A 922,746-nucleotide genomic window follows, 5' to 3' on the forward strand; every position below is an offset into this window, starting at 1 on the left:
CTTGTCCTTGAGGACGACCTTCTGCTCTTTCACGAACGCCTTGGCTTCGTCTTCGTTACGGGGCTTCTTGAAATCCAGCATCAGGGTCTGGTTGTCACCGGCGGTGAAGTTGATCACCAGGGGCTCGGCGGTCACCAGCTTGATGTCGTTGCGGTTGGAGTAGTTGCCTTCGAAGGCTACCACCACCTGGTGCTTGCCGGCACTGATGGGGAAGCTGCTGGTCTTCTCCAGCAGTTTGGGATTGATGGACTCGCCATCGATCAGCTGTACCACATAGGGATTGTGTATTTCCAGTTGGCTATCAGCCAGGGCGCTACCTGCCCACAACAGACCAGCCAGAGCCGGCACCAGAACAGTCAGTTTCATTTCATCTCCTTGAACAGTCAGGCGATTGCCCACTGAAAAATAGGGGCTCATTTTTACAGGTTTGCCCCACAGCGGCAATAGCCGTTTGTGGCGCCGCCCGGCAGGCAGCTTGCTGACTTATCTGTCAAATAAACCCGGCATGGCTCACTCGATACGCCGGGTGAAGGGGGGCAGCGCGTCGAGCAAGCCCTTACCGTAGCGTTTGGTAAGAAGGCGCCGATCGAGAATGGTTACTCGGCCCCGATCGGCTTCCTTGCGGATCAGACGACCACAGGCCTGAATGAGTTTGCGGGACGCTTCTGGCACAGTCAGCTGCAGGAAGGGGTTGCCACCTCGTTTCTCGACCCACTCGGCGGTCGCCTCTTCCACCGGGGAGTTCGGCACCGCGAAGGGGAGCTTGGTGATCACCAGGTTGGTGAGGTAGTGGCCGGGCAGGTCCAGTCCCTCGGAGAAGCTGCCGGTGCCAAAGAGGATGCTGGCCTGGCCGCCATCGCACTTCTGTTTGTGCAAGGTCAGCAGGGCGTTGCGCGACGCCTCCCCCTGCACCAGCAGGGAGAGCCCCTTGGCCCGCAGCCCCACCGCCACCTCGTTCATCTGCCGATAGGAGGAGAAGAGCACCAGGCTCGCCTCCTTGCCTGCCAGCAGACGGGGCAGGGTATCGACCAGCTCCTGGGTAAAGCCGGGTGCGCTGGGTTCATGGGTCATTTTTGGCAGATAGAGCTCGGCCTTGTGGTACTCGAAAGGAGAGCGCAGCCGCAGATAACGGGTGCCGTCGTGCTCCTTGAGCCCCACCTGATGGCGGAAATAGCTGAAGGAGGAGAGGGCGGTGAGGGTGGCCGAGACCAGCACTGCGCCCAGACAGCGGGACCAGAGCCACTCTTCCAGCAGATAACCCACCTCTATGGGGGAGGCGTGCAGCCAGATGTCCCCATCCTCGCTCCTGGCCATCCAGCGGGCCAGCGGTGTCTTGCCCGTGGGCACGTGACGACTCAGCATCTCCCACAGGGCGCAGAAACTCTCCAGCCGCTGCAGGTGAAAACCGCTCTCCGCCAGCAGGGGCTCGGCCTCCTTGCGACGGATCTCGCCATCCTTGAGCGCCTCGCCGATGGCGCCTTGCATCCTGTCCAGCGCACGCAGCGCTTTCTTGCTCGCCTCCTTCAGGTTCTCCGCCAGCATGGGCAGGGGATCGGGCAGCACCCCTTCGGCAAATCTGTGGTGCTGCTCGGTGCCAAACAGCTGATCGTTGCCGGCGAGCCACTGCTCCAGCGCCTTGAGATCCGGTTGCAGGGAGGCCAGGGCATCCTGCAGCTTGAGCTGGGGGTCGAGCAAGCTCTCCTTGTTCAGCGCCCTGGCCAGCTTGCCGGCGCTCTGCACCAGTTTTTCCAGCCAGCGGCGGGACCCCTTGATACTGGCGGAGGCGGCGCCGTGATCCCGGGCTATGGTCGGCAGGTGGTGAGCCTCATCCAGCACATAGATACACTCGTCCGGTGGCGGCAGTATGATGCCGCCGCCCATGGTGAGGTCGGAGAGCAGCAGGGCATGATTGACTACCAGCACATCGGCGGCGTCCATGTCGTTCCTAGCACGGTGGAAGGGGCAGTGCTGATGGTGGCTCAGCGCCTTGTTGCAGCTGTGGCGATCGGCGGCGATGCGATCCCAGCACAGATCCGGAATGGGCTTGGGCCAATTGTCCCTGTCCCCGTCCCACTTCCCCTCGGTGTAGGCCTGCCACAGCGCCTGATAGCGCTCCTTGTCAGAATCTGACGGCTTGTGCTTGCTCAAGCTGCCGAAATCGAGTTCGAAATTGGCCATATCGGCGCCGCTTGCCGCTTGTTCAAGCAGATGTTCGCAGCAGTAACGCTGGCGGCCCTTGACCAGCATGAAGCGAAACGGCAGCTCGCTGTGGCGATGGTAAAAGGGCAGGTCCTTGTGGATCAGCTGCTCCTGCAGGGCGACGGTGGCGGTGGAGATCACCAGCTTCTTCTGGGTGAGCCGCGCCACTGGTATGGCGCCCTGGGCATAGGAGAGGGATTTGCCGATGCCGGTGCCCGCTTCGGCCACCAGGATACGGCGACTCTTTTCATACTCTCCGGTGAGGGTCTTGGCGATTTCGGCCACCAGAAAATTCTGCTCCTTGCGCGGCACAAAACCGGGTAAACCATCGGCAATCTGTCGATAGGTATTGCGAATGGTGGCTTTGAGGCGAGTCGATAGCATGAATGGGGCGTGACCGTGTCTGGGATGAATGGTCACAGGATACCCGCAACAGGCGGCCTGGGTCGAGGCAAGGCGAGGCAGGGGTTATGGGCCGGGATCCGCACTTATGTCATGGGGTGGATGACACGTGCAATAAACCACCAAAAAAGGGCGTTTCAGGCAGCGAGTATCGCTGTAAACGTTTTCCCTGGGAGGGCAAACAATATGGGATTCAGCTCACAATTTTTTCCCTATGACTATGGTTTTCTCAAAAAGTTCCAAGTTTTTTCGTTGCGGATCGTAAAACCCGGTGATAGTCTCGGCGGCATAGTGATGCAAAGAACATCGCTAACACAGGGAATAACAAGGACTTAGTGTTTAATTACAGTAGGCATTGGAAACAACTATGAAAAAGACAATTCTGGCTATCGCTATCCCGGCTCTGTTCGCATCTGCCGCTAACGCCGCAGTCGTTTATGACAAAGACGGTACCTCTTTTGATATCTACGGCCGTGTTCAGGCTAACTACTATGCAGACGCTGACGACGCCAGCCCCATCACTGCCAGCAACGCTGGTGATGCCGAGCTGATCGGTTCCTCCCGTCTGGGCTGGTCCGGTAAAGTCGCGCTGAACAACACCTGGTCCGGTATTGCCAAGACCGAGTGGCAGGTTTCCGCCGAAAACTCCGACAACAAGTTCAACTCCCGTCACATCTGGGTTGGCTTCGACGGTACCCAGTACGGCAAGATCATCTTCGGCCAGACCGACACCGCGTTCTACGACGTGCTGGAGCCGACCGATATCTTCAACGAGTGGGGTGATTACGGTAACTTCTACGACGGTCGTCAAGAAGGCCAGATCATCTACTCCAACACCTTCGGTGGTTTCAAGGGCAAAGTGTCCTACCAGACCAACGACGACGAAGCCGTCAAGGTTTCTGACATGGGTGGCCAAACCGTCACTACCGTATTCCCGGACCTGAAGCGTAACTACGGCTACGCAGCTGCCATCGGTTATGACTTCGACTTCGGTCTGGGCCTGAACGGCGGTTACGCTTACTCCGACCTGGAAAGCACCACCAGCACCAACACTGGTGACAAGTCCGAGTGGGCGCTGGGCGCACACTACGCCATCAACGGCTTCTACTTCGCCGGTGTCTACACCGAAGGCGACCTGAAGAACGACACCACCGGTTACAAGGGTGAAGGTCGTGGCTACGAACTGGCTGCTTCCTACAACGTTGATGCCTGGACCTTCCTGGCTGGCTACAACTTCAAGGAAGGCAAGGACAACTCTGCCGGTTCTTCCTACGAAGACATGGTTGACGAAACCCTGCTGGGCGTACAGTACAACTTCACTTCCAAGCTGAAGGCGTACACCGAGTACAAGATCCAGGGTATCGATGACATGGACGACGAGTTCACTGTTGCCCTGCAATACAACTTCTAATCCAGTCTTAGTACGGATTTAGTTGATAAACGGCCAAGCTTGCTTGGCCGTTTTGTTTTATCTGTTTTTCACCTTCCTCATTCCCCGCCGTTTGGCCCTGCGCCAGGTCACGTTGTCTCTTTTCCGCCCTTGGCTCCTTCGTCGTAAATCGCTAGATTATTCAATTCGTTGAAAGATGGTCTGCCGACAGGGAAGGATGAGTGTGATCGATTTCAGTCACCCCGAGTGGCGAGCGCTGGCTCAGCAGTTGCTGGACGAGGCGCCCCAGGTTATCCGCGGCCGCCAATGGCAGCCCCTCATCGGCATGCTCAGGGACAATCAGTTGCTGCTCCCCCTTGGCAATCACCGCTATGAGCTGACCCCGGCCGGACGGCGCTATCTCACCCGTGAGCTGATGCTGGCCGAGCTGGCCTGTGCTCCCCCCGAGCCCGAGGAGTGGCTCCATGCCCAGAGTTGGCAACTGGGGGAGCGGGTCAACGAGCGGGTGCTGGCTGCACTCTATCGTAAGGGGGAGGCGAGCTTCAGTCCGGTCGAGCAGATCAACTTTGAAGACAAGGGGATACGGCTGTGCAGCGATCTGCCGCTGCGCCTGCGGGCCGCCCGCCCGTTCAGCCTGTTCTTCAGCGGTGGCACCCTGCTCGATGCGGCCCCCTGGTTGCACACCCTGGGAGAGGTGGCGCTACCCGCCCGCACCCTGGCGGGCCTTGGCAAGATCCTCTGGGGCGAGGGGGAGATCCAGCGGGTGATCAGCACCGACTCCGTTGGCGTCTTCGCCGAGCTGAGTCTCCCGGACGACGCCTTGCTGGTCTGGCTGCCCGCCCAGGATCCCGGCGCCCTGCAACCCCTGATTGCCGCCTTACCGCCCCAGACCCTCTGGAGCCACCTCACCGCATTGGACCCGGCCGGTGTCGACAGGGTACTGGTATTGGCTCAGCGGCTGGGGCGCCCGGCTAGCTGGTGGCTGCCCCGGGAACTGGCTCCCATCAAGGAGGCCTATGCCGCCCCTCTGCAGGACGCTCGCCCCTGGGAGCCGAGCCGGATCCCCCGTCCATTGCGGGCTTTGTGCAGCGATCTGGTGGAATCCAACCGCGGCCTGTCGGCCGAGGTATGCGCCCTGGCATCGGGCTGGCATGCCATCGGCTGAGGGGGGCCGCCATCCCCCTTGAGAAAGCGGTTTTCCCCTATGGAAGGCAGTGGTATAAAGAGTTGACGGAGCGCTCGCCAAAGGGGCGCTTTTGTTTGCCAACCTACTTTGCCAGCCAACGAACTCAACGGAATACAGGGAATACCATGTTTGAAAAGGTTGTTGCCGCCCCAGCGGATCCGATCCTGGGCCTGACCGAAGCCTTCCGTGCCGACTCTCGCAGCCACAAGATCAATCTGGGGGTCGGGATCTACAAGGATGAGACCGGTGCCACTCCTATCCTTCATTGCGTCAAGAAAGCCGAGCAGAAGCTCTTGACCGACGAGAAGACCAAGAACTACCTCGGCATCGAGGGCAATATCGAATATGGTCGCATAGTGCAGCAACTGCTGTTCGGGCAGGACTCCGCTCTGGTCGCCAGCGGCCGCGCCAAGACAGCCCAGGCGCCGGGTGGTACCGGTGCCCTGCGCATCGCCGCCGAGTTCGTGGTGCGCAACGGTCTGGCCAAGACCATCTGGATCTCCGATCCCACCTGGGCCAACCACGTCAGCGTGTTCCAGGCCGCCGGCCTCACCGTCAAGTGGTACAAGTACTACGATGCGGCGACCAAGGGTCTCGACTTTGCCGCCATGCAGGCGTCGCTTTCCGAAGCGCAGGCCGGCGATCTGGTGCTGCTGCACGGCTGCTGCCACAACCCGACCGGCATAGACCCGACTGCTGATCAGTGGCGCGCCCTGGCCAAACAGAGCGCCGCCGCCGGCTGGCTGCCGCTGTTTGACTTCGCCTATCAGGGTTTTGCCCGTGGTATAGAGGAAGATGCCGAGGGGCTGCGCATCTTCGCCGAGTGCCATGACGAACTGCTGGTAGCGAGCTCCTTCTCCAAGAACTTCGGCCTCTACAACGAGCGGGTCGGTGCCTTCACCCTGGTCAGCGCGACCAAGGCGATTGCCGACGTGGCCTTCACCCAGGTCAAGACCGTCATCCGTGCCAACTACTCCAACCCGCCGTCACATGGCGCCGCCGTGGTGACCACCATCGTCAGCGATCCGGCCCTCTATGCACAGTGGGTGGAAGAGGTGGCGGCCATGCGGGTGCGCATTCGCGAGATGCGCGAACTGCTGGTAGAGAAGTTGGCTGCCCTCGGTGTGAGCCAGGACTTCAGCTTCATCCGCGAGCAGAACGGCATGTTCTCCTTCTCCGGTCTCTCCAAGGATCAGGTGGAGCGCCTCAAGAGCGAGTTTGCCATCTACATCGTCGGCTCCGGCCGGATCAGCGTGGCCGGGATCACCCGCGCCAACATAGATCCCCTGTGCGATGCCATCGCCAAGGTGCTGTAAGCACAACCATCGGCATCCGCTCAGTAAAAAGCCCGCCATGTCGGCGGGCTTTTTCATGCCTGTTTTTCGGCATCAGCGGCGCCGTTTGCTGCCCCCGAGCAGGGAGCCCAGCACTCCGCGCACCAGATGACGTCTCACCTCGTTGCCCAGGGTGCGGGCCACACTCTTGGCGGCGGTCTGCACCACGCCGTCATGCTGGCCACCGCGCGGGCCCGTGCGCCCGAACAGGATGCCGTTGAGAGCATCGAGCAATCCGCCCCCCTGCTCCGACGGGGTCTGGGGAGCATCATCGGAGGCAGCTGGTGCCCCGCCATTGAGGCGCTCGAAGGCGGATTCGCGATCCTCGCGGGTCTCGTATCTGCCGTGGAGCACAGACCCCTGGATCAGGGCCTGCCGCTCGGTGTCGCTCAGAGGACCTATGCGGCTGGCGGGCGGGGCGATGAAGGCGCGCTCCACCACGCTTGGACGCCCCTTCTCGTCGAGCAGGGAGACCAGGGCCTCGCCCACCCCGAGCTCGGTGATGACGCCGGCCGCGTCGAAGGCAGGGTTGGCCCTCAGGGTGTTGGCGGCGATACGCACCGCCTTCTGATCGCTCGGGGTAAAGGCGCGCAGGGCGTGCTGCACCCGGTTGCCGAGCTGCCCCAGCACGCTGTCGGGAATGTCGGCCGGGCTCTGGGTCACGAAATAGACGCCCACTCCTTTCGAGCGGATGAGGCGCACCACCAGCTCTATCTTCTCCAGCAGCGCCCTGGGGGCGTCGTTGAACAGCAGGTGGGCCTCGTCGAAGAAGAACACCAGCACCGGCTTGTCCGGATCCCCCACCTCGGGCAGTTGCTCGAACAGCTCGGACAACAGCCAGAGCAGGAAGCAGGCATAGAGGCGGCTGGACTGGGTGAGCTTGCCGGCCGCCAGCACGTTGATGTGGCCCTGGCTGGCCCCGTCGGTCTGCAGCAGATCCTGGATGTCCAGCATGGGCTCGCCGAAGAAGTGGTCTCCTCCGGCGCTCTCCAGGGTGAGCAGGTTGCGCAGTATGGCGCCGATGGAGGCGGTGGACACATTGCCATAGCGGGTGGTGAGGGATTTGGCGTTGTCCCCGGCAAACTGCACCATGGCGCGCAAGTCTTTCAGATCGAGCAGCAGCAAGCCTTCGTCGTCCGCCACCTTGAACACCAGCTCCAGCACCCCGCTCTGGGTGTCGTTGAGGCCGAGCAGGCGGGCCAGCAGCAGGGGGCCCATGTCGGAGACGGTGGCCCGCACCGGGTGCCCCTGCTCCGCAAACAGGTCCCAGAACAGGGTCGGGCTGGGGGCGAAGGCGGGGGCCGGGATGCCGAACTGGGCCAGCCGGGCATCCAGCTTGCTCGACGGGGTACCGGCGGCGCCGAGGCCGCTGAGATCCCCCTTCACATCCGCCAGGAAGACCGGCACCCCGAGGCGGGAGAACCCCTCTGCCAGCACCTGCAGGGTGACTGTCTTGCCGGTCCCCGTGGCGCCTGTGATGAGGCCATGGCGGTTGGCCATGGCGGGCAGCAGTGAGATGGGTTGGCCATTGGCATAGGCCAGCGTCAGGGGTTGGGCCATGGTGAACTCCTTGTCTTTGCAGGTAGCGGCAAGCCGAGGGCTACAAGGAGTGTGGTGGCAGAGCCAAACGATGGCAAGGCGGCGCGAATTGCGCCCTGTGGCGAAGCCGAAGGGCGGGGAGGGGGCTCAGCGGGAGCGGGTCAGCCTGCCCAGTTGCAGCATCAGCAGGGTGAGCAGGGCCCCGGTGGCGGCGGTCAGCAGCGCCAGCAGCAGGCTGCCGAGCAGGAAGGGGGGCACCAGGGTCGCCGCCTCGTGCTCCAGCCAGTGCAATGACCAGCTGAGGTGGAAGGGCTCAGGGGGCTGGTGCAGCACCAGGCAGCCGGTGCGATAGGCATAGAGGTACATGAAGGGCAACGTCAGCGGGTTGTTGAACCAGACCGCCAGCAGGGCCAGCGGCAGGTTGAGGCTGAACGCCAGCGCCAGCGCGACCGCGACCAGGGAGTGCATGGGGATGGGGATCCAGCTGGCGAAGAGGCCGGCGGCCACGGCGCCGCTGAGCGCCCGGGTGCCGCCCTGCCAGAGGGCGGGGGTCAGCAGGCGCTCACCAAAGAGGGCGAACCACTTCTGCTGGCGCAGGGTGTCCGGGTCTAGCTTGAAACGGGTCAGCCAGCGGCTCAGCATGCCCGCGCCTCCTTGCGCTTCTGCCACTGGCGTACCGTGTTGATGCGCCAGAAGGTGCGGATGAAGGCGTAACCCATCAAGGAACTCAGCAGCGCGAGCACCAGGGATCCCAGCAGCAGCGGCGGGGCCAGGGTTTCAAATACCGAGACAAGCCACTCCCAGGTGAACTGGATATCGATGTGCTGGGCGGGGTGCCCGAGCAGCTGGCAGCCCACCAGATAGGCGCCATAAAACAGCGGCGGCATGGTGAAGGGGTTGGAGAGCCAGACCAGGGCGACCGAGAGGGGCAGATTGACCCGAAAGAGGATGGCGCCACCGGCCGCCAGCAGCATCTGGCAGGGGAGCGGGATCCAGGCCATGAAGAGGCCGACCGCGAAGGCACCGGCGGCGGAGCGGCGGTTGAGGTGCCAGAGGTTGGCATCGAGCAGCAGCTTGCCGAACAGCCGCAAGTGCTTGTGTTCCTTGAGCTTGTCCTGATCGGGCAGCCAGCGTTTTATGAGTCGTTTGGGCATGTTTGAAACCTTGCTAAATACTTGCTCCATGGATCTGCGTCTGTTGTCGTTTGCCCTGGGGGCAAGCTCCTCACTGCTCTGGCCCTGGTTACCCTCTAGCGCATGGGGCGGCGCGCTGCTGGCCCTCGCCATCCTGCTCGCCCATGGCCGTCACTGGCGGCTCTTGTTTCTGGTGCTCGGCGTGCTCTGGATGCAGCTGAACCTGCAGTATCGGCTGGCCTGGCTGGACAAGCTGGAGACACAGACCAGCCACATCATAACCGCACGGGTGCAAAGTACGGAGTCCTCGGGCGATAAACCGCGAGATAAATTTGCCCGCCTGCTGCTGCGGGTGGAGACGCTGGACGAGCAGCCCCTCGCGATAGCCCCCCTCGTCAGGGTCAACGCCTATCAGGGACTGCCCCCTTTGCCGGCCGGCAGTCGCATCACCCTGGTGAGTTCCCTCAAGCCCGCCCATGGGCTGGCCAACGAGGCGGGCATGGATGGGCGGCGCCTGCTGCTTGGCAAGGGGATCACGGCGACCGGCAACCTGCGCCGGATCGTCGAGGTCCAGGGGGCGGCCCCTGGGATGCGCGAGCGCTGGCTGGCCATGGCCAGCAGCGCCTGGCAGGGGCTGGAGCAGGCCCCCTTGCTGGCGGCGCTCAGCTTCGGGGAGCAGGGGGGCATCACGGATGCCCAGTGGGATCTGTTTCGCGGCAGCGGCCTGACCCACATCATCGCCATCTCGGGCCAGCATATCGCCCTGGTAGCGGTGCTCGGCTGGTGGCTGGGGCGGCTGCTGGGGTTACGGGGGGCCATTCTGGTCTCCCTCTTGTTTGCCGCCGTCTACAGCTGGCTGGCGGGATTTGCGGTGGCGACCGAGCGGGCCCTCATCATGGTGCTGGTGTGGAGCCTGCTGCGCTGGTTGAAACGGGACTGGCCCAGCCACCGCATCTGGCTGTGGGCCTTCGTGGTGCTCGTGCTCTGTGATCCCTTCGCCCTCTACTCGGCCGGTTTCTGGCTCTCCTTCATGGCGGTGGCCCTGCTGTTGCTGGCGAGCCTGCTGCACGTGCGCCCCGGACTGGTGCGGCTGCAGATCCTGCTGCTACTGGGGCTGCTGCCCCTGCAACTGCTGCTGTTCGAGGGCATGGCCCCGCTGGCGCTCTTGCTCAATCTGCTGGCATTGCCGCTGTTCTGCCTCGGCATCATTCCGCTGGCGCTGATCGGCGTGCTGCTGGCACCGCTCTCCACCGCCCTGGCTCATGCCCTGTTCTGGTTGTCCGATCTGGGGTTGACCTGGGTGTTGTGGGGGCTCGGCTTGCTGGCGGACCATCTGCAGCTCTGGTGGCCTGTCCCCGACTGGCTGATGCCCGTCAGCGCCTTGCTGGTGCTGCTGTGGGGGGCCTGGCAGTTGCCGGGAGGGCGTGGCCTGCTGCTCCCGGTGGGGGCCGCCCTGCTGTTGGGTGCCTGGCCTGCCCCCACTCCCTGGCAGGTGCGGGTGCTGGATGTGGGGCAGGGCTTGTCGGTGCTCGTCACCCGGGGCGAGCGCGGCATCCTCTATGACACCGGGAATCGCTATCCCGGCGGCTACAACATGGCGGAGGCCGCCATACTGCCCGTGCTGAGCCGCCTCGATGTGCGGGTGCTCGATGCCCTCATCATCAGCCACAAGGACAGGGATCATGCGGGCAATCGACGCGCCATGCTGCAGGCGATGCCGGTGCGCCGCGAGCTCTCCTCGTTCGGCTTCTCCCACAGCACGGTGCTGTGTCGCCGCGGTCAGCGCTGGCACTGGCAGGGGCTGGAGGTGCGCGTGCTCTGGCCCGAGCGGCCGGGGGCGGGGCGCAACAACGACAGTTGCGTGGTGCAGATAAGCGACGGCCGGCATCGCATCCTGCTCAGCGGCGACATAGAGCAGGGGGCGGAGCGCCGCCTGCTGGCCCTGGAAGAGAAGGGAGAAGGAGAGGAGCTCGCCAGCACATTTTCCAGTGCTGACTTCAGCACCCTCTCCAGCACTGTGTTGGTGAGCCCTCACCATGGCAGCCGCACCTCCTCGACCCCGGGCTTCGTGGCGGCGGTGAACCCGGATGTCGTCATCCACAGCGCAGGCGACAGAAACCAGTGGCAGTTTCCCCGCCCCGAAGTGGTGGCTAGATACGAGGGGGCCCGTCAATGGGTGACGGGACAGGATGGCGCCATCCTGATCGAGGCGGGGGAGGGAGGGCTCGAGATCCGGGCCGAGCGCGAGCAGGGCCCCTGGTACAGGCGCAATGGCCACTGGTGGCAGCCCAGGTTATGGCGCTAGGGAGCCCAGGTTTCCCTGTAAAGAGAGGAAAAGAAGCCGGGAAGAGGTGAGGAGCGGATGGGGAACCCGGCTCTGGCACTGGAAGCCAGCCGTCATTTCTCTTTGGGATAGGGCCAGGCTATGGCAACGCTTGGTGTAATCCCGCGCTTTGGCTAGAATACCCCGTCATTTCCCTTATTAACGGCTATTCATGCAACAAGAAACCTCACAAGAGAGCTGGCCCGTCTTCAAACGCCTGCTCGGTTATGTCCGGGATCGCAAACTGGGGCTGGTGGGCGGCATCATCGGCATGCTGGGTTATGCGGCCGTGGATACCACCTTCGTCTACTCCATCAAGCCGCTCATCGATCAGGGCCTCAACGGCAACGACAGCAGCGTGCTCAAGTGGATGCCCTTCTTCGTGCTCGGCATCGTCGCCCTGCGCGGCTGCGCCGCCTTCCTCTCCAACTATTGCATGGCCTGGGTCGGCAACCATGTGGTGATGCGGCTGCAGCAGCAGGTGTTCAGCCACCTGATGGCCATGCCCATGAGCTTCTTCGACCGCCAGAATACCGGCAACCTGCTCTCCAAGGTGACCTATGACGCCGGTCAGGTCTCCTCTGCCGCGAGCTCGACCCTGGTCTCCCTGGTGCGGGAAGGGGCGACCGTCATCGGCCTGCTCGGCCTGATGTTCTGGCACTCCTGGCAGCTGTCGGTGATCTTCCTGGTGGTCGGCCCAGTGGTGGGTGTGCTCATCGGTCTCATCAGCCGTCGTTTTCGCAAGATCAGCCGTCACATCCAGCAGGCGGTGGGTGACATCACCACCTCCACCGAGCAGATGCTCAAGGGTCATAAAGAGGTGCTGATGTTCGGTGGCCAGCAGGTGGAGGACAAGCGCTTCTTCACCGTCAGCAACCGGATGCGCCAGCAGACCATGAAGATGGTGGCTGCCGACGCCATCGGCAGCCCCATAGTCCAGATGGTGGCCTCGGTCGCCCTGGCGGTCTTCCTCTACGTGGCGACCATAGACTCGGTCAAGGCGACCCTGACCGCGGGCACCTTCACCGTCATGGTCACCTCCATGATGATGCTGCTCAAGCCGCTGAAAAGTCTGACCGACGTGAACAACCAGTTCCAGCGCGGCATCACCGCCTGCCAGAGCCTGTTCGGTCTGCTGGACTCCACCCCGGAGCAGGACACCGGCACCCGCACCCTGGAGCGGGCCCGTGGCGAGATAGAGTTTCGCAACGTCACCTTCACCTACCCGACCAAGGAGACCCCGGCGCTGCACAACATCAGCTTCAAGGTGGAGGCGGGCAAGTCCGTGGCCCTGGTGGGTCGTTCCGGCTCCGGCAAGAGCACCATCGCCAGCCTCTTGACCCGCTTCTATGACATAGAGCAGGGGGAGATCCTGCTGGATGGCGTCAACATCCGTGAATATCGCTTAAGCGAGCTGCGCAAGCAGTACGCCCTGGTCTCCCAGCACGTGCACCTGTTCAACGACACCGTGGCCAACAACATCGCCTACGCGGCGGAAGAGCGCTACAGCCGGGAAGAGATCCAGCATGCGGCCCGCATCGCCCATGCCGACGAGTTCGTGCGCAAGATGCCGGAAGGCTATGACACCATCATCGGCGAGAACGGCGCCTCCCTGTCCGGTGGTCAGCGCCAGCGCATCGCCATCGCACGCGCCCTGTTGCGGGACTCCCCCGTGCTGCTGCTGGACGAGGCCACCTCGGCCCTGGATACAGAATCCGAGCGCCACATCCAGGCGGCCATCGACGAGCTGTGCAAGGCGCGCACCTCCCTGGTCATCGCCCACCGTCTCTCCACCATAGAGAAGGCGGACGAGATCCTGGTGATCGACGAGGGTCATATCGTCGAGCGCGGCAACCATGACGCCCTGATGGCCCAGCAGGGCACCTATGCCCAGTTGCGGGCCATTCAGTTTGGCAACGTCGCCGTGAGTAACAAGGGCTGATGCTGGAGCGTCTCTGGTACGGCAAGAGTGGCTGGCGCTGGGCGCTGGCCCCCTTGGCCCTGCTGTTTGCCCTGATCAGCGGCGGGCGCCGTTTCGCCTACCGCCGAGGCTGGCTCAAGGCTTATCGCGCCGGCCTGCCTGTCATCGTGGTCGGGAACATCTCGGTCGGTGGCAACGGCAAGACGCCAGTGGTGGTCTGGCTGGTGGAACAGCTGAAAGCCCGTGGCTGGCGCCCCGGTGTGGTCAGTCGGGGTTACGGTGGCAAGGCGCCGCACTATCCCTATCGGCTGGATGCCGCCAGCACCACCGCCCAGGCGGGGGATGAGCCCGTGCTCATTGCCCGGCGCTGCGGCTGCCCCCTGGTGGTGGCACCCAAGCGCGCCGATGCGGTGCGTCTGCTGGAGCAGAGCGGCGAGGTGGACATCATCATCACCGACGACGGCCTGCAGCACTACGCGCTGGCCCGGGACATAGAGCTGGTGGTGGTGGATGGGGCCCGGCGCTTCGGCAATGGCTGCCTGCTGCCCATGGGGCCGCTGCGGGAACCCATGACCCGCCTCAAGCGGGTCGATGCCATCATCTGCAACGGCGGGACCCCGGCCCAGGGGGAATACCCCATGGCGCTGGTGGCGGCCGCGCCGCGCCGCGTATGCGACGATGCCCCCCTCGAGGCTCCCCTCGCCGGACCTGTGGATGCATTGGCGGGCATAGGCCATCCCCCCCGTTTCTTTGCCACCCTGACCGGGCTCGGTTATGAGCTGGTACAGAGTGTCGGTTATGCGGATCATCAGGCCTTTGATCGGGATGAGCTGCTCGCCCGCTTTGGCGAGCGCCCCCTGCTGATGACGGAGAAGGATGCGGTCAAGTGCCGGGCCTTCGCGCCGGCGCACTGGTGGTATCTGCCGGTGAGCGCCGAGTTGCCCGTCTCACTGCTCGACGCCCTGCTGCAGCGGTTGACCCCGCCGCACGCGTCCGACCCTGACCATGCACATTGAATGGCACAAGATCATCGCCTGCACGGCATCATAGCCCGTGCGGCGCCGTTGCAAGGAGCCGGGTTCCGGCTCCGGCGATGGACCATTAAACTGCTCGGTAGCATAGCCCGCTCGAGAGCGTCGCTTGCTCGACATCGTTGAAGGAGTTTCGTTTTGGCACTGGATATCAAATTGCTCGACATCATCGCCTGCCCGGTTTGCAAGGGGAAGCTGCACTATCAACCGCAATCGGACAAGGCCGCCCATGAGCTCATCTGCCGCTTCGACAGACTGGCCTATCCGCTGGAGGAGGGGATCCCCGTCCTGCTGGAGAACCGGGCGCGTCATCTGCCCCTGGAAGAGCTGAAGCCATGAGTTTCGTCGTCGTCATTCCGGCCCGCTACGCCTCGACCCGCTTGCCGGGCAAGCCGCTGGCGGACATCCATGGCAAGCCCATGGTGCAGCACGTGGTGGATAAGGCCCTGCAATCGGGCGCCGATCGGGTGATAGTCGCCACCGACGACGAGCGGGTGCAGCAGGCGCTGCAGACCACTGGCGTCGAGGTGTGCATGACATCGCAGGATCACCAGTCCGGCACCGAGCGTCTGGCCGAGGTGTGCCGTCACTACGGCTTTGCCGCCGACACCATCATCGTCAACGTACAGGGGGATGAGCCCCTGATCCCGCCCGCCATCATCCGCCAGGTGGCGGACAATTTGGCCGCTGCCACGGCCCCCATGGCCACCCTGTCGGTGCCCATCCAGGACGCCGAAGAGGCGTTCAACCCCAATGCGGTCAAGGTGGTGACGGACAAGGATGGCTATGCCCTCTACTTCAGCCGGGCCAGCATTCCCTGGGACAGGGACCGCTTTGCCAAGAGCCGGGAGCAGATTGGCAGCCACTATCAGCGCCACATCGGCATCTATGCCTATCGCGCCGGCTTCATCCAGCGTTACGTGGACTGGGCGCCGAGCGCGCTCGAGCAGGTAGAGGCGCTGGAGCAGCTGCGGGTGCTCTGGTACGGGGAGAAGATCCACGTGGCCCAGGCCCTGGAGGCCCCCCCGGTGGGGGTGGATACCCAGCAGGACCTGGACAAGGTGCGTGCGCTGCTGGCCAACTGAGGCTGGCGGCACGAAAGTTAATCGACACGGCGCCTTCAGGCGCCGTTTTTTCGTTGATTCTTTATATAATAATTTGATTTAAAACGGTTTTTACGGGCACTTTCAAACTTTTCCCGGCCATGGTTTGCCAAATCATCGAGTTTGGTTATGATGCAAGACGCCGTGTTAACCCTAACTGGCATATAACGAGATAAAAACGGGGTGTTTGGGTGATTAATGTATTCCTGGTCGATGATCATGAGTTGGTGCGTACAGGGATAAGACGCATTTTGGAAGATGTCCGCGGGATCAAGGTGGTGGGCGAGGCACAGAGCGGGGAAACCGCCGTGGCCTTCTGTCGGCAACATCACCCCGACGTGATCCTGATGGACATGAACATGCCGGGCATCGGCGGTCTGGAAGCGACCCGCAAGATCCTGCGGCTGCGCCCCGATGTGCGCATCATAGTGCTGACCATTCATTCCGAGAATCCGTTCCCCACCAAAGTGATGCAGGCGGGCGCCGCCGGATACCTCACCAAGGGGGCCGCGCCGGATGAGATGATCCACGCCATTCGCCTGGTGCACTCCGGCCAGCGTTACATCTCCCCCGAGATCGCCCAGCAGATGGCCCTGAGCCAGTTTGCCTCGGCGGACGAGAATCCCTTCAAGTCCCTCTCCGAGCGCGAGCTGCAGATCATGATGATGATCACCAAGGGGCAGAAGGTGACCGACATCTCGGAACAGCTCAACCTGAGCCCGAAGACGGTCAACAGCTACCGCTACCGCCTGTTCAGCAAGCTGGGGATCAATGGCGACGTGGAGCTGACCCACCTGGCCATTCGCTATGGCATGCTGGATGCCGACACCCTGTAAGGGATGCCTGTGCCCATTCAAGGCGGCGAGTGCCGCCTTTTTGCTTTTCGCTGGCCCGGCGCAGTATGCTCTCTTGGTCCGTTTTCGCCCTTAGTGTTGAGTCGAGTCGCCGATGATCCCCTCTCCCGAACCTCTCTTCGACAGCCAGGCGTCGCCAAGCGCCGTCCCCTGCCATATGGATCTCTGCCGCTGGAGCCCGCATGACGACCTCTGAACCTCTCTTCGACAGCAAAGCCTTCCTCTGCACTGTGACTAACCAGAGCGGCGTCTACCGCATGTATGATGGCGGCGGCACCGTTATCTACGTGGGCAAGGCCAAGGATCTGAAGAAGCGGCTCGCCTCCTATTTCCGGACCAACGTCGACAGCATCAAGACCCGCACCCTGGTGCGCCAGATAGCCGACATCCAGGTCACTGTCACCCACACAGAGACAGAGGCGCTGATCCTCGAGCACAACTTCATCAAGCAGTACCAGCCGCGCTACAACGTGCTGCTGCGGGATGACAAGTCCTACCCCTGGATCATCATCACGGCGCACCAGCATCCCCGCATCGGCGTGCATCGCGGTGCCCGCAAGGTGAAGGGGGAGTACTTCGGCCCATACCCCTCCGGCGGCGCCGTGCGCGAGAGCCTGCACCTGATGCAGAAGATCTTCCCGGTGCGTCAGTGCGAGGATGCTGTCTATGCCAACCGCAGCCGTCCCTGCCTGCTCTATCAGCTCAAGCGCTGCGCCGGTCCTTGTGTCGCCGGTCTGGTGAGCGAGGCCGAGTATGCCCAGCAGGTGGAGCTGGCCAAGCTGTTCCTGGCGGGCAAGAACCAGCAGGTGATAGGAGAGCTGGTGGGCAAGATGGAGTCCGCCAGTGGCGATCTGCGCTTCGAGGAGGCGGCCCGCTACCGGGATCAGATCCAGGCCCTGCGCCGGGTCACCGAGCAGCAGTCGGTGAGTGGCAACGTGCTGGACGAGCTGGACGTGGTGGGGGTGGCCTTCGATCAGGGGGCGGCCTGCATCCACGTGCTCTTCATCCGTCAGGGCAAGGTGCTCGGCTCGCGCAGCTACTTCCCGAAAGTGCCGGCCGATACCCCCCTCGACGAGGTGGTGCAATCCTTCCTGCTGCAGTTCTACCTGTCGGGGCAGGGGGGCAGACAGATCCCGAGCGAGGTGCTGCTGGACGTGGCCCTCGAGGACGAGAGCGTCATCGCCGAGACCCTGAGCCAGACCGCCGGTTACAAGGTGCGGGTGGTGAGTCGCACTCGGAGTGAACGAGCGCGCTTTATCAAGCTCGCCTCCATCAACGCCCAGACGGCGCTGCGTTCGCGCCTGGCCCACAAGAGCACCATCACCGCCCGCTACGATCAGCTGGAGGAGCTGCTGGAGCTCGAGACCCCCATCGCCCGCATGGAGTGCTTCGACATCTCCCACACCATGGGGGAGCGCACCGTGGCCTCCTGCGTGGTGTTCAACCGGGAGGGGCCGCTCTCATCGGAATATCGCCGCTTCAATATCGACGGCATCACGGGGGGTGATGACTACGCCGCCATGGAGCAGGCGCTGGAGCGGCGCTTTGGCAAGCAGCAGGAGCCGGACAAGGTGCCTGACGTGCTCTTCATCGACGGTGGCCTCGGTCAGCTGCGCCGTGCCGAGGAGATCCTGGCTCGCCAGCTGGAGTTTCTCGGCGGCAAATACCCGCTGCTGGTGGGCATTGCCAAGGGGGTAACCCGCAAGGCCGGGCTGGAGACCCTGATCCTGGGAGATAGCCACGAAGAGCTGCACTTGCCGGCAGATATGCCCGCTTTGCACCTTATTCAGCACATTCGCGACGAATCTCACCGTTTTGCCATCACAGGCCACAGGGCACGCCGTGCCAAGGCCCGTACCACCAGTACCCTGGAGGACATTCCGGGGGTGGGGCCAAAACGGCGGCAGGCACTGCTCAAATACCTGGGCGGCCTGCAGGAGGTGAAGAAGGCGGGGGTGGACGAGCTCGCCAAGGTGCCCGGCATCAGCCAGGAGCTGGCTCAATCCATTCACGACGCCCTGCACTCGCTCTGACCCGGGATAAAGATTGTCGTCCAGGGGAGGCGATACCCAGAGGGGGGCTGACCCGGGCCACCCTGAGTGGGTGGCATTTGATGTGGATCCCGCAAACCGGCCCCGGCAGCACAAGAGCCGTGACGCAGGGGGCCCGCAAATGCCATAATGGCATGCATCCTGAGGTTATTGATGGATTCATAGACCAAGGCGGGCGCCTGTCCGGTTGCAACGGTGATCGGCTTGGGGCTACCATGTAGCGGCATACAAGAAGTGGCTGAAAATAATGACAAATATTCCTAACCTGCTGACGTTTTTTCGGATTTTGCTCATCCCCGTCTTCGTCATCCTGTTCTACCTTCCCTATCAGTGGTCCTACATGGCGGCTGCGCTTGTCTTCATCCTGGCGGCCGCGACCGACTGGTTTGATGGCTATCTTGCCCGCAAGCTGAACCAGTCCACCGCCTTCGGCGCCTTCCTCGATCCCGTTGCCGACAAGATCATGGTGGCGGCCGCCCTGGTGGTCATCGTCGAACACTACAACACCATCTGGGTCACCATACCGGCCATGACCATGATTGGCCGCGAGATCATCATCTCCGCTCTGCGGGAATGGATGGCGGAGCTCGGCAAGCGCTCCTCGGTGGCGGTCAGCTGGATTGGCAAGTGGAAGACCATGATCCAGATGGTGTCGCTCACCGGCCTCATCTGGCAATACGACATCTGGATGGTGTGGCTCGCCTACGTGCTGCTCTATGTCGCCACAGTGCTCACCTTCTGGTCCATGTTCCAGTACATGAAGGCCGCCTGGGGCGATCTGACCTACCACTCCCGCTTCTAGTCCGCCTATGGGCAAATGGCCGTTTCCTTGCCGTTGGGGCAGAGAAACGGCCATGAGTGGCAAAAGTGTGGGAAAGGGCAAAAAATGCCCGAACGATCAGAGTATTAAATGTTTTTGGTTGACTGGGCGAGGAACATCGCTAGAATGCGTTCTCGTAGTCAGGCAGTCAGCCAGACCGATGCGGGAATAGCTCAGTTGGTAGAGCACGACCTTGCCAAGGTCGGGGTCGCGAGTTCGAGTCTCGTTTCCCGCTCCAAATTCAGACAATAGAGAGCAAACTCTCTTTTGCATGGCGCGTTAGCAAAGCGGTTATGCAGCGGATTGCAAATCCGTTTAGTCCGGTTCGACTCCGGAACGTGCCTCCATATTGACAAGCCCGCGGCGCGGACTTGATACCGATTGCGGTGCCCGAGTGGTGAAATCGGTAGACACAAGGGATTTAAAATCCCTCGACGTTCGCGTCGTGCCGGTTCGATTCCGGCCTCGGGCACCATTAAAATCAAAGACTTACGAAGGCCACTAGCGATAGTGGCCTTTTTTGTTTTTCCTCAGTGTCCACATTTGATCCACACAGATTTATCCCGGCAGCTCTGCCAGCTTCACTTCCAGCTGAAGGCGGTTGGTGAAGCCCTGATTGGTGAGGTCGTGCACCACCTGGGTGAGCAGCCAGTCGGCTTCGTCAATCTGGGGCTTGAACCCTCTGACCGTGGTGGGTTGCTCTGGGTAGAGTTCGGGGCGCCCCATCGCCAGGGTGATCTGGAATTCGGCCACGCCGCGTTGCAGCTTCTCCCATTCAGCCCGGGCGGCCCGCATGGCATTTGCCTGGCTGGCATAGACATGCCGCAGCTCTTTGACGTTCTCGCTGCTACCGACCAGCAGCTCGTTCTCCTGCTTGTTGACCATGACCCCCGGGGGCAAGGGCCGTTCCGGCGATGGCTTGGTCTTCTTCTTGCGCTTCACCTCGACTCTCTTCTTTTCCGCCTCCTTGTTGTCTTGCCAGTAGGCGGTCACGCCGGTGTAGGCATCCCGGTCAGCCACTGAGAAGCGGTGCTGATCGCCATCTTGGCGGGTGATGGTGATGGCTGGTAGAGGCTGACCGCTGGCGGTGGTGCCCTGGCCAGCTTTGATAAACAGCAGGCGGCCATTCTTGACGGTGGCGATGCCATCGCACTGACCAGCCAGGCGGGTGAGGAAGGCGAGATCGCTCTCGTTGGCCTGGTCGATGTGGTCGATCAGCTGGCCCTTGAGTGAGTCACCCACGCAGGGCGTGAGCTGGTAGCGGGCGGCGACCTGATCGACGATGCTGCTTACTGTGGTCTGGTGCCAACTTTGCTCACGCAGTTTGTTCATGCCGCCGCGCAGGTCGGCTGACTTGCCCCGTATGGTGAGCACATCCGGGGCCCCGCCGTGCTCCACCTCGTCGATCTTGTAGGTGCCCTTGTCGACCAGGGCCTGGCCTTGCCAACCAATGAGGGCGCGCAGAGTGGCGCCCCGGCGTGGCATATCTAGCTGACCGTCGCTGTCATCGAGGGTGAGCTCGATGGTGTCGGCGGTGAAGCCCCGGTTGTCGGTGATGGTCATCGACATCAGGCGCGGCCTGATGGTGGCCGAGATGTCTTTGCCATCGACCAGCACCTGGTAAGCCGGTACCGGGTGGCCTTGGCGCAAGGCGTCGAGCGGATTGGTCAGCCCCAAATTCTCTGCCAATCGCGTGCCGAACTGGTCGAATGCCCCCATCAGAGAAGCCCCCCGAGCTTGTTGCCGACACTGCCGACCAGCTTGCCCAGACCCAGGCGGCCGAAGAGGTTGCCCGCGGTGCGTCCCAGCAGGGTCTGGCCAAGGGATCTGTCGTTGTCATCTACCCGCTTGAGCTTGATGGTGAACTCGATTTTGCGGGCGGTGCCATCGCTGAAAAACTCGCTGCGGGTGGTGCTGATACCCTCTATCACGAATGACCCACGCATGACGCCATCGCCCTGGATCAAGGGGAAGGCTTGGCCGCTGTCGCCCATCTGGTTGAGCATGTCGAGGGAGACAGGGCCGCCGGTCACCTCGGGCAGCAGCACCCCGCTCAGGGTGCTGGTTTCGTCATCCGGGCCGACAAACTGGTATGCCGGGCGAGCACCAATCCGGTTATTGCCCGGATGGCGCCATGCACGTTCGTCTTGTTGTGAGAGGGGGGCCACGGTCGAGCGCATAAACACGAACCAGCCCAGGGTCATCATCATGGTGGTTGCTCCTTAATTGCGGTCGGTCAGGGAGGCGCGGCCATTGGCAGCGGCCTGCCGTTCGCGTCGGTCCAGTTCACGGCGAACCTCTTGCGCCACATCCGCGCCGGATTGCCCGGGTTGCTGGACGATGTGGATAGGGGCGTTGATCTCGGTGGTGGTGCTGCCTCTGGCGATTGGGCGCGGCGGCGTCACGATGCGCGGACCGTAGCCGGATCCACCGGCCATTGCCGGGGTGTTGTAGTTTCCGGTGAGGTAGCCTGACGGGTTGACGTTGGCCGTGACCGAACCACCCCCTTTCGTCCAGTCCGGCAGCAGGTCGGTGAGGGCCTTTATCTTGGCTTTGAGGCTCTCCCACTTCGCAGTGATGCCACCAATCAGGCCGTCGATGATGGCCTTGCCCTTGTTGGCCGCCCCGGCTGGCAGGGTATCGAAGAAGGCCCAAATCTCGCCCCAGTGCATGATGAGCAGGCCGATAGGCGTCCATGAGAAGAGCTCTTTCAGGAGCTCCCAGAAGGCGAGCGCAGGGGCCTGGCACTGCGCCCACAATCCGCCGAACCATGCGGCGACGCCGTCCCAGTTCTTGTAGAGCAGGTAAGCCCCGGCGGCGATGGCCACAATGCCCATGATGAACCAGCCTATGGGGTTGGTGAGCATGGCAATGCCGAGTCTGACCATGCCCATGGTCAGCGCCTTGATGAAGGTCAGCAGGGGGCTCCCATAGACCAGCAGCATCGACATCCCCATCTTGATAGCCGCCAGCGGCCCCAGCAGGCCAGCCACGACCAGCAGTAGTGAACCGCCGGCGGCCGCCGCCACGGCTGTCACTGCCGCGATGCGGGTAAGGGTGGAGGTGAGTTCAGGGTTGGCCCGCATCCAGTTACCGGTGACCTGGATAATCTCGGTGACGCGCTGGATGATCCCGCGCATCGGGCCGTTCTCGGTCTCCATCATCTGGATGCCCACGTCATCCCACGCGGAGGTGAGGTTATCCAGGTCACCGATGGCGTTATCAGCCATGACCTTGGCGACCTTGCCAGCTTCCCCCTGGGTTTGCTTCAAGGTGGCGATGAGCTCCTGCAGCTTGCCGGATCCCGCCTGTTCGGTCAGTACGGCCAGGGCGGCGAAGGCTTCCTCACCGGCGATGGCCTTGAAGTAGCCCGAGCGGGTGGTGTCCCCCATCTTGCTGGTCTTCTTGTAGAGCTCGTCGAGAATATCGGGCAGGGCGCGCAGGTTACCGGCCGCATCGGCGGTCTTGACGTTCAGGGCGGCGAGCGCGTCGTGTGCGGCCTTGGGGGGCGCCGCGAGGCGGCCGAGAATGGCCCGCATGGCGGTACCGCCCATGCTGCCCTGGATACCAGCATCCCCCAGCTTGCCCGCCATGGCGGAGGCTGTTTCAAGGTCGACGCCAAGGCCTGCCGCCACCGGGCCCACGTACTTCATGGTTTCACCCAGCATCTGCAGGTCGACGTTGGCGCGGGTGAAGGTTCCGACCATCACATCCCCGAGCCGGTTCATCTGATTTGCTGGCAGCTTGAAGCCGGTCAGGATGTTGGAGCCGATATCCGCTGCGGCGGCAATCTCGACGCCGCCCGCTTTGGCTATGTCGAGCACCCCAGGCATGGCATCGCGGATCGCCTTGGGGGTAAAGCCAGCCATGGCGAGGAAGCCCTGGCCCTGCGCCGCTTCGCCCGCCGTGAAGGCGGTATTGGCGCCGAGCTCCCGCGCCTGAGCCCGCAAGGCGGCCAGTTCGCCGCTGCCTTTGTCCAGCCGGGTGATCGCCTGCACCTTGGACATATCGACATCAAAGCCTATGGCCTTGCTGGCGATGTTGGTGCCCTTGTAGATAGCCGCGGCACCGGTTGCCATGCCTGCGGCGCCATAGCCCGCCATGGTGCCGCGCATGGACATGGTCTTGTCATAGCTGGCCTTGACCTGGTTGAGGCGTTTTTGCTGGTCGGCCAGTTGGCCCAGCTTGGCGCGCTGCTGGTCGAGCTGGGTATTGGCGGAAGCCAGATCGGTCTTGAGGCGGCGCTGGTGTTCGCCGAGCTGCTTGGTGTTGATGCCTGCCTCGCCCAGGGCCCGTTTCAGGTTGCCGTGACGGGCGACCATTTCCCGCTCCTGTTGGGAGAGGTCGCGCACCTTCTGTTTGGCCTGCTCCATGGCGCGGGTCATGGCCTTGGTCGGTTGCTCGACCTTGGCAAACTGCTGGGCCATCTGCTGGGCATCGCGCTGGGCTGCTGTGAGTTGGGCGCGGGTGGCGCCAATCTGTTGGCCCAGGGTGCGATAGCCGTCAATCTGGCCGCTCTGGGTTTCCAGCTCCTTGATGCGTTTTTTCGTCTCGACCAGGTCTTTGGCGGTGATGCGGCTCTGGCCGCTGGCTGCCTTGAGGGGGGCGGTCAACTTGTCGACCGCCCCGAGCAGGATTTGAAGTTTGAGAGGGTTCATTGCTCTGTTGCCCCGTTGATGCGGTTGTGGGTCTCAACGAGGTTTTGGTGCCAGCCCATCAGCTCGCTGATCTCCATGGCCGCCATCTCGGACGGCGGCCAGTGGGCGATGATGGCCAGATCGGCCATCACCTCGTCTACGCAATGAGGTAGGCCATTCTCTTCGGTACCAAAAAAGCGCTTACCTCGCTGCCCAGTTGCATCAGGTCGGCCGGATCCATGTTGCCGATCTCGACCTCGGTCAACATGGGGGTTGTGATGCGGGGCAGCAGTTTGGTGAGGGCGTTGACGTCCATCTGCACCACATCGGTCATATTGAGGCCGCGCATTTCGCCCGCCTTGGGCTTGCGCAGTTGAACCTCGGTGATGGTGGTATCGCCGCGCTGGATGACTTGGTCGAGGGTAACGGTCTTGTTTTCCATGGTATTGGTTCCTAGATATGTGGTGAGGGCGGCTGTGGGCCGCCCGTTGGGTTGTTGGGTGGGTTAGAGGCCGATGGCCTTGCGGTGTTCGGCCATGCGGTCGACGCCATCGGGGCCGATCTCGATCATGTTGAGCAGGTCGATTTCGTGGATGACGGCCCCGTCAATGGTCACTTTGTAGTAGGTGTTGACCATGCTGACTTTGGCCTGGCTGTTATCGCCGACCTTGGCAGTGCCCCAGTCGATCTCTTTGAAACGACCTCGGGTGAACACTTCTACGGCCTGCACACCGACGACATCATCCCGCTGGATGGAACCGGCAAAGCGAAGGGCGATACCGTCGATCTTGCCATTGCCCATCTTGCCCAGGATCTCGGCGCTGTAGCCGCCCATGGTGAAGGAGGTATCGAGGGCGCTGTCATCGAGACCCATATCGATGTTGACGGCGCCGCCCATGCCGCCGCCGCGATAGGCCTCGAACTTGCGGGAGAGCTTGGCAAAGGTGAAATCTTCCGCTTCGCCAATCCAGTTGGTGCCATCTGTGAAGATGTTGAGCTGTTTGACTTTTTTCGGCAGTGCCATGGTGGCTCCTTATGCTGCGGCCGCGACGCGGGCGCCGAAGTCGATGAGGTAGGTATCGGTGATGCGCTGGATGAAGCCGAGGTCTTCGAGCGGCGGCACCGGGGTGTAGTTGTAATCGATGCGCAGCTTGCCTGCCTTGAGGGTGTCTTTGTCGTTGAGCTCCTCGTTGTACCAGCAGTCAAAGCCGAGCAGGTAACTGCCCGCCACCAGTTCGCGACCCTTGGCCTTGATGCCCTCGATGATGTCTTTCACCAGGGTGGGGGTGAGCGGCTTGTCGTTGGCCCACATGTGCGCCTCGGCCATGGTGTCGGCCAGGATCTGGGCGGTGCGGGTGTAGTTCTCGAACTGGAACAGGGGATCATCGGAACAGGTGCGGTTGCCCCAGTAGCGGAAGCCGTCCGCCCGGATGAGGGCGGTGATCTCGTTGGCGTTGAGCAGGCCGACCTCGGTATCGGGGTCTTGCAGATCCCAGAACAGGGCCTTGGTCATGCCGTCGACCCCGGTCACGCCGACGTTCGACAGGGTCTTGTGCCACCCGATTTCTTTGTCGATGAATGCCCGCATGGCGGCAGCCTTGAGGCAGGCATCCAGTTTGATACTGGCATTGGCGGTGGTGTCCCATGCGGTCCAGTCGCCGTGGATCGGCATCAGTTCGCGGCTGGAGAAGTTCTCGCGGTAGGCGAGTGCCGCCTCGACGGTGTCGGCAATGGTCGGCACATAGGCGAAGGCGCGCAGCTTCTTGGCTACGCCCGCCAGGGCGGTGGCGATGGGCAGGGTGCAGTTGTCCGGCACGCAGAGGATGCGGGGCTTGACGCCGGTGGCCGGAGCGGCCCGCTCCAGCGCCTTGAGGCCGGTATAGCTGCCATCCGGTAGTATGGTGCCGATGATGTTGCTGGTCAGCTCGGCGGCGTCGGCGCCATCGGCCACGCGCACGGCGATTACGATGGTGTTGACGGTGTCATAGATGGTTTGCAGCGAGCGTTTGAGGTTGCCGGTGCTGCCCGCCTTGGCGATGGCCGCCGGCAGGTTGGCAATCAGCACGGGTTTGTTGAGGGGGAAGTAAGCGGCATCCGCATCGCTGCCGGTGCAGATGATGCCGATCACCGCCGTGGCGACGGTGCGGATGGTGCGCGTGCCCTCGTTGACTTCCACGACGCGCACGCCGTGGTGAAATTGGTCCAGTGCCATAGGTTCTCCTGTTGTCCGGACGGAGCATTCTTTGCGTAGGTAATGCATGTGATGCGAGCAGGGTCAGGATGCAGGGGCAGGGGATGACAGGCGAGCGGCGGCCAGTGTGTGAGGGCCGTACACACTGGCGAGGCGGTGACAAGGTGACGGACGGCAGCAGTAACGAAACACCCCGCACAGGGCGGGGTGGTGGTCTGACTCAATGGTTATTCGGTGGCGGGATCGCCTGGGCGCAGCGGCCAGGCGGGTTGCTCAGGCCAGCCCGGCTGGCTGCGCACATCCGGCAGCTCGTAGCGATAGCGCTGCCATTGCGCCAGTAGCTCGATATCAACCGCCTTGGCATAACCTCCATCCACGGCAGGGCGGAGGCGTTCAATTTCGCCGGCGGCGGCGTAGTCGAGCTGGGCCAGCATCAGTTCTGCCGTCTGCTTCGCGGGCGGGGCAGGGCGTTCTTGCAGAACCGGGTAACCATCTACCATGGCGACTTCGTGTTGGTCACTCTGGCCGTTGACCAGCCGCTCATAGTCCCCCGGTCTGAGAGTGACCGCGGTATGGGGAATGTTGTCGCCATGAATTGCCGTCAGGTAGAACCCTTTTGATTCGGGATCGTATTTGTACATGAAGCCTCCTAGTAACCAATAACCAGCCAACGCAGGCCGAAATTGCTGCCAGCTGCCGCCTTGCCACCTAACTGAATTTGAGAGCTGGAGGCGATCCGGATTGCCAGCGTCGGGTAAGTCGTGCTGTCGGGGTAGTCATAGGTAGCCCACGCTTGCAGGCCTGCATTAGGGAACGTGATCGGCAAAGTCACATTGAGCGTGCCATTGATAGGAACCGTGTTGCTACCCCATTGCACTATCAGCCCACCCAGCCAACTCGGAAATTTGATGTACCCGATGCCGCTCAACTGTGCGACAAAGCCAAAGCGCAGTTTTTTCGGCGTTACTGCCACATCATCGGCTGTTCCTGCGTCGGTTTGCGCCTGCGTCGCCACCTTCATCAAGCCGAGCACGGACTCCCCGGCTTGCTTGACCCAGTTCATCAGCTTCAATGCCGTCACAAACTTGCTGTCATCCGCGCCAGCGTCGACCTCGGCCTGGGTGGCTATTTGCGCTTTGCCTAGAGCCGCTTCTGTTGCGGAGGGGATCACCACGACCCCGGTCTGGCCATCTACCGACTGCACTGCGTCGGTGGGGGTGAGCAGCTCTTGCCAGTTGGCCAGGGTCGAGGCGCCCGCCACCCGCAGGATGAAGCTCTTGTTCAGGTCGGTGCGCACCGCGACATCGCCGATTTCTGCGGTCAGGGCCAGCATGGCGGCCTGGGTGCCGACGACAAAAGTGTCGGTGATGGCGGTGGCCGGGATCTGGGCGACGGGCACCTTGCCGCCACTGTCCAGGGTGGCGACCCCGTTGGAGGCCCCCTTCTGGCTGCTGGGCACGGCATCGGTGATGCCATATCCCGACAGGGTGGTGGGGTTGCTGCCGGCGGTGACGTTGCCCTTGGCATCGACGGTGACGGCGCGATAGGTCCCCGCCACGACTCCCGAGTTTTTATAGGTGGCGGTGATGGAGATGTTGCCGCTGCCATCGAACGAGGCCTGACCGGTCACATCCCCGGCCACGGCAATGATGCGCGCCGTGGTGAGCTTGTTGGCCTTGCCGGCGGCAGTGGTGCCACCTTCCAGGTCATCCATGTGTTTTTTCAGGTAGGCGGTGCGGTTCGCCAGCGCCTGGGCCTGTTTGTTGGAGGTACCCCCCGGGCCGCCGAGCACCGGGTCGCTGGCTTCGAGCTGATAGACGCCAGCGTCCCAGCTCACCACCTCTTGTAAATTCGCCATATCAGGAGGCTCCGTGGTTGTAGTTGCCGTTGTAGGTTGCGGCGCCGTTGTAGGTGATGGGCGCCTGGGTGTAATCGAGGGCCGCCAGATGGCAGCGGGCCGGGGCCATCTCTGCCAGCAGGCGCCGGATGCGGTTCGCCTGCACGGTGGTGACCGGGCGGGCGAGGATGACGCGATAGACGGCCCACTGGGACGGATCCCCGTGGGGTTCGTTGCCGTTGTAGGCGAGGGTGCCATCATAGCGGCGGCCCGTGGCGCGTTCGATGATGGTGCTGTCGCCAAAGCCCAGCACGGCCAGCGCCTCCTTGATGGCCCAAGGGGTGCCCTTGCGCTGATGCAGGCGGAACGAGGCGCTGATGAGGGCTCGCTGCTGGTCTTCTGACTCGGCCAGCTCCCACCAATCCACGGACCTGGCCCAGGCGAGCCAGGGCAGCAGCGGGGCCGGGCAGGTGTCAGCAAAGCGGGTGGCGGTGATCACCTCCGGCGTCACTGTGCTGGCCAGAGTGGCAGCAGCAAGGTGCTCGAGCCGGGTGGCAGAGGGCGGCAGCAGATCCCGGGTGGTCGGCAATGGCAGGGGCAGGCGATGCACCTTGGCCGCGCCGAAGGTGCAGCCATCAAAGCCCCGTGTGGTCAGGCGCGTGGTGCTGGCAACCGGCGAGAGTGCCGAAGGCAGCAACGGGGCCGGGACCAGTGCGGCGGTGATGGCGGGCAGACCGGGGAGCGGTACCGCGGGGGCCAGCGGATAGAGGATCCGCGCGTACTTGGCGACGGGGCTCCCCACTGCGCCAGTGAAGGGGGTCGCGGCCTGCGCCAGCCGGGCATTGAGCCGGTGGGCGCCGCTCTGGCCGTCAGACAGGGCGCCGACAATCTGGCGCACTCGTGCCCGGTGGCTGCCCAGGGCGCCAAGATCGAAGCCGGCAGGAGCGAGGCGCTGCCCAATCGTCGGCACCTCGATGGCATCAGGCTGCACGCCGCCTGCCCCGAGTTTAGCCCTGACCGTGGCCACCCCCAGTGCGCCCGCACTGAGCCCCGCCAAGGTGATCTGGGTGGACATCTCGGGGGCTCCCATGGCGAGCAGGTCGCCCAGAGTCGCCACGCTGGCCCTGGCGGTGGTGTCCGGGGCGCCATTGGCGCCAGCCTCGATGGTGCTGGGCGCGGTGCGGTGGGTCAGCTTGCCCGTGCCTGCTGCGAACTGACTGATCCCGGTTGGTCTGGCGCGCTGTAATGCCGCCATGCCACCGATTTGCCCTGCTGCTATCCCGCCCGTTGACAGGCCGATACTGACCCCGGCAATGGCGACCGGCGCGGGGTCATCGTCACCCGGCAGGGTGCCCCGGTAGATCGCCGCCCCGTCGAATGACAGGGTGCCGTCGTGATAGGTCAGTGACCCGCGCCAGACGGGATAGAGGGTTGCCATCAGAGTTTGAAGATCTTATTGGCGCCGGGGTCCCAGGCGATGATGATGTCGCCGCCGTTGGTGCTGACCGGCAGACCCGCCGCCGAGTCAAACAGGGCGATCAGCGGGCTGGTCGCGGCGCTGCCGGTGTCTTTGTAGATGGCGCAATACTTCACCGCCGCCGTGGGTACGGCGCTGAAAGTGACGTCGGCGGCGTCCAGCACGCCGCCGGTGACCGTCTTGCTGGTCAGGGTCTGCGGGGTGCCGACCACGTGGGACGAGAGCGTGCTGAAAAACTCGTCGCTGCCCAGGGTGGGGGCGTAGGTGTCTTTGATCAACGCGCACTTGAGGGTGTCGGCACTGGCGTTGATGGCGCCGGTGAGAAACTTCTCGCGGCCTTTGTCATAGAGGGCGTTTGCCATGGTCTGGTCCTTAATCGAGGTGGAGGGTGGTGAGTTTGGCGGCCTGCTGCGCCGTGCAGGTGACATCTGCCAGCGGTGCGCGCAGGGTGACGCTGTCGATCCCCGGCTGGTGCAGGGCGGCATAGATGGCCGAGAGCGGGACAGTGGCCCCGACCCGGTAATAAGCGGCAGCGGTCTGGTTCATGGCAGCGGTGGCCGCTGCAATGGCCTGCTCCTTGCCAAGGCCGGTGGCGTTGAGGGTGGCATCGACGGCATAGGGCTTGATCTGGGCGGGCTCGACGGCCACCAGATCGCACAGTGGGCGCACATCATCGGCCGAGAGCGCCTGGCTGACCCGATTGAGGGTGTCGGCACTGGGTTGGCCGGCAGGGGAGAGCAGGGTCACCCGCACGGTACCCGGCGAGGGGCTGTCGACGGCCACATCCGCCACCTCGGCACTGGCCGACAGGGCGTGAAACTTGTAGGCATTGACTGGCCCGGCAGTGGTCAGCCCCTCAAAAGCCATCTGGCCGCGCAGGCGCAGGCGGTCATCTGATTCATAGACCGGATCGACAGGCGGATTGGCCGCCGGATCCCCCGGGGTGACCAGCAGGCGGGCGATGTTGTATTCACCAACCACGTGGTCGAGGGTGGTGCCGCTGGCAAAGGCGAGCAGCGTTTGCTTGGCTGCATCGTTGATGCGGGCCCGCAGCACCACCTCCCGATAGGCGTTCTCTTGCAGCAGCTTGTTGAGCGGCTCGGATTCGAGTTCCAGGGTGGCGGCGATGGCTGCTTGCTGGTCTGCCGGGTAGTAGCTCACCAGGGTGGCCTTGCGCTCGGCCAGGATGGTCTCGAAATCGAGAGGCTCCACCACCGAGGGCGGCGGGAGCTGGGTCAAATCCACGTTGCTCAATTGGCGGCTCCTGTGGGAATGGCGATAGAAGCAGACTCCGGCGCGCCGCCGTCCTTGCGCTGCCAGGTGAGTTCGACGGTGAGGGCGCCATCCATGCCGCCGCCCAGCACATCGACCCGGGTGATGGTGATGCGGGGTTCCCAGTTGATAAGGGCCTGCACGGTGGCGGCCATCAGGCGCAGGCGGGTGGCCTGATGCTGGGGCTGGTCGATGAGGTAAAACAGCTCGCTGCCGTAGTCGCGGCGCATGACCCGGGAACCCACCGGGGTGATCAGGATGTCGCGCACCGACTGGATAATGTGGTCGGTGGCGCTGATGGCGCGGCCGGTGGCAGCATTCATGCCGAGCCAGTTCATGCCGGGCCCCCTGTTTGGCCGCCGCCAGTGCTGACGCCGCTGTGTTTGTGGGTGGTGACTTCGACGTTGCCTATCTTGGCGGTGGGGGCGGTTATCTTGCCGCCCGCTTCAATGGTCGAACCGACCTTGAGGGCCTGAGTGCACTCCACCATGGGGGTGATGAGCTTGACGGTGACGGACGCCTCGATGTTGGCAGACTTGATGCCGGTGGCGTTGAGCGCGCCGGTGGTCGGGTTGTATTCGATGACGGCGCCATCGCTGTATTCGGTGCGGTCGAGATCCGGGTTGTCATCGTCCGCCATCGGTTCGGGGAAGGCGATGCAGTTGATGGGGCCGACGATGTAGGCATTGCGCAGATCGCCGCTGACCGACAGCAACAGCACTTGCTCGCCGATGGAGAGGCGATGACGGGTGCGATTCTTCCCGGCCCGCGCTGCTGCGTAGGGCCGCCAGTTGGTGATGAGGTCGCCGGTCTTGACGCGACATTCCCCGGATCGCACGGCGGTCACGGTGCCGATGCGGATCAGGTTGTCGATCTGGCGTTGGAGTTCAGTCGGGGTCGGTTGCATGGGGCCATTGTTTTGGGCAATGGCTGAGAAGGCGAGGGGAGGCCATTGTGTAACGGTGTTTCACAATGGCCAACAGAAAGTTAGGTTAGTTACCTTTCATTGTTTTGAATAGAGATGCCAGTTGTTCCACTCCATCAAAAGTCGCAGGGAGATCGCTGTCATTACTTACAAGCCCAGAGAAGATCACTGTTTCAAAACGGTCCAGTGTTATATCACTATTTTTCTTTATTTCAGCTGCGTGCTCTGCGTAATGCTGAATAAATCTGCACAGTGTCATCCTTAGTTCAATTTGCAAGACTTGAGCACAAACTGATTTGTAGTTAAAAAGAAGAACCCGGAAAAAATATAATAATATAGCCGCGAATGAAATTATTGGCAATAGGTTAAACAATTTAGTTGATATATTGCCTTCGTCATTTTTACTAGATGTCTCATTACTATCTTCATTAATCATTGAGTCTTTTTTATCTTCTTTTTTTAATAGGTTTACTTCTTTGTTAGCCGATGTTTTTTGTTTTTCTTCTATTGTTGGTTGGTGCTTTTCATTACCTTCAAGAGAGCTAGTAACAGGTGTGCTTGAGAAGTATATGTCGCACATTTTCGCTGCGAAAGGAGATATTGTCAAAATAGCTAGAAAAAACATCAATCCAATCAATCTATTCTTCTCTTCTACCTTTCTTTTGTGAAGCTGATCAAACCCTTGGTGTAGACCAACAAAATTGAATGCATCAGTATAGCCTTCAATAGATTTTTTTAGATTGTTAGCCTTCTCGATGTTTTCAGATAATTTATCATTCCACTCCTGTGTTAATGACTTAGCGCTAGACACTGTGCCTGAAATTTCTTTTAGAGCTTTAACCCCTGGACTGCTCATTAACTTTCTAAATAAATGGGTTGAGAGATTGCTCATGATGAAATCAATATATTCTCGCGCATTTTCACTAAAATTATTATTTTCATCCTTTGTTAATTTAATTACGTAATTATAGTCAGAAGATAGTTCGATGCCGCTCGCTAAATACCCCTCATAGAATAATCTAAGCGATGATATATAAAGTGCTTCAACTTTACCCCCGCCATCTGAAATGCCATTGTCAATTTTATTTAAGCGAGTAAGAAAGCTATCCCCAATGTCAGATATGCCGACTGAGCAGTGCTCATCCCAGAAGGCTGGTTCTTTGATAAACGCACTTAACATTATATAGATAGCATTAATTAACTTTCGTTCAAAATCTGGAATGTTACTGTTACTTATATTTCTTTCGCAATACTTGATAGTATTCTTGATGGTTAGTTCATTCTCTTTGCTTGAAAAAAACACAATGCAACCCTTCCCTCTAATTATTTTATACATCTGAATTATTTGATCTGTTTCAGAGCCTGATTATATGTTACTTACCCTTGTTACATCTGTGTCTGATAAGTCCTCTTATTTATGTTTTAGGTACCTATAGATTGGTCTTGGACTGTTCATTATAACTCTTGGTGTGAAGTATTTTACGCCTGAGATAAACCAAAGGCCCGTATGGGCCTTTGGTTTTGTGATTGTAGTATCAATGAATTACCAACCGATAGCCTTGGGTTCGCGGCGCAGGTGGGGGATCAGCTTGGGCCAGTCGCTGTCGCCGTGGGAGTTGGGTTGGATATGGCGGGTGCGGTCGGCCAGGATCTTGCGGGCCTGGTTCAGGGTGTAGGGGTACTCGTGGATGATTGAGTAGTAGCGGCCGGCGTCGCGGTGTTCGGCGACCTCGAGCAAGGGATAGATGCTGCGGGCGGCATCCATCATCCGGTCGGCGGCACGCCAGCACCAGGTCAGGGTAGAGAGTTCGTCATCGGTCATGCTGATTGCCGGTTGCGGGCGATGGGTGGCAGCGAGCTGTTCGTCCATCCAGTTGAAGGCGTTGATATAGGCCTCTTTGGTCGCTGCAGCCTTGGCGCCGGTGAAGCCCATCACCACAAAGATAAAGCCGTCTTTGGTCATCTCATACGCCGGTCGCGCTTCCCCTTTCCCATCCTTATAGGTAACGAGCGCAAAATTGCGCTCGTTGAAATCTTTGGAACAGTCGAGGGTGGCGATTTTGCGCAACACGTCTTTGTGCTGCTTGCCAAACACTTCGGCGACTTTCAGGGAAGTGGTGACAGGTTGACCTTGTTGAAGGCTGATGAGATCGGCAGGGGCAAAGGGAGTGATGTTGTTCATGGTGTGATTCCTCGGATGCGATGCAGTTGAATCGCCACCAATGAGGTCTCAATCTCGACTGGTGACGAGCTGAACAGGGTTGAGACTACCGGGCATCCAAGGAAACCGGCCAGCCGTGAGGCTGCCCTGCCCAGCCCGTCATAACTGAAATTGCGGGTGCTACTGGGCCGCACAAAAAAAACACGCATGGCGCGTGTTGTGCGCTTGGAATGCTACGGGGTCTCAATCCCGGCAACGGATTTTGCCGTTGCCTGCGCAGTATCGCGCAACCAACCGCAACCATCAACCACCAATCGGCACAACCCTGCCCGACCGCACACAACACAAGCAGCAGGGTAGCGATTTCCGTCAGGGCAGGGGATGTCTGTTTCAGCAGGGGGCAAACACAGGGCCACAGTGGTGCGGCCCTCTGCCGGGCTATCAGGACTTCTTGGGCTCTTTGGGGGGGAGGAATGTCTGCTCTACCTGGTCATGGCGCAGGATGAGAGTGCCAGCCTTGTTCCAATAGGCACAATGACTAGTGTTACAAGCAACGCGTAAATATGGGCCATCATTCAACAATGAAGATACGACTTTTATATTAGTAGGATCAGGTAAGTAGAGCTTCTTTTTTTGTCGCTGAGCGTCTGTGATTCCACTTTGTAATGAAAGAGCCAAAAGAAATACAATACAGAAGGTTGAAACAATTAAAATAATTAGCTGATCAATGATTGGTGAGAGTTTATTAACTCTATCGCTAGTTTTTTTAATTTTCTCCTCGGCCAACTCAAGTAACACACGACCATATTTTTTTCGACGGTATTTAGGGGGGGTATATATACTGGTCGTCTTAGTGCTTCTGATTGAAAGAGTGGAGTAGTATATGATTGTCAGAATGGAAAATGCTAAGAAAAACAAAGGAATCATTGGGTTTTCAACTGCTGATGAGCTAAGTAGCGAATGACCACCTCTAACTAAAATAAGGTCCGCAGGTTGCTGAAAATCATAAGGGCTCAGTCCAAATTCACTTAGGTAGCCAATATGATACATTAAACCGATCAGATAAATAGCTGCATAAATAACAGGTAAGAATAATAGTGTTTTTTGCCAAAATGGCATAGTTTGGTTAGTGCTCTCATTCGCTAGTAATGTGGGCTCCATTTTATTAAGGAGTTGTTGGTTTCGTTGTTCTCGTAGACTAAATGCCGCTTGCCTGTTCATTCCACCGTCCTAAGTTGATTTGTTAGTGGGGTCGTATAAGTCCCTGATTCTACAGGCCATGCTGAAGCGATGTCATGTGCTTAAATGGGCCAACAACAACTCCTCCAACTTTTCCACCTCCTGGTTGGTGATGCCCAGCAGCTCCCGCGCCGGGTAGCGGATCTCGCGGCCCTTGATGCGGTCTTTGAGGCCGTATTGGTGGATGGTGGCGAGCCGGTTGGCGGTGCCGACAAACTCCACTACCGCCTGTTGCTCACTGGCGCGGGCTTTGAGCCAGGTGGTGTTGCTGATCTTGAAGAACATCTTGCGGCGAAGGCGGCCCCGGCCATGCTTCAGCTTGGGTTGAGGCTTGCGCGGGGTCATGGGGCTGCCATCGGGCTGGAGGTTGGCGCGGATCCGCTGTGCTTGGCTGGCGCGCAAGGTGCGGGCCATCTCGCCCGCCAACTGACGACGGGCGGCGGGTTCCATGCTGACCAGCAGGCCATCGGCCCAACTGGTCAGGCGGCTCAGGTCGTCGGCGGCCATGGCTGAGGCTCCCCGTTGATGAAGAGTTCCCAGGTGATGCCGTCATAGGGGTCTTCCGGCGGCTCTGGCAGGTGCTCCCAGCCAATCCCCTGTTCGTTCTGCCAGACCCTGACCCGCTCGGTCAGCTTGACGGTGATGATGAGGTCCATCAGGTCGTTGGCTAAGTATTCCGCCTCGAAGGTGATGCCCTCCTTGCGCTGCTCGTCGTTGGTCATCAGCTCGGGCTGGTGTTGGCGCAGCCAGGCCAGCAGCGGCACCATGATCTGGTCCGGGTGGCCGGCAAAGTCCTCGATGCCGATGGTGAGGGGGTATTGCCACTCGAACGAGAGCGAGCGGGCGCCGGTGCTTTCAACGTTGCCCGGGGCGATGAAGATGTGCAGCTTGTCGGGGTTTGTCTTGAGGTGGGGCACGCAGCGGGTCAGTACCTCACGGATCTGTTTTGGCTTTTCCATGTTCCCTCCCGTTCTGGTGTCGTTGCTGGCAGGCGATGAGGCTGTCGACCTGGGCGGCGCAGGTGGCCCAGGCGGCCTCGGTCTGGGTCAATTGGTCGAGCAGATCGCCGTTATTGACCGGGCTGGCTGCCGGCAGTTGGCAGGGCGCCGGGGCTGGACAGGTGAGCCTGATAATCTGCGGCACCGGTGAGGGCGGGGCGCTGGAGCAGCCTGACAACAGGATCAGGCAGAGGGCGATCAGCCCACTCCTTGAGTTCGGCATTTTCACGTTTGAGCCTCTTGATGGTATCGGCCCGGTTGGCGGCCGTGATGGTCAGATCGCCAAGCTGGCGTTGCAGTGTGGCGGCGGCGGTTGCCTGGGCGTCCAGCTCGCCGGTGAGGGTATCGATGGCCCCGTCTTTGAGTTTCTCCCGCTGCTCGGCCTCTTTGGCCTTGTCGTTGGCGGCCTTGAGGTCGCTTTGCAGGGTGGAGACTTTGCCCTCAGCCTTGGCGGCAGAGCGGGCCGACCAGCCCCAGCCGGCCAAGGCGACGGCCAGCGCCAGCAGCAACCAGGTGAGGGGGGAGCGCAGCAGGTTAGGCCACATCCGCCACCTCCTTCACCGGGTAGACCTTGGCAAAGTGGTCGTATGCCTTGGCGAGCTTGGTGTCGTAGTCATTGTCTTTGTAGGCCGGGCCGTTGTAGCGGCGGGCGAAGTCGGCCCATTTACGGCCCTGCAGCGCCTTGTGCATGGCCTGGTCTTGCTGGATGAAGTGGCACAGGGCGGTGAGGTGGTCGACTTCGCTGCGCTGCATGGCGGCCTGCCAGCCGCTGGCCGAGGCAAAGCCCAGCGCCTGCCAGTGAAAGCCCATGATCTGGAACATCCCCCAACTTGCCGACTCGATGGCGGCCTCCCTGTGCAGGCTGATGGCGAGTCGCAGCCGCTCCCACTCGGCAGCCCCGCCCGTGTAACCACCGCGCTTGGGGTTGACCAGGTTGGGGTAACGGGCGGCCATCTGGTCGGCGGTGGCCTTGCCCAAGTGCTGGGTGAGCTGCTTGTAGAATACGTGCCGCTCAAACAACACCACGGGGCGCATGTCAGTGGTGAACCCCTCGCCGATGCTCTCGACCTGGGCGACGGTGGCCATGGTGGCCAGCGGCAGGCCCAGCAGGTCAGCGCCAGCCTGCATGTGGTAGATGGTCAGCTGGTTGCCGCGTTCGCTGCCGAGCAGGGCGGCCATGGTGCGGGGGCCTGCCTGGCCGATGGCGGTGATCATATGGTCCCGCTGGAAGGCGAGCAGGGCGCGCTCTGTGGCATCGCCAAACCAGCCATCCGGATCGAGCGGATAACCGGTTTTGGTCAGGCGACGCTGCAGATCGGCGACGGCGGCGCCGGTATCCCCTTTTTTCAGGCTCATGGTTGAAACCTCCCGTTCAGGTGGCTGGCGGAAGTCGGTTGCTGGCGCCGGCGCGGTAGCAGGCGCATGACTGATCCGCGAGAACCGATCAGGGCTGTCAGCACCACGGCGACCAGCAGCACGGCGGCTGGATCAGGGGCTGGCATGACGCCGAGCAGGGCGCGCAGCGGCACGGACCCGGCGGCGACCGTGATGACCCAAGCCAGCAGGGCTGGCAGGGAGCGATAGTCGCCCCCGTTGCGGTTGAAGGTGGCGATGCGCAGCGCGATGGCGGCGCAGATCATGGCGTAGAGGATGGTCAGCATGTCAGCCCCCGTTGAGGGCTTGGCGCTTGCGCCGAGCCCATTTGATGAACCGGATTAGCGCTCGCGTCAGTTCAATTACGAATGCGCAAGCTAATGCGCAAACGACCGACGTTACGAAGGAGTTCAGCGGGTTGAATGGTGCGTCTCTTAAAAATTCAACCAGCATCAACAACAAGCAGACCGCAGCCCATTGCCACGCTGATTTCTCAACAACTTTCAGGAGCCCCACAAGCCACAAGACCCTGGAGAAGGCTTTACTGTCCTGTTGGTGCATATCAGCCTCCTTTGCGGAGTTTGAGCAGGTCTTCCGGCGTTTTGCGCAGGATCCACTGCAACAGGTGGACGGCCAAGGCCGAGGCCAGCATTGCACCGACGGCCCTGGGGACCTCGACACTGAGTGGCAGCACGCTGGCCAGCATGGCCGCAACCAGCGGCGCCGCCAGTGCCCCCGCCACGAAGGCGGCAACGAACAGGCCCGCTTTGCGCAGGTTGCCCAGCTCGGCGGTGGTGGCGATGAACACCAGCGCCCCGGCGAATGCACCGAGCAGGACGCCGGGGTCAACGCCCGGGAAGAGGGACAGCAACGCCAAGGCGCTCAGGGTGCTGGTTGCTGCACTGGATGAAATCGGTTCTGGCATCGTGCTCTCCTATCGTTTGCTGCCGTAGTGGCGAGCGGTTTGAAATTCGTGGATGGTCTGGCACTCGGCGCAGCGTTCGCAGCCCCGGATCGCTTCACGGCGCGCCTGCGGGATGGGGTTTTCACAGTCGATGCAGTAGTGCGGGCCGGTGCCACTGATGCGGGCGGCGTGGATGCGGGCAGCGAGTTGCTGCTCGCTGATGTCGGCCAGTCGTTCGAGTTCGTCGTCGAGGCGGCTCATGGTCAGTCCCATAGCTGGATCAGCGGCTGCTCGGCCTGGGTGGGGGCCGCTGGCATTGTGATGAGGGTTCCGGTCGGGAGGATGGGGCCGAGCGCGGCCAAACCGGGGTTGAGTGCGAGCACCTGCTCGGTGATGCCTGCGGTGTAGCCGTAGTGCCGGAACAGGATGAGGTCGAGGGTGTCACCCTGCTGGCTGCGCAGCTCCATCAGATGAGCTCCACCGTGTTGTGGGTGGTGCCAAGGATGTCGCGAATGGCAAAACGGGCGTCGCGGTAGAGGTCGTCAGAGCTGATGATTTTGGCATCGGCCCCTTTGACGCCATCACCGGTGGCGCTGTAGTCGGCGTAACGCTCCAGCAGGTTGGCGCGGGTTATGGCGTAGACGGCGCGCCGATAGCTGTGCAGGTGCGCCGATTCGTTGTTGATGAGTTCGCTCGGTACGGCGGCCAGGGTGGCGACCCCTTCTGCCTCACGAGCGCGGCGCCAGTCAGCCAGATCCCGGTTGATGCTGGTGATGGCGTCGACCACGGCATGGGTGAGGCGGGCCGTGGTGACGGTGCCATCGAGCCGGACGGTTTCGCGCAGGTCAGGCAGCGAGATCACCGGCCAGAAGGGGCTGGAGGGTATATCCCCTTCGGCTGGCGACGTGGGTGCATTGGCAATGAATCCGTTGCTCATGTTGTTCCTTCTCCGCTTGTTGGGCGGTGGTCGGACCGTCTGGTATGCGAAACGCATTCGTCAGGCCCGAGCCGCCCAGGGTGCGGGGTTCGCTCGGTTAGCTGCCGCCGCTAGTGGCGTCGGGCTGCTGTTCTTTTTTCAGTTCACGCTCGAGCACTTCGAGCTCTTTCTTGATGCCCACCTTGTCGTGCAGTTCGAGAGCACGGCGGTAGTGCTGGGCGGCCTGCTCCTTGAACCCGTCGGCCAGGGCGGCGCGGCCCACGGCCTTGTGCAGCTTGGCGCGCACCTGGTCGAAGATGTCGCAGTGGGTCAGCAGCTCGAGGTAAGCGCACAGCAGGCCATAACTGGGGCCAGCACCTGCCTCTTGCAGCTTGATGCCGGTGTCGGCCACCTCTTCGGCGATCAGGGTGGCGGCGGTGCGCTCGTAGCGGTCCGGGGTGCTGAGGCCGTGGCGGATCACGTAGTCGGCCATGTTGAAGGCCCCTTCGAGATCGCCGGTGTCGAGGGTCCAGAGCATGACGGTGACGAGGACGTCATCTTGTCCGCCCCGGTCGGCGGCCAGCAGGCCATCAATCCACGGCTTGTAGACCGGCAGCATGGTGCGCTTGGCATCGATCTTGCGCTCGATGCTCTGGATGCCCTTGAGGGTGCGGCGGTGTTCGGCCAGTTGCATCAGCTGGAGCTCGTAGGCGTTGGCGCGGGCCTGGTCGAATTGGGGATTGGCCGCCCCTTGCAGGGCGGCCAGTGCTCTTTCGCGGTGGCGGCGGGCGGGAGTCATGCCACCCCCTTACTCGCCGGGGGCCGGGTTCGGCCCGATGACGATGTTTTCGACCAGGGCGGCGCAGTCGTAGTCCTCGACCACGTAAGCGTCGTTGGTGCTTTCGTAGTTGACGATGCGGTTGCGCTTGGGCTCGTCTTCGATGTGACGACGGCGGGCGCCGGTCTGCCAGTAGATGGAGAGGTTGCTGAGCTTGGTGATGAGCAGCTTGTCTTCGGGGAAGAAGGGGACGCGCACGGCCTTGAGGCCGCCGATCTGCTTCTGGCTCACCAGCACCTGACCAGCCAGTTTGTTCTGGTTGTCGCCCGCGTCGTTGATGATGGGGAAGTATTTGTCGGAGAGCATCTTGCGGCCACAGATGACCACCAGGTCGGTATCGTCCTGATACCAGGGTTTGATCAGCTCGCTCACAACGTCGAATACCAGGGCGTCGATGTTTTTATAATCGCCGTCGGTGGCATCGACGTAGATCTTGCCGCTGCCCTCGGAGCCCTCGCTCATGACCTGGGCCGGGGCGTCGGTGCGGATGTGTTGCAGCCAGCCGATGTTGACGTCTTGCAGCAGGGGGTGGGCGTTGCGATCGGTGTCGGCGGCGGCACTGGTGCCATGCCAGCCGATCATGATGCGGTCCAGCCCCTGACGGGTGAGGATGGCGTCACGGACACGGGTCTGGAAGTCGGGGAACTTGGCCCAGGCGTCGATCTGGCCGTAGCCGATCTGGGTGTCGAAGTTGGTCTGGGCGCATTCGTAGCTCTGGTCGTAGAGACCGTGCGGGCTGTTGGGCTGGCGGTCTTTGGTGTCGGTGTTGGTGCGACCGGCGATGGTGCTGGTGATGCCGATACCGACCTTTTGACCTTTCATCTCATCGACAGGGATGACGTTGATCATGCCGAGGAAGGCGACCGACTCCTGCATTTTGGTTTCCAGGGTCTGCTGGACGCTGGGCTGCACGTTGAATTGCACCATGGCGCTGGTGATGGCGTTGAGTTTGGCGACCTGGCCGGTGAACTCGTTGAACTTCTGGCGGGTTTCGTTACGCATTGGGCATGGTCCTTAGCAGTCGGTTTGAATGGAGGTGCCATCGCTACCAGTGGCGGGCGGGCGCTTGTGGCTGAGCTCTTCCTGGCCCTCCAGCTTGGCGGTGAGGTCGGCCAGCGCCTTTGCGGTGGCGTCCTGCTTGTTGGTCAGCTCGGTGATGGTCTGAGCCTGCTCGGTGAACTTCTTCTGCAGGTCAGCATCGAGGGTGGTGACCTCTTTCGCGACGGTCTCGACGGCCTGGTGCACATCGCTGAAATCGGCGGTGGATTGCTTCTTGTGGGTGGAGAACAGCGCAGCGATGCGCTCGGCAAGGGAGGGGCCTTTCTCCTGTTCACTTTCGAATTCGATGACGGTTTCCAGCGCTTCGGTGAACAGGCATTCCGGATGGTACTTGCGGTCGGCCAGCGGGTTGACGGTGGCCTTGCTGCAAAACTGCAGCATTTCGGTGCCAAGGCTGGCCGGGCTGTCGGTGACCGCAAGCCCCATCATGTAGGCGCCTTTATCGTTCAGGTTGGGGTGGATCTCGATGGAGGTGTAGACCTTCTGGCGCTTCTTGTTGAGCGCGATCAGCTCCGGGGTCGGATCAATCTGGACGAACAGGGCCAGGCGCTTCTCGCCCTCGATGGTGACCTCTTCGGTCTTGGCGGCGGTAATGTCGCCGTACATCTTGAACAGGCCGTTGGGGTCAATGCCCCGGATGTGCTCCATATTGACCCGGGCGCCGTAGGTGGACTGGTTGTAGCGCTGGGCCATCTGCTCAAGCCATTCGCGGGTGATAGCGCGGCCATCGGTCGTGCCCCCTTCTACGGCAACACGGAAAAATTTGGACTTTGCCATGGGCTGGGATCCCTTTGGTGATTGGGTGGTGATGTCGCGGTTATGGTCTGGGTGACAGGCGGGATCGTGCAATCGGCGGCCAGTGTGTACGGCGCTGGCACACTGGCGCGGTGGAGTTTGGAGCGGTAGCGGCTGGTTAGACTGGCGCCATGACGACAGCACCCTTACTTTTCCCCCATATCGAACCCCGCAGGCAGGCTATGCACCTGTACTTTCAGGGGTACAAGATCCGAGCTATCGCGGAGCTGCTGGCGACCCCGGAGGGGACGGTCGGCACCTGGAAATCCCGCGACGGCTGGGATGACATCAAACCCATTGACCGGGTCGACTTCGCCATCGAGGCGCGGATGTGCCAGCTGATCGCCAAGGAGGTGAAGAGCGGTGGCGACTTCAAGGAAATTGACCTGCTGGGCAGGCAGTTAGAGCGCATCGCCCGGGTCAACAAATACAGCAACGGCGGCAACGAGGTCGACCTCAACCCCAAGGTGGCTAACCGCAACAGGGGGCCGAAGAAGGCGCCCGAACGCAACGTGGTGGAGCCCGAACAGCAGGCGCGGCTGATCGAGCGCTTCGAGTCCACCATGTTCGATTACCAGCGCACCTGGTACGTGGCCGGCAATCAGTACCGTATCCGCGACCTGCTCAAGTCGCGCCAGATTGGGGCGACTTATTTCTTTGCCTTCGAGGCCTTCATCGACGCCCTAGTCACCGGGCGCAACCAGATATTCCTGTCGGCCAGCAAGGCGCAGGCCCATGTGTTCAAGCAGTACATCATCCAGTTTGCCAAGGATGAGGGGGTTGAGCTCAAGGGCGACCCCATGGTGCTGCCGAACGGAGCACACCTCTATTTTCTCGGTACCAACGCCCGCACCGCCCAGAGCTACCACGGCAATATCTACATGGACGAATACTTCTGGATCCATGGCTTTCTGGAGTTCCGCAAGGTGGCCTCCGGCATGGCGATGCACAAGAAGTGGCGCCAGACCTACATTTCCACCCCCTCCAGCCTTTCCCATCCCGCTTATTCGTTTTGGTCCGGCGCCAATTTCAACCGGGGCAAGCCCAAGGCCGACCGGGTCGAGATAGACCTGAGCCACGCCAATCTGTCTGGCGGCAAGCTCTGCGCCGATGGTCAATGGCGGCAGATTGTCACTGTCGAGGATGCGGTGCTCGGCGGCTGTGACCTGTTCGACTTGGATCAGCTGCGCGGCGAGTACTCCGAGGAGGAATACCGTAACCTGCTGATGTGCGAATTCATGGACGACACCTCGAGCGTCTTCCCGCTCGCCACCCTGCAGCGCTGCATGGTCGACAGTTGGGAGCTGTGGGACGACTACAAGCCCTTTGCCCTGCGCCCGCTGGGCAACCGCTCGGTGTGGATCGGCTATGACCCGGCCAAGGGCGGGCAGGGCGATAGCGCAGGCTGCTCCGTGCTGGCTCCGCCGGCAGTGCCGGGCGGCAAGTTCCGGGTACTGGAGCGCCACCGCTGGAGCGGGATGGACTTCGACGCCCAGGCGCGGGCCATCAAGGCCATGTGCGATCGCTACAACGTGGGCTACATCGGCATCGACACCACCGGGATCGGGGAGGGGGTTTACCAGTTGGTGAAGCAGTTCTACCCGGCAGTGACCGCCATCCAGTACAACCCGAGTGTGAAAATCCAGATGGTGATGAAGGCCCAGGATGTGATGAACAAGGGGCGGCTGGAATTCGACAGCGGGATGACCGATCTGGCGGCCGCCTTTATGAGCATCCGCCGTGCCGTGACCGCGGGCGGCAAGATGCCGACCTTTGAGGCGAGCCGCTCCGACGAAACCAGCCACGCCGACATTGCCTGGGCAACCATGCAAGCCCTGTTACATGAACCGCTGGCAGGTGCCACCGGTGCCAATACCAGCATGATGGAGATTTTCGCATGAGAAAGCGCCGCCCACAGCGCCATACCTCGCCGATGACGGCGACCCAGAAACCCGGCGAGGCCATCGAGGCGTTCAGCTTTGGCGAGCCGGTGCCCGTCTTATCGCAACGGGAAGTGTTCGACTACCTGGAGGCCATGCACAACGGCCGCTGGTACGAGCCGCCGCTATCCCTCAATGGGCTGTCCCGGGTCTATCGGGCCGGGGTGCACCATGCCTCGGCCATCCAGGTGAAGCGCAACATCCTGCGCTCCTGCTTCATCCCGCATCCGAAATTGAGCTTGGCCGCCTTCACCGGCTTGGTGCTGGACTACCTCATCTTCGGCAACGGCTATCTGCAGGCGGTGCAGAACAGGCTCGGCGGGGTGCTGCGCTATGACCACCTGCGCGCCAAGTACACTCGGCGCGCGCTGGATCTGAACCAGTATTGGTGGATTGCCCAACCCGGCCAGGAGCAGACGCTGCCCGCAGGCCGGGTGGGCCACGTGATGGAGGCCGACATCAACCAGGAGATCTACGGCATCCCCGACTACGTGGGCGGGCTGAACTCCACCCTGCTCAACGAGTCGGCCACCCTGTTCCGCCGCCGCTACTACGAGAACGGCAGCCACGCGGGCTTCATCATGCACATCACCGACGCGGTGCAGAACGAGGGGGACATCGCCAAGCTCAAAGAAGCCCTGCGCCAGAGCAAGGGCCCCGGCAACTTCCGCAACCTCTTGCTCTACACCCCGGGCGGCAGCAAGGACGGGGTCAAGCTGATCCCGGTGGCCGAGGTAGCAGCCAAGGATGACTTCCTCAGCATCAAGAACGTGAGCCGGGATGACCAGCTGGCCAGCCACCGGGTGCCGCCCCAGCTGATGGGGGTCATGCCCAACAGTACCGGCGGCTTTGGCGATGTGACCAAGGCCGCCCAGGTGTTCGACATCAACGAGATAGACAGCATCAAGGCCAGCTTGCTGGCGCTCAATGACTGGGCGGGGGATGAGATCATCCGGTTCAATCCCTACCGACTGTCAGATCTGACAGGGCAAGCGGCATAGGCGAGGCTAGAGTTACACCGAGCGCCTGGAGTTTGTGTGCGCCTTATGGCTTAAGAAAAGCCCCCTCATCTGAGGGGGCTTAGTTTTGTCTCTCATCTGACGGTCTGAGCGCTCCGTCACTGCATCGACCCGCTTACCACGCCCGACATATTCTCTGATCCTCGAGCACCAGCCCAGAGCAGCAGGCACCGCCTGCCGAGCCCTGCCAGCACCGCTGGCGCGCAATCGGGACCCCGCCTCGCCTGCCCGCTTTATGTGTCGATTTCCATGCGGGTGAACGACTGGGGGTGGGTGATTCTTCCCCGCGCCAGCGCTGGCCGCGCGCGGGATAGCGGATCCTTATTGCGATCCTTCACTTTCCGTCAGATCCTTTCACTCTCCGCGCGTGGGATGGCACTGTTCCACCTTGCTCTTTCAACTCACTGATAAGCGCACCTGGAAGCTTTGATATAAAAATCTGGCTTGCCTTGGAGTTGTTCAGGGTATTTGCTAGCCAACTGATGATGCCAGTAGGGGGCCATCATCTCTTGGTGAGGTGACTTGGGGCCCAGTGTCACATGTTTGACCGGGGCAAGGTGGTTGGTGCGGTGCAGTTCCAGATAGAGTCGGGGAGGGATGCTTTTTATCAAGTCAGGTGCTTGAATCTGAATTTCTTTGGCGCCGTATTCCAGATGGGTGACGATAACGCGGTGTTCTTTCTCTGCTTCATAATCCGCATCTTTGAGCAGATAGGGTAATGGTCCCAACAGCCACGACAGGTCCTGAAGTTTTTCTTTATCTGGGGTGGTACCCATAAAGTTGTTGACCTCGGTCTTTAGCTCATCGAACAACTGCTTGAGAGGCTCATCTTCATCTTCGCCATGAATCTCCATCTCACCTTTGATATACACGACTCGATAGAACGCCGCGCTCTCTTGAGGTGATTTTCCCGAATTTAGAAACGCTTGATTCTTGGCATCTTGGGGGGCATCACCTGGTTTTTTTGACAACAGGTCGAACTCAAAGAAGTTATCGGTATTAAAGGTAATGGCACAGCCGCAGGCATCTTCCTTTTGATGGTCTTTGCTGTAAAACCGCCACATATTCAGGCTGTCTTCCTCTGGTAGAAAGCATCCGACAAAGGCTGGTTTGCTCTCAACCGGTGTATGGCCAAGATAGTGCCAGAGCAGCTTACCTTCATTGGGGTCATTGAGCGCATTGATATGTCCCAGTCGTAGAGGGCTTTGCTCCAGTAACAGCGCATTGCCCACCTGCAGCGAGGTGTAGTGGGTCATGGTAAGCCCTGCTTTGACTTTCAGCTCGGCTAGGATGCGTTCCCGTATGTTGGTTATCTGGGGTGAACGTGCATGGCGCTTAGCTTGGTCTTGAAGTTCAATGGCTTGAAAACGGATCTGGGGTGGGGTATTTCGGGTAGCTTTGCGAAAAAGGGCTTGTGCCTTTGCATAGCTCTGAATAACACCATCTCCATTCATATACATCTGACCAAGATTGATGGTGCCCTGTCCATCTCCTCCCTTGCTAGCCTTGCGAAACCACTCAATCGCCGTGCGATAGTTTTGCTCTACCCCTCGACCCTCAGTGTATATAACCCCCATGTTACACTGGGCCCGTGCGTTCCCTTCTTCGGTGCCCTTGAGGTACATCTCGATCGCCTTGCTATAGCTCTGTTCTACCCCTCGGCCTTCATCGTACATCCATCCAAGATTACATTGGGCATCAGAATCCCCTTTTTCTGCGGCTTTGCGATAATACTCGAAAGCCTTGCTGTCGCTTTGTCCTACCCCACAGCCTTGTTCGTACATAAGTCCTATAATGAACTGGGCTTTAACATCCCCTTGTTCGGCGGCTTTGAGGTACCACTTGAAAGCCTTGATATCGCTTTGCTCTACGCCTATTCCCTTCCAGTACATTATTCCCAAATTATATTGTGCATCAGCGTCCCCTTGTTCGGCGGCTTTGAGATACCACTTGAAAGCCTTGATATCGCTTTGCTTGACGCCTTCTCCCTTCCGGCACATCGCCCCCATATTGAACTGGGCAGATGCGTGTCCTTGTTTGGCTGCTTTGTAATACCATTTGGCAGCAGTGTGAGCGCTTTTTGTGACCCCTTGGCCATCCTCGTACATAACTCCCAGATTGAACTGTGCATCTGAATGGCCTTGTTCAGCAGCCCTCTGATACCACAAAAGTGCTTGGCTATCATTCTGTTCAATGCCTTGTCCAAAATCGTATCGTTCGCCCAGGTGAAATTGTGCCACAGCATCTCCACCCTCGGCGGCTTTTCTCAATGCGGTGATAACTTTTGGTAGCTCAGACTTACCCATATTCCATTACCCATGCTTTGTTGTTATATCAACTCACACCGATTTTCATATGCGGAACTTTATCCGCAACCCATTGAAAATGACGTACTTATTCTAAGTGCTAATATCTTGCCCTATGCCTAATAAATTGTCGATTAAAGGGGGCCAGGGCCCCCAAGAATTTCACTGATGATGCTCACAATTACCAACTTTTTGCCATCGGCAGTCGGTGCAGGTGGGGGATCAACCTGTTCCAGTCGCGGTCGCCGTGGGGGGAGCTCTGAATATGGCGGGTCTTGTCGGCCAGGATGTGCTGGGCGGCGGCCAGGGTCATTGGGTATTCGTGAATGATGGAGTAGTAGGTGCCTGCTTCGCGGTGTTCGGCGATATCGAGCAGGGGGTAGATGGCCTTGGCGGCGATCATCATCCGGTCGGCGGCGCGCCAGAGCCACGCCAGTGAATGCAGCTCGTCATCGGTCAGGGTGGTGAGGGGCTGCGGGTGAGCGGCGGTCTCCCAGTCCAGCGCATCGAGCACCCAGAGGCGAAACTCTTTGGCGAGCGCCGTGCGGGAGAACATGGCGATCAGATGGGCGCCGCGCAGTGAGAAGATCCGAACCGGGATCGGCATAGGATTTCCCGGGACGGTCAAATTGATCGTCCCGGTCATGCAGGGGGTAAATTCGTCCGCATTACGGCGGTAGATGCGGCTCACGGCATCGTCGTTGGCATAGCCAAGGGCTGGGGCGATCTGGGTAGCGGTCAGCTAGGGTTGCCCGTGCAATATCGCGCAACACAGCACGACCAGCAACACCCAATCAGCCCAATAAGGCGGGGTAAGCCACAATCACCCCGCCCAGCAGCACAACACCGGCGGCAGGGTAACGGTTCTACGAAGGAAAGGGGACGTCTGTTTAACAGAGGAATAAATGTAGGTATTAGCGCGAGAAATTATGGTTAAAGTGCATTGGGTTGAAGGTAGGCACCTAACCCCATGAAAACAGCGACAGCAGCATTCTTGACCCAACGCAAATTCTTGGTTTTTCGTCTATGAATCATAGGCTTTTCCCCTTCATTTGGTGTTTTCTGAATAGTTGCTTTTGTTTCTCCCTTACGGGCAATTGTCAAAGTTTTAGGAAGCTTATCGCTCCCGGACAAACATGCTTCTGCGCTTAGATACGAGTTCTCGTACGTCAGGCAAATGCTGCTATCACCTTCATGCCAATGCACTCTAGCTCATCGACTCAATGTCAATTAAGTTTCGTATGGTGCCATAATTTTTGCTCAATTTCAACAACAGATGTTAGATAGATGAAGCGCTGATTCAGGTGCACAAGAATGTGGCGACGGAGCCAAACGCCGAACGGTGATCCTCTCTGAGCTGCTTGTTATACTGTGTTTTTATACAGCAAGCCGAGATGCCCACATGTTTGCTCAACCCACCCCAGATGCTCCCTTGCTGGAGCTGCCCCTGTTTCTCTCCCCGGTGGCCTGCGGCTTTCCGTCGCCGGCGCAGGACTACACCGAGCAGACCATCGACCTCAATCAGTTGTGCGTGGCGCACCCGGCGGCCACCTACTTTGTGCGGGCGGCCGGTGACAGCATGGTCGACCACGGGATCCGCGATGGCGACCTGCTGGTCGTCGACCGCAGCCGCAAGGCGCGCCACGGCAGCGTGGTGGTCGCCGCGGTGGATGGCGAGTTCACGGTGAAGAAACTGCAGCTTGAGCCCACCGTCGCCTTGCTCCCTGGCAACCGGTCCTATCGCCCCATCCATTTCAACGATGGGCAGGAGCTGGAAATCTTCGGTGTAGTGGCCTTTGTCGTGCATCAGGTGGATAGCCCATGAACAAACGTTGCGCCGTTGCCCTGGTCGACGTGAACAACTTCTACGCCAGTTGCGAGCGACTGTTTCGCCCCGACTTGAAGGGGCGACCTATCGTGGTGCTTTCCAACAACGATGGCTGCGTGGTGGCCCGTTCGGCCGAGGCGAAGGCGCTCGGCATCAAGATGGGGGGGCCTTACTTCCAGATCCGCCAGTTCTTCGAGGCCATGGGCGGGGTCTGGTTTTCCAGCAACTACGCGCTCTATGGCGACATGTCGAACCGGGTGATGACCATTCTGGAGGGGATGGCCCCAGCGGTGGAGGTCTACAGCATCGACGAGGCCTTCATCGAACTGAGCGAGTCCTGGGCGGGCGATCTGGTGGCCTATGGCCGCCAAGTCCGCGAGCGGGTGCAGCAGTGGACCGGGCTGACCGTGGGGGTCGGCATCGGCCCCACCAAGACGCTCGCGAAATTGGCGAACTACGCCGCCAAGAAGTGGCCCGCCACCGGTGGCGTGGTGGATCTGCGGGATGAAGGGCGGCGCGCTCGGCTCATGGCGATCACCCCGGTGGACGAGATATGGGGCATTGGCCGGCGGCTGTCGGCCAAGCTGGAGACCCAGGGCATCAAGACCGTGGCCGACCTGGTCGCCGCTGACCCCAAGGCCCTGCGGCGCCGCTATGGCGTGGTGGTCGAGCGCACGGTGCAGGAGCTGTGGGGGATCCCCTGCGCCGAGCTGGAACAGGAGGCCCAGGCTAAGCAGCAGATCATCTGCTCGCGCTCGTTTGGGGAGCGCATCACCCAGATCGGCCCCATGCACCAGGCGCTGGCCGGCTACATGGAACGGGCCGCCGAGAAGCTGCGGGGGGAGGGGATGTGCTGCCGGCATGTGACCCTGTTCATTCGCACCAGCCCGTTCAGCGATCGGGAGCCCTATTACGGCAACCAGGTGAGCACCAAGCTGGCCATGCCCACTAATGACACACGGGCCCTGTTGGCCTTGATCCCGGAACTCCTCCCCCGCATCTGGCGCGATGAGCAGCGATACCAGAAAGGGGGCGTCATGCTGGCCGACTTCACCCCCGCCAACATGCAGCAGGGCGACCTGTTCGCCGCACAGCAGCAATCCCCGCGCAGCGAGGCGCTGATGCAGGTCATCGACAAGATCAACCAAGGGCGGTTGGGGAAGGTCTACTTCGCGGCCCGTGGCCGCGACACCCGGGAGTGGATGATGAAGCGGGAGCAGTTAAGCCCCCGCTATACCACTGAGCTCAGCGAGCTGCCGGTGGCTGGAGCTGCCGGTGGCTGGAGCGGCCAAAAAGGCTAGATCAGTCTTGCGGAGCAGTAAGAGAGCAAACACTGATGGACTGGAATATGGGCCCTAAAGGCTCCAGAATAACTGTGCTGCGCAATTCAAATTTGATTGCTGAATTTAGATTTTGAAATTCCCGTTACTGACGTCATTCTCGATCGAACGTGCCATGTCTTTGAGGAAACCATCTTGAGAAACAGGTGCTTTGTTGTAGTCCGCAACTGTTTCATTATCCGCCTTGTAGGGAATGCCGACCATTTCCCCATTAGCGAATGCGGCTACAAAGTGCTCGGAACCATCATTGTAATATCGAACTTCGTGATCAACGCCATTATGTGTGAATCTATGTATAGTCGTCATATTAGTCCTCATACTAAGTGTTTATCTTAATGAAAAAGAAGTTTAAAAAGGGCTGCAACGATAGGCTCCTAGTGAGGCTTTCCTCCATATAATAAACCTCACCTTGTGATCTGAATCACGATTTTTGCTAACTCACCACCATTTGTCTTCATCCACTTTTTGCCAGATGGCGCGTTTGAACTCCGCATCGCTCAGATTACCTTGGCTCATCGGGGGTTCATCAATCCAGCGAGTCAACGCACTGAGCTCATCATAGGGAACCACAGGGGAGTGATGGGCACCCGGTGAGGTTTGGTGATGCTGTCTTTGGAGCAGGACTGCCGCATAGGCACGCTCACCAGGCGTGAGCATGTTAAGCCAGGTATCAATCTCATGTTGAGGCCAATACCGTTCCAGGATGAGCCTGCAGCGCTTCTCGATGGCTTCGCTGCCATGTAGCTGGGGTGTGTAGGACGTTTGCTTATTGCTCATCTGCTCTTTCCTCCATAGCCAGCGCCTTGATGTGTGGCTTCATACTGGGCAAGAAATCCCGAACCTCTTCGGATGAAGGGGGGTGGATGGCGGCATCCATTACCCAGTCGATTGATTTACGTAGTTCATCAAAGGCGATCTCGAAGTCAGCATCCGACAAATCGTTCCCGAATGCCAGACTCCCTCGGGTCAGTACCGCACTACGCACTCGCATTCTGAGCTGTTCTTGGCGCAGCGCTTCTGCATCAGCCAGCTTTTTCTCTATCTCGGCCTCCACCGGGGTGAGCATTCCCTTGCGACCAGTGCCCAACACACTGGCTGAACCCGGCGAGTTGCGGCTCACAATCAGCCGATCGCCGACCAGTCGCACATATTGGCCGTCGGCGTGGATGATGCTGCCGTGCAGCAGCAGGGCGGCGTTGCTCTCATCAAGCCCCATTCGGGCCAGCTCTTTAGCCAGAGCGGATCCTTCAACCCCCGATTTGGATCCTTTCGTACAGTTATTGACAGAACTCCGAGGGGGGCGGCTGCCGCCGCCTGACTGCAACTCGCTGCGCTCGCCCACTGCAGGCTCGCGCTGCTCGCCCAAACCCGACCCGGTGACGCCCTTGCGCACTATCTGCCAGCCCTCGGTGCGGGTGACGGCGGTGGTCATGCCGATGTCGGTGATCACCCCCATCAGCTTGAGGACGTCCTCGCCGTATTTGTTGGCAGCTTCATCAAGGCGCTTGGAGAGGCGGATCAGATGCTCTTTGCGGGGCAGGTCAATGCCGCCCATGGCGTCGATAAAGTCGCCCCAGCGGTTGTTGTCGGCGGCGGTGCGGGCGGCTTCGAGGATGCAATCCCACTCGATCACCTCGTCCCCCAGGCGGCGCAGCTCGCGCCACACACTCACGGCGGGGCCGCCAATCTGCTGAAACTGGCGGATACGCCAGCAGCTCGCCCAGGCCGCCACGGCGATGGTGGTGTGGTCGACCGGTGCCTCGGCCTCGTAGTCCATCCCTACCTTGTGGCCGTCGATGTTCTTGGCTATGTACTTGGCGATGTAGCCGGTGGCGCTGCCCTGGGTCGGGTCGATCACCTTCCAATTCACCCTGGGGTTAAGCGCTTTTATGGTGTCCTTGTCAGTGATGTCGAGCAGATCAAAAACATCTTCCCCCTTGTTGCGCTTGGCAGTTCTTGCCAGTTCATCCAGCTTGTCTCCGTTGGGCAATTTCAACTCTGCTCGATCAACGGCCGTAAAGTGGTATGCCAGTTGGGTCAGCAGAATTTGCTCATGCTCAGGATTGATAAATAAGAGGCAGTGCCAGTGCGGGGTACCGTCATGGTGTGGCTCCACCACCCGAAATCCGAAAGGGCGGATCCCCTCTCTGGCCAGTGCGGCGCGAACCCGCGCCCACTGTTTGCACAACAGGCGGTTGGTGTCGGTCGGGCAGGCGCCGTTGAACTTCTCGTTCTGGTAGGTCTTCGCCTTGTCTTTGCTGCCCTGGCGCCAGGCGTGATAGCTGGATGGGGCGGTCAGGGTTAGGAACAGGCCCAGCTTGCCCTGCTCCTGCGCCATGTCTTCAAAGCCCCGCATACGCACCATCAGCTCATGACGGCGGATCTCGGGGTTGGCGACCGAGCCCATCACCGCATCGACCAGGTCAATCTCTTGCCCCAGCTCTTCGTTGACCGCGCTCATGCCCGCCATCCAGGCTTGCTGGGCTGCTTTACGCTGGGTGAACTCGCGCACGGCGTGGGCACTGGCGTAGGGGCTGACCCCCTTGCGCACCTGGCCGGTGAGGATGGCGATCAGCTCGCAGTAGATGGCCCAGGCCCGGTTGATCTTGCGCTGCCACCATGACTCGTCGAGCAGGCGCACCAGCAAGCTGGCGGCGGCACCCTCGAACTTGTCCACCTCGTCAGCCAGATCGTCACGCTCTTCCTGGCTCAGAGAGCGACGCAGCAGGCGCTCCACCTTGGTGCGCGGGTGAATGGGCAGGGGAGGGCAGAAGTGCCACGCCTTGGCCTGGGCCCCGATATCCGCCAACAGCTCGGCGGCAGTGCAGTTGGTTCCAGCTCGTGCCAGCATCTGCTGGCAGCGGCGTGCCCACTCGGCGGCGACCAGCTCACGGCGTATGTCGTTGCGCAGGTCGATCACCGGCACCGGAAACCGGCTCTGGGCGGCGGCGCAGGCATCCACCATGCGGCGCAGCCAGATATTGGCGGTCTTGGGGTTGGCCGGGTAGCGGCGTAGGAAGGTTGTGGCCAGCGGCTTGGCGACATGCCACTCGATGCGGGCCAGTTGCTCGGCCGCCCCGACCATGTTGATGGCGTGGTGCCCGACCAGATAGTGCTGGGGCAGCTGGATCCCGTGCAGGTTGGTGATGGCGTCCATCATTTGCACACCCCGCACTTTTCGGTCACATACTCGTTGGGTTGCAGATAGCGGCCGCAGGTGGAGCAGGTCGGTACCATGTCCAGGGTGGCGAGCCGATCAGACCAGCAGGTGGCCTCGCAGAAAAACAGGCTGGTGAGCCGGTTGCCGACCAGGATGACCGGGTGCACATGGCCGAACTCGCCGCAACAACTGCAGCGCATCGAGGGGCGGGCGTTGGCCGGGACGGTCTTCACCACGGTTTCACTGGCGGCGCGGGCCAGCGGCCAGCAAGTTTCGACGCAGTAGGGGTAAGAACGGCGACCGTGTCGGCCCGCTACCGGCAGGCAAACCGCCATCTGGCGGCACTTGGTGCAGGGCTCAAGCGTCACGATATTGCTGTTTGCAGGGCGCACGACGCCCAAAGCCGGGGCAAGCCCGGCTGGTTTTTGGTGAGTCATTAGATGGCGCCTCCGTTGTATGACTGGCGCAGACGGGCGGCAGATTGGTGCTCGCAGCGGCGGGCCGCGCGCACCATGACCAGCAGGGTTTTGATATATCGATGGGGACGGCAGGGACGGCGACGGGCATCCAGTAACTCGAGTTGGTATTCCCGGCGGCGCGCGGCGTCGCTCAACATGGCATCTAGCCAGAAGTCGTGGATCATTTGATGGTCTCCCCCAATCCGTGGAGTGGCTCGCACTCGGCCCACCACTCGGCGATCTCTGTGGCCAGCGCGACTTCACCGCCACCCAGAGCCAGCCAATACACGGCGCGGATGGCGCCCAGGGCCAGCAGCTCCTGGGTGATGTTGCGGTTTCTACGGGCATCACTGCCCGAGGTGTTGAACTCCTCCTGCGCTGCTTCCCAGTGCTTGGTCAGTGGGCTGACCGGCGCCAGTGGCTGCATATGGGCGGGGCCAGATTCGGCGCCACCCAGCTCGTCGATTGGCGGCTCCAGTTCGAACAGGTCATCATGCATGTCGGCCCCCTTTGGTGTTCAGATTCAGCCAGAGCGAGCGCCAGGCATGTGCATTGGCGGCGTGGTGCTGTGCCGCGATATCGTCGGAGCGAGTCATATTGCGGCGCCGTGCCAGTCTGGCCAGATGCCAATGGCACTCCTTCACATTGCGTAGTGCGTTCGAAATCGCTACATTGCGCATATCAGTTACCTCAGTTGCTGATGGAAACCCCGCTGGTGCGCCAACACCGATAGCGGGGTTTTTTATTGGCCGTTTCCGGCCACCTTCTGCAAAACCGCTCTGCGGTTTTCCAATACGCTGGCCTGCTCGTTGAGCTCGGCCCGGCGCTTGTTCTCAAGCTCTGCCTGTTCCCGCTCGCTGCGGGTTGGTCCCTTGCTGCGGCCAGTGGGGCGGTGCCATTCACGGCGGTGCAGCACGCCGCCATCAAACTCGTGCAGGGAGGCGAGCAACTCCCCCAGGGCGAGGCGGATCGCCTCTTGCTGGTCAAAATCGAACTGGTCCAGTTCGCGGGTGCCATAGGTGGTTGATAACCCGGCGGCGTAGCAGAGCACGGCGCGGGCCGGGGTCGGCAGGCGTGACCAGCGGCTGGCCGCCCCATTGCGGCCGAACTGGGCGCGCATCTCGGCCAGCGCCACCTCTGCGGCGCTGGGTTGTTGAGTGAACTCGATTACCTTTGCGGTGTTCATGGGGTGGCCCTCCGGTTATGCCTGCAGCAGCCTGGTCAGCCAGTGCGGACGAGATTGGCGGCATGGTCGAAAGCGCAGCGCGCCACGGCGGCCGCGCTGGTCTTCCAGATAACTGCCGTCGAAACGGGTGGTGTTGCGCATCACCGGCTCGTCGCCGTTGGTGACGACAGTGGCGCGGGTGAACAGCAAAAATGGCAGCGGGATCAGGCCCGTCTGCTCGGCGCGAAGTCTGCTCATTGGGCCACCGCCTTCGCCCTGCGCGGGACCATGGGCAGCACAATGGCCGGGTTGGGCATTGCACTGGGGCTGATGGTCGCGATGATCTCGAACCCCGCCTTGAAGGTGTGGCCGCACTCCACGTTGCTGCACTGGTAAGTGGCAATGCCGCACAGTGGGCTCATCCGGGTGGAAGTGCGGGTGCTGGCGCGAGATCCGCAGTGGGGGCAAATCAATCTCATGTCTGGTCTCCTATGCGCCGAGGGCTGCGCGGGCCATGTCGGCAGCACACGCAAGACCAGGGACGGCGTGAAAGCGGTCTTCGACCTCGGTAGCCAGCAGCACCAGGTGCTCGATGCCAGCCCAGATGCCGGAGACGACGGTGTTTCGGTTGGATTTGGTGACGCGGTCACCGGCAAGCAGGGTGGTCGCCTGAGCGGTGACACCCAGGATCTGGGCCCCCGCATTGAGCGCCTGCTGGGCACGTGCTTCTGGTGCAGCGGTCGCCGCCGCCGGCAGGCGCACGGCCGTCAATTGGCAATCAAACAGCAGCCCGTCGAACAGGGTGTCGTCACCGGTGACGCGGTACAGGTCGATAAGGTCTGTCGCAGTCAACTTGTGCCGCGCCTGCGCCGGGTTGAACTTGTTGCGCAGCACATCGGCGCTCATGCCGATCTGCGCGGCCAGGTCGGCAAGGTTGTGCACCTGCTTGAAGCGGTCGCAGGCGCTGGCGAAATGGCGGTGTAGGTTTTGTTGGCAGTTAGACACTATCGGCTCCTGTTCGCAGTCGCTACTGTGGGATCAAGCCACAGAACGGGACGTGGGCTTCTTGGTCAGCGCACGGCTTGCCAGCCGCCGCCCGGAGTTCTCATTGACCAGCTTGAAATACTGCTCCGGCTCGCTGGCCATCTCGCGCCAGCGCACCAAATTGACCCAGGGCTGATCACCGGCGCGCAGCTTGGGAATGATGGGAATACGGCCATCGGCAATCATGTCCTGGGCGGTGCGCTTGGGGAGCTTGAACTTGTAGACGTCGAGCAGCATGTCCAAAAAGGCATCGAGCGGAATGGCCGGCAGGGCTTGCAAGGCCAGCCCTTGCTTGATGGCCGCCAGCTCACGCAGTACCTCGGTGATGGGCTCGACGGGATGACTTTCCATCGTCATGGCGATCTCCTTACTGCGCCGGGCGGGCAGAAGGTGCCGCGGGGTTGGCTTTTAACTGGCCGCCTGTCAGTAGCTCAATCTGGTAAGCGCGGCCTTGGGGGATGGTGTCACCCCACTGAGAAACAGACTGAGGCTTGATACCGAGGGCGGCAGCTAACTGAACAACGCCACCGTAGTGTTTTATGGCTTCATTCTTTTTCATTTTCTTACGTTCCCAGATGAGTTGACTTACCTAATGGAAGAGAATGTAAGCTCGCCTACTGGCAAAAGCAACAAAAACTTACCAAAAAAGGAAGTAAAAACTCCGGAGTCGTTCTGTAAGATAACTTACATGAACATACATTCGCGCATAAAATCACAACGACTAGTCCACGGCTTGACCCAAGAATCCTTGGCAAAAAAGCTGGGGATAAACCGTGTCTCTATAAGCCAATGGGAGCGGGGTGACACCTCACCCAAAGGTAACAACCTGGTCAGGCTTGCTGAAATTCTCGGCGTAAAGCCAGAATGGTTGCTCTTCGGGGGAGATGCAGTAGGGGGTTCCGGGACAAACCTAGCTGGTTATCACAACGTCGAGCCAGCGGTGATTCCCCAGGGGAACCGTATCCCGATCCTCAGTTATGTGCAGGCAGGGAACTGGCGCGAGATTTGTGAGCAGGCCACCACCTTTGATGGCAATGTCGAATATGTGACGGCCAGCGTCGATATCGGGCCCTGTGGCTTTGGCCTCTGGATCCGGGGTCATTCCATGACCCCGATGTTCAACGAAGGGGACCTGGTCATCATCGACCCCGATGAACAACCCCGGCCGGGCGACTATGTGGTCGCCAAGAACGGCAGCGAAGAGGCCACCTTCAAGAAGTACCGCCCCCGCGGCATCGACGAGAGCGGGCAAGAGGTCTTCGAACTGGTGCCCCTCAACGACGATTTCCCCACCATGCACTCCGACCGGCAGCACATCGAAATCATCGGCGTGATGGTAGAACACCGCATTTTCAGAAAACGATAGGGCGCTGATGCGCCCTTTTTATATCTTTATTTCTCGGAGGAGAGATGGATAGCAAGGTTAGTGATGCGGTGTTGAATCGGGAGGCGGTCAATGAGTTGACCAGATCAAATAACGCTTCGTCACGTATTGTCAGCGCGGCTGATGAGTCGAAGGCGAAAGAGTTGCTCAAGGCTCTCCATCAACGCGGTATCACACTCATGCCTGATATCATGCAACAACATGCGGAAGCTCTGGGATGGGAATCTCGATACGCCAAGATATTAGCCAAATTGGCAGTACAAATCGGCAACGGTGGCAGAGTTGTTATCAAGCAACCTCTCGGCTGGGGTGAGACAAGAGCTGCTGAGATTTTGGCAAAGTTCGGCCTCTAAAGGGGGCCACCGCTCACCACCCGTCGATCAAAGCGAGCGAGCATCTTGTTTTCCTCATGGTCGCACCATCTTTTGAGGATGAGCATAAGGTCGTGATGGTACTCATCGGGGGTCGCATTGTAGAGCGCGTTCCATTCGGGATGGTCGAGCGAACAGAAATAGTCCGAGGCGGCACTGAACAGTTTGTGGTTCAAACCGACTCTGCATTTCTCGGCCTGCTGATTACGTACGGTTTTGAGAGTGTGCATAGGTTACCCCATTACTTCTTTCGCTGGTCAGCATCACGCAGCGCATTGGGCAGTGACCAGCTCAAGGCTTCAGCTAGGTATGCCAGATTCAGGGTGGGAAGCGTGGTTTCCCAATAGGCTCGGGCGTTAATCCGATCCATTTCACCCTCGATCTGCATCCGAATCGTCCGGGCCAGGTTGTGAATGGTCTCGGCCTTTTCTTTGTTCTCTTGAAAGGGAGTTTTCATGGCAAGCACCAACATTGAACAGTTTGATTTGATGGTCGGTAAGACGTTCGCATACCTCTACAATCGCTTCCCGATGCCAGCCAACCTTAGTGTCGGCACACTTATAGGTGAAGAAAATGTGTATGTGGAAGACGGATTCACAGGAGTAGAGCTGACGTCAGAGGCTGAGCTCGCTTATGCCACCTATGCCTGGTTGCTTAATGCTGGCTACATCGATGGTAAGGCTATTTTCAATCAAGGCATCAGTGATGCCGTGCTGTCGACCAAAGGCCTGGAAACACTAAAAGCTGTTCCTGATAGCCTGCAAGGTAGCTTGGGTGAGCGTCTTCAAGAGGCAGCCAGCCATCATGGTGTTGATCTGGTGAAGTCACTGGCGTCCGAAGCTCTTTCGTTTGGGGTGAAACTACTGCTATAAACTAGCAACTACAGTTAGTCTCATAATAAATTTAAAACTATAACTTATGGATTGGAGCGGGCTATCATATGTCGGAAAGTGACAATAAAAAAGGTTGGTATTTCATTGTTTTTATTTTAGTGCTTGTGCTTGGGATGTGGTTTTCATATCCATTCTGGAGTTATTTTTATAAGGATTTTTTCTATAACGCAGAGCTTTCCGAAATGGGAGTGTTTGGTGATTCTTATGGCGCGTTAAATACTCTTTTTTCAGCGCTGGCCTTCACCGGAATTATTGCGTCAATCTACTTTCAACAAGAGGAGTTAAAGGCAACAAGAGAAGAGTTAGAGGCAACAAGAAATGAAATGAAAAATCAAGGCGTACAATTTGAAGCGCAAACCAAGGCATTAAACTTACAAGTTTTTGAGAATACATTTTTTAATATGTTGAAGCTGCACAATGACATTGTGGAATCAATGTCTATTCGGGCTGGTAATGGTGGGGAGATTAACGGTAGACGTGGTTTTCAGAGATTGTGCGATGAATATTATGGTTATCGACACAGCACAATGGATATAATTTTTTGCATACCTGGATACGAAGTTTTTTATATTCGGAATGAAACATATTTAGGACACTACTTTAGGGTTTTGTATCAAATTGTTAATCTGGTTGATAGTTCTATATTGCTCGAGGAGCAGAAGGGAAAGTATATAGATATACTTCGAGCTCAACTATCCACATATGAGTTGATTTTGCTGGCTGTACATGCTTTGAGTAAGCATGGAGGTGAAAGTCTTAAGGGGTTCGTCGAGAGGTATTGTCTTTTGGAGTATATATCAATAGATTCGTTGAGTAATACTTTGGGTGGGTTTGTATATACCAAGGAAATTTTGACGAGCTATGCAATTAGTGCATACGGGCAACCAAGGGAAGAACTTCTAAGGTTTTTTGAACCATATTAACCAACTATGGTTTGGTTGTAGGTTCGTATGTGATTGAGTGCCTGATAACAGCTAAATATGTAGGTAGGGGAAATGGAATGCCTGTATTAATTATTTTGTATGTTGTAATGAGTACATTTCTATCATTTTGGGATTTTGAAATTGACGGAGAAACGTCGTACTCAGTAAAAAGCTCATTCATTTGGCAGACATTTTATATGTCTGAGGAGCAGATGAAAGTGTACTTCTCTGATTTGGATATGCTGCCAGTGCGTTCAGATATGGCGCTTGATGGGTTGGAGGTTGGGGATATCCACGATATTGCCAATAGCGAGCGACGCAGAAGGGGGATGGATGAGGTGGATTACCCGTGGCAGGGGCCTTTTTCCTTCGCCTATACCACTTATATCAGACCAGGTATCTTACTGGCTGTTGACTCCAATGCCTTTGAGTTTGAAATGGGGAAAAGTCTGCTGAAAGAACAATTGGGACTATGACCGTCCGCAAACTCGATGACGACAAGCCGCTCCCCTGGCTAGCCGATGTGCGCCCGGGTGGCCGAGATGGCCCGCGTCGGCGCAAGCGGTTCGCCACCAAGGCGGAGGCCACCGCGTGGGAGACCTGGCAGCTTGAAGCGCATACTGCCAAGCCTTGGTTGGGGGAGGGGACGCCAGATGGCGAGGCGGCCGATACGCGCCGGCTGTCGGATCTGGTCGAACGTTGGTTTGGTCTGCATGGCCAGAGCCTGCGAGATGGGGAACAGCGCCGCTCCAAGCTGTTGCTGATCTGCGAGAGCCTGGATAATCCGTTGGCCTGCGAGTTTACCGCCAATGACTTTGCCAAGTACCGGGAAGCACGCCTCACCGGGGTCGTCAGCGATCGCCGCGCCGCCACTCATGTCAGCAAAGGGGTCAGTGTCTCGACGGTGAACCGGGACCATGCCTATCTGCGGGCAGTGTTCAACGAGCTGAAGCGATTGGGAGAGTGGCAGGGGGATAATCCGTTGGCCGGAATGCGGCTCTACCGGGTGACGGAGTCGGAACTGGCATTTCTCTACCCGGATGAAATCAAGTCGCTGCTTGCTGCCTGTGATGCATCCAGCAACCCCGACCTTGGGGCAGTGGTGCGCCTTTGCCTGGCCACTGGGGCGCGCTGGGGGGAGATCCAGAACATGACCCAGTCACAGGTGGCGCAGAACCGGCTGACCTTCACCCACACCAAGGGGGGAAAACGCCGGACTGTACCTATCAACCAGGAGCTGAAAGCGCTCATTCCGAAACGCAGGGGCAAGTTGTTCAGCGAGTGCTATCACCACTTTGAAACAGCAATAAGCCGGGCCGATATCGAGCTGCCGGAGGGGCAGAGTACCCACGTGCTACGGCATACTTTCGCCAGCCACTTTATGATGAATGGTGGCAATATTCTGGTGCTGCAGAAGATACTCGGTCACTCGACCATCACCATGACGATGCGCTACGCCCACTTCGCCCCCGACCATCTTGAGGATGTTCTGCGGCTCAATCCGCTGACGGTGAACAAGCTGCGGTAGTGTCCACTTTTGATCCACACAGCCCGCAGAACACCGCATTTTGCCACACTACACCGTGCGCATAAGTCATTGTTTTAAAATAAGTAATTGATTTCAAAGGGAAGCTCATGGCATTTAAAATCCCTCGACGTTCGCGTCGTGCCGGTTCGATTCCGGCCTCGGGCACCAGTTATTGAAGAAAGAAATCAAAGATTTATAAAGGCCACTAGCGATAGTGGCCTTTTTGTTTTTCTCCCAGTGTCCACATGCTTATTCCCCATTCCCCATTCCCCATTCCCCATTCCCCATTGTGCTGCTGTCATGTCCAGTGGTGCAGAGTGCCTGGGATCTGTTGGTTGGCGCACGGTGTCAGAGCTGCAAGCGGAAACTGTCTATCACGGCCCTCAGCGAGGCAGGCAATTGCCTGTGGCCGGGATAATAGAGGAAGAAGCCAGGATAGCTGACGGACCAGTCTGCCAGCACCCGGATCAAGCGGCCGCTGGCAACCAGCTCGTCATATTCCGGGGTATGTGCGGTGTAGATGAGTCCTATGCCGTCCAGGGCGATACGGGTCATCATGGTGATGCTGTCGACCGTCAGCGGGCCCTTGACCTGCACCGCGCTCTGCCTTCCCTCTTTCTCGAACTCCCAGCGATACAGGGTGCTGGCGCTGATTTCCCGGCGGCCGATGCACGCATGGTGCTGCAAGTCGGCTGGTGTCAGGGGGATGGGGTGCCGATCGAAGTATGAGGGGGAACCATAGACAGCCGAATGGAGATCGGGCGTCAGGCGAACGGCACTCATGTCCTGTTGCACGTCGCTGCGAATGCGTACGCCCGCATCAAAGCCTTCACCTATGATGTCCACGAAGCCGTCATTGGTCGCCAGCTCCAGCTGGATGTCTGGATATTGGCGGAAAAATGCGGACAACTTCGGCAAAAATATCATCTCGGCCGCGATCCTTGGCATGTTGATCCTGACCCTTCCCTGTGGGCTGTCCCTGAACGCATTCACGCTCTCGAGGGCGCCGGCAATGGTGCGAAAGGCCGGTGCTACCTCTGCCAGCAGGGCCTGGCCTGCCTGTGTCGGCGACACTGTGCGGGTGGTGCGGTTGAGCAGTCTCACACCGAGGCGCTCTTCCAGGGCGCGCAAGGCATGGCTCAGCGTGGAGGTGGTCAAATTCAACCGTGCCGCCGCTTTGCGAAAGCTCTTCTCTTCGGCGACGGCAACAAATGCTGTCAGTTCTCCCCATTCACTGGTGCGCATAATGTCTCTCATTGATGAATCTGGGCCAACAAATCATGGGATATAACCTGACTTATTCATAACAATAAATCGACCTATAGTCTGACCTCCATTGAATTCTGTCATTTAGGAGGTAACACATGTCTCACTCATTACGCCTGCAAGATCGTGTCGCACTGGTCACCGGAGGTGGAACCGGCATCGGCCGGGCCGCGGCGCTGGCGTTTGCCCGTGACGGTGCCAGGGTGGTGGTCGCCGGGCGGCGGGAGGCCGAATTGCTGGGCACGGTCGCATTGATCCGCCAGCAGGGGGGCGATGCGCTTGCCGTGCCCACGGATGTGTCGGACAGCGCCCAGGTTCAGGCGCTGGTGACGACCACGCTGGCCCATTTCGGGCGTCTTGATGCGGCGTTCAATAACGCCGGCGTGGAAGGGTTTGCCCCGATCGGTGAGATGAGCGAGGCCGACTTTGATCGGCTGATCGCCACCAATCTGAAAGGGGTGTGGCTCTCCATCAAGTACGAGCTGGCCGCGATGAGCAGGGCCGGCCAGGGGGGGGCTATCGTCAATACCTCCTCCTGGCTGGCCCAGGGGGCAAGCATGGGCTCGGCAGCATACTCTGCCAGCAAAGGGGGGTTGGACGCCATGGTCCGTGCCATGGCACTGGAGGCAGGCTCGCACCAAGTTCGCATCAACAACGTCAATCCCGGCATCATAGACACGCCGATGGCACAGCGGATGGGGGCCAACGACGAGACGCTCAAACCCTTCGTGCATCTGACACCGCTCGGACGGGTCGGGCAACCGGACGACGTCGGGGATGTGGTGGCCTGGTTGTGCAGCGATGAAGCCCGCTTCGTCACCGGGCAGAGCCTGCTGGTGGACGGCGGTTTCACCATTGCCGGATGGCGCTGATCGAGGGGTTACCCCTGGCACCAGAAGATACTCCTCGGAGTCACCTCTGATCCCGATGAAATGACGTTGCCCATCGATTGACTGCCGTGCGGGTTGTCGGTGATCAGGGCGTCACCGATTGGCGAGACGAAAAGCGCCGGCAGGTTACCGGCGCTTTCTGGTCTTGTCGTATTCGACGATGGGGCTTGGGTGAGCCTCGGTTTGCAGGGGCGATGGCCTGGCTAATAGGTCAGGTAGCTGCTGCCACCCCCGCTCTTGCCGCCGGCGTTGCTGCCGTCGTCCCCGGTCGGGGGAGGACCCGAGCCGTCGGAGGAGGCGCAGGCAACCAGCAAGAGCTGCGCTGCTATCAGGCAGATTTTCCATATTTTCATGATGTTGTCCTTTACTGCTTGGCCTGTCCCGCGGCCGCTCTGAAGGAGCCGGTCAAGCCGGACAAGCAAGCATGAGTTTAGCCCACCGCCTCTTTTTCATCTGTGGCTCACACCGCTCAGGCCATGCCCCAGGCGGCCCATGAGCCAGTCCCATGGGCCAACTGCAGTCATGGCTCTCCCCTTGACCGGCGCTCTCCCCTTGATGGAAGCTGGTGCCTGCTCATACAAGGACGAAGATATGGTACTGATACTGGGCAAGGCGTCGTCAATCAATGTGCGCAAGGTGTTGTGGGCCTGCGCCGAGCTGGATCTCCCTTTCGAGCGGGAGGAGTGGGGGAGCGGTTTTCAGTCCACCCGGAGCGCCGAGTTCCTGGCGTTGAATCCCAATGGGATGGTCCCGGTCATGAGAGATGGGGACTTCACCCTGTGGGAATCGAACAGCATCATCCGATATCTGGCGACGCGCTATGGTGACGGCGCGCTCTATCCCGCCGAGGCGCGGGCAAGGGCCAGGGTCGATCAATGGATGGATTGGCAGTCGTCGGACTTGAACCGCGCCTGGAGCTACGGCTTCATGTCGCTGGTCAGGCACTCCCCCGCCCATCAGGACAGCCAGGCGATGGAGGCGAGTTGTGCCGAGTGGTCCAGGTACATGCAGATCCTGGACAGGCAGCTCGAGGCTACCGGCGGCTATGTGGCCGGGAGCCGCTTCTCGCTGGCGGACATTCCCGTCGGCCTGTCGGTGAATCGCTGGTTCCATACCCCCTTCGAGCGCCCGCCACTCGCGGCGGTGAGCGATTACTACGAACGATTGAGCGAGCGCCACGGCTTCTGTCTGTATGGCAATAACGGGATCCCATAGGCGCAAGCACCAGATCTGCACCAGTGCCGCACCTGCCCACCTCGACAGGTCAGCGCCTCACGAGCCCCGGCGCCTGGCTGGGCGACTTTCCCTGCCAGCTACGCCGGGGCGAAAGGAGTTGTTCGCCCATAAAAAATCCGAAACCCAAGGTTTCGGATCCTGGCACGGGGGCATACACAGCGAGTGCTGACAGGGGCGGGCTCAGCGGCTCAGCTGCGGATCTTGTTGTAGAAAAACAGCACTATCAAGGCACCCACTGTGGCGATAAGGATGCTCGGCAGGTTGAAGCCGGTGACTGTCCCCATGCCCAGCAGGGTGCCGATGTAACCACCCACCATGGCGCCTATGACCCCCAGGATCACCGTCATGAAGAAACCACCCCCATCCTTGCCCGGCATTATCCACTTGGCCAGGATGCCGACGATCAATCCCAATACAACCCAGGTAAGAAATCCCATCATCTAGTCCTCATTTGTGTGCACAGACACAGAGTATATGCAGGGTTCGGCGTTGCATCCTGTTCGGGGCGGGGGTGGGACAGACGTTGTCATATGGGAATCCCTTATCCCCGAGGGGGACCCTCACTCGGGGAGGGGGCGACTCTCGAGCCGCTGGCCTTGCGGGGAGCAGCTCAGCACGGATCCTTGCTCGAACCAGTCTCCCAGCACTATGCGCCGCGCCGGCTTGCCGTCCAGCATGAAGTCATGGACGGCGGGCCTGTGGGTGTGTCCATGGATAAGCAGCTGGCAGCCATGCTGGCGCAGCAGCGCATCGACCGCCGCCGGGGTCACATCCATGATGATCTGTGGCTTGCCGGCATTCTCCATCTGGCTCTGGCCCCGCATCTTGCAGGCGATGGCCTGGCGGCGGGCCAGCGGCAGGCGCAGGAAGAGCCAGCGCAGCCACTTCTGCTGGGTGATGCGGCGAAACTTCTGATAGCCCTCATCCAGGGTGCAGAGCAGGTCCCCGTGGCTCAGCAGCACCCGCTCCCCGTAGAGATCGATGACGCAGGGGTCGCCAAGCAGCGTCATGCCCGCCCGTTTGGCGAAGGCCTTGCCCAGCAGGAAGTCGCGGTTGCCGTGGATGAAGTAGATGGGCACGTCCTGCCGGCTCAGGGCCAGGAAGGCCTCGGCCACCTGGTGGTGGAGCGGGTTGGGATCGTCGTCGCCAATCCAGAATTCGAACAGATCTCCCAGCACATAGAGGGCATCGGCCTTGGGGGCGTCGCGCTCGAGAAAACGCACCAGTGCGGCTGTCATGTCGGGCCGCTGGGCGCACAGGTGAATGTCACTGATAAAAAGGGTGCTCATGATGTGGGATGAGTGCTCTTGATGGGTTCCGGGCAAAGGGGGGCAGGGGAGCCTGCCGGGGTGGACGAGTCGCACTGGGATGGGGCCTGCCAGTGGAGCGCGGCAAGGTCGCGCCCCTCCAGGGTCAGCAGCGCGGCGTAAGGATCGCCGCCAAGGCCAAGCAGACGGCAGATGGCCGCCTCTCCCTTGAGCCCTGCCTCGAGGCGAAGGCGCAGCACGGCCTGATAGAAGTCGTGGCCAAAGTGCCCCAGCAGGGCGGCCATCAGGCTGAGGTGACGCCAGCCGTTGAGCGTCTCAAGCGGGGCTTGGGTGACATAGAGCTCCACCGGCCAGCGCGCCTGATCCGGGCCTGTCAGGGTCTGCTCCAGCAGCCACACCTGGTGCCCCTTGTCGCTGGCCGTCCAGCCCTGCTCACGCAAGAGGGCGGCGAGGCGCGCGGGATCAGGGTGCTGGCAGAGGATGTCGAGATCGCTCCCGGGCCGATCGAGCCCGATGGCGACGGTGCTCACCAGCGCCAGGTCCTGGCACAGGCGTTCAAGCGCGTCCCAGCATCCCGTCGTCAGCAGGGCATGGGCGGAGCGCTGGCGGGGATTGCCCTGGGCCAGATAGTCGAGGCGGCGCCAGTTGGCGGGGGTGGCCTGCGCAGATGGAAAAACTGCGGCCGGGGCCGCAGTTAGATCAGTGCCCAGAAGGCGACAATCACTCAGCAAGGGTCACCTTGGTGATGACGACGTCTTCGGTCGGCACGTCTTGATGCATGCGGCCGTAGTTGCCGGTCTTGACGCCCTTGATCTTGTTGACCACGTCCATGCCGGCGGTGACTTCACCGAACACGCAGTAGCCGAAGCCCTGGGTGGTGGGGGACTTGAAGTCCAGGAAGTCGTTGTTGTTCACGTTGATGAAGAACTGGGCGCTGGCGGAGTGCGGCTCGCTGGTGCGGGCCATGGCGATGGTGCCAATCTTGTTGGACAGGCCGTTGGCCGCCTCGTTCTTGATGGGGGCGCGGGTCTCTTTCTCTTCGAAGCCAGGGGCATAGCCGCCGCCCTGGATCATGAAGCCGTCGATGACGCGGTGGAAGATGGTGTTGTCGTAGTGACCGTCACGGCAGTATTGCAGGAAGTTGGCCACGGTCTCGGGGGCTTTTTCCGCGTTCAGGGTCAGGGTGATGTCGCCGTGGTTGGTGTGCAGAGTAACCATGATATGTCCTTTCAAATGTTGCGCGAGCACGAAGCCGGCTCGCGGCTGTTGCATGGGCTATGGCCTAAAGTGGTGGCAATTCTAGCCCATCAAGGGGCTGCGGCATAGATGGCATGGGGGATCCGGCGCTTTTTCTGCCTCGTTTTCTCCACCGGATGCGGTTAGAATGTCAGGCCATTTTACTCACAGGCAGTGGTCATAAGATGCTGAAGATATACAACACACTCACTCGTCAAAAAGAAGAATTCAAACCTATCCACCCGGGCAAGGTGGGCATGTATGTGTGTGGCGTCACCATCTACGATCACTGTCATATCGGCCACGGTCGCACCTTCGTCTCCTTCGATGTGGTGGCCCGTTACCTGCGTTACGCCGGTTACGATCTCACCTATGTGCGCAACATCACCGACGTGGATGACAAGATCATCAAGCGCGCTGCCGAGACCCGGGTGACCTGTGACGACCTCACCGAACGTCTGATCGGGGACATGCACCAGGACTTCGACGCCCTCGGCATGCTGCGCCCGGACATCGAGCCCCGCGCCACCCAGCACATTGGTGAAATCATCGCTCTGGTCGAAACTCTGCTGGAGAAAGAGCACGCCTACGTGGCGGACAACGGCGATGTGATGTTCATCGTCGAGTCGTTCGCCGACTACGGCAAGCTCTCTGGCCAGGATCTGGAGCAGCTGCAGGCTGGTGCCCGGGTCGACGTGGTCGAAGCCAAGCGCAACCCGCTCGACTTCGTGCTGTGGAAGATGTCCAAGCCCGGCGAGCCGACCTGGGACAGCCCCTGGGGCCCGGGTCGCCCCGGCTGGCACATAGAGTGCTCCGCCATGAACTCCAAGCACCTTGGCAACCACTTCGACATCCACGGTGGCGGCTCGGATCTGCAGTTCCCCCACCACGAGAACGAAATAGCCCAGTCCTGCTGCGCCCACGGTGGCGACTACGTCAACACCTGGATGCACAGCGGCATGGTGATGGTGGACAAGGAGAAGATGTCCAAGTCCCTTGGCAACTTCTTCACCATCCGCGACGTCCTGGCCCATTTTGACGCCGAAACCGTGCGCTACTTCCTGATGTCCGGCCACTACCGCAGCCAGCTCAACTACTCGGAAGACAACCTGAAGCAGGCCCGCGCCGCCCTGGAGCGGATGTACACCGCCCTGCGCGACCTGCCTGCGGCTGCCGCCGCCGGTGGTGACGAGCAGGTGGCCCGCTTCGTCGATGCCATGGACGACGACTTCAACACCCCGGAAGCCTACTCCGCCCTGTTCGATCTGGTGCGCGAGATCAACCGCCAGAAGGCCGAAGACATCGCTGTCGCCGCTGGCCTGGGTGCCCGCCTGCGCGAACTCGGCGCCGTGCTCGGCATTCTGCAACAGGATCCGGACGCCTTCTTGAAGGGCAACGAAGCGGACGACGAAGTGGCCGAGATCGAGCAACTGATCGCCCAGCGCAATCAGGCCCGCGCCGACAAGAACTGGGCCGCCGCCGACGCCGCTAGAGCCCGTCTCACCGAGATGGGCATAGTGCTGGAAGACAGCGCCGGCAAAACCAGCTGGCGTCGTGCCTGAGGCCCGCCGGTTGACGACCTGACGCAGAGCGCAGCCCTTGGGCTGCGCTTTTTTTTCAGGGCGCTCCGTCCATGCAATCGAACATAAGGAAGATGGCACCATGAAGATACCTGGCTGGCCCTTGCTGGCGTTTGCCTTGTCTGTTCCGGCCCATGCCGGCACCGCCATCAGCGGAGTGCTGGAACCGACGGCCAGTGCCCGTGCCAAGGTGGCCGAGTTTCTGGTCTGGGAGCGCAGCGTCAAACCGAGCGGCCTCTATCAGGCAGACCTGGGCGGTGCGTTGCCCAACATCGTCTCCCCCGAGCTGCTCTGCCTGCTCAATGCCGCCTCCAAAGCGCGGGAGATAGCCACTCGCGAGGCCCCGGACGAGAAGCCCCCCTTCGTCGAGGGCAACCCCTTCCTGCCTAATGCCTGGGATCACCTGCTGGGCTCGCAGATCCTCTCGTCCAGCCCGATCCCGGGCCATCAGGGGGAGAGCAAGGTCAAGGTGCGCTTCACCTTTGGCGAGCCGGGCACCCCGCTCGACGCCACCAGCGGCACCTACCGTTTTGTCAGCACCTATCTGGTGAAGGAGGGGCCGCAAGGCGCCCGCATCACCGACATCGACGCTGGCGGCAGCTGTGATTTCTGCCAATCCGGCAGCCTGCGCGCCGCCCTCGTTGATACGCTCACCGCCTATCCCGCCGCAGGGGCAGCGCAGTGCAAGGGGTTGGGGAAATAGGGCTTTGGCTTGGGTCAAAGCGTGTTTGGGGAATAGAAATAAAAACCGCAGCTCAAGGCTGCGGTTTTTATAGGCGGGCATGTAGTCTACTGTTATAACTAATTTTAGGGTGTTTCAAACTGACTAAATATATGATTAGGTTTGATGGTTATCAGTTATAAGGAATTTCCTTATTTCAAACTGAATAAATTCATTCTGTTTGTTTATGTATTGTAAGAATTCATCATTAGCAATAAGTCGACCAAAGTGGTCAATGATTAGGTTGCCCAATTGGTGGTCTTTTTCTAATTTACTTATTAGTAATCCACTTAAACCTAAACGACCGAGCTTTGACTTTTCCTTATTCTTGCTGCCATAAATGAAAAGGTTGTACTCATCTTCTGGTATTACTGACATCTCTAGTAGCAGTTTTACATACTCATTGAGGGTGAATGATACAAAATCGTTTTCAATTTTTATTTTGACTAAAGCGATGTTGACTAACTCTCGATATGTCTTTTGTGAAAGATCTATTCTATCTCTAATAAATGAATCCTGTTTTGCTATCTCACCAAAAGATGTGCCAATATAAAATGACTTGCCTATTGGTTTGTTTTTTATACTCAGATAATATAAAACACTTGCATCTATATGCTCTTTGAGAGATAGCGTATGTCGTTGATTTATAAAAAGTTTGTAAAAATTTCTAGCTGCCTCATGTTGAAGTCGTTTAAATGCGAAGTCTGATATTAATTCAGTCAGGCCATCAATAAAGACAGCATGTATCTTATCTATTGTATCAGTATCTGTCCATAGTGGGTTTTTAACTAATATAGCTGCTCTTTTTTTGATGGTTTCAAGTGCCTTTTGTGGGGCGGTATAAATAGAGTCTATACCTGATTCAATAAAAGCTATTTCAGCTTTGACTTTATCATTATTATCATTTTCTAGCAGAAAATTTTCTCTTTCATGAATTCTTTTTAATACGTCTTCTTTAGAACCCCAAAATTCATCTTTATCATCATCACTAGACTTTAAATCCTCTTGATGTAAGCCATCATAGTTAAAATTTATTAGCGTTGGATTTTTAACTTCATCCTTTATGACCATTTTTTTCAGTGCTTTTATTTTGTTCTCCATTTTACTGTTGATCTTAGAGTATTTTGTAGAGTTAACAAAATGAACATAAGGGAGTAATTTACTTAAAGATCCATCATCTTTATTAAAAACAGAGTCTAATCTATTCACTCGACCAATTAAGTTAATCAAGTCTTTGGCTTTCAGTCCGTGAGTGTTGAGTATGAACAAATTATCTATAGGGAAATTTACACCTTCCAATATGACACTGTTGGCGATGACTACATTAAGATTTGTTAAAGTTTTGAATTTATACTCAAGAAATTCTTTGGCAAGGTCTGGGAGTTTTCCGTGAAGATATATTATTCCCTTTTTAATACATTCGACGCAATAAAATTCAGCATGAATATTCTCCGATATTATCTTGGATAGTTCTAAAAGCTCTGGTGAATCCTTGCTTTCTAGTTCTCCATACATCTCCAATGCAAATGTTTCAACCATCTTGGGTCTTTTGAGATATAGGAAGTTTTTATTTTTAAGGTTGGACATTATATAGTGATTATAAGACTTGAAGGTTTTTGGTAAAGTATAAAACCTATCTACATAGCGATTATATTGTCGGTTTTCACCAGATTCTAAATATTCAAATATCTCTGGTTCCTTAATGTTGTGATGAATGGAAAAGCTATTTATATTCTGGTTTTTTTCAGTTTTCAAATTGTCAGCATTGCTGATTAGAGGAGATAGATAAAAGAACTTTGATGCATTGTTTCTTAATTTGTTTTTGCGTATGACGCGACTAAGTAGAATACTTCTTCCATTGAATTCAAACAGGTTATGTGCTTCATCTATGATAATCGTATCGAAATATACATCTGGCCTCTTCATTAACCTCAACGCTCTTTCTTGTGTGAAAACACAAATAAAACTGTCTTCGTCATCATACATCTCATCATGGAAAATTATATTTCTATCATGTATGTGATTAGATATAAGCCTATAGGTTTGTGCTAGCAATGATTTGGTAGGGACGATAATCGCAATTTTTTTGCTGTTTGAATTTTTTATTATCTCCACAATTAATGAACTTTTACCAAACGAAGTGGGCGCTATCAATGCATTATCAGCGTGATATGTTTCTGTTAGTGCAATGCGACTATTTTTTTGCTCTAACGTTTCAATGATCCCCTTGTATTCATAGTTTTTCAATTGATAATTAATGCCAAACATACTATTTATGTTGGAGTATAGTTCATTGTCAATGATGAATTTAGTGATCGGGAACAAACCAAAGTTAGCACTTATATCAAATAATGCTTGATAGTCATTGTAATTTACGCAATATTTCAACACTAAATAATAACCGAACTTAAAATGCTTAAGATTACGTTTGTCTTGACAGTAGTCTTTGATAAAAAGGATAGCGCATGACAGTATGACTTCTTTTTCTGAGTCACTCAGTTCAGCATTAATGGTTAATTTACCAATGGCATTTTCGAACACTGAATGATTTAATATCCATGAAAAGCTGGTCTCCATTAGGACTCCAAATAGCTAATGAATTGATTGAAAGTGTTTTTGGTTATTGATACAGCATGTATACTATTTGCGGATAAGCTACCTAAAGTGTTGGATAAATTATCATGGTAGCTTGATGATGAATTGTTGGGATTGTTTAAAATAAAAATGGTAGAGCATGGAATTATATTGAACTCAGAAATATCTTTAAATTCTTTGCGCTCATAAAGACGAGATAGTTTTTTAAATTTTTCTCTAACACTCTTTTCTGTGTTTATATCTATCTGTGATGCGTGATTATAAGCGTTACGCCAAGGATTGTTATTCCCTTTAGTTGTTTTTCCAGATACATAATCACGAATGTCATTGTATGCTTCTCTTAATTTAAGAGCGTGAGATATCTTCTGTGTACTAGATGAGCCTGATTTGCTTTCAACTATGAATTCTTGGTTGTTTTTAGTGAAAACGCCGTCAAACCCTTTTTTAATTGAGCCCTCTTCTAGATTGAAAAACATAAACTCTTGTCTATATCCCTCGCTTCTAAGATATAAGTGAACGAAGAATTCGGCTACTGAACCGTGCTTGGTTGTAGTGTTTTTTGTCGATAGGAAGTTTAGATATTGATGCTTTATATCATCAACCTCAGAGTCTGTGGCTCCTTCACAAATGCTTACGATATTCTCATCTATGTACTTTTTGAGGGGGGAAGTTATTTCAGTTATTGTTATTACACTTATTTTTTTGTCTTTAGATAATTGCTGAATTTGAATGTCAAACATATTTTCACCAACAGATATTTGAATCTTTTATTGCACAAGCCAATGACGGGCATAGTGCTGCAGGTTCGATCAGCGAAGCGTAATCGGACGTTAGAGTAATAAGATGGTTATCACTACGAAACACTCATTATCGGGCCTTCAATATAAAGCCGTTTTCCGATAGGGATATGTACTGCTTGTTGCTGTGCTCATATTAATTTTTGCCATGTCGATTGTGCTTGTTGCATAGGTGCGACAATTTGGTTTTGCCATACGGTAGGCGAGGGGCCGGATCAGAGATAACAACCCTCCCGATCTTTGTCCCGAATACATTGGGTTCGGTTAACTGGCCTCGGTGCTGCGGATTGGGTTGTTGCCCCCTGTTGTTCGCCGAGGTGAGCCTGTTTGTCCAGGCCGCGAGGCAGGACGCCGAGCGAGCGGCGCTGGGCCAGGGATGGCCCATCGGCGCATGCCGTGGGACAAACGGGGGAACCGAGGGCACCCGACGGCAGGAGGGCGAACAAGTGGGGGTGGCCTTTCTTTTGGTGACTTTTCTTTGGCCACGCAAAGAAAAGTCACTCGCCCAAGCCCGAAGGGCGGGCGAAACCCCGTCGAGGGCAGCGCCCTCGTGTCCTGCATGGCGAAGCCATGCCAATCAGGCTAGTGACCCCTCACCCTAACCCTCTCCCGCAAGGGGAGAGGGAATTGTTACCGTGGTGCAATGCGCTCCGCTTATTGCACCCTACGCCTCTCCCGCAAGGGGGGAGGGGATCGTTGCCGCGGACGATTACGCTTCGCTAATCGACCCTACTGGCGAAGCCATGCCAAAGAGGTTGGCGACCCCTCACCCTGACCCTCTCCCGCAAGGGGAGAGGGGAACTGTTACCGCGGACGATTACGCTGTGCCAATCGACCCTACGTGCATATTGCGCCCAACGCCTCTCTCGCAAGAGGGAAGGGGGACTGTTACCGCGGCCGATTACGCTTCGCTAATCGACCCTACTCGACCCGACTCGACCCTACTTGTCACGGGGCCGTCGGAAACCCCGTCGAGGGTGGAACCCTCGCACCTTGCCGAGGCGCGGGATGCCGGGCTGGCATCCGCCAACGACGCTACCGCCCCTGGCTCTCGCTACCACAATGCGCCGCTGACCCTGGCTTAGGAAAAGGGGCCAACGGGCACCCACTCCCATCCTACGGAGCCGACGGGGCCCGATCCACGGATATTGTTGACTCAAGTGTCAGAATCGACAGGTTTTTTGCGCTGGTTCAAAGTTACGGCCGCACGCCAGGGGTGGTGCGGGGCGTCAGGCCTTGGCGGGGGGCGCGCCAAAGTGTGAACGGGGTGGTATTTCCCCGGCCTACCCCTTTCTCGCACTTGTCTGGCGTGCCCCGAGTTGGCTAAGGTGGTCGCCCATCACATGCAGGTAGTGGAGAGCGGCATGGACAAGATATTGCAGACCCTGTCGGAGCGGGTCACCCAGGCGCGGGATCTGGAGAGCCTGACCCGGCCCCTGCTGGAAATGCTGGAGGCGGTGACCGGGCTGGAGTCGACCTATCTCACCCAGATTGATGTCGAGCAGGGCACCCAGAGCATCCGTTATGCCAAGAATGCCAACGGCTTGGCCGGGCTGCAGATCCCGGAGGGGATGACGGTGGACTGGAGCGATACCCTGTGTCGGCGCGCCATCGACGAGGGGCGCCTCTTTACCGACAACGTGGCCGAGTGCTGGGGCGATTCGGATGCGGCCAGGATCATGGGCATTCGCACCTATCTGAGCAGCCCGGTGCGCACCCCCTCGGGATCACTCTATGGCACCCTGTGTGGCGCCAGTGCCGAGCGAAAACCCCTGGTGGAGGGGGCTGAGCAGCTGATCGGCTTCTTCGCGCGGCTCATCGCCGAGCATGTGGAGCGGGAACAGTTGCTGCTGCAGTTGCAGCGGGCCAATGACGAGCTGTCGCGTCAGGCCCTCTGCGACCCCCTGACCGGGTTGCCGAACCGCCGGGCCCTGATGCAGGAGCTGACCCGGTTGTTCTCCCTGTCGGATCGGGTCGGGCACCCTGTGCTCATCGCCTTTATCGATCTCGATGGCTTCAAGCAGATCAACGATACCCACGGTCACGAGGCGGGGGATAGGCTGCTCACCACCATGGCGCGTCAACTGGGGTCGGCCCTGCGCAGTGGCGACATGCTGGCGCGGATGGGGGGCGATGAGTTCGTCGCCGTGGGCATGGGCCCGATCCCGGAGGAGGAGACGGTCGAGGCGGCGGTGCGGCGCTTGGGGCGTCGGCTGTTCGAGCACAGCGTGCTGCAGTTGCCGCTGCCATCCCGGGTGCTGCACTACCCCGGGGCCAGCGTGGGAGTGGTGGCGGTCGATCCGGCGCACACCAGCGTTGACGAGGCCCTGCGTCAGGCCGATGCGCGCATGTATGAAGTCAAGCGTCAGCGCCGCGCGCTGGGGTGACGGGGGGCGTCCGAGGTGCCCCTGCCCCTGGCAAGGGGGCCAGGGGCCGCGGCTTTGATGTTGCGCATTGTTGCCCCCGCGCCCGGGATGCTAGGATGCGTCTCCCTCAACACAGGCACTCTCTACCATGGCAAACCGCGTTATCGGCCAGCTCCGCGCCCTGGCGGCGAAAGTGACCCGCCTCTTTGCGGAGCTCTGTGAGTTTCAGCAGCGCATCTGGGTGGTCAGCATCATCAAGGATGCCTACACAGACACCTTCATCGTCAACGAAGGCAGCTTCGAGGAGCCCATGCAGTGGATGCACCGCAAGGGCTACAGCGCCGAGATGCTGGCCCGGGTCGATGCCATGGCCCGCTCCCAGGTTGTCCAGCTGGAGCTCGGTGGGCAGCGCCACCGCCTGATGCGGGTAAAATAAAGACCCTTTTGGCCCGAAGGGCCCGAACCACAAGGTTCGGGCCACTCACCCTGCCGCCTGATGGCAACCCCTGGCAGGGTTGCCCGGGTCATGACTTCTCGGTGGTGCGCTCCGGTTTCAATGCCCCCGAGTAGACGCAGATGGCGGAGTTGTAACTGTTGTAGGCGACGGCGTAATTGAAGTCGCAGAAATAGGCCGGGTGCTTGGTGGCCACAGTGTCACCCGCCTTGCATTTGTCCTGCATCCCCTCCACCAGAGAGTCATTGTTGGCGCCAAGACAGGCCTTGCCCGTGGTCTTGTCGCCGCCGCACGCCATCAACAGGGCGCAAACCGAGATACTCATCAACCACTTCACTGTGCCGTGCATGTTCAATCCTGATCTGTTCAAACGAGATGCCGGTGCCATGGGCTCCGGGGTGTAGGGAGATGGCGCCTGGGGGACGGGTGCCCGGCGGTTTGCCGTCGTGTGCGCCACCAGGGGCGTTGCCGCAACGGCTTGACCGCCATTGTGCGCCATCCCCTTGCCCGAAGAGAGGGCCAACAGACTCCCGGCGCCATTTTACGGACCCAGAGCGCCCCCTGTCACCCCTTGGGGTGGCCGGCGTCAGACATTCAATGGTGTTCTTGATGGGGGTCAAGGGATGTGCGGGGCTGAGTGAAGAGAGCGGTGCCCAGCAAGGAGAGCGGTGCCCGGAAAGCGAGAGGCCCATGGCGGGCCTCTCTGCCGGCATCGAAGGGCACTAGGGCGCCGGGAAGTACTTGTGCTGGATCCGCTGGAACTCGCTGCTGGCCAGCACCTGGGTCAGGCCGTGCTGGAACTCCTTGACCAGGGCATCGTCGACCGGATGGCTGAAGGCGAAGCAGAACTGCTCCGAACTCAGCACCCAGCGCACCTCGAACTGGGCGGGATCCAGCTGCTGGGCCTTGATGAGATCCATCAGGGTGGCCTTGTTGCTGGAGATGAGGTCGACCCGGCCCGAGGTGAGCATCCGCAGGGCCTGGGGGAGGCGGTTGGCTGTCATTATCTTCTGCTCGTCGAAGCCGCTGTTGAGCAGCAGCTGCTCCCCCACGTCGGCGCGCACGGCGCCTATGGTGTGCTGCTGGGCATCCTCCAGCCGGGCGATCCTGAGGGGATGGCTGGCCAGCCCCATCAGCACTATTTCGGCATAACCGATGGGGCAGGCCCACTTGAACAGGGGATCCCGCGCCTCGGTGCGGGCGGTGGCGAAGAGCACCACGTTGGGCTTCTGGGTCAGCAGGTAGTAGCCCCTGGCCCAGGGGAGAATGCTGATCTCCTGGGGCGGAGTGCCCGTCTTCTGCCACACCTGGTGCAGCAGCTCGATGGCAAAGCCGCTGGGGCTGCCATCTTCCCCGGTGAAGTTATAGGGTTTGTACTCTTCGGTGAGGTAGTGAAGCTTGCCAAGGGCCGGGCTGGCGCTGGCCTGCCCCATCTCCCCCGGCCCGCCCCAGAGTGTGGCTAAGAGTGTGGCCAAGAGGGCGGTTCTGTTCCTGATCCTTCCTATCCCTGCGCTCATCCTGACCGTCCTGCTGCCGAGTGCCCAGCTTCAAGTGTTACCAAGCCACGGGGTTTCGCCACCCGAAGGGGCGATCCATCGCCGTTGTCGTGCCAAGGTGCGGCGCAACAGGGGGGCGCAGCGCGCTCCCGGGACGGCCAATCACCAGGCCGGGCGGCTATGGCCTATGGGCTTGAGGGCCTGATCGCGCAGGCCGACCAGCAGGGTTGCGCCGTCCACCTGCAGCCGGAATTCGCCGTAGCGCGCCTGCTCGTACTGGGCGGCCGTCCCCTCTTCGAAGAAGAAGGCATCCGGCCCTATCCACCACTGGCCCTGCTGCCAGCGGGCCTGCAGCAGGCGCTGATCCGGGGCCAGGGCGTCGGGGGTTCCCCCCTCCACCCGCTGCGCCACCTGCTGCTCATCGAGGCGGATGACCAGGGTCTGGGTGGCTGCACCCTCCTGGTGCGGGCTCCCCAGCTGGCGGGCGAGGGCGTAGCTCAGGCGCATGTAATCCCCCTGCATCAGGGAACGAGGGTCGACCGGGGCCAGCTCAAGCAGCACTGTCTCACCGCTGCTCATGGCATGCTCGAAGCGCCAGACGGTGACATTGATGCCCACCAGGATGGCGAGGCCGGTCAGCAAGAAACCAAGGCGTCTCATGAGGGGAGCCTCCCATGCTGGTGTTTGAACTTCTGGTTGTCGCCGAATAACAGGGGACCGGAGCACGGCAATGTGGCGAGGCCGGTCAGCAAGAGGCCAGGATGTCTCATGAGGAGAGCCTCCCATGCTGGTGTTTGAACTTCTGGTTGTCGCCGAATAACAGGGGACCGGAGCCCGGCGGTGTGGCGAGGCGGGTCAAAGAGGCCAGGACGTCTCATGAGGCGATCTCCTTGCCGAGGATGTTCAACAACTGGCGGGCTCCGAGCAGCAGGGCCCCCGAGCCCAGCAGCAGCCAGGATTTGGTCATCAGGGTCAGCCCGAGATCGTAGTAGTAGAGGGAGCCAAAGCCGAGCAGCAACAGGCCGGCCAGGGTCATGAGCCCCAGGCTCCCGGCATAAAAGCCGAGCACCAGCACCAGGGCGCCGGCCCCCATGCCGGGGATGATGGCGCTGATCACCACCAGGGGCAGGCCGTAGAGCAACGGCAGTTTCAGTTTCACCATGACCCCGAGCAGCAGGGCGGCGCAGAGCAGGGGATTGAGCCAGAGCGGCAGGCGGGAGAGCCCGAGTTCATCGAGTGCGCTGGTGCCGCCGTCCCAGAGTGGGTGGTGCAACCGGCCCAGCACCAGCAGGGAGAGCGCCAGCCCCAGGGTGAGGGACTCATAGAGCGAATGGCGTTCTGGGTCGCGCTCGGCCTGCAGCCAGCAGAAGGTGAGGGCGGCCATCACCAGCGGCAGGGCCAGCAGTTGCAGGCCGAGGCAGGCGAGCCCCATGGTCAGCAAAATGGCGGCGGCGAAGCTGTGGAAGAGGCGAACCAGCCAGTGCTCGAACAGGGCGGCGATGGCCAGCGACAGCAGGGCCAGTCCCAGCCAGAGCGGGGCCGAGTGGGGATCAATCTGGTCGATGAGGCCATAGAGCAGCCAGGCATCGGCCGCGAGCGCCAGTGCCAGCACGAACTGATCCCAGAGATCGCTGCGCCGGGCCAGGCGGTTGAGGCCGAGGGCGGCGGCCATCAGCAGGGAGCCCATGAGGAGGGCGTGGTTTGCCTCGCGGATCAGGCTCTCGAAGGCCATGAACAGGAAGAACAGCAGGAAGAGGGCGGCCAGCCAGCCCACCATGCCGAGCAGGAAGCGGCTCGACCAGTGAGGCTGCTCGTCTTGAGGGGCGTCGCCCTCCACCAGATGGGCGGCCCGCAGCCTCTCCCAAGGACTCAGATCAGACATGCTGCCTCCGTTGTTGTTGCAGCCAGCCGTTGGTGAGGACCGAAAGACCGATGGCGACAGGGGCCTCGGCCAGCAGGGATTGCCAGGGGATCAGATCAGACATGCTGCCTCCGTTGCTGTTGCAGCCAGCGACTGGCCATCACAGAGAGGCCGATGGCAATCAGGCTCAGCAGCAGGAAGCCGTTTATGTCGGGCTCCATCCACTTGCCCAGCGCCGCGAGAATGACGGCGATAAGGCTCAGGCACCCCATGGCGAGCCCGGCGATGAACCTGTGGTGCCAGCGCAGGTAGGCGGCCCCAAGCCATGCGAGCCAGGCGGGCCAGACCCAGGGGGAGGCGGCATCGAACAGCGCCAGCAGGGCCAGCAGGGTGACCCCGAGCCCGGCGGCCAGCCCCGGGAGCCAGGAGGGCATGAGCCCGAGGCGCGCGGGGGTCAGGATGAGCGCCCCCCAGAGGGCGGCGTTGAGCAGGGTCAGGCACCAGCCGAGGGCTTCCTCATTGAAGGAGAAGAAGAGATCGATGAGGCCGAGCCGCCAGTAGAGCACCAGCGCCAGCTGGCCGAGCAGCCAGCAGAGCGTCCACAGCAGGGGACTCCTGCCGAGCGCCGCCAGGGGCAACAGCAGCAGGGCCCAGGTGGCGAAGAGCTGCCAGGGATCGGCACCAGTCTGATAGGTCTGACCCACCAGGGCCAGCAGGGCGCCTATGTTGAGAGCCACCGCCAGCAGCAGGGCCTGGCGCGGGGTGTCGGCCAGGGGCTTGCGCCAGAGCACCAGCAGCATGGCGAGCAGGGGCAGCTCCAGCAGGGCGAGGCGGGAGAGACGGCCCAGCGCCTGCCAGTTGAAGGCGACGAAGAACACCAGGCCCGCTCCCAGGCAGAGGCAGCCGAGCCAGAGCAGCAGGCGATCGAACAGCCACTGCCAGCGCACGGGGGTCGGGGGCAGATCGCAGAGGGCGAGGGCGGCGGGCAATGACTCCCGGGGGAGACGACCGCGTCTGACCCAGTCGAGCAGGGTCTGTCTTGAGGTGACGAGCATGGCGAGGCTCCTGGTGCCGTCGTGCCTGAATGGTAAGGCATTATGGCACGGCGCCGCGTCCCGGGGCAGACCCCGCTGGCGCTGATGCTACAAGGAGGCAGGATGCGGACGACAAAAAAGCCCCGACCGGGAGGAGGGGGCTCTGATGACGGGCTGAGGGGGATATGGCTGGGTGCTCACGCCCATCCCATCCCCTCGTTGCTGGCGCGTCAGACGAAGATCAGGGTGCTGGCGCCCAGACCCACGAAGAGGATGGCGCAGGCGATGCGGATCCCCTGGAGGGGCAGCTTGTCGGCCCCCAGCTTGCCAAGCAGCACCACTGGCACGTTGGCCAGCATCATGCCGAGGGTGGTGCCCGTGATGACCTGAGTGAGAGAGTCGTACTTGGCCGCCAGCAGCACTGTGGCTATCTGGGTCTTGTCGCCTATTTCGGCGATGAAGAACAGCACGAAGGTGGCCATGAAGGGGCCGTATTTGTCGAGGGAACTCTCTTCATCGTCCATCTTGTCCGGCACCAGGATCCAGACCGCCATGGCGATGAAGGCGCCGGCGACCAGCCAGGTCATCACCTTGGGATCCATCCAGCGACTGATGAATTCCCCTATCCAGGCGGCACCCGCATGGTTGAGCAGGGTGGCGACCAGCATGCCGGCGATGATGGGCCAGGGTTTGCGAAAACGACAGATGAGCAGCAACGCCAGGAGCTGGGTCTTGTCGCCGATCTCGGCGATGGCCACGCTCAGGGTTGAGGTTAACAAGGCTTCCATAAATATGACCGGGGGACGGAATTGTTATAAACCAAAGACAAGCCTGCGCCATCCGTCCCCGGTATTGGCACTGGCCCGTCAAAGGTCTTGTCAAATCCGGCATTGCCCGGATCACCCTGACCATGGTGAGTTGGCACCAAGTATGTTGATCAGGGTCGCGCACCGGGTTGGCACCCGTGGCGAGACTACTCCCCCTCGATGGGAGCCGGCATTCTAGGGAAAAACGTTCTCTGAAGCAAGGCGTGTGGCTGGGGGATCACCCGCCCACCAGTTTGACGCTGAAGCCGGCCTTCTCCAGCTCTGCCTTGATAAGGTCCCGTTTGTCCCCCTGGATCTCGATGATCCCCTCCTTGAGGCCGCCGCCGGTACCGCACTTCTTCTTGAGCAGGGTGGCGATGGTTTTCTGCTGGTCGGCCGGCACCCCGTGGATGCTGATGACACCGGCGCCCTTGCGCCCCTTGGTCTCGCGGCGGATGCGCACGACCCCGTCGGCGGGGAAGGGGGAGGCGCTCTGGGTGGGGGCGGATTCCTTGATCATGCCGCCGTCCGTGCTGTAGACCAGGCGGCTGTTGTTGTCGTGACTCATGGCAATACTTTGTCGGTTAGCTAAGCGGAGTTTGATTTTACGCAAATAAATGTTGAGGGCACAGCTTATAATCCTCCCCACTAAAAGCGAATTATTCTTGTTTAACTTCAGGAGCCCGTCATGGTACTCACAGAGTTGTCGCCGGGGCAGCGTGCTCGCATCAAGAACATGAACCAGCTTGGCCGTACCTTGCGACGCAAGCTGATGGTGATGGGGCTCCTGCCCCAGACCGAGATCCTCTATCTGCGGACGGCCCCCCTGGGGGACCCGCTCCAGATCCAGTGCCAGGGCATCTGCCTCTCCATGCAAAAGAGCCTGGCCCAGCAGATAGAGGTGGAGCCGGTATGAGTTCGTCGGGTTCAGCAGACAATAGAGGTAGCACGGCTATGAATTACGCATTGGTAACGGTCGGCAACCCCAACAGCGGCAAGACGTCGCTGTTCAACGCCCTGACCGGTGCCCGCCAGCAGGTGGGTAACTGGAGCGGGGTCACCGTCGACAAGAAGATGGGCGAGTTTTCCGCCAAGGGGCAGGATTACACCCTGGTGGACCTGCCCGGTATCTACTCCCTGGCCAATCAGGAGGCGAGCCTGGACGAGCAGATCGCCAGCCGCTTCGTGCAGGGCCAGCAGCCGGACCTGCTGCTCAACGTCATCGACGCCGCCAACCTGGAGCGCTCCCTCTATCTCACCCTGCAACTGCGGGAGCTGGGCCTGCCCATGGTGGTGGTGCTCAACAAGATGGATCTGCTGCAAAAGCGCCGCATCACCATAGACGAGGGGCTGCTCGGTCAGGCGCTCGGTTGCCCTGTGGTGTCCCTGTCGGCCCACAATCGCCAGCAGGTGGCGGCCTTCAAGGAGCAGATCCACAGGTTCATCGGCCAGCCCCAGCCCGCCCTGGTGCTCGATTACGGTCAGCCGCTGGAAGCCGACATCGCCGAGCTGGAGACCCTGCTCGCCCCCCACCACCTCAATGACCGCGGCCGTGCCCTGCGTCTGCTGGAGGAGGACGTTGTCATGCAGGAGACCCTGGCGGCGGGTCAGCAGGCGGCGGCCGACAACGTGGTGAGCCGCGCCCACCACGCCCAGGACATCGATCTGCAACTGGCTGACTTGCGCTACGGCCACATCCACCACTGGTGCCAGCAGGCGTGCCGCCATCAGGACAAGCTCACCGTCGCCCAGAGCGAGCGGCTGGACAGGGTGCTGCTCAACCGCTGGGTGGGAATCCCCTTCTTCCTGCTGGTGATGTACCTGATGTTCATGTTCGCCATCAAGGTGGGCAGTGCCTTCATCGACTTCTTCGACATCCTGGGGGGCGCCCTCTTCGTGGACGGGGTGCATCACCTGCTGGGGCTGCTGTCGGCACCCGACTGGCTGGGGGCCGTGCTGGCGGACGGCGTCGGCGCCGGCTTGCAGACAGTGGCGACCTTCATCCCCGTGGTGGGCTGCCTCTTCCTGTTCCTCGCCGTGCTGGAGAGCTCGGGCTACCTGGCCCGCGCCGCCTTCGTGGTGGATGCCCTGATGCGCCGCCTCGGCCTGCCCGGCAAGGCCTTCGTCCCCATGCTGATGGGCTTTGGCTGCACAGTGCCCGCTGTGATGGCGACCCGCACCCTGGGGTCGGAGCGCGAGCGGCTGATGACCTCGGCCATGGCGCCCTTCATGTCCTGCGGCGCCCGGCTGCCGGTCTACGCCCTCTTTGCGGTGGCCTTCTTCCCCGAGTCGGGCCAGAACCTGGTGTTCGGCCTCTACCTGCTCGGCATACTGGTGGCCGTGCTCACCGGCCTCTTCCTGCGCAGCACCCTGCTGCCGGGCAAGAGCGACTCCATGGTGATGGAGATGCCGGACTACGAGTGGCCCCGTCCGGTGGACGTGGGGCTGCGCACCTGGCAAAAACTCAAGGGCTTCATCTTCGGCGCGGGCAAGACCATAGTGCTGATGGTGGCGGTGCTGAGCGTGCTCAATTCCCTGGGCACCGACGGCAGCTTCGGCAACCAGGATCAGGAAGACTCGGTGCTGAGCAAGATCAGCCAGTCGGTGACCCCTGTGCTGCACCCCATCGGGATACGGGAGGAGAACTGGCAGGCCACGGTCGGCATCCTCACCGGCATCTTCGCCAAGGAGGCGGTGGTCGCCACCCTCAACAGCCTCTATGCCGGCAGCGCCGGTGACGAGGAGGAGAGTGAATACTCCCTGCTCGGTAGCCTGAAGGAGGCGCTGGCCACCATTCCCGCCAACCTGGCGGACATCGATCCCGCCGATCCCATGGGGCTCAAGGTCGGGGAGCTGGCAGATCAGCAGGCAGCCGCCGAGGCCCAGGAGGTGGACACCTCCACCTACGGCAACATGCAGACCCACTTCGACGGGGCGGCTGGTGCCTTCGCCTACCTGCTGTTCGTGCTGCTCTACATGCCCTGCGCCGCCGCCATGGGCGCCCTGGTGCGGGAGACCGGCCGCCAGTGGGCCCTGTTCACCGCCGCCTGGTGCAACTACATGGCCTTCATGTGCGCCAGCCTCTTCTACCAGCTGGCGACCTTTGCCGCTCACCCCGAGCAGAGCCTGCTCTGGACCCTGAGCTACGGGCTCTCCCTGCTGCTGCTGTGGTGGTTCGGTCGCCGCCACGGGGACATCGTCGCCCGCAAGGTGGTGACACTGTGAGGGCGCAGACGAGGGAATGGATCCATCAAGGGGAGGTCACGCCATGATATTGCGAGAGCTGGGTGATTATCTGGCGCAGCAGCAGAAGGTGAGCCGGCGGGATCTGGCCCGTCACTTCCACACCTCGGAGGATGCGGTGGAGGCCATGCTCGGCGTCTGGATGCGCAAGGGCCGCGTCACCAAGCGGGAGACCCGGGTGTGCGGCGGCAGTTGCTGCGGCAAGAGCGAGGAGGTGATGTTCGAGTGGTGCGAACCGGGTCGGATCGGCCTGGTACAGCAGCGCTGAACGGGCTGTCACCAGAGAGCCTCCTCTGACAACAAGAGACCCGCCAGTGGCGGGTCTCTTGTTTTGCGTCTGTTGCCGATAGGCGGGGCGGGCAGATGTGGCCATCACAGCCTGGCCAGCATCGCCTGGGTGACCAGCACTATGCCCTGCTCGGAGCGGTAGAAGCGGCGGGCATCCTCGCAGGCGTTTTCCCCCACCACCAGCCCTTCCGGCAACCGGCAGCCCTTGTCGATCACCACCCGGCGCAACCGGCAGCCGGCCCCTATCTCTACTCCGGGGAAGATCACCGCCTGATCCAGGGTGCAGAAGGAGTCGACCCGTACGTTGTTGAACAGCACAGAGCTCACGATGAAGGAGCCGCTGACGATGGTGCCGCCGGCGAACAGGGAGTTGATGGTCATGCCGTGCTGGCCGTTCTGATCCTGCACGAACTTGGCGGGGGCCGTCATCTTCTGGCTGGTCCAGATGGGCCAGTCCTGATCGTAGATGTCGAGCTCGGGCGTCACAGAGGCGAGATCCATGTTCGCCTCCCAGAAGGAGTCCACAGTGCCCACATCGCGCCAGTAGGGGCGCTTCTGCGGGCAGCAGCCGACGCAGGAGAGGCTGAACGGATGGGCATAGGCGGTGCCCTCCTTGACCACCCGCGGGATCACGTCCATGCCAAAGTCGTGGTGGGACTGCGCGTTGGCGAGATCCTCTTCCAGCAGCTGATAGAGGTAGTCGGCGTCGAAGATGTAGACCCCCATGGAGGCCAGTGCGGTGTCGGGTTTGCCCGGCATGGCGGGCGGGTCGGCGGGCTTCTCGACGAAGGCGTTGATCTTGCGGCTCTCATCCACCGCCATCACGCCAAAGGCGCTGGCCTCATAGCGCGGCACCTCTATGCAGGCCACCGTCACCCGGCTGCCCAGGTTGACGTGATCGAGCAGCATGGCGGCGTAATCCATCTTGTAGATGTGATCCCCCGCCAGCACCACCACATATTTGGGGCCGTGCTCGCGAATGATGTCCATGTTCTGGTAGACGGCATCGGCGGTGCCGCGATACCAGCTGACCTCGTCAATGCGCTGCTGGGCCGGCAGCAGCTCGATGAATTCGTTCATCTGGTAGCGCAGGAAGGACCAGCCCGACTGCAGGTGACGCAGCAGACTGTGGGACTTGTACTGGGTGACCACGCCGATCCGGCGGATCCCGGAGTTGATGCAATTGGAGAGGACGAAGTCGATGATGCGGAACTTGCCGCCAAAATGAACGGCCGGTTTTGCTCTGTTGTCCGTCAACTGCTGGAGCCGACTGCCTCGCCCCCCGGCTAACACCAACGCCATGGTCTCGTTCAATAACTGTCTGGACCTTGCTGTGTTGGCTGGTTGTAACAACATTGAATACCCCTTTATTGATATATCACCTCAATGGTGCCTCCTTTGAGGCCTACTTGAAAGGGCTTTCAACCCAGGTGGGGATTCAAACTGATTTTTTTGTCATTTATGTGAGCGAGCACCATTGCCAATCAGGAAGATGGCTCGGTTTGTGGTCGAATGATGGGCAGAGAGCAGAGGGCAGAGCGAAGGGAGGGGGATCAACCGTGCTCTTATAGAGCACCCGGCCGCGAGGGCGGCCGGGTGCTGGGCGGGGGAGGGGACGCCTGACTAGAAGAGATCGTTGTTATCATCCTTGGTGGGCTCCAGGCTCCAGCCGCTGGCCGCCGCACTGTTGCCTATCTGCCCCTTCTCCCGCCACAGCTTGATCTTGAGGCGCAGGTTGTTCTGGGAGTCTGCGTTCTTGACCGCCTCTTCTTCGTCTATCACCCCCTCCACCACCAGATCGAACAGGGTGCTGTCGAAGGTGACCATGCCAAGGGCCCTGGATTTCTCCATGATCTCCTTGAGGCCGCCAAACTCGCCGCGCTTGATGAGATCGCGCACAGTGTGGGTGCCGAGCATCACCTCCACCGCCGCCCGGCGCCCGCCGTCCGTGGTCTTCACCAGCCGCTGGGAGACGAAGGCCTTGAGGTTGTTGCCCAGATCGTTGAGCAGCTGGGGCCTGCGCTCCTCGGGGAAGAAGTTGATGATGCGATCCAGCGCCTGGTTGGCGTTGTTGGCGTGCAGGGTGGAGATGGCCAGATGCCCGGTCTCGGAGAAGGCCAGCGCATGCTCCATGGTCTCCCGGTCGCGAATTTCACCGATGAGGATGACGTCCGGCGCCTGGCGCAGGGTGTTCTTCAGGGCCGCGTGGAAGCTGCGGGTGTCCACCCCCACCTCCCGCTGGTTGATGATGCTCTTGCGGTGGCGATGGACGAACTCCACCGGATCCTCGATGGTGATGATGTGGCCACCGCTGTTGCGGTTGCGATGGTCGATGAGGGCCGCGAGCGACGTGGACTTGCCAGAGCCGGTGCCGCCGACGAAGAGCACCAGGCCGCGCTTCTCCATGATGGTGTCGAGCAGCACAGGGGGGAGTTTGAGATCCTCGAAGCGGGGGATCTCGGTCTTGATGTTGCGCGCCACCAGGGAGACCTCGTTGCGCTGCTTGAAGATGTTGACCCGAAAGCGCCCTATCTGGGGCAGGGAGATGGCGAGGTTCATCTCCAGCTCCTTCTCGAACTGCTGCTTCTGCTCCGAGTCCATGAGATCGGCGGCTATCCTGGCTACCTCCCCCGGCTCGAGCGGCACCTCGTCCAGGGGGCGCAGGGCGCCGTTGAACTTGGCGCAGGGGGGCGCCCCTGTGGAGAGATAGAGGTCTGAGCCATCCTGCTTGGCCAGGATCTGTAGCATGTCTCGCAATTCCATGTGTTGCCTCGTCACTCAAAGAGGTAGGGGGAGCAATGTGCTTGAGTGTACAGCCTCAGGCACCGGTCAGTTTCTCGCGAAACACAAAAAACACCGCGCCCAGGATGCACAGGCCGGCCCAGAGGTAGTCCCACTTCAGGTCTTCTTTCAGATAGAAGATGGAGAAGGGAACGAATACGGTGAGGGTGATCACCTCCTGCAGGATCTTGAGCTGACCGACCGAGAGCACCGTATGGCCGATGCGGTTGGCGGGCACCTGCAACAGGTACTCGAACAGGGCGATGCCCCAACTCACCAGGGCGGCGATGATCCAGGGTTTGTGGTTCATGCTCTTGAGATGGGCATACCAGGCGAAGGTCATGAAGACGTTGCTGCAGATCAGCAGACCGATACTGGTGACGATAGGGTTCATTAGGTTCTCCTTTGAAATCACTGCATTTTATCTCGACTCCATGGGTTTTCATAAGTGGCACATGAGGGTATTTTTAGCCCACAAGGATGTGACAACAGAAGGTTGAAACTGGATGGGCAAGACAAGCTGGGGAGTGCTTTGTCTGTTGTTTGCCTGTATGGCCCCCGTGACCTCTATGGCAAACGGTGTGCCAACCCTGACGGTGGTGACCGATGTCTGGCCCCCGTTTCGCATGCTCGCGCAGAACGACGAATTCCATGGTCTGGATATCGACATTCTGCGCCAGCTGCAGGCTCGCAGCGGCATAGCGCTCACCCTCAAGCGGGTGCCCTGGGGACGGGCACTCAAGCAGATGCAGACAGGTCAGGCGGATCTGATGATTGGGTTGGCCCACACCCCGGAGCGGGCGGCCTTCATCGATTACCTGCAACCTGCCTATTACCAGTGCCGGCCCGCCTTCTACGGCAAGGCGGCGGCGGTGGCCACCCTGAAAACCTACGAGGATCTGCGCGGCAGGGAGATAGGCTATGTGCTCAATTCCGCCTATTTCGCCCCCTTCGACGACGACGGCCAGCTCGACAAGCACGGGGTGCCCACCGAGGATCAGTTGCAGCGCATGGTGGAGCGGGGTCATCTGTCCCTGATGATAGGCACCGACTGCCAGGTGGATTACGCCCTGAGCCAGCGCAACGACGCCGGTCTCATCAAGGCGGACTACCGCCCGCCCCACCCTGTGGTGCTCTACCTGGGCATGAGCAAGCACTCACCCCACCAGGGTCTCGGGCCTGCACTGGCGCAGGCGTTGCAGACCATGGTGGAGAGCGGCGAGATAGAGGCGCTGGCACGGCCTTACCAGCCTTGACCTTGGGTGGTAACGCGCTGTTATCATGCAGCTTTCCTGCTGGCCCCCGGTTCGGGGGCGGCGCCTGTCTCATTTCGGGGATCCCGCTTGTATCTCGCTCTTATCCACCGCCAGCAGCGCTGGCAGCGCCACTGGCTGCTCGCCCTGTCGCTGCTGGTTCTGTCCCTCTTCCTGCTCTCCCTTGCGCTGGGGGAGTTCGTGCTGCTGCCCTGGCAGCCCATGGGGGAGCTGGAGCTGCGCATCTTGCTGGATCTGCGCCTGCCGCGCGCCCTGCTGGCCCTGCTGGCGGGGGCGGCGCTCGCCTGTGGCGGAGCCGTGCTGCAGGTGATGCTGCACAACCCTGTGGCCGAGCCCGGCCTGCTGGGTGTCTCTAGCGGGGCGGGATTGGCTGCCATGGTGGCGATGGCGGTAGCCAGGTCCCTCGGTGTCTATCTGCCGGGCTGGGGGTTGTCGCTTGCGGCCTTTGGCGGCGCCCTGGTGGTGACCATGCTGCTCATCCACCTGGCGCGGCGGGCCAGGCTCGGCCATACCCGGCTGCTGCTGTTCGGGGTGGCCATCGGCATCCTCACCAATGCGGCCATGACCTGGCTGATGTACTTCGCCGACGACGGCTCCCTGCGGGAATTCATGTTCTGGATGATGGGCAGCCTCTCCTACGGCAGCCAGCAGCTCGGCTGGTGGTGGCTGGTGCTGCCGCTCACCCTCGGCTGGCTCTGCTGGCAGGGCAGGGCGCTGCAACAACTGCTGCTGGGGGAGACCCAGGCCCGGCTGATGGGGATGAACGTGGACAGGATGCGGGTGCGGCTGGTGCTGGCGGTCTGCCTGCTCACCGGGGTCGCGGTGTCCCTGTGCGGTGTCATCGGTTTCGTCGGTCTGGTGGTGCCTCACCTGCTGCGGCTGTGCGGCGGCAGCGATCAGCGCTTCCTGCTGCCCGCCTCGGCACTGGGGGGCGGCGCCCTGCTGCTGGGTGCCGATCTGGTGGCGCGCTCGGCCCTTAGTGCCGGTGAGCTGCCCATCGGCGTCATCACCGCCTCGGTCGGGGCGCCGCTCTTTATCTACCTGCTGCTGAGGCAAGATGCCGATGTCTCCCGTTAACTCCTCCCCCGATCCCCTCTGGTTGCTGGAGGCGCGGGCCCTCGGGATCCCCGCGCGGCTTGCCCCCCTGGATCTCGCCTGGGCCGGGGGCCAGCTGGTCGCCCTGCTCGGCCCCAACGGCAGCGGCAAGTCGACCCTGCTCGGAGCCCTGGCGGGCATTCTGCCCGCCGAAGGCGCCGTGCTGCTGGGTGGTGAAGTGCTCACCGACCTGAGCTGGCCAGAGCTTGCCAGGCGCCGCGCCATGTTGCCCCAGCGTCAGCCCCAGCTGTTCCATATCCCGGTGTTCCAGGTGCTGAGCCTGGGACTGGAGGAGGGAGGGCTGCCGGAATCACAGGGTCGGGCGGTGGCCGAGATCTGCGCCGCGCTTGAGCTGGATGCCCTGTTGGCGCGGGACTTCAGCCGCCTCTCCGGCGGTGAGCAGCAGCGGGTGCTGATCGCCCGCACCCTGCTGCAACTGTGGCCCGGCCTCAACACTGATGGACGGGTGCTGCTGCTGGACGAGCCCCTGGCGGGGCTGGATTTGCACCATCAGCTGGCCCTGCTGCGGCTGCTCAAGCGCCTCTCCCGGCAAGGCCTGTTGGTGGTGATCGCCATCCACGACATCAACCTGGCCATCGACTGGGCGGATCGCATCCTCTGCCTGCAACAGGGTCGGGTGGTGAGCGAGGGGAGCGTCGATGTCATCGACGAAGCCTTGCTGGAGCGGGTGTTCCAGATCAAGACGGATCGCATCGAGGCGGCCGGCCGCATCTGGTTTATGCCGAGCCTGTAACGACGGGTCAAACCGTCTTGGGCGGCAGGTGCCTTGATGAGAATGCGAGGAAAAGAGAAAGGGGCCGGTATCAGTGATACCGGCCCCTTTGCATGGGGGATTGCTCAGGCTTTCTGCTTGTCCAACCGCACCTGGGCCGCGTCGGCCAGCATGGCCAGCAGGGTCTCGGTGTCTTCCCACGCACGATAGCCAGGCATCCGTGATGCTCTGGCCCAAGGAGGATGACGCAGCCGTTAACCCTGGCGGGTTTTCTCCAGCCGCACCTGGGCTGCCTCGGCCAGCATGGCCAGCAGGGTCTCGGTGTCGGCCCAGGACAGGCAGGCATCGGTGATGCTCTGACCGAAGGTGACGGCGCAGCCGTTCTCCACATCCTGACGCCCTTCCACCAGGAAGCTCTCGGCCATGATGCCGGCGATGCCGGTGCGGCCGCGGCGCAGCTGATCGCAGATATCCTGCGCCACCAGCAGCTGGCGACGGTGATCCTTCATGCTGTTGCCGTGGCTGAAATCCACCACCAGACGCTCCGGCAGGCCCACGTCGGCCAGGGCCTCACAGGCCTCGTCGATGCTGGCGGTGTCGTAGTTGGGCCTGTGGCCGCCACGGAGGATCACGTGGCCATAGGGGTTGCCGGCGGTACGGTAGATGGTCATCTTGCCGTCCTTGTCCGGGGAATAGAAGATGTGGCTGTGGCGGGCGGCGCGCACCGCATCGATGGCGATGCGGGTGTTGCCGTCGGTGCCGTTCTTGAAGCCCACCGGGCAGGAGAGGGCGGAGGCCATCTCGCGGTGCACCTGGGATTCTGTGGTGCGCGCCCCTATGGCGCCCCAGGTGATGAGGTCGCTGATGTACTGGCCGGTCACCATGTCGAGGAATTCGGTGGCGGTGGGCATGCCCATCTCGTTGATGTCCACCAGCAGCTGGCGGGCCAGCTTCAACCCTTCATTCACATCGAAACTGCCGTCGAGGCGCGGATCGTTGATCAGCCCCTTCCAGCCGACGATGGTGCGCGGCTTCTCGAAGTAGGTGCGCATTACTATGCACAGGCTCTCCTTGTATTGCTCGCGCAGGGTATTGAGGCGCTGGGCGTATTCGCGGGCGGCGGCGGGATCGTGGATGGAGCAGGGGCCGACGATGACCAGCAGGCGCTGATCCTCACCGGCCAGAATGGCTTCTACATCGTGGCGGGCATCCAGCAGATTCTGGGCGACGGTGTCGTTTAACGGGAAGGCGTGCGCCAGCTCGCTCGGAGTGATCAGAGACTCCAGGCGACGGGTGCGCAATTCATCGGTGTGAATGGACATACGACTCTATTCTCGAGTGAATAAGGGGGGCGGGATGCCAAAATGCAAGGGGATAAAATAAAGCAAAAATCCCCCGATGGAAACCTTGGGAGGCTCTGATAGGATGTGAGCCTAAAAGCCATTTCAAATGAGGTAGTTATCGTGGCAAAGCCAGGCGCGACCGGGGTCACCCGCATCATCAACGCAACAGGTTACAGCATGAAGGGTCTCAAGTCGGCCTGGATTAACGAGGCGGCCTTCCGTCAGGAGCTGGTGCTTGTCTTGGCTCTGATGCCGCTGGCCGGCTGGCTCGGCAACTCCCTCAACGAGATCCTGCTGCTCATCTGCATCAGCTGGCTGGTGGTGATCGTCGAGGTGCTCAACTCCGCCATAGAGGCGGTGGTGGATCGCATCGGCTCAGAGCATCACGAGCTGTCGGGACGTGCCAAGGATCTCGGCTCCGCCGCCGTCTTCATCGCCCTTGCCCTCAATGCCCTGGTGTGGGGCGCCTTGATTGGCCGCAATCTGCTGGGGTGGTGGTAGAGCACATATCTTGCGGGTGAGTTTGCACCCTCTCCCTCTGGGAGAGGGCAGGGTGAGGGTTGTATCTTCTCGCCCCTCATCCCCAACCCTTCTCCCGCGAGGGGAGAAGGGAGCGAACAGGATTTAGGTTCTGCAGCATAAAAAAGCCCGTCAGATGACGGGCTTTTTGCTGGCCGAGCGCCGGCTCAGGGCATCAGTGCAGGATCCGGGCACGGATGGTGCCGTTGATCTCCTTGAGACGGGAGAGCGCCTTCTCGCTGTGTTCCGTCTCCACGTCGATCACCACATAACCGATCTCGCTGCTGGTCTGCAGGTACTGACCGGCGATGTTGATCCCCTCGTCGGCGAAGATCTGGTTGATCTGGTTCATCACGCCCGGCTGGTTGCGGTGGATGTGCAGCAGACGGCTGGAGCCCTTGTGGCCCGGCAGTGAGACTTCCGGGAAGTTGACGGCGGAGAGGGTGGAGCCGTTGTCTGAGTATTTGACCAGCTTGTTGGCCACTTCCAGACCGATGTTTTCCTGGGCTTCCTGGGTGGAGCCGCCGATATGGGGGGTCAGGATGACGTTGTCCAGGCCGCGCAGCGGAGTCAGGAACTCCTCGTCGTTGGACTTGGGCTCGCTCGGGAAGACGTCGATGGCGGCGCCGGAGAGGTGACCGCTCTTGATGACGTCGGCCAAGGCATCGATGTCCACCACGGTACCGCGGGAGGCGTTGATGAAGATGGCGCCCGGTTTCATCATGCGCAGCTGCTCGGCGCCGATGAGATCCTTGGTGGAGGCGGTCTCCGGCACGTGCAGGCTGATGACGTCAGACATGTTGAGCAGCTCCACCAGGTTCGGCACCTGGATGGCGTTGCCCAGAGAGAGCTTGTTCTCGATGTCGTAGTAGTAGACCTTCATGCCGATCATCTCGGCGATGATGCCAAGCTGGGTGCCGATGTGGCCGTAGCCGATGATGCCGAGCTTCTTGCCGCGGGCTTCCACCGAGCGGTTGGCCAGCTTCTCCCAGACGCCGCGATGGCACTTGGCGTTCTTCTCGGGGATGCCGCGCAGCAGCAGCAGTATCTCCCCCAGCACCAGTTCGGCCACGGAGCGGGTGTTGGAGAAGGGTGCGTTGAAGACGGGGATGCCGCGTACGTGGGCGGCATCCAGGGAGACCTGGTTGGTGCCGATGCAGAAACAGCCGATGGCCACCAGCTTGCCGGCGGCATCCAGCACCTTCTCGGTGATCTGGGTGCGTGAACGCAGGCCCACGAAATGCACGTCACGAATGCGCTCGATCAGCTCCTCTTCCGACAGTGAGGTCTTCAGATACTCAACATTGGTGTAGCCGGCTGCCCGAAAGGTCTCTACCGTGTTGGGATGCACTCCCTCCAGCAGCAGTACTTTGATCTTATCCTTGTCCAGCGAAAACTTGGCTGTCATGACGTTCCCTCTATTGTTTGAAAAATGCGTTCAGGCTTGCGGTGTGAAGAAAACCGTAAAGTAGCAAAAACGTTTGGGAGAGGGAATATTTGTGACGAAAGTCAAATTCTTTGAAGTTATCAACGTTTTTTGCAGCCTGCCTGGTGCAACCCATTGAGCCATAAATAGAAACGGCGCCATCAGGCGCCGTTGTCCATTCAGGCTGTGATTATTGGGTCACAACCCCATCTGGGGTGCCGATCAACACCACATCGGCGCCGCGGTGGGCGAACAGGCCGTTGGTGACCACGCCGACGATGGCGTTGAGCTGCACTTCCAGCTCTTTGGCGTCTGTGATGGCCATGCCCTTGACGTCCAGAATGATGTTGCCGTTGTCGGTCACCACACCCTCACGCCAGACCGGGTTGCCACCCAGCTTCCTGATCTCGCGGGCCACGTATTCGCGGGCCATGGGGATCACTTCGACCGGCAGCGGGAACTGGCCCAGCACCTCGACGGTCTTGGTGTTGTCGATGATGCAGATGAACTGGTCGGCCACGGCCGCGACTATCTTCTCGCGGGTCAGGGCGGCGCCGCCCCCCTTGATCATGTCGCGGGTTCCGTTGATCTCGTCGGCACCATCCACGTAGACGGAGAGGGCATCGATGTCGTTGAGATCAAACACCGGGATGCCGAAACCCTTGAGGCGCTCGGTGGAGGCGATGGAGCTCGATACCGCGCCCTTGATCTCGTCCTTCATGGTCGCCAGTGCGTCGATGAAGTGATTGACGGTAGAGCCGGTGCCCACCCCGACGATGGTGCCGGGTACCACGTATTTGAGCGCAGCCCAACCGGCCGCCTTCTTCATTTCATCTTGAGTCATGATGGATCCTTATGGAAAAAGCGGGCGCATTATATCCAAGCATCCTCTCCAGAGCGACCATGGCGGTCACGTTCCGGGGCAAAAAGCCCCAAGATGTAAATCGTTTGCCTGTTTATTGAGCCAAGGGGCGGGGGAAGGGGAACCAGCCCCCGGCAGCAGGGCCGAGCTTGCTAGGAGAAGCGCCAGCAACGGGCGGGGGTGATGATCTGGGGCAGGGGCACGTCCCACTGCGCCTGGGGCACTGACTCCACCTGCTGGCAGTCGTGGGCGAGCCCCAGCGGTCTTGGGCCCAGCCCGTGTTCGTGCCAGCAGGCCAGGGTGCGATCGTAATAGCCGCCCCCCATGCCGAGCCGGTTGCCCTCGGCATCGAAGGCCACCAGCGGGGTGCAGATAAGATCCAGCATGCTGTGGGGCAGTACCTGCTGCACATCGAGTTCGGGCTCGGCGATGCCATAGCGGTTGCGGGTCATGGGGCTGGTGGCGGTGTAGCGCAAGAAGAGCAGGTGACCCGGGGTGAAGGGGTGCAGCACCGGCAGGAAGACCTCCTTGCGCTGGCTCCAGAGCCAGTGAATGGCGGGCAGGGGATCGAGCTCGCCGTCATTGGCCAGGTAGAGGGCGATGCGTCTGGCCGCCTGGATCTCGGGGTGTTCCTGAAAACGCGTGACCAGCTGCTGGGCCGCCGCCTGCTGCTCGGCCTGACTCAGGCTCTTTCTGCGTTGGCGGATCAGTTGGCGCAGGCTCTGCCGCTCGGGCTGGGTATCCGGCATGGGGGCTCCTGTGGTGGGGCTAAGGGACTGGGTTACCTTAACAAGGGGCCATCGGGATGAAAAGCGGGGAAGGGCAAGGTTGGCATCAGGCCGGACACGAGTGCCCGGCCTGATGAAGTTGTTTAGACCTGCGCCGATGGCTCGGCCGCCGTTCGCAACTGGTGCTTGACGAACACCGCCACTATGGCGGCTAGCCCCAGCTGATGATCAGGCGACCTGTCGGCTATCGGCGCCGCCGCGTACCTGGTGCTTGATAAAGACGGCGATGAGAGCGGCCAGCCCCAGGGCCATGGGATAGAAGCTCATGCTCACCACGGCCAGGGGGGAGAGGGCGAAGATGGAGCCCAGCAGCAGCGCCTGGGCGCCCCAGGGGATCAAGCCCTGCACCACGCAGGAGAAGATATCCAGCATGGAGGCGGCGCGGCGCGGGGTGACACCGTGATGCTCCGCCAGATCCCGGGCCACCTTGCTGGCGACTATGATGGCCACCGTATTGTTGGCGGTGCAGAGGTTGGTCAGCCCCACCACGCCGGCGATGCCGAGCTCGGCGGCCTTCTCGTTTTGCTCGCCGTCATGATGACGGGTGAAGCGCGCGATGAGGGCGGCGATGCGGGCGCTGATCCAGGCAAGGCCTCCCTGACGCTCCATCAGGGCGCCGAGGCCACCGATGAGCATGGAGAGCAGGAAGATCTCCTGCATGCTGGTGAAGCCCTGGTAGATGTCCTTGCTGAACTGGCCCAGGGGATAGCCTCCGATCATGCCTACGCCACCGGCGGCCAGGATGCCAAGGCCGAGCACCACGAAGACGTTCATGCCACCGAGTGCCAGCACCAGGATCAGCAGGTAGGGCATCACCTTGAGCAGATCCGCGCTGGCGGTGGCGGTGGGAGCCTCACCAGTGGAGCCCAGCAGCAGGTAGAGCAGGATCACCAGCACGGCGGCGGGGGCGGCAATCTTGACGTTCTCGCGGAACTTGTCCTTCATCTCGCAGCCCTGGCTGCGGGTCGCCGCTATGGTGGTGTCCGAGATGATGGAGAGGTTGTCGCCGAACATGGCACCGGAGAGAATGGTGCCCGCCATCAGCACGGGATCTATGCCGGTGGCCTGGGCGACGCCGAGGGCTACGGGGGCCACGGCCCCTATGGTGCCCATTGAGGTACCCATGGCGGTGGCAATGAAGGCGGAGATAAGGAAGAGTCCCGGCAGCAGGAACCAGCCCGGGATCAGGGAGAGGCCGAGGGCGACGGTGGCATCCACCCCGCCGGTGGCCTTGGCCACGGTGGCGAAGGCACCCGCCAGCAGATAGATGAGGCACATGGCCATGATGTTGCTGTCACCCACCCCCTTGAAGAAGGTCTCAAGGTTGCGGTTGAAGCCCTCTTTACCCAGCATCAGCGCCAGCATGACGGCGGGCAGGGCGGCCACGGGGGCGGGCAGCTGGTAGAAGGCGAACTCGACCCCCTGCAGGGTCAGCCAGGTGCCGGTACCGATGAAGAGAGCAAGAAAGACCAGAAGGGGCAGCAGGGCTCTGGCACTGGGTTGGGTCTGGATCATGTGTTCCTCGAAACTTGAACAATGACCTCCTGTCGCAGCCTGTGTTGGCCCGAGTATGCTCGGACACAGGGTAGGCATCCTGCCGCTATGGGGGGCTTACAGTAGTGAGTCGGGGACACCTGGTCAAGATAGACGTCCAGATGGATAAGTCTTTTTCTCTTGTGATTCTGATGTACTGATTAAATCCGTCAATTATTCGGATTTAATGGTAATTTGTTGTTGATGTGGCGGCGTTGCGCGAGCGGCTACGGAAGGCTTTTCAAAGCCGGCGCGGGCTGGTAAAACGGTCTCTTTCCATAATAAAGAGATGAGAGGGTGGAGATGGACAATCCGATCCGTGTGGCCGTGATGGGCTGTAATGGTCGTATGGGCAAGGTGCTGCTGGAGGCCATCACCAACGCCGAGGGCGTGGTGGTGGGTGCGGCGCTGGAGCGACCCGGCTCTGCCGTGATAGGCCTGGATGCGGGTGAACTCAATGGCCTGGGCCGACTTGGGGTCAACATCAGCGACAGCCTGGACAAGGTGCGCGATGAGTTCGATCTCATCATCGACTTCACCCGTCCCGAGGTGACCCTGGCCAACCTGACCTTCGCCCTGGCCCATGGCAAGCAGATGGTGATAGGCACCACCGGCTTTGACGAGGCAGGCAAGGCCGCGCTGCACGAGGCGGGCAAGCAGATCGGCATCGTCTTCGCGTCCAACTACTCGGTCGGCGTCAACCTGGTGTTCAAGCTGCTGGAGCAGGCCGCCAAGGTGATGGGGGATTACACCGACATCGAGATCATCGAGGGGCACCACAGGCACAAGGTGGATGCACCGTCCGGCACCGCGCTCTCCATGGGGGAAGTGGTGGCCAAGACCCTCGGACGTGACTTGAAAGAGTGCGCCGTCTATGGCCGCGAGGGGATCACCGGCGAGCGGGATCGCAACACCATCGGCTTTGCCACCATTCGCGCCGGGGATCTGGTGGGGGAGCACACCGTCATGTTTGCCGACATCGGCGAGCGGGTGGAGATCAGCCACAAGGCCTCGAGCCGCCTGACCTTTGCCAATGGCGCCGTGCGGGCGGGCAAGTGGCTCGGCCAGCAGGGCGCGGGTCTCTACGACATGCAGGACGTGCTCGACCTCAAATAGGGCACAGCGGGAGCCCGACAAGGGCTCTCCTCCCCCCGCTCTGGTTGTCAGACCCCGGCTCGCCGGGGTTTTGTTTATGGTTTTTGTAAAAACAAGCGTTAAGCACCGCTTTTGTGGTGAACCTGCCTAAATCTCCCACTTCTCACTCCTGTGCCACACTCCTGCGACAAAAATGTCATCAGAGGGTAACGGGATTGGGTCTCAACCTGCCCTGTAGCCCACTTTTTTCACATCCAACCAAACAGACTAAAAATGCAATCAAAGAAAAACGTTTTCTATTTTTCTTGGTCAGTTTTCTATCGCCAAATGGCACTTTTTGGCTTTCGTTGTTTGTTTTTTAAATTCATATTCATCTGTTTATTAACGATAAAATATCGATTTTTGTCTTCTGGGTAGTATGGGTGGGTGCTTTTGTTTCGGGTTTTGGCTTTTCTTTTGGGGGAGGGGGTTGCAAAGCGCCTTAGTGCATAGATAATGGGTAATGTTGCTTGTTTATTGAATTTAGATGCATTTCAAACGAGAAAAGACGTTGAAATGAGATCGTTTTTAAGTAGAATGCGCCCAATTTGCCAGAAATCTGCCGGGTTTGAGCCCTGTTTCAAACAGCGTCCGGACCCGCAACACCCAGGTAAATTGCTGAATTTAAAGCTAAATAACTGGAGGTTGTCTTGAATCACACTGCATTGCTAGTGCTGGAAGATGGAACTGTGTTCAAAGGCGTGTCGATAGGCGCCGAGGGATGTTCCGTTGGTGAAGTGGTTTTCAATACGTCGATGACGGGCTATCAGGAAATCCTCACCGATCCCTCTTATTCCCGTCAGATAGTCACCCTCACTTACCCCCATATAGGCAACACCGGCACCAACAGCGAAGATGAAGAGTCCAGTCAAATCCACGCGCAGGGATTGATCATCCGGGACCTTCCGATACTTGCCTCCAATTTCCGCAATCAGCAATCCCTCTCCGATTACCTCAAGTCTCACAACATCGTTGGCATCGCCGACATCGACACCCGCAAACTGACCCGTATCCTGAGGGAGAAGGGTGCCCAGGCCGGTTGCATCCTGGCCGGCAAGCAGCTCGATGAAGCCCATGCCCTGAGCCAGGCCCGCGCCTTCCCCGGCCTCAAGGGGATGGATCTGGCCAAGGAAGTGACGGTTAGCGAAGCCTACGCCTGGACCGAAGGCAGCTGGCAGCTTGGCAAGGGGCACGTTACCCCGGAGGCCGACGAGCTCAAGTACCACGTGGTGGCTTACGACTTTGGCGTCAAGCGCAACATCTTGCGCATGCTGGTGGACCGTGGCTGCCGCCTGACCGTGGTGCCGGCCAAGACCCCGGCCGCCGAGGTGCTGGCGATGAACCCCGATGGCATCTTCCTCTCCAACGGCCCCGGTGACCCCGAGCCGTGCGACTACGCCATCGAGGCCATCAAGACCTTCCTCGGGACCAACACCCCTGTGTTCGGCATCTGCCTGGGTCACCAGCTGCTGGGTCTGGCCTCCGGCGCCAAGACAGTCAAGATGAAGTTCGGTCACCACGGTGCCAACCACCCGGTGAAGAGCCTCGATGACAACACCGTCATGATCACCGCCCAGAACCACGGCTTTGCGGTGGACGAGAACAGCCTGCCGGAGTGCCTGCGTGCCACCCACGTCTCCCTGTTCGACGGCTCCCTGCAAGGCATACATCGCACCGATCGTCCGGCCTTCAGCTTCCAGGGTCACCCCGAAGCGAGCCCGGGCCCCCACGATTGTGCCGGTCTGTTCGACCACTTTATTGAATTGATTAAGCAGTATCGCGCCTAAGAGGATAAAGAGAGCCATGCCAAAACGTAACGACCTACAGAGCATCCTGATCCTCGGCGCCGGCCCCATCGTCATCGGTCAGGCCTGCGAATTCGACTACTCCGGCGCCCAGGCCTGCAAGGCCCTGCGCGAGGAGGGCTACCGCGTCATCCTGGTGAACTCCAACCCGGCCACCATCATGACCGACCCCGAGATGGCGGACGCCACCTACATCGAGCCCATCACCTGGGAAGTGGTGCGCGAGATCATCAAGAAAGAGCGTCCGGATGCCGTACTGCCCACCATGGGCGGCCAGACTGCGCTCAACTGCGCGCTGGATCTGGAGAAGCACGGCGTGCTGGCGGAGTTCGGTGTGGAGATGATAGGCGCCACCGCCGATGCCATTGACAAGGCGGAAGATCGTCGTCGCTTCGACATCGCCATGAAGAGCATTGGCCTGGAGTGCCCCCGTGCCGGCATCGCCCACAACATGGAAGAGGCGTGGAAGGTGCAGCAGATGGTCGGCTTCCCCTGCATCATCCGTCCCTCCTTCACCATGGGCGGCTCGGGTGGCGGCATCGCCTACAACACCGAAGAGTTCGTCGAGATCTGCGAGCGCGGCCTGGATCTCTCTCCGACCAAGGAGCTGCTCATCGATGAGTCCCTGATCGGCTGGAAAGAGTACGAGATGGAAGTGGTGCGGGATCGCAACGACAACTGCATCATCGTCTGCGCCATCGAAAACTTCGACCCCATGGGTATCCACACCGGTGACTCCATCACTGTCGCGCCAGCCCAGACGCTGACCGACAAGGAGTACCAGCTGATGCGCAACGCCTCCATGGCGGTGCTGCGCGAGATCGGTGTCGAGACCGGCGGCTCCAACGTCCAGTTCGGCATCAACCCGAAAGATGGCCGCATGGTCATCATCGAGATGAACCCGCGGGTCTCCCGCTCCTCCGCGCTGGCCTCCAAGGCGACCGGTTTCCCCATCGCCAAGATCGCCGCCAAGCTCGCCATCGGTTACACCCTGGACGAGCTGATGAACGACATCACCGGCGGTCGCACTCCGGCCTCCTTCGAGCCGGCCATCGACTATGTGGTCACCAAGATCCCGCGCTTCAACTTCGAGAAGTTTGCCGGTGCCAACGACCGTCTCACCACTCAGATGAAGTCCGTCGGTGAAGTGATGGCCATCGGCCGCAACTTCCAGGAGTCCCTGCACAAGGCGCTGCGCAGCCTCGAGACCGGCAAGACCGGCTTCGACCCCATGGTGGACCTCAATGCCCCCGACTCCCTGACCCGCATCCGCCACGAGCTGCAGGATGCCGGTTGCGACCGGATCTGGTACATCGCCGATGCGTTCCGCGCCGGCCTCTCCATGGACGGCATCTTCAAGCTGACCAAGATTGACCCCTGGTTCCTGGTGCAGATCGAAGAGCTGGTGAAGCTGGAAGAGCAGGTGAAAGAGCGCGGCATGGCTGGCCTTGACGCCGACTTCCTGCGCACCCTGAAGCGCAAGGGCTTCGCCGACGCTCGTCTGGCCAAGATCCTCGGCGTGGCCGAGGGCGAGGTGCGCAAAGCCCGTGCCCGCCACAACATCTTCCCGGTCTACAAGCGGGTCGATACCTGCGCCGCCGAGTTTGCCACCAACACCGCCTACATGTACTCCAGCTATGACGAGGAGTGCGAAGCGGCCCCGACCAATCGTGACAAGATCATGATCATCGGTGGCGGCCCGAACCGCATCGGTCAGGGCATCGAGTTTGACTACTGCTGCGTGCACGCGGCCCTGGCCCTGCGCGAAGACGGTTACGAGACCATCATGGTCAACTGCAACCCGGAAACCGTCTCCACCGACTACGACACCTCCGACCGTCTCTATTTCGAGCCGGTGACCCTGGAAGACGTGCTGGAAATCGTGCGGGTCGAGCAGCCCAAGGGCGTCATCGTCCAGTACGGCGGTCAGACCCCGCTCAAGCTTGCCCGTGCCCTGGAAGCGAACGGCGTGCCTGTCATCGGCACCAGCCCGGATGCCATCGACCGCGCCGAAGACCGCGAGCGTTTCCAGTCCGCCGTCGAGCGCCTCGGCCTCAAGCAGCCGGAAAACGGCACCGTCACCGCCCTGGAGCAGGCGGTACAGGTCGCCGCCCGCATCACCTACCCCCTGGTAGTGCGCCCCTCCTATGTACTGGGTGGCCGCGCCATGGAAATCGTCTATGACGAGCAGGATCTGCGCCGCTACTTCGCCGAAGCCGTGAGCGTCTCCAACGAGTCGCCGGTACTGCTGGATCGCTTCCTCGACGACGCCACCGAGGTGGATGTGGACGCCATCTGTGACGGCGTGGACGTGGTCATCGGCGGCATCATGGAGCACATCGAGCAGGCCGGTATCCACTCCGGTGACTCCGCCTGCTCCCTGCCGCCCTACACCCTGTCCAAGGCCATCCAGGACGAGATGCGCGAGCAGGTACGCAAGCTGGCGCTGGAACTCGGCGTGGTGGGCTTGATGAACGTGCAGTTCGCGGTGAAAGACAACGAGATCTACCTCATCGAGGTGAACCCGCGCGCCGCCCGGACAGTGCCATTCGTCTCCAAGGCCACCGGTGCCCCGCTGGCCAAGATTGCCGCCCGCGTCATGGCCGGTCAGAGCCTGCAGGATCAAGGTTTCACCACCGAGATCATCCCGCCCTACTACTCGGTCAAAGAGGTGGTGCTGCCCTTTGCGAAGTTCCCGGGGGTGGATCCGCTGCTGGGGCCAGAAATGCGCTCCACCGGCGAGGTGATGGGGGTGGGCAGCAGCTTCGCCGAGGCCTATGCCAAGGCTCAGCTGGGTGCCGGCCACCAGGTGCCGAGCGAAGGCCGCGCCCTGCTCTCGGTGCGCCACGGCGACAAGGAGCGGGTGGTGAACCTGGCTGCCAAGTTGCTGGAGCTGGGTTATGACCTCGACGCCACTCACGGCACCGCCGTGACCCTGGGGGAGGCGAGCATCAACCCCCGTCTGGTGAACAAGGTGCATGAAGGCCGTCCGCACATTCTGGATCGCATCAAGAATGGCGAGTACACCTACATCGTCAACACCGCCGAGGGTCGTCAGGCCATCCAGGACTCCAAGCAGCTGCGCCGCGGCGCCCTGCAGCACAAGGTGGCCTACACCACCACGCTGCACGCGGCCTTCGCCACCTGCATGGCCATCAGCGTCGATGCCACCGCCAACGTGAACTCGGTGCAGGAGCTGCACCACAAGGTCAAGCACCGCTAAGGTGCGCGCGGCCAGGGCCGGCTCTTCCGGCCCTGGATGCAAGCCTGACAACACCCCGCCAGCGATGGCGGGGTGTTTCTTTTGGTGGGGGCGGCGGATCCCGGGCGCATCGGGCCATCATGCACGGGGTGGCGTAAACAGCGACAATGAAGGGTGAAAAACGCCCTTTAATAGACTAAGTGAGAACATAAATTGCCTATATGATGCCATTGGCAACAACCTTCGCAATCACTCACCCCGAACGCCTCCCTATACTGGTTTCTCATCACATGCGTGAGCAAACAAGGTCGTCCGCGCCGGCAAGCATTCAGTGTCACAGGGTTGCGAGAGGATCAGGGCCAGCGGCTTATCCAGCCAGCCTGGCCGGCCCCTTCCACCGATAGGGGCCAATGGAAACCGGCTGTGGGGTAACCGCCGCACCGCCAGTCAGGGCCAGCGTTATCGCGCCAGCCCGCTCCCCCTCCTTGCCCCCTGTTACCTGCCCGGTCGCCTGGCACCTCAGCATATCTGCCAAGGGAATCTGAATATGAGCTTCGATCATCGCAAATACCGCCCAGCCCCCGTCATCGCACTGGCGGACAGACAGTGGCCCAACCGGGTGATGACGCGTGCGCCGCTCTGGTGCGCCGTGGACCTGCGGGACGGCAACCAGGCGCTGGTCGAGCCCATGACGGTGGCCCAGAAGCTGCAAATGTGGGCCCTGATGACCCATGTCGGCTTCAAGCATATCGAGGTGGGTTTCCCCGCCGCCTCCCAACCCGACTTTGACTTCGTGCGGGAACTCATCGAGCGCAACCTCATTCCGGACGATGTCACCATCCAGGTGCTGGTGCAGGCCCGCGAAGATCTCATCGCCCGCACCTTCGACTCCCTCAAGGGGGTGAAACGGGCCATCGTCCATGTCTACAACTCGGTCAACCCGACCCAGCGCAACTATGTGTTCAACTCAGGGAAGGAGGGGGTCAAGGCCATCGCCGTGCAGGGTGCGCGCTGGGTGCGGGAATACGCGGCCCGCAACCACGGCACCGAGTGGAGCTTCCAGTATTCCCCCGAGAGTTTCAGCAGCACAGAGGTGGAGTTCGCGGTGGAGGTGTGCGACGCCGTCATCGACGAGTGGCGCCCCGCCGCCCGTCCCATGATCCTCAACCTCCCCGCCACTGTCGAGGTGAGCACCCCCAACGTGTTTGCGGATCAGGTGGAGTGGTTCTGCCGCCACCTCAAGGCGCGCCCCGAGGTGAGCATCTCCATCCACACCCATAACGATAGGGGCTGCGGGGTGGCCGCCGCCGAGCTGGCGGTGCTGGCGGGGGCCGATCGTATCGAGGGCACCCTGCTTGGCAACGGCGAGCGCACCGGCAACATGGACATAGTCACCATGGCCATGAACCTCTACAGCCAGGGCATAGACCCCGAGCTGGACTTGTCGGACATGGATGCCATAGTGGCGACAGTGGGCGCCTGCACCCAGATTGCCCTGCACCCGCGCCACCCCTATGCCGGCGAGCTGGTCTACACGGCGTTTTCCGGCAGCCACCAGGACGCCATCCGCAAGTCCCTGGCGGCCGAGAAGCCCGACGCCTACTGGGACGTGGCCTACCTGCCCATCGATCCTTCCGATCTGGGCCGCAGCTACGAGGCGGTGATCCGCATCAACAGCCAGTCCGGCAAGGGGGGCGTCACCTATCTGCTGGAGCGCGATCTTGGCCTGCAACTGCCGCGCTGGCTGCAGATCGACTTCAGCCGCCGGGTCCAGGCCCAGGCTGAGGCTTGCAGCAGCGAAATCAGCCCGGAGCAGATCCGCGCCCTGTTCGAGCAGCACTACCTCGAGCCGCCGCACGGTTATCGCATCGGTCGCTTCCAGCTCGGCCACGACAGCCAGGAGACACTGCGCCTCGAGCTGCAGACCCCGGACGGCAGCCTGCAGCTCCGTGGTGAGGGGGAGGGGGCCATCACGGCCCTGGTCAACGGCTGGGAGCGCCAGACCGGCATGCACATCGACGTGCTGGACTACTCGGAACATGCGCTCTGCGCCGGAACCGAATCCCGCGCCGCCGCCTATGTGCTGCTGAGCGTCGACGGCCAGCGCATGTGCGGGGTGGCCATAGGTCGCGATGTGGTCAACGCCTCCTTGCAGGCGGTGATCAATGGCGCCGCCCAGATCCGCGCCCTGCGCCAGAGTGCGTGAGGGGCGGGCGTGCCTGGGATGAGGCCAGCCCCTTGAAGGGCGTCCTGTGCACCGCCCGTGCCAGGGGTTAGCCGGCGGCAACAGGGCGGCCCACAGCGCAAATTGGTACCTGGATCCCTTCACCCATGTGGTGAGGGGATTGTTTTTTATGGAAAAATCAGCTCACAATACGAGCGCCGTGCGGCCAGGATTGGCCTTGCGGTTCATTGGGTGCTGGCGGCTGGGTGCAGCCGCCTGGGATAGAGGAAGTGCAGGTTTGGAGCCATAACAATGATGAAGACTCCCCTCAGGTTATCCGTACACCCCGCCCGGTTCTTCTCGCTCTCCCCCGGTCGCCGCTTCGCCCTGCTGAGCCTGCTCTGCCTGTTGCTGCTGACGGGAGGGCTCTATGCCGCGAGTTTCGCGCGCTTGTCCGAGCATAACCTCTACACCATCGGTGCCCTAGCCGAGGCCATCAACGTGCTGACCCTGCTGTTCATGTTCTGGGTGGTGCAGTGTGCCCAGATCTCGAACCGGACCTACCTGTTTCTCAGTGCCGGTCTGGGGGGGTGGCTGGTGTCGGGGACCATAGATCTGATGGACGAGGCCTACTTCCAGCCCTGGTGGCTCTCCACCGTCGAGGACAGCCTGCGTACCCTCGGCATGCTGGCCACGGCCTGGGGCGTGCTGTTGATGGTGCAACAGATGTATGGCACCCAGTCTAGGCTGGCCTCGCTCGCCATGTCCGACGAACTGACGGGTCTCTCCAATCGCCGCGCGTTTCGCGCCGTGCTGGAAGCCCATGTGGATCAGGGGACGCCGTTGCTGCTGCTGGATCTCGATCACTTCAAGCAGATCAACGATCGCTACGGCCACGGCATAGGTGACAATGTGCTGCAGGAGTTCAGCGCCTTGCTGTGTCAGCACTGTCCGCCGGACGGTGTGGTGGCGCGCCTGGGGGGAGAGGAGTTCGCCATCTGGCTGCCCGGCATGCTGAGCGACAAGGCCCAGGTACTGGCGGAGCAGATAAGAGTGGCCACCGAGGCCCTGGTTGCCTGCGACGAGGTGAAGTTCACAGTTAGCATCGCCGTCGGCATCGGCCAGGCGGGGGAGACGGTCGAGACGCTGGTCAAACGCACCGATCTCGCGCTCTACCGGGCCAAGCACCTGGGGCGCAACCGGGTCGAGCTGGCGTGATGACGCCAGGGGATGCCGCAGCTCTGGGCCCGGGCCGCTCTACTGCCTTCAGATTGCCCGCACCATCCACTACAATGACCACCTGTTTGCATTCGGGGCCCGTCATCCGGGATGAGGGGCCCGTACCCGCACTTTATCGGAAGCCCTCATGATCCCCTCTCATCCTTTATCCTTCGCCCCCTGGCGCCTCTGCGCACTGCTGGTTGCCGCCATGCTGGCGGGCTGCGCCAGTGAACCGACCGCTCCTACCGTCGAGGAGGCCGCCGTCATCGCCAAACAACCCAAGGCGATGCAGCCGCGCAAGCCAGCGGACATGAAGAGCCGCATAGTGCGCTTCCTGCCGCGCCAGGTGCAGGACAAGCCGGGTTGGGCTAACGACGTGGTGACGGCGCTCAGCACCCAGGGGCTGACGGTGAGCGATCACAATGTCTGCTCGGTGCTGGCGGTGGCGGAGCAGGAGGCCACCTATCAGGCCGATCCCGTGGTGCCGGGGCTTGGCAAGATAGCCTGGAAGGAGATCAACGCCCGGGCCGCCAAGCTGCTGATCCCCGAGTTTGTGGTGCGCACCGCCCTCTCCATCACCTCTCCCACGGGCAAATCCTACGCCGCGCGCATCGATGCCCTTCGCACCGAGCGAGAGATGAGCGAGATCTTCGAGGACATGATAGGGGCCGTGCCCATGGGCAAGACGCTGTTTGGCAACCTCAATCCGGTGCGTACCGGGGGCCCCATGCAGGTGAGCGTGGCCTTTGCCGAGGCCAACGCCCGCGGTTATCCCTATCCGGTGAAGGAGTCCATCCGCCACGAAGTCTTCACCCGTCGCGGCGGCATCTGGTTTGGCACCAAACACATCTTCGGCTATCCCGCCGACTACCCGGACACCCTCTATCGCTTCGCCGACTTCAACGCCGGCTGGTATGCGAGCCGCAACGCCGCCTTCCAGGCTGCGGTGAGCCGGGTCAGCGGCAAGACCCTGGCCCTGGACGGGGATCTCGTTCGCTACGACTCCGACCTGCCCGGCAAGACGGAGCTCGCGGTGCACAGCATCGCCAGCCGCGTCAACATGAGCAAGCAGGCCATCCACCAGAGCCTGCTCAAGGGAGACAGCAGCGATTTTGCCCAGACCGACCTCTATCACAGGGTCTTTACCCTGGCCGACAAGCAGGCGGGCAAGCGACAGCCCCGCGCCGTGCTGCCTGGCATCCAGCTGAAAAGCCCCAAGATCACCCGCAACCTCACCACCGCCTGGTTCGCCAAGCGGGTGGATGACAGGGAGCAGGCCTGCGTCAGAAAGCTGGCGAGCATTCGCTGACAGTCAGAGACAACAAGGGCGGCCACTTGGCCGCCCTTGTTCATTGTGCTTTGACCACCTGGCTGGTCAGGGTTGGTAGGTGCCAGGTTCCCCCCAGGGCTATCATGCGGCAGCTGCCTGTGGTGCTTTTCTCGCGCTGCACGAAGGTTTTGCCGTCCCAGACCCAGCTTTCGAAAGAAAAACAATCTCCTATCCCTCTTCCTTTATGTGAGGCACTCAGTTCACCCATTCCATAACCATTTGCGTCAGTGTTGATGAGGGTCGCACTGCCGGTATCAAGGTTCGTATCAATCAGAATGAATGCCGAACCGTCGTTGTAAGCGGCGAGCCAGCAGGGTAGCTGGACCAAGGCTCGTTCTTGGTTCAGGGGATAGAGCATGCCACCTTCCGAATCTTCATAGGTTATGGGACAGGTGTCTTTATCGACTTGCTGTTTCAGCCACATACCTATGCTCTGTTGCTCCTGCTGGGTGAGCGGGCGGGAGAGGTTATCTGCGGTTACGGCGCCGGCGTGGATCACGGGGGCCGCCAAGGCAGGAGGTATGGATGTTGTGGGTAGCGAGCCCTGTTTGGTCAGGGCTGTACTGGTATTGAGACGGCCTTGGAACTCATCCATTTTGAGAAAAATGGCATAGGCACCGGCACCGGATAGCGGTTCCTGGTGCTTGCTCCATTCAAATACCACCTTGCCAGTTCCTTTAATTGCTCGAACTAGCGCTGCAGTTTGTAGCTGACTGAACGGAATCCGCTCTTTTACGGTGCCGAGTACCTCATTATTGATGCGCAGTGTGATCAAACCATCAGCGGGGGCCTCCGGGGTCTGTTCATCAACTTCTGCGATGGCAAGCTCGGCATGCAGTGTGCCCTTGGCGCCAGCCTCTCGGGTGAGTAGAACCGATAGTCCACCCAATTTTGCACTGTAACCAGCTGCTCGGCATGTGCGCGTGTTGTCGCAGGCCACTTCCCAGTCTTTGTGTTGAAAAGAGATCCCTTCAGTAAATGAGCCGAGTGCAGAGGTCAGCAGTGTTGTGATGAGCATGAAATGGTTCCTGAAGCATGGGAAAGGTCAGGATAGCATTCTGGACGGCTCACATTGAATCTTGTTGTGGGCTAACTTAACTGAGCCGAGGGACATAGCCCTTTGATCCGACTAGAAACTCATCGCCAGCCCGATGGAGTAGCCGCTGGTGTTGTGGCTGAACATATAGCGGGCCACCAGCCGGGTACGGGTGATGAAGATGTCGTATTTGCTGCTGTCGAGCTCGAGGCCAAGGCCCAGGGAGTTGAGGCTGTTGAAGCCGAGCAGGCCTCGCTGCTCTCCCAGGTACTCGGTTCTGGCGCCTTCCAGCACGTAGCGCAGCGGGCGATCCAGCAGGGTCCAGGTGAAGAGTGGCGCCCGGCGGCGCAGGTAGAGCCCGAGGTTCTCCGCCTCGGCCTGACCGGTGACGCTGTCGGCGGTGCCGGTGAAACTTTGCAGATGCTGATAGGAGTAGCGCAGCTCGGCGTCGATGTCCTGGGACTTGGAGAAGAGCTCATAGTCGAGCATGAGGGATCCCCCCAGTCCATAGACGTTGAGGTTGCCGCCATCGAGGAAGTCGAGGTTTCTGCCCGTCCTGTATTCGATCAGGGCGGCGCCGATGCGCAGATCGCTCGCCACCGTGCCCAGGGTGAAGTTGGCGATGGGGCGCAGCACCAGGTTGCCGCCAAAGCGGTCACGGTGCAGGCTGAAGTCCCAGCCGATGCCGCCGGTGGCGCTCAGGCTGTTCCATTTGGTGGGGATGGTGCGGGTCTCGTTGCCGTCGGTGAACACGAACTGGGGATCGTAGCGGCTGTATCCCAGGGTGCCCTCCAGATAGATGGGGAAGCCCTCGCTCATGGTGGCGCCGCCGCCGAGCTGGGTGATGGTCAGGGCCGAACTTTCGTTGGTGCCCCCCCCTATGTCCAGGTTGCTGGCGGTGATGTCCGGCACCACTGTGTAGCTCATCAGGGAGACCACCGCATTGGCTCGCTGTTGAACCAGGGACCCGTCATTGGCCTGGGCGGCCTGGCTGAAGAGTCCGAGCCCGCCCAGCAGAAGCATGCTTGCGTGAAGATAAGAAGAGGGGAGATGCGCCATACCTAGCTCCGTGGACCTCCTCGTCCACTGAGGAGTCCTTACACTGTAACGGTTTTTCTACCGCCATGGCAGCCCGCCTAGGCGCCAACTGACTATATTCTTTGCCATTTTACGGCGCAGGAGTGAGAGGGCTCTGGCCGCGAGATCACCTTGCCGCCGGTGCACCGGGTTGCCGGTGCCGGATGACGGAGTATCCACATAAATGGCAGACATTAATTTATTGTTCAGTTCCCCGGGTGTATAACGGGCCTCCCGCAGGAACTTATGGGGGTGGTACCAGGGAGGGGTGACCAGACCGGGCCTTAGGGCCGTCATGACGGATGCGCATTACGTTGATGGGAGTCATACCAGATGCAGGACATGCTGCTTGCCATATGGCATCAGGACTTTGAGCAATTAATACAACTGCAGGCAGTCGGTCTGCTCGTCACCTGTCTGGTGGTGATCCTCTTTCTCGAATCGAGCTTCGTCTTTTTGCCGCTGCCGGGGGACAGCCTGGTGCTGCTGGCCGGTGGTCTGGTGGGCATGGGAGTGCTCGGGCCCGAGGTGGTGTTCCTCTATCTGCCCCTGGCGGCCGGCGTCGGCAGCGTGATGGCGTACTGGCAGGGCCATGCGCTCCATGGTACCCGCTTCATGGGCCAGGTGGAGCGGGTGATCCCGGAAGGCAGCCTGCCCCGCGCCTCCCGGCTGCTCGAACGCTATGGCTTCTGGGCCATGTTCGTCTCCCGTTTCATCCCCTTCGTGCGGGTGCTGACGCCCATGCTGATGGGGATCTCCCGCCTGAACCTGCTGCGGGTGGCCATGAGCAGCTTTGCCAGCGCCTTCCTCTGGGCCCTGGTTCTCAGCATGGTCGGCAAGTTCATGATGGCGACGCCGCTCTTGGCCGATCATCACGAGCTGTTGACCAAGTGCCTGCTGGTGACCTCCTTCGCCCTCTTCGTCATCGCCGTGGCCGCCATCGGCATGCGGCTGCTCAAGCGCTCGACCAAGAGGGCGCGCTGAGCTGAGCAAGGGACGGGCCTGCCCCCCGTCCCTTGTCCCCGAGCCGCCTGCCTCAGGCGGCTCGCCCCGGTGGCGTAAAAATACAGGCCATTTGAGGCGGAAATCCTGATGCCTATCTGTTACACTTCGCGCCCGCCATTTTCCGGCTCATCTTCTGATGTGATGTCAGACCCAGCCGTCCTTGGCCCCAAGCCTCGCCGAGGCCGTGCCACATGCCGGCCCAGGCCACTTAAGCCAACTACAGCTCAGCTGGAACACAGGAACCCATTATGAGATTTGAATCGTTCGATTTTGCCCCCGAGATTTTGCGTGCCGTCTCAGAGTGCGGTTATCAGGAGATGACCCCTGTGCAGCAGCAGGCGATCCCGACCATTCGCCGTGGCAGCGACGTGCTGGCCAGCGCCCAGACTGGCACCGGCAAGACGGCGGCCTTTGCGCTGCCCATACTGCAACGTCTGGTGGATAACCCGGCCCCGGCCCAGCCGTCCAACGCCCGGGTGCTGATCCTGACCCCGACCCGCGAGCTGGCTGCCCAGGTGGCGAGCAACATCAACGACTTCGCCAAGTATCTGGACATCAGCGTGCTGACCCTGGTCGGTGGTGGCAAGCAGGACGTGCAGGCCCGCAAACTCAAGGCCGGTGCGCACATCATAGTGGCGACCCCGGGCCGCCTGCTCGAGCACCTGACCGCCTGCAACCTCAGCCTCTCCGGTGTCGAGACCCTGGTACTGGACGAAGCGGATCGCATCCTCGACATGGGCTTCAGCGCCGATGTGCAGCAGATCCTGCAGGCTGTGAACAAGACCCGTCAGAACCTGCTCTTCTCCGCCACCTTCTCCGACGCCGTGAAGAAGCTGGCCAACTTGATGCTGGACAGACCGCAGATCATCAGCGTCAACAAGCAGAACTCCACCGCCGATACCGTCAGCCACACCGTCTATCCGGTGGAGCAGAAGCGCAAGCGCGAGCTGCTCTCCGAGCTCATCGGCAAGCAGAACTGGCAACAGGTGCTGGTGTTCGCCAGTACTCGCGAGAGCTGTGACGTGCTGGTGGAAGAGCTGAACCTCGACGGCATCAAGTCCGCCGTGGTCCATGGCGAGAAGGCCCAGGGCAGCCGTCGCCGCGCCCTGCGCGAGTTCATGGAAGGCAAGGTACGGGTGCTGGTCGCCACCGAAGTGGCCGCCCGTGGTCTGGACATCCCGGATCTGCAGTACGTGGTCAACTACGATCTGCCCTTCCTGGCGGAAGATTACGTCCACCGCATCGGCCGCACCGGCCGCGCCGGCAAGAGTGGCATGGCCGTCTCCTTCGTCAGCCGCGAAGAGGAACGCACCCTGCTCGAGATCGAAGCGCTGATCGGCCAGAAGATCCGCCGCATCATGGTGCCGGGCTACGAGGTGAGCAGCCGCGACGAGCTGATCAAGCAGTTGCAGGAGCGCCGCCGTTTCGGCAAGCGCCCGCAGCGGGAAGACAACGCCGCCGCCCAGGTGATGGCCGAGGCCAAGCTGCAGGGCCAGCGTCTCAAGCGTCTGGCGGCCGCCAAGAAGCCCCGTCAGGGCAAGTAAGGGCCTCGAACCCTCTCTATTGAACCGCAAAGGCGCCCATGGCGCCTTTGCCATCTCTGTTCTCAACCCGAGGATCGCCCATGACCCTTAGCACCTATAACCAGGCCCTGCTCGACATGGCCACCCAGAGCCTGGCCGAGCTGGCCCGCACCGCAGAGCAGAAGGCAGGCAAGCGCACCCCGGCGCAAGAGAGCCACTTCCTCTGCACCTGGATGGCGGACTCCCTCAAGGAGAAGCGTTTCTCCCGTCTGGTGATGGAAGATTTGAAAGCCTGGGTACAGCTGGGTCGAACCCAGGGGGCCGGCGCCGATCTCAAGGGATTGCTTTCGCGCATCGTCTGCCAGTACGGCCGGGCCATGGCCGAGCCCGGGCAGTTGGGAGCCAGGCTTGCCACCCTGGTCGCCGAGCTGGAGAGCGCGGGTTGGCTGGTGTTTACCGACAGCGAACTGAGCGCCAGGCAGCGGCTGCTGAGCCAGGGTCAATCCAGCCTGGTCATCTCGGCCAGCGAGTATCAGGGCCATATCGAGGGGGGAGAGCTGGTGAAGCCTCTCACCCTCTATGTGCGCGGGGATGAAAAACAGCTGGCCGAGGCGGCCTTCAAGCAGGGGCTGCTGCTGAGCCAGGGTGACAAGAAGAGCACCCTGGTCAAGCACCACAAGGCCTACCGTCTGGTGCCGGGCAATGCCCAGCCCGCCCTGGCGCTGCTGGCCGAGGGCAGAGCCTGATCAGTGCCCTGGCGCTCATGCTTCTCTCATTACCCCGGCCCCGTGCCGGGGTTTTTGATGGCTGGCCGCCAGCGGGGATGGCGGCAGGGTGATCGCTGGGGAGGAAGGCCAGTACCGGCGTGCGCCCTGATGCCGCAGCCGGCCATTTTTGTCGCGTTTGAGGTGCCTGTTCGCCCGTCCCCCTCTGATGGGGGACGTCCCCCATATGGTGAGATGGTGGCGCAGCTATTCTGCTCTAGGGTGGATTGGCCCCAAAGAGGGCCATATGGAAGCAAACCGCCTGATGGCGCTACTCAATGAATGAGGAAACATGATGAAAGCAACTCCCCTTGCCCTGCTGCTGGCCAGCGTGCTGGCCTCTCCGCTCTGCGCCGCCGGGCTCGACGCCAGGCTCACCCTGGTGGATGGCAGCACCGATGATGTGCGCGTCAACCTGACCCTGACCAACACGGGTGACAAGCCCATCCGCTTGCTCAAGTGGCAGCTGCCGGGCAGCGAAGATGCCCCTCTGTTCCTGGTGGAGCGCGACGGCGAGAAGGTCAGCTATGAGGGGGCCCTGATCAAGCGAGCCGCACCGACCGACAAGGACTTCCAGTTGCTCAAGGCTGGTCAGAGCCTGACGGTGCAGGCGGAGGTCTCCGGTCTCTACGACATGAGCACCCAGGGTCAGTACAGCATCCGTTACCTGTTGCCGACCGTGGCGCAGGAGGCGAGAGCCGCCAAGGCCAGACAGGCCCAGGCGAGCGAGTCCAATGCCGTGACTCTGTGGGTAGAGGGGGTCAATGATGAGCGAGTGCAGGCCAAGGTGGCCGCCACCGAACCTGCGGCCCTGACCGCCTCGGTCAGCTTCAGCGGTCGCTGCAGCAACACCCAGAAGAGCGACATCCTGGCCGCGCTCGATGCCGCCAGCGGCATCAGCAACAACTCCAGCAGCTACCTGGCGGTGGACAAGCCGGATGGCCAGCGTTACCGCAGCTGGTTTGGCGCCTATGATGCCTCCCGCTGGAACCAGGCCGAGGCACAATTCAGCAAGATCAAGGATGCCATCGACAACAAGCCGCTCACCTTCGACTGCGGCTGCAAGCAGAGCTACTTCGCCTATGTCTATCCGGATCAGCCCTACAAGGTCTATCTGTGCAAGAGCTTCTGGACTGCCCCCGTCACCGGGACAGATTCCCGCGCCGGCACCATAGTCCACGAGCTGAGCCACTTCAACGTGGTGGCGGGTACCGATGATCTGGGTTACGGTCAGGCCAATGCCCGCAATCTGGCGAGCACGGATCCGGTCAAGGCGCTCAACAACGCCGACAACCACGAGTATTTCGCCGAGAATACCCCGAGCGAAAACTGAGTCGTAAGCAGGGGCCGGATGGCCCCTTTTTTGACGGAGGCACCATGATGACACTCTTGCTCACCACCCTGGCGCTGGCGCCCTTGCAGTGCGAGCTGTCGGTCAGCGCCGAGAGCGGGGTGAACGAGCCCCTGCCCCTGGTGATGACGTTGACCAACAAGGGGGAGGGGCCACTCGAGGTATTGACCTGGTTCACCCCCTTTGAGGGCTGGTTCGCCGACGCCATCGATCTCACCTTCGGCGAGCAGCTGGTGCCCTACAAGGGCCCCCTTGCCAAGCGTGGCGAGCCCGGTGCCGACGACTTCCTCCTGTTGGGGCCGGGGGAGCAGAGTCAGGCGGATGCGGATCTGACTCTGGTCTATGATCTGTCGCGTCCAGGAACCTATCGCCTGCGCTATCGCGCCCCCCTCTCTACCCTGACTCAGGGGGCGGCACCCAACTGCCCAGCCATCAGCTTTAACCGGGTTGCCTTGCCCTAGGGGCGCTAAGGATGAGAGGCCGCGCCCAGCAACCCCACAGCGCGGGCGGCGCTCGCCAGATAATGGGGTGAGCGGGCCTGCTCCCGCCAGCAGCAGTGCACCAGCTTGATCAGGTGATCGTCCAGGCTCTCGATCGCCAGCGGCAACACTTGTGCCCAATCCAGCCCAGCCGTATCCGGCCAGCGCTGGGCCTGCAGCTCTGGTGCCCCGACTGTGACATAGGCGGCGGCCACCGCCTGCCACATCAGGCGCTGCCAGGGCGCTTTCAGCTCATCCGGCAGGTGGCGGTCGACGATGGCGGCGGCCCGGCTGCCGGTCACCATATGCAAGACGGTGAAGTTGCCGGTCTGCCAGTAGAGGGGCAGGGCGGCCTCGGTCAGCTGTGCCAGCACATCTTGCCCGTCATCGAGGCTTTGCGGCAGCGACTCCGGCCAGCGGGGATCCGCCGCCACCTGCCGCAGGCGGGCGGTGATCCAGTCTCCCTCCCAGCGTGACCCCTCCCACTGGGCTGACAGCCCCGCCAGCAGGCGGGTGATGTCCCGGCTGGGGGCACCCATTCCTGCAGGCAGGATCAGGGCCTTGCACTGCCAGGCGGCCAGCGCCGCCGCCTGCTCCCCCAAGTGACCGTTTTCCAGCGCACAGGCGAAGCGAATAAGCGGATGAAAGGCGCCTCCCGCCGGGGAGAAACGCCGGGCCAGCAGCTCCTCGAAGCAAGGCAGCCAGCCCTCTTCGGCAAACCGGGTCCGCAGTTGCTGGCGCAGTGCCACGAACAGGGCCTCCTCCTCTTCACCCTGGTTGTCAACCCCGCTTGGCAGGGCTTGAGTGGTCTGCCAGTGGGTGAAGAAGCGCTGCAACTGCCGGGGGCTGGCTCCCATCTCGTGCAGGGCGTGCAGCGCCATGGGACAGTGGTTGGTGGTGCCGCGACCATTGAGGGCGAAGGCCTGGTTGGCATCGAGCAGAGCGTAGAGATGATCCATTAGCATTTGACTCCTTTTGTCAGGGGAGACAGGATTATGCAAGTTGAAGTTAACTTGAGATCAAGGATGAGATCGGATCGTAAGTGGCTGGCCATAGGCCAGATAGCCAAACGTGCCGGCGTGAACGCCAGCGCCCTGCGCTTCTACGAGCAGAAGGGGCTGATCCAGAGTCTGCGCAGCGAAGGCGGCCGACGTCTCTACCCGCAGGATGCGCTGCGGCGCATCGCCTTTATCCGGGTGGCGCAAGGGATGGGCCTCAGCCTCGACGAGATAGCCGGGGCCCTTCAGGGCCTGCCCGATGGCCGCACGCCGGATCGCCACGACTGGGAGCGGATCGCCGGTCAGTGGCAGTCGCTGCTGGACAGGCGCATAGACGCCCTGCAGCTGATGAAGCGCAAACTCAGCGCCTGTATCGGCTGTGGCTGCCTGTCGCTCGAGCATTGCGCCCTCTACAACCCGGAGGACAGGGCCGCAGGCCAGGGGAGCGGCCCTCGTTACTTGCTGGGGGAGCTGCCCCCCGTCGATGAATAGCAGGCGGGCGAGCCCCTGATCCAGAGGGCTCCCCGTGCCTTCGTCTTCTCTCTTCTCTCTTTGCTCTTTCTGGTTCCTCTTTTTCTGCCCCTTGCTCTACTCTTCAGCCCCTCTGCCGGCGCATCGCATCGCCACCTTGGTTGGCGTTATCCACTATTTCGCTAAATATCCTCGTATTTCATGGTTGGGCGATGAAACGCCCCGCGATATGTTTTGTCCATGCCGATAGTCAGCCGGTTCAATATTCGACATCGCAGTGAAGAATATTAATCAGTCCGCTACTGATTCAGGCTTTGAAAATAACTATTGCATGGCGCCAATCAATATTGTTTGGCAAGCGTTCCGGGTGTTTATAAATATAACGAGGTGGATCATGAATAAAGTACGCTCCCTGTTTTTGCTGGCGGCACTTCCGCTGGCCCTGATGACATCGGCCGAGGCCCAATCCAGCCTCGCCGCCATCCAGAGCGCCGGGGTGATCAAGATAGGGACCGAAGGGGCCTATCCTCCCTTCACCTACCACGACAAGAGCGGCAAGCTGGTGGGCTTTGATGTGGAGATTGGCGAGCTGATCGCAAGCGGTCTCGGTGTGAAGCCACAGTTCGTCGAAGGCAAGTGGGACGGGCTCATCGCCGGGGTGGATGCCAAGCGCTACGATCTGGTGCTCAACGAAGTGGCCATCACGCAGGAGCGACTGAAAAAGTATGATTTTTCAGATCCCTACATCACCTCCAAGGCGGTGATAGTGGTGCATAGCGACAACCACAGCATCAAGAGTTTCGCGGATCTGAAGGGCAAGAAGTCCTCCCAGTCCCTGACCAGCAACTTCGCCCAGCTGGCGAAGTCATCGGGCGCCGAGGTGGTGGCCACCGAGGGCTTCAACCAGTCCCTGGAGCTGGTGCTGACCGGGCGGGTGGATGCCACCATCAACGACAGCCTCTCCTTCCTTGACTTCAAGAAGCAGAAACCGGACGCCAGACTGAAGGTGGCGGCTACCGAGGCGAAGGGGGATCAATCCGCCGCCTTGCTGGCCAAGGGGCAGCCGGAATTGCTGGCCGCCATCAATCAGGCGCTGCGCACCGCCAAGCAGGATGGCAGCTATCAAAAAATATCGGTTAAATATTTTGGCACTGACGTCTCGCAATAATATTGCGGCAACATAATAACGACAGAGGTAATTAACGTGCCAACCTGGTTGCAGTTAATGATCGACTCTTTTTGGCCCCTGCTCAGTGCGGGGCTTATTTTCACCGTGCCGCTGACCCTGATCACCTTCGTGCTGGGAATATTGCTCGGTTTCCTGGTGGCGCTGGCAAGGTTGTATGGTCCCACACCGCTGGTGGCCCTGGTCCGTTTCTATGTCTGGCTTGTCCGAGGCACCCCGCTGCTGGTGCAGCTCTTTCTTATCTTCTACGGCTTGCCGAGCGCCGGCATAGTGCTGGATGCCTTCACCGCCGCCGTCATCGGTTTTACCCTCAACATCGGCGCCTACAGCTCGGAGATCATCCGTGCCACCCTGGCGGCCATCCCCAAGGGGCAGTGGGAGGCGGCGCACTCCATCGGCATGAGCTGGCCCCAGGCGATGTGGCGGGTGATATTGCCGCAGGCGGCGCGCATCGCAGTGCCGCCGCTCTCCAACACCTTCATCTCCCTGGTCAAGGACACCTCGCTGGCGGCGGCGGTGACAGTGCCTGAACTGTTTCAGGCGGCCCAGCGGCTCGCCTCCGTCACCTATGAGCCGCTCATCCTCTACATAGAGACGGCCCTCATCTACCTGCTGTTCAGCTCTGTGCTCTCCACCCTGCAAGACCGGCTGGAGCGCAGATTGACCCACAAAGAGACCCGGGAGGTCGCCTTATGATCCGGTTGAGCGGTATCGAGAAACACTTTGGTGGCAAGCCGGTGCTCAAGGGAATAGGGCTTGCGATGGCGGCGGGCAGCGTCACCGCCCTGATAGGCCCCTCTGGCAGCGGCAAGAGCACACTGCTTCGCTGTGTGAATCTGCTGGAGCGACCGGATGCGGGGCAGCTGGTGCTGGGGGGGAGCGAGCTCGACTTCTCCCATCATCTGTCACGGCAAAGCGTGCTGGCCCTGCGCCAGCAGACCGGCATGGTGTTTCAGAACTTCCAGCTGTTTCCGCACATGACGGTGCTGGAAAACGTGATGGAGGGGCTGGTGACAGTGCTGAAGTGGCCAAAGGAGAAGGCGAAGGCGCGCGGCCTGCAACTGCTCGACAAGGTGGGGCTCAGGCACAAGGCCGAGGCGGTGCCCGCTACCCTCTCAGGGGGCCAGCAGCAGAGAGTCGCCATAGCCCGGGCGCTGGCACCGGCGCCCAAGGTGCTGCTCTGTGACGAGCCCACCTCGGCGCTGGATCCCGAGCTCGCCCAGGAGGTGGTGGCGGTGCTGCGCCAGCTGGCACGCGAAGGCACTACCATGCTGATCGCCACCCATGATCTGCGCCTCGCGGCCCAGATAGCGCAACAGGTGATCTTTCTGGAAGCGGGGGAGGTGGTGGAGGCGGGCAGTGCGCGCCAGATGTTCACCACCCCCAAGCGGGCGCGCACCTTCGAATACATCTCCACCCTGACCGAGCGGTTGCCGGAGAGCTGGAGCATCTAGCCGGTTCTGGCTGTTCGAGAGTGATATAAAAAACAGCCCCGCATTGGCGGGGCTGTTTGCTTGGGGAGGCTTGGATGGCAGCTTACACGGCCAGGTAGTCCATGATCCCTTCGGCGGCCTTGCGGCCCTCATAGATGGCGGTCACCACCAGATCCGAGCCGCGCACCGCATCGCCACCGGCAAACACCTTGGGATTGCTGGTCTGGAAAGCATGTTCAGCCTTCTCGGGGGCCTTGATGCGATCCCGGCTGTCGAGCTCGATACCGTGATCACGCATCCAGGGCTGGGGGTTGGGCTGGAAGCCAAAGGCCATCACCACCGCATCGGCGGCCAGCACCTGCTCGGAGCCCTCGATAACCACCGGATTGCGGCGACCGTTGGCATCGGGTTCGCCGAGCTCGGTGCTCACTACCTTGATGCCGCAGGTGCGGCCCTGGGCGTCCAGCTCCACACCAACGGGCTGGAGGTTGAACATGAATTCCACCCCTTCCTCCTGGGCGTTCTTTACCTCCCGCTTGGAGCCAGGCATGTTCTCGGCATCGCGGCGGTAGGCGCAGATCACCCGATCGGCCCCCTGACGGATGGCGGTGCGCACGCAGTCCATGGCGGTATCGCCGCCACCCAGCACCACTACCTGCTTGCCGGCGAAGTCGATGTAATCGGCCTGCGCCTTCTCGAAGCCCAGCAGCCGGTTGGCGTTGGAGATGAGGTAGGGCAGGGCATCATAGACCCCCGGCGCAGTCTCGTTCTCGAACCCGCCCTTCATGTACTTGTAGGTGCCGACCCCGAGGAAGACCGCATCGAACTCGCCGAGCAAGTCGGCGAAGGTGACGTCACGACCCACTTCGGTCTCGAGACGGAACTCCACCCCCATGCCCTCGAAGATCTCGCGACGGCGCTGCATCACCTCTTTTTCCAGCTTGAAGGAGGGGATGCCGAAGGTCAGCAGGCCGCCGATCTCCGGGTACTTGTCGAACACCACAGGGGTGACGCCATTGCGCGCCAGGACGTCGGCACAGGCGAGGCCGGCGGGGCCGGCGCCGATGACGGCGACCCGCTTGCCGGTCTTCACCACCTTGGAGAGATCCGGGCGCCAGCCCATCTCGAATGCCTTGTCGGTGATGTATTTTTCGATGTTGCCGATGGTCACTGCACCGAAGCGATCGTTGAGGGTGCAGGCACCCTCACACAGCCTGTCTTGCGGGCAGACCCGGCCGCACACCTCCGGCAGGCTGTTGGTCTGGTGGGAGAGCTCCACCGCCTCCAGGATGCGCCCCTCGTTGGCCAGCTTCAGCCAGTTGGGGATGTAGTTGTGCACCGGGCACTTCCACTCGCAATAGGGGTTGCCGCAGTCGAGGCAACGATCCGCCTGCATGCCGACCTGGGCCTGGTTGAAGGGCTCGTAGATCTCCACGAACTGGATCTTGCGGATCTTGAGCGGCTTCTTGGGCGGGTCGACCCGCTGGACATCGATAAACTGGAATACGTTCTGGCTCATAGGGTTCCCTCCTTATTGCGCCTGGATTCTGAGTTCTGCACTAGAGCGGCTGGTGTGACCAAGCAGGGACTTGACGTCGCTGGACTTGGGTTTGATCAGCCTGAACTTGGGCACATAGGAGTCGAAATTGGCCAGTATCTCCTCGGCGCGCGAGCTGCCTGTCTCGTTGAGGTGCGCCGTGATGATGCCGCGCAGGTGCTCCTGATGGATGGCGAGATCCGCCACGTCCAGCAGTTCCACCAGCTCGGGGTTGGTGCGTTTGGCAAAGTTGCCGCACTCGTCCAGCACGTAGGCAAAGCCCCCTGTCATGCCCGCCGCGAAGTTGACCCCGGTGGTACCAAGGATGGTCACGATGCCGCCGGTCATATATTCACAGCCGTTGTCGCCAATCCCCTCGACCACCGCAAGGGCGCCGGAGTTGCGCACCGCGAAGCGCTCGCCCGCTGTGCCTGCGGCGTAGAGCTTGCCGCCGGTGGCGCCATAGAGGCAGGTGTTGCCGATGATGGCCGCCTCGTGGGACTTGAAGGCCACGCCGACATGGGGCTTGATCACCAGCTTGCCACCGGTCATCCCCTTGCCCACGTAGTCGTTGGCATCACCCGTGAGTATCATCTCGAGGCCACCGGCGTTCCAGACGCCGAAGCTCTGACCTGCGGTGCCGTTGAAGTGGACCCGCACCGGATCGGCGGCCATGCCCTGGTTGCCGTGACGCTTGACGATCTCGCCGGACAGGCGCGCCCCCACAGAGCGGTCGGTGTTGCGAATGTCGTAGCGGAACTCGCCACCACTCATGTTTTCTACCGCCTCCAGCAGGTCGTCCACCATCTTGAGGTTCAAAGGCCCCTTGTCGAAGGTGGGGTTGTGCTGCTGGCTGAACAGGCTGGAGCCTGCCGGTGCCACCGGGCTTGCCAGAATGCCGGACAAGTCCAGCTTGGCCTGACGGGCGGTGAGGCCGGGCAGGGCTTCCAGCAGGTCGGTGCGACCGATGAGGTCGGTCAGCTGGGTGACGCCGAGCTCTGCCATCAGCTCGCGGGTCTCTTCGGCGATGAACTTGAAGTAGTTCATCACCATCTCCGGCAGGCCGGTGAAGTGCTCGCGACGCAGCTTCTCATCCTGGGTGGCGACGCCGGTGGCGCAGTTGTTCAGGTGGCAGATGCGCAGGTATTTGCAGCCGAGCGCCACCATGGGGCCGGTGCCGAAGCCGAAGCTCTCGGCGCCGAGGATGGCCGCCTTGATGATGTCCAGGCCGGTCTTGAGACCGCCGTCCACCTGCAGCCGCACCTTGTGGCGCAGGCCGTTGGCGACCAGGGCCTGTTGGGTCTCGGCCAGTCCCAGCTCCCAGGGGGAACCGGCATACTTGACCGAGGTCAGCGGGCTGGCACCGGTGCCGCCGTCATAACCGGAGACGGTGATGAAGTCCGCATAGGCCTTGGCCACGCCGCAGGCGATGGTGCCGACGCCGGGCTCGGAGACCAGCTTGACCGACACCAGGCAGTCCGGGTTGATCTGCTTGATGTCGAAGATGAGCTGGGCCAAGTCCTCGATGGAGTAGATGTCGTGGTGCGGCGGCGGGGAGATCAGGGTCACACCGGGTACCGAATAGCGCAGCTTGGCTATCTGGGCAGTCACCTTGTCACCGGGCAGCTGGCCACCTTCGCCGGGCTTGGCGCCCTGGGCCACCTTGATCTGAACCACGTCCGCGTTCATCAGGTAGTGGGGGGTGACGCCAAAGCGCCCCGAGGCCACCTGCTTGATGCGCGAATTCTTCTCGGTGCCAAAGCGCTTGGGATCTTCACCGCCTTCGCCAGAGTTGCTCTGACCGCCGAGGCGGTTCATGGCCACCGCCAGTGCCTCGTGCGCCTCGGGGCCGAGCGCGCCGATGGACATGGCGGCGGAGTCGAAGCGGGGGAACAGCTTGGCCGCGGGCTCGACCTGTTCCAGCGCAACCGGCGTCGTTCCCTGCTTGAGGACGAGCAGATCGCGCAAGGTGGCGACGGGGCGCTCGTTCACCAGGCGGGCGTACTCCTTGTAATCGCTGTAGTTGCCGGAGCGCACCGCCACTTGCAGGGTCTGCACCACATCTGGGTTGTAGGTGTGGTACTCGCCGCCGTGGACGAATTTGAGCAGCCCGCCCTGGGTCAGCGGTTTGCGGCCGAGCCAGGCCTGGCGTGCCAGGTTGACCTGATCCTGCTGGATGTCGGTGAAGTCTGCCCCCTGAATGCGGCTCGATACACCGCGGAAGCAGAGCTCGACCACGGAGCTGGACAGACCCACGGCTTCGAACAGCTGGGAGCAGCGGTAGCTTGCCACAGTGCTGATGCCCATCTTGGACATCACCTTGTAGAGGCCCTTGTTGATGCCGTTGCGGTAGTTGAGCATGGCCTGGCGCAGGCTCATCTTCAGCACCCCTTCCTCGACCTGCTTGGCCAGGGTTTCGTAGGCGAGATAGGGGTAGATGGCGGTGGCGCCAAAGCCCAGCAGCACGGCGAAGTGGTGCGGGTCCCGCACGCTCGCGGTCTCTACCAGAATGTTGGCGTCGCAGCGCAGGTTGTTGTCCACCAGGGTACGCTGCACCGCTCCCACTGCCATGGCAGCCGGAATGGGCAGGGTGCCGGCACTGATGTCCCGGTCAGACAGCACCAGCAGCACGGTACCATTGCGCGCCTTGTCGGCCGCGTCCTGGCACAGGCGCTCAAGGGCGGCCTGCAGCCCCTCTTCGGGCAGGTAGTTGAGGCTCAGTACCGCGTGGCGGTAGTGCTCCCCTTCCAGTGCCAGCAGCTGGTGGAAGTCGGAGTAGAGCAGGATAGGCGACTGGAACAGCACCCGGTGGGCGTGGCCGAAGGTCTCGTTGAAGACGTTCTGCTCGCGACCGATACAGGTGGCCAGCGACATCACGTGGTTTTCCCGCAGCGGATCGATGGGCGGGTTGGTCACCTGGGCGAACATCTGGCGGAAGTAGTCGTACAGGGTACGCTGGCTGGAGGAGAGCACCGCCATCGGGGTGTCATCCCCCATGGAGCCCACCGCCTCCTGGCCGTTCTCGCCGAGCACGCGGATGATCTGATCCAGCTCCTCGTAGGAGTAGCCGAACAGCTTCTGATAGGTTTTCAGCTGATCGTCGGAGAATTCGCGGGCGCCGGTGCTGGCGTCATCCATCTGCTCGAACGGCACCAGTCGCTTGCAGTGCTTGTCCATCCACTGCTTGTAGGTGTGGCGGCTCTTGAGATCGTCATCGATCTCGAAGCTGGTCCAGATCTTGCCGTTGCTGGTATCCACCACGAACAGCTCCCCCGGGCCGACCCGGCCCTTCTCCAGCACTTCGTCCGGGGTGTAGTCCCAGGTACCGACCTCAGATGCGAGGGTGATGAACTTGTCCTTGGTGATGACGTAGCGGGCCGGTCGCAGGCCGTTGCGATCCAGCGCGCAGGTGGCGTAGCGGCCGTCGGTCATGACGATGCCGGCCGGGCCATCCCAGGGCTCCATGTGCATGGAGTTGAAGTCATAGAAGGCGCGCAGGTCGTCATCCATGTTCGGGTGCTTCTGCCACGCAGGCGGGATCAGCAGGCGCATGGCCCGGAACAGGTCCATGCCACCGGCCAGGAAGAGATCCAGCATGTTGTCGAGGCTGGAGGAGTCGGAGCCCGTGGTGTTGACGAAGGGGGCGGCCTCTTGCAGATCCGGGATCAGCGGGGTGGCGAACTTGTAGCTGCGGGCCTTGGCCCACTGGCGGTTGCCGGCGATGGTGTTGATCTCGCCGTTGTGGGCGAGGTAGCGGAATGGCTGTGCCAGCGGCCAGCGCGGGCTGGTGTTGGTGGAGAAACGCTGGTGGAACACGCAGATGGCGGCCTGCATGCGGATGTCGGCGAGATCCAGATAGAAGCGCGGCAAATCCACCGGCATGCACAGTCCTTTATAGACGGTGACCAGGTTGGAGAGGCTGACCACATAGAAGTAGTCGTCGCTGATGCGTTTCTCGATGCGGCGGCGGACTATATAAAGGCGGCGCTCGAGATCCTTGTCGACCCAGCCTGGGGGCGCGTTGACAAAGACCTGTTCAATGCTTGGCAGGGACGCCTTGGCGATGGGACCGAGCACATTGGTATCGATGGGCACCTTGCGCCAACCGACCAGACTCAGGGTCTCTCTTTCCAGCTCCTCGTCGATGATGTCGCGGGTGGCTTGGGCCAATACGGGGTCCGGGTTCAGGAACAGCATGCCCACCGCGTAGTTGCGGCCCAGGTGCCATCCCTTCTCTTCGGCGACAGCGCGATAGAAGCTGTCCGGTTTTTGCAACAGCAGACCACAGCCATCGCCGGTCTTGCCGTCGGCGGAGATGCCGCCGCGGTGCTGCATGCGAGCCAAGGCTGACATCGCGAGACGGACAAGCTTGTGGCTGGCTTCCCCTTCCATGTGGGCCAACAGGCCGAAGCCACAGTTATCCCTCTCCAGCTTTGGATCATATAGTGACATTGCATTTCTCCCTTGCTCGGCCTTCCATCGCAAACTGCATAAATTGCGATTGGCTCTTGTGGTTCCGTCCGCCTGAGGTGGCGAATCTCCAAACTAATGGGATTTTCGAGCAAGGTCAATTGGACATCCCGCTTGTTTGTAATGTTACACCGCCATAACAAAATGCGGGTTTTAGAGACTCAATCCGGTTTTAGCTATATAAAAACCTATTATTTTTATTTTTTTAAGTTGATTGGACTGGTAATGATGGATTTGGTGGTTGACTGCTTCGCATCACCCAACTGTAGTAATTTTACCAATCCATCCCGATGGGGGCGGGCGGGGATCACATTTCAGGATCCTGCGTCTTGCATTTATCCGGATGCGGGCTATGTGAGATTTTTGCAGTGCTAACAGCCGGTTAGAAGGGAAGAATTGATCCGGTTTTCCCTCTTTGTCGAAGGTCTGTGGTTTCCAAAAGTAACCTTAAAACCCTGTCTGTGGGTATTTATCGCACGCAATGTGAATATTTATATGTTTTTTGGGGGCAGGACGGCTTGATCCAGCTCAGCCTGGCGGGGGGCCTCTGCCAGTACAATGACAGCTCATCTTGGAGGTGTCATGCAGTTACACGAACTCATCAATACATTCGGCCAGGATCTCAAGCAGCGTCACGGCCAGAAGATCCACAAACTCTCCATCCACGGCGCCTTCACCTGCCCTAACCGGGACGGCACCCTGGGCCGCGGCGGCTGCACCTTCTGCAATGTTTCCTCTTTCGCCGACGAGTCGACCCAGCAGCTTTCTGTGGTGCAACAACTGCTGGCGCGCCGGGACGAAGTGACCCGTGCCAAGCGCTATCTCGCCTACTTTCAGGCCTATACCAGCACCTATGCCGAGGTGGAATACCTGCAGCGCATGTATGAGGAGGCGTTGTCGGTCAGCGACATGGTGGGGCTCTGTGTCGGGACCCGGCCCGACTGCGTGCCGGATGCGGTGCTGGATCTGCTGGCGGGCTATCAGGCCCGTGGCTACGAGGTATGGCTGGAGCTGGGGCTGCAGAGCGCCAATGACAAGACGCTGCAGCGCATCAACCGGGGCCACGGCTACGCCGCCTATGCCGATGCGGTCGAGCGGGCTCATCGACGGGGCATCAAGGTATGTGCCCATCTGATCGTCGGCCTGCCCGGCGAGGTGCCCATGGATAGCCTGGAGACACTGCATCGCATCGTTGCGACCGGGGTCGAGGGGATCAAGTTGCATCCGCTCCACGTGGTGGAGGGGAGCACCCTTGGCAAGGCGTGGCAGGCAGGGCGGCTGGAGGTGCTGACCCTGGAACAATATGTGGAGGCGGCGGTGGCCATGATCCAGCACACCCCCCCCGAGGTGGTCTATCACCGGATTTCGGCATCGGCCCGTCGTCCGACCCTGCTGGCCCCAGCTTGGTGTGAGAATCGCTGGACCGCCATGGCCGAGATTGCCGCTGAGCTGACTCGTTCAGGCCCCCAAGGGTATGCCCTGGGGCGACCCTTCTCGCTCGCTCCTTTTAATGAGTGACGACTCTAATTTCATTAAAAAAACAGAGGGTTATTAGATGAAATTCAGTCTTTGCAGTATAGTTTCGTTCAAGTCGCCTTGATAAGATGGTCGGCTTGAAAAAGACATTGTTATCAATAACTCTTTAGTAATTAATGGACCGGGCAGGATATCTCGCACTCCTTGCCGTCATCAGATGACGTGCGTGGCTCCTCTCTCCCCGGCTTGACGATGTGTGAGTCTGGCATGGCATTCGATGTCACTGCCCAGTGCGCTAATTGGGTTGTCGTTTCGCGATGATGGGATCTGCTCAGCATTCACAGGTCGCCACCAGGTTCCGGGTGATGATTTCCCTGCGACAACCGTCTGAATCATGTTTTGACAGGATGCTATGCAAGCAGAAACCAGCCATATAGATGAACTATTGGAATGCTTGGTCTTTTTGACCCGTTTTTATGGCGTACCCAATAGTCAGGATGCCCTCACCACGGGCTTGCCACTGGTCTCGGGCCGTCTGAGTACGGCACTCTTCAGTCGCGCTGCCGAGCGTGGCGGTTTGTCCGCCCGTGAGGTGATCCAGCCACTCGCAAACATCTCTCCCCTGCTGTTGCCCTGCGTCTTGCAGACGCGGCAGGGCGGCGCCTGCATCCTGCTGGAGTGGAACAAGGACAGGAGCCAAGCCAAGGTCATCTTCCCCCAGGCCGGTGATGCGGCGCAGTGGGTCAGCACAGCCCAGCTGGGCGACGAGTACAACGGCCGGCTGTTCTTCGTCAAGAAGCAGTTCAAGTTCGATGAACGCTCCCCCAAGGTGCTGGAGACCCGGGACGGTCACTGGTTCTGGAGCACGCTGTTTGAATCCCGCGGCATCTATCGCGATGTGCTGATTGCCTCCATCCTCATCAACCTCTTTGCGGTGGCCAGCCCCCTGTTCACCATGAATGTCTACGACAAGATAGTGCCCAACCTGGCGTTCGACTCCCTCTGGGTGCTGGCGGTAGGGGCCATGGTAGTGTTTACCTTCGATTTCGTGATGCGCCAGTTGCGCAGTTATTTCATCGACATTGCCGGCAAGAAATCGGACGTGCTGCTGTCGGCCAAGATCTTTGCCAAGGTGATGGGGATGAAGATGGAGTCTCGCCCGGCCTCGACGGGGGCGTTCGCCAAACATCTCCAGGAGTTTGAATCGGTGCGGGAGTTCTTCACCTCCGCCACCGTATCGACCCTGATTGATCTGCCGTTTGCGGTCTTCTTCCTCTTCATCATCTGGCTGTTTGCCGGCGTCATGGTGGTGGTGCCCATCGTCGCCATGCTGATCCTGGTGGCCTACAGCTTCTATATCCAGGCACCGCTCAAGCAGTCCATCGAGGAGGGCTCCCGCCTGGCCTCCCAGAAGAACGCCAACCTGATCGAAAGCATCTCAGGCCTTGAGACCGTCAAGATCTTCGGCGCCGAGAGCATGTTCCAGCACCGCTGGGAGCAGGCGGTGTCCCACATCTCGACCTGGGGCGTGCAGACCCGTCGCATCACCAACTCCATGTCCTCTCTGGCGAGCTACATCCAGCAGGTGGTGACGGTGGGGCTGGTCATCGTCGGGGTCTACCAGATCTCCGAAGGGCTGGTGACCATGGGGGGCATGATCGCCGCCGTCATGTTGTCCAGCCGGGCCATTGCGCCCATGGTGCAGCTCTCCGTGCTGTCGACCCGCTACAACCAGGCCAAGTCTGCCCTGGAGATCCTGGAGAAGATCATGATGACGCCGGGCGAGCAGGAGGAGGGCAAGCAGTACATCCATCACCCCATCATCCAGGGCCGCATCGAGTTCGAAAATGTCTCCTTCAAATACCCGGGCATGGAAAGCAGCACCCTGCATAACATCAACCTGCGCATCGAGCCGGGGGAGAAGGTGGCCATCATAGGGCGGATCGGGGCGGGCAAGACCACCCTTGAGAAGCTGCTGATGGGGCTCTACCGACCGACGGACGGCCTGGTGCGCCTCGATGGCTTCGAGCTGGATCAGTTGCCGCCGGCCGCCATCCGTCGCAACATCGGCTGTGTGCCACAGGATGTGACCCTCTTCTTTGGCTCGGTGCGAGACAACATCATGCTGGGCAACCCGCTGGTGGATGATGCCCGGGTCGTGCGCGCCGCCAAGCGGGCCGGCGTCACCAATTTCACCAATCGTGATCCCAATGGGCTGGACCGGCAGATTGGCGAAGGCGGGCGTCAGCTCTCAGGTGGTCAGCGACAGGCCATTTTGCTGGCCCGTGCCCTGCTCAACGATCCCCCTATCCTGGTGATGGATGAACCAACGTCCAACATGGACAACCAGTCAGAGATGCACGTGAAGCAGGAGCTGGCCAGGTTGGGGCCCGAAACCACGCTGATCCTCATCACCCACAAGACCTCCATGCTGGATGTGGCCTCCCGGGTCATCGTCGTGGAGCAGGGGAAGATAGTGGCTGACGGCCCCAAGGAGACGGTGCTGCAGCAACTGAAGGAAGGCAAGGTACGGGTGCAGGAGACTGCCAATGGCTAACAACTGGTTCAAGAAAACGGCACCAGACACAGTGTTGCCCGCCCCCGAGCACCTCGAGTATGTCGACGATGGTGCCGCAGCCGTCTTGCTGAGCACGCCAACCCGCGCCAAGGTGCTGCTCTGGGCCTGTTTCCTGTTCTTCATGAGTGCCATCATCTGGGCCGCCTGGGCCGAGCTTGACGAGGTCACCGTCGGTCAGGGCAAGGTCATTCCATCTCGCCAGCTGCAGGTGATCCAGAACCTAGAAGGGGGGATCGTCAAGGAGATCTTCGTCAAGGAGGGGGACATCGTCGAGGAGGGGCAGCCTCTGCTGCGCATAGACGATACCCGCTTCAAGTCGGATTTTCGCGAGCGTGAACAGGAGCTGGTGATCCTCAAGGGCGACATCGCCCGTCTGCGTGCCGAGATCCGCAGTGTGGTGGTCAAGAGAGAACCCAACCTCGGCTGGCGTGAGCAGGTGGTCATCGACAAGCAGCCCATCGTCTTCCCCGAAGGGTTCGAGAACGTCTTTGCCGAATACGTGGCCCGTGAAAAGTCGGTACAGGACGAGCGGCTCAACAACTTGAACAACCAGCTCTACATTCTTGGTCAGCAGATCGAGCAGAAGGAGCAGGAGACCATTGAGCTCAATGCCAAGATAAGGACGGTGAGTCGCAGCGTGGATCTGGCCCGCCAGGAGCTGAACATCAGCCGGCCTCTCGCAAAAGAGGGTATAGTTCCTCAAGTGGAGCTAATTAAACTGGAGCGGCAGGTCAACGAGATGCAGGGCGAGCTGGAAGCCAACCGCCTGCTCATCCCCAAACTCAACTCGGTGCTGCGGGAGACCATCTCCAAGCGCAATGACATCGCCTTGAAGTTCAGAGCGGATTCCCAGACCGAGCTCAATGAACGCCAGGGCAAGCTGAGCCAGTTGTCCGAAGGCCAGGTCGGTCTGCGGGACAGGGTCGATCGTACCAGCGTGATAGCGCCTCTCAAGGGCACCATCAAGAAGCTCAAGATCAATACCCTTGGAGGGGTCGTGCAGCCTGGCATGGATCTGATGGAGATAGTGCCGCTGGAGGATACCCTGCTGGTGGAAGCCAAGGTATCACCCAAGGACATAGCCTTCCTGCGACCCGGGTTGGAGGCCGTGGTCAAGATAACCGCTTATGATTTCACTGTTTATGGAGGTTTACATGGCAAGGTTGAGCAGATAAGCGCCGACTCGATCCAGGATGAGGAGGGCAACTCCTTCTATCTGGTTCGGGTGCGTACCGAGAAGAGTTATCTGGGCGATGAGCTTAACGCACTTCCCATCATCCCCGGTATGTTAGCCAGTGCAGATATTATTACTGGTAAAAAAAGTGTCCTAGACTACTTGCTCAAGCCCATCCTGCGGGCTAAGCAGTCGGCACTGAGAGAACGATAAGCCAACAATCTAAAAACAACATGACTGGAGATACCATGAAGAAGACGATTGTTGCCATGCTGGTTAGTGGCACCATACTGTTCCCGGGCCTGAGCCAGGCACAGACACTGGAACAGTCAGTGGCACAGTCACTGGCTACCCATCCGAAAATCAAGGAAGCTTTTGATCTCTATCAGGCACGACTGTACCAGCATGATGGAGCCAAGGGCGGCTACTATCCCACCATAGATCTGCGTGGCGGCGTTGGTTACGAGAAGACCGACAGCCCCTCGACCCGTGCGGCGCCCGCCAACTCCCAGACGATCGATGATTCCATGACTCGTAAGGAGGCCGGGATCAGCCTGCGCCAGATGCTGTTTGACGGCTTCGATGTCAGCAGCAACGTGGCCCGGACCGATGCCGCCGCCCAGGCCCAGCGTCTGGCCATGATCTCCGAGGCGGAGAACACGGCCCTGCGTGTGGCCGAGGTGTACCTCAACATGCTGCGTCAGCAGGAGATCCTGGAGCTGTCCAAGCAGAACCTGGAAACCCACGAGCAGATCCGCAGTGACATCCAGAAACGAACAGACTCAGGTCTGGGTTCGACCGCGGATCAGACCCAGATCGATGGTCGTGTGGCACGTGCCTACTCCAACCAGGCGGCTGCGGAGAACAACTATCGGGATGCTGAGAGCGAGTTCATCCGGGTCGTGAATGAGGTGCCCAAGGATCTGGTGCAGCCGGCCCCCAACAGCCAGCTGCTGCCCGCCACCCTGGAGGACGCGCTGAAGACGGCCACCGAGGTTCACCCGACCCTGCTGTCCTCCCTTCAAGACATCGAAGAGGCCAAGTATCAGCATGAAGGCTCCAAGTCCGGGTTCTACCCGAACGTGGCCTTCGAGGTGGATCAGAACTGGAATGAGGACATCGATGCGGTCAAGGGGCGCAACGACGATCTCACCGCCATGGTCCGGATGCGTTACAACCTGTTCCGTGGTGGCTCCGATCTGGCTGAAAGCAAGGCCACCTCGGCACTCTATTCCCAGGCCAAAGACATTCACCTGAATGCCTTCCGCCAGGTGGAAGAGGGGACCCGCCTCGCCTGGAATGCCAAGGAGTCGCTGGCCAAGCAGAAAGTCTTCCTGAAAGAGCACGTGGACGCCAGCTACGACACCGTACAGGCGTACAAGAAGCAGTTTGGTCTGGGGCAACGGACCTTGCTGGACGTGCTGAACACGGAAAACGAACTGTTCGAGGCTCGTCGCAGCTACATCACGGCCGAGTATGATTCCCTGCTGGCGGATTACCGTATCCTCAATGCCACCGGGGGACTGCTCAATGCCATGAATGTACAGCAGCCCGCTGATTGGCAGGCCAAAAACAACTGATGGTCATCGTGCTGATGCCATATCAGTCAAAAGAAATGGCTGCAGCTTGCTGCAGTCATTCTTTTATGCATTTGGCTTTCAAATGAAGATTGCAATGGCATGCAGCAGGGGAAACATGTGACATCGTGGTGCAAGGCAGGGAGCCGCGGGCTCTTCTGGCCAGCATGGCCCATCCGCCCCGTGCAGCGTTGGCGGCTCCAGCTGTTGTGGCTGGTGCTACTGTCGATCCCGCTGTTGCTCAGCGCCAGCCAGCCCCTGTCGTCGGAAGATCTGAAGCTGGTCAAGCGGGCGGAGGAGACCTATGGCCCTCGTGCAGGCAAGCGGGTCACCAGCTGGCGCACGCTGGCGATGCAGAACAGAGCTGCGGGTCTGACGGAGCGGCAGAAGCTGGAGAAGGTGAACCAGTTTTTCAATCAGATGCGGTTTATCGATGACATTAAGCTGTGGCGCAAGAAGGATTACTGGGCGACCCCGCTGGAGTTTCTGGGGGCGGCAGGCGGAGATTGTGAAGACTTCAGCATTTCCAAATACTTTACGCTGCTGGAGCTTGGCATTCCGGATGAAAAAATGCGGATGGTATATGTCAAGGCATTGGATTATAACCAGTTTCATATGGTTGTTGCCTATTATGAGACGCCCGCATCAGTGCCTCTCATTCTGGACAATCTCGTCGGCGCCATTCGCCCGGCCAGTCAGCGGGCGGACCTGGTGCCAATTTACAGCTTTAACGGTAGTCACTTGTGGTTGATGAAGGCGCGTGGTCAAGGGGAACTGGCCGGGCAATCATCCCGCTTGGGATTATGGACTGACTTACGCAATCGCATGACTTCAGGGCGATTGGCTCGGCCTGTGGTGAATTTGGATGATTAACCTATGACGCTCTACAGACAACTATTGGCAACCATGCTGTTACTGTTCGGATTGCTGTTTGCCGCCACCTACTGGGTACAGTTCAATTCGACCCGCAACTATCTGGCGCAACAGCAGGAGACCACAGTCATCAACACCTCCACCGCCCTGGGTCTGGCGTTGACGCCTTATCTGGAGAATGGGGACAAGGTGAGTGCCGAATCCGTCATGAAGGCCGTGTTCGACGGTGGCTACTATCGACTGGTCCGCCTCGATCTGCTGGCTTCCAAGGATGTCATCGAGCTGGAGAACAGCAGCAACATTCAGGGGGTGCCGCAGTGGTTCATCGGGTTGGGGCTCTTCCCTGAGGTATCCAACGAATCCATTCTGACCTCGGGCTGGTTGCAACTGGGCAAGCTGAAGATAGTGGGCCATCCAGGACAGGCCTACTACGAGCTCTGGAAGGGGATGAGCGAGCTGGCGACCTGGTTCCTGGTGGGCTTCCTGGTCACCACCATACTACTGATGCGGGCACTCAACTACCTGCTCAAACCGCTCAAGCTCATCTGCGAGCAGGCGGTCGAGATCGAGCTGCACCACTTCGGGCACGCCATTCCCGAGCCCAAGAGCCGTGAGTTGAAACAGGTGGTGCAGGCCATCAACACCCTCTCGAGCAAGCTGGCGGTGCAGTTCAAGGAGCAGGCCGATGAAGCCGAGAACCTGCGCGCCCGCGTCTATGTGGATGCGGTCTCCGGGCTCGGCAACCGCTCCTACTTCGTGGGACAGGTCAATGCCTGGATCGCCGAGGCGGGACAGGGGGGCGTCATGCTGGTGGCCGTCGACATGCTGGACGATCTCTATCGTGAGGAAGGCTATGCCGCACGGGACAACATGGTCAAGTCCATCGCCCAGGTGCTCAGGGAGCTGCTAGACGGCTGGGATGGTGCGGCGCTGGCCCGGATCTCGGCTACCGAGTATGCCCTGCTCTGTCCTACCGATGATCTGTCGCAGCTCAAGGATCTGGCGGAGCTTATCAATAGCCGTATCGCCGATCTGGTGGTCAATCCCATGGGTGAGAGCGGTGCGCTCTCGGTCGTCGGGATCGCTGGCCGTGATGGTGATGATGATCTCTCCGCCCTGCTGACCAAGGCGGACAATGCGCTGGGCAAGGCGCGCAACGAGCGGCGGGGTGCCGTCGTCATGGAAGGGGGATCGGATCAGGGGTTGATGGGGCGTCTGGCATGGCGTGATCTGGTACAGGATGCAATGGCCCGAAACCTGTGGCGCTTCAAGGCGCAGCCTGCCTGCCGCTTCGATGATGGCACGCGCCTGCATGCCGAGCTGTTTGCTTCCATCTCGCGCGATGGGACCGACTATTTCGCAGGCCAGTTCTTGCCCGCCATAGAGCAGTTCCAGATGGGAGCCGAGTTTGACAAGGCCGTACTGGAATCCTGCGTGCCCTTGTTCAGGCAGCAACCCGAGCTGGTGCTGGCGGTCAACATCACCGCCGGGTCGCTCTGCTCGGATGAGTTCCTGACCTGGCTGAGAGGCTATCTGGCCGTGAACGGCGAGTTGAAGGAGAGACTGCTGTTCGAGATCCCTGAGGCCGCCATCATGAAACACAAGCAGCATGTGACCAACCTGGTCGACGTACTGCGAGAGCAGGGCTTCCTGTGGGGGGTCGATCACTATGGTCGCCACTTCCAGTCTCTCGGGTATCTGGAGGAGCTGGCTCCTGCCTACGTCAAGGTGGATCATGGCTATACCAGCCAGGTCATGGAGCCGGGAGCCGATACCTCCTTCTTGGCTGCGGTCTGCCGGGCAGCCCACAATGCGGGTGTCACGACCATCGCCACCCGAGTGGAGGATCAGCAGCAGGTCGATGTGCTGGCCAACCTGCACATAGACGGTTACCAGGGCTTCGTTCATCCGGCATTCCCATTGCCGTGAATCACGCAATTATATTGAAAAGGGCCCCAATAAGGGCCCTTTTTTATATCCATTTAGAATATATGAAGGTGCTTTGCTGCGATGAAGATACAGAAAGCCTGAAAGGCGAGTTGTTAGTTTATTGATTTATCTGTGTAAAAAATATTCATTCGATTCGCTGCATCGGATGAAGCCAAACAGATTCAATGTTGTACATTTTTGCAACTGAAGCTCGATGGGCGCGCATCTAGAGTGTACGCATCAAGATCTGTCACCCTGGAGCAATGGATATGCGCACCCAAATCATCGACAAAACCGTCGTCGTCTCTTCCGTGGAAGGCAATGTTCAGATCCTGCTTGCCGATGGCAGCAGCCGTCCTCTCCAGCCTGGCGAGATATTGCAACCGGGCGCCAAGCTCAATATTGCCGACGATGCGAAATTGATGTTGGCACCCTACGATGACAACCCCGGGCAGGCCGCAGCTGCCCCCGCCGAGACAGATACACCGGCCGAAGGGCAACCCTCATCATCGGCCGAGAACAGCAACCTCCCTCCAGAAATTGCGGCCTTGCAAGAATCCATCCTGCAAGGGGTCGACCCGACCAAGGACTTTGAAGCCGCCGCCGCCGGCGGGGCGCCTGCCGCTGGTGGGGGTGGCGGCATCGGCGGGGTCGCGGGGGCCAGTGGCAACGGCGGCTTTGTCGTCATCGATCGTGTCGGTGATGCGACCATAGCCGAGGCCGGATTTGATACCAGTTATGACGCCTTGCTCGATCAGAATGTGCTGCAGGAAGACGATCTTCTGCCAGAAAATGAGCTCGATGATCTGGATGAATCTGAAGTCACCCAGGAAGACCAAGCCATCAGTGGCAACCTGCTGCTCAACAGCAGCAACTCGGATGGCCCTCAAGATACATCGATTGTTTCCTATAGCTGGGGCAGCAACATCGGCATTCTGGCCGGTGTCGAGAGTTCATTGGACGGGATAGGCACCCTCATCATCAATGCCGACGGCTCCTACACCTTTACTCCGGCACTCAATTACACAGGCCCAGTGCCGCCAGCCAACTACATAGTGACCGATGGCGACGATACCAATAACTCCACTCTGACCATTACCATTACCCCCACGGATGAGACAGTCTCCTTGGGGGGGTTGCAGGTCGAGGGGGGCGAGCTTGTTCTGAATGAAGCTGCATTGGCCGATGGCAGCAGCCCGGATGCTGCTGGCCTGACCAAGAGCGGCGCCTTCACCTTCAATGCGGCAGATGGCATCCAGAGCCTGACGCTGGGTGGCGTGGTACTCATCAGTAACGGTCAGGTCATCAGCAGTTTCCCGCAGGCGATCCCGAGCCCTCTGGGCAATCAGCTGTTGGTGACAGGCATCAGCTACAACCCGGTGACTGGCGCTGGCACTGTGACTTACAGCTACACCCTGAGCGATAACGAGGCTCACACCCAGCCTGCCAATGACACTGCCCTGACCGAGAGCTTCAACGTTGTGCTGACGGACAGCGACGGTGACAGCACCAGCGCCAGTCTGGATGTGGTGATACTGGATGACGTACCCAGCGTGCGCCTGCTCCCTGGGGCCGGGGAGCTGGGCGTGGTCAGCGTGGACGAGAGCTTGCCTGCCTTGGGTGGTGCAGACGGCGATGGCATAGGTAGTGCGACCCTGGCGGCAGCTGTGGTGCAAGCCCAGTTCAGCCATGCCTTCGGGGCGGATGGTGCCGGCAGCATCGGCTACAACCTGGCCCTCAATGGCAGCAATGTGGCGAGCGGCCTCTATGCGGTTGATCCGCTGGCCGCCAATGGCCAGGGCACCCAGATAGTGCTCAATCAAGTGGGCAATGTCATCACCGGCAGCGCCAACGGGGTGAGCTACTTCACCCTCACCATAGATACGGCCACGGGTGCCGTGACCCTGAACCTCTTGGACAACGTCTGGCACGGCAATACCGGCAGTCACGATGACAGCGTCAGCCTGACGCTGAACAGCGGTGTGCTGACCCTGGTGCAGACAGTGACCGATGCCGATGGCGACAACGCCAAGGCCAGCATCGATCTGGGAACCGGCGGCGTGTTCCGCTTCGAGGACGATGGTCCGACCGCAGGACTGGCCGGTGAGGCCCCGAGTCTGGGGTCGGTGAAGGTGGACGAAAGTCTGCCGGCGCTGGGCGGCGTGGGCGGCGACGGAATCGTCAGCGCGACCCTGGCGGCAGCTGTGGTGCAAGCCCAGTTCAGCCATGCCTTCGGGGCGGATGGTGCCGGCAGCATCGGCTACAACCTGGCCCTCAATGGCAGCAATGTGGCGAGCGGCCTCTATGCGGTTGATCCGCTGGCCGCCAATGGCCAGGGCACCCAGATCCTGCTCAACCAAGTGGGCAATGTCATCACCGGCAGCGCCAACGGGGTGAGCTACTTCACCCTCACCATAGATACGGCCACGGGTGCCGTGACCCTGAACCTCTTGGACAACGTCTGGCACGGCAATACCGGCAGTCACGATGACAGTGTCAGCCTGACCCTGAACAGCGGTGTGCTGACCCTGGTGCAGACAGTGACCGATGCCGATGGCGACAACGCCAAGGCCAGCATCGATCTGGGAACCGGCGGCGTGTTCCGCTTCGAGGACGATGGTCCGACCGCAGGACTGGCCGGTGAGGCCCCGAGTCTGGGGTCGGTGAAGGTGGACGAAAGTCTGCCGGCGCTGGGCGGCGTGGGCGGCGACGGAATCGTCAGCGCGACCCTGGCTGCCGCGACGGTGCAAGCCCAGTTCAGCCATGCCTTCGGTGCGGACGGAGCGGGCAATATCGGCTACAACCTGGCCCTCAATGGCAGCAATGTGGCGAGCGGCCTCTATGCGGTTGATCCGCTGGCCGCCAATGGCCAGGGCACCCAGATAGTGCTCAATCAAGTGGGCAATGTCATCACCGGCAGCGCCAACGGGGTGAGCTACTTCACCCTCACCATAGATCCGGCCACGGGTGCCGTGACCCTGAACCTCTTGGACAACGTCTGGCACGGCAATACCGGCAGTCACGATGACAGCGTCAGCCTGACGCTGAACAGCGGTGTGCTGACCCTGGTGCAGACAGTGACCGATGCCGATGGCGACAACGCCAAGGCCAGCATCGATCTGGGGACGGGTGGCGTGTTCCGCTTCGAGGACGATGGCCCGACCGCGGGGCTGGCAACCCAGGCCCCGAGTCTGGGGTCGGTGAAGGTGGACGAGAGTCTGCCGGCGCTGGGCGGCGTAGGCGGTGACGGTATCGTCAGTGCGACCCTGGCCGCCGCCACGGTGCAAGCCCAGTTCAGCCATGCCTTCGGTGCGGATGGTGCGGGCAGCATCGGCTACACCCTGGCCCTCAATGGCAGCAATGTGGCGAGCGGCCTCTATGCGGTTGATCCGCTGGCCGCCAATGGCCAGGGCACCCAGATCCTGCTCAACCAAGTGGGCAATGTCATCACCGGCAGCGCCAACGGGGTGAGCTACTTCACCCTCACCATAGATCCGGCCACGGGCGCCGTGACCCTGAACCTCTTGGACAACGTCTGGCACGGCAATACCGGCAGTCACGATGACAGCGTCAGCCTGACCCTGAACAGCGGTGTGCTGACCCTGGTGCAGACAGTGACCGATGCCGATGGCGACAACGCCAAGGCCAGCATCGATCTGGGCGTCAACGGGACGTTCCGCTTCGAAGACGATGGCCCGACGGCCGGACTGGCAACTCAGGCCCCGAGTCTGGGGTCGGTGAAGGTGGACGAGAGTCTGCCGGCGCTGGGCGGCGTAGGCGGTGACGGTATCGTCAGTGCGACCCTGGCCGCCGCGACGGTGCAAGCCCAGTTCAGCCATGCCTTCGGTGCGGATGGTGCGGGCAGCATCGGCTACACCCTGGCCCTCAATGGCAGCAATGTGGCGAGCGGCCTCTATGCGGTTGACCCGCTGGCCGTCAATGGCCAGGGCACCCAGATAGTGCTCAACCAAGTGGGCAATGTCATCACCGGCAGCGCCAACGGGGTGAGCTACTTCACCCTCACCATAGATCCGGTCACGGGTGCCGTGACCCTGAACCTCTTGGACAACGTCTGGCACGGCAATACCGGCAGTCACGATGACAGTGTCAGCCTGACCCTGAACAGCGGTGTGCTGACCCTGGTGCAGACCATCACCGATGCCGATGGCGACAACGCCAAGGCCAGCATCGATCTGGGCGTCAACGGGACGTTCCGCTTCGAGGACGATGGCCCCGTGCAGTCTGGCAACGGGCAAGGCCCCATTGTGCATGGTTCGGTACAGGAGGATGCTCTGACGCTGGCTGGCGGAGCTCCCCATGAGGGCAACCATGAAGGGCCCGGGCAGACCACCACGGTCAGCGATACCTCGGGCTCTCTGAATACCTTGGTGGAATTCGGGGCAGATGGCCCTGGCGTGTTCAGTCTGTCGAATAATGTCAGTTCACTGGTCTCACAAGGGCTGAGCAGCGGCGGTGTGGCGCTGAGTTATAGCGTGGCGGGCAATGTGCTGACAGCAACCGCAGGCGGGACAGTGATCTTCACCTTGACGGTGGCTGCTGACGGTGATTATTCCTTCACCCTGAAGGGACCGCTGGATCATCCTGTCAAGGAAGGGTTGCCGAATGGCGATAATGAGTTGCTGCCGGTACCTATTGACTTCTCGGGTGTCCTGGTTGCAACCGATGGGGATGGTGATCGGGTCCAGGGCTTCACGAAAGGGTCATTCGTCATCGATGTGCAGGATGATATTCCGGTGGCCCAAGATGACTACGCCACCGTGCTTGCCGGTCAGTCTCAGAACATCAATATGGTGTTTGTGCTCGACTTCAGCGGCAGTATCGATAATAACGAACTGAATGTCATGCTCGATGCAGTACGTACCGCAGGGCAGGCGCTGTTCAATACCTCTGGTGGCCAAGTCAAGATCCAGATTGTGGCGTTTTCCGGCGATTCCATTGCTTATCTGCCAACCGACAACATCGCCGCGTTTACGAATCTGGTGAACTCACTGAACCCGCAAGAGCCAGGCGGTGTTCGTCCATTCAATGGCAGCACCGACTTTACCGATGCCATCCAGGAGACCATTGCTTCCTATACCCCGATCTCGGGGTGGAACAATCAGGTGGTCTTTATCAGCGATGGTGACCCCAATGAGCAAACCGGCCCAGGTGGTGCTTCACTCACCAACACGGTGGCAACCAACTGGAACAATTTCGTCGATACCAACCTAGTCAATGTCACCACCATAGGCATTGGCAATGGGATCAATGATATCCGCCTGCAAGAAGTCGACCTGGATGCGGGTCCGAACAATACCCCGCTGCGAGTGAACAACTTCGGCGATCTGGTCGATACCCTGCTCAATCAGGTCATTGGTGGTCTGGTGCAAGGCAACGTACTCAACGGCTCCAACAACGTCGTGGGTGGTGGGGACGATGATGCCTATGGCGCTGATGGCCCGGGTTATATCCAGTCCATCAAGATTGGTGCGACTACCTACAGCTGGGACGGGGTGCTCGATGGCGATCAGCAGCTGACGGCCGTCACTACTCCCGCGGGTGGCAAGTTGAGCTTCAACTTCTCCACTGGGGCATGGAGTTACCAGGCCCCCGCCAATGTGAATGGCGATCTGACCGAGGACTTCCAATACACCCTCATCGACAAGGACGGCGATCCGGCCACGGCTACCCTGCATCTATATGTCGAAGATGTGGGCTCGGTGGAGGCTTATGTCGATGAGGATGAGTTGCCAACTGGCCTCACCGATAATGACAGCGTCACCAGTAGCGTCAGTGGCACTGTAGCCCCCTTGATTGTCGGTCCGGATAATTCCGCGACCATCAGCCTCAGCACTGATACCAGTGGTGTGACCCCGGCCAGTTCGGGTGGTGTGGCGCTGGTCTATACGGTAGTGGGCGATACCCTGACCGCCACGGCCAATGGGGCTACTGTGTTTACGCTCCAGGTTGGTTCAAATGGCAGCTATCAGTTCAACTTGGTCAAGTCACTGAATCATCCGCTGGGTAACGGTGATGACAACGAACTGCTGACCCTAGATTTCACCAGCATCCTGAAGGCCACCGGCGGCAGTGGCACTTTGGCTGGCAGCTTCCTGATCCATGTCGAAGACGACGTGCCAATGGCCAACAACGATGCGGACAGCGCCGTCGAAGGGGTGTTCACCCCGGTCACCGGCAACGTCATCACCGGGCTGGGTACCACGGGCGGCGCCGGTGGTGCGGGGGCGGACGTCAAGGGGGCGGACGACGCGGCGGTCAGCCAGGTCGTCGGCTTCAATGGCAGCACCGACAGCAACCCGTCGGGTGGCTTCACGGTCACGGGCCAGTACGGCAACCTGACCATGGGCCCGGATGGCGAGTACAGCTACACGCTGACCGCGGCCTCGGTGCCGGTCGGGGCAACGGACGTGTTCACCTACACACTCAAGGATGGTGACAACGACACGGACCCGGCGACCCTGACCATCAACATCGGCCAGGATACCCGCACACCAGTGCTTACCATCGGCAATGCGACGGTGGACGAAGAGGGTCTGCCGGTCCGTGGCAGCGAGCCAGCCGGTTCGGCTGCGGCAGGCAACTCCGAGATATTCACCGGCAGCTTCACCGTCAATACGCAAGGTGAAAACCTCACCGGGCTGACCATCGGGGGTCAGGTCTACAACTTGGTCAGCGGCGGCAGCCAGACGCTGGTAGACAACGCGCAGGGAACGCTGGTCGTGACCGGGGTGACCGGTCCGAGCGGGGGTCTGTACACGGTGAACTACACCTACACGCTCAAGGACAATGTGCTCACGCACAGCGTGCAGGGGGATGATGACACGGTCAATGGCCCGCTGTTCGTGGTGTCTGCCACGGATGCCACGGGGGATGTTGGTACCGGTAATCTCCAGGTGGTCATCAGCGATGATGCCCCGACGGCCAACAACGATGCGGACAGCGCCGTCGAAGGGGTGTTCACCCCGGTCACCGGCAACGTCATCACCGGGCTGGGTACCACGGGCGGCGCCGGTGGTGCGGGGGCGGACGTCAAGGGGGCGGACGACGCGGCGGTCAGCCAGGTTGTCGGCTTCAATGGCAGCACCGACAGCAACCCGTCGGGTGGCTTCACGGTCACGGGCCAGTACGGCAACCTGACCATGGGCCCGGACGGCGAGTACAGCTACACGCTGACCGCGGCCTCTGTGCCGGTCGGGGCAACGGACGTGTTCACCTACACACTCAAGGATGGTGACAACGACACGGACCCGGCCACCCTGACCATCAACATCGGCCAGGATACCCGCACACCGGTGCTTACCATCGGCAATGCGACGGTAGACGAAGAGGGTCTGCCGGTCCGTGGCAGCGAGCCGGCCGGTTCGGCTGCGGCAGGCAACTCCGAGATATTCACCGGCAGCTTCACCGTCAATACGCAAGGTGAAAACCTCACCGGGCTGACCATCGGGGGTCAGGTCTACAACCTGGTCAGCGGCGGCAGCCAGACGCTGGTAGACAACGCGCAGGGAACGCTGGTCGTGACCGGGGTGACCGGTCCGAGCGGTGGGCTGTACACGGTGAACTACACCTACACGCTCAAGGACAATGTGCTCACGCACAGCGTGCAAGGGGATGATGACACGGTCAACGGCCCGCTGTTCGTGGTGTCTGCCACGGATGCCACGGGGGATGTTGGTACCGGTAATCTCCAGGTGGTCATCAGCGATGATGCCCCGACGGCCAACAACGATGCGGACAGCGCCGTCGAAGGGGTGTTCACCCCGGTCACCGGCAACGTCATCACCGGGCTGGGTACCACGGGCGGCGCCGGTGGTGCGGGGGCGGACGTCAAGGGGGCGGACGACGCGGCGGTCAGCCAGGTCGTCGGCTTCAATGGCAGCACCGACAGCAACCCGTCGGGTGGCTTCACGGTCACGGGCCAGTACGGCAACCTGACCATGGGCCCGGATGGCGAGTACAGCTACACGCTGACCGCGGCCTCGGTGCCGGTCGGGGCAACGGACGTGTTCACCTACACACTCAAGGATGGTGACAACGACACGGACCCGGCGACCCTGACCATCAACATCGGCCAGGATACCCGCACACCAGTGCTTACCATCGGCAATGCGACGGTGGACGAAGAGGGTCTGCCGGTCCGTGGCAGCGAGCCAGCCGGTTCGGCTGCGGCAGGCAACTCCGAGATATTCACCGGCAGCTTCACCGTCAATACGCAAGGTGAAAACCTCACCGGGCTGACCATCGGGGGTCAGGTCTACAACTTGGTCAGCGGCGGCAGCCAGACGCTGGTAGACAACGCGCAGGGAACGCTGGTCGTGACCGGGGTGACCGGTCCGAGCGGGGGTCTGTACACGGTGAACTACACCTACACGCTCAAGGACAATGTGCTCACGCACAGCGTGCAGGGGGATGATGACACGGTCAATGGCCCGCTGTTCGTGGTGTCTGCCACGGATGCCACGGGGGATGTTGGTACCGGTAATCTCCAGGTGGTCATCAGCGATGATGCCCCGACGGCCAACAACGATGCGGACAGCGCCGTCGAAGGGGTGTTCACCCCGGTCACCGGCAACGTCATCACCGGGCTGGGTACCACGGGCGGCGCCGGTGGTGCGGGGGCGGACGTCAAGGGGGCGGACGATGCGGCGGTCAGCCAGGTCGTCGGCTTCAATGGCAGCACCGACAGCAACCCGTCGGGTGGCTTCACGGTCACGGGCCAGTACGGCAACCTGACCATGGGCCCGGACGGCGAGTACAGCTACACGCTGACCGCGGCCTCTGTGCCGGTCGGGGCAACGGACGTGTTCACCTACACACTCAAGGATGGTGACAACGACACTGACCCGGCCACCCTGACCATCAACATCGGCCAGGATACCCGCACACCGGTGCTTACCATCGGCAATGCGACGGTAGACGAAGAGGGTCTGCCGGTCCGTGGCAGCGAGCCGGCCGGTTCGGCTGCGGCAGGCAACTCCGAGATATTCACCGGCAGCTTCACCGTCAATACGCAAGGTGAAAACCTCACCGGGCTGACCATCGGGGGTCAGGTCTACAACCTGGTCAGCGGCGGCAGCCAGACGCTGGTAGACAACGCGCAGGGAACGCTGGTCGTGACCGGGGTGACCGGTCCGAGCGGTGGGCTGTACACGGTGAACTACACCTACACGCTCAAGGACAATGTGCTCACGCACAGCGTGCAGGGGGATGATGACACGGTCAATGGCCCGCTGTTCGTGGTGTCTGCCACGGATGCCACGGGGGATGTTGGTACCGGTAATCTCCAGGTGGTCATCAGCGATGATGCCCCGACGGCCAACAACGATGCGGACAGCGCCGTCGAAGGGGTGTTCACCCCGGTCACCGGCAACGTCATCACCGGGCTGGGTACCACGGGCGGCGCCGGTGGTGCGGGGGCGGACGTCAAGGGGGCGGACGATGCGGCGGTCAGCCAGGTTGTCGGCTTCAATGGCAGCACCGACAGCAACCCGTCGGGCGGCTTCACGGTCACGGGCCAGTACGGCAACCTGACCATGGGCCCGGATGGCGAGTACAGCTACACGCTGACCGCGGCCTCGGTGCCGGTCGGGGCAACGGACGTGTTCACCTACACACTCAAGGATGGTGACAACGACACGGACCCGGCGACCCTGACCATCAACATCGGCCAGGATACCCGCACACCAGTGCTTACCATCGGCAATGCGACGGTGGACGAAGAGGGTCTGCCGGTCCGTGGCAGCGAGCCAGCCGGTTCGGCTGCGGCAGGCAACTCCGAGATATTCACCGGCAGCTTCACCGTCAATACGCAAGGTGAAAACCTCACCGGGCTGACCATCGGGGGTCAGGTCTACAACTTGGTCAGCGGCGGCAGCCAGACGCTGGTAGACAACGCGCAGGGAACGCTGGTCGTGACCGGGGTGACCGGTCCGAGCGGGGGTCTGTACACGGTGAACTACACCTACACGCTCAAGGACAATGTGCTCACGCACAGCGTGCAGGGGGATGATGACACGGTCAATGGCCCGCTGTTCGTGGTGTCTGCCACGGATGCCACGGGGGATGTTGGTACCGGTAATCTCCAGGTGGTCATCAGCGATGATGCCCCGACGGCCAACAACGATGCGGACAGCGCCGTCGAAGGGGTGTTCACCCCGGTCACCGGCAACGTCATCACCGGGCTGGGTACCACGGGCGGCGCCGGTGGTGCGGGGGCGGACGTCAAGGGGGCGGACGACGCGGCGGTCAGCCAGGTTGTCGGCTTCAATGGCAGCACCGACAGCAACCCGTCGGGTGGCTTCACGGTCACGGGCCAGTACGGCAACCTGACCATGGGCCCGGATGGCGAGTACAGCTACACGCTGACCGCGGCCTCGGTGCCGGTCGGGGCAACGGACGTGTTCACCTACACACTCAAGGATGGTGACAACGACACGGACCCGGCGACCCTGACCATCAACATCGGCCAGGATACCCGCACACCGGTGCTTACCATCGGCAATGCGACGGTAGACGAAGAGGGTCTGCCGGTCCGTGGCAGCGAGCCGGCCGGTTCGGCTGCGGCAGGCAACTCCGAGATATTCACCGGCAGCTTCACCGTCAATACGCAAGGTGAAAACCTCACCGGGCTGACCATCGGGGGTCAGGTCTACAACCTGGTCAGCGGCGGCAGCCAGACGCTGGTAGACAACGCGCAGGGAACGCTGGTCGTGACCGGGGTGACCGGTCCGAGCGGTGGGCTGTACACGGTGAACTACACCTACACGCTCAAGGACAATGTGCTCACGCACAGCGTGCAAGGGGATGATGACACGGTCAACGGCCCGCTGTTCGTGGTGTCTGCCACGGATGCCACGGGGGATGTTGGCACCGGCAATCTCCAGGTGGTCATCAGCGATGATGCCCCGACAGCGAATGCAGTGACCAATGCCGGTCAGGCTACTCAGGTGCAAAACACCAACCTGATGCTGATCCTCGATATCTCCGGCAGTATGGATGAATCATCTGGGTATCAGGGCATGAGTCGGTTGCAGGTCATGCAGAAGTCGGCACTGGAGCTGCTAGATAAATACAGCGCTTATGGCAATGTGATGGTCAACATCATCACCTTTGCTACCTTGGCATCCAATCCCACAGGGACCTGGGTGAGCGTCGATGCGGCCAAGACGATCATTCTTGGCCTCTCGTCGACAGATTCGACAAACTACGATGATGCGCTGAACGATGCCATCAATGCCTTTGCGGCGAGCAACAAGATAGTCGGAGCGCAAAACGTCTCCTACTTCATGTCGGATGGTTTGCCCAACGCGAGCAACGTCAGCAACTCCGCAACTGTTCCCGATGGTTCAAACAGCTTCGGGGATGGTGATGGCATCAGTGCCGCCAACGAGAAAGACTGGACCGATTTCCTGACGGCGAACAACATCAACTCCTTTGCACTCGGGATGGGCTCTGGTGCAACCCAATCGGCACTCAATCCGATCGCCTACAACGGGGTCAGCGGAGCAAGCCCGGCGAACACCACAGCAGTGGTGGTGACGGACTTCAGCCAGCTGGCCGCCACTCTGCTCAGCACCGTTGTGGCGCCTCCTCTGTCCGGACAACTGATCGATGGTGTAACAGCGAGTACCGGGGCTGACGGTGGCTGGATCAATTCCATCACAGTTGCGGGCGTTACTTACAGCTATAACCAGAAGACTGATACTTCGGGCGTCTCGGGTGGGGCTTCAGCCGGTACCTTTAATACGACGACCAACGAATGGTCAATCACGGTCGCCGGGGGCATCCTCAAGGTTGACATGGACAACGGTGTATATACCTATACTCCGCCATCATCCATACCAGTTGGTGGTATCAATCAGAGCTTTGGCTACAGCGTGATCGATAACGATGGGGATACTGCGTCCAGCACCTTGTCCATCATCGTCAATCCGGCGGTCGGTCCTACCGTGGTGCGTGATGACTTCATCATCACCAATCAGGATCCGTCCACCATCCCGGATTGGGCCCTGCTGGTCAACGATACGGGGCCGCTGGCGGCTACCCAGACGATCATAGGGGTCTCGGGCGCGGTCAGTGGTACGGTAACCGACAATGTGGGCTCGGTGACCTTCGATGATACCTCGGGCAATATCACACCCAACACTTATCAGGGGTCCTTCAACTACACCAACAGCACGACCTCGGATACTGCCAAGGTCTTCGTGGATGTGCAGAGCGGGACGCTCACCGGGAGCTATCTCGACGAGATCCTGATTGGTGGATCTGGCGATGAGACGCTCAACGGCAATGCCGGCAACGACATCCTGCTCGGTGGTGGCGGCAACGATGGGTTGAACGGTGGAGATGGCAACGACATCCTCGTCGGCGGCGCAGGCAACGATACCTTGAACGGTGGTGCTGGCAACGACACTGCCAGTTACATCGACATCACGGGTGGCGTCGGAGTCACCGTGATAGTCAATGGCAACAACCAGGCTACCGGTGGCGCCGGCACCGATAGCCTGAGCAACATGGAGAACCTGGTCGGCTCGATGTTTGGTGACACTCTGACAGGTGATGGCAGTGCCAATATCCTCAGCGGCTTGGCCGGCAATGACTCCTTGATAGGAGGCGGTGGCGACGACCTGCTGATAGGTGGTATGGGCAGTGACACCCTGACAGGCAATGCTGGCAAGGATACCTTCAAGTGGCAGGCGGGAGATGCCGGTGGTACCGACATCATCAAGGACTTCACCACGGGGGCCAACGGGGATGTGCTGGACCTGAGTGAGTTGCTCAGTGGCGAGCATGCCAATGCAGCGTCCTTGGATCAGTACCTCAACTTTGCATCAGGTCCGGGGGTGAATAAATCGACCCTGACGATCGATCTGGATGGTTCGGGGAGTGGCACCACGACTCACAGCATCTTCTTTGACAATGTGGATCTGACGGCCAATTCGACACGGACCGACCTGCAGATCATTCAGGACTTGTTGGATCAAGGCAATCTCAAGGTTGATCCTTAATCAAACCATGGGGGCCGGGTTTGCCCGGCCCCTGTTATTTGATGAAGTGGACGGCTAAGATAGCGGCAGTATCAGGAGAGGGTCACCATGCAGTCATTCAACTGGATCGACATCGATGGCATTCGCTATAGCTGGGACGGACAGGACAACATCGTCTGTTCCGGCCGCTTTGGCTATCAGGCCACGATGACGGGTGACAAGCTCCACGGTCTGGAGCTGGAGAGTGAAGATGGCGACGTGGCGGGGCTGCTCAATGTGGACTTTGCCGCCTCCAGCATCAGCTTCACGCCGGCAGAGGATGCTCCCTTGCCTCACATGGTGGTGCTGGTTGGCCATGAGTGGGGGCAGCAGGAGTACTCACTGCAGAGCCTGAGCGACAGCTCCTTGCAGGGGCTGCTCAGCCATGGTGAAGAGCTTGACTGGAGTAGCCTGGCGGTGGTGACGGCTTCCGAGCCGAGCATGCCATCCCAGGGTCACGTTCTGTCGTGGGATTCATTCCATTTCGAGGATGAGTCTTTGCTCGGGGCCGAAGTTCCGTCGTCCGTGATCGCGAGCCATGGCAATCCGCTTGGAGGAGAGATCAGCATCAACATCGACATGACCAATCAGGTGCTGGAGCAGATCCCCCCATTGCACGATATATGAATCCCAATCGACGACGTGCATAATGACCTCCATCTAATCGATGGAGGTTTTTTCTATGTGGCGTCCCCTTCTTACCCTGTCTGCGCTCGTTGTCAGTGCTCCGCTGCTTGCCATCGAGGTGCCCCAGGCTCCCCATCTGGTGGTCAGCGGCTATGCGGAGCAGAAGGCAGAGCCCGATATGCTGACGCTCAACGTCGCCGTGACCGCCCTGGAGAAACAGGGCATCAAGGCCAAGCAGCAGGTGGATACCAAGGTTGCCGCCTTCTTTGGTCAACTGGAGAGCCTCGGCATCAAGCGCAGCGATGTGGAGGCCGGCAATCTGGTGATCTCCCCCGAGTATCAGTATCCGCAGAACAAGCAGCCCGAGATGGTGGGTTATCGTGCCCAGCGCCAGCTGGCGGTCAAACTCTACCAGCTCGACAAGCTGAGCCAGCTGATGGACACCGCACTCAAGGCGGGTCTGGAGTCCGTCTCCCAGATTGAGTACGGCCTCAAATCACCACAGGTCATCAAGGAGCAGGCGCGTCTTGGCGCTGTGACAGATGCCACCAGCAAGGCGGAATCCCTGGCCAAGGCCTTTGGCATGAAGCTTGGGAAGGTGTACAGCGTCGAGTACCGCAACAGCTCGCCCATGCCGGTCTATAGCCGTGCCATGAAGGCTGCCGCTGCCCCCGCCGCCGACATGGCGGAGAACAGCTACCAACAGCAGCAGATCAGCATTACGGACAACGTGGAAGCCGTCTTCCTGCTGGAATGATGAACCCTTCAACTTGTCCTGATCTCTCCAAACCCGAGGCTTCTGCCTCGGGTTTGTCGTTATGGAGGCCCTGATCATGGAAGCTGAATGGCAACGCCCAGAGGACGTTCTTATCTGGGCAGGCCCGGGGCAGGGGAGTGATGGACGGCTTCGCCCATGCCAGGGGAGCTGACGCATAAAAAATGCCGGTCACTGACCGGCATTTTCGCAAGAGGCGCGGGGAGGATTAGCCCAGATTGGTGGCGACCCGTTCCTGGCGCTTCTGCTTGAACAGATAGCCCAGACCCAGCACCAGTACCCAGGCCGGGATCAGCTCGACCGAGATGCGGGTGCCGTCGTTCATGTACATGATCACCAGGATGGCGGCCATGAAGGCGAGGCAGAGGTAGTTGCCAAAGGGGCTCCAGAGCGCCTTGAACTTGGTCGTCACCCCTTCGGCAGCCTTGACCTTGCGGAACTTGAGGTGCGCGAGGCTGATCATGGCCCAGTTGATGACCAGGGCGGAGACCACCAGGGACATCAAGAGGCCGAAAGCTTTGCCCGGGATCAGGTAGTTGATCAGCACGCACAGCAAGGTGGCCGCTGCCGATATGGTGATGGCGGTCAGGGGAACACCGCTCTTGTTGGTCTTGAGCAGGGCCTTGGGACCGTTGCCTTGCTTGGCTAGGCCAAACAGCATGCGGCTGTTGCAGTAGACACAGCTGTTGTAGACGGAGAGCGCGGCAGTCAGCACCACCAGGTTCAGCACGTTGGCCACCAGGTTGCTGTCGAGAGCATGGAAGATCATCACGAAGGGGCTACCGCCTTCGACCACCTTGCCCCAGGGGTAGAGGGAGAGCAGCACGGTCAGGGCGCCGATGTAGAAGATGAGGATGCGGTAGATCACCTGATTGGTGGCCTTGGGAATGCTCTTCTCGGGATTGTCCGCCTCTGCCGCCGTGATGCCGACCAGCTCCAGACCACCGAAGGAGAACATGATGAAGGCCATGGCCATTACCAGGCCGCCCACCCCGTTGGGGAAGAAGCCGCCCTGGGCCCACAGGTTGCTGACCGTGGCCTCGGGACCGCCGGTGCCGGAGAACAGCAGGTAACCACCGAAACCTATCATGCCGAGGATGGCCACGACCTTGATGATGGCGAACCAGAACTCCATCTCGCCGAACGCCTTGACGTTGGAGAGGTTGATGGCGTTGATCAGCACGAAGAAGAAGGCCGCCGACATCCAGGTCGGGATCTCGGGCCACCAGTACTGCACATAGATACCGACCGCCGTCAGCTCCGCCATGCTCACCAGCACATAGAGCACCCAGTAGTTCCAGCCGGAGGCGAAGCCGGCAAAGTCACCCCAATACTTGTAGGCGAAGTGGCTAAATGAACCGGCCACCGGCTCTTCCACCACCATCTCGCCGAGCTGGCGCATGATGAGGAAGGCGATAAAGCCGCCGATGGCGTAACCAAGCAGCACCGAGGGGCCTGCCATCTTGATGGTGTCGGCAATGCCGAGGAACAGGCCGGTACCTATGGCACCGCCCAGTGCGATGAGCTGGATGTGGCGGTTTTTCAGGCCGCGCTTGAGCTCTTCGCCGTCTTGTTGAAGATCCATTCTTCCTTCCTTACGTCGCTGAATTCACTCGTCTCGCGCCTCGTCTGCCATGGCACTTCCTGTGCCCGGCACGGCATCTTGTGCCGAAAACGTGACGAAATCCGTATTAATATCGTTACGGTTTGCCGCGCACTGTTTTTTGTAGCGGCTACCAACCCGAGCAGAATAGTGATAATCGACCGCTCGTGCACCTGTTTTCCTCATCATTGGTTTGCTTTGTGGCCAATGTTCAGGTTTTTCATGATCTGGGAAGGGGTTTTGGAAGTGATTGCTGGTTTTGTGATCAGTTGATTTTGGAGCTATTGACCTGGCGGTGGTTTGATGTGCTAGTAGCCCTTTTCAAGGAAGGACTCATATGATCGAAGGTATTGTCGGTGGCTTGCTGCTCGTCACGCTCTGGCTGGGGATCTGGCTCTCCCCTATGTTGTTGACCATGGCAGCGACCTGCTTGATGGTCTGGGGATGGCAGGGGGCGGATTATCTGGTGAACAACATCGCCATGGTGCTGACGCTCGCCGCCGGGCTTGGCCTGCTACCCGCCTGCTGGTTGAGTGAGCGGGTACGCAAACGCCACGGTTTGCTGCGTTTTCATGGCATCTTGATGAACAACCGGGAGCTCAACAAGCCCGGCTCCCGTCCTCGCCCCTGATCCTCATGACGCCGAGGGATCTGCCGGCGTCATTTCTCCCTGTCTTGCTGTCTTATTATCTTGCCACTCGCCAATCTGATAGTGCTTGATATGGCTATTTTCATGCGGGCTAGCAGAGTTGGCGGCGAAGGCCGGTTGCCTCCAGGATCTTGGCGCTGATCTCCTCCACCGAGTGGGAGCTGGTGTCGAGGAAGCGGATCGCCTCCTGGCGGAACAGCCGCTCCACGCTTGCCAGCTCCTGCTCGCACTGCTCGAGAGAGGAGTAGCGACTGTTGGCGCGGCGCTGGTTGCGGATCTCATGCAGCCGCTGGGGGGCTATGGTGAGGCCGAACAGCTTGTGGCGGTTGGCCTTGAGCGGGGCGGGCAGCTCCAGTGAGCCCATGTCCTGCTCGATGAAGGGGTAGTTGGCGGCACGAATGCCAAACTGCAGTGCCAGATAGAGGCTGGTCGGCGTCTTGCCGCAGCGGGAGACCCCGATGAGGATGATGTCAGCCTCGTCATACTCCTTGGTGGTGATGCCGTCGTCATTGCTGAGGGCGAAGTTGACTGCCTCGATGCGATCGTCATAGAGCTTGCGGTTCTCCATGCCGTGGGTGCGATGGAGCCTGGGCTCGGCCTTGATCCCGAGCTCCTGCTCGAGGGGGCTCACGAAGGTGTTGAGAAAGTCGTGGCTGCTGGCCTGGGCCTTGAGCACCTCTTCCCGCACCAGGGGGTCGACTATGGTGTGAAACAGTATGGGGCGCACCCCGGTCTGGCGAAATTGTTCATCGATGCGGGCCCGCACCTGGCGCGCCTTTTCCAGGGTCTCCACGAAGGGGATGGTGACCTGTTCGAAGACCAGTGGAAACTGGCTCAACACGGCATGACCGAACACCTCGGCGGTGATGGCGGTGCCGTCGGATACATAGAATACGGTGTGCACAGCGGACTCCTGTGGTGTGCTCCTGGGGGGTTGCGAGCAATCAGTATCTCTCGAAACCATATCTCTTTTGTCAACAGGTCTGCCATTCCCAAGTTGTGAACTCGCTTGCAAACCTGAGTCGTTACCTTTTTGTGTCGGTATTGTAGAATGCCTGTGTCAAACGGCCATCCCCAACTCTTGCTCGGGGATTTTTTTGACAATAAGTAGAAAACGTTTTCATGGTCGTTGGCAACAGACACTAACAAAAACACACGACTTGGCACAGCTGGTGCGTTGACACCCTGGCCCACCAACCTGGAGACATGCAAATGCAACAGTACGTACTTTGGTACGAACAGCTCGGTATGCAGGACGTAGAGCGCGTCGGCGGCAAGAATGCATCCCTTGGCGAGATGATCAGCAACCTCTCCGGTGCCGGCGTGTCCGTGCCGGGCGGCTTTGCCACCACCGCCTTTGCGTTTAACGAGTTTCTGGAGTTAAGCGGCCTCAACGGCAAGATCCACGACCTGCTCGACAGCCTGGATGTGGACGACATCGCCGCCCTCAACCGGGCCGGTCAGCAGATCCGTGACTGGGTGGTGGACGCCCCCTTCCAGCCTGCGCTGGAACAGGCGGTGCGCGAGGCCTATGACAAGCTGAGCGCTGGCCTCGAGGCTTCCTTTGCGGTGCGCTCCTCCGCCACCGCCGAAGACATGCCGGACGCCTCCTTCGCCGGTCAGCAGGAGACCTTCCTCAACGTGCGCGGCATAGACTCTGTCATGACCGCCATCAAGCATGTGTTTGCGTCGCTCTTCAACGATCGCGCCATCTCCTACCGGGTGCATCAGGGCTATGACCACAAGGGTGTGGCGCTCTCGGCCGGGGTGCAGCGCATGGTGCGCTCGGATCTCGCCGCCTCCGGCGTCATGTTCACCCTGGATACCGAATCCGGCTTCAACGACGTGGTCTTCATCACCGGCGCCCAGGGCCTGGGAGAGATGGTGGTGCAGGGGGCCGTCAACCCGGACGAGTTCTACGTCCACAAGCCGACCTTGAAGGGCGGCCGTCCCGCCGTGGTGCGCAAGACCCTCGGCTCGAAACTGATCAAGATGACCTACTCCGAGGATGCCGGCCACGGCCGTCAGGTGAAAATCGTCGACACCTCTGAGACCGAGCGCAGCCGCTTCTGCATCACGGATGACGAGGTGATGGCGCTGGCCAGGCAGGCCCTCATCATAGAGCAGCATTACGGTCGCCCGATGGACATCGAGTGGGCCAAGGATGGTCAGGATGGCAAGCTCTATATCGTCCAGGCCCGTCCGGAAACTGTACGCAGTCGCCAGGAGGCGAACACCCTCGAACGTTTTGCCCTCAAGCAATCCGGCAAGGTGCTGATCGAGGGGCGTGCCATCGGCCACAAGATTGGCTCTGGCCCGGCGCGGGTCATCTCCTCCATCAGCCAGATGGACGAGGTGCAGCCAGGCGATGTGCTGGTCACCGACATGACGGATCCGGACTGGGAGCCCATCATGAAGCGGGCCTCGGCCATCGTCACCAACCGGGGCGGCCGCACCTGCCACGCCGCCATCATAGCCCGTGAGCTCGGCATCCCGGCCGTGGTCGGCTGTGGCGACGCCACCGACCGCATCGAGGCGGGTCAGCTCATCACCGTCTCCTGCGCGGAAGGGGACACCGGCTTCATCTACGACGGCGAGCTCGACTTCGACGTGGCGGTGACCGAGGTGGGCAACATGCCGCGCCTGCCCATCAAGGTGATGATGAACGTCGGCAACCCAGACAGGGCCTTCGACTTCGCCCAGTTGCCCAATGCCGGCGTGGGTCTGGCCCGTCTCGAGTTCATCATCAACCGCATGATAGGGGTGCACCCCAAGGCGCTGCTGGAGTTTGACAAGCAGAGCCCGGAGCTGCAGGCCACCATAGCCAAGATGATCGCCGGTTACGACAGCCCCCGTGAATACTACGTGGCCAAGCTGAGTGAAGGGATCGCCACCCTGGCCGCCGCCTTCTGGCCGGAGCGGGTCATAGTGCGGATGTCGGACTTCAAGTCCAACGAATACGCCAACCTGGTGGGGGGTCGTGGCTACGAGCCCCACGAAGAGAACCCCATGATCGGCTTCCGGGGCGCGTCACGTTACATCGCCGACAGCTTCCGCCCCTGTTTCGCCCTCGAGTGTGAGGCGATGAAACGGGTGCGCGACGTCATGGGGCTGACCAACGTCGAGGTGATGATCCCCTTCGTGCGTACCGTGGGCGAGGCGGAGCAGGTGGTGGAGATCCTGGCGGAGAACGGCCTGCGTCGCGGCGAGCGGGGGCTGAAAGTCATCATGATGTGCGAGCTGCCCTCCAACGCCCTGTTGGCGGACAAGTTCCTCGAACACTTCGATGGCTTCTCCATCGGTTCCAACGACATGACCCAGTTGACCCTGGGGCTGGATCGGGATTCGGGCCTCATCGCCCACCTGTTCGATGAGCGCAACGAGGCGGTCAAGGCGCTGCTGGCGATGGCCATACAGGCCGCACGCAAGGCGGGCAAGTACGTAGGCATCTGCGGCCAGGGCCCGTCGGACCACCCGGACTTCGCCGCCTGGCTGGTCGAGCAGGGCATAGATTCTGTGTCGCTGAACCCCGATACCGTGGTCGACACCTGGCTCTATCTGGCCGAGCAGAATAAGGCAAACTGAGCCAGCACAGGCAGTACCCTACCATAATCCATGACGGCACCTTCTCGGTGCCGTTTTTTATTACCAATATGGTGCTGTGTTGATGATTCCTTCATGCAGATGAAACCGAAAGCCTTATTATGACTTGGCTCAAATAAGCACTGGCGGTCAACAGATCAAGCAGTGACCCCCTCTATTATCCATTTGCAATGGATAATAGAGGGGGCGTTCAAAAATAATACGGGTTCTTATCGGTGACGAAGGCCCGCAATTAGAGTCATGTCATATCTTGCTCGGGATCTCAGATTGGCTCATCCATAGCGATGGCCTATCTTCATGGCAGAACTTAAAATAATCCCTCTTCACATGAGCAGGGCGCTGTCATCATAAGGTCGCCCGATAGCCGAACTCCCAATCCAAAATACACTTCTAATCAGCTGATATAGCAATTTGTTTGGTCAGTGAAATATATAGAGTCATGGTGCTGCCTAGAGCGTTTGCACCACCATAAAACTCAACAAAATTAAAAAAACTAGTTTTTTATGCTTGGCATGTTGATTTTATGGTTGATTATATCGACTCATTAGGGGCTTTTTGTGATTTACCTCTTCATATGGGATTGAAATTAAACGGTTTTCATTATTTGTGGATAAATTATTTTATTATCATTAATTCACCTGCTGGTTCTGTGAGAATGATGTCATTCAGCCTAACCACAGTAATTGGGTTGGTAATGACAGTTCTCAGCGAGGGCGTAGAGTCATCAGTTACTGATTAACACGGAGGCTGCTCATGCTTGAGTTGGAAATGATGAGAGGGCGTGCGGTAACAACATGCCTAATCAATAAAGATAGAAACGTCATTGTAGATTTAGACAATGGCACATTCACATTCCTTTTTTTTGCCGGAACGGATCAGCTGCAAGTTATAAAAATGGGGACGCGAGAGGCAGGGGTTTTAAGGTACCTGGTCCGTAATAGTGGTTATCTGGTATCAAAAGATGAAATCCTTAATAGTGTCTGGCATGGGAGGATAGTATGTGAAAATACGGTGTCTGTGGCGCTATCAAATATCAGGAAATTATTAAGGAGAGTTGATCCAGACTGCCGCTGCCTGGTGACCGTTGCTCGCGCCGGGTACATATTTTATCCATATCGTTCAGGATTCACTATCGAGAATAGCAATGACATTTAAGACAGATAATAAAAACCATCAGTATATAAAGCACACATTGGAACCTATCGTTGAGCTCAATGCCGGCAACATACTGTCATTCGAGATGGTATCCTATACTGCCAACCGGATGGTATTGGATGAGCATTATTTCTGCAACGCAGAACGCCGGGCCCTGGTCTCTCTTTTCATACGTCAACTGGAGTTCTTCCAAAAACTGAACCGACATGACGAGCATCTCTATCACACGGTATTTATCAATGTAGAACCCGCGGCATTCAACGAGCTGATCTCATGGGAGGATTTTCTGCCATTCGTGCTGCAGTTCAACATCAACATTGAGTTTGATAATGAGGCCGTCAGCAACGGCATCCCTGACGAAACGATAAAAAATGTATCGCAACTCAGAGAGTTAGGAGTGAAATTCTGGATAAGAAACGCAGATGAGGCAGTGCGTAGCCTCGCAGATGAGCTGCAGAATGCTTTTGATGGCATCAAAATAAATAAGCGCTTCTTCTGGCAATGTTTTAATCGCAATGATACCACCTTTATCGAACATGTGGCCGCCATATGGGGTAGCGAAAGCGTCATTGTCGAGGGTGTCGAAAATAAACATCATCTCTCTTTTGTAAAAGCGCAGGGCCTTGTTCAGGGGCAGGGTTTTCATTGGCGAGCAAGGCTGTTACGCCATACCACCTGGCATTAATGAACTGACCACGCCGAACCAATAATAGAACCTAATCTCTTACTCTCTATATGGATGTATTATCGCCGGGTGGGAATTGGCGGATGAGGTTGCTGCGGCGGCGTAGCTAATGACGAGGGGGCCAATGGCCCCCTCGATGAGATGACGCTTTCAGTGCGAGGAGCGCTTCACCTGGGCTGCTGTTCGGCGCCAGCCAGTTCGATCTGCACCTTCACGCCTTCCTGCTTGAGCCGGGCGCTGATGGCGTTCAGATCGGTGCCGGGTTTGGCCTCCAGCAGGGCGATGCCGCCACTGCTCTGCTTGAAGCTCAGACCGTGGCGCGTGGCCAGTGCCCTGGCTTGAGGCTCGTCGGCTTCGATCAGCAGGGTACCGCTGACGGTGAGCTCGGGGCTGGCGACCCCTTGCAGCAAGACGTCACCGCTGCGCAGGCCAGGTTGTGCCGCCTTGCCATCCGGGCTGCGGGCGACGCGCCTCTTGCTGCCGTTGTCCGGCGTGAGGTAGGTCTGACCGTTCACCTCTATGGTGCTGTACTGCTTGCCCTCGATAACCACCGACTCTTCGGCCGTGGCCTGAGCGGAAACCGAAGCCAGCAGGCTTGCCAGGGCAAGGCTGAGTAAGCTGTGTTTCATGTTGTGACTCCTGTGCGATTAGAGGGAAGCTGCTTCATGGCCGATCACCCGCAGGGACCAGTTGAGCAGTTGACCCGGCTGGCTGTTGTTGCGCTCGGTCAGGGTTGTGCGGGCGTTGGTGCTGCGATTGAGCAGCGAGACCTGACGAGTGCCGCTGGCGACGTCGGTCACCGCCAGCTGCCACTCGCCCTGGGCCGATTCACCGTAGAACTTGTGAGAGAGCATGCGCATGTCGCGCAGCCCCTTGGTGCGCACATAACCCAACTGCTGCCGGTCGAGGGATTGCCCCACCAGGCTGCTGTTGGGGTTGAGCAGCACGCTGCGGGTGCCGGAGGGCGAGACGAGCTCGATCAGCAGATCGGGCAGTCGCTGGTGATCCAGACTGACCTGCACCTGTACCGCTTCCACCGTCAACGGCTGACTGACCCGGGTGCTGGAGGTGGTCGGGTTGCTGCCCAGATCCGGGATGGCGCCCGCGGCGCGATCCTGCACCGTCACCTTCTGCCACGGCAGCTGTACCAGCGCCGGCAAGGGGGTGTGCGTGGCGGCGCTCGCCAGAGCCTTGTTCACATCGATGAGGCCAAAGCCATAGGTCGGGTTGAACCAGATCCCGGCGGCGTTGCGCTCCCAGCCTTCCAGCCCTGTCACTCTGCGTTGCTGACCATTGACGGCTGTGTAGCTCAGTGTTACCGCTGCCTGGTTGGCATCGATGCGGGTGGCGTTGCGTGCCAGCAGATCCCGCAGATCCCGCACCGACAGGTCCGGATAGGCTGACATCAGCAGCGCCATGGCGCCAGCGGTATTCGGAGTGGCCGAAGAGGTGCCGTTCATGGTGCCGTTGTAGTCGCAGCTGGCATCCAGCGCCGGGTTGCCGTGCAGCCGGTTGGCGCTCTGACGATCGGTACGGTTGTAGCCCATGTCGCAGCCGGGCAGATCCGTGGTGACCATGGCCGGTGAGGCGGTGCCGTACTCGCCGCCCGGGGCCGTCAGGAAGACGTTGCTGCCGACGCTGGAGTAGGAGGAACGCACGCCGTCCGCGTTGCTTGCACTGACCACCAGGTTCCAGAAGTTACTGTTGGAAGGGTCTATGTTGCTGTTTTCAAACGGCAGTCTGAGCTCGCCGCCGATGCGGTTGAGCACATAGTTGCCGGCGGCAATGCGGCTGAAGCCGTTGCCCGCGGCCTTGATGTAAGCGGCCCCTTGCGCCTTCAGGGTCATCTGCTCGAACAGGCGATCCAGTTGCACCTGGTTGAGATCGCCGGCTCCCTGGGGGTCGACCAGGCTCATGCCGTAGCTCTGGTTGAAGACGCGGTTGTCGCGGCTGGCCTGGCTGTTGCCGAGGGCATAGAGCCAGTCTTGCTGCAACTGCTGGCTATTGTCGTCGAGCAGGTTGAAGCCTTGCAGCTGGGCACGGGGGGCCACGCCCCGGGTGCCGATGGCGTTGTCGACCGCGGCTATGATGCCGGAGACAGAGGTGCCGTGGGCACTGTCCGGATCGGTTGGCGTCGGATCGTCGCTGCCGGTTACCACGTTGCGCGAACCGGGCCGGACGTTGTCGGCGAGATCCGGGTGGGCTATGGCCAGGCCGTCGTCCACGACGGCCACATTGATCCCCTGGCCGAGCACCTCTGTGCGATGGGCCCACCAGAGGTTGAGGTCATTGCCCGCCACGCCGCCACGGGCACTGAAGGCATGCTGGCCACTGTTGAGCAGGTGCCACTGCTGGTCCTGCAAGGGGTTGATGCCGGGCAGACAGCGCTGTGCGCTGGTGCGGCCGGTATCCATGTCGACTTCTCTGCCGGTGAGGGGGGTACAACTCTCGGCAGCCTGAGCCGAGACGACAGGCAGGGCCGAGAGCAGGGCCGTGATTGCCAATGCTAACGATGTTTTTCTCATTGATAAACTCCATCTTAAGGGCGCACCGTCCGAGGTGCGACGGGCATCTATACATGAGAAAAGACGATTCATAAGGCTCTCATTTCGGAGTTGAGAGGGGGCTCAAAGAAATCTCATTTGAGCCCATATGGGGGTATCAATGGGGCTGATTACGTGTTTTATTGAGAGTAATTCGCATTCAATGCTAATGTTCTTTTTGTCGATAGGATGCCTGTTGTCAAGCGCCCCTCACCACCTGACATGGCTGCCGCTGGTCGCTATCCCTGTTAAGGTAAGGGCAAAACAGCACTCAGGACGGATCCATGACTCTTTTGCAGTGGCAATCAGCCAGCTTGGCTCTTCACGGCGACCAGACCCTCTTCATCCCCGATCTCACCCTGGCGCCTCAGGCATGCTGGGCCTTTGTCGGCAGCAACGGCAGCGGCAAGACGGCCCTGGCCTCTGCTTTGTGTGGCGAGCTGGCCGTCCGTGCAGGGGGGGTGACCGGCCGGGTGAGGGCCGAGCGCCTCTCGTTTGAGTCGCAGCAGCGGCTGGGGGAGCTGGACTGGCAGCGGCGCAACACCGACATGCTGGGGGAAGAGGAGGAGGCGGGCTATCGGGTGTCGACCCTGATGCTGGAGGAGGGGGGAGAGGAGGCGCAAGCCCGATCGCTGCTGGCGCGCTTCGGCATCGAGTCCCTGTGGGATCGCCCCTATCGCCATCTCTCGAGCGGGGAGGGGCGCAAGCTGCTGCTGGCCCGTGCCCTGCTGGGTCGGCCCGAGCTGCTGGTGCTGGACGAGCCGTTCGATGGCCTGGATCAGGGCTCGCGCAGGGATCTGATGTCGCTGCTGGCGCAATTGGTGGCGCAGGGGCAACGTCTGGTGGTGATCGTCAACCGCTTCGACGAGATCCCCCCCTTCGCCAGTCACCTCGGCCTGCTCGGGGAGCGTCGCCTGCTGCTGGCGGGGGAGCGTGACGCCGTGCTCGGCAGTCAGGAGGTGGCCCAGCTGGCACGGGCCGAGGGGCAGAGTCCGCAGCTGCCCCCTCCGCTCCAGGCACCCGCCCCCCTGCCCGTCGGCCCCCGGGTACAGATGCGCGCCCTGCGCGTCGCCTACGGGGACCAGGTCATCATCGACGGGCTCGACTGGACCATTGCCGAGGGGGAACACTGGCAACTGGTGGGGCCCAACGGCGCCGGCAAGTCGACCCTGCTCGCCCTTATCACAGGGGATCATCCGCAGGGGTACAGCAATGATCTGCGCCTGTTCGGGGTGCGGCGGGGCAGCGGCGAGAGCATCTGGGAGATCAAGCGCCACATCGGCCTGGTCAGCCCGGCCCTGCACCTGGACTATCGCGTCCATTGTTCGGTGCAGACGGTGATCCTCTCCGGCTTTTATGACTCCATCGGCCTCTATACCCGCCCGGGGGATCGCCAGCTGGCGCTCGCCAACCAGTGGCTGGCACTGCTGGGGCTAAAGGATCAGGGGGCGCTGCCCTTCCACGCCCTCTCCTTTGGTCAGCAGCGCCTGGTGCTGATTGCCCGAGCCCTGGTCAAGCATCCGCCACTGCTCATTTTGGATGAGCCCCTCCAGGGGCTGGATCCCTTGAACCGTCATCTGGTGCGGGAGATGGTGGTGCGCCTCATCGGCGAAGGCACCCAGTTGCTGTTCGTCTCCCACCACCCCGAGGATGCGCCCCCCGGCCTCACGCACCGCTTGAGCTTTGTACCCGACGGCGACGGTGGTTATGGCTATGTGCAGGAGAAGCTGGGGAAGGGGGAATCATCGTGATTGGCCCGGGTCTCGGTGCTCTTTATGGGGACGGCGTTGGCCACCCCTCGGGAAGGAGTGGAGGGTAGCCCAGGAGCAGCCAACAGAGTGCATAAAAGAGCATGGCACCAATCCATATCCAACCCAGATAGAGGCGGGTTGCCGCCATGCCGATGATGGTCACTACCAGTGCGACCAGGAAAGCGGCCACTCCGAACATAAAAGGCGCCATGTTATCCATCATGGCGCTTATCTCACCAGGGCCAGGATCTCCCGAAATGCCGGATGGCGGCAATCTCCCATCAGCTCGTAGAGGCACATCTCCACCGAGGTGAGGGATGCGCCCCGGGCCGCCAGCTGGCTGATGGCGAGATCCCGGTTGGCGGCGGTGCGGGATGACGTTGCGTCCACCACCAAAGAGACCCGGGCGCCGCTTGCCAGAAGCCCCAGCACGCTCTGGTAGACGCAGATATGGGCCTCGATGCCGCACACCAGCCAGTGACTGACCCCGGTTCCGGCGAGGGCATTGGCGACCGTCGGCTCCCCCAGGGCGCCGAAGCTGAATTTCGGCAGCACAAGGGCGCCTGCCTGCTGCGGCTGCAACTCGGGCACTGTGGCCCCGAGCTTGTCCGGGTTCTGCTCCAGCCAGACAACCGGCAGGTCCAGCGCCTTGGCTCCCTGCACCAGTCGGGCCGTGTTGGTGATGAGCGACTCGCTCCCCTCGACCAGACGGGCCAGCTTGCCCTGGATATCGACGACCAGCAGGCCGGTATCGCGGCGTTCAAGCATGATTTTCTCCTTTGTTTGTGGCGAGTTTCCTTGCACCGAGGTCAACGACGCCGGGCTTCTGCTGACAAGCTGCACGGCGCTTCTTCACGGGCTCGCCATGCCAGGGGGTTCAAGGCAGGCCAGTGCCTCTATGTTGTTGCCGTCCGGATCGCGCAGGAAGGCGGCGTAGTAATTGGGGGCATAGTGGGGGCGCAGCCCCGGCTGCCCGTTACAGGCAAAGCCGGCCCTGACGCCAGCCTGGTGAAACTCATCCACCTGCGCAGCGGTGCTTGCCGCGAAGGCGAGATGGCAGGGGGCACCCTGTTCGCCCCGCTCTATCAGGAAGCCCACCTTGTCGTGACCAACCAGGCCGAAACCTGCGGCGTCTTTGTCTGCCCATTTGAGTTCTATCAAGAGGGGCGCCAGCACTGTGCCGTAGAAGCGTCGGCAGTCGTCGAAGCACACCACCTTGATTTCAACATGATCGAACACTGTCACTCCTTGTGCTGTCTGGGTGCTGGGCAGGCTCTAGGCACCGTTAGCGGATCCCGTGATGATGGGTATCGAATGACCACAATAAGCCGGTTGTGTGTCAAGGGGGGAGAGTGCAAGCAGCATAACTGCGTGCTCTGTCAAAGATTTCTCATCAAGGGGCCGGATGGGCTTTGCCTCTCTTTGGCCAAGCTTGCCCGGTTTTGTTGCTTGGCGAAGGGGAAAAGCTCTGTTATGGTGTCCCTAGTTAGCCATTTGGATGGCTAGATGGTTGTGGTGTTCGCCTTCGACAGGTCACCCGACCCACCGTTTTGATCATGTCTACAGGGAGTTTCTATGCAGCGTCGTTCCTTCTTCACCCTCTCCGCCCTTGCGCTGCTCGCCAGCAGCCTGCCGCTGTCAGCCTTTGCCATCGATGAGGCGAAGAAAGAGATAGTGATAGGCACCACTGTCGGGGACTTTGCCGACATGGTGACCGACTCCATCAAGCCGCAGCTGGAGGCCAAGGGCTACAAGGTCAAACTGGTGGAGTTCACCGACTACGTGACCCCCAACATCGCCCTGGCGGACGGGTCGCTAGACGTCAACTGCTTCCAGCACAAGCCCTATCTGGACAGCTTCTCCAAAGACAGGGGCCTCTCCCTGGCCCCCATCACTCAGGTGCCGACCGGCCCAATGGGGCTCTATGCCGGCAAGCTGGGGGATCTCAAGGCCCTGAAAGAGGGGAGCACAGTCGCCATTCCCAACGACCCCACCAACCAGGCGCGGGCCCTGCTGATGCTGCAGGACCTGGGCTGGCTTACCCTCAAAGAGGGGATCAACCCCCTCAAGGCGAGCGAGTTTGACGTGGTGAGCAATCCCCACGACATCAAGCTGGTGCTGCTGGAGGCGGCGCAACTGCCTCGCTCCCGTGAAGATGTGGACTTCTCCGTCATCAATGGCAACTTCGCCGCCTCGAGCGGGATCCCCTTCAGCACAGGTCTCTTCCTCGAGCGCAGCTATGACTTCATCAACTGGGTGGTGGTCAAAGGGGCCGATGCGGACAAGCCGTTCGCCAAGGATGTGGCGGCCGCCTACAACTCCCCCGAGTTCAAGGCCTATGCCGCCAAGCGCTTCGTCGGCTACAAGTACCCCCAGGGCTGGCAGAGCCAAGGCTGAGGGCAGCACCTGCGATAAAAAAACGGGCACCAGGGTGCCCGTTTTTTATCTGGGAGAATCAGTAGTGGTGCAGCCACCAGCGGGCGGCGACGAGGGCGGTGAGGCTGCCAAGCAGGGCGCTCGCCAGCACGTCCAGGGGCCAGTGCATGCCGATCAGGGTGCGCGACAGGCCGATGCCGATGGCCCAGAGTGGCAGCAGCCAGACCCCGGCGGGGGCCCGGGCCAGCCAGATCAGCCCGAAGAACTGGGCCAGGCTCATGGCGGCTATGCTGTGGCCGGAGGGGAAGGCGTAGTTCACCTCCGTCTGCCAGTGGTGGCCTAGCCAGGCGGGCAGCGCCAGCAACTGGGTCGCGGCGTGGACCTGTTCACTGCGAAGTGTACTGCTGCCGGCATAGAACTGGCGGATGGCGGGGATAAGCTCCTGGCTCTCCAGCCAGAGCAGATAGGGTCTTGGCTCCTCGGTCAGCAGCTTGATGAGGCTCTTGATGATCCAGTCGCTCGCGAGCGCGGCAAAGAGGGCGCCCGCGAGGGCCAGCAGGGCGGTGTGGCCGAGCGTCAGCTTGTGTCGGGTCAGCAGCAAGAGGGCGGCGATGGTGATGGCAAGGCCGGGCAGGTCCACCATGCGGGTGAGGGCATAGGGCCACCAGAGCCAGTCCGATTGCAGGGCACTCGTCATGAAGGGCTGCCAGGGCAGGCAGACGAGCAGCAACAGCGGCAGCAGCAGTATGGCGTTGAAACCAAGTACCCGGCGGCGTGGCAACGAAGAGGCATGAGTCGGCATGAGAGGGCTCGTAACAGGTGCGCATGACAGGGGCGGATGATAAGGAGGCGTCATTGTGCCAGCCAGGCCCCCCTGGTCAAGCCGGGGGGCGCGAGGGCAACATGTTGTTACATATGAGTGCTGTACCTCATCCATGGATGCCCGGGAAGCCCCTTCGATGCCCTGGCGCTCTGTGCCCTTAAGAGAGCGGCGCACTCTTTGCCCATGGCAGCCCGAGAACAAGTCTCTGAAAATTCGGCCCGCTTGGGCTAGAATGGCGCGCCTGTGGCCGGTAGTGGATGAGAAGATAGCCGATGAAGATCGTCGTTGATGAAAATATGCCCCATGCCTGCGAGCTGTTTGCCGAATTTGGCGAGGTCGTCCCCCTGCCTGGGCGGCAGATAGGGGCGGCGGATCTGCAGGATGCCGACGTGCTGCTGGTGCGCTCGGTGACCCGGGTCGATGCCGGGCTGCTCGCCGACTGCCCGCGGCTCGGCTTCGTCGGCACCGCCACCATAGGCACGGATCACATAGACACCGCCCTCCTGGCCGAGCGGGGCATACCCTTCTTCAGCGCCCCCGGCTGCAACAAATATTCGGTCGGTGACTATGTGCTCTCGGCCCTGCTGGTGCTGGCGGAGCGCCATGAGCTCAGCCTCGATCAGATGAGCCTCGCCGTCATCGGCGCCGGCAACACAGGGGAGTGCGTGGCGGGCAAGGCAGAGGCGCTCGGCATGCGGGTGCTGCGCTGCGATCCGCCGCGGGCACGCCTGGAAGGCGCTGCCGGCTTCGTCGACTACCCCACGGCACTCTTGGCCGACATCGTCAGCTTCCATGTGCCCCTGACCCGCGAGGGGCAGGATGCCACCTTCCACCTGATGGGGGAGCGGGAGATCGTGGCGCTGCCAAAGGGGCAGTTCCTTATCAACGCCTCCCGGGGGGAGGTGTGGGACAACCAGGCCCTGCTTGCCCGTCAGTTGGGTGACGAGCCATTGCGGCTGGTGATGGATGTGTGGGAAGGGGAGCCTGAGCCGCTCGCCGCCCTGGTGCCCCATACCGAGATTGCGACCCCGCACATCGCCGGCTACAGCCTGGAGGGCAAGGCCCGCGGCACCTGGATGCTTTATCAGGCGCTCTGCCAGCAGCTTGGCCACATGTCACGCCAGGATCTGCAATCCCTGCTGCCCGCCCCCGAGGTGCGCGAGCTGACGCCCGGTCAGCCCGCCGATCAGGGGCTGATCAAGCAGCTGGTCCACCTCATCTATGACGTGCGCCGGGACGATGCCCGCTTTCGCAACCGGATTGGGGTGCCCGGCAGCTTCGATGGGCAGCGCAAGGACTACCCGGAGCGGCGCGAGCTCTCCTCCTTGCAGGTCAGCGGCCCCTTCGCCTGCGACAGGCTGGCCCGGCTGGGCTTTGCCATCTCGCAAAAATAAACCGGAATTCATGCGGGGGGCTTCGATCACCAGATCGGGGTCATCCGTCTCGGCCCGGCACCCTGCCGGCCGACCATCAGACAGATCACGCTTGCCACCCCTGATGCCGACCCGGTCGGCATCATCGGCGGGCAATATCACAGGAGAGAACATCAGTGAGTCAACAATTCAACGTAGCTGTACTGGGCGCGAGCGGCGCCGTGGGTCAGGCCATGATCGAGATCCTGGAGGAGCGTGCCTTCCCGGTCGCCACCCTCTATCCCCTGGCCTCCAGCCGCAGCGCCGGTGACACTGTGCGCTTTGGCGGCAAGAACATCGAGATCAAGGATGTCGAGGAGTTTGACTGGAGCCAGGTGCAGATCGCCCTCTTCTCTGCCGGGGCCGAGGTCTCTGCCAAGTGGGCGCCGATTGCCGCCGAGCAGGGCTGCATCGTCATCGACAACACCTCCTGCTTCCGTTACGACGAAGACATCCCCCTGGTGATCCCGGAAGTGAACCCGGATGCCCTGGCGGATTTTCGCAATCGCAACATCATCGCCAACCCCAACTGCTCCACCATACAGATGCTGGTCGCCCTCAAGCCCCTGCAGGACGAGGTGGGCATAGCCCGCATCAACGTGGCGACCTACCAGTCCGTCTCCGGCTCCGGCAAGGAAGGGGTGAGCGAGCTGGCCGGCCAGACCGCCCATCTGCTCAACGGCCGTCCGGTGGAGCCGACCCTCTACCCGCAGCAGATCGCCTTCAACCTGATCCCGCAGATCGACAGCTTCACCGACAACGGTTACACCCGTGAAGAGATGAAGATGGTGTGGGAGACCCAGAAGATCCTGGGGGATGCCAGCATAGCCGTGAACCCCACCTGCGTGCGGGTGCCTGTCTTCTACGGTCACGCCGAGGCGGTTCACGTCGAGCTGCACCAGCCGCTGGACGCCGAGCAGGTCAAGGAGCTGCTGCGCAATGCCCCGGGTGTCACCCTGTTCGAAGACGATGCCGACTACCCGACCCCGGTGCGCGACGGCACCGGCAAGGACGAGGTGCTGGTTGGTCGGGTGCGCCAGGATATTTCTCATCCGAGCGGTATCAATATGTGGATCGTGGCCGATAACGTTCGTAAGGGCGCGGCGACCAACAGCGTGCAGATCGCCGAACTGCTGGTGCGCGACTACCTCTGAGTCCGTTTTGCGGCCTGTGGCGGGGAGGGAACCCCGCCCGAGGAGGTGAGCCAGGGTCCCGGGGTGTGACCGGGGGCGCACTCTCCGGTTTTAAGAATGTCGCGTGATATCAGTGGACTAGGTTTTTTTCTACACTCGGGTTCAGGTCTGGGACTCATGTCTGGCCTGGATCGGGCTCGTGCCTGATAGGCGCCGGACGCGAAATATGTCGGATCGCTGGCTTGAGACCGGCGCCTGATTTATATTGAGCCGATTGTTTTGGGGTAACTATCCAGATTTTTCAATGTGATAGGGCCATCATACGAAGGAACGAATATGGGACATTCCCGCATAACGCTGGCAACGCTACTCGCATTGGGTCTTCTGGGCACGGCTCAGGCCGATGAGGCGGGGCGAGAGCCTTTCTTTGTCGAGCTCAAGGGTCCGGACGGTGCCGCGCCTCCTGTCGTTCAACCTCAGGCCCAGCCCGTGGCACCGGCCCAGCCGGTTCCCAGGGCTCAGCCCATAGTGCGTCAGGCGCCCAGCGCGTCGGCTGGCAGCTATGGCCCTGTCCGTTCTACCGATACCCTCTGGAGCCTGGCGAGCAAACATCGCCCCTCCAGCCGGGTGACCGTCTACCAGACCATGGTGGCGATCTATGACAAGAATCCCAAGAGCTTTGCCGACGGCAACATCAACCACATCCTGGTGGGATCCCGCATTCTGCTGCCCAGCGCCGCCGAGGCGGGGCGCATCACGGACGCCGAGGCCCGTCGCCGCTTCAACAGCGACAACGCCAGCTGGAAAGGGCTGAGCCCCAAATACCTGGCCGAGAAGCAGGCCCATCCGGTGGCGACCAAGCCGGCGGCCAGCGCGCCGGTCAAGGCCGTGGCCAAGGCGGCCCCCATTCCGACGGCCGCTCCCAAGGTGAGCGCACCCCAGGCGGCCACCGAGGTGACGGCGATCGCCAAGGCGGTCGAACCGGCCCCGGTGGCGAGTGCCGCCGCGTCAACCGCTGCCCCGGCCCCCTTGCCGGTCAGTGCCGCAACCCTGGTGGGCAAGCCCTCCACCGAGATGGCGCTGGCGCTGGAAGATGCCAACGCCCAGCTCGGTCAGGTCACAGAGATGAACCACAGGCTCAAGTTGCGCTTGCAGTCCCTGACCGAAGAGGTGGAGACCCTCAAGGCCCAGTTGCAGGATCAGACCGCGCTGCAAAAAGAGGTGGCGGAACTCAAGGCCAAGCCGGTGCCGCCCGTGGTGGCCCCCGAACCCAAGCAGAACTGGGTGATGGAGCTGCTCGCCTCGCCGCTGAACCTCGCCATGATCATTTTGCTGCCTGTGCTGCTGGTGCTGGCGCTGGTGACGCTCTGGCTGCGGGCCCGCGCCCGCCGCGAGCTGGAAGAACAGGAGAAGAGCCTGTCGGAGTCCACCTCCATGGTGATGGGGGAGGAGAGCAGCGAGTTTGACCAGCTGATGACGGTCGGCATCGCCGATGACGAGCCCATGCACCCCATGCCGGATCTCAATGGGCCGGGTGAAAATGGCAGTCAGGAGGGGGCCAAGTCCCCGACTGACGTCATCTTCAGCGATGATGAGATGGCCCTGTCCGCCTTCGATGTGGAGCCTGCGGTGACGACGGCCAACCGGGATCCGGATCTGGTGCCCGAGCTCGATCTGGCCCACGAGGGAGACTTCGGTCTGCCGCTGGCCCCTGAGCTGGATCTCTCCGGCGAGTCCGAGGCCAAGGCCCGGGCCAGCGACGAGATCATGAGCGAGGAGGAGCTGCAAGCGGCCCTGTTCGCCGAGCTGGATGCCGATCTCGAGGCCGATCTCAGCCAGGCGCAGGAGCAGGGCAGAAGCCAGCGCGATGCGGCGCTCGCCAACTTCGATCTCAGCGATCTCGAGACCGACTTCCACGAGCCTGCCACCGACACCTCTGCCCGGGGCGACGACGCCTATGGCAAGGATGATATCGATGACATGCTGGCCGAACTCGGGCTGGAGCCCACCAAGTCGGCGGCGCCGGCCTGGGATCCCAACGAGCTGGCCCTGGCCGACTTCGAGGATGCCTTCACCGAGGTGGAGCCCCATCAGGGCGATCTGAAACCCCGTGAGCAGGCGCAGGCGAACGACTACGTTGAGATAGACAAACTCCTGGCCGAGGCCAACGCCAGCAGCACCGAGCAGGAGCCCTACCAGGGCTTCTCCCTGGACGTGGGGCTGGATGGCTTCCCCGAGGTGTTGCCGGAGTCTAACGGGTTCGATGTGGATGCCGACGACGGCGGGGTGGGGGCCAAGCTGGATCTGGCCAGGGCCTACCTCGAGATCGACGACAAGGAGAGTGCCCGCGAGCTGCTGCAGGAGGCGGCGGCCCAGGGCAGCGAGCACCAGCGCAGCGAAGCCGAGAAGCTGCTCAAGCGCCTGGGGTGATCACCTTTGCCGGTGATGAACACAGAGGGCAGCCCGCGGGCTGCCCTCTTTCATTCTGGTCGCCGGTACGAACTGGGACTTTTCGGCCCAAGGGCGTATAATCCAGCCCGTTTCTTTCATCCTTTCCCCACAAGACAAGATTCATCCATGCGAATTGCCCTAGGTATTGAATACGACGGCAGCCGGTATTTCGGCTGGCAGCGTCAGCGCGAAGTGATCAGCGTGCAGGCCGAACTGGAAAAAGCCCTCAGCCGCATCGCCAACCACCCCGTCTCCATCCAGTGCGCCGGTCGTACCGATGCCGGGGTGCACGCCACCGGTCAGGTGATCCATTTCGATACCGAGGCGAACCGCGCCGAGGGTGCCTGGACCCTGGGGCTCAACTCCAACCTGCCACCTGACATCGCCGTGCGCTGGGTCAAGGAGGTGGACGAGCGCTTCCATGCCCGCTTCAGCGCCACCGCCCGTCGCTACCGTTATGTCATCTACAACCATAACTATCGCCCGGCCATTCTCGGCAGCGGCGTCAGCCACTACCACGAGACCATAGACGCCGACCTGATGCACCAGGCGGGCCAGAGCCTGCTCGGGGAGCACGACTTCAGCACCTTCCGCGCCATCGCCTGCCAGTCCAACACCCCCTGGCGCAATGTGACCCACCTGTGCGTCAGCCGCTCCGGCCCCTACATAGTGCTCGACATCAAGGCCAACGCCTTCCTGCACCATATGGTGCGCAACATCACCGGCTCCCTGCTGCTGGTGGGGCAGGGCCTCAAACCCGTGGAGTGGATAGCCGAGGTGCTGGCGGCCAGGGATCGCAATCTGGCGGGGCCGACCGCCAAGGCGGGAGGGCTCTATCTGGTGGACGTGGATTACCCGGCCGAGTTTGCCCTGCCGCAGTTGCCGCTCGGCCCGCTGTGGCTGCCGGACTCGGCACCGGGTACGACCAGTTTTTAGTAACTGGGCCCGAAAATTTGTGGTTTAATGATCCGTCATTTATTGCCATCGAGCCGTAAGTCATTGAACAATCAAGGCCCGATGCGTTTTGTCAGGCACAAAAGCATTAAGGAATTCCATGAGCTGGCTTGAGAAGATCCTTCCCAAGAGCAAGATCACTACACCGCGTCGTCACAACATTCCGGAAGGGGTGTGGACCAAGTGTACCGCTTGCGAACAGGTGCTCTACCGGGCAGAACTGGAGCGCAATCTCGAAGTGTGCCCCAAGTGTGATCATCATATGCGGATCAGCGCCCGCGCCCGCCTCGAGAGCTTCCTCGACGAGCAGGGCCGCACCGAAGTCGGTGCCGAGCTGGAACCGCAGGACATCTTGAAATTCAAGGATTCCAAGCGCTACAAGGATCGTTTGTCTGCCGCTCAGAAAGAGACGGGAGAAAAAGATGCGCTGGTGGTGATGAAGGGGACCCTCAAGGGGGTGCCGGTCGTCGCCTGTTCATTCGAGTTCTCCTTCATCGGTGGCTCCATGTCCTCCGTGGTCGGCGCCCGCTTCGTGCGCGCCGTCGAGGAGTGCATCAAGGAAGGCCGCGGTCTGGTCTGCTTCTCCACCTCAGGTGGGGCGCGGATGCAGGAAGCGCTCTTCTCCCTGATGCAGATGGCCAAGACCAGTGCGGCGCTCGATCGCCTCACCAAGGCGGGCCTGCCCTTCATCTCTGTGCTGACCGACCCCACCATGGGGGGCGTCTCCGCCAGTCTGGCCATGTTGGGTGACATCAACGTGGGCGAGCCCAAGGCGCTGATCGGCTTCGCCGGTCCCCGCGTCATCGAGCAGACAGTGCGCGAGAAGCTGCCGGAAGGCTTCCAGCGCTCCGAGTTCCTGCTGGAGAAGGGCGCCATCGATCTCATCATCGACAGGCGCGAAATGCGCAACCGTCTGGCCGGCCTGCTGGCCAAGCTGATGAACACTCAGGTCATCGAAGACTGAACATGAGTTCGCACATGCAACAATCTCAAAGCCGGTCGCTGGTCGACTGGCTTTCTTATTTGGAACAGATCCACCCGGTCAACATCGACATGGGGCTGGAGCGGGTCGGTGCCGTTGCCCGGCGCATGGGTCTCACCCAGTTGCCGTTCAAGGTGATCACGGTGGCGGGCACCAACGGCAAGGGTTCCTCCTGCGCCATGGCCGCCAGCATACTGATGGCCGCCGGTTACAAGGTAGGGGTCTACTCCTCGCCGCACCTGCTGCGCTTTACCGAGCGGGTGCGTATCGACGGTGCCGAGCTCTCTGACAGCGAGCACTGCGCCGCCTTTGCCGAGGTGGAAGCCGCTCGCGGCGAGATTGCTCTCACCTTCTTCGAGTTTGCCACCCTGGCGGGCCTGTGGCTCTTCTGCCGCGCCGCGCCCGATGTGCTGCTGCTGGAAGTGGGGCTGGGCGGCCGGCTCGACGCCACCAATGTGGTGGAGTCCGATGTGGCCATGATCACCTCCATCGCGCTCGATCACTGCGACTGGCTCGGGGATACCCGGGAAGCGGTAGCGGTGGAAAAAGCGGGTGTCTACCGCCCAGGCAAACCCGCCATCAGCGGCGAGCCCAACCCCCCTGCGACCATCGCCTCAGAGGCGCAGCGCCTCGGTGCCTGCCTTCGTCAGGTCGGCCGCGACTTCCACGGCGATGAGCACTCTACCGGTTGGGATTACCACGGCCTGAATCACTGGCTGGGGCTGCCCAAACCGGCCCTGCCGCTGATGAACGCGGTCACAGTGCTGGCGGCGCTGGAGTCCCTCGGCCTGCCATTGGCGGAGTCCGCCATCCGTGAAGGGCTGGCCAATGCCCGGCTGGCGGGGCGGATGCAGCGGCTGCAAAGCGAGCCGCTGGTCATCGTCGATGTGGCTCACAATCCCCATTCGGCGGCTTATCTGGCGAGCCAGCTGCGCCAGATCCCCGGCACAGGCAAGCGCCGCGCCGTGGTCGGCATGCTCAAAGACAAGGACATGGCGGGGTCGCTCGCCGAGCTCGATGGCCTCATCGACCAGTGGTTCCTGGCAAGTCTCACTGGTCCGCGCGCCGCCACTGCAGAGCAGCTTGCCGCCGCTCTCGGGGACGGGCAGGGCCCGGCGGCGACCTTTGACGGCGTGAGCGCGGCTTATCGGGCTGCCCTGGCCGCATCGAGTCCTGATGATATGGTCATCGTCTTTGGTTCGTTTTACACTGTCGCCGACGTGCTGGCGGCGAGCGCCTGAGCCGTTTCTGAGCATCATGGGGCCAGCGACACGGGCAGGGAGCTGCCTGGCGCTGAGGTTTCAAAACGGAATGGCGTGAGGGGCCGTTCATGGTTGATGCCAGCAAAATTGCAAAAATTCTAAGCAACATGGGTGGGAATTAACTTGGCTTCGAAGTTTCAAAACAGATTGGTGGGGACCGTCATCTTGGTCGCCCTGGTTGTCATTTTTCTGCCGGATCTGATGGACGGCAACAAGCTGGAGCAGAAGGAAGAGGCGTTTGCCAAGATCCCGCTGCGCCCTGAGCTGGAGCCCGCCAAGCCCGCCCTTCAGGTCTCGGCGGCGAGCACCCTGCCGGCCGATCACCTAGCGAGCCAGCAGCAGGCCTCTGCCGCCACCCAGTGGCAGGTAGAAGAGATTGGGGATACGGTGACCCTGGCCAATCAGGCTGGTACCAACCCGGCGGCGACCAACCAGGCGCCCGTCACCCAGCAGCAGCCGGTGCAGGCCGTGACGCAGCCGCAGCCCAAAGCCGTACCCAAGCCCGAGGTGGTGGCCAAGAAACCGGTGGAGCAACCCAAGCCCAAGCCGGTGCCCCCCAAGCCGGTCGAGGTGAAGAAGCCGGTGGAGAGCAAGCCGCAGGTGGGTCAGATCAAGTCCATGGATGATCTCATCGCGAGCAAGATGACGACCCAGGCGACTACCCCGGCACCCGCAGCGGCAGCCCCTGCCCAGGGCAGCTGGATCCTGCAGCTCGGCGCCTTCAAGAATGCTGACAGCGTCAATGCCCTGGTGGGCAAGCTGAGGGCGGCCGGCTACTCTGCCCAGACCGCGCCGAGAACCCCGGTGCAGGGGCAGATCAACCGGGTCTTTATCGGGCCGGATGTCTCCAAGGCCAAGCTGCAGGGCATGCAGAGCAGGATAAGCCAGATGACGGGGCTGAGCGGCTCAGTGGTGGCTTACAACCCCTGATGCGGGTTTGACGAACGCCGAACGAAAAATACCGCGCCTCATTTCACAGATGGGCGCGGTATTTTTTTTGGCCTCCGTTCGGGGGCGGGTAGCAAGACATCAAACCGGTGTTTAGATGCACTTCACCGGTTTGGGCAGGCCGGCAATCTTGGTGGCCTGCTTGGCAGGTCCCTCGGGGAACAGCTTGTAGAGGTAGCGGCTGTTGCCCTTCTCGGGGCCGTATTGTTTCTCCATCGCCTTGACCAGGGCGCGGATGGCGGGGGAGGTGTTGAACTCCAGATAGAAGGCCCGCACGAAGCGCACCACTTCCCAGTGCGGCTCCTCCAGCACTATGCCCTCCTGCTCGGCCAACACCAGCGCCAGCGCCTCGCTCCACTCTTCGCTGTGGCGCAGATAGCCCTTGGCATCGGTCTCGATGAGTTGGCCGTTGAAATGCAGCTGATGTTGTTCGGACGGGTGCTCTGACATGGAGGCTCCTCGGGCTGTCGGGATTGGGCGGGCATGGTAGCGCCTTGATCTTCGGTGAGCAACCAGCCAAGGCGCGCCAAGGCACAGAATTCACCGGGCAGGGCCGTCGTCCCGCCTGGTGAATGCTCTCTGGACTGCTGTCTTCCTTCAGCCGTCAGGCGTTGCCTTGCCGGGTGAGCAGATGGCCGTCGTTGGCCAGCATCAGCAGTTCATCCGCCAGCTGGCTGATGAGGGTGAGCTGCTGGGTCAGCATCAGCTGCTCCTCGCTGCTGTCCGGGGCGATGGCCGGGCATGAGCCCTCGAGCTGGGCCGGCATCTCCCCCGCCAGATGGCCGGCGGCCCGCTCCAGGGTATGGCTGATGTGGCGGCTGATCTCGTCAAGGCCTTCTATGGGCTCCAGCCTGTCACGGTGTGCCCCTAGGGCCGAGATGTAGGAGAGCAGGGCGTGGTTGCGCCAGGTGAGGGTGAAGCAGAGATCGAGGAAGCGGCGGCGCTTGCTCGGCTCCACCAGCATGCTCTGCCAGGCCATGGCCAGCTCGCTGTCGGCCAGGTGGGCACACTTGCGGGCCACCCGGTAGTCGAGGGACTCGTCGCGCTGGCGGTGCAGGCTGGCGAGCACAGCCGACAGGTAGCGGGCGTTGGCGGAGAGGGAGTTGGCAATCAGGGTCGGCAGCCGCTTGTATTGCCAGTCCGGCCAGAGCCAGGCCACCAGGGCGTAGGAGAGCAGGCAGCCGAGCAGGGTATCGAGCAGGCGCGGCCCCAGGATGGCGAAGCCGATGCCGTCCAGCAGGTTGAACGCCATCAGCACATAGAGGGTGATGAAGCAGACGGCGGCGCTGTAGTTGCTGCGCACCTGGGTGAAGAACAGGAAGGCGGCCAGCCCCATGATCCCCAGTTGCAGGTGCAATTCGGGGAAGAGCCAGAGCACGGGCACGCCTATCAAGATGCCAGCGAAGGTGCCGAGCATCCGCTGCACCAGGCGGCGGCGGGTGGCGCTGTAGCTCGGCTGACAGACGAAGAGCACCGTCAGCAGTATCCAGTAGCCCTTGTCCAGACTGAATGCCTGCAGGATGCCGTAACCCACCACCAGGCCCAGCGACAGTCGCAGGGCGTGGCGAAACACCATGGAGTTCGGGGTCAGGTGCTGCTTGAGCAGGGTCAGCAACGGCAAGGAGGCAGGCCTCGCCAGGGGCGGCAGGCTGGTGGGAGGCGAGGCGGGGTTTTGCAGCTCCTCGGCGCTGGCCAGCAGCTCGTTGATGCTGGCCAGGTTGCGGCGCAGGAACTTCATCGGCGTCAGCAGGGTCTTGGGATAGTGCTGCTTGAGATGGGTGAACTCCAGCTGGTCGCCAAGGGCCTCCAGGGTCCAGTGGATGCGCTTGTGATGGGCATAGGGCTTGTGCACCAGGATGGCGTAACCGAGCCGCTGGCACGCCTCAGAGAGCTGCAGGAACACTTCCTGGAAGCCGTCGAGCACTATGCCCTGCTTGAGCTCGGCCTCGAGCCGGCTGTAGGGGTAGTGGCTGGAGGTGGCCCGCTCCTGGATCTCCAGTGCAAGCAGGTAGAGCCGCAGCAGGCCGGCGAGCTCGGGTGCCGCCTGATGGCGGGTACTGAGGCGGGCATTGAGCGCCGTCTTGGTCAGATTCAGGGCATTGACCAGGTTGATGTTGAGCTGGGCCAGGTTGTGGCGAATGGCCTGGGCGCCGTGCTCGTCCGCCGGGAAGAAGCGGGACTTTTCCAGCAGGTAGCGGCCGAGGGCGAAATAGCTCTGGGCGAGCTGCTCGTGCAGCGTCTTGTAGGGCAGCAGCCAGAGCCAGACGAGAGAGACCAGGCCGTACCAGAGGGCGCCGGCACCGAGCGCCAGCGGCTGGTAGAAGAGATCCGGCGCCTTGGCGGCTCCCAGCATGGTGTAGATGGCGATGAGCAGGGAGCCGAAGCTGATGGTGGCGTAGCGCTGACCGAGCGCCCCCACCATCACGAAGATGAAGGTGGAGCCCGCGAGCCCCAGGGCAAACAGCCAGGGGGTGGGGAAGAGGTACTGCACGCACAGGGAGGCAAACAGGAAACAGACCAGCGTCATGGCGAGGTTCTTGACCCGGCCCCACAGGCTGTCATCTGTCTCGGCGATGGCCCCCGCCACTACCCCGAGGGAGAGCAGCACTGTGAGCTGGATGTCACCTGTGGCCAGGGCGAAGGCGAGCAGCCCCAGGATGGCCAGCAGCACCTTGAGGGCGAAGTAGATGTGGCTGTCGGTCAGCAGACGGCGCAACAGGCTTGAGAAATCCATGGGCATGGGATGAAGGCAACCCTTGAGCGAAACGAAAGTGACAGCATAACCCGTCGGCAACGAAGTGGCCCTGATTTGGATCAGGGCCACTTAGCTTCATATCCTTGATTTGCAACTTATCCTGACAGAAAGAGGTGCCAATAAAAACCCCGCCGAAGCGGGGTTTTTCATCAGTTGCGGTTGCCGCCAAGCAGGCTCAGCAGACTCAGGAAGATGTTGTAGATGGAGACATACAGGGTCACGGTGGCGGAGATGTAGTTGGTCTCGCCGCCGCGCACTATCTGCTGGGTGGTCAGCAGGATGGCGCCGGAGGAGAACAGCATGAACATGGCGGACAGGGCCAGGCTCAGGGCGCTCATCTGCAGGAAGATGTTGGCGACCATGGCCACCAGCAACACCCAGAAACCGACGAACAGCATGCCGCCGATGAAGGAGAGGTCACGCTTGGTGGTCAGGGCATAGGCCGACAGACCGAAGAAGGTGAGCGCCGTGCCGCCAAGGGCCGTCATCACTATCTCGCCGCCACCGTTGTTCATGTACATGTTGATGATGGGGCCCAGGCTGTAGCCGAGCAGACCGGTCAGGGCGAAGGTGAACACCAGCCCCATGCCGTTGTCACGATTCTTCTCGGTCAGGAACATCAGACCGTAGACACCGACGAGGAAGATGGCCCAGTGCAGGGGCGGCATATTCATGACGGTGGCAACCCCGGCAACCACGGCAGAGAAGCCAAGAGTGAGGGAGAGCAGCATATAGGTATTGCGAAGCACCTTGTTGGTGTCGCGCACGGCACCCTGGGTGCCAGTGTAGATAGAACGGGTATCCATCTTGATGTCCTCTTGATTTCCGGGGTGAGGCGGAAGATTCCGCTTCGTTAACGCATTGTATGCACTGAATGTGTGGATGACGAGCGCTGATTTCAAGCGCCCCCCAACTGTGTCGGCCTCTACTATTCCAGAGCAAAGATGTATTGCGCATGAACAAGAGGATGAGGCTGCACTGTCAGCCAGGCCTGGGTAGTGTGATTGTACCTGTCTTGCTGTGTCTGGAATCGTCACAGCGCCGCTCAGGGTGGCTGTCGGCCCAAGGGGATGGCTGGCACACTGCTGGTGTGCACGGGAGCTTGCCGGTGCGCGTAATCAGATCACGACAGGGAGTGGCCTATGGCTGTCATATGGAAGAGCGCGCTGTTGTCAGGGGGGCTGTTGCTGGGCTTGGTGTCGGGTTGCGCCCATTTAGCGCCGACCCCCATCAGCTATCTGAGCCAGGATCCCGCGCCGGGCAAGCTCCCTTATGGGCAGGTTGCCTATGTGGACGATGGCCAATGCCCGGATGGTCAGGTGAAGCGGCTGATCGGTGGCGATGCGAAGAAGAGCATACCGCGCCATGTGGAGTGCGTGGCGCGCCCGCAATAATGGGTGGATAAGCAGGGGAGTAGCCTTGCCTGAAAGCAGGGTAGATCAGCCCCCAATCCGAAGGGCACCACAAAAAGGCCCGGGCCTCTTCATTTTGGTGGTGTGCAGGCTTGTTGCGGGCTAGAAGGCATCCCCCGGCACCCGCACCCAGCCTTCCATCAGGATGCGGGCGGAGCGGGACATGACCGCCTTGGTGACCGTCCACTCGCCATTCACCTGCTGCGCCTCGGCGCCCACCCGCAAGGTGCCTGAAGGGTGGCCGAAGCGCACCGCCTCACGCTCGCCGCCACCGGCCGCCAGATTCACCAGGGTGCCGGGGATGGCCGCCGCTGTGCCTATGGCCACGGCGCAGGTGCCCATCATGGCGTGGTGCAGCTTGCCCATGGAGAGGGCCCGTACCAGCAGATCGATCTCGTTCGCCTGCACTTGCTTGCCGCTGGAGGTGCGGTACTCCCTGGCCGGCGCGATGAAGGCAATCTTGGGGGTGTGCTGGCGGGTGGCCGCCTCGGCGGGCGTCTTGATCAGCCCCATGCGCAGGGCGCCAGCAACCCGGATGGCCTCGAAGCGCGCCAGCGCCTCGGGGTCTGTGTTGATCGCTTCGCGCAGCTCGGTGCCCTGATAACCGATCTCCTCGGCGTTGACGAAGACGGTGGGGATGCCAGCGCTGATCAGGGTGGCCTTGATGTTGCCAAGGCCGGGCACCTCGAGATCGTCGATGAGGTTGCCGGTGGGGAAGAGGGCGCCGCCGTCCTCGCCATCGTCGGACGGGTCGAGAAACTCCAGCACGATTTCGGCGGCGGGGAAGCTGACCCCGTCCAGCTCGAAGTCACCGGTCTCCTGCACCTGACCGTTGGTCACCGGCACCTGGGCGATGATGGTCTTGCCGATATTGGCCTGCCAGATCCGCACCACGCAGATGCCGTTGTCCGGGATGCGGGCGGGATCCACCAGGCCGGCGTGGATGGCGAAGGCGCCGGCTCCGGTGGAGAGGTTGCCGCAGTTGCCGCTCCAGTCCACAAATGCCTTGTCGATGGCGATCTGGCCGTAGAGGTAGTCCACGTCGTGATCGGGCTGCTGGCTCCTGGAGAGGATCACGCACTTGGAGGTGGAGGAGGTGGCGCCCCCCATGCCGTCCATGTGGGCCGAGTAGGGGTCGGGGCTGCCGATGACGCGCATGAAGAGTGCGTCGCGGGCAGGGCCCGGCACCTGGCAGCGTTCTGGCAGATCGGTCAGGCGAAAGAAGACGCCCTTGCTGGTGCCGCCGCGCATATAGGTGGCCGGGATCCTGACTTGAGGTGTGTGAATCGAAGAGAGTGTGGCCATGAATCTTGTCCTGAAAAGGGGGACGGATCCTTCTTCCTCGGGGAGAAGGTGCCCTAAGGGGGGATGAGGGGAGATCCCCTCACCCCAACCCTCTCCCTTTGGGAGAGGGAGCACATCATGCCTCTCCCGGTGAAGGGGAGGGGAATACCATATATCAGCTGGCGGCCTTGTGGGTGGTCGCTTCCAGGAAGTCCTGGGCGAAGCGTTGCAGCACGCCGCCCGCCTCGTAGACCGAGACCTCCTCGGCGGTATCGAGACGGCAGGTCATGGGCACCTCGACCACTTCACCATTGCGACGAGTCACCACGAGCACGAGATCGGTGCGCGGGGTGCGGGTCCCTTTCACGTCATAGGTCTCGGTGCCATCCAGTCCCAGGGTGAGGCGGCTGGTGCCCGGTTTGAACTCCAGCGGCAGCACCCCCATGCCGATCAGGTTGGTGCGGTGAATGCGCTCGAAGCCTTCCGCTGCTATCACCTCCACCCCCGCCAGCCGCACCCCCTTGGCCGCCCAGTCACGGGACGAACCCTGGCCGTAGTCGGCGCCGGCGACGATGATCAGCGGCTGTTTGCGCGCCATGTAGGTCTCGATAGCTTCCCACATCCGCATGACCCGGCCCTCCGGCTCAACCCGGGCGAGGGAGCCTTTCTTCACTGCGCCGTTCACCACCGCCATCTCGTTCACCAGCTGGGGGTTGGCGAAGGTGGCGCGCTGGGCGGTCAGGTGATCGCCGCGGTGGGTGGCGTAGGAGTTGAAGTCCTCCTCCGGCAGGCCCATCTTGTGCAAATATTCCCCCGCCGCGCTGCTCATCATGATGGCGTTGGAGGGGGAGAGGTGATCCGTGGTGATGTTGTCCGGCAACAGCGCCAGCGGCCTCATGCCACTCAGGGTGCGCTCGCCCGCCAGGGCCCCTTCCCAATAGGGGGGGCGACGGATATAGGTACTCATGGGACGCCAGTCATACAGGGGCGCGACCTTGGGGCCATGGTCCTCCTCTATGGTGAACATGGGGATATAGACCTGGCGGAACTGCTCAGGCTTCACCGAGGCCCTTACCACGGCATCGATCTCGTCATCTGACGGCCAGATGTCTTTCAGGCGAATTTCCTTACCGTTCACCACTCCCAGCACATCCTTCTCGATGTCAAAACGCATGGTGCCCGCGATGGCGTAGGCCACCACCAGCGGCGGCGAGGCGAGGAAGGCCTGTTTGGCGTAGGGGTGGATGCGGCCATCGAAGTTGCGGTTGCCCGACAGCACCGCGGTGGCGTAGAGATCACGGTCGATGATCTCCTGCTGGATGGCGGGATCCAGGGCGCCGGACATGCCGTTGCAGGTGGTGCAGGCGAAGGCCACCACGCCGAACCCGAGCCGCTCCAGCTCGTGATCCAGTCCCGCCTCTTTCAAGTAAAGCGCGACCGTCTTGGAGCCGGGCGCCAGAGAGGACTTCACCCAGGGCTTGCGGGTCAGGCCGAGCTGGTTGGCGTTGCGCGCCAAGAGCCCCGCTGCAATCACGTTGCGCGGGTTGCTGGTGTTGGTGCAGCTGGTGATGGCGGCGATGATGACGGCCCCATCCGGCAGCAGGCCGTCGGCCTCCTGGGCGCGGGCCTTGTCCAGATCCACCGCTATGCCGCGGGTGGCAAGATCGGCCACCGGCAGGCGGCGGTGGGGGTTGGAGGGGCCCGCCAGGGTGCGTACCACGGTGGAGAGATCGAAGTGCAGCACGCGCTCGTACCGGGCGCTCGCCAGGGCGTCGGCCCAGAGGCCCGCCTCCTTGGCATAGGTCTCCACCAGCTTGACCTGTTCACTATCACGGCCGGTGAGGCGCAGGTAGTCGAGGGTCTGCTGGTCGATGAAGAACATGGCCGCGGTGGCGCCATATTCCGGTGCCATGTTGGAGATGGTGGCGCGATCGCCGAGGGTGAGGGCGGCGGCGCCCTCGCCACGGAACTCCAGGTAGGCGCCGACCACCTTCTGCTGACGCAGGAACTCGGTCAGCGACAGCACCAGATCTGTGGCGGTAATGCCGGCTTGCGGCTTGCCACTGAGCTCCACGCCGACGATCTCCGGCAGCCGCATCCAGGAGGCGCGCCCCAGCATGACGTTCTCCGCTTCCAGCCCGCCCACCCCCACCGCTATCACCCCGAGGGCGTCGACGTGGGGGGTGTGGCTGTCGGTGCCGACACAGGTGTCCGGGTAGGCGATGCCTCGGTCGTTGTGAATGACCGGCGACATCTTCTCCAGGTTGATCTGATGCATGATGCCGTTGCCCGGCGGGATCACCTCTATGTTCTTGAACGCCTGCTTGGTCCAGTTGATGAAGTGGAAGCGATCCTCGTTACGGCGATCCTCGATGGCGCGGTTCTTGGCAAAGGCATCCGGGTCGAAGCCGCCGCACTCCACGGCCAGGGAATGATCGACGATGAGCTGCACCGGCACCACCGGGTTGACCTGGGCAGGATCCCCCCCCTGATCGGCGATGGCATCGCGCAGGCCGGCCAGGTCCACCAGGGCGGTCTGGCCCAGGATGTCGTGGCACACCACCCGGGCCGGGAACCAGGGGAAGTCGCGATCGCGCTTGTTATGGACTATCTGGCCGAGGCACTCGCCGAGGATGGCCGGATCGCACTTTCGAACCAGGTTTTCGGCATAGACGCGGGCGGTATAGGAGAGTCTGTCCCAGGCGCCGGGGGCGATGGCGTTCACCGCCTCACGGGCGTCGAAGTAGTCCAGCACCGTGCCAGGCAGCGGCTTGCGGTATTGAGTGTTGGTCATCACTTGCGCTCCTTGAGCGGCACGAAGGTCAGATCCTCCGGGCCCACGTAGTTGGCGCTCGGGCGGATGATCTTGCCGTCGATGCGCTGCTCGATGACGTGGGCCGACCAGCCGGAGGTGCGGGCGATGACGAACAGCGGGGTGAACATGGCGGTGGGCACCCCCATCATGTGGTAGCTGACGGCGCTGAACCAGTCGAGGTTCGGGAACATCTTCTTGGCTTCCCACATGGTGGACTCCAGGCGCTCGGCGATGTCGAACATCTTGGTGTTGTGCTGCTCCTCGCTGAGTGAGCGTGCCACCTCTTTGATCACCTTGTTGCGGGGATCCGAGACGGTGTAGACGGGGTGACCAAAGCCGATGACCACCTCTTTCTTCTCGATGCGGGCGCGGATGTCGGCCTCGGCTTCATCGGGATTGTCATAACGCTTCTGGATCTCGAAGGCCACCTCGTTGGCGCCGCCGTGCTTGGGCCCGCGCAGGGCACCGATGGCGCCGGTGATGCAGGAGAACATGTCGGAGCCGGTGCCGGCGATGACGCGGCCGGTGAAGGTGGAGGCGTTGAACTCGTGCTCGGCGTAGAGGATGAGGGAGGTATGCATGGCGCGCACCCAGGAGTCACGCGGCTTCTCACCGTGCAGCAGGTGCAGGAAGTGGCCGCCGATGGAGTCGTCGTCGGTCTCCACCTCGATGCGCTTGCCGTTGTGGCTGAAGTGGTACCAGTAGAGCAGCACCGAGCCTAAGCAGGCCATCAGCTTGTCGGCGATGTCCCGGGCACCCGGGTGGTTGTGGTCGTCCTTCTCCGGCGACACGCAGCCCAGCACCGAGACGGCGCTGCGCATCACATCCATGGGATGGGCGGAGGGGGGCAGTTGCTCCAGTGCGGTCCTGACACCGGAGGGCAGGCCACGCAGGGCCTTGAGTTTTGCCTTGTAGGCGGCGAGCTCCGCCACATTGGGCAGATGACCATGCACCAGCAGGTGGGCTATTTCCTCGAATTCGCAGCTGGTGGCCACATCCAGAATGTCATAGCCACGGTAGTGCAGATCGTTGCCGGAGAGGCCCACTGTACAGAGGGCGGTATTGCCGGCGGCGGTGCCGGAAAGGGCGACGGATTTCTTCGGCTTGAAGCCGGGGGGGGTTTCCACAAGTGCGCTCATCACAGGTTTCCTCATTCAGTCCGTTGAAGCGCCGGCTGCCAGCATGAGGCGGCCGGTCGGCATGTTATTCCTTGGTAGACAGGTCCTTGGTGAACAGCCTGTCCAGGGTCTGCTCGTAGTGGTGGTAGCCGAGGAAGTCGTAGAGGGACTCTCGGGTCTGCATGGTGTCGACCACGGCACGCTGGTGGCCGTCGCGGCGAAGCTGCTGATAGACGTTGAGGGCGGCCTGGTTGGCGGCGCGGGCGGCGCTCAGGGGGTAGAGCACCATGTCGACGCCGTGGGCAGCGAGGGCCTCCTTGTCAAACAGCTCCGTCTTGCCGAATTCGGTCATGTTGGCGAGGATGGGGACGCCAGCCGCCTGCTTGAAGCTGTCGTACTGGTGAAGTTCGGTGACCGCCTCGGCGAAGATCATGTCGGCCCCGGCGGCGGCGTAGGCCGCGGCGCGCTCCAGGGCCGAGCCCAGCCCTTCCACCGCCAGGGCGTCGGTGCGGGCCATGATGACGAAGCTCTCGTCCTGGCGGGCATCCACCGCCGCCTTGATGCGATCCACCATCTCGGCCATGCTCACCACCGCCTTGTTGGGCCTGTGGCCGCAACGTTTCTGGGCAACCTGATCCTCCATGTGGACGGCGGCGACCCCGCCGCGCTCGAAGGCACGGACGGTGCGGGCTATGTTGAAGGCGCCGCCCCAGCCGGTGTCGATGTCCACCAGCAGTGGCACCTGGGTGGCGGCGGTGATGCGTTCGGCATCGATGAGCACGTCGTTCATGGAGGTCATGCCGAGATCCGGCAGGCCATAGGAGGCGTTGGCCACCCCGGCACCGGACAGATAGAGGGCCTTGAAGCCGCTGCGTTCGGCCATCAGCGCCATGTAGGCGTTGATGGTGCCGACGATCTGCAGGGGTTTCTCATTGGCCAGCGCGGTGCGAAAACGCGCCCCGGCCGAGGGGGACAAGTTAGACATAGTGACTCCTTTCATGCTGCTCATGTTTTGCTGTGAATAGAACCATCTCACACTACGTTGACGTTAACGTCAATTATGCTTAGGTCCAAGGCCCGTCACTGAGCGGGCACAGGCGGCTGCTTCCTGGATAAATCCCTGTAATTCAATTAAATACCTTCAGGCTCCAACACCTTGCCCGGCCATGTCGCCTCGCCGTCATGGGGGAACAGGGCCGATTCTGTCGTCTTCCCCGAGGGCGGGCAACGAATTCGAAGGGGGGTGTCATGAGATGAAAAGTGGCTGTCGCCCGATGAAAAGCGGCCATTCACCCAACCCCCTAGATTCAATCCGGACGATGCATTTCATTCACGAACGGATTGGAGAACAGAGATGGCCAACGCCATACGCTTTTATGAAACCGGGGGCCCGGACGTGCTGCGCTACGAAGAGGTGGCGGTGGGCGAGCCCGGTCCCGGCCAGGTGCGTCTGCGTCATGCCGCGGTCGGCCTGAACTATGCCGACACCTATTTTCGCAACGGCACCTACCCCATCCCCATGCCCAATGGCCTCGGTGTCGAGGCGGCCGGGGTGGTGGAGGCGGTGGGCGAGGGGGTCAGCAACGTGGCGGTGGGCGATCGCGTCACCTACACCGGCTTTATCAACACCCTAGGCGCTTATTCTACCGAGCGCCTGATCCCGGCCGCCCCCCTCATCAGACTGCCGGACAGCATCAGCTGCGAGACCGCCGCCGCCATGACAATGCGGGGCCTGACGTCTGCCTACCTGATGCGCCGCATCCATGACTTCAAGCCCGGTGACAGCATCTTGCTGCACGCGGCCGCGGGGGGCGTCGGCCTCATCGTCGCCCAGTGGGCCAAGCTGCTGGGGCTGACGGTGATAGGCACCGTCTCGAGCGACGCCAAGGCCGAGCTGGCCCGTGCCCACGGCTGCGACTTCACTATCGACTACAGCCGCGAAGATGTGGCCACCCGGGTGCGCGCCCTGACCGGCGGCGCCGGGGTCGAGGTGGTGTTTGACAGCGTCGGCAAGAGCACCTTCATGGGCTCGCTCGATTCCCTCAAGCGTCGCGGCCTCATGGTCTGCGTCGGCACCGCCTCCGGTCCCATCGAGGGCTTCAACCCGCAGCTGCTGGCCATGAAGGGCTCCCTCTACCTGACCCGTCCGGCGCTCGCCGACTACATTGCCGATCCCGCCGAGAAGGAGGCCCTGGCCGGCGAGCTGTTCGAACACGTGGCCAGCGGGCGGATCAAGATAGAGATCAACCAGCGTTACGCGCTGCAGGACGCAGCACAGGCTCACCGCGATCTCGAGTCGCGCCAGACCACGGGCTCCTCCGTGTTCATCATCTAGGCCAAGGATCCCAGGCCAGCCCGCACTGGAGGGCGGCGCCTGCAGCACTGACTTGTCATTCAGGGAGAGAGACATGCGTGTAGAACAACTGACCTGCCACATAGGCGCCGAACTGAGCGGCGTCAACCTGGCGGACGCCGTTCACGATGAGGGGCTGTTCGCCGAGATCCGTACCCTCTTGCTCAGGCACAGGGTGCTGTTCTTGCGCAAGCAGGATATCAGCCGCGCCGATCACGTGGCCTTCGCCCGCCGCTTCGGCGAGCTGGAGGATCACCCTGTGGCGGGCAGTGACCCGGAGAACCCCGGCCTGGTGCGCATCTACAAGTCCCCCGAGGTACCCAACGATCGCTACGAGAATGCCTGGCACACCGACGCCACCTGGCGCGCCCAACCGCCCATGGGGTGCGTGCTGCGCTGCGTGGAGTGTCCGCCCGTGGGGGGCGACACCCTCTGGGCCAACATGGTGGTGGCCTACGAGCAGTTGCCGGGGGAGATCAAGGAGAAGATCGCCGGCCTGCGTGCCCGTCACAGCATAGAGGCGAGCTTCGGGGCGGCCATGCCCATCGAGAAGCGGTTGGCCTTGAAGGCCCAGTTCCCGGATGCGGAGCACCCCGTGGTGCGCACCCACCCGGAGACCGACGAGAAGATCCTCTTCGTCAACGCCTTCGCCACCCATCTCACCAATTTCCACACCCCGGCCCACGTGCGTGTCGGTCAGGACTACAGCATGGGGGGCAGCGATCTGCTGCGCTACCTCATCAGCCAGGCCTATATCCCCGAGTATCAGGTGCGCTGGCGCTGGCAGCCGGGCAGCATCGCCATCTGGGACAATCGCAGCACCCAGCACTATGCCGCCATGGACTACCCCCCCAGCCATCGCAAGATGGAGCGGGCCGGGATCATGGGAGATACCCCCTTCTGATCAAATCCCGGGCCCCGCGCCCGGGAGATATCACCACGCCCGGCTCTTCATGGAAGGCCAGCCAATTTAAGGAATGAACAGATGCAATTTTTTGACGATTCCCTGCACCCGGAAAACATGGAAAAAGTGGTCATCACAGTGGCCCCCTATGGCCCAGAGTGGGCCCCCGGCGACTTCCCGGAAGACATTCCGGTGACCATGGAGGAGCAAGTCCAGAAGGCGGTCGACTGCTACGAGGCGGGAGCCACAGTGCTGCACCTGCACGTACGCGAGCTGGACGGCACCGGCTCCAAGCGCCTCTCCAAGTTCAACGAGCTGATCGCCGGGGTGCGCAAGGCGGTGCCCGACATGATCATCCAGGTCGGCGGCTCCATCTCCTTCGCGCCGGAAGGGGAAGGCGAGGCGGCCAAGTGGCTCTCCGATGACACCCGCCACATGCTGGCCGAGCTGACCCCGAAGCCGGATCAGGTCACTGTGGCCATCAACACCACCCAGATGAACATCATGGAGCTGCTCTACCCCGAGTACCTGGCTGGCACCTCCCTGGCGAACCCCGCCTACCAGGCGGCCTACAGCGAGATGACGGTGCCGGCCGGCCCGGCCTGGGTGGCGGAGCACCTCAAGCGGCTGATGACCAATGGCATCCAGCCCCACTTCCAGCTGACCGGCATGCACGCCCTCGAGACCCTGGAGCGGCTGGTGCGCCGGGGTGTCTACATGGGCCCGCTCAACCTCACCTGGATCGGTATCGGCGGCGGCTTCGACGGTCCCAATCCGTTCAACTTCATGAACTTCGTCCACCGTGCGCCGGACGGTGCCTGCGTCACCGCCGAGTCGCTGCTCAAGAACGTGCTGCCCTTCAACATGATGGCCATGGCCATGGGGCTGCACCCCCGCTGCGGCATCGAGGACACCATCATAGGCCAGCACGGCCAGCGCATGAGCTCGGTGGAGCAGATCCGCCAGTGCGTGCGGGTCGCTCACGAGCTAGGCCGCGAGGTGGCCAACGGTAAGGAGGCGCGCGCCATCTACCGCATCGGCGTGCAGTACGACAGCGTGGAGGAGACGCTGCTGGCCAACGGCATGGCGCCGAACCGGACCCCGGGCCAGAAAGGGGTGCCACAGCGGTCCTGAGCCAGATGGGTCGCCGCAAAAATAGCGGGGCGGCGACCCCCCAACACTGTTTGCCAAACGGCCTTGCGCCTTGCAGTATGCAGCACGCAGGGCAACTGAGTGATGAATCAATATTGTCTGGCCGGGGGCCTCTGCCGCCGGTCCGTCGACCGAAAAACCCAACCCAATTTGCAGTAGCGCGAGGGATTGTATGGCTACGTATCATATCGATGACGACCCAGAGGCCGGCAAGGTTGCCGTGCCCCGTCGTTATGCCTGGATAGTGTTTGCGCTGACCTTCGGTCTGCTCATCTCCGATTACATGTCGCGTCAGGTGCTCAACGCCGTCTTTCCCATGCTCAAGGGGGAGTGGGCGCTCTCGGACACCCAGCTGGGCCTGCTCAGCGGCATAGTGGCGCTCATGGTCGGGCTCTTGACCTTTCCCCTCTCCCTGCTCGCCGATCGTTTCGGGCGAGTCAAGAGCCTGGCCCTGATGGCCGCGCTCTGGAGCCTGGCGACCCTGGGCTGCGCCCTGGCCCAGAACTACGAACAGATGTTCGTCGCCCGCTTCCTGGTGGGGGTGGGGGAGGCCGCCTACGGCAGCGTCGGCATCGCCGTGGTGGTCTCTGTGTTCCCGCGGGAGATGCGGGCCACCCTCTCCGGCGCCTTCATCTCCGGCGGCATGTTCGGCTCCGTGCTCGGCATGGCCACCGGGGGCGTGCTGGCGCACCTCCTCGGCTGGCGCTGGGCCTTCGCCGGCATGGCCCTGTTCGGCCTGGTGCTGGCGGCGCTCTACCCCATGGTGGTGAAGGAGTCGCGCATCGCGACCCCTTGCCGCGCAACCAAGAGCAAGGCTGGAGAAAGAAGCCCGCTGCGCAGTCTCTATTCCAGCCGCTCGGTGATCTCGGCCTATGTGGGCAGCGGTCTGCAGCTGTTCGTCGGCGGCACCGTCATCGTCTGGATGCCGAGCTATTTCAACCGCTACTACGGGCTGGACACGGACAAGGCGGGGCTCATGGCCGCCATCATAGTGCTGTGCAGCGGCGCCGGCATGATCCTCTGCGGCATGCTGAGCGATCGGCTCTGCCGCAACCGGCCGGATCGCAAGATAAGCCTCGCCATCGCCTATTGCCTCGGGAGCTGTCTGCTGCTCTCCCTGGCGTTTGCCCTGCCGGCCGGGCTGCCCCAGCTGCTGCTGATAGGTCTGGGGATGTTCATCGCCACCGGCACCTCGGGTCCCGCCGGTGCCATGGTGGCCAACCTCACCCACGCCAGCGTGCACGGCACGGCCTTTGCCACCCTGACCCTTGCCAACAACCTGCTCGGGCTGGCCCCAGGCCCCTTCATCACCGGCAAGGTGTCCGACCACATAGGCCTGGACAACGCCTTCCAGCTGGTGCCCCTCATCAGCGTCGCGGCGGCCGCCGTCTTCTTCTACGGCAAGCGCCACTACCACAAGGACGTGGCCCGGCTCGACGGTGACGCCGGCCGCCAGATCATCACTGGTCCCCAGGGCTCGGAGGTGAGGGCATGAGGCTCAGCATCGAGGTCTATGTCGATTTCATCTGCCCCTGGTGCCTCATCGGCAAACGCCAGCTGGTGCAGGCCCTGGCCCAACTGCGGGCAGAGCGGCCCGAGGTGCGGGTCGATGTGCACTGGCGCGGGGTGCAGCTGCTGCCCGCGCTGCCGGTGCAGGGGGAGGATTTTCACGACTTCTACCTGCGGCGCCTTGGCAGCGAACAGGCCATGGGCCTGCGTCAGGCCCAGGTGCGGCAGGCGGCGGCCAGCGTCGGCATTGCGCTGGACTTTGGCCATATCTCCCGCATGCCGAATACGGCCGATGCCCACCGCCTGTGGCAGCGGGCCTGCCAGCTGGGATCGCCGGCGCAGCTGGACGAGTTGCTGGAGCGGCTGTTCGCCTGTCACTTCCTGCACGGCGGGGATCTGGGGGATGGTGCTACCTTGCTGGGGCTGGCCGAGGCGGCGGGCTTTGGGTCCGCCGATCTGGTGAGCTGCCTGCAGGGGGACGGGACTCCCTTCCTCTGTGATCTGCCCGGGGCGGCCCAGCAGGGGGTGCCCAGCTTCGTGTTGGGGGAGGGCTTGACTCTCAGCGGGGCCCAGCCGGTGGCGAAGCTGCTGGCCAGCCTGCGCCAGGCGCTGGATGCGGCGGCCGGGGCGACGGCTGCGCGGATCTGGGTGCCAGCCGAGCGAGTGCCTGAACCGGGCAAACGTATCCTCATCGAGGCCCAGGGCAAGAGCCTGGTGCTGTTCAACGTCGATGGCCGCTTCCACGCCATCGACGACGGCTGCCCCCACCAGGGGGCCTCATTGTGCGGCGGTCGGCTGGAGGGGGAGGTGATCCAGTGCCTGGCCCATGGCCTGCGCTTCAACCTGACGACGGGGCTGCTGTTGAACTCGACCCAGCTCAGGGTCGGCCGCTACCCGGTCGAGCGGGAGGGAGAGGGGCTCTCCATCCTCATCCCATCCCGGGAGGTCAGCCCATGCTCACCCTGACCATGACGGATCGCTATCAGCGGGTGCGAACCCTGGCCCCCGGCATGGCGGTCAGCATCACGGTGGCGGCCGCCGCCACCTTCCTCGCCGAACACTACGGCGCCCCCGTGCTGCTGTTCGCCCTGCTGCTCGGCATGGGGCTGAACTTCCTCAGCGCCGAGGGGACCTGCAAGGCGGGCATCGAATTCACCGCGCGCAGCGTGCTGCGGATCGGGGTCGCCCTGCTCGGCATGCGCATCACCCTGGGACAGATCGCCGAGCTGGGCTGGATGCCGGTGCTGCTGGTGGTCACCCTGGTGGTGGTCACCATCGGGCTCTCGGTGGTAGCGGCCAGGCTGATAGGGTTCCAGCGGCTGTTCGGCATGCTGACCGGGGGGGCGACCGCCATCTGCGGCGCCTCCGCCGCCCTGGCCCTGGCCGCCTCCTTGCCCAATCACCCCCAGAAGGAGCGCGCCACCCTGTTCACCGTGATCGGGGTCTCGGTGCTCTCCACCCTGGCGATGATCCTCTACCCCATGATCGCCCGCTTCTTCGAGCTGACGCCGGTGGAGGCGGGGGTCTTCCTCGGCGCCACCATTCACGACGTGGCCCAGGTGGTGGGCGCCGGCTACAGCATGTCCACCGAGACAGGTGACGTGGCGACCGTGGTCAAGCTGATGCGGGTCGCCATGCTGCTGCCGGTGATCCTGGTGGCCGCCATGATCACCCGCAGGCAGGGGGCGGATCCCGCCTCTGGCAAGCGTCCGCCCCTGCTGCCCCTGTTTGCCGTCGGCTTCCTGGTGCTGGCCTGCATCAACAGCACAGGCTGGGTGCCCGTCCCGTTGCAGGAGGGGGTCAACGGCCTGTCACGCTGGTGCCTGGTGATCGCCATCGCCGCCATCGGCATGAAGACCCAGCTCAAGGAGCTGGCGGCGGTCGGCATCAAGCCCATCCTGCTGATGGTGGGGGAGACCGCCTTCCTGGTCGCCCTGGTGCTGACCCTGATGCATTGGGGCATCAAGCCTTAGGAAGGTCATGGATGCCGACTCAAAAAAACAGCCATAAAACGAACGCGCCCCTGTGGCCAACGGACTAGCCAGAGAGCAGAGAGGTAGTTATGAACAAGGTTTATCCCAGCGCCCAGGCCGCCCTGAGCGGCCTGGTGCAGGACGACATCACCATCGCCTCGGGGGGCTTCGGCCTGTGCGGCATCCCCGAGCAGCTCATCGAGGCGCTGAAGGACAGCGGCAAGGGCGGCTTCACCATCATCAGCAACAACTGCGGGGTGGATGACTTCGGGTTGGGGCCGCTGCTCCACAGCCGCCAGATAAAGAAGATGATCTCCTCCTACGTGGGGGGCAACAAGGAGTTCGAGCGCCAGTACCTCGCGGGGGAACTTGAGCTTGAGTTCACCCCCCAGGGGACGCTCGCCGAGAAGCTCAGAGCCGGCGGCGCCGGCATCCCGGCCTTCTTCACCCGCACCGGCTACGGCACGCTCATTGCTGAGGGCAAGGAGACCCGCCAGTTTGATGGCGAGTGGTATGTGATGGAACACGCCCTGACCGCCGACATCGCGCTGATCAAGGGGGCCAAGGCCGACAAGGCGGGCAACCTGATGTTCAACAAGACGGCGCGCAACTTCAACCCGCTCTGTGCCAAGGCGGGCCGGGTCTGCGTGGCCGAGGTGGAGGATATAGTCGAGGTGGGGGAGCTGGCCCCGGACGAGATCCACCTGCCCGGCATCTATGTGCAGCGGCTGGTCTTGAACCCCAACCCCGAGAAACGCATCGAAGTGCGCACGGTGAGAAGCTGATTGCGCAACGCTCATGCCCTGCAGGGATGTGCCGCCACAGGCGCTCTATCCACCTTATTTTGAAATGCGCATCGACCCGCGCACAGTGAGAAAGGACTTATCACATGGCCTGGACCCGTGAAGAGATGGCGCAGCGCGCCGCAAAGGAGCTGCAAGACGGCTTCTACGTCAACCTGGGGATCGGCCTGCCGACCCTGGTGGCCAACTACATCCCGGACGGCATGGAGGTGTGGCTGCAGAGCGAGAACGGCCTGCTCGGCATAGGCCCCTTCCCGAGCGAGGCCGAGCTGGATCCGGATCTTATCAACGCCGGCAAGCAGACCATCACCACACTGCCCGGCAGCAGCTTCTTCGACAGCGCCGAGAGCTTTGCCATGATCCGCGGCGGCCACATCAACCTGGCCCTGCTCGGGGCCATGCAGGTCTCCGAGCGTGGCGATCTCGCCAACTGGATGATACCGGGCAAGCTGGTCAAGGGGATGGGGGGAGCCATGGATCTGGTGGCCGGGGTCAAGCGGGTGGTGGTGCTGATGGAGCACTGCGCCAAGGGGGGCGAGCACAAGATACTGGAGTGGTGCTCCCTGCCGCTGACCGGGGTCGGGGTGGTGGATCGCATCATCAGCGATCTCGCCGTGCTGGACGTGACCCCCGGCGGCCTTCGCCTAGTGGAGCTTGCCCCCGGCATCGAGTTCGAGGCGCTGCAAGCCGCCACCGGCTGCGCCATAGCGCGCTGACGCTTAGCCATCCACGGGGAGGGCGCTCACTTACTCCCCGCTATTTTTTCTCGCCATCTACGTCTCTTGCCCCTTGGCTATCCTGCACCGACCCGTCGCCTCCCGCTTGTCTCCATCTCCTGTTTCCTTCGCGCCTTGTCTGTCGCCCGGATCACTGTTCTCAGCTGAACAAGGGCTGTATGGGGCCGGTCGTCGACGAGCGAATCCCGCGCCAGCCGCGGGATGCATCCCCTGTCATCAAATGAAAAGTGGCTGACGTTCAATGGCAAGCGCCGCCCTGGAACTAGGCCTTACAGTCGGCACACAAGAGAGAAAGACCGTCTCATCATAGTGAGCGACACCCCGGGGCCGATGCAAAAACAGAGCTGCATCCTCGAGAGCCAAACAAGGCGGTGCGCCATGAGGAAGGTCATCTCCCCTTGCATGAAGAAAAAGCCAACGGAAACGGCGATTAAACACAGAACAACAAATAACAAATAACAGATGACGATACTCGGAGAGACTGTAATGGATTACAAGCACACGAGTCATGGTTGCGGTGCCCTGCGCCTCAGCCTGCTGGCGACGGCCATCGCGGCCGTTCTCCTGCCAACCGTTCAGGCGGTCGAGATCGACACGGACAGTGAAGACTGGTCCGTGCGTTTCGACAACACCGGCAAGTTCAACTACGGCGTGCGCACCGAGAGCGCGGACTCCCGCATGCTCGCCACCCCGAACAACAACGACGGTGACTACAACTTCAAAGATTCCGGCGACACCGTCACCACCCGCTTCGATCTCTTGACCGAGCTGGACGTGGTGAACAAGGGCAATACCGGTTTTCGCATCAGTGCGGCGAGCTGGTATGACTATGCCTATGAGGATGTCGGTTCGGATGAGAACCCCTTTATCAATGGCAACAGCGCGACGTCCGGCATCATTGGACAGCCGCCCGTAGCGGGCAACCGTCACCTGAGCCCCTATGCCGATCGCTACTACCATGGCCCCTCCGGCGAGCTGCTCGATGCCTTCGTGTTCCACAACATGGAGTTGGGCGACGAATCCCTGCTCGGGGTCAAGATAGGCCAGCACAACATCTTCTGGGGGGAAACCCTGCTGAGCCCGGTGCACGCCCTCAGCTATGGCCAGTCCGGCCTGGATCTCGCCAAACTTGCGGCATCCCCGGGGACGGAGGCGAAAGAGCTGTTCGTGCCCCGCAACCAGATCTCCGCCTCCTTCACCCTGAACCCGGAGTGGACCTTCGCCGCCCAGTACTTCCTCGACTGGAACGCCGCCCGGCTGCCGGAAGCCGGCACCTACTACGGCAGCTCCGATCTGGTGGGCTTCGGGGCCCAGTCCTTCCTGTTGGGTCACACCGGTGGCCCCGGCCTGGCCGGGCCAAATGGTACCCTGACCAATATCCGCCGCGGCGAAGACATAGAGCCGGGCAAGCACGGTGACTGGGGCGTCATGACCAAGTGGTCCCCCGAGGCGCTGGATGCCACCCTGGGTGCCTTCTACCGCCGCACCGCCGACATCCTGCCCCAGGCGGTACTGGATGCACGTGGCATGACGATCAGAGGCGCCGCGCCGTTGCCGGCCGGGGCGATCCCCAACCTGCGCAACTCCATCGCGACCACCAGCTACTCCCTGGCCTATGGCGAAGACATCGATATCTTCGGCCTCAGCCTTTCCAAGGACGTGGCCGGGGTGAGCGTCGGCAGCGATCTGAACTATCGCCACAAGATGCCGCTTGCCAGCATCCCGGCACTGCGCAGCGCCTCGGGACCGGGCGGGTTGGCCAACGGCTTCGGCGCCCTGCCTCCCCGTCACGCCGGGACCGGGGTGATCACCGATGACACCGATGGCTACAGCGCCACCGGCGAGACCCTGCACTGGACCCTCAACGGCCTGATGACCTTCGCGGACACGGCGCTGTTCGATGGCGCCGCCCTGCTGGGGGAGCTCTACTACAGCAACCTGCTGAGCCTGGATGACCATAACAAGGCGCTCTACAAGGGCGAGGAGAGCTATCAGGGCATCGACAAGCCCACCCGGGATAACTGGGGGCTGGCGGTCAACTTCACCCCGACCTGGTATCAGGTGTTTCCGGGCGTCGACATGAGCATGCCGCTCTCGGTCAACTGGGGGCTGAGTGGTATCTCTCCGGTGCAGGCCGGCGGTGCGAAAGACACCGGCAACTACGCGGTGGGGCTCGGTGCCACCCTCTACAACCAGTATTTCGTCGATCTGAAGTACGTGGACTCCTTCGGCAAGTCTGCCGACTGTAATGACGGCGCCACCGATGGCTCCACCCCCAACGCCCTGGATGCGACCCAGCGCAACACCTGTTATGCCGGTGGTTACTCCTCCTTCTCCGGTGGCGGCGCCACCACGGAAGACAGGGGTGCCGTCTACCTGACCCTGAAGACCACTTATTGAGTCAAGCGACCGAGTCGGAGAACAAGATGATGAAACATAAACAGACCCTGCTGGCCCTGTCCCTCGCCCTGGCCTTCACCAGCCAAGCCCAGGCGGCCGTCTCCAGCAGCGAAGCACAACAGCTTGGCACCAGCCTGACCCAGGTCGGCGCCGATGCCGCGGCCAACGCCGACGGCTCCATTCCTGCCTATGCCGGCGGCCTGACCACGCCACCGGCCGGCTTCAAGGCAGGGGACAGCATGCGCCCGGATCCCTATGCGGGGGACAAGCCGCTGCTGGTGATCGACGGCAAGAACGCATCGCAGTACAAGGGCGAACTGACCGCCACCACCGCCGAGTTGCTGAGCCGTTTCCCGGAGTTCAGAGTCGATGTCTATCCGACTCACCGCAGCGTGGCCTTGCCCAAGGCGGTGCTGGACAACACCAAACAGAACGCCCTGAACGCCAAGACCCTGGCGGGGGGCATGGCGGTGGATCAGGTGCTGCCGGGCATTCCTTTCCCGATCCCCAAGACAGGGGCCGAGGCGATGTGGAACTTCCTGCTGCGCTACCAGGGGGTGAACATCGCCACCAAATATGACTCCTGGAACGTGGACGCCGCCGGCACGGCGGCGCTCTCCACCACGGGGCAGGCGTTCATCAACTACGCCATCTACGAGGACATGGCCAAGCCCATCTCGGCCAAGGACACCTACTACCAGATGAAGCTGTACTACACCGGGCCCGCCCGTCGTGCCGGTGAAGCCATCATGCTGCGCGATGCCGCCAACCCCCTTGAGCAACCGCGCAAGGCCTGGCAGTACCTGCCGGGGCAGCGCCGGGTCAAGCTGGCACCGAACCTGGCCTATGACACCCCGAACCCGGGTACCTCGGGCGCCGGCACCTATGACGACGTCTTCGTCTTCAACGGTGCGCTGGACCGCTTCGATTGGAAGCTGGTGGGCAAGCAGGAGATGATAGTTCCCTACAACACCTACAAGCTGACCTATGAGCCGGATGCCAAGGCGCTGACCACCCCGAACTTCCTGTCGCCGGATCACGTGCGCTGGGAGAAACACCGGGTCTGGGTGGTGGAGGGCAACCTCAAGGCCGGCGAGCGCCACATCTATGCCAAGCGTCGCTTCTACCTGGACGAAGACAGCTGGGTGGCCCTGGCCTCCGATCAGTACGACGCCCGTGGTCAGCTCTATCGCGGCTCCTTCGCCTTCCTGAGCCAGAGCTACGACAAGCAGACCCCGGATGCCACCCCCTTCATGATCTATGACCTGGTGGCGGGGACCTACAACATCAACGGTGTGGTGGGCCCCTACGGCGGCATCAAGTACGGCGCCTCCCTGTCCAAGGCGAAGTGGTCGCCGGAGTCCCTGGCTGGCGCCGGGATCCGCTAAGCGGTAACAAGCCGTGCTGATCCCCACTGACCCCCTCCCGGCCTCCCCCTTCAAAAGGGAGTAGGTGAATCGCACCCTCCCCTTGCCAAGGGGAGGGCTGGGGTGGGGTGATTGTGGCCATCCGATGGGTTTCGAAGACAAGGACGTGGTATGGGTTCATTCAACAAGTTGGCGCCCTGGCTGTGCTGCGCCCTGCTGCTGCCGGGTCTCGCGCAAGGGGCAGAGGCGATGGCAGGGCAGAGCGGGGAGACGCTGGCCACGCAAGGGGCCGAATACAGAGACGTGCTGGACTTGCCGGCCAAACCGAGCGCGCTGGCCCAGCGCAGCCCCCTGCTGGATCTGGCCCGTGCCGGCAGCCGGCTGGTGGCGGTAGGGCAGCGGGGTCACATCCTCTACTCGGACGACGAGGGAAGGCGCTGGCAGCAGGCCAGGGTGCCGGTGAGCTCGGATCTCACTGCCGTCACCTTCCCCACTTCCGAGCAGGGCTGGGCCGTGGGGGGGGATGGGGTGGTGCTGCACAGCCAGGACGGTGGCGCCAGCTGGCAAAAACAGCTGGATGGCAGCCAGATAGGGGATCTGGTCCTGCGCCATTACTCGGCCTTGGCCAAGGCCGAGCCGGACAACGAACAGTGGGCCGCCCTGGTGGAAGAGGGCCAGCGCCTGGTGGAGGAGGGGGCCGACAAACCCCTGCTCGACGTCTGGTTTGAGGACGACAAAGTCGGCTACGTGGTCGGGGTCTTCAACCTGATACTGCGCACCCAGGATGGCGGCCTGCACTGGACGCCCATGCAGGATCGCACCGACAACCCGGATGGGCTCCATCTCAATGCCATCGCCCGGGCCGGTGACGCCCTCTATCTGGTGGGCGAGCAGGGCCTGCTGCGCAAATGGGAGCCGCAGACGCAGCGCTTCGTCTCACTGCCCAGCCCCTATGACGGCAGCTTTTTCGGCCTTATCGGCCGCCCGGATGAGGTGATCGTCTATGGCCTGCGGGGCCATGTCTATCGCAGCACGGATGGAGGCGAAAACTGGACCCGGCTCGTGAGCCCGCTGCCCATCAGCATCAGCGCCGCTATGCAGGGGGCCGATGGCCAGTTCCGCCTGTTTACCCAGGCCGGCCATATGCTGCTGCAACGGGGCAACGAGCCGCTGACCCTGGCACCCCTGGCCGAGCCATCGCCGGTGGCGGGCGCCGCCCTGACCGCCGATGGCACCCTGGCGCTGGTGGGCAGCCGCGGGGTGCGCACCCTGACGGTGGTCAAATAAGGTTTGTCAAAGCAGGCCGTCACCGGATGACGGCCCAATAACGATAACGAGGATCCAGACATGGGCCATGTGAAGCAAGATTCGATGCCGGTGATCCGCGAGCTGAGCGCGTTCGACAGGCACTCCGGCAACCTGCTGGAGCGGCTGGTGTTCAACCACAGGGCGCTCTTCATGCTGGCGATGACGCTGGCGACCCTGGTGCTTGGCTACATGGGCGCGACTCGCCTGGCGCTGGCACCCAGCTTCGAGAAGATGATCCCCCAGAGCCAGCCCTACATCAAAAACTTCCTGGAGAACCGGGACTCTCTGCGTGGCCTCGGCAACTCGGTGCGGGTGGTGGTGGAGAATACCCGGGGGGACATCTTCGACCCCGACTATTTAAGCGTTCTCAAGCGGGTCAATGACGAGCTGTTCCTGACCGAAGGGGTCGACAGGGCCTGGATGAAGTCCCTCTGGAGCCCGGCAGTGCGCTGGACCGAGGTGACCGAGGAGGGCTTCCAGGGCGGGCCCGTGATGCCGGATGCCTATCAGGGATCGGCCTCTGACATCGAGCAGCTGCGCCAGAACATCAACAGAGCCGGCATCGTCGGCAGTCTGGTGGCGAGCGATTTCAAGTCCAGCATGCTGATAGTGCCCCTGCTGGACAAGGCCTCTGTAACCGGCAAGCCCCTCAATTACCATGACTTCTCCCAGCGCATCGAGGCGCTGCGCAGCCAGATAGAGTTCGCAGGCGCCCCCCATCAGGCGGGGGAGGAGGGGACGGGCCAGTACAAGATCCGGGTGATCGGCTTTGCCAAGCTGGTGGGCGATCTCATCGACGGCCTCATCCAGGTGATCCTCTTCTTCGCCCTGGCGGTGGCGACCTCGCTCGCCATCATCTTCCTCTACACCCGCTGCGTGCGCAGCACCCTGCTGGTGGTGGGCTGCTCTCTGGTCGCCGTGATCTGGCAGCTCGGCATCATCGCCTGGCTCGGCTACGCCATCGACCCTTACTCTGTGCTGGTGCCTTTCCTCATCTTCGCCATCGGGGTCTCCCACGCAGCCCAGAAGATGAACGGCATCATGCAGGACATCGCCCGCGGCACCCACCGCCAGATAGCGGCGCGCTACACCTTCCGCCGCCTCTTCCTCGCCGGGGTCACGGCGCTGCTGGCCGATGCGGTGGGGTTCGCCGTGCTGATGCTGATCGACATCCCCGTCATCCAGGATCTCGCCATCACCGCCAGCATCGGCGTGGCGGTGCTCATCTTCACCTCGCTGCTGCTGATGCCGGTGGCCCTCTCCTATGTGGGGGTGGGCCGCAAGGCGGCCGAGAGAGCGCTCAAAATAGACACCCACGCCGCCGCCAATCAGGGCTTCGGCCGACTCTGGGCACTGCTGGATCGCTGCACCGAGCGCAAGTGGGCCACAGTGGTGGTGATCCTCGGCCTGGCGATGGGCATCGGCGGTTACCTGGTGAGCCTGCAGCTCAAGATTGGCGATCTGGACAGCGGCGCCCCCGAGCTGCGCGCTGATTCCCGCTACAACAGAGACAACGGCTACATCACCAGCCACTACGCGCTCTCGAGCGACCTCTTTGCGGTGATGATCAAGACGGCGCCCGAGGGGTGCCTCGACTACCAGACCCTGATCCTGGCCGATCGCCTGGGGTGGGAGTTGCAGCAGCATCCCGGGGTGCAGGCCACGACCTCGCTGGTCAATGCGGTGCGCCAGATCACCGCAGGCACCTATGAGGGCAACCCCAAGCTCGCCAGCATCCAGCGCAACCAGAACGTGCTGAACTACGCCGCCCAGCAGGCCTCGGTCAACAGCCCGGAGCTGTTCAACACCGACTGCTCCCTGATGCCGGTGATCGCCTACTTGAAAGATCACAAGGCCGAGACCCTGAGCGGCGTGGTGGCCATCGCCGAGCGGTTTGCCCGGGAGAACGGCACGGCGGATCGCCAGTTCCTGCTGGCCGCAGGCAGTGCCGGCATAGAGGCGGCCACCAACATGGTGGTGCACGAGGCCAACCGCACCATGCTGCTCTACGTCTATCTGGCGGTGACCCTGTTCTGCCTCATCACCTTCCGTAGCTGGCGGGCGACCCTGGTGGCGCTGGTGCCCCTGATGCTCACCTCTGTGCTGTGCGAGGCGCTGATGGTATTCATGGGCATAGGCGTCAAGGTGGCGACCCTGCCGGTGATTGCGCTGGGGGTCGGCATAGGGGTGGACTACGCCCTCTACCTGCTGAGCGTGCAGCTGCACCATCAGCGCCAGGGCATGTCACTGGTGGACGCCTATCGTCATGCCGTGGCCTTCACGGGTCGGGTGGTGGGGCTGGTGGGCATCACCCTGGCCGCCGGTGTGGTGGCCTGGGTCTGGTCCCCCATCAAGTTCCAGGCCGACATGGGCATACTGCTCACCTTCATGTTCCTGTGGAACATGCTGGGGGCCCTGATAGGGGTGCCGGCGCTCTCATACTTCTTGCTCTCCGGGACTGGAGCCGTGCCAGCCCCGGTGCGGGAGGAGGGGGATGCCAAAGAGGGGGTCAAGCCCTGCCGGACCCCGGTGGGGGCCGACGTCAGCTAGCCAGCGCCGTGACACAGGGAAAGGAAAAAGAGAAGGGAGGCGCCATGCCTCCCTTCTCTCGTCTGGCGAATGGTGCCTGTGCTCAGCCGTAGGCGAGGCCAGCGGGTGCGGGCTGGGACACCTTGGGCAGGCTCTTGTGGCGGGAGCGCCAGGTGGCCGGCGGCATGCCGAACTGGGCGCTGAACCAGCGGGTGAAGGAGCTCGGCATGGAGTAACCCAGCATGTCGGCGATGTGGCCCAGCGAATAGCCGGAGTTTTGCAGGTAGCGCATCACCAGATCCCGGCGAACGTCGTTGACCAGCTCGCTGAAGGTGACGCCGCTCTCCTCCAGATGGCGCTGCAGGGTGCGCACGTTCATCCCCAGGGTGCGGGCTATCTGCTCTATGGTGGCGCGCCCCATGGGCAGCAGCAGGTAGATGGCCTTGCGCACGTCCGTCATCAGGGATTGCTGGGTCTCCACCAGCAGGGTGTCGAGGTACTGGCGGGCATGACGGGCCATGGCCTGGTTGGCCAGAGGGTTCGGAATGTCCAGATCGGCGGCCTGGCAGACGATGCCGTTGAACTCGCTGCCAAACTCCAGCTTGCAGCCGAACAGTCGCTTGTGGATGGAGAGATCCGCCGGCGCATCATGGGTGAAGTTGACGCTGATGGGATGCCAGTTGGCGCCAACCCCGACCTGGGCCGCACAGAAGCGATACATGACGCCGACCGCGAGCTCGGTGGCCTGGCGCGACGGCATGGGGGCGTCCGTGATGATCTCCTCGCGAATGATCACCGCCTTGCCCGCCTCCTCGATGAAGATGGCCAGGGCATTATTGAACAGGTGAATGTACTGCACTATGACCTGCAAGGCCTCGCGCAGGTTGGGCTGATAGCTCAGCAGCAGGCTGACCTCGCCAAAGTCCGACAGCTGGCGATGCTCCGCCATGCGCAGACCCAGGCTCTGGCAGTTCCCGGTACGGGCGGACAGCTCGAGCAGGTTGACGATGGTGGAGACGGGAATGCGCTGATTGGGCACATCCAGAATGGAGGCGCTGAGGCCGGCTTGCGACAACAGGCTGGGGGTATTGAGGCCCAGTTGGCGGGCGACATCGAGATAGTTGGTGAGGGTGGCGGCTCTGGCAAGGAGGGTCATGATGCAGTTCCCATGGCGACAGCTCATCTGCTGGTTGTTAACCATTTATTATCATTTCGGCTACATCATGGGAAGGCTTATTAACTTATCTGTTAGTCGCAGATCCCAGGGGGTGAGCTCGCTCACAGTCCGCTTCCGATGGCGTCCCGACCCCGTGATCGCCGCCTTGTCCGGCCGAGTCTCTGTCGCAAAAAGACAACTCCATGGCATCCAAGGTAAAGCAGTAGGGAGCCTGGCACCTTACTGTGGTCTTGATGTCATCCGGCCGTCGCCGGAGCGCCTGAACAGGGGGAGAGAGATGAAGGCATTTCAGCCCGAGGCTACAGTACTGATAGTGCCTGGCCTGCGTGACCATGTGGCGGATCACTGGCAGACCCTGCTCGCCGAGGGGCTTGAGAAGGTGGTGACAGTGCCGCCTTTGACCTCGGACAAGTTGAGCTGCCAGGCCAGGGTCGAGGCCATAACGCAGGCGCTGGCGCGCATCCAGGGCCCGGTGATCCTGGTGGCTCACAGCGCCGGGGTGTTGATGCTGGCTCACTGGGTGGCGCAGCAGGGCGCTGCCTGGCATCGCCACCCCATCCGGGGCGCCCTGCTGGTGACGCCGCCGGATCTGGACGCCAGCTGGCCATCCCATTACCCGAGCCCGGAGGCCATGCAGGCCGGAGGCTGGCATCCGCTGCCCCGCATGAAGATGCCGTTCCCGAGCCTGGTGGTGATGAGCCACAACGATCCCCTGGCGAGCCCGGCGGCCGTGCGTGCCCTGGCCCTGGACTGGGGGAGCGAGCTGGTGGACGCCGGGGCCGTGGGACACCTCAACCCGGCGAGCGGATTTGGCCCCTGGCCCCAGGCCGAGGCCTTGCTCGGGCGTCTCGACGCCCGCTAACCCCATTGCGAGGGAGGGATGCCTCCCTGCGCCCAGACACGAATCGGAAGGAGTCCGTATGGTGAAGACAAGGATCATACCGCCAGCCCAGGGAGCCCATGCCTATCCCTTGCTGATCAAGAGCCTGCTGCTATCCGGGGTGCGCCAGTACCCGGGCAGGGAGATCGTCTACGCAGATCGGCTGCGCTATGACTATCGTACCCTCAACCAGCGCATCCACCGCCTCGCCAACCTGCTGACGGCCTCGGGCATAGGGCCGGGGGACACGGTCGCCCTGCTGGACTGGGACAGCCACCGCTCCCTCGAATGCTTCTTCGCCGTGCCCATGATAGGTGCCGTGCTGCACACGGTGAACGTGCGCCTCTCGCCGGAGCAGATCGCCTTCACCATGCACCACGCCGAGGATCATCTGGTGCTGGTCCATGACGACTTCCTGCCCATGATGGCGAGCATCCAGGAGAAGCTGCCCACGGTGCGCGGCTATATCCGCCTGACCGATGGGGAGCAGCCCTCCACCACACTGCCCCTGCTCGGGGAGTACGAGACGCTCTTGGCCGGGGCGGACGACCACTTCGACTTCCCCGATTTTGACGAGAATTCGGTGGCGACCCTGTTCTACACCACGGGCACCACCGGGGATCCCAAGGGTGTCTACTTCAGCCACCGCCAGCTGGTGCTGCATACCCTCAACGAACTGGGCACCCTGGCGGCCCATGCGGGCCAGTCCCTGCTCTGCTCGGACGATGTCTACATGCCCATCACCCCCATGTTCCACGTCCATGCCTGGGGCGTCCCCTATGTGGCGACCATGCTGGGGGTGAAGCAGGTCTATCCGGGGCGTTACGAGCCGGACAAGCTGGTACGGCTCTATCGCGACGAGGGGGTTAGCTTCTCCCACTGCGTGCCGACCATATTGCAGATGATCCTCGACTGCGAGGAGGCAGCAAAAACTTCCCTTGCGGGCTGGAAGATGCTGCTGGGGGGCAGTGCGCTGCCGCTCGGGCTGGCGACCCAGGCCCACCGACAGGGGATACTGGTGCACGCCGGTTACGGCATGTCGGAGACCTGCCCGCTGCTGTGCGTGGTGCACCTCGCTCCCGAGGAGCTGGCGCTGCCCATGGCCCAGCAACTGCCGCTGCGGATCCGCACCGGCAAGCCCATCGGGCTGGTGGACTTGCGCATCATCGATGAGCAGGACCGGGCGCTGGCTCACGATGGCCAGACCATGGGGGAGATAGTGGTGCGTGCTCCCTGGCTGGCCCAGGGCTACCTGAAAGAGCCGGACAAGGGGGCCGAGCTCTGGGAAGGGGGCTGGCTGCACACGGGGGACATGGCCTCCATCACCCCGGACGGCACCGTGGAGATCAAGGATCGCATCAAGGATGTGATCAAGACAGGGGGCGAGTGGATAAGCTCCCTGGCGCTGGAGAGCCTCATCAGCGCTCACGCCTGCGTCCATGCGGTGGCCGTGATCGGGGTGCCGGACCCGCAGTGGGGGGAGCGCCCTCTGGCCCTGGTGGTCGGCAAGGAGGGGGCGCATCTGGATGCGCAGGCCATCAAGGCCCACCTGCAGGGGTTCGTCGACAGCGGTCGCATCAATCGCTGGGCCATACCGCGCCAGATCCGCATAGTGCAGGAGATCCCCAAGACCAGTGTCGGCAAGGTGAACAAGAAGCTGATCCGGGAACGTGAATGCAATCCGGCGGTGGAGAAGTGAGGCCGCCGTCATAGATCCAGAGGACGGTCTCTCAGTCATCCCCACTGTCTGAGGGGCCTTGTTGGCCGGGCCGCCATGGCTTGACTACGCTAACTGAGTTATCAAACAAGAGGCGTGCGCCATGAACAGAACCCAGATTCATCTCGTTGATGAAGAGGTGGATTTTCCGTCCAATGAACAGCTGGTTTCCACCACGGATCTTCAGGGGGTCATTACTTATGCCAATGACCACTTCTGCCGGGTGGCGGGATACAGCAGGGCAGAGATGATAGGGCAGCACCACAACATGGTGCGCCACCCTGACATGCCCAAGGCGGCCTTCGCCGATCTCTGGGGCAAGCTGAAGCAGGGCAAACCTTGGCGCGGCATGGTGAAGAACCGCTGCAAGGATGGCCGCTACTACTGGGTGGATGCCTATGTCACCCCCATCTTCGAGCAGGGGCGGATAAGCGGCTATCAGTCGGTGCGCAACCGGGCCGAGCCCGGGATGAAGGCCGTCGCCGCCCGCACCTACGGGCGATTGAGGGCGGTGGAGCGGGGGGAGCGCAAGGCGGGCCTGAGCCTGCGCCCCGTGCGCCATGGGCTGGCCATCACCGGGATTCTGCTGATACTGGCGGCGGGGGCCTATCTGACGGGGCCTCTGGGGGCCCTGTTCATGCTGCTGCCCCTCTTGTGGCTCGGCCTCCTCTATCGTCACACCCTCATCACCACTCCCCGTTACCTGAGCCAGCTGGCCGAGGAGTACGACAGCCTGACCCGACTCATCTACTCGGGGGATGAACCCAGCGCCATCGCCGATTTCCACATCAAGCTGCTGCAGGCCAGGATCCGCACAGTGCTCGGGCGGGTGGACGATGCCACCCTCTCCCTGCAGGATCTGGCGGTCCATCTCAAGACCGCCTCCAGCGAGACGAGCGCCGACATCGCCGAGCAGGACATCCAGACCCAGCAGGTGGCGACCGCCATCACGGAGATGGCGGCGACGGCCCACGAGATAGCCCGCAACATCCAGGAGACCGACAACCAGATCGCCCAGGCCAAGGTACATTGCCAGCACACCAATCAGCAGCTGGAGGATACCCAGCACAAGGTCACCGAGCTGGCCACTCAGGCCGAGCACGCCTTCACGGCGGCGGTGGCGCTGGCGGAGGAGTCGGATCGCATCGGGGTCCTGATGAACGAGATCCAGGGCATAGCGGATCAGACCAATCTGCTGGCCCTCAATGCCGCCATAGAGGCAGCCCGGGCGGGGGAGCAGGGACGCGGTTTCGCCGTGGTGGCGGACGAGGTGCGCACCCTCTCAACCCGGACCCACAAGGCGACCGAGCAGATCCAGGGCAGCATAGGGCAGATCCAGCGCACCCTGAATGGCTGGAAGGGGATGATGCAGCAGAACCTGGAGCAGACCCAGTCCTGCGTGACCCTGACCCGGCAGGGCTCACAGAGCCTGCATCAGGTGCTGGCCGAGATAGAGCGGGTGGTGGATCTGTCGACCCAGATCTCGGCGGCGGCGGAGGAGCAGCAGGCGGTGGTGGAGGACATCAGCCGAAACGTCAACGCCATCTCCCAGCACTCCCACACCAACAGCAACAAGATGCACGACATGGATGCCTCGAGCGACATACTGCTCACCAAGGCGCGCCAGCTCAAGTCCCTGGGACAGACCTTCGGCTGACGCCCGCGTCGAGCAGGCACAAGATGACAACAAGGCCACCCCGGGGTGGCCTTGTTGCATGACGCGTCCTGTGGAACCGTGGCGCTTGGGCCGCCGTCAGCTCGTCTGCTCCGCCAGCGCAATGAAACCGCCGCTCTTGTCGCAATACATGGCCCTGTCAGCCTGGATGAGCCATTGCTCCGGGCTCCAGCCACTCTGGTAGTGGCTGACCCCTATGCTGATCCCGACCTGCATGGCCTGGCCATTGACCACGAAGGGGGCCTGCATGGCGTGCCGGATCACCTCGGTCACATCCTGCGCCTGGGCACAGCTGTAGCCGGGCAGCAGCAGGATGAATTCATCCCCCGCCAACCGGGCAAAATAGCACTGGTGACCGATGGCATCATGGAGCCGCCTGGCCAGCTGGCAGAGGATGGCGTCCCCCTGGCTGTGGCCGAAGTTGTCATTGATGCGCTTGAAGTCATCGAGATCGCAAAACAGCAGGCAGCCGGGATCCTCGAGCTGAACTTGCGTCTTCAGCTGCTCCATCAGGCTCAGGCGATTGGGCAGGCCGGTGAGGGGATCGAGGCGGGCCAGCTGCAGTATCTCCTGCTCGCGCAACTTGCGCAGTGTCACCTCCCGATTGAGCCGCTTGTTGCTGACAAGCAGATAGAGGGAGAGCAGCAGTATGAGGGCGCCGACTCCCAGGCTCAGCAAGAACCAGGGGCGCCAGAAGATCCACTGCGCTGAGGGGGCCTGATAGAGAAAACGGGTCAGCGGCACCGCCCTCGGGACCAGGCCTATCTCGACCAGCTGCTGCATGATGTGGGCGAAGCGATCCGGATTCATATACCCGATCTCCACATAGAGCGGCTGTATCATCTCCTTGCTCATCTGCAGCTCGTACTCCATGTGGGCCTGGCTGCGGTTGACGGCATACTCCTTGCGCAGCAGGTCGATGGCCTCGGTCGGGTGGGCGAGGGCGTAGCGCCACCCCTTGAGGCTGGCGGCCCGAAACTTTGCCACCCGCTCCGGGTTGGTGCGCTCCTCGTTCTGGGTGGTGAACAGGATGTCGCTGTAAAAATCGATGCCGTAGTTGCGGGGGTTGATGACGGAGACAGAAACGCCGTGCTCCTCCAGATAGAAGGGCTCGTTGCTGAGATAGGCGTTGAAGATGTCGATCTTGCCCGTGATCAGATCGTCTATGTTGACCGAGGTGGGCACAGGGATGAGCTGGCGTTCGTGCAGTCCCTGATAGTAGAGGGTGGCGAGCAGTTCGGCATCCTGATGGCCGGGAAACATCATGATCCGTTTGCCACGCATGTCCGCAACGGTGAGAATGCCGCTGTCGCGACGGGCCAGGAAGATGGAGGGGGAGTGCTGATAGACGCAGGCGAGCGCCAGCAGGGGTTCGCCATTGACGTAGCTGGTGAGCACCTCTGTGTTGCCGACGCCAAAGTCGGCACGGCCGCTCAGCACTTCCTGTACCGGGCTGACCCCCTTGCCGCCTGGCCTTATCTCGACATCCAATCCGGCATCGGCATAGAACCCCTTCGCCTTGGCCATGTGATAGCCCACAAACTGGGGTTGATGCAGCCAGCGCAACTGCAAGACGACCCGATCCGGAGGCTCATGGGGACGCTCACTTGCCAGGACAGGGAAAGCGTAACTGGCGCCAAGCAATAGCAGCCAAAACAAGTATCTCTTCATCCGTGCGATTCTTGTGCTGTGGATCCATGGGGTGGCCAGCAGGCCCGCATTCAACTTGTTAACAAATCACATTCTAAAGGGTTATAGATGTACCGGATACAGTTGCAGCACAAAGATTTCATGGTGATCAACAAAGGCCCAGGCCTTGGCATGCATGACGAGGGCGGTGAGCCCGGGCTCGTCAACCGGCTGCGCACCGAGACCGGGTTGACACTCTACCCCGTTCATCGCCTCGACAAGATGACCTCGGGGCTGGTGCTGCTGGCCCGCACCCCGGAGGCGAACCGCGCACTCAGCATGGCCTTTGCCGCCCGGGAGGTGAGCAAGCAGTATCTGGCCCTCTCCGATCGCAAGCCGAAGAAGAAACAGGGCTGGGTCAAGGGAGACATGGAGAAAGGGCGTGGCGGCAGCTGGATGCTGGCCCGCACCCAGGAGAACCCGGCCATCAGCTGGTTCGACTCCGTCTCGGTGCGAGAGGGGCTACGGCTCTATCGCATCAAGCCCCAGACCGGCAAGACCCACCAGATCCGGGTGGCCTTGAAAAGCATTGGTGCCCCCATCCTCGGGGACGAGCGCTACGGTGGCACGGCAGCCGATCGCGGCTATCTGCACGCCTGGCGCCTGCAGTTTACCCTGGCAGGGGAGGCCTTCGACCTCGTCTGCCCGCCGGATGATGGGGAGCTGTTCCTCCTGCCAGAACTGCACACCGCCATAGCGGGATTGGGCGAATGACGGGCTCCCGCGGGGCGCCCGGCTCGAGCTGGATCCTGGCCGACTTTGACGACACCCTGGCACCCGGCGACAGCCACGCCGGCCTGCTGCGTTTCATCCTGCGCCGGCGCCGCTGGCCGCTCCTGCTGCTGCCAGTGATCGCACTGGGTGGCCTGGTGTATCTGGTGCCCAGCCTGCGGCGTCAGGGAATTTCGCTTATCTGGTGGGCCATCACCCTAGGGCTCTCGCCGCTGGGTTGGCGCCAGCTGGTGCGGGCCTATTGCCACACCCGGCCCGGGCTGTTTCGGGAGGCCCGCGCCCTGCTGATGGCCGAAAGGGCGCGCTGCTGGGTCATCTCCGCCAGCCCCCGGGCTTTGGTCCGTGCCCAGCTCCATCGACAACTGCCACGGCTTCCCCATCGCATCACAGGCTCGCAGATGGGCTATCGCCTTGGCGGCCTGGTGCCGCGTTTTTATTGCCACGGGCGGCACAAGATCCTGCCCGAGATCCGCGCCCTCAGGGTGACGCTGGCCTTGAGTGACAGCCTGCACGACTTGCCGCTGCTGGCGCTGGGGCAGCAGGCCTGGTTCATCAACCCCAGCACCCGCCGACTGCAGCAGGCCAGGGTCCACCTGCCCCATCTCGAGGTGAAAAGCTGGCACCTGTAAGGCAAAGCTGACAGCCCGGCGGAGCGCCGTGGGGCTGTCCGCAAGGCTCAGGCCTCAATGTCACATTCTATTTACATCTTCTGACGGCGGCCCTCGCCAAACTATCTGAAACCCGCCTCTTCTCTTCTGCCCCGCTCCTGCCTCTAATGAAACAAGTTGTTAACAACGCCGTCTGGGCTGCCTGTCGAGCCTCCCCGGCGTGACCCGTTTCGTTATCAGTCCATCGCAAGGAGCGCATCATGACGACCTCTTCTTCCCCTTCCCACAGCATCAATCCCCTCGGCACCGATGGGTTCGAATTCGTCGAGTACACGGCTCCGGATCTCAAGGGTATTGCCGCCCTCAAGGCGCTGTTCGTGTCGCTCGGGTTTGCCGAGGTGGCCAGGCACAAGCACAAGCAGTGCTGGCTCTACCGCCAGGGGGACATCAATTTCGTGGTCAACGCCGAGCCCCACTCCCAGGCGGAGCAGTTCGCCAGCCTGCACGGGCCCAGCGTCTGTGGCATGGCATTTCGGGTGAGCGACGCGGGCCGTGCCCAGCAGTACGCCATCGCCAAGGGGGCCAAGCCCTTCGTCGGCAAGATAGGGCCCATGGAGCTCAACATCCCCGCCATCTACGGCATAGGCGAGAGCACCCTCTCCTTTGTGGACCGCTACGGCGAGCAGGGCTCCATCTACGACGTGGACTTCGTCTTCTATCCCGACTGGCAGACGCGCATGGCCGAAGTGGATGCGGGGCTCTATGAGATCGATCACCTGACCCACAACGTTCATCGCGGCAACATGGACCTCTGGTCCAATTTCTACGAGCGGATCGGCAACTTCCGGGAAATTCGCTACTTCGACATCGAGGGAAAGCTGACCGGGCTGCATTCCCGCGCCATGACGGCCCCCTGCGGCAAGATCCGCATCCCCATCAACGAGTCCTCCGACGACAAGTCCCAGATAGAGGAGTACCTGCGCCAGTACAAGGGGGAGGGGATACAGCACATAGCCCTGGGCTCCAGCGACATCTACCAGACCATCCGCACCCTGCGTGGTCGCGGCACCGGTTTTATGCCGACCCCGGACACCTACTACGAGCAGGTGAACAGCCGGGTGGAGGGGCATCAGGAGGATCTGGAAGCGCTCAAGTCGCTGCGCATCCTGATCGACGGCTCTCCCACCAAGGACGGCATTCTGCTGCAGATCTTCACCGACACCGTCATAGGCCCGGTGTTCTTCGAGATCATCCAGCGCAAGGGCAACGAGGGCTTCGGCGAGGGCAACTTCCAGGCACTGTTCGAATCCATTGAACTGGATCAGATCCGCCGTGGGGTGCTGAGCGGGGCCGAGCAGAGTGAAAAGAAAGGGGAGCCGAGCGATGCGTAACGGGATGCGAGCTCGCCAGCCGGTATCTATTTCATGGGAGGCACAGAGCCATGCGTAACTGGATCAGTTTTCCCCACCGGGAGGGGACCCACTCCCGCCAGGCCCACGCCGATCTGCCCGAGCAGGCCATCTACGAGCGCGAGCTGGGGCGCAGCGGCTTCTTCGGCCCCGCCACCCACATGCACCACAAGCATGCCCCCACCGACTGGAGCCACTGGGAGGGGCCGCTGCGGCCGCGGGCGTTCGACTTGAACGGGCTGCAGGAGGAGGTGAGCTCTCTCTCCCCCTGGGTGATGCCGGATCTGCTCAGCAATCCCCACTGCCGCTACCGGATCTGGCGCCTGACCGAGACAATGCCGTTTCTGGTGCGCAACGCCGACGGCGACGAGCTCTTGTTCATTCACGAGGGGAGCGGAGACTTCTTCTGCGACTACGGCCATCTCAGCCTGCGGGAGGGGGACTATGTGGTGATCCCCCGTGGCACCATGTGGCGCATCGAGCCGACGGCCCCGCTGTTCATCCTGATGATAGAGGCGACGGAGGACAGCTATCAGCTGCCGGACAAGGGGCTGGTGGGCAACCACGCCATCTTCGATCCGGCGGCGCTGGAGGTGCCCGCCATCAACGAGCGCTTCCTGGCCCAGCAGGACGAAAACCCCTGGTCGCTGCAGGTCAAGCGCCACGATCAGGTATCGGTCATCACCTGGCCCTTCAACCCCCTGGATGCCCAGGGCTGGCACGGGGATCTGTGCGTGGTGCGCCTCAACTGGCGGGACATCCGCCCGCTGATGAGCCATCGCTACCATCTGCCGCCCTCGGCCCACTCCACCTTCGTGGCGAGCCGTTTCGTCATCTGCACCTTCGTGCCGCGCCCCATAGAGAGCGATCCCGGGGCGCTGCGGGTGCCCTTCTACCACAGCAACGACGATTTTGACGAGGTGCTCTTCTACCACGCCGGGGACTTCTTCAGCCGGGACAACATAGAGCGGGGCATGGTCACCTTCCATCCCGCCGGTTTCACCCACGGCCCCCATCCCAAGGCCTTTGCGGCGGGGCAGGCCCACGCCAAGACCTTCACCGACGAGGTGGCTGTGATGCTCGACACCCGGGATGCCCTGGGGATCGGCCAGATCTGCGAGGGGATAGAGAATCCCCACTATGTTTCCAGCTGGCAGCGACCAGACGGCACCCCCGGCAAATAAGGAATTAGATATGAAATTGGCAACCTTGAACAATGGCAAGCGCGATGGCGCCCTGGTGGTGGTCAGCCGGGATCTGACCCGGGCGGTGGCCGTGGCGGACATAGCGCCCACCCTGCAAGGGGCGCTGGACGAGTGGGCCGAGCTCGCCCCCCGACTGACCGCCGTCTATCAGGCCCTCAACGACGGCGCCCGGGCCGATGCCTTCCCCTTCGATGAGACGGCTTGTCTCTCCCCGCTGCCCCGCGCCTACCAGTGGGCCGACGGCAGCGCCTACGTCAACCACGTGGAGCTGGTGCGCAAGGCGCGCGGCGCCGAGATGCCGGACAGCTTCTGGCACGATCCCCTGATGTACCAGGGGGGCTCCGACAGCTTCCTCGCCCCCCGCGGCCCCATCTGCATGGGCTCGGAGGAGTGGGGCATCGACTTTGAATCTGAAGTGGCCGTCATCACCGACGACGTGCCCATGGGCACCAGCGCGCAGGGGGCAGAGGAGCACGTCAAGCTGCTGATGCTGGTCAACGATGTGAGCCTGCGCAACCTCATTCCCGGGGAGCTCGCCAAGGGCTTTGGCTTCTTTCAGTCCAAACCCTCCAGCGCCTTCTCGCCGGTGGCCATCACCCCGGACGAGCTCGGCGGCGACTGGCAGCAGGGCAAGGTGCATCTGCCCCTGGTGACCCAGCTCAACGGCGCCCTGTTCGGAGAGCCGGATGCGGGGCTGGACATGACCTTCAACTTCTTCGAGCTGATTGCCCACGCGGCCAGGACCAGACCCCTTGGCGCTGGCTGCATCATAGGCTCGGGTACCGTCTCCAACTACGACAGAAGCCGGGGATCCTCCTGCCTCGCCGAGCGGCGGATGCTGGAAATTATCGAGTCAGGTCAAGCCACTACACCCTTTCTTCGCTTTGGTGATACAGTGTCCATCGCGATGCAGGATCGCAACGGGATGAGTCTGTTTGGCACCATTTTGCAACGGGTCACGCAAGGGGGCGCCAGCCAGACGAGCTAGGAAGGCCTGGGCCGGCCAAGGTCGGCAGGCGACACGGCAGGTGGCACACACCTGCCACCATAGGGACATAATATGCTGCAGTTGTTTGGATATTGGCGTTCATCGGCCAGCTTTCGCGTACGTCTGGTGCTGCAACTCAAGGGACTTGGTTATGAGCAGCACCCGGTCAATCTGAGACAGGGTGAGCAGAAAGAGAAGGCCTATCGCCGGGTCAATCCCCAGGGGTTGGTGCCTTTTCTCATCGACGGGGATGTGCAGCTGGGTCAGTCGGTGGCCATCATGGAGTACCTCGACGAGACCTATCCGGCCTACCCCCTGATGCCTTCCGCCCCCGAGGAGCGGGCCAGGGTGCGCCAGATAGTCAACATGATCGCCTGCGACACTCACCCCCTCAACAACCTGAGGGTGCTGAACTACCTGGAGCAGGAGCTGGGGCAGAGCAAGACGGCGCGCGATGCCTGGTATCGCCACTGGATTGACGAGACCTTCACCGCCCTGGAGCAGCTGCTGATGACCACCGCCGGCGTCTATTGCGTGGGCAACGAGGTGACTCTGGCGGACTGCATGCTGGTGCCCCAGGTCTATAACGCCCGCCGCTTCAACATGACGTTGGACGACTACCCCACCATCGCGCGCATCGTCGCCAACTGCGAGCAGTTGCAGGCCTTTATCAAGGCGGCTCCCGCCAATCAGCCGGATGCCCAGCCCTGATCCTTCCCCGTGATAAACAACAAACACCCCGCACCGTCAGGCGACAGTGCGGGGTGTTTGCATCATTGCCTGGGTTTGTCAGCTGCGGGCGGCCTGGCGCTGAAAGTAGCCGATAAACTTGCCAAACTTGGCCTCATCGTAACTTTTCCCCTTCTCCAGCAATCCGGTATTGAAGGACTCCAGCAGCTTGCCGCGGGCGTCCAGCACGTAGAAGTGGGGCACCCCCAGATACTCGGGATAGGCCTTGAGGAAGGATTCGTTCTTGTTCTGCTCGCTGACGTTCACCTTGACCACCACGAAGGTTCGGTTGAGCTGGTGTGCAAGGTCCGGCACCCGGTCCAGAAAGCGGTTCATCTCCTGGCACCAGCTGCACCACTCGCCCCCCACCAGCAGCAGGACCTGTTTGCCCTCTTGCTGCGCCTTGGTGGTGGCGGCGGCCAGATCTTTCGCCGGATCCCGCGTCTCGTCATAGTTCTGGCTGTAATCGGGCAGGCCCTTGGCCCAGAGGTGCTCGTCCGCGCGGGCGGCGCCGTTGAGCAGCAGGGTGCCCAGCACCAGGGGCAGTAGCAGGTGTTTCATGGTCTCTTCCTTGTGTCGTTGTTGCTTCCAGGCCGGAACAATGTGACACGAGCGAGCCCCTTCGCCAAGCGGCAAGCAGGGAAGGAGAGAAGCAAAAAAGCGGGAATGCAATGGCAGAAAACAACAAAGCCCCTCGAGAGGGGCTTTGTTGTTAGGTCGGGCTCTGTCCGCTTGCGGATCAGTAGCTCTGCTGGTGCACGTCCATCACGGCGCGACCGGACGGGTCGGCCATCTCCTTGAACTTGGCATCCCATTCCAGCGCTGTGGGCGTGGAGCAGGCGACCGACTTGCCGTAGGGCACTGTGCGGGCGGCGGACTCCAGCGGGAAGTGCTCGTCGAAGATGGCGCGGTAGAAATAGGCCTCCTTGGTGAGCGGGGTGTTGATGGGGAAGCGGAATGCGGCCGCCTCGAACATCTGATCCGTCACCTCGGTCTCGACCATGGCTTTGAGGCTGTCAATCCAGGAGTAGCCCACGCCGTCGGAGAACTGCTCCTTCTGACGCCAGGCCACCTCGTGGGGCAGCAGCTCCTCGAAGGCTTCCCGCAGGATGTGCTTCTCGATCTTGCCGTTGCCGCACATCTTGTCGGCAGGCTGCAGGCGCATCGCCACGTCCATGAACTCCTTGTCGAGGAAGGGCACGCGGCCTTCCACGCCCCAGGCGGCCATGGACTTGTTGGCCCGCAGGCAGTCATACAGATGCAGGGAGGCGAGCTTGCGCACATTCTCCTCGTGGAACTCCCGGGCGTTGGGGGCCTTGTGGAAGTAGAGGTAGCCGCCGAACAGCTCGTCCGAGCCTTCTCCCGAGAGCACCATCTTGATGCCCATCGCCTTGATGTAGCGGGCCATCAGGTACATCGGCGTGGAGGCACGGATGGTGGTGACGTCATAGGTCTCGAGGTGATAGATGACGTCCCGCAGGGCATCTAAGCCTTCCTGCACGGTGAAGTGGATCTGGTGGTGGATGGTGCCCAGATGGTCGGCCACCTTGCGGGCGGCGGCGAGATCCGGCGACCCTTCCAGGCCGACGGCGAAGGAGTGCAGCTGGGGCCACCAGGCCTCGCTCTTGCCATCGTCCTCTACCCGGCGGGCGGCGTAGAGCTTGGTGATGGCGGAGATCACCGACGAGTCCAGACCGCCGGAGAGCAGCACGCCATAGGGCACGTCGCACATTAGCTGGCGTTTGACCGCCGCTTCCAGCGCGGCTTTGAGCTCGGCCTTGTCGCTGGCGTTGTGCTCGACCGCGCCGTATTCCATCCAGTCGCGCTTGTACCACTGTTTGAGTTCGCCATCCTTGCTCCAGAGGTAATGTCCGGGCGGGAAGGTCTCGACGCTCTTGCACACCGGCACCAGGGCCTTCATCTCGGAGGCCACATAGAAATTGCCGTGCTCGTCGCGGCCGGTATAGAGGGGGATGATCCCCATGTGGTCGCGGCCAATCAGATAGGCATCCTGCTCGGCGTCATAGAGGATGAAGGCGAAGATGCCGTTGAGATCGTCCAGGAAGGCAGGGCCCTTCTCCTTGTAAAGGGCCAGCAGCACCTCGCAGTCGGAGTGGGTCTGGAACTTGAAGTCGACCTTGAGGTTCTTCTCGAGTTCCTTGTGGTTGTAGATCTCGCCGTTGACGGCCAATACGTGAGTGCGCTCGGGGTTGTAGAGCGGCTGGGCGCCATTGCCCGGATCGACGATGGCCAGGCGCTCGTGCACCAGGATGGCCTTGTCGGAGCTGTAGACGCCGGACCAGTCAGGCCCGCGGTGACGCAGTCGCTTGGACATCTCCAGGGCCGATTTGCGCAAGGCGGCGGAGTCGGTCTTGATGTCCAGAATGCCGAAAATAGAACACATTGGCGGTAATCCTCTTGATTTTTATATGAGCCCCCCACGTTTGGGCTCGAAATTCCATTTACATTCCTCGCCAATCACAATGCCTAGCGGAAAACCCTTTTGCAAGCGGGAAAACCGCAGAAAATCATGCCGCCAACGTCAAGTCGGCGGGTGAGAATGGTGTCAATAAAGGGCGGGTGCTTGACGTGCGCGTCAGGTCGCGGCGGGTTCGAAGATCACATAGAGCTTGCGGCAGGCCACCAGGGTTTCCCACTCACCGACGAAGCCCGCTGGTATGACGAACTGATCCCCTGGCTTGAGGTGCAACTGGCCCCCCTGGCCGTCGTGGATCCGCGCCTCGCCCTCCAGCAACTGGCAGTATTCGTGCTCTGTGTAGTGGACGGCCCAGCGCCCCGGCTCGCAGGCCCAGAAGCCCACGTGAAACTGCTGGCTCGGGTCCGAGTAGTGGTTCCAGAGGGTCTGGCTCGGGTTGCCGGCCCGGATCCGCTCGGGGGCGGGCATCAGCGGGGTGGGGGAGACGGGGTGCTGGTCCAGCAGGATCCAGTCGTTCAGGCTCTTCATGGTGCGTCCTTGGGGTGGTGAGGGGAGCGTCCTGCTCCCGTTTAGTTTGTTTAACGATGTTGCGCTTACGTTAAACGATGTGTGCCACCTTGCCAAGGGGGGAGCCGATGAGGGGGATCAGACGATATCGATGTCGACCACGGAGTCGAAGATGTGGTTCGGTCTGAACGGCATGCGGTCTATGTCCGCCACCTTGCTCACCCCGGAGAGCACCAGCACCGTCTCGAGGCCGGCCTGGAAGCCCGCCAGTATGTCGGTGCGCAGGTTGTCGCCGATGATGATGGTGTCGTCGGAGTGCGCCTCCATCCGGTTGAGCGCCGCGCGAATGATCCAGGCGCTCGGCTTGCCCACGTAAAACGGCTTCTTGCCGGTCATCCGCTCGATGGGGGCGCAGAGGGCGCCGCAGGCTGGGTGCATCATGGGGCCATGGGTATCGGGGTTGGTGGCGATGAAGCGGGCCCCCTGATCCACGAACTTGGCCCCCAGCTGCATCATGGTCCAGTTGTAGTTGCGAGTCTCCCCTACCACCACGAAGTCGGGGTCTATGTCGGTGATGGTGAAGCCGGCCTTGTAGAGCTCGTGAGTCAGGGCCCCTTCGCCTATCACATAGGCCTTCTTGCCATCCTGGCGCTTGAGAAAATCGGCGGTGCCCATGGCGGAGGTGTAGAAGCACTCCTCCGGCACCTCGATCCCGGCGGAGCGGAAGCGGTTTTGCAGATCTTTCTGGGTCTGGGCCGGGTAGTTGGTGAGGAACAAAAGCTTGCTGCCCTGCTCGATCAGGCGGTGAACGAAACGGTCGGCGCCGGGCACCAGATCGTTGTTGTGCAGTATGACGCCGTCGATATCGCAGATGACGTTTTTCTTCATGGATACTCCTTGTAGGGGGAGGTGGTTGCCAACCTCGAATGTCTTCAATCACTTATGGCTTTTTTGTGCCGCCATTATAAGGCGCTTTGATGACAAGTCTCCCCCGGCGCGCCAGATGGGTGCACAATGACGGCAGAGGGAGGGCGCCGCTGGTGCCTGGATTGCCTGATCCATCAGGCGCTGACGATGGAGCCGTCATCATGGAGAACTTTATTGCCGGCTTGCCCAAGCTGGAGCTGCACCTGCATATCGAGGGCACCCTCGAACCCGAGCTGATGTTTGCCCTGGGCAGACGCAACGGGGTGACCCTGCCCTGGCCCGACGTGGAGAGCCTGCGGGCCGCCTATGAGTTCGACTGCCTGCAATCCTTTCTCGATCTCTACTACCTGGGGGCCAGCGTGCTGGTCACCGAGCAGGATTTCTTCGACCTCACCTGGGCCTATCTTGAACGCTGCGCCGCCGACCAGGTGGTGCACGTGGAGATCTTCTTCGACCCCCAGACCCACAGTGCCCGGGGCATCCCCTTTGCCACCGTGCTCGGCGGCATCGAGCGGGCATTGCAGCAGGGGGAGCGGCAGCTTGGCATCAGCTGGCGCCTCATCATGAGCTTTTTGCGCCACCTGAGCGAAGAGGATGCCTTCGCCACCCTGCGCGAGGCCGAGCCTTATCTGGCGCGGCTGCACGGGGTCGGCCTCGATTCTGGCGAGCTCGGCAATCCCCCCGGCAAGTTTGCCCGGGTCTTTGCCCGGGCGAGGGCGCTGGGGCTGCCGGTGGTGGCCCACGCCGGGGAGGAGGGACCGGCGGCCTACATCTGGCAGACCATCCGGGAGCTGGCGGTGCGCCGCATCGATCACGGGGTGCGCTGCGCCGAGGATCCCGAACTGGTGCGCTATCTGGCGGATACCCGGCTGCCGCTCACCGTCTGCCCCCTCTCCAACGTGCGGCTCAAGGTGTTTGGCACCATGGCGGAACACAATGTGCTGACCCTGCTGGAGCAGGGGCTCTGCGTCACCATCAACTCGGACGATCCCGCCTATTTCGGCGGCTATCTGGGGGCCAATTTCAGGGCCCTGGTCGACGGGCTCGGCGCCACGCGGGAGCAGCTCTGCCGCCTCTCCCTCAATGGGGTGGAAGCTAGCTGGCTGAGTCTTGCCGACAAGGTGAGGCTGACCCAGGAGATCAGGGGCTATGGCGCCTGCCACGGGGTGGCCCTCTACTAGGCACCGGAGGTGCAAATAGCGCGCGCCCGCCGGTGAGGGCGGGCGCGCTGGGCTATGCCGGTTGCCAGTCTCAGGCAGGCTGCGACGCTGTCTCGGCCTGATAGACGGGGTAGTCGATGAGCCCCTGCTCGCCGCCGCCAAACAGGGTGGCGGGATCATGGGAGGCAAAGGGATAACCGTGGCGCAGCCGGTTCGGCAGATCCGGGTTTGCCACGAAGGGGCGACCGAAGCCAATCAAGTCGGCCCAGCCCGCCTGCAGCGCGGCTCTGGCCCGCTCACCGTCATATTTTCCCGCATAGATGAGGGTGTTGGGGAAGGCATCCCGCAGCCCTTGCTTGAAGCCCTCCGCCATCAGGGGGGCATCGTCCCAGTCCGCCTCGGCGATATGCAGATAGACGATGCCTATTTCCCCCAGTAGCTTCGCGGCAGCCAGATAGGTCTCCTGTGGGTTCGCATCCACTGTGCCGTTGAGGGTGGTCAGCGGCGCGAGACGCACCCCGACCCGGTCAGGCCCGATCTCGTCACTGACCGCTTGTGTCACCTCTTTCAGGAAGCGCAGCCGGTTCTCCAGGGAGCCGCCGTAGTTGTCGGTGCGGGCGTTGGATTCGGAGTCGAGGAACTGGTTGATGAGGTAGCCATTGGCGGCGTGCAGCTCTATGCCGTCAAAGCCGGCCTCCATGGCATTGCGGGCGGCCTGGCGGAACTGGCCCACCACGGCGTCTATGTCGGTCTGGGTCATGGCGCGGGGAGTGACCGTCTCCACAAAGCCGGGGGCGTCGCTGCCATTGTCGACAAAGACCTTCACCCCTTGCGCCTTGATGGCGGAGGAAGAGATGGGCTGGGCGCCGCCGATGTTGTCCGGGTGGGTGACCCGGCCCACGTGCCAGAGCTGGGCAAACATGATGCCCCCCTTGGCGTGTACCGCGTCGGTCACTCCCTTCCAGCCCGCCACCTGTTCGGCGCTGTGGATGCCCGGGGTCCAGGCATAGCCCTTGCCCAGGGGATCTATCTGGGTGCCCTCGCCGATGATGAGGCCGGCGCTCGCGCGCTGGGCGTAGTAGGTGGCCATCATGGTGTTGGCCACGTCACCGGGCTGGCTGGCGCGGGAGCGAGTCATGGGCGGCATGACGATGCGGTTGGAGAGGTGCAACTGGCCGAGGCGAAGGGGGCAGAACAGGGGATCGTGGTTCATGGTGAATTCCTCGTGTTGGGATGGAGCAGACTCTAGAGGGGATTGTCATTGTGAAAAAGAGGGGTAATTGCAGAAGAGAATTGCCATTGGCACAGCAATGAGCCCGAGGCCATGAAAAAGAGGGCCTGTTGGCCCTCTTTTCAGTGTTGCGGCAGGTCAGGCGGCGCTGGCGCCTATCGGGGTGACCCGCACCCGCTCTATCCGGCGCTCGCTCACCGCCAGCACCTCGAAGCAGAGCTGACCCAGACGCAGTTGCTGGCCGCTGGTGGGCAGACTGCCGAAGTGGGAGAGCAGCATGCCCGCTAGGGTCACGTACTCATCGCTCTCGCTCACCAGGCCGTCATGGCCCAGGGTCTGCTCTATCTGGTGGATGTTGGTGCTGCCGTTGATGAGCCAGCTCTCCCCCTCCTGGACTATGTCCGGAGTCTCATCCTCATCCGGCAACTCGCCGACGATGGCCTCCAGCAGATCGTGGTTGGTGACCAGCCCCTGGATGATGCCGAACTCGTCCGCCACCAGAATGAGGCTGCCCCTGGCCTGGCGCAGCTCCGCCAGCAGCCGGATCACGTTGATGGTCTGGGGCACTATGATGGGGTCGTTCTGCTTGGCGAGCTCGGCCAGGGACTGCCCCTCGTTGAGGGCAAACAGCAGATCCCGCGCCTTCACCACCCCGATGATCTCGTCCAGCTCACCGTCGCAGACCGGGAACAGGCTGTGGGGGGCCCGTTGCAGCAGGGCACGGATCTCGTCCGTGGAGTCATTGACGTCGATCCACTCCATCTCGGCGCGGGGAGTCATGATGGTGCGGATGGAGCGCTCGGCGAGTGACAGCACCCCGGTCACCATGTAGCGCTCTTCTTCTCCGAAGCTGATGGGACGGGGGGGATCCTGCTCCTCTTCCTCATCCTGCTGCGGGTGCTGGTTGGCCCGGCTGCCCCCCATCAGTTTGAAGATGGCGGCCGTGGTGCGCTCGCGCAGGGGCAGCCTGGATTCGTGGCGCTGGGCACTGCGCTGGGCGAGCTGGTTGAAGAACTCGATGAGCACAGAGAAGCCGATGGCCGCATAGAGATAGCCCTTGGGAATGTGGAAGCCGAAGCCCTCCGCCACCAGGCTGAGGCCTATCATCAGCAGGAAGCTCAGGCAGAGCACCACCACTGTGGGATGGGCGTTGACGAAGCGGGTCAGGGGCTTGGAGGCGATCACCATCACCACCATGGCGATGGTCACGGCCGCCATCATGACGCCCAGGTGTTCCACCATGCCGACCGCTGTGATGATGGAGTCCAGGGAGAAGACCGCATCCAGCACCAGGATCTGGGCGATCACTACCCCGAATCCGGCATAGACACCGGCCGGGCCTTGCTCCTCCGGCTTGGCCTCCAGTCGCTCATGCAGCTCTGAGGTGGCCTTGAACAGCAGGAAGAGGCCGCCGCCCATCAGGATGAGATCCCGACCCGAAAAGGGGTGATCCCAGATGTGCAGTATGGGGGTCGTGAGAGTCACGAGCCAGGACATCACGCTCAGCAGGGCGAGGCGCATGATCAGGGCCAGTGAGAGACCGATGAGCCGCGCCTTGTCCCGCTGGGCGGGGGGCAGCTTCTTCACCAGGATGGCGATGAAGACCAGGTTGTCGATCCCGAGCACTATCTCGAGGATGATCAGGGTGAACAGACCGACCCAGATAGACGGGTCCAGCAAGAATTCCATTAGGATGACCTCAATAAAAACAGACGCAGTGGATGTAGCTCACGGCAAGGGGCCGTGGCAGGGCAAGGCTCGGGTGTTTTCAGAGGCGCTGGTTGAGCAGGTACAGATAGGTTTTGATGGGGAAAAACGAAGGGCTACTTCGGGGGTTGTCCATGATGGGCAATAAAACCTCGGGTCAAAAGTGAGCCCTGATGATAACGGCTATCACCGATTTGGCAAGCACCGGGCGCACAAGTGGTGGTGGTCATCTGGCCTAAAGGGGGAGCTAGGCTGCTGGTCGGCCCATGGAGCATCTCGCGCCATATGGGGGATAACAGGGCACAAGACGCAGGCTTTGTATATATCTGCACCTCGCCAAAGTGTAACAACCTATTTCTGGCGCCTGTCATTTTGTGCTTGTTTTAATAAAGGTCAGCTCATTTGGTTATATAAGGGGGCGCGAACAGGCAGCGGCTGTATTTGGGGCGGCGACAGGGAGAGGTTATTTGAAGGGAGGCTGGCGACTCAATATAAAACTTCGAAGATGAAGACAGGGACTTTGGCACCTCAATATAAAGAGTTGAACCTGAAGACAGGGAGGCATGGCCTCCCTGTCGGTCAATCCCGCTATGTCACGGGGATCTCATATTAAGCGGTGCGAAACCCCTCATTGGCCCGTGTAGGCGGCGCCCTGAACATGGCCCTTCTTGTCACTGAGGCAGGACCAGGGAGCGTCTGCGCCCGGCACCTTGATGGTGACGCCTACCCCGGCTTCGGAGTCCATGACGTCAGTCACCTGAAGCTGAGCCTGGGGCACGTTCGTCTTCTCGGAGACCGCCTTCAGACAGGCCTTCTCCGCCGGGCTGGCAGGGCTTGCCGAGGCCGCAGGCGCTGCGGATGTGGCTGCGGGCTGGCAGACGCCCGAGCCTTGCTTGCTGTTGTAGGAGACATCGTACTGGCCCCCGGTGTTGCTGATGGAGAGGGTGACACCCGCGCCCTTGGCCTCATAGAAGTTGTCGCTGAACTTCTTGAGTTTGGCCTCCTTGCCATTGATATAGACGGGGCCACCCTCATCGCTGTGCACCTGGATCTTACCCGGGCACTCGTAATTAAGCTGGGGAAGGGCAGCACTGGCCGTGCCCGCCATGGTCAATGCAAATACTGTGATCAACACCTTTTTCATGAGACTTACCTTAACTGTTTAACAAAGTGGAATAAGAGTGTTTTTTATTGTTTGGTGGATAACAACATCACTGTATTTCGGCGCGCAGTCTGCCGTTTGTCCTTGGCCAGAACAAATAGCCGGCCTACTTAATTTTAGCAACGAAATTTTCGTAACGTTTTGTGCTGCTGAAAATGGTTATTGATTCAGGAGACTCGACAAACGGTTTTCCCTGCCAATGGTTTAAAGATTAAAAAAAAACAGCGAAATAACGGGGAGGCGAGGGGCGGCGAGAGTGAAGTGGAAGGAAATGGCGGGCGGGTTGTCGGAGGCCCTGTCTGGGACATTTGTCACGCGGGGCGACGGGGCCCCGCGTTGCATCAGGATGGCAAGCGCCGGATCAGAGCCAGCGTTTCTCGCGGGTGAAGCAGACCGAGAGCCAGGCATCCCCCAGGGTATCGCCGAGGCGGGACCAGAGCTCCTGGCGCAGGGCATCCTGGCGCTCTATGGGCCACTCCTGATCCGGGGCCACCAGGATGTTCAATTCCAGATCGAAGCGGCGGCCGCTTTTCGCCAGATGGCTGTAGCACTCTATGCCATGGCGCTGGCGCAGGGCCTCGACTTCGCTGGCAACCAGCCGGGAGACATCCCCCTTGGGGGCGATCTTCAGCACTTCCCGCAGGTTGCGGCCGAGCACCTTGATGGGGATCAGGGTGGCGCACAGGGCGAGCAGGGTGACCAGCACCGGATCTATGTAGCGGTTGTAGTGGCCGTAGCCGAGGGCGTCGAGGCCGATGGCGACCAGGAAGCCGATGAGCAGGGTGGCGCTGAGCAGGGTGTCGACCAGCCACTCCTTGGAGTCGACCCGCACCAGTTCGGAGTCGATACGCTCGGCGACGCCCGCCTCGATCCGGTAGATGATGGCGCAGAAGAAGGTGCAGACGGCGGCGTAGATGAGGGCGTGGCCAAGGTCTATCTCCCGTCCCCCTTCGAACAGGGAGGTGATGCCGCTGTAGAGGGCGCCGAGACAGAGCAGCAGTATGATGGTGCCGTTGATGACGTTGGTGATGGGCTCGAAGTGGGCGTAGCCGTACTGGAAGCGCGCATCTGAGGGGCGGGTCACCAGGTAGGCGGTGATGAGTCCGAGGCCCGTCATGCCCATGCTGAACAGGGTGAAGATGCCATCGAGCATGATGGCGTTGGAGCCGACGAACAGGCCGTAGCCGATCCCGAAGATGGCGAAGCTGATGCAGCCGAACAGTGACAGGGTCAGGGCCTGTTTCTCGGTGCGAACCAGCGTACTGATAACATGGCTGTAATGAGCCATAAAAGTCCTCCTTTCAAATGGTGAAGATTGAACGCGCAAGCGGTTTTCTAGCTGATATACTGCCCGCTCACATGTGAGCGGACTGGTTCGGGGGCCCGCAAAGAGGCAGCCCCGAACGGTCGTTGTCGCCGGAATGCCGGCATCAAGCAAAGGAAGGGAACAAGGATTCATGATCCCGAGACTCGATTACCAGGACAGTTTGTCACCTACAACCCTGCAGTTTCTTGAGTTGCTGGCGCGATCAGCATTTCGTGGTGATATCGAAAAGTCTTATGCAAGCCGGTTGGCGATGGCGACGGATAACAGCGTCTATCAGGTAGTACCTCAGGCGGTTCTCTATCCGCGCAGTGCGGACGATATTGCGGTGATGCTCAAGCTGGCTCAGGGGCCAGAGTACGCCACCTTGAGTTTCTTCCCCCGCGGCGGCGGCACCGGCACCAATGGCCAGTCCCTGGGCGGCGGCATTATCGTCGATCTCTCGCGCCATATGAACCAGATCCTGGAAATTAATCTGGAAGAGGGCTGGGTGCGCGCCCAGGCCGGGGTGGTGAAGGATCAGCTCAACGCCTACCTCAAACCTCACGGCTACTTCTTCTCGCCGGATCTCTCCACCTCCAACCGCGCCACCCTGGGGGGCATGGTCAATACCGATGCCTCGGGGCAGGGGTCCCTGGTCTACGGCAAGACCTCGGATCACGTGCTCGGCCTCAAAGCCGTGCTGGAAAACGGCGACATCATGGCGACCGAGCCGGTGACCGGCCAGCGCCTGGCGGACAAGTTGGCCCTCGAGAGCCGCGAGGGGGAGATCTACCGCACCCTCTATCGCATCGGCCGCGAGCGGCGCGCCGACATAGAGGCGACCTTCCCCAAGCTCAACCGCTTCCTGACCGGTTACGATCTCAAGCATCTTTATATCCCTGAGAGCGATACCCTGGATGTAAGCCGGGTGTTGTGCGGCTCTGAAGGGTCGCTGGGCTTCATCACCGAGGCTCGCCTCAACATCACCCCCATTCCGCGCTACCGCACCCTCGTCAACGTCAAGTACGACAGCTTCCCCTCGGCCCTGCGTAATGCCCCCTTCATGGTGCAGGCTCATGCCCTGTCGGTGGAGACGGTTGACTCCCGAGTGCTCGGGCTGGCCCGTGCCGACATCATCTGGCACTCGGTGAAAGACCTCATCCAGGACGTGCCCGGCAAGGACTTGCAGGGGCTCAACATTGTCGAGTTTGCGGACACCGACGAAGCCGAGCACAAGGCCAAGGTGGCTGAGTTGTGCCGTCGTATCGACGGCCTGCTGGGCAAGGGGGAGGCGGGGATCATCGGCTATCAGGTGTGCGACCACCTGCCGAGCATCGAGACCATCTACGGCATGCGCAAGAAGTCGGTGGGGCTGCTTGGCAACGCCGAAGGGCGCAAGAAGCCGGTGGCCTTCACCGAAGACACCGCCGTACCGCCGGAATCCCTGGCGGACTTCATCATGGAGTTTCGTGCCCTGCTGGACGGCCACGGCCTCGACTACGGCATGTTTGGCCACGTGGATGCGGGGGTGCTGCACGTGCGCCCGGCGCTGGACCTGTGCGACCCCGAGCAGGAGGTGTTGCTGCGACGCATCTCGGATCAGGTGGTGGCCCTTACCGCCAAATATGGCGGCCTGATGTGGGGGGAGCACGGCAAGGGTTTCCGCTCCGAATACAGCCCCGCCTTCTTCGGCGAGCTGTGGGAAGAGCTGCAGCGGGTCAAGGGCGCCTTCGATCCCGCCAACCGCATCAACCCGGGCAAGATCTGCATCCCTTATGGCAGCGGCGCTTCGCTTGTGTCGGTGGACGGGCCCAAGCGCGGCAAGTTTGACCGCCAGATCCCGATCGCGGTGCGGGAGAGCTACACCCGCGCCATGGACTGCAACGGCAACGGCCTCTGCTTCACCTTCGAGACCGACTCCCCCATGTGCCCCTCGGTCAAGATCAGCCGCGACCGCCGCCACTCCCCCAAGGGGCGTGCCGGGCTGATGCGTGAATGGCTGCGCCAGATGGCGGAGCAGGGGTTCGACCCGCTCGCGCAAGAGGTGGCCCTGCAAAGCGGCGGCTTGTCTATCAAGGCCATCATCGACAAGGCGCGCAACACCCTGGCCCGCGCTCGCGGCCAGTATGACTTCTCCCACGAGGTGATGGAGGCGATGGAAGGCTGTCTGGCATGTAAAGCCTGTACCAGCCAGTGCCCCATCAAGGTGGATGTGCCCACCTTCCGCGCCCGTTTCATGCAGCTCTACCACAGCCGCTATCTGCGCGGCCCCAAGGATTACTTCGTCGGCACCGTCGAAGCTTACGCACCGCTGCTGGCCAGGGCGCCCAAGCTGGTCAACTTCTTCCTGGAGAAAGAGTGGGCCCAGAAGGCGACCGAGAAGAGCATCGGCATGGTGGATGTGCCACTCCTGAGCATTCCCACCCTGGCCGAGGAGCTGCGTGATCACAAGGCTCGCTATTTCGATCTGCCGGGCCTCGAGGCCATGAGCCCCGAGCAGCGCCGACAAGTGGTACTCATAGTGCAGGATCCCTTCACCAGCTACTACGACGCCCCCGTGGTGCGGGACCTGGTGAAGCTCGCCAGCAAGCTGGGCTATCAGCCCTACCTGCTGCCCTTCAAGCCCAACGGCAAGCCCCAGCACGTGAAGGGCTTCCTGCGTGCCTTTGCCCGCACCGCGGCCAACAGTGCCCAGTTCCTCAACAAGGTGGCGGCGCTGGGCATCCCCATGGTGGGAGTGGATCCCTCCCTGGTGCTCTGCTATCGCGATGAGTACGTCAAGGCCCTGGGCTCCGCCCGCGGCGACTTCCAGGTGCTGCTGCCTCAGGAGTGGCTGCTCTCTCTTCCTGCCCCGCACGTCAGGGCCGCAGCGGAAGAGCCGGGGGAGGCCGAGCCCTGGTATCTGTTTGCCCACTGCACCGAGAAGACCGCCAAGCCCTCGACCCACGGCGACTGGGGTACCCTGTTTGGCCGCTTCGGCGCCAAGTTGCAGCCGGTGTCGGTCGGCTGCTGCGGCATGGCCGGCACCTATGGCCACGATGCCAAACAGGTGGAGAATTCCAAGGGGATCTATGGCCTCAGCTGGGCCGAGCCCCTGGCACGCCTGCCCAAGGATCGCTGTCTGGCCACCGGCTATTCGTGCCGCAGCCAGGTCAAGCGGATGGAGGGGGAGAAACTCAAGCATCCGCTGCAGGCGCTGCTGGAACTGCTCTGATGCTGCGCTTTCCCAAGCGGTTTCGGGTGCCGCAAGCCTATCGGCACCCGCACTTCCTGCTGCTGCCGGTCAACCCGACCCAGGCAGTGGTGGAGTTTGTCGCCATGCTGCGCGAGCGGGAGCAGCTTCATCAGCTGTTTCGCCCGGATGATGTCTGGCCCTCGGCCCAGTTCAGCCTGAGCCAGCACGAGGCCGATCTGGAGTGGCAGTGCTCGGAGTTTCTCGCCAAGCGATCCTTTGCCTATGGCCTCTGGAGCCCGGGGCGGGAGCCCGAGTTTTGGGGGGGTGTCTATCTCTACCCTTCGGTGCTGCCGGAGGTGGAGGTGGAGCTCTTCTTCTGGAAGGTGGCCGAGGCTCCCCTCGCTGACGCCGTGCTGGAGGCCGAGCTGCGCGCCTGGCTGGGCAAGGTGTGGCACTGGCATCACCCGCGCCTGCCGGGGCGTGAGGTGCCCTGGGCCGAGTGGCCCGGGGTGACCTACCCCTGGTGACGCAAGGTACTTGTCAAGATGCCCCGGTTCGGGGCATCTTTTTTCTTCTTCGCCGACACGGCTCGTGTCCAACCCATTGATCACATAAGGAGTCTGCTCGCCATGAGCCAAGAAAGCACCCCCATCTGGCGCAAGCCCATGAGCCTCGAAGGGCTCAATGCCAGCTCCCGCAACACCCTGATGGCCCACCTTGGTATCCTCTATACCGCCTTTGGGCCCGACTGGCTCGAGGCCAGCATGCCGGTGGATCACCGTACCCATCAGCCCCTCGGCATGCTTCACGGCGGCGCCTCTGTGGTGCTGGCGGAGACGCTGGGGTCGCTGGCCGCCAATATGGCGGTGGGGGAGGATAGCTACTGCGTGGGACTGGAGGTGAACGCCAACCACCTGCGTGCCAAACGGGAAGGGGTGGTGACGGGGCGTTGCTCGCCACTGCATCTGGGGGCCACGACCCAGGTGTGGCAGATTGAAATTAGGGACGAACGTGGGCGTTTCTTGTGCACCAGCAGACTGACCATGGCGGTGCTCAAACACAAGCGGGACAAGGACTCCGGCGAGGAGTGATCTGCAATAACGCACCATGGGTGCAAAATAAGCAAGCCATAGTCGCGAGATCCCTCTATAATTGCCAACGTCTTGAGAGGCTTATCACATTTTTCAAGACAGCAGAACAAAGTGGCGCTATAATCGCCGCCTTTTTGCTATTCCGCGGTGTTAGCCGCCTGCCTTAATCTGGAAGAATCTATGTCTGATACCGAACAACTGCCCCTTTTTAGTGAGCTTGGACTGGCCGCGCCTGTATTGAAAGCGCTGCAGGACGTGGGCTATGAGCGCCCGTCACCGATCCAGGCCGCAGCAATTCCCCACCTGATGGCGGGACACGATCTGCTGGGGCAGGCGCAAACCGGTACAGGGAAGACCGCTGCTTTTGCCTTGCCTCTGTTGTCTCGTCTGGAAGCTGGTAACCGTAACACCCAGATTTTGGTGCTGGCACCGACCCGTGAGCTGGCGCTGCAAGTTGCCGAGGCGTGCCAACGTTACGCCAAGCACATGCCTGACTTCCATGTACTGCCGATCTACGGTGGTTCCTCTTACGAAACCCAGACCCGCGCCCTGCGCCGTGGTGCCCAGGTGGTCGTGGGTACCCCTGGCCGTGTGATGGACCTGATCCGTCGCAAGAACCTGGACCTCTCTGGCCTGAAAGCCCTGGTACTGGACGAAGCCGATGAAATGCTGCGTATGGGCTTCATCGACGACGTGGACTGGATCATGGAACAGTGCCCGGCCACCCGTCAGGTTGCCCTGTTCTCTGCCACCATGCCGGACCAGATCCGCCGTGTTGCCCAGAAGCACCTGAAGCAGCCCAAAGAGATCAAGATCATCACCAAGACGTCCACTGCACCGACCATCCGCCAGCGCTACTGGCAGGTAACAGGTCTGCACAAGCTGGACGCCATGACCCGTCTGCTGGAAGTCGAGCCGTACGAAGCCGTACTGGTCTTCGTGCGCACCAAGAACGCCGCCGAAGAGCTGGCCAGCAAACTGGCCGCCCGTGGTCACGCCTGTGAAGCCCTGCACGGCGACATCCCGCAGAAGCTGCGTGAGCGTACCGTCGACAAGCTGCGTCAAGGCCAGCTGGACATCCTGATCGCCACCGACGTCGTCGCCCGTGGTCTGGACGTCGAGCGCATCACCCACGTGGTGAACTACGACATTCCGTACGACACCGAATCCTACGTTCACCGTATCGGCCGTACCGGCCGTGCCGGTCGCAAGGGTGAGGCCATCCTGTTCGTGGCTCCCCGCGAGCGCCGCATGCTGCGCGCCATCGAGCACGCCACTCGCCAGGCCATCGAGCCGATGAAGATGCCGAGCACCGAGGACATCAACCAGCACCGCATGACCAAGTTCAAGGAGCGCATCCGGGAAACCATGATGGGCGAAGAGCTTGAGATCTACGTGAATTTGGTGAACGAGCTGATCGAAGAAGATTCTGCCGATCCGCTGGAGTTGGCTGCCGCCCTGGCCAAGCTGGTGCAGGGTGACCAACCGCTGCTGCTGGATGACTCCATCACTGAACCGGCAAGCGATCGTGCTGGCCGTGAGTTCGAGCGCCGTGACTTCGGTGATCGTGCTCCCCGTGATTTCGGTGACCGTGGCGATCGTCCTGCCCGTCGCATGCCGTCCCTGGAGCCGCGCCCGCTCAAAGACAATCCTGACGTAGAGATGGAGCGTTACCGCGTAGACGTGGGTGCCCATCACGGCGTCAAGCCGGGCCAGATCGTGGGCGCCATCGCCAACGAAGCGAACATCGAGAGCCGTTTCATCGGCAACATCGACATCGCCGATGACTTCTCCACCGTCGATCTGCCCAAGGGCATGACCGCCGATGTGCTGGAAGTGATCAAGAAGGCCCGTGTCTGTCAGCGTCCGCTGATGATCACCCGCTACACCGAGGTGCCGGCCGGCAGCAACACTGCTCCCCGTCCGCCCCGCAGCGATCGTCCCTTCAACAAGGATCGCCGCCCCAGCGGTGACCGTCCGTTCAACAAGAGCGGGGAGCGCCGTGAAGGTGGCTTCAACAAGGATCGCAAGTTCGGTGGCAACAAGCGCCGCGACAGCTAAGTCCAGATCTGATTGATGAAAGGCCGCTCCATGAGCGGCCTTTTTTGTGCGCCTCGTTCGGACAAGAGTTCCGGCAAGAGCATTGCGCAAGGCGCCGAGGACGGCCCCAGTGCCAGTTCGGGCTGGGCAGAGGTGCGGCCGAGGGGGCAGGATGTTACCTTGTGCAACTGGGTGTCGGCGGTCGCAAGATACACGCCGCCGGGCGGTGACGGACAGGGGAGAGACGGATGGATAGATTGGGGGTGATGGAGGTCTTCGTGCTGGCGGTGGAGACCGGCTCTTTCTCGGCGGTGGGACGACGGCTGGGGCTGGGTCAACCCACTGTCTCCAAGCTGATTGCCCAGCTGGAGGAGCGTCTTGGCAGCCGCCTGCTGCTGCGCTCGACCCGTGGTCTGGCTCCCACCGAGGCGGGGGAGGCCTATTATCGGCGCGCCAGGGAGATATTGGCGCAGGTCAGCGAGGCCGACGCCATGGTGCAGCAGTGCCGGGCTGGTCTGAGCGGTCGCTTGCGGGTGAGCGCGCCCGTCACCTTCGCCCGCCTGCATATCATCCCGTACCTGTCGGATTTTCTCGGTGATCACCCCGGGCTGGAGCTCGAGATCCTGCTGGATGATGGCAACGTCGATCTCATCTCGGCCGGCATCGATGTCGCCTTGCGGCTCGGGGAGCAGGCAGATTCGGCGCTGGTGGCCCGTCGCCTCTCCCGCTGCGAGATGCGGGTGCTGGGCACTCCGGCCTACTTTGCGGCCAGGGGCATGCCGGCCTCCCCCCAGGGGTTGCAGGATCACGATCTGGTGCTCTACAGCCCCAAGCCCGGCATGGGGCAGCAGTGGCTGTTTTGCCGGGAGGACGAACGGATTGCGGTGCGAGGCCGGGGACGGTTGACGCTCTCGGCCGCCGAGGGGATGAGGGCCGCCGTGCTGGCGGGGCTCGGGCTCGGCATCGCCTCCGAGTGGATGTTCGCTCCCGAGCTTGCCCGGGGGGAGGTGGTGGTGGCGCTGCCGGGGTGGCAATTGCCGACGCTGGAGCTCTGGACCCTGCTGCCGGCAGGTCGCGAACTCAGCGCCAAGGGGCGCGCCTTCCTGACCTTCGTGGCCGGGCTGCCCATCGTGGGGCAGGGGCCGGAGCATGCTGGGGTGGAATAGGTGTTATGGCGGTGCGCCTGCTACTGCCGCCCCGTGTCCATGGGTAGGCTGTGTTCATCCAGCCCGTGCCTGCACGGGGTTCATTCATCTATGAGGATGACATCATGAGTTCATCAGTCTCCACCGAGCGGGCCGCCATGGCCAACAGCACGCCCGGCCCCGCCCTGGTCTTTGCCATGGCCCTCTCCTGCGGTCTGGCGGTCGCCAACATCTATTACAACCAGCCCATGCTGGCGGTGATGGCACAGGATTTTCCCGGCCAATCCGCCATCCCCCTGATCGCCATGCTGACCCAGCTCGGTTATGCGGCCGGCCTGTTGCTGCTGGTACCGCTCGGGGATGTCGTCGAGCGTCGCTGGCTCATTCTGGGGCAGTTCGTGCTGATTGCTCTGGCCTCCACTATGGCAGCCGTGGCCACGGGGGCGACCATGTTGATGCTGGCCTCCGTCCTGCTCGGGATAGGCGCCACGGCGGCCCAGCAGATAGTGCCGGTGGCGGCCACTCTGGCCGACCCGGCCAGGCGGGGGGCCGTGGTCGGCAGCGTGATGAGCGGCCTGCTGGCCGGGATCCTGCTCAGCCGTACGTTGGCGGGTCTTGTCACCGCCTATGGAAGCTGGCGGGCCATGTTCTGGTGCGGGGTGCCACTGGCCCTGCTGGGGGGGCTGCTGATGGCCCGGATGATCCCGCTGGGGTTGCCTCGCTCCACCCTGAGTTATGCCCGGCTGCTGCACTCCCTCATCGGCTTGTGGCGCCAAGAGCCCGCCTTGCGTCGCGCCACCTTGACCCAGGCCATGCTGTTTTCCTCCTTCAGTGCCTTCTGGACTGTGCTGGCCTTCTACCTCGCCGATCCCGCCTACGGACTCGGTGCCGAGGTCGCCGGGCTGTTCGGGGTGATAGGCGTGGCGGGCGTGGTGGCTGCCCCGTTGGCAGGACGGATGGCCGACAGGCTGGGAGCAAGGCCCGTGGTGCTGGTGGGCGCCCTGTTGGTGGTACTGGCCTGGATCCTGTTCGAGACATGGCTCTCCCTGGTCGGGCTGGCGCTCGGGGTCATCTTGCTGGATCTGGGTGTGCAGAGTGCACTCGTCGCCCATCAGCAGCTTATTTATGGCCTCAGAGCCGAGGCGAGGGGGCGGGTCAATACCCTCTTCATGACGGGCATGTTCCTGGGGGGAACCCTGGGCTCAAGCCTGGCCATGCTGGCCTGGCAGCAGGGGAGCTGGGTCGGTGTGGGTTGGGTGGGCCTCGCGCTGGCGCTGATGGCCTGCTTGACCGCCTTCGCCGGGAGGCGGACTCTGCAACCGGCCTCCTGAGACGAGCGCCGGAGACAATAAAGGCGACCCTGGGGTCGCCTTTCGTCTGCCTGCGCGGCGCCGTGTCAGAGTACCATGGCGGCTATCCAGCCGAAGATCACCAGCGGGATGTTGTAGTGGATGAAGGTGGGCACCACGCTGTCCCAGATGTGGTCGTGCTGACCGTCGGCGTTGAGGCCCGAGGTGGGGCCCAGGGTCGAATCGGAGGCGGGGGAGCCCGCATCCCCCAGCGCACCGGCGGTCCCCACCAGGGCGATGGTCGCCATGGGGGAGAAGCCGAGGTGGATGCACAGCGGCACATAGATGGTGGCGATGATGGGCACAGTGGAGAAGGAAGAGCCTATCCCCATGGTGATGAGCAGACCCACCAGCAACATCAGGAAGGCGGCCAGCCCCTTCTGATCGCCGATCATGGCGGAGACGGACTGTACCAGGCTCTCCACCCCATGGGTCTCCTTCATCACGGCGGCGAAGCCAGCGGCGGAGATCATGATGAAGCCGATGAGGGACATCATGCGCACGCCCTGGGTGAAGGCGTCCTGGCTCTCGCGAAACTTGATGACGCCACCGCAGGTGAAGATGATGAAACCGGCGAGAGCCCCCAGCACTATGCTGTTGGTCATCAGCTGCAGCCCCAGGGCGACGGCGATGGCTAGCAGGGCGACCCAGATGTGGTTGAGGTTCAGCTCGACGGTTTCCGGCTCGGCGGCCAGGATCTTCTCCAGATCATACTGACGCGGCTTGCGGTAGCTGAAGAAGACCGCCACCAGCAGCCCGACGAACATGCCGAGTACCGGAATGGCCATCGCCAGCGGCAGTTGGCTGAACTCGACTGCCACCCCGTTGTCGATGAGGTTCTTGGCCAGGATGTTGTTGAGGAAGATGCCACCAAAACCTACCGGCAGCAGCATGTAGGTCGCGGTCAGGCCGAAGGTGATGACGCAGGCCACCTGGCGGCGATCGATCTGCATCTGGGCCATGACATGCAACAGTGGCGGGATCAGGATGGGAATGAAGGCGATGTGGACCGGGATCAGGTTCTGGGAGGAGATGGAGACCCCCAGTACCGAGGTGAGCAGCAGGCTCTTGACCCAGAGAATGCGGGACGAACTGGCATCCTTGCCGAGCTGGCTGATCACCTTGCGGGCCAGCAAGTCGGTGATCCCGGAGCGGGAGATGGCCACCGCGAAGGCCCCCAGCATGGCGTAGGAGAGGGCGATTTCGGCGCCGCCACCCAGTCCGCCGGTGAAGGTGCTGAGGGTCTGTTCGAGGGAGAGGCCGCCGAGCAGGCCGCCGACGATGGCGCCGATGGCGAGAGAGACCACCACATTGATCCGCAGCAGGCTGAGCACCAGCATCAGCGCCACCGCGATAACAACAGGATTCATTTGATTTCCTTATAGATTGTGTTGCTGTCTGTCGGGGGAAAGTCAGCTAGTTTGCGAAAAACGTGACAAATGTCGAGAAAAAAAACGGCAAAATGGCCTCTTCACGGCATTCCTGCCGTGCTTATCCAGCGTTGTCGGGATGGAATGCTGAAAACGGTGCTGGATGACCCTGTTTATGCCGCTCTGGTCAAACCAGCTGCCCGGCGGCGGCTCCCCTTACGACCTCATGGAAAGAGGCTGCCAAGGCAGCCTCTTTCTCATGCCCCAATGGCACTACTGGGGGTTGTCATCGGTGGGCACGTCCTCCGGAGTGGCCAGGGGCCAACCCCCCAGGCTCTTCCAGCGGTTGACGATATGACAGAACAGCTCGGTGGTGCGCTCGGTGTCATAGAGGGCGGAGTGGGCCTCTTTGTTGTCAAAGGGGATGTTCGCGCTCTGACAGGCCTTGGCCAGCACCGTCTGTCCCAGGGCCAGGCCCGAGAGGGCCGCGGTGTCGAAGGTGGCGAAGGGGTGGAACGGATTGCGCTTGAGACCGGCCCGTTCGGCGGCGGCCATCACGAAGCCGTGATCGAAGGTGGCGTTGTGGGCCACTATGATGGCCCGGCCGCAGTCGCTCTCCTTCATGCCCTTGCGCACCCCCTTGAAGATCTCGGTGAGTGCTTCCTTCTCGTCCACGGCGCCGCGCAGTGGATTGAAGGGGTCTATGCCGGTGAACTCCAGCGCGGCCTTCTCCAGATTGGCCCCTTCGAATGGCGCCACATGAAAATGGAAGATCTGATCGGGCATGAGCCAGCCCTGCTCATCCATCTTGAGGGTATAGGCGGCGATCTCCAGCAGGGCATCGGTCTTGGCATTGAATCCGGCGGTTTCAACATCGATGACGACGGGGTAAAAGCCACGAAAACGGCCCTTGAGGGTGTGAACGGCGTCGGTCATGGTATCTCGGTCGGCGTGAAAGGAGGCGGCATTATGGCAAAAAAGCCGGCCCTTGTCCCTCCTGCGCCGCCATGGTCAAGCCAACTGGTTCTATTAAAAGCAGTTGTGCTTATAATTGGCCACTTCAACCATGGAGGGGAGAGGCGATGAAGAAGCTGGGATTGGCGCACAAGATGTTGCTGGTGGTCTGTCTGCCACTGTTGGCCCTGCTGTTTTTTTCCGGTCGATACGTCTATGAGCGTTATCGGGTCGAGCAGGAGATGAGCCAGGCACAGGCTGCACTCGGGGTGGTGCGGGAGGCGGCGCAGCTTGCCCATGAGCTGCAAAAGGAGCGCGGCATGTCGGCCGGCTTCCTCGGCTCTGGCGGCAACAAGTTCCGTGATGCCCTGCCTGCCCAGCGCAAGGTGGTCGACACCCTGCTGGCGGGTTTTCATCAGGAGCCTGCCTTGCTGGCCTTGTCCGAGGTGCAGCAGGCGCTGGCGGGGCTCACCGCCATGCGTGAGCGGGTTGGCGCCCTGGGAGTCGAGGTGGCGGAGCAGGTTGGCTTCTATACCCGTCTCATCACCCAGCTGCTGGCCGTGGTGGATCAGGTCAGCATCCGCAGTCAGGATGCCACCATAGCGCTGCAGACCAATGCCTACGCCGCCTTCTTGCAGAGCAAGGAACGCATGGGGTTGGAGCGGGCGACCCTGAGCAATGTGTTCGCACGAGACAGCTTCACCCCGGCGCTGTTGCAGCAGTTCATCTCCCTCCTTGCCGCCCAGAACACCTATCTCGAACGTTTCCAGGCGGTGGCGAGTCCGTCCCAGCGCCAGCTGCTGGCCGACAGCCTGGCTTCTCCCGTGGTGGCCAAGGTGGCCGACATGGAAAAACTGGCGTTGGAGAAGGCGGCCGGCGGCGGCTTTGGGGTTGATGCCGAAGCCTGGTTTGCCTTGAGTACCGACAAGATAAGCCTGCTCAAGGAGAGTGAGGATCGCCTCTATCAACAGTTGTACGATCGGGTTGAGCAGATGCGGGCCCGGAGTGCCAGCGACTTCTGGTGGGCCGCCCTTGGCGTACTGCTGTGTGTGGTCCTGACCAGCGCCATCTGCTGGCGGGTGGTGCGCGACCTGCATCTGGGGTTCCTGGCGTTGCATCACACCTTCAAACGGCTGGTGCAGGAGAACGATCTGACGGTGCGGGTCAACTGGCGATCCGGCGATGAACTGGGGGCGTTGGCGCAGGATCTGAACCGCTTCCTCGAACATCTGGAAGGCCTGTTGCTGGCGGTACGCCGCTCCTGTGACGTGCTGGCTCGCAGCGCCGCTGCCTCGGCAGGGGTGATTGCCCAGGTCAATGCCGGTGTAGTCAAGGGCGTTGGCCAGGTGGATCTGGTCGCCACCGCCGCGACCGAGATGGCCTCGACGGTGGCAGAGATTGCCCGCAATGCCACCCAGACCTCGCTGGCGACCCAGCAGGCCATCGGACGTGCCCATCAGGGTGACAAGGAGGTAGACCAGACCATCGACGCCATCCAGCTGGTGGCGGGTACCCTGGTCGATACCCAGCAGTTGGTGGACAACCTGCATCGGGAGACGGAGTCGGTCGGCGAGGCGCTCAACCTCATCAAGCAGATCTCGGACAGAACCAATCTGCTGGCCCTCAACGCCGCCATCGAGGCGGCCCGCGCCGGTGAGTCCGGTCGCGGTTTTGCGGTGGTGGCGGAGGAGGTGAGAGCGCTGGCCTCGCGCACTCAACAGGCGGCGGATGACATCGCGCAGATGCTGGCCCGTCTGCGCCAGGGTGCCAGCCAGGCGGTGACGGCGATGCACCTGGGCACCGAGCAGGCGGGGTTGAGTGTCACTGAAGCGAAACGGGCAGGCAGCGAGCTGACCGATATCGTCAAGGAAGTGCGCAAGGTGAACGACATGACCGCCCAGGTGGCGACCGCCACCGAGGAGCAACGTTATGTGACCGACGATATCCAGCACAATGTGCTGACCATTCGGGAGGTCTATGAGGCCCACCGCCTGCACTCGGAGACCCTGCAGCAAAACAGTGTCGAGCTGGATCAACTGGCCCGGGATCTGACGGCCCGCATCTCCAGCTTCAAGCTGATGGAGCGCCCCGCTCCCCATTGAGGGTTTTGCCCTAAAGCTTGGCTTGCCGCTGCCGATAGTTAATCCGAGATCGTGTGGAGGGCAAGCCGTTGAATGCTTGGTTGTTAGGGTTGATCAGCATATCCGTGAGTATGCAGTTGCAGGCGGGAGTGACCGAGTTCGGTGCCGGTCTGGATCAATCCGTCTGGCGGTTGACCTCGGATACTCAGGTGGAGTGCCGTCTCGAACACCCCATTCCCCGCTGGGGTACGGGGGCCTTCGTCAGCCGGGCCGGTCGCAAGATCAACCTGGACTTCGAGCTGAAGGGGCAGCGGCCTCAGGCCAGGACCCAGACGGTGAGCCTCGGGATCATGCCTCCCAGCTGGCGCCCGGGTGTCTCCGGACGTCAGATAAGCCAGCTGCAGTTCTACCAGCAGTTCGATGGCCTGGTGGCGGGGCAAACCGCCTGGACCATGCTGGACGAGCTGGAGGGGGGCCGCATGCCCACCTTCCAGTACAGAGACTGGTATCGCCAGGACAGGCCGGTGCGGGTGTCGCTCTCCTCGGTCAACTTCAGGGTCAAGTACCAGGCCTTCATGGATTGTCTGAGCGGCCTCTTGCCCTACAGCTTCAACGACATCGCCTTCAGCGTGCTCTCCTATGACAAGAACAGCGATCAGCTGTCGCCTTCCTCCAAGCGGCGGCTGGCAATGATCGGTGAATATGTGAAGGCGGACAAGAGCATAGACGTGGTGGTGATCGACGCCTACAGCGACAGCTACGGCGGGCGCTGGCCCAATCAGAAGCTCTCCGAGAAACGGGCAGATGCCATCAAGCAGGTATTTGTGGATCTTGGCATCGAGGAGGGCAAGATCTCGGTGGAGGGGCACGGCGAGAAACAGCACGTGGCCTCCAACGAGACGGACGCGGGCCGAGCCAAGAACCGGCGGGTAGTGATCAACATGGGGCGTAACGGCACCATCTGAAGTGAAGAACAGTGCGCTCTAACCTGCTCATCTGGCAGGGGGCAGGGGCCAGATCCAGGCTGCAGCGGTCTGTTTTCCCGATAACAGAGATAAAAAAATGCCAGTCGGCTGGGCCGACTGGCATTTTTTTCAAGGGTTCGCGACTTGCTTGGCCAGCTTATTTAGCCAAAGAATCCGGCAGGTTTTCGCGGATCTTGCCGAGCATCTCTTTCAGGACGCGCGGGTTGGCAACCACTATGTTGCCGGAGTTTTCGTAGTTGTGACCACCCACGAAGTCGGTGACGATGGCACCGGCTTCCTTGGCCAGCAGCTCACCGGCGGCAGTTTCCCAGGGCTTCAGGCCGATTTCCCAGAAACCGTCGATGCGGCCGGCGGCCACATAGGCCAGATCCAGCGCGGGGCAGCCGGCGCGGCGGATATCGGCACATTCGATGAACATGCTCTGGAACATCTTCAGGTACGGCTCGATGTGGTGCTTCTGCTTGAACGGGAAACCGGTGGCCAGTACGGTGCCAGCCATCTCTTTTGCCTTGCCGACACGGATACGGTAGCCGTTCAGCTGGGCGCCGTTGCCACGGGTGCTGGTAAACAGCTCGTCACGAATGGGATCGTAAACGACGGCTTGTTCGGTCTTGCCCTTGACGCGCAGGGCGATGGAGACGGCAAAGTGCGGAATGCCTTTGACCAGGTTGGTCGTGCCATCCAGTGGGTCGATGATCCATTGGTAATCCGGATTGGTACCGGCAATCTCACCAGACTCTTCAGCCACGATGCTGTGTTCCGGGTAAGACTTCTTGATGGTATGAATGATGGCCGCTTCGGCTTCACGGTCAACGTTGGTCACGAAGTCGTGGCTGCCTTTTTGGATAGCCTCGATGTTCTCGGGCTGGGAGAAGGCTTTTACTACAACTTGACCGGCGTTGCGCGCAGCGCGCACGGCGATATTCAGCATCGGATGCATAGGTTCACCACTGGATGTTAAAGAACGGGGGATAAAAGGACGCGGTATCTTACCAAGATATTCTGGAATAGCAACCATGGTACCCGCATTCGGTCATGGTGGGTGCTGACAGATCTGACGGCTCCAATAAAGACCTGTTATCGGCTAGTCTTATCGCGACAGCCGGTTAACAGGCTGTGGTGAGCATAGGGACATGAGCCATGAATCTGTCATTAGTCAGTCAAAAACCGTCGGCAGCGACGACATTGGGTGTGCTGGCCGCACTGCGTGCCGCCAGCGAATACGGGGATTACTTCACCGAGGTCAGGGTCGCACAACCGGATAGGTGGCAACCGTCGAAGGAGGAGGCGGCCATCTTGCTGCTGGAAGAAGATGATGCGGCATGGCCGGAGCCGGTCTGGCCCGCTGGCGGTGCTGCCCTGGGCTTGCCCGTGCTGCCTCTGCTGGTTCACCGACAATATGACAGCCCTCCCCAGGGGCCGGATGTCAGGGACCCGCGCTTTTACTTCGTCTCCAATGGCATAGTGCTGGATGAAACTGAACTCGCGGATCCCGCCTGCAGCTTGGTCCTGCAGAGCAAGTTAGAGTCCTATTTCCCGCTTCTCTCCCGCCTCATCCTGCTGCGTCAGCGTCAACCCCTGGTGCTGTGCAGCTGATTGTTCCCCCCCTTCTTTGGGCTGTTCAAGCGGCGCAATATTTGTCATAAGGGGCAGGGAAACATTTTACGCCAGTCGTTGGCATGAATGTTCCAACAGACCGATATTGCGCCGCTTGGCTGTTGTCCCCCGTGGGGATGGGAAGCGGCCCGCGGTGTTCCCGTTACCGGAGGTGAGATGAAGGTCTATGAGTTGAAACGTGCCCCCAACGCCCGCCGGGTCAGGATGTTTCTGGCGGAGAAGGGCATAGAGATGGCCTATCACCAGGTAGATCTGGGGGCAGGGGAGAACCTCGAACCCGCATTTCTGGCCAAGAACCCGGCGGGGCGCATTCCGGTGCTCGAACTCGATGATGGCACCTGTCTCAGCGAGACTGTGGCCATCTGCCGCTACTTTGAGGAGCTCAACCCCGAGCCCAACCTGTTTGGCAACACGGCCCTGGAGCGCGCCACCATAGAGATGTGGAGCCGTATCGTCGAATTCAATCTCTGGCTGCCCACCGGCATGGCGTTTCGCCACATCACCGGCTTTTACCAGGATCGCGAGACCGTCTTTCCCAAATGGGGGGAGGAGTGCAAGCAGCAGGCCCTGGCATGGTTTGCCAGGCTCGATGCCCGTCTTGCCGAGGTGCCCTATGTGGCAGGAGATCGCTTCACCATCGCCGACATATTGGCCCTGTGCACCATCGACTTTGGCAAGGTCGTCGGTCTTCGCATCGCCCCGCAGCAGCATTATTTGCAGGCCTGGCATGAGCGGGTGAGCGCCCGTCCCAGCGCCCAGGCCTGATCATTACGTTTAAACGTCCAAGGAGTCCAAGATGATAGATTTGTACACTGCCGCCACGCCCAATGGGTTCAAGGTGTCGATCGCCCTCGAGGAGCTGGGGTTGCCTTACAAGGTGATCCCGCTGGATTTCTCGACCATGGAGCAGAAGAAGCCCGAGTTTCTGGCCATCAACCCCAATGGCCGTATTCCGGCCATCGTCGATCGGGACAACGGTGACTTCGCCGTGTTCGAATCCGGCGCCATCCTGATCTATCTGGCGGAAAAAACCGGCAAGCTGCTTCCGCAAGATCCCAAGCGCCGCTCCCAGGCCATCCAGTGGCTGATGTTCCAGATGGGCGGTGTCGGCCCCATGATGGGGCAGGCCAACGTCTTCTACCGCTACTTCCCCGAGAAGATCCCGGCGGCCATAGAGCGCTACCAGAAGGAGGGGCGCCGTCTGTTCGAGGTGCTGGACGGTCACCTGGCGCACCATGAGTACCTGGCCGACGAGTACAGCATCGCCGACATCGCCACCTGGCCCTGGGTGCGGATCTATGACTGGAGCGGCATCTCCATCGAGGGTCTGCCGCACCTGCAGGCCTGGATGGCGCGCATGGAGGCCAAACCCGCCTGCCAGAAGGGCATCACCATTCCGCCGCGCAACGAAAGTCCCGATGATCTGGTCAAGCGGGCGCAGCAGATGGTGACCCGCTAGCATGCTGACGATGGCCCCATGACGGGCCATCTCTTTTTATGATTGCCGCCCCATAGCTTCCCCTTCACGTCTGCTGAGTGCTCACCGGCTCACCGGCTCACCGGCTCACCCCTTTCCCGCTGTAATTAAGCCATTTATCAAAAATGGAAGGTCATTCATCTCGATTGATTGTTATGTTATAACGAACCATGTCGGTTGCTAATCATTATCGTTTGGATGGAATGGATGACAAAAATACACGCCTGTTCGGGGTGGTGCGCACTGGCACTGCTGGTGGGAATGAACGCCGCTCACGGCAAGCCGCTGGTCATGGTGGGGCCCTGGGAGATCCACAGTGTCGATCCCGCCAGCAACGGGGTCTTCTTTACCCGCATGCAGGTGGCGGAGACCCTGGTCGAGGTCGACGGCCAGGGCAATCTGCAACCCGGGCTAGCCAGCCAGTGGTCAAGCTCCGGGGATGGTTTGCAATGGCGATTTATCTTGCGCCCCGGGGCCCGTTTTCACGATGGCAGCGAGGTGAGCGCCGAGCAGGTCGCCTTTGCCCTGCAGCAGGCCTGGCGCAAGCCCGGCGTCATGACCAGCGCCCCCATATCGTCCATTGAGGCCCGCGAGGGGGCTTTGCTGGTCACCCTCACCGAGCCCTTCGCCCCCCTGGCCGCCGTGCTGGCTCACCCCAGTACCCAGATCCTGGCGAAGGGGGCCTATGATGCCAGGGGGGAGGTGACCCAGGTCATCGGCTCAGGCCCCTATCGCATCACCCGGTTGCAGCAACCTCAGCGGATCGAGACAGAGCGCTTCGATGGCTGGCAGGGGGCTAAGCCTGCCATCTCGCAGCTGAGCTATCTGACGGTGGGCCGCGCCGAGAGCCGTACCCTGATGGCCGAGAGCGGTCAGGCCGACATCGCCTGGGGGCTGGATCCGGTCAGCATCCGCCGCTTGCAGCAGGCACCCAGGGTCTCCATCGCCTCCGTCACCCTGCCACGCACCATTCAGCTCAAGCTCAATGGGGCTGATCCTCTTCTGAATGATCCAGCTGTGCGCCGCGCCCTCAGTCTCGCCATCGATCGCCGTGGCATGGCGGCGGCCCTGCTGCGGGATCCCGAGATGGCGGCGACCCAGCTCTTCCCTCCTACCCTGGGGAAGTGGCATCAACCCGGACTGACCCCGCTCGCCTATGACGTCAAGGCGGCCCGGGCTGCGTTCGCTACGGCAGGCTGGCTGCCGGGGGCGGACGGCGTGCTGCGCAAGGGGGATGAGCGCTTCGCCCTGACCCTGCGCACCTTCCCGGATCGCCCGGAATTGCCCCTGCTGGCTACGGCACTGCAGGCGCAGTGGAAGGCGGTGGGGGTGGATCTCAGGGTGGCGGTGGGCAACTCGAGCGAGATCCCGGCCGGCCATCAGGATGGCTCGCTCCAGCTCGGCCTCTATGCCCGCAACTTTGCGCTGGTCCCGGATCCCCTGGTCACCCTGCTGGGGGACCTGGCGCCCGCCGGTGCCGACTGGGGGGTGATGAACTGGCAATCCCAAGCCATGGAGCAAAAATTGGCCCGCCTTGGCAAGGAGACCCTGCCCGCCGGGGAGGCCGCGGCACTGCGCCGTGACATCGCCACCACCCTGCAGCAGGAGTTGCCGCTCCTGCCCATCGCCTGGTACCGCCAGAGCGCGGCAGTCAGCCGTGAGCTGAAGGGTTTTGAGCTGGATCCCCAGGAGCGCAGCTACCGTCTGGATAAACTGACGTGGAGCGTACAATGACAGCGGCGCCTTTCTCTGCGGTCATCGGGATCCTGGGTCAGCGGCTGGTGCAGGCGCTGATGGTGGCCCTGCTGGTGGCCGGGCTCTGCTTTCTGATGGTGCAATCCCTGCCCGGGGACATCGCCTTTCGCATTGCCGCGGGCCGCTACGGTTATGACTATGTCACCGCCGAGGCGGCCAATGCGGTGCGCAGCGAGCTGGGGCTGACCGGCTCGGCGCTCTCCCGCTTCGGTGATTGGATGGGGGCCCTGCTGCAGGGGGATCTCGGCAGCTCCCTGGTGACGGGTGCGCCTGTGGCAAGCGAGGTGGGCCACCACCTGGGGGCCACCCTGTCCCTGGCGGTGGCTGCCGTGGCCCTGGCCCTGGTGGTGGCGCTACCGCTCGGCAGCCTGAGCGCCCTGCGCCCCGGGGGATGGTGCGATCGCCTGACCCTGGGCTGGAGCGTGCTGATGCGCGCGCTGCCTCCTTTCCTGCTCGGCCTGGTGCTCATGGTGCTGCTCTCGGTGGAGCTGGGCTGGGTCAGCGCCGCCGGTCACGGGGAGTGGAGCAACCTGCTGTTGCCCGCCCTCACCCTGGGGCTGGGGCTCTCGGGGGTACTCTCCCGGGTGGTGCGCGAGAGCGTGTTCACCGTGGTGCAGTCCGGCTATTACCGCTTCGCCCTGACCAAGGGGCTCTCGCCCGCCCGGGTCTTAAGGCGTCACGGCCTGCGCAACACCGGGGTCAGCGTCATCGCCTACACAGGGGTGCAACTGGTGCTGCTTATCGAAGGGGTAGTGGTGGTGGAGAGCCTGTTCGCCTGGCCCGGCATCGGCCATGCCCTGGTGCATGCCATCTTCTGGCGCGACATCCCCATGGTGCAGGGCACAGTGCTGGTGCTGGCGGCGCTCTTCGTGCTGCTCAATACCCTGACGGATCTGCTCTGTCTCGCCATCGATCCCCGCGGTCCCAAGGAGTCCTGATCATGTCTTTCTCTGTCAAGGCGGGAGCAAGCCTGCTCCTGCTGGTGGTGCTGTTTGCCCTGCTGGGCCCAATGCTCTGGCCTGACCCCGCCGCCCAGGATCTGGTGCAGTTCCTGGCCGACCCCTCCTGGCAGGAGCCGCTCGGGCGGGATCAGATGGGCCGCAGCCTGATGGCGCGGCTCGCGGCGGCGACCCGGCTCTCCCTGTTGCTGGGGATGCTGTGCGTCCTGACGGCGGCCCTGCTGGGGTCGCTGTTGGGCTGGCTCTCAGCCTGGCGCGGTGGCTGGGTCGACGGCCTGCTGCGCAGCCTGGCCGACGGCGTGCTGGCCCTGCCGAGCCTGCTGCTGGTGCTGCTCTTCTCCGCCATGGCCCAGGGGGGCTTCGCCATCCTCTATCTCGGGCTGGCCATGGCCCAGTGGGTGGAGTACTACCGGGTGGTGCGGGCCCGCAGCCGGGCGCTGCTCGCCTCGCCCCAGGTGGAGGCGTCCCGGCTGCTGGGCTTTGGCAACGCCCACATCCTGCGGCGCCATCTCTGGCCCGAGCTGGCCCCCCAGCTGCTGACCATGATGGCCTTTGGCCTCGCCGGGGCCATCCTGACCCTCTCGACCCTGGGTTTCGTCGGGGTGGGCATCCAGCCGCCCACCCCCGAGCTCGGCCTGATGATGACGGAGGCGCTGCCCCACTATCAGGAGGCGCCCCGCCTGCTGCTGGCTCCCATCTTGGTGATGGGAATGATGCTGCTGGCCCTGGTGCTGCTCAATCAGAAGGGCACTCTTCATCCTAGATCCCCACAAGGAGTCACCCCATGACGGCCATTCATATCAAGGGCCTGCAGGTGGATGACGGCCGGCAGACCCTGTTGCAGGCACTGGATCTCACCTTGCTCCCCGGCTCCGCCTTGACCCTGATAGGGGAGAGCGGATCGGGCAAATCCCTGCTGGCCCATGCCCTGATGGGGACCCTGCCTGCCCCCCTGCGTGGCCGGGGTGAGTTGGTGATTGGCATCCGGCATCACAGCCTGGCGGACCCCCAGGCCCTGCGCACCCTCTGGGGGCGGGAGCTGGCCATGCTGCCCCAGGAGCCGGTGCTGGCGCTGGACCCCACCATGGGGTTGCTGTCCCAGGTGGAGGAGGGCTGGCTGGCGGGGGGCAAGGAGGCGCGCTCGCGGGCGCGGGACGCCCTCGAGCGGCTGGGGCTCACCGGGCGGGAGCGTCACTTCCCGCACCAGCTCTCCGGGGGCATGGCCCAGCGCGCCGCCTTTGCTGCCGCCACCCTGGGACAGGCCCGTTTGCTCATCGCCGACGAACCCACCAAGGGGCTCGACAGCCGGGCCAGCGCCAGGCTGCAAACATTGCTGCAGGGCTATCTGACCGAGGGGCGCCACCTGCTGACCATCACCCATGATCTCTCCCTGGCCCGGGCGCTGGGGGGCTGGGTGCTGGTGGTCAAGGGGGGCGAGATAGTGGAGCAGGGGCCCGCCGAGCAGGTGCTGCACACCCCTTCCCATGCCTACAGCCGCGCCCTGCTGGCGGCAGAGCCGTCTGCCTGGCCCGAGGCCGTGCATCCCCCGACCGGCGACTGGCTGCTCAGGGGGGAGGGGCTCGCCATGGGCTACGGGGAGCAGACCCTGTTCGAGGGGCTGGATCTGCCACTGGCCAGAGGGGAGCGGCTCGCCATCATGGCGCCGAGCGGTGCGGGCAAGAGCACCCTCGGCAATGTGCTGCTGGGGTTGCAGCGCCCGCTGCGGGGGCGGGTGCTGCGCCAGGGGGGCATAGCACCGCACCGCTGGCAGAAGCTCTATCAGGATCCGGTGCAGGCCTTCGCCAGCCGGGTGCGCCTCGCCACCCAGTTTGACGATCTGCTGCGCCTGCACAGGCTGCCCCGCCAGCCCCTCACCGACTATCTGGCGAGGCTAGGCCTCGATGAGCGGCTGCTGACCCGGCTGCCGAGCCAGGTGTCGGGGGGAGAGCTGCAACGGCTGTCGCTGATCCGGGCCCTGCTGCTGCGCCCCGTGCTGCTGTTTGCCGATGAGCCCAGCTCCCGGCTCGATCCCCTGAGCCAGCAGAAGACCATCGCCTGCCTGCTAGAGGCGTTGGGGGAGATAGGCTGCGCCCTGCTGCTGGTGACCCATGACGAGGCGCTGGCAGGCAAGGTCGCCGGGCGCTGCCTGCGACTGGGGGCGGCAGGCACAACTGAGCAGGGGCTGGCGCCCACCGAGTTGAGACGGGTGGGCTAAGGGGAGCGAGGCGCCGAAGCATAGGCGCCCGCTCCCTTTCGATGTCGCTTCGACGGGGCAGCAGGCCCCGTCACATTAGAAAAACTTGGGAAAGCAGATTATAAAGATTCGTTCGTTTTTTGTGACATGAATCACTAAGATCACCGCAAGCCAAAGAGCGTCCTGCTCCTGGCGGGTGCGGGTCCTCCGCCTTGCGTTTCACCTTTGATCGACCCTGTTTATTGGATCCCCTCTGCGGTTCTCTGCCAGAGGCGGGCAGCTTTTCGATGATTTTTCGGGACTGAGATATGTATCGGCACAGTTTTTATCCGCTGTTTTTCCTGACCATTCTGATGGTCGCCGTGGGCCAGATGACCCAGACCCTCTATGTGCCCTCCATTCCCATGATGGCGGGGGACTTTCATGTGGCCTCCGGTCAGTTGCAGGCGGTGATGGCCTGCTACCTGATCCCGTACGGCCTCTCCCAGTTTGTCTACGGTCCGCTGTCGGATCGCATCGGCCGTCGCCCGGTGCTGCTCATCGGCATGATGGTGTTTCTGGTGGGCACCCTGACCATTCAGCTGATCCCGCACTTTGCCGCCCTGCTGGCCGGCAGCTTCATCCAGGGGTTGGGCACGGGGGCCGGTGGTGCCATGAGCCGGACCGTGATGCGGGATCGATACAGCGGCGCCGAGCTCAACCGCGCCAACAGCCTGGTGAGCATGGGGGTGATCTTCTCCCCCCTGCTGGCACCCGTGCTGGGGGGCTGGCTGACCGAGCTGTTCAACTGGCGCGCCGGCTACTGGTTCCTGTTCGGCTTTGGCGCCCTGACCACTTTGGCCCTGCTGGCCTGGTTTGGTGAGACCCTGCCGGCGAGCGCCCGTCAGCAACCACTGCGGGTCGGCGCAGCCTATCGCCACGTGCTCGGCAACCCGCGCTTTCAGGGCAACCTGCTCTGCCTGATGGCGACCTTCGCGGGACTCGCGGTATTCGAAGCGGCGGCCGGGGTGCTGCTCGGCGACGTGCTCAAACTGAGTGCCCGCACAGTGAGCGTGCTGTTTGTGCTGCCGCTGCCCGGCTACCTGTTCGGCGCCTGGCTCTCGGCCCGTCTGAGCTTTCGCCTGAGCCAAGGCAAGCTGATGCGCCTTGGCATTGCCTTCCTGGGGCTGGGGGCCCTCATCATACTGGTGCCTGGCCTGTTCGGGGTGGTGAGTGCAGCCTCTCTGGTGGGCGGTGCGGCTGTTTACTTCATCGGCAGCGGCATCCTCTACCCGACCGCCACCTCCTGCGCCATCGAGCCCTTCCCGGGTCAGGCGGGCACCGCCGGGGCCATCCTGGGGGGCATGCAGAACCTGGGGGCTGGAGTGGTCACCCTGCTGGCCGCCAGCTTCCCGATGGAAGGGCAGCTGACGCTGGGGGCCATCATGGTGGTGATGGTGCTGATCGTGGCCCTGAGCTTCCTCTGGCTGCGCCACCATGGCTCCCCCCACGAGCAGATGGCCGTCTGAGTGCATCCAAGTCAGGTGAAGATCCCGCCCTCGTCGGCGGGCTTTTTATTGCCTTGTGCCTGAAGGGAGAGGGTCGCCCGCCGGTTTTGCGGCGGGCTCCACCTTCCGCCATGGCGGGGTCAGGAGAGCGGCAGCCAGCGCCCGTCGGCGGCGTGGCTGGCCATGCTGGCCTCGATGAAGCGCATGCCCGCCACCCCGTCTTCCACAGTGGTGAGCGCCAGACTCTCGGGGGGCGGCGCCTCCCCGGCCGCCAGGGCGTGGATCTGCAAGGCCGCGTCGGTGTAGAGCTGGGCGAAGGCCTCCAGATAGCCCTCGGGATGACCGGCTGGTACCCGGCTGGCATGGGTCGCCGCCGGGCTTGCCACCCGGCCCCTGGTCAGCCGCTGGCTGGCGCCGCCAATGGGGGTCAGCCAGAGCTCATTGGGTGCCTCCTGGCGGAAGATCAGGCTGGCCTTGTCGCCATAGAGGCGGATCTGCAGCCGGTTCTCCTCGCCGCTGGCGACCTGGCTGGCGTTGAGCGATCCGCGCATCCCCTGGGGGTAGCGCAACCAGACCTGCAGATGATCGTCCAGCTGCCGCCCCGGCACGAAGCTGTGCAGTTCGGCAGCGAGCTCATTTGGCAACTGCCCGGTGATGAAGGCCGCCAGCTGATAGGCGTGGGTGCCGATGTCGCCGAGGCAACCCGCCCGCCCTGCGCGTGCCGGGTCGGCCCGCCAGTCCGCCTGCTTGTTCTGACCGGGGGGGATGGGGTTGGCGAGCCAGTCCTGCAGGTATTCCACCTGCACGTAGCGCAGCTTGCCCAGCTCGCCGGCGGCGACCAGCTCGCGGGCGTGGCGCACCATGGGGTAGCCCGAATAGGTGTGGGTCAGGGCAAACAGCCGCCGCTGCTGGCGGGCGAGGCGGGCGAGTTCCTCCCCCTCGGCCAGGGTCAGTGCCAGCGGCTTGTCGCAGATCACGTGGATGCCAGCTTCGAGAAAGGCGCGCGCCACCGGGGCGTGCAGGTGGTTGGGGGTGGTGATGGCCACCACCTCTATGCCGTCGGATCTGGCCGCCTCGGCCTGGGCCATCCTGGCGTAATCCTCGTAGGCGCGGGCCGGATCCAGCCCGAGGGCGAGGGCGCTTGAGCGGGCATTGGCGGGGTCGGCGGAGAGGGCGGCGGCGAGCAGCTCATAGTGATCGTCCATGCGGGCCGCCAGTCGATGCACGGCGCCAATGAAGGCCCCCTGGCCGCCGCCGACCATGCCCAGACGCAGTCGTCTCTTCATTTTTTTTCTCCCATCTTGCCGCCCACACTGCCGCTCCCGCTATCGCCAAGGCCTAGCAGGCTTCTGACCGCCCCCCGCGCCAGGCCGCTGCCCGCGAAGTCATCGAAAGGGTGCTCGGCGACCCGGATGATATGGCGGCGGATGAAGTCGGCCCCCTCGGCGGCGCCATCCTCCGGGTGCTTGAGGGCGCACTCCCACTCCAGCACGGCCCAGCCGGGGTAGTCGTATTGGGCGAGCTTGCTGAAGATGGCGCCAAAGTCTATCTGCCCATCCCCCAGGGAGCGAAAGCGCCCCGCCCGCCCGAGCCAGGGGGCATAACCCCCATAGACCCCCTGGCGCCCCGAGGGCCTGAACTCGGCGTCCTTCACGTGAAAGGCGCGTACCCGCTCGTGATAGAGGTCGAGGAAGGCGAGGTAATCGAGTTGCTGCAACAGCATGTGGCTGGGGTCGTAGAGCACGTTGACGCGAGGATGATCGCCGGTCGCCTCGAGGAAGCGCTCCAGCGTGGCACCATCGAACAGGTCCTCCCCCGGGTGCAGCTCGTAGCAAACGTCCACCCCGGCCTCGTCAAAGGCATTGAGCAGGGGGAGCCAGCGCCGGGCGAGCTCGCTGAAGGCCTCCTCGACGAGGCCAGCGGGGCGCTGGGGCCAGGGGTAGAGATAGGGCCAGGCGAGGGCGCCGGAGAAGGTGACGTGGGCGCTGAGGCCAAGCCTTCGGGAGACAATGGCGGCCGCCTTGAGCTGATCGGCGGCCCACTGGGTGCGGGCGGCGGGTTTGCCGCGCACCGCCGCCGGGGCGAAGCCATCGAACAGGCAGTCATAGGCGGGATGGACCGCCAGCAGCTGGCCTTGCAGGTGGGTGGAGAGCTCTGTGATGACCAGCCCCCGCTCGGCCAGCAGGCCGCTTATCTCGTCGCAATAGTCCTGGCTGGCCGCCGCCCGGGTCAGATCGAACAGGCGCGGGTCCGTCGGCAGTTGCAGGCCGCGAAAGCCGAGGCCGGCGGCCCAGTCCGCCAGGCCGGTGAGGGTATCGAATGGCGGCTTGTCCCCCATGAACTGGGCGAGGAAGATGGCCGGTCCCTTGATGGTCTTCATGGGCACTCCTGAATAAAGGCAGTTAACCCCCTCCTGGCCTCCCCCTTCACAAGGGGGAGGAGTAAAAACTCCCTCCCCTGCGAAGGGGAGGGTTGGGGTGGGGTCTGGGCTCCCGTGAAGGGGAGGCCGGGGTTTTCACATATGACAGCCTTAGAACGGGGAGTCGGGGAAGTAGAACTCCTTGGCCGTCTGCGGGGTGATCAGCACCGAGGGGATGATGGTGTTGGCCGGCAGCCGTTCACCCTTGAGGCGAGCCTCTGCGGTCAGCATGATGGCGTCATACATGAACTTGGGGGAGTAGGAGACGTTGGCCTGGATGCGGGGATCGCTGCCGTCCATCAGGGTCTTGATCGCCCCCTTGGCCCCGGCGCCGCCAAACACCAGCTTGATGTCGGAGCGCTTGGCCTGATCGATGGCCTTGAGCACCCCCACCGCCATGTCATCATCGGCGGCCCAGACGGCGTCGATGTGCTTGAAGCGGGTCAGGAAGTCCTGCATCACCTTGAAGGCGTCATCCCGGTTCCAGTTGCCATATTTGGCGTCGAGGATCTTGATGCCGCCGTGCTGCTTCATCACGCCGGTGAAGGCCTCGAAGCGCTCGTTGTCCAGGGTGGTGGGAATGCCGCGCAGGGCGACTATGTCTCCCTTGCCGTTGAGGGTCTTGGCGATGAACTCCGCCGGCAGCTTGCCGAAGGCGGTGTTATCCCCGGCCACGTAGGCATCCTGGGCGCTGGTGTCGGTCAGCCCCCGGTCCACCACTGTGACATAGACTCCTTTCTGCTTGACCTGGGCCACCGGCTTGGTCAGGGAGGCTGACTCGAACGGGAAGATGACCAGGGTATCCATTTTGTTGACCGTCAGCAGATCCTGCAGCTGGTTGGCCTGTTCAGGGGCATTGGCGGCGGTCTTGACGATCACCTTGAGATCGGGATGGGCCTTCTCCAGATCCTCCTTGGCCTTGTTGGCCCACCAGACGATGCCGGCGGTGAAGCTGTGGGTCGCGGTGGGGATGGAGACCCCCAGGGTCATCTTCTCGGCTGCCGAGGCGCTGCCGGCAGCGATCATCAGGGCGCAGGCGCCCAGGGTGTGCAGCGTTAAGTTGTGTAGCATCTTGTTCATCTTGATAGCCTCTTGACTGTTGGGCTTGTGCCCGTTCCTTGTCGCAGGCGAGGGGAGACCCCGCCACTGGTGTCATTGCCGTTTCTTCGCTTTCATCTTCCTGTCCACAACAGCCTCAACGCCTGTGTTGCATGAAGGCAACCAGGATGATCACTATGCCCTGCACGGCGGCATTGAGGTAAACACTGATGATGCTGGTCAGATTGAGGATATTGCTGATGACCGACAGCAGTATGGCGCCCACCAGGGTGCCGAAGATGCGCCCTTCTCCCCCCTTGAGGGAGGTGCCCCCCACCACCACGGCGGCGATGGCCTCCAGCTCCCACAAGAGCCCTGTGGTGGGGGTGGCTGAGCCCAGACGCGGCACATAGAGCAGGGTGGCGATGCCGACGCAGAGCCCGAGCAGCGCATAGGTGAGCAGCTTGACCCGATCGACCCGGATGGCGGCATAGCGCGCCACCTGCTCGTTGGAACCGATGGCCTGCACATGGCGGCCGAAGGCGGTGCGGTTGAGCAGCAGCCCCCCCGCCAGTGCCACCAGCAGCAGGACCCAGACCGGGATGGGCACCCCCAGCAGGCTGCCGTAATAGACGGGGCTGTAGCTATCGCCGAGGGCATCGTCCAGGGTCAGGGCGCCGCCGTCGGCCAGATAGGTCAGGACGGCCCGAAAGATGCCGAGGGTGCCCAGGGTGACGATGAAGGGCTCAATCTTGCCGCTGGTGATGAGCAGGCCGTGACCGGCGCCAAACAGCAGGCCGAGCAGCAGGGCCAGCCCTATGCCGAGCACAACCACCAGCAGGGGGGCATCCGCCAGCACCCCGGCGCCGAGCCGGTTCATGATGAGGATCATGGCCCCGGCGATCAGGGCGGCCATGGCACCGACCGAGAGATCGATGCCGCCGGACATGATAACGAAGGTCATGCCCACCGCTATGATGCCGATGAAGGCGGTGCGGGTCAGCACGTTGAGCAGGTTGTCCAGGGTGGCGAAGTCGGGGTTGAGCAGGGCGCCGAGCAGGCACAGCAGGATCAGCCCCAGCAGCGGGCCCGTCGCCGATAGCAGGGAGAGCAACCGCTCTTTGCGGGTGTCAGTGGGTACCGGTTGCATAGGCGATCAACTCCTCTTCGGTCAGATGGTGGGCGGGCAGCACCGCCTGGAGGCGGCCGGCCCGCAGCACGGCGACTCTGTGGCACAGGCCGATCAGCTCGATCAGCTCGCTCGAGATGACGATGACGGCGCGCCCCTCGGCGGCCAGTCGCTGGATCAGGAAATAGATGTCACGTTTGGCGCCCACATCCACCCCCCGGGTGGGCTCGTCGAGGACGATGACCCTGGGGTCCGGGTGCAGGAACTTGGCGAGGGCCAGTTTTTGCTGATTGCCCCCCGACATCATGCGGGCCCGGGCCGAGTGGGAGCCGGCCTTGATGCCGAAATCATTGATGGCCCGGGTGAGGGCCGCCTGCTCGGCCCCCTTGTCCAGCCAGGGGTGGGCATAGCGCGCCAGCGTCATCAGGGTGAGGTTCTCGGCCAGCCCAAGGTCGATGTGCAGCCCCTTGCCCTTGCGATCCTCCGGCAGATAGGTGAGCCCCTGGCGCATGGCGGCGAGCGGACTGTCGATGCGCACGGCCTTGCCCGCCAGCTGGATCCTGCCCGCTTTGCGCTCGCGCAAGCCGAGGATGGCCTCGAAGGCCTCGGTGCGACCGGCCCCCACCAGCCCCGCGAAGCCATAGATCTCGCCGCTGCGCACCTCGAAATCGAGGTCAGTCACCCAGCCGGGGACGCAGAGCCCGCTCACCGCGAGGGCGATCTCGGTGTCCTCCGGCGGCGGCAGCCTGGGGGGGAACATGTCCGACATCTCGCGTCCTACCATGAGGTTGGCCATCTGCTGGCGGGTTAAGGACGCCGTCTCCCCCCGGCTGACGAAGCGGCCATCGCGCATGACCACCACCTCGTCGGTGATCTGTTTGACCTCGTCCAGCTTGTGGGAGATGTAGATGATGGTGGTGCCCTGTGCCTTGAGCCTGGCGATGAGGGCGAACAGCCGCGCCGTCTCCCCCGGGGTCAGGGTGGCGGTCGGTTCATCCATGATCAGCAGGCGGGCCTGGCGTGACAGCGCCTTGGCGATCTCCACCAGCTGCTTCTCCGCGACGATAAGCTGCCGTACCTTGGTGGAAGGGGGGCGTTGCAGCCCGACCAGCTCCAGATAGTGCTGCGCCCGGGTCGCCATGGTGCGCTCGTCCAGCAGGCCGCCCCTGGTCAGCTCATGGCCGAGGAAGAGGTTCTGGGTCAGGGTCAGGTGCTCGGCCAGGTTGAGCTCTTGATGAATGAGCACTATGCCCGCCTGTTCCGCCTCCCGGGAGGAGTGCCAGCTGCGCTCCTCGCCATCGATGCGGACCACACCGGCGCTGATGGGCTCGTAACCGGCGAGGATCTTCATCAGGGTGGATTTGCCCGCGCCATTCTCCCCCAGCAGGCCGTAGACCCGCCCCGGTGCCAGGCTGAAGTCGACCCCGTGCAGCACCCGGATGGGGCCGAAGTCCTTGCAGACGCCGCTAAATTCGACACTGAGGCTCATCAGCTTCTCCTTTGATGCTTATCTCGCGCTGTATGCTGATGGGGGCTTGCATCAGGCGCTGGCTCTGCTGACGAGCCGATGGGGGAGCAGGCGCCCGATCAGCGGAGTGTCGGGGGCGTTCAGGCGCAGCAGCAGCAGTTGGGCGGCCTCGGCACCGAGCTCCTCCATGGGCTGCGCCATGGTGGTGAGCGGTGGATTGAGCTGGGCGGCCATGGGTATGTCATCGAAGCCCATGATGGCGATGTCGTCCGGGATGCGCAGCCCCGCCTCCTGCAAGCGGTGCATCAGGCCTATGGCCAGCGCATCGGCGACGGCGAAGATGGCGGTCGGGCGTTGCGGGCAGTCGAGCAGTTGTTGCGCCGCCTCGGCCCCGGCCAGGAAGCTGAGGCTGGTGACCCTGATATTCCACTCATCCGCCAGCGCGAGGCCGGCTTCTGCCAGGGCCTGGCGGACCCCGGCCTCCCGCTGGCGGGCATAGAGATAGGCGGGATCCGCGCCTATGAGCGCGATGCGGCTGTGGCCCCGGCTCAGTAGATAGCGGATCGCCTCCGCCGCCGCCCCCTGGTTATCTATGCCCACGTAGGGAACCGGCATGGCGGGGTCAAACTCGCAGCAGGCGACCCAGGGCAGCGCGTTGATCTCCTGGCTCAGTCCCTGCTGGATGGAGTCGGGATCCAGACAGATGGCGCCGTCGGCCCTGTGGGTGCGCAGCAGCTCGAAGGCCGAACGTTCCCGGCCCGGATCGGCGCCGGTGTCGCACAGCAGCACGAAGTAGCCGTGCTGGCGAACCACTCGGTCTATGCCGCGCACTATCTCGATGTAGAAGGGGTTGCCGAGGTCGGGCACCATGATGAGCAGCAGCCAGCTTCTGGCGGTGCGCAGGCTGTTGGCCAGCTGATTGACGCGATAGCCGAGCTCCTCGACGGCGCGATTGACCTTGGCCTGGGTCTTGCCGGTGACGCCCTCCTGATGGTTCAGCACCCTGGAGACGGTGGCGACTGACACCCCGGCCCGCGCCGCGACGGCGGCCATGGAGACGGGATTGACGGGGGCGGGGGAGCGGCGCATTCCAGGTTCCTGTGGTTAAAATGTAATCGATTACATTTTTAGGTGACACAGGGACAGTTCGCAAGCTGGAGATAACAAAAAAATAACAATCGGCTATCGCATTGATATTATGTGCATTTTTAATGGCGATTTTGCTGTGGTGGGGGCAGGGCAGGGACTGGGAATAAAAAAAGCCCGTCATATCAATGACGGGCTTTTGCACTAGGTACCCCGGAGATGCCGTTGCCGGTTTGGGCCCTTGAACCGTGAGTTCAAGGCGGAGTTCTAAACTGGCCGCAGGCTTCTCGGTCGGGCCGAGCATGCGCAATAGTCAGAAGATAGAACTCCTGTTGGGTATGATTATCGGCTCGGGGACTTGAACCGGCTGACGCACACCCCAGGGAATTTTAAAACGGGTCGCGCTTAGGGCTTAAGGCCCTCATCGCTGGAATCACCATATTGTCCGTGCTCGATCAAGGCCGCTTCTATGGTGCGCTGCAGCATCTTGATCCGCTTGTCCATGGTCTCAGAGTATTGGTGGTTCTTGTCTTTTTCAAGGCAGAGCTCATGACAGAAATTGAGCGCCGCCATGATGGCAAGCTGTTCATTGCTGGAGACCTTGGAGCGTTGGCGCAGCTCGATAAGCTTGTCACTCAGCTGGTCGGCGGCCTGGCGCAGGGCATCCTGTTGTCCCAAGGGACAGGATACCTTGTAGGGACGTCCCAAAATGACGATTTCTACGGCCTCTATGCTCATGCCTTCCTCAATACGGCGGGGCTGATTCCCGTCTTTATCCACGTGGACAACTGGGCGGGACTATATAGCGCAGATGCAGAAGTTTCAAGGCCTTGCTGGCTCTGGGAGGGGGAGAATGCTAGGATCTCGGCCATAATTTTTGCATATTTGCCTGAACTTTGAGCGGATCTTCGATGAGCAAAACGAACCCCCTGAAATACACGACCGTGGCCGACCTGATGGAGCAACACGAGCTGATGGCGACGGCTGTCGAGGCCCATGGCGTGATCTGCGGCCTGGTGTGCGGCGGCGTGGTACTGGATGACAAGAGCTGGCTGCCCCCTTTCAACGATCTGATCAACGATGGTTTCGGCCTGCCGGCGCCGGTGCGCCAGGTGATGACCGATCTCTATCAGGGGGTCATCGAGAGCCTGATGGCGCAAAAAGGGGTCGAGCTGCTGCTGCCAAGCGACGAGGCGCCCCTCGACGAGCGCATCGATGCCCTGGTGGACTGGTCCCAGGCCTTCCTGGCCGGTTTCGGCGTGGTGCAGCAGGAGCTCTCCAAGGCCTCCGAGGAGCTGCAGGAGATGATCCAGGACATTGCCAGCATCACCCAGGTCTCCGCGGAGTTCGATCAGGAAGATGACGAGAACGAAGCCTCCTTCCTGGTGCTCTACGAACACGTGCGCCTCGGGGTCATGATGGCGTTCGAGGAGTTTGGCAAGCGCCCTGATACCCCGAACACCCCGCCGACCCTGCACTGAATGCCGGACGAGTCCCCACACTGACACGTAAAAAGAGCGCCTGATGGCGCTCTTTTTACGTGACGGCTCTGCCAGGGGGGAGGGGGCGCTCGGCGCTGCCTTGCATGCCAACTGACGGTGGCAAATCGGTTTTTTGCCCGTGGCCTCGCATCCCGCCCCCCGGCTTTGTGATAGCATTGGCCCACGTTTTTAGCCTATGCCCTCTTCTCATGTCTCATTCTGATCCGGTTCACGTCGACGTGGCTATCGTCGGCGGTGGTATGAGCGGCGCCGTGCTGGCCCTCTCCCTCGCCGCCCTGAAAGGGCCGAGCGGTGCCCCCCTGCAGATCCTGCTGCTGGAGGCGAGCGCCCCCGAACTTCATCGCCACCCCGGCTTCGATGCCCGTGCCATCGCGCTCTCCGCCGGTACCTGCGAGGCGCTGGCCCGTCACGGGCTCTGGTCCCGTTTTGCCCCTCACTGCGCCCCCATCACCCATATCCATGTCTCGGATCGGGGCCACTGCGGCCAGACCCGGCTCACGGCGGCGCAGTTTGGTCTGCCCGCCCTCGGCCAGGTGATCGAACTCTCTGCCGCCGGCATCGAGCTGCAGCAGGCAATGGACGCCACCGCGAACATCAAGCTGTGCTGTCCGGCCCAGCTTTCGACCATAGCGCCGCAGGAGGAGGGGGTGACCCTGACCCTCGCCAGCGGAGAGCGCTACCAGACCCGGCTGCTGGTGGCGGCCGATGGGGGCAACTCCTTCGTGCGCCAGCATTTCAAGCTGCCGGTCAGTCGCCATGACTATGAGCAGAGCGCCATCATCGCCACGGTCAAGACCGCCGAGGATCCCGCCGGCCGGGCCTTCGAGCGCTTCACCGAAGGGGGCCCGCTGGCGCTGCTGCCCATGCAGGAGGGGCTCTCCTCCCTGGTGTGGAGCGTCGCCCGGGACGAGGCGCAGGCCCTGATGGCGCTGGATGACGCCGCCTTTCTGGCCCGCCTGCAGCAGGCCTTTGGCTGGCGGCTCGGGCGCTTCGTGCGCACAGGGGCGCGTCACCTCTACCCCCTGGTGCTGACGGTGGCCGACTATCCGCTGGCCCAGCGCACCGTGCTGGTGGGCAATGCCGCCCACTTGCTGCACCCCATCGCCGGTCAGGGCTTCAATCTCGGCATGCGCGACCTGGACTTGCTCACCCAGGGGGTGGCCCGGGCGCTCGCGGCCGGGGAGGATATCGGCAGTTTCGAGGTGCTGAGCGCTTATTGGCAGCGGCGCAAGGGAGATCAGGAGCAGACCATCTGGCTCACCTCCTCCCTGGCCCAGCTCTTCTCCAACGGTCATGCGCCCCTGGTGGCTGGCCGCAATCTGGCGCTCTCCCTGATGGGGCGACTGCCCTGGCTGCAGGCACCGCTCGCCTCCCGCACCCTGGGGTTCGTCGCCGACCTGTGTCGAAAATGAGGTGTGCCGAGAAGAGGCCGCAGCGGACAACTTGATGAGGGGATGCCAGCGGGCGTTCCCCTGCTGATCCCGGCGATCAGCCACGAAAGGATAGAGATGATGCAGATGCAAAATGTGGATGTGGTGATTGTGGGGGGCGGCATGGTGGGCCTGGGGCTCGCTGCCGCCCTCAAGAACAGTGCGCTCAAGGTCGCCATCGTCGAGGGACAGTTGCCCGACACCCGGCTCGGGGAGGCACCGGACAACAGAGTCAGCGCCCTTAGCCTCGCCAGCCAGCGCATCTTGCAGGGCGTCGGGGCCTGGGACGGGATAGTGGCGCGGCGCCTGCAACCCTACGACAGCATGGAAGTGTGGGAGCAGGACAGCTTCGGCCATATCGATTTTGATGCCGCCAGCTTGCGCCAACCGGCACTCGGCCACATCGTCGAAAACCGGGTCATCCAGCTGGCTCTGCTCGATGCCATTGCGGGGGCTAGCAACATCAGCCTGCTTACCCCGGCCCGGGCCCAGAGCCTGCAAGTGAGCGATGCGGGGGCCCTGTTGCTGCTGGAAGATGGCCGCGCCCTCTCGGCCAGGGTGGTGGTGGCCGCCGACGGTGCCCACTCCTGGGTGCGCCGCCAGGCGGACATACCGCTCACCAGCTGGGACTACGGCCACCACGCCCTGGTGGCGACGGTGCGCAGCAAAGAGCCCCACGAGGCGGTGGCCCGCCAGATCTTCACCCCCGACGGCCCGCTCGCCTTCCTACCCCTGTGGCAACCGGATCTCTGCTCCATCGTCTGGTCGGTGCCCGCCGTTCGGGCCGAGGCGCTGTGCGCCCTGGACGACGAAGGGTTCAATCGCCAGCTCACCGCCGCCTTTGATGGGCGGCTGGGACTGTGCAAGGTGGAGGGGCCCCGCAGCGCCATCCCGCTCACCGCCCGCTACGCCCGGGATTTTGCCCGCGAGCGGCTGGTGCTGGTGGGGGACGCGGCCCACACCATACACCCGCTGGCGGGGCAGGGGGTCAACCTGGGCCTGCTGGATGCGGCGGCCCTGGCCGAGCAGCTCCTCAAGAGCCAGAGCGCGGGGGCGGATATCGGCCTGCTGGCCAACCTGCGGGGCTATGAGCGCTGGCGCAAGAGCGAGGCTGCCCGTATGCTGGCGGCGATGGAAGGGCTCAAGCGGCTATTTGGTGGCAGCCACCCTCTCAAGAAGCTGGTGCGCGGGGTGGGACTGCGGGCCGTCGATGGTCTGGCGCCACTCAAACAAGGGGTTATTCGGGCGGCCATGGGGTTAGAGGGTGAGCTGCCCACCCTGGCCAAGGGTGAAAAAATCTAATCTTACTCCCGGGTTTTGACAATAAAACTAATCTGACAAGGCTGAATGCCCCTCCGAGGTGTCAGCCTTTAATGTTGGCGGGAAGCGAAACGTTTTTCTGTAAATTGTGACGTAACGGTAAAAATCAACATTAAATCTCGTACATGCCGGGTTTGTACTGTTTTTATCACTGTTTTTGTCTTAGTGTCTGGTGTCAGTTTGTCGGGGCGGTATTAGTTTTTTTTGAGCGGCACCCAGGCGCTCTTGTCATATAATCCGCACCGTTCAAGGAATCACTCCTGCCCCACGGGTGGGAACGAGCACAGACCTTGCGGTCCGCCCTCCCGCTGTGCAGGGGAGCCGAAGCGGATTGCGAGCCTTGTCGCGAACGCTTAAGGAAACACAGCGATGATCCAGACTACTGTACTGCATCCCAAACACCTGGAAGCTGGCGCCAAGATGGTGGACTTCCACGGTTGGGAAATGCCCATCAACTACGGCTCCCAGCTGGAAGAGCACCACGCGGTGCGCAGCGATGCGGGCATGTTCGATGTCTCCCACATGACCATCGTCGATTTGACCGGCGAGCGGGTCAAAGCCTTCCTGCAACACCTGCTGGCCAACGACGTGGCCAAGCTCACCGTCCCCGGCAAGGCCCTCTACAGCGGCATGCTCAACCCGGAAGGCGGCGTCATCGATGACCTCATCACCTATTTCCTGACCGATACCTTCTACCGCCTGGTGGTGAACTCCGCCACCCGCGAGAAGGATCTGGCCTGGATCCGTCACCACGCCATCGACTTTGGGGTGAGCGTGACCGAGCGCCCGGAGCTTGCCATGATCGCGGTGCAGGGCCCCAACGCCAAGGCCAAGGCGGCCAAGGTGTTCACCCCCGAGCAAAATGCGGCTGTCGAAGGCATGAAGCCCTTCTTCGGTGTGCAGGCCGGTGATCTCTTCATCGCTACCACCGGCTACACCGGCGAAGATGGCTACGAAATCGTGGTCCCCCAGGAGAAGGCGTGCGATCTGTGGCAGGCCCTGCTGGACAACGGCGTGGCCCCCTGTGGCCTCGGCGCCCGTGACACCTTGCGCCTGGAAGCGGGCATGAACCTCTACGGCCAGGACATGGACGAGTCAATCTCTCCGCTCGCCGCCAACATGGCCTGGACCCTGGCCTGGGAGCCTGCCTCCCGCCAGTTTATCGGTCGCGCCGCCCTGGAAGACCAGAAGGCCGCCGGCACCCAGCCCAAGTTGGTGGGTCTGGTGATGATCGATAAAGGCGTGCTGCGTGCCGGCATGCCGGTCACCTTCACCACAGCAAGCGGCGAGACTCGGGAGGGGGTGATCACCTCCGGCTCCTTCTCGCCCACCCTGGGCTACAGCATCGCCCTGGCGCGGGTGCCCCGCGACATCGGCGCTGAAGCCCAAGTGGAGATCCGCAAGAAGCTGGTCACCGTGAAGGTCACCAAGCCGGCCTTCGTGCGCAACGGCCAGCCCCTGGTGTAATCATTGATTGCGGCGAAGGGTGTCCCTTCGCCGACCCCATTTTGTTGAAGCGATCCAAGAGCATAAAGGAAGCACAAATGAGCCATATCCCGAGCGAACTGAAATATGCCACCTCCCACGAGTGGGTCCGTGTTGAAGCCAACGGCGAGGCCGTGATCGGTATCACCGAGCACGCCCAGGATCTGCTGGGTGACATGGTGTTCGTCGATCTGCCGGAAGTGGGTAAGCAGGTGAGTGCCGGCGAAGATTGCGCCGTGGCCGAGTCGGTGAAAGCCGCCTCCGACATCTACAGCCCGGTGAGTGGCGAGATCCTGGCCATCAACGAAGAGCTGGAAGGCAGCCCCGAGCTGGTCAACTCCGACCCCTACGGTGCCGGCTGGCTGTTCCGCATCAAGCTGGATGACGCGGGCGAGCTCGCCAACCTGCTGGATGCCGAAGGCTACCAGAACGTGGTGGACGAAGAGTAATGCCCCCGGGCCCTGCCAACACAGCAGGGCCCCTTTGTATGACCGCCAGCCTGGCACAGGCCGACTGGCGAAAGGGTGAAGTCGCCCGCGCCTGCCCTTTGCCCAGCTGGCGTCGCCAGGGGGCAAGCAGGCAGCTCCGCCACAAGGCGATCCCCTGTGGATGCTGTCGCAGCATCCGGTGCCGCACCCTGTCTGCGGTGCCCAGAACATGAGTGGAGTCGGTATCCGCCGACGATCAGGAACATCAGGTCTTGGTTATCAGGATTTCATGCCAGGACTTATTTACCAGGAAATAGGGAAATGACCCAGTCACTGTTTGAACTCGAGCAAAAAACCGATTTCATCCGCCGTCACATAGGCCCGGGTGAGGAAGAAGTGCGGGCCCTGCTCGCCACCGTGGGCGCAGAGAGCCTGGACGATCTGATTGAGCAGACGGTCCCCGCCGCCATCCGCCGCCCGGGCCCGCTCGGTATCGGCGCCCCCATGACCGAAGTGGAAGCCCTGGCCAAGCTCAAGGGCTATGCGGCCAAGAACCAGATCGCCAAGAGCTACATCGGCATGGGCTACCACGACACTCACGTGCCCCACGTCATCTTGCGCAACGTCTTGGAAAACCCGGGCTGGTACACCGCCTACACCCCCTATCAGCCGGAGCTGGCCCAGGGCCGTCTCGAGGCCCTGCTGAACTTCCAGCAGCTCACCCTGGACTTGACCGGCATGGATCTGGCGAGCGCCTCCCTGCTCGATGAAGCCACCGCCGCCGCCGAAGCCATGGCGCTCGCCAAGCGCATGGCCAAGTCCAAGTCCAACCTCTTCTTCGTGGCCGACGACGTGCACCCCCAGGTGATCGACGTGGTCAAGGAGCGCGCGGTGCACTTCGGTTTCGACGTGGCCGTGGGCCCCGCCTGTGACGCGGTAAGCGAGGAGGTGTTCGGTGCCATGTTCCAGTACCCGTCCACCACCGGCAATGTGACCGATCTGCGTTCCCTGATCGCCGCCGTCCAGGCCCAGAAGGGACTGGCCTGCGTGGGTGCCGACATGCTCTCCCTGCTGCTGCTCAAATCCCCGGGTGAACTGGGGGCCGACGTGGTGTTCGGCTCCGCCCAGCGCTTCGGCGTGCCCATGGGCTACGGCGGTCCCCACGCAGCCTTCTTCGCCACCCGCGACGCTTACAAGCGCTCCATGCCGGGCCGCATCATAGGCGTCTCCAAGGATGCCCGTGGCAAGAGTGCCCTGCGCATGGCGATGCAGACCCGCGAGCAGCACATTCGCCGCGAGAAGGCGAACTCCAACATCTGTACCGCCCAGGTGTTGCTGGCCAACATGGCGAGCTTCTACGCCGTCTACCACGGCCCTGTGGGGCTGAAAACCATCGCCTCCCGGGTCCATCGTCTGACCAGCATCCTGGCGCTGGGGCTCACCGCCAAGGGGCTGACCCTCAAGCACGACAGCTGGTTTGACACCCTCACAGTGCTGACCGCGGCCAAATCAGAGCTGATCGCCAAGGCCGAAGGGCTGGGCATCAACCTGCGCGCCGATCTGGACGGTGCTGTCGGCGTGTCCCTCTCCGAGACCACCACCCGTGGCGATGTGGCCGAGCTGTTTGATCTGTTCCTCGGCCAAGGTCACGGCCTGGATATCGAGGCCCTCGACAAGGCGGCTCAGGGCCATCAGGCCATCCCGCAGGATCTGCTGCGCACCGACGCCGTGCTGACCCACGAGGTGTTCAACAAGTACCACTCCGAGACCGAGATGCTGCGCTACATCCACCGTCTCGAAGCCAAGGATCTGGCCCTGAACTACGCCATGATCTCCCTGGGCTCCTGCACCATGAAGCTCAACGCCACCGCCGAGATGATACCGGTGACCTGGCCCGAGTTTGGCAAGCTGCACCCCTTCGCCCCGCTGGCCCAGACCCAGGGTTACCAGCTGCTGCTGGCAGACCTCGAAGACTGGCTGGTGAAGGTGACAGGTTACGACGCCGTCTGCATGCAGCCGAACTCCGGCGCCCAGGGGGAATACGCGGGCCTGTTGGCCATCAAGAAGTACCACGAGTCCCGCGGCGAGGGGCATCGCGATGTCTGTCTCATCCCGGCATCGGCCCACGGCACCAACCCGGCCTCCGCCCAGATGGCGGGCCTCAAGGTCATCGTCACCGCCTGCGACAAGTTCGGTAACGTCGATCTCGACGATCTGCGTGCCAAGGCCGCCGAGGTGGGGGATCAGCTCTCCTGCCTGATGGTGACCTACCCCTCCACCCACGGGGTGTACGAGGAGACCATCAAGGAGGTGTGCGACATCGTTCACCAATATGGCGGTCAGGTGTACCTGGACGGCGCCAATATGAACGCGCAAGTCGGTTTGACGGCGCCAGGCTTTATCGGCGCGGACGTGTCGCACCTCAACCTGCACAAGACCTTCGCCATCCCCCATGGCGGTGGCGGCCCGGGCATGGGCCCCATCGGCGTGAAGCAGCACCTGGCCCCCTTCGTGGCCGGTCATGCGGTGGTCAAGACCGATAAAGAGAGCCGTGACAACGGCGCCGTGTCTGCCGCACCCTTCGGTTCGGCCAGCATTTTGCCCATCAGCTGGATGTACATCGCCATGCTGGGTGACGAGGGGCTCAAGAAATCCACCCAGGTGGCCATCCTCAACGCCAACTACCTGGCCAAGAAGCTCGGCGAGTCCTTCCCCGTGCTCTACACCGGGCGCAACGGCCGGGTGGCCCACGAGTGCATCCTGGATATCCGTCCGCTCAAGGAGGCCTCCGGCATCAGCGAGATGGACGTGGCCAAGCGCCTGATGGACTACGGCTTCCACGCGCCGACCATGAGCTTCCCGGTGGCGGGTACCCTGATGGTCGAGCCGACCGAATCCGAATCCAAGCGCGAGCTGGATCGCTTCGTGGAAGCCATGACCGCCATCCGTGCCGAGATAGCCCGGGTGCAGGATGGGCACTGGAGCCTGACCGACAACCCTCTGGTCAATGCGCCCCACACCCAGGACGACGTGATGGACGAGCAGTGGAGTCGCGGCTACAGCCGCGCCGAAGCTGTCTTCCCGTCCGAGGCCGTGCGCGCCAGCAAGCTGTGGCCCTCGGTCAACCGCATCGATGACGTCTACGGGGATCGCAACCTGTTCTGCTCCTGCGTTCCGACCGAGGATTACGCCAACTAATAGCGGCGCCCGGAAGGGCTGACAGCCCATAAGCACAAGGCCACCCCATCGGGTGGCCTTGTTGTTTGTGACGTCCCCAAACGGCTGCTCAGCCCCGGCGTGCCGCCTCTATGGCGGCGATATCTATCTTGCCCATCTGCATCATGGCCTCGAAGGCGCGTTTGGCAGCCTCGGGGTCGGGATCGGTGATCGCCTCGGTGAGGGCGAGGGGGGTGATCTGCCAGGAGATGCCCCACTTGTCCTGGCACCAGCCGCACTCGCTCGCCTGACCGCCATTATCGATAATGGCGTGCCAGTAGCGATCCGTCTCGGCCTGGGTCTGGGTGGCGACCTGGAACGAGAAGGCCCAGCTGTGGCTGACGCCGGGGCCGCCATTGAGCCCTAGGCAGGGGATCCCCATCACCCTGAACTCGACCGTCAGTACATCCCCTCGCTTGCCGGCGGGGTAGTCGGCCGGGGCGCGGTGCACGGCGTCGACGGCGGAGTCGGGGAAGGTACTTGCGTAAAACCGTGCCGCCTCCTCGGCATCCCCGTCATACCAGAGGCAAATCCTGTTCTTTGCGGCTGTCATCATCTCGTGGCTCCTGCCGGTTGCTGTCATCCTATGCCCCTCCCTTTCTCTTACCCCAGTGGTTGCTACCTGGCGCCCTCTGTTGCCAGCCGGGGAGTTGCATGATGTCGTCAAGTGTAGTGGCATAGGGATCCGGGCCGCCCGGTTTGGCGTGCAGAGCGACGGGCAGGGCGACCCTATGCCCCGCCAATGACAAGAGAGGTGTGCGCGATGGACAGTACCCAGCGATTCTCGACCCGGGTCGAGGCCTATGTGAAGTACCGCCCCGGTTATCCGGCAGCCATGCTGGACTTTCTGGCCCAGGAGCTTGCCATGGGGCCCGAGGCCCAGGTGGCCGACATAGGGGCGGGCACCGGCATCCTGACGGCCCTGCTCGCACCCCGGGTGGCGCGGGTCTGGGCGGTGGAACCCAATGACGAGATGCGCGCCGCCGCCAGACGGCTGCTGGCGGATGTGGGCAACATCGGCTGGTCTCACGGCAGTGCGGAGGCCACAGGGCTGCCGACGGGCTCGGTGGATCTGGTCACTGTCGCCCAGGCGTTTCACTGGTTCGATCGCGCGGCCTTCCGGCAGGAGTGTCAGCGCCTGCTCAGACCCGGTGGCCGGGTCGCCCTCATCTGGAATGACAGGCTGACCGACACCCCGTTTCTCAAGGCCTATGAGGAGGGGTTGCACGCCTATTCCGGGGATTACGAGGAGGTCAATCATCGCAACCTCGGCGAGCACGATTTTCGTGCCTTCTTCGAGGGGGAGTATCGGCTCGATCGCTTCGAGAACCGCCAGTTGTTCGATCTGGACGGCGTGCTGGGGCGGCTCAACTCCTCCTCCTATGCCCCCGCCGTTGGCACCCCGGCCCATGAGCAGATGACGGCGCTCATTCGCCGCGAGTTTGGCCGAAATGCGGTGGGCGGCAGGGTTTCTTTCAACTATTGCACCCTGGTCTACAGCGGCAGGGTGTCGGCCTGACAGGAGCCGGTTTCCCGACATGACAAGGCCCTCGTCGTTCACGGCGAGGGCCTTTGTTATTTCCCGGGTACCTCCTTTTGCTGTGCTGCGAAGCAGACAGTCGCGAGGGGGACTTGTGACCTTAGCCCTGGTTTATGCCCAGGATGGCCATGGCCTTGGCCAGGGTATCGACGGATTCCTGATGCTTGCCCGCGTTATGCAGGGTCTCTCCTTCGGCCCTGAGCTGCTTCACCTCGGCCAGTTTCTCGGCACTGAGGGCGGGGTTCGTGGCCAGGGCATCATCAATCTTCTTCATGTCCATGGGACAGTGGAAGGCGATGGCGCTCCCGGCGAAGAGCAGGGTTGCCAACAACAGCATGAGTCTCATTTTGACGACCTCCTTGATGGGATCCCGTTAAGAATAGCCCCACAGGGCAGGGACTATTGGGTTGAACCGGGCAAGAAACAGACGCTACCATGATCTTTTCGTCACGAGGAGGCGCCATGACACTCACAAGGTTGCTGTCACCCCTGACCAGTCTGGTGATCTTCATTCTGGGTCACGGCATGTTCAATACCCTGCTGACGGTGCGCCTCTCGGCAGAGCAGGTGTCGGTGCAGGCCATCGGCCTGGTGTCGGCGGCCTATTTCGGGGGCCTGGTGCTGGGGGCCTTCATCAACGCCCGCCTCATCATTCGGGTGGGCCATATCCGGGCCTATGCGGCTTATGCCTCCTTGCTCTGTTTCCTGTTCCTGCTGCACGGCATGGTGGTGGAGCCCATCGCTTGGGCGGCGCTGCGGCTGGTGGGGGGCTTTGCCACCGGCGGCCTCTTCGTGGTGCTGGAGTCCTGGATGCTGGTCTCCAGCACCCCGGCCAACCGGGGGCGGCTGATGTCCCTCTACATGATCCTGCTCTACGGATCCCTGGCCATGGGGCAGTTGCTGCTCAAGTGGGTGGATCCCATGGTGTTGACCCCCTTTGCCCTGTGCGCCATGGCCGCCACCCTGTCGGTGGTGCCACTCGCCCTCTCCCGGGTGGCCACCCCTGCCATGGTGGCGCCCCAGCCGGTCGGGGTGCTGGAGCTTGTCCGGCTCACCCCGGCGGGCATGGGCAGCAGCTTCACCTCGGGCCTCATTCTCGGGGCCATCTACGGCCTGCTGCCGCTCTACTTTACCGACAGCGGCGCCTCGCTCTCGCGGGTGGCGGACATGATGGCGCTGGTGATCCTGGGGGGCATGTGCCTGCAATACCCCATAGGCCGAATGTCGGATCGCTATGACAGGCGGCTGGTGATCCTGCTGCTGTGCGCTGCGCTGACCTTGCTCGCCCTGCTGATGGTGCTGTTGCCCGAGGGTTGGCGCGAGCCGATTGCGGGCGCCCTGGTGTTCCTGCTGGGGGGAATGGCGTTTTCCATCTACCCCTTGAGCCTCAGCCACGCCTGCGACGAGTTGCGCCCGGATCAGGTGCTGGGGGCCAATCAGGGGCTGCTGCTCGCCTACAGCCTGGGTGCCATGATAGGGCCGCTGCTGGCGCCCTTCGTCATGTTGCGGTTCGGGCCAGAGGGGTTGTTCGTCTACTTTGCCCTGTGCGGCGCCCTGCTGGCGGGCTATCTGGGCTGGCGCCGGCGGCAGCGGGCGCCCATTCCCCTGGCCGAGCACCAGGTGTTCATGCCGGTGCCGCCCAATACCCCCATGACGGCCGAGCTGGAGCCAAGAACGGATCTGGAAGGGGAGGCGGTGCCAGCGACCTATGCCGCGCCCGAGGTGGAGGACGTGGAGGCGCCGCAGGTTCGCTGAGGGCCAGCCTGCCCGAAGACGCGCATAAAAAAGCCGACTCCAGGGAGTCGGCTTTTTGTTGGTGCTAAGGCCGTTATCAGGCAGTCACGGTGTCGGCCTTGACGGCATGGGCCTCAGGGGCCGCATTGCGGATGAGGTAATCGAAGGCACCCAGGGCTGCGGTGGCACCGGCCCCCATGGAGATGATGATCTGCTTGAACGGCACTGTGGTGGCATCCCCTGCGGCATAGACACCGGGCAGGGAGGTGGCGCCCTTGGTGTCGATCTCGATCTCGCCAAAGCGGGTCAGGGCTACTTCGCTCCCCTTGAGGAACTCGGTGTTCGGTACCAGACCTATCTGCACGAAGATGCCAGCCACCGCCAGGTGCTTGATCTCGCCTGTGGTGCGATCCTCGTAGTCCATGCCCACCACCTTGCTGCCGTCACCTATCACTTCGGTGGTGCGGGCGCTCATGATGATGTCGATGTTGCCCATGGAGCGCGCCTTCTTCTGCAGCACTTCGTCGGCACGCAGGGTATCGGCGAACTCCACCACGGTGACGTGCTCGACGATGCCGGCCAGATCGATGGCCGCTTCTATGCCGGAGTTACCGCCACCTATCACCGCAACGCGCTTGCCCTTGAAGAAGGGACCGTCGCAGTGGGGGCAGTAGGCCACGCCCTTGGTGCGGTACTCGAGCTCGCCCGGCACGTTCAGGTCGCGCCAGCGGGCACCAGTCGCCAGGATCACGGCGCGGCTCTTCAAGGTGGCACCGGAGGCCAGATCCACGTTCACGTAGCCATCCTTGCTGATGGCGGCGGCACGCTGCTCGGTGATCACTTCCACGCCGTACTGCTTGACGTGCTGCTCCAGGCTCGCGGCCAGCTTGGGGCCCTCGGTGTAGGGCACGGAGATGAAGTTCTCGATGCCGACGGTGTCCATCACCTGACCGCCGAAGCGCTCGGCGACGATGGCGGTGCGGATCCCCTTGCGGGCGGCATAGATGGCGGCAGCAGCGCCAGCCGGGCCACCGCCGATAACCAGCACGTCATAGGGGGCCTTTTCGCTGAGCTCTTGCGCCTTGCGCTCGGCCGCGCCGGTATCGAGCTTGGCGACGATCTCTTCCAGAGAGGTGCGACCCTGGCTGAACGGCTGGCCGTTCAGGTAGACGTTCGGCACCGCCATGATCTGGCGCTCGTTCACCTCATCCTGGAACAGGGCTCCGTCGATCATGGTGTGGGTGATGCCAGGGTTCAGGGTGGCCATCAGGTTCAGGGCCTGTACCACGTCCGGGCAGTTGTGGCAGGAGAGGGAGATATAGGTCTCGAAGTGGAACTCGCCCTTGAGGTTCTTGACCTGCTCCAGCACGGCCGGATCGGCCTTGGAGGGGTGTCCGCCGCTTTGCAGTAGGGCGAGCACCAGGGAGGTAAATTCATGACCCATGGGGATGCCGGCAAAATGCACGCGCGGTGCCTGGCCTTGTGGCGCCACGCTCATGGAAGGCTTGCGAGTAGCAGTGCCATCGGTCATGGAAATCTTGGGGGACATCTCTGCTATCTCGTTGGCCAATGCCAGGAGCTCTGCGGATTTGTCGCTGTCATTGCCGGACACGCTGATCTCGATGGGATTGACGATGTACTGCAAGTAACCGTTGAGTTGTTGTTTGAGGTTGGTATCTAACATGGTCGAATTCCTTCTTGTTATGGCGGTCGGCACTAATGATGAATACAGAAAGCACTGGGCCAGAAAGCAGACCGGCCCTTGAGTGGGCCGGTCTTGGAGAGCAGGAGGCTTAGATTTTGCCTACCAGATCCAGGGACGGGGCCAGGGTGGCATCGCCTTCTTGCCATTTGGCCGGGCACACTTCACCCGGGTGGGCGGCAACGTACTGGGCAGCCTTGACCTTGCGCAGCAGTTCCAGAGCGTCACGGCCGATACCGCCGGCGTTGATTTCAACGATCTGGATGACGCCTTGCGGGTCGATGACGAAGGTACCGCGGTCAGCCAGGCCAGCTTCTTCGATCATCACGCCGAAGTTGCGGGTGATGGTGCCGGTCGGGTCGCCGATCATCGGGTACTGGATCTTCTTGATGGTGTCAGAAGTGTCGTGCCAGGCCTTGTGAGTGAAGTGGGTGTCGGTGGAGACGGCGTAGATCTCGACGCCCAGCTTCTTGAAGGCAGCGTAGTTGTCAGCCAGATCGCCCAGCTCGGTCGGGCAAACGAAGGTGAAGTCAGCCGGGTAGAAGAAGACCACGGACCACTTGCCTTTCAGGTCAGCGTCAGACACCTGAACGAATTTGCCATTGTGGTAGGCGGTAGCGTTGAACGGCTTGATTTCAGTGTTGATATAGGTAGACATGTATTTGCTCCTTGGTGATGTACATATGCCCGTCTGGTCGTGAAGTGCTTGGCCAGGCGAGGCGCTTAACTTTCGATGGAGGCATCATAGGGCTTTTCTCTAATCGGTCAAAGCCACAATTTTGAATCACTTAAATCTATTTATTAGATAACCCATCGCAACTGTACCTAACATGAATATCTCAGGCCTTCAGAGATAACTCATTGTCGAAGTTCAATTTCTGTCCTCCATGTCACATTTTCAAGTCCCGGATGGGAACTTGTTTTATGCCAGAGGGGCGAGAGGAGTATTGAAGGCGCGTCGGGACAGGGGGAGAGAGCATGAGAGACGGGCAAAAAAAATCCCGGCGCCGTCGCACAGACAGGGCCGGGTCATCAAACAAGGAATGGCGATATAAAAATGCTTTACAGCAAAGACTAACTACGGGGTGTGCAAACTTGCAGACATATGAAGAGAAGACATCGGGTGCACAATCCTCATCTCCTCTTCGGCAACTATTGCATGGATGGCATCATAGTGTGATGAAGATCACAAAGCAAGTTTGTGGTGTAATTTTTCAGTCAAACTGAAAGTGTTTCAGTTAATTAGCCGACAAATTAGGCTGAAAACGCTTTTATTGTAATTTTATTACAGTTTTTGGTGATCAGAAATCGGAGGGCGGCTCCTGCTCTTCCATCAGTTCCAGCAGATTGATGGCCACTGTGATGAAATCCGACTCCGTGACTATGCCCACCAGCTTGCGTCCCCGCACCACCGGCAGGCAGCCATATTTGTGGCGCTGCAGGTAGAGGGCCGCCTCCTTGATGCCGGCGTGGGGATCTACGCTCGCCACCTGGCGAGTCATGATCTCGTCGAGCTGCACGCTGTCGGTGAATTCCGCCTCCCGCTCCGGATTGATCAGCAGCAGCTTGGACTCGCGAGTGGCCAGGATGTCGGAGAGGGTGACCAGTCCCAGCAGATGCTGGTGCTCGTCAACGATGGGGATGTGGCGGATCTGCTCCTGCTGCATCAGCTCCATCGCCTGCTTGACGCTGTTCTGCGGCCCCAGGGTGAAGGGGTGTTCGGTCATGATTTCAGTCAGGGTCATCATGGTGGGCCTCCTTGTGTCTCTGATCTCACCCTAGCTCAGCTCCTGGCCGTGGAACCTGATCAGGGTCAATACAGATCATTAAAGAATCATTAACTCAGGGGCTGTGAGCGCTGCGGGGCACAAATTGGCGCCCAAGCGCCCGTGTCGGCGCGTCAAGGGCCCACAAGGCTCACAAAAAGAGCGCTATCCCTTGCCGGCCTTGGGTTTTTGGTCTTTTGGGTTGCCTTGGAAGAGGGGGATAACTAGACTAGCCGCCGATTCCCCCGAGGTGAAAGATGCAAGTATCCGATTTTCATTTTGATCTGCCAGACGAGCTGATTGCCCGCTATCCGATGGCAGAGCGCACCGCCAGCCGCCTGTTGCAGCTCGATGGTCAAAGCGGCGCCCTGCGCCACGGTCAATTTGTGGATGTGCTGGACCAGCTCAACCCGGGCGACCTGCTGGTGTTCAACAACACCCGGGTCATTCCAGCGCGCATGTTTGGCCAGAAGGCCAGCGGCGGCAAGCTGGAGGTGCTGGTGGAGCGCATCCTGGACGAGCACAGCGTGCTGGCCCATGTCCGCTCCTCCAAGTCCCCCAAGCCCGGTACCCGCCTCATTCTGGATGGCGGTCCCGATGGCGAAACGGTCGAGGCCGAGATGCGCGCCCGCCACGATGCCCTGTTCGAGATCCACTTCCTGGACCCGCGCCCCGTGCTTGAGATCCTGGAGGCCATAGGCCACATGCCGCTGCCCCCCTATATCGACAGGCCCGACGAGGACGCCGACAAGGAGCGCTACCAGACCGTCTACAACCAGAAGCCGGGCGCCGTGGCGGCGCCGACCGCCGGTCTGCACTTCGACGAGCCGCTGCTCGAGCAGATCCGGGCCAAGGGGGTGGAGCTGGCGTTCGTCACCCTGCACGTGGGGGCGGGCACCTTCCAGCCGGTGCGGGTGGAGAAGATCGAAGATCACCACATGCACTCCGAATATGCCGAGGTGCCGCAGGAGGTGGTGGATGCCATAGCCGCGACCCGCGCCCGGGGTGGCCGGGTGATTGCAGTGGGCACCACCTCGGTGCGCTCCCTGGAGAGCGCCGCCAAGGTAACCCTGGCCCAGGGCAAGCCGCTGGCGCCCTTCTTCAGCGACACCGACATCTTCATCTTCCCGGGCTACGAGTTCCAGATTGTCGATGCCATGGTCACCAACTTCCACCTGCCCGAGTCGACCCTGATCATGCTGGTCAGCGCCTTTGCCGGCTACGACAACGTGATGGCGGCCTATCAGGCGGCGGTGGCGGAGCAGTACCGTTTCTTCAGCTACGGGGACGCCATGTTCGTCACCCGTCGCCGGGCGCAGGCATAAGCCTCAGCCTTCAGAAGCCGTTCAGGGACTCCTTGTCAGGATCCTGGCCGGTTTCTTGTATCGGGCCCATGGGGCCCTCCGTTGTCAGACTGTTTCTCTGACTGAATCGAGGTAGCAATGAAATTTGAACTGAAAACCACAGATGGTCGCGCCCGTCGCGGTCAGCTGGTATTCGAGCGCGGTGTGGTCCAGACCCCGGCCTTCATGCCGGTCGGTACTTACGGCACCGTCAAGGGGATGACCCCGGAAGAGGTGCGCGAGACCGGCGCCCAGATCCTGCTTGGCAACACCTTCCACCTCTGGCTGCGACCGGGTCAGGCGGTGATGCGCGCCCACGGCGACCTGCACGACTTCATGAACTGGCAGGGCCCCATCCTCACCGACTCCGGTGGTTTCCAGGTGTTCAGCCTGGGTCACATTCGCAAGATCACCGAGGAGGGGGTGCATTTCCGTCATCCCATCAACGGCGAGAAGATCTTCCTCGACCCCGAGAAATCCATGGAGATCCAGTACGATCTGGGCTCCGACATCGTGATGATCTTCGACGAGTGCACGCCCTATCCGGCGACCTACGAAGAGGCGCGCAAGTCGATGGAGATGTCCCTGCGCTGGGCCAAGCGCTCCCGCGACAAGTTTGATGCCCTGGGCAACAAGAACGCCCTGTTCGGCATCATCCAGGGCTCCGTCTACGAGCCGCTGCGGGACGTCTCCCTGGACGGCCTGCTGGAGATCGGCTTCGATGGCTATGCGGTCGGCGGTCTGGCGGTGGGTGAGCCCAAGGAGGACATGCACCGGATCCTGGATCACGTCTGCCCGAAAATCCCGGCCGACAAGCCGCGCTACCTGATGGGGGTGGGCAAGCCCGAAGATCTGGTGGAAGGGGTGCGCCGCGGCATCGACATGTTCGATTGCGTGATGCCGACCCGCAACGCTCGTAACGGTCATCTGTTCACCACCGATGGTGTGGTCAAGATCCGCAACGCCAAGTATCGCGAGGACACCAGCACCCTGGATGCGGACTGCGACTGCTACACCTGCAAGAACTACACCCGCAGCTATCTGTACCATCTGGACAAGTGCAACGAGATCCTCGGTGCCCGTCTGAATACCATTCATAACCTGCGTTATTACCAGCGTGTGATGCAGGGTTTGCGGGACGCGATCGAGCAGGGTAAATTAGACGACTTTGTAACTGAGTTTTACCGTCGGCAAGGGAAGCCCGTGCCTCCGTTAACTGAAAATGACGTGAAATAACAACGACATATAAGTTAGTTTTCAAATCTACATCAATAAGAGGTTGTTAAATGAGCATTATCTCCAAGGCGTATGCAGAAGGCGCAGCTCCGGGTGCACAGGGTGGTGGCATGGAAATGATCATCATGCTGGCCGTGTTTGGCCTCATCTTCTATTTCATGATCTATCGTCCCCAGGCCAAGCGCGCCAAGACTCATCGCGATCTGATGAGCTCCCTGGCCAAGGGTGACGAAGTGCTCACCTCCGGTGGCCTGGTCGGCAAGATCGCCAAGGTCTCCGCCGATAGCGACTACATAGTGCTGGCCCTGAACGATCAGACCCAGGTCACCATCAAGCGTGATTTCGTCTCTGCCGTTCTGCCCAAGGGTTCTATCCAGTCCCTTTAATCTCCCGAGGAGCACAGCGTGTTAAATCGCTATCCGCTGTGGAAATACCTGATGGTGATCGTCGTGATCGCCATCGGTTTTCTATATGCAGCCCCCAATCTTTACGGCGAAGACCCGGCCTTGCAGGTATCTGCCAGCCGTGGTGCCGAAGTCAAACTAGAGACGCTCGATCAGGTGAAGGAGACGCTCGAAGCGGCTCAGATCCCGGTCAAACATGCTGCGTTCGAACACGGTTTCATCCTGATCCGGTTCACCAACACCGAAGACCAGCTCAAGGCACGTGACATCGTCGCCAACAAGCTGGGCGACAACTTCATCACTGCCCTCAACCTGGCACCTTCCACGCCTGCCTGGCTCGAAGCCATAGGCGCCGCTCCCCTCAAGCTGGGTCTGGACCTGCGCGGTGGTGTGCACTTCCTGATGGAAGTGGACATGGCCGAGGCGCTGACCAAGCAGCAAGAGCAGATGGTGCAGGATTTCCGCTCCGAGCTGCGCACCCAGAAGATCCGCTACTCCGGTGTACGCCGGGTCGGTGATCAGGTGCAGGTGGTGTTCCGCGAGGAGGCCGATCAGGCCAAGGCGGCCTCTTTCCTGCGTCGGCAGAATCCGGATCTCACCTTCACCACAGAGCAGAAAGGGGATGACTTCATCCTGCTGGCTGGTCTGAGTGAAGCCAAGATCAAGGAAGTGAAGAAGTACGCCCTCGAGCAGAACATCACCATCATCCGTAACCGGGTGAACGAGCTGGGTGTGGCCGAGCCGCTGGTACAACAGCAGGGTGCCGAGCGCATCGTGGTGGAGCTGCCCGGTATCCAGGACACCGCCCGTGCCAAGGAGATCCTGGGGGCCACCGCCACCCTGGAGTTCCACATGGTCGATGAGGCCGCCGACATCCAGGCCGCTGCCGCTGGCCGGGTGCCGCCGAGCTCCAAGGTCTACAACGATCGCAACGGTCGTCCCGTGGTGCTGCAAAAGCGCGTGATCCTGACCGGTGACCACATAGTGGGTGCCCAGTCCGGTTTCGATGAATACAGCCGTCCCCAGGTCAACATCAAGCTCGATGGCCAGGGTGGCAACAAGATGGCCAACTTTACCAAGGACAACGTTGGTAAGGGCATGGCCACCGTCTTCATCGAGTACAAGCCGGTGGGTCAACCCGGTCCGGACGGCAAGCGCAAGTTCCGCAAGCAGGAGGAGGTGATCAACGTCGCCACCATCCAGTCTCGCCTTGGCAGCCAGTTCCGTATCACCGGCATCGACAACGCCAACGAAGCCCACAACCTGGCGCTGCTGCTGCGTGCCGGTGCCCTGATAGCCCCTATCCAGATCGTCGAAGAGCGCACCATAGGCCCGAGCCTGGGTCAGCAGAACATCGACAGCGGTATGGAAGCCATCGGCTGGGCCATGCTGGTGATAGTGCTGTTCATGGGGATCTACTACCGTGCGTTCGGCTGGGTGGCCAACCTGGCGCTGACCATGAACCTGGTGCTGATCGTCGGCATCATGTCGATGATCCCGGGGGCCACCATGACACTGCCGGGCATTGCCGGTATCGTGCTGACCTTAGGGATGGCGGTGGATGCGAACGTGCTGATCTACGAGCGTATTCGTGAAGAGATCCGCAACGGCCGCGGGGTGCAGCAAGCCATCCACATGGGCTTCGACCGTGCCTTCTCGACCATCGCCGACTCCAACGTCACCTCGCTCATCACCTGTGTGATCCTGTTCGGTATCGGCACCGGCGCCATCAAGGGCTTCGCCCTGACGCTGGGCATAGGTCTGACCGCCTCCATGTTTACGGCCATTACTGTATCCCGCGCCATCATCAACCTGGCCTGGGGCGGACGGCGCATCGACAAGCTGCCGATCTAAGGAAGAGACATGTTTCAGATTCTACATTTTGAAAAGCCCATCCCCTTCATGCGTTTCGCCAAGTCGGGAATGGTGTTCTCTGCCTTGCTGACGATGCTCGCCCTGTTTTGCCTGTTCGATCGCGGCCTGAACTGGGGGCTGGACTTTACCGGGGGCACCACCATAGAGGTGGGGTTCCAGCAATCGGTGAGCCTGGACAAGATGCACGAAGCGCTGGATCAGCAGAAGATTGAAGGGGCTACCCTGCAATTCTTCGGCTCCAGCCGCGACGTGCTGGTGCGCATGGCCCCGAAAGAGGGGGTCAAGGTCGAGCAGCAGGGCAACGAGGTGCTGGCAGCCGCCAAGCTGATCGACGAGGGCGCCGTGCTCAAGCGCGTCGAGTTCGTCGGTCCTTCGGTGGGTGACGAGCTGGCGACAGACGGTGCCCTGGCCATGCTGGCCTCCATCCTCTGTATCCTGGCCTACGTGGCGGTGCGCTTCGAGTGGCGTCTGGCCATGGGGGGCATCCTCTCCCTGGCGCACGATGTGATCATCACCCTCGGCATCTTCGCCTACTTCCAGTACGAGTTCGATCTGACCGTGCTGGCGGCGCTGATGACCCTGGTGGGCTACTCCCTGAACGACACCATAGTGGTGTTCGACCGCCTGCGGGAGAACTTCCGCAAGGTGCGCAAGGGGGATACCGCCTTCATCATGGATCTCTCCATGACCGAGACCCTGAGCCGGACCATCATCACCTCGGGGTTGACCTTCGTGGTGGTGGTGGCGCTGCTGCTCAAGGGGGGCCCGCTGATCCACGGTTTTGCCATCGCCATGGTGATAGGGGTGGCCTTCGGGACCTACTCCTCCATCTATGTGGCGAGTGCCTCAGCCATGTTCTTCGGGGTCAAACGGGAGCACATGCTGCCGACCCAGGTGGAAAAAGAAGGGGCGGATCAGCAAGAGATCCTGCCGTAACAGACAAGGGCGCCACAAGGCGCCCTTTCTCTTGGGGGGCGCTTGAGTCATGATGCTCCCCAGCACCCATCCTCATGACCCATTGCAAGAATGCAAGGAGCAAGCCATGCAACACAATCCCCGTTTTCTGGCCCTGGTAGAGGCCATTCGTCCGCAGATACGGGAAACCGACGTGCACCAGATCAGGCGCTGGCAGGAAGAGGGCCGTGATTTCCACCTGATCGATGTGCGGGAAGATAACGAGTGGGCGAAAGGGCACCTGCCGGGGGCAGAGCACCTGGGCCGCGGCGTGATGGAGCGGGACATCGAGACCCGTTTTCCCGATCCCGACACCGAGCTCTACCTCTATTGTGGTGGGGGATTTCGCTCCATCCTGGCGGCGGACAACCTGCAAAAGATGGGGTATTCCCGGGTGGTCAGCGTCGATGGAGGCTTTCGTGGTTGGCGTGACGCCGGATACCCTGTCGAATCCTGATTTATTTGAGGGATAGGGGTTGCGCCACATGACAAAAGGCCGGTTGACCTTTACCATATGCGGGGTCAAGCGTAAGCGTCGGAGTGTTCATTGAACGTCAGGATAGGGATTGGATACCTCACCGGTATCCTGTTGTTGCTCCCCATGTGGGGATGCAGCAGTAGCAGTCAGGTTACAGCGCCTCAAGTTCCCAAGCCGCAACCCGCTTCATTGGTATTGGCGACCCCCTTGCAGGTCTCCTACCAGAGCGAGTTGGCCTTGGCGCGACTCGGGCAGATGCTCAGTGAAATGGAATTGACGACCGAACAGCGCGCCGAGCTGTTCTATGAGCGTGCCGTGGTGTTTGACCGTGTTGGCCTTCGTTCCCTCGCTCGGCTCGACTTCAACCGCGCCCTGCGGGAGAAGCCCGACTTTGCCGAGGCTTACAACTTCATCGGTGTCTATCTGGTTCAGCAACAGAACTATGACGAGGCCTATGAGGCATTCGATTCGGCACTCGAGCTCGCCCCGGATTACGATTACGCCTACCTCAACCGTGGCATAGCGCTTTATTACGGCAACAGGCCCGAGCTTGCCACCGCCGACATGAAGCGTTTCTACGAGGCGCAGCCGGAAGATCCCTACCGGGTGATCTGGCTCTATCTGGCCGAGCAGAAGCTCAACGGGCCGGCGGCCATGAGCCGGATGCGCGAGCGGCTGAACAAGTATGACGACGACGCCTGGAACTGGGACCTGGTCCGCCTCTATACCGGCGAGATCAATGCCACCCAGCTGATGGGCAACGTGGTGAAAGGGGTGAAGGATAACCGGGAGCTCGCCGAGCGCCTGTGCGAGACCTACTTCTACCTCGGCAAGTTCGAGCTGGCCAAGGGCAACCGCAAGGAAGCCATCAGCTACTTCAAGCTGGCGCTGGCCAACAACGTCTATGACTTCATCGAGCATCGCTATGCCCTGCTCGAGCTGGAGCTGATGGCGCGCAAACCCTTGCCGCCGGGTGCCCAGGGCAAAAACAGCAAAGCGTGAGAGGGCTTAGGCCCTCCATGAAAAAGGCCTCTTGATGAGGCCTTTTTGCTGTCTGTTGCTGGGGGATGTGGGGTGTCTTCCACTGTCATTCCACCAGGCTCATGCCGGGGATCTGCCGCCAGTAACCGTTGCAGTCCCGCTCCTGCTGCAGGGGCAGCGGTGCCTGACCCTGCTGGTTGGCCTTGAAACGAGCCAGCATGTCGAGTGTCTCCATCCCTTCGGGGGAGAGGCGCACCACGTCCACCAGACCTGCCATGCCTTCGAGCTCGTTGCCGAGGTTGTAGCAGTAGCCAGACTGGGTCTGGATGCCGTTGAGATTGAACACCTTCTGCCCCTCGCGGCTGCTGGCGAGTCGCCCAGTGGGGTAGTGGATGCAGGCGAGCTCGCAGTTGTCCTTGGGCTTGTCGAGGGAGCGGGCAGTGAAGCAGCGCGCCGAATAGGCGAGGGGCAGGTGACCGTAGGCGAACACCTCCACCTCGAACTGCTGGCGGGCGCTGCCCAGATCCTGGGCGAGTTGCACCAGCCAGTCACGGGAGAGCTCCACCGGCATCACCCAGCGCTGCATCCCATTTTTAAGCAGCATGCGCAGCACGTCGGCGTTGTAGGCATTGATGGCGGGGCCGCACACGAAGGGCAGCCCGGCCTCCCAGGCGAGCTGGACTGTGCCGAGATCGTTGGCCTCGACCATGAGATCGCCGTTGTCGACCAGCCGCTTGACCTCCTTGAGCTCCGACGGCGCCGAGATCAGCGCCAGGGTGGAGAGCACGGCCTGCTTGCCCGAGCTCACCACCTGGCGGGCCAGGGCAACCCAGTCATCCCCTTTCAGTTCACGGCGTTTGCTGCACACCGTCTCGCCCAGATAGATGATGTCGGCCTGGCTCTGCGCCGCCGCCTCATAGAAGGCCTGGGTATCGGTTTTGGGCCAGTAGAAGAGCAGGGGCCCGAGAGAGAATTGCATATGTGCTCCTTTTATTGCCACTGGCGATGATAGGCACCGAGGGTAGTCTGGCTTCCCTCGGAGACGCGGGCAAGCTGGGCATCCCACTCGCTCTTGACGCTGTAGGCGTCCGGGTTGGCCTGATAGGCGTCGATGGCGGCGCGCCAGACCCGGGTCACCTGCTCGACATAGGCGGGACTGCGCTGGCGACCCTCGATCTTGACCGACTGGATACCGGTCTGGAACAGCTCGGGCAACAAGCCAAGCGTGTTGAGACTGGTGGGCTCCTCCAGGGCGTGATAGGTCTGGCCATCCACCTCGAAACGCCCCTTGCACAGGGTCGGGTAGCCGGCGTTCTCCCCGGGGCCGTAGCGATCGATCAGCACCTCGTTGAGCCGCGACTCGAGGCCGTTCGGGGTCTCCTCCCAGCGCACGAACTTGGCGGGCGAGCAGGCACCCACGGTATTGGGGCTCTCGCCGGTCATGTAGGAGGAGAGATAGCAGCGTCCCTCCGCCATGATGCAGAGGCTGCCGAAGGCGAACACCTCGAGGCCGACATCGGTCTCGCGGGCCAGCTGCCTGACCTGGTGCATGGAGAGCACCCGCGGCAGCACCACCCGGCCGACGTTGAAGTGCTGCTGGTAGAAGCGGATGGCGGCGGCGTTGGTGGCGCTGGCCTGCACAGAGACATGAAGCTCCATATCGGGATGATGACGGCTGGCGTAATCCAGCACGGCGAGATCGGCGATGATCAGGGCATCGGCACCGAGCGCCACCCCTCTGTCCACCGCCTGCTTCCATCTGGCATCCGAGCCTGGGTGGGCGAAGGTGTTGATGGCGATGTGCAGCTTGCGACCGTGCTGGTGCACATAGTCCACCGCCCTTTCCAGCTTGCTGTCCGTGAAGTTGAGGCCGGCGAAGTGGCGGGCATTGGTGTCGTCCTTGAAGCCGATATAGACGGCGTCGGCCCCGTTATCCACGGCTGTCTTCAGTGCCGGCAGGCTGCCTGCCGGGCAGAGTAATTCCATCGGGTACGCTCCGAGAGGGCAAAAATGCAAAAAGTGGCCCGATTGTATGCAGGCTTGGGCCCCCACTTTTTGACCTGAGGCAGCTTTAGGTGGCTTTACCCTTCTTGAGGTAAGTGGGCACAAGTTTGATTTTCAACAGGATCCTGATAGTTGCACTGTGTTTGAATGCGCAAAAAACTGGGAGTTTATCGTGTTTCAACAACTGCAACGCCGCCTGGTCGAACAGGCCCCTCGTCTCTTGCGTCATCCCCTCAAGCTGGTGCCCTTCACCCTGCAGCAAAACCTGATGGAGGCCTTGCTGGCGCAGGCGTTCAAGGAGGCGATCCAGGATGGAGACTTCGCCTTCCTGGCGGGCAAGTGGCTCAAGGTCGAGGTGTCGGATCTCGAACTCTGCTGGTTTGTCAGCGAGCGAGAGGGAAAACTGGTGGTGGCCCGTGAATGCGAGCGAGCCGATGTCTGCTTCAGCGGCAGCAGCCAGGATCTCATCCTGATTGCCGGTCGCAAGGAGGATCCGGACTCCCTCTTCTTTCAGCGCAGGCTGAAGATAGAAGGGGATACCGAGCTGGGCCTTGAGGTGAAGAACCTGATGGACAGCCTGGATCTCGATGGGCTGCCCGGGCTGATGAGATATCCCCTGATGGATCTGGCCACCCTGATAGAGCGGGTGCGGTCAGCGCAGGATCCGCTGCCCGCGTCTATGGCCTGAGCCGCGTCTCAGCTGCAGGGCCAGGCCCCTGGTATGGTGGCGGTGACGCCGCCGGGCCCACATGCAGCGGCAGCCCCAGAGGCAGGGGAGCAGGGCGAGCAGGGCCGTGGTGTCAGGCAGGCGCAGCAGCACCAGCCCGAGCGCCAGCCACAGGAACGGCAGGGCCTCGTAGTACCACTCCGGTTGCAGCCAGCGCTTGGCGGGATAGATGACCAGATCGGTGCGTCTGTAGTTGGAGCGCATCATCCAGATGAGGGCGCCCACGGCAAACAGCAGGGTCGCCGCGAGCCAGAGCAGCGGGGAGTGGGCAAAGGACCACAGCGCGGCGGAGAGCAGCAGGTAAAGCAGCGGCAGTTGTTCGTAGATCCAGGGGGGAAGCATGAGAGGGTGACTCCGGGTAATGCAGCTTGACCCTCTAAGGTTAGCCCTCCCTTTTCCCGTCTTCAGGTCGGTTGGTTATACAAGCAATCACTTTTGTTCTGAAATGCAGGGTCAGAAGCGGTGCCAAAATAGCGATTGGTTATGTTATAATTGCGCGCCATTTTTGACTGAAGATTGACTGGGCATGTTGGAGCAGATTCGTATCGTGTTGGTAAACACCTCTCACACCGGCAACATGGGGTCTGCGGCGAGAGCCATGAAGACCATGGGGCTGACGCAGCTGGTGTTGGTCGATCCGCAAGCCTTGCCAGATGACGATGCCATCGCCCTGGCGGCAGGGGCCAGCGATGTGCTGGCCAATGCCCTCATAGTCTCGACGCTGGATGACGCCATCGCCGATTGCGGCCTGGTCATCGGCACCAGTGCTCGATCTCGCACCCTGAGCTGGCCCATGCTGGATCCCCGCGAAGCGGGCGAGAAGCTGGTGACGGAAGGGGTGAAGCACCCGGTCGCCCTGGTGTTTGGCCGTGAGCGCACTGGCCTCACCAACGACGAGCTGCAAAAGTGCCACTATCACGTGGCCATCCCGGCCAATCCCGAATACAGCTCCCTCAATCTGGCCATGGCGGTGCAAACCCTCTGCTACGAGGTGCGCATGCACTGGCTGGATACTCAGGAGACTGATACAGCGGCTGAGGCGGAGCGGGTCGATTATCCCAGCGCGCAGCAGCTGGAAGGTTTCTATCTGCACCTGGAGCAGACCCTGCAGAAGACAGGTTTCATTGCCGATGATCACCCCGGTCATGTGATGAGCAAGCTGCGTCGCCTGTTCAATCGCGCCCGGCCGGAAGTGGTTGAATTGAATATCCTGCGGGGCATTCTCACCTCGGTGCAGAAAGCCCGGCCGCAGGATTAATCCCGACTGATTTACTCAACCATATACTTGACTGTTTTAGTCGGGTATGTGACCATGTGCCCATATTGATTTGTTCGCAAGACGGTAAGGCATATGAGACTGACCTCAAAAGGACGTTACGCTGTGACAGCCATGCTAGACGTGGCGTTGCATGCAGAGCAGGGGCCTGTTCCCCTGGCTGATATTTCAGAGCGCCAGGGCATCTCCTTGTCCTATCTGGAACAACTGTTTGCCCGTCTGCGCAAGCATGGACTGGTGAGCAGCGTGCGCGGCCCGGGCGGCGGTTATCGCCTCGGCCTGGCCCCTGGCGAGATCTCGGTAGGTCAGGTGATCACCGCGGTCGATGAGTCGGTCGATGCGACCAAGTGTCTCGGCAAGGGGGGCTGCCATGGCGGTACCCAGTGTCTGACCCACTCCCTGTGGCGTGACTTGAGCGAGCGCATTTCCAGTTTCCTGGGGGACATCACCCTGGCGGAGCTGGTCGGCCAGGCCGATGTGCGCCGCATCGCCGGCAAGCAAGATGAACAAATGAAGACCGTGTTGTCCCTGGTTGACCGGGCAGAACGCGGTGATGTGAGCTTGAAAGTCCAACTATAAACGTGCTTTCCACGACGAGTCGCTGTGTGACTCCGTCGTAACGGAGAAAAACATGAAACTGCCTATTTACCTTGATTATTCGGCAACCTGTCCGGTGGACCCGCGTGTCGCAGAAAAAATGATGCAGTGCCTCACCATGGACGGCCTGTTTGGCAATCCTGCCTCCCGCTCTCACCGTTTCGGCTGGCAGGCCGAAGAGGCGGTGGACCTGGCCCGTAATCAAGTGGCAGAGCTGATTGGTGCAGATCCTCGCGAGATCGTCTTCACCTCCGGCGCGACCGAATCCAACAACCTGGCCATCAAGGGCATAGCCCACTTCTATGCTGGCAAGGGCAAGCACATCATCACCTCCAAGACCGAACACAAGGCGGTGCTCGACACCTGCCGTCAGCTGGAGCGTGAAGGTTACGAGGTGACCTACCTCGAGCCGATGCCCAGCGGCCTGTTCACCCTGGAGCAGATTGAAGGTGCCCTGCGCGATGACACCATCCTGGTCAGCATCATGCACGTCAACAACGAGATCGGTGTGGTGCAAGACATCAACGCCATCGGCGAGCTGTGCCGCTCCCGCAAGATCCTGCTGCACGTGGACGCGGTCCAGAGCGTGGGCAAGATCCCGGTCGACGTGGAAGCGCTGAAAGTGGATCTGCTCTCCATGTCCGCCCACAAGGTATACGGTCCGAAGGGCATCGGTGCCCTGTACGTGCGCCGCAAGCCGCGGGTCCGCCTGGAAGCCCAGATGCACGGTGGTGGTCATGAGCGCGGCATGCGTTCCGGTACCCTGGCGACCCACCAGATCGTCGGCATGGGCGAGGCCTTCCGTATCGCAAAGGAAGAGATGGCGAGCGAGAGCCAGCACATCATGGCCCTGCGTCAGCGTCTGTGGAACGGCATCAAGAACATCGAAGAAGTCTATGTCAACGGCGATCTGGACCACCGTGTCCCGGGTAACCTGAACGTCAGCTTCGCCTATGTGGAAGGGGAATCCCTCATCATGGCGCTGAAGGATCTGGCAGTCTCTTCCGGTTCGGCCTGTACCTCGGCCAGCCTGGAGCCTTCCTACGTGTTGCGCGCCCTGGGCCTGAACGACGAGCTGGCACACAGCTCCATCCGTTTCAGCATCGGTCGCTTCACCACAGAGGAAGAGATCGACTACGCAATCAAGCTCATCTGCGACTCCATCGGTCGTCTGCGCGAGATGTCCCCCCTGTGGGAGATGTTCAAGGACGGCGTCGATCTGAACACGGTCGAATGGGCACATCACTGATCCTTGCCAGCGCGGCAAGTGTTTGGTGAACAACGGAATTAGCAGGAGTTAGATATGGCTTACAGTGAAAAAGTAATCGACCACTACGAGAATCCCCGCAACGTGGGTGGCTTCGACAAGAACGATCCCAGCATCGCGACCGGCATGGTCGGCGCCCCGGCCTGTGGCGACGTGATGAAGCTGCAACTGAAGATCAGCGACGACGGCATCATCGAAGACGCCAAGTTCAAGACCTACGGCTGTGGCTCCGCCATCGCCTCCAGCTCCCTGGTGACCGAGTGGGTCAAGGGCAAGACCCTGGACGAAGCCGCCGGCATCAAGAACACCGACATCGCCGAAGAGCTGGCCCTGCCACCGGTGAAGATCCACTGCTCCATTCTGGCGGAGGATGCCATCAAGGCCGCCATCGCCGATTACAAGCAGAAGAAAGGTCTCTAAGGTCCGGAGAGCAGTATGGCCATTACCATGACAGATGCCGCAGCGGCACGGGTTTCCTCTTTCATAACCAACCGGGGCAAGGGCATAGGCCTGCGCCTCGGCGTTAAGACCACCGGCTGTTCTGGCCTTGCCTATGTGCTCGAGTTTGTGGATGAGCTGGCCGCTGAGGATCAGGTATTCGAGCAGAATGGTGTCAAGATCATCGTCGATGCCAAGAGCCTGATCCATCTGGATGGCACCGAGCTGGACTTCGTCAAGGAGGGCCTCAACGAGGGCTTCCAGTTCAACAACCCGAATGCCAAGGGCGAGTGTGGTTGTGGCGAAAGTTTCAGTGTGTAAGCGGCAAAGCGTCAGTGTCTGAGGCGTTGGTAATAAAAGCGGCTGGACGGGAAGGGCACTTCCCGTCCAGCCGTTCCAACTCTCAAGACGAGTGTGATTGCGGTGCAAGCTTCCTTGTCTGAGGATGTACGATGAATCATTTCGAGCTGTTCGGGCTGGCTGAGGGCTTCGAGCTCGATACCCGCCAGCTGGCAGACACCTACCGCCAGTTGCAGACCCGGTTCCACCCCGATCGTTTTGCCACAGCCCCCGAGCGGGAGCAGTTGGCCGCGGTGCAGCGTGCCGCCCAGATCAACGATGCCTTCACCACCCTCAAGTCCCCCCTGCGCCGAGCCGAATACCTGCTCTCCCTGCGCGGCACCGACATTCGAGGCGAGCAACAGACCCTGCAAGACACCTCTTTCCTGATGCAACAGCTGGAGTGGCGCGAGCGTCTGGCTGACCTGAAAGGGAATGCGAGTCCTGAGCGTGCCATCGAAGATTTTCGTCGCGAGATCAGGCATGATCACCAGTCTCTGATGCAACGGCTGACCGAGGCCCTCACTGCGGGTGAAGATCTGACGGCGGCCGATTGCGTGCGCAAACTCAAGTTTGTCGACAAGCTCCTCGAGGAGCTGGAACGATTCGAAGACTCGCTGTTCGAGTCTTGACCCTCTAACGCTGGAATTGTGATTACCCATGGCATTACTGCAAATCGCCGAGCCCGGCCAGAGCGCCGCGCCTCATCAGCATAAACGTGCCGTTGGCATCGATCTCGGCACCACCAACTCCCTGGTCGCCGCCGTACGCAGCGGCCAGGCCGACACCCTCTGTGACGAGCAAGGGCGCGATCTGCTGCCCTCTGTGGTGCACTATCAAGCTGCCGGGAGCCAGAGCGACGCCATCCGGGTAGGCTTTGACGCCAAGCGTGAAGCCGCCCTCGATCCCCACAACACCATCGTCTCGGTCAAACGGATGATGGGCAAGGCGCTGGCCGACATGGATACCCGTCAGCAGCCTTACGAGTTCGTGGCCGCCGACAACGGCATGCCCCAGATCCAGACCCGCCAGGGGCTGGTCAATCCGGTGCAGGTCTCGGCCGAGATCCTGAAAAAACTGGCCGAGCGCGGCGTCGCCTCCCTCGGCGGCGACCTCGATGGCGTGGTCATCACTGTGCCCGCCTATTTTGACGACGCTCAGCGCCAGGGGACCAAGGATGCGGCCCGGCTGGCCGGCCTGCACGTGCTGCGGCTGCTCAACGAGCCCACGGCCGCCGCCATCGCCTATGGCCTCGACTCCGGTCAGGAAGGGGTGATCGCCGTCTATGACCTCGGTGGCGGCACCTTCGACATCTCCATCCTGCGTCTGCATCGCGGTGTGTTCGAGGTGATGGCCACCGGCGGCGACTCGGCGCTGGGGGGCGATGACTTCGATCACCTGCTGGCGGACTGGATCAAGGCGCAAGCCGGCCTGAGCGGCCAGCTCGAAGCCCGCACCCAGCGCGAGCTGCTGGACGTGGCGGCGGCGGTCAAGCACGGCCTGACGGATGCCGACCGCGTTTCCTGCACCTTTGCCGGTTGGCAGGGGGAGGTGAGCCGCAGCCAGTTCGACGAGCTCATCATGCCGCTGGTCAAGCGCACCCTGCTGGCCTGCCGCCGCGCCTTGCGCGATGCGGGGCTCGAGCAGGTGGAAGTGCTGGAAGTGGTGATGGTGGGGGGCTCCACCCGGGTGCCGCTGGTGCGCGAGCAGGTAGGGGAGTTCTTCCAGCGTACGCCCCTGACCAGCATCGACCCGGACAAGGTGGTCGCCATCGGCGCCGCCATCCAGGCCGACATCCTGGTGGGCAACAAGCCCGATGCCGAGATGCTGCTGCTGGACGTGATCCCGCTCTCCCTGGGTCTTGAAACCATGGGTGGCCTCGCCGAGAAGGTGATCCCGCGCAACACCACCATACCGGTGGCCCGCGCCCAGGAGTTCACCACCTTCAAGGATGGCCAGACTGCCATGGCCATTCATGTGGTGCAGGGAGAACGCGAGCTGGTGGCGGATTGCCGCTCCCTGGCCCGCTTTACCCTGACCGGCATTCCGCCCATGGCGGCCGGCGCCGCCCACATTCGCGTCACCTTCCAGGTGGATGCGGACGGGCTGCTGTCGGTCAGCGCCATGGAGAAATCCTCCGGCGTGCAGGCGGAGATCCAGGTCAAGCCCTCCTATGGCTTGGCGGAAGAGGACATCCTCAGCATGCTGAGCGCCTCCATCGCCAATGCCCAGCAGGACATGGATGCCCGCATGCTGGCGGAGCAGCAGGTCGAAGCCGATCGGGTGGTGGAGAGCCTCAATGCGGCGCTGGCCGCCGATGGCGAAGCGCTGCTGAGTGCCGCCGAACGTGCCGAGATCGATGCCGCGATCAATCACCTGCTGGCCATGCGTGCCACCGGCACAACCAACCAAATCAAAGATGCCATCGAGGCGGCGGATGCCGTCAGTGGCGAGTTTGCGGCCCGTCGCATGGATGCCTCCATTCGCAAGGTGCTGACCGGCCAAAACGTCAACAAGGTGTAATATGCCAAAACTGATCATTCTGCCTCACCCCGAACTCTGTCCGGACGGCGCAGCCCTCGAGGGTGCGACCGGTGAGACCATACTGGACATCGCCCTGCGCAACGGCATCGAGATCGAGCATGCCTGCGAGAAGTCCTGTGCCTGTACCACCTGCCACTGCGTGGTGCGGGAGGGCTTTGACTCCCTCGAGCCGAGCGATGAGCTGGAAGACGACATGCTGGACAAGGCATGGGGACTGGAACCGGAATCCCGCTTGAGCTGCCAGGCCCGTCTGGCGGACGAGGATCTGGTGGTGGAGCTGCCCAAGTACACCATCAACCTCGCCTCCGAGCGTCATTGATTGACCCGCTAATTACACATGAGTGAATTGCGCGTGCAGCATCCCATGGTGTAGTGATGATATGGTGAAGGCCGTACCCCTCGGGGGAACGGCTTTTTTTGTCTCCGTTACCCCGCGTTGTTAATGAATCGTGCCAAGAAAAAAGGAAGCAAGAGAAGATGGCTGACATGATGAAGGTACTGTTATCCGCCCAGGCCGCTGCCGCCGTCTGGGGTGAAGGCGCCCTGCTCAGTTTCAGCGGTGAGGAGACCCTGATCCACCTGGGCGCTACCGTCCAGCAGCAGGATGCCTTGCGCACCATTCAGCGGGCGGCCCGCCGACTCGAATCGAGCGGCATCAAGCGGGTGAGCCTGGCCGGTGAGGGTTGGGATCTGGAGCGTCGTTACGCCTTCGCCCAGGGCTTCTATGCCGCCAAGGGGCAGCGTGAACTGGACTTCGGCGAGCAGAGCGCGGCGCAGGCCCGTGAGCTGGAGGCGCTGATCAAGGCGACCCGCTGGGTGCGCGAGGTGACCAACGGTTGCCCGGAAGAGATCTACCCCATGAGTCTGGCAGAGTCCGCCCTGCTGCTGATCCGCGGCCTGGGTGGCGATCAGGTCACCGCCCGCATCACCGCAGGAGAAGCCCTGCGGGAGGCCGGCCATATCGGGATCTGGTCGGTGGGCCGCGGCAGCGAGCGCGAGCCCGTGCTGCTGGAGCTGGACTACAACCCGACCGGGGATCGCAACGCCCTCGTGGTGGCGGCCCTGGTGGGCAAGGGCATCACCTTCGACTCCGGTGGCTACTCCATGAAGTCCTCTGACAACATGCTGCCGATGAAGTCCGACATGGGCGGTGCCGCCATGGTGACCGGCGCCCTGGCGCTCGCCATCAGCCGCGGCCTCGACAAGCGGGTGAAGCTTATCCTCTGCTGCGCCGAGAACCTGGTCTCCGGCCACGCCTTCAAGCTCGGTGACATCCTCACCTACAAGAACGGCATCTCGGTGGAGATCCAGAACACTGACGCCGAAGGTCGCCTGGTGCTGGCCGATGGCCTGCTGGCGGCCTCCGACAGCGGCGCGGCCCACATTCTCGATGCCGCCACCCTGACCGGTGCCGCCAAGACGGCGCTGGGGCGCGACTACAACGCCGTGTTTGCCCTCGACGAGGGGGAGCAGGCGCGCGCCCTGGCCTCCGCCAAAGCCGAGAACGAGAAGGCCTGGCCCCTGCCGCTGGAACCCTGGCATGTGGGACAGCTCACCTCGGCCTTCGCCGAGCTGGGTAACGTGGCCTCCGCCGAAGGCACCGCCGGTGCTACTACGGCCGCCGCCTTTTTGTCGCGCTTCGTCCGTGACGAGGGCAAGGGCTGGGTGCACCTGGATCTCGCCGCCTCCTATCAAAAGTCCGGCAACGAACTGTGGGCGACCGGCGCCAAGGGCCACGGCCTGCGCACTATAGCTCGCTGGTTGCAGGAGGTGTGTGCATGAACGTCTGGCTGAGCCGTGAATTTGCCGCCCCCGAGTGGGGAGAGGGGGCACTGCTTTCCCATCGCCCCGACGGCATGGTGATCCACCTGGTGACGGCGTCGCCCTTGCTGGACATCCAGCAGGCGGCCCGCCGCCTCTGTGGTCAGGGGATCCAGAAGGTCGCCCTGTGCGGTCACTGGGAGCGCGAGCAGCAGTGGGCCTTCGCCCAGGGGCTGCAGACCCCCAAGGCCGAGGTGGAGCTGCAGTGGGCGACCTCGTCCGAAGAGGACAGGGAGGAGCTGGAGGCGCGCTGGCTGTGCGGGCGCTGGGTGCGCGAGATGACCAATGCGACCCCGGAGCAGCTGGGCCCGCTGGAGCTGGCGGTGGAGGCGGCGGCCTTCATCACCGAGCTGGCGCCGGACAGGATCAGTCATCGCATCCTCAAGGGGGAGGCGCTGCAACAGGCGGGTTGGGTCGGTCTCTATCAGGTTGGCCGCGGCAGCGATCGCGAACCCGTGATGCTTGAGCTGGACTACAACCCCACCGGGGATCGCAACGCCCCCGTGTTGGCGGCCCTGGTGGGCAAGGGGATCACCTTCGACTCCGGTGGCTACTCCATGAAAACCTCCCAGGGCATGCTCACCATGAAGCATGACATGGGGGGGGCGGCCATCGTCACCGGCGCCCTGGCGCTGGCCATACTGCGCGGGCTCGACAAGCGGGTGAAGCTCATCCTCTGCTGCGCCGAGAACCTGGTCTCCGGCCATGCCTACAAGCTGGGTGACATCCTCACCTACAAGAACGGCACCACGGTCGAAATCGTCAACACAGACGCCGAAGGGCGCCTGGTGCTGGCGGACGGCCTTCAGCTCGCCGGTGAATCCGGCGCGCCCCTCATCATAGACGCCGCCACCCTGACGGGGGCCGCCGTGATGGCGCTGGGGGGACGCTACAACGCCCTGTTTGGCCTCGACAAGGGGCTGGTGAGCCGCGCCATGGCTTACTCGGATGCGGAGCAGGAGCCGGCCTGGCCGCTGCCGCTCGAGCCCTGGCACCGCCAGCAGTGCCCGTCCCACTACGCCGACACGGCCAACAGCCGTCCGGTGCCGGGCGGTGGTCCGGGGGGCGCCTCCAACGCGGCGGGCTTCCTCTCCCGTTTCGTTGCCAACGGGGGGCAGGGCTGGCTGCACGTGGATCTGGCCGCCTGTTTCAGCGAGAACGGCGACAACCTCTGGGCGCCGGGGGCCAACACCCTGGGGATGCGCACCATAGCGCACACCCTGCTGGCGGAGACGCGCCGAGGGGCATGACAAGGCGAAAGGGCACCTCGGGGTGCCCTTTTCAGCGGTGCTGGTTATATGAGCAATAGATAGGGTTTTAGCGGGTTAGCGTGACTATCGTGCACAAGCGCACATTTTTTCTCAGTGCCATGGCACAAGATGAGTCACCATGTTGTTTCAAGGAATTATTTGTTTAATAAAAAGTTGCTTTTTTGTGTGTTATTTCGTTTTTTGTTTACGTATAATCGCCGCCGAACATGGATTCCTACAATAAAACTCTGTAGTTAAGGAAAGAACTCAATGGCTATCGAACGTACCTTCTCTATCGTCAAGCCGGACGCGGTCAGCAAGAACCTGATCGGTGCCATCTACAGCCGCTTCGAAAGCGCCGGCCTGAAAGTGGTCGCCGCCAAGATGCTGCACCTGAGCAGCGAGCAGGCCGCCGGTTTCTACGCCGAACACCAGGGCAAGCCTTTCTATGATGGCCTGGTCGCTTTCATGACCTCGGGCCCCGTCATGGTACAGGTGCTGGAAGGGGAAGACGCCATTCGCCGTCACCGCGAAATCATGGGCGCTACCAACCCGAAAGAGGCCCTGGCCGGTACCCTGCGTTCCTGCTATGCCGAGAGCATCGATCGCAACGCCGTGCACGGCTCCGATGCCCCGGCCTCTGCCGCCCGTGAAATCGCCTACTTCTTCTCCGACGCCGAGATCTGCCCGCGCGGCTGATTTTCGTCAGGAGATCATCAAGGGAGCCTCGGCTCCCTTTTGTTTTTTGGTCATTCGGTCAATATCCACTTATTCTCCAGGTGGAAAGGCAGACCCATTATTTGTACAATGCCGCCCCCTGACGTAGGTCAGCCGATAATTTATGAAGTGTGTGAGCTGAGGCCCTTGATGAGCGAAACAAAAACCAACCTGCTGGATCTCGATCGGGATGCCATGCGTGCCTTCTTCGTCGAGCTGGGCGAGAAGCCGTTCCGGGCAGATCAGATAATGAAGTGGATCTACCACTCCGGTTGTGATGACTTCGATCAGATGAGCAACGTCAACAAGGCGTTGCGTGAGCGTCTCAAGGCCATTGCCGAGATCCGCGCCCCCGAGGTGAGCCGCGAGCAACGCTCCGCGGATGGCACCATCAAGTGGGCCCTGCAGGTCGGGGATCAGGAAGTCGAGACCGTCTACATCCCGGAGGCGGATCGTGCGACCCTCTGTGTCTCCTCCCAGGTCGGCTGCGCCCTGGCGTGCACCTTCTGCTCCACCGCCCAGCAAGGCTTCAACCGCAACCTGAAGGTCTCCGAGATCATCGGCCAGGTCTGGCGCGCCGCCAAGATAGTCGGTGGCAAGCGCCCCATCACCAACGTGGTGATGATGGGCATGGGCGAGCCGCTGCTGAACCTCGCCAACGTGGTGCCGGCCATGAGCCTGATGATGGATGATTTTGGTTTTGGCATCTCCAAGCGCCGCGTCACCCTCTCCACCTCCGGTGTGGTACCGGCACTGGACATGCTGGGGGACCAGATCGACGTGGCCCTGGCCATCTCCCTGCATGCGCCGAACGACAAGCTGCGCTCCGAGATCATGCCGATCAACGACAAGTACAACATCGAGGCCTTCCTGGCGGGTGTGCGCCGTTATCTGGCCAAATCCAACGCCAATGGCGGCCGGGTGACGGTGGAGTATGTGCTGCTCGATCATATCAATGACGACATGCAGCATGCCCACGAGTTGGCGCAGGTGCTCAAAGAGACCCCTTGCAAGATCAACCTGATCCCCTTCAACCCCTTCCCGGGCAATCCGTTTGGCAAGCCGAGCAACAGCCGCATCGACCGTTTCTCCAAGGTGTTGATGGAGTACGGCCTGACCGTCATCGTCCGCAAGACCCGCGGGGATGACATAGACGCGGCCTGTGGCCAGTTGGTGGGGGAGGTGATCGACCGCACCAAGCGCACCATGAAAAATCGGATGCAACAGGATGGGATTTCCGTCAAAATGGTTTAACTCGCTAAGCCATTGTATAGACAGGAAATGGATATCCGTACATTGATCGTAGTGGCAGCGCTCTGCGCGCTGCCTGGCTGTGTCACCGAGACCACTTACGCTGGCCAGAATTCGACCCAGCGTGAAGTGGGTCCCGACTTCAAGGCGGCTGCCCAGACCCGTCTCGATCTGGGTATTCAATACCTGCGTCAGGGCAATGCCGAACAGGCCAAGTTCAACCTTGACCGGGCCCTCCAGTACGATCCCAGCAACCCTCAGGTCTATATCGGCTTCGCCTATTTCTACCAGCAGGTATCCGATTTCAAGGCGGCCGAGGAGAACTACAAGAAAGCGCTGTCCATGGATCCGACCAATGCTGACGCTATGAACAACTACGGTGCCTTCCTGTGCAACCGTGGCCGTTTCGAGGAGGCGGAGAAGGCATTCCTGCAGGCGGTCAGCCAGCCAGATTACGTCAAGATCGCCGATACCTACGAGAATGCGGCGCTCTGCTCGATGCAAAATAACAGAAATGACAAGGCCAACGAGTACTATCGTCTGGCCTTGGGGTATAATCCCCGCAATCCAAGGTTATTGCTGGACATGGCCGAGCTTTCCATGAAAGATGGCAAGCTGCCTGATGTGCAGTCTTACCTCGTGCGTTTTGCCGAAGTGGCAGACGAAAACGAGGAGAGCCTCTGGCTCCGGCTGCGGCTGGCCCAGGCCATGGACAAACCGGCATTACTTCACCAATTCGGGACTGAGCTGGTAAGGCAATATCCCACTTCGCAACAAGCCAAGCGTTACTTAGCCAATGACTACTGAACAGCCACACGATTTTCAAGACGACTCCCAGGCAGTGGGCCCAGGCCAGCTGCTGCGCAACGCCCGTGAACAGCTTGGCTGGACACGAGAGCAGGTTGCGTCCCGCATTCACCTTCGTCTGACTCTGATCGCCGCCATTGAGGCGGATACCTACGACAAGCATACGTCCCACACCTTCATTCGCGGCTATCTGCGCGCCTATGCCAAGCTGGTCGGCATTCCCGAGGAGACCATACTCGCGGCCTACGACAAGCTGGGACTGACGCCGCCCGATAACATCGACATGCAGAGCTTCTCCCGTCGCTCCCGTCAGCAAGCCAACGACAGTCGGCTCAAGGTGGTGACCTGGCTGGTGATCCTGGTGTTGATCGCGCTCTCCATCGCCTGGTGGTGGCAGAGCACGGCACGTCGCTCCGCCGGGGATGAAGCCCTGGCGGCGAGTGAGATGGGCACGGAGCAGACGGTGTCGGTCGCCAGCGTGACGACCACAGTGGACGTCGCCGACCCCGTATTGCCCGTGGCCTCCGACGCCGTGGCGACGGAAGTTGTGGTGAGTGACGCCGCCGCCACTGTGCCTGCCGTCGTTGCCGCGACCAGTGCCGCCCTGTCTACCGAGACCTCGGCTGCTGAGGCGACCCAGTCACCGGCAGAGACGGCCGCCACCGAACCTGGCAAGGCGCCCCAGCTCAAGATGAGCTTCACCGCCGACTGCTGGCTGGATGTCAAGGATGCCAACGGCAAGACCCTGTTCAGCGGTCTGAAGAAGGCGAACGACGAGCTTGTGCTGGAAGGACCCGAGCCACTCAGATTCATCATTGGCGCGCCCATGGCGGTCAATCTCGAATATCAGGGCAAGTCCTTCGACATGAGCCGTTACAACAACGGCCGGACTGCTCGCTTCTCACTGCCGCAGGAGTAATCTGTCCGCCATGTCCGCTCACGAATCCCCCATTATTCGTCGTCAATCCAGGCAGATCATGGTCGGCAATGTGCCGGTTGGGGGCAATGCCCCCATCACGGTGCAAACCATGACCAACACCAAGACCACGGATGTCGCCGCCACCGTCGAGCAGATCCAGCGGATCGAGCGGGTCGGTGCCGACATAGTCCGGGTCTCGGTACCCACCATGGAAGCGGCGGAAGCCTTCAGGCTCATCAAGCAGCAGACCCGCATTCCCATCGTCGCCGACATCCACTTCGACTACCGCATCGCCCTGAAAGTGGCCGAGTACGGTGCCGACTGCCTGCGTATCAACCCGGGCAACATCGGCAACGAAGAGCGGGTGCGCGCAGTGGTCGACTGTGCCCGTCATTACAACATTCCGATCCGCATCGGCGTCAACGGCGGCTCCCTGGAGCGTGATATCCAGGAAAAATATGGCGAGCCGACCCCGGAGGCCCTGCTCGAGTCGGCCATGCGCCACGTGGATTACCTGGATCGCCTCAACTTCGAGAACTTCAAGGTGAGCGTCAAGGCATCCGATGTCTTCCTGGCGGTCGGCGCCTATCGCCTGCTGGCCAAGCAGATCGACCAGCCGCTGCACCTGGGGATCACCGAGGCGGGCGGCTTCCGTGCCGGCGCGGTGAAATCCGCCATCGGGCTCGGCATGCTGTTGGCCGATGGCATAGGCGACACCATCCGCATCTCCCTGGCCGCCGATCCGGTGGAGGAGGTGAAGGTGGGCTTCGATATTCTCAAGTCCCTGCGCATTCGCTCCCGCGGCATCAACTTCATCGCCTGTCCCTCCTGCTCCCGCCAGGAGTTCGACGTGATAGGGACGGTGAACGCCCTGGAAGAGCGGCTCGAGGACATCATCACCCCGATGGATGTCTCCATCATCGGCTGCGTGGTGAACGGCCCGGGCGAGGCCCTGGTCTCGGATCTGGGGCTGGCGGGCGCCGCCAACAAGAGTGCCTTCTACGAGGGGGGCCAGCGCGTCGACCGGCTCGACAACAAGGATCTCATCCCGACCCTGGAGCGCCGTATCCGCGCCCGGGCGGCCATGCTGGATCCGGCCAACCAGATCCAGGTGGACAAAGGTTGAACCATTGAGGGGCCACCTGGGGTGGCCCCGGCTTTAGGTTATTGATTTTAAATCCCGCATCCGGGCACCCTGATTTTACCTCGGGGCCGAAAATCCCTATAATGCGGCCAAATTTTACCTCTTTTTCTCGAGTATCAACGTGGCAAAACAGATCCAAGCTATTCGCGGTATGAATGATTGCCTGCCGGAGCAGAGCCCGGTATGGCAAAAAGTGGAACAGATCCTGCGCCAGGTCGTCGCCAGCTACGGCTACAGCGAAGTGCGCATGCCCATCGTCGAGCAGACCCATCTGTTCAAGCGCGCCATCGGTGAAGTGACCGACGTGGTCGAAAAAGAGATGTACACCTTTGAAGACCGCAACGGCGACAGCCTGAGCCTGCGTCCGGAAGGGACCGCCAGCTGCGTCCGTGCCGGCATCGAACACGGCCTGCTCTACAACCAGGAGCGCCGGATGTGGTACATGGGCCCCATGTTCCGTCACGAGCGTCCCCAGAAGGGCCGTTATCGCCAGTTCCACCAGTTCGGGGTCGAGCTGTTTGGCATCAACGGGCCTGACATCGACGCCGAGCTCATCATGCTGACCCACCGCCTGTGGCGTCTGTTCGGCATCAGCGATCACGTCACCCTGCAGCTCAACACCCTCGGCCAGAGCAGTGAGCGCGCCGCTTACCGCGATGCCCTGGTGGCCTACCTGGAGCAGTACAAGAGCGAGCTGGACGAAGAGAGCCAGCGCCGCATGTACAGCAACCCGCTGCGGGTGCTCGACTCCAAGGACGAGAAGGTACAGGCCATTCTGGTGGGTGCCCCCCGTCTGTTCGATCACCTGGGTGAAGAGAGCCTGGCCCACTTCGAGGGGCTCAAGCACCTGCTCGAGTCTGCCGGCATCCAATACGAGGTGAACGAGCGTCTGGTGCGCGGCCTCGACTACTACAACCTCACCGTGTTCGAGTGGGTCACCAACAGCCTGGGTGCCCAGGGCACCGTCTGTGCCGGTGGCCGTTACGACGGCCTGGTGGAGCAGCTTGGCGGTCAGGCGACCCCGGCCGTGGGCTTTGCCATGGGCATGGAGCGTCTGGTGCTGATGCTCGAAACCCTCGAGCTCAACGCCGACATCCGCCCGGCGGTGGATGTCTATCTCTGCATGGTGGGCGAGGGGACCGAGCAGGCTGGCTTCGCGCTTGCCGAGCGTCTGCGCGACGCCCTGCCGGACTTGCGTCTGATGAGCCACTGCGGTGGCGGCAACTTCAAGAAACAACTCAAGCGTGCCGACAAGAGCGGCGCGGCCATTGCCCTGATCCTCGGCGAGACCGAGGTGCAAAGCGGGGAGATCACCATCAAATATCTGCGTGGCCAGGCCGAGCAACAGACCGTCTCGGTCGATGCCGCCATCGCCCTGCTGGCAGCTAAAGGAGAGTAAGCTGTGGAAGTGTATACCACTGAAGAACAACAGGTTGAGGTCATCAAGAGCTGGTGGAAAGAGAACGGTACCTCGGTACTCGCCGGGACTGTGATCGGTCTGGTCGGCCTCTTTGGCTGGCGTTACTACAACGAGCTGCAGCAGACCAATCAGGAAGCCGCCTCCCAGGCTTATAACGCCATGACCGCCCAGCTCGCCAAGGGTGACGATGCCGCCCTTGAGCAGGCCAAGAGCTTCATCAGCGCCCATCAGGGCGACGCCTATGCGGAGCTGGCTGCCCTGCAACTGGCCGCGGCTGCGGTCAAGGCGGGCAAGCTGGATCTGGCCGCCGAGCAGCTGACCCAAGTGGCCGCGAACGGCGACGAGAGCATCAAGCCCATCGCCGCTCTGCGTCTGGCCCGGGTGCTCAAGGATCAGGGCAAGGCCGACGAGGCGCTGGCCCAGCTTGGCAAGATCAACAACGACGCCTTCAAGGCCCAGGTGGCGGAAGTGCGTGGTGACGTGCTGCTGGGGCAGGGCAAGCCCGAAGAGGCGCGCGATGCCTATCAGGTGGCGGCCGATGCCGGCGGCCTGCAGAGCAGCGCCGAACTCAAGCTGAAGATGGACGATCTGGCGCTGCCAGTGGTCACTGCGGGTGAGGCTCCGGATGCGTAATCTGTACAAGAAAATGGCGCTGGGGGTGGCAGTCTCCCTGGCCCTGCAGGGCTGCTCCCTGTTCAGTTCAGAGGAAGACCTGACCCCGATGGCGCCTCTGCCCGTGGTGGAGTCCGCCTTCAGTGCCGATACCCAGTGGTCCTCCTCCGTCGGGGATGGCATAGGCGATTTCTACTCCCAGCTGCAACCCGTGGTGGAAGAGGATCACATCTATGCTGCCGCCCGCGATGGCGACGTGACCGCCTTCGATCGCAACAGTGGCGAGACCCTGTGGAGCGTGGATCTGGCAGACCTGCCCATCAACGCCGACAAGCGCAGCGCCCGCCTCTCCGGCGGTCTGGTCTCCCGCTACGGCAAGCTGTTCCTCGGCTCCGAGAACGGGGTGGTCTACGCCCTGAACGAAGCGAACGGGGAAGTGCTGTGGCAGACCACTGTACCCGGTGAAGTGGTGGCGAGCCCCGCCGTCGAGGATGGTCGGGTGGTGGTGCTGACCACCTCGGGCCGTCTGGTGGCGCTCGATACCGATGAGGGCAAGCTGCAGTGGACCCTGTCCGAAGAGCAGCCGCCCCTGACCCTGCGCAGCGCCAGTACCCCTGTCATCACCAACGGCGCCGTGCTGTACGGCCGCGCCGATGGCAAGGTGGGCATCGCCCTGCTGAGCAACGGCCAGCCGGTGCGCCAGTCCAAGGTGGCCGACCCGCGCGGTGCCACCGAGCTGGATCGCATGGTCGATGTGGACGCCAGTCCGCTGATTGCCGGTGATGAGCTCTATGCCATCGCCTACAATGGCCAGCTGATGGCCCGCAAGCTGATGACAGGTGACGAGGTGTGGAAGCGCAAGTATTCCGGCTACCGCGACATGGCGGTCACCGGCAATGCCATAGTGCTGACCGACAGCCGCAGCCATCTGTTTGCGGTCGACCGTCGCAATGGTCTCGAGCTGTGGTCCAACACCCAGCTGGAAAACCGCACCGTGACCGCTCCCGTCGTCCTGGGTGACTATGTGGTGGTCGGCGATGTGGAAGGTTACCTGTATTGGCTGGATCGGACCGATGGGTCCATCAAGGCCATGCAGCAGCTCGACAGCAGTGGTCTCTATGCCGCGCCCCTGGTGGACGGTGACACCCTGTATGTGCAGAGCCGTGGCGGCAAGTTGTACGCTATCAAGCGTCCCTGATCGCCCGTCAATCTGAATATCCGGCTCCTGGTCTTCGGACCCGGAGCCTTTGTCGTCTTGAGAATGAGGCTTTTATGACTCCTGTAGTAGCCCTGGTGGGCCGCCCCAACGTGGGGAAATCCACCCTGTTTAACCGCCTGACCCGTACCCGGGATGCCCTGGTTGCCGATTTCCCCGGCCTGACCCGGGACCGTAAATACGGCCAGGCGAAGTTGGGCGAGCTGGAATTTATCGTGGTCGATACCGGCGGTATCGATGGCACCGAGGAGGGGATCGAGCTGAAGATGGCCGAGCAGTCCCTGCTGGCCATCGAGGAAGCCGATGTGGTGCTCTTCATGGTGGATGCCCGTGCCGGTTTGACCGCCGCGGATCAAGCCATCGCCGAGCACCTGCGCAAGACCCACAAGAAGGTGTTCCTGGTCGCCAACAAGACCGACGGCATCGACGGTGACTCCGCGGTCTCCGAGTTCTACGGCCTGGCGCTGGGGGAGGTCTACCAGATCGCCGCCGCCCACGGTCGTGGCGTGCTGAGCCTGCTGGAGCTGGCGCTGGCCCCCCACCTTGAGACCCTGGTCGAGGCCGCCGCCGAAGAAGAGGCGCAGGAAGAGGAGGACTTCGACGAAGAAGCCCTGCTGCGCATGGTGGCCGCTGGTGACCTGGATACCCGGGAAGATACCAAGGAGACCCCGTTCGCCGACTTGCCCATCAAGTTCGCCATCGTCGGTCGCCCCAACGTCGGCAAGTCCACCCTGACCAACCGCATGCTGGGTGAAGACCGCGTCATCGTCTATGACATGCCGGGCACCACCCGCGACTCCGTCTACATCCCCATGGAGCGTGACGAGCAGAAGTACGTGGTTATCGACACCGCCGGCGTGCGTCGCCGCGGCAAGGTGCACGAGACGGTGGAGAAGTTCTCCGTCATCAAGACCTTGAAAGCCATCGAGGACGCCAACGTCTGCCTGCTGGTGATCGACGCCCGCGAGACCATCACGGATCAGGATTTGAGCATCCTCGGCTTCGTGCTGAGCAGCGGCCGCTCCGTGGTGCTGGTGGTGAACAAGTGGGACGGTCTGGATCAGAAGGTGAAGGAAGACGTCAAGAACGAGCTGGACAGACGCCTGGGCTTCATCGATTTCGCCCGCGTCCACTTCATCTCCGCCCTGCACGGCAGCGGCGTCGGCCATCTGTTCGAGTCCATCAACGAGGCTTACCAGTCCGCCACCCGTCGTACCAGCACCGCCATGCTGACCCGCATCATGCAGATGGCGCAGGAAGATCACCAGCCGCCCATGGTCAACGGTCGCCGCGTCAAGCTCAAGTATGCCCACGCCGGTGGCTACAACCCGCCGCGCATCGTGATCCACGGCAACCAGCTGAACGATCTGCCGGACTCCTACAAGCGGTATCTCATCAACTACTTCCGCAAGTCCCTGAAGATCATGGGTACCCCGATCCGGGTCGAGTTCCAGGAGTCGGTCAACCCCTTCGAGGGCAAGAAGAACACCCTGACCCTGAGCCAGGAGCGGCAACGGGATCGCCTGCTCAAGGCGAAGAACAAGAGCAAGAAATAAGCCTGACGGCTGCCCTGGTGGCAGCCGTTTTTCTATCTGTCGAATGAGGGATGAGCCCAGGCTTCTGCCCTTGAGAGGAGATGACCATGAGTCTCTTGACATGCCCGGCCTGCCCGGCCTGCCCGGCCTGCCAGGCCGAGCTGGACAGCCGCAGCCCCGAGGTGAGCTGCGGCCAGTGCCATGCCCGCTATCGGATCCGGGCCCTGTGCCCGACCTGTCAGCAGAGCCTGGAGCGGCTTCGGGCCTGCGGCGCCGTGGATTACTTCTGCAACCACTGCAACAGCCTGGTCTCCAAGCGTGCCGTGGGGTTCGAGGCGATCCCGACCGAGGCGAGCTGATGGAATAAAAAAACCCGGCCTTGGCCGGGTTTATGCTGTTGTGTGCTCCGCAATCAGCAAGGTATAGGAGCGGTTTCGGTGCCATATCTTGCGTTTCATATCGGCCAGTTTCAGCTTGCGTCTGGGGCTCCAGGCACATCTGGTTTTTCTGGTCAACGTGGCTCTTCTGCGTGTTCGCATCTGGTTTTCCTCCCTGGTCATCCCGGCGCAGCTGACGGGCCTTTGACATAGGCTGCCATCGGTATCGCAAGTTGATGAATGTATTGCGATAAGCCTCTCTCAGACAGGCTCGGGTCTGGGGGAATGGTAACAGAGAATTTCCCCAGACGACACACCCCGCAGGGCTCAGGGGGTGATGATCTGGCTGACCACCTCGGCGATGATGGCGGGGCGCTGTGCCGGGGCGGTCGGCTCGCTGCCATCGTCCTCGTCCAGGGCCTCGCGGCGATGGGCCTTCTGCTGCTCGTTGTCGAGCCAGAGCAGGCTCTGGTAGTACTGGCGCACGTTGTTGACGTAGTTGCGCGCCTCGCCACCCCGGGCATAGCCGTAGCGCACCATGCGATGCCAGCGTGACTGCTGCAGCAGGGGCAACACCTCTTTCACGTCGCTCCAGGCATCGGGATTCTTGCCGAGCTGCTTGGTCAGGCGACGGGCATCCATCATGTGGCCATAGCCGATGTTGTAGGCAGTGAGGGCAAACCACACCTTCTCGTCGGCCGGCACCGAGTCCGGCACCTTCTCCATCATCTCCTGCAGGTAGCGGGCGCCCCCCTTGATGCTCTCTTCCGGGTGGGTTCGATCGCTGACCCCCATCGCCTTGGCGGTGGGTTCGGTCAACATCATCATGCCGCGCACCCCGGTGTAGGATTTTGCCTGCGGGTCCCAGTGGGACTCCTGATAGCTGATGGCGGCCAGCAGGCGCCAGTCTATGTCCTTGGCGTGGGTCTGGAACAGCGTCTGGTACTTGGGCAGCAGGCTCTTGGCCCGCTGCAGGAAGGTGCGGGTGTCGACGAAATCGAAGTTCTGCACGTGGCCGAAATACTTCTCGTCGAGCTTGGCGATGGAGCCATCCATGAAGCGCTGGCCGAAGAAGTCGATGATGCTGGCGTAGAGGCTGTCATCGGGCAGCTTGGTCATGGCCCAGGCCACCGTCTGCTTGCTGGCCAGGGTCAGCCCCTCGGTGAGCTCGGGGTAGTAGCGCTGGGTGCGTGCCAGCACTGTGTCCTGCACCACCGTGTAGTCCACCTCGCCGTCGGCGACCTGCTTGAGCAGCTCCTCCACGTCGGCGTCCCGGTTGATGCGCCAGCTCAGATTGGGGTACTGGCTGGCCAGCTCCTTCATCAGATCCTCACCGGTGGAGCCGGCAGGTACCACTATGGTGCCCTTGATGTCGCCGAGATCCTTGGGCCTGGGGGAGCCGTTGCGATAGACCAGCTTGGGAGAGACCTGGTAGAAGCCGGGGCCGAAGCGAAACAGCTTGCGCCGCTCCGGGGTGACGACGATGGCGGCGGCGGCGAGATCCAGGGTCCCCTTCTGCAGCTGTTCGACCAGCTCGGCGGTGGAGTAGGTCGGGACTATGGTCAGCTTGACCCCCAGCCAGTCGGCATAGTGCTGCGCCAGCTCGTAATCGAACCCCTGGGCGGTGTCGTCACGCTGGTAATAGGAAGTGGGACCATAGAGGGTGCCAACACGGATCTCGCCCCGTTGGCGGATCTGCTCCAGCTGGCTGGAGGGGGAATAGAAGTCACAGCCGGCCAGGGCCAGTGTCAGCAACATCCCGATAAACAGTCGAAAAATGCAGCGCAAGTAGGTGAGTACCCTTGTTGAAAAAATCGGCATTTGTCAAAAAAGAGGCACCTTTATACCAGAGAGTGTGGAGGGAGTCACATCGTGGGAGATGAGAAAAACGTTTGTTCGCGGTGAGCCTGATCCCTATAATACGCGCGTCTCAAATCCCCCCACACTCTAAAACTTGGTGAGAAAGGTATATGGAAATCTTGCGTGGTGCCCCAGCACTGTCTGAGTTTCGTGTCCACAAGCTGCTGCAGAGCTGCGCACAGAGAGGAGTAGAGATAGCAGACGTCTATGCCGAATACGTGCACTTTGCCGAGCTTTCGAGCCCGCTCTCGCCCCCGGAGCGAGCGACCTTGGGCCAGCTTCTGCGCTACGGCCCGACCATCCCGGAACACACCCCCAGCGGTCAGCTGTTTCTCGTTACCCCCCGCCCCGGCACTATCTCCCCCTGGTCTTCCAAAGCAACCGACATCGCCCACAACTGCGGCCTGAACCAGGTCAAGCGGTTGGAGCGCGGCATTGCCTATTACATACAGGCCAAGGGTGAGCTGACTGCAGCCCAGCGTGGCGAGGTCGCGGCCCTGCTGCACGATCGCATGATGGAGGTGGTGTTCGATGAGCCGAGCCAGGCAGCCGCTCTGTTTGCCCATCACGAACCGCGCCCCTTCACCCAGGTGGACGTGCTGGGCGGTGGCCGCAGCGCCCTGGCCGCGGCCAACATCGAGCTGGGCCTGGCCCTCGCCGATGACGAAATCGACTACCTGGTGGAAAACTTCACCCGCCTTGGTCGCAATCCCAACGACATCGAGCTCTACATGTTCGCCCAGGCGAACTCCGAGCACTGCCGTCACAAGATCTTCAACGCCGACTGGACCATAGACGGTGAGCAGCAGCCCAAGTCGCTGTTCAAGATGATCAAGAACACCTTCGAGCAGACGCCGGATCATGTCCTGTCTGCCTATAAAGACAACGCCGCCGTGATGGAAGGCAGCCAGGGTGGCCGCTTCTTCCCGAGCCCCGCCAGTGGCGAATACCAGTATCACCAGGAGCGCGTCGACATCCTGATGAAGGTGGAGACTCACAACCACCCGACCGCCATCTCCCCCTTCCCGGGGGCGGCCACCGGCTCCGGCGGCGAAATTCGCGACGAGGGTGCGACAGGCCGTGGCGCCAAGCCCAAGGCGGGTCTGGTGGGCTTCTCCGTCTCCAACCTGCGCATCCCCGGTTTCGAGCAGCCCTGGGAGCAGGATTTCGGCAAGCCGAGCCGCATCGTCAGCGCCTTTGACATCATGCAGGAGGGGCCCCTTGGCGGCGCCGCCTTCAACAACGAATTCGGTCGTCCGGCCATTCTCGGCTACTTCCGTACCTTCGAAGAGCAGGTGCCGAGCCACAACGGCGTCGAAGTGCGCGGTTACCACAAGCCCATCATGCTGGCGGGCGGCATAGGCAACATCCGCAGCGAACACGTCCAGAAAGGGGAGATCCCGGTGGGGGCCGCCCTGATCGTGCTGGGCGGCCCGGCCATGAACATCGGTCTGGGTGGCGGTGCTGCATCGAGCATGGCCTCCGGCCAGTCTGCCGAAGACCTCGATTTCGCCTCTGTGCAGCGGGACAACCCCGAGATGGAGCGCCGTTGCCAGGAGGTGATCGACAGATGCTGGCAGCTTGGCGATGACAACCCCATCGTCTTCATCCACGATGTGGGCGCCGGCGGCCTCTCCAACGCCATGCCGGAGCTGGTCAACGACGGCGATCGGGGCGGTCGCTTCGACCTGCGCGCTATCGCGAGCGACGAGCCGGGCATGAGCCCGCTGGAGATCTGGTGCAACGAATCCCAGGAGCGTTACGTGCTGGCGGTCGCCCAGGACAAGCTGCCCCTGTTCAAGGCCCTGTGCGAGCGTGAGCGCGCCCCTTATGCGGTCATCGGCACCGCCACCGAAGAGAAGCATCTGACGTTGTCTGATGCCCATTTCGACAACCAGCCCATCGATCTGCCCCTGGACGTGCTGCTCGGCAAGGCGCCCAAGATGCACCGCGACGTGCAGAGCCTGCCCGCCCAGGGCAAGGTGCTGCAACTGGACGGCATCACCCTGAATGACGCGGCCGAGCGGGTACTGCGCCTGCCGACAGTGGCGGAGAAGTCCTTCCTCATCACCATCGGCGATCGCAGCGTGACCGGTCTGGTCAACCGCGACCAGATGGTCGGCCCCTGGCAGATCCCGGTGGCCGATTGCGCCGTCACCGCCGCCACCTACGACAGCTACCATGGCGAAGCCATGTCCATGGGGGAGCGCACCCCGGTGGCGCTGCTGTCCCACGCGGCCTCTGCCCGTATGGCGGTGGCCGAGGCCCTGACCAACCTGGCGCCGGCTCATATCGGCTCCCTCAAGCGGGTCAAGCTCTCCGCCAACTGGATGTCTGCCGCCGGTCACCCGGGGGAAGATGCCGGCCTCTATGAGGCGGTCAAGGCGGTGGGCGAGGAGCTCTGCCCGACCCTTGGCATCACCATACCGGTGGGCAAGGACTCCATGTCCATGAAGACCCGCTGGCAGCAGGACGGGGAGGAGCGCAGCGTCACCTCGCCGCTCTCCCTGCTCATCTCCGCCTTTGCCCGGGTCGAGGATGTGCGCAACACCGTCACGCCTCAGCTGCGTACAGACCTTGGGGAAACAGACCTTATCCTGATTGACCTTGGCAACGGCAAGCAGCGCCTCGGAGCTTCCGCCCTGGCCCAGGTCTATCGTCAGCTTGGTCAGAGCGCCCCGGATCTGGACAACCCCGTCCAGCTGAAGGGCTTCTTCAACGCCATCCAGGCGCTGGTGGCGGATCGCAAGCTGATTGCCTACCACGACCGCTCCGATGGCGGCCTCTTCGTCACCCTGACTGAGATGGCGTTTGCCGGTCACTGCGGCCTCGATATCCAGCTCGACCGTGTGGGCGGTGAGCTGCTGCCGGCGCTGTTCAACGAGGAGCTGGGTGCCGTCATCCAGGTGCGCCGCGACGACAAGGAAGCGGTGCTGACCCTGTTGGCCGGTCACGGTCTGGCGGCCTGCTCCCATGTGCTGGGCACGGTACGTGAAGACGACCTCATCCTGTTCCAGCGTGCCGGGGCCGAAGTGTACCGCGCCAGCCGCACCGCCCTTCGCACCCTCTGGGGCGAGACCAGCTGGCAGATGCAGCGCCTGCGGGACAACCCCGAGTGCGCGGATCAGGAGCATGCCGTCCGCCAGGACGCCACCGATCCGGGTCTGCAGGCCAGGCTGACCTACAACCCGTCCGAGGACGTGGCCGCGCCCTATATCGCCCGTGGGGTCTCCCCCCGTCTGGCGGTGCTGCGCGAGCAGGGGGTCAACTCCCACGTGGAGATGGCAGCCGCGTTCGACCGCGCCGGGTTCGCGGCGGTGGATGTGCACATGAGTGACATCCTGTCCGGTCGCATCAAGCTGGAGCAGTTCCAGACCCTGGTGGCCTGTGGCGGCTTCTCCTACGGCGACGTGCTGGGAGCGGGGGAAGGCTGGGCCAAGTCCATCCTGTTCAACGACAACGCCCGCGAGCAGTTCCAGCGCTTCTTCGAGCGTGGTGATACCCTCTCCCTGGGTGTGTGCAACGGTTGCCAGATGATGTCCAACCTGCGGGATCTCATCCCGGGGGCCGATCTGTGGCCGCGCTTCGTGCGCAACCGCTCCGAGCGCTTCGAGGCGCGCTTCAGCCTGGTGGAAGTGCAGGACTCCCCGTCCGCCTTCTTCGCCGGCATGGCGGGCTCGGTGATGCCTATCGCCGTCTCCCACGGGGAAGGGCGGGTGGAAGTGCGCGATGCCGCTCACCTGGCGGCGCTGCAAGCCAGCGGCCTGGTGGGGCTGCGTTTCGTCGACAACCGCGGCCAGGTCACCGAGCAGTATCCGGCCAACCCGAACGGGGCACCGGCGGGCATCACTGCGGTCACCACCACGGACGGTCGCGCCACCATCATGATGCCGCACCCGGAGCGGGTGTTCCGCACAGTGGCGAACTCCTGGCACCCGGACAACTGGGGCGAGGACGGTGCCTGGATGCGGATGTTCAGAAACGCTCGGGTGCGTCTGGGTTAATCCCGCGCTGACGTTCTAGAGAATCAAAAACCGGCCTCCGTGGCCGGTTTTTTTATGGGCCTGTGACAAGTTCTGCGAGCCCCGGGCTGGTGGCAGAGGGAAGGGGAGCAAGGGGGCAAGGGGGCAAGGGGGAGAGAGCAGAGCGGAGTGCAGGGTGAGCCGGGTTCCCTTGCCGGGTCCGGCAGTCTGGCGAGATAAAAAAAACCGGCCACGGGGGCCGGTTTTGCTCTGTGGGGTGACGCTGAGGCTAGCGCAGCACCACGTGCTGGAAGCCCTGCACCAGGCTGATGACAGGCTGGGGGTAGATGCCGAGCGCCACCACCAGGATGGCGGAGAGCAGCACCACCAGCCCACCGGAGGAGAAGGCCCAGTCGGCCTTGGCATCGCGCAGCTGCATGCCGGGTTCCCGCAGGTAGAGGGTGACCATGACGCGCAGGTAGTAGTAGAGCCCCAGGGCGCTGCCGAGCACTATGGCGCCGGAGAGCCACCACAGCTTGGCATCGACCGTCACCCCGATGAGGTAGAACTTGCCGATGAAGCCGAGCGTCATGGGGATGCCCGCCAGGGAGAGCATCATCACCGTCATGACGGCGGTCAGGTAGGGGCGCTTCCAGAACAGGCCGCGATAGCTGTGCAGGGAGTCCGCATCCTTGCCGCGATAGGGGCTGGACATCATGCTGATGACGCCGAAGGCCCCCAGGCTGGTGAAGAGGTACATCAGCAGGTAGACACCGGCCGCTTCCACCGGCATCTGGCCGAGGCGGCTCGCCACTATCACCGCCAGCAGGTAGCCGAAGTGGGAGATGGAGGAGTAACCCATCATCCGCTTGATGTTGGTCTGGATCAGCGCCAAGAGGTTTCCGACCACGATGGAGATGACCGCCATGGCCGCCAGCAGCCAGTGGATCATGGGATCCGAGGTGGCCGGCACCGCCAGGTAGAAGCGCAGCAGCACGCAGAACACGGCTATCTTGCTCACGGTGGCGAGGAAGGTGGCCACAGGTGCCGGGGCGCCCTCATAGACATCCGGGGTCCAGAGGTGGAAGGGGGCGAGCGACAACTTGAACGCAAAGCCCACCAGCATCAGGCCAAAGCCTCCCATCAGCAGCGGGTGGTGAGCCGGGCTCTGGGCCAGGGTCAGGCCGAGATCGCTGAAGCTCAGGCTGCCCGCTTGGGCATAGAGCAGCGCCATGCCGAACAGCAGGAAGGCGGTGGCGGCGGCAGAGAGCACCATGTACTTGATGCTGGCCTCCAGGGAATGGCGCTCGCGATAGGCATAACCCACCAGGCCGAACATGGGCAGGGTCAGCATCTCGATCCCGATAAACAGCGACGCGAGATGGCGGGAACCCGCCAGCACCAGGCCACCGGCGGTGGCGATCAAGAGCAGCAGGTAGAACTCTTCCCGGTTGTCCGGGTAGCCCTTGAGCCAGGAGCGACCGAAGGTACAGGTGGCCAGGGCGCCAATGAGCACCAGCCCCATGTAGAAGACCGCATAGCTGTCCACTTGCAGCAGGGGAGTGACCCCCTGATCCCCCTGAGCCATGACGATGGGCAGGGAGAAGAGCGCCAGGTTGAGGCCGGTGATGGTCACCACGAAGGCGGTGTCATCGCAGCGCTTCCAGGCGATGGCGAGCATCAGGGCGACCATGGCCCCTGTGGTCAGCAACAGGGGCAGCAGGGCCAATAGTTGGGCGGCGGTAAACGTCATGACAAGGCTCCCGGTGTGGACAAGGAAAGGGAGAGAGAAACAGAGGGCATCATTGCAGTGCTCCTGTGGCTGGCAGCGCGTACCAGTGCAGCACGCTCAGCAGGCTGCTGCTGGCGGTGTCGAGCACGGGTTGCGGGTAGAGACCGAGCAGCACCAGCAGACCGGCGATGGTCAGCATCATGGCCAGCTCCCGTCTGTCCAGGCCCTTGAGGACACTCTCGTCCTTGGGGGCACCGAAGCAGGCGCGCTGCAGCATGATGAGGGAGTAGACCGAGGCCAGCACCAGGCCGAAGGTGGCGATGATGGTGATGATGGGGGCCACCTGGAAGCTGCCGATGAGGATCAGGAACTCGCCGACGAAGTTGCCGGTGCCCGGCATGCCAAGGGAGGCCACCGAGAAGAACAGCATGACGCCGGGCAGGTAGCGCAGCCGACCCCAGAGGCCGCCCATCAGGCGCAGGTCCCGGGTGTGCAGCCGCTCGTAGAGCTGGCCGCACAGGATGAAGAGACCGGCGGCGGAGAGGCCGTGGGCTATCATCTGCACCACCGCCCCTTGCAGGGCCAGCTCGCTGCCCGAATAGATGGCGATCATCACGAAGCCCATGTGGGAAATGCTGGTGTAAGCCACCAGACGCTTGATATCGGTCTGGGCGAATGCCAGCAGGGCGCCGTAGACGATGCCGAAGAGGCCAAGGAGCATGGCGTAGGGGGCGAACTCGGCGGAGGCCTCCGGGAACAGCGGCAGGGTGAAGCGCAGCAGGCCGTAGGCGGCGGTTTTGAGCAAGATGCCCGCCAAGTCCACAGAACCCGCGGTCGGTGCCTGGCTGTGGGCGTCCGGCAACCAGCCATGGAGCGGCACCAGCGGCATCTTGACCGCGAAGGCGATGAAGAAGCCCAGCATCAGCAGCCACTGCACGCCCTTGCTCATCGGGGTATTGAGCAGGTCGAGGTAGTTGAAGGTGAAGACACCGGTTGCGGCGTGGTGGGTCAGCACCAGCCCGAGGATGGCCACCAGCATGATGAGGCCGCTCGCCTGGGTGTAGATGAAGAACTTGGTGGCTGCGTTGATCCGGGATTTACCGTCGGTGACCGAGTGGCCCCAGAGTGCGATCAGGAAGTACATGGGAACCAGCATCATCTCCCAGAAGAAGAAGAAGAGGAACAGGTCCACCGCCATGAAGACGCCGAGCACGCCCCCCAGGATCCACAGCAGGTTGAGGTGGAAGAAGCCGATGCGCTGCACGATTTCCTTCCAGGAGCAGAGGATGGCCAGCACACCGATGAAGCTGGTGAGCATCACCATCAGCAGCGACAAGCCGTCTACCGCCAGGTGCAATGAGATGCCGAAGCGGGGGATCCAGGGTTGCTGCCACTCGGCCGCCCAGACGGGGAGGCCGGGGTTCGCGAGGGAGAAGTCACCCCCCAGCCAGATGGCACCGGAGAGCACCAGGCAGGCGCTCATGGAGAGCAGGGCTACCCAGCGAACGAATTGTCCGCCGAGCCGCTCCATCTGCCAGCAGAGCAAGCCGCCGATAAAAGGAATTAACAAGATCCAGAGTAAGGTCACGATATCAGCTCTCGTCTAGGTTCTAGTCGGGCAGGCCCCGGGCCTGCCACACATATTGGGCTCATGGATCAGCCGAGCAGCAGCAGGGCCAGGATCAGGGCGGCGCCCATCCCCATGGAGGCGGCGTACCAGCGCAGCTTGCCGGACACAGTCCAGGCCAGCAGCTGGTGGCCACCCTGGGCCAGCACGGCGGGCAGGTTCATCATCCGATCCAGCGGGTCCTTGCCGAGCAAGCGGGTCACCAGCAGGTAGGGCTTGACCCAGATCCAGTCATACAGCCAGTCAAAGCCCCAGGCATTGAACCAGAGGGTGCTGAGCGCGCGGCCGGCGGCACTCTCGGCGATCCCCTTCGCCAGGCGACGTTCGCCGAGGAAGAGGAAGGCGGCGAGCGCAATGCCTGCCACGGCGATGGCGCCGGAGAGGATCTCGAGGCTGTGACGTCCCTCTTCGATATGATCCCCCGGGCCTGCCGGCAGTACTCCGGCGAGCGGCGGCACTATCAGGGCACCCACACCGGTGGAGAGCACCAGCAGCACCAGCAGCGGCAGCTGGTGGGCCAGGCCGTGGCCTTTGTGCGCCTGCGTCTGCGCCTTGCCGTGGAAGGCGATGAAGATGAGGCGGAAGGTGTAGAGGGAGGTCAGGAAGGCCCCCGCCAGACCGGCCCACAGCAGGGCGCTCTGGCCACTGGCCTGCACCTGCCAGAGGATGGCGTCTTTACTGTAGAAGCCGGCGGTGACCAGCGGCAGCGCGGCCAGGGCCGAGCCCCCCACCAGGAAGCAGGCATAGACCAGCGGCAGACTCTTGCGCAGGCCCCCCATCTTGAAGATGTTCTGCTCGTGGTGGGTCGCGACTATGACGGCACCGGCGGAGAGGAACAACAGCGCCTTGAAGAAGGCGTGGGTCATCAGGTGGAAGATGGCCCCTTCCCAGGCACCGACCCCCAGGGCCAGGAACATGTAGCCTATCTGGCTCATGGTGGAGTAAGCCAGGATCCGCTTGATGTCGGTCTGTACCAGGGCGGCAAAGCCTGCCAGCACCAGGGTGATGGCACCGACCAGGGCCACCAGATGGAGGATCTCCGGGGCCAGCAGGAAGAGGCCGTGGGTGCGGGCGATGAGGTAGACACCGGCGGTCACCATGGTGGCCGCGTGGATCAGCGCCGAGACCGGGGTCGGACCCGCCATGGCGTCTGCCAGCCAGGTCTGCAGGGGCAGCTGGGCGGATTTGCCGACCGCGCCGCCGAGCAGCATCAGGCAGGCGAACGACAGGGCAGGGGAGCCCTCGGCAAACATCGCGGGGGCGCGCACCAGCAGCTCGTGGATGTTGAGGGTGCCGAGCTCGCGGTAGAGCACGAAGAGCCCGATGGCGAGGAAGACGTCACCGACCCGGGTCACCACGAAGGCCTTGAGGGCAGCGGCGCCATTGGCGGGATTGCGGTAGTAGAAGCCGATCAGCAGGTAGCTGCACAGCCCCACCCCTTCCCAACCCAGGTAGACGAACAGCAGATCATCGGCCAGTACCAGGAACAGCATGCTGGCGATGAAGAGGTTGGTGTAGGTGAAGAAGCGGGAATACCCCTCTTCCCCGCGCATGTACCAGGAGGCGAACAGGTGGATGAAGAAGCCCACCCCGGTCACCACCCCCAGCATGGTCAGCGACAGCCCATCCAGGGAGAGGCGGAAGGCGGGCTGGAATTCGCCCACCGACATCCACTGCCACAGGGTCTGGGTATAGACGCCGCCTTCCGGCATGTTGCCGAGAAAGTCGATGCCAACCCAGAGGGTGGTCAGGGCCGACAGGCCTATGCTGCCGACACCGATGAGTGCCGCGCTGCGCTCGCCGAGACGGCCGATGGAGAAGGCCAACAGCAGCCATCCCAGCAGGGGGAATAGGAAAGTCAGATATAGGAGGCTCATCCGCGCATCTCGCTCACAGTGTCCACGTTCAGGGTGTGGTAACGACGATAGAGCAGCAGTAACAGGGCGAGGCCGATACTGGCCTCCGCTGCCGCCAGAGAAATCACCAGTATGTACATGATCTGGCCGTCGGCCTGGGCCCAGCGGCTACCCGCCACCACGAACGCCAGCGCGGACGCATTCATCATGATCTCGATACTCATGAGGATAAACAGCAGGTTGCGGCGGATCAGCAGACCGCACAAACCGATGCAGAACAGAATTGCCGCGAGCAGCAAGCCGTGCTCCATGGGGATACCACTCATTGCTGACCTCCTTCCTGGGATGGGCGAGCGGTGGGTTTGGGGACGGAAAGCACTTCCCCGCTCTTGTCTTCACGGCCAAGGTGATAGGCGGTGACCAGACCCGCCAGCAGCAGTATGGAGGCGAGCTCCACCGCCAGCACATAGGGACCGAACAGGGCGATGCCGACCTCTTTCGCACTGACGTCGGTCAGGCCGAGTTCACCGCCGGTGACCCCGAGGATGCCGTAGGCCAGGAAGCCGAGCAGGATGAGGGAGAGCAGGGCAGGCCCACCCCAGGTCATGGGGGTGAGCCAGTTGCGCTCCTGATCCTGGGAGGAGCCCAGGTTCAGCATCATCACCACGAACACGAACAGCACCATGATGGCGCCAGCGTAGACAATCACCTGCAGGGCGCCTGCGAAGGAGGCTCCCAGGCAGAAGAAGATCATGGCCACGGCGATGAGCGAGATGATGAGATTGAGCAGCGCGTGCATGGGGTTGCTGGTGCTGATGACCCGCAGCGTGCTGTAAACGGCGACCAGGGCCGCGGCATAAAATGCCAGTTCCATGATTGACTCCTAGGGCAGCAGGCTCTTGACATCGATGGGCTTGGCTTCGTTCTCGGCATCCCCTTTGGGCTTGCCGTCGATGGCCATCCCGCTCATGCGGTAGAAGTTGTAGTCCGGGTATTTGCCGGGGCCGCTGATCAGCAGATCTTCCTTCTCGTACACCAGGTCCTGGCGGCGATACTCGCCCATCTCGAAATCCGGCGTCAGCTGGATGGCGGTGGTGGGGCAGGCCTCTTCACACAGGCCGCAGAAGATGCAGCGAGAGAAGTTGATGCGGAAGAACTCCGGGTACCAGCGACCGTCGTCCCGCTCCGCTTTTTGCAGCGAGATGCAGCCGACCGGGCAGGCCACGGCGCACAGGTTGCACGCCACGCAGCGCTCGTCACCGTCCGGATCCCGGGTCAACACGATGCGGCCACGGAAACGGGGCGCGGCATAGACCTGCTGCTCCGGGTAGTTCAGGGTCTCGCGGGGGCGCCAGGCATGGGAGAAAACCATCCCCAGACTGCGCAGTTGGGTGCCAACACCCTTGATAATGCTCGTAATTTTCATTGGTGCCTCACTGCACGTTCATAAGCACGACGGCGCCGGTTACCAGCATGTTGAGCAAGGTAAGCGGTAAGCAGACTTTCCAGCCAAAGGACATCACCTGATCAAAGCGCGGGCGGGGCAGGGAGGCCCGCAGCAGGATGAAGAACACCATGAAACAGGCGGTCTTCAGGGCAAACCAGATGAAGGGCGGCAACCAGGGCCCGTGCCAGCCACCGAAGAAGAGGGTCACGATGAGGGAGGAGATCAGCACTATGCCGATGTATTCGCCCACGAAGAACAGACCCCACTTCATGCCCGCGTACTCGATGTGATAGCCGTCGGCGAGCTCCTGCTCGGCCTCCGGCTGGTCAAACGGGTGACGGTGGGTGACGGCAACCCCGGCAAACAGGAAGGTGATGAAGCCCAGGAACTGGGGGATCACGTTCCACAATCCGGCTTGCGCTTCGACTATATCCCGCAGGTTGAAGCTGCCGGTCTGGATGACTATCCCCATCAAGGAGAGGCCGAGGAACACCTCGTAGGAGAGGGTCTGGGCCGAGGCGCGCAGGCTGCCGAGCAGGGAGTACTTGTTGTTGCTCGACCAGCCGGCAAAGAGCACGGCGTAGACCGCCAGCCCTGCTATGGCCAGGATGTAGAGCAGCCCCACGTTGAGATCCGCCACGCCCCAGGTGGGGGTGATGGGCACCACCGCAAACGCCAGGATGAAGGCGGTAAAGGCGATGATGGGGGCCAGCACGAAGATCCGGCGATCCGCGAAGGGCGGGATCCAGTCCTCCTTGAAGAACATCTTGACCATGTCGGCTGCCAGTTGCAGCAGGCCGAAGGGACCCACCCGGTTGGGGCCGTAACGGTCTTGCCAGAGTGCCAGCAGACGGCGCTCGATGAAGCTCATGAAGGCGCCAGCCCCCACAATCCCCACCAGCACGATCAAGGCTTTGCCTACCTCCAGCAACAGATCGATCCGCTCATTGCTCATGCGATGGCCTCCTGCAAGTCAGTCACATAGGCCTGGTGCAGCGCAGTCGGCAGACCATGGGCGCCCAGGGGCAGGCCGAGCAGACCCGGTGCCAGCCGTTCGCTGATCCGCAGGGTCAGCCGCCAGTGGTGACCACCCCAGGAGAAGGCCACCAGATTACCGGCATGAAGGGCCAAACGGGCGGCATCGGCCGGGTTCAGCACCAGCTCGGGATCCCCCATGCGGGCCTGGATGACGGGGCTGCGCGCGGAGAGCTCGTCGCCACCGAACAGCTGGTCATAGCTCACCACTTGCAGCGCCGCTTGGGCGGTGAAGGGGGCGGGAATGGTGTCGAACCAGCCGAGGGACTCGCTGCCCGGCTCCAGCAGGCGACGACCGGGATCGCCGGCCCGCAGGTTGCCACCCACCTCGTCCTGGAACTTGTTCCAGGCGGAGGGAGAGTTCCAGCCCGGTGCCCAGGCGAACGGCACCTGTTGCATCGGCTGGCGGGCACCGGCGTAGCCTTCCATGGAGAAGTTGAAGGGGGAGTCGGGGTCTTGCGCCACACGGGGCTCACTCACGTTCTGATCCGCCAGCATGGAGGTGCGGCCGCTGTAGCGGTGCGGCTCGCGGGCGAGCTTCATGCCGCGGATGCGCAGCCCGGCATTGGGGGCGGCTTCGCGCATGGTGGCCAGGAGCGGGGCAGAGGCGGCGCAGGCCGCACTCACCTCGTCGAAGCTGCTCCAGCGCGGGGACTTGCCATTCAGCGTGCCTTGCAGCGCGGCCAGCCAGCGCCAGCCTTCGCGCACCTGGATGTCGGCGTCGTAGAAGGCGGGGGCATAGACCTGGAAGAAGCGCTGGGCACGGCCCTCCATGTTCACCACAGTGCCATCGGCCTCCGCAAAGCTGGCGGCAGGCAGCACCAGGTGGGCCTGCTGGGCGGTGCGGGTGTCCTGATGATCCACCACCAGCAGATGCTGCAGGCGCTTGATGGCGGCATCGACCCGGTTGCGGGGGGCGCGGCGATAGAGATCGTTCTCCAGGGTGATCAGCGCAAGGGACTCGCTCCCTTCGATGCGCTCGAGGGCGGCTTCCAGCGGGGCGGCGTTGCCGGCCAGCATGGCCAGCCCCAGGCTGTTGGCCTCCTGGGCCACCAGTGCCAGATCAACGCTCTGACCACGACCCTTGAGGGCGTGGGCTATGTTGCTGGCCGCCTCGATCAGCGCCTGGCTGCGGGCACCGGAGCCTGCGATGATGAGCGGCTTCTTGGCGTTACCGAGCAGCTCGGCCCAGCGGGTCGCTTGAGCCAGCTGATCGGCGTCCAGATCCTGCGGGGCAGGGGCGGAACCGTCGAGCAGGTGGGCGATGGCAAAGCCGAGGCGGGCCTGATCGGCGTGAGGGGCATGCAGTGTATCGGCGGCCACGTCGTCGAGACGGGTCTGATCCAGGCTGGTGATGAGCAGCGGATAACGCTCATTCTGAGCGAGCGTCTGCACCGCGGCGACCTGCCACAGATCCACCTTCAGCTTGCGGGCGATCTCGCGTCCCTTGCCCTTGACTGCCTGACGCAGGGCCAGGCTGATCCGGGCGGCCGTCTGGGTGACATCTTCACCCAGCACCAGCACGGCGTCGGCCTCTTCCATATCACGCAGGCTGGGGGTACGTACCCCGCCCTGGTGCAGGACATGCAGCATCTTCTGCAGGCAGGCCCATTCGCTCTGCTCGACGCCAGAGTAGAAGTTGGCGGCGCCCACCAGCTCGCGCAGGGCGAAGTTGCTCTCGAGCGAGGCGCGGGGCGAGCCGATGCCGATGATGCCGCTTGCGGTGCGCAGGGCATCGGCGGCGCGGTTGAGGGCGCCATCCACAGTGATGGCCAGCTTGTCATTGCCATCCTGAAGCAGGGGCTGGCGCGGGCGGTCGGCCTGGTTGACATAGCCGTAACCGAAGCGGCCACGATCACAGAGGAAGTAGTGGTTCAGGGCGCCGTGGAAGCGGTTCTCGATGCGGCGCAGCTCGCCATAACGCTCCCCCGGGCTGATGTTGCAGCCGACCGAGCACTGCTGGCAGATGCTGGGGGCAAACTGCATGTCCCACTTGCGGTTGTAGCGCTCGGAATGGGTCTTGTCGGTGAAGACGCCGGTGGGGCAGACCTCCACCAGGTTGCCGGAGAACTCACTCTCCAGGGTGCCGTCCTCGACCCGGCCGAAGTAGACGTTGTCGTGGGCGCCGTAGACCCCCAGATCCTCGCCGCCGGCGTAATCCTTGTAGTAGCGCACGCAGCGATAGCAGGCGATGCAGCGGTTCATCTCGTGGTTGATGAAGGGGCCGAGATCCTGATTCTGGTGGGTGCGCTTGGTGAAGCGGTAGCGGCGGCTGTTGTGGCCGGTCATTACCGTCATGTCTTGCAGGTGGCAGGCGCCACCCTCTTCGCACACAGGGCAGTCGTGGGGGTGGTTGGTCATCTGCCACTCCACCACCGTCTTTCGAAACTCCTTCGCCTCTTCGTCCTCGATGGAGATATAGGTGCCATCGGTGGAGGGGGTCATGCAGGACATGACCAGGCGGCCGCGCTTGTCGTCGGCATTCTGATACTGTTTGACCGCACACTGGCGGCAGGCGCCGACGCTACCGAGCGCCGGGTGCCAGCAAAAATAGGGGACGTCCAGACCCAGCGACAGACAGGCTTGCAGCAGGTTATCTGCCCCGTCTACCTCGAACTCTTTACCGTCTACATGAATGGTTGCCATACAACTTCCCTGAAACCTGTTTTGTGAAATCGGCTATTGCCCGATGCGTTCTGGCGTATTACCAGCGCTCGCCCAGCAGATTGGGCTGGATACCCTTGAACAGCTTGTGATTGTCATGGGGGGCCTTGACCCCGGCCTCGAACTCGGACCGGAAGTACTTCATCGCACTGCCAAGGGGCTCGACGGCGCCAGGGGCATGGGCGCAGAAGGTTTTGCCGGGCCCCAGGAAGCTGACCAGCTGCTCCAGGGTGGCGAGATCCTCGGGTTGGCCTTCGCCTCGCTCCAGGGCCCGCAGGATCTTGACGCTCCAGGGCAGGCCGTCGCGGCAGGGGGTGCACCAGCCGCAGGATTCGCGCGCGAAGAACTCTTCCATGTTGCGCAAGAGTCCAACCATGTTGATGCTGTCATCCACCGCCATGGCGAGGCCCGTCCCCATACGGGTGCCGACCTTGCCGATGCCACCGGCATACATCTGGGCATCCAGGTGTTCTGGCAGCAGGAAGCCGGTGCCGGCGCCGCCCGGTTGCCACGCCTTGAGGCGATAGCCGGGTTTCATGCCGCCGGCATAGTTCTCGAACAGTTCGCGGGCGGTGATGCCAAAGGGCAGCTCCCACAGGCCCGGGTTGTTGACCTTGCCGGAGAAGCCCATCAGCTTGGTGCCATGATCTTCCGAGCCTGGCAGCGCCAATCCCTGGTACCACTCGACGCCGTTGCCGATGATGGCGGGCACGTTGCACAGGGTTTCGACGTTGTTGACGCAGGTCGGCTTGCCCCAGACGCCGGAGACGGCGGGGAAGGGGGGCTTGGCGCGCGGGTTGGCGCGGCGCCCTTCCAGGGAGTTGATGAGCGCCGTCTCTTCGCCGCAGATGTAACGCCCTGCGCCGGTGTGGACGAACAGCTCGAAGTCAAAGCCCGACCCCAGGATGTTCTTGCCGAGCAGGCCGGCGGCCTTGGCTTCTTCCACCGCACGGCGCAGGTGGATGGCGGCATCGACATATTCGCCACGCAGGAAGATGTAGCCGCGGTAGGCCTTGAGGGCCCGGGCACTGATGATCATCCCCTCGATCAGCAGATGGGGCAGTTGCTCCATCAGCAGCCGGTCTTTGTAGGTGTTCGGCTCCATCTCGTCGGCGTTGCAGAGCAGGTAACGGATGTTCATGCTCTCGTCTTTGGGCATCAGGCCCCACTTCACCCCGGTGGAGAAGCCAGCGCCGCCGCGGCCCTTGAGGCCGGCGTCCTTGACGGTGCCGACGATCTCGTCAGGGCTCATCTGACTCAGTGCTTTGCGGGCCGCATCGTAGCCTTGCTTGCTCTGGTATTCGTCCAGCCAGACTGGCTGGCCGTCATCGCGCAACCGCCAGGTGAGCGGATGGGTCTCGGGGGCACGGGCGATGCGGTTGGCGGTGCCAAAGGATGCCAAACTCATGGATAAGCCTCCAGGGTCTTGAGCAGGCTGACGGCATCGAGCCCGCCGTAGGTATCGTCGTCGATCATCAGCGCCGGCCCTTTGTCGCAGTTGCCGAGGCAGCAGACAGGCAGCAGGGTGAAGCGGCCGTCAGGGGAGGTCTGGCCGGGGGCCAGATCCATGACTTCTTTCAGGCCGGCCAGCAGCTGCTCGTGGCCGTTGATGTAGCAGACCATGCTGTCACAGACACGGATGATGTGGCGGCCTACCGGCTGGCGGAAGATCTGGCTGTAGAAGGTGGCGACCCCTTCCACGTCGCTGGCAGGGATGCCGAGCACGGCGGCGATGGCGTGGATGGCACCGTCCGGCACCCAGCCGCGGGCCTGCTGCACTATCTTGAGCGCTTCTATGCTGGCGGCGCGGGGATCTTCGTAATGGTGCGTCTCATGCTCTATGGCATCGCGCTCGGCCTGGCTCAGGACGAAGTCGTCCCCCTTGCTCTGGCATGCGCTCTGGCCCGCGTTGGACGATGTATTCTTGCACTGACATTGCTGGCTCATGAACTTAACCTTTTGTCGTTTATTCTTCTTGTCCCGTTGCGCCCTGGTGTGGGCGCGGCGGGGACTTAACGATCCACATCCGACATGACGAAATCGATACTGCCCAGGTAGACGATGAGATCCGACACCATCTGGCCACGGATCACCGAGGGGATCTGCTGCAGGTGGGCAAAGCTCGGGGTGCGGATCCGGGTCCGATAGCTCATGGTGGAGCCGTCGCTGGTCAGGTAGTAACTGTTGATCCCCTTGGTCGCCTCTATCATCTGGAAGGACTCGGCGGCCGGCATCACCGGGCCCCAGGAGACTTGCAGGAAGTGGGTGATCAGGGTCTCGATGTCTTGCAGGGTGCGCTCTTTGGGCGGCGGCGTGGTGAGCGGGTGATCCGCCTTGAAGGGGCCCTCCGGCATGTTCTTCATGCACTGTTCTATGATGCGCATGCTCTGGCGGATCTCCTCGATGCGCACCGTGGCTCTGTCATAAGCATCCCCATTGCTGCCCACCGGCACCTCGAACTCGAACTGATCGTAGCCGGAATAAGGGCGCCATTTGCGCACGTCGAAGTTGAGGCCGGTGGCGCGCAGACCGCCGCCCGTGGTGCCCCAGGCAAGCGCCTGCGCCGTGTTGTAGGCGGCGACGCCTATGGTGCGACCGCGCAGTATGCTGTTGCGCATGGCGGCCTTTTCATACTCCATCAGCCGCTTGGGCAGCCAGCTCAGCAGGTTGTCCTGGATGAGGCGGGCCCAGCCGGTGGGCAGGTCGTGGGCCACGCCGCCGATGCGGAACCAGGCCGGGTGCATGCGGGCGCCCGTGATGGCCTCGATGATGGTGTAGATCTTCTGCCGGTCGGTGAAGGTGAAGAAGACCGGCGTCATGGCCCCCACGTCCTGGATGTAGGTCCCAAGGAACAGCAGGTGGCTCTGGATGCGGAACAGCTCCGCCATCATCACCCGGATCATGTCGACCCGGTTGGGTACCTTGATCCCCGCCAGCTTCTCGACCGCCAGCACATAGGGCAGGTTGTTCATCACCCCGCCCAGGTACTCGACCCGGTCGGTGTAGGGGATGTAGCTGTGCCAGGACTGGCGCTCGCCCATCTTCTCGGCACCGCGGTGGTGATAGCCGATGTCGGGCACGCAGTCGCGGATCTCTTCCCCGTCGAGCTGCAGCACCAGGCGGAAGGCGCCGTGTGCCGAGGGGTGGTTGGGGCCGAGGTTCAGGAACATGTAGTCCTCGTTCTCGTTGCCCCGGGCCATGCCCCACTCTTCGGGCTTGAACAGCAGGTTGTCCTGCTCCTGATCCTGCTTGACCGCATCGAGCATGAAGGGATCGAACTCGGTGGCGCGGGCCGGGTAGTCCTTGCGCAGCGGGTGTCCCTGCCAGCTCTTTGGCATCATGATTCGGGTGAGATGGGGGTGACCGTCGAAGGTGATGCCCATCAGATCCCAGACTTCCCGCTCGTACCAGTTGGCGTTGGGGAAGTGGCGGCTGACGGTGGGCAGGTGCAGATCGCTCTCCATCAGCGGCACCTTCAGCATCACATCGGCGTTACGGTCGATGGAGATGAGGTGATAGAAGACGGTGAAGTCGCTGCCCGGCAGGCCGTGGCGATGGCTGCGCATCCGCTCGTCGGTGGCGCTGAGATCAAACAGCATCACGAAGGGGGAGGGGAGCTTTTGCAGGAAGCCCATCACGTCCAGCAGCAGATCGCGGGAGAGCCAGATCACCGGCACCCCGGTACGGGTGCTCTGCACCGTGAAGCGCTCGGCACCGAAGTGGGCAAAGAGTTCGCCGACCACCTGGGCATCGGCGTGATCCGCTGTCTGCCCCTGGGCCATGGTGTAGTTGCTTGGGAATTCTCGAGTCAGTTTCATGGTCAGATCTCATCCGGCGTGCGCAGGTTGGTGACTTGGATGCGCTCTTCCCGCTTGCGATCCTTCTCGGCCTGCATCTGGGGACGGTAGATCCCCTGATCGCCCACCACCCAGGAGAGGGGGCGGCGCTCCTTGCCGATGGAGTCCTGCAGCAGCATCAGGGCCTGCAGGAAGGCTTCGGGACGGGGCGGGCAGCCCGGAATGTAGACGTCGACCGGCAGGAACTTGTCCACCCCCTGCACCACTGAATAGATGTCATACATGCCGCCCGAGTTGGCACAGGCGCCCATGGAGATGACCCACTTGGGTTCGAGCAGCTGTTCATAGAGGCGCTGGATGACAGGCGCCATCTTGATGAAGGGAGTACCGGCGATCACCATGAAATCCGCCTGACGGGGCGAAGCCCGGATGACTTCGGCGCCGAAGCGGGCCACGTCATGGGGGGAGGTGAAGGCGGTACACATCTCCACGTAGCAGCAGGAGATGCCGAAGTTGTAGGGCCAGAGGGAGTTCTTGCGGCCCCAGTTGACGGTGTCTTGCAGCACCTCTTCGAGGCGCCCGATCATGATGCCGCGGGTCGCCTGCTGCGCCAGCGGGTCATCGACGGTCTGGCGCTGTTCCTGGGGGTAGCGCTCAACGGGCGCATCCGGGTCAATCCGGGTCAGGGTGTACTTCATGGTGCAACCTCAAAGGGATAATCGGTAAATCAGTCTGGCTTCTTGTCAGTCAGGACGCGTTTCTTCGGGGCCCAGTCGAGGGCACCGATGCGCCACAGGTAGATGAGGCCTACCAGCAGCAGGGTGATGAAGATGGTGGCTTCGATAAAGCCGACCCAGCCGCTTTCCCGAACGGAGACGGACCAGGCGAAGAGATAGAGCGCTTCGACGTCGAAGATGACGAAGAACATGGCGACCAGATAGAACTTGGCGGAGAAACGCAGACGGGCATTGCCGACGGAATCTATGCCGGATTCGAAGGGCCTGTTTTTGGCACGGCCATAGGCTCGTCCCCCCAGCAAGGCCGCGACGCCTATCATGGTCAGGCAGATGCAGATGGCCCCAATGACATAGACAGCAAAGGCCCAATGCTGGACAGCAATATCAGCAAACATAGGAGTTTTCCCTAACCGAATTAATCATGTGACTTAACAAGGATGCTACGTATTATGCCAGTTCCATACTGATTTACATGTCATTTCAAAGGATTAATTATTAATCACTGGGAGGAAAATCGCGTTTTGCTAGCGGGGTCAATTTTCTCATTTGAGAATCATTTTCAATTGCTTTTACGCGGTGGGGAAAACAGCTGATTCGCTTGAAAAATAAACTAATCGACAAAACGAAAGACCCCGCATGGCGGGGTCTTTTCATCAGGGGGCGAGGAGGGGGAGGGCTTGCTCCGCCGCCTTGCCCTGGGAGAGCACTATCTCCACCCGGCGGTTGGCCTGGCGATGGGCCGGGGTGTCGTTGGCAAAGCGGGGCTGGGTGTCGGCAACGCCCTGGGCGATGACCCGCCGCGAATCCAGCTTGGGGTTGGTGAGCAGGGTATGGACAATGGTGGCCGCCCGCAGCACCGACAGCTCCCAGTTGTTGCGATAGAGCTCCACCGGCGCCTGGGAGTTGTCGGTGTGGCCGGTGACCACCACCATGCCCGGAATATCGGCCAGCACATCGGAGACCTTGTTGACCAGGGGGATGAACTGGGGCTGCAGGAAGGCCGAATCGGCGGGGAACAGGGTCTTCTCGCCGATGCGGATCACCAGCTGGCTGCCGAGCTGCTCCACCTCGATCTCCTGGGATTCAATCTGGCTCTTGAGCTGCTGCTGCAGTTTTTGCTTGGTGACAGTGGCCCAATCCTGCTCCTTGGTCTTGTGCGGCCATGACTCGGTGGCGCTGGGCTTCTCCGAGGCGCCTATGGTCTCGTTGAAGGGGTCGGCCGCGGCGGCCGGGCTCTGGGTGTCCAGCAGCTCCTCCTTCTGGGAGGTACCCGGCGTGGTCTTGGACTCAGGCTCCAGTATGCCTGTCCCCCCCTGCATCACGGGAGAGCCCGCGGGCAGAGAGATGAGACCTATCTTGCCAAGAGACTCGATAAAGCCCTGGATCAGCACCCGGGTCTCCGACTGCTTGGCCATGGCGAAGGAGTAGAGCACCACGAACAGGGCAAACAGCAGAGTCATGAAGTCGGCATAGGAGACCAGCCAGCGCTCATGGTTCTCCGGTGCCTCAGCCTTTTTCTTTTTCGCCACCATGGCCTCCGAGGTAGGGTTCAAGGGTCACTTGCAGCCGCTGTTGTGACTCGCCGTCCACTATGCAGAGGATGCCGGTCAGGGTCATCTCCTTGTAGTGGCGGATCTGGTGGGCGAATCCCTTGTAGCGGTTGCCAAAGGGCAGGAAGATCAGGTTGGCGGCACCGACCCCGTAGATGGTGGCGATGAAGGCCACCGCGATGGCACCACCGAGTTTGTCCGGCGCATCCAGCAGCCCCATGGCGTGAATGAGACCGAACACGGCCCCGACTATCCCCATGGTCGGGCAGTAACCCCCCATGGCTTCGTAGAACTTGACGGTCTGCTCGAGATCTTCCTGCTCGAACTCGATCTCGTTTTCCAGCACCTCGTGGATCTTGGTCTTCTCGTAGCCATCCACCATCATCTGCACCCCTTTTTTCAGGAAGGGATCCTTGATGTCATCGATCATCCCCTCCAGCGCCAGCATGCCGCTGCGCCGGGCGTTGCCTGCCAGGGTCTCCAGCAACTGGGCCTGCTCCAGCATGTCGAGGCGCAGGGGAGAGATGAGCCACTTGAAACGCTTGAAGGTCTTGCCGACCACGGAGAAGGGGAATTGGGTCAGGGCGGCACCCACTGTGCCCCCGATCACGATGAGAAAGGCGGGGAGATCGAGCAGGGCACTGGGGTGTCCCCCCTCGATGATGTTGCCACCCAGGATGGCAGCCAGGGCCAGCAGCAAACCAATAAGACTCATTTGTCCATATCCCTATGCGTTGTGTGTGGCTAGTGTAGCCATTTAACTATCAGTTTTTCAAAACGAAATACAATCGGTGAGCAATATCCGGGAGCTAACCGACAAGGGCCCACCCTCCTGTGTCGGCCCGAGTCGCGGGATCATGAGGGCTGGCGGGCGCCAACATGGCAGCAAGGAGGTAACCGGGTATCCTGGCGCCTTGGTGAAGTGGAGAGAGATTGTGCCGGCAGGTTGTTGATGAAGAGTGGTGGGCGAGGAGTGGTGATGATGGAAAGTGGTTCTATGTGGCGGCGGGTCGGGATTGACTCGCGCCATCCCTGGCGCTCGCCCCGCGGGCAGCCTGCGGCTGTCCTGCCCCCTTGTCGAACCAGGGTTAGAACCGAGCCGCCCATCACCGGATAAAGTAAAAGGGCCTGTCTTGCGACAGGCCCTTTTACTTTATTTGGCGGTGAGGGAGGGATGATTCGCCACTGCGTGGCTCACCCCTTCGGGGCGGCCTCTGGCCGTTCATCGCGGCAAGCCGCTCTGCTCGAACCCAGGCGAGGGTTCTCACCCTCCCTCTATGGGCATCAGATTTTGCTGTGCCACCAGATGCAAAAAACCGACCCTGAGGTCGGTTTTTCAATTTGGCGGTGAGGGAGGGATTCGAACCCTCGATACGTTGCCGTATACACACTTTCCAGGCGTGCTCCTTCAGCCACTCGGACACCTCACCAAATTTTGGTCTGTGGATTAACGTGTTCAGCTAACACGGTATTCGCTGCGCTGTTGCGCTGGAACGGGGCGTAATTTAGGGGAAAGTTGACTCGGGGTCAAACACTTTTCCCCTTATTTTTCAGAATCTTTATCGAATGCCTATCCCTTGCACAGAATGCCGGTTTTTTAAGCCGCCTCAGGGTTTGTCCAAAATGATCAGGCTGTCGGGCAACTCGTTTTGATCCCGGGTCGCCGGAAACGCATCGGTCAGGATGGCGCTGGTGCGATCCACGCACTCGAGGAAGCCCTGCTCCACCTCCTTGTTGCGTACCCGCACCACGAAGTCGTCGATGATCCGCTGCCACTGATCGTTGTCTATGTGCTGGGCTATGCCGTCATCCACCAGGATCTCCACATAGTGCTCCGCCACCGAGACGAAGATCAGCACCCCGAGCCGGTCGCGGGTGCGGTGCAGCCCCTGCTCGACAAATTGCAGGCGGGCCATCAGTGCCGCCCTGTGCTGACGCACTTTTTTCGGGATCAACCGCATCTTGATGGGGGTCCAGTGGAACAGCAGGCTCAGCAGCAACCAGACCGACCACTGTACCAGCAGGATCTCGTACCAGCCGAGCCAGAAGCCGAGCTGGAACACCAGCAAAGGGGTGAGCATGGCCAGCAGCGCCGCCCACAGGGTCGGGATATAGCGATAGCCATCGCTGGCGGGGGCCAGCACTGTGACCAGCTCGGCGTCAGTCTCTAGCTCCGCTTCGCGCACCTTGGCCTGAAGCGTGTGGAAGAACTGTTTAGAAATCATGATTTGTCTCTTTACTCCTGTTACCAACCACCGGAGGCTCCGCCACCGCCAAAACTGCCGCCACCACCGCTGAATCCGCCGCCAGAGCGACCACCAAAGGAACCGGCACCAAATCCACCGGCCATGTAGGCCGCCCGACGTCGTCCTCCCGGCCCACCGCCGCCACCGCGCAGGTTGTGCAGCACTATCATCGCAATCACCACCAGAATAAACAGCCAGGGGCCGCCATCGCTGTCACTCTTCGGCTGCTCGACCGGCTGATACTCTCCGGCGAGTGCCTGCATGATGCCCTGGCTGCCGGCTACCACGCCGGCCACCATGTCGCCGCGCTTGAAGGCGGGCAGGATCCGGGTCTGGATGATGTTGGCGGCAATGGCATCGGGCAGGGCGCCCTCCAGGCCATAGCCTACCTCGATGCGCACCTTGCGCTCATCCTGGGCGATCAGCAGCAGCACGCCGTTGTCCTTGCCCTTCTGGCCTATGCCCCAGTGGCGACCGAGCTGGTAGCCGTACTCCTCTATGGTCTCCCCATCGAGGCTGTCGACGGAGACCACCACCAGCTGGATGCCGCTGCGCTTCTCGAAGGCCGCCAGCTGCTGGGTCAGCTGGTGGGCCTGTTTGCGGGACATCAGGGCGGCCTCATCCACCACACGCCCGCTCAAGGTTGGAAAGGCCGGGGCGGCTTGCAGCGCTGCCGTCCAGAGCAGCAGCAAGGGGAGCAGCGCGCGCAACATCATCGTCATTGGAAGCTGACCTTGGGCGCCTCATCGGCACCGGGCTTGGCGCTGAAACTGGGTTTGGCCTCGAGATCCGAATAGAGCAGCTTGGACCAGATGACCCCCGGGAAGGTACGGATCTCGGTATTGAACTGGCGTACCGCCTCTATGTAGTCGCGCCGCGCCACAGCGATGCGATTCTCGGTGCCTTCCAGCTGGGCCTGCAGGGTCAGGAACTGTTGATCCGCTTTCAGATCCGGGTAGCGCTCGACCACCACCATCAGGCGGGAGAGGGCGCTGGAGAGCTGATCCTGTGCCGCCTCAAAGGTCTTGAGCTGGGAGGGGTCACTCACCTGCAGGCTGCCGACCCGGGCGCGGGCATCGGTGACTGCCTTCAGGGTCTCCTGCTCGTGGCTGGCGTACCCCTTGACGGTGGCCACCAGGTTGGGAATGAGATCGGCGCGGCGCTGATACTGGTTCTCGACCTGGCCCCAGCTCGCCTTGACCTGCTCATCCAGGGTGGGGATGTTGTTCATGCCGCACCCGGTCAATCCCAGCAGCAGGGTGAAAGTCAGCAGGCACTGGGTGGCCCTGTGCCGGAGTGAAGTGGCCATCTTGTTGTTCTCCATTGAAATTTCTGGTGGATATCGGCTCACCATAGCAGCTTGTGGTCAACCCTCACAACGCCTCGGTAAGACGGGGGCACGGTAGCTCATGGAGACCTTGGGCAACTGGGGCTTGTCCTTGAGCCAGGAGGCCAGCTCGGCATCGCAACCGTTGCCGGGTGGGATGGGGGCCTGGGGCTGGCAATCCGGGCTGTTCGCCGGGCAGCGCAACCTGACGTGGAAGTGGCTGAAGTGGCCGACCCAGGGGCGCAGCTTGGCGACCCAGGGTTCATCGGCCGCCCGTTTGCACACCTCGGCCTTGATGACGGGGTTGACGAAGATGCGCGCCACCTCGGGCTTGCTGGCGGCGAGGCGCAGCAGATTGAGCTGTTGGGGGCCAAAGCGCCCCGGCAGCATTTTGTAGCTGGGCTCATCGATCAGCGCCCACTCCTTGGGGGCGTCCTGCTCCCATTTGCTGATGGGGCGGTTTGCCATCCGGAACCAGATGTCGGCGTCGAGGCCGGTCTGGTGGCTGCGATGGCCGGAGGTGAAGGGGCCGCCCCGCGCCATGGCGAGATCGGCGATATAGAGATCCGGCATGCCGGCCAGCCTGGTCTGGTTGGCCAGGCCCTGCAGGTAGTGAATGAGATCGGGGTGACCGTAATAGCGCAGCCGCTTGGTGCGGATCACCTGATAACCGGGTCCCGTCAGCGGCAGGGATACGCCGTTTTTCAGACAACCGGCCGCGTAGCCGCCGATGGCTTCTGCATAGAGGGCGCTGGTGGTGAACAGCAGGGCAGTGGCGAACATGGGACTCCTGAAGATGGCGGGCTCAGACAGCCCCAAGCATACCAAGAGTGGCGGCCAGTCGTCATCCGCGCCGCCGTGCCGGTTGCAACCCATGGGCGGGCTCGCGCACAATGCGGGCCAACACAGGGCGGCAGGGCCGTTTCCATCATGTGAGGAGGATGAAATGAGAGTCAGTGAACTGGCATCACGGGGGGGAGTGAACTGGCTGATGCCCCCGGCGCGGCGCTTCTACGGGGTCATGATCTGCCTGTTGCTGGCGAGCCTGGGGACTGTGGTGGCCGCGCTCTTGCTGGGTTATCCCGAGATGGGGCTGCTGCCCTGGGTCGGTCTGGTGTTTGGCGGCATAGTGCTGGTGATGATGGTGCTGCCGCGCAACTGGCAGCGCTGGCGGTTGGCGGAGATCGCCTGGGACGACCATCATCTCTATCTGCTCAACGGTGGCGAAGACAGGGCCCTGGCCCTGCCGAGGGCGGCACTGGTGGGCATAGAGCGGGATCGCAAGGTGGGGCACGACGGTCAGTGGCTCGACTTCAGCCTGGATCTGGGGCTGGATGGGGAGACCCTTGCCGACGCCACCGCCTTGCTGGGTCTGACCCGGGAAGGCACCCATGAGGTGGCCCCCGGTGTCTATCGCTTCGGTTTTAAACGGGCCTGGCACAGCCGCCGCGCCCTGAGCAGCTTGTTGGCCGCGCTGCAACCAGTCTGACTATTTTCTCGACAATCTATCGCAAAGCTCAGATACTCCCTCTGATTCGAATTGATCTTTCCTGCCCCGATAGTCCAAGAGATCAACGACTTGGGCCTCGAGGCAGGGAGTGCCACGGCATGATGCCATGGCTGGTCCGGCAGGGGGGTTGTGCCCTTACTCCAGGTCGGTGGATGCATAGAGAAGGCACCTTGAATCGAGAGTGGATGGCATGAAGATTTACGTAGGTAATCTGTCGTACCGGATGACGGCCGACGAACTGACAAATGTGTTCAGCCAATTTGGGCAGGTAGACAAGGTCGATATCATCATCGATCGCGATACCGGTCAGTCCAAGGGGTTTGGCTTCATTGAAATGCCTGTCAACGGGGATGCCGAGAAGGCCATCGCCGAGTTGCACGGCACCGAAATAGGTGGCCGTACCATCACAGTCAACCAGGCCAAACCGAAGACAGATGCACCTCGTGGTCGCCCCCAGCGCCATCGTTGAATCGTCTCGATAACGAAAAACGGCATGGAGCAATCCATGCCGTTTTTGTTTGCCTCGCGCTCAGTGGCGGGCGGGATCAGGGCACATCGTAACCCAGGGCGGCCTTGCGGATGCGGAACCACTGCTGGCGGTTGAGCTGGATGGACTCGGCCGCCACGGCGGCGGCGATCCGCTCCCGCTTGCCCGAGCCGATGAGCGGCAGCGGCTGGCTCGGCAGCATCATCACCCAGGCGTAGACCACCTGCTCTATGTGCTGAGCGCCCACTTCATGGCGGATCTGCTCGAGCTCGGCCCGCAGCGGGGCATAGGCGGGATCGTTGAACAGCCGTCCGCCACCGAGGCAGGACCAGGCCATGGGTTTGATACCCAGTTGCTGGCACTGATCCAGGGCGCCATCCAGCGTCCCTTCCTGGTGCAGCGGCGAGATCTCCAGCTGGTTGGTGACCAGGGGGAAGGGCAGGCGCGATTGCAGCAGAGTGAACTGATGGGGGGTGAAGTTGGAGACACCGGCGTGCTTGATCTTGCCCGCCTGCTCGAGGCTGATGAAGGCCTCGGCCACCTCGTCGGCATTCATCAAGGGATCCGGGCGGTGGATCAGCAGCAGATCCAGGTGATCGGTGCCGAGCTTTTGCAAGGAGGCCTCGGCGCTGGCAATGATGTGCTCCTTGCTGGTGTTGTAGTGATTGAGGGCATGTTCCGGCTTGGCGGTGAGGGCGATGCCGCACTTGCTGACAATCTCCATCCGGCTGCGCAGAGAGGGCTCCAGACGCAGGGCCTGGCCGAAGGCCTCCTCGCACTGGTAACCGCCGTAGATATCGGCGTGATCTATGGTGGTGACCCCGAGATCCAGATGGTATTTCATCAGATCCAGCAGGGCGGCCGGGGAGAGTTGCCACTCCATCAGGCGCCAGTAGCCCATGATGAGGCGGGAGAAGGTGGGGCCTTGATGGTGCAGGGCAAGATGGGATACGGACATGGTGACTCCTCTACGGATAAAGAGACGAACAAATAAAGGCAGAATCAATGCTGCCAGCATCTTGGTCTCTTCTGGCGGACAAGGCAATAATACCCCCCTCGCGAATTCGAACTATGGTTCTGACCGACACAGGGGCCCAAGGCAGAGGCGGGCCAAAAAGACGATGGAGAGGTTGTGATGGAAGGATTTGCCGCCAGGCTGCAGAGCCTGATCGGGGAGGGCAGCGTCAGCGCCTTCGCCCGCAAGGTGGGGCTGAGTGAAGCCCTGATCCGCAAGTATCTGAAAGGGGCCGAGCCCGGCCTTGGCAAGGCGAACCAGATCGCCATGGGGGCCAACTGCTCACTGGAGTGGCTCGCCACCGGCTGCGGTTACCTCTACCGCCAGGCCGAGGTGGTGGACAGGGACGCGCTGGCGGCGGCGGGGGCGTTGGTGCAGGAGAAGCTCCCCGGCCAGCCGCTGCCGGACGAGCAGCACCTGGTCACCCTGCTCGCCTACTACCAGTTCCTGCGCAGCCACAAGCAGGCGGACGGCTTTCTTGATCTGGCGCGGGCGCGGGAGTTCGGCCGTCATCTGGCAGAGGCCTGAGGCCGTGGGGGTCCCCGGCAGGCCGCCATTCTTCTGATACCCTCTAAGCAATGGACAAATCCAAGGACACACAGATGAGTTATCTGATCCTGGGCAGTGGCGGATTGGGGGGGGCTCTGGCGCACGAACTCGCCAGCCGTGGCGAAGAGTGGTTGCTGGCGGGCAGGCAGTTGCCAAAAGGGCTGGATCCCGCCTGCTATTTCCCGTTGCAGGAGGTGGACCCGCTCTCCTTCGAGGCCCTGTTCACCCTCTATGACACCACCACACTGCCGACGGTGGTGATCAATACCATAGGTCTGCTGCACGATCTCAATCACATGCCGGAGCGGCGGGTGGAGGAGGTGAGCCCCCAGTGGCTTGGGGAGAGCCTGCAGGCCAATGCCTGGCCCCACCTGGCCCTGGGTGCCAGCCTGAGTCGGCTCATGACCCCCGAGAGTCGGCTGTGGCTCTGCTCTCTCTCGGATCTGGCGGGCAGCCTGGGGACCGGCAATCTGGAGGCTGTCGGGCGCTACAGCTACCGGATGAGCAAGGCGGCCCTCAACATGGGGGCCAGGATCCTGGCCGCCGAGTGGGCCGAGCGCTTCCCCGGCGCCGGCGTCATCACGGTGCACCCCGGGCTCATGGATACCCCCATGCAGCAGCCCTTCCGGCAGGGGCTTGACCCGGCCCTGTTGCAGGATCCCGCCCTGGTGGCACCGCAATTGCTGGATCTCCTGGCCTCGCTGACCCTGGCGCACTCCGGCCGCTTCGTGGACTTGCGCGGCCAGCCGCTGCCCTGGTGAGCCGCCGGGTTCACATTCCCGCCCCCCATCCCTTGCCAGCATGATGCCGGCTGGTTAATGTCATGCTCCTGCATCAGGAGGATGACATGCGCTATATCGATTTACGAAGTGATACCGTGACCCAACCCACGGAAGCCATGCGCCAGAGCATGCTGCACGCCGAGGTGGGCGATGATGTCTACGGGGAAGATCCCAGCATCAATGCACTGGAGCGTCGGGGTGCCGAGCTGCTGGGCAAAGAGGCGGCCCTGTTCGTGCCATCCGGCACCATGTCCAACCTGCTGGCGATGATGAGCCACTGCCAGCGCGGGGAAGGGGCCGTGCTGGGTTCCGCTTCCCACATCTATCGCTACGAGGCGCAGGGCTCTGCCGTGCTGGGCTCGGTGGCCCTGCAGTCTGTCCCCATGCAGGCCGACGGTACCCTGGCCCTGAGCGACGTGCGGGCCGCCATAGCCCCCGATGACGCCCACTTCGTCCAGACCCGGCTGGTGTGCCTTGAAAATACCCACAATGGCAAGGTGCTGCCGCTGCATTACCTGCGCGAGATGCGCGATTTTGTGGATGAGCACGGCTTGCTGCTGCACCTGGACGGGGCCCGCCTCTTCAATGCGGTGGTGGCGAGCGGCGAGCCGGTCGCGGCGATAGCGGCCCCCTTCGACAGCATCTCCGTCTGCCTCTCCAAGGGGCTGGGGGCGCCGGTCGGTTCATTGCTGGTGGGCTCCCATGGCTTCATCGCGCGGGCCAGACGGCTGCGCAAGATGCTGGGGGGCGGCATGCGTCAGGGGGGGATCCTGGCCCAGGCCGCCCTGTTCGCCCTGGATCAGCACGTCACCCGGCTGGCGGACGATCATCGCCGCGCCAGGCGTCTGGCTGAGGGGCTGGCCCCCTTGCCTGGCATAGCGCTCAATATGGAAGAGGTACAGACCAACATGGTGTTCCTGCGCTTGACGCAGGGGGATCCCGCCACCTTGCTCGGCTTCATGAAGGAGCGCGGCATCCTCTTCTCCGGCTATGGGGAGCTGAGGCTGGTGACCCACCTGCAGATCACCGATGACGACATCGACGAGGTGATAGATGCCTTCACCGAGTTCCTGAACGGTTGAGCCTGATCGGCATGAAGCGAAGAAGGGCGCCTGATGGCGCCCTTCTTGTGTCTCTGTGCCGAGGACTTATCCCTGGCGCTGGCCCCTGATCAGCATGGCCTCGTCGGTGGCGTCGTAGATCATGATGGCCAGATGGGTGACCTCTCCGCCAAAATCGGCCAGGGGCACCAGGGTCAGGTTTTGGTACATGTGGGGTGCCGAGCCTGTGATGGGGCGATAGTTGGAGAAGCGCAGCAGATAGGGGCGCTGCTCCCAGGTGCTGAAGGCGCGGTTGTTGAGCTTGAACACCATGTTCGCCTTGCGCTCCAGCCAGGCGCAGTCCACGTCGGGGAAGAGGTCGAACAGCACCTGATCGCGCACCTCGCCGGCCAGTCGGCCGCTATGGCTCTCCATGAAACCGTTCCATACCTGTACCCGGTAGCCCTTGTCGAGCACGACCAGCCCCACGTCCAGGTTCTGGACTATGTTCATCAGCCAATGAAATTCCCGGATTTCCATGGTCACTCCTGGTGCCTGAGTCTGTGTTGTTGATGCTGGCGACGGGATCTAATCGCTAGAGCATGTGCATTAACTTGTTATTGATGCTGGCGATGGGATCACACCGCTAGAGCATATGCATGATCTTGTTGTTCATGGTGGCGATGGAGTCTTCGGTGAACAGCAGCAGCAGGTCGCACTGCACCGCATACCCCTGCACCCGGTAGTTGATCTCGATGGCCAGGGTGCGGCGCCAACGGCTCTGGTTGGTGCGAATGAGATCCCTAATGGGCCTGTGCTGACCGAGTACCACGGGATGGCCCTGGCTGAAGGGGGTGTCGAGCTGGTTGGCATAGCCGCGCAGGAAGGCCCCGATCAAGACGTTGGCGGTATCCATCAGCAGTTCCAGCTCGGCGTTGTGGTCCAGCACCCCCTGATGGTTCATCAGGCGTGCCAAGTCCTGGAAGCTGGCATCGTGAAACAGCAGCAGCGCCTCGCCGGCTATGCCGGCCCCGATGAAGCCCTGGCAGACGGCGGAGAGGGTATCCGACTCGGCGGCAGCCGAGAGGGCCATGTGCAGCTCGGAGACCTCCAGCACGTTGACGTTGGGGATGGGCAGCAGCACGAAGGCATCCAGCAGGCGAGCCAGCAGATCGGCCCCCTGGCCCATGGCGACGTTGGCGAGCTCCTGATAGACATCCCGCAGCTCGGGGGTGAACTGAATGGTGCTCTCGAGGGGGGCGTGACCTGCGACGACAAGGGCGGGTGCGACGGCCGGGTGGGGCGCCGCTTGCCACAAGCCGTGGCGGCCGAGCAGGGCGAGCAGGCTATCCGGCGAGGCCGGTTTCTTGATGAAATCGAGTGCCCCGAGGGCCATGACGCGGGCGTGGGCTTCCGGCTGGATATCGCCGGAGACCACTATCACCTTGCTGCGCAGCCCCTCGCGCTTGAGGGTCTCCAGCACGCCATAGCCATCCATTTCCGGCATGGTCAGATCGAGAAAGATCAGATCGCCGTGGCCCATCAGGATCTGCTCCACCCCTTCCAGGCCGTCAGCGGCCTGGTGCAGGGTGACATTCCAGCCGGCAGGCAGGGCGCGCATCAACTGCTTGCGAGCGAACCCCGAGTCATCACATATCAATACATTCATAGTGTTAGCCGACCTGTGCAACGAGGATTGCGCTAAGTGTGGGCGATCAACCGTCAGATGCAACGGGCAGCGGCATGGCCGGCAAAAATTGATCGTCCCGCTGATGATGGCGATAGCGTGCGGAGTATTTCTCGACGAAATCGGCAAACATCTTAACACGCAACGGCGTGAACTGGGGCTGGCAATGGAGCATGTAGAAGGGGCGCTTGCCCGCCTGCCAGTCCGGCAGCACGGCGACCAGCTGCTCGTCCTGCAGGAAGGGGTGCACATAGTGCAGGGGGGCATTGACGATGCCGAGGTGGCGCCGGGCCGCCCGCACGGCGGCCTGGGTCTGGTTGACGTTCAGGCGCGGTGTCCGCTTGATCTGCACCGTCTGCTGGTCCCGCCCGCTCAGCTGCCAGTGCTGGTGGGGCCAGCAGTAGATGAGATCGTGCTCTTCCAGCTGCGCCGGGTGGGAGGGGATGCCCATCTTCTCCAGATAGAGGGGGGAGGCAAACAGGCCGTATTCTATGTGGCCGAGGCAGAGGGCATTGGGCAGGGTCTGGGAGAGCTCGCCGTTGAAAAACACCAGATCCCTGTCCTGATCACAGAGGGGGGCCTGATCATTGGTCTGGCTGATGTCGAACTGTACCCCGGGATAGCGCAGACCGAAGTCGGCCAGCATGTCGACCAGGATGGTGTTGGAGAGGGCGATGGGCGCGGCGAGGCGGATAAGACCGCTGATGTCCCTCTCCTGGCCCTGGATCTCGCCGGTTGCCTGCTCGATTTCGGCCAGCGGCGTGCACAGGCGCTCGTAATAGCGCAGCCCCTCGTCGGTGAGGCGCAGCTTGCGGGTGGAGCGGTGCAGCAAGGCGCACCCGAGCTGTTCTTCCAGTTGTGAGATGCGTCGACTGATGGTGCCGGTCGGCATGCCCAGCGCGGCGGCGGCGTGGGAGAAACCGCCCTCTTGCACCACCTTGACGAACAGATAGAACTCTTCGATGTACTTCATAAGCGGCTTAGGGGGTGTTTGTAACAAGCCCGTGACCTTATGAAGAGTCGCCAGGCTTGGCAAGCGCAATCCGGCGTTTAATTGATCTGGATTAGATTCGACTCGCGCTGGTACTGATTGAGCAAATGGACGAAGTCGGCGGGGGGGCGGTCCAGGCTGTTGTCCGGCACCAGAAGATCATAACCCAGCAGATCCCGCAGTCTGGCCATGCGGTTGCCCAGCATGGCGATCACCCCATCGTACTGCTGGCCTGAGGGGGAACGAAAGCGGCTCTCCTCCAGCAGCCCCTCGCCAAGCAGTCCGCTGCCGCAGCCTCCGGTGAGGCAGTCGGGGCGCTCGCTGTTGATGGCCTGCAACAGCACGGCCCGCTGCTCGGTCAGCAGGCGAACGGCCAGTCTGGGTGTGATCAGCGTCAAGAAATCGTCGTAATCCTTAATCTTCAAGCCGATGTAGGGCAGGGGCACCAGATCCCACCCTAAATGGATACGTGGCTGGTCAATTCGCTGAATATTTCTCCATTTCAGGATCCAGCCACCGTACTTATGGTGATATTGCAGACAATCCTGACACAGGGAGAGACTAAAATGAGGCTCAGACAGTTTCAGCGCACCGACAAGAATTGTCATCAGACCAGTCAGCAGGAGGAAGATGACCGGCATTAGTAGTTGTTCAGGAAAGAAAAAAAGTATAAAAATCATAGCAATGGTTATGACCATGCCCAACAATACCAGTGTGAGCCCATTTCTTCTGACCATGGGGATCACATGTAGCGTTTTCATATGATTTCGGCCCTTTTTCACCTGCCTGTTTCCAGATTATGGGTCGGAACGGATTTTGTACCAGCACGGACGCCTTTGCCAAAGACGGGTCCAGGCTGGTTCTGCCATGAGCTTTCAGCATGAATCATCACTCAACATGAATACGCTAGACGAACGCCTGCTTACCGCGATGGACGTGCTTCATACTCCCATCTGGGTCTATGACATCCAGCGTCACCACATTTACTGGGCCAATGGCTCCGCCCTGGGATTGTGGGAGGCGAGCTCCCTGGCCGAGCTGCAATCCCGCGACTTCTCGGCCGACATGGCCGCCGCCATCGATCTGCTGTTGCAGCGTTATCTCGGTGATTTTCAACAGGATCGCAGTTACAACGAGTGGTGGACCCTCTCCCCCAAGGGCGTCAAGAAGCAGGTCTATCTGCGCCTCTCCGGCATCCAGCTCGCCGGGCGGCAGATGATGATGACGGAGGCGGTCATCGATGCCGACACCCTCTATCAGGAGTCCTCCCTCGCCACCGGCGATACCCTGGCCTGCCTGTTCGACAATCAGGGGTGCCTCGAGAGCGGCAACCACCACTTCGACATGTGCTTTGGCACCGGCATCACCCGGCTGGCCCAGGTCTTCTCCGGCGACGATGGGGCCTTCTACACCCGGCTCTCCCGGGTGGGGGAGGTGGTGGCCGAGGGGGAGTGCCGAACCCAGAAGGGGATGCGCTGGTTCCAGTATCAGTTCCGCCACATCCAGCAGGGGGCCCGGATCCTGCTGACCATGCGGGACATCACGGATCGCAAGCTCGAGGAGCTCGAACACCGCCACCTGGCCTGGCACGACTCCCTCACCGGCCTGCTCAATCGCTACGGCCTGATGAAGTCCCTCGAGGCCTATTGCGGCCTGGGGGGGCGCTTCGCCCTGGTGTTCATGGATCTCGACAACTTCAAGCTGGTCAATGACAACTATGGCCACAAGGCGGGGGATCGCCTGCTGGAGCGGGTAGCCGGCCGGCTCAAGCAGATCTGCCCACGGGACGTGGAGCTGGCGCGCCTCGGCGGGGACGAGTTCACCGCCCTGGTGCCCCTCAGTCAGGCCAGCGAGCGGGCGCAGGAGGTGGCGGATCTCATGCTCTCCCAGATGAGCAAGCCGCTGCAGCTGAGCGGGGTGCCCGAGGTCACCATAGGCGGCAGCATCGGCATCGCCATCTATCCGGACGACGCGGACGACGGGGACAACCTCATCACCCGCGCCGACATGGCCATGTACCAGGCCAAGCAGATGGGGCGCCTGCGCTGGCAGCGCTTCACCCCCAGCATGCAGCAGAGCCTGCACCGCAAGTTGACTCTGAAGCAGTTTCTGGCCAAGGCCGTCGGCCGGGGTGAACTGAGCCTGCGCTATCAACCCCAGGTGGACGTGGCCCAGGGGAAGCTCATCGGCCTGGAGGCACTGCTGCGCTGGTACAACCCCGTGCTCGGCCACGTCTCGCCGGCGGAGTTCATTCCGCTTGCCGAAGAGATGGGGCTGATCCGTGAAATAGGGAGTTGGGTGCTCGCCACCGCCTTGGCCCAGATGGGGGAGTGGCAGCGCCAATGGCAGGTACGGGTGCCGGTGTCGGTCAACCTCTCCGGCTTCCAGCTCTCCGCCTCCCTGCCGGGGCAGGTGGCGCAGCAGCTCAGGGAGTCCGGGGTCGAGGCGGGCCTTCTGACCCTGGAGCTGACCGAAACCGTGCTGATGCTGGACATGAAGGGCTGCATCGAGATCCTCGACGCCCTGAGCGAGCAGGGGATCAAGATCGCCATCGACGACTTTGGTACCGGCTACTCGTCGCTCGCCTACCTCAACCGTCTGCCCATCGACACCATCAAGCTGGATCGCTCCTTCGTGGTGGGGCTCAACCTGCCGGTGATCCGGGCCACCGTGGCCATGGCCACCAGCCTGGGGCTCGGGATCCTGGCGGAAGGGGTGGAGGACGAGCACGAGCTGGCGGCCCTGCGGGCCCAGGGCTGTCATGTCTTCCAGGGGTTCCTGTTCAGCACCCCCATGACCCCGGAGGAGGTGGCGGCGGCAGGCTTCGGGATCCGCTGCAAGCTTGGTCACTATCCGCTGATCAGCACCTGATACCACCGCTGACACTGTGCGGCATGTCCCATTTCAGGAGCGCGACATGCCAAATTAAACATAATTAATCGAATTTTTGTCTCATATCATGGGATTCATTAGACGTTATCGCTAGTATGCGCGCTCATTCCTTGGTAATGGAGTATCACCATAATGAGTCAAGCCGCAGTGAACGAGCGTCCGGCCAGTCCCAATGGCTGGTTGAACCGCTTCCTGAACGGGGTCGAGAAGGCGGGCAACAAGCTGCCGGATCCCGCCATGTTGTTCCTCTATGCCTTGCTGATCGTCTGGGTCGGCTCCTGGATAGGTTCCCAGTTCTCCTTCGATCTGGTCAACCCCCGCACCGGGGAGGCCGTGGTGGTCAACAACCTGCTGACCGGGGCAGGGCTGGCCGAGTTTCTCGCCAGCATGGTCACCACCTTCACCGGCTTTGCGCCGCTCGGCATAGTGCTGGTGGCCATGCTGGGGGTCGGGGTGGCCGAGCAGTCCGGCTTCATCAACACCGGCCTGAAGAAGCTGCTCAAGGTCACACCGGCGCGCTTCCTGACCCCCATGCTGATCCTGGTGGCCATCGTCAGCCATACGGCGGCAGATGCGGGCTACGTGCTGGTGATCCCCATCGGCGGCATCATCTTCCATGCGGCGGGCCGTCACCCGCTGGCGGGGATTGCCGCTGCCTTTGCCGGGGTCTCCGGCGGCTTTGCCGCCAACTTCCTGCCCTCCGGCGGGGATGCCCTGCTGCAGGGGTTCACCCAGTCGGCGGCCCAGCTGCTCGACCCCGACTACATGGTCAACACCCTGTGCAACATCATCTTCACCGGCGCCTCCTCCCTGCTGATCATCTGCGTGGGCTGGTTTGTCACCGAGAAGATAGTGGAGCCACGCCTCAAGCAGGTGCCCCTCAACGAGGATCTGGAGAGTGCCGACGAGATGGGGCGCTACAGCGCGCAGGAGAGCCGGGCCTTCAACTGGGCCGGGTTTGCCATGCTGGCGGCCGTGGTGCTGCTGGGGCTGGCCCTGTCCCCGGACGACTCGCCGATGCGGGCACCGGATGGATCGCTCACCACCTTCGCGGCACCCGTGATGAAGTCCATCGTGCCGCTCATCTTCCTGCTCTTCATTCTGCCCGGCATCGTCTACGGCTTCGTGGCGGGAAGCTTCAAGAGCGGCAAGGATGTGATCGATGCCATGTCCGCCACCATGAACAAGATGGGCTCCTACATGGTGATGGCCTTCTTCTGCGCCCTCTTCATCAAGGCGTTCGGTGACTCCAACCTGGGAACCCTGCTGGCCCTCTCCGGCGCCGAGGTGCTCCACGCCCTGGCGCTGCCGGGGGAGGTGACCATCGTCGGCATGATTCTGCTCACCGCCAGCGTCAACCTGGTGGTGGGCTCGGCCTCGGCCAAGTGGGCCCTCATCAGTCCCATCCTGGTGCCCATGCTGATGGCGGTGGGGATCTCGCCGGAGCTGACCCAGGCCGCCTATCGGGTAGGGGATTCCGCCTCCAACATCATCACCCCGCTGATGGTCTTCTTCCCCTTGGTGGTGGTCTATTGCCAGCAGTATGTGAAGAGCACCGGCATCGGCACCCTGGTCTCCATGATGCTGCCCTACTCCCTGGCCTTCCTGGTGAGCTGGACATGCTTCCTGCTGCTCTACTGGGCGCTGGGCTTCCCGCTCGGGCTGCAAGCTCCCTATGTGTATCCTGCCCCCTGAGGGTGACGAGGGGCCTTGGGCCCCTCGCTTTTTTTGGGTACAGTGTGACCTTCATTTTGGAGGCACCATGAACCCGACCATCGATCTCATCCTTTCCCATCGCTCCATTCGTCAGTTCACCCCTGAGCCCATCAGCGCCTCGCAACTCGATCAGATACTGAGCGCCGCCCAGAGCGCCTCCAGCTCCAGCTTCCTGCAGGCCAACAGCCTCATCCGGGTGACGGACAAGGAGCTGCGCGCCACCCTGGCCGAGCTGGCCGGCCATCAGGCCTATGTGGCCGAGGCGGCGGAGTTCCTGCTGTTTTGCGCCGACTATCAACGCCACAGCCAGATAGTACCGGACGCCCAGACCGGTTTCGTGGAGCAGCTCATGATCGGCGCCATCGACGGGGCCCTGATGGCCCAGAATGCCCTGCTGGCGGCCCAGTCCCTGGGCCTTGGCGGCGTCTACATCGGCGGCATTCGCAACAACCCGGCGGCGGTGAGCGAGCTGCTGGGACTGCCCCATCAGGTGATACCGCTGTTCGGTCTCTGCCTGGGTCATCCCGCCCAGCAGCCGGAGCAGAAGCCGCGGCTGCCCCGCGCCCTGGTGGTGCACGAGAACCGCTATCCAGAGACGCTCGATCGCGCCCTGCTGGCGCAATACGATGAGCAGATTCATGACTACTACCTGGCCCGCAGCAGCAACAACAAGGTGCAGACCTGGAGCGGACAGATCAAGGCCATCCTCGGCAAGGAGGCGCGTCCCTTCATGCTGGGCTTCCTCCAGTCGAAGGGTTTTTGCCTCAAGTAATGGGGGCGGCGGGCGATATGGAGCATGAGGCCCCGGGCATCGCCATTGCCGCGGCTCCCTTGCGTTGTTGTGAGGCAAGGTGCGATCTGGGCGCTACCCTATGCGGGTAAGCTGTTGTAGGATCACGCAATTGGATTGGGACAGGAGTGTGAATACCCTATGATTTTAACCTTGATATTGCTGTCGATTGGCGCACTCCTGTTTCTGGTCATCGCCTATAACGTGGTGCAGCAATACAAACAGAAGGCGGAAGCCGACAAGCGCCAGGCCATCGCCCGCCACAAGGCAGTGGCGGACGAGACGGAGGAGGTGCTGCTGAACGTCAACCTGGTGCCCTTCTCCAAGAACATGGTGCTGCTGCTGCAACACCGGATCCTGGATGCCTACCGCGCCATAGTGCAGGTCATGCCGAACGCCCAGGTCAAGCAGCGCATCATCGACGTCCAGACCCAGATCAAGAACGTGCAGGAAAACTACAGCAGTCAGGACGAGGGGCACTTCAAGACCCCTGAGTCCGACCGTCAGGCGATCCAGATGCTGCAGCTGGCCAAGAAGATGCGGGCCGTGCTGCGGGTCGAGCACAACAAGGGCAAGATAGACCCTCAGGGGTTTGCCCAGGAAGATCGCCGCCTCGAGCTGATGCAGCTCAAGATCAACATCGCCAACCTGATCAAGCGGGCCATGGATGCCCAGATCCAGGGGCAGTACGGCACCTGCCGTCAGCTCTATACCAAGGGGCTCGGCGCCCTGGCCAATGTCTCCGACAAGGATCCCTACCTGCTGGCGCGGGAAGAGGACATGCGCCAGGGGATGCGCCAGCTGGAAGAGCATCTGCAGCAGCACAGCGAGAAGGAGCTGCAAAACATCAAGGACAAAGAAGCGGACGAGCTCGATGTCCTGTTCCAACCCAAGAAGAAATGGTGATCATGTCTCATCCACTGGATACCACGCTGGGGCCCATGGCCCCATTCGTTTGCCAACTGCTCACTGAAATGCACGCCCTCATGGGGGAGTGCGACGCCCCTGTGGTAGATCATCTCTGCTACCGCGCCGCCAGCTTGCCGGAATACCTGGCCCTGAAAGAGACGCTGGCGCGCCATGGGGTGCTGCTGGTGGAGGGAATGATAGGAGGCCGTCCCATCGCCACCTATCGTCTGCATCAGCCCGTCTGCTGGCAGCAGGTTACTGTCCCTTGCATCGAGCTGGCCGCCCCCAAGGCGGGCCGTGCCCATCAGGCGGGGCTGGAGCACATAGAGCTGGTGGTGCCCTCACTGCCTGCGCTGGTTGCCGCGCACCCCGGGCTTGCGTTCAAGACTGCCAACATGGACGACGGGCGCAACCCGGATGTGGGGCTGATGCTGCCTTCGGGGCAAATCAAGTTTCATCTGCGCCCTTTGAGCGAGGTGATCGACGAGGAGCTGCACACCGGCGCCGTGGTGCCGGTGCCGGCGGACTATTACGACGCCTAGTGAGTCGAGGGCCCGTCACTGGCGTGACGGGGCGTGACAGGAGAGGGGCGGCGCCGCGCGCCCCTTGAGATGGCCGAGCCAGAGGCTCAAGGCGGCGGTGACGCACAAAACCAGCTCTATGCCGAGCACCAATCCCCAGAGACCCCCCCGCTCCCAGAAGGGATGCAAGTAAAGCCCCCCCAGACTGGCCCCCAGATAATACCCCACCAGATAGAGCGATGAGGCCAATGCTCTGTTGTGCTCCACATGCTGGCCTACCCAGGCGCTGGCGCAGGCGTGGGCGAGGAAGAAGCCGAAACTCGAGACAAGCAACCCCCCGATGATGGCGGCAAGGGTCCCCTGCAGCAGGGCGAGACTGCCGAGAGCCATCAGGGCTATCCCCGCCAGCAGCAGGCGCTGCGCCCCAAAGCGATGGGCGCAGCGGCCGCTCAGGGAGGAGGCGAGGGTGCCGGTGAGGTAGGTCAGAAACAGCATGCCGAGCCACTGGGTCGGCAGGGAGAAGGGGGCCTTGGCCAGCAGGAAGGTAAGGTAGCTGTACTGGTTCAGGAAGACCATGAAGTTGAGCCCGCCGATGAGATAGGCCCCCAGCAGCAAGGGGTTGCCGAGGTGGCTCTGGATGGCGCGGCGCAACTGCCCCGGGGTGGCCTCCACGGCCACGAAGCGGGTCTGGGCGGGTAGCAACCAGATGACCAGCGGCAGCAGGGCCAAGCTGATGAGGCCGATACCGAGGAAGGTGTGCTGCCAGTCGCCAAACCAGCCGGCCAGCAGACCGCCGACCACCCGGCCGGCGATGCCGCCGAGGGAGTTGGCGGCGATGTAGATCCCCACCGCCGAGAGCAGGGCGCGTTTGCTGAACTCTTCTCCCATGTAGGCGATGGCGGTGGCAGGCAGCCCGGCCAGGAGCGCCCCCTGCAGGATGCGCAGGCACACCAGCAGATCGAAGCGGGTCACCCAAGGAATGCACAGGGAGAGCAGTATGGCGCAGGTCAAGGTCCACAGCATGATCCGGCGACGCCCGAACCTGTCCGCCAGGCGAGCGCAGATGAGCAGCGATCCCGCGAGCCCGGCGGTGCAGCCCGCTAGGGTCCATCCCGCCGAGAGGGAGCTGACGGAGAACACCTCCGCCAGCAGGGGTAGCAGGGGGTGGGTCTGATAGAGATTGAGAAATACCAGGAAGGAGCCCAGGCTGAGGGCCAGGGTGGCGCGTATCCATTCGCGACTGCCTACTTCGATCATATGGAGTTGTCCCGACGACTTTTGTGCAGGGTAGTGGGTCGCTCTATATAAATATAATATATTTAAGTTATCAGTCTGATAAATGGAATTGATATGGATCTAAAACAGCTCGGCTACCTGCTGGCGGTGCGGGACGCGGGCTCCTTCACCAAGGCCGCCCAGGGCCTGCACGTGGCGCAACCGGCCGTCAGCATGGCCATCGCCAAACTGGAGCAACAACTCGATCTGCGCCTGTTCGACAGGCAGGATCGCATTGTGCGGCTTACCCCGGAGGGGGAGGTGCTCTGCCGTCACGCCGAGCGGCTGCTGCTGCAGATGCACCAGGCAGAGGCGGAGATGGCCGAACTCAAGGGACTGGAGCGGGGGGAAGTGCGCATCGGCATTCCCTACATGATGGGCTCCTATTATTTCCCACCGATCCTGATGGCCTTCAAGCATCGCTACCCCGGTTTGAAGATCCGGGTGGAGGAGGCGGGCACCCGCGAGCTGCTCAGTCGCATGGTGGACGGCAGCCTGGATCTCGCCATCCTCATCACCAGCGACTTGCCGCCAGCCCTCGAGGGTGCCCAGCTGCTGCGGGAAGAGATGCTGATGGTGGTGGGGGAGGAGCATCCCCTGCGCGGGGTCGGCGCCGTCTCGCTGCCGCAGTTTTTCAGCCAGGAGCTCGCCATGTTCCGGCGGGGCTTCTACCACAGAGAGCACATGGAGGCGCTGGCGCAGGGCCTGGGTGTAGAGCCCAACATCGGCTTCGAGAGCAACCTCATCCCCCTGCTCAAGGCGGTGGTGAGGCAGGGGTTTGCCGTGACCACCTTCCTGCGCATGGCGCTGGAGGAGGAGACGGCCCTCAGCGGCATCCCCTTTGCTCCGCCCATCTTCCTCGATCTCTGCGTGGCCTGGCGGCGGGGAGATCCTCTCTCCATGGCCAACCGGGCACTGCGGGATTTCCTGCTGGCACAGGCCAATCCCGAGCCAACCCCGGACGGAGCTCCGGGGGACAACAATCCGGGGGACAACAAATAGGGCAGCAAAAACGCCTCCCGATGGGAGGCGTTTTCTATGGCAAGGATGACAGATGGACCTTACTTCTTGAAAAGATGATCCAGCTTGTTCGCCTTGGTGGAGAGATAGAACTCGTTGTGGGGATTGCGACCCTCCTGCAGGGGGACGCGCTCGGCCACCGGAATTCCAAAGGATTCCATCGCCTTCAGCTTGCGCGGGTTATTGGTCATCAGGCGCAGGCTCTTGACCTCCAAGGCCTTCAGCATATCGGCACAGATGGTGTAATCGCGCATGTCGGCGGCAAAGCCCAGTGCCACGTTGGCCTCGACGGTGTCGGCGCCCTGATCCTGCAGATGATAGGCCCGGATCTTGTTGAGCAGGCCTATACCACGACCTTCCTGACGGACATACAACAAGACGCCGCGACCGGCCTTGGCGATCTTCTCCATGGCGGCCTGCAACTGGAAGCCGCAGTCGCAGCGCAGGCTGAACAGGGCATCCCCGGTCAGACACTCGGAATGAATTCGTCCCAGTACGGGCTCACCGTCCGCGATATCGCCCATCACCAGCGCGGCATGATCCTTGCCGGTGCCGGTTTCCTGAAAACCAACCAGCGTGAAGGTGCCCCAGGGGGTCGGCAACTTGGATTTGGCCACGAGGGTAACGCTGCTCATATGGTTGCTCCTGACTACAGCTGCTTAAAAAAGGCGGCCAGTTTAGCGCGCCTTGTCCATAACAACCATAAGAACAAAACCTTGCAGGAGGGATGGTTTCCCGGATTGGTCATAATAGGCGCAATCGCGACGACTTTTGCGCAATTGTGCACCCTGACAACTGCCAGCGCCGGTGCATTCGGGTATAATCGGCGCCCATTACCCCATCCCGCCAGGGATGTGTGCAACCAGTCAACATGCCGAGTGCGCAGGAGAAAAGTTATGCCTCAGATGGCCCCCGTGATGACAATTGATGGCCCGAGTGGAGCCGGTAAAGGCACCCTGTGCCAACTGTTGGCAGAGAAACTGGGGTGGCACCTGCTCGACTCCGGTGCCATCTACCGGGTACTGGCGCTGGCGGCCTTGCACCACGATGTGGAGCTCGATGCCGAAGCCGCTCTGGTGCCCCTGGCTGCTAATCTGGACGTGCAGTTCCAGGTCGACGGCGGACAGGTCAAGGTGGTGCTGGAAGGGGAGGATGTCTCCCGTACCATCCGCTCCCAGGAAGTGAGCGATGCCGCCAGCAAGGTCGCAGTCTTCCCCCGCGTGCGCGAGGCGCTGCTGCGCCGCCAGCGTGCCTTCCGCCAGTTGCCGGGGCTCATTGCCGATGGCCGTGACATGGGTACTGTGGTTTTCCCCGAGGCCGAGGTGAAGATCTTCCTCGATGCCAGCGCGGAAGAGCGGGCGCAGCGCCGCTATAAGCAGTTGCAAGATAAGGGCTTTGATGTTAACTTTGAGCGTCTTTTAACCGAGATTCGGGAACGTGATGATCGCGACAGAAATCGCGCCGTTGCCCCCCTGAAACCCGCGGAAGATGCTCTTGTGGTAGACTCAACGTCTATGACCATAGATGAGGTACTGGCAACGGTACTCGCCTATGCGGAGCAACAACTTGGTGATGTCAGCACCAGCTGATGTCAGTCGTCTGCACCATGGATGGCGCAGATAATTTAAAACAACCCCGCTTGTGCCGGATTGCGAGTGGATGTTTCATTTGTGACACAAACAATGATCGAATCTTTTGCTCAACTCTTTGAAGAGTCCCTGAACGCCGTTGAAACCCGTCAAGGTTCCATCGTCAAGGGTACCGTCGTTGCTATCGAGAACGGTTTCGTACTGGTTGACGCCGGTCTGAAATCCGAGTCTGCCATTCCTGCTGAAGAGTTCAAGAACGCCCTGGGCGAGCTGGAAATCAACGTAGGCGACACCGTTGACGTGGCTCTGGACTCTATCGAAGATGGTTTCGGCGAAACCAAGCTGTCCCGCGAAAAAGCCAAGCGCCACGAAGCCTGGCTGCAGCTTGAGAAGGCATACGAAGAGCAAGCTACCGTTATCGGTATCATCAACGGCAAGGTCAAGGGTGGTTTCACCGTTGAACTGAACGGCATCCGTGCCTTCCTGCCGGGTTCTCTGGTTGACGTGCGTCCGATCCGTGACACCGCTCACCTGGAAAACAAAGAACTCGAGTTCAAGGTCATCAAGCTGGACCAGAAGCGCAACAACGTTGTCGTTTCCCGTCGTGCCGTGATCGAAACCGAGAACACCTCCGAGCGCGAAAGCCTGCTGGCCAACCTGCAAGAAGGTCAAGAAGTTAAGGGTATCGTCAAGAACCTGACCGACTACGGTGCATTCGTAGATCTGGGCGGTGTTGACGGCCTGCTGCACATCACCGACATGGCGTGGAAGCGCGTTAAGCATCCTTCCGAAATCGTCAACGTTGGCGACGAGATCGCAGTCAAGGTTCTGAAGTTCGACCGCGAGCGTACCCGTGTATCCCTGGGTCTGAAGCAGCTGGGCGAAGATCCCTGGGTTGCTATCGCCAAGCGTTACCCGGAGACCACCCGTCTGTCTGGCCGCGTGACCAACCTGACCGACTACGGCTGCTTCGTTGAAATCGAAGAAGGCGTTGAAGGCCTGGTACACGTATCCGAGATGGATTGGACCAACAAGAACATCCACCCGTCCAAGGTTGTTAACGTTGGCGACGTGGTTGACGTGATGGTTCTGGACATCGACGAAGAGCGTCGTCGTATCTCCCTGGGTCTGAAGCAGTGCAAGTCCAACCCGTGGCAGCTGTTTGCCGAAACTCACGCCAAGGGCGACCGTGTTTCCGGCAAGATCAAGTCCATCACTGACTTCGGTATCTTCATCGGTCTGGACGGCGGCATCGACGGCCTGGTTCACCTGTCTGACATCTCCTGGAACAACCAGGGCGAAGAAGCAGTACGTGAATTCAAGAAGGGCGACGAAATCGAAGCCGTTGTTCTGCAAGTGGACCCGGAGCGCGAGCGCATCTCCCTGGGTGTCAAGCAGATCGAAGAAGACCCGTTCAACAAGTACCTGTCTGACAACAAGAAAGGTGCTATCGTGAAGGGTAAGGTTACCGAGGTTGATGCCAAGGGTGCCGTGATCGAACTGGCTGACGGCGTGGAAGGCTACCTGCGTGCCTCCGACGCTGCTCGTGACCGTGTAGAAGACGCCACTCTGGTGCTGTCTGTCGGTGACGAAGTTGAAGCCAAATTCATGGGTGTTGATCGCAAGAACCGTACCGTAAGCCTGTCTGTCCGTGCCAAGGACGAGGCTGATGAGCGTGTTGCCATCGACAGCCTGAACCAACAAGAAGAAGTTGTGTTCAGCAATGCCATGATGGAAGCGTTCAAAGCCGCCAAGGGTGAGTAATCCTTGATGCAAGAAAAGGGCGGCTTCACGCCGCCCTTTTTTATCTTGGCATAATGAAAATTGCATGTGATCGGGGAAGGAGATTTAACCTTATGACCAAATCAGATCTCATCGAACAATTGGCTGCCAGCCGCATGCATATGCCGGCCAAAGATGTCGAAGCCGCCATCAAGGAGATCCTTGAGCAGATGGCATCGACCTTGCAAAACGGCGACCGGATTGAAATCCGAGGATTTGGAAGTTTCTCACTGCACTATCGTGCGCCCCGTGTGGGTCGCAACCCCAAGACAGGGGACAAGGTTGAATTGACCGGGAAATATGTCCCGCATTTCAAGCCTGGTAAAGAGTTGCGCGAACGCGTGAACATCATCGAATAATGCAGAAAATGGCATACCTGGGTATGCCTTTTTTATTTTTACGTCTTTAGATATGTGATTTGTCAGGTTTCTCGCAGTCTTTTCCCATTCGCTCTAGAGTCTGCCTGTGATTTTAAGGATAATCAGTCTCTCATTAGCTACAGACAGGGAGATCTTATGAAGCGTATCTTGGCCCTCATCCCATTGGTGCTGGTGTTTGTACTGACCCTCGCCATCGGCTCGCAAAATGGCCAGCTGGTGCAGTTCAACTATCTCATCGCCCAGGGGGAGTTCTCCCTCTCCATGCTGCTGGGGTTCTTCTTTGCCGGTGGCTTCCTGTTGGGCTGGCTGGTGTTCGGTCTGCTCTTCCTGCGCTTGAAACTGCAAAACCGTACCCTCAGTCGTACCATGCGTCGTCAATCCCGTGAGTTGGAGCTAGCCCGGTCGCCAGCCAAGGAATAATGTCCCTCGATGCTTGAACTGCTTTTCCTGCTGTTGCCGATTGCCGCTGGTTATGGCTGGTACATGGGACGCAGGAGTGTTCGCCAGGACACCCAGCAACAGAGTAACCAGTTTTCCCGCCAGTACGTGGCGGGCCTCAACTATTTGCTGTCTGACGAGTCGGACAAGGCGGTGGATCTCTTTATCCAGCTGCTGGAAGTCGACAGCGAAACCATCGAAACCCATCTCTCCCTCGGCAACCTGTTTCGTCAGCGGGGCGAGGTCGATCGTGCCATCAAGATCCACCAGAACCTGGTCGCCCGCCAGCTGACCCGGGAGCAGCGTCAGCTCGCGCTGCAGGAGCTGGCCCGGGATTTCCTGGCTGCCGGCCTGCTGGATCGGGCGGAAGCACTCTGGAAGGAGCTGTGCGAGGACAGCGACTTTGAAGAGACGGCGCTGGCGCAGTTGCTCATCATCCATCAACAGCTGCGTGACTGGGACAAAGCCATCGAGGTCGCCATTCGCCTGCAGAAATTCCAGGGCAAGAAGCTGGCGGAGCCTATCTCCCATTTCTATTGCGAGCAGGCGGAGAGCGCCTTGCGCGACGGTGACAAGGGGGCGGGGATCGCCAAGTTCAAGCGGGCGCTCGCAGCCCACCCTGCCTGTGCTCGGGCCAGCCTGCGACTTGCTGATCTGTCGATGGAGGAGGGCAAGTACGAGGAGGCCAGCAAGGATCTGCTGCGGGTGTTCGAGCAGGACATGGATTTTGCCTCCGAGGCCATGCCCAGGCTGCTCGATTGCTATCAGCAGCTTGGCCGCACCCAGGAGCTGATCCCGCTGCTGGAGAAGGCGGTGGAGGATCATGCCGGTGTCAGCGTGACCCTGGCCCTGGCCAATCTGGTGGAGGCGCGCGACGGTCTGAGTCAGGCCCGCGCCCTGGTGCTGCGCCAGCTGCGGCGCCACCCCTCCATGAAGGGGTTTTACCAGCTGGTGGGCTTCCAGCTGGCGAGTGCCGAGGAGGGGCCCGCCAAGGAGAGTCTGGAGCTGCTGCAGCAGCTGGTCGGCGAGCAGATCAAGATAAAATCGACCCACAAGTGCCGCCAGTGCGGCTTTGCCACCCATTCGCTGTTCTGGCAGTGTCCCTCCTGCCGGCAGTGGGGCTCCATCAAGCCTATCCGTGGCCTGGATGGTGAATAGCCCTTAGTGACCAAACGTCCGTCCCCGCGCGTCTCGAGTGGAGACGGCAAGCCGAACCAGGCGCGAACCCAAGTGATCAAGATGCCAGACTGCGACCGGCTCGTCGGCCGTGTCGAGTCTGGATGTGGCATAACAACCCATAGGAAGTGACATGCAAGACCCCAAAGTACTGGTCGCGCTGGATTATCAGCACGAAGCCGATGCCTTCGCCTTCATTGAACAGATCTCCCCGGCCGAGTGCCGCCTCAAGGTGGGCAAGGAGATGTTTACCCTGTTTGGCCCCCAGTTCGTCCGCCAGCTGGTGGCCAAGGGGTTTGACGTCTTCCTGGATCTGAAGTTTCACGATATCCCGAACACCGTCGCCAAGGCCGTGGCGGCGAGTGCCGAGCTCGGGGTCTGGATGGTGAACGTCCACGCCAGCGGGGGAGAACGCATGATGCGTGCCGCCAGGGAGGCGCTGCTGCCCTATGGTGACAAGGCGCCTTGGCTTATCGGGGTGACAGTGCTGACCAGCATGGAGCAGTCCGACATGGTGCCCCTGGGTCTGGATCTGAGCCCGGCCGAGCAGGTGATCCGGCTGGCCACCCTCGCCAAGGCGGCAGGGCTGGACGGTGTGGTCTGCTCCGCCGAGGAAGCCAGTGAGCTGAAGGCCTTGCTCGGCACTGACTTCAAGCTGGTGACCCCGGGCATTCGCCCGAGCGGATCGGCTGCCGGGGATCAACGCCGGGTCATGACGCCGTTGGCGGCGGTGGAGGCGGGGGCCGACTATCTGGTGATAGGGCGCCCTATCACCCAGGCGGCGGATCCAGCTGCCGTGCTGGGAGCGATCAACGCCGAGCTCTGCCGATAAGGGGCCGACCCCTTGATGACAACAGGCCGGATTGCAGATCCGGCCTGTTGCATTTTGGTGGGTGAGAACTGTTGCGAGCGGGTGGCCGCGTTTATCCGCAGGGGATCAGGACTTGACGGTCTGCACACCCAGGCCGATGGGGAAGAGGCCGAGCAGCAGGCCGGCGGCCGAGCCGATGAGGTGCGACTCTATGTGCACCCTGGCGCCAATGAGGGCAGAGACAGGGCTCTCTCCCGCACTGTAAAAATCCAGCCCGAGCTTGATGACGATGCCAAGCAGCATGAGCCAGCCCGAGTAGCGACGATAGCGGATATCCTGCATGGCCCCCCACACGAACAAGCCGTGCAGCAGGCCGGAGAGCCCCATGTACCATTGGGTCTGCGGGCACCACCACCAGATCCCGAGCCCGACGGCCGTCCCCAGCAGCAGGAGCAGCACGGGCAGGCGCCAGCCCGTCAGGTATTCGCGAAACAGGCTGTAGAGCACCGCAAGCCCGCTCAGGTTGAGCAGCAGGTGCCATCCGTTGGTGTGGGCCAGATTGCCTGTTATGATGCGCCACCCTTCGCCCTGGGCGATCAGGCCGCGATCGAAGGAGAGCAGCTGGTTAGGTACGGTGAAGAAGAGCAAGGCAGTGACGAGCGAAAGCGTGATGACCCAGAGCAGACCCGATTTTTCTGACAACATGAAACAACCCAACGACAGAGAGAGCCGATACTGTACACGCTGTACCCGAGCCCTCAAAGCCTGCCTGTGTGAATATATCCAGCAGGTGCCCCACTTCGCACCGCTCCATATCCTGCAGCATCCCGGCGAGGTCGCTCACCCCAAGGGCACGGCCACCCTGCTGGCCGCCTCCCTCAGCCATGCCCGCATTCACGTGGGGGAGAGCTTCGCCGATGCCGACTGGCTCAATGACCTGCTCGCCGACCCCAAGGTGCAGTGCTATCTGCTGTGGCCCGATGATGAGGCCCTGACCCTGGCGCAGGTGCGCGAGGGCCGTGAGCAAGCCAAAGAGGTGCACTTTATCCTGCTCGATGGCACCTGGCGCAAGGCCTATCGCATGTTGCACAGCAACCCGGCCCTGCTGGGATTGCCGAGGATCACGCTCGGTGCCATGGCGGGGCAATATTCCATTCGCAAGAAACCGTTTCCCGAGGCGCTCTCGACCCTGGAGGCGGGCTACCATCTGTTATCCCAGTGGGAAGGGGAGCCCGAGCGCTTCGCCCCGCTGATGAACCTCTTTACCCAGTTGAACCGGCAGTGGCATGACTTTGCCCAAGGTCGCCGCGCTTGAATCTGAATTGCAAACAGGAGTGATGAACGTGAAAAAAGCCGTCGTGGTATTCAGTGGTGGTCAGGACAGTACCACCTGTCTGGTGCAGGCCCTGGCCCTCTATGATGAAGTGCACGCCATCACCTTCGACTATGGCCAGCGTCATAGGGAAGAGATCGAGACTGCTCGCCGTCTGGTCGGGCAGCTCGGGGTGGCTGCCCACAAGGTGATGGATGTGACCATGCTGGGTGAGCTGGCCGTCTCGGCCCTGACCCGGGACGACATCCCGGTCAGCGGTGAGCTGCAGGAGAACGGCCTGCCCAACACCTTCGTGCCGGGCCGCAACATACTGTTTCTGACCCTGGCGGCCATCTATGCCTATCAGGTCGGCGCCGACACCCTGATCACCGGGGTGTGCGAGACCGACTTCTCCGGTTATCCCGATTGCCGCGACGACTTCGTCAAGGCCCTCAATCAGGCGGTGTCGCTGGGGCTGGATCGCGCCATTCGTTTCGAGACTCCCCTGATGTGGCTCGACAAGGCGGAAACCTGGGCGCTGGCGGATCACTATGGTCACCTCGAGACGGTGCGCCAGCAGACCCTGACCTGCTACAACGGTATCCAGGGGGATGGCTGTGGCACTTGCCCCGCCTGCGAGCTGCGCAGCCGCGGCCTGCAGCGTTATTTGGGCGACAAGGCGGCCATCATGGCCAGCTTGCGCGAGAAAACCGGATTGTGATCCTGCGTCTTCCCCAGGTTTGGGGTATAATCCGCGCCTTTTGCAGCAAGCCGTGACCGAGATGCACTACCCAATCAACGAGATCTTCCAGACCATCCAGGGGGAGGGCGTCTTCACCGGCGTGCCCGCCATCTTCGTTCGCCTGCAAGGCTGCCCGGTGGGCTGCCCCTGGTGCGATACCCGCCATACCTGGGTGGTGGATCCTGCCCGTGAGGTGGGCAGCCGCGAGGTGCTCGACCGATCCAACGAGTCCGATGGCTGGAGCAAGATGAGCACGGGCGAGATCCTTGAGAGCTTCGAGACCCTGGGTTACCGGGCGCGCCATGTGGTGTTGACCGGTGGCGAGCCCTGTCTCTACGATCTGCACGAACTTTCGTCGGCCCTGCTGGCGGCGGGATATCAGGTACAGATCGAAACCAGTGGTACCAGCGAGATCCTGACCCACGCGCAGACCTGGGTCACCGTCTCCCCCAAGATCGGCATGAAGGGGGGGCTGCCTGTGCTGATGTCGGCTCTGGAGAGGGCCAACGAGATCAAGCATCCGGTGGCCACCGAGCGCCATATCGAGGAGCTCGACGCCCTGCTGGCAACGGCCAGCCTGCGCCCCGACGTGGTGATAGCATTGCAGCCCATCAGTCAGAAGCCCAGGGCCACCGAGCTGGCCATGGCGACCTGCATCGCCCGTAATTGGCGGCTCTCCATCCAGACCCATAAATATCTGAATATCGATTGATATGGACAGACTCTCCGATGAGCGGGTATTGCTCACCCTGGCGGGCAAGATGCCCTACGGTAAATATCAGGGGCGACGCATCATAGATATTCCCGAGCCCTATCTGGTATGGATGGCGCGCAGCGGCTTTCCGGCTGGCGCACTGGGCCAAACCCTGGCTCTGGCGTACGAGATAAAACTCAATGGACTGGAGTCCATGATTATTCCCATTATTAACAGGATGTCAGAATGAGAATATATACCCGGCAAGGGGACAAGGGCCTCACGCGGCTGGCTGATGGCTCCTCCCTTGCAAAAGATGACAGGCGGGTCGAGACCTATGGCGCCATTGACGAACTCAATTCCCAGATAGGTCTGCTGATGGCCGAAATACCCGAGAATGAGCCGGGATTATTGGCTGAACTCATATTGCTGCAGCAAGAGCTGTTTGATTTGGGCGGGGAGCTGGCGTTTTCCAGCGAGGCGCAAAATGCCTCCCTGTGGCAGGTCAATGAGGCCTGGACGGCGCGGCTGGAGCAACAGATTGATGCCTACAGCGCCCAGTTGCCGGTATTGCGCAATTTCATCCTGCCGAGCGGATCACGGGCGGCGGCGCAGGCCCATGTGGTGCGCACCCTGACACGTCGCTGCGAGCGGTTGCTCCTTGGCTTGAGCCGGGAAGAGCAGGTGAATCCGGCTATCCTGCCCTATCTGAATCGGCTAAGTGACTGGTTTTTCACGGTGGCCAGATACTTGCTGATCTCTGCCGGCACCCCGGAAGTGCTCTGGGTCAAGGCGGTAGACAGGCGCTGAAACGCCCGGCACTGACCCAATAAAAAAACCTCGCATGGCGAGGTTTTTTTATTGGGTGGGACTGTGCTTCAGATCAGATGGCAAAGTCTTCCACTGATTTGCCTTCGGCCACGGCCTTGGCAATGGCGGAGGGCATGCGGCCCTGGCCGGTCCAGGTTTTTTCCACGCCATTGTCCAGATAACGATATTTGGCGGGGCGGGGAGCGCGTTTGCCTTTGCTGGCCTTGGTGCTTTCGGTGGCAACTGTGCCCACCAATTCAGCAGGATCTATCCCTGCGGCTTTCAACATTTCGGCGTATTCGGCAATTTTCTTCTGATGTTCTTCGCGGGCCTGGCGTTCGGCAGATTCATCCTGCTGGCGCTCGGCGACCACCTCGGACAATTTCTGCAGTCCCTCTTCCAGTTGCTCCAGGGACAAATCGCGGCAGGCTGCGCGCAGACTACGGATATTCAGCAGAATTTTCAAAAATTCGTTCATATTGGCTACCACGCGAGCAGAAATATTAATGGGAAGGGCTGGTTTTTCGATAATTTATAGGGGGATTTGGCATCAAGTCAAGTCTGCCAAAATAATTAATTAGGCAGATAAATAAAGTCCGGCAATTATTCACGACGCCCGGTTTATTCTCTTTGCAGCGGGCTCATTTCCGAATGAGTGCCGAGTAGATGAAAATATCGACCATATCGTATTTTATGAACCATTTGACTACCATTTTTCCGCTTTTCGCCACACAAGCCTTGAAATTTAATCAAAAAACTTGCTATCACCCGGTGGCTCGATAAAATGTGCCGCGAATACCTTTAAGTAGAGGCGCGCTGCCTATGAGTAACCGAGCGGAGGGTGATGCCTGCGATGCTCGATGAAAGGAGTCGGCGCCGAAGTGACCAGGCCATCATACCGGGTTGCTGGTTCTGCATCGAACAGGTGCAGGACTGCCATAGTCATCCACTATGGAGCGCTACCTGAAGGGGCTGAGGAGTATGCCCGCCCTGGGTTTTGTTTCTTTGATCCTCTCGGTAGATCTCCACCTGTTGTCTTTAGGTGCAAAGAGATCATGGACATCGTTCATTACGCCGACTCCGGTTGGTCCGTCGTTCCCCCCTTGTTGGCCGTCGCCCTTGCGATCATCACCCGCCGCGTCCTGGTGTCGCTGGGGGTTGGTATTGTGGCCGGCAGTCTGCTGCTCAACCAGTTCTCACCCCTCGATTCCCTGCATTACATGCTGAACACCGTGCTCAAGATCTTCTGGGTCGACGGTGCGCTCAACCGGGACAACGTCAACATGATCCTGTTCATGTTGCTGCTGGGGGGCCTCATCAGCCTGATGAGCGTCTCCGGGGCGACCCGGGCCTTCGCCGAGTGGGCGGCGCGCCGCGCCAAGACCCGCAAGGGGGCCAAGGCCCTCACCGGCATGATGGTCTTCGCCTTCTTCATCGATGACTTCTTCCACAGCCTGTCGGTGGGGGCCATCTGCCGTCCGGTCACCGATCGCTTCCAGATCTCCCGCGCCAAGCTGGCCTATCTGCTGGACTCCACCGCGGCGCCGGTCTGCGTGCTGATGCCCATCTCCTCCTGGGGCGCGTACATCATCGCCCTGGTGGGCGGCATAATGGCGGCCCACGGCCTGACCGATCAGAGCCCCATCTCCGCCTTCGTCGAGATGATCCCGATGAACCTCTATGCGGTCTTCACCCTGATCATGGTGCTGGTGGTGATCGCCTTCCAGCTCGACATCGGCTCCATGCGTCAACACGAACAGTGGGCGCTGGAAGGCAAGCTGTGGGATGAGTCCAAGGGCCGTCCCATCGGCCTGGACATGGAGTCTCCGGAGGAGAGCAATGGCGGCATGATCGACATGGTGCTGCCGATCCTGACCCTGACCCTGGCGACCGTCTACTTCATGATTGATTCCGGCGCCGCCGTGCTGGCCGGCAAAGGCCTGCCGTTCAGCGTGCTCGGCTCGTTCGAGAACACCAACGTCGGCTCCTCCCTGGTCTATGGCGCCCTGTGCAGCCTGGTGGTCTCCATCGGTCTGGCCATGCGCCTCAAGCTGGGTGCCAAGAACTGGATGAAGGCGGCCCCCCAGGGGATCATGGCCATGCTGCCCGCCATCAACATACTGCTGTTCGCCTGGACCATAGGCGCCGTGGTGCGCGACGTGGAGACCGGCAAGTACCTGGCCTCCCTGGCCAATGGCAACCTGCCGATCGAAGTGCTGCCGGCTGTGGTCTTCATCCTCTCCTGCGCCATGGCCTTTGCCACTGGCACCAGCTGGGGCACCTTCGGCATCATGCTGCCGCTGGCCGGTGACATGGCGGCTGCCAGCGACATCAGCCTGATGCTGCCGATGCTGGCCGCCGTGCTGGCGGGCTCGGTGTTCGGTGATCACAGCTCGCCCATCTCCAGCACCAGCATACTGTCGGCCACCGGCGCCGGCTGCCATCACATCGATCACGTGATGACCCAGCTGCCTTATGCGCTGGCCATCGCCTTCGGTGCCGCCCTCGGTTACCTGGTGATGGGGATGATGCACTCGGTGCTGGCGGGCTTCACGGTCAGCGCGCTCTGGTTCCTGATCTTCTCCGGTTACCATCTGCGCAAGGCTCGGGTGCAGCGCGCCCTGGCCGTCGCATAATAGAGAACAAGGGGCCCACGGGCCCCTTGGTTTTGGCAGGGGCTTTGGTTAGCATGCCCCCCATCAATCCCGTTTCGGAACCCCATCATGGCTTCACTGCACTACAAATTCGCCACCATGAACTCGGGCAAGTCGACCCAGCTCATCCAGGCCCACTTCAACTATCTTGAGCGTGGCATGTATCCGCTGGCCATGACCCCCGCCATCGACGATCGCTTCGGTCCGGGGATCATCAGCGCCAGGGTCGGGCTGGAGCTGAAGGTGGAGGTCTTCAGCGACAGCTGCGATCTGTTCGAGATGGTCAAGGCGCGCCACGCCGAGCGTCATATCGATGTGTTCATCGTCGACGAGGCCCAGTTTTTGACCCGCGAGCAGGTGTATCAGCTCGCCCGCATCGTCGATGAGCAGGACATTCCGGTGATCGCCTACGGCCTCAAGACCGACTTTCGCGGCGAGTTGTTCCCCGGCTCCTACCACCTGCTCTGCCTGGCGGACAAGTTCGAGGAGCTCAAAAGCATCTGCTGGTGCGGCAACAAGGCGCACATGAACTCCCGGGTCAACGAGGCGGGGCAGGTGATGCGCGACGGCGAGCAGGTGGAGATAGGGGGCAACGACCGCTATGTGTCGCTCTGCCGCAAGCACTATCTGGAAGGACGGGCTTACAAGTAAGCCACAGCATGAAGAAGGGCGCCTCAGGGGCGCCCTTTTTTGTCGACGAAGGGTTCAGTCTATCTCTATGTCCACCGGCGCTATGATGGGGTCGGCCACCGGCAGGCGGTGGAACAGCTGGCGAAAATGCTGCTGTACCCGGCCTATGTCCACCAGGGACATGCCGGAGGCGAAGCCGAACCAGACATAGAGACCGGTGAGATCGCGAAACATGGGGGGCAGGTAGCGGGGGGCATCGATCAGCCCCTCCAGATAGTGCTGATAGAGCACAGGGATGTCGTCCAGGGTCACCTTGCCGACGAACAGCATGGGCAGGATCTCCGGCACCCCCTCCAGCACGGCGCTGCGGATGAAGTTGACCGTCTCCACATAGCCTCTCACGTAGGAGAGATCCTTGGTGAAGCAGGCGCCTCCCTCGACCATGCCGCCGCGAAACACCCGCTGGGTGATCTTGTAGGCATCGTGCTCGCTGGCGCCCTTCTCGACGAAGTGGCGGAACACCTCGATGAAGTCGGCGCCGCGCTCCGCCATGTCGATGGCCATCACCCTATCCGAGATGCGCTTTGCCCTGTCCGGGAAGGAGCTGAAGGTGAGGGTCTCGATGAGCACCGCCAATCCCTCCTGGCAGGCGGTGATGCGGGGCGAGCCGGCACCCAGCCAGGTGGCATAGGATTGCTGGCGGCCGTTGAGGGTGGTGCCCACGTGCACCCAGCCCTCGTGCACTTCCAATACCTGCAAGTCCAGCTCGGAGAAGCGGGCGTGGGAGCTGAGCTTGATGTAATCCCCCCCGGCGGCAGCATCGGAGACGATGCCATCGCTCAGCTTGACCTGCACTGTGCCGTCGCTGAAGTAGTTCGACAGCTTGCCCTGCAACCTGGCCACCGCAGCTTCCCCCTCGAACTCCTTGGGGTAGGGGCGCACCAGATGGCGGGCGCCAGGCAGGGAGAAGATGTCGCACAGCCTGGCACCCAGCTCTTTCAGGGTCTTGCGATCCCCGCGCAGGTGATCGCTCGCCGAGCCGTACAGCAACTGGCTGTAGCGCTGAAAGTCCGGCTGCCCGCGCTGGCGCAGCATCTCGATCACCACCATGTACTGATCCACCGTCTCTTGCAGGATCCGGCCCAGATCATCCTGCGGCCCCAGCTTTCTGCGGATCCTGTCCCTCAGCTCCTTGAGCTCCAGGTATTTGTTGCGGGGATCAAAATCGAGGGGGAGGGCCTGATAGAAGTCGGTATCGATGGCGGGCAGCGCTCGCCCGCCCTTGGCGAGAAACTCGGTCTGCAGGTGGCGGGGCCACTTGATGGCATCCAGGATGCGAATGGGTTTTTGCAGGGCGAGCAGTTCATCCGAGAGGGATTTCAGGTGCAGGCGATACTTTTCTTGGATGGTCATCGGGCCTTCTGTGGAGGCGAGTGCGGTACGAGAATGGCTGAGTATATGCATAGCGCTTGCCAAAAAGAAGCGAGACCGGGAGTGATCCGGCCTGTGCGCTTTTGGTTGTCGGAAAATTGGTTTAGACTGCGCCCCTTGATCCTTATTGTGTTCGTGAAAATGATGAATATCCCCAGCTCTGAAATGATAATGCGTTGGCTGCAGCAGGCCCGGATCGAGCACTATGTGTGCGATCAGTGCCACGGCATCCACATGGTCTCCCTGCAGTCCGTCGAGGGCATCCAGGAGAGCCGGATCTTCGTGGAAGAGGAAGGGTTGCTGTTTTCATCCGAGCTGGAGGTGCGCCCCTCATCGCTGCTGCCCCTGGTGGCCGAGCTGGGTCGTCTCAACATGCAATACCCGTCCCTCAAGGTGTTCCTCGACATCATAGATGACAACCTGCCGCGCCTCGTCGTGGGCCATACCGTCTTCACCAAGGCGGGTCTCACCGTCGAGCAGTTCCTGCTGTTCGTCGAGAGCACCACGGCGGCGACCCATGAAGTGGTTTCCGAATGTGAACGCCTCGGCTTCCTCAATCTGCCGGAGATCCAGGTCGCACCGGAATCTGTGCACTGAGTTGCGCGTTTAATGTGCGAACGGTTCGCGGCAGCCAAAAAGCCGTTGACGCCGGCGGGGCTTTCCCCTAAATTACGCCCCGTTCCGGCGCAATAGCTCCGCGAATGTCGTGTTGGCTGAACACGTTAAACAACAGACAAAAATTTGGTGATGTGCCCAAGTGGCTGCCAGCCGATGAAATCGGCAAGAAAGCACGCAGCGCGTGCTACGCAAGCCACAGTCAGATGACTGAAACAAATTGGTGAGGTGTCCGAGTGGCTGAAGGAGCACGCCTGGAAAGTGTGTATACGGCAACGTATCGAGGGTTCGAATCCCTCCCTCACCGCCAAATAAAGTAAAAGGGCCTGTCGCAAGACAGGCCCTTTTTCTTTATCCGGTGATGGGCGGCTCGGTTCTAACCCTGGTTCGACAAGGGGGCAGGACAGCCCCCTTGGACAGCCGCAGGCTGCCCGCAGGGCGAGCGCCAGGGATGGCGCGAGTCAATCCCGACCCACCGCCAAATTGAAAGCCCGACCTGATGGTCGGGCTTTTTGCATCTTGGATCGCCACAGGCATCGATGACACAAATAAAAACCCGACCCATGGTCGGGTTTTTGACTTGTGGTGCTTGCTCATCTCTCACCCATTTCCTTGCTGCAGGTCCGGTGGTGGCCGGTTGCATACAGGGAATGCTGATCAGGCGAGATCGAAGCGATCCAGGTTCATCACCTTGGTCCAGGCCGCCACGAAGTCCTTCACGAACTTCTCTTTCCCGTCCGTACTGGCATACACCTCGGCCAGGGCCCGCAACTGGGAGTTGGAACCGAACACCAAATCGACCCGGGTGCCGGTCCACTTCACCGCACCGCTTTTACGATCACGGCCCTCGAACTCCTGGTTCGTGTCCGAGATCGGCTTCCACTCCACGCCCATGTCGAGCAGGTTGACGAAGAAGTCGTTGGTCAAGGCTTCAGGTCGGGAGGTGAACACCCCATGCTTGCTCTGCCCGACATTGGTGTTCAACACCCGCAAGCCGCCCAGCAGTACAGTCATTTCCGGGGCGGTGAGTGTCAGTAGTTGCGCCTTGTCAATCAGCAATTTCTCCGCTGGTACTGTGTATTGCTGCTTGAGGTAGTTGCGGAAGCCATCGGCAATCGGTTCAAGGAAGCCGAACGAATCGACATCGGTCTGTTCCTGGCTGGCGTCCATGCGCCCAGGGGTGAATGGCACCGTCACGGTCTGCCCGGCATTTTTCGCCGCTTGTTCGACGCCCACGCCGCCGGCGAGCACGATCAGGTCAGCCAGGGAGATTTTCTTGCCACCGGCTTGCGTACCGTTGAACTCGCTGCGAATGCTTTCGAGTTTCTCCAGCACAATCGCCAGTTGATCCGGTTGGTTGGCCTGCCAGGATTTCTGCGGTTCCAGACGCAAGCGTCCGCCGTTGGCACCGCCGCGCTTGTCGGAGCCACGGAAGGTCGAAGCCGCCGCCCACGCCGTCGACACCAGCTGACCGACCGACAGGCCGGAGGACGCCAGCTTGCCTTTGAGGGCCGCCACGTCACTGTCATTGACCAGTGCATGGTCAACTTCGGGGATCGGGTCTTGCCAGAGCAGTTCTTCAGCCGGCATTTCCGGGCCGAGGTAGCGCGACAGTGGCCCCATGTCACGATGGATCAGCTTGAACCAGGCACGGGCGAAGGCATCAGCCAGCTGATCGGGGTTCTGCAGGAAGCGCCGGGCAATCGGCTCGTAGATCGGGTCGAAACGCAGGGCCAGGTCGGAGGTGAGCATGGTCGGATTACGGCGTTTCGCAGGGTCGAAGGGATCCGGAATGATACCGGCGCCGGCGCCGTTTTTCGGCGTCCATTGATGCGCACCGGCCGGGCTCTTGGTCAGTTCCCACTCGAAGCCAAACAGGTTTTCCAGGTAGTTGTTGCTCCACTTTGTGGGGGTGGTGGTCCAGGTCACTTCCAAGCCGCTGGTGATGGTGTCGGGCCCCTTGCCGGTGCCGAAGGTACTCTTCCAGCCCAGGCCCTGCTGTTCCAGGCCTGCGGCTTCCGGTTCTGCCCCGACATTGTCGGCAGGTCCGGCGCCGTGGGTTTTTCCGAAGGCGTGACCGCCGGCGATCAGCGCCACGGTTTCTTCGTCGTTCATCGCCATGCGGCCGAAGGTTTCGCGAATGTCCTTGGCCGATTTCACCGGATCAGGCTCGCCTTCCGGACCTTCCGGGTTCACGTAGATCAGGCCCATCTGCACCGCGGCCAGCGGGTTTTCCAGATGACGACCGTCTTCGGTACGGCTGTCCTCGTTCCTCCCGGGCTCCGCTACCAGCGGTACATCACCCGGTGCTTGCACAGGTTTGCTGCCATCTTTGCCGTAACGGTTGTCGCCCCCCAGCCACTTGCTTTCCGAACCCCAGTAGACATCCTCGTCCGGCTCCCAGACATCTGGGCGGCCCCCGGAAAAACCAAAGGTCTTGAAGCCCATGGACTCCAGTGCGACGTTGCCGGTGAGGACGATCAAGTCGGCCCAGGAAATCTTGTTGCCGTATTTTTGCTTGATGGGCCACAGCAGTCGGCGCGCCTTGTCGAGGCTGACGTTATCCGGCCAGCTGTTGAGCGGCGCAAAGCGTTGCTGCCCGGTGCCAGCGCCGCCGCGACCGTCGGCGGTACGGTAGGTGCCGGCGCTGTGCCAGGCCATGCGAACAAAGAGGGGCCCATAGTGGCCGAAATCGGCAGGCCACCACTCCTGGGAGTCGGTCATCAGGGCCGTAAGGTCTTGCTTGAGTGCCTGGAAGTCGAGGCTTTTAAAGGCTTCGGCATAATTGAATTCGGCCCCCAGCGGGTCAGACTTGGGCGAATGCTGGCTAAGAATTTTCAGGTTTAGCTGATTCGGCCACCAGTCTCGGTTCGTCGTGCCGCCACCGGCGGCGTGGTTGAAGGGGCATTTGCTTTCTTCACTCATCTCAGTCTCTCCTTGGAGGTCATCTGCAATCCTGACAACTTAGTATGGGAAGATTTCCACTGCGCTGTGTGGGGGCATGGCAGGGGGGCCGCCTGCGGTTGAGCGGGTACTTATCAATAACTCCTTTATTTTCAATTTATTGCGTTATTGTGAAGTGAACGGATTACGAAAAGATGAATCACGACCATCTAGTTTAACAATTTATTTACGTTCTGCCCGTCTTCCCCTCGCGTCAGGAGCGGTGGCAACTCCTAATGCTGCTGCCTGGGCGCAAGCTGTTGTTCGCCCTTCATGAGGGAAGCAGGCAAGGCATTTGCCTGGTTTTTATCCATATCACTGTCATCGGCATCGAAGCTTGCGCTGCATCATGGGGAGCAGGGATACATCGGAGGGGCCTGATGACTCCGGTCATTTCTGTGATCCGGCCAGGCGATGTGGCAACACCTGGCGGGCTGGCGTGACGCTGATCGACCAGCAAAGTGACAAGAGTGAGAGGGCAGGGGGAACAAAGAGAATAAAAAAGAGGAAGTCGAGCGCTCGGGGCAAGTGGTGAGTCTGGGGCGCAGGCACAAAAAAACCGGCCCAGGGCCGGTTTTGATGAGGGCATCAGATGCCCTGTTCATGGCAAGTCAGGCTTGCCCCTGTCGGCTTGATCCAGCACGGACAGGCAATAATGGGGTGGCTGATGGGGCTCGAACCCACGACAACCGGAATCACAATCCGGGACTCTACCAACTGAGCTACAGCCACCACTGAAATCTGCCTTCAATGCTCCTCTTCCAGGGAAGAGTCACATTAATGGCGCGCCCTGCAGGATTCGAACCTGCGACCCACGGCTTAGAAGGCCGTTGCTCTATCCGACTGAGCTAAGGGCGCTCTGTATCGAGCCGTCACAAGACGTCTCGATGAACCTGGTCGGTGATAAAGGATTCGAACCTTTGACCCTCTGGTCCCAAACCAGATGCGCTACCGGGCTGCGCTAATCACCGAAATCTCATCGTCCAGCATACCGGGGGTGGTACGACTGGGCAACGGGCGGGCATCATACCCAAGCGTCAAAGTCAGCGTCAACGACTTTTTCCGCCAGTAAATTCAAATGCCTACTTATTGCCCGCCAGGCGAGAGCCGCTAACACCCGCGCCAAAAAAATGCGACAATGCGCGGCAGTTGAACACATGGTGAGTGAAGAACGATGTCTGCCAAAATCATTGATGGAAAACAGGTTGCGCAAACGATTCGCAATCAGGTCGCCGAACAAGTCCAACAGCGGTTGGCATTGGGCAAGCGGGCACCGGGTCTGGCGGTGATCCTGGTGGGGCTGGATCCGGCGTCCCAGGTCTATGTGGGCAGCAAGCGTCGTGCCTGTGAAGAGGTGGGGTTTGTCTCCCGCTCCTATGATCTCAGCGCCAATGCGACCCAGGAAGAGCTGCTGGCCCTGATCGACCGGCTCAATGAGGATGCGGAGGTGGACGGCATCCTGGTGCAACTGCCCCTACCGGCTCATTGCGACACCACACAGGTGCTGGAGCGCATCCGTCCCGACAAGGACGTGGATGGTTTCCACCCCTACAACGTGGGCCGTCTGGCCCAGCGCATCCCGGCGCTGCGTCCCTGCACCCCCAAGGGGATCATGACCCTGATAGAGGCGACCGGCGTCAAGACCCACGGTCTGCATGCGGTGGTGGTCGGCGCCTCCAACATCGTCGGGCGCCCGATGACGCTGGAGCTGCTGCTGGCGGGTTGCACCACCACCACTTGCCATCGCTTCACCCAGGATCTGGAGGCTCAGGTGCGCCGCGCCGATCTGTTGGTGGTGGCGGTGGGCAAGCCGAACTTCATTCCGGGGGAGTGGGTCAAGCCGGGGGCCCTGGTGATCGACGTGGGGATCAACCGCCTGGCCGACGGCTCCCTGGTGGGGGACGTGGAGTTTGAAACGGCGCGCAATCACGCCGCCTTCATCACCCCTGTGCCGGGTGGCGTGGGGCCCATGACGGTGGCCAGCCTGATGGAGAACACCCTGAGCGCCTGCCAGGATTATCACGACGCCTGAGCAGGGCGCCCTCCCGCACTAGGGAAGGGATGAGAGAAAGGGAAGGCCTGGCCTTCCCTTTTTTATTGCTGCTCGAACTTGATGCTCTGCCGAGGCGACTGGGCAGAGGCGGCCTTGTCAGATCAGGGCCAGCGCCGCCGCCAGATCGGCGATGAGATCATCGGCATCCTCCACCCCAATGCTGAAGCGGATGAGGTCGTCATTGACCCCGGCGGCGAGGCGGCTCGCCTCGTCCATGGCAGCGTGGGTGGTGCTGGCCGGATGGCAGGCCAGGCTCTCGAGATCGCCGAGGCTCACCGCCTGCACGAACAGCTGCAGGTTGTCGAGCAGGGTGGCGCAGCGGGCGAAGCCCCCTTCCAGCTCGATGCTCACCATGCCGCCAAAACCGCTGGCGAAGGCGCCGAGGGCATCGTGGCCCGGATGGTTGGCGAGTCCCGGGTAGATCACCTTCTTCACCGCCGGGTGGGCGGCGAGGAAGTCTGCCACCTTCTGGGCATTGTGCAGGTGGGCATCCATGCGCAGGGGCAGGGTCTTGACCCCGCGCTGCAGCAGGTAGGCCTCCTGTGGCCCGATGGGGGAGCCGATGTGCTTGAGGGCCACGGTGCGTACCGACTTCATCAGCGCGTGGGAGCCTGCCACCACACCGGCGATGATGTCGCCGTGGCCGCCCAGGTACTTGGTGCCGCTGTGCATCACCAGATCGATGCCCAGCTCCAGCGGGCGCAGCAGATAGGGGGTGAGGAAGGTGTTGTCACAGACGCTGATGGCGCCCACCTTGCGAGCCGCTTCCACCACCACCCGGGGATCCACCACCTTGAGGGTGGGGTTGGTCAGGGTCTCGAACAGGATCACCTTGGTGGCGGGGCTGATGTTGGCCAGCAGATCCTGATCGCTGTCGTAACTTGTGATGGTGATGCCGGCCCGGCTGAAGGTCTGCTTGAGAAACGCGTCTGTGCCGCCGTAGAGGGGGCCGACATAGGCCACTTCATCTCCGCTGCTGGCCAGGGCATAGAGGATGGCGCTCACCGCCGCCATGCCGCTCGCCACCACCAGCGCCTCGTCGGCGCCCTCCAGGGCCGCCAGCTTCAGCTCCAGCTCGGCGGTGGTGGGGTTGCCGAAGCGGCTGTAGATAAAGCCCGGGGCCTGGCCTGCGAAGCGCTCCTTGCCCGCCTGGGCATTGACGTAGCTGAAGGTGCTGCTCTGGTAGAGCGGTGTGGTGAGGGCGCCGGTCTGGGGATCGATCCGCTGGCCGCTGTGCACGCTCATGGTCTTGAATTTCATCGTTTTGCTCCGTGGTCGCCAGGCTATGGCGTTGTTGTTCTGGTGTGTAAATCGGTGGACGGGATGGCGGCTTGTTGCCATCCCCCTTGATGGTGTCAGGCCGGTACCGGCTCCTGCGCTACCCTGTGTTGCTGAGCATAGTGGCGCGCCGCCACGTCCGGGTGGGAGCGCAGCCTCCCCTTGAGCACATTCTCCCCCACCTGATAGAAGAGCGGGTTGGCCGGGTCGCTCTCGGGCCCTTGTGCCTGCGCCGCCAGGGCAGGGGAAAGCGACAGCAGCGGCACTGTGGCATCGAGTCTCGCCGCCATGAAGAAGGCGCAGGAGAGACGCGAGACCCCGGGGGGCGGGCTCTGCACCCGGTGCAGGGTCGCCTTGAGGTAGCCGTTGGAGGCAAGCTCCAGCAACTCGCCTATGTTGACCACCAGGGCGCCGGGCAGGGGCGGTGCGGAAATCCAGCCGTGCGCCGTCTCCACCTCTAGCCCCGAGTGATCGTCCTGCATCACCAGGGTCAGGTAGCCGGGATCCTTGTGGGCGCCGACTCCCTGGCCGCTGCCTCCCGCTTCCCGTCCCGGGTAGTGAATGAGCTTCATGTGCTGATAGGGGGCGCCCTGGATGCTCTCGTCAAACACCCCGGCCGGTTGCTCCAGCACCTCGGCAAAGGCGGCGAGCAGGGTGAGGGTGATGTCGCTCAGCCGCTCTTGCCAGTCCAGCAGTTGCGTCTTCATCTCGGGCAGGGCCGTGGGCCACTGGTTGGGGCCTATGAGCCGCTGCCAGGGTTTGCCGATATGCGCCAGGGGGAGGGCCTGCTCCTCGTTCATGATGTCGAACTGCTCCCGCCTGTCCGGCCGTTCCCGGGTGAGCTCGGCCCCCACCAGGTTGTAGCCACGAAAGTGGGGGGAGTGCACCATCTGCACCGCCAGCTTCTCCTGCAGGGGCAGGGCGAAGAAGCGGGCCGCCAGCGCCAGTGTCTCTCGTTGCTCCGCTTCGCTCAGACCATGGCCTGTCAGATAGAAGAAGCCGATGTCGCGGGCTGCCCGGCCAAGCTTGGCGAGCATCTGGCGACGTTCCTCGGGGGTGCCATTGATCGCGGCATAGTCGATGATGGGCAGTGATGAATGTTCCATGTGCATCTCCTCACTTGCCGGATATCGGGTGCAGTCCCGAGGATCCGGTACAAAGACGGCGGTGTGGCTCGTGGCAGGACTCAGGGTCTGTGGCTCACGATGGCACCATTTGGGTTGAGGGGGATGCTACTGTTCGGGGTTATAAGGTGGAAGCAACAAAATATTCTTAGTTATATACAAAAGTCGAAATAGAATTCGAGTCCTGTGGGGCAGCCTGTCAATTGCACGGAGAAAATGCGCCCCAGCCGATCGCCTTGCCCCTGAATCCGCCTGGGGTCGGGGACAGGAAGGGCGCAGTACCAGTGCGGGGCGAATTAACAAAGGGGAGGCACCAGCCTCCCCTTTGTTGGTGGGGCGCAAGGAGCAAGGGCGAGTGCCCGCTCGGTGCGCACCGGTCAGTGTCTTCAGTAACCCAGGGTGAAGCGCTGGCGCAGGTGAGCCGGTTTTTCTGCTTCGTTGATCACAGCATCCGCCAGATCCCCGACTGTGATCCCGGCAGGCTTGTCGCCGCTAAAGAGCACCTGATCGCCCCCGAGACGGTAGCCGCCGCGCTTCTCGCCGGGTTCGAGGAATACCGGCGGGGAGACGAAACGCCAGTCGAGGGCGGCTTCGCGGCGCAGGGCGGTGAGACCGTCGCGGGCCGCAAGCGCCCCTTGCTTCCACTCGGCCGGGAAGTCCGGGGTATCCACCAGCTGCACGCCGGGGGCTATCTCCAGGCTGCCGGCACCGCCGACCACCAGCAACCAGCTGTGGGCGGCTTTGGCTGCCTCGACAATGGCGCTGGCGCCCTTGAGGTACTGGTCGTAGATGTCCGGTGCGGTCCAGCCCGGGTTGTAGGCGCTGATCACCCTGTCGTGCCCCTTGAGCACGTCGGCCAGCGCCTGCGGGTCCTGGGCATCTACCGCCACTGTGGTGATCTGCGGGTGGGGGGCGACTTTGCTTGTGTCGCGCACTATGGCGGTAACGCTGTGGCCACGGCTGACGGCCTCATTGAGGATGGCTGAACCGACAAAACCGCTGGCACCTATGAGGGCAATTTTCATGGAGACGTCTCCTTCACTGTGGGAATGAGGCTATCCTACGCCCCCGGATGTGATTTAATAATCACCTGTAAATTGCATTCACTTGTAAGCTGGATTTAATAATGGATCAGCTCAGACGTTACGCCATCTTCGCCGCCGTGGTGGAGGCGGGCACCATGACGGGGGCCGCCAAGGCCCTCGGCATGACCCCCTCCGCGGTCAGCCAGCATATAGGCCAGCTAGAGAGCCTGCTCGGCCTCACCCTGCTCCATCGCTCCACCCGCCGCCTCAGCCTGACCGAGGCGGGGGAGGTGGTGTGGCAGGGGTGCCAGTCCCTGCAACAGACCCTCAACCAGACCGAGCTGCGCCTCTCGGAAGTGCGCGACAGCCTGCTCGGGGAGGTGCGGATCACCGCGCCCGTGGGCATGGCGGGTCAACCGCTGGCGCTGGCCTTGTCACCCCTGTTGCAGGCCCATCCGGGCCTCTGCATCCAGATCATCGCCGACGACGAGAAGCGGGATCTCATTGCCGAGCGCATCGACGTGGCGCTGCGGGTCGGCTCCCTGCCGGACTCCACCCTGGTAGCCCGCAAGCTGGGCCAGACCCGGATGCTGCTCTGCGCCGCCCCCGCCTACCTGGCGCGCAAGGGGACGCCGCGCACCCCCGCCGATCTGGCGACCCACGACTGGCTCAGTGGCGACATGCTGGGGAGCGGCTTGCTGCTCCTTGACGAGCGAGGGGGCGAGCACAGGGTGAGGTTCAAACCCAGGGTGCTCTGCAACAACGTCCTGCCCCTGCGCCAGTTTGCCCTGGCGGGGCAGGGGATCTCCCTGCAACCCGAGGGAGAGGTTGGCGAGGATCTCGCCCAGGGCCGCCTGCTCGCCCTGCTGCCAGGCTTTCGGGTGCCGCCCATGGAGATCCACGCCATCACTCCCCAGCGGGAGATCCCCGAGAAGGTGCGGCGGGTGATCACCGCCCTGCGCAGCCATTTCGCCGAGCCCGGGGGGACGGCGCGCCCCTTGTAGCACCGACCAAAAGCAGAGGGCAGCCCGTTGGCAGCCCCCTGTGGGTCCCGCTTGTCCCGCGCTATTTCATATAGAGGCCGCCGTTGATGGCCAGGGTTTCCCCCGTGATATAGGCCCCCGCTTCGCTGGCGAGGAAGGCCACGGCGGCGGCTATCTCCTCGGGTTTGGCGAGGCGGCGCATGGGGATGTCGGCCTTGATGCTGTCGAGGATGTCGGTGCGGATCGCCGCCACCATGGGGGTGGCGGTGTAGCCGGGGGCGATGGCGTTGACTGTGACCCCGAAGCGGGCCCCTTCCGCCGCCAGCGCCTTGGTAAAGCCCAGCATACCCGCCTTGGCCGCCGAGTAGTTGACCTGACCGAACTGCCCTTTCTGGCCGTTGACCGAGGAGATGTTGATGATGCGGGCATCGCGCTGCTCGCACATGGCGTCGAACAGCGGCTGGGTCACGTTGTAGAGGCTGCACAGGTTGGTGTGGATCACCTCGAACCACTGATCCGGCGCCATCCGCTTGAAGGCGCCATCCCGGGTGATGCCGGCGTTGTTGACCAGCACATCCACCCGGCCCTCCTCCTGCAGCAGGCGGCCCAGGGTCTCGCGGCACATGGCGGTGTCGGCCACGTCCAGCGCCAGCAGCCGCACCTGATCCTGGTGATAGCCCTGCTCTGCGTACCAGTCGTGGGCCGCCGCGCTGTTGACGCTGGAGTGAGTGGCGATGATTCGATACCCCTGGGCCAGCAAGGCGGTGGTGATGGCGGATCCGATGCCGCCCCGGGCTCCGGTGATCAAGGCAATCTTCTTCATCTTGGCTCTCCCTGCATATCACGAGTTGAACTGTGCCCCTGGGGGCAATTGACAACCTTGTTTGCATACAATGTGGCAGGGAAAGGCGTCACTTTTGTGACAAGGGGGCGCCTGGGGGGAGGGTTCTTGCTAGGGGGGGCGGGCCGCCCCCGGCCCGGCGCCGGTTTTGCCGGGGCCGCACCAGGCTTGCCCCCGGCACGGCGGCCATGTTTAATGTGGCTACTTGGGCGACTGCGCCCCTTCGCCGGCACAGAGCCCGACCACAGCATGACAAGCTCCCTCGCTTTCCCAGACCCGGCGCCACAGACGCGCCCCCATTTCACCCGCATCGAGCGGGTGCTCGACTACATTCACGCCCACCTGGATCAGCCCCTGTCGCTGGAGCAGCTGGCCGAGCAGAGCTGCTGGTCGCGCTGGCAGTTGCAGCGGGTCTTCTTGCACGAGACCGGCCAGACGGTGGCCCACTATGTGCGCGAGCTGAAGCTGAGCCTGGCGGCGGAGGCGCTGCTCTCGAGCCGCCAGCGGGTGCTGGATCTGGCGCTGAACCACGGTTTTGGCTCGGAAGTCAGCTTCAGCCGGGCCTTCAAGCAGCACTTTGGCTGCTCCCCCCTGGCCTATCGCAAGCGGGGCCTGCGGCTGGGGCTGCGTACCCCCCTGGTTCGGGTCCCCATGCCCCTGGCCAGTCCCCCCAGACTGGTGCAGGTGCGGGTGGAGAGCCGGCCTGGGTTCACCCTGCACGGCGTCAGGGGGGAGATCCGGGGCCTCTTTGCGAAGGCGCCCGATTTTCAGCAGACGGTGCCCGCCATCTGGGGCGCCTGGCGCGAGGCGGGGGGACGCCTGTCCTCCAGCGAGCTGCTGGGGGTGGTGGATGTGTCGGGGGCGGGGGAGCGGCTGCCTTACTGGGCCGGGGTGGCGGCAGAGGAGGGGATTGAGCCGGGCCCCGGGCTGGCGCGCCTCAGGGTTCCCTCCCAGGAGTATGCGGTGCTGGGCCACCTGGGCCCCATCAGCCAGCTGGGGCAGAGCCTCAACTGGTTCATCCTGCACTGGCTGCCCTCTTCCAGCTATCGCGGGCTGGATGGCTTCGAGCTGGAGCGCTATGCCCCGGGCTTTGACGGCCAGCAGCCCGATGCCTCCATGGAGTACTGGCTACCCATAGCGCCCCGCTAGGCTCGGCAACGAGGCCCCTCATGCCGCCTGCATGACCTCAGGCTGCCAATCCCGTCAGCCCGCAGGGTGCACCCGGTTCTTGCCCGCCTCCTTGGCCTGATAGAGTGCCCGATCGACCCTTGCTATCAGGTGCGCGGCCGACTCATGGCGCCACTGTCCCAGCCCTGCCGAGAAGGTCGCCACCAGCCCGGCTTCTCGCCATTGACGCTGCAGGACTCGCAGGCGCCAGCGCTCCAGCAGGGCCAGAGCCTGGGCTCCGTCCTCCCCCGGGATCAGGATGGCCAGCTCCTCCCCGCCGTACCGGTAGAGCCTGGCCAGGCCGTCGGCCACCGTCACCCCTTCCTGTGCCACGGCCTGGAGGACGCTGTCGCCCACCAGGTGCCCCAGCTGGTCGTTGATGGACTTGAAGTTGTCCAGATCTATCATGCCGAGGGAGAAGGGGCGGCCGTCAGCCAGATGGCTGGCCAGATCCTGATCGAAGCTGCGGCGATTGAAGAGGCCGGTCAGGGCATCCGTATTGGAGGCGGCAACGGCTTCCTGCATCTGGTGATGGGCGCTTTGGATCTCCTGGCGCAGCAGCTCTCCGGGCTTGCTCATGTCGATGCGGCCGATGCGCATCAGGGCGATGATCTCGACGATCATCTTGTTGATGGCATGACGCAGGGAGCCCCAGCAGAGCAGGCAGATCAGCAGGCAGCCCGCCACGGCGATCTGCAACTGATAGGATTCGCTGTGGCTGGCCTCCTTGAACTCGGCGTCGCTGACGGTGTAGATGGCGAACCAGTCCGGATTGGAGAAGGCGTAGTAGTAGACATGGGTCTGGTGCTCGGCGTCATAGAGGTGGTCGGCCCCGTTGGTCATCTGCGCGATGAGCCGCGGCGCCAGCTGGCGGTGAAACAGGTTGCCCACATTGGAATGCAGCAAGGTGTCGCCTGTACGGGCGATGAGATAGAACTCCCCCTTGAGGGGGCTCTTGAGCAGGCGCAGGGGATGACTCATCTGCTCGAGATCGAGCTCCATGGCCAGGGTGCCGAGGCGAAAGCCCTCCTTGTCGACGATGGGCCGGGAGACGGAAACGGTCCGCTGCTGGTCAATCCTGCTGGCATAGTGGTCCGTGTAGCTGACGAAGAGGGTACGGGAGGCGGCGGATTTGAACCAGGGCCGCTCCCTGACATCAAAGCCCGCCTCGACCGGCAGGTGGGGGACAGAGTTGAAACGCCCCTGCTGATCGGCGACCAGGATGCTTTTCACATAGGGCGTGAGGGACAACGTTTGCATCAGGGTCATGCGAAGGGGAGCGTGCTCGTTGCCAAAGAAGGCCTGCAGGGTTGGCTTATCAATAAAGCTGCCGGTCTCGTTGAGGACGTGCTCCAGCGGCTTGAATTGCAATGCGATGAACTGGGTCGCCATGTTGTGCACGAACATGGCGGCCACCTTGTGATACTTCACCTCGGCCGCGCGCTGGATGCTGCAGCTGACCCCCACCAGGGCGGTGAGCAGGGTCAGCACTATCACGGCGAAGGAGACGTGGAGCTGGGTGTGACAGTGCAGATCTTTATTGATGATGTCATTCATTGGCGTGATCGTATGGCCTCGTATCGTCTCAAACAGGACTGATAAAAGGGGCCGCATACTATCGCCATCCCTGTCAGCAGGGCTTGACCCGGATCAAGGGTGTGGATGAAAAAAGAGCAAATGCTCTAAGGTGAAGGCCGGATGCGAGGGCTGATCCGGCCCGGTTCGGCCAGCAGGGCAGAGGGCCTTGAGGCCACTCCGGCGGAAGTGCGTCCCGACCCGCCCCGGGCAGTACCCTCTCCATTTGGCTTCCCCTGCACTCTAATTCACTCGTCACGACGTCATATGGCGCCCTTCTCTCCCCCTTTCTTTGTCATTGACCCGCCAACATGCCCCAAATTGTTAATTCCGGGGCGAATTAGAACAATAAAATGCAAATGATATTTGTTACTATTCACATGCAGTAGGCAGTCGAGGATCAGATGCAACTTGTTCACCCCCCATTGACCCTGGTCGCCGCGACCATCTCTACCCTGTTGGCAGGCTCTGTGCTGGCCGCCGCCCCCAGCAGCCAGGACGCGGCGCTTGCCGACGAGACCCTGACGGTGCTGGGTCAGACCTATCGCAACACCGCGACCAAGACCAGGCTCGATCCCATAGAGACGCCCCAGGCGATCTCGGTAGTGGAGAGCGAGACCCTGGAACAGCGTGGCGTCAGCTCGGTGAGCGAGGCGCTGCGCTACGTGCCCGGTGTCAATACCGAGCTGCGAGGCGGGGCGGTCAACCGGCTGGATCTGTTCAACATTCGCGGCTTTGACAACTACCAGAACTTCTATGACGGCCTCTTGCTGCAATACAACGAGTGGAACCTGCAACCCCAGATAGATCCGGTGGCCATCGAGCAGCTGGAGGTGTTCAAGGGACCGACCTCGGTGCTGTACGGCAGCATGCCGCCGGGCGGCATGGTCAACCTCATCGCCAAGCGCCCCCAGCGGGAAGCCAAACACAGCGTCAGCCTGGCGACGGGCACCGGCACCCTCAAGGAGATGAGCCTCGACAGCACAGGCGCCATCAACGATCAGCTCGCCTACCGTGTGGTGGGGCTGGCCCGGGAGAAGGATGGCCAGGCGGTGACCTCGAAGGAGGAGCGCTACGTCTTTGCGCCCTCCCTGGACTGGCAGTTGAGTGAGCGCACCCTGCTGAACCTCAACCTCTACTACCAGAAGGATCCCGAGGCCGGTATCTATACCACTGTGCCGGCCAGCGGTTCGGTCAAGTCCAACCCCCTGGGGCAACTTGGCAGCGATAGCTTCCTCGGCGACCAGAACTGGAACGAATACAACAGGGACGTGACCCTGCTCGGCTACAAGCTGAGCCACGACTTCAACGCCAACTGGCAGGTGCTGCAGAATGCCCGCTACATGGATGCCTCCGCCTATCAGCGCAACACCTACAACGCGGCCCTGGCGGCGGACAACCGCACCCTGACCCGCAACGCTTATTTGACCGATGAGGCGTCGAAAGGCTTTGTCATCGACAACCAGCTGGCGGGCAAGGTGATGACGGGGCCGGCCCAACACAACCTGCTGATCGGGGTCGACTATCAATATCTGGACGCGCGTATCCTCTATCAGGACACGCTCGACTACTCTGCCCCCGCCATCGACATCTTCAACCCGGACCACAACCAGATCCGGCCGGATGCCCTGGCCTTCTCCTATGAGGATCGCAAGACCATCCGTCAGTCCCAGACGGGCGTCTATCTGCAGGATCAGGTGCGCCTCGATCGGCTGGTGGCCATAGGCGGCGCCCGCTACGACAGCTACCGGATGGACACCGACAGCCGCGGCCTCTACCTGGGGGCCGCCAGCCAGTCCCTGGCCCAAGTCGATCAGGACAACCTCTCCTTCCGCCTCGGCGCCCTCTACGAGCTCGACTACGGCTTGTCGCCCTATGTGAGCTATGCCGAGAGCTTCGAGCCGGTACCGGGGGCGGACAAGAGTGGCAAGGCGTTCGATCCCTCTACCGGCCACCAGTGGGAGGGGGGGCTCAAGTTCCTCTCCGAGGACATGAGCAAGACGGCCACGATCTCGGCGTTCCATATCACCAAGGAGAACGCCCTGGTAACCGATCCGGACAACGTCTACGGGCCCAAGCTGCAGACCGGCGAAATCGTCTCCAAGGGGATAGAGCTGGAAGGGCGCGCCGATCTCACCAGCCGGCTGGATCTGGCGCTGAGCTATACCCGCCAGGACATGGAGATCACCCGCGACACCACAGACTTGCAGGGCAAGACCCCGGTCTGGGTGCCCAGGCAGATAGCCTCCTTGTGGAGCAACTACCTGCCGGGCGGCAGCCTGGAGGGGATGCGGGTAGGCGCCGGCCTGCGCTACGTGGGGGAGGCCCAGCTCGATGCCGCCAACACCGACACAGTGCCGGATTATCTGCTGATGGACATGTCCGCCTCCTATGATCTCACCGCCCTCAGCGCGAGCCTGAAGGGGGTGGGGGTGTCGCTCAGCGCCAGCAACCTGCTTAACAAGACCTACTACTCCTGCTACGACCAGAACAACTGCTGGTTCGGGGCTGAGCGCAATGTGGAGGCTCGACTCAAATACGTATTCTGACCTTGCGCCCCGGACCTGCACCGGGGCACGCCCTCTCTGCGGGTCCCGATGGCCGCCAGCACGCCCTGCCTCGCGGCCTCGGCACCCTGGCGGTGCACAGCCAGCATAGCCTGCTGGCGGATCACGACGCCCTGTTTGCGGCGGCGGCCGGGCTCATTCCCTCCCTCAAGGGGCGGCTGGCGGGGGAGTCCCCCGCTCTGCTGATGGCGCCCCCTCATGGCGCCCCGAGCGAGGTTGCGGCTGCCCTGCATGGCCACTGGCAGCAGGCACACCCGGAGGCGGGGGCGGCCTACTGGCTGACCCGCAGCTGGGGCATGCTCTGCTGGCAATCCATCTACCTCGCCATGGTGGCCGTCTATCGGGTGGGGGCCGTGCCCGCCCTGGATCGCATGGGACAGGGCTATCAGGAGGGGCTGGTGTCCGGCTTCAGCCTGCCGGCGGAGCCCATGATCAAGGGGGAGGTAAAGACCCTGATCAAGACGGCGGGTGAGCGGTTGCAGGCTCATTGGCAGGAGTTGTTCGCGCTACTTGGGGCGGTGCAGCGGCTGCGCCCCGGCTTCGTGCGCCCGCTCCTGGCGGACGATCTGCTGGCGGCCCTGGTGCGGGTGCCGGATTTCTTCGGGGAGATAAGCCCAGAGGTGGTTCAAGCCCATGCGCCGCTCTGGCTCGCCGCCTGCGGCCTGCCCGCCGGGCATCTGGCGGGCTGGCGTCCGGCCTCGCTCCTCCGGGATGAGGCCTTCCCTGGCTATGTGCGCCAGCGCTGCTGCCTGCACTACAGGCGAGGGGATGGGGAGCTTTGCGGCAACTGCCCGAGACGGCAGGGAGCCGCCGGCTGCGACGAGGGATCCTGAGGCGCCAGAGAGCAGGCACATGGAAAAGAGAGTGTGAACGCCGCCCATGGGGCGGCTTTTTCATGCCCTTTACTGCTCGGCCATCTGGGTTCGAATGCGCTCGAACAGGCTCTGCAGGCAGGGCTGATCCCGATCGGCGGCCCGCACGGCCCCATACATATGGCGGCGGATCCCGTTGCCCAGGGGGCGCGCCTCGAGCAAGCCCTGGCGCACGAACTCTTCGCTGGCCCAGCGCGGCAGGGCGGCGACACCGAGCCCGGCGGCGGCCATCTGCAGCATGACCGAGGTGTTGTCCACCGGCTTGCAGCGGGCGGGCTCCACCCCGGCCGGTTGCAGGAAGCGGCTGAACACATCCATGCGGGCCCGCTCCACCGGGTAGACCAGCAGCACCTCCTGTTTGAGATCCTCCGGGGCTATCTTGGCCTGGTGACAGAGGGGGTGATCGGGCGCCATCACCAGGGTGAGATCGAAGGCAAACAGGGGTTCGAAGTGGAGATCCCCGCGGGCCTGCACATCCGAGGTGAGCAGCAAGTCCAGCTGACCGCCGAGCAGGGCGCTGATGGCATCGAAGCCGGGTACCGACTCCACCTCCAGCGCCACCCCTGGCCACTGGCGGCGAAAGCCCGGCAACAGCGGCAGCAGCCACTGGATGCAGCTGTGGCAATCGAGCGCCAGGTGCAGCCTGCCCGCGTCGCCGCTGTGCAGGGCCAGCAGCTGGCGCTCGGTCTGGGCCAGGGCAGGCAGCACCTGACGGGCCAGGGCCAGCAGATGTTGGCCGGCCGCCGTCAGCACCAGGGGGCGGCTCTTGCGCAGATAAAGCTCCAGATTGAGGCGGGTCTCCAGCTCTTTCAACTGGTGGGAGAGGGCGGACTGGGTGAGGTTGAGGCAGAGAGCAGCCCCCGCCAGGGAGCCCTGCTCGGCCAGGGCGCTGATGGTCTTCAGGTGCTTGAGATCGATGCCCGCGTTGGTGTTCTGATGGCTGGTCGACTGGTTGGGCACACCCATGGCACTGCTCCTTTGTGCGTCAGTTGAGGATTTCTTGAGAGCCAGTTGAAGAGGATTCAATAGCCAAGGTCACCTTATCTCGTCACTCTAGATGTGTAAACATCTGGATGGCTAAATCATCCAGTTTCCCATCAGATGAATGAGCATAAGGAATTGGACCTATGACCCGAGCACACACCCTGGGCTTCCCCCGTATCGGCGCCAAGCGCGAGCTGAAATTTGCCCTCGAATCCTACTGGCGCGGCGAGACCACCCAGGCCGAGCTGGTCGCCGTGGGCAAGAGCCTGCGTGAGCGCCACTGGCAGGCGCAGCGCACCGCCGGGGTCAACCTGCTGCCGGTGGGCGACTTCGCCTGGTACGACCAGGTGCTCGGCACCAGTTTGCTGGTGGACGCCGTGCCTGCCCGTCACCGTCATGGGGACACCGATCTCGACACCCTGTTCCGGGTTGCCCGTGGCCGTGCGCCGACCGGCCCCGCAGCTGCCGCCGCCGAGATGACCAAGTGGTTCAACACCAACTACCACTACCTGGTGCCCGAGTTCAGCCGTGATCAACGCTTCAAGCTGGGCTGGAGCCAACTCTTTGAAGAGGTGGAAGAGGCCAAGGCGCTGGGGCTGCCGGTCAAGGCGGTGCTGCTGGGGCCCGTCTCCTACCTCTGGCTTGGCAAGGAGAAAGAGAGCGGCTTCTCCCGCCTCGAACTGCTGGACCGCCTGCTGATCGTCTATCAGGAGATCCTGGCAAAACTGGCAGCACAAGGGGTGGAGTGGGTGCAGATCGACGAGCCGGCCCTGGCGCTGGACCTGCCGGACGAGTGGCGTTTGGCCTACCTCAACGCCTACGAGCGCCTGAGCGGCCCCTGCAAGCTGCTGCTCACCACCTATTTCGGTTCTGTTGCCCATCAGCGCGACATCATCACCAGCCTGAAGGTGGATGGCCTGCACCTGGATCTGGTGGCCGCCCCCGAGCAGCTGGAGACCCTGGTCCCGCACTTGCAGGCCCAGTGGGTGCTTTCCGCTGGCGTTATCAACGGCCGCAACGTCTGGCGTGCCAACCTCGCCAAGCTGGCGCCGACCCTAAAAGCGCTGAAGGATAAGCTCGGCGAGCGCCTCTGGGTGGCCTCTTCCTGCTCCCTGCTGCACAGCCCGGTAGACTTGACCCTGGAGCACGAGCTGGATCCCCAGACCCGCAGCTGGTTCGCCTTCGCCCTGCAAAAGTGCTACGAGCTGGGACTGCTGGCCGACTACCTGGACGGAGGGGATCTGGACAAGATCAGCGCCTACAGCCAGCCCATCGTGGATCGGGAGTCCGACAGCCGGGTCCACAAGCGTACGGTGCAGTCCCGTCTGGCCTGCCTCACCAACAGCGATTTTGACCGCCAGAGCGCCTATCCGGTACGCGCCGAGGCCCAGCGCAATGATCTCAAGCTGCCGCTCTTGCCCACCACCACCATCGGCTCCTTCCCGCAGACCTCCGACATCCGGTTGCTGCGCCAGGAGTGGCGGGCCGGTCGCATCGACGACGCTGCCTACGAGGCGGGTATCCAGGCCCAGATCAAGGACGCCATCGCGCGCCAGGAGGCCATAGGGCTGGACGTGCTGGTGCACGGCGAAGCCGAGCGCAACGACATGGTGGAGTATTTCGGCGAGCTGCTTGATGGCTTTGCCATTACCCGCTTCGGCTGGGTACAGAGCTATGGCTCCCGCTGCGTCAAGCCGCCGGTGATCACCCGTGACATCGACCGCCCGACCCCCATGACCCTGACGTGGACCCAGTTTGCCCAGAGCCTGACCGACAAGCCGGTGAAGGGGATGCTGACCGGGCCCGTGACCATCCTCTGCTGGTCCTTCCCCCGGGAAGACGTGAGCCGCGAGCAGTCGGCCCTGCAGATTGGCCTGGCCATTCGCGACGAGGTGGCCGATCTGGAAGCCGCCGGCATCAAGATCATCCAGATCGACGAACCGGCGATCCGCGAAGGGCTGCCCCTGCGCAAGCAGGATCATCAGGCCTATCTGGACTGGGCGGTGCGCGCCTTCCGCCTGAGCGCAAGCCCAGTGGTGGACAGCACCCAGATCCACACCCACATGTGTTACAGCGACTTCAACCTCATCATAGAGGCGGTGGCGGCGCTGGACGCGGATGTGATCACCATAGAGACCAGCCGCAGCCAGATGCAGCTGCTCGAAGCGTTCGAGCGCTTCAACTACCCCAACGAGATCGGGCCGGGCGTCTACGACATCCACTCCCCGAACGTGCCGAGCCAGGACTGGATTGAAGACCTCATCCGCAGGGCGGCCAGACAGATCCCGGCGGATCGCCTCTGGGTCAACCCGGACTGCGGCCTCAAGACCCGCGGCTGGGAAGAGACCACGGCTGCCCTGAAGGTGATGGTCGATGCGACCCGGGCGCTGCGAGCCGAACTGGCCTGAGCAGCGTCATACCGCTCGGCAGACAACGCAAGAGCATTGAGATAACGAGAGAGGGAAGGCGTAGGCCTTCCCTCTTTTTTGCATGAGGGCCCTGAGGCCCCCTCAGGGGGTAAGCAGCAGGGGGACGCCGGTTTGCGGGTATGGTGCTGGGCTTTGCGGTCTGTGCCACCCCTGCGATGGCGCCTCCCGCGCCAGCGCCTCGGCCAGCCAGCGCCCGTCTAGGGGGATGGCGTTGCGATCCTCGATCACCAGATTGAGGTGCTGGGCACCGAGGCAGCCGTAGCGCGCCGGGTCTGTCTGGGTGAAGAGGCCGAGGCAGGGCACGCCGCTCGCGGCAGCCAGATGCAGGGGGCCTGTGTCGGCGCTGACGAAGAGGGCGAGGCCGCGGGTGAAGCGGGCCAGCTCGCTCATGCTGGCCAGGGATAGGTGCAGATCCCCCAGCAGGGGTTGGGGGGAAGCCGGATCTTCGAGCTGGATCAGCAGGGCATCGGGACTGTGGCTGCGCAGATCCCCGAGCAGTCGCCGCCACTGGGTGGCGGAGAGTCCCTTGCCCTTGCGGGCGCCGGTGAAGAAGCCGATGAGGGGGCGGCCCGGGTGGGCCCGCCGCAACGCGGCCAGCGGCGGGCAGGGGGCCTGGATCGCGCTGCCAAGCTCAATCTGCTCCGCCGGGTTGCCATGGCGACCGAGCAGTTGCAGGGGCTGGTGGGCGTAGTGGCAGCCACTGTCGGGGCTAAGGGGCTGATCGAACAGAACATCCCCCCTGGCGTCGTCAAAGCCGATCTTCTCGCCGGCCCGCACCCAGGCGGCGATCAGGTGATCCGTGCTGGAGGCGAAGGGCACATAGACGCTGTCATAGTGCCGCTGGCGCAGGCGCCACAGCACCGCCAGGGCGCCGATCAGCTGCTTGCCCTGCAAGCGGACCCGATGGATGGTCCCCAGTTGCAGATCGGCGAGAAAGGGGAGCAAGGGGCCGCCGCTGCACACCAGCTCGATCTCGGCTGTGGGGTGATCCCGTCTCAGCCGCTGCAGAAAGGGCAGCAGGAAGAGGTTGTTGCCGATGCGGTGGGTGCTGCGAATGACCAGGATCCGCCTGCGCGCCTGAGGTGATGAGGGCAGGCGGCCCCGTCTGGCCAGCCAGGCGAGGGTGGCCCGCTCCAGCCCGGCGGTCCAGCTGCGGCGCTGGCCATCGAAGCGGCGCAGGGCATCTCTGAGAGTCTTCATAGCGTTTGGCTCCGTTCATGAGGATGGCAGCAAGGTGACAGCCGACCCTTAAGCCAGTGTTAAGAGGGAGGAAAAAGTGCCGTCCACCCAGTGGCGGCAGGATCAGCGGGCGATAAGCCGGGTGGTCAACCCCTGGCGGGCTGGTATTGGACCGGGGTTACTGGCTAGAATTGCGCATTTGAAATAAATGTTATCGTCTTCGGGAGCAGGATGCAGTTCAGGGATTTTTTGCCGGTATCGACCAATACCAGCCTCAGAGAGAGTTGTTACGGTGCCCTGGGCGCCTTCGTCGGATTGCTGGGCACCGCCTGGCTCTGCCAGTGGGGGCTGGGGCTGGAGGTGCACTGGCTGATCGCCCCCATGGGGGCCTCCGCCGTGCTGCTGTTTGCCGCCCCGGCGAGCCCCCTGGCCCAGCCCTGGTCCATCCTGGTGGGCAACGGGGTCTCGGCCCTGATGGGAGTACTGAGTGCCAGCCTGGTGCCGGACATGGCCCTCGCCTCGGCCCTGGCGGTGATGCTGGCCATCGCCGCCATGTTCCTCACCCGCAGCCTGCACCCGCCCGGCGGGGCCGTGGCCCTGACCGCCGTCATCGGCGGCGAGGGGATCCGGGCGCTGGGGGTGGGCTATGTGCTGCTGCCGGTGCTGCTCAACTCCCTGCTGTTGCTGAGCCTGGGACTGCTCTACAACCGCGCCCTGGGGCGCCGTTATCCCCATGGCGGCAAGGTGGCGCCCAATCGTCACCAGACGGCGGATCCCCAGCCGAGCGCCCGGCTCGCCACCCAGGACATCGACTTTGCCCTGGACAAGCACGGGGAGCTGCTCGACATCAGCCGCCAGGATCTGCAGGAGCTGTTGCAGGAGGCCCAGTTGCACGCCCTGCGGGGGCGAGTGGGCACGGTGCGCTGTCAGGATGTGATGTCGCGGGATCTGGTGGTCAGCTCCCCAGAGGCGTCAGCCATGGCGGCCTGGGATCTGCTCTCTCACCATCAGATCAAGGCGCTGCCGGTGGCGGACGAAGAGGGGCGATTGGCGGGCATCATCACCCTGCATGATCTGATGATCGACAGGGAGAGCCGCCAGCCCAGGGGGCGGGAGGCGCTCGAGCAATTGCGGGTGGCGGATCTGATGACCCGGGAGGTACGGACGGCGCGGCGCTACCAACCCCTCTACGATCTGGTGGAAGCCTTCTCCGATGGGGGCATGCACCATATGCCTGTGGTGGAAGGGGAGCAGTTGGTGGGCATCATCACCCAGTCCGACATGGTGGCGGCCCTGTTCACCCTGGCCCTGCAACCCGGTCAGGCGGAGGAGGTGCCCGCCTGCGAGCCATAAGAAGCGGGCCCCTTGAGGGGCCCGTTTTGTTCAGGGTTTGGGGTAGACGGTCTCCCCCATGAAGACCGTCTGCTCGACCCGGGTCTGTGCAATCTGCTCCGGCGTGCCGGCCTTGACCAGGGCGAACAGGTCCCGGTCCAGCACGATGAAGTCCGCCGACTTGCCTGCCTCGATGGAGCCGGTGATGTCCCCTTGGCGTACTGCCCTGGCGCCGTTGATGGTGTAGGCGGCCAGCATCTCGGCAAGGGAGGTGCGCTGACTGGCCCTGAAGTCGTCGCCGCTGCCGGCCGCCTTCACTATGCCGGCGGCCATGTTTTCGAACGGGCGTGGATCCCGGCTGTCCACCGGGGCGTCGCTGCCCGCCACCAGCACGGCGCCAGCCTGGCGCGAACTCTCGACCGGGTAGAGGGCGTCATGGAGATAACCCATGGGGTCGTAGATGGCTTCGCTCAGGGACTGTCCCACCCTGGTTGGTTGGATGAAGGGGCTGACCAGCATGTCGTAGGCAAGCTGGGGCGTGGTCCAGGCATAGGTGAAGGTGAGGTAGAGGCCAAGCTCGCCGAGGCGTTTCTGATCGTCCGGATGCACCACCTGCAGGTGGGCCAGGGTGTGGGGGATGCCGCTCTCCCCGTTGCTGGCGCGGGCCGCCTCCAGGGCATCGAGGGCCACCCGGGTGCTGCGATCGCCGATGCTGTGCATGTGGATGCCAAATCCTGCCCCATCCAGCGCAGTGACGTAGCGCGTCAGATCCGCCTCCTTGTAGTTGACGATGCCGTTGCTGCCCGCATCCTCGCTGTCCGCTGTGATGCTCACCTCGCCGCTGTCGGGATCCAGGGCCAGATGGGGATTGTGGTAGTTCTCCAGCATGCCGGCATTGGGCAGGAAGGGGGGGCTGGTGAAGGGATCCCCCTCCAGCACGCCGTCGAGGAAGATCTTGACCGCATCGGCCTTGATCAGGGGATTACCAGCGAAGGCGTCGCGTACCTGGTTCGCCTTGGCCAGGTGCCCGTCGATGTCCAGCTTGCCGCTGTAGTCATCCTGGTTGAAGCAGGTGGCGGCGGTGACGCGCATGTGCAGCAGATCCTGGTCCTGCATCTTGCGCAGCCGCTCCCGGATGAAGTCGTTGGCGCAGGCATCCTGCACTCCCGTGATGCCGCGGGACGCCATCAGCTCGGAGATGGCGGGGAGTATCTTGTCATACTGGGACTCCGCCTGTTCCCCCTCCGCGCTCAGCACCCCGGTGTCGGGGACTGCAATGGCGCTGCGGGCCGCGTCCCGGATCACGCCGGTTGCCAGATCCACATAGGGGATGAAGGCCTCGAACACACCGCCCGGGGCCAGGGTGGTGGCATTGAAGCCGACCACATTGCCGTCTTTGTCTGCGGCAAGCGCCAGCGCCTGTGAGTTGTAGCCGCCGGCATGGCCGTCGACCCCGGCCAGCATCACGGGGTTGTTCGGCGCCGCCGCATCCAGGGCCGCCAGCAGGGTGGCATGGGTGGCGGTGGGGGTGTTGCCGTCATAGGGCGACCACTGGTTGACCACCAGCCAGTCCCCGGGGGCCGGGGCGTAGCGGGGCAGGCACTCGCTGATCTTGGCCGCGAGCTGATCCAGGTTGACGCTCTGGCCGTCCAGATCGCACATGTCGAGCGCCACTGTGCCGAGCAGGTGGATGTGGTTGTCGTGCAGCCCTGGCAGCACCATCCTCCCTTGCAGATCCACCACCTGGGTCGCACTGTTCTTCAGGGTCTCGGCCCCCGCGCGGGAGCCCACGTAAGTGAACTTGCCGCCTTGCACCACCATGGCCTCGGCCTGGCTGCGTTGCCCATCCTGGGTGTGGATCTTGCCGTTGAGATAGAGGGTGTTGCCGGGCGGCGGCTCACTGCTGTCTTGCTGGCAGCCGAGCAGGCCACTCACCAGCAGGGCGATGGCGCCCAGCCTGAGACGGGGGTGTTTGCTATCCATAGCGCGCTCTCCTTGGGTTAATTGCAGTTTTTACTGCAGATATGAGCACCTATGGTTATTGCAGCTATTCTGAAAAATGCCAGTGATTACTGCACTTTTTTTGACTTGTGTTTACCTTGTCTCATCATGTAGTTATGACAACCAGTCGCCCCTTGGGGCGGAGACCGCATCGGGGGAAGAGAATGTCACAACAAGTGCTGCCGGCCGAATTGTGCATGCGGCGCCAACCCAGGCAACTGCGCAGCCAGGAGGTGGCGAGCCGCATCGAGCAGGCTACCCTGGCCCTGCTGCAGGAGCAGGGGTTTGCGGCCCTCAACACCAACGCCATCGCCGCCCGCGCCGGGGTGGGCATCAAGTCGCTCTACCACCTGTTTCCCAACAAGGAGGCCATCATCTGCCGGCTGGCCCTGGACTGGCTGGCGGCGGTGTGCGAGGCGCAGGAGGTCATCCGCGAGCAGGCTGACAGCTGGCCGCAGACCCTGCTGATGCTGGACGAGGCACTGGAGGCACTGGATGAGCGCTACGTCGGCTACGGGGCGCTGTGGCAGGCGATGGATCTCATTCCCGCCCTGCACGGGGTCGAGCAGGAGCACGAGGGGCGTCAGGTAGCCTTCTGGTCCGAGCGGCTGCGCCACTTTGGCTGCCGCTGGCCCGAGCCCGAGCTCACCACCCTGGTGCGCTACTTCTACCGCACCGCGGACGTGGCCAAGCAGTGCACCAAGGGGCAGGGGGAGGCGGGGGCGCAGCTGTGGCAACTGCATAGACGCTGGAGCGAGCAGCTGATGATGGCGGCCATCGAGGAGCCGGATCCGGCCCGGGTCTGGCAGTCGATGCCGGGACTGGCACCGGCTGGCCCAGTTCCGGCGAAGAGGGACGAATAAAGAGAGGGAGTGCCGGGCACTCCCTCTCTTGCATCTGGCATTGCGCCCAGCGGGCTAGCCGTAGCGGGCCAGGGTGAGCCCCTCGTCGCTGATGGCCGGAGCGCTGCCCGAGATGAGATCGCTCAGTAGTTGGCCCGAGCCTGCCGCCATGGTCCAGCCCAGGGTGCCGTGGCCTGTGTTAAGCCAGAGCCCGGGGATGGGGCTTGGCCCCACCAGGGGCGTGCCGTCCGGGGTCATGGGGCGCAGCCCGGTCCAGAAGCTGGCCTGCTCCAGATCCCCCCCCTGGGGGAAGAGATCCCTCACCACCATGGCCAGGGTATCGTGGCGCCTCGGGTTGAGCGCCAGGTTGAAGCCCGACAGCTCGGCCATGCCCCCCACCCGGATCCGCTCGTCGAAGCGGGTGATGGCGACCTTGTAGGTTTCATCCAGCACAGTGCTGCGCGGGGCGCCATCGGCGTCCGTCATCGGCAGGGTGAGGGAGTAACCCTTGACCGGGTAGACGGGGAGTTCAATCCCGAGGGGGCGCAAGAAGCCGGTGCCATAGCTGCCGAGGGCACAGACGATGGCGTCGGCCTTGAAGCGCTGCTCGCCGGCACGCACCGCCACGGCGCGCCCCTGGGCGAGCTCGACCTCGTCGATAGCGCAGTTGAAGACAAAGTTCACCCCGAGCCGCCGTGCCTCGTCAGCCAGGGCCTGGGTGAAGCGGAAGCAGTCACCCGTCTCGTCTCCCGGCAGGCGCAGGCCGCCCACCACCTTGCCGCGCACCCTTGCCAGGGCGGGCTCGACCTCCTCGCAGCCGTCGGCATCGAGGGACTGGTAGGGGACGCCGTACTCTTCCAGCACTTCGATGTCGCGCTGGCTGGCATCGCGCTGGGCCTGGCTTCGGAACAGTTGCAGGGTGCCGAGCTGGCGCCCCTCGTAGTCCAACGCCAGCTCATCGCGCAACAGCTTCATGCAGTCGCGGCTATATTCAGCCAGTCGCACCATGCGCCCCTTGTTGACCGCATAGGCTGCCGGGGTGCAGTTGGCGAACATCTTCAGCATCCAGCGCAGCTGGAAGGGATCCGAGGTGGGGCGCACCGTGAAGGGGGCGTGTTTTTGCAGCAGCCATTTGGCGGCCTTGAGGGGAATGCCGGGGGCAGCCCAGGGGGAGGCATAACCCGGGGAGATCTGACCCGCATTGGCATGGCTGGTTTCAAGGGCCACCCCGTCGCGCCGCTCCAGCAGGGTCACCTTGTGACCGGCTTTGGCCAGATACCAGGCGCTGGTCACACCGACCACGCCACCACCGAGTACCACTATGTCCATCTTGTCTCTCCTTGACTGGGGCCTCCACCTTAATCAGCCGCCACAGGATATTCAACTGGTGTCGTTATCATTGGTGATTATCACCATTCACATTTTGTTAACTGGCTCTCAATGTTGTCATTTGCTCGCTTTCTGGCATGAAATCCGGTCGATTCAGAGTCGTTCCAGGTGGAGCAGATGGTGCTCCGCCGTCGCCAGGATTGCCTGTTGCCGGGAGGTTGGCTGACCATCCCAGTTGGCATAGGGCAGGGCGAGGCGAGGGTTGCGGCCAAGTTTGTCCCGGTTACGCCAGAGAAAGTGCCAGTAGAGGCTGTTAAAGGGGCAACTGTCCGGCCCGCTGCGCTCCTTCACCTCGTAGTGGCACCCCTTGCAGTAGTGACCCATCCGCTCCAGGTAGGCGCCGCTGCTGGCGTAGGGCTTGCTGCCCATCAGGCCGCCATCGGCAAACTGGCTCATGCCGCGGGTGTTGGGCAGCTCCACCCACTCGATGGCATCCACATAGATGCCGAGATACCAGGCATCCACCTCATCCGGATGGATCCCCGCCAACAGGGCAAAGTTGCCGGTCACCATCAGCCGCTGGATATGGTGGGCATAGGCGTGATCAAGGGACTGCTGGATCGCGTGGCGCACGCAGGCCATCCGGGTCTGCCCGCTCCAGAAGAAACCGGGCAGGGGGCGCTCGGCCCCCAGGGCATTGACGCGACCATAGTCCGGCATCTTTTCCCAGTAGAGGGCGCGGACAAACTCGCGCCAGCCGAGGATCTGGCGAATGAAGCCCTCCACCTGTGCCAGGGTGATGGTGGCCTGATTGGCCTGCCAGTGGGATTGCGCGGCGCGGATCACCTCGAGGGGATGGAGCATCTTGCTGTTCATCGAAAACGACAGGCGGCTGTGGAACAGGCTCCAGCCCCGCTCGCTCAGGGCGTCCTGATAGCGGCCGAAGTGGGGCAGGCAGTGCACCAGAAAGTGCTCGAGCAGCGCGCGGCTCTGGCGCCGGGAGACGGGCCAGGGCAGGGCGCTGGCATCCGCAGTGCCAATGGTGCTGACGCCGTGGCGGGTCAGCATGGCATCGATGTCGCTCACCTCGTTGGCAAAGGTGAGGGGCGCCGGAATGGGCTGGCGCTCCGGCAGTCTGGCGCGGTTCTCGTGATCGAAGTTCCAGCGCCCGCCAAGGGGCTGGTCGCGCTCATCGAGCAGCACCCTGTACTGCTTTCGCAGGGCGCGGTAGAAGAACTCCATCCGGCTGTGGGGATAGCGCCGCCAGCCATCCCGGGGGGTGAGAAAATGCTCGCTGTCCACTTCGCGGGCCGGGATGGCAAGACCTGCGGCCCACTGGGTAAGCTGGCTGGCAAGGCGCCACTCGTCCGGGCTCTGCCAGGCAAAGCGCTCGGCTTGATGGTGGGCGATCTGGGCCGCCAGCAAGCTGGGCAAATCGGGCCAGGGGGCGCTCTCATCGAGAGTCAGGTAGCAGACCCGGTGGCCCGCCTGGGTGAGGGCGGCGGCGAAGGCGCGCATGGCGGCAAAGAAGGCGAGCACCTTCTGGCGATGGTGGCGGCAGTAGTCCGTCTCCTGGCGCAGCTCCGCCATCAGGTAGCAGACCGCGGGATCCGGCGTGCGAAACCAGCTGTGACCGGCGTTCAGTTGGTCTCCTAGGATGAGGCGCAGCTCCATCAGGAGTGCTCCTTATGACGGCGGCAGCGTTCGCTGCAGTAGCGCACTTCGGGCCAGCAGCGGGCCCACTTGCGCCGCCAGGCAAAAGGACGCAGGCAGACAGGGCAGACTTTCTCGGGTAGATGGGGTTTGAGGTGCATGTTCCGCCTCGTTCACTGGGTTGACCGATCTCTGCCTGCATAACGAAGCGCAACCAGGATGGGATCACAGTGGGACGGGAAAGGGGTCGTTCCGGCTTGCGAGGGGAGAGGCGCAATGAGAAGGCCCCGCGCCTGTCGGTGCGGGGCCTTCTGTGACCGTTACTGGTTGCTGAACAGCTTGGCGCGGGGCGTGGACTGGGCGGTCAGGGTCATGCGGCCCGAGGTCTCCAGCCAGGTTCTGATCTTCTTGGCGTCGGCCACCCGCTCATCCGTGGTAGTGGCGTGAAGCAGCACCATGACCACGGGTTCATTGTTGACCCTGGTGTCCATCACCAGGCAGCGACCCGCCTCGCGGATGTAGCCGGTCTTGGAGACCATGATGGGCCAGCTCCCTTCCCGCACCAGGCGGTTGGAGTTGTGGTACTGCATCTGGCGTTTGCCGTTGCGCACCAGTCTGTGCTCTGTGGTGGAGTACTGGCGGATCAACGGGTAGCTGGAGGCGGTGGCCACCAGCTTGGCGAGATCGTGGGCGCTGGAGACGTTGCGCGGGTTGAGGCCTGTGCTGTCGGCGAAATGGGTGCTCCACATGCCGAGCATGCGGGCCTTGGCGTTCATCGCCTCGATGAAGGCGCGGCGACCGCCTGGGTAGTGTCTCGCCAGGGCCGAGGCGGCCCGGTTTTCCGATGACATCAGGGCGATGTGCAGCATGTCGGCGCGGCTGAGGCGGGAGCCAATGGCCAGACGGGAACCTGTGCCCTTGATCCTGTCCACATCGTCCATGGTGACGGTGAGCATCTCGTTGAGGCGCTGGTTGCCATCCAGCACCACCAGCGCCGTCATCAGCTTGGTGATGGAGGCGATTGCCATCACCCTATTGGCGTTGCGTTCAGCCAGGATCTCCCCGGTTCTGGGGTTGGCGACCACGAAGGCATCGGATCCCAGGGCGAGATTGGTGCGCGGTGCCATCAGGCTGTTGGTGGAGGAGGAGGTCGCAGAAAAGGGGTTGGCATGGGCGCTTTCCATGCTGGCGGGAAGGAGGAAGGCGCCGAGCAGCAGGGGAAGAAAAGGACGAAGGTTCATGGTTTGGCTCTACTACGACTGACAGGGACATTTGGCTAAGTTATATGACGGTAATTGACGCTTCACAACGTCTGACGGCCCGATATTTCCATTTTATGGGATGGCTCACCTTGAAATAGCCGAATTCACGGCTATGGCGCCCTCTTGCAGGATTCATAATGAGCCATGCATGGCGCGCACACTGGCCGGGTTCGGCCCGTCATGGGGCGCACTATATGCCCTTTCTGACCAATCATTGCTACTCTTTTTGCGCCTTCCGGGACGGCATTGGGTCGAACACGCCATTAATCCTCTTTGTGTCGGGAAGAAAGGCGCCGGCAGGGGCTGCGAGGGGGATGTCAGCCGACCCGGATCAGCGTAGCGCCACCCTCATCAGCGGCGAGGGGCGGTGCGCCACAAAATGGTGCCAGACATGGTCATAGAGCGCCTGCTGCCCGGGAAAGCTCACCAGCGCCTTGGCCTCGCTGAGCGAACACCAGCGGTACTCGGTGTGCTCATGGTTGAGGGTCACAGCCTGATGGGGCGGGCAATAGACCACGAACACAGGCACCACCATCACGGTATTGGTGGCCGCGTCGTAAAACTGCTCCAGGTACTGGCCGTTATAGAGCTCGCTCACCAGAATGCCCGTCTCCTCGCGAAACTCGCGCACTATGGTCTGCCAGCCGGTTTCACCCGCCTCGACCGTGCCCGCCACATGGCACCAGAAGCCACCCTTGACCCTGTTCATCAGCAGCATTTTTATCTGGTCATCGATGTTCGATAGCGCCACCCCGGCAACGGCGTGGCAGCAAATGGGGATCATGCCTGTACCCTGTCGTCATGAAATCACGGTTTGCATTATGGGGTTGTTCGGCGCCCCTTGTCCCCTTTTTTGCGTCCCGCCCTGTCCCCCGTTAGCCCCCCATGATGCGGGCTGTCTGGATGGCCTCGATCAGCGCGGCCCGGTTGATGCGGGGGCGCTCGCTATCGAGCAGTTGTTGCCACAGGGTGATGGCCTGGCGGTAGCGACCGTGCAGGAAGTGATCGGAGGCGAGCAGCATCAGGGCGCTTACTTCCCCCTTGTCCTGCTTGAGGGCGTCATCGAGCAGGCGTTGCGACTGTGGAGTGAGTCGCTGGCCCGCCTGGTAGTAGAGCACCGTTGCCTGAGCGGCCAGGGTGGCAGCGCTGGCGCCTCCTTCCTGCAGGGCGAGACGCTGGTAGGCGAGCAGGGCGTTGTCGTACTCGTCCCGATACAGATACAACTGGCCGAGCTCGGCCCAGGCCTCGAGGTCGGCGGGGCTGCGCTGCAGCCGCTGGTGCAGGGCGCCGAGCGTCTGGTCCTGCAGATCCCGTGGGCTCAACCCGGCCAGCGGGTCGGGACGGGATTGATAGGCCTGCCAGGCCTGATAACGACCGCTGCTGGCATAACAGGCGGCAACGGCGCCTATCGCCACTATCCCGAGCAGCAGCAGGACGCGGGTATGCTGCCTGTTGCTGCCGGAGGCCTGGGTCAGCCGCTCGCGCAGGGCCAGCTCGGCGACAGGCGTGGCACTGGCAAGGTGGGCGGCGGTCAGCTCCCGATAGAGGGGATCATGGGGGGAGAGGCCTGCCAGCTCCCTTGTCATGATGAGGCGATTCAATGTGCTGCGGGTATCTCTCTCACGCAGGTTGATACTGCCATCGGGGAGGATGGCCTGCTCCCCCCTGTTCTTCAGGCGGCGACGAAGGCGCTTGAGCGCCAGCCCCAGCAGCAGGACGGGTCCTCCCCACAGCAGCGCAGTGCTGCCCTTGAAGGGGGGATCGTAGCGCACGAAGTCGCCGAAGCGCTCCGTCATGCGGGCGATCACCTGCTCGTCGCTCTGCCCTTCATCGACCCAGCGGTAGACCTCGAGCCGCAGATCCCGGGCTATGGGGGAGTTGGACTCCACCAGGTTCTGGTTCTGGCACTGGGGGCAGCGCAGGGCACGGGCGAGATCCTGAGCGCGGCTCTGTCTCTCCGGGTGCTGGAATTGATAGGTATCGACGCCGCTGGCCGTGGCCGCCGGGCTCAGTGCGATGATCAGCGTGATGGTCATCAGCAGCGGGTTGATGAGGGGGCGGATCTTCATGGCTGCCCCTCCGTCTGTGGGGTGGTCAGGGTACGAGCCCTGGCAAGCAGGGGGGCAAACTGGCGCTGCCAGATCTCCTTGGTGAGCTCCCCCGTGTGGCGGCTAAGCAGGGTGCCGTCGGCGGCAAAGAGATAGGTCTCCGGCGTGCCGTAGACGCCGAGCTCCAGCGCCAGCTTGCCGTCCGGGTCCGCCAGCACGGCGCGATAGGGGTTGCCCGCCTGTGTCAGCCAGGCGCGGGCGGCGTCACCCTTGTCTCTGTAGTTGAGACCGTAGAGGGGCACTGTGCCCGCCAGCTCGGCCAGCAGCGGATGCTCGGCGCGGCAGCTCGGACACCAGCTGGCCCAGACGTTGAGCACAAAGGGCTCTCCCTTGAGGCTGGCGGTCTGGATTGAGCTCCCATCCAGCAGGTTTTCGCTCTGCCAGGCCGGCAGAGGGCGCCCCTGGGTCGCCTCGTCCCGGCGGTAAGGATCGTTGCCAAGGCCGAGCCAGAGCAGACCCCCCAGGCCCAGGGTGACTATCAGGGGGAGGAAGAGGCGCAGGCGCGGGCTCATGGTGCCTCCTGTTCGCGCAGGGGCTGCGGGCTTTTGGCTGGACGGGATGCCAGCAACGGCTTGCGCCCCAGCAAACGCAAGGCGCCACCCGCCATCATCAAGATGCCGCCGAGCCAGATCCAGCGCACCAGCGGCTTGTGATGCAGCCGCATGGCATAGGCATCAGGCCCCATCTTCTCGCCGAGCACCACGTAGAGATCGCCAAACAGCCCCCCCTGGATGCCGGGTTCGTTCATGTTCATGGTGCGCACGCTGTAGTGGCGCCGCTCCGGGGCCAGCCTGGCCACCTCCCGGCCATCCTTGTGCACGCTGACAGTGATGCGCTCGGCCGTGTAGTTGGGGCCGAGCCGGGGCTCGCTTCCCTCGTAACGAAATTCATGGGCGCCGAGCCGATAGGGCGTATCCGGACTGAGCACTGTGCCCCCCTCCTGGCTATGGTGGCTCACCTGCGCTATGCCGAGGGCACAGACCGCTACCCCGAGGTGGGCCAGCAGGCTTCCGAGCCGGTTGGCACTCAGATCGCGGGTATTGAATGAGACATTGAGCAGCAGGCTCGCGATGAGCCAGAGGCTCACCATATTGGCGAGGATGCCGCTCCAGCCCAGAGTTCCCTGTTCGCGATAGCCGAGGCTGAGCAGGCCGCCCCCCAGCAGGCCGAGCAGGGGCGGCAGCAGCACCCGCAGGCGGGAGGATGCCATCAGCCCCTGCCAGCGCAGACGCGGGATCTGGGTCATTAGCGCCATCAGTACCAGTGCCAGCGGCACGAAAACAGCGTTGAAATAGGGGGCGCCCACCGAGAGCGACCCCAGATGCAGCGACTGGAACACCATGGGGTAGAAGGTGCCGAGCAGCACGCTGGCGCAGGCCACGCAGAGCAGCAGTATGGTGGCGCCCAGCAGCCCCTCCTTTGACCAGAAGCCGAAGCGGGCGTAGGGGGTACGGGTATCGGCCCGCAGGGCAAACAGGGTGAGTGCCGTGGTCAATAACAGGCCGAGCAGCAGCAAGAGGGTGAGGCCGCGGCTGGGATCCACCGCGAAGGCGTGCACCGAGGTGAGCACCCCGGAGCGCACCACAAAGGTGCCGAGCAGGCTCAGCGAGAAGGTGAAGATGGAGAGCAGCAAGACGCCGTGGCCGTAGGCCCCACGTTTCTCGCAGACCACGAGGGCATGCAGCAGGGCTGTGCCGAGCAGCCAGGGCAGCAGGGAGGCATTTTCCACCGGATCCCAGAACCACCAGCCACCCCAGCCGAGCTCGTAATAGGCCCACCAGGAGCCCAGTACGATGCCGGCGGTGAGAAACACCCAGGAGCCGAGCGCCCAGGGGCGGCTCCAGTGGGCCAGGGCGCCATCGAGCCGGCCCGAGTGCAGCGCCGCCATGGCGAAGGCGAAGTTGACCGCAAAGCCGACGTAACCGAGATAGAGCAGGGGAGGGTGAATGATGAGGCCGATATCCTGCAGCATGGGATTGAGATCGCGTCCCTCAAGAGGCCCCGGGAATGCGCGATCGAAGGGGCTGGAGAAGGCGAGGGTATAGAGGGCAAAGAGCCCGACGATCAGCCCCATGATGGCCAGCACCCGGGCGCGGATCAGCGGATCGACCCGTTTCGAGCAGAGTGCGACCAGCGCCCCCCAGAGGGCCAGCGCAAAGACGAAGAACAGCATGGAGCCCTCGTGGCCGCCCCACACGGCCGCCAGCTTGAAGCCCATGGGCAGGGCACTGTTGGCGTGTTGGGCCACATAGACCAGGGTGAAGTCATCGAGCCCGAAGCAACTGGCGAGCAGCATCAGGGCAGCGCCCAGCAGTATGGCATTGCTCAGCGCCAGTGGCTTGGCGCAGCCCAGCAGGGTCGGGGAGGCGAGCCGCAGCCCCAGCCAGGGCAGGGCGCCTTGCAGCAGGGAGAGCGCCGTTGCCAGCAGCAGTGAGAGATAGCCGAGCTCCGCCAGCACACAACCTCCAGTCAATCATTCGTCTATGTTATGCCGCAGCGTCTGCACAGTACCGGCGCTGGGGGATAACATCCACCGACTCGACAACAACAAGCGCCAGCCCCCCGAGGGCGGCTGGCGCTGATGATCATACCTTTAAACAACCGTCATCTGACCGGCATACGAGGATGATGCAGCATCAGACAGCAGCATATCCATCAGGGTCATGCTGCAAGCCGAGGTCGTATGGTCGCTTTTGCTACAAATCATGCATTTCCCCTTATACCACCGTCATTTGACCGGCATAGAGCACGAAGTAACGCAGCAGCAGTATCCCCACCAGGGTCAGGCTGCACACCAGCACCAGGTGGCCGTTTCGCTCCCGCAGCGCGGCCGGAGCCAGCAGGGAGAGCAACTGGGGCAGCAGCATACCGATGCCCACCACCCCGACCCAGAATACCTGGGCCCAGAAGCCGCTGCCGATGGCGGCCCACATGGCTACCTCCTTCTGGCCGCCACCAAAATAGAGACCGGTAAAGAAGCAGACCAGCAGCAGCACCTCCACCGCCAGCACCGGCCGCTCGAAGCGATGCACAAAGCTCACGCCCGGGCTGTGGTGGTGCTCCTTGAACAGGGTCACCGCCAGCAAGATGGTGGAGGCTATCCCTGAGCTGATGCCGGAGACCAGGAAGAGCACAGGCAGCACAGGGTTGTTCAAGAGCGGATAGGTCTTGAGCGCCGACAGCAGAAAGCCAGTGTAGGCCCCCAGCAGCACGGCGAGCAGCAGCAACAGCGGCGCCAGCAGCCGCTCGAAGCGTGCCAGCAGGGCGATCAGCCCATCCACAAAGGCGAACTTCTCTTTCAGGAACCGGCTGCGAAGGGTCTCGATCTCGGTGCGAAATACCACCGCCAGCCAGGCAAACAGCACCGCCATATAGAGCTGGAACAGCATGACTCCCATCGACATCACTGAGTCGAACTGGTAGTGGAACATCAGCTTCCAGAAGGTCCAGGGGCGGGCCAGGTGGAAGATAAGGATCAGTAACCCCAGAACCACGCTCACCGGCGCCAGAATGGCGGTCGCCTTGATGATGCCGCTCTCGCTGCCGGCCCCCTTGCGGCGCAGCAGCACCGAGAGGCTGGTGGCCCCGGCGGAGATGCCGAGCAGAAAGAGATAGATAGCGATGGGCCAGTCCCAAACGAGGGAAGGGAAGTGAAATGCGTCATGCCACATGATCCATTCCTCCCTCTGTTACTGCGGTAGATGGCGATGGGGCAAATCCCCAGACAAGGGAAGGGAAGTGAAATGCGTCATACCACATGGTCATTCCCTCCATGGGTTATTGCCGTGGTAGATGGCGATGGGGCAAATCCCCAGACAAGAGAAGGGAAGTGAAATGCCGCTTGCATGGTCATGACGTTATCTCCCCTTTGGGCACGCGGTACATCTTGGGCGAGGTGCCGAGCGCCTGCTTGTAGCGATAGGTGGTCTCCTTCACCAGCCGTTTGGCGATGGGGCTGTCCGGGTCATCCAGATTGCCGAACACCAGCGCCCTGGTGGGGCAGGAGGCCACGCAGGCCGGCTCCTTGCCCGCCGCCAGGTTGGTCTTGCGGCAAAAGTCGCACTTGTCGGCAACCTTGGTCACAGGGTTGATAAAGCGCACCTGATAGGGGCAGGCGGCCAGACAGTACATGCAGCCGACGCAGAGATCCGGGTTGACGTCGACGATGCCATCCTCCTTGCGGATATGGGAGGCACCGGTCGGGCAGACGTGCACGCAGGGTGCGTTGTCACAGTGCTGGCAGGACTTGCGAAAGAAGTGGTACTCGGCATCGGGGAAGGTGCCGATGGGGCCGGAGCGGATGATCTCGAGGCGCGAGACCCCCTCTGGCACCTGATTCACCTCCCGGCAGGCATCCATGCAGGCGGTACAGCCGATGCAGGCCGTCTCGTCGTGGATCATGCCATAGCGCACCCCGTCTATGGTCTGGCTGTGGGCGAGGGTAGTGGCAAGGGAGCGGGTCGGCCCCGTCATCATGATGAGGGCCCCCGCGCTCATCCCCGCCATGAAGTGACGACGAGAGCAGCTCATTGTGCCTCCTTGCCCGCATTGACCTGCAGGCCGGCCGCCTTGGCTTGATGCTGCTTGCTGTGGCAATCGACGCAGAGCTTGATGCGGGATTTTTCGGCTATCCCCACCATGGGCTCCTTGGCCGGGTGCAGCGCGTGACAGCTGGTGCAGCTGAGCTTGGTGGCGTGCACGTCGTGGGCCCAGAGCGCCTCGCGCAGGGGTTTGGGCTCGTGGCAGCTCATGCAGACCCCGTTCTGCTCGGTGATGGGGTAAGTCCCGGTGCTCTGCTCCTCTGCCAGGGCGCTTTGCTTCTCATTGAAGCTGTCGCTAAAGCGCATCACGTCCTTGACCCCTTCCCTGTGCTGGGGGGAGGGCTGGCCGTGGCAGTTGGTGCAGGTGACAGGTGCCAGGTTGTTGGGATTGGTCGCCTGACCATGCTTGCCGTGCATCCCCTCGGTCTGCTCCTTGTGGCAGTCGGTGCAGGCCTTGTCGGGGCTGCGCAAGAACGCCACCTCATGTTTCGCGGGCAGGGCTGCGGGGGCGCTCGTCGCATCGGCGGCCTGGCCCTGCAGGCTGGTCAGCAGCATGGCTGCCATCAGCATCAGTCGTAAGAAATCCATCGTTAAATCACCCATAGGAAGCCTCCATCCGATTGCGGGCCCGACTCGGCGGGCCCGCAAATCTCGTTACTGTGCGAGCCGTCCGGCCGCTTTGGCCTCGGCATCCCAGGCGGGGACAGTGGTCTTGAGGAACTGGGCCTTGTCGCTGTTCATCTGCTTCATGTCCATGCCAAGAGCGGCCTGGGCCTTCTCTTTGCTGGAGATGTCAGGAATGGCGATCTCGTGGCTGATCCCCTTGGCGGCCAGCAGGCGTGCCAGCTTGGTGCGGGCGTCTGCTGCCTTGTCCAGGGCGGTTCCCAGCATGCGCAGCGCAACTTCAGGGGCGTGCATCTGCACCCCGTGGGAGGCGATGGAGAAGTCCCAGCGCCATTGGGCGTGACGGATGTCCTGCAGAATGTCCTTCATCTCGGCCTCGGTGGCGCCGGCATCCCAGGCGGCCTTGGCCTCGAAGTGGGCGTGCACCAGTTGCTTCTCGACTTTGAGCTTGATTTCGGTGACGGCGTCCTTGCGCTGCTTGACCACCCCTTGCAGCATCTCTTTGCTCTGGGTGTGGCAGTTGCGGCAGGTCTGATCGAAGCGATCGAAGGGGTTGCCTACCTTGTGATCGGTGTAGACCTTGCCCTGTTCGTTTTGCACCTTGGGCATGTGGCAGTCGACGCAGGCGACGTTGTTCTGGCCGTGAATGCCGGCGCGCCAGGTCTCGTACTCGGGGTGCTGGGCTTTGAGCATGGGGGTCTTGGAGAGGGCGTGGGTCCAGTCGGCGAAACCGATCTCGTCGTAGTAGTCTTCCATCTGCTCGACGGTGGTGCCCTTGTCCCAGGGGAATTTCACCGCCTTGGTGGGGCCGCTGAAGTAGTACTCCACGTGGCACTGGCCGCACACCTGGGACTGCTGATCAAAGCGCCCCTGCTCCTTGAACGGCTTGCCGATGGCGGTCATGGCCCGGTCGGCATAGGGACGGGAGAGGTGCAGGGCGGGTTTCCCCTCCTTGAACTCCTTGGAGGCGGTGTCGTGGCAGTCGGCGCAGCCGATGGTGTTGACGATCTCGGGCCCGCCTTTTGCCCACATCCCCTTGAAGTAGCCATCTTCACCTTTTTCATCGATGACGCGGGCCACGTCCGGGCCTTTGCAGCTCCAGCAGGCCATGGGCAGGGGGCCATCCTCGGCGGTCTTGGGGGCGCCGGTGCGCAGAGTCTCCCGCACGTCCGTCAGGGCATAGAAGTGGCCGCGGGGCTTGTTGTAATCCTTGGAGAAGGGGTAGCCGGCCCAGAGCACCACCATCTGCGGATCGTCCGCCAGGGCGTCGGTGCGCTCCCGGCTCTCGCTGGTGTTTTTCCAACTGCTGAACTGATCGGCGTGATCCTTGGCGAACAGTTCGCTGCGCGCCTCTATCTTGCCCTCGGGGGCGGCCTCCTTTGCCTGTGCCAGCATGCTGGTGCCCAGCAGGGCAGTCAGCAGCAGTGCGGCCAGACCCGGCCGAAATGGCTTGTTATGTGAACCCACGGTCATCACTCCCAGATAAAATGTCCATGCCGAGCCTGACCGTTCCATCTTGGTGCGTGGACATCTGTGCCCATGGTCGATGGGCATGGCAGGCCGATTAATTGTTATGACTGCATAGAAAATGATTTTTATGCATTTGCTCGTGGAGATAATACCAAATGGGTAAAATGGATAATCATTTATCCCTGTGGGAGTTGCGCTAGATCAATTGGCATGGGGGGCTAATGCAAAAAGTGAGATCCAGGTTGAATTATTGAGCCCAATCGGGTGGTTACCCTCATCACCTCCCCATGATGATGCGCTGAAGCTGGGCGGCGTTTCGGGGAAGCAGGGGAGTGCCAAAAGGTGGAAGAGCAGGGGAATGGCTTCTGCGACCTGGGGTGCTGTCAAGTATGGGTGAATATTTATTCTTAATTTCTGCTGGGGACGGGGGCCTTGCCTTCCCCTGGTGAAATAGTGGGGAAGCCTGGCCGGATGCGGCCAGGTCAGAAGTTGTCGTATGGATGGGTACCAAGAGAGCCATGTTTTTCATCTGAGGCGCGAAAAAGGGTATCTATCCTGAGATATCCCGTGAATGGCAGCACTTTATTGAATTTAATCGTAAGGTTTGCGGCATTTACTTTCGATATTTTCGAAAATGGCGAAGGGATCTGTGCCCGTGGAGGCGGTAAAATGGCCGCCTGTCACGGTGACGTCCTATACCCTTGTGGGTCTGGGCTGTCTGTGTTTACCCGTTGGAGGATGTATGGCTGAGCTGCGAATAGAGAAACCGACTCTTGTTACCCAGGTGGAGGGCACAGTGCTTGTGATGGATGCCGATGGCTCCTTGCACCGCGCCACTCTGGGGATGCAGCTGCTGCCGGGAATGCGCCTGCTCACCGAAGGGGACGGGCGCTTCGAGCTGGCCGATCCCGCGAAGACCCCGGACGCCGACCAGCCCGAGCTGGCGCAGACAGAACCGAACCTGGCCATGGATCCCGAGCTGGCCAGCCTGCAGGAGGCCATCCGTCAGGGGGCCGACCCGACCGAGCTGTTCGAGGAGACCGCGGCCGGTAACGCGGCAGCCGCCACGGGTGGCGGTGTGGTCGGCTCCAGCGCCGGCGGCTTCGTGGTGGTGGATCTCAACAGCGAATATACCCTGGCGGAGTCGGGCTTTGACACCGATCATCAGGGCGCCCAGCCAGGGGACGAGCTGCTCTATTCGGAAGATCAGGATCTCCTGGCGGCCATCACCATCACCGAGCCCCAGACCGACGACAACATCATCAACGCCGACGAGGCGACCGGCGTCATCATTCGCGGTTTTGTCGAGGATGTGGAGGTCGGCCAGACCGTCACCGTTACCCTGATAGACCAGGACGGCAATCGCCTGACCACAACCACTGTGGTGCTGCCCGGCTTCGTCTGGGAGGCGAACTTCGGCGACGTCACCGGCAAGCTGGTGGACGGCCCCCTGACCATACAGGCGGATACCCAGGATGCGGCCGGCAACCGGGCCAGCGACACCGGTCAGACCCTGCTCGACACCATCACCACCATCACCCTGGATCTGACCGACGAGAGCGACACAGGTGCCAGCCAGGTGGACGATCTGACCCGCGACACCACGCCGCTCCTGCAAGGCAAGGGAGAGCCCGGTGCCACCGTCACCCTGAGCCTCGGCGGGGAGGTTCTGACCGTGCTCACCGTGGATGGCAACGGCAACTGGCAATACCAGATCCCCACTACCCTGGCCGATGGCGCCTATGATTTTCGCGTCGATTCCGTGGACATCGCCGGCAACAGAGCCAGCGACACCCTGACCGTCACCGTCGACACCCGTGCCGCCATCGACATCGACGATCTCGACACCCAGAGCCTGCTGGGCCAGGGCAATGTCACCCTGAGCGGCAGCACCACCGAGGTGGAGGCGGGCCAGCGCGTTACCATCACCCTCATCGGCCAGAACGGCCAGACCCTCTACAGCGGCTCCGCCCTGGTGGGGAGCGATGGTCGCTGGCAGCTCAATGGCCTGGATCTCTCCGGCATTCAAGGCCCCTTCGAGGTGCGCGCCGAGGTGACGGATCTGGCCGGGAACCGGGTGATCGATGGCGCCCCCCTCATCGGCCAGAGCGATACCCTGACCCTGTCCGAGGCGGATCTGGCCAAGGGCCCGGTGAGCGCCACCGGCTCCCTGCACACGGGGGCGGGCCTGGATGGCAACCTGCAGGTGGGCTTCGGCGCCGATCAGAGCGCCCTCGAGCAGCTCGGCCTCACCAGCCAGGGCGCTGCCCTCAGCTACCAGATAAACGGCCAGACCCTGACCGCGAGCGCGGGGGGGGTCACCGTCTTCACCCTGACCCTGACCAATGACGGCAGCTATCGCATCCTCTGGCAACAGAGTCTGGATCACGGCCAGGACAGCCAGAGCCTGCCTTTCTCCCTCGAATACCGCGACAGCGACGGGGATCTGGTGAGTGCCAATCTCACCGTCAAGCTGGTGGACAGTACGCCGCCGGACTTCACCATAGCCCCCATCTCGCTCACGGAGGATGGCTTCACCCAGCAGGGCGCCGTGGTGGGTCAGAGCGAGTTCGTGGTCGGCCACCAGGCCGATCCCCTGCTGGCAGACTCCCTTGCCTTTGCCGATCAGGCCGCGACGCTCACCCGCCTGAGCGGCAGCGGGCTCAGCAGTGACGGCCATGTGCTCAGCTTCGAGTTCAGCGGCGATCGCCTGCTGACCGGCTATTACCAGGATGCCAACGGCAACCGGATCGAGGTGCTGAAAGCCGAACTCGACGCCAGCCAGTCGGGCAGCGACGTCAAGGGCAAGGTCACCGTCTCCCTCAATGGCCCCCTGGATCACCAGGGCAGCGACAAGCTCTCTCTGGGGCTCTCCATCTCTGCCAAGGAGATAGACGGTGACGAGACCCGCGCCGATCTCCAGGTCGCCATCAATGACGGCATGGATCCCAGCCTTGGCATCGACACTGGCATCAGCCTGCAGGAAGGGGCCGCCGGTCAGACCCTGGATGGCCAGCTGCCGGTCAATGTGGGCAGTGACCGCCTGGTGTCCCTGAACTTCGAGGCAAGCCAGCCCGCCCTGGATGGTCTCACCAGTGGCGGCAAGCCGACCAGCTATCAGGTCAATGGCAATCAGATCACCCTGCTGGATGCGGGCGGCAAGACGGTGCTGACCGTGACCCTGGACCTGGACGGCAAGTACCATGTGAAGCTCGATGGTGTGCTGGATCAACCTGTCAACAACAACAGCGTCAACCTGGGGCTGCAGGTGCAGGGCACCGACTTTGACGGCGACCAGAGCAACCTCGGTACCCTCAACATCCAGATCACCGACGGCGTCTTGCCCCAGGTCGACCCCGTCACCCTGACCCTGGTGGAGGACAGCGACTGGAGCGCGGCCCAGACCCTGTCCGGTGATCTGAACATCACCGCCGGCAGCGATCCCCTTGCCAGCATCAGCTTCGATGCCAGCCAGCCGGGCCTGCATGGGCTCACCAGCGGTGGGCAGCCGGTCGTCATCAGCATCAGCGGCAACAGCATCAGCGGCGCCGTCAACGGCCAGAACGTCTTCACCTTGACGCTGGATCAGCAGGGTCACTACGTCTTCACCCTGAACCAGCCGCTGGATCAAGGCAGTGTGGATAGCTTGATCAAGGCGGGCTTTACTCTCACCGACAGTGATGGGGACACCGTTTCTTCTTCCTTGAGCATCGCCATCGGCGATGGGGCCAACCCGGTGATCAGCGCCGTGACCGGCACCAGCCTGACCGAGGCCAACCAGGGCGACGGCGCCGTGGTGGGCAATATGAGCTTCACCGTGAACCACGGTGCTGATGCCTTGGCCCCCGACAGTCTCAGGTTCGATATCAACGCCATCCAGCAGAGCCTGGACGGCAAATACAGCAGCCACGGCAGCCCTGTCACCTTCACCCTGGATGCCAACGGGGAGCTGGTGGGGACCAGCGCCGATGGCCGCGAGGTGCTGCGCGCCGAGCTGGATCTCGTGGACAACAACGGTAACTGGAGCGTCACCACCAGGGTGACCTTGAGCGGCGAGCTGGATCACCAGGGCAGCGAGTCCCTCGACCTGCCCCTGGCCATCACCCTCACGGACAAGGACGGGGACAGGGTCTCCACCCAGTTGCCGCTGACCATCAAGGACGGCAATGCGCCGGGCTTCGTGGCGGGCAGCGGGGTGAGCCTGGACGAGGGTAACCTCGATGGCAGCAGCCCCCTGACCGGCACAGGTCACTTCACCGTGGACGCAGGCTCGGATCGGGTGAGCGAGGTATCGTTCGCCGATATCGCGGAGCAGCCGGCCCTGACCGCCCTGGGCCAGAGCGTGAAATACGAACTGGTGGATGGCGATGCCAGCATCCCGGGCAACCAGATCCTCAAGGGCTATGTGGAAGTGAACGGGGTGCGGGTCGAGGTGCTGCAGGTGGAGATCAGCGGCAAGCTCGACAACGCCGCCAGCAACGGCTTCGACTACAAGGTGACCCTGTTCGAGGGGGTGCACCAGGCCAATGGCAGCAGCACCGAGCTGCCGTTCAAGGTCAACGTCGTCGACAGCGACAAGGGATCAGGCAACAACGACAGCACCTCGGGCACCCTCAACATCAGCATTGCGGAAGGGGACAAGCCGACTCTCAGCCTCACCGGGGTGACCCTGAATGAAGGGCGCTTCGATGGGGCAGCGAACAACCAGACGGCGGACGACCAGCAGGCCAGCGGCACCCTCACCATCAAGGCGGACTCCGATCCCGTGGTGGACGTGCGCCTGACCCTCTCCGGCCAGGTGCTGGACGCCAGCGGCAAGGCCATCACCCACAATGGCGAGACCCTGACCTGGCAGGAGGTGCCGGGCAGCAAGGGTCACAGCTTCCAGGGGGTGACAGCGAGCGGCACCCTGGTGCTGAGCGTCACCCTGCCGAGCGTGCCGGGCAGCATAGCGGCCCACAGCTCGGCGACCCTGGATTACAAGGTCACTGTGCACACCAATCTGGATCACGGCGCCGACGACAAGCTCAACCTGACTCTGCCGGTGCGGGTGACCGACAGCGACGGCTCGGTGATCACCGGCAACACAACAGCGGTGATCACCGATGCCGCCGACCCGAGCCTTGGCATCGACGGCGGCATCAGCCTGCAGGAAGGGGCCTCTGGCCAGACCCTGGATGGCCAGCTGCCGGTCAATGTGGGCAGCGATCGCCTGGTGTCCCTGAACTTCGAGGCAAGCCAGCCCGCCCTGGATGGTCTCACCAGTGGCGGCAAGCCGACCAGCTATCAGGTCAATGGCAATGTCATCACCCTGCTGGATGCGGGCGGCAAGACGGTGCTGACCGTGACCCTGGACTTGGACGGCAAGTACCATGTGAAGCTCGACGGCGTGCTGGATCAACCGGTCAGCAGCAACAGCGTCAACCTGGGGCTGCAGGTGCAGGGCACCGACTTTGACGGCGACCAGAGCAACCTCGGTACCCTCAACATCCAGATCACCGACGGCGCCTTGCCCCAGGTCGACCCCGTCACCCTGACCCTGGTGGAGGACAGCGACTGGAGCGCGGCCCAGACCCTGTCCGGTGATCTGAACATCACCGCCGGCAGCGATCCCCTTGCCAGCATCAGCTTCGATGCCAGCCAGCCGGGCCTGCAGGGGCTCACCAGCGGTGGGCAGCCTGTGGTCATCAGCATCAGCGGCAACAGCATCAGCGGCGCCGTCAACGGCCAGAACGTCTTCACCTTGACGCTGGATCAGCAGGGTCACTACGTCTTCACCCTGAATCAGCCGCTGGATCAAGGCAGTGTGGATAGCCTGCTCAAGGCGGGCTTCACCTTGACTGATTCGGATGGGGACACCGTATCCTCCACCTTGAGCGTCGCCATCGGCGATGGGGCCAATCCGGTGATCAGCGCCGTGACCGGCACCAGCCTGACCGAGGCCAACCAGGGCGACGGCGCCGTGGTGGGCAATATGAGCTTCACCGTGAACCACGGTGCTGATGCCTTGGCCCCCGACAGTCTCAGGTTCGATATCAACGCCATCCAGCAGAGCCTGGACGGCAAATACAGCAGCCACGGCAGCCCTGTCACCTTCACCCTGGATGCCAACGGGGAGCTGGTGGGGACCAGCGCCGATGGCCGCGAGGTGCTGCGCGCCGAGCTGGATCTCGTGGACAACAACGGTAACTGGAGCGTCACCACCAGGGTGACCTTGAGCGGCGAGCTGGATCACCAGGGCAGCGAGTCCCTCGACCTGCCCCTGGCCATCACCCTCACGGACAAGGACGGGGACAGGGTCTCCACCCAGTTGCCGCTGACCATCAAGGACGGCAATGCGCCGGGCTTCGTGGCGGGCAGCGGGGTGAGCCTGGACGAGGGTAACCTCGATGGCAGCAGCCCCCTGACCGGCACAGGTCACTTCACCGTGGACGCAGGCTCGGATCGGGTGAGCGAGGTATCGTTCGCCGATATCGCGGAGCAGCCGGCCCTGACCGCCCTGGGCCAGAGCGTGAAATACGAACTGGTGGATGGCGATGCCAGCATCCCGGGCAACCAGATCCTCAAGGGCTATGTGGAAGTGAACGGGGTGCGGGTCGAGGTGCTGCAGGTGGAGATCAGCGGCAAGCTCGACAACGCCGCCAGCAACGGCTTCGACTACAAGGTGACCCTGTTCGAGGGGGTGCACCAGGCCAATGGCAGCAGCACCGAGCTGCCGTTCAAGGTCAACGTCGTCGACAGCGACAAGGGATCAGGCAACAACGACAGCACCTCGGGCACCCTCAACATCAGCATTGCGGAAGGGGACAAGCCGACTCTCAGCCTCACCGGGGTGACCCTGAATGAAGGGCGCTTCGATGGGGCAGCGAACAACCAGACGGCGGACGACCAGCAGGCCAGCGGCACCCTCACCATCAAGGCGGACTCGGATCCCGTTGTGGACGTACGCCTGACCCTCTCCGGCCAGGTGCTGGACGCCAGCGGCAAGGCCATCACCCACAATGGCGAGACCCTGACCTGGCAGGAGGTGCCGGGCAGCAAGGGTCACAGCTTCCAGGGGGTGACAGCGAGCGGCACCCTGGTGCTGAGCGTGACCCTGCCGAGCGTGCCGGGCAGCATAGCGGCCCACAGCTCGGCGACCCTGGATTACCAAGTCAGGGTGCACACCAACCTGGATCACGGCGCCGACGACAAGCTCAACCTGACCCTGCCGGTGCGGGTGACCGACAGCGATGGCTCGGTGATCACCGGCAACACCACGGCGGTGATCACCGATGCCGCCGACCCCGTGATCAGCTCCATCGGGAGTGTCACCGTCAAGGAGTCGGATCTCAATGGCGGTTCTGGCCAGCACGGCGGCACCAGCCCGTCCGGGACCGGGGAGCTGGCTGTCGGTCAGGTGGTGATCGCCGCCGGGAGCGACAGGGTGGCCGCCCTGCAACTGGATGTGGCCCGCTTCAACGCCCTCAACCAGCTCAGCTCCGGGGGCAAGGCCGTCAGCATCAGTGCCGACAGCCAGCCGGGTGTCTATTTGGGCAAGGACAGCGGGGGCAAGCTCATCTTCAAGCTGACCCTGGATGTCTCCGGCCGTTATACCTTCGAACTGACCGGTAACCTGGACCACAGCGCCCAGGGCAAGGATCTGCTGGATATCCAGCTGCCGTTGCAGGCCCTGGACAGCGATGGGGATCTCAGCGGCGAGGTGATAGGTCACGTCAGCGTGCAGGACGATGTGCCCGTCGCGGTCGATGCCGGCAAGACCCTGAACCAGGGGGCGAAAGTGAGCGGCGATCTGCTGGCTACCGCCAGCGAGGGTGCCGACGATGCGGTGGTGAGATCGGTCACCATCAACGGGGTTGAACACCCCATCGCCGCCAGCGGTAATACCACCATTGCGGTCACAGACAGCACTGGCCAGGCCATAGGCACTCTGGTGATCAACGCCGAGGGGAATTACAGCTTCACCGCCAAGGCGGACATAGATCACAGCAACAACACCCTGGTGCAGAAGGTCGACTTCCACCTGGTGGACGGGGATGGGGATACCGATGACGGGGTGCTGACTCTGACCATAAGGGATGAGGCGGGCAAGTTGACCGTCAGTGCCGTCACCGGTGCCGAGGATGCGGGGGCCGGCGACCCCACTCATGGCATCCCCATCACCATGAACCTGGACATAGGCGACTACGATCGGGGCGAGTTTGTCGAGACATTGCTTATCCAGGCCCCTGCCAATACCCATGGCTCCTTCTATTTCAACGGTGTTGCGCTCACTACCATCACTCAGGGTGGCAAGACCTGGTATCAGGTGCCGCCAGCGGCGATGCAAGCCGTTGTCGGTACCAACGACAAGTTCGAACTCAAGGGCGTGACCTTTGTGCCCGATCACGACTACTCGAGCTACAACGATGGCGGCAACCCGCTGCGCTTCCCGGTGCAGCTACAGGTCGGCGTCACCGAGGGGAGCAAACCCTCGGTGCTGACCGGCAACCTGGACATCACTGTGCAGGGCATTGCCGACAAGCCGCTCTGGGATGGGGCGGGCACCAACCAGCACTACAGCACGAACGAGGACAGCACCGGCATCGCCCTCAACGTGCAGGCCAGGCTCACCGATACCGATGGCTCCGAGACCCTGAGCTACCAGATCAAGTGGGTGTCCGGCGAGGGCAGCCTGACCCTGAACGGCAAGGTGCTCACAGCAGATGCGAACGGTCTGGTGACCGTCTCTGCGGGGGACATCAACAAGATCACCGTCGTGCCCGGCAAGGACTACAGCGGTGACATCAAGCTTGTCGTGACCCCGGTCAGTACCGAGAAAACCCCCGTGGTCACCGGGCAGGAGACGGCCCTTGGGGATCCCATCGATCTCATCATCAACGTCAACCCGCTGGCGGATGACGCCAAGCTGACGGTGCGCGACATCCAGGGCAAGGAAGACAACCTGCTGGATCTGGGCAGCAAGATAGTGCTCGCCCATCTGGGGGATACCTCGGATGGCTCCGAGACTATGTTCGTGCGCATCAGCGGTCTGCCCGCCGGTGCCACCCTCTGGCTTGGCGGCGTGGCGGTCACCCTGGATGCGAACGGTTATTACGAGGTGCCCTATGACCGCATCGGGGAGCTCAAGCTAGAGCCGCCGAAGGACAGCAACGTCGACTTCGATCTCGGCATCCAGGGAGTGGTAAAAGATACCGCCACCCTGACCGATGCCAATGGTCAGACCCATACAGTGGTCAACGAGAAGGTGACCGGCAGCCAGGGCCTGCATGTGGATCTGGTGGGGGTGGTGGATGAGCCTCACTTCAATCTGGACAGCACAGGCTGGAGCCAGGATGGCAAGGGTTACACCACCACCATAGGGGAAGATGGCAAGGCGCCGCTGGACTTCAAGCTGGCGTCGGGGGAGACGACGGGCGATGGTTCCGAAACCCTCAACCTGGTGCTGGAAGGCTTGTCGGAAGGGGCCAAGGTGTTCGATGGCAACGGCAAGGAGCTCACCCTGACCTTCGCCGGGCTCGACGCCCAGGGCAAGCCGACCTATCAGGTCGACGTCTCTAGTCTGGGCAACCTGCAGATCCAGCCACCCCCCAACAGCACCGCCGATATCCACCTCATCGGCCACGTGGTGGTGACCGAGAACGACGGGGACCACAAGAGTTTCGATGTGCCGCTTACCATCAAGGTGGAGCCGGTGATCGACGCCGCTGACTATGCCAGGACCAGCCATGGTCTGGAGGATGAGTTCGTGGTGCTCGACTGGCAGCCTGACCTGACCGACAGCGCCGAAAAGGTGACTCACCTCAGTCTCTCCGGCATAGAGCCGGGTTACGAGATCTGGATCCGGGTGGGCGGGGTCGAGACCCCGCTCAATGTGAACGGCGGTGCGGTGGAGTTGAGCGACGCTGATCTGAAGAGCCTGCTCGGCGGCGGCCAGCTGCTGGTGAAGGGGCCACAAGACAGCGACAGGGATACCAATATCCAGAGCCATGTCACGGTGACGCAGGTCGATGTGGACTCCAGTGCCACCGCCCAGAAGGTGATAGACGGCAATCTGCATGTGGATATCCAGGCCGTGGTCGAACCCGATGGCAACCTGGTGCAGACAGGGGGCGCGTTGGAGAGTCCGGACGGGCACGATATTCCGCTCAATGGCGTCTTCGTGTTCGAGGATCTGGATCCCAGCAGCGATGAGGTCATCGACTACCTGGTGATCAGCGATCTGCCCCCCGGCTTTGTGGTGGTGGGAGGGATCAACGACGGCCAGGGCAATTGGACAGTGCCTAACAGCGCCCTCGGGAGCTTCTCCCTGCGCTCGCCGGATGACTACAGGGGCACAGTCACCTTCAAGGTCAGCGCCAAGGTGATCGATCTTGGCGACAACAACGAAGGGGATGTCAGTGCACCGGCCTATCGGGAAATGACCGCCAGCGCCGAGTTCAAAGATGCGACCAGCTCTGGTCAGAAAGCCGCCTCTGTTGATCTGGACAACAGCACCCCCATCACAGGGGTGGAGGATCATGGCGTCAACTTCGGCACCCAGCTCAAGAGCATGGTGACCCTGGGAACGGCGGACATCGGTGATGACGAGCTCAGCATAGTCCTCACCGGTCTGCCCCCCGGTGTGAGCGTGCAGGGGCTCACCTTCGACTTCGTCAACGGCGAGTACCTCATCAAGCTGCCGGGTGGCCTCAATGACCTCGACAAGCTGACCCTGACCCTGCCGGAGGATTACGCCGGCAGCGGCCTGAGCTTCAACGTGCGCCTGGTCAATACCGACACAGTGAGCGGCGACACCAGGACGGTGGAGAAGGAGGTTTCCCTCTCCATCACGCCGGAGGTGGACATCAAGGGCGGCGCGGATGGTCAGCCCGAGCTGCACCTGCAGGTGAAGGAGGTGAACGGTCAGCCGAGCAACCTGGAAGACACCGAGATCCACCTCGATCTCTCGGTCAAGCTCGCGGACATCAGCCCCTCGGTGGCCAACGGCGGCCTCGAGACGGTGGAGCGGGTGACCCTGACAGTGGATGCCCGGTACGGCCACTTCCTCGATGGCAACGGCCAGCCGGTCAACACCCTGGTGGTGAACGACCCGGCGGCGCTCAAGGATCTGGTGTTCGTGCCCAGGGAGCACTTCAGCGGTCAGGTGCCCCTGGGCATCAAGGTTGACATTCTGGACACAGCTACCACGGGGACGGATCGCGGCAGCTGGAGCGGTAATGCGAGCTTCGAGGTGCTGCCGGTCAATGACCCGGTCCAGCTCACGGTGAAGGATGTGAGCGGCAACGAGGATGGCAGCGTCAGCCTCGGCGGCCTGGGCGCAACCTTGATCGACAATGATGGCTCCGAGCAGATAGTGGCGCTGCAGATCAAGGGCGTGCCGGACGGCTTCACCCTGTCGGCACCGGCGGTCAACAACGGCGGTGGCGTCTGGCAGGTGCCTGTGGGCACCGACTTCTCCAAGCTGACCCTGATCCCGCCCGCAGATTTTAGTGGCAACGTGGAGCTCACCCTGAGCGCCTTCACCCTTGACAAGGGGCTGACCATGCCCCTCGATACCAGCGACAGTTTCACCGTCACCGTCAAGCCGGTGGGGGATGCCATCATCGCCGACATTCAGGACAAGGCGAGCGGCACCGAGGGGGACGTGGTCACCCTCAACCTGGGACTGGAGACCAAGGACACCCAGGCCACCGGCGGCAGCGCCACCAACGTTCACGAGAATGGCCCGGAGCAGGTGCGGGTCACCATAGAAGGGGTTCCCGATGGGGCAGAGATCCGTCTGCCGAGCGGGGTGACCGGCACTGTGGTGGATCTGGGTGGCGGCGTCTGGCAAGTGACCACGACGGGCGGCAAGCTGGCGGCCGTGGAGCTGGTGACCAACGACGCCAATGGCACCCTGGATCTCAAGGTGACGGCCCAGAGCCTGGACAACGGCGCCCTCGGCCCCGAGGTCAGTGGCACCATCCAGGTGGAGGTGAGCCCGGTCAACGACGCCCCCATCAACGTGCTGCCAACGGATCCCCAGGTGGCCCAGGAGGACAAGCCCTTCGTCATCCAGGGACTGCAGGTGAAGGACGTGGACGCGGGCAGCGGCACCATGGAGGTGCGCCTGTCGGTGGAGCACGGCACCCTCAACCTGCCGGCAGGCAGCGGCGTGACCGTGACTGGCAACGGCACCGGCTCTCTGGTGCTGACTGGCACCCTGGCGGATCTCAACGCTCTGCTCTCCGGTGGCGTGACCTATCAGGGCAACGGCGACTTCCACGGCAATGACGCCCTGACCATGATCACCAATGACAGGGGCAACACCGGCAGCGGTGGCGCCCTGAGTGACACCGACGTGCTGCCCATCGAGGTACAACCGGTCAATGATGCCCCCGTCAACCTGCTGCCGGGCACCCCTCAGGTGGCGCAGGAGGATACTCCCTTCGTCATCAAGGGCCTGCAGGTACAGGACGTGGATGCAGGCAGCAGCCCCATGGAAGTGCGTCTGTCGGTCCTGCACGGCACCCTGGTGCTGGCGGACGGCAGCGGGGTGACAGTGGTCGGCAGCGGCAGCGATACCCTGGTGCTGAGCGGATCGCAAGATGCCATCAATGCCTTGCTGGCTGGCGGCGTGACCTATCAGGGTGAGCAGGACTTCAATGGCCAGGATGCCCTGACCATGGTGACCAACGACAAGGGCAACACCGGCAGCGGTGGCGCCCTGGTCGACACAGACGTGCTGCCCATCGAGGTGCAGGCGGTCAACGATGCCCCTGTGACCCAGGTGCCGGGCGCCATGCAGGTGAAGGAAGATGGTTCACTGTCCCTCTCCGGGATCAGCGTGAAGGATGTGGATGCAGGCACTGCCCCCATCTCCATGGTGCTGCGGGTCGAGCACGGCGTGCTGACCCTGCTCGGGGCGGCGGGCGCCGTCTCGGTGCAGGGGGCGGGCACCAGCGAGATCACCCTGGTGGGCTCCCTTGATGATCTTAACAACCTCATCAATGGCAACCTGCATTACGAGCCGGCCAAGGACTTCTGGGGACAGGACAATCTGACCATCACCACCTCGGATCAGGGCAATACCGGGTCGGGCGGCGTCCTGACCGACAGCGCCCAGATTGGCATCCAGGTGACCGCAGAGGCAGACGATCCCCAGCTCAGCCTGGGCACCCACGACATCCATACCCTGCAAGGGGCCTGGGTGCCACTCAACCTGAGCGCCAGCGTGGTCAACCCGGCAACCGGCGAACTCGCCATCCGCATCCAGAATCTGGGGAGCGCCCAGGTGGTGGACGAGCACGGCCAGAGCGTGGGTCATGCGGACAGCAACGGCGACTGGCTGCTGCCGGGGGATCAGTCCGTGCCCCTCTACCTCAGCGGTCTGACGGCGGGGGATCATGCCCTGACCCTGAGTGCGGAATCCAGCGCGGGTGGCAGCACCCTGAGATCGGCCGAGGAGACCCTCAACATCCACAGCCAGAGCGGCCATGACCTGCTGGGCTCGGATCAGAGTGACTGGCTGTTCGGCTCCACCGGCGACGATCGCATACTGGGCGGCCTGGGGGATGACGTGCTCCGGGGCGGTCAGGGCAACGACATCCTGATCGGTGGTGCAGGCAGCGATCTCTTCGTGTGGGGCAGTGGCGATGAGGGGACGGCGGCCTTGCCGGCCATCGACACCGTCACCGACTTCCACCCGGAGGAGGGGGACAAGATAGATCTGGCGGACCTGCTCAAGGGGGTGACCGACAACAGCGTGGATGGCTTGCTGGGCCACCTCTCTGCGTCTGTGACCGCCGGCAGCGGTGGCCTGAGCGACGTGAGCCTGTCGGTCTCCCCGGCGGGGGATGGTCAGGTGACCCAGCAGATCACCCTGAAGGACGTGGATCTGAGCGGCTGGAACCTGAGCGGCTCCTCCTCCCACGACATACTGCAGTCCATGCTGGATCAGCACAGCCTGATCATCCAGCACCCCTGAATCTGAGGGAGACAGCTCCATGGAAAAGAGCCGGCAATTGCCGGCTCTTTTTTTATCACTGCCTGTTTGTTACTGCGGGTTGATCACCGCGTAACCGGATCTCTGCGTGGATTGTTTTTTTTGTTATCAGTGGGGCACCTGGGTCTGTCAGGCCAGCGCCTGGGCCAGCAGGTGGATCGGATGCTCGCAGCGGAAGGCGGTGCTCATCTCGATCTGCCACTTGCAGGTCTCGCAGTCGGTGATCACCAGATCGGGGGAGAGGCGGTTGATCTGATCAAAGAGCCCTTCACCTATGGTCTGGCTGGTTTCGTAGTTCTCCGACTTGAAGCCGTAGGTGCCGGCGATGCCGCAGCACTGGGAGTCGAGCACAGTCACCTTGACCCCGGGAATGGCGCGCAGCAATTCGAGGGTGTAGATGACGCCCCCCATCTTCTCCATGTGGCAGGGGGTGTGGTAGGCAATGTGCAGATTGAGCGGTTTCATCGCCGGTTTGTTGCCCTTGTAGAACTCGTTCCACAGGAAGCGGGTCACCAGGGAGATGCGATCCCGCACCTTGCGGTTGTCCTGCTCCAGCAGGTGGGGGTATTCGTCCCTCAGGGTGAAGCCGCAGGTGGAGGAAGTGGCCAGGAGCGGCATCTCGTTGCCCAGCAGGCTGTTCTCCATCTGCTTGATGTTGAAGGCCGCCTGCTGCTTGGCCTTGTCCATGAAGCCGTTGGCAATGAGCGGCACGCCGCAGCACTTCTCCCGTTCCAGCAATTGCACACCGATGTTCATGGCGTTGAGCACCTGTACCAGCTCCTTGCCGAGCTGCGGGTGGTTGTAGTTGACGTAGCAGCCGTGGAAGTAGGCGATCTGGCGCTCATAGCTGGCCTGGGTGGCCTTCTGCTTCTTGTACCAGCCGCGGAAGGTGCCCTGGGAATACTTGGGCAGATCCCGGTGGGAGGAGACCCCCAGCGCCTTGTCCAGCACTAGCTTCATCGGCTTGAGGCCGGTGGTGAAGTTGACCACGGGGGCCATCAGGGTGGACATGCTGCCCATCAGGTCGGTGTGGGAGAGCACGAACTCGCGGATCCCTGGTTTGAAGCCGCTGTACTGGTGCTTGGCTTTGGCAATGATGTCGCCGATGCGCACCCCGCTCGGGCAGGCCACTTCACAGCGCTTGCAGTTGGTGCAGTGCTTGAGGGCGCTGTCAAAGAGCTCCGGGCTCTTGATCCGCAGCCGCTCCCCATCCGGGCCCGCCTGCTTGGGGCCCGGGTAGGCCGGGTTGGCCTTGGCCACCGGGCAGTAGGCGGTACAGACGGTGCATTTGATGCACTGATCGAAGGTTTGATTGGCGTGATCCAGTAGCATGTCAGTTCTCCTCCCGGCGATGATGAAGACACGGGATATGGGACGAAGTAATCATTGGGCCGTGCCCAGGATATGACCGGCGGCCTGCCAGCCGGTGGCGACCGCGACCCCGGAGCCTGAACCTTCTCGCACGGGATCGTAGTGGGCCAGCACGCTGCCGGCGCCATAGAGGTTGGCAAGGGGTTTGCCGCCGCGCAGCACCCGCAGCTGGTCGTCCGTCTTGACACCGAAGCCCATGAAGGGGTGGTGATCGAACAGGCGGCGACCGGCCCAGGCGTCGCGCTCGGAGAGGCTCAAGACGTCGGCGTCGAAGATGGGCTCGCGAATGCCCCCAAGGCGGGACTCCAGGCCGCGGCTGAAGAAGCTGCCTGAGGCGAGCACGAAGTGGTCCGCCTCGAACAGCTGATCGTCGCCATTCTGGCTGTGTACGCCGATCACCCGATCGCCGTCGTAGCGGGCGCCCAGCACCCGCTCGCTGGTGAGGAAGGTGCCGCCGAGGGCCAGGAAGCGGCGCTTGAGGGCCTCCTGCATCCGCATCCCGATGAGGGACGGCGGCATGGTGGCCACCTCCTTGATGGTGCAGCCGGTGCGTGCCTCGAGCTCGGCCAGGCGGGGGCCGACCAGCCCCAGCGACAGGCAGGCGGGCAGCACTATATGGCGGCAGCCCGGCTCGCCACTCTCCTTGACCATGCGGCCTATCTCGCGGGCCAGATCCGTCAGCAGGTCCTGCTTGTCGTGCTGCTGCCTGTCAAACAGACGGGCGATGTCGGCGGAGCGAAACTCGTGGGGATTGCGGCTGAACGCGGCGAGCTGGGGCAGACGAATTTCGCCAGTCAGGATGCGGCAGTGGGCGAAGCGCGCGTGGGTTGCCAGATTGGCCGCCGCCAGCGCCGGGTGGAAGTCGCGAAAGCCCTCGAGCGTCGCCAGCAGCAGGACGTCCGGTGCGGGGGCTTCTGTGACGCAGGCGCAGGTCTCGGGAGAGAGCCAGGTGGATTTCAGGGTGCCGATGGGGGTGAGGCGTTGGTGGTTGTGCTCCTGGCGAAACAGGGGCAAGCCCTGCAGGGCGCAGTGGCGCTGCAGATCCGCGAGGCTCGCCTCGATATTTTGCATCCCCACCTTGCTGTAGGGGTGATCCGGATGGGCCGCCATAAAGGCGGGCAGGGCGGCGCGGGGATCTCCCTCGCTCTCCAGCAGATCCACCGAGCCGGAGGAGAAGTGCAGGGCGCTCTGGCCCGAGGCCATCAGCAGGGTCTTCTGGCCGGCCTCGGCCAGGCGCAGGGCCGCCGAGAGGCCCGCCATGCCGCCGCCTATCACGATAGTGTCAAATTTCATGGCTGCGCTCCTTGGTGGGTTTTGCGGTGCTGGCATCGAGCGGGAAGGGCGGCTCGGCCACCAGATGGGGGGCCGTCCATTCCCCCAGGCCAAAGAGCCCTTCGTAGATCCAGTAGGTAAACTCCGCCTCCCGCAGGGCATCCCCCCAGAGCACCGGGCGGGTGCCCTTGTAACGCTCCTCCAGGAACTGGCGCAGCATGACGCAGGCCTCACGGCCGTCGGCCTTGCCGTACTCCTGCATCAGACCGGCGGCGCGGTAGGCGCACAGCTCCCCCTGACAGGGCCCCATGCCGAGGCGAGTGCGGCGGCGCAGATCCACCAGGTTGTCCACGTCGAGCTCGCGCAGGGCGTATTCGATTTCGCCTGCGGTCACCATCTCGCACTCGCAGATGAGGGCGTTGGCCTTGGGGTTGTCCCGGAAGAAGGCGATGACCCGCTCGCCGTGGCGGTACTGGGCAGAGCCTTCGGCGGGCACGGAGAGGCCGGGGGCCGAGACCTTCTCCGGATCCCGCGAGCCGGGCAGATTGAGTTCGGCGGTGCGGCAGGGCCGGGAGTTGCCCAGCTTGTTGGCGACGAGATCGGTGGCCCACTCCGCCATCAGGCGGTAGGTCATCAGCTTGCCGCCGGTGATGGTGTTGAAGCCTTTGAGGCCGTCGCGATCGCTGTGATCCAGCAACACTATGCCGCGACTGATGTTGCGGCCGGTGTCGTCACCGTCCACCGCCACCAGCGGGCGTACCCCGGCGTAGGCGCGCAGCAGACGGGTGCGCGCCATGATGGGGGCAAGCTTGATCCCCTCGCGCAGCAGCACCTCCACCTCTTCGGGTTCGACGGTGAGCTGGTCAATCTTGTTGTAATCGATGCGGCTGGAGGTGGTGCCGATGAGGGAGATGGTATCGCCCGGCACCAGAATGTCCGCATCCGCCGGTTTGCGAGCGCGGTTGAGCACCAGCTGGTTGATGCGGTAATCCATAATGAGCAGGGAGCCCTTGGCCGGGAACATGCGGATGCCGAGATCGGCGTATTCGCAGATTTGCTGGCCCCAGATGCCGGCGGCGTTGATCACCTCCTGACACTCCACCTCGAACGCCTCGCCGGTGCGGGTGTTGATGGCCTTGACCCCGTGCACCCGATCTTGCGTGCGGAGCAGCCCCAGCACCTTGCTGTGGGTGAAGATGCGGGCGCCGTGTTCCTTGGCGTCCAAGACGTTTGCGGCGGCCAGGCGGAAAGGATCGACGGTGCCATCCGGCACATGAATGGCGCCTATCATCGCCGGGTTGGCGTTGGGTTCGAGGCGCAGCGCCTCGCGGGGATCGAGCTGGCGGGTCTCTATGCCCGCCAGGGCACAGGCATCCATAAAGGTACTTTGGAAGTGGATGTCATCTTCCGGCAGGGTGAGGAAGAGGCCGCCGGTCGCCTCCACGCAGTGGCTGGCGATCCGCTTGAGGATGCGGTTCTCCTGAATGCACTCGCGGGCGGACTCAGGATCCGTCACCGCGTAGCGGGCCCCCGAATGGAGCAGGCCGTGGTTGCGCCCCGTGGTGCCTGCGGCTATGTCATCCCGCTCCAGCAGGATGCAGTCGATGCCGCGCAGCGCGCAATCGCGCATGATGCCGGCCCCGGTAGCGCCGCCGCCTATGATGACGACTTCTGTGGTTATTCTTTTCATTCTTGCCCGTCTCATCTCGTCCAGATGGGGCCAGTGTGGCGCCTGTCTGGCTGAAAATGTTTGATATGGGCCAAATTAATGTTCGCAAACGCTCACTAATGGTGAGGTTGATGAGCGAACTGTGACCATAGTCACATCCCGATCAGGGCGGGGCCAGGGCCGGCCCCTCAAAAAAGAGAAGAGCGGTAAGGGGAATACGGGATAGAGCAGAGAGTCGAGAGCAAAGAACCGAGCAGAGAGAGGAAGGGACAGATGGCGGCTCGCCCCAGATGGACGGCGGGGAGGCGATGGCCGCCCCGCAGCCGCGTGGGCCAGGTTCTCAGCCGCAGCACTTCTTGAACTTCTTGCCGCTGCCACAGGGGCAGGGGTCGTTGCGACCGACCCGCAGGGGGGCGGGATCCTGCTCGCCGTCGGTGTAGACCCAGCGCCCCTGATGGCGCACGAAGCGGGAGCGCTCATGCAGGCAGTGGCGCTCGTCCCCCTCCAGAAACCAGGCCTTGAACTCCACCATGCCGGTCTCATCGGCTGGGCCACCCTGGGCGGCGATGATCTCGAGACCGTTCCAGTTGGTATCGGTGTGGGAGAGCTGCTCCGCGGTCAGTCCGTTCAGATAGTCCGGGTGCCAGCTGTGGACCAGGTACTCTCCCAGCCCCAGCACGAAGGCGCTGTAGCGGGAGCGCATCAGCTGCTCGGCGGTGGTGGCGGCCTGGCCTTCGTGAAGCGCGCCGCAGCATTGGGGGAGGGAAAGAGAGGAACCGCAAGGACATTGGCTCATGGGTCAGTTCATCGGGTCGATAATAGAAGGTGGCGGGATTGTAGCTAAGGCACTTCCCCTTCGGCCAGCACTCCATGGCTGAGCGAGTAGGAACGAAGCACCCACAATAAAATGGCTAAAGGAAGTACAAGATGACGCTAAAGCAGAAAATTCTGTTGCTGGGGGCCATCCCCGTGCTGCTGATGGCCCTGGTGGTCAACCTCAGCAACTATCTGGTGGCCAGGAGCGACCTGGAGTCCGAGCTGGTGGTGGCGAGGGACAAGGCGGTCAAGGAGCGCAAGGCCCTGCTCAGCAGCTACCTGATGCTCGCCAAGACGGCCATCGACAAGGCCTATGCCGAGCCGGACAGCCCAGAGGCCCGTGCCCGGGTGAAGGAGCTCCTGCGCCCCTTGCGTTATGGCAGTGACGGTTACTTCTTCGTCTACGACTTCCAGGGCAATACCCTGCTGCTGCCCACCCGCCCCGAGGTGGAGGGCAAGAACCGCTGGCAGGACAAGGATACCAAGGGCACCTTCCTCATTCAGGAGATCGTCAAGGCGGCCCGTGAGGGGGATGGTTACTCGGAGTACTGGACCAACAAGCCCTCCATCGGGCGGGATGCGCCCAAGCTCTCCTTCAACCTGGTGCTCGACAAGTATCAGTGGGTGGTGGGAACCGGCTTCTACATAGATGACATCGACACCGAGCTGGCGGCCCTGCGCAGCGAGCGCGAGGAGAACATGCATGATTCCCTGCAAGGCAGCGTGCTGCTCATTCTGGTGATCCTGGGGATCACCCTGGCGGTGACTGTGGTGCTCGGCAACCGGGTCACCCGGCCGCTGGCGGATGCGGTTGCGGCCCTCAATGACATCGCCGACGGGGAGGGGGATCTGACCCGGCGCCTCAAGGTGCAGAGCGAGGACGAAGTGGGCCAGCTGGCCAGCGCCTTCAACCGCTTCGTGGAGCGGATCCAGTCGGTGGTGAGCCAGGTCGGGGAGACCAGCCATCAGCTGCTGGGGGCCGTGGACAGGCTGCACAGCTTGAGCGAGCACGCCGACCGGCAGATGCACGGCCATGGCCGGGAGACGGATCAGGTGGTCACAGCCGTGACCGAGATGAGCTCCACCGCCCAGGAGGTGGCGGCCAGCGCCTCCAACGCGGCCACGGCCACCAGCGACGCGGCACGGGAATCCGATGCGGCCCGTGAGGTGGTGGGCAGCGCCATCGGCAGCATCAACCGCCTGGTGGAGGAGGTGCACACCGCCTCCGGCGTCATCGAGCAGCTGGCCCAGGAGACCGGCAAGATAGGATCCGTGGTGGAGGTGATCCGCGGCATCGCCGATCAGACCAACTTGCTGGCCCTGAATGCGGCCATAGAGGCGGCCCGGGCCGGTGAGCAGGGGCGCGGCTTTGCGGTGGTGGCGGACGAGGTGCGATCGCTGGCCGGTCGCACCCAGCAGAGCACCAAGGAGATCAACGAGATGCTGCAACGACTGCAAAGCGGCGTCAAACAGGCGGTGGATGTGATGCAGGCCAGCGAATCGCGCAGTCAGGAGACGGTGCAGGAGGCGAGCCACATCGCCAGCTCCCTCGACAGCATGGTGACGGCGGTTGGCACCATCAACGACATGAACATCCAGATAGCGACCGCCGCCGAGGAGCAGCATGCGGTCTCCGAGGAGATCAACAAGAACCTGGTGGCCATCCAGCAGATCGTCAGCGAGCTGACCGAGGCCGCCGGGGAGTCCAACACCACCACCCGCGCCCTGGCCGACACGGGTGACAAATTGCGTCAACTCGTCTCCCGCTTCCGTTACTAGTCACATTTTTGCCGTCTGGACGTCATTTCCAGACGGCAAATTTGGGGATCGGCGCAGAATGTGGGAAAATCGCGCCATTCGTTCCTTTCGTTAGCCCCTACCCTATGAATGAGATCGTGAAAGGCAGTATCGATTTGATCCGTCAGCTCAACTACGGCCTGGTCTACGCCAGCCTGGAAGAGCACAAGGAACTGTCCCGTACCGATCTGTCCCGTTTGACCGGCCTCTCGCCGGCCAGCATCACCAAGATCACCCGCGAATTGCTCGATGGCGGTCTGGTGATCACCTGTGGCGAGAGCTCGGTGGGCCGTGGCCGTCGTCAGACCCTGCTGCGCATCAACGAGCGCCGCTTCCAGTTTCTCTCCATGCGCCTTGGCCGCGGTTACGTGGACATGGCGCTGTTCGATCTCGCCGGTCACTCCCTGGCCCGTCATCGCCACCTGTTCAGCGAGTCGGAACGCGAAGACCTGCTGGCCAGCCTGGTGCGGGCCATCGAGGGCTTCTTGCCGAAGAAGGCCCTGCGGCTGGCCTGCATCGCCCTCTGCCTGCCCGGGCAGGTGGAGCGCCACTCCGGCATGGTCAAGCACTTCCCCTTCTATGATCTGCGCAACTGGCCGCTCGGGCCCAGCCTGGAGGAGGCCTTCGAGGTGCCGGTGCTGGTGAGCGGTGACGTGCGCACCTGGATCCAGGCCGAGCGGGAGTGGGGCGCCGCCAGGAACTGCGCCGATGCGGTGCTGGTGTTCGTCCACAACGACATAGGGGTGGGCATGGTGGTCAACGGCCAGCTCATCGAGAGCGAGTCGGCCCTGCTCGGGGATCTCAGCCACCTGCAGCTCGAACCCTATGGCCAGCGCTGCTACTGCGGTGGCTTCGGCTGCGCCTGCACCCTGGTCACCAACCAGGCCCTGGAGGCGCAATATCGGGACCTGCGCGAGCGGATGCAGGAGCACGATCTGCCGGCGAGCGTCAACATCCGCGAGCTGTGCGAGCTGGCGCTGGCGGGCAACAGCCTGTGCCAGGACATACTGCATCAGGCGGCGGGCCGGCTCTCCCGGGTGCTTGCCAACCTCATCTGCCTGCTCAACCCGGGCAAGCTGCTGCTGGGGGGAGAGATCACCCGGGCCGATCGGCTGCTGTTCCCCATGCTGCACCAGTCCCTGGCGAGCCAGTTGCCGGCGGAATACCTGGTGCGCCTGCAGATCGAGTCCACCCATTTTTACGAAGATCCCACCAAGCCCACCTCGGTGCAGGTGCACAAGGCCCTGCGGGATGGCAGCCTGCTGCTCGACCTGTTGCGAGGTGACAGGGAGGCATGAGGCTGGGGTTGCAAGGACGCATCCTGCTCATGCTCTGCCTGGTCAGCCTGCTGCAACTGGTGCTGCTGAGCGGGGCCAGCTACTACTACGTTGCCGAGCAGCGCTACCGGGAGGTGGGGGATCAGGCCCTGGACGTGGCGCGGCTGGTGGCCCGTGAGCCCGGCGTCATCGCCGGGGTGAAGCGGGTCGATAGCGCCCGCCTCAACGTGCTGGTGGAGCGGATGCGGGCCGAGGTCGGTGCCAGCTACATCGTCATCGGTGATGAGGAGGCACGCCGCCTGGTGCACCCCAATGCGGACCGGATAGGCAAACCCATGATGGGGGACGATCCTGCCCGCGCCCTGCGGGGGGAATTCTACATCTCCCGCGCCCAAGGCTCCCTCGGGGTCTCGGTGCGCGGCAAGGGGCCCATCCGGGATGAGATGGGCAGGGTCATAGGCGTGGTCTCGGTCGGTTATCTGGTGCGGGACATAGAGGCGGACCTGCAGGGCTTCCTGCGTTTTGGCCTCGCCATGACCCTCCTCATAGTGCTGCTCAACAGCGCCGCCGCGGCCTGGCTGGCCAAGCGCTACAAGCGGGCCCTGCTGGGGTTTGAGCCCGAGCAGATAGGACGTCTCTATGCGGAGCTCGACTGCACCCTGCGCACCGTGCGCGAGGGGATACTCACCATAGACGGGCAAGGCAGACTCACCTCCCTCAATCCCAACGGCATCCGGCTGCTGCGCCTCGATGAGCGGGCCGCGCAGGCCGCCATAGGCCAGCCCGTCACCCGCTTGCTGCCCGGCAGCCGCATGCTCTCCCTCATTCAGGATCCCCGGCCCCAGTACGACGAGGAGATAGTGCTCAACGGCCAGTCCCTCATCGTCAACCGGCTGCCCCTGGTGCAGGAGGGGCGGCTGATTGGCGCCGTCTCGAGCTTTCGGCGCAAGGACGAGCTGGCCGAACTCAGTGCCCAGCTCTCCCAGGTGCAGGCCTACAGCGATCTGCTGCGGGTACAGACCCACGAACACAACAACCAGCTCGGCACCATAGCCGGTCTCATCGAGCTGGGCGCCACCCGGGAGGCGCTCGCCTTCATCGGCCGGGAGGCGGCCACCGAGCAGACCCTGCTGAGCTTTTTGATGGGAGCCATCGCCAAGCCCAAGGTGGCGGGCCTGCTGCTTGGCAAGTACCACAGGGCCCACGAGCTGGGACTGGTGTTGGAGGTGGATCCGGATTCCCGCCTGCACGACATTCCCGCCCGGGTCAGCGGCTCCCAGCTGGTGACCCTGCTTGGCAACCTCATCGACAATGCCTTCGAGGCGACCCGCCGCCACGGCGCTCCCTACCAGCCGATCCGGGTTTCCCTGAGCGATCTCGGCCAGGATCTCATCCTGGAGGTGGAGGACGGGGCTGGCGGCGTCGATCCCCGGTTGGCAGACAGCCTGTTCGAACGCGGGGTCAGCAGCAAGGTGGAGCCCGGCCACGGCATAGGGCTGGCTCTGGTGCGCAAGACCCTGGATGCCCTGCAGGGGGCCATCGCCATCGAAGCCACGGCGCAGGGAAGTTGCGTCGTCTGTTACATTCCCAAGGAGGTGTGAGTGATCAAGATCCTGATCGTCGAGGATGATCCGGCCATTGCCGAGATCCACCGTCGCTTCGTGCAGCGGCTGGCGGGGTTCGAGGTGCTGGGGGTGGCGCTCACCCTGTTCGATGCCAGAGAGCAGATAGCCATACTCCAGCCCGATCTGGTGTTGCTGGACGTCTGGCTGCCGGACGGGGAGGGCTTCTCCCTGTTGCGGGAGCTGCGTCAGCGCGGGGCCCACCTCGACGTCATCCTGCTTACCGCCGCCCGTGAGGCCGCGGCACTGCAGGAGGCGATGCGCCTCGGGGTGGTGGATTTCATCTTGAAACCCGTGGTGTTCGAGCGGCTGCGCGATACCCTGGGCAACTATGCCGAGAGCCGCGCCGCGCTTGCGGCCCTGGCGGACATCGATCAGCAGGCGGTGGATGCGCTCTTTGGCACCCCGCTGCAACAGGTGGCGGCGGGCGGCCTGCCCAAGGGGATAGACGCCCTCACCCTGCAAAGGGTGCTGGCGGCCCTCAATCAGGAGGGGGCCAGCGCCGAGGAGATAGGCAATCGGGTTGGGGTGAGCCGCACCACGGCGCGCCGCTATCTGGAGTTTCTGGTGGGCCAGCAGCTGGCGAGCCCCGAGCTCGAATACGGCACCGTCGGGCGGCCGGAGCGGCGCTACCGCCAACGTTGAATGGTCGGTTCACACCCCCAAAAGAAGAGCGCCTGTTGGCGCTCTTCTTGTGATGGCGGGGATCAGGTCGGGTCGGATTGCAGAGTCGCCACCGGCGTGCGACGGGCCTGCCACCACTGCCAGAGCGGCAGCAACAGCATCACCAGGGTGACCAGGGTGAAGCCCAGGGTGATGGGGCGCTCCCACAGGAAGCTCAGGGAACCGTCGTTGATCACCAGGGCCCGGCGCAGGTTGTCCTCCAGCATGCCCCCCAGGATGAAGCCGAGCAGCATGGGGGCCATGGGGAAGTCCAGCAGGCGCAGCCCTATGGCCACCAGGGCCACCAGCACCATCACATAGATGTCCATGGTGTTGAAGGAGACCAGATAGACCCCGATCAGCGAGAACAGCAGCACCATGGGGATGAGCACGGGGCGCGGCACTTGCAGTATCTTGGCCAGGTAGGGAATGAGCGGCAGGTTGAGGATCAGCAGCACCACGTTGCCCAGATACATGGAGATGATCACCGACCAGAACACGTCAGGGTGCTCCATGAAGAGGCGCGGGCCGGGCTGGATGCCGTAGGCGATGAGGGCCCCCAGCATCAGGGCCGTGGTGCCGGAGCCCGGGATCCCCAGGGTCAGCAGCGGCACGAAGGCCCCGCTGGAGGCGGCGTTGTTGGCCGCTTCCGGTGCGGCTATGCCGGTCAGACTGCCCTTGCCAAACTCGTCCCGTTTGCCCTTGCGGGCGAAGTTGCGCTCGGCCCCATAGGCCATGAAGGAGGCGATGGTGGCACCGGCCCCCGGCAGCACGCCGATGAGGAACCCCAGCACAGAGGAGCGGGCTATGGGGGGCGCTATCTCCTTCACCTCGTCCCGGCTCAGCTTGAGGGAACCGAGCTGCTGCATCTTGCTCGCCTCCTCCTGGCTGGTGTCCTTGCCCGGGCGCAGCACCGTCATCAGGATCTCCGCCAGGGCGAAGGTGGCCATGGCCAGCAGCAGGAAGGAGAAGCCATCGCGCAAGTCCGGGAGATCGAAGGTGAATCTGTCCACCCCGACGCTGCGGTCGATGCCGACGGTGGAGATCATGATGCCAAACAGCGCCATGATCAGCGCCTTGAGCACCTGGCCCTTGCCGGCGAAGGCCGCCACCGCGGAGAGCCCGAGCACCATGAGGGCGAAGTAGTCCGCCGACTGGAACGAGAGGGAGACCTTGGCGAGCAGGGGGGCCGCCACCATCAGGAAGATGGCCGACAGGGTGCCGCCGACGAAGGAGGCGTAGGCGGCGATGGCCAGCGCCTTGCCCGCCTGCCCCTTGCAGGCCAGCGGATAGCCGTCGATGGCGGTGATCATGCTGGCGGAGCAGCCAGGGGTGTTGATCAGGATGGAGGCGGTGGAGCCGCCGAACATGGAGCCGTAATAGACCCCGGCCATCAGGATGATGCCGGAGGCCGGATCCAGCCCGTAGGTGATGGGGATCATCAGGGCGATGGCGGTGACCGGGCCCAGCCCCGGCAGCATGCCGATGAAGGTGCCGACGAAGCAGCCGACCACCACCATGAAGAGGTTGATGGGCATCATGGCGGTGCCGAGCCCTTGCAGGATTCCGTCTAACATGGGTTCTCCTTATCCCAGCAACTGGGTGAACAGCCGACCCGGCTCGAGATAGACATTGAGCCCCTTGGTCAGCAGGGCCCAGAAGATGAGGGTGAAGGGGATACTCACCTTGCAGGCGAAGGCGAGGCTGCGCTCGCCCATCAGCAGGATGCCGCCGATGAGGAACAAGATGGTGGCGATGAGGAAGCCGAGCCAGCCGAGGGCCAGGCCATAGACCAGCATCAGCCCCAGCAGGGCGAACACCAGCCGCCAGTTGCCGGACTCCTTGCCCAGTCGCTCTCCTCCCGGCGAGCAGATCAGGATCAGGGAGAGCAGGACCCCGACACCCGCCAGGGCATAGGGCAGGGTGCTGGCGGTAAAGGGTTCATATTCGTCCCCCGGGTAACCGGGGATCTGGGTGGCGTGATAGCCGTAGGCGAGGGAGAGCAGCAAAAACAGCAGCCCTCCGAACCTTTCCTTGGTCAGTCGCATGATGACTCCGATGGGCGGGCCTGGCCCGCCACAGGCTGAGGGTTACTTGATGAAGCCGAGCTCGCGCATCAGGCCGCCAATTTGCTGCTCCTGGCTGTTGAGGAAGGCGGTGAACTCGGGGCCGGCCTGATACTGGTTGATCCAGCTGTTGCGCGCGCGCACCACTTCCCACTCCGGCTTGTCGTACATCTGCTTGAGCAGGGCGGCGAACTCGGCGGACTGCTCGGGGCTGACGTCGGGGGAGGCGAAGTAGCCGCGCCAGTTGGCAAAGACGGTGGGGTTGCCCTGCTCGGAGAAGGTGGGTACCTGGCTGGCGTCCGGCATCCGCTCCGGGGCGGTGACGCCGAGGATCCGCATCTGGCCGGACTTGACCGCCTCCATCGCCTCACCAAAGCCGGTGGAGAGCACCTGGGTTTCCCCCGCCAGCACCGCTGCCATGGCGCTGCCGCCAGCGTCATAGGCCACGTAGCGCAGCTTGCCGGCATCGGCCCCCGCATTCTTGAAGGTCATGGCGGCCACCAGGTGATCCAGGCTGCCGCGGGCGGAGCCGCCGGCTATCTTCACCTTGGCGGGATTGGCTTCATAGGCGGCCAGCAACTGGGCCCAGTTCTGATAGGGGGAGTCCAGGGGCACCGCCAGCGCCTGATAGTCGGCGATGATGGCAGCGACCGGGGTGAGATCCCGGAAGGATTGCGGCAGCTCCTTGGAGAGGGACTTGACGATGATGGGTGTGGAGTTGACCAGCAGCGTCTTGTCGGACTGTGCCGAGGTCTCGATCAGGTGAGCGATGGCCTTGGCGCCGCCGCCGGCCGAGATGTTCTGGTAGGAGGCGGTGGTGATGAGGCCGGACTTGGTGAGGGCCTCGCCGGTGCCACGGGCCGTGTTGTCCCAGCCGCCGCCGGCGCCGCCCGGGATCAGGAAGTGGACTTCGTCTATCTTGGCCTGGACGCCGAGGCTGGCCCCCAGCAGGCAGCAGAGCAGGGTGTGCTTGAAGGTTCCTTGCAACATGGTGTTCTCCTTGTGATTGTTGCGAGGAGGTTAATTAATCGTGTCTGATTGGAAAACAATCTGGCCGTAATGGCTATTAAGGCTGTTGTGCCCATTCTGTTCATTCTGGTCATGGGGAGAAGGGGTCTTTCGGCTTAAAAAGAGACGAGGCTCGCCTCTGGTGAAGAGGGAGCCCCGCCTGCGGCTGGCGCTGGTTTGAGCTGCCTATGATTTCTCTGCTGCCGAGACTTTCTCGACCATCTCCTCCTGCTGTTTGAGGGTCTCGGTGGCCTGCTCCTTGAGCTGCAACTGCTCCATCACCAGCTTGTAGGCGATGTAGTACTTGTAGATGTTGCCCACATAGGTCACGGTTTCCGGGCCTATCTTCTCCGCCGCCACGTATTCGACGTTGTGGAACCAGACGTTGGGATCCAGCCCCCGCTTCTTGGCCTCGGCACGCAGCCGCGCCACCCGGGCGGGGCCGGCGTTGTAGGAGGCGAACGAGAACAGGGCCTTGTCGAGGGCGGTCATGGGCTCGTCGGCATAGTAGTGATCTATCATCCAGCGCATGTATTTGACGCCGCCGTGGATATTGGGCTCGAGCTGGCGGATGTCCCCGACCTTGAGCCCCTTGCCGGTGGCGGGCATGATCTGCATGATGCCGATGGCGCCGACATGGCTGCGCGCCTTCTGGTTGAGGGCCGACTCCTGATAGCCCTGGGCCGTGATCAGCAGCCAGTCCACGTCGTATTTGTCGCCGTATTCACGAAACAGCTCCACCACCTGCAGGAACTTCTTGCGCTCTGCCTCGGCGGCCGCGCTCTTGATGAATTTGTTCTGCTTGAGGTAGCGGGCCAGGATGGCCTCGCCGGTGGCCTTGCCCCGTATCGCCTTGATCTGCTCGTTGAGCATGGCGAGCAGTTGCGGGCTCTCCTTGCGCACCGCCCAGGCGATGATGCCGCCGTCGCGGAACACGGGCTCTTCGTGGATCCGGATAGCCGGGAAGATCTTCTGCCAGAAGCGGGCCTTGTGCTCATCCATGACGATGAAGGGGAGCAGGCCCGCATTGACCATCTCCACCAGATCTTCGTCTTCCAGCACCTCGGAGGCGGGCTGGATGTCGATGAGGGGTTCCCCCGCCTCCTTGCGTGTCTGGTTGTAGGCCATGAGGCTCTCGAAGTAGCTGGAGGAGGGCCTGACATAGATGCTCTTGCCCCCCAGATCGGCGGCGCTCTCCACCTTGGGGGAGTCCGGTCCCGAGATGAGCAGCTCGCGCACGTTCTCGATGAGGGGGGCGCTGAACTCCACCCCCTGCTGCTTGCGCTTGTCCGTGATGGTGAGGTTGGCGGCGGCGATGTCCCCCTTGCCGTCGATGAGGGCCTTCAGCAGGTTTTCCCGGGCGACCGGAATGAAGACGAAGTTCAGCTTGAGGTGGCGCTTGAGGGCCTTGTCCTTGCGCAGTTGCTCGTTGAGCCGTTTTTCAACCTGCATGAAGGCGTCGTAGGTGGCCCCCCGTTGCACCCCCTTGTGGATGAAGTAGCCGGTCTTGTTGTAGGTGGTCAGCACCCTGATGGCACGCCTGGCCATCATGGCGTCGAGATCCCCCAACATGGGTTTGGCAAGCTCCTCGCTGTCGAAGCTGAGGGCGCTGCGCTCCTCTTCTTCGGCTGCCGCCTTGTCCGCTTCGGCGCTCCAGGCCAGTGGCAGGGAGCCCAGTACCCAAAAAAGGAAAATCCATAAGCGTTTCATAACGATCACCTCACTCGTTTTACTGAGTGTAAGTGCCGCGCAGGGGGCGCTTTAGCTCTTTGAGTTTCTTCACCGCCATCCGATAGCACCATTCTTGCTATCCAGCGCCGATCCCCCATTGGCCGTTGAAATACCGTCAGCCCCGACAACAGAAGAGGGAGCCCTTGGGCTCCCTCTGTGCGATTTACATCCTGTCAAGGTGACCCGGGCTAGAACCAGAAGCCGATGATGAAGGAGCCCGCCAGGGTCAGCATCACGTTGGCCACCGCATAGGTACCGGCATAGCCGAGCGCCGGAATCGAGCTGTTGGCGGCCTCGTTGACCACATCCATGGCCGGGGCGCAGGTACGGGCGCCCGTGATGGCCCCCAGCAGCAGGGCCGGGTTCATCTTCAGCACCCAGACCCCGAACAGGTAGCCCACCAGCACCGGCAAGGTGGTCACCAGCATGCCGGAGAAGAGCACCACCACCCCCACCTCGCTGAGGTGATCCAGGATGCCGCCCCCCGCTTTCAATCCTGTGCTCACCATAAAGACGGCGAGGCCGAGATCCTTGGCCAGGCGCAGGGCGCCAGGCGGCACATAGCCGACCGTGGGGTGGTTGGCCCTCAGGTAACCCATCAGTATCCCCGCCAGCAAGAGGCCGACGGCGTTGCCGAGGCCGAACTCTATCTGGCCGAACACCAGAGAGACGGAGCCGATCAGCAGGCCCAGCACGAAGAAGGTGGTGAAGGCCACCAGATCCGTGGTCTGGCTATGGATGCTGATGAAGCCGATCTTGTTGGCCAGGAGCTTGACCCGCTGCTTCTCGCCGCTGATCTGTAGCACGTCGCCTTTTTGCAGCATGATGTTGCGATCGAACGGCATCTCGATCTGGGAACGCACCACCCGGTTGAGGAAGCAGCCCTTCTCGGTGAGGTTGAGCTCCACCAGATGGCGGCCCACCACTGAGTCGTTCTTCACCACTATCTCTTCGGTGACAATCTGCAGGTCAAGCAGGTTGCGGTCAAACACCTCTTTACCGTTGCGGTAGTTGACGTCTAGCTTCTCGTGGCTCTCGGGATAACCCACCAGGGCGATCTCGTCCCCCTCCTGGATGACGGCGTCTCCATCGGGGCTTGCCAGTATGCCGTTGCGGCGGATCCGCTCCACATAGCAGCCGGTGTGGGGGTAGATGCCGGTCTCCCGCAGGGTGCGGCCACCGATCCAGGCGGCGAGCTCGGGGCCGACTCTGTAGGCGCGAATGATGGGCAGATAGGTCTTGCGGCTCTCGCTGTCGGAGAGTCCCCGCTCGCGGGCTATCTTTTGCGCCTCGGTATTGAGGTCGAGCCGCGCCAGGGAGGGGAGGTAGCGCACCACCAGCATCAGCCCCACCAGGCCCACCAGATAGGTCAGGGCGTAGCCTATCCCCATGTTGTCGAGCACGGGTTGCATGTCGGTGCCGTGGGGCAGGTTGAGCAGGCCGCTGCGCAGGGCATCCTGGGCCCCCACCAGCGCCGGGGTCGAGGTGAGCGACCCCGCCAGTATCCCCGCCGCCATGCCGGGCCCCAGGTTGAAGAATTTGGCCAGCCCCACCGTCAGCAGCAAGGCGGTCAGCAGGATCACCAGGGTCAGGGTGATGTAGTGGATGCCGTCGCGCAGGAAGACGCTGAAGAAGTGGGGGCCTGCCTCGATCCCCACACAGAAAATGAACAGCATGAAGCCGACGTTCTCGGTCGAGGTGGAGAACTGGAACCCCATCTGGCCAAACAGCAGGGCGGTGAACAACACGCCGATGGTGTTGCCAATCTGGAAGTTGCCGATGCGTACCTTGCCCAGCAGCAGGCCGAAGGCCAGCACCACGAACAGCAGCAGGGAGTCGCTTTGATGTAGCAGTGTCACGAAATCTATGGTCATGCCCGGAAAAACCGAGGAAAAAAGTGGGGCCGATATTGTGCCGGATCCCTCATCAAGAAAGAAGCGCGAAAGCGGATTAACAGCCAGTTAAGTGCTGGTCTCTCCGGGGAGGGGAGGGATGCGCGGGCGACTTGGGGAAAATACCTCTATTTTCCGCTGCCGTTCTCGCTGTCAATGAGTGATTTATGCTGTCGGCCAAGGGAGCCATGACAGCCCTGTGGACAATTTATTACCTGCTGCTTCGGGGACGATTGAGCACGGTTTTCAGCATTTTTGACTGGTGGGGAGCGAGGGATGCAAAGGAACCCTTTTTGCCCTCAGGCGGAGGCTGACCCACGGCACGGGGCATGGCGAAAAAAAAGCGGGAGAAAGAGGAGGTCTCGCCCCCGACCGACCCATTTAGGGGGGAGGGCAAAAACAGGAGAAAATGGGGGGTGAGGTGTTTCGCCTCGCCAAAGCGGAGACAATCGCTGCCAACCTAGGCCTGCATTGGGTTTGGCACACTTACCCACAGAAACTGTGGATAACCCTGTTCATGAAACTTGGTAATCAGCCTGCAAGCCGCGCCAATACTGGGGTGCAAGCGCTGTTCAAAAAATACCGGTAAAAAAATGTTTCTATAAAAATCAAATAGTTATACGCAGCAGAACAAAACGCTGCTGGCCAGGAACCGGGGATCAAATGGGGAGTGCGCCGCGAGGGACGGCTTGTGCATTAAAATTGGCAGAGGAAAGCACTAAAGTGGATAACTTGCACCGAGATGGTGAGGAATTGGCTCCCCCGACTGGACTTGAACCAGTGACATACGGATTAACAGTCCGCCGTTCTACCGACTGAACTACGGGGGAACATCAGGCAAGGAGGAGCATCATACAGAGGTCGCATTTCGGGGTCAATAGCCGTCAGGGGCCGAGAGCGGATACCCAGGCCCGTCAACTCGGGGTACACTGCTCTCTTGCCGTTTTTTGTCGGGAGTCGTCATGAATAAGCCTTTCAAGCTGGCCAGCCAGTTTCAACCCGCGGGGGATCAGCCTGCGGCCATCGCCCGCCTGCTCGATGGCATAGAGTCCGGCCTCGCCCACCAGACCCTGCTCGGGGTGACCGGGTCGGGCAAGACCTTCACCATGGCCAACGTCATCGCCACCCTGAACCGCCCGACCATGATACTGGCTCCCAACAAGACCCTGGCCGCCCAGCTCTATGGGGAGATGAAGGAGTTCTTCCCCGAAAACTCGGTGGAGTACTTCGTCTCCTATTACGACTACTACCAGCCGGAAGCCTATGTGCCGACCACGGACACCTTTATAGAGAAGGATGCCTCCATCAACGATCACATCGAGCAGATGCGATTGTCGGCCACCAAGGCGCTGCTGGAGCGGCGCGACGTGGTGATCGTCGCCTCGGTGTCGGCCATCTATGGTCTGGGGGATCCCCAGGCCTACCTCAGCATGATGCTGCATCTCAAGGTGGGGGATCTGATCAATCAGCGGGACATACTGCGCCGCCTCGCCGAGCTGCAATACACCCGCAACGACGTGGCGTTTAGCCGCGGCACCTTTCGGGTGCGGGGGGAGGTCATCGACATCTACCCTGCCGAATCGGACAAGCTGGCCCTGCGGGTGGAGCTGTTTGACGAGGAGGTGGAGCGCCTCTCCCAGTTCGATCCCCTGACTGGTGCCATCGAGCAGACGGTGGTGCGTTACACCATCTACCCAAAGACCCACTACGCCACGCCGCGGGAGACCATCCTCGGGGCCATCGATCACATCAAGGAGGAGCTCAAGGGACGCCGTGAGCAGCTGTTGTCCCTGAACAAGCTGGTGGAGGAGCAGCGCATCAGCCAGCGTACCCAGTTCGACATCGAGATGATGCAGGAGCTGGGGTACTGCTCCGGCATCGAGAACTACAGCCGCTATCTGTCGGGGCGCGCCCCCGGCGAGCCGCCGCCCACCCTGTTCGACTACCTGCCGGGGGATGGTTTGCTCATCATCGACGAGTCCCACGTGACGGTGCCGCAGATAGGCGCCATGTTCAAAGGGGATAGATCCCGCAAGGAGACCCTGGTGGAGTACGGCTTCCGGCTTCCCTCGGCGCTCGACAACAGACCCCTGAAGTTTGACGAGTTCGAGGCCCTGATGCCCCAGACGGTGTTCGTCTCGGCGACCCCCGGTCCCTACGAGCTGGAGAAGTCCGGCGGCGACGTGGTGCAGCAGGTGGTGCGCCCCACCGGCCTGCTCGATCCTGTCATCGAGGTGCGCCCCGTCACGACCCAGGTGGACGATCTGCTCTCCGAGATCCGGCTGCGGGTGGCGGTGGAGGAGCGGGTGCTGGTCACCACCCTCACCAAGCGAATGGCAGAGGACTTGACCGAATACCTGGCGGATCACGATGTGCGGGTGCGTTACCTGCACTCGGACATCGACACAGTGGAACGGGTGGAGATCATCCGCGATCTGCGGCTCGGCAAGTTCGACGTGCTGGTGGGCATCAACCTGCTGCGGGAAGGGCTCGACATGCCGGAGGTGTCGCTGGTGGCCATCCTGGATGCGGACAAGGAGGGCTTCCTGCGCTCCACTCGCTCCCTCATCCAGACCATAGGCCGCGCCGCCCGCAACCTCAACGGCAAGGTCATTCTCTACGGCGACACCATCACCAACTCCATGAAGGTGGCCATCGAGGAGACCGAGCGGCGCCGTGCCCTGCAGCACGCCCACAACCTGGAGCACGGCATCACACCCAAGGGGCTTAACAAGTCGGTGGGGGACGTGATGGACATGGGGGGCAGCCGCACCGCCGGCAAACCGGGCAGAGGTAGTCGCAAGGCGGCCGAGCCACAAGGGGAGTACCATGTTCGCTCCGCCAGCGAGATCGCCAAAGAGATCAAGCGGATGGAGGAGCAGATGTTCCAGCATGCCCGGGATCTGGAGTTCGAGCAGGCCGCCGCCATGCGGGATCAGATCCAGCGGCTGCGCGGCGAGTTGATCGAATCATGAGCGGCAAGCGCTGGCTGATCTGGCGGCGCCTGCGTCGCCTCTATGCCGGTTTTCGCCACCCGGACACCCCCTGGTGGGCCAAGGGGCTGGTGATCCTCATCCTCGTCTATGGCATCAGTCCGGTGGATCTCATCCCGGATCTGGTGCCCTTCGTTGGCTGGCTCGACGACGTCAGTCTGCTGCTGTTGCTGCTCTGGGGGTGGGAGTCCTGCCTGCCCGCAACGGTCAGGAAGGGGCTGGATACCCTGGAATGAGGGGAGAGGCGATGCCGCAGATTGTCGGGCGCAAGGCATTGGCGTAGACTCCACGCCGTTCACTTCATGGGTATGAAAAAATGGATCTGATCCTGTTTGCAATCGACTTTATTCTGCACGTTGACGTGCACCTGAAAGAGCTGTTCGAGCACTATGGCATCTGGGTTTACGCCATTCTGTTCCTCATCATCTTCTGTGAGACCGGCCTGGTGGTGACCCCCTTCCTGCCCGGCGACTCCTTGCTGTTTGCCGCAGGCGCTCTCACTGTGGGCAGCGTGCTGGACGTGCACACCCTGGCGGGGGTGTTGATCATCGCCGCCGTGCTCGGCAACGTGGTGAACTACACCATAGGCCACTTCTTCGGGGATCAGCTGTTTCGCAATCCGGACTCGAAGATCTTTCGCCGCGACTATCTGGTCAAGACCCACGCCTTCTATGCCAAGCATGGCGGCAAGACCATCATCATCACCCGTTTCCTGCCCATAGTGCGCACCTTTGCCCCCTTCGTGGCGGGCATGGGAGCCATGACCTACCCGCGCTTCCTGGCGTTCAACCTGATTGGCGGCTTGCTGTGGGTGCTGTCGTTCGTCTATGCGGGACACTTCTTTGGCAACCTGCCGGTAGTGCGCCACAACTTCACCCTGCTCATCTTCGGCATCATCGGCATCTCGCTGCTGCCCATGGTCGTCGGCATGGTGAAGGCCAGGATGAACACCGCCAAAGCAGGTTGAAGGCGTGATTGTGCAACCATGCACCGATAATGTGGAAAATAAAAAGGGAGCCGATGGCTCCCTTTTTGTATGCATCTTATATAGCACGTATAGCACGGTCAGCTTCAGTTGCAGCAGCGGCCCTTGACCAGGTTGCCGATGGCAACCACCGCAAACACCAGCGGGTAGGCGGCGAAGATGGCCACCAGCCAGATGAGAGGGGCATGGAGAAACGGGATCGGCTTGGGTGGCTGACACTGCTGATTGAAAAGGGAGCCGATGGCTCCCTTTTTGTATGCGTCATAGATGGCGGCGTCAGCTTCAGTTGCAGCAGCGGCCCTTGACCAGGTTGCCGATGGCGACCACCGCAAACACCAGCAGGTAGGAGACGAAGATGGCTACCTGCCAGATGACAGGGGCATGGAGAAACGGGATCGGCTTGGGTGGCTGACACCGCTGATTGAAAAGGGAGCCGATGGCTCCCTTTTTGTATGCGTCTTATATGGCACCGTCAGCTTCAGTTGCAGCAGCGGCCCTTGACCAGGTTGCCGATGGCGACCACCGCAAACACCAGCAGCTAGGCGGCGAAGATGGCTACCAGCTAGATGACAGGGGCATGGAGAAACGGGATCGGCTTGGGTGGCTGACACTGCTGATTGAAAAGGGAGCCGATGGCCCCCTTTTTGTATGCGTCTTATATGGCACCGTCAGTTTCAGTTGCAGCAGCGGCCCTTGACCAGGTTGCCGATGGCGACCACCGCAAACACCAGCAGGTAGGCGGCGAAGATGACTACCAGCCACTGCGGCATGGAGAAACTCAGGAACTGCCAGCTGATCTCGCTGCAATCGCCGTCCGGGAAGAAGAGCCAGGGCACCCACTGATCGAGGGGAGCCCAGCTTGGGAAATCGACGAAGCCTTCGCACACATTGAAGGGGGAGGGGTTCACCTGGTAATCCACATGCTTGAGTGCCAGTTTCAGGCCCCAGAAGGCGCTGTAGCCCCACAGCAGCATGGCGCTCCAGCGGAGGTACCACTTCTCTGGCGCTACCATGCCGAGCAGGCCGGCAGCGAACACCCCGAGGATGGCGATCCGCTCATAGATGCACATCACGCAAGGGTGCAGACCCAGCACATGCTGGAAGAAGAGGGCGCACAGCTCGAAGCAGAGCGCGGACGCGGCCAGCAAGCCCCAGGCCAGACGGTGGCTGGCAATACGGCGAAGAAACTCGATCATCTGATTGATCTCACAGAGAAAAATAATGGCTGAATTAGAGCAGAGCCCCACTTAAAAAGAAAGGGGCCTAATGGCCCCTAGCGTCATCAGTGTGCCGCCGGTGCCAGGGTCGGCACTGCGCCACCCTGCGTCAGCCAGCCGGCCTGGTAGAACCACTCGGTGGCAGGGGCGAGCAGTTGCTCCACCGCAAAGAAACCCACCAGCCCCAGCACCAGGGTGTAGGGCAGGGCCATCCACACCATGCGGCCATAGGAGAGGCGCAGCAGCGGTGCCAGCGCCGAGGTGAGCATGAACAGGAAGGCTGCCTGGCCATTGGGGGTGGCCACCGACGGCAGGTTGGTCCCCGTGTTGATGGCCACCGCCAGCAGATCGAAATGCTCACGGCTGATGGCGCCATTGAGCAGGGCGGTCTTCACCTCGTTGATGTAGACGGTGCCGACGAAGACGTTGTCGCTCACCATGGAGAGCAAGCCGTTGGCCAGATAGAAAAGGGCGAGCTGATCCTCGGGCTTGGCGGCCAGTACCCATTGGATCACTGGCTTGAACAGCTGTTGATCGATGATCACCGCCACCACACTGAAGAAGACGGTGAGCAGGGCGGTGAAGGGCAGCGCCTCATGGAAGGCCTTGCCGAGGGCATGCTCCTCGGTGACGCCGGTGAAGGACGTCGCGAGCACTATGACGGTGAGGCCGATCAGGCCCACCGCCGCCAGATGCAGGGCCAGGCCGGTGATGAGCCAGATGGCGATCGCCGCCTGGACCAGCAGCTTGGCTTTCTCTTGCGGGCTGCGCCCGGCATCTTCGTCGCGCTCGTAGGCTTCCATGATGTGGCGTACTGGCTCGGGCAACTTGGTGCCATAACCGAACCAGCGGCATTTCTCCACCAGGATGCAGGTGAGCAGGCCGCAGAGGAAGACGGGGATGGTGACCGGGGCCATGCGAATGGCAAATTCACCGAAATGCCAGCCCGCCTGCTCACCAATGATGAGGTTCTGGGGCTCGCCGACCAGGGTGCAAACGCCCCCCAGGGCAGTGCCGATGGCGGCATGCATCATCAGGCTGCGCAAAAAGGCGCGGAACTCGTTCAGGTGCTGGCGAGACAGCTCGTCAATGTCCTCGTCATCCTCATGCTGACCCCCGAACTCGTCGCGGGAGGCCACCTTGTGATAGATGGCGTAGAAACCGGTGGCGACGCTGATGACCACGGCGATCACGGTCAGGGCGTCGAGGAAGGCGGACAAGAAGGCTGACACCAGGCAGAAGGCGAGGGAGAGCAGCGTCTTGGAATGGATGCGGACCAGCATCTTGGTGAAGACGTAGAGCAGCAGCTGTTTCATGAAATAGATGCCGGCCACCATGAAGACCAGCAACAGCAGCACTTCGATGTTGGCCACCAGCTCATGCTTGATCTGATCCGCCGAGGTCATGCCGATGAGCACGGCTTCGATGGCCAGCAGGCCGCCCGGTTGCAGCGGGTAGCACTTGAGCGCCATGGCCAGGGTGAAGATGAACTCAACAACCAGCAACCAGCCAGCCAGGAAGGGATCAATGTGGAAGACGATCGGATTGATCAGCAGGAATATGACGATGGTAATTTTGTACCACCGAGGGGCATTACCCAAAAAATTCTTTGCAAAAGCGCGCCCTAGGCTGATTGGCATAATGATGGTTCTCTGTTCTGTTGTTGGTATCTGCGTCTATGCAGTCGAGCCCGACTCGACCCGAACATCCGGATATTCACCTTTATCAAATTGATTGCACATGATTTTAATCAAGGGAGCGCTAACTATAAATAACGCCGCTGTGCTTGCCCAGCGACGAGGCGTCTATATCACCATCATTTGGTGTTGCTTGGCTCCGGCGATGTTGCTGTATACATATTTTTAACAAAAAGATCGGGGTAATGTGAGCAGAGGACCGACCTTCTGCTTGCCAGCAGAACCGGCTTTGCTATTATTCGTGAGCCTTTTTACGCACTACAACAGAGTCACCACATGGTCATAAAAGCGCAAAGCCCTGCCGGGTTTGCCGAGGAATACATCATCGAGTCCATCTGGAACAATCGCTTTCCTCCAGGATCCATTCTGCCGGCGGAGCGCGAACTGTCCGAGCTGATTGGCGTGACTCGCACTACCTTGCGCGAAGTGTTGCAGCGCCTTGCCCGCGATGGCTGGCTCACCATCCAGCATGGCAAACCGACCAAGGTGAACAATTTCTGGGAAACCTCGGGTCTCAACATCCTGGAAACTTTGGCGCGGCTCGATCAGGACAAGGTGCCGGATCTGGTGGCCCAACTGCTGTCGGCGCGCACCAACATCTGCACCATCTTCATCCGTGGTGCCATTCGCAACAACCCGGAGCAGGCCGCCGAGATCCTGCGCGGGGCCGATGAGGTCGAAAACACCCCGGAAGCCTATGCCGAGTTCGATTACCGTTTGCACCACCAGCTCTCGTTTGCCTCCGGCAATCCGATCTACGCCTTGATCCTCAACGGGTTCAAGGGGTTGTACAGCCGGGTCGGGCGCTATTACTTCTCCGACAAGCAGGCGCGCGAGACAGCGGATGCCTACTACAAGACGCTGCTGGGCTTGGCCGAGACCAAGAATCACGAGGCCGTGTTCATGACGGTGCGTCAATACGGTATAGAGTCAGGTAAATTGTGGACCCGTCTGCGCCAGGATATGCCGAGCAACCTGTGCGATAACTGATGTGTGTCACAACGAAAAAACGCGCCTGATGGCGCGTTTTTTTATGTTCCTCGCCTGGCCATCAGGTCAGGCTCTTGCGATCCGGGCAGCGCCCTATGATGTCTGCGGTTAGCTCGCCGTTATCCTGCTCCAGCACCACATCGAATCCCCACAGCTGGTGCAGATGCTTGAGCACCTCGTGCCGCGACTCACCGAGGGGGATCCGGTTGTGGGGGACATAACGCAGGGTGAGGGAGCGATCTCCCTTCACCGCCACGTTGTAGACCTGAATGTTGGGCTCCAGATTGCTCAGGTTGTATTGGGCAGACAGGGTGTTGCGCACCAGCCGGTAACCCTCCTCGTTGTGGATGGCGGAGACCTTGAGGTAGTTCTTCAGATCGTCGTCATCGATGGCAAACAGCTTCATGTCGCGCATCACCTTGGGGCTGAGGAACTGGCTGATGAAGCTCTCGTCCTTGAAGTTCTGCATGGCGAAGTGCAGGGTATCGACCCAGTTGGTGCCGGCATAATCGGGGAACCAGTATCTGTCCTCCTCTGTGGGGTGTTCGCAGATGCGGCGCAGGTCGGTAAACATGGCAAACCCCAGTGCATAGGGGTTGATGCCCGAGTAGTAGCGGCTGTTGTAGGGGGGCTGGTACACCACGTTGGTGTGGCTGTGCAGCACCTCTATCATGAAGCGATCGCTGATCTTTCCCTCGTCATAGAGGTGATTGAGGATGGTGTAGTGCCAGAAGGTGGCCCAGCCCTCGTTCATCACCTGAGTCTGCTTCTGCGGGTAGAAGTACTGGCTGATCTTGCGCACTATACGCACCACTTCCCGCTGCCAGGGCTCCAGCAGGGGGGCGTTCTTCTCGATGAAGTAGAGGATGTTCTCCTGAGGCTCGGGCGGATAGCGCCTGTCCTCGATACCGGCAGCCTTGTGCTGCTTGGGCAGGGTGCGCCAGAGCTCGTTGACCTGGGTCTGCAGGTAATCTTCCCGCGCCTTCTGGCGCCGTTTCTCCTCTGCCAGGGAGATCTTCTGGGGCCGCTTGTAGCGATCCACCCCGAAGTTCATCAAGGCATGGCAGGAGTCGAGCAGCCGCTCAACGGCATCTATACCGTGTTTTTCCTCGCATTCGGTGATGTAGTTCTTGGCAAACAGCAGGTAGTCGATGATGGAGGAGGCATCGCTCCAGGCCTTGAACAGGTAGTTGTTCTTGAAAAAAGAGTTGTGGCCATAGCAGGCGTGAGCCATCACTAGGGCCTGCATCGGCATGGTGTTCTCTTCCATCAGGTAGGCGATGCAGGGATCCGAGTTGATGACGATCTCATAGGCCAAGCCCATCTGGCCACGCTTGTAGTTGCGCTCGGTATGGATGAAGCGCTTGCCGAATGACCAGTGCTGGTAGCCGATGGGCATGCCCACGCTGGAGTAGGCATCCATCATCTGCTCGGCGGTGATCACCTCGATCTGGTTGGGATAGGTATCCAGCCGATAAAACCTGGCAACCCGGGCAATCTCCTGGTGATAGGTCTCCAGCAGATCGAAGTTCCAGTCAGGCCCATCATCCAGCGGCGCTATTTTTCTCGCGGTTTCTACCATATGTGATCCCTCAAGCCGCTTGCTTCTTGAACAACTCCCGGAACACCGGATAGATGTCCTCTACCTTGCGAATGTGCTCCATCGCGAAGTGGGAGTATTGGTCGGCCACCGACTCGTATTCGTGCCACAGGGTCTGGTGAGCGCGGGTGGTGATCTCGATGTAGGAGTAGTAGCGTACCCGCGGCATGATGTCGCGCATCAGTATCTCCCGGCACTGGGGCGAGTCATCCGCCCAGTTGTCACCATCGGACGCCTGTGCCGCATAGATGTTCCACTGGTTGGCAGGGTAACGCTCGTTGATGATGTCGTTCATCATCTTGAGGGCGCTGGAGACGATGGTGCCGCCGGTCTCCTGGGAGTAGAAGAACTCGTGTTCGTCCACTTCCTTGGCCTGGGTGTGGTGGCGAATGTAGACCACCTCGACGTTCTTGTAAGTCCGGCTCAGGAACAGATAGAGCAGGATGTAGAAACGCTTGGCCATCTCCTTGGTGGCCTGATCCATGGAGCCGGAGACGTCCATCAGGCAGAACATCACCGCCTGGCTGGAGGGCACGGGCCTTTTGACGAAGTTGTTGAACTTGAGATCGAAGGTGTCGATGAAGGGGACGGCCTCGATCCGCCGTTTCAGCTCCCTGATCTCTTTTTCGAGCTGCGCCATTTCGGCAAAATGTTCGTTGGGATCGAGAGCCAGCAGGGCCAGCCGCTCCTCCAGTTCACGCATCTGGCGCTTCTTGCCCGCCTGCAGCGCCATGCGACGCGCCAGCGAATTTTGCAGCGAGCGCACCACGTTGATGTTGGCGGGCACCCCGTTGGAGGTGTAGCCCGCGCGGTAGGTTTTCATCTCCATCAGCTGGTTGAGCTGGGTCTTCTGCAGCCGGGGCAGCTCCAGATCCTCAAACAGCAGGTCCAGATACTCGTCTTTCGAGATCTGGAACACGAAGTCGTCTGCTCCCTCTCCCTGATCCGAGGCCTGGCCTTCGCCTCCACCCTGACCGCTGCCCCCTCCCTTGGGGCGGTCAATCTTGTCACCGGAGACGAACTGATCGTTGCCCGGGTGCACCATCTCCCGTTTGCCGCCTTGGCCTTGATGGAAATGGGGCTCACCGATGTCCTTGGTCGGGATGCTGATGCTCTCGCCCTTGTCTACGTCCTGAATGCTGCGCTTGGAGACAGCATCCGAGACCGCTTGTTTGATCTGCTTCTTGTAACGGCGGATGAAGCGCTGCCGATTGACAGCGCTTTTGTTTTTGCCGTTGAGCCTGCGGTCGATAAAATGCGCCATAACTCCCCCTTGAACACGGCAGGGTCAGGATGACTTGCGTACCCTGAGATACCATTCGGAGAGCAGGCGCACCTGTTTGCGGGTATAGCCCTTCTCCATCATCCGTTCGACAAAGTTATCGTGCTTCTTCTGCTCCTCGGCCGAGGTTTTGCTGTTGAAGGAGATAACCGGCAGCAGCTCTTCCGTGTTGGAGAACATCTTCTTCTCGATCACGGTGCGCAGCTTCTCGTAACTGGTCCAGTTGGGGTTACGGCCTGCATTGTTGGCCCGTGCACGCAGCACGAAGTTGACGATCTCGTTGCGAAAATCTTTCGGGTTGCTGATCCCGGCCGGTTTTTCAATCTTCTCCAGCTCGCTGTTGAGCGATGCCCGGTCAAACAGCTGGCCGGTCTCGGGGTCGCGGTACTCCTGATCCTGGATCCAGAAGTCGGCGTAGGTGACGTAGCGATCGAAGATGTTCTGCCCGTACTCTGAATACGACTCGAGGTAGGCAGTCTGGATCTCCTTGCCAATAAATTCCACGTAGCGCGGAGTCAGATAGCCCTTGATGAACTCAAGGTAGCGATCGTGCAGCTCCTGCGGGAACTGCTCGCGCTCTATCTGTTGCTCCAGCACATAGAAGAGGTGCACCGGGTTGGCCGCCACTTCCGCGTGGTCGAAGTTGAAGACACGGGAGAGGATCTTGAACGCAAAGCGGGTGGAGAGGCCGTTCATGCCCTCGTCGACGCCAGCGTAGTCGCGGTACTCCTGATAGCTCTTCGCCTTGGGATCCGTGTCCTTGAGGCTCTCGCCGTCATAGACCCGCATCTTGGAGTAGAGGCTGGAGTTTTCCGGCTCCTTGAGTCGTGACAATACGGAGAACTGACCCAGTAGCTCCAGGGTGCCCGGGGCGCACTTGGCCTCGGTCAGCTCGCTGTTGAACAGCAGTTTCTCGTAAATCTTCACCTCTTCCGAGACACGTAGGCAGTAGGGCACCTTGACGATGTACACCCGGTCGAGGAAGGCCTCGTTGTTCTTGTTGTTACGGAACTGCTGCCACTCGGATTCGTTGGAGTGGGCCAGCAGTATGCCGTCGAAGGGGAGGGCGGAGAGCCCCTCGGTGCCGTTGTAGTTTCCTTCCTGGGTCGCGGTCAGCAAAGGGTGCAATACCTTGATGGGCGCCTTGAACATCTCCACGAACTCCATCATCCCCTGGTTCGCCTTGCACAGCGCACCGGAGTAGGAGTAGGCGTCGGCATCGTCCTGGGCATAGTGCTCCAGCATGCGGATGTCGACCTTGCCCACCAGGGAGGATATGTCCTGGTTGTTGTCATCGCCGGGTTCTGTCTTGGCGATGGCGATCTGATCCAGGATGGAGGGGTTGACCTTCTCCACCTTGAATTTGGTGATGTCGCCACCGAACTCGTGCAGCCGCTTGGCCACCCAGGGAGACATGATGGGCCTCAGGTAGCGGCGCGGTATGCCGTACTCCTTTTCCAGGAGCTCGCCGTCCTCTTCGATGTCGAACAGGCAGAAGGGGTGGTCATTGACCGGCGATCCCTTGATACGATAGATGGGCACTTTTTGCATCAGGGACTTGAGTTTCTCGGCCAGCGAGGATTTGCCGCCGCCAACGGGACCCAGCAGGTAGAGGATCTGTTTCTTCTCTTCCAGTCCCTGGGCGGAGTGCTTGAGGTAGGAGACGATCTGCTCGATCGCCTCTTCCATGCCATAGAAGTCTTTGAAAGCGGGATAGCGTGCGACGACGCGGTTGGAAAAGAGGCGGCTGAGGCGCGGATTGACTGAGGTGTCGATCATTTCCGGTTCGCCGATGGCAACCAGCAGTCGTTCGGCGGCGGAGGCGTAGCAGGATTTGTCCTGTTTGCACATATCCAGAAACTCCTGGATGCTGTACTCCTCCTCTCTGGCCTTCTCATACCGCTGTTGATAGTGCTCGAAGATGCCCATAACTTAGCCCTCGTTATAGTCGCTTACCCTGAAAAAGAGTGGATCACTACTTTTGTTCTGTTTACCTCTTAAGCCTAGTCAACAGCCCCCAGTAATCCATCGCCATCATTGGTTTAAGTTTGTACGGGAGCTTCCCGATCCTCATGCGGGAAGAGGCAGCCAATGACATCTCTATGTTACTGACTGTTAAATTATTTTTGCCACGACAGTGATGCAAATGTCAAAGACATAAAAAATAAATGTTTGTGTGGCAGATGCAGAAAATGATGGTCCCCCGGTTTGTGGAATCGAAGTGCAGGCGGGGCAAGGGTGGCAGAGGAGAAGGGTTGAAATTTAATTACGCTTACGTCAACGTAATGCGTGTTGTTTGGTGTTTAAGCTCTAATTTTTACATTGACGCTACATTCCCGCTGCTCTAGATTGGCCCTGTGTCGAGCAGTCATCGCTTTAGCAAGAGAGTGGGTGATTGTGCAGATACTAAGCTCTGTTTAAGCACGTTTCCGTTGGCTTGACCCTCGCATCCGCGAGGGTCTTATTTTTTCAGCGTCCGGCAAGCTGGTGATCAAGCCTCGGCAGGATAGATCGCCGATACCGCCGCCAGCACCTCGGCGAAGGGATGGGCCGCCAACTGGCCAAAACCGGCCAGGTTTCTCGCCTTGGTCCGAGTGGTCAGGGGGGTGGCGATACCACACAGGAAGCGGGTCAGGATCCGGGGATGGCGCTGGTGACACAGGGCAATCAGCGGATCGCACCAGGCGCACAAGCCGTGCTCGTTGGGCAAGCTCTGAGGCGGCAACGGCGGCAGCACGGCTATCTCCCCCCGGCAGACGGAGCAGTGCCCGCACCGCTCGGGCGCCTCTTCATCGGCAAAATAGCGGGCCAGCTCATGGCTCAGGCAGCGGCTCGAAGTAAAGAACCCCAGCAGGGCCTGCAGGCGGTCCAATTCACTCTGCTCCTTTTGCTCGAACAGGGCATGGAGCTGATCTGCCAGCGACTCGATGTCGAGATCCTGGCGCACGACCCGATACACCTCCGTCATCTGCTTGCTTTCCAGCTCTATCCAGCCCTGCTGCTGCAGATAGTCCAGCGCGGCGGCGGCTCGTTGCCGTTCCCCCTGATAACCCTGCCACAGCGCATCGAAGTCCATGGTACACCAGCTGCGCGCCTGGGGTGCACAGGCAAACAGCTGCTCCAGGAACTGGCGGCGATCGGGGTTGAAGCGGGCCAGGATCTCTCGCTTTTCCAGCACGAACTTGAAGCGGTACTCGGCAAAGTAGCTGTAGGCTGGGGCAATGATCCCCGCCATCTCCAGATAGACCAGCAGGGTCTTGAGGGGCAGTTGGCGAATGTTGGTCTCATTGGAGAGGCGCAGCAGACCAAATTCCCACTCGGCCCCGCTCTGTTGCAGGATCTGGAGCAAGCTCAGGATGGCGTCCCTGTCCGGGGTATCTCCATAGACGAAGTTTTCCAGCACCGGCAACTGGGCGCGGCTCGCCAGCACCATGCAGCGGGAAGGGAGGCCGTCGCGCCCGGCACGGCCTATCTCCTGGCTGTAGTTCTCGATGGATTTGGGCAGATCGTAGTGAATGACACGGCGGATATCGGCCTTGTCGATGCCCATGCCAAAGGCGATGGTGGCGACGATGCAATCGAGTCGGCCGGCCATGAAGTCGTGCTGGATCTGGCTGCGCAGGGCGGGATCCAGCCCCGCATGATAGGCGCAGGCGCGGATGCCGATGGCCTGCAACTGATCGGCACACAGCTGCGCGCTGTGTTGCAGGGTGACGTAGACGATGGTGGGGGCCGCGGGATCGCGGCGCAGCTCGTCACGCAGCCAGCCATCGCGGGCACTGCCGGCCAGTGGAATGACGGCGAGATCCAGATTGGGACGATAGAAGCCTGTCACCACCAGATCCTCGGCCGCGATGGCAAACTTGGCCTGCATGTCTGCCATGACCGCCGGGGTGGCGGTGGCGGTGAGCAGCAGTACCTGGGGAATGGCCAGATCGCGGCGATGGTCCGGCAGCTTCAGATAGTCGGGCCGAAAGTTGTGGCCCCATTCCGAGATGCAGTGCGCCTCGTCCACCACCAGCAGGGAGAGCGGCACCTGGGCGATGAAGCGGCGAAAGCGTTCATTCTTGAGCCGCTCTACCGAGATCATCAGGATCTTGAGCTGGCCGTCACTGGCCAGCTGCATCACCCGGCGGCTCTCCTCGGGGGTCTGGCTGGAGTCCAGAGTTGCGGCGGCAATCCCCTTGCTTTGCAAGAAAGCGAGCTGATCGTGCATCAGCGCCAGCAGGGGGGAGATGACCAGGGTCAGATGGGGCAGTGCCAGCGCGGGCAACTGATAGCAGAGGGACTTGCCTGCGCCGGTCGGGAAGATGGCCGCCGCACTCTTGCCGGCCAGCAGGCGGCTGATCACCGCTTCCTGGCCGGGTCGCAGCCGATCGAAGCCGAAGTGTCGGGTCAATAAAGAGGTGATCATGGCAACAGGCTCCAGTGCAAAGTGAGCGGCATGATACCACTCTCGCCCCCACATCGGCCGATGATCGGACTGGTTTGGTGACAATTTGACCGTGGTTGATATTGTGTTATCACATTGTTGTAGATTTTTTGTGAGGTAACCCTGATATTTTTCAGTGATTATGTGGAAAAAAACGGTGGCAGATGGGATATTCCTTGTCCGCAACACCACGCGTTCTGGACAGATCCAGAAGAAGGTTTGCCAACGGCACCACCGTCTACAGGCCGGTGTCAATGCGCGCGGCAGGTTGCCAACAGGACTAATGATTCACGCACCATGAGTGCACAGGGACTATTTGATGACACAACAACACCCCCTCATAAAACTGGTCAACAGCACCAGTCTGGTTAGCCAGATCCTGGTCGGTCTGGTATTCGGTATCCTCCTTGCCATGTTCATGCCTGAATGGGCCAAGGCGGCGGGTCTGCTTGGCAGCCTGTTCGTCGGAGCCCTGAAGGCGGTCGCCCCGCTGCTGGTGTTCGTGCTGGTGATGTCGGCGATCATTGGTCACAAACAGGGCCAGAAGACCAACATGAAGCCGATCTTGCTGCTCTATGTGCTGGGGACCTTCCTGGCAGCCGTGGTGGCCGTGATGGCGAGCTTCCTGTTCCCCTCCAACCTGCACCTGGTGGCCAGCAGTGCCGAGATCACCCCGCCGGGTGGCATCACCGAGGTACTGCAGACCCTGCTGTTCAACGTGGTGACCAACCCGGTGAAGGCGCTGCTGGATGCCAACTACATCGGTATCCTGGCCTGGGCCATCGGCCTTGGCATCGCCATGCGTCACGCGGGTGACAGCACCAAGGCGCTGATCACCGACCTGTCCCACGGGGTTTCCAGCATCGTCAGAGCGGTGATCCGCTGTGCGCCGCTCGGCATCCTGGGTCTGGTGGCATCCACCCTGGCCGAGACAGGTTTCGATGCCCTGTTTGGCTATGCCCAGCTGCTGGTAGTGCTGATCGGCTGCATGCTGTTCATCGCCTTCGTGGTCAACCCGCTCATCGTGTTCTGGAAGATCAAACGCAACCCCTATCCGCTGGTGCTGACCTGCCTGAAAGAGAGTGGCGTGACCGCCTTCTTCACCCGCAGCTCCGCCGCCAACATCCCGGTCAACATGGCGCTGGCCGAGAAGCTGCGTCTGCCGGAAGACACCTACGCAGTCTCCATTCCGCTGGGAGCCACCATCAACATGGCCGGTGCTGCCATCACCATCACTGTGCTCTCCATGGCAGCGGTGCATACCTTGGGGATGGAAGTGGATCTGGCTACCGCCATTCTGCTCTCAGTGGTCGCCACCATCAGCGCCTGTGGCGCCTCCGGCGTGGCCGGCGGTTCCCTGCTGCTGATCCCGCTGGCGTGCAGCCTGTTTGGCATCAGCAACGACATCGCCATGCAGGTCGTCGCCGTGGGCTTCATCATCGGGGTGCTGCAGGACTCCGCCGAGACGGCCCTCAACAGCTCCACCGACGTGCTGTTTACCGCGGCCGCTTGCATGGCCGAGGATGAGAGCCTGATGGAGGCGGCCCCGCTGCCCAGCCGCGAAGCCTGATCCCCCTAGACTTTCCGCTATGTACTGGCGCCCTCTTCGGAGGGCGCTTTTTATTGCCTGCGATCTTGTGTCAGCGACGCTTGCCCCTTCCTTAATCCAATCTGCCGGTTGCCGCTGTGGGCCTCTTGTCCATGGGAGGCGCGCCTGCTGGTGCGGGCGGTCGCGCTTATCCCCTCTGGAAAGAAGGGCCTCAGGCGTGGCGGTGTCTATAGGCTCAGGCGTTGATGGGCAGTCAGCCGCTGCGTCGTCATAGCGGCAAAGCACCAAGGCTCCTCAGCAGGGATATGGGCGCAGGATTGGCGAATCAGGGCTTTCGTTCTGTGTCGCCGCATCGGAGCGTTGGCGAGCGACGACATCCCGCTTCTCGGGGGCAAACCCAGGCCCCTGAGGGGGTGGCCCCATGTTGGCGCGGTAAGTACCCATCCTCCGTGCACTGGAACCCGGCAAAGGGCTGGGGAATATCAGAAGGGTAAATGGGCGGGGTCACTCGGCAGCATGGGGGCTGACGCCACTCCTGCTTCTCGTGCAGGCGTGGGGTCTGAGGAGAGGAGCGGATTGCACGGGCGGCAACGCAGCGGGGGAAGGTGAACGATTGGGGAGGGCGCTTGATACGGAAGATGGCCTTGATCCCGGTCTTTGCCGGGGCACAGCAATGAAAACAGCCCGGCACGCTGAGCCTGCCGGGCTGTGGGTCTCTGCTCGGGTCAACCGGTGATCCGGTTGACCCAGGCTATCGGGGCGGGGTTAGCCGACCAGCTGATAGAGGATGGCAGAGATGGCGATGAGGCCCATGGTTGCCACGAACAGGTTGCTGATCTGGCCCTGGTATTTCGCCATGGCCGGGACGCGCTTGATGGCGTACATCGGCATCAGGAACAGTATGGTGGCGATGATGGGGCCACCCAGGGATTCGATCATGCCGAGGATGGAGGGGTTGATCACGGCCACGGCCCACAGGGTCAGGATGAAGAAGGCGATGATGAACAGCTCAATCTTCTTGTGGTTCGGCTCTTTGCCGGAGGAACGCATCTGCTGCATCACCATGCCCTTCAGACCTTCACGGGCACCCAGGTAGTGGCCGAAGAAGGAGGAGACGATGGCGACGAAGGCAACCAGCGGACCGAAGTAGGAGATGATGGGGCTCGCATGCTGGTTGGCCAGGTAGGAGAGCACGGCAATGTTCTGGGACTTGGCTTCTGCCAGCTGGGCCGGAGTCAGGCTCATCACGCAGGAGAAGACGAAGAACATCACGAAGCCCAGCAGTATGATGGCGGTGCGCTTGAGGATGGCGTCGGACTTGGCGACGGCGTTGTCACCGTGATCACGGCGCTGGGCCAGGGCGAAGCTGGAGATGGCCGGGCTGTGGTTGAAGGAGAACACCAGCACCGGGATGGTCAGCCACAGGGTGGTGGCGAAATCCTTGGCGGAGGGCACCTGGGCCAGGGCGGCACCTGTCCAGTCCGGGATCAGGTAGAGGGAGATGCCCGCCAGGATGGCGATGAGGGGGTACACCAGGAACTCGGTGACCTTCAGCATCAGCTTCTCACCGGCCAGCATGACCGACATCATGGCCATGATCAGCACTATGGAGAGCATCCAGCGCGGTGGCGCCGTCATCTGCAGCTGGTTGACCAGGAAGCTCTCGACGGTATTGGTGATGCCCACGCCGTAGATCAGCACTATGGGGTAGATGGCGAAGAAGTAGAGCAGGGTGATGAGTTTGCCCGCGCCCACGCCGAAATGCTCTTCCACCACTTCGGTGATATCCGCATTCGGCTTCTTGGAGGAGAGCACGAAGCGCGCCAGGCCGCGGTGGGCCAGGTAGGTCATGGGGCCAACCAGCAGCGCCATGACCACCAGTGGCCAGAAGCCACCCATGCCGGCGTTGATGGGCAGGAACAGGATGCCGGCGCCGACGGCGGTGCCGAACAGGCTGATAACCCAGGTGGTGTCTTGTTTGCTCCAACCGCGTGATTGGACCGAGCTGATCCCTTGCTCCTGTGCGGCTGCAACGTCCTGTGCGCCAGTGACAGTATTGGACATGTGTCTCACCCCGAATGTGTGGTTTTAATTAGTCGGCGCAAGAATACTTTTTTTTTAATCAAAAATGTTGATCAGATTCACCTTTACGAGGCTGAAACCCGCACTTTCTTATAGAAATGTGATCAAAAGAATAAATAATCAAAATTTATTTATCATATGCGGTGTTAGTTGAATGTTAAATGGATAGTTTTTCACCTTGCTAGGTTATCAATATGTTGTCCTGACAGGTGCTGGGCCAGTTGGCGGATCATGCTGGCGGTGGCCCCCCAGATGAAGGAGTGTTGCCAGGGGATCCAGTAGATGGTGTGGCGCTTGCCCGCTCTTGGGAGGGTCAGGGCTATGTGGTGGGCCGGATCCAGCACATGGCTGAGGGGCACCTCGAAGGCCTGCTCCACTTCGTCGGGGCTGAGGGCAAGCCGATAGTCGGGATCTATCATGGCCAGCACAGGCAGGACGTCATACAGGGAGATGGTGTTGAGCGGGGTGAGACTGCCGATGACCCGGACCTGGGAGGCGGGGATCCCGAGCTCTTCGTGGGTCTCTCGCAGGGCCGTGTGGATCAGGCTCTCATCTTCCGGATCCTGACGCCCGCCGGGGAAGCTTATCTGCCCCGGGTGGTGGCGCAGGGTAGTGCTGCGGCGGGTCAGCAACAGATGCAGCCCCTGGGGGCGCTCCACCAGAGGGATCAGCACAGCCGCCGGTTTGAGCCCCGCCAGCATCAGGCGGTGGGCGGGGGCGGGGCGTTGCAACAGGAAGCGGGTCAGTAGCTCGGCGCGGTTCATCTCGATATCCATCTCGGTCCTGGTCTCCTCGGGGCTGGCTAAGGCTGTCACAGGCTCACTGGCGCAGGGCATCCAGCAGCGGCAGGATGCGGGCCACCTTGTCGTAGGTCTCCTGATATTCGGCGTCAGGGTCTGAGTCGGCGATGATGCCCCCTCCCGCCCAGCAATGGAGCCGGCCGGCTTCGGCTATCAGGGTGCGAATGCAGATGCTGGTGTCCATCCGGCCATGCTGGCTCAGGTAGCCGATGCTGCCACAATAGGCGTTTCGCCGCACCGGCTCCAGCTCCTCGATGATCTCCATCGCCCGGATCTTGGGGGCACCCGTGATGGAGCCACCAGGGAAACAGGCCCGCAGCAGATCCACCCCCTGCCAGCGCGCATCCAGCTCACCGTGGATGGTGGAGACCAGGTGATGCACGGCGGGGAAAGACTCCACCGCAAACAGGCTCGGCACGCTGACGGAGCCCGGGCGGCTGACCCGGCCTATGTCGTTGCGCAGCAGATCCACGATCATCAGGTTCTCCGATCTGTCCTTGTCGGCACTGGCGAGCGACTCGGCCACCTGTTTATCAATAGCGGGATCCGGATGACGGGGCCGGGTGCCCTTGATGGGTTTGGTCTCGATGTGGCGGCCATCGAGCAGCAGGAAGCGCTCGGGGGAGAGGCTCAAAATGGCGCTCTGTGGCAGCCGGACAAAGGCCGAGAAGGGGGCCTTGTTGGCGGCACTGAGGGCGAGATAGGCGGACCACTCGTCCCCGCCATAGGGGGCGCTGAAGCGCTGGGTCAGGTTGATCTGATAGCAATCCCCCGCCGCCAGATAGGCCTGGATGCGGGCGAACTTCTCGCCGTACTCGGCCCGGCTCATGTTGCTCTGCCACTCTCCCTGCAAGGCGAAGGGGGCGCTGGCCTGAGGGATTTGCGCCGCCAGCCACTGCAGTCGTCTGGCGAGCCCGGCCTCATTTCCCCAGAGCACCAGCTGCCAGCGACCGGTCGCAACCTCCCGTAGCAGTGCCCAGTCGTAGATCCCGACCGCCATGTCAGGTACCTGGATGTCCGCACTGGCCTGAGCGGGCAGACGCTCGAACCGCCGTCCCAGATCGTAGCCAAAGAGCCCCAGGGCGCCCCCGATGAAGGGCAGGTCATGTTCATCCTGCACCAGATCCCCCAGCAGGGCCTGCTGGGTGCGGGCGAGCAGAGTGAGGGGATCTTCTGCGTGCCGGGTCTGGCTGCCTGCGTGGCGCAGGCAGGTGCTGGCGCCCCGGGTCTCCAGGGTGGCGAGAGGGTCGGCACTGATGATGTCAAAGCGGTTGTCGGCGCCCGTTGGGCCTGCCGATTCCAGCAAGATGGCCCAGGCCTGGTGTTGCAAGCGGGCAAACAGGGCGTGAAGCGATGCTTGGGGGTCGAAATGGTGGATATGCAGTCTTGGTTTCATTTTTTGTTACACAGGCAACAGTTTGCACCCAGCTCCCTAGCCGGTTCGGGTGCTCAAGCGTATCATGGCCGCCGGCATTTTTAAGAAAAACACCGTTATAAAAACACGCCGTAGTCGCCGGCTCTGTGCGCATTCGCCGCCTGCCGAAGGCCCGGCTCATATGGAAGCCCTTGCTCGCGCAAGCGACGACAAGGACCAGTGAGGATGATATGAGCATCATTAGAAAACAGGACTTTATCGATTCCATTGCTGACGCCCTGCAGTACATCTCTTTCTACCACCCCCTCGATTTTGTCCATGCCGCCAAGGCTGCCTATGACCGCGAGATCAACCCGGCCGCCAAGGACGCCCTGGCCCAGATCCTGATCAACTCCCGCATGTCTGCCGAAGGGCATCGTCCCCTGTGTCAGGACACCGGCATCGTCACCTGCTTCGTCAAGATCGGTATGCAGGTGCAGTGGGACAGCGACATGACGGTCCAGGAGATGGTGGATGAGGGCACCCGCCGTGCCTACACCAACCCGGACAACCCGCTGCGTGCCAGCGTGCTCGCCGATCCGGCCGGCAGCCGCAAGAACACCAAGGACAACGCCCCTGCCGTGGTGCACATCGACATGATCCCGGGGGACAAGGTGGAAGTGAGCATTGCGGCCAAGGGCGGCGGCTCCGAGAACAAGTCCAAGATGGTGATGCTCAACCCCTCCGACGACGTGGTCGAATGGGTGCTCAAAACAGTGCCGACCATGGGCGCCGGCTGGTGCCCGCCCGGCATGCTGGGGATCGGCATCGGCGGTACCGCCGAGAAGGCGGCCGTGCTCGCCAAGGAAGCCCTGATGGAGCACATCGACATTCAGGAGCTGATCGCCAGGGGCCCCGAGACCACAGAAGAGAAGCTGCGGGTCGAGCTCTATGACAAGGTCAACCGGCTGGGGATTGGTGCCCAGGGGCTGGGCGGCCTCACCACAGTGTTGGATGTGAAGGTCAAATCCGCTCCGACCCATGCCGCCTCCAAGCCGGTAGTGATGATCCCCAACTGCGCCGCCACCCGCCACGTTCACTTCGAACTCGATGGCTCTGGCCCCGCCGAATTGACCCCGCCGAAGCTGGAGGACTGGCCACAGATCACCCGTGAAGCGGGCGGCAACGTGCGCCGGGTCAATGTCGACGGCATCACCAAGGCCGAGCTCGCCAGCTGGAAGAGTGGCGACACAGTGCTGCTGTCCGGCAAGATCCTCACCGGCCGTGACGCCGCCCACAAGCGCATTGCCGACATGCTGAAAAATGGCGAAGGCTTGCCGGAAGGGGTCGACTTCACCAACCGCTTCATCTACTACGTCGGCCCGGTCGATGCGGTGCGTGACGAAGTGGTGGGCCCGGCTGGCCCCACCACCTCCACCCGGATGGACAAGTTCACCGACATGATGCTGGGTGAAACCGGCCTCATCGGCATGATAGGCAAGTCCGAGCGGGGTCCGAAAACCGTCGAGAGCATCAAGCAGCACCAGGCCGTCTATCTGATGGCCGTAGGGGGCGCGGCCTACCTGGTGGCCAAGGCCATCAAGAAGGCCCGTGTGGTGGCCTTCGCCGATCTGGGGATGGAGGCCATCTATGAGTTCGAGGTGGAAGACATGCCGGTGACAGTGGCGGTCGACTCCCAGGGCAACAACATCCATGAAACCGGCCCGGCCTACTGGTCTGCCAAAATCGCCGAGCTGGATACCAGGCTCGCCTGATCCTGTGCAAGCCCCTGGCGGGGCGCCGGGCAGATAGCAGCCATCACACAGGCCATATGACAGAAGGCGACCTCAGGGTCGCCTTTCTCGTCTTCGTTGCCGCAGTGTCAGACTGACGCGCGGGGGCGGGGAAGCCTGCCAGCCGGGTCGGTGCGGCCTGTATTAGTGGTTCAGGTAGACGTCCTGCCCACCGTAACAGAGTGGGCCACCCTGTGAGGGAGTAGGCTCGAAGAAGCGGGTCAGGACCCCTGCACGCTGCCCCAGGGTGCTGAGGCGGCTGCGATCCAGGGCAACCCGTTCGGGCAACCAGGTCAAGACGGCGGCACAATGGCCGTTGGCCAGGCTCTGCTCCAGCAGACGTTGCCAGTTCTTGATCTTGGGGCCGTGGACCACCAGTACCCGGGCGGGATTGATCCCCAGTGCCTGCAGCTGCTTGGCCACGGGCAGCCCTGGCGGGGCTATGAGCAAGATCCAGCCGCTGTCGCTTTGGCTCAGTCTTCCCAGCGCATCCAGCAGCGGGGCTTCATGGAGATCCATGGCCAGTCGATGCTCATGCTCCGCCTTGCCCTGATGGCGGGTGGGCCAGGTGGTGATCACACCGGCAGAGGAGGAGAGTGGGCGGTGACTCAGGGGCTGGCTCATATGTGTGTCCTGTATGAATAACCATGCTGTATGTGTATACAGTAGTTCTATCTCATGCCAGTGACAAGGCGTTTGTGATTAAAAATGTGAGCCGACTAACAGGGTTTTTTAGTAACTATTTGAATTTAAATACTATTTATATTGATGGTGGGGCGGGTGTTTTTTAACCTGTAGACAAAGCGCGGGTCGGCGCTCATGGTTATACAGTATGTATGGCAAGAGGAGGGACCAAGATGGATGTGAGCACCTTGCAACGGCTGGACGCCAATATTCTGCTCGGGATCATCAACGAGAAGCTGCGGCTGGAGTGCGATGGTCTGGAAGAGTTGCTAGCTTACTACGACATGACGGAGGATCAGCTGGCCACCCGCCTGCAGCAGATTGGTTATCACTACGACCCCATGAGTAACCAGTTCAAGGCCCATGGTTAATTCAGCTCGGGAAGTTGCCCCAATTGGGGCAGCTTCCTTTTATTGCCGCGCTGATGCATCAAGCATTGAAAGCGATTTCATCGCCAGCCGAGTTGGTGCTTATTTTCACGTATTTTCAGCCGCTGGCAATCATTGAAAACCTATTCATGAATCCATCTTTTTGAATTTCATTCAATGTTTTGATTTTTAAGGTTATTTTTATTTTGTTCAGGCAGGATATAGGAAAGGGTTTTCATGGTGAAACTGTCATTTTTATACGTTAAAGTGTGACTCACGTTAACTTTTAAACCCCCGGCTTTAGCTAGTATGCCCACGCCGGAACATATTCTGAGATAACAACAGCGCCGGTCCCTCAAGGGGATAACATTTTTTATTTGTAACGAAGGAAAATGGTTTATGGCTACCAAGAAGAAGACAGACCAGGATCTCCAACTGGATAAAGATCAGCTCAAGGCGAGTATCGTGCGTCACCTGCGTTCTACCTTGGGTACAAGCGAACAGAAAGCCTCTCCCGAAGCATGGTGGAAAGCGACCGCTGCCGCCGTCAACGAACAGGTGTACGAGCGCCTGACCCGCACTCAGCAGACTCACTTCAAGAAAGATACTCGTGCGATTCACTATCTCTCTGCTGAATTCCTGATGGGGCGTTTGACCTCCAACAACCTGCACAACCTCTCCCTGTACAAGATTTGCGAAGAGGCCCTGGGTGAACTCGGTCTGGAACTGACCGATCTGTGCGAACAAGAGCCTGACATGGCCCTTGGCAACGGCGGCCTGGGTCGTCTGGCCGCCTGCTTCATCGACTCCCTGGCCACCCTGAACTACCCGGCGGTGGGCTACGGCATCCATTACGAGCACGGCCTGTTCCGTCAGGAGATCCAGGATGGTCGCCAGATAGAGCGTCCGGACTCCTGGCGTGAATATGGCAACCCCTGGGAGATCTGCCGCCCCGAGTCGGTGCAGGAGATCCCGCTCTACGGCTACGTGGAAACCGTGTTTGGTGACAAGGGCGGCCTGAAGAAGGTGTGGCACGCCGGTCGCAAGATCAAAGGGGTGCCTTGGGACATCCCTGTGGTGGGCTTTGGCGGTCACACCGTCAACATACTGCGGCTGTGGGAATCCCGCGCCTCCGAGTTCTTTGACTGGGACGTGTTCAACGCCGGTGGTTACGTCGACTCCCAGGCCGAGAAGGCCCAGGCCGAGACCATCTCCAAGGTGCTCTACCCGAACGACGAGACCGACGCAGGCAAAGAGCTGCGCCTGATCCAGCAATACTTCTTCTGTGCCTGCTCCATCAAGGACATCATGCGCCGCTACAAGCGGGTGCATGGTGCGGACTTCCGCAACTTTGCCGCGCAAATAGCCATCCAGCTCAACGATACCCACCCGACAGTGGCCATCCCCGAGCTGATGCGGGTGCTGGTGGACGAGGAAGATCTGCACTGGGATGCGGCCTGGGCCATCTGCTACCAGGTCTTCTCCTACACCAACCACACCCTGCTGCCGGAAGCGCTGGAGAAGTGGTCCGTCAGCCTGTTCGAGAAGGTGCTGCCCCGTCATCTCGAGATCATCTACGAGATCAACGCCCGCTTCCTGAACGAGCTGGTGGAGCCCAAGTGGCCGGGCAACGATGCCATCAAGGCCAAGCTCTCCATCATCGAAGAAGGGGACGTGCGCAAGGTGCGCATGGGCAACCTGTGCGTCATCGGCTCCTCCAAGGTGAACGGCGTGGCCGAGATCCACTCCAAGCTGGTGAAAGAGGATCTCTTCCCCGAGTATGCCGAGCTGTGGCCCGAGAAGATGTGCAACGTCACCAACGGCGTGACCCCCCGTCGCTGGCTGCTGGCCTGCAACCCCGAGCTGGCTGCCCTCTACAACGAAGTGGTGGGCAAGGAGTGGCCGCTGCAGCTGGACAAGCTGCGCAGCGTGACCAAGTTTGCCGACGACAAGGCGTTCCAGCAGCAGTTCATGACCATCAAGCGTCACAACAAGGAGAAGCTGGTCAAGGTCATCAAGGCGGAAACCGGCATCGATGTCTCGGCCGAGGCGATCTTCGACGTTCAGATCAAGCGTCTGCACGAGTACAAGCGCCAGCAGCTGAACCTCATTCACATCATGGCGCTCTACCGTCGTCTGCTGGCAAACCCGGACTATGACATGCATCCGCGCGTGTTCATCTTCGGCTCCAAGGCGGCGCCCGGTTACAAGCTGGCCAAGGACATCATCTACGCCATCAACAAGCTGGCGGAGCGGGTCAACAACGACGCCCGCATCCAGGGCAAGCTGAAAGTGGTGTTCATGCCGAACTACCGCGTCAGCCTGGCCGAGAAGCTGATCCCGGCGGCGGATGTCTCCGAGCAGATCTCCACTGCAGGCTACGAAGCCTCAGGGACAGGCAACATGAAGATGGCACTGAACGGCGCCATCACCATCGGCACCCTGGACGGCGCCAACATCGAGATCGCGGAAGAGGCGGGGGCCGAGAACTGCGCCATCTTCGGTCTGAACGTGGACGAGGTGAAGTCCCTGAAGGCGCGCGGTTACAACCCGTACGACTTCTACTATGCCAACTCCGAGCTCAAGGCGGTGCTGGACTGGTTCGATACCGACTACTTCACGCCGGGTCGCCCGGGGGAACTCGCCTCCATCAAGCGCTCCTTGCTGGAAGGGGGGGATCCCTACCTGACCCTGGCCGATTTCGCCTCCTACTCGGAAGCGCACAAGCTGATCGATACCTGGTATCGGGATCCGGCGCTGTGGGCGAAGAAGGCCATCATCAACTCGGCCACCATGGGCAAGTTCAACTCCGACCGCTCCATCCAGGACTACGTGGATCGGATCTGGAAATTGAAGAGCTGCAACGTCGGTTGACCACACCCAGTATGAAAAAACCCCGCATCGCGGGGTTTTTTTATCTCTTCTGGTCAAGGAGGCTTCAGCGCTTGTCGACGATCTCGGTGTCGGCCGGCACACGCTTCCTGCCGGAGATCATGGCCCTGATCAGATCGCCCCGGGTCAGGCGATCGAGGACGATGACCGCCAGCACATGGATGAAGATGGCGATCTGCAGCGCCTTGGCAAAGAATTCGTGGAGCTTCTCCATGAGATCCTCATCAAACAGCTGCTCGTACCCCGTCATGATCCCGGTGACGGCTGTTCCCACCAGACAGGTCAACAGCAGCAGTATCATCAAGGCGCCCAGCGGATTGTGGCCGGCATGATAGGGGTGCTTGCCCTGCCAGCTGGCCTGCAGGTAGCGGCCCAGGCGGGCCGGGGTCGGAAACCACTGGGCAAACCTGGCGTAGTCGGAGCCGACAAATCCCCACAGGATGCGCAGCACCAGCAATCCGGCCAGGGCGTACCCGACATAGCGGTGATTGCGTCTGCCCTCCTCCAGGATGAACAGGTTGAGCACGCACAGCAGGACGGTGGCCCAGTGAAACACCCTGATCAGGGGGTCCCATACCCTGATGGCCTTGCCGCTTTCCATCGCTTTCTCCATGATTTTTTTCCTCTCGTTGTGATGTATCCCGGTTTTACATGCGCCTGTTGCAGGAGCGCCGTTGCCCGCATCATGGAGGCACTTTCTTAAGGCCGTGTTAATGACCTGAGGCGCGTCACAGGGGCAGGGCCAGTGGCAAGGAGAGGGAGAGAGGCTGGGGGAAGAATAAACAGAGCCCCGAGGGTGCGGGGCTCTGTTGTGCAACGGGTCTGGGGTGTGCGGCGGCTCAGGGGCTGGGCCCGTCAGCCTGGCCCGGGATCAATGGAGGATGTCACCCATGAAATAGGCCAGCAGGGTCAGGATGACGGTGAATACCAGGTTCAGCACCAGACCGGCGCGCATCATCTCCCGCTGCTGGATGTGACCACTGGCGAAGACGATGGCGTTCGGCGGGGTGGCCACCGGCAGCATGAAGGCGCAGGAGGCACCGACGGCGATAAGCACGGATACCACTACGGGGGAGACCCCCAGCGCCTCGGCCACACCGGCGAACAGCGGCACCAGCAGGGCGGCGGTGGCGGTGTTGGAGACCAGCTCGGTCAGGAACACCACGAAGGCGGCAAGGCAGAGCAGTATGATGAAGATGGGCATGGTGGCGAGCGCACTGGAGAGGTGCTCCGCCAGGAAGGCGTTGGCGCCGGTCTGTTTCAGGATGGCGCTTAAGGTGAGGCCACCCCCGAACAGCAGCAGCACGCCCCAGTCGGTGTTCTGGTTGATGTCATCCCAACTGGCGACCCGGCTGACGGCGATGGCCAGGATGGCGCCCATGGCGATCAGGGTATCGAACTGGGGAATGCCTCCCAGGGCCGCGGCTATGGGCTGGGAGCCAATCCACAGCAGCACTGTGGTGAGGAAGATGAGCAAGGTGGTCTTGCGCTGGCCGGTCCACTCTATGGTGACCTGCTCTGTGCTGACCTGGTGCGAGAGGTTGGGGCGCGTCACCCAATAGAGCAGGCCTATGCCCACCGGCATGAAGATGAGCACCACGGGGATGCCGAACTTCAGCCAGTCGGTGAAGCCCAGTCCCATCTGGGCGGCGGCGATGGCATTGGGGGGGCTGCCCACCAGGGTGCCGATCCCGCCGATGCTGGCGCTGTAGGCGACGCCAAGCAGGACGAAGACCAGGGTACGGCGCTCCTTGTGAATATCGAGCCCCTTGAGCATGCCGAGGGCGAGCGGCATCATCATGGCGGCCGTGGCGGTGTTGCTGATCCACATGGAGAGTGCGGCCGTGATGGTGAACAGCACTATGGCTGCCCAGCCAAGGTGACCCTTGGCCAGCTGCATCACCTTGGCGGCGATCTGGGTATCCAGTCCCTGCTTGGAGAGGGCCGCCGCCAGGGCAAAGCCGCCGAAGAAGAGGAAGAGGACAGGGTTGGCGAAGTCGGTCAGCGACTTGCTCATGTCAAACACCCCGAGCAGGGTGGCGAGCACCGGGATGGACAAGGCCGTGATGGTGATGTTCACCGCCTCGGTCAGCCAGAGGATGGCGATGAAGATCAGGATGCCGAGGCCTTTGTTGATCATGGGATCAAAGGGAAGCCAGGCGAGCATGGCGCAGAGCAGCAGGAGATCCAGAATGACGATCCCGGCCTTGATGTCCAGCCAGCGTGTAGGGGCGGAAGGGACTGCAGAGGTATGCATGTTGTTCTCTCGGTTAATTTATGGTTGTTGTTGTGTTGCCGAGGTTACATTTATCCCCCTGTTTGAAACAGGGGGATGTGGTCAAAGCATGTGGCGACTCACAGAGTCAAGTGAAAATGGATCTGCTATTAAACAGAAATTAAACATTTTGTTTTCATTTGGGCTCTGCCGTGACGGAAAACAGCCACTCCTTGAACAGGCTCTTTGGCAGGGAGCCGCTGCGCTGAGCCAGGATCTGCCCCCCTCTGAAGATCATCAGGGTCGGGATGCTGCGAATGGCATAGCGGCTGGCGATGGCGGCCTCCTGTTCGGTGTCGAGCTTCACGAAGCGGATGCGGGGTTCGAGCTCCTGGGCTATCTCTTGAAAGACGGGGGCGAACTGCAGGCAGGGGCCGCACCAGCTGGCCCAGAAGTCGACCACCACCGGTATGTCGGACTGGATCAGGGCATCAAAGTGCGCCATGCGACCCGACACCGGGGAGTGGGAAAACAGGGGTTGGTGGCAGCGACCGCACTTTGCAGTGGTATCCACCTTGTCGCCGGGCAGGCGATTGCGGGTAAAGCAGTGGCTACAATAGGTAGTGACAAATGACATAATTGGCTCCTTTATTCATGGCCCGGCAACATCTTTATTGCATTCACAGAGCAGACTAACGGTAACATAGCGCTCAGTTGTTTTTCACACTCGGCTGTCCGGCCCTGACCCTGGGTCACCGGATGGCCGACCATGACATGAGAATCGAGACGGGATGAAGAGTGTTGCACGGGACAATCGTGTTGTCTTTGGCCTTATCATCGTATCGCTGCTGGCATTTTCTGCCTATTGCTGGCAGTTGCTGAGCCAGCAACAACGCGCCTCCGATCTGAGCGTGGCCGCAGAGCTGGTCCTCAACCGGGTCAATACTGACACCGTCTATCTGCTGGGGCGCGAGAAGGCCAGCGATGGCAGCGTACAGCAGCGCCTCAGCCTGCTGTCAAACAGTCTGGATCGCTTCGTGAGCCAGGTGCGCGAAGACCCGGGGTCGGTGGATGATCCCGAGTCCCTGGCGCTGCAACGGGACATCGACGGTTATCTGCTGGATCTCGCCAGGCTCTACACCATGGAGATGACCATCGAATACCTGGCGCCCCGTTTCCAGGGTCAGCTCAAGGCGCTGCTGGCAACCCTGCCGGCCGGGGCCGAGCAAGCTCGCGACCTCACCGAGCTCGCCCGGTTGAGCCACTACCTCAGGCGCAGCTGGGACACCAGCGAGCAGAGTCAACTGCGGCAACTGCAACATCGGCTGATGGAGACCTATCCCGGGCAGCCCAAGGTCATGGCCCTGACCCAGCTCAGCCAGGAGTTCAATCAGCAGGTGATGGAATACCACCGCCTGCGCAACCAGATCGTCGAGATGAAGGGGCTGGCCTCGCTGCCGGCGTGGAAACAGAGCAAGCTGGATCTGGCCTCCTCCCTCAAGAGCCGCTTCTACCTGATGGTGCTGGGGGGCGCGCTGCTCTGCTTCTCGCTGGTGGCCGCGACCCTGTGGCGCCGCAACCAGAAGCTGAGCGAGCTATCCAGCCACGCCGCCTTGCTGGCCCAGGCCAAGAGCGACTTCCTGGCCAACATGAGCCACGAGATCCGCACCCCCATGAATGCCATCATCGGCTTCAGTGCCCTGGCGCTGCAGACCAACCTCGATCAGCAGCAGCGGGACTACCTCAACAAGATAAAGTCATCGTCTGATACTTTGCTGCTGCTCATCAACGACATCCTGGATCTCACCAAGGTGGAGTCTGGCAAGCTGACCCTGGAGGAGATCGACTTCGATCTCAGCGAGCAGCTCGACTCCCTGGCCGCCATGTTTGCGGATCTGGCGGAGCGCAAGCAGATCGAGGTTATCATCAACAAGTCGCCTGCGGTGCCCGATTTTCTGCGCGGCGATCCGCTGCGCCTCGGCCAGGTGCTGGTCAACCTGGTCAACAACGCCATCAAGTTCACCGAGCGGGGGGAGGTGGAGGTGGCCATCACCCTGACCAACCAGCATCCCATGCGAGTGTGCTTCAGCGTGCGGGACACCGGCATCGGCATAGCGCCGGAGAAGCAGGCGCAGCTGTTCCAGCCCTTTACCCAGCTGGAGGCGGGCAACACCCGCAAATATGGTGGCTCAGGGCTTGGGCTCAACATCTCCCAGCGGCTGGTGGGGCTGATGGGGGGGGAGATCAGGGTGCAGAGCAAGCCCGGGGTGGGTTCCACCTTCCAGTTCGAGATCCCCCTGTCCCAGGCCGTCTATGGTGTCTCCGGACGCCGTGTCTTCTTCGATCACCAGCCCCTCATCCTGATGATGGATGACAACGAATTGGTGCTGGAGCTGGCCAAGGACATACTGGGCCGGGCCGGCGCCTCCGTGATCGCGGTCGACAGCCTCTCCCGTGCCCGCCAGGTGCTGCGGGAGGAGGGCCACCACATCCGGCTCGCCATCCTCGACTGGCGCATGGGACAGGAGGACGGCCTGGATCTCGCCCTCGAAATGTATCAGCACAGCCAGTGGCGGCGCCTGCCCATACTGATGACCAGCGCCTGGTCCAGGGAGGGGCTGCACGGGCGCATGGAGAGCATGGGGCTGACCCACTTCCTGGCCAAGCCCATGACCGAGAATACCCTGCTGGCCAAGGTCGATGAGCTGCTCAACGGCAGCTCCCACGACAGCAAGGTCCGTCAGGCCGAGGCGCAGGGGGATCAGCAGCACTTCAGGGAGCTGCTGCACGGGACCCGGGTGCTGCTGGCCGAAGACAACCGCGTCAACCAGCAGCTCATCATGGAGTACCTGCGCCGGGTCGAGGCCGTGGTCACTGTGGTGGACAACGGGCGCGAGGCGGTGGAGCAGGTGGCGGAGCAGCCCTTTGACGTGATCCTGATGGACTTGCAGATGCCGGTGCTCGATGGCCTGGATGCCACCCGCCAGATCCGCAAGATGGTGGACAAGCACGACGTCCCCATCATAGCGCTCACCGCCAGCGCCATGCCGGGGGACAGGGAGCGTTGCCTCGGGGTCGGCATGAACGGCTATGTCACCAAGCCGGTCAGCAAGCTGGATCTCTACAACAACCTGCTGCAGTGGGTGAAGAGCGCCAGCGGCGAGCGGCGAGTGCCGCTCGAGGTCAAGCCGCCGGATCTGATGGGGGTGCTGGATCTGGAGGATGCGCTGCGCCGGCTGGAGCAGGACAGGGAGGCGCTGCAGATCCTGTTCAAGCTGTTCCTCTCCGAGCACAAGGACGACCTGTGGGACATTCGCTCCGCCCTGCGCCGCCAGCAACCCGAGGTGGCCTGTCGTCTGCTGCACACCCTGAAGGGGGTGTCGGCCAACATCTCCGCCTCCCGGCTGCAACTGCTGGCTGGCGAGCTGGAGTGGCGGCTGCGGCTGCAAGAGGAGCTGAGCGAGGGGGAGCTGACCCAGTTGCAGCAAGTCTTCACCCAGACCCGGGAAGAGGTCTCCCATTTCCTGCTGACCGGCGAGCAGCAGGAGTCGGTCGCCTTCCCGTTCTCCTCCCCGGACAAGCGGCTGTGAACCGGTGAGATAGCAATCGTTCTCAAGTCGTCCGCTTCAGGCTATGATGACCCACTCCAATCGCCCCCACCTCGGGGGCGATTGTATTGAGCTTCTCTTATGACCAAGCGGCCCCCGCTGTGCCGCGAGCAAGGACTTTACTGTGAGCGTATTTTTGCGGCTTGGCTGGTTTTTCAAGGATCAGTGGCGGCGTTATCTGATGGCCATCTCCCTGCTGATGATGGTGGCCCTGTTGACCGTGATCCCCCCCAAGGTGGTGGGTTGGGTGGTGGATGGCATCGCCAGGGGGGAGCTCGATGAGGGCACCCTGATGGGCTATCTGGCGGGGCTGCTGGGCCTCGGCCTGCTCATCTATCTGCTGCGCTACGTGTGGCGGGTCATGCTGTTTGGCGCCTCCTACCGGCTCGCCTATGTGCTGCGCAATCGCCTGTTCAGCCACTTCACCCGCATGAGCCCGGACTTTTACCAGCGCCACCGCACCGGCGATCTGATGGCCCACGCCACCAACGACATCCAGGCGGTGGAGATGACGGCCGGCGAAGGAGTGCTGACCCTGGTGGACTCCTTCATCGTCGGTATCCTGGTGCTCTCCATCATGTGCAGCCAGTACTCCTGGCAGCTGACCCTGCTTTCCCTGCTGCCGCTGCCGGTGATGGCCTTCTTCATGAACCGCTTTGGCACCCAGATCTACAAGGAGTTCAAGGCGGCGCAGGGGGCCTTCTCCCGGCTCAACAACAAGACCCAGGAGGCCCTCTCCGGGGTGCGAGTGCTCAAGTCCTATGCGGTGGAGTCCCTCGAGGATCAGGGCTTTGCCGAGCTGACCCGCCAGGCGGGGGAGCGCAACATGGCGGTGGCCCGCATCGATGCCAAGTTCGATCCCGTGATTTACCTCTGCATCGGCTGCTCCTACTTCCTGGCGGTGGCCGGCGGCAGCGCCCTGGTGCTGCAAGACAAGCTGACCCTGGGGGAGCTCACCAGCTTCACCATGTACCTGGGTCAGCTCATCTGGCCCATGTTCGCCATCGCCTGGTTGTTCAACATCATAGAGCGGGGCAGCGCCGCCTATTCCCGCATCGAGAGCATGCTGGGGGAGCGCAGCGACATCGAGGAGCCGGCCCGGCCTGCGGCCTTTGTCTCGGCTCTGCCCCTTGAGGCCAGGGGGCTTGGCTATCGGCTGGAGCAGCGCAGCCTGCTGCATGGCGTGGATTTCACCCTGCAACACGGCGCCATGCTGGGGATAGTGGGGCGCACCGGGGCGGGCAAGAGCTCCCTGCTCAAGCTGTTGATGCGGCTTGCCAATCCCACGGCAGGTGCCATTGCCATGGGGGGCGTGCCCATCGACCAGCTGCCCCTGGGCACCCTGCGAAGCCAGTTTGCCTATGTGCCCCAGGAGCCCTTCCTCTTTTCCACCACCATCGCCGCCAACATCGCCCTCGGCAAGCCGGAGGCGAGCCGGGAGGAGATAGAGCGGGTGGCCCGCATCGCCTGCGTCCACGACGACATCGTTCGTTTCCCCAAAGGGTATGAGACCGAGGTGGGGGAGAAGGGGGTGACCCTTTCCGGCGGTCAGAAGCAACGGCTCGCCATCGCCCGCGCCCTGTTGCTGGCTGCCCCCATCCTGGTGCTGGACGACGCCCTGTCGGCGGTGGATGCCCACACAGAGCAGCAGATACTGCTGGCGCTCAAGGCTCACAGACGGACCCTCATCCTGGTCAGCCACCGCATGACGGCGGTGGAGCAGGCGGACGAGATCCTGGTGCTGGAGCAGGGAGCCATCAGCGAGCGCGGTGCTCACGGCGCCCTGATGGCCCACAACGGCTGGTACGCGGACATGGTTCGCTATCAGCGTCTCGAACAAGACGTGGAGGAGAGCCTGTGAGGCTGATGATGAGACGAGTGGTTCCCCTCATCCCCATCCCTTCTCCCGCGAGGGGAGAAGGGGGCAAAGAGAGTCAATTTCTTGGGAACGCTGTGCTGGAGGCAAGTCTGTGAATCCAACCATCAAACGCCTGCTCGCCTACTGCGCCCGCTATCCCCGCTGGCTGGTTCAGGCGGGCATCTGCCTGCTGCTGGCCACCGGCGCCGAAGTGGCCGGGCCCCTGCTCATCAAGCTGTTCATCGATGACTATCTGGCGCCGCGCCAGCTGGTGTGGCCCCACATCGCCGCCCTGGCCGCCGGTTATCTGGGGTTGCAGGTGCTCTCTGCCGCGGGCTTCTACCTGCAATCCCTGCGCTTCAACCGCATCGCCCAGGCGGTGGTGCAGACCCTGCGTGAGCAGGTGTTTGCCACCGCCATCCGGCTGCCTGCCCGCTATTTCGACAAGCATCGCTCGGGTTCCCTCATCTCCCGCATCACCAACGACACAGAGGCGATCATGAACCTCTACGTCCAGGTGATAGGGCTGCTGGTGCAAAAAGTGGTGCTGCTGTGCGGCATCCTCATCTCCATGGCGCTGCTGGATCTGCGCCTGATGCTGGTGTGCGCCACCCTGCTGCCGGCGGTGGGGGCCGTGATGTGGCTCTACCAGCGCCTGAGCGTGCCCGTGGTGCGGGCGACCCGCAGCCTGCTCTCCGACATCAACAGCCGGCTCAACGAGTCCCTGCAGGGGATGCCGGTCATTCAGGCCATGGTGCAGGAGCGCCACTTCGCCAATGCCTTTGCCGAGGTGAACCAGCAGCACTGGCAGGCCAGGATCAAGAGCCTCAAGATCAACGGCATACTGCTGCGCCCCCTCATCGATCTCTTCTACATGATGGTGCTCATCGGCCTGCTGGCCCTGTTTGCCAAGGAGGGGTTGAGCGCGGGTGGCGCCATCCAGGTGGGGGTGCTCTACGCCTTCATCAGCTATCTGGGGCGCATGATCGAGCCCCTCATCGAGATGACCAACCAGCTCAACCAGCTGCAGCAGGCCATGGTGGCGGGGGAGCGGGTCTTTGCCCTGCTGGACGAATCCCGGGAGAGCACCGACGGCGAGACGCTGCCCCTGGCGGGACGGGTGCGTTTCGAGCGGGTGAGCTTCTCCTACGATGGCCAGCAGCCGGTGCTGCAGGAGGTGAGCTTTGCCACCCGTCCCGGCCAGATGCTGGCGCTGGTGGGTCACACCGGCAGCGGCAAGTCCACCATCATCAGCCTGCTGATGGGCTTCTATCCGCTGGATCAGGGCTGCATCCGCTTCGATGATCACCCCATGAGCGCGCTGTCGCTCTCGGCGGTGCGCCGCAGCATAGGCCTGGTGCAGCAGGATCCCTTCATCTTCGTCGGGACCTTGGCAGAAAACCTGCGCCTTGGCCGTGACGGCATCGATGAGGCGCGGCTCTGGCAGGCCCTGGAGGAGGTGCAACTGGCCGCGTTCGTGCGCCATCTGCCACAGGGCCTCGAGACCCTGATGGAGGAGGGGGGCAAGAACCTCTCCGCCGGCCAGCGTCAGTTGCTCTCCTTTGCCCGTGCCTTGGTGGGGGATCCGCGCATCCTCATCCTGGACGAGGCGACCGCCAGCGTGGACTCCCAGACCGAGCTGGCGCTCTCCCAGGCGCTCTCGGCGGCGCGCCGTGGCCGCACCACCATCGCCATCGCCCACCGGCTCTCCACCATAGTGGATGCGGACGAGATACTGCTGCTCTCCCGCGGCCAGGTGAGCGAGCGCGGCACCCACGGCGAGCTGATGGCGCTGGGGGGGCACTACGCCCAGCTGTTCGAGATGCAGAGTCAGGGCGCCTGGCTCGAAGAGAAGCGGGCCTGAAGCCCTGGATAAAAAACAGCCGGCAGATGCCGGCTGTTTTGTTTGTGATATTGGGGAGGATCAGACAGTGGCTTTGCTCCGTGCGATCTGCTTGGGTTGCAGGGGCGGGAAGTCGTCGTTGAAGAAGGTGTCCGCCTCCTCGATCTGGGCCTTGCGCTGCTTCTGGATGAAGTTGTCGAAGTCGCGCTTGATCTCCGGATCCTTCAAGGCCTCATAGTCGAACACGTTGGCGGCATAGAGGTAGTTGAAGTGGATGTCGACGAATTCGGCGCTGGCACAGGCGGAAGTGAACTTGCTGTTCTGGCGGTCGAAGTTGATGCGGTACTGCTTGATCTTGGGCACATAGACCAGCTCGCTGCCCACCTTGAACACCTCGACCGTGATGCCGACCGTGATGGTCTTGTAGAAGTCCTTGTTGTTCTCCACCCCGAAGCGGATGGCATCCCCCTGCTTTTGCAGGAACTTGTTGAAGCTGGCCAGCGCCGTGGTGCCCTGGCTCACCACCACGTCCATGATGAAGTTGATGAAGTCGGTGGCGATGCTGAGCCCCTTGATGTGGCGGCTGTAGCTCTGCTGATCGATCTTGCTCGGCCCCATCAGGGGGATCTTGGAGAGGGCCCTGGCCCAGAGATCCGCATCCGTCTTGTACTGCTCGCCATAGGCCTCGGCGTAGCGGTTGATGTAGGCGGTGACCACAGAGGTGATGGCGATGAGGTAGGCCTTCTGCTCCGCCAGCTTGGCCATGACGGCGGGATCGTCCAGCAGCTCGTTGGCCACGATGAACTCCACCAGGCCGTCCTTGTCGGCATAGGGATCGCTCCCCACATTCTTGGCTGTGGTTGGCAGGTTGACGTCGTTGAAGAAGGCCTCGGCCTCGGCGAACTGATCCCGGTTGTTCAGGCGGCTGGCGGGGGCCTCACGCACCAGCTGGCAGAGCACTATCTCGGCCTCGTAGTCCGACTCGCGCCACAGGGGCGCCTGGGCCTGATTGCCAAAGGTCTTCTTGTAGGCGAGGTTGAAGTCGAACAGCACAGAGCTGCAGCCGCAATCCATGGCGAAGTCGACGGCGTAGCTGAGCGGCCCTGTGGGCAGGGGCTTGCTCATCTTGCCCTTGACCGCCAGGTTGGCGTAGCACTTGAGGTACTCCCGGCCAAACAGCTCAAAGGCACGGTTGTTGTTGAAGTTGAGCAGGAAGGTACCGGCGCTCTCGCCCCCGTTGAACAGCTGTTGAACGTTACTCATCTCTCTATCCTTATGCTGAGATTGGTGTCACAGGATGACTCGGTGCCAGCTGGCCATTCACGAGCCAGCAGAGCCTAGCGAGGGGGGAGGCATTTCGTTACTGTGACTAATCCCAGTGGCGCTGGCGGATGAGTGGGCTAGCGCCGGAGCAACCCCGTTTATCGTTTACTTTCATCCGGCTAGGGTTGTCATGAAAGTGCCATATGAGTTCTTTCTTGAAAAAAACTCCGCCACCAGGGGGAAATGGCATCGCTGTGGCGGCGAATAACGGGGCTCATTATTTGCCCATCGAATGCAGCGGCGCCCATCATGTGATTTTCAAATGCACCCGGGAGCCGATCGTCCTCACAACGACGGCAATGGAGGCTTGTCTATTGGGGAAGGGACTGGCAACATTTCGGTCACAATCACTCATCGGATCAGTTTGCAATGGACCTGCAACGCTTCAAAGCCAACCTGGCACTGCGCCTCTTCGCCTGGCGCTATATTCCCGTCATCGGATTCTGTGCCCCCGTCATCGAACAGATGGACGCGCGAGCGCTGCGCATCCGCATTCCCCTCGGCTGGCGTACCCGCAACCACCTGGGCAGCATGTACTTCGGGGCGCTGGCCACCGGCGCCGATCTGGTGGGGGGTCTCTTGGTGATGGAGAAGGGGCGGGCACGGCGCAAGAAGGTGCACTTTGCCTTCAAGGATGTGCAGGGGGAGTTTCTGAAGCGCCCCGAGGGGGACGTGCAGTTTGACTGCGCGGCCGGGGAGGCCATAGACGCCATGATAGACGAGTCACTGGCGACCGGGCAGCGCATCAACCGCCCCATCCAGGTGGTGGCCACCTGCCCGTCTCTCAACGGAGATGAGGCGATGGCGCGCTTCGTGCTGACCCTGTCGATCAAGGCCAGCTGAATGCTGACGGGCGCGTTGGCGCCCTTATTCAAGCAGGGATCAGAGGATCTCGGGGCTGACGCCTTCCTTCACCACTACCTTCATGCCGTTGAAGTTGACCACTTGCTCGGCGACTGTGTTGGGTAGCGCTTGCGGGGGCAGACCTCGGGCTTAGAGGATCTCGGGGCTGACACCTTCCTTCACCACTACCTTCATGCCGTTGAAGTTGACCACTTGCTCGGCGACTATCTTGCAGCGCTTGCGGGTCTCGACCTGACCGTCCACTTCCACTAGGCCCTCTGCGACCAGCGCCTTGGCGGCACCGCCACAATCGGCCCAACCCTGATGCTTGATCAGGTCACACAAGGCAACGAAGGGGTGACCTTCGAGCAGAAACGTCTCCATGGGAAATCCTCTAGCTGGATGAATGCCTACAGGGCAGGGCGCCATTTTAGGCAGTTAGGCGGGACAGGGAAAGGGCCTGGGCCGAATTGCCCCGAAAAAGGGGGCGAGGGGAGCGGGGGAGAACAATCAGCCCGGCAGGGGCCTGGCTGATTGTGTCTGCGTGCCGCCGGTGCTTAAGGCAGCTTGACCACGGCTTCCCCCGTCACGGCGAGGGCGCCACTCGAGGTGAAGATGCGGGTGGTCAGGGTGGCGATGGGCTTGTCCTCGCGAAGGGCAATCACCTCCACCTCGGCCGTCACCTCGTCCCCGACAAAGACCGGCAGCTTGAAGCTGAGGCTTTGACCCAGATAGATGCTCCCCTTGCCCGGCAACTGCTGGCCCAGCAGCCCGGAGAAGAGGCTGGCCAGCAGCATGCCGTGGACGATGGGCCGCTCGAACGCCGTGGTGGCGGCGAAGGCCGGATCCAGGTGCAGAGGGTTGAAGTCCTCCGAGAGCGCGGCGAAGGCGGCCACCTCCGCCGCCCCGAACCGCTTGCTGAGACGGGCCTTCTGGCCCACTTCCAGGGTGTGTGCGCTCATGCGGCGTCCTCCTCTGTTGGGCAGGCAAACACGGGGTTGAGCCGCACCTTGACATAGTGGCCGGGGGCGGGGGCCAGCCCCTCCTCCGGCACCCGCGCGGGGACGGGCTCTGACCCTTCGTCACGGCTCTGGATAAAGCCCATCATCTCGGGCCACCAGGAGCCGCCCTGGTGCGTCGCCCCTGCCAGCCAGCTCTCCGGGCTCTCGGCCTCGGCCCCGTTGTGCCAGAAGCCGTACTTGTTGGCGACCGGCGGGTTTATGATGCCGGCGATGTGGCCGGACTCCGCCAGGAGGAAGCGCTGCTCCCCGCCAAACAGCTTCATGCCCTGCCAGGTGCCCTGCCAGAGGGCGATGTGATCGTCCATGGCCGACACCAGCAGCACCGGGGTCTTCACCTTGCCAAGATCGATGCGGGTGTTGCGGATCTTGAGCTCCCCCTTCACCAGCTGGTTCTCCAGGTAGAGACGGCGCAGCAGGCTGTTGTGGGTCTTGCCCGCCACATTGGTGCTGTCGCTGTTCCAGTGCAGCAGATCGAAGGCCACCGGGCTCTGACCCTTGAGGTAGCTGTCGATGTAGTAGTTCCAGTAGAGGCTGTTCTCCCGCAGCAGGCTGAAAGAGACAGCCAGCTGGCGCCCGTCCATGATGCCCTTGGCCTCATTTTGCGCCTCGAGCGCCGCTATGATGGGCTCGTGGATGAAGATGCCAAGCTCCCCGGGCTGGGAGAAGTCCAGCAGGGTGGTGAACAGGGTGGCAGTGCGCACCCGCTGCTTCTGGCGCCGCGCCGCCAGCCAGCCCATGGCCAGGGAGAGGGCGGTGCCGCCGATGCAGTAGCCGATGCCGTGCACCTCCCGCTCGCCGGTGGCCGCTTCCACGGCGTCCAGGGCGGCGATGACGCCATCCACCACGTAGTCGTCTAGATCGATTTGGGCCTGGGCCACGCCCAGGTTGCGCCAGGAGATCATGAACACCGTCTGGCCCTGGGCGACCAGCCAGGCGACCAGGGAGTTCTGGGGCCGCATGTCCATGATGTAGTACTTGTTGATGAAGGGGGGCACGATCAGCACCGGCGTCTTGCCCACGGTTTCCGTGGTGGGGCTGTACTGGATCAGCTCATAGAGCTCGGTGCGCTGCACCACCCGGCCTGGGGTGGTCGCCAGATCCCGGCCAAGCTCGAAGGCGGACTCGTCGGTCAGGCGGATGTTGAGCTGATCGGCGCTGCGCTCCAGATCCTCGGCCAAGAGGGCCAGCCCGCGCACCAGGTTCTGGCCGTCGGACTCCAGGGTGAGCTTGAGCAGCTCCGGGTTGGTGGCCAGGAAGTTGCTGGGGGCCATGGCGTTGACGTACTGGCGGGTGAAGAAACGCAGCCGCTCCCGGCTCTTCTGGGGGACGCCGTCCAGGGCATCCACCGAGGCCAGCAGGTGCCTGGCGGTGAGCAGGTAGGACTGCTTGAGGTAGTCATAGATGGGTTGTTCGCTCCAGGCCTCGGCCTTGAAGCGGCGATCGCTGCGCTCCGGGGTGATCACCGGTTCGCTCTGCTGGCCTGCGCTTTTCAGCAGGGTGTGCTGCATCAGCTTGAGCTGATCCTGCCACCAGTTCATCTGGGCCTGGATCAGCTGCCAGGGCTGCTGGCTGCCCTGCTCCAGCACCTGGCCCAGATCGTCCAGATTGGTCTGCAGCAGCGCCTGGGCGGTGCGCTCTGTCTGGGCCTTGGCCATGGCCAGCAGCTTGTCATTATAGTGGGCCAGGGCCTCGAACAGCGGGCCATAAGATGGTTGGCTCATGTGCTCTCCTTCACCCACACCCGAGGCGGGAGCTAGCCCGTAGCGTCGAGTCGTGGGGAGATGTGGCTGCCCGAACGGGCAGCCAGGGGTTATCAGGCCTTGCCCGTGCTCTTCTTGATGCCGTCCGCGGTCAGGACATCCAGCTCTTCCTTGAACTGCTGGCCGAGGGCGCTCAGCTTCTGGATGTCGTCCAGCATCTGGCGGGAGAGCTGGCTGGCGGTCTCCAGTTGCACTGTGCCGAGGGCAGCCAGGCTCTGGGTGTCCTGCACCTTGCTCACGGCTTGCAACTGGTTGAGGCCCAGTTCGGCGTAGGCGTTGGCGGAGGCCAGCTGCAACCGGGTCAGCTGCTCGATGTTGCTGGCCAGCAGTTGGTTGTAGCGGGTGAGGGGGGCGGCGAAGCCTTGCATCTGCTCGGTAAAGCTCTTGATCACGTCCATATTCATCATCGGTCTCCAGTTCGGCAGAACAGTGTTGTTGTGGGCCAATCGGCCCTTTTTACGGGTACTGCATGTCATCCCTGTTTACGTGTTGCTTGCTCTGTTCAAACACACGTTTGAGCATTCTGCAACCAAATGCGGTTTGGTGTAAATGACATAAATGTTAATTTCTGTTTGAATTTTTTTGTCAGCGACCTCCGTCGGGGGCGTGGGTCAGACGAGAGGTGACGCACGGGACCCGGCGCTCCCTCGCCGTGCTGGCGCCGCGCTGGTAGGCTGGCTCGTCATTCAGACTGCCAAGGAACCCCCGATGAAACCTCTCGTCCTGCTGCTCGGTTGCACCGCGCTGACCCTCGCCGGCGTGGCCCAGGCCAGCACCCCGGTCCAGATCTCCCTGCCCGGCATCAACCTGCCTTCCTCCCACCAGGTGGAAGGGGCGCGCGCCTCCTTCCTGTATGGCCGGACCGGTCAGGTGAAGGGCATCGATCTGCCGGTGTTCGCGCTCTCCGACGTGGATCAGTTCACCGGCTTGCAGCTTGGCATCTTCTTCGGCGCCGCCCGGGTGCGTCACCAGTTCGGCGGGGTCGCCATCAACGCCGTCAACTGGCATGAAGGGCAGGACACCGGGGTCAACCTGGGTTTCGTCAACCTGACCAACAACGTGCAGGGCCTGAACTGGGGCGCTGTCAACATCGCCAAGGGTAACGCCCTGGCCAACGTGGGCTTCGTCAACTATGCCGAGCGCACCACCTTCCAGCTTGGCTTCATCAATGCCACCAAGCACCTCGATGGCCTGCAGATAGGGCTCGCCAACTACGCCGAGAACGGTGTCTTCCCCATACTGCCCCTCATCAACTTCAAGAAATCCTTCTAGAAGGGGCGCCCGGCCTTGCTTTAGGGGGCGCAGCCATTACCCTGTGCTCCATCAATAGTGCGCAGAGGTGACAGGGGCATGACAACGGAACACTTGGATGCCATCGGCATCGGTTGGGATGTAAGGGGCTGGCAGGGCAATGCCCAGGCGGTGGCCGTGGTGGGCTGGCAGGCCAGCACGCAGCAGTTGCACTGGCTCGGGGTCTCCCCCCTGTTTCGGTTGAGCTCCCGGGTGGCGCCGGATCTGGACGCCTTGCTGCGCCCGGCGCTGCAAGACGAGATGGCGCTGATGCAGGTGCTGGCCTGCCCGCGATTGGCGCTCGGCATCGATGCCCCGCTGGCCTTTCCCCGAGCCTTCGGCGAGTTGCTGGCGGGGAGGGGGGTCGAGTGTGCCGTGCCCCAGCGGGAGATAGACAACCCCTATGCCTATCGGGACTGCGAGCGCTGGCTGCATCAGCAATACGGCAAGAAGCCGCTGTCGGCCACCTTCGACAGGCTCGGCAACAACGCCACCCTGGCGCTCTCCATCTTGCCGCGCCTCGGGGATCTGCAACTGGTGCCAACGCAGGTGGGGGAGGCGGAGCGCGCCGTGCTGGAGGTCTATCCGGCCCTCGCCAAGGTAGCAGGCAAGGCCTCACCGGCCAGGGAGGAGATAACCGCCTTCTTGCCAGCTGATGTGGTGGCCGGGACGGATCGTTACGACGCCTCCCTCTGCGCCCTGATGGCGCTGCAATATGCCGCCGGGGGGGCCGTTGCCTTCCTGCCGGATCTTGTCTCTGCGCCTTCCGACTTCCCCCTGGACGAAGGCTGGGTCTATCACTTCGCCAGGCCCTAGGGCCTGAGCCCGGGGTCCTGGGCCCCGGCTTGCCTGCCGCCGCGCCTCGTTGCTCTGCCTCGACGCTTTCTCCCGCCATCCACCATCTGTATGAAAAATACCCTCATATGCCATCAAACAAGAGTGTGAAGTGCCCATATCACACCAACGAGGCCGAGGCGGTCTTGGCTTGCCAAGTTGGGCAGGCGTGGGGGGAGGTTGGCGTAACACTCCAGTGAATGGTCTTTTTGCCGCATAAATGGCGAGGGTTGCCGGGAATCGCTGGCAGAGCCCGCTCTGCATCCGATATATTGCCCGCTTTCCTCATGCTTCTTCAGTGGTGGTGTCGATGAAACGCATTCTCTCTATCCAGTCCCACGTGGTATTTGGCTGTGCCGGCAACAGCGCCGCCGTCTTCCCCATGCGCCGTCTCGGCATGGAGGTCTGGCCCGTCAATACGGTGCAGTTTTCCAATCACACCCAGTACGCGGCAGGATGGCAGGGGATGGCGATGCCCGCCGGCCATATCAGCGCCCTCTGTCAGGGGCTGATGGATATCGAGGTGCTGGGGCGCTGCGATGCGGTGCTGAGCGGCTACCTGGGATCGGCGGAGCAGGGGAACGAGATCTTGGCGGTGGTTGCGGCCGTCAAGGCGGCCAATCCGGCGGCCATCTACTTTTGCGATCCCGTCATGGGCCACCCGGAGAAGGGGTGCATCGTCGCCCCCGGCGTCACCCGCTTCCTCACCGAGCAGGCGCTGCCGGTGGCGGACATCCTGGCCCCAAACCTGCTGGAGCTGGAGACCCTGTGCGGTGTCCACCTGACGACCCTGGCCCAGACTCGCGCCGCCGCTCACCAACTGCTGGAAAGTGGCGTCAAGATGGTGCTGGTCAAGCACCTGGGGCGCGCCGCCAGTGATCCCGGTCGTTTCGAGATGCTGCTGGCCACTGCGCAGGGGGATTATCTCATCGCGCGGCCGCTCTACGACTTTGCCCGCCAGCCGGTGGGGGTAGGGGATCTCATCAGCGCCCTGATGCTGGCCAACCTGCAGGCGGGGTTTGATGCGGTGGCCGCCCTCGAGCGCACCAACGCCGCCGTCGATGCGGTGCTGCGCCAGACCTGGCAGGCGGATGCCTACGAGTTGCAGCTGATCGCGGCCCAGGGCGACTTCGCCGAGCCGCGGATCGCACACAGGGCCGAACGCCTGGCCGACGGAGTGGTGTGATGCCTCAACCCTGATCGGCCAAGTTCATCCTGGGCTGATCAAGGTTGTACGGCCTGAAAATGCTCCACAGTGGGGAAGGGATCGTAGAAGTGATGGAGCAGCGCCTTCCACTCCTGGTACTGGGGGGAGCCGCGAAAGCCCTGGGTATGATCCTCGAGCCGTTGCCAGTTGACCAGCAGCAGGTAGCGGTGTGGGTCGGTCAGTGAACGTTGCAACTGGTGGCCGGCGTAACCGGGCAGGGTGCTGATGATGCGCTGGGCCTGCTCGAATGCCAGCTCGAAGGCGGCAGCCTGGCCCGGGATGATCTGCAGCGGGGCGACTTCCAATATCATGATGGCTCCTTGCCGTCTCTGGATGAAGGGGCCATTTGAGCAGTGAACGCGCCAATAAACAAGGCCAGCCTGGGGGCTGGCCTTGTTGCGTTCTCGCCCCTCAGAGCTGCTTGTAGAAGAACTGGGTCGCCGCCAGGGTGCCGTCCGCGTTGCGGGCGAAGTCCGGGATCTGGCCGGCCTCCTGGTAGCCCAGCTGGCGGTAGAGGGTGGAGGCGATGTCGCCGACCCGGGTGTCCAGCACCAGCAGGGTGCGCCCGGCCTCGCGGGCCCCTTGCTCCATGGCCTGCATGAGGGCGCGACCCACCCCCTTGCCGCGGGCCTGGCTGTGTACCATCAGCTTCTCTACCTCGGCCCTGTGACCGCCGTTGGCCTTGGTGCACAGGGCGAGCTGCAGGGCGCCCACCAGATGGTGCTGATCGAAGGCCACCCAGAGTTTGCGCACCCCGTCGGCCAGCTCCCCTTCGATGCCTTGCCAGTACTCCAATCCCCGCTCTTCCTGCAGGGGAGGCAGGAAGCCCACCGAGGCGCCGCTGGCCACGCAATCTTGCAGCAGTGTGATCAACGCAGGCTTGATGCCTCTGGTGCTGTCGACCTCAAGGATCTCCATTGAAACTCCTCTTCTTGTATCCAATTGCCAATCCATTCGGGATGAACGGTTCAATCTCGCTCTGTCAGCCAGTCTCACTGCGGCGGGGCTGGAAGCCTGTCCACGAGCCATCTCTCTAGCGGATCAGTCCCTGCTCAGCCAGCCACTGGAACAGCAGGCGGGAGACCGGAGAGATGTCGTTCAGATGGCGGCTGTCCAGCCAGCGCAACTCGGCGATCTCCGCCGAGGCGGTGGGGCTGCCGTCAGCCTCCCCTGTGTAGCAACGCAGCCTGACTTGCACCCCTTGCGGCTTGCCGTCGGCCTGGGCGCTGAACTCGCAGGCGAGGCGCAGTGTCTCGGGTTTGAGGCTGACCGCCAGCTCCTCCGCTATCTCCCGCACCAGGGCCGCCTCGTCGCTCTCCCCCGGCTCACGCTTGCCGCCGGGGATGTAGTAGAGGGCCTTGCCGTGGGAGCGGGCACAGAGCAGTTGCCCCTCCTTGAAGGTGAGCCAGGCGAGTTTGTCGATCATGGGGCTGATTCCTCTTGTCGAAGGTGGGCTGACTGCTCGCACAGGGTGCGATAGGAGCGGGCTTCTCGCATCTCGGGGCAGAGCCCAAGCCGGGCGGCCAGCGCCAGCAACTGCTCCCGGTAAACGGGCAGCGCGGCCTCCTCGTCGGTCATGATGGCGAGCTCGGCAAAATCCCCTATCCCGGCCAGGCTGTCCAGGGTCAGGTGGAAGGGGCCAAGAAAGTAGATGCTGCGGCGTTTGTCGATGGTCAGCACCTGCTGGTAGCCCAGGGTGCGCACCATGCTGATGGCCTTGTCCGCATCCGTGATGTTGACCGCCTCGCAGCGATCGGGCCCGGGCCCCTTGACTATCCAGAGCCGGATGCCGGAGGGCGCCATGGTGCGGATCACCAGGCTCTTCTGCTCCCTCGCCAGGGCGCGGTCCGCCGTGTCGAAGTAGCAGTCCTGCTCATGATTGTCCGCCACCATCAGCTCGGGGTCGAGGGCCTCGAGGGCACGGAGGAAGGCCGCGCTATCCGTCAGGCGGTATTTGAACTCCACCTCGAAGCGACCCTGAAAATGTGTGGTCATGGCTCGGCACCGGCACCCAAACGGAAAATGAATAGGGCAGACTAGCAAAAGCGCGGGGCTCGCCCAAGCACCGGGATCACAGCTTGGCGCTGACTGCTCTCTTTATGACCATCTGGTGAGGGAAAATCCGCCCTGGTGCACAGCTTGCGGCCGGGCAACTGGGCGCCGCCAGGGGGCTGTGCTCTAATAAGCTCCCTCTTTGGCGGTAGCCCTGCCGCCCTGAACATAGACAACGAGGCGGCGGCCCGGGCCGCGCCAATGGAGCCACAGATGCAGATCACCAGATTGAACCGCTTTATCGGATTGGGGGTGGCGGGCAACTTCGCCGGCCATCTGGAGCAGGCAGGGGAGGCGGCGGACTTCGTCGCCGTCAAGGTCGCGGACAAGGTTGCCCCCAAGGCGCTGTTTCCCTTCTATGTGCCGTCACATCCGGGCCAGCTCGGCGTCTTCCCATTGAGCGGCGAGGCCATCTTCCTGCCAGAGGCGGCGGTGAGCGGCGACGAGAAGGTGCAAATCGAACCCGAGGTGGCGCTCTGGTGCGAGCTGGAGTACGCGGGGGAGCAGGTGGTGGCCATCCATCCCAAGGCGTTTGGCGCCTACAACGATTGCTCCATCCGTCGCCCCAACGCCAGAAAGATCAGCGAGAAGAAGAACTGGGGGGAGGAGAGCAAGGGGCTGGCGGCCACTCTGTTGCCCCTTAACCATTTTGCCCCGGGTTGCGAGCTCGACGACTATCGCATCGCCTGCTATCTGGAGCGCGATGGCGAGCTGCACCCCTATGGAGTTGACAGCGCGGCGGTGGATTACAGCTACTTCCATCAGCAGTTGCTCGACTGGGCCATCGACAAGTTCAACCATCAGCAGGATGAAGGTCCGGCCGAGCATATCCAGGGGCTGCTGGCCCAGGCGGGACGCCCGGCCCACGCACTCATCAGCATAGGCGCCACCCGCTACACCCCCTTCGGCGAGACGCACTTCCTCGCGCCCGGCGACACCTCCTGCGTGGTGGTCTACCCGGCCAGCCGTTACGGCGAAGCGGATATTCGCGAGGCGATCCGCAGCCGAACCTTTGGCCCGGATATTTCGGTGTTATTACAGGCGGTCAAGACCCGTTAATTCTTCGCCCTCCTTTGGTTACCCTGAGGGAGGGAATTGTTAGCTCATTACTTACATGGGACGCTATATGGCTGGTTATATACAAAGAATAAAAACAAAAATCCCATACTCAACGAGAGAGATTGATATCGATTTGCGAGGTAGGAATTTAATTCTGACTGGTGGAAATGGTTGTGGGAAAACTCAATTATTAAATTTTTTATACGAAGACCTTGTAAATAGTATTGTTGAAAAGCGAAATGATGACAAAGAAGAGTTGATTAGTACTATCAATCATTATGATGGTCTTTTAAACACAACAAGCAGATCTAATTCAAGTTATGATGGTTATTTATATACATACACCGAATTCAAAAGAAGATTGGAGCGGCTGAATAACAGTCCTTTTATTCTTTCAGGACTTGAAGGGTTTGTTATTCGTTATAGTGAGCAAAAGGCAATTCTCACTAAATTTGAGGCTACACGTCAAGCCAATATACAAGCATCACAGTCAGCAATTAGCAAAGATAGCTTGAAACAACAAGAGGCTAACTCCGGGAGGGGTAGCTCTACGGCTATATTGTTTGAACAATACTTGGTAAGTCATAAAACCTCACAGGCTTATGCTGAATCGGCCTCTATAGATAATGATCCTGACGAGGCCAATAAAATCAAGGCCTGGTTTGATAAATTGGAAATAGATTTAAAAGAGTTATTTGAAAATAATTCTCTCAGATTACATTTTGACTCGAAACTACAGGCCTTTTTTATACAACAAGATAATAAAGAACCATATCGTTTTCAGCAGCTATCATCTGGTTTTTCATCTATATTGTCAGTTTATGCTGATTTATTAACAAAAGTTGAGCTTAGATCTATTTCACCGAATGAAATTGATGGAGTGGTTTTCATTGATGAGATAGATGCACACTTACATGTGTCATTGCAGCGTAAAATTTTCTCATTTTTGAAAAATGCGTTTCCCAAAGTACAGTTTATCGTAACGACACACTCACCCTTCGTTGTGTCTTCTGTCGATGATGCAGTGATATACGATTTGTCCACTCTTGAACAAGTTGATGATCTTTCTATGTATTCTTATGAATCAATATTGGAAGGATTGTTTAATGTACTGCCCACCTCAGAGATCCTTAAAAATAAAATATTGAAAATAAATGAGTTGGCTATATCCGATGAGCCTGATGTTATTGAACTTGAGCACTTAGTAAAAAGTGTTAGCCAATACGAAGATAAACTGGATGAAGAGTCGGCTTATTTTTTGAAATCGGCCCGATTAGTGATAAATAAATCTAAAAACAAGGGGGCTTGATGTTTAATGTAAATAGACCAGTAGATGCCCCTGCATCGTTGCAAAACAGACGAAAATATGATGAAAAAGACGTTTACACTGCACTTGAAGAAATATTTTTTAATAAATGCTATTTATGTGAAACTAAAGAGCCACACGATATCAATGTCGAGCATTTTGATCCTCATATGGGAGATATAGAGAAAAAATTCGACTGGAATAATTTATATTTCGTCTGTAGCCGTTGTAATAACATTAAAGGTGATAGATATAACAATCTAGTTGACTGTTGTGATCCTCATCAGGATGTTTTTCGGGCAATAAAGCATTTGCCACCTAGGACTCCTCATGCCAAAATTGATGTAAAGGCTATAAACAATAATGTACGTTCTATAGAGACTGAAGAGATTTTAGATAAAATATTTAATAGTGAACACACAGTTAATAAAAAAGTATCATGTTCATTTTTACGCGTAAAAATATATAAACAATATAATTTTTTGCTAGATCAAATAAATGTTTACTATTCACCCGTATCAACAGTTGCAGATAAATATCAAGCAGTTGAAAGAATGAAGGTACTTATCAATAGATCAGCACCATACTCTGCTTTTATCAGGTGGTGCATTATAGAGGATTCAGAATTGGGCCCTTTATTACAAGAATTAATGGATTAAATGAAAGTATATAAGAGTGCCATAGCCGTAGGGTGTAATGAACCAAGTGAATTACACCACTAATTAAAACCACAAGCGGTGCAATGCGCTTTGCTTATTGGCACCCTACATGTGATGACACATTGCTTGGAAAATAAAGAATCGCCCTGAGGCGATTTTTTATTTTTAAGGATAAGCAACGGCAATATAACCGGGCAGCCTTGGGTCTTATTCTTCGGACCGGTTTTACTCTTCCGATGAAGTGTCCTGATAGTCGTCGCGCTGGGCCTTGGGCAGGCGGCGCATGGGGGTGAAGCCGATGTCTTCCCCCACGACCTCGCGCTTGCGGGCCGGAGCCGGCTTCTTGGGGCCGTCCCCTTTGGCCTTGCCCTTGGCCGCGGCCGGCTTGCCTTTGGCATTGTTGCTCTTGGCGTTGGCATGGCCGCGGGCACGGGGCGGGTTTTGCACCGGCTTGCTGCCTGGCAGGGTCTGGCGGCTCGGCTTGCCGCTCGGCTCGTACCCTTCCAGGATCTCCACTGTCAGGGATTGGCCGATCAGGGCCTCGATCTCCTTGAGCTGGCCCAGTTCGTCCTGGCTCACCAGGGAGATGGCCTCGCCGCCACGGCCGGCACGGCCGGTGCGGCCGATGCGGTGGATGTAATCCTCCGCCATCTGGGGCAGCTCGAAGTTGATCACGTGGGGCAGCTGATCGATGTCGAGGCCACGAGCGGCGATGTCGGTGGCGACCAGCACCCGCACCTTGCCCTCGCGAAAGTCGGCCAGCGCCCGGTTGCGGGCACCCTGGCTCTTGTCGCCGTGAATGGCGACGGTATTGAGGCCATCTTTTTGCATCTGCTGGGCGAGGCGGTCGGCGATCTGTTTGGTACGCACGAACACCAGCACCCGCTGCCAGTTGCCACGGCCGATCATGTGGGAGAGCATCTCGCGGCGGCGTTCCCGGTCGACCTGGATGACGCGCTGGGTCACCTGATCGGCGGCGGTATTGCTGGGATCCACCTCGATCAGGGTGGGGTCATTGAGCAGATCATCTGCCAGCGCCTTGATGTCATTCGAGAAGGTGGCGGAGAAGAGCAGGGTCTGACGCTCGTCTGGCAGCGCCTTCATGATGCGGCGAATGTCGGTGATGAAGCCCATGTCGAGCATTCTGTCCGCTTCATCCAGCACCAGCACTTCCAGGGCGCTCAGGGTGAGTGCCCCCTGGGTCAGCAGATCCAGCAGGCGGCCCGGGGTGGCGACCAGGATGTCGACCCCGAGCTTGATGGCGTCCAGGTTCGGCTTGATGCTGACGCCGCCATAGGCGATCAGGGTGCGGAACGGCAGATGATGGGCGTACTTGATGATGCTCTCGCCCACCTGGGCGGCGAGCTCCCGGGTCGGGGTCAGCACCAGGGCGCGGACCTGACGGCGGCCGCCACGGCCGTGGTTGGCCAGCAGACGGTGCAACATGGGCAGGGTGAAACCGGCGGTCTTGCCTGTGCCTGTCTGGGCGCCGCCCAGCACGTCCTGACCGGCCAGAATGGCCGGGATGGCTTGCTGCTGGATGGGGGTGGGTTGTTCGTAACCCAGCTCCTTGACGGCCCGCAGTATGTGCGGTGACAGACCCAGTTCATTGAATGACATGTTCGAGAGAAACTCCGAGCCTTGGGCTCAACGGGTGACGACAGCCTGGGCCCGTCACGACATGGAAGAAGGTGGGTAGCGGGTCAGGGCAGGGCCTGATCCCTTCAGGCCCGTCCCGCGGGCGCTACGACACGAAAAAGATAATGGGCGCGTAATATAGCAGAAGTGACGCAGGCACGCAGTAACGGCGTCACGAATGAGGACCCGGGACACAAAGGGGGCGCGCCGAGTCCGATGGGAGAGGGGCCATGGCCGTCCGTCGCCCGGGGGGCCCGGCTCACAGCAGCCCCTGGATGGCCCCCGCCAGATCCTCGGGTTTGGTCTGGGGGGCGAAGCGATCCACCACCCGGCCTTCCCGATCGAGCAGGAACTTGGTGAAGTTCCACTTGATGGCCTCGCTCCCGAGCAGCCCGGGCTTTTGCTGCTTGAGCCAGCGATAGAAGGGGTGGGCCTGCTCGCCGTTGACCTCGCACTTGGCCATCAGGGGGAAGCTCACCGGGTAATCCAGCGAGCAGAAGCGGGCTATCTCCTCGGCATCCCCGGGCTCCTGGTGGCCGAACTGATCGCAGGGGAAGCCGAGGATCACCAGCCCCGCCGGGCCAAACTGGCGATGAAGCGCCTCCAGCCCGGTGTATTGGGGGGTGAAGCCGCAGCGGCTGGCCACGTTGACCACCAGCAGGACCTTCCCTTGCAGGGCGTCACCGGGAAACTCGCTGCCATCGAGTCGTTGCAGGGGAATGGTGGGCAAGGGCATGGCGCTCTCCTGAGTCATGGATGCAGAGGGAGACCCGATTCGGGCCTTGTTTTCACGTTAGCGGGCCCGGGGCGGCGGGGCAAGGGGAAATCGGCGCCCGGGGCCGGGCCCTTATTGATGGCGGGACTTCTCAAGATAAGCAATCCGGTTTGTGCCAAGGGGGGGGAAGTCGCTACAAAGCGCACTCTCTCCACTCGCTGCGAGTCAATCTTGGACTATCAAGCCGTCATGGATGCCATTTACACCCGGGGATGGGTGATTGTGGATGATTTCTTAACCGCCTCCGAGGTGGATGCCTTGCGGGCCTGCCTGCCGGGGGAGTGGCAACCGGCGGGGATAGGGCGGGAGGGGTTGCATCAGGGCAATCCGGCGATCCGCCGTGATCAGATCCACTGGCTGGATCCCTCCCTGGGCGCCCCCGTGGCCGACTATCTGGCCCGCATGGAGTCCCTGCGTCTGGCGGCCAATCGTAACCTGATGCTGGGGCTGTTCGACTATGAGGCCCACTTCGCCCGCTACCGCAGCGGCGACTTCTATGCGACTCACCGCGACGCCTTTGCCGGGCGCTCCAACCGCCGCCTCACCTCGGTGTTCTACTTGAACAACGGCTGGCAGCCCCAGGCAGGCGGCGTGTTGCGGGTCTATGACAACGACGAGCAGTTTCTGATGGATGTCTCCCCCAAGGGAGGGCGGCTGGTGCTCTTCCTGTCGGAGGAATTTCCCCACGAGGTGCTGCCCGCGAGCGAGGAGCGCTACAGCATCGCCGGCTGGTTTCGGGTCAATGGCAATGGCGCCGGGCGGGTCGATCCCCCTCGCTGAGTCCGTTTCGTCCCGTTTTTGACACAGGCGCCTCTTTTTACGGGCCAGGATGGGTGGATGGCGGTCCCGTCGGCTGACAAGGCTTCCTCTCCCTTGCTACACTGGCCGCACCTATGTTCGTATCTGGCTTCGCCCGTTGTTTGGTGCGCAGGTCGCGCAGCCGGATTTTCCCCGGCCATGACGAAGCCGCTTCTCCCAAGGGATCACATCTAATGAAGAACATGCATGTCTTGCTGCTGTGCGGCGGCGGTGGCGCCGAGCACGAAGTCTCTTTGCGCAGTGCCAATTTCCTCGAACAACAGCTCGGTCTCCTGCCTGGGGTCGAAGTGACCCGGGTCGAGATGTTCGCCGACCGCTGGCTCAGTGCCGACGGCCGCGAGTGCAAGCTGGGGCTGGACAAGCTGCTCTCCTTTGACAGCGTGGCCCGTCCGGTGGACTACGTGGTGCCCTGCATCCACGGCTATCCGGGTGAGACCGGCGATCTGCAATCCTTCCTCGAGCTGGCGGGCCTGCCCTATCTGGGGTGCGATGCCGAGGCGAGCAAGATCTGCTTCAACAAGATCAGCACCAAGCTGTGGCTCTCCGCCATCGGCATCCCCAATACCCCCTATCTGTTCCTGACCGAGCAGAATGACGAGGCGCTCGCCGAGGCGAGAGCCGCGCTGGCCAAGTGGGGCAAGGTGTTTATCAAGGCGGCCTCGCAAGGGTCATCCGTGGGCTGCTACTCCGCCAGCAACGAAGCGGAACTGCTGCAGGGGATCAAGGACGCCTTCGGTTACTCCGAGCAGGTGCTGATCGAGAAGGCGGTCAAGCCCCGCGAGCTGGAAGTGGCGGTTTACCAGTACGGCGACGAGCTGGTGGCCACCTATCCCGGGGAGATCTGCGTGCCCCAGGACAAGTTCTACACCTATGAGGAGAAGTACAGCAGCGCCAGCCACACCGAGACGGCGCTCAAGGCAGAAGGTTTGACCCAGGCCCAGTCTGACGCTATTCACGCCTACTCCCTCAAGGCCTTCCGTCAGCTGAAGTTGACCCATCTGTCGCGCATCGACTTCTTCCTGACCGAGGATGGGGAGATACTGCTGAACGAGATCAACACCTTCCCGGGCATGACCTCCATCTCCATGTTCCCGAAACTGCTGGAGCATCACGGTCACAGCTTCGCTGCCTTCCTCGAGCAGAATCTGCGCCCCGCCTGAGGGTGCCGACAAGGTATATCAACAAGCGAGGGGCCCAAGGGCCCCTCTGTCGTTGTTGCGGTGTCGTCATGGTCCTCAGGGTTGCTGGCAATCCCCGGGAAAAGGGGTGAACAGCCAGATGTGTGTCCCTTGCGGATCGGCAATGAGCGCCAATGTAGCGCTGCCGTCATGGCCCTCAGGGTTGCTGGCAATCCCCGGGGAATAGAGTGAACAGCCAGATGTGCGCCCCTTGCGGATTGGCAATGAGCGCCAATGTCGCGCTGTCGTCATGACCCTCAGGGTTGCTGGCAATCCCCGGGGAAGGGAGTGAACAGCCAGATGTGTGCCCCTTGCGGATCGGCGATGAGCGCCATGCGCCCGACGGTGGGGATGTCCATGGCGGGCACCACCAGGCTGCCGCCATGCTGGGTCACCCTGGCCAGCCTGGCATCGACGTCATCCACCGCTATGTAGGTCGCCCAGTGGGGCGGCACGCCAGCCATCTGGGGGTTGCCCCGGGTGGACTGCACTCCGGCCACCGGTCGGCCGTTGACCACCAGCATGGGGTAGTTGCCCCCCTCCATCTCCATGAGCTGACTCTCCCAGCCGAGCACCTCGGCGTAGAAGCGGATCCCTGCCTCGCCGTCGGGCACATAGAGCTCGTGCCAGGTAAAGGTGGATCCTTCGGCCAGGGCGTGCTCCCTGGCCATGTCTGGTTCTGCCATCTTCTCCTCCTGTGTCCCATCGGCCTTCCCGTGCGTGGGATGATGGGATGAGGACCAAGTATAGAGCGGCGCGTTGGGCCTGGGCGTCTGGCTGGGCAGATGCCGCGCACCTTGCCCCCGGCAGACCCGCTCGCTACAATCTGCCCCCTTTTTCCCGCAGACCCTGTCGCCGAGCCGCGCCCCATGAAGCCCATCCCCGATCATGCCGTCAACCGCCTGCGCATCTGGCGCAAGAGCATCTCTACTCGTCCCTTTCTCGCCCGTGGTGGCAGCGTGCCCCGCTGCGAGGCCTGCCAGTTGCGTCATGCCTGGTGTGCCTGCGAGTGGCGCCCCGAGCTCAAGGCCGAGGCGGGCTTCTGCCTCTTGATGTATGACAGCGAACCCATGAAGCCGTCCAACACCGGCCGTCTCATCGCCGACGTCTTGCCCCAGACCACCTGGGCCTTTCTCTGGAAGCGCACCCAGCCCCATCCCGAGCTGCTGGCCCTGCTGGCGGATCCCGCCTGGCAGCCCTATGTGGTGTTCCCCGCCTGCGAGAAGAACCCGGCCCGGGTGACCGAGCGGGTTGCCCTGGCCCCTGGCAAGAAGCCGCTCTTCATCCTGCTGGACGGCACCTGGCCCGAAGCGCGCAAGATGTTCAACATGAGCCCCTATCTGGATGGCTTCCCCGTGCTGTCGGTGCGGCCGGACGCTCTCTCCACCTATGGCATGCGGGTCGCCCACTGCGATGAGCACCTGTGCACCGCCGAGGTGGCGGCCTGCGTGCTGGAAGTAGCCGGTGAGCTGCAGGCAGGCCAGGCGTTGCAACATTGGTTCAATCTGTTCAGCAGCCGCTATATGGCAGGCAGAGTGAGTCGGGCGCCCGGCGAGGACGAGACGCCGCTGTTGCAGGCCCTTGATGCGATCAAGGGGGAGGTTGCCGAGTCTGCCGCTGAGCGGGGCGAGGCAGCGCTGGCTTAACCCTGTTCAGCAGCCGCTATATGGCGGGCCGGGTCAGCTGGGCTCCCGGCGAGGACGAGACGCCGCTGTTGCAGGCCCTGGAGGCGATCAAGGGGGAGGGCGCTCGACTGGCTGACCCTCTCCTACAGGGATCGGACGCCGCCTGAGCCACTGGGGTAGACTGATGAAAATCAGGAATCAGTTGGCTGCCATTGTTTCGTTAGCCTCATGAGCCCGCCCCCGTTAGGATAGCGACCTGCATTGTGCTCAAACAGGACACCTGGGGTTGCCGCGGGTGCCGCATCACACGAGGTTTATGGATGGAACTGGAACTGCTCACCCTGGTTGCCCTGTTCGGGGTCGCCCTCATCGCCGGCTTTATCGACGCCATCGCCGGGGGCGGCGGCCTGCTGACGGTGCCGGCCCTGCTTGCCACCGGCATGCCGCCCGCCTTGGTGCTCGGCACCAACAAGCTGCAGAGCAGTTTCGGCTCCTTCTCCGCCACCTGGTTCTATGCCCGCAAGGGGCTCTTGGAGTGGGCCATCATCTGGCCGGCGGTCATCTGCACCTTCATCGGGGCGGCCATCGGCACCCTGGCGGTGCAGACCATAGACGCCGCCATCCTGGAGCGCCTCCTGCCCTTCCTGCTGATGGCGTTCGCCTGCTACTTCTATTTCTCCCCCAGGGTGAGCGATGCGGAGAGCCAGCGCCGTCTCACCCCCATGCTGTTCGCTCTGCTGGTGGGGGGCGGGGTCGGTTTCTATGACGGCTTCTTCGGCCCCGGCACCGGCTCCTTCTTCGCCATCGGCTTCGTGGCCCTGGCAGGCTTTGGCATGGCCAGAGCCACTGCCCACACCAAGCTGCTCAACTTCACCTCCAACATCGCCTCCCTGCTGTTCTTTGCCCTCGGCGGCAAGGTGGTGTGGAGCGTGGGCTTCTGCATGGCGCTGGGCCAGTTCATCGGGGCCCGTTTCGGTTCCAAACTGGTGCTGAAGAAGGGGGTGAAGCTCATCAAGCCGCTGCTGGTGACCGTCTCCCTGCTGATGTCCGCCAAGCTGGTGTGGAGTCAGTACCCCGAGCTGTTCAGCTGGCTCGTCTGAGTCATTTCTAGCCTTGGCTCACCCGGGCGAAGTGGGCCCGGATCGCCTCGACCAGGCGCTGGATCCGCGCCCGCTTGAGGCTGCTCGGCCGATAGACCAGGTGCAGCGGGCGCGCCAGCCCAGGCAGGGCGCGCGCCCGTTTCCCCTGATCCCCCACCAGGGCCAGCAGACCGGCCGGCAGCAGCACCGGGCCTATGCCCGCCTTGGCCAGCTCGATCAGCGCCAGGTAGGAGTCGAGCTCCATGGCCGGCACCAGCCCGAGCGCGGCCAGGGGATCCCGCAGATAGCGATTGGAGGGGTTATCCAGATCCATGGTCAGGATCTTGCACAGCGTCTCCTGCACCGGGCTTCTCTCCTCCAGATCTTTTTGTGTCAATGGCTTGCCATTCGCCCTGTCTGGCGAGGCAACCCTGTGATCCGGCTGCGCCGCCACCTCCTGATCGTCCCCCACCAGATAGAAGGGCTCCTCCAGCAGTAGCTCGGCACAGAGGCCGTGGCCGGGGGGCAGGCGACCGGCGCAGATGCCGAGCAGGGCATCGCCACCGCGCACCCGCGTCAGGATCACCGGGGTGTGGTGAGTGGAGAGGGCCAGGTGGGGATCCCGGCCAAGGTAGTCGTGCATGAAGCGGGCGAGGTAGCCCGCCAGCAGGGTCTCGGAGCAGGCGACGGGCAGGGGGGTCTGGTCGGTGAGGGTCTGGCTGTCCGCCAGCACCCCCTTCATCTCCGCCAGGCTCGGGGCCACCCGGGCGAGCAGCTCCCGGGCCTGGGGGGTGAGGCGAGTCTGGCGGCCATCCGGCTCGATGAGCCGCTTGCCAAGGCGCTGCTCCAGCTGGGTGATGCGCTTGCTCACCGCCGACTGGCTGATATAGAGGCGGCTCGCGACCTTGGCCATGGTGCCCTCGCTCGCCAGCAGGCAGAGTGTCTCCAGCCCTTCCAGTAACATGCTTCCTCCGTTCAACCTCTGTTGGGAGGGGTTACCTTAGGGGCTGCTGGCATCAGGGGCAAGTCCCGTCTGTCGCCCGTGACAGCGGCCAGCGCCACCTCTTGACGGGCGGGGCGAAGATCACCAGGTTGCCGACCAGGCTCACCACCACACCGACGATGGAGACCGTCTGCCAGACGAAGCCCTCATAGAGGGTGGAGAGGCTCAGCGCCACCAGGGGAAACAGCACTGTGGCATAGGCCGCCTTGCTGGCGCCGATGCGCCCCACCAGGGTGAGGTAGGCGGTGAAGGCGATGACGGAGCCGAAGATGGCCAGATAGACCATGGCCGCCAGGTAGCGGGGCTCGGTCGGCAGGGTCAGGGACTGACCCAGCACCATGACCCAGCCCAGCAGCAGCGCCACCCCGTACACCATGCCCCAGGGCACCATCTGCAACACCTGATAGCCCTGGCGCTGGCCGCGAGCCGAGACAAGGTTCCCGAGGGAGAAACAGAGGGTGCCGCCGCAGGCAAACAGCAAGCCCTTCCAGCCGTTTGCACCCAGTTGCGCATCCGCCAGCACGGGCCAGAACAGCAGCAGTGTGCCCATGAGCCCCAGCAGCGACCCCTGCAACCAGCGAAGGCCCGGGCGCTTGCCCTCGAACAGCCAGAGGTTGAGGCCGTTGAAGATGCTGGCGCTGGCGAAGATCACCGCCGACAGGCCGCTCGGTATATAGAGGGTGGCGTGGTAGAAGCAGAGAAAGTTGGTGGAGAAGAGCAGGGCGCCGAGCAGGGCCGCATAACGCTGACCCGCCCAGGGCAGGCGCGGGAACTTGCCGCTTAACGTGAGCAGGGCAAAGAGCGCCAGCGCCGCCAGGGCGAAGCGGTAGAGCACAGAGACCTCGATGGGAATGGGGCCGAGCTGCCAGGCGATGGCGATCCAGGTGCTGCCCCAGATGAGGACGGTGGAAACATACAGCAGGAGGTTCATAAACGGATCCGATGAAAAGGGGAGTGACATGGGGATCAGCATGGGCCTGATGGCCCCCCCTGGCTTGCACCATCTTGCGGTTTTTTGTGGCCGGCAGCAGCGCTCGGCGAGCCGCCGCGATAAGATGTCGGCACGGGAACAAGGATGAGGCAGACAGGTGCAGCAGAGACGACAGGCGGGGGTGTTCGATGCCCTGGTCAGCACGGGGGCGCGGCTGGAGGACTCCTGCTGGCTGGAGCCCGGGCTCGGGGTGGCCAGCTGGCGCAACCGCTACGATCAGACCCGCTACCACAAGCCGGGTCACCACACCATCAGCGTCTATCTGCAGGGGGGCGAGCAGACCGAGCGCCTCGACGGTCCCGGCGGCCACGGTGGCACCGGCAAGGTGTGCATCATGCCGGATCACCACAGATCCGAATGGCTGGTGCGCGAGGAGTTTCGTTTCTTCCACCTCTACTTCACCCCTGAGCACCTCTGCCGCATCGCCGAACAGGTGTGCGACAAGGAGGGGCGCCATCTGGTGTTGCAGGACAAGACCTTCATCGAGGATCCCCAGGCCGCAGCCCTGGTGCAGGTACAGCTGATGAAGCTGGACTGGCAGCACGGGGTCGATCGCATGGCGCTCTCCCACGGCGCCTGGATGCTGATGCTCCATGCCTATCGTCACCATACCCGTGAGGCGCCGGGGCTCCCCGAGGTGCGGGGCGGCCTGGCCCCCGCGGTGATCCGGCGGGTGCAGGAGTATCTGCTGGCCCACCTGGCCGAGCCCGTCACCTTGAGCGAACTCGCCCGGGAGGCGGGCCTGAGCGAATATCACTTCGCCCGCATGTTCGGCCAGAGCCTGGGTTGCCCGCCCCATCGCTACCTGCAGGGGCTCAGGCTTCAGCGGGCCAAGCAGTTGCTGGCGGGAAGCGATCCCCTGGCCAGCATCGCCGCCCAGTGCGGTTTCTCCTCCCAGGCCCATTTTGGCAATCGCTTTCGAGAGGCCTTCGGCCTGAGCCCGGGACAGTGGCGCGCCCAATTGTCATTCTCCTGTCACAGATAACGCTGAGACTCTGGGCAAAAGAGGTGTACCCTCTACCACTTACCCATAAAAAGGAATGCCCATTGAATCATCGCAAACGTCAGACCCGCACCCGCCACCTCTGGTTCAGCCACTGGAATGCCCCTCAGGACCGCGCCTGCCTGCCCACCCCTCCCGAACCCGTAGTGCCTCACAGTTCCCGCTGAAAACCCCAAGACCCGATAGGATTTTCCCGGCAACTTTGCCACTATTGCGCCATCAGGATGTACTGGATATGGCCGCATGTTTCTGGAACGCATTGAAGTCAAAGGTTTTCGCGGGATAAATCGGCTCTCGCTCGGGCTGGATCACACCACTGTTCTCATCGGTGAGAATGCCTGGGGCAAGTCCAGCCTGCTGCGTGCCCTCTGGTGCCTGCTGGGGGATGCCGAACCCTATCAATTCAGTCGCGATGATTTCCATCAGCCCGAAGACCCCGAGCTGAGCCCATCGCGCACCCTGCAACTGGTACTCACCTTCAGCGAGTACCGCCCCCAGATGTGCCAGCACTCCCGCCGATTGGCGCGCCTTGGCGCGGCCTGGATCCCCCACAGGGACAAGTTCCACCGTATTCACTATCGCGCCAGTGCCGAACTGCTGGACGATGGCAGCGTGCAGAGCACCCATGACTTTCTCGACGGCATCGGCAAGAGCCTGGCCATCGACAACAACGAGGAGCTGGTGCGCCTGCTCATCACCATGAACCCCGTGTTCCGGCTGCGGGATGCCCGTACCGCCCGCGACGGCATAGAGCGGCTGCCCTGGGACGATCTCTCCGAGCAGCGGCTCGGGGAGCTCGCCGGCAAGCTGACCGACGAGCCCCAGCGCATCGGCGAGCCCGAGCTCAAAGAGGCGCTGCAGGCGGTGCAGCAGTTGATGGAGCACTACTTCAGTGCCCTGGCCCCCATCAAGCACAAGCCCCGTAGCCAGCGGGAAATAGTCAATCGCCCCATGACCCTGCGCAACCCCGGCAACTTGCAGGTGCTGCTGCGCAGCGCCGACAACCGGGCCCTGCAACTGGCCATGGCAGGCATGGCCGCCATGCTGCTCCATGCCCGCGGCAACCGGGAGCTGGAGGAGGGGGCCAGGCCCATTTTGATGCTGGAAGATCCCGAGAGCCGCCTGCACCCCACCATGCTGGCGCTGGCCTGGGGCCTGCTCGAGCAGTTGCCCGGCCAGAAGCTGCTCACCACCAACTCGGGGGATCTGCTCTCTTCCCTGCCACTCAACCAGGTGCGCCGCCTGGTGCGCCGCCAGCATGACATCCTCTGCCATCAGCTGGGGGGGGAGCGCTACAGCAGCGACGACTTGCGCAAAATTGCCTTCCACGTGCGGATCAACAGGCCCATGTCTATGTTTGCCCGCTGCTGGTTGTTGGTGGAGGGGGAGACCGAGATCTGGCTGCTCTCCGAGCTCGCCCAGATCTGCGGCTACAGCCTGCGGGCGGAAGGGGTGCGCATCATAGAGTTCGCCCAGTGTGGCCAGGCCCCCCTCATCAAGGTGGCCCGCGACTTTGGCATAGAGTGGCACCTGCTCACCGACGGCGACGAGGCGGGCGCCAAGTACGCGAGTTCTGCTCGCTCCCTGCTCAAGGGGGAGCGGGAGCGGGACAGGATCACCCAGTTGCCGGCTGCGGACATAGAGCACTACCTCTACCACAACGGATTCGAGGCGGTGTTTCGGCGCGAGGCCGGGGTAGGGGGGCGCTCCACCCTCAACGCCGGGCGCATCATCTCCAAGGCCATCCATCACCGCAGCAAGCCCGGCCTGGCCCTGGCCGTGGTGGAGGAGGCGGAGCGCCTTGGCAGCGAACACATTCCCCCCATGCTCAAGCAGATGTTCGCGCGGGTGGTCGCCCTGGCCCGAGGCCAGAGCTAGTCTCGCAGGCGTTGGGGATGGGGGCGGGTTTGGGTATACTCGCCCCTCGTTTTTGTTGCCGGGGCCCCTTGGCCCTGTCCTCTGTTTGCTGCCGGAGACCCTATGTTCGTCCAACTTCCTTTTTGGCTCTTTTCCCTGACCGGTCTGATGGCCCTGGGGGCCCTGATCGCGCTCGGAATCGTCCTGTGGCGCGGGGATCTCTGCCCGGGCCAGCGCTCGCGGATCACCAACCAGCTTTTCTCCATCTGGGTGATCACCGGCCTCTCCCTGATGCTGGGGATAGAAGCCGGGGTGACCGGCTGGCTGATTTGGTGCGGGGGCGCCGCCCTTATCCTGGGGATAGTGCTGTCCCTGGCCCAGTCCCGCCTCGAGGGCAAGCGCGCCATTCCCGCCAGCCTGCTGTGGCTGCCTGCCATGCCGCTCGCCCTCTATGGCCTGGGCCTGCTGCAGATCCAGGGTTGGCTGAACGGGGCACTGCAGATGGTGCTGCTGGGCTCGGCCTTCGCACATTTGATGCTGCTGCGTGCCCGCCACCGTCTGCAGGCCTTCAACCTGCTGCTGCCGCTGGCGGGGCTGCTGGCCGCCATGCTGAGCCTGATCTGGCTGGCGGTGCTGGTGAGTGGGCAGGACAATGGCGCCGGGCTAGATGCCCTGATCCCCGGGGTGCTGACCCAGGCGGGCTTGCTCATCGCCGCCCTGCTGCTCTGGTTCAGCCCAATCTACCGGCAGCAGGAGACGGCCCCCGTGGTGCTGTCCGTGACCCTGTGCGGTCTCATCATCGCCCAGATAGCGGCGACCAGCGTGCTGCACCAGCTGGCCTGAGCCGCCCCAGGGCAAGCCAGGGAGTAAGCCCGCGCCTGTGACAGGCGCGGGCTTTTTCATACATAGAGAGGGGGGAATGGCACGCCGGATCCGACAGCGCAACCAGGCTGGCGAGGGCCTGAGCGGCAAGGGGAGCGCCTAGCTGATTGAAAAAACTACGGTTTGTTGCAAAAGAACACAGCATCTGATGGTTTAATCCCCTGGTAAACTTTTTTTAGGATAATTACTTGCAATCTCAGCGTTGGAGCCTATTATTGGCCACCTCAGACGCGGGGTGGAGCAGCTCGGTAGCTCGTCGGGCTCATAACCCGAAGGTCGTCGGTTCAAATCCGGCCCCCGCAACCATCTGAGTGTCGACATCGACAACACCCATTGGGTGACAGCTGATGAAGACGATTCGAACTGGCTACTGCTCGGCCACTTCGGAAAAAATACGGACGCGGGGTGGAGCAGCTCGGTAGCTCGTCGGGCTCATAACCCGAAGGTCGTCAGTTCAAATCTGGCCCCCGCAACCAACTATTTGTGCTCATGGCGCGGTTTTGCATCGCAGTGATGAGGCGAAGACGCAAGATGCTACTGCTCGGCAGCTTGCGGGAAAGGTCCGGCAACGGACACACAATTCGGACGCGGGGTGGAGCAGCTCGGTAGCTCGTCGGGCTCATAACCCGAAGGTCGTCAGTTCAAATCTGGCCCCCGCAACCAACTATTTGTCCTCATGGCGCGGTCTTGCATCGCAGCGATGAGGCGAAGACGCAAGATGCTACTGCTCGGCAGCTTGCGGGAAAGGTCCGGCAACGGACACACAATTCGGACGCGGGGTGGAGCAGCTCGGTAGCTCGTCGGGCTCATAACCCGAAGGTCGTCAGTTCAAATCTGGCCCCCGCAACCAACTGTTTTTTCTCATGGCGCGGTCTTGCATCGCAGCGATGAGGCGAAGACGCAAGATGCTACTGCTCGGCAGCTTGCGGGAAAGGTTCGGCAACGGACACACAATTCGGACGCGGGGTGGAGCAGCTCGGTAGCTCGTCGGGCTCATAACCCGAAGGTCGTCAGTTCAAATCTGGCCCCCGCAACCAACTATTTGTCCTCATGGCGCGGTCTTGCATCGCAGCGATGAGGCGAAGACGCAAGGTGCCACTGCTCGGCAGCTTGCGGGAAAGGTCCGGCAACGGACACACAATTCGGACGCGGGGTGGAGCAGCTCGGTAGCTCGTCGGGCTCATAACCCGAAGGTCGTCAGTTCAAATCTGGCCCCCGCAACCAACTATTTGTGCTCATGGCGCGGTCTTGCATCGCAGCGATGAGGCGAAGACGCAAGGTGCTACTGCTCGGCAGCTTGCGGGAAAGGTCCGGCAACGGACACACAATTCGGACGCGGGGTGGAGCAGCTCGGTAGCTCGTCGGGCTCATAACCCGAAGGTCGTCGGTTCAAATCCGGCCCCCGCAACCAACTTATTCTCTTTTCCCCTTCTCTATATCCATCTCGACTCTCCTGTCTATGGTCCTGATCCAGCACATTAATTTATGTGGTGGCGATCCTTTTTCCCATTTGTTCGGTATCATTCTGGCTTCTGTTCATGGATGAGGCCTCTCCCTGTGATGCACGCTTTCAACTACCTTGCCCCCAAGATAACCATGCAGACCAGCACCCTGAACGAGGTGATGGCGAGCGACATTCCCGTCAAACTGCTGCTGGTCGCCGAGACCGGGCGCGACGCCCTGCTGGCGCAACCGGCCTTTGCCGGGGTGGCGGCTCAGATAGCCCTGGGTCTGCCTGCTCCCTACCGGCTGGCGGATGGCCAGGGCCTGCAGCTGGTGCTCTTCGTGGACTCGGCGCCGGTGCTGGATCACCGGCTCTACAAGCAGATCCGCACCTGGACCGCACCCCTTGCGGGTCTCAAGGTGGCGCAGCTGGCGCTGCACCTGGAGGGCTTCGATGAGGCGCCCCGGGCGCTGCTTGCCGAGCTGGTGCTCGCCACCCTGCTGGCGGCCAATGTGCCGTTGCCCACCCAGAAGCGCGCCGACGAGGCGCCCATCGGCTATCAGAGCCTGACACTGTCTCCCCCCTGCATCCTGGATCTGGCTCGCATCGAGGCCGAGGCTCAGGGCAACGGCCTGGCCCGTCACCTGGCCGTGCTGCCCGCCTCCGAGCTGAGCGCCGGCAGCTACCGTGCCTTCGCGCGGCAGCTGGCGCAGGCGGAGGGCTGGCAATGGGAGGAGTTCGATGAGGCGGCCCTCGCCAAGCTCGGCGCCGGCGCCTTCCTGGCGGTGGCCAGGGGCTCTGAGGACAACCAGGCCGCCATCGTCAGACTCAGCTATTGCCCGGCCAATCCGGTGCGTCGCATCGCGCTGGTGGGCAAGGGGATCTGTCACGACTCCGGGGGCTATAACCTGAAAGTCGGTGGCAGCATGTACGGCATGCACCTGGACATGGGGGGTAGCGCTGTGGCGCTCGGAACCCTGCATGCCATCAGCCGGGCCAAGTTGCCCTACGAGGTACACTGCTGGCTCGCCATCGCCGAGAACCACATAGGCCCCCGTGCCTACCGACCGGGGGAGGTGGTAACCGCCCTCAATGGCACCACCATAGAGGTGGTGGACACGGACGCCGAGGGGCGCATGGTGCTGGCGGATGCCCTGGCGCTGGCGGCCAAAGGGGAGCCCGATCTGCTGATCGACTATGCGACCCTGACCGGCGCCTGCAAGCGGGCGCTCGGCAGCCGTTACAGCGGCGCCTTCACCAATCGCCCCGACTGGCTTCCCGAGCTGATACGCCTGGGGCAGCAGAGCGGTGAACGCATCTGGCCCTTCCCGCTGGACGAGGATTTCGATGACAACCTCGATAGCGAGTGGGCCGATCTGTTACAGTGCGCGCCGGGAACCTCGCCGGATCACATCGACGCCGCCCGCTTCCTCAGCCGCTTCGTGCCCGGGCAGACACCCTGGTTGCACCTCGACCTGAGCGGTTTTCGCAACAAGGGGGGTAACGGCGTGGTCGGCAGCGAAGTGACCGGGTTTGGCGTCAGGCTGTCGCTGACGCTGCTCGCCAGCCCGCTCGGGATGGCCGAGCCCGCCACATGAATCGCCAAGTACAACCAATGAGGACAAGCGTGAAACAAGCAAGCTATGACTGGGTGCTGTTCGATCTGGACGAGACCCTGCTCGATTTCCCGGTCGCGAAGGCACTGGAGCGCACCCTGCAGATCTATGGCGTGACGCCGACGCCCCCCAGAATGGCGGCCTATCACGAGCTGAACCACAGGCTGTGGCAGCAATACAACTCAGGCGAGATAGACGCTACCTGGCTGCAGCAGACCCGTTTTTCGATGTTTGCCGAACAGGTGGACGTGGCACCCATGGCGATGAATGACACCTTCCTGCAGCAGATCATCGCCCTGAGCATGCCGCTGGAGGGGGTGGAGGAGACCCTGCTGGCCCTGAAGAGCCGGGTCAGGATGGGGATCATCACCAATGGTTTCAGCCTGCCCCAGCGCGGTCGTCTCGACAAGCTGGGCTGGAATGAGTGGTTTGAGCCCCTCGTTATCTCCGACGAGGTGCAGGTGACCAAGCCGGCCGCCGCCATCTTCCAGCATGCCCTGGATCTGATGGGGCAACCGAGCCCGGCGCGAGTGCTGATGGTGGGGGACAACCCCAAGACCGACATCGCCGGTGCCGCCGCCCAGGGGCTGGCGACCTGCTGGTACAACCCGGCCCGCCAGCAGGGGCCCTGCGAGGCGACTCACGAGATCCATCACTTCGCCCACCTCTCTGACATAGTGCTGGGATGCTGAGCCCGGCGCTAAGCGGATCCGTAAAGACACAAAAGGCAGCCCTCGGGCTGCCTTTTTTCATCGGTGGCGTTCTCAGGTGCCGAGGCGGCTGAGCAGCCAGGCTTCGAGCAGGGCGACGCCGGGGGCCAGTACGGCCTCGTCGAAGTCGAACTCCGGATGGTGATGAGGCGCAGCCAGATTGGCTCCCAGGATCAGGTAGGCGGCCTGGCCGCCATTTTGCTGCACCCGCTCGATGAGAAAACCGGCATCCTCGCTGGCACCGAAACGGCGGCTGTGGATGGTCTCGAGCTTGAGCGCCTCGGCCAGGGGCACTATCTCCTCGAGCAGGGCCGGGCTGTTCTCTATGCCGATGGCTTCCCCCTGCTTGCGAATGAGGTAGCTGGCCCCCTGCATCATGGCGGCCCCTTCCACTATCTGCTGCACCTGGCCAAACATGTAGTCGTTAAGCGCCGGGGTGGCGCCCCGGGTCTCTCCCTGCAGGCGGGCGTGACCCGGGATCACGTTGCGACCGCTGCCCCCATTGAGCTGGCCTATGTTGATGCGGGTCATGCCGTCCCGGTGGCGGGCAATGCCGAGCATGGCGGTGGTGGCCATGCAGGCCGCCGCCAGGGCGTTGCTGCCGGCGTTGGGCTCAAGCCCCGCGTGGGCGGCGCGCCCCATAAATTCCACGTCAAATTTTGTTGAACAGAGAAACTCGGTGGGGTTGACCACCAGCTCGCCGCTGTTGGCATGAATGCCGATGTGCAGCGCCAGCAGGGCATCCACGTCATCGAGCTGACCGCCTGCCGCCAGCGCCTTGCCGCCGCGACACCCCTCTTCGGCAGGCTGGAAGAACAGCTTGATGCGGCCGTTGAGCCGCTCGGCCAGGGCGCTGATCCGCTCGGCCAGCACCAGCCCGATGGCGGTGTGGCCGTCGTGGGCGCAGGCGTGCATCCAGCCCGGGTTGGCGGAGTGCCAACCCTCCTGGCAGGGCTGGTGCGCCGGCTCCCGACTCTCTTCCACCTCTACCGCATCGATGTCGAAGCGAAAGCCCAGGGTGGGGCCGGGGCGGCCGCTGTCCCAGACCCCCATCACACCGGTGATCTCGTCGATGCGGGCCAGCCAGTCGGGGTGGGCCCCCTGACGCAGGGCTCGCTCCTTCTGGGCCGCGACGTCGATCTCCCGTCCCATGATGAGGTTGCTGGCCAGCAGCTTGTCCCCCAGCATGACGGAAAAACCGAGTTCGGAAAGGTGATGGGCGATGAGGGCACTGGTGCGAAATTCACACCAGGCGGCTTCGGGGAGACGGTGAAGGTCACGGCGCCAGTGGCGCAGAGCATCCTGAGTCATGGTGATTCCTGCATGGCAAATCCAGCGGACATTGTGACGGTCAGGGGGGCAAGAGTAAATCCCGCACAGACAGATGCAGCAAGGGGAGCACTGAGGCTCCCCTTGCAAGAACGGCGATCATGACGCCCAGGTCGTTTAATGCTCACAGATAGCCAATAAGTCCTGATTGACATCCTGTTCTTGCACAAAGCTTCAAAAAACCACCTTTGCGGCTGTTTTTTTGGCCTGGTGGCGCTATCAAGACCCAGGGCAAGCCGCTTGCTGACCGATTAACCGCCTTAGAGCTGTGCCAGCGAGACGGCAACCAGAGTGAAAAACACGGTAAAAACGGCGGTAACAACGAACTCTTTCATTATTTTGTCTCCCTTGGCTGACTGATGATGGGACCAAGATACCACAATGACAGGGGATAACAATGAAAAATGTATTTATATGACCAATTTCACTTGGTGGTGATGTAGTGCCATGTTTTTGTAATTTTGTGGCTGTTTTATCGTCTTGTCATGGGGAGATCAATTTCATGCATGTCATGGATGCCATTATTTCTTTTATATACAGATAGTTACTGTTTATCGTTTGTGTTTTTTGATGGGTTTTGTACGAAGCTCTTTTAATGATCTTCAACTTTTGTGACGGAAAATGGCCGGTTGGTGCGCCTGAAAGTGTCGCCAATGATGGCTTGGCTCACAGGTAGTGTCATTTCCCTTGTCTCATCACATTTATCTGCCCGTCGTGGAGGAAGCCCAGTGGGGGCGGTGCTTTATCGTCACTACCTCCCGGCTGAATTTCAATTCAGAGAGGAAAACAGGGCAAAACAGCAGGCATTCGGCAGGAGAAAGACCCGCAGCACCGCCCGCCAAGCCGCTCTTTTTGGACATTATTGGCTACAGGTGCGAGCCTGCATCCAAGGGTGCACAGAGACAGGTTCCCGGCATTGGGCTGCTTGTTGTCAGAGGGCGCAAGGGGCTGGGCGAGAGGCGCCCTGAGAAGCACTAAGGTCGGGGGCGTGCGGGTTCCTGGCTGAGCAAGCCTATGGCCGAAGTGCGGGTAGGAGTGCAGGAAAGGCGAGGGGAGTGAGGGAGGGGTGAAAAGACATAGAGGTGAAAAGAGAGTACGGAACGCAATAGCGCGCCTATATCCCCACCTTATCTGGCAGAAACGCAACGGGGTGTGGATTGGCAGGCTGGCTCACGGACGGGGCAGGAGGGCGGTGGCCCCTGTCTGCCAGCAGACGGCGTTGATGACAACCGGCAGGCATGAAAAAACCCTCCGATGGAGGGTTTTTGTCACAACAACCTGTGAAGCGCCAGGGGGCTTAGAACAGGGTGGTGGAGAGATCGTACAGCTCCTGATCGAAGGGGCGCTTGAGGTTCTCGATGCAGTCGATGATGTCGTGGTGCACCATCTCGTTGCCCTGGATACCGACGCAGCGGCCACCCTGACCGGCCAGCAGCTGTTCGACGGCGAAGGCACCCATGCGGCTGGACATGATGCGATCGCGAGCGGTCGGCGAGCCGCCACGCTGGATGTGGCCCAGAATGGTGGCGCGGGTTTCGCGGCCTGTCATGGCTTCGATGTCCTTGGCCAGGGCGTTGACGTCGGTGACGTGCTCACAGATGGTGATGATGGCGTGCTTCTTGCCTTTGGCTTCGCCTTCCTTGATCTGTTGCAGCAGCTTCTCTTTGTCAAAAGCCACTTCCGGCACTATCACGTACTCGGCGCCACCGGCAACGGCGGCGGACATGGCCAGATCGCCACAGTGGCGGCCCATGATCTCGACCACCGAGATGCGGTGGTGGGAGCTGCAGGTGTCACGCAGACGGTCGATGGCGTCGACGACCACGTTCAGGGCGGTGTCAAAACCGATGGTGAAGTCGGTGCCGGCGATGTCGTTGTCGATGGTGCCCGGCAGACCTATGCAGGGGAAACCCTCTTCGGTCAGCTTCTTGGCGCCCATGTAAGAGCCGTCACCGCCGATCACCACCAGGGCGTCGATGCCGTGTTTCTTCAGGTTCTCGATCGCTTCGGCGCGAACTTTCGGGTCCTTGAAGGCGGGGAAACGGGCGGAACCCAGGAAGGTACCGCCGCGGTTGACCACGTCGGAGACGCTGTGGCGCTCGAGCTTGACGATCCTGTCCTGATGCAGACCGAGGTAGCCATCATAGATGCCGTAGACTTCCAGGCCATGATGCAGACCGGCGCGCACCACGGCGCGGATGGCTGCGTTCATACCCGGTGCGTCACCACCACTGGTCAAAACACCAATACGTTTGATTTGTTTGGTCATGAGTGCCTCTGGATCTGAGTTGTCGAATATCAATATCTGAAAATGGGGCCAGCCGTTTTTACTATATCGGCTTTCCTATGGAAGAAGGGGACCCATAGGAAAGCGATATCAAGAGAGGGGCCAGGCCCCTCTCTTGCGTCACTTACTGGGCGGCGCCAGCGATGATCTGGGAGAAGTCGTCCACTTTCAGGGACGCACCACCCACCAGGCCACCGTCGATGTCCGGCTGACCGAACAGATCGGCAGCGGTCGCGCCAGTCACGGAGCCACCGTACAGGATCTGTACCTTGGCAGCCACGGCTGCATCGAAACCGGCCAGGTACTGACGGATGTGAGCGTGAACGGATTGCGCGATTTCCGGGGTGGCAGTCTTGCCGGTGCCGATGGCCCATACAGGCTCGTAAGCCACGACGGCGTTCTCGAAGGAGGCGATGCCGCAACGGTCGATGACGGCTTTGAGCTGGGTCTCAACCACGTTCTTGGTCACACCGGCTTCGAACTGCTCCAGGGTCTCACCGATGCACAGAACCGGCACCAGGCCGCCTTTCTGGATGGCTTCGTACTTGGCAGCTACCACGTCGTCGGTCTCTGCGTGCAGGGTGCGACGCTCGCTGTGGCCGACCAGGGAGTAGGTGCAACCGAAGGCTTTGAGCATGGAGGGGGCGTTCTCGCCGGTGAAGGCGCCGGACTCGTGAACGTCGGCGTTCTGGGCACCGTAAGCAATCTTGCTGCCAGCGGTCAGCTGTTCAACCAGACCCAAAAAGATAACCGGCGGGCAGACGGCCACTTGCACGGAAGGATGAGCGGCAGCAGCCGGGGTCAGTCCTTTGATCAGAGCTTCGACAGAAGCTTTGGTGCCGTTCAGTTTCCAGTTACCCATTACCAGGTGCTGTCTCATCTTCTCAATCTCCTAGGCATTTGATTGCGCAACATTATATGAATTGAACCGAGCCCAAGATAGCTGACCCGGCGGCAAATGACGTAATTTTTTTTCGCTTTCCTGATCCAAATCAGGAATGCAAGAACCGATCGCTCAATCGTTAACCTGCCCCCGCAAACGGGCCCACCATACCCCAATCCACTCGTGAATGGCAGCCTCGGAATACATCAGGTAACGCCCCTTGGGCAGGTAACTGTAGAGGGGCTGCGCCACCTGACTCTGCTTGGCGGTGTAGTCGGTGGGGGCCGGCACCGCATCGAGTCCCTGACCGCGATAGAGCGCCATGGCTCTGGGCAGGTGGGTGGCCGAGCTCACCAAGGCCACCCGCTTGCCCTTGAGGTGGGCGCTGATGCTGACCGCCTCGTCATGGGTGTCTTTGTTGTTTTCAAACAACGTCATTCGGGATCTCGCTATCCCCAGACTCGTCGCCATACGGGCGTTGACCTCGGCATTGGACAGGGGATCCCCGGACACATAACCGGAGAAGATGAGTTCGGCTTCTGGATAGGCCTGGGCCAGCCGCACTCCTTCCAGGGTGCGGGCCTGGGCTATGTTGTTCTGCCAGGAGCGCTCGGGCACCGTCGGGTCACTCACATGACCGTTGCCGAGCACCACTATGGCCTCGATATCCGGATGCTGGCTCACCTCGAAGGGCGGATAGGTCTGTTCCAGTGAACGGGCCAACTCATAGCTGACGGGTCTCATCCCCATCAGGACGATGATCACAAGGGACAGGGTCGCCAGCAGCTTGCCGCTCTTCTGAAAGCGGGTGAACCAGAGCAGCGCGAGCGCCAGCAGCAATAAGGAGAGGGAGAAGGGCAGCGGCATCAGCAACTGGCCTAACCATTTTTTAAGCTCAAACACTGTGGTGTCGTCCTTGAGTTTTCAGCGGATCCGGGATGTGACAGAATACCCCTCTTTTTTCCTGTGGCCCAATCCTGTGTGGTTCCTCCTGCGAGCCCCCACAGCGGGGCGGCCGAAGATGAGAGTGTTTTGAAGCAAGATCAGAGTTTTGACGGGCGCGCCGACAAGTTCGCCCGCAACATTTATGACTCCACCAAGGGGCGCATTCGCACCGCCGTTGTGTGGAGCGACATCGAAGCCTGCCTGGCGCGCCTTGGCAACCGACCCCTGCGCATCCTGGATGCCGGCGGCGGCTTTGGCTACTTCGCCCAGAAGCTGGCGGCCATGGGCCACCAGGTGGAGCTGTGCGATCTCTCGGCAGAAATGCTGGAACTGGCCCGCAGCCAGATCGCGGAGAAGGGGCTGGAAGACAGAATCCGTCTCATCCATTGCCCCATTCAGGATCTCAAGCAACATGTGACCGGCACCTTCGATCTGGTGCTCTGCCACGCCGTGCTGGAGTGGCTCGCCGAGCCCCGCCAGACCCTGCTCGGTCTGTTCCCTTTCGTCAATGCAGGGGGCATACTGTCGCTGCTTTTTTACAATCGTCATGGCCTCTTGTTCCAGAGCCTGGTGGTGGGCAATTTCGACTATGTGCGCCAGGGGCTGAACAAGAAACGTCAGACCGCGCTCACGCCCACCAACCCCCAGTTGCCGGAACAGGTCTATGACTGGATAGGCCGGGGGGGCCTCAAGATCATCGGCAAGACAGGGGTGCGTGTCATTCATGACTACATGCGCCACAAGCAGGAGCAGGTCGAGAAATTCGACGATCTGCTGGCCATGGAGCAGCACTACTGTCGTCAGGAACCCTTTGTCTCCCTCGGGCGCTACATCCATGTGATGGCCCAGAAGCCGGTCGGCTGAGGGCTGTCATGGGGGCCTGAATGGTCGGGATGCAAGGGTTTATGCGGCCGGGATACCGCCGCCGGGGTTGCCCATCCCCGGGTCCAAATCACCACGAGGGGTCCTGTACCCCCGTTAATAACAACGAGATGATAACGTCATGATGAGTACATCCCGTACCCTGCCAGAGACGGTGGGATGGGTCAGACAGGAGGGCCTCTCCTTGAATCTGCCCACCGACAGGCTGGCCTTTCTGATTGCGATCAAGACCCTGTCCGAGGACGAGTCTGATCTCTCGGAGGCCGCGCTGCACGACGCCTTCGGTTATGTGAGCAGCGCCTTCGGCCAGATGGACGAGACCCTCTCCGGTCGCGCCAACAACGCCATCAACGATCTCATTCGCCAGCAACTGCTGTCGCGCTTCACCACCGACATGGTGGCGGGGGAGAGTCTCTATCGCCTGTCGCGCCTTGGCATGAGCATCGTCGACTTCTTTATGGATCAGCGCCAGGTCGACTCCATCAAGCTCTCCATCCTGCTCGAACACCTGGCATCCGAGCTCGACACCGCCCGTGAGGCGGCGCTTGAGACCAACACCCGGGAGCAGTGGGATGCCGAGGTGCTGCCGCGCCTCTCCTTCTCCCTGGAGGAGACGCTCGGGCGCATCGATCTCACCCAGCGCGCCATGGACGAGCAGCAGAATCAGGTCAAGAACGAGATAGCGGCTCTGCTGACCCAGAACTGGATCGACGCCATCCACAGCTGCGAGAAACTGCTGCGCGAGACCGGCCAGACCCTGCGCGAATTGCAGGATACCCTGGACGCCGCCGGCCACCGCCTGCAGGCGGGGTTGCTCAACATTCAGGAAGCGGCCCAGGGGCGCGACGATCTCCTCCACGTCGAGGAGCTGACCCATGCCCTGCAGGGGCGTCTCGACGTCATCACCTCCTGGGGCCAGCAGTGCATCGAGCTCTGGTCCCGTTATGACAGGCACGTCCACAAGTTCATCCGCAACGCCATCGACATGGACAAGAACCGCGCCTTCAGCCAGCGGCTGCGGGAATCCATCCGCAACTTCGAGCAGCACAACTTCTTGCTCAGAGTCGCCGAGGAGCCGCGCCTCCTGGAGCTGCGGGACGAAACCATCGCCATCCACGACGAGGAGGTGACCGGCGAGGTGCCCCTCGAGATGGAGTTCATGGAGATGGTGGACATCAACCAGGCGCTGGCAGAGCGCATCGAGCGCTATCTGGCCCGCTATCCCGAGCAGGGACAGCAGCTGGACCTGGCCGACGTGCTGCGGGAATACCTGCTCGATTTCCCGGCCCACGCCCACTTCGACGTGGCCCGTCTGCTGATAGACCAGGCCGTGCGCCTCGGCCATGCCAGCGGTGAGCGCGAGCTGCACCGCCAACCCGCATGGAAACCCATTAACCAAGCTGGATCCAAGGTTCAGGCCTATGTCATTGATCAATTCTGAGTTTCCCTTGCCCCTGCGGCTCGCAGAGGCCATCGCCAACCCCTTGTTTCCGCGCATCGACACCGCTCTGCGCTCGGGGCGCCACATCAGTGCCGACGATTTCGAACAGCATTCGGCCCTGGTGGAGTTCCATGGCGAGCTCGAGATCTTCTACGGCCGCTATCAGGTCGAACTCATCAAGGCGCCGGAGGGCTTCTTCTACCTGCGCCCGCGCCCCAGCGCCGACATCGGCACCACAGTGCTCTCCGAGCTCGATATGCTGGTGGGCAAGGTGCTCTGTTACCTCTATTTGAGCCCGGACAGGCTCGCCTCCGAGGGTGTCTTCACCATGGGCGAGCTGCAGGAGGAGGTGCTCGGTCTGGCCGACGAGAAGCAACTGCTGCGCATGGTCAACAGCCGCTCCGGCGGCACCGATCTCGACAAGAAAAAACTGCTCGAGAAGATCCGCACCTCCATGCGCCGTCTCAAGCGCCTCGGCATGATCACCGCCCTTGGCAACAGCGACAAGTTCAGGGTCAACGAATCCGTGTTCCGCTTTGCCGCCGACGTGCGTTCCGACGAGGATCCCCGCGCCGTGCAGCTGCGGATGATCCAGGAAGGGGAGGCCATCTTCCACGACGACGAGATGCCGAGCAGCGACTCGCTGTTTGACGACATCGAGGGAGATCTGGACGAAGAGCAGCTGGAGCTGGAGGTGGAAGATGATCTGCAACGTTAATGTTCTGGCACAGATGGAGTCGGCCGCTTTGATGGAGAGTGTGGCGTGAGAGGCAAATTCAAATCCCTGACCATGGTCAACTGGAACGGCTTCTTCGCCCGTACCTTCGATCTCGACCAACTTGTGACCACGCTGTCCGGCGGCAACGGGGCGGGCAAGTCCACCACAATGGCGGCCTTTATCGCGGCCCTGATCCCGGATCAGTCCCTGCTTCATTTTCGCAACACCACGGAGGCGGGCTCCAGCAGCGCCTCCCGTGACAAGGGGCTCTACGGCAAGCTGCAGCGTGGCCACTGCTATTCGCTGCTGGAAGTGATGAACAGCCGCGAGCAGCGGATCTGGGTCGGCGTGCACCTGGAGCAGGTGGCCAACCGGGACAACAAGGTCAACATCACCCCCTTCGCCCTGGTGGACGTGCCTGAGCAGCTGCAACCCACGGATCTGCTGCTGGAGAAGCTCGATGACGGCAAGGGCCGGGTGCGTGCCTTCACCGATCTGAAGGGGGCTGCCGCCGAGCTGGGGGCCATGAAGGTCGCCAAGTTCAATACGGTGACCGACTATCACAATTTCATGTTCGAGTTCGGCATCACGCCGAAAAAACTGCGTGATCAAAAAGATCGCGGCAAGTTCTACCGCCTGATCGAGGCCTCCCTCTACGGTGGTATCTCCTCGTCCATCAGCCGCTCCCTGCGGGAATACCTGCTGCCGGAAAACTCCGGCGTGCGCAAGGCGTTCCAGGACATGGAGGCGGCCATCTACGAGAACCGCCGCACCCTGGAAGCCATCAAGGAGACCCAGGGCCAGCGGGATCTGTTCAAGAACCTCATCACCGAGACCACCCACTACGTGGCGGCCGAGTATGTGCGGGGCGCCGCCGAGAAGAATCGTCTCTCCGAGCTGGCCTTGAAGGCCCGTGCCGAGCTCGCCGGCAAGCGTCGCCTGCTGGCGGAAGAGAAGCAGCGCGCCATCTATCTGGCGGACGAGGTGGATCAGCTCAGCAACCGCGAGAAGTTGTTGACCGACGAGCTGGAGTCCGCCGCCGAGCACCTGGCCAAGGTGATGGCCGCTGTTGCGCTGCAAAAGAAGATAGAGCTGTACCGCGCCGATCTGCGGGAGCTCAACGACAAGCTCGAGCAGCAGCAGGCGGTGGTGGAAGAGATCCACGGCCAGTTGCTGGAAGTGGAAGAGCGCAAGGAGCTGGCCCAGGCCGAGGTAGACAGCCTCAAGACCCAGCTGGCCGACTACCAGCAGGCGCTCGATATCCAGCAGACCCGCGCCATCCAGTACCGCCAGGCGGTGCAGGCGCTGGAGACGGCTCGCGCGCAGTGCGAGCTGCCGGGACTGACCGCCGAACAGGCGAGCGACAGCCTGCATCAGTTCCGCGCCGCCGAGCAGAGCCTCACCAGCCGGGTGCTGGGGGCCGAGCAGCAGCTGGCGCTGGCCAAGGCGGCGGTGGCCGAGCATCAGGCCGCGCTGGCGCTGCTGCTCAGCATCGCCCCCGAGACCGCCCGCGAGGCCGCCTGGCCCACGGCGCAGGCACTGCTCAAGCGTCACATCGAAGACAAGGCCCGCATTGCGCAGGGGCAGGGGCTGCGCGCCGCCCTGGCCCGCCTCGAGAAAGAGAGCGACAGCCAGAAGAATCTCTTCAAGTTGCGTGACGAGCTGCAGCAGGCGTCTGGCCAGCTGATCGCGAGCCAGGACGAGCTGGAGATCTTCCTCGAAGCCCAGCGCAACCGTCAGGAGGAGCTCGCCGATCAGCAGGCGGAGGCGAACCAGCGCCGCGCCAGCCTCGAACATCAGGGCGTCCAGCTGGGCCGCGATATCAGCGATCTCACCAGGCTGGCCCCGCGCTGGCTCAAGTCGTTCGAGAAGCTCGAACAGCTGCGTGAGCAGAGCGGTCTGCCCCTCGCTACCGCCGAGGAGCTCTCGGCCGGCATGCAGAGCGTGCTCGACAAGGAGCGGGAGTTCGAACAGGAGAGCAACCGCATCCAGAGCCAGAAGCAGGCCCTGGAGCTGCAAATTCGCAACCTGCAGCTGGGGGCCGGGGAGGCGGATCCGCGCCTGGCCCGTGTCGCCGAGCAGGTGGGGGGCGTGCTGCTCTCCGACGTCTATGACGACATCTCCATCGACGATGCCCCTTACTACTCCGCGCTCTACGGCCCGGCTCGCAGCGCCCTGGTGGTGCTCGACCTGGAAGGCGCCATCGAGCGGCTGAAAAAGCTGGAAGATTGTCCGGAGGATATCTACCTCATCCAGGGCAACCCCGACTCCTTTGACGAGGATCTGGTGGAAGCGGACGAGCTCGGTGACGCCGTGCTGGTGCGCACCAGCAAGCGTCAGGTGCGCTTCTCCCGCTACCCCGAGCTGCCGCTCTTTGGTCGCGCCGCCCGGGAGAAACGCATCGAGCAGCTCGACCTTGAGCGGGAAAATCTTATCGAGGGCTACGCCAAGGCCGCCTTCGAGCAGCAGAAGTACCACCGCCTCTACGGCCACTTCCGTGACTTTATCGGTGCCCATCTGGACATCGCGTTCAGACCGGATCCGGAAGCCGAGGTGCAGACCAAACAGGCCGAGCTGCGCACTTTGCAAGGGGCCATGGCCGAGTGTGACAAGCAGCTGGCCGAGGCCAAGGCGGCCGCCGCCCAGTTGACTCGCCATATCCAGCTGGTGCAGGGGATGCTGCCCTTTGCCCACCTCTTTGCCGAGACAGAGCTGGCGGCCCGTCTCGAGGCGGCCCACGCCGACGTGGAGGCCCTTAAAACAGCCGAAGCCTTTATCGCCCAGCACGGCAAGGGACTCGAGAAACTCGAGACCCTGGTGCAGGTGCTGCGCCAGGATCCCCAGGATCTCTCTGCCCTGCAGGCAGCCTTTGACGAGGCGAGCGAACTGCTGGCCGAGCAGAAGCGCCGTTGCTACGCGCTGGATCAGCTGGTGGCCCGTCTGCCGCACTTTGCCTATCAGGATGCGCAAGACCTGCTGGGCAAGGCCTCGGAGATGAGCGAGCGACTCAAAGAGAAGCTCAAAGCCGCCGAGCTGGCGGCCCGCACCGCAGGGGAGCAGCACAAGCAGATTGCCTTGCGTCACACCGAAGCGCTGCAACTGCGCACGGCGCTCGATTCCAGCGCCTCGGCCAAGGGCCAGACTCTGGCGGAGTTCGAGCAGGAGCTGGGGGCCATGGGGCTCACCCTGTCGGACGACATGGAGGAGAAATCCCGCGCCCACAAGAAGGAGATCGAAGAGCTGCTCATCCGCACCCGATCCCGTCGCACCAGCGCCGAGGCCCAGTTGCAGGTGACCAAGCGCGAGATTGAATCCTTGGGCGGGCGTCTCAAGCTGGAGGGCAAGGACTACTTCGGCGCCCGTAAATCCCTGGTGGGTCACAAGGCGAACTGGTCGCGGGTAGTGCGGCTGGCGCGGGAGACCGACGTCGAGAAGCGTTTGAACAAGCGCGAGCTGGCTTATCTCGACAGCGACGAGCTGCGCTCCATGTCGGACAAGGCCCTCGGCGCCCTGCGGGTGGCGGTGGCCCACGACGAGGCCCTGCGCGATGCGCTGCGTCTGTCTGAAGGCAACCGCAGCACCGAGCAGAAGGTCGCCTTCTACGTGCAGGTCTACCGTTACCTCAAAGATCGCATCCGCAACGACATCATCCGCTCGGACGATCCTGTGGAGGCCATCGAGGAGATGGAGATCGAGCTGGCGCGGCTCGCCGACGAGCTCAAGCAGCGGGAGAACCATCTGTCCCTCTCCTCCCACGAGGTGGCGGCCAAGATCACCAACATCATCCGCCGGGAGCAGAACCGCATCCGGGTGCTCAACCAGGGCCTGCAGAACATCGCCTTCGGCCTGGTGCGGGGGGTACGCCTCAACGTCAACATCCGCGAGGCCCACACCCGCCTGCTGACCGCGCTCGCCGATCAGAGCGCCATGCACAACGATCTGTTCGCCGACAAGGAGCTCAGCTTCTCCGAGGCCATGGCCAAGCTGTTCCAGCGCCTGAACCCGCAGATAGAGCAGGGGGAGCGCAACTACCAGGTGATGGGGGACGTGCTGCTGGACTATCGCAACTACCTGGAGCTCGAAATCGAGGTGCAGCGTGGTGCCGATGGCTGGCTGCGGGCCGAGAGCGGGGCCCTCTCCACCGGCGAGGCGATAGGTACAGGTCAGGCCATCCTCTTGATGGTGCTGATCAGCTGGGAGGAGGAGTCCCGCCGTCTGCGCGGCAAGGACATCGCCCCCTGCCGTCTCTTGTTCCTCGACGAAGCGGCGCGCCTGGATGGCAAGTCCATCGCCACCCTGTTCGAGCTGTGCGAGCGCCAGGACATGCAGCTCCTCATCGCGGCGCCGGAGAACATCAGTCCCGAGAAGGGCACCACCTACAAGCTCATCCGCAAGGTGCAGGGCAAGCACGAGCACGTGCACGTGGTGGGGCTGCGGGGCTTCGGTTTCGCCGATGACAAGCTGATCGCCTGACCTTTTCCCCTGACAGGGGCTGACGGGTGAACACAGAAACGGGAGGCTTGGGCCTCCCGTTTTCCATGGGAAATATGAGAGAGTAGGCGCCTGTTCGCGGGATCCAGACTGGCGATGCAGGGTAACGGCCAGGGCGCATCAACCTGACATCGCATCGAGGGAATAAAGCATGACGTGGAAATTACAAAAAGGGCTGCTGGCCCCCCTGTGCCTGCTGCTCGCGGCCTGCAGCAGCCAGCCTGATGCGGGCAGTGCGGGCAACTGGCGGGGTTATACCCAGACGGGGCTGGCCTCCTACTATGCCGATCGCTACCACAACAAGCGAACCGCAAGCGGCGAGCCCTACCAGAAGAGCGCCAACACCGCCGCCCATATGACGCTGCCCTTCGGCGCCATGGTGCGGGTGACCAACCTTGCCAACGGCAAGAGCGTGGTGGTGCGGGTCAATGACAGGGGCAACTTCCCCAGAGGCCGGATCATCGATCTCTCCAGGGCCGCCTTCAGCACCATAGGCAACACCCGATCCGGCCTTCTCAAGGTCAAGGTCGAGGTGTTGTAGGGGGTTGCTGGCGGCCCATTGCACCCTTGGAAACGGCAAGGCCCCGGACACTGCATCTCAGCGTTGACAGCCTCCCGCCTTCAACCGTATCTGTGTTATTGCGTGACTGCCGCTCAAGGCACTCGGCTGATCTTTTGCTGCCCTTCGCCAGGGCGCCAATATGGAGGTTGTTGAGATGACGAACCGTACGCCCATTCAGGCCACACAGATCCCGGAGAACAAGGCAAAGTCCCTCTATCCGGAGCCCTTCGCCTCCCTGGTCAAACACCGCACCAGGCGCAGACTGGGGGACCACTTCGGTCTTGCCAATCTTGGGGTGAACCTGACGACCCTGGCGCCGGGCGCCATCTCGGCGCTCAAGCATCACCACAGCAGGCAGGATGAGTTCATCTATGTGCTCTCGGGCACCCCCACGCTGCGCTATGGGGAGGAGGAGTACCTGATGTCGCCGGGGGAGTGCATCGGCTTCAAGGGCGGCAATGGCCTGGCCCACCAGTTGCTCAACCCTGGGGAGGTGGAGGCGGTCTATCTCGAAGTGGGGGACAGGCTGGCAGGGGACAGAGTCCAATACCCGGATGACGATCTGGCACTGGTTCAGGGCGCCGATGGCGCCTGGGCTGCAACACATAAGGACGGGACCCCTTATTAGGGGCCCATCACTCTTTGGGAAAGCATGATAAGCCGATGAAATTCATCCCCTTCTGTGAGGTGCGCGCAGAGGATTTTCTGCCCCTGGTCAACGACGAGACGTTGCGAAAGCACCTGATTGACCATCCCCCCTTCGAGCTGGCCACGGTGCGGCGCTGGATGGAGGAGAAGATGGCGATAGATGCGCTGCCCGGTTGTCGCGTGCGAGCCGTTCTCATCGATGGCGCTCTGGTGGGGTGGTGCGGTCTCCAGCCCGATGAGGAGGGGATCGAGATAGCCATCGTCATCGCCAGGGCGGGCTGGGGCAGGGGGCTCGCCATCTTCAACGAGATGATGGGTTGGGCGCGCAGCATGGGCCATCAGGAGGTCGTCTTCCATCTGCTGGGCACACGCCCCTTATACAAGTCCCTCGCCAGGCGCGCCACCAGGGTGAAGAAGACGACACTGTCGGGGCACTCCTTCACCACCTATTACTTCAGCGTTTAGATCTGGAGCAGGCCCTGATGGCGAGCCACGTTCTTGCCTCTGGCCGCGCTTATGTCTCTGCCGCCGTCCCGTTGTTCACCCGGTTGAACACTCTGTCCATCCTGCCCATCTATATCGGCCTGGCCGCCATGCCTACACTGGTCGCCATGTTGAGGGAGGCGATTGCCATGAGAGAATTGCCATGAGAAGGGCAGACACCTCCCTGTGTGTTGATGATGTGACAGTGGAGAAGTAGGGATGAAGAGAGAGTCGGACAAGATAGTGTCGATCGCCGTGCTCAAGGCCCGCGCCGGCATGAGGGAGCACCTGCGCCACGGGTTGCTCGCGCTGATAGCGCCCACCCGCCGGGAGCCTGGCAACCTCGACTATGTGCTGTTCGAGTTGAAGGACGAACCCGGCACCTTCTACATGCGCGAAGCCTTCGTCAGTCAGGCCGCCCTGGATGCCCACTGCGCGAGCGACTATTTCCAGGCCTTCGCCCGCCAGGCGGACGACTTGCTGGCAGAGCCTCTGCGGCTGGTCTTCATGGAGGAAGTGAGCCCCTGACCTCTGGCAATAGCACCCGGCCCGATGATCACCCCATCGGGCCTTTTTGCATTCAGTTTCGTTCGGGGAGATTCATCTGCTCGCTCATGGTATCGATGAAGTGGCGTATGGCGGTGGTCGCTGGCTGTCCGGCCAGGGGCGGAGCATAGAGCACGCAGAGATCCGCCGGTATGGCCTGCTCGAGGCGGATGAAGCGCACATGGGGCCACTTCTGACGGCCGTAGCTGGCCGGCACCAGGGCCACCTGCTGGCTGGTGGCCACCACCGCCATCAGGGTATTGGGCTCGACCACCTCCTGGTGGAGCCGGGGGTAAAAGCCCTCCACCAGGCAGGCGTTGATGATGAGATCGGTAGAAGACGAGTTGGCGCGGCTCATCAGCACGAACGGTTCCGCCGCCAGCTCGGGGAGGGAGACCCGCTTGCGATCCCGCAAGGGGTGCTCGTCCGATACTACCAGCACCATGGATTCGCGATAGACGGTCTCGGCCTGCAGCGGATGTATGTTGAGGGTGTCGGCGAAGCGGGCGAGGCCGAGATCTATCTCCTTGCTGGCCAGCGCCTGCTTCTGGCGCTCGGGGGAGAGCTCGGTGAAGGTTATCTCGCACTCGGGGTGGCGCTGGTGACACTGGCGGATCACCTCGCCAAAGCCGGCCCAGAAGATGGAGCTGACCAGCCCGATACGGATCTGGTTGCGCTCCATGCGCCCCGCCTGCACCACCCGGTTGAGGCCGCTCTCCAGCACGTCGAACAGCCGATCGCACTCGGCCTGCAGCAGGCGACCAGTGGGGGTCAGGTTCACCTGACGGGTGTGGCGATCAAACAGGGTCGCTCCCAGCAGGGATTCCAGCTCCTTTATTTGAGCGCTCAGCGGCGACTTGGAGACATTGAGTCGCAGGGCGGCCCGGCTGAAGTGACCCTGACTCGCCACTTCATGGAAGTAGCGCAGCATCTTGAGGGTGACGCGATCGCGCCAGTGGCTGTCCGGGAACATGGTTTCTCCTGGCAAAAGGGCAAGGGTGAGATCGCCGTCAAAGATTGGACACGAACTTCCCGACGCAGCGGGGCGGCTTAGCCCCTGTCCGTCGATCCGCATCACATCCCGGCCTCCCATTTTCGTCCCCCTCGGGGTCACTCTGACCATAGAGAGGCATCAATCGGCGCTTTTTTTTGCGGTTTTGTGCAGGGCAGTTGCCCCATGAAGGGGGTGATTGTGCTGCTAATCGGGATAATCTGGCCGATTTTAACGATTTCTCTCGCCCAATGCCTCCCCTAAAGTGAGCCCACTTCTCATCCCAACCCTTAACGAGGTGCTGCTCATGCAACAAGATCCGGTTCAGAACGCCATCGCCACCATTCTCGCCCGCAAGCCGGGTTTCGCTCCCCGCGCCGCCATGATCCTGGGCTCAGGCCTCGGCGTGCTGGCCGATGCACTGGAAGATAAAGTCACCATTCCCTACGAGGAGCTGGACGGTTTCCCGGTCAGTACCGTGGCCGGTCACAGCGGCGAGCTGGTGCTCGGCAAGCTGCACGGGGTGGACGTGGTCTGCATGAAGGGGCGCGGCCACTACTACGAACACGAAACCATGAAGGTGATGACCACACCGGTGCGCACCTTCAAGGGCCTGGGCTGCGAGCTGCTGCTGGTGACCAATGCGGCCGGCTCGCTGCGCCCGGAGCGGATCGGGGTCGGCTCCCTGGTCATCTTCAATGATCACATCAACACCATGCCGGGCACCCCCATGACGGGCGCCAACGACGAGGCCTACGGCCCGCGCTTCTTCAGCCTGGCCAATGCCTATGACAAGGCCTTGCGCAGCGAGGCGCTGGCGCTGGCCGAGCGGGAGGGGATCGCCGTCAATCAGGGGGTGTTCGTCTCCTATAGCGGCCCCTGCTTCGAGACCGCGGCCGAGATCCGCATGATGCAGATCATCGGCGGCGACGTGGTGGGCATGTCGGTGGTGCCCGAGGTGGTCAGCGCCGCCCACTGCGGTCTGCCGGTGCTGGCCATCTGCGCCATCACCAACATGGCGGAGGGGCTCGGTGACGTGCAGCTCTCCCACGAGCAGACCCTCAAGTGCGCCAAGCTGGCGGAAGCGGACTTCATCCGCCTCATCAACGCCTTCATCCAGCACCACTTCCAGTAAGCAGGGAACGACCAGGAGGTCAGTTATGTTTGCAGCAGGATTTCTCGGTATGGCGGCGCTGATCCTCATCGCCGTGTTCGCATCGACCAACCGCAGGGCCATTCGCCTGCGTACCGTGGGGCTGGCCTTGGCCTTGCAAGTGGCCATCGGTGCCCTGGTGCTCTATGTACCGCTGGGGCGCCTGGCGCTGGAGGGCATGGCCCACGGGGTCGACGCCGTGCTGGCGAGCGGCAAGGCGGGCATCCACTTCCTGTTCGGCAACCTGGTCAACTTCTCGGTGGATGGCATAGGCTTCGTGTTCGCCCTCAACGTGTTGCCGCTGGTGGTCTTCTTCTCGGCGCTGATCGCCGTGCTCTACTACCTCGGCATCATGCAGCTGGTGATCCGCTTCATCGGTGGCGCCATGGCTCGCCTGCTCGGCACCTCCCAGACCGAATCTATGTCGGCGGTGGCCAACGTCTTCGTCGGCCAGAGCGAGGCGCCGCTGGTGGTCAAGCCCTATATGCCGAAGATGAGCGACTCCGAGTTTTTCGCCGTCATGTGTGGTGGCATGGCCTCGGTCTCTGGCACTGTGCTGGCTGGCTACGCCATGATGGGAGTGGACATGCAGTACCTGCTGGCGGCCTCCTTCATGGCGGCGCCGGGCGGGATCCTGTTTGCCAAGCTGATCATCCCCGAGACCCGCCAGCCGGACTATGCCTTCGACCACAGCATCCAGTTTGACGGCAAGAAGCCGGAGAACGTGCTGGCGGCGGCAGGCGAGGGGGCCGCCAGCGGCCTCAAGCTGGCGGCGGCCATCGGCGCCATGCTGATCGCCATGATAGGGCTGGTGACCCTGGTCAACACCTTGCTCGGCGGGGTGGGGGAGATGGTGGGCATGTCGCTTTCGCTTGAGATCATCCTGGGCTGGATCTTCTCGCCGCTCGCCTTCCTGCTCGGGGTGCCGGTGGCGGACATCGGCATCGCCGGCGCCATGATCGGCAAGAAGCTGGTGGTAAACGAGTTCGTTGCCTACAGCGATCTGGCCCCCTACCTGAAGGACGCCAGCACTGTGACGGCGGCCGGTCTGCAGGTGCTGGAGGAGAAGTCCAAGGTGATCATCAGCTTTGCCCTGTGCGGCTTTGCCAACCTGGCCTCCATGGGGATACTGATCGGCGGCCTCGGCACCCTGTGCCCCTCCCGTACCGATTTCATCGCCCGCCACGGCTTGCGCACCGTGCTGGCCGCCACCTGTTCCAACTTGATGAGCGCCGCCATCGCTGGCGTCTTCTTCTCCCTGGTCTGAGCGTCTCATCCCTTGTCCCGGGGCGCTGCGGCGCCCCTGCTTCATCCCACAATCAGGAGCCTTTTATGACTCATCTCCCCCCTATCGATTCTCTCTTGGCCGCGACCAGGGCAATCCAACTGATGGATCTCACCAGCCTCAACGAGGAGGACGACGACGCGCGCATCATAGCGCTCTGCCAGCAGGCCAGGACGCCCTTTGGCAACACGGCCGCCGTCTGCATCTATCCGCGCTTCGTGGGGCTGGCCAGGCTCACCCTGGCGACCCAGGGCACCCCCGAAATAAAGGTCGCCACCGTGGTCAACTTCCCCCATGGGGACGATGAGCTTGAGGCCGTGCTGGCCGAGACCAGTGCCGCCCTCGCGAATGGCGCCGACGAGATCGATCTTGTGATCCCCTGGCGTGCGCTGATGGCGGGGGATGAGGCCGGGGCCCGGGCCCTGGTGCGCGGCTGCAAGGCCCTGTGCGGAGCGCGGGTGCTCAAGGTGATCATCGAATCCGGCGAGCTGACGTCGCCTGCGCTTATCCGCGCGGCCTCCCTGCTCGCCATCGAGGAGGGGGCCGACTTCATCAAGACCTCTACCGGCAAGGTGGCGATCAATGCCACCCCAGAGGCCAGCCGCATCATGCTGGCGGCCATCGCCGAGTGCGGCGCGCAAAACCGGGTGGGCTTCAAGGCGGCGGGTGGGGTGAAAAGCGCCCGGGAGGCGGCAGAGTATCTCGCCATGGCGGCCGCGCACTTTGGCGAAGAGTGGCTGGTGGCGGAACGCTTTCGTTTCGGCGCGTCCAGCCTGCTAGGCCAGTTGCTGGTGACGCTTGGCGAGCGCAAGATAGCGCCTGCTGCCGACAGCGGTTACTGATCTCTTTCTTGCGGCGCCTGCGGGCGCCCCTTGGCACAGGTGCATTGCATGTCTCACCCCCCTGTTTCTCTTGCGCAGGCCCACGGCAAGGTGCTGCTGTTCACCCTGCTTATCAGCCTCTCCTTTCCCATCGGCAGCGCCCTGACGGCGGTGCTGGGTCCCCTGGTGGTCACCTGGGTGCGCTACCTGCTGGCCTCCCTCATCTTCGTCGGTGTGCTGGGGTGTCAGGGGCGTTTCGCGCTGCCTTCCCTGCGGGATCTGGGGCGTTATACCCTCATCTCGCTGCCAGCTCTTTGTTACTTCGTCGCCATGTTTGTGGCCTTGCAGGAGACCAGCGCACTCGATGCCAGCGCCTTCTACACCACGGTACCGCTGATCAGCGCCCTGGCTGGCATGCTGATCTTTCGGCGGGCCATCGGCTGGGGAATGTTGCTGGCCCTGCTGGGGGGCATGGTGGCCGCGGCGCTCATCATCTTTCGGGGCGATCTGGGGCAGGTGGCTAACCTCAGCCTCAGTCCCGGCAATCGCATCTACCTGCTCGGCTGTGTGGCCATGGCCCTCAACCCCATACTTATCAAGCGCTACTACAGGGGCGAGTCTTTCCTCCACCTGACCTGCTGGACCCTGATCTGCGCCACCCTGCTGCTCACCCTGGTGGCGGTGCCCCGTCTGATCGAGGCCGACTGGAGCCTGGTATCCGTCCCGGTGGCGCTGGGACTCGGTTACCTAGCCCTCTTTGCCACGGCGCTCAGCTTCTTTTTGTTCCAGCAAGGGAGCGTGGCGCTGCAACCCGAGCAGGTATCGGCCTACACCTACCTCATCCCTGTGCTGGTGCTGCTGACCGGCATGCTGACCGGGGAGACAGTACAATGGGAGCAGGTAGGCTGGGGTGTCGGGGGCGTGCTGCTGACCATGGTGGTCATGGTGCTGCTACCCATCCATGCCGGAAAAGGGCGCGCCCCCTGAGGGGACGCCAGTCTTGGCCAAGAGGGAGGCGTCATGAAGAGAACCCTGATCCTGGTGCGTCACGGCAAGTCGAGCTGGGAAGAGCAGGGGCTGCCTGACAGGGCGCGGCCGCTCGCCGAGCGGGGCCTACGCGACGCGCCCCTGATGGGCAGACGGCTGGCGCACGATAAGGTGAGGCCCGATCTCATCCTCTCGAGCCCCGCCTGCCGGGCCTTGTCGACGGCGAACATCATCGCCGAGGTGCTCGGCTACCGGCCAGAGGAGATAATCATGGACGAGCGGCTCTATGGTGCAGATGTGAGGACCCTGCTTGAGGTGATGGGTGAGCTTGGTGACGAGTTAGGATGCGTCATGCTCTTTGGTCACGATCCCGAGTTCACCGACCTTGCCCACCGTTTTTCCGGCAAGATCACCCGGATGCCGACCTGCGCCGTCGCCCGCTTCACTTTTGACGCTCCCTCCTGGTCGGCCGCCCTGTCGCAAAGGCCGGTGACGGCCGTGCTCGACTATCCGAAAAAGCGGTAGGAGGGGCGCTCAGCGGGGGTTGGTGAAGAAGCCGGCAAGAGAGCAAACAAGAAGGGGAGCCCAGGCTCCCCTTCTCATTCCCGTCATGTCGCTTATTTGGCGGCGATCGGCCCCTTGGTGCCAGCATCGTTATCGACCCAGCCATCCTCACCCTTGATGCGGCGATCCCCCTGTATGGTGTAGATGACCATGCCGTCCTTGAACACCAGGGCCCCGTCGGATTTCTTGGCACTGACCTTCTTGTCGTTGACCCACACCTGATCCTTGTCGTCGATGCGGATGGTGGCGACGGTGGCGCCCGTCTCGGGGAAGGTGGCGACCCAGTTGCCGGCGTAGGGGCTGGCGCTGGTGGCCGCCGCCGGAGCATCACCAAACCCGGCGGCCGCGTTCTCGGCCTTGGTCTTGTTGATGTCGCAACCACTGAGCTCGCTCACCTGGGTGCAGCCGGAGCGCTCCAGCTTCTGTTCATAGCTCATGTTCAGACCGCTGTCGGCGGCCGGAGCGGCAGCACCGAATCCCGCCTTGGCGTTCTCCGCCTTGGTCTTGTTAATATCGCAGCCCTGGGCCTCGGTCACCTGGGTGCAGCCGGAGCGCTCCAGCTGCTGGGCATATTTTGCGTTGATGGCGTGAGCCGGGGCCATGCCAAGCAGGGTCAGGGTCACGATAAGAGCAGCATTCCTGGACATAATTCATCCCTCAAAATGTGAATCTTGCCGGTTCATCGCAGCCTTGACTGCCATGAGCAACAGCCTGGGTTCGCGGCAATATCCTGGGTGCGAGGTGGCAGGCCTGTTTCACGTTAGCAGCTGGAACGGGACTCGCACAGGGGGGCGAAAAAATAGGTGCCATCCACGGGCTCCCTGAGCCCGCGGACTCAGCTTTGGGGCACTCTTATCCCCTTGTCGAGGTAGAGGCTGCTGTAGTGGGCGCGATGGGTGACGAACATCACCTGGTGGCGGCTGCCGTCGGAGAGGATGACGAAATCCCCGGCCTGGGCCGGGCTTTGCAAGAGGATCTCGTGTTCGGGGGTCGTCAGCTTGTCGACCTCTTCCCTGAAGGTAAGGGTGTATGAATACATATGGCACTCCACTGCAGGCGCATATACAGACAGGTTTCCCAACTCTAGTCGCCAGTGCCCGGATCCGCGGCGCTCAAGCGGCACCTGTGCGGCCGTTAATTTTATGGGTAAGCTGACCCCCTGATGCGCGCCCCCAAAAGGGGCCGCAAGGATGAGCCTATGAACCCCATTTTTCGTGAAGCAAGAAGCCAAGGAGCTGTCATGACGGAGCTGGTCACTGAGCTGGTGCGGATCGCCGCCTTTTCCGAAGGATCCCGCGGGGGCAATCCCGCCGGTGTCTGGGTCGGGGCCCAACTGCCGACGGCGGAGGAGATGCAGCGGATCGCCGCAGAGGTCGGATTCTCGGAGACGGCCTTCGCCGCCCCGCTGCACAGGGAGGGGCAAGGCGCAGATATGCGCCAATGGCGGGTGCGCTACTTCTCTCCCGAGGCGGAGGTGCCGTTCTGCGGCCATGCCACCATCGCCCTCGGGGTGGCGCTGGCGCGCCGCTTCGGGGCAGGGGACCATGCCTTGCGCCTCAGTCAGACCGAGATTCGGGTCTCGGGCTGGCAGGATGAGCAGGGGCAATGGCAGGCGGCGCTGCAATCCCCGCCGACCCGCAGCAAACCGGCGCCGGCGGATCTGATGCGCGAAACCCTGGCGCTGTTTGGCTATGACGCGGCCAGCCTGGATCCCCGCATCCCCCCTGCGCTCATTCACGGCGGCGCCGATCATCTGGTGCTGGCGCTCAAGGATCGCGCAACGCTCTCGGCCATGCACTATTCGCTGGCGCAAGGGCGCCTGCTGATGCGCCGCGAGGGCCTCGTGACCATCTTGCTGGTGCATGTGGCCGGGGAGCGGTTGTTCCACACCCGCAATGCCTTCGCCTACGGCGGCGTCTATGAGGACTCGGCCACCGGCGCCGCGACAGCGGCCTTCGCCGGCTACTTGCGCGATCTCCACTGGCCCCACGGCGGTGCCATCGACATAGTGCAGGGGGAAGAGATGGGCATGCCCTCGCGGCTGCATGCCGAGATCCCGGCCGAACCCGGCAGCGCTGTGCGGGTGTCAGGAGCGGCGCGGCTGATGTAATGGCTTGATGCGAGAACAACCCGCCCGGCCGCCGTCTTGGCTGAGGAGTGAAGGGGAAGAGCCTCTTGGAGGGCAAGACAGGCCCCTGATCCTGCGTTGTTCAGGGGCCTATGGATACGCTTAGGGTCTGCCGCTCAACAAGATGGCGCCGCCCATAGAGATGAAGATCCCCCCTGTGATGCGGCTGAACAGGCGCTGGCCGCGCAACGGCTTGAAGTAGCTGCCGGCGCGTCTGGCCAGGGCCACATAGCAGAGGTGCACCAGGCTGACGATGACGCAGATGGTCAGGTACATGGTGAGGAACTGGATTGGTAGCGGGCTCTGGTGATCGAGAAACTGGGGCAGCAGCGCGCAGAGGAAGATGATGGTCTTGGGGTTGCTGGCCGACACCAGGAAGGCTTCCCGCAGCAGGGAGCCCTTGCTCCTTGATGGGAGGCTGGCGCCAACCCGTTGCGGCTCCTGACTCCCCGAGCCGGTTGCCCGCAGTGCCTTGTAGCCGAGATAGATCAAGTAGCCACCGCCCGCCAGCTTGAGGGCGAGGAAGAGGGGTGGCAAGGTCTGCAGCAGGGCCCCTACACCCATGGCGACCAGACAGATGAAGATGGCCTGACAGAACAGATTCGCGCCTATGGTGAGCAGGGCCGGACGCCAGCCGAGCTGCAAACCGTTCTTGATCACCAGCAGCACATTGGGCCCCGGGGTCAGGGTCGCCAGCAGATAGGCCAGCAGGAACAACATCCATGTATCCAGACTCATGATATCTCCTTCATAAAGAGCACATCATGCTCCGCCCCTGGGGCCGCGTCCAGTGGCGGCTGTAACCCAGATGTGGCTGTGTTTCAGGTGCTTAACCGAGGTGTCGGCCCGATGGGGAAGGGACGTCCGGGGGCTTTGCTGTCTGGCACAATAAAAAACCGCCCTTGTGAACTGGGCGGTTTTTTTATGGTGCCGACCCTTATTTCAGGGCTTTCTTCAGCTTCTTGATCTTGCCTTCGTGCTTGGCAATTTTATCCTTGCGGGCGGCGATTTTCTTCTTGATATCTTTCTTGCTGGCTTTGGCCATCGGTCGTGCTCCTTGTGTCAAGAGGACATCATGGGATCATGATGTTCAGGATCTGTCCATGTTAAGAGCCCAGAGTGCCACATGAATTCCATCCGGGCCAGTGTTTCGCGGTTCCGGGAGCGGGTGCTCCCCTGACGCAAATCCGGCGAAGAGGTGGCTCGCTCATCGGGACTGGTTTGCAGGATAGTCCAGTTTCCCGGCGGCGCCACTGTGGACACGCCGACATTGTCGGTGGCCGGACAACAAAAAAGCGCCCCTGGGGGCGCTTCTTGCATCATCCGAACCACAAGCCGAGGGGATCAGGCCTTCTTCAGGTAGGCCGCGACCAGCACTATCTGCACGCCGTTGACCTTGCCTTCGATGTGCAGCGGGTTGTTGGTCAGGCGGATGCCCTTGACCAGGGTGCCACGCTTGGCGGTGAAGCCGCCGCCCTTGACTTCCAGATCCTTGATCAGGGTGACGGAATCCCCCTCCTGCAGCACGGCGCCGTTGGAGTCGACGGTGGGTACGCTGTCGTCATCGTCACTGGCGCTGCCTGCCTCGGCCCAGGCCTTGGTCTCTTCTTCCATGTACATCATGTCCAGCATGTCCTGGGCCCAGATCTCGCCACGGGCGGACAGGTTTTTAAGCTGGCGCCATGCCATCACCTGCACCGCCGGCACCTGGCTCCACATGCTGTCACCCAGGCAGCGCCAGTGGTTGACCTCTGTGGTGTCCGGCTGCTCCAGCTGGCCACGGCAGGTGGTGCACAGCGCCACGCTGTGGTCATCGTCACTGGCGGGGGAGTGTGGCACCGGGAAGGCAGTCAGCGCATGTTCTGCTCCACACAGCTCACACTTGGCGTCCGCACGCGCTTGCAGGATGGCATTGATGGTCATGTTTTGGTTCCGTTCATATGGGTAAAACGACCCGCCTGGGCGAGTCGCGCTAATGAGGGGGCGGAATATAGCACAAATCCCTGCTTTTTGTCAGGCTACCAGCAAGGGGTGGGGGCAGGCGCGCTGGCGAGTGCTTTTTGATGGCAGATCGCTAGAATGAGCCTCCCTTTTGGATAGCAGGACAAGCTCACCGTGCTGGCTCACCGTTTTCGACAACTGGATCGCTTGCTGACCGAAGAGAGAGGCTGGTGGCAATACCAGCCCTATCATCATCTGAGCCTGGCCTTCGCCGACCAGGCCCCGGAGCTTGCCGCCTGCCTGAACGGCCTCAGTCTTGACGAGATCGCGCGGCTCGACGGCGACATGGAGGCGCTTTGCACCCTGCTTGCCCCCTGGATCCCGGCAGGGGCCGAGTTGCATGCCCTGAGCGAGCTGGACACCTTTGTCCCCGAACCGATTCACTGCGCCAGGGCCATGGCGATGTACATGCCGGGACGCAAGCAGGCGCAGATAGAAGCCTTCACCGGTTGCCTGCCCGCCCATCGGGGCCCCTATCTGGAGTGGTGCGCCGGCAAGGGCCATCTGGGGCGCCTGGTCTCCCTGCATCGGGGGGCCGAGATCCTGAGCCTCGAATTGCAGCGCACGCTCTGCGAGGAGGGGCGGCAGCTCGCGGCGCGGGATGGTGCCCGCATGCAGTTTGTGGAGGCCGACGCCTTCGCCGCCGAGTCGGGGGCGCTCATCGCCCCGCACCATCACGCCATGGCGCTCCATGCCTGTGGCGAGCTGCATACCCATCTGCTGGAGCAGGTGGTCGAGCGCGGCGCCCGGGGCGTGACCCTCTCCCCCTGTTGCTATCACCTGATCCGCACCTCTCATTACCGCCCCTTGTCACAGGCCGCCAAGGCCAGCGCCCTGCACCTTGGCAAGAGTGACTTGAAGCTGCCGCTGCAGGAGACGGTGACCGGCGGTGCCCGCATCTCCCGCCTGCGCGAGCAGGAGGTGATCTGGCGTCTCGCCTTCGATTGCCTGCAACGGGAGGTGCGCGGGGTGGATCAGTACCTGCCGGTGCCCAACCTGCAAAAGAGCCTGCTGGCGGGCAGTTTCGAGGCCTTCTGTGATTGGGCCGCCGAGCGCAAGGGGATGCTGTTGCCTGGGGGGATAGACCATGGCGACTTCCTCGCCAGGGGGGAGCGGCGCTTTGGGGACGTAGCCCGCATGGAGCTGGTGCGCCATCTGTTTCGCCGCCCGCTGGAGATCTGGCTCGCCCTGGATCGCGCCCTCTTCCTCGAGGAGCAGGGCTATGAGGTAGAGCTGGGGGCGTTTTGCGACAAGCCCATGACCCCTCGCAATCTGCTGATCCGGGCGGTGCGCGTCCGCGGCGCATAAAAACGCGCGATCCGGGATCAAAATGAGGCCGTGGCGAGGTTTCATCTGAGTGCAGAGTGAAATGGCTCACAAAATCGCCAAACTCTTAATTCTTGTCGTGAATTTAGTTATGGAGGCGCCTATGCTCGCCCTGAACTTCACATCGAGACAAGGATTGTTACCTATGTTCACACTCAAGCGCAGCGCCTGGCTCATCGCCCTTGCCTGGGCCTTGCCAAGCCAGGGGGCCATGACGATCCAGCCCGATCCGCAGACCAGCGGCGGCTATCTGATAGCGGCGCCGGATCTCGCCGCCGTTGAACAAGCCAAGACGGCCAACCCCATGTACGGCATCTGGTCAAAGGCATTGGCCACCCGACCCAACACTCTGGTGGAGGCGATTGTGCCGAGGCGAGCCGACAACCCGGACAACGTCAAACGGGTCGAGCGGGTCTTTACCGAGTCGGACTGGGATTTTTTAACCCAGATGGCGGCGCCGGAATATACCTATGAGCGCTTCTTGCGGGCGGTCGGCAAGTTCCCCGCCTTCTGTGGCGACTACACGGACGGGCGCAATGCGGACGCCATCTGCAAAAAATCCATCGTCACCGCCTTCGCCCACTTCGCCCAGGAGACCGGCGGCCATATCGGCAAGGAGAATGTGTCCGACAACCCGCTGGGGCTCGAGGAGTGGCAGCAGGCGCTGGTACATGTGCGCGAGATGGGCTGGGCCGAGGGACAACTCGGCTATACCACCGGCTGTGGCCAGAATGACTGGCAGAACAGGAAATGGCCCTGCAGCACGGGGCAGGGCTACTTTGGCCGTGGCGCTAAACAGCTCTCCTACCACTTCAACTACGGTGCCTTCTCCGAGGCGATGTTTGACGGCAACGCCTCGGTGCTGCTGAACAACCCCGGCCTGGTGGCCGACTCCTGGCTCAACCTCGCCTCCGCCATCTGGTTCTTCCTGACGCCGCAAGCCCCCAAACCCGCCATGTTGCACGTCATCGACAGAACCTGGGTGCCCTCCCAGCGCGAGGTCGCGGCGGGCATCGGCTATGGCTTTGGCACCACCATCAATGTCATCAACGGCGGCATAGAGTGTGGCGAGCAGAACAAGAACAAGGGGCAGCCGGTCAACCGCATCCGTTACTGGGAAGGGCTGGCCGCCCACTACGGAATCCCGCTGCTCCCGGACGAGAAGAACAGCTGCTGGCAGCAGACCCCCTATGGCAGCCTCAACCTGAACGGCGCCACCGACGTGCTTTACACCAACTGGGACGGCAACTGGAAATATTATGCCGACAGGCCAGGTGGCTACTCGTTCGAGTGCGAGCTGGTGGGATTCCAGACCGCCTATTCGGCCTTGGTGCCGGGGGATTACGAGAAGTGCGTGACCAACTTCTACGGCTCCCACGCCAACTGGCCCAAGGTGCGGGTGGTGGCCAAGCTCGATCCCGCGCCCGTTGATCCGACCGACCCGCCCGTGGGAGATGTGCCTGCCTGGGTGGCCAGCAAGGTCTACACCGCAGGCAATAAAGTCAGCCACAAGGGCGTGGTGTATCAGGCGAAGTGGTGGACCCAGGGCAACGAGCCGGGCAAGGGAGATCCCTGGGCGCCGGTGAACTGATCCCGCCAGGGCGCGCCATCGGTCATGATGGGGAAGGGGGGATCCCTTCCCCTCTTTCATGGGGAGCCGGCGCAAGGGCGCCTCTGATAGGCCCGGCCGGTACTTGCCTGCGCTCTTCATCTATTCGAGGGAGCCTGGGATCTCATCCCACACAGAGGAGTGACACATGAATATCGCCATCCATTTTGAAATTCCGGTGCAGGATCTGACGCGAGCCATTCGCTTCTATGAAGCTGTCTTCGAGATAGCCCTCGAGCGGGCGCACATAGATGGCAACGAGATGGCGTTGTTCCCGCTGTTTGACGGCATGGCGGGCTGCTCCGGCGCCCTGGCAAAGGGGGAGAGCTATGTGCCGAGCCAGGACGGTACCCGGGTCTATCTGAAGGTCGCAGACATAGAGCGGACCATGGCCCGGGCACTGACGGCGGGAGGCGAGTCTCTCTATCCCGTCACCCGGGTGAGCGAGCAGGTCCGGGTGGCCGAGCTCAGGGATCCCGAAGGCAACCGCATCGCCTTGCAGGAGGGGCCCTGAGTGTCATTCATCTGGCGCATGGGGATTCTTTGGTAATTCATGACATGAATAAAGGGGGCGAATCTCCCCTTTTGGGGGGAGGCCAGGGTCGTCGGCCCCGCGGTGGGGCCCCGGGATGGTCAGTTGCCGCCACCCGGATCCCGTGCTAATTCATCTGGTGCGGCAAGGAGTCAAGATCCACTTAGCCCCCTCTGCCGCTCAGCACTCAAGGAGGCATCATGGAAGGTCATTGTCTGTGTGGCGGGATCACCGTTTCAAGCGGCGATCACAAGGAGGTCAACCTGTGTCACTGCGCCATGTGCCGGCGCTGGTCCGGCGGGCCCATGTTCGCGGTGCATGGCGGCAAGGGGGTCAGTTTCAAGGGGCTCAGCCCTGTGGCCTACCGCTCGTCCGAGTGGGCGGAGCGCGGCTTCTGCCCCACCTGCGGCACCCACCTTTTCTATCATCTGTTGCCGACAGACGAGTACATCCTCTCTGCCGGCCTGTTTCAGGAACAGGCGTTCGAGCTCACCGGGCAGATCTTTATCGACGAGAAGCCTGATTTTTATGCGCTCAAGAACGACACCCCGACCCTGACCGGGCAGCAGGTGTTCGAGCAGTTCGCCCCCAAACCCTGAGCCCGTCGCTGCGCCAGCAGTGTCGGCAAAACCCCAAGGAGACTGTCATGGATGAGCAACAGAAGGTGAGGGGGCCTGCCTCCTATTTTCCCTCCATCGAGAAAACCTACGGGCAGCCGGTTGCCCACTGGCTGGCCCTGCTGGCGGGGCGGGAGGAGCGCAAACACATGGCGCTGGTGGCCTGGCTCAAGGCCGAGCACGGCCTGGGCCACGGCCATGCCAATGCCCTGGTGGCCCACCATCTGGCGCAGCACCCCACGCCCTGAAGGCACGATAGGAGCCGATGCCGTGTCGTTGCGCAGGGGGTCTGCCTGCCGCCGCGCCGGATCAGCAGGTAAATAGAGGAGAAGAGCGATGAAGATAAGCGTCAGCGTCCGGGTCGAGCGGCCACTCGCTCTGGTATGGGAGGGGTGGAACACCCCCGCCAGCATCATGGCATGGAATGTCGCCTCTCCCGAGTGGCACTGCCCCGGCAGCCGGGTGGATCTGCGGGTCGGCGGGCTTTTTTGTCACCGTATGGCCGCCCGGGATGGCAGCATGGAGTTTGATTTCGAGGGCACCTTCACCGAGGTGGTACCGCCAACCGCCCTGGGTTACGTCATGGACGATGGCCGCGCCGTCAGGGTGACGTTCGTGGAGGAGCAGGGAGGCACCCGGGTTCACGAGGAATTCGACGCCGAATCCGAACACAGCGGCGAGCAGCAGCGTGCCGGCTGGCAGAGCATACTCGACAACTTCAAACGCTATATGGAAAGCGCGTCCTGAGGCGCGCTTTTCGATCAAGCTTCTCCTGCCCGGTGCCGGGCTACTCCTCGATATCCAGCAGCACCAGGATGGCGCTCTCGCCCCCCCATTCCCGGGGGGCCTGATGGAAGGCACGCACATTGGGGTGCTGGGCCAGCCAGCTCGGAATGCGTTGCTTGAGCACGTGCTTGCCGATGCCGTGCATCACCGAGGCGACGTGAATGTTCTCTTTTTGGCACAGGGTGAGCAGGGCGGCCAGCTCCTGCTTGGCCTGGAGCTGACTCATGCCATGGAGATCCAGATAAATCTCCGGCGGATAGAGGCCGCGCTTGAGCTTTTTCAGCTCGAATTTTGACACGTCTTCACGCACAAATCGGGTCGGGCCCTCTTCGTCCAGATGAGGCTGGTACTCGTCGCTGAAAAAGTGGTCAACCCCAAGCTTTTCGCGGCTTTCACGCAGTTCGCGTTTCTGCTTGACCGGGCTTGAGGAGGCCCTTATGGTATCTTGCTTAATTTTCCGGGTACCTTTGACAGCATCACGAAACAGCAGGCTTTCCTCGTCTGTGGGTGAGGGCGATTTTTTCATCAGGTACTCGTCTTGCTCGCTGTATAGAATTCTCGGGCCGGATATTACTCGACTTGGAGGTGGATTTGGACAAGATATTTATCGACGAGGTGGTTGCCGAGATGCACACCATCCAGGACATGTTGCGCTGGGCCATGAGTCGTTTCAACGACGCCGGGATCTTCTACGGACATGGTACCGACAACGCCTGGGATGAGGCCGTGCAACTGGTGCTGCCCGCGTTACATCTGCCGCCAGACGTGGATCCCGGCATGCGCCACTCCCGCCTGACCACCAGCGAGCGCCACCGCATCGCCGAGCTGATCATCCGCCGGGTACAGGAGCGGGTGCCTGCCGCCTACCTGACCAACAAGGCCTGGTATGCGGGTTGGGAGTTCTACGTGGACGAGCGCGTGCTCATTCCGCGCTCCCCCATCGCCGAGATGGTGGCCAACCGCTTCGCCCCCTTCCTCAAGGAAGAGCCGACCCGGATCATGGATCTCTGCACCGGCTCGGGTTGCATCGCCATCATCATGGCCCACGAGTTCCCCCATGCGGAAGTGGATGCCATCGACATCAGCGTCGATGCCCTCAACGTGGCCGAGCGCAACATCAACGATCATGGCCTCGAGCAGCAGGTCATCCCGATCCGCTCCGATCTGATGCGCGACCTGCCCGCCGGTGACAAGTACGATCTCATCGTCTCCAACCCGCCCTATGTGGACTCCGAGGACATGTCGGACTTGCCTGAGGAGTTTCGTCACGAGCCGGAGCTGGCCCTGGCATCGGGCTCCGACGGCCTCAAGCTCACCAAGCGCATCCTGGCCAACGCCGCGGACTTCCTGAAGGATGACGGCGTGCTGGTGGTCGAGGTGGGCAACAGCATGATCCACCTGGAAGCCCAATTCCCCGAGGTGCCCTTCACCTGGGTCGAGTTCGAGAACGGCGGTCACGGCGTCTTCGTGATGACCCGCGCCGAGCTGGTGCAGTACCAGGCCCATTTCGCGATTTACAAGAGCTAAGCAGCAAGGAGCACCCATGGCAGGGAACAGTTTTGGCCAACTCTTTCGGGTCACCACCTTTGGCGAGAGCCACGGCCTCGCGCTCGGCGCCGTGGTCGACGGCTGCCCCCCGGGGCTGGAGATAAGCGAAGCGGATCTGCAAATCGATCTGGACAGGCGCAAACCCGGCACCTCCCGCTACACCACCCAGCGCCGCGAAGCGGACGAAGTGAAGATCCTGGCCGGAGTGTTCGAGGGACGCACCACTGGCACCTCCATTGGACTGCTCATCGAGAACACCGATCAGCGCTCCAAGGACTACTCCGAGATCAAGGACCTGTTCCGTCCGGGCCACGCCGACTACACCTACCACCAGAAGTACGGTCAGCGTGACTACCGCGGCGGCGGTCGCTCCTCGGCGCGCGAGACCGCCATGCGGGTGGCGGCGGGGGCCATCGCCAAGAAGTACCTCAAGCAGATGCACGGCATCGAGATAGTGGGCTTTCTCTCCCAGCTCGGTCCCATCAAGGCCGAGGCCTTCGATGCGAGCCAGATCGAGCAGAACCCCTTCTTCTTCCCCGATGCGGGCAAGCTGGAGGCCCTCGACGAGTACATGCGGGCGCTCAAGAAAGAGGGCAACAGCATAGGCGCCAAGGTGGCTGTCATTGCGCGCAACGTGCCGGTGGGCCTGGGTGAGCCGGTGTTCGACCGGCTCGACGCCGACATCGCCCACGCCATGATGGGCATCAATGCGGTGAAAGGGGTCGAGATAGGTGACGGTTTCGCCGTGGTGGAGCAAAAAGGCTCGGAGCATCGCGACGAGATGACCCCGGCCGGCTTTGCCAGCAACCATGCGGGCGGCATCCTGGGGGGCATCTCCTCCGGCCAGGACATAGTGGTGAGCATGGCGCTCAAGCCCACCTCCAGCATCACTGTGCCGGGCAAGACCATCAACACCAGCGGCGAGGCCACCGAGATGATCACCAAGGGTCGCCACGATCCTTGTGTCGGCATCCGTGCCGTGCCCATCGCCGAGGCCATGTTGGCCCTGGTGCTGATGGATCACCTGCTGCGCCACCGTGCCCAGAACCAGGGCGTGCATACCCAGACCCCGGTGCTGCGCTGATCTGCAAGCAGCGCTGTCAGCTGATCACCATGCACGGCAAAAAGGCGACCCCAGGGTCGCCTTTCTCGTTTGGGCGGTGTCGTCAGGTCAGCCCTGAGTGCCTTCCTCCCGGGGCTGGCTGCCATCGAGGCGGCACAGCGGCGGGGCAAACGCCGCGTCCGGCGCCGGGAGGTCGGCGATGACGGCATCGATGCGGGCGAGCTCTGCGTCGCTCACCGCCTCCCTGGCGAACATCAGGCTGACCGGTTGCTGATGCAACAGCACCTGGCACAGGGTGAACTCCTCTGCCCCGAGCTGGGCCAGCCGATGGCGGGCGTATTGCCACTCCATGATGACCCCATCGAGGCGCCGCGCTAGCAAGAGGGCGATCAGCCTGTCATCCGAGTTGTATTCGCTCGCCTGCCGAAGGGAAGCACAGCCGTCGCTGAGGGGGAGGGGACGGGTGCCCCGCAGCTTGCCAAGGCGCAGCCCTGTCTGCTGGCACAGATCCGCGAGACGGGTGATCCCCTGCCAGCGATCGGGGTTACCGGGGGCTGCCTTGTGGCTGAGCAGCACGAAGCTGGCGCGCCGGTAGGGGGCCGAGAAGCGGGCGAAACGCTCCCGCTCCGGGGTCTTCAGGGCTCCCATGGCGACATCCAGCTGCTGGCGTGCCATCAGGTGCAGGGCCCGGGCCCAGGGGAGGTTGCGAAACTCGGGGTGAAGATTGGCGCCGCCCAGGATCTGGCGGGTCAGGGCCACGTCCAACCCGCCGAGCTCGCCATCGGTCTCGATCTGGCTGAAGGGGGGCCAGTGGCTCCAGGCCACCGACAATGTCTCCTTGGCACCCAGAGGCAGGCTCGGTGCGAACAGCAGGCCCAGGCTCAATGCGCAGTGAATAGCGGTCTGGATATGTTTCCTGATCAAGCAGAACCTCCCTGTTCTGTGTCGTGGATCCCTGAGTTCGTGCCCCAAGATGGGACTGGCCCTGGCGAGCGTCATCATCGCCATTGTGCCCCGCCAAAGTGGGCTTTTCCACCCGGGCTGGGAGGCGTATCACATTTTTCTCGTGTAACAGCGCCAACTCCGTTAGACTGCGCCTCTATTCTTTCCCCTTTGCTCTGCTCCCCGGGGAAATCGTTGTTTTCTCTATAGGCCCAGATCCTGTGAGATGGCATCGGCTCAGCAGAGGAGCCCCACCACAGATCCCCGGCGCCCCAATCCCTAGCAGGTAACTATGAGTTTTACTTCCCTCGGTCTGGCCGAACCCTTGTTGCGTGCCGTTGCCGAGCAAGGCTACGACACCCCGTCTCCCATCCAGCAACAAGCGATCCCCGCCGTCCTGGCTGGCCGTGACCTGATGGCCGCCGCCCAGACCGGGACCGGCAAGACCGCAGGCTTTACCCTGCCGATGCTGCAGCGCCTCACCGAGAGCAAGCGCAAAGTATCCCCGAACCGCATTCGCGCCCTGGTATTGACTCCGACCCGCGAGCTGGCTGCCCAGGTGGGCGAGAGCGTGCGCAACTACGGCAAGCACCTGCCGATCCGCAGTCACGTCGTCTTCGGCGGCGTCAGCATCAATCCGCAGATGATGGCGACTCGCCGTGGTCTGGACGTGCTGGTGGCCTGCCCGGGCCGCCTGATGGATCTCTACAACCAGAACGCCGTGAAATTCGACGAAGTCGAGATCCTGGTACTGGACGAAGCGGACCGCATGCTCGACATGGGCTTCATCCGCGACATCCGCAAGATCCTGGCCCTGATGCCGAAGAAGCGCCAGAACCTGCTCTTCTCCGCCACCTTCGCCGACGAGATCCGCGAGCTGGCCACCGGCCTGCTGGACAACCCTGCGGTGATCGAAGTGGCCCCGCGCAACAGCACTGCCGAGCGTATCGAGCAGCTGGTGCACCCCTGCGACAAGGCCAACAAGATCGCGCTCTTGAGCCACCTGGTCACCAGCAACGATTGGCAGCAGGTACTGGTGTTCACCCGTACCAAGCACATGGCCAACCGTGTTGCCGAGACCCTCGACAAGAACGGCGTCAGCGCCGCAGCCATCCACGGCAACAAGAGCCAGGGTGCCCGTACCCGTGCCCTGGCCGGTTTCAAGGAAGGTAGCGTCAAGGTGCTGGTGGCGACCGACATCGCCGCCCGTGGTCTGGACATCGACAAGTTACCGCAAGTGGTCAACTTCGAACTGCCCAACGTGGCGGAAGACTACGTGCACCGTATCGGTCGTACCGGTCGTGCCGGCGCCGCCGGTCATGCGATCTCCCTGGTGGCGGCCGATGAAGGCAAGCTCATCAAGGCTATCGAGCGTCTGACCAAGCAGAACATCCCCTGCGAGCAGGTGGCCGGTTTTGAAGCCTCCCGCGAGACCCTGGACAACATCGCCCGTGGCATAGGCGCGCCGCTGCGCAAAGAGCCCCGCGATCCGAGCGAGCAGCGCCGTGCGCCGCGCCCGCAAGGTCAAGGCCAGCGTCAGGGGGCCGGTCGTTCTGCCTCCAATGGCAATGCAGGTAGTGCCCGCACCGGTAACGGTGGCAAGCCCAAACCGCAAGGTGGCCAGCGTCCCGCCGATGGTGCCGCCAAACCGGCCCAGGCCCGTCGTCCCCGCCGCGCCAGCCACAACCAGTAAGCGGCTCGGGAACCAGGCTCCCCGGCTATTCGGTTGCTAAAAAGCCCCGCCAATCTGGCGGGGCTTTTGTCTTTCTGGCCGGTCGTGAAGCGGTCAAGAGATGAGCACCGTGATCAAGATATACGCTGCGCTTACCAGGATCACGCTGAAGGTCAGCCCCATCCCCACCACCCGATAGCGGAAGTTCTCCGGCGTGCGGCTCATGCCAAAGGCGTGGCAGAGGCGGCCGCACAACAAGCTGGCCCCCAGCAGATGGACAAGCCAGGGAGTCTGGCTGGTTACTTCGACAAAATAGATGAGCAGCAGGGCGAGGGGGACATACTCGGCAAAGTTGGCGTGCACCCGCATGGCCCGCAGCATGGCGGGATCATCCCCGTGCCCCAGCGCCACCCCGCGGCTGTGGCGGGTGCGAATGGTGCGCACGCTGAGCAAGACAAAGAGCAGGGCGAGCAGGGCTGCGTAGATGGGCACTATGGTCATGGTATCTGGCTCTCGAGTGGATGTGTTTGCTTTGATATTGCTTGGCACCTCAATGGCTTGCCTCTGAGGGTAGCAGCAAGATGTGGCGAGTTGGCGAGAAACCCGAAGCATCATTGCTACCCTTGCTGCTGTTTGTCAGCCAGTGCAAAACCTATGGTCTGCCTTATACCTTTACCTATTATCTGATGCTGGTGGACTGGACCGGTCGCTCCATCAGAGCAGACAAGCGCGCCATATTTCAGCGCATCTTGTTCCCATCCTGGCGCGGTTGGGGCTGGATGAGATTCGCTGTCTGAAGCGGGTGACGCTGCTTCGCTGCCAAGGCAACAGAGTGGTGGGTGACAGGGGCTATTGCCAGTGATTTGCCCGACACTGTGGCCAGCAGCGGTGTCATCAGCCGTTACTCTGATGCTTCAGCCCCTGCTTTATCTCAAAATCAGACATTTCCCTTGTGTTGGTCATGGTCTGTCTAGACAAGGGGTTCCAACTCAATCTGACCAGTTTGCCTTCCCCGCGCATAGCCCTGACATCGACATTCATCACAGCAGAGATAACCAACCAAGACGCACCGCTCAGAAAGGTGGTAAAAAGGTGGGTGTCCTAAATACTACGTATTTAGCAAATCTGAAGGTGCAATCCAGGAGTCTCTGGGTATCTGGCCACCTCATCGTGGTGCCTATGGGCCAGTTGAGACAGTTACGTTGCCGATAGGTTCATTTATTGATCGGTATGGTTATCCTGGTGGTAGCTTTGTATCACCTATCGGGGTGCCTTTTGGTGAGAGAGCCTTACCTTCCTCTTATGAAGTTTCAAAACCTTATTTTAAATATGAAATAATTAAACCTATACCAGAGATTCCCAAATCGAACATCTTGCCGTGGTTTGGACAAAAAGGTACCGGAACCCAGTATGAGTTGCCTAAACCAGTACAGTGGTATTTGGATAATAACTATTTGAGGAAAGTAGATAAATGACTCGTGAAGAATTGATCGCTCAACTTTCGGTCCTTGGTGTCAATGAAAGTAGTTACTCATTGGACGGGCTTGAAAATAGTGATTGTGTCTGTATTGTGAAGATGGGGCAGAGATGGGAAGTGTGTTATGTAGAAAGGGATATACCTGATACCCTTTCTACTTTCTCTTCCAAAGAAGATGCATATGAGTTTGTTTTAGAACAATTTCAAAAATGGTTGTCGTGAACATGGTAAGGGAAAAAAAATTCTGTGACACCCACCATTTTGACAGAGGGTAGCGGTTTGCTTGGCTTGAAGCATCACTGCCTAGGAGGCTGCCATGACCATTGCCCGTTCACATCAAATCAGTTTGCAGGATACGCCTTACTACCATGTGGTCAGCCGCTGCGTGCATCGGGGCTTTCTGCGTGGGGAAGATGCTTACTCGGGGCAGAGTTACGAGCATCGTCGCCAGTGGATGGTCGACAAGCTGAACCAGTTGTCGTGGGCATACAAAAAGGTGGGTGCCCTTAAATGTTCGCTGTATCCCCTGGTCGTGAGATAATATAGGTATAGCTATTGGGTCATCTCTAATGATTTACGACTTCAGGCTAGACAAAGCAGCTATTTCAGGAAGCGGAGCTGCACTGGGGGGGTATGGTAGATATGCACCTGAAGTAGTAGGGAAAGCTATTGGTGATGGGAGAGTCCCAGAATTTATTTTCGAGGCTACAAGCGCTCTCGGTAGTGAGTTCTTCACTGGTTTTGCAAATAAAAATATAGATAATAAGAGATTCTGGGAAGAGATTCTGGGACACCCACCATTTTGACAGGGGCGTAGCAGTCTGCTGGACTTGAGGCATCACTGCCGAGGAACTCGCCATGACCATCGCCCGTTCACGTCAAATCAGTTTGCAGGATACGCCCTACTACCACGTGGTGAGCCGCTGCGTGCGGCGGGCCTTTCTGTGCGGGGAAGATGCCCACTCTGGCCAGAGCTACGAGCATCGCCGCCAGTGGGTGGTCGACCGGCTGGGCCAGCTGTCGCGGCTCTTTGCCATCGGCATCTGCGCCTATGCGGTGATGAGCAACCACTACCATCTGGTGCTGAAAGTGGATGCTGAGCAGGCACAGGGCTGGAGCGAGCGGGAGGTAGCCGAGCGCTGGGCAGCACTGTTCCAATGTCCGCTGTTGGTGCGGCGCTGGTATCAGGGGGAATCTCTGATTGAGCCCGAGTTGCTGGTCGTGCAGCAACTGATAGAGCAATGGCGTGAACGGCTGCACTCCATCAGTTGGTTTGTGCGGCTGCTCAATGAAACCCTGGCACGGCAGGCGAACCGGGAAGATAGCTGCAAGGGCCATTTCTGGGAAGGGCGTTTCAAGAGCCAGGCGCTGCTTAACGAGTCAGCCCTGCTGGCCTGTATGACCTATGTTGACCTCAACCCGATACGGGCGGCATTGGCCGACCGGCCCGAGCAGAGCGACTACACCAGCATCAAGCAGCGCCTCGATGACGAGCAACCCGCTGCATCATTGCCACCCTTGTTGTTGCCATTTGCCAGCCAGCGGAAATCGGATGGTCTGCCTTATGCCTTTACCGATTATCTGATGCTGGTGGACTGGACAGGTCGTGCCATCAGAGCAGACAAGCGTGGCCATATTCCGGTCCACCTTGCTCCCAACCTGGCGCGATTGGGGCTGGATGAGGTTCGCTGGTTCAAGCTGGTGATGCTGTTTCGGCGTCAGGGGATAAGAGTGGTGGGTGATAGAGACCATTGCCAACAGTTTGCCCAACACTGTGGCCAGCGGCGGTGTCATCAGCCGTTACTCTGATGCGTCAGCCCCTGCTTTATATCAAATTCAGACATTTACCTGATGTTGGTCATGGTCTGCCTAAACAAGGTGTTTCAACCCCATCTGGCCAATTTGCCTTCCTCGCGCATAGCCCTGGCATCGACATCCATCACAGCATACATAACCAACCAAGGCGCACCGCTCAGAAAGGTGGTAAAAAGGTGGGTGTCCTAAATACTTTCCTCTGGCTGCTGGGTCAGTGCAGATGGTTCCCTTATTTACCGGCCACCGGTTTCTAAGAAAAGCCAATATGCTATAACAGGAATTCAGGCAAATTTCCAAATATTGAACAAGTCAGGAGGAGTGATCAGTAATGGTCATCTTAACATAACCAAATGAAAGCTGATTTAAAGTCATTGTGGTCAGACAACTGTTTGTTGGAAAGTTATCAACCAATTGAACATGATAGTTTTTCTTTCTGGGTGGAGTTATCTATAGGGTCTCATGGCGAAGAGGGGGCTGATTATTTTCGCTTGCACATCTGTACACCGGAATGGCTCTGCAAGCATTATTGGTTGCCGGAGCTGATGCGGCACACGCTGCTGGTTCGTAAATATGATCTTGATGAAATAACAAAAGCCATCACAGATTATATCGACCAGTGCGAAGGCAATGACTGGATGGAGATAGCGCAAAAACTGTCCCGGGTCTTTGCTTGGGAATATGAAGATTATCAGCCTTAAATACTAGGCTGTGTGTACAGATCTAGTTATCACCTGACACCGGCCTCAAACCGGTGTCTTGCTTACGCTACTTCAGATCGCACTTCCTTCGGTATTAATTTCAGATCGTTTTTGAACATGCTGTAGGGGGTCTGCCCCCATCATCCTGCCCTGATGTAGCCGCTGGGTTTTGTAGTGCTCCAAGTAGCTATTCAGGTCTGTTTGCATCTGCTCAATCGACTCATACCACGTTGTCCGCCCTTTGATACGGAAGTGTTCAATCAGCAGGATACGATGCTGCAGCTCGATAAAGCCGTTGCTTTGCGGCCTGTGTTTATTGGTTGTCCGCTATTCAATCCCCTCAAATTGCAGGAACAGCTCGTAGGGATAATGGTCAGGGTGCCCACAGAACTCGCGCCCGTTGTCCCACATGTGCTTCGTGAGCCTCGAAGAATGGCAGCACCGTTTCGTTGAGCACATGAACCGAGCTCACCGGCAGCTTGCTGGTTTAGAGCCGTCCCTAGGCCTGGCGGCTGTAGCAGCCCAACTCCCTTGAGCGCCCCCACGAAGAAGGTATCGACGCCACCAGTTCCCCGGTGTAGTGAACCTCAATCTGGCGTTCTTGAAACTCGGGGCTGAAGCGCTCGAGCAGGCGAATTTGCTCGTCATTGAGCTCAATCGTCTGCTCCCGATGGATTTTCTCGAGGCGCAACAAGCGATCCTGCTTGGAGAGCAGGTCGTGACGTTGCCACACGCCACGTATCCCATCGGCACTGGCGTTGATGCCTTGCAGAGCGAGCTCTTGCGCCACCCGCAGCGGGCCGTGAGTAGGCTTGGTGAGGGAGTAATCGAGGATAGCCTGCTCAATCTCGGGATCGACCCGGTTGGGATGAGCCTCTTTACAGCCGGGCAGTTTGTCGAGCAAGCCCTCGGCGCCATAGGTCTGGTAGTTACGGCGGATTTCGTAGAACTGCTGGTGGCTGTAGCCGATGAGCTTGCAGGCTTTGCTGACGTTATTGAGCTCTTTGGAGATCTTTAGCAGACTGAGTTTGCGACGTGTTACTTTCTCGTTGGTGGTCATATGGTGACTCCAGATAACACGGTAGGGGTTCCGTTTTGTTATCCGGTTTGAAACCGTATGACCACTCCCTTTTGTGGGCAACTACCAGGTGAATACCATCTCCATACACCCATTAAATTGGCAGGATTTATATGTTTTGGGTGGTCACTCCCCATAGAGCCTGATCTGCAGCACATTGGCGATGGCGCTGCCGTTCCAGTGGTACTCCAGATGCTGGGTCTGGTGGATTTTGGTGATAAGGCGGGGGCGGTAGAGCACGTAGCAGTCGTGGCCGTTGTGGCGCACCGAGTGGTAGTGGATGCCGTCCGCCCCGCCGCGCTTCTGCTCCCGTGCGAAGGCCTGGGACTGACCGTAGTCGGTGGCGTGATAGAGGGGGGAGGCGAGGTAATTATCCCCCCGGATGTCGACCAGACGGGCGCAAAACTCGGTGTGCAGCACCCGCATCTGCAGCTTCTGGGGTGGTTCCTGGGTGTAGCCGAAGACCCGCTCCTGGTGATAGACGGTCTCTTTCACCGCGGTGTCGAGCAGGGGGGCGCAGTAGTAGCCGCCAAAGTCCCCCGTGGTGAAGCGGGCCCCCTCCGGATTGAGGTGGGTGAAGGCGGCCATCACATAGCTGCCACCGGCCAGTCCCACCAGCCAATCCTCTTTCGGTACTCGCGCCAGCTCCCCGGCCTCTTCCCGCAGGCGATCGTTGGTCAGGGCCTCGACGGCCCAGACCGCCTCCAGCTCGTCCGCGTTGGCCACGTCCTCATAGAGGCAGATGGGGGGATAGCGGCTCGGGATGATGCGAAAGGCCTGCTGATCCTGCAGCTCGCTCGATGGCGGCATCGCGGACATCAGGCCATGCCTCCGCGCCAGGCGTGCAACCGGTTGGCCACCTCATAGAGATCGGCGACGCGGCCCCCCTGCATGACGTCCATGGCGCTGCGCCCGGCGAAGAAGGGGTGGCTGTTGGGCTTGCGCACCCAGCCGTAGATGCTCTCATCGACGCTGAACAGCACCCGCAGGCTCTTGTGGATGTTGAGGATGTAGCTCATCCGCTCCTGCAGATCGGCGCTGAGACGGATGCCGCCGCTCGCCTCCTTGTACTTGTTCAATGTCGAACGGGAAGAGATGCCGAGCAGTGTGAGTTGTTCATCCGTGCTGCACCGCCATTTATCCAGAATGCGAAACACCACCGGCAGCGCCTTGCTGGGATCGACGGCAGTGTCCCGGTGGTTGGCTTGTGCTGTGGCGACCATGGCTCCTCCTTATGGGTTGCATCGGGGCGAACCTCGGTGTGGGTTCGCCTTGTCCTCAGTATGGCGAAGTTGTCCATATATGTACATACATGTGGTATTTTGTTCACATCAGGACACGGGTAGAGAGGGTGCAAGGCGCGGCCTCCCATCGCTGGGCGGGCAAATGACGAGAGGCCCCGCCAACCGGGTTGGCGGGGCCTCTCGCGAGCCGCAGGGAAAGGTCGCGACTTAGAGCGCGGGCAACATGCCGAGGCTGACGCTCACCTGGACCCCGACGATCAGCACCCCCATGGCGCCAGCGAGTCCCAGTGCAACCACGCCGCCCGGGACGCGGTAATGGTGCGCCTCTGCCTGCTTGCGGCTCTGCCACACCAGGGCCACCGGCAGCAGCACCGCCAGCACCGCCAGGGCAATGGCGGCGTAACCCAGCGCCATGATGAAGCCCTGGGGGAAGTAGAGGGCAAACAACAGGGGGGGCACGAAGGTGATCATGCCGGTCTGGCTGCGGCCCTGCCAGTTGTCCTTGCGGCGGGTCACCTTGGCCATGAAATCAAAGAGCCCGAGCGTCACCCCGAGGAAGGAGGTGGCGAGCGCGAGATCTGCGAACAGGTGCATCGCCTGATTGAAGGCGGGCCAGTTCACCAGGTTGCCGACGCTGGCGAGCAGGCTGTCGAGGGCCCCGCCGGTCTGGATCAGGCTCTGCTGGCCCAGCAGGCCGAGGATCGCCACCTGCCACAGCACATAGAGGATGAGCGGCAGGGCTGAGCCCCACACAAAGACCCGGCGCAGTTGCTTGGGGCAATCGCCGAGGTAGAGCATGACGCTCGGGATGGAGCCGTGGAAGCCGAACGAGGTGAAGATGACCGGCAGGCCTGCCAGCAGCAAACCCTGACCCAGCGGCATGGAGAGCAGATGTTGACCCTCGGCGCGGGGCAGCAGCAGCGCCAGCACCCCTACCATGATCACCAGTTTGACGGTGAACATCAGCCGGTTGAGGTAATCCACCTGCCTGGTGCCGATGCACACCATGCCGCCGAACAGCAGGGTGAAGGCCCAGGCTGCCTGCTCCTGGCTGACTGTGGTGCCCGCATCGGCCAGCGCCTGGGCCAGCAGGCTGCTTCCGCCGCTGATGTAGGCGGAGGCCAGGGAGTAGAACAGCATCAGGATGCAGAAGGAGGCGATGCGCTTGCCCCAGGGGCCGAGCAGGTGATCCGCCAACTGGTGCAGGTACCACTTGCCGGTATTGAGGCTGGCCTCCACCTGCAGCATGGCGGTGAAGGCCATCAGGGCCCAGAGCCCGACCATCAGTAGCAGGGTGGCGGGGCCGCCGAGCGACGAGGAGGCCAGCGGCAGGGCGAGCATGCCGGCACCTATGGTGGTGCCGGCGATAAGCAGGGTGCAACCCAGGGTTTTGGTATTCATGGTGTCCATCCAGATAGAGAAACTGCGTATTTACAAAAGCGTGCCAGTGGCGCTGTCGGCCGGGTGCCTCCGGGGTCGGGACCGGAGGCTAGCAATATCGGAGTGGACGCATCGTTACGAAAAACCCGTGGATTGTAAAAGATGGTTGCCACGTTAACGGATCAAAATAGTGGAAACAAGCCTGAAAAGGCGGATTTTGTACTGCGAGGTGGCAGTGGGTGGAAATAAAAGATGACAGCAAGCGGTCTTGACTGGTGGAAAAGCGCGCCGGCGGGGCAGGAGACCGCCAGCGCGTGAGGGGCGTCAGCGGCGACGCTTGAGGGTGCGGCTCACATAGTGCAGACCACAGCGGTAGTGGCCGTTGATGGCCTCGAAGGCAAGGGTGAGGGCCTGGGCAGCCAGGGCGTCGTGCTGCTGGGGCAGTGAGTTGATGCCAAAGGGGAGGAAGTCCAGCAGCCGATCGTCCCCGAAAGTGGCCATGGCAATCCGGCTCATGTCGGCTTCCTGCTCCAGCAGATAGTCGAGCACCCCCTCCATCAATATGTAGGAGGTGGCGACCAGCGCCTCGGGCAGTTGGCCGAGCCGCTGGTGCAGCTCCTTGATCAGGCGATAGCCCTCGGCGCGGGAGAAGTGGGCTCCCTCGCAGACATGGGGTGTCAGCGGTGCGGCGCTGGCGTGGCTGCTCAACGCCTGCTCGAAACCGGCGCGGCGCTCCTGGCTGATCGTGAGACCCGGCAGCGCTGTGATCAGGGCGACATGGCGAAGGGCGGGGGTGAGCAGGGAGGCGGTGAGATCGCAGCTCGCCTTCTGGTTTTCACTCGCCACGGTAATGAAATGGTCGGCGGCCAGGGCCCGGTCTATGGCCAGGATCTGCACACCATGGGTCTGCTGCTCCCGATAGAAAGGATCCGCCGGCGGCAGGCAGCTCGCCACCAGCAGCGCATCCACATGGCGGCTGACCAGCATCCGGGCCAGCTCCTTCTCGGTGTCCGGCTCGTCTTCCGAGCAGACGATCAGCAGCTGATAACCCTGAGCCCGGGCGCCTTGCTCGAGGCGCTTGGCGAGCTTGGCGTAACTGGCGTTCTCAAGGTCCGGCAGGATGAAGCCCAGGGTCCTGGTCTGGCCGCCGCGCAGGGAGGCGGCGCGGCTGTCCGGCTGATAGTTGTGGGCCAGGACCACGGCCATCACCTTGTCACGGGTGGCCTGGCTGATGCGATATTGATCCGCCTTGCCGTTGATCACATAGCTGGCGGTGGTACGCGAGACACCGGCCAGGGCGGCGATTTCATCCAGTTTCATCATATTGGCTCTGTTTGAGTTGCAAGGCCCGCGACGGTTTCAGGTGGGGGCACCGAAAAGTGTGCGCGGGATCATATCATTGAAAAGCACTCTCAGTGGGATCTTGAACAATTGGCTGAAACGATTCAGTCTGAGTGTAAGTGAAACGATTCAGCTTGTCAGTAAGCGATGAATGTTCGACCAGGAAATGCCGCAGCGGCCTACCTGGGGGAAGATTCCCGTCTATTGTCAGCAGGCAAATTACCCGAAATCCAAGTTGAGTTGAGCCGGTGTGCCGCGAGGCGAAGCCGGACCTGATGGAGAATCTCTATGTTGAAGTTGGCGCGACAGCAAATCCTGCTGGGACAATCGGTGACGACCAAGGCGGACGCCATCGCCCTGCTGGCAGGCAAATTGACCGAAGCGGGTCTGGTGGAAGCCGGTTATGTGGACGGCATGCTGGCGCGGGAAGCCCAGCACGCCACCTACCTTGGCAGCGGCATCGCCATTCCTCACGGCACCACGGACACCCGCCATCTGGTCAAGAGCACCGGTGTCATGGTGGCCCAGTTCCCCCAGGGCATCGAGTGGGATGAGGGGCAGACTGCCTATGTGGCCATCGGCATCGCCGCCAAGTCCGACGAGCATCTGGGCATCTTGCGCCAGCTCACCCATGTGCTGGGTGACGAGCAGGCAGCCGCGCAATTGAGAGAGGCCACAGATGAAGAGACCATCATCAACATCCTGACCGGCGCAACCGCGGCCAAAGAGGTGCAATATCTGCCCCTGGCGGACTTCCCGGCCGACGATCGCGACCAGCTGCTGCTGGGGGCCGCCGCCCGCGCCAAATCCGCCGGCTGGGGGGAGGCTGCCATGGTGACTTCCCTGCTGGCAAGCGAGCCCGCCTATCTGGGGGATGGCGTCTGGCTGGCCCGTACGCAAGCGGCCCAGACCGGCTGGGTGTTGGCGACCCCGAGCAACGCGCTCGGCGCAGGAGATCTGCCCGTCAGCGCCCTGTTGCTGCTGTGCGCCGCAGACAGCAGCCATCTGCCCCAGCTGGAGAACCTGGCCAAGTTGGCTGGCGCCGGTCAGCTCGGGACGCTCGCGGGCAGCGACGGATTGGCCATGCTGCAATCGGGCCCGGCCAGCGGTCTCTCCGACACCTTCACCATCATCAACCCCCATGGTCTGCACGCCCGCCCGGGCGCCATGCTGGTCAAGGTGGCCAAGGAGTTTGCATCCGACATCCGGGTGGCGAATCTGGATGGCAGCGGCGAAGCCGTCTCCGCCAAGAGCCTGATGAAGGTCATCGGCCTTGGGGTCAAGTGCGGTCACCGTCTCGCCTTCCGTGCCGAAGGGGCGGATGCCGAGGCTGCCCTCAAGGGCATAGGCGAGGCCATTGCCGCCGGTCTGGGCGAGGGGGCGCACTGATGGACATAGTCACCATCACCCTCAATCCCGCGCTGGATCTCACCACCCGCCTGGGCGCCATGAGCCTGGGGGAGGTGAACCTGGTGAGCGAGGCTTCCTTGCGCGCCGCAGGCAAGGGGATCAACGTCGCCATGGTCCTGAAAGATCTCGGCCGTGACGTGGGTCTGACCGGCTGGCTCGGGGCTGACAACCAGCAGGGCTTCGTCTCCCTCTTTGCCGAACGCTCACTGGCCGATCACTTCGTGCGTGTGGCGGGCAGCACCCGCATCAACGTCAAGATTTCCGAGCAATCGGGCCGGGTCACGGATCTCAATCTGCCGGGGCTTGAGGTGCACCAGGCGGAAGTGGCCGCGCTGGAGGCCGAGATAGAGAAACTGGCACCGCGCGCCGACTGGTTCGTGCTGGCGGGCAGCCTGCCCAAGGGGGTCGAGCCTGGCTACTGCGCCAAGCTCATCAGCCTGCTCAAGGCCAAGGGCAAGCAGGTGATCTTCGATTGCAGCGGCGCGGCCCTGAGCGAGGGCATCAAGGCGGCGCCGACCCTGGTCAAGCCCAATCTGGAAGAACTTGAGCAATGGGCAGGTCGCCCCATCAAGACCCTGAGCGATCAGGCCGACTGCGCCCGTGCCCTGCAGGCCGCCGGTATCCCCCATGTGGTGATCTCCAATGGTGCCGACGGCCTCATCTGGTTTGCGCCCGATGCCGTCTGGCAGGCCATTCCGCCGCGCATGAAGGTCGTCAGCACTGTGGGTGCCGGCGACTCCCTGGTGGCGGGGCTGGCCCATGGTCTGAGCCTTGGCTGGGCGCCGGAGCAGACCCTGCGCCTGGCCACCGCCGTCTCTGCCCTGGCGGTGAGCCAGGTAGCGGTCGGCTTTGACGATATCAAGGTGCTCACCCCCTTACTCGAGCAGGTGCGCGTGCAGCGTCTGGATGACCTGGCACCGGCTCAATCCAATCCCCTTTCGATGACACACTCAGGAGATGCCCAATGAAAGCAATTCTGGTTACGGCTTGCCCGGCGGGCATTGCCACCAGCTTTCTCGCTGCAAAACGGATAGAACAGCAGGCCAAGCTGGCGGGCTGGGAGCTCACCCTCGACGTCGGCTCCAGCGTGCAGCCCCGTCAGGTTCCCTCGAAAGAGCAGATTGCCGCCGCCGAACTGGTGCTGGTAGTCGCTAGTGCCCCTGTGGATCTCGCCGCCTATGACGGCAAGCGCCTCTATCAGGGCAGCATGGATCTGGCGCTGCAGGATCCGGCCGCCCTGCTGGAAGCCGCCGCGAGCGGTGCCAGCCTCTATCGCCACCAGGCCGCGCCCGTCGTTGCCACTGCCGCTCCCAAGGCGGCCACCGGTGCCAAGCGCATAGTCGCCGTCACCGCCTGCCCGACCGGCGTGGCCCACACCTTTATGTCGGCGGAAGCGCTGGAGACCATGGCCAAGCAGCTGGGTCACCAGATCCGTGTCGAAACCCAGGGTTCGGTCGGTGCCCAGAATGCCCTGACCGCCGATGAGATAGCCGCCGCCGATCTGGTGTTCCTCGCCACCGACATCGAAGTGGACATGGCCCGCTTCGATGGCAAGCCCGTCTATCGCACCAGCACGGGGGCTGCGCTCAAGAAGACCCGCGCCGAGCTCGACAAGGCGTGGACAGAGGCGAAGACCTATCGCCACAGCGGCGCCGCCGCGGCCAAGAAAGAGGAGAAGGCTGGCCCCTACAAGCACCTGCTGACCGGTGTCTCCTTCATGCTGCCCATGGTGGTGGCCGGTGGCCTTATCATCGCGCTCTCCTTCATCTTCGGCATAGAGGCGTTCAAGGAAGAGGGCACCCTGGCGGCGGCCCTGATGAAGATTGGCGGCGGCTCCGCCTTCGCCCTGATGATCCCGGTGCTGGCCGGCTACATTGCCTACTCCATCGCCGACCGTCCGGGTCTCGCCCCCGGCATGATTGGCGGTATGCTGGCAAGTTCGCTGGGCGCCGGCTTCCTCGGTGGCATAGTCGCCGGTTTCCTCGCCGGTTACAGTGCCAAGTACCTGAGCGACAAGGTGCGCCTGCCGGTGACCCTGGAAGCGCTCAAGCCCATCCTCATCATTCCGCTCTTTGCCAGCCTGTTTACCGGCCTGGTGATGATCTACGTGGTGGGCGGCCCGGTTGCCGGCATCATGAACGCCATGACAGAGTTCCTCAACAACATGGGCTCCGCCAACGCCGTGCTGCTGGGTGTCATCATCGGCGCCATGATGTGCTTCGACATGGGTGGTCCGGTCAACAAGGCGGCCTACGCCTTCGGGGTCGGCCTGCTCGCCTCCAAGACCTATGCCCCCATGGCTGCCGTGATGGCCGCCGGCATGGTGCCGGCCCTGGGGATGGGGATAGCCACCTTCCTGGCCAGCAAGAAGTTCATCAAGGCGGAGCAGGAAGCGGGCAAGGCCTCCTTCGTGCTGGGTCTGTGCTTCATCTCCGAGGGGGCCATTCCCTTCGCGGCCAAGGATCCGATGCGGGTGATCCCGGCCTGCATGGTGGGCGGTGCCCTGACCGGTGCGCTCTCCATGCTGTTCGGCTGCGAGCTGGTGGCGCCCCACGGCGGCCTGTTCGTGCTCTTCATCCCGAACGCCATCAGCCACGTGATGATGTATATCGTGGCGATTGCGGCGGGGTCGCTGTTGACCGGCGTCTCCTACGCCATGCTCAAGCGCGGCGAGGAGCAGGCCAAGCTGGCAACGGCCTGACTGGTTCCATCTGATGAATGACAAGGCGGCCTGCGGGCCGCCTTTTGTTTTGGTGGGCAGAAGGAGGGCAGGGAAGGGGTCAGAAATCCCAGCCGGGTTGCGATGGCGGCTCGACGGGTTCACCCTCTCTGGCCTTGCGGCGGGCGGCTTCGACCCGCGCCTTGCGGTTACGGCACAGGCGCATCACCTCCTGCTGCTGGGTCGGGGTCATGACGAGCCAGTTGAAGCGCTCTTCCCGGCTGCGCAGGCACCCCTTGCAATATCCCTTGTTGTTCACTTCACAGACCCCGACGCAGGGGCTTGTCAGGGGGAAGATTTCGAGCTGTTCCATCCACGACCTCTCACATCTTGTCACCTTGTTATAACCCAGAAGATCCCCTTTGGAGAAATAGGGCGTCCGGGGGCGGATGGCGTTTGCTTTCCCCTGGCAAATTTGGCATCTTCCCCGCCGAACATGATGCTCGGTGTTATATGAGGACATATGAATAAACATGCGTACTGGCTGGCCGCCGCCGTCGTGGGGCTGGCCGGTTGTGCGGGCAACCCTGAACCCGCCAAGGTGCCCCAGAAGAAGGTGGAATCCGGATGTTTTCTGAACTGCGAGGTGCCCGAGAATCTGGGCAAGCAGTATCTGGATGGTGCCCTGCCCGGGGATCTGGTGCGGGTGGAGCGGGTCAACAGCCGTCAGGGGTCGGATTTTAGCAAGTTCGGCCCCCAGAGCCGGCTGGTGCTGGAGCGCTCCGGCAAGATGACCCGCCGCTATGGCGAGCTCTATCGTCAGCTCTCCCGCTGGGTGGCCAATGGCGGTGATCCGGCCCATATCACCCAGTACGGCATCAGCCTGGCCCAGCTGGGCGGTGCCGATCGCATGGGCAACGTGCTCTTCACCGGCTACTACTCGCCGGTGCTGGAGGTGCGCCACCGCCCGGATGCCAGGTACAAGTACCCCATCTATGCCATGCCCAAGTGCGGTGGCCGCTGCCCGAGTCGTGCCGAGATCCATCAGGGGGCCCTGGCCAACCGTGGACTGGAGCTGGGCTACAGCAAGTCCCTAATCGACAACTTCCTGATGGACGTACAGGGCTCCGGCTTCGTGCACTACGGCGATGACGACAGGTTGCAGTACCTCGGTTACAGCGGCAAGAACGGCCACGGCTATGTCAGCATAGGCCGGGTGCTGATCGACCGGGGCGAGGTGCCCAAGGAGCAGATGTCCATGAAGGCCATCAAGGAGTGGGCCAATCGCCAGCCGGAGGCAAACGTCAAGGAGCTGGTCGAGCAGAATCCCTCCTATGTCTTCTTCGAGCGTCGCCCCACCAACGACGTGGTGGGCGCCGCCGGCATTCCGCTGCTGCCCATGGCGGCGGTGGCTGCCGACAAGACCCTGCTACCCATGGGCACCCCCATCCTTGCGGAGGTGCCGCTGCTCGACAAGGCGGGTAACTGGACCGGCAAACACCAGCTGCGCCTGCTGATCGCACTGGATGTGGGTGGCGCCGTGAAGAAGGGTCACCTCGACCTCTATCACGGCATGGGGGAGAAGGCCGGTGTGGCCGCCGGTCACTACAAGCACTTTGGCCGGGTCTGGAAGCTGGGCCTGCACCATGGGCCGACCGCAGCGCCCTGGCTGTAATCCTCTGTGGTACGGGCGTCTGCACGGGGCGCCCGAGAAAAGATGAAGAGATAAAAAAAGCCGCCGGATTGCTCCGGCGGCTTTTTGTTGGGCGCGATTCAGCCCAGGTGGGGTCAGACCTTCTTGATATCCAGCCGGATGGCACCGACCGGCTGGCAGCAGCAGGGGAGGCACTCCCCCTGGGAGACAAAGGCGAGCGGCACAGCGGCGTAGTGCACCTTGCCTGCCAGCAAGGGGGTGCGGCAGGCACCGCAATAGCCGCTGCGGCACTGGAACTCCACGTGATGGCCGTGGCGCTCCAGAGTCTCCAGCACGCTCTCGTCCGGATGGGGATAAAGCACGTCGTCCAGGGTCTGTACCTGTGGGGCTTGCCCCTCCGGAGCAGTGGGGGAGGCGTGCAGGGGCGTGCACAGGGTGGCGGTGGCGTCACTCACGGACTTAGTTCTCCCGCATCATGGCGTACCAGCCGAGGCCGCCCCTCATCACAGCTCGAAATCACCCAGATCGTCGGCGTGCACTTCGCTGTCGATCTGGCCGACCAGGTAGGAGCTCACCTCCACTTCCTGAGGCGCCACCTGCACGTTGTCGGAGGAGAGCCAGGTGTTGATCCAGGGAATGGGGTTTTGCTTGGCGCCAATAAAGGCTGGCTGCAGGCCGACCGCCGCCATGCGCAGGTTGGTGATGTACTCCACGTACTGACAGAGGATGTCCTTGTTCAGGCCGATCATGGAACCGTCCTGGAACAGGTACTCGGCCCACTCCTTCTCCTGCTCGGCCGCTTCCTTGAAGATCTCGAAGCAGGCCTGCTCGCACTCGGCGGCGATCTCGGCCATCTCGGGATCATCCTGGCCGGTGCGCATCAGGTTCAGCATATGCTGGGTGCCGGTCAGGTGCAGGGCCTCGTCACGGGCGATCATCTTGATGATCTTGGCGTTGCCCTCCATCAGCTCGCGCTCGGCGAAGGCAAAGGAGCAGGCGAAGCTGACGTAGAAGCGGATCGCCTCCAGGGCATTGACACTCATCAGGCACAGATAGAGCTTCTTCTTCAGCGCCCGCAGGCTGATGGAGACCTCGCGGCCACCCACTCTGTGGGTGCCTTCACCGTGCAGGTGGTAGAGGGCGGTTGCCTCGATCAGATCGTCGTAGTAGTGGCTGATGGAGCCGGCACGTTTGAGGATCTGCTCGTTGGTGACGATGTCGTCGAACACCTGTCCCGGGTTGTTGACGATGTTGCGGATGATATGGGTGTAGGAGCGAGAGTGGATGGTCTCGGAGAAGGCCCAGGTCTCGATCCAGGTCTCCAGCTCCGGGATGGAGACCAGCGGCAGCAGCGCCACGTTCGGGCTGCGACCCTGGATGGAGTCCAGCAGGGTCTGGTACTTCAGGTTGGAGATGAAGATGTGCTGCTCGTGGGGCGGCAGGGCCTGGTAGTCGATGCGATCGTGGGACACATCTACCTCTTCCGGACGCCAGAAGAAGGAGAGTTGCTTCTCGATCAGCCGCTCGAAGATGTCGTGCTTTTGCTGATCATAACGGGCCACGTTGACCGACTGGCCGAAGAACATCGGCTCCTTGAGCTGGTCGTTCTGGGTCTGGCAGAAAGTTGAATAAGCCATGGTGATTTGAATGTCTTGAATGAGAGGAAACAGGAGGGCGGGAGCTTCATGCTCCCGCCCGGTTCATCAGATCGTGCTGCGACTTATATTTTACAAGCCCCGCCGGCGCAACCGTCGTCTTGCAGATCGGTCTGGGCATCGTCCGCACCATCACGGGTGTTGTGATAGTAGAGGGTCTTGAGGCCGTATTTGTAGGCGGTCAGCAAGTCCTTGAGCAGCTGCTTCATCGGGACCTTGTTGCCTTCGAAACGGGCCGGGTCGTAGTTGGTGTTGGCGGAGATCGCCTGATCCACAAACTTCTGCATGATGCCGACCAGCTGCAGATAACCGTCGACGCTCGGCTGCTTCCAGAGCAGTTCGTACTGATCTTTCAGGCGATGGTACTCGGGTACCACCTGCTTGAGGATGCCGTCCTTGGAGGCCTTGACCGAGACCAGGCCGCGCGGCGGCTCTATGCCGTTGGTGGCGTTGGAGATCTGGCTGGAGGTCTCGCTCGGCATCAGGGCGGTCAGGGTGGAGTTGCGCAGACCCACTGTCTTGATCTCTTCACGCAAGGACTCCCAGTCCAGGTGCAGCGGCTCGTTGCACAGCACATCGAGATCCTTTTTATAGGTATCGATGGGCAGGATCCCCTGGGCATAGGTGGTCTCGTTGAAGGCCGGGCAGGGGCCGAACTCGCGGGCCAGCTGCACGGAGGCCTTCAGCAGGTAGTACTGGATCGCCTCGAAGGTGCGGTGGGTCAGGGCTAGGCCAGAGCCGTCGGAGTAGCGAGCGCCGTTCTTGGCCAGGTAGTAGGCGTAGTTGATGACGCCTATCCCCAGGGTGCGGCGGTTCATGCTGCCCTTCATCGCGGCTTTCAGCGGATAATCCTGATAATCCAGCAGCGCATCCAGGGCGCGCACGGCCAGATCCGCCATCTCTTCCAGGTCTTCCAGCTTCTCGATGGCGCCGAGGTTGAAGGCGGACAGGGTGCACAGGGCGATCTCGCCCTCTTCGTCATCCACGTTGTTGAGCGGCTTGGTGGGCAGCGCAATCTCGAGACAGAGGTTGGACTGGCGCACCGGGGCCACGCTCGGATCGAAGGGGCTGTGGGTGTTGCAGTGATCCACGTTCTGGATGTAGATGCGACCGGTACCGGCGCGCTCCTGCATCATCAGGGAGAAGAGATCCACGGCCTTGAGGGTCTTCTTGCGAATGGACGGATCCTGCTCGTACTTGACGTAGAGCTGCTCGAACTTGTCCTGATCCGCGAAGAAGGCGTCGTACAGACCCGGTGCGTCGGAGGGGGAGAACAGGGTGATGTCGCCGCCCTTGATGAGACGCTGGTACATCAGCTTGTTGATCTGCACCCCGTAGTCCATGTGACGGACCCGGTTCTCTTCCACACCGCGGTTGTTTTTGAGCACCAGCAGGCTCTCCACCTCGGTGTGCCACAGGGGGTAGAACAGGGTGGCCGCGCCGCCGCGCACGCCGCCCTGTGAGCAGCACTTCACGGCAGTCTGGAAATACTTGTAGAAGGGGATGCAGCCGGTGTGGAAGGCTTCGCCGCCACGGATGGGGCTGCCGAGGCCACGGATGCGACCGGCGTTGATGCCGATGCCCGCGCGCTGGGAGACGTAACGTACGATGGCGCTGGCGGTGGCATTGATGGAATCCAGGCTGTCGTCGCACTCGATCAGCACGCAGGAGCTGAACTGACGGGTCGGGGTGCGCACGCCGCTCATGATGGGGGTGGGCAGGGAGATCTTGAAGGTCGAGACCGCATCGTAGAAACGCTTGATGTAGTCCAGACGGGTATCTTTCGGATACTTGGAGAAGAGGCAGGCCGCCACCAAGATGTAGAGGAACTGCGGGCTCTCGTAAATTTCGCCGGTGACGCGGTTCTGCACTAGGTACTTGCCTTCGAGCTGCTTGACCGCCGCGTAGGAGAAGTCCATGTCACGCCAGTGGTCGAGATGGGCGTTGAGCTCCTCGAATTCGGCTTGGGTATAGTCGGTCAACAGGTGCTTGTCGTACTTGCCCATGTCTACCAGACGGGCAACGTGCTGGTAGAGGTGGGGCGGCTCGAACTGGCCATAGGCCTTCTTGCGCAGGTGGAAGATGGCCAGGCGGGCGGCCATGTACTGGTAATCCGGGCTCTGTTCGGAGATCAGGTCAGCAGCGGCCTTGATGACGGTTTCGTGGATATCGGCGGTACGGATACCGTCATAGAACTGGATGTGGGACTTGAGCTCCACCTGGGAGACCGACACGTTGTCGAGCTTCTCTGCGGCCCAGTCGAGCACGCGGTGAATTTTATCCAGATCGATGGGTTCTTTGTGGCCGTTACGCTTCGTCACAAACAAGTTCATTGGCTGATGACCTTTAGTTGATTCCCGAAAAACCATGGCGCCTCGCATCCAGGGTTCCCTTCTCTAGGGTGGCCTGGGGGTGAAGTGCGCCATGAATCACAAGATATAGTGTTATTTTAAATTCGAACTACAAGATAGTGAGGTCGGCACGGCATTGCAATCTGTGGATAACGCATTAGCTGTGGATAAATTGTGGGTGTTCGGGCTCGAGTTAGTGACTGCTCACAGTGAGTGGGTTTTCATGCGTCCGATCCGGCAAATGCAAGTCCGATGATCGAAGATGGAAAATTTAAATAACTTTTTTTGCTTGCGAAAAGAGGGTGTTTTTACTAGCAAATTCAGCCTGGTTATCCCTTGTGCAGCCAGGGTCAAAAGCTGTCCTGTCCCCGCAGGCACGCGCTTGTCATCCCCTCAAAACAGGGGGCGCATCTGCGCCCCCTGTCATTGCCATTGTGCGGCTCGGCGAATGAGCGCCGTGCTCATCTGGCAACCCTCTGACGTTAAAGCTGCCCGGATGATCCATCTATAGCGTTATGCAGTGCTGGCACAGGACTGGCTCAGATCAGCTCGTAGCGCAGCCAGTGGTGGCGGGCCTGCCTTGTAGGGCGTCGAACTGCAGATCAGCCCCCCGATGTTCCACTTATACCGTTTATGCAGTGCAGTGCAGGTCTGGATCAGGTCAGTTCGTAGCGCAGCCAGTGGTGCAGGGCCTGCACTGTGTCGAATTGCAGATCCGCGCCCCAGTCGGCGGTATCCTCGTCCTCGCTCAGGTAGCCCCAGCCCGCCACCGCGGTACGCATGCCGGCGTTGCGGCCCGCCTCTATGTCCCGCACATGGTCACCTACATAGAGGCAATGTGCCGCCTCGACCCCGAGCCGCTCGCAGGCAAAGAACATGGGGGCGGGATCTGGCTTGCGCACCGGCAGGGTGTCGGCACTGACGGTGACGCCACAGCTGGCGAGCGCCGGCAGGGCGGCCAAGAGCGGCTCGGTGAGAAAGCCCGGCTTGTTGGTGACTATGCCCCAGGGCAGCTTCTTCTCGTCGAGCCATTCGATGAGATCCAGCATCCCCTCATAGGGACGAGTGCCGACGCAGAGGTTGGCTGCGTAATGGTCGAGCAGGGCGGTGCGAAGGCGGCTGGCCCCCAGCTCTTCCAGCAGATCGTCGCCGAGGCCCGCCCTGAGCAGCCCGAGGGCGCCGTGGGAGGTGGTCTGGCGGATGATGGCCTCGGGCAGCGGGGCAAAGCCTTCGCTTATCAACACATGGTTGACGGCGGCACCCAGATCCGGTGCCGTGTCGAGCAGGGTGCCATCCAGATCGAACAGCACGCAGCGCAGGGGCGCCTTGTCGGTGCTCATCAGACTGACTCCGGGCGCACGAAGGCCACCATGTAGTTGACGTCGACGTTCTTGCCGAGCTTGAAGCTGTTGGAGAGCGGTGCGTAGTGCACCCCGCTCATGTCCCGCACCAAGAGGCCCGCAGCTTCACCCATGCGACACAGTTCGGCGGGGGTGATGAACTTTTTGTGATCATGGGTGCCCTTGGGCACCATCTTCAGCAGGTACTCGGCCCCCAGGATCATCATCAGGTAGGCTTTCGGGTTGCGATTGATGGTGGAGACAAACACCTTGCCCCCCGGGCGCACCAGGGTGGCGATGGCGCGCAGCACGGAGGCGGGATCCGGCACGTGTTCCAGCATCTCCATGCAGGTGACCACGTCATACTGGCCCGGGGCTTCGTCCGCGTGGGCCTCGGCGGTCATCTGGCGGTATTCGAGCTCCACCCCCTGCTCGAGAGCGTGCAGGCGGGCGACCCCGAGGGGCTCCTTGCCCATGTCGATGCCGGTCACGCGAGCACCACGGCGGGCCATGCTCTCGGAGAGGATGCCGCCACCGCAACCGATGTCGAGCACGCGTTTGCCAAACAGGCCGCCGCTCTTGTCGGTGATCCAGTCAAGGCGCACCGGGTTTATCTGATGCAGGGGTTTGAACTCGCCCTCCATGTCCCACCAGCGGGAGGCGATGGCTTCAAATTTGGCGATTTCTGTCAGATCGACATTGGCATCACTGTTCATTTTTTGATGATCCTGTGGCAGGGCGCGCAGCGGGCAGGGCGCGCGCAATCTATTGTCCTGGCGGGCATTATAACGGACGGACTTGGTCACACCAGCCCGACGTGTTACCCGGATTTGTGGCTTAAGGTATTTGGCTCAGTGTGTTACCATGTCGCGCTGTTTAAGCCAAAGAACAACTAATTAGGGATTAAGGCTTTCTATGAGCGATCTGGCCAGAGAGATCACGCCGGTCAACATCGAAGAAGAGCTCAAGAGTTCCTATCTGGATTACGCCATGAGCGTGATCGTAGGACGAGCTCTGCCGGATGTGCGTGATGGCTTGAAACCGGTTCACCGCCGCGTTCTGTTTGCTATGAACGAGTTGGGGAACGACTGGAACAAGCCCTATAAGAAATCGGCCCGTGTGGTCGGTGACGTAATCGGTAAATATCACCCGCACGGCGACAGCGCCGTGTATGACACCATTGTCCGGATGGCGCAGGATTTCTCCATGCGTTACATGCTGGTAGATGGTCAGGGCAACTTCGGCTCGGTCGATGGCGACAACGCTGCGGCCATGCGTTACACCGAAGTGCGGATGGCGCGCATCTCCCACGAGTTGCTGGCCGATCTGGACAAAGAGACAGTGGACTGGGTGCCGAACTACGACGGTACCGAGATGATCCCGGCTGTCATGCCCACCAAGGTACCCACCCTGTTGATCAACGGCTCCTCCGGTATCGCGGTGGGCATGGCGACCAACATTCCTCCTCATAACCTCACCGAGATAGTCAACGGCTGTCTGGCGTTGATCGAGAACGGCGCCCTCACCATTGACGAGCTGATGACCTATGTCACCGGGCCCGATTTCCCCACCGGCGGCATCATCAACGGGCGTTCCGGCATCATACAGGCCTACCGCACCGGTCGCGGCTCCGTCTATGTGCGGGCCAAGGCCGAGGTGGAAGTGGACGATAAGACGGGTCGCGAGACCATCATCGTTCACGAGATCCCCTATCAGGTGAACAAGGCGCGGCTGATCGAGAAGATCGCCGAGCTGGTCAAAGAGAAGAAGGTCGAGGGCATCAGTGCCCTGCGCGATGAGTCTGACAAAGACGGCATGCGCATCGTTATCGAGATCAAGCGCGGCGAGTCCGGCGAGATTGTGCTGAACAATCTCTACAAGCACACCCAGATGCAGACCACGTTCGGCATCAACATGGTGGCGCTCGATAACAACCAGCCCAAGGTGATGAACCTCAAAGAGATCCTGGATGCCTTCCTGCTGCACCGCCGTGAGGTGGTGACTCGCCGGACAGTGTTCGAACTGCGCAAGGCGCGGGATCGGGCGCACATCCTGGAAGGTCTGGCGGTGGCGCTGGCCAACATCGACCCCATCATAGAGCTGATCCGCCACAGTGCGACCCCGGCGGATGCGAAAGCGGGCCTGGTTGCCAAGGGCTGGGAACTCGGCAACGTGGCCGCCATGCTGGAAAAAGCAGGCGACGACGCGGCGCGGCCGGAGTGGCTGGAGCCGGAATTCGGTATCCGTGAAGGTCAATACTTCCTGACCGAGATCCAGGCCCAGGCCATCCTCGACCTGCGTCTGCACAAGCTGACCGGCCTCGAGCACGAGAAGATCCTGGAAGAGTACCAATCCCTGCTGGATCTCATCGCCGAGCTGCTGTTCATCCTGGCAAGCCCGGAACGCCTGATGGAAGTGATCCGCGATGAACTGTTGGCAGTGCGCGAGCAGTATGGCGACGAGCGTCGTACCGAGATCAGCATGTCCAGTGCCGAGATCAACATCGAAGATCTGATCACCCCGGAAGACGTGGTAGTCACCTTGTCTCACCAGGGCTATGTGAAGTATCAGCCGCTCTCCGACTACGAGGCCCAGCGCCGCGGTGGTCGTGGCAAGTCGGCCACCCGGATCAAGGAAGAGGACTTTGTGGAGCGTCTGCTGGTGGCCAACACCCACGACACCATTCTGTGCTTCTCCACCCGTGGCAAGGTCTACTGGCTCAAGGTCTATCAGCTGCCGGAAGCGTCCCGTGGCGCCCGTGGTCGTCCCATCATCAACCTGCTGCCGCTGGAAGAGGGTGAGCGCATCACCGCCATACTGCCGGTGAAGGAATATGATGCCGACAAGTATGTCTTCTTCGCCACCGCCAACGGTACCGTGAAGAAGACCAGCCTGTCCGACTTCAGCCGTCCGCTCTCCTCCGGTATTCGCGCCATCAACCTCAAAGAGGGTGATGAGCTGATCGGGGTGGACATCACCGATGGCAGCAACGAGATAATGCTCTTCTCCGACGCGGGCAAGGTGGTTCGCTTCGCTGAAGGCAGCGGTCGCGCCGATGCGGATGCCAGCGATGAAGTCGAGACCGACGACGACGCCGGCAACGACGATGATGGCAGCGACAACGGTGAAGGTACCGAAGGCACCGAAAGCAAGGGTACCTTCAAGGGCGTGCGTCCCATGGGTCGTACCGCCGCCGGTGTGCGTGGCATCAAGCTGGGTGCCGGTGACAAGGTGGTCTCCCTCATCGTCCCGCGCGGTGAAGGTGCCATCCTCACCGCCACCGAGAACGGTTATGGCAAGCGTACCGCACTGGACGAATACCCCACCAAGAGCCGTGGTACCCAGGGCGTTCGCTCCATCAAGGTGGACGAGCGCAACGGCAAGGTGATCGATGCGATCCAGGTCGAAGATACCGACCAGATCATGCTGATCACCAACGGCGGCACCCTGGTCCGTACTCGCGTTGCCGAGGTGAGCGTCATTGGCCGTAACACCGGCGGTGTCCGTCTGATCCGTACCGGTGAAGACGAGACAGTGGTTGGCCTGCAACGCATCGCCGAGAGCGACGAGGAAGAGAACGACGCTCTGGTCACTGAGGGCATGGCCATCGACGGCGAGCAGGTGGAAAGGGCAGAGACTGCGCCAGACGCCAGTGCTGCCGATGACGCTGGCTCCAGCGAAGAGGGTGTGGCTGACGACGAATAATCGTTACCTGCCTCGATAAAAAAGAGCGACCCTTGGGTCGCTCTTTTTGTTTTTCTTGCCTTCATTCCCTCCTGCGGCGCTCGGTCATCTGAAACTGCCTGCGTTCATCTCCTGTGCTGGCGCCGGATTTTACCGCTCCGGGCTCTCTTGCTCACTGAATCCTTCATCCCGGCGTCATCTGGCTGTCATCCCGGCGGGACAGACTGCGGCTGTTCAGGTGGGACAAGGGCACGACCATGCCCGAGCCCGGCGTTGGCAATATCATCCAGAAGGAGCAGGGTATGACCAGTTGGATCATGTGGGAGATCTGGTGGAGCCGGATGTGGGGAGAGGATGCCAGGGCATTGTCACATGACGAGCAGGAGGAGGTGGCCTATGAGCCCTCGCGCCTGCCCACGGAGCTGATCGCACAGGGCAAGCCGGTGCGCCCTCATCCGCCCAGGCCCAGAGGTTGAGCAGCGATAGCCGCAGCCATCAGAACAGGCGCAACTGCTCGTTGGGGCGCAGGAAGCGCTCCACATTGAGTTGCACGTGGCGCTTGCCCAAACCAAGGCGCTTGCTGATGAGGCGAAAGCGCTGGGCGAGCAAGTCGGCGAACTGCCCTTCGCCCCGCATGCGGGTACCGAAGGCGGGGCTGTTGAGCGCCCCCCCTCTGCTTGCCCGCAACTGGTTCAGGATGGCCTCCTTCTGGCCGGGGTAGTGCTCCTCCAGCCAGTCGCAAAACAAGGTGGTCAGCTCGTGGGGCAGTCGCAGCAATATGTAGTCGGCGCAGCCGGCGCCCGCCTCCACGGCGCCCTTGATGATCTGCTCCAGCTCGGGCTCGTTGAGCCTGGGGATCATGGGGGCCGCCAGCACCCCCACAGGTATCCCGGCCTGTGCCAGCTTCTCGATGACCTTGAGTCGACCCACGCCCGTGCTGGCGCGGGGCTCCAGCTGTCGCCTCAGCGTCTCGTTCAGGGTGGTGACCGACACCATCACATGACAGAGTCCCTCCCGGGCCAGCTCGGTCAGCAGATCGAGATCGCGCAATATCATGGCGCTCTTGGTAATGAGCCCCACCGGATGGCGATGGGCCAGCATCACCTCCAGCAGCTCGCGGGTGAGGCGATAGTTGTGCTCTATGGGCTGGTAGGGATCGGTATTGGCCCCGAGCACTATGGTCTGCGGCTGGTAGCTCGGCTTGGCAAACTCCCGGCGCAGCAGCGTGGCCGCATTGAGCTTGGCAAACAGCCTGGTCTCGAAATCCAGGCCGGGGGACAGCTCCAGGTAGGCGTGGCTGGGTCTGGCATAGCAGTAGATGCAGCCGTGCTCGCACCCCTGATAGGGATTGATGGAGCGGCCGAAGGGTACATCCGGCGAGAGGTTGTGGCTGATGATGCTCTTGGCCTGGATCTCCCGCACCTCGGTTCGGGGCTGGGACGCACGAAATGCCGCCTCCCATTCCACGGCCTGCCAGCCATCATCGACGGCCTCGATCTGCGTGCCGCTGAAACGGTGTTCGATATTGTGGGTGCTGCCTCGTCCTGCCATCTCATCACACCATGCACTGTTTATATATACAGTTATTCTGCTCGGGATAGTGCCAAACATCAAGTCCGGCCACTCTTCCCTTATTTCACTCGGCCAAAGAACGGGATCTCTTGCTTGATCTGTCGCTACATTTCGTTTACATAGACAAAATGCGAACTGGATCACGGAAATCGTCATGAGCCCCACCACTTACCGCTGGCTGTTTATCGCCCTCATTGCCATGGTCGCCTGGCGTCTGCTCCCGCTCTCCACCGAGCAGGAGCTGGCGGCGGCCAACCGCGCCTGGCGGGTGGGTCATTTCGAGCAGGCGACCGGCATCTGGCAGCCGCTGGCCGAGCAGGGTCAACCCAGGGCGCAGGCGCTGATGGGGTGGAGCCATGAGCTGGGGCAGGGGAGCGAACAGGATCTGGCGCAGGCCATCCGACTCTATCGTCAGTCCGCCGAGGCGGGAGATGCGTTTGGCCAGTACCGGCTGGCGGAGCTCTATCTGCGCGGCGTCGGTGTGCCACGGGATCTGCGTATCGCCTTTCACTGGATGGAGCGGGCGGCCCGCAACGGGGACGTACCCGCCATGCTCAAGGTGGGGGTGCTGCATCTGATGGGAGCCAACGGCCGGGTCGACATGGCCGAGGCCAAGCAGTGGCTCTATCAGGCCTCGCAAAAGGGCAACAAGCTGGCGTTGACGGTATTGCAGGAGCTGGCGCTGGCCGAAGAGGGTCGCAGCGCCTTCGATTTCAACGGCCAGTCACTGCTGGGGGAGGGCTAGCCCCTCAGCGGCTGGCGGTGATCTTGCCCGGTGTCACGTCGGTGACATAGAGGGTACTGCGATCGGCGCTGTGCACTATGCTACATACCTCTCGCTTGCTGCCATCGCTCAGGATCACCAGCTCCCCGAGATGGACGGGGCAGTGTGTCGTCAGCAGGTGGTCCGGGTGGACAATCTTCTCCGCATGCTCCGGAAACGAAATCTCATAGGTGTACATCATGCTCTCCTTGCTAAGGCAGACGCCTCACTGGAACCCTAGCACAGAGAGGGCGCCACGGGACCCGCATCGCATGTGCACCGTCCCGATTGCCTCTGTGACACCAGACAAATCAACTGATGACGGCGCACCTCGCTTTCCCCTTCCATGGTATACAAAATCGGCAAGGCAACTTGTCTGAGTCGTGACGTCTGATACAATCCTCCGCTGTACCTGTCAATTGATGGCCTTGCACACCCAAGGGGGTGTGTACCACTCCTGCGTACCAACCGTATTGTGAACGGTGAAACTCAGGAGTGAACTGCTTGAGATGAAAGGTTTTCTCCAACCTGCATGTGCCCTTTGGTAGGGGGCACCACTGTATAAGGAAACACCTAATGCCAATCATTACTCTGCCTGACGGCAGCCAACGTCAATTTCCCCACGCCGTTTCCGTCATGGACGTCGCCGCCGACATAGGTCCCGGTCTCGCCAAGGCGTGCATTGCCGGCCGGGTGAACGGTGAACTGGTGGATGCGTGCGAGCTGATCGAAGCCGATGCCTCCCTGGCCATCATCACCGCCAAAGACGAAGACGGTCTGGACATTCTGCGCCACTCCTGTGCCCACCTGCTGGGTCATGCCATCAAGCAACTCTGGCCCCAGACCAAGATGGCCATAGGTCCTGTCATCGACAACGGTTTTTACTACGACGTTGATCTCGACCGCACCCTGACCGATGACGATCTGGCTGCCCTGGAAGAGCGCATGCTGGCGCTGGCCGCCAAGGATTACGACGTCGTCAAAAAGAAGGTCTCCTGGCAGGAGGCGCGCGACGTGTTCGAGGCCCGCGGCGAGACCTACAAGGTCGAGATCCTGGATCAGAACATCGCCCGCGATGACCAGCCAGGTCTCTATCACCACGAAGAGTACGTCGACATGTGTCGCGGCCCCCACGTGCCGAACATGCGTCACTGCCACCACTTCAAGCTGCAGAAGATGTCCGGCGCCTACTGGCGCGGCGACTCCAACAACAAGATGCTGCAGCGCATCTACGGTACCGCCTGGGCCGACAAGAAGCAGCTCAAGGCCTACCTGCAGCGTCTCGAGGAGGCCGCCAAGCGCGACCACCGCAAGATAGGCAAGCAGCTCGACCTGTATCACATGCAGGAAGAGGCTCCCGGCATGGTGTTCTGGCACAACGATGGCTGGACCATCTTCCGTGAGCTGGAAACCTTCATCCGCGGCAAACTCAAGGAGTACGACTATCAGGAGGTGAAAGGCCCCTTCATGATGGATCGCGTGTTGTGGGAGCGCTCCGGCCACTGGGAAAAATATGCCCAGGCCATGTTCACCACCCAGTCCGAGAACCGCGAGTACGCCATCAAGCCGATGAACTGCCCGGGTCACGTGCAGATCTTCAACCAGGGTTTGAAGTCCTACCGGGATCTGCCCCTGCGCATGGCCGAGTTCGGCTCCTGCCACCGCAACGAGCCCTCTGGCTCCCTGCATGGTCTGATGCGGGTGCGTGGCTTCACCCAGGATGATGCGCACATCTTCTGTACCGAAGATCAGATCATGGAAGAGGTCTCGGCCTGCATTCGCATGGTCTATGACGTCTACGGTACCTTTGGCTTCGAAAACATCGTGGTCAAGCTTTCCACCCGTCCGGAGCAGCGCATCGGTTCCGATGAAGCCTGGGATCGCGCGGAAGCCGCCCTGGCCGAAGCCCTGGTGCTCAACGGCCTGAAGTACGATCTGCAACCGGGGGAGGGGGCTTTCTACGGTCCCAAGATCGAATTCACCCTGCACGATTGTCTTGATCGTGCCTGGCAGTGTGGTACCGTGCAGCTCGATTTTGCCTTGCCGGGCCGTCTTGGTGCCACTTATGTGGGCGAAGACAACGAGCGTCACGTACCCGTGATGATCCACCGGGCCATTCTCGGGTCCCTCGAGCGTTTCATCGGTATCCTGACCGAAGAGTACGCCGGACTGTTCCCGACCTGGCTGGCACCGACTCAGGCCGTGGTCATGAATATCACGGATAATCAGGCCGATTATGCGGTGAAAGTTGCCAAGGCATTGAATGATGCGGGCCTTCGCGCAAAAGCGGACTTGAGAAATGAGAAGATTGGCTTTAAAATCCGCGAGCATACTTTGAAGCGAGTGCCTTTCATGCTGGTCTGCGGCGATAAAGAAGTAGAAGCCGGCAAGATTGCAGTACGGACTCGTAAAGGGGCTGACCTGGGTTCTTATCCTGTTGAAGAGCTGATAGCTCTGTTAACCCAGGAAGTTCAGACCCGCGGACAAAAGAAAGTGGAGGAATAAGCTATAAAAGGCGGAAAAAAACTGGGCAAGCAACCGCAAGCCCGCGCTCACCGGATCAATGAAGAGATCCGTCTGAAAGAAGTTCGTCTGACTGGTTTGGACGGTGAGGCCATTGGCATCACTACCATCCAGGATGCACTGAACTTGGCCCTTGAAGCCGGAGTGGATCTGGTCGAGATCAGTCCTAACGCTGAGCCGCCCGTTTGCCGAATCATGGATTACGGCAAATTCCTCTACGAAAAGAGCAAGACCACCAAAGAACAGAAGAAAAAGCAGAAAGTCGTCCAGGTAAAGGAAATCAAATTCCGTCCTGGCACTGACGAAGGCGACTATCAGGTAAAACTACGCAACCTGGTTCGCTTTCTGGAAGACGGGGACAAGGCGAAGGTCACCCTGCGCTTCCGTGGTCGTGAAATGGCCCACCAGGATCTTGGTATCAAGGTTCTGGAGCGAGTCAAGAACGATCTGGAAGAGTTGGCCGTAGTCGAGTCGTTCCCGAAAGTCGAAGGCCGTCAAGCTGTGATGGTCCTCGCACCCAAGAAGAAATCTTAAGGCCCACAAGAAATTGACTCATGGGTTCGCCCCATGAGTCGGTTCGCCTTGCGATTTTGTTGTCACTCACAATGCGGAGTATGAAATGCCGAAGATGAAAACCAACCGGGGTGCTGCAAAGCGCTTCAAGAAGACTGGCTCAGGTCGCTTCAAGTGCAAGCACAACCACCTGCGTCACATCCTGACCAAGAAGAGCAGTAAGCGTAAGCGTAAGCTGGGGCCGAAGTTCATGGTTTCTGCTGCCGACCACAAACGTGTTGTCGCTTGTCTGCCGTACGCATAAGGGGGATGTGAAAAATGCCAAGAGTTAAACGTGGTGTGACTGCTCGCGCTCGTCACAAGAAAGTAATGAAAGCCGCCAAGGGTTACTACGGCGCCCGTTCCCGTGTCTACCGCGTAGCGGTACAAGCGGTAACCAAAGCTGGTCAGTATGCCTACCGTGACCGTCGCCAGAAGAAGCGTCAGTTCCGTCAGCTGTGGATTGCGCGTATCAACGCTGCAGCCCGTCAGAACGGTCTGTCCTACAGCCGTCTGATCGACGGTCTGAAGAAGGCTTCCATCGAGATCGATCGCAAGATCCTGTCCGATATCGCCGTTCACGACAAGCTGGCTTTCACCGCCCTGGTTGAAAAGGCCAAAGCAGCTCTGGTTTAATCCGGTTCTGTTATGAAAGATAAAAGGAGGCTCAGGCCTCCTTTTTTGTTGCCCGTTTTTTGCTTTCAGGGTGCTGTGCCGTACAGCGGTATCCGTCTTGGTAGCTGATGCGAAAATGTCTGATATGCCAACAAACAAAGCCCGATCATCAATAATTGAAGCGGGCGGGGGAGAGCTTGAGACTCGCTTGATATAACAAAATGATTTATAGGGAGAAAAGCCCGCCATAACTATGGTCAGCCAAGGGGCTTTTTTTGTATTATTCCCCTCTTGACCTTATTTAGCCTAAAGGCTCCTGTATCGGGAGTGGTGACGAGGAAGACATGCAACAGCTTGAAGAAGTAGTCGGCCAGGCCAAGGCCGAAATTGAGGGCGTAAGCGACATCGCCGCCCTCGATGAAATCCGGGTCAAATATCTGGGTAAAAAGGGCTTTTTCACCGAGCAGATGAAGGGCCTGGGCGCCCTTTCGCCTGAGGAGCGTCCCGCCGCAGGCGCCGTGATCAACCAGGCCAAGCAGCTGGTTCAGGATGCCTTGAACGCGCGTCGTGAAGCCCTCGAAGTTGCCGTGCTGAACCAGAAGCTGGCCGCCGAGACCATCGACATCAGCCTGCCGGGTCGTCGCATCGAGAACGGTGGCCTGCACCCGGTGACCCGCACCATTGAACGTATCGAGCGCCTGTTTGGCGAGATGGGGTTCAAGGTAGAGCGCGGTCCCGAGATTGAAGATGGCTTCCACAACTTCGATGCGCTGAACATTCCGGCACATCACCCGGCGCGCACCGATCACGATACCTTCTACTTCAATCCCGATCTGATGTTGCGTACCCACACCTCGGGCGTGCAGATCCGCACCATGGAACATCAGCAGCCGCCGATCCGCATCATAGCGCCGGGCCGGGTCTATCGTAACGACTACGACATGACCCACACCCCCATGTTCCACCAGGTCGAAGGTCTGCTGGTTGACGAGCATGCCAGCTTCACCGAGCTGAAGGGGATTCTGCACGACTTCCTGCGCAACTACTTCGAGGAAGATCTCACCATTCGCTTCCGTCCTTCCTACTTCCCGTTCACCGAGCCGAGCGCCGAAGTGGATGTGATGGGCAAGAACGGCAAGTGGCTGGAAGTGCTGGGCTGCGGCATGGTGCATCCGAACGTGCTGCGTTCGGTCGGCATCGATCCGGAAAAATACTCCGGCTTTGCCTTCGGCATGGGCGTTGAGCGCCTGACCATGCTGCGTTACGGGGTCAATGACCTGCGTGCCTTCTTCGAAAACGATCTGCGCTTCCTCAAGCAGTTCAAGTAAGGGCGAGAGAACATGAAATTCAGTAAATCCTGGGTGATGGAGTGGGTCCGCACCGAGTTGAGTGACAACGCACTGGCCGAGCAGATCACCATGGCCGGCCTGGAAGTGGACGCCGTGGAAGCGGTGGCCGGCCAGTTCGACAACGTGGTCGTGGGCGAAGTGGTCGAGTGTGCCCAGCATCCGGACGCCGACAAGCTGCGGGTGACCAAGGTCAACGTGGGCGAGGCCGAGCTGCTGGACATCGTCTGCGGCGCGCCGAACTGCCGCACCGGCCTGAAAGTCTGCGTGGCCAAGGTAGGAGCGACCCTGCCGGGTGATTTCACCATCAAGAAAGCCAAGCTGCGCGGCCAGCCGTCTCACGGCATGCTCTGCTCCTTCAGCGAGCTGGGTATCGACGTAGAAGCGGATGGCATCATAGAGCTGCCGAGTGATGCGCCTATCGGTGCCGATATTCGCGACTACCTCGCGCTCAACGATGTCAGCATCGATGTGGATTTGACTCCGAACCGTGCCGACTGCCTCGGGATCAAAGGGCTTGCCCGCGAGATCGGTGTGCTCAACAGCGTGGACGTGGTCGAGCCGACTTGGGCGCCGGCAGTTGCCACCTGTGATGCCAGCTTCCCGATCCGGGTTGAAGCGCCAGCCGATTGCCCCCGTTATCTGGGTCGCGTCATCAAGGGGCTGAACCTGCACACCCCGAGCCCGCTCTGGATGCAGGAGAAACTGCGCCGTGGCGGCATTCGCTCCATCGACGCCATCGTCGACATCACCAACTTCCTGCTGCTGGAATACGGTCAGCCGATGCACGCCTTCGATCTGGCCAAGCTGGAAGGGGAGCTGGTGGTGCGTCGCGCTCGTGCTGACGAGCCCATGACCCTGCTCGACGGCAACGAGGTGAAGCTCAAAGAGACCACCCTGGTGATTGCCGATACACAAGGCCCTGCCTGCATGGCCGGTATCTTCGGCGGCGATCGCACCGGTGTGTCCGAGACCACTACCGACATCCTGCTGGAGTGTGCCTTCTTCGCGCCGCTCTCCATCACCGGTCGTGCCCGTGCCTACGGTCTGCACACCGATTCATCCCACCGCTTCGAGCGCGGGGTGGATCCACAGCTGCAAGCCAAGGTGATGGACCGCGCCACCCGCCTGCTGCTGGATATCTGCGGCGGTGAAGCGGGTCCGGTCATCGAGGTCAAATCCGATGCCCATCTGCCCAAGGCTGCTCCTATCAAGCTGCGTCGTGCCAAGCTCGACAAGGTGATCGGCATCAGCGTGGCCGACGCCCAGGTGGTCGAGATCCTGACTCGCCTCGGCATGCAGGTGACGGTTGACGCCGACGGCTGGACCGCGCTGGCCCCCTCCTGGCGTTTCGACATCGCCATCGAGGAAGACCTCATCGAGGAAGTGGCCCGCATCTACGGCTACAACAACATCCCTAACCTGAAACCTGCCGCCTCCCTGGCGATGGTGGAGCAGGCAGAAGGCCAGGTGACCCTGAAGCGGGTACGTGACCTGCTGGTGGACCGCGGTTTCCAGGAAGCGATCACCTACAGCTTCGTGGATCCCAAGGCCCAGCAGACCCTGTTCCCCCAGAGCGATGCCATAGTGCTGCCTAACCCCATCTCGGTCGAGATGTCCGCCATGCGTGTCTCCCTGTTCCCGGGTTTGGTGCAGGCGGTGGTCTACAACCAGAACCGCCAGCAGGGCCGTGTGCGTCTGTTCGAGCAGGGCCTGCGTTTCATCAAGGACGCGAGCGCCGAGAACGGCATCCGTCAGGAGCCTATGCTGGCCGGCATCATCACCGGCAACCAGAGCGACGAGCACTGGGACGTCAAGAGCCGTGGCAGCGACTTCTTTGATTTGAAAGGGGATCTGGAAGCAGTGCTGGATCTCACCGCCGAAGGGGCCACCTTCAGCTTCGAGCGCACCGAGCACAGCGCCCTGCACCCGGGCCAGAGTGCCGCCATACTGCGCAATGGCGCCGTCATCGGCCACATCGGCGTGATCCACCCGAGCCTCGAGAAGAAGCTGGGTCTCAAGAGCCGCGCCGTGATGTTCGAGCTGGAACTGGACAAGCTGACCCCTGCCAAGGTGCCGGTTGCAGCCGAAGTTTCCCGCTTCCCGGCCAATCGCCGTGACATAGCCGTGGTGGTGGATGTTGCGGTTCTGGCCGGTGATGTCCTGGCAGTAATTAAAAAAGTTGGCGGAAATCAGTTAGTTGGAATAAACTTGTTCGACGTATACCAGGGTGCTGGTATGGCAGAGGACAAGAAGAGCCTGGCCATCAGTCTAGTGTTGCAAGACACCCAGCGCACCCTGGAGGAGAAAGAGATTGCCGAGACCGTAGACAATGTCGTGCGGGCCCTTGGTGAAGAGTTGAATGCATCCTTGAGGGATTGATCTATGGCGCTTACCAAAGCCGACATTGCAGAGCACCTGTTCACCCAGCTCGGGATGAGCAAGCGTGAAGCCAAAGACATGGTGGAAGCCTTCTTTGAGGAAATCAGACAGGCGCTCGAGCGCGGTGAACAAGTCAAGATTTCAGGCTTCGGTAACTTTGATCTTCGTGAGAAGAACCAGCGTCCCGGACGTAACCCCAAGACGGGCGAGGATATTCCCATCAGCGCCCGTCGCGTGGTGACCTTCCGGCCTGGCCAGAAGCTCAAGGCCAGGGTAGAAAATGTTGAACCCAATGAGTGATGAAAAGCCAGGCAACCGCCTGGCTTTTGCGTTTCGATGATAAAGACCCTCTTCCTGTTTGGTGCGCTGCTGGCCTTGCCGCTGCGTGCCGCCACGCTCCCCCTGTCAGCCGAGACCCAGGCCTATGCCGATACGCTCACCGGGCTGACTTTCTGCTACCCGGCCCTGCAGCGTCCGCCCTACCTGGAAGCGCAGGGGGGCCTGCTCATCGATCAGATGAAACGACTGGCCCTGCAACTGCCGGTGCCGCTGCGCTTTGAAAAACTGCCCAACTGGGCGGCGACCCTGCAGGGTTTGCAGCGCGGGCAGTGCGATCTCATCCCCCATGTGGGCCCTACCCGGGAGACGATGCCCGGCACGGCCTTGAGCCGTGCCATGCTGGAGGCGGAGTCCGCCATCCTCTATCGAGGGGAGCTCGAGCAGGCGACCTTCCTGGTCTCGCCCATCTGGCAGGCAGAGGAGACCCTGCGGCGGCTCTATCCCCACTCGTCCCAGCTGCTCCTGACCGATGCGGAAAACTGGTACGGGGCCCTGGTGGCGGGCAGGGGCAGCGCCTACCTCGGTGACTATCTGCAACTGCGTTACCTGATGCGGGAGTTCCCGGACGAGGGGCTTCGCCTGCGACGGCTGCGAAGCGATGATCTGGTGATTAGCTACCGGCTGATGATGGACGACAAGCCGCAGTTGCAGGAGCTGATAGACACGGCGATCCGCTTCCTGCCGCCGGGCAGCCTCTATCGGGATCTGGGGCGCTATCTGCCCCAGAGCGAGCAGGACATCAACCCCTTGCACTTTACCGACAAGGAGCAGGCCTGGCTGGTCGGCAGCGCGCGCACCATCAAGCTGGTGGCGGATCCCGGCTTCATGCCCTATAGCGGCGTCAACCAGCAGGGTGAGCTCATCGGCTGGAGCGGCGATGTGCTGCGGGAGGTGAGCCGCCAGACGGGGCTGAATTTCGAGCTGATCCCCGTTGCCAGCAAGGAGGAGGCGCTGGCCAGGCTGCGCAGCGGAGAGGCCGCCATGATGGCCGGTCTGCTGGAGTCGCCGACGCTGCACGAGGAGTTCGAGTTCACCCGTGCGGTGGCAACCAGTCGCTATGCCCTGGTCAGCCGCAAACGGGGGGCCTATCACGCCCTTGCCGAGGTCAAGGGCAAGGTGGTCGTGCCCCGTATGCTCTACGACACCAGCCTGCTGGCCCGGTTCGGGCAACACGACTGGGGGGTGACCGACAACCTGCTGCAAGGGCTGGCGGCGGTGCAGAGCGGTGAGGCCGATGCCATGCTGGCCGAGCTCTATCAACTGCAATATCCCCTGCGCAACAACCAGCTGAGCGAGCTGAGCATCACTGAGCTGCCTGAGGTGTTTGGCCTCGGCTTTGCCATCAGGCGGGATCAGCCAAGGCTCGCCGGGGTACTGGAGCAGAGCCTGACGACGATCAACGATCGCCAGGTGAGCGAGCTGGTCCAGCGTTGGCGGCGTCTCGTCCTGAACCAGCAAGAGGGAGTCAGTTACGGCTTCTGGCTTGGATCTGTCCTGCTGGCGCTCCTGATCAGCGCGGGGGTGATCTGGTCAATCTGGCGCTCCCGCCAGCAGCTGGCCCAGGAGGCGCGCGAGCGCCAGAAGGCGGAGCAGGCGCTGGCGCTGGAGAGCAAGTTCAGGGAGTCCCTGTTCCAGGCGCTGCCCGTGCCCGTGTTCTTGCGCAATGACAAGGGGGAGGTGATCAAACGCAACAAGCGCGCCAAACGGATGGAGGCGCGCTACGCCACCGATCTCGTCCTGCCGTCCCCACAGCTGCAAGGGGCTGAGGGGGAGATAGCCCTGCGGGATCAGGTCTACTCCTATGCCCAGATCCCGCTGCGCCTGGGGCCCCAGTCTCCGGCCGGGGATCTCATCGCCCTGTCAGACATCAGTGCCCTGCGCGAGCGTACCCGCTTGTTGCGCCAGGCGGAGCGTCGCCTGCGGGCCCTCACCAATACGGTGCCTGGGGTAGTGCTGCAGTTCACCCTGCAAGGCGGCGCCATCACCCGGGTGGAGTTCGTCAGCCGCGGCAGCCATGAGCTGCTGGGGCTGGCCAGCCAGCAGATCCGCCTCAATCCCAACGAGACCCTTACCCGCATCTCGCACCAGGACAGGCGGGAGATGCGCGCCCCCATGCTGGCCATGTTGCAGGCCGGGCGCCCCTTCTCCCATCTGCTGCGTTACCAGCATCCCGTCAAGGGCTCGCGCTGGCTGCAGTTCTCCGGCAGGGGGCGCCGTCAGGGGGAGGGGTGGCGCATCTTTGGGGTGGTGCAGGATGTGACCAACCGGGTCGAGCAGGAGCACTCTCTGCAACTCTCCCATGAGCAGGCCCAGCAGGCCGTGCTCGCCAAGGGACGTTTCCTCGCCGCCGTGAGCCACGAGATCCGCACCCCCATGAACGCCATCCTGGGCTTGCTGGAGTGGCTGGATCAGACCGAGCTCTCCGCAGAGCAGGCCTCGGTGCTGGCGCACGTCAGGCAGGCGGGCAACGAGTTGCTCGGGCTGCTCAACGACGTGCTCGACTTCAGCCGCAATGAGAACCGCCAGCTGCGGCTCTCCCTGCAACCGACCGATCTGGTGGAGCTGTGCGAGCATGTGGCGGCGGTGCACTGGTCCAAGGCGCGCTCCAAACACCTGCAGCTGCGCCTCAACCTGGATCCGTCACTGCCCGCCCTGATGGCGCTCGATCCCCACAGGGTGCAGCAGGTGTTGCACAACCTGCTCTCCAACGCCATCAAGTTCAGCGAGCACGGCGAGGTGGTGCTCTGGGCTCGCCGGCACGGGGACTGGGTCTGGTGCGGGGTGGACGATCAGGGGCCCGGCATCAGTGCCGAGCTGCTGCCCCGGCTGTTCCAGCCCTTCGAGCAAGGGGAGGAGCTGGGTCAGCTCAGGGCCCAGGGTACCGGCTTGGGGTTGGCCATCTGTCGCCAGCTGATGGAGCAGATGGGAGGAGAGATCCGGGTCGAGCCGGTGGCCACTGGCGGCAGCCGCTTCATCTGTGCATGGCCCCTCAAAGAGACGCAGGAGAAGGCGCCCTGGCAACCAAGGTTCAAACAGATTTCTCTGCAGCTTCCCCCCGAGGAGCTGGCGTACGTGCGGGCCTGGCTCGCCGAGTTTGGCGTGACCGAGGAGGCGACGGCGCCCGGCCTTGCAGCCACCCAGGATGAACAGGGACTGCGTGCCTGGTCCTGGCAGGGGGAGCCCTGGATCCCGGGCGCCGTGGTGAGCCTGCTGCAACCCAGGCTGGTTCAGGGGAGCGGGGAGGTCGCGGATCTGCCGGGGGCTGGCATGCGGGTCCTCCTGGTGGAAGATCACGAGGTGAACCGGGTGCTGATCAGCATGCAGCTGAGTCAGCTGGGTGCCCGGGTGCTGAGCGCCGCCAATGGCCGTCTGGCCCTCGAGATCCTGGAGCGGGAATCTGTCGATCTGGTGCTGACGGACCTGCAGATGCCGGTGATGGACGGTGCCGAGCTCTGCAAGCAGTTGCGGGCCTCGGTGCGTTGGCAGCAGCTTCCCGCCTATGTGATCACCGCCGATCTCAGCGAGCAGGCGGCCCAGCGTCTGGCCGACTGCGGCTGCCAGGGGCACCTGGACAAACCCGTCCTGCTGAAGGAGCTGGCCATCTTGCTGCGCACCGTCTCCGGTCGCAGCAGTGCGCCCCTGGTGGGGAGCGCGGTCAAGGCCACGCCCATGACGACACTGCTCAACCCGGCGCTCATCAACCTCTATCTGGTATCGGCTCGTCAGGATCTGGCCGACATTGAGGGGTGCGTCACGGCAGGGAATGAAGGCGCCCTCGATACGGCTTTACACAAGATGAAGGGGGCCGCCAAAATGGTGGGGGCCACCGCCTTGGTACAGGTGATCGAGCGCTGGCAGAGAGCCCCCGGGCACCCCTTGGTGGAAGAATTGAAGCAGGCCGTGGAAGACGTCTGCCGGCAACTGGGCGAGAGAGCATGAGATGATCATCACAGATGAAGAGTTGTTGGCGTTGCTGGAATCCGATGTCAGCCAGGAACCCGTATTTCACCCCGTCAGCGTCTATGCCCTGGACGCCGTCTCCCATCAGGCGGCAAAGGAGGCCGGCTTGCCAGCCTACGCCAGCCTGCACCGTACCCGACCGGACGCGAGCTGGCAGTGGGAGGGGTTGTTCGCTGCCGGGGCCATCGCCCTGTTCGATCCCGCCTCCCACGGGGGGGCCGACTATCTGCCGCGGCTGCAGACCCCGGGGGTGGGGATCTACCGCCTGTCGGATCCCTGGCTTGAGGGGTTGCAGGCGCGGGAGCAGGGGTGGCGAGACTGGCTCGCCCGGCTCCAGGTTCTGTTGCTCGAGGATCACCCCTTCCAGGGGGCCTGCATCCAGCAGGAGATCCAGATGCTGGGACTTCCCTGCCACTGGGTGCAGGACGGCGACGGCTGCCTGCAGGCGCTGGAAGAGGGCGGAGTGGGGCTGCTGATCTGCGATCTCAGCCTGGCGGAGCAGGATGCCATCAGTCTCCTGATGAGCCATCCCCAGTACCGTCACAGTGGCCTGCCCATCATACTGCTGTCCGCCCACGATCAGACCCTGATCGACGGCGCCAGGCGCCTGCTGCACGACGCCGGCTTCAACGTGCTGGCCGCCCTGGCCAAGCCGCTGCAGAGCGACGATCTGCTGCGTCTGCTCAAGGCGCTCTACCTGGGGCCGCAGCGTCAACGCAGGCTGGGTGGCCTGAAGCGCACCATTCGCAGTTGGCTGGGAGGAGCCCGGGGCCAGCTTGGCCTGCAGGCGGATGCAGCCTCCTGCCCCCTGCCAATCTGGCTGGCCGTGAGCAGCCTGCCCCCTCACTGGGATCCCCTCAAGGCATGGCTGGAGCAACATGGCAGGCAGGCGAGCGAGCTGACCCTGGTGATCCATCGGCGGGATAACTTGCTGAACCAGGCGGATCGCTTTGCTCTGGTGCTGCAGGCGAGTCTTGCCGGGGCCAGGCTGGCCCTGCTGCTGGACAATGCCCAGCACCTGCCTTTCGATCAGCTGGAGCGGCTGCCGATCCAGAGCCTGCTGCTGGGTCAGCATCTGCTGCCGGAGCTGGAGGCCATGGCCGCCGACTCCCTGCTGGCCCGCTTCATCCAGCGTGCTCGCGAGCTCGGCATGGCCCTCTATCTCGACGATCCCTTCAACCTGCTTGATCCCGCCCAGTGGCAGGATCTCGGCATGGCGGGGCGCTGGTAGCCCGTGCCGCGCTACCTTTGCTGGCCTCCCGACGAGGCGCGCCTGCAACGGGCGCTGGCGGGCTGGGTGCATCCCGGCTCGCGGGCCTCCTTGCCCCTGATGATGGAGGTGGGCGGCATCCCCTGCCGACTGCAGGAGCTGGCAGGATCCGATCCCGAGCGGCTGAAGGCGGCCTACGAGGCGCTGAGCGAACAGAGTGTCTACCTGCGCTTCATGCGCGCCAAGCAGCCTGCCACCGCCGAGCAGCTCGCCTTCTTTCTCGACTATCCCAAAGCGCCCCAGATAGGGCTGCTGCTCACCGACGAACAGGGTCGGCCGCTGGCCATGGCCCAGTCCATCCGGCGGCGCCTGCACCCGGACAGGGCGGAGTTCTCCTGCATAGTCGCGGATCATTTTCAGCATAGAGGGGCCGGACGCCGCATCCTGCTTGCGCTGGCATTGCTGGCGCACGGGGAGGGGATCCGCGAGTGGACCGCCGAAGTGCTCGGCCAGAACAGGTCCATGCTGGCCCTGCTGAAGGGGCTGGGGCTGCCGCTGACCCTGGTGACGGGGCGGGAGATGGTCTTTGTCAGGCTGGACTTGAGCATATTGGGCACCCTGGTGCCCCGACATTCCTAAGACCAAGGGCGAATGTGCCGGACCAACCGGCTGTGCTAAGGTCAGCCTGTGATCCGTTGGAGGAAATCAACCATGGTGCAGTCAGCCAAACATATCGTGATCCTCACCGGTGCCGGCATCTCGGCCGAGTCCGGTATCAAGACCTTCAGGGCCTGCGACGGCCTGTGGGAGGAGCACAGGGTGGAAGACGTGGCCACTCCGGAGGGCTACGCCCGGGATCCCGAACTGGTTCAGCGTTTTTACAACGCGCGGCGCCATCAGTTGCAACGCGCCGAGATCCACCCCAATCCTGCCCACTATGCCCTGGCGCGCCTCGAACGCCTGTTGCCGGGGCGAGTAACCCTGGTCACCCAGAACATCGACAACCTGCACGAGAGTGCGGGCAGCAAGCACCTTATCCACATGCACGGCGAGCTGCTCAAGGCGCGCTGCCCGGGCTCGGGGCAGGTGATCGAGTGGCGCGGGGAGCTCCACCAGCACGAGCTCTGCTCCTGCTGCCAGTTGCCGCAGCCGCTGCGGCCTCATGTGGTCTGGTTTGGCGAGATGCCACTCGGGCTGGATCGCATCTACTCGGCACTGGCACAATGCGATCTCTTCATCTCCATCGGTACCTCGGGGGCCGTCTATCCCGCGGCTGGGTTCGTTCATGAGGCAGGCCTCAATGGTGCGCACACCGTCGAGCTCAACCTGGAGCCAAGCGAAGTGGGTAGCCAGTTTGACGAGAAGCGCTATGGCCCGGCCTCCCTGCTGGTGCCCGCCTTCGTGGACGAATTGCTGCAAAGCTGCGGGGTGCATCAGCCCAAACAGATCGACGGTCATAACTGGATGGAGATGCGTGGGCCATAATTATTGAGCAACTGCATAGTTGCATTGACTCAATGAAGCCGCCAAACTGACCCGTAAAATAGAAGATGCAGCTGGCGCAAGGGATATGGACATTTTCAAGCATGGAATAGCGTTAATTCTGCTGGTGCTGACGGCGTTTGGCACTCAGGCAACCTCTTCTTCACCACTGTTGCACTTGATCCTGCCTGACCAGCGGGAGATCCCCCTGGATGAGGCGGCGCTGGCCGCCTTGCCACAGACCGAGTTCGAGACAGCGACTCCCTGGACCGCCGGGGTTCACCGCTATCGTGGCCCGACCCTGAAGGCGATGCTGGCGGCGCAGGGGCTCAAGGATGTCACTCACATCAGGGTGACTGGGCTCAATGGCTATCAGCAGCAGTTTGATCTCGCCCCGTTTGCCGAGGTGCCGCTGACGCTGGTGCGCTATCAGGATGACAAGCCGCTGACCCGTCGCAACAAGGGTCCCGTCTGGCTGCTGATGCCCTTCTCCGATTACCCTGAATTCGATGTCTCCCCCATTCACAGCTTCATGGTGTGGCAACTGGTGCGCATCGAGGTCATCCCGTGACTCGTCGCCACCGTCATAACCTGCTGCTGGCGGCCATCTCCCTGCTGTTTCTCTTCTCCTCCGTCTGGGGGCTGCTGCTGCAGAGTCGGCACGAGCAGCTGGTCGATATCTTCTATCGCAACATCCACTGGAACATCAGTCAGGTCATGCTGGAGTCCCAGCGTTTCCTCTATGGCTTGCGCCTCTATCGGGTTGGGGGGCTCGAGATGGAGGCCCTCAGCCTGGATTACGATCTGCTGTGGAATCGGCTGGATGTGTTCCTGATCAGCAGCGAGACCGCTGATGCCCGCGCCCGTCATGGGCTGGGGACTGTGCTGGCCGGGCTGTTTGACGAGATCAAGGCGCTGGAGCCCCAGATACAGGCCGGTGCGCTGCAGGAGGGGGAAGCCCTCGATCGTTCCCAGGCCCGGATTGCCGAGCTGACCCGCCAGGTGGAGCAGATAGGGGATCAGATCCTCTCCGGACAGGAGCGGGAAGCCTCGCTCAATCAGCTGCGCCAGAGCCTGTTCTGGATCCAGATCTGGCAACTCATCCTGCTGGTGATGGGGGGCGTGCTGGTGTTTGCCCTGATCCGCACCAATCTGCAGAATCGCCGCCTCTCCCTGCTCGACCCCATGACCCGGCTGGGTAATCGCCGCGCCTTGCAGGGCCAGCTCAGGCAATCCCTGCAGCGTGGCCGTGTCCAGGCCCTGGTGGTGCTGGATCTGAAGCGATTCAAGCAGGTCAATGATCTGCTCGGCTACCAGGTGGGTGATCGCCTGCTGCAGGCGGTCGCGGCGAGGCTGCGGCAAGTCTATCCAGGTCGGGCCTACCGGCTGGGGGGGGATGAATTTGCCGTGGTCCTGGCCGGCGAGCAGCCCGGCCTCGAAGCCGAGATGGAGGCCATGGTGAGCCTGCTGCAGTTCGAGTTCGTGACCCGGGAGAGCAGCTTCGATCTGGCCTGCCGCTTCGGGGTTGCCAGGGCCATTGAGGGAGAGGATGCGGATCAGCTGCTGGAGCAGGCCATATTGGCGTTGAACCAGGCCAAGCGGGACAATGCGACCCTGATCTGGTACCAGCCGGCCATGAAGGCCTCCTTGCACATGGGGCAGCGTCAGCTGCATCAACTGCGGGAGTGGCTGGCGGGGGCGGCGCCCTCGCCGCTGGAGACCGTCTCAGAGCCCCTGGAAGACGAGCGGGGGCAACAGGTGCTGGGCATCAGCCTGCGCTGGAGGGTGGGGCAGCAGGTGTGCGACATGGACTGGATGCAGGAGCGCGGTATCCTGGGCCCTGTGGTGGCGCGGCTGCTGACGGACGCCGAACAGCGGCTGCCGCTGCTCTTGGTGCTCCATCAGCAATCCCAGCTGACCCATGTGCTTGCCTATCTGCCACCTCTGGGAGAGCGGACGCTCATCCTGGCGCTGCCGACCCTGACGGAGGATGTCCTGCTGCTGGAGAAACTGAGCCAGCGCGGCTGCGTGCTGGCATTGCGTGAACTGGGCAGTCGGGTCCCCGTACTCTTGCGAGCGGGCTGGCCGGTACGCTACTGGCTGCCCGAACCCTCGGATCACGATGCCTTGCTGCAGCCCCTGGCGCAGCAACTGGGGCTGCTGCGCCTGGGCTGTCCGGCAGAGGCGCAGGAAGGGGAGATAAGGAGACAGCGGGAGCCCCGTTGACCTGGTGGTGATGGATCGAGAATGACAAGGGCGGCCGAGGCCGCCCTTGTCATTGTGCGAAAATCAGTGCTGCTGGGGGGTAGTGGAGGACGACAAGGGGGCGCAGGAGTCTCTGATCACCAGGTCAGGGTCCACGGTGATCATACGATTGTCAATCTGCTCGCCATTGATCCTTGCCAGCAGCCGGGTGACGGCGAGGCGACCCAGCTCCTCCTTGGGTTGATTGATGGTGGTCAGCGGCGGAGACATATACTGGGCCAGTGCCACGTTGTCATAGCCGACGAGGGAGAGATCCCGCGGAATGACAAGCCCCGCCTGGTGGGCGGCGCTGATGACCCCCATGGCCATCATGTCGTTGCACACAAAAAGGGCGCTGGGGCGCGCAGGCAGGGCAAGCAGCCGCTCCATGGCGGCAAAGCCGCTGGCGCAGTCGAAATCCCCCTCCTGGATCCAGCCGGGATTGACGGTCAGCCCCGCCTCCTGCATCGCCTGTTCGAAGCCTGCCAGGCGCTGGTTGGCGGGGGCGCGGCTGTGGGGCCCTGTGATGCAGCCGATATCGGTGTGGCCGAGGGCCAGCAGGTGACGGGTCGCCAGATAGCCGCCGCGATGGGAGTTGTCGGCGATGAGATCCACCTCCTTGCTCTCCATGCCCCAGTCCATCACCACCACCGGCAGGCTCTTGAGCCAGTCGAGCTGGTTGAACACCTCCTGCTGCCCCTCGCTGCACATGATAAGCAGGCCATCCACTCGTTTTCTGAGCATCATCTTGAGGTAGGAGAGGGCGGTCTCGGCCTGCCCCTCTGTGTTGCCCAGCATCAGGTTGTAGCCCTGCTCGAAGCAGTAGCGCTCCACCCCGCGCACCACCTCGGCGAAGAAGGGGTTGCTGGAGGTGGTGACCAGCATGCCGATGCTGTTGGTCTCCTTCACCTTGAGGCTGCGGGCCACCAGGCTGGGGGCGTAGTTGAGATCCCGCATGGCACTGAAGACCCGCTCCCGGGTCTCTTCTGCCACGAAGCGGGTTTCGTTGATGACGTGGGAGACTGTGGTGGTGGAGACCCCCGCCCGCGCCGCCACCTCCTTGATGTTGGCCATCAGTGTCCCTGCGCCGCTTGGGACTGGAGGAAGGTGTCGACCTCCTGCTTGCCCGGTATGGAGCTCTGGGCCCCGAAACGGGTCACCGAGAGGGCTGCCGCCCCGTGGGCGAAGCGCACTGCGGCCTTGAAATCGGCACCGGCCAGCTCGGCGGCCAGCAGGGCGCCATTGAAGGTGTCGCCGGCGGCCGTGGTGTCCACCGCCTCGACCCGAAAGCCCGGAATGAGCGCCTGCTGCTGGCCGTTGCTGCAATAGACCCCCTGGGAGCCCAGGGTGATCATCACGTCCGCAATCCCCATCTGGTGGAAACGGGCCGCCGCCTCTGCCGCGCTCGCCTCGTCGCTCACCTTGACCCCGGTCAGCAACTCGGCCTCGGTCTGGTTGGGGGTGATGAGATCCACCAGCGCCAGCAGATCGGCCGAGAGCGGCTGGGCGGGCGCCGGGTTGAGAACCACCCGGGTGCCGTGGGCGCGGGCCAGACGGGCCGCCTCCAGCACGCTGTCGAGCGGTACCTCCAGTTGCAGCAGCAGGGTGTGGGCGCCGGCGATCAGGGACTCATGGCGCTTGACCATGGCGGTGTCGAGGGCGCCGTTGGCCTCGGTGGAGAGGCCTATGCTGTTCTCCCCCTCGTCGCTCACATAGATGATGGCGATACCTGTGGGGAGCTTGTCGTCGAGTTCGACGGCGCTGACGTCGATGCCGTCGTTGGCAAAACCGGTTTTCATCTGGTGGCCGATGGCGTCATCGCCGATGCGGGCGATAAAGGAGACGGCGGCCCCGAGGCGGGCGGCGGCCACCGCCTGGTTGGCTCCCTTGCCACCCGGAACGACTTGATAGCTGTGGCCGGTCAGGGTTTCACCGGGACGGGGAAAGTGGGGGACGCGCAGCACATGATCCGCATTGACGCTGCCGAGAACTACGAGACGATTCATATCGATCACCCTTGATTGAGAACATCTTGGCTTGAGTGAGCCCAAGCCGGGAGGCTCTGCCTGCGCATAGGAGGCAAAGGGGGAGGCGAGCCTCCCCCGTCTGCTTACTTGCTGACGATTTGCAGCGGTACCGGGATGGATTTCTCCACCGGCTGACCCTTGAGCACCTTGTCGGCGGTTTCCACGCCGATGGCACCGATCAGCGCCGGCTGCTGGGCCACGGTGGCGGCCAGTTTACCCTTGGCCACCGCCGCCTTGCCATCGTCGGTGCCGTCGAAGCCGACGATCATCACCTCTTTGCCGGCCGCCTGCACGGCGCGGATGGCACCCAGCGCCATCTCGTCGTTCTGGGCGAACACAGCCTGCACTGTCGGGTGGGCCGCCAGCAGGTTCTCCATGACGTTCAGACCCTTGGTACGGTCGAAGTCGGCGGGCTGGGAAGCCAGCACCTGCAGCTTGTTGGCGGCAACGGCCAGAGCAAACCCTTCGCCACGGTCACGGGCGGCCGAGGTACCGGCGATCCCTTCGAGCTGGATCACCTTGGTGCCGGCCCCCAGCTTCTCGGTGATGAAGTCACCGGCCAGCTTGCCGCCCGCCACGTTGTCGGAGGCGATGTGGGCCTTGACCTCACCCTGGGCCGCGCCGCGGTCCAGGGTCAGCACCGGGATATTGGCCTTGTTGGCCAGGCGGATGGCGTTGCCTACGGCTTCGGAGTCGGTGGGGTTGATCAGGATGGCGTTGACCTTGCGCACGGTGAGATCTTCCACGTTGGAGAGCTCCTTGGCCGGGTCATTCTGGGAGTCGAGTACCACCAGCTCGTAACCGAGCTCCTTGGCCTTGGCTTCGGCCCCCTCCTTCATGGTGACGAAGAAGGGGTTGTTGAGGGTGGAGACCACCATGGCCAGGGTGTGATCGGCGGCCTGGGCGGTACCCAGCACGGACATGATGGCGGCAGCGAGCAGGGTATTGAGCTTTTTCATCATTTCATTCCTTGTGTGTGCTTACTTGCTTTTGTTATCGATCATCACGGCGAGCAAAATGACGCTGGCCTTGGCGATCATCTGGTAATAGGACGAGACGTCGAGCAGGTTGAGGGCGTTGTTGAGGAAACCGATGATGAGGGCCCCGATGAGGGTCCCCATGATGCGGCCCTTGCCCCCCATCAGGCTGGTACCACCCAGCACCACGGCGGCGATGGCATCCAGCTCGTACCCCATGCCGGCGGTCGGCTGTGCCGAGGAGAGGCGGGAGGTGACGATGAGCCCGGCCAGAGCCGACAGCATGCCGCACAGGCCGTAGACTGCGAGCTTGACCCGGGCAACGTTGATGCCGGAGAGGCGGGTGGCCGACTCGTTGCCGCCCAGGGCATAGATGTAACGGCCGAGACGCGTGTGGTTGAGCAGGTACCAGGCCAGCAGGAAGACGATGGCCATCAGCCAGATGGGCACAGGCAGGCCGAACAGGTAGCCGGTACCCAGCCAGGCGAAGTGATCGGCGCCGTCGCTGAAGCCGGTGGAGATGGGACGCCCCTCGGTGTAGACCATGGTCACGCCGCGCAGGGCCGTCATGGTCACCAGGGTGGCGATGAAGGCCTGCACCTTGCCCTTGGCGATGATGAGACCGCTGACGCCGCCAAGCAGGGCACCGGCCCCCAGGGTGAGGGGCACCACCAGCCAGATCGGCAGCTCCATGGCCACCATGGTCGCCGCCAGGGCGCCGCACAGGGCCAGCACGGAGCCGACCGACAGATCGATGCCGGCGGTGAGGATGACCAGCGTCATGCCGACCGCCATGATGGCGTTGACCGAGGTCTGGCGCAGTATGTTGAGCAGGTTGTCGGCGGTGAAGAAGTTGGGGCTCAGGAAGGAGACCACGCCGATCAGCACCAGCAGCGCCACCAGGGATTTGTTCTCGATCCACCAGGCCTTGCTCATGACGCCACGGCGGGGAAGGGTTTGGGTTGTCATTGTGCTGCCTCTTGCTCTGCTTGCCACTGTTTGCCGACTGCCGCCGCCATCAGTTTCTCCTGATTGGCCTCGCGGGTGTTGAACTCTGCGCTGATGCGCCCTTCGTGCATCACCAGGATGCGATCACTCATGCCGAGCACTTCCGGCATCTCGGAGGAGACCAGGATGATGCTCATCCCCTCCTTCTTGAACTGGTTGATGAGCTGGTAGATCTCCTTCTTGGCCCCCACGTCGACGCCGCGGGTCGGCTCGTCCAGGATCAGTACCTTGGGCCTTGTCAGCAGCCCCTTGGCGATGGCCACCTTCTGCTGGTTGCCACCTGAGAGCAGCTTTATCAGCTGATCCTGACTCGGGGTCTTGATGTTGAACAGGCGCACATAGTCGCTCACCGCCTGGCGCTCGGCCTTGCCGTCAATCTTGCCGTGACTGATGAACTCGCCGAGGGCGCAGAGGCTCATGTTTTCACGCACCGAGAGCTCCAGCACCAGGCCGTCTCCCTTGCGATCCTCGGAGATATAGGCGATGCCGGCGGCCAGACCGTCAGCCGGGGTGCGCGGTACCAGCACCTTGCCATCGACCTCGACAGCGCCACTGCTAATGGGGCTGGCGCCATAGATGAGCTTCATCAGCTCGGTACGGCCAGAGCCCATCAGGCCGCTGAAGCCGAGGATCTCCCCCTGGCGCAGGGAGAAGCTCACCCCGCGCACGCCGGGACCGGCCAGATCTTTCACCTGCAGGCTGACGGGACCGAGCTCGCGCACGAGGCGCGGATATTGCTCCTCCAGCCGGCGACCCACCATCATCTCGATGATCCTGTCTTCGTCCAGCTCGCTCACCGCCTGCTCGCCGATCCATTTGCCGTCACGCAGCACTGTGACGCTGTCGCAGATCTGGAAGATCTCCTTGAGACGGTGGGAGATATAGACGATGCCGCAACCCTGCTCACGCAGCTCGCGGATGACCACGAACAGCTGCTCCGTCTCGGTGTCGGTCAGGGCATCGGTGGGCTCGTCCATGATGATGACGCTGGCATCGAACGACAGCGCCTTGGCGATCTCCACCATCTGCTGCTCGCCAATCGACAGATCCCCGAGCCGGGTGTCAGGTCCGTGCTTGACCCCGAGACGGGCCAGCAGGCCGCTTGCCCGCTCACGCAACTGCTTGTGGTCTATGTTGCCAAAGCGGGTGCGCGGCTCGCGGCCGAGGAAGATGTTGGCAGCAATCGACAACTCCGGCAGCAGGTTCAGCTCCTGGTGGATGATGCTGATCCCCTGATCCTGGGAGTCGCGCGGCCCCTTGAAGTGAACCGGCTGGCCGCGATAGCTGACGGTACCCGCATCGGCCTGATAGATGCCGGTCAGCACCTTCATCAGGGTGGATTTGCCGGCGCCATTTTCACCGAGCAGGGCCATCACCTGGCCCGGATAGACTCGCAGACCTGCTTCGTCGAGGGCGCGGACACCGGGGAAGGTCTTGACGATCCCGGTGAGCTCCAGAATGGGCGAGGGGGTTGTACTCATGGCTGATTCCTTCAAGGCTTAAAACGCCACACCGGCGCAGAGGATCAGGTTGGCGTAGGGAGTCACCTCGCCGCTGCGCACGATCGCCTTGCTCTGGCGGGAGCGGGTCTTGAACGCCTCGTGCTGGCAGTATTCGATGGTGATGGGCTTGCCCTGAGCCAAGGCGTGGGCTTCTAGCTGCGCAACCAGCGCCTGATGGGCATCCGGGCTGATCAGTTTAATCTCGCTCGCCATGATCACCTTCTCCACCACCAGATCGGTGAGCAGGGCGGTCAGCACTGTGCCCAGGCTGGGAGTGCCCGCCATCAGCGCCAGATCGATGCGCTCAGGCCCCGCCGGAATGGGCAGGCCCGCATCGCAGACGGTGATCTCGTCGGTATGGCCCATCTGTGCCACCAGGGCACTCAGGGGAGCATTGAGCAGCTTGCCTCGTTTCATACAACACCTCGGCGGCATGGGGACCGCATATCGATATTTATCTGGGCAACCGGTTACGCAACCGGTTGCGTCGTTGAGGCGAAAGATAGGCGCTAACCGTTAAGGGGTCTAGGAACAGATGACGAAAATGTGAAAACGATCTCAGTGATCAGGCCGTAGGAGGGAAAAACGGGTGCCAGAAGAGCACCCGTACCACGGAAAGAAAGGGTCAGAGGAGAAGGGCTTGTTGCACGGCGGGGCGCGCCAGCATACGCCTGGTATGGGCCGCCACCTTGGGAAACTCGTCGATGGCGACCCCATCGCTCTCGAGCCAGCTGGCCACCACGAACAGGTAGACGTCGGCCAGGCTGAAACGCTCCCCCAGCACCCAAGGGCCGGCCAGATAGTGGTGCTCTATCTCGGCAAAACCCTCGCGCATGTTCTGGGGCATCCTGGCCTTCATGGCGGCGATGGCGTGCTCGTCATCGGCCCAGCGGCTGCCGCGGCGGCCATGGGCATGGGAGACGTGCACCGTCGAGGCGAGGAAGCTGTGCACCTCCTGCATCCTGGCCAGCAGGAAGGGATCGTCCAGGGGGGCGAGCCCCGCATCGGGAAAACGCTGGGCCACGTAGAGCAGCAGGGCCGGGGTTTCGGTCAGCACGCCGCGCTCCGTCACCAGGGCCGGCACCCGCCCCTTGGGGTTGATGGCAAGGTAGGCGGGGGTGCGTTGCTCGCCGGCGGCGAGATCGAGGCGCTTGATCTGGTGCGGGGCACCGGCTTCCACCAGGGCGATGCGCACCGCCATGGCACAGGTACCGGGGGCGAGATAGAGCGTCAGTTCGGACATTGCAGCTTTCCTTGTGTGGGTGATCCGGGATGAAGTGCGCGAGAGAGCGAGTCTGTCGAGTCTTGGCCATCCATCCTACGCCCATGGCGGGCCAGGGCCAAGCCAGGCGAGCTGGGGGCTGGCAGAGGGGAGCGCGACAGCCTGCTTGTCAGTGAAATCAATGGCTTTCTGAACGGAAGATAACAGGAAAAACGACTACGCATGCCCGGTCAAACCGCTATAATGTGCCACCTTGGAACAGTCGCTTTTGAATGTTGGATAGTCAATTGAGTAATAGAATGCGGATCGGTGGAACCCTCGAACAGTCCCTCAGCCAGGGATACCGTCTGGACCTGCAAGGGGTGTTGAAAGAGGCCTGGCAACAGACCCGCCGCACCGGTTTCGGTCTGACGCTGGCCATCGCCGGGGTCATGGCGATCTGGATCCTGCTGAGCAACACCCTGCTGGCCCCCTATGTCGCCCAGGAAGGGGGTGACATGGACATGGCCCTGATATTGAGCCTGCTCATCACCGTCATCATGTCTCCCATGACCTCTTCCCTCGACATGTTGGGGTTGCAGCAGTCGGTGGGGGTGCGGGCCCGGCCGAACCAGGTGTTCGACTTCTTCCGTCACTTCCTGCGTCTGGGCTCCCTGAGCCTGCTGGGCAGCCTCATCACCAGCCTGTTCGGCCCTCTGTTTGAAATGCTGGGCCTGCCGGTGATGCTGGCCTTCATTCCCTCAGCCCTGGTGGGCATGGGGCTGGTGTTCACCGTGCCCCTGGTGCTGGAGCGCGGCCTGTCGCCGGCCCAGGCCATCCTGGTCTCCCTCAAGCTGTTCGCCCGCGGCTGGCCCAGCATAGTGCTGTTGCATGGCGTCATGCTGGCGCTGTTTTTCCTGGCCATCATCCCCATGGGCATAGGCCTTATCTGGGTGGCCCCCCTCTATTTCAACCTCAAGGGGATCCTCTATCGGGATCTGTGCGGGGTCGCCGTGGAGGTGACCGAAGTGGCGGACAATGCCGCCACCGGGCAAGGGCCCGATCATTTCAACGCTTGATGCAAAAGGATTGCATATGAAGCTGGTTCGACATGGCATGGCTGCAAGTCTGCTGATAGTGCCGGTGCTGTGCGTGGCGGCGCCCTCGCTGGATCTGCAATACAGCACCTTCTACAGCCAGATGAAGACCTTTGCCAAGGGCGAGTTTGGTGATGCCAGGCTGGGGTTTTATCTGACCGACCCGCAAAGTGGCCAGCGCTGCGGGCTCGCCTCGGCCCGGGTCTCGACCCTGGACAGGGACGTTGCCGCCGAGGTGACCATAGACAGCGAGCTGCGGCTGCCCTATGACGACGATCTCAATCTCGACAAGGCGACCGTGGTGGTGGAGCTGACCGAACCACATGCCGCCTGCGACATGTCGGTGCAGGTGATGGCCGATGCGCCCCCTGCATCGGATGGTCCGGGGTTCAGGGTGAGCGAGGTGGTGGCACGCCAGCAGGAGATGCAGTCGCTGCTGGACAAGCTGGCCGGCATGGTCGGCAAGCACTTCCTGCCGGACATGGCGGGGGTGCGAGTGACCCTGGTGCAGCCGAGCGGCACCGCCTACCTCATCGACGGTGCCCGTCAGCAGCCTCTCCCCTGGCAGGATGGTCAGCTGCTGCTTCGCAACGAGCAACTCGCGGACTTCGCGGCGGGCAAGTTGCAGCTTGAGGGAGAGATACTGCGACTGACTCCCTGGTTGCATAAAGGCTGAAGACGGCGGGTGCCAGACAGATAAAGAAAAGGAGCGCATGGCGCTCCTTTTTCGTGGTGGCTGGCAGGGCGCTCAACGCACCTCTATCACATCCAGCACATCCATCTCATCGATGTTGAGCAGGGGCGCGGTCGGCAGCTCGGGTGGATCGAATGCCTTGTCGCCGCCATCTATGATGCCGGAGTCGCGGTTGATGCTCTTGAAGTCAAACAGCTTGTGATCCAGCAGGTGGCTCGGGATCACGTCCTGAATGGCGGTAAACATGGTCTCTATCCGGCCGGGGAAGCGGCGATCCCAGTCCTGCATCATCTGCTTGATGGCCTTGCGCTGCAGGTTCTCCTGGGAGCCGCACAGGTTGCACGGGATGATGGGGAAGGCCTTGACCTCGGCGTAGCGCACCAGGTCCTTCTCCTTGCAGTAGGCCAGGGGGCGGATCACCACGTTCTTGCCATCGTCGCTCACCAGCTTGGGGGGCATGGACTTGAGCTTGCCGCCGTAGAACATGTTGAGGAACAGGGTCTCGAGGATGTCATCCCTGTGGTGGCCGAGGGCAATCTTGGTGCAGCCCAGCTCCTGGGCGGTGCGGTAGAGAATGCCGCGGCGCAGACGGGAGCAGAGGGCGCAGGTGGTCTTGCCTTCCGGTACCTTGTCCTTGACGATGGAGTAAGTGTCTTCCTCGACGATCTTGAAGTCGACGCCGAGGGCGGCCAGGTATTCCGGCAGCACGTGCTCGGGGAAGCCGGGTTGCTTCTGATCCAGGTTGACGGCCACGAGATCGAAATGGATGGGGGCGCTGGCCTTCAGGCTCATCAGGATGTCGAGCATGGCGAAGCTGTCTTTGCCGCCAGACAGGCACACCATGATCTTGTCACCCTCTTCAATCATGTTGAAGTCGGCGATGGCCTGACCCACGTTGCGCCGCAGGCGTTTCTGCAGCTTGTTGAAACTGTATTTCTCTTTGGCGTTAAGCTCTTCTAGCATGGCCTCAAACCCGGGACAAAAATAAGCGGCTTATTATAGCCATGTCCCGGGGGAGGGCAAGAAACGCTTATGCAGGATGACGCCTGTCATCTACTGGGCAGCTGTAATCATCGGGTTTGAGGATCAGGATGTCGCAGTTGAGCCGATCGACCACATGCTCCGCGGTGTTGCCGAGCAGGGCGGCGGAGAGACCGGTACGACCGACGCACCCCATGATCATCAGGGTAGACTTGAGTTCGTCCGCCATGTCCGGCAGCACCTCCTCCGGCAACCCTTCCGCCACCTTGGTCCACATGTGATTGATGCCGAATTGATCGGCATGCTCTCGCAGCAGATCTTCGTGATGCTTGCGAATGGCGTCGTTGTAGGCGTTGGGATCGAACTCCGGCAGCTCGATGGCCACATTCACCGGCGTGCCGGGGTAGGTGTTGACCAGATAGAGGTTGGAGCCGAGCAGATCGGCGATGGCGACGCCCTCGCGGGTGATGCGCTCATTGAGCACTTTTTGCTCCAGATCATCGCTTGAGCAGTTGATGGCGGCAATGATGTTGCCGCCCCGCTGCCAGTGACCCTCCTTGACCAGCAGGACGGGGCAGGGGCACTTGCGCAGCAGGTGCCAGTCGGTGGGGGTGAAGATGAAGGTTTGCAGGAAGGAGTGCTTGTGGGTCGCCTTGACCACCAGATCGTGGCGATGCTCCAGCACTTCCTGGATGACGCACTCAAAGGGTCTATTGTGCCACAGCACCTTGATCTCGCACTCCAGCCCCCTGGCGCGATAGGGTTGCAGTATCTCGTCCAGCCACTCCCGGCGCTGGGCAATGACGCCGTGGCGCATCTCTTCCCGCTCATCCACCGACAGCATGGCGGTCATCTCGTACGAGAAGTCGTAAATCGTCAGGAGCAGGGTCAGCTGGGCGCCCTCGTCCAGCTCGGCGACCTTGACCGCGCGTTCGAGCGCGATCTGGCGCTCCTCTTCCGGGTTGATCACCACCAGAATGTTTCGGTACTTGACCATGTTCTCCTCCTTGGCAAAAACGCCAATTATGGCAACTCTTTAGCCATTACAGCTTAGCCCAAGGGGGGAGACGGGAAGGTGTGCCGGATCAAATTTCAGGGTGAACCGATCCGGCAACAGAGGGGAAAGGGGTGATCAGCCGCAGGCAGGGCGAGTGGCGCCGGCCATGACGCCGAGGGCCACGTGATCCAGCACTGTAATGTATTTGCCCTTGACGCTGATGAGGCCAGACTTCTGGAAACGACCGAGCAGACGGCTGATGGTCTCGACGGTGAGGCCAAGGTAGTTGCCGATGTCACCCCGGGTCATGGAGAGACGGAACTCCTTGGCGGAGAAGCCGCGCTCGGAGAAACGCACCGAGAGGTTGTGCAGGAAGGCGGCGAGGCGCTCTTCCGCATTCTTCTTGGAGAGCAGGAGTATCATCTCCTGATCGCCCATGATCTCGTTGCTCATCAGGCGCATGATCTGCTGGCGGAGCTTGGGCATCTTGCCGGAGAGATCGTCGAGCACATCGAACGGGATCTCGCACACCATGGCAGTTTCCAGCGCCTGGGCGAAGGAGGGGTGTGCCTGCTTGTGGATGGCATCGAAACCGACCAGATCCCCCGCAAGGTGGAAGGCGGTGATCTGCTCGTCACCCTGTTCGGTGATGGTGTACGACTTGATGGTCCCGGAACGGATGGCGTAGAGCGACTTCAGTTCATCTCCGGCCTTGAACAATTCCTCACCCTTCTGGATCGGCTTTTTACGCTCGATGATGCTGTCCAGCTGATCGAGCTCACTGTCGTTCAGGGTGAAGGGAATGCAGAGCTGACTGATGCTGCAATCCTGGCAATGAATTGCACAGCCACCGCTCTGAATACGTCTGCCAGGTTTCTTGTCCGGGATCATAGGCTCATATGAATAATTGATTTATATCAAACAAGTTTACCACCAACTCATCCGTTTTGGATAGGGTTTCAAAAGGATGCCAGCCCGATCCAGAGGGTATGCAAGCCATAGGCAATGAGCAGCAAGGCCCCGCCGAGGCGCAGGCTGCGCAGGGTCAACCAGTAGCGCAATCTGTCTGCCAGCCCCCCCAGGGCGAACAGTGTCGGCAGGGTCCCAAGACCAAAGCTCAGCATGATGAGCGCGCCGCCACCGGCGGAGCCTGCCGCCGCGCTCCAGGTCAGCATGGAGTAGACCAGACCGCAGGGCAGCCAGCCCCACACCATGCCAAAGGGAAGCGCCTGCCAGGCCGAGGTGAAGGGGATGAACTTGCCAGCCAGCGGCTTAATGATGGGCCAGAATTTTGCGCCGAGCCGCTCCAACAGCAGTATCCCCTGCCACCAGCCCGCCAGATAGAGGCCGAGGGCTATCATCAGCAGGGCCGCAATGAGGCGCAAGCCAGCGATGGCGTGCTTGCCGGCCCCGAGCTCGCTGGTGGTGGCCAGCAGTCCACCCACCAGGGCGCCGGCCAGCACATAGCTCAGGATCCGCCCCAGGTTGTAGTTGAGCAGGTAGCCAAGGCGTCCCCAGAAGTGCTGCTTCCCGGCGGGGATGGCCATGGAGAGGGCGGCGGAGACGCCGCCGCACATGGCGATGCAGTGGCCTGAGCCTGCCAGTCCCACCAGCAGGGCGCCCATCAGATCAAGGCTGCTTGTCATCACTCGGCTGATCCTTGCCCTTGGTGGTGGCTTGCTCCTCGTCAAACAGTATGTTGGAGCCCTGGCGGTCGAGATCCTCGAACTGCTCCGAGCGAATGGCCCAGAAGAAGACGGCCCCCGCTATGATGACGAACAGGATGGCGATGGGGATCAGGACAAAAATGATGTTCATGGGGGCTACCTTGCATTCATCCGTGGCAATCGACCCCCATGGTAACCCTGTTCGGGCAGGGGGCCAGCCGCTATCAGCGAGAAATGTGGCCTGCATCGGAGGCAGGCCACATTTTCAGCTTTTTCCCGCACTTGCTCATCGATTGAGGCGCATGGAGTTGGTTACTACTATGAGGGAGCTCAGGGACATGCCCGCCGCCGCCAGATAGGGGGGCAGCCAGCCGCTCGCCGCCAGCGGCAACACTAGCAGGTTGTAACCGATGGACCAGGCGAAGTTCTCCTGGATGATCCTGCGGGTGCGCAGCGCCAGGGCACGGGCAGTCAGCAGGCGGGAGAGATCGTCGGCCAGCAGAATGGCGTCGGCGCTGTTCTTCGCCAGATCCGTGCCGCCCGCCATGGCGAAGGAGGCATGGGCACCGGCCAGCACGGGGGCGTCGTTGATGCCATCCCCCACCATGATGCTGATGTCTCCCGCCGCTTCCCGGGCCTTGAGGTAGGCCAGCTTGCCATCGGGGGTGACCCCTTTCACCAGCTCATCGACCCCGAGTTCACGGGCCACGGCGTCGGCCTGAGGGGAGCTGTCGCCGGTGAGGATGGTGGTCTGCAGCCCGGCCGCCTTGAAGGCCTGGATCAGGGCACCGGCATCCGCCCGCACCGTATCGGCCAGGGTGAAGCGGGCGAGCGGTCCTGTCTCGTCTGCCAGATAGATGGCCAGCCCCTGGGTCGCCTCTTGCTCGTCAGCCAGCGCTAGCCAGCGGGCGCTGCCGATGCGGTAATGCTTGCCTGCGATCCTGCCCTGGATGCCGTGGCCTATGACGGGGGTTACCTCGCTGGCCGCCGGCAGCATGGCATCCTCTGCCCCCTGGCTGCGAAACGCGCGGGCAATGGGGTGCTCGGAGTAGGCTTCCAGCGCGCGGGCTATGGCCAGGCAGTCCGTTTCAGCGAGTCCGGCCAGGGGCTGAATGGCCACCAGGCTGATGTTGCCCGTGGTCAGGGTGCCGGTCTTGTCCATCACCACCCGGTTGGCCTTGGTCAAGATGTCCAGCACATGGCCACGGCGCAGCAGTATGCCGCTGCGGGTCAGGTGGGCGGTGGCCGAGGTGAGCGCCGTCGGGGTCGCCAGCGACAGGGCGCAGGGGCAGGTGGCTACCAGCACCGACAGGGTGACCCAGAAGGCCCGCTCCGGCGCATGGAAGTGCCAGAAGGTCCAGACGGCGGCGGCGATGAACAGCAGCACCAGGATGAAATGGCGTGAAAGCACATCCGCCAGCTGAGCGATGGCGGGTTTGTCATCCAGCGCGTGATCCTGCAGCCGCATGATCTGGGCGAGGCGCGACTCTTCGATGGGGTGGCTGACCCGGATCTCGAGAGGCGCATCCGTGTTGATGGTGCCAGCGAAGACGGGATCCCCCGCCTGCTTGAGCAGGGGCAGCTGCTCGCCGGTCAGCATGGCTTCGTTGAGGCTGGCCTGCCCCAAAGTGATGATGCCGTCGGCGGGCAGGGTAGCACCGGCCAGCACCCGGACCCTGTCCCCCACCCGCAGCGTCTTGGCGGCCACCTCGTGCTCGCCATCTGCATCGATGCGGGTGGCCATGATGGGCACCAGGCGCGCCAGGTTGGAGCTGGACTCGGATGCCTTGCGCCTCGCCCTGAGCTCTAGCAGGCGGCCCAGCAGCAGGAAGAAGACGAACATGGTGATGGAGTCGTAATAGACCTCACCCGTGTTGAAGACGGTGGCCCAGATGGAGGCGACGAAGGCGCCGATGAGGGCCAGCGACACAGAGACATCCATGGAGAGGTGACCCTGTTTCAGGCTGCGCCAGGCCCCTGCGTAAAACGGCTGGGCCGAGTAGATCATGATGGGGGTGGAGAGCAGCAGGCTTATCCACTTGAAGTAGATCATGAATTCCTCCTCGACGCTGATGAAGAGATCCATGTAGAGCGCCACGGCGCACATCATCACCTGCATGGAGCCGAGGCCGGCCAGCGCCATGCGGAACATGTAGCTGCGCACCTCGCGGGCGTAGAGGGCCTCCTGGCTGTGGGTCTGGAAGGGGTAGGCGCGGTAGCCTATCTTGGCGAACCCCTTGAGGATGTCGCTTAACGAGAGCTTGTCCGGGTCCCACTTGATGCGGGCGCGGTGGGTGGTGGTATTGACGTTGACATAGTGCAGCCCCGGCAACCCCATCAGGTGGCGCTCGATGAGCCAGGCGCAGGCGGCGCAGGTCAATCCCTCCACGCTGAGCCGGATCTCCCGCAGGGTGCCCGTCTCGGTGATGAACTCCTGCTGCACCTCGGCCAGATCGTAGTGGGTGAGGGCGGCGAGCTCGCTCGGAACCAGCTCCCCCTTGATACCTGGGGCGGTGCGGTGTTCGTAGTAACTGGCAAGGCCGCATTCGAGAATGGTCTGTGCCACTGCCTGACAGCCAGGGCAGCACATGGGTTGCACTATCCCCTTGATCTCCAGGGTAAAGTTACTGCCAGTGGGAACCGGTTCACCACAGTGAAAACAGCCGGTCATGATCATTATCCCTCTTTGGAGCTGCCCTTGTGGGCGAGATAAGGGAGGACGCCGTCATGCCTGGATGAACGTTACCGCTCATCAAGGGCTCAGCGTCCCTTGGGATCGAGTTCCAAGGGGGCCTTGGTCGGCAGTTGCGCCGTCTCTTGCAGGCGCCACTCGTGATTGAAGGCATCGACCCGGATGTGCCACTTGCCGGTGAGGGGCTGGTCCAGCATCAGACGATAGACCCCCTTGCCATCGGCAGTGAGCAGATGATCGCTGTCCCGACCTGCCAGGGTCGGGTGGAACAGGGAGAGGTGCAGTGCCTGACCGGCGGGGATCTCCCCCGACAGGGGCTTCAAGGTCAGCTCCTTGTCGCTGACCGAGAGCTCGACGCGGATACCGAGGGCCTCGGCGCGATCGAACTTGCTGAGATCCTGATTAATCTCCTTGCCCTGTTTGTAATAGTCTTCCGCCACCAGGTTGACCCCATCCTGGCTGGCGATGATGGCGGTGGCAATACTGCCGATCACGGCGGCGCAGGGGAGGGCGATGATGAACCAGGGCCAGAACTGGCGATACCAGGGTTGAGTCATGGTGCTACCGAAACATATGGTTAACGAAATGGAGGGATTCTTGCCAACACAAGATAACAAAAAGCCTCGAAGAGTCGAGGCTTTTTGCTGCGTAATCACGTGCTTATCACATGTTACTGCTTATTTTACTGCGCCTGGTGGGACAAACTATAGACATAGGATGCCAGCAGGTGGACCTTGTCTTCTCCCAGTATATCCTTCCAGGCCGGCATCACACCGTGACGACCATGGGTGATGGTCTGTTCGACCACCTGACGAGAGCCGCCATACAACCAGGTGTTGTTGGTGAGATCCGGTGCGCCGAAGGCGATACCGCCCTTGGCATCCGGACCGTGACAGGCGGCGCACATGGCGAAACGGGCTTCCCCCTTCTTGGCTTCCACCAGATCGACCTTGCGGCCGGACAGGCTCAGCACATAGGAGGCAACCTCCTTCACCCCATCCTGACCCAGGATCTCGCCCCAGGCGGCCATGACCCCCTGACGACCGCCCATGATGGTGGTCTTGATCTGGTCAGGCTGACCGCCCCATTGCCATTCGCTGTCGGTCAGGTTCGGGAAACCGCGACCGCCGCGGGCATCGGAGCCGTGGCACTGGGAGCAGTTCTGCAGGAACAGACGCTGGCCCACTTTCAGGGCTTCCGGATCCTTGGCGATCTCGGTGATCTCCTTGTAGCTCTTGCCGTCGGCCTGGTAGGTCAGCTCGCGGAACTTGGCGCCATAGACCTCATCGGCCTTGGTCAGCTCACGATCATACTCGACCGCGAGGCCTTCCGCCTTGGCAGACGTCACCGCGGCCTTGGATTCGGCCAGGGAGCGAACGTCCTGGTTGGAACTCTGCCAGCCCAGCAGGCCTTTGAAGTTGCCGAGGCCAGGGAAGGCGAGCAGGTAGACCAGACCGGTCACGATGAAGAAGAGGAACATGTAGGACCACCACTTCGGCAGCGGGTTGTTGATCTCCTCGATACCGTCGAAGGTGTGCCCCATGGGTTGACCCTCGGGGGAGCCCATCTTGTCCTTCATGCACCACATCAGCAGCAGGAAGCAGCCGAGTATGGTGCCCAAGCTTATGACGGTCACAAAAATGCTAAACAAAGTGCTCATTATTGCTTCGCTCCTGCGTTCTTGTTATCAGCACTGGGTTGCTCGTCGTCGGCAAAAACCAGGTTGGCAGCCTCGTCGAAGGAGGCCTTGCGGCGCTTGCTGTAAGCCCAGACGATGATGCCGATCATGATGATCATCAGCAGCAGGGTATACAGGCCGCGAAATGTGCCGTAATCCATATCCCGACTCCTTATTTCAGGGCATGACCCAGTGATTGCAGATAGGCCACCAGGGCATCGAGTTCGGTCTTGCCCTTCACGGCATCGCTCGCCCCCTTGATGTCCTCATCGGTATAAGGCACGCCGAAGTTGTCCCGGAACAGCGCCAGCTTCTTGCCGGTCAGCTCGCCGGTCAGGACGTTGGTGTCGAGCCAGGGGAAGGCGGGCATGTTGGACTCGGGCACCACGTCCCGCGGGTTGATCAGGTGAGCGCGATGCCAGTCGTCGGAATAACGACCGCCGACCCGGGCCAGATCCGGGCCTGTACGCTTGGAGCCCCACAGGAAGGGGTGCTCCCACACGCTCTCGCCGGCGACCGAGTAGTGACCGTAACGCTCGGTCTCGGCGCGGAACGGACGGATCATCTGGCTGTGACAGACGGTGCAGCCTTCGCGGATGAAGATGTCGCGCCCTTCCATCTGCAGGGCGGTGTAGGGCTTGAGGCCCTCCACCGGCTCTGTGGTCTGTTTCTGGAAGAACAGCGGGGTGATTTCGACCAGGCCCCCCAGGCTGATGGCAAAGATGATGCCTATCACCAGCATGGGTACGCTCTTTTCAAAGATCTCGTGACGATTATTGTTGCTCATGCTTTGACCTCTTCAATCATGCTGGCTGTGCGACGGGTTCCAGGGAACCCTTGGGCGCAGTGATGGTGCGATAGGCGTTGTAGGCCATCAGCAACATGCCGGTGACGAAGAAGCAGCCACCCAGGAAGCGCACGAAGTAGAAGGGATAAGAAGCCTGCAGCGCTTCCACGAAGCTGTAGGTCAGGGTGCCGTCATCGTTGACCGCACGCCACATCAGCCCCTGCATCACGCCGGAAATCCACATGGAGACGATGTAGAGCACTGTGCCCACGGTCGCCAGCCAGAAGTGAACGTTGATGAGGCGGATGCTGTACATGCGGCCCTGCTCGAACAGGTTCGGGATCAGGTGGTACACGGCGCCGATGGAAACCATGGCAACCCAGCCCAGGGCACCGGAGTGGACGTGACCTATGGTCCAGTCGGTGTAGTGGGAGAGGGCGTTGACCGTCTTGATCGCCATCATGGGGCCTTCGAAGGTGGACATGCCGTAGAACGACAGGGACACGATCAGGAAGCGCAGTATGGGGTCATAGCGCAGTTTGTGCCAGGCACCGGAGAGGGTCATGATGCCGTTGATCATGCCGCCCCAGGAGGGTGCGAACAGGATCAGGGACATCACCATGCCCAGTGACTGGGCCCAGTCTGGCAGGGCGGTGTAGTGCAGGTGGTGCGGGCCGGCCCAGATATAGAGGGAGATCAGCGCCCAGAAGTGCACTATGGAGAGACGGTAGGAGTAGACCGGGCGTCCCGCCTGCTTGGGCACGAAGTAGTACATCATCCCCAGGAAGCCGGCCGTCAGCAGGAAACCGACCGCGTTGTGGCCGTACCACCACTGCACCATGGCATCCATGGCACCGGAATACATGGAGTAGGACTTCATGCCGGACAGCGGCACTTCCATGTTGTTGACGATGTGCAGCACGGCCACAGTGACGATGAAGGCACCAAAGAACCAGTTCGCCACATAGATGTGGGAAGTGGTGCGTTTGACCAGGGTGCCGAAGAAGACGATGGCGTAACTCACCCAGACCACGGCGATGGCGATGTCGATGGGCCACTCCAGCTCGGCATACTCCTTGGAGGTGGTGTATCCCAGCGGCAGCGAAATGGCGGCAGACAGGATGATCGCCTGCCAGCCCCAGAACACGAAGGAGGCAAGCTTGCCACCGAACAGTCTGACCTGGCAGGTGCGTTGCACCACATAAAAGGAGGTGGCCATCAGGGCACTGCAACCAAACGCGAAGATGACCGCGTTAGTGTGCAGGGGACGCAGGCGACTGTAAGTCAGCCAGGGGGTATCAAAGTTGAGGGCAGGCCAGATCAACTGGGCTGCGATCAGTACACCAACCGACATACCGACAATTCCCCAGACAATCGTCATGACGGTGAACTGGCGTACAACGGTGTAGTTGTACTCAGGGTGGTTTGTTGTATGGCTCATCGTTGTATTCCGCTTCCGATGCTGTTGTTTGTTTTTTGCCCGGTGTTCGGGACCATTTTCACCCCTGATTTGCAGAATCCTCTCGTTAACACCTGTTAATAAAAGGAAAAGCAAAAGGTGGTTAAATGAAAATTCATTGAGAATGATACTGAACTGACCGGTAAAATAACAGTACAAACAGTGATATATTTGGCTCCAGCGGGTCTCGTGTCCGCCAGTTTTTACCTTGCGCAAGATCACGAAAATCGCATTTTTAAAGTACCTTACAGGGCTGTTTTTTCATGAAAGAGAGACTCACTTCACGCAAAATCGTGCACTTGACCATAGTGCTGGCCATTTTGCTCTCCCTGATGGCCTATCGGACCTGGTTTTCGGGCCCGCCGAGGGGGGTGGCGACGGCAACAAATGATCAGATTTGTGATCTGTCCCACAGCAGTTGTCCCCTTCTCGTCGGTGGCAAGCCCCTGACGGCCAGCATAGACGGCTTGCCGATCCGCCCTGAACATGACTTTGTGTTGCGCCTTCAGGGGGGATCCCCCGCCATCACCCCCATCAAGGCCTGGCTGGAGGGCAAGACCATGTTCATGGGGCTCATCCCGGTGCAACTCGAGGCGAAGGAGGGGGGCTGGCAGGGGGCCGCTCAGGTTGGGAGCTGCACCACTGAGGCCATGGAGTGGCTGCTCAATATCGAGTGGAGCAATGGCCAGCGCCAGCAACTGGCGCTGGGGGTTTCACACTGACAGGAAGCCGCTGTTTGCGGCCCAGGAGGGGGGAGAAGTGAAATTTGATTTGAATTTTTCAGGCAGGTCGGTACCTTGCATTCATTATCAAGGAGTGAAGTTCATTTAATCATGATTGAAAAACAAGCATTTTATCGCACCCTCAACCAGCAGGCCCAGGCGCTGCTGGAGGGTGAACCCGACCTGATTGCCAACCTGGCGAATCTGTCTGCCCTGCTCAATCAGGAGCTGGCTGACATCAACTGGGTCGGTTTTTATCTGTTGCAAGGGGAAACCCTGGTGCTCGGCCCCTTCCAGGGCAAGCCGGCCTGCGTGCGCATTCCGGTGGGCCGCGGTGTCTGCGGCACGGCGGTGGCCGAGGGCAAGACCCAGCTGGTGGATGACGTACATCAGTTCACGGGTCACATCGCCTGCGACGGCGCCAGCAATTCTGAAATCGTGATTCCGCTGCGTCGCGGTGGTGAGATCATCGGGGTGCTGGACGTGGATAGTCCGATTTTTAACCGTTTCGACCAGGAGGACCGGATTGGCCTCGAAGAAACGGTGCAAATTTTGGAAAGCATGCTCTAAGTCATTGCTAGATGGTTCGCAAAAGGTCCCAAGCTCTCTATAATAGGGCCTTTGTTGTGTTCGGGCATGCCCGTGCGTCTATATGAAAGCCAAGGTTATACATGGAAAACACTGAAAAGCTGAAGAACAGTAAAGAGATCGTTGCCTACCTGGTCGAGAAATTCCCGGCCTGCTTCATCGCTGAAGGAGAGGCCAAGCCACTCAAGATTGGCATCTTCCAGGATCTGGCCGCGCGTCTTGCTGATGACGAGAGAGTCTCCAAGACCATGCTGCGCTCTGCTCTGCGTCAATACACCTCCAGCTGGCGTTACCTGCATGGCCTCAAGGCTGGCCAGGCCCGTGTCGATCTGGATGGCAACCCCGGTGAGCTGCTGACCGAAGAGCACATCGAACATGCCAAACAGGCCCTCAAGGAGAGCAAAGAGCGTGTCTTTGCCAGCCGCCGCACCAACACCAAGGAGAAGGAAGACAAGCCCAAGCAGCCGCGCCGCAACGCGCCGCGCAAGGCCGATGCCCCTCGCTCCGACAAGCCCAAGTCCGCTCCCAAGGCCGCGCCTGTAGCCGATGCTCCTCTGGTCAAAGTGGATGCCGCCACCCTGAAAGTGGATCAAGGCGTGCGCGTCGTGCTGGGCAAGTCTCCTGTGCCTGCGACCATCAAGGAAGTGACCAAGGATGACGTACAGGTTCAATTGCAGACCGGCATGATGTTGCGGGTCAAGTTCGAGCATCTGGTTCTCTAAGGAGACGAATGTTGAAGCATGGCGTGATTCGTTTTTCCCTCGTTGCCTGTAGCCTGGCGCTCGCCGGGCTCGCACAGGCCATCGAGCCGGTGCTCAAGGAAAGTGATTTGCCTGTGTTGGCTCAGGAGAGCCAACATGCTACGGCCAGCAAGCGAATTGCCAATCTGTTTACCCGCTCTCACTACAAACAGTTCAAGTTGGACGATGCCTTTTCCTCCGTGATATTTGACAAATATCTGGAGAATCTGGACTACAGCCGCAACCTGTTTCTGGCCTCTGACATCAGCCGTTTTGAAAAGTACCGTACCGGTTTTGACACCGACCTCGAGAGAGGGCGTCTGGCTCCGGCCTACGAGATGTTCAACCTGAGTCAGCAGCGGCGTTACGAGCGGTTCGAATACGCCCTCAAACTGCTCGACACTCCCCTGGATTTCACCCAGCCTGACAATTACATCTTCGATCGGGAAGGGGCTCCCTGGCCCAAAGACGAGGCCGAGCTCAACGAGCTGTGGCGTCAACGGGTCAAGTTCGATGCCCTGAGCCTCAAGCTCAGCGGCAAGGAGTGGCCCGAGATCAAGGAGCTGCTTGGCAAGCGTTACAACAACGCCATCAAGCGGATGTCCCAGACCGAGAGCGAGGATGTGTTCCAGCTCTTCATGAACTCCTTCGCCCGTGCCATCGAGCCCCACACCAGCTACCTCTCGCCGCGCAGCGCCGATCGCTTCAACACCGAGATGAACCTCTCGCTGGAGGGCATAGGTGCCGTGCTGCAGGCCGAGGATGACTTCACCGTCATCCGCTCCCTGGTGCCCGGCGGCCCGGCGGCCAAGTCCAACCACCTCAAACCCGATGACAAGATCACCGGGGTGGGACAGGACGATGGCAAGATTGTCGATGTGATCGGCTGGCGTCTCGACGACGTGGTCGAACTCATCAAGGGGCCCAAGGGCAGCAAGGTGAAGCTGGAGATCCAGCGCGGCAAGGGCGCGACCGCCAAGACCGAGCTGGTGGAGCTGACCCGCGACAAGGTGCGCCTGGAAGACAGGGCCGCCAAGTCCAAGGTGATCAACGCCGAAGGCAAGAAGATAGGGGTACTCGAGATCCCGAGCTTCTACGTCAATCTCCATGACGACGTCATCAAGGAGCTCTCCAGCCTCAACAAGCAGAAGATAGATGGCCTCATCGTCGACCTGCGCGGCAACGGCGGTGGTGCCCTGACGGAAGCCTCGGCCCTGAGCGGTCTCTTCTTCGCCAGCGGTCCAGTGGTGCAGATCCGTGATCACATGGGCCGTATCACGGTCAATGGCGACGATGACGGCAACGTCTACTACGGCGGCCCCATGTCGGTGATGATCGACCGCTACAGCGCCTCGGCCTCCGAGATCTTCGCCGCCGCCATGCAGGATTACGGCCGCGCCCTGATCCTCGGCGAAAACTCGTTCGGCAAGGGCACTGTGCAGCAGCATCGCAGCCTCGCCAAGGTCTACGACTTCTACGAGCAGCCGCTGGGTCACGTGCAGTACACCATCGCCAAGTTCTACCGGATCGATGGCGGCAGCACCCAGAACAAGGGGGTGGCGCCGGACATCAACTTCCCGACCGCCGTCTCGCCGGACGAGACCGGGGAGAGCCGGGAGTTCAACGCCTTGCCCTGGGACAAGATAGCCTCGGCCAGTTACGACAAGCTGGGGGACTTCTCCAGTCTGCTGCCCAAGTTGAAGTCGGCTCACGAGGCGCGGATCGCCAAGGATCCTGAATTTGCCTACGTGATGCAGGACATCAAGGAGTATCAGGCGGACAAGGACAAGAAGTCGGTCTCCCTGAACGAAGCCGAGCGACTGGCGGATCAGGCCAAGCAGGACGAGAAGGCGCTGGCGCGAGCCAACGAGCGACTGACCCGCCTTGGCAAGCCGACGGTGAAGAGCCTGGATGAACTGCCTGCCGATTTCGAGGCCCCCGACGAGTATCAGATCGAAGCCGCAAACATCACGGCGGATCTGGCGAGACTCAGCAAGGGCTGAGTGTCCAGGGTGGCATCCACATGAATACAAGGGCGACTCAGGTCGCCCTCTCTTTTGGCTGAATGCAAACTATTTGACCCTGCGGGATCGTTGTGACAGCCTCTGACACGTTGATAACAACGCGTGGAAGCACACAATAATGACCGATCACTCCCAGGCCATGACGGCCAAGTATCGCCAGGATTACCGGGCGCCCCTCTACTGGATCGACAGCATCGATCTCGATTTTCAGCTGCAGGAGCCCCTGACCCGGGTAACCGCCATCTCCCGGCTGCGCCGCAGCGGCGAGCACAACGAGCCCCTGGTGCTGGATGGGGAAGGATTGGTCTTGCACAGCGTCAGCGTGGACGGTGTCCCCTACACCCGGTTCGAGCAGGGGGAGAGCAGCCTGACCCTGTTCAACCTGCCCGCCGAGTGCGTGCTGACCATAGTCACGGATCTGGATCCCGCCGTCAACACGGCGCTGGAGGGACTCTACAAGTCCGGCGACGCCTACTGCACCCAGTGCGAGGCCGAAGGGTTCCGCCGCATTACCTATTACCTGGACAGGCCCGACATCCTGGCCCGTTACAGCACCCGGATCACCGCCGACAAGGCCAAATACCCCTATCTGCTCTCCAACGGCAACAAGGTCGACAGCGGCGAGCTGGACGGCGGCCGCCACTTCGTGCAGTGGCAGGATCCCTTCCCCAAGCCGAGCTACCTGTTTGCCCTGGTGGCCGGTGACTTCGACGTGGAGCGGGGTAGCTACGCTACCCGTAGCGGCCGCAAGGTGGCCCTCGAGATCTTCGTCGACAAGGGGAACCTCGATCGCGCCGGTTTCGCCATGGAGAGCCTGATCAACGCCATGCGCTGGGACGAGCAGCGTTTCGGCCTCGAGTATGACCTCGACATCTACATGATCGTCGCGGTGGACTTCTTCAACATGGGCGCCATGGAGAACAAGGGGCTCAACATCTTCAACTCCAAGTTCGTGCTGGCCAACCCGGCCACCGCCACCGACGGCGACTACCACGGCATAGAGCGGGTCATCGCCCACGAATACTTCCACAACTGGACCGGCAACCGCGTCACCTGCCGCGACTGGTTCCAGCTCAGCCTCAAAGAGGGGCTGACGGTATTCCGGGATCAGGAGTTCTCCTCGGACCTGGGCTCGCGCGGGGTCAACCGCATCAACAACGTGCGTACCGTGCGCGGCCCGCAGTTTGCCGAAGATGCCGGCCCCATGGCCCATCCCATCCGCCCGGATGTGGTGATCGAGATGAACAACTTCTACACCCTGACCATCTACGAGAAGGGGTCGGAAGTGATCCGCATGCTGCACACCCTGCTGGGTGAGGATAATTTCCAGGCCGGCATGCGCCTCTACTTCGAGCGCCACGACGGCTCGGCCGCCACCTGCGATGACTTCGTGCAGGCGATGGAAGATGCTTCCGGTGTGGATCTCGGCCGTTTCCGTCGCTGGTACAGCCAGTCCGGCACCCCCGAGCTGACCGTGACCGACGACTACGATGCCGCCAGCGGCGTCTATCGCCTCCACGTGCGCCAGCACACCCCGCCGACCCAGGATCAGCCGCAAAAACTGCCGCTGCACATTCCCCTCGACATCGAGCTCTATGACGAGCAGGGGGCTGCCATTGCGCTGCAATACCAGGGCAAGGCCATCGGCAACGTGCTCGACGTGCTGGAAGAAGAGCAGACCTTCCTCTTCGATCGGGTGCAGGTCAAGCCGGTTCCCTCCCTGCTGCGGGACTTCTCCGCGCCGGTCAAGCTGCACTATGACTACAGCGACGAGGCGCTGGCCTTCCTGATGCGCTTTGCCCGCAACGAGTTTGCCCGCTGGGATGCGGCCCAGATGCTGATCAACAAGGCGGTCATCGACGGAGTGGCACGGGTGCAGCAAGGGCAGGGGGTTGAGCTCTCCCCAACCCTGCTGGCGGCCTTTGTCGCCATTCTGGACGAATCCGGGCTGGACTCGGCCCTCAAGGCGGAGATCCTGGCGCTGCCCGGTGAGGCGACCCTGGCCGAGCTGTTCGAGGTGGCCGATATCGACGCCATCCATCGGGTGCGTAACGAGATCCACACCTCGCTGGCCCACGCCTTTGGTGCCCGGCTGGCCAGCACCTATGAGGGTCTGCGGCTGACGGGCTACAGGGTGATCCATGCTGACACCGCCAAGCGTGCCCTCAAGGCCGTGGTGCTCGGTTATCTGGCGGCCCTGGCTGCGGAGCAGGCCGATGTGCTGGTGCGCGAGCAATACGCGGCGGCCGACAACATGACCGACACCCTGGCGGCGTTGCTGGTGGCAAACAACCATCTGCTGCCGTGCCGCGGCGCGCTGCTGGCGGACTTCGAAGGCAAGTGGGCCCATGACGGACTGGTGCTGGACAACTGGTTGCGCCTGGTGGGCAGCAAGCCTGCCGCCGACGTGCTGGATGAGGTGAAGCAGGCGATGGCCCATCCCACCTTCAGCATCCGCAACCCGAACCGGCTGCGGGCCCTGGTCGGCAGCTTTGCCATGAACAACCAGGTGCAGTTCCATGCCGTGGATGGCAGCGGCTATCGCTTCCTGACCGATCTCTTGATCGCGCTCAACGAGGTCAATCCCCAGGTGGCGTCCCGCCTCATCACGCCGCTCATCCAGTTCAAGCGACTGGATGAGCGGCGCAAGACGCTGATCCGCGCCGAGCTGACCCGCCTGGCCAACCTCGAGGGGCTGGCACGGGATCTGTTCGAGAAGGTAAGCAAGGCGTTGGCGCAGTAAGCGTGCTGGTCACGGGCAGGGGAGCCAGGCTCTCCTGCCCGTTTTTCATCAAGAGGAGGGGGGAATGAGGCAGTACACCTTTCGGCTGGCCCTTGGCCGCGACGAGATCATGCTGATGTACCAGGGCCAGGCCAGACGCCTGGTGGTGCGCACCGAGCAGGGGTTGACCATAGAGCTGGGCCTGGAAAAGATCCGCTCCTTTGTCAGCGTCAGCGGGGTGCACGGTCACTTTCGGCTGGTTACCCAGGATGATCACCGTTTTGTTCGCCTGGAGAGGCTCTCCTGAAGGCAGCTCACCATCCAAGAGCGCGCCGTTCATCCCGGTGGCCCCTGCCTCGAAAGGGTCGGTTGCCGTAGTCGAACCGCTGGTGTGAGCGTCCTGTAGAGGGGAATACCCCTGCTTGCGGCGCCAAATGCAGGACGATGAGCGCCCCATTAACCCAAAACGCATAAATTAACAAAACATGAACATTATTCCGGGTAAATATCTGCTTTAAGTCACTATCTATCCGGTAAATCGACTGACAAGTAGTGCGATTTTCTAAATTTTAGCGACTTGGCAAAATTTATCACAACCCAAGCCGTGATCCGCCCCTTGTTTTTAACATCCCGTTATCACCTTTGCTCGCCTTCCGCGATCCAAGTCATTACACTTCGCAGCAACTCTGTACCGGCGCGCATCCTGGGTGGATGTCGCCGTGTCTGTGATGTCGTCCGATAAGGAAACTAGCAATGGCATTGAAAGACGCCCCTACCTCAGTTCTGCTCGAAAACGTTCTCAGCCTGATCCATCAGAAATTGCCCAAGAACAGCGCCTCCCTGGTCGAATGCTTCGTCGCCAAGTTCTACGGCAACATGGCGAGCACCGACCTGCACGATCGCAATGACAGCGATCTCTACGGGGCGGCGCTCAGCCTGTGGAATGCGCTCAACCAGCGCACCAGCACAGAGCCCTATATCCGGGTCTACAACCCCGAGCTGACCCGCCACGGATGGCAGTCTCCCCATACCATCGTCGAGATCATCCTGCAGGACTCTCCCTTCCTGGTGGACTCCATCCGCATGGCCCTCAAGCGCCGTGGCATCACGGCCCACATGATGCTGCACCAGCCGCTGCACCTCATTCGCGGCAGCGATGGCAAGATAGGCGCCATTCTGGATCTCGACAACACGGCCTCCCAGACCTCGGTCGAGACCGCCTTCCTCATCGAGATCGATCATCTTACGGATGAGGAACAGATGGATGCCCTGACCGCCGAGCTCAACTCGGTAGCAAGGGAAGTGGCCCTGGCAGTGGGGGACTGGCAACCCATGCTGGGTCGTCTCAACGAGATCATCGAGGAGCTCCCCAAGCGCAAGAACCCGGTCAGCCAGGCAGAGGTCGACTCCTGCGTCGCCTTCCTGAAATGGGTCGCCGCCCACAACTTCACCCTGATGGGCTATCGCCGTTATGACGTGAAAGCGGTGGAGGGGGATCACGAGATCCTGCCGCTGCCGGAGTCGAGCCTCGGCCTGATGAAGAACTCCATCAAGGACGAGGGGCAGCGCCTTGGCAACATGCCCGCCAGCGCCCGTCACGCGGCCCTGAGCTCCGACTTGCTGATCCTCACCAAGTCCAACAGCAAGTCCCGGGTACACCGCCCGGCCTATGTGGACTACATCGGCATCAAGCGCTTCGACGAACAGGGCAAGGTGGTGGGGGAAGATCGCTTCATCGGTCTCTACGCCTCCTCCATCTACAACACCAGTGCCACCCAGATCCCCCTCATCAGCCATCGCCTCGAGCGCATCATGGCCGCCTCCGGTCACGAGAAGGGTTCCCACGCCTACAAGGCGCTGCTGAACGTGCTGGAAACCTATCCCCGCGACGAGTTGATCCAGGCCCGGGAAGAGGAGCTGCTGGCCACAGGTCTCGGCGTGCTGGAGATGCAGGAGCGCGACATGCTGCGCCTGTTCGTGCGCCGGGATGTCTACGGCCGCTTCTTCTCCTGCATGGTCTATGTCACCAAGGAGCGCTACAACACGGCGCTGCGAGTCAAGACCCAACAGATTTTGCAGAAGTATTTTGGCAGCAGCGAAGAGGTGGAGTTCAACGTCTACTTCACCGAGGGCGTGCTGGCACGGACCCACTACATAGTGCGGGTCAACAACAACAACGTGGATGTGGATGTGAACGAAGTACAGAACAACCTGATTGAAGCGGCCCGCAGCTGGGACGACCGCCTGGATTCCGTGCTGCTCTCCCATTATGGGGAGGCCCGTGGCAACGAGCTGCGCCGCCGTTTCAGCACCGCCTTCCCCCGTGCCTACAAGGAAGACGTGCTGCCGGGCTCTGCGGTCGCTGACATCATGGCCCTCGATGGCCTGAGTGAAGCCGAGCCCCTGGGCATGCTGTTCTACCGCGCCCAGGAAGAAGAGAACGATCGCCGGGTGCGCCTCAAGCTGTTCCACCGCACCGAGCCCATCCATCTCTCTGACGTGCTGCCCATGCTGGAAAACATGGGGCTGCGTGTCATCGGCGAGACCCCCTATCAGGTACGCACCCCGAGCGGCGAGATCTTCTGGATCCTCGACTTCTCCATGCTGCTGCGCGGCGATCAGCCATTCGATCTGGCCCAGAGCCAGCAGCGCTTCCAGCAGGCCTTCGCCGCCATCTGGAACAAGACCCTGGAAGATGACGGCTTCAACCGTCTGGTGCTGGGGGCCGGCCTCACCGGTCGTCAGGTCTCTGTGCTGCGCGCCTATGCGAAATACATGCGCCAGACCGGTGTCTCCTTCAGCCAGTCCTATATCGAGGAGACCCTGACCCGTTACCCCGACATCGCAGAGCTGCTGTTCACCCTGTTCGAGCAGCGCCTCAATCCCGCGATCAAGCAGGATGCCAAGGTACAGGTCAAGCTGCACGAGCAGCTCGCCGCCAAGCTGGATCAGGTGGCGAACCTGGACGACGATCGCATCATCCGCCGCTACATGGAGATGATCGACGCCACCCTGCGCACCAACTACTACCAGCCGGATCAGGAGGGTCAGGCCAAGCCCTACATCTCCTTCAAGCTGGCCCCGGCCAGCATCACCGACATGCCGCTGCCGCTGCCGAAATTCGAGATCTTCGTCTACTCGCCGCGGGTGGAAGGGGTGCATCTGCGCTGGGGCAAGGTGGCCCGTGGCGGCCTGCGCTGGTCCGATCGCAAGGAGGACTTCCGTACCGAGGTGCTGGGTCTGGTCAAGGCGCAGCAGGTGAAGAACACCGTCATAGTGCCGGTTGGCGCCAAGGGCGGCTTCTATTGCAAGCAGATGCCGGTGGGGGCGCCCCGCGCCGTCATCCAGGAAGAGGGCAAGGCCTGCTATCGCCTCTTCATTCGCGGCCTGCTTGATGTCACCGACAACATCATCAAGGGGGAGGTGATCCCGCCGAAATCCGTGGTACGCCACGACGAGGATGACTACTACCTGGTCGTGGCCGCCGACAAGGGCACCGCCACCTTCTCCGACATCGCCAACGAGATAAGCCAGGAGTATGGCCACTGGCTCGGCGATGCCTTCGCCTCCGGCGGCTCGGTCGGTTATGACCACAAGAAGATGGGCATCACGGCGCGTGGCGCCTGGGAATCGGTCAAGCGTCACTTCCGCGAGATCGGCGTCAACTGCCAGACCACCGACTTCACCTGCGTGGGGATAGGTGACATGGCCGGCGATGTCTTCGGCAACGGCATGCTGCTCTCCGAACACACCCAGCTGGTGGGCGCCTTCAACCACATGCACATCTTCATCGACCCGACTCCCGATGCGGCCAAGAGCTTCGTCGAGCGCAAGCGGCTGTTCGAGCTGCCGGGTTCGAGCTGGGATGACTACAACCGTGAGCTCATCTCCGTAGGGGGCGGCATCTTCCTGCGCTCCGCCAAGTCCATCAAGCTGAGCCCGCAAATTCAGACCCTGCTCGGCACCGACAAGGCCAGCATGGCGCCGAACGAGCTGATCAAGGCGCTGCTCTGCCTCAACGTGGACCTGCTCTGGAACGGCGGCATCGGCACCTATGTGAAGAGCGCCCGCGAGAGCGACGCCGACGTAGGGGATCGCAGCAACGACGTGCTGCGGGTCAATGGCCGTGACTTGCGTGCCCGCATCGTGGGCGAGGGTGGCAACCTTGGCTTCACTCAGCTTGGTCGGGTGGAGTACGCCAGCCAGGGCGGTCACATCAACACCGACTTTACCGACAACGTGGGCGGGGTGGATTGCTCCGACAACGAGGTCAACATCAAGATACTGCTGAACCAGCTGGTGGCCGCCGGTGACATGACCCTCAAGCAGCGCAACCAGATGCTGTACGAGATGACCGATGATGTGGCGCAGATCGTCATTACCAACGCCTATCGCCAGTCCCAGTCCATCTCGGTGACCGCTTTCCGTGGCGCCGAGCAGTTGAAAGAGCAGCAACGCTTCATCCAGGGGCTGGAGCGTGAAGGCAAGCTGGACCGCGCGCTGGAGTTCCTGCCCTCCGACGAGGAGCTCTCCGAGCGGATGGCGGCAGGGCAGGGGCTGACCCGTCCCGAGCTGGCGGTGCTGGTGGCCTACGGCAAGATGGTACTGAAAGAGCAGCTCAACTGCCCGGAAGTGACCGAAGAGCCCTTCCTCGCCAACATGCTGGTCACCAGCTTCCCGGCCCAGTTGCAGCAGCAGTTCGGTGCCGAGCTGGCCCAGCATCCCCTGCGGGGCGAAATCATCGCGACCCGGGTGGCCAACATGCTGGTCAACGACATGGGGCTCAACTTCGCCAGTCGGATGAAGGACGAAACCGGTGCCTCGGTGGCGGAAGTGGCCTGCTGCTTCGCCATGGCCCGTGAGGTGTTCGGTCTGGGCACCCTGTGGCGTGACATCGAAGGCTGTGACAACCTGGTGAGTGCAGAGACCCAGCTCGAGATGATGTTCTACAGCCGCCGCATAGTGCGCCGTGCCACCCGCTGGTTCCTGCGTGCCCGCAACCGCAGCTGGAGCATAGGGGAGAACATCGCCTTCTTCCGTCCGGCCTTCGAGACCCTGGGGGAGCATCTCTACGAGGTGATGGACGAGAGCGAAGTGGCCGAGCATCGCCAGGCCGTCGCCGCCCTGGTGGCCAAACAGGTGCCGGAAGCCATCGCCCGCCAGGTCGCGCATATGAGCAGTCTCTTCTCCAGCCTGGATCTGGCGCAGATTGCCGCGGAGCACAAGACCGACATAGTGCGCGCCGCCAATGTCTACTATCGCCTCGGCGCCAAGCTGGATCTGCACTGGTTCCTCGAGCAGATCAACCATCAGCCGGTGGGCAACCACTGGCAGGCGATGGCCCGGGCCTCCTTCCGCGAGGATCTGGACTGGCAGCAACGCAGCCTCACCTCAGTGGTACTGGAAGGGTGCAAAGAGCAGGGAGAATGCGCTACCATACTGGCCGACTGGATTTCGGAGCATGAGCAACTCTTGTCCCGTTGGACCCATATGTTGGCCGACTTCAAGACCACGAGCACTCACGAGTTCGCCAAGTTCTCGGTGGCCTTGCGAGAGTTGAACCTGCTCCAGTTGAATTGCCGAACCTCGGCATAACCCCAAAAGCCCCGGCCAGTTGCCGGGGCTTTTTTAAGGAGCAAACATGCTGTACCCCCTCGCCAGGCATTTTCTGTTCAAACTCAATCCGGAACAGGCACACGATCTCTCCATCAAGTATTTGCCCCGCCTTCTCGGTACACCGCTCGATTGTTTCTTCCGTCATTCACTCCCCCAACGCCCCGTCACTGTCATGGGGCTTAATTTTGCCAATCCGGTGGGACTGGCTGCCGGCCTCGATAAAGACGGGGAGTGTATCGACGCATTTGGTGCCATGGGGTTCGGCTTTATTGAAGTAGGCACTGTGACCCCCAAGCCCCAGAGCGGAAATGACAAACCGCGGTTGTTCCGGGTAATTCCGGCGGAAGGGATCATCAACCGGATGGGATTCAACAACAAAGGTGTCGATCATCTGGTGGCCAAGGTGAAAGAGGCCAAATATCAGGGGGTGATTGGCATCAATATCGGCAAGAACAAGGACACCCCCATCGAGCAGGGCAAGGACGATTATCTGATCTGCATGGACAAGGTTTATGATCATGCCGGTTATATTGCCGTCAATATCTCTTCTCCCAACACCCCGGGGCTGCGTTCGCTGCAATATGGTGAGGCGCTGGATGAATTGCTGGCTGCCCTCAAGGCTCGGCAGCAGGAGCTGGCCGCGCAATATAAGAAGTACGTCCCCCTCGCCGTTAAAATTGCCCCCGACCTCAGCCTGGATGAAATTAATCAGGTAGCCGCCTCCTTGATCAAAAACGGGATCGATGGCGTCATCGCCACCAATACCACCCTGGAGCGCGACATGATTTATGACATGCCCCATGCCGGTGAAGCCGGTGGCCTCAGCGGCCGTCCGCTCCAGCACAAGAGCACAGAGGTGATCCGCCAGCTGGCCAAGGCCCTCAATGGGGCCCTGCCTATCATTGGGGTGGGCGGTATTGACAGCGCCATGGCCGCCCGGGAGAAATTGGCGGCGGGTGCCAGTCTGGTCCAGATTTACAGTGGCTTTATTTATAAGGGCCCGAGTCTGGTCAAAGAGATCGTTACCCATATTTAAAAGATAACCGCTTGCCCTTATTTAAAGTTGCTCAAATTCTCGACATGGAATAAAGTCGAGGGACGGCTTAAGTAAGGGCAACTCCATGTGTATCCAACCCAATGACAATTGGCAGTGGCATTATGATGCTCAGGATGATCGTCTGATGCTGGATTTATCCGATCGCATGATATTCGCCACCGAATATAAGGGGCGACAACTCGTCCCCAGCTCCTTCACGACCCAGCCCTTTTGTGTCGACGATGCCGCCCTCTATTATCAATTGATGGACAAGGCCGCCGAACTCGATTGGAGTGTTCCCCATCAGGTTCAGCTGGTACTCAATGCCATCGCCGTCAGCCGCTTTTATAAACCCCTGATGCCACAAAGCTGGTTCTTTCATGAACAGCAGACTCATTGCTCGCCGGATATGGGCTCCCTGGTGTGGATGCAGACATCCCATGGCAGGGGAGAGTTCATGGTCATCGAGGCCGGAGAACAGGCGAGCGTCTGCCTGAACCTGACCGAGGAATTGGTGCTGACCGCCAGCAAGATCCTGCCAAGGTTCGCGGTGATCAAGGTGATGAATAACCGGATGCAGACCAGGACCCGTGCCCAGGCACAATATCGACAGGTCAGCTGATGCTGCCTCTGCACGTTATTTTTGGTTGATATTCATACGCCCTCGGAATAACCGACGCCGATTATTTATCGCTCGTCTCTCCCATGCCCTTGCGGCAGCTTCCTTGAGTCAATTCGTCGCCGTTCGGCGCATGCCCTTCTGCACTGGATATTGAGTCGCGTCATCGAGCCCGCGCCCCTGTGCTGGCGACAAGAGCAGAAACGGGGGCATTGCGCCGACCAGCACCCTTTATATTCGCGCGAACCCCAAGGTTCGGATGCCGAGTGCGGGCCGATAAGGTATAATGCGGCACTATTTTTATGGCATCCCCGTGAGCGTGATGAAAGAATTTTTTGCAACCTGCCCCAAGGGGCTGGAAAACCTGCTGGCCGTCGAGCTGACCACCCTGGGCGCGGAGCAGGTCCGTGAGACCGTGGCCGGCGTCCACTTCAAAGGCGAACTGGCCATCGGCTACAAGGCCTGCCTGTGGAGCCGTTTCGCCTCCCGCATCGTGCTGGTGCTCTCCGAATTCCAGATGAACGACGATCTGGATCTCTATCTCGGTGCCCACACCATTCCCTGGGAAGAGCACTTCCCCGGTACCGCCACCATTGCCGTGGACTTTACCGGTACCAACCCGGCCATTCGCAACACCCAGTACGGCGCGCTGAAGATCAAGGATGCCATCGTTGACCGCTTCACCAAGCGCGGCCATGTGCGCCCGGACGTCGACAAGAAGTCGCCGGACATTCGCATCATGGCGCACTTGGGCAAGGGCAAGGCCAACATCACCCTGGACCTGTCAGGCCCGGCGCTGCATCAGCGCTTCTACCGTCAGGGCACAGGCGAGGCGCCCCTGAAAGAGAACCTGGCCTGCGCCATGATTGCTCGCAGCGGCTGGACCGGCGAGCCCATGATGGACCCCATGTGCGGCTCAGGTACCCTGCTCATCGAAGCGGCCTTCATCGCTGCCGACATGGCGCCGGCCCTGCGCCGGGAGCGCTTCGGTTTCGATCGCTGGCTGCAACACGATGGCGATCTGTGGCAGAGCCTGATGATGGAAGCCCAGGTGCGCGCCAAGCGTGGCATGCAGCGCTGCGAGGTGAAGCTGTTTGGCTGCGATGCCGACCCCCGCGTGCTGATGAAGGCCCGCGACAACGCCAAGGCGGCCGGTGTGGCCCACCTCATCACCTTCAAGCAGGCCGACGTGACCGCGCTTGAGAACCCGTTGCCGATGCCGGCTGTGGAAGGGGAGGCCCGCGAAGTCGGCATGCTCATCTCCAACCCGCCCTATGGCGAGCGTCTGGGAGAGTTCCCGGCCCTGCTGGAAGTGCACCAGGCCCTGGGCGATGCCCTGCGCCGCAGCTTCCAGGGCTGGAAGGTCACCATTCTGTCTGCCTCGCCTGAGCTGCTGAGTTGCCTGCGCCTGCGGGCCGACAAGCAATATCGCCTGTTCAACGGGGCGCTGGAGTGCCAGCTGCGCAACTACCAGATAGCGCTCGACTCCGTGGCCTCCCAGAAAGAGGTGGCCCAGGACTTTGCAAACCGTCTGCGCAAGAATCTGAAGACCCTCGAGAAGTGGGCCAGCAAGGAGGGGATCGACTGCTATCGCCTCTATGACGCCGACTTGCCGGAATACAACGCCGCCATCGACCGCTATCGGGATTACCTGGTGGTGCAGGAGTACGCCGCGCCCAAGGACATCCCCGCCCAGAAGACCCGTCAGCGCCTGCTCGACATGGTGCAGGCCGCCATCAAGGTGACCGGTATGGACGGCGAGAAGGTGATCCTGAAGGTGCGCGAGCGTCAGGAAGGCAAGCAGCAGTACCAGAAGCTCTCCGAAGAGCAGCACCGGATGGAGGTGCAGGAGTACGGCGCCCGTCTGTGGGTCAACCTCTACGACTACCTGGATACCGGCCTCTTCCTCGACCATCGTCAGACCCGTCGCATGCTGGGTCAGATGGCCCGTGGCAAGCGCTTCCTGAACCTGTTCGCCTACACCGGCAGTGCCACCGTGCACGCGGGCCTTGGCGGGGCGAGCGAAACCACCACTGTGGATATGTCCCACACCTACCTCAACTGGGCGCAGGACAACATGCGGCTCAACTCGCTGGTGGGCCGTCAGCACAAGTTCGTCCAGGTCGATTGCCTGAAGTGGCTCTCCGAGGCCGAAGATCAGTACGATCTCATCTTCATCGATCCGCCCACCTTCTCCAACTCCAAGCGGATGGACGAGAGCTTCGACGTGCAGCGGGATCACCTGCTGCTGATGCAGCACCTCAAACGCCTGCTGGCGGTGGACGGCACCCTGGTGTTCTCCAACAACAAGCGCCACTTCAAGATGGATCTGGCCGGTCTCGAGGCCGCTGGCCTCAAGGCCCAGAACATCACCGGCAAGACCCGGCCCAAGGATTTTGAGCGCAACCAGCATATCCACAACTGCTGGATCATCACCCACGCCGAGACGCAGGCCTGATGCTGACCCTGTTTCACACCGACGGCTGCCACCTGTGCGAACAGGCCTGGGCGCTGGTGGAGGAGGCTGGCCTTGCCGCCAGTACTCGCCAGTGTGACATCATGGAGGACGAGCAGTGGCTTGCGGCCTACCGGGTGCGCATCCCTGTGCTGCGGGATGACGCCGGCCGTGAACTGGGCTGGCCCTTCACTCTGGCAGAGCTCAAGGGCTGGCTTGCCCGTCAGGGGTGAGGCTGATTTGACGATGAAACGGGGGCAGAGTCTGCCGCCCGTTTTTTCATAAGTAACAAGGAACAAACATGGCACTTTTGACATTGCACGGCGCTTGTCTGTCGTTCAGTGATTTCCCGCTGCTCGACAACGCCGAGCTGACCATAGAGCGCGGCGAGCGCCTCTGTCTGGTGGGGCGCAACGGGGCGGGCAAGTCCACCCTGATGAAGGTCATCGCCGGTGAGCTCTCTCTGGACGACGGCCGCCTGGTCTTGCAGCAGGACTTGAAGGTGACCCGTCTCGAGCAGGATCCTCCCGCATCGAGCGAGCTGACCGTGTTCGACTATGCCGCCGAAGGGCTGGCCGGGGTGGGGGAGCTGCTCAAGCAGTATCACCACATCTCCCTGGAGCTGGGGCACGATCCCTCCGATGCCAACATCCGCAAGATGAGCGAATTGCAGGAGCAGCTCGATTATCAGAACGGCTGGCAGCTCGAGACCCGCATCAACCAGGTGCTGACCCTGCTGGGGCTGGATCCCGACGTGACCCTCGACAGTTTGTCTGGTGGCTGGCTGCGTAAGGTGGCCCTGGCCCGTGCACTCGCCTGTGACCCCGATCTGCTGCTGCTGGACGAGCCGACCAACCACCTGGACATCGACGCCATCAACTGGCTGGAAGAGTTCCTCAAGGACTTTCGCGGCGCCATCGTCTTCATCTCCCACGATCGGGAGTTCATTCACAAGCTGGCGACCCGGATCATCGATCTCGATCGGGGCGCCATCACCTCCTGGCCCGGCAATTACGATCAGTACCTGCAAGGAAAGGAGGAGTGGCTGCGGGTCGAGGAGCTGAAAAACGCCGAGTTCGACCGCAAGCTGGCCCAGGAAGAGGTGTGGGTACGTCAGGGCATCAAGGCCCGCCGTACCCGCAACGAAGGCCGGGTGCGCGCCCTCGAGGCGATGCGGATGGAGCGTTCCCAACGCCGTGAGCTGCAGGGCAAGGCCAAGCTGCAGATGGACGACGTCAACCGCTCCGGCAAGCTGGTGTTCGAGACCGAAGGGCTCGGCCTGGACTTTGGCGAGCGCACCCTGTTCCAGGGGCTGGATCTGCAGGTGCTGCGGGGCGACAAGATTGCCCTGGTCGGCCCCAACGGCTGCGGCAAATCCACCCTCATCAAGCTCTTGCTGGGTCAGCTCGAGCCGAGCCGCGGGCTGGTCAAGGGCGGCACCAACCTGGAAGTGGCCTATTTCGATCAGTACCGCGAGCAGCTCGATCCCGAGCAGACTGTGGTGGACAACGTGGGGGAGGGCAAGCAGGAAGTGATGGTGCGCGGCCGCTCCCGCCACATCCTGGGCTACCTGCAGGACTTCCTGTTTGAACCCAAACGGGCGCGGACCCCGGTCAAGGCCTTGTCAGGGGGCGAGAAAAACCGTCTACTGTTGGCCAAGCTGTTCCTCAAACCCAGTAACTTGTTGATTTTGGATGAACCAACCAACGACCTGGATGTCGAAACGCTGGAACTTTTGGAAGAGCTGCTGACCGATTATCCCGGTACCCTGTTGCTGGTCAGCCACGATCGTCGCTTCATCGACAATACGGTAACCGGCTGCTGGTTGTTTGAAAGGGATGGGCGGATCAGCGATTATGTGGGCGGCTATGCCGACATGATGGCCACCCGGGCCCAGCAGAGTCAGCAACAGGCGACCAGGGCGGCTGCGGCCAAGGTGGCAGAGCCTGTCGCGTTGGCGGCGGAGCCGGCGAAAAAAACACGCAAACTCTCTTACAAGTTGCAACTGGAGCTGGATAATCTGCCAGCCCGGCTGGAGCAGCTGGAAACGGAACTCGATGCCCTGCAGGCGGAGATCAACCATCCCGGCTTTTTCTCCCTGCCGGCGGAGCAGACCCAGTCCAAACTGGATGCATTGCATGCGGCAGAGGCCGCACTGGAACACGCCTTCTCCCGTTGGGAGGAGTTGGAAGCGTTGAAACATCAAGACTAAGGAAGTAGATGAAAAAGCAATTATCCATGCTGGCCATCCTGGTCGGCGCCAGCCTCAACGCGCAGGCGGCACAAAGCTCCTTCTTCACCATTGTCGATGACGAAGTCAAAGGATATGCCAGCGGGATCAGTACCGATGGCAGCGGACTCATCGGGATCAACACCAAGAACAACATGGCCGAGTACTTCTCGACCGTGCGCTCTGCCGACTTCCTGGTCGATCGTTTCCGCTTCGAGCAGGGTTGCTTCCTTTCAAGCTCCGTCTGTGACTCCTTCTGGGACGAGAATCCGGGCTTTGCCTACCAGTGGCGCCGCGATTTTCTCGATGGTGTCGATCAGCGCAGCGGCATCGGCTATGTTGCCACCACTCAGACCGATGGCCTGGTAACGGCCCTGGGGGATGCCCCGGCCGATCGCGCGGGTTACAAGATGGACGGCAAGCTGCGCACCGCCTTTGCCATCGTCAATGACGGCAACCCGGTCGAGCTGAAAGATGCCGCCGGCACCCACAGCCTGAGCGTCCCGACCAGCATCAAGAAGCTGGACAACGGTCAGTACCTGGTGACCGGGACCGCCGCCAGCGGCAAGTATCGCCACAATGTGGGCGGTGACTTCTATAAATGGTGTTTCGCCGGCAATGACGATGAGTATGGCGACTTCCGTTACTGCCCCGGGGTCGATACCCAGGCCAGCTTCTGGCTGCTCAATGGCTCGGGCGGTCTTAACAAGCTGATACAGGCCCGCGACTATGGCCGTCAGCGCGACGAAGTGCTGCAGACCGCTTCTGCATTCGGTGCGGCGACTTTCAATGGCACCCTGTACGGCGTGGGCTACAGCTCCACCGGTGAGGTAGGGTCGGGGGATCTCGACGGCCGCAACCTGGCCAGCTACTGGACCCTGGATCTCGATGCCGGCACAGTGGGGGCCACCAAGGTCATCCCGCTGCCCGATGGCGAGCCGGGCAAGAATGACAGCGTGCTGCAAAATAGCTGGGCCGTGTCTGTCAACGAGAACGGCTATGTGATAGGTAACCAGCGTTACAGCATCAACAAGGGTCAGAACCGGCCGACCGAAATGTTCCTGTTCAATCTGAATACCCCGGGCACGGCTGCCAGCATCCCCCTGCAGGACAAGCCGCTCTCCGGCTCCGGCTCAGAGGGCGCGGCCATCAACGATCACAACATGGTGGTTGGCTGGCGTGACTCCCGTCATCAGACCCAGCCTGTGGCCAACGGCACCAACCGCATGCAGGAAGCCTTCATGCTCAATGCGGCGTCCCCGAGCAACAACTGGTACCTGAACGACCTGATCTGTGGTCTGGATGATGCCGGTGCCAAGCAGTGTGCCCAGAATGGCAAGTATTACCACATCGCCTACGCCAGTGGCATCAGCAGTGATGGCACCATAGCCGCCACCGCTTATCGCTACAACAGCGAGAGCGATCTGAACCTGCGCACCAACGCGACCGTGGTCGCCGTCAAGCTGACACCGGCCGTGGCGAACTATCAGGGCAACAAGCCCGCTGAATATGTGGTCAGCAATGCGCCGGTCAACAACCAGACCGGTCAGGATGGTGAAGATGGTGGTGGTGGCAGCCTGTTCTGGTTGACGCTGCTGGCCTTGCCATTCACCTGGCTGCGCCGTTACCAGCGATAAAAAAATGTGTCATCAAAAATTAATGCAGTTCAGTATCTTGTGTCACAACGCCTGAATAGCATGACATTTTTTGTTTGACCCTGCTTCCCCCCTGGGGTAAAGATGAAAGCGACCCGGTGAAAACTTGGTCGCTTTTTTGTTCCACGAAGAGGGTCGTAGATGATGAAGAGACAGAAACGGGACCGTCTGGAAAGAGCACGCGCTCGTGGTTATCAGGCTGGCGTAGTCGGCAAACAGAAAGAAGCGTGTCCGTACCAATGCCTGGATGCCAGAGGGCACTGGCTTGGTGGTTGGCGCGACGCCATGGAGGGGCGAGGCTCAGGCCTCTTCATGAAGTAACCGAGACTTCATCACTCATTGCAAAAAGGAAAGGGGCCATGGCGGCCCCTTTACGTTGGCACTCTCTGACCGGGTCAGAGCAGATCAGAATGCGGTGGTGTCTTTGAACAGGCCCACTTTCAGGTCGGTCGCGCTGTAGATGGGACGACCATCCACCTCGACCACGCCGTCGGCAATGCCCATCACCAGCTTGCGGTTGATGACGCGCTTGAAGGTGATCTTGTAGGTCACTTTCTTGGCGGTCGGCAGGATCTGCCCGGTGAATTTCACCTCGCCCACGCCCAGAGCGCGTCCCTTGCCCGGACCGCCTTTCCAGCCCAGGAAGAAACCGACCAGCTGCCACATGGCATCCAGACCCAGACAGCCCGGCATGACGGGATCGCCTGGGAAATGGCAGTCGAAGAACCAGAGATCCGGGGTGATATCGAGTTCGGCCAGGATTTCGCCTTTGCCGTGTTCACCACCGTTGTCAGTGATCTTGACGATGCGATCCATCATCAGCATGTTGGGGGCGGGCAGTTGGCTGTTACCCTCACCAAATAATTCGCCACGGCTGCAGGCAAGCAGCTCTTCACGGGTAAACGACTCTTTACCTTGTTCACACAGGGAGAGGTGGGTATTAGTGGTGTCGTTATCTAGGGTCACGCTGTTTATCCTTCATATGGGTCAAAGCCGGGCCAATTTAGCTTACAGTTGTTCGCTAAACAACTCCGATCACTTTATTTAGAGGCCGAATAGACGGCCAAGCAGGTTGCGCAGCACGCCACTCTTGGGTGCAGTGCCGTTGAGTTCATCCAGTCTGTCCTGGATCCGGCCAAACAGGGTGTCCGGCATGTCAGGCTCGCCGGCCACACAGCCGGTCAGCAATTCGATGGCCTCTTCCACATGATCCACCGGGTGGATATGGAACTGGCCCGCTTCGACGGCGGCAATCACCTCATCGGAGAGGTTGAGCTGCTGGGCGTTGGTTCCGGGCAGTATGATGCCTTGCTTGCCGGTGATGCCATGGATTTTGCACACCCGGAAGAAGCCTTCGATCTTCTCGTTGACGCCACCCACAGCCTGCACGTTGCCGAACTGATCGACCGCGCCGGTCACCGCGAAACGCTGGGAGATGGGTTGGCGGGCGAGGGCAGAGAGCAGGGCGCACAGACCTGTCAGAGAGGCGCTGTCGCCGTCAATCTCGTGATAGGACTGCTCGAACACCAGGTTTGCAGAGAGGGGCGAGGGGTTCTCTGCGCCGAACTTGTTGGAGAGATAGCCGTGGATGATCATCATCGCCTTGGCGTGAATGTGGCCGGCGAGCTCTGCCTTGCGCTCGATATCGGCCACGTCGCCATCCCCCAGATGCACTGTGGCGGTCAATCGCACCGGTTCACCGAAGTCATAGGGATGACCGGCTACCTGAATGACGGAGAGGCCGTTGATCTGACCGACCTCTTCACCGTCGGTCTGCAGCAGGATCTGGCCATCGATGACCCCCTGATCGGATTGCTCCACCAGGTAGTTGAGGCGGTAATCCTGCTCCTCCAGGGCGAGCAATATGTGCTCGTCGGTCACCTTCTCCGCCTCCAGCTCGCGGGCCAGGCTGTCGGCCATGCGCATGATGGCGCTGAGCTGCACTTCCGAGAGGGAGAGCCACTCCTGATGGTCACAGAGACGGCTGGCATGGCGACACAGGGCGAGGAGGGCACCCGGAGTGAAGTCCAGCAGGTTCCAGCGCAGCCGCAGCCAGGCCAGGTATTGCAGGAACTCGGGCAAGTCTTCTTCGATGTTCACCTCGGACACCAGATCGGCGCGCAGGAAGATACGCTCGGACATGTCTCTGTCCAGCATCTGGAACTCGGCCACATCCAGTCGGTCGCCCACCAGGATCAGTTTGAACCGGATAGGCGTGGCCTCAGGGGTAAAGAAGGGGGTCAGGGTCTTGCCTTCCTGATAGGCATTCCAGTCCAGCTCGCCTTTTTGCATGGCGTTCTTGAGCTTGAACCAGAGATGGGGTTGATCGAGCAGCTCGTCGAGCTGCAAGATGAGGTAGCCGCCGTTGGCTTCCCGCAGCAGGCCCGGCTCCAGCAAGTGCTGGTTGGCATAGACGGAGCCTTGCTCCGTCTGGTAGTTGATGGAGCCAAACAGGGTGTCCCAGTTCAAGTCCCGGCCATAGATGACGGGGGCTTGCTGCTCTTCGTGATGGATCAGCAGGTTGATGAGCACCGGATGCTGGAATTCGAGCCCCTGGGCCACGTGCGCTGACAGATCGGAGAGAAAGTCCACGATCTTGGGGTCATTTTCCTGCTTGCGGATGATGCGGGTGACCAGGCGCTCGGCATCCAGATGATGGCTCATCAGCTTGAGCAGCTCGCCAACCATCTCGCAGAATTCGAACCCGGTACCGGGTTGCAGGCGCAGCCAGATAGGCTTGAACGGGTTGTTGAGGTTCTCGGTGTAACAGAGATCGAACAGATCGCCATCCTTGCCATTGGAAGAGGCGATCAAGGTCTGGCAGACACTCTCATAATCCGCACCCGGGAAACCGTTGAGCAGCATGACCGGGCAGTCACCATCAAAACTGGCCAGTCGCTTGATGCCGGAAATGGCTCTGGGTTGCAGGGCGGCAAAAGGGATGGGTTCGAGCTCGCTGAGCGTGGGGAACTGCTCAATCGTGAAAGCAGGTTTTAATTGTTCTGATGTTAATTCAGCCACTTAAGACATCCGGTCGGGGATAGGATCAATTGTTTCCATTATACACAGTTCAATTGGCGGTAACAGGAAACAAGCATATGTCATTTAACATAATATACATTATGCGCGGTTGCATATGAAGGCGACTGGCGGGCATATTTTCCTGTCATCTTAGGCTTGACTGAGGCTCTGGGCTGCACATTAGCAGTCTGCACACAGGCACTCACTCATGCAGGCGATCCAGCGGCTTATGGTTGGCACTTTCGTGGCGTTCGCTGTTGCCGGTGTGCAGGTATTTGGAGGTGGTGTCTATGCTGTCATGTCCCGCGTCGGCTTGTACGTGTGACAGTGGCCGGCCATGCAGGTTGATGTCGTGGGTGATGCCGGTATGGCGGATGGAGTGCGGTGTCAGGGTGCGCATCTCGGCGGCATCCTGGACAAAGCCATCCTGCTCTGCCAGGCTGGCCGCTTGCTCGAAGACCGCCATCACCAGATCCCGCAGTTGGCGGATGCCGAGATTGGCATTGAGCTCGCCTTGCTCCCGGCCATGGGCCGCCGCCTTGTGGCGCACGAAGAGCGGGGTCTGTTCGCCCGGGGCTGGCAGCGGCGAGAGCCCAAGAAAGGTGCGATAGCGTGCCAAGGCATCCAGCAAGGCCTGGGAGACGGCCACGGTGCGGCGTTTGCCGCCTTTGCTGCGTGGAATGTCATAGCCCCAGACCCCAGTCTTGCTGTCGCGACGAAACTGGCTCATGACGGGACTGAAACCCGGTCTGGCCGCCACCTCGGAGATACGCAGATAACAGGCGTACATGAGGCAGATGAGAAACCGGCTGCGCTCATGCTGGGCCGGACATTCGGTTGCCAGCCGCTCGGCGGCCTGCATCACATAGGACCATTGCAATTCGGTAAAGGACTGGGCCTCTTCACCGGCATCCTGGCTGTCCGGCCGCTTCACCCGTTGCAGCAGGAGCGCCGGATTGCGGTCCATGTACTCTTCCTGGATCAGGAACTGGAAGAAGGCCGACAGTATGGCGAGCTTGGTCTTTATCGCCTGCTCGCTCAGACGGTATGGCAGCTCGCGGCCCAGTTCCCGCTTGCCGAGAAACGGTCGCCACAAGGGGTTGGGCAACCGCTCTCCCCACTCCTTGTCGAGCACGAACTGGGCCACGTTTCGGTATGCGATAAGCCCTTGTGGCGGAGCCTGACAGTAGTCGAGGTAGCGCATCATGATACGCCTGGTGAGATCCTTGGGACTGATGGCCACCTCGCAGAAACACCAATGCAGGAAGGTGGTCAGCTCGCTGCGGTAGGTCTTGTAGTTGTTCTCGCTGTGGCGCTGCTCCAGCAGCCAGTCGACGGCCAGCTCATAGACGAGGCCGGCATCGGGTACATTGCCCAGGCTGAGCGTGGCCAGATACTGGTTGACCTGGGGATTGCCCGCCTCCAGATGGAGCAGATTATCGAACAACGGCATGGCGGGTGGCAGTGACGGATGAGTCATGATGGTGCTTGTGAGTCTTGTTGAGTGAAGCTGGCTCGGCGCCGCGCAATCCTGATGCCGATAAATGGGGTTATCGGCATCAGGGGATGCCAGATGGCCCGGGGATGAGTCATCAAGGCTTCCCTGGCGGACCGCGGACACTATGGTATATGGTGTTTATTCAATGACTATGCAGTCTTGTTGGAAATTTCTCGGGGTAAATAGCGACAAAAATGACTGAAAATGGACTCTGCTTGAATATTGTGGGGCGGAAGCCAGGGTTGGACGCCCTGCCCCGCCCTTATTCTGTCAGGCCACGCTCTTGAGGGATTTTCCCTTGGGCTTCTCGGCATCCACCTTCTCTTCCTTGGGGCTGATCCCCTGCCCCTTGCCACCGCGCAGCACGTTTTGCAGCAGATCCCGCTGCTCGGCCAGGTAAAAGGCGAGGCTCTCCTGCTGCTCGGGTGCCAGCTGAACCGGTGCCCCGGCCAGCAGCGCCATCAGTTCATCGGCGGTATCCAGCAGCTTGTCATAGGCATCCGCCTCTTTCTTGCTGGCAAAGGTCATCTTCTCCACTCCCCCACGCACGACAACATACTTGATCTCAACGGCCATAGTGGCGTCCTCCTCATGATAGTGACTGCAAGTATATGTATGAATATACAGTGTTGCAAATAACACTCAGGATCCATCACCCCGTCCATCACCGCATCAGGTCCCCCTGGACTGGCAACGGTATCCCATGTTTCTCTCCATGGCTCTGGGGGTTGGCCGGCCGGGCCATCTTTTCTTGGCCAGAGGCTGCGCTCCGGCAAGACAGCGAAGGCGTTTTAGGGTAAATTTTATCAATTCCTTCAACAGGTTGAATCGTATGTCGGATCCCCACTCCGTGATCGTCTGCCCGGCGTGTGACTTGCTGATCGAACGCAAGCTGCTGCCACTGCGTCGTCACGCCCATTGTCCGCGCTGTCATCAGCATCTCTATGGGCGCTATGCTTTTCGTCCTTCCCAGCTGATGGCCCTGACCATCACCGGTTTCCTGCTGCTGCCCTCCGCCCTCTTCGAACCCCTGCTCTACCTGCGCCTGGCCGGGGTCAACTCCGATGCCAACCTGCTCAAAGGCATTGTGATGCTGTTCAAGGAAGGTGAACTCTGGGTGGCGAGCCTGGTGCTCTGGTGCGCCGTGCTGGCGCCGGCGGGGTTGCTGCTCGGCATCTTTGCGCTTGCCTCCGGCCTTTCCAAACGCTGGCACATGCTGGCCCCGACGCTCAAGGCCGTGGAGGTGTTCCGGCACTGGGCCATGCTGGAGGTTTACATCGTCAGCCTGATGGTCGCCCTGTTCAAGCTTATCGACATCGCCGACGTGCGTCTGGGGGGCGGTCTGCTCAGCCTCGGAATATTGATGCTGCTCAACATGACGCTGCTCATCCTCTTCGACCCCGCCCCCTACTGGGAGCGGATACCGCTGCACAACGCCTCGCAGGAGCCGGAACATGATACCGACCAGCGCCCGTGAACTCGGGCTCTGCCGCTGCCACACCTGCGGTTTGTTGGTGCGTTACCAGAGCGCCATGAGCTGCCCCCGCTGCCACAGTCCTTTGCAGATGCGGATCCCCCGTTCGCTGGCCTGGTCATGGGGCCTGCTGGCGCTCGCCGCCTTCATGCTGCTGCCCGCCAACCTGCTACCCATCACCCACTTCTACAACAAGGGATTACTGCAGTCCGATACCATTTTCAGCGGTATCATGGCGCTCTATCGCAGCAAGATGTCAGGGATAGCTACCATAGTGCTGACCGCGAGCATCATAGTCCCCATCGGCAAGATACTGGGACTGGGCTGGATCTGCTGGCAGTTGCAGCGCAGCAAGCCGGTGCGACGCAAGCGTCAGCTCATCATGTATCGCATCATCGATTTCATCGGTCGCTGGTCCATGCTGGACCTGTTCGTGATCTCGCTGATGGTGGCCCTGGTGGATCGCGGGGTCTTGCTCAACGTGCGGGCCGGGCCAGGGGCAACTGCCTTCGCCGGCGTGGTGATCCTCACCATGATGTCGGCCCGGATGCTCGACACCCGTCTGCTGTGGGACAAGGCGGCCCGTTAATGCAATTTTTCTGTATCGGATGTGCTGTGGCATCACAGCCAATTTAAGGAGTCGGTATGATCGGGGCTGAACCCGTCATTGAGAAACATCGCTGGTTATCCCCAGTCTGGTTGTTGCCCTTCATCGCCCTCTTGCTGGCGGGTGGTTTCATCTACCAGCAGTGGACGAGCAGCGGTCAACTCATTCGCATCAACTTTGCCCAGGGCAACGGCATCTTGCCGGGCAAGACCCAACTGCGTTATCAGGGGGTGGCCATAGGGGTGGTCCAGGATCTGGAGCTGGCACAGGACGGTCGCAAGATAGCCGTGCTCGCCAAGGTCGACAGCCGCGCCCGCCCGCTCATCCGCAAGGGCTCCGACTTCTGGCTGGTGAGCCCCAAGGCCTCCCTCACCGAGATCTCGGGTCTCGATACCCTGGTCTCCGGCAACTACATCAACCTGCAACCCGGTCGGGACAACAACCCGCTGGAGGACGAATTCGATGCCCTGGACGGCCCTCCCCCCGGCTACCAGGCCCAGGGGCGCACCCTGCACCTGACCGCCGACTCCCTGGGGTCGGTCGGCATCGGTGCCAAGATCTACTTCCGCGGGATCGAGGTCGGCAGCGTCATCAATACCCGCCTGGGAGAGGATAACCAGAATGTGATCCTGGATCTGGTGATAGAGCCGCGCTTCGAACACCTGGTCAAGGTGGATACCCGCTTCTGGAACATCAGTGGCATCAAGGGCTCCTTCAGCCTGGCCGGTGTCAGCGTGGAGGCTGGCAGCCTCACCTCCATACTGAGCGGCGGCATAGCGTTCGACTCCCCCAAGGAGTCGCCCGTCGCGCAGAAGGGGCTCAATTTCACCCTCTATAAAGGGCTGGCCGAGGCGGCACGTGGCGAGCGCATCACCATCCAGGCGGGCTCTCTGCCTGTCAAGGAAGGCATGCCCATCCTCTATGAAGGGATAGAGATTGGCAGGATAGACCCCATTCGCCTGACCGAGCAGGGCCGGGTCGTCACGGCGCTGATCAACCCCGAGCAGGCATTTCGAATGACCGGCAAGAGCCGTCTGATCTGGGAGACTGTCTCCCTCTCCGCCACCGGGGTCAAGCATGCGGATCGCCTGCTGGCCGGACCGGCCATCCGCCTCGACTATGTGGCAGGGGAAAAGGTCAGCACCATGGCGCTGGCGAGCCAGGAGCAGCGCGATGGCATCAGGCTGACCCTGCAGGCGGACGATCTGGCCGGCTTGAACGAGGGCGCCCCGCTCTGGTTCAAGGGGTTGCAGATAGGCCAGCTGGGGGCGCTGACCCTGGATGCCAAAGGCAATGCCAGCGTCAACCTGGTGGTGAACGAGGGTTATCAGCACCTGCTGAAACGGGCCCGTTTCTATCGCGCTGCCCCCTTGCAGGTGCAGGCCGATCTGAGCGGCCTCAAGGTGGAGGCCAGCCCGGCGAGTGCCTGGCTGGCAGGCGGGATCAAGCTGGTCCAGGCCACCGGAGGGGAGCGTATCGACCGTCTCTATCCCAGTCAGGAGCTGGCCCTGCTCGGCAGTCGTGATGCAAGACCCGAGCGCTGGACACTGCGCGCCGAACAGGCGGACGGGATAGGCGTAGGTTCCCCCGTCCTCTATCTGGGGCTGGAAGCGGGCAAGGTCAAGGCGTTGAAAGCCGAGGAGCGCGGGGTGGTCATCACCCTGGAGATAGACGCCGTCTACGCCCCCCTGCTCAAGCAGCAGCCCCAGTTCTGGAAGAAGGCGGCTATCGACGGCAAGATCCGGCTCGACGGGGTGCAGGTCAAGATGGGCAACCTCGCCACCCTGTTGCGGGGGGCCATCGAATTTGACCGGCTCGGCACCGGCCGCAGCAGCCATCAGCTGTTTGACAGCAAGGAGCAGGCCAGCACCCAGGTGCGCACCCTGACCCTGACCGCCGACAGCAACCCCGGGCTCGGTGTGGGCAGCCCTATCCGTTATCGCGGGGTGGATATCGGCAAGGTGGAGCAGATTGAACTGGATCCCACCCTGGGTCAGGTGAGCTTCAGGGCCGAGCTGGATGGGCAGTACGCCGCCCGTTTCCTGCAGAGTGGAGCACGTTACACCCTGGTGCAGGCCAAGCTCGGGCTGGGGGGCGTCTCCCACCTCGACACCCTGATCAAGGGCGCCTTCGTGGAGGCCAGCCCGGGCCAGGGTGCGGGCAAGGAGCGATTCCCCCTGAGTCAGAGCACCCCCATCGGATTGGCCCTGACCCTCAAGAGCCCCTCCGTGAGTGGCATCAGCGTCGGCAGCCCCCTGCTGTTTCGCAAGATGGTGGTGGGCAGCGTCAGCGGGGTGGCACTGGCACGGGATGGCAGCGAGGTGCTGATCGAGGTGAACGTCGCTCAGGAATACGCCCATCTGGTGCGCGCTAACAGCCGCTTCTGGAACGTGTCCGGGGTCAAGGCCGACATCGGCCTGACCGGCGGCACAATAGAGGTGGAAACAGTGCAGAGTCTGCTGACCGGTGGCATCGCCTTCAACACCCCGGAGCGGGAGATGGGGCCGACCGTCAAGGCCGGCCACAGTTACCCGCTCTATGGCAAGGCGGAGAAGGAGTGGCTGGAGTGGAGCCCCCGCATCCAGCCCTGATGTTCCCCTGACCCTTTGACCCAAGCCCGGCCCAGCGCCGGGCTTGTTCGTTTTGCCCATCGCCCATTCAGAATATTCCGACCCCTGTGGTACTATGTCGCCCCTCTTTTGGGTCAGCGAGACGGCACTGTGCACGACAATACCTACCTTCCCGAACACTTCCTGCGTCATATCGCGGACATCATGCCGGCCCATCTCTCCATGGATGCATTCGTGGCGAGCTGTCGGCGGCCGCTGCGGCGCAGCATCCGGGTCAACACCCTCAAGATCTCTGTGCCCGACTTCGTGACACGCATGGCGCCACTGGGCTGGCAGCTGGATCCCGTGCCCTGGTGCGAGACCGGCTTCTGGCTGACCCGTGCCGACGAGAGCGTGCCCCTTGGCAACAGCGCCGAGCACCTGTGCGGCCTCTTCTACATCCAGGAGGCGAGCTCCATGCTGCCGGTGACGGCGCTCTTTGCCAGCGAGCGGATAAAGCACGATGGCATGCTGCTGGATGCGGCGGCGGCGCCCGGCTCAAAGACTACCCAGGTAGCGGCCCTCATGGACAACCAGGGCATGCTGGTCGCCAATGAGTTTTCCAGCAGCCGGCTCAAGGTGCTGAGCGCCAATATCCAGCGCTGTGGCGTGACCAATGTGGGCATGACCCATTTCGATGCCAAGGTGTTTGGCCAGTGGTTGCCGGAAACCTTCGATGCCATCCTGCTCGATGCCCCCTGCTCGGGGGAAGGCACAGTGCGCAAGGATGAAGATGCCCTGCGCAACTGGAGTCTGGAGAGCATCAAGGAGATTGCCGCTGTGCAGCAAGGCCTGCTGGAGAGTGCCTTCCACGCCCTCAAGCCCGGCGGCGTGCTGGTCTACTCCACCTGCACCCTGAGCCTGCAGGAGAACCAGGCCGTCTGTCAGTCGCTGCAAGACAAGTTCGGCGACGCCCTGAGTGTCGACTCCCTGGCCGACCTCTTCCCCGGTGCCGGGCAGGCCTGTACCCCTGAGGGTTACCTGCATGTCTGGCCCCAGATCTTCGACAGCGAGGGCTTCTTCGTCGCCAGGATCAGCAAGCATCACTCAGTGCCCAATACCATGTTCAAGCCGGGCAAGCTCGGCAAATTCCCCTTCTCCCCTCTGCCGGCGAAAGAGGCCGAGCCCATGTTGCGGGAGATAGAGGCGAGCTTCGGGGTCATCCCGTGTGGGCAGCTGTGTGGTCGCAATGACGAGATCTGGCTCTTCCCTCACGCCTTTGAGCAGGTACAGGGCAAGCTGCGCTTCGATCGCATCGGCATCAAGCTGGCGGAAACCTTCAAGAAGGGTTATCGCCTCACCCACGAATGGGCACTGGCCTACGGCAGCCTGGCCACCCGGGGGTGTGTCGAGCTGGATGCCGCCAACGGGCGTGAATTCATGATGGGACGGGATGTCTGGCCCGAGCTGGCACCGGGAACGGGGGAAGTGATCGTCCGCTATCAGGGGCACCCGCTCGGTATGGGGAAATGGGTGGGGAGCCGCATCAAGAATGCCCTGCCCCGTGAGTTGGTGCGGGACAACAACTTGTTCAATGAGTGAGATGTCGGCGGCCATCTCGAGGGCTGACACCTGTTCGAGTCTGGAAAACCTACACTCTGGTTGAACTTTTAGTCACTTCTTGAAATGCCTCGCGCCTTGTCTAAGCTTAAGGCAATCCGCATATCAATTAGCGCACGGCTCTGCAAGGAGCCAATTCCCCTATGCCAGGTACAAGGAATTCGTACCTGGCTTTTTTTATTCCCACTATTTGCTCACTCTGCTCAATCTATGGTGTCTGCCCGGGATTGCTTTTCATGGTGAGCGTGCTGGTCACTGTGCTCTTCAACATATTGCGGCACCAGCTCGTGCTGATAGAGCAAGTCGATCGCCTGCTCGATGAGGGAGGTCTGGTTGTCTTCCAGATGCTGGCCGAGCTCCTGCAAGCGCTGGGCGTGGCGATTACTGATCCAGCATTGCAGCCTGCTGTGGGTTTCCTGCTTGCGTTTCACGTGTTGGCGTTGCCGCTCGGCATTGTCTTGCGCCACATTCATCTTTATTTCCTGGCTCATACGACCTTGCTAACTAAGAGAGTGGAACTTGTTATCTCTCACCTCTGCTCGACTGGAGGGCGCTGGAATGACACTCCCCTGCAAGGGGTGAGAGCCACCGCTCGTGCCTGGCTCTTTTCCCTTCATGGTACTGACGCTTCACCGGCACTGCTTCGGGGGGCTATAAATATATCATCAAATCAATCAGATGGTATTTAACATAAAAAACACCGTGGCGCGGTTATCTTACAGCAAGCCTGCGAGGGCATGATCGGAGAACTTGTGCGCATCGTCGAAATACTCCTGCAGGGTACGCATGTCCTTGTGCCGTGTCACCTCGATGATCTTGTTCATGGGCTTGCCCGCGGTCACCGCCGAGGTGATGAAGCCTCGGCGCAGGCTGTGGCCACTGACATAGAGATCGTCGATGACCTGGCCGGTTCGCCGCTTGATCATCAGGTTGATGCCCTGGGGTCCGAGTGGCTCAGACATAAGCTGACCCCAACGGTTCATGCGGCGAAACAGCGGCCCCTCGCCGATCCGGCTTTTCTTGAGCCAGTTGGCCAGCGCCGACACCGGGCAATATTGCTTGCCAGGAATGAGTGCTATCTCGGTTTCATGGAGCTGATGCTTGCTCGGCTTGAGGCGAAGCCTTATCCCCTGCCCCACGAAGTCGAGATCGCCCACCTCGATGCGAGCCGCCTCCGAGCGGCGCAAGGCGCCACTGAACATCAAGAGCAGCAAGGTGTGATCCCGCAGCCCTGCCAGGGTGGAGGTGTCTATCTCGTCGAGTACCCGTGTCAGGGGTTGCAGGGTCAGGGCTCCCGTCTTGCGTTTGCGGTTATCACCGAGGCGTACTATGCCCCGCATCATCTCCTTGATCTCCGCGTGTTCGGTCGGCATGGGATGAATCCCCTTCTGCTTGAAGGCATAGCGGATCCCTGCGAGCCGTCTCACTAGGGTGGCTGGTTTTCGTGGCTCCCCATTGCGCAGCTCCCCCTTCCCCTCCTCTTTATCCAACCATACCCAGTCCGCCAATATGCCGTCGGCCTGATCTGCCAGAAAGTTCATGATGTCGTGATGACTGGTTTGCAGTGGATCCAGCCCATGCAACTGGCACCAGTATACGAAGATACGGGTATCTGCCTGATAGGCATTGAGGGTGGAATTCGCTTTTGCACTGCGCAGGAAACGTCGGGCACGGCTATTGAGCGCAGGATCGAAGACTGTCTGCAATGACTGATGAGCAGGGGGTGAAATGGTTGGATAAGCCACGTAAGTCTATGATTCGGTATGGAGTTTAGGAGGATCTTACAGGATCTTTCAGATCCATCAAGTATCGATAATGAATATTATCGATACTTATAGTGTGTTGATTTAATGCCTCCAACCTCCCGGGATAGTGAGTCAGAGCTTTCGATATCCGTAACCGGCGTTTTCCAGAAGAGGAGTCCGAACCTGATACTTTGTGAGAGATAACGATGTGGGAAGTTGATATTTGCGGGGGCAGTTTTAGGTTGATGATTTTAAATAAAGAGCCCCGTCTGTCGGGGCTCTTCATGATTATTTCTTCGCCAGCTTGAATAGCTCAAAGAAATTGTGGCTGGTGGCTTCTGCCAATTCGGCCAGCGATATCTGCCGCAGATCGGCAATAAATTGCGCGACATCTCGTACGAAGGCGGGCTCGTTCTCCCTCCCCCTGTGAGGAACAGGGGCAAGATAAGGGGAGTCCGTCTCTATCAGCAATCGCTCCAGTGGCAATGCCTTGACCACGGCCTGCAGGGCCGAGGCATTCTTGAAGGTGGCTATCCCCGAGATGGAGATGTAAAAGCCCATCTTCATGGCGGCCTGGGCCATCTCGAGAGACTCGGTGAAACAGTGCAGCACGCCTCCCACCTGATCGGCCCCCTCTTCACGCATGATCTGCAAGGTGTCTTGCTGGGCATCCCGGGTGTGAATGATGAGGGGCTTGTTCAGTGTCCGGGCCACCCGGATGTGTTCCCGGAAGGAGGCTTGCTGTACCTCCTTGTTTTCCGGCGAATAGAAGTAGTCGAGCCCGGTTTCCCCTATGGCCACCACTCTCTCATCCGCCGCCTGGGTCAGCAGCAAGGCGGCGTCCACACCGGGATCCTGATTGAGGGGATGAACACCACAGGAGGCAAACACCTGGGGATAAGGGGCGATCGCCGCCAGCATGGTCGGGAACTGCGCCTGGGTCACGCTGACGCAGAGAAAATACCCCACATCCAGTTTTGCGGCCTTGGCCAAGACATCGGCCATGTCGGTCTGCTTGCTGCCATAGCTGAGACGGTCGAGATGGCAATGGGAATCAACGAGTAACATAGACAACCTTGTAACTTGTCATAACCAGCGATTGAGCCAGTTCATCAGATGGATGGTGGGATTGGAGAGTTGACCCGGCTGGCAGGCGGCCTTGAGCGTCACCAGTTGCTGCTCGGCCTCCAGCAATCTTTCGCTGGAGTGCAACTGTGCCAGCTGCTCGCTGAGGGCAGCCAAGTCCGGCATCGCCAGCTGATGATGACCACAGCCCGCCTGGGTCTTGAGGGCATCGCACAGGAAGAGTTGCAACCAGTGCAACCTGATCTGGCTCTCCTCTGCCAGCTGGGAACAGACACTCGCCGCCCGGGTCGGCGTCTGCGACAGGGAGACGAAGCTCTCGAGTAGCATCCGTCTGGCCCCATCCTGCTGCTCTTCGATGTAACTGAGCACACGAAGCGGTGCCCCCTGACAGATCCGCACCTGGGCCTGAGTGGCCTGATGACCCTGTTCACCCAGCCAGCGCAGTGTCTCCCCCTCCGTCGGCAGCTGACAGACATGCTTGTGGCAACGGCTGAGGATGGTGGGCAGCAGGCGGGAAACCCTGGAGGCGATCAGCAGCAACAGGCTGTCACCGGCCGGCTCTTCCAGGGTTTTCAGCAGGGCATTGGCGGCGGACTCCGTCATCCGCTCGGCGTCCGGAATGATCACCACCTTACCGCGCCCCAGCTGGGAGGTGCTCTGCAGGCGGCCGCAGATCTCGCGGATGGCCTCGACCCCTATGCTCTTGCTGTCGGCACCTATGATGCCGAGATCCGGATGATGGCCCTTGTACAGCAGCTGGCAGGCGTGGCAGTGACCGCAGGGTTCACCGCGATCCGGTTGCTGGCAGAGGTACAGGCGCGCCAATCGTTCTGCAAGCTGCTCCTTGCCAAGGCCGGGATCCCCGAGCAGCAGCCAGGCGTGACCCAGGCGACCGGCCTGAGCGGTCTGGCTCAGGGCCTGCCAATCCGGGATCAGCCAGGGATACATAGGGTGCTGTCCAGTGCAGCTTCGATGGCGGCCTTGACTCGATCCGGCGTCTGGCTCGCATCGATCACCAGGATGCTGTCATCCTTGGCCGCGAGTTCCAGGTAGCGGGTGCGGGTGCGCTCAAAGAAGCTGAGTTGCTCCAGCTCGATCCTGTCGAGCTCGCCGCGATGGCGGGCACGTTGCAGACCGAGGGCGGGATCGATATCGAGGTAGAGGGTCAAATCTGGCTTGAAGTCGCCGAGCACCGCTTGCTTGATGGCGCCGATGAGCTGGGCATCGATACCGCGACCGCCCCCCTGATAGGCCTGGGAGGAGAGATCGTGCCTGTCCCCCACCACCCAGATGCCCTCGGCCAGCGCCGGCTTGATCCGGGTCTCCACGAGTTGCACCCGGGAGGCATACATCAGCAGCAACTCGGCTTCTATGGTGAGGCGCTCGTCGTGCACCTCCTTGACGATGGCGCGCATCCGCTCCGCCAGGGGGGTGCCACCCGGCTCACGGGTACACTCAATCCTGTCGATGCCATGGGCATGCAGATAGTCGGTCACATAGCGCACCGCGGAGCTCTTCCCTGCCCCTTCCAGTCCTTCAATCACGATAAATTTAGACATTAGGGTTTCTTCAAAATGAATTCGCGAACCGCTCTATTGTGTTCATCGAGGGTCCTGGAGAAATAGTGGGCCCCGCCCCCCTTGGCGACGAAATAGAGATAGTCGGTCGACTTGGGGTTGAGCGCCGCCTCGATGGAGGCCTTGCCCGGCATGGCGATGGGCGTGGGCGGCAAGCCATCGATCACATAGGTGTTGTAGGGGTTCACATCGGTGAGATCGCTGCGGCGAATGTTGCCGTCATAGCGATCCTTCACCCCGTAGATGACGGTAGGATCTGTCTGCAGCTTCATGCCAAGGCGAAGCCGATTGACGAACACCGAGGCGATCTGCGCCCGCTCATCCGGTTGGCCCGTCTCTTTCTCGATGATGGAGGCCATGATGAGCGCCTCATAGGGCGTCTTGTAGGGCAGATTGGCCTGACGCTTCTCCCAGGATGCGTCCAGGAAGGCTTTCATGTCCTGGTAGGCGCGGCGCAGGATGGAGATGTCACTGGCATGGGTGGTATAGGCGTAGGTTTCCGGCAGGAACCAGCCTTCCAGCTTGCCGTTGTCGATGCCAAGCTCCTGCGCCAGCTCAGTCTCGCTCTGCTCCACGGTCAGCCGCTCCAAGTAAGGGGCGCTCGAGAGCTGCTTCAACCAGTCCTCGAAACGGGAACCCTCGACAAAGGTCAGGCTGAAATGAAACTCCTTGCCGGAGGCAAACAGGGAGAGGGTCTCCTTGAGCGGGGCCCCTTCCTTGATCTCATAGGTACCAGACTTGATGGCAACCAGTTCGGGGTGGCCACGCAGCCAGAGTCGCACCGCCCAGGGGCTGGTTTCCCCCTCCCCCAATTCGGTGATCAGACGCGCCGCATGGGCGCCTTTTTCGACGGTAAAGAGGCGCGTCGGCCCCTTGTTGGTGAGCGTCTCCACCTGCTGCCATTTGTAATACACATAACCCCCGGCGGCGGCAACGGTCAGTGCCGCCCCCGCGAGCAGGGTGTAGAGCCGATTAAACTTCAATGACCAAACGCTCCTGTAAACGGCGGATCAATACCGGGCTGGGATAATGCACATCCCCAATGCTGGTGACCGGCACTATGCCCATCAGGGTATTGGTCAACCAGACTTCTTCGGCCTGCCACAGTGACTCCAGCGGAGCCTCCACGACACGCAGTTCAATGCCCATCTGTTTAAGCATCATGATCACGCGCTTGCGCATGATGCCATCTATCCCTGCGCGGGAGAGATCCGGTGTGAACACCGTCTTGCCACGACGCCAAAACAGATTCGCGCTGACTCCTTCTACCAGAAATCCACGGCTGTTCAATACTATACCTTCGACTCCGCCCCGCGCGGCAAGTTCGCTTTTGAGCAGAACTTGTTCCAGACGACCCAGGGTCTTGAGCCCTGCCAGCATGGGAGCATCGCCGAGCTGCTGCTGGCAGACCAGGGCAGCGATGCCGTTTTGCTGCCAACCAAGGTAGTGGGCCGGGTATGGTGCCAGGGAGACGATGCGGGTGGGAGAATTGCATCCCGCTCCATCATAGCCCCGTCCCCCACTGCCACGGGTCAGCACTATCTTGGCGACAGCCTGCGTCTGCCCTACTGCCAATTGCGCCACCTCGGCGGCCAGGGCATCCCAGGGAAGATCCGCAAATCCGAGTCTGGCGCAGGCATGTTGCAACCTTGCCAGGTGTGCCGGCCACCAGATCATCTGCCCCTGCTTCACCAGCATGGTGGTGAAATGGCCGTCCCCGTATGCCAGCCCTCTATCCCTGGCGGACAGAGCTTCTGTCGGTATTCCATTAATCAGCAAGGGGATCCCTCCGATAAAAAAGGCCCGATACGGTCGTATCGGGCCTTATCATTTCGCCCAAAGCGAATTATACGCGTTTGAAGATCAGGGAGCCATTGGTGCCGCCGAAACCAAACGAATTGGAGAGGGCATATTCAAACTGGCCGGGTTTGGCCACATGGGGCACCAGATCCAGATCGCACTCCTCATCCGGGTTGTCCAGGTTGATGGTGGGCGGTGCCACCTGATCGCGCAGGGCCAACACAGTGATGATAGCTTCAATGGCCCCCGCCGCACCCAGCAGGTGGCCGGTCATGGACTTGGTGGAGCTGATCATCAGGGCGCTGGCATGTTCGCCAAACACCTCTTTCATGCCACGCAGTTCGGCCACATCACCCAGCGGGGTGGAGGTGCCGTGGGCATTGATGTAACCGATCGCCTCCGGCGCTATGCCGGCATCCTTGATGGCATTCTTCATGGCGCGCGCGCCACCGTTGCCATCAGAGGGAGGCGCCGTCATGTGGTAGGCGTCGCCGCTCATGCCAAAGCCAACCAGCTCGGCATAGATCTTGGCGCCACGGGCCTTGGCGTGTTCGTACTCTTCCAGCACCAGTACCCCGGCGCCATCACCCAGCACGAAACCATCGCGATCCTTGTCCCAGGGACGGCTCGCCTTCTGCGGTTCGTCGTTGCGGGTAGAGAGCGCCTTGGCCGCCGCAAAGCCACCCATCCCCATGGGGGTGGAGGCTTTCTCGGTGCCGCCGGCAACCATCACGTCCGCATCACCGTAGGCGATCATCCGGCCAGCCATGCCGATGGCATGGGTACCGGTGGTGCAGGCCGTGGTCACGGCGATGTTCGGTCCCTGCAGCCCCTTCATGATGGAGAGATGACCGGACACCATATTGATGATGGTGGATGGCACGAAGAAGGGGCTCAGCTTGCGCGGGCCGCCGTTGACGAGGCTGCTGTGGTTCTGCTCGATGAGACCCAGGCCGCCGATGCCGGAACCGATGGCCACGCCGACCCGCTCCGCATTCTCTTCGTTGATGACGAGGCCGGAATCATCCAGTGCCTGCACCCCCGCCGCCACGCCGTACTGGATGAAGAGATCCATCTTGCGGGCTTCTTTGCGGTTGATGCCGTATTGTTCGGGATCGAACTCTTTGACCAGGCCTGCGAAACGGGTCGCAAACTCGCTGGCATCAAAGTGATCGATGAGAGAAATGCCGCTCTGCCCGTTGAGCAGGGCTTGCCAGCTGGATTCGGCAGTGTTGCCCACAGGGGAAAGCATCCCCAGGCCGGTTACCACGACTCTGCGTTTTGACACTGAGCTAGTCTCCGAGAGGTATTTTGAAAGGGAGTAAACATAAAAGAAGCGGCCCTTGGGCCGCTTCTTTCAGAACAGGAACTTATTCCTGATTAGCGGTGATGTAGTCGATAGCCGCTTGAACAGTGGTGATCTTCTCGGCTTCTTCATCAGGAATTTCGGTATCGAATTCTTCTTCCAGCGCCATTACCAGTTCAACGGTATCCAAAGAGTCAGCGCCCAGGTCGTCGACGAAGGAGGCAGCGTTCTTGACGTCTTCCTCTTTAACACCCAGTTGTTCGATGATGATTTTCTTTACGCGTTCTTCGATGTTGCTCATGACCTGAATTTTCCTTTAAAAATACGCTATTGCGTCTGGTTGGGGTAGTGTATTCAATTGACGTGAGTTTGCAAGTGACTTGCCGCTGGTCAAACCACGAAATTCGCCAAACTTCGGCGTACTATCGCAAATTTGAACAGATCTCACGACAAATTGATTACACCATGTACATCCCGCCATTAACATGCAGGGTTTCGCCGGTGATATAGGCAGCGTCGTCAGACGCCAAGAATACCACAGCGGCAGCAATTTCTTTCGGATCGCCCAAACGACCGGCAGGCACCTGATTCATGATGCCGGCACGCTGTTCTTCATTGAGCGCCTTGGTCATGTCGGTTTCGATGAAACCGGGGGCCACCGCATTCACCGTGATGCCACGGGAAGCCACTTCACGGGCCAATGACTTGGTAAAGCCCACCAGACCGGCCTTGGCGGCAGCATAGTTGACCTGACCGGCGTTGCCCATGGTACCGACCACGGAACCGATGCTGATGATGCGACCATGGCGCTTCTTCATCATGGCACGCAACACCGGCTTGCTCAGACGGTACAGGGAGGTGAGATTGGTGTCGATGATCTCGTTCCACTCGTCATCTTTCATCCGCATCAACAGGTTATCGCGGGTGATACCGGCGTTGTTGATGAGGATGTCGATGTCGCCAAAGCGTTCCTTGATGGCGGCAAAGACGGTTTCGATGGATTCCTGGCTGGTCACGTTCAGCGCCATGCCGCAGCCCTGCTCGCCCAGATAGGCGCTGATGGCCTCGGCACCGCTCTCGCTGGTCGCGGTGCCCACTACCTTGGCGCCACGGGCCGCAAAAGTTTCGGCAATCGCACGGCCTATGCCACGGCTGGCGCCGGTGACCAGCACAACTTTATCGGTAAAACTCATGACTTGCTCCTGTTTATTTGACTTGGGCCAGCGCCTGCTCGAAAGAGGCGGCATCGTTGGCGTGAATGCCTTCCACGCGCGGGTCGATGCGCTTGGCCAGCCCGGTCAACACCTTGCCCGGTCCCATCTCGATCTCGAGGGTGATGCCGTCGTTTGCCATCCGCTCTACCGTCTCGGTCCAACGGACCGGGCTGAACAGCTGACGCACCAGGGCTTGCTTGATGGCGGCCGGATCCTGTTCACAGGACACGTCGACATTATTGATGACTGCGATGGTTGGAACCTTGATCTCGATCCCATCCAGCGCGGCGGCCAGTTTTTCGGCGGCGGGTTTCATCAGGGCACAGTGGGACGGCACTGAGACCGGCAGCGGCAGTGCACGCTTGGCGCCTGACTCTTTCATCAGCACGTTGGCGCGCTCGACCGCTTCCTTGTGACCGGCGATCACCACCTGGCCCGGGGAGTTGAAGTTGACCGGAGAGACCACCTGGCCTTGCGCCGCTTTCTCGCAGTTGGCGGCGATGGAATCGTTGTCCAGACCGATGATGGCGGCCATGGCACCTGTGCCTTCCGGCACAGCTTCCTGCATGGCCAGACCACGCAGTTCAACCAGCTTGACGGCGTCGGCAAACGCCAGGGCACCGCTGCACACCAGGGCGGAGTACTCACCCAGGCTGTGACCGGCCATGACGGCGGGGGTTGCCCCGCCCTGCTGTTGCCACAAGCGCCACAGGGCGACGGATGCGGTCAGCAGTGCCGGCTGGGTGCGCCAGGTCTTGTTCAGATCCTCGGCGGGACCATTCAGCACCAGGGCAAACAGGTCATAATCCAGCACCTGGCTCGCCTCGGCGAAGGTCTCTTTAATCACGGCGTGTTGCTCGGCGAGTTCCGCCAGCATGCCGACGCTCTGGGAGCCTTGTCCCGGGAAGGCAATGGCAAATCGGGTCATCATTGATTCCTTTAAGGTAAGACGAAATCGGTAAGCGGGCGCCCGAGACTCGCGGCGCCGCTTGGTATCAGAGGCGAACCAGCGCCGAACCCCAGGCAAAACCGCCGCCGAAGGCTTCCAGCAATACTAACTGGCCCGGTTTGATACGGCCGTCACGTACCCCTTCATCGAAGGCGATGGGCACGGAGGCGGCGGAGGTATTGCCGTGGCGATCCAGAGTCAGGATCACCTTGTCGAGCCCCATGCCGAGTTTCTTGGCTGTGGCGTTGATGATACGGAAGTTGGCTTGATGCGGGACCAGCCAGTCCAGCTCGCTCGGATCGATGTTGGCGGCAGCCAGGGTCTCGGTCACGATCTCGCTCAGACGCGTCACCGCGACCTTGAAGACATCGTTGCCCTTCATATACATGTAGGCTTCGAGCTCGGCACCCGGCATGCCACGACGAGGCTGCGGCAACTTGAGCAGTTCGCCATAACGGCCGTCGGCATGGAGGTGGGTGGAGAGGATACCGGGGGTCTCGCTCGCCCCGATCACCACGGCACCGGCCCCATCACCGAACAGTATGATGGTGCCCCTGTCTTCCGGATCGCACATGCGGGAGAGCACGTCGGCACCAACCACCAGAACATGGCGAGCGGCGCCGGACTTGACGAACTGATCGGCAATGGAGAGCGCATAGGTGAAACCGGCGCAGGCCGCCGCCACGTCAAAGGCCGGGATCCCCGGTACCTCGAGCAGCCCCTGCAGTTCGCAGGCCGCGGCCGGGAAGGCGTTCTCGGCGCTGGTGGTCGCCAGCACTATCATGTCCAGATCGGCAGCGGTCAGGCCAGCGGCATCCAGCGCCCGCAAGGCCGCCTGATGAGACAGGGTCGCGACGCTTTCGTCGCTCCCGGCGATGCGGCGTTCACGGATCCCGGTACGTTCCACGATCCACTCGTCACTGGTTTCAACCATCTGCTCAAGATCGGCGTTGGTACGAACCGAACTCGGCAGATAACTGCCAGTACCCAGAATTTTGCTATGCATAGAGTTTTATAAATCCCTGTCGGAAAAGACAGATTCAAGGCGATCTGCAATTTGCAATGGAAGTTGGTGTTTGGCTTCTTGTGCGGCCAGCAGAATCGCATGACACAGAGCGCGGCGCTCGGCCCGCCCATGGCTTTTTACCACAATGCCGCGCAATCCTAACAGACTCGCGCCATTATACTGGTCGGGGTTCAGGTAAGAAAAACGCCGTTTGAACATAAATCCGGCGAGTCGACCAAGAAAACTGCGTTTTTTGCGAGGATATCCGGCCAGTTCGGCCATCATCCGCACCACACCCTCAGCGGTCTTGAGCGCCACATTGCCGACGAAACCGTCACAAACGATGACGTCGCTGTCACCGCTGAAGATCCTGTCCCCCTCGATGAAACCGACAAAATTGAGCGCGGCGCACTGGCGCAACAATTCGGCACTGTGGCGTACCAGGTCATTGCCCTTGATCTCCTCCTCCCCCACGTTGAGCAGCGCCACCCGGGGGGAAGCTATCCCCTCGACCTGCTCGGCCACCACTGAGCCCATCACCGCAAATTGCAGCAAGGTGTCGGCATCGCAGCTCACGTTCGCCCCCAGATCCAGCATCACTGTGCGTTTGCCGCTCAGTGTCGGCAGCGCCTTGATGAGGGCGGGCCTGTCGACCCCGGGCAGGGATTTGAGCACGCATTTGGCCATGGCCATCAGGGCGCCGGTATTGCCGGCACTGACGCAGGCATCGGCCTCACCGGCTTTAACCAGATTGAGCACAACCCGCATTGAGGAATCTTTCAGGGTACGCAGCGCCACGATCGGCTTTTCGCCCATGCCCACGACCTGGGATGCATGTACGAGACGAACGCGGGGATGATTCAGCAAGCCATGTTGCTGCAACAGAGGGGCGATCAGGTGTTGGTCACCGACCAGAACAAGATTTAGTTGAGGCAGAAGAGACAGTGCCTGCACGGCGGCAGGCACTGTTTCAGAGGGGCCAAAATCTCCCCCCATTATGTCTAGCGCGACAGTTTGCGTAGACAAAGGCAATCCTTAAGCGATTACCTTTTTACCGCGGTAGAAACCATCGGCAGTCACGTGGTGACGACGATGAATTTCGCCACTGGTCTGATCAACAGTCAGGGCTGCAGTGGTCAGCGCATCGTGGGAACGACGCATGCCACGCTTGGCGCGGGTTTTACGGTTCTGTTGTACGGCCATGGTAGGCTAACTCCTAAAATTCACTTACGTTTGAGCTCTTCAAGAACTGCAAAGGGATTCGGCCGCTCATCAGCAGGCTCGATGTCACCCCAAGTCATTTCCATGTTTCCTCTGGGGCAGACATCCATGGGATGCATGGCCACCTGAGGCAACGAGAGGATGAGTTCATCCTCCAGGATTTGATGAAGATCTATCTCGCCGTTTTCGTCCAATTCAATGGGCTCATAAGCTTCCGGCAGCTCTTCCTCGTTTGTTCTCTCGAACAGCGGAGTGTAAATAAAACTAGCTTCACAAAGGTGCTCGAAAGCCTCTCCACAACGCTGGCAAACCAGGTCAACCTTGGCATGGGCAGTGCCTTTCATAACGGTCAACTTCTGGATATCTTTGCCAAACTGCAGAGTGACGTCCACATCACTTCGCAAGCCTTCGGTTGATGCTTCCAGTCTGGGCATCTGCGACTTTTCCACTATCCCGACATAATCGAGTAGCTTCAAGGCATTACGGACTGGATCAACCTTAACGGGCAACTTCACCTTTTGCATAGGGCGCGAATATTATAGGTCCAACAAGGGATAGTCAAAGGAAAAAGTCCTTACCGCCGATGATTTTACCTGCACAAGCCCCTGCATGGAGGAACTTGTGTTCATCGGTGGCCGATTATGCCATAAACCGCGGGATCCCGCACAGGATCCTGTGCGGCCATCCTCCTTGGCCAGGATCTCGGGTTCAGTGAGTCCTTTACGGCGTTGCAGGCCCCTTCCCCATCAAGCGTCCCACTCACCAGGCACCCGGCTTGGCTATCAGCGCCTTCATTGCCGGATTCAGGGCGTGGCAGGGCAGCCCCCGCCACCGAGCAACAGTTGCCGAGGCGCGGCTCTAGGTTGGGCCTCCATCAACCGGCGTATGGCCTGAAAACTGCCCAGCGCCGCCTTGATGGTCATTGGATTGACCAGCCAGCCCGGCAAATGGCTGCCTGGGTTGGTATAGCTTTCGAGCCTGATCAAGGTGCTGCCATCGGGTTGTGGCAACGCCTCCCAGCGACCGGCACTCTCCCGGATCCGGTACAGACCAGAGCGGGGTGCCAGGGCGTCCGGCTCGGCCCACACCTCCAGCACCAGCGCGCAGCCGGCCCGCCTGATCAGATGCGATCGCGTGATGAGCTCCCTGTCCTGCACCGGCCAAGGGGACGCCAATCGGGTGTAAACCAGATCGTCATCCGGGCCGGATTTTGCCAGCAGCCTAACCTCGCGACTGGACGGTAGCCACTCCCGATGGCGCGCCGTGTCTCGCAGCACGGCCAGCAACGCCATGGGATCTGCCTTGACCCGCATCTCCAGACGCAAGGCCAGGAAGGGGGACGGTGGGCGTACCTGAGTCCAAAGCTGCACGCCACCCTCCCCCTTCTCTGGCTGCCACTCCTGTCCCCAGCTCGCGAGGGAGAGCAGCATCAGGGCCAGCACACCGTATCTTGTCATCTCGCACTCCTGCCTCATCACGCTGTATCTATCGCCGTTCTCGGCCCGCCAGCATGCATGTTGTTGTAAGCCAAAGCCGGTGCGCTGGCCTTCTGGGGTAGTTTGCGTGGGCCTTCTGGCACAGTTAGAATCAACCAATTGATTTATAAATGGATATCATCAACACATGCACACGCCCTTGATCCTCGCCTCCACTTCCCGTTATCGCAAGGCGCTGCTGGAAAAACTCGGCCTGCCGTTCCAATGTGCCTCCCCGGAGGTCGATGAAACCCCGCTGCCCGGGGAACCGGCCGAGGCACTGGTCAGCCGCCTGGCCCATGCCAAGGCGAGCGCCATCGCCAACCAACATGATCAGGGGTTGATCATAGGCTCGGATCAGGTGTGTGTCTGTGACGGCCGTATCCTCGGCAAGCCGGGCACTGTGGATAACGCTGTGGCGCAACTGATGATGGCCCAGGGCAAGAGCGTCACATTTTATACCGGCCTGTGCGTACTCAATGCCGCAAACGGCCGGGCCGAGCAGCTCGTGGAGCCCTTCACCGTGCATTTTCGCTCCCTGGATGAGGCAGCCCTGCGCCGTTATGTGACGGCGGAGCTGCCCCTCGATTGCGCCGGCAGCTTCAAGTGTGAGGGCATGGGGATCATGTTGTTCAAGGGGCTGGAAGGGCGGGATCCCAACGCCCTGCTCGGCCTGCCCCTCATCGGTCTGATCGAGCTGCTGGCGCGCCACGGCCTCAATCTGCCTTGAGCCTGAGCAGGCCATAGAGACAACAATGGGAGCCTTGGCTCCCATTGTTGTCTTGGTGTTCATCAACTCAGGCGACGATCCACCCCACCGAATCCATCAGGGTACCGTCCCAATCAAAAATGGCGAGTCGGATGCGCTGCATCAGCGTGCCAGCTTGTTCAGGAAGGCATCGAGCTCGGGAGCGAGCGGCGCTTCCACCTGCATCTCGCGATCATCCGCCGGATGGGTGAAGCTCAGCTTCCAGGCGTGCAGGAAGAGGCGCTTGAGCCCCAGGGTCCGCATCTTCTCATCAAAGGCCGCCTCACCGTATTTGTCATCACAGGCGATGGGGTGACCGGCGTGCTGGGTATGAACCCGGATCTGGTGGGTGCGACCGGTGATCGGGCTGCATTCCACCAGGGTGGCTTCGGCAAATTGACGGGCAATCCGGAAACGGGTCTCGGAGGGCTTGCCGTCACTGCTGACCCGCACCACCCGCTCGCCGGATTGCAGATCGTTCTTGCGCAGCGGCGCATTGACCACCTTGACGTGGGACTGCCACTGACCGCGCACCAGCGCCAGGTATTGCTTGCGCATGGTCTTGACCCGCAGCTGCTCGTGCAGGCTGCGCAGGGCACTGCGCTTCTTGGCGACCAGCAACACGCCGGAGGTGTCGCGGTCGAGTCGATGCACCAGCTCCAGGAAGCGGGCTTCCGGGCGCAGGGCACGCAGCCCCTCGATGACGCCAAAGCTCAAGCCGCTGCCGCCGTGCACCGCCATGCCGGACGGCTTGTTCAGCACTATCATGGCCTCGTCTTCAAACAGGATCTGGCTCTCCAGACGCTGGATGCTGCCGAGGTTGGCAGAGGGCAATTCGTTCTTCTCGGCCACGCGCACGGGGGGTACCCGCACCTCGTCGCCTGCGCAGAGTTTGTATTCCGGTTTGATGCGTTTCTTGTTGACGCGCACCTCTCCTTTGCGAAGGATGCGATAGATCAGGCTCTTGGGGACGCCCTTTAACTGAGTCTTGAGAAAATTGTCGATGCGCTGCCCTTCATGCTCAGCTTCGATGGTGAGCAGCTGCACTTGTTGATGTATCTGTGTCATGGCGCGGATTTTAACACCGCCGGCAGCCCTTGGCTGCATGCTTTGTTAAAAAATGGCGTCTTGCTATAAAAGTGGTTTAAATGGGATAATAAACAAGGTTTTGTCATTGTGTTCAAGCCTTGTACTAAGTGGCCAAAAAGTATGCCACCCAATCCCGAAACACCGTGTATACAAGAACATGACGGTTCCCGGGTGCGAGGTACAACGCATGGAGAACGCAAACAGAACCTATTTAATTGTCTCCACACCGGTATCCTTAATTCATGCCTTCTCGAGAAGGCTGAACCAGAGTGCCCTTAGTTTGCGCCTCATGCATACCCCAACCGGGAGGTTGCCCAAGCATGCTGAAGACCCGAGGCCGGCGCCAGCAGGATCCTGTGGAGGAATCAAAATGACAAAATAATGAGAACTCAATGAAAAGAATGCTAATCAACGCGACTCAGGAAGAGGAGTTGCGCGTAGCGCTGGTTGACGGACAACAGCTCTACGATTTGGATATTGAAAGTCCGGGACACGAGCAGAAGAAAGCGAACATTTACAAGGGTAAGATCACCCGCGTAGAACCCAGTCTTGAAGCTGCTTTTGTTGACTACGGCGCCGAACGCCACGGTTTCCTGCCGTTAAAGGAAATCGCCCGCAATTACTTCCCCTCCGGTTACTCCTATCAGGGTCGTCCCAACATCAAAGAAGTGGTCCGCGAGGGCCAGGAAGTGATCGTCCAGATTGACAAGGAAGAGCGTGGCACCAAGGGTGCGGCCCTCACCACCTTCATCAGTCTGGCCGGCAGCTACCTGGTGCTGATGCCGAACAACCCCCGTGCTGGCGGCATTTCCCGTCGTATAGAGGGTGACGAGCGGACCGAGTTGAAAGAAGCCCTGAGCGGATTGACAGTGCCGGACGGCATGGGCCTCATCGTGCGTACCGCCGGTGTGGGCAAATCCCCGGAAGAGCTGGAATGGGATCTGAACGTCCTGCTCAACCACTGGGACTCCATCCACAAGGCATCACAGAATCGCTCCGCGCCCGTGCTCATCCACCAGGAGAGCAACGTCATAGTGCGTGCCATTCGTGACTATCTGCGTCGCGATGTGGGCGAGATCCTGATCGACAACCCGGTCATCTTCGAGCGTGCCAAGTCGCACATCGAGCTGGTTCGCCCCGATTTCCTCAATCGCGTGAAGCTGTACAAGGGTGACGTCGCCCTGTTCAACCACTTCCAGATCGAGAGCCAAATCGAGTCGGCCTTCCAGCGTGAAGTGCGTCTGCCCTCCGGCGGCAGCATCGTCATCGACCCGACCGAAGCGCTGACCTCCATCGATATCAACTCCTCCCGCGCCACCAAGGGCGGCGATATCGAAGAGACGGCGCTGCAGACCAACCTGGAAGCGGCCGACGAAATTGCCCGTCAATTGCGTCTGCGCGACTTAGGGGGCCTGATTGTCATCGACTTCATCGACATGACACCGGTTCGCCATCAGCGCGAAGTGGAAAACCGTCTGCGTGAAGCTGTCCACCAGGACAGGGCACGCATCCAGCTGGGCCGGATCTCCCGTTTCGGTCTGCTGGAGATGTCTCGCCAGCGTCTGCGCCCCTCCCTCAACGAGTCCAGCAGTCACATCTGCCCCCGTTGCCAGGGTCAGGGAGTCATCCGTGACAATGAATCTCTCGCCCTGTCCATCCTGCGTCTCATCGAAGAAGAGGCCATGAAGGACAATACCGAGCAGGTTCACGGCCAGGTGCCGGTCGATGTTGCCGCCTATCTGCTCAACGAGAAGCGTGCCTCCATCGCCAGTCTGGAGCAGCGCAATGATGTCCGTGTTTACATCATTCCGAACCAGCATCTGGAAACCCCGCACTACGAAGTGACCCGCATCCGTCAGAACGAAATCCCGGAAGCGGCCAGCTACGAGCTGAAAACCGAGATTGCCAAGCCGGTCTACCAGCCCAAGCAAGCTCAGGTCATCGAGCGCGAGCAGCCGTTGCTGCAAGGCTTCGTCCAGGCGCCTCAACCGGCTGCTCCTGTTGCCACCCCTGCCCCCGTCGCTGCACCGACACCGGTCGCCGCCGAAGCGGGTCTGTTTGGCAAGCTGTTCAAGGCCATCTCCGGTCTATTCGGCTCAGATGCAGCCCCGGCTGAAGCGAAAGCTGCTGCCGATAAGCCGGCCGCACAACGGGAAGCGCGCAAGGATGAGGGTCACCGTCATCAGCGTGACGAGACCCGCAGCCGTGGCCAGCGTGGCCGTCGCGATGACAACCGCAGCAACCGCAACCCGGCCGACGCTGGCGAGAAGCGTGAAGGCGCCGCCAACCGCGAGGGTGGCGAGAGCCGCAACCGTCGTCCGCGTAAAGAGCGGGAGCCCCGTCAGGAGCGTGAACCCCGTGGTGAAGTGCGCAGCGAACAGCGCATGGAGCGCGAGCCCCGCGAAGCACGCAACGAGCCGCGTACGGATCGCGAACCCCGTGAGCCCCGTCAGGAACGTGAACCCCGCGCCCCGCGCCCGGCTCGCGAACCCCGTGCTCCGCGCGAGCCCCGTGCCGAGGTCGTGGTTGAAGCGGTAGAAACCGTCGAGACTGCCGCCGTCAGCGCCGAGCCGCGTCAGGAGAAAGAGCAGAAAGTGGCCGAGCGCCGCGAACGTCGCCAACTGCGCAAGCAGGTTCGGGTCGATGTCGCCGCCACCGACACCCCTGCCCTGCCGGTAGACGAGCAGGCCCATGACCTGGTCGAGACTGCGGCCCTGGTCGGTGAGCAAGAGGAGCAGACCGAAGGTCAGCGCCGCTCTCGCCGTACTCCGCGTAGTCAGCGGATCGAAGGCCAGCGTCGCAAGCGCATCAACGAAGATGCCCGTGGCCAGCGTGATGATGAACCTCAGGCCGAAGTTCAACTGACGACAGCCGCCCAGGCGGATGCTGCTCAGGTGAAGGTGGAAGAGCCCGCCGTGCCTGTCATCACCATCCCGAGTGCCGAGGCCGTTGCCGCCGCGCTGCAAGCCTCTGCCGCCCTGACCGAGCATGTGGTCGCCGAAGCCGTGGCCGAAGAGGCCCATGAGCAGGCTCAAGCGGCTGTGGCCGAGGTCGCCGCCCCTGTGGTTGCCGAGGTGGTTGAAGCCCCCGTTGCCATCGAAGCGGCGCCTGCCGCCGTAGAGCCGGCCCCGGTAGCAATCGAAGCAACTCCTGTCGCTGCCGAGCCGGTGGCCGAGGTGATTGCCGAGGAGACTCCGGTCGTGGTCGAGGCAAGCATCGCTGACCAGGCTGTGGCAGAAACCGCCCCCGTTGTGGTGGAGCCGGTTCCTGCCCCGCAAGCCGAGGAAGTGATTCCTGCCGCCGAGCCTGTCGCCCCCGTGGTCGCGCAGCCCGAGCCTGTTGCCGTCCCGGCCACCAAGCCGGTTGCCAAAGGCGCTGGCGTACTGGCCCGTGCCCGCAAGGCTTCTGCGCCCATGGCAACGCCGGCAGCAGTGCCCGCCCCGGCCCCCCGTGAGCCGGTTGAGCAGGCTCCTCTGGTACGCAACGAAGTGGCGAGCTCAGGCCGCCATGCGGGTAGCACTGCGGCAGTCAACGTGGCAACCAGCCCGGCGGGTCGTCCCTGATCCACTAGTCTGTTTCGTCTGATAAAAGAGCCACACAAGGTGTGGCTCTTTTTTTTGCCTGACAGTTGGTCCAGCCCCTCGATTCCCTGCCCCCTCCTCTTACTTTTTCCAGGGAACACAAACGGCAGGCCAAGGCAGACTCGGAAACCCGCACTCTTTGCCATCCTTCCCCCTCGCCTGTTGCCTTGCCGCGATCAAGACCTCAGGGACATGCCAAGGAGCGCCACCCTTGCTCACGCTATCCCGCCCACACTATCGCCCTGTTACTTCGTTACAAGGTTCACCAAAGCGGTGCCTGCCATGAGGAAAGAGCCGGCCATCCCGCAACACTGCACTAAATGATAGTCGGCAGCACCGACGCCGAGCGTCATGAGCGGCTGGATTCAAGGAATGAAGGACGAGAGCTGAGGCCCCGAGAGAGAGTGAGATGATGCTGGCCCCTGACAGGGGAGATGGGCTGCGGTCAGGCTTCTCTGCTGACAAGGGGGTTTAATGAGGAAGATGCAGGCTGGCAGGAAACTATCAGTGAATTAGCCTTCTTGTTTGATGGCATATAAGAATCGTTTTGCCGGTTACCGGGCATGGCGGCTAGCAGCGGCCGGATCCCAGCCATGAAAAAAGGGCCCGCAGGCCCTTTGTCATTGATGTTGTGTGCTGGCTGTCAGCCACCAAACAGATTGTTGCTGATCAGGAACAGTCCACCGGAGAGCAGCATGGTGAGCGGCAGGGTCAGGACCCAGGCCAGCAAGATGGTCTTGATGGTCTGGCTCTGCAAGCCCGACTTGTTCGCCACCATGGTCCCCGCCACCGCAGAGGAGAGGATATGGGTGGTGGATACCGGCATGCCGGTCAAGCTGGCCACCCCGATGGAGGCCGCAGCCGTGATCTGGGCAGCAATGCCCTGGCTGTAGGTCATGCCGGAAGAGCCTATCTTCTCGCCCACTGTGTAGACGATACGACGCCAGCCCACCATGGTGCCGCAACCCAGCGCCAGCGCGATGGAGACGATGACCCAGGTCGGCGCGTATTCGGCCGTGGCGGTCAGGTCCTTGCGCCATTTGGCGAGGTCGGTCAGCTCCTTGGCCGGCAGCGGCAGCTTGGAGACCTTGCGGGCGGTGTCGTCGATACAGAGCAGCAGACGGCGCACCTCGCGGCGATCGGTCAGGCTCATCTCCTCGTAGGTGCGTACCTGGCCCAGACGGTTGTCCAGGGTGGCCATGGCCTCGAGGGCCTCACCGGCTTCGCAGTGAGTCATCAACTCTTCCTGGGCATGGGCAGGAACGCTGAAGTTCACGACAGTAGACACCTGCTCCTGGTTGCGCTGGTAGATCTCCATGATGCGCTGGTTGGCATCCTGGGTTCGGTCCAGATCGTAGGAGCGGCTGCTCATGTCCAGTGCGAAGTAGGCGGGCGCCATGCAGATCAGCACCAGCATCACCAGACCTATGCCCTTCTGACCATCGTTGGAGCCGTGCACGAAGCTCACCCCCATGGCAGAACAAATCAAGGTCACTCGGGCCCAGAACGGCGGATGCTTCTTGCCGTCCACCAGCAGTCGCTCTTCCGGGGTTTTGTGGATCTTGCTGCCAAGCCAGATCCGCTTCATCGCGAACAGCAACAAGGCGGCAATGATGAAGCCCACGGTGGGAGAGATGATGAGGGAGAGCATGATGTCGATGGCTTTGCCGACGTTGATGCCCTCATTCAGAGGTTGATCACTGATCAGGGCATAGGCACCGCCTACCCCCAGAATGGAGCCGATCAGGGTGTGAGAGCTGGACGCCGGGATGCCGAAGTACCAGGTTCCCAGGTTCCAGACAATGGCTGAAAACAGCAGGGAGAACACCATGATCAGACCCTGGGTCGAATCCATGCCGAGCAGCAGATCGATGGGCAACAGATGGACGATGGCATAGGCCACCCCCAATCCCCCCATCATGACACCGGCAAAGTTGAACAGGCCGGAAGCCACTACCGCGGTATGCGCGGGCATGGCCTTGGTATAGATAACCGTTGCTACCGCGTTGGCGGTATCGTGAAAGCCATTGATGAACTCATAGGCCAGCACAAAAAAAACGGCCAATACCAAACCTATTGACCACCACAAACCCAAACCACTAAACATTTCAAACATAAAAACGAACCTGTTTATGAGTTGCGGCGGATTATGCCAGAAGGCTCGGTGCGCCATACCCGTTGTTGAAATATTTCAGTAAGAAAAAAAAAGGGCATTCAGTCAGAAAATGTCTTAGGCCCTGCTGGAATCGGACTTGTCATGGATTAATTAAAGCCCGTTTACACCTCATGGGTAGGTGTCAATCAACACCAAACATCCATTGACGCACCGCCAAGTTGGCGATTTTACACGCGTTTCGCCATCAGGTTCGCACGCCACTGGCGGCCGTACGCAGCCCCCTCCCCTTCGCAGAAAAGGCAAGAGGGTGCCGAAGCACCCTCTATATAAGCAGCATGAAGGCGGACATCAGTCCTGGTTGATGCGGCTGGCCACCGCACCTTGCTGGCTCTTGTACTTGGCATTTTCCCGCTTGTTGTAGGGACGGGCCGCGGCGCCGGAGAGCATCTCGAAGTTCAGCGCCCCTATCTTCATCTTGGGGCGCAGCGCCAGCGGCAGTTTGCCGCCGTTGTAGAACTCCAGCACGATGCGACCGGACCAGCCCGGATCGATGCGGTGCGCGGTCACGTGCACCATGAGGCCGAGCCGTGCCAGGGAGGAGCGTCCGTCCAGCCAGCCGACGATGTCCGCAGGCAGGGTCACGGATTCGTAGGTCACCGCCAGCGCCAGCTGACCCGGGTGCAGATAGAAGGCTTCGCCGTCCGGGATGTGGATCTCGTCGCTCATCACCCGATCGATGGCATCGGCCATCTCGCTGCTCGGACCGCTCAGATCGATATAGGGGGCGGTATGATCGCGAAACACGCGAAACTCGTTGCCGAGCAGCACATCGACGCTGACGCCACTGATCCGCTCAACACCGGGCCTCGGCTCAATGACGATCTTGCCTTCATCCAGATGGCGTTCGATATCGGTATCACAAAGACGCATTCGGCGACTCTCCTGACAAAAGTTTCATTTAAAAAAGCCGGGCATCACCCGGCTTGTTTCATATCAACCAATCAACATGTGGCGGATGCGCGCCTTGAGCATGTCGATGGCGATGCGGTTCTTGCCGCCACGGGGCACTATCACATCCGCATACTGCTTGGACGGGTCGATGAACTGCATGAACATGGGGCGTACCGTCTTCTGATACTGCTTGAGGACGGAGTCCATGGTGCGGCCACGCTCTTGCACGTCACGGACCAGACGGCGCAGCAGGCAGATGTCCAGTGGCGTATCCATGAAGATGGAGGCATCCATCAGCTCCCGCAGGCGACTGTCGGTCAGCAGCAGTATGCCTTCCAGAATGATGACCCGGCGCGGCGCGAAGGCGGTGACTTCGCTCAAGCGCGTGTGTTCGGTATAGGAGTACTGGGGAATATTGACGGCATCCCCTTGCACCAGCTGGGTCAGATGCTGCACCAACAGATCATGATCCAGGGCATTGGGATGGTCATAGTTGGTCTTGACCCGCTCTTCCATGGTCAGGTGGGTCTGATCACGGTAGTAGCAATCCTCGGTGATCACACCAATCTGACCTGCGCCCAGCTCGGCCACCAGCTCTTCGTAGATGGTTTGAGCGATAAGACTCTTGCCGGATGCGGACGCACCAGCAATACCGATGATCACACACGAATGTTGAGTATCAGACATTGAAAATACCTAAAGAGAAGAGCACTGGGGATTGTTTAAACCGATCCATTATATAAAAAAGGGTGGGCCATGCCCACCCTAAATCTGTTGCAACCGGCCGACAGCCGATTATTCGTCCAGCGCCACCGTGTAGAGCGGGGTCGCAATCGGTTTACCGCTGAAATAGAGCTCGGCCCCCACCCGACGGGCCAGTTTCAGATAGGACTCGGCCAGTCCCCCCTCCGGAGATCCGAACACGGTAGGGCAGCCATCGTCCATGTGCTGGCGGATGTCGATGTGCAGCGGCAACTGACCAAGCAGCGCCACTTGATACTGCTCTGCCATCTTCTTGCCACCGCCGGTACCGAACAGCGCCTCGTGATGACCGCAGGCGCTGCAGACGTGATAACTCATGTTTTCGACGATGCCGAGCACCGGCACATTGACCTTGTTGAACATGGCGATCCCCTTGCGGGCATCCGCCAGCGCCACATCCTGCGGTGTGGTGACGATCAGGGCGGCCGTGGTCGGCACCTGCTGGGCCAGGGTGAGCTGGATGTCCCCTGTGCCTGGCGGCATGTCCACCACCAGGTAATCCACCTCTCCCCAGCGAGTCTCGTGGAGGATCTGCGCCAGCGCCTTGCTCGCCATGGGGCCGCGCCAGATGGTGGCATCCTGCTCCGCCACCAGGTAGCCGATGCTGTTGGTCTTGAGACCACAGGCCATGACAGGCTCCATCAACTTGCCATCCAGGCTGTGGGGGCGCTCCTTGAGGGTTCCCATCATGGTCGGGATCGAGGGGCCATAGATGTCCGCATCCAGAATGGCGACCCGCGCCCCCTCTTTTTGCAGCGCCAGCGCCAGGTTGACGGCCGTGGTGGACTTGCCCACCCCGCCCTTGCCGGAGGCCACCACCAGAATGTTGCGAATACCCTGTACCGCCGCCAGTTGCTGGGCGCGGGGCATGCTCGCCACCTCGATGTCGCACTGCCAGTCGACGATGGCGGCCCCCGTCACGGCCCTTATCTGGGCATCGAACGCTTCTTTCATCTGCTCGAACAGGGTCTGGCTGGCAAAGGGCAGCACCAGCTTGATGGTCAGGGTCTGCCCATGCAGCTCGATGGCACGCACAAATCCGGCCGCCACCAGATCCTGGCCCCATCCAGCCGGCTTAAATTCGGCAAGAATCTGTTTTACTGAATCAATCACCATTAACTCCCCATTATGTTGTCGTTATGCTGAGGTGAAGGGTTATCGCACACAAATCAGTGGCTTGCCGACGTTCTCATGATGCCGTCCGCTGCGAGCCTGCGGGCCACAACCCTAGGCAGGCCGCCCCCAATTCGGGTAACATGCTCGGCACTGTATCATCCCAACAGGCACATCAAGAACGTATTATGGCAACTGATCCTCGTAGAATGCTGGTAACCTGCGCCCTCCCCTATGCCAACGGCTCCATCCATCTTGGCCACATGCTGGAACACATCCAGGCCGATATCTGGGTTCGTTATCAGCGAATGCGTGGCCATCAGGTGCATTTCGTTTGTGCCGATGACGCGCACGGTACCCCCATCATGCTCAAGGCGCAGCAGATGGGGATCACTCCCGAGGAGATGATCGCTGCCGTATCCCAGGAGCATCAGGGGGATTTTGCCGGCTTCAACATCAGCTTCGACAACTATCACTCGACTCACAGCGACGAGAACCGCGAGCTGGCCGGGCTTATCTATGGCCGCCTCAAAGAGTCCGGCAAGATAAAGATCCGCACCATCTCCCAGCTGTTCGATCCGGAAAAGTCCATGTTCCTGCCGGACCGCTTCGTCAAGGGCACCTGCCCCAAGTGCAAGTCCCCGGAGCAGTATGGCGACAACTGCGACGCTTGCGGCGCCACCTACAGCCCGACCGAGCTGATCGATCCGAAATCCGCCGTCTCCGGCGCCACCCCGGTGATGAAGGACTCCGAGCACTTCTTCTTCGATCTGCCGCAGTTTGAAAAATGGCTGGCAGAGTGGGTGCGCGGCTCAGGTGCCATCCAGGAAGAGATGGCCAACAAGATGCAGGAGTGGTTCGAATCCGGCCTGCAGCAGTGGGACATCACCCGCGATGCCCCCTACTTCGGGTTCGAGATCCCGGGCGCACCGGGCAAATACTTCTACGTCTGGCTGGATGCCCCCATCGGCTATATGGCGTCGTTCAAGAACCTGTGCGACAAGCGCGGCGACATCGACTTTGACAGCTACTGGAAGGCAGACTCCGAAGCCGAACTTTATCACTTCATCGGCAAGGACATCGCCTACTTCCACTGCCTGTTCTGGCCGGCCATGCTGGAAGGGGCGGGTTTCCGCAAGCCGACCAAGGTTAACGTGCACGGCTATGTGACCGTCAACGGCGCCAAGATGTCCAAGTCCAAGGGCACCTTCATCAAGGCCTCCACCTACTTGAAGCACCTGGATCCCGAGTGCCTGCGTTACTACTACGCCGCCAAGCTCAACAGCCGCATCGACGATCTGGACTTGAACCTCGAAGACTTCGTCTCCCGGGTCAATGCCGACGTGGTCAACAAGCTGGTCAATCTGGCCTCCCGCAATGCCGGCTTTATCGCCAAGCGTTTCGACGGCAAGCTGGCCAACAGCTGCAGCGAACCCGAGCTCTATAGCGAGTTCGCGAGCGCCCGCGCCTCTATTGCCGATGCCTACGAGGCCCGTGAGTTCAGCCGCGCCATTCGCGAGATCATGGCGCTCGCCGACAAGGCCAACCGCTATGTGGATGACAAGGCTCCCTGGGTCATCGCCAAGCAGGAAGGGGCGGATGCGCAGCTGCAGGACGTCTGCTCCGTCGGCATCAACCTGTTCCGGGTGCTGATGGCCTACTTGAAGCCCGTCATGCCGCACCTGGCCGAGCGCGCCGAAGCCTTCCTGGGTGAAACCCTCTCCTGGGATGGCGTGGCACAGCCATTGACTAACCACCAGCTAGCCCCCTTCAAGGCGCTCTTCTCCCGCATCGAGCCCGCCAAGGTGGAAGCCATGGTGGAAGCCTCCAAGGAAGATCTGGCCAAGGAGCAGGCGCCAAAAGCGACAGGCCCGCTGGCAGACGACCCCATAAGCCCAACCATCTCTTATGAGGATTTCGCCAAGCTTGACCTGCGCGTGGCGCTGATCAAGAAGGCCGAAGCGGTACCGGAAGCCGAGAAGCTGCTGAAACTTCAGCTCGACATCGGCGGTGAGACCCGTCAGGTGTTCGCCGGCATCAAGTCCGCCTACAACCCGGAAGATCTGGAAGGCAAGCTGACCGTGATGGTGGCCAACCTGGCCCCGCGCAAGATGCGCTTTGGCATGTCCGAAGGCATGGTGCTGGCCGCAGGCCCGGGCGGCAAGGATCTCTGGATCCTGGAGCCCCAGGAAGGCGCCCAGCCAGGCATGCGCGTCAAATAAGCGCAGCCACACCCAGATGAAAAGAGAGGCCCAGCGCCTCTCTTTTTTTATCCCCTTTTCTTAGCGCGAATCTTGGCGCTGCAACGCCATCCGCAGACCAATCAGCTCAGCCTGCCGGCAGTCCAGCTGGTGCAACTGGCAGCGTATCGCCTCCCGCAGGGCGCGCACTTGCTTGTTCCGCCCCTTCTGGCGACGCAGCCGCCTGCGCCATTGCCGGGCGTCCTGCAACTGACCCAGCCTGTCCTGCCACTCGATCAGCATGGAGAGCCAGGCCGGATCGCCCTCCCCCTGCCCCACCAGCAGCTCCACCCCATAACGGGTCTGTTTCAGGACCAGCCGCAACCTGTGCCAGTGGCGCAGCCGCAGCCTGTTGCCGGCAGAGTGCTCCAGCCCGGGCTCGGCCAGGCAATCCGCCAGACCAAGCGCCAGATGCATCTGAAAAAGCGGCAGGGGATTGAAGTCGGCAGGGACTTGCAGCATCCGATCCAGCCAGCGCGCCAGTCGCACCGCCAGCATGGGCACCCGGGGCATGGCCAAAGGGAGGGGTTTGCCGCCAAAGTGCGCCGCATAGACCTGGGCGTCCCGCAGGGCGGAGAGCCTACCCACAGCGCGCATCAGTCGCAGCTCCAGCCCGGGTTCATGGATCAGGGGACGCCAGAGGGCGAGCAGGGCCAGCAAGCGACGGGTCGCAATCCGGTAGCCATGGACCTCCTCCGATCCTGCCCGCTGGCGCAGGGCCAGGGTGGCGGCCCAGTATTGATCCATGAGACGGCGTGCCTGCTCTAGCCCCTTGCCCTGATCCATCGTCTACCGGCCTCCTGCCTGCTCAGTTGGTATGAAAACCGGAGCCCGTGGGGGGCAATGCCCGGGTGCACTCCATTTTGGTCACTGTGGCCGTTCGGGGCCCATGTTCCAGCCAGCCCAGCATCATCTGCACCTTCTGCTCAGGGCCGGCGATCAGGATCTCCACAGAGCCATCTTCCAGGTTGTAGGCATGCCCCCTGAGCCCCAGCTGCAGTGCTCGCTCACGGGTGAAGTAACGAAACCCCACCCCCTGTACCTGGCCCCACACTCGCACGACAAACGATTGCTCTCCCATTTATCACACCTTCCCCTTAAGAAATTTTCCCCCAAGGCGATAATGAGCACGACACTCTCTCCCCCTTGCAGGACGCAATACCATTATGAAAGAAGTTAAATTCCGGTGGGTTGACCGTTATCTCATTCATCTCACGATCAGCGAAAAATTTCTCATCACCTTCTGGTGCCCCTTGTTGTTCATCGCCTTTCTCACCTGGTACCTGCTGGCAGACGGCCATGATCAGCAGATGCAGATCCGGCTGGATCAACTCAAGCAACGGGTAGAGACCACGGCCCAGCTGATCACCCAGCAGCCCACCCTCACCCTGCCGGCCGATCTCACCCTGGCCCCCACCGGCAGCGTCGGTCTGACCCAGCAGGGGGATCGCTTTCAATATAGTGCCCAGGCCGGTCAGGCCGGTTTTGTCAGCAGCACCCTGGACTCCGGCAACTTTTCCATGTGGGATGGACAGGGGACGACCCTCACCATCATCGCCGTGCTGGCCGCCCTGCTTGCCCTCATCACCCACTATCTGATGACCTTCGTCTCCGGGGCCCTCTACTCCACCAACAAGGCGCTGCAGACGGTGGCGAACGGGGATCTCACCTTCCGCCTCAACTTCTTCCCGGTGCGGGACGAGTTCTCCATCCTGGCGGGCAGCATCGACAAGTTCACCGATCGTCAGCACAAGATAGTGCAACTGGTGGAGGAGTCCGCCGAGGCGCTCACCATGGCCGCCGACGAGTTCCGCGAGCACGCCAGTGACGGAGAGACCCTGGCCCGCGCCCAGCGCCAGCACATGGACTCCCTGGCCGCCGCCATGGAGCAGATGTCTGCGGCGATCCGCGAAGTGGCCCGCAACGCCAACGACACCCTGCTGCAGACCCGCCAGTCCAGCGAGGAGGCGGCCAACGGCGCCCAGCGGGTAGCGCGCACCATTGCCGCCATCCGTACCCTGGCAGACGAGATTGGCAACGCCTCCGGCGCCGTCGAGCGTCTGACCCACAATGCCAACCGCATCAACGAGGTGGTCAACGTCATCAACGCCATCTCCCAGCAGACCAACCTGCTGGCGCTCAACGCCGCCATCGAGGCCGCCCGGGCCGGCGAGCAGGGCCGCGGCTTCGCCGTGGTGGCAGACGAGGTACGCACCCTCGCCAGCCGCACCCAACAGGCCACGGTAGAGATCCAACAGATGATCGAAGAGCTGCAGGCCGGCACAGGGGCGCTCAACGACATCATGGAGAAGACGGTCGGGCGCGCCGCCACCAGCCAGCAGCTCATCACCGAGGTGGGCCAGGACATCGACAAGCTGAGCAACCACAGCGACGCCGTGCTGGAGATGAGCACCCAGATCGCCACCTCCAGCGAAGAGCAGAGCTCGGTGGCAGAGGAGATCACCCGCAACCTGGATCAGGTGCGCCACGAGGCCGGCCGGGTGGAAGAGTCCGCCAGCGCCTCGGTGGCCGGCACCACTGGCCTCAAGGCCACCGCCACCGAGCTCGGTCAGGCCATGACGGGCCTGAGGATCTGACCCCAGCCCAATGTCACAGAAAGGCCATCTCGCGGATGGCCTTTTTTTCACCCCCTTTCCAGCATCCCGTCGGGGCGATACAAGGCGTTTTTGCGCATGGCGCGCGTCGCCACAACAGCTGCGCCTGTGCATTTATCGCTGCGACGCGGCTTGCGCACCAACCGCAACAGCCCCTACTATATGCCCCCTTCTCTTTTTAGCATCGGCAACTACCCATGAGCGCTTCCATCTATCTCGTCAAAGGCCGCGAAAAATCCCTGCTGCGCCGTCACCCCTGGATCTTCTCCAAGGGGATCGACAAGGTGCAGGGCAACCCCATTGACGGCGATACCGTCGAGATCTACTCAAACGATGGCAAGTGGCTCGCCCGGGGCGCCTGGTCAGGCAGCTCCCAGATCCGTGCCCGGGTCTGGACCTTCGACAAGGACGAGACCGTCGATCTCGACTTCTTCATCCGTCGCCTCAAGTATGCCCAGGAGTCCCGGGATCCGCTGATCAAGCGTCAGGGCCTCACCGGCTATCGCCTGTGCGCCGCCGAATCCGACGGCCTGCCGGGCCTGACCATCGACCGTTACGCCAACTTCCTGGTGTGCCAGATCCTCTCCGCCGGAGCCGAGTTCCAGCGCGAGCTCATCACCCAGGCCCTGCGTACCCTCTACCCCGAGTGCAGCATCTATGAGCGCTCCGACGTGGCGGTACGCAAGAAGGAGGGGCTGAAGGAGCGCACCGGCGTTATCCATGGCGAGACTCCGACCGAGCCTGTGGTGATCGAGGAGAACGGCGGCGTCAAGATCCTGGTGGACATTCGCAACGGCCACAAGACCGGCTTCTATCTGGATCAGCGCGACAACCGCCTGGCCGCCGCCAAGTACACCGAAGGCAAGCGGGTGCTCAACTGCTTCTGCTACACCGGCGGCTTTGGCGTCTACGCCCTCAAGGGCGGCGCCCGTGAGGTGGTCAACGTCGATCTCTCCCAGAATGCCCTGGACATCGCCCGCCAGAACGCCGAGCTCAATGGTCTGGATACCAGCACCACCCAGTTCGTGCGCCACGATGTGTTCAAGCTGCTGCGCGAGTACCGCGAGAAGGGCGAGAAGTTCGACGTCATAGTGCTGGATCCGCCCAAGTTTGCCGAGAGCAAGGCCCAGCTGCTGGGTGCCTGCCGCGGCTACAAGGACATCAACATGCTGGCGTTCCAGCTGTTGGCGCCGGGTGGCGTGCTCTTGACCTACTCCTGCTCCGGCCTGATGGAGCAGAGCCTGTTCCAGAAGATAGTGGCCGATGCGGCCCTCGATGCCGGTCGCGATGCCCAGATCCTGGAGCTGCTCTCCCAGGCTTCCGATCACCCCATAGGTACCGCCTATCCGGAAGGCTTCTACCTCAAGGGGCTGGTGGTGCGCGCCCGCTAGGAGGCGCCAACCAGCGCGCCCCCGGTGCCAGACCGGGGCTGATGCCAAGCCACACCACAGAGAAGGCCCGCTAGCGATAGCGGGCCTTCTCTGTTTTGCGTTCCCAAGAGATAGAGCTCACTCCGCCTCTCTCCTCCTCAACTTGCTGTCATTCCTCTGCGTTGCCTCGCCATTAGCCAATGGTCCATGCTCACCGGCAGATGGCCCTCACCAGGGGTGAGGATGGCTGATGTCTTTATGCATTAACATGAAAATAAAATCATACATATTGGAAATTTCTCGGTGAAATATCGGACAATAGCGCATCATAATTCGCTTTTATGCATAAAAGGTTAATCCCCCTCTTCCAGCCCCCTGCCGGGATCACGCCGCCCGGCTCAGTCACGGGCCGGCGCCCCCAGGGGGAAGTAGTGGCGATAGGGCCTCGCCTCATCCACCACCCGGACTATGGAGGGGTGACCCAGCAGACGGGCGCGGTAGGCACACAGCCTGGTGAGTGAGTGCGGGATCTCATGGGCCCAGTCGGCATAGAAGAGCGAGGGGGCGGCGGCGCAATCGGCCAGGGTGAACGCCTCCCCTGCCGCCCAGGTGCGTCCGGCGAGGCGCTGGTCCAGCCAGGGGTAGATCTTGTCCAGCAGCTCCCTGGCCTGGGCAACGCCGTAGCCATCGTGATCCCCCGCCGGGCGCATCCTGTCCAGCACCACCTTCTGCATGGGCGTCATCACAAAGTTGTCGAACAGGCGATCGAGCATGTGAACCTCGATCCCCGCCTCCCCCTCAGGTACCAGACAATGGGGGCCGGGATGGGCGCATTGGAGATATTCGATGATGGTGCTGCTCTCAATCAGGGTGCGCCCCTGATCCACCAGCACCGGAAAGCGTTTGAGGGGCCAGAGGCTGGCGAGTTCGGCCTTCACCGTCGCCGCCTCCAGGTTGAGGTAATCGAAGGGGACGTCATTCTCGTAGAGGGCGATCAGCACCTTCTGGCTGTAGGACGAAAAAGGATGGGCATAGAGTTTCATCGGGTGTGCTCCTTGAGATCAGATGGACGACATCCCTAGTCTAGATCCCCACGCCAGTCCCTGACCGCACCTTCAGACAGCCGGCTGATTTTGCGTGATAAGCGCATATTCATGACGAGAATCACGCTCGTATGGCTCTCTTTTCGGTAGTGTGATCCCGCCTGTGACCAGCATGAGTCCAGGCTGCGGGGGTATCAGCTTGATGCCCCCGTACAACAACAAAATCGATGTCAGGCCAAGCTGAACATCGCAAGGGATACCGTCATGACTCAATCATTGCCGCTGTTAACGCCGCTGCGGGGCATAGCTGCCCTGATGGTGGTGTTGTTTCATGCCCGCCTGTTGCTCTTTCCCCAGTGGATGGAGTCCATCGCAGGCCACACCCAACTCATCGAGAACGGCTACCTCTGGGTCGATCTCTTCTTTATTTTAAGCGGGCTGGTGCTGGCCCATGTCTACGGGGAGGCCTTCACAAGCCCTCGCCGCATAGGCTATGGCCGCTTTCTCTGGCTGCGGCTGACCCGGGTCTACCCCCTCTACTTTGTGACCCTGGTGCTGCTGGTTGGCTGGGAGCTTTACAAGGCCAAGCACGGGGTGGGCTTCTATGCCGGCCCCCTGTTCAAGATGTGGGAGTGGGAAGGCATGCCGCCCTTCGGCTCCCCCTTCACCCCGGCCGAAGCACTGCCAAGCGCCTTCTTGCTGATGCAGGTGGTGACGGATCAGGGACTGACCTGGAACTTCGCCGCCTGGTCCCTGAGCGTGGAGTGGATAAGCTATCTGCTGTTCCCGCTGCTTATCCCGCTTGCCGTGACCCGCAGTCGCTGGAGCCATCTCGCGCCCCTGCTGGCACTGACGGTGCTGGCCTTTATCGTGCACAGCCGCGGCACCCTGGATGTCACCAGCGGGGCACTGGCGGTGGGACGGGGGGTGAGTGAGTTCGTGCTCGGGCTCTGGCTGCTGCCCAGGGTCAGGGCCGCGCAACGCCTGCCCATGATGCAACGGGATCTGCCGCTCTTGATCGCCTTTGTGCTGCCCTTCCTGTTGATGCAGTTCACCATGACGCCGCAGCGGACCCTGCTGCTGATCGGCGCCTACGTGCTGCTGATCTGGATTGCCGCCGCCCAAGGGGAGCGCCAGAGTCCGCTGCTGCGCCTCTTGGATAACCGCTTCACCAACTGGCTGGGGGATTTATCCTACTCCATCTACCTTCTCCATGCGCTGGTGCTGCTCACCGGGTGCGAGCTCATCCACTATCTGGCGCCGGACCTTACCGAGTGGTGGTATGCCCAGACCAACCCGCTGCTGGGGGTGCTGGCCACCCTGCTGATGCTGGCGGTACTGATCGGCCTCTCGGCCCTTAGCTACAACCTGCTGGAGCGGCCGCTGCAACGGCGTCTGCGCCGCATTGGCAAGGTTCGTCAACCTGTGATGGAGCAGGCAGGTTGACGGGAGAGCCGTAAAGCGCTCATTTCTGCCAGCCGGATGCGCGCTGGCAGAAATTCCCATTCGAACCAAAGGGGGCGATTGTGGCATAATGCCCCGTCCTGTGGCCCTTGGCGGGGCTGCTCTGGCGCACCATGTCGCCCCTCCTTCCCCGTCCTGTCCGGCAGCCCTGCGTGACTGTCTGGCATCGCTGCCTCCTGAGGCAGCCAAGGCCATCCCTATTCAGCGCTCCTGAGGCGCGCATTTGACGGCTCCACCGAGCCTCTGCACAAGGTGCACAAACAAGGGGTAAGTATGTCTTCCATTCGTCTGACCCAATACAGCCACGGCGCTGGCTGTGGGTGCAAAATCTCCCCCAAGGTGCTCGACACCATTTTGAAGAGCCAGATCCCGGGCTTTGACGATCCGACCCTGGTGGTGGGTAACAGCAGCAAGGATGACGCCGCCGTGGTGGACATCGGCAACGGTCAGGGCATCGTCTCCACCACCGACTTCTTCATGCCTATCGTCGATGATCCCTTCACCTTCGGCCGCATCGCCGCCACCAATGCCATCAGCGACATCTACGCCATGGGCGGCAAGCCCATCGTCGCCATCGCCATCCTCGGCTGGCCCATCAATACCCTGGCGCCTGAAGTGGCCCAGCAGGTGATCGACGGCGGTCGTCAGGTGTGTCACGAGGCGGGCATCTCGCTCGCCGGTGGCCACAGCATCGATGCCCCCGAGCCCATCTTCGGCCTGGCGGTGACCGGCATAGTACCGCTCGATGCCATCAAGCAGAACGACACCGCCAAGGTGGGTGACGTGCTCTATCTCACCAAACCCCTCGGCATCGGCATACTCACCACGGCCCAGAAGAAGGGCAAGCTCAAACCCGAGCACGAGCAGCTGGCCCCCGAGGCCATGTGCACCCTCAACAAGATTGGCCAGCAGTTTGCGGCCCTGCCCGGCGTGCACGCCATGACCGACGTCACCGGCTTCGGGCTGGCCGGCCACCTGCTGGAGATGTGCGAAGGCTCAGGGGTGTGTGCCCGCCTCAACTTCAAGGCGCTGCCCCTGCTGGATGAGGTGGATCACTACCTGAATGAGGGCTGCGTGCCGGGCGGTACCCTGCGCAACCACGACTCCTACGGCCACAAGCTCGATGCCATGAGTGATCGCACCCGCAACATACTGTGCGATCCCCAGACCAGCGGCGGCCTGCTGGTGGCCGTCGGTCAGGAAACCGAGGCCGAATTCCTCGCCATTGCCGAGCAGGCCGGGTTGAGCCTCTCCCCCATTGGCCGCTTGCAGGCACTGGATGGCGCGCGCTTTATCGAGGTCATCCAATGAGTGCACTGCGATTTGTTGCCCAGGCTGTCCTGATCGGTCGAGGGATCTGCGATGAGTGAGCTGCCACTGGCCAGGGATCTCGCCGCCATCTTTCTGGAGGACATCCCCCTCATCGATCTGCGCGCCCCCGTCGAGTTCAAGGAAGGGGCCTTCCCCAACGCCGTCAGTCTGCCGCTGATGACGGATGACGAACGCGCCCAGGTGGGCACCTGTTACAAACAGCAGGGTCAGGCGGCGGCCATTGAACTCGGACACAAGCTGGTGGGGGGCGCCGTGCGCGCCGCCCGTATTGAAGGATGGCTGGCGCAGCTGCGCCAGCAGCCCGATGCCCTGCTCTACTGTTTTCGCGGCGGCCTGCGCTCCCAGACGGTGCAGCAGTGGCTGTCCGAGGTGGGGGTCATCCGCCCGCGAGTGGCCGGCGGCTACAAGGAGCTGCGCCGCTTTCTCATCGATACCCAGGAGAGCGCCAGCGCCCAGTGCCACTGGCACGTGCTGACCGGCATGACAGGCTCCGGCAAGACCCACATGCTGGCCAGCATTGCCCAGTCGGTGGATCTGGAAGGGCACGCCCATCACAGGGGATCCTCCTTTGGCCAGTTGCCGGGAGGCCAGCCCAGCAACATCAACTTCGAAAACCGGCTGGCCATAGAGCTGCTCAAGCGCCGCCACAAGGGCGAACATGCCTTCGTGGTGGAAGACGAGAGCCGCCTCATCGGTCGCTGCGCCCTGCCTCTTAGCCTCTATGAGACCATGTGCCAGGCCCCCCTGGTGGTGGTAGAGGTGCCCCAGGAGGAGCGAGCAGAGCAGATCCGGGTGGATTACGTGCAGGATCTCTGGCAACGCTATCTGGAGATGTATGGCAGCGAGGCGGGCTGGCCGCTGTTTGCCGGCTACCTGACCGATGCCCTGGCCCGGCTCAAGCGCCGCCTCGGGGACAAGGATCACCGGGAGCTGGATGGCTTGATGCAGGCCGCCCTCCAGGAGCAGGCCAGCACGGGGGATACGGCGCTGCACCTCGCCTGGATCCTCCTGCTGCTGACCCGCTACTACGACCCCATGTACCTCTATCAGCTGAACAACAAGCGCGAGCGGATCCAGTTTCGCGGTGACAAGCAGGCCTGCCTCGCCTACTTCGCCGAGCAGCACGCCCGTCAGACCCCTCAGGAGAGTCCCACATGTTGAAGTTCGAGGTGATCCCGGTCACCCCTTTCGCCCAGAATTGTTCCCTCGTCTGGTGTGACGAGACCCATCAGGCGGCGCTGATCGACCCCGGTGGCGAGGCGGACAAACTGCTGGCGGCCATCGCCAAACGAGGGCTGACCCTGACCCATATACTGCTGACCCACGGCCATCTGGATCACGTGGGAGCCGCGGCCCAGTTGCGCGAACAAACCGGAGTGGCCATCACGGGTCCCCACAAGGAGGATGCCTTCTGGCTCGACATGCTGCCCCAGCAGAGCCAGATGTTCGGCTTTGCCCATACCCCGGCATTTTGTCCCGACCAGTGGCTCGAGCAAGGCGACAAGGTGCAGCTGGGCCACTGCGAGCTGGAGGTCTATTTCTGCCCGGGCCACACCCCGGGGCACATAGTGCTGCTCTGCCAGACCGAGCGACTCGCCTGGGTGGGGGATGTGCTCTTTGCCGGCAGCATAGGCCGTACCGACTTCCCCCGTGGGGATCACGGGACGCTTATCAAGTCGATCACCGAGACCCTGCTGCCCCTTGGGGATGACATCGTCTTCGTGCCCGGCCACGGTCCCAGCTCCACCTTCGGTCGCGAGAAGGCGAGCAATCCCTACCTGACGCAACCTATCTGGTAATCCCCCCGCGCCTCGCGGGTGTCCCACTGGGTCTTGAGGCGCAAGATCTCCGGCATGATCTCGAGAAAACGTGCGAGCAGCCGGGGATCGAAGTGCTGACCGGCACCGTCACGCATGGTGGCCAGCACTCTGTCCAGAGGCCAGGGCTCCTTGTAGGGACGACGCACGCTCAGGGCGTCAAACACATCGGCGATGGCCACTATCCGCGACGCCTCGGGGATCCCCTCGCCGGTCTCGCCGGCGGGATAACCCGAGCCGTCCCATTTCTCGTGGTGATGCAGGGCAATCTCTGCCGCCATGCGAAAGATGGGAGCATCGGATCGCCTCAGGATCTCGTAACCGATGCGGGGGTGACTGCGCATGATGACCCACTCCTCCTCGGTGAGTGGGCCAGGCTTCTTGAGGATGTGATCGGGGATCCCAATCTTGCCCATGTCGTGCATAGGGGCCGCCAGCTCCAGCAACTCAGACTGCTCCGGGCTCCAGCCAAGCGCGTCGGCCAGGGCACGGGCATAGGCGGCCATGCGCCAGATATGCACCCCGGTGTCAGTGTCGTTGTAGTGACCCGCCTCGCTCAACATCACGATGGCGGTACGGTAGCTGCGCTCGAGCTGATCGAGGCGCACCAGGGAGAGGTGATTGCGCACCCGGGCACGCACCGTGCTCGGGCAGACCGGCTTGTAGATGTAATCCACCCCGCCCGCCTCGAACCCCTGGCTCTCGCTGTCTGCGTTGTCGCTCGCAGTGATAAAGAGCACCGGGATCCCGGCGTGGGCCGGATCGGCCTTGAGCCGGCGGCACACCTCGTAACCGTCCATGTCGGGCATGCGCACGTCAAGCAGGATCAGGGCCGGCTCGTGACGCCCCACGGCGGCCAGCCCCTCCTCTCCCCCCTTGGCAAAGAAGAGGTTGTACTCTTCCTTGAGGATTTGCCGCAGCAGCCCGAGGTTGCTCGGCTCGTCGTCGATGATCAGCACTCGTGGTCGATTCATGGCGCAGGTTCCTCCCGATCCTCCAGATAATCCTCCAGCTTGCGGGTGGCGAACGGGATATCGAACAGCTCCAGAGCCGCACTTATCTCGCTCACCAGCTCGCAAGGCAGGTAACTCCTGGCCTGGCCCAGCGCAGGCTCAATCAGTTCCAGATCCTCGCTCACCAGGGCCTGATGCAGGGCTTGCAGGCAGACCTCCCGCGCCTCCCCCTGGGCCAGCGGGGAGCTGACAGCGCCCGGCTCGCGCCCGGCATAGGTGTCGATGGAGTGTTGTGCCCGCTCCAGCGCCTCGAGGAAGGGCGCGATGAGCTGACTGGTGTCGCCTCCCTGCTCGATGGCCTCGTTCAGCTCGGCGCTGATGCGCGCCACATCGGTGAGCGACAGGCTGCCCGCCACCCCCTTGAGCTTGTGTGTCAGGCTCGCGGCCGCATCGGTCTCGTGCTGGGCGATATAGTCCGGCAACACGGTGCCGACCGTCATGTAGTCATCGCGAAAACGGCGCAGGTACTTGAGATAGACCGAGGCTTCACCCCAGTTGCGAAGTCCGGTATCAATATCGATGCCGGTCACCAGCTCCTGGGCGAGTGGCTCGTCGCTCACGGTGAGCGGAAGGACACAGTCCGGAAGATAGCGCAGCAAGGTCGCGATGAGCTGCTCCACGTCGAGCGGCTTGGCGATGAAGTCGTTCATGCCGCTGGCCAGCGCCGCTTCGCGCTGATCCTTGAATACCCCGGCGGTGAGTGCCAGTACGGGAGTCTCCTCCCGTCCCGGCAGTTGGCGCAGGCGACGAGTCGCCTCATATCCATCCATCACCGGCATCTGCACATCCATAAGCACCAGATCGATGCGCCGCGCCGGATCGGCGAGACAAGCCAGGGCCAGCTCCCCGTCGATGGCGGTGATCACCTCGGCCCCCTCCCGTTGCAGCAAGCGGGTCGCCACCTCCAGGTTGATGTCGCTGTCATCGACCAGCAGGACATGCACGCCCGGCAGGCGAAGACGGCGCTGACCACTCTCAAGCGGCTCCACGTGCTCGCGCTTCTCGTGAATGAGACGTGCCACCGCGTTGTAGAGGCTGGAGCCAGTCACCGGCTTGTGCAGCACCAGATCCACCTGCTCCGAGCCGGGGCAGTGCATCAGCTCATCCTGGGAATAGGCGGTCGCCATGATGATGATGGGTGAACGCTCCTGCCGCTCGAAGGCGCGGCGAATGGCCAGGCAGGTCTCGAGTCCGTCCATGCCCGGCATGATCCAGTCGAGCAGGATCACGTCGAAACGCTCCCCCTGGCGCAGCAGATGGTGCAGCGCCTGCTCACCGGATTCCACCACCCGTGACTCCCAACCGAGGGAACCCACCGTCATCGACAGGGCGTCGCGGGTCACCTGATTGTCGTCGGCGATGAGCAGCGAGATGTGCTGCAGACGCTCGTTCAAGGCATCGGGCCGCTCCACCTGCTCCAGCCGGACGCGGAACCAGAACTCGCTCCCTTTGCCCAGTTCGCTGGTGACGCCGATCTCCCCCCCCATCAGGTTCACCAGGCGGCGACTGATGGTCAGACCGAGCCCGGTGCCCCCGAAACGGCGGCTGGTGGAGGAGTCTGCCTGGGAGAAAGCATTGAAAATGTTGGCCTGCTGCTCGGGCGGAATGCCGATCCCGGTGTCGCGTACCCGAAACAGCAAGGTGGCCATGCCGTCTTGCTCGGCTTCCAGCTCGACCTTGACCTCCACCTCACCGCGCTCGGTAAACTTGATGGCATTGCCGGTCAGGTTGAGCAGCACCTGCTCGAGGCGCAGGGCGTCACCGATCAGATGGGAAACCTGCTCTGGGGCACTGCTCACCACCAGTTCGAGGTGCTTCTGGCCAACGCAGGTGGACATGATGGCCGCCACGTGATCGAGCACCTCTTCCAGGCTGAATGGCATCCGCTCAAGCTCGAGCCGACCCGACTCAATCTTGGAAAAATCGAGGATGTCGTTGATGATCCCGAGCAGAGCCTGCCCGGCCTGGTGGATCTTGCGCACCAGAGCATGCTGGCCATCGTCGAGCCCTCCCTGCTCGAGCAGGTAGGTCAGCCCCATGATGGCGTTCATGGGGGTACGGATCTCGTGGCTCATGTTGGCGATGAAATCCCCTTTGACCTGCGCCAGCCTGGCCGCCTCCTGCTGCGCCAGTTGCTCCCTGTGCCTGCTGCGCACCAGCGCAGCCACTCCGGCACCGAACAGCAACAGCAGCATGGCGCAGGTGACCGAGATGATCCCCCAGATGTGAGTGCGAATGGCCAGCAGCTCGCTGCGCGGCACCAGGGAGGCGGCTTTCCAGATCAGCTGATCGTGATTCTGCGCCGGGTACAGGGTGGTCCAGCTCCACAGCCCGTCGGCAGACTCTATCTGGCCGCTCGGAGCGCCCCAGAACGCCTGCCAGGCCTGGGGAGAAGCCTGCTTCAGGGTGAGTTCCGGGCGTTCGAGCATGAAACCCCACTCCTGAGATGGGTCCGGGCTACGCAGCCAATAACCGTCCTGGTTGAACAGCATGGTGTGATCCGCCGCCTTGCCGCTGCTGTTGGCGAACGCCTTGAGCATACGAGCAGCCTGCACGTTGATGAGGAGCAAACCAAGATCATGTCCCCCAAGGCGAAGGCGCTTGGCAATGCGGATCATGGGGTTGAAGGGGCGATCGATCACCCCCTGTTCAACGTTGAGATCGAGCGCAGAGACGTAGACTCGCTCCCAGGGCAGCGCCATGGCGTCGCGAAAATAATATCGCTCCACCTTGTTCTGCAACTGGTCGTCCGCCACACGCAGCAGGCGCTGGCCCTGACGATTGATGCGCACCCGCTCCATCCCATCCGGGGCCAGCCAACGCACCTGGGCATAGTCGGGATTACGGTTCATCAGGATGCTGAACTGGACTGCTATGGTGTCACGGTCATTGCGACCCGCCGCCTCGAGCAAGATGGGTTCTTCCGATATGCTGCGCACATGGCGCAGCGGCACCGCCAGCTCGTCGTCAAGGCGGCCGCTGGCGAGCGCCAGGAAGGTGCTCTCATCGCTGCGAACGCGGTAGAGCTCTCGCTCGATCAGTGCATTGCCCAGCAGATAGCCCCCCGCCAGGACCAACAGCAGAATAGGTGAAAACAGCAGGAAATATGCCCGTACGATTCCCTTCATAACGGTCAACATCACCCCAAAAAGTGGCCTTGAACGAATACCTTGTGGACATCAGAGCACCACAACAAGTGTCCTGCTGTCAATCATGCCTGCAAGTAAAGACCAATAGTGCTGTTTGAGTATTTTATTTTCCCGGCAAAAATACCGTAAAAACAAAGAGACCACCCGATTGGGTGGCCTCTTTACTGGAAAGTTCGTTGCCGATTAGATGCGAACGAAGTCCAGGTGAACCAGCTTGTAACGTACCGGGTGACGTTGGATCGCCTTGACGTTTACTTTTACTTCTTCGCCGTTGATGACCAGGGTCAGCTCGGAGGAGTAGAACTCCGGCTTCTCTTGGGCCAGGATCAGCTTCTTGTGGTCCAGGGTAACGGACACGGCTTCTTTGCCTGCACCGTAAACGATGGCAGGAACTTGGTCAGCATGACGCAGGCGGCGGCTCGCACCTTTCCCCAGGTCAGAACGGACTTCAGCTTGGAATACGAAAGACATAGTGGTTATCTCTTTTAAGATGAATATATGGTGTTGACTGCGACCGGTCAGCACCTCGCAAAACGAGCGCGAATACTAGCATGGGCCCGGGGTGGATACAAGGGACGCGCGACTCGCCATCAGCCCCTCCCCACAGCGGCATCAGATCTTATCCAAACGCGGTTCAGCGCCCCTGCTCCAGACGGGCAAACTGCTGCTGGCGCTGGGCCGGGCTCATGGCGTCAAACTGGGCCAGGGTCTCGGCCTTGGGGCAGTAGAGGCGCTGGCCTGTCTGTACCCTTATCCCCTTGCCCATACCGGGGCGATTCTCCTCCACCAGCGCCAGCAGATAGCTGTAGGTATCAGACCCGCTGCCCACCTGTGCCTGGAGCTGGCTGGCGATGCGCCAAAGCGTCTCCCCCGCCGCCACCTGATGGCAGACTCGCGACGCCCCTCCCGTCGCGGACAGGGTCAGGGTAGTCCCCTCGGCTCCCTGGCCCAGGCTGGCGATCTGCACGGCCCCTATCTGAGCGGGAGTTCCCTGAGGGATGGACGCCGCCCGCCCCATCAGGTTGGCCAGCAGCGGCTCGCTCTGCGGCATCCGTCCCCTCCCCGCGCTCGATCCCGGCAAGGAGAACTCGGCGATAAAGGCCGCCCCTCCCTGATCCTCGGGGGCGAGAGAGCCGCTGGCGACGGGCTTCACGGCCGAATGCGGGGCCATGCCATAGGCCATCTCATCGATGCGCTTGAGCCTGGCCAGATAGGCCTTGGAGAGCTGGGCCTCCCCTTCGAACAGATCGAAGGGTGGCACCAGACGGGCGGGAAACAGGATCTGCCAGTGGCCGTTCTTCTTCTTTTGTTCGAGCGGCGGAAACTGGTTTCCCCGCCAGGCCACGAAGATGGGAGGCACGGCTCTGTGCACCGGATAGTACTCCGGGTTGAGCTGCACCCAGGTTTGCTCCGCAATGGGCTGATAGCCGCTGATGTTGACCAGCGCAACCCCCAACCAGATCCCCAGCATGTGATGGCCTCCCTTCCTGCGCTTCCCTGGCTCTTATCGCCACACTCTTCGTCGCACTCTTCGCCACACTATGGCTCAGAAAACAGATAGATAGCAGCTTAGCACTGGGCTATGGCGCTCTGCACCCGTTTATCCGAGATGGGATACGGCGTCCCCAGCTGCTGGGCGAAGAAGGAGACCCGCAGCTCTTCTATCATCCAGCGGATATTGGCCACCTCGGGGGGGATCGGCTGGGATTTTGGGATCTTGGCAAGCAGCGCCTTGTAGTCGCTCTCCACGCTCTGCACCTTGAGCATATGGACCCTGTCCCGGTTGGGATCGATGGCCAGCTTCTCGAGGCGCCGCTCGATGGCGCGCAGGTAGCGCAACAAGTCAGGCAGCCGCTGCCATCCGGTCTCGGTCACGAACCCCTTGTGAATGAGGTTGCCCAGCTGCAACTGGATATCCGACATGGCAAAGGCCGTGTCGAGCTGCATCTTGCCCTTGAGCCGCTTCTTGATCTCATGGGAGAGGGTCAGCACGGCTTCCACTTGGCTTGCCACCTCCACCACGGCATCGTTGAGCTCGGCGCGGACAAACTCCTTGAGCGACTCGAAACCGGCCTCGTCCCAGGCCAGGCCGCCGTGCTGCTCCATGAGCTTGTCACAGCCACAGGCGATGCAGTCGTCGATCAGCTCGGCCACCTTGCCGAAGGGGTTGAAGTAGAGCCCGAGCTTGGCCTTGTTCGGCAGCTTCTCCTGCAGATACTTGATGGGAGATGGCACGTTGAGCAGCACCAGCCGGCGCTGGCCCGCCCACATCAGTTGCTGCTGGGCCACCGGGCTCTCCACCAGCTGGATGGCGACCGAGTCTTTCTGATCCACCAGGGTCGGATAGGCCTTCACCTCGAAGCCGCTCCGCTTCTGGCTGTACTCCTGGGGGAGCTCGCCAAAGCTCCACAGGGTCAGGCCCGACTGCTCTATGTCGTCGTCCACCACCTGGGAGAGCGTCTCCTGCACCTTGCCGCGCAGGGATTCCTTCAGCGCCTCCAGATCCTTGCCTTCCGCTACTTTCTTGTGCTTGTCGTCCACCACCCGGAAGGTGAGTTTCAGGTGATCGGGTACCGCATTCCAGTCCCAAGATTCACGAGGTACAGTGACGCCGGTCATGCGGCGCAGCTGGCGCTCCATCTCGTCCAGCAGCGGCCCCTGATCGGGATTGAGGGTGGCGAGCAGCGCATCGGCGTAGTTCGGGGCCGGCACGAAGTTCTTGCGCATCGGCTTTGGCATCGACTTGATGAGGGCCACCAGGAGCTCGTGGCGCAGCCCGGGGATCAGCCACTCGAACCCCTTCACCTCCACCTGATTCAAGAGCGGCAGTGGAATATGCAGGGTGACGCCATCGGCGGCCTCCCCCGGGTCGAACTGATAGGTCAGCTTGAGCTTGAGGCGCCCCTGCTGCCAGAAGTTGGGGTAGTCGAGATCGCTGATGTGGGCGGCGTCCCCCTTCATCAGCATCTCTTTCTCGAAGTTGAGCAGCTCGGGATCCTGCTTCTGCGCCTCTTTCCACCACTTGTCGAAGTGACGGGCGGAGATCACCTCCTCCGGCAGGCGGGCGTCGTAGAAGCGGAACAGATCCTCGTCATCCACCAGGATGTCGCGCCGGCGCGACTTGTGCTCCAGCGCCTCCACTTCGGCCAGCAGCTTGCGGTTCTCGCCAAAGAAGCGGTGGCGGGTCTCGAAGTCCCCCTCCACCAACGCGCGGCGGATAAACAGCTCGCGGCACTGGGCCGGATCGATGCGGCTGAAGTTGATGGTGCGCTCGTTGACCAGGGTCAGGCCGTAGAGGGTCACCTTCTCCTTGGCCATGACGGCGCCGTTTTTCTTCGACCAGTGGGGGTCGCTGTGGTGCAGCTTGATGAGGTGGCCTGCCAACGGCTCCACCCACTCGGGCTCGATCCTGGCGTTGATGCGGGCATAGAGGCGGGAAGTCTCCACCAATTCTGCGGCCATCACCCACTTGGGCGGCTTCTTGAACAGGCCCGAGGCCGGGAAGAGGTGGAAGCGGCCATTGCGAGCGCCGAGAAACTCGGGCTTCTCCAGATCCTTGTTGCCGATATGGCTGAGCAGCCCCGTCAGCAGGGCGCAGTGCACCGTCTTGAAATCCGCCGGTTCATGGTTGGCTTTGAAGCCAAGCTCTTTCACCGTCTGGCGCAGCTGGAAGTGGATGTCCTGCCACTCGCGCACCCGCAAGTAGGAGAGAAACTCCTTCTGGCACATGCGGCGGAAGGGGTTGCTGCCCAGGAGATCCTGCTGCTCTTTGAGGTAATTCCACAGATTGACGAAGGCAAGGAAGTCGGAATCTTTGTCCTCGAAGCGTCTGTGCTGCTCGTCGGCGGCCTGCTTCTTCTCCATGGGCCGCTCGCGGGGGTCCTGGATGCTGAGGCCCGCGGTGATCACCATCACCTCGCTCAGACAGCCGGTTTGCGCCGCCGTGATCACCATCTTCGCCAGACGGGGATCAAGGGGAATGCGCGAGAGCTGGCGACCGGTTTCGGTCAACTGCAGTTTGGGCTCCTGCTCCCGGGTGCCGGGCAGCTCTTTGACCGCCTCTAGCTCTTTCAGGAGGGTCAGGCCATCCTTGATGTGGCGTGACTCCGGCGGCTCGACGAAGGGGAAGGCCTCCATGTTGCCAAGGCCGAGCGCCAGCATCTGCAGGATGACCGACGCCAGGTTGGTGCGCAGGATCTCGGGATCGGTAAAGGCCGGACGGTTGTTGAAATCCTCCTCCGAATAGAGGCGGATACAGATACCGTCCGCCACCCGGCCGCAACGCCCTTTACGCTGGTTGGCGCTGGCCTGGGAGACCGGCTCTATGGGCAGGCGCTGCACCTTGGTGCGCCAGGAGTAGCGGCTGATGCGGGCGGTACCCGGATCGATGACGTAGCGAATGCCCGGCACCGTCAGCGAGGTCTCAGCCACGTTGGTGGCCAGCACTATGCGCCGCCCGGCATGTTGCTGGAATACCTTGTTCTGCTCGGCGTTGGAGAGGCGGGCGTAGAGCGGCAGCACCTCGGTGTCGCGCAGGTTGAGCTTGCGCAGGGCATCGGCGGTATCGCGGATCTCCCGCTCGCCGTTCATGAAGATGAGGATATCCCCCAGCCCCTCCCGGGCCAGCTCTTCCACCGCATCGAAGATCCCCTGCAGCTCGTCGCGCTCCTCCAGCCCCTCACTCTTATCTGCGCTCTTGTCGCTGCTCTTTTTATCCACAAACAGCGGGCGGTAGCGCACCTCCACCGGGTAGGTGCGACCTGAGACTTCTATGATGGGCGCCTGGTTGAAATGTCGGGAGAAGCGCTGGGGGTCGATGGTGGCCGAGGTGATGATCACCTTGAGATCCGGGCGTTTGGGCAGCAGTTGCTTGAGGTAACCCAGGATGAAGTCGATGTTGAGGCTGCGCTCGTGGGCCTCGTCGATGATGATGGTGTCGTACTGGGTCAGCATCCGGTCGTGCTGGATCTCCGCCAGCAGGATACCGTCTGTCATCAGCTTGATGTGGGTCTGCTCGCTCACCTGATCGGTAAAACGCACCTTGTAGCCGACATAGTGGCCGAGTTCGGACTCCATCTCTTCCGCGATGCGGGCCGCCACCGTGCGGGCCGCGAGGCGACGCGGCTGGGTGTGGCCTATATAGCCCTTGACCCCGCGCCCGAGCGAGAGACAAATCTTGGGGATCTGGGTGGTTTTGCCCGAGCCTGTTTCCCCGGCGATGATCACCACCTGATGTTCACTGATCGCCTTGGCGATCTCCGCCTGCTTCTGGCTGACCGGCAGGTTGTCCGGATAGGTGACCCTGGGCACACCCGCCAGACGGGACTGGTAACGGGCCTCGGCCACCGCCAGATCGGCGGCGATGGTCTCCAGCATGGCGGCCTGCTTGCCTTCCGGCAGCTTCTTGACCCCGTGCAGACGGCTGGAAAGACGGCGGGCGTCAAGATTCATGCAGGCAGAGAGACGGCGGCGCAGCGCCTCGATAGAGAGAGACAAGGTAGGAATTCCTTAAATAAGTGCCCAGAGGGGCCATATCGATAAGCTGGGAGCGATCCTAAAGAGCGAGCGGGAGCGGTGCAAGCCTTAAAGCGGCACCGGTCTGGCTCAAAGACGCGGCGGGCAATAAAAAGAGCAGGCACCCGGCCTGCTCCCCATGATCCGGCAAAACCGGATCAGACCCTGGCCTGATGCACGAAGCAGGTACCAAGCTGGGCGTGAATGGCCTGCATCACGTTGTGGCGGCTGATCACCCCGAGCAGGCGACCCTCTTCCACTACTGGGTAGATCTTCGGCTTTTGGCCCATCATCATCTCCGCCAGATCCAGAATGCTGGTGTCTGGCCCCACCGCCAGCACCTCCTTGCGCATCACATCCTTGACCTGGGCCACCTGCTCGCAGTGATAGGCCTCTTTCAACATGACGGCAATGCAATCCTGCTCGGACACCCAGCCAATCAGGTGCCCCAGGCTGTCCACCACGGGGCCGCCGAGTTGATGGCTGTTGAGAAACTTGGTGACCGCATTTTGCACCATCATGTCCGCGCTGAACGTGATGGGCTTGGTCTGCATATAATCCTTTGCCTTGAGTGATTCCATGACGCTTCCCCCGACAGGCCTCCCGACGGGAGGCGCGAGCCAGGCACAATGCCCGGCTCACTCCAAGCATAGCTGGTGCCGATCAGGAGATGGATTGCAGCAACAGCAGCAGCTCGTTCTGACTGTGGCAGTCGGTCTTCTTGAACACCCCCTTGAGGGTGGAGCGCACTGTTTCCACTTTGACGCCGCGCAGTTCGGCGATGTCGTTGCTGCTGTAGCCCTTGCTCATCAGCACCAGCAGCTCCTTCTCGCCAATGGTGAGGGGATAGAGGCTGGCCAGCGCCTCTATGTCCGGGTTGAAGGAGTGTTCGGGATCGCGCAATACCACTTCCACATAGCGCTCGAAGCGGCTGAGGCCGCTCATCAGGGTGCACTGGATCAGCAGGGGCCTGAGATTGGACTGACGGGGAATGGACATATAGGCGCTGGCGCCTGGCAGCAAATAGGCAAAGCCATTCAAGGTCTCCTTGAGCTGACGTTGCTGCTCCTTATTTTGCAAAGAGAAAATACCATTGACCGCCCGCAGCTCGACGTTTTCATCGGCGATGCGGTTGAAGGCCACATTGGAATAATGAATATGCCCCTTGTCATCGATGATGGCGCTGGGCTTATTATGGTTTTTCACCAGTTGCTGCAGCTGATAGTTCTGGGTTTCCAGGGCCAGCAGGTTCCAATAATGCTGGCTCCAGGCGGCCAGACCAGAATAGATCTCTGTCAAGGAGGTGAGATCCCGGCTGCTGAAGTCATCCTGAGTGGCGCCGCGGTAACTGCACAGCGAGCTGAGGCCCCGCCCCTTCACCCGACAGACGCCGCCCGCCGCAAACTGGGCACCGAAGCTGGCCAGCAGCCCCACCGAGCTGGAGATGGTATTGGCACTGACGATCCCCTGGCAGCCCTTGTCCAGATAATGATTGAACCACACATCCTGGCGATGGTGTTGCACATAAAATTGCTGCTGGGCCTCGGTCAAGCCGCTGGAAAAGAGCTTTATTCCGTCGCTCTTGTCATCATCCCGCAATAAAAACAGGGATGAACTGCCGGACAGGTCGGCGCGAAATTGGTCCACCACCAACTTAATGTCAGAATCATTAATACCGCACTCGTATAACTGGCTGATATAGGGCGATATCCTTTCTTTCTCTAATGCCTTCACACCCGAACTCCTAATTCTTATTTTTATTGAAGTGGCATCTTACTCCGCAATGAGATACGCGAAAAGTAGTCAAATGAACAAAGGCTTTATGACTATTTCATAAATAGTTATAAGAAAGCCTCCCTCGATGAGGGCCGTGAAAATGTTTAAACCCGGGCTCAGGTTTTCCGCTTTTCTGGTCGTTCTGGAAAATCTTTATTTGCCTGGTTCCTGTCTGCCCTTCCTGCCTCCTTGCCTCTCTTGCCATGACTGTCCCTTGTGCGGCCGCTCTGTCACGGCCAGACAGCTGCCCACAGTGCCCCTATCGTACTCCCCCATAGAAAAGCTTCATACGGATTCCATTTTCATCGAATGTTGCTTTTTGGTGTATTTGTTGTTTCCATTTTGGGCTTGCGTCGATATTGTATATACAAATTAGATCGTCAAGGGAGTTGAACCATGTGGATCACAAGGAGAGGAAATGGAACCTGAAAACGCACTTACCGCCCCTGCCCGCTCAGGGGCTGGCATTAAACTGCTGCTGACCAGTGTGCTCGGCATCGCCATCTTTTTCGTGCCCTTCGAGCTCGCGGGTCGCAGTACCATACTGGTGGATCACCTGGCGGGCTTCCTGATGGCGCAGCGCCCGCTCGCTCTGGGGCTGATCCTGCTGCTGATCGCCTATGGCGCCATCAGCCCGCTGCTGGATGGTCGCTGGCGCGCCCGCCCCATCGACAGACTGCTGACCCTGTTCAAGCTGCTCGGGCTGGGGCTGGCCATCATGTATGTGGCCGACTGGGGCCCCGCCTGGCTGATGACGCCGGATCGCCTGCCCTTCCTCTTTGACAAGCTGGCCATGTCGGTGGGCCTCATAGTGCCCATCGGCGCCATGGCCCTCACCTTCCTGCTCGGCTTCGGCCTGCTGGAGCTCATCGGCGTGCTGATGCAGCCGGTGATGCGTCCCCTCTGGCGCACGCCCGGCCACTCCGCCATCGATGCGGTCGCCTCCTTCGTCGGCAGCTACTCGGTGGGCCTGCTCATCACCAACCGGGTCTTCCTCGCGGGCAAGTACACGGTACGGGAAGCCGTCATCATCGCCACCGGCTTCTCCACCGTCTCCGCCGCCTTCATGATCATAGTGGCCAAGACTCTCAACCTGATGGGGCACTGGAACTTCTACTTCTGGTCCACCCTGGTGATCACCTTCGTCATCACCGCCATCCTGGCGCGGGTTCCCCCCATCAGCACCATGGCGCACCAGGGCGAGACCGACGAGCCGCTGCCGGCCGGCATGAGTCGCTGGCAAGCGGCGCTGGCCTCCGGGCTCACCCAGTCCAGCCAGGCGGATCCCGTGCTGCGGCAGTTGCAGGACAACCTCAAGGATGGCCTCTACATGGCCGCCGCCGTGGTCCCCACCATCTTGTCCGTCGGCCTGCTGGGGCTGTTGCTGGCGCAGCACACACCGCTGTTTGATCTGCTGGGCTGGCTGCTGTGGCCCCTCACCTGGCTGCTGGATCTTGGGGAACCGCTGGAGACCGCAAGAGCGCTCTCGGCGGGGCTAGCGGAGATGTTCCTGCCCGCCATCCTGCTCAAGGATGCGGATCTGCTGGTGCGCTATGTAACCGCCGTGGTCTCGGTGAGCTCGGTGCTCTTCTTCTCCGCCTCCATTCCCTGCGTCCTGGCCACCAAGATCCCGGTGAGCCTGGGGCAACTGGTGGTGATCTGGCTGCTGCGCACCCTGCTTGGCATCCTGCTGGCAGCCCTGTGCGGCCGGCTGGCCATGGCGATGGGCTGGCTCAGCTAGGTTGACGCTATATCAAAGAAACAAAGCGCCATCAGGCGCTTTGTTTCTTTATGCGGGCCGGCAGCCGTTACCAGATCGACGACCCGTCATTCGAGCCATTGCCGCAGCGTCAGCGTGGCAAGATCCACGAAGGCGCGCAACCTGGGGGGCATGAAGCGCTGCCTGGGGTAGACGATATGGATGGGATCCGCCTTGCCATGCCATTCGGGCAGGACAGGCACCAGTCTCCCCTCTTCACAGGCCTGGCGACACAGGTAGGAGGGCAAGAGTGCCACCCCACAGCCAGCCTGCACCATGGTCATGATCAAGCCGACATCGTTGATCAGCGTCTGTCGGGCCAGAGAGACGATCAGGCTGTTGTCGGCTTCGTCGTGGAGTACCCAGGCCTCCTTCCCCAGAGGGGTGAACTGCAGGCAGGCATGATGACGCAGCGCTGGCGGTGCATCGAGCGCCGGGGCACTGGCAAGGTAATCCGGGCTCGCAAACAGTGCCCAGCGCGCAACGCCCACCTGCCTGGCTATCAGTGTCGAGTCCTTGAGAGGGCCGGTACGGATGGCAACATCGACCCCCTCGGCGACCAGATCCACGTAGCGGTTCATCAGCACCAGCTCCACATCGACCTTGGGCCACTGACTGCGCATCTGCCCCAGGATGGACGACAGGATCTGGTCGCCGATATCCACGGGCGCCGTGATCCGCAACAACCCGCAGGGCTCCTCCCGCGACTCGGTCACGGCGGCCTCGGCATCGAACACATGCGCCAGCCCGGCCGAGGCGTGCTCGAAATAGAGCTGTCCGGCCTCGGTCAGGTGCAGGCGACGGGTCGTCCGCTGCAAGAGGGTCACGCCCAGGCGCTTCTCCAGCATGGCCACCCGATGGCTGACCGTTGAGGTCGGCAATCCCAGCAGACGAGCCGCGGCACTGAAACTGCCGGCTTGCACGACCTTGACGAATACAACGACCTGATTGAAGTCCATTTTCCAACTCAATAGAAAGTGTTTTCTGATTTAACCACCTAGTTGGAGAGATGACCACTTCCTACACTGTTCCCATCGCGTCAACGGAGACATTGAGATGAAAGAACTGGCATTTATCAAGCGCAGCAACGGACGGCACTGGGTGGGTGACGGCTTCCCCGTCAGGAGCATCTTCTCCTACAACGACATCGCCGAGGAGATGTCCCCCTTCCTGTTGATGGACTACGCGGGCCCGGCCACTTTCCCGGCCACCTCCCATCAACTCGGCGTCGGCCAGCACCCTCACCGCGGATTCGAGACGGTGACCATCGTCTATGAAGGCGGCGTCTCCCACAGAGACTCCTCGGGGGGCGGCGGCACCATAGGTCCGGGTGATGTGCAGTGGATGACGGCCGCATCTGGCCTGATCCACGAGGAGTACCACAGCCCGGACTTTGCCAGGACGGGCGGCGCCTTCGAAATGGTCCAGCTGTGGGTGAACCTGCCAGCCCGGGACAAGATGACGGCTCCTGGCTACCAGGGCATCACCGCCAAAGAGATCCCGCGAGTGGCACTGCCAGAGGGCGCAGGGGAGGCTCGAATCATCGCCGGGCGCTTCGGCGAGACCGCTGGCCCCGCCCGAACCTTCACCCCGATGAACGTCTGGGACATGCGACTGAAGGCTCATCACCGGGTGACGCTCGAACTGCCGGAAGGGCACACCACTGCGCTGTTTGTGCTCAAAGGCGCCATTCGCCTCGGCAACCGCCACCCTGTCCGCACCGCCGAGCTGGCAGTCATGGAGCGCCGTGGCAGCAAACTGGTGATGGAGGTCGAGGAAGAGACGACGCTGCTGCTGCTCAATGGCGCTCCCCTCGATGAACCCATCGTCGGTCACGGCCCCTTCGTGATGAACAGCCAGGAAGAGATAGTGCAGGCCATCAATGATTACAACAGCGGCCGTTTCGGCCAGATCGGACGCTAGAACCCCGAGTCCGGCAACAGGAGTACTGTGAACGGCCCGGCCCATCCCGGCGGCGCCAGATCCGGCCACGCCGGGATGGCGCAGGACATCACACTGACTCCCGTGCTGGCTGGCCTGCTCCCCCTGGATAGCCCGGTGGAGGCGGTCGAATGGCAAGGCATCAATCGTACTGCAACAACCACGCACTGCTGGATCCCCAGCGTGAATGTCCTGACCAACCAACCTGGAGAAACGTCATGAACAAGCCCTACGTCAAACTCGACAAGCAAAACGCTGCCGTGCTGCTGGTGGATCACCAGGCCGGCCTCTCCTCCCTGGTGCGCGACATCGAGCCGGACAAGTTTCGCAACAACGTGCTGGCGCTGGCCGCGCTGGCCAAGTACTTCGAGCTGCCGACCATACTGACCACCAGTTTCGAAAACGGGCCCAACGGCCCGCTGATGACAGAGCTCAAGGAGACCTTCCCTGACGCCCCTTACATTGCCCGCCCCGGGCAGATCAACGCCTGGGATAACGAGGAATTCGTCAAGGCGGTCAAGGCCACCGGCAAGAAGCAGCTGATCATCGCCGGCATAGTCACCGAGGTGTGCGTGGCATTCCCGGCCTTGTCCGCCCTCGAGGAAGGGTACGAGGTATTTGTCATCACCGATGCCTCCGGGACCTTCAACGAGATCACCCGTCACTCGGCCTGGGATCGGATGTCATCCGCCGGGGCGCAGCTGATGACCTGGTTTGGGGCCGCCTGTGAACTGCACCGCGACTGGCGCAATGACGTGGAAGGCCTGGGTACCCTGTTTGCCAACCACATCCCCGACTATCGCAATCTGATCAACAGCTACACCGCAGTCCAGAGCAGCAAGTAGTACAGGCCAGCCCCGGGAAACCGGGGAACGGAAAAAACAAAACGCAGCTGACAGGGTGGGAACCCTATCAGCTGCGCCCTCGCCATGGATCATGGCATCTAGATTTGAAAGGCGTTCAGCCCTTAGAACGGCATCTTGAAGCCGGGGGGCAGTTGCATGCCGCCGGTCAGCTCGCCCATCTTGCTCTTGTTCTGCTCTTCCACCCGGCGCACTGCGTCGTTGACGGCGGCGGCGACCAGATCTTCCAGCATCTCCTTGTCATCTTCCATCAGACTCGGATCTATCTCGATACGGCGCACGCTGTGGCTGCCGGCCATGGTGACCTTGACCATGCCAGCGCCGGCTTCGCCGACGACTTCCATCTGAGCCAGCTGCTCTTGCATCTTCTGCATGCGCTCTTGCATCTGTTGGGCCTGTTTCATCAGGTTACCCATTCCACCTTTACCAAACATAGGTCGTCTCTCGTCTTGAAATCCGGCATCCAGCGCCGGGCTGTGGGCTTGTTCTACCCCGGATATGGGGGCAACCAAAAGATTTTTCAACCGGGACTCGGGTCCCGGCATGGGATTTAACTCATAGCACTCAACGGCTCAGGGGCTCGATGCTCTCGGGATGGAGCACGGCACCGAATCGCTGCTGCAGGAACTGCACATTGGGATCGTCTGCCAGATCCCGGCTCACCTGCTCACGGACCCCCAGATAGAGGCGATGCTCGATCTCGAGCGGCGTCTCCCGCGCCGGATCCGTACCCAGGGTCACCTCGACACGCACCGGCTGTCCAAACTCCGGGCCTATGATCTCGGCCAGATCGGCCAAGGCCCTGTCGCTGACCAGGTGGCGCTGCTCGGGCTTGAGCACCAGGGACACCAGCTCTCCCTGCCGGGTCATCACAGAGTTGATGGCGAGCTGGCGCAGCCGGCCACCGACCCCGGTGCGGGCGATAAGCTCGGCCCAGGGGTCGCCGCAATTGACCAGCAGGGAAGAGGGGATCAGGCGGGTGACCTCCTCCCCCTCCTGCGGCTGGGCGTCACTCTCCAGCTCATCCCAGTCGATGGTTTCCATCACCTGAGCCGTCGTTGGCTGCGCTTCTTCAGGCACGGCAAGGGGCGTCGTAACTGGCGTTGCCGGCGCAGCGACGACGGTAGCAGCAGCGGCGGTCCTGGCAGGTACGCCGTCCAGATCCCAGGGGGGCAGGTCATCCGAAGCGGGGCTGGCCTTTTGCGGAGCACTCGGCCTTGACGCTGGCGCCGCCGCTTGCGCTGCGGGGGCGCTGACCGGTCCGTCGCCGAAGCCCTGATTCAGATATTCCTCGTAATCGCTACCGCTGTCGTCATAGGCATCGAGGGGCGGCAGATCCTCATAGCCCGGCATGGGCCCGGCATAGGCAGGCGCCGCAGCGGCCTGCCTGGCTGGTGCAGAGGGGGCTGGCGCCACGGGTTGCACTGCGGCAGTAGCCAGGGGCGCAGCCGGTTTGCTCGGCGTCGCCCTGGGAGGGGCAGAGACGGTGCCAGCCCCGGATTCGCCCCTCAGCCGGCTGCGCAGCAGATTGCGCTTGCCCAGCAGGCTCTGCATGCTGGAGGCCGCCGAGGGGGCCGCCTCGGGTTCAGGGGCTATGACAGGAGCCGCCGGCAGGACCTCCTCATGGAAGGAGGCCGGCTGCTCGGGTTCAAGGGGCTGTGCTTCCTGCGCCTGGGGCGCACCACCGATCTGAGGCTCAGGCTGCATTGGCTGCGCCTCATACCCCATCCGCTGCGCGGCTTGCAGCAGCTCATGCTGCTCGGCAAAGAGGGCAGCGCTGGCATCATCGTCGTCGGAAGCCGGCTCATCGGCCTCCACCGTCAAGTGCGGCGCTGTCGGCGTCAGGGCTGCGGGCGCGGCCGTGCTGGCCGCCGTCGCGGCCTGATGCGGGGCTGGCTCAGCCCCTGACGGCTTTCCCGGCAGGGCCGATACGGCCTCCCTCCCCGCCCCGGGCAACGCGCCCATGGAGACGGGCAAGGCGCTCAGATTGGCGGGATGCACCGCCTCGCGGCGCGGCGAGAAGGCCAGCATCCGCAGGCAGGTCATCTCCAGCGCGGTGCGGCCATCGGGCGCCCAGGGCAAATCCTTGCGCCCCCCCAGCACTATCTGGTAGCAGAGCTGCACCTCTTCCGGGCTCATGGCCCCCGCCAGCTGCAGCAAGGCATCCGCATCCGCCCCCTGCTCCTGCACGCTGGCAGGGAGCAGCTGGGCCATGGCAACCCGATGGAGCAAAGCTTCCAGCTCGGCGTGCAGCTGATCGAAGTCCGGCCCCAGGGTGGCTATCTCGGTGATCTTGGCCATGGTGGCCGACGCATCCTGGCGCAGTATGGCTTCCAGCAACTGGTGCAGATGGTGGTGGTCGAGGGTCCCCAGCATGGTCAGCACGCTCTCCAGACGCACGCTGCCATTGCCGTGGGCCAGGGCCTGATCGGTGAGGCTCAGGGCATCGCGCATGCTGCCATCGGCCGCCTTGGCCAGGGCCAGCAGGGCGCGGGGCTCGAACGGCTGACCTTCCTGATCCAGCACCCATTCCAACTGCTTGGCGATCTGGCTCTGATCCAGGCTCTTCAAGTGGAACTGCAGGCAGCGGGACAAGATGGTGATGGGGAGTTTCTGCGGGTCAGTGGTGGCCAGCAGGAACTTCACATAGGGGGGCGGCTCTTCCAGGGTTTTGAGCAGCGCATTGAAGCTGTGGCGCGACAGCATGTGCACCTCATCGATGAGATACACCTTGAAGCGGCCGCGGGCCGGGCGGTACTGCACGTTGTCGAGCAGCTCGCGGGTGTCTTCCACCTTGGTGCGCGAGGCCGCATCGATCTCCAGCAGATCGACGAAGTTGCCCTGATCGATCTCGCGGCAGGTGTCGCATACGCCGCACGGGTGGCTGCTGATCCCCTGCTCGCAGTTGAGGCTCTTGGCCAGGATGCGGGCTATGGTGGTCTTGCCGACCCCGCGGGTGCCGCTCAGCAGGTAGGCGTGATGCAGCCGTCCCTGATCCAGGGCATTGGTCAAGGCGGTCAGCACATGTTGCTGGCCAACCACTTGTTCAAACGTATGGGGGCGCCATTTACGCGCCAGAACCTGATAGCTCATAGATCTCGATGCTGGAAAACGAGGCATTGAGGCAGGATGCTAACACAAATGGAGGGCGGGCTGTATGGGCTATCGGCCGCCGTGGGAGGGATCGCTTGATTTTCAAACCGGTGCCCATTCAGGCACCGGTTCGGGGCATTGGCGGGTTGACGAGGCCCGCCTGCCAAGGGGGCTTACTCGCCCGCGAGTTCCACCAGCGAGACCACCTTGACGCCAGCGGCGGTCAGGCGGGCATCACCGCCCAGCGACGGCAGTGAGATGATGAAGGCCGCATCGGCGACTTCACCGCCGGCGCGGCGAATGAGCTTGACGGTGGCGTCGACGGTGCCGCCGGTGGCCAGCAGATCGTCCACCACCAGCACCTTGTCACCGGGCACTATGGCGTCGGTATGCAGTTGCAGGGTGTCGGTGCCGTACTCGAGGGCATAGGACTCTTCGATGATGGCGCGGGGCAGCTTGCCCGGCTTGCGAACCGGCACGAAGCCCAATCCCATGGCGAAGGCCACAGGGGCGCCGAAGATGAAACCGCGGGCCTCGGTGCCGACGATCTTGGTGATCCCTTGATCACGATAATGCTCGGCCAGCAGATCGATGGTGGCCTTGAAGGCCTCGGCGTTCTCGATCAGGCTGGTGATGTCGCGAAACAGTATGCCCGGCTTCGGATAGTCGGGAATGGTCTTGATGCTCGCTTCGATAAACTTCAGGGTATCCGGATTCATTATTTGACCGCTTATTTTTGAGCCCAGGCGTGGCGTCTCTTGCGCTGCCCGCCAGCGGGCAATAAAAAGGCCCGTCATGCAAAAAATGACAGGCCGACTCCATAGCATTATTGCCGCAATAGCTTAGGGATTTCACTTCTCCATTGCAACTGGCTCCAGCACCGGCAGACGCATTAACCAGGTGAGCAGGATCACCATTATGACAACCAGCAGCAGCCTCACCCAGGGCAGCGGCACCACCAGCAGCGACACCGAGAAGGAGAGCAGAATGAAGATAATGGCACGGCGCCGGGCATGGCGCCGAATGCCGCGATATTGCTGCCAGTCATGGATGGGGGGCCCAAACCAGGGGTGTGCCAGCAGCCAACGGTGAAAACGGGGTGACGAGCGGGCAAAGAGGGCCGCCGCCAGCAACATGAAGGGGGTGGTCGGCAGCAGGGGCAGGACTATCCCGACTATCCCGGTGGCGAAGGCGAGCCAGCCCAGGGCCATCAGACACCAGCGTTTCATGGGTACTCCTCTGAATGCATCTCTGCCTTTAGCCTAACAGAGTTGGCCCGCAAGCTGACAGCCTGGCCCACGCAGCGGCAGTCGATTAGGCTCATCGAGTGGGCAGACGGCTGACAACGCCAGCCATTGCCACTACAATCTGCGCTCTTTTTTCTCCCCTTGTCTTCGGAAGCAGCTATGCGCGTTATTTTGGCCCCCATGCAGGGGGTGCTGGATCACCTGATGCGGGAGGTTCTCACCTCCGTCAACGATTACGACCTCTGTGTCAGCGAGTTCATCCGGGTCGTCGATCAGCTGCTGCCCGCCAAGGTGTTCTATCGCCTCTGCCCCGAACTCAAGCAGGATGGCAAGACCCGTGCCGGCACTCCGGTGCGGGTGCAACTGCTGGGCCAGCACCCCGAATGGCTGGCAGAGAATGCGGTACGCGCCATCGAGCTCGGCTCCCCCGGGGTCGATCTCAACTTCGGCTGCCCCGCCCCCACGGTCAACAAGAGCAAGGGGGGGGCCGTGCTGCTCAAGGAGCCAGAGACCGTCTACCGCATCGTCAAGGCGGTGCGCGAAGCCGTCCCTGCCCACTTGCCGGTGAGCGCCAAGATCCGCCTGGGTTACGATGACAAGGAGCTCTATATGGACAACGCCCAGGCGGTCTATCAGGGGGGCGCCAACGAGCTGGCCGTCCATGCCCGCACCAAGCGCGAAGGCTACAAGGCGCCGGCGCACTGGGAATACGTGGATCTCATCCGCCGCGCCCTGCCCATTCCGGTGACCGCCAATGGCGAGATCTGGGATCATAAAGATGCCCTCGCCTGCGCCAGCGTCTCCGGCTGCGACGCCCTCATGGTGGGCCGCGGCGCCATCTCCCTGCCCAATCTGGCCAACGTGATGAAAACCGGCTGTGCCCACATGAGCTGGGCCGAGGTGTTGCAACTGATGGTGAGCTACACCGAGCAGGATCTGGCGAGCGACAAGGCCGACTACTACCCCAGCCGCATCAAGCAGTGGTTCTCCTACATAGTGCGGGAATACCCCCAGGCCGATGAGCTGTTTCGCCGCATCCGCACCATCAAGACCGCAGACGAGATCCGTACAGCCCTCGAGCGCGAGTGCACCGCACGGGCCTAGTCTTGGCCGCCGCCCCGCAGCACCCTAAAGACCGCAGGCGAGATCCGCGCCGCCCTCGTGCGCGAGTGCGCCGCACGGGCCTAGTCTTGGCCGCCGCAGCGCGGCGCCCTATGATGAAGGCTCAATGACAGGAGGTCAGGATGCAGGGAGTACCGGTCACATTTACCCATCAGCACGACAGGGCCGATTTTCGCGCCCTGCCGGGGCAGCCTGCGACCGAGCTCTATCGTGCCCACATCCAGCACCACGTCTTCGATCCCCATAGCCACGAGGGGTTTGGCCTAGGTGTCATCGAGTGCGGTGCCGAGCGTTTCCGCTATCGCGGCAGCCAGCTCCTGGCAGGCCCCGGCAGCCTGGTGCTGATGAACCCTGATGAGCTGCACACGGGCGAGGCGGCCTGCGAGCAGGGGTGGCGCTATCGCATGCTCTACCTGCCCGCCGATCGGCTCGAGGCCATCAGCGGCGAGCGCGGCTGGTATTTCGCCGAAGCCGTGCGAAGCGACCAGCGCACCGCCCCCGTCCTGCAGGCGGCCCTGGACGCCCTCTGGCACTGTGACTGCGAGCTCGCCGCCGACGGCCTGTTGCTGGGCGTGTGCGAGACCCTGCGCTCCCATGCCCGGGCCCTGGCGGCACCGCGCGAAGCAGCCCACCCTCTGGGCCGCGCCATCGACTATATGCAGGCCTACTTCGCCCGCCCTATTACCCTGACCGAGCTGGCGGGGGCGGTGAACCTCAGCCCCTACCACTTCCAGCGCAGCTTCAAGGCCCGCTTTCACGTCACCCCCCAGCAGATGCTGATGGCCATCCGCCTGCAGCGGGCCAAGGGGTGGCTGGCCGCCGGCCTGCCCGCCGCCGAGGTGGCCGCCGCCTGTGGTCTGGCCGATCAGTCGCACCTCAACCGCGCCTTCCTGCGCCGCTATGGCACCACCCCGGTGCGCTACCAGAAACAGGTACAGGCTGGCCGCTAAAGCGCAATCTGGTTCAATACGCCGCCCTCCCCCCCTGCTAGGCTGGCCTCCTTCTTCTTTACCGGATATGGAAAATGTTGATCGGAGTCTTGTTTGCCCTGCTGGCCGGCCTGATGTGGGGGCTCATCTTCGTCGCCCCCCTGCTGGTGGACGGCTATCCCCCCGCCCTGCTCGCCAGCGGCCGCTATCTCGCCTTCGGCCTCATCGTGCTGCCGCTGGCCTGGCAGGCCCGCAAGCGCCTGGCGGCCCTCTCGACCAGCGACTGGTGCGAGGCCCTCGCCCTCACCCTGGTGGGGAATCTCATCTACTACTTCTGCCTGTCGGGGGCCATCTTGCGCATCGGCTCACCGCTGGCAGCCATGATCATCGGCACCCTGCCGGTGGTGACGGCCCTGGCCGCCAACCGCCTCTATGGCGCACGGGACGGCCGCCTCTCCCGCGCCCGTCTCTACCCGGCCCTGCTGCTGATGGGACTCGGCCTCTATCTGGTCAACCGCGCCGAGTTGACCTGGCAGGCAGAGGCGCGCACCGGACAGCTGTTCGGATTCGTCCTGGCGGTGGTCGCCGTGCTGTGCTGGACCTGGTATCCCCTGCGCAATGCCCGCTGGCTGCGCGAGCACCCGAACCGCAGCCCGGCCGTCTGGGCCACCGCTCAGGGGCTGGTGACCCTGCCGGTGGCGCTGATTGCCTACCTCGGCAGTCTCGGTCATCTCGCCCTGAGCGCACCGGACTTTCCCCTGCCCTTCGGGCCGACGCCCCTGCGCTTCGTGCTGCTGATGGGGGTGGTGGGGCTCTTTTGCTCCTGGCTCGGCACCCTGTGCTGGAACGAGGCGAGCCAGCGCCTGCCGACCGTGCTGGTGGGACCGCTCATCGTGTTCGAGACTCTGGCGGGGCTGCTCTACGCCTTCATGCTGCGTGGCATCATGCCTCCCATGAGTACCCTGGTCGGCGTCGTCTGCCTGGTGGTGGGGGTGCTCCATGTGATCACCGGCAAGCCGCGACACCAGCCGGAAAAACGCGTCAAAGCACGGTTAACTTGACTCATGTCATCTTGATAAACCGCGGGTTTCCCTATACTGGCCGAGTTTTATCACTCATCTTTGGGGGCTGCTGTGTGTGAAGTGACGCAAGCCCGGTTGGCCGAATGGCATCAGCGCCTTCTGACCGACTGGGCGCAAACAAGAGAGGAGCTGATCCGTCAGCTCAAGGCCTGTCGACAAGATGACTGGGCACAGAGAGTGGCGAGCTGCGAGCGGGATCAACTGGTGGATCTGACCAGCCGTCTCGAGCTGCCCAAGGTGGAGCAAAGCGTGGCGCGCCTCAAGCGGCTCGACGCGGCGCTCTGCCAGATGGATCTGGGGCTCTATGGCTTCTGCTCCGATTGCGAGGAGCCGCTGCTCGCCGAACAGCTGGAACAGGATCCGACCCTGCAACGCTGCCCGCGCTGCGAAGCCCGCTACCGCAAGGGATTCCACGCTCACGAACTCTGATGGGGGCACCCTTTGTGCCCGCCATCTTTCTCTCCCCCACGCCATCCCTCTGCTCATCATCACTGCAACCCGGGCGGTACCTGCCCTGCAACACCTGATCGCAAGCACGCAGGCATGAAAAAGGGGAGTCATGGACTCCCCTTCTCGTGCGGCGCACTCCCGTCATTGAGCCAGCAGGTGGCCCACCAGCTCATGGCGCCAGCCTTGCAGCAGCATGGGCTTGTCCGCCCGGGCCCGCTCCTCGGCGCTCATCCGCCAGCTCCAGGTGAAGTACTGGTGGATGATCTTCTTGCTGGCAACCAGCTCAGGGGGAATGTTGCTGGCCTTGGCCTTCTCTTCCACCATGGCCTTGATGCGCTTGAGCTCCGCCTTGTACTGGGGGTAATCCACCAGCCGGCGAATGGGCTCTGGCCAGCTGTCAGGGTCGCTCTGCTGGGCCGCCGCGACGATGTCCAGCATCCGCTTGCCGTGGATCTTGATCTCGATGGGGGCCAGCCCCAGCTCGTTGAGGTCCCGCAATGAAGTGGGCCGACGCTCCGCCACCTTGAACAGGTGCAGCTCCTTGACCACGAAGTTGAGAGCCAGATCCCGGCGCACCGCCTCTTGCTGGCGCCAGGCGGCGAGCTCGCGCAGAATGGCCAGCTCGCGCCGACCCAGTTGCCAGGCGTTGATGATCTCGAGGTAGGCCTGACGGGGATCGCTGCCCTGGGTCTTGCGGGCGGAGTGGTTCTGGCACTCCTGCTCGAACCAGGCAAACTTGCCGCTTTCATGCAGCCTGGCCATCACCTTCTCGTAGAGGGGCATCAGGTAGAAGACATCCGCCGCCGCGTACTCGAGCTGGCGTGCGGTCAGGGGACGGGCCAGCCAGTCGGTGCGGGCCTGATCCTTTTCCAGCTCCACGCCGAGGAACTCCTTGACCAGGGCGCCGAAGCCGACCGAGACGCCGTAACCCAGGAAGGCTGTCGCGAGCTGGGTGTCGTGCATCTGGTTGGGCAGGTGGCCCGCCTGATGCTGGATGAGCTCCAGATCTTCACCCGAGGCGTGCAGTATGGCGATCTGCCCTGCCCGGCCGAGCCGCTGCCACAGCCCCGAGAGATCCAGGGTCAGGGGATCCAGCAGGGCGAGGCGTTCGCCGTCATAGATCTGGAACAGACCGAGCTGGGGATAGTAGGTACGGGTGCGAACGAATTCGGTATCTATGGCCAGGGGAACGTCGGCCAGGGAAGCGAGATACTGTTCCAGTTCGGCTTGCTGTGAAATGAGTTGATATTGCATCTTTGCCTGCACGTTGGTCGGGACCCAGAAAGAAAAAACCGTGGCATGACCCACGGTTTTGCATAACGACAGCGCTTGACTGCAGAGCAGTGCATGCCGGTTACTGCTTGGCAATCTCCTCGTCGCGCAGCACGCGCCGCAGGATCTTGCCCACATTGGTCTTGGGAAGTTCGTCGCGAAATTCTACCAGTTTCGGCACCTTATAGGCAGTCAGATGTTTGCGGCAGTGGGCAATTATCTCGTCCTCCACCAGCTTTGCATCTTTCTTGACCACGAAGATTTTCACCAGCTCGCCGGAAACCGGGTTAGGCACACCGACGGCGGCCACTTCCAGCACCTTGGGATGAAGCGCCACCACGTCTTCAATCTCGTTCGGATAGACGTTGAAGCCCGAAACCAGGATCATGTCCTTCTTGCGATCGACGATCTTGAAGAAGCCCTGCTCGTCGCACACGGCGATGTCACCGGTACAGAGCCAGCCATCCTGCATCACCTCGGCGGTCGCCTCGGGACGTTGCCAGTAGCCCGTCATCACCTGGGGGCCGCGCACCTGCATCTCGCCAGGGGCGCCCTGCTCGGTGATAACCTGTCCCTTGTCATCCACCAGCCGGATCTCGGTGGAGCAGACCGGCAGACCGATGGAGCCGTTGTAATCCACCAGATCGTAGGGGCAGACGCTCACCAGGGGGGAACACTCGGTCAGGCCATAGCCTTCCAGCAGCGGGGTCTGGGTCAGCGCCTTCCACTGCTCGGCCACCGCACGCTGCACCGCCATGCCGCCGCCTATGGTTAGCTTGAGCCTGGAAAAGTCCATGCTCTGGAACTCGCCGTTGTTGACCAGGGCGTTGAACAGGGTGTTGACCCCTGTGATGCAGGTGAAGGGGTACTTCTTGATCTCTTTGACAAAGCCCGGGATGTCGCGGGGATTGCTGATGAGCAGGTTATAGCCACCCAGGCGCATGAACAGCAGGCAGTTCACCGTCAGGGCGAAGACGTGGTAGAGCGGCAGCGCCGTGACCACGAACTCCTTGCCCCGCTCCAGCACGGGACCATAGACGCCGAGGCACTGCTCCACGTTCGCAATCATGTTGCGATGGGTCAGCATGGCCCCCTTGGAGAGGCCCGTGGTGCCGCCGGTGTATTGCAGGAAGGCGATGTCCTGGTTGCTGATTTCGGGCTTGATGTACTGCAGGTAGCGCCCCTTGGCCAGCGCCTGGCGCATGGTGCTGGCGTGGGGCAGGTTGTATTTGGGCACCAGCTTCTTGACGTACTTGACCACGAAGTTGACCAGGGAGCCCTTGGCCAGGCCGAGGTTGTCCCCCATGCGGGTCAGGATCACGTGCTTGACCGGGGTGTCGTGCACCACTTTTTCCAGGGTATGGGCGAAGTTGGAGACGATGACGATGGCCTTGGCGCCGGAGTCTTTGAGCTGGTGCTCCAGCTCGCGCGGGGTATAGAGGGGGTTGACGTTCACCACCGTCATGCCGGCCCGCAGTATGCCGAACACGGCGATGGGGTATTGCAGCAGGTTTGGCATCATCACCGCCACCCTGTCGCCCTTGCCGAGCTTGAGCTCGTTTTGCAGGTAGGCGGCAAAGGCACGGGACTGCTCTTCCAGCCGGCGATAGGTAATGGTCTGCCCCATGTTGACGAAGGCGGGCTGGTCGGCAAACTGGGTCACCGACTCTTCAAACATCTCGACCAGGGAGCCGTATTGGTCTGGATTGATCTCGGCGGGCACTCCTTCTGGATAACGCTTCAGCCAGACTCTTTCCACGAACTTCTCCTGCATAACTAGCACCTGTGCGCTCACTGTGTTGCCTCCGTCCCTGTCACATCCATTTCAATCAGTTGTTTTAAGCTCATGCTCTAATGCCGCACATAGTTACATAAGGCAACATCGATTAACAGCGAATTAACAACGAGAAGTGTGAGGGAGAAAGCAAACCTGACATGATTCAAAGCCGGCGATCCTACCGGATCTGACAGAAGTTTTCGATATAAACGGCGGTTTTGGCCGAATTTTCCATATGGAAGTGATGATTTCCCGCCACCTGTACCATTTCAATCTGGCCAAAGGCCGGCCCCCGCAACTGCCACTGCGTCAGCAGACTCTGGAACCCCTGCTCGCCACGGATGAAGAGCACCGGGCAGGCGATGGCCCGGATCAGCGCCTGGGCCTGGCCCTCGCTCATGCGCATGGGCGAGAGATCCCGCAGACGGGGATCGCTGCGCCAATGCAGCCTCCCATCCCGCGCCTCCAGCTGACGCTCGCAGATAAGGCGCGCCGCCGCCGGGGAGATGTCAGCCACCTTGCAGCGGGCAGCCACCGCCTCGTCGAGGGAGGCAAAGCCACCGGACGCTCGCTCGCGAGTGCGGCTGCGATTGAGAATGGCCCGCCGCAGCTGGGCGGGTACCTCCTCATCGGGTTGGCTCAGCGGCCCCAGCCCCTCCAGCAGGATGAGCCGCACTATCTGCTCGGGGAAGACACCGGCGTAGGCGCTGGCGATCAGGGCCCCCAGCGAATGGCCGAGCAGGACGAAGCGATGCCAGCCCGCAGCCTGGGCAATCTGATGGAGATCGTCGAGCCAGTCGACGAAGACATAGGGGGTCGGTTTGTGATCCGAATGACCGTGCCCCGGCAGATCGACGCAGACCAGGTGGCACTCAGCGAGATGGGGGGCAAGGGGCAGGAAGCTGGCGCCGTTGTCGAGCCAGCCGTGCAGGGCAATGACCAGGGGTTTGCCCTGCCGGCCGTTATCCAGCAGGGCGATGCGCCGTCCATCGGCCAGGGTGAGGAAGCGCTCTTCCATCATCACCAGCGGGAGTAGTGGCGTCTTGGCCAGAAGGGATCATAGAAGGGGTCGTAGAAGTAGGGGTCCATGTAGCGGATCTCCACCTCCTTCACCGGCGGCCACAGCTTGCTGGCGGTGACCTTGAGCACAGAGAAACGATACTTGTGATCCCCTATCTGGCTGTCCACCGGCTTGTCCAGGGTACCGAGCACCGTCAGGCTGCGTCCCTTGGCATAGAGCGTCGGATCCACAAAGCCCTTCATGACGGCCAGAAAACGCCCCGGGCTCTGCTCCGTCTGGGTCGGCACGCCATTGGCTTTGAGCGGCAGGTAGACCACCTCGATGACGCTCTGATCCTGCTCGTTGTGCACCGCCGAGATGACGCCGCTCCAGCGCGCAGGCTTGCCCTCCATCCCCTGCAGGGCAGGCTGATAGGCCACCAGCTGGTTTTCCGGCTCATAGGCCAGCTCCTTGGGCACCGAGCTGCAGCCAACTAGCAGCAGCCCCGTCAGGCCCAGCATGATCACGCGTTTCATCATTTGCTTCTCCTTGTCCGCGCCGCCCACCTTCACTCGCTGGTGTCGAGTCGCGGCTCGCCGTTGGATGTCACTCGCGACCCGGCAGTTTTTTCCAGGTCACCTTGTCGCGCAAATATACCGGTGTGGCCTGCTCCACAGCGACCGCCTCTCCCGCCAGCCAGGCGTTGCGTGCCAGGGGCAGCATGTCGACCGCCGCCGGGAAGCGCACCTGGCTCACCGCCAGTTCGTCGGCCAGCGCGTTGAGCGTCTCGCCATAGGTTACAAAGCCGGTCCCGACGCAGCTCAGGCTGCCCGCCAGCTTGCCGCGCGCTTCAATCAGGGCGGCGGGATCGCTCACCACTTCCTCCCCCACCAGCTGCATGCGGCCATCGAGCAGCTCGTAGTGGCCAAAATAGACCTCGTTCATCCGCGCATCGATGGCGGTCAGCACCCGCTCGGCCCCCTCCAGACGATGAGCCCCCTGGGCCATGGCAGCCAGGGTGGATATGCCGATGAGCGGCACGCCGGCGCCAAAGGCGAGCCCCTGGGCCACGCTGATCCCGATGCGCACGCCGGTAAAGGAGCCCGGTCCACGCCCGAAGGCGATGGCGTCGAGCTCAGTCAACGATAGACCGGCCTCGTCTAACACAGCCTGAACCATGGGCAGGATTTTTTGGGTGTGATCCCGTGGCGCCTCTTCCCAACGGGAGAACAGCTTGTCACCCACCAGAAGGGCGGCGGAGCAGGCTTCGGTGGCGGTATCAACGGCCAGGATCTTCAACTCGGTCATGGGTTCCAATCTCTATAAATCAGTCAATGACATAACGTGCAAGCGGGATCTGCTCACCCGTTTTCTTAACATGGCAAATCAGTCAATCGCTAGCCACCCGCCAGCATCGCAGGTCGAATGCAGAGCGCCCCGGTCAAAGAAACTCCCCAACGACTCTAACTCCCGGGTGCGAGGGATGGCGGGCAGACTCTTGATAAAGGTGGCGCCATAGGGCTTGTTGACCATGCGCGGATCACAGATGACCAGCACGCCGTGATCACTGCGATCACGAATGAGCCGCCCCACCCCCTGTTTCAAGGCAATCACCGCCTTGGGCAGCTGGAGCTCGGCGAAGGGATCTCCCCCCTTGAGCTTGCAATCATCCACCCGTGCCTTGAGCAGCGGGTCGTCCGGGCTCGCAAAGGGCAGCTTGTCGATGATAACACAGGACAATGCCGCCCCTCGCACGTCTATCCCCTCCCAAAAACTGCTGGTAGCCACCAGCACGGCGCGCCCGTTCTCCACGAAGGTCTTGAGCAGCCGCTGCTTGTTATCCTCCCCCTGCAAGAGCACGGTGCGGCCTATCTCCCGGCGCAGCACCTCGGCCACCTGCCGCATCACCTGATGGCTGGTGCAGAGGAAAAAACATCCCCCCGGCGTCTTGTTGATGAGGGGGATCATCAGGTTGGCAAGCTGCTCCCCCCGCCCGAAGGCATTGGGCTCAGGCAGGAAGCGCGGCACACAGAGCCGCGCCTGCTCGGCGTAGTCAAAGGGGCTGTCTAGGATAAGCTCGGCGCTGCCGGCCAGCCCCAGCTCCGCCTTGAAGTGATCGAAACGCATATCCACCGTCAGGGTGGCTGAGGTAAAGATCCAGGCCACCTCGGGCTTTTGCACCTCGGCGCCGAACCGCTCGGCCACCGACAGCGGGGTGAGATTGAGGGAGAAGTGCAGCCGGGAGCAGTCATACCAGTAGGAGAAACCTGTCTGGTTGACCGCCAATACCTCCCCTAGGCGGGTGCGCAGCTCGCAGACTCGCTCGAAGGCGTGATCCAGCTGCTCACCGCGCCCGAGCGCCAGTTTGAGCACCTCGTAGCAGAGCCCGATGGCGTCGTTGAGACGGGCCAGGGCCTGGCCCCAGAGCGGCTGGCGCAGGATATCGCGGGTATTGCCACGCCCCCCGTCTATCCCGAAGGCGAGGCGCAAGTCCTGACTGGCGATGGAGAGCCTGTCCGCCGCCTTGCCAAGCTGTCCCATGTCGTGGGCCTCGGCTCTATAGGCGAGCTGGATGTCCTGCGCCAGATCCAGAATGGTGCGGCTGCCCACCGACTTGCCGAAGTAGTTGGTGGCGATCTCCGGCAACTGGTGCGCCTCGTCGAACACATAGACTTGCGCTTCGGGCACCAGCTCGCCAAATCCGGTGTCTTTCACCGCCATATCGGCGAAGAAGAGGTGATGATTGATCACCACCACCTGGGCATCCATGGCCCGGCGCCGGGCCACCACCAGATGGCAGTCGTCATAATAGGGGCAGTCGCGACCGAGGCAGTTGTCGTTGGTGCTGGTGACGTGGGCGAGGATCTCGGCGTTCTCCTGCAGCCCCGGAATGTCCCCCACATCGCCGTTGTCGGTGGCGGTGGACCAGGACTTCACCTTGACCAGATCGCTGAGAATTTCGGGCTTTTGCAGGTGGGATTCGCTCAAGAGGCGGTTCATCCGCTCGATGCAGAGATAGTTGCTGCGCCCCTTGAGCAGGGCCACCGGCGGGGTGTAGGAGAGCGCGCCCGTGATGGTGGGGAGATCCCGGTAGAAGAGCTGCTCCTGCAGGTTCTTGGAGCCTGTGCTGATCACCACCCGCTTGCCGGATTCCAGCGCCGGCACCAGATAGGCGTAAGTCTTGCCGGTGCCGGTGCCCGCCTCCACCAGCAGGCGGCCGCCGCTCTTGATGGCGCACGCCACCGCTTCGGCCATCTCCAGTTGCGGCGCACGGGCCTTGAAGCCCTCGATGTGGCTGGCCAGAGGGCCATCTGGCTTGAACAGGGTCTGGATGGTCAAAGGAGGGTCCCGCGCAAAAGCGGCCATTATGCCAAAAGCGTGGCGAAAGCGGGACTGATAATGCGTTCAGACGAAGAGATCGATCTGATGGTCCGGATCCGGCTTGTGATCATCTTCCTGCTCCTTTGGCTGATCACGCCTGGCCGGGTGATGCCCCTGCTGGTACTGCTGGGCGCCGCCGCCGTTGTCAGTGCCAATCTTGCGCAACTGATGCTTCTGGCTGATCTGGGTCACCTCCCGCTTGATGTCGTCGGGGCTCGGGGTCGACGGCGCGCGCGGCAAGATGGGGAATAACAGGTCCTGGCTGGGCATGGTGATCACTCCTCAGGCTATCTTGATTAGTTATCGACCAGAAAACCGTTTTCTCCACTTTAATCGGGCAAATCACATTTTCAGGTTGCATTTTCTGTCAAGGCAGGTAGTTTAAATCAGGCGTCAACAACGACATCTTATTTGTAAAGGATTGATTACATGAAGTTCACCCTGCTGAAGACTCATCATCACCATCATCATCCCGACTAGTCTTTCAGGAGGTTGACTGCTGGAAGACACTTAACTGGTGACTTCCAAAAGGACCGCAAGATTCATGAACCCTCGGAAGCACACACTTCCGAGGGTTTTTTCGTTTTTGACTAGAAGGAAATCGAGCAATGGAAACACAACGTCTGCGCATCGCCATGCAAAAATCCGGTCGCCTGAGCCAGGACTCCCAGGCCCTGTTCAAGAGCTGCGGCCTCAAAATTAACTTACGGGAACAGCGCCTTATCGCCCACGTGGAAAACATGCCCATCGACATACTGCGGGTGCGTGATGACGACATCCCCGGGCTGGTGATGGAAGGGGTGGTCGACCTTGGCATCATAGGCGAGAACGTGCTGGAAGAGGTGCAGCTCATTCGCGCCTCCCAGGATCTGCCCTATCAGGTCAAGACCCTCAAGCAGCTGGACTTCGGTGGCTGCCGCCTGTCGCTGGCGGTGCCGGAAGATGTCACCTACACAGGGCCCGAAAGCCTGGCAGGCAAACGCATCGCCACCTCTTACCCGGGTCTGCTCAAGCGCTTCTTCGATGAGAAGGGGCTCAATTTCAAGAGCGTCATGCTGGGCGGCTCGGTGGAAGTGGCGCCCCGCGCTGGTCTGGCCGACGCCATCTGCGATCTGGTCTCCACCGGTGCTACCCTCGAGGCCAACGGCCTCAAAGAGGTGGAGGTGATCTATCGCTCCAAGGCGGTGTTGGTGCAAGCCCCCAACCCCTTGAGTGAGGCCAAGCAGAAGCTCATCGACAAACTGCTGCCCCGCATCCAGGGGATGCAGCAGGCCCGCGAGAGCAAGTACATCATGCTGCACGCCCCCAAGGACAAGCTCGATGCCATCACCGATCTGCTGCCCGGCGCCGAGCGCCCCACCATCATGCAGTTGGCCGGTGACACCAATCAGGTGGCCCTGCACGTCGTCTCCAGCGAGACCCTGTTCTGGGAGACCATGGAGCAGCTCAAGGCCCTCGGCGCCAGCTCCATTCTGGTGCTGCCCATCGAAAAGATGATGGAATAAGGAAGGGACATCATGCAGACCCTGATCTGGAAGACCCTCTCCCCCGCCCAGCAGGCCGACGTGCTGACCCGCCCTGCCCTCAATGACGAGGCCGATATCGGCGCCGTGGTCAAAGAGATCATTGGCGCGGTGCGCAGCCGGGGCGACGAGGCCCTGCGCGAGCTGAGTCTGCGCTTCGAGCGCGCTCCCCGTGAGCAGTTGCGTGTCAGCGAAGATGAGATTGAAGCTGCCTGCGCGCGGCTGGATGACGAGATCAAAAGCGCCATCGAAGCGGCCATCGCCAACATTCGCACCTTTCACGCCGCCCAGGCGCAACCGGTGGTACGGGTCGAGACCCAGCCTGGGGTGGTGTGCGAGCTGCGCACCCAACCCATCAGCCGGGTCGGCCTCTATGTGCCGGGGGGCAGCGCACCGCTCCCCTCCACAGTGATGATGCTGGCCATTCCGGCAGGCCTGGCCGGTTGCCGCGAGGTGGTGCTCTGCACCCCGTCGCCGGCCAGCGACGAGATACTGTTTGCCGCTCGCGCCTGCGGGGTCGAGAAGGTGTTCGCCATCGGCGGCGCCCAGGCCATCGCCGCCATGGCCTACGGCACGCAGACGATCCCCAAGGTGGACAAGATTTTCGGCCCGGGCAACGCCTACGTGACCGAGGCCAAGGGCCAGGTCTCCCGGGACTGGCGCGGCGCCGCCATCGACATGCCGGCCGGCCCCTCCGAGGTGCTGGTGATTGCCGACGAGAGCGCCAATCCCGCCTTCGTGGCAGCGGACCTGCTCTCCCAGGCCGAACACGGTCCCGACAGCCAGGTGGTGCTGGTGACCACCTCGCCGCTCCTGACCGATGCCATCGCTGGCGAAATAAAAAGCCAGCTTGCCCAGCTCAGCCGCCGGGATATCGCCGCCCAGGCGCTCGGCAGCAGCCTGGTGATCCTCTGCGACAGTCTGGACGAGGCCTGCGCCATCTCCAACGCCTATGCGCCGGAACACCTGATAGTGCAGACCCAAGCGCCTCGCGATCTGCTGGATAAACTGGAGAACGCCGGCTCCATCTTCTTGGGATCCTGGACGCCCGAGTCGGTCGGCGATTACGCCAGCGGCACCAACCACACCCTGCCCACCTACGGCTATGCCCGCACCTGCTCCAGCCTCGGGCTCGCGGATTACCAGCGCCGCTACACTGTGCAGGAGCTGAGTATCGAGGGGATCCGGGGCCTTGGCCCCATAGTCCAGCGCATCGCCGATGCGGAAGGACTCGATGCCCATAAGAACGCCGTCACCCTCAGATTGAACGCACTTTCAAGCCAGCCGCAGAAGGATTTGTCATGAGCATCGCCAATCTGGCTCGCCGCGTGGTGCGGGCCCTCACCCCCTATCAATCCGCCCGTCGCATCGGTGGTCAGGGTCATGTCTGGCTCAACGCCAACGAGGCGCCGCTGGCCTACCCCTTCACCATCGAGGGCAACCGCCTCAACCGCTACCCCGAGTGCCAGCCGGCCGAGGTGGTCAACGGCTACGCCGCCTACGCCGGGGTCAATCCGGATCAGGTGCTGGTGAGCCGCGGCGCCGACGAGGCCATCGAGCTCCTGATCCGCACCTTCTGCGAGGCGGGGGAGGATCAGATCCTCATCTGCCCCCCCACCTACGGCATGTACGCCATCAGCGCCGAGACCTGCGGCGTCGGCATCGTCGAGCTGCCGCTCACCACCAGCCGTCAGCCGGACTGGCCCGCCATCGCGGATCGCCTCTCCGACGTGAAGCTGGTGTTCCTCTGCTCACCCAACAACCCCACCGGGGATCTGGTGGGCCGCAAGGGGCTCGTCGCCCTACTGGAGAAGGCCCGGGAGCGCGCCATAGTGGTGGTGGACGAGGCCTACATCGAGTTCTGCCCGGAAGGCTCAGTGGTGGATCTGCTGACCCAATACCCCAATCTGGTAGTGACTCGCACCCTCTCCAAGGCCTTTGCCCTGGCGGGGATCCGCTGCGGCTTCACCTTGGGCAATCCCGAGGTGATCGCCATGCTGGCCAAGGTGATAGCCCCCTACCCCATCCCCGAGCCCATCGCCCAGATTGCAGCCCAGGCCCTCTCCCCCATGGGACTGGCGCTGATGCAGGAGCGGGTGGTGGAGCTCAACAGGCAGAAGGCCCTCATCAAGGCCGAGCTGCTCCGGCTTGCCTGCGTGAAAGAGGTGTTCGAGGACAAGGGCAACTTCGTGCTGGTGCGCTTCACCGATGGCGCCGCCGTCTTTGCCGCCATGAAGGCCGCCGGCATCATACTGCGTGATTTTTCCAGCAAGCCGGGCCTGGACAACAGCATCCGCATCACCATCGGTTATCAGGGGGAGATGGACGCAGTTCTCGCCGTGCTGCGCGATCTATCGAACAGAACCCCCTCAGCCAGCAACCCGTCTGCCGCCAGCGTATAAGGAAGTAGCCAGATGAAGACCCCGTTTTTGTTTATCGACCGTGACGGCACCTTGATAGAAGAGCCGGTGACCGACAAGCAGGTGGACAGCCTCGCCAAGCTGCGCTTCGAGCCCATGGTGATCCCGGTGCTGCGGGAGCTCCAGGCCGCCGGTTACGTGCTGGTGATGGTGACCAACCAGGATGGGCTGGGCACTGCCAGCCTGCCACTGGAAAACTTCCAGCCCCCTCAGGATCTGATGATGCATCTCTTTGAATCCCAAGGGGTGAACTGGGAGCAGGTGCTGATCTGCCCCCACTTCCCCACCGACGGCTGCAGCTGCCGCAAGCCCCACCTCGGGCTGGTCAAGGAGTACCTCGCCTCGGGTCGCATCGACTTTGCCAACTCCTTCGTGATTGGCGACAGACAGACCGATCTGCAACTCGCCGAGAACATGGGCATTCGCGGCATTCGCTACCACCCGCAGGATCACGACTGGCTCGCCATCCGTGATCAGCTGCTCTCCAAGGGGCGTGTGGCCGAGGTGGAGCGCTACACCAAGGAGACCCGCATTCAGGTGGCGGTGGACTTGGACAAGAGCGGCGGCAACCAGATTGCCACCGGCATCGGCTTCTTCGATCACATGCTGGATCAGATAGCCACCCACGCCGGTTTCCGCCTCAAGCTTAAAGTCAGCGGCGATCTGCACATCGACGATCACCACACTGTGGAAGATGTGGGGCTGGCCCTGGGTCAGGCCCTGCGTCAGGCCCTTGGCAACAAGCGCGGCATCGGTCGCTTCGGCTTCGTGCTGGCGATGGACGAGGTGCAGGCGGTCATTGATGGCCGCCCCCGCGAGGGCGAACAGGCACCCTCCCTGATCGAGCTGGACGTGGCCACGGCACTGGATCTGAGCGGCCGCCCCTACTTCGTGTTCGACTGCCCGAACGGCTTTGGCCGCGACAGTGTGGGCGAGATGGCCACCGAGATGGTGCCACACTTCTTCCGCTCCCTCTCGGACGCCATGGCCATCACCCTGCAGATGAAGGTGGGCAGCGGCAACACCCACCACCAGGTGGAGGCGCTGTTCAAGGGCTTTGGCCGCGCCCTGCGCCAGGCCATCCGGGTGGAAGGGAGCGAACTCCCCTCCAGCAAGGGGGTGCTGTGATGGGTCTGAGTAAGCAAAACCTCGTCATCATCGATACGGGCTGTGCGAACCTCGCCTCGGTGCGCATGGCGTTCGAGCGCCTCGGCGTAAAGCCGCAGGTCTCCTGCCAGGCCGCCGACATCGAGCAGGCAGACAAGCTGATCCTGCCCGGGGTGGGCACAGCCGTGGCCGCCATGCGCAACCTCAACGAACGGGGACTGGTGCCCCTTATTCGCGCCGCCAAGCAGCCCCTGCTGGGCTTTTGCCTCGGCATGCAGATGCTGGCACAGGCCTCGGAGGAGACCATGAGTGGCAGTGACGAATCGGATGAGGGCTTGATCGAGGGCCTCGGCATAGTGCCAGGCAGGATCCGGCTGATGGAGGTGGGCAATCTGCGCCTGCCCCACATGGGCTGGAACCAGATTGAGCACGATGAGACCCACCCCCTGCTCAAGGGGATCCGAAGCGGCAGCTACTTCTACTTCGTCCACTCCTACGCCCTGGAGGTGACGGAGGCGACCCTCGCCAGCTGCGACTATGGTCAGCCCTTCACCGCCATCGTCGGCCGTGACAACTTCTTCGGCGCCCAATTCCACCCGGAGCGCTCAGGCAGTGCCGGTGCCCGTTTACTGCAAAACTTTCTGGAGCTGTAACAAGGATGATCATTCCCGCAATTGACCTCATCAATGGCCAGGTAGTCCGACTCTATCAGGGGGACTACGGCCAGAAGACCGCATACAGCAGCAGCCCCCAGGCCCGCTTCGACGACTATGTTGCCCAGGGGGCGGAGCAGCTTCACCTGGTGGATCTGGACGGTGCCAAGGATGCCAAGGCGCGCCAGCTCGCCCTCATCACCGAGCTGCTCGCCGTAACCCAGGCGCCGGTGCAGGTGGGCGGCGGCGTGCGCAGCGAGCAGGACGTGGCGGACCTGCTGGCCGCCGGCGCCAACCGGGTGGTGGTCGGCTCCACCGCCGTCAAGTCCCCGGATCTGGTGGCAAGCTGGATGGAAAAATACGGCCCCGAGCGCATAGTGCTGGCGCTGGACGTCAACATCGATGCCCAGGGGAATCGCCAGATTGCGGTGGCAGGCTGGCAGGAGAACAGCGGCGTGAGCCTTGAGGCGCTGATCGAGCGCTTCCTCCCCGCCGGGCTAAAACACGTGCTCTGCACCGACATCAGCCGGGACGGAACGCTCTCGGGCAGCAACGTCGAGCTCTACCGGGATCTCTGCGCCCGCTACCCCGGCGTGGCGTTTCAGGCCTCTGGCGGCATCGGCGGCCTGGCCGACATAGAGGCGCTCAAGGACACCGGCGTCAAGGGGGTCATCCTCGGCCGCGCGCTCCTCGAAGGCAAGTTCGACGTGAAAGAGGCCATCGCCTGCTGGGATGAATGACCACGGGATCACCCGGTGATCCCTAAGGTGCCTGTCCGGCAATCAGCGCCGGAACAGGCACCTCTTCTTCTGGGGGCGCAGCGGCAAGCCCTTATAATCTGGAAGCAATTGACTCTATACTCGGACTCATCGAGATAACGTCACGGAAGGCTTATGTTCACATCTCACTGTGCCACCATCCTCATCGTCGATGACTCTCCCGAGAACCTGATGGTGCTGACCGAATTGCTCTCACCCACCTATAGGGTGCTCGCCGCCCAGAGCGGGGAGAAGTGCCTGCGCATTGCCAGTGGCAAGACGAGACCGGATCTCATCCTGCTGGACGTGATGATGCCCGGCATGGACGGCTATGAGGTACTCAGACAGCTGCGCACCAACCCTGAGACCCACCGCATTCCCGTGGTACTGCTCACCGCCCTCGCCGACCCCCAAAGCGAGGAGTTCGGCCTGTCACTCGGGGCCGTCGACTACATCACCAAACCCATCAAGCCTGTCATCGTCCAGGCGCGCGTGCGCACCCAGCTGGAGGCCAAGCAGGCCCGGGATGGTCTGCACGATCAGAATGCGGCCCTGGAGGCCGAGGTGGCGCGCCGGATGACCGAAAACGATCTGATCCAGCAGGTCTCCATCCGGGCGCTGGCCCATCTGGCGGAGATCCGCGATCCCGAGACCGGCAATCACATCCTGCGCACCCAGGCCTATGTACGGCTGCTGGCGAGCGCCCTTGCCGGTCACCCCCGCTTTGCCGAGACACTGTCGCCGGATTACATCGATCTGCTGAGCCGCTCCGCCCCCCTGCACGACATCGGCAAGGTCGGCATTCCCGACCATATTCTGCTCAAGCCGGGCAAGCTGACCCCCGAGGAGTGGCAGATCATGCGTACCCACGCCAAGCTCGGCAGCGATGCCATCGAGGAGGCCGAGCGGGATATGGAGCAGCCATTGGCCTTCCTCACCCTGGCCAAGGAGATAGCTCACTGGCACCACGAGAAGTGGGACGGCAGCGGCTACCCGGACGGCCTCTGTGGCGACGCCATTCCTCTCTCGGCCAGGTTGATGACGCTGGCGGATGTGTTTGACGCCCTCATCAGCGTCCGGGTCTACAAGCCAGCCATGTCCTATGAGGAGGCGCGCACCCTGATCCTCTCTGGCAGCGGCCAGCATTTTGACCCGGACGTGGTGGCGGCCTTCGACAGCCATTTCGAACAGTTCGTCACCATAGCCGAGCGTTATCAGGATGACGCCGAGGTTGCCCATGGCTGAACAGCCTCCCCTGACCCGAGCCCATGTGCTCAACGTGGTGCTCACCTATGCCGCCGTGGCGAGCCTGTGGATCCTGCTCTCGGACAAGGCGGTGGAGTGGCTCTTCAGCACCCCGGCCCAGTTCGCCCTGGCCAGCACCATCAAGGGCTGGCTGTTTATCCTCATCACAGCGCTCATGCTCTATACCATGCTGCGCCGCCGCATCAATCAATCCACGGCAAGCCCCAGGCTCTCCGGGCGCCAGTGGCTGCCCATACTGCTGCTCAACAGCCTCATTCTGGCCCTGACTGCCATGGCCATCGCCCAGAACATCGGGCTGACCCGTGACAAGGAGGTCGCCCGGCTCGAGACCATCGCGGATCTCAAGAGCCGACGCATCACAGAGTGGCTCGGTAACCGGGAGCAGGATCTGCGCCAGATCATCGACAACCCGCGCTATGGGGATCTCTCACCCTCCGCTCAGAGGACCAAGCCGTCTGATGAACAGGCACAGCGGCTGACGCGGCTGGTGGAGTTCATCTCGGCAGAAGGATTCGATGGCGCGGCCCTCTTCGATCCGACTGGCCAGACCCTGTGGCAGACCCCGGGGGCGGGCGTCATGAACGCCACATTGCGCGGCGCCCTGGCCCGGGTGACCGCGGGCAAGGTACTCAGGGTCGGACCCTATCTGGATGAGCTGGGCCAGCCCAGGATCGACTTCCTGGCGCCTCTGACCACGGCGGTAGGGCCGGCGCCCGTCATAGTGCTGCAGATAAGCGGCAGCCACTGGATAAACCAGATCCTCAAACCCTGGCCCATCCCCGACAGCAGTGGTGAAGCCACGCTGTTTCGCCAGCGCGCAGATCAGGTGCAGTATCTGAGCGACCTACGTTACCGCCCCGACTCGGCCCTTCGCCTGCACCTTCCGCTCCATCACGACACCTTGCTGGCGGCCCAGTATCTGCGTCTGGATGCCGGGCAACGAGGGCCCAGGGTGCTCTCTGGCAAGGATTATCGCGACACGGCGGCCTTTGGCGTCGTCTACCCGGTCGAGGGCACGGACTGGTATCTGCTGGCCAAGATAGACAAGGCCGAGCTCAACCAGGCCAGCTTCAAGGAGAGCATCTGGATTGGTCTCATCAGCCTGCTGGTACTCTTCGTCACCAACGCCGGCATCATCTTGCTGCGCCAGCACACCCGACTGCTGATGACCGAACAGGTCCGCCACTCCCAGGCACAACGGCTGCAGGCGTTGCAACTGCTCTCCGCCATCGCCGACAGCTCGGAGGATGCCATCTTCGCCAAGGACAAGGAGGGCAAATACATACTGTTCAATCGCGCCGCCAGCCAGTTCGTGGGCAAGCCGGCCGCCGAGATGCTGGGCCAGGATGACCTGGCCATCTTCCCCCCCGATCAGGCCCGGATGCTAATGGCCGCCGGCCGCCGGGTGATAGAAAACAACCGGGTGCAAACCGAGGAGGAGTATCTCACCCTGCCCTGCGGCGATCGGGTATTCCTCGCCACCAAGGGGCCGCTGCAGGATAACGACGGTCAGGTGATCGGCATCTTCGGTATCTCCCGCGACATCACGGGCTTCAAGCGTGCCGAGGCAGATTTGCGGGAGCGGGAGGGACTGTTTCGCGCCCTGGTGGAGCAATCCCTTGCCGGCATCTACATCATCCAGCAGGGCAGACTCTGCTACATCAACCCCTGTTTTGCCCACCTGTTTGGCTATGACTCCCCCGGCGCCCTGCTCGGCGTCGGCCCACTGCACGCCCTGGCAAGCCCAGAGGAGAGCGAACGGGTGGCCGAGCTGGTGCTGCGCTGCGAGCAGGAGGGTGGCGACATCCATGCCCGCTTCAGCGCCCTGCACCACGGCAGCCAGGCCCTGGAGGTGGAGCTGTACGGGCGGCGTGTCGACTATCGCGGCCAGCCCGCCGTGCTCGGGCTCTTGCTCGATGTCACCGAGCGGGAGCAGGTCGAGCAGGCTCTGACCCGCCAGGCCATGGAGCTGCGCCAGCAAAACGAGGAGCTGGAGCGTTTCAACAAGGTGATGGTGGACAGGGAGCTCGCCATGCTGACCCTCAAGCACCAGATCAATGAACTCTCACGCCAGCTCGGGCTACCGCCGCCCTACCCCCAGGCCCCCATGCCGCCGGAGGAGCAGCCATGATGAACCGACCGCAACTGTGGCACGTCCGCCCAGCCACCCAGCGCTGGGGCGTCTGCCTGCTGGCCCTGCTGCTGCCCGTCCTGATGCTGCAGATCCGGGTCCAGCTGCCCATCGCCTTTGGCGAGCGGCCGTTGCTGGTGCTCTTCATGCTGCCCATCATCATCTGCGCCCTGCTGGGAGGCTTGCTGCCAGGCCTGCTCTGCACCCTGATCACTGCCCTGGTCACCACCTATTTCCTGCTGCCCCCAATCCATGAGCTGACAGTGGCGGCCGGTCAGGATCTGGTGCAGTGGGGACTCCTGATCGCCAACGGCGTGCTCGTCAGCCTGCTCAGCGCCGCCATCCACCACTCCCGCGCCCGGGAGATCCAGCGCTGGCAGGAGCTGATCAGCACCCAATCCCGCCTGCAACAGAGCGAAAACCGCTTCCAGGTCACCTTCGAGCAGGCGGCTGTCGGCATCGCCCTGGTCGCCCCCGATGGCGGTTGGCTGCGGGTCAATCAGCGCCTGTGCGACATGCTGGGCTACAGTGCCGATGAACTCATGGGCATGAGCTTCCAGCAGATCACCCACCCGGACGATCTCTTCATCGATCAGCACTATGTCACCAGAATGCTGGCAGGCGAACTGCCCCACTACACCCTGGAGAAGCGCTATCTGCGCAAGGGGGGCGAGATCATCTGGACGACACTGACGGTGGCCCTGGTCAGGGATCTCGAGGGAGAGCCTGATTACTTCATCTCCATCATCGAGGACAATCAGCAGAACAAGGAGACCGAAGAGGCCCTGCGCCGCAACGAGGGGATACTGCGAGAATCCCAGCGGCTGGCCAAGATCGGCAACTGGCGCTGGCGTGTCAGCGACGGCAACCACTTCTGGTCCCCGGAGATCTACCGCATCTACGGCCGTGATCCCGCCCTCCCCCCTGCCGTCTATCCAGAGGTGAAAAAATACTTCACCCAGGAGGGCTGGCACACCCTAGCCCAGGCCGTCGAGCGCTGCCTGCGCAACGGGCAACCCTATGAATGTGATGCCGGCGTCATCAACGAGCAGGGGAACCCCGTCTGGGTCACCGCCCGTGGGGCTGCCTTGCGGGACGAGGACGGCAATGTCGTCGAGCTCTATGGCACTGTGCAGGACATCACGGAGCGCAAGCTGGCCGAGCAGCAGCTGCTGCACAATCAGCAGGCGGCGCTCGATACCCAGCGCCGCGCCCGCCTGGCGGCACTGAACCTGATGGACGATGCCATCAGTGCCCGGGTCCGAGCCGAGTCCATCAGCAGCGCCCTGCGCGAGAGCGAGCAACGGCTGCTGATGGCCCAGGAAGGCGCCCACGTCGGGATCTGGGAGTGGGACATGGTCAATGATCACCTCTTCTTCTCCCCGGAATGCGCCCGCCTCTACGGCCGCCGCGCCGAGCAACTCACGACCTTTCACGCCTGGCAGGCTTGCCTGCACCCGGATGACAAGCCCCGTATCGACACCTTGCTCTCCGAACTGTCAGCCAGCGACAAGCCCTTCGAAGTCGAGTTCCGGATCCTGCTGCCAAACGGTGACCTGTGCTGGCTGGTGAGCAAGGGCAGCGTCTATCGGGATGCCCGGCAGCGCCCCCTGCGCCTGCTCGGCATCCATCTTGACATCACAGAGCGCAAGCAGGCCGAGCAACAGCTGAGGCAACTCTCCCTGGCTCTGGAGCAGAGCCCGGACGGCGTCTTCATCACTGATACCCAGGCCCGCATCGAATATGTCAACGCGGCCTTCCTGGCCATCAGCGGCTACCGGCAGGACGAGGTCATTGGTCAGACCCCCTCCCTGCTGCGCTCCGGCCTCACCCCCAGAGCCACCTATATCGCCCTGTGGGATGCCATCAAGCGCGGCCAGCGCTGGCACGGCGAGTTCGTCAACCGACGCAAGGACGGCTCACACTATCAGGTGCTGGCGGCCATCTCCCCCATTCGTCAGGAGAACGGGGGAGTGACCCACTATGTGGCGGTACAGGCCGACATCACCGAGAAGAAACAGCTCGGCGAGGAGCTGGATCAGTATCGTTACCACCTGGAGGAGATGGTCAACGAGCGCACCCTGCAACTGGCCCAGGCCCATCAGCGAGCCGAGAGCGCCAACCGCGCCAAGAGCGCCTTCCTGGCCAACATGAGCCACGAGATCCGCACCCCCATGAATGCCATCCTGGGGCTCACCTATCTGCTCAAGCGCGACACCCCGGACAGCACCCAGCACGAACGGCTGGAGAAGATCGACAATGCCGCCCAGCACCTGCTCACCATCATCAATGACATCCTGGATCTCTCCAAGATAGATGCGGGCAAGATGGTGCTGGAGCAGGGCGACTTCTCCCTCACCGCCATGCTGGACAACGTCAGCGCCCTGATGAGCGAGCAGGCCCGCGCCAAGGGTCTCACCCTCATGGTCGACATGGGAGACTCGCCCACCTGGGTCCATGGCGACATCACCCGCCTGCGCCAGGCACTGCTCAACTACGCGGCCAATGCCATCAAGTTTACCGAGCAGGGCACAGTCACCCTGCGAGTTCGGATGGCCCGTCCGCTTGCCGGCGGCTACCTGCTGCGCTTCGAGGTAGAAGATACCGGCATCGGCATCAGTCCGGAGCAGTGCGAGAAGCTGTTTCAGGCCTTCGAGCAGGCCGACGTCTCCACCACCCGCAAATACGGCGGCACAGGCCTCGGGCTCGCGATCACCAGTCGGCTTGCCGCCCTGATGGGGGGTGAGGCCGGCGTCAACAGCACCCTTGGCCAGGGCAGCTGTTTCTGGTTCACCGCCGCCCTCTCGGCGGGTCAGGGGGAGGCGCCGCAACCGCTCCCGCCGGCGCAGAGCCTGGTGCAGACCTTCTTCCCCCACAGGGCCCGGGTGCTGCTGGTGGAGGACAACGCCATCAACCGCGAGGTGGTGCTGGAGCTGCTTTGCAACAGCGGCCTCGTCATCGAGACCGCCGTCAATGGTCAGGAGGCGCTGGAGCGCGTCCGCCAGCATCCCTACGATCTCATCCTGATGGACATACAGATGCCGCTGATGGATGGCTACAGCGCCACCCGCGCCATCCGCGCCCTGCCTGGCCGGGAGCGGCTCCCCATCCTGGCCCTGACGGCAAGCGCCTTCGAGGAAGACAGGAAGGCGAGCGAATCGGCCGGCATGAACGACTTCATCGCCAAGCCTGTCACCCCCGCCAAGCTGTTTGAGGCGCTACAGCGCTGGCTGCCCAGCAACGGGATGGTGGAGCCCGATGTCCAGAGCCTGCCCAGCGACATGCAGACAGGCCCCCTCGCCCACCTGCATGGCTTCCCCGGGCTGGATCTGCAACAGGGGTTGGCGGCACTGCAGGGCAATCAGGACAAATACCTTGCCTTGCTGCGCCACTTCGCCAACGAGCATCACCAGGACATGGTCCTGCTCCGCCACCATCTGCAAACCGGTGACAGTGTGACCGCCACCCGACTGGTTCACACCTTGCGCGGGGTCGCGAGCACCCTTGGGATGGAGGATCTCGCGCAGCAGTGCCTGCAGCTGGAACAGAGGCTCGCAGAGGATGGCCTTGAACAGTCCGCCCTGATGGCAGCCATCGCCGGGACCTTGGTTGCCCTGCGCGATCGATTGGGGGAGGAGACGCCGGCCCCTGCGACGGATCTCATCCCCCTTGGCAACCAGTGGCAACGGGATCTGCGCCACCAGATGGAGACGCTGCTGGCGCAAAGCGATACCGCCGTGATCCCGCTGTTCGAGCAGTATGCCGCCCCCTTGCGGCTCATGCTGGGGCCACACAGCGAGACCCTGGCCAGGCAGTTGAAGGCATTCAACTTCGACGGCGCCCTGCTCACCCTTCGCCAATGCTGGGAAACAGATGAGCCCCCAACAGACGTTATCTCCCCCCTGCCCGATGGCCCTTCGCTGCCCCCGGGTCCGGCGAAGGGAGACAAAGGGTTGAATCACTGAATAAAGTCATGCATATAGTGTTGGTTCCCCTGGGGCCGCGCCGCCCGATGTGCGCGCCGTTTCCCGCTCAGGATCCAGCAGAGAAAGCATGCCAACCGCTTTTCCGTCCGCCGCCTGATCCTGCGTCACCGGCAGAACGATGTTTTTTTAACTGTGCTTTACATGGAGCAATGAGCATGTTGTCAAAGCGTATTATCCCCTGCCTCGACGTCAAAGATGGCGTGGTGGTCAAGGGCGTGCAGTTTCGCAACCACGAGGTGATGGGGGGCATAGTCGAGCTGGCCCGCCGCTACGCCGAGGAGGGTGCCGACGAACTGGTGTTCTATGACATCACCGCCTCGAGCGACGCCCGTGTGGTGGACAAGAGCTGGGTGAGCCGGGTGGCGGAAGTCATCGACATCCCCTTCTGCGTCGCCGGCGGCATCAAGAGTGTCGAAGATGCCCGTCAGATCCTGGAGTTCGGTGCCGACAAGGTCTCCATCAACTCCCCGGCCCTGGCCGATCCCACCCTGATCACCCGGCTGGCGGAGCGCTTCGGCGTGCAGTGCGTAGTGGTGGGCATCGACTCCTATTTCGATGCGGCGAGCGACCAGTATCAGGTCAAGCAGTTCACCGGTGACGAGAGTCGCACCCGCACCACCAGCTGGACCACCCTGGAGTGGGTCAAGGAGGTGCAAAAGCGCGGCGCCGGCGAAATCGTGCTGAACGTGATGAACCAGGACGGCATGCGCCAGGGCTATGATCTCGAGCAGCTCAAGCTGGTACGGGCCGTCTGCAAAGTGCCCCTCATCGCCTCAGGCGGCGCCGGCACCATGGCGCATTTCCTCGATGCGTTTACCCAGGCCGACGTGGACGGGGCCCTCGCCGCCTCCGTCTTCCACAAGGGCCTTATCCCCATTCCCGAATTGAAACGCTGGCTGAAAAACGAAGGAGTCGCCATCCGTGAATAATCCATTGATTGATCCCACCCTCATCGACCGCCTCGATTGGGCAAAATGTGAGGGCATGATCCCCGCCATCGTCCAGCATGCCGCCAGCGGCGAGGTGCTGATGCAGGGCTTCATGACCCGGGAAGCCCTGGAGAAGACCCAGGCCTCCGGCCAGGTCACCTTCTTCAGTCGCAGCAAGCAGCGCCTCTGGACCAAGGGGGAGAGCTCGGGTCATGTGCTCAAACTGGTCGCCATCAGCACCGACTGCGATCAGGACTCCCTGCTGATCGCGGCCGACCCGGTGGGCCCGACCTGCCATCTGGGCACCCCCTCCTGCTTCGACGGTCACCCGCAGCCGCCGCTCGGCTTTCTCGCCGAGCTCGAGCAGATCCTGGCCTCGCGCAAGGGGGCGGACCCCGCTACCAGCTACACCGCCAGCCTCTATGGCAAGGGCACCAAGCGCATCGCCCAGAAGGTGGGTGAAGAGGGGGTGGAAGTGGCCCTGGCCGCCATGGCGAAAGACAGGGAAGAGCTCATCAACGAATCCGCTGATCTGCTCTACCATCTGACCGTCCTGCTGCAAAACGAGGGGCTGGGATTAAAGGATGTGGTGCAGCGTCTCCATGAGCGCCACAACAAGTAGTCTTTGCACCGATAGACAAAACGGGCCCGCTGGGCCCGTTTTTTGTGCGCCTGCGTCCTCTTCGCAAGAATAAGCCTGCTTCAAGGGGACTCTGCGCCCCTGATCGGGCCGGGATACCAAGGCTGACCTCCCCCCTGAACAGGGAGTCGCTCATCCCAGGGTCGGCGGCGATAATGGCGCACCACCCTCACCTCCCCAGGCGCTATGAACAAATTTCAGGTTTTCTCCACCCCGGAGGCGCCCGCCGCCTTCACCTTGCTCGACATGGCGTCGGCCAGCTTCCTGGCAGACAAGGCCGTTTTGCTGGCACAGGGGTTCGAGGTCATAGGCGAACCCATACTGGCCCCTGATGCCCGCACGGCGGCCGAATCCCATCAGCTCAACATGGCCGATCCCAGCCGCCCCTATGGCGGCCCCGGCACCATAGGCCTCTTTAGAACCATGTTGCTCCATGCTCCCAGGCTGTTTGGCAAGGGCACACCACCAAGGCGCTGACTGAAGCCGACCTGAATAAAGGCCCCTTGGGATGTCGCAAATGGGGCCTGCCCTGCGGGATGCGCCCCGTGGATAATGAAGGGGCACAGTTCACCCCCCAGAGGCCCTATGAGCAAATACCAGTTCTTCCGTCAGGGACAGGATCCCGCCAGCGTCACCTTCTTGCTGATGTCTTCCCCCTCTTTTTTACCTGAAAAGGCACAACTGCTGGAGCAAGGCTTCGAGGTGGTGGGGGATTATATCGACGCAGCCAACGAGAAAGAAGCGCTCGACAAGTTCAAGAGCGGCATGATAGAGCCGCTCGCGGAGTACACCAAGGCCAGTGAAGAAGGAGGACTTTACTACTTCATCTCCGGCCTGTGGGAAGCGCTGAGCAAACACATCAGAGGTGCCAACCCGCCCCGCTGAGAGGCTCTATCATGACGGGCCGCCAGCGCGTCCCCGTCAAGCAGAGGGCCTGTTGACCTTGCGACAGGCCAGCGTCTGGCACTCTTCGCTGCGGGCATTCACTGGATGATAAGGAACGGGCCCAAGGGCCCGTTCTTATTGATGGAAAAGCCCATCTGGGTCACTCCAGCTGCTGGCGCAACATGAACTTTTGCACCTTGCCGGTAGAGGTCTTGGGCAGGGGGGTGAAGATGATGCGCTTGGGGGCCTTGAAGTGGGCCATCTGCTCGCGACAGAACGCGATCAGCTCCGCCTGGCTGAGCACCCTGCCCTCCTTGAGCTTCACGAAGGCGCAGGGCACCTCCCCCCACTTCTCGTCCGGCATGGCGATCACCGCGGCCTCGTCCACGTCCGGGTGGCGATAGAGCACGTCCTCTACCTCCAGGCTGGAGATGTTCTCCCCGCCCGAGATGATGATGTCCTTGGATCTGTCCTTGATCTCCACGTAACCGTCCGGGTGCCATACCGCCAGATCCCCGCTTCGAAACCAACCTTCCGCCATCGCCTCTTCGCTCGCCGCCGGGTTCTTGAGGTAGCCCTTCATGACGATGTTGCCGCGCAGGAAGATCTCCCCCAGGGTCTTGCCATCCCGGGGCACAGGCTCGCCGCTGACGGGGTTGGCTACCCGCATCTCTCCCTGCAATGGAGAGGCCACCCCCTGGCGCGCCTTGAGCCGGGAAAGTGCAGTGGCATCCTGCCCCTGCCAGCTGCGCTGAGGCTCGCACACCACGCAGGGGCCATAGGTCTCGGTGAGGCCATAGACATGGGTCACGGCGATCCCCATGGCCTCCATGCCGGCGATCACGGTGGCAGGCGGAGCGGCCCCCGCCGTCATCGCCTTGATGGGGTGATCGAGCCCCAGTTTCAGGGCCGGATCGGCGTTGTTCAGCATGTTGAGCACTATGGGGGCGGCGCAAAAATGCGTCACCCTGTGCTCGTGCAGCGCCTCATAGATGGCGGCCGCCTGCACATGGCGCAGGCAAACGCTCACCCCGGCGGTGGCCGCCAGGGTCCAGGGGAAGCACCAGCCGTTGCAGTGGAACATCGGCAGCGTCCACAGATAGACGGGGTGCTTGGGCAGCTCCCAAGAGAGCACGTTGTTGACCGCATTGAGGTGGGCGCCGCGATGGTGATAGACCACCCCCTTGGGGTTGCCCGTGGTGCCCGAGGTGTAGTTCAGGGAAATCGCCTGCCACTCGTCCGCCGGCAGCCAGCCGGGCTCGTCGCCGTTGCCCCCGGCAATAAAGTCCTCGTAGGTCAGCTCGCCGACCAGCTCTCCGTCCCGATAGAGGGGATCGTCGATGGCGATGACCAGAGGCTGGCTGTCAATGAGAGAGAGCGCCTTGCGCACCAGGGCACCAAACTCCCTGTCCACCAGTACCACCCTGCTCTGGGCATGCTGGAAGATGAAGGCCATGGATTCTGCATCGAGCCGGGTGTTGATGGTGTTGAGCACGGCGCCGCTCATGGGTACCCCGAAGTGGGCCTCGAACATGCCCGGGACATTGGGGGCAACGATGGAGACCGTATCCCCCTCGCCAATCCCGCGGCGGCGCAGGGCCGAGGCGAGCTGGCGACAGCGTTGTTCGGTCTGGGCCCAGCTCTGGCGCAGAGGGCCGTGGATCAGGGCCGGGTAGTCGGGATAGACCCGGGCCGCCCGGGCCAGAAAGCTCAAGGGGGTCAGGGCCTCGAAATTGGCGGGCGTCTTGCCAAGGCCAGTCTCGTAGATGTGCGGCTTTGTCATCGGGTTCCTTCCTCATATGGGCACAAAGCGGGGGAGTCTCGCGGATCACGGCGCACGAGGCACTTGGCAGGCGGCGGATCCTGATACCCGATGAGGGTACCAAGGGGGCGCACGCCCAGGTATTAGCGAAACGTCTTAAGAGGTTGCGCCCCTGCCCCAGACTCTCGCGACGCCATTGCTCCACCTTTTGTCGCCAATCACAGACGCTCCCTTGCCGGGGCCTTTTTTGGCGCAGCCAGTCTCTGTCGCACCCAAAGGGCCATTGCCTTGAGCCCGGAGACAAAAATGCCAAGAATGAGCCCAGGCCCCAAGGGCAGTCACTGTAAGGAGAAAAGAGATGAACACATCCATGTTGGCAGGTATCGGGATCGGTGTGGCCTCTGCACTGGCATTGTCGGCCGCCGCCAGCGGATCCCTGTTTTCATCAGAGCCCCAGTTTGCCGAGGTGCTGACCAGCAAGCCGGTGACCGAGACCATCAAGACCCCGCGCCAGGAGTGTCGCAACGTCACCGTCACCCACCGCAAGCCGGTGCAGGATGAACACAAGATCCTGGGCACAGTGGTCGGTGCGGCCCTCGGGGGCGTGGTGGGCCACCAGTTCGGTGGCGGCAGCGGCAAGAAGGTCGCCACCGTCGCCGGGGCCGCCGCCGGTGGCTACGCCGGCAACCAGGTGCAGGGCAACATGCAGGCGGGGGACACTTACACCACCACCGAGCAGCGCTGCAAGACGGTACAAGATAGCAGCACCCGCACCCTGGGCTATGACGTCACCTACCGCCTCGCCGGTCAGGAAGGGGTAGTGCGAATGGAACAAAAACCCGGCCCCACCATCCCAGTCAAGGATGGCAAGCTGGTACTGAGCAACGCGCAGGGTTGATACTCCGTTAGGAGCGCCCCGCCATGGAGAAGGCCCACCCGACGCGGTGGGCCTTTTTCATGGTGCCGGGAGTTCCGGTGGCCATCCATGCAAAGAGTCATGTGGAAAACCCCTACAATTCAAGAAAGTAGGTTTCATAAGCTCCCCTTTCTCGCACTTGACCCGCCCTAATCCTCCTATACTCACCCTGTTTGCGTTTTATCTTGACCACGACAACTGGCTGACTAAGATGTTTCCGATTGCCAGCCTGCGGTATAACGGTTTGAATATGTCAAAGATATCAAGTACATCGCCTCTATTGCATGTCCGCTTTGGCGACTTCGAACTGGATGAACGAAATGCGCGGCTGCTGCGCCATGACCACACCGTTTCCCTCTCCCCCATCCCGTTCAACCTGCTATGCACCCTGGTCCGCGAGCATGGCCTGCTCCTGAGCAAGGATGAGTTGCTCGATCGGGTATGGGGCCACCGTTTCGTGAGCGCCTCCGTCCTCAAGGGGGCCATCAGCGATATCCGCACCCTGCTGGGAGACGATCCCCGCCAACCCAGCTTCATAGAGACAGTCTCCCGCCGCGGCTACCGCTTCATCTGTCCGCTGCTCCCCCAGGAGGCCGGTTGCCCCTCCGTCACGCCTGTCCCCACTTCGCTTCCGATGACGCAACAGTCGCCCTCCTTGGGGCTGTTTGTCGGGCGGGAGGAGGCTCTGGTGCGCTTGCAGGAGGCCTGGCTGCGGGCCACTCAGGGCCTGCGTGCCATCGTCTGGGTCGCGGGGGAACCGGGGATCGGCAAGTCAACCCTGATCGCGCACTTTTGCGCCGGGATCCCCCATGGCCTCTGGGTTAGGGGGCAATGCGTGCAGTTGCACGGGGCGGGTGAGCCCTATCTGCCGGTGCTGGAGGCCATCGCCGAACTCTGTCGTCGCGATGAGGAGGCTGTCTCGCTGCTGCGCAGCGTGGCCCCGACCTGGCTGCTGCAACTGCCCTGGCTCTGCTCCCAGGCGCAGCGCGAAACCCTGCTGCATGAACTGGTCGGCGCCCACCCCCAGCGCATGCTGCGGGAGATGAGCGAGTTTCTGGATCGCTATACCGAACGGCGGCCGCTGCTGCTGATCACCGAAGATCTGCACTGGGGCGATCCCTCGACTCTCCAGCTCATCGACTACCTTGCCCGCCGACCCGGTCACAGCCGCCTGATGTGGCTGGGCAGCGTCAGACCGGACGAGCCCCTCGCCACCGATCATCCGCTCCACGCCCTCAGGCCGGCGCTGCTCGGGCAGGGTCTGAGTGAGGAGATAGGGCTGCTCCCCTTCAGCACCCAGGAGGTGGCAACCTATGTGAGCGAACGGATGCCGGCCATGAAGGCCGCCCCCGGGCTTGCCCTCGCCCTCCATGAGCGCACCGGCGGCGTCCCGCTGTTCGTCGCCGCCCTCGCCACCGAGGTGATGAGCCGGACCACTCATGGGGACGACACCGAGCCCGCCAGCCTGGTTCGCCGGGTGCTGCCCGAGACCCTGGGTGCCCTGATCGATCACCATGTGGCCAGACTCCCCGAGCCGCGGCGCCAGTTGCTCGCCGCCGCCGCCGTGCTGGGTACCCGGGTCCATGTCGACACCCTGGCTCGGGTGCTGGATTGCAGTCTGATGGAGATGGCACAGCGGTGCGAGGCGCTGATCCGGGAGCGGCTCTGGTTGATGGCGCCAGCCCCGAGCGAGGCGGCGGAGGGGGCCAGCGGCTGTGTCCTGTTTCGCCATCAACTGTTTCGCCAGCGCCTCTATGATGGCCTCTCATCCCCCCTGCGCGGAGCGCTGCACGGCAAGATAGGGAGCACCCTGGAGGCGCTGCGCGCAGGGGGCCAGGAGGTGACCGCCGCCGAGCTGGCCATGCATTTCGACCGTGGCCACGCCCCCATGAAGGCCCTTGGCTATTATGCCGAGGCCGCCGAGGCCGCCCTGCTTCACCTCAGCCCCGCCGAGTGCATGAGCCTGACCGCCCGGGGGTTGACCCTCATAGAGCAACTCCCCGAGAGCCCGTCACGCCACGGCCTGGAGATCACCCTGGCCACCCTGCGTGGCGCGGCCGCCTTCCATGCTCTGGGGGCCGGGGAGCAGGCCCGCCAAGCCTACCAGCGGGCCGCCGACCGGCTGGCCGGGGTGCCGGCTCACCCCATTGCCGGTCTGGTGCTCCATGGCCTGGGTTTCCTCCATGACCTGCGCGCCGAATACCCAGAGGCTCTGGCGGTCGCCGCCCGTGCACGCGCCCTCGCCGTCGCCCAGGCGGATCCCCTGCTGATCCTGGCCGCCTGTACCGTGCAGGGTCAGGCGCTCATGATGCAGGGCCACCATGACGCGGCCAGAGAGACCCTGGAGCAGGCCCTGCCGCTGCTCGAGCAGGCACAGGCCGGGGCCGAACACGACCTCATCGGTTTTATCGCCGATCCCCAGGCGACGGTACTGGCTCTGCTGAGCCTCTCCCTCGCCCAGCTCGGCCTGTTTGCCCAGGCCCGGGAGCGCCTGGCACAGGCCTATGCCCGCGCCCACCGGCTGGCCCAGCCGATGGCGCTGATGATCACCCTCTGGTGCGATGCCCTGTGCGGGATCCGGCTCGGCGATGTGGCACGGGTGGCGGCCCTGGCCGGCGAGATGCGCGCCCTGGTCGATGAGTTTGCCCTCGTCCAGGGCCAGGCGCCCTGCCGCTGGTTCCAGGGGTGGGCTGACACTCGGTGGGGCCAGCCCCGGGAGGGGGCGCACCAGATCCGGCAGGCCTATCTGGACAACAGGGCACTGGGGATGGTATCCGGGGGCAGCGAGACTCTGGGCTACCTCGCCGAGGCCCTGGTGCTGCAACAAGAGTGGCGCCAGGCGCAGGAACAACTGGATCAGGCGCTCGCCCTGGTGCAGCGTCATGGTGAACGCATTGCCCTGCCACAACTGCTGCTGCTCCAGGGGGCGATCGCACAGGCCGCCGGCGATACCCAGGCTGCCGCCACCTCGGCCCGTCAGGCGTTCGAGGAAGCCCAGGCCCAGGGCACCCCCTGGCTGGCCTTGCTGGCGCTGGTCACCCTGTGCACATACCAGACTCCGACCCGGGCCGAGTGGGACACCCTCGCCACCCTGACGGCCCAGCTCGCCGAGGCGGGGGATACCCCCCTCCTCGCCCGGGCAAATTGCCTTCTCGCCAGCAGGCCAACAGCCAGATGATCCCCGGGTGCCGGCCGTAACGCGGCCCCACCCTGCTCCACTTTGAGCCCTGGAGCCCCGGAGCCCGCCATGCTCCATCATCTTACTGCCGGGGTTGCGACCCGTGCTCACCGGACGGCACCGGGGCAAGAGACGCCATCAGGGCGCTCCATCAAGCCCTGGGACGCCCCGGACACGCACTCCTCCAGCCAACCCCATAGCGCCTTGTCTTTGCTCCCGCCCTGAGGCACCTCTCCCCGGCGGCCTCCCCCCTGTCATGAGCCGGCGCTGGCCCCCTCTGCCCGCGAAAAGGGGCCCGACCCATTTCCGACCAAAGCCTGACCGCTTCCTGACCCCTCACGAGGCGCGCCTTGCTACGCTGACCATCCTGTTTCGCACCATGGACGACGCGAGTATGACCCTGTCTCCAGCCCCCTTCTCTTCCGGCAGAGTGCCCGACGAGGATGGCGGTGCACCGCATCCTTGCTCCGGCCTGGCGGCGGGCGAGCCAGCGATCACCCGCCTCCCGGCGAAATGCCCCCATCTCTGCCAACCAACGAGGAATTGTCGTGAAACGCTTCGTCACCGCGGCCAGCGCCGCCACGCTCACTGCCCTGCTCTGCGCATGCTCCGAGCCGCCCCCCTCCACCAGTGCCTTGAGGCCGGTGAACACCCTGGCACTGCACTACGACAGCCTGCGCAACAGCCACCGCTATTTCGCCTCGGTCGCCTCCCGCTATGAGGTCGAGCAAGCCTTTCGCATTGGCGGCAAGGTGCTGGATCGCAAGGTCGATGTCGGTCAGGTGGTGAATGAGGGCGATGTGCTCGCCGTGCTCGATGATGCGGATTACCTGCTCGCCGAGGAGGCCGCCCGCCAGCGCCTGGATGCGGCCAATGCCGCCGCCTGGCAGGCCGAAGCCGACTGGCTGCGCCTCAAGGCGCTCAAGAAGAACGGCTCCGTCAGCGCCTCCCACGAGGAGCAGGCCCACAGCACCCTGCGCACCGCCAGGGCGGCGGCACAGGCCGAGGCTCGCCAATTCGAACTGGCCCGCAACCAGGTCAACTACACCCAGCTGCGAGCCCCCATCAGCGGCGTGGTGACGGCGCTGCACATGGAAAAAGGCCAGGTGGTGGCCGCGGGTCAACCCGTCATCACCCTCGCCAGCGAGGGCAAGCCTGAGGTCGTGGCCGACATTCCCGAGAACCGGCTGGCCGAGTTCAAGGCGGCACGCTACAAGGCGTCGCTGGCCACGGCGCCGGAGCGCTATTTTGCGGTCGAACTGCGCGAGCTCTCGGCCCAGGCCTCGACGCAGACCCGTACCTACCGCGCCCGTCTCAAGCCGGTCGAGCCGAGGCAGTTGCCACTGGGGGCAACCGCCACCCTGATCGCCGAGCACACCGATGGGGACACCCGGGTCGCGACCCTCCCCGCCACGGCCCTGACCCAGGAGCAGGGAGCGCCGGCGGTCTGGACGGTACAGCAGGAGGGCAAGGGGAACACAGGCACCGTCAAGCTGGTCAAGGTGACCATCCAGGGCTATCGCAGCGACGAGGTGCTCGTCTCCGGTCCCGCCGAAGGGGCCCTCGTCGTCACCGCCGGGGTGCAGAAAATGGCACCGGGGCTGAAGGTCGCTCTGCCCGCCGCCTCCCCCTCTGCCAGTGAGGAAGTGATCCGATGAAGGATTTCAATCTCACCCAATGGGCGCTGAGCCACCGCGCCGTGGTGCTGTTCCTGATCCTGCTCATCACGGTGGCGGGCACCCTGGGCTTTGGCAGGCTGGGCCAGCTGGAGGATCCCAACTTCTCGGTGCCATCCATGACCGCCATGGTGGTCTGGCCCGGCGCCACGGCGCAGCAGCTCCAGGATGAAGTGCTCAACCGCATGGAGAAGAAGTTCGAGCAGCTCGATCACTTCGAGAAGATCAAGACCTTCGCCCGCCAGGGGTTCGGCGGCATGCTGATCACCGTCAAGGGGGGCACCTCCAAGGCGGATCAGCAGGAGGCCTGGTACCAGGCGCGAAAGAAGTTCAGCGATCTCGAGCTCGAGCTGCCAGAGGGGGTCGTGGGCCCCATCTTCAACGACGAATTTGGCGACGTCTACGGCCTGATGTACGCCATCAAGGGGGACGGGGTCAGCCTCGCGGATCTCGCCGATCAGGGGGAGACCATCAAGCGCCGCCTGTTGAAAGTCCCCATGGTCAAGAAGGTGGATCTGCTCGGCAAGCAGACGGAAAAAGTCCATATCGAATTCTCCCACGAACGCCTAGCGGCGCTGGGCATCCAGCCTGTGCAGATCATGGCGGCCCTGAAGAGCCAGAACGCCATCCTGCCGGCGGGCTCCCTCGATACCGCCTCCGACCGGATCCATGTGCGGATCAGCGGCCAGTTCCGCAGTCTCGACGACATTCGCAACCTGCCCATTGCCGCAGGCGGACGCCTGATCAAGCTCGGCGACTTCACCACTGTGCGCCGGGGCTATGAGGATCCCCAGACCTACAGCATCCGCCACAACGGCCAGCAGGTGCTGATGCTGGGTCTCTCCATGACCAATGACGGCAACATAGTCCAGCTGGGCGCGGCGCTTGAGACCGTCATCACCGAGATCCAGCACGAGCTGCCCTACGGTGTCGAGCTCGAGCAGGTCGCCGACCAGCCCACCACGGTCAAGGAGGCGGTCTGGGACTTCGAGCGCTCCCTGGTGGAGGCCCTGGTGATCGTCGTCATCGTCAGCCTGCTGAGCCTGGGTTGGCGCACCGGCATAGTGGTCGCCCTGTCGGTGCCCCTGGTGCTGTGCATGGTCGCCATCTTCATGCTGGGGACCGGCTGGAATCTGGAGCGGATCTCCCTGGGGTCGCTCATCATCGCCCTGGGCCTGCTGGTGGACGACGCCATCATCGCCCTCGAGATGATGGTGGTGAAGATGGAAGCGGGCTGGGACAAGGTCAAGGCCGCCTCCTACTCCTATCAGGCGACCGCCATGCCCCGTCTCTCCGGTGCCCTGATCACCGCCGCCGCCTTCATGCCGGTGGGTTTCTCACAGTCCACCACGGGGGAGTACGCCGGCGGCATCTTCTGGATCGTCGGCGTGGCGGTGATCTTCTCCTGGCTCTGCTCGGGCCTCTTCACCCCCTACCTCGCCGTCAAGATGCTGCCGGACCGACTAGGCCATCACCATGGGGATGCGGGCCCTTATGACACCAAGGGCTATCGCAAGCTGCGTGGCTGGATCCAGCAGGCCATCGCGCGCCGCTGGCTGGTCATCGGCGTCACCTTCGGGGCCCTGGTGCTGGCCGTGCTGGCGGTCAAGCTGGTGCCGCAGCAGTTCTTCCCCAACAGCACGCGCCCCGAGCTCATCGTCGAGCTGCGCGTCAAGGAGGGGGCCTCGTTCGCCGCGACCACAGCGCAGGTCAAGGGCCTGGAGCAGGTGCTGACCAAGGACGAAGACGTGCGCTTCTACACCGCCTACACGGGGGCCGGCGCGCCGCGCTTCTACCTCTCCCTGGATCCCGAGATGCCCAACCCGGGCTATGCCCAGTTCGTGGTGATGACCCGGGATCTGGAGGCCCGTGAGCGCGTGCGTTCGCGCCTGATGGCCATGGCCAGCGAGCGGTTCCCCCAGGCCTGGGTGCGCGTTACCCGCCTCGAGCTCGGGCCACCGGTGGGCTTCCCGATCCAGTACCGCATCGTCGGCGCCGATACCCAGGTGGTGCGTGCCATCGCCCGCAGGATCGAACACCTGGTGGCGAGTCATCCCCAGGTGCGCGACGTCCAGCTCGACTGGAACGATCCGGTGCGCGCCCTCGGGGTCGAGCTCGATCAGGAGAAGGTGCGCGCCCTGGGGCTCTCCCCCGCGGAGGTGGCGATGGCGACCCAGTCCCTGATGCAGGGGGTGACCCTGACCCAGTTGCGCGACGGCGAGGAGCTGATCGACGTAGTCGCCCGCGCCATTCCCTCGGAGCGACTCGACGTCGAGACCCTGAAGGACGTCAACCTCTACACGAGCCAGGGCACAGTGGTGTCACTGTCGCAGATTGCGACCGTACGCCATGAGCTGGAAGAGCCTGTGCTGTGGCGGCGCAACCGTGACATGGCGATCACGGTGCGGGCCGACGTGGTGGACGGCGCCCAGGCGGTCTCCGTGACCCAGGCCATCACCCCCCTGTTCAAGGAGATAGAGGCGACCCTGCCCTCCGGTTACCGGATTGACGTCGGCGGCGCGGTCGAGGAGAGCAACAAGGCCAACGAGGCGCTGATCGCCGTGGCCCCCGTGATGCTAATCACCATCTTGCTGATCCTGATGCTGCAACTGCAGAGCTTTTCCCTGATGACCATGGTGCTGCTGACCGCGCCCCTCGGGATGATCGGGGTGGTGGCCGCCCTGCTGCTGTTCCAGGCGCCCCTGGGCTTTGTCGCCATCCTCGGCATCATCGCCCTGTGCGGGATGATCATGCGCAACTCGGTGATCCTGATCGACCAGATCCAGATAGAGACCGCCAGTGGCCGGGATCCCTGGAGCGCCGTGGTCGAGGCGGCCGTGATGCGGGCCCGCCCGGTAATGCTGACGGCGGCGGCCACTGTGTTGGCCATGATCCCCCTGACCCGCAGTGTCTTCTGGGGCCCCATGGCCATCGCCATCATGGGGGGGCTGACCATCGCCACCCTGCTGACCATCTTCTTCGTGCCCTCCCTCTATGCTGCCTGGTTCCGGATCGCCCCGGTCAAGGAGACCGGGCGCACCCTGGCGCAGGCCGCTGGCGCAGAGGAGCGAGCATAGTGAACAAGGGACGCACAGCGCTGATGCTGACGGGGCTGCTGCTGAGCGGCGCCAGCCAGGCCATGGAGGGCACCCTGACCCTCACGGTGGAGAACGACGTCTTTACCGGCTCCGACAACAACTACACCAATGGCGTGGGGATCGCCTGGGTATCTGGGGACATAGATCCCGATGACCAGGGTGCACTCGGTCAATGGACCCGGCTCTGGTCATTTCTGCCGTTCGTGGCCGATGAGGGCTATTCCACTTATGCCTCCTGGGCCCTGGCCCAGGAGATCAACACCCCGGACGACATAGGGGAACCCCATCCCGATGTCGACGATCAGCCCTACTCAGGGGTGCTGGTGGTCGACAGCACTCTCTATGCCCGCAGGTGGGACTGGAGCCACGCCTGGCAGCTCAAACTGGGGGTTGTGGGCCCCGCCTCCCAGGCCGACGACACCCAGCGGGAGTTCCATCGCCTGATCGGGGCCGACAAGCCGCAAGGCTGGGATACCCAGCTGCCGAACGAACCCATCGTCAACCTCAACTACACGGTGGCCCACCTCGCCGCCGCCGGACACACAGCCGCCGAGCTGGAATGGCGTCTGGTGCCCCTCGCCACCGCCGGAGTCGGCAACTATTTCACCGGAGCCGGGGTCGGTCTCTATGGCGAAATAGGCTGGGATCTGGTGGATGCCCTGGGGGTCACCGCCCTGCGCTCCGGCCTCAATGCCGCCTCCACGGTCGGCATTGCGCCGCAGAATCGCTGGTCGCTGTCGCTCTTTGGCGGCGGCGGCGCCTACGGGGTCGTTCACTACCTGCCCCTCGACGGCACACTGTTTCGCACCAGTCACTCCGTCGATTCCGAGCCCGTCATCGGCATGGGCTCCTTCGGCTTCTGCCTGCGGCGGGGCAAGTTGACCCTGGGGTTCGCCCGCACCTTTTTCACCGAGACCTTCGACACCCAGCGAGAGCAGACCAACTTCGGCACCCTGAGCCTGTCATGGGTGCTGTGATCGCCATCCCCTGGGCGCGCTCGTCGGCAGCCATCTGGGCTGAGGCTGGCCTTGCGCCAGATGCAAGAGGCAGCGGATCGCTGCATTAGCCTTCATAAAAAACGGGAGCCATATTGGCTCCCGTTGTCATTCCTTCCCTTGGGTCAGTGGCGACCGAAGGGCCACCAGGGCTTGTCGTTGTCCTGGATGTCGACCCGGGTCTCCTGCACCGCCCCCGGCTGGGCACCCTGCACCTTCACCAGGCTTACCTTGAACTGCTCGGTGGACTCCACGAACCAGTCATCCAGGATCAGCACCTTGATGGACTTGCTGCCCCCCTCGCCCGCGGCCCAGCTCACCGACTGGCCGAACCAGGGCAGGAAATCCAGCCCCCAGCGCGCCGTGATCCCCTCAAGGCCCAAGGTGGCACGGGCGGGCTTGCTGAGATCGCCACTGCGCACCAGGGGTATCTCGGCAAACCACTGCCCCTCGTTCACCGTCATGCTGGCTTGGGCCAGGGCGATGGTGGAGGACGCCAGCTTGTCCTTGATGGTCACCAGGGTCTGGTGTTGCTCCCCCAGGGTCGCGCCGCTGGCATCGAACAGCTCCAGGGTGAAGGTCTCGTCCCCCTCGTGCAGGGTGTCGCTCTTCACCGGAATGCTGATGGTCTGGCTGTCGCTCTGCCCTGCCGCCCAGTTCAGGGTACCGGTCAGTGGCGCCACGTCCTTGGCATCGGCACTGCCGTAGGCGATGCGGTAGCTGACGCTCGCCTCCCCATGGCTACCGTCCCGGCGCGCCACTGTCAGCGTGAGAGTGCTGCCCTCCTCTACGCTGGCGGCGGCGCCCTCGAGGCTCAAGACCCCGGCGGGCGGCAGCGGATACTGGATGGCCACCAGCACGGGATCATGATCCGAGGCGCTGAAGGGCCCCTCGGATTTCACCAGCTGGCCGCTGTACTTGCTGCCGTACTCGAAGAAGTTGCTCTCGGCGGAGTTGATGTGCCAATCCTCGATGCCGATCACCTTGGCCGCGAGGCTCGGATTTGCCAGGGCGTGATCCAGGTTGCCGAGCTCCCCCTCGTAGCTGTAGGAGTAGGTGTCGGTGCCGTGGAAGCGGGTGTTGAGGTTCACCAGACCATAGCCCTTGCCGAGGGCGCTGCCGCTCTCCTCATAGGGTTGGCCTGCCAGCGTGGTGAAGGAGGCGCTCAGGATCTGGCGCGTTTGTGCGGCCGGATCATAGTCGGTCAGCACCCGGATGGGATCCTCCATGCCGTAGGCGTTCAGATCCCCGATGAGCAGCAGATCCCCACTCACCCCCTTGAGGCGCTCCCCCAGCACCCTGGCGGCGGAGACCCGCAGGGCGTTGCAGTGGCCCTGACCATCCAGGGGATCGGCGGTCACGTAGTCGGGGTAATCCTCGAAGCAGGCGGAGCCCTTGGACTTGAGGTGGTTGACCACCAGGGTCAGGGGCGCATCCCCCTTGGGCGAGCTGAAACGCTGCACCAGCGACTCGCGCATCCCCTGGTTGATGGCTACCGGCTTGCCGCTGGCATCCACCGCCTCGGCCTGCTGCACCGGCAGCACTATGAGGCTGGCGGCCCCTTCTGGCGTCACGCTGGCGGGTCGGTAGATGAGGCCCACAGTGATGGCGTCGGTGCCTATGGGCTGGCCATCGGGGGAAGACACCCAGGCGTAGTGATCCGCCTCGTCCGGCTGGGCGGCGTTGAGGGCCGCCACCAGATTGGCGATGGCGGAGTTGTCGCCATAGCCGTTGTTCTCTATCTCCATCAGCCCCACCACGTCCGCATTGAGGCGGGTGATGGCGCTGACGATCTTGGTGCGCTGCAGCTCGAACTCAGGCACCGTCAGGGCGCCTCTGTTGCTGCCGGTGGGGTTGGCATCCCCGCCCACCACTGTGGTGAAGAAGTTGAGCACGTTGAAGCTCGCGACCCGCAGATCCCCTGCCTCGGCGAGCTCCGGGGTCTCTACCCGATCCCAGCCGCTGTGATCAATCTGGCTCGCGTCGATGCGGTTGCTGGCCACCAGCCTGAACAGGTTGTAGGAGTAGCCGAGCGCCCCCTCCAGCCCGTTGAGCCTGTCGCCGATACGCAGGTAACCATCCTCTGCGTTGAAGCCGGGATACCAGGGCAGCACGCCGTCCGGCGCCTTGGCGTCGGTCTCCACCACCAGTTGGTTTTGCTGGTTGCGCAGGGCCCAGTCGCTCGCCTCCTGGCTCAGGGCGGCAAACTTCTGGGTCGACTTGATGAGCGGCGCGCCATAGGCCAGCACCAGGTTGTTGCGCTTGCCGTCGTAGTCGAAGCTGAAGTTGCGGGTCACCACCAGACTGGAGCCGGGCACCAGCCGTACCTGCATCCCCTCGTGACGCTCCAGCAGCTGGCTCAGGCTCTCGCCTCCCACAGGTACCAGATCCACCGCCGGCAGCAAGGCCCCCACCGGCTGAGTCACCACCAACTGATCGGCACTGAGCTGGGTCTGGTTGAAATACTCTTTGACCTTGCCCGAGACGCACACCTCGGCCCCCGGCACCAGGGCGCCGTTGGCCTGGGTGCTGTGGATGAAGAGGCCGTCGGAGGTGGCCGGATCCCCGTCCCCCTGCGCGTCCTGAATGAAGAAACCCTTGTAGAGACCGCTCACTACCTGGGTTACCACGCCGCGGGTGGCATAAGCCTGTTCCGATTCAAACTTGCCGGCTGGCACCAGCGGGCTGCTGCTGCCCGGCCCCTGAATGGCGGGCACCGGCACCAGGCTGTCCACCGGGCAGACGAAAGCGGGCGGCTGGGTGCCATCGCAGGGAGCATCGCCGCTGCAGCCGAGACCACTGGCGTCATCCTTGGCGGCGGCCACATATTCCAGCGCCGGGTCGAAGGGGCCGGTCGCATCAGTGCGGCCCGTGGTGACGGTGGCCTTGCGGCGCAGGGTCATGTCCAGGGTCGAGACGCTGCCCGAGACCCAGGCCGTGCCCGGATCCACTCCCACCTGGCCGACGCTGTCTGCAATCTCGCTGCCGCGATAGAGCACCAGGGCATCGTCGCCGTTGAACACCAGGTTGCCGCTGGTCTGATTGGCCTTGGCCAGGATCTCGCCGCTGGCGGAGGGGTTGGCCAACACCAGACTGGCCCCCGGGGCCAGGGTGCCTTGCAGCGCCAGGCTGTTGGTGGGGGCATCGGTGAGGGGTTTGCCGTTGGCATAGAGCGCCAGCCGGTATTGGGAGAGATCGACGGGGTCCGAGCCGAGGTTGCTCAGCTCCACCGCCTTGTTGTTGCCAGAGCCTTCCAGGTATTCGCTGATCAGCAGTTGCGCCTGTGCCTGTCCTGAGAGCGCCAGCCCGACCGCGAGCGCCACCAGAGAGTGTCTTCCTGACATGGTCAGTTTCCTTTTTTTATGGGCAGATTATGTTATTGGCGCCCCGCGCAAGGCGGGCCGCAGCACCTTGTTACTGTCGAACTCGGCCAGCGGCCAAGATCGCGCCTACTCTGCCCCCTTAGCGACGGAGTCGCTGGGAGCTGGCTAACAATGCCAACAAATTGTTGCGTGCAGGTGACGAGCAATACCCGTATGGGCAGGTTATTTCGCTCCCGAAGGCGGGGCGACGGGTCTGCCGATATGTTCTGCCGCCTCTGTGTCGTCTCGGCGCACAAGGGAATGACAGACTCTGACACAGGGATACCAATCCGCATCTTGGCCGGGTGCGGCCGAGGGCGGCCATGGGGGCACGGCGGCCTTGGCAAGCCGGTCGGTGCAAGGCTGGGGGAATAACGGCAAGCGGGGAGAAGCGCCGGGAGAAATCGCCGCAAGGTTGGCGAGCCAATATTCCCCCTCGTCGGCAGGCAAATCCCATGGTCACAGTGAAAACGATGCCAAATGAAACAGGATTTTATCCTGACTGACTGGGGCAAGACGGTCAGGCCCTAAAAAAGAGGGGGGAGCATGCAGACGGCCATTGCTTTTTACCTCTTGAATGGCAATAGTTCTCACTTCTTTTTTTAGGCCCTATCCCCCCCGAGGTTTCACAAGATGTTTCGTCACCCCCTGGCAAAGTTGCTGCTGCTTGGTCAGCTCGCCCTGATGAGCTGGATGGCACAGGCCGCCGCCCCCGTTGAAGTGGAAGATGTGATGGGCCGCAAGGTCTCACTGAGCCTGCCTGCGAGCCGCATCGTGCTCGGTTTCTATCCCGAGGATTACCTGGCCGTGGCCGGTGAAGGGGGCGCCGATCGCCTGGTGGGCATGTCCCGCGGCTGGTTCGTCAAGTCCCGCCCCGCCATCTGGTCCCTCTATGTGGCCAGCCTGCCGCAGCTGGCCAAGGTGCCCGACCTTGGCAACGTGCAGGATCAGAGCTTCTCCATCGAGAAGACCCTGGCGGTCAAACCCGATCTGGTGATCCTGGCCCAGTGGCAATACGAGGCCCTGGCCCCGGATCTGCCGCGCCTCGAACAGGCAGGCATACCGGTGGTGGTGGTGGACTACAACGCCCAGACCCTGGCCCGACACATGGCGAGCACCCTGCTGCTTGGCAAGGTGACCGGCCAGGAGGCCCGTGCCCAGAAGATGGCCGACGAATACAAGGCCAAGATTGAGACCATCACTTCCCGGGTTGCCCAGGCGAAGCGCCAGCCGCCTCGCGTCTACATCGAGCTGGGGGACAAGGGCCCGGCCGAGTACAGCTACACCTATGGCAAGGACATGTGGGGCGCCATGGCCCTGCTGGCCGGGGGTGACAACGTCGCGGCCCCCTTCGTCGAACGCTGGGGCCCCATCCACCCTGAGCAACTGCTGGCGAGCAAACCCGAGGTGATCCTGATGGCGGGCTACGAGAGCGTGAGCAGCGCAGAGGCGATGCAGGTCGGTCAGGACGTCTCGGCCGAGACGGTGCGCCAGCGCCTGCAGGGTTTTGCCGCCCGTCCAGGCTGGAGCGAGTTGCCCGCCGTGCAGCAGGGTCGCCTCTATGCGGTCTATCACGGCGCCACCCGCAGCATCATGGATGCCGCCCTCATCGAGTTCATGGCCAAGGCACTCTACCCCGACTTGTTCCAGGATCTCGATCCCCTGGCCACCTATCAGGGCTTCTACCGCAGCTATCTGCCCATTCGTCCCCAGGGTACCTTTATGCTGGGTATCAAGTAATGGCAGGTTGAACCTGACGGGCCGGACTTTTCCGACCCGAGTCGGGAAAGTCCCTCTTCGTCATCCCTCTTCAACCCTTGCGGGCGCCCCTTGAGAGCGCCCGTTTCAGGATGGTTATCATGAATGATTTGGCTGCCCTGCAGCAGACCCTCACCCGCCAGCGACAACGGGAGCGCCGCCGCTGGCACTGGCTGGCGCTGCTCAGCCTGGTGCTGTGCATTACCCTGGTGCTCGACATCGCCACCGGCCCCTCCCTGCTGCCCCTTGGGGAAGTGATCGATGCCCTGCTCTCCCCCGCCCAGGCGGACTCCATGACCCGCACCATCGTCTTTGACATGCGCCTGCCCATCGCCCTGATGGCCCTGGTGGTCGGCGCCTCCCTCGGGCTTGGCGGCGTCCAGATGCAGACCCTGCTGGACAACCCCCTGGCCAGCCCCTACACCCTGGGGCTCGCGGCCGCGGCCGGGCTCGGCGCCGCACTGGCGCTCTATACCGGCGGTCTTGGGCTGCCGCCCCTGATTGCCATTCCGGCAGGTGCCTTCATCCTGTGCATGTTTGCCGCCAGCCTCTTGTTTGGTCTAGCCATGATGCGCAACATCAGCAGCCAGACCCTGATCCTGGCGGGCATAGCTCTGCTGTTCCTGTTCCAGTCCCTGCTCTCCCTGCTGCAGTTCCTCTCCTCCCCCGAGCTCAACCAGCAGATCATGTTCTGGCTGTTTGGCAGCCTGATGCGCACCACCTGGGATGCCCTGATCATCACGGCCGCCGTCACCCTGATCTGCACCCTGCTCATCTACCGTGACGCCTGGGCACTCACCAGCCTGCGTCTGGGGGAAGCCAGGGCACGCAGCCTCGGAGTCAACGTGGACAGGTTGCGCATGAAGACTCTGATCCTGGTCGCCCTGCTCACCGCCACTGCCACCAGCTTCGTCGGCATCATCGGCTTCGTCGGCCTGGTGGCCCCCCACATAGCCCGCATGCTGGTGGGGGAAGATCAGCGCTTCCTGATCCCGCTGTCGGCCCTGTGCGGCGCCTGCATGCTGTCGGCGGCTTCGGTGCTCTCCAAGTCCATCATTCCGGGGGCCCTCTTTCCCATCGGCATAGTCACTGCGCTCATTGGCGTGCCCTTCTTCATCTGGCTGATCCTCGGCAGGGGGCGTAAACGTGCTTGAAATATCCCGACTCTCCCTCTCCCTCGGCCAGCAGACCCTGCTGCGGGAGCTCGATCTCACCCTGCACCCGGGTCAGGTCCATGTGATCATCGGCCCGAACGGGACCGGCAAGACCTCGCTGCTGCGCGCCCTCTTTGGGGAATTGACCCCGGCTGCCGGCGAGATCCGTCTGGGGGGCCAGAGCGCCCGCCAGATGACTCAGGCCAAGTGGCGCCAGCAATTTGGCTACATGCCCCAGAACATCCAGTTGGAGCTGGATCTCAGCGTCATCGAAGTGGTGGTGCTGGGGCGCCTCGACAGCCTCTCCATGCGCCTGGCGGACGAGGACATACTGGCGGCCGGTCGCGCCCTGCAGGCCCTTGGCATCGCCCATCTGGCGGATCGCCCCCTCTACTCCTTAAGCGGCGGCCAGCGGCAGATGGTGCTGTTCGCCCAGGTGCTGCTGCGCGACCCCCGCATCATGATGCTGGACGAGCCGGTCAGTGCCCTGGACTTGCACCACCAGATGCAACTGATGGAGCACCTCTGCCAGCAGACCCGGGAGCAGCAGTGGATCACCCTGGTGGTGCTGCACGATCTCAACCTGGCGGCCCAGTTTGCCGATCAGCTGATCGTGCTGGCGGGGGACGATCTGCAAGCCTTCGGCCCCCCCGCCCAGGTGCTCGACGCCGACCTCATCGAGCGCCTCTATCAGGTGCCGGTGCAGATAAGCCACGATCAGAGCGGCATCCCCTTCCTTCGTACCCTGCGAAGACAATGATGACGAGACTTCCCATGACAGCGCCTGCGGCCTGGCCCGCAACAGGCACCCTGGTGCGCGCAAGATGAACGGCGCCTCCTACTGGCGGGACTGGCAGGGCATGAGCCCGGCCGCCCGCCTGCTCATCATCAATGGCCTGGCGTTCAACCTCGGCTTCTACATGATGCTGCCCTTCCTCGCCCAGCACATGGGCAGCGGACTTGGCCTCGCCGGCTGGGCCTGCGGCCTGGTCATGGGGATGCGGGTCTTCAGCCAGCAGGGGCTTTTCCTCTTGGGGGGGACCCTCGGTGATCGCATCGGCTATCACCCTGCCATCGTCTGGGGTTGCCTGGTGCGATCGGCCGGCTTCCTGCTGCTGGGCTGGGCCGAGTCCCTGCCCATACTGCTGCTGGCGGCGGCCCTGACCGGCTTTGCCGGGGCCCTGTTCACCCCCTGCGCCCAGGCCTATCTGGCGAGCGAATGCGGCACCCCGAGCCAGCGCCAGCGCGCCTTCGCCCTGCACAATCTCGCCAGCCAGGCGGGCATGCTGCTCGGCCCCCTGGTCGGCCTGACGTTGACCCAACAGAGCTATGCCCTGACGGGTATTCTGGCGGCTAGCCTGTTCGCCCTGCTGGGGGTACTGCAGTATCGGGTGCTGCCCAAACGCCCGGTAGCCAACCAGAGCCCGCGCGGCGCCATACTGCGCCAATGGCGGGACATCCTGCGCCAGCGTCCCTTTATGATGTTCACCCTGCTGGCGGGCAGCTATCAGATCCTGTTCCACCAACTCTATCTGGCCCTGCCTGCCCATATCCAGAGCCTGCCGGACGCCACCCAGCTGCTCGGCGGCGTCTTCACCCTCTCGGCGGTGATCGGCGTCCTGCTCCAGCTGCCGGCATCCCGCCTGGTGGAGCGCCGCCTGGGAGTGCCGCTCGCCATGGGGCTCGGCATAGGGCTGATGGGACTGAGCTATCTGGCTCTGCCCCTGCTGGCCCCCTGGCCGACGGCAGGGGTATTGGCGCAGGTGGCCCTGCTCTCCTTGGGCTCCATCCTCTGCTTCCCGCTTTTTGCCGCCCAGCTACCCCGCTACGCGCCCCCCGACCAGCTCGCCAGCTACTACGGCTTCTATGCCAGCGCCGGGGGCTGCATGGCGCTTTTTGGCAACCTGCTGATAGGCGTCATGCTGGGGGACGCGGGCGCCCGCCCCACCACCGCCATCTGGCTGCTGCTGGCCCTCACCGGACTGCTGGCCGGGTTTAGCCTCTATACCCAACTGCGCAAGGATGGTCAGCCACAACCCGCTACCCATCAATAAACAGGGCGGCCAAGGCCGCCCTGTTTTTGTCTCCTGTTATCTCTCCCCTGATGTCCAACGTATAGGGGCATGAAGCATTACAAGCATGTTCGGATATGCCTCATGCTAAAGTGGTGGCAGAATGGAGGGATTGATTGTAAATGACTGAGAAAGTGCGGTAATGGTTATTTGGTTAAAAATTTTTCTTACTCCATAGCTTGCGCCCGAACAGGCTTCAATAATATGTTAAAAGCACTGTCATTTGATTGCTTAAGAAATTAATAAAAATGTGTCTAATTAATGGATGAACAAGCTATGGATATTTTCCAAACATATGGCAAAGAAATAATTGCTTTAATAGTTCCCTTCGTCACTTGGTTTCTGAATGTTGGCATCAAAGCTAGAGCAAAGTTGATTTGGGCAAGTCCACATTCATTTTCTTTTCTTGTGCCAGAACCATTACGTGATGCTAATGGAATTGAGGTAAGTTCAAAACAATTAGTCAACACCGCATCAATTAAAATAATTAATATAGGTAGAGAGACTGCAAATAAAGTTGAACTTGTATTTAATTATAAGCCACAGTTTTTAAACCTCTGGCCAGTAAGACACTTTGAGCAGAGAAGTGCGGATGATGGTCGTCACTCCCTTATATTTGAAAATTTGTCTCCAAAAGAAGAGATTGGTCTTGAAATCATGGCGATAAACGGTGAACTTCCTCATGTGCTACTTGTAAGATGTGCAGAATGCACTGCAAAAAATGTATCAATAGTTTGGTTTAGACATGTCGAGCAATGGAAGATAAAGACTGGACAGTTTTTAATGATGGCTGGACTCGGCAGTCTTGTATATATTCTAATTACTTTAGTCCAGTATCTCGTACTTAAAACGCCAAGTTAGGCTTAAACTTAATATGGGGGAGTTAAAAGCTAACTAATTTTTATTCGGCTAGCTACTCCAATTAAAATAAATCATGTTCATAAGAACATGGTGGAACTCCCCGTTATTCTCCATTTTCTAATAAATACTCTATCCCAAGGCCTTAGTTCGATTATCGAAGATTAATCGGACATTCGAGATAGAAATAAAAAGGACGCCATCAGGCGTCCTTGAAAACAGAATCGGGTCAGCCCCCTAGACGCAGCGCCAGCCGGATCGCCAGGGGGATCACCAGCACCGAGAGCGCATTGCCACCCCGCACTATGCTTGCCACCTTGTCGGGCTGGCACTGGTACTGCTCACAGAGCAAGTCACTCAATACCGCCTGTCTGCCCCCCCGATCCCCCTCTAAGCCCAGTCAGCCTTGAGTTTGTCCCACGAGATCCCACTCGCTTTCGGCTGCTCCCGTTTTTTTCATTCTCGGTGGCCGGTTACAGTTCAGCTTTGGATAAAGGCCAGCAGGTCGGCGTTGATCTGGTCGGGATGGGTGGTGCACATGCCGTGGGGAAGGCCCGGGTAGACCTTGAGCGTGCCTGTGCGAACGAGCTTGGCGCTGAGCAAGGCAGAGTCGGCGATCGGCACTATCTGGTCGTCGTCGCCATGCATGATCAGCACCGGCACATCGATCGCCTTGAGGTCCTCGGTAAAATCGGTCTCGGAAAACGCCTTGATGCAGTCATAGTGCGCCTTGGCACCACCCGCCATGCCTTGCCGCCACCAGTTCTGGATGACGCCCTGACTCAGCTGCGCGCCAGGCCGATTAAAACCGTAGAAAGGACCGCTCGGCACGTCGAGGTAGAATTGTGCGCGGTTGTCGATCAGCGCCTTGCGGAAGCCATCGAACACCGCAATCGGCAGCCCTCCCGGGTTCTTCCCGGACTGGACCATGATCGGTGGCACCGCGCCGATCAATACCGCCTTGGCGACGCGGCCGGCACCATGCCGGGCGATGTAACGCGCGACTTCGCCACCGCCGGTGGAGTGGCCGATATGCACCGCGTTCTTCAGGTTGAGGTGCTGCGCGAGCGCGGCCACGTCGGCGGCATAAGTATCCATCTCATTACCGGTGTCTGTCTGGGTTGAGCGTCCATGACCGCGACGGTCGTGGGCGATGACGCGGTAACCCTTGGCGAGGAAAAACAGCATCTGCGCATCCCAATCGTCCGAACTCAACGGCCAGCCGTGGTGGAACACGATGGGCTGACCGCGGCCCCAGTCTTTGTAGAAAATCTGCGTGCCATCATCCGTGGTGATGTAGCTGCTCATGCTATCCGTTCCTTCCTGTTGGGGTGAATGGGGATTGCGCCGTATGCGGCCGGAATATCACTCCCGGAACTCTTTTGCACGGGTAGCTGGGGCGATATGCTTGCCTTGGCAGGAGATCGGACACGCCATTCGGTGATGGTTTACCCCCTGGGTACCGAACGGCAGTCATCTGGTGAACTCGTGATGCACGACATCGTCAGATCTTGATGTCAGGTCGTGGACAAGCATATGCACGGAGTGGCGCCTCTGCCATCAGCCGCTGGATCGAATGTGGTGGAACCCAGAAGGGGCGATGGGAGGCCAATAACCTGACGGACGGCGATCCATCCCCGGAGCGCGCCGGTAGACAAGGCCCGGGTTGATAACCCCGGTTCAGGAGCATGGTCGGGGCCGCAGGTTCGATGAGCATGATTGGGTGTGCGCTACAGGCAGCAAAACGGCGGGTCTCCCCGCCGTTGCTATCGATGCCAACCTTGTACCACCGCAGGCCGCTGCACATAGAAGGAGGCGCTATCGCCGTCCTGACCAGCAGCGTCCCCTTAGGCGCGGCTCGAACATGGTGTCCGGCTCAGAGCTCCCGGGCGGCGCGCCCCATCAGCACAACAGGGTCAAGGGTGACCTCCAGGGTGCCGTTGCTGACCCAGAGCTGGCCGTCCGAGATGGTGCAGGTGAGGTGCATGGTGCGCTCCACCATGGCGGTCAGGGGCAGGGTCTGGCTGTCGGAGAGCTCGATCACGGTCAGGTTGTCATGCTGACTCAGCTTGCCCTGGTTCTGTTTCCACCAGACGCTGGTGCCACGACCACCGTAGAGATAGAGCACCACCTGGCGGGAGCGGTTGCATGCCTTCTTGAGGCGCTTCTCGTCGGGCTGGCCGAGTTCAATCCAGAGCTCGATCTCGTCGGAATAGTTCTTGCGCCAGAGCTCGGGCTCGTCGTCCGCCGAGAGCCCCTTGGTGAACTCCAGTCGCTCGGCGGCGTGCCAGGCGAAGGCCGCCAGCCGGATCATCATCCGCTCGTCGGTCTCGGAGGGGTGGCGGGCCAGGGTGAGGGAGACATCTTGATACAGATGGCGGTCCATGTCGGACAGACTGAGTTGGGCCTTGAATACGGTTGCCTTGAGAGCCATAGAAACCTTGATACCTTGAAGGGGCGAACGCGCCGGAAAACTGCGCGACAGTGTAATCAAAATTGGCGCCGGGTTCGACCATATTGACCACAGTTTTCCCCCGCTGCGCCTGGATAAATGCGTTAAAAGACACATAAAACAAATGCCAGTCCGAGGACTGGCATTTGACGGCATTAACGAGAGTGACTCACTTCTCGGCGGACTTGACCCCGAAGGCATTGAGCAGCAGGCAGCAGGTCACTGCCACGGCCACGAAGCCGCTCAGGAAGATAAAGGGCATGGCCCCGTATCCCAATATGTTCCAGATGGTTTGTTCAAGCAGACTCATAGTGTGTCCTTCATCCAGTGAAATGGGTGTCCCTTTGGTGACGGGGTAGTCCCCGTTCCTGATAAGGCTATTTGACCTCAACCGGCGCCTGAGTCCTATGCCACCAAAGTAATAAATGGGGCACCAGTTTGCGCCAGATCAATGATTTGGCCCCTGATGTGCCGCTTTTTTGCCCATGCCAGCGAGAGTTCTCCCCTTCCCTCCCCCCGCTCAGACAAAAAAAGCGAGGCGACCCCGGGGTCGCCTCGCGTCTCTTCCTGGCTGCTCGCCGCTGATCAGTAGAAGTGCGGATCAGTAGAAGCGCTGCTGCTCCGCCGCCATCGCCTTGAGCCGGGCACAGGGGGCGAACCTATCGCCGTGACGCTTCTGGTAGTGCTCGAGGCGCCCCACCAAATGATCGATGCCGAGGCTGTCCATGTAGCGGAAGGGGCCGCCGAGGAAGGGCGGGAAGCCGATGCCGAAGATGGCACCGATGTCGCCGTCACGGGGCGAGGCCACCACGCCGCTGTCGAGCGCCATGGCCGCTTCGTTGAGCATCAGCAGCACGCAGCGCTCGGCGATCTCCTGGCGGGCCAGCTTGGGCGACACCTTGACCCCGAGCACGGCGTAGACGCTCTCGTCCACCGTCTTCTTGCCCTCCTTGCCGGTGAGGCGGTTGCGCGGCGCCGCCTTGCCGTAGAGGTAGAAGCCCTTGCCGTTCTTGCGCCCCTTGCGATCGTCTTGCAGCAGCTTGTCAAAGGCCTTGGGGGCCTGGAACTGCTCGCCGCCGAGCTCTCTCTCGAGGATGGGGGAGATCTTGGCCCCCACGTCTATGCCGACCTCATCGAGCAAGGTGATGGGGCCCACCGGGAAGCCGAAGTCCAGCAGGGCACTGTCCAGCACCTCCACCGGCTCCCCTTCCAGCACCAGGCGCGCCGCCTCGTTCATGTAGGGAGCCAGGATGCGGTTCACGTAGAAACCGGCCTCGTCTTTGACCACGATAGGGGTCTTGCCCTGGGCACGGGCAAACGCCAGGGTGGTGGCCACCGTCTCGGCACTGGTGCCGGCGTGGGGGATGATTTCGGCCAGCGGCATCTTGTCCACCGGGCTGAAGTAGTGCAGCCCCACCACCCGCTCAGGATGGGCGGCATTGGCCGCTATCTGGTGGATGGGCAGGGAGGAGGTGTTGGAGGCAAAGACGGTGTGTTCACCGCACTCGCGCTCCACGTCCGCCACCATCTGGTGCTTGAGGGCGAGATCCTCGAACACCGCCTCCACCACCATGTCCACCCGGTGGAAGCCGGCGTAGTCCAGGGTGCCGGTGAGCAGGCTCATCTGCTTCTCCAGCTCGCTGCGCAGCAGTTGGCGGCGCTTGAGCTTTTTGGCCAGCAGGTCATAGCTGTAGCGCATGGCGTTGCCGATGCCAGCGCTCCCTACGTCCTTGATCCGCACCGGTACCCCGGCCTTGGTGGCGGTGACGAAGGCGATGCCGCCCCCCATCAGGCCTCCGCCCAGCACGGCGGCATGGGCCACCTTGCGCGGCTCGGCCCCCTGATAGCTGACCTCTTTCTTCATCTCTGTGGTGGCGAAGAAAATTGAGCGCAGGGCGGCGGATTCCGCCGTCATCACCAGCTCGCCGAAGTGGCGGGACTCGGCGGCGAGGCCGGCCTGCATCCCCTCCTCCACGCCGATGCGCACCACCTCGAGGATCCGTTCAGGGGCCGGGTAGTTGCCACGGGTCTTGGCCTTGACTCCCTTGCGGGCCTGATCGAACAGCACCTTGCGACCCAGGGCATTGGTCTCCAGCACCTTGGCTTGCAGATCCCGCTTCAGCTGATGGCGGGGCTTGCCCTTCTTCGCCAACTTGATGGCGGCCTCCAGCAGTATGGAAGGGGGCACCACATCGTCCACCAGTCCCAGTTTTTTGGCCTGCTTGGCCCTGACCTGCTTGCCGGTCAGCATCAGATCCAGCGCCTTGGCCACCCCGATGAGGCGCGGCAGGCGTTGGGTACCGCCGGAGCCCGGCAGCAGGCCGAGCTGCACTTCCGGCAGGCCCAGCACCGTCTTGCCGTGTTCGGTCACCACCCGGCCATGGCAGGCGAGCGCCAGCTCCAGCCCGCCGCCGAGGCAGGGGCCGTGAATGGCGGCGATCACGGGTATGGTCAGTGCCTCGATCTCGGCGAAGACCACCTGCCCCTCCCGCGACAGCGTCTCGGCGTCACGGGCGCTGGTGCAGGCGGCCAGCATGCTGATGTCGGCCCCGGCGATGAAGGAGTCCTTCTTGCCGGAGGCGATCACCAGACCGATCAGATCGCGGTTCCCTTTTATCTCGGCCAGCACGGAGCGGATCTCGTCTGCGAAGGCGGCCTTCAGGGTGTTCATGCTCTCACCGGGCACATCCATGGTGAGGATGCCGATGCCGTCTTTGCGAATATCCAGTGAAAAAGTCTTAGCACTCATCATTCAACCTCCAGCACCATGGCCACACCCAGCCCACCCGCCGCACAGGCGGTGTTGAGCCCCAGTCCCCCACCCCGACGCCGCAGCTCGTGCAGGGTCTGGGTGATCATGCGCGCCCCTGTGGCGGCAAAGGGGTGGCCATAGGCCAGGGAGCCGCCGAGGACGTTGAACTTGTCCATGTCCACCTCGCCGATGGCCTGATCCCGGCCCAGTTTGTCTCGGGCGAATTCGGCGCTGGCAAACATCTTGAGGTTGGCCAGGGTCTGGGCGGCAAAGGCTTCGTGCATGTCGATGAGGGTCAGATCGGCTAGCGTGATGCCGGCGCGGTCCAGCGCCAGCGGCGTGGCATAGGAGGGACCCATCAGCATGTCCTGCCAGACATCGATGGCGGAAAACGCAAAGCTGCGGATGTAACCCAGCGGCTCCAGCCCCAACTCTTTCGCCCGCCCTTCGCGCATCAGCAGCACGGCGGCGGCGCCGTCGGTGAGCGGGGTGGCGTTGGCGGCGGTGACGGAGCCATGCAGCCGGTCAAACACCGGCTTGAGCTTGGCGTAGCTCGCCAGATCGGAGCTTTCACGGATGTTGTTGTCTCGCTCCAGCGGCGACTTGTAGGGGGGCACGTGGGCGGTGAACACCTCGCCACTGAGCTTGCCCTCGGCCCAGGCCTGCGCCGCCAGGGTATGGGAGCGGTGCGCCAGGGCGTCCTGCGCCTCGCGGCTGATCTGGTGGCTCTTGGCCATCTGCTCGGCGGTCTGCCCCATGGAGAGACCGGTGGAGTACTCGGCCACCGCGGGCGGCACCGGCATCAAGTCTTTCAAGCGCAGACGACGCAGAATATTGAAACGCTGCTGCAGATTGCGCGCCTTGTTGAGATCCACCAGGGCGCGGGCCAGGGTCTTGCTCACCCCTATGGGGAGCACGGAAGAGGAGTCGGCGCCGCCTGCAATGGCGATGTCGACAGTGCCGGCCATGATGGATTCGGTGACGTTGGCCACCGCCTGGAAACTGGTGGCGCAGGCGCGGGAGACACTATAGGCATCGGTGCTGACGCTCATGCCGGTGCCGAGCACTATCTCGCGGGCGATGTTGGGGGCTTCCGGCATCTGGACCACCTGGCCGAACACCAGCTGGTCGATAAGCTTGGGGTCGAGATCGGTGCGGGCGAGCATCTCGCTCACCACCAGTTTGCCGAGATCCACCGCGGGCACGCCGTGGAAGGCCGTGGCCTGCTTGGCAAAGGGGGTTCGCAGACCCGCCACGACGGCAATCCGTTCGCCCTGGCGAGTCGTCAGTTTCAATGGCTGTTTCATCCTGGCTCCTTGGTTAAACGAGAAGATTAAAAGGAAGAGGTCTGACCTCATTGCGCCACATCTTAACAATCCACTCACAACTTTCATACAGCTGATTGAAACTAAATTGCCACCATCTTGCCACCCTCCCTCGCCCTTGGGGGCCAACTGGAGTATAAAAAGATCAACTTCTATGAAAACAACGGGTTCATTACATGGCAGCGGCCGAATTCAGAGCGCTTGGGGACTATCTTGGCAGTCAGATCCTGGGACAGGGCTCCCTCATCGAGGGGCTGCTGATCGCCTTGCTATGTGAAGGACATGTGTTGATCGAGGGCGCCCCCGGCCTTGCCAAGACCCGGGCCGTCAAGGCGCTGGCCGGCGCCGTCGAGGGGCGCTTCGCCCGCATCCAGTTCACCCCCGACCTGCTCCCTGCCGATCTCACCGGCAGCGAGGTGTTTCACCCCCAGGATGCCAGCTTCGTGTTCCAGCCCGGCCCCCTGTTCAACCACCTGGTGCTGGCGGACGAGATCAACCGGGCCCCGGCCAAGGTGCAGTCCGCCCTGCTGGAGGCCATGGCCGAGCACCAGATCACCGTGGGCAAGAAGAGCTGGCGCCTGCCGCCGCTCTTTATGGTGGCGGCGACCCAGAACCCCATAGAGCAGGAGGGCACCTATCCCCTGCCGGAGGCCCAGCTCGATCGCTTCCTGCTCAAACTCATGGTGGATTACCCCAGCCCCGCCATGGAGCTCGCCATCTTGCAGCTCAACGCCGGGGGCGAACAGCTGCCGCCGCCCCCCGTGACCCTGAGCCAGACCGCCTTGATCTCGGCCCGCAGCGCGGTACAGGCGGTGCAGATGCAGAGCCGGCTCGAGCACTATCTGGTGCAACTGATCTGCGCCACCCGCCGCGGCAGCGGCCTCTGCCCCGAGCTGGAGCCCCTCATTGCGGTGGGTGCCAGCCCCAGGGCCAGCATAGGCCTGGCCCGCGCCGCCCGCGCCCGGGCCTGGCTCGCTGGGCGGGATTTCGTGCTGCCGGAGGATATCCAGCAACTGGCGCCGGCCATACTGCGTCATCGCCTCATCCCCAGCTATCAGGCCCTGGCGGACAATCTCGACAACGATACCCTGATCGCCCGTCTGCTGGATGCCATTCCATGTCCCTGACAGCCCGCCGTTCATCGCCACCGCTTAATCTTCAGCTATCAGGCCCTGGCGGACAATCTCGACAACGACACCCTGATCGCCTGCCTGCTGGATCTTATTCCATGTCCCTGATGATCGGTGCCCATGACCAGATCCGCTGATCCTCGCGCCCATCCCGACATCGCCCTGCCCCTGGCCCAGTTGCTGGCCATCCGGCTGTGGGCGAGACAGGGTCAGCGGGCGCGCATTCACCAGGCACGTCAAGGACGACTCGGGCGACAGCCGGGTCTGCATTTTCGTGAGCTGCGCCTCTATCAGGCCGGGGACGAGGTGCGCCACATCGACTGGCGGGTCACCGCCCGCCTCGGGCGCCCCCACACCCGGCTGTATGCCGAGGAGCAGGAGCAGGCTCACTGGCTGCTGCTGGACCTCTCCCCCGCCATGTATTTCGGCTCGGGCCCCCAGCTCAAGGCCCGCCTCGGCTGCGAACTCGCCGCCGCCCTGCTCTGGCAGGGGGAGAAGCAGGCAAACACCCTGGTCTGCCACGGGATCGAGACCCGGCACGAATCTCAGCGTGACTCCCTGATCCCCCTGCTGGAGGCGCTCTGTCACCACTATGAGGCGGGGCTGGATCGCGCCCCCCTGGCCAACTCCCTGGCCCAGACCCTGGCGCGCCTCAGCCTGCCCCATGGCGCCAGACTGACGCTGATCAGCCACCATCAGCCCCTTGATCAGGGGCTCAGCCAGCAGTTGCAACGCCTCGGCCAGCGCCACGACATCCACTATTGGCAGATCCGAGATCCCCTGGAGGCGGCCCTGCCCGAGCAGGGGCAACTGGCGGTGCAATCGGGCAAGCGCAGCGGCTGGCTCGACGCCGGACAGACCCTCTTTCGCCAGCGCTACCAGGAGGCGGCAAGGCAGCAGGCCGACGCCTGCCAGCAGCAGCTGTTGCCCCTGGTGCAGCGCCTCTACCGCCTCGACAACGGCTTGCCCCTGCAACGCCAGTGGCAGGAGGCTGGATGCCGTCTGTTCTGAGCGCAGCCCAAAGCGCCTCTCTCCAGCCCCCGCCTGGGGAGATCTCCTCGCTGACGCGGCTTCAGGAGATCCAGGGACAGCTTCGCGACATCCATCCGGGCCCTCCCCTGGAGAGCGCGAGCGATCCCCGTCTGCTGGCCTGGGGCTGGCTGCTGATCGCCCTGCTCGCCGCCTTGCTGATCGGGGCCACGATAAACACCCTGTGGCGCCAGCGCCGCTGGGCACGCCAGATAGACTGGCAGGCCGCCGATCTGGTGCCTGGCCTGCACGCCGCCCTGAGAGAGGCGGCCATCGCCCGCTGGCCAGAGGCGCGTTCCCTGCAAGGGGATGAGTGGCTCGCCTGGCTCGACCGCCGGGGGGGCAGCCATTTTGGCGAGTTCGCCCGCCAGTGGCCGGGCTGGCTCTATGGCTCAGACACGCCGGATGAGGCGCAGCGGGCGCGGCTGCGCCTTGCCTACCTCAACTGGGGGCGCCGCTGCGTCAGTGCACCGTGCTGGATGGCGCGCCCTGTGCTGTGGCGCCGCACCCGCAGCGGAGGGGCCAGATGATCCTCGCCTGGCCCTGGTTTGCCCTCGCCCTGGCATTGCCGCTGCTGGTGCGCTTCGGACTGCCACAGCTCTCCCGCACGGGCCGCGACAGGCTGGCCCATGCCGGCTTCCCCCTGCTGCTGCCCCAGGCCGGTCAGCCTTTGTGGCGCATGGCCCTGTGCTGGTGCGCCCTGGTACTGGCCCTGTGCCGCCCCCAGTGGCAGGAGGCTCCCCTCATTCACTACCAGGCCAGCCGGGACCTCATCCTGGCGGTGGATCTCTCCGACAGCATGCGCACTCAGGACATGCTGGATGAGGGGGAGCAGCGCGATCGCCTCTCTGCGGTGCGCCAGCAGATAGCGCACCTCATCGGCGAGCGCCCAGGCGATCGCATCGCCCTCATCGTCTTTGCGGATCACGCCTACCTGCTCTCCCCCCTGACCCAGGAGACCCGGGCCCTGCTGGCACTGACCCGCGAGCTCGATTTCGATCTGGTGGGGCGCACCACTGCGCTCGGCGAGGCCATACTGCTGGCCCGCCAGCACGCCGACCCCGCCCGTCCCACCGCCCTGCTGCTGATCACCGATGGGCGCAACACCGCGGGCAACGCAGAGCCCCTGACCGAAGCCAGACGGGCCGCCGCCGCAGGCATCCGCCTCTATACCCTGGGGGTGGGAGCCGATCCCGACACCTTTGCCTCCCCCCTGGGAGGGGCAGATCCCAGCGCCGAGCTGGATGAACCCTTGTTGCAGCAACTGGCCGAGCTTGGCCATGGCCGCTATTTTCGCACCCGCAGCCAGGCCGATCTCTCGGCCATCAATCAGGCCATAGACACCCTGGAGCCGGCCGCCCGCCCGCAGACCCTCTATCGTCCCCACCATGAGCTCTACCCCTGGCCCCTGGCGCTGGCCTGGCTGCTGCTGGTGTGGCCGGCCCGACTGCGCTGGCCGGTGCGGCGAGCGGGCAGAAAAGCTCCGGAGCCGCCCCATGAATAAGTGGCTAAAGGGAGCGTCATCATGGAGCTGATGCTGCTGCGCCCGCTCTGGCTGCTGGCCCTGTTGCCCTGGCTGTGGCAGGGGTGGCGCCGCCGTCGGCAGCGCCCCTTGCTGGCCCCCGCCATGCAGGCCTATCTGTTGCCGACCCGGGGCAGGGCAATTCCCTGGCTCTGGCTGGCCACACTGCCGGTGATCCTGGCTCTCGCGGGCCCCGCCCTGCGCCAGCAGAGCCAGACCGTCAGCAGCCCGGCCCTCGACATCTGGTTGCTGGATCTCTCAAGCTCCATGCAGGCTAGGGATCTGCCCCCGGATCGGGCGACCCGGGTGCGCTTGCTGCTTCAGGACATGCTGGCCGAGGCGGCGGCCCGGCAGGCCCCCCACCCCCTCGGACTCATCCTGTTTGCCGGGGATGCCTACCTCGCCATGCCCCCCACCCGGGATCATCAGGCCATCTCGCTGCTGCTGCCGGACTTGCGCCCGGCCATCATGCCGCTTCAGGGCAGCGCGCCGGAGCGGGCCGTGGCGCTGGCCCTGGCACAGATCCCCCCGGGCCAGCAGGCACGCCTGCTGCTCATCACAGACGGCCTATCTGACAGCCAGATGGCGCGCATCGCCGCCCTCTGGCCCTGTCTGGATAGCCTCTTCTGCCCGCAGTCGTCGTCCCCCCGACTCGACATCCTGCTGGCCAATGCCGGCGAGCGCGCTGTGCTGCCCCCGCCCCCCGCCGAGGGGTGGCAACTCGGCAGCACCCTGGGGCAGACTCTGCCGGCACCGGACGGCGCAGCCATGGCGGATCTCGCGGCCAGCACAGGGGGAAGGCTGCAATGGCTGCAGGCCGGGCTCCCCACCTTTACCCCCCTGCCCATGAGCCAGACCCAGACCGGGGTCCAGTCCCTCGATCTCGGCCCCTGGTTGCTGCTCCCTCTGCTGCCCCTGGCGCTGCTGGCCCGCATAGGCGCGCACTGGTTGCTGCTGCTCATGGTGGTGATACTCCCCCCGATCCCCCTGCAGGCGGCGCCCGCCCCCTGGTTGCCCGCCAAGGAGGCGCCGGGTTGGCAAGCCTTCTCCCAGGGGCGCTATCAGGAGGCGGCCCGCGCCTTCCAGGACCCCGTCTGGCAGGGCAATGCCTGGTACAGGGCCGGTGACTATGCCAGGGCCGTCGCCGCCTATGGCCGCGCCGACAGCGCCACCGCCCACTACAACAGGGGCAATGCGCTGGTGTGGCTCGGGGATCTCATGGGGGCCGAGCAGGCCTACCTGGCCGCCCTCAAGCGGGAGCCCGGGCATCGGGACGCCCTCTATAACCTGGCGTTGCTGCGGGCCAGCCCCCCACAGACGACCCCTGCTGCCCAGGCCCCCGAGACCGGCGAGCCACCCGAGCCCTCTGCCGCCTCGGACAACCCCCGCCCCCCGGCGCCCCCCGTGCTCTTGCTGGAGCAGCGGCTGCGCAAGGAGGCCGAGCGCCGTCCCCTTCTCAAGGTGGAGGAGCCCTGGTGATCCCCTGGCTGCGTTCACTCATCCGGTTGATGAAGGGGCAAAGCGGCGGGTGGCTGCTCGCCATGCTGCTGGCCACCCAGGCGCAGGCCGCTCCCCCTCGCGCCGAGCTGCTGGCGGGGGAGAGCGATCGCGACTGGCTGCTCGTCATCGAAGCCGACGGGGAGCTCAAGGGCGACGAGCTCAGCCTGCTCCCCCTGCTGCGCCAGTTTGCGGTGGGTCGGGTCAGCATCAGCCGCGTCAACACCCAGGTGAGCAGCCTGATCCGCTGGCAGATCCCGCTTCACCTGCTGGAGACCAGCCCCCGCCAGGTGCCGCCTCTGTCACTCGGCGTCGAGCAGACGCCCGCGCTACCTATTCCGATGCGCCCCCGGACGGGCACCCTGACGCCGCAGCCGGAGGCACGTCCCGCCCCCGTTGAGCTGCAGGCCAGGGTGCTGCATCAGGGCCCCCTCTACCCGGGGCAACCCTTCATCTATGAGCTGAACCTCTGGCTGCCCGCCAACATGGAGGCCCCCAACCTCGGCGAGCCCCTCGGTCAAGGCTTCACCATACGCCGCCTCGGCGACGATCGCTGGGAGTCCCCCGCCAGCCCCGGCATGCCCGGGCGCCTGATCCGCAAATGGCTGCTGCAGGCCAGGGAGCCCGGGCTGCATCCCCTGGAGTCCCCCCGCTTCCAGGGTCGATTGCCCCAGGACCCGGACACCGTCACGCAAAGCGACGCAGGGGATCTGCTCTCCGCCAGGGCTGCCACCCTCTTCGTCAAGGTGGACAAGGCACCGGTGGAGCCGGTGGCGAGCAGCCTGGTCCTGCGCCAGCAGTTCAGTCCGGCCAGGGGGGCCAAAGTCGGGGAGCCGGTGATCCGCACCCTCACCCTGGTGATGGAGGGGGGGGATGGCAACCGCCTGCCACAGATCCCGGCCCCGGCATTGCCGCAGGGTCTTTCGATGAAACCGGACGGCGAGCAGCAGCAGGAGCGTTTCGTGGCCAAGGGGGCGCTGCGCTTCGAGCGCCAGTGGCGCCAGGCCCTGACCGCCGAAGCCGCGGGCAGCTATACCCTGCCCGCCGTGACCCTCTCCTGGTTCAACACCAGTACCGGGCGCATCGAGCAGGCCCAGCTGCCGGCGCAGACCCTGCACATCGAGGGCGACGCCGCCCCTTCCGATCCCGCCAAAGCGCCCGGCGCAGAGAGCCTCCTCTGGGTGCTATGGGCGCTGCTGCTGCGCGCCCTGTGGCAAGGCGGGCCGCGCTGGCTCGCCTTCTATCGGCTGCAACGGGCCCTGGCGACCCGGGAGCCTGATCTGGCCAGGTGGGCCTTGCTGACCTGGGCTGGGCTGCGTTTGGGGCAGCCTTGCCAACACCTGGCCAGCCTGCCCTGCCATGGCGATCCCGCCATGGGCACGCTACTCGATGATCTGGACAGGGCCTGTTTTGCCGCCTCCGGCGCCGCCGGCCAAGGGGTCGACTGGCAGGGGCTGGCCCGGGCGCTGTGCGCCAGGGAGACTTTTGCGATAGCCTATGTCCTCAGAAAACTGGCGTGGGCACGTCCTTGACGCCTGCGCCAAACCACTCATGAAAAAGGAATCGCATTCATGACGTTAGGTTTTTTTAGAAAAAAAAAGGCGGGAACGGGAAAGGATCCCTCGGCCACCCCGGTCTATGGAGATATGGCAGACAAACAAACGAAATACGAGGCCCTGGTGCATGCCCTGCACGGGGACATCTACCGCTACGCCTACTGGCTGTGCCGGGACCCGCAAGTCGCCGAGGATCTGGTGCAGGAGACCTTCCTGCGGGCATGGAAGGCTATCGACTCCCTGATCGATGACAAGGCCGCCAAGGCCTGGCTCATCACCATATTGCGGCGGGAAAATGCCCGGCGCTTCGAGCGCAAGCAGTTCGATCTCGTCGATCTCGACGAGCATCCCCAAAGCGATCAGGATGCGCTGCACAGCGAGCAGGAGATGGAGCACGAGTGGCTTAGGCGCCACATAGCCCGCCTGCCCGCCGAATATCAGGAGCCCCTGCTGCTGCAGGTGCTGGGGGGGTTCAGCGGCGAGGAGATCGCCGCCCAGCTCGGCCTGAACAAGAACACCGTCATGACGCGGCTGTTCCGGGCTCGCAACCAGATCAAAGAGGCCATGGAGGCTGCGGTACAACAGAGAGGTCACACCAATGGATGAGCTTGAATTTCGCCGCCGGGCCATCACCCATCCCTCGGACAGGGATCCTGCCTTCCTCGCCGCGGCGGAGGCGTCTGTCGCCAATCGCAAGCACCTGGACGAGATGAAGCAGCTCGATCGCAGCCTGCAACGGGCGATGGAAGTCGAGGTGCCCGCCGGTCTCGCCGAGCGGATCTTGCTCCGCCAGGCGATGGAAGCGAGTGACGATGTGGTGGTGCCACTGCCCTCCCCGGCCAAAGGCACCGGCTGGCGCCCCCTCGCCATGGCGGCATCGGTCGCCTTCCTGCTCGGCATCAGTACCCGCTGGATCAGCTGGCCACCGGCATCGGAGCCGCTGTCGCTGGCCCAGGTAGCCATGGCCCACGTCTATGGGGAGGAGCCCTTCATCCAGGGGGTGGATGAGAAGGTGAGCCTGCAGACCATCAACGCCAAGATGGAAAAATATGGCGCCATCCTGATGGGCATGCCCGGCATGAAGATCACCTATGTCAATCACTGTGCCTTTTATCAGGGGCCGGCCCTGCACATGGTGATCCAGGGCAAGATGGGCCCGGTCACCCTGTTCCTGGTGCCCAAGCATGTGCCACTCACTATCCAGCCCGATTTTGCAGACGGCACCCTCAAGGGGGAAATACTCCCGCTCAAGGGGGCAAACATGGTGTTGATTGGAGACATGCAGGAGTCATTGGCCCCGGTTGCGAAGCAGCTTGAGTCACGCCTGCACTGGTCAATTTAACAGATCTTGACTGGGGCTGACCTGGTCCCGGCTACCTCCATATCACAGGCAGACACCGTCGTTGTCTGCCTGTTCATCTCAGAATCCCGACAACTTCCCGCTTGATACCCACCTGAAGTCACATTTTTACACTTTTTTTTGAACGATTCAAAAGGAGCCAATTGTGTGTTATTTATCCAATAATGGATAAAAAAGACTATTTAAACGGCAAGTTAAAACAAATGATTAACACAATGGAAACTTTTATGTATTCTGCTGTCACTGGTCTGATTTCTTACCTCCTACCAGATCCATAGAATCACGCCAGAAGTGAATGGGAAGAAGCTGACATAACAACAGATCTTGTCGTCTATAGCGGCCAAAGAGCCCTGATATCGACAGAAAATCTGCTTACAAAGAGAGAACACTATGACAACTGCCTTTTTCAAGAAAAGCCTGATCGCCGCGGCCGTCACCCTGGCCAGCACTCAGACCTTCGCCGCTGCGTTCCAGCTGAACGAACACTCGGCCTCCGGTCTGGGCCGCGCCTATGCCGGTGAAGCAGCCATCGCCGACAACGCGGCCGTGCTGTCCCGCAACCCGGCCGCCATGACCACCTTCGACAAGATGGCACTGTCTGTTTCCGGTACCTATATCAAGCCCGACGTGGATGTCGCGGGTGACATCTATGCCGGTCCGGCCAAGCTGGCATCGGCCAGCGAGAGCGACATCGCCCCCGATGCCTTCGTGCCGGCCACCTACTTCATTCAGCCCCTGAACGATCAGTGGGCCTGGGGCATTGGCCTCTTCTCCAACTACGGCCTCTCCACCGAGTACTCCAAGACCTTCCCGGCCGGTGCCGGTGCCGGTGATACCGAGCTGTTGACCTTCAACATCAACCCCAACATCGCCTACCGCATCAACTCCAACTTCAGCCTGGGTGCCGGCATCAATGCCGTCTATGCCCAGGCCGAGTTGAACCGCTATGCCGGTGCCCTGGCACCGGGCCTGACCGCCAGAACCGGCATAGTTCACAACAGCGACACCGCCATCGCCCACCTCAAGGGTGACACCTGGGGCTTTGGCTGGAACGTCGGCGCCCTGTACGAGATCAACGACAACAACCGCCTGGCCCTGACCTACCGTTCCCAGGTAGACCTGAGCTTTGACGGCGACTTCAAGGGGCTGACCTCCGGCTACCGGACCGTCGATGGCAACCTGAAGCTGGATCTGCCTGCCCAGGCCGAGTTCGCCGGTTACCACCGTCTGAACCAGCAGTTCGCGGTGCACTACTCCGTCAACTGGACCGACTGGAGCGCCTTCCAGGAGCTCAAAGCCACCAGCAACGCCTGCGCCGGTGGGGTCTGCCTGCAAAAAGACGAGAAGTTCAAGGATTCCGCCCGCTACGCCATCGGTGGTACCTGGTACGTCAACCCGTCCTGGGAAGCCCGCATCGGCTTCGCCTACGACAACAGCCCGATCGAGCCGGAATACCGCAGCCTGAGCATCCCTGACTCCGACCGTGTCTGGTACAGCGCCGGCGCCACCTACCACATCGATCAGGACATGAGCGTCGATTTCGGCATGGCCTACCTGGACGGCAAGGAAGTGGACGTGAACGAAGGTCTGACCAGCCATACCGATCCGGTACGCTGGAAGGGCACCTCCCACGGCAACGCCTTCCTGGCTTCCGCCCAGTTCAACATGAAATTCTGATTTCATCGCGATCAAACAGAGCGCCTCCAGGCGCTCTTTTTTTATGCGGCATCCCCATCTCGGCGCACAGCTGTAGCAAACAACTGTACTCTTTTTGTTTTTTATCAAGCTGTTATAGGCGATACCTTCAGCATTTAATCCCGTTTTGCCCCTTCGGCCCCCGCCCCCGTTGCCTTACTGGTCATACCATATAAAATCCCGCCCCCAACCGAATCACAGAATGAACCCTCAGTTCATCCCGAGGAAAAGCAATGCAGTCGACCATCAAGCCCTCCCTTATCGCCCTGATCTTGCTGCCTGGCCAGGTCCTGGCGGCCGGATTCCAGCTGGCGGAACAATCGGCCACCGGCATGGGTCGCGCCTTCGCCGGGGAGGCAGCCATCGCCGACAACGCCAGCGTGATCGCCCGTAACGCCGCCGCCATGACCCGTTTCGAGCGCACCGCCTTCTCCGGCGGTGTCATCCATATCCAGCCTGACGTCAACATAGAGGGGGTGACCCGGGTCCCCACCCCCCAGGGTCCGGTGACCCTGGATGCGAGCGCCAATGACATCGCGGACGGTGCCTGGGTGCCCAACGCCTATCTCATCCTGCCCCTGAATGATCAATGGTGGCTGGGGCTGGCGGCGACCTCCTACTATGGCCTCGGCGTCCAGATGCCGGACAACTACAACGCCGGTCACTTCGGCAACGTCTCCGACATTAAGACGGTGGATCTCGGTGCCTCCCTGGCCTATCGCATCAACCAGCACTGGTCGGTCGGCGCCGGTCTCTCCGCCATTCAGGGCGAAGGGGAAGTGGGCGGCACCTTCCCCTCCAACAACAAGATAGCCAAGCACCTCAAGGGGGATGGCTGGGCCCTTGGCTGGCATCTCGGCACCCTGCTGGAGCTGTCGCCAGCCACCCGCATCGGCCTCTCCTATCGCCATGACGTCAACCTGACGCTCTCCGGGGATGCCGTCGGCACCGATCTGCTGGGCCGCACCTTCACCGACACCGGCACCCTGGACCTGCCCCTGCCCGCCACCGCGGAGCTGGCCCTGTTCCATCAGCTGACCCCGACCCTGGCGCTGCATTCGAGCATCAACTGGACCAACTGGAGCAAATTCGTGCAGCTCGAATCCGGGCTCGATCACCATGGCACCATGCACATCAAGGACGAGCACTGGGAAGACAGCTGGCGCTACGCCCTCGGCCTGACCTATCAGCTGGCCCCCCAATGGCAGCTTCGCTCCGGCCTGGCCTATGATCGCAGCCCTGTCCCCGCCGATCGCCGCACCATCTCCATCCCGGATTCGGATCGGGTGTGGTACAGCGCCGGGGTGGGTTACCAGATAGACCGCAACCTGTCGCTGGATCTGGGGCTGACCCTGATCGACGGCAAGAAGGTCGAGGTGAACGAAACCATGCAGCTCAAACCCGGGATAGCGCAAACCACCTCCAGCTTCCAGGGCACCTCGGAAGGGGACGCCTGGCTGGCCGGTCTGCAGCTCAACTACCTCTTCTGACCCCGCCACCCCTGGCAATACTATGCCAGTTGCTGACCCTTTCGACCCGGTCGGCACTGGCATAGTGATCCGCTTCACCATAGAATCAAGCCTTCACTCATGCTGGAGAAATGCATGTATTCCTATGTAGCAAGGCAGCCCATCCTGGATCGGGAATTGAAGACCCATGCCTATGAGCTGCTGTTTCGCGACAGCCTGGATAATGTGTTTCCCCCCATCTCCGCCCAGCTGGCCACCTCCCGACTGGTGACGGAGCAATTCCTGCAACAGAACATCGATCAGCTGCTTGGCGGCCACCCCTGCTTCATCAACTTTCCTCACTCCCTGCTGCTGGACGGCCTGGCCGAGTGCCTGCCCCAGGACAAGGTGGTGATCGAGATACTGGAAGATGCCGAACCCGACGATGCCCTGCTGGACAAGGTGATCCAGCTCCACGGGCTGGGCTATCGGCTGGCGCTGGATGATTTCACCCTGGTCCCGGCCTGGGACAGGTTCCTGCCCTATATCCACATCATCAAGTTCGATCTGCGGGCCACGCCGCTCGCCAGCATAGAGACCTTCATGCTGACCCATAGCCACCTGCCGCTCACCTACCTCGCCGAAAAGGTGGAGGACAAGGACGAGTTTGAACGGATGAAGGGGCTCGGGGTCGAGTTGTTCCAGGGCTTCTTCTTCAGCCGGCCCCAGATGGTGCAGCAGACCACCATGCCCCCGACCCAGCTGGTGGTGATGCAGCTGCTGAAGGTGGTCAATCAGGCCGAGCCGGATCTGGACAAGATAGAGCAGCTGCTCAACCAGGATCTCTCCCTCTCCCTCAAGTTGCTGCGCTACGTCAACCACCTCAAGCGCTTTCCCCAGCCCATCGCCTCGTTTCGCCAGGCCGCCAGCTCCCTGGGGCACGCCCAGCTCAAACGCTTCGTGGCCCTGATCGCCGCCACCAGCGCCGGTCACGACAAGAGTGCCGAGCTGCATCAGATGTCCCTCATCCGGGCCCGTTTCTGCGAGCTGCTGGCACAGACCCATGCCCCCACCCAGCAGGCGCAGCAAGCCTTCATCACCGGGCTCTTCTCCCTGCTGGACGTGCTGATGGGGCAACCGCTGGCTCAGTTGCTCGGCACCATCCCCCTGACCGCCGAGATCCGCGCCGCCCTGCTGGAGCGCAAGGGCAATCTGGGGTTCTATCTCGCGTTTTGTGAAGACTACGAGAAGGCCAACTGGCAACGGATCGCCGCCAGCACTGCCCGCCTGGGGCTCAATGAAGAGAAGGTCAGCCACCTCTATCTGGCCGCCACCACCTGGGTCAATCAGCAGCTCCAGGCCATGGAAGGGACGGACTGAACCCGGCTCTCCCCCGCTGTCACCTAGGCATCCCCGGAAATGACAACGTCCCTGCGTGAGGGACGTTGTGCATTTATCGGCAAGCGACTTCGAGACGACGCCTCAGCCCAGTTCGATGGCCATGGCGGTCGCCTCCCCGCCGCCGATACAGAGGCTCGCCACCCCTCGCCGCAGGCCCCGCGCGTGCAGGGCATGGATCAGGGTGACCAGGATGCGGGCACCGCTGGCGCCCAGGGGATGACCCAGGGCGCAGGCGCCCCCGTTCACGTTCAGCTTGTGATGGGGGATCTGGCACCCCGCCATGGCCAGCATGCTCACCATGGCAAAGGCCTCGTTCACCTCGAACAGATCCACCTCCTCCACCGACCAGCCCACCCGGGCCAGCAGCTTGTCGATGGCGCCTACGGGGGCGCTGGTGAACTCCGCCGGCAGGGCGGCATGGCTCTGGTAGCCGACCACCCTGGCCAGCACGGGCAACCCCAGGTGCTCGGCGGTCTCGGCCCGCATCAGCACCAGTGCCGCCGCCCCGTCCGAGATGGAGCTGGCATTGGCCGCCGTGATGGTGCCCGTCTTGCTGAAGGCCGGTTTCAGGGTCGGTATCTTGTCGGGTCTGGCCTTGCCCGGTTGCTCGTCATCAGCCAGCAGCAAGGTGTCTGCGGCCACCACGGGCGCCAGCTCTGCCTGGAAGGCGCCGCTTCGCTGCGCCGCCAGGGCCCGCTCCAGGGAGGCGATGGCGAAGGCATCCATGTCGGCCCGGGTCAGCCCGGCCCTGTCCGCACTCAGCTGGGCGTAGTGGCCCATCAGCTGCCCCTCGTAGGCATCCTGCAAGCCGTCGAGGAACATGTGATCCAGCACGCTCTGATGGCCCATGCGAAAACCGCTCCGCGCCTTGTCCAGCAGATAGGGGGCCCGACTCATGCTCTCCATGCCGCCCGCCACCACCACATCCACCTCCCCCAGCCGCAGCCCGTCTGCCGCCAGCATCACCGCCTTCATGCCGGAGCCGCACACCTTGTTGATGGTGGTGCAGGGCACGCTGTCCGGCAGCCCGGCCCTGAGCGCCGCCTGACGGGCCGGTGCCTGCCCGACCCCGGCGCTCAGCACATTGCCCAAATAGACCTCATCGACCCGAGTTGCGTCTATCCCGGCCGCCGCCAGGGCGGCGCGGATGGCGCAGGCGCCGAGCTCGGGTGCACTCAGTGCGCTCAAGGCCCCTTGAAAGGCCCCCATGGGGGTACGTTTGGCCGCCACAATCACTATATCCATCAATCGCACTCTCCTTGTTACATTGGGATAACATATGCCGCCGCCGTCACCGGAACAAGACTTGCGGGCAAGTTGACGTTTGGGTAAGGTGCCAGCCTGCATTGACAACCAGATGACAGCCAAGACAGCCCTATGACCAAATCCAAGGATGACGCCCGGACCTTCAGCATCAGCGAGCTGGCCCGTGAATTCGATGTGACCACCCGCAGTATCCGCTTCTACGAGGATCAGGGCCTGCTGAACCCGACGCGCCAGGGGCAGACCCGGATCTACAGCCGTCAGGACAGGGTACGCCTCAAGCTGACCCTGCGTGGCAAACGGCTGGGCTTCAGCCTCGCGGACATCCGCGAGCTGTTCGATCTCTACGACGCGGACAAGAGCAGCCGCTCCCAGCTGCAGACCATGCTGGGGCTGGTGGCCGACAAGCGGGAGACGCTGCAGCAGCAGCTGGAAGACATCCAGATGGTCTTGCTGGAGCTGGAGGCCGCCGAGCAGCGCTGCCGGCAGGCACTGGGCCAGCTGACTCCCTGAGTCGGCAAGGGAAGAACGGCCATGCCGGTCCGAAGCAAATAAAAAGAGGGAGGCTTGCGCCTCCCTCTTGTCATTCATGGCAGTGAGCCTGGTCTCAGGCTTCCTTGCTCCAGCGGTTCGGATCGTAATCCGGGCTGTAGCGATCGACGATGATGGCGCAGGCCGCATCGCCGGTGATGTTCAGCGCGGTACGAATCATGTCGAACAGGCGATCCAGCGCGAACAGCAGGGGCAGCCCCTCGATGGGGATGCCGGCCGCCAGCAGCACGGCCACTACCAGGAAGCTCGGGCCCGGCACGCCGGCCTGACCGATGGCACCCAGGGTCGAGGTGACGATGATGGCCGCCCAGGCGCCCATGCTGAGGTCGATGTTGTAGACCTGGGCGAAGAAGATGGCCACCAGACCGTAATAGATGGCGTTGCCGCTCATGTTGATGGTGGCACCCAGCGGCAGCACGAAGGAGGCAGTGGCGTTGGTCACCTTCAGATCGTGCTCGCAGGTCTCCATGTTGACCGGCAGGGTCGCCATGGAAGAGGCGGTGGAGAAGGCCACGATCTGCGGCTTCTTCATGGCCGAGAAGTACTTGCGTACCGGCGTGTTGGAGAAGAAGGCGATCAGCAGCGGGTAGACCACGAAGCCGAAGATGAGGATGGCGGCGACATAGACCACGAACAGCTTGAGCACCAGGGTCAGCACGTCGAAGCCATAGGTGCCGATGGCATCGGCCATCAGGCCGAAGACCCCGATGGGGGCAATCAGCATCACCTTGTTGATCATCCAGACGAAGGCGTCCACCAGGGTGTTGAGGCCATCCACCAGCGGCTTGGCGCGCTCACGGGGCTGCTTGGCCAGCGCTATGCCGAGGAACATGCAGAACACCAGGATCTGCAGTATGTTTGCCTCGTTCAGGGCGCTGAACACATTGGTCGGGATCATCCCAAGCAGGGTGGCCACGGCGTCCGGCAGGGCGCCCTTGTCGGCGTAGTCACCGGAGAACATGGCGGCCGTGGAGCCGAAATCGACCCCGACGCCGGGCTTGAAGATCTGACCCATCACCAGCGCCAGCAGCACCGCCAGGGCGGAGGTACCGAGGAAGAAGGCGAGCGTGGTCACCCCTATCTTGCCCGCGGCCGGGCTGGCCCCCAGATTGGCGGCCCCGGACAGGATGGCGACCGCCACCAGCGGGATCACCAGCATCTTGATCAGCTGGATGAAGAGCGTACCCAGGGGGGCGAAGACGGTCGCCTGCTCACCCATGAGGGCACCCACCAGCGCCCCCAGGATCATGGCAACCACAACCTGGAAGCCGATATTTTTAATTAATCCTTTTGTCAACACAGAATGTTCCTTTATTAAGCAATTACTCACACTTTGGCAGTGCAAATGACCACCCAGAGCGTCAAATCCTCTCCATTGCTCTGGCGGCGCGCTTTATCTCATATTTATTACCCGTTTAACATCGTGATCCCTGAACGAAACGAATTTTTATGGTTTTTCACAAAGTTGAGACCCACAAGAAACTCTCCGTTTTTTCCCTATTTCACCATGACAATCGCCAAAATAATGTGCTACTTTTGCTCTGCAAACGTGCATACAGGGAAGAAAAGATGCTGAAAGTTAACGAATATTTTGACGGAAATGTTAAATCCATCGGTTTCGAGCAAAAAGGCGAGAAAGCCACGGTCGGTGTGATGGAAGCGGGTGATTACCAGTTCAACACCGCCGCCCCGGAGCGGATGACGGTGATCAAGGGTGCCCTTCGCATCCAGCTGGCCGATGAAGACGAGTGGCACAGCTACCATCAGGGCGAGTCCTTCGACGTGGCCGGTCACTCCTCCTTCAAGCTGGAAGTGAAGACAGCCACCGCCTACCTGTGCGAGTTCCTCGACTGATAGCCCCGCAGGGGTGCCATGAGATGCAGATCCGCTCCTCCTGGCACCCCTGATCCCCCTGTTTTGCCCCATTTCCACACCGCCATCACAGGCTGTCACTTCCCCCCTTTTCATCGACTACAAAAAATTTACAATGTTTAGACGAAATCCATAATCGGAGTACGTCATGATCAGTGTCTTCGACCTGTTTTCCATCGGGATTGGTCCCTCCTCCTCCCACACAGTTGGGCCGATGCGGGCAGCCTGCGCCTTCGTGCACACCCTCAAGCAGAGCGCACTCCTCTCCCGCACCGAGCGCGTCGTGGTCGAGTGCTACGGCTCCCTCGGCCAGACCGGCAAGGGTCATGGCACCGGCAAGGCCATCATCCTGGGGCTGGCCGGCTTTGAACCCGAATCCGTGGACATCGAGGCCATCCCCGCCTTCCTCGATCAGGTAGAGCACAGCCAGACCCTGCGGCTGGGAGGGGAACAACCGAGCCAGTTCCCCCGCGTCGGTGCCATCATCTTCAATCGGCGCAAGACCCTGCCCGCCCACTCCAACGGCATGACACTGCGCGCCTTCGCGGGCGACAGCCTGCTGTTCGAGCAGACCTACTACTCCATCGGTGGCGGCTTCATCATCGAGGAGAGCCACTTCGCCAACGCCAGGGAAGAGGCCGCCCGCTTCGATGCCGCCCACCCCGTCCCCTACCCCTTCGAGAGCGGGGCCCAGCTGCTGGCCCACTGCAAGGAAAGCGGCCTCTCCATCTCGGGATTGATGCTGGCCAATGAGAAGGTGTTTCGCAGCGAAGCCGAGATAAAGGCAGGCCTGCGCAAGATCTGGCAGGCGATGCAGGGCTGTGTCGAGCGCGGTTGCAGGAGCGAGGGGGTGTTGCCAGGGGGGCTCAAGGTGAAACGCCGCGCCCCTGCCCTCTATCGTCAGCTCTGTGGCGAGACCAACTTCAACAAGGATCCCCTGATGGTGATGGAGTGGGTGGACCTGTTTGCCCTGGCCGTCAACGAGGAGAATGCCGCCGGTGGCCGGGTGGTGACCGCCCCCACCAACGGCGCCGCCGGCATCATCCCCGCCGTGCTGCACTATTACGATCGCTTCGTGCGCAAGGTGGATGACGAGCTGCTGATGCAGTACTTCCTCACCGCCGCCGCCATCGGCATCTTGTACAAGAAGAACGCCTCCCTGTCGGGGGCCGAGGTGGGTTGTCAGGGAGAAGTGGGGGTCGCCTGCTCCATGGCCGCGGGCGCCCTGGCCGAGCTGCTGGGCGGCAGCCCGGCGGTGGTCGAGAACGCCGCCGAGATCGGCATGGAGCACAACCTGGGGCTGACCTGCGATCCCATCGGCGGCCTGGTACAGGTCCCCTGCATAGAGCGCAACGCCATGGGGGCGGTCAAGGCGATCAATGCCGCCCGCCTCGCCCTGCGTGGCACCGGCGAGCACAAGGTCTCCCTGGACAAGGTGATCAGGACCATGTGGGAAACCGGCAACGACATGAAGACCAAGTACAAGGAGACAGCCCGCGGCGGCCTCGCCGTCAACATCACCGAATGTTAAGCCTGGGTGAAAACGACCTCAGATGAACCTCAGATACCCGGCCTCGCCGGGTATTTTTTCGCAAAACGTTTGCCTTGCGCTTAACAAAATGGATAACCATCAAAATAAATTTTATACTCGCGCCGTGAATTCAACAAAAATAGATCTATTTCAACTTTTTTTAGGCAGGAAGCCGTTACACTGCGGTTATCTGGTTCCCTGGCCTTTGTGACGACAGACCCGTCCCATGGATCACCCTTTCTGCGAGCGGGCATGGCGCCCCCTTCTACCCTGAGGTAATTGTTACATGATCAGCGTTTTTGATATCTTCAAAATCGGTGTTGGCCCCTCCTCTTCCCACACTGTCGGCCCGATGAAAGCAGCCAAACAGTTCGTGGATGATCTGCGTGCTAGCGGCAAGATCCGTGACATCACCCGGATCCAGGTTGACGTCTATGGCTCCCTCTCCTGGACCGGCAAAGGCCACCACACCGACACCGCCATCATCATGGGGCTGGCCGGCAACCTGCCGGAAAATGTCGACATCGACGGCATTCCTGAATTCATCTCCCGGGTCGAGCAGACCGGTCGCCTGCCCATCGGTCTGCACTGCCACACCGTCAGCTTCCCGAAAGGCGCCATGGTGTTCCATGACGAGGCCCTGCCCCTGCACGAGAACGGCATGAAGCTGACCGCCTTCATCGAAGACGAGGCCATCTACAGCAAGACCTATTACTCCATCGGCGGTGGCTTCATCGTCGACGAAGAGAGCTTCGGCAAGGCCGACAGCGGCGACATGACCGTCAACTACCCCTTCAAGAGCGCCGCCGAGCTGCTCGCCCACTGCGGCCAGACCGGTCTCTCCATCTCCGCCCTGATGCTGGAGAACGAGAAGTGCTTCAACACTCCGGAAGAGATCTACAAGAAACTTGGCAAGATCTGGACCACCATGCGTGAAGGGATAGAGCGCGGTTGCCGCACCGAGGGTGTCCTGGCCGGTCCGCTGCGGGTGCCGCGCCGTGCCGCTCCCCTCTACCGTCAGCTGACCACCAACGAGCATCTCTCCAACGACCCCATGAGCATCGTCGACTGGGTCAACATGTTCGCCCTGGCGGTGAGTGAAGAGAACGCCGCCGGTGGCCGCGTCGTCACCGCCCCGACCAACGGCGCCGCGGGCATCATCCCGGCCGTGCTGGCCTACTACGACAAGTTCATCCAGCCGGTCGGCCGCGACGAATACACCCGCTTCTACCTGGCCGCCGCCGCCGTCGGCATGCTCTACAAGATGAACGCCTCCATCTCAGGTGCCGAAGTGGGTTGCCAGGGTGAGGTAGGTGTCTCCTGCTCCATGGCAGCCGCCGGCCTGACCGAACTCATGGGCGGCAGCCCGGAGCAGGTGTGTGAAGCGGCCGAGATCGGCATGGAGCACAATCTGGGTCTGACCTGCGATCCGGTCGCCGGTCAGGTACAGGTGCCCTGCATCGAGCGCAACGCCATCGCCGCCATGAAGGCGGTCAACTCCTCCCGCATGGCCCTGCGTCGTACCTCCAAGCCCCGTGTCTCCCTGGACAAGGTCATCGAGACCATGTACATCACCGGCAAGGACATGGACTCCAAGTACCGTGAGACCTCCCGCGGTGGCCTGGCCATCAAGGTGATGCAGGTTGCCTGCGAATAAGCGGCAAACAGCAGATGCAAAAAAGGCGGGAGAGATTCCCGCCTTTTTTCTGCCATTTTCTCAGGGCAGGCGCACTGGCATGAAGAATAAAGAGGAAGGGGGCAATTCATCCGTCAGGGGTCATAGTGGGGAGGGATGAGTTTGCTATCTTATTCGGCGACCCCCCCCACCATCTTATTCCGCTCTTATCCCACTTTTATCCCGCACTTGCTCCGCTCTTCTATTCCACTTTTATTCCACTATCCGATCCGCAAGGGTGCCAACCGCCACCACGAAATAGGGGGAGCGGTTCCAGTGGCGCAGCACCCGATAATTGTCATAGGCAAGGTAACTGCGGCCATGAACGTCATCGGGCCGGATGAGGGAGGCCTGCATCTCGACGCTGGGCAGGGGTGAGCCATCCAGTTGCCGCACCCCGAGCGCCTGCCAGGCCGACAGCATCTTGCGGGTCTCAAGCCCCAGCAGCGCCGGATCGAGAGCCTCGGGCACCCTCACTCGCCGTCCCCAGGTCTGGTCCTCGCGCCAGCCGTTCTGGTGCAGATAATTGGCTGCCGATCCAAATACATCCGCGAGATTGCCCCACAGATCCTTCCTGCCGTCCCCGTCCTGATCGACCGCGTATTTGAGGAAGGACGAGGGCATGAACTGCACCTGCCCCATGGCCCCCGCCCAGGAGCCCTTGAAGGCGGCGGGGATCACGTGCCCCTGCTCTATGATGCGCAGGGCATCGAACAGCTGATCCTTGAAGAAGGCTTCTCGGCGCCCTTCCCAGGCCAGGGTCGCCAGGGAGGAGATCAGCGGGAAATTACCGGTGAGTTTGCCGAAATTGGTTTCTATGCCCCACAAGGCGACAATAAAACGGGGCTGCACCCCATATTCATCGCCTATTTTCGTGAGCAGCGGCAGATGCTGGCGATATAACGCCCGGGCTTGCTTGACTTTCCATTCCGGCACGGCGCGGGGAATATAGGATTCCAGGGTCAGTTTGAATTCCGGCTGATTTTTGTCGTGCTTGATGGCCGCCTCAATGAGGCGAATATCGGCAAAGGCGGCCGTTACCGTCGCAGGCTGGATGCCGGCCGCCAGGGCCTGCTGTTTGAGACCCGTCACATAATGGTCAAAATCGACGCTGGCCTCCAGGGGCGCACTTAATAGTGCGCTCAACAATAACAGTGCCAGCCGACCCTGCATCAGCGGGCGCCCTTTAATTGTGCCTTGTGCTGCTCCAGCAAATTTTCCGGTGGAGGAGGTACCTGCAGATAGAAACCCTGGCTCTGCAGCGCCGCCATCACCCGCTCGGTGGAGGCGATCCCCAGGGGCTTGGCCGGGTCCAGCTTGGTCATCAAGACCAGCTCGGGGCGTCCGAAGGTACTCATCAGTGCCTCTGGCACACGGGAAAAGTCCTCTCTTCTTTCAATAAAGAGATAGGTCTCGGCTTTTTTGCGACTTTTATAGACTGCACACAACATGGAAATTGATATAATCCGACGGGTTCATTGCCTCTGGTGGTGGCAAACTATAACATCAGGAATTGAATAACAATAACGTATTACCGTCTCGGTTCGGGGAAGATTCATGGTTGAACGCGATAACGAATTGAAAGGGACCACCTTCACTATTTCTGTGTTGCATCTCAGCGATGGCAATCCGGACCGGATCCGACAACTGCTGGAGGCCAAGGTCTCGCAGGCTCCTCAGTTTTTTAATTGTGCCCCCCTCGTCCTCAATGTGGAACGCCTCGGCGATATCCCCGATTTCGAGCAGCTCAGGGAGCTGGTCGAGTCGGAAGATTTCGTGCTGGTCGGCATCACGGGGGCGCGGGATGAGGCGATGAAGACGGCGGCCAAGGCGGCCGGGCTGGCCGTCATGGTGTCGGGCAAGAGCCGCAAGGCCGAGCCTGTGGCACCGGCGCCAGCACCTGAACCCGTGGAGGTGGCCCAGGTCGCCCCGGTTCAGACCCTGGAGCCGACCAAGGTCCACGTCGGGCCGGTGCGCTCCGGCCAGCAGATCTATGCTGCCGGCACCTCGCTGGTGGTGCTGGGCTCGGTCAGTCCGGGGGCCGAAGTCATCGCCGACGACAGCATCCATATTTATGGCGCCCTGCGTGGCCGTGCCATCGCGGGGGCCAAGGGCAATTCCCTTGCCCGCATTTATTGCCAGCAATTGCAGGCCGAGCTGCTCTCCATCGCGGGCACCTTCCAGCTCAGCGACGCACTGCCGGCAGGCCTGATACAAGAGCCAGTCCATATCCGGCTGGACAACGAACAACTCCGAATAGACCGCATCAAATAGAGTTACAAGGAAGCGAGAATGGCGCGAATCATAGTCGTTACATCGGGCAAAGGTGGCGTTGGCAAGACCACAACCAGCGCGGCCCTGAGCACCGGCTTGGCCCAGCGTGGCCACAAGACAGTGGTCATCGATTTTGACATTGGCCTGCGAAACCTGGATCTCATCATGGGCTGCGAGCGGCGCGTGGTGTATGACTTTGTCAATGTGATCAACGGTGAGGCCAACCTCAACCAGGCCCTCATCAAGGACAAGCGTTCCGAGAATCTGTTCATCCTGCCGGCCTCCCAGACACGGGACAAGGACGCCCTGACCCGCGAAGGGGTCGAGAAGATCCTGGATCAGCTGGCGGAGATGAAGTTTGATTACATCGTCTGCGACTCCCCGGCCGGCATCGAGGCGGGGGCCCTGATGGCGCTCTACTTCGCCGACGAGGCCATCGTCACCACCAACCCGGAAGTCTCTTCCGTGCGTGACTCGGATCGCATCCTCGGCATCCTGGCCTCCAAGTCCCGCCGCGCCGAGCGCGGGGAAGACCCCATCAAGGAGCACCTGTTGCTGACCCGCTACTGCCCGACTCGCGTCAGCCGTGGCGACATGCTGAGCGTGCAGGATGTGCAGGAGATCCTGGCCATCAAACTGCTCGGGGTGATCCCGGAGTCCCAGGCGGTGCTGCGCGCCTCCAACTCGGGGGAGCCGGTCATTCTGGACAAGGAGTCCGATGCCGGTCAGGCCTATGAGGACGCCGTTGCCCGCCTGCTGGGTGACACCAAGGATTTTCGTTTTCTGGAAGAAGAAAAGAAGGGCTTCTTTAGCCGACTGTTCGGGAGTTAAACATGTCATTATTGGATTATTTTCGTTCCAACAAGAAACAAAACACCGCACAACTGGCCAAAGAGCGGTTGCAGATCATAGTCGCGCACGAGCGTTCTTCCAGAGGGGGGCCGGATTACCTGCCCCAGCTCAAGCAGGACCTCCTCGACGTGATCCGCAAGTATGTGCAGATCGATCCGGACAAGATCACCGTCCAGCTCGATAAGAAGAGTGACGAGCTGTCGGTACTGGAGCTCAATATCACCTTCGCCGATGACAAGAAGGGATGAGCTGACGCCCCATGCGTGACCCTTTTCCCCAGTGAAGACCGGATCCTTTGTCAGGATCCGGTTTTTTATTGCCTGGCGCAGAGGCATCTCGCCAAGGCGTGCGGGGCCAGCTAGAATACTGCCCGCCCCCTCGGCCCTGCCGACGGGACCTCTCCCCCTTCATCTGGAACACAGGTCTTATGTCTTTGAATGACGAAATGCACAGCGTCGAGGAACTGCTCGATACCGCCCTTGAACTCTTCATGGAGCTGGCCTCGGACAACCTGCCCGAGCAGGAGATAGCCCTGTTCAACCAGGCCTTCAACGATCGGGGTCTGCTGGCGGAGACCGACCCCGCCGATGACTGGGAAGCGGACGTGGGGTTTGCCGTGAGCGATGCCGAGTACGCCGAGATCTGGGTTGGCCTTGGCAATGCCGAGCAAGAGTATGAGCACCTGTTCGCCCGCATGCTGCTCTCCCGCCGTGTCGACGAGAAGTTCTGCCACATCGAATGGCTGCCCCAATAATTCCGGATCCCGATGATCCCGGTCACTATGAGTGGGACTCAGAGCCTGAGCCAGTGAAACCGACGCGCTGGCGGCGCCTGCTTGGCTGGCTCGGCAAGCTGCTGCTGGCGGCGCTGGTCAGTTCCATCGTCTCGGTGGCGCTGCTGCGCTTCATAGATCCCCCCATGTGGACCTGGCGCCTCGAACGGGCCCTGTTCCCGCCCGCCAAGGTGGCCGAGGTCAAGCACGACTGGGTGCCCCTCGAGCGCATTTCGCGGGAGTTGCAGCTGGCGGTCATCGCCGCCGAGGATCAGCGCTTCGCCGATCACAACGGCTTCGACATGGACGCCATCAGCTCGGCCCTCAGGCACAACCAGCAAAGCCGGCGGGTGCGCGGCGCCAGTACCCTGAGCCAGCAGACGGCGAAGAACCTCTTCATGTGGAGCGATCGCAGCTTCCTGCGCAAGGGGATAGAGGCCTGGTTCACCCTGCTGATGGAGCTGGGCTGGGACAAGTCCCGTATCCTCGAGGTGTACCTGAACATAGTAGAGTTCGGGCCCGGCATCTATGGCGCAGAGGCCGCCGCCAGGCACTACTTCGGCAAACCGGCGGCGCGCCTGACCCGCTACGAGGCCTCCTTGCTGGCCGCCGCCCTGCCTAATCCCTGGCGCTACCGGGTCAAGCCCCCCTCGCCCTATGTACAGCAGCGCTCGGCCTGGATCCGCCGCCAGATGAGTCAACTCGGTCAGGTCACCCTGAACCGGGTACACGAGGCCGGCTAGGTTCGTCGACGGGAGCGGAGACCGGCCCCAGATGGCCGCCGATGACCTCCTGGTGCAGCGGCAAATAGTGCCACCACCAGGTCTCCCGTCGCCGCTTGATCTGCCGCCTGTGCTGTCGTCGCTTCATGCTGCCCAGATGCCTCATCATGCCGCCCGATGGCGGCGGCTCTGTTAACCTTATCCCCAGTTCCGGCCATTTGACAGCACGGGATTGCCGGCCTCACGCGCTGGCCGCCATCCCCAATAATTGTTAAAGTGGCGAACCTGGACGTATCTGGAGTGATTTCATGGAACAACGTAGCCCGGATCAGCTGGTCGAGTGGGCCTATGATCAGTTTCTGGAGCAGGCCGCCGACATGCTGGCCCCCGAACAAATCGTCGACATCACCCTCGAATTCGAGCAGCGTGGCGCCGTCGAGGCGACCCTGCCCAACGCCGACTGGTCGACCGAGCTCGGCGTGCCGGTCGACATGGAGCGTTGGGCCGAGGTGTGGGTCGGCTTGCTGGATCATCAGGAGGAGTTCGAGGTGATCTATGCCACCTTCCTGCTGCCGCGGGATCAGAGCGAACACGAGGTCCATGTTCGCTGGCACCGCCAGCAACAGGCATAAGAAAAGGCGCCCCTGGCGCCTTTTTCGTCTCTGCAGCTTACCTCTTCAGGGGCGCGCCGCTATGGCCTTGGCCAGACAGCGGCGGCACCAGCAGGTGCTCGCCTCGCTCATGGGCAAGGGGGGCAGCTGGCTGCACCAGCAACGCTCGATAGGTTCACCGGCGGAGACGGCGCAAAATGCCGGCTCGCCGCATCCCGGGCACTGATGGGTGCTGCGCGTGCCGTCCAGCTCGGCCATGCGGGCCAGCTGGGCCTCGCTGTCCATGGCGGACCAGTGCCCAATCTCGGTCAGGGTGCGGCCGCAACCGAGGCAGAGCCCCTCCTTGGCCCGGCAGTCACCGATGCAGGGACTCGGCACCTTATTCGCCGTCCTGGGCCGAGCCGGTCTCTGCTGCAACCAGCGTGATGCAGTTGTCTTCGATGACGATCTTGCCCTGCTTGTAGAGCCCGCCGATGGCCTTCTTGAAGGTGCCCTTGCTCATGTTGAACATCTTGTAGATGAGCTCGGGCTCGCTCTTGTCCCCCACCGCCAGGCTGCCGCCCTGCTTCTGCAGGCGGGTGAGAATACGGCCGCCGGCATCATCCATCCGATCCTGCCCCGGTTTTTGCAGGGTCAGATCCAGCTTGCCATCCTCACGGACCTGCTTGACCCAGGCGGTCAGCGGTCGGCCCGTCATCAGGCGGCCGAACACCTCGTTCTTGAACAGCATGCCGGAGTACTGACCATTGACCACGGCCTTGATGCCGAGGGGAGTGTGTTCCCCGGGCAACGCAGTCACCTCGTCACCGGCCTTGAAGGGGGGATCGACGCGCAGGAAGCGCTCGAGGCGGCTGGTGCCCACCATGCGTCCCTCGTTGTCCAGCATCAGGTGCACCAGATAGACATGGCCCACCTGCATCGGCTTGTTCTGCTCGCGGCTTGGCACGAACAGATCCTTTTTCATGCCCCAGTCGAGGAAGGCGCCGATCTTGTTGGCGTTGACCACCTTGAGGCCGACAATGTCACCCACCATGGCAAAGGGCTTGTCGGTGGTGATCACCGGCTCGCAATCCGCGTCCAGATAGAGAAAGACGGACACCTCGCCATCTTCGGCGACGCCTTCCGGCAGCTGACGCTTGGGCAACAGCAGCTCGCCATATTCCCCCGCGGCCAGCCAGGCGCCACGATCTTCGAGCTCGACTACGGTGAGGGTGTTCATCTTGCCAATCTGTAACATGGTGATCTCTTCTTTCAATATCCGGATGGGCCTGCAATTCATGGCCCCTAATAATGCGCATCGCCCCTGTCGTCGACTGAGGGAGGGCAAGGGCTCAGGTTTTTCATGCAGGCGCGCATGTTACCCCAGAGCCGTGACAGGACCTAGTCCCTTGCCCGCCCCCGCGCAGGATTTTCACCTCGGGGCGACCCCGTACTGGCGATATTATCAGCACTCGGTCGCCCCTTGGCTGCAAATAACCCCACTTTTAGGTAGACTTCGCGGCCGTCAAATCCGGAGGAAGCGTCGATGAACCCAGCCACTCGTACCCGTCATCTCAATCAATGGATCCAGAGCCACAGCCAGCAGGACATGAGTTACCCGGCCCTGCACGGCTTTCTCTGCGCCCGCCTGACGGGGCCGACCGCCCCTGACTGGCAAGATCCCCTGGCCGGGCTGCTGCCCCATGACGCCGAGCTTGACGAGAAGAGTGCCGAGGCGCTGCATCACCTGATCGCCGAGCTGGAGGCCCAGGCCGATGACGCCCAGCTGGCCCTGCCGAGCCAGTGCCGGCTCTCTAACGAGACCCCGGAGCAGGTATTCGAGCAGCGCCACCCCCTCGGCCAGTGGAGCTACGGCTTCAGTCAGGGGGTGGCCCGCTGGCCCACGCCGACGGATCTGAACGATCCCGCCACCCGCCACCGCTTCAGCCTGGTGGCCGAGCTCTGCCTGTTCCGTGACAGACCCATGGCCCGGATGCTGCACCAGGCCGCGGCCAGCGAGCTGCCCTTCCTGGATTTTTGCAAGCGTCAGCGCCAGCAGATGAAGACGGCCCTCAACCTCCTGCTGACCCTGGATCAGGATGAGGCACTACATGAAGAAGAACCCCTTCTCGACAACGAACAGAGCCGCCAGTGGCGGCAGTGGTTCGAGCAGGCGGCGCAGTGCCGCGATCCCCTCGCCCGCCTCCCCTGGTTCGACCGCATCATTGCCGATGCCAGCCCCCTGTTCGACGAAGCCTTCTGGCAACAGCACGCAGGCTGCGGCTGGAGCGCCCCCGAGGCCCGTCCGCTGATCGCGGCCCAGGCGGGCCGGGCCGATTGCCTGCTGCGACTGGGACAACAGGAGCAGGCGCGCGATGCATACCTGACCCTGCTCGACCTGTGCCTGGCCGACGAGCCGGGCTGTCGCCATCCCCTCTCCAGCCTCTATGCCTGGCAAGGGGATTGGGCCGCCCTGCAGGGCCTGCTGCTGCGCTTCAATGAAGCCTCCTGCTGGCTGCTCTACAACAAGGCGCTGATGGTGTTTGCCACCGAAGGCGAGCAGGCGGCGCTGCCCCATCTGGCCGCCGCCCTTGGCGCCAACCCCCATGTGCCCGCCACCCTGCTGGGCCAGCGCAGGCTGCCCAAGCAGGAGCCCCGCCACTGGCAGGGGGGGAGCCGCGACGAGGCCGCGCTCTATGCGCTCCAGAGCCGCGAGGCCTGGCTTGCTCATAATGCCTTGATCTGGCTGCGTAAAAGTGTAAACAGCAAGGCCAGTTGAGACCCTGGTTGCCGAATCCGTGACGCAACACGTGCGCAAACGCACATTTTTCTGGTGCCCGTTCAGACAAATGCCCTTGTGTTACGTATCATCAAGGTCAAAGTATCAAGAGAAACTGCACCCGATGCAGCCGCCACAGCAGGATGTCATATGTCGAAGATCATAGAGCTGCTCGCGCACTACCCCCCCTATCAGCTGGTCCATGCCGCTGAAATGGTGCGCGATACCTTTGAACAGTTTTACCAGCAGCGGTACCAGCTGACGGTGCCCCAATGGCGCCTGATGATGGTGCTTGGCCCCCACTACCCCATCAGCCAGAAAGAGCTGGTGGAGGCGAGCGGGATGGACAAGGTGCGGATCTCCCGCGAGATCCACCGCCTGGTGGAGAAGGGCATACTGTTCACCGAGAGCAGCGCCCAGGACAAGCGCATCAGTCTGGTCTCCTTCACCCCGGCGGGGCTCACCCTGTTCCAGCAGCTCAAGACCGAAGCGGGCAGCTGGCAGCACACCCTCACCGACTATCTGCCTGCCGAGGCGCGCCAGAGCATACGGCTGCACCTGCAAAGCGTGAGCGACGCCATCGAACAACTCCACCTACTGGACAACGAGCAACAATCATGACACTGACCCGCTTTGCCACCATGGACATCAACATGCTGCTGAGCCTAGTCAACATGCAGCTTCGTGATCATTACACCGATCTGGACGATCTCTGCCGGGCGCAGGATCTCGACAAGGAGGCCCTGATTGCACGGCTGGCCGGCGGCGATTTCCACTACCAGCCTGATCAAAAGCAGTTCAGATAGGGATCCGGATCACAAGCTGTCTCGTGGCGCTGGCCGTGGCGGCAAAAACTGCTAAGGTGAGAGGCAACCCCGCTGGACCCGGGCCTGAGGTATGGATACATCAGGCTGTCACAGACGGCGGTTAGCCTTAATTTGCTCACCATCAGCCAAGGACGACACCATGATCCTGACCCGACAGACCAGCCTGATCATCATCAGCGCCCTCTTCACGATCGGCCTCTTCTCCCCTCATCTGCCCCAGAGTGCCGAGCAGTGGCTCAGCAGCCTGCTGCTGGGATCCCTGGTGGCGGTCTGCCTGCTGGTCGGCAGCGGCTGCCGTCGCTTCATCTGGGATTGAAGAGTGGCGTCCGCCATCTGAAAACAACAACGCAGCCTGATGGCTGCGTTGTTGTTTCTGGACCTGGGTGAGGTCACGGCATCAGTATGCCAGGGTTTCCAGCTGCTCCTTGGCCTGCTCTATGCCCTTGGCCTGTGCCTCGGGACCCATGCCCATGCCCTCGGCGTAGATGAAGTCCACCTCGCTGATGCCGATGAAGCCCAGCACGGTGCGCATGTAGGGGGTCACCAGATCGGTGGGGTTACCCAGGTGCAGGCCGCCGCGGGGGCTGACCACCAGGGCGCGGGTGTTCTCCACCAGGCCGACCGGGCCGGTCTCGGTGTAGCGGAAGGTGACGCCGGCACGGGCCACCAGATCGATCCAGTTCTTCAGCTGGGTCGGGATGTTGAAGTTGTACATGGGGGCCGCGATGATCACCAGATCGCTCGCCTTGAGCTCGGCCACCAGCTCATCGGACTGGGCCAGCACGGCCAGCTGACGCTCGTTGAGGTTTTCGCCACCGCGCAGGCCCATGGCCAGCTCGCCGTCGAGCACCGGCAGATTCAGGGTCGCCAGATCACGCACGGTGACAGTATCACCCTGGCGCTCGGCCAGGTAGCCGTCGATCAGGGCGTTGGATTGGGAATACTGGCCCAGGATGCTGGACTTGAGAACGAGGATATTGGCCATGGTGAAACTCCATTTGGTTGTCGGTTGAACAGCTGTGCTGTCGATGGAGATCACTATAAAGATTGAAGTTCAAGGCGGATAGCGAAAATAGATGCTCAAGTTATTCAAATATTTTGATGCTTGTGCACTTAGTCGCCAGCGAGGTATTCACCAAGCACCCCGGCCTTGGCAGAACAAACGATTGCCGTTATGATCCGCCGCACTTTTTTTAAGTGACCCGGATCCCATGGCACCCTCCCGCAGGCACTCCCCCTTTGCCGGTGCAGTCTGGATGATGGTGGCAGGCCTCTGCTTTGCCGCCGTCAACAGCCTGAGCCAGTTTGTCAGCTTCAAGCTCGGCCTCCCCTCGACCCAGGTCGCCTTTCACCAGTACCTGGTCGCCCTGATCTGCCTGCTGCCCTGGCTCATCCGCCACGGCCTGCGCCAATCCCTGATGACCAACCAGCTGCGGCTGCACCTGCTGCGGGTCGCCCTGGCGGTCATCGGCATCCAGTTCTGGCTCTGGGCCCTGGCGGTGCCCGTGCCCATCTGGCAGGGCATAGCGCTCTTGATGACCTCCCCCCTGTTCGCCACCCTCGGCTCCGCCTTGCTGCTCAAGGAGCAGGTGAGCCGGGCACGCATCCTGGCCACCCTGGCGGGCTTTGTCGGGGCCATGCTGATCCTGGCTCCCTGGACCGATGACTTCAGCTGGGCCTCCCTGCTGCCGGTGGCGGCCGCCCTGTTCTGGGCCGGTTACTCCCTGCTGGTGCGCTATCAGGCGGCGAGCGAATCGTCCCACACCATAGTGGTCTACCTGCTCATCTTCAGCACCCCCTTCAACGCCATGCTGGCCCTGCCAGAATGGCAGTGGCCAAGCGAGATCCAGTGGCTGCTGGTGGCGGTCTCCGGGGTGCTGTCGGCCCTGGCGCAGATGTCCATCGCCCGCGCCTACAGCGTGGCCGAAGCCTCCTTCGTGCAACCCTTTGACTTCGCCAAGCTGCCCATGAACGTGTTGGCGGGCTGGCTGGTGTTTGGCTGGGCGCCTCCCGGCCGATTGTGGCTCGGCGCCGCCATCATCATAGGCGCCATCACACTGCTGACCCATCTGGAGCAGCGCGCCCACAAATCCGTTTCCTGAGGTACGCCATGCGTGCCTCTTTTTTTACTCACTCGGGTCAGCAACCCTGACCATGGACATCAGGAGAGATCAGATGTTTGGAACCGCCACCCGCCCCGGCGCCACCCGTGCCCTGCTGCTCGGCTCAGGCGAACTCGGCAAGGAAGTCGCCATCGAGCTGCAACGCCTTGGCATAGAAGTGATCGCCGCCGACCGCTACGCCCATGCCCCCGCCATGCAGGTCGCCCACGCCGCCCATGTGCTGGACATGCTCGACGGTAGCGCCCTGCGCGCCCTGGTCAATGAAGTCAAGCCCGACCTCATCATCCCCGAGATTGAGGCCATCGCCACCGATACCCTGGCAGAGCTTGAGCAGGAAGGGGTCAGGATAGTGCCCAACGCCCGCGCCACCCAGCTCACCATGAACCGGGAGGGGATCCGCCGGCTCGCCGCCGAAGAACTGGGCCTCCCCACCTCCTCCTACCGCTTCGCCCAGAGCAAGGAGGAGTTCGTTGCAGCCGTCGAGGCCATCGGCCTGCCCTGCGTGGTGAAACCGGTGATGAGCTCCTCCGGCAAGGGCCAGAGCCTGCTGCGGGATCTTGCCAAGCTGGACGAGAGCTGGACCTATGCCCAGGAGGGGGGCCGCGCCGGCCGTGGCAAGGTAATTGTCGAAGGCTTCGTCCCCTTCGAGTACGAGATAACCTTGCTCACAGTGCGCGCCGTGGACGGCATCCACTTCTGCGATCCCATAGGCCATCGTCAGGAAGACGGTGACTACCGTGAATCCTGGCAGCCCCAGGCGATGAGCGAGTTGGCGCTGGCCCGCGCCAAGGAGGTCGCCGCCAAGGTGGTCGAGGCCCTGGGTGGCCATGGCCTGTTCGGGGTGGAGCTGTTCATCAAGGGTGACGACGTCTGGTTCAGCGAGGTTTCTCCCCGCCCCCACGACACCGGCATGGTGACCCTGATCTCCCAGGATCTCTCCGAGTTCGCCCTGCACGTGCGCGCCATCCTGGGGCTGCCGGTCGGCACCATCACCCAGTTCGGGCCGAGTGCCTCCGCCGTGGTGCTGCGCGATGGCCACAGCCAGGATATCCGCTATCAGGGGGTTGGCGAGGCCCTGGCCCTGGTGCCGGGCGCTCAGCTGCGCCTCTTTGGCAAGCCCGAGATCGCCGGTCGCCGCCGTCTCGGGGTGGCGCTGGCCCGTGGACAGGAATGCGAAGAGGCGGTGGAAAAGGCCAAGGCGGTCGCAGCCAGGGTCGAGGTGCTCTTCTAGAGCGATCTCTTTGTCACGTAAAAACAAACGTTTATCTACGTGACCCGGCGCAAGGGGCGGACTTCTGCCCCTTTTCCATTGAGGCAGCGGGCTTATAATCCCCCCTTCACCTATGTCAGGAGTACAAGATGTTAACTGCCGTGATCTTCGATATGGATGGCGTTCTGATCGACTCGGAACCCTTTTGGCAACGGGCACAGATGGCCGTCTTCTCCGAGCTGGGTCATCCCCATACCGAGGAAGACTGCAACTCCACCATAGGGGTGCGCATCGATCAGCTGGTGGCCCACTGGTATCGCCTGCGCCCCTGGTGCGGCCCGACCCAGGAAGAGGTGGTGCAACGCATCCTGGATCAGGTGATAGCGCTCATCCTGCAGGAAGGTCAGGCCAAGGAGGGCGTGCTGGAGGCCCTCTCCCTCATCGAGGCCCGTGGCCTCAAGATTGGCCTAGCCACCTCTTCCCCCTTCACCATGGTGGAGGCGGTGCTCGGCAAACTCGGCATCCAGGATCGCTTCATGGCGGTCCACTCCGCCGAGGTGGAGCGCTTTGGCAAACCCCACCCGGACGTCTATATCCACGCCGCCGAGAAGCTGGGCGTCGAACCTGTGCACTGTCTGGCCATCGAGGACAGCTTCACCGGCCTGCTGGCGGCCAAGGCGGCGTCCATGCAGGCGCTGATAGTGCCGGACCCGGCGCTGGTGGGTGACCCCCGTCTGGCCATCGCCGATCACCAGCTGCGTTCGCTCGCCGAGCTGGATGCAGACATGCTGGCCCGCTGGGTGGAGTGAATCCGCACGGGGCCAGTGGTGCGCCGGGTCAGACGTTCGGGGCTAGGCGCATCCCCTAAACCCTGTCATAAACGTGCGCCCGCTCGCGGTTGGGCCGACTCTTGCCGACTAGAATCAGGGAAAGAGGCGGCCAGTCGGCCCTAGGAGGTCACCATGATCGAGTACACCAGCAAGCGCATCGTCTGCCCCCACTGCGGCCACCACACCCGGGTCGAGCTGGATGCCAGCCAGGGGGATCAGGAGTTCTACGAGGACTGCATGGCCTGTTGCAATCCGATCCACCTGCGGTTGCACCGGGATGAAGCACGCGACTGCTTGCAACTCTTCGTGGATGCGGACGACGAGCAGATGTTCTGATTGCCTCTCGATGACCAGGCAAGCGAGGAGGACTGGGGCGACGCCATGCCGCCCATACCCTGCTTGCTTCTTCCCAGATGCCTGGGCCCCTCCGCTTCCCGCTTCGCGGCACATCAACCCATACAGAAAAGCCCCTCGGAGAACCTCAAATCATCCTGAAGTTCGCCAAGGGGCCTTGTCGCTTATGTGATGGTTGTCGGCTCATGGATGTGCCAGACACAGGAAGTGTAGGCCCGGTTCCATCCTTCGGCCAATCTGTGACGCTCAGGCGCCATCAGCCACGGCAGACCAATAATTTGGCTGCCACACTGGGGATGGCGTTTATCCCCGCCACATGGTTCTTCTGCTCATTCCTTTGAGCCCGTCATCTCGATGGGCTTCTTTTTTTGGCGCTGTCATCGCCGAGTCGCGGAAAGGTCGCGGGGGACAGACCCATCACGGCATGACGTCCTGCCGTGACTGGTGCCTCGTCTCACCTTACATTCACCGGATCGAACAGGGCCCGCATGATACGGGCCCTTTTTGAGATCGGGGTGTACAAGCCGGCGGATCAGGCCAGCTGGCGCGCCGCCAGCACCCGCTCCACGGTGTCGACGATGGCCTGGGTCTGGGGATCGATTTCTATGTTGGTCTGCCAGCCCGCCTTGACCCAACCCAGGTTGGTGCGGGCCAGGGTCTCGGGGATCAGGTTGACGCAGAACTCATTGCCGCGCACCTCGCCCACGGTCAGGCTGATGCCGTCGATGCCGATATAGCCCTTGGTCAGCACGTATTTCATGAGCGCGGGGGCGAGGCGGTACCACAGCTGGCGATTGTTGGGGCTGTCGATGACGGCGCTCACCTCGGCCGTGCCCATGATGTGGCCGGACATGGCATGGCCGCCAATCTCGTCCCCAAAGCGGGCAGCCCGCTCCACATTGACCTTGTCCCCTACAGCCAGCGAGCCGAGGTTGGTCAGGCGCAGGGTCTCCTGCATCAGATCGAAGCTGACCAGCTCCCCCTCGATGCGGGTGACCGTCAGGCAGCAGCCGTTGTGGGCCACGGAGGCGCCGAGTGCCAGCCCCTCGCCCCAGGCCGGGCTCGGCATGCGGATCACATGGGTGCGAAAGTTGGGCAGCTCTTCGATGGCCACCAGTTCGGCGGTCCCCTGTACTATGCCGGTGAACATGTCTCGTCTCCACGCTGTAACAAAATTGTCGGCAGGTTACCCCCGGCCACAGTGCAAGACAAGCGTGCCGGCTGACAAGGGAGGCCCCGATCGTTATAGTGAGCCCATTCAATCCAGGCTTAACGAGGAAACAAAAATGCAGGTATATCAATGCTGTGAGGCCATTCGCATCGCCTACAACCAGATAGGCTCCGGTGAGCAGGGCTATGTGCCCCAGGCCATCGCCGCCAGCATAAGGGCGCTCAACGCCGTGGCGAGCGACGATAGGGTGCCCGCGGATCTGCGCGAGCAGGCCGCCTACGCCGCCGCCAACCTGCTGATCAGCGATCACGAGGACGTCTGATCCAGGGTAGAAATGCGCCGCCAACCTTCCCCGTTGGCGGATTTTCAGGCTAGAATGACACCCCCGCGTTTTGTCTCCTCCCGGCAGGAGATAAAAGCCCCCCTCATTTACCCGTTCTTTTCTCTTTTATCTGATCCACTCGGAGGTGTCAGTGCAACGTTATTGGACCGAGGCGAAGCAGCTCGTTCGTCTAGCCAGCCCCATACTGGTGGCCCAGGTGGCCCAGATCGCCATGAACTTCGTCGATACCGTGATGGCGGGACAGGTCAGCGCCGTGGATCTCGCCGCCGTGTCGGTCGCCTCCAGCTTCTGGCTGCCGATCATCTTGCTGGTGCAGGGCATCATCATGGCGCTCACCCCCATCGTTTCCCAGCTCAACGGGGCCCGCAAGCGGGACGAGATCCGCCCGGCCGTGCACCAGGGCTTCTGGCTGGCGCTGATGGTGACCCCCATCGCCATGCTGGCGCTCTACTTCAGCCCGCTGGCGCTGCAATTCATGGATGTGGATCCGGTGATGGCGGAGAAGACCGCCGGTTATCTGCACGCCATCCTGTGGGGCTTGCCCGCCTTCGTGCTGTTCCAGGTGCTGCGCAACTTCAGCGAGGGGCTCTCCCACACCATGCCCACCATGGTGATTGGCTTCGTGGGACTGGCGGTCAACATCCCCGCCAACTACATCTTCATTCACGGCCACTTCGGCATGCCCAAGCTCGGCGGTGTCGGCTGCGGCGTGGCCACCGCCATCGTGCTCTGGGCCATGCTGCTGGCGATGATCGCCTACGTGAAGCTCTCCCCCCACTTCAAGAAGATCAATTTGTTCGCCCAGCTCGCGCGCCCCAACGGCAGCCGGATCTGGCGCCTGTTTCGCTTAGGCTTCCCCATTGCCATGGCCATCTTCTGCGAGGTGACCCTGTTTACCGTGGTGGCCCTGATGCTGGCCCCCTTCGGCGCCGAGACGGTGGCGAGCCACCAGATAGCCCTGAACTTCTCCAGCCTGGTGTTTATGCTGCCGCTCTCCATCGGCGTGGGCGTGACCATCAGAGTCGGCCACAGCATAGGGGAAGGCCAGCCGGAGCACGCCCGCGTCGCCGCCCGTACCGGCCTGATGCTGGGCATGGCGGTGGCCGCCGGTACCGCCGCCCTGACGGTATTGCTGCGCGAGCATATCGCGGGGATCTACACCGATGACATCCAGGTGATCACCCTCGCTGCTACCTTGTTGTTCTTCGCCGCCATTTATCAGGTCTCGGACTCGGTGCAGGTGGTGGCGGCCGCGGCTTTGCGTGGCTACAAGGACACCAAGGCCATCTTCTACGTCACCATCGTCGCCTACTGGGGACTGGGGCTGCCCACCGGCATGATCCTGGGGCTGACCGACTGGGTGGTGCCGCGCATGGGGCCCCAGGGCTTCTGGATAGGCTTCATCGTCGGCCTGACCGGCGCCGCCCTGATGCTGGGTGCAAGGCTGAAATTCATCTATGGTCGCTTCGCGAGTCCCGAGGCCTGCACTACCCTTTCCCGGGCCCAATAAAGGGCCAACAGCGCCGCTCAATCGAGCGGCTCGCCTGCAAAATCAACAGGCTGCGCAAGAACTGGGCAAACAGTCTCCTTTGTGCATGTCCCTTGTTGACAGCCTTGGGGGGCATGGGTAGTATGCCGACCACGTCAGCAGTGCTGGCGTAGTGAAGTGGGTTTGTCGCTCGGTTGGTCGGAGCATGACCTTGGCATGGTGAAGATCGTGTCGCTGGTTCGAATTCATTTCATCGAGTGGGTTTATAGCTCAGTTGGTTAGAGCACTACCTTGACATGGTAGGGGTCGTTGGTTCGAATCCAATTAAACCCACCACTTATTCTGTGATGCGTCCTTAGCTCAGCTGGTTAGAGCACCACCTTGACATGGTGGGGGTCGGTGGTTCGAATCCACTAGGACGCACCATTACAGAACACTGATTATGCGTCCTTAGCTCAGCTGGTTAGAGCATCACCTTGACATGGTGGGGGTCGGTGGTTCGAATCCACTAGGACGCACCATTCATTATTGAAAAAAATACAGATATTCCAGATGTGGGTTTATAGCTCAGTTGGTTAGAGCACTACCTTGACATGGTAGGGGTCGTTGGTTCGAATCCAATTAAACCCACCACTTCTGGCAAATGAAAAAGCCGCATTGCGCACCCTGCGTCCTTAGCTCAGCTGGTTAGAGCATCACCTTGACATGGTGGGGGTCGGTGGTTCGAATCCACTAGGACGCACCAAATTAGAAAAGCCCGCTCATCGAGCGGGCTTTTTGCATTCTGCCTTTGCCCTGCCCTCCCGATCATCCCGATCGGGGTCAGCCCCGGCTGCGGTCACTGCCTCGCTAGAAGAGATCCAGCTGCTGGCCGCAGATCCGGTCGAACGACTCGCCGATGAAGGGCAGTATGGCGTCGGCGATGGGCCTCAGCTGCTTGTCGATGTAGTGCTCGTAGTCGATGGCGCTGCGTCGGTACTCCAGCGGCTCGGGGCCGTTGAGGGTCATCAGATAGGCGATGCTGCCCCTGTGCTGATAGCGCTGGGGCTGGCCGCGGCGCAGGTTCTCCTCGTCCGCCAGCCGCGCCGCCCGCACGTGGGGGGGCACGTTCTTCTGATACTCCTCGAGTTTTTGGCGCAGCCGCTTGCGATAGATGAGCAGATCGTCGTGCAAGCCGGCCCGGGTCTCATCCACCATGGTGCGCACATAGCCGCTGGGATCTTCGTCGTGAAACACCAGCTCATAGAGCCGGGTCTGAAACTGCTTGGCCAGCATGGTCCAGTCGGTGCGCACCGACTCGAGCCCCTTGAACACCAGCTGCTCAGATCCGGCCTGCCCCTCGCCGCCGACCAGGCCGGCATAACGCTTCTTGCTCCCCTTCTCCAGCCCGCGGATGGTGGGCATCAGGAAGCGGCGGTAGTGGGTCTCGTATTCGATCTCGAGATAACAGGGCAGATCGAACTCGCGCCTGATCAGCGCCGTCCAGTTGTCGTTGATCATGGCGGCCAGCTCGCGGCCTATCTGTTCGGCCTGCTGCGGGCTGGTCTCCCTGTTCAGGTGAACGAAGGTGGAGTCGGTGTCGCCATAGATCACCTCGAACCCCTTCGCCTCTATCCACTCCCGGGTCTGCTGCATGATGCTGTGACCGCGCAGGGTGATCGATGACGCCAGCCTGGGATCGTAGAAGCGGCAGCCCCCCGAGCCCAGCACGCCGTAGAAGGAGTTCATGATGATCTTGATGGCCTGGGAGAGCGCCTTGTTGCTGGCCGCCTTGGCCCTGTCCCGCGCCGCCCAGAGGGTGGCGATGAGATCCGGCAGGAAGTGCCGCTCGCGGGAGAACAGGGCGCCGCGAAAGCCGGGAATGGCCTGTTCCGGGTGCTGCAACCCCTCCACCAGCCCCATGGGATCGATGCAGAAGGTGCGGATGATGCTGGGGTACAGGCTCTTGAAATCGAGCACCAGCACATGGCGATAGAGACCGGGTTTGGAGTCCATCACATAGCCGCCGGGGCTCGCCAGCCCACCGTCAGCGGGCAGATTGGGAGCCACGTAGCCGCCACGATGGAGCCGCGGCAGATAGAGGTTGGTAAAGGCCGCCACCGAGCCCCCCACCCTGTCGAGCTCGAGACCGGTGAGGGAGGCCCGCTCTATGGCGAAGGGGATGAGGTGGCAGTAATCGAAGATCTCCCACACCAGCTTGCAGTCTTCCAGGTTGTAGCGGGCCAGCGCCTCCTTGTCGGAGTGGAACAACTCGGTGATCTTCTCCCCCCGATTGGCCACGTCCTCGATGTCCTTGCCGCGACCGAGCAGTTCGCTCGCCACCGCATCCAGGCTGTAGCTGGCAAACTGCCAGGTGGCGCTTTTCAGGGTATCGATGCCGTCCAGCACCATGCGCCCCGGTATGATGACGTTGCCGGTCTGGGGGTCGTTGCGCGACGAGCGCCAGAAGCAGAGCTCCCGCCCCCGCCCGAGCCGCAGGCGGCGCTTGCCCAGCTCGGCGCGGCGCAGCAGCAGGCGAAAGTCGAAGTTCACCACGTTCCAGCCGATCACCAGATCCGGGTCGTGCCGCTGGAACCAGCTCTCCAGCGCGCCGAGCAAGGCGTTCTCGTCCGCCACCCACTCGACCTGGGTACCCCAGCTGTCGGCATCCGCCTCGGGGGTGCCTATCATGATGACCCGCGCATCCTCACGGCTATAGAGCCCCACAGAGAAGAGGGCCCCGTCCATGGCGCACTCCACGTCCAGCGACACCCAGGAGAGGATCGGCGTCACCGCCTGGGGTGCGCAGCGTGCCTCATTCACCTCCCAGTAGCCCTGCCTGCCCCCCTTCTTCACCGCCTGGCCATCGAAGCGCACGCCAGCGGTGATGAAGCGCTCCATCAGGAAGCGCTCCGGCAGCCGGATATCAGACTCGAAGTGCTCCAGCCCGCGAATGAGCAGCAGCTCGATGGCGCGGTGAAAGGCGCTCAGGGTGGCAAAATAGCAGCCCACCACGGGGCGACCATCGAAGGTATGCATCGGCAGGCGGCGAAACCGCCCCCTCACCCCGGCGCCCTTGAACAACTCGGCGGCCTCGGTCATATGGCTCTGTGGCAGGAAGAAGACCGGCTCCTGTCCCGGCACCACCACCCGCACCGGCCCCTGGTCGCTCCAGAGCCACATCACTATCTCGGTACGGCCCTGCACGTCCCGACCATGACGGGTCAGGATAAAGCCGTCGAGGGGCGGGGTGGCGGGAACGGGGGGCTGGGTCGCGGTCATGGGCAATAGGGGTCGGCCTTGGGATGGGACTATTGTACGTTCATACAGTGCCTGCTCGCAATCGTCACCCTAGGCTGCGGGGCCTGAGTCAAACTGGTAAGCTCGATCCCGTCGTCATCCCCATCAACCCCTTTATTACTGCGCTTCGCCCACGAAAGGAGTCACTGTGGCAATCTATTCCCTGCTGGATCGGCTCGCCATCCCCTACCAGCGTATCGATCATCCCCCCGTTTTCACCTGCGAGGAGGCGAGCAGGCTGCTGCCCGACCTGCCCGCTGCCAAGACCAAGAACCTCTTTTTGCGCGATCCGAAAAGCGAGCGGCTGTTTCTGGTGGTGAGTCCGGAGGAGAGCCGGGTCGATCTCAAGGCGCTGGCGGCACGGCTCGGGGTCAAGCGGCTGAGCTTTGGCTCCCCCGAACGGCTCGAGGCAGTGCTCGGCCTCACCCCGGGTTCGGTCACCCTGCTCGCCATGGTGCGCGATAGCGAGCATGCCGTGGAGCTGGTGGTGGACGAGCGTATCTGGCAGGCCGAGCAGGTGCAGTGCCACCCGCTGGTCAATACCGCCACCCTGCTCATCCGCCTCGACGATGTGCGCCGTCTGCTGACCCACCTGGGCCGGGAGGCCTGCGTCATGGCATTGCCGATCGTGGCAGCCGATTAAATGGCCGACACCACCATCAAGATGCAGCACCAACCAGAACCGACCCGTTTCGAATGCTACCTGGCGCCGTTATATGGTCGACTGTGCCGAGGCGGGATTGTCGCTCTATCAGGTGGCACGATTTGACCCGGATGGCTGGCTACGAGCCTGCGGGACCACGCAGCAAGGTGTAATCTACGCCCCACCACAACCTCTCCTGACCTCGATGCCGGGGAGATCCTCGCTACCCTGCGCCTGATGGGGGTTGGGTCTGCCATCCGCGGCCGGATTGGTGCATAGTCAGGATATCATCCGTCCATTGCGTCCTTTCGTGGCACCGGGAGCATCATGCGCATCGCCTTCCTCATTCCCCTGCTGGCCCTGGGCCTTGCTGGCTGCAGCAACACCTCCTCCTCAGGCGCCAGCGTGGGAGTTGGCTCTGGTGGCTATTACGGCAGTCACTATGGCGCCTCTTACTGGTGGTATGACGACTACTACGGCTATTGGAATGACTACTACCCCTGGTGCTGCGACAACCAGGGGGATTTTGACGAGCTGATCAAGAAGTGGTGGAGCGGGCTCGATCCTGAGCGCCAACAGGAGATCAAGGAGAAGTATCAGGACTGGCAGGAGAGCCATGGCCAGCCCGATGTGGCCGCCCTGCGGGGGGAGTTGGCGGGCCGCTGGAATGCCATGACGCCGGAGCAGCAACAGGCGCTGCGCGACAACCGGCAAAGCAGACCCAGCGTCAGCAACCCGGACAAGGGCCCGCGCTCACCACTGGACTACAGAGTCGGTACTCTCCCCAGGGCCGAGAACGGCCTTTTGATCCCCTCCACCCTGCCCAAGACAAATAACGGCATCTTGACCCCCGGGACCCAGCCCAGGGTGGATACCAGACCGCACCTTCCCCGCACCATGACCCCCCCGGTGCGCGCCCCCACCGTCAGACCGGCGATAAGGCCTGGCTTCACCCCCATGCGCAGCTTCGGTGGCGGCCGCCGCCGCTAGCCCTGACCCATCCCTCTCGGCGAGCGCGAGGGATAGACTATCCTGATGCAGCAGGATCACCGCCCAGCAAGGAGCACGACATGACGCAACAGTGGCAACGCATTTCCTCCCGCCTCACCGACGTGGGCGGGATCCCGGTGGCCCGCGCCCTCCCGGTCAAGGAGCGGCGCACCATAGGCCCCTGGTGCTTTCTCGATCACATAGGGCCGACCCGCTTCGCCCCCGACGCCCCCGGGCTGGACGTGGGGCCCCATCCCCACATCGCCCTGCAGACCTTCACCTGGATGCTGGCGGGGGAGATTTTGCACCGTGACAGCCTCGGCAGCGAGCAGGTGATCCGCCCGGGCCAGGTCAATCTGATGACCGCCGGGCGCGGCATAGCCCACACCGAGGAGTCCCTGGCCGGCCACCCCGACCTGCATGCCGCCCAGCTCTGGATAGCACTGCCACATGCGCATCAGGAGACCCAACCCCGCTTCGATCACTACCCCACACTGCCGCGCTGGCAGGAGGCGGAGGTCAGTTTCACCCTGCTCATCGGTGACTATCAGGGGCGCAGTGCCCCCACCCTGCGCTTTTCCCCCATACTGGGGCTGGATCTGCACGCCGGTGAGGCACAGCGGATGCGGCTGTCCCTCGACCCGGCCTTCGAGCACGGACTCTTCGCCCTGCAGGGTCAGGTGAGCATCGCCAAAGAGCCCCTCGCCGCCGAACAGCTGCTCTATCTGCCGCCGGGAGAGCAGAGCCTGGAGATCGAGCTGGCGAAGGGCGCCCGCGTGCTGCTGATCGGCGGCGAGCCCCTGTCACAGCCGCTGCAGATCTGGTGGAACTTCGTGAGCTTTGACAGAGACGCCATTCGCACCGCCGCCCTGGATTGGGAGAGCGGCCATCCCCGCTTCGGTGAGGTGACAGGTTACCCCGGCCCCCGTCTCATCGCCCCGCCCCTGGCCGGGCTCTGATCCCGGCGAGACAGACTGGCCGTAACGACATATATCTACAAAAGGCAGCCCGCAGACCCGCTTACCCGCATTGGCACAGGCCGTTTCACAAAGCAGGTGGCGGGCTCTCTCGGTGAGCACCAAGGACTGTTTATGGATTTATCTCCCTTCTATCACGCCAGCGCAGCGGTCTCGATACAGGCTCTGATCGGATATCGTCTGGGGCACTGGGGATATGGCGGCCTCATTGGGTGCATATGGTTTGTGGCACGAGAGCAGACACAGGCGGAATACAGGTGGATAGCACTGTTCGGACAGGGGCGGAGGGTCAACATGCCCTGGTGGGGTGGATTCGATCCCAGAGTCTGGGAACTGGGGAGTGTGCTGGATTTTCTGGTGCCGATCGTCTTGTGTACGCTGGTGTTTGTGGTTGCACGCCGCGCCCATCGGCTGACTTACTGACCCAGCTGGTTAAGTGGCGTCCATGGCTCCCGGCTGGGCCCGGCGCTTAAACAAAGAGGGGCACATTGCCCCTCGTCATTGCAGTGCCCTTCCACAACCAGCCTGCTAAAGGCCAGTACCCTGACACAGAGAGCGTAGGTAGAGGGAACACCTCAAGTTCGCATCAGAACTCCTCTTCCTGCTCGGCCTTCAGCCTGGCCCGACGCTCCATCGCCTCCTCTTCCGCGCTCTCGATCTCGTGCAGCACGGCATCGATGTCGATGGCCTCGGTGCTCTCCTCGAACAGGCCGGTCAGCTCGGTTTCCGGGCCGAGCTTGCCATCTTCGAACAGGGCCCACATCTCTCTGGCATAACGGGTCTTGAGCAGCTCGGGCGCATACATGCCGTAGTAGTTACGCATGTTGTTGACGTCCCGCTCCAGCATGGCCCTGGCCTGGTTGTTGGCGGCGGCATCCACCACCTGGGGCAGATCGATGATGACGGGGCCCTCTGCATCCACCAGCACGTTGAACTCGGAGAGATCCCCGTGGATGAGGCCGGCGCAGAGCATGCGCACCACGTAGCGGATCACCTTGCCATGATCGATGAGCGCCTGCTCGGCCGAGAGCGCCACATCGTTGAGGCGGGGCGCCACGTTGCCGTCGGCGTCTGTGATGAGCTCCATCAGCAGGACGCCGTCCAGGCAGACATAGGGGGTCGGCACCCGCACGCCGGCGGCGGCCAGCTTGAACAGGGCGTCCACCTCGGTGTTCTGCCACACCTCTTCGTGCTGCTTGCGACCGTACTTGGAGCCCTTCTCCATGGCGCGGGCATCGCGGCTGCCCCGCACCTTGCGCCCTTCCTGATAGACCACGGCCTGCTTGAAGCTGCGCTTGGAGGCTTCCTTATAGACTTTGGCGCAGCGGATCTCGTCGCCGCAGCGCACCACATAGACGTCGGCTTCTTTGCCGCTCATCAGCCGGCTGATGACATCGTCGACCAGGCCGTCATCAACCAGAGGTTGGATTCGATTTGGAATTTTCATGACCGCCCTTTTACCTTATTTGCACCTTGTTTGCACCTTGTTTGCGCGTGGCGGGAGGCCAGACAGGGCCCCGCTTTGGTCCCCCACCGGCCCCTTGCCGGGGGTGGCCTGGTGTGCCTTGCGCCAGCCGCCTCTCCCTGGCTGTCAAAACGACCCGCAAGGGAGCCCTGTGGTTCAAGGCTCCGGGGGCAGCCCCTGGCGGATGCGCCGGATCCCCTCCTCGTAGAGGCCATCCTCCCCTTCGTTATCCGCCTGGGTCTCGAAAATCTTGAGGAACCACATGTACTGCTCGGGGAAGCTGCCAAGCTGCTGCTCCACCATGCGGTTCATGGCGTTGACGTCCGCCTCCAGATCCTGGGTGGGATAAGGGTCGAACGGCGGCTCCACCTCGAGCCGGTAACACCCCAGATCCTCGTCATAGCAGGCCAGGATGGGCACCGCCCGGGCGCCGGTCAGCTTGACCAGCTTGGGCAGGGCCGGCAGGGTCGCCTTGGGGTGGCCGAAGAAGGGCACGAAGATGCTCGCCTCCCGGCCGTGATCCTGATCCGGCAGATAGAAGAAGCTGTCGCCGCTGCGCAGGGCCTTGATGGCGGGCTTGATGCCGACGCTGCGCTCATAGACACGCCCGCCCTTGCTGCGCTCGCGGTTGATGTACCAGTCGAACACCGCATCCTTGGGGCTCTTCATCATGGTGCACAGGGGCACCCCCTCATCGGTCAGGTAGCGGCCTATCATGTCCACCGCCCAGGTGTGGGGCACCACGAAGATCATGGGGCGCCCGGCGGCCAGCTCGGCCTCTATATGCTCCCAGCCACGCACCTTGATGCGTCCTTTCAGGAAGGCGGGGCTGCGCCAGGTGAGCTCGCCAAAGCCCATGAAGGTCTTGAGGCCGACCCGGATGGACTTGAGCAGCAGCCGCTCGCGCCCGACCGCGTCAAGGGTGGGGAAACAGATCTTGAGGTTGGTCTCGGCGATGTAGGCCTGCTTCCTGGAGAAGCGCAGCAGCAGGGGGGCCAGGGCATCGGCCAGCTTGTCTCTGTAGCTGGCCGGGATGCAGGCCAGCAGGGAGAGCAGGGCAAGCGCCAGCCAGCTGCCCCACAGACGGGGGTGCAGCAGACGCAGATGAAAGGAGGTGTCAAACACCGGATCTTGTGCGGACATGGTCGCCATCGAATCATCAAAACAGACCGTCATTTTAGTGATCCTGACAATTTTTTCTACCCGGGATCCCCCAAGCCGGGTTTCCAAGTCACTGATCAGACTAGTTAGAAATAAAAAGTGGCCCACATGGGGCCACTTATAAACACGCATTAAGTTGCGGTTCAGGAATGAGGGCTGAGTCCCTTGCGGATGCGCCTTATCCCCTCTTCGTAGAGGCCGTCTTCCCCCTCCTGATCCTCGCGGGTATCGAAGATCTTGAGGAACCACATGTACTGGCCCGGATGGCGGGTCAGCTGCCGCTCCACGCTGTCGTTCATGCGGCAGGTGTCGGCCACCAGATCCTCGCTCGGGTAATCGGCGAAGGGGGCCTCTATCTCCAGCCGGTAGCAGTGCGCCGCCTCGTCATAGCAGGCCAGCACGGGCACGGCGCGGGCACCGGTCAGCTTGACCAGCCGTGGCAGGGCCGGCAGGGTCGCCTTGGGATGCTTGAAGAAGGGCACGAACAGGCTGGCCTCGCGGCCATGATCCTGATCCGGCAGGTAGAAGAAGCTAAGGCCGGATTTCACCGCCTTGATCACCGGCTTGATGCCGGCGCTGCGCTCATAGACGCGGCAGCCATTCTTGGCCCGCTCGCGGTTGATATGCCAGTCGAACACCGGGTTGCGGGCGCTCTTCATCATGGTGCACATGGGCAGGCCCCGCTGGGAGAAGTAGTAGCCCGCCGCATCGATGGGCCAGCTGTGGGGCACCACCAGGATCACCGGGCGGCCGGCGGCCTGCTCGGCCTCGATGTGTTCCCATCCGCTCACCTGGATGCGCTTCATCAGGTAGTCGGGGCTGCGCACCGTGAACTCGCCAAACCCCAGCAGGCTCTTGAGGCCGACCCGGATCGAGGTCATCAGTATGGCGTCCCGCTCTGCCTCGCTCTGCTCCTTGAAGCAGATGGCGAGGTTGGTTCTGGCGATATAGACCTGCTTTTTCGAGATCTTGAGCACCAGGGGCGCCAGGGCGTCGGCCAGCTTGTCGCGCCAACGGGGCGGCACATAGGCGAGCACGCCGAGCACGCCGAGGGCAAGCCAGCTCACCCAGTAACGCGGGTGCAGCAAACGGGTCTGGAATGCGGAGTCAAACACGGGATCTTGGGAGGACATGGGTACTATCAAACAGTAGAAGTGGGCAATTGCGGCAATCCTGACAGGTAATACCAGTGAAAACCACCTTAATATCGCCTGAACGAGCGACAATTTGAGCCTTTTCACGGATTGACAGCGCCCCCTGATCCCCAGGCAGTGGACGCTGCTCACCCCTTGTACCGGCGCCGGATGCAACAGACCCCGCCAGGCGGGGTCTGCTCTTGGTCGAGACCGGCTGCGACCTTAGCGGCGCAGGGGCTGCTCCAGCATGTCGACCTGGCCAAGGGGCAGGAAGAACATCAGGTAGCGCAGCGCCACATAACCGACGATCAGAGTCGCCGCACCGAGTTCCAGATAGGCCAGCTGGTTGATCTGCGCCGCATAGTGGGCCGCCTCTGGCCACTGCGACAGCAGCTGACCCACCTTGAACAGGGCGGTGGCCCCTATCACCAGGGGGAAGGTGAAGGCGGCATAGCCCGGCGAGAACGGCAGGCGCAGCAGCTTGATGAAGGCCAGGTAGATGATGCCTGTCATCAGCACGGCTATCCCCAGCAGCACGGCCACCAGCAGCAGCGACGGATCCTGGCTCACGGTGAGGTAGCCGGCGAGCGACAGGCTGGCAGGGGCCGCCAGGATGGCGATGGTGGGCTTGGCGGCATCCGGCACCTCGTGGCTGAAGATGAGGCGATAGAGCATCAGCGGCAGCATCAGACCATAGCAGGCCATGCCGAACCAGAGCAGGCCATTGGCCAGGGCGGCGAAGGGGCCACCGGGATAGGCAACGTCGGCGACGATGATCCCCACCGGCGGCACGAACCAGCTCGGCACCATGTGGTGGATCTCAAACGCCTTTGCCCTGTGCCAGACGAAGGTGGCGAGGAACACCAGGTGAATGATCACCGCAAACAGCCAGAGCCCCTGGCCCAGGGTCGGGGCCAGCAGCCCCACCGCCTTGGAGACCACCATGGTCCCCATGGCATAGGTGGGCACCACGCTGCCCACCACGGGGTGGGCGAGATCCTGCCACAGCAGACGCGGGTGCAGCAGGAACTTGAAGGTGAGGACGAGGAGCAGCACGGCGGCGATGGCGGCCCCCAGCAGTTGCAGGCGGCCATCGAACTGACCGGCATTTTCCCAACACCAGCCGAGGCTGGCGATCCCGAGTGCCAGCCCGGCCATGGGGGTCGGGGCGGCGGCAAGGGAGCGACGGGTGCGTGCGATCATGACTGGTACCCTCTTGTTGATGACGATGTGCATAGGATAAAGAGGGTCTATCGTTTACGATATCTAAATGAATTGAACTAAGCGTTTAGGAAAATTAAACGACATGAAGCTGACCCTGCAACAACTCAAGGTGTTCGCCACCATCGCCCGCCACGGCAACCTGGGGGGCGCGGCCAGCGAGCTCTGCCTCAGCAAGGGGGCCGTCTCCCAGTCGTTGCAGGAGCTGGAGCGCCAGCTCGCCACCCCGCTGTTCGATCGGGTTCATCCGAGACTTCAACTCAACAGCGAGGGACGGCTGCTGCAACCGGCCGCCGAGGAGCTGCTGACCCGGATGGAGGAGATAGAGCAGCTGTTTGGCCCGGACGCCGAGCCGAGCGGCCAGCTGCGCCTGGGAGCCAGCCAGACCATAGGCAACTACCTGCTGCCCAGCCTGCTGGCGGGGGGCGCCCAGGAGCTGGGATCCGCCCCCAGGGTGACCATCGCCAACACCCACCTCTTGTGCCACGCCCTCGCCCACTTCGAGCTGGACCTGGCCCTCATCGAGGGGGAAAACCATCACCCGGATCTGGTGAGCGAGCCCTGGCTCGAAGACGAGATGCTGATCATAGCCCCGCCCCAGCACCCCCTGGCCGGGCAGCTGGAGCTGCCACTTTCCCTGCTCGCAGGCGAGACCTGGGTACTGCGCGAGCCCCAGTCAGGAAGCCGCGAGCAGTTCGAGCAGCAGATCCAGCCCAAATTGCCGCGCTGGCAGGCGGGGCTGGAGCTCAACACCCTGGAGGCGGTGATGCTGGCGGTGGAGAAGGGGCTCGGCATCTCCTTTATCTCCCGCCTCGCTGTCTCCGATCGCCTGCACAGCGGCCGTCTGGTGGCGCTCACCCCGAGCCAGACCTTCCCCCGTCAGCTCTCCCTCGTCTGGCACAAGCAGAAGTTCCACTCAGCGGCCCTGCGCCGCTTCCTGGCCTTCTGCCGCGCCCAGACCCTGCCCGCCCCCTGAGCCTACGGCCACGGTCAAAAAAACAGAGGGCGCCGTGGCGCCCTCTGTTGTTCAAGGAAGGTGTTGCGGGGATCTATTGCAGGATGAGGTGCGGCGCCATCAGCCTCCCCGGTGCAGCCCCGCCTCGACCCAGCCCAGCACCCGCCGCGTCAGGGCATGGGGCACCCAGGGGGAGTCCAGCAGCCGGTGGCGCAGGCAATCGGCGAAGTGATCCGCCTCGTGCTGCATGCCGCCCCCCTGTACCGGCAGGTAGATGTCCGCCGGCCAGGCGGCAGGCTGCGTCTCCCCCTGCCAGCGAATGTGCTGGGGATTCCACCACTTGCCCTCGATGACCAGGGTCCACGCCTCCCCCGAGAGCCAGGCATCCCGGTCGAGATCCTCGACGATGGAGGCGCCAAGCTCCGCCGAGAAGGGGCCGCCGAAGCTGAAGCGGGCCGCGAGATCCACCTCCCCCGGCGCCCTGTCCAGCACCACCTCGGGGGCCTGGGTCGCGAGCCCCAGCCGCTCGCAGAAGGCAGCATAGAGCCAGAGCGGATAGACCCCCACATCCCAGGCGGCGCCGCCGTCCAGGGCGGGATCGAACAGCTTGCCGACCGGAGGCGGGGCCGAGCCGAACGCCGCGCGCAGGCTGCGAGGCGCGGGCAGCAGGGGCAGCCGCTGCAACAGGGCGCGCATGGCGGGGAAGCACATCACCTTCATGGCTTCCAGCAGCAGCAGGCCGCGCTCATGGGCGAGCGCCACCAGGGCGTCCCAATCCGCCACCCGGGTCACCGCCGGTTTCTCCACCAGCACGTGCTTGCCCGCCAGCAACATCTGCCTGATCAGGGCGGCGTGCTCCGGGTGGATCACCGCCACATAGACGGCTTCCACCTCGGGGCTCTCGGCCAGGGCCTGATAGCTGCCATAGGCCAGCCCCAACCCCAGCTCACGGGCGAACTCGTCGGCCCGCCCCTGATCCCGGGCGGCGATCGCCACCACCCGCCCGCCCCTGGCGTACTGATTGACGTCGCGGCAAAAACGCCTGGCGATGGCTCCCGCCCCGGCTATCCCCCAGCGCAGCAGTGGCGCTGTTCCCTGTGATTGCATCTCGTCTCCTCGTATGGGTAATGCCCCTCCCCCCTTTATGGCGAGGGAAGGCGCGGCACCGGTCTCTGCTCAGGCTGCCCTGCTGCTCAGGCCCTGGCCAGGCTGCGCAGCCAACTTATCTCGTCGCCCCAGATCGTCTCGTCGATGGTCTCGAGGATCAGCGGAATGCCGTCGAAACGGTGATCGTTCATGATGTGGTGGAACACGGCTTCCCCCAGGTTCCCCTCCCGCAGGCTGTGGTGGCGATCGACCCGACTACCGAAGGTACACTTGGCACCGTTGATATGCATCCCCTTGAGGTACTCAAAGCCCACGATGCGGTCAAAGTCGGCGAACACGGCGGCACAGGATTCCGGGGTGCGCAGATCGTAACCGGCGGCGAAGGCGTGGCAGGTGTCGAAGCAGACCCCGACCCGGCTCTTGTCCTCCACCCCCTCGATCAGGGTGGCCAGGTGCTCGAACGACCAGCCGAGGTTGGTGCCCTGGCCGGCTGTGTTCTCTATTACCGCCGTGACCCCCTGGCTTCGCTCCAGCGCCCAGTTGATGGACTCGCTCACCAGTTTCAGGCTCGCCGCCTCGGGGATCTGCTTCAAATGGCTGCCGGGGTGGAAGTTCAGGTAGCAGAGCCCGAGCTGCTCGCAGCGCTTTATCTCATCGAGAAACGCATCGCGAGACTTGGCCAGTCCGTCGGGATCGGGATGGCCCAGGTTGATGAGGTAGCTGTCGTGGGGCAGGATCTGCTCGGGGCGAAAGCCCCCCTTGTCGCAGGCCGCCTTGAAGGCGCGGATGCTGGCCTCGGAGAGTGGCGCAGCCTGCCACTGACGCTGGTTCTTGGTGAACAGGGCGAAGGCGTTGGCCCCGATAGCCTGGGCACGGGCTATGGTGTTCTCCACCCCGCCGGCCGCACTGACGTGGGCTCCGATAAATTTCATCTTGTCTCCTCTGCGCGCTTGCTGGGTGCGCCCGTCTCGCGGTCGCGAGGCGCGGCAACCCTGATGGGGCGTCATTATGCCCAAGCCAGCCCCTTGCGCCAAACCGGGATTGTCGATGGCGGCAATGGAAAAGGCGCCCGCAGGCGCCTTGGTGATCATGGATGTCGGGCTCGCCCTCAATAGGCCAGACCGGCACCATAGGGGTAGAGCGGGTTCGCGGAGTCCTTCGCCACGTCCGGGTGCTGGTTTTGCACCGCCTGCCAGCTGGAGGGCAGCTCGAAGGGCAGCTTGCCGCTGGCCTTGGCCTTGCCGCTGATGACGTCGAACAGCGCCTGATCCAGAGCCCCGAAGTTGGCCAGCAACACCTGCGCCGCCGGGGCCACCTCGGTCAGGATGGCGGGCCTGTCCAGATAGACGGAGAGCACCATGGGCACCCCGGCCTGCGCGACGGCCTGGATGGCGGCGTACTCGTCCGCCCCGCGGTAGACCCCCTCGTGGGCCGTCTCCTGCACCACCTGATCTGCGCTGGCAAAGCCGAGCTGACCGAAGTGGATGCTGCCGAACGGGAAGCGGGGATCCTGCTCACCCGGGGCATTGACCCGCACTATGGCGAGATCGGCCTGGGCCAGGTCCGTCACCACGGTGTAGCCGTTGGCCGCGGCCACCTCGGCATTGACGTTGTGCAGGTAGACCCGCTTGCCGTCCGCCTTGAGTGGCAACAAGGACCCCTCGTTTTTCAGCAACACATGGGACGCCGCCTGGGCGGCCTGGGCGGCCTGCTGGAACTCGGCCTTGCCCACCAGGGCCACCGCGGCCTGGGTATCCACATAGGGGTTTTCGAACAGCCCCAGGGCGAACTTCTGCGCCAGGATCCGCTCGGCCGAGGTGGTGATGGCCGCCTCGGTTACCAGGCCGCTCTGCACCGCCGCCAGCAGGGGGGCGGGATCTTCCACGCCGCCAAACTGATCCACCCCGGCGTCGATGGCCTTGGCATAGCGCTCGGCCTTGGTGAGCTTCTCCACGCCCCAGGACATGCCAAAGGGCACAGTCCAGGGGCTGACCCCCGCCGTCACCTCATCCTGGGTCAGCCCCTGCTCGCAGCGGGCGTTGCAGTCGTTGACGATGCCCCAGTCGCTCAGCACCACGCCGTCGAACTTAAAGTGGCCCCGCAGCAAGTCGGTGAGGATCTGGCGGTTGAAGCCAAAGCCCACCTCCTCGATGGCCTGGCCTTCATGGGTCAGCCCCTCGGGCAGGGCGTAATAGGGCATCACGGCCCCCACCTTGGCCTCGAAGGCCCCCTCGAAGGGCACCAGGTGATAGGCAAACTGGCCACCGGGATAGACCTGCTCCTTGCCCCAGGGGTTGTGGGCATCCAGGCCGTCTTTCTGGGGACCGGCCCCGGCGAAGTGCTTGACCACTGTGACCACGCTCTCCTTGCCTATGCCGTCGCTCCCCTGCTGGAAGCCCTCTATGTAGGCTTTGACCAGGGATTTGGCGAGCAGGTTGTCTTCACCGAAGGTGCCGTTGATGCGGCCCCAGCGCGGCTCGGTCGCGAGATCCGCCTGGGGGGAGAGGGCCTCGTGAATGCCGACGGCCCTGTACTCCTGGCGGGCGATGTCGCCAAAGCGCTGCACCAGGGCGGCATCGCCGATGGCGGCGAGCCCCAGTGTCTCGGGCCACTGGGAGAAGGCCCCGGCACCTATGCTGGTGGCATTGGGATCATGGGTGAAGTGGTTGCGGGGATCCGTGCTCACCGTCATGGGGATGCCGAACCCCACCCCTTCCAGCAGGGCCTGCAGCCGGTTGTTGTCGTCGGCGATGGCCGCCGGATCCCCCGCCATGCGGGTGATGAAGGTATTGACGCCATCCTCGCGCAGCATCTTGTCCATGGCGGTGAGGTCAACCCGCCCGTCTGCGTCCAGCACCAGGGTGCCGTGCATCATCAGGCCCGCCTTCTGGGCCAGGGAGAGCCTGCCCACCAGATCCCGGGCACGCTCGGCGGCGCCAAGGCGCCAGTCTTCATAGGGGGTCAGGGCGCCGCTGCCATCGAGATCCTTGAATTGCAGGCCATCCTGCTCGATCAGGCTGACGGTGCGGTGCCCCAGGACGGGCTGTTCCGGCTTGGGGCTGGAGTCGTTGCCATTGCACCCTGCCAGCAGCAGGACGCCCATGCTCAGGGTGAGGCGGGTCAGAGCGAAGGGGGGATATGTCATTATTGTTATCTTCCTTGTGTGTGTAGGAGTGGCCACTCTATGCAAAATCGGCCCGCCTCACTTGCCCTGCGGGTGCAGGGAATTGCCGGTTGGGAGCAAGTTCGAAAAGTGTGAAAAGGGTTGCAGGGTTACCCTTGGTTACATTTCTGAAACATGAAGCCGAACCTGGCTCACGGCAATTCATGGCCAATGGCGGATGATGGTGGGCCACCGCCGACAAGGATTTTCGCCGTGAAGACAGTCTCCAACCGGATAGCCCTGCACTGCCTCAACCACTGGCAGAGACAGGGACGGGATCCGGCCCAGCTCCTGCAAGGTGCCGGTATTGCCAGAGAAGAGCTGCTGCTCCCCCAGGGGCGGATCGACGCCCAGCGCCACTTCCGGCTGCTGACCCAGGTCGCCCCCCATGTGGACATGGCCCACAAGTGGTCGCCCCCTTCGCTCTCGGGGCTCTTCGCCGACTACCTGCCGCTGGCGAGCCTCTGTTGCAACGCCGCCACCCTGCGCCAGGCCCTGCACTTCTTCCTCGCCTACCGCCCCCTCATCGGCGAGTGCGATCGGATACTGCTGCGGGAGGAAGAGGGGCAGGCCAGGCTCAGTTACCATTCGGAGTCCGATCACCCGGACGTGATCGCCATGAGCAGCCTGGCCAACCTCGGCCACCTCTATGCCCTGCTGCAGTTCTACCACCCCGGCCAGGGGCGGCTGGTGCTGCCCACCCCGGTGCGGCCCAGGTTGTGGCGCGAGCTGGGGGCCTGGCTGGGGGATCGGCTGCAACGGGGAGACGCCTTTGAGCTGCGCTTCCCCGCGGCCTTGCTCGATCTCGCCCACGGGGGCTGCAACGGCCCCCTGCAACCCCTGTTGCTGGGGGAGCTCGACGGCCAGATGCGGCAACTGCGCCCGAGCAGCCACTACAGGGAACGGGTGATCGGTCTCATCCGCCAGCGGCTCTGGCAGGAGAACGTCGACTCCCCCACCCTGCTGGCGGGGATCTGCGAGGCCCTCAGGCTGACCCGCTGGACCCTCAACCGCCACCTGCGCGAGGAGGGGTGCCACTTCTCGGCCCTGCTGGAGCAGGTGAGAAGGGAGGAGGCCTGCCGGCTGCTGCAGGATCCCGGCCTGCAGTTGCAGGAGGTGGGCGGGCGCCTCGGGTTCGCCAGCCAGAGCAGCTTCACCCGCTTCTTCAAGGAGGCGTTCGCCCTCTCCCCCAGCGAATACCGCTCAAGGCGCAGCCGGCTCTGACTCCCCGGCCAGGGCCCCGGCGAGCAGTTCAGCCAGCCAGTGGATGAAGAGCTGGACCCTGGGCGCCAGCTGGCGGCGATGGGCATAGAGGGCGTGGATGGGGAGCGGCGGCGCCTGCCACCGGGGCAGCAGGCTTATCAGCTCGCCGCGCCCGAGCAACCCCTCCACCCCGACCCTCGGCATCTGTATGATGCCAAGCCCCGCCAACGCCGCCGCCAGGTAGGTCTCGCTGTCATTGACCATCAGGGCCCCCGCCATCGGCAAGAGGGCGCGGCTGCCATCCTCCAGCTGATATTCAAAACCGGGATCGCTGCGCCCCTGCCCCGACCCATAATGGACCAGCCGGTGCCCTGCCAGATCCGCCAGGGTCTGCGGCACCCCGTAACGGGCCAGGTAGGCGGCGCTGGCGCAGTTGATCTGGCGATAGTGACCCAGGGGGCGCGCCACCAGGCTGGAGGGCTCCAGCGCCCCGACCCGCACCACGCAGTCGAAGCCGTCGCGCACCAGATCCACCCGCCTGTCCGTACTGCTCAACATCAGCTGCAAGTCGGGGTGCTGCGCCAGGAAGGCGGGCAGCGCCGGGATCACCAGATGGCGTGCCATCCGGCTCGGCATGTCTACCCGCAACTGCCCCGAGATCTGGCCCCCCTGGCGAAACAGGCCGTCAAACTCCTCCATGTCCGCCAGCAGATCCCGACACCTGGCGTAGCAGAGCTGGCCATCAGTGGTCAGTTGCACCCGTCTCGTGGTACGCAGCAGGAGCCGGGTGCCCATGCGCTCCTCCAGTCGGCGGATGGCGGCGGAGAGGGTCGCCTTGGGGATGCCCAGTTGCTCGGCGCAGCGGGTAAAACTCTCGAGTTCGGCGACCCGCACGAACAGCCTCATCGCATCCAGTTGATCCATGGCCTGATTGTCTCTTCAAACGGAACAGTGATTTCATTATCACGCTATTTATCCGGCAATAAAGGAACAATACAGTGATCCGGTCGGCTCGCACCGAGCCCTTGTCATTCACCCAGACAGGAGTCACACCATGACCAGACCCATAGCCCTCATCACAGGCGCCAGTCGTGGCCTTGGCAAACACAGCGCCCTCGCCCTCGCGGCCAAGGGGGTGGATCTCATCATCACCTACCGCAGCCAGGCCGACGAGGCGGCCGCCGTGGTGGCCGAGGCCAGAGCGCTCGGGGTCCAGGCCCATGCTCTGGCGCTGGATGTGGGGGTGAGCGCCTCCTTTGTCGCCTTCGCAGAGGAGGTGAAGCAGCTGCTCGCCCGGGAGTGGCAACGCCCACAGTTCGACTACCTGGTCAACAACGCCGGCATCGGCATTCGTGCCAGCTTCGCGCAGACCACGGAGGAGCAGTTCGATACCCTGCTCAACATCCACTTCAAGGGGACCTTCTTCCTGACCCAGAGGCTGCTGCCGCTTATCCGTGATGGCGGGCGCATCATCAATCTCTCCACCGGCCTCACCCGCTTCGCCATGCCGGGTTACGCCGCCTATGCTGCCATGAAGGGGGGCGTGGAGGTGCTGACCCACTATCTGGCCAAGGAGCTGGGTCCCCGCGGCATCGCCGTCAACGTGGTGGCCCCGGGTGCCATTGAGACCGACTTTGGCGGCGGCGTGGTGCGTGACGACAAGGGGGTCAACGCCTTCCTCGCGAGCCAGACGGCCCTCGGCCGGGTCGGCCAGCCCGACGACATCGGCGGTGTCATCGCCGCCCTGCTCTCCGATGACAACCGCTGGATCACCGCCCAGCGTATCGAGGCCTCGGGGGGCATGTTTATCTAGGTCGCCTTGCGCCAACAACACAAAAACAGAAGGCTCCCTCGGTTGAGGGGGCCTTCTGTTTTTTGGCAGAACATGCGCTGCGCACTGGGCGCATGGGCGCTTTACAGCGTCTTGCCACCGGAGGCGATCACCTGGCTGTACCAGTGGAAGCTCTCCTTCTTGATGCGGCGCAAGGATCCCCCCTGCTCGTCGCGCTCCACATAGACGAAGCCGTAGCGCTTCTGGTAGCCGTTGAGCCAGCTCAGGATGTCGGTGAAGGACCAGGCGCAGTAGCCGATGAGCTCGACCCCGTCCTGCATCGCCTCCTGACAGGCTTTCAGGTGGCTGTGCAGGTAGGCGATGCGGTAGTCATCCTGCACCCGGCCATCGGTAGTCAGCTTGTCGAACTCGCCGAGGCCGTTTTCGGTGATCATCAGCGGCAGGCCGTAGCGGGACGAGAGGCGGCGCAGGGCGATGCGCATCCCGGTGGGATCGATGGCCCAGTCCCAGTTGCTGGTCTCCAGGTGCGGGTTGGGGGTGGTCTTGTAGAGACCCGGCACACCGCTGGACGGCGTTGTACCCTTCTGCCCCGTGGTGTTGATGCGCTGCATGGTCTGGCCGCCGAGGGGATTGTCGGTGAAGGTCAGGGTGTAGTAGTAGTTGACGCCTATGTAGTCGGGGGTGCCCTCGCTCAGCAACTCGAGATCCCCTGGCAGTATCTCGGGGGCCTCGCCGGTTTCTCTCAGGTAGGCGAGCGCCGCCTGGGGGTAGCGGCCGAAGCAGTAGGCATCCAGCCACCAGAGGTTGGTGAACTCCTCGGCATTCTCGAACGCCAGCATGTCGCTCGGGGCGCAGGAGGCCGGATAGGCAGGCGAGTAGGCGAAGCTCGGGCCTATGAGGCCGTTTGGCACATGCTGACGGAACGCCTTGATGACACGGGCGTTGGCCAGAAAGGCGATGTGGTTGGCGGCGAAGAAGCGCTTCCTGTCCTGCACTGCGGGCGGATGGGTGCCGAGCTGGTAGGCGTTGGTCAGGTTGTAGTTCTGCTCGTTGAGGGAGACCCAGTACTTCACCTTGCCGGCGAAGCGCTGATAGAGGGTGACGCAGTAGTGCTCGAAGTCGTCGATGATGCGCCTGTCTTCCCAGCCGCCGTATTCGTCCTGCAGGGCCTGGGGCAGGTCCCAGTGGTAGAGGGTCAGCACAGGCTCGATGCCGTGGGCCAGCAGGGCGTCGATGAGCCGCTCGTAGAAGGCGAGCCCCGCCTCGTTCACCTCACCGCGCCCGCTTGGGAAGATGCGCGGCCAGCTCACCGAGAAGCGATAGGCCTTGAGCCCCATCTCGGCCATCAGCGCCACGTCCTCCTCCACCCTGTGGTAGTGATCCACCGCCACGTCCCCGTTGCTGCCCTCGAAGGTCTTGCCCGGCAACTTGGTGAAGAGATCCCACACCGAGGGGCCCTTGCCGTCTTCGTTCCAGGCCCCTTCCACCTGGTAGGCGGCGGAGGCGGCCCCCCAGAGGAAATCTGCGGGGAAGTCGTTGAACTTGGGATGGTGCATCTGGCTTGTCTCCTGCTGCTTGAGGATGGTGCCGCCTCTCCCCTTGGGGCATGGGCGGGGGTCAAAACGAATTGGCATCAGCATCGAACAGTTCTAGAATTCCGTCCAATGACAATTTTTGCCATTCAATATTCCAAACAGGAATGAAGGAGTCGTGATGGAGTTGCGGGATCTGAAGGCCTTCGTCACCCTGGGTGAGGTCTTGCACTTCGGTCAGGCGGCGGCGCGCCAGCACATCACCCAGTCGGCCCTGAGCAAGCAGATCCGGCGGCTGGAGGGGGAATTTGGCGGCGAGCTGTTCGAGCGCAACGCCAGCAGCACCCGGCTCACCCCCCTAGGGCGCGCCCTCTACGGGGATGCCTGTGCCCTGGTGGCCCAGAGCGAACAGCTCGGTCGCACCGCCCGCGACGTGTTGGCGGGCAATGGCGGCACCCTGCGCATCGGCTTCGGGGTCGCCACCAAGCTGCTGGTGCCCGCGGCCATCGCCCGTTTTCGGGCCAGCCGCCCCGGGGTCGGCATAGAGCTCAACGATCTCTCCAGCCATCACCAGCTGCTGGCACTCGCCGAGGGCAGGCTGGATCTCGGCTTCTGCCGCCTGCCCGCCCCCAAGGGCTGGCAGGTGCTGCCCGTGGTGCGCGCCCATTTCGTCGCCGTGCTGCCCGCCGGCTACCAGGGGGTGACGGGGCTCTCGGATCTGCTGGACAAGCCACTCGCCATACTGCGCCGGGACAAGGCCCCCTCCTTCCACGATCAGTTCGTGCACTACCTGGCCCAGAGCGGGCTGCGCTTTGGGGATATCCAGTACGTCAACGACTTCGCCGCCGGCATCGCCACCGCGGCGGCGGGTATCGCCTGGACCCTGGTGCCCTCCTCCACCACCATAGAGCACCCGGACGTCATCACCCTGCCCCTGGCGGAGGCCGAGGCGAGCTGGATCATAGGGCTCATTCGCCCACCGGGAGGGGATAACCCCCTCATCACCCCCTTCTGGCAGACGGTGGCCGAGCTCGGTGATCCCGCCCTCACCGCCCTGGGTGATCGGGGCGGTGCAGGATCATGACGCGGCCATGGCGGTCATTCACTGAACGGCATCGTTCGAGAACCACATTAACGGTAGCTTTTGAGCAGCCAGCCCCCGTAAAATTGCACCATGGCTCCGGCGCCCGGTGCCAACCGACAAGGACTCGTTTCTCCAATGCTATCTCACTGGCTGCTGAGGTTTGATCTCCATCGCCTCATCCTGGCCCTGGCCGTGCTCGGCGTGCTGGCCACCTTCGGCAACAGCTTCTACGCCATCCATCAGGCACAGCGACAGCTGCTGATCGACAGTACCCTGGAGGCCAACCGTGTCTATGCCACCAAGCTGGCCGCCTCCACCGCGGCCATGCTGAACGCGGCCCAGCAGCAGCTTGCCTACAGCGCCACCCTGCTGGCGCCGCTGCTGCATGCCAATGACGTCAAGGGGCTGGAGCAGGAGGTGGCCCAGCTGCGCGAGCGCACCAACACCTTCAACTCGGTGGCCGTCGTGAACACCGAGGCCACCATAGTCGCCGTCTCCCCCGAGGCCCTGAAGGTCAAAGGGGCCAAGCTCAGCTCCCGCAGCGCCCGCCAGAGTCTGGCCAGCCGGAAGCCGCTCATCTCTGACCCGCTCATCGCCCTCTCCGGCAACTACCTCATCAGCCTCTCCTATCCGATCTTTTTGGCCGACGGGCGCTTCCTCGGCTTCGTGGCTGGCAGCATCTACCTGGAATCCGCCAGCGTGCTCTCCGGCCTGCTGGGCCAGCACTATTATCAGGACGGCTCCTACCTCTACGTGGTCGACCGGCAAAGGACGCTGATCTACCACCCCAACCCCAAGCGCATCGGCCAGAAGATAGGTGACAATGCGGTGGTGGACGAGGTGTTGCAGGGGCGGCAGGGAGCGCAAAGCGTGCTCAACTCCCGGGGGAGCGAGATGCTGGCGGGCTTCGCCCCCGTGGCCGGTGCCGGCTGGGGAGTGGTGGCCCAGCGCCCCCGCAGCGCCACCCTGGCCGGGCTGGATCAACAGATGCTCGAGATCCTCAAGGGGATGATCCCGGTCACCCTCTTCATCCTCTTCGTCATCTGGCTCTCGGCCACCGCCATTGCCAGGCCGCTGCGGCAACTGGCCAACAGGGCCAGGCTGATGGATCAGCAGGAGGCGGCCTCCAACATCTCCGGCATCCGCGCCTGGTACTTCGAGGCGGCCCAGTTGAAACTGGCCATCCTCAAGGGGCTGGGGTTGCTCAACACCAAGATTGACCAGTTGCATACCGACAGCCACACCGACCCCATGACGGGCCTCTTCAACCGGCGGGCCATGCAGCAGATGCTGGACGACTATCAGGCGCAATCCCGGCCGCTGGCGGTCATCGCCCTCGATATCGATCACTTCAAGGGGATCAACGACCACTTCGGTCACGACGTCGGGGACGCCGTCATCGTCGCCCTGGCGACCCTGATGCAGCGGGATCTGCGTGCCGATGCCGCCCTGTGCCGCAGCGGCGGCGAGGAGTTCCTGCTGCTGCTGCCCGGCGTCTCCCTGGTGCAGGCGCAGCGGATCGCCGAGCGGCTGCGGCTGACGGTGGCGGGCCACGAGATGGAGCAGGCCGGGCGCATCACCATCTCCCTCGGGGTCGCCCACTGGCCGGGGGATGCCAGCGATCTCGGTGCCGTGCTCAAGCAGGCGGACAAGGCGCTCTATCAGGCCAAGCACAGGGGCCGCAACTGCGTGGTGGTGGCCGGCGCCTGAGGCCCCGGCGTCAGAAGCTGTAGCCCATCTTGAGATAGATGCCCGCGTTGTCGTCCTTGCCCATCGCATACTCGAGGTTGGCGACTATGCCCGCCTCCGGCTTGAGCAGATACTGCACCCCCGCCCCCCAGGCCGGGTAGACATTGTCGCTGTCACCACAGTCCAGAGACTCCCCGTTCACGGCGTCGCCGTAGAGACAGGCCACCCCGGCGAAGGCGGTGAGGGTCCAGCGTTCGGCGAGCTGGTAGCGCTCCTCGACCTCCAGCGCCGACATGTGCTGGCCCAGGTACTCCCCCGGGGTGTAGCCACGCAGGTAGATGGGGGAATAGGAGCCACTCGGTGCGTTGTGGGAGAACTGGTTGCGATTGCGCCAGGCGAGCACATTGCCATCCCCGTGACTCCAGTAGCCCCGATAGTCGACCCGATAGATGTCAAAGTCCCCTTCTCCCCCCAGCCCTTCCCGATAGGCCAGGTTGTTGACGTTCAAATACCAGCCCCTGGTCGCGCTGAAGTCGCTGTCCCGGGAGTCGTGCTGCACCACCAGCCCGAGTCCCCCCGAGGTGAAGCCCGCCAGCCCCAGCTCGTCCAGGATCTGATCCGACTCCAGATCCTGTCCCTGCACCTCGTAGTTGGAGTAGGCCGCCATGCCACCGACGAACCAGTCCCCCTCCACCCGATAGAGATAGCGCAGGAAGGCGGAGCGGAAGTTGTCGTTGGTCGCGAGGGCACGGCCGGTGCCGAGGTAATCCTGATAGCTGTTGTTGATGTCGCCAAGGATGACGCCACCGACGATGCGGTGGTGATCCGCCCCGAACGACGTCTTGGCGAAGGCGCTGGTGATGAGGGATGCCGAGGTGGTGTACTTGCCGGACAGGGTGAACAGCGAGGGGCGCGAGCCCTCATCGAACTGGTGCAGGTAACCCACCATCAGACCCGCCGCCGTGTCCAGCTTGGGGCTGGAGCTCAGCAGGGGCACGAACAGCCAGGGGGAGCGCTCGCCCGCCTTGGCCGCCTTTGCCTTTCGCTCGTCACAACGCGTCTGCGCCTCTTCCTTGGCGGGATCCGCCGCCATCGCGGGGCTGGCCGCCAGGATAAAGGCCAGGCCGGCCATCAGGGGGGAGATTGCATGGTGCATCTGTGGGTTCCGCACGGGATCGCGCACGGCAAAGCGGCGGCGCTGGGCCACCCTGCTCGGCAGGCACGTCGGGGTTCAGGTTGCCGGCCGCCTTGCATCAGGGGCCGGAAGAGGGCCGCAGCATAGCGGCATCCCCCGACCCCGACCACCGCAAGATGGTGCGCCATACAATCGCCGTACAGCTTCGGCAAACGAGAGGACCCGGCGAATAGCGGGCATGAAAAAACCCCTGCCTGGGCAGGGGTTCGGAGCGCGGACGCTTACAGATTGACGGCGAGGCTGGCGGCCTGTCCCTGGCTTGGGGTCACCAGCACCGGCACCGACTTGGAGGTGGGGGTGAAGGAGCCCTCCCCTATGCTCTCGATGGCCACCAGGGGGTTGGTCTCCGGGTAGTAGGCGGCGATGTTGCCCCTGGGGATCTCGTAGAAGATGACGCTAAAGCCGCGCACCACCCGCTCGCGCCCGTCGTTGCAGATGGCGGTCATGTCCACCTGCTGCTCCTCGGCCAGCCCCAGGCGACGGGCATCCTCCTCGTTCATGAAGACCACGTTGCGCCGCCCCTTGATGCCGCGGTAGCGATCGTCCATGCCGTAGATGGTGGTGTTGTACTGATCGTGGGAACGCAGGCTCTGGAGCAGCAGCACGGGCTCGTCCACCATCTGCTCCGCGTGGCTGGTGCACTGGGGCAGGATGGAGTCCGGCAACCGGCTCGCCCGAAACTCGGCGCGCCCGCTCGGGGTGTTCCAGCGCAGCAGGGCGGCGCCGTTCTCCAGGTGGAAGCCGCTGGGTTCCTCGATGCGGCGGTTGAAGTCGTCAAAGCCGGCTATGGTCTCGGCGATGAGGTTGCGCAGCAGGGCGTAGTCGTCCCGCAGCGCCAGCCAGTCCACCCGCTCACTGCCGAGCGTCGCCTCGGCCATGCGGGCGACTATGTCGATCTCCGAGAGACAGAGCGGCGAGACCGGCTCGTTCATGCCGGTGGAGGCGTGCACCATGCTGAAGGTATCCTCCACTGTGATCTTCTGGACGCCGCTGCGCTGGGTGTCGAGCTCGGTGCGGCCGAGGCAGGGCAGGATCAGGGCATCGTTGGAGACCATGAGGTGGCTGCGGTTGAGCTTGGTGCTGATCTGCACGTTGAGCTCGCTCTTGCGCATCGCCTCATAGGTGAAGTCGGTATCCGGCGCGGCGGCCGCCAGGTTGCCCCCAAGGCAGACGAGCACCTTGCTCTTGCCGCCGTGCAGGGCCTTGAGCGCCTCGTAGACGTTGTGCCCCGGCGTGCGCTTGAGGCCCACCGGGAAGCGGCGCTCCAGGCGGTCGATAAAGGCGGCGTTGGGTTTCTCGTTGATCCCCATGGTGCGGTTGCCCTGCACGTTGCTGTGGCCGCGCACCGGGCAGAGCCCCGCCCCCGGCTTGCCAATCTGGCCGCACATCAGGTGCAGGTTGACGATTTCGCGAATGGTGTCGACCGAGTGCTTGTGCTGGGTGATCCCCATGGCCCAGCAGCTGATCACGCTCTCGCTCTGGGCGAAGATCCTGGCCGCCTGGACGATCTCCTCCCGCCCGAGCCCGGATTGCGCCTCGATCTGCGCCCACTCCGTGGCTTTCACCTGCGCCAGGTAGTCGTCAAAGTGCGCCGTGTGCTGCTCGATGAAGGCGAGATCGATGCGGCCCCCCTCCTCTTCCAGGATGTATTTCGCCATGCCGCGAATCGCCGCCATGTCGCCGCCAAGCTTCGGCGTGAGGTACTGGTGGCTGATGCGGGTGGCCGCCGGAGTCAGCAGCTCCGCCGGGCTCTGGGGGCTGGCGAAGCGCTCGAGGGCTACCTCTTTCAAATTGTTGAAGGTGACTATCTGGCACCCCTGGCGCGCCGCCTTGCGCAGGGCATTCATCATGCGCGGGTGGTTGGTGCCCGGGTTCTGGCCAAAGACGAAGATGGCCTTGGCGGCGTCGAAGTCATCGAGCACCACAGTGCCCTTGCCCACCCCGACGGACTGGATGAGCCCCACCCCGCTCGCCTCGTGGCACATGTTGGAGCAGTCGGGGAAGTTGTTGGTGCCATAGAGGCGGCCGAACAGCTGATAGAGGTAGGAGGCCTCGTTGCTGGCACGGCCCGAGGTGTAGAACTCCACCTCGTCGGGGCTGGCCAGGCTCTTGAGCTTGTCGGCGATGATAGCAAAGGCCTGATCCCAGCTCACCGGCTCGTAGTGATCGGTGGCCGGGTTGTAGCGCAGGGGCTCGGTCAGCCGGCCCTGGTATTCGAGCCAGTAGTCGCTCTGGGCAGAGAGGCGGCGCACCGAATGCTCGGCAAAGAAGGCGGCCCCCACCGTCTTGCCGGTGGACTCCCAGGCCACCGCCTTGGCACCGTTCTCGCAGAACTGGAAGGCCCCCTGTTTGTTGTCCCCCCAGGCGCAGCCGGGGCAATCGAAGCCGTCGGTCTGGTTGACCCGCAGCAGGTTCTTGATGTTCTGCCGGGTCTTCTGGCTGCGCAGCACCTGCTTGAAGGTGGACTGCAGGGAGGAAAAGCCGCCGGCCTTTGCCGGTTTCTCAATATGACTGGACATGGGAATCTCCGAACTGATCCTGGGCGCGGGGGCTGGCATAGCAGACCGGGGCATCGGATCTGGGCACATGAATGAGGGTCAGGTTGTATTTCAGGGCCAGTCGCACCGCGAGCTGGCTGGGAGAAGCAAGGCTGATGAGGTGGGCGGCGCCAAATTGCACCGCCTTGTGAATGAGTTCGCTGCCGCAGCGGCTGGTGATGACCAGGGTGTGGGCCTGCACCGGCTGGCGCAGCTGCATGCCGATGAGCTTGTCCAGGGCATTGTGGCGGCCTATGTCTTCCCGGCAGGCCAGGATCTCGCCGCGCTCATTGAGTGCCAGGGCGGCATGGAGGGCGCCGCTCTGGCGAGCCTTGCTCTGCCAGGGGGCGATGCGCTCACGCAAGTCCCGCAGACGCGCGGTATCCAAGGGGGCGCCCGGGGTCAGCGGGGTCAACTCGGGCAGCGCATGCTCTATGGCCTCCACCCCGCAGATGCCGCAGCCGCTCGCCCCGGCCAGGCGACGCTTGCGTCGGCCAAGCGCAGCCAGGCAGCGGTTGGCGATGGTGATGTCGAGCACCACCCCCTGCTCCGAAGAGATGCTCTGAATATCGTGCACATCGTGATTGCCTCCTATGATGCCCTCGCCAAACAGGAAGCCGATGGCGAAGTCGTCGAGATCATCCGGGGTGGCCATCATGACGGCGTGGTTGATGCCATTGATGTTGACGGACACGGCCACCTCTTCCACCAGCTCATCCAGCCTGGGCAACCGTGAATTGAATGGGATCATGCGAGACGCTTATAACGTGTATTCGGGCCTCAAGTTTAGATAAGTCGCTCCCCCAAAACCAATGAAACAAATCTATTCACCAATAGGAAACCTCTATTGCCATGGCGATGTCGATTGATTAACTTTGTCAGCCATCCTCCATGCCAATCGCCCCTCTTCGATGAACATCAAGCAGTTGCACTATTTCTACGAGCTGGCCCAGCACCGTCACTTCGCCAAGGCGGCCAAGGCCTGCTTCATCACCCAGCCGACCCTGTCCGCCAGCATCACGGCGCTGGAAAAATCCCTCGGCACCGAGCTGGTGGTGCGCAACAGCCAGTTCGTGGCGCTGACCCAGGCGGGGGAAGTGGTGCTGCGCCACGCCGAGCGCATGCTGCTGGAGCAGGACGCCATGCGCCAGGAGCTGAGCCTGTTTGGCGGCGCGCTCTCGGGGGTCCTGCGCATCGGCATGGTGCCCCAGTCGAGCATCGACATTATGCCGCTGCTCAAGCGCTTCAACGACGCCTTCCCCAAGGTCAGCCTGCGCCTGTCGGTGATGACCCACGGCACCCTGCTCGAGCAGCTGGATCTGCACCAGACCGACATCGGCCTCGGCTTTGACGAGCTGCTCACCGAGCATCAGCGCCGCTCCCTCGACGTCCAACTGCGCCACCCCAACCCCATGGCGCTGCTGGGGCCCCTGCCCCCGCACCTCTCCCCGAGCCAGCCCCTGAGGCTGGCGGACTTGCAGGATCTCCCCCTGATACTGCCGAGCGCCACTATGCAGTTTCGCCGCTACCTCGACGAGGCCGCCGCCCGTCAGCAGCTCAGCCTGCGGGTGGTGCTGGAGACAGACTCCCTGTTCCACCTGGCCAACGGGGTGAGCCACGGGCTCGGCTGCGCCGTGGTCAGTGCCGGCATCGCCGCCACCGCCCACCAACTCTTCAAGCTGCCCTGCCAACCCCTGGTCGATGCGAGCGCCGGCACCATCGCCTTCATCACCCGCAAGCACAGCGTCACCCCCGCCATGCGGGCCTTTCTCGCCGAGGCCGGGGCATAGAAAAGGCAGCCCACCCGGGGCTGCCTGCATATAGAGAATGGGGACCTGGCCCCTTGAATGGCGTCAGCGCGCCCCTTGCTGCTGGTCCAGCGCCGTGATGAAGGCGCTCGCCAGGGCCCGGTCGGAGAAGGGGTTCTGGCCGGTGATGAGTTCGCGATCGCTCACCACGCCGGGTTGCCAGGGGGCCACGAACTGCATCTTGCCACCGGCTTGCGCCATGGCCTGCGCCGGGTAGTAGCGCAGCTTGTCACCCTTGAGCGAGCCTTCGAATACCGCCTCCTCTTCGTCGGAGAAGATGGTCATCCTGTAACCGTCGTAGATCCACTCCCCGGCGCCGCCCGCCTTCCCTGCGATGACGGCCTGCTCGAACCCGGCCGGATCCCCCTGCGCCGCCAGCAGCGCGATGGGGCCGTGGCAGATGGCCGCGGTGGGCTTCTGACTGTCATGGAAATGGCGCAGCAGGGTGCCCACCTCGGGATCCGTGGCGAGATCAATGAGGGGGGCATGGCCGCCCGGGATGAACAGGCCGGCATAGCGCTCGGGGCCCGCTTTCAACACCGCATTCAGGGATTTCACCTCGCCGGTGGCGAGCAGAGCATCCACCACGGCACCGATGCGCCCCATCTCCTGCTTGCTCCCCCCAAAGTACTTGGGATCCACCGACCCCCGATCGGCCTGTGGCCGATTTCCCTTGGGGGTCACTATGGTCAGGGCATAGCCCGCATCCAGCAAGGCGGCGGCAGGCACCCCCAGCTCATTGAGGTAATAACCGGACGTCAATGTCTTGCCCTCTTTGAGCGGCAACGCTGTCTCGCTCGAGAGCAGGACCAGGACCTCTCCCTTGGGCGCCGCGCTGGCCGCGGCCGAGGTTGCCAGCAGCAGTGACGCCAGCAGGGCCTTGAGGGTGTTCTTCATCTTGATACTCCTTGGATTGGACTGTGATCGCTCAAACGGCAAGGGCGCCGCGTTGGATGAAGAATTTACTGATTACCTTTCGGCTAATAAACTGACACCATTGAACTTGTTTATTTACATGGATGAATATATGTCCCGTGCCTTCGACCCCGTTCAGCTCGGCAGCATAGAGCTCTTTTGCAAGGCGGCCGAGCTTGGCAGCTTCACCGCCACGGCCCAGGTGCTGGGGGTGACGCCAGCCTCGGTGAGCCGCTCCATCCAGCGCATCGAAGCCAGGCTGGGCGTCAAACTCTTCAATCGCACCACCCGCAGCGTGCGCCTCACCGACGACGGTGAGCTGTATCGGGCGCAGTGCCAGCAGGCCCTCGATCAGATTGCCGAGGCCGAGCGGGCCATCACCGGCCGCCAGCGTCATCCAAAGGGGTTGCTGCGGGTCAGCGTAGGCACCGTCTATGCCCACCACCGCCTGGTGCCCCTGCTCCCCGCTTTCATGGCCACCTATCCCGAGGTCGAGATCGAGCTCAATGTCTCGAACAGAAACATCGACTTCGTGGAGGACGGTTACGATCTCGCCATTCGTCTGGGTGAGCCGCGCGACTCCCGGGTGATCGCCCGCAAGCTGGAGGAGGCCAGCGTCGGGGTCTTCTGCTCCCCCGACTACGCCGCTCGCCGTCCTCCCCCGACCTCCCTGGCTGCGCTGCACCAGCACGATCTGATCCAGTTCATCACCCCCAGCACGGGGCGCCCCTTCCCCTGGAGCTTCATCGATGACAAGGGGCTGCCCGTCGATGTCAGTGTCCACAGTCGACAACGGGTGCTGGAGGATGTGCTGGCGGGCCTGGGCTGGGCGGTGGCAGGGGGCGGCTTGTTCCAGATCTACCATTTTGTGGCGGCAGAGGCACTCCGCCAGGGCAAGCTGGTGGAAGTCATGACCCCCTTTGCGGGGCGATCCCGCCCCTTCTACGCCCTCTATCCCCAGCATCGCCACCTCTCGACCCGGGTACGGGCCTTCGTGGATTACCTGCTGGCGGCGGTGCGCCCCTGAGACAAGGGCCCCTCGCCCTTTCCTTTTTACATAGCTGTGCGCGCCAGGCTGGCGCCACCGCACCTGATCATCCTTCTTCTGGGGTGAGCCGGGCGGCGTCCACGACACCGACGCTGGATACCATGGCCACCAGAATAAATATGCATAAAAATCAGTATAAGCATCTCGCCATATATGAACTTGTCTGCTGTTTGTATGAAGCATCATGCTGCTGAAAATTTTCTGTGAGCCACCTCCCGTCGTTAAACCCAAGAGCCTATAACCTTGACCCGTACAATAAAAACCTGACGCGTTCCGGTTTATTTCACCATGCATCACAAAGGAGTGTCATATGTATAAAAAAGTGAAACTGGCGGGCATTATCAGCACCCTTGTTCTCTCTGCCTCTGCATATTCTGCCGAGATGACGGTGGGCTTCTCTCAGATAGGCTCCGAGTCCGGCTGGCGGGCGGCGGAAACTTCGGTCGCCAAGACGGAAGCCCAGAAACGCGGCATCATTCTGAAAATTGCCGATGCCCAGCAGAAACAGGAGAATCAGATAAAGGCCATTCGCTCCTTCATTGCCCAGGGGGTGGATGCCATCTTTATTGCCCCCGTGGTGCAGACCGGTTGGGATCCGGTATTGCAGGAGGCGAAAGAGGCAGAGATCCCGGTGTTCCTGCTGGATCGCAACATCACGGTGAAAGATGACGGCCTCTTCATGACCGGGGTCGCCGCAGACAGCGTCCACGAAGGGGCTGTGGCGGCCCAGTGGCTCATCAAGCAGCAGGATGGCAAGGCCTGCAACGTGGTGGAATTGCAAGGCACAGTGGGGGCCAGCGTGGCGCTGGATCGCAAGAAGGGCTTCCTCGACACCGTCGCGGCCGTGCCCACCATCAAGATCATCCGCACCCAGTCCGGCGACTTCACCCGCAGCAAGGGCAAGGAGGTGATGGAGAGCTTCATCAAGGCGGAAAATAACGGCAAGAATATTTGCGCCGTCTACGCCCACAACGACGACATGGCCATCGGCGCCATCCAGGCCATTAAAGAGGCCGGGCTGAAACCGGGCAGGGATATCAAGATCATCTCCATCGATGGGGTGCCGGATATTTTCAAGGCGATGATGGCCGGTGAAGCCAATGCCTCGGTGGAATTGACGCCAAATATGGCAGGCCCCGCCTTCGATGCCCTGCTGGCCTATAAAAAGGATGGCGCCCTGCCCCCCAAACATATCAAGACGGAGTCTATTCTGTTCGAGCCTGAGAGTGCCGAAGCCCAGCTCGAGCTGAAAAAAGACATGGGTTATTAATGCCGCTCGCCCACTGAGCCAGCCAGTCAAATAACACGCCATATCGGCTGGGTTGCGATATGGCGTGTTATATCGGAGAGCCCCTATTCATGTCAGAAAACACTCAGGATGTCCTGTTGAACGCCCGCGGGATCTGCAAGGCCTTTCCCGGGGTACGAGCCCTGCATCAGGTGGACTTCTCCCTGCGAAGGGGGGAGATCATGGCGCTGCTCGGCGAGAACGGCGCCGGAAAATCCACCCTGGTCAAGACCCTCACCGGCGTCTATCAGCCCGACGGGGGCCGCATCGAACTCGATGGAGTCCCCATCTCCCCGACGGACACAGCCCATGCCCAGCGCCTGGGGATAGGCACCGTCTATCAGGAGGTCAACCTGCTGCCGAACATGTCGGTGGCAGACAACCTCTTCATTGGTCACGAGCCCCGCCGCTTCGGTTTCATCGACAGAGCCGCCATGACCCGGCAGGCCCGGGCCATCATGGCGGGATACGGCTTCGAGATGGATGTCACCCTGCCCCTCGGTCACTATTCGGTCGCCATGCAGCAGATAGTGGCCATCGCCAGGGCCATCTCCCTGTCTGCCAGGATCCTGATCCTCGATGAACCCACCGCCAGCCTGGATGCCAGCGAGGTGCAGATGCTGTTCTCCCTGATGGGGAACCTGAGGGACAAGGGGGTGAGCCTCATCTTCATCACCCATTTTCTCGATCAGGTCTACGCCATCAGCGATCGCATCACTGTGCTGCGCAACGGCGAGCTGGTCGGCACCCGCGATACCGCCGCGCTGCCACAACTGGAGCTGGTCAAGATGATGCTGGGGCATGAGCTTGACGACAATGCCCTCAAGCGGGCCGGCAAGACCCTGCGCAGCCACCAGCCCATGGTGTCGTTCAGGGGCTATGGCAAGCGCGGGGTCATAGCACCCTTCGACCTGGACGTCATGCCCGGTGAGATAGTGGGTCTCGCCGGCCTGCTCGGGTCGGGTCGCACCGAGACCGCCGAGCTGATGTTCGGCATAGTGCCAAGAGATGGTGGCGAGTGTCGGGTGCGGGGCAAGCCGGTGACTATCCGCTCCGCGCGCCAGGCGGCCGCCAACGGCTTCGGCTTCTGCCCGGAGGATCGCAAGAACGCCGGCATCATCGCCTCGGCCTCGGTGCGCGAGAACATGGTGCTGGCCCTGCAAGCCCAGCGGGGCTGGCTGCATCCCTTGTCCCGCAAGGAGCAGGACGAGATCAGCGCCCGCCTCATCGAACAGCTGGCCATCAAGACCCCGGGCCCGGAGCAACCCATCCAGTTTCTCTCAGGGGGCAACCAGCAGAAGGTGCTGCTGGCCCGCTGGCTGCTCACCAAGCCGCAGTTCCTGATCCTGGACGAGCCCACCCGGGGCATCGACGTGGGGGCCCACGCCGAGATCATCCGCCTCATCGAATCCCTCTGCGCCAACGGGCTGGCCCTGCTGGTCATCTCCTCGGAGCTGGAGGAACTGGTGGGTTATGCCGATCGGGTGATAGTCCTGCGCGACAGAAAACAGGTGGCAGAGCTTGCGACGGACGCCCTCAGCGTCCCTGCCATCATGAACGCCATTGCATGTGAGGCCTGATATGACGTCATCCATCCTCCCCCTCGCCAAAGGCTCACGCCCCCGCAGGCCCTGGCCCACGGGCTCGGCCCAGTGCGCCGCCCTGCTCTGCGTGCTGCTCATCAACGCCCTGGTCGCCGACAACTTCTTCGCCATCCATATCCAGGATGGGCGGCTGTTTGGCAGCCTCATCGACATACTCAACCGCTGCGCCCCTGTGGCCCTGCTCGCCCTCGGCATGACGCTGGTGATCGCCACCGGCGGCATCGATCTGTCGGTGGGGGCCGTGATGGCCATCAGCGGGGCCACCATGGCCAGCCTGGCCACAGGCGGCCATAGCCTGCCGATCATTTTCGCCTCCGTCATCGGGGTAGGCCTCCTGTGCGGCCTGTGGAACGGCTTGCTGGTGGCGGTGTTCAAGATCCAGCCCATAGTGGCGACCCTGATCCTCATGGTGGCGGGCCGGGGCATCGCCCAGCTCATCACCGAGGGGCAGATCATCACCTTCAACAACGAGGCCCTCGCCTGGATTGGCAGCGGCGCCCTCTTCTATCTGCCCACCCCTGTCATCATCACCCTGGGAATGGCGCTGCTGCTCTGGCTGCTGACCAAGCGCACCGCCCTCGGCCTCTTCATCGAAGCGGTGGGGATCAACATCAAGGCCGCCAAGAACGCCGGGCTCAACACCCCCATGGTGGTGATCGCCACCTACCTGCTGAGCGGCATCATGGCCGCCGTCGCCGGCATGATAGTCGCCGCCGACATCCGCGGGGCCGATGCCAACAACGCCGGGCTCTGGCTGGAGATGGACGCCATCCTGGCGGTGGTGATAGGGGGCACCTCCCTGATGGGGGGACGCTTCAACCTCGCCCTCTCCTTGGTCGGCATACTGATCATCCAGGGGGTGAACACAGGTATCCTGCTCTCCGGTTACCAGCCCCAGTGGAACCAGATCGTCAAGGCCATGGTGGTGCTGGCGGTGCTGGTCATGCAGTCACCGGCCCTCAACCACCTCTTCCAGCGAGGGACTCGCCATGTTTAAACGCAACCTGCCCCTGATGGTGACCATCATGGTCTTCGTGCTGGGCTATCTGCTCTGCCTGGCCTCCTTCCCTGCCTTCATGTCCACCCGCATCATCTGCAACATACTGACGGACAACGCCTTCCTCGGCATAGTGGCGGTGGGCATGACCTTCGTCATCCTCTCGGGGGGCATCGATCTGTCGGTGGGAGCCGTCATCGCCTTCACCGGCGTGCTGTTGGCAAAACTCATCGGGGATCTGGGGGTCAGCCCCATGCTGGCCATCCCCCTGGTGTTGGTGCTCGGCGCCGGCTTCGGCGCCCTGATGGGCTGGCTCATCGACACCCTGAAGATCCCCGCCTTCATCATCACCCTGGCGGGCATGTTCTTCCTGCGGGGGGCCAGTTTCCTCATCTCGGAGCAGTCCCTGCCCATCGATCACCCCAGCTTCACCTACCTGTCAAGCCTGTCATGGAAGGTGCCGGGAGGCGGTCGCCTGAGCCTGCTGGCCCTCATCATGCTGGCGGTGGTGGTGCTTGGCATACTGCTCGCCAACCGCACCCGCTTTGGCAACAACGTCTACGCCATCGGCGGCAACGCCACCTCGGCGGCCCTGATGGGGATCTCGGTGCGCCACACCACCATTCGCATCTACCTGCTCTCCACCACCCTGGCGACCCTGGCGGGCATCGTGTTCGCGCTCTACACCTCGGCGGGTTATCCCCTCGCCGCCGTCGGGGTGGAGCTCGATGCCATCGCCGCCGTGGTGATCGGCGGCACCCTGCTGAGCGGCGGGGTGGGCACAGTGTTCGGCTCCCTGTTCGGGGTGCTGATCCAGGGGCTGATCCAGACCTACATCAACTTCGACGGCACCCTCAGCTCCTGGTGGACCAAGATCATCATAGGTCTGCTGCTGTTTTGCTTCATCGCCCTGCAGCGACTGCTGATCCTGGTCTCGGAACACCGCAAGGCCAACAAAGCCACCCCCTTCAAACGGCAGATCCCCGTCGCCCCCCTTGAGTGAAAACATCGCGGGGCCTGGGCCCGATCAACCCGGGCACAGGCCCCGCGATAACACGCCTTTATGGTGGCCAGGCGCTAGTATTCGCCCGCCCCCAGCAGCCGCTCTTTCCAGAGATAACCCTGTACCCCCAGATCCAGCAAGGGCCGTGGCGGGAGATAGTTTGCCGTGCCCAGGGCGCGCATCTGCTCGCCCCAGGGGCTCTCCACCCCGCACACCAGATCGGCCAGCGCCTTGCCCGCCATGGTCTGCTTGCTGATCCCGGCCCCGTTGCATCCCAGTGCAGCGTAGAGATCTGTTCCGAACTGGCCCCACAGCGGCGCCCCGTTGCGACTCACGCTGATGAGCCCGGACCAGCTGTGGGCGAAGGCCAGCTCCCCGAGTTCGGGAAAGCGGGACAAAAACAGCTGGCGGTGACGTCGCACTATGGCTTCCCTGGCCCCGGCATCGCTGTGCAGCGTCGGCGCATGGGCGACATGCTGGCGGATCAGGATGCGGTGATCCCGGGTGTAGCGAAAGGTGGCGCCGACGATGGCGTTGACCGGGGTCAGCCCCCAGGGGGCAATGTCCCCCAGCCTGGCACGCTGCTCGGGCGTCAGCGGCTCGGTCAGGGTGGCATGGGTCGCCAGGGAGGCGAGCTTGCCGGCAAAGGGGGTCAGCTGACCCGCACCGCCATTGATGGCAAACATGGCCTTGCCCGCTATCACCTCGCCGTGGGGCGTGGTGATGCGAACGCCGCCTGTGTTGTCCACCCGCAATGCCGGGCTGCGTTCATACAGGGTCACATTGTCCGGCAGCTTGTCGGCCAATCCCCGCACCAGGGCGGCCGGATTGAGCAACACCGTATGGGGGGTATAGATGGCCGAGTGGTAGAAGCCGGTACCGAGGCGGGCAGAGAGGGCGGCCCCCTCCAGATACTCATAGCTTTCGCCGAGCGACTCCAGCTCGCGGGCGTATTGCTTGAGCAGCCCGGCGGATCCGGCCTTGACGGCGCAGTGATACTTGCCGCTCTGTTGCCAGTCGCAATCGATGTGATAACGACCGACCCACTGCGCCAGCTGGGCCAGTCCCCCTTTCAGCAACTGCCGGTAGTGGCTGGCCTTGGCCAGCTCGGCGGTGCCACTGCCGATATTGTGGGGCAAGTCGATGGCGAACCCCGAGTTGCGCCCGGCGGCATTGTCCCCCACCACACCCGCCTCCAGCAGCACTATGCGGGCCTGTGGCTGATGCTCGGCCAGCGCATGGGCAAAGGCCAGCCCGGCATAGCCCGCCCCTACCACCACCCAGTCCCCCTGGACCACCCCCTGCAAAGGCGCACTGGGAAGCCGCTCGGGCAAGATGGCGGCCCAGCCATTGGCCTCTTCACTGCGGGGCAAATAACGAAACTTCATGGTGCATCCTGCTCATGCATATGTCTGCAAGGGCCGCGCTCCGGTAAGAAGGCGGCCCCGATAGAAGGCAGTATCCATAACCAATAAATCATTAGTGATGGATCACCGCCCATTAATTACCACGCGGGGATTGCCGTCCCGTTATAGTATTTGTCCAGCGCCGCCTTGACGGCCTCATTCTGATAGGATGCCACCAGAGTTTTCACCCAGGGTGCGTTTTCATTGCCGCTTTTGACCGCGATGAAATTATTGTAAGGATTCTCTTTGGCGGTCTCTGAATAAATACGTTGCTGCTGGCTCAAGCCGGATTTCAGTGCCCAGTCCGTATTGACCACGGCGGCATCCAGATCATCCACTGAGCGCCCTATGATGCCGGTATCCAGCTCCCTGATCTGCAATTTCTTGGGGTTGTCGATAATATCCGTGGTGGTCGCCAATATGCCCGAGCCGGGACGCAGCTTGATGACCCCGGCCGACGCCAGCACCCGCAGCGCACGCCCTTCATTGCTGGGATCGTTGGGCACCCCTATGATGGCCCCTTCCGGCAAGGCGCTGACCGCATTGAATTTCTTCGAGTACAGGCCGATAGGCCACACCGCCGTATTGCCGACCGGCACTATATGATAACCGCGGCTCTTCACCTGATTGTCCAGGTAAGGTTTGTGCTGGAATGCGTTGGCATCTATTTCGCCATTTTCCAGTGCCTCGTTGGGCAAGATATAGTCATTGAACTTGACAAGCTCGATATCCAGCCCCTGTTTTTTGGCCTGTGCCGACGCAACGGCCCACACATCTTCATCTTCTCCGCTCATGATACCAAGCCGTATGCTTTCCCCGGCATTGGCATATCCTGCAATGATGGCGGCAACCAACGGCGTCAATTTAAATATGGTTTTCAACATGGCTGTTTCCTTGGCAATAAATGATGACGACCCCGAGATTACGGGGTCGATGCAAGGAGTACAAAGCACAAGATATCCCTTGGATATACCAAAATTGACGAACGCCGGGGCGAATGAAATAGCCCTGTGTCAGCGGGCCATTTTCAATCGGTTCATGGCCGCCATGTAGCCTGCCGATGACGGCCGACACCGGATGCAGGAACTGTCCATGACGACCTTTTGCAGAGAGAGGAAACAGGCAGGCCATTGACGGCCTGAACGGCAAACATGGACAGATGACGGAGGCGACACGAAGGAAAATGAGGGTATGACAGGGGATAGTACGGGCGAGCTGCCTGGTTACCGCGGCACGGCAGCCAGCTTGGCTAGGGTTTGCAGGGATTTCTCGATCTCTTTACGACCACCACAGGGGAGCGTGGTGACTTTCCGGTAGTACCAGATGCCGTGGGGACTGAGCCAGAGATTCATGTCGAATGCTCCTCGTCGTCCACACAAAGTGGATGACCAAGGGCGCTTGGAGGCTAACTTATTGAATTGCAGAAACAGGTGGTGGCCCCACCAGCCACATCCCGGCACTCGAGTCCCCCGCCTTGGCTGCTACCTTCCGGTCCTGACCAGGTTGACGAGTTATCAATGCGAGAGGACCAATGGGACCACCGGCGAGGAGAATAGGCAAACTGGCCTGCCAATGCAATGGCTTTCTGCCAGGAGACGAACCGTTCGCCTTATTTTTCAACAATCTGCCGAATGGATCAGCTAAACAGCATGAATTTGGTCCCCACCACCAACATCAGCAGGGCGAACGCCTGCTTGAGCCGCCTGGGGGAGAGGCGATGGGCCAGCCTGGCGCCAACCCGGGCAAACTGGGTGCTGGTCAGCACTATGCCGAGCAGGGCCGGCAGGTAAATGTAGCCGACACTCCACTCGGGCAGATCGGCGTGACCCCAGCCGGCATAGAGGTAGCTCAGGCTGCCCGCCAGGGCGATGGGTATGCTGCAGGCGGCGGAGGCTGCCACGGCGTTGCGCATGGGCACCGAGTTCCAGCTGAGGTAAGGCACCGTCATGGAGCCCCCCCCTATGCCAAACAGCGCCGAGAGCCAGCCGATGACGGTGCCCGCGATGCCGGTGCCGACCGGCCCTGGCATCTGGCGCTCCGCCTTGGGCCTGAGGTTCAGCCCCATCTGCAGCGCCATGGTCCAGGCGAAGCAGCCGATGATGATGTTGAGGGTGCTGGCGCTGAGCTGGCTGGCGGTCATGCCGCCGAGCCAGGCGCCGATGAGCATGCCCGCCCCCAGGCGGCGGATCATCACCCAGTCGACGGCCCCCGCCTCCTGATGTGCCCGCAGGGAACTGAAGCCGGTGAAGATCATGGTGGGCAAAGAGGTACCGAGCGCGAGGTGGGTAATGATCTCCGGGGCCACCCCCTGGGCATGAAAGCTCAGGACCAGCACAGGCACTATGATGAGCCCGCCGCCGATCCCGAACAGCCCCGCCAGCATGCCCGCGAAGGCCCCCAACACCAGATAACCCACAAACAGCATAAAAATTCCTTATATAGCTAAATGGCGGTCAAGTTGACCGCCATTTCCCATAAAAAAAGAGATGGCGTCATGCCATCTCTTTATTGTGCCGATTAATGCAGGGGAATGGTACCGTCCATCACCTTGTAGAAGGCCAGCACGGCGCAACCGAGCAGGGCCGCCGTCATCCCGCGCTCCAGCCGGTTGAGGCTGCGCAGGCCATGGTGCTGGCGCGCCTTCCAGTAGATGAAGATGCCGGGGCTGTAGAGCAGCGCCACCAGCAGCAGGTACTCCACCCCGGCGGCATAGACCAGCCAGCAGCCGTAGACGGTGGCCACCAGGGCCAGCAGCAGGTCACGCTTGCGCTGATGGGGCTGGTGCTCGTAGGTGGTGCCCTGCAGCGCCAGCTTGAGGCCATAGGCGCCGGAGAAGACGTAAGGCACCAGGGCCGCCGAGGTGGCGATGTTGACCAGCGCCAGATAGGTGCTGCTCTGGAAGTAGATGATGATGAGGAAGGCCTGCACCAGACAGGTGGAGCACCAGAGCGACACCTGGGGCGAGCCGTTCTTGTTCTCCTTGGCAAACCAGGCGGGGAAAACCCCTGTCTTGCCCGCGATGTAGGGTACTTCCGCCGCCAGCACTGTCCAGCTCAGCAGGGCCCCCATCACCGAGATCACCAGACCGATGTTGATGAGCCAGGCGCCCCAGGGGCCGACCACGGCTTCCAGGATCATGGCGGTGGAGGGGTTCTTGAGTTCGGCCAGTTGCGGCTGGTTCATGACGCCGAGGGAGAACAGGGTCACCATGACGTAGAGCGCCAGGGCGCCGAGCAGCGCCAGTACGGTGGCACGGCCCACATCCTTGCGATGACGGGCACGAGCTGAGACCACCACGGCCCCCTCGATGCCGATGAAGACCCAGAGCGTCACCTTCATGGTGGACTTGACCTGATCCATCACAGAACCCAGCTCGGTGTTGCCCTGCCCCCAGATGTCCAGGGTGAAGGTCTCCATGTTGAAGGCGAGCAGGACGGCGACGCAGAAGACGATGAGGGGCACCATCTTGGCGATGGTGGTGACTATGTTCACCAGGGCCGCCACCTGGATGCCGCGCAGCACCAGGGCGTGTACCGACCAGATGAGGAGGGAGGCGAGGCTGATGGCGACCGGGGTGTTGCCGTCGCCGAAGATGACGTTGTCCGGCGTGTCGAAGAAGTAGCTCAGGGCGCTGAACACCACTATGGCGTAGGAGACGTTGGCCAGCAGTTGGCAGAGCCAGTAGCCCCAGGCGGCGTTGAAACCGACGAAATCACCGAAACCGGCCTTGGCGTAGCTGAAGATGCCCCCATCGAGATCCGGGCGACGCATGGAGAGGTTCTGGTAGACCAGGGCGAGGCAGATCATGCCGATCCCGGTGATGGCCCACCCCAGGGCGACGGCCCCGGCGCTGGCGTGCGCTGCGATGTTTTGTGGCAGACTGAAGACCCCGGCACCGACCATGGAGCCGATCACCAGCGAAATGAGGGCGCCGAGCCCTAGTTTCTTGTCCATCTCAAACCTGTTTTATTAAGCGGCGGCTGAGCATCCGTATTCATACAGCGCGCGACATGGGAGGGGCGATAAATCCGTACCCCGTGAAAAAGGCGGCAACTATATTGCATGACTATTCCGACCGCAATCCTTCGCAGTGCCAATCATGCACCGCCTTGACCGCGCGCAATTCTACAGCACTCACTCACCCGGCCTGTGAGCTGGTTCAAATTCAGAAAGACCCGTTGATCTTTCACGTTTTTCCATGATGTCAGCCCTGTTTTTAAAAGAAGCCCTGCATGTCCATGCAGCGGGTCGCCCTGGGCGTCAGGCAGGTCTTTCGGTTTAAACGGCCATAAAAATGCCCCTGTGCCGGTGGCAAGGGGCATGGGCGGATCGCCGCCGGGGTTAGAGTCGCAAGCCGCCGTCGAGATCGATGATCCGCCCGGACAGATAGTCGTTGGCGAAGATGAATTGCACCGTCTGGGCCAGTTGCTCCCCCTGCCCCAGGGCGCCGACCGGAATGGCCTGCTGCATCCGGGCCATGGCCTCGGGTTTCATGGCCGCCGTCATGTCGGTGGCAAAGACCCCGGGGGCTATGCCCATCACCCGGATGCCGTGACGGGCCAGCTCCCGCCCCCAGGTCACCACCAATGAGGCCACCCCCGCCTTGCTGGCGGCATAGTTGCTCTGGCCTATGTTGCCAGCACGGGCGATGGAGGAGATGTTGATGATGACCCCCCCCTGCCCCCCTTTCGCCATCAAGGCCGCCCCCTCGCGGCCGCAGAGGAAGGTGCCGGTGAGGTTGACGTCGATGACTGCCTGCCACTGTGCCAGGCTCATCTTCTCCACCAGCGCCCCCTCTTTCACCTTGATGAGCATGCCGTCGCGCAATATGCCGGCGCAGTTGACCAGGCCATGCAGGGTGCCGAGCTGCTCCTCCATGGCGGCAAAGGTCGCCTCCACCTCGGGCTCGTCCGCCACGTTGCAGACGAACAGGGCGCAGCGACCATCCCGGCTGCGTACCTCGGCCTCGGTCACCTCCAGATCGGCGCGGTTGACGTCGATCAGGGCCAATATGGCCCCCTGGCTGGCCAGACGCAGGGCGATGGCGCGGCCGAGCCCCCGTCCCGCCCCCGTGATGGCGATGACTTTATCTGTGATATCCATAAATGCTCCTTGTTGCCTGGCCCCGGATGACGGGAAAGAATGAATGGCAGGATCCCGCATCACATAGCGCCGGGCTCGTCCTGGGGTTTATCCAGATAGAGTTCGAGAATGCTGGAAAAATCCCGTGCGCCCTGCCCGTTCGCAGCGTGCAAGTTGAAGAGAGTGATGAGAGGCCAGCGTTCTCACTTCTCACCCTGATCTTTACCGAGATACAACGCGAGGATACTGGAGAAATCCTTGCTCTCCTGACCCTGGCTTGCGTGCAGGTTAAAGAGGTTGCGGGCCAGCGCCCCCATGGGCACGGCACTGTGGGCGTGCTCGGCCAGCGCCATCGCGAGCCCCAGGTCTTTCACCATCAGCCGGGTCATGAAGCCCCCCTCATATCCGCGGGATGCGGGGGCATTCTCCATCACCCCGGGCCAGGGGTTGTAGCGCTCCAGGCTCCAGTTGTTGCCCGAGCTCTTGCCCATGATGGTGGAGAGCACGCCCGGATCCAGCCCCTCCTTGACCCCGAGCGCCAGCGCCTCTGCGGTGCCCGCCATGTGGATCGCAAGCAGCATGTTGTTGCACATCTTGGCGATCTGCCCCGCCCCGAGCGCCCCGGCATGGAACAGGTTCTGCCCCATGCAGGCGAGCACCGGCCTGGCCGCCTCGAAATCGGCGCTCTCGCCACCGACGATAAAGGTCAGGGTGCCCGCCGCGGCGCCTGCCACCCCGCCGGAGACGGGGGCATCGAGGAAGCGGATGCCCCGCGCCTTGGCCGCAGCCCCCACAGCGCGGGCCGAGGCCACGTCTATGGTGGAGCAGTCGATCACCAGGGCCCCCGCCGACAAGGTCCCCAACAGATCCTGGCCGCCCCCCTCTGACAACCAGAGCCCGCGCACATGATCCCCGGCCGGCAGCATGCTGATGGCGACATCGCAGCCGGTGACCGCCTCCCGGGCATCCCCGGCGACGATGCAACCGGCCTTGATGGCCCGCTCCAGGCTCTCGGGCACCAGATCAAAGACCTGCACTGCATGGCCCGCCCTGGCGAGGTTCGCGGCCATGGGCCCTCCCATGTTGCCGAGCCCGATAAATCCAATCCTTGTCATTCTTTGCTCCTTGCTTCGTTCGTTATCCGGCATCTCGGCCGGCGCGCCCCTTGGCAGCGCTAGGCCAGGGGATTTGTCCCCTCGGGCCAGCGATAGAAATCGTCGAGCCAGTCAGTGCCGGGCCGGGGCGGCTGCCAGCGGGGGGACTTGTCCTTGTCGATGAGCAGGGCCCGCACCCCTTCCACGAAATCTCCCTTGAGCACGCAGTTGACCGAGAGCGCCAGCTCGTCAGCAAACACCTCGGCCAGCGACTGGCGGCGCGCCGTCCAGTACTGGCGCCAGAGGATGGCGCGGCTGATGGGGCTGCCGGTGCGGCAGCTGTCGCAGGCCTGCGCCAGGCTCCCTTCGCCAAGGGCGGGATCGAAGACGGCATGCTCCAGCCTGTCCAGCACCCCTTGCAGGGTGCGCCCGGCCAGCAGGGCATGGATCCTGGCCTGATGAGGCAGGATCACGGGGGCCGGCAGCTGCTCGCCAGCCTCGGCGTGCAGCCCGCCCAGCAGTTGATCTATCTGCTCGCGCGGATCTCCCTGGGCGGCCCAGTCGAGGGTGGCGAGCCGCGCCGGCAGCTCGGCCCGCTCACGGCTCGCCATGGCGTGATCCGCAAGCCCCAACCCCAGGGCGTCCGCCCCGTTGAAACGGGCACCGGTCAGACCAAGCCAGAGCCCGAGTCGCCCGGGCATGCGGCTCAAGAACCAGCTGGCCCCCACATCCGGGTAGAGGCCTATGGTCACCTCCGGCATGGCAAACAGGCTCTTCTCGGTCACCACCCGAAAATCGGCGCCGGCAAAGAGGCCGATACCGCCCCCCATACAGATGCCATCCGCCACGCAGATGAGGGGTTTGCTGTAGCTGTGGATATGGTGATCTAGCCGGTATTCCTGCTCAAAAAAGTCGCGGGCATAGGCAAAGAGTGCCTGCTCGCTCTCCTCCTGCCGTCGGTAGTAGAAGGAGCGGATGTCGCCGCCTGCGCAGAATGCCTTCTCCCCGGCCCCCTGCAACAGCACGCAGACGATGGCAGGATCCTGCTCCCAGGCCGTGAGCGCCCCTTGCAGGCGCTGGATCATCGGCAGGCTCAGGGCGTTGAGGGAGGCGGGGCTATCCAGGGTCAGGATGCCGATGAGGTGCCCGTCCGCCGTGGGATGGGTTGCCAGGCGCACTGGTTCAGTCATGGGACTCTCCCGTGCTCTTGTCATAGCGCCAGCGCGGGGCACGTTTCTCGAGGAAGGCCGCCACCCCCTCGCGCTGGTTGGCATCGTCAAACAGGGCGAGGAACAGGTTGCGCTCCAGGGGCAGGGCCTCATCCCTGTGGCCGCTGCGCCCCTGATTGATGAGCCGCTTGCAGGCACGCAGGGCGCTGGGGCTCTGGCGCTCCACCCGCTGCGCCATCTGCTGCGCCGCCGTCCAGGCGTGCCCTTCGGTCACCACCTCCTCCACCAACCCCATCTCGTAGGCCAGAGTGGCGCTCACCTTCTCGCCGCAGAGGATCATCCGCTTGGCCCAGCCCGGCCCCACCAGTTCGGTGAGACGCTGGGTGCCACCGGCGCAGGGCAGCAAGCCCACCGAGGCCTCAGGCAACCCCAGCAGCGCCTGCTGCTCGGCGATGCGAATGTCGCAGGCCAGCGCCACCTCGAGTCCACCCCCCATGGCAAAGCCATTGATGGCGGCGATGCTCACCCCGTGGAAGCGGGCCAGCGCCTCGAAGGCGCGACCGAAGGCCTCTGCCACCTCGCGGGCGTGCTCCACATTGCCATCGGCAAACATCTTGAGATCGGCGCCGGCGCAGAAGAACTTGTCACCCGCCCCGCGGATCACCAGGGCCACCACGTCGGGGCGGCTGTCGAGCTCCACCATCATCTGCAAGAAGGCTTGCAGGCTGGCCAGAGTCCAGGTGTTGGCAGGCGGGTGGTCGAGCGTGATGTAGGCCACGTGACCGTGATATTCGAGCCTGATCCTTGTCATTGCACTGTCCTTGTCATTAAACCTGCCGCCATGATGACAGGGTTGAATGGAGCCGAAATTCGGCTGGCTCACAAAGCCTGACGACGGCGCGGCGCCAGTCAGCCATCCCCCGGCAGAAGCAGGAAGACGGGCAACCACCACCCTCTACTCCAGCGACAAACCGGGATCCCCCAGCAGGCGGCGGGCGATGATGAGCCGCATCACTTCGTTCGTGCCTTCCAGAATGCGGTGCACCCTGGTGTCGCGCAGGTAGCGCTCCAGCGGGTACTCGCGGATATAACCATAGCCACCAAAGAGTTGCAGGGCCTCATCGCAGACGCGATAACCCACGTCTGTGGCAAAACGCTTGGCCATGGCGCACCAGGCGCTCTTGTCCGGGCTGCCGCTGTCGAGCTTGGCGGCGGCCTGGCGCACCAGCAGACGGGCGGCGGCCAGCTCGGTGGCCATGTCGGCGAGGCGGAACTGGACGCTCTGGAATTCGCTGATCGGGTGTCCAAATTGCTGGCGCTGCTGCACATGGGCCAGGGCGTCGTCCAGCGCCTGTTGGGCTGTACCCAGCGAGCAGCTGGCGATATTGATGCGTCCCCCATCGAGCGCCTGCATGGCAAACCTGAACCCTTCTCCCTCCTCCCCCAACCGGTAGCGGGCGGGAATGCGCACTGCGCTGAAATTCACCTCCCGGGTCGGCTGGCTGTTCCAGCCCATCTTCTCCTCCGCCTTGCCGTAGCTCACCCCCGGCGTATCGGCGGGCACCATAAAGGCAGATATCCCCTTGGCCCCCTCGCCCCCGGTGCGGGCCATCACCACCAGCACCTCTGTGCTGCCCGCCCCCGAGATGAAGACCTTGCTGCCGTCGATAAGATAGGTCTCGCCATCCCGTACCGCACGGGTCTTGAGGGCGGCGGCGTCCGATCCCGCCCCCGCCTCGGTGAGGCAGTAAGAGCCCAGCAGCTCGCCGCTGGCGAGCCTTGGCACCCACTCTGCCGCCACCTCGGCCGGCAGCCAGCTGCCCAGCATCCAGCTCACCATGTTGTGGATGGTCAGGTAGGCCGTGGTGGAGGTGCAGCCCATGGCCAGGCGCTCGAAGATGAGGCTGGCGTCGAGTCGGCTCAAGCCCAGGCCGTCATATTGCTCCGGGGTGTAGAGGCCGCATAACCCCATCGCCGCCGCCTGCTTGATGGTGGGGACGGGGAACTCATGCTCCCTGTCCCAGCGCGCGGCGTGGGGCTTGAGCGCCAGATCGGCGAAGGCACCGGCCGAGTCGACACAGGCCCGTTGGGATTCGGTCAGGGTAAAATCCATCTTGTTCGCTTCCTCGTTATCTCAATCGTTCGGGCCACTCAGGCAGCTGGCCGGCCGTGGCTGGCCCGGCGGGAGTGCCTTGGGCCCACTCCTCACCGCAGGTGGATGGTCATGTTGGGTCCGGTCGGTATGTCCTCGTCGAACCAGCGTTCTGTCACCGTCTTGGTCTCGGTGTAGAAACGCACCGCCTGCTTGCCATAGGCGTGCAGATCCCCGTAGAAGGAGCCCCGCCAGCCGGTGAAGGAGAAGAACGGCAGCGGCACCGGAATGGGCACGTTGATCCCCACCTGACCCACCGCCACCTCGTGGCGGAACTTGCGGGCCGCGGCGCCGCAGCCGGTGAAGATGGAGGTGCCATTGCCATAGGGGTTGTCGTTGATGAGGGCGAGCGCCTCGTCCAGGCTCTCCACCTCCAGGCAGGCGAGCACGGGGCCGAAGATCTCCTCCTTATAGATGCGCATCTGTGGGGTCACGCCGCGAAACAGGGTCGGCCCCACCCAGTTGCCCACCGGGTAGCCGGGCACGTCGCAGAAACGTCCGTCCAGCAGGCACTGGGCCCCCTCGGCCATGCCTGCTTCAATCAGCCCCTCGACTCGTACCTTGGCTTCAGGGCTGATAAGGGGGCCATAGGCGGCTTGCGGATCGTGCCAGACACCCGGCTTGACCCTGGCAAACTCGGCGGCGAGATCCGGGATCCAGTCGCGGGCGCCGCCCACGAAGACCGCCACACTGATGGCCATGCAGCGCTGACCGGCCGCCCCCACCCCGGCCCCCACCAGGTTGCTCAGCACCTGCGCCTTGTTGGCGTCCGGCATGATCACCATGTGGTTCTTGGCGCCGACGAAGCACTGGGCGCGCTTGAGGTGGTCAGTGGCGGTGCGATAGACGTGAGCCCCGACCCGGGCGGAGCCCACGAAGCTCACCGCCTTGACGTCCGGATGGGCAAGCAGCGCATCCACCTGCTCGGCGCCGCCGTGCACCACGCTGAGGATGCCCGCTGGCGCCCCCGCCTCGGTGAACAGCTCGGCCAGCCGCATGGGGGTCAGGGGATCCTGCTCGGAAGGTTTCAGCACGAAGCCGTTGCCGCAGGCCACCGCCAGGGGGAACATCCAGAGCGGTATCATGGCCGGGAAGTTAAACGGCGTGATGCCGACGCAGACCCCCAGCGGCTGCACCCAGGAGTGGCCATCCACCCGGCGCGCCACGTTGCCCATGGTCTCCCCCAGAGTCTGGCTGGCGACGCCGCAGGCCTGCTCCACCACCTCGATGCCGCGCCACACATCTCCCCTGGCGTCCGCCAGATTCTTGCCCGTCTCCTGGGCCAGCAGGGTCGCCAGCTCGTCGTGATGGGCTTTGAGCAGATGTTGATAATTGAACATGACCCGGGCCCGCTCGGGGGCTGGCACCTCCCGCCACAGCAGGTAGGCGTCGTGAGCGCGGCGCACCGCGAGTTCCACCTCGGCCGAGGTGGCTCTCGGCACCCGCGCCAGCAGACTCTGATCCGCCGGGTTGGTCACCTCGATCCAGGCTTCGCTCGCGGAAGGGTACGCCTCGCCCCCAATATAGAGCGGCAGATCCCCGTACTGGGTGTGGTGTTGGCTCATGCCGCACTCTCCTTGGCTGTCCGGTGGCTGGCACTGTGCCAGAGCCCCTCAGGCAGGCCGGCAGACCGGATGCTCTCGCTGATCATCTTGCTCACTCCTTGCGTTTGCTTGCTCGGGGTATGCCCTTGCAGTCGGCACTCAACGAATTTACCTTAGACTAACAACCAATTTACGTTTACGCTAACGTAAACTTAAATCACGAATGGACTGACCAGTTTCCCTCCGTTTCGAGAGCGCGAGACAGGTGAGCACCAGAGACCAAGGAGAGCAAGGATGCATGCCCTGATGGATGAAACCCTCCGCGCCCTGACCGAGCAGGTCGAGGCCTTCTGCCAACGAGTAATAGCCCCGCGCGCCGCCGAGATTGACCAGAGCAACGCCTTCCCCCGCGACCTCTGGCCCTTGATGGGTGAGCTTGGGTTGCACGGCATTACGGTGGCGGAAGAGTATGAGGGGGTGGATCTGGGTTATCTGGCCCATGTGCTGGTGATGGAGCAGGTGAGCCGCGCCAGCGCCTCGGTCGGCCTCTCCTACGGCGCCCACTCCAACCTCTGCATCAACCAGATCCACCGCCACGGCACCCCTGATCAGAAGGCGCGCTATCTGCCTGATCTTGTCAGCGGCAGGCATGTGGGGGCACTGGCCATGAGCGAGCCGGGGGCCGGGTCCGACGTGGTCAGCATGCGGCTCACCGCGGTGCGCGAAGGCGATCACTATGTGCTGAACGGCAACAAGATGTGGATTACCAACGGCCCGGATGCGGACACCTTCGTCATCTATGCCAAGACGGATGCCAATGCCGGGGCCAAGGGGATCTCCGCCTTTATCGTCGAGGCGGGCACCCCGGGATTCACTACGGCCCAGAAGCTCGACAAGCTCGGGATGCGCGGCTCCAGCACCTGCGAGCTGGTGTTCGACCACTGCCGCGTGCCGGCAGAGAACCTGCTCGGCGCCCTGCACGGCGGGGCCCGGGTACTGATGAGCGGCCTCGACTACGAGCGAGTGGTGCTGGCCGCCGGTCCCCTTGGCATCATGCAGGCCTGCATGGACGTGGCGCTCCCCTATGTGCGCGAACGCAAGCAGTTCGGCCAGGCCATCGGCGACTTCCAGCTGGTGCAGGGCAAGCTCGCCGACATGTATACACGCCTCGCCAGCAGTCGCGCCCTGGTCTATTCGGTGGCCACGGCCTGCGACAAGGGCCGCACCAGCCGCAAGGATTGCGCCGCCACCATCCTGTTTGCCGCCGAAAACGCCACCCAGATGGCGCTCGATGCCATCCAGTTGCTCGGCGGCAATGGCTATATCAACGAATACCCCACCGGCCGCCTGCTGCGGGACGCCAAGCTCTACGAGATAGGGGCCGGCACCTCGGAGATCCGCCGCTGGCTCATTGGCCGCGAGCTGATGGGAGAGAATGCATGATGCTTCTCTCTTTGCCCCCTGCCATTGGCAGCAACAACCAGATGGGAGAGAACCCATGAGCCAGATCCACTCCCGCCTGGATACAACAAGCGCCGACTTTGCCGCCAATCGGGAGGCCATGCAGGCCCTGGTGGCCGATCTCAACGCCCGCCTCGCCGAGATAGTCCAGGGCGGCGGCGCGGCCAACAACGCCCGCCATCAGAGCCGTGGCAAGCTGCTGCCCCGCGAGCGCATCAATCAGTTGCTGGATCCGGGTTCCCCCTTCCTCGAGCTCTCGGCCCTGGCCGCCTGGCAGGTCTATGAGGAACCCGTGCCCGCCGCCGGCATCATCACAGGGCTCGGCCGGATCGCGGGCCGGCTCTGCCTGCTGGTGGTGAACGACGCCACCGTCAAGGGGGGTACCTACTACCCGCTCACGGTGAAAAAGCACCTGAGGGCCCAGGCCATCGCCGAGCGGCTGCGCCTCCCCTGCCTCTATCTGGTGGATTCCGGCGGCGCCTTCCTCCCCATGCAGGACGAGGTGTTCCCCGACAGGGAGCATTTTGGCCGCATCTTCTACAACCAGGCCCGCATGTCGGCCCAGAACATCCCCCAGCTGGCGGTGGTGATGGGGCTGTGCACCGCCGGGGGCGCTTATGTGCCCGCCATGGCGGATGAATCCATCATGGTCAGGGAACAGGCCACCATCTTCCTGGCGGGCCCGCCCCTGGTCAAAGCGGCCACCGGCGAGGAGATCAGCGCCGAAGCCCTGGGGGGGGCCCTGGTGCACTGCGCCCACTCCGGGGTGGCCGACCACCTGGCCGAGGACGATACCCATGCCCTGACCATAGCCCGCACCCTGGTGAGCAATCTGGGGGAAAACAGCATGCCAGCCTCGGGTTCGCCTTCATGCCACCCAAGCTACGATGAGCCCCTCTACCCCATAGAGGAGCTCTACGGCCTGGTGGGCACCAGCCTCAAGCGCCCCTATGACGCCCGGGAGCTCATCGCCCGCCTGGTGGATGGCTCGGTGTTCGACGAATTCAAGGCACTGTTCGGCACCACGCTCGTCACCGGCTTCTCCCGCATTCAGGGTATGCCGGTGGGGATACTCGCCAACAACGGCGTACTCCACAGCGACAGCGCCCAGAAAGGCGCCCACTTTATCCAGCTCTGTAACAAGCGTGCCATTCCCCTGCTGTTCCTGCAGAACATCACCGGCTTTATGGTGGGAAGTCAGGCGGAAAAAGAGGGGATCGCCAAGCACGGCGCCAAGCTGGTCACCGCTGTGGCCTGCAGCCGGGTGCCCAAAATAACCCTGATCGTCGGGGGCAGCTTTGGCGCCGGCAACTACGGCATGTGCGGCCGCGCCTATGAGCCCGATTTTCTGTTCAGCTGGCCCAACAGTCGCATCTCCGTCATGGGAGGCGAGCAAGCTGCCGGCGTGCTGGTGCAGGTACGCCGGGACAAGCTGGCGGCCGACGGCAAGACCCTGGGGGAGCAGGAGGCGGACGCCATCCGCGCCCCCGTCATCGCGCAGTATGAACGCCAGGGGCACCCCTACTACGCCAGTGCAAGGCTCTGGGATGACGGCGTCATCGATCCCGCCCAGAGCCGCACCGTGCTGGCCCTGGCGTTGGCCGCCTGCCAGGGTGCCAAGCCCGGGCCCGAACAATACGGCATCTTCAGGATGTAAGGAGTTCGACATGTCCGATCCACTGTGCAATGACCCCCTGGCTGGCTGCCGGCTGGAACGCCACGGCCCTCTGGTCGAGCTGGTGCTGGCGCGCCCCGCTCGCCACAACGCCCTCGATGCCGATCTGATGCAGGAGCTGCTCGATTGCCTGGATGATCTGGCCCATCGCCACGGCCAGCCGCTGGCCGAACGCCCCCATGTTCTGCTGCTGCGGGCAGAGGGCAGGCACTTTTGCGCCGGTGCCGATCTCAACTGGATGCGCAACCAGCTCAATGGCGACTTCGATCCCAGCTCGTTTGAAAAGAACCGGGAGGATGCCCGGGTGCTGGCCAGGTTGATGCAAGCCCTGGACGAGCTGCCCTTCCCCACAGTGGCCCTGGTGCAGGGGGCGGCCTATGGCGGAGCACTCGGCCTGCTCTGTGCCTGTGACATAGTGCTGGCCAGCGACGACGCTCGCTTCTGCCTCTCAGAGGTGAGCCTGGGGCTGGTGCCTGCGGTGATCAGCCCCTATGTGGTGCGTGCCATGGGGATGCGCCAGGCCCGCCGCTACATGCTGAGCGCCGAGCCCTTCGATGCCATCACCGCCTGCCGCCTCAACGTGGCGCACCGGCTCTGTGCGCCGGAGCAACTGCTCTCCGAGGGACGGGCTTTAGGCATGCGTCTGTGCCGCAACGGCCCCCAGGCGATGAAGGAGACCAAGCGGCTGCTGGCCGCCATCGAACAGCAGCCCGGTCATAAACACGAAGAGATAACCGTCGAGACCATAGCCCGGGTGCGGGTCGGACTCGAAGCCCAGGAGGGGATGCAGGCCTTCTTCGACAAGCGCCCCCCCAACTGGCGCCCCCGTTTCAAGGATGAGACATGACTCAATACCAGCCCATCAAGCGTCTGCTTATCGCCAACCACGGCGAGGATAACCGGGGGGCGGATCAACGCCTTGCCCCCCTCAATGTCTTCATGAACGAGTGTGCCTTTATGAACGAGGAGCAGACATGACACATCAGGCTCCCATCAAGCGCCTGCTGATTGCCAATAGGGGCGAGATAGCCGTGCGCATCATCAAGACTGCCCGCCGCCTCGGCATTCACACCATCGCCCTCTACTCGGACGCCGACGCCCGCGCCATGCATGTGCGGGAAGCGGACGAGGCCTGGCACCTGGGGCCTGCCCCCGCGCGGGAGAGCTACCTCGATGCCGCCAAGGTGCTGAAGATTGCCCGCGAGGCCGGGGCCGATGCCGTGCACCCCGGCTACGGTTTTCTGTCTGAGAACAGCGACTTTGCCAGCGCCTGTGCACAACAGGGGCTGCGCTTTATCGGCCCGGGCGGCGCCGCCATCCTCGCCATGGGGGACAAATCCGGCGCTAAGGCGCTGATGCAGGCGGCTGGCGTCCCCGTGCTGCCCGGCTATCACGGCGCGGATCAGACGCCGGCCCTGTTGCGTGATCAGGCGCACCAGGTCGGCTTCCCCCTCCTTATCAAGGCCGCCAGCGGCGGCGGCGGCAAGGGGATGCGCCGGGTCGAGCAGATAGACGAGTTTGACGCCGCCCTGGCGGCGGTGAAACGGGAAGCCCTTGCCGCCTTCGGAGATGACAACGTGCTGCTCGAGCGCTACCTCGCCCGCGCCCGCCACGTGGAGGTGCAGGTCTTCGCCGATACCCTCGGCAACGCCATCTACCTGGGGGACAGGGACTGCTCGTTGCAGCGCCGCCACCAGAAGGTGATCGAAGAGGCCCCCGCCCCCAACATAGCCCCGGCGCTTCGCCGCGCCATGGGCGAGGCCGCCGTAGCCGCCGCCCGGGCCATCGACTATGTGGGGGCCGGTACCATCGAATTTCTGCTGTGCGGGGAGGCGTTCTTCTTCATGGAGATGAACACCCGGCTGCAGGTGGAGCACCCAGTCACCGAGGCCATCACCGGCCAGGATCTGGTGGCCTGGCAGCTGGCAGTCGCCGAGGGCAAGCCGCTGCCGCTCACCCAGGAGGACGTGGTGCTGAGCGGCCATGCCGTGGAGGCGCGCCTCTACGCCGAGGACGTAGGCGCAGGCTTCTTGCCCGCCAGCGGTCCCATCCACTGGCTGCACTGGCCACAGGGGGTGCGCATCGACACCGGGGTCGCCGCCGGCGATGAGGTGAGCCCCTATTACGATCCCATGATCGCCAAGCTGGTCGCCCACGGCCAGAGCCGCGCCGAGGCCTTCGCCAGGCTGGCCGATGCCCTGGCGGCCCTGAGTCTCGGCCCCCTGGTGCACAACGGCCCGCTGCTGCTGCGCCTGTGTGAAGAGCCGGACGTGCTGGCCATGGCGCACCACACCCAGTGGCCCATTCCCACCGAGCCGCTGGCCATACCGACACTCGCCTGGCCGCTGGCCACCCTCTGGCTCGCCAGTCGCACTGGCCCCTCCCCCTGGCAGCAGGCCCCCGGCTTTCGGCTGGGCGAGAGCAGCAGCCTGACGGCAGCGGTGCGGATCGGCGAAGAGGCCCGGGTACTGACCCTGGCCGAGCGCGCCGGCCGGCTCACATGGCAGGGAGAAGCCTACCCCTATGAGCTGGGCACCGATCATATCCGTCTGCAGCGGGCGGGCCGCTGGGTGCGCTGCCCCGTCACCCCGGCGGCAGAGACAGCCTTCGTGCTGCAACTGGATGACAGGCACATTCCCTTCGCCGCCAATGATCAGCGCCATAGGCCACACCATGATCATGAAACGGCCCAAGGCGCCCTGGCCCCCATGCACGGCATTGTGGTGGCGCTGCTGGTCGAGGTCGGGCAACCCGTCAGCAAGGGGCAACCCCTGCTGGTGCTGGAGGCGATGAAGATGGAGCACGTCTTGAAAGCAGACAAGGAGGGGGTGATCACCGCCCTCTGCTGCCGCCAGGGGGAGCAGGTGAGCCAGGGCGCCGTCCTGGTGCACTTTGCCGACCCGATCGCCGATGATGCTCAGGGAGGTGCAGCATGAGCAAGGAGCATGGCACGCCCGTCGACAGGGTCAGCCTGGTGGAGGTGGGACCGCGGGATGGGCTGCAGAACGAACCTCGCCTGTTGTCGCTGGCGCAGCGGCTTCTGCTTATCAACCGCCTCGCCGAGAGCGGCCTGCAACGGATCGAGGTGGGGGCCTTCGTCTCCCCGAAGCGAGTGCCGCAGATGGCAGACTCCGCCGAACTGTTCAAGGCCCTGCCCCGCAAGGGAGCGACCCGTTATGGTGCCCTGGTGCCCAATTTGCAGGGCTTGCAGGCCGCGATCCAGGCCAGGGTCGACGAGATTGGCCTCTTCACCGCCTGCTCAGACGGCTTCACCCGCGCCAACATCGGCATCGGCGTCGAAGAGTCACTGATCCGCTTCGCCCCGCTGGTGGCGGAGGCGCGCCGCCTCGGCATCAAGGTGCGGGGTTACCTTTCCACCGTCATCGCCTGCCCCTATGACGGCCCGACCCGCCCGAAACGGGTCGCCGCCCTGGCCGAGCGGCTGCTGGATCTCGGCTGTCACGAGATCTCCCTGGGCGACACCATAGGAATAGGCACCCCGGGCACTGTGGTGCCCATGCTGGATGCTGTGCTGCACGAAGTCCCGGCCGGCCGGCTCGCGGTGCATTTTCACGATACCTATGGCCAGGGGCTCGCCAACCTGCTGCCGGCGCTCGAGCGCGGCATCCGTACCATAGACTGCTCTGTGGCGGGACTCGGTGGCTGCCCCTATGCCCCCGGGGCCTCCGGCAACGTCGCCTCGGAAGAGGTGGTCTATCTGCTGCACGGCCTTGGCATGAGTACCGGAGTGAACCTCTACAGGCTGGCTGCCACCGGCCAGTGGGTGAGCGAGCAACTCGGGCGCCCCAACGGCTCCCGGGTCGGGCAGGCGCTCCATGCCAGGGCCAGAGAGCAGCAGCCAGGACTCGATGAGATAGCACAAGGAGAGTGCCATGACCCCTGAAAGCGCCCCCGCCAGGAAGAGCGGCATCATGTCGTTATGTCAGGAGGTAACCCCATGCAGGATCAGGCCATGAGAGCCGGCAGTTTCTGCGGCAAGGAGCGAACCTACAGCATCTCCGAGCTGGCTCAGGAGTTCGACATCACCCCGCGCACCATCCGCTACTACGAGGATGAGGGGCTGATCACCCCGGCCCGGGAGGGGCAGACCCGCATCTACAGCCACAAGGACAGGATCCGCCTGAAATTGACCCTGCGTGGCAAGCGGCTCGGCTTCAGCCTGGCGGAGATCCGCGAGCTGTTCGACATGTATGACACCGACCGCTCGAGCCGGATGCAGCTGCACTCCATGATCCAGCTCATAGAGGCGCGGCGCCACTCCCTGCGCCAGCAGCTCGAAGATATCCAGATGGTGATGGCCGAGCTGGATGCCGCCGAGCAGCGCTGCATCCACTCCCTGAGCGGCTTGAAGAAAGACGCGGATTGACGCGCTACGGGGGACCTTGCCCCCAGGCCCTGACAAGGCGCGTCTGCTTCAAGGCCTGACTCCGCACACCCCGCTGGCCTGCCCGCAGTCCATCCGAGTTGGTGTGAAAGGCTGCCGACTGCTTGATCTCCCCCCATCCCGAACAAAAAGGCAGGGCCCCCCCCCCTGGCGCAGGAGGCCGAACCTTGCTCAATAATTCGGCTAACCCGGACAGAGCAAGGCGCAGCCAGAGAGCCATACCATGATCGAACGGCGATTAATTGCTACCATGTGCGCATCAAATGGAGACCATCATGCCCAAGCCTCTGCCCGCTCGCCTGTTGCGTTACGCCCTCTATCTCTGCGCCGGTCTGCTCATCTGCGTCACCATCTTGCTCTGGCAAGCCCCCAACCTCATCCAGCGCCACCTGCCGGGCTGGCTCGCCACCCATTATGGTCTGCAACTCACCCTGGGGAAGATAGAGGTCGGGCTGCGCTCCCCCTCCCTCACCCTGGGGCCCAGCACCCTGCTCGATGAGCAGCAACATCCCCTGGTGTCGTTCGACGGGTTGCGGCTCATCCCTAAGCTGAAGGAGAGCTGGCGTCAGAGAGCCCTGGTGCTGGAGGAGCTGATCCTGACCGCCCCCAGGGTGGATCTGGTGCGCCTGGCGGACAGCAAGGGAGAGGCTCGCTTCAATCTGACCGAGGTCCTGGCCCCCCTGCTCTCGCCAGTGCAAGCGCAGACGCCACCGGTCGCCACCGAGCCCGTCGTGGTAAGCATCGGCAAGCTGGCCCTGGTCCAGGGGCAATTTCACTACCGGGATAGCCGCAAACAGCGCAGCCCGGGCTGGGTGCCGCCCCTGACCCTGGACAAGATCGCCCTGCAACTGCCCGATTTTTCCAGCGCAGCGACGGCCCTCAACCCCTATCGGCTGAGTGCGACCCTCAATGAGAAGAGCCCCCTCAAGGCCGACGGTGAGTTCAACATCATGACGGGGGCCGGCAAGGGGCAGCTCAGCCTCGGCAAGCTGGCCCTCGCCCCCTTGGCCCCGCTCTGGGCCCCTTATGTCAAGGCCACACTGGCCAGGGGAGAGGCCAGCGCCGAGCTGGCGTACCGGCTCACATCCGGCAAGCAGGGGCTGGCATGGCAGATCTCAAGGGGCAGGCTGACCCTGGCCAACTGGCAGCTCAAGGGGGCCAAGGGGGGCGAATTTGCCCGTTTCAACCAGCTGGCCATGACCGGGATCCGGGTCGATGGCAGCAAGCAGTCCCTCGAGGTCGGGGCCCTCACCCTCAAGGCCCCCGCCGTCACCGCAGTGCTCGATGAAAAGCAGCAACTGGACCTGGCCGCACTGCTGGTCTCGCCGCCTGGCACCAAAGCCACGGCCAGACAGCCGACAGCGAGCAAGCCCTGGCGCTGGCAGCTCAGAGAGGCCCGCATCAGCCAGGGGGCGTTCAAGCTGACCGAGTCCAGCAGCGGCAAGCCCCTGTTGCGGGATCTCTCGGGATTGGAGCTCACCCTGGGGAGCCTCGGCAGCCAGCCCGGCCAGAGCAGCCCCCTCACCCTGACCGGCACCCTGCATCCCCAGGCAACCGTGGCCTTTGATGGCACCCTGGAGCTCAGCCCCTTCGCCCTGAACGGGACTATCAGGCAGCAGGGCCTGCCGCTCACCCTGGCGCAGCCCTATCTGCAGGATCTGCTGCGCATCAGCGTGCGGGATGGCCGGCTCGCCAGCCGCACCAAACTGGCCCTGACCACGGATGACAAGGGGGCTCTCAGCAAGCTGGACGTCAGTGGCGGGCTCGACATCGAGGGGCTGAATGTATTGGATCGGGCCGACAACCAGCGGCTGCTGCAGATAGACAAGCTGCAGCTGAGTGGCCTGCACTACGACGGCATCCGCCAGCAGCTGAAGATAGCCGACATACTGCTGAGCAAACCCTTCGCCCGCATCGAGATAAGCGAAGAGGGAGTCACCAACGTCCAGCAGTTGCTGCTGCCACAGCCGGCCAGCAAGCAGAGCGCCCCCGCACCGCATATCCTCATCGACCAGGTCCGCACCGCCCAGGGCAACCTGCGATTTGCCGATCGCAGCCTGAGCCCGGAATTCGTGGTGGACATCGCCTCCCTCGAGGGTCAGAGCCGCCACATCAGCAACACCCCGGGTCAGCGCTCCGAGCTCGCCTTCCATGGCAAGGTGGACAGATACGCCCCGGTGACCATCAAGGGGGGCGCCAACCTGCTGATCGACGATCCGGTGCTCGACGTCGCCGTGGCCTTCAACAACCTGGAACTCACCACCTTCACCCCCTACTCCAGCACCTATGCCGGCTACGCCATCGACAAGGGGCAGCTCTCCATGAAGCTCAACTACAAGCTGCAGGGCAACCGGCTGGAGGGGGACAACGACATCACCATCAAGAAGCTGCAGCTCGGCGAGAAGGTGAAGAGCGAGCAGGCCAAGGATCTGCCCCTCGGGCTCGCCATCGCCCTGCTGAGCGATGCCAGCGGCGTCATCAAGATGAACCTCAAGGTGAAGGGCAACCTGGATCAGCCGGATTTCAGCCTGGGCAACATCTTCTGGGACGTGCTCGGCAACACCCTCGGCAAGGCCATCAGCTCCCCCTTCTCCCTGCTGGCCTCCCTGACCGGCGGCACCAAGGATCTCGATGAGCTCCCCTTCCTGCCCGGCGATCCCGCCCTCACCCCGACCCAGCAGAACAAGCTGACCACCCTGGCCCAGGCACTGAAAGACAGGCCCAGGCTCAGCATGAACATCCGCGGCAAAGTCAACTTCAACGAAGAACGGCCCATATTGCAGCGCCAGAAGCTGGAGCGGGTGCTGGCCAAGATCACCGGCAGCCCGGTGGATCTCGCCCTGCTGGAGCAGGATCCTGCCCTGCAGAGCGCCCTGGCCGAGGCCTATGAGGCCAAGTTCAGCGAAAACCTCGGCACCCTGGCCGATCGCCTGGCGCTCCCGGCGCAGAGCCCGGCCCTGCGCGCCCAGGCGGTGATCCTGTTGCGGGATCAGCAGCTGATCACCGCCAAGTCCCTACGCAACCTCGCCATGCGCCGGGCCCAGAACACCAAGGAGTATCTGGTGGATACCCAGGGCATCACGCCGGATCGCCTGTTCGTGCTGGACAGCCAGGTCAAGGAGACCGACAAGGAGGCCAAGGTGGTCCTCACCCTGGACAACTGATCCGCTGGGCGCCAAGGTGGCGCCCTGTTTCTGCCACGACGGCGCAGCACCTGACGGCAATACTGGCCATTCCCCTGATACCCTTCCCCCCGGATGACCCCTTCGCAGCCCATAGCGCCAGCCTGGCTGACCGCCCCCTCTCTTCAACTCGACCTTCAACACGGCCTTGAACACGAGCAGGGGGTTGCGAGGCTGCGTGCACCTCTCCTCGCTCCTTTGCTCCTTCTCCCGCCGCAGGCGAGCTGAGGACTGACGAGCCCCCTCCTTATTCAATGTCGTCTTTCTTCTGGAACTGGGCTGACCGCCAGGGTCAAGGTCGCCCCTCTCGCCAGCCATGCCGGCGAACCCGCCAATTCGGCCATCTGTCAATCTGAAGAAATGGCCCAATACTATTTATATGGTGATATTGGGCCATTTCTATATCTCGCCTTTTGCTCACCACAGGGACAGCCCCGTGACCCTGCCTTCCCGTCTCGAGGCGATTTTCACCCAGGCAACCCTTGACCCCGCACCTTGTCGGCTTGAGGCGCTTTTCGCCATACGGGGCATGCAAGCACCTCGCTCCAGCTTCCCTGCCCCCTCCTCTGCCTTGCCAGGGGTATGGAGACAGGACGGAGAGGGAGAGGGCAAACAGATGGACAAGCCAACCCGTCATAAAATAGGAGAAGCACACTCTTGTCTGATGGCATATGAAGACATTTTTCAATCAAAAAGAGCCCACAGCCACCGTCCGGGGTTTCCAAGGCTCCGCCAACCTCAGTTGCCATTACCGTTACCGAGTTTCATCTTGAGGTGCTATTCATACAAAAACGCAACCTTGAAAACGTTTTTCGTTCACCAGCCATCTACCTGAATGGTACGAATGGTTGGTCACTTAAAATTTCGTGTCATTTTTTTACCATTTAGAACCCTCCCCCCCTTGCTCAGGGCCAAGAGCCTGCCTAAAATCGCGCGTCTTTTATCAACCCCCACCTCTATTTTTGGAGAACGCCACGTGAGCGAAAAATTGGCCAACCCTGCCCCTCTGGGTCTGATGGGTTTCGGTATGACCACCATTCTGCTGAACATCCATAACGCAGGTTTCTTCCCCATCAGCGCCATGATCCTGGCCATGGGCCTGTGCTATGGCGGTCTGGCCCAGATCATCGCCGGTATCATGGAGTTCAAGCGTGGCAACACCTTCGGTGTCACCGCCTTCATCTCCTACGGCACCTTCTGGTGGAGCCTGGTGTTCCTGCTGGTGATGCCGACCATGGGTCTGGCCGAAGCCACTCCCCACGCCTACATGGGCTGGTACCTGCTGATGTGGGGCATGTTCACCCTCTTCATGCTGGTGGGCACCGTCAACTTCCCGCGCGTGAAGCAGTTCGTGTTCGCCTCCCTGACAGTGCTCTTCTTCCTGTTGGCCGCCCGTGACTTCACCGGCAGCACCCTGATCGGCACCATCGCCGGTTTCGAAGGCATCATCTGTGGCGCCAGCGCCATCTACCTGGCCATGGCCACCGTGATCAACGAACAGTTCGGCCGCACCGTGCTGCCGATTGGCGATCACAAGAAAGCCGCAGCAGTCCAGCTCAAGGCTGCCGCGTAAGCGCAGCCCCAGGCCTTCGCGCCCATGCAAAAGGCACCCCTAGGGGTGCCTTTTGTTTTTTCTGTCGCCGCAATGCCGATCAGCTCTGCTCCTCGGCATATCCCGCCAGCAACCGGGTGGCCGGGAAGCGGGCGGCAGGCTGCTGACCATAGAAGCGCGCGAGCTGCTCGTAGACTGCGGGATAGACGGCCCGCAGGCGCAGGGGCTCGGTGAAAAAGCTCTCGCTGCACACCGCGAAAAACTCGGCGGGGTGCGAGGCGGCATAGGGATCTATCTGCGTCACCTCTCCCCTGGCCAGCTCTGCATTCATCTCATCGAACGCGCTCTGCAGCGCCTGGGTCCACTGGCGCTGATCCATGCCGCTCGGCAGCGGCGGCCCCCCGTCGGCATCCCCCCCCAGCATGTCGAGCTTGTGCGCCAGCTCGTGGATCACCAGGTTGAAACCATCCCAGTCCCCATCCTGCTGCAACTCGCTCCAGGCCAGCACCAGGGGCCCCTGGGGCCAGGATTCGCCGGCGTTCTCCTCCTCCCACTCGCTCACCAGCCCGAACTCGTCCTGCACCTCCTGGCGGCGGGTGACGGGCTCGGGGATGATGATCACCTCGTGAAAGCCGCGATACCACTCCAGCCCCAGATGCAAGATGGGCAGCACCGCCTGCAGGGCCAGCACTCCCTGCTGACGGGGGCTGAGCTCGACCCCGAGCTGGGTCAGCGTCTTGCGGGAGAGGAAGTGGCGGGCCAGTTCGATCAGCTGCTGCTCTTCATCGCGGGAGAAGCCCTGCAAAATGGGCACGGCCGCCAGGGCCTGCTGCCACTCCAGCGCCTGTGGGGCATGACGCTCCCCGGGAGAGGCAAGACCGAATACCGCTTTCAACCTGGACCAGAACACAGGGACTCCTCATACCACATCAGAATAATTTCACGAACCGCTTCGGCCGCTCCCCATACCCTTGCGCCAGGTAGAAGCGGTGAGCCCCCTCGCGCTTGAGGCTGCTGGAGAGCTCCAGCTGGCTGCAACCCGAGGCCAGCGCCCGCGCCTCGGCCTCCGCCAGCAGCAGGGCACCAATGCCGCCGCTCCTTGCACCTTCATCGATAACCAGCGCCGAGATCAGGCCCCAGGCTGGTGCAAGGTGCATGGGTTGCAGCCTATGCCAGATCAGCACCCCCACCATGTTTCCATGGCGCTCTGCCACCAGCACCTCCCGAGCGGGATCCGGCTCGGCCAGCCGTCCGTCCACCTCCTCGCCCGGGGTGGGATAACCCAGCTGTGCGAACAGCGCCGACAACAGGGCGCCATCCCCCCGCTCGGCGAGACGAATGGTGCAGTTATCTTCTCTCATTGTCACTCCTGGCCTCCTATTTGCACTATGCCCTGCGGGCCCCTGGGTCGGGAAAAGATGCACCTGATGGGTAAGTTCCGAATCTTGTCCAGTTCCACGCACCATTTGTTAATGTCAATTCACAAATTAACAAAGTGACAACACTTTTCACTAGGAAGGGCCGATACAAACCGATATGTTAAATCCCGCGGACTAACCAGTCGAAAGTCCCGCACAATACTGAGTGGCCCCCTTGGTCACCACATATTTCAATGTTAAGGGAGCGAGGCATAGACCTCGCCAAGACAGCGCAACAAAGGAGTTGTTGTACATGAATGAGATCGTCAATGCCATCAATGGCGTGATTTGGAGCCCAGCGCTCATCTATCTGTGTCTGGGGGTGGGCCTCTACTTCTCCCTGCGCAGCCGTTTCCTGCAACTGCGCCACATGAAAGAGATGGTGCGCCTGATGTTTGATGGCAAGAGCACGGATGCCGGTGTCTCCTCCTTCCAGGCGCTGGCCATGACCCTGGCCGGTCGGGTCGGTACCGGCAACATCGCCGGCGTCGCCACCGCCATCACCTTCGGGGGCCCGGGCGCCCTGTTCTGGATGTGGATGGTCGCCTTCCTCGGCGCCAGCTCCGCCTTCGTGGAGTCCACCCTGGGTCAGGTCTACAAGGAGAAGATCAACGGTGAATACCGCGGCGGCCCGGCCTTCTACATCGAGAAAGGGCTCGGCATGAAGTGGTACGCCTGGACCTTCGCCATCGCCACCATCTTCGCCTGCGGCGTGTTGCTGCCAGGGGTGCAAGCGAACTCCATCGGCTCCAGCCTGCAGACCGCCTTTGACATCGATCCGAACGTCACCGCCGCCGGTCTGGCGCTGCTGCTCGGCTTCATCATCTTCGGCGGCGTCAAACGCATCGCCAGCTTCGCCAGTACTGTGGTGCCCTTCATGGCGCTGGGTTACATCATCGTCGCCTGCGTCATCATCGCCCTCAACATCGGCCAGCTGCCAGGCGTCATCCTGCTGATCTGGAAGAGCGCCTTCGGGATGGAAGCCGGTTTCGGTGCCATCCTGGGTCTGGCCATCATGTGGGGCGTCAAGCGTGGCGTCTACTCCAACGAAGCGGCTCAAGGCACAGGCCCCCACGCCTCCTCCGCCGCCGCTGTGAGCCACCCCGCCAAACAGGGCCTGGTGCAGGCGTTCTCCGTCTACATCGACACCCTGTTCGTCTGCTCCGCCACCGGCTTCATGCTGCTGATAACCGGCCTGTACAACGTACAGGGTCCAGACGGAGCCGCCCTCTATACCGGCATCGCCGGCATCGCGGCCGGCCCCGGTTATGTGCAGACCGCCATGGAGAGCATGATGCCCGGCTTTGGCAACTACTTCGTCGCCATCGCCCTGTTCTTCTTCGCGTTCACCACCATAGTGGCCTACTACTACATCGCCGAAACCAACATCGCCTACATCAACCGCAAGATCAACCGCCCCTGGCTCACCTTCCTGCTGAAGCTGGCCCTGATGGCCTCCACCGTCTACGGCACCGTCAAGACCGCCGATCTGGCCTGGGGTCTGGGTGACATCGGGGTCGGCCTGATGGCCTGGCTCAACATCGGTGCCATACTGCTGCTGCAAAAGCCCGCCTTCGCCTGCCTGAAGGACTATGAGGCCCAGAAGGCCCTGGGGCTGGATCCCGTGTTCCACCCGGAGAAACTCGGCATCAAGAACGCCGACTACTGGACGGGTCGCCGCTCCGAGCAAAACCTGGAGCAGGAGCAATCCGGTCATCCGTTCGAGCCGGACCGCCAGTCCACCTGAACCATTGACCCCTAAACAGATAAAGAAATGGCAGCTTAGGCTGCCATTTTCATTTCTGCTCTCTTGCGAGTGAGCGCCGGTTCAGAGCGCATTGCGGCGGGGTCCGAACGGCAGGCGCCAGCGAAACAGGCTGTTGAGGGTCGCCCGCCACTGATTGGGGCGCCCCAGGATCTGCTTTTGCAACCGGGTCTCTTCCTTCAGCATCACCTCATCGCTGCGGGCCCAGGCCTGATGGTAGAGCTGCTTGATCCCCGCCAGCGCATCCGGCGACTTGGTAATCAGTGTCCTGGCGAACTCCCGCGCCGCGTCGAGGGGATCCTCGCAGACCCGGCTCACCAGCCCGAGCGCCCGCGCCTCCTGGGCATCCAGCTCGCGACCGCTCATGGCCAGTTCCATGGCGGTGTCCACCCCCATCAGATTACGCAGGGTGACGCTGCCACTCATGTCGGGGATGATGCCCCACTTGATCTCCATCACGGAGAAGCGGCAATCCGGGGTGCTGAATCGAAAATCGGCCCCGAGCGCTATCTGCAGGCCGCCACCGAAACAGACCCCCTGGGTCACGGCTATCACCGGCACCGGCAACTGGTGCCAGCCATAGGCGACCCGCTGGGCCAGGTTGGTCGCCTCATCCGCCTCGCGTCTCAATATTTCCAGGGCCGCCACCGGCTGCCTTAGCATGGATTTCACATCCAGCCCGGCGCAGAACGCCCGCCCCTCGCCGTGCAGGATCACCGCCCGCAGCCCCTTCTGGCGCGCCAGCTGGTTCAGCGTCTCGTCGATGGCGCCGAACATGGCCCTGTCCAGCGCATTGAGCTTGTCCCCCCGGGTCAGCATCACCTCGGCGATGCCGTCCCGGATCTCGCACCTGATCCTTGGCTTGTCCATTTCCTTCCTCTTCCTTGTGCCTACACTGGTCATACCACAACGTTACCAGAGTGTTATCGGCAGGTACAGGGAGGTCAGCCCGGCTCTGCGACTAAAGTCGGCTGGCCCCGCCCTGGCCCCTTTGCCAGACTGGCCCCATGCTCACGGCCGAGAACTGCCATGTCACTTCTGTTCGATTTTTCCCGCCCGCCCTTTGATTGTCTGGGTGAGGCGGCCCGTGAACGGCTCGGCCAGCGCCTCAGCATCTGCTACTTTCGCGCCGGCCAGACGGTGCAACAACCGGGGGATGAGCCCGCAGGCCTCTACCTCGTCATCAAGGGCGTAGTGGAGGAGTCGGGGCCTCATCAGCCCTTCGGCGACTATGGCGTGGGGGACATGTTCGACGTGCGCGCCCAGTTCGACGGCCGCTGCCGCCATCGTTTCAGCGCCCTGGAGGACACCCTCTGCCAGCTGATCCCCCGCGACACTTTCCAGGGGTTGTGCGACGCGCACCCCGCCTTCGCACACTATTTCACCGCCACCCTGGCCGAGCGTCAGCGAGAGCAGGAGCGCCGCGGCCAGCTCGGGCAACAGAACCTGGCGGAATTCATCCTGACCCGCATCGACCCCGGCCATCTGCAGCCACCCCTGCTGCTGGACAGCCAGACCAGTCTGCTGGCCGCCAGCGAAGCCATGGCCAGCCGGGGCACCGATTGCCTGCTCTATCCCGCCTCTGACGGCAGCCTGAGCCTGGCCACCCGCAAGACCCTGCTCCATGCCCTGACCCTCAAGGGTCTGCCCCTGACGGCGCCGCTGGCGGTGCTGACCCCGGCGCCGCTGATCGGCCTGACGCAAGGCAGCTACCTGTTCGATGCCCTATTGCTGATGACCCGCCACCGCATCAAGCGGCTGGTCATCTGGCAGGGGCAGGAGGTGGCGGGAGTTCTGCACCTGACCCAGGTGCTGGGGCTCTTCTCCGCCCACTCCCATGTGCTGACCCTGCGCATCGCCCGGGCAGACAGCCAGAGCGCCCTGGAGGCGGTGGCCCGGGAGCAGCAGCAACTCATTCGCACCCTGTTTGCCCAGGGGATCCATACCCTCTTTCTGATGAAGCTCATCGCCACCATCAACGAGCAGTTGATCGCCAAGGCCTTCGCCCTGGTGATCCCCCCCGAGGTGCAGGAGCAGGTATGCCTGCTGATGCTGGGCTCGGAGGGGCGTGGCGAGCAGATCCAGAAAACCGATCAGGACAACGCCCTGATCCTGCCGGATGGCCTGCATTGGCCAGACCGCCAGGCCGATCTGGCCGCCTTCAGCGCCCTGCTCGCGCGGCTCGGCTATCCCCCCTGCCCAGGAAAGGTGATGGTCAGCAATCCGGAGTGGGTCAAGGGTGCCCGGCAGTGGCAGGACGAGATAGAGCAGGCATGCGTGCGGGCCAGCGAGGCCGACCTGCTGTGGCTCGCCACCCTGGCCGATGCCCAGGCCATCATGGGGGATCGCCCCCTGCTCGCCCCCCTCGCCCGCTATCTGAGAGAGCGACTGGCCGACAGGCCGGATCTGCTGGCGGAGATGGCCCGGGCAGCGGTCGCCTTCCACACCCCCCTCACCCTCTTTGGCCGGCTGGAGCAGGCCCCCGAGGGGCTGGATCTCAAGCGCGGCGGCCTCTTCCCCCTGGTGCACGGCCTGCGCGTGCTGGCCCTGGAGGCAGAAGTGCTGGAGACCTCGACCCTGGGGCGGATCGACGCCCTGGTGGCCGCGGGGCGCCTGAGCCCCGACTATGGCGCCAACCTGGCGGAAGCCTTCCGGCTGTTTGTGCGACTGCGGCTGCGCAGCCAGCTCAAGGATGGCGACAGCCGGGTACAGGTCGCCGAACTCGCTCACGGTGAGCGGGATCTGCTGCGCCACGCCCTGCATCAGGTGAAGAAGTTCCAGCAGTGGCTCACCTTGCACTTTCGTCTTAGGCAATAGGCATGTGGTGCCGCTGGCGACGTCGTTGGCTGGGTCGGGGCTTTGGGGACGGGGAGTTTGCCCCCCTCTTTGCGACGCCCCCCGAGGAGGAGTGGGTGGCGCTGGATTTCGAGACCACCAGCCTGGATCCCGAGCGGGCCGAGATAGTCTCCATCGGGGCGGTACGCATCCAGGACAACAGGGTGTTGACCGGCGAGGCGCTGTCCATCAGGGTGCAGCCACCGGCCAGCCTGAGCGAACACTCGGTGGTGATCCACGGCCTGCGCCATCAGGATCTGCAACAGGGCATGGCGCTGGAGGCCGCACTGCGCCTGCTGCTGGCCTTCATCGGACCCCGCGAACTGGTGGGCTACCACATCGCCTATGATCTGCGGATCCTCAATCTGGCCTGCCAGCGGCACTGGGGGCTGCGCCTGCCCCAGCGTGGTCTGGAGGTGAGCCGGCTCTATCACGACCACCTCTATCGGCGCTATCCCGACGCCGTCATCGACCTGCATCTGGCCGCCATCTGTCAGCACCTGGGGTTGCCGCCCCTGCCCCTCCACGACGCCCTGAGTGACGCCACCGCCGCCGCCCTCATCTTCCTGCGCCTGCATCAGGGCGGCCCCCTGGCTTATCCCAAAGTCTAATTGTCCACAAATAACATTTAATTCACATTTTGGTTACATGAGCAGGCCCCCTGCTCGGTAGGGACAACCTTCAATCACAGCTGACACAACCGTCACGGAGAACTGCAATGGAACAGCAACGCTATCTGAGGATCCAGCAAGATCCCAACTTCCAGGAGCTGGTCAGCAAACGCCAGCGCTTCGCCTGGACCCTCTCCATCCTGATGCTGGGGCTCTACCTGGCGTTCATCCTGCTCATCGCCTTCGCCCCGGGCTGGCTCGGCACCCCGCTCAGCGAAGGCTCCAGCATCACCCGCGGCATCCCGGTTGGCGTGGGCCTCATCGTCTCCTCCTTCGTGCTGACCGGCATCTATGTGTTCCGGGCCAACGGCGAATTTGACGAGCTGAACCAGAAGATCCTCAAGGGAGTGCAATCATGAAAGGCAAGTCTCTGCTGCTCAGCGGCCTGGTCTCCACCCCCTTGCTGGCGGCCGATGCGCTGACCGGCGAGGTGCAACGCCAGCCCCTCAACATCTCGGCCATCGTCATGTTCGTGGCCTTCGTGGCCGCCACCCTGTTCATCACCTACTGGGCCTCCAAGCGCAACCGCTCGGCCTCCGACTACTATGCGGCCGGCGGGCGCATCACCGGCTTCCAGAACGGTCTGGCCATCGCCGGTGACTACATGTCCGCCGCCTCCTTCCTCGGCATCTCCGCCCTGGTCTACACCTCGGGCTATGACGGCCTCATCTACTCCATCGGCTTCCTGGTGGGCTGGCCCATCATACTGTTCCTGATAGCGGAAAGACTGCGCAACCTCGGCAAGTACACCTTCGCCGACGTGGCCTCCTACCGCCTCAAGCAGACTTCGGTACGCAGCCTCTCAGCCAGCGGCTCCCTGGTGGTGGTGGCCCTCTACCTCATCGCCCAGATGGTGGGTGCCGGCAAGCTCATCGAGCTGCTGTTCGGCCTGCAATACCATGTGGCCGTGGTGCTGGTCGGCATACTGATGGTGCTCTACGTGCTGTTCGGCGGCATGCTGGCCACCACCTGGGTCCAGATCATCAAGGCTGTCATGCTGCTCTCCGGCGCCTCCTTCATGGCCATCATGGTGATGAAGTCCGTCAACTTCGACATCGGTGCCCTGTTCAGTGAAGCGGTCAAGGTCCATGCCAATGGCGCCGCCATCATGAGTCCGGGTGGCCTGGTGGCCGATCCCATCTCCGCCATCTCTCTCGGGCTGGCCCTGATGTTCGGCACCGCCGGTCTGCCCCACATACTGATGCGCTTCTTCACCGTGAGCGACGCCAAGGAAGCCCGTAAATCGGTGTTCTATGCCACCGGCTTCATCGGCTACTTCTACATCCTGACCTTCATCATCGGTTTCGGTGCCATTCTGCTGGTCAGCACCAACCCGGACTTCAAGGACGCCACCGGCGCCCTACTGGGAGGCACCAACATGGCCGCCGTCCATCTGGCCGACGCCGTGGGTGGCAGCCTGTTCCTCGGCTTCATCTCCGCCGTGGCCTTCGCCACCATACTCGCCGTGGTTGCCGGGCTGACCCTGGCGGGTGCCTCTGCGGTCTCCCACGACCTCTATGCCTGCGTCATCAAGGAAGGCAAGGCCAACGAAGCCGACGAGCTGCGCGTCTCCAAGATGACGACCCTGGTGCTGGGTGTCGTCGCCATCGGCCTCGGCATCCTGTTCGAGAAGCAGAACATCGCCTTCATGGTGGGCCTGGCCTTCTCCATCGCGGCGAGCTGCAACTTCCCGGTGCTCTTCCTCTCCATGTTCTGGTCCCGCCTCACCACCCGCGGCGCCGTCTATGGTGGCTGGCTGGGCCTCATCAGCGCCGTGACCCTGATGATCCTGGGCCCCACCGTGTGGGTGAAGGTACTGGGCCATGCCCAGGCTATCTTCCCCTACGAGTACCCGGCGCTCTTCTCCATGGCGCTGGCCTTCGTCGGGATCTGGTTCTTCTCGGTCACCGACAAGTCCCAGACGGCCTCCGAGGAACACCAGAAGTTCTTCCCGCAGTTCGTCCGCTCCCAGACCGGGCTCGGTGCCTCCGGCGCCTCCGCCCACTAAGGTTGTCTGACCGCCCCGAAGCCGGCCCTGTGCCGGCTTTTCTTATTCCTGGCCTCCCCCCTCGCCTCCCTTTTCCCGACCCGCAGGCAAGTGGCGCCTTGCTCGCCACCTGGCCCCCGGTGCAATGGGCCCCGATCACAGTTCTTGCTAAAACTTTCGGGGGATCTGTGCCATAATGCGCGCCATTTGACAGACAACCTGGGACATCTCCTTTGTTAAGCAGCAACAACATCACCATGCAGTTCGGCGCCAAGCCGCTGTTTGAGAACATCAGCGTCAAGTTTGGCGGCGGCAACCGCTACGGCCTCATAGGCGCAAACGGCTGTGGCAAGTCCACCTTCATGAAGATCCTCGGCGGCGATCTGGAGCCCACTGGCGGTAATGTGAGCCTGGACGTCAATGAACGCATCGGTAAGTTGCGCCAGGATCAGTTCGCCTACGAAGAGATGCGCGTGCTGGACGTGGTCATGATGGGCCACGTCGAGCTGTGGGCCGCCATCGCCGAGCGCGATGCCATCTATGCCAACCTCGAAGCGACCGACGACGACTACATGAAGGCCGCCGAGCTGGAAGGCCTTGTCGCCGAGTATGACGGCTATACCGCTGAATCCCGCGCTGGCGAGCTGCTGCTGGGTGCCGGCATCCCCATCGAACTGCACAACGGCCCCATGAGCGAAGTGGCCCCGGGCTGGAAACTGCGGGTGCTGCTGGCACAGGCGCTGTTCTCCAACCCCGACATCCTGCTGCTGGACGAACCGACCAACAACCTGGACATCAACACCATCCGCTGGCTGGAGCAGGTGCTCAACGATCGTGAAAGTACCATGATCATCATCTCTCACGACCGTCACTTCCTGAACTCCGTCTGCACTCACATGGCGGATCTGGACTACGGCGAGCTGCGGGTCTACCCGGGCAACTACGACGAGTACATGACGGCGGCCACCCAGGCCCGCGAGCGTCTGATCGCCGACAACGCCAAGAAGAAGGCCCAGATTGCCGATTTGCAATCCTTCGTCTCCCGGTTCAGTGCCAACGCCTCCAAGTCGAGCCAGGCCACCTCCCGCCTCAAGCAGATCGACAAGATCAAGATCGAGGAGGTGAAGGTTTCCAGCCGTCAGAACCCCTTCATCCGCTTCGAGCAGGAGAAGAAGCTGTACCGCAACATCCTGGAGATTGAAGGGCTGTCCAAGGGGTATGGTGAAGAGCCGCTGTTCAAGGGCCTGAGCATGATGCTGGAAGTGGGCGAGAAGGTCGCCATCCTGGGTACCAACGGCATCGGTAAATCCACCCTGATCAAGACCCTCATGGGCGAGCTGGCACCGGACAGCGGCACCATCAAGTGGTCCGAGAATGCCCAGATCGGCTACTACGCCCAGGATCACGCCGACGATTTCGACACCGATCTCAACGTGTTCGACTGGATGGCCCAGTGGAAACAGGCCAACGAAGACGAGCAGGCGGTACGCTCCGTACTGGGCCGTCTGCTGTTCTCCCAGGACGACATCAAGAAGCCGGTCAAGGTGCTCTCCGGTGGCGAACAGGGTCGCATGCTGTTCGGCAAGCTGATGATGCAGCGCCCCAACATCCTGATCATGGATGAGCCGACCAACCACCTGGACATGGAATCCATCGAATCCTTGAACCTGGCGCTGGAGATGTATCAGGGCACCCTGATCTTCGTCTCTCACGACCGTGAGTTCGTGTCGTCCCTGGCGACCCGCATCATGGAACTGACCGAGAACGGCATCCGTGACTTCGGCGGCACCTACGAGGATTACCTGCGCAGTCAGGGCGTGGTGTAACCTCCGGGTCTTCCATCATGAAACCGGCGCCAGTGGCGCCGGTTTTTTTTATGCCTCCTTGCTCCCCCTGCGAGCCTCTCCCACTGAAAGAGAAGGGTTGGGAAAGCAAGAGTGAGGTGCAGGCATCGCGCGTTGTCATAAATCAGTCCCGCTCATCCCCTGCCAGGATGGGCAGCACGAGCCCGTCCCTGGCCCCTTCCCTCTTCAGCCCGCCCGCGCTTGCCGAGCGGGCACCTGTTCGGGACATAAAAAAACGGCTCCATCAAGGAGCCGTTTTCAATGAGGGCGTGGTCGATTACTCGACGGTCGCCTCCACGTCGGTGAAGTACTCAATCTTGGCCGCTTTGCGCAGCTCGTCGATCAGCGACTTGTAGTCGGCCTGGGCCTTGCCCTGACCGAGCTGGCCTTGCAGCAGGCTCACCATCTGGGACGGTTCCTTGGTCACATTGACCTTGTCCAGCGCCACCACCACGCGATCGCCATTGGCTTCGGCCACCAGTTCGACGCTCGGCTTGCCATCCTTCGGATGGGGCATGCGGAACGCCTGGGCCAGCAGGTTCTGATCCATCTCCTGGGCGAAGCGGGAAACCCCCTTGTGGCTCTCCACCTTCAGCCCGAGGGCGGTCAGATCGGCCTGGATGTCCTCGCCGGCGTGCAGCTTGTCCAGCAGGCCCTGGGCCTTGCCACGGGCTACTTCGCTGGCCTTCTCATGCTTGATGGCCGCAATCACCTGATCCTTGATCTCCGCCAGCGGCTTGGCCGCCTTGGGCTGATGACCCATGATGTGCAGCACCAGCGCCTTGCCATCGGCGAGCTCGATCACGTCGGAGTTGGTGTTCTCGTCGCGCAGTTGCTCGGAGAAGGCAGCAGCAAGCACCTTGGGATCATTGAGGGGCGCCTGGGCATCGGCCTGGCTGAAGTAATCAGACGAGACCACCTTCAGACCCATGGCTTCGGCAGTCAGATCCAGCGAATCCGGGTTCTCGAAGCTGCTGTCGGCCATCTTCTGCTGCTCGGCGAAGAACAGCTCCTTGGCCTTGTCCGCTTGCAGACGGGTGATGGTTTCGCTCATCACATCCACGAACGGCTTGGTCTTGGCAGGCTCGACTGCCAGCAGCTTGATGATGTGGAAACCGAACGGGCTCTTCACCACGGCAGAGAGATCCCCCGCCTTGGCCAGCGCAAAGGCAGCCTGCTCGAACGCCGGATCCATCACCCCTTTCTCGAACCAGTCCAGTTCGCCGCCCTTCTTGGCGGAGAAGGTATCGCTGGAGTTGGCTTTGGCCAGGGTAGCGAAGTCTTCACCGCCCTTGACCTTGGCCAGCAGCTCGTCGGCCTGCTTCTGGGCCGCCTTCTCATCCTTGCCAAAGGGGATCAGGATGTGTGCCACGCGGCGACGCTCCGCACGCTGGAACAGGTCCTGGTGCTGATCGTAGTAATCCTGGGCATCCTGCTCGGTCACCTTGATGTTCTTGCTGAGGTTGGCGGCATCGAGCAGCAGGTAGTCGACCTTGACCTTCTCGTCGTTCATGAAGCGGCCGCTGTTGGCCTTGTAGAACTGATCCACCTCGGCGTCGGTCACCTCGACCTCACCCAGGTAGGCGGAGGCAGCCAGGCGTACCAGGCGCAGGTCCCGGGTCTGGTTGTAGAGCTTGTCGAGCTGCTCGGCCTCGCCCTTGAGGGCGAACTCGGAGCCCAGCAGGGCGCCCATCAGTTGCTGGCGCACCATGTCCTGGCGCAGGGAGTCGCGGAACATCTCCGGGGTCATGCCGGCACGGCGGATCAGCTGCAGGTAGCGATCGTTGTTGAACTTGCCGTCCTCGGCAAACTCCGGCATCTCCACGATGGCCTGCTTGATCTGCTCATCGCTGACCCGCAGGCCGAGCTGACGGGCCTTGTCATCGATCAGCGCCTGATCGATCAGCCTGTCCAGCACGCCGCGGCGGAACTGTTTCATGTAGTCAGGGTTGGCGGCCAGCTGGTTGAAGGCCTCACCCATTTGGGATTCCATGCGGGCCCGCTCGTTGCGATAGGCATTCTCCAGTGCGGGGGCACTGATGTCATTGCCGTTGACGGTAGCGGGGGCGGTACGTGCCGGGCCATTGAGGTAGCTGCCTACACCGGCCAAGGCAAAGGAGAGGATGATCAGGCCCAAGATAACCTTGGCTACCTTGCCCTGCGCCCCTTCGCGTAGTTTATCCAACATCATGTTTGTACTTATGCTCCCGAACTCGATGGGCGTAAATAATGAAAAGGCGCACCGATTGCGATGCGCCTTGGTCAATCAGTATGAGGGAGAGCCCTCTCACTTGTCTGGTCAGCGACCAAGGTCGGAGCCGATGAGAATCAGCGCCCGGCTTAGTTGACCGCGTCTTTCAGGGCCTTGCCGGCTTTGAAGGCAGGAACTTTACCGGCAGCGATTTCGATGGTCGCACCAGTTTGCGGGTTACGGCCAGAACGAGCGGCACGCTCGCGAACGGCGAAAGTACCGAAGCCAACCAGAGCAACCTGGTCACCCTCTTTCAGGGCTTCACCTACGGCGTCAATGAAAGCATCCAGCGCACGGCCAGCGGCAGCTTTGGAGATATCAGCACCGTCTGCAATCTTGTCAATCAGTTGAGATTTATTCACTCTTATATTCCCCTTTTATCGAACATCGCTGCGGCACTGATTTCCCTGGCCACAACAAGTGGAGGTTTTATAACAAGCCTCCTGATCAGTTGCAAGTGACAATCTGGCGCAAACCCGCGCCACATCACGCATTGCGACTCATCATGAGTACCCGATCGGTGGTCAAGGCTACTTCCGTTATCCGGCGCATGCAAGCCTTAACCACCCCCCGAATGCGCCAAATTTGCGGCGCATCAACATTTACACGACAGAAACGCGTTCGAAACCCTGCGGATTGTCCTGCAACGCCAGTGCAAGCACCTCATCAATCCAGCGAACCGGATAAATTTCAAGGTCTTGTTTGACATTGTCCGGGATCTCCTCGAGATCTCGTTCGTTCTCTTTCGGGATGAGCACCCGCTTGATGCCGCCACGGTGAGCCGCCAGCAGTTTCTCCTTGAGCCCCCCGATGGGCAGCACTTCGCCGCGCAGGGTGATCTCCCCCGTCATGGCCACGTCGGCACGCACCGGGTTGCCAGTGAGGCTGGAGACCAGGGCGGTACACATGGCGATACCGGCGCTCGGACCGTCTTTCGGGGTCGCCCCTTCCGGCACGTGCACGTGGATGTCGCGCTTCTCGTAGAAGTCGGCGTTGATGCGCAGCTTCTCGGCACGGGCCCGTACCACCGTCATGGCGGCCTGAATAGACTCCTGCATCACGTCACCGAGTGAACCGGTGTAAGTGAGCTTGCCCTTGCCCGGCACGTTGGTGGTCTCGATGGTGAGCAGATCGCCCCCCACCTCGGTCCACGCCAACCCGCACACCTGGCCTACCTGGTTCTGATCGGTGGCCTTGCCGTAATCGAAACGCTGTACCCCGAGGAACTCCTTGAGGTTCTCCTGATTGACCTGAACATGCTTGATGCTCTTGTCCAGCAGGATGCGTTTGACTGCCTTGCGACAGATCTTGGAGATCTCGCGCTCCAGGCTACGCACCCCCGCCTCGCGGGTGTAGTAGCGGATGACGCCGACCAGAGCAGAATCCTCGATGGTGATCTCGGACTCTTTCAGACCGTTGCGCTGGATCTGCTTGGCCAGCAGATGCTGCTTGGCGATGTTGAGCTTCTCGTCCTCGGTATAACCGGACAGACGGATCACTTCCATCCGGTCCAACAGCGGACCCGGGATGTTCATGGAGTTGGAGGTGGCCACGAACATCACGTCCGACAGGTCATAATCCACTTCCAGATAGTGATCGTTGAAACTGCTGTTCTGTTCGGGATCCAGCACTTCCAGCAAGGCAGAAGCGGGATCGCCGCGCATGTCCGAGCTCATCTTGTCGATTTCGTCGAGCAGGAACAGCGGGTTCTTCACGCCGACCTTCGCCATCTTCTGGATGAGCTTGCCGGGCATGGAGCCGATATAGGTGCGGCGGTGACCGCGGATCTCCGCCTCGTCACGCACGCCACCGAGGGCCATGCGCACGTACTTGCGACCGGTCGCCTTGGCGATGGACTGACCGAGCGAGGTCTTGCCCACACCGGGAGGCCCGACCAGGCAGAGGATGGGGCCCTTGAGCTTGTTCACCCGCGCCTGTACCGCCAGGTACTCGAGGATGCGATCCTTGACCTTGTCCAGGCCATAGTGATCCGAATCCAGCACCTCTTGTGCCTTGGCGAGATCCTTCTTGACCTTGGAGCGGGCCTTCCACGGCACCTGCACCATCCAGTCCACATAGCTGCGCACCACTGTGGCTTCGGCGGACATGGGGGACATCATCTTCAGCTTGGCAAGCTCGGCCAGGGCCTTCTCGCGCGCATCGTCCGGCATCCCCGCCTCGTCAATCTTGCGATTGAGGGCTTCGAATTCGTCCGGGCTGTCTTCCAGCTCACCCAGCTCTTTCTGGATGGCCTTCATCTGCTCGTTGAGATAGTACTCCCGCTGGCTCTTCTCCATCTGCTTCTTGACCCGGGAGCGGATGCGCTTCTCGACCTGCAAGAGGTCGATCTCCGACTCCATCATGGCCATCAGAAACTCGATGCGCTCCGACACAGAGGCGATTTCCAGCACCTTCTGCTTGTCTTCGAGCTTGAGCGGCATGTGGGCAGCCATGGTGTCAGCCAGGCGCGCCGCATCGTCGATCGCCGAGATCGAGGTCAGCACCTCGGGCGGGATCTTCTTGTTGAGCTTGATGTAGCCTTCAAACTGGCCGATGGCGGAGCGCACCAGCACATCCTGATCCTTCTCCTCGATGGGGGCAGACGCTATGTACTGCGCCTCACCGACGAAGAAGTCTTTGTCATCGATCATCCGCTCAAGACGGGCACGCTGGCCCCCTTCCACCAGCACCTTGACGGTACCGTCAGGCAGCTTGAGCATCTGCAAAATGTTGGCCACTGTCCCGACGGAGAAGATCTCCTCCACCGTCGGCTCGTCAGTTGACGCATCCTTCTGGGCCACCAGCAGGACTTTCTTGTCCTGCTCCATGGCCGCTTCCAGACAGCGAATGGATTTTTCCCGCCCCACAAAGAGTGGAATGACCATGTGGGGGTAAACCACCACGTCACGAAGAGGCAGGACGGGAATCTCGATGCGTTCTGAACGCTCTAGGTTCATATATGTCCTCTCGGCTTGTTATACCGTTGGCAAAGCGCTTGGCTGAGTATATGGGGGCGCAAAGATGAGATTCAATCGCCTTGGCCGTAAAAAGCATGAAAGGGGCAAAATGCCCCTTTATGTGATTAAAAATCAGTCAGTTACTCTGACACTGCGGCCTGTGTCTCGGGATTGTCGTAGATCATCAGGGGCGCGGAGTCCCCCTTGATCACCGACTCGTCGATCACCACCTTGCTGACCCCTTCCAGGGAGGGCAGGTCATACATGGTGTCGAGCAACACGGCTTCGACGATGGATCTCAGGCCACGGGCACCGGTCTTGCGCTCCATCGCCTTGCGGGCGATGGCGTTCAGGGCGTCGTCACGGAACTCCAGTTCCACCTCTTCCAGGGCGAACAACGCGGCGTACTGCTTGGTCAGTGCGTTCTTCGGCTCTTTCAGGATCTGGATGAGGGCCGCTTCGTCCAGCTCGGTGAGGGTTGCCACCACCGGCAGACGACCGATGAACTCGGGGATCAGACCGTATTTGATCAGATCTTCCGGCTCCACCTTGGCAAAGTTCTCGCTCAAGGTCGCCTTGGCATTCTTGGATTTGACGTCAGCGCCAAAGCCTATGCCGGTCCCCTTGACGGAACGCTGCTCGATCACCTTGTCCAGGCCTGCGAAGGCGCCACCACATATGAATAGGATCTTGGAGGTATCGACCTGCAGGAACTCCTGCTGCGGATGCTTGCGACCCCCTTGCGGCGGCACTGAGGCGATGGTGCCTTCGATCAGCTTCAGCAGTGCCTGCTGAACCCCTTCCCCGGAGACATCGCGGGTGATGGAAGGGTTGTCCGACTTGCGGGAGATCTTGTCGATCTCGTCGATGTAGACGATGCCGCGCTGGGCCTTCTCCACGTCGTAGTCGCACTTTTGCAGCAACTTCTGGATGATGTTCTCCACATCTTCACCCACATAACCGGCTTCGGTCAGGGTGGTGGCATCGGCCATGGTGAAGGGCACATCCAGCAGACGGGCGAGCGTCTCGGCCAGCAGGGTCTTGCCGCTGCCGGTCGGGCCAATCAGCAGGATATTGGACTTGCCAAGCTCCACACCACCGGACTCGCTGCCGCTGCGCAGACGCTTGTAGTGGTTGTAGACGGCAACTGCCAGCACCTTCTTGGCGTACTCCTGCCCGATCACGTAGTCGTCCAGATGGGCGCGGATTTCATGAGGGGTCGGCAGCTCGCTACCATCGCGCTTGGGAGAGATCTCGCGGATCTCCTCGCGGATGATGTCGTTGCACAGCTCGACACACTCATCACATACGTAGACGGAAGGGCCAGCGATCAGCTTACGCACTTCATGCTGGCTTTTGCCGCAGAAAGAGCAATAAAGCAGCTTGTCGCCCTCACCCTTGCGTTTCTCTGTCATTCAGCGACCTCGTTTTATCAATAGAGGATGGATCGTCCTGTTGAGTTTACAACAGGACGGGATACCCTGCTCAGCCGCGCTGGCTCAGGATGCCGTCAACCAGACCATAGGCCACGGCCTGCTCGGCCGACATGAAGTTATCACGGTCGGTGTCGCGTTCGATGGTGGCCATGTCCTGTCCGGTGTGGAAAGCCAGACGATCGTTCAGGGTATTCTTGATTTTCAGGATCTCCTGGGCATGGATCTGGATGTCAGATGCCTGGCCCTGGAAGCCACCCAACGGTTGGTGGATCATCACGCGAGCACTGGGCAGGCAGAAACGCTTGCCCTTGGCACCGCCGGCCAGCAGGAAGGCGCCCATGGAGCAGGCCTGCCCCATGCAGACGGTGCTGACATCCGGCTTGATGAACTGCATGGTGTCATAAATGGACATACCCGCAGTGACGGCACCACCCGGCGAGTTGATGTAGATGCTGATGTCCTGATCCGGGTTCTCGGACTCCAGAAACAGCAGCTGAGCCACCACCAGATTCGCCATGTGATCTTCAACCTGACCGGTCAGGAAGATCACCCGCTCTTTGAGCAGACGGGAATAGATGTCATAGGAACGCTCCCCTTTCGCCGTCTGCTCGACCACCATAGGGATGAGCGCATTGCGTGGGGATTCAGTCACATCGTTATAGTTCTTGTACATAAGGCATTGTCCCTAAAATAAAATGGCCCGAGTGGAGATCACACGAGCCATTATACTTAACAGTTTTGACCTTAAGTCAAATGTTCTTAGGCAGCGGCACCGGACTTGTTGATCACTTCGTCGAAGGCAACTTCTTTCTCGGTCACTTGCGCCTTGGACAGGATCAGATCGATGGCTTGATCTTCGATGGCCAGATTGCGCACGCCATTCAGCATCTGCTCGTTCTTCTGGTAGTACTCGATCACTTCCTTCGGATCTTCGTAGGCAGTGGCCATGGACTCGATGATGCTGGTCACACGGGCGTCGTCAGCCTTGATCTCGTTGGTGCGGATGACGTCACCCAGCAGCAGACCGACGCGTACACGACGTTCGGCTTGCGCCTGGAACAGCTCGGCCGGCAGCTCGGGAGCGTTGCCGCCCTGGAAGCCACCGAAACGCTGCAGGGCTTGCTGACGCAGGGCGTCGATTTCCTGGGCAACGGCAGCCTTCGGCAGATCGATCTGGTTGGCTTCAACCAGGCCGTTCAGCACTTGCTCTTTCACGCTGTTTTTCAGGGCTTGAGCCAGTTCGCGCTCCATGTTCTTGCGCACTTCGGCTTTCAGCTCTTCAACGCTGCCGCTCTCGATGCCAAAACGCTTGACGAACTCTTCGGTCAGCTCAGGCAACACCTGCTCTTCAACCTTGTTCAGCTTGGAAGCGAACTTGGCCGCTTTGCCCTTCAGGGCTTCGGCGTGGTAGTCAGCCGGGAAAGTCACCTCGATGGTGAACTCGTCGCCCGCTTTCTTGCCCAGGATGGCGTCTTCGAAGCCAGGGATCATGCGGCCGGCGCCCAGTTCCAGAGTGAAACCTTCAGCCTTGCCACCGTCGAACTCTTCACCGTCGATGGAACCGACGAAGTCCAGGGTGACGCGCATGCCATTGGCGGCAGCGGCATCGACGTCAGACCAGGTGGCGTGCTGCTTGCGCAGGGTGTCGATCATGTTGGCCAGGTCGGCATCCTTGACGGAGGCAACCGGCTTCTCAACCTTGATGCTCTCGAGACCGGCAACTTCAAACTCCGGGTACACTTCGAAAGTGGCGGTGAATTCGAAATCCTGGCCTTCCTTGATCTCTTTCGGATCCATGGTCGGCGCACCGGCCGGGCTCAGTTTGCTCTCGATGATGGCCTTGATGAAGTTGTTCTGCATCATTTCATCGGCAACGCGGGCATGGGCCATGGCGCCGAACATCTTCTTGATGATGGCAACCGGAGCCTTGCCAGGACGGAAACCGTCGATGCGACGAGTCTTGGCCAGGCCATTCAATTCTTTACGCACGGCAGCGTCAACGGTAGCAGCCGGTACAGTGATGGTAAGACGGCGTTCCAGACCTTGGGTTGTCTCTACAGAAACTTGCATTCTTTTACCTCGTTCAACTCAGCACTGTGTGCTGACCCTTTATTACTCCTGGGCAAAGCCCGGAGTCTTCCTGTTTATAAAGACAACGACTGTCTTTGTGATGAGAAAATATGACGCGACATTATAGCGGCGCACATTGGTCGCGTCGAGCCGCACATCCCCCATCCGGGGCACAGACAGCACAATTTGCGCAAGACTGCCTCCTATATGGGGAAGCCTTGCGCCGAGTTCAAGCATCAGGTTCGCAATAATTTGCGCTTGCTCACCCTTTTGCACGTCACGCTATGCTTTTTTCATCTCCCGGCGTCGCCGGGAGAGGGGTCTGCGACCCAAATTGTCCGCCTTCTCGCATCAGCCATTGCGTCCCTCGGCGCCGCTCGCTATGGTGACTGCCAATTTATGAGTCTGGAGAGACCCACATGTCCTTTTTCCGCTTCTTGTTCAATCTGCTCTGGTTTGTACTGGGGGGCGTCTTCATGGGGCTGGCCTGGTGGCTGGCCGGGCTGCTCTGCTTCGTCTCCCTGATAGGGATCCCCTGGGGACGCGCCTGTTTCGTCATCGGTACCTTTACCTTCTTCCCATTCGGCAAGCAGGCGGTCAACCGCAAGACAATGACGGGGCAGAGCGACATAGGCACAGGTGCCCTCGGGATGATTGGCAACATCCTCTGGTTCCTGGTGATCGGGATCTGGCTGGCCATAGGCCACATCGCCTCGGCCCTGGCCTGCTTCGTGACCATCATCGGCATCCCGTTCGGCATCCAGCACCTCAAGCTGGCGCTGATTGCCCTGGCCCCCATCGGCCAGATGATAGTCACCAACCACGAGGCCGAATCCGGTCGCTATATCCGCTAAACAAGAATGCACCGCCAGGCTATGCCTGGGACCTCAAAAAAGGGCAGACTAGGGTCTGCCCTTTTTCATTGCCCCAGTTCGAGGTCCTCCATGCTGCCCAGCCATTTTTTTGCCAACCTCGCCCGCATGCGGCTCATCTACCGCTGGCCGCTGATGCGCAACATCCAGCCGGAAAACATCGCCGAGCACAGCCTGCAGGTGGCCATGGTGGCCCACGCCCTCGGCGTCATCAGCAACCGGCTGTTTGATGGCAAGGTGGATGCCAACCACGCCGCCGTCATGGCCCTCTACCACGACAGCAGCGAGGTGCTGACCGGCGATCTGCCGACCCCGGTCAAATACTTCAACCCCGAGATAGCCCGCGAGTATAAGAAGATTGAGCTCGCCGCCGAACAGCGTCTGCTGGGGATGCTGCCCCCCGAGCTGATGGAAGACTTTCGCCCCCTGCTCGACTCCGGTGCCCAGGACGACGCCCTCGCCCGGCTGGTGAAGGATGCCGACACCCTCTGTGCCTACACCAAGTGCCTGGAGGAGATAAATGCAGGCAACCGGGAGTTCGAGCCCGCGCGCAAGCGCCTCGAGCAGATGCTGGAGGCCAGGATGAACCCGGCCATGCGCTACTTTATCGATGTGTTCGTGGCGAGCTTCTCGTTGCCCCTCGATGAGCTCAACGCCCACTAAGCCAGTCCGAACGACCAGAAGAAGGAAGGGCCCGCCGGTCTGCACCGGCGGGCCCTTCTTTTTCAGTATGTTGCCAGGTTTGGCAAACCTGGCCCTCGGATCAGTGACCCAGCTCCCGGGAGGGTACCAGACCGCTCGCCCGCCAGGCGGGATAAAGGGTGGCCAGCAGACTCATCAGGATGGCGGCACTGGTCACAATCACCAGATCCTGCATGTGCAGCTCGGTCGGCAGGAAGTCGATGAAGTAGATGTCCGGGTTCAAGAAGCGATGGCCAATGAGCTTTTCGATACCGCCCAGGATCTGGGTCAGCTTGCTCGAAAGCAGCCCCCCCAGCAGGGCACCGAGCAAGGCGCCAGCCACCCCGTTCACCATCCCCTGGATGACGAAGGTGAGCCGGATCTGGCCCGGGCTCGCCCCCATGGTCTTGAGGATGGCGATCTCGCTGCGCTTCTCGTTCACCGCCATCACCAGGGTGGAGACGATGTTGAAGCAGGCCACCGCCACCACCATCAGCATCACCACGTACATGACGGTGCGCACCATCTGGATGTCCTGATAGAGATACCCCTGGCGGCTCATCCAGCTGCTGATATAGACGTAGTGCGGGAATTTGCGGGCGGCCGCCACAGTGATGGACTGCGCCTTGAGCACGTCGTTCACCTTGAGGCTGAAACCCTCCACCGCGCTGCCCATGCCGGTGATGGACTGGGCATCGGCCAGGTGCATGAAGCCGAGCACGCCGTCGAGCTGGCCGCCGATCTCCAGCAGCCCCACCACGGTCAGGGTCTCCCGCCGGGGATTCTTGATCCCCGTCTCGTCTCCCCCTTGGGGCAGCAGCAGGGTCACGGGGTCACCTATCTTGACCCCCAGCTTGTCGGCTATGGTCTTGCCGAGGATCACCCCGTGCTCGCCCGCCTGCAGTTCACGAAACCCCAGCCCCGTCATGTAGTTGCCCGCATCCGACAGGTTCTCCTCGAGCTCGGGCAGCACGGCACGCACCTGCACCCCCTTGATGGCGGAGCCGTGCTCCAGCAGGCCATCGAGGCGGATGACCGGGGCCGCGGCCTCGATCCCGGGCTGGGCCAGCAGGTAGTCCCGAAGCCTCGGCCAGTCGGGCAGCGGCGCCTCCATGCCGATGAGCTCCCCGTGAGGCACCACCGAGAGCACCCGGTTCTTGAGCTCCCGCTCGAAGCCGTTCATGGCGGAGAGGCCAAGAATGAGGGCCATCACCCCGAGGGCTATGCCAATCAGGGAGGAGGCGGAAATAAAGGCGATAAAGCCGTTGCGACGGCGGGAGCGGCTGTAACGCAGGCCCAGAAAGAGGGGCAGCGGCTTGAACATCAGGCGACCTCCGCCATGATGCCGCTCACCAGGGTCACCCGGCGGTGCAGCTTGGCGGCGAGGCTCAAGTCATGGGTGACCACCACGAAGGCCGTGCCCAGCTCCCGGTTGAGCTCGCAGAGCAGCTCGTACACCGCAGTGGCGCTGGCGTGATCCAGGTTGCCGGTGGGCTCGTCCGCCAGCACCAGGCTCGGCTCGTTGACCAGGGCACGGGCGATGGCCACCCGCTGGCGCTCGCCGCCGGAGAGCTCGGAAGGTCTGTGATTGAGACGATGGGAGAGCCCCACCCGTCCCAGCATGCGGGTTGCCTTCTCGGTGGCGCTCGCCACCGACTCGCCGGCGATCAGCAGCGGCATGGCGGTGTTCTCCAGCGCGGTGAACTCGGCCAGCAGGTGGTGGAACTGGTAGACGAAGCCCAGCTCCTGATTGCGAAAACGGGCCTGGGTCTTGCTGTCCCAGTGGTGGATGTCCTGCCCCTTGAACAGCACGGCGCCGCTCGAAGGGTTGTCCAGCGCCCCCATCAGGTGCAGCAGGGTGGTCTTGCCCGAACCCGAGCTCCCCACCACCGCCAGCATCTCGCCGGGGGCGACGCAGAGATCGATCCCCTTGAGCACCTGGGTCTCCAGATTGCCCTCTTTATAGACATGGTTGAGGGCCTGACAGCGCAGCAGAGGCTCGCAGGACTGGGGTTCATTCATAACAGGGGCTCCACTTATACCGGTGACAACATTGGCACCAGCCACAACGCCGGCACTCGCACCGGAGGTAACAACAGAAGATGATGGATTCACGGCACTATTCATAACGTAATGCCTCGGCTGGTTTGACCCGGGCCGCACGGGCCGCCGGATAGAGGGTGGCACTGAAGCTCAGCAGCACGGCCCCCAGCAAGATGGTCATGACCTGGGCGGGTTCGACGATGACCGGCAGACCGCTGCCCCCCGCCGCCATATAGAGGTTGAGCCCCACCGCATCTAGCAGGGGGTTGAGTCCGAACGACAGGGCCAGCCCCGCCAGACCACCAAACAGGGCGCCGATGACGCCGCTCGATGCCCCCAACACCATGAAAATCTTGACTATCCCCGACTCGCTCATGCCCATGGTACGCAGTATGGCGACCTCACCTTCCTTGTCGGTGACCACCATCACCAGGGCGGAGAGGATATTGAAGGTGGCGACCGCGATGATCAGCACCAGCATCAGCCCCATCATGCGTTTCTCCATGGCCACAGCCTGGAAGAGTTCACCCCGCTCCCGGCGCCAATCCTGCCACTCCAGCCCGTCCGGCAGCGCGGTTTTCACCACCTGGTCGGCGGCGAAGGGATCGTCGAGCCAGAGGCGGATGCCGCCCACCGTCTCCTCGGGCAGGCGCAGCAGGCGCTGGGCGTCCCCAAGGGCAATCAGCGCCACCTGGCTGTCCACGTCGGCACCGACCCCGAAGATACCGGAGACGGTGAAGAGCCGCTGGGCAGGTACCCGGCCAAAAGGCGTGAAACGGGTCCCTTCGGTCAGGATGAGACGCACCTCGTCGCCAATGGAGACCTTGAGGCGGTTGGCCACCCCCTGCCCCAGTACTATGTGGTATTGGCCGCGCTGCAGGCTGTCCAGCCGTCCCCCCAGCATCTGGGCATGGAGGATGTCATCCTTGGGCCAGTGGGCCGGATCTATCCCCTGCACGCTCACCCCGGTGAGCTGGCCCGGGCTTTGCAACATGCCTTCGCTGTCGAGCATGGGGGCAGTGGCCACCACGTGGGGCAGCTTGTCGAGATCGGGCAGGCCTGGCGGATGGGCATCGATGCGCCCCGCCGTATTGGTCACCACCACGTGGGGGATCACCCCGAGAATGCGCCCCTTGAGCTGCCCCTCGAACCCGTTCATCACCGAAATGACCACCATCAGGGCCGCGACCCCGATGGCGATGCCAAAGGTGGAAAACAGGGAAATAAAGGAGACGAAGCGGTTACTGCGTCGCGAGCCTGCATAACGCAGGCCTATGGCCAGCGAGAGTGGCTGAAAAAGTCCAGTCTTCAAGGATATCTACGTTGCCAACAAAATAAGATGCCGGATAATAGGGTCTGTTGACGCCTCAACGCAAGCCGCGTTGCCGCAGCAGATGACGCCGGGGCAGGCGCAATGGCCCACTCCCCCGAGCCTAAGTGACAGCCCATGGCCCCATGTTTCGCCCAATGCGCAGGCCCCCGCCGCCATGTTGCGCGTCCCGTCGTGACGGGAGCGCCCAAGGGACGGCCGGACATGGCGTCTCGCGCCAGACCGGGGACACCGCCGCGGGGCAAGGTCAACAGCGCCGTTAAAAATCGTCTATGACAACAAGGGATAGCCTCCATGCAGGAACAGTTCTTCAGCGTCACCCATGCCACGCCGGTCAATGTGATCCCCATGCCGGCCGACTTTCACCTGCCGACGCTGGAGGCCCTTGATGCCGAGCTGCCCGAGCCCTTTCGCATCGCCTCCGCCATCACCTCCATCGATCTGGTGAGCAGCCGCCTGCTGCGCAACCAGAACGAGTCCATGCACGATCTGGTGGAGATCATCAATCAGCAGTCCCGCAAGATCGACATGATCATGGGCTTCGTGCTGGCGGCGCAGGATCACCCCGAACATCGCTTCCACACCCTGCGCTTTGGTGCCGGCCAGCTCACCTACCTGCACCCGCACCAGGGCCACGGCGAGCCGCCTCAGCTCCACCAGCTGGTACGACTCAAGATCTTCCTGCGGGAGGAGGCCTCCGCCGTCTACTGCTATGGCGAGGTCAAGCAGCGGGAGCCCGGCGAGCACGGCACCCATGTGGTGCTCGACTATGTGCGGATCCGCGAGGATGACAGGGAGCTGCTAGTGCGTGCCAGCCTGCATGTGCAGTCGAAACAGCTCAAGCTGCGTGCCCAAGAGCGTCAACGCTAATCACAGCCAACGTCAACGTTAAAAGAATCGAACGATGCCAATGAAACTCCCCGCCTTGCCCGCCAAAGCGGGCCAGAAATTGACCCTGGGCAAGCTGGTCGGCAGCAGCCTGGCGCTGGTCGCCGCCCGCCTCACCCGGGAGGCCAACCGCCCCGTCCTGCTGGTGACCGCCGATACCCCGAGCGCCCTGCGCCTCGAACAGGAGCTCAGCTTCCTGCTGGCCGATCAGGGTTGCCCCGTGCTGATGTTCCCGGACTGGGAAACCCTGCCCTACGACACCTTCTCCCCCCATCAGGACATCATCTCCCAGCGGCTCGAGACCCTCTATACCCTGCCGCAGATGAGCAGCGGCGTGCTGATAGTGCCCATCTCCACCCTGATGCTGCGCACGGCGCCCCAGGCCTATCTCGACAAATACAGCCTGATGGTGACCAGCGGCCAGCGCCTCAACCTGCAACAGTTGCGGGGACGGCTGGCCGAGGCGGGCTATGTGGCGGTGGAACAGGTGCTGGAACACGGCGAGTTCGCCGCCCGTGGCTCCCTGCTGGATCTCTTCCCCATGGGCAGCAGCCGCCCTTATCGCATCGACTTCTTCGATGACGAGGTGGACTCCATCCGCCCCTTCGATCCCGAGAGCCAGCGATCCAGCGAGCCGGTCAAGAGCGTCAGCCTGCTGCCCGCCCGGGAATTTCCCACCGACGAGGCCGCCATCGAGCTGTTTCGCGGTCAGTTCCGCGAGCAGTTCGAGCTGTCGCGGGCGGAGGGATCCGTCTATCAGGAGGTGAGCAAGGGGCGCTGGCCCGCCGGCATCGAATACTATCTGCCGCTCTTCTTCAGCCAGACCGCCAGCCTGTTTGACTACCTGCCGGACAACACCCTGCTGCTCACCGTGGGGGAGATCTACCCGGCGGCCCAGCGCTTCTGGAACGACATAGGCCAGCGCTATGAAGACAGGCGCTGGGACAATACCCGCCCCCTGCTGCCTCCCCAGCAAATTTACCTGCCGGTGGAGCAGCTCTTCGCCGCCCTCGGCCAGTACGGCGCCGTGCGGCTGCAAGAGGCGGCCACCGACGGCGGCGCGGGCCAGCATGATCTCCCCATAGCCCCCCTGCCCGACTTACAGCTCGATCACAGCAAGGAGCAACCCCTGCTGGCCCTCAGCCAGTTCCTGCAAGGCTTTGCTGGCCGCACCCTGTTCGCGGTGGAGTCCGAGGGGCGGCGCGAGGGGCTCGGGGATCTGCTGGCGCGGATCAAGCTGCAACCCAAGGAGTTCGCCTCCCTCGAGAAGTTCGTCGGGAGCAAGGCGCGTCATGGCCTGCTGGTCAGCCCGCTGGAGCGGGGCTTCCTGCTCGAACCCGCCGGGGCAGAGGCCCTGGCCCTCATCACGGAGACCGAGCTGCTCGGCGGCAAGATCAGAAGCAAGCGGCAACGGGAGAAGAGCAAGAACCTGAGCTCGGATGCGGTGATCCGCAACCTCGGCGAGCTGACCCAGGGCCAGCCCGTGGTGCATCTGGATCACGGGGTCGGCCGCTATCTCGGGCTCGAGACCCTGGATGCCGGCGGCCTGCCCACCGAGTTCCTCACCCTGGAATACGCCGGTGGCGACAAGCTGTTCGTACCGGTCACCAACCTCCACCTCATCAGCCGCTATACGGGTTCGGATAACCCCCCCAGCCACAAACTCGGCGGCGAGGCCTGGGTCAAGGCGCGGCGCAAGGCGGCGGAGAAGGTGCGCGACGTGGCCGCCGAGCTGCTCGATGTCTATGCCATACGCGCGGCGCGGGCCGGCTTTGCCTTCAAGCACGACAAGGAGAGTTACCGCCAGTTTGCCGCCAGCTTCCCGTTCGAGGAGACGGACGATCAGCTCAATGCCATCAATGCGGTGCTGGGGGACATGTGCCAGGCCAAGAGCATGGACCGGCTGGTGTGCGGCGACGTGGGCTTTGGCAAGACAGAAGTGGCGATGCGCGCCGCCTTCGTGGCGGTGCACGGCGGCAAGCAGGTGGCCGTGCTGGTGCCCACCACCCTGCTGGCCCAGCAGCACTACGACAACTTCCGCGATCGCTTCGCCAACTGGCCGGTGCGGGTGGAGGTGCTGAGCCGCTTCCGCTCCGCCAAGGAGCAGACGGCCGTGCTCAAGGAGCTGGCCGATGGCAAGGTGGACATCATCATAGGCACCCACAAGCTGCTCGGCTCCGACCTCACCTTCAAGGATCTGGGGCTGCTCATCGTCGACGAGGAGCACAGGTTCGGGGTGCGCCAGAAGGAGAAGATCAAGGCGCTGCGGGCCGACGTGGACATCCTCACCCTCACCGCCACCCCGATCCCGCGCACCCTCAACATGGCGATGTCCGGCATGCGGGATCTCTCCATCATCGCCACCCCGCCCGCCAAGCGCCTCGCCATCAAGACCTTCGTGCGCCAGCACGAGCCGGCGGTGGTGCGTGAAGCTGTACTGCGGGAGCTCAAACGGGGCGGTCAGGTCTACTACCTGCACAACGACGTGGAGAGCATCGAGAAGTGCGCCAGCGATCTCGCCGAGCTGGTGCCGGAGGCGCGCATCGGCATCGCCCACGGCCAGATGCGCGAGCGCGACCTTGAGCGCATCATGTCGGACTTCTACCACCAGCGCTTCAACCTGCTGGTCTGCACCACCATCATAGAGACCGGCATCGACGTGCCGAGCGCCAACACCATCATCATGGACAGGGCCGATCACCTGGGGTTGGCCCAGCTGCACCAGCTGCGGGGCCGGGTCGGCCGCTCCCACCACCAGGCCTATGCCTACCTGCTCACCCCCCATCCCAAGCTGATGACCAAGGATGCCGCCAAGCGGCTCGAAGCCATCGCCTCCCTTGAGGATCTCGGGGCCGGCTTTGCGCTCGCCACCCACGATCTGGAGATCCGGGGCGCGGGCGAGCTGCTCGGTGACGATCAGAGCGGCCAGATCGAATCTGTCGGCTTCACCCTCTACATGGAGATGCTGGAGCAGGCGGTGGAGGCCCTCAAACATGGCAAGGAGCCGTCGCTCGAGCAGCTGATGAGCCAGCACACCGAGGTGGAGCTGCGCCTGCCCGCCCTCTTGCCGGACGACTACATCCCGGACGTCAACATGCGCCTCTCCATGTACAAGCGCATCGCCAGCGCCGCCGACGAGCAGGAGCTGCGCGAGCTGAAGGTGGAGCTTATCGATCGCTTCGGCCTGCTGCCGGAGCCGACCAAGACCCTCATGGAGATCGCGGCCTTCCGCCAGCGGGCCACGGCCCTTGGCATTCGCCGGGTGGAGATGAGCGATCGCGGCGGCTATCTGGACTTCACCCAGGAGACCAGGGTCAACCCGACCTATCTGGTAAAACTGCTCTCCGAGCAGCCACGTATCTATAAAATGGATGGACCTACCCGCTTGCGCTTCCAGGTACCGAACCAGGACAGGGCCATGCGCCTGAAACTGGTGGATGCCCTGCTGACGGATCTCGCCAGCCACAGCCTCTAGCGGCAGCGAGTGCCAAACAAAAAGGGAGCCAAATTGGCTCCCTTTTTTATCTGCCCATCGCAGGCACGACTTCCGGGCATCACCCCTGATTGGCCGGATCCTCGTGGGCGGAGAACTCGCGCATAAAGGCCTCGGCCCGCTCCACCATCCTGGTGGAGCCGACGAAGTAGGGGGTACGCTGGTGCAGCTCCGTGGGCTGGATGTCCATGATGCGGCCAAAGCCGTCGGACGCCTTGCCACCGGCCTGCTCCACCAGGAAGGCCATGGGGTTGCACTCATAGAGCAGGCGCAGCTTGCCGTTCGGGGAGTTGGTGCCGGACGGATAGATGTAGATGCCGCCCTTGAGCAGGTTACGGTGAAAATCCGACACCAGGGAGCCTATGTAGCGGGAGGTGTAGGGCCTGTGGGTCGCCTCGTCCCGCTCCTGGCAATATTTCAGGTACTTCTTCACCCCGTCCGGGAACTTGATGTAGTTGCCCTCGTTGATGGAGTAGATCTTGCCCTCCTCCGGGATGCGGATGTTCTCGTGGGAGAGGCAGAAGCAGCCGATGGAAGGGTCGTAGGTGAAACCGTTGACCCCGAAGCCCGTGGTGTAGACCAGCATGGTGGAGGAACCATAGACCACGTAACCGGCGGCCACCTGGCGGTTGCCCGGTTGCAGGAAGTCCTCCAGGGTCACCCCGGCGCCCGGCTTGCTGACCCGGCGATAGATGGAGAAGATGGTCCCGACCGAGACGTTGACGTCTATGTTGGAGGAGCCGTCCAGGGGGTCTATCAGCACCACGTACTTGGAGTGGCGGGAGAGCTCGGAATCGAAGGAGACGAAGTCCTCCTCCTCCTCGGACGCCATGCCGCACACCTCGCCACGGGCCTCCAGCGCCGCCTTGAAGCGCTCGTTGGCGTAGACGTCCAGCTTCTGCTGCACCTCCCCCTGCACGTTTTCGGCCCCCATGGAGCCGATGATGTCCGCCAGCCCCGCCTTGTTGATCTCCCGGTTCACCACCTTGGCAGCCAGACGAATGGAGCTGAGCAAGGAGGTCAGCTCGCCGGTCGCGGTAGGGTAGTCCGCCTGCTTTTTGACGATGAACTCGCCCATGGTGATCATGTTTCGCATTCTTGTTCCTTTAAGATCGTTTCCGTTGGCCGTTGAAAACGTTTGCAAGTGTCGGCAAAAAAAGTGCCGATCCTCGGCAGCGTTGTTTTGTAACCTAATGTAACGCCTGTTTTTTGTTTTTGCAGCGAATTAAGCCGCCGTATAAATCGCCAGAAAACCCCGTCAGCAGGGGGCTTAGCGCTGAAAAACGGGCTTCAATCGGCGTCTTTCTTCATGTTAATTCGTGACAAGAATGTCATTTCCCCCCTCCCTCCCCATCCGGTTCTCTCCCCCGGCGTCCGCCACGCCCCCTCTTGAGATCTCCTCCTCAATCCAGCACACTGGCTCGGCTTTGGAAGCAAAAAAACATAAGGATATTCAATGAAAAGGACTCTCATTGCCGGCGCGGTTGCCGCCCTGATCTCCCTCCCCGCCCTGGCGGCCCAGGTGCCCGAAGGCACCAAGTTGCTGCCCAGTGCCCAGCAAACCTTCGTGCGCAACATAGGCACAGAACCCGCCTCCATCGATCCCCAGATGGTGGAAGAGAGCGCGGGCAGCGACATCGTCAACGATCTGTTCGAGGGGCTTTACACCCTGGATGGCGACGGCAAGCTGCAGGCGGCGGGCGCCCTTGGTTACGAACTCGATGACACCGGCACCGTCTACACCTTCAGGCTCAGACCCGATGCCAAGTGGTCCAACGGCGAGCCGGTGACGGCGGCGGATTACGTCTATGGCTGGCAGCGGGCGGCGGATCCCAAAAACGCCTCCAACTACGCCTGGTTCATCGAGCTGACCGGCGTCGCCAACGCCAGCGAGGTGGTGCAGGGCAAGAAGAGCCCGGAAACGCTGGGCATCAAGGCGCTCGATGATCACACCCTGCAGATCACTCTCAAGGCCCCGGTCCCCTTCTTCCTCAAGACCCTCTCCCACTACACCACCTTCCCGGCCCCCAGGGCGACCATCGAGAAGTTTGGTCATGAGTGGGTCAAGCCGGGCAACATCGTCTCCAACGGCGCCTTCGCCCTCAAGGAGTGGACCCCGAACGAGCGCCTCATCGCCGAGCGCAATCCCCACTACTGGGACAATGAGCACACTGTGCTGAACAAGGTGATCTATCTGGAGATCGTCTCCGATACCGCCGCCTACAACCGCTATCGCGCGAACGAGCTGCACTACACCACCTATCCCCTGGAGCAGTATCAGCAGATCAAGCGCCAGAGCCCTGACGATCTGGTGAGCGCCCCCATGCTCGCCACCTACTACTACGTGTTCAACACCCAGCGCAAACCCTTCGACGACGTCAGGGTGCGCAAGGCGCTCTCCCTTGCCATCGACAGAGACACCATCACGGAGAAGATCCTGGGACAGGGACAGCTCTCGGCATTCAGCCTGACCCCGCCGAGCGTCGATGGCTTCGAGCTCAAGCGCCCGGCCAGCGAGCTGATGAGCAAGGAGGCGCGGATCACCCAGGCCAAGGCGCTGCTCGCCGAGGCGGGCTACGGGCCGCAAAATCCGCTGGATGTGGACATCCTCTACAACACCAACGAGGGGCACAAGAAGATAGCGCTGGCCATCTCCTCCATGTGGAAACACAACCTGGGGGTCAAGGCCGAGCTCAACAACATGGAGTGGAAGACCATGGTTTCGGCCCTGAACGAAGGGGATTTCGGGGTCAGTCGCTATTCCTGGAACGGGGATTACAACGATGCCTCCACCTTCCTCGACATCATGACCTCCAGCAGCAGCGCCAACAGCGGCAAGTGGTTCAACAAGAAGTACGACGCCCTGCTGGCCAAGGCCCATGACGCCAAGGATCCGGCCGAGCGCAACCGGCTCTATCAGCAGGCCGAGGCACTGATCGACGAGGAGGCCCCCATAGCCCCCGTCTACTTCTATGTGAAGTCACGGCTGCTCAAGCCCTTCGTCAAGGGCTACCCCTACCATAACCCGCAAGATCTGGTCTATGCCAAGGACCTCTATCTGACGGCGCAATAAGCCCCCCCGGATAGCAAAAGACCGCCTCCAAGGCGGTCTTTTCGTTCAATCTTCCTGGCAACCGGCCATCGCGAGCCGGGCCCGCCGCCGCACCATCACAGGCTTGACCAGCAGCTGTGCCAGCAGCACCCCCAGCAGTGTCATGCCGCCGCCGATCAGGTGATAGCTGGTGAGCGTCTCTCCCAGCCAGCTGATGGCCAGGGCCGCCGTCATCACAGGCAACAGGTTCATGAAGATGGCGGTGCGGCTGGCCCCGAGCAGGGCTATCCCCTGCATCCAGAGCCAGGGGGAAAGGGCCGAGGTCGGGATCCCCGCATAGAGGATGAGCCAGAGCGCGCTGCCATCAGGCCACTTGCCATCCACCAACAGGTAGAAGGGGGTGAGGAACAGCAGGCTGCAGAGCACCTGGCCGTAGAGCATGGACCAGTTGTCGAGCCCCAGATCCCAGCGCTTGAGCAGCACGCTGTAGAGCGCATAGGTGGCCGCCGACAGCAGCATGTAGACGGATCCGATGTGGATGCCCTGGGTGAAGAGCCGGGTCGGATCCCCCTGCCCCAGCAGGATGGCGAGCCCCAGGATGGAGATGACACCGCCGACGAGGGCCCCCCAGGTGGGGCGCTCGCGCAGCAGCCAGATGCTGAGCAGCACCGTCATCAGCGGGGTCAGCCCCATCATCAGCCCGATCTCGGTAGCCCCCAGGGTCTGGGCCGCGTAGTAGCCGAAGGTCTGGTTCAGCACCATGCCGAGCAGGGCCAGCATGGCCAGCCGGGAGAAACCGGCCCGCAGCTTGTCACGCATGCGCCAGGCCCGCCGTGCGAGGAAGGGGGTCAGCACCAGGGCCGCCACCATCCAGCGCGACCAGGCCAGGGCGGCCGGCGAGAGCACCCCCACCGCCAGCTTGCTGACGATGCCGTTGCCGGCCCAGATGGCCATGCAGGAGAAGGGGAACAGGAAAGCAAGGGGCATCGCTATGTCCAGAGAAAGGGGGCGGATATTTCGCGGCAGTATAGAGAGGCAAACAGGATAAGCAAGCACGCTGATGCGGGGCGCGGCAACCTTATCCGAAAATCGATTTGAAGAGGCCTGAGAGGTGTCACAGAGGCCCAGATGCAATCATGCCCGCACTGGGCGGGCATGAGGGGGAGATGACACCATAGATGCGATTCAAGCGGCATCCATGTGCAGCCTCGATATCAGCTCGTTGACTTCGAGCACCGTCTGGCGGTGGGGAATATCGGCTTGCAGTGGCATCATCAGCAGGCCCGACTGGAAATCGAAGCGCCCCCTGCCGTGGATGTAGATCCGTCCCTTGAAGAAGGTTTTTACATGCTTTGCCACCATCAGTGGCAGGTACTTCTTGAACACTCTCATCGTTTGCAACCTCTTGCAGTTGTATCCGTATGACAGCAGCTTATGCGAGATAATTCCGTTAAATTTGTATAAAAAACCGGAAAAATCGATTCTCTCTTCCCCAAAAAACCAATCTGTAACTTTTTATTAACTTTTACCGTATTGTATGCGGTCCTTCCAGCCAGAGCAAGGCCCCCTTGCCATCTTGCCACTCGATGCAAGCCAACCCCGAGGTGGCAAACATGGGGGCACCCGCCGCCGGGCAGAGGCTCTGCACCAGATACCCGACCAGGGGCAGGTGGCTGACCATCAGGATGTTGTCGTGGGTCGCCGCCAGCGCGGTGAGATAACTCGCCACGAAGGCCGGATCCCCGTAGGGGGTGATCTCGCCGCTCTCCTCGACCTTGAGGGCCTCGGGCAGCTCGGCAGAGATCGCCTGCCAGGTCTGTCTGGCACGCAGGTAGTTGCTGTGGATCACCAGGCTCAGGGAGCCGGCCAGCTGAGGGGCCAACCAGCTCGCCATGTGGATGGACTCTTCGATGCCTTGCTCGGTCAGTGGACGCTGTTCATCAGTCTTTGCGTTCATGCCAGCCTGGCCATGACGCATGATGTAGATTTTCATTACAACCTCGCCCAGGGGGCATGTTTAAATAGCGGAGGGATCTTACCCCGCCATCTCGGGGGAAACAATTGCGCTACCTCTCAGAAAAGGGTTTGCCTCGTGAGATAGCGGGGTCGATAATCATGTTTAAATTCAAATAAATTCACCGCGAGTCACGCCCCAATGAGCCCATATGCCAGTCCCAACGACCATCGGCGGTATCACTATCTGGAGCTGGCAAACCGGCTCAGGGTCTTGCTGATCTGCGATCCCGAGACCGATAAATCGGCCGCCTCCCTGGCCGTCAACACCGGCCACTTTGATGACCCTGTCGATCGCCAGGGCATGGCCCATTTCCTTGAGCATATGCTGTTCCTCGGTACTCGTACTTATCCCAAACCCGGCGAGTACCAGCAGTTCATGAGCCGCCACGGGGGCAGCAACAACGCCTGGACCGGCACCGAGTTCACCAACTTCTTCTTCGATATCGACAACGGCTTCTTCGAAGCGGGGCTGGATCGCTTTTCCCAGTTCTTCATCTGCCCCACCTTCGCCCCCGAGTGGGTCGACAAGGAGCGCAACGCGGTCGACTCCGAATATCGCCTCAAGTTGCAGGACGATGTGCGCCGCAGCTATCAGGTGCACAAGGAGACGGTCAACCCGGCCCACCCCTTCTCCAAGTTCTCGGTCGGCAACCTGGATACCCTGGCGGACTTGCCCGGCCGGGATCTGCGCTCCGACCTTATTGCGTTCTACGAAACCCACTACAGTGCGGATCGCATGGCACTCGTGATGCTCTCTCCGGCATCCATTGAAACCCAGCTGGCCTGGTGTGAGCGCTTCTTCAGCACAATTCCGGATCGCCGCCTGGGCCCCCCCGCCCTCACGGCGCCCCTCTACCGGCTCGATGATCTCGGCATCCGCATCCAGATAGCCCCGGTCAAGGAGACCCGCAAACTGGCGCTGACCTTCCCGCTGCCGAGCGTGGATGCCCTCTACGACAAGAAGCCCCTCACCTTCCTGAGCCACCTCATCGGCTACGAAGGGGAAGGCAGCCTGCTCTCCCTGCTCAAGGCGAGAGGCTGGGTCAACCAGCTCGCCGCCGGAGGCGGCATCAGCGGCGCCAACTTCAAGGACTTCGGCATCAGCTTCGGCCTCACGCCCCTCGGGCTTGCCCATGTGGACGACATCATCGCCGCCCTGTTCGGCTACCTGAAACTCATCGAACGCCATGGCCTGCAGGCCTGGCGTTATGACGAGAAGCGCAGCGTGCTCGAATCCGCTTTCCGGTTCCAGGAGCGGGGCCGGGCGCTGGACACCGTCTCGGGGCTGGTGCTCAACCTGTTCAGCTATGCCCCGGACGATCTGCTCCACGGCGACTACATGATGCGCGAGTACGATGAGTCCCTGATCCGGCGCTTCCTCGCCAAGCTCACCCCCCACAACCTGCGCGTCACCATACAGGCGCCGGAAGTGAGCACGGATCGCCTGGCCCGCTGGTATCAGACCCCCTACAGCGTCCAGGCCATCACCGAGGCCGAGAAGATCCGCTGGCAGCAGAGCGAGCCGGATCCCACCTTGCATCTGCCCTCCCCCAACCCCTTTATCAGCAACCGCCTCGACGCCAGAACGCCGTCCCTCAGTGCCGACATGCCGGCCTGCCTGGTCGACCGCCCCGGCTTTCGCCTCTGGCACCTGCACGAGCACCTGTTTGGGGTGCCCAAGGGGAGCCTCTATATCTCCATCGACAGCGAGCATGCGGTCAGAAGCCCGCGCCACATCGCCATGGCCAGGCTGGCGGTGGAGCTGCTCACGGATCACCTCAATGCCCTCACCTACCCGGCCGAACTCGCCGGGCTCGGCTACCAGATCTATGCCCATCAGGGGGGCTTTACCATCAACCTGAGCGGCTTTGCCGACAAGCTGCCGCTGCTGCTCGACATGATCCTCGGCAACCGTACCCTGGGCTACCCGGATCCGGCGCGCTTCAGCGAAATCAAGGAGCAGCTCATCCGCAACTGGGAGAACCAGTCCAAGACCAGGCCCATCTCCCAGCTGTTCAACCAGCTCACCAGTTTGCTGCAACCGAACAACCCGCCGTTCGAGCAGCTGCTGCGCCACCTGCGCACCATAGCACTCGACGAAATGCCGGACTTCGTCGCCCGACTCTTTGCCGAGGTGCACATAGAGACCCTGGTGCACGGCGACTGGACCGCCGCCGAGGCGCTTGAGCTGGCCGCCCTGCTGGAGCGTCACCTCGGCGTCAGCAGCCAGCCCAGCGCGGAGACCCGCCGCCCCCTCATCTCCATCCAGGACAGGGGGACCCTCATTCGCGAGCAGGGGTGCGATCACGAAGACTCGGCGCTGCTGGTCTATTACCAGTCCCGCACCACCCGGGCGCGGGATCTCGCCTGCTTCACCCTGGCCAACCACATCATGTCCTCCACCTTCTTCCACGAGCTGCGCACCCGCCAGCAACTGGGCTACGTGGTGGGGGCCGGCAACCTGCCCCTCAACCGCCACCCCGGCCTCATCTTCTATATACAGTCGCCGGTGGCGGGGCCGCAGATCCTGCTGGACGCGGTGGAGGAGTTCATCGATCTCTTCCCGCTGGCCATGCTGGAGTTCACCGAGCAGCAGTGGCAGGACAGCAAGGCGGGCCTGCAGGCCCAGCTCAGCGAGCGGGATGCCAACCTGCGCAGCCGCGGTCAGCGGCTCTGGGTCAGCATAGGCAACAAGGATCTGGGCTTCGATCAGCGGGAGCGGGTGCGCGAGGAGGTGGGCAGGCTCAGCCGCGCCGATCTGGTGCGCTTTATCACCCAGTTGCGCTCACGAACCTCGGATCGACTGATCCTCTGCAGCTATGGCCTGGGCCACGAGCACGACGAGCGGATCACCGGCCAGTTCATCGATGACCCACGTGCGTTCCGGCTCAATGCCGCCACCTTCGAGGCCTGATCAGGCCTCGATACCCCCCCATTCCCCCATCCCACGACTGATTGCAGGCAATAAAAAGCCGACCCCTGGGGGTCGGCTGGAAAAACCATAATCAATTGCGACCAGAGCCGCCAAAAGTGAACATGAGCGTGAAAATCAGACACTGGGTCGATGAACGGCCGAATGGTTCAAACCAGAGCGTATCGGTCGACACCTGCAGTGATTGAGAAACAGCCTCATCTTAGGCATTCCCCCGATTTGTCACGTTGATCTATGTCAAAGGAGGTAAAGAAGCGCGTTTCTCCTCTTCATTGACGGGATCACATTGTCACCTCAGCCCCGACGGATCAGGCGATAGGCCACCTCATCGAAATAGGAGAGCTGCCCCGAGAGCACCCTGGGGTGATCCAGCTCGGCGGCGCGCCCCAGCACCTCCACGCTAAAGTCGCGTTCGAACAGGGTGCGTACCTCCATCTCCCCCACCGAGAACGGCGGCTGCACCTGCTGCTCCGGCTGATACTCGAGGGTCACCAGCAGCACCTGACCACCCGCCTCGATGAGTCGGCTCATCAGGGTCGCATACTGGCGGCGCATGGCCGTCGGCAGGGCGATGAGAGCGGCCCTGTCATAGGCGAGCCGGTAGCGGCGCCCAAGCTCGGGGGCGGCGAAAAAATCCCCCTGATAGATACGCAGATCCTCGTGCCGGTGACACTGATAGGGGCCCACCTCGCTCAGCACCTCGGTCAGGCCGTTCTCGCTGAAAAACTGGCTGATGGCCAGGGCCGAGAGTTCGAAACCATCCACCGGATGCCCCTGACCGCTCAGCCAGAGCAGGTCGCGGGACTTGCCGCACAGGGGCACCAGTACGGGCTCACCCTGCTGCTGGGCCGACCACCAGGATTGCAGCCAGCGGTTGAAATCTGCCTGATGAAAGCCAATCCGGTTCTCTTTCCACTTCTGATGCCAAAACGCCGCTTCCATCATCATCCTCTCGTCATCTGCAATGATGCATCAATATCACAACTTCATCGGGACGGTGCAACCCTTGTTGTCCCCTGCCCCGCCTTTTTGCAAAACAGAGGGTTGCAACAGCAACAGGCGCCGCGAGGAGTCGTTTCCGAGATATTCGCCTCCTGACCAGGGACTGGCGCCCTGCACCGGTAGCGGCAGCCCGGTGACCCCCGGGCGACCTCACTCAGGCACAGACGGGCTCCGCCACCATGGTGGCGGCTACGGCGTCTATCCGGGTAGCAATCTCTGCAAACGAGGGGCGCTGCAACACCGCCTCCAGGAGACACTCTTCGGCCAGTGAGTGGAGCGCCCCAAGCGCCTCGTCACTGGGGTGGCAGCGCGCCAGCAGCTCCTCCAGCAGGCAGCCAAAGGCCCTGACCTCCAGACGCTCGAGCCGGGTAGCCAGCTCGCGGTCGGCGCAGTCATAACAGGAGGCGGCGCCGAAATCCCCGAGCAGCACCCGGCCCTGTTCCTGAGCAGAGTGCAGCAGGTTGTGGGCGTAGAGATCCCCGTGCAGTATCCCCCTCTCATGCAGATGGCGGGCGGCGGCGGCCACCCCCTGCACCATGGCCATCAGGGCGTTCGGGGTGAGGGTCAGATCCGCCGGATAGACATCCCGAGTGCAGGAGTCCAGGCTCGGCGGCCCCGCCAGATTGACAAACCGGGGATCTATCAGCGTCATCACCAGGGCCGGCATGCCGGAGGGGTGATCGCTGACTCGGCCCGCCACCCCGATGAGATTGGGGTGCTTGCCTGCGGCGAGCGACACCGCCATCTCGCAGCGAGGCAGTCCATCACTGGTCACGGCCCCCTTGAAGCACTTGACTGCCACCGCCCGCGGCCCCGCCGGTGTTGCCAGCTCGGCGCGATGGATGACGCCGGAGGCCCCCTGCCCCAGTTGCTCCCACAGCGTCAACCCCTGCCAGGGGATCTCGGCCGCGGCTGCCGTCTCGCCGAGTCGGCGATCCTGCTTGTCGCTAAAGGAGTTACCTGCATAGGCCAGCCAGGCGAGGCGCGGCAAAGCGAGCAGCCACTCGGGAAGCGCCTCCAGCCTGTTGGCAGCGATGCGCAGCAGCTCGAGCCGCTGGCAGCTGGCAAGGCTTGCCGGCAACTCGCGCAGCCGGTTGCCAGAGAGCATCAGCTTTTGCAGGGCGGTGCACTGACCCAGCTCATCGGGTAACTGCTCGATGGCGTTGTCGGTCAGGATCAGCCAGCGCAGCCCCGCCGGCAGCGACGCGGCGGGAACCGTGGCGATCCGGTTGGCCTTGAAGCCCACCATGGTGAGTGCCGGGCAGCGCCCCAACACCTCTGGCAGTTCGGTGAAGTTGTTCTCGGAACAGAAGAGGATGCGAAGCTTCTTGAACTCGGCCAGCACGTCAGGAAGCCGACTCAACTGGTTGCCGGTGAGATCCAGCACCTCCAGCGTCTCTTTGAGGCTCAGGATTTCGGAGGGGAACGCCCTCAGGTTTTCGGCAAGTTTGAGGTGGCGGGCGCCGCAGAGTTCGCCTGCGCGCAGCTGTTCCAGGGTATGCATGGGATCGTCTCTATCGGGGTGGCCGGCTCGCGGCCAACGACACCGCCGGGCACTCGCACGGCGGCCACAAAGAAGGGGCATTATAGAAAATTGGCGCTGGAGTTCGCCTGTTTTATTTTCTTGCATCTAGCGGTATCACCAGCATTACTTATGCCGGCAAACAGGCAACTGACCGATTTTTTACTCATGGGAACCCTCGATTTAGCTTATTTCAACAAGGTCGACAAGACGTAAATAACGTGGATCTGATGTTAGATCAGGTTTGGTTTCTGCAATCAGTGTTAGCATCTTTGGTAATTCGTATGGCGGACGGGTAAGAGTCTGGGGCATTACTCTGTCTATCAAATCCAATGCCACTTCAGGAAATAGCATCGTAAGCGGCTCTTTATCACTGATCTCTCGGGTAAATCGATAGAATGGGTGGTCATTTGTCTCCACCGGCACCAAGAATTTCTTCACCACTTCGTATACAGCGGGGAAATTCTCACCGGTATCATCAAGTAGTCCAATCCAGGCCCTCATAGAGACAGAAGTTCTATATCGGCGCTCTCTCGGCCAGCACTCATCTATTAATGGGATGACGTGTTTAATCCAGCCACATTCATTTTTCTTCCCAACCAAACTTAACCAATAGATGAAGCGATTTCGACTATCGTCAGACATAGTTCGAAGTACCATCCGCATTTCGTGTCTTGAAAGACCACATGCCTCATCTGGATGAAATACCCTCATGAAACCCAACCATTGAGCCGCGACCTCAGAAAAATCACTCTCCCAAGAAAATTTTTCGATCCACGGGATGAGGTTAAGCAGGAGCGGCTTGATAATCTCGGTCAATGGCCCCAAAGGCACATCTCTATGAAGAAAACCATTCCAAGCCGGCTCCGAAGCAGGATGTTCGAAAGCCAACATTGGAAGAAGACATTCCTTTGTCCAGGTGGGATCGATGAACATGATCCAATTCAGCTTGCTACACGCTATCGACACTGCATGATCCGCCCCTTCACCTTGGGCCGAAAACAGGCGCTCGACACGGGATTTGATATTGTCCGGTATGAGTGATCCCGCTTCCTGTTTCTCCCTTGGCACGGCATGGAAAAGGGCCTCAACACACATGCCAACTGGGCCATTGATCGCATGGTTGAATGTACGCCGAGACTGCTGAATTATTTTCCCACCTCGGCTAACCTCACCAAGACCGCTTTTCATGACATCTGCTCCACCGTTCAAGATGCCATCGGCGATATGATCGTATACAGTCCAGCCAAGAGCATCATCAAACTCAAGAAGCATGACCAAGTTCTTTTCGAGCCATTGGCCCAAGGTATGATGTAACTTGGCGATAACAGTTTGTGGGAGTCGCACTAATCGGTTCAGGAAGACCCGTCTCAATCTGGGCGTAATGTCTGCGGGAAGTTCATTGATCATGGCCGACCAAAAAACCTCTGGGTAATCGTCAGCCTTTCCTGCATTCGTCAGCGCAGATAGCGCTTTTCGCGGATTAGCTTTCACTAGGCCAGTGAAGGGCCGCTTCTCGGTAAAACTACCAAAGTCCCGTTTCAAGTCTTCCTTTGCCTTGGAGATAACTTCTTTTATGGGAAGTTCTAAGATTGAATCCGGTTTTTCATCAGTCCTCACCCAACCCGTATAAGAGCCGTATTTGGTGATCATCGAGGCAGCCCAAGCATCATTCCACCCCAAAATGTCTCTGGTAATCTCAGCCAGCCGCTCACTACGATCTACCGTCAGTTCACAACCTTGTAGTTCCAGATACCGAGCGTATCTTGCGGCGAATTCATCCCGAAGTATTGGATAGTCCTCATCCGATAAGTGGGGTCGCTTGTCACATCCAGTCAAAATACGGTCAATAATTTTATTCTGATTGTCCTGAGAAAACTCTCTCCACCTGTCTACAAGTAAGAAAAGAAGCTCTCGGGAAATGTCCATGTCCCAAAATGCTTCTTGGTCTAGAGATAATATTTCTTCAGCAACATAGTTAGCCTCAAAGACATTTACTTTACTAAATGCATATAATTTTAATTTTCGGAAAAAGAATTTATCTGTAGCAGACCATGTCGTTACATACGCATTCGCCAATTCTGGCCACTTAGCAGCTAATCGATCAAAAAGCTGGACGAACCAAATCACAACCTCCACGGCTTTCGTGATGTAATTTTTTCCATCGACCTGACGATCCGGATAGCAGGTCGGTATCTGAAAGTAGGATGTACCTATATCCCTTAGCAATCCTGATGAGATAATTAATTGCTCTACTAGGATGCTAAAAACTTGCGGCAGGACATCATCGGGAACATCAATATCTTCGTTATGCCGCTCAAGGAATACGACCTCATAGTGACCTAAATCACCAAAATTAATATTCTCCCAAGATTCTGTCGGGGGTTTGTAAAGACCGAGCCCAAAGGGGGACTTGATCTCCACACGTGGTGTAGAAGCCCTCCGGAAATCTCGTAGAACACTAGGTACCCATCCCTCAATTTTTATTCTTCTTTGCAGATCAAACCAGTCACCATTCCACTGACGATTTCGAGGATCACTGTGGTATTCCAAGATGATATTCCAAATATGCCTAGCTCGCGGATGGAGTGTATCTGAACGCTCTATCTGCCATTCAAATCTTTGAAGTAGCTGTGGATGAAGCCCGTTCAATTTAATAGCCCACCAAGCAATCACGGGGCTGTCTATAGAATCACCTAACCAAGTGATGAGGTGACCAAGCCTCTTCGGGATAGTTTCAAAACTACCGGCCAATCGATGACAATCACGTGGATAATCATCACCATCACGCCAGGCAAGAATATTATCGTTGCTGATACCTTGTCTGCGGTCATCTCCGGGTATTGCTCTTAGATCATCATCAAGCCCGTAGGCGAGCAGGGGGTCAAAAAACTCATCATCCTCACAGCCTTCACCTTTAGGTCTAGCGAGTCGAACATTTGCATCCATCACACAAATCCATTCAGGATGAGGTTTCGGTTCAACCTCCGAAAATAACCTCGCGCCCTGCACTGTACGAAGAACATGAGCGACCTGACCACGTTCATGTGGTGTTAACTCTTTCGGGTCTTTCTGGCTCATCGCGATAACTGATGCCCGCCACTTACGTGGATCATCGGCACGTTCTGCCCAACCAGAGAAAGTTTTCCAGAGATGGGGATAATCTTCATAGGCTATGGCGGTAACCCCTCTATCACGCCACTTTGCCTCTATATCTTCTGCTCGACCTTTATCAAAAGCATAGAGTCTGGAGCGATCGAACTGACCATCATGATTTAATCCCTGCAGCAGATACTTCACGGGCGGGTCTTCAGCCTGATAACCCACTAATACCACGGTGAAGTGCTCGAGCAGGGTGCGCATAAAATTAGTTGCCCAAGCTTCCGAGAGATAAGCCCGCCCAAAATCGGCACTACTCAATACATAGTCATGTAGCTCGGACCCAATATCCGCTAAACGCCCATGCAAATAGGTAATACCGTCAAGAGATGCTCCCAAGGAGATATTGGGAAAGGCTGGCGGAACATGACAGGTTAAGCGATGATCACCCAGTTCAAAGAGACGATCAAAGTTGGTAGTGACAATCTGTGGAATACCAGGCTGACGTGACGATATCCGCTTGATTAACTCATGCTCCCTACCCTGCGTTGCCGTACCATTAGAGGCTTGCAGTCGCTCCGTAACCAGAGCATTCACTTCCTCTCTGCCATATTCCTGATGTAACAGGTTGAAAATTTGATCCAATGGCGTCTTGATGCCTGGTTTTTCACCAAGATGGTCATCAATCCATGGCTGGAAAGCCTGCATGATCCCGGAATCGGGTGTGGGGTCGAAAAAATCGACAACATATCGTGTTAATTCAACAAAGTCGGGCATTTTTGATGGGATAGAAACCCCCGCACCGCACAAAAATACCACTCTGCCAGAATCACACCGCTCAAGAAGAAGATCTGGAATGGATGGGCCGTCGGCAAAAAATCTCATATGCAGCAATACCTCTGAGTGTCAGGGGATTCAAAAGGTCATTCCTAATTTGTCCTAACCCGACAGCGAGTTAATGAGGCACGACCCAACCATCGACAGATAGTACCAATTCGGGTCCACCAAAATAACCCTGAACTCTGAAGCAAGAGCCCTATTTTTATGCAGAATTTGTAACGCAAACGATTGGAAAAAGAAAAGACGCCTCAAGGGCGTCTTTTTGACAGTTTTGCGTTATCGGCAGGGATAGGCGTTAGCCGCTTATTCCCATTCGATAGTGGCGGGCGGCTTACCGGAGACGTCGTACACCACGCGGGAGATACCGTTGATCTCGTTGATGATGCGATTCGACACGTGACCCAGGAAGTCGTATGGCAGGTGGGCCCAGTGGGCGGTCATGAAGTCGATGGTCTCGACGGCGCGCAGGGCAATGACCCAGTCGTACTTGCGGCCATCGCCCATGACGCCGACGGAGCGCACCGGCAGGAAGACGGCGAACGCCTGGCTGACCTGGTTGTAGAGGTCGGCCTTGCGCAGCTCTTCGATGAAGATGGCGTCAGCCTTGCGCAGCAGATCGCAGTACTCTTTCTTCACTTCGCCGAGCACCCGCACACCCAGACCCGGACCCGGGAAGGGGTGACGGTAGAGCATGTCGTAGGGCAGGCCGAGCTCCAGACCGACACGGCGCACTTCGTCCTTGAACAACTCGCGCAGCGGCTCGACCAGACCCATCTTCATCTCTTCCGGCAGGCCGCCGACGTTGTGGTGAGACTTGATGACGTGGGCCTTGCCGGTCTTGCTGGCAGCGGACTCGATGACGTCCGGGTAGATGGTGCCCTGGGCCAGCCACTTGGCGTTTTCCAGTTTTTTCGCTTCGTCGTCAAACACTTCGACGAAGACGCGGCCTATGGTCTTGCGCTTGGCTTCCGGCTCGTCGATACCCGAAAGGGCAGAGAGGAAGCGCTCTTCGGCATCGACCTTGATGATCTTGAGGCCGAAGTGATCGCCAAACATCTCCATGACCTGGGTGCCTTCGTTCAGGCGCAGCAGGCCGTTGTCGACGAAGACGCAAGTGAGGCGATCGCCAATGGCGCGGTGCACCAGCATGGCGACCACGGAGGAGTCCACGCCGCCGGAGAGGCCCAGGATCACTTCGTCGTCACCCACCTGCTCGCGGATGCGGGCGACGGCGTCGTCGATGATGGTGGCCGGGGTCCAGAGGCATTCACAGCCGCAGATCTCCTTGACGAAGTGCTCCAGCATACGGGCACCCTGACGGGTGTGGGTCACTTCCGGGTGGAACTGCACGCCGTAGAAGCGACGGGCCTCATCGGCCATGGCCGCATGGGGGCAGGTCGCGGTCTGGGCGATGGTGGTGAAGCCGGCCGGGATCTCGGTGACCTTGTCGCCGTGGCTCATCCAGACGTCCAGCAGGGCGTGGCCGTTCTCGGCGATGGCGTCTTCGATGTTGCGCAAGAGGGCGCTGGTCTTGCCGGAGTGGCCCAGCACTTCGACCTGGGCATAACCGAATTCACGCAGGGTGGAGGATTGCACCTTGCCGCCCAGCTGCTCGGCCATGGTCTGCATGCCATAGCAGATGCCGAACACCGGCACGCCGGCGTTGAAGACATACTCGGGCGCGCGCGGGCTGCCAGCCTCGGTCACGGATTCCGGGCCGCCGGAGAGGATGATGCCGCTCGGATTGAATTCGCGGATCTGCTCTTCGGTTACATCCCAGGCCCACAGCTCGCAGTAGACGCCGATTTCACGGACACGACGGGCGATGAGCTGGGTGTACTGGGAACCGAAATCCAGGATGAGGATACGGTGGGCGTGGATATCTTTAGTCATTTTATTCCTGCATCAGGCTGATGTTGTCACAAAAAGCACGGGATAAAAAAAAGGTGGAGAAACGGGGCCAGAGCCCCGTTTCATCAGCCCATCCGGTAGTTGGGGGCTTCTTTGGTGATGGTCACGTCATGGACGTGGGACTCTTTCATCCCGGCGCCCGAGATGCGCACGAACTCGGCCTTGGTGCGCATGTCGTCGATGGTGGCGCAACCGGTCAAGCCCATGGAGGAGCGCAGGCCGCCCATCTGCTGGTGGATGATCTCTTTGAGGCGGCCCTTGTACGGCACGCGACCTTCGATACCTTCCGGTACCAGCTTGTCGGCGGCGTTGTCGGTCTGGAAGTAGCGATCACTGGAGCCCTTGGACATGGCGCCGAGGGACCCCATGCCGCGGTAGGACTTGAAGGAGCGACCCTGATAGAGCTCGATCTCGCCCGGTGCCTCTTCGGTACCGGCAAACATGGAGCCCACCATGACGCAGCTTGCGCCCGCGGCGATGGCCTTGGCCACGTCGCCGGAGAAGCGGATGCCGCCATCGGCAATCACGGGCACGCCGGTGCCTTCCAGGGCGTCGACGGCGTCGGAGATGGCGGTGATCTGGGGCACGCCGACACCGGTCACGATACGGGTAGTACAGATGGAGCCCGGGCCTATGCCGACCTTGACGGCATTGACGCCGGCGGCGACCAGCGCCTTGGCGCCCGCGGCGGTCGCCACATTGCCACCGATGATTTGCAGCTCAGGATAGGCGTCGCGGGTCGCCTTGATGCGATCCAGCACGCCCTGGGAGTGGCCATGGGAGGAGTCGATCAGCAGCACGTCCACACCGGCTTCCACCAGGGCGGCGACGCGCTCTTCGTTACCGGCACCGGCACCGACGGCAGCACCGACACGCAGACGGCCGCGCTCATCTTTACAGGCGTTCGGCTTGCGCTCGGCTTTCTGGAAGTCTTTGACGGTGATCATGCCCTTGAGTTTGAAATCGGCGTTGACCACCAGCACCTTCTCGATACGGTGCTTCTGCATCAGGGCAACCACCTCTTCACGAGGAGCCCCTTCACGCACGGTGACCAGACGATCCTTCTGGGTCATGATCTGTTCAACGGTCTGGGAGAGATCGATCACGAAGCGCACGTCGCGGCCGGTGATGATACCGACCAGCAGGTTCCCCTCGGTCACCACAGGATAACCGGCGAAACCGTTCTTGTGGCTCAGCTCCTTGACCTGGGCGATGGTCATGTCAGGGCGTACTGTGACGGGGTCGGAGACCACGCCGCTCTCGTACTTCTTGACCTTGCGCACTTCGGCAGCCTGCTGCTCGATGGACATGTTCTTGTGAATGAAGCCGATACCGCCTTCCTGGGCCAGTGCGATAGCCAGACGGGCTTCGGTCACTGTGTCCATGGCAGCGGAAATCATCGGGATATTCAGGGAGATAGCAGACGTGAGCTTGGTACGCAGGTCGGCGGTATTCGGAAGAACAGTGGAGTGTGCTGGAACCAACAGTACATCGTCGAAGGTCAGCGCTTCTTTGGCAATCCTGAGCATGGCAATATCTCACCGTTGAGGAGTGGGGGTGTAAAATATTGCCGACAAATTTTACTCATGCATTGGTCACTGGTAAAGAAGTTTTTTGAATTTTTTATGGTGTAGCCCGGTTTAACGCCGCCAACGGGGCAAAAAACCAATAAATTCAGGCGTAACCATGCCTTTTTTCGCGACAAGATGATCTTTTTTGACGTTGGCAGCCACATGCCCGCCAGGCACCCCTCGGGTCGCTTTTTAACAATTCCCCTCCCCCGCGCCCCTCCCGGATCCGCCACTCAGCCCCCCTGATAGCGACCGGGTTTGTGCCAGTTCATCAGCATGGCGTTCATGGCGAGCGCGCTCAGGGTGGACCAGAGCAGCAGGGAGAGCGGCAGGGTGAGCAGGGAGAGCGCAAACACCAGCACATCCAGCACCATCTGACTCTTTCCTGCGTTGATGCCGGTGCGCCTTTGCAACCAGAGCGTCACCACGCCGATCCCCCCCACGGAGGCGTTGTGGCGAGCCAGGGACAAGACCCCCATGCCGAGGAAAGTCCCCCCCACCAGGGCCGAGAACAGGGGGTGGACATAGCTCACCGTCAACAGCAGCGGCACCCCCTGGGTGGCGGCCGAGAGCGCCACATTGACCACCAGCGTCTTGACCATGAAGCCCCGCCCCATGGTGACGTAGCCAAACACCAGGAAGGGCAAATTGGCCAGGAAGAAGAGCACCCCTATGGGCAGGCTGCTGACGTGGGCGAGCAGCAGGGCTATGCCCGCTATGCCGCCGGTGATCATGCCGGCGCACTTGAGCAGATTGAGGCCGACCGCGATGAACATGACCCCGAGGATCATGCCGTAGACGTCGTCCTTGAGGGTGTGGGCCAGCCCCTTGTCCGCAGAGAGTGGCTGCATGGTCATTTCACCTTCCATATGACTCCTTAACACGAATTGATTGTGGCGTCCCTTGCCCGAAAACCAGGCTGTTCCGGCACGGATGGCGGTGGCGCATTCACCCCGCTGGCACCCGCCCCCGGCCTTGCGGCCCCCTGCCCCTGATGTCGCCATCATAGGCATGACAAGTCACAGCAAAAAGAGCGCCAATCAAAACAAGAGTCCGAGATACCATCAAAAATCGAATTTAAATTCCGTTCAGCCATCAAAAAACAGATGGAACATGCCAATACAAGGATAGACCCTCATGCTGGATCAGCATCTTTACCCAATTAACCCAAAAACATGTCGTGGTCCTTTCTAATAAATTCGTTTATTCGGTTGATCATGCCGATAAAATGTCACTTTACAGCATGAATGATGACCATCATGTGGGGGCACGGGGGCGATACGGCATCTTTCTGTGGGATTGGGCCCAAGGGCAAACAACAAGGAAATGCACCATATCAGGGCATGCGCACCAAAAGCGTGCACCCTGAAGCCAGGCGCTTACCTCGCCCGACACGACCCGGGTGGGGGGCACCCGCCCTCATCCCCCGCTTCATGCCTCGGCGCCATAAAAAAGCCGGCCCGAAGGCCGACTCGCTGCACAGAATCACAGGGGTTCCTTATTTGAGGTACTTGCCGTCCACCCCCACCTTGCCGGGGCCGTTCAGCACCCAGACCCGGGCCGAGTAGGCGGGCACCGCAAAGCTCAGGTTGCCGTTGCTGACGCTGACCGTGGTACCGGTCACCGCGTCAGTGTAGGTGCCGTTTTTCAGGCCGCTCAGGCTTATCTGCTGGGCCGAGTTGGCCGCGAGGCCCACGGCGGCATAGCTGCCTTGAGCGCTCAGGTCACGCACGAAGCTGATGCCGCTCCCCCACTCGTTCACCTGGCTCATGGGCGCCTTCTGCAGGGCGGGCACCGCCTTGCGGATCTGGTTCAGGCGCTTGATGTGCTGATAAAGCGGGTGGCTCGGGGTGGCCGGATTGTCCAGCACATTCCCAAAGTAGGCTCGGCCGGTCTGATCCACCGTCATGGTGGCGCCGTCGATGTCCTGGGGCTTGCCGGCCTGGAACATCACCTCCTCCCCGTAGTAGAGGGTCGGGATGCCACGGGCTGTCCAGAGCAGGTTGTAGGTCATGGCCGCATTGCCCTCTTCCCCGCCGTAGCGGTACTTGAAGTCATTGTCCGGCCCCACGTCGTGGTTCTGGAAGAAGGTGATGAGCTTGGTGGCATCCCCATAGACCCAGTCCATGGCGAAGATCCCCCCCACTCCGCCAAAGCTCCCCTTGGTGACGTTGTCACGGAAGGTGGAGAAGAGGGAGAAGTCCAGCACCGAGAGACCCGAATCTCCGCCAGCGCGAGGGTTGGCCGGGTTCGCCGTGGTGCGGGTGTACCACCAGGGACGGATCACCGCTGAGGCGTTGTCGTTGGCGAGTTCGGATCCCCAGCCGGTGCCCTTCACCAGGTTCTCGCCGAACACGAACAGCCCCGGCTTGTGGGCCTGCCAGTCGTGCACATAGGTCAGCAGTTCGTCCCGCTCTATGTGCTTGAGGGTGTCGATGCGGATGGCATCCACCCCCATGTCGAGGTACTGACGAATGGCGCCGTTGAGGTAATCCTTGACGTTCTGGTTGCCGGTGGCGAGATCGATGCAGTCCCCCGCCATATGCTTGCGCTGCAGGGCGAGCGGGTTTTCCCAGTCGCCGCCGGACATGAAACCGTCCAGGTGATACCAGCTGGGATCCAGGGTCTGGGCATCGATGCCGAAGAAGCGGTTTGGATTGTAGCCTGCACTCGGCACGCTGGCCCCTGTCTTGGGATCGATCAGGGGCTGGGTGCCGGCCGGATCGGACTGGCAGCGGGCCTTGTACCAGTCGGGGGCCGCCGGGTTGTCGTCGTCACAACGGTTGGCGCTGGCGTAGTCCCCGAGGTTGCCCTGATAGGGGCCGTTGTTGATGAGCCCCTGACTCGACCCCGCCGGCACGTAGTACTTGACCGGCAGGCGGTCGATCCAGGTCTTGCCCCGCAGTCCGTACTGGCTGGAGTGGTTGATCACCACGTCCTGGATCACCTTGATCCCCTTGGCGTGGGCCGCCTGGATGAACTCCCGGTAGCCCGCCCCCGGCGACTCCAGACGGGGATCGACCCGGTAGAAGTCGTAGGCGTGATAGCCGTGATAGTCGAGGCCGGAGCGGTTCTCCACCGGCGGCGTCACCCAGATGGCGGTGAAACCGAGATCCTTGATGTAGTCGAGCTTCTCGATGAGCCCCTTGAAGTCGCCACGCCAGTGGGGATCCCCCGCCTTGTAGCGGTCCCGGTTGTAGTAGTTGTTGCTCCCGTCCCCATCGTAGAAGCGGGCGGTCAGCAGGAAATAGATGCTCTCGCCACGAAAATCGCCCCCCGCCACTGGGGTCTCGCCAATCTGATAGCTGAAGCTCTGCTCCCGTTGATTGCCGGTCCCATCGACACTCAGTGTCTTGATCACCAGATCGGTGCCGCTGCCCTTGTCGCTGGCGAGAATGGCCTGGCCGGCGTAGCGGGGGGACGCCGTGGTGGGCTGGCTGCCGTCCGTGGTGAAATGGACCCTGGGGGCACTGTCGTTATCGTCGCTCACCCCCAGGGTGATGGACTGCGCTTCTGCATAACTGCCCGGGGCCGGGGTGGCGGTCACAGTGGGCGCCTGATTGTCGGCGCCAGCCAGGGGGGCCACCGCCAGCGTCTTGTCCTGGCTATCGAAGCAGATGTGGTAACTGGTGTCGGCGCTCACCTTGTAGTCCTGGGCCGGGTAGGCTTCAGTCCAGTCCCCCTTGCGATCAATCTTGAAGCGGGGATTGCTGCTGCCAAAGGCCTGCTCGGTGCAGAAGGTCACTCCGTCCTCGCTGGTCATGGCGGTCAGGCCCCAGTTGTTGGGGGTACCGCGGAAATACCAGCTGCCGCCGGTCTGGGGGGCGGCCACCACCAGGCTCACGCTGCTGCTGCTCTTGGCCCCCTGATCATCGGTGACCGTCAGGCCATAGGTGAAGGTGCCCGCCTGAGCAGTACTGATGCTGATGCTCTCCGTGGTCTCGCCGCTGCTCCACAGATAGCTGGCAATCTGGCCATCGGGATCCGTGGAGTCGCTGCCGCTCAGGGTGAGCGCATCCCCCACAGCGGCATTGAGGGTGCCGCCCGGGGTGATGACAGCGATGGGCGGCTGGTTGTCGTCCCCGAGCGGCGTGATGCTGTAGGCCTGGGTCTCGTCATTGACCTGGAAGCGCACCATTCCCGTGCCGCTCCAGAGGATATCGCCGCCGCTGCGCTCCAGCACACCATCGGCGTTGCTGTCGCCGAAGTTGATGGCCCAGTCCCCCGCCTGATCGAATTTGAGCCGCTGGTTGGCCTTGCCATCCATGTAGGCCTCGGCCTGCCACAGGTGGTCGGCCACCAGCGTCATGGGCAGGCTGGCCCAGCCATTGAAGGTGCCGCGCACCTGAAGCTGCGGCAGCGTCCTGGCAAACCCCGAGGCCTCGCAACTCGTCACCGCCGTGGTGGTGATGGCCTGGGTGCCGGCATTGATGCGGATCTGATAGTGGGTATTGGCAGTGACCGTGTAGTCGGCGGTCGGGTAGCTCTGCTGCCAGTTGCCGTATCGGTCGATTTTAAAACGCGGGCCGCCGCTGGCGTCCCCGCCCAGGAAGAACTGACAGGTGTCATAATTGACCCCATCGGTCGACACCATGGCGGTCGCCGCCCAACCATTCGCGGTACCCCGGAAGAACCACTCCGCCGCCGCCCCGCAGGGCGCCGTGATCAGGGTTCCCAACAATCCGGCCGCGAGTATCCATCTAGCCATTGATAGTCCTTTATTTTCATTGTTTTGTGTGTTACGCCGGTGTGCCCCGGCATTCCCCATCCGCTACAGTCCCGCCTTCGAATGAGCCACGCCAGTCTAGGGTGTGCCCTGGCCGATTTATGGCCAATGCGTATGAAATGTGACCTGAATCGCCCCACCGATAATACATATGTGATTGATAGCGCTTTCATTTCTGCTTAGGCCGCGGGCCAGGATGAAGCCCGGCGCCTGCCACTGGCATCCCACCTCTTTATCACGCCCTTGTCGGGGGCCCGAAGAGCCTGGGTGATGACGGAGCGATTAAAACGCGATTGATAATGTTTCTTGTTTGCGAGCTATCCGATGGCGCATGCTGGGCGCCAAGGCCCCGATCCGGGGCCAATTCCATGGGCATTTGAGTACGAATATGACGACCAGCAAGGAGGCAGGCTGATGGATGCCTGCGCAATGAGGCCGACCCACAACCGCGACCCGCAGGCATTGGGCGCTGTTCACCTTGCCTGCCTGACCGTCGCCCTTGTCTTGCACCTCGCCCTCCTGTGGCTGATGCAAGGCAGCCGCCCCGCCCCCGTCACGCCGCCCGAACCCATTACCCTCTCTGCCCGCTGGGCCGGGGAGTCGAACCAGCATGACGCGCCGGGCAAACCGGCGGCGCCCGCGCCCACCCCGGCGCAGCCGAAGGTCGTCAAGCCGCCCGTGCCCGTTTCCCATAAACAGCTCAAGCCGGTGGTCAGGAGACCCGCGCCCAGACCGGTGCCCAAGGCACCGCCAGCGCCCGTGGTCAAACCTGTCGCCAGGGCCCAGCCGGTGACGGCACCGGCGGCCCCAGCCGCACCGCTGACCGCGGCCAATCCCTTGAGTCGCGGCAGCAACAGTGCCCCGGCCAAGACGAGCCAGAGCGGGACAGGCGGGGGCAGCAGCGCCCCCATCGCCCGGGACGCCAGATTGAACAACCCCGAGCCCCCCTACCCCCCGGAGTCACGTAGACGGGGAGAAGAGGGACGGGTGGTATTGAAGGTCCGTGTCAGCAAAGAGGGCACGGCGGAGTCGGTGGAGGTCGAGCGCAGCAGCGGTCATCGGCGCCTGGACATGGTTGCCCGCAAGACGGTCAGCCGCTGGCGTTTCATTCCGGCCAGGCAGAATGACAACGCCGTCGCAGCCTGGGCCGGGGTCACCATTATTTTCAAGTTAGGGGCATAAGCCATGAATCCGGAAATCGAAACAAGCGGCATGGGCATGGCTCATCTGCTCAGCCAAAACACTGGGGTGGGCCTGGTCCCGCTGATCTTGCTGGTCCTGATGTCGCTCGGTACCTGTTACTACGGGCTGCTCAAGCTCTGGCTTGACCATAGCGAGCAGCGCCAAAACGCCCGCTTCCTGGGTGAGTTCTGGCAGCATGAGAGCGTGCAGGCGATGGCGAACCAGCTCGCCCAGACGCCCCCCCGGGAAGCCTGCGCCAGGATAACGGGGGCGGCGCTGACGGCGGTTGCCCAGATTGAGCGATCCCAGGGACGGGCCGCCTCCCTCACACTGAGCTCCCCCGACGAATTCTTGCTGCGCGCCCTGCGCCAGGCCATCAGCGCCGAGCGTCTTCGCCTCGAGCAGGGGCTGACCTTCCTCGCCTCCGTCGGCTCGGCGGCTCCCTTCATCGGGCTCTTTGGCACCGTCTGGGGCATCTATCACGCCTTGCTGGCCATAGGAGCGGCGGGCCAGAGCAGCCTGGACAAGGTGGCAGGCCCGGTCGGGGAGGCCCTCATCATGACCGGCTTCGGCCTCGCCGTCGCCCTGCCGGCAGTGCTCGTCTACAACCTCTTCGTGCGGCGCAATCGCCTCAAGCTGGCCGCCCTCGACGAGTTTGCCTATGACCTCTTCGCCCTGCTGGTGACCGGCGTCGAACAGACCAGCACCAGGGTGACGCCGCTGGCCGCCGTCGACAGCACCAGACAGGGGAAGATGTAATGGCCTTTGGCAAACTCCCCGGTGACTCGGACGATCAGCCGCTGTCCGAGATCAACATGATCCCCATGATAGATGTCATGCTGGTGCTGCTCATCGTCTTCATGATCACGGCCCCCCTGCTCACCAACGCGGTCAAGCTCGAGCTGCCCGAGGCCAGCAGCCAGGTCCATCAACCCAGGCAAAAAGATGTGGTGCTCTCCATCGACGGCGCCGGCAAGATCTACTGGAACGACCAGGCCGTCGATGAGCAGACCCTGCTCACTCGGATGAGCGAGGCTGGCGAAACCAGGCCCGAGATCCCCGAAATACAGCTGCGCATCGACAAGGGGGTCGAGTACGGCCTCATCGCCAGGGTCATGGCCCAGGCCTCCCGGCACGGGCTGCACAAGATTGCCTTCGTGAGTCAGCCGGAAAACGACTGAGGCTGGCCAGGGGGCCAGCACCAGATGATCGAGATGAGCCAGCCACACGGACTGATCCCAAGATGGGGACTGGACGGCCGGCGCCACCGGGCATCGGATGATGCCTGGTTCATTGCCCCCATTCCCCGGTTGCCAAGAGAGGGACACCCCCGCATGATGCGGACTCTGCATTCAGGGTCCCGGGCGCAAGCCCCTCATTTCAAGGAGAGAAGATGAGAACATCGGATTACGTGCGGCTGCTGGTGCTGGCGGCCATCTGGGGCGCCAGCTTCCTGTTCATGCGCATAGCGGCGCCCGCCTTTGGCTCGGTCAACACCACCTTCCTGCGGGTCTTCTTCGCCCTGGTCGGGCTCGCCGTCATGCTGTTGCTGCTGCGCACCCCCATGCAGTTCCAGGGCAAGCTCAAGTCCGCCATGGTGCTCGGCATCATCAACTCGGGCGTGCCCTTCCTGATGTACGCCATCGCCGCTCTCTGGCTGCCCGCCGGCTACTCGGCCATCCTGAACGCCACCACCCCGCTGATGGGGGCACTGATCGGCTTCTCCTTCTTCAACGAGACGCTGACCTTGCGCAAGTGGAGCGGCGTCATGCTGGGCCTGATGGGCATAGCCCTCATCACCACCACGGGAGAGGTGAACCTGACCGGCAATCTCGTCACCGGCGTGCTGGCCTGCCTCATCGCCACCGCCTGCTATGGCTGCGCCGGTTTCCTGACCCGGCGCTGGATCAGCGAGCGAGGCGGCCTCGATGCCAAGCTGGTGGCCTTTGGCAGCCAGCTCGGCGCCTGCCTCTTCCTGCTCCCCTTCTTCGGTTACACCCTGGTGACAGGCCCCGCCGTCAACTGGGCCCTCCCCGAGGTGTGGGCCAGCGTGCTGGCGGTCGGCTTCATCTGCACCGCCCTCGCCTATCTGATCTACTTCAGGCTGATCGCCGATATCGGGCCCCTGCGCTCCCTGACGGTCACCTTCCTGATCCCGCCCTTTGGCATCTTGTGGGGCTATCTGGTGCTGGGCGAAACCCTCACCAGCGGTTTCGTGGCGGGCGGCGCCATCGTCTGTCTCGCGGTCTGGCTGGTGGTGAGCCCGAGCAGGGCCGCCAAACCGGCCAAGGCGCAGCCACAGGGCTGAATGCCATCTGCCGGGCCCCGTGGCTCGGCAGATGGCACTGGCAGACTGAAGCCAGGCGCCGCTGCGGCCACAGACACGGACTCGGCGGATGGGCTGAACTGGGGTAAGATGTGGCCCATCGTTTTCTCCCCGCTCCGGCGGACACAGCAGCAGGGCCAGCCTTGAACCACCTCGACGAATCTAGCCAGAGCAGGCAACAACAGATCTTCACCGTCACCCGCCTCAACAGCGCCGTGCGCATGATACTGGAGCAGGATCTGGGGCTGGTGTGGCTGACGGGGGAGCTCTCCAACCTGGCGATGCCAAGCTCGGGCCACTGGTACTTCTCCCTCAAGGACATCTCGGCCCAGGTGCGCTGCGCCATGTTCAAGGGCAACAACCGTCGGGTGCCGTTCCGGCCGCAAGATGGCATGCAGGTACTGGTGCAGGCGCGGGTCTCCCTTTATGAGCCCCGCGGTGACTACCAGCTCATCATCGAATCCATGCAGCCCGCCGGGGACGGCATGCTGGCCCTGCGCTTCGAGGAGCTCAAGCGCCGCCTCGGCGCCGAAGGGCTGTTCGACGAGGGCCGCAAGCGCCCGTTGCCTCGCGAGCCCCGCGCCGTGGGGCTGGTCACCTCGGCCACCGGCGCCGCCCTGCACGACATGCTGACGGTGCTTGGGCGCCGGGCGCCAGACCTGCCGGTCTTCATCTACCCGACCCAGGTGCAGGGCAGCGCCGCCATCGCCCAGATTGTCGCGGCCATCACTCTTGCCAACCGCCGCGCCGAGGTGGATGTGCTCATCGTCGGTCGTGGCGGTGGCTCCCTTGAGGATCTCTGGTGCTTCAACGAGGAGGCGGTGGCCCGCGCCATCGCAGGCTCCGCCATTCCGGTGGTGAGCGCTGTGGGCCACGAGGTGGACGTCACCATCAGCGACTTCGCCGCCGACTTGCGCGCCCCCACCCCCTCCGCCGCCGCCGAGCTGGTGGCACCGGACCAGAGCGCCCGTGCCCAGCGCCTCGCCCACCTGCACCAGCGCATCGCCCAAGCCATGGCGCGGCGCCAGACCGCCGCCAGCCACCAATTTGCACTGCTGCAAAAGCGGCTCGACCATCAGGATCCCAAGCGCCGGCTGGAGCAACAATCCCAGCGCCTGGACGAGCTCGCCAACCGCTTGCAGCAACTGCTCAATCTGCGCCTGCACCAGGGGGAGCGGCGCCTGGCGAACCTCGAGCTGCGCCTGCAGGCCAGGAGCCCTTCAACGCTGCTGGCTGCCGGCAAGCGCCGTCACCAGCTGGCGGAAGAGCGGCTCCATACCCTGATGAACAAGCGCCAGGATCTGGCCGCCCACCGTCTCGCCATGCTGAGTGCGCGGCTCGACGGGGTGAGCCCGCTGGCCACCCTGGGGCGGGGTTACTCCATCACCCGCACGCCAAGTGGCGAGGTGATAAACCGCGCCGCCCAGGTGAGCCCGGGCCAGCAACTGGTCACCACGCTCGCAGAGGGGGATCTGCGGGTGCGGGTGGAGGAAGTGCACAACCAATAACGAAAGGGGGCCATCAAGCGGCCCCCTTTCGTTCCCTCCTTGTCTTGCCCCTGCCCGCTACACCGGCGAATGATGCCGGGCTCCGCCCGGATGAGCGGCGGGGGTTGCCGCCTCCCCTCCCAAGGGATTTGACTGCAGATATTCGAACAAGCCCGCCTGCAGATTGACGTTCCAGAAGCGCCCCGCCAGGGTCAGCGCCACTGTCTCCCCGGTCAGCTCGGCCAGGCCATGCTGCTGCCAGCGCTCAAAGAGCGGCAACAGATGCGCCCGCAAGGGGGACGGCAAGCGCCCGAGGGCAAGCCAGCCGGTATCGAGGCCACCGCGCAGCAGGCCGTCCATGGACGCGTTGGGATTGGGCCTCATCACCATGCCGGGGGCTCGCAGATCGGCGGCCAGCGCCTGGTGCCAGGCCCCTAGATCCCGGCCATACATCAGGCCGTGGCCATGAATGCTGCCCCCCGCCCCCGCCCCGAAGGGGAGGATCTCGGCGCCGCGCTTGGCCATCTGGTTGTAGCGGCTCTGCTCGGCCTCGCTTCGCCGCCAGTGGCTGCAGGAGAGGCGCTGCCACCCCCCCTGCTCCAGGGTGCGGGCGCCATAAGCATACATGGTTGCCCGCTGCTGGCCATCGGCGGACCAGCCGAGCCGACCCTTCTCCTGCGCCCGCTCCAGATTGGTGCCCTGCATGGCGATGAGCTGGTAGAGATCCACCCCGTGCACGCCGCTGGCCATCACGTCCACGATGTCCTGGCGCCACAGGGCCTCATCCTGCCCCGGCAAGCCGAAGATGAGATCCGCCACTATGACAGCGGCGTCATCCCGGGTCAGCTCCCCCAGCCGGGCGAGCAGTGTCTCCCTGTCGTCGAAACGGGCCGCCTGCTGGCGCACCTCTGTGTTGAAGCTCTGCACCCCGAACGAGAAGCGGTTGAAGCCCCCCGCCAGGGCCGTCTGCCACTTGTCCTCATCAAAGCCGTTGAGCCGCCCCTCCAGGGTCAGCTCCGCATCCGGGGTCAGGGGGAAGGCGCGAATGGCCCTGGCCAGTCGCCCCAGATCCGCCGCCGCCATGTCGGTCGGGGTGCCGCCCCCCACGTAAACGGCCGAGAAGGGCTTGCTCTGCGCGAGGGGCGTCTTCGCCGCCCGGCTCAGCTGGTCACACAGGGCCGCCATATAGCGGCTCATGCGCGCCGGGTTGGCGCCATTTTCGAAGAAGTTACAGAAGCTGCAGCGCTTGCGGCAGAAGGGTACATGGATGTAGAGCGCCCGCTCCTGGGCCTCGCTTGGTCGCTGCCACCAGGCTTGCCAGCCGGCGTCGTCCAGCGTCAGGGGACCTGCGCCGCCCCGGCTGGCATGGGCCGAGGTCTTGGCACCAAAGGCGAACTTCAAGGGATCCGGGGTGGCGAGCCCCGTCATGGTCGGGGTGAACTGTGGCGTCATCACTGGCAGGTTACCGTCTGGAAATAATGCAAATGATAACGAATATCAGTTGAGCTCTGTGTTGTGCTGGATCAAATCAGGGGTATTGAGAGGGCGTTATCTCTCTGCCTGAGTGCGCGAGAGCAGATCTAAAGCGGGAGGCGTGGCGGGAAGAGAGCCACTCTCCGGCGGGAGAGTGGTGGCACACACGCGGTCAGGCCAGAGGAAGGATCCCGGCGGCGGGATCAGGGCGCTGACGCTGGGCTGGGCAGATCAGCCGTTGTCTATGATGATGGCGACCCGGCGATTCTCCGCCCGTCCGGCGGCGGTGCCGTTATCGGCGATGGGTGCCTCTTCACCGCGCCCACGGATGTCCAGGTTGGCCGCGGGCATACCCACAGACGCCAGCACCTCGGCCACGGACTGGGCCCGTTTCAACGAGAGCTGCTCGTTGTAGGCCGCCTCGCCGTTGGAGTCGGTGTGACCGTCCACCCGAGCCCGGTTCAGCCCCACCTCAATCAGGGCCTTGCCCAAGGTTTCCACCACCTGGCGGGTGCCGGGATTGAGGGCTCCCACGTTGTTGGCAAAGAGCACCTTGTTGGAGATATCCAGGGTCCAGCCCTCGTCGGTCAGGTGAAAACCCTGCTCCTTGAGTGTGGCGATCTGCGCCTCGGTGAGGCCCTGGGGGGCGCTCTGGCAAGCCGCCAGCCCACCGAGCAAGAGCGTGAACAGGCCCATTCTCATCAGGTTGAAAAACGTCATCATTCTCGTCCTTTTATTATTTTCTATATCAAATTCAAGCGGTTGTCTTATGGTCTTTGGCTCCCTCCCTGCGTTGTCGTTTGGATTCATACATGGCACCGTCGGCGGCCTGCAACAGGGCATCGCCCGTCTCTCCCTGTTCGGGGTAGAGGGCGGAGCCGAGGCTCACCCCTATCCCCAGATGGCGGCCATCGCTCAAGACCACGGGGGTGGTCATCGCTTGCTGGATCCGCATCATCACCTCCTGTACCTCGCTCCCCTGATGCACAGGGGAGAGCAGGACCACAAACTCGTCCCCCCCGAGGCGACACACCAGATCCATGGGCCTGAGCTGATGCTGCACCCGCCGCGCCAGCGCGATGAGCACCTCGTCGCCTATGGCATGGCCCAGATTGTCATTGATCTGCTTGAAGCGATCACAGTCCAGATAGAGCAGGGCGAACCGCTCCTGCCGGGTGCGCCCGGCCTGGATGGCTTGCTCCAGCCGCGCCTCGAACAGCGCCCGGTTGGGTAATCCGGTGAGGGGATCATGGGTCGCCTGGTGCAGCAAGGTGGCGTTCTCCCGCTTCTGGTGAGCCTGCCAGGCCTCCAGCTCGTCGAGCAGTGAATTGAAGTCCACCCCGAGCTCGTGCAGCTCGGCGATATTGGCCGCCGGCACCCGCTGCTTGAGGGCCCGCTGGCGGCTGACGCTGTAGGCAACCTCGGTCAGGGCCTTGAGGGGGGCCGTGATGGAACGCTGCATCCGGCGCGCCACATAGAGCGCCCCCAGGATACTGAGCAGCAGGCACAGCAGGGTAGCCATAAGAGTCTGCAAAAGGAAGCGCAGCAGGTATTGCCCATGGCCGACCAGATGAACCCGGGCTATCTCCTTGTTTTCCCTCACCATGGGCAGCTCCACCGGCCCCGGCAGTATCTGGCGGGCCAGATGTTGCTCCAGAGTGGTCCAGGGGGTAGTAATGTCACGGCGCCAGCTCGCCAGCACCCGACCACCGGGCAGCAGAATGCTGGCGCTGGCCACGTCCTCCCGGGAGGTGATCGCCTCCAGGGCATCCTTGGCCGCATCCTGGTCATCGAACACCACGGCCGCTTCCGCGGTGTAACTGATGGCCCGTGCCACCAGCTTGAGGTTGTGATCCGCATAGAGACGCAGCGCCAGCAGCGCCGTGATGGTCAGGAAGAGGCCCGCCATGCAGACGGCGGTCAGGGAGATCATCATGTGGGTGCGCCCCAGACTCTGGCGCAGGGTGAGCCGGGGGCTGGCGTGATTGATGGTCATCGCGCCTCCTCATCCGCTCTGGCGAGCTTCAGCACGGCCGGGTGCACCCGCACGCCGCTGCGGGCCAGTGCATCCAGGTTGACCCGAAAACGGATCCTCTCTTTGCCGGCCTGCAGGCAGAACACTGCATCGGCGATGCACTCGCGGCTCTGCTCGCTGATGCTGAGGATGGCGTATCCCCGCAGACGCTCGAACAGGGAGAGCCGCTGCTCGGGGGTCAGCACCCCCAGATAGATCACATCGCAGCGCTGGATCAGCGCCTCGTCGTCGACCTCGTAGCGATGCACATCGACCGGGCGGCCATTGGCCTGCTGGCTGATGGTGAGCAGCGACGCCGCATATTCCGTGGGCGCGGCCACGCAGAGCCGCAATTTGGCAGGCTCGCTGGGCCAGCGGGTGTAGCTCAGGATATCGAGCACGGTTTGCCGCACCAGCTCGCTGCGCACTTCTGCCGAGGTCGCCGGGGCCGCCTCGCAGGCCAGCCCCCAGAGGCAGCACAGGGGCGTCAGCCACGCCAGGATCCGAAAGGAGGAGAAAAACTGCATGATGCCCGCGCTTATACCCACGTCGGTACCTGGGAGGGCCGACGCCCATGGAGGGAGTGCCAGAGAGGTGTCGCATCGAGCTTATCAGCCGCCAGGCGGCTGCCTATCCGTACTGGCATCGGCTGCGTCAGCGGCCGACGCAGCGAGGGCAACGCCACAGACCAGGACGGGCACCCCGGGGGCACGCCTGCGGGATTACTTTTTGCCAATCCCATATTCACGCAGCTTGTTGGCGATGGCGGTGTGGGAGACCCCGAGCCGCTTGGCCAACTGGCGGGTAGAGGGGAAGGCCGGGTAGAGCCGCTCCAGCAGCCGGCTCTCGAAGCGCTTCACCGCCTCGTCGAGCCCGCCCTCGAACCACTCGTCGATAAGGGGCATGGCGTCGGCCGCCACCGGCAGATCCACGTGCTCGGGGCCTATTTCGTCCCCTTCCAGCAACGTCATGGCCCGGTAGAGGCAGTTGCGCAGCTGGCGCACGTTGCCGGGCCAGCGGTAGGCGGTCAGGTATTCGGCCATGTTGCGGGTAAAGCGCGGACGCGGACGCTGCAACTCGCTCGCGAAACGGGAGACGAACTGCTGGGCCAGGGCCATGATGTCCGCCTTGCGCTCGCGCAGGGGGGGCAGCGCCAGACTCAGCACATTGAGGCGGTAGTAGAGGTCTTCCCGGAACTTGCCTTCGTGCACCAGATCCAGCAACTGCTTCTGGGTGGTGCAGATGAAGCGCACATTGACCCTCACCTCCTGCTCGTCCCCGACCCGGCGGAAGACGCCGTCTTGCAGCACCCGCAGGAACTTGGTCTGCAGATGGGGGGACATGTCGCCTATCTCGTCCAGCATCAGGGTGCCGCCGCTCGCCAGCTCCAGCACACCGCGCTTGCCCTCGGTGTTGTTGCCAAAGGCGCCGGGGGCGTAACCAAACAGCTCGCTCTCGGCCACGTTGTCCGGCATGGCGGCGCAGTTCAGCGCCATGAAGGGGTGACTGGAGCGCAGGCTGGCGCCGTGACAGGCGCGGGCCAGCAACTCCTTGCCGGTGCCGGTCTCCCCCACGATGAGCAAGGGGGCATCCTGCATCGCGAGCTTGGCGGCCTGGGCCAGCACCTCCTTCATCTTCTGGCTCTCGGCCTGCAGGTGCTCGAAGCCCCCCACTTCCACCGCGTGCAGCGCGCTGAAGTGCATGCCGACCCGGCGGGCGGATTTGAGCACCACCACGGCGCCGGCCAGGGCCTGTTTGCCCTTCTCCTCGGCCACAAACAGCGGCATCAGATCGCCGAGGTACTCCTCGCCGCCGAGGCTGAGTTTGCAGGTCTGGGGTTTGATCTCACTCGCCTCCAGCCAGCGGGCGAAGGAGAAGCCCTTGACCAGGGATGCCAGCGCCAACCCGCGCACCTCTTCCGGCGGCAGCGCCAGCGTGGTGAGGGCGGCCTGGTTGGCCTGGGTCACCCGCCCCTTGCTGTCGAGGGAGAAGACCAGATCCGGCAGCGCCTTGAGCAGGGCCTCTATCTCGTGATGCTCTCGCTCGGAGGGCATGTAGGGGATGGTCTTGACGTCATAGACGCCGGGGATGCGGCGGATCTCCGGCATCAGGTGCTGGAAGTCGCGAAACTCCAGCTCGGGGAAATTGAGATAGATGATGCCTGAGGTATCGATTTCGATGCCGCGCAGATCGATGTTGTGCTCCACCAGTCGGTCGAGCAGTTCCCGGGTCAGGCCCAGACGGTCTTCACAGCTGACTTCAAGACGCATTCGGCACACACTTCCTAGCTAACATTCTGAATAGCCGGATGATACAGACTCGATCCCGCCAGTGCGAGCGCTCCCCCATAAAAATGCGGGCCCGCCCCGCTTTCACCGGGCAGGCCCTGTTTCTCCGCGTCAAGCCGCGGTTACTTCATCAACTCGTCGGTGCGTGCCGCCATGATGAAATCGTTGCGATGTAACCCTCCTATCTTGTGGGTCCACCAGCTCACTGTCACCTTCCCCCACTCGGTCAGGATCGCCGGGTGATGGAACTCGGCCTCCGCCAGCTCGCCCAACCGGTTGGTGAAGGCCAGCGCCTCCTTGAAGTTGCGAAAGGCAAATTCGCGCCTCAGTTGCAGCTCGCCGTTCACCACCAGAGGCTGCCAATCGGGGATGGCGTGCATCAGCTCGCTCAGCTCCTGCTCGGTCACCCTGGGGGCATCGGCGCGGCACGCTTCGCACCGTTGGTTTGCCAGTTCAGACATTCGGGACTCCTTTCATCGATGAAATGGGTTGAAAACGGGTTCAGCTCGCCTGCCGGCCAGGGGCCGGGGCAAAGCGGGGCGGACGCAGGCCGAGGCGACGGGCCTCGGCCACCGCCGCCATGATCTCCTGTGGCCCCAGGCGATAGAGGCAATCCAGGCTTGGCAGCACGAAATAGACGGGCTGCATGATGTCGATGCGATAAGGGGTACGCAGCACCTCCAGCAGATCGAAGGGTTGCAGCACCGGCTTGCCGGAAAGGGCATAGGCGGTCTCGCCGATGGAGGAGAGGATGCCGCCACCGTAGATGCGCAGCCCCTCCCCCTCCTGCACCAGGCCAAACTCCACGGTGAACCAGTAGAGCCGCGCCAGATAGACCCGCTCCTCCTTGCTGGCGTTCAGCCCGAGCTGGCCATAGAGGTGGGTGAAGTGGGCAAAGGCGGGGTTGGTCAGCATGGCGCAGTGGCCGAAGATCTCGTGGAAGATGTCGGGCTCTTGCAGGTAGTCGAGCTCGTCCCGGCGGCGGATGAAGGTCGCCACCGGAAACTGGCGATCCGCCAGCAAGGCGAAGAAGCGATCGAAGGAGATGAGCGCCGGCACGGCGGCCACCGACCAGCCGGTGGTGGGGGTCAGGGCGGCGTTGATCTCCCCCAGCTGCGGGATGCGATCCCGGGGCAGTGCCAGCCTCTCCAGCCCCGCCCTGTATGCATCGCAGGCCTTGCCATCGAGCGCCGCGAGCTGGCGCGCGATCAGGATCTGCCAGGTCCCCTGCTCCTCCTCCGAGTAGTGGATGATGCCCTGATCGTCCGGTTGGTGTGCTGTGTAGCTACTTGCCATGATCCCTGCCATCTTCGGCCCCTAAAGGCCCCTTGTCGTTGCTCTTCAGGATCACTGTAACGGCTTGCCCATCAAAAAAGCAGCCGACCCCGAGGTCGGCTGCCTGCCACAGATGTAAATAATTTGTGACATCTCGATATGCTTTCCCGGGGCGCTATCGTGGTTGAGGCAAGCCGCCCGGGGATGGCTCTGGCAGGGAGATCACCGCCCTTGAATGGCCCCTATGACGTGCGAAGATAGCCCGCCAGCTGGCCGACAAGCCGCTTGCGCAGCTCACCGAGCCTGGGTTTCTCGTCCGCACACCAGGGCAGCGGGCGGCACGCCTCTATGGTGCGCAGCCCCAGGCGGGCGGTGAGCAGGCCGGCCCCCACCCCTTGCGCGGCGCGGGCGGAGAGCTTGGCGGTGAGCTCGGCCCCCAGCAGATCCATGCCCACCTCTGTCACCAGCTCGGTGGCGCCGGCATAGAGCATGTTGCGAAACACCTGGCGGATGAGGCGAATGCGGCTCCAGTAGCCGAGCTCGATGGCGTAGACATCGGCGATGTCCTCGATCATCCGCAGGTTGCGCCACAGCATCAGCATCATGTCGACGGTGGCGAGCGGGCTCAGGGCCACCAGCACGGCGGCCTCCCCCGACCATTTGGCGACCCGGGCCTGCGCGAGCTTGTCCCGCTCGCCGAGCACAAGCTGGCTGTAGAGGGTCAGCACCTCCCGATCGCTGTGGCTCTCGTCGAGCTGGCCGAGCCAGGTGCGATATCCCTCCCGCCCCTTGTCACCACTCTTTTCGGCCAGGGCCTCGCAGAAGGCCTGCCCCTGCCCCACACCCTGATGGGCGAGCAGGTCTTCGGCGCGGGAGCGCACATCCTGGCGCCGCTTGAGGGGGCGCAGCCGCAGCCACTCGCGCCCCACCACGCCGGCCGTGCCCACCGCCACCAGACCCGAAGCCAGCAGCCAGGCGCCGCCCCAGAGCGGGGTGGTAAGAAACTGGTCGTAGAGGAAGGCGCCAAACTGGCCCAGGGAGAGCAGGCCGACCGCCCCCAGCCCCCAACCCAGCAGGCGATGGCGGCGACGGGGCCGCACCGTCAGGGCCGGGGCCACCTCGGTGAATGCATCGAGCTCCTCGAGTCGCTCGAAGCTCTCTTCTTCCAGCCGCTGGGCCGGGGCCGGGGGCGGCACCTCGCTCGCCACCGACAGGGTCGGCTCCAGGATCACCTTGCCTTGCAGCGGCACCTTCTGTGTTGTCTGATCGTTCATCTTGTTCTCTGCTCCTTGGTGCGGCGCCGGTTATTCGAGGTGATCCCCGAGCAAGAACTCCAGTGCCGCGTCCAGCCGGATATGGGGCAGCGCCTGATGGGCGCTCATGGGCATGGGGCGAAATGCCTGAAAATCGAAGCCCTGGGTGCTCCACCACTGGGCTGGCGGTATCTGGGGCGGCACCTCTCCGGGAAACAGCAAGAGCGGCTCCCCTGCCAGGCTGGTGCCGCGGATGGCCGGGAACTCGCGGCCATTGGCCTGCCCCTTGCCCACCTCGGTGGCCTTGATGGCGGCCAGCGCCAGGCATTCGGTCTCTATCCCCTCGAAGCGGGCCTGGCCCCGACCGCTGCTCACCAGATGCTGGAGCAGGGAGACCAGGGGGCCATGCTGCTCCGGGGTGACGTGATCGGCCTTGCTCGCCACGAACAACAGCTTGTCGATGCGCGGGGAGAACAGCCGGCGCCACCAGTTGCTCTTGCCATAGGCGAAGCTCTCCATGATGCGGGCGATGGCCTGCTGCATGTCGCCGAAGCTGGCGGCCCCGGCATTGAGGGGCGCCAAGCAGTCCACCAGCACTATCTGGCGATCGAAGCCTGCGAAGTGCTGCTCGTAGAAACCCTGCACCAGGTGCTGCTTGTACTGCTCGAAGCGTTGCTTGAAGGTGGCGTAGAGGGTGCCATCGGCAGGCTCCTGGGCCGGTTTGTCCCAGACCCAGGGCACGAATTGCAGCAGCGGCGCCCCGGCATACTCCCCCGGCAGCACGAAACGGCCAGGCTGGATGAGGTGCAGCCCCAGCTCGTGCTTGCAGGCGTGCAGATAGTCGGTGTAACGCTGTGCCAGCTCGCAGGCGGGCCGCTCCTCGAAGGCTTGCTCGGCCTGCCAGCCGGGCGCCAGCCAGTTGGCGGCCAGGGCCTGCAGCTCGGGGCGACGCAGCTGGTTTGCCACCTGCTCGCTCCACTGCTCGTAGCTCAGATCCAGCAGCGGCAAGTCCAGCAGCCATTCCCCCGGATAATCCACCAGATCCACATAGAGGGTGGAGATCTCCCCCAGGTGACGGCGCACCGGGTGGCGGGTGCGGTAGCGAATTTCGAGGCGCACCTCGGCCACCCCCCGGGTGGGCGCAGGCCAGGCGGGCGGCTCGCCGAACAGGGCGTCTAGGCCGCGCTCGTAGGGGAAGGTGGGAATGTGGGCATTTTGCTGGGGAACCCGGCGGGCGCCGAGGATCCGCCCCTGGCGCTGGGCATCCCACAGGGGCAGACGGCCGTCGATGGCGGCGTGCTCCAGCTGGTTGACCAGCGCCGTGATGAAGGCGGTCTTGCCGCTGCGGGACAGGCCGGTGACCGCCAGCCGGATGTGGCGATCCCGAGCCCGGTTCACCACCTCAAAGGCCTTGTGCTGCAGCACAGACCATGACTGTTCGAGTTTGTTGCGTATCAAGGCGGGTCTTTTTCTCCTGTCACAGCCGAACCATGGGGGTAAGGGCCGGGGCCAGGGCCCCGCGCCACTGCGGTACTCAGAGCTTGCTGAACTCGCGCTGCAGGGTGAACTCCTTGGAGGTCACCAGCTTCTCGATGCGCTGCACCCTTGGCTCAAGCGCGTCGAGCTCCTGGGCGATGCGGCCGAGCGCCTGGTGGGGGGTGACGCCGGCCTGCCAACTGCGCGCCTTCATGCGCACCTCGGCAAAATCCGCCTCCTGCTCCCCAAACAGGGTGACAGGTTTCTTGTCGAGCAGGAACCAGGCGGCAATGTAGGCGGTGAAGGTGATGAAACCGGCGAAGATGAGGCCTGTGATGGCCAGCAGCCGCACTATCCAGGTCTCCACCCCGAAGTAGTCGGCAAGACCGGCGCAGACGCCCGCTATCTTGCCCCGCTGGGGATCCCGGTAGAGGTTGCGTCCCTCTTTGCTCTGCTGTGTCATACCTTGTTCCTCCAACCCGGGACCTCGGCATCCAGAATGGATTCCAGGGCCCCGACCCGCTCCTGCATCTTCTCGGCACGGGCCAATAACCCCTGCAACTGTTCCCGCTCACTGTCGGCAAGGCCTGCACCGATCCGCCCCTTGGCGCGGTAGTGCAGCACCAGCCAGATGGGGGCCACCACCACCATGAAGACCACCATGGGAACCATCAACACACCCAGCAGATCTTCCATCTGTTACTCCCCCTGTTTGCTGTCGCTCTGACCGAGCTTCTGACGCATGGCCTCCAGCTCGCGGCTGATCTGATCGTCTGCCTCCAGCTCGGCAAACTGCTGGGCCAGCGCCTTGTCGGACTGGCCCAGATCGGCGCGGGCTTCCATCTCGTCGATGCGGCGCTCCATGCGCTCGAACTTGCTGACCACGGCCTGGCTGTCGCCACGGGCCACCTGGCTCTGCACGTTCAAACGGCTGCTGGCCGCTTCGCTGCGAATGGCCATCGCCTTCTGGCGGGCACGGGCGTCTTCGAGCTTGGCTTCCAGCTGGCGGATCTCGTCGCCCAGCTTGTCGATGCCGCTGTCCACCGCCTGCTGCTCGCGATAGAGCGCTTCGGCCAGCTCGGTCTGCTTGTTCTTCTCGATGAGGGCGGCACGGGCCAGATCCTCGCGCCCCTTCGTCAGGGCCAACTCGGCCTTGGCCTGCCATTCGCTCACCCGCTCCTGATGGCGGCTGACCTGACGGCCGATCTCTTTCTGGTTGGCGAGGAAGCGGGCCAGGTTGGAGCGCTCCTTCACCAGTTCATCTTCCATCTCCTGGATGATCAGGCGCACCATCTTCTGGGGATCCTCGGCCTTGTCGAGCAGGGACGTCAGATTGGAATTGATGATGTCGGCCAGGCGGGAAAAAATACTCATGGTTGTACTCCTGTGATGGGCATTGGGTTGTTTCTCCATTGACAATGGCAACTTGTGTGCCAATCTGGAACAATAATTAACTTGTTGATTTATATGGGTACTCTCCATGAGTTTCAAGACGCCCGGAACAAGAGATGATTAAAATAACCAACTTTTGGTAAGATTAACCAGATTTTTCAACGAACAGGGATCAGGATGACCACGGCCACGGAAAGTCTGTTGGGTGAGTCCAACGCGTTTCTAGAGATCATCGAGCAGGCCTCGCGACTCGCCCCTCTGCGCAAACCCGTGCTGATCATCGGCGAGCGGGGGACCGGCAAGGAGCTCATCGCCCACCGCCTACATTATCTCTCGGATCGCTGGGATCAAAGCTTTGTCACCATCAACTGCGCCACCTTGAGCGAGAGCCTGCTGGAAACCGAGCTGTTCGGCCATGAGGCGGGCTCCTTCACCGGCGCCGCCAAGCGTCATCAGGGCCGGTTCGAGCGGGCCGATGGCGGCACCCTGTTCCTCGACGAGCTGGCCACCACCAGCGCCCGGGTGCAGGAGAAGCTGCTGCGGGTCATAGAGTACGGTGAATTCGAGCGGGTGGGCGGCGCCAAGGCGCTCAAGGTGGATGTGCGCCTGGTGTGCGCCACCAACGAGGATCTGCCGCAGCTGGCGGCCCGGGGACAGTTTCGTCACGATCTGCTGGACCGGCTGGCCTTCGACGTCATCACCCTGCCCCCGCTGCGGGAGCGACGCGAAGACATACTGATGCTGGCGGAGCACTTCGCCCACGGCATGACCCGGGAGCTGGGGTATCCGCTGTTTGCCGGCTTCTCCCGCAAGGCGACCCAGTTGCTGCAAGATTACTCCTGGCCCGGCAACGTGCGGGAGCTCAAGAATGTGGTGGAGCGCAGCCTCTACCGTCAGGGCAATCCGCAGTTGCCGCTCTCGGAGCTGGTGATCAACCCCTTCGACTCCCCCTGGCGACCCCGTACCGGCACCCCGTCCCCGGTCACCACCGAGGCGACCTCGACAAGCGGCCCCCAGGCCATGAGCCTGCCACTGGATCTCAAGGGGGCGGTCGCGGAATACGAGATTAATTTACTCAAGCAAGCGATGCAGCAATCCCAGTATAATCAGCGCAAAGCCGCCCAATTGCTGACCCTGAGCTATCACCAGTTCAGGGGCATGCTGCGCAAATACCAGCTGCTCGAGGGGGATGACAACAATGGCAATGCGGACAACGACTGACCCTCTGCCATCACCTCCGTCGAGACATGCCAGGTAAATACCCGCTGCTCGAGGGAATTGACGAGGGGGATGTTCGCTTCCCCCCCGATGGGACGTCCTGCCCGGCAGGATCCCGCAACGCGCCCGCCCTCTGGCGGGCAACTCTGTCTGAAAACATGGTTCCAACATGAGAATGCTCACACCACTGCTGCTCGGTCTCCTGGTACTGGTCACCGGCTGTCAGAAACAAGACGATGCCTCCAGGACCGGGCTCATCTATTGTGCCGACGGGGCGCCCAGATCCTTCAACCCGCAGCTTGCCAATTCAGAGGCGACCCTGGATGCCAGCGCCCGCCCGCTCTACGATCGCCTGCTCGAGGTCAATGCCAATACCCTCAGCATCGAGGGGGGCCTCGCCACCCACTGGCACAGCAGCGAGGACGGCCTCTCCTATACCCTGACCCTGCGCAAGGGCGTGACCTTCCATCGCACCCCCTGGTTCAATCCGACGCGCCACTTCAACGCCGATGACGTGCTCTTCACCTATCATCGCCTGCTGGACGAACACCATCCCTTCCACAGCATCTCGGGTGGCGAGTACCCCTATTTTCACAGCCTGGGGCTGAGCAGCCTCATCAAGCGGGTCTACAAGAAGGGCACCCATGAGGTGGTGTTCGAGCTGAACCGGCCGGATGCCTCCTTCCTCGCGACCCTGGCCAGCGACTACGCCATAGTGCTCTCGGCCGAATACGGCGAGCAGATGATCAAGGCTGGTACGCCCGAGCTGCTGGACAGCCGCCCCATAGGGACGGGCCCCTTCAGCTTCAAGGAGTACCGTCACAACGAGTTCGTGCGCTACCTGCGCCACCCCGGCTACTGGGGCGGCGAGGCGAAGATTGAGCAGCTCATCTATGACATCACCCCCAAGTCGTCCAAGCGACTCGCCAAGCTGCTGACCGGCGAGTGCGACGTGATGAGCACTCCCTCCGCCAGCCAGCTGTCGGTGATCGACAGGGACGCCCACCTCAATCTGTCGGTGCAGTCGGGGATGAACGTCGCCTTCCTCGCCCTCAATACCCGCAAAGCCCCCTTCAACAAGGTGCAGGTGCGCCAGGCGCTGGCCAGTGCCATCAACGTGCAAAACCTGCTGCAGGCGGTCTATTTCGAGACGGGTCAGCCTGCCGCCAGCCTGCTGCCGCCACTCTCCTGGGGCTACAACCCCTCCCTGACCCAGCGCAAGCCAGACCTGAGGCTCGCCCGTCAGCTGCTCAGGGATGCCGGCTACCCGCAAGGGTTCGAGATGCAGGTGCTGGTACAGCCCGGCGCCCGCCCCTACAACCCGGACGGCCTCAAGACGGCCCAGCTGATGCGCAGCGATCTCGCCAAGATAGGGGTGAAGCTCAAGATAGTGCAGCAGGCCTGGCCGGTCATCGAGACCCGGCTCGCCCACGGGCAGTATGACAGCCTGCTCTCCGGCTGGATCGCCGATAACGCGGATCCGGACAACTTCTTCCGCCAGCTGCTGAGCTGCGCCGCCGTCGAGCGGGGCAACAACTACAGCCGCTGGTGCAGCCCCGCCTTCGATCAGCTGCTGGACGATGCGGTGACCACACCGCAACTCGCCTTCCGCCTGCGCAACTATTACTATGCCCAGTCGCTGCTCAACGAACAGCTGCCGCTCATTCCGCTGGCCCATGCCCTGCGCACCCAGGTGAGCCGCAGCGACATCCAGGGACTGACCCTCATGCCCTTTGGCGGCACCACCTTCAACCAGGCCTATCGGGAGTGAACATGGCTGGCATCCATCCCATCGGTGGCATCTGGCCTCCCTTCCCATCGACGCACCCCTGCGCGGAGGCATAAGCATGTTTTTTTATATTCTGCGTCGCATCACCCTGCTGGTGATCACCCTGCTGGTGCTGACCATGGGGGCCTACCTGCTGGAGTTTCGCCTCATCGGCCAGGTGCTGGACTTCTGGCACGGCTACCCGGACTTCCTGCAGCGCATCGTCGAGGGAGATTTCGGCCTCTCCAGCGTCTCCGGCCTGCCGGTACTCGACGAAATCCGTCACTACTTCCCGGCGACCCTGACCCTCTGTCTCGCGGCCTTTGCCATCTCGCTGCTGGTGGGGATCCCGTTCGGGACCCTGGCGGCCCTCTACCAAGGGCGTGGCCTGGATCTCTCCATCATGGCCGCCGGCCTCATCGGCTACGCCGTGCCCGTCTTCTGGCTGGCGCTGCTGATGGTGATGTTCTTCTCCCTGGATCTCGGCTGGCTGCCCTCCTCCGGCCAGATCAGCCTGCTCTACGACGTCCCCTCCATCACGGGGATCGCCATCGTCGACGTGCTGATGAGCCAGGAGCCCTGGCGCGAGGCGGCACTCCACGACGCCCTGCGCCACCTGGTGCTGCCGTCCCTGGTGCTGGCCGTGGTGCCGACCACCGAGGTGATCCGTCACGTGCGCAGCTCCCTCATCGACGTGATGAAGCAGAACTACATCAAGGCCGCCGCCAGCCGTGGCCTCTCCCGCCGCCAGATCGTCTGGCGCCACGGCCTCAAGAATGCCCTGCCCCCCGTGCTGCCCCTGCTCGGCCTGCAGCTCGGCAGCGTGCTCACCTCCGCCATGATCACCGAGGTGGTGTTCGACTGGCCCGGGATCGGCCGCTGGCTGGTGAGCAGCATAGCGCTGCAGGACTATGCCGCCATCCGCGGCGCCTTCCTGGTGGTGGCCAGCTTCGTCATCTTCATCAGCGTCAGCACCGAGTTGCTGACCACCATCATGTATCCGGCACGACGCAAAGAACTCTATGCAAAACAAGACTGAGTACACCCACAGCGGCACGCACGCCAGCCTGTCGGCCTCGCGCTGCTCACCGCCTTCATGCTGTATCCGGCACGGCGTAAAGAACACCATGCAAAACAGGACTGATTGGGCTTGCGGCCGCATATGCGCCCCCCTTGTCCGCCACGGCGCAAGATACCCTATGCAACACAAGACTGACCCCGCTCATGGCCAGGGCTGGAGCCTGCATCATGCACGATAAATCGAACATCTATCCGGAGCTCAAGATCCTCTCCCCCCTGGAGCAGACCTGGGTCTCCTACCGCCGCAATCCGCTGGCCATGGGGGGGCTCTGGTGCTTCGGCCTGCTGCTACTCATTACCCTGGTGGGCCCCCTGGTGGTGCCCTACGGCATCGATGATCAGCACAGCGGCCGCCTGCTGCTGGCCCCCTCCTGGGCCAGCACGGGGAACATCGACTACTTCCTCGGCACCGACGATCTGGGCCGCGACATCCTCTCCCGCCTCGTGGTGGGGGCCCGCCTCACCTTCGGCAACGCCTTGCTGGTGGTGGTGATTGCGCTCCTCGTCGGCTCCGCCATCGGCATCCTCGGCGGCATGAGCAAGGGGGTGAAGTCGAGCGTGCTCCATCACCTGCTAGATACCCTGCTCTCCATCCCCTCCCTGCTGCTGGCCATCATAGTGGTCGCCATACTGGGGCCAGGGCTGTTCAACACCCTGATCGCCATCACGCTGGCGCTGATCCCCCCCTTCATCCGGGCGACCTACAACGCCGTCCACGCCGAGATGCAGAAGGAGTACATCATCGCGAGCCGCCTCGACGGTTCGCCCCCCTTGCGGATCATGCGCCTCGCCATACTGCCGAACATAGTGGAAACCCTGGTGACCCAGACCACCCGGACCCTCTCTGCCGCCATCCTGGATATCTCGGCGGTGGGCTTCCTCGGCCTCGGGGCCCAGTCCCCCCAGCCGGAGTGGGGCGCCATGCTGGCGGATTCGAGCGATCTCATCTATCTGGCCCCCTGGACAGTGACCCTGCCGGGCATGGCCATTCTGTTCAGCGTGCTGGTGACCAACCTGGTGGGTGAAGGCATTCGCGAAGCGCTTAAAGAGGGGAACGACTGATGCAATGTTCTGTGCCGAAGATAGGCATGCTCACCCTTGTTCTCCGCCCATTCCTGTACGGCGTGCTGGTTAACCCATCGCTGGTGGGTGAAGGGATCCGCGAAGCGCTCAAAGAGGGGAACGATTGATGATACTGCGGCTCTATACCATCAAGGACGGCATGGCCCAGATGCAGTACGCCCAGACACAGCCTCATGAGGAGCGCCACTGATGCCCTTGCTCGACATACGCAACCTGACCATCGAGATCGACACCCCCCAGGGCAAGGTCAAGGCGGTGGACAGGGTCAGCCTGACCCTGAACGAGGGGGAGATCCGCGGCCTGGTAGGAGAATCGGGCTCGGGCAAGAGCCTGGTGGCCAAGGTCATCGTCGGCATCCAGAAAGACAACTGGACGGTGCGCGCCGACCGGATGCGCTTCAACGACATGGACTTGCTGACCATGGCCCCCAAGGAGCGACGCCGCATCATGGGCCGGGAGATCGCCATGATCTTCCAGGACCCCATCAGCTGTCTCGACCCCTCCGAGGAGATAGGCACCCAGCTCGAGGAGGCCATCCCCACCAGCGCCTTCGCCGGCAAGTTCTGGCAGCGCTTCCAGTGGCGCAAGAAGCGGGCCATCGCCCTGCTGCACAGAGTCGGCGTCAAGGATCACCGCAAGGTGATGCGGGCCTATCCCCACGAGCTGTCGGATGGCATGTGCCAGAAGGTGATGATCGCCATGGCCATCGCCAACCAGCCGCGGTTGCTGGTGGCGGACGAGCCCACCAGCGCCATGGAGTCCACCACCCACTCCCAGATCCTGCGGCTGCTGGACAAGATGAACAAGCTGGGCAATACCACCATCCTCATCATCAGCAACGACATTGCCGCCATCGCGAACCTGACAGACACCATCAACATCATGTACTGCGGCCAGATGGTGGAAGTGGGCACCCGGGATCAGATCCTCGAATCCCCCCGTCACCCCTATACGGACGCCCTGCTCAAGTCCATTCCCGACTTTGACAAGCTGGTGCGCCACAAGTCCCGGCTCGAGACCCTGCCCGGGGTGATCCCCCCCCTGCAGCACCTGCCCATCGGCTGCCGCCTCGGCCCCCGCTGCCCCTACGCCCAGAAGCAGTGCGTGCAGACCCCGCTGATGAGCAAGGTCAAGGGACACCAATTTAGCTGCCACTTCCCCTTGAACATGGAAGAGCCGAAGAAATGAGCCCGAGTCATCACCAGCCCATGCCCAATCAGCAAGGCCAAGGGACATCCATTTCCCAGCTGCCACTTCCCGCTGAACATGGAAGAGCCGAAGAAATGAGCCCGAGTCATCACCAGCCCATGCCCAATCAGCAAGGCCAAGGGACATCCATTTCCCAGCTGCCACTTCCCGCTGAACATGGAAAAATCGAAGAAATGAGCCTGACCGTGAATACCGCCATAAAGGAGCCCAGCCTGTGATCGAACCCGCCCTGTTGCAGGTCAGGGGCCTGTGCAAGACCTATCAGAACCGCACCGGCCTGTTCCGGCGCCAGGCGGTGGAGGCCATCAAGCCCCTGTCGTTTGATCTCGGAGTGGGCCAGACTCTGGCCATCGTCGGCGAGGCGGGCTCCGGCAAGAGCACCCTGGCGCGGATCCTGGCCGGCATGATAGAGCCGAGCGGCGGCGAGATCGCCATCGAGGGGCAGCCCCTGGTCCACGGTGATTATCAGACCCGCTGCAAGCTGCTGCGGATGATCTTCCAGGACCCCAATACTTCGCTCAACCGCAAAATTAGGGTCGGCCAGATCCTGGAGACGCCGCTGCGGCTCAACACCGAGATGACCGAGGAGGAGCGCCGGGAGAAGGTGATCCAGACCCTGCGCATGGTGGGCATGCTGGCGGATCACGCCCTCTTCTACCCCCAGATGCTCTCCGCCGGTCAGCAGCAGCGGGTGGGGCTGGCGCGGGCGCTGATCCTCAACCCGAAAATAGTGGTCGCAGATGAGGCGCTCTCCACCCTGGACATCTCGGTGCGCTCCCAGATCATCAACCTGCTGCTGGAGATGCAGGAGGCCATGGGGCTGAGCTATGTGCTGGTGGCCAACGATCTGGGCATCGTCAGCCACATCAGCGACGAGGTGCTGGTGATGCACGAGGGCCGGGTGGTGGAGCGTGGCAAGACCCTGCGGGTCTTCGCCGATCCCCAGCACGACGTGACCCGTCGCCTCATCCAGAACTACAACAACGAATACCGCCGCTGATCCCCAGCAGTTCCCCCTCCGGCCCATGGGCCGGGCATAAAAAAACCCGGCCTGATGTCGCATCAGTCGCCGGGGGATTGCGCTCAAAAAAGTGATTGCGTCGCTCGTAGTAGGAACACCGAGATAGTAGGCAGCCCCTTTGGGCTCAACAACTGTCAGATCTGACAGGCAGGCCGCTATGGAACCTGAACTGAGGATCCGGCGAGCAGATAAGCTCTGCTTCAATCCGGCCAAAATAGGCGACCCGCTCGCTGATATCCTCCCCGGCGTACTGCTCGGCCAGTGCCAGATAATCCTGGTAGTGGCGCGCCTCCGATCGCAGCAGGGAGACATAGAAGCGACCCAGCTCCTCGTCCAGGTGGGGGGCAATCTTCGCAAAGCGCTCGCAGGAGCGCGCCTCTATGTAGGCGCCGATGATCATCTTGTCCACCACGGCCGCCGGCTCGTAGGTACGCACGTGGGCCAGCAGGCTGCGGGCATAGCGGGAGGCGGTGACGGGCCCGTAGGGGATGCCGCGGGCCTGCATTATCTCCAGCACCTGCTCGAAGTGGTGCAGCTCCTCCTGGATGAGCCGCACCATGGGGAACAGCAGGGGATTGCGTTCGAGCTCGGCGAACACGCTTCTGTCGGACTCCCCCATGGTGCGTTTGCCGAGGATCTCGGCCTTCTCGGGGATGGCATCCAGCTCACGGTAAAATTCAAGCTTGGGCAGCAGGTGGCGCTTCTCCTTGGGCAGGCAGTAGCGGCGCACCAGGCTGTGGGCCGTCAGGGCGGCCTTGTTCTCGCAGTTGGCGTGATCGATGAGCAGGGTCGGCAATTGGGCGGGATCCCGCGCCATCTCCACCCACTCATCCGGGGTCTCGCAATGCAGGAACTGACGAACGGGGGCTAGCAGGTCATCCATCTGAACTCTTGTACTCTCTGGTTAGTCTTGATTGGCATATATTGATGCGGCTTGATACGGCGGGCGAAGCCCGCGAAGGGGGCCCATGCTAACGGATCCCGCCCCGCCTGCCCAGCGCAGAGGCGGCCTCACTCCAGCAGCCGTTTGAGGGAGTCGCGCCGGATCAGCTTGCCGCTGAAGGAGGGCAGCGCCTCGGGCTCGCCCTCCTCCACCATGGTGATCAGCCGGCTGATGGTCTCCTGGATCATCTCGGTCACCGGCATCTTGACGCTGGCCAGCGAAGGAATGACATAGGGAGCCAGGGCGATGTCGTCGAACCCCACCACAGAGACCTGCTCCGGCACCGACAGGCCGCACTCGTGCAGCTGCTTGATGGCACCGATCGCCATGTCATCGTTGCTGGCGATCAGGGCACTGAAGCTCACCCCGCGCGCCAGCAGGGTCGAGACCCCGGCCGCGCCGCAGGCGGGGGTCCACTTGCCGGGGGCGATCAGTGCCTCTCGCACGGGAATGCCGTGGCGGGCAAGGGCCTCGAGGTAGCCGGTGAGGCGCTCTATGCCAGTGGGGGAATCCGCCGAGCCTGTGATGAAGGCGATGTCCCTGTGCCCCATCTCCACCAATTTATCCACCACGGCCGCGGCGGCCGCCTGCTGATCGGAGTAGATGCAGTGCGCCGGGTGGCGCCGTAACTTGCGGTTGAGCACCATGATGGGCTGGGAGTGCTGCTCGATGATCTCGTCCATCTCCTCGACGCTGAGAAAACGCGGGTAGATGATGACGCCGTCACAGCGGGAGTCGAGCAGGTACTGGATGGCCTGTCGCTCCTCCTCGGCGCTGTGCTTGCCGTCGGCCAGGATCAGCTGCCGACCCCTATCTTCGGTCAACCGCGCCGCGTGGGAGAGCAGCTCGCTGAAATAGACGCCGTGATAGAGGGTATTGGTCACCACCAGCCCCAGAGTCTGGGTGTTTTTGGTGGCCAGCTGCCTCGCCAGCAGGTTGGGGCGATAGCCGCTCTCCTCTATGGCCTGGAACACCCGATCCCGGGTCTCCTGACTGGTATAGCCATTGCCCGACAGCACCCGGGAGACAGTCGCCTTCGACACCCCTGCCCGCTTCGCCACCTCCAGCATAGTCGTCATCATCTTCCCCTCTTCTCGACGGGCCGCAGTGTACTGCACGGGACCCGCTTGTGCTAACGAGAATGGGCGCAGGCCCCCCCCTTTCAGTGATCCCATTCACGGTTCTGCACAATGGCGGTGCGGCCGTCTTGTCTGTGAGCATGAAACTGAGCATGCTGTGTGGAACCGGTTCCACAATGCAGTTTCATTCCCGTTCTTCCCGTCGTCAATGACGGGGCTCGACAGGCCTCATTTGGTAAAAAGGATACGACTAGATGTCAAAGAACTACGCGGCCCTGGCCGGCAAGGTCATCACGGCCCTAGGCGGAACCGGCAACATCGTCGCCGTGACCCACTGCATGACGCGCCTGCGCTTCGTGCTGCAAGACCCCACCCTGGTGGACAGTCCAACGCTCAAGGCCACTGCCGGGGTACTTGGGGTGGTCAGCAGTGATAACCAGTGCCAGGTGATCATCGGCAACATGGTCTCCCACGCCTATCGCGAGGTGCTTGCCCAGTTGCCGGAAGGCGCACGGGGAGACGTGCCAGCGACCAAGCCAGGTTTCAGCCTGCGCCGCCTGGGCGCCGCCATTCTGGACGCCCTGATCGGCACCATGTCACCCCTCATTCCGGCCATCATCGGCGGCTCCATGCTCAAGCTGCTGGCCATGGTGCTGGAGATGACAGGGGTGCTGGAGAAAGGATCCTCGACCCTCACCATACTCACTGTGGCCGGTGACGGCGCCTTCTTCTTCCTGCCCCTGATGGTGGCCGCCTCCGCCGCCGTAAAGTTCAAGACCAATATGTCGCTCGCCATCGCCATCGCCGGGGTGCTGGTGCACCCCAGCTTCATAGATCTGATGGCCAGGGCCGCCGAGGGGGAGCAGGTGACCTTCGCCCTGATCCCGGTCACCGCGGTGAAATACACCTACACAGTGATCCCGGCCCTGGTGATGACCTGGTGCCTCTCCTACATAGAGCGCTGGGTCGATCGCATCACCCCGGCGGTGACCAAGAACTTCTTGAAGCCCATGCTGATAGTGCTCATCGCGGCGCCGCTCGCCATCCTGCTCATCGGCCCCGTCGGCATCTGGATTGGCACCGCCATCTCGGGCCTGGTCTACACCGTTCACGACTACCTCGGCTGGCTGTCGGTGGCCATCATGGGCGCGCTCTGGCCGCTGCTGGTGATGACCGGCATGCACCGCGTCTTCACCCCAACCATCATCCAGACCATCGCCGAGACCGGCAAGGAAGGCATGGTGATGCCCTCAGAGATAGGCGCCAACCTCTCCCTCGGCGGCTCCTCCCTGGCGGTGGCCTGGCGCACCAAAAACCCCGAGCTGCGCCAGACCGCGCTGGCGGCGGCCGCCTCCGCCATCATGGCGGGGATCTCCGAGCCCGCCCTCTACGGGGTGGCCCTGCGACTGAAGCGGCCCCTCATCGCCAGCCTTATCAGTGGCTTCATCTGCGGCGCCGTGGCAGGCATGGCCGGGCTCGCCAGCCACTCCATGGCGGCCCCCGGGCTCTTTACCAGCGTGCAGTTCTTCGATCCGGCCAACCCCATGAGCATCGCCTGGGTGTTCGCCGTGATGGCGCTCTCGGTGGTGCTCTCCTTCGTGCTGACCCTGGTGATGGGCTTTGAGGACATACCTGTGGAGGTACCCGGCGAGAGCGCCGCTCCCCAGCCCGTCGCGGCCAGCCAGGCACAGGCTACCGCCGGTGCGTGACTCCCCTATCAGACATAAAAAGAGGTAACCAATGTCGATAACCAGATTTCCCAAAGGCTTCCTCTGGGGCGGCGCCCAGGCCGCCAACCAGGCGGAAGGCGGCCATCGCGAGGGGGGCAAGGGGCTGACCACGGTCGACATGATCCCCCATGGCGCCAACCGCATGGCGGTCAAGCTTGGCCAGGAGAAGCGCTTCACCCTGCGAGATGACGAGTTCTACCCAAGCCACGAGGCCATCGATTTCTATCACCGCTATAAAGAAGACATCGCCCTGATGGCCGAGATGGGCTTCACGGTGTTTCGCACCTCCATCGCCTGGAGCCGGCTCTATCCCAAGGGGGACGAGGCCGAACCCAATCCCGAGGGCATCGCCTTCTACCGGGCGCTGTTCGAGGAGTGCAAGAAACATGGCATCGAGCCCCTGGTGACCCTGTGCCACTTCGACGTGCCCATGCACCTGGTGGTGGAGTACGGCTCCTGGCGCAACCGCCAGATGGTGGACTTTTTCACCCGCTATGCGCGCACCTGCTTCGAGCAATTCGACGGCCTGGTGAAGTACTGGCTCACCTTCAACGAGATCAATATCCTGCTGCACAGTCCCTTCTCCGGCGCCGGGCTGGTGTTTGAGGAAGGGGAAGAGAGGGAGCAGGTCAAATACCAGGCCGCCCACCACGAGCTGGTGGCGAGCGCCCTGGCGACCCAAATTGCCCACGAGGTGAACCCGGCCAACCAGGTGGGCTGCATGCTGGCGGGGGGCAGCTTCTATCCCTACTCCTGCAAGCCGGAAGATGTCTGGGCCGCGCTGCAGAAGGAGCGGGAGAACCTGCTGTTTATCGATGTGCAGGCTCGGGGCGCCTACCCGGCCTATGCCGCCAGCCTGTTTCGCGAGAAGGGGATCCAGCTCGTCAAGGCGCCGGAGGATGATGAGATCCTCAAACACAGCGTCGACTTCGTCTCCTTCAGCTACTACGCCTCCCGCTGCGCCTCCGCCGACATGAACGCGGGCAACACCAGCGCCGCCAACGTGGTCAAGTCCCTACGAAACCCCCATATCCAGCAGAGCCAATGGGGTTGGGGTATAGACCCGCTCGGCCTTCGCATCACCATGAACAGCCTGTACGATCGCTACCAGAAGCCGCTCTTCCTGGTGGAAAACGGCCTGGGGGCCATCGACGAGATTAACGACGATGGCGAAATAGAGGACGACTATCGCATCGACTACCTGCGCGCGCACATCAGCGCCATGGGGGATGCCATCGCCGACGGGGTGCCGCTCTTGGGCTACACCAGCTGGGGCTGCATCGATCTGGTCTCCGCCTCCACCGGCGAGATGAGCAAGCGCTACGGCTTCGTCCACGTGGACAGGGACGATGCCGGCCGGGGCACCCTGGCGCGCAGGCGCAAGAAGTCGTTCTGGTGGTACCAAAAGGTGATCGCCAGCAACGGGGAAGATCTGGCGTGACGAGGGCCGCCTCCGGTGAGGGAGGCGGCCTGAGGCAGAGACGAAAACAGAGATGGGGGCCTTGGCCCCCATCTCTGTTTCATGTCGACGGCAATCGGAAAACGTTTAACTGCCTTCGTTGAAGATCTCCAGGTTGCTGGTCCCTTCCTGCCACTCGCGCACCGCCTTGTTGTCATCGCTGCGCAGGGCGTTCAGGTGGTCCAGATAGCCCTGATCCACGTCGGAAGTCACGTAGTGGCCATTGAACACCGAGGTCTCGAAGTGGCGCAGCTCGGGGTTGATCTCCCGCACCGCCTCTTCCAGATCTTCCAGATCCTGGAAAATCAGGCCATCGGCGCCGATCAGCTTGCACACCTCTTCCACTTCACGGCCATGGGCGATCAGCTCGTTGGCGGTGGGCATGTCGATGCCATAGACGTTGGGGAAGCGAATTTCCGGTGCCGCCGAGGCGAAATAGACCTTGGCCGCCCCCGCTTCACGGGCCATCTGGATGATCTGCTCCGAGGTGGTGCCACGGACGATGGAGTCATCCACCAGCAGCACCTTCTTGCCCTTGAATTCGGAGCTGATGGCGTTGAGCTTGCGACGCACCGACTTCTTGCGCTGGGTCTGGCCCGGCATGATGAAGGTACGGCCGATGTAGCGGTTCTTCACGAAGCCCTGGCGGTAAGGCAGGCCCAGGGTATGGGCGATTTCCAGCGCCACGTCGCAGGAGGTCTCGGGGATGGGGATGACCACGTCCACGTCGAGATCTTCCCACTCCCGTGCAATCTTCTTGCCCAGCTTGCGACCCATGTTGAGGCGGGCGGCGTAGACGGAGACCTTGTCGATGCAGGAGTCGGGGCGCGCGAAGTAGACGTACTCGAAGATGCAGGAGCTCATCTGCGGGTTTTCCGCACACTGCTCGGAGAAGAGCTGGCCCTGCTCTGTGATGTAGATGGCCTCGCCCGGGGCGACGTCACGCACCGTCTCGAAACCGATGGCGTCCAGCGCCACGCTCTCGGAGGCGAGCATGTACTCCACCTGGCCCTGATCGTCGACGCGACGACCCAGGATCAGCGGACGAATGCCGTTGGGATCGCGAAAGCCGATAAGGCCGTGACCGATCACCAGGGAGACCACGGCATAGGCGCCGCGGATCTGCTGGTGCACCTTGCGCACCGCAGAGAAGATATCCTCCGGCCGCAGCGCCATCTTGTCGCACAGATCCAGCTCGTGGGCCAGCACGTTCAGCAGCACTTCGGAATCCGAGGTGGTGTTGATGTGGCGGCGGGCCACCTTGAACTGCTGCTCCTTGAGATCCTTGGCGTTGGTGAGGTTGCCGTTGTGGGCCAGCACCATGCCGTAGGGAGAGTTCACGTAAAAAGGTTGGGCTTCAGCGGCACTGGAGCTGCCTGCGGTGGGATATCTGACATGTCCTATGCCGATATGCCCCTTCAGTCGCTGCATGTGGCGCACTTCAAACACATCCTTCACCAGGCCGTTGGCCTTGCGTTGCCGGAAGTTTCCACTGTCAATGGTCACGATCCCGGCGGCATCCTGTCCCCTGTGCTGCAACACCGTCAAGGCGTCGTAGAGGGCCTGATTGACGGGGGTGGTGCCAACTATACCGACAATACCGCACATGTCTTTGCTACCTCGAAGTCACTGTACCTGTTGAAGAAAACTGGACGAGTTCAGCATGAACCCGAAAAACCACTGGATCACCGGCTTGAACTCGGGAACCAGTCTGGACGCCACCCACCAGTCGCTCTGGGAGAGGCTGGTGAAGGTATCCATAAAAAACAGCAGGGCACTGACGATCAGTACCCCGCGAATGGCGCCAAAACAGACACCCAGCACCCGATCCGTGCCGGAGAGTCCCGTCTTTTCCACCAGCAAGCCCACCACGTAGTTGACCACGCTCCCCAGGATCAGGGTCGCCACGAAGAGGGCGGCGATGGCCAGGCCGTTGCGCACCATGGCGTCGGAGAAGGAGGTGAAGTAGACGGCGAGATCGGGATAGAAATGGCTGGCAATGAAAAAGGCGACGAACCAGGTGACGAGGGACATGGCTTCCTTCAGGAAGCCGCGCACCAGGCTGATGAGGGCAGAGAAACCGACGATGCCGATGATGGCGTAATCAATCCAGACCATAGAAAAGGATGTCCTGCGAAATTGCGGCGCAGTCTAACAAAAACGATTGCGCAATGCTTGATAAAAATGTGTTAAAGGTTCAATTGAGCTCCGAAGGAGACCACTCCCTCCCCTGCCGGGGGGCGACCGGCGCCCAAATGCACAACGCCATGGCATGGCCATGGCGTTGTGTTCAGCAAAGGGAGCTTACCCTATGTGGGTCAGGCCGCCCATGTAGGACTGCAGCGCCGCCGGGATGGCGATGCGGCCGTCTTCCTGCTGGTAGTTCTCGATCACCGCCACCAGGGTGCGGCCCACCGCCAGGCCGGAGCCGTTCAGGGTGTGCAGCAGCTGCGGCTTGCCGTCGACACGCACGCGGGCCTGCATGCGGCGCGCCTGGAAGTCGGTGCAGTTGGAGACCGACGAGATCTCGCGGTAGGTGTTCTGGGCCGGCAGCCAGACTTCCAGATCGTAGGTCTTGGCGGCGCAGAAGCCCATGTCACCGGTACAGAGCGCCATCACGCGATAGGGCAGCTCCAGCAGTTGCAGTACCTTCTCGGCGTGACCCACCATCTCTTCCAGCGCATCCCAGGACTTTTCCGGGTGCACCAGCTGGACCATCTCGACCTTGTCGAACTGGTGCATGCGGATCAGACCCCGGGTATCACGGCCATAAGAGCCGGCTTCGGAGCGGAAGCAGGGGCTGTGGGCGGTCATCTTGATGGGCAGTTCCTGCTCGTCGAAGATCTCGTCGCGGGCCATGTTGGTGAGCGGCACTTCGGAGGTCGGGATCAGGGAGAACTTGCGCATCTTGCCCTCGTCTTCCCCTTCGCCCTCGATACCGGTGTTGAAGAGATCCTGGGAGAACTTGGGCAGCTGGCCGGTGCCGTACAGGCTGTCCGGGTTCACCAGGTAGGGCACGTAGCATTCGGTGTAGCCGTGCTGCAGGGTGTGCAGGTCCAGCATGAACTGCGCCAGGGCGCGGTGCAGGCGGGCAATCTGACCCTTCATCACCACAAAGCGGGCACCGGAGAGCTTGACGCCGTTCTTGAAGTCCACGCCCTTGGCCGCTTCGCCGAGATCGATGTGATCCCGCACCGGGAAGCTGAATTCGCGCGGGGTACCCCAGTGGCGAACGATCACGTTGTCGTTCTCGTCGCGGCCCACCGGGGTGCTGTCGCTCGGCAGGTTGGGGATGGCGTCGGAGATGGCCTTGATCTCGCCCAGCAGTGCCTCGAGCTCGACCTTGCTGGTCTCCAGCTCGTCGTTGATCTTGGTCACCTCGGCCTTGAGGGGAGCCACATCTTCGCCGCGACGGGCAGCCTCACCGATGGACTTGGAGCGGGCGTTGCGCTCGGCCTGCAGCTCCTGGGTACGGGACTGCAGATCCTTGCGTTTCTCTTCCAGAGCATTGACAGCCGCTACGTCCAGCGCGTAGCCACGTGCAGCCAGACGAGCGGCGGCCTCTTCGATATCGCTGCGCAGATATTTGGGATCCAGCATGGTTTACCTACTTTTTTTAATGGGATCTGGGCCTGGGTCATCCGCCCTGGCGAGAAAACAGATCCGGAAGTTAACATCGGTTGGCGCACCCCTATGTCTTCGGAATCGGGCCTTCTAAATCAAGAAGATGGTGCAAGGCCAAGACAAGCGGGGTCAGAGGGGCAGTGTAGCAGACCGCCCCCCCGCCCGAACAGGGCGTATTGCTGTCGTTTTTGCCAAGTTTGACGGCATCGGCAGCCTTATCTTCGCCGATCCGAGCGATCCGCATGCTGCCCGGGCAAGGCGCCCTTACTTCTCTCTTTGACGCGGGCTTTGGCGGTCCAGCTCGCGCAGATAGTCGAGCTTCTGGGCGATCTGCTTCTCGAGACCCCGATCGGTAGGCTGGTAGTAGTGCTTGCCTGCCAGCTCGGGGGGGAAGTACTCCTCGCCGGCGGCATAGGCGCCGGGTTCGTCGTGGGCATAGCGGTACTCTGCGCCATAGCCGAGCTCGCTCATCAACTTGGTCGGTGCGTTGCGCAGGTGCGGCGGCACCTCGAAGTCCGGCAGGTTTTTGGCGTCATTGAGCGCCGCCTTCCAGGCGGTGTAGACCGCATTGCTCTTGGGGGCACAGGCGAGATAGACGATGGCCTGGGCGATGGCCCGCTCCCCTTCCGCCGGGCCTATCCGATGGAAGCAGTCCCAGGCCGACAGCGCCACCTGCATGGCGCGGGGATCGGCGTTGCCCACGTCTTCCGAGGCAATCGCCAGCAAGCGGCGGGCGATGTAGAGGGGATCGCAACCGGCACTCACCATGCGGGCATACCAGTAGAGGGCCGCATCCGGCGCCGAGCCGCGAATGGACTTGTGCACCGCCGAAATGAGGTCGTAGAAGTGATCGCCGCCCTTGTCGAAGCGCGCCACGTGCTCCCCCACCACGGCGGCGAGCAGGGCGCTGTCGATCACCCTCTCCCCTGCCCCATTGGCCTCGGCCATGTCGGCCAACAGCTCCAGGTAGTTGAGGGACTTGCGCCCGTCCCCATCCACGGCTTTGGCCAGCGCCGCCTTCACCCCGGGGGCAAAGGTGAGGCTGGGGTCATTGAGACCACGCGGATCCTGCATCGCCTGATCGAGCATGGCGAGGATGTCCTCCTCCTCAAGCCGTTTGAGCAGGTAGACCCGGGCCCGGGAGAGCAGTGCGTTGTTGAGTTCGAACGAGGGGTTTTCGGTGGTAGCACCGATGAAGGTGATGGTGCCGTCTTCGATGTGGGGCAGGAACACATCCTGCTGGCTCTTGTTGAAGCGGTGCACCTCGTCCACGAAGAGGATGGTGCGCACCCCGCGCCAGCTGTTCTCCTTCGCCTTGTCGATGGCGGCGCGGATCTCCTTGATGCCGGAGGTGACCGCTGAGAGCCGCTCCACCTCGGCCTGGCAGTAGTGGGCCATCAACTCGGCGAGGGTGGTCTTGCCGGTGCCGGGCGGTCCCCACAGGATCATGGAGTGGCAGTGCCCCGCCAGGATCGCCTTGCGCAGGGGCTTGTCGGCCCCCAGGATGTGCTGCTGGCCTATGTACTGATCCAGGGTTTGCGGCCGCATCCTGGCCGCCAGCGGACGAAAGTCCGACGAGAAATCCAGCGACAAGTTGCTCATCTGTATTGACCGTTCAGTATCACGCATACCGCCATGGAAAAACGGTCCGGCGAGAAATCCAATAAGAGGTTAATCATCTGTATTGACCCCCAGCGTCACGCCCGTCGCCGTTGACAGACGGGCTGACGAGAAATCCAACGACCGCCTGCTCATCAGCGCTGATCGTCCAGTGCGACCCCCTTGGGTATCTTGAACACGAACTCGTTGCCCTTGAGCACGGGTTTGCGGTTGAAGTTGCTCAAGGTGAATTCGCTCCACTGCCCCTGGGCCTCTTTCACGTCGAACCGGCTGATGTTGTTCTGACGGTCGAAGGTGATACGGAAGGAGGCGATCAGCTCATCCTTGTTGCGGCTGGTGACTGTGTAGACGTCACCCTGCTGGGTCACGTCGTAGTTCTTCCAGAGCCCGATATCGTTGCCGGCGATCAGCACGAAGGGGGTATTGAGCACCGCATCCTTCATCTTGAGGGCGGTGACCTGCTCGACGAAGGGGTCATAGACCCACACATCCTTGCCGTCCGCCACTATCAGGCTCTCGTCCGGGGCAGTGGTGTGCCAGTTGAAGCGATTCGGGCGCTGCACCAGCAGATCGCCGCTCGCCTTCTGCAGCTCCTTGCCCTTGCTGTCATAGACGGTCTGGGCAAACTTGGCCGAGAACAGGCTGACGCCCGTCAGCTTCTGCTTGAGGTCGCTGGCCGCATCGGCCCACACCTGGCTGCTGGCGACCAGCAGCACTGTTCCCATCAACAGTTGTTTTTTCATCACGCTCTTCATAATGAGGCTCTCGATAAAAGGCCACGCCGCGTTGGGCATGGCCAGGTAATTAGTGAAAGGGTGAGACTCAGTCCCGCACCGGGGGCGGTGCCAGCACGTCGCGCTGGCCGTTGCCCCCCGGAGAGCTGACGATGCCCTGGTTTTCCATCTGCTCGATGAGACGGGCCGCTCTGTTGTAACCAATCTTGAACTTGCGCTGCACGCTGGAGGTCGAGCCACGGCGGGATTCCACCACGAAGGCGACCGCCTCGTCGAACAGGGGATCGAGCTCCTCGTCACCACCGCCGCCGTACTCGCCGCCACCGCCCTCGCCGTCCGACTCACCGGAGAGGATCTCCTCGATGTAGTTCGGCTCGCCACGCAGTTTCCAGTCCGCCACCACCTTGTGCACCTCGTGGTCATCGACGAAGGCGCCGTGGACCCGGGTCGGGTTGGAGGTACCGGCCGGCATGTAGAGCATGTCGCCCATGCCGAGCAGGGATTCGGCGCCGCCCTGATCCAGGATGGTGCGCGAATCGATCTTGCTCGACACCTGGAAGGAGATCCGGGTCGGAATGTTGGCCTTGATGAGGCCGGTGATCACATCCACAGAGGGGCGCTGGGTCGCGAGGATGAGGTGAATACCGGCCGCCCGCGCCTTCTGGGCGATACGGGCAATCAGCTCTTCCACCTTCTTGCCGACGATCATCATCATGTCGGCGAACTCGTCCACCACCACGACTATGTGAGGCAGTTTTTCCAACTCAGGCGGCATCTGATCCATGGAGTCACCCGGACGCCACAGGGGATCCCGCAGGGGTTCACCCTCGGCGGCCGCGGCCAGCACCTTGTCGTTGTAACCCTTGAGGTTGCGCACCCCGACCGCGGACATCAGCTTGTAGCGACGCTCCATCTCCCCCACGCACCAGCGCAGGGCGTTGGCGGCGTCCTTCATGTCGGTAACCACCTCGGTCAGCAGATGGGGGATCCCTTCGTAGACCGAGAGTTCCAGCATCTTGGGGTCGATCATGATGAAGCGCAGATCCTCGGGGGAAGATTTGTAGAGCATGGAGATGATCATGGTGTTGACCCCCACCGACTTACCGGAGCCGGTGGTACCGGCCACCAGCAGGTGGGGCATCTTGGCCAGGTTCACCACCACGGGTTCCCCTGCTATGTCCTGCCCCAGCCCCATGGTCAGCGGATTGTGGCTGCCCGAGAAGGCCTCGCAGTCCAGGGTCTCCCGCAGGTAGACGGTCTGGCGCACCCGGTTGGGCAACTCGATGCCGACGAAGGTCTTGCCCGGGATCACCTCCACCACCCGCACGCTGCTGGCGGACAGCGAACGGGCGAGATCCCGGGAGAGGTTGGTGATCTTGCTCGCCTTCATGCCCGGCGCCAGATCCAGCTCGAAGCGGGTGATCACAGGGCCCGGATAGACGCCGACCACCTTGGCCTGCACGTTGTAGTCGGCGAGTTTCGCCTCCACCAGCCGGCCCATGCGGTCCAGCTCGTCCTTGCTCATCATCTGGGTCTTGGCAGGCGGTCTGTCCAGCAGCTCTATGCTCGGCAGCGGCGCCATGGCAGGCTGGGGGCGACGCTTGGGCTTGACCGGTGCGGCGACCGCAGGCGCGCCAGCAGCTTCCTCCCCTTCCGCCCAGGGCAGATCGAGTTCGTCATCCCCGTCATCGGCCAGGGCCGGCTGACGGCGGGCATTGGCAACGGCGGCGCGCTTGGGTCTGGCCACGGGCGCCGGCTCGTCCTCTTCATCATCGAATTGCGGATCGAACTGGAAGGTATCCTCATCGAGCTCCGGCAGCCATTCGTCAGATTTTGACTTCTGGCTCCCCTTGGCCTTGGGGTTGCGCGTCCAGCTGCTATGGGGCTCGTCCTCTTCCTCGTCGAGATCCAGGGCTCCCACGCCCCCTTCCAGCAGGGGATCCGGCCCCTCAAAACGGGGCTGGCGCCAGCCGCCAGTCAGCCAGCGACCCAACGTGGTGGGGAAATGGTAGATGGCGCTGACGCTGCCGGTGCAGGTGGCACCGATCCGCTCGACGATGGTGAGCCAGGACCAGCCGGTGAACAGGGTGATGCCGGTGGCCACGAAGCAGAGCAGCATCAGGTTGGCCCCGACCCTGCCAAACAGGGGCACCACGGCGGACGCGATCACGTCCCCCACCAGGCCGCCTGCGGAGAAATTCTGCAAGTCATTGAAGTTCATGCTGGCAATCGCCGACATGCCGAGCACCGTCAGGACGAAGCCGATGATGCGCACCGACAGGGTGAGATAGTCCACCTCCAGCAGCCGGCTCGGGCGCCAGAACAGACTCCAGCCGAGCAGCACCACCAGGGGAGGCACCAGATAGGAGAAGGCACCGAAGGTGAACATGGTGATGTCGGCGAGCCAGGCACCGGCGCTGCCCGCCAGGTTCTTCACCTCACCCTGCCAGGAGGTCTGGGACCAACCGGGATCGGCGGGATGGTAGGTCAACAGGGCAAGCAAGAGATAGGCAGCCATCAGCGTGATGGCGATCAAGACGGCCTCGAAGATCCGTTGCGTACCTGACAAAGGAGTAAACAGCTTTTTATCGGCCAAACTCCGGCTCCTTTCTGAAAACATGTAATGCGGGGATAGGGGGCCTAGTATCCCTGAAAAGCCCACCGATTGTCAGCCAGTGCCTGAGGGCGGGGCCATGAATACAGTAATAAGAAGAAACGAGCGGACCGGCCGCTCGTTTCTGACTATCGTGACTCGTCGTGGTGCTTGCAAGTCACAGCACAATCCCGCTTATCGGGTGCTGATCACCAGACGGCTGCTCTGTTTGACCTCTTCCATGACCACATAGGTACGGGTGTCATTGACGCCGGGCAGACGCAGCAGGGTTTCCCCCAGCAGGCGGCGATAGGCCGACATGTCGCTGACGCGGGTCTTGAGCAGATAGTCGAAATCACCGGACACCAGATGGCACTCCTGGATCTCTTCGAGCACCTGAACAGCCTTGTTGAACTGTTCGAACACGTCGGGGGCGCCACGATTGAGGGTAATTTCCACGAACACCAGCAGAGACGCATCCAGATAATGAGGGTTCAGAATAGCGGCATATCCTTCGATATAGCCTTGACGCTCGAGGCGACGAACCCGTTCCAGACACGGTGTGGGACTCAGGCCAACTCGTTTGGACAACTCAACGTTCGAAATCCTGCCATCCTTTTGCAGTTCATTCAGAATGTTGCGGTCAATCCTGTCCAAATCCTTTAGCCGACTCTTAGCTTCCATCATTTAATTCCATCCTTTGGCTATTTTTTGGTAAGAATCACCAGTCATTTTATAATAATGGTCACAAATCCTGTCAATACCTGAATATACTAGGCGCAAATGTTGCTTAACATCTGGGCAACATAAACCACCAATCGATAGACGAGGGATAGCATGATTATCGGTGTACCTAAGGAAATAAAAAACCATGAATATCGCGTAGGCATGGTTCCGGCCAGTGTACGTGAACTGACAGCACGAAACCATACCGTTTTCGTCCAAAGCGGCGCAGGAAATGGCATTGGCTTCAGTGACGCAGATTATCTGGCTGCCGGAGCCGAGATCCTGGCCTCCGCGGCAGACGTTTTCGCCAAGGCGGAGATGATCGTCAAGGTCAAGGAACCCCAGGCGGTCGAGCGTGCCATGCTGCGTCCGGGCCAGACCCTCTTTACCTACCTGCACCTGGCGCCAGACCTGGCCCAGACCCAGGAGCTGGTCGACAGCGGCGCCGTCTGCATCGCCTACGAGACAGTCACCGACGGCCGTGGCGGCCTGCCCCTGCTGGCCCCCATGTCGGAAGTGGCCGGACGCATGTCTATTCAGGCCGGTGCCCAGGCGCTGGAGAAGTCCCGCGGGGGTAGCGGCATGCTGCTCGGCGGCGTCCCCGGGGTCGAACCGGCCAAGGTGGTGATCATCGGCGGTGGCGTGGTGGGTTCCAACGCAGCCCGCATGGCCATCGGCCTGCGTGCCGACGTGACCATACTCGACAACAACATCGACACCCTGCGCCGTCTCGACAGCGAGTTCCAGGGGGCGGCCAAGGTGGTTTACTCCAATCGCGAGACCCTGGAGCGCCATCTGCTGGCGGCGGATCTGGTTATCGGCGGCGTGCTGGTGCCGGGCGCCACTGCGCCAAAACTTGTCAGCCGTGACCACATTGCACGCATGAAGCCGGGCTCCGCCATCGTGGACGTGGCCATCGATCAGGGCGGCTGTGTCGAGACCTCGCACGCCACCACCCATGAGGATCCCACCTTCATCGTCGACGAGGTGGTGCACTACTGCGTGGCCAACATGCCAGGCGCCGTGGCCCGCACCTCCACCGTGGCCCTCAACAACGCCACCCTGCCCTTCATCATCAAGCTGGCGGAACAGGGCTATCGCGGTGCACTGCTCAGCGACCCCCACCTGTTGCACGGCCTGAACGTGATGGCGGGCAAGATCACCTGCAAGGAGGTCGCCGTGGCGCACAACCTGGCCTACACGGATCCCCTGACCCTGCTGAACTGATCCCGCCCCCGCAAGGGTGCGTCGATGAGTGAAAATCCGCCCGCGATGGGCGGTTTTTTTATGGCGTAATCAGACCACCTTCCCCCCTCTTTGACGATTGCCACAATCGACGCGCTGGCCTTTGACCCCGGATCACGAATTACCTACAATCGCGCAAACTCATCACGTCTCGGAAATCACATCATGAGCCAAGTTACTCATAGCAAACTGCTGATCCTGGGGTCAGGCCCTGCGGGTTACACCGCCGCCGTCTACGCCGCCCGCGCCAACCTAAATCCCCTGCTCATCACCGGCATGCAGCAAGGTGGTCAGCTGACCACCACCACTGAGGTGGAAAACTGGCCTGGTGATGCGGAAGGGCTGACCGGCCCGGCCCTGATGGAGCGCATGAAAGAGCATGCGGAAAAATTCGATACCCGCATCCTCTTTGATCACATCAATGAAGTGGAGCTGACCCAGCGCCCCTTCCGTCTCAAGGGTGACAACGGTGAATACACTTGCGACGCGCTGATCATCGCCACCGGCGCCTCCGCCAAGTACCTGGGGCTGCCTTCCGAGGAGTCCTTCAAGGGCCGTGGCGTCTCCGCCTGTGCCACCTGTGACGGCTTCTTCTATCGCAACCAGGAAGTGGCCGTGGTCGGCGGCGGCAACACCGCCGTGGAAGAGGCGCTCTATCTGGCCAACATCGCCAAGAAGGTGCACCTGATCCACCGCCGCGACGAGTTCCGCGCCGAGAAGATCCTGATCAAGCGCCTCAATGACAAGGTCGAGAGCGGCAACATAGTGCTGCACACTCACCAGACCCTGGACGAGGTGCTGGGTGACAACATGGGCGTGACCGGCGTTCGCCTGCGCAGCACCCGGGACGACACCACCTCCGAGCTGCCGCTGATGGGGGTCTTCATCGCCATCGGTCACCAGCCCAACACTCAGATCTTCGAAGGCCAGCTGGCGATGGAAAACGGCTACCTCAAGGTTCGTGGCGGCCTGGAAGGGTTCGCGACCCAGACCAGCATCCCGGGTGTGTTTGCCGCAGGCGACGTGGCCGATCACGTTTACCGTCAGGCGATCACCTCAGCCGGTACCGGCTGCATGGCGGCCCTGGATGCCGAGCGATATCTGGACGCACAATAAGCACAAGGATATAAAGGGCATGCCAAGTGGCATGCCCTTTTCTTTTAAGGAGCCGGATGAAACGGAAAATAATGATTGTGGAAGACAGCCTGACGGTGCGCCGCATGTTGACCCAGGCCATTGCGCAGCAGACCGGGCTGGAGATAGATGCGTTCGATACCTTGGAGGGCGCCCGCGACTGCCAGAGAGAAGAGTACGTGGTCGCCCTGGTGGATCTCACCCTACCGGACGCCCCCAGCGGAGAAGCCGTCAATGTGCTGCTGGCGCGGGGTCTGCCCGTGGTGATCCTCACCGCCGACATCAGCGAGGAGAAACGGGAAGCCTGGCTGGAGGCCGGAGTGCTGGATTACGTGATGAAGGATTCACGCCACTCCCTGCAATACGCCGTCAGCCTGGTGCACCGCCTCTACCTCAACCAGGCCATTGAGGTGCTGGTGGTCGATGACTCCCGCACCTCCCGTCATCGCACCGCTGCCCAATTGCGCAAGCAGCTGCTGCTGGTACACGAGGCAACCTGCGCCCGGGATGCCCTGGCCCTGCTCGAGCAGCACCCGGCCATTCGCCTGATGCTGGTGGATTACTACATGCCGGAGATAGACGGCATCAGCCTGGTGCGGATGCTGCGGGAGCGCTACAGCAAGCAGCAGCTCGCCATCATCGGCATCTCGGTGTCGGACAAGCACGGCCTCTCTGCCCGCTACCTCAAGCAGGGGGCGAACGATTTTCTCAACCAGCCGTTCGAGCCCGAGGAGCTGCAGTGCCGGGTCAGCCACAATCTGGAGGCCCTTGAGCAGTTCAACAGCATCCAGGAATCCGCCAATCGCGACTACCTGACCGGGCTCTACAACCGGCGTTACTGGTTCAACGAGGGGCAGAAGTGGTTCGAGGAGCATCAGCGTCAGCAGGCGCAGCTCGCCCTGTGCGTGCTCGATGTGGATCATTTCAAGCAGGTCAACGATCACTGGGGCCATGCCATCGGCGATGAGCTGCTCTGCCACCTGACCCGGTTGCTCTCCCAGTTCTTCCCGGATGCCATGATAGCCCGCTTCGGCGGAGAGGAGTTTGCCCTGATGGTGCCCCACTGCCCGGTTCCCGTGCTGCTCAAGCGGCTGGAGGGGCTGCGGCAACAGCTGCGTCAGCAGCCGCTGTCACGGGAAGTGCCGCTGTTCGTGCGCGCCAGTTTTGGCGTCATCAACGTCGGGCGGCTCTCCATGGACGAGGCACTCTGCGAGGCAGATCGCCAGCTGTATCAGGCAAAGAACACGGGTCGTGACAAGATAGTCTCCCAAGACGCCTGAGCACGTCTCGAGTGAGACGCTCCGTGTAGTACCGCCCGGCGCCCCTTGCGGCCGCCGGGTTATTCCCCCGCCTCACAGCTACCCTGCCCGTTCACGGGTTTCCTCAATAGGTCTTGTCGACCCGCACCCCATCGCTGAAATAGAGGATGCGCACCTTGTCCCCCCTCGCAAACACCATGGCCGGATCGTAATCCTGGATCACGTTGATAAGCCCGTCTTGCTCGTTGCGGATTAGCAGCTCCACCAGCTTGTTCTCCACCACGCTGCCCCCTGACTGGTAGTGCTGCACCGCGGCCGCCCCCGCCAATGCCCCCACTGCTGTGGCTATCTCCCGCCCATGACCGCCGCCAAACTGGTTGCCGAGCAGCCCCCCCAGCACGGCGCCCCCCAGGGTTTTCCAGCCGGTGTGCTCGGATTCCACCACCTGCCGCTGGGTGATGTTGCGCACCGTGTCTACCTGGCCAAACACCACCTGATCGACGGGGCGCGCCGTATTGCGCTCATAGGGTGTGGCCCAGGCGGGCGCCGTGACAAAGCCCAGCAAGCTGGATACTATCAGGATAATGGCCTTCATCTGTGAACCTCTGTCTTATGTCTCGCTATCTCACCGAACTGGATGATGAGCTGTGCTGGTTTCCCTCCCCCAGCCACGCGCTGGAAGAGCCCAACGGCCTGCTGGCGATCGGGGGAGATCTCTCTCCTGCTCGATTGCTGGCAGCTTATCACAGCGGGATCTTTCCGTGGAATGAGCCACACCAGCCGCTGCTCTGGTGGTCGCCGGATCCCAGGGGGGTGATAGTGCCCGATGAACTGCACATAGGGCGCAGCCTGCAGAAGTGTCTGCGCCGCACCAGCTTCGACATTACCATCGATAGTGCCTTCGATGAGGTGATAGCGGCCTGCGCCGCCCCCCGTCGCAGCGCCAGCGGCACCTGGATTAGCGCCCCCATGATCGACGCCTATCGGCAGTTGCACCGCCTGGGCCATGCCCACTCCGTCGAGATCTGGCAGGACGGGGAGTTGCAAGCGGGACTCTACGGTCTCTCCCTGGGCCGCCTCTTCTGCGGCGAATCCATGTTCAGCCGCATCGATAACGGCGCCAAACTGGCCATGGTGGCGCTCTGTCGTCACTTTTCACGCCATGGGGGTGCCCTCATCGACTGCCAGATGCAGAACGACTTTCTGGCCACCTTGGGGGTCCAGGAGTGGCCAAGAAGCCGGTTTCTGACCACATTGGCGAGCCTGATTAAGCAACCACTGCAGGACGGTTGCTGGCAGCAGAGGAGAATCAGCCTATGACCGAAGAAGTGATCCTCAAGGTAGGCCTGACCCCCAGACACCCATGCAGCTACCTCGGTCATGAGCAGGAGCAGTTGCTGGTACTGATGGATCATGAGCTGCTCAATGCTGCCGGTTATGAGCGATTGCTGACGGCGGGATTCAGGCGCAGTGGCAACGACATCTATCGCCCCCATTGCCCGGCCTGCAGTGCCTGCCAGTCACTGCGCATTCACAGCGAGCGTTTCGTGCCGAACCGTGGCCAGAAACGCGTTCGTCAGCTAAACCGGGATCTCGAGCTGGTGCTGAGCTACGACGACAAACCCGATTACTACCAGCTCTATGAGCGCTACATCCGCGAGCGCCATCACGATGGCAGCATGTACCCGCCGAGTCGGACCCAGTACAAGGGATTCCTGCACTGCGACTGGATG

At 62.2% G+C, this 922,746-nt stretch carries 791 protein-coding genes, 21 tRNA genes, 3 other RNA genes, 4 pseudogenes, 1 riboswitch and 1 other annotated feature (2 of these 821 only partly in view); of the genes and pseudogenes, 424 read left to right on the plus strand and 395 right to left on the minus strand.

What is annotated here, in order from left to right; translation table 11 throughout:
- Together WIR04_RS07605 and dinG are read right to left on the minus strand one after the other, a co-directional pair.
- Positions 1–366 carry the 5' portion of a DUF2057 family protein gene (locus tag WIR04_RS07605; RefSeq protein ID WP_307764394.1) on the minus strand. Its footprint begins 294 nt before the window's first position, so 366 of the gene's 660 nt are visible here — the first part of the coding sequence; its start codon is at positions 364–366; the stop codon falls past the left edge of the window.
- 144 nt (positions 367–510) lie between these two features.
- Entirely contained in the window at positions 511–2,583 is a 2,073-nt protein-coding gene (gene dinG, locus WIR04_RS07610; protein ID WP_025327488.1) for an ATP-dependent DNA helicase DinG, read from the minus strand.
- Positions 2,584–2,968: 385 nt separating this feature from the next.
- Here dinG and WIR04_RS07615 point away from each other — a divergent pair, with 385 nt between their 5' ends.
- The 3 genes from WIR04_RS07615 (at position 2,969) to WIR04_RS07625 (ending at position 6,493) form a co-directional block, all read left to right on the plus strand.
- Positions 2,969–4,012, plus strand: a complete 1,044-nt coding sequence (locus WIR04_RS07615) for a porin (RefSeq protein ID WP_025327487.1) — start codon at positions 2,969–2,971, stop codon at positions 4,010–4,012.
- 202 nt (positions 4,013–4,214) lie between these two features.
- Positions 4,215–5,156: a hypothetical protein gene (locus WIR04_RS07620; protein ID WP_307764396.1), complete on the plus strand. Its 942-nt coding sequence runs from the start codon at positions 4,215–4,217 to the stop codon at positions 5,154–5,156.
- 146 nt (positions 5,157–5,302) lie between these two features.
- The gene (locus WIR04_RS07625) at positions 5,303–6,493 is read left to right on the plus strand and encodes an amino acid aminotransferase (protein WP_226172312.1); all 1,191 of its coding nucleotides are present in this window, start codon (positions 5,303–5,305) and stop codon (positions 6,491–6,493) included.
- A 72-nt stretch (positions 6,494–6,565) separates the two neighbouring features.
- Here the strand turns inward: WIR04_RS07625 and WIR04_RS07630 are convergent, their stop codons facing one another.
- The 3 genes from WIR04_RS07630 to WIR04_RS07640 all read right to left on the minus strand — a co-directional run bounded on the left by WIR04_RS07630 (position 6,566) and on the right by WIR04_RS07640 (position 9,204).
- Positions 6,566–8,071, minus strand: coding sequence for a helicase HerA-like domain-containing protein (locus tag WIR04_RS07630; RefSeq protein WP_338891659.1), 1,506 nt, complete (start codon positions 8,069–8,071; stop codon positions 6,566–6,568).
- 126 nt (positions 8,072–8,197) lie between these two features.
- Positions 8,198–8,692 (minus strand): DUF2062 domain-containing protein, encoded by a 495-nt coding sequence (locus tag WIR04_RS07635; protein WP_338891661.1) that lies wholly within the window; start codon positions 8,690–8,692, stop codon positions 8,198–8,200.
- Entirely contained in the window at positions 8,686–9,204 is a 519-nt protein-coding gene (locus WIR04_RS07640) for a DUF2062 domain-containing protein (RefSeq protein ID WP_025327482.1), read from the minus strand. The genes WIR04_RS07635 and WIR04_RS07640 overlap by 7 nt, the downstream gene beginning before the upstream one ends.
- Positions 9,205–9,232: 28 nt before the next feature.
- Between WIR04_RS07640 and WIR04_RS07645 the strand changes: the two genes are divergently transcribed.
- The 11 genes from WIR04_RS07645 to WIR04_RS07695 all read left to right on the plus strand — a co-directional run bounded on the left by WIR04_RS07645 (position 9,233) and on the right by WIR04_RS07695 (position 19,761).
- A complete protein-coding gene (locus tag WIR04_RS07645) occupies positions 9,233–11,488 on the plus strand; it encodes a DNA internalization-related competence protein ComEC/Rec2 (protein WP_338892494.1) in 2,256 nt (751 codons plus the stop codon).
- A gap of 190 nt (positions 11,489–11,678) precedes the next feature.
- Entirely contained in the window at positions 11,679–13,448 is a 1,770-nt protein-coding gene (msbA, locus tag WIR04_RS07650) for a lipid A ABC transporter ATP-binding protein/permease MsbA (protein ID WP_025327480.1), read from the plus strand.
- Positions 13,448–14,443 (plus strand): tetraacyldisaccharide 4'-kinase, encoded by a 996-nt coding sequence (lpxK, locus tag WIR04_RS07655; protein ID WP_338891664.1) that lies wholly within the window; start codon positions 13,448–13,450, stop codon positions 14,441–14,443. Before msbA ends, lpxK begins: the two co-directional genes overlap by 1 nt.
- A 153-nt stretch (positions 14,444–14,596) precedes the next feature.
- Positions 14,597–14,797 (plus strand): Trm112 family protein, encoded by a 201-nt coding sequence (locus WIR04_RS07660; RefSeq protein ID WP_005331987.1) that lies wholly within the window; start codon positions 14,597–14,599, stop codon positions 14,795–14,797.
- Positions 14,794–15,543, plus strand: coding sequence for a 3-deoxy-manno-octulosonate cytidylyltransferase (gene kdsB, locus WIR04_RS07665; RefSeq protein ID WP_338891666.1), 750 nt, complete (start codon positions 14,794–14,796; stop codon positions 15,541–15,543). Before WIR04_RS07660 ends, kdsB begins: the two co-directional genes overlap by 4 nt.
- A gap of 209 nt (positions 15,544–15,752) precedes the next feature.
- Positions 15,753–16,397 (plus strand): UvrY/SirA/GacA family response regulator transcription factor, encoded by a 645-nt coding sequence (gene uvrY / locus WIR04_RS07670; RefSeq protein WP_025327477.1) that lies wholly within the window; start codon positions 15,753–15,755, stop codon positions 16,395–16,397.
- 200 nt (positions 16,398–16,597) lie between these two features.
- Positions 16,598–18,448 (plus strand): excinuclease ABC subunit UvrC, encoded by a 1,851-nt coding sequence (gene uvrC, locus WIR04_RS07675; RefSeq protein ID WP_338891669.1) that lies wholly within the window; start codon positions 16,598–16,600, stop codon positions 18,446–18,448.
- A 265-nt stretch (positions 18,449–18,713) separates the two neighbouring features.
- Positions 18,714–19,268: a CDP-diacylglycerol--glycerol-3-phosphate 3-phosphatidyltransferase gene (gene pgsA / locus WIR04_RS07680; RefSeq protein ID WP_025327475.1), complete on the plus strand. Its 555-nt coding sequence runs from the start codon at positions 18,714–18,716 to the stop codon at positions 19,266–19,268.
- A 180-nt stretch (positions 19,269–19,448) separates the two neighbouring features.
- Positions 19,449–19,524, plus strand: a tRNA-Gly gene (locus tag WIR04_RS07685).
- A gap of 35 nt (positions 19,525–19,559) precedes the next feature.
- Positions 19,560–19,633: transfer RNA gene (locus WIR04_RS07690), tRNA-Cys, on the plus strand.
- A gap of 41 nt (positions 19,634–19,674) precedes the next feature.
- Positions 19,675–19,761 (plus strand) — tRNA-Leu (locus WIR04_RS07695).
- Between the two features lie 83 nt (positions 19,762–19,844).
- Here the strand turns inward: WIR04_RS07695 and WIR04_RS07700 are convergent.
- The 31 genes from WIR04_RS07700 to WIR04_RS07850 all read right to left on the minus strand — a co-directional run bounded on the left by WIR04_RS07700 (position 19,845) and on the right by WIR04_RS07850 (position 41,891).
- On the minus strand, positions 19,845–21,005 hold the full coding sequence (locus WIR04_RS07700) for a phage late control D family protein (protein ID WP_338891672.1): 1,161 nt from the start codon (positions 21,003–21,005) through the stop codon (positions 19,845–19,847).
- Entirely contained in the window at positions 21,005–21,496 is a 492-nt protein-coding gene (locus WIR04_RS07705) for a phage tail protein (protein WP_338891674.1), read from the minus strand. The genes WIR04_RS07700 and WIR04_RS07705 overlap by 1 nt, the downstream gene beginning before the upstream one ends.
- A gap of 12 nt (positions 21,497–21,508) precedes the next feature.
- Positions 21,509–23,944: a phage tail tape measure protein gene (locus WIR04_RS07710; protein ID WP_338891676.1), complete on the minus strand. Its 2,436-nt coding sequence runs from the start codon at positions 23,942–23,944 to the stop codon at positions 21,509–21,511.
- Entirely contained in the window at positions 23,941–24,072 is a 132-nt protein-coding gene (locus WIR04_RS07715; RefSeq protein ID WP_029306174.1) for a GpE family phage tail protein, read from the minus strand. The genes WIR04_RS07710 and WIR04_RS07715 overlap by 4 nt, the downstream gene beginning before the upstream one ends.
- 8 nt (positions 24,073–24,080) lie before the next feature.
- Positions 24,081–24,365, minus strand: a complete 285-nt coding sequence (locus WIR04_RS07720; RefSeq protein WP_041214902.1) for a phage tail assembly protein — start codon at positions 24,363–24,365, stop codon at positions 24,081–24,083.
- 63 nt (positions 24,366–24,428) lie between these two features.
- Entirely contained in the window at positions 24,429–24,947 is a 519-nt protein-coding gene (locus WIR04_RS07725) for a phage major tail tube protein (protein WP_338891679.1), read from the minus strand.
- Positions 24,948–24,956: 9 nt separating this feature from the next.
- Positions 24,957–26,129 (minus strand): phage tail sheath protein, encoded by a 1,173-nt coding sequence (locus tag WIR04_RS07730; RefSeq protein WP_338892496.1) that lies wholly within the window; start codon positions 26,127–26,129, stop codon positions 24,957–24,959.
- A gap of 212 nt (positions 26,130–26,341) precedes the next feature.
- The gene (locus WIR04_RS07735; RefSeq protein ID WP_338891681.1) at positions 26,342–26,755 is read right to left on the minus strand and encodes a tail fiber assembly protein; all 414 of its coding nucleotides are present in this window, start codon (positions 26,753–26,755) and stop codon (positions 26,342–26,344) included.
- A gap of 8 nt (positions 26,756–26,763) precedes the next feature.
- Positions 26,764–27,972 (minus strand): gp53-like domain-containing protein, encoded by a 1,209-nt coding sequence (locus WIR04_RS07740; protein WP_338891683.1) that lies wholly within the window; start codon positions 27,970–27,972, stop codon positions 26,764–26,766.
- A gap of 1 nt (position 27,973) precedes the next feature.
- Positions 27,974–29,389: a phage tail protein I gene (locus WIR04_RS07745; RefSeq protein WP_338891685.1), complete on the minus strand. Its 1,416-nt coding sequence runs from the start codon at positions 29,387–29,389 to the stop codon at positions 27,974–27,976.
- Complete coding sequence (locus tag WIR04_RS07750) at positions 29,389–29,790, minus strand: hypothetical protein (protein WP_338891687.1); 402 nt, start codon at positions 29,788–29,790, stop codon at positions 29,389–29,391. The genes WIR04_RS07745 and WIR04_RS07750 overlap by 1 nt, the downstream gene beginning before the upstream one ends.
- Positions 29,791–29,800: 10 nt before the next feature.
- Entirely contained in the window at positions 29,801–30,673 is an 873-nt protein-coding gene (locus tag WIR04_RS07755; RefSeq protein WP_338892498.1) for a baseplate assembly protein, read from the minus strand.
- A 5-nt stretch (positions 30,674–30,678) separates the two neighbouring features.
- Entirely contained in the window at positions 30,679–31,038 is a 360-nt protein-coding gene (locus WIR04_RS07760; protein WP_183149754.1) for a GPW/gp25 family protein, read from the minus strand.
- A complete protein-coding gene (locus tag WIR04_RS07765; RefSeq protein WP_338891692.1) occupies positions 31,035–31,607 on the minus strand; it encodes a phage baseplate assembly protein V in 573 nt (190 codons plus the stop codon). The genes WIR04_RS07760 and WIR04_RS07765 overlap by 4 nt, the downstream gene beginning before the upstream one ends.
- Before the next feature lie 85 nt (positions 31,608–31,692).
- Complete coding sequence (locus WIR04_RS07770; protein WP_338891694.1) at positions 31,693–32,928, minus strand: hypothetical protein; 1,236 nt, start codon at positions 32,926–32,928, stop codon at positions 31,693–31,695.
- Between the two features lie 240 nt (positions 32,929–33,168).
- On the minus strand, positions 33,169–33,807 hold the full coding sequence (locus tag WIR04_RS07775) for a Rha family transcriptional regulator (protein WP_338891696.1): 639 nt from the start codon (positions 33,805–33,807) through the stop codon (positions 33,169–33,171).
- A 420-nt stretch (positions 33,808–34,227) separates the two neighbouring features.
- Entirely contained in the window at positions 34,228–35,007 is a 780-nt protein-coding gene (locus WIR04_RS07780; protein WP_338891698.1) for a hypothetical protein, read from the minus strand.
- Between the two features lie 72 nt (positions 35,008–35,079).
- The gene (locus WIR04_RS07785; RefSeq protein ID WP_338891700.1) at positions 35,080–35,532 is read right to left on the minus strand and encodes a phage virion morphogenesis protein; all 453 of its coding nucleotides are present in this window, start codon (positions 35,530–35,532) and stop codon (positions 35,080–35,082) included.
- A complete protein-coding gene (locus WIR04_RS07790; RefSeq protein ID WP_201926206.1) occupies positions 35,514–35,984 on the minus strand; it encodes a phage tail protein in 471 nt (156 codons plus the stop codon). The genes WIR04_RS07785 and WIR04_RS07790 overlap by 19 nt, the downstream gene beginning before the upstream one ends.
- The gene (gene lysC / locus WIR04_RS07795; RefSeq protein ID WP_338891704.1) at positions 35,959–36,201 is read right to left on the minus strand and encodes an Rz1-like lysis system protein LysC; all 243 of its coding nucleotides are present in this window, start codon (positions 36,199–36,201) and stop codon (positions 35,959–35,961) included. Before lysC ends, WIR04_RS07790 begins: the two co-directional genes overlap by 26 nt.
- A complete protein-coding gene (gene lysB, locus WIR04_RS07800) occupies positions 36,095–36,568 on the minus strand; it encodes an Rz-like lysis system protein LysB (protein WP_236758574.1) in 474 nt (157 codons plus the stop codon). The genes lysC and lysB overlap by 107 nt, the downstream gene beginning before the upstream one ends.
- Complete coding sequence (locus tag WIR04_RS07805) at positions 36,558–37,379, minus strand: N-acetylmuramidase family protein (RefSeq protein WP_338891708.1); 822 nt, start codon at positions 37,377–37,379, stop codon at positions 36,558–36,560. The genes lysB and WIR04_RS07805 overlap by 11 nt, the downstream gene beginning before the upstream one ends.
- A complete protein-coding gene (locus tag WIR04_RS07810; protein WP_338891710.1) occupies positions 37,376–37,684 on the minus strand; it encodes a phage holin family protein in 309 nt (102 codons plus the stop codon). The genes WIR04_RS07805 and WIR04_RS07810 overlap by 4 nt, the downstream gene beginning before the upstream one ends.
- Position 37,685: 1 nt before the next feature.
- On the minus strand, positions 37,686–37,958 hold the full coding sequence (locus WIR04_RS07815; protein WP_338891712.1) for a hypothetical protein: 273 nt from the start codon (positions 37,956–37,958) through the stop codon (positions 37,686–37,688).
- A gap of 1 nt (position 37,959) precedes the next feature.
- Positions 37,960–38,322: a putative holin gene (locus WIR04_RS07820; protein ID WP_041214915.1), complete on the minus strand. Its 363-nt coding sequence runs from the start codon at positions 38,320–38,322 to the stop codon at positions 37,960–37,962.
- A gap of 9 nt (positions 38,323–38,331) precedes the next feature.
- On the minus strand, positions 38,332–38,562 hold the full coding sequence (locus WIR04_RS07825) for a TraR/DksA C4-type zinc finger protein (protein ID WP_025327453.1): 231 nt from the start codon (positions 38,560–38,562) through the stop codon (positions 38,332–38,334).
- A gap of 2 nt (positions 38,563–38,564) precedes the next feature.
- The gene (locus tag WIR04_RS07830) at positions 38,565–38,768 is read right to left on the minus strand and encodes a tail protein X (protein WP_025327452.1); all 204 of its coding nucleotides are present in this window, start codon (positions 38,766–38,768) and stop codon (positions 38,565–38,567) included.
- On the minus strand, positions 38,768–39,238 hold the full coding sequence (locus WIR04_RS07835; protein ID WP_338891715.1) for a head completion/stabilization protein: 471 nt from the start codon (positions 39,236–39,238) through the stop codon (positions 38,768–38,770). The genes WIR04_RS07830 and WIR04_RS07835 overlap by 1 nt, the downstream gene beginning before the upstream one ends.
- Before the next feature lie 97 nt (positions 39,239–39,335).
- Positions 39,336–40,016 carry a phage terminase small subunit gene (gene gpM / locus WIR04_RS07840; protein ID WP_338891717.1) on the minus strand — a complete coding sequence of 227 codons (681 nt, stop codon included), beginning with the start codon at positions 40,014–40,016 and terminating at the stop codon, positions 39,336–39,338.
- A 9-nt stretch (positions 40,017–40,025) separates the two neighbouring features.
- On the minus strand, positions 40,026–41,057 hold the full coding sequence (locus WIR04_RS07845; RefSeq protein ID WP_338891719.1) for a phage major capsid protein, P2 family: 1,032 nt from the start codon (positions 41,055–41,057) through the stop codon (positions 40,026–40,028).
- A 12-nt stretch (positions 41,058–41,069) separates the two neighbouring features.
- Positions 41,070–41,891 carry a GPO family capsid scaffolding protein gene (locus tag WIR04_RS07850; protein WP_338891721.1) on the minus strand — a complete coding sequence of 274 codons (822 nt, stop codon included), beginning with the start codon at positions 41,889–41,891 and terminating at the stop codon, positions 41,070–41,072.
- 149 nt (positions 41,892–42,040) lie between these two features.
- Here WIR04_RS07850 and WIR04_RS07855 point away from each other — a divergent pair, with 149 nt between their 5' ends.
- Both WIR04_RS07855 and WIR04_RS07860 read left to right on the plus strand, forming a co-directional pair.
- On the plus strand, positions 42,041–43,810 hold the full coding sequence (locus WIR04_RS07855; protein ID WP_338891724.1) for a terminase ATPase subunit family protein: 1,770 nt from the start codon (positions 42,041–42,043) through the stop codon (positions 43,808–43,810).
- Positions 43,807–44,850, plus strand: coding sequence for a phage portal protein (locus WIR04_RS07860; RefSeq protein ID WP_338891725.1), 1,044 nt, complete (start codon positions 43,807–43,809; stop codon positions 44,848–44,850). The genes WIR04_RS07855 and WIR04_RS07860 overlap by 4 nt, the downstream gene beginning before the upstream one ends.
- 419 nt (positions 44,851–45,269) lie before the next feature.
- On the opposite strand, the gene WIR04_RS07865 is transcribed toward WIR04_RS07860, so the two are convergent.
- On the minus strand, positions 45,270–47,174 hold the full coding sequence (locus tag WIR04_RS07865) for an SEL1-like repeat protein (protein WP_338891727.1): 1,905 nt from the start codon (positions 47,172–47,174) through the stop codon (positions 45,270–45,272).
- Positions 47,175–47,355: 181 nt separating this feature from the next.
- Positions 47,356–47,865, minus strand: coding sequence for a P22AR C-terminal domain-containing protein (locus WIR04_RS07870; RefSeq protein ID WP_338891729.1), 510 nt, complete (start codon positions 47,863–47,865; stop codon positions 47,356–47,358).
- Between the two features lie 711 nt (positions 47,866–48,576).
- Between WIR04_RS07870 and umuD the strand changes: the two genes are divergently transcribed.
- A complete protein-coding gene (gene umuD, locus WIR04_RS07875; RefSeq protein WP_338891730.1) occupies positions 48,577–48,999 on the plus strand; it encodes a translesion error-prone DNA polymerase V autoproteolytic subunit in 423 nt (140 codons plus the stop codon).
- Entirely contained in the window at positions 48,996–50,303 is a 1,308-nt protein-coding gene (gene umuC / locus WIR04_RS07880) for a translesion error-prone DNA polymerase V subunit UmuC (RefSeq protein WP_338891732.1), read from the plus strand. Before umuD ends, umuC begins: the two co-directional genes overlap by 4 nt.
- Before the next feature lie 105 nt (positions 50,304–50,408).
- Here the strand turns inward: umuC and WIR04_RS07885 are convergent, their stop codons facing one another.
- The 12 genes from WIR04_RS07885 to WIR04_RS07940 form a co-directional block, all read right to left on the minus strand.
- On the minus strand, positions 50,409–50,648 hold the full coding sequence (locus tag WIR04_RS07885; protein ID WP_338891734.1) for a hypothetical protein: 240 nt from the start codon (positions 50,646–50,648) through the stop codon (positions 50,409–50,411).
- Between the two features lie 132 nt (positions 50,649–50,780).
- Complete coding sequence (locus WIR04_RS07890) at positions 50,781–51,119, minus strand: hypothetical protein (RefSeq protein ID WP_338891736.1); 339 nt, start codon at positions 51,117–51,119, stop codon at positions 50,781–50,783.
- Positions 51,109–53,502, minus strand: coding sequence for a replication endonuclease (locus WIR04_RS07895; protein ID WP_338891738.1), 2,394 nt, complete (start codon positions 53,500–53,502; stop codon positions 51,109–51,111). The genes WIR04_RS07890 and WIR04_RS07895 overlap by 11 nt, the downstream gene beginning before the upstream one ends.
- Entirely contained in the window at positions 53,499–53,870 is a 372-nt protein-coding gene (locus WIR04_RS07900) for a hypothetical protein (protein WP_338891740.1), read from the minus strand. Before WIR04_RS07900 ends, WIR04_RS07895 begins: the two co-directional genes overlap by 4 nt.
- Positions 53,871–53,938: 68 nt before the next feature.
- On the minus strand, positions 53,939–54,145 hold the full coding sequence (locus tag WIR04_RS07905) for a hypothetical protein (RefSeq protein WP_139736260.1): 207 nt from the start codon (positions 54,143–54,145) through the stop codon (positions 53,939–53,941).
- Complete coding sequence (locus WIR04_RS07910) at positions 54,142–54,459, minus strand: hypothetical protein (protein ID WP_338891744.1); 318 nt, start codon at positions 54,457–54,459, stop codon at positions 54,142–54,144. Before WIR04_RS07910 ends, WIR04_RS07905 begins: the two co-directional genes overlap by 4 nt.
- Before the next feature lie 243 nt (positions 54,460–54,702).
- Positions 54,703–55,146 (minus strand): hypothetical protein, encoded by a 444-nt coding sequence (locus tag WIR04_RS07915; RefSeq protein ID WP_338891746.1) that lies wholly within the window; start codon positions 55,144–55,146, stop codon positions 54,703–54,705.
- A 15-nt stretch (positions 55,147–55,161) separates the two neighbouring features.
- Entirely contained in the window at positions 55,162–55,383 is a 222-nt protein-coding gene (locus WIR04_RS07920; RefSeq protein WP_338891748.1) for a hypothetical protein, read from the minus strand.
- Positions 55,380–55,604 carry an ogr/Delta-like zinc finger family protein gene (locus tag WIR04_RS07925; RefSeq protein ID WP_183149781.1) on the minus strand — a complete coding sequence of 75 codons (225 nt, stop codon included), beginning with the start codon at positions 55,602–55,604 and terminating at the stop codon, positions 55,380–55,382. The genes WIR04_RS07920 and WIR04_RS07925 overlap by 4 nt, the downstream gene beginning before the upstream one ends.
- A 10-nt stretch (positions 55,605–55,614) precedes the next feature.
- The gene (locus tag WIR04_RS07930; protein ID WP_289979950.1) at positions 55,615–56,130 is read right to left on the minus strand and encodes a phage regulatory CII family protein; all 516 of its coding nucleotides are present in this window, start codon (positions 56,128–56,130) and stop codon (positions 55,615–55,617) included.
- A 33-nt stretch (positions 56,131–56,163) separates the two neighbouring features.
- Positions 56,164–56,526, minus strand: coding sequence for a hypothetical protein (locus tag WIR04_RS07935; RefSeq protein WP_041214936.1), 363 nt, complete (start codon positions 56,524–56,526; stop codon positions 56,164–56,166).
- Between the two features lie 10 nt (positions 56,527–56,536).
- Positions 56,537–56,728, minus strand: a complete 192-nt coding sequence (locus WIR04_RS07940; RefSeq protein WP_139753436.1) for a Cro/CI family transcriptional regulator — start codon at positions 56,726–56,728, stop codon at positions 56,537–56,539.
- A 129-nt stretch (positions 56,729–56,857) separates the two neighbouring features.
- Between WIR04_RS07940 and WIR04_RS07945 the strand changes: the two genes are divergently transcribed.
- Together WIR04_RS07945 and WIR04_RS07950 are read left to right on the plus strand one after the other, a co-directional pair.
- A complete protein-coding gene (locus tag WIR04_RS07945) occupies positions 56,858–57,535 on the plus strand; it encodes a LexA family protein (RefSeq protein ID WP_041214938.1) in 678 nt (225 codons plus the stop codon).
- A gap of 44 nt (positions 57,536–57,579) precedes the next feature.
- On the plus strand, positions 57,580–57,906 hold the full coding sequence (locus WIR04_RS07950; protein ID WP_338891753.1) for a DUF1889 family protein: 327 nt from the start codon (positions 57,580–57,582) through the stop codon (positions 57,904–57,906).
- Here WIR04_RS07950 and WIR04_RS07955 read toward each other — a convergent pair.
- Entirely contained in the window at positions 57,903–58,154 is a 252-nt protein-coding gene (locus WIR04_RS07955) for a hypothetical protein (protein WP_338891755.1), read from the minus strand. The genes WIR04_RS07950 and WIR04_RS07955 overlap by 4 nt on opposite strands.
- Before the next feature lie 11 nt (positions 58,155–58,165).
- Positions 58,166–58,381 carry a hypothetical protein gene (locus WIR04_RS07960; RefSeq protein WP_041214941.1) on the minus strand — a complete coding sequence of 72 codons (216 nt, stop codon included), beginning with the start codon at positions 58,379–58,381 and terminating at the stop codon, positions 58,166–58,168.
- Here WIR04_RS07960 and WIR04_RS07965 point away from each other — a divergent pair.
- The 4 genes from WIR04_RS07965 to WIR04_RS07980 all read left to right on the plus strand — a co-directional run bounded on the left by WIR04_RS07965 (position 58,380) and on the right by WIR04_RS07980 (position 61,268).
- On the plus strand, positions 58,380–58,796 hold the full coding sequence (locus tag WIR04_RS07965; RefSeq protein WP_338891756.1) for a hypothetical protein: 417 nt from the start codon (positions 58,380–58,382) through the stop codon (positions 58,794–58,796). The two genes, WIR04_RS07960 and WIR04_RS07965, sit on opposite strands and share 2 nt — an antisense overlap.
- Before the next feature lie 68 nt (positions 58,797–58,864).
- A complete protein-coding gene (locus tag WIR04_RS07970) occupies positions 58,865–59,740 on the plus strand; it encodes a putative phage abortive infection protein (RefSeq protein WP_338891758.1) in 876 nt (291 codons plus the stop codon).
- Positions 59,741–59,817: 77 nt separating this feature from the next.
- Positions 59,818–60,216 (plus strand): hypothetical protein, encoded by a 399-nt coding sequence (locus WIR04_RS07975; protein ID WP_338891760.1) that lies wholly within the window; start codon positions 59,818–59,820, stop codon positions 60,214–60,216.
- Entirely contained in the window at positions 60,213–61,268 is a 1,056-nt protein-coding gene (locus WIR04_RS07980) for a phage integrase (RefSeq protein WP_338891762.1), read from the plus strand. The genes WIR04_RS07975 and WIR04_RS07980 overlap by 4 nt, the downstream gene beginning before the upstream one ends.
- A 348-nt stretch (positions 61,269–61,616) precedes the next feature.
- Here the strand turns inward: WIR04_RS07980 and WIR04_RS07985 are convergent, their stop codons facing one another.
- Entirely contained in the window at positions 61,617–62,513 is an 897-nt protein-coding gene (locus tag WIR04_RS07985) for a LysR family transcriptional regulator (RefSeq protein WP_338891764.1), read from the minus strand.
- Positions 62,514–62,632: 119 nt separating this feature from the next.
- On the opposite strand from WIR04_RS07985, the gene WIR04_RS07990 reads away from it, so the two are divergent.
- Positions 62,633–63,406 carry a glucose 1-dehydrogenase gene (locus WIR04_RS07990; RefSeq protein WP_338891766.1) on the plus strand — a complete coding sequence of 258 codons (774 nt, stop codon included), beginning with the start codon at positions 62,633–62,635 and terminating at the stop codon, positions 63,404–63,406.
- Positions 63,407–63,627: 221 nt separating this feature from the next.
- On the opposite strand, the gene WIR04_RS07995 is transcribed toward WIR04_RS07990, so the two are convergent.
- Entirely contained in the window at positions 63,628–63,777 is a 150-nt protein-coding gene (locus WIR04_RS07995; RefSeq protein WP_158318658.1) for a hypothetical protein, read from the minus strand.
- A 238-nt stretch (positions 63,778–64,015) separates the two neighbouring features.
- Between WIR04_RS07995 and WIR04_RS08000 the strand changes: the two genes are divergently transcribed.
- Positions 64,016–64,639, plus strand: coding sequence for a glutathione S-transferase (locus WIR04_RS08000; RefSeq protein WP_338891769.1), 624 nt, complete (start codon positions 64,016–64,018; stop codon positions 64,637–64,639).
- Positions 64,640–64,848: 209 nt separating this feature from the next.
- Here WIR04_RS08000 and WIR04_RS08005 read toward each other — a convergent pair whose 3' ends face one another.
- From WIR04_RS08005 to WIR04_RS08020, 4 genes are all read right to left on the minus strand, one after another.
- Complete coding sequence (locus WIR04_RS08005; RefSeq protein WP_025327423.1) at positions 64,849–65,097, minus strand: GlsB/YeaQ/YmgE family stress response membrane protein; 249 nt, start codon at positions 65,095–65,097, stop codon at positions 64,849–64,851.
- A gap of 123 nt (positions 65,098–65,220) precedes the next feature.
- The gene (gene lpxH / locus WIR04_RS08010; protein WP_338891771.1) at positions 65,221–65,949 is read right to left on the minus strand and encodes a UDP-2,3-diacylglucosamine diphosphatase; all 729 of its coding nucleotides are present in this window, start codon (positions 65,947–65,949) and stop codon (positions 65,221–65,223) included.
- Positions 65,946–66,659 carry a DUF4269 domain-containing protein gene (locus WIR04_RS08015; protein ID WP_338891773.1) on the minus strand — a complete coding sequence of 238 codons (714 nt, stop codon included), beginning with the start codon at positions 66,657–66,659 and terminating at the stop codon, positions 65,946–65,948. Before WIR04_RS08015 ends, lpxH begins: the two co-directional genes overlap by 4 nt.
- Positions 66,649–67,146, minus strand: coding sequence for a peptidylprolyl isomerase (locus WIR04_RS08020; protein ID WP_205643394.1), 498 nt, complete (start codon positions 67,144–67,146; stop codon positions 66,649–66,651). The genes WIR04_RS08015 and WIR04_RS08020 overlap by 11 nt, the downstream gene beginning before the upstream one ends.
- Positions 67,147–67,349: 203 nt before the next feature.
- Here WIR04_RS08020 and cysS point away from each other — a divergent pair, with 203 nt between their 5' ends.
- Positions 67,350–68,726, plus strand: coding sequence for a cysteine--tRNA ligase (gene cysS, locus WIR04_RS08025; RefSeq protein WP_338891777.1), 1,377 nt, complete (start codon positions 67,350–67,352; stop codon positions 68,724–68,726).
- Positions 68,727–68,826: 100 nt separating this feature from the next.
- On the plus strand, positions 68,827–69,447 hold the full coding sequence (locus WIR04_RS08030; RefSeq protein WP_025327418.1) for a hypothetical protein: 621 nt from the start codon (positions 68,827–68,829) through the stop codon (positions 69,445–69,447).
- A gap of 135 nt (positions 69,448–69,582) precedes the next feature.
- On the opposite strand, the gene WIR04_RS08035 is transcribed toward WIR04_RS08030, so the two are convergent.
- Entirely contained in the window at positions 69,583–72,042 is a 2,460-nt protein-coding gene (locus tag WIR04_RS08035; RefSeq protein WP_338891781.1) for a DEAD/DEAH box helicase, read from the minus strand.
- Complete coding sequence (locus WIR04_RS08040) at positions 72,042–72,800, minus strand: hypothetical protein (protein ID WP_338891783.1); 759 nt, start codon at positions 72,798–72,800, stop codon at positions 72,042–72,044. The genes WIR04_RS08035 and WIR04_RS08040 overlap by 1 nt, the downstream gene beginning before the upstream one ends.
- 1,421 nt (positions 72,801–74,221) lie before the next feature.
- Between WIR04_RS08040 and WIR04_RS08045 the strand changes: the two genes are divergently transcribed.
- Both WIR04_RS08045 and WIR04_RS08050 read left to right on the plus strand, forming a co-directional pair.
- Positions 74,222–75,244 (plus strand): diguanylate cyclase, encoded by a 1,023-nt coding sequence (locus WIR04_RS08045; protein WP_338891785.1) that lies wholly within the window; start codon positions 74,222–74,224, stop codon positions 75,242–75,244.
- A gap of 127 nt (positions 75,245–75,371) precedes the next feature.
- A complete protein-coding gene (locus WIR04_RS08050; RefSeq protein ID WP_307764411.1) occupies positions 75,372–75,659 on the plus strand; it encodes a hypothetical protein in 288 nt (95 codons plus the stop codon).
- Positions 75,660–75,747: 88 nt separating this feature from the next.
- Here WIR04_RS08050 and WIR04_RS08055 read toward each other — a convergent pair whose 3' ends face one another.
- The 7 genes from WIR04_RS08055 to WIR04_RS08085 form a co-directional block, all read right to left on the minus strand.
- A complete protein-coding gene (locus WIR04_RS08055; RefSeq protein ID WP_041204490.1) occupies positions 75,748–76,002 on the minus strand; it encodes a hypothetical protein in 255 nt (84 codons plus the stop codon).
- Between the two features lie 397 nt (positions 76,003–76,399).
- Entirely contained in the window at positions 76,400–77,173 is a 774-nt protein-coding gene (locus WIR04_RS08060; protein ID WP_420883459.1) for a substrate-binding periplasmic protein, read from the minus strand.
- Between the two features lie 162 nt (positions 77,174–77,335).
- Positions 77,336–77,833, minus strand: a complete 498-nt coding sequence (locus tag WIR04_RS08065) for a GDYXXLXY domain-containing protein (RefSeq protein WP_338891788.1) — start codon at positions 77,831–77,833, stop codon at positions 77,336–77,338.
- A gap of 214 nt (positions 77,834–78,047) precedes the next feature.
- Positions 78,048–79,055, minus strand: coding sequence for a DUF4401 domain-containing protein (locus WIR04_RS08070; RefSeq protein ID WP_338891790.1), 1,008 nt, complete (start codon positions 79,053–79,055; stop codon positions 78,048–78,050).
- A 95-nt stretch (positions 79,056–79,150) separates the two neighbouring features.
- Positions 79,151–80,089, minus strand: a complete 939-nt coding sequence (locus WIR04_RS08075; RefSeq protein ID WP_338891791.1) for a DUF2157 domain-containing protein — start codon at positions 80,087–80,089, stop codon at positions 79,151–79,153.
- A gap of 209 nt (positions 80,090–80,298) precedes the next feature.
- Positions 80,299–80,856 carry a TMEM165/GDT1 family protein gene (locus tag WIR04_RS08080; RefSeq protein ID WP_234568446.1) on the minus strand — a complete coding sequence of 186 codons (558 nt, stop codon included), beginning with the start codon at positions 80,854–80,856 and terminating at the stop codon, positions 80,299–80,301.
- A 256-nt stretch (positions 80,857–81,112) separates the two neighbouring features.
- Positions 81,113–81,442 carry a translation initiation factor gene (locus tag WIR04_RS08085; protein WP_338891796.1) on the minus strand — a complete coding sequence of 110 codons (330 nt, stop codon included), beginning with the start codon at positions 81,440–81,442 and terminating at the stop codon, positions 81,113–81,115.
- 120 nt (positions 81,443–81,562) lie between these two features.
- On the opposite strand from WIR04_RS08085, the gene WIR04_RS08090 reads away from it, so the two are divergent.
- The 3 genes from WIR04_RS08090 to WIR04_RS08100 are packed head-to-tail and all read left to right on the plus strand — an operon-like array spanning position 81,563 to position 84,385.
- On the plus strand, positions 81,563–81,790 hold the full coding sequence (locus WIR04_RS08090; protein WP_338891798.1) for a FeoA family protein: 228 nt from the start codon (positions 81,563–81,565) through the stop codon (positions 81,788–81,790).
- A gap of 38 nt (positions 81,791–81,828) precedes the next feature.
- Positions 81,829–84,099, plus strand: coding sequence for a Fe(2+) transporter permease subunit FeoB (feoB, locus tag WIR04_RS08095; protein WP_338891800.1), 2,271 nt, complete (start codon positions 81,829–81,831; stop codon positions 84,097–84,099).
- 43 nt (positions 84,100–84,142) lie between these two features.
- Positions 84,143–84,385: a FeoC-like transcriptional regulator gene (locus WIR04_RS08100; RefSeq protein ID WP_106886441.1), complete on the plus strand. Its 243-nt coding sequence runs from the start codon at positions 84,143–84,145 to the stop codon at positions 84,383–84,385.
- Positions 84,386–84,489: 104 nt separating this feature from the next.
- Here WIR04_RS08100 and glgC read toward each other — a convergent pair whose 3' ends face one another.
- From glgC to WIR04_RS08115, 3 genes are all read right to left on the minus strand, one after another.
- The gene (glgC, locus tag WIR04_RS08105) at positions 84,490–85,761 is read right to left on the minus strand and encodes a glucose-1-phosphate adenylyltransferase (protein ID WP_338891803.1); all 1,272 of its coding nucleotides are present in this window, start codon (positions 85,759–85,761) and stop codon (positions 84,490–84,492) included.
- 267 nt (positions 85,762–86,028) lie between these two features.
- A complete protein-coding gene (tapW, locus tag WIR04_RS08110) occupies positions 86,029–87,168 on the minus strand; it encodes a type IVa pilus ATPase TapW (protein ID WP_338891805.1) in 1,140 nt (379 codons plus the stop codon).
- 55 nt (positions 87,169–87,223) lie between these two features.
- Positions 87,224–87,580 carry a DMT family protein gene (locus WIR04_RS08115; RefSeq protein WP_025327402.1) on the minus strand — a complete coding sequence of 119 codons (357 nt, stop codon included), beginning with the start codon at positions 87,578–87,580 and terminating at the stop codon, positions 87,224–87,226.
- A 112-nt stretch (positions 87,581–87,692) separates the two neighbouring features.
- Here WIR04_RS08115 and WIR04_RS08120 point away from each other — a divergent pair, with 112 nt between their 5' ends.
- From WIR04_RS08120 to WIR04_RS08130, 3 genes are all read left to right on the plus strand, one after another.
- Positions 87,693–88,442 (plus strand): substrate-binding periplasmic protein, encoded by a 750-nt coding sequence (locus tag WIR04_RS08120; RefSeq protein ID WP_025327401.1) that lies wholly within the window; start codon positions 87,693–87,695, stop codon positions 88,440–88,442.
- An 87-nt stretch (positions 88,443–88,529) separates the two neighbouring features.
- The gene (gene btuC / locus WIR04_RS08125) at positions 88,530–89,537 is read left to right on the plus strand and encodes a vitamin B12 ABC transporter permease BtuC (protein ID WP_338891808.1); all 1,008 of its coding nucleotides are present in this window, start codon (positions 88,530–88,532) and stop codon (positions 89,535–89,537) included.
- On the plus strand, positions 89,524–90,309 hold the full coding sequence (locus WIR04_RS08130) for an ATP-binding cassette domain-containing protein (RefSeq protein ID WP_338891810.1): 786 nt from the start codon (positions 89,524–89,526) through the stop codon (positions 90,307–90,309). The genes btuC and WIR04_RS08130 overlap by 14 nt, the downstream gene beginning before the upstream one ends.
- Positions 90,310–90,542: 233 nt before the next feature.
- Here the strand turns inward: WIR04_RS08130 and WIR04_RS08135 are convergent, their stop codons facing one another.
- The gene (locus WIR04_RS08135; RefSeq protein WP_307764418.1) at positions 90,543–91,610 is read right to left on the minus strand and encodes a 3-deoxy-7-phosphoheptulonate synthase; all 1,068 of its coding nucleotides are present in this window, start codon (positions 91,608–91,610) and stop codon (positions 90,543–90,545) included.
- Positions 91,611–91,751: 141 nt separating this feature from the next.
- Here WIR04_RS08135 and WIR04_RS08140 point away from each other — a divergent pair, with 141 nt between their 5' ends.
- Positions 91,752–92,132, plus strand: coding sequence for a diacylglycerol kinase (locus WIR04_RS08140; RefSeq protein WP_005328065.1), 381 nt, complete (start codon positions 91,752–91,754; stop codon positions 92,130–92,132).
- 193 nt (positions 92,133–92,325) lie between these two features.
- On the opposite strand, the gene serA is transcribed toward WIR04_RS08140, so the two are convergent.
- The 4 genes from serA to WIR04_RS08160 all read right to left on the minus strand — a co-directional run bounded on the left by serA (position 92,326) and on the right by WIR04_RS08160 (position 96,741).
- Positions 92,326–93,558: a phosphoglycerate dehydrogenase gene (serA, locus tag WIR04_RS08145; RefSeq protein WP_025327397.1), complete on the minus strand. Its 1,233-nt coding sequence runs from the start codon at positions 93,556–93,558 to the stop codon at positions 92,326–92,328.
- Positions 93,559–93,766: 208 nt separating this feature from the next.
- Positions 93,767–94,420: a ribose-5-phosphate isomerase RpiA gene (gene rpiA, locus WIR04_RS08150; protein WP_338891811.1), complete on the minus strand. Its 654-nt coding sequence runs from the start codon at positions 94,418–94,420 to the stop codon at positions 93,767–93,769.
- Between the two features lie 170 nt (positions 94,421–94,590).
- Entirely contained in the window at positions 94,591–95,187 is a 597-nt protein-coding gene (locus WIR04_RS08155) for a 5-formyltetrahydrofolate cyclo-ligase (RefSeq protein ID WP_338891813.1), read from the minus strand.
- 207 nt (positions 95,188–95,394) lie between these two features.
- A complete protein-coding gene (locus tag WIR04_RS08160) occupies positions 95,395–96,741 on the minus strand; it encodes a Na+/H+ antiporter NhaC family protein (protein WP_307764420.1) in 1,347 nt (448 codons plus the stop codon).
- A gap of 321 nt (positions 96,742–97,062) precedes the next feature.
- Here WIR04_RS08160 and dapB point away from each other — a divergent pair, with 321 nt between their 5' ends.
- The 6 genes from dapB (at position 97,063) to WIR04_RS08190 (ending at position 107,594) form a co-directional block, all read left to right on the plus strand.
- Entirely contained in the window at positions 97,063–97,875 is an 813-nt protein-coding gene (gene dapB / locus WIR04_RS08165; RefSeq protein ID WP_338891816.1) for a 4-hydroxy-tetrahydrodipicolinate reductase, read from the plus strand.
- A gap of 668 nt (positions 97,876–98,543) precedes the next feature.
- Positions 98,544–99,680 (plus strand): glutamine-hydrolyzing carbamoyl-phosphate synthase small subunit, encoded by a 1,137-nt coding sequence (gene carA / locus WIR04_RS08170; protein ID WP_307764421.1) that lies wholly within the window; start codon positions 98,544–98,546, stop codon positions 99,678–99,680.
- Positions 99,681–99,696: 16 nt separating this feature from the next.
- On the plus strand, positions 99,697–102,921 hold the full coding sequence (gene carB / locus WIR04_RS08175) for a carbamoyl-phosphate synthase large subunit (protein ID WP_338891818.1): 3,225 nt from the start codon (positions 99,697–99,699) through the stop codon (positions 102,919–102,921).
- 526 nt (positions 102,922–103,447) lie between these two features.
- Positions 103,448–105,106 (plus strand): 2-isopropylmalate synthase, encoded by a 1,659-nt coding sequence (gene leuA, locus WIR04_RS08180; RefSeq protein WP_338891820.1) that lies wholly within the window; start codon positions 103,448–103,450, stop codon positions 105,104–105,106.
- Positions 105,107–105,376: 270 nt separating this feature from the next.
- The gene (locus WIR04_RS08185; protein ID WP_338891822.1) at positions 105,377–106,282 is read left to right on the plus strand and encodes a GGDEF domain-containing protein; all 906 of its coding nucleotides are present in this window, start codon (positions 105,377–105,379) and stop codon (positions 106,280–106,282) included.
- A gap of 148 nt (positions 106,283–106,430) precedes the next feature.
- Complete coding sequence (locus WIR04_RS08190; protein ID WP_338891823.1) at positions 106,431–107,594, plus strand: DUF1615 domain-containing protein; 1,164 nt, start codon at positions 106,431–106,433, stop codon at positions 107,592–107,594.
- 40 nt (positions 107,595–107,634) lie between these two features.
- On the opposite strand, the gene WIR04_RS08195 is transcribed toward WIR04_RS08190, so the two are convergent.
- On the minus strand, positions 107,635–108,633 hold the full coding sequence (locus WIR04_RS08195; protein WP_338891825.1) for a DUF1176 domain-containing protein: 999 nt from the start codon (positions 108,631–108,633) through the stop codon (positions 107,635–107,637).
- Between the two features lie 111 nt (positions 108,634–108,744).
- Positions 108,745–109,710 (minus strand): hypothetical protein, encoded by a 966-nt coding sequence (locus tag WIR04_RS08200; RefSeq protein WP_420883450.1) that lies wholly within the window; start codon positions 109,708–109,710, stop codon positions 108,745–108,747.
- A 351-nt stretch (positions 109,711–110,061) separates the two neighbouring features.
- Here WIR04_RS08200 and WIR04_RS08205 point away from each other — a divergent pair, with 351 nt between their 5' ends.
- The 5 genes from WIR04_RS08205 to WIR04_RS08225 all read left to right on the plus strand — a co-directional run bounded on the left by WIR04_RS08205 (position 110,062) and on the right by WIR04_RS08225 (position 114,832).
- On the plus strand, positions 110,062–110,712 hold the full coding sequence (locus WIR04_RS08205; protein ID WP_338891827.1) for a DedA family protein: 651 nt from the start codon (positions 110,062–110,064) through the stop codon (positions 110,710–110,712).
- A 269-nt stretch (positions 110,713–110,981) separates the two neighbouring features.
- A complete protein-coding gene (locus tag WIR04_RS08210; RefSeq protein WP_025327384.1) occupies positions 110,982–112,277 on the plus strand; it encodes a DEAD/DEAH box helicase in 1,296 nt (431 codons plus the stop codon).
- An 80-nt stretch (positions 112,278–112,357) separates the two neighbouring features.
- The gene (locus WIR04_RS08215; protein WP_338891831.1) at positions 112,358–113,002 is read left to right on the plus strand and encodes a DUF2913 family protein; all 645 of its coding nucleotides are present in this window, start codon (positions 112,358–112,360) and stop codon (positions 113,000–113,002) included.
- Positions 113,003–113,312: 310 nt separating this feature from the next.
- A complete protein-coding gene (locus tag WIR04_RS08220; RefSeq protein ID WP_338891832.1) occupies positions 113,313–114,353 on the plus strand; it encodes a M35 family metallo-endopeptidase in 1,041 nt (346 codons plus the stop codon).
- 44 nt (positions 114,354–114,397) lie between these two features.
- The gene (locus WIR04_RS08225) at positions 114,398–114,832 is read left to right on the plus strand and encodes a hypothetical protein (RefSeq protein ID WP_025327381.1); all 435 of its coding nucleotides are present in this window, start codon (positions 114,398–114,400) and stop codon (positions 114,830–114,832) included.
- 5 nt (positions 114,833–114,837) lie between these two features.
- Here WIR04_RS08225 and WIR04_RS08230 read toward each other — a convergent pair whose 3' ends face one another.
- Complete coding sequence (locus tag WIR04_RS08230) at positions 114,838–115,815, minus strand: questin oxidase family protein (protein WP_338891833.1); 978 nt, start codon at positions 115,813–115,815, stop codon at positions 114,838–114,840.
- Between the two features lie 60 nt (positions 115,816–115,875).
- Between WIR04_RS08230 and soxR the strand changes: the two genes are divergently transcribed.
- From soxR to WIR04_RS08250, 4 genes are all read left to right on the plus strand, one after another.
- Positions 115,876–116,340 carry a redox-sensitive transcriptional activator SoxR gene (soxR, locus tag WIR04_RS08235; protein WP_338891834.1) on the plus strand — a complete coding sequence of 155 codons (465 nt, stop codon included), beginning with the start codon at positions 115,876–115,878 and terminating at the stop codon, positions 116,338–116,340.
- A gap of 373 nt (positions 116,341–116,713) precedes the next feature.
- On the plus strand, positions 116,714–117,487 hold the full coding sequence (locus WIR04_RS08240; RefSeq protein ID WP_307764432.1) for an amino acid ABC transporter substrate-binding protein: 774 nt from the start codon (positions 116,714–116,716) through the stop codon (positions 117,485–117,487).
- Between the two features lie 57 nt (positions 117,488–117,544).
- Positions 117,545–118,201 (plus strand): amino acid ABC transporter permease, encoded by a 657-nt coding sequence (locus WIR04_RS08245; RefSeq protein ID WP_193353976.1) that lies wholly within the window; start codon positions 117,545–117,547, stop codon positions 118,199–118,201.
- Complete coding sequence (locus WIR04_RS08250; RefSeq protein WP_338891835.1) at positions 118,198–118,959, plus strand: amino acid ABC transporter ATP-binding protein; 762 nt, start codon at positions 118,198–118,200, stop codon at positions 118,957–118,959. Before WIR04_RS08245 ends, WIR04_RS08250 begins: the two co-directional genes overlap by 4 nt.
- An 82-nt stretch (positions 118,960–119,041) precedes the next feature.
- Here WIR04_RS08250 and WIR04_RS08255 read toward each other — a convergent pair whose 3' ends face one another.
- Both WIR04_RS08255 and gltB read right to left on the minus strand, forming a co-directional pair.
- Positions 119,042–120,457 (minus strand): FAD-dependent oxidoreductase, encoded by a 1,416-nt coding sequence (locus tag WIR04_RS08255; protein WP_338891836.1) that lies wholly within the window; start codon positions 120,455–120,457, stop codon positions 119,042–119,044.
- A 12-nt stretch (positions 120,458–120,469) separates the two neighbouring features.
- Positions 120,470–124,927, minus strand: a complete 4,458-nt coding sequence (gene gltB / locus WIR04_RS08260) for a glutamate synthase large subunit (RefSeq protein WP_338891837.1) — start codon at positions 124,925–124,927, stop codon at positions 120,470–120,472.
- 600 nt (positions 124,928–125,527) lie between these two features.
- On the opposite strand from gltB, the gene WIR04_RS08265 reads away from it, so the two are divergent.
- The 9 genes from WIR04_RS08265 to WIR04_RS08305 all read left to right on the plus strand — a co-directional run bounded on the left by WIR04_RS08265 (position 125,528) and on the right by WIR04_RS08305 (position 148,982).
- On the plus strand, positions 125,528–126,463 hold the full coding sequence (locus WIR04_RS08265) for a TIGR01212 family radical SAM protein (protein ID WP_338891838.1): 936 nt from the start codon (positions 125,528–125,530) through the stop codon (positions 126,461–126,463).
- Positions 126,464–126,833: 370 nt separating this feature from the next.
- On the plus strand, positions 126,834–128,978 hold the full coding sequence (locus tag WIR04_RS08270; protein ID WP_338891839.1) for a type I secretion system permease/ATPase: 2,145 nt from the start codon (positions 126,834–126,836) through the stop codon (positions 128,976–128,978).
- Positions 128,971–130,386 carry an HlyD family type I secretion periplasmic adaptor subunit gene (locus WIR04_RS08275; protein WP_025327371.1) on the plus strand — a complete coding sequence of 472 codons (1,416 nt, stop codon included), beginning with the start codon at positions 128,971–128,973 and terminating at the stop codon, positions 130,384–130,386. The genes WIR04_RS08270 and WIR04_RS08275 overlap by 8 nt, the downstream gene beginning before the upstream one ends.
- 35 nt (positions 130,387–130,421) lie before the next feature.
- On the plus strand, positions 130,422–131,753 hold the full coding sequence (locus tag WIR04_RS08280) for a TolC family outer membrane protein (RefSeq protein WP_338891840.1): 1,332 nt from the start codon (positions 130,422–130,424) through the stop codon (positions 131,751–131,753).
- A 99-nt stretch (positions 131,754–131,852) separates the two neighbouring features.
- Positions 131,853–132,623 carry a transglutaminase-like cysteine peptidase gene (locus WIR04_RS08285; protein WP_420883451.1) on the plus strand — a complete coding sequence of 257 codons (771 nt, stop codon included), beginning with the start codon at positions 131,853–131,855 and terminating at the stop codon, positions 132,621–132,623.
- A gap of 3 nt (positions 132,624–132,626) precedes the next feature.
- Positions 132,627–134,552, plus strand: coding sequence for an EAL domain-containing protein (locus tag WIR04_RS08290; protein ID WP_338891841.1), 1,926 nt, complete (start codon positions 132,627–132,629; stop codon positions 134,550–134,552).
- A 269-nt stretch (positions 134,553–134,821) separates the two neighbouring features.
- Positions 134,822–147,580, plus strand: coding sequence for a retention module-containing protein (locus tag WIR04_RS08295; protein ID WP_338891842.1), 12,759 nt, complete (start codon positions 134,822–134,824; stop codon positions 147,578–147,580).
- An 87-nt stretch (positions 147,581–147,667) separates the two neighbouring features.
- The gene (locus WIR04_RS08300; protein WP_025327366.1) at positions 147,668–148,225 is read left to right on the plus strand and encodes a hypothetical protein; all 558 of its coding nucleotides are present in this window, start codon (positions 147,668–147,670) and stop codon (positions 148,223–148,225) included.
- Between the two features lie 55 nt (positions 148,226–148,280).
- Entirely contained in the window at positions 148,281–148,982 is a 702-nt protein-coding gene (locus WIR04_RS08305) for an SIMPL domain-containing protein (protein WP_025327365.1), read from the plus strand.
- A 226-nt stretch (positions 148,983–149,208) separates the two neighbouring features.
- Here the strand turns inward: WIR04_RS08305 and WIR04_RS08310 are convergent, their stop codons facing one another.
- Positions 149,209–150,585, minus strand: coding sequence for an amino acid permease (locus WIR04_RS08310; RefSeq protein ID WP_307764868.1), 1,377 nt, complete (start codon positions 150,583–150,585; stop codon positions 149,209–149,211).
- 358 nt (positions 150,586–150,943) lie between these two features.
- Here WIR04_RS08310 and WIR04_RS08315 point away from each other — a divergent pair, with 358 nt between their 5' ends.
- Positions 150,944–151,234 carry a hypothetical protein gene (locus WIR04_RS08315; protein ID WP_374048947.1) on the plus strand — a complete coding sequence of 97 codons (291 nt, stop codon included), beginning with the start codon at positions 150,944–150,946 and terminating at the stop codon, positions 151,232–151,234.
- Positions 151,235–151,343: 109 nt separating this feature from the next.
- Here WIR04_RS08315 and ppsR read toward each other — a convergent pair whose 3' ends face one another.
- A complete protein-coding gene (gene ppsR, locus WIR04_RS08320; RefSeq protein WP_307764866.1) occupies positions 151,344–152,156 on the minus strand; it encodes a posphoenolpyruvate synthetase regulatory kinase/phosphorylase PpsR in 813 nt (270 codons plus the stop codon).
- Between the two features lie 308 nt (positions 152,157–152,464).
- Here ppsR and ppsA point away from each other — a divergent pair, with 308 nt between their 5' ends.
- From ppsA to WIR04_RS08335, 3 genes are all read left to right on the plus strand, one after another.
- Positions 152,465–154,837, plus strand: coding sequence for a phosphoenolpyruvate synthase (gene ppsA, locus WIR04_RS08325; protein WP_338891843.1), 2,373 nt, complete (start codon positions 152,465–152,467; stop codon positions 154,835–154,837).
- Between the two features lie 771 nt (positions 154,838–155,608).
- On the plus strand, positions 155,609–156,010 hold the full coding sequence (locus WIR04_RS08330) for a winged helix-turn-helix domain-containing protein (protein ID WP_338891844.1): 402 nt from the start codon (positions 155,609–155,611) through the stop codon (positions 156,008–156,010).
- Positions 156,000–156,695 carry an EAL domain-containing protein gene (locus tag WIR04_RS08335; RefSeq protein WP_080675154.1) on the plus strand — a complete coding sequence of 232 codons (696 nt, stop codon included), beginning with the start codon at positions 156,000–156,002 and terminating at the stop codon, positions 156,693–156,695. Before WIR04_RS08330 ends, WIR04_RS08335 begins: the two co-directional genes overlap by 11 nt.
- 167 nt (positions 156,696–156,862) lie before the next feature.
- Here the strand turns inward: WIR04_RS08335 and WIR04_RS08340 are convergent, their stop codons facing one another.
- Entirely contained in the window at positions 156,863–157,324 is a 462-nt protein-coding gene (locus WIR04_RS08340) for a serine protease chaperone (protein ID WP_025327359.1), read from the minus strand.
- Positions 157,325–157,342: 18 nt separating this feature from the next.
- Positions 157,343–159,220: a S8 family serine peptidase gene (locus WIR04_RS08345; protein ID WP_338891845.1), complete on the minus strand. Its 1,878-nt coding sequence runs from the start codon at positions 159,218–159,220 to the stop codon at positions 157,343–157,345.
- A 302-nt stretch (positions 159,221–159,522) separates the two neighbouring features.
- Between WIR04_RS08345 and modF the strand changes: the two genes are divergently transcribed.
- Positions 159,523–160,989: a molybdate ABC transporter ATP-binding protein ModF gene (gene modF, locus WIR04_RS08350; RefSeq protein ID WP_338891846.1), complete on the plus strand. Its 1,467-nt coding sequence runs from the start codon at positions 159,523–159,525 to the stop codon at positions 160,987–160,989.
- 228 nt (positions 160,990–161,217) lie between these two features.
- Here modF and WIR04_RS08355 read toward each other — a convergent pair whose 3' ends face one another.
- The gene (locus WIR04_RS08355; RefSeq protein WP_338891847.1) at positions 161,218–161,757 is read right to left on the minus strand and encodes a hydrolase; all 540 of its coding nucleotides are present in this window, start codon (positions 161,755–161,757) and stop codon (positions 161,218–161,220) included.
- Between the two features lie 84 nt (positions 161,758–161,841).
- Positions 161,842–162,228 carry a VOC family protein gene (locus tag WIR04_RS08360; protein WP_338891848.1) on the minus strand — a complete coding sequence of 129 codons (387 nt, stop codon included), beginning with the start codon at positions 162,226–162,228 and terminating at the stop codon, positions 161,842–161,844.
- A gap of 336 nt (positions 162,229–162,564) precedes the next feature.
- On the opposite strand from WIR04_RS08360, the gene WIR04_RS08365 reads away from it, so the two are divergent.
- Positions 162,565–163,386 carry a MetQ/NlpA family ABC transporter substrate-binding protein gene (locus WIR04_RS08365; protein WP_025327353.1) on the plus strand — a complete coding sequence of 274 codons (822 nt, stop codon included), beginning with the start codon at positions 162,565–162,567 and terminating at the stop codon, positions 163,384–163,386.
- Positions 163,387–163,444: 58 nt separating this feature from the next.
- On the opposite strand, the gene WIR04_RS08370 is transcribed toward WIR04_RS08365, so the two are convergent.
- Complete coding sequence (locus WIR04_RS08370) at positions 163,445–164,167, minus strand: phosphatase PAP2 family protein (RefSeq protein ID WP_338891850.1); 723 nt, start codon at positions 164,165–164,167, stop codon at positions 163,445–163,447.
- A 293-nt stretch (positions 164,168–164,460) separates the two neighbouring features.
- Between WIR04_RS08370 and WIR04_RS08375 the strand changes: the two genes are divergently transcribed.
- The 7 genes from WIR04_RS08375 (at position 164,461) to dedD (ending at position 173,312) form a co-directional block, all read left to right on the plus strand.
- A complete protein-coding gene (locus tag WIR04_RS08375) occupies positions 164,461–165,582 on the plus strand; it encodes a 4-phosphoerythronate dehydrogenase (RefSeq protein WP_338891852.1) in 1,122 nt (373 codons plus the stop codon).
- 155 nt (positions 165,583–165,737) lie between these two features.
- On the plus strand, positions 165,738–166,754 hold the full coding sequence (locus WIR04_RS08380; RefSeq protein ID WP_111911552.1) for an aspartate-semialdehyde dehydrogenase: 1,017 nt from the start codon (positions 165,738–165,740) through the stop codon (positions 166,752–166,754).
- Between the two features lie 315 nt (positions 166,755–167,069).
- The gene (locus tag WIR04_RS08385) at positions 167,070–169,163 is read left to right on the plus strand and encodes a FimV/HubP family polar landmark protein (RefSeq protein WP_338891855.1); all 2,094 of its coding nucleotides are present in this window, start codon (positions 167,070–167,072) and stop codon (positions 169,161–169,163) included.
- A 147-nt stretch (positions 169,164–169,310) separates the two neighbouring features.
- Positions 169,311–170,120, plus strand: coding sequence for a tRNA pseudouridine(38-40) synthase TruA (gene truA, locus WIR04_RS08390; protein WP_025327348.1), 810 nt, complete (start codon positions 169,311–169,313; stop codon positions 170,118–170,120).
- A 118-nt stretch (positions 170,121–170,238) separates the two neighbouring features.
- Entirely contained in the window at positions 170,239–171,102 is an 864-nt protein-coding gene (gene accD / locus WIR04_RS08395) for an acetyl-CoA carboxylase, carboxyltransferase subunit beta (protein ID WP_025327347.1), read from the plus strand.
- 2 nt (positions 171,103–171,104) lie between these two features.
- Positions 171,105–172,361 (plus strand): bifunctional tetrahydrofolate synthase/dihydrofolate synthase, encoded by a 1,257-nt coding sequence (gene folC / locus WIR04_RS08400; RefSeq protein ID WP_338891858.1) that lies wholly within the window; start codon positions 171,105–171,107, stop codon positions 172,359–172,361.
- Positions 172,362–172,505: 144 nt separating this feature from the next.
- Positions 172,506–173,312 carry a cell division protein DedD gene (gene dedD / locus WIR04_RS08405; RefSeq protein WP_338891860.1) on the plus strand — a complete coding sequence of 269 codons (807 nt, stop codon included), beginning with the start codon at positions 172,506–172,508 and terminating at the stop codon, positions 173,310–173,312.
- A gap of 111 nt (positions 173,313–173,423) precedes the next feature.
- Here dedD and WIR04_RS08410 read toward each other — a convergent pair whose 3' ends face one another.
- The 3 genes from WIR04_RS08410 to WIR04_RS08420 all read right to left on the minus strand — a co-directional run bounded on the left by WIR04_RS08410 (position 173,424) and on the right by WIR04_RS08420 (position 176,891).
- Entirely contained in the window at positions 173,424–173,780 is a 357-nt protein-coding gene (locus WIR04_RS08410; protein WP_041204294.1) for a TusE/DsrC/DsvC family sulfur relay protein, read from the minus strand.
- 154 nt (positions 173,781–173,934) lie between these two features.
- Positions 173,935–176,070 carry a YccS family putative transporter gene (gene yccS, locus WIR04_RS08415; RefSeq protein ID WP_338891862.1) on the minus strand — a complete coding sequence of 712 codons (2,136 nt, stop codon included), beginning with the start codon at positions 176,068–176,070 and terminating at the stop codon, positions 173,935–173,937.
- 164 nt (positions 176,071–176,234) lie between these two features.
- Positions 176,235–176,891, minus strand: coding sequence for a Bax inhibitor-1/YccA family protein (locus WIR04_RS08420; protein ID WP_041994335.1), 657 nt, complete (start codon positions 176,889–176,891; stop codon positions 176,235–176,237).
- Positions 176,892–177,227: 336 nt separating this feature from the next.
- Between WIR04_RS08420 and WIR04_RS08425 the strand changes: the two genes are divergently transcribed.
- Positions 177,228–177,479: a DUF6719 family protein gene (locus tag WIR04_RS08425; RefSeq protein WP_338891866.1), complete on the plus strand. Its 252-nt coding sequence runs from the start codon at positions 177,228–177,230 to the stop codon at positions 177,477–177,479.
- A 120-nt stretch (positions 177,480–177,599) separates the two neighbouring features.
- On the opposite strand, the gene prpF is transcribed toward WIR04_RS08425, so the two are convergent.
- The 4 genes from prpF to prpB form a co-directional block, all read right to left on the minus strand.
- The gene (prpF, locus tag WIR04_RS08430; RefSeq protein ID WP_338891868.1) at positions 177,600–178,802 is read right to left on the minus strand and encodes a 2-methylaconitate cis-trans isomerase PrpF; all 1,203 of its coding nucleotides are present in this window, start codon (positions 178,800–178,802) and stop codon (positions 177,600–177,602) included.
- Positions 178,803–178,956: 154 nt separating this feature from the next.
- Positions 178,957–181,575, minus strand: coding sequence for a Fe/S-dependent 2-methylisocitrate dehydratase AcnD (gene acnD, locus WIR04_RS08435; RefSeq protein ID WP_338891870.1), 2,619 nt, complete (start codon positions 181,573–181,575; stop codon positions 178,957–178,959).
- Positions 181,575–182,735, minus strand: coding sequence for a bifunctional 2-methylcitrate synthase/citrate synthase (gene prpC / locus WIR04_RS08440; protein ID WP_338891872.1), 1,161 nt, complete (start codon positions 182,733–182,735; stop codon positions 181,575–181,577). The genes acnD and prpC overlap by 1 nt, the downstream gene beginning before the upstream one ends.
- Before the next feature lie 64 nt (positions 182,736–182,799).
- Positions 182,800–183,699: a methylisocitrate lyase gene (gene prpB / locus WIR04_RS08445; RefSeq protein WP_111911518.1), complete on the minus strand. Its 900-nt coding sequence runs from the start codon at positions 183,697–183,699 to the stop codon at positions 182,800–182,802.
- A gap of 369 nt (positions 183,700–184,068) precedes the next feature.
- Between prpB and WIR04_RS08450 the strand changes: the two genes are divergently transcribed.
- The 12 genes from WIR04_RS08450 (at position 184,069) to WIR04_RS08505 (ending at position 199,770) form a co-directional block, all read left to right on the plus strand.
- Positions 184,069–185,049, plus strand: a complete 981-nt coding sequence (locus tag WIR04_RS08450; RefSeq protein WP_338891875.1) for a quinone oxidoreductase — start codon at positions 184,069–184,071, stop codon at positions 185,047–185,049.
- A gap of 73 nt (positions 185,050–185,122) precedes the next feature.
- The gene (locus tag WIR04_RS08455; protein ID WP_338891877.1) at positions 185,123–185,971 is read left to right on the plus strand and encodes a TauD/TfdA dioxygenase family protein; all 849 of its coding nucleotides are present in this window, start codon (positions 185,123–185,125) and stop codon (positions 185,969–185,971) included.
- 81 nt (positions 185,972–186,052) lie between these two features.
- A complete protein-coding gene (locus WIR04_RS08460) occupies positions 186,053–187,105 on the plus strand; it encodes a 3-keto-5-aminohexanoate cleavage protein (protein ID WP_338891879.1) in 1,053 nt (350 codons plus the stop codon).
- Between the two features lie 190 nt (positions 187,106–187,295).
- Complete coding sequence (locus WIR04_RS08465) at positions 187,296–188,618, plus strand: MFS transporter (protein WP_338891881.1); 1,323 nt, start codon at positions 187,296–187,298, stop codon at positions 188,616–188,618.
- The gene (locus WIR04_RS08470) at positions 188,615–189,598 is read left to right on the plus strand and encodes a DsbA family protein (RefSeq protein WP_338891883.1); all 984 of its coding nucleotides are present in this window, start codon (positions 188,615–188,617) and stop codon (positions 189,596–189,598) included. The genes WIR04_RS08465 and WIR04_RS08470 overlap by 4 nt, the downstream gene beginning before the upstream one ends.
- On the plus strand, positions 189,586–190,605 hold the full coding sequence (locus tag WIR04_RS08475) for a YeiH family protein (RefSeq protein ID WP_338891885.1): 1,020 nt from the start codon (positions 189,586–189,588) through the stop codon (positions 190,603–190,605). The genes WIR04_RS08470 and WIR04_RS08475 overlap by 13 nt, the downstream gene beginning before the upstream one ends.
- A gap of 89 nt (positions 190,606–190,694) precedes the next feature.
- Positions 190,695–191,390, plus strand: a complete 696-nt coding sequence (locus WIR04_RS08480) for a CoA transferase subunit A (RefSeq protein ID WP_338891887.1) — start codon at positions 190,695–190,697, stop codon at positions 191,388–191,390.
- Positions 191,391–191,494: 104 nt separating this feature from the next.
- The gene (locus WIR04_RS08485) at positions 191,495–192,124 is read left to right on the plus strand and encodes a CoA transferase subunit B (RefSeq protein WP_338891889.1); all 630 of its coding nucleotides are present in this window, start codon (positions 191,495–191,497) and stop codon (positions 192,122–192,124) included.
- A gap of 507 nt (positions 192,125–192,631) precedes the next feature.
- Entirely contained in the window at positions 192,632–194,545 is a 1,914-nt protein-coding gene (locus WIR04_RS08490; protein WP_338891891.1) for a DUF1302 domain-containing protein, read from the plus strand.
- A 26-nt stretch (positions 194,546–194,571) separates the two neighbouring features.
- Positions 194,572–195,933, plus strand: a complete 1,362-nt coding sequence (locus WIR04_RS08495) for a DUF1329 domain-containing protein (protein ID WP_338891893.1) — start codon at positions 194,572–194,574, stop codon at positions 195,931–195,933.
- A gap of 150 nt (positions 195,934–196,083) precedes the next feature.
- Positions 196,084–197,199 (plus strand): WD40/YVTN/BNR-like repeat-containing protein, encoded by a 1,116-nt coding sequence (locus tag WIR04_RS08500; RefSeq protein WP_338891895.1) that lies wholly within the window; start codon positions 196,084–196,086, stop codon positions 197,197–197,199.
- A gap of 60 nt (positions 197,200–197,259) precedes the next feature.
- On the plus strand, positions 197,260–199,770 hold the full coding sequence (locus WIR04_RS08505) for an efflux RND transporter permease subunit (RefSeq protein WP_338891897.1): 2,511 nt from the start codon (positions 197,260–197,262) through the stop codon (positions 199,768–199,770).
- 82 nt (positions 199,771–199,852) lie between these two features.
- On the opposite strand, the gene WIR04_RS08510 is transcribed toward WIR04_RS08505, so the two are convergent.
- Positions 199,853–200,905, minus strand: a complete 1,053-nt coding sequence (locus tag WIR04_RS08510; RefSeq protein ID WP_338891899.1) for an AraC family transcriptional regulator — start codon at positions 200,903–200,905, stop codon at positions 199,853–199,855.
- Positions 200,906–201,203: 298 nt separating this feature from the next.
- Between WIR04_RS08510 and WIR04_RS08515 the strand changes: the two genes are divergently transcribed.
- From WIR04_RS08515 to WIR04_RS08525, 3 genes are all read left to right on the plus strand, one after another.
- The gene (locus WIR04_RS08515; RefSeq protein WP_338891901.1) at positions 201,204–201,788 is read left to right on the plus strand and encodes an RBBP9/YdeN family alpha/beta hydrolase; all 585 of its coding nucleotides are present in this window, start codon (positions 201,204–201,206) and stop codon (positions 201,786–201,788) included.
- A 58-nt stretch (positions 201,789–201,846) separates the two neighbouring features.
- Complete coding sequence (locus WIR04_RS08520) at positions 201,847–203,505, plus strand: fatty acid--CoA ligase (protein ID WP_338891903.1); 1,659 nt, start codon at positions 201,847–201,849, stop codon at positions 203,503–203,505.
- A 121-nt stretch (positions 203,506–203,626) separates the two neighbouring features.
- Positions 203,627–205,180: a PAS domain-containing methyl-accepting chemotaxis protein gene (locus tag WIR04_RS08525; RefSeq protein WP_338891904.1), complete on the plus strand. Its 1,554-nt coding sequence runs from the start codon at positions 203,627–203,629 to the stop codon at positions 205,178–205,180.
- 96 nt (positions 205,181–205,276) lie between these two features.
- Here WIR04_RS08525 and WIR04_RS08530 read toward each other — a convergent pair whose 3' ends face one another.
- Positions 205,277–206,869 (minus strand): ABC transporter substrate-binding protein, encoded by a 1,593-nt coding sequence (locus tag WIR04_RS08530; protein ID WP_338891906.1) that lies wholly within the window; start codon positions 206,867–206,869, stop codon positions 205,277–205,279.
- 87 nt (positions 206,870–206,956) lie between these two features.
- On the opposite strand from WIR04_RS08530, the gene WIR04_RS08535 reads away from it, so the two are divergent.
- The 6 genes from WIR04_RS08535 (at position 206,957) to maiA (ending at position 212,540) form a co-directional block, all read left to right on the plus strand.
- Positions 206,957–207,601 (plus strand): TIGR01621 family pseudouridine synthase, encoded by a 645-nt coding sequence (locus WIR04_RS08535; protein ID WP_338891908.1) that lies wholly within the window; start codon positions 206,957–206,959, stop codon positions 207,599–207,601.
- Positions 207,598–208,248 (plus strand): HAD family hydrolase, encoded by a 651-nt coding sequence (locus WIR04_RS08540; protein ID WP_338891911.1) that lies wholly within the window; start codon positions 207,598–207,600, stop codon positions 208,246–208,248. Before WIR04_RS08535 ends, WIR04_RS08540 begins: the two co-directional genes overlap by 4 nt.
- A 236-nt stretch (positions 208,249–208,484) precedes the next feature.
- Positions 208,485–209,618 (plus strand): 4-hydroxyphenylpyruvate dioxygenase, encoded by a 1,134-nt coding sequence (gene hppD, locus WIR04_RS08545; protein ID WP_420883460.1) that lies wholly within the window; start codon positions 208,485–208,487, stop codon positions 209,616–209,618.
- 50 nt (positions 209,619–209,668) lie between these two features.
- The gene (locus WIR04_RS08550) at positions 209,669–210,820 is read left to right on the plus strand and encodes a homogentisate 1,2-dioxygenase (RefSeq protein WP_025327308.1); all 1,152 of its coding nucleotides are present in this window, start codon (positions 209,669–209,671) and stop codon (positions 210,818–210,820) included.
- Between the two features lie 10 nt (positions 210,821–210,830).
- A complete protein-coding gene (locus WIR04_RS08555; protein ID WP_025327307.1) occupies positions 210,831–211,829 on the plus strand; it encodes a fumarylacetoacetate hydrolase family protein in 999 nt (332 codons plus the stop codon).
- 72 nt (positions 211,830–211,901) lie between these two features.
- Positions 211,902–212,540, plus strand: coding sequence for a maleylacetoacetate isomerase (maiA, locus tag WIR04_RS08560; RefSeq protein WP_338891917.1), 639 nt, complete (start codon positions 211,902–211,904; stop codon positions 212,538–212,540).
- 78 nt (positions 212,541–212,618) lie between these two features.
- Here maiA and WIR04_RS08565 read toward each other — a convergent pair whose 3' ends face one another.
- The 4 genes from WIR04_RS08565 to WIR04_RS08580 form a co-directional block, all read right to left on the minus strand.
- The gene (locus tag WIR04_RS08565; protein ID WP_338891919.1) at positions 212,619–213,119 is read right to left on the minus strand and encodes a thioredoxin family protein; all 501 of its coding nucleotides are present in this window, start codon (positions 213,117–213,119) and stop codon (positions 212,619–212,621) included.
- Between the two features lie 178 nt (positions 213,120–213,297).
- Positions 213,298–214,962, minus strand: coding sequence for an asparagine synthase B (gene asnB, locus WIR04_RS08570; protein WP_338891921.1), 1,665 nt, complete (start codon positions 214,960–214,962; stop codon positions 213,298–213,300).
- A 192-nt stretch (positions 214,963–215,154) separates the two neighbouring features.
- Positions 215,155–215,523 carry a cupin domain-containing protein gene (locus WIR04_RS08575; RefSeq protein WP_111911474.1) on the minus strand — a complete coding sequence of 123 codons (369 nt, stop codon included), beginning with the start codon at positions 215,521–215,523 and terminating at the stop codon, positions 215,155–215,157.
- Positions 215,524–215,640: 117 nt separating this feature from the next.
- Entirely contained in the window at positions 215,641–216,390 is a 750-nt protein-coding gene (locus tag WIR04_RS08580) for an HAD-IIA family hydrolase (protein ID WP_025327302.1), read from the minus strand.
- A 200-nt stretch (positions 216,391–216,590) separates the two neighbouring features.
- Between WIR04_RS08580 and WIR04_RS08585 the strand changes: the two genes are divergently transcribed.
- Entirely contained in the window at positions 216,591–217,610 is a 1,020-nt protein-coding gene (locus tag WIR04_RS08585; RefSeq protein ID WP_338891924.1) for an adenosine deaminase, read from the plus strand.
- Between the two features lie 70 nt (positions 217,611–217,680).
- Here the strand turns inward: WIR04_RS08585 and WIR04_RS08590 are convergent, their stop codons facing one another.
- From WIR04_RS08590 to WIR04_RS08605, 4 genes are all read right to left on the minus strand, one after another.
- Entirely contained in the window at positions 217,681–218,802 is a 1,122-nt protein-coding gene (locus WIR04_RS08590) for an alkene reductase (RefSeq protein WP_338891926.1), read from the minus strand.
- A gap of 156 nt (positions 218,803–218,958) precedes the next feature.
- Positions 218,959–220,509 carry a TerC family protein gene (locus WIR04_RS08595; protein ID WP_338891928.1) on the minus strand — a complete coding sequence of 517 codons (1,551 nt, stop codon included), beginning with the start codon at positions 220,507–220,509 and terminating at the stop codon, positions 218,959–218,961.
- A 646-nt stretch (positions 220,510–221,155) separates the two neighbouring features.
- Positions 221,156–221,671 (minus strand): hypothetical protein, encoded by a 516-nt coding sequence (locus WIR04_RS08600; RefSeq protein WP_338891930.1) that lies wholly within the window; start codon positions 221,669–221,671, stop codon positions 221,156–221,158.
- Between the two features lie 379 nt (positions 221,672–222,050).
- On the minus strand, positions 222,051–222,977 hold the full coding sequence (locus WIR04_RS08605; RefSeq protein WP_025327297.1) for a cation diffusion facilitator family transporter: 927 nt from the start codon (positions 222,975–222,977) through the stop codon (positions 222,051–222,053).
- Positions 222,978–223,146: 169 nt separating this feature from the next.
- Between WIR04_RS08605 and WIR04_RS08610 the strand changes: the two genes are divergently transcribed.
- From WIR04_RS08610 to WIR04_RS08635, 6 genes are all read left to right on the plus strand, one after another.
- A complete protein-coding gene (locus WIR04_RS08610; protein WP_338891933.1) occupies positions 223,147–226,209 on the plus strand; it encodes a D-2-hydroxyglutarate dehydrogenase YdiJ in 3,063 nt (1,020 codons plus the stop codon).
- Positions 226,209–226,697 (plus strand): hypothetical protein, encoded by a 489-nt coding sequence (locus WIR04_RS08615; RefSeq protein WP_338891935.1) that lies wholly within the window; start codon positions 226,209–226,211, stop codon positions 226,695–226,697. The genes WIR04_RS08610 and WIR04_RS08615 overlap by 1 nt, the downstream gene beginning before the upstream one ends.
- Before the next feature lie 102 nt (positions 226,698–226,799).
- Positions 226,800–227,261, plus strand: coding sequence for a hotdog fold thioesterase (locus tag WIR04_RS08620; protein WP_338891937.1), 462 nt, complete (start codon positions 226,800–226,802; stop codon positions 227,259–227,261).
- Positions 227,262–227,441: 180 nt separating this feature from the next.
- The gene (locus tag WIR04_RS08625; protein WP_338891940.1) at positions 227,442–229,322 is read left to right on the plus strand and encodes a DEAD/DEAH box helicase; all 1,881 of its coding nucleotides are present in this window, start codon (positions 227,442–227,444) and stop codon (positions 229,320–229,322) included.
- 227 nt (positions 229,323–229,549) lie between these two features.
- Positions 229,550–230,467, plus strand: coding sequence for a LysR family transcriptional regulator (locus tag WIR04_RS08630; protein ID WP_338891942.1), 918 nt, complete (start codon positions 229,550–229,552; stop codon positions 230,465–230,467).
- A gap of 104 nt (positions 230,468–230,571) precedes the next feature.
- Positions 230,572–231,777: an MFS transporter gene (locus WIR04_RS08635; RefSeq protein ID WP_338891944.1), complete on the plus strand. Its 1,206-nt coding sequence runs from the start codon at positions 230,572–230,574 to the stop codon at positions 231,775–231,777.
- 65 nt (positions 231,778–231,842) lie between these two features.
- On the opposite strand, the gene WIR04_RS08640 is transcribed toward WIR04_RS08635, so the two are convergent.
- Entirely contained in the window at positions 231,843–233,165 is a 1,323-nt protein-coding gene (locus tag WIR04_RS08640) for a Na+/H+ antiporter family protein (protein WP_025327290.1), read from the minus strand.
- 273 nt (positions 233,166–233,438) lie between these two features.
- Positions 233,439–234,101, minus strand: a complete 663-nt coding sequence (gene rnt, locus WIR04_RS08645; RefSeq protein ID WP_025327289.1) for a ribonuclease T — start codon at positions 234,099–234,101, stop codon at positions 233,439–233,441.
- A gap of 146 nt (positions 234,102–234,247) precedes the next feature.
- Between rnt and WIR04_RS08650 the strand changes: the two genes are divergently transcribed.
- Together WIR04_RS08650 and WIR04_RS08655 are read left to right on the plus strand one after the other, a co-directional pair.
- The gene (locus WIR04_RS08650; protein WP_338891947.1) at positions 234,248–236,221 is read left to right on the plus strand and encodes a methyl-accepting chemotaxis protein; all 1,974 of its coding nucleotides are present in this window, start codon (positions 234,248–234,250) and stop codon (positions 236,219–236,221) included.
- 68 nt (positions 236,222–236,289) lie between these two features.
- Positions 236,290–237,165, plus strand: coding sequence for a flagellar protein MotY (locus tag WIR04_RS08655; RefSeq protein ID WP_338891949.1), 876 nt, complete (start codon positions 236,290–236,292; stop codon positions 237,163–237,165).
- A 157-nt stretch (positions 237,166–237,322) separates the two neighbouring features.
- Here WIR04_RS08655 and suhB read toward each other — a convergent pair whose 3' ends face one another.
- A complete protein-coding gene (suhB, locus tag WIR04_RS08660; RefSeq protein WP_025327286.1) occupies positions 237,323–238,126 on the minus strand; it encodes an inositol-1-monophosphatase in 804 nt (267 codons plus the stop codon).
- 200 nt (positions 238,127–238,326) lie between these two features.
- Between suhB and WIR04_RS08665 the strand changes: the two genes are divergently transcribed.
- The 8 genes from WIR04_RS08665 (at position 238,327) to emrD (ending at position 246,696) form a co-directional block, all read left to right on the plus strand.
- Positions 238,327–238,782 carry a hypothetical protein gene (locus tag WIR04_RS08665; protein WP_025327285.1) on the plus strand — a complete coding sequence of 152 codons (456 nt, stop codon included), beginning with the start codon at positions 238,327–238,329 and terminating at the stop codon, positions 238,780–238,782.
- Positions 238,783–238,959: 177 nt separating this feature from the next.
- Positions 238,960–239,568 (plus strand): glutathione S-transferase, encoded by a 609-nt coding sequence (locus WIR04_RS08670; RefSeq protein WP_338891952.1) that lies wholly within the window; start codon positions 238,960–238,962, stop codon positions 239,566–239,568.
- Positions 239,569–239,599: 31 nt separating this feature from the next.
- Entirely contained in the window at positions 239,600–240,262 is a 663-nt protein-coding gene (locus WIR04_RS08675) for a glutathione S-transferase family protein (RefSeq protein ID WP_025327283.1), read from the plus strand.
- Positions 240,263–240,487: 225 nt separating this feature from the next.
- Positions 240,488–242,014 (plus strand): ABC transporter substrate-binding protein, encoded by a 1,527-nt coding sequence (locus WIR04_RS08680; protein WP_338891955.1) that lies wholly within the window; start codon positions 240,488–240,490, stop codon positions 242,012–242,014.
- A complete protein-coding gene (locus WIR04_RS08685) occupies positions 242,011–242,973 on the plus strand; it encodes an ABC transporter permease (RefSeq protein WP_338891957.1) in 963 nt (320 codons plus the stop codon). The genes WIR04_RS08680 and WIR04_RS08685 overlap by 4 nt, the downstream gene beginning before the upstream one ends.
- Before the next feature lie 2 nt (positions 242,974–242,975).
- Positions 242,976–243,782: an ABC transporter permease gene (locus WIR04_RS08690; RefSeq protein ID WP_338891959.1), complete on the plus strand. Its 807-nt coding sequence runs from the start codon at positions 242,976–242,978 to the stop codon at positions 243,780–243,782.
- Positions 243,779–245,209 (plus strand): ABC transporter ATP-binding protein, encoded by a 1,431-nt coding sequence (locus tag WIR04_RS08695; RefSeq protein ID WP_338891961.1) that lies wholly within the window; start codon positions 243,779–243,781, stop codon positions 245,207–245,209. The genes WIR04_RS08690 and WIR04_RS08695 overlap by 4 nt, the downstream gene beginning before the upstream one ends.
- A gap of 287 nt (positions 245,210–245,496) precedes the next feature.
- Complete coding sequence (gene emrD / locus WIR04_RS08700; protein WP_338891963.1) at positions 245,497–246,696, plus strand: multidrug efflux MFS transporter EmrD; 1,200 nt, start codon at positions 245,497–245,499, stop codon at positions 246,694–246,696.
- A 119-nt stretch (positions 246,697–246,815) separates the two neighbouring features.
- Here emrD and WIR04_RS08705 read toward each other — a convergent pair whose 3' ends face one another.
- The 8 genes from WIR04_RS08705 to zapA form a co-directional block, all read right to left on the minus strand.
- Positions 246,816–247,961, minus strand: a complete 1,146-nt coding sequence (locus WIR04_RS08705; protein ID WP_338891964.1) for a Gfo/Idh/MocA family oxidoreductase — start codon at positions 247,959–247,961, stop codon at positions 246,816–246,818.
- Positions 247,958–249,055, minus strand: a complete 1,098-nt coding sequence (locus tag WIR04_RS08710) for a sugar phosphate isomerase/epimerase (protein WP_338891966.1) — start codon at positions 249,053–249,055, stop codon at positions 247,958–247,960. Before WIR04_RS08710 ends, WIR04_RS08705 begins: the two co-directional genes overlap by 4 nt.
- A 150-nt stretch (positions 249,056–249,205) precedes the next feature.
- Positions 249,206–250,174, minus strand: a complete 969-nt coding sequence (locus WIR04_RS08715; RefSeq protein WP_338891968.1) for a substrate-binding domain-containing protein — start codon at positions 250,172–250,174, stop codon at positions 249,206–249,208.
- A 115-nt stretch (positions 250,175–250,289) separates the two neighbouring features.
- The gene (locus tag WIR04_RS08720; protein WP_338891970.1) at positions 250,290–251,282 is read right to left on the minus strand and encodes an ABC transporter permease; all 993 of its coding nucleotides are present in this window, start codon (positions 251,280–251,282) and stop codon (positions 250,290–250,292) included.
- Positions 251,263–252,750, minus strand: a complete 1,488-nt coding sequence (locus WIR04_RS08725; protein WP_338891972.1) for a sugar ABC transporter ATP-binding protein — start codon at positions 252,748–252,750, stop codon at positions 251,263–251,265. Before WIR04_RS08725 ends, WIR04_RS08720 begins: the two co-directional genes overlap by 20 nt.
- A 51-nt stretch (positions 252,751–252,801) precedes the next feature.
- A complete protein-coding gene (locus tag WIR04_RS08730; protein ID WP_338891974.1) occupies positions 252,802–253,818 on the minus strand; it encodes a LacI family DNA-binding transcriptional regulator in 1,017 nt (338 codons plus the stop codon).
- 203 nt (positions 253,819–254,021) lie between these two features.
- Positions 254,022–254,204, minus strand: a non-coding RNA gene (gene ssrS, locus WIR04_RS08735) — 6S RNA.
- 16 nt (positions 254,205–254,220) lie between these two features.
- On the minus strand, positions 254,221–254,553 hold the full coding sequence (gene zapA / locus WIR04_RS08740; RefSeq protein ID WP_025327271.1) for a cell division protein ZapA: 333 nt from the start codon (positions 254,551–254,553) through the stop codon (positions 254,221–254,223).
- Positions 254,554–254,726: 173 nt separating this feature from the next.
- On the opposite strand from zapA, the gene WIR04_RS08745 reads away from it, so the two are divergent.
- From WIR04_RS08745 to gcvP, 6 genes are all read left to right on the plus strand, one after another.
- On the plus strand, positions 254,727–255,296 hold the full coding sequence (locus WIR04_RS08745; protein ID WP_307764795.1) for a UPF0149 family protein: 570 nt from the start codon (positions 254,727–254,729) through the stop codon (positions 255,294–255,296).
- A gap of 209 nt (positions 255,297–255,505) precedes the next feature.
- Positions 255,506–256,729, plus strand: coding sequence for a 2-octaprenyl-6-methoxyphenyl hydroxylase (gene ubiH, locus WIR04_RS08750; protein ID WP_338891978.1), 1,224 nt, complete (start codon positions 255,506–255,508; stop codon positions 256,727–256,729).
- Positions 256,730–256,828: 99 nt separating this feature from the next.
- Positions 256,829–258,049: an FAD-dependent 2-octaprenylphenol hydroxylase gene (locus WIR04_RS08755; protein WP_338892508.1), complete on the plus strand. Its 1,221-nt coding sequence runs from the start codon at positions 256,829–256,831 to the stop codon at positions 258,047–258,049.
- 387 nt (positions 258,050–258,436) lie between these two features.
- Positions 258,437–259,534, plus strand: a complete 1,098-nt coding sequence (gene gcvT, locus WIR04_RS08760; RefSeq protein WP_338891980.1) for a glycine cleavage system aminomethyltransferase GcvT — start codon at positions 258,437–258,439, stop codon at positions 259,532–259,534.
- 77 nt (positions 259,535–259,611) lie between these two features.
- On the plus strand, positions 259,612–260,001 hold the full coding sequence (gene gcvH / locus WIR04_RS08765; RefSeq protein WP_025327266.1) for a glycine cleavage system protein GcvH: 390 nt from the start codon (positions 259,612–259,614) through the stop codon (positions 259,999–260,001).
- 300 nt (positions 260,002–260,301) lie between these two features.
- Positions 260,302–263,178 (plus strand): aminomethyl-transferring glycine dehydrogenase, encoded by a 2,877-nt coding sequence (gene gcvP / locus WIR04_RS08770; protein WP_338891983.1) that lies wholly within the window; start codon positions 260,302–260,304, stop codon positions 263,176–263,178.
- A gap of 88 nt (positions 263,179–263,266) precedes the next feature.
- Here gcvP and WIR04_RS08775 read toward each other — a convergent pair whose 3' ends face one another.
- The gene (locus WIR04_RS08775; protein ID WP_338891985.1) at positions 263,267–263,752 is read right to left on the minus strand and encodes a VOC family protein; all 486 of its coding nucleotides are present in this window, start codon (positions 263,750–263,752) and stop codon (positions 263,267–263,269) included.
- Positions 263,753–263,959: 207 nt separating this feature from the next.
- On the opposite strand from WIR04_RS08775, the gene WIR04_RS08780 reads away from it, so the two are divergent.
- A complete protein-coding gene (locus WIR04_RS08780; RefSeq protein WP_338891987.1) occupies positions 263,960–264,715 on the plus strand; it encodes a class I SAM-dependent methyltransferase in 756 nt (251 codons plus the stop codon).
- A 121-nt stretch (positions 264,716–264,836) separates the two neighbouring features.
- On the opposite strand, the gene WIR04_RS08785 is transcribed toward WIR04_RS08780, so the two are convergent.
- Positions 264,837–265,082 (minus strand): hypothetical protein, encoded by a 246-nt coding sequence (locus tag WIR04_RS08785; protein WP_338891989.1) that lies wholly within the window; start codon positions 265,080–265,082, stop codon positions 264,837–264,839.
- A gap of 116 nt (positions 265,083–265,198) precedes the next feature.
- Here WIR04_RS08785 and WIR04_RS08790 point away from each other — a divergent pair, with 116 nt between their 5' ends.
- Positions 265,199–266,491 (plus strand): MFS transporter, encoded by a 1,293-nt coding sequence (locus WIR04_RS08790; protein ID WP_338891991.1) that lies wholly within the window; start codon positions 265,199–265,201, stop codon positions 266,489–266,491.
- A 76-nt stretch (positions 266,492–266,567) separates the two neighbouring features.
- Here the strand turns inward: WIR04_RS08790 and ahpF are convergent, their stop codons facing one another.
- From ahpF to WIR04_RS08805, 3 genes are all read right to left on the minus strand, one after another.
- A complete protein-coding gene (gene ahpF, locus WIR04_RS08795) occupies positions 266,568–268,154 on the minus strand; it encodes an alkyl hydroperoxide reductase subunit F (protein WP_338891993.1) in 1,587 nt (528 codons plus the stop codon).
- Positions 268,155–268,263: 109 nt separating this feature from the next.
- Complete coding sequence (gene ahpC, locus WIR04_RS08800; RefSeq protein WP_005324327.1) at positions 268,264–268,830, minus strand: alkyl hydroperoxide reductase subunit C; 567 nt, start codon at positions 268,828–268,830, stop codon at positions 268,264–268,266.
- Positions 268,831–269,473: 643 nt separating this feature from the next.
- On the minus strand, positions 269,474–269,920 hold the full coding sequence (locus WIR04_RS08805; protein WP_106886567.1) for a CBS domain-containing protein: 447 nt from the start codon (positions 269,918–269,920) through the stop codon (positions 269,474–269,476).
- Between the two features lie 275 nt (positions 269,921–270,195).
- On the opposite strand from WIR04_RS08805, the gene queA reads away from it, so the two are divergent.
- From queA to nlpI, 7 genes are all read left to right on the plus strand, one after another.
- Positions 270,196–271,263, plus strand: a complete 1,068-nt coding sequence (queA, locus tag WIR04_RS08810) for a tRNA preQ1(34) S-adenosylmethionine ribosyltransferase-isomerase QueA (RefSeq protein ID WP_338891996.1) — start codon at positions 270,196–270,198, stop codon at positions 271,261–271,263.
- A gap of 117 nt (positions 271,264–271,380) precedes the next feature.
- A complete protein-coding gene (gene tgt, locus WIR04_RS08815) occupies positions 271,381–272,517 on the plus strand; it encodes a tRNA guanosine(34) transglycosylase Tgt (protein ID WP_025327252.1) in 1,137 nt (378 codons plus the stop codon).
- Between the two features lie 50 nt (positions 272,518–272,567).
- Positions 272,568–272,903, plus strand: a complete 336-nt coding sequence (gene yajC, locus WIR04_RS08820; RefSeq protein WP_041205953.1) for a preprotein translocase subunit YajC — start codon at positions 272,568–272,570, stop codon at positions 272,901–272,903.
- 18 nt (positions 272,904–272,921) lie between these two features.
- Entirely contained in the window at positions 272,922–274,775 is a 1,854-nt protein-coding gene (secD, locus tag WIR04_RS08825; RefSeq protein WP_139745031.1) for a protein translocase subunit SecD, read from the plus strand.
- 9 nt (positions 274,776–274,784) lie between these two features.
- Positions 274,785–275,732: a protein translocase subunit SecF gene (gene secF / locus WIR04_RS08830; RefSeq protein ID WP_025327249.1), complete on the plus strand. Its 948-nt coding sequence runs from the start codon at positions 274,785–274,787 to the stop codon at positions 275,730–275,732.
- A gap of 106 nt (positions 275,733–275,838) precedes the next feature.
- Positions 275,839–276,207, plus strand: a complete 369-nt coding sequence (locus WIR04_RS08835; protein ID WP_025327248.1) for a rhodanese-like domain-containing protein — start codon at positions 275,839–275,841, stop codon at positions 276,205–276,207.
- Positions 276,208–276,297: 90 nt separating this feature from the next.
- Positions 276,298–277,230 (plus strand): lipoprotein NlpI, encoded by a 933-nt coding sequence (nlpI, locus tag WIR04_RS08840; protein ID WP_307764782.1) that lies wholly within the window; start codon positions 276,298–276,300, stop codon positions 277,228–277,230.
- Positions 277,231–277,315: 85 nt separating this feature from the next.
- Here the strand turns inward: nlpI and WIR04_RS08845 are convergent, their stop codons facing one another.
- Complete coding sequence (locus tag WIR04_RS08845; RefSeq protein ID WP_338892004.1) at positions 277,316–278,188, minus strand: U32 family peptidase; 873 nt, start codon at positions 278,186–278,188, stop codon at positions 277,316–277,318.
- Positions 278,189–278,199: 11 nt separating this feature from the next.
- Entirely contained in the window at positions 278,200–279,195 is a 996-nt protein-coding gene (gene ubiU / locus WIR04_RS08850; protein ID WP_106886573.1) for a ubiquinone anaerobic biosynthesis protein UbiU, read from the minus strand.
- A 190-nt stretch (positions 279,196–279,385) separates the two neighbouring features.
- Between ubiU and ubiT the strand changes: the two genes are divergently transcribed.
- On the plus strand, positions 279,386–279,901 hold the full coding sequence (gene ubiT, locus WIR04_RS08855) for a ubiquinone anaerobic biosynthesis accessory factor UbiT (protein WP_338892006.1): 516 nt from the start codon (positions 279,386–279,388) through the stop codon (positions 279,899–279,901).
- On the opposite strand, the gene WIR04_RS08860 is transcribed toward ubiT, so the two are convergent.
- Entirely contained in the window at positions 279,866–280,282 is a 417-nt protein-coding gene (locus tag WIR04_RS08860) for a hypothetical protein (RefSeq protein ID WP_338892008.1), read from the minus strand. The two genes, ubiT and WIR04_RS08860, sit on opposite strands and share 36 nt — an antisense overlap.
- A 184-nt stretch (positions 280,283–280,466) precedes the next feature.
- On the opposite strand from WIR04_RS08860, the gene trmJ reads away from it, so the two are divergent.
- The 20 genes from trmJ (at position 280,467) to WIR04_RS08960 (ending at position 299,452) form a co-directional block, all read left to right on the plus strand.
- Complete coding sequence (gene trmJ / locus WIR04_RS08865; protein ID WP_338892010.1) at positions 280,467–281,198, plus strand: tRNA (cytosine(32)/uridine(32)-2'-O)-methyltransferase TrmJ; 732 nt, start codon at positions 280,467–280,469, stop codon at positions 281,196–281,198.
- Positions 281,199–281,291: 93 nt separating this feature from the next.
- On the plus strand, positions 281,292–281,795 hold the full coding sequence (iscR, locus tag WIR04_RS08870; RefSeq protein WP_025327241.1) for a Fe-S cluster assembly transcriptional regulator IscR: 504 nt from the start codon (positions 281,292–281,294) through the stop codon (positions 281,793–281,795).
- Positions 281,796–281,847: 52 nt separating this feature from the next.
- The gene (locus tag WIR04_RS08875; protein ID WP_338892013.1) at positions 281,848–283,062 is read left to right on the plus strand and encodes an IscS subfamily cysteine desulfurase; all 1,215 of its coding nucleotides are present in this window, start codon (positions 281,848–281,850) and stop codon (positions 283,060–283,062) included.
- Between the two features lie 54 nt (positions 283,063–283,116).
- Positions 283,117–283,500 (plus strand): Fe-S cluster assembly scaffold IscU, encoded by a 384-nt coding sequence (gene iscU, locus WIR04_RS08880; protein ID WP_005299770.1) that lies wholly within the window; start codon positions 283,117–283,119, stop codon positions 283,498–283,500.
- Positions 283,501–283,515: 15 nt separating this feature from the next.
- Positions 283,516–283,839, plus strand: coding sequence for an iron-sulfur cluster assembly protein IscA (iscA, locus tag WIR04_RS08885; RefSeq protein WP_005324290.1), 324 nt, complete (start codon positions 283,516–283,518; stop codon positions 283,837–283,839).
- A gap of 131 nt (positions 283,840–283,970) precedes the next feature.
- Positions 283,971–284,489, plus strand: a complete 519-nt coding sequence (gene hscB, locus WIR04_RS08890; RefSeq protein ID WP_338892016.1) for a co-chaperone HscB — start codon at positions 283,971–283,973, stop codon at positions 284,487–284,489.
- A 28-nt stretch (positions 284,490–284,517) separates the two neighbouring features.
- Positions 284,518–286,380 (plus strand): Fe-S protein assembly chaperone HscA, encoded by a 1,863-nt coding sequence (hscA, locus tag WIR04_RS08895; RefSeq protein ID WP_338892018.1) that lies wholly within the window; start codon positions 284,518–284,520, stop codon positions 286,378–286,380.
- Position 286,381: 1 nt separating this feature from the next.
- Positions 286,382–286,720, plus strand: coding sequence for an ISC system 2Fe-2S type ferredoxin (fdx, locus tag WIR04_RS08900; RefSeq protein WP_005324284.1), 339 nt, complete (start codon positions 286,382–286,384; stop codon positions 286,718–286,720).
- Positions 286,721–286,878: 158 nt separating this feature from the next.
- Complete coding sequence (gene pepB / locus WIR04_RS08905; protein WP_338892021.1) at positions 286,879–288,183, plus strand: aminopeptidase PepB; 1,305 nt, start codon at positions 286,879–286,881, stop codon at positions 288,181–288,183.
- Positions 288,180–289,472 carry an aminopeptidase PepB gene (gene pepB, locus WIR04_RS08910; protein WP_338892023.1) on the plus strand — a complete coding sequence of 431 codons (1,293 nt, stop codon included), beginning with the start codon at positions 288,180–288,182 and terminating at the stop codon, positions 289,470–289,472. The genes pepB (WIR04_RS08905) and pepB (WIR04_RS08910) overlap by 4 nt, the downstream gene beginning before the upstream one ends.
- A gap of 270 nt (positions 289,473–289,742) precedes the next feature.
- Complete coding sequence (gene ndk, locus WIR04_RS08915; protein WP_005324280.1) at positions 289,743–290,171, plus strand: nucleoside-diphosphate kinase; 429 nt, start codon at positions 289,743–289,745, stop codon at positions 290,169–290,171.
- Positions 290,172–290,339: 168 nt separating this feature from the next.
- A complete protein-coding gene (locus tag WIR04_RS08920; protein WP_025327235.1) occupies positions 290,340–291,443 on the plus strand; it encodes a bifunctional tRNA (adenosine(37)-C2)-methyltransferase TrmG/ribosomal RNA large subunit methyltransferase RlmN in 1,104 nt (367 codons plus the stop codon).
- A 12-nt stretch (positions 291,444–291,455) separates the two neighbouring features.
- Positions 291,456–292,247 (plus strand): PilW family type IVa pilus biogenesis/stability lipoprotein TapF, encoded by a 792-nt coding sequence (tapF, locus tag WIR04_RS08925; RefSeq protein WP_025327234.1) that lies wholly within the window; start codon positions 291,456–291,458, stop codon positions 292,245–292,247.
- Positions 292,237–293,166, plus strand: a complete 930-nt coding sequence (gene rodZ, locus WIR04_RS08930; RefSeq protein ID WP_338892029.1) for a cytoskeleton protein RodZ — start codon at positions 292,237–292,239, stop codon at positions 293,164–293,166. Before tapF ends, rodZ begins: the two co-directional genes overlap by 11 nt.
- A 10-nt stretch (positions 293,167–293,176) precedes the next feature.
- The gene (gene ispG, locus WIR04_RS08935) at positions 293,177–294,292 is read left to right on the plus strand and encodes a flavodoxin-dependent (E)-4-hydroxy-3-methylbut-2-enyl-diphosphate synthase (protein WP_005324272.1); all 1,116 of its coding nucleotides are present in this window, start codon (positions 293,177–293,179) and stop codon (positions 294,290–294,292) included.
- A gap of 139 nt (positions 294,293–294,431) precedes the next feature.
- Positions 294,432–295,709, plus strand: coding sequence for a histidine--tRNA ligase (gene hisS, locus WIR04_RS08940; protein ID WP_338892032.1), 1,278 nt, complete (start codon positions 294,432–294,434; stop codon positions 295,707–295,709).
- Positions 295,710–295,712: 3 nt separating this feature from the next.
- On the plus strand, positions 295,713–296,363 hold the full coding sequence (locus WIR04_RS08945) for a YfgM family protein (protein WP_338892034.1): 651 nt from the start codon (positions 295,713–295,715) through the stop codon (positions 296,361–296,363).
- Positions 296,356–297,540, plus strand: coding sequence for an outer membrane protein assembly factor BamB (bamB, locus tag WIR04_RS08950; protein ID WP_025327229.1), 1,185 nt, complete (start codon positions 296,356–296,358; stop codon positions 297,538–297,540). The genes WIR04_RS08945 and bamB overlap by 8 nt, the downstream gene beginning before the upstream one ends.
- A gap of 74 nt (positions 297,541–297,614) precedes the next feature.
- Complete coding sequence (der, locus tag WIR04_RS08955; RefSeq protein ID WP_025327228.1) at positions 297,615–299,114, plus strand: ribosome biogenesis GTPase Der; 1,500 nt, start codon at positions 297,615–297,617, stop codon at positions 299,112–299,114.
- An 80-nt stretch (positions 299,115–299,194) separates the two neighbouring features.
- On the plus strand, positions 299,195–299,452 hold the full coding sequence (locus WIR04_RS08960) for a zinc ribbon domain-containing protein (RefSeq protein ID WP_338892036.1): 258 nt from the start codon (positions 299,195–299,197) through the stop codon (positions 299,450–299,452).
- Positions 299,453–299,797: 345 nt separating this feature from the next.
- Here WIR04_RS08960 and mltF read toward each other — a convergent pair whose 3' ends face one another.
- Entirely contained in the window at positions 299,798–301,291 is a 1,494-nt protein-coding gene (mltF, locus tag WIR04_RS08965; RefSeq protein WP_338892038.1) for a membrane-bound lytic murein transglycosylase MltF, read from the minus strand.
- 149 nt (positions 301,292–301,440) lie between these two features.
- Here mltF and purL point away from each other — a divergent pair, with 149 nt between their 5' ends.
- Positions 301,441–305,334 (plus strand): phosphoribosylformylglycinamidine synthase, encoded by a 3,894-nt coding sequence (gene purL, locus WIR04_RS08970; RefSeq protein ID WP_338892040.1) that lies wholly within the window; start codon positions 301,441–301,443, stop codon positions 305,332–305,334.
- Positions 305,335–305,581: 247 nt separating this feature from the next.
- On the opposite strand, the gene nuoN is transcribed toward purL, so the two are convergent.
- From nuoN to mepA, 21 genes are all read right to left on the minus strand, one after another.
- Entirely contained in the window at positions 305,582–307,045 is a 1,464-nt protein-coding gene (gene nuoN, locus WIR04_RS08975) for an NADH-quinone oxidoreductase subunit NuoN (protein ID WP_106886588.1), read from the minus strand.
- 49 nt (positions 307,046–307,094) lie between these two features.
- The gene (gene nuoM, locus WIR04_RS08980; RefSeq protein ID WP_338892044.1) at positions 307,095–308,612 is read right to left on the minus strand and encodes an NADH-quinone oxidoreductase subunit M; all 1,518 of its coding nucleotides are present in this window, start codon (positions 308,610–308,612) and stop codon (positions 307,095–307,097) included.
- A gap of 68 nt (positions 308,613–308,680) precedes the next feature.
- Positions 308,681–310,528 carry an NADH-quinone oxidoreductase subunit L gene (gene nuoL / locus WIR04_RS08985; RefSeq protein WP_338892046.1) on the minus strand — a complete coding sequence of 616 codons (1,848 nt, stop codon included), beginning with the start codon at positions 310,526–310,528 and terminating at the stop codon, positions 308,681–308,683.
- On the minus strand, positions 310,525–310,833 hold the full coding sequence (gene nuoK / locus WIR04_RS08990) for an NADH-quinone oxidoreductase subunit NuoK (protein WP_041205926.1): 309 nt from the start codon (positions 310,831–310,833) through the stop codon (positions 310,525–310,527). Before nuoK ends, nuoL begins: the two co-directional genes overlap by 4 nt.
- Positions 310,830–311,381, minus strand: coding sequence for an NADH-quinone oxidoreductase subunit J (nuoJ, locus tag WIR04_RS08995; RefSeq protein WP_005324244.1), 552 nt, complete (start codon positions 311,379–311,381; stop codon positions 310,830–310,832). The genes nuoK and nuoJ overlap by 4 nt, the downstream gene beginning before the upstream one ends.
- Positions 311,382–311,390: 9 nt before the next feature.
- Positions 311,391–311,933: an NADH-quinone oxidoreductase subunit NuoI gene (gene nuoI / locus WIR04_RS09000; RefSeq protein ID WP_025327221.1), complete on the minus strand. Its 543-nt coding sequence runs from the start codon at positions 311,931–311,933 to the stop codon at positions 311,391–311,393.
- A gap of 7 nt (positions 311,934–311,940) precedes the next feature.
- Positions 311,941–312,909: an NADH-quinone oxidoreductase subunit NuoH gene (nuoH, locus tag WIR04_RS09005; RefSeq protein WP_338892049.1), complete on the minus strand. Its 969-nt coding sequence runs from the start codon at positions 312,907–312,909 to the stop codon at positions 311,941–311,943.
- Positions 312,906–315,635, minus strand: a complete 2,730-nt coding sequence (nuoG, locus tag WIR04_RS09010; RefSeq protein ID WP_338892051.1) for an NADH-quinone oxidoreductase subunit NuoG — start codon at positions 315,633–315,635, stop codon at positions 312,906–312,908. The genes nuoH and nuoG overlap by 4 nt, the downstream gene beginning before the upstream one ends.
- Before the next feature lie 58 nt (positions 315,636–315,693).
- Positions 315,694–317,061 carry an NADH-quinone oxidoreductase subunit NuoF gene (gene nuoF / locus WIR04_RS09015; RefSeq protein ID WP_338892053.1) on the minus strand — a complete coding sequence of 456 codons (1,368 nt, stop codon included), beginning with the start codon at positions 317,059–317,061 and terminating at the stop codon, positions 315,694–315,696.
- The gene (gene nuoE / locus WIR04_RS09020) at positions 317,058–317,600 is read right to left on the minus strand and encodes an NADH-quinone oxidoreductase subunit NuoE (protein ID WP_246866556.1); all 543 of its coding nucleotides are present in this window, start codon (positions 317,598–317,600) and stop codon (positions 317,058–317,060) included. The genes nuoF and nuoE overlap by 4 nt, the downstream gene beginning before the upstream one ends.
- Positions 317,601–317,665: 65 nt before the next feature.
- Entirely contained in the window at positions 317,666–319,471 is a 1,806-nt protein-coding gene (gene nuoC / locus WIR04_RS09025) for an NADH-quinone oxidoreductase subunit C/D (RefSeq protein WP_267966679.1), read from the minus strand.
- Positions 319,472–319,473: 2 nt separating this feature from the next.
- Positions 319,474–320,148, minus strand: coding sequence for a NuoB/complex I 20 kDa subunit family protein (locus WIR04_RS09030; RefSeq protein ID WP_025327215.1), 675 nt, complete (start codon positions 320,146–320,148; stop codon positions 319,474–319,476).
- 29 nt (positions 320,149–320,177) lie between these two features.
- A complete protein-coding gene (locus WIR04_RS09035; RefSeq protein ID WP_025327214.1) occupies positions 320,178–320,582 on the minus strand; it encodes an NADH-quinone oxidoreductase subunit A in 405 nt (134 codons plus the stop codon).
- A 258-nt stretch (positions 320,583–320,840) separates the two neighbouring features.
- A complete protein-coding gene (locus tag WIR04_RS09040) occupies positions 320,841–321,719 on the minus strand; it encodes a MotB family protein (protein WP_041204280.1) in 879 nt (292 codons plus the stop codon).
- Positions 321,694–322,452, minus strand: coding sequence for a flagellar motor protein (locus WIR04_RS09045; protein ID WP_025327212.1), 759 nt, complete (start codon positions 322,450–322,452; stop codon positions 321,694–321,696). Before WIR04_RS09045 ends, WIR04_RS09040 begins: the two co-directional genes overlap by 26 nt.
- 443 nt (positions 322,453–322,895) lie before the next feature.
- A non-coding RNA gene (locus WIR04_RS09050) (RtT sRNA) lies at positions 322,896–323,025 on the minus strand.
- A gap of 54 nt (positions 323,026–323,079) precedes the next feature.
- A tRNA-Ser gene (locus WIR04_RS09055) sits at positions 323,080–323,167 on the minus strand.
- 177 nt (positions 323,168–323,344) lie between these two features.
- Complete coding sequence (locus tag WIR04_RS09060; RefSeq protein WP_338892059.1) at positions 323,345–323,962, minus strand: TPM domain-containing protein; 618 nt, start codon at positions 323,960–323,962, stop codon at positions 323,345–323,347.
- A 20-nt stretch (positions 323,963–323,982) separates the two neighbouring features.
- Positions 323,983–324,705, minus strand: a complete 723-nt coding sequence (locus tag WIR04_RS09065) for a TPM domain-containing protein (protein WP_338892061.1) — start codon at positions 324,703–324,705, stop codon at positions 323,983–323,985.
- Entirely contained in the window at positions 324,702–325,307 is a 606-nt protein-coding gene (locus tag WIR04_RS09070; RefSeq protein ID WP_338892063.1) for a LemA family protein, read from the minus strand. Before WIR04_RS09070 ends, WIR04_RS09065 begins: the two co-directional genes overlap by 4 nt.
- Positions 325,308–325,349: 42 nt before the next feature.
- The gene (mepA, locus tag WIR04_RS09075) at positions 325,350–326,093 is read right to left on the minus strand and encodes a penicillin-insensitive murein endopeptidase (protein WP_106886596.1); all 744 of its coding nucleotides are present in this window, start codon (positions 326,091–326,093) and stop codon (positions 325,350–325,352) included.
- A gap of 163 nt (positions 326,094–326,256) precedes the next feature.
- Between mepA and WIR04_RS09080 the strand changes: the two genes are divergently transcribed.
- Both WIR04_RS09080 and WIR04_RS09085 read left to right on the plus strand, forming a co-directional pair.
- Positions 326,257–326,799 carry a hypothetical protein gene (locus tag WIR04_RS09080; protein WP_338892066.1) on the plus strand — a complete coding sequence of 181 codons (543 nt, stop codon included), beginning with the start codon at positions 326,257–326,259 and terminating at the stop codon, positions 326,797–326,799.
- A gap of 244 nt (positions 326,800–327,043) precedes the next feature.
- Positions 327,044–327,289: an RNA recognition motif domain-containing protein gene (locus WIR04_RS09085; RefSeq protein WP_005327768.1), complete on the plus strand. Its 246-nt coding sequence runs from the start codon at positions 327,044–327,046 to the stop codon at positions 327,287–327,289.
- A gap of 76 nt (positions 327,290–327,365) precedes the next feature.
- Here WIR04_RS09085 and WIR04_RS09090 read toward each other — a convergent pair whose 3' ends face one another.
- Positions 327,366–328,265 (minus strand): aldo/keto reductase family oxidoreductase, encoded by a 900-nt coding sequence (locus WIR04_RS09090; RefSeq protein WP_338892068.1) that lies wholly within the window; start codon positions 328,263–328,265, stop codon positions 327,366–327,368.
- 177 nt (positions 328,266–328,442) lie between these two features.
- Between WIR04_RS09090 and WIR04_RS09095 the strand changes: the two genes are divergently transcribed.
- The 3 genes from WIR04_RS09095 to ltaE all read left to right on the plus strand — a co-directional run bounded on the left by WIR04_RS09095 (position 328,443) and on the right by ltaE (position 330,735).
- Positions 328,443–328,850, plus strand: coding sequence for a transcriptional regulator (locus WIR04_RS09095; protein WP_025327205.1), 408 nt, complete (start codon positions 328,443–328,445; stop codon positions 328,848–328,850).
- Positions 328,851–328,924: 74 nt separating this feature from the next.
- Entirely contained in the window at positions 328,925–329,632 is a 708-nt protein-coding gene (locus WIR04_RS09100; protein WP_247626377.1) for a short-chain dehydrogenase, read from the plus strand.
- Between the two features lie 86 nt (positions 329,633–329,718).
- Positions 329,719–330,735 (plus strand): low-specificity L-threonine aldolase, encoded by a 1,017-nt coding sequence (ltaE, locus tag WIR04_RS09105; RefSeq protein WP_338892074.1) that lies wholly within the window; start codon positions 329,719–329,721, stop codon positions 330,733–330,735.
- A 66-nt stretch (positions 330,736–330,801) separates the two neighbouring features.
- On the opposite strand, the gene WIR04_RS09110 is transcribed toward ltaE, so the two are convergent.
- The 4 genes from WIR04_RS09110 to WIR04_RS09125 form a co-directional block, all read right to left on the minus strand.
- Positions 330,802–331,233, minus strand: a complete 432-nt coding sequence (locus WIR04_RS09110) for a PAS domain-containing protein (protein WP_338892076.1) — start codon at positions 331,231–331,233, stop codon at positions 330,802–330,804.
- A 106-nt stretch (positions 331,234–331,339) separates the two neighbouring features.
- Positions 331,340–332,362 (minus strand): response regulator, encoded by a 1,023-nt coding sequence (locus WIR04_RS09115; protein ID WP_338892078.1) that lies wholly within the window; start codon positions 332,360–332,362, stop codon positions 331,340–331,342.
- Positions 332,363–332,408: 46 nt separating this feature from the next.
- On the minus strand, positions 332,409–333,353 hold the full coding sequence (locus WIR04_RS09120) for a LysR family transcriptional regulator (protein WP_025327200.1): 945 nt from the start codon (positions 333,351–333,353) through the stop codon (positions 332,409–332,411).
- Between the two features lie 77 nt (positions 333,354–333,430).
- Positions 333,431–334,132 carry a DUF2982 domain-containing protein gene (locus tag WIR04_RS09125; protein ID WP_338892080.1) on the minus strand — a complete coding sequence of 234 codons (702 nt, stop codon included), beginning with the start codon at positions 334,130–334,132 and terminating at the stop codon, positions 333,431–333,433.
- A gap of 169 nt (positions 334,133–334,301) precedes the next feature.
- Here WIR04_RS09125 and WIR04_RS09130 point away from each other — a divergent pair, with 169 nt between their 5' ends.
- The 5 genes from WIR04_RS09130 to WIR04_RS09150 all read left to right on the plus strand — a co-directional run bounded on the left by WIR04_RS09130 (position 334,302) and on the right by WIR04_RS09150 (position 340,220).
- Positions 334,302–336,242: an EAL domain-containing protein gene (locus tag WIR04_RS09130; RefSeq protein WP_025327198.1), complete on the plus strand. Its 1,941-nt coding sequence runs from the start codon at positions 334,302–334,304 to the stop codon at positions 336,240–336,242.
- A gap of 153 nt (positions 336,243–336,395) precedes the next feature.
- Positions 336,396–337,958, plus strand: coding sequence for an AbgT family transporter (locus WIR04_RS09135; RefSeq protein ID WP_042650274.1), 1,563 nt, complete (start codon positions 336,396–336,398; stop codon positions 337,956–337,958).
- A gap of 67 nt (positions 337,959–338,025) precedes the next feature.
- Positions 338,026–338,751 carry an oxygen-insensitive NADPH nitroreductase gene (nfsA, locus tag WIR04_RS09140; RefSeq protein WP_338892083.1) on the plus strand — a complete coding sequence of 242 codons (726 nt, stop codon included), beginning with the start codon at positions 338,026–338,028 and terminating at the stop codon, positions 338,749–338,751.
- Between the two features lie 159 nt (positions 338,752–338,910).
- A complete protein-coding gene (locus WIR04_RS09145) occupies positions 338,911–339,675 on the plus strand; it encodes a hypothetical protein (RefSeq protein ID WP_025327195.1) in 765 nt (254 codons plus the stop codon).
- The gene (locus tag WIR04_RS09150) at positions 339,669–340,220 is read left to right on the plus strand and encodes a VOC family protein (RefSeq protein ID WP_338892086.1); all 552 of its coding nucleotides are present in this window, start codon (positions 339,669–339,671) and stop codon (positions 340,218–340,220) included. The genes WIR04_RS09145 and WIR04_RS09150 overlap by 7 nt, the downstream gene beginning before the upstream one ends.
- Positions 340,221–340,235: 15 nt before the next feature.
- On the opposite strand, the gene WIR04_RS09155 is transcribed toward WIR04_RS09150, so the two are convergent.
- Complete coding sequence (locus WIR04_RS09155) at positions 340,236–341,456, minus strand: MFS transporter (RefSeq protein ID WP_338892088.1); 1,221 nt, start codon at positions 341,454–341,456, stop codon at positions 340,236–340,238.
- 93 nt (positions 341,457–341,549) lie between these two features.
- Here WIR04_RS09155 and WIR04_RS09160 point away from each other — a divergent pair, with 93 nt between their 5' ends.
- Positions 341,550–342,476 (plus strand): LysR family transcriptional regulator, encoded by a 927-nt coding sequence (locus WIR04_RS09160; RefSeq protein WP_338892090.1) that lies wholly within the window; start codon positions 341,550–341,552, stop codon positions 342,474–342,476.
- A gap of 59 nt (positions 342,477–342,535) precedes the next feature.
- On the opposite strand, the gene ribA is transcribed toward WIR04_RS09160, so the two are convergent.
- On the minus strand, positions 342,536–343,129 hold the full coding sequence (ribA, locus tag WIR04_RS09165; RefSeq protein WP_025327191.1) for a GTP cyclohydrolase II: 594 nt from the start codon (positions 343,127–343,129) through the stop codon (positions 342,536–342,538).
- Between the two features lie 261 nt (positions 343,130–343,390).
- Between ribA and cmk the strand changes: the two genes are divergently transcribed.
- The 6 genes from cmk (at position 343,391) to pyrF (ending at position 348,691) form a co-directional block, all read left to right on the plus strand.
- Positions 343,391–344,083: a (d)CMP kinase gene (gene cmk / locus WIR04_RS09170; RefSeq protein WP_025327190.1), complete on the plus strand. Its 693-nt coding sequence runs from the start codon at positions 343,391–343,393 to the stop codon at positions 344,081–344,083.
- A 93-nt stretch (positions 344,084–344,176) separates the two neighbouring features.
- The gene (rpsA, locus tag WIR04_RS09175) at positions 344,177–345,847 is read left to right on the plus strand and encodes a 30S ribosomal protein S1 (protein WP_005327816.1); all 1,671 of its coding nucleotides are present in this window, start codon (positions 344,177–344,179) and stop codon (positions 345,845–345,847) included.
- 92 nt (positions 345,848–345,939) lie between these two features.
- Positions 345,940–346,224 (plus strand): integration host factor subunit beta, encoded by a 285-nt coding sequence (gene ihfB / locus WIR04_RS09180; protein ID WP_005299934.1) that lies wholly within the window; start codon positions 345,940–345,942, stop codon positions 346,222–346,224.
- A 156-nt stretch (positions 346,225–346,380) separates the two neighbouring features.
- Positions 346,381–346,665 carry a LapA family protein gene (locus WIR04_RS09185; RefSeq protein ID WP_005327818.1) on the plus strand — a complete coding sequence of 95 codons (285 nt, stop codon included), beginning with the start codon at positions 346,381–346,383 and terminating at the stop codon, positions 346,663–346,665.
- A 9-nt stretch (positions 346,666–346,674) separates the two neighbouring features.
- On the plus strand, positions 346,675–347,841 hold the full coding sequence (lapB, locus tag WIR04_RS09190; RefSeq protein ID WP_106886608.1) for a lipopolysaccharide assembly protein LapB: 1,167 nt from the start codon (positions 346,675–346,677) through the stop codon (positions 347,839–347,841).
- 151 nt (positions 347,842–347,992) lie between these two features.
- Positions 347,993–348,691, plus strand: a complete 699-nt coding sequence (gene pyrF / locus WIR04_RS09195) for an orotidine-5'-phosphate decarboxylase (protein WP_338892097.1) — start codon at positions 347,993–347,995, stop codon at positions 348,689–348,691.
- A gap of 105 nt (positions 348,692–348,796) precedes the next feature.
- Here the strand turns inward: pyrF and rrtA are convergent, their stop codons facing one another.
- Positions 348,797–349,375 carry a rhombosortase gene (gene rrtA / locus WIR04_RS09200; protein WP_226989632.1) on the minus strand — a complete coding sequence of 193 codons (579 nt, stop codon included), beginning with the start codon at positions 349,373–349,375 and terminating at the stop codon, positions 348,797–348,799.
- Between rrtA and WIR04_RS09205 the strand changes: the two genes are divergently transcribed.
- The 5 genes from WIR04_RS09205 (at position 349,341) to WIR04_RS09225 (ending at position 352,228) form a co-directional block, all read left to right on the plus strand.
- Positions 349,341–349,985 carry a tRNA-uridine aminocarboxypropyltransferase gene (locus WIR04_RS09205; RefSeq protein WP_338892099.1) on the plus strand — a complete coding sequence of 215 codons (645 nt, stop codon included), beginning with the start codon at positions 349,341–349,343 and terminating at the stop codon, positions 349,983–349,985. The genes rrtA and WIR04_RS09205 overlap by 35 nt on opposite strands.
- Positions 349,986–350,013: 28 nt before the next feature.
- Positions 350,014–350,703, plus strand: a complete 690-nt coding sequence (gene queC, locus WIR04_RS09210) for a 7-cyano-7-deazaguanine synthase QueC (protein ID WP_025327185.1) — start codon at positions 350,014–350,016, stop codon at positions 350,701–350,703.
- A 61-nt stretch (positions 350,704–350,764) separates the two neighbouring features.
- On the plus strand, positions 350,765–351,436 hold the full coding sequence (queE, locus tag WIR04_RS09215) for a 7-carboxy-7-deazaguanine synthase QueE (RefSeq protein ID WP_338892100.1): 672 nt from the start codon (positions 350,765–350,767) through the stop codon (positions 351,434–351,436).
- A 1-nt stretch (position 351,437) separates the two neighbouring features.
- Positions 351,438–351,668, plus strand: a complete 231-nt coding sequence (locus WIR04_RS09220) for a DUF3820 family protein (protein ID WP_005327834.1) — start codon at positions 351,438–351,440, stop codon at positions 351,666–351,668.
- Positions 351,665–352,228: a cob(I)yrinic acid a,c-diamide adenosyltransferase gene (locus tag WIR04_RS09225; protein ID WP_338892102.1), complete on the plus strand. Its 564-nt coding sequence runs from the start codon at positions 351,665–351,667 to the stop codon at positions 352,226–352,228. Before WIR04_RS09220 ends, WIR04_RS09225 begins: the two co-directional genes overlap by 4 nt.
- 73 nt (positions 352,229–352,301) lie before the next feature.
- Here the strand turns inward: WIR04_RS09225 and WIR04_RS09230 are convergent, their stop codons facing one another.
- Complete coding sequence (locus WIR04_RS09230) at positions 352,302–352,706, minus strand: H-NS family nucleoid-associated regulatory protein (protein WP_025327182.1); 405 nt, start codon at positions 352,704–352,706, stop codon at positions 352,302–352,304.
- 320 nt (positions 352,707–353,026) lie between these two features.
- Positions 353,027–353,198, plus strand: a riboswitch (Lysine riboswitch).
- An 85-nt stretch (positions 353,199–353,283) separates the two neighbouring features.
- Between WIR04_RS09230 and WIR04_RS09235 the strand changes: the two genes are divergently transcribed.
- Together WIR04_RS09235 and WIR04_RS09240 are read left to right on the plus strand one after the other, a co-directional pair.
- On the plus strand, positions 353,284–354,864 hold the full coding sequence (locus WIR04_RS09235) for a Na+/H+ antiporter NhaC family protein (protein WP_338892103.1): 1,581 nt from the start codon (positions 353,284–353,286) through the stop codon (positions 354,862–354,864).
- An 87-nt stretch (positions 354,865–354,951) separates the two neighbouring features.
- Positions 354,952–355,533, plus strand: coding sequence for a thymidine kinase (locus WIR04_RS09240; protein ID WP_025327180.1), 582 nt, complete (start codon positions 354,952–354,954; stop codon positions 355,531–355,533).
- 54 nt (positions 355,534–355,587) lie between these two features.
- On the opposite strand, the gene WIR04_RS09245 is transcribed toward WIR04_RS09240, so the two are convergent.
- The gene (locus WIR04_RS09245) at positions 355,588–356,925 is read right to left on the minus strand and encodes a flavohemoglobin expression-modulating QEGLA motif protein (protein WP_307764741.1); all 1,338 of its coding nucleotides are present in this window, start codon (positions 356,923–356,925) and stop codon (positions 355,588–355,590) included.
- 159 nt (positions 356,926–357,084) lie between these two features.
- On the opposite strand from WIR04_RS09245, the gene WIR04_RS09250 reads away from it, so the two are divergent.
- Both WIR04_RS09250 and WIR04_RS09255 read left to right on the plus strand, forming a co-directional pair.
- Positions 357,085–357,540 (plus strand): YbjN domain-containing protein, encoded by a 456-nt coding sequence (locus WIR04_RS09250; protein ID WP_160839247.1) that lies wholly within the window; start codon positions 357,085–357,087, stop codon positions 357,538–357,540.
- Positions 357,541–357,780: 240 nt separating this feature from the next.
- Positions 357,781–357,868, plus strand: a tRNA-Ser gene (locus WIR04_RS09255).
- A gap of 347 nt (positions 357,869–358,215) precedes the next feature.
- On the opposite strand, the gene katG is transcribed toward WIR04_RS09255, so the two are convergent.
- The 4 genes from katG to WIR04_RS09275 all read right to left on the minus strand — a co-directional run bounded on the left by katG (position 358,216) and on the right by WIR04_RS09275 (position 361,472).
- Complete coding sequence (gene katG / locus WIR04_RS09260) at positions 358,216–360,483, minus strand: catalase/peroxidase HPI (protein ID WP_338892108.1); 2,268 nt, start codon at positions 360,481–360,483, stop codon at positions 358,216–358,218.
- Positions 360,484–361,157: 674 nt separating this feature from the next.
- Positions 361,158–361,233, minus strand: a tRNA-His gene (locus WIR04_RS09265).
- Between the two features lie 49 nt (positions 361,234–361,282).
- Positions 361,283–361,359: transfer RNA gene (locus WIR04_RS09270), tRNA-Arg, on the minus strand.
- Positions 361,360–361,395: 36 nt separating this feature from the next.
- Positions 361,396–361,472 (minus strand) — tRNA-Pro (locus WIR04_RS09275).
- A gap of 203 nt (positions 361,473–361,675) precedes the next feature.
- Here WIR04_RS09275 and folD point away from each other — a divergent pair.
- Complete coding sequence (gene folD / locus WIR04_RS09280; RefSeq protein WP_005326697.1) at positions 361,676–362,533, plus strand: bifunctional methylenetetrahydrofolate dehydrogenase/methenyltetrahydrofolate cyclohydrolase FolD; 858 nt, start codon at positions 361,676–361,678, stop codon at positions 362,531–362,533.
- Positions 362,534–362,650: 117 nt separating this feature from the next.
- On the opposite strand, the gene WIR04_RS09285 is transcribed toward folD, so the two are convergent.
- The 3 genes from WIR04_RS09285 to WIR04_RS09295 form a co-directional block, all read right to left on the minus strand.
- On the minus strand, positions 362,651–363,814 hold the full coding sequence (locus tag WIR04_RS09285; RefSeq protein WP_338892110.1) for a trans-sulfuration enzyme family protein: 1,164 nt from the start codon (positions 363,812–363,814) through the stop codon (positions 362,651–362,653).
- 95 nt (positions 363,815–363,909) lie between these two features.
- On the minus strand, positions 363,910–364,938 hold the full coding sequence (locus tag WIR04_RS09290) for an isopenicillin N synthase family dioxygenase (protein ID WP_338892111.1): 1,029 nt from the start codon (positions 364,936–364,938) through the stop codon (positions 363,910–363,912).
- A 404-nt stretch (positions 364,939–365,342) separates the two neighbouring features.
- Complete coding sequence (locus WIR04_RS09295; protein ID WP_338892113.1) at positions 365,343–365,981, minus strand: NAD(P)-dependent oxidoreductase; 639 nt, start codon at positions 365,979–365,981, stop codon at positions 365,343–365,345.
- Between the two features lie 101 nt (positions 365,982–366,082).
- Here WIR04_RS09295 and WIR04_RS09300 point away from each other — a divergent pair, with 101 nt between their 5' ends.
- Complete coding sequence (locus WIR04_RS09300) at positions 366,083–366,985, plus strand: LysR family transcriptional regulator (RefSeq protein WP_338892115.1); 903 nt, start codon at positions 366,083–366,085, stop codon at positions 366,983–366,985.
- A 61-nt stretch (positions 366,986–367,046) separates the two neighbouring features.
- Here the strand turns inward: WIR04_RS09300 and WIR04_RS09305 are convergent, their stop codons facing one another.
- Positions 367,047–367,787 (minus strand): SDR family oxidoreductase, encoded by a 741-nt coding sequence (locus tag WIR04_RS09305; protein ID WP_025327172.1) that lies wholly within the window; start codon positions 367,785–367,787, stop codon positions 367,047–367,049.
- Positions 367,788–367,973: 186 nt separating this feature from the next.
- On the opposite strand from WIR04_RS09305, the gene WIR04_RS09310 reads away from it, so the two are divergent.
- Positions 367,974–368,954, plus strand: a complete 981-nt coding sequence (locus WIR04_RS09310) for a helix-turn-helix domain-containing protein (RefSeq protein ID WP_420883452.1) — start codon at positions 367,974–367,976, stop codon at positions 368,952–368,954.
- Positions 368,955–369,008: 54 nt separating this feature from the next.
- Here WIR04_RS09310 and WIR04_RS09315 read toward each other — a convergent pair whose 3' ends face one another.
- Positions 369,009–370,529 (minus strand): sensor domain-containing diguanylate cyclase, encoded by a 1,521-nt coding sequence (locus tag WIR04_RS09315; protein WP_338892120.1) that lies wholly within the window; start codon positions 370,527–370,529, stop codon positions 369,009–369,011.
- A 422-nt stretch (positions 370,530–370,951) separates the two neighbouring features.
- Between WIR04_RS09315 and WIR04_RS09320 the strand changes: the two genes are divergently transcribed.
- Both WIR04_RS09320 and WIR04_RS09325 read left to right on the plus strand, forming a co-directional pair.
- Positions 370,952–373,096 carry a TonB-dependent siderophore receptor gene (locus tag WIR04_RS09320; RefSeq protein ID WP_338892122.1) on the plus strand — a complete coding sequence of 715 codons (2,145 nt, stop codon included), beginning with the start codon at positions 370,952–370,954 and terminating at the stop codon, positions 373,094–373,096.
- 65 nt (positions 373,097–373,161) lie between these two features.
- Positions 373,162–373,947 (plus strand): siderophore ferric iron reductase, encoded by a 786-nt coding sequence (locus WIR04_RS09325; protein WP_420883461.1) that lies wholly within the window; start codon positions 373,162–373,164, stop codon positions 373,945–373,947.
- A gap of 69 nt (positions 373,948–374,016) precedes the next feature.
- Here WIR04_RS09325 and WIR04_RS09330 read toward each other — a convergent pair whose 3' ends face one another.
- The gene (locus WIR04_RS09330) at positions 374,017–374,952 is read right to left on the minus strand and encodes a LysR substrate-binding domain-containing protein (protein ID WP_338892124.1); all 936 of its coding nucleotides are present in this window, start codon (positions 374,950–374,952) and stop codon (positions 374,017–374,019) included.
- A 161-nt stretch (positions 374,953–375,113) separates the two neighbouring features.
- Between WIR04_RS09330 and metE the strand changes: the two genes are divergently transcribed.
- The gene (metE, locus tag WIR04_RS09335; RefSeq protein WP_338892126.1) at positions 375,114–377,378 is read left to right on the plus strand and encodes a 5-methyltetrahydropteroyltriglutamate--homocysteine S-methyltransferase; all 2,265 of its coding nucleotides are present in this window, start codon (positions 375,114–375,116) and stop codon (positions 377,376–377,378) included.
- 102 nt (positions 377,379–377,480) lie between these two features.
- On the opposite strand, the gene WIR04_RS09340 is transcribed toward metE, so the two are convergent.
- Positions 377,481–378,599, minus strand: a complete 1,119-nt coding sequence (locus tag WIR04_RS09340) for a glycosyltransferase family 9 protein (RefSeq protein WP_338892128.1) — start codon at positions 378,597–378,599, stop codon at positions 377,481–377,483.
- A gap of 210 nt (positions 378,600–378,809) precedes the next feature.
- Between WIR04_RS09340 and WIR04_RS09345 the strand changes: the two genes are divergently transcribed.
- Positions 378,810–379,931 (plus strand): HPP family protein, encoded by a 1,122-nt coding sequence (locus tag WIR04_RS09345; protein WP_338892130.1) that lies wholly within the window; start codon positions 378,810–378,812, stop codon positions 379,929–379,931.
- Positions 379,932–379,961: 30 nt separating this feature from the next.
- Here WIR04_RS09345 and WIR04_RS09350 read toward each other — a convergent pair whose 3' ends face one another.
- Positions 379,962–381,893 carry an amidohydrolase gene (locus tag WIR04_RS09350; protein WP_338892131.1) on the minus strand — a complete coding sequence of 644 codons (1,932 nt, stop codon included), beginning with the start codon at positions 381,891–381,893 and terminating at the stop codon, positions 379,962–379,964.
- A 182-nt stretch (positions 381,894–382,075) separates the two neighbouring features.
- On the opposite strand from WIR04_RS09350, the gene WIR04_RS09355 reads away from it, so the two are divergent.
- Positions 382,076–382,774, plus strand: a complete 699-nt coding sequence (locus WIR04_RS09355; protein WP_338892133.1) for a TetR/AcrR family transcriptional regulator — start codon at positions 382,076–382,078, stop codon at positions 382,772–382,774.
- A 54-nt stretch (positions 382,775–382,828) separates the two neighbouring features.
- On the opposite strand, the gene WIR04_RS09360 is transcribed toward WIR04_RS09355, so the two are convergent.
- The 12 genes from WIR04_RS09360 to nrfA form a co-directional block, all read right to left on the minus strand.
- Complete coding sequence (locus WIR04_RS09360; protein ID WP_338892135.1) at positions 382,829–384,082, minus strand: D-amino acid dehydrogenase; 1,254 nt, start codon at positions 384,080–384,082, stop codon at positions 382,829–382,831.
- Between the two features lie 153 nt (positions 384,083–384,235).
- The gene (locus WIR04_RS09365; RefSeq protein ID WP_338892137.1) at positions 384,236–385,756 is read right to left on the minus strand and encodes a cryptochrome/photolyase family protein; all 1,521 of its coding nucleotides are present in this window, start codon (positions 385,754–385,756) and stop codon (positions 384,236–384,238) included.
- Positions 385,756–385,896: a DUF2256 domain-containing protein gene (locus WIR04_RS09370; protein ID WP_080675139.1), complete on the minus strand. Its 141-nt coding sequence runs from the start codon at positions 385,894–385,896 to the stop codon at positions 385,756–385,758. The genes WIR04_RS09365 and WIR04_RS09370 overlap by 1 nt, the downstream gene beginning before the upstream one ends.
- A 159-nt stretch (positions 385,897–386,055) precedes the next feature.
- Positions 386,056–386,976 (minus strand): D-alanyl-D-alanine endopeptidase, encoded by a 921-nt coding sequence (gene pbpG / locus WIR04_RS09375; protein ID WP_234678042.1) that lies wholly within the window; start codon positions 386,974–386,976, stop codon positions 386,056–386,058.
- Between the two features lie 352 nt (positions 386,977–387,328).
- The gene (locus WIR04_RS09380; RefSeq protein ID WP_338892142.1) at positions 387,329–387,781 is read right to left on the minus strand and encodes an NUDIX hydrolase; all 453 of its coding nucleotides are present in this window, start codon (positions 387,779–387,781) and stop codon (positions 387,329–387,331) included.
- A 91-nt stretch (positions 387,782–387,872) separates the two neighbouring features.
- On the minus strand, positions 387,873–389,066 hold the full coding sequence (nrfF, locus tag WIR04_RS09385; protein ID WP_420883453.1) for a heme lyase NrfEFG subunit NrfF: 1,194 nt from the start codon (positions 389,064–389,066) through the stop codon (positions 387,873–387,875).
- Positions 389,063–389,617, minus strand: coding sequence for a DsbE family thiol:disulfide interchange protein (locus tag WIR04_RS09390; protein ID WP_338892144.1), 555 nt, complete (start codon positions 389,615–389,617; stop codon positions 389,063–389,065). The genes nrfF and WIR04_RS09390 overlap by 4 nt, the downstream gene beginning before the upstream one ends.
- The gene (gene nrfE, locus WIR04_RS09395; protein ID WP_338892520.1) at positions 389,614–391,563 is read right to left on the minus strand and encodes a heme lyase NrfEFG subunit NrfE; all 1,950 of its coding nucleotides are present in this window, start codon (positions 391,561–391,563) and stop codon (positions 389,614–389,616) included. Before nrfE ends, WIR04_RS09390 begins: the two co-directional genes overlap by 4 nt.
- Positions 391,564–391,822: 259 nt before the next feature.
- Positions 391,823–392,776, minus strand: coding sequence for a cytochrome c nitrite reductase subunit NrfD (gene nrfD, locus WIR04_RS09400; RefSeq protein WP_338892146.1), 954 nt, complete (start codon positions 392,774–392,776; stop codon positions 391,823–391,825).
- Positions 392,777–392,954: 178 nt separating this feature from the next.
- Positions 392,955–393,635, minus strand: a complete 681-nt coding sequence (locus WIR04_RS09405) for a 4Fe-4S dicluster domain-containing protein (RefSeq protein ID WP_338892148.1) — start codon at positions 393,633–393,635, stop codon at positions 392,955–392,957.
- Positions 393,632–394,249, minus strand: a complete 618-nt coding sequence (nrfB, locus tag WIR04_RS09410; RefSeq protein WP_338892150.1) for a cytochrome c nitrite reductase pentaheme subunit — start codon at positions 394,247–394,249, stop codon at positions 393,632–393,634. Before nrfB ends, WIR04_RS09405 begins: the two co-directional genes overlap by 4 nt.
- A 51-nt stretch (positions 394,250–394,300) precedes the next feature.
- The gene (gene nrfA / locus WIR04_RS09415; protein WP_338892152.1) at positions 394,301–395,743 is read right to left on the minus strand and encodes an ammonia-forming nitrite reductase cytochrome c552 subunit; all 1,443 of its coding nucleotides are present in this window, start codon (positions 395,741–395,743) and stop codon (positions 394,301–394,303) included.
- Positions 395,744–396,482: 739 nt separating this feature from the next.
- On the opposite strand from nrfA, the gene WIR04_RS09420 reads away from it, so the two are divergent.
- The gene (locus WIR04_RS09420) at positions 396,483–409,709 is read left to right on the plus strand and encodes a retention module-containing protein (protein WP_338892154.1); all 13,227 of its coding nucleotides are present in this window, start codon (positions 396,483–396,485) and stop codon (positions 409,707–409,709) included.
- A 147-nt stretch (positions 409,710–409,856) separates the two neighbouring features.
- Here WIR04_RS09420 and glpC read toward each other — a convergent pair whose 3' ends face one another.
- The 4 genes from glpC to WIR04_RS09440 form a co-directional block, all read right to left on the minus strand.
- Entirely contained in the window at positions 409,857–411,059 is a 1,203-nt protein-coding gene (gene glpC, locus WIR04_RS09425) for an anaerobic glycerol-3-phosphate dehydrogenase subunit GlpC (RefSeq protein ID WP_338892156.1), read from the minus strand.
- A 51-nt stretch (positions 411,060–411,110) separates the two neighbouring features.
- Positions 411,111–412,391 (minus strand): glycerol-3-phosphate dehydrogenase subunit GlpB, encoded by a 1,281-nt coding sequence (gene glpB / locus WIR04_RS09430; protein ID WP_338892158.1) that lies wholly within the window; start codon positions 412,389–412,391, stop codon positions 411,111–411,113.
- Positions 412,381–414,060 (minus strand): anaerobic glycerol-3-phosphate dehydrogenase subunit A, encoded by a 1,680-nt coding sequence (glpA, locus tag WIR04_RS09435; protein WP_338892160.1) that lies wholly within the window; start codon positions 414,058–414,060, stop codon positions 412,381–412,383. Before glpA ends, glpB begins: the two co-directional genes overlap by 11 nt.
- A gap of 319 nt (positions 414,061–414,379) precedes the next feature.
- Positions 414,380–414,835, minus strand: a complete 456-nt coding sequence (locus tag WIR04_RS09440; protein WP_338892162.1) for a YchJ family protein — start codon at positions 414,833–414,835, stop codon at positions 414,380–414,382.
- A gap of 131 nt (positions 414,836–414,966) precedes the next feature.
- Here WIR04_RS09440 and WIR04_RS09445 point away from each other — a divergent pair, with 131 nt between their 5' ends.
- The 4 genes from WIR04_RS09445 to WIR04_RS09460 all read left to right on the plus strand — a co-directional run bounded on the left by WIR04_RS09445 (position 414,967) and on the right by WIR04_RS09460 (position 420,196).
- Positions 414,967–416,634, plus strand: a complete 1,668-nt coding sequence (locus WIR04_RS09445) for a methyl-accepting chemotaxis protein (protein ID WP_025327146.1) — start codon at positions 414,967–414,969, stop codon at positions 416,632–416,634.
- 104 nt (positions 416,635–416,738) lie between these two features.
- Positions 416,739–417,950, plus strand: a complete 1,212-nt coding sequence (locus WIR04_RS09450; RefSeq protein ID WP_338892165.1) for an ROK family protein — start codon at positions 416,739–416,741, stop codon at positions 417,948–417,950.
- Positions 417,947–419,530, plus strand: a complete 1,584-nt coding sequence (locus tag WIR04_RS09455) for a sensor histidine kinase (RefSeq protein ID WP_338892167.1) — start codon at positions 417,947–417,949, stop codon at positions 419,528–419,530. The genes WIR04_RS09450 and WIR04_RS09455 overlap by 4 nt, the downstream gene beginning before the upstream one ends.
- Complete coding sequence (locus WIR04_RS09460; RefSeq protein ID WP_025327143.1) at positions 419,531–420,196, plus strand: response regulator; 666 nt, start codon at positions 419,531–419,533, stop codon at positions 420,194–420,196.
- 62 nt (positions 420,197–420,258) lie between these two features.
- Here the strand turns inward: WIR04_RS09460 and WIR04_RS09465 are convergent, their stop codons facing one another.
- The 6 genes from WIR04_RS09465 to WIR04_RS09490 all read right to left on the minus strand — a co-directional run bounded on the left by WIR04_RS09465 (position 420,259) and on the right by WIR04_RS09490 (position 427,741).
- Positions 420,259–421,791 carry a tripartite tricarboxylate transporter permease gene (locus WIR04_RS09465; RefSeq protein WP_182309995.1) on the minus strand — a complete coding sequence of 511 codons (1,533 nt, stop codon included), beginning with the start codon at positions 421,789–421,791 and terminating at the stop codon, positions 420,259–420,261.
- Between the two features lie 9 nt (positions 421,792–421,800).
- Positions 421,801–422,262, minus strand: a complete 462-nt coding sequence (locus WIR04_RS09470; RefSeq protein ID WP_025327141.1) for a tripartite tricarboxylate transporter TctB family protein — start codon at positions 422,260–422,262, stop codon at positions 421,801–421,803.
- Between the two features lie 42 nt (positions 422,263–422,304).
- Entirely contained in the window at positions 422,305–423,270 is a 966-nt protein-coding gene (locus tag WIR04_RS09475) for a tripartite tricarboxylate transporter substrate binding protein (RefSeq protein WP_025327140.1), read from the minus strand.
- Positions 423,271–423,474: 204 nt separating this feature from the next.
- The gene (locus tag WIR04_RS09480; RefSeq protein WP_338892172.1) at positions 423,475–424,998 is read right to left on the minus strand and encodes a lytic transglycosylase F; all 1,524 of its coding nucleotides are present in this window, start codon (positions 424,996–424,998) and stop codon (positions 423,475–423,477) included.
- A gap of 209 nt (positions 424,999–425,207) precedes the next feature.
- The gene (locus WIR04_RS09485; RefSeq protein ID WP_025327138.1) at positions 425,208–426,893 is read right to left on the minus strand and encodes an aspartate:alanine antiporter; all 1,686 of its coding nucleotides are present in this window, start codon (positions 426,891–426,893) and stop codon (positions 425,208–425,210) included.
- Between the two features lie 772 nt (positions 426,894–427,665).
- Positions 427,666–427,741: transfer RNA gene (locus WIR04_RS09490), tRNA-Asn, on the minus strand.
- 132 nt (positions 427,742–427,873) lie between these two features.
- Here WIR04_RS09490 and uvrB point away from each other — a divergent pair.
- The 3 genes from uvrB (at position 427,874) to WIR04_RS09505 (ending at position 430,871) form a co-directional block, all read left to right on the plus strand.
- Positions 427,874–429,886, plus strand: coding sequence for an excinuclease ABC subunit UvrB (gene uvrB, locus WIR04_RS09495; protein ID WP_338892174.1), 2,013 nt, complete (start codon positions 427,874–427,876; stop codon positions 429,884–429,886).
- A complete protein-coding gene (locus WIR04_RS09500) occupies positions 429,883–430,140 on the plus strand; it encodes a YkvA family protein (protein WP_025327135.1) in 258 nt (85 codons plus the stop codon). Before uvrB ends, WIR04_RS09500 begins: the two co-directional genes overlap by 4 nt.
- Positions 430,141–430,220: 80 nt before the next feature.
- Positions 430,221–430,871, plus strand: a complete 651-nt coding sequence (locus WIR04_RS09505; RefSeq protein WP_338892176.1) for a DedA family protein — start codon at positions 430,221–430,223, stop codon at positions 430,869–430,871.
- 104 nt (positions 430,872–430,975) lie between these two features.
- Here the strand turns inward: WIR04_RS09505 and WIR04_RS09510 are convergent, their stop codons facing one another.
- The 3 genes from WIR04_RS09510 to nhaB form a co-directional block, all read right to left on the minus strand.
- Positions 430,976–431,221, minus strand: coding sequence for a hypothetical protein (locus WIR04_RS09510; protein ID WP_338892177.1), 246 nt, complete (start codon positions 431,219–431,221; stop codon positions 430,976–430,978).
- Between the two features lie 342 nt (positions 431,222–431,563).
- Positions 431,564–432,085, minus strand: a complete 522-nt coding sequence (dsbB, locus tag WIR04_RS09515) for a disulfide bond formation protein DsbB (protein ID WP_262110597.1) — start codon at positions 432,083–432,085, stop codon at positions 431,564–431,566.
- Positions 432,086–432,171: 86 nt separating this feature from the next.
- A complete protein-coding gene (nhaB, locus tag WIR04_RS09520) occupies positions 432,172–433,746 on the minus strand; it encodes a sodium/proton antiporter NhaB (protein WP_338892182.1) in 1,575 nt (524 codons plus the stop codon).
- A gap of 333 nt (positions 433,747–434,079) precedes the next feature.
- On the opposite strand from nhaB, the gene fadR reads away from it, so the two are divergent.
- Complete coding sequence (gene fadR, locus WIR04_RS09525; RefSeq protein ID WP_025327131.1) at positions 434,080–434,793, plus strand: fatty acid metabolism transcriptional regulator FadR; 714 nt, start codon at positions 434,080–434,082, stop codon at positions 434,791–434,793.
- 61 nt (positions 434,794–434,854) lie between these two features.
- Here fadR and WIR04_RS09530 read toward each other — a convergent pair whose 3' ends face one another.
- From WIR04_RS09530 to WIR04_RS09545, 4 genes are all read right to left on the minus strand, one after another.
- Complete coding sequence (locus WIR04_RS09530) at positions 434,855–436,375, minus strand: SpoVR family protein (protein WP_338892185.1); 1,521 nt, start codon at positions 436,373–436,375, stop codon at positions 434,855–434,857.
- A gap of 10 nt (positions 436,376–436,385) precedes the next feature.
- Positions 436,386–437,657 carry a YeaH/YhbH family protein gene (locus tag WIR04_RS09535; protein WP_338892187.1) on the minus strand — a complete coding sequence of 424 codons (1,272 nt, stop codon included), beginning with the start codon at positions 437,655–437,657 and terminating at the stop codon, positions 436,386–436,388.
- A gap of 24 nt (positions 437,658–437,681) precedes the next feature.
- The gene (locus WIR04_RS09540) at positions 437,682–439,604 is read right to left on the minus strand and encodes a PrkA family serine protein kinase (protein ID WP_025327128.1); all 1,923 of its coding nucleotides are present in this window, start codon (positions 439,602–439,604) and stop codon (positions 437,682–437,684) included.
- A gap of 562 nt (positions 439,605–440,166) precedes the next feature.
- Complete coding sequence (locus tag WIR04_RS09545) at positions 440,167–442,089, minus strand: RecQ family ATP-dependent DNA helicase (protein ID WP_338892189.1); 1,923 nt, start codon at positions 442,087–442,089, stop codon at positions 440,167–440,169.
- Positions 442,090–442,426: 337 nt separating this feature from the next.
- Between WIR04_RS09545 and sstT the strand changes: the two genes are divergently transcribed.
- Positions 442,427–443,677, plus strand: a complete 1,251-nt coding sequence (gene sstT, locus WIR04_RS09550; RefSeq protein WP_025327125.1) for a serine/threonine transporter SstT — start codon at positions 442,427–442,429, stop codon at positions 443,675–443,677.
- Positions 443,678–444,421: 744 nt separating this feature from the next.
- On the opposite strand, the gene WIR04_RS09555 is transcribed toward sstT, so the two are convergent.
- From WIR04_RS09555 to pabB, 3 genes are all read right to left on the minus strand, one after another.
- Positions 444,422–445,720, minus strand: coding sequence for a serine/threonine transporter (locus WIR04_RS09555; RefSeq protein WP_338892192.1), 1,299 nt, complete (start codon positions 445,718–445,720; stop codon positions 444,422–444,424).
- Between the two features lie 191 nt (positions 445,721–445,911).
- The gene (locus tag WIR04_RS09560; RefSeq protein ID WP_307764870.1) at positions 445,912–446,502 is read right to left on the minus strand and encodes a CoA pyrophosphatase; all 591 of its coding nucleotides are present in this window, start codon (positions 446,500–446,502) and stop codon (positions 445,912–445,914) included.
- 55 nt (positions 446,503–446,557) lie between these two features.
- Positions 446,558–447,934 carry an aminodeoxychorismate synthase component I gene (gene pabB, locus WIR04_RS09565; RefSeq protein ID WP_338892195.1) on the minus strand — a complete coding sequence of 459 codons (1,377 nt, stop codon included), beginning with the start codon at positions 447,932–447,934 and terminating at the stop codon, positions 446,558–446,560.
- A 209-nt stretch (positions 447,935–448,143) separates the two neighbouring features.
- Between pabB and WIR04_RS09570 the strand changes: the two genes are divergently transcribed.
- Positions 448,144–449,667: a fumarate hydratase gene (locus WIR04_RS09570; RefSeq protein WP_163147601.1), complete on the plus strand. Its 1,524-nt coding sequence runs from the start codon at positions 448,144–448,146 to the stop codon at positions 449,665–449,667.
- A gap of 162 nt (positions 449,668–449,829) precedes the next feature.
- On the opposite strand, the gene WIR04_RS09575 is transcribed toward WIR04_RS09570, so the two are convergent.
- Positions 449,830–450,309 (minus strand): cell division inhibitor, encoded by a 480-nt coding sequence (locus WIR04_RS09575; protein ID WP_338892198.1) that lies wholly within the window; start codon positions 450,307–450,309, stop codon positions 449,830–449,832.
- A gap of 233 nt (positions 450,310–450,542) precedes the next feature.
- Here WIR04_RS09575 and WIR04_RS09580 point away from each other — a divergent pair, with 233 nt between their 5' ends.
- Together WIR04_RS09580 and WIR04_RS09585 are read left to right on the plus strand one after the other, a co-directional pair.
- Positions 450,543–450,740 (plus strand): DUF4250 domain-containing protein, encoded by a 198-nt coding sequence (locus WIR04_RS09580; protein WP_005323525.1) that lies wholly within the window; start codon positions 450,543–450,545, stop codon positions 450,738–450,740.
- 396 nt (positions 450,741–451,136) lie between these two features.
- Positions 451,137–453,611 (plus strand): glycogen/starch/alpha-glucan phosphorylase, encoded by a 2,475-nt coding sequence (locus tag WIR04_RS09585; RefSeq protein ID WP_025327119.1) that lies wholly within the window; start codon positions 451,137–451,139, stop codon positions 453,609–453,611.
- A 64-nt stretch (positions 453,612–453,675) separates the two neighbouring features.
- On the opposite strand, the gene WIR04_RS09590 is transcribed toward WIR04_RS09585, so the two are convergent.
- From WIR04_RS09590 to trxC, 3 genes are all read right to left on the minus strand, one after another.
- Complete coding sequence (locus WIR04_RS09590) at positions 453,676–454,230, minus strand: cytochrome b/b6 domain-containing protein (protein ID WP_420883462.1); 555 nt, start codon at positions 454,228–454,230, stop codon at positions 453,676–453,678.
- Positions 454,231–454,500: 270 nt separating this feature from the next.
- Complete coding sequence (locus tag WIR04_RS09595; protein ID WP_307764693.1) at positions 454,501–455,886, minus strand: DASS family sodium-coupled anion symporter; 1,386 nt, start codon at positions 455,884–455,886, stop codon at positions 454,501–454,503.
- A gap of 154 nt (positions 455,887–456,040) precedes the next feature.
- On the minus strand, positions 456,041–456,481 hold the full coding sequence (gene trxC / locus WIR04_RS09600) for a thioredoxin TrxC (protein ID WP_338892204.1): 441 nt from the start codon (positions 456,479–456,481) through the stop codon (positions 456,041–456,043).
- A 154-nt stretch (positions 456,482–456,635) separates the two neighbouring features.
- On the opposite strand from trxC, the gene WIR04_RS09605 reads away from it, so the two are divergent.
- The 3 genes from WIR04_RS09605 to WIR04_RS09615 all read left to right on the plus strand — a co-directional run bounded on the left by WIR04_RS09605 (position 456,636) and on the right by WIR04_RS09615 (position 463,174).
- Positions 456,636–459,434, plus strand: a complete 2,799-nt coding sequence (locus tag WIR04_RS09605; RefSeq protein ID WP_338892206.1) for a hybrid sensor histidine kinase/response regulator — start codon at positions 456,636–456,638, stop codon at positions 459,432–459,434.
- Between the two features lie 142 nt (positions 459,435–459,576).
- Positions 459,577–461,313, plus strand: coding sequence for an ABC transporter transmembrane domain-containing protein (locus WIR04_RS09610; RefSeq protein WP_338892208.1), 1,737 nt, complete (start codon positions 459,577–459,579; stop codon positions 461,311–461,313).
- Between the two features lie 109 nt (positions 461,314–461,422).
- Positions 461,423–463,174 carry an ABC transporter transmembrane domain-containing protein gene (locus WIR04_RS09615; RefSeq protein WP_338892210.1) on the plus strand — a complete coding sequence of 584 codons (1,752 nt, stop codon included), beginning with the start codon at positions 461,423–461,425 and terminating at the stop codon, positions 463,172–463,174.
- Positions 463,175–463,234: 60 nt separating this feature from the next.
- On the opposite strand, the gene WIR04_RS09620 is transcribed toward WIR04_RS09615, so the two are convergent.
- Positions 463,235–464,416: a hypothetical protein gene (locus WIR04_RS09620; protein WP_338892212.1), complete on the minus strand. Its 1,182-nt coding sequence runs from the start codon at positions 464,414–464,416 to the stop codon at positions 463,235–463,237.
- Positions 464,417–464,845: 429 nt separating this feature from the next.
- Between WIR04_RS09620 and WIR04_RS09625 the strand changes: the two genes are divergently transcribed.
- Positions 464,846–465,319 carry a DUF4442 domain-containing protein gene (locus WIR04_RS09625; RefSeq protein WP_338892215.1) on the plus strand — a complete coding sequence of 158 codons (474 nt, stop codon included), beginning with the start codon at positions 464,846–464,848 and terminating at the stop codon, positions 465,317–465,319.
- A gap of 150 nt (positions 465,320–465,469) precedes the next feature.
- Here the strand turns inward: WIR04_RS09625 and ybcJ are convergent, their stop codons facing one another.
- From ybcJ to WIR04_RS09650, 4 genes are all read right to left on the minus strand, one after another.
- Positions 465,470–465,703, minus strand: a complete 234-nt coding sequence (gene ybcJ / locus WIR04_RS09635; RefSeq protein WP_010674882.1) for a ribosome-associated protein YbcJ — start codon at positions 465,701–465,703, stop codon at positions 465,470–465,472.
- Positions 465,704–465,876: 173 nt separating this feature from the next.
- Positions 465,877–466,281 (minus strand): MaoC family dehydratase, encoded by a 405-nt coding sequence (locus tag WIR04_RS09640; RefSeq protein ID WP_338892217.1) that lies wholly within the window; start codon positions 466,279–466,281, stop codon positions 465,877–465,879.
- Positions 466,278–468,062, minus strand: coding sequence for a class I poly(R)-hydroxyalkanoic acid synthase (locus WIR04_RS09645; protein WP_338892219.1), 1,785 nt, complete (start codon positions 468,060–468,062; stop codon positions 466,278–466,280). Before WIR04_RS09645 ends, WIR04_RS09640 begins: the two co-directional genes overlap by 4 nt.
- A 92-nt stretch (positions 468,063–468,154) precedes the next feature.
- Entirely contained in the window at positions 468,155–468,505 is a 351-nt protein-coding gene (locus WIR04_RS09650; RefSeq protein ID WP_025327108.1) for a phasin family protein, read from the minus strand.
- Positions 468,506–468,809: 304 nt separating this feature from the next.
- On the opposite strand from WIR04_RS09650, the gene WIR04_RS09655 reads away from it, so the two are divergent.
- The 3 genes from WIR04_RS09655 to pdxY all read left to right on the plus strand — a co-directional run bounded on the left by WIR04_RS09655 (position 468,810) and on the right by pdxY (position 471,411).
- Complete coding sequence (locus WIR04_RS09655) at positions 468,810–469,373, plus strand: VC2662 family protein (RefSeq protein WP_025327107.1); 564 nt, start codon at positions 468,810–468,812, stop codon at positions 469,371–469,373.
- Positions 469,374–469,451: 78 nt separating this feature from the next.
- The gene (locus tag WIR04_RS09660; protein ID WP_338892222.1) at positions 469,452–470,207 is read left to right on the plus strand and encodes a DUF429 domain-containing protein; all 756 of its coding nucleotides are present in this window, start codon (positions 469,452–469,454) and stop codon (positions 470,205–470,207) included.
- A 328-nt stretch (positions 470,208–470,535) separates the two neighbouring features.
- Positions 470,536–471,411, plus strand: a complete 876-nt coding sequence (pdxY, locus tag WIR04_RS09665; RefSeq protein WP_338892224.1) for a pyridoxal kinase PdxY — start codon at positions 470,536–470,538, stop codon at positions 471,409–471,411.
- Between the two features lie 38 nt (positions 471,412–471,449).
- Here the strand turns inward: pdxY and WIR04_RS09670 are convergent, their stop codons facing one another.
- The 4 genes from WIR04_RS09670 to WIR04_RS09685 form a co-directional block, all read right to left on the minus strand.
- Entirely contained in the window at positions 471,450–471,743 is a 294-nt protein-coding gene (locus tag WIR04_RS09670) for an antibiotic biosynthesis monooxygenase (protein ID WP_338892226.1), read from the minus strand.
- A 100-nt stretch (positions 471,744–471,843) separates the two neighbouring features.
- Positions 471,844–472,350: a GNAT family N-acetyltransferase gene (locus WIR04_RS09675; RefSeq protein ID WP_106886678.1), complete on the minus strand. Its 507-nt coding sequence runs from the start codon at positions 472,348–472,350 to the stop codon at positions 471,844–471,846.
- 115 nt (positions 472,351–472,465) lie between these two features.
- The gene (locus WIR04_RS09680) at positions 472,466–472,858 is read right to left on the minus strand and encodes an NUDIX domain-containing protein (RefSeq protein ID WP_338892228.1); all 393 of its coding nucleotides are present in this window, start codon (positions 472,856–472,858) and stop codon (positions 472,466–472,468) included.
- Positions 472,855–473,427, minus strand: a complete 573-nt coding sequence (locus WIR04_RS09685; protein WP_338892230.1) for a class IV adenylate cyclase — start codon at positions 473,425–473,427, stop codon at positions 472,855–472,857. Before WIR04_RS09685 ends, WIR04_RS09680 begins: the two co-directional genes overlap by 4 nt.
- 270 nt (positions 473,428–473,697) lie before the next feature.
- On the opposite strand from WIR04_RS09685, the gene WIR04_RS09690 reads away from it, so the two are divergent.
- From WIR04_RS09690 to WIR04_RS09700, 3 genes are all read left to right on the plus strand, one after another.
- Positions 473,698–474,543, plus strand: a complete 846-nt coding sequence (locus WIR04_RS09690; RefSeq protein ID WP_338892232.1) for a DUF5718 family protein — start codon at positions 473,698–473,700, stop codon at positions 474,541–474,543.
- Positions 474,544–474,610: 67 nt separating this feature from the next.
- Positions 474,611–475,852 carry an AAA family ATPase gene (locus tag WIR04_RS09695; RefSeq protein WP_338892234.1) on the plus strand — a complete coding sequence of 414 codons (1,242 nt, stop codon included), beginning with the start codon at positions 474,611–474,613 and terminating at the stop codon, positions 475,850–475,852.
- Positions 475,852–476,508: an HNH endonuclease gene (locus WIR04_RS09700; protein ID WP_338892236.1), complete on the plus strand. Its 657-nt coding sequence runs from the start codon at positions 475,852–475,854 to the stop codon at positions 476,506–476,508. The genes WIR04_RS09695 and WIR04_RS09700 overlap by 1 nt, the downstream gene beginning before the upstream one ends.
- Before the next feature lie 225 nt (positions 476,509–476,733).
- Here the strand turns inward: WIR04_RS09700 and WIR04_RS09705 are convergent, their stop codons facing one another.
- Both WIR04_RS09705 and WIR04_RS09710 read right to left on the minus strand, forming a co-directional pair.
- Positions 476,734–478,128, minus strand: coding sequence for a DEAD/DEAH box helicase (locus WIR04_RS09705; protein ID WP_338892238.1), 1,395 nt, complete (start codon positions 478,126–478,128; stop codon positions 476,734–476,736).
- Positions 478,129–478,405: 277 nt separating this feature from the next.
- Positions 478,406–478,882 (minus strand): glutathione peroxidase, encoded by a 477-nt coding sequence (locus tag WIR04_RS09710; protein WP_338892240.1) that lies wholly within the window; start codon positions 478,880–478,882, stop codon positions 478,406–478,408.
- 210 nt (positions 478,883–479,092) lie between these two features.
- On the opposite strand from WIR04_RS09710, the gene WIR04_RS09715 reads away from it, so the two are divergent.
- Positions 479,093–479,701: a 2OG-Fe(II) oxygenase gene (locus WIR04_RS09715; protein ID WP_213345061.1), complete on the plus strand. Its 609-nt coding sequence runs from the start codon at positions 479,093–479,095 to the stop codon at positions 479,699–479,701.
- 212 nt (positions 479,702–479,913) lie between these two features.
- Positions 479,914–480,900: a D-alanine--D-alanine ligase gene (locus tag WIR04_RS09720; RefSeq protein ID WP_025327093.1), complete on the plus strand. Its 987-nt coding sequence runs from the start codon at positions 479,914–479,916 to the stop codon at positions 480,898–480,900.
- A gap of 275 nt (positions 480,901–481,175) precedes the next feature.
- On the opposite strand, the gene WIR04_RS09725 is transcribed toward WIR04_RS09720, so the two are convergent.
- A complete protein-coding gene (locus tag WIR04_RS09725) occupies positions 481,176–481,604 on the minus strand; it encodes a VOC family protein (RefSeq protein WP_025327092.1) in 429 nt (142 codons plus the stop codon).
- Positions 481,605–481,787: 183 nt separating this feature from the next.
- Between WIR04_RS09725 and WIR04_RS09730 the strand changes: the two genes are divergently transcribed.
- Positions 481,788–482,564, plus strand: coding sequence for a tRNA-uridine aminocarboxypropyltransferase (locus tag WIR04_RS09730; RefSeq protein WP_338892244.1), 777 nt, complete (start codon positions 481,788–481,790; stop codon positions 482,562–482,564).
- Positions 482,565–482,863: 299 nt separating this feature from the next.
- On the plus strand, positions 482,864–483,643 hold the full coding sequence (locus WIR04_RS09735; RefSeq protein ID WP_307764672.1) for a TSUP family transporter: 780 nt from the start codon (positions 482,864–482,866) through the stop codon (positions 483,641–483,643).
- 7 nt (positions 483,644–483,650) lie between these two features.
- On the opposite strand, the gene WIR04_RS09740 is transcribed toward WIR04_RS09735, so the two are convergent.
- On the minus strand, positions 483,651–484,586 hold the full coding sequence (locus tag WIR04_RS09740; RefSeq protein ID WP_338892246.1) for a LysR family transcriptional regulator: 936 nt from the start codon (positions 484,584–484,586) through the stop codon (positions 483,651–483,653).
- Positions 484,587–484,638: 52 nt separating this feature from the next.
- Positions 484,639–485,556: a DMT family transporter gene (locus WIR04_RS09745; RefSeq protein WP_338892248.1), complete on the minus strand. Its 918-nt coding sequence runs from the start codon at positions 485,554–485,556 to the stop codon at positions 484,639–484,641.
- Positions 485,557–485,713: 157 nt separating this feature from the next.
- Between WIR04_RS09745 and WIR04_RS09750 the strand changes: the two genes are divergently transcribed.
- The 13 genes from WIR04_RS09750 (at position 485,714) to yjjG (ending at position 493,110) form a co-directional block, all read left to right on the plus strand.
- Positions 485,714–486,601, plus strand: a complete 888-nt coding sequence (locus WIR04_RS09750) for a helix-turn-helix domain-containing protein (RefSeq protein WP_202045831.1) — start codon at positions 485,714–485,716, stop codon at positions 486,599–486,601.
- A gap of 62 nt (positions 486,602–486,663) precedes the next feature.
- Positions 486,664–486,786: a hypothetical protein gene (locus tag WIR04_RS09755; RefSeq protein WP_262110571.1), complete on the plus strand. Its 123-nt coding sequence runs from the start codon at positions 486,664–486,666 to the stop codon at positions 486,784–486,786.
- Between the two features lie 76 nt (positions 486,787–486,862).
- A complete protein-coding gene (locus WIR04_RS09760) occupies positions 486,863–488,497 on the plus strand; it encodes an ATP-dependent endonuclease (protein ID WP_307764668.1) in 1,635 nt (544 codons plus the stop codon).
- Positions 488,498–488,599: 102 nt separating this feature from the next.
- Entirely contained in the window at positions 488,600–489,319 is a 720-nt protein-coding gene (locus WIR04_RS09765; protein ID WP_163137907.1) for a hypothetical protein, read from the plus strand.
- 268 nt (positions 489,320–489,587) lie between these two features.
- A tRNA-Met gene (locus tag WIR04_RS09770) sits at positions 489,588–489,664 on the plus strand.
- 93 nt (positions 489,665–489,757) lie between these two features.
- Positions 489,758–489,834 (plus strand) — tRNA-Met (locus WIR04_RS09775).
- Between the two features lie 110 nt (positions 489,835–489,944).
- Positions 489,945–490,021: transfer RNA gene (locus WIR04_RS09780), tRNA-Met, on the plus strand.
- Between the two features lie 110 nt (positions 490,022–490,131).
- A tRNA-Met gene (locus WIR04_RS09785) sits at positions 490,132–490,208 on the plus strand.
- Positions 490,209–490,318: 110 nt separating this feature from the next.
- Positions 490,319–490,395: transfer RNA gene (locus tag WIR04_RS09790), tRNA-Met, on the plus strand.
- 110 nt (positions 490,396–490,505) lie between these two features.
- Positions 490,506–490,582, plus strand: a tRNA-Met gene (locus WIR04_RS09795).
- Positions 490,583–490,692: 110 nt separating this feature from the next.
- Positions 490,693–490,769, plus strand: a tRNA-Met gene (locus WIR04_RS09800).
- Between the two features lie 146 nt (positions 490,770–490,915).
- The gene (locus WIR04_RS09805; RefSeq protein ID WP_338892256.1) at positions 490,916–492,400 is read left to right on the plus strand and encodes a leucyl aminopeptidase family protein; all 1,485 of its coding nucleotides are present in this window, start codon (positions 490,916–490,918) and stop codon (positions 492,398–492,400) included.
- Between the two features lie 29 nt (positions 492,401–492,429).
- Positions 492,430–493,110, plus strand: a complete 681-nt coding sequence (gene yjjG, locus WIR04_RS09810; protein WP_338892258.1) for a pyrimidine 5'-nucleotidase — start codon at positions 492,430–492,432, stop codon at positions 493,108–493,110.
- Positions 493,111–493,182: 72 nt separating this feature from the next.
- Here yjjG and WIR04_RS09815 read toward each other — a convergent pair whose 3' ends face one another.
- From WIR04_RS09815 to elyC, 4 genes are all read right to left on the minus strand, one after another.
- Positions 493,183–494,439, minus strand: coding sequence for an amidohydrolase (locus WIR04_RS09815; protein ID WP_338892260.1), 1,257 nt, complete (start codon positions 494,437–494,439; stop codon positions 493,183–493,185).
- A gap of 1,315 nt (positions 494,440–495,754) precedes the next feature.
- The gene (pfkA, locus tag WIR04_RS09820; RefSeq protein WP_005326082.1) at positions 495,755–496,726 is read right to left on the minus strand and encodes a 6-phosphofructokinase; all 972 of its coding nucleotides are present in this window, start codon (positions 496,724–496,726) and stop codon (positions 495,755–495,757) included.
- Between the two features lie 142 nt (positions 496,727–496,868).
- Positions 496,869–497,624: a triose-phosphate isomerase gene (tpiA, locus tag WIR04_RS09825; protein WP_111911896.1), complete on the minus strand. Its 756-nt coding sequence runs from the start codon at positions 497,622–497,624 to the stop codon at positions 496,869–496,871.
- 135 nt (positions 497,625–497,759) lie between these two features.
- Positions 497,760–498,530, minus strand: a complete 771-nt coding sequence (elyC, locus tag WIR04_RS09830; protein WP_338892263.1) for an envelope biogenesis factor ElyC — start codon at positions 498,528–498,530, stop codon at positions 497,760–497,762.
- Between the two features lie 129 nt (positions 498,531–498,659).
- Here elyC and cmoM point away from each other — a divergent pair, with 129 nt between their 5' ends.
- The 9 genes from cmoM (at position 498,660) to WIR04_RS09875 (ending at position 508,325) form a co-directional block, all read left to right on the plus strand.
- The gene (cmoM, locus tag WIR04_RS09835) at positions 498,660–499,436 is read left to right on the plus strand and encodes a tRNA uridine 5-oxyacetic acid(34) methyltransferase CmoM (protein WP_025327079.1); all 777 of its coding nucleotides are present in this window, start codon (positions 498,660–498,662) and stop codon (positions 499,434–499,436) included.
- 139 nt (positions 499,437–499,575) lie between these two features.
- The gene (gene mukF / locus WIR04_RS09840; RefSeq protein ID WP_338892267.1) at positions 499,576–500,895 is read left to right on the plus strand and encodes a chromosome partition protein MukF; all 1,320 of its coding nucleotides are present in this window, start codon (positions 499,576–499,578) and stop codon (positions 500,893–500,895) included.
- The gene (gene mukE / locus WIR04_RS09845; RefSeq protein ID WP_041205837.1) at positions 500,876–501,613 is read left to right on the plus strand and encodes a chromosome partition protein MukE; all 738 of its coding nucleotides are present in this window, start codon (positions 500,876–500,878) and stop codon (positions 501,611–501,613) included. Before mukF ends, mukE begins: the two co-directional genes overlap by 20 nt.
- A 45-nt stretch (positions 501,614–501,658) precedes the next feature.
- A complete protein-coding gene (gene mukB / locus WIR04_RS09850) occupies positions 501,659–506,086 on the plus strand; it encodes a chromosome partition protein MukB (protein WP_338892271.1) in 4,428 nt (1,475 codons plus the stop codon).
- 169 nt (positions 506,087–506,255) lie between these two features.
- Entirely contained in the window at positions 506,256–506,645 is a 390-nt protein-coding gene (locus WIR04_RS09855) for a septal ring lytic transglycosylase RlpA family protein (RefSeq protein ID WP_338892273.1), read from the plus strand.
- A 175-nt stretch (positions 506,646–506,820) separates the two neighbouring features.
- Positions 506,821–507,294 (plus strand): cupin domain-containing protein, encoded by a 474-nt coding sequence (locus WIR04_RS09860; protein ID WP_338892275.1) that lies wholly within the window; start codon positions 506,821–506,823, stop codon positions 507,292–507,294.
- A gap of 35 nt (positions 507,295–507,329) precedes the next feature.
- Entirely contained in the window at positions 507,330–507,779 is a 450-nt protein-coding gene (locus tag WIR04_RS09865) for a GNAT family N-acetyltransferase (RefSeq protein ID WP_338892277.1), read from the plus strand.
- Positions 507,780–507,796: 17 nt separating this feature from the next.
- Entirely contained in the window at positions 507,797–507,964 is a 168-nt protein-coding gene (locus WIR04_RS09870) for a hypothetical protein (protein ID WP_338892279.1), read from the plus strand.
- A gap of 52 nt (positions 507,965–508,016) precedes the next feature.
- The gene (locus WIR04_RS09875) at positions 508,017–508,325 is read left to right on the plus strand and encodes a putative quinol monooxygenase (RefSeq protein ID WP_338892281.1); all 309 of its coding nucleotides are present in this window, start codon (positions 508,017–508,019) and stop codon (positions 508,323–508,325) included.
- A 52-nt stretch (positions 508,326–508,377) separates the two neighbouring features.
- On the opposite strand, the gene WIR04_RS09880 is transcribed toward WIR04_RS09875, so the two are convergent.
- Positions 508,378–509,316, minus strand: coding sequence for a LysR family transcriptional regulator (locus WIR04_RS09880; RefSeq protein ID WP_338892283.1), 939 nt, complete (start codon positions 509,314–509,316; stop codon positions 508,378–508,380).
- A gap of 325 nt (positions 509,317–509,641) precedes the next feature.
- Between WIR04_RS09880 and xapA the strand changes: the two genes are divergently transcribed.
- From xapA to WIR04_RS09905, 5 genes are all read left to right on the plus strand, one after another.
- A complete protein-coding gene (gene xapA, locus WIR04_RS09885) occupies positions 509,642–510,469 on the plus strand; it encodes a xanthosine phosphorylase (RefSeq protein ID WP_338892285.1) in 828 nt (275 codons plus the stop codon).
- A gap of 25 nt (positions 510,470–510,494) precedes the next feature.
- The gene (locus WIR04_RS09890; RefSeq protein ID WP_338892287.1) at positions 510,495–511,754 is read left to right on the plus strand and encodes a NupC/NupG family nucleoside CNT transporter; all 1,260 of its coding nucleotides are present in this window, start codon (positions 510,495–510,497) and stop codon (positions 511,752–511,754) included.
- A 65-nt stretch (positions 511,755–511,819) separates the two neighbouring features.
- The gene (deoC, locus tag WIR04_RS09895) at positions 511,820–512,614 is read left to right on the plus strand and encodes a deoxyribose-phosphate aldolase (RefSeq protein WP_338892289.1); all 795 of its coding nucleotides are present in this window, start codon (positions 511,820–511,822) and stop codon (positions 512,612–512,614) included.
- A 48-nt stretch (positions 512,615–512,662) separates the two neighbouring features.
- Entirely contained in the window at positions 512,663–513,580 is a 918-nt protein-coding gene (locus tag WIR04_RS09900; RefSeq protein ID WP_338892291.1) for a DMT family transporter, read from the plus strand.
- 33 nt (positions 513,581–513,613) lie between these two features.
- Positions 513,614–514,105 (plus strand): histidine phosphatase family protein, encoded by a 492-nt coding sequence (locus WIR04_RS09905; RefSeq protein WP_338892293.1) that lies wholly within the window; start codon positions 513,614–513,616, stop codon positions 514,103–514,105.
- Between the two features lie 92 nt (positions 514,106–514,197).
- On the opposite strand, the gene WIR04_RS09910 is transcribed toward WIR04_RS09905, so the two are convergent.
- Entirely contained in the window at positions 514,198–514,791 is a 594-nt protein-coding gene (locus tag WIR04_RS09910; protein WP_338892295.1) for a hypothetical protein, read from the minus strand.
- A gap of 188 nt (positions 514,792–514,979) precedes the next feature.
- Complete coding sequence (locus tag WIR04_RS09915; RefSeq protein WP_338892297.1) at positions 514,980–515,183, minus strand: hypothetical protein; 204 nt, start codon at positions 515,181–515,183, stop codon at positions 514,980–514,982.
- A gap of 201 nt (positions 515,184–515,384) precedes the next feature.
- Here WIR04_RS09915 and WIR04_RS09920 point away from each other — a divergent pair, with 201 nt between their 5' ends.
- Complete coding sequence (locus tag WIR04_RS09920) at positions 515,385–516,254, plus strand: PhzF family phenazine biosynthesis protein (RefSeq protein WP_338892299.1); 870 nt, start codon at positions 515,385–515,387, stop codon at positions 516,252–516,254.
- 120 nt (positions 516,255–516,374) lie between these two features.
- Here WIR04_RS09920 and WIR04_RS09925 read toward each other — a convergent pair whose 3' ends face one another.
- On the minus strand, positions 516,375–517,010 hold the full coding sequence (locus tag WIR04_RS09925) for a LysE family translocator (protein WP_338892301.1): 636 nt from the start codon (positions 517,008–517,010) through the stop codon (positions 516,375–516,377).
- 606 nt (positions 517,011–517,616) lie between these two features.
- Complete coding sequence (locus WIR04_RS09930; protein ID WP_025327068.1) at positions 517,617–518,195, minus strand: PhnA domain-containing protein; 579 nt, start codon at positions 518,193–518,195, stop codon at positions 517,617–517,619.
- A 192-nt stretch (positions 518,196–518,387) separates the two neighbouring features.
- Between WIR04_RS09930 and WIR04_RS09935 the strand changes: the two genes are divergently transcribed.
- The 6 genes from WIR04_RS09935 (at position 518,388) to WIR04_RS09960 (ending at position 523,104) form a co-directional block, all read left to right on the plus strand.
- Positions 518,388–519,581, plus strand: a complete 1,194-nt coding sequence (locus WIR04_RS09935) for a methyltransferase (protein ID WP_338892303.1) — start codon at positions 518,388–518,390, stop codon at positions 519,579–519,581.
- A gap of 163 nt (positions 519,582–519,744) precedes the next feature.
- Complete coding sequence (locus tag WIR04_RS09940) at positions 519,745–521,190, plus strand: chitinase (protein ID WP_338892304.1); 1,446 nt, start codon at positions 519,745–519,747, stop codon at positions 521,188–521,190.
- A 166-nt stretch (positions 521,191–521,356) separates the two neighbouring features.
- Positions 521,357–521,722: a VOC family protein gene (locus WIR04_RS09945; protein WP_270824283.1), complete on the plus strand. Its 366-nt coding sequence runs from the start codon at positions 521,357–521,359 to the stop codon at positions 521,720–521,722.
- A 218-nt stretch (positions 521,723–521,940) separates the two neighbouring features.
- Positions 521,941–522,339 (plus strand): GFA family protein, encoded by a 399-nt coding sequence (locus WIR04_RS09950; protein WP_338892305.1) that lies wholly within the window; start codon positions 521,941–521,943, stop codon positions 522,337–522,339.
- 47 nt (positions 522,340–522,386) lie between these two features.
- The gene (locus WIR04_RS09955; protein ID WP_338892306.1) at positions 522,387–522,605 is read left to right on the plus strand and encodes a DUF4287 domain-containing protein; all 219 of its coding nucleotides are present in this window, start codon (positions 522,387–522,389) and stop codon (positions 522,603–522,605) included.
- 88 nt (positions 522,606–522,693) lie between these two features.
- Entirely contained in the window at positions 522,694–523,104 is a 411-nt protein-coding gene (locus WIR04_RS09960; protein ID WP_338892307.1) for an SRPBCC family protein, read from the plus strand.
- 40 nt (positions 523,105–523,144) lie between these two features.
- On the opposite strand, the gene smrB is transcribed toward WIR04_RS09960, so the two are convergent.
- Positions 523,145–523,669 (minus strand): endonuclease SmrB, encoded by a 525-nt coding sequence (gene smrB, locus WIR04_RS09965; RefSeq protein WP_025327061.1) that lies wholly within the window; start codon positions 523,667–523,669, stop codon positions 523,145–523,147.
- Positions 523,670–523,734: 65 nt separating this feature from the next.
- On the opposite strand from smrB, the gene prmB reads away from it, so the two are divergent.
- Positions 523,735–524,670 (plus strand): 50S ribosomal protein L3 N(5)-glutamine methyltransferase, encoded by a 936-nt coding sequence (prmB, locus tag WIR04_RS09970; RefSeq protein ID WP_025327060.1) that lies wholly within the window; start codon positions 523,735–523,737, stop codon positions 524,668–524,670.
- Between the two features lie 16 nt (positions 524,671–524,686).
- Positions 524,687–525,775 carry a chorismate synthase gene (aroC, locus tag WIR04_RS09975; protein ID WP_338892310.1) on the plus strand — a complete coding sequence of 363 codons (1,089 nt, stop codon included), beginning with the start codon at positions 524,687–524,689 and terminating at the stop codon, positions 525,773–525,775.
- An 87-nt stretch (positions 525,776–525,862) separates the two neighbouring features.
- On the opposite strand, the gene WIR04_RS09980 is transcribed toward aroC, so the two are convergent.
- Entirely contained in the window at positions 525,863–526,675 is an 813-nt protein-coding gene (locus tag WIR04_RS09980) for a substrate-binding periplasmic protein (protein ID WP_420883463.1), read from the minus strand.
- A gap of 313 nt (positions 526,676–526,988) precedes the next feature.
- On the opposite strand from WIR04_RS09980, the gene WIR04_RS09985 reads away from it, so the two are divergent.
- Positions 526,989–528,389 (plus strand): DEAD/DEAH box helicase, encoded by a 1,401-nt coding sequence (locus WIR04_RS09985; protein WP_338892312.1) that lies wholly within the window; start codon positions 526,989–526,991, stop codon positions 528,387–528,389.
- A gap of 93 nt (positions 528,390–528,482) precedes the next feature.
- On the opposite strand, the gene WIR04_RS09990 is transcribed toward WIR04_RS09985, so the two are convergent.
- The gene (locus tag WIR04_RS09990) at positions 528,483–528,869 is read right to left on the minus strand and encodes an MAPEG family protein (RefSeq protein ID WP_338892314.1); all 387 of its coding nucleotides are present in this window, start codon (positions 528,867–528,869) and stop codon (positions 528,483–528,485) included.
- Positions 528,870–528,949: 80 nt separating this feature from the next.
- Here WIR04_RS09990 and WIR04_RS09995 point away from each other — a divergent pair, with 80 nt between their 5' ends.
- The 7 genes and pseudogenes from WIR04_RS09995 to WIR04_RS10020 all read left to right on the plus strand — a co-directional run bounded on the left by WIR04_RS09995 (position 528,950) and on the right by WIR04_RS10020 (position 532,358).
- Positions 528,950–529,165 (plus strand): hypothetical protein, encoded by a 216-nt coding sequence (locus WIR04_RS09995; RefSeq protein ID WP_338892316.1) that lies wholly within the window; start codon positions 528,950–528,952, stop codon positions 529,163–529,165.
- Positions 529,166–529,570: 405 nt separating this feature from the next.
- Complete coding sequence (locus tag WIR04_RS20940) at positions 529,571–529,843, plus strand: TNT domain-containing protein (protein ID WP_420883454.1); 273 nt, start codon at positions 529,571–529,573, stop codon at positions 529,841–529,843.
- On the plus strand, positions 529,840–530,067 hold the full coding sequence (locus tag WIR04_RS10000) for a hypothetical protein (RefSeq protein ID WP_338892318.1): 228 nt from the start codon (positions 529,840–529,842) through the stop codon (positions 530,065–530,067). The genes WIR04_RS20940 and WIR04_RS10000 overlap by 4 nt, the downstream gene beginning before the upstream one ends.
- Positions 530,068–530,161: 94 nt before the next feature.
- Positions 530,162–530,326 (plus strand): annotated as a pseudogene (locus WIR04_RS10005) (alpha-amylase family glycosyl hydrolase); the annotation flags it as partial.
- An 88-nt stretch (positions 530,327–530,414) separates the two neighbouring features.
- Positions 530,415–530,651 carry a hypothetical protein gene (locus WIR04_RS10010; RefSeq protein ID WP_338892320.1) on the plus strand — a complete coding sequence of 79 codons (237 nt, stop codon included), beginning with the start codon at positions 530,415–530,417 and terminating at the stop codon, positions 530,649–530,651.
- A 52-nt stretch (positions 530,652–530,703) separates the two neighbouring features.
- Positions 530,704–531,654 (plus strand): transposase, encoded by a 951-nt coding sequence (locus WIR04_RS10015; RefSeq protein WP_338892321.1) that lies wholly within the window; start codon positions 530,704–530,706, stop codon positions 531,652–531,654.
- A gap of 356 nt (positions 531,655–532,010) precedes the next feature.
- Positions 532,011–532,358, plus strand: a complete 348-nt coding sequence (locus tag WIR04_RS10020; protein ID WP_338892323.1) for an immunity 8 family protein — start codon at positions 532,011–532,013, stop codon at positions 532,356–532,358.
- A 62-nt stretch (positions 532,359–532,420) separates the two neighbouring features.
- Here the strand turns inward: WIR04_RS10020 and WIR04_RS10025 are convergent.
- From WIR04_RS10025 to cra, 5 genes and pseudogenes are all read right to left on the minus strand, one after another.
- Positions 532,421–533,418: pseudogene (locus WIR04_RS10025) on the minus strand (helix-turn-helix domain-containing protein).
- 144 nt (positions 533,419–533,562) lie between these two features.
- Positions 533,563–534,246 (minus strand): RES family NAD+ phosphorylase, encoded by a 684-nt coding sequence (locus WIR04_RS10030; RefSeq protein ID WP_338892526.1) that lies wholly within the window; start codon positions 534,244–534,246, stop codon positions 533,563–533,565.
- 8 nt (positions 534,247–534,254) lie between these two features.
- Positions 534,255–534,659 carry an MbcA/ParS/Xre antitoxin family protein gene (locus WIR04_RS10035; protein ID WP_307766342.1) on the minus strand — a complete coding sequence of 135 codons (405 nt, stop codon included), beginning with the start codon at positions 534,657–534,659 and terminating at the stop codon, positions 534,255–534,257.
- A gap of 228 nt (positions 534,660–534,887) precedes the next feature.
- Positions 534,888–536,081: an aromatic amino acid transport family protein gene (locus WIR04_RS10040; RefSeq protein WP_163138029.1), complete on the minus strand. Its 1,194-nt coding sequence runs from the start codon at positions 536,079–536,081 to the stop codon at positions 534,888–534,890.
- A gap of 303 nt (positions 536,082–536,384) precedes the next feature.
- Positions 536,385–537,383 (minus strand): catabolite repressor/activator, encoded by a 999-nt coding sequence (cra, locus tag WIR04_RS10045; RefSeq protein ID WP_163138030.1) that lies wholly within the window; start codon positions 537,381–537,383, stop codon positions 536,385–536,387.
- 306 nt (positions 537,384–537,689) lie between these two features.
- Between cra and fruB the strand changes: the two genes are divergently transcribed.
- From fruB to fruA, 3 genes are read left to right on the plus strand one after another with little or no spacing between them, the layout of a single operon-like run.
- Complete coding sequence (gene fruB, locus WIR04_RS10050) at positions 537,690–538,790, plus strand: fused PTS fructose transporter subunit IIA/HPr protein (RefSeq protein ID WP_163138031.1); 1,101 nt, start codon at positions 537,690–537,692, stop codon at positions 538,788–538,790.
- On the plus strand, positions 538,790–539,779 hold the full coding sequence (pfkB, locus tag WIR04_RS10055) for a 1-phosphofructokinase (protein WP_338892329.1): 990 nt from the start codon (positions 538,790–538,792) through the stop codon (positions 539,777–539,779). The genes fruB and pfkB overlap by 1 nt, the downstream gene beginning before the upstream one ends.
- Positions 539,776–541,512: a PTS fructose transporter subunit IIBC gene (gene fruA / locus WIR04_RS10060; RefSeq protein WP_338892331.1), complete on the plus strand. Its 1,737-nt coding sequence runs from the start codon at positions 539,776–539,778 to the stop codon at positions 541,510–541,512. Before pfkB ends, fruA begins: the two co-directional genes overlap by 4 nt.
- A 79-nt stretch (positions 541,513–541,591) precedes the next feature.
- On the opposite strand, the gene WIR04_RS10065 is transcribed toward fruA, so the two are convergent.
- Positions 541,592–541,843: a DUF1289 domain-containing protein gene (locus tag WIR04_RS10065; protein ID WP_139434392.1), complete on the minus strand. Its 252-nt coding sequence runs from the start codon at positions 541,841–541,843 to the stop codon at positions 541,592–541,594.
- Positions 541,844–541,993: 150 nt separating this feature from the next.
- Between WIR04_RS10065 and mltA the strand changes: the two genes are divergently transcribed.
- Complete coding sequence (gene mltA, locus WIR04_RS10070) at positions 541,994–543,145, plus strand: murein transglycosylase A (protein ID WP_338892334.1); 1,152 nt, start codon at positions 541,994–541,996, stop codon at positions 543,143–543,145.
- A 113-nt stretch (positions 543,146–543,258) separates the two neighbouring features.
- Here the strand turns inward: mltA and yfaE are convergent, their stop codons facing one another.
- From yfaE to ubiG, 5 genes are all read right to left on the minus strand, one after another.
- A complete protein-coding gene (gene yfaE / locus WIR04_RS10075) occupies positions 543,259–543,579 on the minus strand; it encodes a class I ribonucleotide reductase maintenance protein YfaE (protein ID WP_338892336.1) in 321 nt (106 codons plus the stop codon).
- A gap of 48 nt (positions 543,580–543,627) precedes the next feature.
- The gene (nrdB, locus tag WIR04_RS10080; protein WP_307766335.1) at positions 543,628–544,761 is read right to left on the minus strand and encodes a class Ia ribonucleoside-diphosphate reductase subunit beta; all 1,134 of its coding nucleotides are present in this window, start codon (positions 544,759–544,761) and stop codon (positions 543,628–543,630) included.
- An 83-nt stretch (positions 544,762–544,844) separates the two neighbouring features.
- Complete coding sequence (gene nrdA / locus WIR04_RS10085) at positions 544,845–547,112, minus strand: class 1a ribonucleoside-diphosphate reductase subunit alpha (protein ID WP_025327043.1); 2,268 nt, start codon at positions 547,110–547,112, stop codon at positions 544,845–544,847.
- Between the two features lie 674 nt (positions 547,113–547,786).
- Positions 547,787–548,470 carry an HAD-IA family hydrolase gene (locus WIR04_RS10090; protein ID WP_338892337.1) on the minus strand — a complete coding sequence of 228 codons (684 nt, stop codon included), beginning with the start codon at positions 548,468–548,470 and terminating at the stop codon, positions 547,787–547,789.
- On the minus strand, positions 548,470–549,186 hold the full coding sequence (gene ubiG, locus WIR04_RS10095) for a bifunctional 2-polyprenyl-6-hydroxyphenol methylase/3-demethylubiquinol 3-O-methyltransferase UbiG (RefSeq protein ID WP_162520018.1): 717 nt from the start codon (positions 549,184–549,186) through the stop codon (positions 548,470–548,472). Before ubiG ends, WIR04_RS10090 begins: the two co-directional genes overlap by 1 nt.
- Positions 549,187–549,385: 199 nt before the next feature.
- On the opposite strand from ubiG, the gene gyrA reads away from it, so the two are divergent.
- Positions 549,386–552,175 (plus strand): DNA topoisomerase (ATP-hydrolyzing) subunit A, encoded by a 2,790-nt coding sequence (gene gyrA, locus WIR04_RS10100; protein WP_338892341.1) that lies wholly within the window; start codon positions 549,386–549,388, stop codon positions 552,173–552,175.
- A 281-nt stretch (positions 552,176–552,456) separates the two neighbouring features.
- Positions 552,457–552,630, plus strand: coding sequence for a hypothetical protein (locus tag WIR04_RS10105; RefSeq protein WP_338892343.1), 174 nt, complete (start codon positions 552,457–552,459; stop codon positions 552,628–552,630).
- Between the two features lie 19 nt (positions 552,631–552,649).
- Here the strand turns inward: WIR04_RS10105 and WIR04_RS10110 are convergent, their stop codons facing one another.
- Positions 552,650–553,705, minus strand: coding sequence for a PA0069 family radical SAM protein (locus tag WIR04_RS10110; RefSeq protein WP_338892345.1), 1,056 nt, complete (start codon positions 553,703–553,705; stop codon positions 552,650–552,652).
- A gap of 175 nt (positions 553,706–553,880) precedes the next feature.
- Between WIR04_RS10110 and WIR04_RS10115 the strand changes: the two genes are divergently transcribed.
- Positions 553,881–554,471: a tetratricopeptide repeat protein gene (locus WIR04_RS10115; protein ID WP_338892347.1), complete on the plus strand. Its 591-nt coding sequence runs from the start codon at positions 553,881–553,883 to the stop codon at positions 554,469–554,471.
- A 4-nt stretch (positions 554,472–554,475) separates the two neighbouring features.
- On the opposite strand, the gene WIR04_RS10120 is transcribed toward WIR04_RS10115, so the two are convergent.
- Positions 554,476–554,691, minus strand: a complete 216-nt coding sequence (locus WIR04_RS10120) for a hypothetical protein (protein ID WP_139743859.1) — start codon at positions 554,689–554,691, stop codon at positions 554,476–554,478.
- Positions 554,692–555,065: 374 nt separating this feature from the next.
- Here WIR04_RS10120 and thrS point away from each other — a divergent pair, with 374 nt between their 5' ends.
- The 13 genes from thrS to WIR04_RS10185 all read left to right on the plus strand — a co-directional run bounded on the left by thrS (position 555,066) and on the right by WIR04_RS10185 (position 571,124).
- Complete coding sequence (thrS, locus tag WIR04_RS10125) at positions 555,066–556,994, plus strand: threonine--tRNA ligase (RefSeq protein ID WP_338892350.1); 1,929 nt, start codon at positions 555,066–555,068, stop codon at positions 556,992–556,994.
- Positions 556,995–557,015: 21 nt separating this feature from the next.
- On the plus strand, positions 557,016–557,546 hold the full coding sequence (gene infC, locus WIR04_RS10130) for a translation initiation factor IF-3 (RefSeq protein WP_205597183.1): 531 nt from the start codon (positions 557,016–557,018) through the stop codon (positions 557,544–557,546).
- Positions 557,547–557,631: 85 nt separating this feature from the next.
- Positions 557,632–557,829 carry a 50S ribosomal protein L35 gene (rpmI, locus tag WIR04_RS10135; protein WP_005315535.1) on the plus strand — a complete coding sequence of 66 codons (198 nt, stop codon included), beginning with the start codon at positions 557,632–557,634 and terminating at the stop codon, positions 557,827–557,829.
- Positions 557,830–557,843: 14 nt separating this feature from the next.
- Complete coding sequence (rplT, locus tag WIR04_RS10140; RefSeq protein WP_010674800.1) at positions 557,844–558,200, plus strand: 50S ribosomal protein L20; 357 nt, start codon at positions 557,844–557,846, stop codon at positions 558,198–558,200.
- Between the two features lie 323 nt (positions 558,201–558,523).
- Positions 558,524–559,507, plus strand: coding sequence for a phenylalanine--tRNA ligase subunit alpha (gene pheS / locus WIR04_RS10145; protein ID WP_139434408.1), 984 nt, complete (start codon positions 558,524–558,526; stop codon positions 559,505–559,507).
- A gap of 12 nt (positions 559,508–559,519) precedes the next feature.
- Positions 559,520–561,907: a phenylalanine--tRNA ligase subunit beta gene (gene pheT, locus WIR04_RS10150; RefSeq protein ID WP_338892353.1), complete on the plus strand. Its 2,388-nt coding sequence runs from the start codon at positions 559,520–559,522 to the stop codon at positions 561,905–561,907.
- Positions 561,908–561,910: 3 nt separating this feature from the next.
- Positions 561,911–562,207, plus strand: a complete 297-nt coding sequence (gene ihfA, locus WIR04_RS10155) for an integration host factor subunit alpha (protein ID WP_005300715.1) — start codon at positions 561,911–561,913, stop codon at positions 562,205–562,207.
- Between the two features lie 54 nt (positions 562,208–562,261).
- Entirely contained in the window at positions 562,262–566,185 is a 3,924-nt protein-coding gene (locus WIR04_RS10160) for an ATP-binding protein (protein WP_338892528.1), read from the plus strand.
- 1 nt (position 566,186) lies between these two features.
- Entirely contained in the window at positions 566,187–567,437 is a 1,251-nt protein-coding gene (locus tag WIR04_RS10165) for a response regulator (RefSeq protein ID WP_338892355.1), read from the plus strand.
- Positions 567,438–567,440: 3 nt separating this feature from the next.
- Positions 567,441–568,055, plus strand: coding sequence for a GNAT family N-acetyltransferase (locus WIR04_RS10170; RefSeq protein ID WP_338892357.1), 615 nt, complete (start codon positions 567,441–567,443; stop codon positions 568,053–568,055).
- A 72-nt stretch (positions 568,056–568,127) separates the two neighbouring features.
- Positions 568,128–568,901 carry a Sir2 family NAD+-dependent deacetylase gene (gene cobB, locus WIR04_RS10175; protein ID WP_338892359.1) on the plus strand — a complete coding sequence of 258 codons (774 nt, stop codon included), beginning with the start codon at positions 568,128–568,130 and terminating at the stop codon, positions 568,899–568,901.
- 85 nt (positions 568,902–568,986) lie between these two features.
- Positions 568,987–569,469, plus strand: a complete 483-nt coding sequence (locus WIR04_RS10180; protein WP_338892361.1) for a hypothetical protein — start codon at positions 568,987–568,989, stop codon at positions 569,467–569,469.
- Positions 569,466–571,124, plus strand: a complete 1,659-nt coding sequence (locus WIR04_RS10185) for a GGDEF domain-containing protein (RefSeq protein WP_338892363.1) — start codon at positions 569,466–569,468, stop codon at positions 571,122–571,124. Before WIR04_RS10180 ends, WIR04_RS10185 begins: the two co-directional genes overlap by 4 nt.
- A gap of 63 nt (positions 571,125–571,187) precedes the next feature.
- Here WIR04_RS10185 and WIR04_RS10190 read toward each other — a convergent pair whose 3' ends face one another.
- From WIR04_RS10190 to WIR04_RS10220, 7 genes are all read right to left on the minus strand, one after another.
- Positions 571,188–572,216, minus strand: a complete 1,029-nt coding sequence (locus WIR04_RS10190; RefSeq protein WP_338892365.1) for a substrate-binding domain-containing protein — start codon at positions 572,214–572,216, stop codon at positions 571,188–571,190.
- Positions 572,216–573,148, minus strand: coding sequence for a ribokinase (gene rbsK / locus WIR04_RS10195; RefSeq protein ID WP_338892367.1), 933 nt, complete (start codon positions 573,146–573,148; stop codon positions 572,216–572,218). The genes WIR04_RS10190 and rbsK overlap by 1 nt, the downstream gene beginning before the upstream one ends.
- A gap of 104 nt (positions 573,149–573,252) precedes the next feature.
- Positions 573,253–574,128 (minus strand): ribose ABC transporter substrate-binding protein RbsB, encoded by an 876-nt coding sequence (gene rbsB / locus WIR04_RS10200; protein ID WP_025327025.1) that lies wholly within the window; start codon positions 574,126–574,128, stop codon positions 573,253–573,255.
- A gap of 21 nt (positions 574,129–574,149) precedes the next feature.
- Positions 574,150–575,115, minus strand: coding sequence for a ribose ABC transporter permease (rbsC, locus tag WIR04_RS10205; protein ID WP_025327024.1), 966 nt, complete (start codon positions 575,113–575,115; stop codon positions 574,150–574,152).
- The gene (gene rbsA / locus WIR04_RS10210; protein ID WP_307765381.1) at positions 575,112–576,635 is read right to left on the minus strand and encodes a ribose ABC transporter ATP-binding protein RbsA; all 1,524 of its coding nucleotides are present in this window, start codon (positions 576,633–576,635) and stop codon (positions 575,112–575,114) included. Before rbsA ends, rbsC begins: the two co-directional genes overlap by 4 nt.
- A gap of 18 nt (positions 576,636–576,653) precedes the next feature.
- Positions 576,654–577,073 carry a D-ribose pyranase gene (gene rbsD, locus WIR04_RS10215; protein WP_168235131.1) on the minus strand — a complete coding sequence of 140 codons (420 nt, stop codon included), beginning with the start codon at positions 577,071–577,073 and terminating at the stop codon, positions 576,654–576,656.
- Between the two features lie 208 nt (positions 577,074–577,281).
- Entirely contained in the window at positions 577,282–577,899 is a 618-nt protein-coding gene (locus tag WIR04_RS10220) for a glutathione S-transferase family protein (protein WP_338892374.1), read from the minus strand.
- Between the two features lie 278 nt (positions 577,900–578,177).
- Between WIR04_RS10220 and WIR04_RS10225 the strand changes: the two genes are divergently transcribed.
- Together WIR04_RS10225 and WIR04_RS10230 are read left to right on the plus strand one after the other, a co-directional pair.
- Positions 578,178–578,936, plus strand: a complete 759-nt coding sequence (locus WIR04_RS10225) for a hypothetical protein (protein WP_234676800.1) — start codon at positions 578,178–578,180, stop codon at positions 578,934–578,936.
- 16 nt (positions 578,937–578,952) lie between these two features.
- A complete protein-coding gene (locus WIR04_RS10230; RefSeq protein ID WP_338892376.1) occupies positions 578,953–579,630 on the plus strand; it encodes a DUF2987 domain-containing protein in 678 nt (225 codons plus the stop codon).
- 72 nt (positions 579,631–579,702) lie between these two features.
- Here the strand turns inward: WIR04_RS10230 and ttcA are convergent, their stop codons facing one another.
- The 11 genes from ttcA to ccoN form a co-directional block, all read right to left on the minus strand.
- Positions 579,703–580,611, minus strand: coding sequence for a tRNA 2-thiocytidine(32) synthetase TtcA (gene ttcA / locus WIR04_RS10235; protein WP_025327018.1), 909 nt, complete (start codon positions 580,609–580,611; stop codon positions 579,703–579,705).
- Between the two features lie 67 nt (positions 580,612–580,678).
- A complete protein-coding gene (gene uspE / locus WIR04_RS10240; protein ID WP_025327017.1) occupies positions 580,679–581,626 on the minus strand; it encodes a universal stress protein UspE in 948 nt (315 codons plus the stop codon).
- A 135-nt stretch (positions 581,627–581,761) separates the two neighbouring features.
- Positions 581,762–582,517, minus strand: coding sequence for an FNR family transcription factor (locus WIR04_RS10245; protein WP_025327016.1), 756 nt, complete (start codon positions 582,515–582,517; stop codon positions 581,762–581,764).
- Between the two features lie 68 nt (positions 582,518–582,585).
- Positions 582,586–583,272: a sulfite exporter TauE/SafE family protein gene (locus WIR04_RS10250; RefSeq protein WP_338892379.1), complete on the minus strand. Its 687-nt coding sequence runs from the start codon at positions 583,270–583,272 to the stop codon at positions 582,586–582,588.
- Positions 583,256–583,444, minus strand: a complete 189-nt coding sequence (gene ccoS, locus WIR04_RS10255; protein ID WP_338892381.1) for a cbb3-type cytochrome oxidase assembly protein CcoS — start codon at positions 583,442–583,444, stop codon at positions 583,256–583,258. The genes WIR04_RS10250 and ccoS overlap by 17 nt, the downstream gene beginning before the upstream one ends.
- A 135-nt stretch (positions 583,445–583,579) precedes the next feature.
- Complete coding sequence (locus tag WIR04_RS10260; RefSeq protein ID WP_338892383.1) at positions 583,580–585,964, minus strand: heavy metal translocating P-type ATPase; 2,385 nt, start codon at positions 585,962–585,964, stop codon at positions 583,580–583,582.
- A gap of 89 nt (positions 585,965–586,053) precedes the next feature.
- Entirely contained in the window at positions 586,054–586,542 is a 489-nt protein-coding gene (locus WIR04_RS10265) for a FixH family protein (RefSeq protein ID WP_307765388.1), read from the minus strand.
- 125 nt (positions 586,543–586,667) lie between these two features.
- Positions 586,668–587,645: a cytochrome-c oxidase, cbb3-type subunit III gene (gene ccoP, locus WIR04_RS10270; RefSeq protein ID WP_041204268.1), complete on the minus strand. Its 978-nt coding sequence runs from the start codon at positions 587,643–587,645 to the stop codon at positions 586,668–586,670.
- On the minus strand, positions 587,645–587,824 hold the full coding sequence (locus WIR04_RS10275) for a cbb3-type cytochrome oxidase subunit 3 (RefSeq protein ID WP_005329633.1): 180 nt from the start codon (positions 587,822–587,824) through the stop codon (positions 587,645–587,647). Before WIR04_RS10275 ends, ccoP begins: the two co-directional genes overlap by 1 nt.
- Positions 587,825–587,835: 11 nt before the next feature.
- Entirely contained in the window at positions 587,836–588,450 is a 615-nt protein-coding gene (gene ccoO, locus WIR04_RS10280) for a cytochrome-c oxidase, cbb3-type subunit II (RefSeq protein ID WP_025327011.1), read from the minus strand.
- A 16-nt stretch (positions 588,451–588,466) separates the two neighbouring features.
- Positions 588,467–589,891: a cytochrome-c oxidase, cbb3-type subunit I gene (gene ccoN / locus WIR04_RS10285; RefSeq protein WP_025327010.1), complete on the minus strand. Its 1,425-nt coding sequence runs from the start codon at positions 589,889–589,891 to the stop codon at positions 588,467–588,469.
- A gap of 281 nt (positions 589,892–590,172) precedes the next feature.
- Here ccoN and WIR04_RS10290 point away from each other — a divergent pair, with 281 nt between their 5' ends.
- The 14 genes from WIR04_RS10290 to rmf all read left to right on the plus strand — a co-directional run bounded on the left by WIR04_RS10290 (position 590,173) and on the right by rmf (position 610,637).
- The gene (locus WIR04_RS10290) at positions 590,173–590,631 is read left to right on the plus strand and encodes a hypothetical protein (protein ID WP_338892386.1); all 459 of its coding nucleotides are present in this window, start codon (positions 590,173–590,175) and stop codon (positions 590,629–590,631) included.
- A 111-nt stretch (positions 590,632–590,742) separates the two neighbouring features.
- Entirely contained in the window at positions 590,743–591,201 is a 459-nt protein-coding gene (locus WIR04_RS10295) for a GAF domain-containing protein (protein ID WP_005329612.1), read from the plus strand.
- A gap of 101 nt (positions 591,202–591,302) precedes the next feature.
- Complete coding sequence (gene proQ, locus WIR04_RS10300; RefSeq protein WP_025327008.1) at positions 591,303–591,941, plus strand: RNA chaperone ProQ; 639 nt, start codon at positions 591,303–591,305, stop codon at positions 591,939–591,941.
- Between the two features lie 8 nt (positions 591,942–591,949).
- Complete coding sequence (gene prc, locus WIR04_RS10305; RefSeq protein WP_025327007.1) at positions 591,950–593,962, plus strand: carboxy terminal-processing peptidase; 2,013 nt, start codon at positions 591,950–591,952, stop codon at positions 593,960–593,962.
- 139 nt (positions 593,963–594,101) lie between these two features.
- A complete protein-coding gene (pepN, locus tag WIR04_RS10310; RefSeq protein WP_338892388.1) occupies positions 594,102–596,726 on the plus strand; it encodes an aminopeptidase N in 2,625 nt (874 codons plus the stop codon).
- Between the two features lie 64 nt (positions 596,727–596,790).
- The gene (locus tag WIR04_RS10315) at positions 596,791–597,012 is read left to right on the plus strand and encodes a DUF2835 family protein (protein WP_338892390.1); all 222 of its coding nucleotides are present in this window, start codon (positions 596,791–596,793) and stop codon (positions 597,010–597,012) included.
- Positions 597,013–597,458: 446 nt separating this feature from the next.
- On the plus strand, positions 597,459–602,300 hold the full coding sequence (locus WIR04_RS10320; RefSeq protein WP_338892392.1) for an NAD-glutamate dehydrogenase: 4,842 nt from the start codon (positions 597,459–597,461) through the stop codon (positions 602,298–602,300).
- 46 nt (positions 602,301–602,346) lie between these two features.
- The gene (gene pyrD / locus WIR04_RS10325) at positions 602,347–603,357 is read left to right on the plus strand and encodes a quinone-dependent dihydroorotate dehydrogenase (protein ID WP_338892394.1); all 1,011 of its coding nucleotides are present in this window, start codon (positions 602,347–602,349) and stop codon (positions 603,355–603,357) included.
- An 85-nt stretch (positions 603,358–603,442) separates the two neighbouring features.
- Entirely contained in the window at positions 603,443–603,979 is a 537-nt protein-coding gene (locus tag WIR04_RS10330) for a cell division protein ZapC (protein ID WP_111910623.1), read from the plus strand.
- Positions 603,980–604,262: 283 nt separating this feature from the next.
- On the plus strand, positions 604,263–606,434 hold the full coding sequence (rlmKL, locus tag WIR04_RS10335) for a bifunctional 23S rRNA (guanine(2069)-N(7))-methyltransferase RlmK/23S rRNA (guanine(2445)-N(2))-methyltransferase RlmL (protein WP_338892396.1): 2,172 nt from the start codon (positions 604,263–604,265) through the stop codon (positions 606,432–606,434).
- Positions 606,434–606,664, plus strand: coding sequence for a glutaredoxin family protein (locus tag WIR04_RS10340; protein WP_338892398.1), 231 nt, complete (start codon positions 606,434–606,436; stop codon positions 606,662–606,664). Before rlmKL ends, WIR04_RS10340 begins: the two co-directional genes overlap by 1 nt.
- 68 nt (positions 606,665–606,732) lie before the next feature.
- A complete protein-coding gene (locus tag WIR04_RS10345; RefSeq protein WP_338892400.1) occupies positions 606,733–608,643 on the plus strand; it encodes an ABC transporter ATP-binding protein in 1,911 nt (636 codons plus the stop codon).
- 8 nt (positions 608,644–608,651) lie between these two features.
- A complete protein-coding gene (locus WIR04_RS10350; protein WP_338892402.1) occupies positions 608,652–610,298 on the plus strand; it encodes a DUF3466 family protein in 1,647 nt (548 codons plus the stop codon).
- 159 nt (positions 610,299–610,457) lie between these two features.
- Positions 610,458–610,637: a ribosome modulation factor gene (rmf, locus tag WIR04_RS10355; protein WP_005315693.1), complete on the plus strand. Its 180-nt coding sequence runs from the start codon at positions 610,458–610,460 to the stop codon at positions 610,635–610,637.
- A gap of 84 nt (positions 610,638–610,721) precedes the next feature.
- Here rmf and fabA read toward each other — a convergent pair whose 3' ends face one another.
- The 4 genes from fabA to WIR04_RS10375 all read right to left on the minus strand — a co-directional run bounded on the left by fabA (position 610,722) and on the right by WIR04_RS10375 (position 615,411).
- The gene (gene fabA, locus WIR04_RS10360; protein WP_106886764.1) at positions 610,722–611,282 is read right to left on the minus strand and encodes a 3-hydroxyacyl-[acyl-carrier-protein] dehydratase FabA; all 561 of its coding nucleotides are present in this window, start codon (positions 611,280–611,282) and stop codon (positions 610,722–610,724) included.
- Positions 611,283–611,360: 78 nt separating this feature from the next.
- Positions 611,361–613,337 carry a Lon protease family protein gene (locus WIR04_RS10365; protein ID WP_025326996.1) on the minus strand — a complete coding sequence of 659 codons (1,977 nt, stop codon included), beginning with the start codon at positions 613,335–613,337 and terminating at the stop codon, positions 611,361–611,363.
- A gap of 202 nt (positions 613,338–613,539) precedes the next feature.
- Positions 613,540–614,817: a site-specific integrase gene (locus WIR04_RS10370; RefSeq protein WP_338892405.1), complete on the minus strand. Its 1,278-nt coding sequence runs from the start codon at positions 614,815–614,817 to the stop codon at positions 613,540–613,542.
- Between the two features lie 288 nt (positions 614,818–615,105).
- A complete protein-coding gene (locus WIR04_RS10375) occupies positions 615,106–615,411 on the minus strand; it encodes a YebG family protein (protein WP_338892407.1) in 306 nt (101 codons plus the stop codon).
- Between the two features lie 256 nt (positions 615,412–615,667).
- On the opposite strand from WIR04_RS10375, the gene WIR04_RS10380 reads away from it, so the two are divergent.
- The 4 genes from WIR04_RS10380 to rsmF all read left to right on the plus strand — a co-directional run bounded on the left by WIR04_RS10380 (position 615,668) and on the right by rsmF (position 621,067).
- Complete coding sequence (locus tag WIR04_RS10380) at positions 615,668–616,312, plus strand: paraquat-inducible protein A (protein ID WP_338892409.1); 645 nt, start codon at positions 615,668–615,670, stop codon at positions 616,310–616,312.
- On the plus strand, positions 616,290–616,898 hold the full coding sequence (locus WIR04_RS10385; protein WP_338892411.1) for a paraquat-inducible protein A: 609 nt from the start codon (positions 616,290–616,292) through the stop codon (positions 616,896–616,898). The genes WIR04_RS10380 and WIR04_RS10385 overlap by 23 nt, the downstream gene beginning before the upstream one ends.
- A gap of 56 nt (positions 616,899–616,954) precedes the next feature.
- Positions 616,955–619,507 (plus strand): MlaD family protein, encoded by a 2,553-nt coding sequence (locus WIR04_RS10390; RefSeq protein ID WP_338886677.1) that lies wholly within the window; start codon positions 616,955–616,957, stop codon positions 619,505–619,507.
- Between the two features lie 129 nt (positions 619,508–619,636).
- On the plus strand, positions 619,637–621,067 hold the full coding sequence (gene rsmF / locus WIR04_RS10395) for a 16S rRNA (cytosine(1407)-C(5))-methyltransferase RsmF (RefSeq protein WP_338886679.1): 1,431 nt from the start codon (positions 619,637–619,639) through the stop codon (positions 621,065–621,067).
- Positions 621,068–621,288: 221 nt separating this feature from the next.
- Here the strand turns inward: rsmF and WIR04_RS10400 are convergent, their stop codons facing one another.
- The 16 genes from WIR04_RS10400 to WIR04_RS10475 all read right to left on the minus strand — a co-directional run bounded on the left by WIR04_RS10400 (position 621,289) and on the right by WIR04_RS10475 (position 634,446).
- Positions 621,289–621,576, minus strand: a complete 288-nt coding sequence (locus tag WIR04_RS10400) for a RepB family protein (protein ID WP_338886681.1) — start codon at positions 621,574–621,576, stop codon at positions 621,289–621,291.
- Positions 621,577–621,801: 225 nt separating this feature from the next.
- On the minus strand, positions 621,802–622,830 hold the full coding sequence (locus WIR04_RS10405) for a tyrosine-type recombinase/integrase (protein WP_420883419.1): 1,029 nt from the start codon (positions 622,828–622,830) through the stop codon (positions 621,802–621,804).
- 288 nt (positions 622,831–623,118) lie between these two features.
- Complete coding sequence (locus tag WIR04_RS10410; protein WP_338886683.1) at positions 623,119–623,898, minus strand: YchF/TatD family DNA exonuclease; 780 nt, start codon at positions 623,896–623,898, stop codon at positions 623,119–623,121.
- A gap of 18 nt (positions 623,899–623,916) precedes the next feature.
- Positions 623,917–624,864: a DNA polymerase III subunit delta' gene (holB, locus tag WIR04_RS10415; RefSeq protein ID WP_338886685.1), complete on the minus strand. Its 948-nt coding sequence runs from the start codon at positions 624,862–624,864 to the stop codon at positions 623,917–623,919.
- Positions 624,849–625,475: a dTMP kinase gene (gene tmk / locus WIR04_RS10420; protein WP_338886687.1), complete on the minus strand. Its 627-nt coding sequence runs from the start codon at positions 625,473–625,475 to the stop codon at positions 624,849–624,851. The genes holB and tmk overlap by 16 nt, the downstream gene beginning before the upstream one ends.
- Entirely contained in the window at positions 625,475–626,476 is a 1,002-nt protein-coding gene (gene mltG, locus WIR04_RS10425) for an endolytic transglycosylase MltG (RefSeq protein ID WP_234678124.1), read from the minus strand. Before mltG ends, tmk begins: the two co-directional genes overlap by 1 nt.
- Positions 626,466–627,272 carry an aminodeoxychorismate lyase gene (pabC, locus tag WIR04_RS10430; protein WP_338886692.1) on the minus strand — a complete coding sequence of 269 codons (807 nt, stop codon included), beginning with the start codon at positions 627,270–627,272 and terminating at the stop codon, positions 626,466–626,468. Before pabC ends, mltG begins: the two co-directional genes overlap by 11 nt.
- A gap of 67 nt (positions 627,273–627,339) precedes the next feature.
- Positions 627,340–628,581: a beta-ketoacyl-ACP synthase II gene (gene fabF / locus WIR04_RS10435; RefSeq protein ID WP_025326982.1), complete on the minus strand. Its 1,242-nt coding sequence runs from the start codon at positions 628,579–628,581 to the stop codon at positions 627,340–627,342.
- Between the two features lie 82 nt (positions 628,582–628,663).
- A complete protein-coding gene (acpP, locus tag WIR04_RS10440) occupies positions 628,664–628,900 on the minus strand; it encodes an acyl carrier protein (RefSeq protein ID WP_005300909.1) in 237 nt (78 codons plus the stop codon).
- A 157-nt stretch (positions 628,901–629,057) separates the two neighbouring features.
- On the minus strand, positions 629,058–629,792 hold the full coding sequence (fabG, locus tag WIR04_RS10445) for a 3-oxoacyl-ACP reductase FabG (protein ID WP_111910607.1): 735 nt from the start codon (positions 629,790–629,792) through the stop codon (positions 629,058–629,060).
- Positions 629,793–629,805: 13 nt separating this feature from the next.
- Positions 629,806–630,741, minus strand: coding sequence for an ACP S-malonyltransferase (fabD, locus tag WIR04_RS10450; RefSeq protein WP_338886697.1), 936 nt, complete (start codon positions 630,739–630,741; stop codon positions 629,806–629,808).
- A gap of 67 nt (positions 630,742–630,808) precedes the next feature.
- Positions 630,809–631,768 carry a beta-ketoacyl-ACP synthase III gene (locus tag WIR04_RS10455; RefSeq protein WP_005329561.1) on the minus strand — a complete coding sequence of 320 codons (960 nt, stop codon included), beginning with the start codon at positions 631,766–631,768 and terminating at the stop codon, positions 630,809–630,811.
- 6 nt (positions 631,769–631,774) lie between these two features.
- Positions 631,775–632,794: a phosphate acyltransferase PlsX gene (plsX, locus tag WIR04_RS10460; RefSeq protein WP_025326978.1), complete on the minus strand. Its 1,020-nt coding sequence runs from the start codon at positions 632,792–632,794 to the stop codon at positions 631,775–631,777.
- 9 nt (positions 632,795–632,803) lie between these two features.
- Complete coding sequence (gene rpmF, locus WIR04_RS10465) at positions 632,804–632,971, minus strand: 50S ribosomal protein L32 (RefSeq protein ID WP_005300935.1); 168 nt, start codon at positions 632,969–632,971, stop codon at positions 632,804–632,806.
- A gap of 20 nt (positions 632,972–632,991) precedes the next feature.
- Positions 632,992–633,513, minus strand: a complete 522-nt coding sequence (gene yceD / locus WIR04_RS10470) for a 23S rRNA accumulation protein YceD (protein ID WP_338886702.1) — start codon at positions 633,511–633,513, stop codon at positions 632,992–632,994.
- Positions 633,514–633,792: 279 nt separating this feature from the next.
- Complete coding sequence (locus WIR04_RS10475; RefSeq protein ID WP_338886704.1) at positions 633,793–634,446, minus strand: START domain-containing protein; 654 nt, start codon at positions 634,444–634,446, stop codon at positions 633,793–633,795.
- A 166-nt stretch (positions 634,447–634,612) separates the two neighbouring features.
- Between WIR04_RS10475 and WIR04_RS10480 the strand changes: the two genes are divergently transcribed.
- On the plus strand, positions 634,613–635,194 hold the full coding sequence (locus tag WIR04_RS10480) for a nucleoside triphosphate pyrophosphatase (protein ID WP_338886706.1): 582 nt from the start codon (positions 634,613–634,615) through the stop codon (positions 635,192–635,194).
- A gap of 70 nt (positions 635,195–635,264) precedes the next feature.
- Here the strand turns inward: WIR04_RS10480 and WIR04_RS10485 are convergent.
- Both WIR04_RS10485 and rluC read right to left on the minus strand, forming a co-directional pair.
- Positions 635,265–635,336: pseudogene (locus WIR04_RS10485) on the minus strand (HAD family hydrolase); the annotation flags it as partial.
- Complete coding sequence (gene rluC, locus WIR04_RS10490; RefSeq protein ID WP_202619452.1) at positions 635,336–636,280, minus strand: 23S rRNA pseudouridine(955/2504/2580) synthase RluC; 945 nt, start codon at positions 636,278–636,280, stop codon at positions 635,336–635,338. The gene rluC and the pseudogene WIR04_RS10485, both read right to left, overlap by 1 nt.
- Before the next feature lie 413 nt (positions 636,281–636,693).
- On the opposite strand from rluC, the gene rne reads away from it, so the two are divergent.
- Positions 636,694–639,864: a ribonuclease E gene (rne, locus tag WIR04_RS10495; RefSeq protein ID WP_338886711.1), complete on the plus strand. Its 3,171-nt coding sequence runs from the start codon at positions 636,694–636,696 to the stop codon at positions 639,862–639,864.
- 661 nt (positions 639,865–640,525) lie between these two features.
- On the opposite strand, the gene WIR04_RS10500 is transcribed toward rne, so the two are convergent.
- From WIR04_RS10500 to apbC, 4 genes are all read right to left on the minus strand, one after another.
- Positions 640,526–641,998: an inorganic phosphate transporter gene (locus tag WIR04_RS10500; RefSeq protein WP_025326972.1), complete on the minus strand. Its 1,473-nt coding sequence runs from the start codon at positions 641,996–641,998 to the stop codon at positions 640,526–640,528.
- A 348-nt stretch (positions 641,999–642,346) separates the two neighbouring features.
- Positions 642,347–642,928: a dCTP deaminase gene (gene dcd, locus WIR04_RS10505; RefSeq protein WP_025326971.1), complete on the minus strand. Its 582-nt coding sequence runs from the start codon at positions 642,926–642,928 to the stop codon at positions 642,347–642,349.
- 63 nt (positions 642,929–642,991) lie between these two features.
- Positions 642,992–643,636 carry a uridine kinase gene (gene udk / locus WIR04_RS10510; protein WP_025326970.1) on the minus strand — a complete coding sequence of 215 codons (645 nt, stop codon included), beginning with the start codon at positions 643,634–643,636 and terminating at the stop codon, positions 642,992–642,994.
- A gap of 108 nt (positions 643,637–643,744) precedes the next feature.
- Positions 643,745–644,827 carry an iron-sulfur cluster carrier protein ApbC gene (gene apbC, locus WIR04_RS10515; protein ID WP_338886714.1) on the minus strand — a complete coding sequence of 361 codons (1,083 nt, stop codon included), beginning with the start codon at positions 644,825–644,827 and terminating at the stop codon, positions 643,745–643,747.
- A 185-nt stretch (positions 644,828–645,012) separates the two neighbouring features.
- Here apbC and metG point away from each other — a divergent pair, with 185 nt between their 5' ends.
- Entirely contained in the window at positions 645,013–647,046 is a 2,034-nt protein-coding gene (metG, locus tag WIR04_RS10520) for a methionine--tRNA ligase (RefSeq protein WP_338886716.1), read from the plus strand.
- 60 nt (positions 647,047–647,106) lie between these two features.
- Here metG and WIR04_RS10525 read toward each other — a convergent pair whose 3' ends face one another.
- A complete protein-coding gene (locus WIR04_RS10525; protein WP_338886718.1) occupies positions 647,107–647,850 on the minus strand; it encodes a CHAD domain-containing protein in 744 nt (247 codons plus the stop codon).
- A 22-nt stretch (positions 647,851–647,872) separates the two neighbouring features.
- Complete coding sequence (locus tag WIR04_RS10530) at positions 647,873–648,145, minus strand: acylphosphatase (RefSeq protein ID WP_025326966.1); 273 nt, start codon at positions 648,143–648,145, stop codon at positions 647,873–647,875.
- Between the two features lie 85 nt (positions 648,146–648,230).
- Between WIR04_RS10530 and WIR04_RS10535 the strand changes: the two genes are divergently transcribed.
- Positions 648,231–649,661 carry a methyl-accepting chemotaxis protein gene (locus tag WIR04_RS10535; RefSeq protein WP_338886721.1) on the plus strand — a complete coding sequence of 477 codons (1,431 nt, stop codon included), beginning with the start codon at positions 648,231–648,233 and terminating at the stop codon, positions 649,659–649,661.
- Positions 649,662–649,876: 215 nt separating this feature from the next.
- Positions 649,877–651,070, plus strand: coding sequence for a class I SAM-dependent methyltransferase (locus WIR04_RS10540; protein ID WP_163154837.1), 1,194 nt, complete (start codon positions 649,877–649,879; stop codon positions 651,068–651,070).
- A 377-nt stretch (positions 651,071–651,447) separates the two neighbouring features.
- Here the strand turns inward: WIR04_RS10540 and WIR04_RS10545 are convergent, their stop codons facing one another.
- On the minus strand, positions 651,448–652,092 hold the full coding sequence (locus WIR04_RS10545) for a glutathione S-transferase family protein (RefSeq protein WP_338886725.1): 645 nt from the start codon (positions 652,090–652,092) through the stop codon (positions 651,448–651,450).
- Between the two features lie 264 nt (positions 652,093–652,356).
- Here WIR04_RS10545 and WIR04_RS10550 point away from each other — a divergent pair, with 264 nt between their 5' ends.
- The 4 genes from WIR04_RS10550 to WIR04_RS10565 all read left to right on the plus strand — a co-directional run bounded on the left by WIR04_RS10550 (position 652,357) and on the right by WIR04_RS10565 (position 656,687).
- Entirely contained in the window at positions 652,357–653,538 is a 1,182-nt protein-coding gene (locus WIR04_RS10550) for an acyltransferase (protein WP_338886727.1), read from the plus strand.
- A 291-nt stretch (positions 653,539–653,829) separates the two neighbouring features.
- Positions 653,830–654,867 carry a selenide, water dikinase SelD gene (gene selD, locus WIR04_RS10555; protein ID WP_338886729.1) on the plus strand — a complete coding sequence of 346 codons (1,038 nt, stop codon included), beginning with the start codon at positions 653,830–653,832 and terminating at the stop codon, positions 654,865–654,867.
- A gap of 51 nt (positions 654,868–654,918) precedes the next feature.
- The gene (mnmH, locus tag WIR04_RS10560) at positions 654,919–656,049 is read left to right on the plus strand and encodes a tRNA 2-selenouridine(34) synthase MnmH (protein ID WP_338886731.1); all 1,131 of its coding nucleotides are present in this window, start codon (positions 654,919–654,921) and stop codon (positions 656,047–656,049) included.
- On the plus strand, positions 656,043–656,687 hold the full coding sequence (locus tag WIR04_RS10565) for an MBL fold metallo-hydrolase (protein ID WP_338886733.1): 645 nt from the start codon (positions 656,043–656,045) through the stop codon (positions 656,685–656,687). The genes mnmH and WIR04_RS10565 overlap by 7 nt, the downstream gene beginning before the upstream one ends.
- Here the strand turns inward: WIR04_RS10565 and WIR04_RS10570 are convergent.
- The 7 genes from WIR04_RS10570 to WIR04_RS10600 all read right to left on the minus strand — a co-directional run bounded on the left by WIR04_RS10570 (position 656,663) and on the right by WIR04_RS10600 (position 668,115).
- Positions 656,663–657,679, minus strand: a complete 1,017-nt coding sequence (locus WIR04_RS10570; RefSeq protein ID WP_338886735.1) for an HD domain-containing phosphohydrolase — start codon at positions 657,677–657,679, stop codon at positions 656,663–656,665. The two genes, WIR04_RS10565 and WIR04_RS10570, sit on opposite strands and share 25 nt — an antisense overlap.
- Positions 657,676–660,846: a hybrid sensor histidine kinase/response regulator gene (locus tag WIR04_RS10575; RefSeq protein ID WP_338886737.1), complete on the minus strand. Its 3,171-nt coding sequence runs from the start codon at positions 660,844–660,846 to the stop codon at positions 657,676–657,678. The genes WIR04_RS10570 and WIR04_RS10575 overlap by 4 nt, the downstream gene beginning before the upstream one ends.
- Positions 660,847–661,050: 204 nt before the next feature.
- Positions 661,051–661,338, minus strand: a complete 288-nt coding sequence (gene rplY, locus WIR04_RS10580; protein ID WP_025326956.1) for a 50S ribosomal protein L25 — start codon at positions 661,336–661,338, stop codon at positions 661,051–661,053.
- Positions 661,339–661,501: 163 nt separating this feature from the next.
- Entirely contained in the window at positions 661,502–662,338 is an 837-nt protein-coding gene (locus tag WIR04_RS10585) for a hypothetical protein (RefSeq protein WP_338886740.1), read from the minus strand.
- Between the two features lie 98 nt (positions 662,339–662,436).
- The gene (gene hrpA, locus WIR04_RS10590; RefSeq protein ID WP_338886742.1) at positions 662,437–666,363 is read right to left on the minus strand and encodes an ATP-dependent RNA helicase HrpA; all 3,927 of its coding nucleotides are present in this window, start codon (positions 666,361–666,363) and stop codon (positions 662,437–662,439) included.
- A gap of 176 nt (positions 666,364–666,539) precedes the next feature.
- On the minus strand, positions 666,540–666,962 hold the full coding sequence (locus WIR04_RS10595) for a CBS domain-containing protein (RefSeq protein ID WP_025326953.1): 423 nt from the start codon (positions 666,960–666,962) through the stop codon (positions 666,540–666,542).
- Positions 666,963–667,044: 82 nt separating this feature from the next.
- Positions 667,045–668,115 carry a helix-turn-helix transcriptional regulator gene (locus tag WIR04_RS10600; protein WP_025326952.1) on the minus strand — a complete coding sequence of 357 codons (1,071 nt, stop codon included), beginning with the start codon at positions 668,113–668,115 and terminating at the stop codon, positions 667,045–667,047.
- 460 nt (positions 668,116–668,575) lie between these two features.
- Here WIR04_RS10600 and WIR04_RS10605 point away from each other — a divergent pair, with 460 nt between their 5' ends.
- Positions 668,576–669,898, plus strand: a complete 1,323-nt coding sequence (locus tag WIR04_RS10605; protein WP_338886747.1) for a YjiH family protein — start codon at positions 668,576–668,578, stop codon at positions 669,896–669,898.
- An 86-nt stretch (positions 669,899–669,984) separates the two neighbouring features.
- Here WIR04_RS10605 and WIR04_RS10610 read toward each other — a convergent pair whose 3' ends face one another.
- Positions 669,985–670,875 (minus strand): LysR family transcriptional regulator, encoded by an 891-nt coding sequence (locus WIR04_RS10610; RefSeq protein WP_338886750.1) that lies wholly within the window; start codon positions 670,873–670,875, stop codon positions 669,985–669,987.
- A 97-nt stretch (positions 670,876–670,972) separates the two neighbouring features.
- Here WIR04_RS10610 and WIR04_RS10615 point away from each other — a divergent pair, with 97 nt between their 5' ends.
- The gene (locus WIR04_RS10615; protein ID WP_338886752.1) at positions 670,973–671,839 is read left to right on the plus strand and encodes a pirin family protein; all 867 of its coding nucleotides are present in this window, start codon (positions 670,973–670,975) and stop codon (positions 671,837–671,839) included.
- Between the two features lie 236 nt (positions 671,840–672,075).
- Complete coding sequence (gene ycaC / locus WIR04_RS10620) at positions 672,076–672,702, plus strand: isochorismate family cysteine hydrolase YcaC (protein ID WP_338886754.1); 627 nt, start codon at positions 672,076–672,078, stop codon at positions 672,700–672,702.
- A gap of 122 nt (positions 672,703–672,824) precedes the next feature.
- Here the strand turns inward: ycaC and WIR04_RS10625 are convergent, their stop codons facing one another.
- The 4 genes from WIR04_RS10625 to WIR04_RS10640 all read right to left on the minus strand — a co-directional run bounded on the left by WIR04_RS10625 (position 672,825) and on the right by WIR04_RS10640 (position 677,042).
- A complete protein-coding gene (locus tag WIR04_RS10625; protein ID WP_011706069.1) occupies positions 672,825–673,154 on the minus strand; it encodes a YbaB/EbfC family nucleoid-associated protein in 330 nt (109 codons plus the stop codon).
- A 130-nt stretch (positions 673,155–673,284) separates the two neighbouring features.
- Entirely contained in the window at positions 673,285–675,813 is a 2,529-nt protein-coding gene (gene dnaX / locus WIR04_RS10630) for a DNA polymerase III subunit gamma/tau (RefSeq protein ID WP_338886756.1), read from the minus strand.
- Between the two features lie 173 nt (positions 675,814–675,986).
- Positions 675,987–676,532 (minus strand): adenine phosphoribosyltransferase, encoded by a 546-nt coding sequence (gene apt, locus WIR04_RS10635; RefSeq protein ID WP_042650168.1) that lies wholly within the window; start codon positions 676,530–676,532, stop codon positions 675,987–675,989.
- Between the two features lie 132 nt (positions 676,533–676,664).
- Positions 676,665–677,042, minus strand: coding sequence for a YbaN family protein (locus WIR04_RS10640; RefSeq protein WP_163136720.1), 378 nt, complete (start codon positions 677,040–677,042; stop codon positions 676,665–676,667).
- Between the two features lie 177 nt (positions 677,043–677,219).
- Between WIR04_RS10640 and dusC the strand changes: the two genes are divergently transcribed.
- The 4 genes from dusC (at position 677,220) to WIR04_RS10660 (ending at position 680,622) form a co-directional block, all read left to right on the plus strand.
- Positions 677,220–678,164, plus strand: a complete 945-nt coding sequence (gene dusC / locus WIR04_RS10645; RefSeq protein ID WP_338886759.1) for a tRNA dihydrouridine(16) synthase DusC — start codon at positions 677,220–677,222, stop codon at positions 678,162–678,164.
- 140 nt (positions 678,165–678,304) lie between these two features.
- Entirely contained in the window at positions 678,305–679,132 is an 828-nt protein-coding gene (locus tag WIR04_RS10650) for an AraC family transcriptional regulator (RefSeq protein WP_338886761.1), read from the plus strand.
- A gap of 74 nt (positions 679,133–679,206) precedes the next feature.
- Positions 679,207–680,172: a DMT family transporter gene (locus WIR04_RS10655; protein ID WP_338886762.1), complete on the plus strand. Its 966-nt coding sequence runs from the start codon at positions 679,207–679,209 to the stop codon at positions 680,170–680,172.
- Between the two features lie 81 nt (positions 680,173–680,253).
- Positions 680,254–680,622 (plus strand): conjugal transfer protein TraR, encoded by a 369-nt coding sequence (locus WIR04_RS10660; RefSeq protein ID WP_338892532.1) that lies wholly within the window; start codon positions 680,254–680,256, stop codon positions 680,620–680,622.
- Between the two features lie 162 nt (positions 680,623–680,784).
- Here WIR04_RS10660 and rnd read toward each other — a convergent pair whose 3' ends face one another.
- From rnd to WIR04_RS10695, 7 genes are all read right to left on the minus strand, one after another.
- Positions 680,785–681,897: a ribonuclease D gene (gene rnd / locus WIR04_RS10665; protein WP_338886763.1), complete on the minus strand. Its 1,113-nt coding sequence runs from the start codon at positions 681,895–681,897 to the stop codon at positions 680,785–680,787.
- A 100-nt stretch (positions 681,898–681,997) separates the two neighbouring features.
- Positions 681,998–683,674, minus strand: coding sequence for a long-chain-fatty-acid--CoA ligase FadD (gene fadD, locus WIR04_RS10670; RefSeq protein WP_338892534.1), 1,677 nt, complete (start codon positions 683,672–683,674; stop codon positions 681,998–682,000).
- 196 nt (positions 683,675–683,870) lie between these two features.
- Entirely contained in the window at positions 683,871–684,713 is an 843-nt protein-coding gene (locus tag WIR04_RS10675) for an alpha/beta hydrolase (RefSeq protein WP_338886765.1), read from the minus strand.
- Positions 684,713–685,231, minus strand: coding sequence for a Slp family lipoprotein (locus WIR04_RS10680; RefSeq protein WP_338886767.1), 519 nt, complete (start codon positions 685,229–685,231; stop codon positions 684,713–684,715). The genes WIR04_RS10675 and WIR04_RS10680 overlap by 1 nt, the downstream gene beginning before the upstream one ends.
- Positions 685,232–685,298: 67 nt before the next feature.
- Entirely contained in the window at positions 685,299–686,000 is a 702-nt protein-coding gene (gene tsaB / locus WIR04_RS10685; protein ID WP_338886769.1) for a tRNA (adenosine(37)-N6)-threonylcarbamoyltransferase complex dimerization subunit type 1 TsaB, read from the minus strand.
- Positions 686,001–686,078: 78 nt separating this feature from the next.
- Positions 686,079–688,031, minus strand: a complete 1,953-nt coding sequence (locus WIR04_RS10690; protein WP_338886771.1) for an ATP-dependent DNA helicase — start codon at positions 688,029–688,031, stop codon at positions 686,079–686,081.
- Positions 688,032–688,097: 66 nt separating this feature from the next.
- The gene (locus tag WIR04_RS10695; RefSeq protein ID WP_025326934.1) at positions 688,098–688,343 is read right to left on the minus strand and encodes a hypothetical protein; all 246 of its coding nucleotides are present in this window, start codon (positions 688,341–688,343) and stop codon (positions 688,098–688,100) included.
- Positions 688,344–688,528: 185 nt separating this feature from the next.
- Positions 688,529–688,653 (plus strand) — a sequence feature (His leader region).
- A gap of 28 nt (positions 688,654–688,681) precedes the next feature.
- On the opposite strand from WIR04_RS10695, the gene hisG reads away from it, so the two are divergent.
- From hisG to WIR04_RS10760, 13 genes are all read left to right on the plus strand, one after another.
- Complete coding sequence (gene hisG / locus WIR04_RS10700; protein WP_338886774.1) at positions 688,682–689,578, plus strand: ATP phosphoribosyltransferase; 897 nt, start codon at positions 688,682–688,684, stop codon at positions 689,576–689,578.
- A gap of 12 nt (positions 689,579–689,590) precedes the next feature.
- Positions 689,591–690,901, plus strand: a complete 1,311-nt coding sequence (hisD, locus tag WIR04_RS10705; protein WP_338886775.1) for a histidinol dehydrogenase — start codon at positions 689,591–689,593, stop codon at positions 690,899–690,901.
- Positions 690,898–691,998 (plus strand): histidinol-phosphate transaminase, encoded by a 1,101-nt coding sequence (hisC, locus tag WIR04_RS10710; RefSeq protein ID WP_338886777.1) that lies wholly within the window; start codon positions 690,898–690,900, stop codon positions 691,996–691,998. Before hisD ends, hisC begins: the two co-directional genes overlap by 4 nt.
- A gap of 12 nt (positions 691,999–692,010) precedes the next feature.
- Positions 692,011–693,144 carry a bifunctional histidinol-phosphatase/imidazoleglycerol-phosphate dehydratase HisB gene (gene hisB / locus WIR04_RS10715; RefSeq protein ID WP_025326930.1) on the plus strand — a complete coding sequence of 378 codons (1,134 nt, stop codon included), beginning with the start codon at positions 692,011–692,013 and terminating at the stop codon, positions 693,142–693,144.
- On the plus strand, positions 693,144–693,776 hold the full coding sequence (gene hisH / locus WIR04_RS10720) for an imidazole glycerol phosphate synthase subunit HisH (protein ID WP_338886781.1): 633 nt from the start codon (positions 693,144–693,146) through the stop codon (positions 693,774–693,776). Before hisB ends, hisH begins: the two co-directional genes overlap by 1 nt.
- A gap of 5 nt (positions 693,777–693,781) precedes the next feature.
- Positions 693,782–694,516 carry a 1-(5-phosphoribosyl)-5-[(5-phosphoribosylamino)methylideneamino]imidazole-4-carboxamide isomerase gene (gene hisA, locus WIR04_RS10725; protein WP_338886782.1) on the plus strand — a complete coding sequence of 245 codons (735 nt, stop codon included), beginning with the start codon at positions 693,782–693,784 and terminating at the stop codon, positions 694,514–694,516.
- 153 nt (positions 694,517–694,669) lie between these two features.
- Positions 694,670–695,779 carry a two-component system response regulator gene (locus WIR04_RS10730; RefSeq protein ID WP_338886784.1) on the plus strand — a complete coding sequence of 370 codons (1,110 nt, stop codon included), beginning with the start codon at positions 694,670–694,672 and terminating at the stop codon, positions 695,777–695,779.
- Entirely contained in the window at positions 695,772–697,931 is a 2,160-nt protein-coding gene (locus WIR04_RS10735) for a PAS domain S-box protein (RefSeq protein WP_338886786.1), read from the plus strand. The genes WIR04_RS10730 and WIR04_RS10735 overlap by 8 nt, the downstream gene beginning before the upstream one ends.
- Positions 697,928–701,896, plus strand: coding sequence for a PAS domain S-box protein (locus WIR04_RS10740; RefSeq protein ID WP_338886788.1), 3,969 nt, complete (start codon positions 697,928–697,930; stop codon positions 701,894–701,896). The genes WIR04_RS10735 and WIR04_RS10740 overlap by 4 nt, the downstream gene beginning before the upstream one ends.
- Before the next feature lie 176 nt (positions 701,897–702,072).
- Positions 702,073–702,846, plus strand: coding sequence for an imidazole glycerol phosphate synthase subunit HisF (gene hisF, locus WIR04_RS10745; RefSeq protein WP_338886789.1), 774 nt, complete (start codon positions 702,073–702,075; stop codon positions 702,844–702,846).
- A 55-nt stretch (positions 702,847–702,901) separates the two neighbouring features.
- The gene (gene hisIE, locus WIR04_RS10750) at positions 702,902–703,468 is read left to right on the plus strand and encodes a bifunctional phosphoribosyl-AMP cyclohydrolase/phosphoribosyl-ATP diphosphatase HisIE (RefSeq protein WP_338892536.1); all 567 of its coding nucleotides are present in this window, start codon (positions 702,902–702,904) and stop codon (positions 703,466–703,468) included.
- Between the two features lie 204 nt (positions 703,469–703,672).
- Positions 703,673–703,963 (plus strand): hypothetical protein, encoded by a 291-nt coding sequence (locus WIR04_RS10755; RefSeq protein WP_338886791.1) that lies wholly within the window; start codon positions 703,673–703,675, stop codon positions 703,961–703,963.
- 108 nt (positions 703,964–704,071) lie between these two features.
- On the plus strand, positions 704,072–704,371 hold the full coding sequence (locus WIR04_RS10760; protein WP_338886793.1) for a hypothetical protein: 300 nt from the start codon (positions 704,072–704,074) through the stop codon (positions 704,369–704,371).
- Positions 704,372–704,531: 160 nt separating this feature from the next.
- On the opposite strand, the gene WIR04_RS10765 is transcribed toward WIR04_RS10760, so the two are convergent.
- A complete protein-coding gene (locus tag WIR04_RS10765; protein WP_338886795.1) occupies positions 704,532–706,154 on the minus strand; it encodes an acyl-CoA synthetase in 1,623 nt (540 codons plus the stop codon).
- A gap of 349 nt (positions 706,155–706,503) precedes the next feature.
- Here WIR04_RS10765 and WIR04_RS10770 point away from each other — a divergent pair, with 349 nt between their 5' ends.
- The 5 genes from WIR04_RS10770 to WIR04_RS10790 all read left to right on the plus strand — a co-directional run bounded on the left by WIR04_RS10770 (position 706,504) and on the right by WIR04_RS10790 (position 715,978).
- Positions 706,504–707,031 carry a glycine zipper 2TM domain-containing protein gene (locus WIR04_RS10770; protein WP_420883464.1) on the plus strand — a complete coding sequence of 176 codons (528 nt, stop codon included), beginning with the start codon at positions 706,504–706,506 and terminating at the stop codon, positions 707,029–707,031.
- A gap of 268 nt (positions 707,032–707,299) precedes the next feature.
- Positions 707,300–710,227, plus strand: a complete 2,928-nt coding sequence (locus WIR04_RS10775) for an AAA family ATPase (RefSeq protein ID WP_338886799.1) — start codon at positions 707,300–707,302, stop codon at positions 710,225–710,227.
- 548 nt (positions 710,228–710,775) lie between these two features.
- The gene (locus WIR04_RS10780) at positions 710,776–711,885 is read left to right on the plus strand and encodes an efflux RND transporter periplasmic adaptor subunit (protein WP_025326917.1); all 1,110 of its coding nucleotides are present in this window, start codon (positions 710,776–710,778) and stop codon (positions 711,883–711,885) included.
- Positions 711,882–714,980 carry an efflux RND transporter permease subunit gene (locus WIR04_RS10785; RefSeq protein ID WP_338886801.1) on the plus strand — a complete coding sequence of 1,033 codons (3,099 nt, stop codon included), beginning with the start codon at positions 711,882–711,884 and terminating at the stop codon, positions 714,978–714,980. The genes WIR04_RS10780 and WIR04_RS10785 overlap by 4 nt, the downstream gene beginning before the upstream one ends.
- Entirely contained in the window at positions 714,980–715,978 is a 999-nt protein-coding gene (locus WIR04_RS10790; RefSeq protein ID WP_338886803.1) for a lipid A deacylase LpxR family protein, read from the plus strand. The genes WIR04_RS10785 and WIR04_RS10790 overlap by 1 nt, the downstream gene beginning before the upstream one ends.
- Before the next feature lie 143 nt (positions 715,979–716,121).
- Here the strand turns inward: WIR04_RS10790 and WIR04_RS10795 are convergent, their stop codons facing one another.
- Positions 716,122–719,340, minus strand: a complete 3,219-nt coding sequence (locus tag WIR04_RS10795) for an ExeM/NucH family extracellular endonuclease (protein WP_338886805.1) — start codon at positions 719,338–719,340, stop codon at positions 716,122–716,124.
- 651 nt (positions 719,341–719,991) lie between these two features.
- Here WIR04_RS10795 and WIR04_RS10800 point away from each other — a divergent pair.
- The 5 genes from WIR04_RS10800 to WIR04_RS10820 all read left to right on the plus strand — a co-directional run bounded on the left by WIR04_RS10800 (position 719,992) and on the right by WIR04_RS10820 (position 725,203).
- Positions 719,992–721,098: an ABC transporter substrate-binding protein gene (locus tag WIR04_RS10800; protein WP_338886806.1), complete on the plus strand. Its 1,107-nt coding sequence runs from the start codon at positions 719,992–719,994 to the stop codon at positions 721,096–721,098.
- A 119-nt stretch (positions 721,099–721,217) separates the two neighbouring features.
- Positions 721,218–722,270: an iron ABC transporter permease gene (locus tag WIR04_RS10805; protein ID WP_338886808.1), complete on the plus strand. Its 1,053-nt coding sequence runs from the start codon at positions 721,218–721,220 to the stop codon at positions 722,268–722,270.
- The gene (locus tag WIR04_RS10810; protein WP_338886810.1) at positions 722,263–723,030 is read left to right on the plus strand and encodes an ABC transporter ATP-binding protein; all 768 of its coding nucleotides are present in this window, start codon (positions 722,263–722,265) and stop codon (positions 723,028–723,030) included. The genes WIR04_RS10805 and WIR04_RS10810 overlap by 8 nt, the downstream gene beginning before the upstream one ends.
- 64 nt (positions 723,031–723,094) lie before the next feature.
- A complete protein-coding gene (locus tag WIR04_RS10815; protein ID WP_338886812.1) occupies positions 723,095–724,324 on the plus strand; it encodes an MFS transporter in 1,230 nt (409 codons plus the stop codon).
- 279 nt (positions 724,325–724,603) lie between these two features.
- Entirely contained in the window at positions 724,604–725,203 is a 600-nt protein-coding gene (locus tag WIR04_RS10820) for a hypothetical protein (protein ID WP_338886814.1), read from the plus strand.
- Positions 725,204–725,429: 226 nt separating this feature from the next.
- Here the strand turns inward: WIR04_RS10820 and WIR04_RS10825 are convergent.
- The 6 genes and pseudogenes from WIR04_RS10825 to fadI all read right to left on the minus strand — a co-directional run.
- Positions 725,430–725,567: pseudogene (locus tag WIR04_RS10825) on the minus strand (AEC family transporter); the annotation flags it as partial.
- A gap of 113 nt (positions 725,568–725,680) precedes the next feature.
- The gene (locus WIR04_RS10830; RefSeq protein ID WP_338886816.1) at positions 725,681–726,508 is read right to left on the minus strand and encodes an alpha/beta hydrolase; all 828 of its coding nucleotides are present in this window, start codon (positions 726,506–726,508) and stop codon (positions 725,681–725,683) included.
- 568 nt (positions 726,509–727,076) lie between these two features.
- A complete protein-coding gene (locus WIR04_RS10835) occupies positions 727,077–727,634 on the minus strand; it encodes a YaeQ family protein (protein ID WP_025326907.1) in 558 nt (185 codons plus the stop codon).
- Positions 727,635–727,821: 187 nt separating this feature from the next.
- Positions 727,822–727,962, minus strand: a complete 141-nt coding sequence (locus WIR04_RS10840; RefSeq protein ID WP_005325161.1) for a TIGR02808 family protein — start codon at positions 727,960–727,962, stop codon at positions 727,822–727,824.
- 291 nt (positions 727,963–728,253) lie between these two features.
- On the minus strand, positions 728,254–730,401 hold the full coding sequence (gene fadJ, locus WIR04_RS10845) for a fatty acid oxidation complex subunit alpha FadJ (protein ID WP_338886818.1): 2,148 nt from the start codon (positions 730,399–730,401) through the stop codon (positions 728,254–728,256).
- Positions 730,401–731,711, minus strand: coding sequence for an acetyl-CoA C-acyltransferase FadI (fadI, locus tag WIR04_RS10850; RefSeq protein WP_005325159.1), 1,311 nt, complete (start codon positions 731,709–731,711; stop codon positions 730,401–730,403). The genes fadJ and fadI overlap by 1 nt, the downstream gene beginning before the upstream one ends.
- Before the next feature lie 194 nt (positions 731,712–731,905).
- Here fadI and WIR04_RS10855 point away from each other — a divergent pair, with 194 nt between their 5' ends.
- From WIR04_RS10855 to WIR04_RS10910, 11 genes are all read left to right on the plus strand, one after another.
- On the plus strand, positions 731,906–732,856 hold the full coding sequence (locus WIR04_RS10855) for an AAA family ATPase (protein ID WP_338886819.1): 951 nt from the start codon (positions 731,906–731,908) through the stop codon (positions 732,854–732,856).
- Positions 732,857–732,979: 123 nt separating this feature from the next.
- A complete protein-coding gene (locus WIR04_RS10865) occupies positions 732,980–733,870 on the plus strand; it encodes a DUF58 domain-containing protein (RefSeq protein ID WP_338886821.1) in 891 nt (296 codons plus the stop codon).
- Entirely contained in the window at positions 733,855–734,418 is a 564-nt protein-coding gene (locus WIR04_RS10870) for a DUF4381 family protein (protein WP_338886823.1), read from the plus strand. The genes WIR04_RS10865 and WIR04_RS10870 overlap by 16 nt, the downstream gene beginning before the upstream one ends.
- Positions 734,415–735,392: a VWA domain-containing protein gene (locus tag WIR04_RS10875; RefSeq protein ID WP_338886825.1), complete on the plus strand. Its 978-nt coding sequence runs from the start codon at positions 734,415–734,417 to the stop codon at positions 735,390–735,392. The genes WIR04_RS10870 and WIR04_RS10875 overlap by 4 nt, the downstream gene beginning before the upstream one ends.
- 21 nt (positions 735,393–735,413) lie before the next feature.
- On the plus strand, positions 735,414–736,889 hold the full coding sequence (locus tag WIR04_RS10880; protein WP_338886827.1) for a VWA domain-containing protein: 1,476 nt from the start codon (positions 735,414–735,416) through the stop codon (positions 736,887–736,889).
- Between the two features lie 29 nt (positions 736,890–736,918).
- Positions 736,919–738,439, plus strand: a complete 1,521-nt coding sequence (locus tag WIR04_RS10885) for a hypothetical protein (protein WP_338892538.1) — start codon at positions 736,919–736,921, stop codon at positions 738,437–738,439.
- 39 nt (positions 738,440–738,478) lie between these two features.
- Complete coding sequence (locus tag WIR04_RS10890) at positions 738,479–739,069, plus strand: sigma-70 family RNA polymerase sigma factor (RefSeq protein WP_338886829.1); 591 nt, start codon at positions 738,479–738,481, stop codon at positions 739,067–739,069.
- Entirely contained in the window at positions 739,062–739,805 is a 744-nt protein-coding gene (locus WIR04_RS10895) for a DUF3379 domain-containing protein (protein ID WP_338886831.1), read from the plus strand. The genes WIR04_RS10890 and WIR04_RS10895 overlap by 8 nt, the downstream gene beginning before the upstream one ends.
- Positions 739,806–740,213: 408 nt before the next feature.
- Positions 740,214–741,500: an outer membrane protein transport protein gene (locus WIR04_RS10900; protein WP_025326896.1), complete on the plus strand. Its 1,287-nt coding sequence runs from the start codon at positions 740,214–740,216 to the stop codon at positions 741,498–741,500.
- A gap of 251 nt (positions 741,501–741,751) precedes the next feature.
- Positions 741,752–743,008, plus strand: a complete 1,257-nt coding sequence (locus WIR04_RS10905; protein WP_338886833.1) for an OmpP1/FadL family transporter — start codon at positions 741,752–741,754, stop codon at positions 743,006–743,008.
- Between the two features lie 114 nt (positions 743,009–743,122).
- Positions 743,123–744,346, plus strand: a complete 1,224-nt coding sequence (locus tag WIR04_RS10910) for an EAL and HDOD domain-containing protein (protein ID WP_338886835.1) — start codon at positions 743,123–743,125, stop codon at positions 744,344–744,346.
- A 102-nt stretch (positions 744,347–744,448) separates the two neighbouring features.
- Here WIR04_RS10910 and WIR04_RS10915 read toward each other — a convergent pair whose 3' ends face one another.
- Positions 744,449–745,612, minus strand: a complete 1,164-nt coding sequence (locus tag WIR04_RS10915; protein ID WP_338886837.1) for an acetyl-CoA C-acyltransferase — start codon at positions 745,610–745,612, stop codon at positions 744,449–744,451.
- A gap of 132 nt (positions 745,613–745,744) precedes the next feature.
- Between WIR04_RS10915 and WIR04_RS10920 the strand changes: the two genes are divergently transcribed.
- Entirely contained in the window at positions 745,745–746,143 is a 399-nt protein-coding gene (locus WIR04_RS10920) for a MerR family transcriptional regulator (RefSeq protein WP_005325128.1), read from the plus strand.
- 94 nt (positions 746,144–746,237) lie between these two features.
- Here WIR04_RS10920 and WIR04_RS10925 read toward each other — a convergent pair whose 3' ends face one another.
- Positions 746,238–747,482 carry a dicarboxylate/amino acid:cation symporter gene (locus WIR04_RS10925; protein ID WP_025326893.1) on the minus strand — a complete coding sequence of 415 codons (1,245 nt, stop codon included), beginning with the start codon at positions 747,480–747,482 and terminating at the stop codon, positions 746,238–746,240.
- A gap of 269 nt (positions 747,483–747,751) precedes the next feature.
- Here WIR04_RS10925 and WIR04_RS10930 point away from each other — a divergent pair, with 269 nt between their 5' ends.
- The 3 genes from WIR04_RS10930 to WIR04_RS10940 all read left to right on the plus strand — a co-directional run bounded on the left by WIR04_RS10930 (position 747,752) and on the right by WIR04_RS10940 (position 751,242).
- Positions 747,752–748,036, plus strand: coding sequence for a pyrimidine/purine nucleoside phosphorylase (locus WIR04_RS10930; protein WP_025326892.1), 285 nt, complete (start codon positions 747,752–747,754; stop codon positions 748,034–748,036).
- Between the two features lie 166 nt (positions 748,037–748,202).
- Entirely contained in the window at positions 748,203–749,585 is a 1,383-nt protein-coding gene (locus WIR04_RS10935; RefSeq protein ID WP_307765479.1) for an L-serine ammonia-lyase, read from the plus strand.
- Positions 749,586–749,871: 286 nt separating this feature from the next.
- The gene (locus WIR04_RS10940) at positions 749,872–751,242 is read left to right on the plus strand and encodes an L-serine ammonia-lyase (RefSeq protein WP_025326890.1); all 1,371 of its coding nucleotides are present in this window, start codon (positions 749,872–749,874) and stop codon (positions 751,240–751,242) included.
- 231 nt (positions 751,243–751,473) lie between these two features.
- On the opposite strand, the gene WIR04_RS10945 is transcribed toward WIR04_RS10940, so the two are convergent.
- Positions 751,474–752,433 (minus strand): lytic murein transglycosylase, encoded by a 960-nt coding sequence (locus tag WIR04_RS10945; RefSeq protein ID WP_338886843.1) that lies wholly within the window; start codon positions 752,431–752,433, stop codon positions 751,474–751,476.
- Positions 752,433–752,711, minus strand: a complete 279-nt coding sequence (locus WIR04_RS10950) for a YcgL domain-containing protein (protein ID WP_025326888.1) — start codon at positions 752,709–752,711, stop codon at positions 752,433–752,435. The genes WIR04_RS10945 and WIR04_RS10950 overlap by 1 nt, the downstream gene beginning before the upstream one ends.
- Positions 752,712–752,817: 106 nt before the next feature.
- Between WIR04_RS10950 and minC the strand changes: the two genes are divergently transcribed.
- The 6 genes from minC (at position 752,818) to WIR04_RS10980 (ending at position 756,512) form a co-directional block, all read left to right on the plus strand.
- A complete protein-coding gene (gene minC, locus WIR04_RS10955) occupies positions 752,818–753,534 on the plus strand; it encodes a septum site-determining protein MinC (RefSeq protein ID WP_338886845.1) in 717 nt (238 codons plus the stop codon).
- 18 nt (positions 753,535–753,552) lie between these two features.
- Entirely contained in the window at positions 753,553–754,365 is an 813-nt protein-coding gene (gene minD, locus WIR04_RS10960; RefSeq protein ID WP_098984135.1) for a septum site-determining protein MinD, read from the plus strand.
- Positions 754,366–754,367: 2 nt separating this feature from the next.
- Positions 754,368–754,634 (plus strand): cell division topological specificity factor MinE, encoded by a 267-nt coding sequence (minE, locus tag WIR04_RS10965; protein ID WP_005311265.1) that lies wholly within the window; start codon positions 754,368–754,370, stop codon positions 754,632–754,634.
- 179 nt (positions 754,635–754,813) lie between these two features.
- Complete coding sequence (locus WIR04_RS10970; RefSeq protein WP_041205707.1) at positions 754,814–755,140, plus strand: HI1450 family dsDNA-mimic protein; 327 nt, start codon at positions 754,814–754,816, stop codon at positions 755,138–755,140.
- The gene (gene mtgA / locus WIR04_RS10975) at positions 755,125–755,901 is read left to right on the plus strand and encodes a monofunctional biosynthetic peptidoglycan transglycosylase (protein WP_420883420.1); all 777 of its coding nucleotides are present in this window, start codon (positions 755,125–755,127) and stop codon (positions 755,899–755,901) included. Before WIR04_RS10970 ends, mtgA begins: the two co-directional genes overlap by 16 nt.
- A gap of 287 nt (positions 755,902–756,188) precedes the next feature.
- Positions 756,189–756,512, plus strand: coding sequence for an HI1450 family dsDNA-mimic protein (locus WIR04_RS10980; protein WP_005331685.1), 324 nt, complete (start codon positions 756,189–756,191; stop codon positions 756,510–756,512).
- 45 nt (positions 756,513–756,557) lie between these two features.
- Here the strand turns inward: WIR04_RS10980 and WIR04_RS10985 are convergent, their stop codons facing one another.
- Both WIR04_RS10985 and WIR04_RS10990 read right to left on the minus strand, forming a co-directional pair.
- Positions 756,558–756,869 carry a DUF1289 domain-containing protein gene (locus WIR04_RS10985; protein ID WP_338886851.1) on the minus strand — a complete coding sequence of 104 codons (312 nt, stop codon included), beginning with the start codon at positions 756,867–756,869 and terminating at the stop codon, positions 756,558–756,560.
- Position 756,870: 1 nt separating this feature from the next.
- Entirely contained in the window at positions 756,871–757,746 is an 876-nt protein-coding gene (locus tag WIR04_RS10990) for a CvfB family protein (RefSeq protein WP_025326882.1), read from the minus strand.
- Positions 757,747–758,016: 270 nt separating this feature from the next.
- Here WIR04_RS10990 and WIR04_RS10995 point away from each other — a divergent pair, with 270 nt between their 5' ends.
- The 4 genes from WIR04_RS10995 (at position 758,017) to WIR04_RS11010 (ending at position 760,392) form a co-directional block, all read left to right on the plus strand.
- Complete coding sequence (locus WIR04_RS10995; protein WP_338886854.1) at positions 758,017–759,249, plus strand: UPF0149 family protein; 1,233 nt, start codon at positions 758,017–758,019, stop codon at positions 759,247–759,249.
- Between the two features lie 150 nt (positions 759,250–759,399).
- A complete protein-coding gene (locus WIR04_RS11000; RefSeq protein WP_338886856.1) occupies positions 759,400–759,870 on the plus strand; it encodes a MarR family winged helix-turn-helix transcriptional regulator in 471 nt (156 codons plus the stop codon).
- Positions 759,867–760,055 carry a DUF4250 domain-containing protein gene (locus WIR04_RS11005; protein ID WP_338886858.1) on the plus strand — a complete coding sequence of 63 codons (189 nt, stop codon included), beginning with the start codon at positions 759,867–759,869 and terminating at the stop codon, positions 760,053–760,055. Before WIR04_RS11000 ends, WIR04_RS11005 begins: the two co-directional genes overlap by 4 nt.
- Before the next feature lie 160 nt (positions 760,056–760,215).
- The gene (locus WIR04_RS11010) at positions 760,216–760,392 is read left to right on the plus strand and encodes a hypothetical protein (protein ID WP_080675125.1); all 177 of its coding nucleotides are present in this window, start codon (positions 760,216–760,218) and stop codon (positions 760,390–760,392) included.
- 81 nt (positions 760,393–760,473) lie between these two features.
- Here WIR04_RS11010 and WIR04_RS11015 read toward each other — a convergent pair whose 3' ends face one another.
- Entirely contained in the window at positions 760,474–761,061 is a 588-nt protein-coding gene (locus tag WIR04_RS11015; protein WP_338886861.1) for an FMN-dependent NADH-azoreductase, read from the minus strand.
- Between the two features lie 226 nt (positions 761,062–761,287).
- Between WIR04_RS11015 and WIR04_RS11020 the strand changes: the two genes are divergently transcribed.
- The 4 genes from WIR04_RS11020 (at position 761,288) to WIR04_RS11035 (ending at position 764,575) form a co-directional block, all read left to right on the plus strand.
- On the plus strand, positions 761,288–762,178 hold the full coding sequence (locus WIR04_RS11020; RefSeq protein ID WP_338886863.1) for a DMT family transporter: 891 nt from the start codon (positions 761,288–761,290) through the stop codon (positions 762,176–762,178).
- Between the two features lie 73 nt (positions 762,179–762,251).
- Complete coding sequence (gene purT, locus WIR04_RS11025) at positions 762,252–763,430, plus strand: formate-dependent phosphoribosylglycinamide formyltransferase (RefSeq protein ID WP_338886865.1); 1,179 nt, start codon at positions 762,252–762,254, stop codon at positions 763,428–763,430.
- A 128-nt stretch (positions 763,431–763,558) separates the two neighbouring features.
- A complete protein-coding gene (hxpB, locus tag WIR04_RS11030) occupies positions 763,559–764,218 on the plus strand; it encodes a hexitol phosphatase HxpB (RefSeq protein ID WP_338886867.1) in 660 nt (219 codons plus the stop codon).
- 153 nt (positions 764,219–764,371) lie between these two features.
- Positions 764,372–764,575 carry a CPXCG motif-containing cysteine-rich protein gene (locus WIR04_RS11035; protein ID WP_005301298.1) on the plus strand — a complete coding sequence of 68 codons (204 nt, stop codon included), beginning with the start codon at positions 764,372–764,374 and terminating at the stop codon, positions 764,573–764,575.
- A gap of 550 nt (positions 764,576–765,125) precedes the next feature.
- On the opposite strand, the gene WIR04_RS11040 is transcribed toward WIR04_RS11035, so the two are convergent.
- Positions 765,126–765,743: a riboflavin synthase subunit alpha gene (locus WIR04_RS11040; RefSeq protein WP_338886869.1), complete on the minus strand. Its 618-nt coding sequence runs from the start codon at positions 765,741–765,743 to the stop codon at positions 765,126–765,128.
- Positions 765,744–765,879: 136 nt separating this feature from the next.
- On the opposite strand from WIR04_RS11040, the gene WIR04_RS11045 reads away from it, so the two are divergent.
- The 7 genes from WIR04_RS11045 to WIR04_RS11075 all read left to right on the plus strand — a co-directional run bounded on the left by WIR04_RS11045 (position 765,880) and on the right by WIR04_RS11075 (position 768,341).
- Complete coding sequence (locus tag WIR04_RS11045) at positions 765,880–766,086, plus strand: YaeP family protein (protein WP_338886871.1); 207 nt, start codon at positions 765,880–765,882, stop codon at positions 766,084–766,086.
- Positions 766,087–766,237: 151 nt separating this feature from the next.
- Positions 766,238–767,617 (plus strand): MATE family efflux transporter, encoded by a 1,380-nt coding sequence (locus tag WIR04_RS11050; protein WP_338886873.1) that lies wholly within the window; start codon positions 766,238–766,240, stop codon positions 767,615–767,617.
- Between the two features lie 238 nt (positions 767,618–767,855).
- Positions 767,856–767,932: transfer RNA gene (locus tag WIR04_RS11055), tRNA-Val, on the plus strand.
- A gap of 13 nt (positions 767,933–767,945) precedes the next feature.
- Positions 767,946–768,022: transfer RNA gene (locus WIR04_RS11060), tRNA-Val, on the plus strand.
- An 18-nt stretch (positions 768,023–768,040) separates the two neighbouring features.
- Positions 768,041–768,117, plus strand: a tRNA-Val gene (locus tag WIR04_RS11065).
- A gap of 35 nt (positions 768,118–768,152) precedes the next feature.
- Positions 768,153–768,229: transfer RNA gene (locus WIR04_RS11070), tRNA-Val, on the plus strand.
- Between the two features lie 35 nt (positions 768,230–768,264).
- Positions 768,265–768,341, plus strand: a tRNA-Val gene (locus tag WIR04_RS11075).
- A 104-nt stretch (positions 768,342–768,445) separates the two neighbouring features.
- Here the strand turns inward: WIR04_RS11075 and WIR04_RS11080 are convergent.
- The gene (locus WIR04_RS11080; protein ID WP_338886875.1) at positions 768,446–770,857 is read right to left on the minus strand and encodes a DNA polymerase II; all 2,412 of its coding nucleotides are present in this window, start codon (positions 770,855–770,857) and stop codon (positions 768,446–768,448) included.
- Positions 770,858–771,023: 166 nt separating this feature from the next.
- Between WIR04_RS11080 and WIR04_RS11085 the strand changes: the two genes are divergently transcribed.
- The 4 genes from WIR04_RS11085 to WIR04_RS11100 all read left to right on the plus strand — a co-directional run bounded on the left by WIR04_RS11085 (position 771,024) and on the right by WIR04_RS11100 (position 773,908).
- A complete protein-coding gene (locus tag WIR04_RS11085; RefSeq protein WP_106886878.1) occupies positions 771,024–771,518 on the plus strand; it encodes a prolyl-tRNA synthetase associated domain-containing protein in 495 nt (164 codons plus the stop codon).
- Positions 771,519–771,845: 327 nt separating this feature from the next.
- Positions 771,846–772,508, plus strand: coding sequence for a hypothetical protein (locus WIR04_RS11090; RefSeq protein ID WP_338886879.1), 663 nt, complete (start codon positions 771,846–771,848; stop codon positions 772,506–772,508).
- A gap of 80 nt (positions 772,509–772,588) precedes the next feature.
- The gene (locus tag WIR04_RS11095; RefSeq protein WP_338886880.1) at positions 772,589–773,467 is read left to right on the plus strand and encodes a pirin family protein; all 879 of its coding nucleotides are present in this window, start codon (positions 772,589–772,591) and stop codon (positions 773,465–773,467) included.
- Positions 773,468–773,599: 132 nt separating this feature from the next.
- A complete protein-coding gene (locus WIR04_RS11100) occupies positions 773,600–773,908 on the plus strand; it encodes a hypothetical protein (protein WP_338886882.1) in 309 nt (102 codons plus the stop codon).
- 163 nt (positions 773,909–774,071) lie between these two features.
- On the opposite strand, the gene WIR04_RS11105 is transcribed toward WIR04_RS11100, so the two are convergent.
- The 4 genes from WIR04_RS11105 to WIR04_RS11120 form a co-directional block, all read right to left on the minus strand.
- Complete coding sequence (locus tag WIR04_RS11105) at positions 774,072–774,932, minus strand: PA4780 family RIO1-like protein kinase (protein ID WP_025326870.1); 861 nt, start codon at positions 774,930–774,932, stop codon at positions 774,072–774,074.
- A gap of 174 nt (positions 774,933–775,106) precedes the next feature.
- Positions 775,107–776,102 carry a lauroyl-Kdo(2)-lipid IV(A) myristoyltransferase gene (locus WIR04_RS11110; protein WP_338892542.1) on the minus strand — a complete coding sequence of 332 codons (996 nt, stop codon included), beginning with the start codon at positions 776,100–776,102 and terminating at the stop codon, positions 775,107–775,109.
- A gap of 152 nt (positions 776,103–776,254) precedes the next feature.
- Positions 776,255–777,244 (minus strand): lauroyl-Kdo(2)-lipid IV(A) myristoyltransferase, encoded by a 990-nt coding sequence (gene lpxM, locus WIR04_RS11115; protein ID WP_338886884.1) that lies wholly within the window; start codon positions 777,242–777,244, stop codon positions 776,255–776,257.
- 225 nt (positions 777,245–777,469) lie between these two features.
- Positions 777,470–778,450, minus strand: coding sequence for a TDT family transporter (locus WIR04_RS11120; protein ID WP_338886886.1), 981 nt, complete (start codon positions 778,448–778,450; stop codon positions 777,470–777,472).
- A 103-nt stretch (positions 778,451–778,553) separates the two neighbouring features.
- Between WIR04_RS11120 and WIR04_RS11125 the strand changes: the two genes are divergently transcribed.
- Positions 778,554–779,444: a LysR substrate-binding domain-containing protein gene (locus WIR04_RS11125; protein WP_338886888.1), complete on the plus strand. Its 891-nt coding sequence runs from the start codon at positions 778,554–778,556 to the stop codon at positions 779,442–779,444.
- Between the two features lie 99 nt (positions 779,445–779,543).
- Here the strand turns inward: WIR04_RS11125 and WIR04_RS11130 are convergent, their stop codons facing one another.
- The 3 genes from WIR04_RS11130 to WIR04_RS11140 all read right to left on the minus strand — a co-directional run bounded on the left by WIR04_RS11130 (position 779,544) and on the right by WIR04_RS11140 (position 783,675).
- Positions 779,544–780,530, minus strand: coding sequence for a Gfo/Idh/MocA family oxidoreductase (locus WIR04_RS11130; RefSeq protein WP_338886890.1), 987 nt, complete (start codon positions 780,528–780,530; stop codon positions 779,544–779,546).
- 86 nt (positions 780,531–780,616) lie between these two features.
- Positions 780,617–781,462 (minus strand): deoxyribonuclease IV, encoded by an 846-nt coding sequence (gene nfo / locus WIR04_RS11135; RefSeq protein ID WP_025326864.1) that lies wholly within the window; start codon positions 781,460–781,462, stop codon positions 780,617–780,619.
- A gap of 176 nt (positions 781,463–781,638) precedes the next feature.
- Complete coding sequence (locus tag WIR04_RS11140) at positions 781,639–783,675, minus strand: glycoside hydrolase family 3 protein (RefSeq protein WP_338886893.1); 2,037 nt, start codon at positions 783,673–783,675, stop codon at positions 781,639–781,641.
- Positions 783,676–783,906: 231 nt separating this feature from the next.
- On the opposite strand from WIR04_RS11140, the gene WIR04_RS11145 reads away from it, so the two are divergent.
- Complete coding sequence (locus WIR04_RS11145; RefSeq protein WP_338886895.1) at positions 783,907–784,917, plus strand: helix-turn-helix transcriptional regulator; 1,011 nt, start codon at positions 783,907–783,909, stop codon at positions 784,915–784,917.
- Here WIR04_RS11145 and WIR04_RS11150 read toward each other — a convergent pair.
- Complete coding sequence (locus WIR04_RS11150) at positions 784,897–785,820, minus strand: LysR family transcriptional regulator (RefSeq protein ID WP_338886897.1); 924 nt, start codon at positions 785,818–785,820, stop codon at positions 784,897–784,899. The genes WIR04_RS11145 and WIR04_RS11150 overlap by 21 nt on opposite strands.
- 130 nt (positions 785,821–785,950) lie before the next feature.
- Between WIR04_RS11150 and WIR04_RS11155 the strand changes: the two genes are divergently transcribed.
- Entirely contained in the window at positions 785,951–786,709 is a 759-nt protein-coding gene (locus WIR04_RS11155) for an SDR family NAD(P)-dependent oxidoreductase (RefSeq protein WP_307764472.1), read from the plus strand.
- A gap of 101 nt (positions 786,710–786,810) precedes the next feature.
- On the opposite strand, the gene WIR04_RS11160 is transcribed toward WIR04_RS11155, so the two are convergent.
- Positions 786,811–788,244: a glycoside hydrolase family 1 protein gene (locus WIR04_RS11160; RefSeq protein WP_338892544.1), complete on the minus strand. Its 1,434-nt coding sequence runs from the start codon at positions 788,242–788,244 to the stop codon at positions 786,811–786,813.
- 157 nt (positions 788,245–788,401) lie between these two features.
- Between WIR04_RS11160 and WIR04_RS11165 the strand changes: the two genes are divergently transcribed.
- Both WIR04_RS11165 and WIR04_RS11170 read left to right on the plus strand, forming a co-directional pair.
- Positions 788,402–789,304, plus strand: a complete 903-nt coding sequence (locus tag WIR04_RS11165; protein WP_338886902.1) for a LysR family transcriptional regulator — start codon at positions 788,402–788,404, stop codon at positions 789,302–789,304.
- A 135-nt stretch (positions 789,305–789,439) separates the two neighbouring features.
- Positions 789,440–791,014, plus strand: a complete 1,575-nt coding sequence (locus WIR04_RS11170) for a sensor domain-containing diguanylate cyclase (RefSeq protein WP_338886904.1) — start codon at positions 789,440–789,442, stop codon at positions 791,012–791,014.
- Between the two features lie 10 nt (positions 791,015–791,024).
- Here the strand turns inward: WIR04_RS11170 and WIR04_RS11175 are convergent, their stop codons facing one another.
- The 3 genes from WIR04_RS11175 to fdhD all read right to left on the minus strand — a co-directional run bounded on the left by WIR04_RS11175 (position 791,025) and on the right by fdhD (position 795,476).
- Positions 791,025–792,149, minus strand: coding sequence for a hypothetical protein (locus tag WIR04_RS11175; protein WP_338886906.1), 1,125 nt, complete (start codon positions 792,147–792,149; stop codon positions 791,025–791,027).
- A gap of 260 nt (positions 792,150–792,409) precedes the next feature.
- Entirely contained in the window at positions 792,410–794,707 is a 2,298-nt protein-coding gene (locus WIR04_RS11180) for an FdhF/YdeP family oxidoreductase (RefSeq protein ID WP_338886908.1), read from the minus strand.
- Positions 794,691–795,476, minus strand: a complete 786-nt coding sequence (gene fdhD, locus WIR04_RS11185) for a formate dehydrogenase accessory sulfurtransferase FdhD (protein WP_338886910.1) — start codon at positions 795,474–795,476, stop codon at positions 794,691–794,693. Before fdhD ends, WIR04_RS11180 begins: the two co-directional genes overlap by 17 nt.
- Before the next feature lie 160 nt (positions 795,477–795,636).
- On the opposite strand from fdhD, the gene WIR04_RS11190 reads away from it, so the two are divergent.
- Positions 795,637–796,515 carry a LysR family transcriptional regulator gene (locus tag WIR04_RS11190; RefSeq protein WP_307764664.1) on the plus strand — a complete coding sequence of 293 codons (879 nt, stop codon included), beginning with the start codon at positions 795,637–795,639 and terminating at the stop codon, positions 796,513–796,515.
- Between the two features lie 63 nt (positions 796,516–796,578).
- Here the strand turns inward: WIR04_RS11190 and WIR04_RS11195 are convergent, their stop codons facing one another.
- Positions 796,579–797,430, minus strand: a complete 852-nt coding sequence (locus tag WIR04_RS11195) for a type 1 glutamine amidotransferase domain-containing protein (protein ID WP_338886912.1) — start codon at positions 797,428–797,430, stop codon at positions 796,579–796,581.
- 130 nt (positions 797,431–797,560) lie between these two features.
- On the opposite strand from WIR04_RS11195, the gene WIR04_RS11200 reads away from it, so the two are divergent.
- The 5 genes from WIR04_RS11200 (at position 797,561) to yjfF (ending at position 803,388) form a co-directional block, all read left to right on the plus strand.
- The gene (locus tag WIR04_RS11200; RefSeq protein WP_338886914.1) at positions 797,561–798,475 is read left to right on the plus strand and encodes a LysR family transcriptional regulator; all 915 of its coding nucleotides are present in this window, start codon (positions 797,561–797,563) and stop codon (positions 798,473–798,475) included.
- A gap of 331 nt (positions 798,476–798,806) precedes the next feature.
- A complete protein-coding gene (ytfQ, locus tag WIR04_RS11205; protein ID WP_338886916.1) occupies positions 798,807–799,766 on the plus strand; it encodes a galactofuranose ABC transporter, galactofuranose-binding protein YtfQ in 960 nt (319 codons plus the stop codon).
- Positions 799,767–799,855: 89 nt separating this feature from the next.
- Positions 799,856–801,364 carry a galactofuranose ABC transporter, ATP-binding protein YtfR gene (ytfR, locus tag WIR04_RS11210; RefSeq protein ID WP_338886918.1) on the plus strand — a complete coding sequence of 503 codons (1,509 nt, stop codon included), beginning with the start codon at positions 799,856–799,858 and terminating at the stop codon, positions 801,362–801,364.
- Position 801,365: 1 nt separating this feature from the next.
- Entirely contained in the window at positions 801,366–802,385 is a 1,020-nt protein-coding gene (gene ytfT / locus WIR04_RS11215; RefSeq protein ID WP_338886920.1) for a galactofuranose ABC transporter, ATP-binding protein YtfT, read from the plus strand.
- Entirely contained in the window at positions 802,378–803,388 is a 1,011-nt protein-coding gene (yjfF, locus tag WIR04_RS11220; protein WP_307764482.1) for a galactofuranose ABC transporter, permease protein YjfF, read from the plus strand. Before ytfT ends, yjfF begins: the two co-directional genes overlap by 8 nt.
- A gap of 74 nt (positions 803,389–803,462) precedes the next feature.
- Here yjfF and WIR04_RS11225 read toward each other — a convergent pair whose 3' ends face one another.
- From WIR04_RS11225 to WIR04_RS11280, 12 genes are all read right to left on the minus strand, one after another.
- Positions 803,463–804,776, minus strand: a complete 1,314-nt coding sequence (locus tag WIR04_RS11225; protein WP_338886923.1) for an FAD-binding oxidoreductase — start codon at positions 804,774–804,776, stop codon at positions 803,463–803,465.
- Between the two features lie 116 nt (positions 804,777–804,892).
- The gene (locus WIR04_RS11230) at positions 804,893–805,678 is read right to left on the minus strand and encodes a MetQ/NlpA family ABC transporter substrate-binding protein (protein WP_338886925.1); all 786 of its coding nucleotides are present in this window, start codon (positions 805,676–805,678) and stop codon (positions 804,893–804,895) included.
- A gap of 339 nt (positions 805,679–806,017) precedes the next feature.
- Positions 806,018–806,146 (minus strand): hypothetical protein, encoded by a 129-nt coding sequence (locus WIR04_RS11235; protein ID WP_338886927.1) that lies wholly within the window; start codon positions 806,144–806,146, stop codon positions 806,018–806,020.
- A gap of 85 nt (positions 806,147–806,231) precedes the next feature.
- An RNA gene (gene ffs, locus WIR04_RS11240) (signal recognition particle sRNA small type) lies at positions 806,232–806,328 on the minus strand.
- 102 nt (positions 806,329–806,430) lie between these two features.
- Entirely contained in the window at positions 806,431–807,219 is a 789-nt protein-coding gene (locus WIR04_RS11245; protein WP_338886929.1) for a sulfite exporter TauE/SafE family protein, read from the minus strand.
- 92 nt (positions 807,220–807,311) lie between these two features.
- Positions 807,312–808,748, minus strand: a complete 1,437-nt coding sequence (gene arcD, locus WIR04_RS11250) for an arginine-ornithine antiporter (protein ID WP_338886931.1) — start codon at positions 808,746–808,748, stop codon at positions 807,312–807,314.
- A 387-nt stretch (positions 808,749–809,135) separates the two neighbouring features.
- Positions 809,136–809,897: an SDR family oxidoreductase gene (locus tag WIR04_RS11255; protein WP_338886933.1), complete on the minus strand. Its 762-nt coding sequence runs from the start codon at positions 809,895–809,897 to the stop codon at positions 809,136–809,138.
- A gap of 182 nt (positions 809,898–810,079) precedes the next feature.
- Positions 810,080–810,991, minus strand: coding sequence for a 3-hydroxyisobutyrate dehydrogenase (gene mmsB / locus WIR04_RS11260; RefSeq protein ID WP_338886935.1), 912 nt, complete (start codon positions 810,989–810,991; stop codon positions 810,080–810,082).
- Positions 810,992–811,050: 59 nt separating this feature from the next.
- The gene (locus WIR04_RS11265) at positions 811,051–812,160 is read right to left on the minus strand and encodes an enoyl-CoA hydratase/isomerase family protein (protein WP_338886937.1); all 1,110 of its coding nucleotides are present in this window, start codon (positions 812,158–812,160) and stop codon (positions 811,051–811,053) included.
- Entirely contained in the window at positions 812,153–812,950 is a 798-nt protein-coding gene (locus WIR04_RS11270; RefSeq protein WP_338886939.1) for an enoyl-CoA hydratase, read from the minus strand. Before WIR04_RS11270 ends, WIR04_RS11265 begins: the two co-directional genes overlap by 8 nt.
- Before the next feature lie 144 nt (positions 812,951–813,094).
- Positions 813,095–814,252 (minus strand): acyl-CoA dehydrogenase family protein, encoded by a 1,158-nt coding sequence (locus WIR04_RS11275; RefSeq protein ID WP_338886940.1) that lies wholly within the window; start codon positions 814,250–814,252, stop codon positions 813,095–813,097.
- A gap of 92 nt (positions 814,253–814,344) precedes the next feature.
- Entirely contained in the window at positions 814,345–815,856 is a 1,512-nt protein-coding gene (locus WIR04_RS11280) for a CoA-acylating methylmalonate-semialdehyde dehydrogenase (protein ID WP_338886942.1), read from the minus strand.
- Between the two features lie 273 nt (positions 815,857–816,129).
- Between WIR04_RS11280 and WIR04_RS11285 the strand changes: the two genes are divergently transcribed.
- The 9 genes from WIR04_RS11285 (at position 816,130) to WIR04_RS11325 (ending at position 828,131) form a co-directional block, all read left to right on the plus strand.
- Positions 816,130–817,278, plus strand: coding sequence for an isovaleryl-CoA dehydrogenase (locus tag WIR04_RS11285; RefSeq protein WP_338886944.1), 1,149 nt, complete (start codon positions 816,130–816,132; stop codon positions 817,276–817,278).
- A gap of 55 nt (positions 817,279–817,333) precedes the next feature.
- Positions 817,334–818,953, plus strand: coding sequence for a carboxyl transferase domain-containing protein (locus WIR04_RS11290; protein WP_338886946.1), 1,620 nt, complete (start codon positions 817,334–817,336; stop codon positions 818,951–818,953).
- 10 nt (positions 818,954–818,963) lie between these two features.
- Positions 818,964–819,818, plus strand: coding sequence for an enoyl-CoA hydratase-related protein (locus WIR04_RS11295; protein ID WP_338886948.1), 855 nt, complete (start codon positions 818,964–818,966; stop codon positions 819,816–819,818).
- The gene (locus WIR04_RS11300) at positions 819,815–819,949 is read left to right on the plus strand and encodes a hypothetical protein (RefSeq protein WP_338886950.1); all 135 of its coding nucleotides are present in this window, start codon (positions 819,815–819,817) and stop codon (positions 819,947–819,949) included. The genes WIR04_RS11295 and WIR04_RS11300 overlap by 4 nt, the downstream gene beginning before the upstream one ends.
- A complete protein-coding gene (locus WIR04_RS11305; protein WP_338886952.1) occupies positions 819,946–821,907 on the plus strand; it encodes an acetyl/propionyl/methylcrotonyl-CoA carboxylase subunit alpha in 1,962 nt (653 codons plus the stop codon). The genes WIR04_RS11300 and WIR04_RS11305 overlap by 4 nt, the downstream gene beginning before the upstream one ends.
- Positions 821,904–822,875 (plus strand): hydroxymethylglutaryl-CoA lyase, encoded by a 972-nt coding sequence (locus WIR04_RS11310; protein WP_338886954.1) that lies wholly within the window; start codon positions 821,904–821,906, stop codon positions 822,873–822,875. Before WIR04_RS11305 ends, WIR04_RS11310 begins: the two co-directional genes overlap by 4 nt.
- 69 nt (positions 822,876–822,944) lie before the next feature.
- Positions 822,945–823,358: a MerR family DNA-binding transcriptional regulator gene (locus WIR04_RS11315; RefSeq protein ID WP_338886956.1), complete on the plus strand. Its 414-nt coding sequence runs from the start codon at positions 822,945–822,947 to the stop codon at positions 823,356–823,358.
- Positions 823,359–823,639: 281 nt separating this feature from the next.
- Positions 823,640–826,540 (plus strand): DUF748 domain-containing protein, encoded by a 2,901-nt coding sequence (locus WIR04_RS11320; protein ID WP_420883421.1) that lies wholly within the window; start codon positions 823,640–823,642, stop codon positions 826,538–826,540.
- Between the two features lie 994 nt (positions 826,541–827,534).
- The gene (locus WIR04_RS11325; RefSeq protein ID WP_005315399.1) at positions 827,535–828,131 is read left to right on the plus strand and encodes an acetate uptake transporter; all 597 of its coding nucleotides are present in this window, start codon (positions 827,535–827,537) and stop codon (positions 828,129–828,131) included.
- 79 nt (positions 828,132–828,210) lie between these two features.
- Here the strand turns inward: WIR04_RS11325 and WIR04_RS11330 are convergent, their stop codons facing one another.
- Positions 828,211–829,020: a M90 family metallopeptidase gene (locus WIR04_RS11330; protein WP_338886960.1), complete on the minus strand. Its 810-nt coding sequence runs from the start codon at positions 829,018–829,020 to the stop codon at positions 828,211–828,213.
- Between the two features lie 19 nt (positions 829,021–829,039).
- Complete coding sequence (locus WIR04_RS11335) at positions 829,040–829,471, minus strand: GNAT family N-acetyltransferase (protein WP_163148227.1); 432 nt, start codon at positions 829,469–829,471, stop codon at positions 829,040–829,042.
- Between the two features lie 310 nt (positions 829,472–829,781).
- Here WIR04_RS11335 and WIR04_RS11340 point away from each other — a divergent pair, with 310 nt between their 5' ends.
- Positions 829,782–831,275, plus strand: coding sequence for an amino acid carrier protein (locus tag WIR04_RS11340; RefSeq protein WP_307764500.1), 1,494 nt, complete (start codon positions 829,782–829,784; stop codon positions 831,273–831,275).
- Positions 831,276–831,356: 81 nt separating this feature from the next.
- On the opposite strand, the gene WIR04_RS11345 is transcribed toward WIR04_RS11340, so the two are convergent.
- Positions 831,357–832,163 (minus strand): crotonase/enoyl-CoA hydratase family protein, encoded by an 807-nt coding sequence (locus WIR04_RS11345; RefSeq protein WP_338886962.1) that lies wholly within the window; start codon positions 832,161–832,163, stop codon positions 831,357–831,359.
- 159 nt (positions 832,164–832,322) lie between these two features.
- On the opposite strand from WIR04_RS11345, the gene WIR04_RS11350 reads away from it, so the two are divergent.
- From WIR04_RS11350 to WIR04_RS11370, 5 genes are all read left to right on the plus strand, one after another.
- Positions 832,323–834,110: a putative nucleotidyltransferase substrate binding domain-containing protein gene (locus tag WIR04_RS11350; protein ID WP_338886963.1), complete on the plus strand. Its 1,788-nt coding sequence runs from the start codon at positions 832,323–832,325 to the stop codon at positions 834,108–834,110.
- Positions 834,111–834,112: 2 nt separating this feature from the next.
- Positions 834,113–834,739 (plus strand): 3'-5' exonuclease, encoded by a 627-nt coding sequence (locus WIR04_RS11355; RefSeq protein WP_338886964.1) that lies wholly within the window; start codon positions 834,113–834,115, stop codon positions 834,737–834,739.
- Between the two features lie 107 nt (positions 834,740–834,846).
- Positions 834,847–835,158, plus strand: coding sequence for a DUF485 domain-containing protein (locus tag WIR04_RS11360; RefSeq protein WP_163148230.1), 312 nt, complete (start codon positions 834,847–834,849; stop codon positions 835,156–835,158).
- Positions 835,155–836,807 carry a cation acetate symporter gene (locus WIR04_RS11365; RefSeq protein WP_338886967.1) on the plus strand — a complete coding sequence of 551 codons (1,653 nt, stop codon included), beginning with the start codon at positions 835,155–835,157 and terminating at the stop codon, positions 836,805–836,807. Before WIR04_RS11360 ends, WIR04_RS11365 begins: the two co-directional genes overlap by 4 nt.
- Before the next feature lie 212 nt (positions 836,808–837,019).
- Positions 837,020–838,612: an ABC-F family ATPase gene (locus tag WIR04_RS11370; protein WP_025326822.1), complete on the plus strand. Its 1,593-nt coding sequence runs from the start codon at positions 837,020–837,022 to the stop codon at positions 838,610–838,612.
- Positions 838,613–838,907: 295 nt separating this feature from the next.
- On the opposite strand, the gene ppiD is transcribed toward WIR04_RS11370, so the two are convergent.
- The 6 genes from ppiD to tig all read right to left on the minus strand — a co-directional run bounded on the left by ppiD (position 838,908) and on the right by tig (position 847,344).
- Entirely contained in the window at positions 838,908–840,821 is a 1,914-nt protein-coding gene (gene ppiD / locus WIR04_RS11375) for a peptidylprolyl isomerase (RefSeq protein WP_338886970.1), read from the minus strand.
- A 149-nt stretch (positions 840,822–840,970) separates the two neighbouring features.
- Positions 840,971–841,243 (minus strand): nucleoid-associated protein HU-beta, encoded by a 273-nt coding sequence (gene hupB, locus WIR04_RS11380; RefSeq protein WP_005315375.1) that lies wholly within the window; start codon positions 841,241–841,243, stop codon positions 840,971–840,973.
- Positions 841,244–841,483: 240 nt separating this feature from the next.
- Positions 841,484–843,838, minus strand: a complete 2,355-nt coding sequence (gene lon / locus WIR04_RS11385) for an endopeptidase La (RefSeq protein WP_043130769.1) — start codon at positions 843,836–843,838, stop codon at positions 841,484–841,486.
- Between the two features lie 140 nt (positions 843,839–843,978).
- Positions 843,979–845,253, minus strand: coding sequence for an ATP-dependent protease ATP-binding subunit ClpX (gene clpX, locus WIR04_RS11390; protein ID WP_025326819.1), 1,275 nt, complete (start codon positions 845,251–845,253; stop codon positions 843,979–843,981).
- Between the two features lie 70 nt (positions 845,254–845,323).
- On the minus strand, positions 845,324–845,947 hold the full coding sequence (clpP, locus tag WIR04_RS11395) for an ATP-dependent Clp endopeptidase proteolytic subunit ClpP (RefSeq protein ID WP_025326818.1): 624 nt from the start codon (positions 845,945–845,947) through the stop codon (positions 845,324–845,326).
- A gap of 86 nt (positions 845,948–846,033) precedes the next feature.
- Positions 846,034–847,344, minus strand: coding sequence for a trigger factor (gene tig, locus WIR04_RS11400; protein ID WP_025326817.1), 1,311 nt, complete (start codon positions 847,342–847,344; stop codon positions 846,034–846,036).
- 419 nt (positions 847,345–847,763) lie between these two features.
- Here tig and WIR04_RS11405 point away from each other — a divergent pair, with 419 nt between their 5' ends.
- Together WIR04_RS11405 and yfbR are read left to right on the plus strand one after the other, a co-directional pair.
- Positions 847,764–848,198, plus strand: a complete 435-nt coding sequence (locus tag WIR04_RS11405; protein ID WP_025326815.1) for a YccF domain-containing protein — start codon at positions 847,764–847,766, stop codon at positions 848,196–848,198.
- 90 nt (positions 848,199–848,288) lie between these two features.
- On the plus strand, positions 848,289–848,879 hold the full coding sequence (gene yfbR, locus WIR04_RS11410) for a 5'-deoxynucleotidase (RefSeq protein ID WP_025326814.1): 591 nt from the start codon (positions 848,289–848,291) through the stop codon (positions 848,877–848,879).
- A gap of 100 nt (positions 848,880–848,979) precedes the next feature.
- Here the strand turns inward: yfbR and lolE are convergent, their stop codons facing one another.
- The 3 genes from lolE to WIR04_RS11425 all read right to left on the minus strand — a co-directional run bounded on the left by lolE (position 848,980) and on the right by WIR04_RS11425 (position 852,252).
- A complete protein-coding gene (gene lolE / locus WIR04_RS11415; protein WP_338886975.1) occupies positions 848,980–850,221 on the minus strand; it encodes a lipoprotein-releasing ABC transporter permease subunit LolE in 1,242 nt (413 codons plus the stop codon).
- A complete protein-coding gene (lolD, locus tag WIR04_RS11420) occupies positions 850,221–850,919 on the minus strand; it encodes a lipoprotein-releasing ABC transporter ATP-binding protein LolD (RefSeq protein WP_005324094.1) in 699 nt (232 codons plus the stop codon). Before lolD ends, lolE begins: the two co-directional genes overlap by 1 nt.
- 97 nt (positions 850,920–851,016) lie before the next feature.
- The gene (locus tag WIR04_RS11425) at positions 851,017–852,252 is read right to left on the minus strand and encodes a lipoprotein-releasing ABC transporter permease subunit (protein ID WP_338886976.1); all 1,236 of its coding nucleotides are present in this window, start codon (positions 852,250–852,252) and stop codon (positions 851,017–851,019) included.
- 312 nt (positions 852,253–852,564) lie between these two features.
- Here WIR04_RS11425 and WIR04_RS11430 point away from each other — a divergent pair, with 312 nt between their 5' ends.
- Complete coding sequence (locus WIR04_RS11430) at positions 852,565–853,140, plus strand: PilZ domain-containing protein (protein WP_025326811.1); 576 nt, start codon at positions 852,565–852,567, stop codon at positions 853,138–853,140.
- 40 nt (positions 853,141–853,180) lie between these two features.
- A complete protein-coding gene (gene mfd / locus WIR04_RS11435) occupies positions 853,181–856,633 on the plus strand; it encodes a transcription-repair coupling factor (RefSeq protein ID WP_338892546.1) in 3,453 nt (1,150 codons plus the stop codon).
- A 79-nt stretch (positions 856,634–856,712) separates the two neighbouring features.
- Here mfd and fbp read toward each other — a convergent pair whose 3' ends face one another.
- Positions 856,713–857,747 carry a class 1 fructose-bisphosphatase gene (gene fbp, locus WIR04_RS11440; RefSeq protein ID WP_338886977.1) on the minus strand — a complete coding sequence of 345 codons (1,035 nt, stop codon included), beginning with the start codon at positions 857,745–857,747 and terminating at the stop codon, positions 856,713–856,715.
- 360 nt (positions 857,748–858,107) lie between these two features.
- On the opposite strand from fbp, the gene WIR04_RS11445 reads away from it, so the two are divergent.
- A complete protein-coding gene (locus WIR04_RS11445; protein WP_338886978.1) occupies positions 858,108–859,724 on the plus strand; it encodes a peptide ABC transporter substrate-binding protein in 1,617 nt (538 codons plus the stop codon).
- Between the two features lie 45 nt (positions 859,725–859,769).
- On the opposite strand, the gene WIR04_RS11450 is transcribed toward WIR04_RS11445, so the two are convergent.
- The 3 genes from WIR04_RS11450 to sixA all read right to left on the minus strand — a co-directional run bounded on the left by WIR04_RS11450 (position 859,770) and on the right by sixA (position 861,696).
- A complete protein-coding gene (locus tag WIR04_RS11450; protein WP_338886980.1) occupies positions 859,770–860,690 on the minus strand; it encodes a DMT family transporter in 921 nt (306 codons plus the stop codon).
- 198 nt (positions 860,691–860,888) lie between these two features.
- Positions 860,889–861,095 (minus strand): DUF1107 domain-containing protein, encoded by a 207-nt coding sequence (locus WIR04_RS11455; protein ID WP_005324080.1) that lies wholly within the window; start codon positions 861,093–861,095, stop codon positions 860,889–860,891.
- Positions 861,096–861,228: 133 nt separating this feature from the next.
- The gene (sixA, locus tag WIR04_RS11460; RefSeq protein WP_025326806.1) at positions 861,229–861,696 is read right to left on the minus strand and encodes a phosphohistidine phosphatase SixA; all 468 of its coding nucleotides are present in this window, start codon (positions 861,694–861,696) and stop codon (positions 861,229–861,231) included.
- 162 nt (positions 861,697–861,858) lie between these two features.
- Between sixA and WIR04_RS11465 the strand changes: the two genes are divergently transcribed.
- Complete coding sequence (locus WIR04_RS11465; RefSeq protein ID WP_338886983.1) at positions 861,859–864,633, plus strand: insulinase family protein; 2,775 nt, start codon at positions 861,859–861,861, stop codon at positions 864,631–864,633.
- Between the two features lie 312 nt (positions 864,634–864,945).
- On the opposite strand, the gene WIR04_RS11470 is transcribed toward WIR04_RS11465, so the two are convergent.
- The 7 genes from WIR04_RS11470 to WIR04_RS11500 form a co-directional block, all read right to left on the minus strand.
- Complete coding sequence (locus tag WIR04_RS11470; RefSeq protein ID WP_338886984.1) at positions 864,946–865,593, minus strand: thiopurine S-methyltransferase; 648 nt, start codon at positions 865,591–865,593, stop codon at positions 864,946–864,948.
- A gap of 214 nt (positions 865,594–865,807) precedes the next feature.
- Positions 865,808–867,157 (minus strand): leucine-rich repeat-containing protein kinase family protein, encoded by a 1,350-nt coding sequence (locus WIR04_RS11475; RefSeq protein ID WP_338886985.1) that lies wholly within the window; start codon positions 867,155–867,157, stop codon positions 865,808–865,810.
- 201 nt (positions 867,158–867,358) lie between these two features.
- Positions 867,359–871,159 (minus strand): SIR2 family protein, encoded by a 3,801-nt coding sequence (locus WIR04_RS11480; RefSeq protein WP_338886987.1) that lies wholly within the window; start codon positions 871,157–871,159, stop codon positions 867,359–867,361.
- 258 nt (positions 871,160–871,417) lie between these two features.
- On the minus strand, positions 871,418–873,007 hold the full coding sequence (guaA, locus tag WIR04_RS11485) for a glutamine-hydrolyzing GMP synthase (RefSeq protein WP_338886989.1): 1,590 nt from the start codon (positions 873,005–873,007) through the stop codon (positions 871,418–871,420).
- A gap of 83 nt (positions 873,008–873,090) precedes the next feature.
- Entirely contained in the window at positions 873,091–874,554 is a 1,464-nt protein-coding gene (gene guaB, locus WIR04_RS11490) for an IMP dehydrogenase (protein WP_307764526.1), read from the minus strand.
- Positions 874,555–874,829: 275 nt separating this feature from the next.
- Positions 874,830–875,465, minus strand: a complete 636-nt coding sequence (locus WIR04_RS11495) for a YitT family protein (RefSeq protein WP_338886992.1) — start codon at positions 875,463–875,465, stop codon at positions 874,830–874,832.
- A gap of 629 nt (positions 875,466–876,094) precedes the next feature.
- Entirely contained in the window at positions 876,095–879,304 is a 3,210-nt protein-coding gene (locus WIR04_RS11500; protein ID WP_338886994.1) for an alpha-amylase family glycosyl hydrolase, read from the minus strand.
- A 432-nt stretch (positions 879,305–879,736) separates the two neighbouring features.
- On the opposite strand from WIR04_RS11500, the gene WIR04_RS11505 reads away from it, so the two are divergent.
- The 5 genes from WIR04_RS11505 to xseA all read left to right on the plus strand — a co-directional run bounded on the left by WIR04_RS11505 (position 879,737) and on the right by xseA (position 884,338).
- Positions 879,737–880,504: an energy transducer TonB gene (locus WIR04_RS11505; RefSeq protein WP_338886996.1), complete on the plus strand. Its 768-nt coding sequence runs from the start codon at positions 879,737–879,739 to the stop codon at positions 880,502–880,504.
- 3 nt (positions 880,505–880,507) lie between these two features.
- Positions 880,508–881,263 (plus strand): MotA/TolQ/ExbB proton channel family protein, encoded by a 756-nt coding sequence (locus WIR04_RS11510; protein WP_338886998.1) that lies wholly within the window; start codon positions 880,508–880,510, stop codon positions 881,261–881,263.
- Positions 881,263–881,685 (plus strand): biopolymer transporter ExbD, encoded by a 423-nt coding sequence (locus WIR04_RS11515; RefSeq protein ID WP_338887000.1) that lies wholly within the window; start codon positions 881,263–881,265, stop codon positions 881,683–881,685. The genes WIR04_RS11510 and WIR04_RS11515 overlap by 1 nt, the downstream gene beginning before the upstream one ends.
- A gap of 212 nt (positions 881,686–881,897) precedes the next feature.
- Positions 881,898–882,812, plus strand: coding sequence for a DMT family transporter (locus WIR04_RS11520; protein ID WP_338887002.1), 915 nt, complete (start codon positions 881,898–881,900; stop codon positions 882,810–882,812).
- Positions 882,813–882,973: 161 nt separating this feature from the next.
- Positions 882,974–884,338, plus strand: coding sequence for an exodeoxyribonuclease VII large subunit (gene xseA, locus WIR04_RS11525; protein ID WP_338887004.1), 1,365 nt, complete (start codon positions 882,974–882,976; stop codon positions 884,336–884,338).
- A 57-nt stretch (positions 884,339–884,395) separates the two neighbouring features.
- Here xseA and hutW read toward each other — a convergent pair whose 3' ends face one another.
- The 12 genes from hutW to pspA form a co-directional block, all read right to left on the minus strand.
- On the minus strand, positions 884,396–885,769 hold the full coding sequence (gene hutW / locus WIR04_RS11530) for a heme anaerobic degradation radical SAM methyltransferase ChuW/HutW (protein WP_338887006.1): 1,374 nt from the start codon (positions 885,767–885,769) through the stop codon (positions 884,396–884,398).
- 252 nt (positions 885,770–886,021) lie between these two features.
- Positions 886,022–886,510 (minus strand): OmpA family protein, encoded by a 489-nt coding sequence (locus WIR04_RS11535; RefSeq protein WP_338887008.1) that lies wholly within the window; start codon positions 886,508–886,510, stop codon positions 886,022–886,024.
- A gap of 34 nt (positions 886,511–886,544) precedes the next feature.
- Positions 886,545–887,786 carry a diguanylate cyclase domain-containing protein gene (locus tag WIR04_RS11540; RefSeq protein ID WP_338887010.1) on the minus strand — a complete coding sequence of 414 codons (1,242 nt, stop codon included), beginning with the start codon at positions 887,784–887,786 and terminating at the stop codon, positions 886,545–886,547.
- Positions 887,783–888,331 (minus strand): YfiR family protein, encoded by a 549-nt coding sequence (locus WIR04_RS11545; RefSeq protein WP_193353995.1) that lies wholly within the window; start codon positions 888,329–888,331, stop codon positions 887,783–887,785. Before WIR04_RS11545 ends, WIR04_RS11540 begins: the two co-directional genes overlap by 4 nt.
- A gap of 195 nt (positions 888,332–888,526) precedes the next feature.
- Positions 888,527–890,074 (minus strand): transcriptional regulator TyrR, encoded by a 1,548-nt coding sequence (gene tyrR / locus WIR04_RS11550; RefSeq protein ID WP_025326785.1) that lies wholly within the window; start codon positions 890,072–890,074, stop codon positions 888,527–888,529.
- A gap of 140 nt (positions 890,075–890,214) precedes the next feature.
- Complete coding sequence (locus WIR04_RS11555) at positions 890,215–890,553, minus strand: 4a-hydroxytetrahydrobiopterin dehydratase (protein ID WP_205641615.1); 339 nt, start codon at positions 890,551–890,553, stop codon at positions 890,215–890,217.
- Positions 890,554–890,593: 40 nt separating this feature from the next.
- Entirely contained in the window at positions 890,594–891,388 is a 795-nt protein-coding gene (gene phhA / locus WIR04_RS11560) for a phenylalanine 4-monooxygenase (RefSeq protein WP_338887017.1), read from the minus strand.
- A 221-nt stretch (positions 891,389–891,609) separates the two neighbouring features.
- Positions 891,610–892,641, minus strand: a complete 1,032-nt coding sequence (locus tag WIR04_RS11565) for a TIGR01620 family protein (protein ID WP_338887019.1) — start codon at positions 892,639–892,641, stop codon at positions 891,610–891,612.
- Between the two features lie 30 nt (positions 892,642–892,671).
- Positions 892,672–894,078 (minus strand): YcjX family protein, encoded by a 1,407-nt coding sequence (locus tag WIR04_RS11570; protein WP_338887021.1) that lies wholly within the window; start codon positions 894,076–894,078, stop codon positions 892,672–892,674.
- Positions 894,079–894,154: 76 nt separating this feature from the next.
- Positions 894,155–894,559 (minus strand): envelope stress response membrane protein PspC, encoded by a 405-nt coding sequence (gene pspC, locus WIR04_RS11575; protein WP_338887023.1) that lies wholly within the window; start codon positions 894,557–894,559, stop codon positions 894,155–894,157.
- Complete coding sequence (pspB, locus tag WIR04_RS11580) at positions 894,556–894,792, minus strand: envelope stress response membrane protein PspB (protein WP_025326779.1); 237 nt, start codon at positions 894,790–894,792, stop codon at positions 894,556–894,558. Before pspB ends, pspC begins: the two co-directional genes overlap by 4 nt.
- A gap of 3 nt (positions 894,793–894,795) precedes the next feature.
- Positions 894,796–895,470, minus strand: a complete 675-nt coding sequence (pspA, locus tag WIR04_RS11585) for a phage shock protein PspA (RefSeq protein ID WP_338887026.1) — start codon at positions 895,468–895,470, stop codon at positions 894,796–894,798.
- A gap of 195 nt (positions 895,471–895,665) precedes the next feature.
- Here pspA and pspF point away from each other — a divergent pair, with 195 nt between their 5' ends.
- The 6 genes from pspF to WIR04_RS11615 all read left to right on the plus strand — a co-directional run bounded on the left by pspF (position 895,666) and on the right by WIR04_RS11615 (position 902,846).
- Entirely contained in the window at positions 895,666–896,709 is a 1,044-nt protein-coding gene (gene pspF / locus WIR04_RS11590; protein WP_338887028.1) for a phage shock protein operon transcriptional activator, read from the plus strand.
- Positions 896,710–896,881: 172 nt separating this feature from the next.
- Positions 896,882–898,477 carry an ABC transporter substrate-binding protein SapA gene (gene sapA, locus WIR04_RS11595; protein ID WP_338892548.1) on the plus strand — a complete coding sequence of 532 codons (1,596 nt, stop codon included), beginning with the start codon at positions 896,882–896,884 and terminating at the stop codon, positions 898,475–898,477.
- A gap of 76 nt (positions 898,478–898,553) precedes the next feature.
- Entirely contained in the window at positions 898,554–899,513 is a 960-nt protein-coding gene (locus tag WIR04_RS11600) for an ABC transporter permease (protein ID WP_338887030.1), read from the plus strand.
- 209 nt (positions 899,514–899,722) lie between these two features.
- The gene (locus WIR04_RS11605) at positions 899,723–900,616 is read left to right on the plus strand and encodes an ABC transporter permease subunit (RefSeq protein WP_025326774.1); all 894 of its coding nucleotides are present in this window, start codon (positions 899,723–899,725) and stop codon (positions 900,614–900,616) included.
- Between the two features lie 210 nt (positions 900,617–900,826).
- The gene (locus WIR04_RS11610; protein ID WP_005325353.1) at positions 900,827–901,825 is read left to right on the plus strand and encodes an oligopeptide/dipeptide ABC transporter ATP-binding protein; all 999 of its coding nucleotides are present in this window, start codon (positions 900,827–900,829) and stop codon (positions 901,823–901,825) included.
- 235 nt (positions 901,826–902,060) lie between these two features.
- The gene (locus WIR04_RS11615; RefSeq protein WP_338887033.1) at positions 902,061–902,846 is read left to right on the plus strand and encodes an ATP-binding cassette domain-containing protein; all 786 of its coding nucleotides are present in this window, start codon (positions 902,061–902,063) and stop codon (positions 902,844–902,846) included.
- A gap of 145 nt (positions 902,847–902,991) precedes the next feature.
- On the opposite strand, the gene miaE is transcribed toward WIR04_RS11615, so the two are convergent.
- Entirely contained in the window at positions 902,992–903,750 is a 759-nt protein-coding gene (gene miaE / locus WIR04_RS11620; protein WP_005325367.1) for a tRNA isopentenyl-2-thiomethyl-A-37 hydroxylase MiaE, read from the minus strand.
- Between the two features lie 128 nt (positions 903,751–903,878).
- Complete coding sequence (locus tag WIR04_RS11625; RefSeq protein ID WP_338887035.1) at positions 903,879–904,892, minus strand: LacI family DNA-binding transcriptional regulator; 1,014 nt, start codon at positions 904,890–904,892, stop codon at positions 903,879–903,881.
- Between the two features lie 251 nt (positions 904,893–905,143).
- On the opposite strand from WIR04_RS11625, the gene ascF reads away from it, so the two are divergent.
- The gene (ascF, locus tag WIR04_RS11630) at positions 905,144–906,598 is read left to right on the plus strand and encodes a PTS cellobiose/arbutin/salicin transporter subunit IIBC (RefSeq protein WP_338887037.1); all 1,455 of its coding nucleotides are present in this window, start codon (positions 905,144–905,146) and stop codon (positions 906,596–906,598) included.
- A gap of 31 nt (positions 906,599–906,629) precedes the next feature.
- Positions 906,630–908,060, plus strand: a complete 1,431-nt coding sequence (locus WIR04_RS11635; RefSeq protein ID WP_338887039.1) for a 6-phospho-beta-glucosidase — start codon at positions 906,630–906,632, stop codon at positions 908,058–908,060.
- A gap of 105 nt (positions 908,061–908,165) precedes the next feature.
- Here the strand turns inward: WIR04_RS11635 and purF are convergent, their stop codons facing one another.
- From purF to lrp, 7 genes are all read right to left on the minus strand, one after another.
- A complete protein-coding gene (gene purF / locus WIR04_RS11640) occupies positions 908,166–909,686 on the minus strand; it encodes an amidophosphoribosyltransferase (protein ID WP_025326767.1) in 1,521 nt (506 codons plus the stop codon).
- Positions 909,687–909,704: 18 nt separating this feature from the next.
- The gene (locus WIR04_RS11645; protein ID WP_025326766.1) at positions 909,705–910,196 is read right to left on the minus strand and encodes a CvpA family protein; all 492 of its coding nucleotides are present in this window, start codon (positions 910,194–910,196) and stop codon (positions 909,705–909,707) included.
- 186 nt (positions 910,197–910,382) lie between these two features.
- Positions 910,383–911,678, minus strand: a complete 1,296-nt coding sequence (gene serS, locus WIR04_RS11650) for a serine--tRNA ligase (protein WP_025326765.1) — start codon at positions 911,676–911,678, stop codon at positions 910,383–910,385.
- Between the two features lie 288 nt (positions 911,679–911,966).
- Entirely contained in the window at positions 911,967–913,310 is a 1,344-nt protein-coding gene (locus WIR04_RS11655; protein ID WP_338892550.1) for a replication-associated recombination protein A, read from the minus strand.
- A gap of 146 nt (positions 913,311–913,456) precedes the next feature.
- On the minus strand, positions 913,457–914,065 hold the full coding sequence (gene lolA, locus WIR04_RS11660; protein ID WP_307764551.1) for an outer membrane lipoprotein chaperone LolA: 609 nt from the start codon (positions 914,063–914,065) through the stop codon (positions 913,457–913,459).
- Between the two features lie 79 nt (positions 914,066–914,144).
- A complete protein-coding gene (locus WIR04_RS11665) occupies positions 914,145–916,652 on the minus strand; it encodes a DNA translocase FtsK (protein WP_338887045.1) in 2,508 nt (835 codons plus the stop codon).
- A 192-nt stretch (positions 916,653–916,844) separates the two neighbouring features.
- Entirely contained in the window at positions 916,845–917,336 is a 492-nt protein-coding gene (gene lrp / locus WIR04_RS11670; protein WP_005300047.1) for a leucine-responsive transcriptional regulator Lrp, read from the minus strand.
- A gap of 150 nt (positions 917,337–917,486) precedes the next feature.
- Between lrp and ald the strand changes: the two genes are divergently transcribed.
- The 3 genes from ald (at position 917,487) to WIR04_RS11685 (ending at position 921,034) form a co-directional block, all read left to right on the plus strand.
- Positions 917,487–918,602: an alanine dehydrogenase gene (gene ald / locus WIR04_RS11675; RefSeq protein ID WP_338887047.1), complete on the plus strand. Its 1,116-nt coding sequence runs from the start codon at positions 917,487–917,489 to the stop codon at positions 918,600–918,602.
- A gap of 183 nt (positions 918,603–918,785) precedes the next feature.
- Positions 918,786–919,736 (plus strand): thioredoxin-disulfide reductase, encoded by a 951-nt coding sequence (gene trxB, locus WIR04_RS11680; protein ID WP_338887049.1) that lies wholly within the window; start codon positions 918,786–918,788, stop codon positions 919,734–919,736.
- Between the two features lie 56 nt (positions 919,737–919,792).
- Positions 919,793–921,034 carry a diguanylate cyclase gene (locus WIR04_RS11685; RefSeq protein ID WP_338887051.1) on the plus strand — a complete coding sequence of 414 codons (1,242 nt, stop codon included), beginning with the start codon at positions 919,793–919,795 and terminating at the stop codon, positions 921,032–921,034.
- A 103-nt stretch (positions 921,035–921,137) separates the two neighbouring features.
- On the opposite strand, the gene WIR04_RS11690 is transcribed toward WIR04_RS11685, so the two are convergent.
- A complete protein-coding gene (locus WIR04_RS11690) occupies positions 921,138–921,608 on the minus strand; it encodes a glycine zipper 2TM domain-containing protein (RefSeq protein ID WP_338887053.1) in 471 nt (156 codons plus the stop codon).
- Positions 921,609–921,625: 17 nt separating this feature from the next.
- On the opposite strand from WIR04_RS11690, the gene aat reads away from it, so the two are divergent.
- Positions 921,626–922,333, plus strand: a complete 708-nt coding sequence (aat, locus tag WIR04_RS11695) for a leucyl/phenylalanyl-tRNA--protein transferase (protein ID WP_025326757.1) — start codon at positions 921,626–921,628, stop codon at positions 922,331–922,333.
- Positions 922,330–922,746: the 5' portion of an arginyltransferase gene (locus WIR04_RS11700; protein WP_338887056.1), read on the plus strand. Its footprint extends 300 nt past the window's final position; only the first 417 of its 717 coding nucleotides appear in the window; it begins with the start codon at positions 922,330–922,332; its stop codon lies beyond the right edge, outside the window. The genes aat and WIR04_RS11700 overlap by 4 nt, the downstream gene beginning before the upstream one ends.

This window comes from Aeromonas rivipollensis (assembly GCF_037811135.1).
Classification (GTDB): domain Bacteria; phylum Pseudomonadota; class Gammaproteobacteria; order Enterobacterales; family Aeromonadaceae; genus Aeromonas; species Aeromonas rivipollensis.

Coding starts and splice junctions, on each gene's coding strand:
- WIR04_RS11405 (WP_025326815.1), top strand. CDS start 847,764: ATGTCCTTTTTCCGCTTCTTGTTCAATCTGCTCTGGTTTGTACTGGGG.
- WIR04_RS07945 (WP_041214938.1), top strand. CDS start 56,858: ATGAACATACATTCGCGCATAAAATCACAACGACTAGTCCACGGCTTG.
- dapB (WP_338891816.1), top strand. CDS start 97,063: ATGGACAATCCGATCCGTGTGGCCGTGATGGGCTGTAATGGTCGTATG.
- ispG (WP_005324272.1), top strand. CDS start 293,177: ATGTCCGCTCACGAATCCCCCATTATTCGTCGTCAATCCAGGCAGATC.
- ndk (WP_005324280.1), top strand. CDS start 289,743: ATGGCTATCGAACGTACCTTCTCTATCGTCAAGCCGGACGCGGTCAGC.
- nuoG (WP_338892051.1), bottom strand. CDS start 315,635: ATGGCAACCATTCATGTAGACGGTAAAGAGTTCGAGGTAGACGGGGCA.
- WIR04_RS10640 (WP_163136720.1), bottom strand. CDS start 677,042: ATGAAACGCTGGTGTCTGATGGCCCTGGGCTGGCTCGCCTTCGCCACC.
- WIR04_RS07905 (WP_139736260.1), bottom strand. CDS start 54,145: ATGATCCACGACTTCTGGCTAGATGCCATGTTGAGCGACGCCGCGCGC.
- WIR04_RS08030 (WP_025327418.1), top strand. CDS start 68,827: ATGAAGATACCTGGCTGGCCCTTGCTGGCGTTTGCCTTGTCTGTTCCG.
- WIR04_RS09300 (WP_338892115.1), top strand. CDS start 366,083: ATGGATCAGCTCAGACGTTACGCCATCTTCGCCGCCGTGGTGGAGGCG.
- WIR04_RS11465 (WP_338886983.1), top strand. CDS start 861,859: ATGAGCCCATATGCCAGTCCCAACGACCATCGGCGGTATCACTATCTG.
- fabG (WP_111910607.1), bottom strand. CDS start 629,792: ATGAGTTTTACCGATAAAGTTGTGCTGGTCACCGGCGCCAGCCGTGGC.
- WIR04_RS08340 (WP_025327359.1), bottom strand. CDS start 157,324: ATGAAACACAGCTTACTCAGCCTTGCCCTGGCAAGCCTGCTGGCTTCG.
- WIR04_RS08155 (WP_338891813.1), bottom strand. CDS start 95,187: ATGCCGGATACCCAGCCCGAGCGGCAGAGCCTGCGCCAACTGATCCGC.
- WIR04_RS08785 (WP_338891989.1), bottom strand. CDS start 265,082: ATGAGACTCATGCTGTTGTTGGCAACCCTGCTCTTCGCCGGGAGCGCC.
- WIR04_RS07965 (WP_338891756.1), top strand. CDS start 58,380: ATGGCAAGCACCAACATTGAACAGTTTGATTTGATGGTCGGTAAGACG.
- ppiD (WP_338886970.1), bottom strand. CDS start 840,821: ATGATGTTGGATAAACTACGCGAAGGGGCGCAGGGCAAGGTAGCCAAG.
- WIR04_RS11315 (WP_338886956.1), top strand. CDS start 822,945: ATGAGAGCCGGCAGTTTCTGCGGCAAGGAGCGAACCTACAGCATCTCC.
- WIR04_RS10115 (WP_338892347.1), top strand. CDS start 553,881: ATGAGCCCCACCACTTACCGCTGGCTGTTTATCGCCCTCATTGCCATG.
- trxB (WP_338887049.1), top strand. CDS start 918,786: ATGAGCCAAGTTACTCATAGCAAACTGCTGATCCTGGGGTCAGGCCCT.
- WIR04_RS09340 (WP_338892128.1), bottom strand. CDS start 378,599: ATGAAGACTCTCAGAGATGCCCTGCGCCGCTTCGATGGCCAGCGCCGC.
- WIR04_RS07835 (WP_338891715.1), bottom strand. CDS start 39,238: ATGAGCAACGGATTCATTGCCAATGCACCCACGTCGCCAGCCGAAGGG.
- WIR04_RS07865 (WP_338891727.1), bottom strand. CDS start 47,174: ATGGGTAAGTCTGAGCTACCAAAAGTTATCACCGCATTGAGAAAAGCC.
- WIR04_RS08780 (WP_338891987.1), top strand. CDS start 263,960: ATGGACAGTACCCAGCGATTCTCGACCCGGGTCGAGGCCTATGTGAAG.
- trxC (WP_338892204.1), bottom strand. CDS start 456,481: ATGTCATTTGTCACTACCTATTGTAGCCACTGCTTTACCCGCAATCGC.
- zapA (WP_025327271.1), bottom strand. CDS start 254,553: ATGAGCATAGAGGCCGTAGAAATCGTCATTTTGGGACGTCCCTACAAG.
- WIR04_RS07920 (WP_338891748.1), bottom strand. CDS start 55,383: ATGAGCAGACTTCGCGCCGAGCAGACGGGCCTGATCCCGCTGCCATTT.
- ytfQ (WP_338886916.1), top strand. CDS start 798,807: ATGTATAAAAAAGTGAAACTGGCGGGCATTATCAGCACCCTTGTTCTC.
- WIR04_RS07750 (WP_338891687.1), bottom strand. CDS start 29,790: ATGGCAAACGCCCTCTATGACAAAGGCCGCGAGAAGTTTCTCACCGGC.
- udk (WP_025326970.1), bottom strand. CDS start 643,636: ATGTCTGATACTCAACATTCGTGTGTGATCATCGGTATTGCTGGTGCG.
- WIR04_RS11035 (WP_005301298.1), top strand. CDS start 764,372: ATGATCGAGTACACCAGCAAGCGCATCGTCTGCCCCCACTGCGGCCAC.
- WIR04_RS07895 (WP_338891738.1), bottom strand. CDS start 53,502: ATGATGGACGCCATCACCAACCTGCACGGGATCCAGCTGCCCCAGCAC.
- nuoN (WP_106886588.1), bottom strand. CDS start 307,045: ATGACGTTTACCGCCGCCCAACTATTGGCCCTGCTGCCCCTGTTGCTG.
- WIR04_RS10345 (WP_338892400.1), top strand. CDS start 606,733: ATGGCACTTTTGACATTGCACGGCGCTTGTCTGTCGTTCAGTGATTTC.
- WIR04_RS08250 (WP_338891835.1), top strand. CDS start 118,198: ATGATCCGGTTGAGCGGTATCGAGAAACACTTTGGTGGCAAGCCGGTG.
- WIR04_RS07825 (WP_025327453.1), bottom strand. CDS start 38,562: ATGAGCCGCCTCGACGACGAACTCGAACGACTGGCCGACATCAGCGAG.
- WIR04_RS09585 (WP_025327119.1), top strand. CDS start 451,137: ATGGCTACCAAGAAGAAGACAGACCAGGATCTCCAACTGGATAAAGAT.
- WIR04_RS09160 (WP_338892090.1), top strand. CDS start 341,550: ATGGATCTAAAACAGCTCGGCTACCTGCTGGCGGTGCGGGACGCGGGC.
- prc (WP_025327007.1), top strand. CDS start 591,950: ATGTTGAAGCATGGCGTGATTCGTTTTTCCCTCGTTGCCTGTAGCCTG.
- yajC (WP_041205953.1), top strand. CDS start 272,568: ATGAGCATTATCTCCAAGGCGTATGCAGAAGGCGCAGCTCCGGGTGCA.
- queA (WP_338891996.1), top strand. CDS start 270,196: ATGCAAGTATCCGATTTTCATTTTGATCTGCCAGACGAGCTGATTGCC.
- WIR04_RS09580 (WP_005323525.1), top strand. CDS start 450,543: ATGGATGTGAGCACCTTGCAACGGCTGGACGCCAATATTCTGCTCGGG.
- WIR04_RS08100 (WP_106886441.1), top strand. CDS start 84,143: ATGATATTGCGAGAGCTGGGTGATTATCTGGCGCAGCAGCAGAAGGTG.
- hisB (WP_025326930.1), top strand. CDS start 692,011: ATGAAGACCCCGTTTTTGTTTATCGACCGTGACGGCACCTTGATAGAA.
- WIR04_RS11175 (WP_338886906.1), bottom strand. CDS start 792,149: ATGCACCATGCAATCTCCCCCCTGATGGCCGGCCTGGCCTTTATCCTG.
- WIR04_RS10410 (WP_338886683.1), bottom strand. CDS start 623,898: ATGTTACTCGTTGATTCCCATTGCCATCTCGACCGTCTCAGCTATGGC.
- WIR04_RS07975 (WP_338891760.1), top strand. CDS start 59,818: ATGCCTGTATTAATTATTTTGTATGTTGTAATGAGTACATTTCTATCA.
- WIR04_RS08335 (WP_080675154.1), top strand. CDS start 156,000: ATGACATTTAAGACAGATAATAAAAACCATCAGTATATAAAGCACACA.
- hisA (WP_338886782.1), top strand. CDS start 693,782: ATGATCATTCCCGCAATTGACCTCATCAATGGCCAGGTAGTCCGACTC.
- guaB (WP_307764526.1), bottom strand. CDS start 874,554: ATGCTCAGGATTGCCAAAGAAGCGCTGACCTTCGACGATGTACTGTTG.
- leuA (WP_338891820.1), top strand. CDS start 103,448: ATGAGCTTCGATCATCGCAAATACCGCCCAGCCCCCGTCATCGCACTG.
- minD (WP_098984135.1), top strand. CDS start 753,553: ATGGCGCGAATCATAGTCGTTACATCGGGCAAAGGTGGCGTTGGCAAG.
- rpmF (WP_005300935.1), bottom strand. CDS start 632,971: ATGGCCGTACAACAGAACCGTAAAACCCGCGCCAAGCGTGGCATGCGT.
- truA (WP_025327348.1), top strand. CDS start 169,311: ATGCGAATTGCCCTAGGTATTGAATACGACGGCAGCCGGTATTTCGGC.
- ttcA (WP_025327018.1), bottom strand. CDS start 580,611: ATGCTAGAAGAGCTTAACGCCAAAGAGAAATACAGTTTCAACAAGCTG.
- WIR04_RS08005 (WP_025327423.1), bottom strand. CDS start 65,097: ATGGGATTTCTTACCTGGGTTGTATTGGGATTGATCGTCGGCATCCTG.
- WIR04_RS08375 (WP_338891852.1), top strand. CDS start 164,461: ATGAAGATCGTCGTTGATGAAAATATGCCCCATGCCTGCGAGCTGTTT.
- WIR04_RS10835 (WP_025326907.1), bottom strand. CDS start 727,634: ATGGCTCTCAAGGCAACCGTATTCAAGGCCCAACTCAGTCTGTCCGAC.
- pspB (WP_025326779.1), bottom strand. CDS start 894,792: ATGGAAGATCTGCTGGGTGTGTTGATGGTTCCCATGGTGGTCTTCATG.
- WIR04_RS08745 (WP_307764795.1), top strand. CDS start 254,727: ATGAGCAAAACGAACCCCCTGAAATACACGACCGTGGCCGACCTGATG.
- WIR04_RS08470 (WP_338891883.1), top strand. CDS start 188,615: ATGAGGCTCAGCATCGAGGTCTATGTCGATTTCATCTGCCCCTGGTGC.
- WIR04_RS10265 (WP_307765388.1), bottom strand. CDS start 586,542: ATGACTCAACCCTGGTATCGCCAGTTCTGGCCCTGGTTCATCATCGCC.
- WIR04_RS08500 (WP_338891895.1), top strand. CDS start 196,084: ATGGGTTCATTCAACAAGTTGGCGCCCTGGCTGTGCTGCGCCCTGCTG.
- nuoI (WP_025327221.1), bottom strand. CDS start 311,933: ATGAAAATTACGAGCATTATCAAGGGTGTTGGCACCCAACTGCGCAGT.
- WIR04_RS07860 (WP_338891725.1), top strand. CDS start 43,807: ATGAGAAAGCGCCGCCCACAGCGCCATACCTCGCCGATGACGGCGACC.
- dcd (WP_025326971.1), bottom strand. CDS start 642,928: ATGCGTCTTTGTGATACCGATATCGAACGCCATCTGGATGAAGGCAAG.
- WIR04_RS09100 (WP_247626377.1), top strand. CDS start 328,925: ATGAGTTATCTGATCCTGGGCAGTGGCGGATTGGGGGGGGCTCTGGCG.
- uspE (WP_025327017.1), bottom strand. CDS start 581,626: ATGGTCAAGTACCGAAACATTCTGGTGGTGATCAACCCGGAAGAGGAG.
- emrD (WP_338891963.1), top strand. CDS start 245,497: ATGTATCGGCACAGTTTTTATCCGCTGTTTTTCCTGACCATTCTGATG.
- WIR04_RS08275 (WP_025327371.1), top strand. CDS start 128,971: ATGGCTAACAACTGGTTCAAGAAAACGGCACCAGACACAGTGTTGCCC.
- WIR04_RS09225 (WP_338892102.1), top strand. CDS start 351,665: ATGAGAATATATACCCGGCAAGGGGACAAGGGCCTCACGCGGCTGGCT.
- ybcJ (WP_010674882.1), bottom strand. CDS start 465,703: ATGGAGACGTTTCTGCTCGAAGGTCACCCCTTCGTTGCCTTGTGTGAC.
- WIR04_RS09560 (WP_307764870.1), bottom strand. CDS start 446,502: ATGAACCGCGCCGAGCTACTGACCCGCTTCCTGTTGCAACGCCCCGCC.
- WIR04_RS11625 (WP_338887035.1), bottom strand. CDS start 904,892: ATGATGACGACTATGCTGGAGGTGGCGAAGCGGGCAGGGGTGTCGAAG.
- WIR04_RS09220 (WP_005327834.1), top strand. CDS start 351,438: ATGGACAGACTCTCCGATGAGCGGGTATTGCTCACCCTGGCGGGCAAG.
- bamB (WP_025327229.1), top strand. CDS start 296,356: ATGCGTAATCTGTACAAGAAAATGGCGCTGGGGGTGGCAGTCTCCCTG.
- ihfA (WP_005300715.1), top strand. CDS start 561,911: ATGGCGCTTACCAAAGCCGACATTGCAGAGCACCTGTTCACCCAGCTC.
- WIR04_RS11265 (WP_338886937.1), bottom strand. CDS start 812,160: ATGACTGAACCAGTGCGCCTGGCAACCCATCCCACGGCGGACGGGCAC.
- WIR04_RS09145 (WP_025327195.1), top strand. CDS start 338,911: ATGATTTTAACCTTGATATTGCTGTCGATTGGCGCACTCCTGTTTCTG.
- WIR04_RS08665 (WP_025327285.1), top strand. CDS start 238,327: ATGAATCTGTCATTAGTCAGTCAAAAACCGTCGGCAGCGACGACATTG.
- clpX (WP_025326819.1), bottom strand. CDS start 845,253: ATGACAGAGAAACGCAAGGGTGAGGGCGACAAGCTGCTTTATTGCTCT.
- mtgA (WP_420883420.1), top strand. CDS start 755,125: ATGGCTGCCCCAATAATTCCGGATCCCGATGATCCCGGTCACTATGAG.
- WIR04_RS11430 (WP_025326811.1), top strand. CDS start 852,565: ATGCAGGAACAGTTCTTCAGCGTCACCCATGCCACGCCGGTCAATGTG.
- WIR04_RS09650 (WP_025327108.1), bottom strand. CDS start 468,505: ATGAATATGGACGTGATCAAGAGCTTTACCGAGCAGATGCAAGGCTTC.
- WIR04_RS11080 (WP_338886875.1), bottom strand. CDS start 770,857: ATGACCGCGACCCAGCCCCCCGTTCCCGCCACCCCGCCCCTCGACGGC.
- pyrD (WP_338892394.1), top strand. CDS start 602,347: ATGCTGTACCCCCTCGCCAGGCATTTTCTGTTCAAACTCAATCCGGAA.
- WIR04_RS08720 (WP_338891970.1), bottom strand. CDS start 251,282: ATGCAACCGGTACCCACTGACACCCGCAAAGAGCGGTTGCTCTCCCTG.
- WIR04_RS10980 (WP_005331685.1), top strand. CDS start 756,189: ATGGAACAACGTAGCCCGGATCAGCTGGTCGAGTGGGCCTATGATCAG.
- metE (WP_338892126.1), top strand. CDS start 375,114: ATGACCCGAGCACACACCCTGGGCTTCCCCCGTATCGGCGCCAAGCGC.
- WIR04_RS10915 (WP_338886837.1), bottom strand. CDS start 745,612: ATGGATATAGTGATTGTGGCGGCCAAACGTACCCCCATGGGGGCCTTT.
- WIR04_RS09125 (WP_338892080.1), bottom strand. CDS start 334,132: ATGAAAACGCTACATGTGATCCCCATGGTCAGAAGAAATGGGCTCACA.
- clpP (WP_025326818.1), bottom strand. CDS start 845,947: ATGTACAAGAACTATAACGATGTGACTGAATCCCCACGCAATGCGCTC.
- purF (WP_025326767.1), bottom strand. CDS start 909,686: ATGTGCGGTATTGTCGGTATAGTTGGCACCACCCCCGTCAATCAGGCC.
- WIR04_RS10695 (WP_025326934.1), bottom strand. CDS start 688,343: ATGCCCAGCCAGGACCTGTTATTCCCCATCTTGCCGCGCGCGCCGTCG.
- WIR04_RS10840 (WP_005325161.1), bottom strand. CDS start 727,962: ATGAGTCTGCTTGAACAAACCATCTGGAACATATTGGGATACGGGGCC.
- WIR04_RS10250 (WP_338892379.1), bottom strand. CDS start 583,272: ATGACAAGCAGCCTTGATCTGATGGGCGCCCTGCTGGTGGGACTGGCA.
- WIR04_RS11300 (WP_338886950.1), top strand. CDS start 819,815: ATGACTCAATACCAGCCCATCAAGCGTCTGCTTATCGCCAACCACGGC.
- tig (WP_025326817.1), bottom strand. CDS start 847,344: ATGCAAGTTTCTGTAGAGACAACCCAAGGTCTGGAACGCCGTCTTACC.
- WIR04_RS10020 (WP_338892323.1), top strand. CDS start 532,011: ATGAAAGCTGATTTAAAGTCATTGTGGTCAGACAACTGTTTGTTGGAA.
- WIR04_RS08625 (WP_338891940.1), top strand. CDS start 227,442: ATGTCTGATACCGAACAACTGCCCCTTTTTAGTGAGCTTGGACTGGCC.
- mukF (WP_338892267.1), top strand. CDS start 499,576: ATGATGAGTACATCCCGTACCCTGCCAGAGACGGTGGGATGGGTCAGA.
- serA (WP_025327397.1), bottom strand. CDS start 93,558: ATGACAGCCAAGTTTTCGCTGGACAAGGATAAGATCAAAGTACTGCTG.
- WIR04_RS09710 (WP_338892240.1), bottom strand. CDS start 478,882: ATGCCCTTGCCCACCATTCCCCTGCAACGACTCGATGGCAGCGAGTTT.
- WIR04_RS09725 (WP_025327092.1), bottom strand. CDS start 481,604: ATGGCAGAACCAGACATGGCCAGGGAGCACGCCCTGGCCGAAGGATCC.
- ppsA (WP_338891843.1), top strand. CDS start 152,465: ATGCAACAGTACGTACTTTGGTACGAACAGCTCGGTATGCAGGACGTA.
- WIR04_RS08835 (WP_025327248.1), top strand. CDS start 275,839: ATGCAACACAATCCCCGTTTTCTGGCCCTGGTAGAGGCCATTCGTCCG.
- WIR04_RS10805 (WP_338886808.1), top strand. CDS start 721,218: ATGAATGATTTGGCTGCCCTGCAGCAGACCCTCACCCGCCAGCGACAA.
- gltB (WP_338891837.1), bottom strand. CDS start 124,927: ATGTCACTATATGATCCAAAGCTGGAGAGGGATAACTGTGGCTTCGGC.
- ahpF (WP_338891993.1), bottom strand. CDS start 268,154: ATGTTAGATACCAACCTCAAACAACAACTCAACGGTTACTTGCAGTAC.
- WIR04_RS07845 (WP_338891719.1), bottom strand. CDS start 41,057: ATGCGTAACGAAACCCGCCAGAAGTTCAACGAGTTCACCGGCCAGGTC.
- nrfD (WP_338892146.1), bottom strand. CDS start 392,776: ATGTGGCATGACGCATTTCACTTCCCTTCCCTCGTTTGGGACTGGCCC.
- WIR04_RS08195 (WP_338891825.1), bottom strand. CDS start 108,633: ATGCTCATCACAACACTGCTGACCTCTGCACTCGGCTCATTTACTGAA.
- rpmI (WP_005315535.1), top strand. CDS start 557,632: ATGCCGAAGATGAAAACCAACCGGGGTGCTGCAAAGCGCTTCAAGAAG.
- WIR04_RS10800 (WP_338886806.1), top strand. CDS start 719,992: ATGTTTCGTCACCCCCTGGCAAAGTTGCTGCTGCTTGGTCAGCTCGCC.
- WIR04_RS09475 (WP_025327140.1), bottom strand. CDS start 423,270: ATGTTGCAAGGAACCTTCAAGCACACCCTGCTCTGCTGCCTGCTGGGG.
- WIR04_RS09040 (WP_041204280.1), bottom strand. CDS start 321,719: ATGGTGGCGAAAAAGAAAAAGGCTGAGGCACCGGAGAACCATGAGCGC.
- WIR04_RS11520 (WP_338887002.1), top strand. CDS start 881,898: ATGAGAACATCGGATTACGTGCGGCTGCTGGTGCTGGCGGCCATCTGG.
- WIR04_RS11140 (WP_338886893.1), bottom strand. CDS start 783,675: ATGACATATCCCCCCTTCGCTCTGACCCGCCTCACCCTGAGCATGGGC.
- WIR04_RS08220 (WP_338891832.1), top strand. CDS start 113,313: ATGATGAAAGCAACTCCCCTTGCCCTGCTGCTGGCCAGCGTGCTGGCC.
- carB (WP_338891818.1), top strand. CDS start 99,697: ATGCCAAAACGTAACGACCTACAGAGCATCCTGATCCTCGGCGCCGGC.
- WIR04_RS09330 (WP_338892124.1), bottom strand. CDS start 374,952: ATGGGTGTGCCCAACCAGTCGACCAGCCATCAGAACACCAACGCGGGC.
- WIR04_RS08285 (WP_420883451.1), top strand. CDS start 131,853: ATGCAGCAGGGGAAACATGTGACATCGTGGTGCAAGGCAGGGAGCCGC.
- rplY (WP_025326956.1), bottom strand. CDS start 661,338: ATGTCTTTCGTATTCCAAGCTGAAGTCCGTTCTGACCTGGGGAAAGGT.
- rpsA (WP_005327816.1), top strand. CDS start 344,177: ATGATCGAATCTTTTGCTCAACTCTTTGAAGAGTCCCTGAACGCCGTT.
- WIR04_RS09530 (WP_338892185.1), bottom strand. CDS start 436,375: ATGGTAGAAACCGCGAGAAAAATAGCGCCGCTGGATGATGGGCCTGAC.
- WIR04_RS10275 (WP_005329633.1), bottom strand. CDS start 587,824: ATGGATTACGGCACATTTCGCGGCCTGTATACCCTGCTGCTGATGATC.
- WIR04_RS07615 (WP_025327487.1), top strand. CDS start 2,969: ATGAAAAAGACAATTCTGGCTATCGCTATCCCGGCTCTGTTCGCATCT.
- WIR04_RS09960 (WP_338892307.1), top strand. CDS start 522,694: ATGAAGATAAGCGTCAGCGTCCGGGTCGAGCGGCCACTCGCTCTGGTA.
- nfsA (WP_338892083.1), top strand. CDS start 338,026: ATGAACCCGACCATCGATCTCATCCTTTCCCATCGCTCCATTCGTCAG.
- WIR04_RS10525 (WP_338886718.1), bottom strand. CDS start 647,850: ATGGATCAGGGCAAGGGGCTAGAGCAGGCACGCCGTCTCATGGATCAA.
- WIR04_RS11555 (WP_205641615.1), bottom strand. CDS start 890,553: ATGTCTGAACTGGCAAACCAACGGTGCGAAGCGTGCCGCGCCGATGCC.
- tapW (WP_338891805.1), bottom strand. CDS start 87,168: ATGGAATTGCGAGACATGCTACAGATCCTGGCCAAGCAGGATGGCTCA.
- hxpB (WP_338886867.1), top strand. CDS start 763,559: ATGTTAACTGCCGTGATCTTCGATATGGATGGCGTTCTGATCGACTCG.
- WIR04_RS07745 (WP_338891685.1), bottom strand. CDS start 29,389: ATGGCAACCCTCTATCCCGTCTGGCGCGGGTCACTGACCTATCACGAC.
- WIR04_RS07885 (WP_338891734.1), bottom strand. CDS start 50,648: ATGACGACTATACATAGATTCACACATAATGGCGTTGATCACGAAGTT.
- WIR04_RS09675 (WP_106886678.1), bottom strand. CDS start 472,350: ATGGAGATCCTTGAGGTCGACAGCACCAGAGGCATCAAGCCTGCGTTG.
- WIR04_RS07760 (WP_183149754.1), bottom strand. CDS start 31,038: ATGAACTGGCTCGGCATGAATGCTGCCACCGGCCGCGCCATCAGCGCC.
- WIR04_RS08685 (WP_338891957.1), top strand. CDS start 242,011: ATGACAGCGGCGCCTTTCTCTGCGGTCATCGGGATCCTGGGTCAGCGG.
- WIR04_RS10815 (WP_338886812.1), top strand. CDS start 723,095: ATGAACGGCGCCTCCTACTGGCGGGACTGGCAGGGCATGAGCCCGGCC.
- umuD (WP_338891730.1), top strand. CDS start 48,577: ATGTTTGCTCAACCCACCCCAGATGCTCCCTTGCTGGAGCTGCCCCTG.
- hscB (WP_338892016.1), top strand. CDS start 283,971: ATGAATCATTTCGAGCTGTTCGGGCTGGCTGAGGGCTTCGAGCTCGAT.
- pgsA (WP_025327475.1), top strand. CDS start 18,714: ATGACAAATATTCCTAACCTGCTGACGTTTTTTCGGATTTTGCTCATC.
- kdsB (WP_338891666.1), top strand. CDS start 14,794: ATGAGTTTCGTCGTCGTCATTCCGGCCCGCTACGCCTCGACCCGCTTG.
- WIR04_RS08225 (WP_025327381.1), top strand. CDS start 114,398: ATGATGACACTCTTGCTCACCACCCTGGCGCTGGCGCCCTTGCAGTGC.
- WIR04_RS11505 (WP_338886996.1), top strand. CDS start 879,737: ATGGATGCCTGCGCAATGAGGCCGACCCACAACCGCGACCCGCAGGCA.
- WIR04_RS11165 (WP_338886902.1), top strand. CDS start 788,402: ATGGAGTTGCGGGATCTGAAGGCCTTCGTCACCCTGGGTGAGGTCTTG.
- WIR04_RS09440 (WP_338892162.1), bottom strand. CDS start 414,835: ATGAGCCAATGTCCTTGCGGTTCCTCTCTTTCCCTCCCCCAATGCTGC.
- WIR04_RS09150 (WP_338892086.1), top strand. CDS start 339,669: ATGGTGATCATGTCTCATCCACTGGATACCACGCTGGGGCCCATGGCC.
- WIR04_RS08215 (WP_338891831.1), top strand. CDS start 112,358: ATGACCCTTAGCACCTATAACCAGGCCCTGCTCGACATGGCCACCCAG.
- ald (WP_338887047.1), top strand. CDS start 917,487: ATGATTATCGGTGTACCTAAGGAAATAAAAAACCATGAATATCGCGTA.
- WIR04_RS09760 (WP_307764668.1), top strand. CDS start 486,863: ATGTTTCTGGAACGCATTGAAGTCAAAGGTTTTCGCGGGATAAATCGG.
- WIR04_RS07815 (WP_338891712.1), bottom strand. CDS start 37,958: ATGCACCAACAGGACAGTAAAGCCTTCTCCAGGGTCTTGTGGCTTGTG.
- nuoE (WP_246866556.1), bottom strand. CDS start 317,600: ATGAGCCAGCAATGTCAGTGCAAGAATACATCGTCCAACGCGGGCCAG.
- yceD (WP_338886702.1), bottom strand. CDS start 633,513: ATGCAAAAGGTGAAGTTGCCCGTTAAGGTTGATCCAGTCCGTAATGCC.
- gpM (WP_338891717.1), bottom strand. CDS start 40,016: ATGACTCCCGCCCGCCGCCACCGCGAAAGAGCACTGGCCGCCCTGCAA.
- WIR04_RS09620 (WP_338892212.1), bottom strand. CDS start 464,416: ATGAGTAACGTTCAACAGCTGTTCAACGGGGGCGAGAGCGCCGGTACC.
- WIR04_RS08520 (WP_338891903.1), top strand. CDS start 201,847: ATGGTGAAGACAAGGATCATACCGCCAGCCCAGGGAGCCCATGCCTAT.
- WIR04_RS09745 (WP_338892248.1), bottom strand. CDS start 485,556: ATGAACCTCCTGCTGTATGTTTCCACCGTCCTCATCTGGGGCAGCACC.
- pheT (WP_338892353.1), top strand. CDS start 559,520: ATGAAATTCAGTAAATCCTGGGTGATGGAGTGGGTCCGCACCGAGTTG.
- WIR04_RS08035 (WP_338891781.1), bottom strand. CDS start 72,042: ATGGAGACCAGCTTTTCATGGATATTAAATCATTCAGTGTTCGAAAAT.
- WIR04_RS10220 (WP_338892374.1), bottom strand. CDS start 577,899: ATGTCCGAACTGACGCTCTATCTCGCCCCCGGTACCTGTGCCATGGCG.
- WIR04_RS07705 (WP_338891674.1), bottom strand. CDS start 21,496: ATGATGATGACCCTGGGCTGGTTCGTGTTTATGCGCTCGACCGTGGCC.
- WIR04_RS11150 (WP_338886897.1), bottom strand. CDS start 785,820: ATGGATCAACTGGATGCGATGAGGCTGTTCGTGCGGGTCGCCGAACTC.
- miaE (WP_005325367.1), bottom strand. CDS start 903,750: ATGGATGACCTGCTAGCCCCCGTTCGTCAGTTCCTGCATTGCGAGACC.
- fadJ (WP_338886818.1), bottom strand. CDS start 730,401: ATGAGTGCTAAGACTTTTTCACTGGATATTCGCAAAGACGGCATCGGC.
- ubiU (WP_106886573.1), bottom strand. CDS start 279,195: ATGGAATTACTCTGCCCGGCAGGCAGCCTGCCGGCACTGAAGACAGCC.
- WIR04_RS11170 (WP_338886904.1), top strand. CDS start 789,440: ATGCTATCTCACTGGCTGCTGAGGTTTGATCTCCATCGCCTCATCCTG.
- WIR04_RS10340 (WP_338892398.1), top strand. CDS start 606,434: ATGCTGACCCTGTTTCACACCGACGGCTGCCACCTGTGCGAACAGGCC.
- WIR04_RS09870 (WP_338892279.1), top strand. CDS start 507,797: ATGGCGAGCCACGTTCTTGCCTCTGGCCGCGCTTATGTCTCTGCCGCC.
- WIR04_RS11605 (WP_025326774.1), top strand. CDS start 899,723: ATGCACGATAAATCGAACATCTATCCGGAGCTCAAGATCCTCTCCCCC.
- WIR04_RS09135 (WP_042650274.1), top strand. CDS start 336,396: ATGAGTCAAGCCGCAGTGAACGAGCGTCCGGCCAGTCCCAATGGCTGG.
- WIR04_RS08420 (WP_041994335.1), bottom strand. CDS start 176,891: ATGGATACCCGTTCTATCTACACTGGCACCCAGGGTGCCGTGCGCGAC.
- WIR04_RS08860 (WP_338892008.1), bottom strand. CDS start 280,282: ATGCTTCCCCCCTGGATCTACGAACAACTGCCGCTGCTTTACCTGCTG.
- ascF (WP_338887037.1), top strand. CDS start 905,144: ATGTCAAAGAACTACGCGGCCCTGGCCGGCAAGGTCATCACGGCCCTA.
- WIR04_RS11160 (WP_338892544.1), bottom strand. CDS start 788,244: ATGCACCATCCCAAGTTCAACGACTTCCCCGCAGATTTCCTCTGGGGG.
- WIR04_RS09485 (WP_025327138.1), bottom strand. CDS start 426,893: ATGACCATAGATTTCGTGACACTGCTACATCAAAGCGACTCCCTGCTG.
- WIR04_RS08960 (WP_338892036.1), top strand. CDS start 299,195: ATGACCATGAGTCTCTTGACATGCCCGGCCTGCCCGGCCTGCCCGGCC.
- rbsB (WP_025327025.1), bottom strand. CDS start 574,128: ATGAAAAAGCTCAATACCCTGCTCGCTGCCGCCATCATGTCCGTGCTG.
- WIR04_RS08490 (WP_338891891.1), top strand. CDS start 192,632: ATGGATTACAAGCACACGAGTCATGGTTGCGGTGCCCTGCGCCTCAGC.
- WIR04_RS09605 (WP_338892206.1), top strand. CDS start 456,636: ATGAAGAGTGTTGCACGGGACAATCGTGTTGTCTTTGGCCTTATCATC.
- WIR04_RS07940 (WP_139753436.1), bottom strand. CDS start 56,728: ATGAAAAAGAATGAAGCCATAAAACACTACGGTGGCGTTGTTCAGTTA.
- WIR04_RS09880 (WP_338892283.1), bottom strand. CDS start 509,316: ATGTTCCCGGACAGCCACTGGCGCGATCGCGTCACCCTCAAGATGCTG.
- pheS (WP_139434408.1), top strand. CDS start 558,524: ATGCAACAGCTTGAAGAAGTAGTCGGCCAGGCCAAGGCCGAAATTGAG.
- WIR04_RS08370 (WP_338891850.1), bottom strand. CDS start 164,167: ATGCCGACTCATGCCTCTTCGTTGCCACGCCGCCGGGTACTTGGTTTC.
- WIR04_RS08610 (WP_338891933.1), top strand. CDS start 223,147: ATGATCCCGAGACTCGATTACCAGGACAGTTTGTCACCTACAACCCTG.
- WIR04_RS11095 (WP_338886880.1), top strand. CDS start 772,589: ATGACGCAACAGTGGCAACGCATTTCCTCCCGCCTCACCGACGTGGGC.
- ycaC (WP_338886754.1), top strand. CDS start 672,076: ATGAACAAGCCCTACGTCAAACTCGACAAGCAAAACGCTGCCGTGCTG.
- cra (WP_163138030.1), bottom strand. CDS start 537,383: ATGATGAAACTGGATGAAATCGCCGCCCTGGCCGGTGTCTCGCGTACC.
- WIR04_RS07830 (WP_025327452.1), bottom strand. CDS start 38,768: ATGGAGCTGCGCAGCCAGCAGGGTGACACCCTCGACCTCATCCTGTTC.
- WIR04_RS07910 (WP_338891744.1), bottom strand. CDS start 54,459: ATGCATGATGACCTGTTCGAACTGGAGCCGCCAATCGACGAGCTGGGT.
- WIR04_RS10830 (WP_338886816.1), bottom strand. CDS start 726,508: ATGAGCAGCTACATCACCACGGATGATGGCACGCAGATTTTCTACAAA.
- WIR04_RS10610 (WP_338886750.1), bottom strand. CDS start 670,875: ATGGACTTCAATCAGGTCGTTGTATTCGTCAAGGTCGTGCAAGCCGGC.
- WIR04_RS11475 (WP_338886985.1), bottom strand. CDS start 867,157: ATGCATACCCTGGAACAGCTGCGCGCAGGCGAACTCTGCGGCGCCCGC.
- WIR04_RS10945 (WP_338886843.1), bottom strand. CDS start 752,433: ATGCAGGGTCGGCTGGCACTGTTATTGTTGAGCGCACTATTAAGTGCG.
- WIR04_RS10480 (WP_338886706.1), top strand. CDS start 634,613: ATGCACACGCCCTTGATCCTCGCCTCCACTTCCCGTTATCGCAAGGCG.
- dsbB (WP_262110597.1), bottom strand. CDS start 432,085: ATGATCGAGTTTCTTCGCCGTATTGCCAGCCACCGTCTGGCCTGGGGC.
- WIR04_RS10035 (WP_307766342.1), bottom strand. CDS start 534,659: ATGGTCGCCACAGCACAAGCCAACCACCGGGACACTGCCGTCGATCCC.
- WIR04_RS09705 (WP_338892238.1), bottom strand. CDS start 478,128: ATGTCATTCAATGAACTGGGTCTGTCACCGCACATACTGCGGGCCGTC.
- WIR04_RS07990 (WP_338891766.1), top strand. CDS start 62,633: ATGTCTCACTCATTACGCCTGCAAGATCGTGTCGCACTGGTCACCGGA.
- tpiA (WP_111911896.1), bottom strand. CDS start 497,624: ATGAGACAGCACCTGGTAATGGGTAACTGGAAACTGAACGGCACCAAA.
- WIR04_RS08775 (WP_338891985.1), bottom strand. CDS start 263,752: ATGATGACAGCCGCAAAGAACAGGATTTGCCTCTGGTATGACGGGGAT.
- WIR04_RS10820 (WP_338886814.1), top strand. CDS start 724,604: ATGGATGAACAAGCTATGGATATTTTCCAAACATATGGCAAAGAAATA.
- sixA (WP_025326806.1), bottom strand. CDS start 861,696: ATGAAAATCTACATCATGCGTCATGGCCAGGCTGGCATGAACGCAAAG.
- WIR04_RS10455 (WP_005329561.1), bottom strand. CDS start 631,768: ATGCATAGCAAAATTCTGGGTACTGGCAGTTATCTGCCGAGTTCGGTT.
- ccoO (WP_025327011.1), bottom strand. CDS start 588,450: ATGAGCAACAATAATCGTCACGAGATCTTTGAAAAGAGCGTACCCATG.
- WIR04_RS09660 (WP_338892222.1), top strand. CDS start 469,452: ATGACAACGGAACACTTGGATGCCATCGGCATCGGTTGGGATGTAAGG.
- fdx (WP_005324284.1), top strand. CDS start 286,382: ATGCCAAAACTGATCATTCTGCCTCACCCCGAACTCTGTCCGGACGGC.
- WIR04_RS08615 (WP_338891935.1), top strand. CDS start 226,209: ATGCTGCGCTTTCCCAAGCGGTTTCGGGTGCCGCAAGCCTATCGGCAC.
- nuoH (WP_338892049.1), bottom strand. CDS start 312,909: ATGAGCAATGAGCGGATCGATCTGTTGCTGGAGGTAGGCAAAGCCTTG.
- WIR04_RS11515 (WP_338887000.1), top strand. CDS start 881,263: ATGGCCTTTGGCAAACTCCCCGGTGACTCGGACGATCAGCCGCTGTCC.
- msbA (WP_025327480.1), top strand. CDS start 11,679: ATGCAACAAGAAACCTCACAAGAGAGCTGGCCCGTCTTCAAACGCCTG.
- xapA (WP_338892285.1), top strand. CDS start 509,642: ATGCAACAAGATCCGGTTCAGAACGCCATCGCCACCATTCTCGCCCGC.
- lpxK (WP_338891664.1), top strand. CDS start 13,448: ATGCTGGAGCGTCTCTGGTACGGCAAGAGTGGCTGGCGCTGGGCGCTG.
- rbsA (WP_307765381.1), bottom strand. CDS start 576,635: ATGAGTACAACCCCCTCGCCCATTCTGGAGCTCACCGGGATCGTCAAG.
- acnD (WP_338891870.1), bottom strand. CDS start 181,575: ATGACCAACACTCAATACCGCAAGCCGCTGCCTGGCACGGTGCTGGAC.
- tgt (WP_025327252.1), top strand. CDS start 271,381: ATGAAATTTGAACTGAAAACCACAGATGGTCGCGCCCGTCGCGGTCAG.
- WIR04_RS07765 (WP_338891692.1), bottom strand. CDS start 31,607: ATGCAACCGACCCCGACTGAACTCCAACGCCAGATCGACAACCTGATC.
- feoB (WP_338891800.1), top strand. CDS start 81,829: ATGAATTACGCATTGGTAACGGTCGGCAACCCCAACAGCGGCAAGACG.
- WIR04_RS10500 (WP_025326972.1), bottom strand. CDS start 641,998: ATGTTTGAAATGTTTAGTGGTTTGGGTTTGTGGTGGTCAATAGGTTTG.
- WIR04_RS08680 (WP_338891955.1), top strand. CDS start 240,488: ATGACAAAAATACACGCCTGTTCGGGGTGGTGCGCACTGGCACTGCTG.
- fadR (WP_025327131.1), top strand. CDS start 434,080: ATGGTCATAAAAGCGCAAAGCCCTGCCGGGTTTGCCGAGGAATACATC.
- WIR04_RS07925 (WP_183149781.1), bottom strand. CDS start 55,604: ATGAGATTGATTTGCCCCCACTGCGGATCTCGCGCCAGCACCCGCACT.
- WIR04_RS08255 (WP_338891836.1), bottom strand. CDS start 120,457: ATGAGCCAGAACGTATTCCAGTTTATCGATGTCCAGCGGGTCGACCCG.
- hisF (WP_338886789.1), top strand. CDS start 702,073: ATGTTGTCAAAGCGTATTATCCCCTGCCTCGACGTCAAAGATGGCGTG.
- WIR04_RS10785 (WP_338886801.1), top strand. CDS start 711,882: ATGAAGGATTTCAATCTCACCCAATGGGCGCTGAGCCACCGCGCCGTG.
- ubiG (WP_162520018.1), bottom strand. CDS start 549,186: ATGAACAGTGATGCCAATGTCGATCTGACAGAAATCGCCAAATTTGAA.
- WIR04_RS09465 (WP_182309995.1), bottom strand. CDS start 421,791: ATGTTAGACGGAATCCTGCAAGGGCTCGGCACCGCCATGATGCCCATC.
- WIR04_RS10930 (WP_025326892.1), top strand. CDS start 747,752: ATGCTGAAAGTTAACGAATATTTTGACGGAAATGTTAAATCCATCGGT.
- WIR04_RS07855 (WP_338891724.1), top strand. CDS start 42,041: ATGACGACAGCACCCTTACTTTTCCCCCATATCGAACCCCGCAGGCAG.
- WIR04_RS11090 (WP_338886879.1), top strand. CDS start 771,846: ATGCGCATCGCCTTCCTCATTCCCCTGCTGGCCCTGGGCCTTGCTGGC.
- WIR04_RS11365 (WP_338886967.1), top strand. CDS start 835,155: ATGAAAGGCAAGTCTCTGCTGCTCAGCGGCCTGGTCTCCACCCCCTTG.
- pyrF (WP_338892097.1), top strand. CDS start 347,993: ATGCAAGACCCCAAAGTACTGGTCGCGCTGGATTATCAGCACGAAGCC.
- WIR04_RS08130 (WP_338891810.1), top strand. CDS start 89,524: ATGTCTCCCGTTAACTCCTCCCCCGATCCCCTCTGGTTGCTGGAGGCG.
- WIR04_RS07970 (WP_338891758.1), top strand. CDS start 58,865: ATGTCGGAAAGTGACAATAAAAAAGGTTGGTATTTCATTGTTTTTATT.
- WIR04_RS09345 (WP_338892130.1), top strand. CDS start 378,810: ATGCAGTTCAGGGATTTTTTGCCGGTATCGACCAATACCAGCCTCAGA.
- WIR04_RS08590 (WP_338891926.1), bottom strand. CDS start 218,802: ATGAACCACGATCCCCTGTTCTGCCCCCTTCGCCTCGGCCAGTTGCAC.
- WIR04_RS11155 (WP_307764472.1), top strand. CDS start 785,951: ATGACCAGACCCATAGCCCTCATCACAGGCGCCAGTCGTGGCCTTGGC.
- WIR04_RS08465 (WP_338891881.1), top strand. CDS start 187,296: ATGGCTACGTATCATATCGATGACGACCCAGAGGCCGGCAAGGTTGCC.
- WIR04_RS08640 (WP_025327290.1), bottom strand. CDS start 233,165: ATGAATCCTGTTGTTATCGCGGTGGCGCTGATGCTGGTGCTCAGCCTG.
- WIR04_RS10735 (WP_338886786.1), top strand. CDS start 695,772: ATGGCTGAACAGCCTCCCCTGACCCGAGCCCATGTGCTCAACGTGGTG.
- aat (WP_025326757.1), top strand. CDS start 921,626: ATGTCTCGCTATCTCACCGAACTGGATGATGAGCTGTGCTGGTTTCCC.
- WIR04_RS11295 (WP_338886948.1), top strand. CDS start 818,964: ATGTCCGATCCACTGTGCAATGACCCCCTGGCTGGCTGCCGGCTGGAA.
- WIR04_RS11455 (WP_005324080.1), bottom strand. CDS start 861,095: ATGAGAGTGTTCAAGAAGTACCTGCCACTGATGGTGGCAAAGCATGTA.
- WIR04_RS11510 (WP_338886998.1), top strand. CDS start 880,508: ATGAATCCGGAAATCGAAACAAGCGGCATGGGCATGGCTCATCTGCTC.
- WIR04_RS11635 (WP_338887039.1), top strand. CDS start 906,630: ATGTCGATAACCAGATTTCCCAAAGGCTTCCTCTGGGGCGGCGCCCAG.
- WIR04_RS08630 (WP_338891942.1), top strand. CDS start 229,550: ATGGATAGATTGGGGGTGATGGAGGTCTTCGTGCTGGCGGTGGAGACC.
- WIR04_RS09035 (WP_025327214.1), bottom strand. CDS start 320,582: ATGTTTGCTGATATTGCTGTCCAGCATTGGGCCTTTGCTGTCTATGTC.
- WIR04_RS10010 (WP_338892320.1), top strand. CDS start 530,415: ATGATTTACGACTTCAGGCTAGACAAAGCAGCTATTTCAGGAAGCGGA.
- ribA (WP_025327191.1), bottom strand. CDS start 343,129: ATGAGCAGCGTTACCCTCGTGGCCAAATCCAAGTTGCCGACCCCCTGG.
- WIR04_RS09905 (WP_338892293.1), top strand. CDS start 513,614: ATGAAGAGAACCCTGATCCTGGTGCGTCACGGCAAGTCGAGCTGGGAA.
- nrdA (WP_025327043.1), bottom strand. CDS start 547,112: ATGAACTTGTTTGTGACGAAGCGTAACGGCCACAAAGAACCCATCGAT.
- WIR04_RS08135 (WP_307764418.1), bottom strand. CDS start 91,610: ATGTCCATTCACACCGATGAATTGCGCACCCGTCGCCTGGAGTCTCTG.
- rlmKL (WP_338892396.1), top strand. CDS start 604,263: ATGCGGCACTATTTTTATGGCATCCCCGTGAGCGTGATGAAAGAATTT.
- WIR04_RS07720 (WP_041214902.1), bottom strand. CDS start 24,365: ATGGAAAACAAGACCGTTACCCTCGACCAAGTCATCCAGCGCGGCGAT.
- WIR04_RS11100 (WP_338886882.1), top strand. CDS start 773,600: ATGGATTTATCTCCCTTCTATCACGCCAGCGCAGCGGTCTCGATACAG.
- WIR04_RS10885 (WP_338892538.1), top strand. CDS start 736,919: ATGAAGGGGCAAAGCGGCGGGTGGCTGCTCGCCATGCTGCTGGCCACC.
- WIR04_RS08475 (WP_338891885.1), top strand. CDS start 189,586: ATGCTCACCCTGACCATGACGGATCGCTATCAGCGGGTGCGAACCCTG.
- nrfF (WP_420883453.1), bottom strand. CDS start 389,066: ATGAAGATCCGCCCCCTCATCAACCCGCTGCTGATGACCATCACGCTG.
- WIR04_RS08725 (WP_338891972.1), bottom strand. CDS start 252,750: ATGAGCCTCAGTGTCGAATTTAGCGGCGTCTGCAAGGACTTCGGCCCC.
- WIR04_RS07985 (WP_338891764.1), bottom strand. CDS start 62,513: ATGCGCACCAGTGAATGGGGAGAACTGACAGCATTTGTTGCCGTCGCC.
- WIR04_RS08425 (WP_338891866.1), top strand. CDS start 177,228: ATGGCTGTCATATGGAAGAGCGCGCTGTTGTCAGGGGGGCTGTTGCTG.
- WIR04_RS08040 (WP_338891783.1), bottom strand. CDS start 72,800: ATGTTTGACATTCAAATTCAGCAATTATCTAAAGACAAAAAAATAAGT.
- WIR04_RS08605 (WP_025327297.1), bottom strand. CDS start 222,977: ATGGCTCATTACAGCCATGTTATCAGTACGCTGGTTCGCACCGAGAAA.
- WIR04_RS09590 (WP_420883462.1), bottom strand. CDS start 454,230: ATGGAAAGCGGCAAGGCCATCAGGGTATGGGACCCCCTGATCAGGGTG.
- WIR04_RS11310 (WP_338886954.1), top strand. CDS start 821,904: ATGAGCAAGGAGCATGGCACGCCCGTCGACAGGGTCAGCCTGGTGGAG.
- WIR04_RS09380 (WP_338892142.1), bottom strand. CDS start 387,781: ATGATCCCCATTTGCTGCCACGCCGTTGCCGGGGTGGCGCTATCGAAC.
- WIR04_RS08845 (WP_338892004.1), bottom strand. CDS start 278,188: ATGCAATTCTCTCTCGGGCCCCTGCTCTTCTACTGGCCCAAAACCGAT.
- WIR04_RS08455 (WP_338891877.1), top strand. CDS start 185,123: ATGCGTGTAGAACAACTGACCTGCCACATAGGCGCCGAACTGAGCGGC.
- ccoN (WP_025327010.1), bottom strand. CDS start 589,891: ATGAGCCATACAACAAACCACCCTGAGTACAACTACACCGTTGTACGC.
- WIR04_RS10390 (WP_338886677.1), top strand. CDS start 616,955: ATGATCGGGGCTGAACCCGTCATTGAGAAACATCGCTGGTTATCCCCA.
- acpP (WP_005300909.1), bottom strand. CDS start 628,900: ATGAGCAACATCGAAGAACGCGTAAAGAAAATCATCATCGAACAACTG.
- mepA (WP_106886596.1), bottom strand. CDS start 326,093: ATGTTCGCCACTGCCCTGCTGTTCACCACCAGCGCCCTCTATGCAGAA.
- WIR04_RS08650 (WP_338891947.1), top strand. CDS start 234,248: ATGAAGAAGCTGGGATTGGCGCACAAGATGTTGCTGGTGGTCTGTCTG.
- WIR04_RS07935 (WP_041214936.1), bottom strand. CDS start 56,526: ATGACGATGGAAAGTCATCCCGTCGAGCCCATCACCGAGGTACTGCGT.
- WIR04_RS09735 (WP_307764672.1), top strand. CDS start 482,864: ATGGAACTGGAACTGCTCACCCTGGTTGCCCTGTTCGGGGTCGCCCTC.
- WIR04_RS08585 (WP_338891924.1), top strand. CDS start 216,591: ATGGAGAACTTTATTGCCGGCTTGCCCAAGCTGGAGCTGCACCTGCAT.
- WIR04_RS11445 (WP_338886978.1), top strand. CDS start 858,108: ATGAAAAGGACTCTCATTGCCGGCGCGGTTGCCGCCCTGATCTCCCTC.
- WIR04_RS11245 (WP_338886929.1), bottom strand. CDS start 807,219: ATGCTGTTTGTGGGTTATCTGGTGTTGGGGGCCTTCGCGGGCATGCTG.
- WIR04_RS11195 (WP_338886912.1), bottom strand. CDS start 797,430: ATGAAGAACACCCTCAAGGCCCTGCTGGCGTCACTGCTGCTGGCAACC.
- iscU (WP_005299770.1), top strand. CDS start 283,117: ATGGCTTACAGTGAAAAAGTAATCGACCACTACGAGAATCCCCGCAAC.
- WIR04_RS08210 (WP_025327384.1), top strand. CDS start 110,982: ATGAGATTTGAATCGTTCGATTTTGCCCCCGAGATTTTGCGTGCCGTC.
- WIR04_RS08600 (WP_338891930.1), bottom strand. CDS start 221,671: ATGAAAAAGGTGTTGATCACAGTATTTGCATTGACCATGGCGGGCACG.
- WIR04_RS11690 (WP_338887053.1), bottom strand. CDS start 921,608: ATGAAGGCCATTATCCTGATAGTATCCAGCTTGCTGGGCTTTGTCACG.
- nrdB (WP_307766335.1), bottom strand. CDS start 544,761: ATGGCTTATTCAACTTTCTGCCAGACCCAGAACGACCAGCTCAAGGAG.
- WIR04_RS08230 (WP_338891833.1), bottom strand. CDS start 115,815: ATGCTAATGGATCATCTCTACGCTCTGCTCGATGCCAACCAGGCCTTC.
- WIR04_RS09570 (WP_163147601.1), top strand. CDS start 448,144: ATGAGCATCATTAGAAAACAGGACTTTATCGATTCCATTGCTGACGCC.
- WIR04_RS11685 (WP_338887051.1), top strand. CDS start 919,793: ATGAAACGGAAAATAATGATTGTGGAAGACAGCCTGACGGTGCGCCGC.
- dnaX (WP_338886756.1), bottom strand. CDS start 675,813: ATGAGCTATCAGGTTCTGGCGCGTAAATGGCGCCCCCATACGTTTGAA.
- WIR04_RS11000 (WP_338886856.1), top strand. CDS start 759,400: ATGTCGAAGATCATAGAGCTGCTCGCGCACTACCCCCCCTATCAGCTG.
- secF (WP_025327249.1), top strand. CDS start 274,785: ATGTTTCAGATTCTACATTTTGAAAAGCCCATCCCCTTCATGCGTTTC.
- WIR04_RS07700 (WP_338891672.1), bottom strand. CDS start 21,005: ATGGGGGCATTCGACCAGTTCGGCACGCGATTGGCAGAGAATTTGGGG.
- WIR04_RS10165 (WP_338892355.1), top strand. CDS start 566,187: ATGATCATCACAGATGAAGAGTTGTTGGCGTTGCTGGAATCCGATGTC.
- WIR04_RS11545 (WP_193353995.1), bottom strand. CDS start 888,331: ATGCAGTTTTTCTCCTCCTTTCGGATCCTGGCGTGGCTGACGCCCCTG.
- WIR04_RS09900 (WP_338892291.1), top strand. CDS start 512,663: ATGTCTCACCCCCCTGTTTCTCTTGCGCAGGCCCACGGCAAGGTGCTG.
- WIR04_RS09545 (WP_338892189.1), bottom strand. CDS start 442,089: ATGATCACCTCTTTATTGACCCGACACTTCGGCTTCGATCGGCTGCGA.
- WIR04_RS07735 (WP_338891681.1), bottom strand. CDS start 26,755: ATGTACAAATACGATCCCGAATCAAAAGGGTTCTACCTGACGGCAATT.
- WIR04_RS09625 (WP_338892215.1), top strand. CDS start 464,846: ATGGACCTGCAACGCTTCAAAGCCAACCTGGCACTGCGCCTCTTCGCC.
- WIR04_RS08185 (WP_338891822.1), top strand. CDS start 105,377: ATGATGAAGACTCCCCTCAGGTTATCCGTACACCCCGCCCGGTTCTTC.
- WIR04_RS09730 (WP_338892244.1), top strand. CDS start 481,788: ATGAAGCCCATCCCCGATCATGCCGTCAACCGCCTGCGCATCTGGCGC.
- rnt (WP_025327289.1), bottom strand. CDS start 234,101: ATGACCGACGCCGTTCACACCCTCAAGGGCCGTTTTCGTGGCTTTTAC.
- WIR04_RS11540 (WP_338887010.1), bottom strand. CDS start 887,786: ATGACCATCAATCACGCCAGCCCCCGGCTCACCCTGCGCCAGAGTCTG.
- WIR04_RS10330 (WP_111910623.1), top strand. CDS start 603,443: ATGTGTATCCAACCCAATGACAATTGGCAGTGGCATTATGATGCTCAG.
- fabD (WP_338886697.1), bottom strand. CDS start 630,741: ATGACCCGATTTGCCATTGCCTTCCCGGGACAAGGCTCCCAGAGCGTC.
- WIR04_RS11255 (WP_338886933.1), bottom strand. CDS start 809,897: ATGGATATCACAGATAAAGTCATCGCCATCACGGGGGCGGGACGGGGG.
- WIR04_RS09765 (WP_163137907.1), top strand. CDS start 488,600: ATGTTCGTCCAACTTCCTTTTTGGCTCTTTTCCCTGACCGGTCTGATG.
- WIR04_RS10895 (WP_338886831.1), top strand. CDS start 739,062: ATGGATGAGCTTGAATTTCGCCGCCGGGCCATCACCCATCCCTCGGAC.
- WIR04_RS10350 (WP_338892402.1), top strand. CDS start 608,652: ATGAAAAAGCAATTATCCATGCTGGCCATCCTGGTCGGCGCCAGCCTC.
- WIR04_RS11355 (WP_338886964.1), top strand. CDS start 834,113: ATGTGGTGCCGCTGGCGACGTCGTTGGCTGGGTCGGGGCTTTGGGGAC.
- tyrR (WP_025326785.1), bottom strand. CDS start 890,074: ATGCGTCTTGAAGTCAGCTGTGAAGACCGTCTGGGCCTGACCCGGGAA.
- WIR04_RS09890 (WP_338892287.1), top strand. CDS start 510,495: ATGTTTGCAGCAGGATTTCTCGGTATGGCGGCGCTGATCCTCATCGCC.
- WIR04_RS09700 (WP_338892236.1), top strand. CDS start 475,852: ATGTTTAATGTAAATAGACCAGTAGATGCCCCTGCATCGTTGCAAAAC.
- WIR04_RS10625 (WP_011706069.1), bottom strand. CDS start 673,154: ATGTTTGGTAAAGGTGGAATGGGTAACCTGATGAAACAGGCCCAACAG.
- WIR04_RS09915 (WP_338892297.1), bottom strand. CDS start 515,183: ATGTATTCATACACCCTTACCTTCAGGGAAGAGGTCGACAAGCTGACG.
- nuoK (WP_041205926.1), bottom strand. CDS start 310,833: ATGAGTGGTATCCCCATGGAGCACGGCTTGCTGCTCGCGGCAATTCTG.
- dusC (WP_338886759.1), top strand. CDS start 677,220: ATGCGCGTTATTTTGGCCCCCATGCAGGGGGTGCTGGATCACCTGATG.
- WIR04_RS11285 (WP_338886944.1), top strand. CDS start 816,130: ATGCATGCCCTGATGGATGAAACCCTCCGCGCCCTGACCGAGCAGGTC.
- rne (WP_338886711.1), top strand. CDS start 636,694: ATGAAAAGAATGCTAATCAACGCGACTCAGGAAGAGGAGTTGCGCGTA.
- WIR04_RS11645 (WP_025326766.1), bottom strand. CDS start 910,196: ATGGTCTGGATTGATTACGCCATCATCGGCATCGTCGGTTTCTCTGCC.
- WIR04_RS11105 (WP_025326870.1), bottom strand. CDS start 774,932: ATGAAAATTCCAAATCGAATCCAACCTCTGGTTGATGACGGCCTGGTC.
- glpB (WP_338892158.1), bottom strand. CDS start 412,391: ATGAAATTTGACACTATCGTGATAGGCGGCGGCATGGCGGGCCTCTCG.
- WIR04_RS10120 (WP_139743859.1), bottom strand. CDS start 554,691: ATGATGTACACCTATGAGATTTCGTTTCCGGAGCATGCGGAGAAGATT.
- WIR04_RS09645 (WP_338892219.1), bottom strand. CDS start 468,062: ATGAGCCAACCATCTTATGGCCCGCTGTTCGAGGCCCTGGCCCACTAT.
- nhaB (WP_338892182.1), bottom strand. CDS start 433,746: ATGCCAATCAGCCTAGGGCGCGCTTTTGCAAAGAATTTTTTGGGTAAT.
- WIR04_RS07740 (WP_338891683.1), bottom strand. CDS start 27,972: ATGGCGAATTTACAAGAGGTGGTGAGCTGGGACGCTGGCGTCTATCAG.
- WIR04_RS08515 (WP_338891901.1), top strand. CDS start 201,204: ATGAAGGCATTTCAGCCCGAGGCTACAGTACTGATAGTGCCTGGCCTG.
- WIR04_RS08300 (WP_025327366.1), top strand. CDS start 147,668: ATGCAGTCATTCAACTGGATCGACATCGATGGCATTCGCTATAGCTGG.
- pepB (WP_338892023.1), top strand. CDS start 288,180: ATGAACGTCTGGCTGAGCCGTGAATTTGCCGCCCCCGAGTGGGGAGAG.
- yfbR (WP_025326814.1), top strand. CDS start 848,289: ATGCTGCCCAGCCATTTTTTTGCCAACCTCGCCCGCATGCGGCTCATC.
- WIR04_RS10655 (WP_338886762.1), top strand. CDS start 679,207: ATGTTGATCGGAGTCTTGTTTGCCCTGCTGGCCGGCCTGATGTGGGGG.
- accD (WP_025327347.1), top strand. CDS start 170,239: ATGAGCTGGCTTGAGAAGATCCTTCCCAAGAGCAAGATCACTACACCG.
- minC (WP_338886845.1), top strand. CDS start 752,818: ATGGTTGAACGCGATAACGAATTGAAAGGGACCACCTTCACTATTTCT.
- WIR04_RS10920 (WP_005325128.1), top strand. CDS start 745,745: ATGACCAAATCCAAGGATGACGCCCGGACCTTCAGCATCAGCGAGCTG.
- WIR04_RS09685 (WP_338892230.1), bottom strand. CDS start 473,427: ATGACCACACATTTTCAGGGTCGCTTCGAGGTGGAGTTCAAATACCGC.
- pfkA (WP_005326082.1), bottom strand. CDS start 496,726: ATGACCAAACAAATCAAACGTATTGGTGTTTTGACCAGTGGTGGTGAC.
- WIR04_RS07980 (WP_338891762.1), top strand. CDS start 60,213: ATGACCGTCCGCAAACTCGATGACGACAAGCCGCTCCCCTGGCTAGCC.
- nuoJ (WP_005324244.1), bottom strand. CDS start 311,381: ATGGAACTGGCATTTTATGCCGCGGCCCTGGTCGCCGTTTACAGCACG.
- WIR04_RS10260 (WP_338892383.1), bottom strand. CDS start 585,964: ATGACCGGCTGTTTTCACTGTGGTGAACCGGTTCCCACTGGCAGTAAC.
- WIR04_RS11275 (WP_338886940.1), bottom strand. CDS start 814,252: ATGGATTTTACCCTGACCGAATCCCAACGGGCCTGTGTCGACTCGGCC.
- pepN (WP_338892388.1), top strand. CDS start 594,102: ATGACCGATCACTCCCAGGCCATGACGGCCAAGTATCGCCAGGATTAC.
- asnB (WP_338891921.1), bottom strand. CDS start 214,962: ATGTGTTCTATTTTCGGCATTCTGGACATCAAGACCGACTCCGCCGCC.
- WIR04_RS09420 (WP_338892154.1), top strand. CDS start 396,483: ATGGCTGAGCTGCGAATAGAGAAACCGACTCTTGTTACCCAGGTGGAG.
- purT (WP_338886865.1), top strand. CDS start 762,252: ATGTTTGGAACCGCCACCCGCCCCGGCGCCACCCGTGCCCTGCTGCTC.
- WIR04_RS09295 (WP_338892113.1), bottom strand. CDS start 365,981: ATGAAAATTGCCCTCATAGGTGCCAGCGGTTTTGTCGGTTCAGCCATC.
- WIR04_RS10030 (WP_338892526.1), bottom strand. CDS start 534,246: ATGCCGCCATCGAGCGAGCTGCAGGATCAGCAGGCCTTTCGCATCATC.
- WIR04_RS11290 (WP_338886946.1), top strand. CDS start 817,334: ATGAGCCAGATCCACTCCCGCCTGGATACAACAAGCGCCGACTTTGCC.
- WIR04_RS09305 (WP_025327172.1), bottom strand. CDS start 367,787: ATGAAGAAGATTGCCTTGATCACCGGAGCCCGGGGCGGCATCGGATCC.
- WIR04_RS10375 (WP_338892407.1), bottom strand. CDS start 615,411: ATGGCCGTTGAGATCAAGTATGTTGTCGTGCGTGGGGGAGTGGAGAAG.
- WIR04_RS08530 (WP_338891906.1), bottom strand. CDS start 206,869: ATGAAGAGATACTTGTTTTGGCTGCTATTGCTTGGCGCCAGTTACGCT.
- ccoP (WP_041204268.1), bottom strand. CDS start 587,645: ATGAGCACTTTGTTTAGCATTTTTGTGACCGTCATAAGCTTGGGCACC.
- WIR04_RS07715 (WP_029306174.1), bottom strand. CDS start 24,072: ATGGCCGATCTGGCCATCATCGCCCACTGGCCGCCGTCCGAGATGGCG.
- WIR04_RS08240 (WP_307764432.1), top strand. CDS start 116,714: ATGAATAAAGTACGCTCCCTGTTTTTGCTGGCGGCACTTCCGCTGGCC.
- hisC (WP_338886777.1), top strand. CDS start 690,898: ATGAGCATCGCCAATCTGGCTCGCCGCGTGGTGCGGGCCCTCACCCCC.
- WIR04_RS08920 (WP_025327235.1), top strand. CDS start 290,340: ATGAGCGAAACAAAAACCAACCTGCTGGATCTCGATCGGGATGCCATG.
- WIR04_RS08675 (WP_025327283.1), top strand. CDS start 239,600: ATGATAGATTTGTACACTGCCGCCACGCCCAATGGGTTCAAGGTGTCG.
- nrfB (WP_338892150.1), bottom strand. CDS start 394,249: ATGGGTGATTTAACGATGGATTTCTTACGACTGATGCTGATGGCAGCC.
- lpxH (WP_338891771.1), bottom strand. CDS start 65,949: ATGAGCACCCTTTTTATCAGTGACATTCACCTGTGCGCCCAGCGGCCC.
- WIR04_RS10585 (WP_338886740.1), bottom strand. CDS start 662,338: ATGCTGGGGATCTGGTTGGGGGTTGCGCTGGTCAACATCAGCGGCTAT.
- WIR04_RS07805 (WP_338891708.1), bottom strand. CDS start 37,379: ATGAGCCTGAAAAAAGGGGATACCGGCGCCGCCGTCGCCGATCTGCAG.
- WIR04_RS09355 (WP_338892133.1), top strand. CDS start 382,076: ATGTCACAACAAGTGCTGCCGGCCGAATTGTGCATGCGGCGCCAACCC.
- WIR04_RS09655 (WP_025327107.1), top strand. CDS start 468,810: ATGAAACCTCTCGTCCTGCTGCTCGGTTGCACCGCGCTGACCCTCGCC.
- WIR04_RS08050 (WP_307764411.1), top strand. CDS start 75,372: ATGGCAAACCGCGTTATCGGCCAGCTCCGCGCCCTGGCGGCGAAAGTG.
- rplT (WP_010674800.1), top strand. CDS start 557,844: ATGCCAAGAGTTAAACGTGGTGTGACTGCTCGCGCTCGTCACAAGAAA.
- WIR04_RS11005 (WP_338886858.1), top strand. CDS start 759,867: ATGACACTGACCCGCTTTGCCACCATGGACATCAACATGCTGCTGAGC.
- WIR04_RS07630 (WP_338891659.1), bottom strand. CDS start 8,071: ATGGCCCAACCCCTGACGCTGGCCTATGCCAATGGCCAACCCATCTCA.
- WIR04_RS10225 (WP_234676800.1), top strand. CDS start 578,178: ATGCGGATCGGTGGAACCCTCGAACAGTCCCTCAGCCAGGGATACCGT.
- WIR04_RS10935 (WP_307765479.1), top strand. CDS start 748,203: ATGATCAGTGTCTTCGACCTGTTTTCCATCGGGATTGGTCCCTCCTCC.
- WIR04_RS07635 (WP_338891661.1), bottom strand. CDS start 8,692: ATGCTGAGCCGCTGGCTGACCCGTTTCAAGCTAGACCCGGACACCCTG.
- gcvP (WP_338891983.1), top strand. CDS start 260,302: ATGACCCAGTCACTGTTTGAACTCGAGCAAAAAACCGATTTCATCCGC.
- WIR04_RS10740 (WP_338886788.1), top strand. CDS start 697,928: ATGATGAACCGACCGCAACTGTGGCACGTCCGCCCAGCCACCCAGCGC.
- WIR04_RS08620 (WP_338891937.1), top strand. CDS start 226,800: ATGAGCCAAGAAAGCACCCCCATCTGGCGCAAGCCCATGAGCCTCGAA.
- WIR04_RS08565 (WP_338891919.1), bottom strand. CDS start 213,119: ATGAAACACCTGCTACTGCCCCTGGTGCTGGGCACCCTGCTGCTCAAC.
- WIR04_RS10870 (WP_338886823.1), top strand. CDS start 733,855: ATGCCGTCTGTTCTGAGCGCAGCCCAAAGCGCCTCTCTCCAGCCCCCG.
- WIR04_RS10565 (WP_338886733.1), top strand. CDS start 656,043: ATGTTGAAGTTCGAGGTGATCCCGGTCACCCCTTTCGCCCAGAATTGT.
- WIR04_RS08670 (WP_338891952.1), top strand. CDS start 238,960: ATGAAGGTCTATGAGTTGAAACGTGCCCCCAACGCCCGCCGGGTCAGG.
- cysS (WP_338891777.1), top strand. CDS start 67,350: ATGCTGAAGATATACAACACACTCACTCGTCAAAAAGAAGAATTCAAA.
- WIR04_RS08115 (WP_025327402.1), bottom strand. CDS start 87,580: ATGAACCCTATCGTCACCAGTATCGGTCTGCTGATCTGCAGCAACGTC.
- ahpC (WP_005324327.1), bottom strand. CDS start 268,830: ATGTCTACCTATATCAACACTGAAATCAAGCCGTTCAACGCTACCGCC.
- WIR04_RS09995 (WP_338892316.1), top strand. CDS start 528,950: ATGTGGCGAGTTGGCGAGAAACCCGAAGCATCATTGCTACCCTTGCTG.
- WIR04_RS10650 (WP_338886761.1), top strand. CDS start 678,305: ATGCAGGGAGTACCGGTCACATTTACCCATCAGCACGACAGGGCCGAT.
- WIR04_RS08000 (WP_338891769.1), top strand. CDS start 64,016: ATGGTACTGATACTGGGCAAGGCGTCGTCAATCAATGTGCGCAAGGTG.
- WIR04_RS09690 (WP_338892232.1), top strand. CDS start 473,698: ATGCAGATCACCAGATTGAACCGCTTTATCGGATTGGGGGTGGCGGGC.
- rodZ (WP_338892029.1), top strand. CDS start 292,237: ATGACTACTGAACAGCCACACGATTTTCAAGACGACTCCCAGGCAGTG.
- WIR04_RS08090 (WP_338891798.1), top strand. CDS start 81,563: ATGGTACTCACAGAGTTGTCGCCGGGGCAGCGTGCTCGCATCAAGAAC.
- WIR04_RS08505 (WP_338891897.1), top strand. CDS start 197,260: ATGGGCCATGTGAAGCAAGATTCGATGCCGGTGATCCGCGAGCTGAGC.
- queE (WP_338892100.1), top strand. CDS start 350,765: ATGCACTACCCAATCAACGAGATCTTCCAGACCATCCAGGGGGAGGGC.
- lysB (WP_236758574.1), bottom strand. CDS start 36,568: ATGTGGCCTAACCTGCTGCGCTCCCCCCTCACCTGGTTGCTGCTGGCG.
- iscA (WP_005324290.1), top strand. CDS start 283,516: ATGGCCATTACCATGACAGATGCCGCAGCGGCACGGGTTTCCTCTTTC.
- WIR04_RS07645 (WP_338892494.1), top strand. CDS start 9,233: ATGGATCTGCGTCTGTTGTCGTTTGCCCTGGGGGCAAGCTCCTCACTG.
- WIR04_RS09990 (WP_338892314.1), bottom strand. CDS start 528,869: ATGACCATAGTGCCCATCTACGCAGCCCTGCTCGCCCTGCTCTTTGTC.
- WIR04_RS08495 (WP_338891893.1), top strand. CDS start 194,572: ATGATGAAACATAAACAGACCCTGCTGGCCCTGTCCCTCGCCCTGGCC.
- WIR04_RS08710 (WP_338891966.1), bottom strand. CDS start 249,055: ATGAAGACCATCAAGGGACCGGCCATCTTCCTCGCCCAGTTCATGGGG.
- uvrB (WP_338892174.1), top strand. CDS start 427,874: ATGAATAAGCCTTTCAAGCTGGCCAGCCAGTTTCAACCCGCGGGGGAT.
- WIR04_RS09505 (WP_338892176.1), top strand. CDS start 430,221: ATGGATCTGATCCTGTTTGCAATCGACTTTATTCTGCACGTTGACGTG.
- katG (WP_338892108.1), bottom strand. CDS start 360,483: ATGAGTGAAGAAAGCAAATGCCCCTTCAACCACGCCGCCGGTGGCGGC.
- WIR04_RS09640 (WP_338892217.1), bottom strand. CDS start 466,281: ATGAGCGCACACACCCTGGAAGTGGGCCAGAAGGCCCGTCTCAGCAAG.
- WIR04_RS09455 (WP_338892167.1), top strand. CDS start 417,947: ATGAGGCTGGGGTTGCAAGGACGCATCCTGCTCATGCTCTGCCTGGTC.
- pabB (WP_338892195.1), bottom strand. CDS start 447,934: ATGAAACCAAGACTGCATATCCACCATTTCGACCCCCAAGCATCGCTT.
- WIR04_RS08365 (WP_025327353.1), top strand. CDS start 162,565: ATGCAGCGTCGTTCCTTCTTCACCCTCTCCGCCCTTGCGCTGCTCGCC.
- sstT (WP_025327125.1), top strand. CDS start 442,427: ATGACACAACAACACCCCCTCATAAAACTGGTCAACAGCACCAGTCTG.
- serS (WP_025326765.1), bottom strand. CDS start 911,678: ATGCTGGATCCCAAATATCTGCGCAGCGATATCGAAGAGGCCGCCGCT.
- mnmH (WP_338886731.1), top strand. CDS start 654,919: ATGAGTGAGCTGCCACTGGCCAGGGATCTCGCCGCCATCTTTCTGGAG.
- WIR04_RS09230 (WP_025327182.1), bottom strand. CDS start 352,706: ATGAACGAATTTTTGAAAATTCTGCTGAATATCCGTAGTCTGCGCGCA.
- WIR04_RS09925 (WP_338892301.1), bottom strand. CDS start 517,010: ATGAGTCTGGATACATGGATGTTGTTCCTGCTGGCCTATCTGCTGGCG.
- WIR04_RS08305 (WP_025327365.1), top strand. CDS start 148,281: ATGTGGCGTCCCCTTCTTACCCTGTCTGCGCTCGTTGTCAGTGCTCCG.
- WIR04_RS09085 (WP_005327768.1), top strand. CDS start 327,044: ATGACGGCCGACGAACTGACAAATGTGTTCAGCCAATTTGGGCAGGTA.
- rbsD (WP_168235131.1), bottom strand. CDS start 577,073: ATGAAACGAGGCAAGCTGCTCAATGCTCCCCTGAGTGCCCTGGTGGCA.
- WIR04_RS10400 (WP_338886681.1), bottom strand. CDS start 621,576: ATGAGCCAGGAAATAAAGATGAATGTGGCGCAAGACAATGCCGAGCGG.
- WIR04_RS08075 (WP_338891791.1), bottom strand. CDS start 80,089: ATGCTCGTCACCTCAAGACAGACCCTGCTCGACTGGGTCAGACGCGGT.
- WIR04_RS11335 (WP_163148227.1), bottom strand. CDS start 829,471: ATGAGAGAAGATAACTGCACCATTCGTCTCGCCGAGCGGGGGGATGGC.
- rbsC (WP_025327024.1), bottom strand. CDS start 575,115: ATGACAACCCAAACCCTTCCCCGCCGTGGCGTCATGAGCAAGGCCTGG.
- tsaB (WP_338886769.1), bottom strand. CDS start 686,000: ATGACCGAGTTGAAGATCCTGGCCGTTGATACCGCCACCGAAGCCTGC.
- WIR04_RS10880 (WP_338886827.1), top strand. CDS start 735,414: ATGGAGCTGATGCTGCTGCGCCCGCTCTGGCTGCTGGCCCTGTTGCCC.
- WIR04_RS09695 (WP_338892234.1), top strand. CDS start 474,611: ATGGCTGGTTATATACAAAGAATAAAAACAAAAATCCCATACTCAACG.
- WIR04_RS08120 (WP_025327401.1), top strand. CDS start 87,693: ATGGGCAAGACAAGCTGGGGAGTGCTTTGTCTGTTGTTTGCCTGTATG.
- fruA (WP_338892331.1), top strand. CDS start 539,776: ATGAAAGCAATTCTGGTTACGGCTTGCCCGGCGGGCATTGCCACCAGC.
- WIR04_RS11305 (WP_338886952.1), top strand. CDS start 819,946: ATGACACATCAGGCTCCCATCAAGCGCCTGCTGATTGCCAATAGGGGC.
- WIR04_RS07955 (WP_338891755.1), bottom strand. CDS start 58,154: ATGCACACTCTCAAAACCGTACGTAATCAGCAGGCCGAGAAATGCAGA.
- WIR04_RS09245 (WP_307764741.1), bottom strand. CDS start 356,925: ATGACCATCCAAGAAAAGTATCGCCTGCACCTGAAATCCCTCTCGGAT.
- maiA (WP_338891917.1), top strand. CDS start 211,902: ATGCTGCAGTTGTTTGGATATTGGCGTTCATCGGCCAGCTTTCGCGTA.
- yjfF (WP_307764482.1), top strand. CDS start 802,378: ATGTTTAAACGCAACCTGCCCCTGATGGTGACCATCATGGTCTTCGTG.
- WIR04_RS10575 (WP_338886737.1), bottom strand. CDS start 660,846: ATGAAGGGAATCGTACGGGCATATTTCCTGCTGTTTTCACCTATTCTG.
- pspA (WP_338887026.1), bottom strand. CDS start 895,470: ATGAGTATTTTTTCCCGCCTGGCCGACATCATCAATTCCAATCTGACG.
- WIR04_RS10995 (WP_338886854.1), top strand. CDS start 758,017: ATGAACCCAGCCACTCGTACCCGTCATCTCAATCAATGGATCCAGAGC.
- phhA (WP_338887017.1), bottom strand. CDS start 891,388: ATGGCAAGTAGCTACACAGCACACCAACCGGACGATCAGGGCATCATC.
- WIR04_RS07785 (WP_338891700.1), bottom strand. CDS start 35,532: ATGGCCGCCGACGACCTGAGCCGCCTGACCAGTTGGGCCGATGGCCTG.
- WIR04_RS11235 (WP_338886927.1), bottom strand. CDS start 806,146: ATGAATCTCTGGCTCAGTCCCCACGGCATCTGGTACTACCGGAAAGTC.
- WIR04_RS09350 (WP_338892131.1), bottom strand. CDS start 381,893: ATGGATAGCAAACACCCCCGTCTCAGGCTGGGCGCCATCGCCCTGCTG.
- WIR04_RS10605 (WP_338886747.1), top strand. CDS start 668,576: ATGGAACCTGAAAACGCACTTACCGCCCCTGCCCGCTCAGGGGCTGGC.
- ltaE (WP_338892074.1), top strand. CDS start 329,719: ATGCGCTATATCGATTTACGAAGTGATACCGTGACCCAACCCACGGAA.
- ytfT (WP_338886920.1), top strand. CDS start 801,366: ATGACGTCATCCATCCTCCCCCTCGCCAAAGGCTCACGCCCCCGCAGG.
- WIR04_RS10535 (WP_338886721.1), top strand. CDS start 648,231: ATGAAAGAAGTTAAATTCCGGTGGGTTGACCGTTATCTCATTCATCTC.
- WIR04_RS09115 (WP_338892078.1), bottom strand. CDS start 332,362: ATGAATGTATTGATATGTGATGACTCGGGGTTCGCTCGCAAGCAGTTG.
- WIR04_RS08540 (WP_338891911.1), top strand. CDS start 207,598: ATGACGGGCTCCCGCGGGGCGCCCGGCTCGAGCTGGATCCTGGCCGAC.
- mltA (WP_338892334.1), top strand. CDS start 541,994: ATGAATAAACATGCGTACTGGCTGGCCGCCGCCGTCGTGGGGCTGGCC.
- WIR04_RS07890 (WP_338891736.1), bottom strand. CDS start 51,119: ATGAGCAATAAGCAAACGTCCTACACACCCCAGCTACATGGCAGCGAA.
- WIR04_RS11345 (WP_338886962.1), bottom strand. CDS start 832,163: ATGGACAAGCCAAGGATCAGGTGCGAGATCCGGGACGGCATCGCCGAG.
- WIR04_RS08265 (WP_338891838.1), top strand. CDS start 125,528: ATGCAGTTACACGAACTCATCAATACATTCGGCCAGGATCTCAAGCAG.
- WIR04_RS08020 (WP_205643394.1), bottom strand. CDS start 67,146: ATGGTTACTCTGCACACCAACCACGGCGACATCACCCTGACCCTGAAC.
- WIR04_RS08310 (WP_307764868.1), bottom strand. CDS start 150,585: ATGGATCTTCAACAAGACGGCGAAGAGCTCAAGCGCGGCCTGAAAAAC.
- WIR04_RS11015 (WP_338886861.1), bottom strand. CDS start 761,061: ATGGCCAATATCCTCGTTCTCAAGTCCAGCATCCTGGGCCAGTATTCC.
- WIR04_RS10380 (WP_338892409.1), top strand. CDS start 615,668: ATGTCGGATCCCCACTCCGTGATCGTCTGCCCGGCGTGTGACTTGCTG.
- WIR04_RS08550 (WP_025327308.1), top strand. CDS start 209,669: ATGCGTAACTGGATCAGTTTTCCCCACCGGGAGGGGACCCACTCCCGC.
- WIR04_RS09670 (WP_338892226.1), bottom strand. CDS start 471,743: ATGATATTGGAAGTCGCCCCGCTGCAGATCATCCCGGGCCAGGCTGCC.
- WIR04_RS11270 (WP_338886939.1), bottom strand. CDS start 812,950: ATGACAAGGATCAGGCTCGAATATCACGGTCACGTGGCCTACATCACG.
- WIR04_RS09060 (WP_338892059.1), bottom strand. CDS start 323,962: ATGATTTCTAAACAGTTCTTCCACACGCTTCAGGCCAAGGTGCGCGAA.
- WIR04_RS09090 (WP_338892068.1), bottom strand. CDS start 328,265: ATGTCCGTATCCCATCTTGCCCTGCACCATCAAGGCCCCACCTTCTCC.
- WIR04_RS10110 (WP_338892345.1), bottom strand. CDS start 553,705: ATGGCAGGACGAGGCAGCACCCACAATATCGAACACCGTTTCAGCGGC.
- WIR04_RS10550 (WP_338886727.1), top strand. CDS start 652,357: ATGACTCAATCATTGCCGCTGTTAACGCCGCTGCGGGGCATAGCTGCC.
- WIR04_RS09110 (WP_338892076.1), bottom strand. CDS start 331,233: ATGGAAATCCGGGAATTTCATTGGCTGATGAACATAGTCCAGAACCTG.
- WIR04_RS11125 (WP_338886888.1), top strand. CDS start 778,554: ATGAAGCTGACCCTGCAACAACTCAAGGTGTTCGCCACCATCGCCCGC.
- WIR04_RS11020 (WP_338886863.1), top strand. CDS start 761,288: ATGGCACCCTCCCGCAGGCACTCCCCCTTTGCCGGTGCAGTCTGGATG.
- WIR04_RS10940 (WP_025326890.1), top strand. CDS start 749,872: ATGATCAGCGTTTTTGATATCTTCAAAATCGGTGTTGGCCCCTCCTCT.
- WIR04_RS10245 (WP_025327016.1), bottom strand. CDS start 582,517: ATGATCCCGGACAAGAAACCTGGCAGACGTATTCAGAGCGGTGGCTGT.
- WIR04_RS09030 (WP_025327215.1), bottom strand. CDS start 320,148: ATGAAGTACACCCTGACCCGGATTGACCCGGATGCGCCCGTTGAGCGC.
- WIR04_RS09205 (WP_338892099.1), top strand. CDS start 349,341: ATGACCCAGAGCAGACCCGATTTTTCTGACAACATGAAACAACCCAAC.
- WIR04_RS08270 (WP_338891839.1), top strand. CDS start 126,834: ATGCAAGCAGAAACCAGCCATATAGATGAACTATTGGAATGCTTGGTC.
- WIR04_RS09865 (WP_338892277.1), top strand. CDS start 507,330: ATGAAATTCATCCCCTTCTGTGAGGTGCGCGCAGAGGATTTTCTGCCC.
- WIR04_RS07810 (WP_338891710.1), bottom strand. CDS start 37,684: ATGCTGACCATCCTCTACGCCATGATCTGCGCCGCCATCGCGCTGCGC.
- der (WP_025327228.1), top strand. CDS start 297,615: ATGACTCCTGTAGTAGCCCTGGTGGGCCGCCCCAACGTGGGGAAATCC.
- WIR04_RS11480 (WP_338886987.1), bottom strand. CDS start 871,159: ATGAGATTTTTTGCCGACGGCCCATCCATTCCAGATCTTCTTCTTGAG.
- aroC (WP_338892310.1), top strand. CDS start 524,687: ATGGCAGGGAACAGTTTTGGCCAACTCTTTCGGGTCACCACCTTTGGC.
- lrp (WP_005300047.1), bottom strand. CDS start 917,336: ATGATGGAAGCTAAGAGTCGGCTAAAGGATTTGGACAGGATTGACCGC.
- lpxM (WP_338886884.1), bottom strand. CDS start 777,244: ATGTCCTCCCAAGATCCCGTGTTTGACTCCGCATTCCAGACCCGTTTG.
- WIR04_RS11010 (WP_080675125.1), top strand. CDS start 760,216: ATGATCCTGACCCGACAGACCAGCCTGATCATCATCAGCGCCCTCTTC.
- WIR04_RS10385 (WP_338892411.1), top strand. CDS start 616,290: ATGATACCGACCAGCGCCCGTGAACTCGGGCTCTGCCGCTGCCACACC.
- WIR04_RS11225 (WP_338886923.1), bottom strand. CDS start 804,776: ATGAAGTTTCGTTATTTGCCCCGCAGTGAAGAGGCCAATGGCTGGGCC.
- WIR04_RS08085 (WP_338891796.1), bottom strand. CDS start 81,442: ATGAGTCACGACAACAACAGCCGCCTGGTCTACAGCACGGACGGCGGC.
- WIR04_RS08045 (WP_338891785.1), top strand. CDS start 74,222: ATGGACAAGATATTGCAGACCCTGTCGGAGCGGGTCACCCAGGCGCGG.
- WIR04_RS07790 (WP_201926206.1), bottom strand. CDS start 35,984: ATGGAAAAGCCAAAACAGATCCGTGAGGTACTGACCCGCTGCGTGCCC.
- WIR04_RS08205 (WP_338891827.1), top strand. CDS start 110,062: ATGCAGGACATGCTGCTTGCCATATGGCATCAGGACTTTGAGCAATTA.
- WIR04_RS08755 (WP_338892508.1), top strand. CDS start 256,829: ATGCAGATGCAAAATGTGGATGTGGTGATTGTGGGGGGCGGCATGGTG.
- WIR04_RS09235 (WP_338892103.1), top strand. CDS start 353,284: ATGGACATCGTTCATTACGCCGACTCCGGTTGGTCCGTCGTTCCCCCC.
- WIR04_RS10545 (WP_338886725.1), bottom strand. CDS start 652,092: ATGAAACTCTATGCCCATCCTTTTTCGTCCTACAGCCAGAAGGTGCTG.
- guaA (WP_338886989.1), bottom strand. CDS start 873,007: ATGACTAAAGATATCCACGCCCACCGTATCCTCATCCTGGATTTCGGT.
- lolA (WP_307764551.1), bottom strand. CDS start 914,065: ATGAAAAAACAACTGTTGATGGGAACAGTGCTGCTGGTCGCCAGCAGC.
- WIR04_RS09575 (WP_338892198.1), bottom strand. CDS start 450,309: ATGAGCCAGCCCCTGAGTCACCGCCCACTCTCCTCCTCTGCCGGTGTG.
- soxR (WP_338891834.1), top strand. CDS start 115,876: ATGAGATCGGATCGTAAGTGGCTGGCCATAGGCCAGATAGCCAAACGT.
- WIR04_RS09595 (WP_307764693.1), bottom strand. CDS start 455,886: ATGCATACCTCTGCAGTCCCTTCCGCCCCTACACGCTGGCTGGACATC.
- WIR04_RS11450 (WP_338886980.1), bottom strand. CDS start 860,690: ATGCCCCTTGCTTTCCTGTTCCCCTTCTCCTGCATGGCCATCTGGGCC.
- thrS (WP_338892350.1), top strand. CDS start 555,066: ATGCCAATCATTACTCTGCCTGACGGCAGCCAACGTCAATTTCCCCAC.
- suhB (WP_025327286.1), bottom strand. CDS start 238,126: ATGCATCCGATGCTGAATATCGCCGTGCGCGCTGCGCGCAACGCCGGT.
- WIR04_RS09360 (WP_338892135.1), bottom strand. CDS start 384,082: ATGGACATAGTGGTACTCGGTGGTGGCGTGGTCGGTGTGACCAGCGCC.
- WIR04_RS09930 (WP_025327068.1), bottom strand. CDS start 518,195: ATGACCATCAATGCCATCCTGCAAGCGCGTGCGGACGCCAAGTGTGAG.
- WIR04_RS10000 (WP_338892318.1), top strand. CDS start 529,840: ATGACTCGTGAAGAATTGATCGCTCAACTTTCGGTCCTTGGTGTCAAT.
- hisD (WP_338886775.1), top strand. CDS start 689,591: ATGCAGACCCTGATCTGGAAGACCCTCTCCCCCGCCCAGCAGGCCGAC.
- WIR04_RS10875 (WP_338886825.1), top strand. CDS start 734,415: ATGATCCTCGCCTGGCCCTGGTTTGCCCTCGCCCTGGCATTGCCGCTG.
- umuC (WP_338891732.1), top strand. CDS start 48,996: ATGAACAAACGTTGCGCCGTTGCCCTGGTCGACGTGAACAACTTCTAC.
- WIR04_RS09940 (WP_338892304.1), top strand. CDS start 519,745: ATGTTCACACTCAAGCGCAGCGCCTGGCTCATCGCCCTTGCCTGGGCC.
- ihfB (WP_005299934.1), top strand. CDS start 345,940: ATGACCAAATCAGATCTCATCGAACAATTGGCTGCCAGCCGCATGCAT.
- WIR04_RS11040 (WP_338886869.1), bottom strand. CDS start 765,743: ATGTTCACCGGCATAGTACAGGGGACCGCCGAACTGGTGGCCATCGAA.
- WIR04_RS09315 (WP_338892120.1), bottom strand. CDS start 370,529: ATGAATGACATCATCAATAAAGATCTGCACTGTCACACCCAGCTCCAC.
- WIR04_RS08525 (WP_338891904.1), top strand. CDS start 203,627: ATGAACAGAACCCAGATTCATCTCGTTGATGAAGAGGTGGATTTTCCG.
- yccS (WP_338891862.1), bottom strand. CDS start 176,070: ATGCCCATGGATTTCTCAAGCCTGTTGCGCCGTCTGCTGACCGACAGC.
- WIR04_RS08065 (WP_338891788.1), bottom strand. CDS start 77,833: ATGAGACGCCTTGGTTTCTTGCTGACCGGCCTCGCCATCCTGGTGGGC.
- WIR04_RS08160 (WP_307764420.1), bottom strand. CDS start 96,741: ATGATCCAGACCCAACCCAGTGCCAGAGCCCTGCTGCCCCTTCTGGTC.
- WIR04_RS10755 (WP_338886791.1), top strand. CDS start 703,673: ATGAACAAATTTCAGGTTTTCTCCACCCCGGAGGCGCCCGCCGCCTTC.
- WIR04_RS10570 (WP_338886735.1), bottom strand. CDS start 657,679: ATGAATCGACCACGAGTGCTGATCATCGACGACGAGCCGAGCAACCTC.
- WIR04_RS09285 (WP_338892110.1), bottom strand. CDS start 363,814: ATGAAATTCAAGACCATGAGCGTGCACAGCGGCCAGCGGATCGATCCC.
- WIR04_RS09045 (WP_025327212.1), bottom strand. CDS start 322,452: ATGAGTCTTATTGGTTTGCTGCTGGCCCTGGCTGCCATCCTGGGTGGC.
- nrfA (WP_338892152.1), bottom strand. CDS start 395,743: ATGACCGTGGGTTCACATAACAAGCCATTTCGGCCGGGTCTGGCCGCA.
- WIR04_RS10595 (WP_025326953.1), bottom strand. CDS start 666,962: ATGGAATCACTCAAGGCAAAGGATTATATGCAGACCAAGCCCATCACG.
- WIR04_RS10540 (WP_163154837.1), top strand. CDS start 649,877: ATGAGCGCTTCCATCTATCTCGTCAAAGGCCGCGAAAAATCCCTGCTG.
- WIR04_RS09985 (WP_338892312.1), top strand. CDS start 526,989: ATGAGTTTTACTTCCCTCGGTCTGGCCGAACCCTTGTTGCGTGCCGTT.
- WIR04_RS11280 (WP_338886942.1), bottom strand. CDS start 815,856: ATGAGCCAACACCACACCCAGTACGGGGATCTGCCGCTCTATATTGGG.
- WIR04_RS10530 (WP_025326966.1), bottom strand. CDS start 648,145: ATGGGAGAGCAATCGTTTGTCGTGCGAGTGTGGGGCCAGGTACAGGGG.
- WIR04_RS11190 (WP_307764664.1), top strand. CDS start 795,637: ATGAACATCAAGCAGTTGCACTATTTCTACGAGCTGGCCCAGCACCGT.
- WIR04_RS09290 (WP_338892111.1), bottom strand. CDS start 364,938: ATGGAACATTCATCACTGCCCATCATCGACTATGCCGCGATCAATGGC.
- WIR04_RS08535 (WP_338891908.1), top strand. CDS start 206,957: ATGTACCGGATACAGTTGCAGCACAAAGATTTCATGGTGATCAACAAA.
- WIR04_RS09950 (WP_338892305.1), top strand. CDS start 521,941: ATGGAAGGTCATTGTCTGTGTGGCGGGATCACCGTTTCAAGCGGCGAT.
- WIR04_RS07850 (WP_338891721.1), bottom strand. CDS start 41,891: ATGGCAAAGTCCAAATTTTTCCGTGTTGCCGTAGAAGGGGGCACGACC.
- pspF (WP_338887028.1), top strand. CDS start 895,666: ATGACCACGGCCACGGAAAGTCTGTTGGGTGAGTCCAACGCGTTTCTA.
- WIR04_RS09860 (WP_338892275.1), top strand. CDS start 506,821: ATGACGAACCGTACGCCCATTCAGGCCACACAGATCCCGGAGAACAAG.
- WIR04_RS09185 (WP_005327818.1), top strand. CDS start 346,381: ATGAAGCGTATCTTGGCCCTCATCCCATTGGTGCTGGTGTTTGTACTG.
- WIR04_RS09405 (WP_338892148.1), bottom strand. CDS start 393,635: ATGAGCTGCTCTCGTCGTCACTTCATGGCGGGGATGAGCGCGGGGGCC.
- rpiA (WP_338891811.1), bottom strand. CDS start 94,420: ATGACTCAAGATGAAATGAAGAAGGCGGCCGGTTGGGCTGCGCTCAAA.
- WIR04_RS09070 (WP_338892063.1), bottom strand. CDS start 325,307: ATGGAGAACAACAAGATGGCCACTTCACTCCGGCACAGGGCCACCCAG.
- WIR04_RS09095 (WP_025327205.1), top strand. CDS start 328,443: ATGGAAGGATTTGCCGCCAGGCTGCAGAGCCTGATCGGGGAGGGCAGC.
- lolD (WP_005324094.1), bottom strand. CDS start 850,919: ATGAATGAACCCCAGTCCTGCGAGCCTCTGCTGCGCTGTCAGGCCCTC.
- WIR04_RS09080 (WP_338892066.1), top strand. CDS start 326,257: ATGAGAGTCAGTGAACTGGCATCACGGGGGGGAGTGAACTGGCTGATG.
- WIR04_RS07950 (WP_338891753.1), top strand. CDS start 57,580: ATGGATAGCAAGGTTAGTGATGCGGTGTTGAATCGGGAGGCGGTCAAT.
- WIR04_RS09065 (WP_338892061.1), bottom strand. CDS start 324,705: ATGACGATGATGTTGCGCGCGCTGCTCCCCTTGCTGCTGCTCTGGACG.
- fdhD (WP_338886910.1), bottom strand. CDS start 795,476: ATGATCCCATTCAATTCACGGTTGCCCAGGCTGGATGAGCTGGTGGAA.
- WIR04_RS08280 (WP_338891840.1), top strand. CDS start 130,422: ATGAAGAAGACGATTGTTGCCATGCTGGTTAGTGGCACCATACTGTTC.
- WIR04_RS08355 (WP_338891847.1), bottom strand. CDS start 161,757: ATGCTTGAACGCCGCGATACCGGCCTGCTGGTCGTCGATATCCAGGGC.
- glpC (WP_338892156.1), bottom strand. CDS start 411,059: ATGCTACTGGATCACGCCAATCAAACCTTCGATCAGTGCATCAAATGC.
- WIR04_RS09365 (WP_338892137.1), bottom strand. CDS start 385,756: ATGGAGCTGCGCCTCATCCTAGGAGACCAACTGAACGCCGGTCACAGC.
- WIR04_RS09540 (WP_025327128.1), bottom strand. CDS start 439,604: ATGGGCATCTTCGAGCACTATCAACAGCGGTATGAGAAGGCCAGAGAG.
- arcD (WP_338886931.1), bottom strand. CDS start 808,748: ATGGACAAGAAACTAGGGCTCGGCGCCCTCATTTCGCTGGTGATCGGC.
- WIR04_RS08055 (WP_041204490.1), bottom strand. CDS start 76,002: ATGAGTATCTCGGTTTGCGCCCTGTTGATGGCGTGCGGCGGCGACAAG.
- WIR04_RS11350 (WP_338886963.1), top strand. CDS start 832,323: ATGTCACTTCTGTTCGATTTTTCCCGCCCGCCCTTTGATTGTCTGGGT.
- WIR04_RS08410 (WP_041204294.1), bottom strand. CDS start 173,780: ATGTCAGAGCACCCGTCCGAACAACATCAGCTGCATTTCAACGGCCAA.
- WIR04_RS11045 (WP_338886871.1), top strand. CDS start 765,880: ATGCAGGTATATCAATGCTGTGAGGCCATTCGCATCGCCTACAACCAG.
- WIR04_RS07775 (WP_338891696.1), bottom strand. CDS start 33,807: ATGAACAACATCACTCCCTTTGCCCCTGCCGATCTCATCAGCCTTCAA.
- WIR04_RS11230 (WP_338886925.1), bottom strand. CDS start 805,678: ATGTTGAAAACCATATTTAAATTGACGCCGTTGGTTGCCGCCATCATT.
- nuoC (WP_267966679.1), bottom strand. CDS start 319,471: ATGAAACTGACTCGAGAATTCCCAAGCAACTACACCATGGCCCAGGGG.
- pspC (WP_338887023.1), bottom strand. CDS start 894,559: ATGACACAGCAGAGCAAAGAGGGACGCAACCTCTACCGGGATCCCCAG.
- WIR04_RS08790 (WP_338891991.1), top strand. CDS start 265,199: ATGACACTCACAAGGTTGCTGTCACCCCTGACCAGTCTGGTGATCTTC.
- WIR04_RS10905 (WP_338886833.1), top strand. CDS start 741,752: ATGCAGTCGACCATCAAGCCCTCCCTTATCGCCCTGATCTTGCTGCCT.
- fruB (WP_163138031.1), top strand. CDS start 537,690: ATGTTGAAGTTGGCGCGACAGCAAATCCTGCTGGGACAATCGGTGACG.
- WIR04_RS08460 (WP_338891879.1), top strand. CDS start 186,053: ATGCAATTTTTTGACGATTCCCTGCACCCGGAAAACATGGAAAAAGTG.
- WIR04_RS11120 (WP_338886886.1), bottom strand. CDS start 778,450: ATGATCGCACGCACCCGTCGCTCCCTTGCCGCCGCCCCGACCCCCATG.
- WIR04_RS07625 (WP_226172312.1), top strand. CDS start 5,303: ATGTTTGAAAAGGTTGTTGCCGCCCCAGCGGATCCGATCCTGGGCCTG.
- WIR04_RS10290 (WP_338892386.1), top strand. CDS start 590,173: ATGAAAGAGAGACTCACTTCACGCAAAATCGTGCACTTGACCATAGTG.
- hisIE (WP_338892536.1), top strand. CDS start 702,902: ATGATCCCCGCCATCGTCCAGCATGCCGCCAGCGGCGAGGTGCTGATG.
- WIR04_RS10950 (WP_025326888.1), bottom strand. CDS start 752,711: ATGTTGTGTGCAGTCTATAAAAGTCGCAAAAAAGCCGAGACCTATCTC.
- WIR04_RS09680 (WP_338892228.1), bottom strand. CDS start 472,858: ATGATCGACAAACTCGCCTGGCTCACCTTCAAGGAGGGGCAACTGCTC.
- WIR04_RS10900 (WP_025326896.1), top strand. CDS start 740,214: ATGACAACTGCCTTTTTCAAGAAAAGCCTGATCGCCGCGGCCGTCACC.
- WIR04_RS08595 (WP_338891928.1), bottom strand. CDS start 220,509: ATGGAATTCTTGCTGGACCCGTCTATCTGGGTCGGTCTGTTCACCCTG.
- WIR04_RS08555 (WP_025327307.1), top strand. CDS start 210,831: ATGAAATTGGCAACCTTGAACAATGGCAAGCGCGATGGCGCCCTGGTG.
- hscA (WP_338892018.1), top strand. CDS start 284,518: ATGGCATTACTGCAAATCGCCGAGCCCGGCCAGAGCGCCGCGCCTCAT.
- WIR04_RS10315 (WP_338892390.1), top strand. CDS start 596,791: ATGAGGCAGTACACCTTTCGGCTGGCCCTTGGCCGCGACGAGATCATG.
- rrtA (WP_226989632.1), bottom strand. CDS start 349,375: ATGTTGTCAGAAAAATCGGGTCTGCTCTGGGTCATCACGCTTTCGCTC.
- pdxY (WP_338892224.1), top strand. CDS start 470,536: ATGAAACGCATTCTCTCTATCCAGTCCCACGTGGTATTTGGCTGTGCC.
- WIR04_RS09120 (WP_025327200.1), bottom strand. CDS start 333,353: ATGAAGTACATCGAAGAGTTCTATCTGTTCGTCAAGGTGGTGCAAGAG.
- hutW (WP_338887006.1), bottom strand. CDS start 885,769: ATGACGCCACAGTTCACCCCGACCATGACGGGGCTCGCCACCCCGGAT.
- WIR04_RS11500 (WP_338886994.1), bottom strand. CDS start 879,304: ATGGCTAGATGGATACTCGCGGCCGGATTGTTGGGAACCCTGATCACG.
- WIR04_RS08705 (WP_338891964.1), bottom strand. CDS start 247,961: ATGAAGAGACGACTGCGTCTGGGCATGGTCGGCGGCGGCCAGGGGGCC.
- WIR04_RS10855 (WP_338886819.1), top strand. CDS start 731,906: ATGGCAGCGGCCGAATTCAGAGCGCTTGGGGACTATCTTGGCAGTCAG.
- WIR04_RS10730 (WP_338886784.1), top strand. CDS start 694,670: ATGTTCACATCTCACTGTGCCACCATCCTCATCGTCGATGACTCTCCC.
- folD (WP_005326697.1), top strand. CDS start 361,676: ATGTCTGCCAAAATCATTGATGGAAAACAGGTTGCGCAAACGATTCGC.
- lapB (WP_106886608.1), top strand. CDS start 346,675: ATGCTTGAACTGCTTTTCCTGCTGTTGCCGATTGCCGCTGGTTATGGC.
- gyrA (WP_338892341.1), top strand. CDS start 549,386: ATGAGCGATCTGGCCAGAGAGATCACGCCGGTCAACATCGAAGAAGAG.
- WIR04_RS09855 (WP_338892273.1), top strand. CDS start 506,256: ATGACGTGGAAATTACAAAAAGGGCTGCTGGCCCCCCTGTGCCTGCTG.
- WIR04_RS10475 (WP_338886704.1), bottom strand. CDS start 634,446: ATGACAAGATACGGTGTGCTGGCCCTGATGCTGCTCTCCCTCGCGAGC.
- uvrC (WP_338891669.1), top strand. CDS start 16,598: ATGACGACCTCTGAACCTCTCTTCGACAGCAAAGCCTTCCTCTGCACT.
- WIR04_RS08330 (WP_338891844.1), top strand. CDS start 155,609: ATGCTTGAGTTGGAAATGATGAGAGGGCGTGCGGTAACAACATGCCTA.
- rnd (WP_338886763.1), bottom strand. CDS start 681,897: ATGCAATATCAACTCATTTCACAGCAAGCCGAACTGGAACAGTATCTC.
- WIR04_RS09250 (WP_160839247.1), top strand. CDS start 357,085: ATGATGAATATCCCCAGCTCTGAAATGATAATGCGTTGGCTGCAGCAG.
- WIR04_RS10370 (WP_338892405.1), bottom strand. CDS start 614,817: ATGACTCATCCGTCACTGCCACCCGCCATGCCGTTGTTCGATAATCTG.
- WIR04_RS07960 (WP_041214941.1), bottom strand. CDS start 58,381: ATGAAAACTCCCTTTCAAGAGAACAAAGAAAAGGCCGAGACCATTCAC.
- tmk (WP_338886687.1), bottom strand. CDS start 625,475: ATGTCTAAATTTATCGTGATTGAAGGACTGGAAGGGGCAGGGAAGAGC.
- WIR04_RS09815 (WP_338892260.1), bottom strand. CDS start 494,439: ATGACTCAGGATGCTCTGCGCCACTGGCGCCGTGACCTTCACCGTCTC.
- WIR04_RS09535 (WP_338892187.1), bottom strand. CDS start 437,657: ATGGCGCATTTTATCGACCGCAGGCTCAACGGCAAAAACAAAAGCGCT.
- WIR04_RS08190 (WP_338891823.1), top strand. CDS start 106,431: ATGATCCCCTCTCATCCTTTATCCTTCGCCCCCTGGCGCCTCTGCGCA.
- WIR04_RS10680 (WP_338886767.1), bottom strand. CDS start 685,231: ATGATGAAACGCGTGATCATGCTGGGCCTGACGGGGCTGCTGCTAGTT.
- rmf (WP_005315693.1), top strand. CDS start 610,458: ATGATGAAGAGACAGAAACGGGACCGTCTGGAAAGAGCACGCGCTCGT.
- WIR04_RS11470 (WP_338886984.1), bottom strand. CDS start 865,593: ATGGAAGCGGCGTTTTGGCATCAGAAGTGGAAAGAGAACCGGATTGGC.
- WIR04_RS10760 (WP_338886793.1), top strand. CDS start 704,072: ATGAGCAAATACCAGTTCTTCCGTCAGGGACAGGATCCCGCCAGCGTC.
- WIR04_RS08450 (WP_338891875.1), top strand. CDS start 184,069: ATGGCCAACGCCATACGCTTTTATGAAACCGGGGGCCCGGACGTGCTG.
- WIR04_RS11320 (WP_420883421.1), top strand. CDS start 823,640: ATGGAGACCATCATGCCCAAGCCTCTGCCCGCTCGCCTGTTGCGTTAC.
- WIR04_RS11535 (WP_338887008.1), bottom strand. CDS start 886,510: ATGACGTTTTTCAACCTGATGAGAATGGGCCTGTTCACGCTCTTGCTC.
- WIR04_RS10065 (WP_139434392.1), bottom strand. CDS start 541,843: ATGGAACAGCTCGAAATCTTCCCCCTGACAAGCCCCTGCGTCGGGGTC.
- WIR04_RS09920 (WP_338892299.1), top strand. CDS start 515,385: ATGACGGAGCTGGTCACTGAGCTGGTGCGGATCGCCGCCTTTTCCGAA.
- modF (WP_338891846.1), top strand. CDS start 159,523: ATGACTCTTTTGCAGTGGCAATCAGCCAGCTTGGCTCTTCACGGCGAC.
- selD (WP_338886729.1), top strand. CDS start 653,830: ATGTCTTCCATTCGTCTGACCCAATACAGCCACGGCGCTGGCTGTGGG.
- apt (WP_042650168.1), bottom strand. CDS start 676,532: ATGAATCCGGATACCCTGAAGTTTATCGAAGCGAGCATCAAGACCATT.
- prpB (WP_111911518.1), bottom strand. CDS start 183,699: ATGTCTAACTTGTCCCCCTCGGCCGGGGCGCGTTTTCGCACCGCGCTG.
- rluC (WP_202619452.1), bottom strand. CDS start 636,280: ATGACACAGATACATCAACAAGTGCAGCTGCTCACCATCGAAGCTGAG.
- WIR04_RS09720 (WP_025327093.1), top strand. CDS start 479,914: ATGAAGAACATGCATGTCTTGCTGCTGTGCGGCGGCGGTGGCGCCGAG.
- WIR04_RS08080 (WP_234568446.1), bottom strand. CDS start 80,856: ATGGAAGCCTTGTTAACCTCAACCCTGAGCGTGGCCATCGCCGAGATC.
- WIR04_RS08715 (WP_338891968.1), bottom strand. CDS start 250,174: ATGAACAAGATGCTACACAACTTAACGCTGCACACCCTGGGCGCCTGC.
- minE (WP_005311265.1), top strand. CDS start 754,368: ATGTCATTATTGGATTATTTTCGTTCCAACAAGAAACAAAACACCGCA.
- WIR04_RS10865 (WP_338886821.1), top strand. CDS start 732,980: ATGACCAGATCCGCTGATCCTCGCGCCCATCCCGACATCGCCCTGCCC.
- prpC (WP_338891872.1), bottom strand. CDS start 182,735: ATGAGCGCACTTGTGGAAACCCCCCCCGGCTTCAAGCCGAAGAAATCC.
- glpA (WP_338892160.1), bottom strand. CDS start 414,060: ATGAAAAGAATAACCACAGAAGTCGTCATCATAGGCGGCGGCGCTACC.
- WIR04_RS10015 (WP_338892321.1), top strand. CDS start 530,704: ATGACCATCGCCCGTTCACGTCAAATCAGTTTGCAGGATACGCCCTAC.
- WIR04_RS09390 (WP_338892144.1), bottom strand. CDS start 389,617: ATGAGCCCGCGCCTGCGCCTCTTCCTCCCCCTGATAGTCACCCTGGGC.
- WIR04_RS09555 (WP_338892192.1), bottom strand. CDS start 445,720: ATGTCCAATACTGTCACTGGCGCACAGGACGTTGCAGCCGCACAGGAG.
- ytfR (WP_338886918.1), top strand. CDS start 799,856: ATGTCAGAAAACACTCAGGATGTCCTGTTGAACGCCCGCGGGATCTGC.
- WIR04_RS09875 (WP_338892281.1), top strand. CDS start 508,017: ATGAAGAGAGAGTCGGACAAGATAGTGTCGATCGCCGTGCTCAAGGCC.
- WIR04_RS09445 (WP_025327146.1), top strand. CDS start 414,967: ATGACGCTAAAGCAGAAAATTCTGTTGCTGGGGGCCATCCCCGTGCTG.
- trmJ (WP_338892010.1), top strand. CDS start 280,467: ATGTTGGAGCAGATTCGTATCGTGTTGGTAAACACCTCTCACACCGGC.
- WIR04_RS09955 (WP_338892306.1), top strand. CDS start 522,387: ATGGATGAGCAACAGAAGGTGAGGGGGCCTGCCTCCTATTTTCCCTCC.
- smrB (WP_025327061.1), bottom strand. CDS start 523,669: ATGAAAAAATCGCCCTCACCCACAGACGAGGAAAGCCTGCTGTTTCGT.
- WIR04_RS08690 (WP_338891959.1), top strand. CDS start 242,976: ATGTCTTTCTCTGTCAAGGCGGGAGCAAGCCTGCTCCTGCTGGTGGTG.
- sapA (WP_338892548.1), top strand. CDS start 896,882: ATGCTCACACCACTGCTGCTCGGTCTCCTGGTACTGGTCACCGGCTGT.
- WIR04_RS10295 (WP_005329612.1), top strand. CDS start 590,743: ATGATTGAAAAACAAGCATTTTATCGCACCCTCAACCAGCAGGCCCAG.
- WIR04_RS08575 (WP_111911474.1), bottom strand. CDS start 215,523: ATGAAGAGCCTGAACGACTGGATCCTGCTGGACCAGCACCCCGTCTCC.
- WIR04_RS11110 (WP_338892542.1), bottom strand. CDS start 776,102: ATGGCGACCATGTCCGCACAAGATCCGGTGTTTGACACCTCCTTTCAT.
- WIR04_RS10765 (WP_338886795.1), bottom strand. CDS start 706,154: ATGACAAAGCCGCACATCTACGAGACTGGCCTTGGCAAGACGCCCGCC.
- WIR04_RS09450 (WP_338892165.1), top strand. CDS start 416,739: ATGAATGAGATCGTGAAAGGCAGTATCGATTTGATCCGTCAGCTCAAC.
- WIR04_RS11610 (WP_005325353.1), top strand. CDS start 900,827: ATGCCCTTGCTCGACATACGCAACCTGACCATCGAGATCGACACCCCC.
- WIR04_RS08635 (WP_338891944.1), top strand. CDS start 230,572: ATGAGTTCATCAGTCTCCACCGAGCGGGCCGCCATGGCCAACAGCACG.
- WIR04_RS11600 (WP_338887030.1), top strand. CDS start 898,554: ATGTTTTTTTATATTCTGCGTCGCATCACCCTGCTGGTGATCACCCTG.
- hisG (WP_338886774.1), top strand. CDS start 688,682: ATGGAAACACAACGTCTGCGCATCGCCATGCAAAAATCCGGTCGCCTG.
- WIR04_RS10675 (WP_338886765.1), bottom strand. CDS start 684,713: ATGATGGAAGAGCGCTTCCTCACCCTGGCCGATGGACGGCGCATCGCC.
- WIR04_RS08480 (WP_338891887.1), top strand. CDS start 190,695: ATGAACAAGGTTTATCCCAGCGCCCAGGCCGCCCTGAGCGGCCTGGTG.
- WIR04_RS07995 (WP_158318658.1), bottom strand. CDS start 63,777: ATGAAAATATGGAAAATCTGCCTGATAGCAGCGCAGCTCTTGCTGGTT.
- WIR04_RS11360 (WP_163148230.1), top strand. CDS start 834,847: ATGGAACAGCAACGCTATCTGAGGATCCAGCAAGATCCCAACTTCCAG.
- WIR04_RS08385 (WP_338891855.1), top strand. CDS start 167,070: ATGGGACATTCCCGCATAACGCTGGCAACGCTACTCGCATTGGGTCTT.
- WIR04_RS08510 (WP_338891899.1), bottom strand. CDS start 200,905: ATGACCCTCCTTGCCAGAGCCGCCACCCTCACCAACTATCTCGATGTC.
- WIR04_RS08245 (WP_193353976.1), top strand. CDS start 117,545: ATGATCGACTCTTTTTGGCCCCTGCTCAGTGCGGGGCTTATTTTCACC.
- ubiH (WP_338891978.1), top strand. CDS start 255,506: ATGTCTCATTCTGATCCGGTTCACGTCGACGTGGCTATCGTCGGCGGT.
- purL (WP_338892040.1), top strand. CDS start 301,441: ATGGAAATCTTGCGTGGTGCCCCAGCACTGTCTGAGTTTCGTGTCCAC.
- WIR04_RS10910 (WP_338886835.1), top strand. CDS start 743,123: ATGTATTCCTATGTAGCAAGGCAGCCCATCCTGGATCGGGAATTGAAG.
- WIR04_RS08695 (WP_338891961.1), top strand. CDS start 243,779: ATGACGGCCATTCATATCAAGGGCCTGCAGGTGGATGACGGCCGGCAG.
- WIR04_RS11565 (WP_338887019.1), bottom strand. CDS start 892,641: ATGAACGATCAGACAACACAGAAGGTGCCGCTGCAAGGCAAGGTGATC.
- rbsK (WP_338892367.1), bottom strand. CDS start 573,148: ATGAATCGTCTCGTAGTTCTCGGCAGCGTCAATGCGGATCATGTGCTG.
- WIR04_RS11340 (WP_307764500.1), top strand. CDS start 829,782: ATGAATGAGATCGTCAATGCCATCAATGGCGTGATTTGGAGCCCAGCG.
- WIR04_RS08200 (WP_420883450.1), bottom strand. CDS start 109,710: ATGGCGCATCTCCCCTCTTCTTATCTTCACGCAAGCATGCTTCTGCTG.
- WIR04_RS10320 (WP_338892392.1), top strand. CDS start 597,459: ATGGCATTGAAAGACGCCCCTACCTCAGTTCTGCTCGAAAACGTTCTC.
- WIR04_RS08070 (WP_338891790.1), bottom strand. CDS start 79,055: ATGTCTGATCTGAGTCCTTGGGAGAGGCTGCGGGCCGCCCATCTGGTG.
- WIR04_RS07725 (WP_338891679.1), bottom strand. CDS start 24,947: ATGGCACTGCCGAAAAAAGTCAAACAGCTCAACATCTTCACAGATGGC.
- WIR04_RS08875 (WP_338892013.1), top strand. CDS start 281,848: ATGAAACTGCCTATTTACCTTGATTATTCGGCAACCTGTCCGGTGGAC.
- WIR04_RS09130 (WP_025327198.1), top strand. CDS start 334,302: ATGGACGTGCTTCATACTCCCATCTGGGTCTATGACATCCAGCGTCAC.
- WIR04_RS08730 (WP_338891974.1), bottom strand. CDS start 253,818: ATGCGCCGCTCCCCCGCCCCCGTCAATCCCGTCTCCATGGCCGCCGTC.
- gcvH (WP_025327266.1), top strand. CDS start 259,612: ATGAGCCATATCCCGAGCGAACTGAAATATGCCACCTCCCACGAGTGG.
- WIR04_RS11200 (WP_338886914.1), top strand. CDS start 797,561: ATGTCCCGTGCCTTCGACCCCGTTCAGCTCGGCAGCATAGAGCTCTTT.
- metG (WP_338886716.1), top strand. CDS start 645,013: ATGGCAACTGATCCTCGTAGAATGCTGGTAACCTGCGCCCTCCCCTAT.
- deoC (WP_338892289.1), top strand. CDS start 511,820: ATGACTCATCTCCCCCCTATCGATTCTCTCTTGGCCGCGACCAGGGCA.
- lon (WP_043130769.1), bottom strand. CDS start 843,838: ATGAACCTAGAGCGTTCAGAACGCATCGAGATTCCCGTCCTGCCTCTT.
- WIR04_RS08485 (WP_338891889.1), top strand. CDS start 191,495: ATGGCCTGGACCCGTGAAGAGATGGCGCAGCGCGCCGCAAAGGAGCTG.
- WIR04_RS11130 (WP_338886890.1), bottom strand. CDS start 780,530: ATGCAATCACAGGGAACAGCGCCACTGCTGCGCTGGGGGATAGCCGGG.
- iscR (WP_025327241.1), top strand. CDS start 281,292: ATGAGACTGACCTCAAAAGGACGTTACGCTGTGACAGCCATGCTAGAC.
- fadI (WP_005325159.1), bottom strand. CDS start 731,711: ATGAAACAGCCATTGAAACTGACGACTCGCCAGGGCGAACGGATTGCC.
- WIR04_RS08345 (WP_338891845.1), bottom strand. CDS start 159,220: ATGAGAAAAACATCGTTAGCATTGGCAATCACGGCCCTGCTCTCGGCC.
- pbpG (WP_234678042.1), bottom strand. CDS start 386,976: ATGAACCTTCGTCCTTTTCTTCCCCTGCTGCTCGGCGCCTTCCTCCTT.
- WIR04_RS09945 (WP_270824283.1), top strand. CDS start 521,357: ATGAATATCGCCATCCATTTTGAAATTCCGGTGCAGGATCTGACGCGA.
- pfkB (WP_338892329.1), top strand. CDS start 538,790: ATGGACATAGTCACCATCACCCTCAATCCCGCGCTGGATCTCACCACC.
- WIR04_RS10795 (WP_338886805.1), bottom strand. CDS start 719,340: ATGTCAGGAAGACACTCTCTGGTGGCGCTCGCGGTCGGGCTGGCGCTC.
- mukE (WP_041205837.1), top strand. CDS start 500,876: ATGTCATTGATCAATTCTGAGTTTCCCTTGCCCCTGCGGCTCGCAGAG.
- WIR04_RS08580 (WP_025327302.1), bottom strand. CDS start 216,390: ATGAAGAAAAACGTCATCTGCGATATCGACGGCGTCATACTGCACAAC.
- WIR04_RS10770 (WP_420883464.1), top strand. CDS start 706,504: ATGTTGGCAGGTATCGGGATCGGTGTGGCCTCTGCACTGGCATTGTCG.
- apbC (WP_338886714.1), bottom strand. CDS start 644,827: ATGGTGATTGATTCAGTAAAACAGATTCTTGCCGAATTTAAGCCGGCT.
- WIR04_RS10090 (WP_338892337.1), bottom strand. CDS start 548,470: ATGAGCACCGACAAGGCGCCCCTGCGCTGCGTGCTGTTCGATCTGGAT.
- WIR04_RS07710 (WP_338891676.1), bottom strand. CDS start 23,944: ATGAACCCTCTCAAACTTCAAATCCTGCTCGGGGCGGTCGACAAGTTG.
- WIR04_RS07820 (WP_041214915.1), bottom strand. CDS start 38,322: ATGCCAGAACCGATTTCATCCAGTGCAGCAACCAGCACCCTGAGCGCC.
- cobB (WP_338892359.1), top strand. CDS start 568,128: ATGGTGCAGTCAGCCAAACATATCGTGATCCTCACCGGTGCCGGCATC.
- mfd (WP_338892546.1), top strand. CDS start 853,181: ATGAAACTCCCCGCCTTGCCCGCCAAAGCGGGCCAGAAATTGACCCTG.
- holB (WP_338886685.1), bottom strand. CDS start 624,864: ATGTATCCCTGGCTGATCCCGGATTGGCAGGCCCTGAGCCAGACCGCT.
- WIR04_RS10890 (WP_338886829.1), top strand. CDS start 738,479: ATGACGTTAGGTTTTTTTAGAAAAAAAAAGGCGGGAACGGGAAAGGAT.
- nfo (WP_025326864.1), bottom strand. CDS start 781,462: ATGAAATTTATCGGAGCCCACGTCAGTGCGGCCGGCGGGGTGGAGAAC.
- glgC (WP_338891803.1), bottom strand. CDS start 85,761: ATGTTGTTACAACCAGCCAACACAGCAAGGTCCAGACAGTTATTGAAC.
- WIR04_RS08290 (WP_338891841.1), top strand. CDS start 132,627: ATGACGCTCTACAGACAACTATTGGCAACCATGCTGTTACTGTTCGGA.
- WIR04_RS07915 (WP_338891746.1), bottom strand. CDS start 55,146: ATGAACACCGCAAAGGTAATCGAGTTCACTCAACAACCCAGCGCCGCA.
- fbp (WP_338886977.1), bottom strand. CDS start 857,747: ATGCGAAACATGATCACCATGGGCGAGTTCATCGTCAAAAAGCAGGCG.
- WIR04_RS09155 (WP_338892088.1), bottom strand. CDS start 341,456: ATGATCGAAGTAGGCAGTCGCGAATGGATACGCGCCACCCTGGCCCTC.
- cmk (WP_025327190.1), top strand. CDS start 343,391: ATGCCTCAGATGGCCCCCGTGATGACAATTGATGGCCCGAGTGGAGCC.
- prpF (WP_338891868.1), bottom strand. CDS start 178,802: ATGGCCACACTCTCTTCGATTCACACACCTCAAGTCAGGATCCCGGCC.
- WIR04_RS10615 (WP_338886752.1), top strand. CDS start 670,973: ATGAAAGAACTGGCATTTATCAAGCGCAGCAACGGACGGCACTGGGTG.
- WIR04_RS09240 (WP_025327180.1), top strand. CDS start 354,952: ATGGCTTCACTGCACTACAAATTCGCCACCATGAACTCGGGCAAGTCG.
- gcvT (WP_338891980.1), top strand. CDS start 258,437: ATGATCCAGACTACTGTACTGCATCCCAAACACCTGGAAGCTGGCGCC.
- WIR04_RS08805 (WP_106886567.1), bottom strand. CDS start 269,920: ATGATGACCCTGACTGAAATCATGACCGAACACCCCTTCACCCTGGGG.
- WIR04_RS10230 (WP_338892376.1), top strand. CDS start 578,953: ATGAAGCTGGTTCGACATGGCATGGCTGCAAGTCTGCTGATAGTGCCG.
- WIR04_RS11180 (WP_338886908.1), bottom strand. CDS start 794,707: ATGTCCAGTCATATTGAGAAACCGGCAAAGGCCGGCGGCTTTTCCTCC.
- WIR04_RS09480 (WP_338892172.1), bottom strand. CDS start 424,998: ATGAAACGCTTATGGATTTTCCTTTTTTGGGTACTGGGCTCCCTGCCA.
- proQ (WP_025327008.1), top strand. CDS start 591,303: ATGGAAAACACTGAAAAGCTGAAGAACAGTAAAGAGATCGTTGCCTAC.
- WIR04_RS10105 (WP_338892343.1), top strand. CDS start 552,457: ATGACCAGTTGGATCATGTGGGAGATCTGGTGGAGCCGGATGTGGGGA.
- hisH (WP_338886781.1), top strand. CDS start 693,144: ATGGGTCTGAGTAAGCAAAACCTCGTCATCATCGATACGGGCTGTGCG.
- WIR04_RS10040 (WP_163138029.1), bottom strand. CDS start 536,081: ATGAATACCAAAACCCTGGGTTGCACCCTGCTTATCGCCGGCACCACC.
- nuoL (WP_338892046.1), bottom strand. CDS start 310,528: ATGAGCCTCCTATATCTGACTTTCCTATTCCCCCTGCTGGGATGGCTG.
- WIR04_RS08295 (WP_338891842.1), top strand. CDS start 134,822: ATGCGCACCCAAATCATCGACAAAACCGTCGTCGTCTCTTCCGTGGAA.
- mmsB (WP_338886935.1), bottom strand. CDS start 810,991: ATGACAAGGATTGGATTTATCGGGCTCGGCAACATGGGAGGGCCCATG.
- WIR04_RS09500 (WP_025327135.1), top strand. CDS start 429,883: ATGAGCGGCAAGCGCTGGCTGATCTGGCGGCGCCTGCGTCGCCTCTAT.
- nuoF (WP_338892053.1), bottom strand. CDS start 317,061: ATGAGTTTGGCATCCTTTGGCACCGCCAACCGCATCGCCCGTGCCCCC.
- lolE (WP_338886975.1), bottom strand. CDS start 850,221: ATGTTCAAGCCGCTGCCCCTCTTTCTGGGCCTGCGTTACAGCCGCTCC.
- WIR04_RS07640 (WP_025327482.1), bottom strand. CDS start 9,204: ATGCCCAAACGACTCATAAAACGCTGGCTGCCCGATCAGGACAAGCTC.
- WIR04_RS10180 (WP_338892361.1), top strand. CDS start 568,987: ATGGACATTTTCAAGCATGGAATAGCGTTAATTCTGCTGGTGCTGACG.
- WIR04_RS10190 (WP_338892365.1), bottom strand. CDS start 572,216: ATGGCCAACATCAAGGAGGTGGCGGCGCGGGCGGGGGTCTCCACCACC.
- folC (WP_338891858.1), top strand. CDS start 171,105: ATGAGTTCGCACATGCAACAATCTCAAAGCCGGTCGCTGGTCGACTGG.
- WIR04_RS09370 (WP_080675139.1), bottom strand. CDS start 385,896: ATGCACCTCAAACCCCATCTACCCGAGAAAGTCTGCCCTGTCTGCCTG.
- dinG (WP_025327488.1), bottom strand. CDS start 2,583: ATGCTATCGACTCGCCTCAAAGCCACCATTCGCAATACCTATCGACAG.
- WIR04_RS09910 (WP_338892295.1), bottom strand. CDS start 514,791: ATGTCCAGGAATGCTGCTCTTATCGTGACCCTGACCCTGCTTGGCATG.
- mltF (WP_338892038.1), bottom strand. CDS start 301,291: ATGCCGATTTTTTCAACAAGGGTACTCACCTACTTGCGCTGCATTTTT.
- WIR04_RS11495 (WP_338886992.1), bottom strand. CDS start 875,465: ATGGAAGGTGAAATGACCATGCAGCCACTCTCTGCGGACAAGGGGCTG.
- pepB (WP_338892021.1), top strand. CDS start 286,879: ATGGCTGACATGATGAAGGTACTGTTATCCGCCCAGGCCGCTGCCGCC.
- WIR04_RS09740 (WP_338892246.1), bottom strand. CDS start 484,586: ATGTTACTGGAAGGGCTGGAGACACTCTGCCTGCTGGCGAGCGAGGGC.
- WIR04_RS07780 (WP_338891698.1), bottom strand. CDS start 35,007: ATGAACAGGCAAGCGGCATTTAGTCTACGAGAACAACGAAACCAACAA.
- WIR04_RS10970 (WP_041205707.1), top strand. CDS start 754,814: ATGTCTTTGAATGACGAAATGCACAGCGTCGAGGAACTGCTCGATACC.
- WIR04_RS09320 (WP_338892122.1), top strand. CDS start 370,952: ATGCAACTTGTTCACCCCCCATTGACCCTGGTCGCCGCGACCATCTCT.
- WIR04_RS09470 (WP_025327141.1), bottom strand. CDS start 422,262: ATGCGACTGACCAAGGAAAGGTTCGGAGGGCTGCTGTTTTTGCTGCTC.
- ccoS (WP_338892381.1), bottom strand. CDS start 583,444: ATGAACATCATTTTTGTCCTGATCCCCATCGCCATCCTGTTCGTCATC.
- WIR04_RS10775 (WP_338886799.1), top strand. CDS start 707,300: ATGTCAAAGATATCAAGTACATCGCCTCTATTGCATGTCCGCTTTGGC.